Origin of the sequence: Nocardia sp. CA-145437 (genome assembly GCF_050956485.1) — a bacterium.
In the GTDB taxonomy this organism is placed as follows: domain Bacteria; phylum Actinomycetota; class Actinomycetes; order Mycobacteriales; family Mycobacteriaceae; genus Nocardia.
Genome location: NZ_CP191204.1, coordinates 1,719,817 through 2,622,480 on the forward strand (window position 1 = coordinate 1,719,817; position 902,664 = coordinate 2,622,480).

Below are 902,664 nucleotides of genomic sequence, written 5' to 3' on the forward strand. Positions count from 1 at the left end.
GGTGACCGCGCGCTCCGCGGTCCACGCGGCCTGGACGGTGTCGATATAGCGTCGGGCGACCTTGGCGTTCTGGTAGTCGATCAGCTCGGCGGCGCGCCGTTCCACCAGTCGCCGGACCTCGCCGTCGAAGCCGGTGCCCGCCAGCAGCTCGGCGGGCGCGACCCGCGGAGCACGCTGTGCCGCACCGGAATCGGTGGCCGCCGCGAATGCGGCCGGATCGGCGATGGCCACCCGGCCCCAGCGGAAGGCCGCGATATTGGCCGACACCGCGACACCGTTGATGCCGATCGCCTCCTCGATCGCCGCGGCGGGCAGCCGCAGGCCACCGGTCTGGAAGGCCGCGCCGACCATCAGGAAGTTGGCGGCGGCGGTCGTCCCGAACAGGTGTTGCGCGGCGGCCAGGGCGTCGAAGTCGACCTGCGAATCCGACACCGCCGCCAGCCGATCCAGCAGCGGCCCGGTCTCGGGGTAGGCGACCGACTTGTCGTAGACCATGTCGCCGGTCGGGGTCTTGCTGGTCGAGGCGACGACGACGGTTCCGTTCGGGTCGCCGTACTGGAGGTTCTTGGGGTCGGCGGCGGTCAGCAGGTCGATGGCCATGATGCAGTCCGCGCTGCCGGGGGTGAGCCGGTTCGACGGCTCCAATTCCGTGGTGGAGAACCGCAGATGCGACAGCACCGGCCCGGCCTTCTGGCTCAGCCCGATCTGGTCGAGGCTCTCGACCGCGTACCCGGCGCGCAGCGCGGCCGTGGCCAGCACCTGGTTGACCGTCACGATGCCGGTGCCCCCGATGCCCGCGATGAGCACGTTCTGCGTGCCCGGCGGAGCGCCGAGACCGGGATCGGCCACGGCCGGCGGTTCGGCGGGCTTGCGGCGCAGGCCGCGGACGCGCCGGGAACCCTTGCCGCCCTTGGCATCCGGCCGCAGCTCCACCGTCACGAAGGACGGGCAGTCCCCGTCCAGGCAGCTGTAGTCGGTATTGCACGAGGTCTGGTCGATGCGCGTCTTGCGCCCGAACTCGGTCTCCACCGGCTGCACCGACAGGCAGTTGGACTTGGTGCCGCAGTCGCCGCAGCCCTCACACACCGCCTCGTTGATCACCACGCGCGTAGTGCGCGCCGGCAGCGTGCCGCGCTTGCGCTGCCGTCGCGCGTCGGCGGCACAATGCTGGTCGTAGATCAGCACGGTCACGCCCTTGACCTCGCGCAGCAGTTTCTGTGCCTCGTCGAGCCGGTCGCGATGCCACAGCAGCGTGCCCTTGGCGAGCGTCTTCTTGTTGTGCCGCTTGGGATCGTCGGCGCAGATGATGATCTGCGCGACCCCTTCCATGGTCAGCTTGTGGGTGAGCTTGGCGACCGTCAGCCCGCCCTCCACGTCCTGCGCGCCGGTCATGGCGACGACCTCGTTGTAGAGCAGCTTGTAGGTGATGTTCACCCCCGCCGCCACGCACGCCTGCACGGCCAGCTGCCCGGAGTGGAAGAAGGTGCCGTCGCCGATGTTCTGGAACAGGTGCGGCACATCGGTGAACGGGGCCTGCCCGATCCACTGGCTGCCCTCGCCGCCCATCTGGGTGAGGCCGGTGACCGCGCTGTCGTCGCGCCCGGACAGGGTGACCAGGGTGTGGCAGCCGATGCCGCCGCCGCCGATGGACCCCTCGGGCAGCGCGGTGGAGCGGTTGTGCGGGCAGCCGCTGCAGAAGTACGGGGTGCGCTTGGCGGACAGCACCTCCAGCGAAAGCGCCGGCGGCGGAGCCTTCTTCAGCTCGACGTGCTCGCGCAGCACGCGGCGCAGCGGGCCGAGCAGGCGGCCGGCGGTCAGCTCGCCGTCGAACGGCATGAGCGGCAGCCCGTTCCCGTCCAGCTTGCCGAGAATGCGCGGGGCGTCGGCGGCGCCGTACAGGATCTCGCGGATCTGGGTCTCGACGAAGGCGGTCTTGTCCTCCACCACGATGATCTGTTCCAGACCGCGCGCGAACTCCGTGACCCGCTGTGCGCCAACGGGATACGGCATGCCGATGCGCAGCAGGCGGATCCCCGCCCGGTGCATGGCCGCCTCGTCGACGCCGAGATCGTGCAGACCCTGCCGGACCGCGTCGAAGGTGGTGCCGGTGGCCGCGATCCCGATCCGCGCGTGGATCGGGTCGACCTCGATGACATCGAGGTCATTGGCGGACCCGAAGGCGCGCACGGTGGCCCAGCGCGGCCCGTACAGATCGGCCTCCGCGAGCACGCTGTCGGCGGGAGCCGCCATGGGCCGCTGCCGGTAGGCGAAAGTCTTGCCCTCCCACTGCACTTCGGGCACCGCGATGGGCAGGTTCGCGACCGAGCCGTCCACCGTCCAGGCCCCGTCGGCGACATCGGCCACGATCTTCAGCGCCACGATGCACCCCGAGGCCCGCGACAGCGCGATGCCCTGCATCCCCATGGTGATGATCTCGCGGGCATTGCGCGGGAACAGCACCGGCACACCCATGGCGGCCAGGGATCGTTCGCTCACCGCGGGCACGGTCGAGGACTTCGAGGCCGGGTCGTCGCCGACCAGCAGCAGCACGCCGCCGCGCGGATTCACCCCGTACATGTTCGCGTGCCGGATGGCGTCGGTGGCCCGGTCCACGCCGGGGCCCTTGCCGTACCAGACGCCGACCACGCCGTCGTGGGTCGGAGTCCCGGCGGGCAGGTCGGCCTGGCTACCCCACACCGCGGTAGCCGCGAGCTCCTCGTTGAAGCCGGGCACGAAGGCGATGTCGTGTTCGGTCAGCACGGTCGGCATGCCCAGCAGCATCTTGTCGACGCCGCCCAGCGGGCTGCCCTGATACCCGGACACGAAGGTCGCGACCCGGTGACCGGCGCGCATATCCCGCACATGCTGTTCCACCAGCAGGCGGGCGATGGCCTGCACGCCGGTGAGGAGGACCGGACCCGCACCCGACCGGTAGCGGTCGGCGAGGTCGTAGGGCGTAGCCGGTTCGGCCTGTGGTGCAGGCGCGCAGGCAACGTCGGTCATGAACAGTCACCACACTCTCCACAGCTCAGATTGTGAGCTGCAACGAAGGGACCAGGCGATCGGTGCTGCGAAATCTGCCGTGAAGGGTGATCTGTGTCAACAGTCGCGCGAAAAGTTGATCAGACTGCTCAAAAGTGATCTGGAACACTGTGACCTGCGCAGCATTCTGGTCAGTCGGGGGCCGGGTGACTGGTCAGATGCTCGACGAGCGGCAGCGACCGGTATTCGATGGGCGTCGCCAGCGCCAGCATGGTCTCGGTGTGCTTGACGCCGGTGATGGCGTGCACCCGCTGGATGACGCCGAGCAGATCCGGCTGTGACCGGGCCGCCACCCGGACCAGCAGGTCGCCGCGCCCGGTGGTGGCGTGCACCTCGAGCACGTTCGGGAACGCGCGCAACGACTCCACGATGTCGTTCATCTTGTTCTGGTCCAGTTCGATGCCGAGGAATGCGTGCACCGCGAAACCGATGGCCTCGAGATCCACGTCCGGCGGATACCCCCGGACCACCCCGGCCGCCTCCAGCCGTTTCATCCGCGCCTGCACGGTGTTCCGCGCGATCCCGAGCCGTTGCGCCAATTCCAGGATCGGCACCCGCGGATCGGCCGCCAGTTCCCGGAGCAGCGCGGAATCGAGCGCGTCGATCTTGATGCTCATGCCGCATTCTCGCACAGCGGTTCTCGATAACGCCGCTGCTCACGCGGCCGATGATGAGGGCGTGACACGTGCTCGGGGAGGACTCATGAAGAACAGGTCAGCGGCTCTGCTCGCGATGGCGGCCGCCGTGGTGGCGGTGACCACCGCGTGCGATCCGGGGTCGTCGACCGGCCCGGTGACGACCAGTCCCGCCGGTCCGGTGGCGACCCTCCCCGGCGGCCCGGCCACCACCGCGGCGGGGAGTCCCGCGCCGCAGCAGCCGGGCACCGCACCCGCCGGGAGCGGGCACGGGCTGTGCTTCGACATCAACTCCGATCTGGCCCGGGCCGCCATCGCGCGGCTGTCCCCGCCGCCGGTGGGCGGCTGGCAGACCGGTCAGGCGGGGGAGGTGGAGCTGGCCTCGGGCTGTGACGGTGTGCTCTCGTGGATGATGGTGAACTCCAACACCAATCACCCGTATACGCACGTGCTGTTCTTCACCGGCGGCACCTACCTCGGCACCGCCACCTCGGACCCGTACATGTACACGCAGGTCACCGGCAAGACACGGAACTCGCTGTCGCTGACCTACCGCTGGCTCAACGGAAGTGATCCGATGTGCTGCCCGCAGGGCGGTCCCAGCGTCGTCACCTTCACCCTCAACGGCACCAAGGTGACAGCGGACGGCCAGTTCCCGCCGCACGCCTGACGGTTCAGGACGCCGGCTCGGGCTGATTCAGGACGCCAACTCGAGCGCGGTCGCGCGCAGCGTCCACGCCGGGGCGCGGTGGTTCAGGGTGGTGGCGCTCAGCGGCGGAATGTCGAGGCGCCAGAACGACTGCGGGGGAGCGTTCAGGGTGCGCAGGACCGCGGCCCGGACGATCGCGGGGTGCGTCACCGCGACGATCCGGTCGCCGCGCCCGGCCAGGCCGTGCAGCCAGTCGCCGACGCGGTCGATCAACCCGGTGATCGATTCGCCGCCGTGATCGCGGAAGCCCGGATCGGTGAGCCAGCCCATGAGCTGCTCGGGTGCGAGGTCGTCCATCGCCTTCCCGGCCCAGTCGCCGTGGTCCAGATCGCGCAGCGCGGGCTCCGGGGCCCCGGTGAATCCCAGGGCCCGACAGGTCTGTTCGGCCCGCAGCTCCGGTGCGTGGAGCACCGTCGCGGGCCCCGGGCCGGGCAGCCCGCCCGCCTGCTCGACCGACCGCGACCCGAGCGGGTTGAGCGGTTCGTCGGCCGGGAAGCGGGCGGACTGCACGGCATCGGTGATCGCGTGCGTCACCAGGGTCAGACGGGTGACCGCGCTCATGCCGCCACGGCGGGCGCGGCCGGGGAGCGGTCCCCGAGCAGACGCGGCGCCAGCCAGGCGAAGCCGACCCCGATGACCGCCCACACCATGAGCTGGGCGGCGAACGCGTACAGCCGGAAGTGGTACAGGTCGTCGGCGGGGAAGCCCGGGAAGACGATCGTGCCCGACGCGTCCTGCAGCGGCTCCGGCGCTTCGGAGAACGACGGCAACAGTGCCAGCAGAGCGCCCATCACCACCACGAATCCCGCCGCGGCGGCGACCGACGCGGTCCAATTGTCCAGGCGCGCGGTGAGCCTGCGGCCCAGCCAGATCGCGGCCACCAGCGCGACCGCGGTGATCGCGATCAGGCCCACGTACAGGGCCGTGCGCTCCTCGATGGTGTCCGGATTCCCGACCGACGGCGGGTTGGCCGGGTACTTCAGGAACGGCACCGCGTACAGCGCCAGGAACATGCCTCCCGACACCAGCAGCGCCAGATTCCGCGGCGAGATCTTCCCGGCCTTGCGCAGCGCCAGGAAGTAGACGACCGCGAACAGCGCGCCCAGCGCCGCGCCGAACACGATCACGCCGAAGCCCAGACCGACATTCTGCTGCTGTGCCCGGGTGAACAGCTCGGCCCCGTGGTCCATGTCCATGGGCTTGCCGGCGGCCTTGTCGAGCGCCATCTGCGCGTCGTCGCGGCCGCCCTCGTAGGCGATGGCGCGGTCGATGATCGGCTCGGACAGGATCCGGGCGAAGACGAACGCCAGCGCTCCGCCGAGCGCCCCCAGCAGGACTCCTCGGCCGATGATTCGCTTTTCCATTGTGGTTACTCGATTCCCGGTGCTAGTGGCAGGGGAAACCGAGGAAATGGCGGCCGTCGTGCACGAACTCGTGCACGTGCATGTCGCTGCCGAACACCGACACCGCACCCTGATCGATGCCGATGAAGTAGATGGCCAGCAGGGCCAGCAGGGTGGTGCCGACCAGCCACAGGGCGGTGGACGGGATCGCGAGCGCACCGCTGCCGAGACCGGAGCGAGGAGCGAAAGAGGTAGCCACGAAGGACTCCTTTGAGTCAGGGGGATTCCGCGTCCCCGTTGCCGATCGAACCGACGATGTGAGGGTCTGACTCGCATCCGTCTCGCGGGGAGACCGGGCTGCTCACAGTGGCGCGACCGTTCCGGCATTGCACCGGATTCCTCATGACATCGTCGATCAACCATACGAAAGCGCATCGCCGCTGGTCAATCCGCCTGCCCGGGTCGACCACCTGATGGGACGACGCCGCGCGTGCGGGGATCGCGCTGTCGCTGGGCTATATTCGCCAACACAACTGGTTCGCCGGAGGTGGAGTCGAGGAGCCCCTGACCCATTCGACGGCGTCGAAGCCCGCCGCCGCGCTCGCGCGCCGCCGGGTGAGAGGGAACCCGGTGGGAATCCGGGACTGTCCCGCAGCGGTGAATGGGAACGAACGCCGTCATCAGCACTGGGCGCATGCCTGGGAAGCGACGGCCGGTAGGTCCGCCTCGGTCTCGTGCCGGGGCCGGCCCGAGTATCGGGTCGATGCCCATGAGTCCGAAGACCTGCCCGTCGTGCCGGATACGCCGTATCCGGCGGTCGTCGCCTCGTGGACTGGGCGCTACGCCGATCGGATCCGGGCACGGTCGATGCATGGGCTCCGTCAGCGTGCGCTCATATTGGGCGGCGGTCATCACTGCTGACCGTGGAGTTCATCAATGTTGAACCCTGACAACACTTTCACCGCCACGGTGCTGGGGCTGCCCCGCATCGGACCGAACCGGGAACTGAAACGCGCGATCGAGGCGTACTGGGCGGGGCGGATCGACGCCGCCGCGCTCCACGGCCTCGCCGGTGGCCTGCGCGCCACGCAACTCCTGGCGGTGCACGCCGCCGGACTGGACTCGGTTCCGGTGGGCACCTTCTCCTACTACGACCAGATGCTCGACACCGCGGTGCTGCTGGGCGCGCTGCCGGAACGGGTGCACGGCATCGCCGACGAACTGGACCGCTACTTCGCGGCCGCCCGCGGCACCGCCGATATCGCGCCGCTCGAGATGACCAAGTGGTTCGACACCAACTACCACTATCTGGTGCCCGAGCTCTCGGCCTCGACCCGGTTCGACCTGCACCCGGACAAGCCGCTCGCCGAACTGGAAGAGGCCCTGGCACTGGGCATTCCGGCCCGGCCGGTCATCATCGGACCGGTCACCTTCCTGAAGCTGGCCAAGTCGGTGGACGGCAGCGAGCTGCTGGATCGGCTGCCCGACCTGCTGCCGCTGTACGAGCGGCTGCTGGGCCTGCTGGCGGCCGCGGGCGCGCGCTGGGTACAGCTCGACGAGCCGGTGCTGGTCACCGACCTGACGGACACCGAACTGGCGCTGGTGCGTTCGGCGTATCAGCGGCTGGCCTCGGTCTCCGCGCGGCCCGATCTGCTGGTGGCCTCGTACTTCGGCCGGCTGGGCGCGGCGCTGCCGGCGCTGGCGGACTCCGGGATCGAGGGCCTCGCCGTCGATCTGGTGTCGGGTGGAGACGCGGATATCGCCGCGGCGCAGCGGCTTTCCGGGACGTTGCTCGTCGCGGGCGTCGTCGACGGGTACAACGTGTGGCGCACCGATCCCGATCGGGCGCTGACCGGGCTGGCCGCGCTCGCCGCAGGTGGCGCCCCGGTGGCGGTGTCGAGTTCCTGCTCGCTGCTGCATGTTCCGTACAGCCTCGCCGCCGAGCCGGAGCTGGAGCCGCGCCTGCGGTCCTGGCTGGCGTTCGGGACCGAGAAGATCGCCGAGATCCGGCTGCTGGCCACCGTCCTGCATGAGGGGCAGGACGCGGCCGTGGAGCGGCTGGAGATCGCGCGAACGGCGGTGCTGGACCGGCGATCCGACGCGCGACTGCGCGACCCGGCGGTGCGTGACCGGCTGGCCGCACTGGACGCGGCGGCCGTGCGCCGGGCGCCCGCGGCGGAGCGACGGCGGTCGCAGCGGGAGCGGCTGGACCTGCCGCCGCTGCCGACCACGACCATCGGTTCCTACCCGCAGACCGGCCGCATCCGGGTGGCGCGCGCCGCCCTGCGCCGCGGCGAGATCGACCGGGCCGAGTACGACGCTCGCATGCGCGCCGAGATCGCCGAAGTCATTGCGCTGCAAGAGGAGATCGGTCTCGATGTGCTGGTGCACGGCGAGCCCGAACGCAATGACATGGTGCAGTACTTCGCCGAGCAGCTGGACGGTTTCGCGGCCACCGCGAACGGGTGGGTGCAGTCCTACGGCACCCGGTGCGTGCGACCGCCGATCCTGTTCGGCGACGTGGCCCGACCGGCGGCCATGACCGTCGACTGGATCACCTACGCGCAGTCGCTGACCGGCAAACCGGTCAAGGGCATGCTCACCGGGCCGGTCACCATCCTGGCGTGGTCCTACGTCCGTGACGACCAGCCGCTCGCCGCCACCGCGCGCCAGCTCGCGCTGGCGATCCGGGACGAGACGGTGGACCTGGAGGCGGCCGGGACCGCCATCATCCAGGTGGACGAACCGGCCCTGCGGGAGCTGCTGCCGCTGCGCCGCGCCGATCAGCCCGCATACCTGGAATGGGCGGTGGCGGCGTTCCGGCTGGCGACCTCCGGGGTCGCCGACGGCACCCAGATCCACACCCACCTCTGCTATTCGGAATTCGGTGAGATCATCGGCGCGATAGCGGGATTGGACGCCGACGTCACCTCGATCGAGGCGGCGCGCTCACACATGGAGGTGCTCGACGACCTCACCGCGGCGGGCTTCGACCTGGGTGTGGGGCCGGGCGTGTACGACATCCACTCGCCGCGCGTGCCCGGCGTCCGGGAGATCGAGGAGGCGCTGGCCCGGGCACTGAAAGCGGTTCCGGCCGACCGGCTCTGGGTCAACCCCGACTGCGGTCTCAAGACGCGGGGCACCGTCGAGGTGACCGAGTCGCTGCGCAATCTCGTGGCCGCCGCGCACGCGTTGCGGTAGCCGAGAACCGGGGCGCGCCGCGCCGTGGTCCATGCGAACGAACGCGGTGCGCCCCGGCCGTCCGGTCAGATGATCGGCGCGTAAGGAATGGTCCGGGAACTGTTGTCGTCCACCCGGATCGGGCGTCCCAGCTGCGGGAACGCGCGCTGTGCGCAGTCGGTGCGCTCGCAGACCTTGCAGCCCGCGCCGATCGGCACCGCCGTGCGCGGGTCGTCGACGGGCAGGGCGTGCGAATACACCAGCTTGTCCGCGTAGGTCAGGTCGCAGCCCAGCCCGATGGCGAAATCCCGGGTGGGGGACAGGTATCCGGGCGTCTTCTCGTCGGTGGTGCGCGCCAGCCACAGGTAGTTGCGGCCGTCGGGCATGCGGGCGATCTGGGTGCGGATGCTGCCCGGTGTGGAGAACGCGTCGTGCACCACCCACAGCGGGCAGCTGCCGCCCACCCGGGAGAAGTGGAACGCGGTGGCGGACTGGCGTTTCGAGATGTTCCCGGCGCGATCGGTGCGCACGAAGAAGAACGGCACCCCGCGCTTGCCGGGCCGCTGCAGGGTCGACAGGCGGTGGCAGACGGTCTCGAAGCCGACCTCGAAGGTGGCGGCCAGCAGTTCGATGTCGTAGCGCAGGGATTCGGCCGCGTCCCAGAAGCGGGTGTAGGGCAGGATCAGGGCTCCGGCGAAATAGTTGGCGAGCCCGGTGCGCAGCAGGCCGCGCGAATTCTCGGGCATGGTGTCGGTCGCGTCGATCAGATCGGCGATCACCTCGGCCTGGGTGAGAAACGCGAGCTGCGTGGCCAATTGGAAGGCGCGCTGACCGGCGGTGAGCCGCCGCGCCAGGGTCAGCACGCGGCTGTCGGGGTCGAAAACCCGTTTGGGGCCCGGATCGCTGGGATCGTCGGTGCGGATGAGGACCGCGATGCCGTGCTGTTCGCGCAGCAACCGGGTCAGCTGCAGGTCGAGTCCGCCCAGACTCAGGCCATTGCGGTCGAACAGCTGCTCGGCCGCGGTGTCGAGTTCCGGGATGTGGTTGCGCCGGTCGTAGAAGTAGTCGCGGACGTCCTCGTACGGCATGGCGGCGGCGGATTCGCCCGCGTCGCCGTCGATTCCGGCGGAGACGCGTTCCATCTGCTCGGTGGCGCCGCGCAGGCGACGGTGCAGGCCGACCAGCACCCGCGCGGCCGCCGGCACCCGGGCCACCAGGTCGTCGATCTCGGCGGTGGTGATGTCGGCGCCCTCGGGATCCTCGGCGAACACGTCCTGCAGGTCGGCGATCAGCCGGGCGTCGGTGTCGGCGGCGAAGAAGCCCATGTCCAGGTCGAAGCGGGCGTTCAGGCGCAGCAGCACCGGCACGGTCAGCGGGCGCTGGTCGTGCTCGAGCTGATTGATGTAGCTGACCGAGAGTTCGAGCGTCTTGGCCAGCGCGGACTGCGACAGGCCCCGGCGCTCCCGCAAGGCGCGCAGGCGCGCGCCCGCGTACATCTTCTGCATGCGCTCAATCTAGCAATTCCGGCTTTCACAACTTTTACCGAATCCGGACTTCGATTCCGCAAAAATAGGCATTTGCAAGGGATTTCCGGGCTCGAAACCGCTGTGTACGGTGCGAAATATGAAGAATCATCTGGTCCGCACCCACCGCTCCGCGGAGCGCTTTCCCCGCGCGGAACACCTCGCCTGGCGCATCGCCGAGGTCGCCGCCGATCCGGTGGAGGTCGCCCCCGAGGTCGAGCGGATGATCGTCAATCGGCTCATCGACAACGCGGCGGTCGCGGCGGCCTCTCTCACCCGGCGTCCGGTCGCCAATGCCCGCGCCCAGGCCCTGGCGCATCCGTACGCACCGGGCGCGACCGTCTTCGGCGCGCCCGGCTCCTACTCGCCGGAATGGGCGGCCTGGGCCAATGGAGTCGCGGTGCGCGAGCTGGACTTCCACGACACCTTCCTGGCCGCCGAGTACTCGCACCCGGGCGACAACATCCCGCCGATCCTCGCCGTCGCCCAGCACACCGGGCGCAGCGGCCGTGACCTGATCCGCGGTCTGGCAACAGGTTACGAGATCCAGGTCGATCTGGTCCGCGCGATCTGCCTGCACCAGCACAAGATCGACCACGTCGCGCACCTGGGCCCGTCGGCCGCCGCCGGGATCGGCACGCTGCTCGGCCTGGACACCGAGACCGTCTACCAGGCCATCGGCCAGGCCCTGCACACCACGACCGCCACCCGGCAGTCCCGCAAGGGCGAGATCTCCAGCTGGAAGGCCTACGCCCCCGCCTTCGCCGGGAAGATGGCCGTGGAAGCGGTGGATCGGGCCATGCGCGGCGAGGGCGCGCCGGCGCCGATCTGGGAGGGCGAGGACGGCGTGATCGCCTGGCTGCTGGGCGGTCCGGACACGGAGTACTCGGTGCCGCTGCCCGGACCCGGCGAACCCAAGCGCGGCATCCTCGACACCTACACCAAGGAGCACTCGGCCGAGTACCAGAGCCAAGCCCCCATCGACCTCGCGTGCCGGATGCGCGAGCGGATCGGCGACCTGGATCAGATCGCCACGATCGTGCTGCACACCAGCCACCACACCCACTACGTGATCGGCACCGGGTCGGGCGATCCACAGAAGTTCGACCCCGGCGCTTCCCGGGAGACGCTCGACCACTCGATCATGTACATCTTCGCGGTCGCCCTCCAGGACGGCGCCTGGCATCACGAGCGCTCCTACGCGCCCGAGCGCGCGCGACGCCCGGACACCATCGCGCTGTGGAACAAGATCTCCACCGCCGAGGATCCGGAATGGACGCGGCGCTACCACTCCACCGCCCCGAGCGAGAAGGCGTTCGGGGCGCGCGCCGAGATCACCTTGCGGAGCGGCGAAGTCATCGTGGACGAACTGGCGGTCGCCGACGCGCACCCGCTGGGCGCGCGGCCGTTCGACCGCGACCAGTACATCGCGAAGTTCCGCACCCTCGCCGAAGGCGTCGTGGAACCCGCCGAGCAGGACCGCTTCCTGGCGGTGGTCCAGCGCGCGGGCGAGCTGTCCGCCGGTGAGCTGTCGGAGCTCACCTTCACCGTGTCGGCCGACGTGCTCGCCCGCGCGCCCCGCTCGCCGCAGGGGCTGTTCCGATGACCGGCCTGATCGCGGCGGCCACCTCGGCCGCCGACAAGCGCGCCGCGTTCCGGGCGGGCCTGACCTCGGGCACGATCCAGCGGTTCCCAGGGGCGTTCAATCCCTTGGTGGCCAAGCTGATCCAGGAGATCGGCTTCGAAGGGGTCTATGTCTCGGGCGCGGTGCTGTCCGCCGATCTGGGCCTGCCCGATATCGGGCTGACCACCCTGACCGAGGTGTCCGGGCGCGGGCAGCAGATCGCACGGGTCACCGACCTGCCCGTCCTCGTCGACGCCGACACCGGATTCGGTGAGCCGATGAGCGCCGCGCGCACCGTCACCGTCCTGGAGGACGCCGGGATCGCCGGGCTGCACCTCGAGGATCAGGTCAATCCGAAGCGCTGCGGCCACCTCGACGGCAAGGCGGTGGTTCCGGTCGAGGAGATGGTGCGCCGCCTGCGCGCGGCCGTATCCGCCCGGCGCGACCCGAATCTCGTGATCTGCGCGCGCACCGACGCGGCCGGGATCGAGGGCCTCGACGCCGCCGTCGACCGGGCCCGGGCCTACGCCGACGCCGGCGCGGACCTGATCTTCACCGAGGCGCTGCGCACCCCGGCCGACTTCGAGCAGTTCCGGGCCGCCGTCTCGATTCCCCTGCTGGCCAATATGACCGAGTTCGGCAAGTCCGACCTGATTCCGGCGTCCACGCTGGAATCGATCGGCTACAACGCCGTCATCTACCCGGTCACCACGCTGCGGCTGGCCATGTTCGCCGCCGAGACCGGGCTGCGGGAGATCGCGGCCACCGGCACCCAGTCCGGACTGCTGGACCGTATGCAGCACCGCAGCCGCCTCTACGAGCTCCTCGACTACGAGCGCTACAACGAATTCGATTCCGACATCTTCAATTTCACCCTGGGAAGGAACCAGTGATGACGGAGATCCAGACCATCCACCGGGGTCTCGCCGGCGTCGTCGTCGACACCACCGCGATCTCCAAGGTGATACCGGAAACCAACTCGCTGACCTATCGCGGCTACGCGGTCCAGGATCTGGCGGCCCACTGCACGTTCGAACAGGTCGGCTACCTGCTGTGGTACGGCGAACTTCCCACCGACATCCAGCTGGCGGAGTTCCAGCAGCGGGAACGGGCGTCCCGGCGGGCCGACCGGTCGCTGCTGGCACTGGTGGCCAAGCTGCCCGAGAACTGCCATCCGATGGACGTGGTGCGCACCGCGATCAGCTATCTCGGCGCCGAGGACCCGGCCGAGGACGACAGCTCGCCGAAGGCCAACCGCGCCAAGGCCTTACGCATGATGGCGGTGCTACCGACCATCGTCGCCGCCGACCATCGCCGACGTCACGGTCTGGATCCGGTCACACCGCATTCGCATCTGGGTTTCGCGGAGAACTTCCTGAACATGTGCTTCGGCACGGTGCCCGCTCCGGAGCTGGTCAAGGCGTTCGAGATCTCGCTGATCCTGTACGCGGAGCACAGTTTCAACGCCTCCACCTTCGCCGCCCGCGTGGTCACCTCCACCCGCTCCGACATCTACAGCGCGGTCACCGCCGCCATCGGTGCGCTCAAAGGTCCCCTGCACGGCGGTGCGAACGAGGCGGTCATGCACGACATGCTCGAGATCGGCGACCCCGCCCTGGCCGAGGCCTGGCTCCGGAACAAGCTGTCGAGCAAGGAAAAGGTGATGGGCTTCGGCCACCGGGTCTACAAGAACGGCGACTCCCGGGTGCCGACCATGCGGAAGGCCCTGCTCGACATCGCCGCCGCGACCGACGGCGCCACGTGGATACGGATGTACGACGTCCTCGAACGAGCCATGCGCGAGGCCACCGGAATCGCACCCAACCTCGATTTCCCCACCGGTCCCGCCTACTACCTGCTGGGCTTCGACATCGAGGCGTTCACCCCGATCTTCGTGATGAGCCGCGTCACCGGCTGGGCCGCCCACATCATCGAGCAGAGCGAATCCAACGCCCTGATCCGGCCGCTGAGCGAATACGTCGGCGTCCCACCACGACCGGTCGTGGCGGGCTGAACCGTCCGCTACCGGGTCAGCGGCCGAGGTGGCTGTAGACCTCGGCGGCCACGGCGGTGTCGCCGCGCGGTGTCGGGTGGAAGGGGAGACCGACCAGGTTCACCTTCGGGTCGAGGGCGGCCAGGACCCACGGGTCGGGGGCGCACAGGCCGTGTCCGGCGGTGGGGACGCGGGCGTCGACGAAGTCGATCGAGAGGATCTGGGCCGCATCGCGTTCGGCGTCGTCGAGGCGGTTCCAGAAGGCGTTGACGGCGCCGCCCCGGGGCTGGATGTAGCGGAAGGTGCCGAGGACGTCGAGGCACCAGGTGTTCGAATTGACCGGGGCCAGTTCGGGATAGCCGACGAGCTGGATCTTCGCGTTGGGGGCGTAGTACTTCACGTACTCGACGACCTTGCGGATGCGGTCGGCGTAGGCGGCGCCGGTGATGGTGTCGAGCTCGGGCCAGTGCTCCTTGTCGACGGCGTCGGCGTCGCAGCCCTGGCTCATGTTCAGCGCGCAGCGCAGCTGGCTGGGGGCATCGGCGACATTGGTGGAGTCGCGCGGCCAGGAGTCGTTGGCGCCCAGCTGGATCGCGACCACCTGGGTGCGCGGGCCGAACGCGCCGTTCTTGCTCGCCTTGATCGCCAGCTGCGACAGGGTGTAGCCGTCACGGCCGGGGATCTCCTTGCCGGTCGAGGTGACCGGGCCGCTGTCGATGGAGGCGTTGGTGCAGGTCGCGTTCTCGAAATCGGCTGCGGGGACACCCATCAGCGCGCTCAGCTGGACCGGCCACGAGGTGTCGCGGTGCAGGCACTCGTGCGACGCGGCGTCATTGTTGCCGTCGCATTTGACCAGGACCCCGTCGCAGGCCGGGTTCGCGGCGAACGAATCGCCGAGTACGACAAGGGTGCGACCCTGCGCCGGGGCCGGTTCGTCGGCGGCGGCGACGCCCACCGAACCCGCGGCGGCGAGCACCGCGGCGACGGCGGCCAGCCGCAGCGACGCGCCCTTGGTCGTGAAACTCAACATGCAAATCCTCCCCAGCGGAAACGTTGCGCTAGACCGACAGTGTTGCTCATGAGACCGACAGTGTTCTCACCAGGCCGACAGAGTTCTCACGAGGCCGGAGGAACGATCATGTAGGTCAGCTTCGGCCAGGCCACCGACAGCGGGACCAGCGGCTCGCGCAGGATCCAGATGTTCACGTGATGGTTCTGGCCGGCGATGCCGAGCTCGTCGATCATCTGCAGCGCTTGGGTTTTCTGCCCGAAGTTCGCGAGAAACGCCCGCTGTTCCGGACTGTCGTTGTAGCCGACCCACAGGATGGTCGTGGCGGAGTCCGGCGGCGGACCCCACACGGCGAAACCGCGATTCGGGCTGTACGCCGGTGGAATCGACTGGAACTTGCCGTAGTGGTCGAGCGCGCCGGCCTCGTTGTAGGCCTCCGCGACCACCGCGGTCGCGGCCCGCTCCTCGGGCGGCAGACCGGCCGCCACCCTCTCCACGGCGTCGGCCAGGTCCGCCCAGTCGTCGTTGCCGTAGTGCTGCAGGAAGCCCAGCTTGCTGGTGTTGGGGACGTCGATCCAGCTCTTCGGGTAGGGGAGCGTGGCCAGGGCGGCCATCAAAACGGCGGTGAGAACGGTCAATCCGGTGAACACGCGCCGCAGCACGGCCGCCGGACGCGGACCTGCGGTGTCGAACAAACCCGACAGCACCACCGCGCCCGCACCGAAGATCGCGGGAATGATCCCGGCGACGTAATAGGACCGGCCGTGGCTCGCGACCACCAGCACCACCATCAGCAGCGCCGCGACGAGCACGAAGCGGTACGGGCGCAGCTTCGGATCCCGGGCCAGGCCGTACAGGCCCAGCACGCCCAGGCCGCCGCCGAGGAATCCGGTGACCACCAGGATCGCGATCACCGTGCCCCACTGGCCGCCGTCGCTCTGCGCGGTCTCGTGCGCGATGGCGGCATTGGTGGCCAGCTGCGGCCAATCGTGGGAGGCCTGCCACAGCAGGGCCGGGGTCATGGCCGCCGCCATGATCAGCAGGCCCAGCCACAGGGCCGGGCGGCGCAGGATCTCACGCGGACCCGCCACCAGCATGGCGACACCGACACAGGCGCCGAGCATCAGCACCAGCCACTTGTCCTGCACGTCGATCGCCGCCGCCACGCCCGCGGCGACGAGCAGGCGGTCGCGGCGGGTGCGCACCCACCGGACCAGCAGCCAGATGATCAACGCCTGGAACGCCACATCGATGGCGACGCTGTCGAGCACGGTGTAGGCGAAGATGAACGGTGAGGCTGCGTAACCCGCGGCGGCGAGGAGCTGGAACCGTTCCCGCGCACCGCATTCGTAGGCGACCGCGGCGGTCAGCACCGAAACCGCGATCAGCAGCAGCAATCCGGGGATCCGCAGCGCGATCACCGATCCGGGCGCGAGCACGTCGGCCAGCCGCGCGATCAACGGGATCAGCGGGCCGTTGTCGACGTAACTGACCGCGAGGCGGCGACCGCACGCCAGGTAGTACAGCTCGTCGCCCGCCAGCTGGAACCGGAACGCCGAGACCGACCAGACCAGCGTGATCAGGCCGGAGACCAACAGGACACCGCGCCACGCGAACTGTGGTGGCGCGGCCGTCGCCTCGGATTCAGGGGTGATGGTGAGCGTCATTGCTTCTCCGGGTCAGTGCGACGCGATGTGGCCGTGGATGGTGGCGGCCACGGCCGTGTCGCCGCGCGGCGACGGGTGGAAAGGCAAGGCGGACGGGCTCTGCCGGGGATCGAGGAAGTTGCTGAACCACGGGTCGGCGGCGCACAGGCCGTGTCCGGCGGTCGCGGGCTTCAGGTCGATGAAGTCGACGCCCAGGATTCCGGCGGCCTCGCGCTGGGCGGTCTGCAGCCGGTTCCAGTACGCGACCATGGCTCCGGCCCGCGGCTGGACCCAGTGCACGACGCCGAGGATGTCCGCGCACCACTCGGTCGCGCCCTCGGGGGCGATCTCGGGATAGCCGATCAGTTCGATCTTCGCGTTCGGGGCGTAGTACTTCACATAGTCGACGACCTTGCGGACGCGGTCGGCGTAGGCCGTCCCGGTGATGGCCGTGTAGTCCGGCCACCGGCCCTCGGCCACCGCGGCGTCGTCACAGCCGTGTACGAGGTCGATCACACAGGTGAACACCTTGTTCACATCCGCGGAGAGGGTCGCGTCCTTGGGCCAGGAGTCGTTGAACCCGAGCTGGATGGTCACCACCCGGGTCCGCGGCCCGAACGCGCCGTTCTGCGCGGCGTCGAGGGCCAGCTGCGCCAGGGTGTAGCCGCCGCGGCCGGGCACCTGCTCACCGGTGGAGGTGACCGGCCCGGTGTCGATGGACGCGCTCGAGCACGAGTTGTTCACGACGTCGGCGGCCTCGACGCCCATCAAGGCGCCCAGCTGGACGGGCCACGAGGAGGGTCCGTGCAGGCAGGCCCGCAGCCCGGTGCTGTCCGGGTTCTCGCATCTGGTGAGCACCACGTCACAGGAGGGGTTCGCGCTGTAGGAGTCGCCGAGCACCACGAGCGGGCGGCCGGGTGCGGGGGCCGGTTCGGCCTCGGCGGTGCCCGCCGATGCCGCGGCGGCCAGGACGCCCATGGCGACGGCCAGCCGGGGCAGGAGTACGGCCCGGCCGGTTGTCCAGGAACTGGTCAAGTGCAAAATCCTCATCGAGCCACAGCCATGCCGAACGGGGCACGATTATGATGCAGCCCACAGCAACGGACAGATAAAGCAAAGTAACTGCATTTCACTTGGTTGGCAAGCAAGCGATTCGCACCCGGCGAAGGGGCGTCACCTGCCCCGCAACGCAGTTCGGCCCAGGCGAGAGAATATTCTCTGGCCTGGGCCGATAAGGGTGGCTGACGGGACTCGAACCCGCGACACCCAGGATCACAACCTGGTGCTCTACCAGCTGAACTACAGCCACCATTGCCGGTAACTTCCGGCGCGCTAGAGCTTAACGTGTCGCCGCTGTGAGTACCTAATCGGCTGTTCAGGAGGGGTTTACGGGCGGCTGCGCGGGGGTCGTCAATTCGGCGGCGACAGCGGCGATCTCGGCCGTGGAGGGGCCGGGGGCCGCAACGAACGCGGTGCGGCGGTAGTACTGGAGCTCACGGATGGACTCCTGGATGTCGGCCAGCGCGCGGTGCGCGAGCCCCTTCTCGGGCTGGCCGAAGTAGATCCGCGGGTACCAGCGCCGGGCCAGTTCCTTGATCGAGCTGACATCGATCATGCGGTAGTGCAGGTGCGCGTCCAGCGCGGGCATGTCGCGCGCGATGAACCCGCGATCGGTGGCGATCGAATTGCCCGCCAGCGGAACCGTCCGCGGCGTCGGCACGTACTGCTTGATGTAGTCGAGCACCTGCTGCTCGGCCTCCTCGAGGGTGACGACCGACCGCCGCACCTCCTCGGTGAGCCCCGACTTGGCGTGCATCTCGGTCACCACCGGCGGCATGGCGGCCAGCGCGGCGTCGTCGGCGTGGATCACGATGTCCACGCCCTCGCCGAGAATATTGAGGTCACTGTCGGTGACGAGCGCGGCCACCTCGATCAGCTTGTCGCTGTCGAGCCGCAGCCCGGTCATCTCGCAGTCCATCCACACCACGTACTTGTCGGTCACCGCCAAACACTAACTCTTCGCGCGAACCCCACCCGGTTTGCGTCGGACCGTCCGCGCGGCCCGAACCCGATTGGTTAACCGCAGGCAACCCGCGTCGAGGCCGCTCGGACGTGCGATCGAGCAGTATCGTTGCGGGCGAATCTCACGCGCGGCGAGCGGATGGCGTGTGGGTCGGGCAGTTTCTGAGCAGTCGGCACGGCAGACGGAGGAAGCGCGATGACCACCCCGCAGGAGAAGGCAGCGGCGGCTCGGAAGGCCGCCGAGGAAGCGGCGCGGATCGCGGCCGAAGCGGCCGCCGCGGCCGAAGCCGCCGAACAGGAGGCCGCCGCGCAGGAGGCCGCCGAGAAGGCCGCCACCGCGGCTACGGCCGCGCCCGCGGCGGATTCGGACGGCAAGGCCGCGGCCACGGCGAAAGTGGCTGCCGCCGACGCCGATCCGGCGAGCAAGGACGAGGTCGCCGCCCAGGAGATCGCGGCCGGGTACGCCATGGACGGGGTGGCGCTGGAGTTGGGCACCGTGATCGTCGGCGGCACGGTGCATCCCGACGCGCGGGTGCGGATTCCGATGAAGACCATGAACCGGCACGGACTCATCGCGGGGGCCACCGGCACCGGTAAGACCAAGACCGTGCAGGGCATCGCCGAGCAGCTCTCGGCGGCGGGCGTGCCGGTCGTGGTGGCCGACATCAAGGGCGACCTGTCCGGGCTGGCGCAACCGGGACAATCCAACGAGAAGCTGCTGACGCGAGCCCAGGAGACCGGCGACGCGGACTGGAAGCCGCAGGGGTTCCCGTGTGAATTCGTCTCCCTCGGCACCGGCGGGATCGGGGTGCCCATCCGGGCGACGATCACCTCGTTCGGGCCGATCCTGCTCAGTAAGGCGCTGGGGCTCAACGAGACTCAGGAGTCGACCCTCGGCCTGATCTTCCACTGGTCGGACCAGCAGGGCCTGGCGCTGCTGGACCTCAAGGACCTGCGCTCGGTCATCCAATACCTCACCAGCCCGGAGGGCAAGGAGGATCTCAAGGGCATCGGCGGCGTCTCCGCGCAGACCGCGGGCGTGATCCTGCGCGCGCTGGTGAACCTGGAGGCCGACGGCGGCGACACCTTCTTCGGTGAGCCGGAACTGAATCCGTCCGACCTGATGCGCAGCGCGGGCGGTCAGGGCGTGATCACCCTGTTCGAGCTGGGCGCGCAGGCCGCGCGGCCGCAGATGTTCTCGACGTTCCTGATGTGGGTGCTGGCCGACCTGTTCCAGACCCTGCCCGAGGTCGGCGATATGGACAAACCCAAGCTGGTGTTCATCTTCGACGAGGCGCACCTGCTGTTCAACGGCGCGTCCAAGGCGTTCCTGAACCAGGTCGAGCAGACGGTGAAGCTGATCCGCTCCAAGGGCGTCGGCGTCTTCTTCTGCACCCAGCTGCCCACCGACATCCCCAATGCGGTGCTCTCCCAGCTGGGTGCGCGCGTCCAGCACGCGCTGCGCGCCTTCACGCCGGAGGATCAGGCGGCGCTGTCGAAGACGGTGCGCACCTACCCGAAGACCGCCACCTACGACCTGGAGAAGGCGTTCACCTCGCTGGGCATCGGTGAGGCGGTGGTGACGGTGCTGTCGGAGAAGGGCGCGCCGACCCCGGTGGCGTGGGCGCGCATGCAGCCGCCGCGCTCGCTCATGGACACCATCGGCGACGACGCGATCCGTTCCCGCGCACAGCAGTCCACGCTGTACGGCAAGTACGGCCAGACCATCGACGCGGAATCGGCGTACGAGATCCTGACCGCGAAGATCCAGGCCGCGGCCGAGCAGGCCGATCAGGACGCGGCGGCCAAGAGCTCGCGCTCGGCCAAGCCGGCGCCGGAGGAGGATTCGATGGCGGAGAAGATCGTCAACAATCCGGCGTTCAAGAACTTCCTGCGGTCGGCGGCCACCGTGGCCGGGCGCGAGATCAGCCGCAGCATCTTCGGCACCCGGCGGCGGTAGGCCGGTCCCGGGCTCAGTGCCCGATATCGCGGCTGAGCAGATCGTCGATGGTCTCGCGGCGGACCAGCTCCCGGGACTCGCCGTCGCGGACCGCGACGATCGGCGGCCGCCCGATGCCGTTGTAGGACGAGGCCAGGCTGTGGTGGTACGCGCCGGTGCACGGCACCGCCAGCACCTCGCCGGGCCGCAGATCGACGGGTAGCCGGACGTCGCGGGCCAGGATGTCGCCCGCCTCGCAGTGGCGGCCCGCGATGGTGGCGGTCATCTGGGGGCCGGTGGGATGCCGGTTGGCGACCACGGCGTCGTAGCGCGCGCCGTAGAGGGCGACGCGCGGGTTGTCACTCATGCCGCCGTCCACGGTCACATAGGTGTGGCCGTTCTCGACGTGCTTGATCGACAGCACCCGGTACAGCGTGACGCCCGCCCGCGCGACGATGGCGCGACCGGGTTCCAGGGCGATGCGCGGGCGCGGGAACCCATGCCGGGCGCACGCCGCGTCGAGGGCGTCCTCGATGATGTCGGCCAGTTCGGCCAGGTTCAGTTCGGCGTCCCCGCCGCGGTAGGCGACCGCGTGCCCGCCGCCGAGATCCAATTCGGTGAGGGTGACGCCGAATTCGTCGCGGATGCGGGCCATCTCGGCGACCACCTGCCGCACCGCCTCGCCGTAGGGGAAGGTGTTGTGGATCTGCGAACCGATGTGGCAGTGCAGGCCGGTGAGTTCCAGATTGGGTTGCCGCACAATGCGATCCACCACTTCCTTGACCGCCGTGCCGCCGATCGGGAAGCCGAACTTCTGATCGGTGACCCCGGTGCGGACCGCCGGATGCCCGTCGATGTCGATATCGGGGGTGACGCGCACCAGCACCCGTTGCGGTGTCACGGCCAGCGCCGACAGCAGCGTGATCTCGGTGAGCGAGTCGACCACGATGCGCCCGACCCCGCAGCCCACCGCGGTCTCCAGTTCGGCGAACGGTTTCCCGTTGCCGTGCAGCACGATTCGCTCCGGATCGGCCCAGCCGGACAACGCGACCGCCAGTTCCCCGGCCGAGCACACGTCGAGGGACAAGCCCTCCTCGGTGATCCATTCGGCGACCGCGCGGGTGAGCAGTGCCTTGCCCGCGTAGATGATCTCCGCGTCCGGGAATCGGGTCCGGTAGGCGCGGCAGCGGTCCCGCACCTCGGTCTCGTCGAGGACGTAGGTGGGGGTGCCGTATTGGTCGGCGATGTCGGCCAGCGCGACCCCGCCGACGGTGATGCGCCCGTCGGCGTCGTAGTGCGTGTCGCGCGGCCAGACGGCCGGGTCGAGACGGGGGATCAGGCCCCCGTCCCGCAGCGACGGGAAGATCTCGAGCAGCGTCACGGCGTCTCCTGGTGAGAGCTCCCCGCTTTCTCTTCTGCGGGGCCGTCACCAGGACTACGCCTGATCGAGGGGTCCGAACCGGTCCGGCACGGGCTCTTGACGAGCGCCGGCCCGATCTTGACGTTTTGCTGATCAGCCGCCGAGCTTCTTGTAGGCGGCGCCCGCCACCACCGAGGTGATGGACCGCGGGCCGAACTGCCCGGCGATGCTCATGCCCTTGCTGATCAGGCCCGGGACCACCCGCATCTTGTTGCGGGCGAGCGCGTCGATGGTGATCTTGGCGGTGTGGGCGGCGGTGACCCAGATGAACTCGGGGATCTTGCTGCCCATCTCCTCCTGGTCCGGGTTGTCGGTGCGGACCGGGCCGGGGGCCAGCAGGGTGACATTGACGCCGGTGCCCTTGAGCTCGCCGCGCAGCGACTCGGAGAAGGTGTTGGTGAACGCCTTGCTCGCCGAGTAGGTGGTGTTGTGCGGAATCGGCATATTGCCGGCGGCGGAACCGGTGATCAGGATGCCGCCCGCACGCCGCTCCAGCATGCCCGGAAGCACGGCCAGCGTCAGGTCGTGCACGGCCACCGCGTTCAGTTCCATGATGTCGCGCTCGTAGTCCAGGTCCAGCTTGGCGAGCGCGCCGAAGGTGGCGACACCGGCGTTGTTGCACAGGATCGCGATATCGCGGGCGGCCAGCTCCTTGGCCAGCGGGGCCCGCTGGTCCCGGTCGGACAGGTCCACCGCGCGCACCTCGGCGGTGATGCCGTACCGCTCGGTCAGCCGCTGCGCCAGGTCGGCCAGCAGATCGCCGCGCCGGGCGACGAGGATCAGCGAGTAGCCCCGCGAGGCAAGCTCTTCGGCGAGGGCGACCCCGATCCCGGAGGAGGATCCGGTCACGACGGCACGATTGTCGGCGGTGGGTGCAGGCAGGCTCACGGCGGAGAGCCTACCGATGTTCGCCCGAACCGGGTGGCCGGGCCACGACGCGAGAGGCGTGCGGGGCCCGGCGACGGGTCCTCCGACTAGCCGGCGTTGGCGGTGCAGGCCGAGTGGCGGAGCGTCGCGGTGCTCGGCTCGGCGCTGCCCAGGCTCACCAGCAGCGGGTTGGGGTCCGGGCCGGCGGCGGCAAGGGCATTGCGTTCGGCCTCGGCGCGGGTGGCGCCGACCGCCCAGAACAGGTCGTTGTCGCGGCGCGAGTAGGCGGCGCAGCCGTTGACCCAGCGCAGCTTGATGAAGCAGTTGCTGTAGCCGCACTCGGACAGGGCATCGGCGTCCGCCGAGGCCTGGTCCGGGTAGTTCCAGCGGCCCACGATGTGGGTGGAGTCGTCGAGGTTGGCGATGGCGAAGGCGCCGTAGAGGTCGCCCTCGGCGTGGGCGGTGCCCATGGTGCCGGTGAGCAGGGCGCCGGCAGTACAGGCCACGACGCCCAGTGCGGCCTTACGAGTAAGGGACATAGAGAGTTTTCTCCCCCGGATCGAACGAATCACGTGCTACGCGATCATGTCAGAGGGGTGCGACAGCGCTCACCATCCGAATCGGTTGCCGAATAGGTCATTTCGCCTTCGGATGGCAGCGCCGCCGGTATGCGGAGGTCAGGACCGCGGCTTCGGCTCCATGAACGCGACGCCCCAATTCACGTGGCCGCGCCACACTCCCGCGATGCGGCCGCCTTGGACGGCCGGTTTGGGATCGCCGATCGGACCGCCCGCCGCGCGGATGGCGGCGACGGCGGCGTCCAGGTCGGCGGTCATGAAGGCGACGCCGACCAGGGCGGGTGGCAGGCCGGAGGTGACGGCTTCGATGAAGGGTTCGCCGACGCGGTAGAAGGCCATCTCGGGTCCCTCCGGGCCGCGGGGGAAGAAGCGGCGGCGCGGGGGGACCCCGAGGACGGCGGTCAGATCGGTGACGGCGGAGTCCAATTCGGGAACCCAGTAGACGACGTGGTCGACGATCGTGACGCCGTTGGGATGCGCCGCACCGGACTCGGACGCCGCCGAATCCAGGTAGGGCACGCCCAGGGTGTCGGGGTCGGCGTGGGTTTCGTCGAAGCCCCAGGCGGGCTCGCCCAGCACGCATTCGACCTGCCCGACGCGGAAGCGGCCGTCGGTGACGGTGAAACCGAGTGCCGCCCAGGACTGCTCGTCGCCGGGCAGTCCCAGGCGGGTGAGGTTCGGCATTACAGGCTCGCCGCCAGGCGGGTGCCCTGGTTGATGGCGCGCTTGGCATCGAGCTCGGCGGCCAGGTCGGCGCCACCGATGAGGTGCACCTTCACGCCCGCGGTTCGCAGCGGCTCGTGCAGGTCGCGCACGGATTCCTGGCCGGCGCACAGGATCACGTTGTCGCATTCGATGACCTGGGGGCGCTGCCGCTTCTCACCGAAGCTGATGTGCAGGCCGCGATCGTCGATGCGCTCGTAGTTGACGCCGCCGATCTGCTCGACGCCCTTGGCCTTGACCGCGGCCCGGTGCACCCAGCCGGAGGTCTTGCCCAGATCCTTGCCGAACGCGGACGACTTGCGCTGCAGCAGCACCACTTCGCGGGCGGCGGGGGAGGGCTTGGGGGTGGTGACGAAGCCCGGAACGGTCGGGTCGTCGGAGACGCCCCACTCTTCCTTCCACTCGTCGAGCTTGAGGCTGGGATGCCCTTCGACGGTGAGGAATTCGCTGACGTCGAAGCCGATGCCGCCCGCGCCGATCACGGCCACCTTCTTGCCGACCGGTTTGCCGTCGCGCACCAGTTCGGCGTAGGTGAGCACCTTCGGGTGGTCGATGCCGGGGATATTGGGAATGCGCGGCTTCACACCGGTGGCCAGGATGACCTCGTCGTAGCCGCCCGCGATGAGCTGCTCGGCGGTGGCGCGGGTCTCCAGATGCACGCGCACGCCGGTGATTTCGAGCTGCCGGGTGAAGTAGCGGATGGTCTCGTTGAACTCTTCCTTGCCGGGGATGCGGCGGGCGATGTCGAACTGCCCGCCGACCTTGTCGTCGGCCTCGAACAGGTCCACGTGGTGCCCGCGCTCGGCCAGGCTGACCGCGGCCGACAACCCGGCCGGGCCCGCGCCGACGACGGCGAACCTCCGGGTGCGGCGGGTGGGCAGCAGCTTCAGTTCGGTCTCGTGTCCGGCGCGCGGATTCAGCAGGCAGGATACGGTTTTGGCCTGGAAGGCGTGGTCCAGGCAGGCCTGGTTGCAGGCGATGCAGGTGTTGATCTCGTCGGTGCGCGCGTCCTGCGCCTTGCGGGCCCAGTCGGGGTCGGCGAGCAGCGGACGGGCCAGCGAGATCAGGTCGGAGTCGCCGCGGGTGAGGATCTCCTCGGCGGTCTCGGGCATATTGATGCGGTTGGACGCGCACACCGGAATGTCCACGAGGTCTTTGACCTTCGCGGTCCACTCCACGAACGCGGCGCGTGGCACCGAGGTGACGATGGTGGGCACCCGGGCCTCGTGCCAGCCGATGTCGGTGTTGATGATGGTGGCCCCGGCGGCCTCCACATCCTTGGCGACGGCGGCGATCTCGTCCCAGGTCTGGCCCTTCTCCACGAAATCGGCCATGGAGAGCCGGAACACGATGATGAAGTCCGGGCCTACCGCCTGGCGGACCCGGCGCACGATCTCCCCGGCGATGCGGCGGCGGTTCTCCGGCGAGCCGCCCCACTTGTCCTTGCGCTTGTTGGTGCGCTCGGCGAGGAACTGGTTGATGAAATAGCCTTCACCGCCCATGATCTCGACGCCGTCGTACCCCGCGAACTTGGCCAGGGCGGCGGTGCGCGCGTAATCGTCGATGGTGCTCTCGACGCCCTTGCCGGACAGCGCGCGCGGCTTGAACGGATTGATCGGGGCCTTGATGGCCGAGGCGGAGACGCTGGTCGGCATGTAGGAGTAGCGGCCCGCGTGCAGGATCTGCAGCGCGATCTTGCCGCCCTCGGCGTGCACCGCCTTGGTGATGGCGCGGTGCCGGTAGGCCTCGGTCTTGTTGGTCAGCTTCGCGCCGAAGGGCAGCAGCCAGCCGGTGCGGTTGGGGGCGTAGCCGCCGGTGATGATCAGGCCCACACCGCCTTTCGCGCGTTCGGCGAAGTAGGCGGCGAGCCGGTTGGTGTGCCAGGCGCGATCCTCGAGGCCGGTGTGCATGGAGCCCATGACCACCCGGTTGCGCAGGGTGGTGAAGCCGAGGTCCAGGGGTTCGAACAGGTGCGGGTACGCGCTCATCGGCGAGTGCCTTTCGGGTCGGACGCCTGCGACCGGGCTGTGTCGCGTTTCAGGGCGTCGAGTACTTCGTCGCACCAGTCGATGAACCCCTCCTCAACGCGGATGCCGCCGCGCAGGACGAGGTACTGGTGCAGTTTCGGGCCGGTGAGGTCGGCCGGCGCGGGGTAGTCCTTCTTCTCGAAGGCGCGGTACAGGTCGAGGCGGTGGGCGTGCTGGTCGCGGTGGCGCTGCACTTCGGCGACGATCACGTCCGGGTCGCCGAGGGAGGCGGCGCGCAGCTTGACGCCGAGGTCGCTGCGCAGGGGCTCGAGGTCGGCGGGCTCGGCGATCCAGCGGATCAATTCGTCGCGGCCGGCGTCGGAGACGGTGTAGACCTTCTTGTCCGGGCGGCCGTCCTGCGGCACGGTCTCGGCGATCACCCAGCCCTGCTCGTCCATGCGCTTGAGGACGCGATAGATCTGCTGGTGGGTGGCGTGCCAGAAGAAGCCGATGGATTTGTCGAACCGCTGGGCCAGGTCGTAGCCCGAACTGGCGCGTTCGGTCAGCGATACCAGGAGCGCGTGTTCGAGGGCCATGCCGTCAGGGTAACTGCTACGAGACGTACTATGCAATTCAGTGCATAGAGCTCGCGCGTTGCGCGCCGGCGTCGGCGTGTCGGTTAACGCGGCCGGTAGCGGGGCTGATTTCTGAGCGAACCACTCGCCCCTGGGGAGATACTCGGGCGGGGATGAACCTCAGGGGAGCCGATATGCGTTCGACATTCGCCACGGTGGGGGCGGCAGTCCTCATCGCGACATCCGCGGTTCTGATGACCGCGTGCAATGACGAGACGGGCACTCCGGTGCCGGTGACCTCGGTCAGCGCCGCGCCGCAGGGCGCCGGGCAGCCGGGCGCCACCAAGCCCGGTGGCGTCGACACCCGGGCGTTCCTGCGCAGTATCGGTAAGACCGGCTGGTACGAGGGCTTCGAGATCACGATCGACCAGGCCACCGTCACCGCCGACGGCTTCGGCGGCGCGAAGATCCGCGTCGACATCACCTACAAGAACACCACCACCGCCAACAAGACGCTCGCCGTCGTGCCCGCCGTCCAGATCGGCGGCGCGATCGACGGCGGCGCCGGGTGGAACAGCCCCGAGGTTCCCGGAAAGGGTTCCGCCACCGGCGATATCACCGCGTCGGTGAAGTCGTACGACACCCCCGAGCATCTGCTCGACACCATCACCATCCTCTACGGCAGCGCCGCGGAGAACCAGACCAAGTTCCCGCTGAAGACCGACGCCAAGGTCGAGAGCGTCGCCCCCCGCACGCTGAACATCACCGGCAAGCTCACCCAGGATCAGACGACGGTCGAGATCACCGGCGCCACACTGACTCCCAGCTACAGCAAGAACGAGGCCGGGAAGATGGAGCTGGCGCTGCACGTCAAGTTCATCGGCGGCGGGGGCATCGCCGCGGGCGGCACCAACATCTCCTACACAGACTTCAGTGCCAAGACCCCGGCCGGGTCCACCGAGGTGGCCGACTTCCGCGGCGCCGTCATCGAACTGCTGGGCCGCAATCAGACGATCGACAAGGCCGGCAATGTCATCGTCTTCCTGGTTCCGTCGCCGGCCACCGGCCCGTACACCCTCTCCTTCGACGCTGCCAAGGGCGAGAAACCGGCGGGCACCTTGAGCTTCACAGTCAACTGAGCCCGCCCCGCCTCTTTTGCTCCGCGGTAGCCGCGTGCGGGTAGTCGACTACCCGCACGCCACGGTGCGGAGTTCACCACTCAGGTGGCCGTGCGTGCACCGCATCGGCCGTTTTGCCTGGTTCGGGTAGTTCTGTACCCGTGAGACCTCGGATCCGAGCGATGAGAATCGATCGTGTCGATTCGGGAAAGAGGCTCCGATGGCTACCACACAGAACGACCACAGCGGCGTGACGGTTCGAATATCGATGTCCGCCGCGGGGATCGACGACGAGCGCATGGACCGGCAGACCCGGATGCTGCGGGCCGAGTTGGCCGCGATGGACGGCGTCGAATCGGCGGTCCTGGCGCGCGACACCGCCGGGGCCGCACCGGGTTCGAAGGTGGCCGACCCGGTCACCCTCGGCGCGATCGTGCTGGCCTTGAGCGCCTCCGGCGGGGTGGTCACCACCCTGATCGAGACGGTGCACGACTGGCTGAAGCGCGATCCGGGCTCCCGCCGGGTGGCGGTCACCATCGACGGCGAGAGCATCGAAATCGATGCCGCCAGTGACGCCGAGCAGCACGAGCTGGTCGAGGCCTTCCTGCGACGACACGGCGCGGTGGCGGGGTGAGTTGTCATGGCCGGCCGATTCGCCCTGGTAGTGGCGACCTACACCTTCTCCGATCCTGGACTGCGGCAGCTGACCGCACCCGCCCACGACGCCGAAGCGCTCGCCGAGGTGCTGGCCGATCCGGCCATCGGCGGGTTCGAGGTCACCACGTTGATCAACGAGCCGCACCACGTGGTCGGTTCGGCGGTCGGTGACTTCTTCAGCGACCGCAGGCGCGACGATCTGACCCTGCTGTACTTCAGCGGCCACGGGCTCAAGGACGACGCGGGCAAGCTCTATCTCGCGATGACCGACACCCGTACGCTCAACCCGCTTTTCACCTCGGTCGCCGCGGACCAGATCGACTACGCCATGACCGGCTGCCACTCCAACCACCAGATCCTCATCCTGGACTGCTGCTACAGCGGAGCGTTCCCGGTCGGCGCGATCGCCAAGGCCGACGACCAGGTCCACGCCCTGGAGAGCTTCAGCGGCCGCGGCCGCACCGTGCTCACCGCCTCCGACGCCACCCAGTACGCCTTCGAGGGCGACACCCCGCACGGCCAGGCCTCCCAGTCGGTGTTCACCCGCCACCTGGTCGCCGGCCTCCGCGACGGCGGCGCCGATCTCGACCAGGACGGCGATATCACCGTCGACGAGCTCTACAGCTACGTCCACGACCATGTCGTCGCCGAACGCCCCCGCCAGCGCCCCAAGAAGCAGGACAACGTCGAAGGCCGCACCGTCCTGGCCCGCAACCGCAATTGGCAGGTCCCGCAACACATTCGATCCGGCCTCGAAAGCCCGGCCGTCCGCGACCGCCGCAACGCCCTCGAAGACCTGGATCAGCTGCACCGCACCGGCGGCGCCATCGTCCGGACCCGAGTCCGCGACGCCATCACCCAACTCGTGAACGACGACAGCCGCGCCATCGCCGCCGCGGCCGCCGACTGGCTCGACACCCACCCCACCGGCACGGCAACGGCGCCTGTCGTCGGCGGCGATGGACCAGCCCCGAAATCAGACTCCCACCCGGACGGTGAGACCCTCCCGGCAACGGCGCCGGAGCGCACCAATGACGCTGCGCAGCAACAGGAATCTCCGACCGAGGACCAGACGCCACCGCCTCCCGCCTCTGAGCAAGAAGGTGCGACCGAACCGGCCGCACTGTTCGGCGAACCCGAATCACCTCTCCGGCCGGAACGCGGGGGCGTCGAACGCTTCGGTGGCCGGCTCAAAGGCAAGCTCCGCGAACGGAAGTGGGCGATATCTGTGGCGGCCTCCGCCGCGGCGATCGCCTGCGTCATCGCGGCGGGCGGCTGGTATCTCGCGCCGCACAGCGTAGCCGGGCACGCCACCGCCAACAATTCCGCGCTCCGTGGGCCAGACATAGACCTGGTGAATCTGGTTGCGGCGAAAGGCTATAGCCGCAGCAACTGCGTGCACTGGGACCCTGCTCCGGGCGAGATCGCGCATATCGGATGCGATTTCAACAAGGCCGCGGGTGCGGCATTCGCGCATTTCTATCGCTTCGCGAACCTCGACAAACTCACCGGCTTCTATCAGTCCACGGCCCGAAATCTGCACTCCGGCAGCTGCCCTGGCGACCCACCCGGTCTGGACGGCCCCGTCTTCGACAATCTCCGCAAGGCGGTGGGCCGCAAGACTTGCTCCTTGGATCCCACGGGCTACCCGGCTGTACCGGTTCTGATCGTGACCGATGAACCCGACCTCGCACTCGTCCAGTACTTCTTCGACCCGAAGGACTTCTCGTCACCTGTCGCCGAGCAGCTGCGTAATTACGCGGCGGCACAGGGGTACCGGCAGTTTCTGCCGGCTGACGAGGCCAAGGACCCGGATCAGTTCACCTCAGCCGATGACGACCTGCTGAAGCGTCTCGGTAGCGACTTCACCTATGCGAACTGTCGGCACGAACACGCGGGACCACTTCAGACCGCGGTGGTCAGCTGCGGTTCACCGGCGAACTATCCCGCCAGCTCATCGTTCGCGGGTCATCCCACCACTGCCGCCGCGAATGCGGACTACCAATCAGATATCGGCATGTTCGGGGGCCACGCCTGTGATGGTCGGCCGGGACCGGACAGTGTCTGGATCCGGGACAATCAACCGATCGGCCGGTTCAGCTGCGTCCCCACTCCTGGAGACGCGCTGCACCCCGACGACCACAGCCCCTGCCTGATCTCGGTCCATGACGGCTTGCATATTTTGAGCGTCTTCTGCGCCTGGTCCCCAGGAGCTCCCCAGGGCGCGCCCACCACCGAGTCGGACTTGCTCGCCTGGTTCCAGAAGGGATACGGATAACCGGCCCGACTCACCTCGTGCAACCGCGGTGGCCCGTCAGCCCAACCCCGCCGCGAAGGCCCGCGCCGCAGCCAGATCCGCGGCGTCGGGCCGCCCCTTGTGGATTCCCCCGACCAGCTTCAACGGCGCGAAGGTGTCGAACCCCCGCACCGAGAACGTATCCACCACCTCGAACCCCTTCCGCCCGAGCAGCCGCGTCATCGGCCCTATCACCACCGGAAACCCGCTGGTGGCGAACACGAACGCCCGTCCACCCCGCCCCTCCGGCAGCCCGCGCACGAACTCCCGCAGCCGCGGATGAAACGCCATCGAGAAGATCCCCGACCCGAACCCCACCAGGTCGTACTCCCCGATCTCGGCGGCGGTCACCTCCTCGGGTTCCACGACCCGGGCCCCGAGCGCCGCCCCCATCGCCTCGGCCACCCTCCGCGTATTTCCGTGCGACACCGACACGCACACGATCAAAGCCCTCATCACAATGCTCCTCGTTCCCGCTGGATCCGGACATCTCACAGACACCGCCCGAGAACCGGATCGTGACATGTGGCGGGGGTGTCGGCGGCCACACGGATGCTTTCCCGATCAATCTCCTTATCGAATTATTCGAAAGCGGTGCGCAATGGGGTCAACCGAGGAGGGCGAATGACCGACACGTTGGACGAGCGCACGCTGCTACCGGAACACCCGGATCAGATCGCTGAGTTGCGCCGTTTTCTGGACTCGGTGCCGGCCACTGTCGAAGCGGCCATCCTGCGGTCCACGGATGGTGAGGTGGTCGCATTGCCCGCTGAGGTCGTGGAGGCTTTGCGGCTGGTGGCGCGCGCTGTCGGAGGGGAAGGCGGTTACCGTCGCCCCCCTCCATACGACCCTCGCCACTCAGGAGGCCGCGGAGCTGCTCGGGATGAGTAGGCCGACCTTCGTGAAGTTGCTCGATTCGGGGGCGGTCCCTTTCACCCGTCCCGGCCGTCATCGACGCGTCCGCCTCACCGACGTGCTCGCGTACCGCGAGTACCGGCGAGCCGAACGTGCGGCGGGTCTTTCGGAGCTGACCAGGATCTCCGAGGACATGGGTCTCTACGACGACGTTCCACCGAATCCATTGAGACGGAACTGAATCGATGCGGCGGATACTTCTCGATACTTGCGTCCTGTCGGATCGGTCGGCGGCGGTAGCATCAGCGGCTATGTCGGACGGTGCGAGGCCGGTGCGGTGACCACGGCGGGGCGCGGGGACGCGGGATTCACCGGGTCGATTCCCGAGGTGTACGACTCGCTGCTGGTTCCGATGATCTTCGCGGAGCCGGCTCGGCTGCTTGCGCGGACGGTGGGGGCGTCCGGCGGGATCGATGTGCTCGAAACCGCCGCGGGGACCGGCGTGCTGACCAGGGCGCTGGATCGGCCGGGTAGCCACCGCATCGTGGCGACCGATCTGAACGAACCCATGCTGGCGGCCGCCGAGGCTCGATTGCCGTCCGAGCGGGTGCGATGGCAGGTGGCGGATGCCGCGGATCTGCCGTTTCCCGATTGCTCGTTCGATGTCGTGGTCTGCCAGTTCGGCGTCATGTTCCTGCCCGACAAGGTGCGCGGTTACGCCGAGGCCCTGCGGGTACTGCGTCCGGGCGGGATGTTCGCGTTCACTGTCTGGGATCGGATCGAGACGAGTCCGGTCACCCAGGTCGTCACCGACGCCCTGGGTGCCGCCGCACCGGACGAACCGCTCGAGTTCCTCCGCCGAACCCCACACGGCTACTTCGACTTCGACCGCATTCACGGCGAACTCGAGGCGGCCGGGTTCGACCACATCAGCGGTGAGTACCTCGACGGTTCGAGCCGTCAGACGGCGGAGACGGGTGCGGTGGCGTTCTGCCAGGGCACCCCGCTGCGCGGCGAGATCGACCGTCACTCGACCCTGAATGTCGAGTCCGCGACCGCGATCGCCGCCGCCGCATTGCGGGACAGGTTCGGATCCGGCCAGTTCACCGCCCCGACCCGCTGGTTGCAGTGGACGGCCGCCCGCCCCCGGTAATTCAGCGCCGCGGGCCCCTCACCGGGCCGCTTTGACGGCGAGGGTGGCGGCGAGGGCGAGGGTGGCTCCTTCCGCGATGGCGGTGGTGCCTACGGCGTGGGCGGCGGCGATGGGGTTGGTGGCGAGGGTGAGGAAGAGGGTGCCGAAGGTGGCGACGCCGATGACGACGCCGAGTTGGACGCAGGTGACGAGGATGCCGCTGGCGTCGGCCGCCAGGGTGACGGGGATTTTGCTGGTGGCGCGGGCCATGAGGGGGCTGAAGGCGAGGCCGTAGCCGATGCCCATGAGGGCGAGGACGGTCAGGTCGAGGGGATTGACGGAGTGGCCGTCGCGGAGGGACAGGGCCATGGCGATGGTGGTCGCGGCGGCGAGGAGCAGGCCGCCGGGGATCATCGCGCGGTGGAAGCGGGCGGGGATGCGGGTCCAGTTCAGGCTGACCAGGCCGAAGGTGATGCCGTTGGGGACGAACAGGAGTCCGGCGTGGACGGGGGAGTAGCCGAGGGTGGATTGCAGGTGGATGGTGAGGATGAAGACCCAGCCGCCGAAGGTGCACATGATCAGGAAGAGGGTGGCCGCGGCGGCGAGCAGGCCGGGGGCGCGGACCACGCGATCGGCGAAGAGCGGTTCCCCGCCGCGGTGGTGCACCCAGCGCTCCACCAGGGCGAAGGCGGCGAAGCCGAAGGCGGACGCGCCCAACGCGATCCGGGTCCAGGCGGGCCACTGCTGTTCGTGGCCGAGCACGAGCGGCACCGACAGCGCGAGGACCGAGGCGGTGAGGACGGCCAGTCCGGGCAGATCGAGCCGGCGTTCACCGCGCGGGGTGGCGGCGGGCAGCACGCGCGGCGCGACCGCGAGCAGGGCGACCCCGATGGGGACGTTCACGAGAAACACTCCGCGCCAGCCGGTTCCGGCGATATCGCTGCTCACGATGATGCCGCCGAGGATCTGGCCCGCGACCATGCCCCCGGAGATGACGGCCGCGTACACGGAGAGCGCCCGAGCGCGTGTGTTCCCGGTGGCGGTGATCTGGATCAGGCTCATGACCTGCGGCACCATGGCCGCCGCCCCGACGCCTTGGAGGAAGCGGAACGCGATGAGCGAGGCGGGATTCCACGCCAGCCCGCAGGTGAGGGAGGCGAGGGTGAACAGCGCGAGCCCCGCGACGAACATCCCGCGCTGCCCGAACCGATCACCGAGCCGTGCGCCGGTGACCAGCAGCACCGCGTAGGCGATGACGTAGCCGGAGACGATGAGTTGCAGCCCGGAACCCGTGGCGTGCAAGGAGGTTCGGATCGACGGGATGGCGACGTTCACGATGGATGCGTCCAGGACCGCCATGAACTGGCCGAGCAGGATGACGGTGAGGACCGCGATCGGACGTCGAACGCCGCCGAGCGCCGGCGTGGTCGGCGGCGCGGCAGCCGCGGGTGGGGTGTGGGTGAGGCTCTGAGACATGAGATTCAGCGTGCGCCGCGGCCGATCCCGCTGACAGGAGTCCGCTTATACGGGTACCGGCAGCACCTGGATACCCCTAGCGAAACCCGCCACCATGGAGGAATGGTGTCAGCAGCGGGATACAACGTCCTCGTCGAGCGGACCGCCGGAGCGGCCACCCGCGCAGGTGATCCGCGGTCGGTGCGCAAGGTCCGGCGCGGCGAGTTGTCGACGTTCCTGAAGTCGCGGCGGGCGCGGATCCGGCCGGAGGATGTGGGGCTGCCGGTGGGTGCGCGGCGGCGCACGCCCGGTTTGCGTCGTGAGGAGGTGGCGCAGCTGGCCGGGGTGGGGATCACCTGGTACACCTGGCTCGAGCAGGGCCGGGACATCAATTGCAGTGTGCAGGTGCTGGATGCGATCGCCCGGGCGTTGTGCCTGGACGGGGCGGAGCACGCGCACCTGTACCGGTTGGCGAATGTGCCGACGGCGCCGGCCATGGTGGTCGAGGAGCCGGTGCCCGAGGAGGTGCAGACGATTCTCGATCACCTGTATCCGCTGCCGGCCACCCTGTTCAGCTCCAAATACGATGTGCTGGCCCACAATGCGGCGTACGCGGCGATGTTTCCACTGTTCGTGATCGGCAACCGCAATGCGCTGCGCAAGGTCTTCCTGGCCGACGAGTGCTGCACCCCGTACCCGGCGGACTCGGAGCCGGATCACCTGGCCCGCATGGTCGGCTACCTGCGGGCCGCGTACGCCCGCAATCTGGGTGACCCGGAATGGACGGAGTTCATCGACGGCATGGTGGCCGACAGCCCGCAATTCGCGGAACTGTGGGCCCGCAACGATGTCGCGCTCCCGATCGGCCGCACCCGGGTCGTCCGCAATCTGGCGGTCGGCATGCTGGATATGTACATGACCAGCATGTCCCTGCCGTCGATCGCGGGCGCCTGGATGCAGGTCTGGACTCCATCCACGCCGGAGGCCTGGGACCAGCTGCACGCCCTGCTCGCCATGACCGCCGAGGAATACCGCCGCCCGTGGGCCGAGCACGTCGAGCAGGTGCACGGCCGCACCCTGGCCTGACCCGCCACCCGGCGTGGATGTCGCACGCGAGTCGCGTTCGGTCGCTTAGTCTGCGCTGATGACCGAGGCGTCGGGAGAAGTCACCGTCGGGCAGGCGACCGGGCGGGGAACCGTACTGGCGTGGGGATTCTGGGACTGGGCGGGCGCGTCGTTCAACGCTGTCATCCTGACCTTCGTGTTCTCGGTGTACCTGACCGACAAAGTGGGTGCGGATCTGCCGGGCGGGATCTCGGCGAGCGCCTGGCTGGGGTGGGCGCTGGGGGCGGCGGGCCTGGTGGTGGCGCTGACCGCGCCGGTGGCGGGCCAGTGGTTCGATGCCACCGCGAGACGCAAACTGGCCCTGGGCTTTCTGACCTCGGTGACGGTGCTGCTGATGGCGGCCATGTTCTTCGTGAAGGACGACTACCACTACCTGTGGGTGGGTCTGGTGCTGCTGGCGGTCGGCTCGGCGTCGTTCGAACTGTCGCATGTCCCGTATTTCGCCATGCTGCGGCAGGTGTCCACGCCCGCGAATGTCGGCCGGGTGTCCGGATTCGGCTGGTCCATGGGCTATTTCGGCGGCATCATCCTGCTGCTGATCAGCTATGTCGGATTCATCGCGGGCAAGGGCGACAATCGTGGCCTGCTCGGCGTCCCGATCGAGGACGGTCTGAACATCCGCTTGGTCGCGGTGCTGGCGGCGGTGTGGTTCGCCGGTTTCGCGGTGCCGCTGTTCCTGTTCGTCCCGGAGGTGCCGCGCACCGGCGCGGATCCCGGTGCGGCGGTGCGCGGCCGGGCGTTCCTGTCCTCGTACCGGGTGCTGTTCCGGGATGTGCGGGAGTTGTGGCGCACCGATCGCCGCACGGTGGGGTTCCTGCTGGCGAGTGCCGTCTTCCGGGATGGTCTGGCGGGCGTGTTCACCTTCGGCGCGATCCTGGCGATGAAGGTGTACGGCATCGCCGATGCCGACGTGCTGCTGTTCGGCATCGCCGCGAATGTGGTTGCGGCGCTGGGCGCGCTGGTCGGCGGCCGGTTCGACGACCGTACCGGCCCGAAGGCGGTGATCGTCGCCTCGCTGCTGGGCATGATCGTGTGCGGCGCGTTCCTGCTGGTGTTGTCGGGTCCGCTGATGTTCTGGATTTTCGGCCTGCTGCTGACCGTATTCGTCGGTCCCGCACAGGCTTCGGCCCGTTCGTTCCTGGCCCGGGTGTCCCCGCCGGGGCGTGAGGGTCAGATGTTCGGTCTCTACGCGACCACGGGTCGCGCTGTATCTTTCCTGGCCCCAACCCTTTTCGGATTCTTCGTGTGGGCTTTCGACGCCGAGCGCGCGGGAATCGTCGGCCTGCTACTGGTGTTGATCGTCGGCCTGATGCTGTTGCTGCCGGTACGCGGGGATGACCTGCACGACAGGTGAATTCGCGGTAACGGTCCGGTCTCAGGGCCGCCAGGCGCCCATGCCGAGCGCGATGAGCCGCACCTGGAGCACGGCGCGGTCGACGGTGCGTGCGCTCTCGCGGGGTTCGGCCATCAGGTAGTCGGCGATCCGGTCGGCGACGGTGGACACGATGAGGTCGGCCGCCAGCTCCAGATCGTCGGGTGACCAGTCGTCGAGGGCTCGCACGCGGGACAGGTCGACGACCAGTTCCCGTTCGATGAGCTGCATTTCGACCGAGATGGCCCCGCGCAAGGGCGCCGAGCCGCCGTGTCGTTCGCGAATCAGGAAGCCCCACAGATCGCGCTTGCCGTCGACCTGTTCGAAAACGAATCGCACGGTCTGGGAGAGCGTCGGATCGGGTGTGCGCCGCATTTCCCGCAGCGCCAGCCGCAATTGCCGCACGCCTTCCTCGACCAGCGTGGTGCCGAGTTCGTCGAGGGAGGCGAAATGCCGGTAGAAGGCGGTGGGCACGATGCCGGCGGAGCGGGCGATCTCACGCAGGGAGAGCGCGGCGAAACCGCGGTCGGCGGCCAGGGCGAGGGTGCCGTCGAGCAGGGCCGCACGGGTGCGTTCCTTGCGCTCGACTCGGGTAGCTGCCTGCTCGCTCATCTCGATGAGCATACATGCGTTCACATTCGTTCCATTCGAGAGATGTCGTGTGGGTCACACGAACTGCCGGTTGAACTGGAGTGGCTTCACCGGGCACACTATCTCAGTGTACAGATGTGCACCGAAACGGCGTCGAAGTCAGCGTGGACGGCGACGCCGGCTCGGACAGCGCGTCGAACGTGGAGAGGCGTCGCTGAGCCCGGCGACGCGACAGGAGGCTCACATGGTCGGACTACTCGACCTGGTGCAGAAGACAATGACCACCCCGCACCCGCTGGATCGCTACCTCGAGCTGGTGCGCCCGACCCTGACCCGGCGCTCGATGCGCGCGGAGATCACCCATGTGCGGCGCAGCGCGGTCGGATCGGTCACCCTCACCCTCAAGCCCGCCCGGCAGTGGACCGGGCACGTGGCGGGGCAATACGTGCAGATCGGCGTCGTGATCGACGGCGTGCGCCACACCCGCTGCTATTCCCCGGTCAATGCCGACGGACGTCGGGACCGGCACATCGAACTCACGGTCAAGGCCCACCCGCAGGGGTTGGTCTCGAACTACCTGCACGACAACGCGATCCCCGGCATGGTGGTGGATCTGGAGCCCGCCGCGGGCGTGTTCCACCTGCCCGCCACCCGCCCGGAGGCGGTCGTGCTGATCAGCGGCGGCAGCGGCATCACCCCGGTGCTGTCCATGCTGCGCACCCTCGCCAACGAGAGCTACCGCGGCCGGATCCTGTTCCTGCATTACAACCGTTCTCCGGAATTCGTCCCGCACCGCGAGGAGCTGGAGGCGATCGCCATGCAGCACGGCAATGTGCGGGTCGAGTTCCGCTACCCGGAGACCCAGCGTCACGCCAATTTCGGCTATGACGAGCTGGAGGCGGTCGCGCCCTGGTTCCCGACCGCGCAGACCTACCTGTGCGGCCCGCCCGGCCTGATGAACGCCGTGCGCACCGTCTACGAGGCCGAACAGCTCGGCCCGCGCCTGCACAGCGAGGAATTCACCCTCACCACCGCGGTCGTCGACCCGTCCGACGCCGAGGGCAAGGTGACCTTCTCCGGCAGCGGCGTGGTCGCCGAGAACACCGGGGAAACCCTGCTCGAACAGGCCGAAGCCGCGGGCTTGAATCCGGAGTTCGGGTGCCGCATGGGCATCTGCTTCTCCTGCACCGCCGTCAAGCGCAGCGGCTGCACCCGCAATGTGCGCACCGGGGAGCTCGACAGCGACCCGGATCAGCCCATCCAGATCTGCATCAACGCCCCTGTCGGGGACGTCGACCTCGCTCTGTGAACGGAGACATCATGGCGATTCTGACCGAAACCCCCGAGGGCCCGCTGGTCCTCAGCGTCGAACAGGTCGAGGAGATCGGCCGCGAACTCGACGCGCTGCGCGCCCGCGTCACCGCCGACCTGGGCGAGCGCGATCGCGACTATATCTACAAGGTGATCAAGGCCCAGCGCGGCCTCGAGATCGCCGGCCGTGGCCTGCTCTACCTGGGCTTCCTGCCTCCGTTCTGGCTGGCGGGCGTGGCCGCGCTGAGTGTGTCGAAGATCCTCGACAATATGGAGATCGGCCACAACGTCATGCACGGCCAGTGGGACTGGATGCGTGAGCCGACCCTGAATTCCCGTGTCTTCGAATGGGATACGGTGTGCCCGGCCGACCAGTGGCGGCACTCGCACAACTACATGCACCACACCTACACCAATATCCACGACATGGACCGCGACATCGGTTACGGCATCCTGCGGATCGACGAGGGTCAGAAGTGGAACCCCTACTACCTGGGGAACCCGGCCTACGCGTTCGCGCTCATGGTGCTGTTCGAGTGGGGCGTGATGCTGCACGACCTCGAGGTCGAGAACATCCTGACCGGCAAGCGCAGCTGGTCGGACGTGAAGGCCCTGCTCAAGGGGCAGAGCCGCAAGGCGGGGCGGCAGGTCCTCAAGGACTACCTGGTGTTCCCGGCGCTGACCGGCCCGCTGTTCCTGTCCACGCTGGCGGCCAATTTCACCGCCAATATCGTGCGCAACCTGTGGACCTTCTCGATCATCTTCTGCGGGCACTTCCCGACCGGCGTACAGACGTTCACCAAGGAGGAGTGCGCCGAGGAGACCCAGGGTGAGTGGTACGTGCGCCAGATGCTGGGCTCGGCCAATATCAAGGGCTCCAAGCTGTTCCATGTGATGTCGGGCAACCTGTCGCACCAGATCGAGCACCACCTGTTCCCGGACATCCCGGCCAACCGCTACCCGGAAATGGCGCCCGAGGTGCGGGCGCTGTGCGAAAAGCACGGCCTGCCGTACAACACCGGCCGCTTCTCCAAGCAGATCGGTTCGGTGTGGGCGAAACTGTTCAAGCTGGCGTTGCCGCCGTTCCTGGTCAAGAATTCAGGGCAGGCCGGTGTTATCGTGATGCGCCGGGGGCAGGCGAGTGAGGTGGGCGTATAGATGATCTCCAAATTCGAGAGCAACAAGGATCTGATCCAGGAATTGACGTCGTCGGGAGCACGGCACGTCGGCAATATCGCGTCGATCATCACCGGCACGGTCGCCGAGGTGACCCGGGAGATCGGTGACTGGATCACCGACGCCATCGAGATGCGCGAAGCCGCGGCCGCCGCCGAGAAGGACGCCGCCGCGCAGCGCACCGCGGATCTGTCCGACGACCTCGACGACGATCTCGACGAGACCCCGGAACCGCCACGGGCGCAGGAGGATTCGGCGACGAAGCCGGTCCACAGCGAGCGCGTGGCACCGTCGGACGTCATCGACGCAGAGGTCGTCGACCCGCGCTGACCTGGAGAGTCTGACCTACCACGTGGGGAGTCGCCGCCGGTGCTGGGCGACCTCCGTGATCAGATCCCGATACCCGTCGGCGAGCTCGGCCAGCCGGTACCACTGCAGGTGGGCCTCGGTGTCCACCCCGCGGTGGGGCCGGTCCTCGCTCACCCGGTGCGCCTTGGCGCGGCGCCGGGCTCGTCCGTCGGTGGCTTTCGGAACGCCGTTGGCCGGGGCCGGAGGCCCACCGTTGCCCAGGGCCTGTTGTGCGGCAACCCATTTCGCGGCCATGCGGTCGATGACGGCGCCGAGGGTCTCGGTGTGCAGGGAGGCCCCGGCGCGGTGCGGGATGTTCACCGCGACCCAGTCGTCGATGCGGGATACCAGCTCGGCGCGGCGGGTGTCGATCCGGTCGATGCGGTAGGCGTTGGCGGCGACATCGTCGGGGGTGGCGTCGCCGGCGTGGGCGGAGTCGAGGGCCCGTTGCCGCCGTTCGTGGCATCGCACCAGCTCGTGGGCCGATTCCAGGACGTCGCGGTCGCGGCGGGCGGTGTCCACCGGTTCTCGGAAGGCGCGCAGGAGCGTGTCCGGCGAGGGGAGTTCGACGCCGAAACCCGCTCCGGTGTAGTCGATTGCCATATTTCCCACCCTCGGCCGGCGCATGCGTGTGGATACGCCAGGGCCGAGGGGGATTCGGGGAGGGGCTCCCCTCGGCTCCGGCGCAGCCCCGCACCCGGAACGCAACAGCCCACCACCAGCGACACGGTGAAGTAACCGGGAAATCCGCGACGATGCGATGAGAAGACTGTCCGATAATGCGGGACATATTCAGGAAAGCGCGATAGTCGGAGGGGCGCAACCATCCGGCGCGTGATCGGCGAAGCTGCCTGAAAATCGTTATACAGCATTACAAGACGGTCACATGGCCGCTGCGGTTGAAGGCTGATCGACACCTGCGCGGGCGGTGTGTGAGACGGCTTCGAGGGTGCTTCGCGGCCGGGGTGAGGTCCTCCGGGGCCGGTTCGGTTACCGAAGCTTATGAATAGCTATCTCTGCGGCGCGCCGGGGGTGCGACGCGCCGAAGTCGGTTAGCCTCGATATTCATGTCCGCCTATGCCTCTTCGCCGGAGCTGCGGTTCGGTTTCATGTTCGCGCTGGAAGACCCGGAGCGAATTGCCGAAGTCGTCCGGAACCTGATCGTTCGCCGAACGGTGTCGGTGTTCCGGCTCGCGCATCTGTCCGACGACAACGGACCGCCCGATCGGTTTGTCGTGAACTGGTCCGCGCTGCCGCAGGTCGCCATCACGACCGCCGCGCCGGAGCCCGACGAATTGCGTTCCAGCGGAACGATGCTGGTCAACGCGTTTCTCGGCGAAGGCGGCGAGATCAGCCTGTACTCGGCGGGAGCCACACCGCCACAGTAGGAACTGGACGGTCCTCTCTCTGTGATGGGTGACACAGGCCGTCTCAGCTACCTCTCAGCGACAGGCAAGGTTCGCCTAAGTCTCCCTCGGCAGTGTGGGTCCCGTCGCCGGCCGGAAATCCCGGACGGCGGCGACAACAGTAGAGAGGCTGAAAAATGATCCCGGTTATCATCAACACTGGTTCCGCTGCTCTGAACGGCGTTCTGGACACCGGCAGCGCCGCCCTGGGTGGTCTGCTGAACACGCTGTGGACGGGTTCGTTCGGCCGTTAATTCGCATTTCCGCGAAGGGTTTTCGGGCAATCGCCCCGGGTGCGTTCGCACCCGGGGCGATTTTTGTTCCGGTCCCGGGTCCGGATCAACCGGCCAGCGCCGGGGCGCGGCGCGACTGCAGGATCTGCTCCAGCAGCGCCACCAGCACCAGCTTCACCGACTCCCGATCGCGGGCGTCGCAGTCCATGAGGTGAATGGCGGGGGACAGGTCCAGCGCCTCGCGGACCTCGCTCAGCTCGAAGCGCGATCCGGACTCGAATCGGTTGACCGCCACCACGAACGGCGTCCCGCGCTGCTCGAAGAAGTCCAGCACCGGGTAGCAGTCCTCGACCCGGCCGGTGTCGACCAGCACGATGCCGCCGAGCGCGCCGTCGAGCAGATCGTCCCAGAGGAATTCGAAGCGCTCCTGGCCGGGCGTGCCGAACAGGTAGAGCACCAGGCTGGCGTCGAGGGTGATGCGCCCGAAGTCGAGCGCGACCGTGGTGGTGGTCTTGCCGGTGGCCAGGCCCGGATCATCCAGTCCCACCGACACTTCGGTCATGGCGGCCTCGGTGGACAGCGGTTCGATCTCGGAGATCGCCCCGATGAAGGTGGTCTTCCCGACCCCGAATCCGCCGCTGGTCACGACCTTCACCGAGGAGGCCAGCGGCAGCGGATCACCGGATATTTCAGAGGTTCCGAACAAGGTCCCGGATCCTTTCCAGAGCAGCGGTGGAGAGTTCGTCGGTGCGGCCCACCGACACGTGTCCGGCCGACACCAGATCACTGACCAGCACCCGCGCCACCCCGATCGGCACCCGCAGGGCCGCACCGATTTCGGCGATGGAATGCGGGCGCTGGCACAGCCGGGCCACCCGTTCGAGTTCGAAGCGCAGCGGTGCGGACAACGCCGCCGGGGTGGCGTGCACCAGGGCCTCGATGCGCAGTCCGTCGACGACGGGGGTGGTGCGCCCGGAGGTGATCATGAAAGGTCGCACCACCGGTTCGTCGGGGTCCATGTCGCCGGACGGGCGGGCGCCGGGCGCGGCCGCGGGCGCACCGGACCAGCCGCTGGGGCGGGTCGGTGCGATCATGCGCGCGTCCGGCAACCTATGCGAATCATTCATCGGCTCAACGATTCTCGCAGTTCACTGATCAGTGCCGGGGTGAGCAGCGCGCCGGCCCGGTCGGCCAGCACCGCCATCTGGTAGCCGACCAGCCCGACGTCGGCGTGGTGGTCGGCGATGACGCCGATGCAGCTGCCGTTGGCCATGGCCGACACGAGCAGGAACCCGCGCCCCATCTCGATCATGACCAGGCGCAGGCCGTCGAAATCGTAACTGCGCGAAGCGCTTCGGCCCAGGCTGGTGAGGCCGGAGACGATGGCGGCCAGCCGGTCGGCGCCATTGCGGTCCAAGCCCTGGGACATGGCCATGAGTAGCCCGTCGGAGGACACCGCCACGGCGTCGCGGACGCCGTCGGTGGTGCGCACGAAATCCGCCAGCAGCCAGTTGAAGGTGTGCGGATCGGTATCGGTGTAATGGGTGGTCACCCGGTGTCCTCCTATGCTCGCGATCCGGGTCGGGGCGGTTCGCCGCCCTGCCCGCGCTGATGTCCGGATCGGAATCCGGCCAATATGCTGCGTATCTCGTCGGGTGAACGGTCCGCGACCGGCGTCGGGGTTGGCCGCCCGGCTGCCGGTTGAGCGCCACCCGGAGTGGCGCCCGTGTGCTCGCGAGTCTTCCGGTTGCGCTTGACGAGACCGTTTCGCGTACGTTGCACCTCCGGGACGGCTCCCGAAACGTCCGGCCCCGCCGCCGGTGAGCCCGGCGAAACCTGGTCCACGGCAGCGGTCTTGGGCGCGCCGGCCGCGGTGCCGACGCCCGCCGCCGCGGCGGGCCTCCCGGCGGCTGCCGACGGCGTGCCAGGATTCTCGGTCGCGGCCGTCGTGCCCGCGGCGCCGGTTGCCTGCGGAACGCCGGGGGTGACAGCCGATCCGGATGCCGTGATCGACGGTGCCGGAACGGGCGGCGGCGCGGTGGAATCGATGGCCGGGCCGGTCGGCGTGGGCCGCGAGACCGCGGGTGTCGGCGCCGCGGCCTGCTGACCCTTGTCCGGCAGCGGAACGAGCTTGATCGTGCTGGGGCGCACCGGCGAACCGTTGCCGCCGGTGGGTTCGCTCGGGGCCGCGGAGCCCATGTCGCCGATGATCTCGGTGAGGGCCGCGAAAGCCGCGGCCGTGTCGTAGACGGGGTCGGTGGCGGCGGGGGCCTGGGGCTCGGCCGCGTCCGCCGGTGTCTCGGCGGGGGCGGCCGGTGTCACCGCGGGCGTGGAGCTGTGGCGGCCGGGCTTGGACTCCGGCATGGTGTCCACCACGGTCGGAAGCTGCGCTCCCGCCGCGTGTTTCGAGTCCCGCGGCGCCGCGGGCCGGTCGGCGTCGGGGTCACCGAGCAGGTCGGTCGGCAGCAGCATGCGGGCCACCACACCGCTGGTCGGCGACACCGTGAGCTCGACCTCGACGCCGAGCCGCCGCGCCAGCCGGCCCACCACGTAGTGCCCGAGGAACCGGGTGGGCGCGACCAGGAAGTCGGCCTCGCCGCGCAGCCGGGCATTGGCGGTGGCGAGCTGGTCGGGCGGCATGCCGACGCCGTGGTCGACGACCGCGATCATGTACCGCGCGCCCAGGCGGCGGCCGTAGATCTCCACCTCGAGGTCGGGCGGGGAGAACGAGAGCCCGTTCTCGATGAGTTCGGCGAGCATGTGCGCGACCTCGCTGACGTGCGCGCCCACGATCGCGGTGTCGTCCACCCGGCGCAGCACCACGCGCCGGTAGTCGTCGACCTCGGACAGTCCGGCCCGGATGACGTCGGTCAGCGGGATGGGCTTGGACCAGCGGCGCGGGCTGGATTCGCCGACCAGCACCAGCAGGCTCTCGGCATTGCGGCGCATGCGGGTGGCCAGGTGGTCGAGTTCGAAGAGGTTGGACAGGGCGTTGGGGTCGAGTTCCTCGCGCTCGAACTCGCTGATCAGGCCGAGCTGGCGGCGCACCAGGTTCTGATTGCGCCGGGCCAGGTTGGCCATGGATTCGGTGGAGTTGCGGCGCAGCCGGGCCTGGGCGGAGGCGAGTTCGTAGGCGGTGGTCTGCACCCGGTCCAGGGCGGTGGCCACGGACGCGATCTCGGCGCCGGCGCTCTCGTCGGCGCGGACCGGTTCGGGTGGTTCCGGGTCGGCGTCGTCGGAGTTCTGCCACGCCTCGATGAGCTGCGGCAGTCGCCGCCCGGCCACCACGTCGGCTTCTTCGGCGAGGTCGGCGAGCGGTCGCACGATGGCGCGCACGGCGGCCACCACCAGCCACACCTGGGCGGCGATGGCGAGCGCGGCGGCCAGCAGGTACAGCGCGAGCACCAGGGCGGCGTCGCGGCGCAGGTCGCTCGCCCGGCCGGTGATCTCGCCGCCGATGCTGCGCTGCACGGTGCGTTCGCCGTCGATGAGCGAGCTCATCTCGCGCCACCAGTCGGCGGGGTTCACCGGTTCGGTGAGGGGTCCGCGGGTGGAGGCGATGGCGATGGCCTCGGCGGTATTGACCCGGATGGACTCGTCGGTCTGCATGGCGGCGTACAGCTTCGACCGCTGTGCCGGGGTGGAGTCGCGCTCGAATCCGGTGATGGCGGCCTGCTTGGCGGCACGGATGTCGAGGAACTTCACGTACTCGCCGGGCCCGAACTCGCCCGCGGCGAAGACGCCCGCGAGGAAGCCGCGTTCCTGGGCGGTGAACTCCTTGACGTCGCCGAGGTCGTGCAGCGATTGCAGGCCCCGCCACAGTTGTGAGTCGGGCGCGTGGTCGAGGCCGGGCCGCGCCTGGTTCAACGCGGCGATGGCATTGGTGTAGAAGGTGAACGACGCGGCGCGGTCGACGCGCCCGGCGTCGACGTCGGAGCGGTTGGCGGTGACGCCGGAGAACTGGGACAGCCCCGAGCGGACCTGATCGGCGCCCGGCGGCTGATCGCTGAGGGTCTGATTCAGTTGCTGCAGTGCGGTATCGGTGGCCAGGCGCTGGTTGCCGATGGCGGGCCGGGCCCCGGCGTCGCCACCCAGCATGCCGTTGGTGAGGCCGCGTTCGCGCTGGATCTCGTGCACCAGGTCCTGGACGTCCAGGGCGAGGCGCACCGCCCGCGCGGTCTCCCCGGTGTCGCGGAAACTGTTGACCTGGTGGGTGATGATGACGGCCAGCAGGGCCAGTACCAGTGCGACGGAGAAGATCAGGATGCGGCGCAAGCGCGCCGCGATGGTGCGCGGCCGGATCAATTCCCGTGGCGGCGTGAGCTTCACGTTACCCGGCGGCAACATTTTCGCCGAACCCACCTTCACTCCGTCTCCCGATTATCAGCTGGCGTGCCGACCCGGGCCGAGCACATAGAGAATAGTCAGCAACGTCGCACACCCGACCGTTGTCCGCAATTCGAACGATGCCGATGTGGTGTGCGGAACTCGGCGTCGCGCGTGCTATTACGAATCTGGTCACAATGTGTGAGAAGCAGATGTGATCTTCGCGTCGCCGGGGAAACAATGGGGTGAACAACGGCTCACCGCTGTTCGCGCGGTGGTCGCCAGGTGTGCGCCGCCCTCGAGAGGAGTGATGGCCATGCAGCCAAGTCCTGTTTATCCGGTTCGTGTACGGGGGGATCTCGATCCCGCGGTCTCCCGCTGGCTGTGGATAGTCAAGTGGATACTTGCTATTCCACACCTGATCGTCCTGCTCTTTCTGAGCATCGCCTATCTCGCGGTCGGTATCGTCGCCTTCTTCGCCATTCTCATTACCGAGCAGTATCCGAGAGCGCTGTTCGATTTCAATGTCGGCGTGCTGCGCTGGAGCTGGCGGGTGCGTTTCTATGCCCTCTCTCAGCTGGGCACCGATAAATACCCACCGTTCAGTTTGGAATCTGACCCGGCATATCCGGCGGACCTGGAGGTCGACTATCCCGAACGGCTCAGCCGCGGGCTGGTCCTGATCAAATGGTGGCTGCTCGCAATTCCGCAATATCTGATCGTGGCGGCGCTGGTGTACGGCGGCCGGAACTCGTTCGGGCCCCTGGCGATTCTCGCGCTGGTCGCCGTGATCGCGCTGCTGTTCACCGGCGTCTACCCGCAGGGCCTGTACGACTTCCTGATGGGTATCAACCGCTGGTCCCTGCGGGTGCGCGCCTACGCCTCGCTCATGACCGACGTCTATCCGCCGTTCCGGCTCGATCAGGGTGCGAGGGAGCCCGACGCCGCGGCCTCGTAGAGCCGCCGCACCACGTCCTCGATATCGGGTTCCTCGATGGACAGGTCGCGGACCTCGGCGCGCGCCGACACGGCCGCGAGCAATTGCGCGGCGGTGGTGGTCTCGGTATCGAAGGCCAGTCGCTGCCGGATGCCCGCGCCCGCGCTGTCGAGCAGTTTCGCCCCGGGCAGGTCGTCGAGGTCCGCGGTCGGCTCGGCGAGATCGACGGTGAGCACGCGCTGCGCGCCGACGGTCGCGCCGAGCCCGGTCAGGGTGCCGTCGTAGATCAGCCGCCCGTGATCGACCACCAGCACCCGCTCGCACAGTCGCTCGATATCGCCCATGTCGTGGGTGGTGAGCAGCAGGGTGGTGCCGCGCTGGGTGCGCTCGTGCCGCAGGAATTCGCGTAATCGCTGCTTGGACAACACATCCAGGCCGATGGTCGGCTCGTCGAGAATGACCAGTTCCGGCGAATGCAGTAGCGCCGCCGCGACTTCCGCGCGCATGCGCTGACCCAGCGACAACTGCCGCACCGGGGTGTCGAGGGTGCCGCCCATATCCAGCTGTGCGATGAGTTCGGCGGTGCGGGCCCGCGCGGCGGCCGGCTCCAGCCGGTGGATGGCCGCCAGGATCGAGAACGATTCGCGCAGCGGCAGATCCCACCACAACTGTGAGCGCTGCCCGAACACCACCCCGACCCGCGAAGCCAGTTCGCGGCGCTGCCGCACCGGGTCCAGGCCGCAGGTCCGCAGCCGTCCGGCCGAGGGCACCAGGATCCCGGTGATCATCTTGATGGTGGTGGACTTGCCCGCGCCGTTCGCGCCGATATAGCCGACCGCCGCGCCGGGCTCCACGCGAAAGCTCATATCGTCCACCGCGGTCAGCACCTCGCGCCGCCGTCGCCAGCGGCCCTCCTTCTTGCTGACCGTGAACGTCCGTGTCAGGCCCTCGATCTCGATGATGGCTCGCTCGCCGGTCAGGGTCGCGCTCATCCGCCGCCTCCTTGGTAGTGCCGGGTCCCGAGCCGCCACAGGAACAGCGCCACCACCCACACCCACGCCGCCGCCACCGGAGCCGCCCACGCCAGCCAGCCCGGCAGCGGCGCGGGCCCGGGCAGTCCGAGCAGTGCGATGGCGGGCAGATAGGAGGTGAAGGCGACCGGAATCAGAAATCCGAACACGAGTTTCATCGGTGTGGGAAACACCGAGGTCGGTTGCATCGAGGCGTAGGAGCCGCCGTAGGTGAAGGAATTCGTCAGCTCCGAACCGTCGATCAGAAAGAACTGCACCCCGGCCGCGCACACGAAAAGCCCTGCGAAGATGGCGATTCCGGAGGCCACGGTAACCGCGAACAGCACCAGGTGCGCCGCCGACCAGTCGATGTCGTTGCGGGTCAGGCCGAACGCGAGCACGGTGGCTGCTACCGCGATGCGCGCCAGCCGCCGCAATTGCACATCACTGGTCATGAGCTGGAGCAGCAGCGGTTGCGGCCGCAGGTAGTACGCGTCGAGGGTGCCCATCCGGATATAGGTGGGCAGCGTGTCGGCGTGCCCGACCACCATGTCGGCGATGGCGAAACAGGTATTGCTCATGCCGAACAGCAGCAGCATGCCGTTCAGATCGAGCCCGCCCAGTTGCCGCACATTGTGGAAGATCACCCACATCTCGGCGAATTCCATCAGCCCGATCAGGAAGGCGCTCAGCACATCCGTGGCGAAGGACAGCGGGTACGCGCGTTGTGCGCGCAGCCGGGATCCGAGGACCGCGCGATAGGGCGCCAGACGTGAGGGGATCGCCTCACCCACCCTGCACCTCCAGCTTGCGGCGTCCGGCCCGCAACAGCAGCTGTCCGAGCGCCACCAGGACCACCAACCAGAAGCATTGCACGGCAAGGATTTCCACCGCAGCCCACCCGGTGGTGCGGCCGGACAGCAGATCGACCGGCCATTGCAGCATGGACGGGAACGGGGTGGAGTAGGCCACGGTGCGCAGCCAGCCCGGGAACAGGTGGACCGGCGCGAACAGTCCGGCCAGGAAGGTCCCGCAGATCATGTGCAGGGACCGCAGTCCGCGCGTCTCGATGAGCCAGAACCCGGCCAGGCTGACCGCGAACATGGACAGGAACGACAGGACCATGGCCAGCAGCAGGCTGATCGCGCCCAGCGCGTACGGGCCGGGTGCGGCCGGGAAGGCGAGTCCGAAGGTGAGCGCCCCGGCCAGGACGCTGGGCAGCCCGCGCGGCAGCAGTGAGAACCCCGCGCGTCCCAGGTATTCCGCGAGGTGCGCGAACTGGATGTCGACGGGTCGCAGGAAGTCGATGGCGACGTCGCCGGTGCGGATGCGTTCCACGATGTCGGGCAGCATCCAGAAGGCGATGGCCCCCAGCAGTCCCTGGGAGAGCCAGATGTAGGCCCCGATGGTGCCGCGGTCGTAGCCGCCGAAGCCGTCGTTCTCGTGGACGGCCGTCATCAGCACGGCCGCGCGGACGAAGCCGAAGACGAGATTGGTGAGCAGGCCCGCCGCCATCGCCAGCCGATAGTGCGATTGTCTGCGAAACCCTGCTTTGACCAGCTGCCAGTAGACCCCCACGTCGCTGCGCACAAGGGTGTGACCCTACGGGTGCGGCCGGTGTCCCGCAACGAGTTATGCTGTGTGCCGGTCTGTTGCGGTGTGGGTCACGTGGTCATAGGCAGCGGGTATGGCTGCCCGATTCGAAAGAAAATGATTTCGCTTCGGTGCCCATGTGATAGAAACAACAGCGTTTCACTTAGTTGCGACGCTAGGAACCACACGATGACCATTGCAGAGACGACCGTTTTCGAGGCGCTCGAATCCAATGTGCGTGGCTACTGCCGTTCCTGGCCGACCGTATTCGACACCGCCCGCGGCGCGTGGCTGACCGACGAGAACGGCAAGGAGTTCCTGGACTTCTTCGCCGGCGCCGGCACCCTCAACTACGGTCACAACAATCCGGTCTTCAAGAAGGCCCTGGTCGACTACATCATGGCCGACGGCATCACCCATGCCCTGGACATGTCCACCGTCGCCAAGCGCCGTCTGCTCGAGACCATGCGCGATCTGGTGCTCACCCCGCGCGGCCTCGACTACAAGGTCCAGTTCCCAGGCCCGACCGGCGCCAATGCCGTGGAGGCCGCGCTCAAGCTGGCCCGCAAGGTCACCGGTCGCACCACCGTCCTGAACTTCACCAACGCCTTCCACGGCATGACGCTGGGCGCGCTGTCGGTCACCGGCAACGCCGCCAAGCGCGCCGCCGCGGGCGTCCCCCTGGCGCACGCCACGCCGATGCCCTTCGACGGCTATCTGGATGAGCCCGAGGACTTCTCGTGGATGCGCCGCGCGCTCGACGACACCTCGTCGGGACTCGACAAGCCCGCCGCCGTCATCGTCGAGACCGTGCAGGGCGAGGGCGGGGTCAATGTGGCCCGCGCCGAATGGCTGCGCACCCTGTCCGAATTGTGCTCGGCCCGCGGCATTCTGCTCATCGTCGACGACGTGCAGATGGGCTGCGGCCGCACCGGCCCGTTCTTCTCCTTCGAGATCGCCGGCATCACCCCCGACATCGTCTGCCTGTCCAAGTCCATCAGCGGCTACGGCCTGCCGATGGCGCTGGTGCTCATGCGCCGCGAACTGGACCAGTGGGCGCCCGGCGAACACAACGGCACCTTCCGCGGCAACAACGCCGCCTTCGTGACCGCAGAGGTGGCGCTGCGCGAGTACTGGTCCGACGACCTCCTGCATCGGTCCACCCTGGCCAAGGGCGCTCGCATCCACGACCAGCTGGTCACGCTCACCGAATCCTTCGGCGGCATCACCACCCGCGGCCGCGGTCTGGTCCACGGCCTGGTCTTCGAGGACGCCTCGCAGGCCGAGAAGGTCTGCCAGGTCGCCTTCGAACTCGGCCTGCTGGTCGAGACCTCCGGAGCCACCGAGCAGGTCGTGAAGCTGCTCCCGCCCCTGACCGTCAGCGATGACGAGATCACCCACGGCCTCGGCATTCTCGCCCGCGCCGTGGAGATCGTCCGCGACGGCCACTAGACGTCGGCCACCGCCCACACCGGTGCCGACCTGGTGCCGGGTTCCCAGCTGCGGAGGGAACCCGGCACCACCCCTCTCCTGATCCGCAGCATCTGACACACAGCTCTCCCAGGCCCTCGGGATCCCAGAATCACGGGGATTCCAACCGGTGACCGGCCGGGCTCGGAACGGCACAGTCGGACAGGTGGCGCTCGAAGGCCCTCGGCCGCCACGGTCCCCGTCCCGTTCGCCCGAGGGGTGCTTCGTGTCCTCCATTGCCGTGCAGGCCAAGCCCGTCGTGGGCCGGCCCCGCCTGCCGAACGTTTCCGTCCTGGCCCGCTTCGTCGCGCCGCTGCTTGTAGTCGTGGCGTGGCAGTTGGCCGGCGTGACCGGGGTGCTGCCGGAGCGACTGCTCGCCTCCCCGCTGACGGTCGTCGAGACGGCCGTGGACCTGATCCGGGACGGCACGCTGACCAAGGCCGTGTCGGTGTCGCTGAGCCGCGCCGCGCTGGGCTTCGCCATCGGCGCGGTCGCCGGCATCGCGCTGGCGCTGGCGGCCGGGCTGAGCCGCGCGGGGGAGTACCTGGTCGACCCGCTGATGCAGATGCTGCGGACGCTGCCGTTCTACGGCTTGATCCCGCTGTTCATCCTGTGGTTCGGCATCGGGGAGCTGCCCAAGATCGTGCTGGTCGCCTTCGGCGTCGCGATTCCCCTGTACCTCAACACCTTCGCGGGCATCCGCAGCGTGGACGGCAAACTGGCCGAGCTCGCGCAGGTGCAGCGGCTCAGCCGCACGGGACTGATCCGGCACATCGTGCTGCCGGGCGCGCTGCCCCAGACCCTGGTCGGGTTGCGGCAGTCGCTGGGCGTGGCCTGGCTGGCGCTGATCGTGGCCGAACAGGTGAATGCCGATGCGGGCCTGGGCTTCATGATCAACGACGCCCGCGAATTCCTGCGCACCGACGTGATCGTGGTCGGACTGCTCGTCTACAGCGTGCTCGGGCTGCTCACCGACGCACTCGTCCGTTCGATCGAGAGGAGAGCGCTGTCATGGCGACGCGGCTTCCTGGCACACTGACCGATTCGGTCATCGCGGAGACCCTGGCCGGACTGGAGGCGACCGTTCGCGCGGAGACTCCCCCGGCCGCCGAGACCCCGGCGACCGAGGCTTCGGTCGTGCGAATTCGCGGTCTGGTCAAGGACTTCGGCGCACGCCGCGTCCTGCACGGCCTGGATCTCGACATCCGCCCCGGCGAGTTCGTGGCCCTGCTGGGCCGCAGCGGATCCGGCAAATCCACCCTGCTGCGGGCGCTCGCGGGCCTCGATCGGGAGACCGAGGGCGAGCTCACCGTCTCCGGCGAGGTCGCGGTCGCCTTCCAGGAACCGCGGCTGGTCCCGTGGAAACGGGTGCGCGACAACGTGATCCTGGGCCTGCGCCGCGCCGACGCCAAAGCCGCGGCCGCGGCCGCGCTGGCCGAGGTCGGACTGGCCGAGCGTGGCGAGGCCTGGCCGCTGACGCTCTCCGGCGGCGAGGCTCAGCGCGCCTCGCTGGCCCGCGCCCTGGTCCGGGAACCGGACCTGCTGCTGCTCGACGAACCCTTCAGCGCCCTCGACGCCTTGACTCGCATCACGATTCACGGCCTGGTACTGGACCTGTGGGCGCGGCATCGGCCCGGCGTCCTGCTGGTCACCCACGACGTGGACGAGGCGCTGCTGCTGGCCGACCGCGCCCTGGTGCTCGACGGCGGGCGCATCGGGCGCGAGCTGCCCATCGACCTGCCGCGCCCCCGGCGCCGCGACCATCCCGAATTCCAGGCTCTGCGGGCGGCTCTGCTCGCCGAGCTGGGCGTCACCCCGGAAGGAACCACCGAATGAAGACCAAGCGCCTGTTCGCCGCCCTGGCGGTCGCCGCGACCCTCGCGGGCGCGGCGTGCTCCTCGGGCAATGACGACACCAAGGGCGTGAACGCGGACGGCTCGGTGGATCTGTCCCAGGTGACCCTGCACGTCGGTGATCAGAAGGGCCTGGCGCTGCAAGCCCAGCTGGAGGTGTCGGGGGAGATCGACAAGCTGCCCTACAAGATCGAATGGTCCACCTTCACCGCCGGTCCGCCGCTGCTGGAGGGCATCAACTCCGGGGCGGTCGACTTCGGTGGCGTGGGTGACGCGCCGCCGGTGTTCGCGGCGGCGGCCAAATCCCGGATCAAGATCGTGGGCTCCTACGACTCCGGCGTCGCCGGCAATGCCGTGATCGTGCCCAAGGATTCGACCATCAAGGACCCGAAGGACCTGCGCGGCAAGAAGATCGCGGTCACCAAGGGCAGTTCCGCGCACTACCACCTGCTGTCGGTGCTGACCAAGAACGGTCTGAGCTTCGGCGATATCGAGCCGCAGTACCTGCAGCCCGCCGACGCGCTCGCCGCCCTGTCCACCGGCCGCGTCGACGCCTGGACGGTCTGGGATCCCTACGCCGCGCAGGCCGAGGTCGGCGGGGCCCGCGTACTGGTCGACGGCACCGGCTACGTGAAGCCGGACAGCTTCTACGTCACCGGCTCGAAGACGTTGGACAACAAGGCGAATGCCGCAGCCGTGCGGGATCTGCTGGAACGGCTGCGGCGCGCGCACGTGTGGATCACCGGGCACCGTGAGGAGTGGGCCAAGCGGTCCTCGGGGATCACCGGCGTGCCCTACGACGTCACCCTGCTGGCCGTGAATCGCGCCAACTACCAGGACCATCCGCTCGATGAGGCGACGATCGCCGCGGAACAGCAAGTGGCCGACGGCTTCGCCGACGCCAAGCTGATCCCCGGCAAGGTCCGGATCGCCGACTTCATCGACACCCGTTTCAACGACCGATTCACCTCCTAGGAGTCCCCGCATGAGCTTGTCGTTCCATTGGTTCCTGCCCACCTCCGGCGACTCCCGGGGCCTGGTGGTCGGCGGGCACGGCACCCCCATGTCCGGGGACCGGCCCGCCTCGCTGCACTACTTGAACCAGATCGCCGCCGCCGCCGAGAGCAACGGCTTCGAGGCCGTGCTCACCCCCACCGGATCCTGGTGCGAGGACGCGTGGCTGACCACCGCCATGCTGGTCGAGACCACCGAGACGCTGAAGTTCCTGGTCGCGCTGCGGCCCGGCCTGATGAGCCCGACCTTGGCCGCGCAGATGGCGGGCACCTTCCAACGGCATTCGGCCGGACGGCTGTTCATCAATGTGGTGACCGGCGGCGAGCCGCGTGAACAGGCCGCCTACGGCGACTTCGCCGACAAGGAGTCCCGCTACGCGCGGACCGGCGAGTTCCTGGATGTGGTGCGGTCGCTGTGGAATTCGCACGAACCGGTCACCTTCCACGGCGAGCACATTCGCGTCGAGAACGCGCTGCTGAGCAATCGGCCCGACCCGGTGCCGCCGATCTTCTTCGGCGGGTCCTCGGGCCCGGCCGGACCGGTGGCGGCCCGCTACGCCGACACCTACCTGACCTGGGGTGAACCGGTCCTCGCGGTGAGCCGCAAACTGGATTGGATCCGCGGACTGGCCGTCGACGCGGGCCGCAAGCTCGACTACGGGCTGCGCATCCACGTCATCACCCGCGACACCTCCGAGGAGGCGTGGGCGGTCGCCGACAAGCTGCTCGCGGGTATCGACCCCGCCGATATCGAACGCGTCCAGGCCGCCCTGGCGCAGAGCGAGTCCGAGGGGCAGCGCCGCATGTCGGAACTGCACAACGGCAGCACCGACCGGCTCGAGATCGCCCCCAATCTGTGGGCGGGCGTCGGCCTGGTCCGCGGCGGCGCGGGCACCGCCCTGGTCGGCTCACACGAAGAGGTGGCCGAACGGCTCGTCGAGTACTCGAAGGCGGGCATCTCCCACTTCGTGCTCTCGGGCTACCCGCACCTCGAGGAGGCGTACTGGTTCGGTGAGGGCGTGCTGCCCATCCTGGAGCGAAAGGGCCTGTGGCGGCACCCGATCCGGCGACCGGCCGCCCCCGCCGCCACGCCGTTCGCGAGCGCGTCCAGCAGCTAGCCGTGACGGCGGAATTCACCCCGCCGTCGTGCGTGCGTCGACGGCGTCTGACACAGTCGACAACCATGAGCGGTCGGCGTGTTCTCGGTGTGTGCGCGACGGTGCTGAGCCTGGCCCTGGTGGCGGGGTGCGGGGGAGCGGAGCACACCGCGCCCGCGACTCCGAGCGCCGTGCCCCTGGTCTCGACCTCGGATCTGCCGCCGGCGAAGCCCGGTGAGGTGCACCTGTTCGGCCTCAACGACCTGCACGGCAACCTCCAGCCGCCGGACGGGTCCAATGGCAAGGTGGGCGCGTATCAGGCCGGGGGAGCGGTATACCTGGCCGCGCACCTGGCCCGGTTGAAGGCGGCCTATCCGGACAGCGCGGTCCTCGCGTCCGGGGACGACGTGGGCGCGAGCCCGCTCGTCTCGGCGCTGTTCCACGACGAGCCCACCATCGAGTTCCTCAATTCGGTCGGCGTCGCGGCCTCCTCGGTCGGGAACCACGAATTCGACCACGGCGTAGTCGAATTGCGCCGGCTGCAGCAGGGCGGCTGCGCGCCGGACGGGTGCAGCCCGGGCGAGCCGTTCACCGGCGCGACGTTCGCGTACCTGGCCGCCAATGTCACCGACGCCGACGGGCAACCGCCGCAGGGCCTGAAGCCGTGGACCATGCTGGAACTGGGCGGGCACAAGATCGGCGTGGTCGGCGTGGTCACCCCCGACACCGCGAACATCGTCATGCCGGAAGGCATCCGTGGCTACCGCTTCGGCGACGAGGCCGAGGCCATCAACAAATACGTGCCCGCCATGCGGGCCGCGGGCGCGGAAACCGTGGTGGCGCTGCTGCACGACGGCGGGACCCAGCAGACCCAGGGCCGGCCCCTGGACTACAACGGCTGCGACGGCATCTCGGCGGGCGTGAAAACCCTGGCGCACAAGACCGATGCCGCAGTCTCGGTGATGCTCACCGCGCACAGCCACCAGGCCTACAACTGCGTCCTCGACGGCAAGGTGGTCACCCAGGCCGCCTCCTTCGGCCGCCTCGTCACCGATGTGACGCTGCGCTTCCACGACGGCACGGTGCAGGCCTCGGCCGTCAACCGGGTCGTCACCCGCGACATCGCCCCCGACCCCGCCACCGCGAAACTGGTGGATTTCTTCGCCGCGCAATCGAAACCGCGGGCCGAACGCGTCATCGGCTCGGCCGCCGCGCCCCTGCCCGCCGAACCCGCGCCCGCCGGGGACTCACCGCTCGGTGATGTCATCGCCGACTCCATGCTCGACGCCATGGCCTCGGTGCGGGCGGTGGCCGCGTTCATGAATCCGGGCGGCGTCCGCGCGGGCCTGTCCGGCGGGAACATCACCTACGCGCAGGCATATACGGTGCAGCCGTTCGGCAATCAGGTGGTGGCCGTGACGCTGACCGGGCAGCAGATCCTGAATCTGCTGGAACAGCAATGGGACAATGTGAGCAAGCCCGGCGTGCTGTCGGTCGCGGGCATCACCTACTCGTATTCCGACGCCGCGCCCAAGGGGCACAAGGTGATCGAGGGCAGCGTCCGGGTGGCGGGGGAGCCGTTGAATCCGGTGGCGGTCTACCGGGTGTCGACCAACAGCTTCCTCGCCGCCGGCGGCGACGGCTTCTCGGTGTTCACGCAGAACACCGAAACCCTGGTCGGGCCCATCGATCTCGACGCCCTGGAGGCGTACCTGCGGACCCGCGGCGCCGTCGCCCCGCCGGGCGGCCGGATCGAGAAGCGCTGACGCCCCGGAGTTATTGGCCCATCACGTATTTCACGGTCGGCCCGGCCGTCCAGCCGCCGTCCACGGCCAGTTCCGCGCCGGTGATGTAGGAGGCCGCGTCCGAGAGCAGGAAGACGATGGCCGCCGCGATCTCGTCGGCCTCACCGACCCGGCCCATCGGGGTGTTCGGGTAGCCGCCCTCACCCTGCTGGATGCCGACCTGCGCGGTCATCGGCGTGTAGGTCATACCGGGGTGCACCGAGTTCACCCGAATCCGGTCGATGCCGTTCTCGATGGCGGCCACCTTGGACATGCCGCGCACCGCCCACTTGGACGCGCCGTAGCTGCCGGTGAGCGCGAGGCCCATGAGCCCGGCCGCGGAGGAGATATTGACGATCGATCCGCCGCCGGCCTCCTTCAGCGCCGGAATGCAGGTCCGCATGCCGAGGAAGACCCCGACCAGGTTGATGTCGATGACCTTGCGGAAATGCTCGACCGACTCGTTCGCCAGCAGCTCGCCGGTGGAAATCCCGGCATTGTTGACCAGGCCGTTCACGGTCCCGTCGAAGGCGTCGCGGGCGGCGGCCAGCGCGGCCACCCAATCGGGCTCGGAGGTGACGTCGAGATGCTGGTAGACGGCCTGCGCGCCGAGCTCGGCCGCGAGAGCCTTGCCGTCGTCGTCGAGTACGTCCGCGATCACCACGTCCGCCCCGGCCGCGACCGCCTGCCGCGCGGTCTCGGCGCCGATGCCGCGGGCCGCGCCGGTGATCAGGATCGTCTTGCCGGACAGGTCGTGCATGGGAGGCTCCTTCCAGAGGATCCGGCGCACAGGCACGGTGACCCGCTCGCCGGTCACACACAGGTGGTTTGCTGAATATTGTCCAATGCGTTCCGGATTCGCCCGAAGCCGCACCCCGATCCCCGGACAGTCGCGCCGCCTCCCCGTCGAAGTGGGGTGAACGCCCGTGTCGCAGTGTTGGGTGAGCAGCCGGGCCGCCGCGGTGGCGAGCGCGGCCCGCACGTCATAGGGTGCGGGCGTGAACCGCGCGCCCGCCGCCCCGGCTGCCGAGGTCGTCCCCGCCGCCGAGGTCGCCCGATCTGCCACGGTCGCCCCGATCATGTCCGTCGCCGACCTCATGGTCCTGCTCGCCGACTGCCACGACGCCTGGGACATGCCCGATCGCAGCGGCGATCCGGTCGACATCCTCGACCACGACCGGCAGTGCGCCGAGCTGCTGCGCCGCGACTTTCCCGCCGATGAGGAACTCCAGGTCGCCGGGCTGGTCCACGACATCGGGCACAAGCTGGTGGTCGGCGACGACGCGGGTCACGGGGCGCATGGCGCCGCGGCCGTCCGCGGCCTGCTGGGTGATCGCGTCGCCCGGCTGGTCGAGCTGCATGTGGTGGCGAAACGGTATCTGGCAGCGACGGATTCGGTGCACGTCGCGGCCTTGTCGGAGTCCAGTCAGCGCACCTTGGTCGCGCAGGGCGGCCCGATGACCGCGGCCGAGATCGCCGCCTTCGAACGCGACCCCGAGTTCGCGGCGGCCGTCGCGCTGCGCCGCGCGGACGACGCGGGCAAGGTCGTCGGGCTGGCCGTCCAGCCGCTCGGCTCCTGGCGGCCCGTCATCGAGCGTGTGGCCGCCGCCCGCTGACGAGTTCGGCCGACTCGCCCTGAGGGCGTTCGCCGGGCGGTCGGCCCGCGCGGCGCGGTTCGATGGCAGCGAGCGCCTCCCGGCGGCGGGCCGGTAGTCGGTCGCGCGCTCTCGCGGCGACCTCTCTCGGGCCGTCGGGCAACGGTGAGATCTGTGCATAGACTCGATCTATGCCATTGTCCCCCCGCGTCCCGGATCTGTCCGCGCTCGACCTGCTGCTCTCGGTGATCGAGCTGGGGAGTCTCGGGCGGGCGGCCAAAGCGCACGGGATCAGTCAGCCGTCGGCCAGTTCGCGGATCCGCTACCTCGAGCAGCTGGTCGGCGTTCCGGTGTTGGAGCGGACCACGCTGGGTTCGCGGCCCACCGCGGCGGGGGCGCTGATCGCGGAATGGGCCCGGGATGTGGTGGACGCGGCCGCGCGCCTGGACGCCGGGATCGACAGCCTGCGTGCGCAGCGGGATTCGCGGTTGCGGGTCGCGGCCAGTCAGACCGTGGCGGAGTACCTGTTCCCGAAATGGCTGATGGCGCTGCGCACACGGATGCCGGACACCTCCATCGCCCTGGAATCGGGCAATTCGACCGAGGTTGCCAAGGCGGTGCTCGACGGCCGGGCCGGGATCGGATTCGTCGAGAGCCCGCACCTGCCCCGCGAGCTGGAAAGCCATGTGGTGGCGCGGGATCGGCTGGTCGTGGTGGTCGCGCCCGGACACCCGTGGGCGCGGCGACCGGAGATCGACGCCGCCGAGCTGGCCCGCACCCCGCTCATCTACCGCGAGCCCGGCTCGGGCACCCGCACTTCGTTCGAGCGTGCCATGACCGCCGGTGTTCCCCGGTGGCAGCCGGAGATCGCGCTGGAGTTGTCCTCCACCACCGCCATCAAGACCGCGGTCGCCGACGGCCTCGCGCCCGCGGTGCTCAGTTCGCTGGCGGTCGCGACCGAATTGGCCGAGGGCATTCTGGTTTCGCCCCGGGTGACCGGCCTGGATGTGGAGCGGCAGTTGCGAGCGGTGTGGCCCATCGGCCGGAAGCCGACCGGCCCGGCGAATGACTTGTATGTCATTGCGAGCCGACCGATCTGAAGCATTCAGGGGAGTTTCCCTGTCACTTCGGGGAGTTTTGTCCGAAGTGTTGACAGAGTGACGCCGATCACCCTACTGTTCCGGCGCAGGCGAACCGGATTTCCGGATGGCCATGTCTGCCTGCACATTCAAACCTTCTTTACAATGGCTTCGCTGAATTCGCAGCGCGAAGACACAAGTGCGCCAACGGCTCCCGCGTGTGTTACCCGAGGGTTATGGTCACGGAATGGTGCGAACCGCCGCCGCTGCCACAGACCCGGATGAGCCTGTCATCCCGGCTACTGCTTCGCGGCCAAAGCTAGAGGTTGTTCCCGAAACGCCCGACTCCGAAGCGCCACAGCCCCACTCCTTCGGCGCCCACGTCCTGAGCGCGGCCGATATCGAGCGACTCCCGTCCTCGGCCCGCCACCGCATCGCGGCCTTCATCCACCTGCAGGTGGCGACCCTGGAGGAGTGGCCCGAGCCGGTCCTGCCCCCGATCCCGGAGCTCGACGAGCTCTGACGGAAACCGGCCGGTCGCGGAGGGTCCGCGCCGGTCGCTGTACGGGCCGTTCGACGGCCTGTCCGGTTCGGCTATCCATGGCCCGGCCGCGCCGTGTTCACCTATCGGACACCTTTCATGCATTCAGGTGAACAAAGGAAAACCTTGGCGCACAACGAGACATCTCATTTGTGTAACAAGTCACTTATGGCAGATATGCATTGCCGCCATGCTGAGAACCGACTTAGAGTCTGCTTGTCAGTAACTGAACCTGCGATGAGTTCTATATTCCGCGGGCATACTCAATCGAGGGAAATCACATGCGCAAGAGCGGAATCGCGGCGATGACCGCATTGGTGGCCACGATCACGGCAATCACCGCAGGTACGGCAAATGCCCAGACCCAAACGGGTGATGTGGGCGCCATTCACTACACGGCGTCGGCCACCGACCGATCGGGGACCATTTCCACCGATGTCGGGTCGATGGATGTCGAAAACGGCGTCTTCAAGATCAAAGCAGCAAATGGCACGGTGGTAGCCGGAACCGAACTGACTTTCCGCGTGGACGATTTCGTGTTCCCGATCGCGGCCGAAATCCGGGACCGCACAGTCACTCTGACGCCGCAATTCGATCTGGGCCACGCGGCGTATCACCCGGTCGCGCTGCCGTTCGAGGACACCGCGCCGTGGAAGACCCCCTACGACCGCGAGCAGGCGGCGTGGAACCGCATGAAGGACACCATCTCCATGGGCGCCACCATCGGCACCCTGGTCGGCGGCATCGGTGGTGCGGCCGTGGGCTGCGCCCTGGGCGGCATCGCCGTCGGCGGCGGCGCCACGCTGGCCACCGGCATCATCGGCGGCCTGTTCAGCTTCCTCCCGGGCGCGGTCGTGGGCTGCCTCGCGGGCGCCGCGGCCATGGGCGCGCTCGGCGCGGTCGGCGGCCTGATCCTGGTGACCGCCCCGGTGGCCATCGCCGCCGCGATCCAGTACTTCACCACCATCAACCAGCCGTTCACCCCGGCTCCGGCCCCGGCGAAGTAGCCGGGGACCCGAGGTTTCGCCGGGTCGTGGCCGGTCAGCCGGTCACGACCCGGCGCCCTCGCCGATGCCCTCGCCCTTGCGAACCTGCCACGAGCTGAGTTCGCGTCCTCGCCACTCTCCGCGGACCAGGGGATTGTGCCCGTGCCGTCCCTTCTGCTGTTCCCGCCGGAATTCGCGGAAGTATTCGAACCGAATCCAGAGCAGACCCGAAACGATAAGCACCGCAGCGACAATCGCCCCGATTATGGTCCAGCCGTAGAACTTGGACGCGGCCGCCACGATCGTCATCCCGAGCGCCGCGATGCCGAGCAGGCACATAATCAGCGCCGGCCCTTCCCGCGGATCCTCGATAGCGTCGCCGGGATGCGGATGCCAGTGTTCGCCGTTGGCTTCGACCGCCGTCACCCTGACCATGTCCCTACCTCCCTCGAGCAGCGGAAATTCCTGTCTTCTCTCCAGAATGCACCTGCCGCCGGGGCTACGCGAGAGCAATTTCCGGAAAACCCGAACTCCGCGCGGGAGACAATAGTCAGCCCCCTTTTCCCGGAAAATGAAAGTGACGTCCGCACAGGGCATCCTGTGGCGGCTGGTCCGCATCCCGCTGATCCCGGTGGTTCTGTACCTCGTGTTGCGTCCGGTCATGGCGCTGATGGCTACCTCGCCCTCGCCGCGATCCTGAGGGTGATGCGCGTGATCGCGGTGGTCATCGTCCCGGCCTACCTCGTCTACCGCCTGGTGGTCGCCGCGGTCATCCGCCTCCCGGGCGGTGGTCGGTAGGGGTCCGTGGGTGCTCTCCGTGGTCGGTTCCGTGGTCACCACGGATGTCCCCGGCCGGTCCGGAATTTAGCGTTGTAGCCATGACGAACACCGCTTCCGCCGCCGCTTCCACCGCCCTCGACGTGACCCTCGAGGCCGCCGACCCCACCGCTGTCGCCGCCGCCTACGAGGCCGCTTTCGGTCTCGGCGACCAGCTCTCCTTCGCTCCCGTGTCGGCCTCCTCGGAGGGCTTCCGGGGCTTCATCATGTCGCTGGTCGTGGCCCAGCCCGGCAATGCCGACAGCCTCATCGCCAGCGCCCTCCGGCACGGTTTCACCGTGATCAAGCCCGCCAAGAAGAGCTTCTGGGGCTACGGCGGCGTGATCCAGGGCCCCGACGGCACCATCTGGAAGGTCACCACCTCCGAGAAGAAGGACACCGCCCCCGTCACCCGCGCCGTCGACAGCGTCGTCCTGCTCCTCGGCGTCGAGGACGTGAAGGCCAGCAAGCAGTTCTACGTCGACCGCGGCCTCACCGTCGCCAAGAGCTTCGGCGGTAAGTACGCCGAATTCGACCTCCCCGACTCCCCGATCAAGCTCGCCCTCTACCCCCGCAAAGCCGCCGCCAAGGAAGCCGGCGTCCCCGTCACCGGCTCCGGCTCCCACGGCCTCGTCGTCACCGGCCCACTCGGCGCCTTCGCCGACCCGGACGGCTTCGCCTGGGCCGCCGCCTGACGCCCCGCGAATCGCTGTGCGGTGCTGGGGCTTTGCGGGTGTTGATTGAACTCGGGGGCGGCGGCGTCGACACTTGACTCTCGACTGTCGCTGGAGGTGAGGCTGGTGGGTTGGCGGAGAGCGCTCGGGCTGGTGAGCATCCTGACCGTGGGACTCGGAACCGCGGTCGCGGGGGTGGGAACCGCCGAGCAGCGCGGGTCCGGACCGCATAGCGAGGAATTCGCCAACCCAGTGGTCGCCGCAGGAGCCGACCCGAGCATGGCCTACTACCAGGGCCGGTTCTATCTGGTGCAGGGAGACTTCTACAACGACGACAATGTCGTCATCCGAGCGTCGGACAGGCTCGGCGGGCTCGGGAAGAGTGAGCCGACGGTGGTGTGGGAGCACGGGGAGTGCCCGGGGGAGGCGTGCACGAAGATCTGGGCGCCGGAGTTGCAGCACATCGGGGATCGGTGGTGGATCTACTTCGCGGGGCAGGAGGACGACCGCAACGAGACGCATCGGATGTATGCGTTGCGGTCGGCCGCGGATGATCCGGCCGGGCCCTACGAATACCTCGGGAAGATGAATCTGCCTGGCGGATGGGCGATCGACGGAACCTACCTGCAGTATCAGAACGCCGGATACTACCTGTGGTCGTGTCTGCGTGACCCGGAAGACACACGGGTGCAGGACATTTGCGCGGTGCGGATGTCGGATCCGATGACGCCGGTCGGTGAGCGGGTGAGCATCGCGACGCCGACCGCGGAGTGGGAGACCGTGCCGAACGACGCCGATCTGAAGATCAACGAGGCGCCGGAGGCGCTGATCGCCCCCGACGGCCGGCTGTTCGTATCCTTCTCCGCCAACGCCAGTTTCGACGACACCTACCGGATCGGCCTGCTCGAACTGGCGAAGGGCGGCGATCCCATGAACCCGGCGGCCTGGACCAAATCCGGTGGCCCCCTCCTGCCGGGCGGCCCGGGAGCGATCGCGCCGGGCCACAACGGATTCCTCACCATCGATGGCCACCCGTGGATCACCTACCACGCCCGTCTGGAACCCGGCACCGGCTGGGAGGGCCGCAGCGTCCGCGTCCAGCCCATGAATTTCGGCCCCGACGGCCGCCCCCGCTTCGGCATGGCCTTCGGTCCCGACGCCCCGATCGTGATCGAGGGCCGGGACCCCGCCCAGCGCTAGCTGCCCGGAACGAGCGACGTGATCGGCCGGTAAGCCCAGTTCAGCATGCGTGAGGCGTCATCCTTGGCGGCCGCCCCGCTCCACGCCGAGCTGTGCAGCACCACGCCGATCATCGGAATCCCCGCTCGCACCGTCTCGAACAACAGACAAGCCCCGGCCGCATCGGTCGACCCGGTCTTGATCCCGATCGCGCCGGGGTAATCCTTCAGCAGCTGATTCGTGGTCTCCCACACGTGATCCCGATTCCCCGCCGCCGCGGGCACGTGATAGCTCCGCGTCCCCGCGACCTCCCGGAACACCGGGTGCCCCATGGCCCGCAGCCCGAGCGCGATCAGATCGGCCGGCGTCGAGAACGTCGAGCCGTCCTCGGGCACCGGCAACCCGCTCGGGTCGGCGAAATACGTTGCCCCCAACCCCATCTGCCGAGCCGTATCGTTCATCCTGCCGAGAAACACGTCCTGGCCCGGCCCATAAGCGTCGGCGAGCGTGTACGCCGCATCGCAGCCCGACGGCAGCATCAGCGCATACAGCAACTGCCGCGTACTGAGCACCTCTCCCGCGCCCAGCCCCGCCGTACTCCCGTCGTTCCGCGAGCAGTACAAAATCGCTTCGGCGGGAACGGTGACGGCCCGATCCAGACTGTTCGCATTGATCACCACCATCGCCGTCATCACCTTCGCGATACTGGCGATCGGCACCGGCGTATCGGCTTCCCGAGACCACAACAACGTCCCGGTGAACCCATCCGCCAGCGCGGCCCCCTGGGCCTGCACCCCATCCGGCTCACCACTCAGGAAAGGCAACTGAATCTGCGGTGCGGCAGCGGCGGGCATGGCCTGCACGCCCTGACCGGCGCCGACCACCACCGCTCCGACAACCACTGCTTGCAACACTCGGGCAAATGTCTGCATGGGCACACATTGTGCACGGCACCCCTATCGACCAGCGGTATTTCAGGGCCGGAGAGCGTGCCGCCGCAACCGTCAGAACAGCAGCGATTCCAGTTGCGCGGCATAGCTGCGAGCGGACTCGTCGAAACCGGTCATGGCGTCCAGGCGGCTGGTGGATCCCGCCAGGCAGAGCGCGGCCTCGGGGGTGCCGGATTCGCTGTGGATGGGGTAGGCGAAGCAGGTCAGACCCGGTAGTAGTTCGTCGACGGCGCGGGCGTGGCCGGTGGATCGGATGGCGGCGATGTCCGCGGCGAGGGCCGCCTGGGTGACTCGGGTGTTCGGGGTCAGGCGGATCGGGGCGGGAACCAGTGCGGGCCAATCGGTTCGGGCGGACAGCAGCAGTTTCCCCGCCGCGGAGGCGTGCAGGCATCTGGTCAGCTCGCGTTCGGCCGGGACCGGATGGTCCGGGTCCTGGTTGATCACCTGAACGGTGCTCACGCCGAATCCGATCACGTTCACCGCGAAGCGGGTGGACGCGCGGAATTCGGCGAGGCACTGGCGTGCGGCCCGGGTGACGGTCGGCGTGTTCAATGCGGTCGCCAGTCCGCGCAGCCGCGCACCGAGACCGAAGCCGCGCAGATCGGCCGTCCGGATCAGGTATTCGTCGGCGACCAGAGAGTTGAGCAGACGATACGCCGTCGCGGGCGGGAGACCAAGGCGTTGCGCGATTTCCTTGGCGGTTATTCCCACCCCGCATTCCGCCACGATCTCGATAATCGCGATGGTATTGGTGACCGACGTGCCGCGTGTGCTCATGGGCTACCGGAACAATGAGGTCAGCAACAGGTCGTCACGTTGCGGTTCATCGAATATCCCGACACCCCGCAGCCGGTCCGGCGCGAATCGGCGCAGCGCGCCGGCGAAGGCGATGCCCGCCGCCATGACCGCGACGTACACCGCCACCACCGCGACATTGCCCGGCTGCCCCGAGAACGCGGCGGTGACCATCAACAGCCCGATCATCGTCGCGGCGGTGCCGCCGAGTATCGCCAGCGCCCGGCTCGGTTCCCCGATGCGCCGCAGCAGTATCGGACCGGCCAGGCAGGCCGGGAGATAGGACCCCAGGTAACCGAAGGCGCTGAGCGTGAGGAACGAACGAATGGCGTCCTGCGGCGCCACGCCCGCCCACAGCACCGCGATCGCGCACCCGGTCACCACAGCCATGGCCGCGGCGATGGCCGCGGCCGGAGTGTGGAAACGCGGATGCGCGCGCCCGGCCACCCGCGGCGCGATGCCCTCCCGGCCCATCGTGAACAGCACCCGCACCAGGGCGTTGATCGAGGCCACGGTGCAGGCGAAGAACGAGGCGGCGACGCCGAGATCCAGGGCGACCGCGAGCAGCCGCGAATCATGGTGCAGGAGTAGATCGGACAAGGGGGTGCCGCTGCTCGCCGTGGGATCCGCCGACAGCGCCACCGCCTCGGCGCTCACGGCGAGCAGGTAGATGACGCCTGCCGCCAGCGGGGTCCACAGCACGGTTCTCGGCACCGAGCGGAACGGGCGGAAGGACTCGGCGGACAGGGTGGTCGCGCTCTCGAAGCCGACGAACGCGCTGATCGCCACCACCGCGCTCATGGCGAGGTCACCGGTGTCGCCGTGCCAGGACATGGCCCGGACCGGATCGACGCCGTGGCGCTCGGCGACGAGCAGGTAGCCCAGGGCCGTCAGAATCGCCACCACGGAAACACATTCGATGAGCAGGGTGGCGACCGCCGACGGCCGGATGCCGCGGGTCATCAGCACCGTCGCGGCTCCCGCGGCGGCGATCGACAGCAGCATCGTCACCGTGACCGGGACATCGATCCCGGCGAGCATCGCGACGCGACCGAGATAGGTACCGACCGCGACCAATCCCGCGACACTCACCGCGGCGTACCCGACGATCGCGGACCAGCCGACCGGGATCGCGGCGGTCGGTCCCAGACTCTTGGCCGCGTAGGTGTACAGCCCGCCGGTGACCGCGATCCGCTGCGCCATCGGCCGCACCACGAGAGCCACGCACCAGGTCAGCAGTGCCGCGCCGAGGAAGGCGAGCACGCTCGGCCCGCCGCCGACCGCGGCGATCACGAACGGCGGTGTGACCGCGGCCGTCCCGGCGGGCGCGATGGCCGCCACCGACTGCGCGAACACCGGGACGAACGCGAGCCGCCGACGCCGGAGTCCGCTGATCGACGACCGTTCGACCACCAGCGGTGGCGTCGGCGTGGGTACGGTCACACGGAAACAGCCTTTCTCCTGCCGCCGCGGACCGGGCCTCGTCCGCGAAAGAGCCTCAGCGTAGCCAGGTGCTTGTAGCACGGCTGTTACGTTCAGTTACTTCCGTATTTCCGCGCGTGAGAAAATTCTCCGCCGGAATTCTCATCGCCGGTTATCCGGGAACGGCGCTGCCGTAACAGAACCCGATTAGCGTCTGCCGCCATTGGAATTCAACGGCTTCCGAGCCGGGCGTGAGAGGACGTTTCCCGCGATGACTTACCGTCAGCAGATCGGCGGACGGACCTACGTGTTCCGGAGCCTGATCGACGTTCTGGCGAAGGCCGGTCCGGCCCGATCCGGAGACGAATTGGCCGGGTGCGCGGCCGAATCGGATGCCGAGCGCGCCGCCGCGAAATGGGTGCTCGCCGATATTCCGCTGCCGGTGTTCCTGAACGAGCCGGTGGTGCCCTATGAAACCGACGAGGTCACCCGGCTCATCATCGATACGCACGATCGAGCCGCCTTCGCTCCCATCGCACACATGACAGTCGGTGCGTTCCGGGATTGGCTGCTCACCGAAGTGGCTTCGGGGACAGCCGAGTTCACGATCCCCGCCCTCGCGCGCGGCATCACTCCGGAGATGGCGGCGGCGGTATCGAAGCTGATGCGCAACCAGGACCTGATCACGGTCGCCCGGGTGTTGTCGCCACAGGCGGCGTTCCGCACCACCATCGGCGCGCCGGGCCGGTTGGCGACCCGGCTGCAGCCGAACCATCCCACCGACGATCCGCGCGGCATCGCGGCGGGCATCCTCGACGGATTGCTGCTCGGCTGCGGCGACGCGGTGGTCGGCATCAACCCCGCCTCCGACGATCCGGTCGCGATCGCCCGGCTGCTGCATCTGCTCGACGACGTCCGGCTGCGCTTCGACATCCCGATGCAGTCCTGCGTCCTCACCCACGCGACGACGACGCTGGAGCTGATCCAGCAGGGGGTACCGGTCGATCTGGTGTTCCAGTCCATCGCCGGCACGCAGGCGGCCAACACCGGCTTCGGGATCACCCTGGACCTGCTGGCGGAAACCGCCGCGGCGGCAGGCGAATCGGGTCGCGGCACGGTCGGGCACAACGTCATGTATTTCGAGACCGGCCAGGGCGCGGCATTGTCGGCGGACGCGCACCGGGGCGTGGGCGGGCAACCGGTCGATCAGCAGACCCTGGAGGCCCGGGCCTACGGCGTGGCGCGGGCCTTCGATCCACTGCTGGTCAACACCGTCGTCGGATTCATCGGTCCGGAATACCTCTACAACGGCAAGCAGATCACCCGCGCGGGCCTGGAGGACAACTTCTGCGGCAAGCTGCTCGGCCTGCCGATGGGGGTCGACGTCTGCTACACCAACCACGCCGAGGCCGACGGCGACGACATGGACCTGCTCGCGACCGCCCTGGCGGTGGCCGGGACCGCGTTCATGATCACCGTCCCAGGCTCCGACGACACCATGCTCGGCTATCAGAGCCTGTCCTTCCATGACGCGCTGTACCTGCGCCGCGTCTGCGGGCTGCGACCCGCACCCGAATTCGAGGCGTGGCTGCGGCGGATGGACATGGCCGACGACCATGGCCGCGTGCTGCCCGCGGGTCCGGCCGGATCTCCCTTGCGCGCGCTGGCGGCGAACCGATGACCCACCGGCCCATCGACGCGACGCGATCCGCGCAGCCCGGCGACGGTATCGATCCCTGGGATCGGATGCGGGCACACACCTTGGCCCGGATCGGGCTGCGCCGGGCCGGTGACACACTCGCCACCCCGGAAGTGCTGGCGCTCAACGCATCCCACGCGCTCGCCCGGGACGCGGTGCGGACGCCGCTGGATGTGGCTGCCGTGCGCGCCGCCCTGACCGAGCTGGAACTGGGCGCCCCTGTTCACGTGACCAGCGCGGCGGCGGATCGCGACCAATACCTGCGTCGCCCCGATCTGGGGCGGATGCCGTCCGGCCCGCTCGAATTCGGTTCCTCCGGAGCGGATCTGGCGCTGGTGGTGTGTGACGGACTGTCGGCCACCGCGGTCACCGACCATGCCGCGGGGTTGTGTGCCGCGCTGTCCGAGGCGTTCGCGCCGGACTATTCGCTGGCGCCGCCGGTGATCGCCACGCAGGCCCGGGTGGCGCTGGGCGACCATATCGGCCGAACCCTCGGTGTGCGAGCGGTATTGGTGGTGATCGGGGAGCGGCCCGGCCTGTCGGTCACCGACAGCCTGGGCATCTATCTGACCTACGCGCCGCAGCCCGGCCGCGCCGATTCCGAGCGCAACTGCGTCTCCAATATCCGCCCGCCGCACGGCCTGGGCTACACCGACGCCGCCACCGTGGCCCGCGACCTGATCGACCAGATGTTCCACGCCGGTCGCTCCGGCGTCTCGATCAAGCCCCGAGCCTCCTCCGCTCCGCTGCCGAGTCGGCCACCCGGCATTCCATCCGATAGTGAAAGTGCTTAGCAGAGAGAGTATTTCGATGACGCAGCAGATAACCCGCGCAGCCGTGGACGGCGCGCCGACCGGGTCGGAAACCACCGTCCACCGGCTCAAGCCCAACGCCATCGGACTGCTCGGCGTGGTGTTCATGGCCATCGCCACCGCCGCGCCGATCACCGCCATGACCGGCAACGTGCCATTCATGATCTCCGCCGGCACCGGCAAGGGGACGCCCGCGGCCTTCCTGATCGCCATGGTCGTGCTGGCCGTGTTCTCGGTGGGCTTCACCACCATGAGCAAGCACATCACCGCCACCGGGGCGTTCTACGGCTTCATCTCCTATGGCCTGGGCCGCACCATCGGACTGGCCTCGGGCTTGCTGGCGGCGTTCGCCTACATGGTGTTCGAGCCGTCGCTGATCGGAATCTTCGCCAGCTTCGGCACCAATACCGTGCTCGCGCAGTTCGATACGCACATCCCGTGGTGGGTGTTCGCGATCGCGATGCTGGCGATCAACGCGGTTGGCACCTGGTTCGGCGTCGCGGTGGCCGAAAAACTGCTGGTGGTCCTGCTTTTCACCGAGATCACCGTGCTCGCGGTGATGGCGGTCTCGGTAGCGATCCACGGCGGCGGGCCGCACGGATTCTCGCTGGCGCCGCTCAACCCGGTCAACGCGTTCACCGGGCCCTCGGCCGGGCTGGGTCTGTTCTTCGCGTTCTGGTCGTGGGTCGGGTTCGAATCGACCGCCATGTACGGCGAGGAGTCCAAGAACCCCAAGAAGATCATCCCCAAGGCCACCATGATCGCCGTGCTCGGCGTCGGCGTGTTCTACGTGCTGGTGTCGTGGATGGCGATGTCCGGCAACGGCATCGGCGAATCGATGGATCTCGCCGGCTCGGCCAACCCGATGGATGTGTTCTTCGATCCGACCAACACCTATGTCGGCCACTGGGCGGTCACCGCGATGCAATGGCTGATGATGACCGGTTCCCTGGCCTGCGGCATGGCCTTCCACAACTGCGCCGCCCGCTATCTCTACGCCCTGGGCCGTGAAGGCGTCCTGCCGGTGCTGCAGCGCACCCTCGGCCGCACCCACCCCAAGCACGGTTCGCCGCACATCGCCGGTCTGGTCCAGACGATCATCGCCGGACTGCTGATCGCGGGCTTCGGCATCGCCGGCAAGGACCCCTACACCGGCACCTACACCCTGCTCGCGATTCTGGGCACCATGGCGATCCTGGTCGTGCAGTCGCTGTGCTCGTTCGCCGTGCTGGTCTACTTCCGCAACCATCACCCCGAGACCAGGCACTGGTTCAAAACCCTGGTAGCGCCGCTGACCGGTGGCCTGGCGATGCTGGGAGTGGTGATGCTGCTCGTGGTCAATATGGGCACCGCGGCCGGCGCGGAATCCGGATCGCTGGTGCTGAAGGCGACGCCGTGGCTGGTCGGGCTGGTCGGTGCGGCCGGTATCGGCTACGCCCTCTACCTGAAGCTGCGTGATCCCGCCCGCTACGCGCTGCTCGGCAGGACCGTGCTGGAAGAAGCCCACGAACGCTGAAGACGCCCAGCCGATTACGGAGAGCACACGCATGAAGACACGATCACTCGTGGGGCTGATCGCGGCCGCCGGCGCCCTGCTGTCGCTGACGGCCTGCGGCTCCGGCTCCGATGGGGCTGCCGCGACCACGTGCAAGCAGTTGGATGCCGGGCAGGCATGGTACGGCGCCAACAGAGACACCCTGGCGACCTTCATCGCCACCACCGGAACCTGCGGCAAACAGGTCGAATCGAAGCCGCTCGCCTTGTTCGACTGGGACAACACGCTGGTCAAAAATGATGCCGGGGAGGCCACGTTCTATTGGCTGCTGTCCCACGACAAGGTGCGACAGCCAACCGACTGGGCGGCCACCAGCCCGTACCTGACTCCGGCCGCCAGTGCCGCACTGCGCGCCGCCTGCGGCGCCGCGGCGTCGGGAACCCCGCTACCCACCTCCACCAACGCCTCGTGCGCCGACGAGATCCTGGCCATCGGCGACGGCGGCAAGACGAAAGGCGGGGCCCCAGCATTCGACGGCTACGACCACCGCCGACTGGAACCGGCCTACGCCTGGCAGGTCCAGCTGCTGGCCGGGCACACCCCCGCGGAACTGACCGACTACGCCACCCAGGCTCGAGCCCAGAACCTCGCCGCCCCCGAAGGCACCGAACAGACCATCGGCACCACCAAGGTCGACGGCTGGGTCCGCTACTACAGCCCGCAGCGGGATCTGGTTACAACATTGCAGGCCAATGGATTCGACGTCCGTATCATCACGGCCTCGCCCGAGCCGGTGATCAGGGTCTGGTCACCTGAACTGGGTGTGCCCGCCGACAAGGTGATCGGCATCGTCCCCCTGACCGACCACGGCACCTACACCGGCCACATCGCGGGCTGCGGCGGCCTCGGTCCGGACCAGGTCATCACCTATATGGAGGGCAAACGCTGCGCGATCAACGAACGCATCTTCGGCATCACCGGCCCGACCGCGTTCGACCAACAGCCACCCGGCAAACGCCCGGCCCTGGCCGCCGGCGACTCGGACACCGACGTGGTCTTCGTCAGCGACGCCACGGCCCTCCACCTTGTCATCAACCGCAACAAGACCGAACTCATGTGCCAGGCGTACGCCAACACCGACGGCACATGGCTGATCAACCCGATGTTCATCAACCCCAAGAAACGCAAGGACCAGCCCTACCCTTGCGCCACAACGGGTTTCACCACCGCCACCGGCGACCACAAACCGCTCACCCAGCCCAACGGCGCCGTCATCGCGGACCAACAGGACACCGTCTACTGACCAAGGAGCCCGCCGCCCCCGGAGGATCCTCCAAACCGACATGGCGGTACTCGACGTTCTGTTGGACCCCGCCCCGATTGATCGCATAGGCACAGGGGAGGACAGTCGAAGACGCCGTTGCACACCACCCCGGATTGCGATCATGTCACCAGCACCCGAACGTCGCTCCTATCGCACCCGCTACACCTCCGTAGGTAGAGGGCAGGCCGCATGGCGGATCGTCGGCAACAGCATCGAGATCCTGGCGCTGACCGTGACGAGTGCCGTGCGGCCCCCGGACACCGTCGCCTTCGACGACGACGGCTGTCACGATTTGTGCTGGGCGCGTGAACGATTCGGCAAGTTCGCCGACCTGTGGGACGCGATACGGAGCGAATACTGGCAGCTTCTGTTTCGCTCCGACCCGCATTTCACGTAGTGGTCGAGCGTCCACAGTGGCGGTCTCGACGCCGTGCCGTGGACCAGCTACCGTTGAGCTACATCTGAATGGAAGTCAAGGAGTTCCGTACCCGCGCAGTTCGACCGCGCTGTGAAAGGAGCAACGATGACGACCTATTCCCACACTGTCGCCTTGACGGCGGACTTCGCGTTCAACGAGCGAATCCCGGAGGTCCGCCGACAGGAGATCCGGAACTCGATCAGCGGTCTGATCACCCAGCAGATCGATGCGAACACCCGCCGTCGCGAGCTCGCCGCCGAGGACCGCGCCCTGGCCACCGCCTTGCAGGAGCCGTACCTCGACCAGTTGCGAAACAGTCCGCGCGGAGCTGACGCCCTGAGGCTCGCCACCGAACGCAGCCGGACCAGAACCGTCGACGTCCGTGACCTGCCGCGGGAAGCCGCGGAGAATCCGTCGCGGCACGTGCCGGCGGGAGCGCTCGACTACCCGTTCCCCCCGACTCGCGACTTCGAAGGACCGCCGACGCGGATCTTCGGGGTCCCCTACGACTTCCACTGGTTCTGGCATGACCTGAACGGGAGCCCGGCGTTCAACCGGATCGTCGATGACGCCAACGGCCGTGCCGCACTCGACGCTCGGGTGGGCAACGCCTCGGGCGCGACCGGCACGCTCGTCAACGCCCACGCCGGCTACGGCGTGAGCCTGCGTTCGGATCGCCGCGTCAACTGCATGGCACGCTCGTATCGGTCGACACAGGACTTCGGGGCGGCCGCCGCGGGCTTCGACGCCGACGCCACCGTCGAGGCCGGCTGCGAGATGACGGTCATGCAGGCCGGCAACCTGATCGCCATCGCGACCGACAAACGTTTCCGTGGCCGAGTCAGCGGATCGATCGGCCATCCCACCGAGAACTACGGGTACGACAGCGGAGGCTTCGGCCCCGGCGCGGTCATCGAGGTGCTCTGGACCATGGAAGCCAACACCGATTACGAACTCAACGTCGGCGGATGGGTTTACGCCGAGTCCCACAACGGCATCGGCGGAGCCGGCGCCCAATCCCAGATCGACGCGAAGATCATCTTCATGAGCCTGTGGCAACAATGACCCACGATCGGCCGCCGCCCTGATCGACACGCTGCAAACGGCCGATGCCCACGCGGGCACCGGCCGTTCGTGCCGCGACCACAGATTGCTGGGGTGTTTGAGCCCCGCCCAGCTCGGGTATTGGTGGTACTGCCAGCATTATCGCTGGTCAGTCACCCTTGTGCGCCCCCGGCAGGAATCGAACCTGCGACCTAGGGATTAGAAGGCCCTTGCTCTATCCAACTGAGCTACGGAGGCAGTGCGGGCATCGGCGGTGATGCGGGCTCCAAACACCTTGACCCAAATCGATCTCGGTGTCCAGCGGGTTGAGTATAGCGAGCGTCCAGGTTAGTAATGGTTCCTCGCTTAGCAACTGTTCGGCGCGTCGGGGCGGTAGTGCGGACCGGAGGACCGGAAACCCCAGGGGAGTCTGGATGGGCGCTCCGAACTACGCTGGGCGTATGTCGTCAGTGCAGGACCCGCCCGCAGGATCGGATGTTTCGGCGAATCGGTCGGGTTCGGGGGTGACTTTCGCTGCGGTCACGGCACTGGGTGGGGCGGCGGCCGCGTTGGTGGCGGCGCTGGTCGTGGCGTTGTCGGCGGCGCATGCCCTGACGTTGCTGGGGATTCCTGATCCTGGTCCGCTGACCACGTACGGGCTGCCCGCGGTGCGGGCGGTGGCGGATCTGTCGGCGGCGCTGACCATCGGGTCGTTGCTGTTCGCGGCGTTCTTCGTGCCGCCGCAGGAGAGCGGAGTGCTGGACGTCGGGGGGTATCGAGCGCTGCGGCGGGCCGGGAACGCGGCGCTGGTGTGGGCCGGATCGGCGGCGCTGCTGGTGCCGCTGACGCTGTCGGACACCACCGGGCAACCGCTGCTGAAGTCGATGCGGCCCGAGCAGGTGTGGCGGGCGGCCGATCAGGTGGAGGTCGCGGGGTCGTGGCGGTTCACCGTGTTCATGGTGCTGGTGCTGGCCGTCGCGTGCCGGGTGGCGCTGCGCTGGGGCTGGACGCCGGTGCTGCTGTTGCTGTCGGTGCTCTCGCTGCTGCCGGTGGCGCTGACCGGGCATTCGTCCTCGGGCGGCGCGCACGACCTGGCCACCAACAGCCTCATCCTGCACCTGCTTTCGGCCTGCTTCTGGGTGGGCGGATTGTTCGCGGTGCTGGCCTACGCGCTGCGCGACGGCAAGTACACGGCACTGGCCGTGCGCCGGTTCTCGATCGTGGCGACCGTCTCGTTCGTGGTGATCGCGATCAGCGGTGTGATCAACGCCCTGGTCCGGCTGCCCGTGTCGGAACTGCTCGGGACCACCTACGGCAAGCTCGTGCTCGCCAAGACCGCGGCGCTGATCCTGCTCGGCGTCATGGGCTACCTGCAGCGCCGCAACGCGATCCCGGATCTGGAGAAGGACCCGCAGGATCGCGGCGCGCTCATCCGCCTCGCCGGAGTCGAGGCGCTGATCTTCGCGGCCACGGTCGGCCTCGCCGTCGGCCTGGGCCGCACCCCGCCGCCGGACCAGCGGACCGTGCCGACCCCGACCGAGGTCGAGATCGGCTACAACCTGGCGGGGCCGCCGACCGTGGCGCGGCTGCTGTTCGACTGGCGCTTCGACCTGATCTTCGGCACCCTCGCCCTGGTCATGGCCGGGCTGTACCTGCGCGGCGTGCTGCGGCTGCGCAAGCGCGGTGACGACTGGCCGATCGGCCGGACCATCGCCTGGCTCGCGGGCTGCCTGACGCTGCTGCTGGCCACCAGTTCGGGAGTGGGCCGGTACGCGCCGGCCATGTTCAGCGTGCACATGGCGCAGCACATGATGCTGTCGATGCTGGCCCCGATCCTGTTCGCGCTGGGCGGCCCGGTGCTGCTGGCGCTCCGCGCGATCCAGCCCGCCGGTCGGAATCAGCCGCCCGGGGTGCGCGAATGGATCCTGGCGGCCGTGCACAACCCGGTGTCGCGCTTCCTGACCCAGCCGGTCGTCGCCTCGGTGCTGTTCGTCGGCGGCTTCTACGCCCTCTACCTGGGCGGCATCTTCGACAAGTACGTCGGCACGCACGGCGCCCACATTCTGATGAATGTGCACTTCCTGCTCAGCGGATACCTCTTCTACTGGGTGGTCATCGGCATCGATCCCAAGCCGCGCCCGGTGGAGCCGCTCACCAAGCTGGGCATGGTCTTCGGCTCGCTGCCGTTCCACGCCTTCTTCGGCATCGCGCTGATGAGCATGAACACGGTGATGGGCGGCTGGTTCTACCGCGGCCTGGGCCTGTCCTGGAACAAGGACCTGCTCGGCGATCAGCACACCGGCGGCAGCCTCGCCTGGGCCAGCGGTGAGGTGCCGCTGGTCGTGGTGATGCTGGCGCTGCTCATCCAGTGGTCGCGCAGCGACCAACGGCTGGCGAACCGGCTCGACCGCAAGGCAGAGCGTGACGACGACGCGGACCTGACCGCGCACAACGCCATGTTCGCCGAGCTCGCTCGGCGCGACAGAGAGGTGCGCAAGTGAAGGATGTCGCCATGGCGACCCGGAAAGTGAAGCGGCTCTACCGATCCGACGTGCGCCAGGCCCGCCGCCTGCTGCGCGGGCACACCCGCAAGACGCCCGTCTTCCACACCGAGATCCTGGGCCCGCACGGCCCGGTCCCGGTCACGCTCAAACTGGAGCATCTCCAGCACGGCGGCACCTTCAAGGTGCGCGGCTGCCTGAACGCGCTGTTGCAGGCGCGCGGCGACCAGACCCAGGTGGTGCTGGCCTCGGCCGGCAATGCCGGGATCGCGGCGGCCCTGGCCAGCGCGGTGCGTGGAATGTCGTGCACGGTGGTGGTTCCGGAGTCGGCCTCGCACACCAAGGTGGCGGCCATGTGGTCGCACGGGGCCGAAGTGCTGTGGCACGGAACCACTTACGCCGAGGCGCACAAGTACGCCCGCCAGCTCGCCGCCGAACGCGGCGCCATGCCGCTGCACGCCTACGACCTGCCCGAGATCGTGGCCGGGGCGGGCGTGGTCGGGCTGGAGATCGAGGAGCAGGTGCGCGGCAGACCGACGGTGCTGGCCGCGGTCGGCGGCGGTGGCCTGGTGGCCGGGGTGGCGGTGTCGCTCGGGCTGCGCGGCCGGGTGGTGGGGGTCGAGCCGGTGGGTGCGCCGACCCTGCACGCGGCGCTGGCGGCCGGGCACCCGGTGGACGTCGACGTGTCCAGCGTGACCTCGGATTCCTTGGGCGCGAACCGGATCGGTGAGATCGCCATGGAGGTGGCGCAGCGCTACGCGGTGCGATCGGCGCTGGTCAGCGATGACGCGATCGTGATGGCCCGGGAGTACCTGTGGCGCGAGTTCCGGATCGTGGTGGAGCCCGCGGGCGCGACCGCGGTGGCCGCGATCCAGGCCGGGGCGTACGTGCCGGGTCCGGGGGAGCGGCCGGTAATCGTCTTGTGCGGGGCCAACACCGACCTGGCGACCCTGTAGCCCATCGCGACAGTTGTCCCCACCCCGCGAGTTGTCCACACTCGCCGAGGCGGGGTCTGCCCCCGTGCACGCCCCCCGGCGAAGCTGGAAGCCGGACCGAACGCAGGGCTCGCGGCGACGGGCTCGAATCGAGAAGGGGGAGCGCGATGTACGAGGCGAATACCGCGGTGATCGGCCGGGTCGTCACCCAACCGGTGCTGCGCGCGCTGCAGAACGGCGATCAGCTGCTGAGCTTCCGCATGGCCAGTACCGCCCGCCGCTACGATCAGGCCGCCGGGGACTGGGTGGACGGTGGCAAGTTGTACCTCACCGTAAGCTGTTGGCGACGGGGGATCATCGAGGGAGTCGAAGCGTCGCTGCAGCGAGGTGACCCGGTCATCGCGTACGGGCAGCTGCGCTCGAACGAGTACACCACCCGAGACGGCGCGGAGCGCACCGACCTCGAGATGCGGGCCCTGGCAGTGGGTCCCGACCTGGGTCGTTGCACCGCCCCGGTGGTGCGCAAAACCTTCGGTCGACCCGACCGGACCGACCCCGTGGAACGGCCGTCCGCCGATCCGGACACTGCCGGAGAACCCGCTACTACACACAGTTAGGCTTGCCGATATGGCTGAGTTCATTTACCAGATGGTGAAGGTGCGAAAGGCGCATGGCGACAAGGTCGTGCTCGACAATGTGACCTTGAACTTCCTTCCCGGCGCGAAGATCGGTGTCGTCGGCCCGAACGGCGCGGGTAAGTCCAGTGTGCTGAAGATCATGGCGGGACTGGACCAGCCGAACAACGGTGATGCCTGGCTCGCGCCGGGCGCGACGGTCGGCATCCTCATGCAGGAGCCGCCGCTCAACGAAGAGAAGACCGTGCGCGGGAACGTCGAGGAGGGCCTCGGCGAGATCAAGGTGAAGCTGGACCGCTTCAACGAGATCGCCGAGCTCATGGCGACCGACTACTCCGACGAGCTGATGGAAGAGATGGGCAAGCTCCAGGAGGAGCTGGACCACGCCGACGCATGGGATGTCGACTCGCAGCTCGAGCAGGCCATGGACGCGCTGCGCTGCCCGCCGCCGGACGAGCCGGTCACCAACCTCTCCGGTGGTGAGCGCCGTCGCGTCGCGCTGTGCAAGCTGCTGCTGAGCAAGCCCGACCTGCTGCTGCTCGACGAGCCCACCAACCACCTCGACGCCGAGTCGGTGCTGTGGCTTGAGCAGTTCCTCGCCTCCTACCCGGGCGCCGTGCTGGCCGTCACCCACGACCGGTACTTCCTCGACAATGTGGCGGAGTGGATCCTCGAGCTGGACCGCGGCCGCACCTTCCCCTACGAGGGCAACTACTCCACCTACCTGGAGAAGAAGGCCGAGCGCCTCGAGGTGCAGGGCAAGAAGGACCAGAAGCTGCAGAAGCGCCTCAAGGAGGAGCTGGCGTGGGTCCGCTCCGGCGCCAAGGCGCGTCAGGCCAAGAACAAGGCGCGTCTGGGCCGCTACGAGGAAATGGCCGCCGAGGCCGAGAAGATGCGCAAGTTGGACTTCGAGGAGATCCAGATCCCGGCCGGTCCGCGCCTGGGCAATGTGGTCGTCGAGGTCGAGAACCTGGACAAGGGCTTCGGCGACCGCCAGCTCATCAAGGATCTGTCGTTCACCCTGCCGCGCAACGGCATCGTCGGTGTCATCGGCCCGAACGGTGTCGGTAAGTCGACGCTGTTCAAGACCATCGTCGGCCTGGAGAACGCGGACAGCGGCAATGTGCGCGTCGGTGACACGGTCAAGCTGAGCTACGTCGACCAGAACCGCGGCGGCATCGACCCGAAGAAGACGGTCTGGCAGGTCGTCTCCGACGGTCTGGACCACATCCAGGTCGGCCAGGTGGAAATGCCTTCCCGCGCTTACGTTTCGGCCTTCGGGTTCAAGGGCCCGGACCAGCAGAAGCCGGCCGGCGTGCTCTCCGGTGGTGAGCGCAACCGCCTGAACCTGGCGCTGACCCTCAAGCAGGGCGGCAACCTGATCCTGCTCGACGAGCCCACCAACGACCTCGACGTCGAGACCCTGAGCTCGCTCGAGAACGCGCTGGAGAACTTCGCGGGCTGCTCGGTGGTCATCTCCCACGACCGCTGGTTCCTGGACCGCACCTGCACGCACATCCTGGCGTGGGAGGGCACCGAGGACAACTCGGCCGCGTGGTTCTGGTTCGAGGGCAACTTCGAGGCCTATGAGGCCAACAAGATCGAGCGCCTCGGCCCGGAAGCCGCCCGTCCGCACCGGGTGACCCACCGCAAGCTCACCCGCGGATAGCGCACCACCCCAACCGAATTCACCGCTCGCCCCCACCCGGAGATCCGGGTGGGGCAGCCGGACCGTGCCGTCATCGGCCGGCTACCGCGGGCTCGGGTTCCGATCCGGCCCGTGGGCGAGCGGTCGGTTGGTCACTTTTGCCTGGCTCGACGGTGTTTGCTGGACGGTTTGCGGTTCGCTGGATGGCGGGCGGTGGCCGAAAAAGTGAACGGTTATCGAACAGCGAACTCAGCGGTTTCGCATTCGCACTAGTGCGTGAAAACTGTTTTGGTGCAAGGTTTGTCGGAGACGACCTGGCGATATCGGGCGAACATCTCACTCATCGAACCGTCCGGTTTGTCGGTATTGCGAGACGCGGCGTGGCATTGACAGGAATTCGACCCGGTACCTCGTGGGTCCAGCTACTCTCGCATCGGCGTCACTTTGTTACGGAACCGAATCCGAGGAGTTGGCGAAATGACGGTCTCGTCCGAATTGTCCAGCAAGGCCTGGGCTGCGAGTTTGCCCAAGTCACTGGGCGGCAACCTCGTGTCCCTCGAGGAGGCATATTTCCGTCACGTCGACGCCGGCGACGCGGACTGCGCCATTCCCGCGACCTCCACCCACATCTTCCGCTGCCACGTCGATCTGGCCGTGCGGCGCACCCCCGGCACCGCGAATGTCCATGTGTACCAGGCGGATGACGAGGCCGGGCTCGGCGTCGCCATCCAGTTGGTCACCGACGACATGCCGCTGCTCGTCGAGTCCGTCACCGCTTTCCTGAGCCGCATCGGCGTCAGTGTCAGCGAGATCGTGCACCCCATCTTCGAGGTCACCCGAGACGCCACGGGTAGCCTGGAGACCGCGGTGCCGCACGAGGTCGACGGCAACGGCGCGACCGGTCTGCGCGAATCCTGGATGCACGTGCAGCTGCATCCGGCCACCAGCCGCGCCCAGCTCGAGCGCATCGAGTCCGCGCTGCCCGACGTGCTCACCGACGTGCGCCGGGTCATCGAGGACACCGAGGCCATGCGCCAGGCCCACGAACGTGTCGCCGATGAACTCGACAGTGCCGCGGCCGCCGGTAGATCCGGCTTCCCGGCGAGCGATCTCACCGAGTGCGCCGACCTGCTGCGCTGGCTGGCGAACGGCCATTTCACCGTGCTCGGCTACTCCCGGTACGAACGCAGCACCGTGGACGGCCAGGCCAAGTCGATCATCGTCCCGGAGACCAGCCTGGGCGTGCTGCGCCCCAATGTCGGCACCGACTTCCGCGTCCCGGACAACAGCGGTGACCAGCCGCTGCTCATGCTGACCCAGGGCCTGGTCCCGGCCACCGTGCACCGCGCCGTCTACCCGTACTTCGTCGGCGTCGCCGAGATGGACGAATCGGGTGTGGTCACCGGTGAACACCTGTTCATCGGTGTTTTCACCGTCACCGCCCTGCACGAGAACGTGCTCGACATCCCGATCATCCGCCGCCGGGTGAAATCCATCATCGAATCCAGCGGCTTCGACCTGGACTCGTTCTCGGGCCAGGAGATGCTCGAGGTCATCCAGTCCTTCCCGCGCGCCGAGCTGTTCTCCTCGCACGGCGACGCGCTGCGCCGCACCGCGAGCGCCGTGCTGAATGTCGGCATGCGCCGCCAGGTCCGTTTGTTCATGCGCCTGGACGGCTACGGCCGCTTCGTGGCCTGCATGGTGTACCTGCCGCGTGACCGCTACACCACCCGCGTGCGCCTCGAGATTCAGGACATCCTGGTGCGCGAACTGGGCGGCGTTTCCATCGACTATTCGGCGCGAGTCTCCGAAAGCGACCTCGCCAGTGTGTATTTCACCGTCCGCCTGCCCGATGAGGGCACCGTGGTCGACACCACCGAGACCAACCGGCTGCGCATCCAGCACCTGCTGTCCGAGGCCAGCCGCACCTGGGACGACCACCTGCGCGACGAGGTGGCCACCTCCTCGGTACTGGATCCGGCCGTGGCACAGCGCTACGCGGAGTCCCTGCCGGAGAGCTACAAGGAGGACTTCGATCCCACCCGCGCCATGGCCGACATCCTGCGTCTGCAGGGTCTGGCCGAGGGCGGCATCGATCAGCACCTCTACCGCTGGCCCGATTCCGCGGCGGGTTCTTGGCGTTTCACCCTCTATGTCGGCGGTGGCGGCATCTCGCTGAGTCAGGTGCTGCCGCTGCTGCAGAGCCTCGGTGTCGAGGTGATCGACGAGCGCCCGCACCAGGTCGACGGTGACCACGGCCCGGAACAGTGGATCTACGACTTCGGTCTGCTGGCTCGCCCCGAACTGCTGCGCAGCGCCCTGGACCGGAACATGGACGCCGAACTGGTCGAGTCCGTGGGTCGCCTCGATGTGCTCGACGCCCAGGTGCGCGGGCTGCGCGAACGCTTCACCGAGGCGTTCGAGGCGCTCTGGTACGGCCGCGCCGAGGCCGACGGTCTCAATGAGCTGGTGCTGCGCGGCGGCCTGAACTGGCGCGCCGTCTCCATCCTGCGCGCCTACTCGAAGTACCTGCAGCAGGCCGGATTCCCGTACAGCCAGGCCGCCATCACCCGCGTGCTGCTGGCGTACCCGGAGGCGGCGAGCATGTTCGTCGACCTTTTCTCCGCGTTCTTCGATCCCGATTCGGCCAATGCCGAGCATGCCGTGGAGCTGGAGGCCGCGGTCCGCCGCCGGATCGACGACGTGGTGAGCCTGGACGCCGACCGCATCCTGCGCGCCATCCTCGGCCTGATCAAGGCCACCCTGCGCACCAACTACTACGTCGTCGACGCCGAGGGCCGGTCGCGGGACTACCTGTCGTTCAAGGTGGAACCGCGCGAGATCACCGAATTGCCCAAGCCCCGTCCGCAATTCGAGATCTTCGTCTACTCGCCGCGGGTCGAGGGCGTGCACCTGCGTTTCGGCCCGGTCGCGCGCGGCGGTCTGCGCTGGTCGGACCGCCTGGAGGATTTCCGCACCGAGATCCTGGGCCTGGTCAAGGCGCAGGCGGTGAAGAACGCCGTGATCGTGCCGGTCGGCGCGAAGGGCGGATTCGTGGTGAAGCAGCCCCCGGCCGCCACCGCCGATCCGGTCGCCGACCGCCAGGCGCTGCAGGCCGAGGGCATCGCCTGCTACCGCACCTTCATCTCGGGCCTGCTCGACGTCACCGACAATGTCGATCGCGCCACCGGCGCGGTGCTGCCCCCCGCCCGGGTGCTGCGCCGCGACGCCGACGACACCTACCTGGTGGTCGCCGCCGACAAGGGCACGGCCACCTTCTCCGATATCGCCAATGACGTTGCCCAGCAGTACGGTTTCTGGCTCGGCGACGCCTTCGCCTCGGGCGGTTCGGTGGGCTACGACCACAAGGCCATGGGCATCACCGCCAAGGGCGCGTGGGAGAGCGTGAAGCGGCATTTCGCCGAGATGGACATCGACACCCAGTCCGAGGATTTCACGGTGGTCGGCGTCGGCGACATGTCCGGGGACGTGTTCGGCAACGGGATGCTGCTCTCGCGGCACATCCGCCTGCTCGCGGCCTTCGATCACCGGCACATCTTCCTGGACCCGAATCCCGACGCCGCCACCTCGTTCGCCGAGCGTGAGCGCATGTTCGCCCTGCCGCGTTCGTCGTGGGCCGACTACGACAGGTTGCTGATCAGCACCGGCGGCGGCGTCTACGACCGCACGGTCAAGTCGATTCCGGTCAGCGAGCAGGTGCGTGCGGCCTTGGGCCTGGCCGCCGACGTCACCTCGCTGTCCCCGCCGGAGATGATCCGCGCCATCCTGCTGTCCCCGGCCCAACTGCTGTGGAACGGCGGTATCGGCACTTACATCAAGGCCTCCACGGAGACCAATGCCGAGGTGGGCGACAAGTCCAATGACGCGGTCCGCGTGAACGCGAACGCGCTGCGCGCCACTGTGATCGGCGAGGGCGGCAACCTGGGTGTCACCGCGCACGGCCGCATCGAGTTCTGCAAGCACGGCGGCAAGATGAACACCGACGCGCTCGACAACTCCGCCGGTGTGGACTGCTCCGACCACGAGGTCAATATCAAGGTCCTGCTCGACGGCGTGGTGTCGGCGGGCGAGCTGTCCCAGGCCGAACGCAATCCGCTACTGGCGTCGATGACCGACGAGGTGTCGACGCTCGTGCTGCAGGACAACGTGTCGCAGAACTATCTGATGGGCATGTCCCGTGCCGAGGCCCCGCGCATGCTGAATGTGCACCAGCGCCTCATCGAGGATCTCGAGGACCGCCGCGGCCTGGACCGCGAGCTCGAGGCGCTGCCCGCGGACACGGAGCTGAAGCAGCGCATCGAGGAGGGCGCGGGCCTGACCTCACCCGAGTTGTCGAATCTGATGGCGCACGTGAAGCTTTCGCTCAAGGCCGACCTGCTCGCCAGCGATCTGCCCGACACCGCGTACTTCGCGGCACGGGTGTCGCAGTACTTCCCGACCCCGCTGCGCACCCGGTTCGGCACCGCCATCAAGCGGCACCGCCTGCGCCGCGAGATCACCAGCACCATGCTGGTGAACGAGGTGGTCGATCTGGGCGGCATCACCTACGCCTTCCGGCTGGGCGAGGAGATCGGGGCGTCGGCCTCCGACGCAGTGCGCGCGTTCACCGCCGCCACCCAGATCTTCGATCTGCACACGGTGTGGAAGACCATTCGCGCCGCGGAGGTCTCCACGGGCATGAAGGACGCGCTGGAGCTGGAGACCAAGCGCACGCTGGACCGCGCCTCGCGCTGGCTGCTCAACAACCGCCCGCAGCCGGTCGCGGTGGGCGCGGAGATCCACCGCTACTCGCAGGGCGTGCGCACACTCGCGCCGAAGGTGCCGAGCTGGCTGCGCGGCCATCACATCGACACGCTCAACGAGCAGTCGCAGGCCATCGCCGAGCAGGGCGTGCCCGCCGAGCTGGCGACGACGGTGTTCGGGCTGCTGAACCAGTTCCCCCTGTTGGACGTGCTCGATATCGCCGATATCACCGATCGCAGCGGTGAGGAGGTGGGCGCGCTGTACTACGCGCTCAACGATCATCTGAAGATCGATTGGCTGTTGCAGGCGGTCAGTCACCTGGAACGCGGCGACCGCTGGCACGCGCTGGCCCGGCTCGCGCTGCGCGACGACATGTACGGCTCGCTGCGCTCACTCACCCTCGACGTGCTCTCCGCCGGCGACCCGGAAGAGACCGCCGAGGAGAAGATTGCATACTGGGAGTCGAAGAATCAGTCCCGATTGGGCCGCGCACGCTCGGCTCTGTCGGAACTTTTCGAGTCCGGAACCCACGACCTGGCCACGCTGTCGGTTGCGGCGCGGCAGGTGCGCAGCATGGTGAGTGGGGTGGGTGCGCAATCGGAGGTACCGCGTTGACGATCGGTTCGCTGAACGGCCTAGCAGCAGGCCCGGGTGTGACGGACACGGCCACACCCGGCCGCTTCCACACCCCCGTGGAGGTCCGCTGGTCGGATATGGACGCCTTCCAGCACATCAACCATGCCCGCATGGTGACGCTGCTGGAGGAAGCCCGGATCCCGTGGCTGTTCCTGGACGAGCGGCCGACCGTCAAGCTGCGGGCCGGTTGTGTGCTGGCCGACCTGCGGGTGCAGTACAAGGGCCAGTTGCGCCACGAGGATTCGCCGCTGGACGTCTCCATGTGGATCGAGCGGCTGCGCGCCGTGGACTTCACCGTCGGCTACGAGGTGCGCGCGGCGGGCGCGGCCCCGGACTCCCCGCCGGCGGTGGTCGCCTCCACCCAGTTGGCCGCCTTCGACATCGACACCCAGCGCCTGCGCCGCCTCACCACCGAGGAACGCGACTACCTGTCGCTGTGGCTGGCCGACTGACCCGAGAACCGTCTTGTCGGGACAGCTGACCCTGCACGTTCCGGATCCCGCGGAACGCGAGAACCTTGCCACCTTCCTCATCCACGCTCTCCGGCTCGACCCGGCCGCGGTCATCCGCCTGCGCCGGCGCGGGGACCGCTTCGTCTCCGCTTGGGCCGCCACCGGATTCGAGGCGCTGGCCGTCCGCACCGTGGTCGCCGAACTCGGGATGGACGATGTGACCGTCGGCGCGGAAACCGTCCTCGCCGGGCTGCACGGGCCCGGCGCGAGCGCCGCGTTCGGGCTGGGCTTCGCCATGGATTCCGCCTGGCACGGGGCCCTGCCGCCGGAGAACGGTTTCGTCCACGTGGAGGATGTGCCCGCGCGCATGCTCGTGGAATTGGCCGAGCGCGGCGCGGAGGTGGCGCAGGAGCACGGCGGGAAACACGGCCCGCCCGCGGCGCTCTTGGACCAGACCGTGCTCACCGTCTCCAATGCCGGTGAGCGGGTCGAGGTGCCGATGCGGGTGGTGTTCGCGCTGGCCGCCATGGATTTCATTCCGCACGGCGGCGAGAAGACCGACTCCCGGCGCATCTCCGTCGACGAGATCGTGCGGGTCCGCGCGGCCCGCACCTGGCTGCGCCTGGACGCTCGCTACGGGTCGGTGGCCCGCCGCCGCGGACCCGCCCTGCCGCTGCTGACGCACTAAGTCCCACGGCCCTTTTCGAAAGATGATGTGTCCCATCGGCTGTTCGATGGGACACATCGCCGGATCGATCGCCCGTGTCCCCGCTCGCCGCACTACGTTTGGCGTATGACAGCTGTCGCGATCGAGACCGGGTGGGTCGACCTGAAGGTCGGAGACACCGTGATGAGCGCCTATGTGGCTCATCCCGCCGAGCCCGGCGCCTACCCCGGAGTCGTTGTCGGACACGAGATCTACGGCTTGCACGCCACCGCGAAGCAGGCCACCGAGCGCATCGCGGCCCTCGGCGTGATCGCCATCCTGCCGGACCTGTTCCATCGGCAGGCGCCGCGCGCCGACCTGGAGTTCGGGGGAGAGGGCCGTGAGCGCGGCCTGGAACTGCTGCGCACGCTGAGCCGACCCGAGGTGCTCTCGGACATCTCCGCGTGCCTGGACGAACTGCGCGGCCGGGAAGCCACCTCCCTGAACATGGTCGGCTTCAGCGCGGGCGGCCACGTCGCCTACTACGCCGCGACGCAACTCCCGCTGGCCGCGACCGCCGCCTTCTATCCCGGCTGGCTCACCAATACCGATATCCCGCTGTCCACCCCCGAGCCGACCATCGAGGCCACCCCCGGCATCACCGGCAGCATCCTGTTGTTCTTCGGCGGCCTGGACCCGCTGATCGACGCCGAGGCGCGGGACGAGCTCGAAGAAGCCTTGACGGCCAATGACATTCCGCACGAGATCGTGGTCTACGAGGACGCACCGCACGGCTACGTCTACCCGGGCCGCGACTGGTACCGCGCCGAACTCGCCGAGGATTCCTGGACCCGCATCGCGGACCTGCTCGGCCACTGAGGTTCCCGAGTGGAGAGCTGAGGTTCCCGAGCTGAGAGCTGAGGTTCGCGAGTGGAGATCAGTGCACGCCGAGCATCCGTAGCCCGGCGGTGACGGCCGCGGCCGACAGGATCACCACGATCAGCGGCGCCCGCCGCCAGGTCAGCACGGCCGCGACCAGCACTCCGGCGGGCAGCGCCCACCCGAATGGGCTTCCGCTCGTAGGTATCAGCGTGGTGACGGCCAGCGCGGTGAGCAGCACGACCGAGGCGATTTCGAGCAGCCGGACCGTGCGCGGCGAGATCCGGATGCGGCTCCGCAACAGCGGCCCGGCGAACCGGAACGCGAAGGTGCCCAGGGCCAGTGCCATGGTGGCCATCAACAGGGTCTTGGTCATCGGGCCGCGCTCACGGTCGGATCCGCGGTGGCGTCGTCGGTTCCCGCGCGGCGGGCGACCAGCAGGACCGCGCCCAGCGCGAGCAGGACGGGCAGACCCGCACCGAGGAACGGCGTGGTCGCGGCGGCCACGGCCGCACCGGCCAGAGCGGCAGTGCGGGTGAGGGAGTCACGCAGGGCCGGAAGGACGAGGGAGAACAGCACCGCCGGGAAGACGGCGTCCAGTCCGAAGATGTTCGGGTCGGGAACGACCGAGCCGAGAATCGCGCCGACGGCCGCGCCCAGCGGCCAAGCGGCCAGAACTGCCAGTCCGCACAGCCAGTAGGCGGCGCGACGGCGGTCGCGGTCGGGCTGGGACAATGCCATGGCGACGGATTCGTCGTTCATGACGTGGGTCCCGAGCAGTCGCCGCCAGCCGGTGCCGACCACATCGGGCACGGACAGGCCGTAGGGCACGTGCCGCGCATTGACGAGCAGTCCGGCCAGCACGGCCGCGACCAGCCCGCCACCGGCGGTGAGGATGCCGATGAAGACGAATTCCGAGCCCCCGGCCACCACGGCCACGCTCAGGAGGACCGGCAGCCAGCCGGGCAGTCCCGAGGTCACGGCGGTAGCGCCGTAGGACACGCCGATCAGGGCGACTGCCAGGCAGATCGCCGCGATTCCTGTGAGCACACCCCGATCGAGTGTTCGCCATGCCGAACGCATGTTTTCTATAATGAACACACCCGGCAGGGTTCGTCAAAGGGGGAGTGCCGGAGGGAAGGGGGGAGGCCGTCCGGGCCGGTACTGTGAACGCCACCATGACCCAGCAGCCCGACCGCTCCGCACCGGTGTCTCCCGCGGGGGCCTCGGCGTCCTCGCCGGACGCGATGCCCCCGTCTCCGCAGGAGGCGATCGCCGCCGCGCTGCGCCGGGAGCGCGCCCGCTCCGGGCTCTCGCTGACCGAGGTCGCCAAGCGGGCCGGGATCGCGAAATCCACGCTGTCCCAGCTGGAATCGGGCTCCGGCAATCCCAGCATCGAAACCCTGTGGGCGCTGTGCATCGCGCTCGACATCCAGTTCTCGCGGCTGCTGGACCCGCCGACGCCGCAGGTGCAGGTGATTCGCGCGGGCGAGGGCCCGGTGCTCGCCTCGGCCCAATCGGAGTACCGGACCACGCTGCTCGCGGCCTCCCCGCCCGCCGCGCGCCGCGACGTCTATCGCGTCACGGCCGAGCCCGGCCACCCCCGCGACTCGGCGCCGCACTCGCGCGGCGTCGTCGAACACATCGTGCTGTGTGCCGGTCGCGCCAAGGTTGGGCTCGCCGAGGATCCGGTCGAACTCGAACCCGGCGACTACATCTGCTACCCCGGCGATATGCCCCACGTCTTCGAAGCCCTCGAGCCGGGCACCTGGGCGCTGCTGGTCAGCGAATACAGCTGATCATCGAATAGCCCTGTCGCCGCAGGGTTTTCACTGCACCGCCAGCCACCAGGCGGACAGTAGATGCACTGCCGCCAGCCCGGCGCAGGTGGCGGCCATCGGCCAATTGCGCCGTCCCGCACCGATGATCGCGTCCCCGATCTGGGCCAGCCCGGCCACCACCAGGACCGGCGCGAGCCCGTCGCGCGCCCCGGCCGCGAGCAGGATCAGCACCACGATGCTCAGCGGCACCGCCCGAGCCCCGTATCCGTAGGCGAAAAACCTTGTGCCCGCGTTGATCTGGCCGCCCTCCGGCACCGCGAGCGCGGGCCGCGCCATGCCCACCACGCTGGAGATTCCGGAGATCAAGGCGACCGCTCCATTGGCGATGGCGATTCCCGTGTACGCGTCCATATCGTTCACTCCAATAATCATTCACATGCTGAATGGTTCGAGCAGAAGTATCATCGGACGCGTGAACGATGTCAAGAAGTCGACCGGGCTCCCGAAGACCGTCGCGTTCCGCCTCGGCACCGTCGGCGCGGTGGTCGCGGACCGCTTCGCCGCGCGCATCGAGCCGCTCGACCTCAAGCCCAAGCACGCGGGCCTGATGACCGCGCTGAGCCACGGCGAGGCCGCCTCGCAGCAGGAGTTGGCGGGCCGGCTCGGCGTCGCGCCGAGTCTGGTGGTGGCGCTGGCCGATCACCTGGAACGGCTGGGCGCGATCGAACGCGTGCGGGACCCCGCCGATCGCCGGCGGCAGGTGCTCACGCTCACCGAACCGGGGTATGCCCTGCTCGCCGCATGTGAGCAGGCCGCGCGGGAACTCGACGCGGAGCTCACCGCCGGATTGCGGCCCGGCGAGCGCACGGCTCTACAGCGTGCGCTCGGCGTACTGGCCGCCGAAGCCGGGCTGCCGACAGGCGAATGACGGCTAGGCCGCACCCTCGCCCAGGTACTGCAACCACGTCGGGTCCAGTTCGGAGCTGGCCGACAGCAGCCGCCAGTGCGGGCCCTTGGGCGCGACCATCGGATGGTGCAGGGCCCAGCCCAGTTCACTCAGCAGCTTGTCCGCTTTGCGGTGATTGCAGGGCGCGCAGGACGCCACACAGTTCTCCCACGAGTGGGCTCCGCCGCGGCTGCGCGGAATGACGTGATCGATGGTCTCGGCCTTGCCGCCGCAATAGGCGCAGCGGTAGCGGTCGCGATGCATGAGGGCGGCGCGGGTCATGGGTACCCGTGCCCGGTACGGAACGCGCACGTAGTTGCGTAGTCGGATGACCGAGGGGAGCGACACCGAGGTCCCGGCGGAATGCACGACCGGACCCTCCGGATTGTCGTGCACGGTATCGGCCTTGTCGCAGATCAGCAGCACGATGGCGCGGCGCGCGGACAGGGCCGTGAGTGGCTCGTACGTGGCGTTGAGCAGCAGCACGCGGCGTTTGGCCCAGGCGGGAACGGGTGCTGCGGTGGGTGGGTGGTGCGAGTGTTCGCGGTGGTCGCCCGGATGGGCGGGCTCGGGATGAGCGCCCGGATGATGCTCGGCATGAGAATGTTCGGACAGTAAGTGCAGCGGAGTAGCCCCCGACCCACGATTGTGGACATCGGCGGGCTGGAGTTGTCGATGCGTCCGCGCCTCACGGGCGCCGTGCCGCTGCTTCATGGGCCATACCCCGGTTTCGTATTCGTCCGATTGTGTGGTATCTCGGCAGACTGCCACCCAGTTGACCATGGAACGGCGCACAATGCCATCTCTTTCGACACATTGTCAGACACATTCGGATGAACACCGCGTGATAATCGCTGGGACCGGGGTTTCCGGGCGTTGACAGGGCATTTTTCGGTAGCTCACCGGTGTCCTGGGCGGCGCTGATTCCGACCCGGACGGGGTGCGGGCCGGGCCGGACACGGCAGAATGGGGGCGTGACTTCCGGCGAGCAGACTCAGATCTCCTTCTTCGAGGCCGTGGGCGGCCAGGCGACGTTCCATCGGATCGTCGCGGCCTTCTACCGCGAAGTGGCCGCGGATGAGGTGCTGCGGCCGCTGTATCCGGAAGAGGATCTGGGTCCCGCCGAGCGCCGGCTGCGGATGTTCCTGGAGCAGTACTGGGGTGGCCCGCGGACCTACTCCGACGAGCGTGGCCACCCGCGGCTGCGGATGCGGCACCACCCGTTCAAGGTGGGTCCGATCGAGCGGGACGCGTGGCTGCGGGCCATGCACATCGCGGTGGCGGAGATCGAGCCGGAGGTGCTCGACGACGCGCATCGCAAGCAGCTGCTCGACTACTTCGAGATGGCCGCCAATTCGCTCATGAACTCGCCTTTCTGATTCGTACTTCAGAAATCGCAGCGCCCCACGGGGATTCCGGCCGGTCGTGGCTGTCCGCTGATCATTTGCTGAAACTGGACAAGTCCTTCGGACGCGGCCGCGAAGGCCGCTGTGCTTTGGCACCATTACCGCTGTGACGGACAATCTCGCCGAAATCCCCTGGTGGCGGTCGGCCGTGTTCTACCAGGTGTATCCCCGTTCCTTCGCGGACTCCGACGGCGATGGCGTGGGCGATTTAGGCGGATTGCGCGACAAGCTGGGCTATTTGGAGCTGCTCGGCGTGGACGCTCTGTGGATCTGCCCGGTGATGCGCTCGCCCATGGCCGACGGCGGCTACGACGTGTCCGACCCGCGCGACATCGACCCGCTGTTCGGCGGTCAGGCCGCCCTGGACGAGGTCATCGCCGAGGCGCACGACCGGCGCATGCGGGTGACCATGGACCTGGTCCCGAACCACACCAGCGATCAGCACCGGTGGTTCCGGGAGGCGCTGGCGGCCGGGCCGGGCAGCCCGGAGCGGGCGCGCTACTGGTTCCGGGACGGCCGCGGCCCGGATGGCGCACTGCCGCCGAACAATTGGCCGAGCATCTTCGGCGGCCCGGCCTGGACCCGGGTGTACGAACCCGACGGCAGGCCCGGGCAGTGGTATCTGCACATCTTCGCGCCCGAGCAGCCGGACCTGAACTGGGAAAACCAGGAGGTCGCAACCGATTTCGAACAGACCTTGCGGTTTTGGCTGGATCGCGGCGTGGACGGTTTCCGCCTGGATGTCGCGCACGGCATGGCCAAACCCCCGGGCCTGCCGGACATGGAGCGCATCGACACCCGCATGCTGCACCTCGAGGACGACGATCCGCGGTTCAACAACGCGGGGGTGCACGAGATCCACCGGCGCGTGCGCAAGGTGATGGACGAGTATCCGCACGCGGTCGCCATCGGTGAGGTGTGGGTCAACGACAACGCCCGCTTCGGCGAGTACGTGCGCGCCGACGAACTGCACCTGGCCTTCAACTTCCGTCTCGCCCAGACGCCCTTCGATCCGGAACGCATTCGCACGGCCGTGGACAATTCGCTGCACGCGGTGGCGGGCGTCGGCGCGACGCCCACCTGGACGCTGTCCAACCACGACATCGAACGTGAGGTCACCCGCTACGGTGACGGCCCGGTCGGGCAGGCCCGGGCGCGGGCCATGATCATGCTGGAGCTGGCGCTGCCGGGCGCGGTATTCGTCTACAACGGAGCCGAATTGGGCCTGGCCAATGTGGACGATCTGCCGGAGTGGGCGCTGCGCGACCCCACCTGGGAGCGATCCGGTCACACCGTGCGCGGCCGCGACGGCTGCCGGGTGCCGCTGCCCTGGGAGGGTGCGCGGCCGCCGTTCGGGTTCACGACGGGTGAACCGTGGTTGCCGATGCCGCCGGAGTGGGCGGGGGCGAGCGTGGAGCGGCAGCTGGAACGGGTGGATTCCATGCTGTCGCTGTACCGGATGGCGATCGAATTGCGGGCCGTCCGTCCGGAATTCGCCGGGTCGGGTGTCGAATGGTACGGGAGCCCGCCGGGCTGTCTGGCGTTTCGGCGCGCGGGCGGGCTGTTGTGCGTGCTCAATGCGACCGGCTCGCCGATTCTGCTGCCCGCGGGGGAGGTGTTGCTGACCAGCGCTCCGCTGGCCGGTCGCAAACTTCCGGCGAACTCGACTGCCTGGTTGGTCTGATCGGCGAGGTTCCGCCGGTCCGAAAGGTGAATGTCACGACACGGCCGCACTAACCCTTACCGGTCGTAGTAGTCGTGGGGCGATCGACTACCGTTGGGCCGTGAGCATTCTCCAGACAGTGCTGATCTACGTCGGCATCCCGGTCGCGATCTATCTCGCGATCGCCGGATTGTCGTTCCTCGGCAAGCCGCTGCCCGGCGAGAAGCCGGAACACTACGAACTCGGTGCGAAGTGGACCCAGCCTCCGGTGCTGTGGAGCGCGACCGACGAGGTGACCGGGTCCGGCCACCACGACACTGCTGATTCGCATGGACACCATGCGGCTATCGAAACCGCCAACGCGGAGCTGATCGGAGGCCGGGCAAGTGGCAAGTTCTAATTGGCCCGTGGTGAACGAGGCCGACCTGCCCCACGGTTGGGCCCTCACCGCCAGCGGACGCGTCTCCGGCGTGCACGAGGCCGGCGACGTCTTCAAGGAAGCGCCGTTCAGCGACCGTGAGCGGCTGCTCATGGACAATGCCCTCACCGACGCCACCCGCGCCACCAAGGTGCGCTTCAACGTCTACATCGGCGACCTGGGCGCCGACTCCGCCGCCGGCGTGGACGCGCTGTTCCCGGCCACCCCGGAGGCCGCCCGCTCGGTCCTGATCGCGGTGGACCCGAACACCAGCTCCGTCGAGGTCCGCTCCGGCCACGAGATCGCCGAGCGCGCCAACGACCGCGTCTGCCAGCTCGGCGCGACCGCCGCCACCAGCTCCTTCCGCCAGGGTGAGCTGATCGACGGCCTGGTCTCCGCGGTGCGCGTGATGGCCGCCGCCATCGGCCGCGTCTAGCCGGTTCCGATTCGACGAGGGACGCCCGGGGCTCGAGCCCCGGGCGTCCCTCGCGTTCGCTGGGCCTTCGAGTGTTTGCTGGGCCTTCGAGTGTTTTCGGGGCCTTCGAGTGTTGCCGCGGAGTTCGCTCTGAGCAGATCGAGGCGCGACGGTCGGGCCAGGCACTTTACGCTCGGTGTATGTCCGAGCATCCGCGCCTGAAGGCGCTTCCTGGTGGTCTGGATCGAGCAGGCCGGTCGGTTCGGCCCGCGGCATCACCCGCGCCCGTCCGCGAGCGCACGGACCGGGAACCGCTGTGGCGCGAGGCGCTCGGCGAGCGACTGCGCTCGATGCGGCTGGACCTGGGGGAGAAGCTCACCGAAACCGCTGGGCGGGCCGGGATCTCGCCGCAGTACCTCTCCGAGGTCGAGCGCGGCCGCAAGGAACCGTCGAGCGAGATGATCGCCGCGCTGGCCGGAGCCCTCGGCATCAGCGTGGGCGGACTCACCCGCCAGGTCGCCGAGGAGCTGCTGCGGACCCGCCTGGCCCCCGCCGCACCGCCCGCGGTGCCGCACCGCTACGCCGGTCAGGTCATGCTGTCGCTGGCCGCCTGACCCGCGCACCGGCCGCCCGCGCCGCGCCGCCGCGCCGGTCAGCCGTTGCCCGCGCAGCCTCCGGAGATCGTGCACCACAGTTCCGGTGGGCCGCAATTGGTTGTGGATCAAGACAATTCGTGACGGCCGGTTCGGGTCACGGTCTCCTCGCCGAATGGTTCGGAGGCGGGGCTCGCCATCACCACGAGTACGAACCGACGGCTCTCAGCGCGGGCCGAGCAGTTGGTCGGCGAGGCCGTAGGCGATGGCGGTTTCGGCGGTGAAGACACGGTCGCGGTCGGTGTCGCGGCGGAGGGTTTCGGCGGGTTGGCCGGTGTGGGTGGTGAGGATGGCTTCGATCTGGGCGCGCATGCGGACGATTTCGTCGGCTTGGAGGATGAGGTCGGGGATGGTGCCCTGTCCTCGGATCGCGGGCTGGTGCAGGACGATTCGGGAATGCGGGAGCACGTTGCGGCGGCCTTTCGCGCCACCGGCGAGCAGGACCGCGCCGACGGCGATGGCCTGGCCGACGCAGGTGGTCACGACGGGCGACGAGATGTGCTGCATGGTGTCGTAGATGGCGAGCATGGCGGGCAGTTCGCCGCCCTCGCAATTGATATAGAGGTTGATGTCCTGCCCCGGGCTCTCCGCGTCCAGGTGCAGGAGTTGCGCGATGAGGGCGTTGGCGACGCCGGAGTCGATGGGGGTGCCGAGGTAGACGATGCGCTCGCTGAGCAGGTGCGAGTAGACGTCCATGATCCGTTCACCGCGCGGGTCGCGGGTGATGACGTTCGGAATCGTGTAGGTGCTCATGCCGAGATCCCCAGTTTCTGTCGCGCGGGGACCACCTGGTGGAAGGAGTCCACGATGTGGTCGATGAAGCCGTAGTCGCGGGCCTGTTCCGCGGTGAACCAGCGGTCGTGGAGCGAGTCCTCGAAGATCTGGTCGTAGGGCTGGCCGGTGTCCTCGGCGATCAGGCCGAGCACGGTCTGCACCGTGTAGCGCAGGTCGTCGGCCTGGACCTCCACCTCGACGGCGCTGCCGCCGATGCCCGCCGAGCCCTGATGCATGAGGATGCGGGCGTGCGGCAGGGCGTAGCGGTGGCCGGGGGTGCCCGCCGAGAGCAGGAATTGTCCCGCGCTGCACGACAATCCGAGCGCCAGCGTCGACACCGGGCACGGCACCAGGCGCATCACGTCGCGGATGGCGAGCATGGCCGGCACCGAGCCGCCGGGCGAGTGGATCCACAGCGAGATCCCCGCCTCCGGGTCCTCCGCCGCCAGCGTCAGTAGCTGGGTCATCAGCAGCGTGCCGTTGTCGTCGTCGAGCCCGCCGTCCAGCACCAGGACCCGCCGGGCGAAGAGTTGTTCTCTGGTGCTCCAGTTGAACATCGGAGTCTTGTTGTCTGCCATGCCTTCACGGTGCCGCAGTCGGCCCCTGGAAGTCGTGCCCTGCTGCTGTGGGCAGATCCGCTCTGAGCAGCGGGAATTCGCGCCCCCGGGATCGGGGGCACCGGTTCGGAGGTCTTCGGATCGAGGGTTGCAAGGCCCTAATCTGCTGAAGGGTTGGGAAATTCGAGAGAGGACACCGCATGACCTTCGTCGCCACCTCCACCGGCAGTGATGTCGGCAGCCTGGCCGCCGCCCTGTTGAAGCTGCTGGGCATCACGTCGATGTGCACGATCTCGGCGAACTGGGCCGGGTGCAACCCCGGCCAGGTCTGGTAGAGGGCTGATCCTCCACACGAACGACAGCGCCTCCCGAAGGTTCGGGAGGCGCTGTCGTGTGTGGAAGGTTTTGCGGGGCAGTGCTTTCTAGCCGCGATCGAAGGCGCGGGCGCGCAGCGAGCGTTCGATGCCCGCCTTGCCCTCGACCACCAGGCGGCGCAGCGCCGGCGGGTGGTCGCCGCCGAGGAACTTGTCGGCCACGGCGACGGCTTCCTCGGTGACGGCCCAGTGCGGGTAGAGGCCGACCACGACGGTCTGAGCGACCTCGCTGGAACGGCGCTCCCACACCGAGGCGATATCGGCGAAGTAGCGCTCCACGTACGGGCTGAGCAGCTCGGACTGGCCCGCGGGCGCGAAGCCCGCGACGATGGCGCGCGCGGTGATGTTGGGCACCGAGTCGTCACCCATGACGGTGTCCCACGCCGATTCCTTGACCGCCGCCTGCGGGCGGGCGGTGGACGCGGCGGCGGCCTGCCGGCGGCCCGCGGCGGTGTCGTCGCGGGCGAGTTCGGAGTCGATGACCGGGGTTTCGACGCCGTCGGAGTCGATGGCTCCGGCGGCGGCCAGCGCCTGGGTGATCCGCCAGCGCAGGTCGGTGTCGACGGTCAGGCCGGGCAGGTCCACGCCTTCCGGGTCGCCCGCGCGCAGCTGGCGCAGCACCTGGATGTGCTGCTCGGACAGCAGCGCACCGGTGAGCGCGTTGACGAACGCCAGCTGGTGGTCCGAGCCCGCACCGGCGGCGCGGGCCAGTTCCAGCAGCCGGTCGGCGTAGGCGGGCCAGCCCTCGGCGCGCGCCCACTCCGGGTCGGCGTAGGCGCTGAGTGCGGTGCTCGCCTGCATGAGAAGCCGCTGCACGACACCGATCTCGGTTTCCGCGCCGACGCCGCGCTGCACCAGCGCCACGAAGTCGCGGGCCTTCATCTCGGCCTGGCGGGTCATCTCCCAGGCCGCGGACCAGGCCAGGGTGCGGGGCAGCGGTTCGGCGATGTCGGCGATGCGCGCTACCACGGTGTCGAGCGAGTCGGCGTCGAGGCGGACCGAGCAGTAGGTGAGGTCGTCGTCGTTGACCAGCACCAGCGTGCCGCGGCCGACGCCGATCAGCTCGGGCACGTCGGTGCGCTCGGCGGCGTCCACGTCGAGCTCGACGCGCTTGGTGCGCACCAGCTTTCCGTCCTGGTCGTCGTAGATGCCGATGGCGAGCCGGTGCACACGCCGCTCACCGGCACCGGGCTCCGCGCCGTCCTGCACGACCGTGAAGGAGGTGAAGTTGCCGGCGGCGTCCACGGTGAAGTCGGGGCGCAGGATATTGAGGCCCGTGGTCTTGAGCCACTGCGCGCCCCAGTCGGACAGGTCGCGGCCCGACGCCTTCTCCAGCGCGCCCACCAGATCGTCGAAAGTGGCGTTGCCGTAGGCGTGTTCGGTGAAGTAGTCGCGCAGACCGGCCAGGAACGGCTCCTCGCCGACGTAGGCCACCAGCTGCTTGAGCACGGAAGCGCCCTTGGCGTAGGTGATTCCGTCGAAGTTGACCTCGACGGCGGCCAGGTCGGGGATGTCGGCGGCGATCGGGTGGGTGGAGGGCAGCTGGTCCTGCCGGTACGCCCACGACTTCTCGACATTGGCGAACGTGGTCCAGGCGTTGGTGTATTCGGTCGCGCCGACCTGGCACAGCACCGACGCGAAGGTGGCGAACGACTCGTTCAGCCACAGGTCGTCCCACCACTTCATGGTGACCAGATCGCCGAACCACATGTGCGCCATCTCGTGCAGCACGGTCTCGCAGCGGCGCTCGTAGGACGCGCGGGTCACCTTGGAACGGAAGACGTAGTCCTCGAGGAAGGTGACGGCACCGGCGTTCTCCATGGCGCCCGCGTTGAATTCGGGCACGAACAGCTGGTCGTACTTACCGAAGGCATAGGGCACACCGAAATTGGCGTGGTAGAAGCCGAAGCCCTGCTTGGTCTCGGTGACGAGCCGGTCGTGGTCCATGAACGCGGCCAGCGAGGCGCGGCAGTAGATGCCGAGCGGGATCTCACCGTGCGAATCCTGGTAGGAGTCGGTCCATTTCGCGTACGGCCCGGCGATGAGGGCGACCAGGTAGGTGCTCATGCGCGGGGTGGTGGCGAAGGTGTGGCGGACGACGGCGCCGAGCCGGTGGGTGTCGGTGACGGCCCCGTTGGAGATGACCTCCCAGTCCTCGGGCGCGGTCACGACGATGTCGTAGGTGGCCTTGAGGTCGGGCTGGTCGAAGCAGGCGAACATGCGCTTGCAGTCGGCGGTCTCGAACTGCGAGTACAGGTAGACCTTGTTGTCGGTGGGGTCGACGAAACGGTGCAGGCCCTCACCGGTGTTGGAGTACTCGCCGTCGGCCTCGATCACCAGCTCGTTGTTCGCGGCCAGGTCGGGCAGGGTGAGGCCCTGCTCCTCGTCGTAGCCGCTCACGTCCAGGTCGACGCCGTTGAGCACGGCCGAGCGCAGGCCCGCGCCCACGAAGTCGATGAAGGTCTGCGCACCCGGCGTCGCGGTGAAGGTCACCGTCGCCTTCGAGTGGAACGTCTCACTGCGAGGCGCGTCGGCGCTGGTGGGCTGGCCGGTGAGGTCCAGCTCGACCTTGTAGTTCTCCACCTGGACCGTGGCGGCGCGTTCGATGGCCTGCTCGCGGGTGAGATTCGGTGCGGACAAGGAGGCTCCTTAGCTCTCGGAGAACTGTGCGGCAGTAGCCAGCTTGCCATGCCCGGGGTCGCGCGGTTGGGCGTGTCCGATGCGAGGACGGCCACCCACTAGGCTGGGCGGCGGCAGCTACCGCCCAGCACGAGGAGGACCGTTGAAGCACATCCACGCCGGTAAGGTGCGCGACCTGTACGAGGACGGCGATTCGCTGATCCTGGTCGCATCCGACCGGGTGTCGGTGTACGACGTGGTGCTGCCGACCCCGATCCCGGACAAGGGCGCGCTGCTCACCCAGCTGTCGAACTGGTGGTTCGGCTTCTTCTCCGATGTGCCCAATCACATTCTGTCCACCACCGATGTGCCCGCCGAGTTCGCGGGCCGCGGCGTGCGGGTCAAGCCGCTGAAGATGGTGAAGGTGGAGTGCATCGCGCGCGGCTACCTGACCGGCGGCGGCCTGGCCGAGTACAACCGCACCGGCACCGTGTCCGGCATCGCGCTGCCGCCGGGCCTGCGCGACGGCGACAAGCTGCCCGAACCCATCTTCACCCCCACCACCAAGGCCGACGAGGGCCACGACGAGCCGATCAGCTTCGCCGACGTGGTGAACCAGGAGGGCAAGGAGGTCGCCGAGAAGCTGCGCGACCTGACCCTCGAGATGTATTCGCGCGGCGCCGACCACGCCGCCGCCAACGGTGTCATCATCGCCGACACGAAAATCGAACTCGGCTGGGACGGTGACGTTCTCACCGTCGGCGACGAGGTGCTGACCTCGGACTCCTCCCGCTTCTGGCCCGCCGACGACTATGAGCCGGGCCGGCCGCAGAAGTCGTTCGACAAGCAGTTCGTGCGCGACTGGTCCACCTCCACCGGGTGGAACAAGGAGTACCCGGGCCCGGAGATTCCGGCCGACATCATCGACGTGACCCGCCAGAAGTACAAGCAGGCCTACGAACTCATCACCGGCAACGCCTGGACCGGCGTCTAGGCCGGAACCGCCTCGGCGGCAAGGAAGTTCGTGACGAACTCGTCGGCCCGGCGCTCCAGATCGGCGTACTGGGCCACGCGCTCGGCGCCGACGGTGGCCGGGTCGATGAGCAGTTGCCCGTCGGCGTCGAGCCGCTGACGGCGTTCCTCGGCATCGGGCAGCAGGCCGACACTCGAGTGGGAGAAGCCGCAGTAGTAGGCGATTCCCATATTGAGCTGGCCCTCCAGTGACTGCTGGAGGAAGTCCACGAGCGGGTCGCCCGCGGCCATTCCGGCCAGGCCGAGCCACAGCATGCGCTTGCCCGCCAGGCGAGGCTTGCTGCGGCCGTAGGCGAATCCGTAGTTCCACACCCGGTCGATCCAGCCCTTGAGCAGCGCGGGGACGCTCGCCCAGTAGACAGGGAAGACCGCGATCACCACGTCGGCGGCGAGGATGCGGTCCATGTGCTCGTGGACCTCGGGGGAGTAGAGCTTCTCACGATTGCCCCAGTCCGGCTGGTCGGCCTCGATCATGCGGGGATCGAAGCCCTCGGCCCGCAGGTCCAGCAGATCGACGCGGTAGCCGTCGGATTCCAGCCGGGCGGCCGTGCGGGCGGCGAGGTGCGCGGTCAGGGAATCGGATCGGTGATGAGCGACCACGACCAGCGCGGTGCGGGCGGGCTGATCGATACCGTCGTGCGACAAGGGATTCCTCCTGGATCCGGGTGGTTGTTTGCTGTACTCCCAGTACACCCGCCCGGATGTAGACGATCCATGGGTGAAACGCTCGGCCCGATAGGAATTCGTCTACCCTCGATGGGGTGGATCCTCTGAGTAAGTTGCTGAGCGGAATTCGAGCCGAAGGCGCGGTGGTCACCCACGCGGTGATGCCCGCGCCGTGGACGATCCGCTTCGCCGACCGCGCGCCACTGACGATGATCACCGTCATGCGCGGAGGCGGGACGCTGCTGCTGCCGGACGGTGACAGCCGGACACTCGAGCCAGGCGATACCGCACTGGTGCGCGGCCCGGGTGACTTCCGGCTTGTCTCAGGTGATTTCGACAGTAGCGAGCCCCGGGCGGGCGCTCCCGCTCCGGCCGAGTACGAGATCTCCTGCTTCGCTGCCGATTCCGAGTGCGCGGGTGAGGAACTCGGCGGAATCCACTGGGGCAGTGACGCCGACGCCACCGCCCTGATGGTGGGCGCCTACCGCACCTCCTTCCGCCGCCACGAACGTCTCCTGCGCGCGCTCCCAGCGGTATTGGTGGTCAGGGAGGACTACGAATCCTGCGGCTGGTACGAGTCGGCCGCCGCCTCCGCCGTCCTGCAGAGCGCGGGCTCGCAGGCCATGATGGACCGCCTGCTCGACTGGAGCCTGGTCTGCACCCTGCGCACCTGGTTCGACCAAGCCGGACCCGAAGCGCCGACCTGGTTCCGCGGCCTGGCCGATCCGGTCATCGCCCCCGCGCTGCAATCGATCCACACGACCCCCGGCACACCCTGGACCGTGGCCTCGCTGGCCGCCGAAGCCGGTGTCTCCCGGGCGCTTTTCGCCAAACGCTTCACCGCCGTGATGGGGCAACCGCCGCTGGCCTACCTCACCGAATCGCGGATGGACGAAGCCGAGGAACTCCTCACCGATACCGACCTGACCATCGCCCATATCGCCAAATCGGTCGGCTACGCGGATCCGTTCGGCTTCTCCGCCGCCTTCAAACGCCATCGCGGCGTGAGCCCCACCGCCTTCCGCACGTCCGCCGCCTGAGGCGCGCCGCGACAGAGGCGGCGGCTCCGCGGCCACGTGCGCGGCGCCACCGCGCCGGGATGCGGACCCGCGGCATCGGGTTCGCCGGGCGGAAGCTCAACCACGGCGCAGGCGGGCGGCGCGGATGGTGAGGTAGTCGCGTTCGGGGAGGCTGGTGGTGCTGCGCGCGGCCGCCGTGTAGCAGGCGACGGCTTCCTCGTGGTCGCCGGCCATTTCGTGCAGGTGGCCGCGGACGGCGTCGAGGCGGTGGTTGCCCGGCAGCGACTCCGCGAGGGTGTCGGCGAGGTCCAGACCGGCCTGCGGCCCGTGCACCATGGCGGTGGCGACCGCTCGGTTGAGGGTGACCATCGGATTGGGTGACTGGCGTTCGAGGGCGTTGTACAGCAACAGGATTCGAGGCCAGTCGGTGTCCTCGGGCCGCAACGCCTGCGCGTGCAGCGCGGCGATGGCGGCCTGGATCTGATAGGGGCCGATGAGTCCGCGGCTGACCGACGCGGTCGCCAGGCGCACGCCCTCGATGATCATCTCCCGATCCCACAGCCCGCGATCCTGTTCGGCCAGCGGGATCAGTTCGCCGTGCTCGCCGGTGCGGGCGGCGCGCCGGGCATCGGTCAGCAGGAGCAGTGCGAGCAGGCCGGTGACCTCAGGATTGTCCGGCAGTACGCGATACAGCGCCCGGGCCAGCCGAATCGCCTCGCTCGACAGGTCGCCGCGGCGTAATCGCTCACCTCCGCTGGTGTGGCCTTCGGTGAAGATCAGGTACAGCACCCGCAGCACGCTGTCGAGGCGCGTATTCCATTCCCCGCGTTGCCCGTTCGACTCGGCGGGCATGGCGAAGGGGCGGTCCTCCTCCGCGATGCGCTTCTTGGCGCGGGTGATTCGTTGCGCCATGGTGCGTTCCGGGAGCAGGAAGGCCCGGGCGATCTCCTCGGTGGTGAGCCCGCCGACCGCGCGCAGGGTCAGGGCGATCGCGCTCGCGGGCGACAGTGCGAGGTGGCAGCACAGGAAGAACAACGTGAGCGTGTCGTCCCGGTCCTCGGTCCCGGTGTCGCGGGCGACGCGGCCGGTGACCGCGCCGCCCGGATCAGCCGTGCCGCGAATACCGGATGCCCCGGAGGTGTCGGCCGCACGGCTCGCACTGTCCGCACCGGGTGCGGCGGCCAGCTGGTCGAGTCCTGTCTCCGACAGTGCGGCGATGACGGCGTCGGCCGGGTCGGGCGTCGCTGTGCCCAGGCGTTCCGGGTCGCGGATCGCGTCGGCGGTCTCGCGGTTGCGGCGGGCGGAGTCGGCGCGGATGGCGTCGACCATGCGGCGCGCGCCGACCTGGATGAGCCAGCCGCGCGGGTTGCCGGGCAGGCCGTCGGCGGGCCACTGGGTGGCGGCGGCGAGCAGCGCTTCCTGGAGGGCGTCCTCGGCGGCGTCGAAATCGCCGTAGCGGCGGACGAGCGCGCCGAGGACCTGCGGGGCGAGTTCGCGCAGCAGGTCCTCGATCGCGGTGTGCGGCATCAGAGTTCGGCGGCGGGGGCGCTCATGATCTGCCGGACCTCGATGTACTCGCCGATCGGCTTGCCGCCGGGGCCGGGCGCGGCCGAGGCCTGGGCCGCGATCTCGACGGCCCGGTCGGGAGTGTCGACGTCGACGATCCAGTACCCGGCCAGCAGCTCCTTGGTCTCGGGGAACGGGCCGTCGGTGACGACCGGCGCGGACCGGCCGTCGGAACTGACGGTGATCGCCTGCCCCGGGTCGGCGAGGCCCTGGGCCTCGACCAGCTCGCCGGACTTGGCCAGCTGCTCGCCCAGGGTGCGCTGGAAGTCGATGTGCGCCTGGATCTCCTCGGGCGCCCACTGGTGGATCGGGGTGTCGCAGAAAGCGGCCGGGGTGTACGACTTGATCAGCATGTACTTCATGGTCGGCTCCTTCGTCGGCGCGCCGCGGTGGCGCTCTCGCATACAGGTCGGAGCCCCGCACGCCGGATCGACGTATCGCGCAGCTCAAGGTGTGTGACGGTGGTCACAGAGCGTCCGGGTCCACGGCCCGGCCGCTCAGGATCAGCTCCTTGATCTTGTCGGTGACATCCCACACGTTCACGTTCATCCCGGCCAGCACCCGATTGTTCGGATCGAGCCAGTACGCCACGAACTCGCGTCCTGCCAGATCACCGCGCACCACCACGCGCGCCTGCTGCTCAGGGGAGACGTAGCCGGTGTACTCCATCCCCAGGTCGTACTGATCGGTGAAGAAGTAGGGCAGCCGGTCGTACACCGCGGGCCTGCCGAGCATGGTCAGGGCCGCCACGGCGGGCTGGTTGAGCGCGTTCGCCCAGTGCTCCACCCGGATTCGCCGACCCAGCACCGGATGGTGCTGATCGGCGATATCGCCGACCGCGACGATATCGGGGTCCGAAGTGGCCAGGCTCTCGTCGACCAGGACCCCGCCGTCCACCGCCAGTCCGGCATCCGCGGCCAGCTCGATATTGGGTCGCGCACCCACGGCGACCAGCACCGCGTCCGCCTCGATCCGAGTGCCGTCGTCCAGGAGCACACCGGTCGCGCGGCCGTCGGCGGTGGTGATCTCGCTGACCTTCACGTCCGTGCGCAGGTCCACGCCGTGCGCGCGGTGCAGGCCCGCGAACACCTCGCCCATCTCGGTGCCGAGCGCGGCCCGCAACGGAACCGAGTCCGCTTCCAGCACAGTCACTTCCACGCCCGCCGCGCGCGCGGCCGCCGTCACCTCGAGCCCGATCCAGCCCGCGCCGATCACCGCCAGCCGCTGGACCTCGCCGAACATGGCCAGCAGCGCGTCGGAGTCCTCGATGGTGCGCAGCACGTGCACGCCCCGCGCGTCCACCCCGGGCATGCGCAGCATGCGCGGGCGTGAGCCGGTGGCCAGCGCCAGTTTGTCGTAGGGCAGCGTCGTACCATCCGGCAGCGCAACAGTTTTGGTGCCACGGTCCAGTCCGGTCACCGTGGTGCCGGGCATCACCTCGACGTGATGATCGCGGTACCACTGCGACGGGTCCACGGTGAAGTCGGGCAGCGACTTCTTGCCCAGCAGATGCTCCTTGGACAGCGGCGGGCGCTCGTAGGGCAGATGCTCCTCGGCGCTGACGAGGGTTACCGTGCCGTCGAAGTCATTGGCCCGCAAGGCTTCCGCGAGCTTCGCCGCGGCGAGTCCGCCGCCCGCGATGACGAACCTGGAACTGGTCATACCGAAACCTCCCTGCTCACGCGGCCGGGATCGATCCACCGGATGTGGCCGTCCTCCCGGCGAGGCCGATATTTCGACCCTAGACCCGGGCGAGTCGGGCGGAGCGGAAATATCGGCAACAATCCGGGTTGTTGCCTTAGGGGAACGGCCGTGTGTCGGCCGTCGACTGTGAAAGGACTTCCTTGTGAGCGACACCAAAAAGGACCGGGTCGACTTCTGGTTCGATCCGATGTGCCCCTGGTGCTGGATCACCTCCCGCTGGATCCTCGAGGTCGAGCAGGTCCGCGATATCGACGTCAACTTCCATGTCATGAGCCTGGGGGTGCTCAATGACGGCCGTGAGGGCCTGCCGCCGGAATACGTGGAGCTGCTGCGCAGCGCGTGGGGCCCGGTCCGGGTCGCCATCGCCGCCGCCCGCGACCACGGCGACAAGGTGCTGGCGCCGCTGTACACCGCCATGGGCACGCGCTTCCACAACCGTCGCGCCGAGTACGAGCAGGACGGGCCGCGCGCCGACCTGATCGAGGTCATCATCGCCGAGTCGCTGGCCGAGGTCGGGCTGCCCGCCGAGCTGGCCGCCGCGGCCACCTCCGTCGAATACGACGAGGAACTGAAGGCCTCGCACCACGCGGGCATGGACAAGGTCGGCCAGGATGTCGGCACGCCGACCATCCACATCAACGGCGTGGCCTTCTTCGGTCCGGTGCTCTCGCGCATCCCGCGCGGTGAGGTGGCGGGCAAGGTGTGGGACGGCGCCGTCGCGCTGGCCTCCTACCCGCACTTCTTCGAGCTGAAGCGGACCCGCACCGAGGACCCCGCCTTCGACTGAGGGGCAGGGCTTTCGGTGATATAGCCGCAGATCGGGCGGGATCCGTGGACGCGGAGCCCGCCCGATTCGTGCGATCAGCGCGGCCGGTACTCGTGGTACGTGGTGGTCTCGCCGTACTGGGGCGGGGGACCGCCGTACGGCTGCGGAGCGCCGTAGGGTCCGGCCACGGGCGGCCGCTGCGGGACGTCGGGCCGCCAGAACAGCTTGCCGTGGCGGCTGCGGTCGCGCAGCGCCCACATGCGCCAGGTCAGCACCGGATGGCTGGCCATGGCATTCGTCATCCAGACGAAGAAGCCCTTCTCCCGCGGCGCGCGGTCGGCCATCTCGTCGAAACTGACCAGATTGTTGAGGTACTTGCCCGCCGCCAGGGTCTGCATGGCCGTCGGCGCGCCCTGCGGTCGGTTGCAGAAGCCGTGATTATCGGCCGTGTACTCCTGCGAGCGGATCAGCGAACTGCCCAAGATCGGCAGGAACGGGGCGAGGAACATGCCCAGCTGCCGCCAGTACGAGACGTGGCCCGCGGCGATGTGCCCGACCTCGTGGCCGATGATGAAGGCCAGCGCCTCGGGATTGCGTGCCGCGCCGCTGATCTCGAACAAGTCGCTGTAGACGACCACGTAACGGCGGAAGCCGTGCCCGGAGGCGAAGGCGTTGATCTGGCCGTTGCCGGTGACCACGTAGGCGTCCGGAACCTGGGTCATGCCGAAGCGGGCCGCCGCCTCCTGCACCATGCGGAAGCCGTCGGGGAACTGGGTCGGCGACATCTTCACGCCGTTGACGCGCTGCGCCGCGTAGTTCATACCGCGGCCGAGGTAGACCAGCAGCGGCGCGAACACCAGCACCAGCACGATCTGGCCGGAATAGCCCGACACCAGCATGAGCAGCGCCAGCAGGTACGCCAGCGCGGTGGCGACGATCACGATCACCAGCAGCGGGATCTCCCAGCTGTGCCGCGCGGGCATCCCGAACGGGGACAGGCCGCGGCTGCCGGTCTGCACCACCGGCGGCGGTGGCGGCGAATACGGTTGCTGCGGAGCCCATCCCGGCGGGCCCACCCGCGGATCCCAGCCGGACATGCCGGTGACGGGGTTCCACGCGGGCTGGGCGCCCGGGGGCTGCGCGGCGGGATAGGAAGTCGTCGGCTGCGCGTACTCGCCGGTCGGCTGGCCGGGGTGTGCGGCGGGCCGGCCCGCGACGTCGCCGGTCGGATACGGCGGATACGCGCTCGCGGGTTGCGCGGGGTAGCCGCCCGCGGGCAGGCCCGGGTGAACGGTCGTGTGATCGGCGGACGGATCTGCGCTCGGCTGCGGCTGCTCGCCGCTCGGCGGCTGTCCTTGATCTCCGCCGGCGGATTGCCCCCCGTAGGCGTTCGGCGTGGATGAACTGTCGTCGGACGTCATGCCTGGATAGTACGTTCGCGCGCGTCGGCGGGTCGTGCTCGCCGCGAGTGGCCCACACCTCGTATTCCGCCGGTGACAGCCCCCTGCGTGGGCGGTCGTGCGCGGGCTGACAGAATCGCAGCCATGCGCGTATACCTGGGTGCCGACCATGCCGGCTTCGAACTGAAGAACCACGTCAAGGCTCACCTGGAGGGCCAGGGCCACGACGTCGTCGACTGCGGCGCGCTGGAATACGATGCCCTCGACGACTATCCGGCCTTCTGCATCGAGGCGGCCCGCCGCGTCGTCGCCGAGCCCGGCTCGCTGGGCTTCGTCTTCGGCGGCTCCGGCAACGGCGAGCAGATCGCCGCCAACAAGGTGCCCGGCGCGCGTTGCGCCCTCGGCTGGAGCGTGGAGACCGCGCAGCTCGCCCGCCAGCACAACAACGCCCAGCTGCTCGGCATCGGCGGCCGCATGCACTCCACCGAGGAAGCCCTCGCCATCGTCGACGCCTTCATGACCACCGAGTGGTCCGACGAGCCGCGCCACCAGCGCCGCATCGACATCCTCGCCGAGTACGAGAAGACCGGCGTCGCCCCCGCGCTGCCGAACTGACCTGTGCCGGAAGGCCATACGCTGCACCGCCTGGCGAAGCTGCACGACAAGCGCTTCGCCGGCGGTCAGGTCCGAGTCTCGAGCCCCCAGGGCCGCTTCGCCGACGGCGCGGCCCTCATCGACGGCCGCGTCCTCACCCGCGCCGAAGCCTGGGGCAAACACCTGCTCCACCACTACGATTCGGGCGTCACCCTGCACGTCCACCTGGGTCTGTACGGCAAATTCACCGAATCCGCCGTCCCCATGGACGCTCCCGTCGGCGAGGTCCGCATGCGCCTGATCGGCGCGGGCCGGTCCGGCGAAGCCCACGGCACCGACCTGCGCGGACCGGCCGCCTGCGAAATCCTCCACGACCCGGAGGTCGCCGCCCTCACCGCCCGCCTCGGCCCCGACCCGCTGCGCCGCGACGCCGACCCCGACCGGGCCTTCGCGCGAATCCAGCGCTCCCAGCGCCCCATCGGCGCGCTTCTCATGGATCAGAAGGTCCTGGCCGGAGTGGGCAACGTGTATCGCGCGGAAGTGTTGTTCCGCCACAACATCGCACCGCACCGCCCCGGAAAGTCCCTGAGCCGCACCGAATGGGACGCGCTCTGGTCCGACCTGGTCGACCTGATGAAGGTCGGCGTCCGTCGCGGCTTCATGCACGTCGTCCGCCCCGAACACGACCACGGCGCCCCCTCCTACGCCGCCGACCGCCCCCGCACCTACGTCTACCGCCGCCTCGGCGAACCCTGCCGCCTGTGCGGCTCCACCGTCGTCCACACGGTGATGGAAGGCCGAAACCTCTTCTGGTGCCCCACCTGCCAGGCGAGTTGAACCAGCTCCGTTAGTCGAGTAGCTCGTCCAGATACTTGCCGGGGTTCTCGAGGAAAGTGCGCGTCACGCGGTAGTGCTCGGTGTCCTCGTACTCGACGAGTTCGTACCCGTCCGCACCGATCTGATAGATCCAGGCATCGGGATACGACATCAGGATCGGGGAGTGGGTGGCGATCAGGAACTGCGATCGCGCCCGCACGAGTTCGTGCATCCGCGCGATCATCGCCAGCTGGCGGCTCGGCGACAACGCGGCCTCCAGCTCGGGCCAGTGAATTATGTTGGGCGGCATGCTCAGAACGAGGCGGCATCTGCTGGGTCTGGTCGCCGTGACGACCGTTGTGGCCGCGGCGTCGGCCTGCGGGAATCCGCCGGAGGCGGCTGCGCCGCCCGCCAAAGCCCTCCGTCACGACCTCGAGCCCTTGACATCCCGATGGCCGGCCCTCGTGCAACCCGTGTCCGCGACCTGGGCCGCGGGCGTTCAGGGGATGGAGACCACGCCCTCCCGCATCGAGGCTCCCGGGCCGTCCGACTACTGGCTTCAGGCCATCGTGACCCTCGACCCCGCGGTGGCCGAATCTCTTCGCACGCGGATCATCACGGACCCGCCCGCCTCGGCGGCGCCGAATCCGGTTCCCTGGCTCCGCGCGGAACTCGCGCCATCGCTGCCCGCCGGCGAGTATCGGACGAGTCGTGAGCTCGATGCGGAGTTCGTCACTCCCGAGTTCAAAACCCGTGTTTATCTGCAGGTTTCGGGGAGTGTGATGGTGCTCGCCGCCTACACCTCGTGACCGGCGCTCACGCACCGGGGAGGGATTGCGGGAGGCCGAATGTGGGGAGGACGGTGTTCTCGAATCGGGTCAGGGCGCTGATGCGGTCGCCGGTGAGGGTGAGGACGAAGAGGCCGGATCCGTGGGTGCCGAGGGAGGGGCGTCGATAGACGCCGAAGGCGGGTTGACCGTTGGCTCGTGTCGGCACCAGTTCGAATCGGTGCGCCGAGTCGAAAACGAGGGCGAAGAAGCGGGCCACGAGGTCTCGTCCTCGGTATTCCAGCGGGATCGGTGGCATCGACATGAAGACGTCGTCGGTCAAGAGCGCTACCAAGGCGTCGATGTCGGCGGATTCGTAGGCGGTGACGAACTTCGCCACGATCGCGTCCTCGGCAGGTGAGTCGCCGGCGGGCGGGCACGGGGCCGTGGTCGGCGGCAGACGGTTCTGCATTCCGGCACGCGCGCGTTTGAGAGCGCTCTTGACCGATTCGACTGTGGTGTCGAGCATGTCGGCTACTTCGCTCGCGTGAAATCCGAGGACGTCGCGCAGGATGAGGACGGCGAGCTGGCGGGGCGGCAGAATCTGCAGGGCGGTCACGAAGGCCAGGGAGATGGACTCGGATTGCTCGTAGCGCGCCTCCGGGCCGAGCGGCACGCTGATCGCACCGTCCAGCAGAGCGTCGGGATAGGGCTCGAGCCAGTGGATTTCGCCGAGTCCCGTGGGTTCCGGCAGGTCGAATCCCGGGACGTCCCACTGTTTCGCGGGGCGTCGGCGAGCGGAGCGCAGCGCGTCGAGACACCGATTGGTGGCGATGCGATACAGCCAGGTGCGCAGCGAGGCGCGCCCGTCGAACCGTTCGAGACCCCGCCACGCGGCGAGCAGCGTGTCCTGCACAGCGTCCTCGGCATCCTGAAACGATCCGAGCATCCGATAGCAGTGCACCTGCAGCTCGCGACGGTGCGGCTCGGTCAGCGCCCGGAACGCCTCGCCGTCCCCGCCCCGCGCCCTCGACAACAGATCCTTTCGCACCGACTCCACTCCCGCCACCTCATTCCCTGTGCGCAGTCCCATCCCGTATGGACGTCGCCCGCGGCGCGAAAGGGTCGGTCGCGGAGCGCCCCCTTCGACAATGCCCCACCGTCCACACCTGTGACAGCCGACAACATCGTCCAAGGAGCAGGAAATGGGAAAGATCGTCATCAGCTCGAACGTCACTCTCGATGGAGTGGTCCAGGACCCGGACGGCGCGGAAGGCTTCGCGCTGGGTGGCTGGTTCCACCGGTTCGTGGGGAGCAAGGATCTCGAGGACTGGGCCGCCAGGGAGACGGCGGAGCTGCTGGGTGTCGACGCGCTCCTCCTGGGCCGGCGGACCAGTGAGTGGTTCGAGTCCCGGCTGCGACCGGGCGGCGGCGCGGAAGCCCGCGTGAGCCCCGAATGGGCGGACAGGATGAACAGCATCCCCAAGTACGTCGTGTCGTCGACCCCCGAACCTCCCCGGTGGAACAACACCACGGTCCTCAACGGTGATGCGGTCAAGGAGATTTCGGAGCTCAAGCGGACGGTCGCCGGGGAGATCCTGGTCTACGGCAGCTACCAGCTGGTGCGCACCCTGCTGGAACAGAACCTGGCCGATGAACTGCGGCTGGTTGTTTTCCCGGTCGTGCTGGGAACCGGACTGCGCATCTTCGACGAGACCGGTGGCAAGCCGCTGCGCCTGGTCGACACCCGACAGATGGGTGACGGCCTGGCGTTCCACGCCTACGAGTTCATGCGCGGCTGACCGCCGCGGACGACGCCCCGGTCCGGGTTATGCCCGGGCCGGGGTGCGGCGCTTCAGGAGTCGGGCGAGGGCCAGGGTGAGCAGGACGGCGGTGGCGAGGATGTAGATGTCGCCCGGGAGATGCTGCCACCAGTGCCAGTGGAGTTCTTGGTGTTTGCCGTTCGGGACTATGCCGGGACCGATGAGGAAGAACAGGGCGAAGGTGGCGATCAGGGCATAGGTGGCGGGGGCCGGGCGGGTGGTGGTCCAGGCGATGGCCGCTACCAGGGCGGGGGCTGCCCAGACCCAGTGGTGGGTCCAGGAGACGGGGGAGACGAGGAGGAGCACAGCGGCGTTCACCAGGAGGGTGGCGACGGTGAGGACCGTCATGGGGGCGGGAGCGGGGACGCCCGCTTCGGCCGCGTCCTTGCGCTCGAGACCGGTCAAGTGGTGCATGAGGTACGCGCCCGCTGCCGCTGCCAGCAGGCCGAGGCCGAGCCAGACGATGGTGGCGGTGGAGGAGGAGAAGCCGAACAGGCGGAAGGCCATGCCCTTGAGGGACTGGTTGCCGACATAGTCGGGGGAGCCGATGCGGTTGGTGTCGATGACGGCGTGGAACCAGTAGTCGCGGGATTCGTCGGGGAGCACGACGAAGCCGGCGGCCACGACGCCGAGGGCGGTGGCCGTCGCGGTGGCGGCCGCTTTCCAGTCGCGGCGGATGAGGAAGTAGAGGATGAACGCGGCGGGGGTGAGTTTGGTGACGGCGGCGATGCCGACCAGGACGCCGCGGGGCCAGCGGGGCTTCTCGGTGAGGCAGTCCAGGGCCACGGCGGCCATCAGGACCAGGTTGATCTGTCCGAACCACAGGGTGGTTCGGACCGGTTCGACGGCCAGCATGAGGACCACGGCGGACACCGTGAGGGTGAGTTTGAGGCGGGAGTCCAGGTCGGGGCGGACGCGGGACATGACCAGCCAGAGGGTGACGCCGAGACAGGCCAGGGAGCTGGCGGTCACCAGGAGTTCGGCCAGCCAGAGCGGGACGATCGCGAGGGGGATCATCAGGACCGCGGCCGACGGCGGGTAGGTGAACGGCAGGTCGGTGTGGCCGGCGACGGGGAGGGTCGGGCCGTAGAGGGTGCCGTGCTCGAGCCAGCCGCGGGTGTCGATGCGATACACCTGCAGGTCGAGGAAGCCGTGCATGGCGGAGAAGATCGCCGTGATCGCCAGCGTCAGCAGAATCCCGATCACGATCGGAATGCGAGGCAGGCCCGCGCGGCCGTCAGACTTGAGAGTGCGCAGCAAGCTCTGTTGCCCCGCCCGCGTAGTGATCATCAGGGAGAGGGTAACCCTTTCAAGGTTCGGGCAAAGATGTCCGGATTGCGTTGGGGGAGCGGTTAATCGACGGCAAATCCGTCGATGGGTGTTCGGCCTCCCCAGTGCGCCAACCGGCTGCCCGGACGCGCGAACCAGGTCGCGTAGAAGAGGAACGATACGGCCGCCAGTGAGCCCAGCACGAGCGCCCCCGCGAGGACCGGATACGCGGCCATGGTGTTGGCCAGGAACCGATAGGCCAGCAACAATCCGGCGAGTACCGCCGCGCCGAGCGACACCATGCGGACACGCGGATGTTCCCACCCGCGTTCGGGATCGCGCAGCGCCGACTCCACGGTCATGCACAGCACCGCGCCCGCCACCAGATCACTGCCGTAGTGGTAGCCGAACCCGAGCGTCGCCAGCAGCGTGCACACCAGCCAGAACGTGCCCGCCCAGCGCAGCCACCGCGGCCCGCGGCGGGAATGGATGAACAGCGCGGTCGCCCACGCGGTGTGCATGGACGGCATGCAGTTGCGGGCCGTCTCGGAGTCGAACAGCATCGGCTGCGGATCGGTGGTGAACGCGGGCCACACCTGCGGCCAGTCCCCGATCTCCAGCCCGTGCCCGAGCGGCCCGTACGCGAACACCGGCCCGACGACCGGGAACAGCACGTACCCGAGCGGCCCGATCACGCCCAGCAGCAAGAACGTTCGCACCAGGTGGTGCCGCGGCCACGAGCTCGTCGACACGTGACGCAACTGCCACACGGCCACGACCACCGCCGCCACCGGCAATTGGATATAGACGACATGCAGTACATGTGAGGGGATCGGACCGAGCGTGTCCAGCAGCCGCCCGACCACCCACGCCGGTTCCCCCAGCGCCCGGTCCGCGAGCTGCACGTACTGATCGAGCACCCGCGGCCCGGCGACGATGCTCACCATCAGCCAGGTGTCGGCGAGTTTGGACGCCATGACGAGCAACACGCCGAACGCTATGGCCTGCAAGGCGGTCCGGCGACGCTCACCTTCCCATCGGAGCACGACGACCGTCAGCGCGGTGAGCGCGAGAGTCGGCCCGGTCCCGATCGACACATGCCAGCCGCAGGCCACCTGTAGCCCCAGAGTCAGCAGATCCAGCACTCCCGCGGCAACCAGAGCGATCACCCGGGTGCGGGCGGGCACCCCGATGCAGGCGAGCCCGAGTCCCGCCCACGACACCGCCGCCGACTGCGGATTGGCGAAGTAGTCGTCGACCAGGCTGCGCAGCGGTCCCATCACACCGTGGGCGGAGGCCCACGCCTGCGCGATGGCCAGCAAAAGCACAGCGATACCCAGCCCGGCGGCCGGGACGAGTCGAGAACGCGTCTCGCGGCCGGACAGCACCGAGCCGGAAACGTTCATCTTGTCGTCGACCAGCACCGTAAATCGATAACACAGTGCAAACGGAGGCACAACATCCGGTTACTGGAATCCGGCTTCCGGGTGATTCGACACACCCGGGCGCTGAGAGAGATGGGACACAGCCGGGGCGACGGACGGCGCGCCGCACCGCGATCGCCGTGCGAGTGCAGTGAATTGTCCGCTTCTACCAGTGAAATCGGGATGGAGCGGCTCGAAAAATGGTCGGGGTGACAGGATTTGAACCTGCGACCCTCCGCTCCCAAAGCGGATGCGCTACCAAGCTGCGCTACACCCCGTTGCGCGTCGGATCGACGCTCCCGCAGAACGGGAAAGAGCGGGTGACGGGAATCGAACCCGCACCATCAGCTTGGAAGGCTGAGGTTCTACCATTGAACTACACCCGCAGTCACCGCATCCGTGGATGCCGTGTGCGTCAGCACTGTACCGAACCTCACTCCCGGAATGCCAATCAGGTCGTGTCTGCGCACGTCGCGGCCGGTCGGGACCGGCCTCCGGCGCGTCGCGGAAAACATGCCGAATTCGGGTGTAACACCGGAGCTCGGCCAGCGATGAGACATCCGATCGCCATTCGCGAGACAGTGGGAACCTGTTCTGAATCAGGGGTTTTCGATGTCGGGTGGCTTGCTAGGATCCTTTTTGTCCGGACGGGGGTATCTGGAAAGGGGGCGGTGAGCATGCACCACTGGTGTGGCCGACCGCGTAGTAGTGAGTTCGATCCGAAGGGCGTGACCGGCGCGCACGCCGGCCCCGACATCACGTACGCAGGGTGAGCGCGCATGCCCATCCGTCTCGATACCCGAACCTCCGCCATCGTGGCGGCGACCATCCGGGAATGGGTGCGGTCGGTGCACCCCGGCGCGAGCAGCGCCGCACTGGGCCAGGCGCCCAGCGTTCCCTCCGCTGACCTCGAGCGCATCTTCGGCGGCGTCATCGACGAACTGCTGGAATTGGCGGGCTCCGAACCGTTTCCGGTGCGCTCGGCCCGTCGGATCGGGCGCAGCCTCGCCGACGCCCCATTCGAGCGCACCCGCATGCTCGCCCCCGCCAGCCGCGCGCTGCTCGGGCTCGCGCCGGGCGTGCGCGGGTCGCTGATCGCGACCCGCTGGTCGTTCATCGCCAGCCAGGCCATCGACGCCTACGCCGAGGCGCTGCAGCAGCGCGCCCTGGTTCAGCAGGAGCGCAGCCTGTCCGAGGCGGTGTCGGTGCGGGTGCAGGAGATCGCGGCCCTGCAGACCCGGCTGCGGCACGAGGCCACCCACGACGCGCTCACCGATCTGGCCAACCGCTCGCTGCTGCAGGAGCGGGTGCGGGTGATGGCCGCCGATCCGGCGCGCGGCGTCGGGCTGCTGCTCATCGACCTGGACGATTTCAAGGCGATCAACGACAACTATGGCCACACCGTCGGCGACGAGGTGCTGGTCAGCATCGCGCAGCGGCTGCGGGCGGCCTGTCCGCCGGAGACGGTGATCTCCCGCTACGGCGGCGACGAGTTCGTGGTGGCCCTGCCCGCGCGCCGCAATTCGCTCAGTGAGCTGGCCATGCGGGTGCTGGCGGCGCTGTGCGAGCCGGTGCCCACGGCCGCCGGATTCGTGCCCGCGTCGGCGAGTGTCGGCACCGCGTTCTGCCCGCCCGGTCGCGAGTGTGATTTCTCGGACCTGCTGCGCAGTGCGGATCGGGCCATGTACTCGGCGAAAACCGCTGGCAAACGACAGTTCGCGGTGTCGGAGCCGGACGAAGAGGAGGTTGATCCAGCCGGTCATACGACCCGCTTCGCCGCGGTAGCCGGCTAGGGCCGAGGATTCAGCGAACCCACAGCGAGTAGCAACTAGCTGGCGAATTTCGCCGCGTAGGCTGGTCGCGTGTCTACCGTCGTCGTTCTCCTTCTGGTCATCGTCGTCGTGCTGCTGGCCGTGGTCGCGGTCAATCGCGGGCAACGCTCGCGCGCCGGGACCGAGCTGGCTGACGCCAAGGCCGACGCGCGCCGGGTGATCGAACGCCTCGGCGGCCAGGTCTACAACCTCACCGGCAGCGACGACGCCTCCAAGCAGGCGCTCGCCGACGCGGGGGAGCGGTTCAACGCCGCGGGCGCGCAGATCGAGCAGGCCGGGACCGCCGCGCAGGCGCGGCTCGCGAAAGAGACGGCGCTCGAAGGGCTTTACTACGTGCGCGCGGCCCGCACCGCCATGGGGATGGATCCCGGCCCGGCCGTGGCCGAACTGGACGGGCAGCGCGGCGCGGGTCGGGTGACCGAGGACCGGGCCATCGAATTCGAGGGTCGCCGGGTCGAGGCCTCGCCCACGCCGTCGCCGTCCACACCGAACTACTACCCGGGTGGCCGGGTCGCGGGTCGCCCGGTACCTGCCGGTTGGTACTCCGAACCGTGGTGGAAGACCGCCCTAGTCGCCGGAGCCTGGGGTGTCGGGTCCGCCCTGCTGTTCAATGCCCTGTTCAGCGGCATGTCCGGCGTCGGCTATGACGCGGCCGCCTTCGAAAGCGGTTACGGCGACGGCTATCAGGACGGCCTCGACGCCGCCGACGGCGGATATGCCGACGGCGGCTCCGACCAGGGCTCCTATGACCAGGGCGGCTACGACCAGGGCGGCTACGACGCCGGCACCCAGGATTTCGGTGGTCAGGACTTCGGCGGCGGCACCGATTTCGGTGACTTCGGCGGATTCGACGGCGGCGACTTCTGATCGTTCAGGAAGACCCGGATCGCCCGGATCAGCTGTTCGGGCTGATCCTCGGGCGAGAAGGTGCCCGAATCGTGGATCCACTCGATGCGCGCGTCCGGGAAGTCGACGGCCATCCGCTCGGCGTACCGCTCCGGGAAGAAGCGGTCACCCGCCGACCAGGCCAGCAGCACCGGGTTCTTGAAGTCCGCGAAAGTCCGTGCGGCGGACAGGGTGTACCGGCGATCGAGACCGGTGATGGCGCGCCGGACGTCCGCCCGGATGCCCTTCGCACCGACCGGTAGCGCGTAGGAGTCGCTGGCCGCGCGGTCGATCGGGCGGCGGGCCAGCCAGCCGTAGGCGATGGGCAGGCGGCGGACGGGCCGCAGCCGCATGGTCGCCGCCAGCGAGGTGAGCGCGCCAGGGGTGCGGGCCGCCAGGCCCAGGTAGTCGAAGAACGACGGCGGGAAGTTCTCGTACGCGTCGCAGGACGTGAGTACCAGCCGGGCGACGAGGTCGGGGCGGGCGGCGAGCACGAGCTGGCTGACCGCGCCGCCGGAATCGTTGCCCACCAGGGTGACCGGGCCCAGATCGAGCGCCTCGATGGCCGCGATGACCAGCGCGGCCAGGCCGGGCGGGGTCAGGTCGGCGTCGGGCATGGCCGCGGTGTGCGAACCGAACGGGAGATCGATTGCCACGCAGCGGTATTCGCCGGAGAAGGCGGGGATGATCTTGCGCCACAGGTTGGCGTTGACCAGCAGTCCGTGCACGAAGACGATGGGATCGCCACTGCCGCTGTCGAAGACGGGCAGCGTGCCCTGCGGAAGTGCGAGTTCGCGGCGGGCGCCCAGTGCTGGATCGCGCCAGGCCGCGGGGGATTGGGGGGAGATGGTGTTCGTCATCTGTAGGACTCCCTCTGGAGTGGAGATGGTGAAGACCTTCTCAAACTAACAAACAGGCTGCCTGTATTCAATGGTTCGGCGTTACGATCCACCTACCCCGCTCAGAAAGGCGTCGATGATCAGGCAAGCCGAACGATCCGAGTCGACCCGCGCGAACCTGATGGCCGCAGCGCGCGAACTGTTCGCCGAACGCGGGTACGCCGCGGTCAGCACGCCCGAGATCGTGGAGCGGGCGGGCAGCTCCCGCGGCGCGCTGTATCACCAGTTCAAGGACAAGAAGGACCTGTTCCGCGCGGTCTACGAGCAGGAACAGCAGGCGATCCTGCAGCAGGTCGCCGAGACCATGGCCGAGGCGCCGCCCATCGACGCCATGGCCGTGCTCGAGGCGGGCCTGCACAACTTCCTGCTCTCCTGCGTCGACCCCGAACGGGTCCGCATCACCCTCATCGACGCCCCCGCGGTGCTGGGCTGGCAGGAGTGGCGCGAGGTCGACGAGAAGTACGGTCTCGGCCTGATCGTCGCGGGCCTGCAATCCGGCATCCAGTCCGGGCAGCTGCGCGCCGACCTCGACATCCGGCCGCTGTCGCTGATGATCCTGTCCGCCCTCGGCGAGGCCGCCATGTTCATCGCCAACTCCGACGACCCCGAATCCGCCCGCGCCCGAACCGAACCCGCGGTGCTGGCGCTGGTCGACGGCCTGCGGGTCTAGTCAGCGCATCCCGGCGGGGTGGCTTGCGCACTATCGCCGAACGCGGCGGCACCCTCGAACTCGGGTCGGTACCCGACGGGCTAGGAACCGCGCCGGTGTGGCGGGTTCCGAGTCCGCGGGCCCGACGATCAGTTGGCGGGCCCGACGGGCTGCGCCGAGGCGGCCGGAGTCGGTGCGGTCGTCATCTTGTCGGCCCACTTGGTGGTGCCGTCGGCGGCCTGCATGGTGGCGAGCAGGTCGATGCCGTTGGCGATCAGGACGGGGCTGCCTACGGCGATACTGCCGATGATGCCGCCCACGGTGGCGCCGGTGATCAGGCCCGGGAAGCAACCGGCCACCAGGGTGACGACACAGCCGATGGTCGCGCCGATGGCGGTGCCGACGAAGGTGCCGACCATGGTGGCCAGGCCGAACTGGCCGGCGAAGCTGCTCATGGCGCGCTGGTTCTCCAGGTCCGAGGCAACGGGTTTCACGACCAACGGCTGCGACAGTGACAGCCCGTCCGGCTTTCTGGGGGTGAGGGCCAGCACGGTGCCGTCCTGCCGGACCTCCGGCTCGACCGGGATATCGATCAGGCCCAGGCTGAATTTCATCGGCAGGGTCAACAGCACCTTGTTGTCGGCGTCCTTCACCTTCAGGACCGGGGTCGCCCTGGCCGCCGGGTCGGTCTCCGGGGTGACGGCCGGCGCCAGCTCGAAGGTTCCGCCCTTCAGGGTGGTGATGACCGTCTTGTCCACCAGCTTGACCGAGTACTCGACACTCGGCGCGGCGGCGGGCTGGGCATTCGCCGGGATGGTTGCCACGGTGAACGTGGCGGCCTGGGTGACGAGTGCTCCGGTCACCAGGGTGGCGGCCGCAGCAGCAATGCGGAATTCCATGCCTATCCAATCTGCATCGGGTGTGGGCATATCCGAAGCCAGGAGCTTAATGGAAATAAATGTTGCCGAAAAGGTTTCGGGCCCAAGGGGAAAGGTGGGAATTATTCGTCCCATATGGGGAAATAGTCCCCGAAGTCCGAATTGCCGCAATGTTGCTCGCGGTTGTGCCCGATGTGGGCCTGCGCCAGGGTGTTCGGCACACTCGTTTCCATGAGCTTCAAATACAGTGCCGGAGTCCTGCTGTTCCGCCGCACGAACGGCCTCGAAGTGCTGGTCGGGCACATGGGCGGCCCGCTGTGGGCCAAGAAGGACGCCGCCGCCTGGTCCATTCCCAAGGGAGAATACGATCCCGCCGAAGAACAGCCGCGCGATGCCGCCCGCCGCGAATTCGGCGAGGAACTCGGACTGCCGGTTCCCGACGGCGACTGGATTCCCCTCGGTGAGGTCGAATACGGCAGCGGCCGGGGCAAGAAACAACTCACCGTCTGGGCCGTGGAAGCCGACCTCGACCCCGCCGAGGTCGTTCCCGGAACTTTCGAAATGGAATGGCCGCCGCGATCCGGGCGAATTGCCGAATTCCCCGAAATCGACCGGGCCGCATGGTTCGATCTGGCCCTTGCCGAGGAGAAGCTCGGCAAGGGCCAGCGCCCCTACCTCCAGCGTCTGAAGGATCTCGTCGGTTAGAGACGCGGGTCGACCGGCTCGGTTTCGAGGGCGAGGATCGCGAAGACCGCCTCGTGGACCCGCCACAGCGGCTCACGGGCCACGAAACGGTCCAGGGCCTCCAAGCCCAGGGCGTATTCGCGCAGCGCCATCGACCGTTTGCCGCCCAGGCCGCGCTGACGCAGGCGATCCAGCTGACCAGGCCGCAGGTACTCCGGGCCGTAGATGATCCGGAGGTATTCCGGCCCACGGCATTTCACGCCCGGCTGCACCGGCCGCCCGCTGCGGCTGCCGGTGCCCGCCACCAGCGACTCCAGCGGCTTGACCACCATGCCCTCGCCGCCGGCCAGGGTGAGTTCGGTCCACCAGGCCGTCGCGGCGGCCTCGCTCTCGGGAGCGGCGAGGTCGACGACGCGGCGGCCGGTCGCGGTGAAGAACTCCGGGTCGGCGGCGACCAGGCGGTCGATCCGCTCCAGATGCCAGCTGTGGTCGCGCACAGCGTAATTCGCGCCGGACGCCGCCAGCAGCTGGAACGGGGCCAGGCGGACGCCGTCCAAACCGTCGGTGGGCCAGCAGTAGCGGCCGTAGGCGGTGGTGAAGGCGTCGGCGTCGGCCCGTCGATCCGCGGTGCGCTCGGCGAGATCGCCGAGCTCCACCCCGCGTGCCGCCGCGGCCTCCAGTACGTCCGAAGCCTGCGCCAGCGAGGCCCGCGCGGTTGCGCCGACCGCGGCGTACTGGGAACGTAACAGGCCCATCGCCTTGGCCGACCAGGGCAGCAGCTCGGTGTCCAGCAGCAGCCAGTCGCTGCCCAATTCCTCGAACAGCCGGGCGGTTTCGGCCGCCGCCCGCACCCGGGTGAGCACCGCCTCGGTCCGCGCCGGATCGTCGAAGAACGGGCGGCCGGTGCGGGTGTACACCGCGCCCGTGCTGCCGTCCTCGACCCCGAACCGGTCCCGCGCGGCCTGCGCCGACCGCGAAACCGCCACGACCGCACGCGAACCCATGTGCTTCTCCTCGCACACCACGGTGCCCACGCCCTCGGAGCGGTAGTACTCGAAGGCCTGCGCCGGGTGCTCGAGGTGACCGTCCAGGGTGGAGGTGGCGCACAGGGACATGGTCGGCGGCAGGTACACCAGCCAGCGCGGATCCACGGCGAAACGGCTCATCACCTCGAGCGCGGCGCTCGCGGCGTCCTCCCGCACGGTGACCCGGCCCAGGTGGCGGGTCTCCACCACCCGGCGGCCCAGCACGTCGTCCAGGTCCAGGACGCCCGGATCCCGCCGCACCACGGCCTCGCCGGTGGCGAAGGTGGCGGCCTGCAGCGGGCGCACCGGTTCGAACCAGACCTGTTCGGCCGCAACCGATACCGGCTCCCGCTCCGGGTAGCGCAGGGCGGTCAGGCGGCCGCCGAACACCGCGCCGGTGTCCAGGCACAGGGTGTTGTTCACCCACACCAGTTCGGTCATCGGCGTGTGGCCGTAGAGCACCAGCGCTGTGCCGCGGTAGTCGTCGGCCCACGGGTAGCGCACCGGCAGGCCGTATTCGTCGGTCTCGCCGGTGGATTCGCCGTACATGGCGAACTCGCGCACCCGGCCCGAGGTGCGGCCCTGGTACTCCTCCTTCAGACCGGCGTGCGCGACCACCAGGTCGCCGCCGTCGAGCACGTAGTGGCTGACCAGACCGCGCATGAATTCCTGTGCGGCCTTGCGGAATTCGTCGTCCTCGGCCTCCAGCTGCGCCAGCGACTCGGCCAGGCCGTGCCGCACCGTGACACGGCGGCCGTCGAGGGCGCGCACCAGCTTGAACTCGTGGTTGCCGGTGACGCACAGGGCGTTCCCGGACGCCACCATGCCCATCACCAGGCGCAGCACGCCCGGAGTGTCCGGGCCGCGGTCGACCAGGTCGCCGACGAACACCGCCGTGCGGCCGTCGGGGTGGCGGCCGTCCACCGGGCGATCCGCGTCGTCGCGGGTCAGGACGTAACCGAGCTCGCCCAGCAGCGTCTCCAGTTCGCTCCGGCAGCCGTGCACGTCGCCGATGACGTCGAAGGGTCCGGTGAGATCGGTCCTGTCGTTCCACAGCCGTTCGTCGCGGATGGTCGCCGCCTCGACCTCCTCGACGCCGCGCAGCACGTGCACCGTGCGGAAACCCTCACGCTCCAGGAACTTCAGCGAGCGCTTCAGGTCACGCTGGTGGCGGCCGACCACGTGCGGGCCCAGATCGGCGCGATCCACCCGCAACGCGTTGCGCTCCACGCACACGCTCTCCGGGACGTCCAGCACGATCGCCACCGGCAGCACGTCGTGGGCGCGCGCCAGCTCCACCAGCGACTGCCGCGCCTTCGGCTGCACATTGGTGGCGTCGATGACGGTGCGCAGGCCACGGCGCAGGCGCACGCCCGCCACATGGTGCAGCAGCTCGAATGCCGCGGCGGTCGCCGACTGATCGGCTTCGTCGTCGCTGACCAGCCCGCGATAGGCGTCGGAGGACAGCACCGCCGTCGACCGGAAATGCTTGTGCGCGAACGTCGACTTACCCGAACCGCTGCTGCCGATCAGCACGACCAGCGACAGCGCCGGGACGGACAGTTCTGCCATTACGCGGCCCCCTTCGCGGCGTCGTCATCGTTCTTCCTGGTGAACACAGCCATCTGTGTCGAGGCCCCCACTTCCGCGTCCTCGGGCCCGACCGGCTCGAAACGCACGGCATACCCGTGCGTCGCGCCGACCCGGTGGGCCCAGTCCGCGAATTCTGCCCTGGTCCACTCGAACCGGTGATCCGAATGCCGGAAAGCGCCCGCGGCGAGCCCGTCGTAGCGCACATTGAACTCGCTGTTCGGCGTGGTCACGACCACGGCGCCCGGAGCCGCCGCCCCGAACACCGCCTGCTCCAGCGCCTTCAACCGGGTCGCGTCCACATGCTCGATCACCTCCATGAGCACGGCCGCGTCGAAGCCCCGCAACGAGGCGTCGGTGTAGGTCAGCGCGCCCTGCCGGACGGTGATCCGCCGCGCCTGCCACTCCGGCAGCCGCCGCACCCGTCTGGCCGCGATCGTCAACTCGCGCATCGACACATCGATGCCGACGATCTCGGTGAGCGCCCGGTCCGCCGCCAGTTCGAGCAGCAACGCACCCTGCCCGCACCCGAGGTCGAGCACCCGGCTCGCCCCCTCCGCCAGCAGCGCCCGACGCACCGCCGCCCGCCGCAGTATCGCCAGCGACGGCCCGCGTTCGCCGGACTCCACCGGCTGCGGGGCCGTGTCGCCGCCGGGCTCGAGCCCCGGGCCGCTCGCGGTCGAGCCGCTGCCCTCGACAAGAGCATCGCGGGAACCGGTCTCGGCGGCAGGCTGCCCGCCTGTCCCGGTGGTGGGACGGACCGCGGTGTCGCACGCCGCTGTGTGCTCACCGGCCACCGGAGCGCCGGCGAGTTCGGTGGTCGGCGCGGCAATGTCGGCGCCGCGACGCGGGAGGGCCGACTCGGCGCCGGGTCCCTCGTCGTCGTAGTCGGGCTCCATCGCGCCGAGTTCCTCCGGGTCCTGATCGTCCAGCTCCGCCAGGCGGGCCAGGGCGGTGCGGACCAGGGTGTGGCGGCGGGTCAGGTAGCGGCGGGTGATCCACTCGCGCTCCGGGTGGGCGGTGAGCCAGCCCTCGCCGACACGGAGCAGCTTGTCGATCTCGGCGGTGTCGAGCCAGTAGTGCTTGCTGCCGTCGAGGACGGGCAGCAGGACGTAGAGGTGGGTCAGGGCCTCGGCCAGGCGCAGCGTGCCGGTGAGTTCGAGACGTACGTAATGGGAATCGCCCCACTCCGGGAACGCCGGGTCCAGCGGCAGGGGAGTGGCCGCGACGGTCCAGCCCAGCGGCGCGAAGACCCGCTCGGCGTATTCCGGGCCGCCCTTGCACGGCACGGCCGGAAGTTCGATCCGCAGGTCGAGGGCGGTGCCGGCCAGCTCCGGCCGCTGTGCGCACCGGCCGTGCAGCGCGGTCCCGAAGACCGTCGAAATGGCCACCGACAGCAGGGACGACGCCGCGTAGGGGCGGTCGTTCACGTACTGGCCGAGACCGAAGTCCGGTGTGCCCTTGGGCTTTCCGCGCACCAGGCGCACCGGGTCGATCTCCAGCAGCAGCGCCGCGGTACAGCGGTCGTCGCCCGCCTCCGGGTAGAGGACGTGCGCGACGCCGTAGGACTGCTCGAAAGTCTGTCTGCGCGAAGGATTCTTGTGCAGCAGATACCCCAGATCGGTGGCGGGCCACTCGGCTCCCACGGGGCGCGTACAAGAGATCGTCAACAGCATCCTGAGATGCTCCCGTAGGCCGCGACCGGTCGCAAACAATTTTCCGTCTACGGAAGCCGTTGCGGCAGGCCCGAATTGTCACGGACCGGTCGCGATGTCCCGATAATCGGTTGTCGCGGGTAACCGGTGCGCCCACACTCGGAATCGAGCGGCTACGGGGGTGGCGGGATGCGCCGAGACGATCCGATGAACCGGCGGGGCCACGCCGGACGAATCCCACTGGTGTCCATCGCGGTGCTGGTGAGCGCCTGCGCCATCGCGGGCGTACCGCGAGCGGCGACACCGGAACTGCGCGCACTGGATCTGGGCGGCTACAGCGGTCGACCGCTCGACGTGCCCCGGGACACCGGCGAAACCTATGCGCGGCTGCTGGAATCGGTGCGCATGGCCGACGCCGTCGTCTCGCCCCGCGCCGTCGATCCCGCGCTGTCGCAGGTCTCGGCCATCCCGGTGCCGACGCCGACGGACGCGGTCGGCATCCTCGCCGAGGCGACCCGGCCCACTCTCACCGCGCACGGCATGCTGGCCGGATTCAGCATCGGCGGCACCGACGATCCGAGCGGCAGCCCGACGGAGGGCGCGGCCACCGGACTGCGCATCACGGTCCTGCGCATGCGCGACCCGATGGCGGCCATCGACACCGCTCGCGAGATCGACGCCGCCGACGCCGCGGTCAATCGCGACAATGTCACGGTCCCGTTCCCCGAATACTTTGCGACACATGGGCATTGGCGGCCACGTGTCCCGACCATGGCGGTGACGCTCGCCCACGGCCCCTATGTGGTGAGCCTGTACATCGTCGATCCGGCCACCGACCGCGCCGCCATGAAGACGCTGGCGACTCGCGCCTTCGACGCGGAACTCCCACGGCTGGACGCCTTCACGGCCACCGCGCCCGAGGCGCTCCCGGCGCTTTCCCTCGATCCGGACGGCATGCTGTCGCGCCTGCTGCCCGCCGAACCCGGACGGTGGCCGTATCCCACGCTGTTCCAGGACGAATACGGCCTCATCGCGGGCTGGGGCGGCCCACGGCGCGCCACCGGAGTCGTCTACGGCCCGGTCGTCGCCGGCCAGCTGATCAACCGTCCCGGCGAGGCCGGCCTCCCGGTGCAGGCCGCCGCCGTCACGGATTCCACACGGCTGCTGCGTTTTTCCGACGCCGTCGGCGCCCGGCACGCGCTGCAGCGGCTCTCGGAGCCGACCGCCACCCGAACCGTCGTCTCCGCGCCCGGCGGCGTTCCGGAAGCCGTCTGCCTGCGCGATGCCGACGCCGCGTCGCACCACGAATACACCTGCCTGGTACTGGACGGTCGCTATCTGGCCTCGGTGTCCGGCCCCACCGAACCGGCCGTTCACCAGATGGCCGCGGCCCAATACGCCGTCCTCGTCACCGCCCGCTGACCACGCCCGGCGCGCCGCCGAAACCCTTGCGGGCGCGCCCCGACCGGCTCGACCGCCCGAAGCCGTGTAGGTTCGGCGCGGCGTCGCAATCTGTGCGGCAACCGGACTGGACGGACAGGAGCGGGAATGCGCTTGGTGGGCAAGGTCGGTGTGATCGGTGCGGTCGCGGCCGCCACGATGCTGGCGGCCGGTTGCGGCGGCAGCAGCGACAACAAGGCGTCGTCGACCACGACGACGACCGCCGCCGCCACGACCAGCGCGGCCGCCACCACGGCCGCGAGCAAGGGCCGCGAGTGCACCGCCGAGGACATCAAGGTGGACGGCGGCTTCGGAACCGCGCCGGCCATCACGCTGCCCGCCGACTGCGATCCGCCCAAGGAGCTCATCACCAAGGACCTGGTCGTGGGCAGTGGCCCCGAGGCCAAGGCCGGGGACAAGCTGAGCACCAACTACACGCTGATCACCTGGTCCAACCAGAAGAAGCTGGACAGCTCCTTCGACCGCGGCAAGCCGCTGCCCCTCACGCTGGGCGCGGGCCAGGTCATCAAGGGCTGGGACCAGGGCCTGGTCGGCATCCAGGAGGGCAGCCGCCGTCTGCTCATCATCCCGCCCGCCCTCGGCTACGGCGACCGCCCGCCGAGCGGTATGAAGCCGGGCGAGACGCTGGTCTTCGTGACCGACGCCGTCAAGGTCGGTAGCTGAGATAGCTCCCCCGCCACCCCGCGACTTTTACCGGTCGTTGGGTGCCGATCCGCCCCGCACCGGGCCGCCGGTCGGGTGCCGGGCCGGGTTTCGGGCGTACCGGGGGAGTTTCCCCGGTCGGCACCAGATCAGTCGTCAGGTCCGCTACGCATCCGATTGCGTGGTCGGAATTGCGTTCGACTAACCTGGTCGGGATGCGTTCGGGGGGAACCTAGACGTCAACCATGAACAACGAACAAGGAGCATGTCCGTGAAGAGCACCGTCGAGCAGCTGAGCCCGACTCGGGTCCGCATCAATGTCGAGGTGCCCTTCGAGGAGCTCAAGCCGGACTTCGACCGCGCCTACAAGGCTCTCGCGCAGCAGATCCGTATCCCCGGCTTCCGTCCGGGCAAGGCGCCGGCCAAGCTTCTCGAGGCCCGCGTCGGCCGTGGCGCCGTGCTGGAGCAGGTCGTCAACGACGTGCTGCCCAAGCGCTACAGCGAAGCCGTGATCGAGACCGAGGTGAAGGTCATCGGTCAGCCGGAGATCGAGATCACCAAGATCGAGGACGGCCAGGAACTGGCCTTCACCGCCGAGGTCGACATCCGCCCGGAGATCTCGCTGCCGGACTTCTCGAACATCACGGTCGAGGTCGACCCGATCGAGATCACCGACGCCGACATCGACGAGCAGCTGCAGTCGCTGCGTCAGCGCTTCGGCACCCTGACCGCGGTCGAGCGGGCCATCGAGAACGGCGACTTCGTCTCCATCGACCTGTCCGCCACCGTCGACGGCGAAGCCGTCGAGGAGGCCTCCACCACCGGCCTGTCCCACGAGGTCGGCTCCGGCCAGCTCATCGAGGGCCTGGACGAGAGCCTGATCGGCCTCAAGGAGGGCGAGTCCAAGGACTTCACCTCCAAGCTGGTCGCCGGTGAGCACGCGGGCAAGGAAGCCGTCATCACCGTGACCGTGCAGTCGGTCAAGGAGCGCGAGCTGCCCGAGGCCGACGACGAGTTCGCCCAGCTGGCCAGCGAGTTCGACACCATCGACGAGCTGAAGGAAGACCTCAAGACCCGCGTCGAGCGCGTCAAGAAGGTCACCCAGGCCGGCGAGATCCGCGACAAGGTGCTCGAGCAGCTGCTCGAGACCGTCGAGATCCCGCTGCCCGAGGGCGTCGTCAAGGCCGAGATCGACGCCGTCGAGCACGACGCCGTCCACGGCTTCGACCACGACGAGGCCAAGCTGGCCGAGGCGCTCGAGGCGCAGGGCTCCTCGCTCGAGGAGTTCAAGGCCGACACCAAGCAGGCCGCCGAGAAGTCGGTCAAGACCCAGCTGCTGCTGGACGCCGTCGCCGAGGCCGAGAACACCCAGGTCGGCCAGGACGAGCTGTACGAGCGGATCATCTTCCAGGCGCAGCGCTACGGCATGAGCCCGGACCAGTTCATCCAGCAGATCCAGCAGGCCGGTCAGCTCGGTGCCGTCTTCGCCGACGTGCGCCGCGGCAAGGCCCTCGCCGGTGTCGTGGTCCAGGCGGCCGTCACCGACACCGCCGGCAACACCGTGGACACCGCCGAGATGTTCGGCAACCCGGCCGACGAGGCCGAGGAGGTCTCCGCCGAGGAGCTGGCGACCGTCGCCGACGCCACCGAGGCCGCCGAGGCCGAGGCCGAGGCCAAGTAAGAATTTCATCTCACCCCTGTGTACGGGGCTTCTCGGGATGACACCCCCGAGAACCCCCGTACACCGGAACGCGAAGCGTTGACGTAAGTTTGCGCTGTGAGCGAAGCAGGGCGGTACCGGGAGTTCGGTGCCGCCCTGCTTCGTTAGGGTTTGTGTCAGCGAATCAGTAGGGGCTTGTTAACCGAGCCGTTGAGAGAGGGCAGGTATCCGTGACAATTCATCAGGCAGGGGTGCGCATGACATCCGCGACTGCTGGTCTGAACCTCAGTGATTCGGTGTACGAGCGCCTGCTGCGCGAGCGCATCATCTTCCTGGGCACTCAGGTCGACGACGACATCGCCAACAAGCTGTGCGCGCAGATCCTGCTGCTGACGGCCGAGGACCCGACCAAGGACATCTCGCTCTACATCAACTCCCCGGGTGGTTCGGTGACCGCCGGCATGGCCATCTACGACACCATGCAGTTCGCCGAATGCGACATCCGCACCGTCGGTATGGGTCTGGCCGCCTCCATGGGCCAGTTCCTGCTCGCCGCGGGCACCAAGGGCAAGCGCTACGCGCTGCCGCACGCGCGGATCATGATGCACCAGCCGTCGGCCGGTCTCGGTGGTTCGGCCGCCGACATCGCCATCCAGGCCGAGCAGTTCGCCTACACCAAGCGTGAGCTGAACGAGCTGCAGTCCCAGCACACCGGCAAGTCCATCGAGCAGGTCACCGCCGATGCCGACCGCGACCGCTGGTTCACCGCCGCCGAGGCGCTCGACTACGGCTTCATCGACCATGTGGTCACCCACGCCAGCCAGGCGAACGGCAGCAGCAGCAAGTAGTTCCGCAGCCCACCACACAGACTTTGGAGAGACGTTTATGTCCAACATGATCGATCCGCGGGCCGCGGGCATCACCTTCGCCGCCGCCGGTAACCTGCCGCAGTCGCGTTACATCCTGCCGCAGTTCACCGAGCAGACCAGCTTCGGCGTCAAGACCTCCGACCCGTACAACAAGCTGTTCGAGGAGCGAATCATCTTCCTGGGCAACCAGGTCGACGATGTCTCCGCCAACGACATCATGGCGCAGCTGCTGGTGCTCGAGTCTCAGGACCCGGACCGCGACATCACCATGTACATCAACTCGCCCGGCGGCTCGTTCACCGCGCTGATGGCCATCTACGACACCATGCAGTACGTGCGCGCCGACGTCGCCACCGTCTGCCTGGGCCAGGCCGCCTCGGCCGCCGCGGTCATCCTCGCGGCCGGCGCTCCCGGCAAGCGCGCCGCGCTGCCGAACGCCCGCATCCTGATCCACCAGCCGTCCACGTCGGGTGGTATTCAGGGCCAGGTCTCCGACCTCGAGATCCAGGCCGCCGAGATCGAGCGCATGCGTCGCCTCATGGAGACCACGCTGGCGCGCCACACCGGCAAGGACTCGGACGTCATCCGCAAGGACACCGACCGCGACAAGATCCTCACCGCCGAAGAGGCGAAGGGCTACGGGATCGTCGACACGGTGTTCGAGTACCGCAAGCTCAGCGCCCAGAAGTGAGCTGGGTGGGTGGCGGGGTAGCGGCGCGCCGCGAACCTCCCCGCCACCCGGGCAGAGGTGAGTCCACGCACATGTCCGGCGAGAAACGTGCCCAAGTTGTCGACCTCGGTCACGCGAAACGGGTACGGTCACTCTAGGGACCTTTGCTCGTGGTTGTCGGCTCTGCTCTTCGTTCGAAATCAGGTTTGGATAGACAGCCGAATCGCCGGATCCGCAAAATCAGGGGTCGCGGCATACGCTCGAAGAAGGCAGCTCGCCGGCAACCGGGGACAGACGGTTGCACGCGGACAAGGAAGTAGGGACCCAGGAGATGGCGCGCATCGGTGATGGCGGCGATCTGTTGAAGTGCTCGTTCTGCGGAAAGAGCCAGAAGCAGGTCAAGAAGCTCATTGCGGGACCGGGGGTGTACATCTGCGACGAGTGCATCGACCTGTGCAACGAGATCATCGAGGAAGAGCTCGCCGAATCCAGCGAGGTCAAGCTCGACGAACTCCCCAAGCCCGCGGAAATCCGGGACTTCCTGGAGCAGTACGTGATCGGGCAGGATTCCGCGAAGCGGACGCTCGCGGTGGCGGTCTACAACCACTACAAGCGCATTCAGGCGGGCGACAAGGGCCGCGACTCCCGGGGTGAACCGGTCGAGTTGGCCAAGTCCAACATCCTGATGCTCGGCCCCACCGGTTGTGGCAAGACCTACCTGGCGCAGACGCTGGCGAAGATGCTGAACGTGCCGTTCGCCATCGCCGACGCCACCGCGCTGACCGAGGCCGGCTACGTCGGTGAGGATGTCGAGAACATCCTGCTCAAGCTGATCCAGGCCGCCGACTACGACGTCAAGCGCGCCGAGACGGGCATCATCTACATCGACGAGGTCGACAAGATCGCCCGCAAGTCGGAGAACCCGTCCATCACCCGTGACGTCTCCGGTGAGGGCGTGCAGCAGGCGCTGCTGAAGATCCTGGAAGGCACCCAGGCCTCGGTGCCGCCGCAGGGCGGCCGCAAGCACCCGCACCAGGAATTCATCCAGATCGACACCACGAACGTGCTGTTCATCGTGGCGGGCGCCTTCGCCGGCCTGGAGCGCATCGTGCAGGACCGGGTCGGCAAGCGCGGCATCGGTTTCGGCGCGGAGGTCCGGTCCAAGGCCGAGATCGACACCGCCGACCACTTCGCCGAGGTCATGCCCGAGGACCTGATCAAGTTCGGTCTGATCCCCGAGTTCATCGGCCGTCTGCCCGTCGTCGCCTCGGTCACCAACCTGGACAAGGAATCCCTGGTCCGGATTCTGGCCGAGCCGAAGAACGCGCTGGTGAAGCAGTACGTGCGCCTGTTCGAGATGGACGGCGTGGATCTGGAGTTCACCCAGGACGCCCTGGAAGCCGTTGCGGATCAGGCGATCCTGCGCGGCACCGGCGCCCGCGGTCTGCGCGCCATCATGGAGGAAGTGCTCCTCCCGGTCATGTACGACATCCCCAGCCGGGATGACGTGGCCAAGGTGGTCGTCAACGCCGACACGGTGAACGACAATGTGCTGCCGACCATCGTGCCGCGCAAGCGCTCCGCGCCCGAGCGCCGCGAGAAGTCGGCGTAACAGAACAACTCTCGGGCTCTCAGGGGCTTCCCCTGAAACCCCTGCTACGAGCGAAACCGGCTCCGCGAGAATTCCTCTCGCGGAGCCGGTTTTCTCGTTGTCCAAGCCCTCGGCATGGGAGGGTCGAGGTGATGTTGGTGGTCCGGCGGCTGCTCGCGGCGGGCAAGATCGCTCGCGAGCGTGCCGACCGGGCGGTCGAAGCGTTGGAGCGTCTCGCGAATGCCCGGGGAATTCGCTGTCAGGTCCAGGTCGTCGATTCGGTGTAGTTGTCCACGCGCCCTCCCCTGCGCCGATGGAGTCGGTGACGGTCGGTGGGAGCCGATCGCGCCCGCTGCGAGAATCGCCGTTGATCCTCCGTGGTTCGCCGTTGAACCTTTACTCCGCTACTCAGAAAATCGGTGTGTTCGGGTCACCTGTTACGACGGCGCGACCGCGGAGAACTCATCGCTGGGACGTGCTGCCGCGGCCGGGAAATTTGAACGTGAAGGGGGCCGGTTCCGGCACCGGGAAACGCTCGCGCGGGGCGACCAGCAGAACGGCCAGGGCGAGCGCCGGGAGCAGCAGGGCGGCGAAGAGTGACAGGCCGTAGCTGAGGCCGCTGAGCGCGTCCGGCCGGTGGAAGGCGTGGTAGAGGAAATGCGGGAGGCCGAAGACCAGCCAGCCCAGTCCCGAGACCCGGGCGATGACGCTGTCGCGGTAGTAGAGCGCGGCCGCGGAGATGGCGCCCAGCGCGAGGAAGAAGGCCCCGACGTCGGCGGCCAGGTGATGGTTGTAGGGCCCGTCGGCGCGCACCCAGTGCAGCCCGAATCCGGGATAGCTGTCGTAGAACGATTCCGGGGCGATCACCGCCCACAGTCCGGTGACCAGGCCGGTCGCGGTGAGCACCCCCAGCATGATGAGCAGGACGATCCAGCGCCGCCGGTTGATCTCCAGCCGCATGCTGATCCGCACCCCGTCACCGGTGCCACGCAACGAGATCCGCACAGGCCCTCCCACCCTCGCCGAATCACTGTGCTGTCACCGTAATTCGGGCGGGGGTGAGGGGCAAGCCTGTGGCTAGATCTGCTCCATCTTCAGGTCGTCCTGACCCCAGTAGGCGCGCATCTTGATGATCTTGCCTTCGTCGTTCAGCTCCATCACATCGATGGGCGCGAGGGTCATGCGGTGCCCGTTGGTCACGGTGACCAGGGTGAAGTGGGCGGCGACGTGATTGCCGGCCACCTTGACGGTGTGCAGCTCGGTCTCGCGCTCGAGGTTCTCCAGCGCCTTGTACAGCTCGCCGATGGCCTCGTGGCCACGACGCTCGGGGCTGCCGATCGGGTCCTCGATCACGGCGTCCTCGGCGTACAGGTCGAGGATCGCCGAGGTCGGGCCGGTCGCGACCAGCTTCACGTACTGCTCCACGACATCCCGGGGCTGCGCTGCCATAGGGGTTCTCCCATCAGAATTGAAACGTGTTCTATTGCGGAGACTAGCAGCCGGAGCGGCGGAAAGGACCCCGCTGCCTCACCCTGTGGAACACCGCGGGCATCACAGTGCGATGCGGTCCTCGCCGGTGTAGATGTTCATGGTTTCACCGCGCAGGAAACCGACCAGGGTCACGCCGGAATCGGCGGCCAGATCCACCGCCAGCGAGCTGGGGGCCGACACCGCGCCCAGCGCCGGAATGCCCGCCATGACAGCCTTCTGGACCAGCTCGAAGGAGGCGCGGCCGCTCACCATGAGGATGAGATCGTTTGCGGGGAGCCGATTCTCGCGCAAGGCCCAGCCGACCAGCTTGTCCACGGCATTGTGCCGGCCGATGTCCTCGCGCACCGCCACGGCCTCGCCGTCCACGGTGAACAGACCCGCGCCGTGCAGGCCGCCGGTGGCGTCGAAAACCTGCTGGCGGGAACGAAGTTCGTCCGGGAGCTTGGCGAGGGTGTGCACATCGATGCGCGGTGCGCCCGCCGGGATCTCGTGGCGGATGCGGGTCCGGACCTCGTCCAGGGCCGTCTTCCCGCACAGGCCGCACGAGCTGTTGGTCAGGAACGGCCTGGGCTGGATCGGAACCGGATTCCGCAACTGGATGTCGAGGACGTTGTAGGTGTTCTGCCCGTTCTCGTCGGTGCCCGCGCAGTAGCGGGCGCTGACGATGTCCTCGGCCGTGTCGATGACGCCCTCGGCGTAGAGGAAGCCGTGCACCAGATCGATGTCCGCGCCCGGGGTCCGCATGGTGACCGTCAGCGACTGCCCGCCGGTGCGGATCTCCAGCGGCTCCTCCACGGCCAGGGTGTCCGGCCGGGTGATGGTGCCGTTCGGGGAGATGCGCAGCGTGCGGCGACGTGCGGTGACTCGGCTCATGCGGGGCCCCGGTTCATGCGGTGACGTGGGTGTGCGGTTCGAAACGGATGGTGACCGCCTTGGAGACAGGCGTGTTGGAGCGTTTCGCGACGTGGTCCAGGGGGATCAAGGGGTTGGTCTCCGGATAGTAGGCGGCGGCATTGCCGCGCGGGGTCGGGTAGCCGACCAGGCGGAACCCGGCGACGCTGCGCTCGGTGCCGTCCTGGAACTCGGAGACGACGTCCACCAGGTCGCCCTCGGTGAATCCGAGCGCGGTGATGTCGGCGGGGTTGACCAGCACCACCCGGCGGCCGTTCTGGATGCCGCGGTAGCGGTCGTCGAGGCCGTAGATGGTGGTGTTGTACTGGTCGTGGCTGCGCAGGGTCTGCAGGATGAGGCGGTCCGCGGGGACGGGCAGCCAGTGCAGATCGTTGACCGCGAAATTGGCCTTGCCGGTGGCGGTGCGGAACTCGCGGGCGTCGCGTGGCGGGTGCGGGAGCTGGAATCCGTTGCGGCCGCGCACCTTCGCGTTGTAGTCGGCGCAGCCGGGCACGACCTGCGCGATGGCGTCGCGGATCCGGTCGTAGTCGCGGCGGAACACGCCCCACGGGACCTCGTGCTCGGGTCCGAACAACTCCTGGGCGAGCTCGCACACGATGGCGACCTCACTGCGCAGCTGATCGCCGACCGGGGTCAGGCGACCGGTCGACAAGTGCACCATGGACATGGAGTCCTCGACCGAAACCTGTTGGCGCACACCGTCCTGGACGTCCTCGTCGGTGCGGCCCAACGTCGGCAGGATCAGCGCGGTGCGTCCGTGCACGACATGGCTGCGGTTGAGCTTCGTCGAAACCTGCACGGTGAGAGCGCACGTGCGCAGCGCGGCCTCGGTGACCTCGGTGTCGGGGGTGGCGGAGACGAAGTTGCCGCCCATGCCGAAGAACACCTTGCCGCGGCCGTCGCGCATGGCGCGGATGGCGTTCACGGTGTCGAAGCCGTGGGTGCGGGGACTGGTGATACCGAATTCGCGGTCCAGGGCGGCCAGGAACGGCTCGGGCATCTTCTCCCAGATACCCATCGTGCGGTCGCCCTGCACATTGGAGTGGCCGCGCACCGGGCACACGCCCGCACCGGGCTTGCCGATCATGCCGCGCAGCAGCAGCAGATTGGTGGCCTCCTCGATGGTGGCGACGCCGTGCACCTGCTGGGTCAGGCCCATGGCCCAGCAGATGATGGTCGACTTCGACTCGGCCAGCAGTGCCGCGGTGCGGTCGAGGTCTTCGCGCGTGAGCCCGGTGGCTTCGACGACCGTGTCGAGATCGACGGCGCGCATGTGCTTCTCGTAGTCGGCGAAGCCCGCGGTGTGCGCGTCCACGAAGGCGCGGTCCACCACGGTGCCGGGTGCGCGGTCCTCGGCGTCGAACAGCAGCTTGGCCAGGCCCTGGAACAGGGCCATATCGCCGCCCAGGCGGATCTGCAGGAAGTCGTCGGCGATGCTGATGCCGCCGGTGAAGCCCTTGACGGTCTGCGGGTCCTTGAAGCCGATGAGTCCGGTCTCGGGCAGCGGGTTGACCGCGATCACGGTCGCGCCGTGCGCCTTCGCCTCACCCAGCGCCGACAGCATGCGGGGGTGGTTGGTGCCCGGGTTCTGGCCGGCCACGATGATCAGGTCGGCCTGGGTGAAGTCGTCGATGGTGACCGAGCCCTTGCCGATGCCGATCGAGCTGACCAGGGCGGTGCCCGAGGACTCGTGGCACATGTTCGAGCAGTCGGGCAGATTGTTGGTGCCGTAGGCGCGGACCAGCAGCTGGTAGAGGAAGGCGGTCTCGTTGGCGGTGCGGCCGGAGGTGTAGAAGACGGCCTCGTCGGGGGAGTCCAGGCCGCGCAGGGCGTCGGCGATCAGGCGGTAGGCGTCGTCCCAGGCGATGGGGGAGTAGTGGGTGTCGCCCTCGCGCAGCACCATCGGATGGGTGAGGCGGCCCTGCTGGCCGAGCCAGTAGCCGGACTTGGCGGCCAGGTCGTCGGGGGAGTGGGCGGCGAAGAACTCGGGGGTGACCGTGCGCAGGGTCGCCTCCTCGGCGACGGCCTTCGCGCCGTTCTCGCAGAACTCGGCGGGGCGACGCCGACCGGTCGGTTCCGGCCAGGCGCATCCCGGACAGTCGAAGCCGTGGCGCTGATTCACCCGGGCCAGCGTGCGCGCGGTGCGCACCACGCCCATCTCCTCGAACGCGCGCTCCAGGGCGACGGTGACCGCCTTGACGCCCGCGGCCTCGGTCTTCGGAGCGGTGACCTGGAGCGCGGACTCGTCGATATCGCTCACAGGCGCGGCTCGATGCATGGTGACGATTGTCCTCTCGGCGCGATGGAGCGTCCCAGTCGGTCATCGCCATCGTAGGGCGCGGCACCCGAGACCCAGCGGACCGGTCGGTCCCGAGTGTGAACGGGCGTGATCACCACAGCGATAGACAGGGCGGCGGGGGCGCGGTTGGCCTTACCATCGAACAAGCGAGGTCACGCCGAATGAATACTTCACTGAATTCCACTCGGCGTGCTGGTGGGGACCGGCACGCGAAACTGGCCCGCGCGGTGAGATTTTCACCCCGGACCTTACACCTTGTTCTCCTGCTCGCAGCGCTGCTAGCGCTCGGGCTCCCGGCCGGAATCGGTTGGGCCAACCCGGGAATCAGCGCCCCGGCGCCGATCACCACCACCGTCCCGCAGCCCGCACCCCAGGGCGGCCCGCCGGTGAAAGTCGCACCTACCACGACGAATCCACCGAGATGCGCCGTCGCCGAGAACTGCGGCGGCGACAGCAAGAAGCAGCAGTGCGGCCACAGCTGTGACGACACAGGCACCCGCGACGGCTGCGGCACCGACTGCAACAAGCCCGTGTACTGCGATGACGGCACCCTGAAACCCGCGTCCGGCGTGTGCCCGTCGAAGCAACCCACGTACTGCTGGGACGGTTCGGTGCAGCCGCCCAGTGGCGAGTGCCCTAAACACCCGACTTGCCCGGATGGTTCACAGAAACCCGCGACCGGAGAATGCCCGACCCGGTGCCCGGACGGATCCTGGAAGCCCGCCGGTGGGTCGTGTCCGACACCCGAGAAATGTTCGGACGGCACCACCAAGCCCGCCGGCAGCACCTGTCCGCCACCGGTGACCTGCAAGGACGGTTCGACCAAACCCCCGAATCGTGACTGCCCCACCACGAATCCGCCGATCACGTGCTCGGACGGATCGGTCAAACCGGCGAACGGCGACTGCCCGACCACCCAGCCGCCGAGATGTCCCGACGGTTCGGTCAAGCCCCCGAACGGTCAATGCGCCACCGGTGGCGTCAATCCGCCACCCATCACCTCGGTGACGACCGCGGCGCCGCCACCGCCGCCCACGACAACCACCACACCGCCCCCGACGACCGACACCACATCGCCGACCACCGAGACCAAGCCGCCTGTCGCTCCGCAGGTTTCCGGATTGCGGATCGATCCGCCCGCGGTCCCGCCCGGCGCGCCCGTGCTGGCCAGTGGCAGCGGGTGTGATCCCGGTGCGGCGGTGCGGCTTTCGATCGGCGGGGCCGCCGCGGCCGACACCACCGCCGGCGCCGACGGCGGGTTCCAGGCCACCCTCACCACCGGCGGGACCGAGATCGGTCAGCACGAGGTGACCGCGGAGTGCGGCCGGAAACTGGCCGCGCCCCTGGACATCGTGCTGGTCAGTCAGGTCGGCGGCGGCGCGGCGACCATGACGGTGCTGGTGTTCTTCCTGCTCATCGGCGGCTGGTTCTACGGCCACCGGATGATCTCCCATCTCCCGGCACGGAGGCCCCGATGAACGAACGCACCGCACCGCCGCTCACCGCGCGCGGTGCCCGAAGCACGCGGGGACCGGGCCGGGCGGTGTACGCCGGGCTGGCCGCGGTCGTATTCGCGGTCGCCGCACTACTGTTCGCGGCCCCGCCCGCGAGCGCCGCGGGCGGGGTCAGCGCGACCGCCACGCTGGACGGGCGGGCCATCGGCGGCGCGGACGCCGGGAATCCGGTGCGCCTGGATCCCAAGAAGGTGTCGCTGGTCGTCGTCGAGGTGACCAACAAGTCGTCCGGTTCGGTATCGATCCGGCGGGTCGACCTCGCCGGGCACGTGCTGGGGCTGAACTTCTACTCCTATTCCACGACAGTCGAATTGACTGTGGGGGCGGGCAAGACCGAGAAGCTCACCTACCGGCTGGATCCGGCCGGACTGGACGGGCAGGCGACCGGGCTGATCGGCTCCGACCTGACTCTCATCGGCCAGGACGGAAAGCCGTTGGCCGCCGTGCACACCGTCGTCGACGTGCGCGGGTCGCTGGCCTCGGTGTATGGACTGTTCGGGATCATCATCGCCGTCCTGACCGGACTCGCCATCGCCGACGCGGCCTTGACCGTTGCGCGCCACCGGCTCTCGGCCAACCGCTGGCAGCGCGGGCTGCGGCTGCTCGCACCCGGCCTCGGCATCGGACTCATGATCGGGTTCACCGGGTCGGTGGCCCGGTGGTGGGTGCCGGGCGCCGTGCTGTGGCTGTCACTGGCCGGGGCGCTGGCGGCCGTGTTCTTCCTCGCCGGGTACCTCTCGCCCACACCGCGGCAATCCGACGACCTCGGGCTCGATCCCGAAGATCTCGCCGCCGCACAGGAACTCGATGCCCGCGGCTTCCCCGCGGGGTCCGGGTCGCCCCTCGGTATCGGTGCGCCCGTCGGGATCGGCGCGCCGCAGGGCGGAGCGCCGCGCGGGATGGGTGTGCCGTTCGGCGGCGGGCAGCACGGCGTGGGCGCACCCCAGGCGAGTGGAGCGCCGATGCCGTTCCCGGGCCCGCCCGAACCGGAGCACCAGGCCGCGCCGGTGGGCCCGAATCCGCCGTACGGCGGCACGTTCCGCGACCTGCGTCCGGTCGGGCCGGGCGGCACCTATCCCGATCTCGATATCCGGAACCAGCCGTCCGGTGCGGCAACGGAATTCGTGCCCTACGGGCCCGCCGGGTCCGGCCCGGCGGCGCAGCCCGGACCGGGTGCGCCGCACGGGCCGATGCGGGTCTTCCCGGGCGGTCCCGCCCCGGCGCCCACGCCCGATCCCGCCGCGTTCCAGAGCGGTGAGACGACTCGCATCTCGAAGTCCGGATTCGGCGGCGCGTACCCGGGCGGCGGGCCGCTGGCCTCCGCCATGCTGCCCGACACCGGCGAAAACGCCACTACCACGGTGCATTCCCCGCAGTCGGGTGGGCGGCCGGAGGTCGGCGCGGAGACGCTGCTGCCCTCGGGCGGGGCGCCCGCCGTCAGCAAGCCCGGTGGCGGGACCACCCCGGCCGGAACCGGTGAGCAGACCGCCGGGTATCCGGCCGGTGTGCAACGACCCGGCACGTCCGATCCGGACGACGAGCCGACGCTACGCGGTGACCCCGGCGGGACCGGATTCCGGTCGGAGGGTGCGGGGAGATGAGCGCGGGGAATCTCAGCGACGCCGATGTGGCGCGCGTGCGGGCCGCGCTGCCCGGGTACGAGATCGGCGGGCAGATCGGGCGCGGCGGGTGCGGGGTGGTGCTGGCCGGGGTGCATCGGGGACTGCACCGGCGGGTCGCCATCAAACAGATCCCGCCGCATTTCGCCGACGACATGCAGGTGCGGCGGCGCTTCGTCGACGAGGCACGGGTGATGGCGGCGCTCGACCACCCGCACGTGGTGCCGGTCTACGACTACATCGAACACGACGACCTGTGCCTGCTGGTCCTCGAATACCTGCCCGGCGGGACTGTCGAGAACCGTTTCATCACCGCGGGATTCGAGGCCACCGCCGCGGTCGCAGTCGCGCTGTCCTGCGCGGCCGGGCTCGACGCCGCGCACCGCAGCGGCATCCTGCACCGCGACGTCAAACCCTCCAACCTGATGTTCGCCGCCAATGGGGCGCTCAAGCTCACCGACTTCGGCATCGCCAAGATCGTCGGCGGCGAGGACACCCTGGTCACCAAGGCGGGCGAGATCATCGGCACCCCCTCCTACATCGCCCCCGAACAGGTCCGCGGCCAAGGGCTCTCGCCGGCCACCGACGTCTACGCCCTGGCCACCATGCTCTACCAGCTCCTCTCCGGCGTCCTGCCCTTCCCGACCGGATCCGACGCGCTGGCCCTGCTCTTCGCCCACGCCTACTCCGACCCCGTCCCCCTCACCGAGGTCGCCCCCTTCGTCCCCCACCCCATCGCCGAAGCCGTCATGCGCGGCCTCGCCTCCGACCCGGCCGAGCGCTACGACACCGCCGAGACCTTCGGCATCGCCATCGCCGAAACCGCCGCCCACTTCTGGGGCACGAATTGGCTCACCCCCGTGGGCATCCCGGTCATCGGCGCCGACACGATCGTCGCCGCGGCCACGGGCACCCCGCGCTCGGGCCCGGGCCCCTTCACCCCACCCCCGATGCGCGGCCCCCAGGGACCGATCACCCCGCAGCCAGGCCCCCGGATGCCCACCGGCCCGGGGACGCGAACCGGGCCGGGAACCATGCCGCCGGGCGCGCGCACCCGGGATGCCGGATCCGGTCCGATAACCCCTGGGCCGCAACCTGTCCGATCGCAGCGGCCGCCCGACGCCACTCGTGCGGCAACTCCCGCCGATCGACGCTCGGCGCCGACGATGCGGGCGGGGCAGGGCCCAGGACCCGCGCCCAGCGGGGCTCCTCCCTCAGGTCATGGTGGGCCGAGGCCCGGGGGACCGGCTCCCGGGCCGGGAGGTGGCGGAAGGAGAGACGAACGCGGGGCCGCGGGTCTCGGGTTCGGGCCGACCCAGCCGATGGAGCGGGTTCGGCCCCGGGAGCCGATTCAGCACGGCGGGGTGCGGTTGGTGGAGGTGGCGCGGGCGGATCTGGTGCCGGTGCAGCAGGTGGTGACCTTGCCGTCGCCGCGGGTTCCGTTCCTGGTGGCGGGGCTGCTGGCGGTGGTGACCGGCGGGGCCGCGGTGCTCGGGATCGGGGCCGTCGGGCGGGAGGCGCCGCCGGTGGGGATGGTGCGTATCGGCGGGGTCGATCCGGCAGCCGAGACGGTGGTGCTGGATCTGTCCAAGCCGGTGCCGATCACGGTGTCGGGTGGGTCGGCCGATGGCGCGAAGCTGTCGGTGAATGTGCTCGGGCTGCGGGCCGGAGGCGAGGAGACGACGCTGGCCGGAGGCGCGGGGGAGGCGGCCGCGCCGGTGAACCGGTATGTCCTCGCCGGACGGCTGACCGGGGAATTGTCATTGTCCCGCAATGGGTCCGAGACGGCCGCCTATCGGTTCGGGGTGCGGACACAGCAGCCCGCGACCAGCACGGCGACCGGGGTCGGGCTGGCCTTGCTGCTGCTGTTCGCGGCGGCCTATGCCGAATCGAACGCGCGGACGCTGCGGCGCGGGAGCGCCCGGTTCGCGTCGACCGTCGGGTTGGCCATCAGTGTGGGACTGCTGGGGGTGGCGGCCGTCGGCGCGGCGTGGGTGCTGCTCGGGCGGGAACCCACCCTGCTCGGTGTGATCGCCTGTGCCGCAGGCGGTGCGGCGACGGGACTGGCGCTCGCGACCGGGTGCCGGCGGGTCGGGAAACGGTACCGCTACGTGCGGGTGCAGCGACTACGGGAGCGCGCCTGAGGGTCGCGGGCCGACGCGAACGCGGCCGGATGCGGGACGAAGCGCCTCGAGGGTAATGGTGAGCCCGGAGATCGGCGATACAAGCAGGAGCGCGGCGCGATCGGCGGCCGCGCCGGGGAAGGGGTGGGAGCATGGCTGGTCGGCCGGTCATCGAGATCCGCGAATGGGGACGGCCCGCGCGGCGGCGCATGCTGGACGGGCCCATCGTGTTCGGACGCGACGGCAGCCACGAGGTGCTCGCCGACGGCGGGGTGTCCCGGCAGCACCTGCGGCTGGTGCCCACACCGACCGCGCTGTCCGTGGTCGACCTGGGCAGCCGCAACGGCACCACCGTCAACGGGGTGGCATTGACCGGGCGGCGCGAACTGATGACCGGCGACGTGGTGCGGCTGGGACGCTGCGAGATCCTGGTGCTGCACATGCCCACCGCCGAACCCGAAGGCTTCGACGGATCCGAGACCGTGCTCGGGCCCTCCGGTGTGATTCCCCGGCCACCCGGCGCCGAACCCACACCGCCGCCCGGCTGGGTGGCGGTCGCCAACCGGGTCCTCGGCCTCGATCCCACCGGGCAGCGGAACCTGTTCCCCGCCTTCACCGAACTGCCCAGCCGGATCCCGCTGCGGGTCTGGCAGGGCGTGCGCGTGCTGAGCATCACCGCCTACCTGGCGTTGATCGTCACGCTGTTCGTGCGGCCCGCGGGCGGGTTGTTCGTCTTCTTCAAGATCGTGGTGCCGCTGCTGCCCGGGCTGTTCCTGATCGCACCGGGCCTGTGGCGCAACACCTGTCCGCTCGCGGCCACCAATCAGCTGCCCCGGCTGCTGCGCTTCACCCGCGGGGCGACGGCACCGGCCTGGTTGCAGCAGCGCGGGTATCTGATCGCGGTCGCGCTGTTCTTCGGCATCGCCGGATCCCGGCTGGCCGGGCTGGATCGCAGCGGAATCGCCACGGGCATAGTGCTTTCCACCGTGCTGCTGGCCGCGTTCACCGGCGGCATCGCGTTCAAGGGCAAGAGCGGGTGGTGCAGCAGCATCTGCCCGCTGTTCCCCTTGCAGCGCGCCTACGGGCAGACGCCGTTCGTGACGATCGCCAACAACCACTGTCAGCCGTGCCTGGGGTGCGCCAAGAACTGCTTCGACTTCAAACCGCGCGCCGCCTACCAGGCCGACATGGCCGACCCGGATCCCGGCTGGAGCGCGCCGCGCAAACTGTTCGCCGCCGCGCTGCCCGGATTCGTCCTCGGATTCATGGTGCTGGCCGGGTATCCGGGTGTCGCTGTGCCGCAACGATATCTGGCGCTCGGGGCGGCCGTGCTGGTCGCGGTGGGCGTCTACTTCGCGGTCGAGGCGCTGACCGGGGTGAGCGCGGCCGTGCTGTCGGCGGTGTACGCGGCCATCGCGTTGAACGGCTTCTACTGGTTCGCGGGTCCGGTGCTGCTCGGGGCGTTCACCACCGTCACCGGGGTCGGGGGAGTGGCCTGGCTGCGGTGGCCGATCAGCCTGTTCGTGCTGGTGGCGACGCTGCTGTTCCTGGCCCGCACCCGGGTCGGCGAACTCCAGTACGCGCTCACCACCGGCGCGCGCACCGAACCGGTGCTGCTGCCGTTCCCGCGCCCGCGCGAGGCCGAGAAGACCTCGGCCCCGGGCGCTTCGGTGGAGTTCGACGGCCGCGCCGTGGCCGCCGAAATCGGTGTCAGCCTGCTCGACCTGGCCGAGAAAGCGAACCTGCCGCTGGAGTCGGGCTGTCGCATGGGCGTCTGCGGCGCGGACCCGGTCGCCATTCTCGACGGCGGCGAGAAACTGTGCGCACCGACCGGCGACGAGCAAAACACCCTGCGCCGACTGGGATTCGCCGACAACACCCGCATGGCATGCTGCGCGCGCATCAACGAAGGCGGCGTGCGTGTCTCGCTCACCCCGCAACCCGGCCGCGCCCCCGGCGACCGGCCCGCCCACTTCGACCGCTCCCTGGTCAGCCTGGTCGTCATCGGCACCGGCATCGCGGGCGTCACCGCCGCCGACTTCCTGCGCCGCGGCCACCCCGACTGCGAGATCCACCTGGTCGGGCGGGAATCCCACGACTTCTACAACCGCATGGGCATCTCCCGGCTCATTCCCGGCCGCTCCGCCATGCAGGGGCTGTACCTGCAACCCGAGCAGTGGTACGAGGATCACCGGATCACGCCGTGGCTCAATACCCTTGTCACACACCTCGATCCACGTGCCCGGCGAGTTCATCTCGGTACCGGCGATGTGCTGCCCTACGACCGGCTGATCCTCGCCACCGGCGCGTCCGCCGCGCTGCCCGACATCGAGGGCCTGCACCGGCCGGGCAGTTTCGTGCTCCGGGAAGCGGGCGACGCGCTCGATATTCGGGCCTACGCCCAGCAGCGGTCCTGTACCCGTGCCGTGGTCGCGGGCGGCGGCCTGCTCGGACTCGAGGCCGCGTACGCGCTGCATCAGCTGGGTTTACGGGTCACCGTGCTGGAGCGCGGTTCCCGGCTGCTGAGCAAGCAACTCGACGCGCGCGCCTCCGCCATGGTCGCCGACCACCTCACCCGGGCTCGGATCGAAGTCCGGTATCGGGCCGAAACAGCCGCTTTGACAGGCAATTCCGGACCTGGAGGACCCGGCGGGGCGGGCGGATCCGGCGTGCTGGGCGGGCCGGATGGTTCCGACCGGCACCGGGCCGACCCGGTGCGCGGCGTCGTGTTGCAGGACGGCACCGTCCTGCCGTGCGAGGTCTTCCTCACTGCCACCGGCATCAAGCCCAACACCGACCTGGCCGTGCGCGCCGGAATCCCATGTCGCCGAGGAATTCTCGTCGACGACCGCATGCGCACGGCGGCGCCCGACGTGTACGCCGCCGGCGACGTCGCCGAACACCGTGACCGCGTCCTCGGCTTGTGGCCCATCGCGGCCGAACAGGCGCAGGCCGCCGCCGTCAACGCGCTCGGCGGACAACGGGTGCTCACCGCGGAGACACCCGCCACCATCCTCAAAGGCGTCGGCCTGGAACTGTTCAGCATCGGCCGGGTCGAACCCGAACGGCACGACGAGGTGATCGTCGTCGACGGGTCGCCGCGGCCCTCCTACCGTCGCCTGATCCTGTCCCAGGGCCGGGTGGTCGGCGCGATCGTCCTCGGCCACCATCCGGCCGATGTGGCCGCCGCCCAACAGGCCGTCCGCGCCCGCCTCGCGATCCCGCCGAACGCCCGCAACGCCCTCCAGCACGGGGACTGGTCAGCGCTGCACTGAGATTCACGCCGTGCGGTAGGTGAGGATGCGCTCGCCGATCCGCAGGCTCCAGCCCGCCTTCAACTCCATCGGCTGCTGACCGACCCGAACCCAGTCCGGCGCACCGGGCGCCGCCACATAGGTGCCGCCCGGCGTGCCCGCGTCTCGCACGAACACCTGCCCCTTCTCGATGAACACGCGCGCGTGCACCCGGGACACGTGGCGGTCGCGCGCGATCACGATGGGCGAGGCCACCGCCCGCCGCACCGCCTCGTCGATCATCGGATCGCGCCCGATCACGTACGGGCGATCCAGCGGATAGGTCTCACCCTCCGCGCTCGTGAGCGAGGCGCCCGGGCCCGCCAGCGTGGACGTGGACGGCGGACCGCCCGCCGCCCGCGTCTCGGCGACCTCGGGCTCCGGCACGTAGGCGGCCGTCGGCGGCTGATCCTCCGGATCCGGGCGATCATCGCGCCGCTCATCGGGGCTCGAGGCGGCCGCGGGCTGCTTCGACAGGTCGGGACCACCGGCACGCGGAGTCGTCGCCGCATTCCGGGGATACACCGGCGCGGCCTTGGGCATGGAATCCGACGCTGACGGGGAAACCGGCTGCACACGACCGGCTTCCGCACCCGCCGAGGGAGCGGGGGTGACACCGGTGTGCGACTGCGCGGGTGTGGGAGCCCGCCGGGTCACATCGGCATTCGGGCCGGAACCGGGCCCGTGTGCGTGCGGTGCAGCGGGCCCGGAGGCGTGCTGTGCGGGTGGCGTGGACGGGTGTTCCGGGCGCGGCGCGGGCGCGCGCTGAGTGGGCGGCGTGGATGGGCGCTGACCAGGTGGTGTGGCCGCGTGCTGCGTCGGCGGTGGGGAGCCGTGCTGGGCCGGTGTGTGCCCGGTGGCAGGTGCGGGCGCGCCGACGGGCCATGACCCCGGCGTGAGACCGGACGCCGGCGTGGGACCGGACGCCGGTGCGGGACCGGACGCCGGTGCGGGACCGGACGCCGGTGCGGGACCGGACGCCGGTGCGGGACCGGACGCCGGTGCGGGACCGGACGCCGGGATGGGACCGGATGCCGGGATGGGACCGGACGTGAGGACTGGCCCGGACGGATGTTGTGTCGCCCGGCCGGATTCGGTCGGGGGCCGATGCTCGGGGGAACGCGGGTGTGGGGGAGCGAAGTCGGGTCCGGGAGCGTGCGCGGCTTTCGCGGGCGAATCGCCGCGGCGCTGGGACGGGAGTCCGGCAAGGGGCGCGTGCACGACTACGCCGCCGCCGGGCACGACGCCCGCGCGCAGATCGCTGTGCGGGGCTTCGCGGGTCGCGTCGTCGGCGGACAGGGTGAGGCGGCGGACCGGGTCCTGAATGATCTCGTCGGCCCAGGTCATGGCGCGCCGGCCGGAGAGGACGCGGTGGCCTTCGGGTCCGTCGACGGTGGCGGTGACCGAGCCGCGCAGCAGGATCAGGATGCCGCCCGCGGTGGGGGCGACCACGCCGAAGGCGGGGGGCTGGGCCGTGCTGCTGGTGAAGACGGTGGCGGCCAGGCGCTGGGCGATGGCCATGCCGGGGTCGGCCGCGTTCGCGGCGGTCTCGGCCGCGCCGAGGATGCGGTCCGTGGACGGGCTCTCGCCGTGCAGGACGATCACCACGCTTCCGAACCGGGCGACCAGTCCGGCCCCGGGTATCACCCCGACCGTCGTCGGAATCCGACCCATGCGCGCCTCCCTCTCCCCGCACCTCTCCCCGCGCTCGGAATATCGCAGCCAAGCATATGGCCGTTCCACACCCGTGGCATATGGCCGTTCCACACGCGTGCCCATGGCCTGTTCCACAGCCGTGCCCATGGCCCGTTCCACAGCCGTTCGCGGCGACACGTGATCGGGCGGATCGCGGCAATGCGGCCCGAAGTCGCAATCCGGGGGCCAGGATCGAGGCATCGTGCCGGGGCAGTCGGCCCCGGCGGCACCCGATGAGGACCGAACCATGACGGGCTCGATCATCAGGACCACCACCGCCTCGGCGGCCACCCTCGCCGCCGTCGCCGCGCTCGCCGCACTGGCCGCCCCCGCCGGGGCCACCGGCACCCGGGTCGGTATCGACCCGGGCATCAGCTTCGGCCCGGCCACCAACTACGGCACCGGTTGCAGCTACGACATCGACGGGATCGTCGACGACCCGGTCACCCCGGTCGTCTTCTACGACAACAGCATCCCCTTCGCCGTCGCCAACCCCTCCGGCTCCCTGGCCCAGGCCCGCTGGACCCCCACCACGCCCGGACCGCACCGCCTGCAGATCTGGCAGCGCCACCCCGGCTCCCCGGACGTCTTCCCCTACGTCGACATCCAGGTCGGCACCGGACTGCCCACCGGATCGGGCTGCGCCGTCACCGGCTGACCGCCGCCCCGCCCCGGCCGGCCGCCGCGCCGTGCCTGGCTGGTCGCCGCGCCATCCCTGGATGGCAGCCGTGCTGTGTCTGACCGACCGCCGTGTGTGCCGGGCTGGCTGGCGCGGCGTCTCCAGTCGGCGGCCGTATGTGTCTGGCTGGCCGCCGCGCTGCCTGGTGACCGTCGCGGCCACGACCACGAGCATTTCCCGGAGAACGCCCATACGCGGGGCCGGCACAGACGCGCGGACGGCGGGTGGGAACTACAGGAAGGCGGCCAGCGCGGCCGGTTCGGCGGCCTTGCGGTCGGTATCGACCAGGCCGATCCGGGTCCGGCGGTCGAGCAGATCGGATTCGTCCAGCGCGCCCTCATGGCTGACCGCGTAAGCGAATTCGGCCCCGGTGACATCCATGCCGGGGGCGACCTCCGTCGCCAGCGTCGGATGTCGGCGAGCCAGTTCCAGCACCGCGGCCGCCTCGCTGCCGTAGCGCTCGACCAGGCGCGGCGGGGCCTCGATGGCGTCGCGCTCCGCACCGGAGACCGCGCCCACCAGCGGCAGCGCGCGAGTGCGGCACGGCCCGGCGGACAGCCGCGCGTGCCCGACGGCCGCGTCCACGGCGTCCTCGGCCATCTTCCGATAGGTGGTGAGCTTGCCGCCGACCACGGTGATCACGCCGGTCGGGGAGGTCAGCACCGCGTGCTCGCGGGAGATGTCGGCGGTACTGTCGTCCCCGGTGCGCAGCAGCGGGCGCAGGCCCGCGAAGCTGCCGCGGATATCGCTGCGGCGCAACGGCTCCCGCAGCACGGTGTTGACGGTGTCGAGCAGGAAGTCGATCTCGCCGTCGGTGGCGTGCGGGACGTCCGGCACCGGGCCGGGCGCCTCCTCGTCGGTGAGGCCCAGGTACACCCGGTTGTGCGCGGCCGGGAACGCGAAGATGAAACGGCTGGTGCTGCCCGGGATCGGCACGGTCAGCGAGGCGGTCAGGCCGCCGAACGCGGCCGCGTCGAACACCAGGTGGGTGCCGCGCGAGGGCCGCAGCTCGATGCTCGGATCCACCTGATCGGCCCACACGCCGGTGGCGTTCACCACCGAACGCGCTGTCACGGACAGGGTTTCACCGGTCAGCGTGTCCCGCAGCGTGGCCGAGGTGCCGGTGACGTCGACGGCCTCGACCCGGGTCAGCACCGTCGCGCCCTCCCGCGCCGCGGTGCGGGCGATGGCCATCACCAGTCGCGCGTCGTCCACCAATTGCCCGTCCCAGGCCAGCAATCCGCCGCGCAGTCCGGACCGCCGCACGGTCGGGGCCAGCCGCAGCGCCTCCGCGGCCGCGACCCGCCGCGAGCGCGGCAGCACCGACGCCGGGGTCCCAGCCGTCCGGCGCAGCACGTCCCCGGCCAGGAATCCGGTGCGCACCAGCAGCTTCTGTGCCGTGCCGATACTCGGCAGCAGCGGCACCACCTGTGGCAGCGCCCGGGTCAGGTGCGGGGCGGTGCGGGTCAGCAGGATGTCGCGCTCGACCGCGCTCTCGTGCGCGATCCCGACCCCGCCGCTGGCCAGGTACCGCAGCCCGCCGTGCACCAGTTTGGAGCTCCACCGGCTGGTGCCGAACGCGAAGTCGTGCTTCTCCACCAGGACCGTGCGCAGCCCGCGCGCCGCCGCGTCCAGCGCCACGCCGACGCCGGTGATGCCGCCGCCGATCACCAGCAGGTCGATCGCGGACCCGTCGCCCAGCGCGGTCAGCTCCCGCTGCCGTCGCTCGCGATTGAGCGCGGAATTGGATCGATCCGAATTGCTGGTCATGTCAGGGCCTTTCGATGCGATGCGGTGTCGATGGATAGGGGGTGAGTCCGTGGCGTCGCGCCGCCGGAGGGCCGATCCGTCCGCGGATCCGGCGCCCGTTCCGGACCCCGTCGAGTCCGTCCACGTGGACGGAATCGGTGCGCGGGCGCGGGATTCGGTCGCCGGATGCGTTCATCGCGGGCCGCAGTCGCCGGGGGCGGGGGTCAGGTAGCCGTGCAGGGCGTGGGTCAGTTCGGCGTCGAGGTGGTCGCTGTCGAGCACCACGGCGAACGCGGAGGCGGACTGGACCGCGGATTGGGCGATCAGCAGGAGCATGGCGGCGAGGTGCGCGGGGTCGCCGGCGCGAATGGAGTTGTCGGCCTGGCCGTTCCGGATGCCCTCGGCGAACAGGTCGATGAGGGCGCGCTGGTTGCGGCCCAGGCGTTCGAAGACGTAGGTCTGCATGACGTCGGCGTCGGCGCGGAAGATCTTGGCGAACAGCGGGTTCCGCCGGATCATGGAGCCGCCGCCGACGATCGCGCCGACCAGGCGTTCCCGGGCGGTGCCGGTGCTGGGGGCGGTGTCCGCGACGATCTCGCGCAGTTCCCGCACCAGCAGGTCGGCCACCAGGGAACCGGTGTCGGGCCAGCGCCGGTACACGGTGGGCCGGCTGACGCCCGCGCGGCGGGCCACCTCGGTCAGGGTGGTGCGCCGGACGCCGAATTCGGCCACGCAGGCGCGCGCCGCGTCCAGGATCGCCCGGTCGACGGCGGAAGATGGTTCGGTAGAGCTCATGGTTGCCACCATGGGAGAGTAGTTGCCGTTACTGCTTGACATTCTATGTCACACTGTAACGCATGGTCGACACACAAGCAGCGTCCGCATCCACCGCAAACTCGGGCGAGCCGCAGGTCCGCCCGAGTATGGTGTGGGACGCCTGGGGCTCCCCGGCCGGACACAAACCACTGTCCGAGCAGATCCGGGGACTGCTCACGCAGGTTTTCGGGGTGTCCGGCGAGCCGGCGACCCGTCGCGATGAGGGCGACGTGGCGCTGCGCGCGTCCGCACTCACACCGGAACAGCACACCGGGCTCGTCGCGGTGGTCGGAACCGAGCATGTGTCCGTCGACCACCGCGACCGGTTGCTCCGCGCGGGCGGCAAATCCACCCCCGACCTGCTGCGCCGCCGTGCCGACGGGGAACAGGACGCGCCCGACGCCGTCGTCTTCCCCGCCGATCACGACCAGGTTCTCGCGATCCTGAAGTACTGCGCCGCCAACGCCATCGCGGTCGTCCCCTTCGGTGGCGGCACCAGCGTCGTCGGCGGCCTCGATCCGGCACGCGGCGGCTTCGGCGCCGTTCTCGCCCTCGACCTGCGCCGCCTCGACACCCTCACCGACGTCGACCCGATCAGCGGCACCGCCACCCTCGGCGCGGGCCTGTCCGGTCCGCAGGCCGAGGAACTGCTTGCCCGCCACGGCCTTTCACTCGGCCACTTCCCGCAGAGCTTCGAATACGCCACCATCGGCGGCTTCGCGGCCACCCGGTCCTCGGGCCAGGCCTCGGCCGGGTACGGGCGTTTCGACGACATGATCCAGCGCTTCAAGGTCGCCACCCCTGCGGGCGATCTCGACCTGGGCCGCGCTCCCGCCTCCGCCGCCGGACCCGACCTGCGTGAATTGTTCTCCGGCTCCGAGGGCGCGCTCGGCATCATCACCGAGGTCACCCTGCGCGTGCACCCGATTCCGGAGACCACCGGCTATCAGGCCTGGTCCTTCCCTGACTTCACCACCGGCGCCAACGCCCTGCGCGCGGTCATCCAGGCCGGGGCCGCCCCGACCGTCATGCGGTTGTCCGACGAGGCCGAGACCGGCCTGAACCTGGCCCGCGCCGGGGACATCGGCGGCGCCGCCGTCGGCGGCTGCCTCGCCGTCACCACCTTCGAGGGCACCGCCGCGCACGTCACCGCCCGCAGCGCCGAGGCCGCCGCCCTGCTGGCCGCCGCCGGCGGCACCGCGCTGGGTGAGGGCCCGGCCAAGGAATGGGAGCACGGCCGCTTCGCCGCCCCCTACCTGCGGGACGCGCTGCTGGACGTCGGTGTGCTGTGCGAGACGCTGGAAACCGCCACCACCTGGAGCAATCTCGCCAACCTGAAGGAGCGGGTGACCGCGGCGCTGGTCGACGCGCTCGGCCAACCGGCCCTGGTCATGTGCCACATCTCGCACACCTACCCGACCGGCGCCTCGCTGTACTTCACCATCGTCGCCAAGCAGGCCGAGGACCCGATCGCGGGCTGGGCCGTGGCCAAGAAGGCCGCGGGCGACGCCATCGTGGCCGCCGGCGGCACCATCACCCACCACCACGCCATCGGCGCGGATCACCGCCCGTGGATGACCGACGAGGTCGGTGACCTGGGCGTCCAGGTGCTGCGCGCGGTGAAGAACGCCGTCGACCCCACCGGAATCCTCAACCCTGGGAAGCTGATTCCGTGAGAACCATCCGCTCCATCGCCCTGGTGACCAACCCGCTGTCCGGGCACGGCAAGGGCGCCACGGTCGCCGTCGAAGCGGCCAACCGGTTCGCCGAGTTCGGCGTCCAGGTCACCGAGATCCTCGGCGACTCCGCCGCCGAGAGCGAACGCCTGGTCCGCAAGGCCCTCGCCGACCCGGACGCCCGCCCCGACGCCGTCGTCGCCGCGGGCGGCGACGGCCTGGTCGGTGTCGTCCTGCAAGCCCTGGTCGGCACCGGCGTCCCGCTGGGCCTGATCCCCGGCGGCACCGGCAACGACCTGGCCCGCGAACTCGGCGTCCCCGACGACACCGCCGCCGCGGTGGCCACCATCCTCGACGGCCGCACCCGCGCCATCGACCTCGGCACCGTCGAGACCGAGGAGTCGGGCCGCGCCATCTGGTTCGCCACCGTCACCGGCACCGGACTCGACGCCCGGGTCACCCTGCGCGCCAACGCCTTGCGCTGGCCCAACGGACCCATGCGCTACACCGTCGCGGCCCTGCTCGAACTCGCGGGCAAGCTCGCGGTGCCGTACCGCATCGAACTGACCGGTTCCCCCGACCACCCGGACGGCACGGTCCTCGAACTCGACGCGGTCATGGTGGCGGTCGGCAACACCCGCACCTACGGCGGCGGCATGCTCATCACCCCCGACGCCCTGATCGACGACGGCCTGCTCGACCTCACCGTCGTCGGCGCCATGTCCCGCCTGGAAATGCTGCGCCTGCTCCCGACCCTGTCCTCGGGCAAGCGCATCGACCACCCGGCCGCGGTCCAGTACCAGGCCCGCGAGATCCGCCTCACCGCCCCGGGCGCACCCGCCACGGCGGACGGCGACCCGGCCGGTCTGCTCCCGGCGCTGTTCCGCGCCCACCCCGCAGCGCTGGACGTCCTCGTCCCCTGAGTCGCGCACACCGGTGCCCCACGTCGAAAGGCGTGGGGCACCAGTCGTATTCAGGCCGGGCGGGCGATCAGCAGGTAACCCGTCATCGGCCGGTCGGGAACCTCGCGCTGATCGACGGTGAGGCCGGCCCGCTCCAGCGCCGCACGAACCTCGGTGACCGGGCGCAGCGTGAATCCGTAAGGAGTGAAGGGCATTTTCGCCATCGCATCCGGATCGCCGATGCCGATCACCAAGCGGCCCTTCGGCTTCAGGACACGGGCCAGCTCGGCGCAGGCCGTGTCCAGTTCGGGCACGAAATAGATGGTGTTGCAGGTGATTACGGCGTCCAGCGAGTCGTCCGCCAGAGGCAGCCCGGTGAGCGACCCCTCGACCAGGCGCAGCCGGTGGGAGGACACGTCGGCCGAGTACTCGGTGCGCGCCTTGGCGAGCATGTCCGCGGAGAGTTCGACACCGGTCACGGTGCCGGTGGTGCCGACCCGGCCCAGCAGCAGGGTGAGGCCGATGCCGCCGCCGAAGCCGATGTCGGCGGCCGCGTCGGTGGGCGTCACCTCCGCGGCGGTGACCGCGGCCTCGATCAGGGGGCGGTTGCTGCGGTTGAGCACGCGGGCGACCACCTTGCCGAGGCGGCCGCGGGGGTGGCCCAGCTGGCCGGCGACCGTCGACATCAACCGTGTGACAATCGGATTCATGGATTTCAGGCTACCGGCCGGTCGCCTCGAAAGGGTTGTGTGACGACACGGAAACGACTCCGGTCACGACGCGGAAACAATGTGTCCGACGCAACGTGAATGCAACGAAACCTGGTCTACCCTGGCCCATTTGGCGCAGAACCTGAGAATTGGCCAAGGATCCGGGGGAATGCGCCGAAACGGCGGTACGCTGGCCATCGAGGGCGGGGCTTTCGGTGTCCCTCATCCACCGAGAGCCCCGCCCTTCGGCTATCCAATTCGCCCCCGGGATTCGCCCCTGGGAAAAACCCGGTTCTTGGGCGATAATCCCAGCCCTTAGAATCACACGGTGACCAGCGCAGCCTCTGAGAACCCGCGTAATCGTGCCGATGCCCTCCCCAAGAGCTGGAACCCCAGCGACGTCGAGGCCGACCTGTACGAGCGCTGGGTAGGCGCCGGTTACTTCACCGCCGACCCGAGCAGCGCCAAGCCCGCGTACTCCATCGTGCTGCCCCCGCCCAACGTCACCGGCACCCTGCACATGGGCCACGCCCTCGACCACACCCTCATGGACCTGCTGACCCGCCGCAAGCGCATGCAGGGCTTCGAGGTGCTGTGGCTGCCCGGCATGGACCACGCCGGCATCGCCACCCAGACCGTGGTGGAGAAGCAGCTCGCCGTCGACGGCAAAACCAAGGAAGACTTCGGCCGCGAACTGTTCGTCGACAAGGTCTGGGACTGGAAGCGCGAATCCGGCGGCCAGATCCAGGGCCAGATGCGCCGCCTCGGCGACGGCGTCGACTGGAGCCGCGACCGCTTCACCATGGACGAGGGCCTGTCCCGCGCCGTGCAGACCATCTTCAAGCGCCTCTACGACGCGGGCCTGATCTACCGCGCCGAGCGCCTGGTGAACTGGTCGCCCGTCTTGAAGACCGGTATCTCCGACCTCGAGGTGGACCACAAGGAGGTCGAGGGCGAGCTCGTCTCGCTGCGCTACGGCTCGCTGAACGACGACGAGCCGCACGTGATCGTGGCCACCACCCGCGTCGAGACCATGCTCGGCGACACCGCCGTCGCGGTGCACCCCGACGACGAGCGCTACCAGGCCCTCATCGGCACCACCGTGTACCACCCGATCACCGGGCGCCAGATCCCGATCGTGGCCGACGACTACGTGGACCCCGAATTCGGCTCCGGTGCGGTCAAGATCACCCCGGCGCACGACCCCAACGACTTCGAGCTCGGCCTGCGCCACAACCTGCCCATGCCGACCATTATGGACATCACCGGCAAGATCGCCGACAGCGGAACCGAATTCGACGGCATGGACCGCTTCGAGGCCCGGGTCAAGATCCGTGAGCGGCTCGAGTCCGAGGGCCGCGTGGTCGGCCGCAAGTACCCCTACATCCACCAGGTCGGCCACTCCGAGCGCTCCGGCGAACCCATCGAACCCCGCCTGTCCATGCAGTGGTGGGTCAAGGTCGAGGGCATCGCCAAGGCCGCCGGTGACGCGGTTCGCAACGGCGATGTGAAGATCCACCCGGCCGGCCAGGAACCGCGCTGGTTCGAGTGGGTCGACAACATGCACGACTGGAACATCTCCCGCCAGCTGTGGTGGGGCCACCGCATCCCGATCTGGTACGGCCCCGAGGGCGAGATCGTCTGTGTCGGACCTGACGAGCAGGCCCCCGAGGGCTACGTCCAGGACCCGGACGTGCTCGACACCTGGTTCTCCTCGGGCCTGTGGCCCTTCTCCACCATGGGCTGGCCCGACTCGACCGAGGAACTCCAGAAGTTCTATCCCACCAGCGTGCTGGTCACCGGCTACGACATCCTCTTCTTCTGGGTCGCCCGGATGATGATGTTCGGCATGTTCGTCTCCGACGACCCGGTGCTCACCGCGGGCAAGGACGCCAAGCAGGTCCCGTTCCAGGATGTGTTCCTGCACGGCCTGATTCGCGACGAACACGGCAAGAAGATGTCGAAGTCGCGCGGCAACGGCATCGACCCGCTGGACTGGATCAACGAGTACGGCGCCGACGCCACCCGCTTCACCCTGGCCCGCGGCGCCCAGCCCGGCGGCGACCTCTCGGTCGGCACCGCGCACGTCACCGCCTCGCGCAGCTTCATCACCAAGCTGTTCAACGCCACCAAGTTCGCGCTCATGAACGGTGCGCAGCCGGGCGAACTGCCCGACCGCGACACCCTCACCGACAGCGACCTGTGGATCCTGGACCGCCTCGACGAGGTCATCGCCGAGGTCGACGGCGCCCTGGACCGCTACGAGTTCAGCAAGGCCCTCGAAGGGCTCTACCACTTCGCGTGGGACGAATTCTGCAGCTGGTACCTGGAATTGGCGAAGGTCCAGTTCGCCGCCTCCGAGGAGCGCGCCGCCAGTACCCGCGTCGTGCTCGGCACCGTCCTCGACGCCGTGCTGCGCCTGCTGCACCCGGCCGTCCCCTTCGTCACCGAGACCCTGTGGCAGGCCCTCACCGACGGCGCGGAGGGCGAGTCCATCGTCATCTCCTCCTGGCCGGCCGTCTCCGGCGCGACCGCCGACGCCGCGGCCGCCCGCCGCGTCGCCGACACCCAGAAGCTGATCACCGAGATCCGTCGCTTCCGCGCCGACCAGGGCCTGGCCGACAGCCAGAAGGTGGCGGCCACGCTGATCGGCATCGACACCGCCGACCTGCTCGCCCAGGAAGCCGGAATCGCCAACCTGGCCAAGCTCACCGCCGCCGGCGACGACTTCGCCGCCACCGCGTCACTGGAGGTGCGCCTGTCCGCCGCCACCGTGACCGTCGAGATCGACACCTCCGGCACCGTCGACCTCGACGCCGAGCGCCGCCGCCTGGAGAAGGACCTCGCCGCCGCGCAGAAGGAGCTCGCCGGCACCAACGGCAAGCTCGGCAACGAGGCCTTCCTGGCCAAGGCCCCCGACGAGGTGGTCGCGAAGATCAAGGCGCGCAAGGAGATCGCCGAGGGCGACGTCGAGCGCGTCACCGCACGTCTGGCCGAGATCGCCAAGCTGGCCGCAAAGTGAACGACGAACCGGAGCGTCAGTACGCGGAGGGCTCGCTGTCCCACGGCACCTCGCCGGTGGATCTCGCCGAAATGGCGCTGGTCGAGGCCGAACTCGACCAGCGCTGGCCGGAGACCAAGATCGAGCCGTCGCTGTCCCGGATCGCGACGCTGATGGACCTGCTGGGCTCGCCCCAGCAGTCCTATCCGGCCATCCACATCGCGGGCACCAACGGCAAGACCTCGGTCACCCGCATGATCGACTCGCTGCTCACCGCACTGCACCGGCGCACCGGCCGGATCACCAGCCCGCACCTGCAGCTGGCGACCGAGCGCATCGCCATCGACAACGCGCCCATCACGCCGGGGCGCTATGTCGAGGTGTACCGGGAGCTGCTGCCGTACATCGAGATGATCGACGCGCAGTCCAAAGCCGCGGGCGGCCCGGCCATGTCGAAGTTCGAGGTGCTCACCGGAATGGCCTACGCGGCCTTCGCCGAAGCGCCGGTCGACGTGGCCGTGGTGGAGACCGGACTGGGCGGCCGCTGGGACGCCACCAATGTGATCGACGGCCAGGTCGCTGTCATCACCCCCATCGGTCTCGACCACACCGAATACCTCGGCCCCGACCTCACCTCCATCGCGGGGGAGAAGGCCGGGATCATCAAGAAGGCCCCCGAGGACGAACTGTCCCCACGCGACACCGTCGCCGTCATCGCCCAGCAGGAACCCGAGGTCATGGACGTCCTGCTGCGCCGGGCGGTGGAGGTCGACGCCGCGGTCGCGCGCGAAGGCTCGGAGTTCCAAGTACTTTCGCGTCGCGTCGCCATCGGCGGCCAGATGCTCGAACTCCAGGGCCTGGGCGGCGTCTACGACGAGATCTTCCTGCCCATGCACGGCGAACACCAGGCCCGCAACGCCGTGCTGGCGCTGGCCGCGGTCGAGGCGTTCTTCGGTGCGGGCGCGTCCCGCCAGCTCGACATCGACGCGGTGCGAGCCGGATTCGCGGCCGTGCTCAGCCCGGGCCGCATGGAGCGCATGCGCAGCGCGCCCACCATCTTCATCGACGCCGCCCACAACCCGCACGGCGCCAAGGCGCTGGCCGCCACCCTCACCAGCGAATTCGACTTCCGCAAACTGGTCGGCGTGATCGCGGTACTGGGCGACAAGGACGCGGGCGGCATCCTCGACGCCCTGGAACCGGTCTTCGACGAGATCGTGGTCACCGAGAACGGCTCCCCGCGCGCCCTGCCCGTCGACGACCTGGCCAACCTCGCGGTCCAGCGCTTCGGCGACGAACGCGTGGCCGTCGCCCACGACCTGGCCGACGCCATTGAAACCGCCATCGCCCTCGCCGAAGGCGGGGAGGACGGCGAACTGGTCTCGGGCGCGGGCATAGTCATCACCGGCTCGGTCGTCACCGCCGGGTCCGCCCGCAGCCTGTTCGGAAAGGATCCCGCATGAGCGACGCCACCCCCGAGGTTCCGCCCCCGGCCACCGACCCGTGGAAGGGCCTGCGCGGCGTCATGGCCGGGACCCTGGTCCTGGAGGCCATCACCGTGCTGCTCGCGCTGCCGGTGATCAGCGCGGTCGGCGGCGGCCTGCGCTGGTGGTCGGTGCTCTACGTGGTGGGCCTGGCCGTGGTCATGTTCCTGGGCGCGGGCGTGCAGCGCCGTTCCTGGGCCATCCCGTTCAACCTGGCCCTGCAGGTGGCTCTGCTGCTGGGCGGCTTCATCCACATCTCGATCCTGGTGATCGGTGTGGTGTTCGTCGCCGTGTGGGTCTTCGTGCTGTTCCTGCGCTCGGACGTGAAGAAGCGCATGGAGGCGGGAACCCTGCCCAGCCAGCGCATGTCGGGGGCCTGAGTAGCGCCGCCGAATCGGGCAGGCCGGGGCATCCGCCCCGGCCTGCGTTTTTCCTGCCGAGCAAGCGACGGTTAGGCTTCACGCGTGACTGAGCAGACCTTGGTACTCATCAAGCCCGACGGCGTGGCCCGTGGCCTCGTCGGGGAGATCATCACCCGCATCGAGCGCAAGGGCCTGAAGCTCGCGGCCATGAAGCTCGTGAACGTCTCCGAGGAAGTGGCTGTCGTCCACTACGCCGAGCACGCCGAGCGTCCGTTCTTCGGTTCCCTGATCGAGTTCATCACCTCCGGCCCGGTCGTCGCGGCCGTGCTCGAGGGTGAGCGCGCCATCGCCGCCTTCCGTCAGATCGCCGGCGGCACCGACCCGGTCGAGAAGGCCGTCCCGGGCAGCATCCGCGGCGACTACGCCCTCGAGACCCAGTTCAACCTCGTGCACGGCTCGGACTCGCCCGAGTCCGCCAAGCGCGAGATCGACATCTGGTTCCCCGGGTTCGCGCACTGATCTTCCGGGAGCGTTTGCTCCCGCTTCCTCGTCGGCCGGGTCCGGGGCCACGCCCCCGGACCCGCCACCCAGCGGCCGCTCGCGAGACTCGCGAGGCCGCTCCGGGCCGCGTGGGCACGACGCCCCGGCACGGTGTGGGATACTGGCTCTGGAAGTGACCGACGCCGGCCGTTTGCGGCAGGCATCGTTCACCTCCGATTGACACCGCGGAGCGACGGACGATCATCGCTGCCGCCGACGGCTCCAAGACTCGGCCGCCGGGCAGGCACGCTGGATGAACGCTCGTGACACGGAGTTGAGCCAACCAACCAGGCGCCACGTGACCAGTTAGCCCGAACGACGAGATACCGGTGATAACGGGCCACGCGGCGCGAAGACTTACGATCTCGCGCCCCCGGGCGTGAGGCCAACAAGACAGCGCCCCCGCGTCGGCCGCGTCACTCCTCGGAGGAACGCGCCCGGGGGCCCCGAGGAGATTTCGTGGCCGATCAAGAGCCGCAGGACGCATCGCAGGTGAACGGTGAAGGGGGCGCTCAGATCACCCCGGCTGCCGGACAATTGCCGGAACGGATCCGAGTGCACGCACTGGCGAAGCTGCTGGGCACCACCAGCAAACGTATTCTGGCCCACCTGACCGAGATGGGCGCGCAGGCGAGAAGCCCGCAATCCAGCCTGGACCGGACCGTCGCCGAGACCGTGCGCGACGCCTTCGGACCGCGTGATGTCGAGGCCGCCCCCGCCGGGCCCGAACCGATCGCGGAGACCACCGTCGACGCCGCTATCGCCGCGGCCGACGACCGGGCCGCCGACGAACTGGCCGCCGAGGAAGTGGAGGCCGCCGAGGCCGCCGCCCCGTCCGCCACCGCGCAGACCACCCTGTTCGCCAGCCCCTTCCTGAGCGAGGCGCAGGCCGAGGAACAGGTCCAGTACCAGCCGTCCGCCGTCGTCGCGGCGCCGCTGTTCCTGTCGCCGGACGCCACCGCGGTCGAGGAGACCCGCCGCAAGCGGCGCGAGCGCAAGCCGCGCGCCGAAGAGCCGGTGGCCGAGGAGAAGGTCACCGAGGACACCGCGGTCACCGAGGAGACCGCCGCCGAGGACGCCGAGGACGAGGGCGACTGGGACGGCGATCAGGATCGCGAGCAGCGTGAGGGCACCTCGCGCCGCCGTCGCCGGGGCCGTCGCGGCCGCGGCCGGGGCCGGGGCGAGCAGCACGGTGACGCCGAGGGTGAGGACGGCGACGAGTCCGAGGCCGAGGACGAGTCGGCCGAATCCGCCGAGACCGACACCGCCGACGAGGACGACGACGCGGGCGTGCCCGAGGGTTCGAGCAGCCGTCGCCGCCGTCGCCGTCGTCGCCGCAAGGGCGGAGACGACAACGAGCCCGAGGTCTCCGAGGACGATCCGCCGAACACCGTCGTGCACGAGCGCGAGCCGCGCAGCAAGCGCCGCGCCCAGGTCGACGAGGTGCAGGGCATCAGCGGTTCGACCCGCCTGGAGGCCAAGCGCCAGCGCCGTCGCGACGGTCGCGAGGCCGGCCGCCGCCGTCCGCCGATCCTGACCGAGTCGGAGTTCCTGGCCCGCCGTGAGGCGGTGGACCGGGTGATGGTGGTGCGCGAGAAGCACTTCGCCGACCACCCGGCCTCCACCACCCAGGTGGCGGTGCTCGAGGACAACATCCTGGTCGAGCACTTCGTGACCTCCACGGGCTCGGCGTCCATGGTCGGCAATGTGTACCTGGGCAAGGTGCAGAACGTGCTGCCGTCGATGGAGGCCGCCTTCGTCGACATCGGCCGCGGCCGCAACGGCGTGCTGTACGCGGGCGAGGTGAACTGGGAGGCCGCCGGTCTGGGCGGCAAGGAGCGCAAGATCGAGCAGGCGCTCAAGCCCGGTGACACCGTGCTGGTGCAGGTGTCGAAGGATCCGGTGGGCCACAAGGGCGCTCGCCTGACCACGCAGATCAGCCTGGCCGGCCGCTTCCTGGTGTACGTGCCGGGTGGTTCGTCGACCGGTATCTCGCGCAAGCTGCCCGACACCGAGCGCAAGCGGCTCAAGGAGATCCTGCGCGACATCGTGCCGCAGGACGCGGGCGTCATCATCCGCACCGCGTCCGAGGGCGTCTCCGAGCCGGAGCTGGCCCGCGACGTGGAACGGCTGCAGGCGACCTGGCGCACCATCGAGGAGCAGTCCAAGCAGGGCTCCGGCGCGCCGAAGACCCTGTACGAGGAGCCGGACCTGCTGGTCAAGGTGGTCCGCGACCTGTTCAACGAGGACTTCTCGAAGCTGGTCATCGAGGGTGAGCGCGCCTGGACCACGGTCGAGAGCTACGTCCGCACGGTCGCTCCCGACATGCTGGCCCGCGTCGAGCGCTACGACAACAGCGGTGTCGACGTGTTCGGCAGCCTGCGCATCGACGAGCAGCTGGCCAAGGCGCTGGACCGCAAGGTGTGGCTGCCCTCGGGCGGCACCCTGGTGATCGACCGCACCGAGGCCATGACCGTCATCGACGTCAACACCGGCAAGTTCACCGGGTCGGGCGGGTCCAACCTCGAGGAGACGGTGACCCGCAACAACCTGGAGGCGGCCGAGGAGATCGTGCGCCAGATGCGGTTGCGCGATATCGGCGGCATGATCGTGGTCGACTTCATCGACATGGTACTGGAGTCCAACCGGGATCTGGTGCTGCGCCGCCTCACCGAGGCGCTGGGCCGCGACCGCACCCGTCACCAGGTCTCCGAGGTCACCTCGCTGGGCCTGGTCCAGATGACCCGGAAGAAGCTGGGCACCGGCCTGGTCGAGGCGTTCTCCACCACCTGTGAGACCTGCCACGGCCGCGGCATCCTGGTCCACAACTACCCGGTCGAGTCGTCGGCTCCGGCCGGGGACAGCGGTGAGGGCGTGAGCCGCCGCGAGGGTTCGCGTCGTCGTCGCAAGGACCGCAACGCGGCCGCCGCCGAGGCTGCCCCGGCCGTCGAGCCGGTGGCCGAGGAACCGGCCGAGAAGCACGAGGACGAGGTGGAGAAGGCCGAGAAGGCCGCCACCAAGCGGGCCCACCCGGTCGCACTGGCCATGGCCGCCCACGCCGATCACCCCGACGAGGACGGTGTCGCCGGTGGCGCGCCGCTCACCAATGGCGCTGCCGCGGCGGCCGTGACCGAGGCCGCCGCCCTGGACGCGGCGGCCGAGGCAGCCGAGCTGGTCGAGGAGGCGCAGGCCGCGTCCGGTGTGCAGGCCGCCGCGTCCGCGTCCGCGGGGGACGCCGCGGTGGTCGACTCCGAGCCGGAGGGAATCGAATCGCCGATCGCCGAGGCGCACGCGGCCGTGGCGGCGGTCGCCGCCGTGGAAGCCGCCGCGGCCGAGCCGGTCGCCGCGTCTCGTCGTCCCGCCCGTCGCCGGGTGGCGCGAACGGCGGCGGCTCCGGCGACCGAGAGCAAGGGCGCGGTGTTCGTGCTCTCCAGCGGTGATCAGGCCGACAAGCCGGGCTTCAACCTCGACGACCTGGCTCCGGCCGTGGTGCCGCCACGGGCTCGCCCGCGTCGCCGGGCCGCGGGCCGTCCGGCCGGTGCGCCGGAGGGCGAGAACTAGCCGGTCAGCGTGAGATGAGCTGTGGCCCCGCCGGATTCCGGCGGGGCCACAGCTTTTCCCCGGGGTGATGAACGCCATTCACGGATCGCTCACGGTCCGGCCATGTCGGGCGCACAGGCTCCGGGCGTCCGATCACGACTGAAGAAGGAAATACCATGGGTTCCGCAGCCGACTTCCTGAGCGATGTGCTCGTGCAGACCATCACCAAGCTGCTCTCCGCGGGCAGCAGCAGCGTCAGCGCGAAGTAGCGCCCGCCACCGGACGACCGTGGCCCCGCCGGAATCCGGTGGGGCCACGGGCTTTTCCCGGCAGATCAGGCGAGTTCGTAGTCGAACCAGATGCGGTGGGTGCCGTCGGCGTCGATGGAGATATCGCCCGTGCCGGTGATGCCCGCGAGCGCGCCGGTGCCGCTGCCCACGACGATGACGAAGAACCCGTCGCGGCGATCGGCGCCCGTGGTCGAGGCCGAGTGCGCGAAGTTGAACGCGCCCGCGCGCCCGTTCAGCGTGCCTTCGAACGATTCCATCGCCAGGTAGGTCCCGATGCCTTTCTCCTGGTCGAAGGCGGCGGTGAACAGGGTGGCCGCCCGCCCGGAGATCTCGCCCTCGAACTGCTTCTCCATCATCGACAGTCCGACCGGCAGGCCGGTGGCGATGGCGGGGTCGGGGGTGACATCGGTGGGGGTGAAGGACTTGACGCTGAAGGTGCCGGTCGCTCGCATGACTCGATTCTGCCGGGGCGGCCGGGTGCGATCTTGTAAGAACGCGACAGCGTGGGCCGAGAGATGGGCTGCCCCGGTTTGGTCGGGGTTGGCGAGTCCTGTAGTCTTGGTCAGTCGCTGCCCCCTGCGATGGCACTCTGTTGTGACTAGTGCTGTGAGTGGGCCCATCGGTTCGCAGAACCTCTGGCCCGAGGCGGCGGTGAATACCCCCAGACCAGTCTGCGGCGGATGCCGGTGTGAACACCGGTGACCGGCCGTGTGAGCATAGTGCCGAGCACTTGTAAAGAAAGAAGGGCAGCCGACCGATGGCAACGTACGCAATCGTCAAGACCGGCGGAAAGCAGTACAAGGTCGCGGTCGGTGACCTGGTGAAGGTCGAGAAGATCGAGGGTGAGCCGGGCACTGCGGTGTCGCTGGCGCCGGTGCTCGTCGTTGACGGCTCCGAGCTGACCTCCGATGCTGACAAGCTGGCGAAGGTTTCCGTGTCCGCCGAGGTCGTCGAACAGACCAAGGGCCCGAAGATCCGCATCCACAAGTTCAAGAACAAGACCGGCTACCACAAGCGTCAGGGCCACCGTCAGAAGCTGACGGTCCTGAAGGTCACCGGCATCAAGTAATCCGACTTGGGGTTCGTCACCCCTGCACGAGGAGTTAGTCATGGCACATAAAAAGGGTGCATCCAGCTCGCGCAATGGTCGCGATTCGAATGCCCAGCGGCTCGGTGTGAAGCGCTTCGGCGGTCAGACCGTCAAGGCCGGCGAGATCCTGGTCCGCCAGCGCGGCACGCACTTCCACCCCGGCGTCAACGTCGGCCGTGGCGGCGACGACACGCTGTTCGCTCTCGAGGCGGGCGCGGTGCAGTTCGGCACCAAGCGTGGTCGCAAGACCGTCAACATCGTGGTGCCGGAGCCGGTGAACGCCTGACCGGCGCACCGGAGTTCGCTCCACTAGCTTTCCGAAGCGGGTCAGGGTTTGTAGTAGCCCTGGCCCGCTTCTTTTTGTTCAGACACAGTGCTGTTCACAGCCCCGCTTCTGTCATTCCTGGCCGAGGCCCGGGGCGTCACATCCAGTCGACAAGTCCTGAAGGAGGATGATCACCGATATGTCCAAATTCATCGACCGTGTCGAGCTGCACGTGCGCGCGGGCAAGGGTGGGCACGGCTGCGCCTCGGTGCGCAGGGAGAAGTTCATGCCGTTGGGTGGTCCCGATGGCGGCAACGGCGGCAATGGCGGGGACGTGACCCTCGAGGTCGACCCGAACGTGCACACGTTGCTGGACTTCCATTTCCATCCGCATGCCAAGGGCGGCAACGGCAAGCCCGGTGAGGGCAGCAACCGCAATGGCAAGCAGGGCGAGGGGCTGCTGCTGAAGGTGCCGGACGGCACCGTGGTGATGAGCCTCGACGGTGAGGTGCTCGCGGACCTGACCGGTGCGGGCACCCAGTATGTGGCGGCGCGCGGCGGTCGCGGCGGGCTGGGTAACGCGGCGCTGGTGTCCAAGGCGCGCAAGGCGCCCGGCTTCGCGCTGCTCGGCGAGGACGGCCAGGAGCGCGATGTCGTTCTGGAGCTGAAGTCGGTCGCCGATGTCGGCCTGGTGGGCTTCCCGTCGGCCGGTAAGTCGTCGCTGGTGTCGGTGCTCTCGGCGGCCAAGCCGAAGATCGCGGACTACCCGTTCACCACGCTCGTGCCGAACCTCGGTGTGGTGCTCGCGGGTGACACCACCTTCACCGTGGCCGATGTGCCCGGTCTGATTCCGGGTGCGAGCGAGGGCCGCGGACTGGGCCTGGACTTCCTGCGGCATCTGGAGCGTTGCGCGGTGCTGGCCCACGTGGTGGACTGCGCCACTCTGGAACCCGGCCGCGATCCGGTGTCGGATGTGGACGCGCTCGAGGCCGAGCTGGCCGCGTATCAGCCCGCGCTGGCCGGTGACACCGGTCTGGGTGATCTGGCCGATCGCCCGCGCGTGGTGATTCTCAACAAGGCCGACATCCCCGATGCCGACGAGCTGGCCGAGTTCGTGCTGCCGGAATTCGAGAAGCGCGGCTGGCCGGTGTTCAAGATCTCGGCGGTGAGCCGGGAAGGTTTGCGGCCGTTGACCTTCGCACTCGCCGAGCTGGTCGCCGAATACCGCACCGCGCATCCGAAGGCGGAGCCGAAGCGCGCGATCATCCGCCCGGTCATCAAGGGCGACAGTGGTTTCCGCGTGATTCGCGATCCCGAGGTCGAGGGCGGCTTCATCGTGGTGGGCGAGCGCCCCGAGCGGTGGGTGCGCCAGACCCAGTTCGACAACGACGAGGCCGTGGGTTACCTGGCCGACCGCCTGGCTCGCCTCGGCGTCGAGGACGAGCTGGTCAAGCTGGGTGCGGAGCCCGGCGCTTCGGTGACCATCGCGGACTACTGCTTCGATTGGGAGCCTTCGATTTCCGCGGGCGTGGAAACCTTGATGACCCGCCGCGGCGTGGACCCGCGTCTGGATCAGACCGAGCGCATCGGCGCGGCGGAGCGCAAGCACGCCTCGCGCGTGCGCCGTGGTCTGGTCACCGACGACGAGTAATACAGTGCCGCGTGGCCGTTCGCGAGGAGGCGAGCGGCCGGTGCGGACGGACAATGAATTCGGGTGCGACGGTGCGTGGGTATCGCGGGCGAATTGAGGTGTGGTGCAAGTGAGTTCGAGTGGCGCGCAGGCCAATGGAGCGGCGGAGCTCGGCGCTGACGGGCTCAGTGCCGCGCGGCGGGCAATCGCGTCCGCGCGCAGCGTCGTGGTGAAGATCGGGTCGTCGGCGCTGACCAGCCTGGAAGGCGGTCTGGACACCGGCCGCCTGGACCAGCTGGCCGACGCGGTCGAGGGCCGCATGCGGGCGGGTTCGGATCTGGTGGTGGTGTCCTCGGGCGCCATCGGTGCGGGCATGGCCCCGCTCGGATTGTCCAAGCGGCCCAAGGATCTCGCCACCAAGCAGGCCGCCGCGAGTGTCGGTCAGCTGGCGCTGGCGCACGCGTGGGGGACCTCGTTCGCCCGCTACGACCGGGTGGTCGGGCAGGTGTTGTTGAGCGCGGGCGACTTCGGCCGCCGCGAGCCGCATCGCAATGCGCAGCGGACCCTGGACCGGCTGCGGTCGCTGCACGCCATCGCCGTGGTGAACGAGAACGATACTGTCGCAACGGAAGAGATCCGGTTCGGCGACAACGACCGGCTCGCGGCGCTGGTCGCGCATCTGGTGGGCGCGGACGCGCTGATCCTGCTGTCGGACGTGGACGGCCTCTACGACGGTGACCCGCGCAAGGGTTCGGCGAACTTCATCCCCGAGGTGCGCAGCAGTGCGGATCTGGACGGCGTGATCGCCGGTTCGGGTGGTGCGCTGGGTACCGGGGGCATGGCGTCGAAGCTGTCCGCCGCCCGGCTGGCCGCCGACGCCGGCGTGCCCGTGCTGCTGGCCGCCGCGTCGGACGCGGCGGCGGCGTTGTCGGGCGCGACGGTGGGCACGGCCTTCGCGGCGCGCCCGGTTCGGTTGTCGGCCCGCAAGTTCTGGGTCCGGCACGCCGCCGACGCGCGGGGTGCGGTGCATCTGGACGCGGGTGCGGTGGCGGCCGTGGCCGAGCGTCGCCATTCCCTGCTGGCAGCGGGGATCACCGAGGTGACGGGGCATTTCTTCGGTGGTGACGTGATCGATCTGATCGCTCCGGACGGCGGGCTGGTGGCCCGCGGTGTGGCGGCCTATGACAGCGATGAGCTGCAGACGATGAAGGGCCGTTCCACGGCCGTGCTGCCCGACAGCATGCAGCGCCCGGTCGTGCATGCCGACGACCTGGTGAAGGTTTAGTCGAGCGCCGGTTACGGGCGAATTGCGCTGGGGGAGAGGGCAAGTAACCGTACAGACTGGGCGGTCGTTCTCCTACTCGAGGGGCAGTGGGAGGGCGGGGGAAGGGCGGTGGGCGGGACCGGCGATCGGTTCATCCTGGAAGTGCACCCGGTGCCGCATCGAGATGTGCCCTTCGCCGATAGCGGTTGCCCGGATCCGGCGCGGTCCGCCCTTGCCGCGCCGGGCTCGCGGTCCGGCGGCCGCCCGCGGCTCCGGGTGCGCCCGCAGCGCCCGTGGAGGTAGGTATGTACGTACCCCAACCTGATAGCACCCAGTGGTGGCGGGCGAGCGGCCGTGACACCAGAGGCGACGACCCGCTGCTGCCCGACTGGCATGAACTGCTGGCCGCGTTCTGCGGTCACATCGGGGATCAGCCCGAGGACCACCCGGTCACCCGCTGGTCCCGCGCGCTGGCCGAACTGCATCTGCAGCGACGCCGGGTCCGCTCCGGCGACGTGGGCGGAATCGACGAGCTACGCGCTCAGCTGGTGACGTTCATCGACGAGTGGGTGTCGAGCCGAGCGCTGCGGAGGGGTGCAGCGCGGGCCGAATCCCTGGGGGCCGTGGTGGATGCGATGGCGGCCGCGCACGTGCGCGCCGTGCATCTGCTCAGGACGGCCGAGAATGTGTCGGACGAACAAGTGCACGCCGCCTGGTTCCTGCTGGCGCAGATGGCGGACGGCTGGACCGATCGGGCCGCAGGGGTTGTCGGCCCGCGGATCCGCCGTACCGCCTGAAACGCCGGTGACGCCACCGGATCCGGGCGGTAGGAGGTAGCCCGCGGTGGGCGTGTGGATTGCGCCGCACACGCCCCGCGGGCGCCTCGTTCACACCGTCGGACGGGCCTCGATGACACAGTCCGGGGCGGCGGTCGTGGTGACCCCGGTGAGCACGAAACCGCTGCGGGACAGCAGGTTTCCGAATTCGTTCTGGGTCCGTTCCCGGCCGCCGCGGGTCTGGATCAGCATCTCCAGGTCGATGACCTTGCCCGGGTGCGGGCGGTCGTGCTCGGGCATCACCATCTCGATGATCAGCAGCCGCGCTTCGGTTTCCATGGCGGTGCGCACGGTGCGCAGGATGCGCTCGGCGTCGGCGTCGTTCCAGTCGTGGATGATGTGCTTGAGCAGATACGCGTCCGCGCCCTTGGGCACGACGTCGAAGAAGCTGCCGGGTTCGACGGTGAGGCGGCCGGTGAGCCCGGGGCCGAGCAGTTGCTCCTCGAGGCCCTCGGCCACCCGCGGCAGGTCGAACACGGTGCCGCGCATGGACGGATGGCGTTGCAGGATGTCGACGAGCAGGCTGCCGCGGCCGCCGCCGACGTCCACGATCGAACCGAAGCGGCCGAAGTCGAAGGCCGCTTGGAGCGGTTCGGTGGCCAGGCTGCCGACGCTGGTCATGGCCCGGTCGAAGACCTGTCCGACCTCGGGGTGCTGCTCGGCGAACTCGAAGAACTCCATGCCCTCCAGCTCCGGCCACAGCGACCCGCCGGCGCGGACCGAGGCGGCCAGATGCGTCCAGTGCTTGCGATGCAGTTCGGAGCCGAAGAAGACGAACAGATCGCGCAGCGACACGTCGGCATCGGTGCGCAGCCCCTGCGAGACGCCGGTCAATTGGTAGGTCCCGTCGCGGCGCTGCTCGAAGACACCCCAGCTGATCAGCAGGCGCAGCAGCCGGCGCAGTGCGTCCTCGTCCACGCTCAGGGTGCGCGCCAGCTCGGCGGCCGGTTTGGGGCCGTCGGCCAGCGCGTCGGCGATGCCGAGCTCGGCCGCCGCGCAGATGGCCTGGGAGACGTATCCGGCCGTCCCCAGCTCCAAGAGGGCGATGTGGCCGGGGACCAGCCGCCGGTGCAGGACGGCCAGACTGTCGCGCAACCAGGTGGCGGCGCGCAGGAGTGGCAACGGTGGAATCTTGGGTGATGCGGACGCCATGCTGAACTCCCCGGGATCGTTCGGCGACTGCGGGATTCGTCCGATCCTACGCGCCGAGTCCCTGGTGGTCCGCGGTTTCCGCGACTACCCGGCAACCCGCGCGGGATCGCCGGAGGCCGCTCGGCGTGGCGCGGGCGGCTCCCCGCGGTCAGGAAGCCGCGAAGGCGGGCGCGTTCTCGCGGGCCCACTGTTCGAAGGTGCGGGCGGGGATGCCGAGCAGGGTTTCGGTGGTGTCGGCCGGGGCTTCGGGCGTGTCGGTGGTGATGGCCCAGATGTTCAGCAGGGCGCTCACGATGTAGGCCGGCATGGTGCGCGACATCTGCGCCTCGGCCTCGGCCGGGGCGATGGTGGTGATCGGGATGTCGCGGCCGAGGGCCGCGGCGAGGTGACCGATCTGCGCGCGGAAGCTGATCGCCTCCGGTCCGGTGAGAGTGACCGTGCGCCCCCGCAATTCGCTGCCGGTCAGGGCGGCGACCGCGATATCGGCGATATCGAGGGGATGGATCATGGCCAGTGCGGCATCCGGGTACGCGTGCTCGATCGGCGCGCCGGACGAGATCGCCGCGATCCAGCCGAAGGCGTTGCTGTCGAAGCCGCCGGGGCGCAGCACGGTGGTGACGAGATCCGCCGCGGCGAGGGCGTTTTCGACGGCGAGGTGGTTCGCGCCGATGGGGTTGTCGGCGGCGTTCGGATCGTTGACCGCGGAGGAGGACAGCAGCACGACGTGTTCCACCCCGGCGGCCGCGGCGGCCCGCGCGAAGGTGTCCGCCGCGGCGGGGTCGGCGTAGAGGAAGACCTGGCGCACGTCTTTCAGTGCCGCGGTGAGGCTTTCGAGGTCGTCGGGCAGGGCGGCGCTGTCGACCCCCGCGGGGAGGTCGAGGGCCGAGGGGGCCTTGCTGGCCGCGCGGACCGGGAGGCCGCGGGCGTGCAGGGAGTCGAGAACGGCGCGGCCGATCTGGCCGCGAGCGCCGGTGACGAGAATGGTCATGAAATGCATGCTGTCATGCACACAGTTGCTAGTCAACACATATGTACCAATATGCACGCAGATGTCGATATGCATGCAGATACGATGTGGGGATGACGACGGACGACCGCACTCCCGACGAGCTGCTGGATGCCATCGGCCCGGCCTTCGGCAAGCTCCGCCGCGGTGTCCTGCAGCAGGTCGAGAACCCGATCAGCGCCAAGGACTCCACCCGCGCGCTGGTGCTGGGCCTGGTCCTGGGCTGCGGGCAGGACGGGCCGGGGGAGATGACGGTCGGCGGCATCGCCGCGGCCATGTGCGTGGACCCGTCGGTCGCGAGTCGCATGGTCACCGACAACATCAAGGCGGGCTACCTGCTGCGCGTCCCCTCACAGCTGGACGGCCGCCGCGCCGTCCTCGAACTCAGCCCCGAGGGCCTGGAGTTCATGACCCGCTTCCGCGGGCAACAGCGCGCCGCCTTCGAATACATCACGGCCGAGTGGCCGGAACAGGACCGCCTCGACTTCGCGCGCCTCATGCTGCGCTACGTCGACGCCATCGAGAACCTCGAGAACCGGCGGCCCACCCCCGACGCCTGAGCGTGTCAGGGCCCGGAGGTTCCCCCATAGGTGGCGGCCTTGCCGTCCGGGTCATGGCCCGGGCCGAAGTCGACGGCCGAACGCTCCCGGTCGACCTCCTCGATCCACTGTGCCGGCTCGGGCGGCAGCTTGCGCCAGCGCGCCCGCGGATCGCTGGCCTCGTCCCCGCTGTTCCCGGTACTCATGCTCTCTCCCTTCCCCGTTCGACGGTACGCCCGAAGGTCAGGAAGGGGTGGCCAATGCGAAGGGGAGGACGGCGTCGGCTCCGGCGGCGCGGAGTTGGCGGGCGGCCATGGTGAAGGTCCAGCCGGTGTCGGTGAGGGCGTCGACCAGCAGGATGGGGCCGTCGACCGCGGTGAGATCCGGTGTCTCCCAGGCATTGTGGAGGGCGGCGACCCGGTGGGCGGAGTTGGCGGCGGAGACCGGGGGCAGGTCGGGGCGCAACGCGAGGACGCCCAGATCCTGAAGGCGGCCGATCTCGGCGAGGCGGGCGGCCAGCGATCGGGTCAGCAGGGGGCGGGCGCCGGAGTCGAGGGCCAGGACGGCGGTCGGGCGCTGGGCCCAATCCCATTCGCGCAGCACGGTGGTGCAGGCGCGGAAGACCTCGTCGGGGACGGGGGCGTCGGGGCCGTCGAGGAGCGGGCGCAGGCGCTGGCCCCAGCCGAGATTGCTGAGGCGGCCCAGGACACGGCCGGTCTCGGGGCCGTCGGTGATCTTGCCGGACAAGGGGATTCCGAGTTTGGCCAGGCCGGTGGGCCACTGTTTGCGGGGCGCCAGGTCGATGCCGGGTCGGTCCAGACGGGTGCGGATGTCGGCCAGGTCGGAGTCGTCGACCGCCGTGTCCTGGGTGGCGCCGGTGCAGTTGTCGCAGCGCCCGCAGTGGGTGCCGAGCACCAGGCCCGGATCGTCGAGTTGGCTGCGCAGGAACGTCATCCGGCACTGGCCGGTGGACTGGTAGTCGATCATGGCCTGCTGCTCGGCCTCGCGGGCGACGCTGAGACGCTCGTAGCGTTCGGTGTCGTAGACCCACGGTTCGCCGGTGCCGAGCCAGCCGCCGCGCACCCGGCGCACCGCGCCGTCCACGTCCAGCACCTTGAGCACCATCTCCAGGCGTGAGCGATTGAGCTCCACCAGTGGTTCCAGGGCGGCGGTGGACAGCGGCCGCTCGGTGTCGAGGGCGGCCAGCACCGAGCGCACGATGTGCTCGCGCGGGAAGGCCACCGAGGCGAAGTAGCTCCAGATCTGACGGTCCTCGTGGCCCGGCAACAGGATCACCTCGGCCCGTTCGGTGCCACGACCCGCGCGGCCCACCTGCTGGTAGTAGGAGATGGGGGAGGAGGGCGCGCCCAGATGGACCACGAAGCCGAGATCGGGCTTGTCGAAACCCATTCCGAGCGCGGAGGTCGCGATGAGCGCCTTCACCTCGTTGTTCAGCAGGGCGGCCTCGAGCGCCTCGCGTTCGGTGGGGTCGGTCTGCCCGGTGTAGGCGGCGACGTGGTGGCCGTGCGAGTTGAGCACGTCGGCGAGGTCGTGGGCCGCGGCGACGGTGAGCGCGTAGACGATGCCCGAGCCGGGCAGTTCGTGCAGTCGTTTGCTGAGCCAGGCCGTGCGCCGCACCGCGTCCGGAATCGTCACCACCGACAGGTGCAGCGATTCCCGGTCCAGGCTGCCGCGCAGTACCAGGGTGTCGGTGCCGATCTGGGTGGCCACGTCGGTGACCACCCGGTCGTTGGCGGTGGCCGTGGTGGCCAGCACCGGCACCTCCGAGCCGAGATCGGCGATGAGCGTGCGGATCCGGCGGTAGTCCGGCCGGAAATCGTGCCCCCAGTCCGATACGCAGTGCGCCTCGTCGATCACCACCAGTCCGGCGTCGGCGGCCAGTTTGGGCAGCACCGAATCCCGGAAGTCCGGGTTGTTCAACCGCTCCGGGCTGACCAGCAGCACGTCGACGTCACCGGCAGCCACCCGCGCGTGGATCTCGTCCCATTCGGTGACATTGCCCGAATTGATGGTCGCCGCAACGACTCCCGCGCGTTCGGCCGACGACACCTGGTTGCGCATCAGCGCCAGCAGCGGCGACACGATCACCGTCGGCCCCCGCCCTTGGGCGCGCAACAGCTTCGCGGAGATGAAGTAGACGGCGGATTTACCCCACCCGGTGCGTTGCACCACCAGCGCTCGCCGCCGGTGCACCACCAGCGCCTCGATCGCGACCCACTGGTCTTCTCGCAACCGCGCCGCCGGTCCGGCCAGCTCGCGCAGCAGCCGCTCCGCATCCTCGCGCAAGCCACCCGCGCCGGGCTGCGCGGCGGCGTCGGCGAGTTCGAGGTCGGAGACGTTCGGGTCGGCTGAGGTCACGCCGACCATCGTGCCTCACCGCACCGACACCCCACGCCCGCCGTCCGATTCTTCGGCCGACTTCGCACCCCTTGGAGCCTGTCCGGCCGCGTCGACCGACCCCGCCACCTGGCCGCGACGTGGCTGTCGGCCATCGGCGGCAGTGCCGCTTCCCGTCCGCCGCGCATATCCACCGGCGGCGTGTGGCGGGCGTGGTGCGGATCAGCGTGCGGCGGCAGGTGCGCCGCGACGTCGCTGTCGGCCGGGCGCGGGCGTGTCGGTCACCAGGAGGCGGTGCCGCCTCTCGCCCGCCGCGTATATCCACCGGCGCCGTGTGCGGGCGTGGCGGGGATCAGCGTGCGGTGGCCAGGTGCGCCGCGACGAGGGCGTCGACCAACCGGTCGAGGGGCAGCCAGGGGAAGCTGGGCCGGTCCTGGCGCAGTGTGATGAGGCCGTGCATGCCCGCCCACAGGCATTGGGCGGTGGCGGCGGGGTCGGGTGCGCCGGCGGCGGCCGCGGCGCCGACCAGCAGGTCCATGGTGGGCAGGCCGGGGAGTTGTCCCTCGGTGGGTTCCCAGCCGGGGGCGCCGGCGGTGCCGAACAGCACGCGGTAGTGGCCCGGGTGGGTGACGCCGTAGTCGACGAAGGCGTGGCACAGCGCCGAAAGGCGTTCGGCCGCCGCCGTTTCGGGCGGCGGTTCGAGGGCGGTCTCCAGTGCGGTGCGCAGTTCGCCGAACCGGAGCCGGTAGACGGCCGTCAGTAGCTCGCGCTTGTCGGCGAATTGCAGGTAGACGCTCTGTGGCGCGACTCCGGCGGCGCGGGCGACAGCGCGCAGCGACAGTGCTTCCTGGCCGTCGAGGTCTTCGAGCAGCGCGCCGACGGCCACACCGTCTTCTTCGGCGCGGACACCCTGCGCATCGCCGAACTCGACGACATCGCCCGGCGTTTCCCGGATCTGGACCTGGCCCTGCTGCCGGTGAACGGCCTGCGCATCCGCCCGGCACTCAACAGGCAGGTGGTGATGGACGCGATCGAGGCCGCCGATCTGGCCCGGGTGCTGCGCCCGCGCCTGGCGGTCCCGATGCACTATGCCTTCTCCAGCGGGCCGCTCGGCGACCGCCTCATGACCAAGGGTGATCGCGCGGGAGCGGAGCGCTTCCGTGCCGCCGCAGCCGATCTGGCGCCGGAGACAAAGGTGCAAATACTCCCGACCGGACAGGCTTTGCTCGTGTGAGACACCGCCGGAACCCGCCTTGATTGCGGTGCCGTCAAGATCGCGCGGAATCCGCTGCGCGGACGGACAATAGGGTTCCGGGCACGAAGGGCGTCCGGGGGCGCGCAGGGAGACGCACATGCCGGAGAAGTTTCCGTCGCCCGCGGGGTGGACTCCGCCCGGGGCACAGTTCCGTAGCAGCAGCACTGTGTCGCGGACGGTGGCCGGCACGCTGGCGGGGTTGCTGATCACCCCCGTCGGGATCGCGCTGGCCGCCCGCGGCGCGGCCGGGACCAGACAGTGGGCGATCCTGGGGGATTTCGCCGACCGCGTCGGCTCGACCTTCCAGATCCTGCTGGCCGCAGCGTTTTTCCTGGTGGTGGCGGCGCTGGCCGCCTACTCCCCGGCGGGCACCATCGCAGCCGGGCTGGTGTGGGGAGTGTTGCCCGGGATCATCCATTTCATCTTCCCGGACGACACCTTTCGACTGATCGGCGATCTACCCCTGTCGGATGAAATGCATGTCGCGCTATATCAGTGGTTGCAGACCGGATTCCCGCTCATCATGGGCATCCTGCTGGTGGGCGCGGGTGTAGCGGCGACGTTCCGCCGCCGCTGACCCGGCTCACCCCTTCACGCACAGCACCTGCCGCAGCGTGGCGACCACGTCCACCAGATCCGCCTGGGCCGCGATGACCTGGTCGATGTCCTTGTACGCCGCGGGGATCTCGTCGATCACCCCGGCGTCCTTGCGGGACTCGACGCCCTCGGTCTGCTTCACCAGGTCGGCCACGGTGAACTGCTTCTTGGCCGCGTTGCGGCTCATCCGCCGTCCCGCCCCGTGCGAGGCGGACTGGAACGAGGCCGGATTCCCCTTGCCACGAACCACATACGACCGCGTCCCCATGGAGCCGGGAATCAGCGCGAGGTCACCCGCGCCGGCCCGGACCGCGCCCTTGCGGGTGACCAGCATGGGCATCCCGTCGATGATCTCCTCGGCCACGTAGTTGTGGTGGCAGGAGATGGGCTCGTCGAAACGCACTGCCAGCCCGTTGAATTCATCGCGCACGGCCTTGCAGACCAGCGCCAGGATGACGGCCCGGTTGCGGGCCGCGTACTCCTGGGCCCAGGTCAGGTCGCGCCGATAGGCATCCATTTCCGGCGTGCCGGAGAGGAATACGGACAGGTCGCGGTGCGGCAGGTCCTGGTTGTGCGGCAGTTCGCGGGCGACGGCCATGTGCCGCTGCGCGATCTCGTTGCCGATATTGCGGCTTCCGGAGTGCAGCAGGATCCACACGCGATCCTCGGTGTCGACGCACAGTTCCTGGAAGTGGTTGCCGCCGCCGAGGGTTCCCATCTGGTTGTGGGCCTTGGCTTCCCGGGGCCGCACGATCGGATCCAGCGTGTCGAAGCCCTTCCAGAACCGCTCCCACCCCGCGCGCATGGTGGTGCCCGCGGCGCGCTGGCCGAAGACCTCGGCGTTCAGGCGGTTCACGTCGACCGGTTCGCGGTGCGCCGCGAAGCCGACCGGCAGCGCCGCCTCGATGCGGGAGCGCAGCGAGTGCAGGTTGTCGGGCAGGTCGGACGCGGTGAGCGAGGTGAGCACCGCTTCCATACCGCACCCGATGTCCACGCCGACGGCGGCGGGGGCGACCGCGTCCTGCATGGCGATGACCGATCCGACCGTCGCGCCCTTGCCCAGGTGCACGTCCGGCATCACGCGGACGCCGTACACCCATTTCAGTTGCGAGATATCGCGCAGCTGCTGGAGCGCGGCGGCGCCGACCTCGTGCTCGTGGGCCCACATGAGCGTCTGCGCTCGGGTACCGCGCAGCTCGACGGGAAACATCGGACAGTCCTTTCCTTCGACTGCCTTTCACGGTAGGCGCGCCGCCCGTCCCGGCGCACCGCATTATTTCGCGGTCAGGGTTCGACGAAGTCGGCGGTGAGGCCGCACAGCTTCCAGGAGCCGTCGCGCCGGACCATGGCGCCGATGTAGTCGACGTCCTTGAAGTAGTGCCGGTATTTCTCGGGCACATTGGTGAAGGATTCGTGGAATGCGAAGGTGGCGGAGTTCGGGTCGGATTGGGTGATGCCGGTGACAGTATTGGTGTACCCCGCGTTGCGTATTTCCGGGCCCAGGTTCTTGTCGTATTGGGGGGTGTATTGGAAAACGATTTCGTCGATGGCGTCGGCGTTCTCGGGGCAGACCAGGGAGCGGAATCCCTCCCAGTCGCGGGCATTGGAGGTGGCGGCGACGGCTTTGGCGGCCCGCACCAATTCCGGGTCGAGGGTGGTGGGGTCGCCGGGCTCGACAGTGCGGTCTGGGGCGTTGAATACGGCGGGCGCGGGCAGCGGTTTGTAACTGGCGGCGGTGAGGTGCTTCTCCAATGCGCGCCGCCAGCTGCCGTCGTCGATCATCATGCGAATGATCGAGGTGATGCGGCCCTGTAATTCGATGTCGCCCTTGCGTACCCCGACGCCGTAGCGTTCGCGGGTGAACCGGTGTCCGGACAGCCGCAGCGTGCCGGGGTGTTCGTCGGCGTAGCCGGCGAGGATGACGTCATCGGTGGTGACGGCGTCGACGGTCCCGCTGATCAGGTCGGCCACGCACTGAGGGTAGGTGTCCCGGGTGGTCAGCCGGACGAATCGGGCGAAGCTGCGGCGGATCTTGTCGGCCGCGGTGGAGCCCTCGGCGGTGCAGACGGTGCGGCCGTCGAGGTCCTCGGGCTGGTCGATGGCCCGTTCGCTCTGCCGCACCAGCAGGTCCTGCCCGGCCAGCAGGTAGGGACCGGCGAAGGAGACCAGCTGCTGGCGGGCGGCGGTGATGGAGTACGAGGCGACGACGAAATCGACGGTGCCGGAGCTCACCAGGGTTTCGCGCTGGTCGGTGCGGGCCTCGCGCCAGGTGATGTGCTCGGGCGTGACGCCCAGCTTCCCGGCGATATACGTCGCGACGTCGACGTCGAACCCGCGCGGTCTGCCGTCGGTGCCCTTGACCGACAGTCCGGGTTGATCGAATGTGATGCCGATGGTGAGCGTCCGCGGGGGCGGCGGTGGCGGCGCGTCGTCGGGTTTCGGTGTATTGCCGCAGGCTGCCAGGGCTAGAGAGGCGGTGACGGCGACGGCGCGGATCGCACGCTTCATCGAATCTGATCTCCTGGTGTCAGCTCCGGCGGCAATTGGTCAGCACATGGAGCATCCAAGCATCAGAGGCGGGGAAACACGCGGAGTTTGCGGAACCATGGGCGCGATTCGCCCATGGTTCAGTTTATTCCGCAATATTTCAGCGACCATTGCTCAGCGATTGCGAGCAGGTATGTACTCGCAGGTCAGTGGTTCGCGCGCAATCCATCCGCGATCACGGCGAAGGTGCGCTCGCGCAATCCGGGTGCGGCTCCGGCCTCGTGGACGGCGAGGAACACGCCCTTGATGATGGTCAGCAGGTCGTCGACGCTGATCTCGGGCCGCACAGCCCCGGCGTCCTGGGCGCGGGAAAGCAGTATCCCCAGAGCCTCTTTCAGATCATGGGACACCGTGCGCGGATACTCGCCGCCGCCGGAGCGCAGCGCGTCGGCCAGGTCGCGTTTGACGCCGCCCTCGAGCACCATCATCGCGAGGAACTCGAAGAACACCGCGCCGGGATCCTCGGCCGCGGTCAGTGCGCGCGCGTGCGCGGTGATCTTCTCGACCTGATCGAGGATGGCGGCCTCGAAAAGCGCTTCCTTGGTGGGGAAGTGGCGGTACACCGTGCCCGCTCCGACGCCCGCCCGCCGCGCGATCTCGTCGAGCGGCACCGAGATGCCCTCGGCGGCAAAGGCTTCCTGGGCCGCGGCCAGCACCCGCTCGCGATTGCGGCGGGCGTCGGCGCGCAGGGGTCTGTCCGTCACGTCCGACAGCCTACCCAGCCGTTGACAAGCGGGGCGCACGCCCCGATTATTGAGCGGGTCCAACGTTCCGTTTAGGAGACACTCATGACCACTTCCGTGGAAACCTCTCGTGACCTCGTGATTCGACTCTTCGACACCCTGCCCGCGCGCGATGCGGATCGATTCGCGGCCTTGCTCGCCCCGGATGTCGTGTTCGAGATGCCGTTCCTCATTCCGGGCGAGCCGTCCCGGATCGAGGGCCGCGAGCAGATCCGCGCGTACCTCGCGCAGCGCTGGTCGGGCATGTCCGGCATCGAGATTCACGCCATTCGCCCGGTCATCCACGAGACTGCCGATCCGAACATCCTCATCGCCGAGATCGACGTCGACGTCACGCGCCCCGGGACCGGCCGGGCGTGGGCGCGGACGTCGGTCAATGTGATCCGGGTCGAGAACGGCCAGGTCACGCTGTTCCGCGACTACATGGACACCGGCCGGATCGTGGCCATGCTGGCGTCGCGGGAGTGATGTGACGCCAATTACCCACCGGGTCGTCGACGAACAGTTAGTGCATTAACTATTATTGCCCTAACGAAGACGAGCGAGGAGGGCGGAACGGTGGAGGTCGACGACCCGTTGCGGCTGGACCGGCAGGTGTGTTTCGCGCTGGCCGTGGCGAACCGTTCGGTCCTGGCGGTGTATCGCCCGCTACTGGAACCGATGGGCCTGACGCATCCGCAGTATCTGGTGATGCTGGCGCTGTGGGGTGAGGCGCCGATGTCGGTCAAGGACATCGGCGAGGCCATTCAGCTCGACTCGCCCACGCTGTCGCCGCTGCTCAAGCGGCTGGAGGCGGCGGGGCTCATTACCCGGCGGCGCGACAGCCACGACGAACGCAACCTGGTCGTGGATCTGACCGGCGCGGGACGCGAACTGCGCACCGAGGCGGAGAAGATCCCCCCGGCCGTGGTGGCGCGGCTGGGGGTGAGCCTGGCGGATCTCGAGGAACTGCGCGATGTGCTGAACCGGGTGAATGCCGCGGCGCGGCACTCGGTTTCGGCGGACACCGAGCGCGCCGGATCGACGAAGGGACACCGGAAATGAAGCGCCCCAACCCTGTTCAGTGGCTGGCCTACTCCTTCGGCAGTGTGCTGCCGGACGACCTGCGCGAGTGGGTGCGCAACGACCTCACCGGTTCGTGGGCGGTGCCCCGGCACATCGTGCGTCAGCTGGTGCCGCTGCTGCCGGTGTTCGCACTCGCCTTCCTGCTGCCGGGCGAGCTGTGGCTACAGCTTTCGGTGATCCTGCTCGGCCTGCTGCTGGCGCTGTTCTACATCGTGGCCTACATGCCGATGAACCGGGCCCACCGATTGGTGAAGCACGGTTTCCCGGAGGATCTGGAGAGCCCGGCCCGTGCCGCGCGGCGGGCCGCCGAGCGCGCGGCCTACGAGGCCCAGTACCCGCACTGAGCCTCGCCGGGCACGGTGTGCTGCCGCGAAAGCCGTTGTCACTGAACGTTGGCGGTACAGGCGCTGGTGGCGACGCGGGCGGCGCGCGGCTGGGCGCTGCCCAGGTCGGGGAACGGGGGAGCGCTCTGGCCCAGCCCGGCCACCGCGTTCTGCTCGGCCTCGGCGAGGCTGGGGCCGACGGCCCAGCCCCAGGCGCCGTCCGCGCCCTGGGCGACCGCGGCGCAGCCGTCGGTGAAGCGCAGCACGATCTCGCAGTCGTAGCTGGCGCAGTCGCGGATGGCGGCGGCGTCAGCGGTGACCCGGTTGGCGTCGGTGCCCGAGACCGCGGCGTTCCTCAGCCGGGACAGCGCCAGGGTGCCGTAGTACTGGGGCGCGGCGTCGGCGGATCCCGCCAGCGCGGTGGTGAGAGCCATGCCCGAGGTGGCGAGGGTGATGGCCGCGGTGATCGCGGCCGTTCCGGTGACCGACGGGAGGAGGCGTGCAACCGACAACTGAATTCCTGACGTTTCAAACGGGCGAACGCAGCTGATGCTAATCGGTCGCGCCGTGAACGAACGCCGAAATCAGACGACGGGCGTGCGCGCCAGCGCCCGGCGCAGCGCGGTGAACGCGGTCGCGTTGGCGTGCTGGGTTTCTCGCAGATGGAAGGCCATCGACATGAACCCGTGCACGGTGCCGTCCCAGCGGTGGATCTCGGTCTCCACCCCGGCCTCGCGCAGCCGCTGCCCGTAGGCCTCGCCCTCGTCGCGCAGCGGATCGAATTCCGCGGTGGCGATGTGCGCGGGCGGCAGCCCGGTGAGGTCGGCGATGGTGGGATTGGCGTAGGGGTCGGACTTCTCGGCATCGGAGAACAGATACTGCTCCCAGTACCACCGGATGTGCGCCGCGGTGGTGAAGTACCCCTCCGCGTTCTCGGTGTGCGACGGCCGATCGCAGGCCGGATCCAGCATCGGGTACATGAGCAGCTGGAACGCGAGGTCAGGTCCGCCGTTGTCGCGCGCGGCGATGGCGGCGACGGTGGCCAGATTGCCGCCCGCGCTGTCCCCGGCCACCGCGATCCGGCCGGGGTCCCCGCCCAGGGCTTCGGCGTGCTCGGCGACCCAGCGCAGCACCGCGTAGGCGTCGTCGGCCGCGGCCGGGAAGCGGGCGTCGGGGGCACGGCGGTAGTCCACCGACACCACGATCACCCCGGCCTCGTTGGCCATGGTGCGGCAGAAGCGGTCGTGTGAGTCCAAGCCGCACAGCACGAATCCGCCGCCGTGGTAGAAGACCACGATGGCCGGAACGGGTTCGGCGTCCAGGGGCCGGTACACCCGCACCGGCACCTCGGGCGCGCCGGCCGGGCCCGGCACCGCGCGATCCGCCACTCCCGCAACGGGAATGGGTTCGACGGGGGCGGGGCGGCGGGCGGCCAGGAAGGCCCGTGCTTCGGTGGCGTCGAACACCTCGGTGCCCAACGCCGGGAACGCCGCGGTGGCGGCGTCGACGAAGGTCTGCCATTCGGGGGACAGGGTCACTACGGGCCTTCCTGGATCGCGCTGTGTCACTGCGGGGTTCGCCGAACTACATGCCGCGCGGGATGAACTTGCCCGCGGCCAGACCGCCGTCGACGGAGACCTCCGCACCCGTGATGTAGGCCGAGGCGTCGGAGGCGAGGAAGGCGACCAGTTCGGCGACCTCCTCGGGCAGGCCGGTGCGCTCGAGCGGCAGGGTCGGGAAGCTGCCCGGGCCGGTGGTCAGGTAGGGCACCATCGGAGTGGCGATGGGGCCGGGGTACACCGAGTTGACCCGGATCTGGGACAAGCCCAGCTCCAGGGCGGCGACCTTGGACAGGCCGCGCAGACCCCACTTGGAGGAGCCGTAGGCGGAGTGGTTCATCAGGCCCTCGAGCCCGGACTGCGAGGAGATGTTCACGATGGAGCCGCCATTGGCGGTCATGGCCGGCAGTACCGCCTTGATGCCGCGGAAGGCGCCGACCAGGTTGACCGTCAGGATCCGTTCCAGCTCTTCGGGAGTGGTCTCGGCGATCGGCTTCATGGTGTAGATGGCGGCATTGTTCACCAGCACGTCCAGTTTGCCGAAGGTGTCGACGGCCACCGCCACGGCGGCATCCCAGCTCTCGGAGTCGGTGACGTCGTGGCGCACGAAACGGGCGTTCTCGCCGAGGGATTCGGCGAGCTCCTTGCCCTCGGTCTCGAGCACATCGGTGATGACCACCTTCGCGCCGCGCTCGACGAACAGCTTGGCCTCGGCCGCGCCCTGGCCGCGGGCGGCCCCGGTGATCAGGGCGACTTTGCCTGTCAGATCAGCCATTTCGGTTTCCTTCTCTGTCTGAGTTGAGACGGTGCTACTTGTTGCGGAAGTGGGGGATGACCTTCTCCCCCCACTGACGGATGGTTTCCAGGCACGCCTCCTGGGGCACGGTGCCCATCTGGATGAGGCACAGGATCTCGTCGGCTCCGGCGTCGCGCAGCCGTTCGACGTAGGCGATGGCGTCCTCGGCGGTGCCGTAGGCGTGCTCGGTGTTGAAGATGGCCGTGGCCCCGTTCTTCACCGGGATCTTGGCTTCGTGCAGGTAGGCGACGTGCTCGTCGGCGACCTCGCGCATCTTGGCGAGTTCGTCCACGCCCGGGTCCACGGCCTCGTCGGGCACCGGGCCCGCGCCGTAGTAGTACTTGATGGACTGGGCGAAGAACCGCTGCCCGCGCGCGCCGATCTGGCGGGCCCGCTCGCGGTCGTCGAGCACGATGGTCGGGCACAGCGCCGCGAAGTGGTCGTTGACGACGGTGGACACGAGGCGTTCACCGGTGCGGGCCGCGATGGCGGCGTCGTAGATGCGGCGCAGTTCGGCGATCTCCTCGATGCCCGCGAAACCCAGGACCAGCGCGCCGATCCCGTACTCGGCCGCCAGTTTCAGCGTGTCCTTCTTGGTGCAGGCCATGAACAGCGGGGGATGGGGACGCTGCACCGGCCGCGGCAGCAGGTGGTGCGGGCCGATGTCGAGCAGTTCACCGTGGTATTCGAATTCGCCCTCGGGGTCCTGCCAGGCGGCGGCGATCATCCGCAGCGATTCCTCGACCTCCTGGTAGGTGCGGTCGGGATCGACTCCGCACATGGAGGTTTCGACGGCGGTCGCGCCGCGGCCCGCGCCCAGGTTCAGGCGGCCGCCCGACAGCACGTCGAGCATGGCGGCGCGTTCGGCCGCGCGGACGGGGTGATTGAAGTTGAACGGCATGCAGACCACGCCGTGCCCGATCCGGATCCGCCGCGTCTGCGCGGCCACCCAGGTCAGGAAGATCTCCGGCGCGCTCATGTGCGCGTACCACTTGAGCCCGTGGTGTTCGACGGCCCAGACGGTGTCGAAGCCGACCTCGTCGGCCAGCACGGCCTGCTCGACGCAGTCGCGCAGCACCTGGGCTTCGTGGGCGGCGGTGGGATCGGTCATCTGCGCTTCGAAGATCATCGAGAACTTCATCCGGGGCTCCTTGCGCGCGCTGACTCACCCGTCCGGGCGTTTATGCCTAAACGAAATACAACTGCACCCATAGCCTCAGGTCATGAGGTTGTCTCAGTGGCCGGGACCACACCGTGCCGGTGTTCCGCATCCGGACTTAGCGTCGGTTGAACAGCAGCGGAAGGACGGGATCAGGTGGGACAGCTGGACGGCAAGGTAGCGCTGGTGACCGGCGGCGCCCGGGGCATGGGAGCGGAGCATGTGCGCCGTTTCGTGGCCGAGGGCGCGAAGGTCGTGTTCGGCGACGTACTCGACGACGAGGGCAAGGCCCTGGCCGCCGAGCTGGGTGCTGCCGTCCATTACGTGCATCACGATGTCACCAGTGAAAGCGACTGGCAGGCAGCGGTTTCCGCGGCCGTCGCCACGTTCGGCAAGCTGGATGTGCTGGTCAACAATGCCGGGATCCTGCGGTTCAAGCGCATCCTGGAGATGAGCCTGGACGAGTTCAACGTCATCATGAACATCAACGTCACGGGCGCTTTCCTCGGCATCAAGACCGCCGCGCCCGCCCTGATCGAGGCCGGTGGCGGGTCCATCGTGAACGTGTCCTCGGTCGAGGGCTTCGTCGGTGCGGCCGGTCTGTCGGCCTACAGTGCGAGCAAGTTCGCGCTGCGCGGTCTCACCAAGTCCGCCGCCCGGGAACTGGGGCACTCGGGTATCCGGGTGAACTCGATCCATCCCGGCGGCATCGCCACCCCCATGACCGCGTCCGTGGCGGGCGCGTCCGGGGTGGACGGCAACTCCTTCTTCTCCGAATTGCCCATTCCGCGCTGGGGTCAGCCGGTCGAGGTCTCCGAGGTGGCGTTGTTCCTGGCCTCGGACGCCTCGAGCTATTGCACCGGAGGCGAATTCGTCGTCGACGGCGGCATGCTGACCAGCTGCGGCTACTAAGGAACGAGATTCATGGAATTCGAATTCGACGTCGTTGTGGTGGGTTCCGGCGCGGCCGGCATGACCGCCGCGCTGACCGCCGCCTACCGGGGCCTGTCGGTCACCCTGATCGAGAAGAGCAGCCTGTTCGGCGGCTCCACCGCGCGCTCGGGCGGCGGCATCTGGGTGCCGAACAACCCGGTGCTGCAGGCCGCGGGTGTGCCGGACAGCCCGGAGATGGCCCGTACCTACCTGAAAGCCGTTGTCGGCGATCGGGTTCCGGAGGCCAAGCAGCGCGCGTTCCTGGAGCAGGGCCCGGAGATGTTCCGCTACATCGGCGCCCGCTCCAAGCACTGGGCGTTCGCCTACGACCGCGGCTACTCCGACTACCACCCGGAGTTCCCGGGCGGTCTGGCGCAGGGTCGCAGCATCGAGCCCAAGATCATCGACGGCCGTCTGCTCGGCGCGGATCTGGACAAGATCAACCGCCCGACCATGTCCGCCCCCAAGGGCATCGCGATCACGGTCAAGGACTTCCACGACCTGAACATGATCGCCCGCACCTGGGCCGGCAAGAAGACCGCCATGAAGGTCGGCGCGCAGACCGCGCTCAACATGATCAAGGGCGCCAAGCCGCTCAGCCTGGGCAAGGCGCTCGCCGCCCGGCTGTGGCTGTCGCTGCGCGACGCGGGCGTGCCGGTGTGGCTGAACACCCCGCTCACCGACCTGGTCATCGAGGGCGGCACGGTGGTCGGCGTGCGCGCCGAGCACGAGGGCCGCACCGTCACCATCAAGGCCCGCCGCGGTGTGGTGCTGGCCGCGGGTGGCTTCGAGCACAACCTCGAGATGCGTGAGCAGTACATCGACGGTCCGCAGAACACCGGCTGGACCGTGGGCGCGACCGAGAACGTCGGTGAGGGCATCGTCGCGGGCCAGAAGGCCGGCGCGGCGGTCGATCTGATGGACGACGCCTGGTGGGGTCCCTCGGTGCGGAACCCCGACGGCCCGCCGTTCTTCATGCTGGCCGAGCGTTCGCAGCCGGGCGCGATCGTGGTCAACGCCAAGGGCGACCGCTTCGTCAACGAGTCCGCGCCGTACGTGAACGTCGTGCACACCATGTACGAGGAGGAGAAGAAGGTGCCGGGCAGCATCCCCGCGCACTTCATCTTCGACCAGAACTTCCGCGACCGGTACCTGTTCCTGGGCAACTTCCCCAAGCGGCCGCTGCCCCAGAAGTACTTCGACGCGGGCATCATCAAGCAGGCCGACACCCTGGCCGAGCTGGCCGACAAGCTGGGCATCCCGGCGAACAAGCTGGCCGCCACCGTGGAGCGCTTCAACGTCTTCGCCCGCAACGGCCGGGACGAGGACTACCAGCGCGGCGACTCGGCCTACGACCGCTACTACGGCGACCCGACCGTCAAGCCCAACCCGACCCTGGCCCCGCTCGAGCGCGGCCCGTTCTACGCGGTCGAGATGGTGCCGGGCGACCTGGGCACCAAGGGCGGCCTGGTCACCGACGAGCATGCCCGCGTCCTGAACGACCAGGGCGACGTCATCCCGGGCCTGTACGCGGCGGGCAACAACTCCGCCGCCGTCATGGGCAACGACTACGCCGGCGCGGGCGCCACCATCGGCCCCGCCATGGTGTTCGGCTACATCGCGGCCAACCACCTGGCCGACGCGGAAACCGCAGCAGCGCAGGAGAACTGACATGGGACGGGTTGATTCGAAGGTCGTCATCGTCACCGGCGGCGCGCGCGGCATGGGGGCGGCCTTCGCCCGCAAGCTCGCGGCCGAGGGCGCACGGGTGGTGATCACCGACGTGCTCGTCGAGGCCGGGGAGGCCGTCGCCGCCGAGATCGGTGACGCCGCCCGGTTCTTCCCGCTCGACGTCACCGACGAGGCGGCCTGGAACGACGTGGTCGCGCGCACCGAGGCGGCCTTCGGGCCGGTCTCGGGCCTGGTCAACAATGCCGGCATCGTGCACGTCGACCCCATCGAGAAGCTCTCGGAGGCGGACTACCGCAAGGTGATCGACGTCAACCAGGTCGGGGTCTTCCTGGGCATGAAGGCCGTCATCGGCTCCATGCGCCGCGCCGGGGTGGGTTCCATCGTGAACATCTCCTCGACCGGCGGCCTGATCGGCTACTCGAACATCCTCGGCTACGTGGCCTCCAAGTGGGCCGTGCGCGGCATGAGCAAAACGGCCGCACAGGAATTCGCGGCCGACAATGTCCGCGTCAACTCCGTGCACCCGGGCATCGTGGCCACCGAGATGGTGGCCGCCTCCGAGCGGTCGGCGAGCATCGCGGCCAATCAGCCCATCGCCCGTCCGGCCACCCCGGAGGAACTCGCCAATATGGTGCTGTTCCTCATCTCCGACGACTCCTCCTACAGCACCGGCGCCGAGTTCATCGCCGACGGCGGCTTCACCACCCAGTAGGAACCCGACTCCGGGGGCTCTCAGGGGTTCTCCTGAAGCCCCCACCTCACCAAACCCGGTGCGAGACAAGGAAAGACCATGAAGGATTTTCGCGGCAAAGTCGCTGTGATCACTGGCGCGGGCGCCGGCATCGGCCGTGCGCTGGCGCTGGAACTGGCTCGTAACGGGGCGCAGCTGGCGCTGTCCGGCCGTAATTTCGACAATGTCGCCGAGACCGTGGCGCTGTGCGAGAAGGCCGGCGCCAAGGCGCGGGCCTACAAGCTGGACGTGGCCGACCGGGCCGCCGTCTACGCGCACGCCGACGAAGTGGTCGCCGATTTCGGCAAGGTCAACATCGTCATCAACAACGCCGGTGTCTCGCTGACCGCCAATATCGAGGAAGTCTCCTGGGAAGACCTGGAGTGGATCTTCGGCATCAACTACTGGGGCACCCTGCACGGCGTGAAGGCGTTCCTGCCGCACGTGATCGCCTCCGGGGACGGCCATTTCGCCAATGTCTCCAGCATGTTCGGCCTGGTGGCCTGCCCCAGCCAGGGCGGCTACAGCTCGTCGAAGTACGCCATGCACGCGATCAGCGACGCGCTGCGCCAGGAGATGATCATCGCCGGGCACAATGTGGGCGTCTCGAGCGTCCACCCGGGCATGATCAAGACCGAGATCGCTTGGAAGGCACGGGCTGCCGCCAACCGCTCCCGTGACGACCTGGCCGCCAACTTCGACCGGCTGGCCCAGACCAGCCCGGAGGACTGCGCCAAGGTCATCGTCAACGGCATCCGGAAGAACAAGCCGCTCGTCCTGATCGGCAAGGACGCCAAGGCGATGAACGTCATGCGCCGCCTGCTGGGTTCGGGCTACATGAAGCCCCTGACCGCTCAGATGCGCAAGGAAATCTAACCCAGCTCTCCGGGAGCCCCCGTGCCCCGGTGCGTTCCGCACCGGGGCACGGCCCAGGGGAGAGTGCGTGCAGCAGCCCCGCGCCATCCGGTGCGGGGCTACTGGCCGTTGCTGTGTAAACATGCGCTGACCTGCGGATATATTCGATCCCAGTGAACGGGACCTCTCCGGATTGTGACCCCCGCAACAGCCACGATCGACGGGTGGCCCAGGGTGGGCCGGACCCGGAAAGACGGAGGCGTCCGATGCGCATCGGCATGCTCATGCCATATCTCGACGGACTGGTGACCTCGGGCGGATTCCTACGGGAGTTCGCCGCGGCCGCCGAGGAATGCGGACTGGAGTCGATCTGGACCGTGGAACACGTTGTGGTGGCCCAGGATTACGAGCCGCTGTACCCGTACTCGCCCGACGGCCGGATGCCCGGCGGCGGCGGTATCGGGGTGCCGATGACCGATCCGCTCGAGACCCTGGCCTTCGTCGCGGCGGCGTCGAGCACGGTGAAGCTGGGCACCGCCATGGTGGTGGCCCCGCTGCACAGCCCGGCGGTGTTGGCCAAGCGGGCGGCCACGCTGGACCGGATCTCGGACGGGCGGCTGCTGCTGGGACTCGGAATCGGCTGGCAGAAGGAGGAATACGCGGCGATCGGCGTGCCGTTCGAGGAACGCGGCACCCGGCTCGACGACTGCATCGGCGCCATGCGGGAACTGTGGACGCGGGCTCCGGCCACCTATCACGGCAAGCACGTGTCGTTCGACGATCAGTTCTGCCAGCCGCAGCCCGAGCGGTCGATCCCGATCGTGCTGGGCGGCAACAGCGCTCCCGCGGTGCGTCGCGCGGCCAAGGTCGGCGACGGCTGGTTCCCGTACACGATCTCCTCGGAGGATTTCGGGCGCGGCACGGACAAGATCCGCGAACTGTCCGCCGCGGCGGGACGTTCCGAGGATGCCGTCGAGATGACGATCTGGCCGGGCTCGTTCGACTTCGTGCGCGAGTTCGACGCCGACTACGTGCGCCCCTACGTCGCCGCCGGTGCGAGCCGGATCGTGCTGACCCCGCCCATGTTCGGCCCGGAATCCCTGCTCAACGGCGTGGAAAACCTTGCGGCGTACGTGGATCGGTACCGCAACGACGTGGAGTCGAAGCTGTGAACCCCGCGACCCCCGTCCGCGTGTTCGACCGCGTCGTCCTGCCCGCCGATCGGGCCGAGGACTGGCTCACCCGGTGGCGTGGCGACTACCTGCCCGGCGCCACCGCCCGCGGCCTGCGCGCCCCGCAGGTGCTGCGTGAGCACACCGGCGCGGATTCGGTGGCCGTGCAGATCATCTGGGAGCTGCCGGGCATCTACGACTTCTACGGCATGCGCGCGGCGGCAGCGGCCGATCCGGGCGTGGCGGCCTTCTGGTCCGACACCGACGCGGTCGCCCTGACCAGGGAGCGGCATGTCATGGCGGTGCAGGAGGTGCAGGCATGACCCGCTGGGTGATACTCACCGCCCCGCCCGCCGAGGACGCCGACGGCCGGCTGGCCGCCTTCGCCTCGGCGGCGTCCGCGAATCCCGGTGTGGCGCACTGCTCGGCCGGGGTCGATCTGCCGGGCAGCGCGGGCGGCCTGGGCGCGCTGTGGGACCTGACCACCGAGTCGACGCCCAGCGCCGTCCTGCCGGGCCTGCCCGGTGACGCCGATCTGGTGCCGCTGGCCCCGGTGCACGCCCGCGTGGTCCGCCTCGACGCGCCCCGCCGGGTCAAGCGCACCCTGCTGCTCACCGTTCGGGAGGGCACGTCCCCGGACACGGTGTCGCGCTTCGAATCCGACCTGATGGCCATGCCCGCCCACATCCCGGCCATCCGGTCCTGGTCGCTGAGCCGGGTCCCCGGCCACGCCCGCTGGACGCATGTCTGGGAACAGGAGTTCGCCGACCCCGACGGCCTCAATGGCGACTACCTGCTGCACCCGTACCACTGGACGCACGTCGACCGCTGGTTCGATGCCGAGATCCCGGGCTCCATCGTGGACCCGGCGATCGCGCACCTGTACCGCTGGGCCGACGGCCCGGTGCTGGGGAACTGATCAGTCCGGGTCGCGCAGGCGCTGTTTGAGCACCTTGCCGCCGGCATTGCGCGGGAGGTCGTCGGCGAAGACGATCTCCCGCGGCACCTTGTAGCCCGCCAGCCGCGCGCGGGACCATTCGATGAGTGAGGCGGGATCGGTGGCGGCCCCGGCGACGGGGACCACGTAGGCGCGGCCCACCTCGCCGAGCCGCTCGTCGGGGATGCCGATCACGGCGACATCGCGGATATCGGGGTGTCGCAGCAGGACTCGCTCGATCTCGGCCGGGTAGGCGTTGAAGCCGCCGACGATGAACATGTCCTTGAGCCGGTCGGTGATGCGCAGGTAGCCGTCGGCGTCGAGGGCGCCGATGTCACCGGTGTGCAGGAAGCCGTCCGGGTCGATGGCGGCGGCGGTGGCCTGCGGATCGTCCAGGTAGCCGTGCATGACATTGGGGCCGCGGACGGTGACCTCGCCCGGCTCACCGGTTTCGAGGAGTTTGCCTTCCCGGTCCACGATGCGGATCTCACTGCCGGGCAGGGGTTTTCCGACGGTGTCGGCGGCCAGTTCGGCGGGGGAGCCGGGTGGGCAGATGGACACCACGCCGATCGATTCGGTGAGGCCGTAGGCGGTGAAGACGGCCGGAACGCGCAGGTCCTCGCGAATGCGGCGGACCAGTTCGGCGGGGATGGTGGAGCCGCCGGTGCCCGCCAGGCGCAGCGATCCGAGCAGGTAGTCGTCGGGGCCGGCGGCGAACAGATCGGTGAAAAGCGTTGGCGGCCCCGCCAGGACGGTGATGCGTTCGCTCTCGATCAGATGGAGTGCGGTGGCCGCGTCGAAGCGCTCCATCGGCACCATGGTGGCGGTGCGCAGCAGGCACGCCAGGATGCCCGCCTTGTAGCCGAAGGTGTGCGAGAACGGGTTCGCCAGCAAATATCGGTCACGCGGACGCAGGGTGACGACCTCGGACCACCGGGCGAAGACCTCGAGGGTCTGGCGGTGGGTGGCCAGCACGCCGCGGGGGGCGCCGGTGGTGCCGGAGGTGAACAGGATGTCGGAGATGGACTCCGGGTCGACGGCCGCGGTGCGTTCGATCGCGGATTGCGGCTCGACCACCGCGCCCGGGGCCAGGAACCCGGCCCACGAGCTGATGTCCCAGTCCGCCGCGCTCTCGCCGCGGGCGTCGTCGAGCAGGATGAGGTGCTCGAGATCCGGTAGCGCGAGGCCGGATTCGGCGAGCATGGCCGGATAGTCCGCGCCCAGGAACTCCTGCACGGTGCACACGGCTCTGGCGTGGCTGCGGGCCAGCACCTCGGCGGTTTCCGGGCCGCGCAGCCGGGTGCTGATCGGCACCAGGGTGGCGCCGGCGCCGAGCATGCCGAGGGCGGTCACGATCCAGCGGACGCTGTTGGGAGCCCAGAGCCCGACCCGATCTCCCGCCTCCAACCCGGAGGCGATGGCGGCCCGGGTGACCGCCGCGGCCTCCTCGGCCAGCTCGGCGAACGTGAGCCGTCCGGCCGGTCCGGCGATGGCCACCGCCTCGGGATACCGCCGCGCCCGATCGGCCACCAGCGCCGGAATGGTCGCCACACTTCCGACCGCGGAGATGCCGCCCGAGTGCCGCCGATCCATCCGCCCATCCTGCCCCAGCCCCCTCACCCGATTGCCTCATTTCGCCGTGCCATCCCGCTGACCGGGCGTGCCGTGTTGGATGGCCCTCCGCTTCGCTCCGCGCCGGTTCTCGTGATCCTCCGAGCGAGTGGCGGGTGAGGCGCCGGGGCGTACCCATTCCGGTCATCGGGATGGGACTTGGGGGTGCGGGGCGTCACACGGCACCCTCGTTGTAGTGGAACCGTCGGGGGGACGGATATTGCCCGGCAGGCCGCTCGAGCAGCGGCGGAGCGCTGGAGTGCGAATGAATCCAGAATCTCGAAGGAGTGACATGACGGCCGGAACGGAGCTTGCGCAGCGCCAGGACCTCGCGGCGGGCGCGACCACCGTTGTCGAACTCGACGGCGCGTGCGGCTTGTCGCGGGACAAGATCGGCGGCAAGGCGTGGAGCATCGATCACATGCGGGCGCTCGGGCTGCCGGTGCCGCCCGCGTTCGTGATCACCACCGACGGCTGGGCCGACTACACCACCCGCGGCGCCATCGCCGAGGAGATCTGGGCGCAGGTGCTCGAGGGCATCGCCATGATCGAGCGCGGCACCGGCCGCCGCTTCGGATCGGCGGACCGCCCGCTGCTGGTGTCGGTGCGTTCGGGCGCGGCGATCTCCATGCCCGGCATGATGGACACCGTCCTCAACCTGGGTATGACCGACGCGGTGCAGCAGGCGCTGGCCGCCGAGACCCGCAACCCCGGCTACGCGGAGGACACCCGCTCCCGCTTCGTGCACCAGTACCGCGAGACCGTGCTCGGTGACGCGAACGGCGTCGTCCCGGCCGACCCGTGGGATCAGCTGCGCGGCGCCATCGAGGCCGTGTTCCGGTCCTGGGATTCCCCGCGCGCCAAGACCTATCGCGCCCACCGCGGCCTGGCCGACACCATGGGCACCGCGGTCACCGTGCAGGCCATGGTGTTCGGCAACCTCGACGAATCGTCCGGCACCGGTGTGCTTTTCAGCCGCAACCCCAACACCGGCGACACCCCCGTCTACGGCGAGTGGCTGGTCGGCGGGCAGGGCGAGGACGTGGTGTCCGGCCGCCTGACCCCGCGCCCGCTCGACGACCTGGCCGTCACCCAGCCCGCCGTGCACGAGCGGCTCATCGCCGCCGCCCAGCTGCTGGAGCACGACGGCCGCGACCTGCAGGACATCGAGTTCACCGTCGAGTCCGGCGCCTTGTGGCTGCTGCAGTCGCGTCCGGCCAAGCGGTCGGCCCGCGCCGCGGTGCGCACCGCCGTCGCCATGGTCGAGGAGGGCCTGATCAGCGCCGACGAGGCCCTGGACCGGGTGACCCCCGATCAGGTGCGCGAGGTGCTGCGCCCCGCCTCCGGTGACACCGGCGGCCAGGAGCCCCTGGCCCGCGGCGAATCCGCCTGCCCCGGACTGGCTTCCGGCGTGGTCGTGACAGATCCCTACGAGGCCGAGGCCCGCGCCGAGGCGGGCGAGGACGTCATCCTGGTCCGTCCCACCACCAGCCCCGACGACCTGCACGGCATGATCGCCGCGCGCGCCATCGTCACCGAACTGGGCGGCACCACCTCGCATGCCGCGCTGGTGAGCCGCGAACTGGGCCGCCCGTGCGTGGTCGGCTGCGGCCCGGGTGTCGTGGCCGCGCTGACCGGCAAGACGGTCACCGTCGACGGCGGCGCCGGTCTGGTGCTGCCCGGCGAGGTCGTCGCCAAGCCGGTCGAGCAGTCCGTGCTCGACGACGTGCGCCAGCTCGCCCAGTGGGCGGGCGTGGACGGCGAACAGCTGGCCGAGCGCCTGGAAAACCGTTCCGCCGCAGGCGAGAACGCCGAGCAGGAGGAAATGACCGCCGTGAACGCTCCCGTGACCGAACTGGCCGTGCTGCGGCTGGTCGGCATCAAGGGCCGGGTGAACGCCGACAACCTGGCGCTGAGCCTGTTCGCCGACACCGCCGAGATCGCCTCCTGCTGTGAGGATCTGGTGACCGCGGGCTACTGCGCCACCACCCCGGCCGGTTTCCGCATCACCCCGGAGGGCCGCCCGCGCCTGGAGCAGCTGCTCGCGGAGGAGCGCGGCACTGTCGACGCGGCCGCTATGACCGCCGCCTACGACGAGTTCTGCGTCTTCAACGCCGATCTGAAGGTCATCATCACCGACTGGCAGATGAAGGACCCGGCCACGGTCAACGACCACGCCGACGCCGACTACGACGCCTCGGTGCTGGCCCGCCTCAACGGGACCCACCAGACCCTGCGTCCGCTGATCGCCCGCCTGGGCGGCCTGGCCCCGCGTCTGTCCCGCTACCTGGATCGCCTGGACCGCGCCGTCGAGCGCATCGGCGAGGGCGATCACACCTACGTGGCGCGTCCGATCATGGACAGCTACCACACCGTGTGGTTCGAGCTGCACGAAGACCTGATCGGTCTGTGCGGCCTGACCCGTGCCGAAGAGGCGGCGGCCGGCCGTGCCCACTGAGCCCGTAGCGGCCGACGCGCCCGTGACCACCGACGCCGTGACCGGCCGCTGGATCGACTTCGCCCAGATCGACAATGTCCGTGACCTGGGCGGCCTGCCGGTCGCCGGCGGCGGCACCACCCGCTTCGGCATCGTGCTGCGCTCGTCCACCCTGCAGCAGGCCACCTCCGGCGATCTGTCGCAGCTGGTCGACACGCTGGGCCTGCGCACGGTCATCGACCTGCGCCTGCCCGACGAGGTGGAGCGCGAGGGCTACGGCCTGATCGGCGATTCCGCGGTGCACATCGCGAACCTGCCGATCCGCAAGTCGCCCCAGTCCTCCTTGGCCGCACGGGATCTCGTCCCCGACAAGACCCGCGTCGACCTGACCGAGCTGTACGGTCAGCTGCTCGGCGGCAGCGGCGAGCACATCGTCGAGTCGGTGCGCCTCATCATCGACCCGGCCCGCCACTCGGTGCTGTTCCATTGCGCCGCGGGCAAGGACCGCACCGGCGTGCTGGCCGCGGTCCTGCTGGACGCGGTCGGCGTTCCCGCCGAGGCGATCGCCCACGACTACGCTCTCACCAACGAGCGCATCCAGAAGGTCCGCGACCGTCTCGACGCCCTCCCGTCGTATGAGGGCCTGCCGCAGACGAATACCGGCATCCTGGCGGTCTCCCCGGAGGTCATGCTCGGCTTCCTGGCGAACCTGCACGCCGAGCACGGCGGTGCCGGCGCGTGGCTGCTCGCCAACGGCCTCACCGAGTCCGAGCTCGAGCGCCTGCGCGAGGTGCTGGTCGCCTAGTCGGCCCGTTTCTCGAACACCACGTCGCCGCCCTCGCCCGGGGTGATGAACGGCAGCAGCCGTTCCGCCTCGGCGCGCAGGGCGGCTTCGTCGTCCGCGGCCAGGGCGTGCCACGGCGTGATCCGGATGGTCGACCCGGCCACATCCCAACGGCCGTGCACGAATCCGTCGATCAAGTACATCGGCACACCGCCCGACGCGATCTTCGCGATCCGGGTGCGATCCTCATCGCGGATGATCCGCCGCCGATCCCGATGCCCGAGGCAGGAATTGTCGAAGGCGGGCAGAAACCGCACCGGCGCAGTCGAATCCGCCGCCGCGATCGAAGCGTCCGGCACGTCGAAGAGCTCGCGCCCCGCATCATCCCGGAACACCCGGAGCTCGCCGCGCATCCCCTCGACCACCTCCGCGAGCCTGGTCACCCCCGCGAACTCCTGGATATCGCCCACGGTCGCCGGACCATAGGCCGCCAGATAGCGCCGGACCAGGGTCCGCGGTTCCGGTCCCTCCGCCAGCGGCCCGCCCACGACCTGCTCGGCCAGCGACACCGACACCGACCGTCCCCGCCACGCGCCCCACGCTCCCGCGCCGGGGTGATGCACCAGGGGCTGGACGACGCCGAGACCGTGGACCAGGTCGCGGGCCCCGCGTCCGGGGAACCGCTCCGAGAGCAGCTTCCCCAGATCCCGCCGGGACACGGCCCTGCCGTCCAGCAATTCCTTTCCGGCCGCACCGAATTCGGCGATGTCGAGACCGTCCATCGCATCGCGCAGGTAGACCGAGCGCAGCGTCGGCTCGACCGCCGGCCGCACGGTCGGATACAGCCACCGATAGTCCTGGGCGTCGGTCAGATGCACGGTGCGCCTGATCGAGGTGGCGCGCACCACGGTTCGCTCCTCCAGCAGCGCCGACAGCTCCTCGTGCCGGAATTCGCCCAGCCGCGACCACAATCCCACATATGGCCCGTTCGGCTCCTGCCCCTGCACCGCGACGAGGTGCCGGATCAGGTCGGCGACGGGCATCGCGGTTCGTTCGTGCAACCGCTGACGCAGCAGCAGGGTGCGGTTTAGGGTTCGCAGCGAGAGTTCCGGCATGAATCCAGTGTCGAAGGCGACTAGGACGGTTCTTGTCCTATATGGAGGGCGGGTCATGGGCGCGGTGCGGGCGGGGGAGTTCCGGCACATCTATGACCCCAGCGAGGCCGGTCAGCGGTGGTACATCAACGATCATTCGCTGATCAGGGATGGGCGGGGGCGGTGGCATCTGTTCGGGATCACGCATCCGGAACCGGCCGACCCCTTCGACGAGACCGAGTTCGCGCACGCCACCGCGGACGATCCGCTCGGGCCGTGGACCAAGCATCCGTCGGTGCTGGAGGTGGACCGGGAGCGGGGCGAGCGGCATCTGTGGGCGCCGTTCGTCGTCCACGCCGGGGACCGGTACTGGATGTTCTACGACGGCGGCGGAATCGACCGCACCGCAACGGGTATGGGGCTGGCCACCTCCACCGACCTGTTCCACTGGCGGCGGCATCCGGGGAGCCCGGTGTTCCGGGACGGCTACGACGCCCGGGACCCCATGGTGCTGCGGGTCGGCGACGAGTGGGTCATGTACTACTGCGCCACCGGCACCCCCGCCGGCGGGAATCATGTCGTCGCCTATCGGACCAGTCCGGACCTGGTGCGGTGGGGCGAGCGCCGCGTCGCCTACATCGATCCGGCGACCGGGACCGGGGCGGGCAATACCGAGTCACCGTTCGTGGTGCGGCACGGGGACGCCTGGTACCTGTTGATCGGTCCGCGCCCGGACTACGTCGGCACCGAGATCTTCCGCAGCGACAATCCCTTTCACTTCGACACGTCCGACCGCGTGGGGCATATCCGGGCCCACGCCGCCGAGGTGATCACCCATGACGGCGGCCTGTGGGTGACGCATGCCGGGTGGGGGCAGGGTGGAGTCGCGCTGGCTCCCTTGATCTTCCCGGACTGACCCGAAAATCCGATTTCGGGCGTGGCGGGCGGTCTGAACTGGGATTCTGGACGGTGAGTCGAGAGTCCCACCCAGTGCTGACGATCAGAACGTTGCGGGGAGGCAGGCACCATGGCCCGAATCGGCGTGATCAGTCTTTCCGACGGCCGCGATTATGTGCACGGCGGCATCGTCGGATTCATCAAGACGGCGGAAGATCGGCTGGTGGCCGAGCTGACGGCCGCCGGGCACACCGTGATTCGAGGCCGGGAGCCGGTCGCGAGCAATGACCGGGCGGTCGAGGTCGCCCGGCGGGTGGAGGCCGCGGGGGTGGATCTGACCGTGCTGCACTACGCGGTGTGGGCGTTCCCGCACTTCACCATGCTGGCGGCGGGCGCGCTGCGGGGGCCGCTGCTGCTGTTGTCGAACATCGACCCGGTGCAGCCGGGCATGGTGGGGATGCTGGCCGCGGGCGGGGCCCTCGATCAGATCGGGCGCGAGCACGCCCGGCTGTGGGGCGACCCGGCCGATCCGGAGCTGGTCGCGGCGATCGGGGTGCGGGCGCGGGCCGCGGCGGCGGTCGCGGGATTGCGCGGCAGCACCTTCGGGCGGTTCGGCGGGCGGCCCATGGGGATGAACACGGCGGTGGCCAATACCGATCAATGGCAGCGGGTGTTCGGGATCGACGTGGAGGAGATCGACCAGTGGGAGATCGTGCGCCGCGCCGACCAGGCCGACGCCGGCGAGGCGCGGGCGGCGCGAGAATGGCTGGAGCGCAATGCCGCCGGGGTGCACTACGACGGGGTCAAACTGACGCCGGACCTGCTGGAGCGGCAGCTGCGCTCGTACCTGGCGGTGCGGGACCTGATCGCGGAATGGCGGCTGGACTTCTCCGGCATCAAGGGCCAGCCGGAACTGACCCAGTACTTCGCCACCATGGACATCACCGAGGCCTTCCTCAACGACCCCTACGACTGGAACGGGCCCAAACAGCCGCACGTCTGCGCCACCGAGGCCGATATGGACGGCGCGCTCACCATGCAGCTGCTCAAGCAGATCTCCGGCACCCCGGTGCTTTTCGCCGACGTCCGCCACTATCACGCCGACCGCGACATCTGGGATCTGTGCAATTCCGGCCAGCACGCCACCTGGTACGCGGCCCGCAGCGACGACCCGGCCGAGAACCTGGCCCGGGTGCACCTGTACCCGGAGGTGTTCTTCTTCCCGGCGGGCGGCGCGTCGGTGCACCACCTGGCCGCGCCCGGCGAGGTGACCTTCGCCCGCCTCACCCGCCGCGACGGCGACTACCGCATGCAGCTCATGCTCGGCGCGTTCGAGACCTACGACGACGCCACCAACGAATCGTTGATGAAGCAGTCCACCTGGGAGTGGCCGCACGCCTTCGCGCGCCTGGACGCCGACGCCGGGGACTTCCTGTCCCGCTTCGGCGCCAACCACATTCACGCCGTCCCCGGTGACCAGCGCGCCACCGTGCGCGCGGCCTGCGAGCTGCTGGGCGTCACCCTCGACGAGTTCACCCGGGCGGGCTGACATGCTCCTCGGCATCGATATCGGCACCTCCGGATCCAAGGGCGTCCTCACCGACCGGGACGGCGTGGTCGCCATGCGCGCCGAACGACCGCACCGGGTGTCGACGCCCCGGCCCGGCTGGGTGGAGCACGACGCGGAGACGGTGTGGTGGGCCGACTTCGTGGGCATCGCCCGCGACCTGGTGGCGGCCGCGGACGGCGCACCCATCGAGGCGCTCGCGGTGAGCGGCATCGGCCCGTGCCTGCTGCCCGCCGACGCGGGCGGCCGCCCGCTGCGGCCCGCCATCCTGTACGGGGTCGACACCCGCGCGGGCGTCGAAATCGAGGAACTGGACGCGGAATTGGGGCCGCTGACCGTGCTGGAGCGGTGTGGGTCGCCGCTCACCAGTCAGGCCGTCGGCCCGAAGCTGCGCTGGCTCATCCGGCACGAGCCGCGGGTGTGGTCCGCCACCCGAATGCTGTTGATGGCCGGCTCGTTTCTCGTGTACCGCCTGACCGGCCGCTACGTCCTCGACCACCAGTCCGCCAGCCAGTGCGTCCCCATGTACGACCTGATGGCCCGCGACTGGGCCACCGACTGGGCCGAATCCGTCGCCCCCGGCCTGCGTCTGCCCGAATTGGCCTGGCCCACCGAGATAGTCGGCCGCGTCACCCCCGAGGCGGCGGCCGCGACCGGGCTGCCCGTGGGGCTTCCGGTCACCACCGGCACCATCGACGCCTGGGCCGAGGCGGCCGGGGTCGGCGTCCGCGCCCCCGGCGACTGCATGATCATGTACGGCACCACCATGTTCCTCACCCAGGTGCTCGCCGACCCGCGCCCGCAGCCGGGGCTGTGGACCACCTGCGGAACCTGGCCCGGCACCTACACCTCCGCCGCCGGGATGGCGACCTCCGGCGCGGTCACCGACTGGCTGCGGGCCCTCACCGGCAGCGCCTTCGCCGAACTGCTCGACGAGGCGGCCCACGTCCCGCCCGGCTCCCGCGGCCTGCTGGTGCTGCCGTACTTCGCGGGCGAACGCACCCCGCTGTTCGACCCGAACGCCCGCGGCCTGATCGCGGGCCTCACGCTCACCCACCAGCGCGCCGACCTCTACCGCGCCGTCCTGGAGGGCATCGGTTACGGGGTCCGCCACAATCTGGAGGCGATGGCCGCGGCCGGCGCCCCCGCGACCCGCCTGGTCGCGGTCGGCGGCGGCACCAAGGGGGGCCTGTGGACCCGCATCGTCTCCGACATCACCGGTCTGCCGCAACAGCTTCCGGCCGACACCGTCGGCGCGGCCCTCGGCGACGCGCTGCTCGCCGCCGAGGCCCTGGGCCTGGACACCTCGGCCTGGAACCCGATCATCGCCACGATCGAACCGGATCCCGACACCACCGCGCACTACGGCCCCTACTACCGCCACTACCGATCCCTGTACGAGACAACGAAATCCACCGCCCACTTCCTCGCCCGGGAGCAACACCGCGCCGCGCCGTGATCTCGGCTAGGGTCCGACACGGAGGTGGGGCGGATGGCCAGATATCACCGCATCGCGGGACAGGACCTGGGTCGGCTGGGCGCGCTCAGCGACGGAATCTTCGCTGTGGCAATGACTTTGCTCGTGCTGGAGCTGCACGTCCCCGCGAGCGAGACCTGGCGTCAGCGCGCCCTGTGGACCTCCGGCGCGGCCGCCGACGAGGAGCCGGTCTGGCATGCCCTCACCCATGTCGGCCCCCAATTCCTCATCTGTTTCCTGGGTTTCCTCACCCTGGGCATGTTCTGGATCGGCCAGCAGACCCAACTCGGCCTGATGGATCGCGCGGACCGCACGCTGACCTGGATCCATCTGATGTTCCTGTTCGGCGTCTGCATGGTGCCCTTCGCGACCGCCCTGCTGGCCGCGTTCCCGCAATCGCGCCTGGCGCTGCTGGTCTACTGGGCCGACCTGCTGTACCTGGGACTCGCGCAACTCGCCGCCCTGCGCTACGCCCGCCGCGCCGGCCTGCTCACCGCCGACGCCGCCCCCGAGGACCTGACGGCCATCCGCCGCCGCATCGGAATCGTGCAATTCCTGTACGCGGCGGCGGTGGCATTGTGCCCGATCAGCACCTACCTCAGCATCGGCCTGATCATCGCCCTGCAGGTGAATTCCGCTGTGTCCCCGCGGATCCGGCCCCTCGACCGCTTCTGACCGGCTAGGCGGTCGCGGCGAATCCGGCGCGCAGATCGGCGAGGATGTCGTCGATCCCCTCGATTCCGACGGCCAGGCGGATCAGGCCCGGCGTGACACCCGCCGCGAGCTGCTGTTCCGGGGTCAGCTGCGAATGCGTGGTCGAGGCCGGGTGGATGACCAGCGAGCGCACGTCACCGATATTGGCGACATGGCTGTGCAGGGTCAGGGCGTCCACGAAACGCTTGCCGGCGTCCACACCGCCCGCCAGCTCGAACCCGATGATCGCGCCGACGCCCCGGGGAGCCAGCTGCTGCCCGCGCTCGTACCACGGCGAGGAGGGCAGGCCCGCGTAGGAGACGGCCGTGACTTCGGGCCGCCCGGTGAGGAACTCGGCCACCGCCGTCGCATTGGCCACGTGCCGCTCGAGGCGCAGGCTCAGCGTCTCCAGCCCCTGGCTGATGAGGAAGGCGTTGAACGGCGAGATCGCCGATCCCAGATCGCGCAGCAGCTGCACCCGCGCCTTGAGCGCGTAGGCGGGCGCGCCGAGGTCGGCGTAGACGACGCCGTGGTAGCTGGGGTCGGGTTCGGTGAAGCCCGCGAATCGTCCACCGCGCCAGTCGAAGGTGCCGCCGTCCACGATCACGCCCGCGACGGCCGCACCGTGCCCGCCCAGGTACTTGGTCGCCGAGTGCACGACGATGTCCGCGCCGTGCGCGAACGGCTGGATGAGGTACGGGGTGGCGACGGTGTTGTCGACGATGAGCGGAATCCCCGACCCGTGCGCGACCTCCGCGATCCCGGGGATATCGAGAAGGTGGTTCTGCGGATTGGACACCGTCTCCCCGAAGAACGCCTTGGTGTTCGGCCGGATCGCCGCCCGCCACTGCTCGAGATCGTCCGGATCCTCGACGAAACTGACCTCGATGCCCAGCTTCGGCAGCGTGTACCGGAACAGGTTGTAGGTGCCGCCGTACAGCCGCGGGCTCGACACGATGTGATCCCCGGCCCCCGCCAGGTTCAGGATCGCGAAGGTCTCCGCCGCCTGCCCCGACGCCAGCAGCAAGGCGGCCACGCCGCCTTCGAGCGCCGCGATCCGCTGCTCCACCGCGTCCTGGGTGGGGTTCATGATGCGGGTGTAGATATTGCCCGGCTCGGCGAGCCCGAACAGCGCGGCGGCGTGGTCGGTGTCCCGGAACGCGTACGACGTGGTCTGGTAGATCGGCAGCGCGCGGGCTCCGGTCGCGGCATCGGGCTGCTGCCCGGCGTGGATCTGTTTGGTCTCGAAACTCCAGGTGGCGCTGGGGTCTTCGGGCAGGACGGGCTCGGTCATGGGGGCCTCCGGTGGGTGGTGGTGCTGCTACTGGGTGACGAGGGTGGTCTCGACCGGGGTGCGGCCGGTGGTGAGGTCCAGGACGGGGCAGTGCTCGTCGACGGCCCGCTGCAGTTCGGCGTAGCGCGCGGCGGATTCGGGACCGTTGACCCGGACGGTGACGCGGACCGCCTGGAAGCCGGGCCGGACCGTGTCGTCCAAGCCGAAGAAGCCGCGCACGTCGAGGTCGCCCTCGGCTTCGATGGCCAGGTCGTCGATGGTGATGCCGAGGCGCTGCGCCCAGAACCGGTAGGTCACCACCTGGCAGGCGATCAGCGAGGCCAGATACACCTCCACCGGGTTGGGCGCGGAGCCGTCGCCGCCCAGCGCGGGCGGTTCGTCCACGCGAATCGTATAGCGGCCCAGCGCGATTGCGCTGCCGACTGTGCCCTCCGGAGTGCCCGCGGCCCGGAAGACCACGGTGGCCTGGGCGGGGTCCGCGGCCACCGCACGGCCGGTCGCCTCGACGATATCGTTCAAAGGGGTGCTCAGCTCGGTCGTCATACCGCGTGAAGCTACGACTCAGCGACCGGTGCTGACGATGGTTGAACTCGCCGTGAGCGCAATAGCCGGTAGGTATCCCGGGCCTCGGCTACCTGTTCGTCATGTGATGGTTGCCAACTGGACGGTCGTTCGGCAGACACGGTGACACCGGGGTGGTATGAATTCGCGGTGGCATGGACTTTGCGGCTCAGCGAGGACGAAGAAGCTGCGCTGGGTGCGCAGGCGGCGATGGAAGGGCGATCCAAACAGGAGATCGCCCGCGACGCCATCCGGAACTACATCACGCGACACAAGACCTGGGATGACTACCTGTCGGACGGGCCGGTCGTCTACGGGTAGTAGGTGTCTCTGATCTCGGTGTAGCGCTGGCGGATGGCGGCGCCGACTCCCGCTGCCAGGGTGTGGAATTCGGTGCCCGGCGGGGTGGGCCAGCGGGGTGGGCGGGGGCCGCCGCGCAGGGCCCAGGCGGCTTGGCGGGCCGCGCCCAGGGCGACGTACTCGCTCGGGTTGGGAACCGTGACGGTGCGGCCGAAGATGGTGGCCGCCGCGTGGGCGATGAGGCGGGAGCGGGATGCGCCGCCGATCAACAGGATTCGATGCGGGACCGTCGGCAGGCGGTCCAGGGCCTCGGCGATATTGCAGAGCATGCCCTCGATGGCGGCGCGGGCCAGATGGTGCGGCCGCATGGTGTGCGGGCGCAGGCCGTGCAGGCTGCCGGTGGCGTGCGGCAGATTCGGGGTGCGCTCGCCCGCGATATAGGGCAGCAGCGTGAGACCGTCCGCGCCCGCGGGGGATTGCGCGGCCAGCACTTCCAGCCCGGACACGTCGGTGCCGAGCAGGACCGCCGTCGCGTCCAGGACCCGGGCGGCATTGAGCGTGCAGACCAGCGGCAGGAACGCGCCGGTCGCGTCGGCGAACCCGTTGACCGCCCCGGAGGGATCGGCGCTGGGCGACGCGGCCCGGGTGAACACGGTCCCGCTGGTGCCCAACGACACCACCACGTCCCCGTCCGCGATGCCCAGTCCCAGGGCCGCGGCCGCGTTGTCGCCGGTGCCCGCGGCCACCAGCCGCCCGCCCGGCGTGTGCCCGGCGATCTCGGCGGGCGCGAGCACCCGGGGCAGCGCGGGACTGCGGCCGCGGAAGGCCATGGTCAGCAGGTCGGTCCGGTAGGCGCCGGCGGCCGGGGACCAGTACCCGGTGCCGGAGGCGTCGCCGCGATCGGTGGTGGGCTCGGTCGCCGGATCGCCGCCGCGCAGCTGCCAGGTCAGGTAGTCGTGGGGGAGCAGCACCCGGACCGTCCGGTCGGCCAGTTCGGGTTCGTGGTCGGCGAACCAGCGCAGCTTGGCCACGGTGTGCGCGGCCAGCGGCACACTGCCCACCGCGTCCGCCCACGCCTGCGGCCCGCCCAGCTCGCCCACCAGCTGACTGGCCGCCTCCGCTGAGCGAGTGTCGTTCCACAGCAGCGCGTCCCGCACCGGATGCCCGGCGGCGTCGAGCACCACCAGCCCGTGCTGCTGCCCGGCCACCGCGATGGCCTCGACATCGCGCATCATGCGGTCACAGGCCGCGCGCAGCGCCTCCCACCACATGGCCGGTGGCACCTCGGTGCCGTCGTGGTGCGGAATCTGGCGCTGCCGCAACACCGTTCCGGTATCGGCGTCGCACACCACGATCTTGCAGGACTGAGTGGAGGAGTCCACTCCGGCAACGACCGCCATTGGCCACCACCCTCTATCGTGCCGCCCGTCCGGGATGCAGCTGGATCTTGCGTCCGGTGCCCGCGCGGAAGGTCCGCAGGGCATCGCCGAATTCCTCGAGGGCGAAGTCGTGGGTGATCACGGTGTCCGCGTCGATCACGCCCTCGCCGAGCAGGTCCACCGCCCGGCCGAAACTGTGCAGTACCGCCATGGATCCGACGATGGTGATCTCGTCGTTGTAGATCCGGAACGGCGAGACGCTGGCCCGCGCCGCCGCCGGGGCCACCCCGAACTGCAGATAGGTGCCGCCGCGCCGCACCCGCGAGAGCCCGTCCTCGATCGCGGCCACCGTTCCGCTGCAATCGATCACGATCTCCCAGCCCTCGGGCCGGTCCATGTCGTCGGCCGACACGGTGGCCGCGTCCGCGCCCAGGGTGCGGGCGACGGCCAGCCGGTCGGCATTGGTGTCCACCATCGACACCGAGGCCGCGCCCGCCGCCGCGGCCAGTTGCTGCATGAGCAGCCCCATGGTGCCCGCTCCGTAGATCAGATAGTGCGAGCCGAGTCGCCGTGGCAGCCCGTCGAATCCGTGCACCGCGCACGAGAGCGGTTCCACCAGCGCGCCGTGCGCGGGCGACACGTGCCCGGGCAGCCGATAACAGTTGGCGGCGGGCACTTTCACGTACTCGGCCATGGCGCCGTCCACGGTGTCGCCGATGGCGCCCCAGTTCTCGCACAGATTCCCGCGCCCGATCGCGCAATAGTGGCAGCGGCCGCAGAACAACGACGGATCCACCGCCACCCGATCGCCGATCCGCACCCCGGCCGCGTCCGCGCCGAGCGCCACCACTTCCCCGGCGAATTCGTGTCCGGGCACGATCGGATAGGGGGTGGGCGGGAATTCGCCCTCGACGATATGGATATCCGTCCCGCATATCCCGACAGCGTCCACCCGGATCACGACCTCACCGGTGCCGGGTAGCGGATCCGGCACCGATTCGACCGAGAACTGTCCGGGCTTCTCGACGACCAAGGCACGCATAGCAATACCATGCACCCGCGTGCCACGCGCTCGACGCGTTTTACGCAATAGCAATCGCATTCTTTCTGCTGTCCCACAATCGTTACGGGAGATGCGGGGGATCAGGGGAGCGATTGATACCAGAAGGCGGTGGATGCCACGTGGGCTTGGTCCAGCGGTAGGTAGTGGCCGTCCTCGCGCCAGCCCAGCGCTTGCACGGTCGCGCGCAACCCGGACTCGAAACAGATGGGGTCGGGAATGTGCCAGCGGTACATGCCGAATCGCTGGTGCGGCTCGTAGATTCGATGCGGCGGCAGCACCTGCGGCATGCCCAGATAGGCGGTGGAGTAGGGGCGATATGCGCCGTCGAGGTCGAAATTCCAGGCCCCGCCGAAATAGTCCTCGGTCCCGGTGCCGCAGAGGGTGGGGAATTCGGTGTCGTCGTCGAGATAGAACTTGAGCTCGCCCTCGCCCCACCAGCCGGTGGCGCGCGGCTGCACGGCCAGATATGTGCCGGCATACCGGCCGGGGCCGCCGTCGATCTCGACGATCGGATGTTCCGCGGGCGTGCCCAGCGGATCGGAGCAGCGCCACCGGGTGTGCAGATACCCGGCGGTGCCCGGTAAGTCCTCTTCCAGATAGGTGATCTGGTAGTACACCGGCGCGGCCCGGTCGGACCCATTGTGCAGGGTGATCAGCGCGCGGGAGTGGAACGGCATGGGCCAGTAGCTGTTCAGACCGCCCGCGGGCGCGACCACGATCAGGGCGGAGTCGACGAGCGCGAGCTGATCCCAGCCGTTGCAGAAGAAGTCGCCCAGCGGCACCGCGACGGCCGGTTCCGGCGCGTCGTCCCAGTACATCTGGAGCGTGAAATCGCGCAGCAGCGTGCGATCGGTGGTGAGCCACAGGTGCCGGATCACCCCGGGCCCGGAAAGGTCGGCGAGCGTGGCGGTTTCGCCGGGTCGCAGGTCGATGGACGGCGAGACCTTCCAGCCCCGCCCCAGCCCCGCCGCCGCGAACGCGCCGGTCCCGGAGATGGCCCGGCCGCCCCGACCGGGCTCACCGGTCGGGTTCTCCGCGCTCACCGAGCGGGTGCGCCGCCCGTCCAGCTGCCAGATCTCATGCACCATGCGTATTTTCGCATGTAGATCGGCAGTGGGAAGCGGACATGGGGCGGACACGCGAATGCCGACGCCGTCCCACACCCGGCGTCGGCATTCAGGGGTACTGCTAGGCCAGCTTCGACTTCAGGGTCGCGAGGGTCGCGGCGTCGATGCCCAGGCCCTGCGACAGGAAGTTGTCGAAGGAACCGAAGTTGGCCTGGACGGCGTCGAAGGCGGAGTCGAGGAAGGCGCGGTCGACACCGAGGACCGGCTCGAACAGCGACGGGTCCGTGACCAGGCCGGCGTGGACCAGGCCGTCGAGGGTGGCCTTGTTGGCGGCGGCCAGGTTGTCGTTGGAGTCCAGGTAGTCGTTGTAGACCTGGCCCTTGTTGGCGCCCAGGGCGGTCAGCAGGATGGCCGACATCCAGCCGGTGCGGTCCTTACCGGCGGTGCAGTGGAACAGCACCGGGCCGTTGGCGTTGGCGATCTCCTTCAGCGCGGCCGAGAACTGACCACGCGAGGTGGCGTCGGTGACCAGCCACTTGTAGTAGTCGATCATGTACTGGCTGCCCTTGCCGTCGCCGAGCAGCTGCTGCTGGACCTCGGGGCCGCCCTGCACGGCCTTGGCGAAGAACAGGTAGAAGTCGTTGTTCGGGTCGTAGACCGGCAGCGACTTGGCCGGGATGGAGGCCGGCAGCTTGTCCGGGTTCTGCGAGCGCTCGATCGGGCTGCGGAAGTCGATGATCTCGGCGATGCCCGCCGACACCAGCTGCTGCTGCTCACCGGCGCTGAGCTTGTTCAGGGCATCGGAGCGGTAGACCGAGCCCACCTTCGTCTTCGCGCCGCCGCCGAGCGGGATGCCGCTCAGGTCACGGGCGTTCGGCGCGGTGGCCAGGTTCAGCGAGACGCCCTTGGGGGTCTGCAGCACCGGCACCGGCGCGGCCACCGCGGGGGTGACGGCGATCGGGGTGATGGCGATGAGCGCTGCCGCTACGCCGGTCAGGGTGCCGCGTACGGCGCGCGAGATCGTCACTGGGGGTATTCCTTTCGATCACGGACCGGGTCGTGGGGTCAATGCCCCGGTCCGGGCTTTGCTGCGCAAGAAGGAGACTGGTTGGTTTGTGTTGTGGACCGACCGGCCTCGGACGCGAGCGCGGCGCGCCCGAGGCGGTTCGGTTGCGGGCCCGCCTATTCGGCGTCGGCCAGCAACGTGATGGTCCCGGCCGCGCCGTCCACCCGGACGCGCTGGCCGTCCTGCAGGCCGGTGCTGGCGGTCTTGGCATCCACCACACAGGGGACGCCGAACTCGCGGGCCACGATGGCTGCGTGCGAGGCCGCGCCGCCGATATCGGTGACCACCGCGCCCGCGTAGGCGAACATGGCGGTGTGGCCGGTGTCGGTCACCGAGGCGACCAGGATGTCGCCCGGCTCGATGTCGTCGTCGAGGGTCAGCACACGCTTGACGGTGCCCTCCACCACGCCCGGGCTCACGCCGAGACCGGTGATGGTCTCGCCCACCGCGATCGCGCCGGAGATCTCCTCCGGCTCCCACGGGCCGTTGACCACGTCGGGCATGCGGAGAGCCTGGAAGCGGGTGCGCTCGTCCCGGCGGCGCGCCACGCGCTCCTTCAGATCGGCCGGGGCCCACAGGATCTCGTCGAGGTTCAGGAACACCGAGTCCTCGATCTCGGTGAGCTTGCCCGCCTTCACCAGGCGCGCGGCGCGCTCCTGGGTGGCCAGGCGCAGGCAGTTGGTGACCCGGACGACGGCGTCGCGGGCGCGCTCGCGGTAGACGGTCGCGCCGACGGCCATCTTGGCGGTGCGGCTGGTCGGCTCCGGCACCGGCTCGCGGTGCGGCGCGGGCATTTCCGCGGCCCGCCCGGCCGCGGTGACCAGCAGTTCGGGACGGTCGCCGAAGGTGCTGTTGATGAGCTCGCACTCGCCCGGACCGCGGTGGCCGATCGTGGCCAGCTCCTGGTCCAGGGCCTTGGAGAACTCCGGCGACTTCTCGCGGGCCGCGCCCACGTCACCGGTCTTGGCCAGCGCCTGCAGTCCGGCGTCCTTGCGGCACACGGCCGCCAGCCGCTCCACGGCCAGCATGGTCTTGGCCGACTCCAGGCGGTTCAGGTCGATCTTGACCTCGCCCTTGTGGGCGGCGGTGGCCGCGCCGGTCATCATGACGCCGATGGAGGCCGCCTGCCACGCCTGGTTGAGACGGTCGCGCCAGAGCAGGGCGCGGGCGTGCAGCTGCTCGTCGGTGAGCTCGGAGATCTGGTCGCGGTTCAGCGCTTCCGCGTGCGAGGCGGCATTGATCAGCTCGGCGGTCTTGCTGTACTGCAGGGCGGTCGAGGCGACCCGGCCCATGGCCTTGAAGGTGCCCGCGCGGGCGGCCATACCGGTCGGCATGGAGGGACGGCCCTTGGGGTGCAGCTCGAGGTCGCCGATGGTGCCGTAGACGTCGCGGCGCACGCTCTCCTCGTCCCAGCCGGGCATGTTCTCGGCCGAGAAGACGCCGATGGAGGCGTTGATGTACATGTGGTGGCCGAGCACGCTGGTCACGCGGGACACCCAGTGCTCGAGCGCGATCCCCTCGATGGCGATCATGTGGCCCATCGCCTCGTTGCCCAGGCGGATGGCCCCGGCCTGCAGGTCGATGGTGAGCGGGGTGAGCGGGCCGGGCAGCGCCTCGGAGGTGTTGGTGGCGGTGTAGACCGGGATGCGGTCGTCGACCAGGTCGTCGAACTCGCCCTGAAGCCCCTCGGGGGCGGCGGAAGTCAGCTGGTAGCCGTCGGAGGTCGGGGCGTTCTGCGGCACCACGTGGGTCGGCAGCGGGATCGCGCCGCGGCGGCTGCGGAAGCCGGAGCCGCCGCTCTTGCGGCCGTGCAGGCCGCGCGCGGTGTCGGCGATGACCTCGGTGGCGTTCCAGCCGTAGCGGAAGCCCCACTCCTCGCGGGCCGCGCTCGCGTCGACCTTGGTCTGGGTCGCCGACGACTTCGGCAGCCACGCACCGTATTTCACGCCCGCCTCGGACAGGATGCGCTTGACCTCGGCGCTGGACACCTCGCCGGGCGCGGCCAGCTCGACCACGCCGCCGCGCTGCGACAGCGCCGCCAGCACCAGGAAGCGCTCCAGGTCGTCGTAGTGCAGCACCTGCACGCTGCCCTTGCCGCCGGCGGTCAGGCTCTCCAGGGTGCGCCAGCCGCCGTGATCGACGCGGCGGCCCGCCACCAGCGCGGTGCGCACGATGAGCGCGTCGGCGCCGGAGCCGGCCACGATCTTCTCGACGCTCGAATCAGCGCCCGCCGCAACGGGAACCACGAGGCGCGCGCCGGATTCCTGGGCCGCCTTCGTGATCGCCGCGACCGCGGGGCCCGCCAGGTGCACGATCGCGTCGGCCCCGGCCGCGGCCCGCGCGCACACCTGCGCGTCGGACAGGTCGCCGACGGTCACCTCGACCCGCGAGTCCACGTAGCGGTGCCGCTGCCGGTCCAGACCGGATACCTCGTGGCCGGCGGCCAGCAGCATGCGCGCGACGGCGCGGCCGCTCGGTTCGGTGACTCCGGTGACCAGAATCCGCATTGACTCTCCTCCTCGTGCAGGCGTCCCCAACCACAGTGACGCCGTTCACACACCATCCCCATTGCACGAGGGTGTGACGGGTCGCAGTCCCGTTGAACGGGATCGGCGAATCGGTCAGCAAGATGGACCGCTAAGGAATGGCGGTCGGAGCGGGCACCGTCGAGGCATGACAGTGCGGAATTCGGTCACGCCGCGGGCGGCCGGCGAGGTGGGCCCCTACGACATCGAGACCGATGTGCTGATCGTCGGCTACGGCGCGGCCGGGGCCGCGGCGGCCTTCGAGGCCGCGCACGCGGGCGCGCGGGTGCTGATCGTGGACCGGGCGGGCGGCCCGGGCGGCGCGTCGGCCAACTCCGGCGGCGAGATCTACCTCGGTGGCGGCACCCCGATCCAGGTGGCCTGCGGCTTCGACGACACCCCCGAGGCCATGGCCGCGTTCCTGAAGGCCGCGCTCGGCGCGGGCGCGGACGCCGCCAAGATCGACGAGTACTGCGCGGGCAGCGTCGAGCACTTCCACTGGCTGGTCGACCGCGGCGTGCCGTTCAAGCCGACCATGTGGGACGCCCCCACCTGGGTGCCGCCGACCGATGACGGCCTGATGTGGCTGGGTGAGAACAGCTGGCCATTCACCGAACTGGCCCACCCCGCCCCGCGGGGGCACCGGCCCACCGCCAACGACTTCGGCGGCAAGCTGCTCATGGAGTGCCTGGCCGCCGCGGCCGAGGCCGCCGGGGCCACCACTCGATTCGACACCTCTGTCAGCACGCTCATCGTCGATGAGGACGGCGTCGTGGTGGGCGCGGTCGCGCGCCGCTACGGCGAGGAGATCACCATTCGCGCCCGGCGCGGAATCGTGCTCACCACCGGTGGTTTCGTCGACAACGACGCCATGCTCGCCGCCCACGCGCCGCAGCTGCTCGGCCACACCAAGGTCAGCGCGGGCACCGACGACGGCTCCGGCATCCGGATGGCCCAGGCGCTGGGCGCGGCCGTGCGCCACATGTCCGCCGGGCAGGTCGGCATGTCGCTGATCCCGGGGCTGGCCGTGCGCGGCATGGTGGTCAACGCGCTGGGCCGCCGTTTCGTCAACGAGGACACCTATCCGGGCCGGATCGGCCAGCATGCGCTCTACCGCCAGAACATGGGCGGCAGCTGGGCGGGCGACGACACCGCGGTGTGGGTCATCGTCGACGAGGAGGGCTTCGAGGACGTCCCCGAACCCCAGCGCTGGGGCGTGCGGCCCACCCACGTCGCCGAGACGGCCGAGGAGCTCGAGGAACTCACGGGCCTGCCCGCGGGGTCGCTGACCACCGCCATCGGCCGCTACAACGAATTCGCCCGGCAGGGCGCGGATCTCGATCACCACAAGGCCGCGCGCTGGCTGCGGGAACTTACCCCGCCGCTGGCCGCCATCGACGTGAAGGCCGGGGTCCGCCCGCCGTCGGAGGCCGGTGACCGGCGCGGCACCGGCGCCTCGGTGTTCACCCTGGGCGGTCTGCACACCGATCTCGACGGGCACGTGCTCGACCACGACGGCAAGCCGATCGCGGGTCTGTACGCCGCGGGCCGGGCGGCTAATGGCCTGCACGGTTTCGGCTACATCTCCGGAACCTCCCTCGGCGACGGCACCTTCTTCGGTCGTCGCGCCGGCACCGCCGCGGCCCGGCGCGCCTGAGCCATCCGCCGCCCGGCGCCTCCGCCCGACGGAAATGGTCGGTGGTCCAGTTGATTGCCGAGAGCCGGGATCGGGCACGCCGATTGGTTCTAGACTCGCTCGCTATGGATGTGCACTCGCGGCAGTTGCGGTATTTCGTCGCGGTGGCGGAGGACCTGAGTTTCACGCGGGCCGCGCAGCGGCTGCACGTGGCGCAGCAGGGGTTGAGTGCGCAGATCAAGCAGTTGGAGCAGGCCCTGGATTTGGTGCTGTTCATCCGGACCACGCGCAGTGTGGAGCTCACCGCGGCGGGCGAGGCGCTGCTCGAGGGCGTCCGCAGCGCGCTGACCACCTTGGGCCTGGCGGTCGAGCAGGCGCGGGTGGCGCAGCGGCGCGAGTCGGACCGGCTGGTGCTCGGTTTCCTCGAGGGCGCGGCGCTGACGCTCACCGAGCCGATCCTGGCGGCCTTCCGGGAACGGCATCCGGACGTGACCGTCGATATGCGGCAGTTCACCTACGAGGAGCCCGCGGCCGGACTGGCCGACGGCAGCGTGGACGTGGCCTTCGCACGACTTCCGTTCCGCGCGGACGGAATTCGCGTCGAACCGCTGTTCTCCGAGCCGCTGGTGGCGCTGGTGCCCGCCGGGCATCCGCTGACCGAACTGCCCGAGGTGCGGGTGCGGGACCTGCTGGACCAGCCGCTGCTCGGCGCGGACAACGACGATCCGGTGTGGAATGCGTTCTGGGAGTTGCACGATCACCGCGGCGGCAATCCCGCGCCGGTGGTGTCGCGGTCGAAATCGCTGCTGGAGGAACTGCACAAGGTGTCGGCGGGCGTCGGCGTGGTGCTGACCGTCGCCTCGGCGCGCTGGATGCCGTTTCCGCGGGTCCGGTTGCTGCCGATTGTCGATGCCCCGCGCAACGAGGTAACCGTCGCCTGGCCCGCGGAACACGAATCCCCGCTGGTGCGTTCGTTCGTCGAGATCGCGCGGGAGGTCCGGGCCGCGCGTCCGGAACTGGTCGAGCTGCTCGAACGGCCCGATTTCGAGGATCGCACGCTGCCCGCCCACCTCTGATTGACAAGTGCCGCTTGTCAATCACCGAAGAATAGCTGTTTCACTTTGCTGAGGGAACGCCTTACTGTTGCCAGACGTGGGCGGACAACGCGGGGGGCTGCGTCGTCCACCGCGAACCTCCCTGCGGTTCGTGGCCGCTTCATTGTTCCCGATGAGGCGCACCCTCATTACCCGATGAGGGAATCTCGGATACCCGGCGCCGCCGGACACCGGCTTGAGCCCCCGGCGTCCGTCGGCGCCGGTTTCGTCCGTGCGTGTCGCTGCGGCCCGGGCGAGTCCAGGCGACCAGACTCGGAGACATGACGGCCGACAGTCAGGACCTCGACAAGCCCACTGACGACAAGCCCGCCGACGAGAAGCCCGCCGACGACGCGCGGCCGGACACCCGATCGTTCCCGTCCCGCGTGTGGGCGGTCATCGCCCGCGTGGAACGCGCGATCAACCCGAACTATCCCGGCCTGATCGTGGCGTGGATCTTCTTCCTGTGGGCGGTGTCGCCCTCCCTGCTGCCCCGGACCTGGCTGTTCGAGGGTCTGGTCTGCGGGATCAGCGCGGCCATCGGCTACGGCGTGGGCTGTGTGCTGGCATGGGCGTTCGCGAAGTGGGTGCAGCCGCGGCTGCCCGACTCCGCCGAGGGCCTGGCCACATTGTGGAATCCGAGCGAAACCACCCGGGCCGTCGGCAAAGTCGTGATCCTGGTCGGCACCATCGTCGGCGCCGCGCTGGTGCTGGCCCGGTCGGCTCGCTGGCAGCGCGACCTCGAAACGCTGATGGGGATGGAACCGACCACCACGTCGAGCTACCTGCGCGCCGAACTGGTGGCCGCGGCCACCCTCGCCCTGGTGATCGCCGCGTACCGCGTGGTGCGGTGGCTGATCCGGCTGATCGTGCGATTGCTCAATATCGACTGGCACATTCCGCGCGGCCTCGCCTACCCCGGCGCGGTCCTCGTGGTGGGTGTGCTGGCGGTGCTGCTGTTCCAGGGCGTCCTGGCGAAAGCCTTCTTCGCCACAGCCAATTCGGCGTTCAGCCTGCGCAACGGCAAGACCTCGGAGAGCGCGGTGCAGCCGCAGCTGCCCGAAAGGTCCGGCAGCCCACAGTCTCTGGCCGGATGGGACACCCTCGGTTCGGAGGGCCGCTGGTTCGTGGCGACCGCGCCGACCGCCGAGCGGATCGCGCAGGTCACGGGAAAGCCCGCGCGCGAACCGATTCGGGTGTACGCGGGCCTGGACTCGGCGCAGCAGCCCGAGGACATCGCCGCCCTGGTGGTGCGTGAACTCGACCGCACCCACGCCTTCGACCGCAAGGTGCTGGTCGTGGTGACCACCACCGGCACCGGCTGGGTGGACTCCACCACCGCCTCCTCGATCGAGTACATGTACGGCGGCGACAGCGCCATCGCCGCCACCCAGTACTCGTATCTGCCCAGCGTGCTGTCGTTCCTGTCCGACCGCGAGAAGGCCACCGAGTCCGGGCGACTGGTCATCCACGCCGTCCATGAGCGGTGGGCCCAGCTGCCCCCGGAGCACCGGCCGAAACTGCTGGTCTACGGCGAGAGCCTGGGCTCGCAGGGCTCCGAGGGCGCGTTCTCCGGACTCGACGACATCCGCAGCCTGGTGGACGGCGTGCTGTGGGTGGGCCCGCCCAACTCGAATCGCATCTGGAGCCAGATCGAGCAGCGCCGCGACGTGGGGACGCCGGAGATCCTGCCGATCTACGCCGACGGCCTCATCGTCCGCTTCGCCGCCACCGCACCGGATCTCGGCCGCCCCGACCGCCAGTGGATCGACCCGCGCGTGGTCTACCTCCAACACGCCTCCGACCCCATCGTGTGGTGGTCGCCGGATCTGCTGTTCACCCAACCGGATTGGCTGAAGGAACCGCGCGGCAAGGACGTCTCCAAATCCATCCGCTGGTGGCCCATCGTCACCTTCTGGCAGATCAGCGCCGACCTCGCCAACGCCCAGGGCGTGCCCTCGGGCCACGGCCACCGCTACGGCGACCTGGTCCTCGACGGCTGGGTCGCCGTCGCCCAGCCGACCGACTGGAACCCCGGCCTCGACGCCGCCATCCGAAAGGCCCTCGACGAGGACATCACCTGGGAGTACGCCCACAAGTAGATCCGGTGGGGCTCCCGCCCCGGGTGTCCGCCGGGCCCCTGCTCACAGCGGGCCCGGCACTACTCTTGTCTCCGGAACCGATGTTCCGATGATCGGGACTATTTCGGTTCGAAACAGTGTGTTGGTCATAACTTCGATGGCAGGAAACTCTGCACGAGGAGGAACGCCCGCATGACTAACAAGGTGCTCGATCGGGTCCGCGATCTGCTGCCCGCGATCCGGGAACGCGCGGTTCAGGCCGAAGAGCAGCGGCGGGTGCCCGACGCCAGCATCGCCGAGCTCACCGAGGCCGGTGTGTTCCGCATGCTGCAGCCGGCCCGCTTCGGCGGCATGGAGGAGTCCCCGGTCGCCTTCTACGAGGTGATCCGCGCGATCGGCACCGTGTGCCCGTCCACCGCGTGGGTGTCCTCGGTGCTGGGCGCGCACCCGTGGCAGCTGGCCCTGTTCGAGGACCAGGCGCAGCAGGACGTGTGGGCCGAGAACCCCGACACCCTGGTGTCCTCCTCCTACGCGCCGACCGGCAAGCTGACCGTCGTCGACGGCGGCTACGAGCTGTCGGGCCGCTGGCAGTTCTCCTCCGGCTGCGACCACGGCCAGTGGGTGTTCCTGGGCGCGCTGGTGCCGACCGCGACCGGCATGGACTACTACACGGTCCTGGTGCCGCGCACCGACTACCGCATCGAGGACACCTGGAACGTGTCGGGCCTGGCGGGCACCGGCTCCAACGACATCGTCATCGAGAAGGCCTTCGTCCCGGCCTATCGCGCCTACTCGGCCGCGGATCAGGCCAACCTGATCGGCCCCGGCCAGGCGGTGAACACCAACCCGCTGTACAAGATCTCGTTCGGCGCGCTGTTCTCCAACACCATCACCGCCCCGATCATCGGCGCGGCGCAGGGCGCCTACGACGCGCACATCGAGCGTCAGCGCGAGCGCGTGCGGCTGTCCTACGGTGGCCAGAAGGTCTCCGAGGATCCCTTCGCCCACGTCCGGATCGCCCGCGCCGCTTCGGAAATCGACGCCGCGGTGCTCCAGATGGAACGCAACATGTCCGAGCAGCTGCGCTACGCGCAGGCCGGTGAGGAGATCCCGTTCGAGCTGCGGCTGGCCACCCGCCGTGACCAGGTCCGCGGCACCGAGCGCGCGCTCGAGGCGATCGACCTGCTGTTCAAGAACTCCGGCGGCCACGCCATTCGCCAGCCGAACATCATCGAGCGCAACTGGCGCGACGCCCACGCGGGCAGCGTGCACGTGATCAACGACGTGGAGCGCGCGCTGGCCATGTACGGCAAGGGCGCGATGGGCCTCGAGGTCGCGGATCGGATGCTCTGATGACCCTCACCGCGGAGAGCACCACCAGGTGGGTGACCGTCGACGGTCACAAGCTCCGCTATCACGAGGCCGGCGAGGGCCCGGCGCTGGTGCTGTTGCACGGCTCCGGCGCGGGTGTCTCCGGCTGGGCCAACTTCGGTGAGAACCTGCCGGTGCTGGCCCAGCACTTCCGCTGCCTGATCCTGGATCAGCCGGGCTTCGGCGAGAGCGGTCGTCCGGAGGTGTACGAGCGCAACTACCTGCGCATCGCCGCCGACGCGGTGATCGGCCTGCTCGACGAGCTGGGCCTGGAGCAGGCGCACGTGCTCGGCAATTCCATGGGCGGCACGGTCGCGACCCTGCTCGCGCTCGAGCATCCGGGCCGCGTGGACCGCGTGGTGCTGATGGCCCCCGGCGGCGTCGGGGTGAACATCCTCGGACCCGAACCGTCCGAGGGCATCAACCGGCTCATGGAGTTCAACATGAACCCCAGCGACGAGAAGGCCATGGGCTTCCTGCGGGCCATGGTCTCCAACCCGGCCACCCTCACCGAGGAACTCGTCGCCAAGCGCCTGAAGGCCGCCGCCGACCCGAAGGGCCAGGCCGCCCTGCGCGACGCCTACGCCACCTTCTACAACCCGAAGCTGGCCGAGCCGGTTCCGCTGTGGGCGCGGCTCAAGGGAATCAAGCAGGAAGTGCTGATCCTGTGGGGCCGTGACGACCGGGTCACGCCGGTGGAGGGCTCGCTCTTCGCGGCCCGGCAGATCCCCAACGCGGACCTGCGCACCTTCGCCCGCTGCGGCCACTGGGTCATGGTGGAGCGCAAGGACGCGTTCGAGCGTTCGGTGATCGACTTCCTGAACAACGGCTTGTAGCAAGCGATTTCCCGTGATTCGGGGGGTGGGCGGTACCTCATGGGTGCCGCCCGCCCCCCGAATTCGTTTTCCCGGATTCGGGCCCGGCGCTAGAGTCCGACCATGATGTGGACTGCCCCCGAGGTCACCCGTTCGCAGCAGCTGCTGGCCGGCGACGAGCGCGCCATGCTGCATTCCCTGCTCACCCGCGGGCGAGAGATCCTGCTGTGGAAATGCCAGGGCCTCACCGGCGCTCAGCTCGCCACCCGCAGCGTGGAGCCGTCCACCATGTCCCTGCTGGGCCTGATCCGGCACATGACCGAGGTGGAACGCGGCTGGTTCCGCATGCGCGCGGCGGGCGAGGATCTGGCCTATATCTACTCCGACGAGATCAATCGTGACGGCGACTTCGACGACACCGACCCCGAGCGGGCCGAAGCCGACTACGCCCGGTTCGTCGAGGAACTGGCCTTGTGCGACAAGGCCGTCACCGACCTGGCCCTCGACCACACCGCCCCGCACCCCCGCACCGGCAAGGACCTGTCCCTGCGCTGGATCTACCTGCACATGATCGAGGAGTACGGTCGGCACGCCGGGCACGCCGACCTGTTGCGCGAACGCATCGACGGGGCCACCGGCTACCAGTGATCACTCCCCGGCTCGGCGGCGGCCCTCCCGGAAGAACTCGGTGAGCGCGTCCAGGTCGCCGAGTTCGGCGATGGTGCGGGAGGCGCCGAAGGACTGGTTCCAGAAGTCGCCGGTGCGTGGCCGCCACGGGCCCACATAGGCGTAGGGCTCGCCGATCAGGCCGTCGCCGGGCGAGACGCCGTAATTGACTTCGTCGATGTCGATCCCGAGATCGAAATGCTCGGGCCACAGCACCGGCGTGCGGTCGGGGGCCAGGGCGCGCAGGGCGTCATCGCCGAGTCCGTAAGCGCTGGTGAGGATCCGGGACTGCCGGGCGTCGACGAACAGGGGCGCGTCCGGGTCGAACGTCGTGCGGCTCGCGTACACGCCCTCCGGCATCCCGGGTTCGACCCTCGCCGCGGCGGCCAGCTCCGCGATCGTCGCGCCGTCGATCTTCCCGATCGGCAGGTCGTCGAGCAGGAGGACATCGGCGCGCACCGCGAGTCGTGGCTCCCGCACCGTGGCGAATCCGCCGGGCACCGGGATCAGCCGAATCGTCTTGCTGCGCGAGTATTCCGGTCCGGCCAGCAGTTGTTCGGCCACCGCGTGCAGGCTTTCGCGGGTCCGGCGGTAGTCGTCGATGGTCGTCATGCGAGCAAGTCCTCCGGGATGGTGGTCGGGACCTACAGGTCGTGTTCGTGGGCCCAGGCCGCCAGCTGGGTGCGGGAGGTCAGGCCGAGCTTGGTGAGGATGTGTTCGACATGGGTCTCGGCGGTGCGCACCGAGATGACCAGGTCGGCGGCGATCTTCTTGTTGCTGTGCCCGGCCGCCACCAGGCGGGCCACGTCCTTCTGACGGCGGGTCAGCACATTGGTCTCCGACAGCGTCGCCGTCACGGAGCGGGCGGGGCGCTTGAGCGCGGGCGGTGCGGTGACCGGTTCGGGCTCCGGCGCGGCGGTGTGGCCGAGCGCGTAGTCGATGGCCTCGCTCAGCGGCAGGCTCGCGCCGGCGCCGAACGCGGTGCGGAAGGCTTCCTCGCCCAGGGCCTCGCGGACCTTGAGCCGCTCCTTCTCGCCGACCGCGACCGTGATGGTGTGCGCCAGCCGGATGGTGCTGCGCTGCAAGGACTCCGCAGCGCCCAGCAGCCGCGCGGCCCGCTCGTGGTCGCCGCCCGCCGAGACCGTCCAGGCCAGGCCCTCGAAGGCCGACGACAGCCAGATGCAGCGCTCGAACAGAGCCAGCTGCTCGATGGCGCGGCCGTGGAATTCGGCGGCCGCCTCGAGTTCGCCGCGCCGCCAGTGGTCGATGCCGACCGTCCACAGCGCCAGCCCGCCCAGCAGATGCGAACCGGAGTCGGTGGTGAGTTCCAGGAACCGCTCCGCCAGTTCGGTGCGACCGGGCGCCTCCAGGACCATCGCCGCCATGAAAGAGAAGGCATGCGAGTCCATCTCGATCGCGTTCTGCCCGGTCTCGGCCGCCAGTTCGATGGCGCTGCGGCCCAGTTCCAGGGAACGTTCGCGGTCGCTGGCGAAGGCCAGCAGCGACCGGTCCAGCGCCACCTCGGCGAGGATGTCGTCATCGTCGAGGGTGGCGGCCAGTTCCATGCACTCGGTCACCAGCCGCGCCGCCGACTCCTGATCGCCCAGCAGGGCGGCCAGTGAGGCGGCCGAGGACAGCGCCTTGGCGCGTTCCGCGGTGCGCTCGGGGTTGCGGGTGAGCGAGTCGGTGAGCCAGCGGTAGCCCTCGGACAGGAACCGGTTGTGCTCCCAGAACGGCCGCAGCACCGTCACCGTGGCCATGGTGCGCAAGGGGTCGTCCTCGAGGCCCGACCGCAGTGCCGCACGCAGATTCGCGTGCTCGCGACTCAGTTCGCGGAACCACGCCACATCGGCGGAGGTCCAGTACGCGGTCTGCCCCTGCATGGCCAGCCGCCGGTAGTGCTCGCGGTGCCGGGCCCGAACCTCCTGCGCCGTACCGCGTTCGGCGAGCCGGTCGGCGGCGAACTGGCGGATCGGCTCCAGCATCGAGTACCGGGCCACGTCGCCGTCGAAGCGCAGCATCACCACCGACTTGTCGACCAGCCCGGTGAGCGCCTCGATGAGCGCGCCCGGCGCCAGCTCGCACACCGCTTCCGCGGCGTCGATGTCGAAGCCGCCCGCGAACACCGAAAGCTGTTCCCACAGCGTCTGTTCGGCGGTGGTGCACAGGTCGTAGCTCCAGCGGATCGCACCCTCGATGGTCTGCTGCCGTTGCGGCGCGGTGCGCGGCCCGGCGCTGAGCAGCCCGATGGTGTCGTCGAGGCGGTCGCGGATCTGCTCGGGGGTGAACATGCGCAGTCGCAGCGCGGCGAGTTCCAGCGCCAGCGGCATGCCCTCGAGGCGGCGGCAGATCTCGGCGAGCACCGCCCGATTGGCGGGGGTGGCCTCGAAGCCCGGGTTGGCGGCGGTGGCCCGCTCGATGAACAGTTGCAGCGCGTCGCCGTCCTCGCCCAGGGTGTCGGGCACGGTCAGCGGCGGCACCGGCATCACCTGTTCGCCGGGGATGCCGAGCACCTCGCGGCTGGTGGCCAGCACCCGCACATCGGGGGTGGTGGCGATGATCCGGCCGACCAGCGCGGCGCACGCCTCGATCAGATGCTCACAGTTGTCCAGAATCAGCAGCAGCCGCTTGTCGGCCAGGAATTCGGTGAGCCGGGGCAGCGGCGCGGTGGACTCGTCGCGCAGGTTCAGGGCCTCGGTGACACTCAGCGTGACCAGGGCAGGATCCTGCACGTCGGCCAGCTCCACCAGCCACACCCCGTCGGGGAACGCCCGCGCCACCAGGTGCCCGATCTGCCGCGACAGGCGGGTCTTGCCCATGCCGCCGGGGCCCAGCAGGGTCAGCACCCGGGTGGTCGGCAGCAGACGTTTCGCGGTAGCCAGTTCTTCGCGACGGCCGACGAATGAAGTGACCTCTTCAGGGAGGTTTCCATTGACACGCCGCGCCATGGGGTCCAACCTATGTGATTTGCCGCATTCAAGGCCAGCAGGCACGCATAAACCCAGCTCGCGGGCGCCCTCGGTGTGCGCGGCGATACACTCGACCGGGTGCCGAGCAGAAGCCGCCGCGCCCGCCTCGCCGACGTCCACGACCTGGCCGGGGCCATGCCGCACGTCTCCGTCGAGCACGGGCCCGCGGGCAACCCGGTCTATCAGGTGGGCCGCAAGTCCTTCGTCTACTTCCGCACCCCACGCCCCGACGCCGCCGACCCGGACACGGGGGAGCGCTACGACGACGTCATCATCATCTGGGTGCCGTCCGAGGACGACAAACTGGCCCTGACGCAGGATCCCGGCTCACCGTTCTTCACCACGCCGCACTTCCGGGGACACCTGTCGGTTCTGGTGCGCGGCAGCCGAATTCCCGAACTGACCCTGGGCGAACTCGCCGAAGTCGTGCAGGACGCCTGGCTTTCACGCGCCTCGGCCACTCGCGCCCGCAGGTGGCTGGCCGAGAACGGGCCCGCCGCTCAGGGCTGAGCCGACGGCTCACCGCCGTTCGGCCGGGTCAGCGCCGCACGCAGACTCGCGATCAGGACGGCCTGTGCCGCACGGCCTTCCGGGGTCGGCGTCAGCGGATAGACGTGCACCAGATCCGCGGCCTCGTGATAGTCGACCGCCACGCCCGCGGCCCGGGCCTTGCCGACCAGCAGCCGCGCATCCGGCATGAGAATGTCGCGGGTGCCGCAGAACACGGTCAGCGGCCCGAGCCCGGTGAAGTCCGCGAACAGCGGGCTGACCTGCGGGTCGGTGATGGACAGCGGCCCGCTCCAGCGCTCGCCGAGCACCAGGCCGCCGGGGCGGCCCAGCCACGGGTCGCTCGGCTGCACCTCGGCGATCTCCGGATTGCTCATCGACAGGTCCAGGGCGGGGGAGATCAGCACCGTGCGCGGCAGGATCACCTCGTGCTCGTCGCGCAACAGCAGGGCGGTCGACAGCGAGATCTGCCCGCCCGCCGAATCACCCGCCAGGCACACCTCGCCGTAGCGGGCCCGGTTGGCCAGCACCAGCTCCGCGAAGGCCGGGATCACCCGATCGGCGGTGCCGAAGGGGATCAGCGGGTAGATGGGAAGCGTGACAGTGGTTTCCGCGCGGGCCGCGATCTCCGCGGCCAGCCGCCAGTGCTGCGGCGCGATCTCGTTCACCCAGCCCCCGCCGTGGGCGTAGACGACATTGCCGCGGGCGCGACCGGACCGCGGCGTCAGCGTGTAGACGGGCCGGACCGAGTCGTGGAGCACCGAGACCTCGACATCCGAGCGCAGCCGGCGCGGCGGGCCGTAGGGCAGCGGCCGCAGGGTGCGCTCCCGGATGCGTTCCCGCGCGCCCTCCGCGGTGATGAACGGGCGATTGGCGCGCGTGGCCCGCAGATACCAGGGCACTATCCGGCTGAGCAGGCTGGGCATACGCGCCTCCGGGGGTTCTCTGGTGCCCACACCCCGTCGTGTGGCCGCTCCCGCCGACGATACCGAAACCCCGGCCCGGCCTATCCGTTCTCGATGACGGCGCCGGTCAGGAAGGCGGACATGGCCTCGGCCACGGCGTCGGGGCGATCCAGCATCGACAGGACGTAGGCGTCGTCGAGTTCGACCAGGCGGGCCTTGGGGATCAGCTCGGCCAGGCGGCGGCCGTGCTCGCGCGGCATCACCTTGCCCGCCGACGACCACAGGATCAGGGCGTCGCCGGGGAAGTCGCGCAACGCCTCGGTGTTCGCGATGTACTCGGCCTTCGACCGCGGGGAGCGCGCGTAGCCGAGCAGGTCCCGTCGAATCCGTTTGTCCCGCAGGCCCGGTTCGGTCCAGCCGCGGACCAGGTCGTCGTCGATCGGGCGACGCGCCATCCAGCCGAACATCACCGGGGTGGCGCGCAGCCACGACACCCGTAACTGCCTGAGCGCCAGCGTGACTCCGCCGGGCAGCGCGCACGCCACGATGGCGGTCTTGCCGGGCAGTCCGGGCGGGAAGTTGTCGAACGCCTCGCAGGGCAGCACGATCAATCGCCCGACCCGCTCGTCGAGGCCGTACGCGGTCAGGAACAGCCCGCCGCCCCAATCGCTGTGCACCAGGGTGACATCGCGCAGATCCAGCGCGGTGAGGAATTCCGCGAGCAGGTGATTCAGCCCCCGCATGCTCAGGTCGGCGTCCGCGCGCAGCGGCTCGGGATGCGCGCCCAGCGGCAGATCCGGCAGGACGTATCGGAAGCCCGGGGGCAACTTGCCGATCACCTCGTCCCACACCGTGTGATTCATCAGCAGTCCGTGCAGCAGCACGACCGCCGGTCCCTCGCCGCGTTCGGCGTAGTGCACCTGGCCCACGCTCAGTTCGACTGTCGGCATCGCCTTCTCCCCTCTAGAGCACACGCTCTAGTGCGTTTGCTCTAGTCTGGACGGGTGCACGAGAAGCTGTCAACCACCACCCGGGATCGCCTGGTCACCGCCGTCGCGGAGCTCATGCGCGTCCAGGGCTACAGCGCGATCACCGTCAAACAGATCACCGCGGCCTCGGGCGCCCCGATGGGCTCGCTCTACCACCACTTCCCAGCCGGGAAGGCGGGCATCGCGGCGGAGGCGCTGCGCACCTCGGGCGCGGCCTACATCCAGTTGCTGCCGCTGCTCATGGACGCGCACGAGGATCTGCGCGAGGCCGTGCCCGCCGCGTTCACCGCCGCCGCCGAGACCATCGAGCAGAGCGGATGGATGAACATGTGCCCGGTCGGGACCGTGGCCGGGGAGGTGGCCGACAGCGAACCCGGGATCCGTGAGGTGGCCGCGGACGTCATGCGGTCCTGGATCGACGAGGGGACAAGCTATTTCGTGCGGCGCGGCCTCGGCGAAGCCGCTGCCCGGGAGCTGATGGTGGCCGTGTTGTGCGCCCTGGAAGGCGCTTTCGTGCTCAGCCGGACCCTGCGCTCGACCGAGCCGTTGCTGGCGGCGGGACGGGCGATGGGAGCCCGCGTGAGCCAGTTGCTTGACATCAATATTGGTTGAGGTTGGAGGGTGGGGTCATGTCGACCGAAACCACTCTCGCCGTCACGCCCTTCGATGACACGACCGCCGAGACCCTCGCGCGGTCGCTGTCGCCCGCGGTCGTCGTCGGCATCGGCGAGTCCACCCGTTTCGCCCACCAGACCTTCGCCGTGCGCGACGCGATCTTCCGGAACCTGGTCGAGCGCCACGGCTTCCGCACCCTGGCCGTGCAGGACAGCGCCGACGTCGGCGCGACCCTGGACGCGTACGTCCGCACCGGCGCCGGCACCGCCGTCTCCGCCCTCGACCTGTCCTGGCGGCCTTGGCGCACAGCGGAAATGGCGGAGGCCCTGACCTGGATCCGGGAGTTCAATCAGGCCCACCCCGACGATCCGGTCGGCATCATCGGCGTCAAGCCGGTGCAGGCCAAGCCCGAGGACTACGACACCGTCCTGGACGCGGTCCGGGCCCACGCGCCGGACCACGCCGGCGAACTGGCCGCGCACCTGGACCCCATCCGCACCGCGCACACCATCGACGAACACGTCCAGCGCGCCCGCGGCGTCCACCCGGGCCGCCCCTTCCTCGACCACGCCCGCGACGCGTCGGCGCTGGTGGCGTCGATCCCGGAACTCGGCGAGACCGCCCGCGCCCGAATGGCTTTGATCGAGGAGTTCCATCGGCACAGCGTGGCGGGCCGGGGGAGTTTCGCCGGGGACGGCGAGAGGTGGGCGGCCACGATCATCGGCCACCATCAGCGCACCGGATCGCGCACCGTGTACTGGGACGGCATCGCGCACATCTCCGCCGGGGCCGCCGCGATCGGGCTGGCGGCGAGGCAGGAGGCGACGGCCAGTGTCGGCAGCGTGCTGCGCGAGCATTTCGGCCGTGACTACACCGCGGTCGCGATCGGATTCCATCACGGCGATGTCGGCGTGGCCGAGATCCCCGCTCCGGCATCGGATTTCCTCGACGCGCGGCTCGGGGCCGCGGGCCCGGACCGGCTGTGGCTGGATCTGCGCACCGATCCGATCCCGGGGCCGGCCAAGCTGCGGGTGATCAGCGGCGTCTACGACCCGGTCCGGGATGCCGACGAGCACTTGGCGATTCGCGATCTGCCGCGGGCGTTCGACCTCCTCGTACACATCCGTGCGGTAACAGCTGTGCGGTGGCTGCCCTGAGACCACCCCGCCGTCGAATACGCTGCGCCGGTGAGTGCAGACCTTGGGGATGACTTCCGGCAGCCGACGGAAGAGCAACGGCGGCAACGCGATGCGGAGGCGAACGAGTGGTGGGCGCGCAATTACGGTCGCCGAGTGGAGCTGGGCGGCTTCGGTGAAGCGCTCTCGGCGCTGCTGGCCGCCGAGCTCACGGACTGGTCGTGGGCCGAGATCGATGAGGTCTATACGAAATTGGCCTGGGAGTCGACCCGCGACGACGCGGCCGGGCTGGTCTTCGCGGCCGTGGACGGCGCGGAACTCGTCGCCGTCGAGACCCGGCGGGTGGCCACCGCGCCGGGGTTCGGGTACGGGGAGTTCACACAGCTCGTGCTGTCGTATCCCTGCGGGTCGGCCGTCGTCGATCACGTGTTCACCACCGCGCTGGCCGACTGCGTCGGCGTCCTGGGCGAACCGGACCTGGTCGGCGGCCCGGGCGCGCAGGCGATGTGGTGGCGCGGCGGGGAGATCGTGACGTTGGGCCGGTCGATCCGGCCGATCGAGGTGAGCCTGCGGATCGAACCGCGCGGCCCGCGCGAGACCGAGCGGGAGTTCGACTGGGAATACCATGAGGACCACTGGCCGGGGGAGTGCTGGCTGGCGTGGCCGGACGAGTCGCGCGCCTGGGACATCGGGGCGCTGGGCGACAAGGAGCCCGACGCGGCCACCCTCGAGGAGCTCGAGGACCACATCGACCGCCTGTTCCTGTCGCTGACCGTGGACCTGCCGGTCCTGCATCCCCTTGTCCCGCACGTGATCTGGGTGATCACCCTGGCCGATCGCCCGCACTGGATCGCGCAGGGCTTCTTCGCCGCCAACGCCCAGTCCCGGCTCGAGGTGCGCGAGGACGACCACACGCGCGGGCAGATGTACAACCACGGTGTCGGCGCGGCCCGGCAGATGGCGGCCGAGACCAAGGCCGCGATCCGCCGTTCGGGCGTGAAGTACCCGTCGGACTTGCGTTTTCAGGCCTGGGTGTCCCCGGCGAAACCGGCTTTGCAGGCGTTCCGGCTCGGGCTCCGCTGGGACGAGCACCGCCGGGACGACGACTGAACCCGGTCGCTAGCCGACCGCGGGAATGTCGGTCAGCAGGTGGCTCATCCGATCCCGCTTGGTGGTCAGATAGTGCACATTGTGCTCGGTCGGCTGGGTCTGCAGCGGGATCCGGGCGTGCACCGCGATGCCGTGGGCCTGCAGCCCGGACTGCTTGGCCGGGTTGTTGCTCAGCAGCCGAACCGAATTCACCCCCAGATCGCGCAGGATGTGGGCGGCCGCCCGGTAGTCGCGGGCGTCGATGGGCAGGCCGAGCCGGACATTGGCGTCCACGGTGTCGGCCCCGCCGTCCTGTAGTTCGTAGGCGCGCAGCTTGTTGAGCAGCCCGATGCCCCGGCCTTCCTGACCACGCAGGTAGACCACGACCCCGCGGCCCGCGGCGGCCACCGCTTCCAGGGCGGCGTCGAGCTGTTCGCCGCAGTCGCAGCGCAGCGACCCGAAGGCGTCACCGGTCAGGCATTCGGAATGCACTCGGGCCAAGGCGTTCTCGCCCGACGGGTCGCCCAGGACCAGAGCCAGGTGTTCGGCGCCGGTGTGGGCGTCGGCGTAGCCGTAGACCCGGAAATCGCCGAAGCGGGTGGGCAGCCGGGTCTCGACCTCGCGGGAGATGCCGTGCTCCAACCGTTTCCGGTACTCGATCAGGTCGGCGATGGAGACCAGCGGGATGTCCCATTCCTTCGCCAGGATCAGCAGATCGGGGAGCCGGGCCATACCGCCGTCGTCATCGACCACCTCGGCGATGACACCGGCGGGCCGCAGCCCCGCCAGGCGCATGAGGTCCACGGCGGCCTCGGTATGGCCCGGACGGCCCAGCACGCCACGGTCGTTGGCGCGCAACGGGAACACGTGGCCCGGGCGGGAGAGCTGTTCGGCGGTGGTGCGCGGATCGGCCAGCAGGCGCATGGTGTGCGCGCGGTCCGCCGCGGAGATGCCCGTGCTGACACCGGTGACGGCGTCCACGGAGACGGTGTACGCGGTGCCCTTGGGGTCCTCGTTGACCGCGGTCATGGGCGGCAGCCCGAGCCGGTCGCAGTCCTCGCCGGTCATGGGCACGCAGAGGACGCCGCTGGTGTGCCGCACCAGGAACGCGATGTTCGCCGCGGTCGCGTGTTCGGCGGCCAGGATCAGATCGCCCTCGTTCTCGCGGTTCTCGTCGTCCACGACCAGCACCATGCCGCCGCGGGCCACCGCCGCCACCGCGCTCTCGATGGAGTCCAGTGCACCGGTCATCGTCGACCAACCTCTCCGGCCGCACGAACGATGGCTTGCAGAACTTGGGCTTGCGGCCTATTACCAATAGAAATATGACTGGCGGAGAACATCGAGGTCAGGTCTCGGTGAGCGGTCACGGAAAGGGCCCGGAAGCGTATCGCTCCCGGGCCCTTCCCCTTCAATCAGTGCCTCGCGGTCAGTGCCGCAGAATGCCCCGCGGTCAGTGCGCGGCACCACCCGTCGCCGGGGTCCGGCCGTGCTTCATGATGAGCGCTCCGACGAGCGCCACCGCCGCGGAGGCAGCCACGAAGTAGAAGCCCAGCTCGTAACCCTTGTCGGCGTACAGCATCGGGATCTCCTTGGTGACCGGCGGCGCGCCCGTCACCGACACCACGGCCTTGACCGGGTTGGCGGTCAGCAGCGCGGTGGCCACCGCGAGACCGATCGCGGCGCCCATGGCCTGCATGACGCCGAGCATGCCCGCGCTGATGCCCTGCTGTTGCGCCGGAACGCCTTCCACGATCAAGTTCGGCGTGGACGCGTAGTAGAAGGCGAACGCGACACCGTAGACCGCGCTGATCAGCGCCTGGGTCTGCCAGCCGTGCGAGAGCGCCGCGTAGGCCAGACCGCTGCCCACGAAGATGGTCAGCGCCGTCACCAGCGGCCAGCGGGCGCCCGAGCGCCGGATCCACAGACCGCCGAGGAATCCGAAGATCATGGCGATCAAGGACTGTGCGAGCGTCACGTGGGTGGCGAACTTCATCAGCGTGAAGTTGTCGCCGTAGCTGTAGCCCGGTTCCAGATCCACCTTCACCATGTCCGGCGGCAGGTGCTGGTACACCGCCTCCGGCGGCACCTGGGCGTTCACCATCTCCGGGGTCACCTGGGCGTTGACCTTGTCGGTCAACTGCTGCTTCAGTTCGGCCGGCAGCTCCATGCCCGGGGGCATGGCGGCCTTGGCCTGCGCCTCGGCCGCAGCCAGGCCCTGGGCCCGCGCCTGGGTCAGCGCCTGCGCCTGCGCCTGGGCCAGCGCACCCTGCTTCACCTGTTCCCAGGTGGCGTCCTTGACCTGCGAGACCACCTCCGACGACGGCGGCGACTGGGTCATGTAACCGGTTGCGTAGGACTGGTATCCGATCATGAACGAGGCCAGCAGACCGATGAACAGCACCACGCTGACGCGCGGGTTGAACAGCAGCTTCATGTCCATGATGGGGTTCTTGGCCCGCATCTCCACGATCGGGAACAGCGCCAGCAGCGCCAGGCCGCCGATCAGCCAGACCAGCGTGGACGGCTTGCTCCAGCCCCAGTCCTGGCCCTTGTCCAGGTACAGCAGGGTGAGGGTGGCGCCGGCGCCGAGCAGCACCGCGCCGATGATGTCCAGGCGCTGCGGGGTGCGCAGCTTCGACTCCGGGACGAACAGGATCAGCAGCGGCGTCATCACCAGGGTGAAGATGAACAGGAACCAGAACAGTCCACGCCAGCTGGTGTGATCGGTGATGTAGCCGCCGATCAGCGGACCCGCGAGCGCCGAGACGCCCAGACCCGTGGAGGCGATGCCGAGGCCGATGGGCACCATGCGGCGCGGCATCAGGTCGCGGATCAGGCCGTAGGACACCACGGTCGTCGCGATGGCGGTGGCCTGCAGCGCGCGGCCCACGAGGAAGATCGCCCAGGTGCTGGTGAGCGCGCACAGGACCGTGCCGATGAGGAACAGCCCGCCGCAGATCAGGAACATCCGCTTCTTGCCGTAGATGTCGCTGAGCTTGCCGATGAGCGGGGACACCGCGGCACCGAAGATGCCGAACACGATGATGGCCCAGTTGATGTTCGCGCCCTGGTCGGGGAAGGTCGGCGCGATCTGGCGCAGGGCGGAGGCGACCATGACGTACTGCATCGGGGAGATCTCGGTGAACAGCACGATGATCGCGAGGACCGACCAGATCCTCAGGTTTGACGCGCCATCGAGACGACCCGAGTCGTCAGGCGCAGTTCCGGGCGGCACCGCGGTGTCGACGGAGGTGGACATAGTGCGTCCTCCAGGGTGGGTAGTAACACGATCCTGTGAACCGTGTCACGCCCGAGGAGTGCTGCCCATCACAAAGTCCGGTCAGTGGGAATCACCGGAATTCTATTTCTTCGCGGTCTTCCTGCGGCTACGCTGTCTCGCCAGTTTGTCCAAATCTGACAGCAAGTCCTCTGCGAATTCCTTCTCCGCCTCGTAATGCTTGACGCACCACCGCAAGACCGCGCTGGGGTAGGCCCAATCCGGATTCACGTCCGCGCCCTCGGCGTCGGCCTGCGCCCGGCGGCGCATGGTCTCGGTGTATTCGATGTGCTGCTGCAGGATCTCGCGCATCCGGTCCGGCTCGGCCAGATGACCGAGCCAAGCCCGCAGCATCACACTGTGTTTGAGCACCGGGGCCTCGACGGGGGAGTGGTTGACCCACTCCGAGGCGGCCTCGCGCCCGGCCTCGGTGATGGCGTACATGCGCTTGCCGCGCATGCCGTCCTCGGAGACCACGGTCCGCGACACCGCGTACCCGTGTTTCTCCAAACGTTTGAGCTCGGCGTAGATCTGGGAGAACGAGGGGCTCCAGTAGAAGAACTGCAGACTCCAGTCGGCCCACTTCTTGAGGTCGTATCCGGAGAGTTCCTCGGCATGCGAGAGCATTCCGAGCACCGCCCACGCGGTCGTGGGCAGGTCCGGAATCGCCCGCGCCTCCGCGGACGGCACGCCATCGATCATCATCGAACTGTATCGCCCCGGCATGTGCCCGCTCCGATCAACGCCAGTGCGCGCGACGCGGGAACAGGGTGCGGCCGGCCTCGTGGGCGACCTCGAGCACGACGCGGGCCAGCCGGTCGTAGCTCATGCCCTCGGCGCGACCCGACAGCGACAGCGCGGCGGGCGCGGTGCCCCGTCCCCGCAGCGGCGCGGCGACGCAGGCGATGCCGGCGATGGCCTCCTCGCGGTCGATGGCCACGCCCTGGCGCAGGCGGATCTGCTGCAGCTCGCGGGTCAGCGCCTCGGGCTCGCAGATGGTGCGCGGGGTCAGGCGCGGCAGGCGGGTGCGCAGCGCGGCCTCGGCGATGTTGGGCTCCAGACAGGCCAGCATGGCCTTGCCGAGAGCGGTTGCGTGCGCGGGCATCCGGCCGCCCAGGCGGGTGGGCAGGCTCGCGGCGAAGCGGCCGCCGGCCTTGTCCAGGTAGACCACGTCGCGGCCGTCGAGCACGGCCAGGTGGCCGACCATGCCGGTGCGCTGGCTCAGCTCGTGCAGCAGCGGGGAGACGGCGTCGCGGATCTCGTTGTGGTCGGCGGTCAGGCCGCCCAGCTCGAGGGCGCGCATGCCCAGCCGGTAGCCGCCCGAGGTGTGGGCCAGCCAGCGCAGTTTGATCATCTGGTCCAGGATCCGGTGCACGGTGGACCGCGGCAGCCCGGTGCGCTCGACCAGACCGAGCAGCGTGAGGGTCGGGGTGGAGGCGTCGAAGGCGTCCAGGATCAGCGTCATGCGCTCGATCATCGAGACGGGGACCTCGGCACTCGCGCGAGATTCCTTGGCGCGCATGGGGTTGTGGGGGTGTCGAGTATCCGCGGGCGGCAGCATGGCGATGGTCATATGTACCTCCGTTGGTTCATATCCGGGCTGGGTGTATCGGATGGGGCTATTCCGATTAGGCATGTACCTAGCTCGGACCTTGTGCTACCCATCACAGTGCCGCACGCCACAACCTGCGGAATCGGGAGAACTACGTAAAACCTACGGATCCGTGTCCCGATCACCGAACCACCGTGTTGACGCCTCCTGCTCACGACCTGCTGTCATGACTGCTAGCTATATTTCGGATCGAAATAAGGAGGAGCCGGTGCTCGATCAGACCCCGGCCATCGACGCGACGGCCTTCAAGACCGTCCTCGGGCGTTTCTGCTCGGGGGTCACCGTGATCACCGCCCTCGACGAGGACGAGCCGCTCGGCTTCGCCTGCCAGTCGTTCGCATCGCTGTCCATCGACCCGCCGCTGGTGAGCTTCTTCCCGGCGCGCAGCTCGAGCACGTGGCCGCGCATCCGCGAGATCGGGCGGTTCTGTGTCAACATTCTGGCCGACGACCAGGCCGAGCTCTGCCGGCAGCTGGGCCGCCCCGGCCCGGACAAGTTCGCGGGCGTCGAGTGGGCCCCCTCGGAGAACGGTTCGCCGTTGCTCGCGGGCGCCATGGCGTCGATCGACTGCGAGCTCTACGACGAGGCCGACGGCGGCGACCACACCATCGTCATCGGACGCGTGACCTGCTTGAATGAACATTCCGAAGCCAAGCCGCTGCTGTTCTACCGCGCCGCGTTCGGTCGTCTCGAGCATCCGTAATCGGGCCCGTCTCGACTATCAGTAGTCACCGCCCGGCCAGTGAGACTGCACTGTCGTCACCGTCACACCGGCCGCAACCATCGAAGCAAGGCAAGGGAGAGGAATTCACATGACCACCACGGACAGTGAGGTGCGAGTCATCGATGCCGGGAAGCCCCCGACTCGATTCGCGCGCGGCTGGCACTGCCTGGGCCTGGCCGACTCCTTCCGCGACGGAAAGCCGCACACCGTCAAGGCTTTCGGCACCGAGATCGTGGTGTTCGCGACCGAGAGCGGCGAGCTCAACGTGCTCAACGCGTACTGCCCCCACATGGGCGGCAACCTGGCCGACGGCACCGTCAAGGGCGACTCCATCGCGTGCCCGTTCCACGACTGGCGCTGGAACGGCAAGGGCAAGTGCACCGGCATCCCCTACGCGCGCCGCGTGCCCCCGCTGGCCCGCACCAAGGCGTGGCCGACCATGGTCGAGAACAAGCAGCTGTTCGTCTGGCACGACCCGGAGAACAAGCAGCCGCCCGCCGAGCTGGCCATCCCGCGCATCGACGCCGCTTTCGACGACCAGTGGACCGACTGGACCTGGAATTCCATGATCGTCGACGCCAACTGCCGCGAGGTGGTGGACAACGTCGTCGACATGGCGCACTTCTTCTACGTGCACTACGGCTTCCCGACCTTCTTCAAGAACGTCTTCGAGGGCCACACCGCCAGCCAGTACATGACCTCCGTGTCGCGCGAGGACATGATGGGCGAGACCGCCAAGGCGCTGGGCGGCAAGAACGTGCTGCAGTCGGAGGCCTCGTACTACGGGCCGTCCTACATGATCGACTACCTCGAGAGCGAGAGCCCGAACGGGCTCGTGGTCGAGGGCTACCTGATCAACTGCCACTACCCGATCAACGAGAACCAGTTCGTGCTGCAGTACGGCGCGATCGCCAAGAAGCCCGAGGGCGTCCCGGCCGAGCAGGCCGCGGAGATCGCCGCCAAGTTCGTCGGCGGCCTGGGCAAGGGCTTCGAGCAGGACGCGGCCATCTGGAAGCGCAAGTCGCGGATCAACAACCCGCTGCTGTGCGAGGAGGACGGGCCGGTCTACCAGCTGCGTCGCTGGTACGAGCAGTTCTACGTGGACGCCGGCGAGGTCGCGGACGAGATGACCGACCGCTTCGAGTTCGAGGTGGACACCACCCGCGCGGTCACCGCCTGGGAGGCCGAGGTCGCCGACAACCTGGCCAAGCGCGACGCCGCCGTGGCGGGCCACGCATCCAGCACCGGCGCCTGAGAGGCAGTGCCATGGACAAGGTTTCGTGCCGGTCCTGCGGGACCTGCGTGCAGGTCGAGAAGTTCAGTGACCAGCACACCAGCGTGCAGTGGAACAAGGACGCGCAGGCCGCGTGCACGGAACTCGAGAAGACCGGGTTGCGTTCGCACACCTGCCGTGAGCTGCGGGCCAGCATCGACGAGGCGGTCGCCTCGGGTGCGCTGACGGTCAGCACGCGGGATACGGACGTCCGTACCCGCGGGCGAACTCTGGCCTGAGTGAGTGCCGGCCCGCCGCGGGCCGGCCTCCTCCGGGTGGGCCTTCCGACGTCGTCGGCGGTCGGCCCCGGTTTACTGATACCCGCCTGGGCGGGTTCGAAACGAACAGCACAGGAATGGAACTGGTGGAACGGATGACGGTCACAGACTTCGAGGTAGACGAGGCCGTGGCGACCGCTCAGGTGAGCGGGATCACATCGGCGACGATCGTGCGCGTGGTGCGCGAGACCGCCGACGCGGTGTCGCTCGAGCTCGTTCCCGACGCCGCGCACACCGAACGGTTCGCCTACCGTCCGGGCCAGTTCCTCACCCTGCGCATCCCCAGCGACCGCACCGGCTCGGTCAGCCGCTGCTACTCGCTGTCGAGCGCCCCGCACGAGGGCGGCCCGCTGAAGGTCACCGTCAAGCGGACCGTCGACGGCTACGGCTCGAACTGGCTGTGCGACAACGCCGCCGAGGGCCTGGCCCTGGACGTGCTGCCGCCCGCCGGCATCTTCACCCCCGAGTCGCTCGACACCGACCTGCTGCTGTTCGCCGGCGGCAGCGGCATCACCCCGGTGCTGTCCATCCTGAAATCCGTGCTGGCGCAGGGCAGTGGCCACTGCACGCTGATCTACGCCAACCAGCACGAGAACTCGGTGATCTTCGCCGAGGAACTCGCGGAACTGGCTGCCGCGCACCCGGATCGGCTGCTGGTGCTGCACTGGCTGCAGTCCGTGCAGGGCCTGCCCAGTGTGGCCGGCCTGGCCGCGCTGGCCCGGCCGTGGGCGGGCCGGGAGGTCTTCGTCTGTGGTCCCGGCCCGTTCATGGACGCGGTCGCCGCCGCCATGACCGAGCTGGGCGCGGACCGCAAGCGCGTGCACGCCGAGAAGTTCGTGTCGCTGTCCGGCAACCCGTTCGAGGCCGACACCGCCGCGAGCGAGGCCGTGATCGACGACGGCGACGCCGCGACGGTGCGGGTCGAACTCGACGGCGAGAACCACGAAATGCCCTGGCCGCGTCAGCGGACCCTGCTCGACACCATGCTCGCCAAGGGACTGGACGCCCCGTACTCGTGCAAGGAAGGCGCGTGCAGCGCCTGCGTGTGCCGCGTCCTGACCGGCGAGGTCACCATGCGCCGCAACGAGATTCTGGAGGAGGAGGACATCGCCGACGGCTATGTGCTCGCCTGCCAGGCCGTTCCGGTCACCGACGACGTCACCGTCACCTATTCCTGATATCCCGAATCTCCCGAGGAGTATCACCATGGCTGCCTTCGCCTCGCTCGGCTACGTGCGCGCCCACATCGCCGATGTGGACGCCTGGCGCGCGTTCGCCTTCGACACCATCGGTTTCGCCGAGGGCATCGGCCCCAATCCGGACTCCATCTACCTGCGCGTCGACGAGCACACCTACCGCCTGGAACTGGTGCCCGGCGACCGCGACGCGGTCATCGCCGTCGGCTGGCAGGTCGCCGACCGCCGCTCGCTGAACCTGGTGCGGGAGATCCTGGAGCAGGCCAAGATCGAGGTCACCGAGCTCTCGGTCGCCGAGGCCGTGAACCGGCACGTCGAGGAGGCCATTTCCTTCGTCGACCCGTCCGGCTTCACCATCGAGGTCTTCCACGGCCCGCTGCTGGACCACAGCCCGGTGGTCGGCAAGTTCGGCAACCGCTTCGTCACCGGCGACCTGGGTCTGGGCCACGTGGTGCTGCCGGTGCGCGACATCGAGGAAGCCCGCCAGTTCTACACCGAGGTGCTGGGATTCGCCTCGCGCGGCTCGTTCCGCGTCGGCCCGCCCGAGCACCCGATCTGGATCCGCTTCATGGGCGTCAATCCGCGCCACCACAGCCTGGCGCTGATCCCCGGCTCGCGCCCGGACGGCCCCGGCATCGTGCACGTCATGGTCGAGGTCGACTCGCTCGACGACGTGGGCCGCGCCCTGGACCGCGTCAACAAGGCCGGCTACCACCTGTCCTCCACGCTGGGCCGCCACACCAACGACAAGATGATCTCCTTCTACGTGCGCACCCCCGGCAACTGGGATCTCGAATTCGGTTGCGAGGGCATGCTCGTCGGCGACGACTACGTGGCCGAGGAGATGACCGCGGACAGCTACTGGGGTCACGAATGGGCCCGCGGCTAGGACAGTGAATTCTCGACGGTGACCCGAGGCTGGGAAGAGACATGCGCGCGGTAGTCATGCGGAACCGGAAGCTCGTCGTGGACGAGATTCCGGAACCGGTGCCCGGACCGGGGCAGGTGCTGGTCGAGACCATCGCCTGCGGGATCTGCGGGTCCGACAAGCAGGCCCTCGACTACACCGACGAGTTTCTCCAGGCCTCTCGCGACAGCGGGGTGCCGACCTTCCTGTTCGATCCGTGCCGGGACCTGGTGCTGGGCCACGAGCTGTCCGCCCGGGTCATCGGCGCCGGACCGGACACGCCGTTCGTCGAGGGACAGGCCGTGGTGGCGCTGCCCTGGGCGCTGGACCGCGCGGGCGGAATCCACGGCATCGGCTACTCCAACGAGTTCCCCGGCGGGTTCGGCGAGCGAATGGTGTTGCAGGCCATGGCGCTCGAACCGATTCCCGGCCATGTGCCCCCGCACGTCGCCGCGCTCACCGAACCCCTCGCCGTCGGCTTCGGCAATGTCGCCCGCACCGGCATCGGGCCGGACGGCACCGGCATCGTGATCGGTTGCGGCCCCGTCGGTCTGGGTGCGGTGGCCGCGCTGGCCGAACGCGGCGTCGCCCCCATCGTCGTCTCGGACCCCTCGGCACTGCGCCGCGAGGCCGCGCTGCGGATGGGCGCGCACCGGGTGGTGGACCCGGCCGTCGAGGATCCGGTGGAGATCTGGCAGGAGCTGGCCGCACCCGGCCAGAAGCTGCACGTATGGGTCTGCGCCTCGGTGCCCGGCCTGCTCAACGACCTCATGTACAAGGTGCCGCGCGAGACCGCCATCCTCCAGATCGGCGCGGTCATGACCGACGACGTCATCCGCCCCATCGTCGGCCTCTACAAGGACATCTCGCTGCAGATGTGCATGGTCTACCCGCAGGAGGAGTACGCGAAGACCTTGCGCCGCATCGCCGACGGCACCGTGGACGCCGCCTCGCTCATCACCGATCAGGTGGGACTGGACGGGGTCGCCGACGCGATCGAGTCACTGCGCAATCCCGACGACCACATCCAGATCCTGGTCCGCCCTCAGTTGTGAGCGCGCACCAATCGGCAGAAGTCCACGGGCGCCAGGCCATCCGTGCGCTGCCACAACGCGGCGTCGACCGCCTCGCGCTGGGAGATGTGCTCGGCGACCGTGAACCCGTGCTCGTTCAGCAGCGCCGTCACCGACTCGGGGGAGAAGTAGCTGAGCATGGGCTCGCCCTGCTGCGCGGTGGCCAGGCGGGCGAATTGGGCGAATACCCGGCCGGATTCGTCCTGTAATTCGTCCGGGAGTGCGTATTCCATGATCAGTTCGGTGCCGGGCGTGAAACCGGACAGGGTGTCCAGGGTGGCCGCGATGGCAGGTTCGGTCAGGTACATGGCGACGCCCAGCCAGCTCACCAACGAGCGGCGATCCGGGTCGAAGCCGTGGGCCTTCAGCTGCGCGGTCAGATCGTCGCGCTCGAAGTCGACGCCGACGAATTCCACTGCCGCCGTATCGAATCCGGCGTCGGTCAGCAGCTCCCGCTTCCACGCCTGCGTGGCCGGATGGTCCACCTCGTAGACGGAGACCCGCCCGCCGGGCGCGGTGCGCCAGGCGAAGGTGTCCAGGCCCGCGCCCAGGATCACGTACTGCTCGAAACCGCCTGCCGCCAGCCGCGTCTCGGTGTAGTGCGCGCGGGCGCTGACCTGGGATCGGCTGCCGCTGAGGACCGGGTGATCACCGGATTCGCGATGGTAGGCCACGAGTTCGGCGGCTCGCTCACCCAGCAGCGTCGCGGCCACGGTGTCGTGGAACAGATGCGGCGGGTGATCCACGACCAGATGCGCGGCGCGCGCCGCGGCGGCGATCATCGCGGTCCGGCTCGGGCCCTTGTCGTTCGGTGAGCCGTCGTCCATCGAATTTCTCCCATCGTTCGAAAGTCGGCGAATAGCCGTGAGATCCGATGGTAGACAGGAGAATTCGATTTCGCTTCGATCATATCACAAGAAAATAACTTTCCGGTGACGGTGAATCGTCATCGGATCATCGATCCGTGAAGGTGATCCGGACGGTCACCGGATCGCTCTCCAGGGCCGCGAACATGCCGCGCGCCAGCGGAGCCAGCAGCGGGTGCGGGGCGAAAGCGCGGGTGCGTGCCACCACATCGTCGTCGGGGAGCAGGGCGGCGGTGCCGGTCCGCCAGCGATCACCCTGGCGGACCCGGACATTCGGGTTCGCGGAGATGTTCAGCCCCCAGCCCGAGCGCATGCCGTGCTGGCAGATGGCCCAGGCGCCCTCGTCATCGAACAGCAGCGACACCGGGACCCGGCGCGGCTGCCCGGACTTGCGGCCCACGGTCTCGATCTCGCTGGCGAAGGCGGTGCGGATGCCGACCTTGTCGAGGGCGCGCACGGCCGGGTTCATGACCGCGCGGCCGACGGCCCGCTCGATCCGGAACTTGCGAGCGGCCCGCTCGGCGGCGCTCCGGGGCGCGGCGGGGCGCTTGCTGCGGAAGGCGTCGAAACCATTGCGGCGCAGCATGATCACCGCCGTCCGCCAGGGCGATCGGTCCGGATCGGGGGCGTTGCCCGCGCCGAGCAGGTGCAGCTGGTCGGTGTGCCACTGCAGGTCGATCGCGCCGTCCATGGCCTTGAGTCCGCGGTTGGCGGCCAGGCGCGGCGGCAGGCTCAAGGTGATGTGCGGGGACCGCAGGGCGTCGGTGCGCTCGGTGATCAGGTCGCCCGCTGCGGTGGGGATCACCGCGGTCGGGCGGCCCAGGCCGATCACGTCGCAGGCCCCCTCGGACAGCGCCTCGGACATGGCCGAGCGGGACCGGAAGCCGCCGGTCACCGCGATCGGCACCGAGCCCGCGGCCTGCCGGGCGGTGCCCGCGTAGTCCAGGAAATACGCCTCGCGGGCGCGGGTGCTTGCCGACGCGGTGCTGGGACGGTTCAGCATGGCGGGGGATTCGTAACTGCCGCCGCTGATCTCGATCAGATCCAGCTGCTCGGTGGACAACTGTTCGATGACCGCGCGCGACTCCTCCTCGGTGAAGCCGCCGCGCTGGAAGTCCGCGGAGTTGAGCTTGATGCCCACGCCGAACCCGGGGCTCACCGCCGCGCGGATGCTGCGCGCCACCTCGAGCACGAAGCGCCGCCGCCGTTCGGCGTCACCGCCCCAGGCGTCGGTGCGCTGATTGGACAGCGGGGACAGGAATTGGGAGACGAGATAGCCGTGCGCGCCGTGGATCTGCACCCCGTCGAATCCGGCGGCCTCGGCGACCCGGGCGGCGGCGCCGAAGCGGGCGACGATGTCGAGGATCTCGTCCTCGGCCAGCGCGCGCGGGGCCGGGATGCCGGGAATGCCCACCGCGATGGCGGAGGGAGCGACCGCGCGGGTGCGGGTGACGATCGGATTGGCCTGCCGTCCGGGATGATTCAGCTGCACCCAGACCTTCGCGCCGCCCTCCTTGGCGATCGTGGCCCAGCGGGTGAGCGCGGCCAGGTGGCGCTCGTCCTCCATGGCCACATTGCCGGGCTCGCCGCAGTGTCGCCGGTCGACCATGACATTGCCGGTGACGATCAGGCCGTAGCCGCCGCGACTCCACTGCCCGTAGAGGCGTTCCAGGCGCGCGTCGGGGGCATTGTCGCCATTCGCCAGTCCCTCGCTCAGGGCCGACTTCATAATGCGATTGCGTAGCACCTGCCCGCTGGCCAGGGGCAGGGGATCGGACAGGGTCGGCTGTGGGGCTGCCGGGGGCATGGGTGCTCCGATTCCTCGTCGAAGTGCTGATCGGCGGACTACACTCGGTAGACCAATCGGTATATCACTGACGGTAGTACACCGATCGGTATACAACAAGGAGGAATCGACCATGGGCGCCCGCGACCGCCTCATCGACAGCGCCATCGCCCTGATGCGCTGCAATGGCATCGCCGGAACCGGCATCGCCCAACTGCTCGAGCACAGCGGCATCTCCCGGCGATCCATCTACCTGAACTTCCCCGGCGGCAAATCCGAACTGGTCGCGGAGGCCACCCGCACCGCCGGCAAGGCCACCAGCGCGCTCATGCGTACCGTCACCGGTGGCACCGACCTCGCCAGCGCCATCGCGGCCTTCCCGGCCATGTGGCGCGAAGTCCTGGTCGCCAGCGATTTCGCCGCCGGCTGCCCGATCACCGCCGCGGCGCTGGGCCGCACGGAATCGCCGGAGGCCGCCGACGTGGCGGGAGAGACCTTCGAGGAGTGGGAGACCATCCTCGCCACCCGCCTCGAGGCCGAGGGCGTCGAGCCCGACACCGCCCGCTCGCTGGCGACCACCATCATCGCCGCCGTCGAGGGCGCGGTCGTCATGTCGCTGGCGAGCCGGACGACCGCGCCCCTGGAACGCGCGGGCCGGCAGATGGCCGACCTCGTCGCCCTGCACACGGCGACGAAGACGACCGTCTGAGCCTCGGATCAGGCCCGGGTCCGATCAGATCAGGCTGAGACCGCCGTCGATGGTGACCACGGTCCCGGTCGTGTAACCCGACCGGTCGGAGGCGAGAAACGCTGCCATATCGGCGATCTCGCGCGGATGGGCCGGTCGGCCGAACGGGAAGTCCGCGGCCATCTCCGCGAAGCGGGCATTGTGCTCGATCAGCGCGGTGATGCGGGCGGTCGCCACCGGACCCGGATTGATCCCGACCACCCGGATGCCGTCGCGCCAGCTGCGACTGCCCAGGGCGCGGGTGAAGGCCATGAGCGCGGCATTGCCGGTGCTGCCCGCGATGTACTCGGCATCGGGGCGTTCGCCCGCCGCGCCGATGACATTCACGACCACGCCCCTGCCCTGCTCCTTCATGCGGGCGTAGACGAGGCGGCTCAGGTTGATGTAGCCGAACACCTTCAGCTCCCACCCGTGCCGCCAGGCCTGCTCGTCGACCGCGGTGAGGGAACCGCCGGGCATGTCCCCGGCATTGTTGACCAGAATGTCCGGCGCGCCGACGACCGCCGCGAGCCGTTCGATATCGGCGGCCTCGCGCAGGTCGGCCGGGTGGGTGTGGACCTCGACGCCGTGCACGGCGCGCAGCCGCTCGGCGAGGTCGTCGAGCCGTTCCTTGCCGCGGGCGGCCAGGTGCAGGTGGCAGCCCTCGGCGGCCAGCACGCGCGCGATCTCCGCGCCGATGCCGGCGGACGCGCCGGTGATGAGGGCGGTCCGCCCGGTGAGTCCCAGATCCATGTGCTCGATTCCTGATTCAGTGGGCGGGTTCAGTGGACGGGGGCGGGTTCGATGCCGGACAGGCCGAGGGCGCGCTGGAAGACGCTGTCCCGCAGCCGGGCCGGGATACGGGAGAGCCACACGGCGAGCCGCGCATCGGTTCCCGCGACGTAGACGGCTTTCGGTCGCCGGGCCGCGACGGCGCGGACGATGGCGGCGGCCGCGACCTCCGGCGGGGCGTACCGCTGTCCGGCGGCCGCGGTGTCGAAGGCGACGAGCTGGCGTTCGTAGAGTTCCACCCTCCGCGGATCGGCCTGTGCCCGTGCGGATTCGGCGGCGGCGGTGGACTTGGCGAAGATCTCGGTGCGCATGGCCCCGGGCTGCACGATCGACACCGGAATACGCCACGGGGCCAGCTCGACCCGCAGTGATTCCGAATACGACTCCAGCGCGGACTTGCTCGCGCCGATCGGGCCGAGGAACGGGAAGGCGGCCCGGGCGCTGGCCGCGCTGACGTTGACGATGCGGCCTCCGCCGGCGCGGAGCAGTGGCAGGAACGCCTGGATGACGCGTACGGGGCCGTGCACATTGACCTCGAATTGGCGGCGCCATTCCTCGATGGGCACCAGTTCGACGGGGCCCTGCACGAGTACGCCCGCATTGTTGATGACGGCGTGCAGGCCGTGCCCGTCCTCGGTTTTGCCGATGTACTCGGCGGCCGCGGCGACGCTGCCGGGGTCGGTGACGTCGAGGGTGATCTGGGTGATGCCGGTGGCATCGAGCTCGGGCGCCGGTGTGCGGACACCGGCGTAGACGTGAAATCCCTTGGCGGCCAGGGCCTGTGCGCAGGCACGGCCGATGCCGCCGTTCGCGCCGGTCAGCAGTATGGCGCGCACGTTGGTGGGTGCTGTCATGGGAAGCCTCGGATCGAGTCGCGGTTGATTCGCAAATACCCGGGTACATGAACAAGGGTACATGTCCCAAGGGACATGTCAATGGATGCGAGTGCCCCTGCCGATGCGAATTCCGGTGTGGTGCGGTGTTTTACCGATCCTCGGCGATCTCGTCGCGCGCCCACTCCGCCCATTCGGCGAGCGCCTCGTAGAGCCGGATACCCGCCTCGACCGTGATCCGCTTGGACTTGGCGTGCGGGTCGTCGCCGAAATCGCCGCGGTCCTTGGCCAGCGCGAGCTCCCGGTACATGGCCGCGGTGTCGCCGAAGAACGTGGCCTCGCGCTCCAGATGCTCGTCCAGATCGGCGGGGTCCATCAGCCAGGAGAAGAACGACCGCAGCAGCGGTTCCACCCGCAGGGTGTGGTCGACCTCCTCCTCGACCAGCCAGCGACGCACCTCGGTCAGGCCCGACTCGGTGATCCGGTACGCCTTGCGGCCCCGCGCGCCCTCGCTGTCGATCTCGATCATCCCGGCCTGGGCCAGCTTGCCCAGTTCGGCGTAGATCTTGGGATGCCGGGCCGGCCACACCGGGCCCAGCGCCTCCTGGAACCGCTGGGCCAGGTCGTACCCGCTGGCCGGGCCCTCCGCCAGCAACCCCAGCAACCCATGCCGCAGCGACATGCCACACCCTTTCGTCGAGCCTCAGCCCATCATCACATTCGGCTATCGAGCGCCGGCCGCCGCGAGTACCGCCTCGACCTCGGCCGCCGCCGGAACCGATGCGCTGGCGCCCAATGTCGTGGTGGCCAGGGCCCCGGCCGCGCAGGCCCAGGCGAGCGCGGCCGCCGGGCCCTCGTGCCAGTGCGCGGCGAGCGCTCCGGTGAAGGTGTCGCCCGCACCGGTGGTGTCCACCACGCGCACCGGAAAACCGGGGTGGGAGAGCGCGAGTCCACCGGGACCGCGATAGGACGCGCCCGCGCCGCCGAGCGTGGTGACGACGTGCGGGACGTCGCGCAGCGCGGACTCCAGGCGCGCGGCCTCGCCCGCATTGACCACGGCGATATCCACCTCGGCCCAGACGTCGCCCGGAAGGTCCCGCACCGGAGAGGGATTCAACAGCACGACGGTGCCGTTGGCCCGCGCGTGCCGGGCCGCCGCGAGCACCGTCGGCACCGGAATCTCCAACTGGCACAGCAGTACATCCGCGCCCGCCACCGTCTCCAGATCCGCCGCGCTCAGCTCCGTCATCCGCCCGTTGGCTCCCGCCACCACGATGATGGTGTTCTCGCCGCCCGCGTCCACCACGATGGTGGCGATCCCGCACGGCCCGTCCACCTCCCGCAGCCGCGCGACCCCGACCCCGTCCTCCCGCAACACCTTTCGCAACGCGTCCGCGAACACATCCGACCCGACCGCGCCGACGAACTCGACCTCCGCGCCGGCCCGGCGCGCCGCGATCGCCTGATTCGATCCCTTCCCGCCCGGCACCAGGGCGAACCCGTCGCCCGACACCGTCTCCCCGGCCTCCGGCCGCCGGCCCACGGTCGTCACCAGATCCATATTGATGCTGCCCACCACCGCGATTCGCGCCATGGCCGGGACCCTAGTGCAGCCGGATCAGCCGAGGGCCGATTCGACGACGGCCTTCGCCTCCGGGGTCACCGGATCGACGATGTCGTCGAAGTCGTGATGCTTGTCCACGTACGCCTTCACGAACGGGCAGACGGGGACGATGCGGCGGCCCGCCGCGCGGGTGGCGGTGAGGGCCGCCGAGATCAGTTTCGAGGCCAGGCCCTGACCGCTGTAGGCGTCGTCGATCTCGGTGTGGAAGAAAATGCGCTGACGGCCGTGATCGACGTAGGCCGTCAGGCCCGCGCGGGTCTCGCCGACCTTGATGCCGAAGAACTGGGGGACGGTGTCGGTGGACTGGGTGACGGTCGGTTCGGTGGTGGTCATGCGCGCTCGCTTCCGATGGTCGGGGTGTGGTGATCGGGTTCCAGGGGTGGGCTCGCCACGGCGGAGAAGGTGCGGCATTCGGGCTCGCACTCGGGCGGGGCGGTGCGCAGGGCGTCGTCGCGGACGGTGAAGAAGGCCAGGGCGGCGGCCGCGAGCATGAGCACGGCGCAGGTCACGATGGCCAGGTGGAAGCCGTGCGCGAAATCGGGCGGGTTGGTGTAGGCGGCGCCGGTGAGGCCCGCGAGCGGCGGGATGGCGGCGACGCCGAGCAGACCCGCCGCGCGGGCGACCGCGTTGTTGACGCCGCTGGCCACGCCCGCGTGCCGTTCGTCGGCCGTGGCCAGCACGGTCGCCGTCAGGGGCGCGACCGCCAGGGTCAGGCCGAGGCCGAAAACCACTGCGGCGGGCAGGACATCGCGCAGGTACGAGGTGTGCAGGCCGACGCGGGTCATCAGCAGCATGCCCGCCGCCGCCAGCAGGACGCCGATGGTGATGGGCCGGCGCGGGCCGACGCGCTGGGCGAGCGCGCCGGAACGGGCCGAGAACAACAGCATCAGCACGGTCACCGGCAGCATCGCGGTGCCCGCGGCGATCGGATCGAACCCGGACACCACCTGCAAGGTCAGCACCAACAGGAAGAACACCACGCTCATGGCCCCGTACATGACGAAGGTGACCACGTTGATCGCGGTGAACTGCTTGGAGGAGAAGATGGTCACCGGCAGCATGGCGGCGGGGTCCTCGCCCGGGCGCGACCGCCGTCGCTCCACCATCACGAACGCCGCACCGGCCACGATCCCCGCGATCGCGCTGCCCCACACCAATATTCGGCTCGCGTCGCGTTCGGGAGCCATGGTCAGCGCGTAGGTCAGCCCGGCCAGGCACAGCGCGGCCAGGACCGCCCCCAGGACGTCGAACCGCCCGCGCGCGCCGGCATCCCGCGTCTCGGGCACGTGTTTGACGGTCACCGCGATCACCAAGGCGGCCAACGGAATATTGAGCAGGAACACCCAGCGCCATCCGGCCGCCTCGACCAGCCAGCCGCCCAGGAACGGCCCGATGGCCCCGGCCACGCCGCCCAGCCCGGACCAGGCCCCGACCGCCCGCGCCCGTTCCCCGGGTGCGAACGAGGCCTGGATGATGGCCAGCGATCCGGGTGTCAGCAGCGCGCCACCGACGCCCTGCAACGCGCGCGCCGCGATCAGCATCGAAATATCCTGCGCCGCACCACACAACGCCGAGGCGACGGCGAACCACACCACCCCGATCAGGAACACCCGCCGCCGCCCGTACCGGTCGCCCAGCGACCCGCCGAGCAGGATCAGTCCGGCCAGGGTCAGCGTGTACGCGTTGACGGTCCACTGCAGGCCCGCCATCGACGCGCCGAACTCGTCCCCGATCCGCGGCAGGGCCACATTGACGACGGTGGCGTCCAGCATGGCCATCCCCGAACCGAGGACGGTGGCCAGCAGAACCCATCGACCGGTGCCCGAGGACAACCGGATGCTCGCGGTCATGGGTCCAAGGTAACAACCTGCCCGCGACCGGCGTCGGAACGCAGTCAGTAATCTGTCGGTATGACTGCTCCCACGACCACCGACCGGGACGCCGTCCGCGAGGCGGTGCACAACTCGGCGCGCCGGGCTCGGGTGGCGTCGCGGACGCTCGCCCAGCTCACCACCGCGCAGAAGGACGCCGCGCTGCACGCCGCGGCCGACGCGCTGCTCGCGGCCGCGGCCGCCGTCCTCGCGGCCAATGCCGAGGACATCGAGATCGCCAAGGCCGGCGGCACCGCCGAATCTCAGCTGGACCGGCTGCGGCTCACCGAGGCCCGGGTCGACGGGATCGCGGCCGGGCTGCGGCAGGTGGCCGCGCTGCCGGACCCGATCGGCGACGTGGTGCGCGGCAAGACGCTGCCCAACGGCCTCGAGATCCGCCAGGTGCGGGTGCCGCTCGGCGTGGTCGGCATGGTGTACGAGGCGCGGCCGAACGTCACGGTCGACGCCTTCGGGCTGGCGCTCAAGTCGGGCAATGCCGCGCTGCTGCGCGGGTCCTCCTCGGCCGCGAACTCCAACGCCGCCCTGGTGAAGGTGCTGCGGGAAGCCCTTGCGGCGCATGGTCTTCCGGCCGACGCCGTGCAGCTGCTACCGTCCGAGGACCGCTCCAGCGTGACCCACCTGATCCAGGCCCGCGGCCTGGTCGACGTGGTGATCCCGCGCGGCGGCGCGGGCCTGATCAACGCCGTGGTGCGCGACGCGCTCGTGCCGACCATCGAGACCGGCACCGGCAACTGCCACGTCTTCGTCCACAAGGACGCGGATCTGGATATGGCCGAGTCCATCCTGATCAATGCCAAGACCCGGCGGCCCTCGGTCTGCAACACCGCCGAGACGGTCCTCATCGACCGGGCCATCGCCGAGGTCGCGGTGCCGCGCATGATCCGGGCGCTCGAGGACAAGGGCGTCACCATCCACGGTGACCTGCCGGGCCTGGTGCCCGCCACCGACACCGACTGGGCCGACGAATACCTGTCCCTGGACATCGCTTTGAAGGTCGTCGACGATCTCGACGCCGCCGTCGACCACATCAACGAGTGGGGCACCGGCCACACCGAGGCCATCGTGACCGCCGACCTGAAGGCCGCGCGCGAGTTCAGCGCCCGCGTGGACGCCGCCGCCGTCATGGTCAACGCCTCCACCGCGTTCACCGACGGTGAGCAGTTCGGCTTCGGCGCGGAGATCGGCATCTCGACCCAGAAGCTGCACGCCCGCGGACCCATGGGCCTGCCCGAACTGACCTCCACCAAGTGGATCGTGTGGGGCGACGGGCAGATTCGCCCCGTCTAGCGAAACCCGGCTTCGCCGGTTGGAATTGGGGTCCGGGCCTTCCCCCGGACCCCCGAAAGTAGGAGGACCGCCCGTGGCTCCGACCACCGCGCCCACCCAGGAGCCGATCTTCTCGTCGGTCGACGATGTGATCGAGCGGCTTGCCGGCACCGGCTATCTGGCCGACAAAGCCACCGCCACCTCGGTTTTCCTCGCCGACCGGCTCGGCAAGCCGCTGCTCATCGAGGGGCCCGCGGGTGTCGGCAAGACCGAGCTGTCCAAGGCCGTCGCCCAGGTCGCGGGCGCGGAACTGGTGCGGTTGCAGTGCTACGAGGGCGTGGACGAGGCGCGGGCGCTCTACGAGTGGAACCACGCCAAGCAGATCCTGCGCATCCAGGCGTCCTCGGAGAACGACTGGGCCGAGACCAAGGCCGACGTCTTCACCGAGGAATTCCTGCTGGAACGCCCGCTGCTCACCGCCATCCGCCGTGACGAGCCGACGGTGCTGCTCATCGACGAGACCGACAAGGCCGACGTCGAGATCGAGGGCCTGCTGCTCGAGGTGCTCAGCGACTTCACCGTCACCGTGCCGGAACTGGGCACCATCGCCGCGAGCCGCAAGCCGTTCGTGGTGCTCACCTCCAACGCCACCCGCGAGCTGTCCGAGGCGCTCAAGCGGCGCTGCCTGTACCTGCACATCGACTTCCCCGACGAGGAGCTCGAGCGCCGCATCCTGGCCAGCCGGGTGCCGGAACTGAAGCCCGCCGTGGCGGCGCAGCTGGTGCGGATCGTGCACGTGCTGCGCGGCATGCAGCTCAAGAAGCTGCCCTCGGTCGCGGAATCCATCGACTGGGCGCGCACCCTGCTCGCCCTGGGCGCCAAGGACCTCGACGACAAGACCGTGCGCGCGACCCTCGGCGTGGTGCTCAAGCACCAGGCCGACCACGTGCGCGCCCAGGCCGAACTGAAGCTGGCCTGACGTCATGGCGGGCACGGGCCGGGAGAACACGCCGCGCGGGCTGGTGTCGGCGGCCATGCGGGCCTTCACCAGCAATGCCACTCCCGCGAAACCGGTGACCACGGTCCCGGGGCCGACGGCGGAGCACGGCCTGCCGGGGCATCTGGTCGGCTTCGTGGAAGCGTTGCGCGGCCGGGGAATTCCGGTCGGGCCGTCCGAAACCGTGGACGCCGGACAGGTTCTCACCGTCCTGGACCTGATGGACCGTGAGGCCCTGCGCGAGGGTCTGGCGTGCGCGCTGCTGCGCCGCACCACTCAGCGCGCCACCTTCGACGGCATGTTCGACCTGTGGTTCCCGGCCGCGCTCGGGGAGCGGATCGGAGCCGAGGAGATCGCGCTGCCGGTCAAGCCCGACGGCTCGGTCGACATCCTCGAACTGCGGAAGATGCTGGCGGAGTTGCTGGTTCAGGACCCCTCCGGCGAGCAGGCGCAGCAGTTGCAGGCGCTGGCCGCGCAGATGGTCGACCAGATGGGCCAGTACCAGGCCGCCGGCGGGCCGTCCTTCTCCGCCTACCAGACCCTCAAGGACCTCCAGCCCGAACTGCTGGTGAGCAAGATCCTCGCCGGCCTGGCCCAGGGCATGGACAACTCCGACTTCGACACCGAGGTGGCCCGCCGGGCGGCGCGGCAGCGCATCAAGGACTTCCGCGGCACCGTGGAGGCCGAGACCCGCCGCCGCGTCGCCGAACGCATCGGCCGCGAACGCGTCGCCACCTACGGGGTGGCCCGCCAGGCCGAGGACGCCGACTTCCTGCGCATCTCCCAGAACGAACTCGACGAACTGCGCCGCGGCAGCCAGCGCCTGGCCCGAGTCCTGGCCTCCCGCTTGGCGGCTCGCCGCCGCCGCTCCCGGCGCGGCGAGATCGACCTGCGCAAGACCATGCGCAAATCCATGTCCACCGGCGGCGTCCCGGTCAACCTGGTCACCCGCAAGCCGCGCCCCGGCCGCCCGGATCTGGTGCTGCTGTGCGACATCTCGGGCTCGGTGGCCGGATTCTCCAGCTTCACGATGCTGCTGGTGAACGCGCTGCGCGAACAGTTCTCCCGAGTCCGCATCTTCGCCTTCGTGGACCGCGTGGACGAGGTGACCGGCCTGTTCGACGCCGCCACCCCGCTCGATCAGCTGACCCGCCGCATCTTCACCGAGTCCGAGGTCGTCGGCATCGAGGGCCACTCCGACTACGGCTCGGCCCTGGAGGGTTTCGCCGAGCGCTTCCCCGACGCCGTCACCAGCCGCACCTCCCTGCTCATCCTCGGCGACGCCCGCACCAACTACCGCGACCCCGCCCTGGATACCCTGCGCCGGCTCGTCGAGACCGCCAAACACGCCCACTGGCTCAACCCCGAGGCCGAGAAGATGTGGGGCACCGGCGATTCCGCCGCCAACCGCTACGCCGACATCATCGACATGCACGAATGCCGCTCCGCCCGCCAGCTCACCGCCCTGGTCGGCCGCCTGCTGCCTGTCTAGGAACTCAGCCGGCCAGGAAGGACAAACGCACCTGGCGGATCGGATTGTCGATATTGAGGTCGACCATCGCGATGGATTGCCAGGTGCCCAGGGCCAGTTCGCCGCGGAGCACCGGGATGGTCGCGTAGGGGGCGATGAGGGCGGACATCACGTGGGAGCGGCCGTGGCCGGGGGAGCCGTGCGCGTGGCGCCAGCGGTCGTCGGCGGGGAGCAGGTCGCGCAGGGCCGCGAGTAGATCGTCGTCGCTGCCCGCCCCGAGTTCGATCAGCGCGATGCTCGCGGTCGCGTGGGGGACGAAGACGTGCAGCAGACCGTCGCCGCCCGCGGTCACCTCGCGGAGGAAGGCCGTGCACTGCGATGTGAGGTCGTGGACGACGTCGCTGCGGCCGGTTTTCACTTCGATGAGGGTGCTCTGCATGACCACCATCGTCCTCCGGGGGCCGGGGTGAATCCGGGTGCCGCGTCCGGGAGATTCCGAGCGGCCGGTCCGGATCCGGGCCGCCGCTGCGCGGGCGGCGGCTCAGCCCCCGGTAAGCTCGCGTTTCGTGCAGACGAACGGCCGCCGCAAGCTGGGCGTGATGGGTGGCACCTTCGACCCCATCCACCACGGGCACCTGGTCGCGGCCAGTGAGGTCGCCAACCGGTTCGACCTGGACGAAGTGATCTTCGTCCCCACCGGACAGCCCTGGCAGAAGGGGGACCGGCCGGTCAGCCCGGCCGAGGACCGCTATCTGATGACGGTCATCGCCACCGCCTCCAACCCGCGCTTCTCGGTCAGCCGCGTGGACGTGGACCGCGGCAAGGAGACCTACACCGTCGACACCCTGCGCGACCTGGCCGAACAGCACCCCGATGCGGATCTGTACTTCATCACCGGAGCGGACGCGCTGGCCAGCATCCTCACATGGCAGGATTGGTCCGAACTGTTCGAGCTGGCGAAATTCGTCGGCGTGACCCGTCCGGGGTACGAATTGAATATCGACCATCTCGCCGAACACCTCCGCGACTTCCCGGAGGGCACGGTCACGATGATCGAGATCCCGGCCCTGGCCATCTCGTCGAGCGAATGCCGGCGACGGGCGGGGGAGGGCCGGCCGGTGTGGTACCTCGTCCCGGACGGGGTCGTCCAATACATATCGAAACGGCACCTGTACGTGTCGCAAGAGCGTGCATTGTGAAAGTGCGCAGGGAAGAGGTAGCAGGGTGACAGCATCGGCAGAAGCGGTCAAGATGGCGACGGTGGCCGCACTGGCCGCCGACGAGAAGCTGGCCGTCGACGTGGTCGTGCTGGATGTCTCCGAGCAGCTGGTCATCACCGACTGCTTCGTCATCGCGTCCGCGCCCAACGAGCGCCAGGTCAACGCGATCGTCGACAATATCGAGGACAAGCTGCGCGACGCCGGACACAAGCCGGTGCGCCGCGAGGGCACCCGCGAGGGCCGCTGGGCGCTGCTCGACTACGTCGAGATCGTGGTGCACGTGCAGCACGAGGACGAGCGCGATTTCTACGGCCTGGAACGGCTGTGGAAGGACTGCCCGCAGGTGGCGGTCGAGGGGATCGGCGACCCGCGGACCGCGGCAGCGGACCGGGACGCCACGACAGATGAAGACAAGGCTGGGGACGACGAGTGAGCAAGATGGCCGGCGTCCGCCGGTTGATTCTGCTGCGGCACGGACAGACCGAATGGAATGCCACCGACCGCATGCAGGGCCAGACCGATACCGAACTCAGTGACATCGGCCGGCGCCAGGCCAAGGACTGTGCCCCCGACATGGCGACCAGCGACCTGATCGCCATCGTCTCCTCCGATCTCAAGCGCGCCCACGACACCGCGCTGGCCGTCGCCGAATGCGCCGCCATGCCGGTCGTCACCGACCCGCGCCTGCGCGAGACCAACCTCGGCGACTGGGAGGGCATGGACCACCGCCAGGTCGACGCCCAGTTCCCGGGCGCGCGCAAGGCGTGGCGGCTCGACGCCCGCTTCACCCCGCCCGGCGGCGAATCCAAGCTCGAGGTCGGCGCGCGTTCGCTGCCCGTGGTGCAGGAACTCTTCGCCACCCGCGAGGACTGGCCCGGCCGCAGCGTCATGCTGGTCGCGCACGGCGGGCTCATCGCGGCCCTCACCGCGGCTCTGCTGGAACTGCCCGAGTCCAGCTGGCCCGCCCTGGGCGGCCTCGCCAACACCAGCTGGGTGCAGCTGACCAGCCACGGCCCCGGCATCGACCGGCCCGGCTGGCGACTGGACGTGTGGAACGCGGTCGCCAAGGCGGCTCCCGATGGCCTCTGACAACGGCGCCGACCGGCCGAAGAGCGAAGCGGCAGCCGACGATTCGGTGATCGAGACCGCGCCGCAGCGCAAGGTGCTGGTCGTGGTCGCGGACTCGCTGTCCTACTTCGGCCCCAAAGGCGGTCTGCCCGCGGACCATCCGCGCATCTGGCCCAATCTCGTCGCCGCCGAACTCGATTGGGACGTCGAGCTGGTCGCGCGCATCGGGTGGACCTGCCGGGACGCCTATTGGGCGCTGATCGGGGACCCGCGCGTGTGGGCCGCCGTGCCGAACGCCGGAGCGGTCGTATTCGCCACCGGCGGTATGGATTCGCTGCCCTCGCCGCTGCCCACCGCGCTGCGCGAGCTCATCCGCTACACGCGTCCGGCGGCCCTGCGCCGCCGGGTGCGCGAGGCCTACAACTGGCTGCAGCCGCGGCTGTCCCCGCTGGGCCGGCCGGTGGCGCTGCCGCCCAAGGTCAGCGTGGACTACCTGGAGCAGTCGCGGAACTCGCTGGCGCAGTTGCGGCCCGAGCTGCCGTTCGTGGCGGTGCTGCCGTCGGTGCACAAGTGCGAGGCCTACGCGCAGGTGCACACCGGCCGCGAACCCATGGTGCGGGCCGTGACCGCCTGGGCCGCCGAACACCAGGTGCCACTGGTGGACCTCGGAGAAGCCGTGCGCGACAACGTGTTCAACGGCCCGGCCAACCCCGACGGCATCCACTGGGGCTGGGAAGGCCACACCGCGGTCGCGCGGGCCATGGTCAAGGTGCTGACCGAGGTGACGACCGACGAGGTACACACTGCATGACCGTGGTGGTGGTGACCGACTCGTCGGCGAGTCTCCCGGCCGAACTCGCCGCCGACCTGGGGGTGCTGGCGGTGCCGTTGCACGTGCTGGTCGACGACCGCGAGATGCGCGAGGGTGTCGACGAGTGCGATATCGACTACGGGTCCTCGCAGGTCACCACCTCCGCCGCCTCGCCGGGTGAGCTGCGCGCGGTCTACGAGCGCGCGCTGGAGCTCAGCGACGGCGACGGCGTGGTGGCCGTGCACATCTCGCGGCAGCTGTCGGGCACCTGGGAGGCCGGACGGCAGGCGGTGCGCGATATGGATGCCGCCCACCGCATCCGGCTGGTGGATTCGCTCAGCGCCGGGCTCGGCACCGGCCTGCCCGTGCTCGCGGCCGCCCGCCGCGCCCACTCGGGCGAACCGCTCGACGTGGTCTACGACTCGGCGGTCGCCGCCGCCAGTCGTGGACGGGCGTTCATCGTGGTCAACCGGACAGAGCAGTTGCGCCGCGGCGGCCGATTGACCTCCGCCGCGGCCTTCTTCGGCTCCGAACTGGTGACCAAGCCGATCCTGCAGATCGTCGACGGCCGCCTGGAACTGCGTGAGAAGGCCCGGACCCGGTCGAAGGCGTTCACCAAACTCGTCGCCGCCGCGGTCGACGCGGCCGGTGAGGACGGCGCGGCGGTCGCCGTCCAGCACCTCGGCGCGGAGGAAGCCGCCGCCACCATCGCGGGTCAGCTTCGATCCCTCATCCCCGGCATCCGCGAGGTGATCATCACCGAGTTCGGACCGACCCTCGGCGTCCACCTGGGCGTGGGAGCAGTGGGCGCGCTGGTCGTCCCGGGCGGCTGCGGCTGACGGGGTCCCCGCGCACCGCGGGGACTGCCGGTCGGCCAGTGTCACCAGCTGGGGCGGGGTGACGCGGCCGGTGCTGGAAATCTGCTTGTCCACAACGAGTTTCTGTATCCACAGCCCGGCGAAAACCCCAGTTCGCGGTCCCAGCCGGCCCGGCCCCGGCTCCTACCGTGAGCCCCATGCCGCAACTCGACGAACGCACTCCACTCCAGCGCCTGACCGACCGCCCGGACAGCGAACCCCGTCCGAGCCCAACGGAATTCACCCCGGGACGCCCCCATCCCTCCCGCTGGGACGAGGACTCGCTCGACGACCTCGGAGACCCCGGCTCCGCCCCTCCCGCCTGGCTCTCCGAGCCGTGCGGCCCCGTCTCCCTCTGGCACGAACGCCTCGTCCCCGAACGCTTCCGCGGCACCCGCTGGGACCCGGGCCCGCGGGGTGTCCTCGTCCTCGCCGCCCTGGCCCTGTGCGCGGTCCTCTTCGCCGCCTACATCAGCCTGCGTGAAACCCCTGTCTCCCAGCCGGTCCCACCCATCGCCTCCCTCAGTGGAACAGCCCCCGCCGACCAGGACTCGCCGCCCGCCGACCCGGCAGCGCCCGGCGCCGACGCCTCGGCATCCCCGCTTGGAGCCGCCGTGCCCGGAGCTGCCGGGCCGGCGCGTCCCCTGCCCGGTGCAGGCGCGCCGGTACCCGCCGAGGCGCGGCCGTCCACCGGCCCGCAGGCGGATCGAAACCCGGTCGTTCCCACCGCGAATCCGGGTGGCATCGCGGGACCAGCAGAACTGGTGGTCAGCGTCATCGGCCTGGTCGAGCACGGCGGGCTCCGCCGCTTCCCCACGGGAGCCCGCGTCGCCGACGCTCTGCGCGCCGCCACCCCGCGCCCCGAGGCCGACCTGTCCACCCTCAACCTCGCCCAGCCCCTCATCGACGGCGACCAGATCGTCATCGCCCGCGCCGCGCCCCGCCCGACCCCCGACCGAGCCGTCAGCACCATCGTGAATTCCGCGGGGCACCGGTCCGGTTCGCCTTCCGCCCCCGGCCCGCCCCGCTCCACCGCCCCCGCCGCCAAGGTCAACCTCAACACCGCCACCGAACCCGAACTCGACACCCTCCCAGGCGTCGGCCCGGTCACAGCCAAAGCCATCCTCACCTGGCGCGCCCGCCACGGCCGCTTCACCTCCGTCGACCAACTCGCCGAAATAGACGGCATCGGCCACTCCCGCCTCAACCGCCTCCGCGACCGGGTGACGGTATGACAACCGCCGAACCCGCTGCGGCGCCCCGGTGGACGAGCGCGATCATCGCGCCCGGGCTGCCGGCCATCGTGGCCTCGAGCGGTATCCGCCGGCGGGAATCGGAGTGGCGGCGATGACGGGGGAGCCTCGCGCCGGATCGGTGGATCGGGAGCCGGACGCGGCGCCGGAGGTGCTGGATGCCCGGCTGGTGCCCGCGGCGGTGTGCGGTTGGGGCGCAACGGTTGTCGCCGTGGTGGCGGGGTGGCAGGCGGGCATCGGGATCGCCGCCGGATGCGTGGTGGCCGGGCTGGGGGTGTCCGCCCTGGCTGTTCGACGTGCTCGGGCGGGCCGGGTCGGTGGGGTGGCCTGGGTCGTGTTGGGGGCCTTGCTGATCGGGGTGGGATTCGGGCTGGCGGGGGCATGGCGCGCGCATCGGGTGCAGGAGCATCCGCTGGGCGGGGTGCGGGCCGGGCAGCGGGTCGTGGCGGTGGTGGAGCTGGGGGAGGACCCGAAGCGGTTGTCGGGCAGGACGTTCGGTGGTCCGACAGTGATGGTTCGGGGCGAATTGGTCGAGTATCGGGTGGGCGGACGGATCGTGCGGGCGGGTGGTGCCGTTACCGTGCTGGCTCCGGCGGGCGGGTGGCGGACGCTGATGCCGGGGCAGCGGGTGGAATTCGGTGCGCGCGTGGGGCGTCCGTGGCGGGCCGATCTGACGGTGGCGGTGCTGCGGGCCGACGGGGCTCCGGTCGCGGCGAGTACGGCGCCGTGGTGGCAGCGGGCCGCCGGACAGGTGCGCGATGCCTTCGGCGGTTCCGCTCGTCGAGCCCTCTCGGATGACGCGGCGGGGCTGCTGCCGGGTCTGGTGATCGGTGACACCTCGAGTCTGACCGAGCACGTGCAGGAGAACTTCCGCGAGGTGGATCTGGCCCACCTGTTAGCCGTCAGTGGTGCCAATGTGACGATTCTGCTTGCGGCGGTGCTGGTTTCGATGCGTGCGCTCACGGTGGATCCGCGGATGGGGGCGGTGGCGGCGGGCGCGGCGCTGGTCATGTTCGTGATCCTGGCCCGGCCGTCACCGAGCGTGCTGCGGGCCGCGGTCATGGGGGCGATCGCGCTGCTCGCGGTGTGCACCGGGCGCAGGAAGCAGGCGCTACCCGCGCTGTGCGCCGCGGTCATCGGGCTGCTGGCGTGGTCGCCGGGGTTGGCGGTGGATGCCGGGTTCGCGCTGTCGGTGCTGGCCACGGCCGGGCTGATCGTGATCGCGCCGGGCTGGTCGGAATGGCTTCGGGCGCACGGCTGGTGGCGGATTCCGGCGGATTCGTTCGCGGTGGCCGCCGCGGCTTTCGTGGTGACCACCCCGCTGGTGATCGCCCTGACCGGCCACCTCAGTCTGGTGGCCATCGTGGTGAACATGCTGGTGGAGCCGGTGATCGCGCCCATCACCATCCTGGGGGCGCTGGGTGCGGTGCTCGCGGTGGTCTGGTCTCCGTCCGCCGCCGTGGTCATCCACTGCACCGCTCCGCCGCTCTGGTGGCTGCTGACCGTGTCCGACCGCGCCGCGGCGCTGGGCGCGTCGGTCACCGTGCCCACCGGATTGCGGTCGGGTCTGGTCGCGGCGGTGGTGTGCGGGCTGGTGCTCGCGGGGTTGTCGGGGCGGACTCGTAGGATCGTTGCGTGAACCAGCGACCCGCGCCCCTGCATCTCGTGCTCGGTGAAGAGGAACTGCTGATCGAACGGGCGGTGGCGGCGATCACCGCACAGGCTCGGGCCACCACCACGGATCCCTCGGCGCTGCCGGTGGATCGGCGGCGGGCGGGCGACGCCAGCACCCCGGAATTGGCGGAGCTGCTGAGCCCCTCGCTGTTCGCCGAGGACCGGGTGATCGTGCTGGAGTCGGCGGCCGAGGCGGGCAAGGACGCGGTCGCGGTCATCCAGGACGCCGCGTCGTCACCGCCGGAGGGCGTGGTGCTGGTCGTGCTGCACAGCGGCGGCGGGCGGGCCAAGGCGCTCGCACCGGCCCTGCAGAAGATGGGCGCGGTCGTGCACAACTGCGCGAAACTGACCAAGGCGGGGGAGCGGGTCGAGTTCGTGCGCAACGAGTTCCGGGCCGCCAATGTGAAGGTGTCCGCGGACGTGGTGCAGGCCCTGCTCGAGGCGGTCGGCTCGGATCTACGGGAACTGGCCGCCGCCAGTTCACAGTTGGCGGCGGACACCGGCGGCAAGGTGGACATCGCGGCGGTGCGGCAGTACTACTCCGGCAAGGCCGAGGTGACCGGATTCGAGGTCGCGGACCTGGCTGTGTCGGGGGACCGCCCCGCGGCCATGGAGGCGCTGCGCTGGGCCATCGACCGGGGCGTGCCCGCGGTGCTGCTCGCCGACGCCCTCGCGGATTCGGTGCACACCATCGCGCGCGTCGGATCGGCCGGACGCGGGGACCCGTTCAAGATGGCGGGCGACCTGGGCATGCCGCCGTGGAAGGTGAAGAAGGCCCAGGGGCAGGCGCGCGGCTGGACCGGCGCGACCATCGGCGCGGCCTTACAGGTGGTGGCCGGACTCAACGCCGACGTGAAGGGCCAGGCCGCCGACGCGGATTACGCGCTGGAGCACGCGCTCTCGCGGATTCTGGATCTGCGCGAGAGCGCCTCGTAGACACCGGATGGAGCGGCTGGGCACCGGAAGAGCGCCCTCGTCGGCGCGGCGGGAGCGCCGCGCCTCAGGGGATCAGGCCTCGGGCTTCCAGATGATCTTGCCGCCCTGGAAGTCCTGGGCCTTGCCGCCCTCGTAGTCGTACTCGTCGCCACTCGGGAAGCCGTAGCGGCCGTTCTCGGCGCCATTGCGCACCCAGGTGTCGCGGATCGCGCCCCACACGATGTGGGTGCCCGTCTTCTGGGTGGAGTAGATCGCGCCGCCCTCGAACAGCTGGATGTGGGTCGAGGAGCTGTTGGTCTTGTTCTCGTCGGCGATGGGGAAGCCGAGCGGGCTGTTCTCCCAGCCGACGGAGGCGAACTTGTCGCGGATCACGCCGCTGAGTACGTGGGTGCCCGAACCGACCGACCAGTAAATGGACCCGCCCTGGAAGTGCTGGAACCGACCGGGCTTACCGGTCTGACCCTCGTCGGTGACGGGGTACTTCAGCGAGCCCGACTCCGCGCCGGTGCCACGCCACTTGTCGCGAATGGCGCCGCCGATGGCGTGCGCGTCGGTGGCCGGGGTCCAGTAGATGGAGGCGTTGTTGACGAACTCCTGCTTCTTGCCGCCGCCGGCCGCGTCGGTCTCCGGAGTGGTCGGGTCGCCGAAGAACTCCGGCCCGCCCGCCCGGTCGTATTCGGCCTCGATGGCCCCGCCCACCTCGAACGGGCCGATGGGCCGCGCGGTCGCGACACCCATTCCGGTGGTCAGCGCGACCGCGGCCACGCCGGCGGCCAGCGAGCCGCGGGTCCAGAAGGAACGGTTGTCACGCAGCGATGCCAAGAGAACTCTCCAGTACAGGTGTCGATGTCACCCCGACGGTGTCGCAGCCATCCTGCTGCGTGCCGCCGAAGTCAGCAAGTCTCTCCGACACAGTCGACAACACAACGGTTCCCGTTACAGGCATCACAACTGATCTCGCGTGATCTCGCGCCCATGGGGGGTAACTGGCCGGGTACGCCCACAATTGTTTCGGCTGTCAACCGCCGGTCCGCATGCATGGCGGTCAACGGCACTGAGCCGTGCGCTGAAGTCCCGGGGAGGCGGTACAGCAAAAACCGCCGTGGTCTTCGTGGCCACGGCGGCTATTCGAGAGCATGATCCGGTAGCTACTACCGGAGTCGGATCAGCCGAGCTTGTTGAAGGCCAGCGAGATCGCCGACTTCTTGTTGGCGGCCTGGTTGGCGTGGATGACGCCCTTCGAGGCGGCCTTGTCCAGGCTCTTGCTCGCCGACTGCATCAGCTCGAGCGCCTTGTCCTTCTCGCCCGCAGCAGCGGCCTCGCGGAACTTGCGGATCGAGGTGCGCAGCGCGGACTTCACCGACTGGTTACGCTGGCGCGCAAGCTCGTTGGTGCGGATCCGCTTCATCTGGGACTTGATGTTGGCCACGCCGGTTCCCTCGTGTTCCTTCGTTTGGTGTGTATGCGGGATGCAAAGTCTTCGTGCGCACTACGAGATGGGTAGTCGCAGCACCGACCGTCGAGGCTACCAGGCAAGGTGTCGAGGCACGAAATCGGCCCGGTCCGCGACATGGCCGAAACCAGAAATTTATCCCCGTCCAACTGCGCGTTGCCCCTGCGTGATGGACCATTTTTGCATGGCCGCGCTCACTCCCGCCGCACTCGCTCCCGCCGGGGTGTTCGCTGGCTATCAGCCCGGACGCTATCACCGCGCCTACGACGAGATGTTCGATTCCGCGGGCCGGCCGCGCGCCCCCTACCGGGGCATATTCAATGCCCTGGCCGCCATCGACGCCGAGGACCTGGCCGCCCGCGCCGAGGCGCTGGACCGCGCCTTCGTCGATCAGGGCATCACGTTCTCGCTCTCGGGTCAGGAGCGGCCCTTTCCGCTCGACCTGGTGCCCCGGGTGATCGCGGCCACCGAGTGGACCAAACTCGAGCGCGGCATCAAGCAGCGGGTGCGCGCCCTGGAGGCCTTCCTCGCCGACGTCTACGGCGAGCAGACCATCCTCCGCGACGGCGTCATCCCCCAGCGCCTGGTCACCTCCTGCGCCCACTTCCATCGCGAGGCCGCGGGCCTGGTGCCGCCCAATGGCGTCCGCATCCACGTGGCCGGAATCGACCTGGTGCGCGACGAGCACGGCGATTTCCGTGTGCTGGAAGACAATCTGCGCTCCCCGTCGGGCGTCTCCTATGTGATGGAGAACCGCCGCACCATGGCCCGGGTGTTCCCGGACCTGTTCGCCTCGCACCGGGTGCGCGCGGTCGGCGACTACCCGGCCCACCTGCTGCGGGCGCTGCGGGCGGCGGCCGCCCCCAACGAGGCCGACCCGACCGTGGTGGTGCTGACCCCGGGCGTCCACAACTCCGCCTACTTCGAGCATTCGCTGCTGGCCCGGCAGATGGGCGTGGAACTGGTCGAGGGCCGGGACCTGTTCTGCCGCGACAATGTCGTCTACATGCGGACCACCGCGGGGGAGCGGCAGGTGGACGTCATCTACCGCCGCATCGACGACACCTTCCTCGATCCCATGCAGTTCCGGCCCGATTCCATGCTCGGCGTGGCGGGCATCCTCAACGCGGCCCGCGCGGGCACCGTGGTGCTGGCCAACGCGGTCGGCAACGGCGTCGGCGACGACAAGCTGGTCTACACCTACGTGCCCGCCTTCATCGAGTACTACCTGGGCGAGAAGCCGATCCTGCCGAACGTCGACTCCTACCGCTGCTGGGAACCGGCCGAACGCGACGAGGTGCTCGACCGGGTGGCGGAACTGGTGATCAAACCGGTGGAGGGCTCCGGCGGGTACGGCATCGTGATCGGCCCGGCGGCGGGCCCGCGCGAGCTGGAGGCGACCCGGCGCAAGGTGCGGGCGAATCCGCGCGGCTGGATCGCCCAGCCGGTGGTGCAGCTGTCCACCGTGCCCAGCAAGATAGACGGCCGCCTCGCACCCCGGCACGTGGACCTGCGCCCGTTCGCGGTCAACGACGGTGACGACATCTGGGTGCTGCCGGGCGGGCTGACCCGGGTGGCGCTGCCCGCGAACTCGCTGGTGGTGAATTCCAGTCAAGGGGGCGGTAGCAAGGACACCTGGGTGCTGTCCCCGAGAACGTCTGTGGCGCAACGGGAATTGGCGGGCTCACAGCTGGTCGGCGAATTACATCTGGCCCCGGAAAGAGACCAATCCAGAGAGCCCTCGGTGATGCGGGCCAAACAACAACAGCAGTGAACAACAACAGAATTCGTGGAGGCTGAGCTCACAGTTCGCGGCCCGTCTCGTTCTGGACTGAGTGGAGCGGGGGAGCGAAGCGGAGGAGCGGAGGGAGGGAAGAACGAGACCTCCAGGGCCGCGAACCCGCCGGAGCGAAGCGAAGAGGCAGATAGGCAGAGAATCATGTTGGCGCGCAATGCCGAATCCTTGTTTTGGATCGGGCGTTATGTCGAGCGTGCCGAATATACGGCGCGCATTCTGGACGTCGCGGTTCATCAGCTTTTGGAGGAAGCCACCGTCGATCCGGATCGGACTTCTCGAGTCCTGCTGCGGGTATTGGGCATCGGACCGCCCGACGCGGAACAGGAATTGGATGTCTGGTCGGTGACCGAGTTGGTGGCTTTCGGCCGCGACGGCGGCTCGATCGTCGATTCCATCAGCCGGGCGCGCGAGAATGCCCGCGGCGCACGGGAAGTCACCTCCACCGAAATGTGGGAATGCCTCAATGCCACCTTCAACGGCCTGGCCGCGGCTGAACGGGCGGCGCGGGCGCTGGGGCCGCACGAGTTCTGCCACTACATCACCGACCGCGCGGCCATGTTCGTCGGACTCTCCGATTCCACCCTGAGCCGCGACGACGGCTACCGTTTCCTGCTGCTGGGCCGATCCATCGAACGCGTCGATATGACCGTGCGCCTGCTGCATTCGCGCGCCGGGGACCGCACCTCGTCCCCGGCGTGGGTGACGGTGCTGCGTTCGGCCGGGGCCCACGACCCGTACCTGCGCACCCACCGCGGCGTGCTCGACGCCAATCAGATCGCGGAATTCATCCTGCTGGACCGCCTGTTCCCGCGGTCGGTGTTCCATTCGCTACGGGTGGCCGAGGCCTGCCTGCAGGAACTGGATCAACGGCCCAACAGCCGGTTCGCGGCCCGCCACGAGGCGCACCGCCTGCTCGGGCGGGCGCGCAGCGAGCTGGAGTTCCTGCCCTCGACGGTACTGCTGGAGGACCTGCCCAGCCGGCTGCTGTGGTTGCAGCAGACCTGCCGCGAGGTGGGGGAGGCCGTGGCGCTGCAGTACTTCCACGCCGAGTCCTGGGTGGCGTGGACCGGCCTGCACGGACGTGGGGCCGAGCGGATGGAGGAGCCGGCGTGAACGAGGAAACAGCATGAGCTGGCGCATGCGGGTGGTGCACACCACCGGATACGTGTACGACGCGCCGGTCACCCGGTCGTTCAACGAGGCCCGGCTCACGCCGCGCGCCGACAGCCGGCAGAACGTGATCCTCAATCGCGTCGACACCGTGCCGTCCACCCGGTCCTACCGGTACACCGACTACTGGGGGACCGCCGTCACCGCCTTCGACCTGCACGCCCCGCACACCGAACTGGAGGTGACCAGCGCGTCGGTGGTCGAGACCGAGCCGTTCGCGGGCCCGCCCGAGGAGCTGTCCTGGGAGGAGCTGCGCGACGACGCCATCGGCGACCGCTTCGACGAACTGCTGGAACCCACCGAGTTCGTGCCCCGGGCGCGGCGGCTGGCCTCGGTGTCGCGGCAGCTGGCCCGCGGCGTGCCGCCCGCCAAAGCGGTTGTCCGCGCTGCCGAATGGGTGCACCGGGAGATGAACTACCTGGCCGGGACCACCTCGGTGCGCACCTCCGCGGTGCAGGCGTACGCCGAACGGCAAGGCGTGTGCCAGGATTACGCGCACCTCACGCTGCTGCTGTTGCGCGGCATGGGGATTCCCAGCCGGTACGTCTCCGGCTATCTGCACCCCGACCCGGCGGCCGAGGTGGGCCACACCGTGGCGGGCCAGATGCATGCCTGGGTGGAGGCATGGACCGGGCAGTGGTGGGGCTACGACCCGACCAACAACATCGCGGTCACCGAGCAACACGTCTCGGTCGGTGTCGGTCGTGATTACGCGGATGTGCCCCCCTTGAAAGGTATCTTCAGCGGAAGCGGCTCGACCGATCTCGACGTGGTGGTGGAAATAACCCGCCTGGCCTGAGGGTTCCGGCTCGCGCCGCTCGCTCTACACCGGTGCGTTGTCCATGCAAGCGGAAGGTAGCCGATGTCTCCCACAGCTCAGGAAGTCGCCGAGGATCTCACCGACCTACAACCACCCACCCTGGGGCGCAAGCTGTTCGCTGAGGCGCTCGGCACGTTCGTGCTGGTCCTGGGCGGCGTCGGCACCGCGGTGCTGGCCGGGAGCCGGGTCGGCGCGCTCGGTGTGGCACTGGCCTTCGGCCTGACCCTGTTGTTCCTGGTGTACGCGATCGGCCCGATCTCGGGCTGCCACGTGAACCCGGCGGTGACCGTGGGCCAGCTGCTGCTGGGCCGGGTGAACATCGTGGTCGCGGCGGGCTATTGGGTCGCGCAGATCGTCGGCGGTCTGATCGGTGGCGCGGTCATCTACGCCATCGCCAAGAACCTGCCGTCCTACGACCGCGCGAAAGACGGTCTGGGAGCGAACGGCTGGGGCGCGCACAGCCCGTCCAAGCTGACGCTCGGCGAGATCACCGTCAACGGCTACGGCCTGGCGGCCGCCATCACCGTCGAGGTGATCCTGACCGCGCTGCTGGTGTTCGTGGTGCTGGCCTCCACCGACCAGCTGTCGGACGTGCCGCTGGCGGGTCTGTCGATCGGCTTCACCCTGGCTGTCATCCACCTGATCTCGATTCCGGTGGACAACACCTCGGTGAACCCGGCCCGCAGCCTGGCGGTGGCCTTCTACCAGGACGGCGCGCCCGCGCAGCTGTGGGTGTTCATCGTGTTCCCGCTGATCGGCGGCGTGCTGGGCGCGCTGGTGTACAGCCTGATGTTCGGCCGCTCGCGCAACATGATCAGCTGAGCATCGGACTCGATCCGGCCCCCGCTCCGTCCCGGAGCGGGGGCCGGTCGTTTGTTCGGGAAAGCCCTAGTGCCAGTGGTATTCGGCGCACAGCCGGTGCGCGACCTTGTCGAAGGTCTTGCGCGGCACGATCGCGCCCTCGCGGCGAATACCCATCTCGGGCACGTCCAGCACGCGGTCCAACCGCACCCAGCTGTCACGGCCCTCGTGATCCCATGGCCCGTTGCCGATGCCGACCCAGTTGTCGTGGCGCGCATGATCGGCGTTGGAGGACAGCATCAGCCCGAGCAGCGTCCCGCCGTCGCGGCCCACCACCAGCACCGGCCGGTCCTTGCCATTGTCCGGGTCCTCCTCGTAGGGCACCCAGGTCCACACGATCTCACCCGGGTCGGCGCGCCCGTCCAGCTGCGGGCTGTAGACGATCATCCGCGCGCGCTCGTGCGACGGCACCCCCGCCGAGGAGGTCGGCCGCACGTTCACCCCCGGACCCTTGCGCGGCGTCCCCACCGCCTTCAGCGCGCGATCCCACACCGTCGACTGCCGCACCTTGCCGATCAACTTCGGCGCCTGCTGCGTGACGAGCTGGGTCCCCTGCTCCTTAGCCACGATCCCCAACTGCTTCCCCAGAGCGTTCCACCTGCCGGCCATGACACCGCAGCCTAACGGCGGAGACCCCGATTCTCATCCGCAGTGGATTCGCCTGCGGCGACGGGTCGTTCACGCCCGGGGAAGACCGGGGCGAGGACATCGGGCCCAACCCCGTAGACTTGCCGGTTGACATGCCGCTGTTTCGCCATGCCGAGGAGTGACTCCGATTAGCAGCTTCGCCGACAAGACGTTCACCGATCCCAGCCGGATCAGGAACTTCTGCATCATCGCGCACATCGACCACGGGAAATCGACCCTGGCCGACCGGATGCTGCAACTCACCGGTGTGGTCGAGGAACGCGCCATGCGCGCCCAGTACCTGGACCGCATGGATATCGAGCGGGAACGCGGCATCACCATCAAGGCCCAGAACGTGCGGCTGCCGTGGAACGTCGACGGGGAGGACTACGTCCTGCACCTGATCGACACCCCCGGACACGTCGACTTCACCTACGAGGTGTCGCGGGCGCTCGAGGCCTGTGAGGGCGCGGTGCTGCTGGTCGACGCCGCGCAGGGCATCGAGGCGCAGACCCTGGCCAACCTGTACCTGGCCATGGAACGTGATCTCACGATCATCCCGGTGCTCAACAAGATCGACCTCCCGGCCGCGGACCCCGACCGCTACGCCGCCGAGATCGCGCACATCGTGGGCTGTGAGCCCGAGGACGTGCTGCGGGTCTCCGGCAAGACCGGCGTCGGCGTGCCCGAGCTGCTGAACAAGGTGATCGCGGAGATCCCCGCCCCGGTGGGCGACTCGGAGGCGCCGCCGCGCGCGCTCATCTTCGACTCCGTGTACGACACCTATCGCGGCGTCGTCACCTACGTGCGTGTGATCGACGGCAAGCTGACCCCGCGCCAGAAGATCAAGATGATGTCCACCGGCGCGCAGCACGAACTGCTCGAGATCGGCATCGTGTCCCCGGAACCCAAGCCCACCCAGGGCCTGGGCGTCGGCGAGGTGGGTTACCTCATCACCGGTGTGAAGGACGTCCGCCAGTCGAAGGTCGGTGACACCGTCACCACCGCTCGCGACGGCGCGACCCAGGCGCTGGCCGGCTACCAGGAACCGCGGCCGATGGTCTACTCCGGCCTCTACCCGGTCGACGGCTCCGACTACCCGGATCTGCGCGACGCCCTGGACAAGCTGCAGCTCAACGACGCCGCGCTGACCTATGTGCCGGAGACCTCGGTGGCCCTGGGCTTCGGCTTCCGCTGCGGCTTCCTGGGCCTGCTGCACATGGAGATCACCCGCGAGCGCCTGGAACGCGAGTTCGGCCTCGACCTGATCTCCACCGCGCCCAACGTGATCTACCGCGTGGTCATGGAGGACGGCACCGAGCACATCGTCACCAACCCGTCGTTCTGGCCCGAGGGCAAGGTGCGCGAAACCCACGAGCCGATCACCAAGTGCACGGTGATCGCCCCGAGCGAGTTCGTCGGCACCATCATGGAGCTGTGCCAGGCCCGCCGCGGCGAGCTGCTGGGCATGGACTACCTGTCCGAGACCCGCGTGGAGATGCGCTACACGCTGCCCATGGCGGAGATCATCTTCGACTTCTTCGACTCGCTGAAGTCCCGCACCCGCGGCTACGCCTCGCTCGACTACGAGGAGGCCGGTGAACAGCAGGCCGACCTGGTCAAGGTGGACATCCTGCTGCAGGGCGAGGCGGTCGACGCCTTCTCCGCCATCGTGCACCGCGACGCCGCGCAGGCCTACGGGCACAAGATGACCACCAAGCTGCGCGAGCTCATCCCGCGGCAGCAGTTCGAGGTGCCGATCCAGGCGGCCATCGGCTCCAAGATCATTGCGCGCGAGAACATCCGGGCGATCCGCAAGGACGTGCTCGCCAAGTGCTACGGCGGTGACATCAGCCGTAAGCGCAAGCTGCTCGAGAAGCAGAAGGAAGGCAAGAAGCGCATGAAGACCATCGGTCGCGTGGACGTGCCGCAGGAGGCCTTCGTGGCGGCGCTGTCGACCGACTCGGCCTCGGACAAGAAGAAGTAGCCGACTCTCCGGGCTCCCGTGCCCCGCTCCCTGTTGGGAGCGGGGCACAGTACTAGAGGGGGCGCGTTGGAGTTGGATCCCGTGTCCGGTGCCCCTCAGGGAGCGGGGCACAGTACTAGAGGGGGCGCGTTGGAGTTGGATCCCGTGTCCGGCGCCCCTCAGGGAGTGGGGCAGAGTAATTGGGGGCGGCGCGCTGTTCTCGGGTGCCGCGGCCGGGGGGATAGGGTGGGGTAACTTCCGGTCGGCCGGTCAAAGCGCAAGGTTCGGTATGCAGGTCCAAAATGGGGCTTCCGTCCGGATTCGCAGGGTGACAAGCTGTGTGGCACACCGTTGAGCGCACCATCTCCTACCTGGTGGATGTGACAGACCGGTTCTCCGGAAATAGGGTGTGAAACGAGTTTGGTCCGGTGGCCCGCGTACGGTGCCGCCGGAGCCCTGAGAGCGGAGCCAGCATGACACGTGATCTGCCCTTCGACGATGCTTCCGGCGCCGATGAGAACGACGGTGACGCCGCCTACCGCATTGCCAACGGTGTCGCGCGCGTGGCTCGGGGCGGTGCGTATGTGACCGGTGGCGCGCTCATCGCGGCCGGCGGTAGCCGCGGCGGATCGCCCGCGATCAACCACGACAGCAAGAACGTCGGCTGGTCGCAGGCCGAGGACCCGCAGCCGAACGTGCCCAGCCCGACCGTCACCTTCCCGGACCTGACCCCCGACTCGCTGCCGCAGCACCACGGTCCCGTGGTCGCGCCCGTCAATGGCGCCTTCGGGCCGCTCGGCGAATACCACGGCACCGACGCCGGACTGTTCCCCTCGCTCGACGCCATCCCCGCCAACGAGCCCTCGCACGCCGGCTTCCACGGCATGGGTCTGCCCGACACCGACACCGGCGCCTCCCTGTCCGGCTTCCCGACCTACGGGCCGCGCCCGGGCTGGGGTCTGCCCATGGACAGCGACCAGCCGACGGAATCGGAACCGGCGCAGGAGAATTCGCAGCTGCCCTCGCTCGAGCAGCCGCACCTGCCGGGCCTGCCCGGCTTCGCGTCCGGCCTGCCCGGTTTCGGGCTGCCCGGCTCCGACGGCATGCACCTGCCGGGCATGGGCGCGACGGGGCTGGTGCCCGACCACCAGCCCGGCCTGGCCGATCACTCCGGCGCGTTCGACGGTATCGGCGCGGGTGCCGGTCAGGGCGGCACCGGCGTCTTCCTGGGCACCGACTGGGCCTTCGACGCCCACATCGGCCTCGACGGCGTGTGGTTCCACTCCAACCTCGAGGCCGACCTGGGTGTCGGCGCGGTCGGCAACCAGCTCGACGCCTACAACCAGCAACTGGGACAGGGGATTTCGCACATTCCGGCGAACACGACCCTGCCCGGCAACGGCACGCCCGCCACCCCGGGCACGTCCACTCCGCAGTCCGCGCAGCCCGCCGACAAGTCCGGCGCCACCACTGCCGCCGGCGTGAACGGCGTTCCGGGACACGGTGTTTCCGAGCCGTCGTCCGCCGCCCCCGGTGCCGGTGCGCCGGGCTCGGTGTCGCCGGTCGCGCCCTCCGGTGCGCCGCTGGCGTCCCCGGCCGCTCCCGCCGCGACGGCTCCCGCGCCGGGCCTGTCGCCCGCCGCGCCGGTGGCCCCCGCGCCGTCGAACCCGATCGCGCTCACCACGATCGCGCCCACCCCGGCCGCGCAGCCGATGCCGCCCGCGCCCGCCCCGGTGCCGCCGGTCGCCACCTCGCCCGCCGCGCCCGTGTCGGTCGTGCCGGTCGCGCCCGTGTCGGTTCAGCCGGTCGCGGTGACGCCGTTGCAGACCACCATCCAGCCCGACGCCGCCAACCAGCCGATCGCGAATCTGCTGACCACGCACGGCGGTCCGTCGCCGCTGACGGCGCCCGCGTCCGTCGCGCCCGCCCTGTTCGATCACGGCCGCACACCGGTGCTGGCCAATGGCGACGCGTCCGCGCCCGGACACCAGCCGACCACGCTGGCGACCAAGCCGGTCCCCGCGGCCACCCCGGCCCCGACCGTGCCGCACGCCACCCCGCCGACCAAGGTCGATCACGGCCCCACGCTCACCGTGCCGCCGATCCCGACCAAGATCCCGGGCTTGGACGACCTGACCAAGGGCCTGGACACGCCGTCGACCATCAAGCCGGTGACCCCGCCGGTGAACACCGGCGACACCGACCTGCCCACCAAGCCGCACTCGCCGTCCGACGACAACACCGGGACCCGTCCGACCGTGCCCACGGTCACCGTGCCCGACGATCCGACCCCGCATCAGCCGACCGTGACCGTCGCGCCGCGCCCGACCGCGCCGACCGTGCCGACCCAGCCGTCGGTCCCGGATCACGGTGGGCAGCCCAGTGTTTCGGTCGCGCCGGTGCCGACCGTCGCGCCCGCGCCGACGATGCCGTCGCCGATCACCACCGCGCCGCACATCGACCCGCCGACCCAGGTGAAGCCGATCGCGGACCAGTACGCCCCGGTCGTGCACGCGCAGCCGGTCTCCGCCGTTCTCCCGGTGCATGATTCGGTCCTGCCGGTTCAGGACGCGTCGTACGGCGTGCACGATTCGGTGCCGGCCGTGCACGATGCGGGCCTGCTGGTGCACGACGCCGGTCTGTTCTCCGGCCTCGGCGACGCCGGGTACGCGGACCTTTCCGCGCAGGGTCCGGGCGATCACATGCTGCTGCTGTGAGCGCACCGGGTCATCAGGTAGCGGTGAAGAATCCCGATGCGCTGGGTCCGCTGGTCGAGCTGCTCGACCGGCTGCTCGAACTGACCCATGCCTCCGGCCGGCTCGATCTGACCGGCCGGCTGGGCATTGCCCGTGCTCGCCTGACCGATCCGCGGGTGCGGCTGGTCGTAGTGGGTGAATCCCGTTCCGGGATGAGCACATTGGTGAACAGCCTGGTCGGGGCCGCGGTGAGCGCCACCGACGGGCAAGCCAGTGTCCCGGTGATCGCCGAGTACGGCCCGCAGGCCGCGGCCACGCTGGTGAAGGCGGGCGCGGGCGGCACTGCCCAGCGCACCGCCGTCGACCCGCAGTCGGCGCTGGCGGAGCTGGGGTCGGGCGAGGTCATCCGGGCCGAGTTCACCCAGCCCAGTCCGCTGCTGGCGGAGGGCTTCGTGGTGCTGGACGCGCCCGGCTCGCCCGAGGACTCCCCGGCCACCTGGTCGCTGATCGCGGCCGCCGACGCGGTGCTGTACGTCGCGGACGCGCGCGCCCCGTTCACCCCGGCGCAGATCGAGCAGTTGCAGCGCGTCCAGCAGGTGTGCCCGACGGTCGTCTGCGTGCTCAACAAGATCGACCAGTATCCGCAGTGGCCGCAGGTGCAGCAGCACGACCGGCAGCTGCTCGACGACGCCGGGCTGGCCTTCGCGGTCGCCCCCGCCTCGGCGCGGCTGCACGCGCACGCCACCGCCAACGGCGACCAGCGCCTGGATCTGGAATCCGGTGTGCCGCAACTGCTCGATCATCTGCGCGCCCACGTGCTGGGCCGCGCGGACGCCGTCGCGGTGGAGGCCGCGGTCCGCGATATCGGGCTCATCACCGACCACCTGTCGCTGGCGCTGCGCAGCGAGGCCGAGACGCTGCGCGATCCGCGCCGCCTGACCGTGATCACCGAGCAGCTGCGCCGCACCCGCGAGGAGGCCGAGCAGCTCCGCCAGCGCACCGCCAACTGGCAGGTCACCCTGGCCGACGGCGCGGGCGAGCTGATGGCCGACACCGAACACGATCTGCGGCACCGGCTGCGCAGCCTGATCCGCGACGCCGACGCCGACATCATGAAGGGCGATCCGGTCAAGGGCTGGAACGACTTCGGCGCGGATCTCGACGCCAAGATCTGCGAGGCGGTGGAGGAGAACTTCGTCATCGCCCACTACCGCTCGGTGGAGCTGGCAGAGCAGGTGGCCGCCAAGTTCCCCGAGAGCGGCATCCCCACCCCGGATCTCAAGCTGGACAATCCCGGCGATGTCGGCGCGGTGCTGGAACCCGTCGCGGCGCTGGACAAGCTGGACAGCGCCAAACTCGGCATCACCGCCCAGGTGCTGACCGCGCTGCGCGGCTCCTACGGCGGCCTGCTCATGGTCGGTCTGATCACCAGCCTGCTGCACATGTCGCTGGTGAACTGGTACTCCGGCGGCGCGGCCATCCTGCTGGGCCTCAATGCCCTGTGGGACGACCGCAAGGCCCGCCGCGCCCGCCGCCAGGCCGAGGCCAAGGTGGCGGTCGCCCGGCTCATGGACGACGTGATCTTCCAGGTGAGCAAGGAGTCCCGCTACCGGCTGCGCGCGGTGCAGCGCAGCCTGCGCGACCATTTCACCGAGATCGCCACCTCGACGCTGCGGTCGGTGGACGCCTCGCTGCGCGCCGCCGAGGAAGCCGCCACGGTGGGGTCCGGCGCGGGCCGGGAGGCGCGGCTCACCGAGATCGAGCGATCGCTGGTGCGGCTGCGCGATATTCGCGAGACCGCCGACGGGATCGGCGAAAGGTCTTCGTACTGAGAGAAATCGGCCGCGAGAGCGGCCGATTTCCTTGTCGCGGTGGTCTTCTCAGCGTCCCGGGTGCGCCGGATGGAACTGACCGGTGTGCTTGGACTCCTCGGCCCGGATCACGTGCATGACCGCGTTGATCAGGGCCAGGTGGGTGAACGCCTGCGGGAAGTTCCCCAGGTGCCGCCCGGTGCGCGAGTCGATCTCCTCGGCATACAGCTTGAGCGGGCTGGCGTAGCCGAGCAGCCGCTCGCACAGCTGCCGGGCCCGTTGCAGCTCACCGATTTCCACCAGCGCCGACACCAGCCAGAACGAGCAGATGGTGAACGAGCCCTCCTCGCCGGACAGCCCGTCGTCGGTGGTCTCGGTGCGGTAGCGCAGCACCAGTCCGTTCTCGGTGAGGTCGTCGGCGATGGCGAGCACGGTGGCGCGCACCCGGTGGTCGTCGGGCGGCAGGAAGCGGGTCAGCACCACCAGCAGCAGGGAGGCGTCGAGGGTGTCGCTGCCGTAGCTCTGGGTGAACACGCCCTGGGCGTTGACGCCGTTGTCGAGGATGTCGGCGCGGATCTCCTCGGCGATGTCGTGCCACTTCTTGGCGTAGTCCATCTCCCCGTGCAGCTCGGCCAGTTTCGCGCCGCGGTCCAGCGCCACCCAGCACATCACCTTGGAGGAGGTGAAGTGCTGCGGTTCGCCGCGCACCTCCCAGATGCCGCGGTCCGGATCGCGCCAGCTCTCGATCGCGGCCTGCACCTGCCGTTCGAGCATGGGCCACAACGTTTCCGGCACCTGCTGGCGTGACTTCACGTGCAGGTACACGGAATCCAGGATGGTGCCCCAGATGTCGTGCTGTTCCTGGTTGTAGGCGCCGTTGCCGATGCGGACCGGGCGCGCACCGTCGTATCCGGACAGGTGCGGGAGTTCGGATTCGGTGATCCGGCGTTCCCCGCCGATGCCGTAGAGCACCTGCAGCGATACCGGTTTCCCGTTGTCGTCGGTGGCGGCGTCGTGCAGGAAGGCGAAGAAGTCGTCGGCCTCGCGGTCCAGGCCCAGGGTGTAGAGGCCCCACAGTGCGAAGGTGGAGTCGCGCACCCAGGTGTAGCGGTAGTCCCAATTGCGTTCGCCGCCCGGGGTTTCCGGCAGCGAGGTGGTGGCCGCCGCGAGCAGCGCGCCGGTGGGCGCGTAGGTGAGGCCCTTCAAGGTCAGCGCGCTGCGCTGCAGGTAGCCGCGCCACGGGTGATCGGGGAAGCGGCCCAATGTGATCCACTGCCGCCAGCATTCGGTGGTCTGCCACATCTTGTCCGCCGCCTCGGCGAAGTTCTGCGGCGGCGGCAGATCCGACCAGGACAGCGCCACGTAGACCTGGTCGCCCTCCTTCATCCGGGTGCGGGCGCGCGCCTCCCGGCCCTCCAGGCCCAGGCGCAGATCGGTGGTGAGGGTGAGGGCGGGCGCGCCCTCGATCTCGCAGGTGGCCTGCGCCTGCTCGTAGACCGTGCCGCTGTAGGCCCAATTGGCCGGGCCGCGGTGGTACTCGAAGGCGGGTTCGCAGCTCATCTCCAGCTCCACCACGCCGTTCACGCATTTCACGGTGCGCAGCAGCATGTGCTCGGCGTCCCAGTCCATGGGGGTGCGGCGGTGGCTGCGGCTGCGGGACCGATTGTTGTGCCAGGGTCCCAGCACCAGCGCGTCGCGCACGATGAGCCAGCCGGTCTCGGTCTGCCAGGTGGTCTCGACGATCAGGCCGCCGGGCAGATAGCGGCGGGCGGCCGGCACATTGCGGCCGTAGGGGCCGATCCGGAAATGCCCGGCGCTGCGGTCCAGCATGGCCCCGAAGACGCTCGGGGAGTCCGGGCGCGGCACGCACATCCACTCCACCGCGCCGTTGCGGGCGATGAGGCAGTTGGTCTCGCAGTCGGACAGGAAGGCGTAGTCGTCGATGGGCGGGAACACCGAGTGGTGCATCCCGCCCACCGCCGACGGCAGGTAGGCGTCGGACGGAGACGGGTCCGTCGTGGCCAGCGGGTCTCGTGGGGCTTCGAGCGACTCGGGTTCGTCGTACGACTCCATGACATCAATGATCGTTCCGAACAGCCCGAATCGTCCACCACGACGTTCGCGGCCTAGGCTGGGGTCGTGCATGCGATCGCAGGATGGTGGGACGGCGTGGAACTGTGGGTGGCCGGGCTGCCCTTCGTTCCCCAGTTCGCGGTGGTGCTGGCGGCCATGGTGCCGGTCTGCCTGGGCATCGCCTACCTCCTCGACCGGATCCTGCGCCTGGTGCTGCACGTGCTCGGCCGCGATCGGATCGCCGCCCGCGAGGCCACCGTGACCACCGCGCAGCCGCGCCGCATCCGGAAGGAAGCCGCCTGACATGCCGCGCTCTCGTGTCCAGCTCGCCCTGATCGCACTACTTGTTCTCGTAGTCGTCGCCTGGTTGTTCACTCGCTGAGCGAGTTTCGGTACCGCTTCGGCGAACTCTGGGCGTACTGTGCTGACCCATGTCGACTACCGATGAAGGTCTGGAACTCGTGCTGTCCGACGAGGACTTCGAAGACGAGCCCCGTCTGATCGCCACCCACTACGCCGGTCCCGAAGAGGCCCTCGAGATGGTCAGGGCCGCCCAGCTGCTGGGTCTGGGCGTGCGCCTGAGCAACCGCATCCGCCCCGACGAGGAGGATGCCGAATCCGCCACCGAGGAGTGGATCCTCGACATCCTCGAGACCCCGCCGGTGGTCGAGGGCGACGAGTAACCCGAGGGGTTATCGCCGAGCGAGAAGCAGGGGTCCGGGGCCGATGCCCCGGACCCTTTTCTCATTCCTTGTCCTCTCTCATTCCTTGTCCTCGCTGCCCTCGCCGCGCAGCCGCTTGCCCAGCTTCGACAGCGTCTCGCCGACTTCCTGGCCCACCGTGGTGACCGTGGCCCCGACATCGCGGCCCAGATTGCGCACGGTGCGGATCAGCGGGTCCTCCGACTGGTCGAAGCTCTCCTTGTACGACCGCGCCGCGTGCTTGATCTCCTCGCTGATGCGCGCGTCCTTGTCCTGTTCCCGGCGCGGGTACTGCCCGTCCAGGACGCGGTTGTACTCGCCGCTCGCGATCCAGCGCCGCAGCTCGGCGGCCCGCAGCACCGAGAACGGGTGGCTGGCCAGTTCCAGGTTCAGCAGTTTGAGCACGCCGTCGCGCAGGTCGCCCGCGCGGTCGTAGTCGTCGGCCTGGGTGAGGAAGGCCGCGTGGCTCATCTCGTCCACCCGGGAGCCGCCCGCGAGCTTCATGTGCACTCGCACCGACGCCTCCACGTCCTGCCCGACCAGCAGTCCGGCCCGGTCGCCGGACAGCTCGGACTTGCGGCTCCACTCCATCAGCGCGGCCACGATGGCGCGAACCGCCCAGCCGCCCACCGGCATCCAGCCGATGCCGTCGGCGATTCGCATGAGGTGCATGAGCATGGTCCGGTAGACCGCGTGCCCGGACAGCGCGTGCCCGAGCTCGTGGCCGACCACGAACCGCAGCTCCTCGTGGTCGAGCAGATCGAGCAGGCCGGTGGTCAGCACGATGAACGGCCGGTCCATGCCGATGGTGAAGGCATTGACCTCGGGCTGCTGCAGCACGAACATCTCCGGGGTGCGCTGCGCGTCGAGGATCTTGACCGCGTCCGATCGCAGCTGGTGGAGGTTCGTGAACTGCCGCTCGTCGACGCGCACCGCGGTCGCCAGGTACATGAGCCGGTGCTGCCGCTCCTGCAGCAGACCCGAGAGGGTGCGCAGCAGGGTGTCGAAGCCACTCAGCTGTCGCAGGCCGACCAGTGCGGTGCGGTCGGCGGGATGCTCCCAGGCGCGAGTGGAGATGCCCGGGAAGTCCCGGCGGATACGTGCGGGCGCTGTCGTCATGGAATGTCCCCCGTTGGAAAGTCGCAGTCTCGATACAGTCTGCCGTGTGCGACCAGGGTTGTGCTCGAGACGATTTCAAACCGCCGGAGATTAGCGGCCTGACGTGCACCTCTGCTAAAGTCGCCCCGTGCTGTCGAGCGTTGTTCCCCAGGTCCGCCATGAATTGGCGTTGATCGCTGTGGGTTGCCTCGCGGTCGCTGACATTCACTGTCGCTGATCGCCTATCGGGCACTGCTGCACGTCTGAGTAGACTTGGCGCGCGCATTTTTCGCAGTTCGTGTTCGTTCCCCCGGCGGCCTTCGGGCCGGAGCGCCACCGTCGCGTATTTCTTCCCGTGACGGGTCTACGGCACACGTTCATTCCCGCCGGTCGAGGTCCCTTCCGGCGGGTAGCCCGAAAGGTCCACGCCGATGTCCCGCAATATTCGTCTCTCTCGCCGATCTACCTTCGCCGTCGCGCTCACCGCGGTCGCGGCCACCGTGCTCACCGCCTGCAGCGGCGGCGCGGCCGACACCAAGGACGAGGGTGCGGCGGCCGGTGGCGGCGGCAACATCAACCTGTTCGCGTACTCGGTCGCGAAGGCCGCCTACGACAAGGTGATCCCGGTCTACAACAAGACCGACGGCGGCAAGGGCACCCAGTTCCAGGCCTCCTACGGTCCCTCGGGCGATCAGTCCCGCAAGGTGAAGGACGGCGCCGAGGCCGACGTGGTGAGCTTCTCGGTCGAGCCCGACATCACCCGCCTGGTCGATTCCGGTCAGGTGGACGCGGGCTGGAACGCCGACGCCAACAAGGGCGTCCCGTTCGGTTCGGTCGTGGTGATCGCGGTCCGCAAGGGCAACCCCAAGGGCATCAAGAACTGGGACGACCTGCTCAAGCCGGGCATCGAGGTCGTGACCCCCAACCCGTTCAGCTCGGGTGCGGCCAAGTGGAACCTGCTGGCCCCCTACGCCGCCAAGAGCGAGGGCGGCAAGAACGCGCAGGCCGGTCTGGACTACCTGACCCAGCTGCTGGGCCACGTGCACGTGCAGCCCAAGTCGGGCCGCGAGGCCACCGACACCTTCCTGCAGGGCACCGGCGACGTGCTGCTCAGCTACGAGAACGAGGCCATCTTCTCCGAGACCAAGGGTGACCCGATCGAGCACGTCGTGCCCGACACCACCTTCCGGATCGACAACCCGGTCGCGGTGCTCAAGAACGCCAAGAACCTGAAGAACGCCATCGCCTTCCGCGACTTCCTCTACACCAAGGACGCCCAGAAGGCCTTCGCCGAGGCGGGCTTCCGTCCGGTCGACCCGCAGGTGCGCGCCGACAACGCCAAGAGCTTCCCGACCCCGCAGAAGCTGTACACCATCGACGACCTCGGCGGCTGGAAGACCGTGGACAAGGAGCTGTTCACGCCGAACACCGGTTCGGTGGCGCAGATCTACGACAAGGCCACCAAGTAGCCGGGTGACCTGCGACACAAGCGATACTCGACACTGTGAGTGACAGCAGCTCGAACGCCGGGACCGAGAGCGGTCCCGGCGTTTCGGTAGACGACAAACCCCGCCCGACGGCGGGTAGGGGCCGGATCCGGTCCTGGTTCCGGGTGACCGGGTCGGTGGGCCCGCTCGGCATCGGCACCTCGGTGCTGTGGCTCAGCATCATCGTGCTGCTGCCGCTGGCGGCGCTGACCGCCAAGTCCCTGGAGAACGGCTGGTCCGGTTTCTGGGACGCGGTGACCGCGCCCGCGGCCCTGGACGCGCTGAAGGTGACGGTCCTGGTGTCGGTCATCGTCACCTTGATCAACGTGGTGATGGGCACCCTGATCGCGTGGGTGCTGGTGCGCGACGAATTCCCGGGCAAGGGGATCGTGAACGCGCTCATCGACCTGCCGTTCGCGCTGCCCACCATCGTGGCCAGCATCGTGCTGCTGGCCCTGTACGGCCCGCAGTCGCCGTTCGACATCCACCTCAATGCCACCCAGCCCGGTCTGGTGGTGGCACTGGCCTTCGTGACGCTGCCGTTCGTGGTGCGCGCGGTGCAGCCGGTGCTGATCGAGGCGGACAAGGATGTGGAGCAGGCGGCCGCGTCGCTGGGCGCGGACAACTGGACCACGTTCCGCACCATCATCCTGCCGACGCTGGCCCCGGCCATCGTGAGCGGTTCGGGCCTGGCCTTCGCCCGCGCGATCGGCGAGTACGGCTCGGTGGTGCTGATCGGCGGCGGCATTCCGAAGAAGACCCAGATGGCCTCGCAGTACATCCAGCAGCAGATCGAGGTGGACCGGCCGGTGAACGCCGCCGCGGTCTCGGTGGTGCTGCTGGCGATCTCGCTGGCCACGCTGTTCGTGCTGCGGGTCACCTCCGAGCGCCTGGCGCGCCGGGAACAGGAGTCCTAGATGAAACTCGGTTTCTGGACGCGGATCTCACTGCGCACGGTGGCGCTGGCGTACATCTTCGTGCTGCTGCTGGTGCCGCTGGGCATCATCCTGATGCGCACCTTCGAGCGCGGCATCGGCGCGTTCTTCGATTCGATCTCCACGCCCGCCGCGATCTCGGCCTTCAACCTCACCATGCAGATCGTGGCGATCACGGTGCCGGTGAATGTGATCTTCGGTGTGATCGTGGCGCTCGCCCTGGTGCGTGGCCGATTCCCCGGCCGCAATCTGCTGCAGGGTGTGGTGGATCTGCCGATGGCGACGTCGCCGGTGGTGGTGGGTGTCTCGCTGATCCTGCTGTGGGGCGCCCACGGCTGGTTCGGCGGGCTGGACAGCCACGGCCTGAAGATCATCTTCAATCTGCCGGGCATGGTCATCGCCACCATCTTCGTGACGCTCCCGTTCGTGGTGCGCGAGGTGGAGCCGGTGCTGCACGAGATCGGCGACGATCAGGAACAGGCGGCCGCCACCCTGGGCGCGTCGGGCTGGCAGACGTTCTGGCGCATCACGCTTCCGGCGATCCGCTGGGGCCTGACCTACGGCATCGTGCTCACCGTGGCCCGCGCGCTCGGTGAGTTCGGCGCGGTGATCATGGTGTCCACCGGCCTGCCCGGAAAGTCACAGACCCTCACCCTGCTGGTGAACGGGCGCTACGTGAACGATCACAACACCTTCGGCGCGTACTGCGCGGCGACCCTGCTCATGGGCATCGCCCTCGTTGTCCTTCTGCTCATGACCCTTCTAGAACGCAAGCGGGGCACTGCCAAATGATCACCGTGACCAATGCGAACAAGCGATACGGCACGTTCGCCGCTCTCGACGACGTCAGCCTCGACATCCCCTCGGGCGAGCTGACCGCGCTGCTGGGTCCGTCCGGTTCGGGCAAGTCCACGCTGCTGCGCTCCATCGCGGGCCTCGAGACCCTCGACGGCGGCATCGTCACCATCGCGGGCAAGGACGTCACCAATGTGTCGCCGCAGAAGCGCGATATCGGTTTCGTGTTCCAGCATTACGCCGCGTTCAAGCACATGACCGTGCGCGACAATGTGGCCTTCGGCCTCAAGATCCGCAAGCGGCCCAAGGGCGAGATCAAGAAGAAGGTCGACGACCTGCTCGAGATCGTCGGCCTGGACGGCTTCCAGCACCGGTATCCGGCGCAGCTGTCCGGTGGTCAGCGTCAGCGCATGGCCCTGGCCCGCGCGCTCGCGGTGGACCCGCAGGTGCTGCTGCTGGACGAGCCGTTCGGCGCGCTCGACGCGAAAGTCCGTGCGGACCTGCGCACCTGGCTGCGCCGGCTGCACGAGGAGGTGCACGTCACCACCGTCCTGGTCACCCACGACCAGGAGGAGGCCCTCGACGTGGCCGACCGGATCGCGGTCATGAACAAGGGCCGCATCGAGCAGGTCGGCAGCCCGGAGGACGTGTACGACCGGCCCGCCAACGAGTTCGTCATGTCGTTCCTGGGTGCGGTGGCCAAGCTGAACGGGCATATGGTGCGGCCGCACGACATTCGCGTCGGCCGGGACCCGAGCATGGCGCTGGCCGCGCACGAGGGCACCGCGGATTCCTCCGGCGTCACCCGCGCGACGGTCGAGCGCGTGGTCCGGCTGGGCTTCGAGGTGCGCGTGGAGCTGCGCAACGCGGCCACCGGTGACCTGTTCACCGCGCAGGTCACCCGTGGTGACGCGGAGGCGTTGCACCTGGCCGAAGGCGAGACCGTGTACGCCCGCGCCACCCGGATCCCGGAGCTCCCGGTGTCGTAAGTTCGTCCCGTATAAGCGATTTCGGCGAGAAGTCGCGACACGCCCAACTCGTCAAAAACCTGGCGAGTCGCTCTGACGAGGGTCCGCCGCGCCGCACGCTGCCGTAGCGTGTGGCGCGGCTGTGCCTGTTCGTTCCAGAGGGGAATACGCGGACGTGACGAGTGCGGGTGGCGTACGGGTCGGGATCATCGGGGCCGGTATCGCGGGCTTGGTGACGGCGAAGGTATTGCGCGACGACGACTTCGAGGTCGTCGTCTTCGACAAGGAGACCGCCGCGGGCGGGGTGTGGATCGAGTCGCGCACCTATCCGGGGTTACGCACCAACAACTCCCGGGCCACCTACGCGTACTCCGATCATCCCTACCCGGAATCGGCCGATGTATTCCCCACGGCCGGGCAGGTGCGCGACTACCTGGCCTCGTACGTGGAACGCTTCGGCCTGTACCGCTACCTACGCCTGGGCACGGAAGTCATCCGGGTTTCCGAGGCGGGCAAGGGGTTCGAGGTCGAGGTGGTCGGGCCCGACGGGGTCGAGACGCTCGCGTTCGATTTCGTGGTGGTGTGCGCCGGAACCTTCTCCGAACCGAATATTCCAGATATTCAGGACAGCAACCTCTTCCGCGGTGTGATCGCCCACTCCAGTCAAGCCCTGGAACCCGCCGCTTTCGCGGGCCGGCGCGTGGTGGTCGTGGGCGCGGGCAAATCCGCGCTCGACTGCGCCGCCTGGGCCGCCGAACGCGCCCGCGACTGCACCCTGGTGTTCCGCAAGCCCTATCCGATGCTGCCGCGGTTCATCGGCGGACAGCCCTCGGACCAGCTGTACCTCAATCGATTCTCCGAGTCGTTCTTCCGCTACCACCGGCTCAACCGGGTCGAGGGGCTGCTGCACGGCCCGGGCAGACCATTGACCGAGCTGGTCTGGCGGTACCTGAAACTCCTGATGCGACTCTCGTTGCGGATGCCGCGGATCATGGTGCCCGAGCCGCCGCTGCCCGCCGGCGTCGAACACGGCGGCGTCAGCGAGGAGTTCTACCGGGCGGCCCGGCGGGGGCGGATCCGATTGCGGCGCGGCCACATCGCGCGCTGCACCGGCGACGCCGAGCTCACCCTCGACACCGGTGAACGGCTCGCCGCGGATCTGGTGGTGTTCGCCACCGGCTGGCGGCAGTCGCTGCCGTTCCTGGACCGCGAACTACGCACCGACGTCCTCTCCGACGGCCGATTCCTGTTGTACCGGCACATCCTGCCGCCGGAGCATCCGCGCCTCGGGTTCATCGGGTACGGGTCCTCCACCGCCTGCCAGCTCTCCGCGGAGGTCTCCGCGCACTGGCTGTCCCAGCACTTCCTCGGCGAGCTGGAGCTGCCGCCCGCCGCCGAGATGCACCGCGAGATCGACCGGGTCGGCGCCTGGCTGGCCGAGGTCATGCCCGCGCGGCCCGAAGGCTATTACGTCGGGCCCTACGTCTCCCACCACATCGACGATCTGATGGGTGACATGCGATTGCCGGTGCGGCGCACCGACAATTTCGTGTCCGAGTACTTCGACACCTTCCTGCCGGGCCGCTACGCCGACCTCACCGAGGAACGCCTGCGGGCGCGGGAGGCGCGGCGCACCAAGTTCCGGCACCGCCGTCCGCGCTATGTGAGTGCGGGCCAGTCGCTCGGTGGCATCGCGGCGCTCACGGTCGGGTACGCCTGCCTGCGGCGCTTGCGCGGGGGAGCCGCGTAAGCGCCGCTGCTCAGCGCAGCGTCCGCAACCACCGGCGGGTGTCGGCGGGGTCGATGACATCGTCGAGTTCGAGAACCGTTGCGGCGGTGAGGGCCTTGCCCGCGTCATAGGCGGCGTTGACCAGGGCTTCGAAGGCGGCCTGCCGCTGGTCCGGGTCCTCGATGGCGGCCAGTTCCTTGGCGAAGCCCAGCCGGACCGCGCCCTCCAGGCCCATGCCGCCGATCTCGCCGGTGGGCCAGGCGATCACGAAACGCGGCGCCCGGAACGAACCCGCCGCCATGGCCTGCGCGCCCAGCCCGTAACCCTTGCGCAGGATCACGGTGCCGAACGGGACGTCCAAGGCGGCGGCGTCGATGAACAGGCGGCTGAACTTGGTGACGGTGGCATGCTCCTCCGCCTCGGGGCCGACCATGAAACCCGGTGTGTCGCACAGCGAGACGATGGGCAGGCCGTGCGCTCCGCACAGCCGCAGGAACGCCGAGAGCTTGTCGGCGGCCGGGGCGTCGATGGCCCCGCCCAGGTGGTGGCAGTCATTGGCGATGAGCCCGAACGGACGGCCCTCCACCCGGACCAGGGCGGTCACGATGCCCACGCCCCAGTCCCGGCGCAGTTCCAGCACCGAGCCGACATCCACCACCGAGGCGATGGCGGCGCGGATATCGAAGGCGCGCAACCGGTTCTCCGGCACCACGTGCCGGGCCGACCGCGGATCCGGAGCCTCCCACTCCGCCTCCGCGCCTTGGAAATACGAGAGGTACCGGCGGGCGATATCCACCGCCTCGGCCTCGTCGGCGGCGACGACGTGCACCACGCCATTGCGCCGCTGCACCTCCACCGGTCCGATGTCCTCGGGCGCGTACACGCCCAGCCCGCCGCCCTCGATCATGGCCGGGCCGCCCATACCGATATTCGCGTCGGGCGTGGCGATCACGACATCGCACATGCCCAGCAGCGCGGCATTGCCCGCGAAGCAGCGCCCCGACACGATGCCGATCAGCGGCACCCGCCCCGACAGCGCGCCCATGGCGCGGAACGTGGTGACGTCCAGCCCCGAGATGCCGCCGTGATCGGTGTCGCCGGGCCGCCCGCCGCCGCCCTCGGTGAAGAACACCACCGGAAGCCGTTGTTCCCGAGCCAGTTCCAGCATGCGGTCGGTCTTGGCGTGATTGCGCATGCCCTGGGTGCCCGCGAGCACGGTGTAGTCGTAGGACATGACCAGTGCCCTGGACCGGTCGGGACCGAACCGGTCCGCGTTGACAGTGGCGATACCCGCGATCAATCCGTCCGCCGGGGTATGGGCGATCAGGTCTTCCAGGCCGCGGCGGCTGCGCTGGGCGGCCACCGCCAGCGCGCCGTATTCGACGAAGCTGTCCGCATCGACCAGATCGGAGATGTTCTCGCGCGCCGTCCGCCGTCCGATCCGATGCCGCTTCGCCACCGCTGCCTCGCGCCGGGCGTCGAGGGTGGTCTCGTGGCGCTCCAGCACTTCGGCGAGGTCGGCACGCACCGAATCCAGGTCCACCACGGTCGATTCCGCGGCCGGACGGTCGTGATCGGCCGCCTCCCAGGTCACCAGCACGGCATGCTGGTCCACCACCTCGCCGGCCGCGACAGCATGCCGCAGCACCCGCAGCGGCTCGGTCGCCCGCACCACGTGCTGCATCTTCATCGCCTCCAGCACCGCGACCTCGGCCCCGGCGGCGAGGACGGTACCCGGCTCGGCCAGCGACACCACGGTCGCGCCCATCGGCGACCGCAACGCCTGCTCCCCATCGGCCGGCTCGAACCCGGCGGCAGCGCGATCAGCGGAGCCGTGCGACGTGCCGGGCGCCGCGCTGTTCGCGGCAGTATCCACCGATCCAGCGGTGGTCGCATCCTCGAAAGTCTCGGCGCGCGATCGCAAGTCGTCGAGCCGCCGCTCGAACCAATCCGTGGTGACGCCCCCGCCGCCGCCGCTGCTGCTGCTGCTGCCGTTGCCGCTGCTGCCGCTGCTGATGTCGGTGCCGCTGCTGTTGATGGTGCGTGCGCTTGCTGTGCTCGGCTGTGCGGGTCTGGTCGCTTCGGTCTTGCGGTCCGCGTCGATCGGTGCGTTCAGCTCGTGCAGCTCGGCGAGCACGGCGCGCAGCAGGTGCAGGTTGGTGTCGACGCCGCCGATCATGGTCTCCGCGAGCGCGTCCGCGCAGCGGCGCAGGGCGGCCGGGTGGGTCGAGGCGTGGGTGATGACCTTCGCCAGAAGCGAGTCGAAGAGCACGCCTTGGCGCATTCCCACCTGGGCGGCGGTGTCCACGCGGACGCCGACACCGGTCGGGGCGTCGAAGCGGCTGATCACGCCGGTGCTGGGCAGCACGGATCCGTCCGCCGCGAGCAGTTCGGCGTTGACGCGCGCCTGTACGGCGTAGCCGCGCGGCTCGTTCTCGAGCAGATCGAGTTCGGCCAGGGTCCGGCCCTGCGCCAGATCGAGTTGCAGGGCGACCAGATCCACGCCGGTGACGGCCTCGGTCACGGTGTGCTCGACCTGGAGGCGTGGATTCACCTCGAGGAACCACACTTTCGCGCCGTTCTGGCTCGAGCCGGGCTCGACCAGGAACTCGACGGTGATGACGCCGCGGCACCCCACCGCTTCGGCGATGCGGATCGCGTCCCGGTGCAGTCGATCACGCAGTGCCGCGGGCAGATCCGGGGCGGGCGCGATCTCGATCAGCTTCTGGCGTTGCCGCTGGACGCTGCAATCGCGGTCGCCGAGTGTGGCGGCCGCGATCCCGTCCGCGACCACCTGCACCTCGATGTGCCGGGCGCGGGTGACGAGCGCCTCGGCGTACACCCGGTCGTCGCCGAATCCGGCGAGCGCCTCGGCCCGGCAGCGGTCGATGGTCGCGGCCAGGCGGGACGGGTCGGTGACGGGGCGCATGCCGCGTCCGCCGCCGCCCGCCGCGGCCTTCACCATGATGCCGTCGGGGTGGTCGGCCAGCAGGGCGGCGATCTCGGCGGACTCGGCTCCCGCGCGGGTGGCGGGGAGCACGGTCAGTCCGGCGCGTTCGGCGGCCGCGCGGGCAGCGACCTTGTCCCCGAAGATGCGCAGCGCCTCGGGGGAGGGGCCGATGAAGGTGAGGCCGGCCGCGGCGCAGGCGGCCGCGAATTCGGCGCTCTCGCTGAGGAAGCCGTATCCGGGGTGGACCAGCGCGCCGGGCCCGCAGGCCCCGGCGGCCCGCACCACCGAGTCGATGTCCAGGTATCCCGCCGCACCGCTGCCCGGCAGCACGAGCGCCTGATCGGCGAGCCGGACCGCCAGGCTCGCGCCGTCCTCGGCGGTGTGCAGCACCTCCGTCGGGTACCCCAGTTCCCGTGCCGTCCGCACCACCCGGACCGCGACCTCACCACGATTCGCAACCACAACTCGCACGCCGCCAGGCTAGGGCACCGTCGCGCGTCCGCGGCGAAAACGAGCCGCCTCGCTTGTTTCCGTTCCCGGTTACCGAGCTCGGTTACTGAACCCGTGCCGCGATGCCCGGATAGTCCGAGATCAGCCCGTCCGCGTCGTAGGTCAGCCGGCACGCGAAGTCCAGGTCCGGCGCGGTGTAGGCGACGTGCCGCGCGCCGATGCGGCAGTAGGTCTGCTCCAGGCGCGCGACCGACAGGTCCGCGGCCCGGACGTACGCCGCCGGCGCGGAGACGGGGTTGTCGCCGAGCGGTCGTAGCCGGTGCACCGGAAAGGTATTGGTCATGGCCGAGGACTCCAGGTCCAGATCCAGGCAGCCGTTGAGGTGCGGCGCGGGCGTGCCGTCGACGGTCCACCGGCCCCGGCCGTCGGCCTCCAATTCCACCACCCGGACCCCGTGCGCGCCACGCCCGGTGATCCGGGCCGATCGGGTCACCCACGAGGCGGTCAGCAGCACAACGTAATCGATGATCCAGGACGCGCCGTCCTCGGTGGCGGTGGTGGTGCCGCGGATCAGCAGCCCGCGTTCGTCCTCGGCGAAGAACGCGACCTCGAATCCGGTCCGCGCACCGCGATGCCGCCACGAGGCCACTGCCGGGAACTCGTTCACTCGGCCAGTCAATCACGGCGGCGTCCCGCGGTGGGGATATGTTCGGGGCATGCATTGGGATCAGATGACGGCCACGCCGGGCGCGTTGCGGACCGCCGCCGCGCGGTTGCGCCGCGGTGTCGGGCAGTTGGAGATTCTGGCGGCCATCATCGAGGCGGCGGACGGGCCGTGGCTGGGGGCCATGGACTCCGACGGCCGCGGCACCGCCGAACTGCGCATGCACCTCGCGGGCAAGTACCGGTTCACCGCGGTGGTGACCAGCGCCGGCAAGCTGTCCCTGGCGGAGATGAACTCGCCGGGGCGGGGTAAGAAGGCGGAGCTGGTGCTGTCCACCAAGGCGGTTCAGCGCAAGGGGTGGGACGATCCCAAGGACGTGCCCAAGCCGCAGGAGTGGGTGGCGTTCGCGGTCGACTGGGTGCGCGCCGCGAGCGCCGCGGTCGGGCGACGGGATGTGGTGGAGTGGCTGCTCAAGGGCGCCGATCAGCGGCTCGCGGCCATGAACGACAGTGTCGAGACCATGCGGTCGGCGCTGGCCGAACGCGAGTCGATGCGCGACGAGCTGGCCGCCGAAGTGGCCGAGCTGCGCGCCGAACTCGAGGCCGAATCAGCCCTCGCCGACAAGCGACTGGTCACCGGCGACGTAGCGCCAGACCGGGAGCAGGGCGTGGTCGTCGAGGGGATCGGCGGCGGCGTGGACGGCGCCGCGCAGCCGGTCGGTGACGGCGTCGGCGTCGAGACCGGCGCCGATGAGGACCAGATTGCTGGCCCGGGGCTCGTGGCGGGCCCAGGCGGTGGGTTCCAGGGTGATGTGGCGGCCGACCATGTGCAGCACGAACTTTCGCGGATCGTCGGCGACGGCGAACGCGAGCACGCCCTTGGCGCGGAACAGGCCTGACGGCGGATCCTCCAGCAGCGCGATGAGTTCGCGCGGATTGAGGTCGGTGTCGGAGGTGAAGGAAACGCTGTCGTAGCCGTCGTGCAGATGCCGGTGGTCGTGCGAGCAGCCGTCGTGGCAGTGGTCGCCGTGGCCCGGGTCGTCCTCGCCGGGCGCGCCGTCGCCGTGCAGTAGTTCGTCGAAGCTGAGCTGTTCGCCGACGCGCGGGGCGCGGGGCGCGTGGGTGGGCAGGTCGAACAGCAGGCCGGGGTCGATGCGCCCGTGGCTGGTCGGGTACACCGGCACCTGTCCGACCACCTCGCTGATCTCCGCGCGCAGCCGCTCCAGCGCGTCCGCCTCGACCCGGTCGGACTTGTTCAGCACCACCAGATCCGCCATCCGCAGATGCGTGGTGAGTTCGGGATGCTGGTCGCGGCTGGCGGGAAAGTGCTCGGCGTCGACCACCTCGATCAGCCCGCCGTAGCGGATCCGCGGATTGTCGCTGTTCACGACCATGCGGATCAGATTGCGTGGTTCGGCCAGTCCGCTGGCCTCCACCACGATGACGTCGATCTTCTGCTTGGGATGCGCCAGCCGGTCGAACAGCTCGTCCAGTTCGCTGACATCGACCGCGCAGCACACGCACCCGTTGCCCAGCGACACCATGGCGTCGACCTGCCCGGCCACCAGCATGGCGTCGATGTTCACCGCGCCGAAGTCGTTGACCACCACCCCGATCCGCGCGTTGCGGGTTCGCAATAGCCGGTTGAGCAGCGTCGTCTTGCCGGCACCGAGGAACCCGGCCACGATCAGGACTGGTATGCGCCGACTCACGGCGACCACCCTACCGAGGTGTGATTCCTCGGAAACGGGGTGGCAACAACCGGCTTCTACCGTGACGGACAATTCGGACCGACCACGGGAGGTGCGCCGTGCGAGTGCGCGACATCCTCGATGCGCCGCAACTGCGCATGCGGCTGCTACACGGGGACGCGGGGGACCTGGACCGCACGGTCGCGCGAGTCTGCGCCACCGACATGCCCGACCCCCGGCCCTTCGTCACCCCGGGCGCGTTGGTCTGCACCGGCCTGGTGTGGCGGCAGCACGCCGCCGACTCCGACCGCTACGTGCACCTGCTGGCCGGGTCCGGGGTGGCCGGAGTGGTGGCCGGGCAGGCGCTGCACGGGCACATCCCCGACGACGTGGTGGCGGCGTGCCGCCGACACGGGCTGCCACTGCTGTCCGCGCCGCAGAGCGTGCCGTTCAGCCGGATCATCGAATATCTGGCCGAGCAGGCCGCCGACGTGCGCTGGCAGCGCGTGCGATCCCGAGCCGACCGGCAACGCCGCCTGCTGTCCGCCGTCGCCGCCGGGGCCGGGATCGAGACCCTGATCGCGGATTTCGCGGCCGAGCAGCAGGTCTCGGTGTGGCTGCTGACCTCGACCGGGACCGTCGTCGCGGGTACCGCGGACCTGTCCGAACCCGAGATCGACAGGATCCTGGCCACCGCGCTGACCGCGCCGCGCCTACCCGCCGTCACCGCCGGGGCCCTGCGCGTCCTCCAGGTGGGCGCGGGCGATCGAATCACCGCCTGGTACCTGGTGATCCGCCCCTCCGATCCGGACCTCGACCCGTTCGGCGCGGACTTGGCCGCCGTCGCGGAACTCTATCGGCAGCGCCGCGCCGACCGGCAGCACCTGGATTGGGAACTGGCCGACCGCTTCCCGACACCGTTCGCCGAGCGATCCGGATCGTCGGAGGCGGCGATCGTCTGCGAGGTCCATGCCGCCACCGGCGCCGCGGCCACACTCGAGGCCGTGCGCGCCACCCTGCACGATGCCCTGCCGGACCTCGTCACCGCGATCGACGGGGAGGGCAGGCTGGTCGGCGTGACAGCCGGGACGCAGGATGGGACGGCCGGTGTGCTGAACCGCCGATTCGGTCGGATCGCACCGGCGCTCAGCGGCATTCGGCTCGCGGTCGGGGTGAGCGTTCGGCAGCCGGAGGAGCCGCTCGCCGGGACGATCGGCGCGGCGGCGGCCGCGTCCACCGCGGCGCGGGAGGACGTCGGGCCGGTCAGTGTTCGGGTCGCCGACATCGATTCGGCCGTCGGACTGCTCACCGCGGTCCCGGGCGGCCTGCAACGGCGATTCGCGGAACGGGTTCTCGGCGCGGTGCTGGAATACGATCGGAGGCACGGGGCCGGGCTCCTGGCGACGCTCGAGGCGTTCCTCGGCTGTGACGGCTCGTGGCGGTACGCGGCGGAGCGAATGCATGTGCACCCCAACACCGTTCGCTACCGGATCGGACGGATCGAGGTATTGACCGGGCGCGATCTCGGGCGGCTCGACGATCGGCTGGACCTGTACCTGGCGGTGCGGACGCTGTCGGGTCAGACCGCGCCGGTGTAGGGGTCCCAGGCGATTCCGGCGTCCGGGGCGCCCTCGCGCAGGACGCTCGCTTGGATCAGGCCGTACGGGCGGTCGTCGGCGTGGAACACCTCACCGTTGTTGGGAACGCCGAAACGGCCCGTGTCATAGGCGAAGTGATGCTTGTTCGGGGCTGAGAAACGGATCTCGGCCAGGCAGGGATAAGCCTCCAGGGCGGCGCGGCCCATCTCGTACAGGGTCTGCTGCAAGGCTTTCGAGTGCAGGGTGGCGAAGGTTTCGATCAGGGCGGCCCGGATGCCGTGGTAGGCGGCGTCCCAGTCGGCGGGTGGGGTGGCGAAGCGCCAGTGGGCGTCGAGGCTGGTGGCGAGGATGCGGTCGTAGGCGGGTTCCAGGACGGTGAACGAGTCGGTCAGGAAGCCCGCGAACTCCGAGCCCGTGGACTTGAGAATCACCAGGTCCTTGACGCCGCCGATCACCCATTCACGGCGGTCCGTGCCCCGTCCGCTCACCGTGATCGCGGCGGTCCGCACCTCGGGACCCACCCGCGTCCAGGTGTGGTCGTGGCCGCTGCCGCCGACCGGAACCCGTTGCCACGCATACTCTTCGATCTCGATGCGGGCTGAGGTCACCGGCTCGATCTCGGCGGTGAAATGCCGCGCCAGCGCCAGCCCGTAGTCCTCGATGCTGCCGTCGCCGTGGCTCTTGGCATAGGTGTAGATCGTCTGTTTCTGCGAGTCCGTCGGCAGCACCGCGCCCTGATCGCCCACGGTGTGCGCCTCGTCGAACGCGCCGCGCAGGCACGACGACACATTCAGGTCCCGGATCTCGTGCCGGGCGGTGTCGCGGTAGATCCGCACCACCCGGTTCTCGGCCTTCCCGTACTGGTGCGGGCCGAGCACGATCCGGCCGTCGGCTTCGCTCATGGTCGCCTCCCGTGGTCGCTGATCACTGTGCCCCACTGTGACCGACGACGGCGGTCGCACACGCTGGTTCCGCGGACAAATCGCCGCACAGCGTGACCGTGACGTTTGGCCTGTCGGACAAAGGCCCACATCGGGCGATCTGCCTAGCCTGACGAGCAACCCACCCCGACGGAAGGCAGGGCCACCCATGACATCACCGCATCCCGTGGACACGCGGCTGCCCTGGCATCGCCGGCTGGTGTTCGGCTTGCAGCACGTGCTGATCATGTACACCGGATGCGTCACGGTGCCTTTGGTCTTCGGCGCGGCCGCCAAGCTCGACCCATCCACCATCGCCCTGCTGATCAGCGCCGACCTGCTGGTCGCGGGCATCGTCACCGTGGTGCAGAGCCTCGGACTCGGCAAGCTGGCGGGCGCGCGGCTGCCCATCGTCACCGGCGCCACCTTCGTGGCCATGAGCCCGATGATCCTGATCGCCAAGGACTACGGGCTGCAGGCGCTGTACGGGTCCATGCTGCTGGGCGGACTCCTCGGCATCGCCCTGGCCTGGCCGTTCGCGTCCATCGTGCGGTTCTTCCCGCCGCTGGTGAGCGGCACGGTGCTGACCGTGGTCGGCATCTCGCTGATCGGGGTGGCGGGCGGCCTGATCGTCGGCAGCGACCCGAAGGCCGCGACCTTCGCCGCGCCGTCCCGGATCGCCTTGGCGGCAGCGGTTCTGGTGGTCGCGCTGGTGTACACCGTGCTGGGGCGGGGCGTGTGGTCGCAGCTGGGCGTGCTGATCGCCCTGATCGCCGGCATCGTGATCGCGATTCCGATGGGGCTGGTCAAGCTCGAGGGTGTGTCCCGTGCGGCCTGGCTGGGCGCGCCGCAGCCCTTCCACTTCGGGGCGCCGCAGTTCCCGGTCGCCGCGGTGGTGGCCATGACCATCGTGCTGGCGGTCGTGTTCGCCGAGTCCACCGCGAGCATGCTGGCGCTCGGCGAGATCACCGGAAGGCACTTGACCCGAGCCGATGTGGCGCGCGGCCTGGTCGGCGACGGCCTGTCGGCGGTGCTGGCCGGGGTCCTGAACTCGTTCGTGGACACCGTCTTCAACCAGAATGTCGGCGCGGTCGCCACCACCCGCGTGCACAGCCGCTACGTGACGGCGGTGAGCGGCGCGATCCTGATCGTCCTGGGTCTGGTGCCGCGCTTCGGCGCCCTGGTCGCGACCGTCCCGCAGCCGGTGGTCGGCGGTGTCGGCCTGGTGCTGTTCGCCACCATCGCGGTGATCGGCGTGGACACGCTGCGCCGCGCCGACCTTACCGACCGCGTGAATCTGACCATCGTCGCCGTCTCGATCGGCGTCGGCCTGGTGCCGGTGCTGACCAAGGGCATGTTCGAGAAGTTCCCGTCCTCGGCCCAGATCCTGCTCAACAGCGGCATCAGCCTCGCCGCGATCACGGCCTTCACGCTGAACCTGCTGCTCAACCACACGCGCCTGGGTGAAATCGCACGGCGTTCAGGGCAGTTCGTGGCGGTGGGCCGACAGGTGCTCTCGTGAAAGGGTTTCAGGGGAAGCCCCTGAGGGTTACGACAGGTGTCCTACCCGCAGGCGTTGACCCATTCGGAGAGTCCGTCGGCGAACATCTGACGCTTCCAGATCGGGACCTCGTGCTTGATGCGGTCCACGAGTTCGGCGCAGGTGGTGAAGGCTTCGGCGCGGTGCGGGGCCGCGACGGCGACGGCGATGGCCAGATCCCCGATGGTCAGATCCCCGACCCGGTGCACCGCGGCGACCGGCAGCCCGGAGGACGCGGCCACCTCCTCGCACACCTTGCGCAGGAACTGCTCGGCCTGCGGGTGCGCCGAATACTCCAGCGCGGAAACCGATTGCCCGCCATCGTGATCGCGCACCTTGCCGGTGAACACGACGACCGCCCCGTGGTGCGGCCCCTCCACGGCCTTCTCGACCTCGGCCGGATCCAGGTCCTGATCGCTGATCCGGGCCAGCAGCTCACTCATGGTTGCCTCCTCCGGCCACCTGGGCCAGCAGATGTTCGAGCAGCGGTGTCAGCACGGCGATGCCGTCCTTCACCCCGCCCGGCGAACCGGGCAGATTGACGATCACGGTGCGCCCGGCCAGTCCGGCCACGCCCCGGCTCAGCGCCGCGAGCGGGAACTTGGCGGTCCCGGCCTGGCGGATGGCGTCGGCGACGCCCGGCAGTTCCCGATCCAGCAGGGCGAGTGTGGCTTCCGGGGTGGCGTCGGTGGGGGAGGCCCCGGTGCCGCCGGTCGTGACGATCAGGTCCGGCTCCCGGGACAGGGCGTCCTCGAGGCCGTACGTGATGTCGGAGTCCGCGAAGACCAGCGGTCCGCGCACCGAGAAACCCTGCGCGGCAAGCCATTCGGCGAGGACGGGGCCGGTGGTGTCGGTGCGGGTGCCGGCGGCGACGCCGGTCGAGGCGACCACGACGGCGGCGGTGCGGCCCTGACCCGCGAGCGGAGTCGTCGCGGCGGCGGCCTGCTCGCGCGCCGCGTGCTTCTCGTGCTGGTGCCCGCCGTGCTGCTCGGCCTCGGGCCGCACCCAATGTCCGTGCTTGCCACCCTCTTTGGTGACCAGCCGCACCCCGTTGAGCGTGGCCGCCGGGTCCACCGCCTTCACCATGTCGTGCAGCGTGAGCCCCGCGACCGCGACCGCGGTCAGTGCTTCCATCTCGACCCCGGTGGGCCCCTTGGTCTTCGCGGTGGCCTCGATGGTGATGGTGGTGTCGGTGAACCCGAAGCTCACGTTCACCGACGACAGCGCCAGCTGATGGCACAGCGGAATCAGTTCCGAGGTCTTCTTGGCCCCGTTGATCCCGGCGATGCGAGCGGTGCTGAGCACGTCGGCCTTGGGCATGTCGTCCGCCCGGACCAGCCCGATCACTTCGGCGGTGGTGTGCAGTTCGCCCGCGGCGACCGCGATGCGCGCGGTGTCGGCCTTCGCGCTCACGTCGACCATGCGGGCGCGACCTTCACGGTCGACATGCGACAACTCACTCATGGGCACCACCTTGGCACAGCGAATTCAGGGTGTTCACAGCGGCCGGACCTCGACGATCGTGCCCGCGGGCAGCTCGGTGACCTCGGCCGGGACGTCGATCAGCACATCGGCGTGCGCCATCGCCGCGATCAGGTGCGAACCCTGCCCCGACACCAGCGTCACCCCCTCGCCGGTCAGCTTGCCGCGCAGGAACTGCCGTTTGCCGGCGGGGGAACGGACCGCGTCCAGTAGCGGCAGCGCGGTGACCGGCAGCGCGGGCAGGCCCGCGAGTTCACGCAGGATCGGGCGGGCGAACACCTCGAACGACACCATGGTGCTCACCGGATTGCCCGGGAAGCTCAGCACCGGGACACCCTCGACCGTGCTCAGCCCCTGGGGGCCGCCGGGTTGCAGTGCGACCGGGCCGAATTCGCCGCCCTGGGCCGCCAGCACCTCCTTGACGACCTCGAAGTCGCCCATGGAGACGCCGCCGGAGGTGAACACCACATCGGCCTGGGCCACCGCCTCGGCCAGCCGCCGCCGGAACTCGGCGTGCTCGTCGGTGGAGTGCGCGACCGACACCACCTCGACGCCGTTGTCGGACAGGGCCGCGGCCAGCGCGATGCCGTTGGAGTTGAAGATCTGGCCCGGCAGCAGGGTCGCCCCCGCGGGGCGTAGCTCGTCGCCCGTGGTGAGGACGGCCGCCCGTACCCGCCGCGTCACCTCCAGCTCGCCCAGCCCGACCGCGGCCAGCGCCGCGATGTGCCGGGGCCGCAGCAGGGTGCGCGCCGCGGCCAGCAGCTGTCCGGCGCGCACATCGGTGCCGGGCTCGCGCACGAAATCGCCGGGGGCACGGCTGGTTCGGATCGTCACGGTGACGCCATCGGATTCGGTGTGCTCGACCGGCACCACGCAGTCCGCGCCGGGCGGCACGGGCGCGCCGGTCATCACCTTCACCGCTGAGCCCGCGGGCAGGGTGAGCCGTTCGGTGTTGCCGGCCGCCACCACGCCCGCCAGCGGCAGGGTCGCGGGGACGATCGCCACCGATTCGGCGGCGACCGCGTAGCCGTCCATGGCGGAATTGCGGAACACCGGCAGGTCCAGGGGCGCGTGCACGTCGACGGCCAGACGGCGGTCCAGCGCCGCGGCCATCGGGACGGTTTCCGTGCTCCGACCGGCCAGGGGCCGCAGGGCGTCCTCGATGCGCCGGCGATGGTCGTCGACGGGTCGGGCCGGGGCGGTCGCGTGCCGGGAACTCATGCCGCTGAGCCTATACGCGGGTGAATCCTCCATACCGTGACCGGCTGATCACGGGGTCGGGCTCGTAGGAATCTACGAAGACTTGCGGGTCCGGCAATAATGGTCCAATGACCGTGGTCGCGATGGGCATGCCCGCTGTGCGAACCGGGCGGCCCGATATCGACGGCCGTCCGGACACCCCGCTCCTGCTCGACCGTTTCGGGCGGGTGGCGCGGGACCTGCGCGTGTCCATCACCGAGAAGTGCTCGCTGCGCTGCACCTACTGCATGCCGGAAGAGGGCCTGCCCGCGATCCCCGCCGACGAACTGCTCGCCACCGAGGAGATCGTGCGCCTGGTGACCCTCGCGGTCCGCGAACTCGGCGTGCACGAGGTGCGCTTCACCGGCGGCGAACCGCTCATGCGCCGCGACCTCGAGCAGATCATCGCGGGATGCCATGCGGCACTGCCGGATACGCCGCTGGCCATGACCAGCAATGGCGTCGGACTCGAGCATCGCGCGCAGGCGCTGGCCGCCGCGGGCCTGAAGCGCATCAATATCTCCCTCGACACCGTGGACCGTGACGGTTTCCACCGCCTGACCCGCCGTGACCGCCTCGCCTCGGTGCAGGCCGGGATCCGCGCCGCCATCGCCGCCGGGCTCACCCCGCTCAAGGTGAACGCGGTCCTCATGCGCGAAACCCTCGACGGCGCGGCCGATCTGCTGCAGTGGTGTCTGGAGGTGGGTGCGGAGCTGCGCTTCATCGAGGAGATGCCGCTCGACGCCGACCACGAGTGGGCGCGCGCCAATATGATCACCGCCGCCGAACTGCTGGACGTGCTCGGCGAGCGCTTCACCCTGGCCGAGACCGACCGCGAGGACCCTTCCGCCCCCGCCGAACGCTGGCTCGTGGACGGCGGCCCCGCCACCGTCGGCATCATCGCCTCGGTCACCCGCAAGTTCTGCGGCGACTGCGACCGCACCCGTCTCACCGCCGACGGCCGCATCCGCTCCTGCCTGTTCAGCGACCAGGAGTACGACATCCGCGCCGCCCTCCGCTCGGGCGCCACCGACGCCGACATCGCCGCCCTCTGGCGCGGCGCCATGTGGAACAAATCGGCCGGCCACGGCATCGACGCCGCCGGCTTCGTCCCGCCCACCCGAACGATGGGAGCCATCGGTGGTTGAGGTCCGCTATTTCGCCGCGATCGCCGACGCCGTCGGCAAGGACAAGGAAACGCTGGACCTCCCGTCCGGCGCGACCATCGCCGACCTGCGCTCCACCCTCTCGGCCACCTACGGCCCGAAACTCGACCCCATGTTGAAGGTCTGCGCCTACCTCATCGGCGACGAACTCACCCGCGACGCCACCACCCCGCTCTCTCCCCGCGTGGACGTGCTGCCCCCGTTCGCGGGCGGCTAGACCCCGCGCCGAGCCCGGCCGCGCATCGCGGCGAGTCGCCGTGCCGGGCGCTAACATTCGCCGGTCCCCGCACGTCGTCGCCAGGAGACCGACCCGAATGACGCAACCGCCGCAACCGGCACCGCCCCCGATCCAGCCGCATCCGGCGTTCGCGCAGGTCCAGGAGGCGCGCGCCGCCAGCCTGCAACTGCGGGCCGCGGACTGGATCACCAAGTTCGCCGGCTCGATGACCTTCGTCTACATCCACGCCATCGGCTTCGCGGTCTGGATGCTGCTGGTCGAGAAGAGCCCCTGGCCGACCCTCACCCTGGTCGTCTCCCTGGAAGCCATCTTCCTGTCCACCTTCGTGATGATCGGCCAGAACCGTCAGGCCGACTTCCAGCAGGCCAAGGCCGACCACGACTTCCAGGAACAGGAACTCGAACTCAAGACCAACACCGAACTCACCCGCGCCATCCACGCCATGACCTCGGAACTGCACCGCCGCCTGGTCGAGGACCCGGATCAGAAGAAGGGCTGACGCAGCCGCTCGACCACCGTCATACCGAGCCGGCGGGGAGGATCCACCGTGTCGGCTGGCCGGTGACCTTGGCGATCGTGTCGAAATCAGCGTCGTAGTGTAGGACGGTCAGCTCGGCCAGTTCGGCGGTGGCCGCCACCAGGAGGTCCGCGATACCGGCGCTTCGCAGGCAGCCTCGCTTGGCGAGCTCGTACTGCACCTCGCGGACCCGGGTCCACACTCGATCGGGCATCGGTTGCCAGGGATAGATGGCGGAGAGGTCGTCTCGGTCCTGTTCGAAGTCGCTCAATGACCTTGCGGAGTAAAGGAATTCGTTCTCGGTGGCCGCGCAGATGTGGACCAGTCCGGCCTGCAGGGTGCTGGCCCATGCGGACGAGACGTCCGGATGCCCCATCCGGGCCAGGGCGCTCGTGTCGATCAGATACCGAGCTATCGCCACGCCTCGTCCCTTCGGCCCGGGGCGATCACATCGTCGTAGGCACCGGCCCTCGATCGGGCCTGCATCCGTTCCAGCGCGGCGGAACGCCGGTGGCAGGCAATGACCTGACGCAGGGCGGCATTCACCGTGTCCTTCTTGGTGGTGGTGCCTAGGAGGCCGCTGACTTCGGCCAGGGCCTCATCGTCGATGTCGATCATCGTGCGTGACATGGCCGCCTCCTGTATGCCCGAACGGGATGTCCTCAAGCATACGGATGCGGCGGTTCATATGCCTCGGTTCAACGCCACCAGGTGTCAAGCGGGGTGACCGGGACCGCGCGCTTGTGGCGGGTGTTGAGGAAGATCCGTTCGAGCTTCTCCGAGACCTCGGGGCCGACGTCCTTGCCCTCGAGGTAGTCGTCGATCTGGGAGTACTTCAGGCCCAGGGCTTCCTCGTCCGGCAGGGCCGGGCGGTCGTCCTCGAGGTCGGCGGTGGGGACCTTCTGCCAGACGCTGGGCGGGGCGCCGAGTTCCTGGAGCAGGGCCGCGCCCTGGCGCTTGGTGAGACCGGTCAGCGGGGTGAGGTCGACGCCGCCGTCGCCGAACTTGGTGAAGAAGCCGGTGACCGCCTCGGCGGCGTGGTCGGTGCCGACGACCAGCAGCTCGAGCTGGCCGGCGATGGCGTACTGGAGCAGCATGCGCTCGCGGGCTTTGATGTTGCCGCGCACGAAGTCTCGCAGGCGGGGCTCCTCGTGCAGTTCCACGATGCCGGTGGCGGCCTCGCCGGCGGCGGCGTCCGCGCTGGGCTTGACGTTCACCACGACCGAGCGGTCGGGCTGGATGAAGGACAACGCGGTCTGCGCGTCGTGTTCGTCGGCCTGGATGCCGTACGGCAGGCGCGCGGCCACGAAGGTGGCGTCGTGGCCCTCGGCACGCAGTTCCTCGACGGCCAGCTGGCACAGGCGTCCGGCGAGGGTGGAGTCCTGCCCGCCGCTGATGCCCAGCACGAACCCCTTGGCGGGCGTGGACCGCAGATAGTCCTTGAGGAAGTCGATGCGTCGCCGCACTTCGGTTTTCGGTTCGATCGACGGCAGGACGCCCAATTCGGCGATGATCTGTGCGCGCAGGTTCCCCATGGACACACTCTACTGAACGGGTCCGCCGCCGCTACCGATCGGCGGGCGCGGTCACCTGCCGGACCAGCGTCTCCCAGTGGTCGCCCACCTGATCGGGTGTGTGGCGCAGCTGCCGGATCTGGTGCAGCACCAGCCCCGCGTCCAGACTGGCCAGCAGCGTGTCGGCGGTCAGCCCGATGTCGCCGGGCGCTCCGGCCTCCCGGAGCAGCAGGGAGACATGGGTTTTCGCGATGTTGTAGGGCGGTCCGGAGTATTGCCCGCCGATGGCGGCGTTCTTGCGTACATCGCCCTCCACCTCGACGGTGGCCAGCCGGGCCCGCCCGTAGGCGATGAGCCGTTCGGCGGCGGGCGCGCCCGGCCCCAGCGGCGGCGGCCCGAACATGTAGGCCCACTGCAGTTTCTGATCGGACTGGTCGAGCAGCGCCAGCATCAGCCCGGCCCGATTGCCGAACCGGCGGAAGACGGTGCCCTTGCCGACGCCGGCCAGTTTGGCGACCGCGTCCATGGTGACCGCGTCCGCGCCCTGTTCGCGCACCAGCGTCTCGGCGGCGTCGAGCAGTAGTTGCCGGTTGCGGGCGGCGTCGCTGCGTTCGTGGCTGCTGCCGGGCATGAGGAGTGGGACCGAATGCGGCGGGGGCTGCTGGGTGCCGACGGGTTCGATCGGGAGGGCGATGTTCGGCAGTGCCGGAACGACGTCATCCGGTGATGTGTCGCGTGTCACAGGCTGTCTGCTCCTACCCGGGAATGTAAGCGGACTGGGGTCCGGTTACAGTCTATCGAAAGATCCACCGCTGCATCAGTAACCCTTGGAGTGATCATCATGTCGCAGACCCGCATCCTCGTCCTGGTCGGAAGCCTTCGCGCCGCGTCGATCAACCGCCGTCTGGCCGAGGCCGCCGTGCAGACCGCTCCCGAGGGCGTCGAGATCGCCATCTACGAAGGTCTCGGCGATATTCCTTTCTACAACGAGGACCTCGACGTCGAGGGTCGGGTCCCGGCCGCCGCGCAGGCGCTGCGTGACGCCGTCGGCGCCTCGGATGCGCTGCTGCTGGTCACCCCCGAATACAACGGCACCCTGCCGGCCGTGCTGAAGAACGCCATCGACTGGGCGTCGCGGCCCTACGGCGCGGGCGCGCTCAAGAGCCGTCCGGTCGCCGTGGTCTCCGCCTCGATCAGCGCGAACGCCGCCAAGTGGTCGCACGACGACGCGGTGAAGGCGCTGGGCGTCGCGGGCGCGGAGGTCGTGAAGGAGGCGTCGCTGAACTTCGGCACCATCGGTTCGCGCTTCGTCGAGACCCACCCGGCCGACGATGCCGAGGCGCTCACTCAGCTGGCCGCCACCGTGCGTTTGCTGGCGGAAGATGTCAAGGCTCGGGCAAACGCCTGATACACCTCGCGATCACTCGCTGAATTCAGCGCAAGGCCACGGCTTTCGAGTCGTGGCCTGCCGCTCTTCTCGGACATTTCGGGCTAACGTCTGTCCATGAAGTTATCAACGGGCAACTCTGTGTGGGGCCGTTGTTTCATGGCGGTCACCCTGGCCGCGTCCGCCGCCTCGATGGCGGTCGGCAATGCGGCCGACGCGACGGCCGAGTCGTACGCCTCGGATGTCTCCGATCTCTCGAATGCCCACCTCTTCCTCGGCAATTGGGCCGGGTACGTGGTGAAGGGCGACTTCCGGGAGATCAGCGCCACCTGGGTGCAGCCCGAGATCGAATGCCGCAATCCCGGCGTCCTGCAGCGCGTCGTGCCCTGGGTGGGGCTCAACGGCGCCACCGGCCTGGACGGCCAGGTCGCGCTGCCGCTCATGCAGACCGGCGTCGAATCCCTGTGCGCCAGTGACGCCGCCGTGTACGCGGCGCTGCCCGGGTTGCAGATCGAATCGGTCGCCGCGGGCCTGGCCTACGCCGATCCGCATCTGGCGGGGACGGTGATGAACGCCGGCGGCAAGGTCTCCAACGCCTTGGGCGCGGCCGCGGACGGCCTCTGCTCGCTGGGCGTCTTCGGCGGATTCTGCCGCCCGGAGAAGCAGGTCGACGGGTGGTGGGAGAGCTATCCCGCCGCACCGGTGGCCTACGGCGACGTGACGATCAACCCCGGCGACACCATGCGCTCCACGGTCAGCTGGGACGGCGGCCGCTATGTGATGACGCTGGAGAACCGCACCGCGGGCTGGGCGCGCACCACCGTGGCGCCCTCGGCCGTGCCGGCCCGCACGGCCGAGATCGTGGTGGAGGGTCACCTCGACGCCGCGCTGCCCGGGTTCGCGCCGATCACCTTCACCGAGGTCGCCATCGACGGGCGGCCGTTGTCCGATTACGACGCGCAGACCTACGGCATCCCGGCCACCAACCGGTTGCTGGCGCCCGGTCCGATCGAGGGCGGGTCGTTCACCATCCGCTAGGACCGGGGGCGATGCCGCGACACGCCGGGGCGAGCGGGCGATCGGGAATCGGTCGCTCGACCCGGAAGGATCGCGAACCGGGTGGTCGCTCGAGTCTCCTGTGACTCCTGAGATGGGTGTTGATCAGCGGTGATGGTGTGTTTGCTGGAAATGAACTGAATGCCGAAATTGTGATGTGTGACTCAGTCGTGTCGAGTTGCGAATCGACTGTCCAGGTACTTACCCGCCCGGAATTTCACCTTTGTGAGTCGCAACATGTCGTGTTGTATGAGTTTGTCGGCCACTAGGTGTAGTGTCTTGGGAGCTGGAAGGCCACAAGGACGAGACCTCGATCACGGGCCGGTGACCAGGAGCTTCGGCTCCGCTTCCAGGGGTTTGCGCAATTACTACGTGGATCTTGTTTCAGGTGTGCACTGCAGACAGATCAAGGCTGAGGAGAAGGGGATACCAATGACCATCACCGTTTACACCAAGCCCGCTTGTGTCCAGTGCAACGCGACCTATCGCGCCCTCGACAAGGCTGGTGTCGACTACAGCGTCGTCGATATCTCCGAGAGCCCGGAGGCGCGCGACTACGTGATGGCCCTGGGTTACCTGCAGGCCCCCGTCGTGGTCGCCGGGGATGACCACTGGTCCGGCTTCCGCCCGGACCGCATCAAGGCGCTGGCCGACGTCGTCGCCGTCGCCTGACGCTTCCGTCAACGGTCAGGAGATGACCGATATGTCGAGTGAGACACCGAATCTCGTCTACTTCTCGAGCGCTTCGGAGAACACTCACCGCTTCGTCGAACGGCTGGGCCTGCCCGCCGTCCGCATTCCGCTTCACACCGCCGACTCGCTTCGCGTCGACCAACCTTTCGTGCTGATCGTCCCCACCTACGGGGGAGGTCGGCACGTTTTGGGTGGGCAGCGATCCGATAAGGAATTCGTGCCCCGCCAGGTGGCCAAGTTCCTCAACGATCCGCACAATCGCGCCCTGCTGCGCGGCGTGATCGCGAGCGGCAACACCAACTTCGGCGATACGTACTGCTATGCGGGAGAAGTGATCTCACGTAAGGCAGGGGTTCCGTACCTGTATCGCTTCGAACTCATGGGAACTGCTGAGGACGTCGAGCGCGTCCGCGAGGGATTGGGAATCTTTTGGCAACGACAACCGCACCGGTCGGAAAGACTGCCCGCGTAGAGCGCCCCGTCAGCGGCGACTCCGCGACCGAGGGACTGGACTACCACGCCCTCAACGCCATGCTCAACCTGTACGGACCCAACGGCGAGATCCAGTTCGACAAGGACCGGGAAGCCGCGCACCAGTACTTCCTCCAGCACGTCAACCAGAACACGGTGTTCTTCCACAACCTCGACGAGAAGCTCGACTACCTCGTCAAGGAGAACTACTACGAGACCGAGGTGCTCGACCAGTACTCGCGCGCCTTCATCAAGAGCCTGTTCCAGCAGGCGTACGCCAAGAAGTTCCGGTTCCCGACCTTCCTGGGCGCGTTCAAGTACTACACCTCGTACACGCTGAAGACCTTCGACGGCAAGCGCTACCTGGAGCGTTTCGAGGACCGCGTGTGCATGGTCGCCCTGACCCTGGCCGCCGGTGACGAGACCTTGGCGGGCGAGCTGGTCGAGGAGATCATGGACGGCCGCTTCCAGCCGGCCACCCCGACCTTCCTCAACTCGGGCAAGAAGCAGCGCGGCGAGCCGGTGTCCTGCTTCCTGCTGCGCATCGAGGACAACATGGAGTCCATCGGGCGCTCCATCAACTCGGCGCTGCAGCTGTCCAAGCGCGGCGGCGGTGTCGCCCTGCTGCTCAGCAACATTCGTGAGACCGGCGCGCCGATCAAGAAGATCGAGAACCAGTCCTCGGGCGTCATCCCGATCATGAAGCTGCTGGAGGACTCGTTCTCCTACGCCAACCAGCTGGGCGCGCGGCAGGGCGCGGGCGCGGTCTACCTGCAGGCGCACCACCCCGACATCTACCGCTTCCTCGACACCAAGCGTGAGAACGCGGACGAGAAGATCCGCATCAAGACGCTCTCGCTGGGCGTGGTGATCCCGGACATCACCTTCGAGCTGGCGAAGAAGAACGAGGACATGTACCTGTTCTCGCCGTACGACGTGGAGCGCATCTACGGCGTGCCGTTCGCCGACATCAATGTCACCGAGAAGTACTACGAGATGGTCGACGACAAGCGGATCCGCAAGTCCAAGATCAAGGCTCGCGAGTTCTTCCAGACCATCGCCGAGCTGCAGTTCGAGTCGGGCTACCCGTACATCATGTACGAGGACACCGTGAACCGGGCCAACCCGATCGCGGGCAAGATCACCCACTCCAACCTGTGCTCGGAGATCCTGCAGGTCTCCACCCCGTCGGAGTTCAACGACGACCTGTCCTACTCCAAGGTGGGCAAGGACATCTCCTGCAACCTGGGCTCGCTGAACATCGCGAAGACCATGGATTCGCCGGATCTGGCGAAGTCGGTCGAGACCGCGATCCGCGCGCTGACCGCGGTGTCGGATCAGACCCACATCTACTCGGTGCCCTCGATCGAGCAGGGCAACAACGAGTCCCACGCCATCGGCCTGGGCCAGATGAACCTGCACGGCTACCTGGCGCGCGAGCGGGTCCACTACGGCTCCGAAGAGGGTGTGGACTTCACCAACATCTACTTCTACACGATCGCCTTCCACGCCATCCGGGCGTCGAATCTGATCGCGCAGGAGCGGGGATTGTACTTCGGCGGCTTCCCCGAGTCGAAGTATGCCTCGGGTGAGTTCTTCGACAAGTACACCGAGCAGGCGTGGGAGCCGGCCACCGAGCGGGTCCGGCAGATCTTCGCCGACGCCGAGGTCCACATCCCCACCCAGGACGACTGGCGCGAGCTCAAGGCCTCGGTCATGCAGCACGGTATCTACAACCAGAACCTGCAGGCCGTCCCGCCGACCGGGTCGATCTCCTACATCAACCACTCCACCAGCTCCATCCACCCGGTGGCGTCGAAGATCGAGATCCGCAAGGAAGGCAAGATCGGCCGCGTCTACTACCCGGCCCCCTACCTGACCAACGACAACCTCGAGTACTTCGAGGACGCCTATGACATCGGCTACGAGAAGATCGTCGACACCTACGCCGCGGCCACGCAGCACGTCGACCAGGGCTTGTCGCTGACGCTGTTCTTCAAGGACAGCGCCACCACCCGCGACGTCAACAAGGCCCAGATCTACGCCTGGCGCAAGGGCATCAAGACGCTGTACTACATCCGCATCCGGCAGATGGCGCTCGAGGGCACCGAGGTCGAGGGCTGCGTGAGCTGCATGCTCTGACGATCGCCTCCGAAAGGGCGTTTCCGGCTTCCGCCGGGAGCGCCCTTTTTCGTCGCTGTGGCCGATCCCACGTTTGCGTCGGGCCCGATTGTGAACTCTCCAGAAGGTGTCTTTCACGCTGTCGGCCGAGGTCGGCGCCTGGTTAGGCTCGCCGTGGTTCGGGCATCGGGTTCCATCGAATTGCGCGGGTGATGCCGGAATCGGGAAAACGCATCGGTACAAGCGTTGTGGAGGTGAGTCGATCGAAACGAAGACCCATCGGGTGTATCAACCTCGCACCCGCCCGGTGGGTTCTTCGGACATCACGCAATCCCGCGCACCGCATGAGGAGTTGGCTTGTCGCACTGCCTGATTCGAAGACCCCGATCCGGGGCGGAGTCGTGAGGCGGCGGGCGGCCGCCGGGGTCGCGCTGGCGCTGGCGGTGATCGCGAGCTCGTCGTTCGGGGTGAGTGCCCAGGCGGGCCCGCCCGGGCGGATCGCGTCGCGGGCCGCGGTGACGCGGGTGGAGCAGGTGGGGCCGCGCTGGGAGCGGGTCGAGGTGGCCTCGGCCGCCATGGGCCGCACCGTCGCCCTCGATGTGCTGCACGGTTCCGGTTCCGGGCCCCGGCCCACGTTGTATCTGCTCGACGGCGTCGATGCCGAGGGCGTGTCCGACTGGCTGACCAAGGGGCATGCGGCGGACTTCTTCGCCGACAAACCGGTCGATGTGGTCTTCCCCGCCGGCGCGACCGGCAGCATGTACACCGACTGGCAGCATCCTGATGCCGCGCTCGGCTGGAATCGCTGGGAGACCTTCCTGACCGCCGAGCTGCCCGGGGTCATCGAACCGTATCTGCGCTCGGACGGCCGTCGCGCCATCGCGGGGGTGTCCATGGGCGCGCAGGGCGCGATGATGCTCGCGCACCGGCATCCCGGATTCTTCAAGGCCGTCGCGGGATTGAGCGGCTGCTACTCCACGGTCGACGGGCCGGGCAGCGCGGTCACCGCGGCCACGGTCGCCTCACGCGGCGGCAATATCCTGAATCTGTGGGGGTTGCCGGGCACTTTCGATTGGCTGACCCACGACAGCACGGTGGGGGCGGAAGCCTTGCGCGGCACGGTGATCTATCTGTCGGCGGCTTCCGGTGTGCCCGGTGCGCCGGATCTGAACGAGGTGCTGAAGTCGCCGGATCGGCTGGCCTCGCTCGGCGTGGCCGCCGGCGGCGTGGTGCTCGAGGCCGGCGCCCGGGTGTGCACCGAGCATTTCTCGAAACGGTTGAGCGACTTGGGGATTCCCGCCACCGTGCATTACGAGCCGACCGGCATTCACGCCTGGGAGGATTTCTCGGCCCAGCTGGGCCCGGCCTGGGACGCCCTCGCGGCGGCCTTCGCGCCGGCGTCCGGGCGGTAGCGGGACCACCCGGACGCCCTGGGCCGCACGGTATCTCAGTGCCGGAACCCGTAGCGGGGTAGTCGCCGCAGTCCGGGCCGGATCCGGCTGTCCACGGTCACGGCCAGGCCGACGTGGACGGCGGCCACGGTGAAGTCCGAGGCCTCCTGCCAGGTGGCCGCGTATTCCATGGTGAGTTCGGCCCCGTCGGCGGGTCCGCCGAGGTAGACGGTGACCCGGTGGGTGAGCGCGTCCATAGTGCTGCTCCTCGAGATCGTGCGGGGGAGAAGCGCGAGCCGACGCCTTCGTCGGCTCGCGCGTCTCTGGTACCGAACGTAATCGGATTGCCGTGCGCAGGAACGTGTTCCGGTTTCTGCTTGGACATGTCACAAGCGGTGTGCGGGAGTTGTTGTTACGCGGTGGAACAGAAACATATACGGCTCAAAACGTCGTCACGCGTTCACAAACCACGCCCGCCCCGATTGTGACTATTCGGAAGGTTCGCTCACCCCTCTGGCCCCGTGTGACCGCCGTTCCTACGCTGCCCCGCATGAGGATTCGTGTATCGATCGCGGTGATCGGCGCTCTGCTCGTGACCGTCGCCGGCGGATCGGCCGCGGCCCAGCCGCTGCTCGCCACGCCGGACCCGGACCCCTTCTACGCCGCCCCCGCCGATATCGCCGCCCACCAGCCCGGCGACGTGCTGGCCACCCGCGCCATGCCCGCGCTGCCCAGCTTCCCGGACAGCGACATCACCCTGATCAAATTCCGTTCCACCGACTCCACCGGACACCCCATCGCGGCCACCACGACGGTGATCTCCCCGCGCCGACGCGTCGCCGACGCGCCCGTCCTGTCGTTGCAGCAGATCGTCAACGGCCTCGGCGCGCAGTGCGCGGTCTCGCGTGAGCTCTACACCAGTGACCCCAACCTGATGATCCGGGAGGCCCCCGGCTGGAACCTGGTCCTGCAGCGCGGCTGGACCGTCGCCCTGCCCGACCACCTCGGCCCCCGAATCGCCTACGGCGCGGCCAAACTCGGTGGCCAGATCACCCTGGACGGACTGCGCGCGATCCAGCGGCTGCCGCAGTTGCGGGTCGAGCACAGTCCGCTGGTCATGGCCGGCTATTCGGGCGGCGGCATGGCGACCGCGTGGGCGGCGGCGCTGGCCGCGTCCTACGCCCCGGACCTGCGCATCGCGGGCGCGGCCATGGGCGGGGTCCCGATGAACCTGGCGTCGATGATGGAGGGCCTCGGCATGAACCGGCATCCGGCCTTCGGTCTGGCGCTGGCGGCCGGCCTGGGCCTGGAACGCGAGTATCCGGACCGGTTCCCGCTCTCCGACCAGCTCAACGATCGCGGCCTCGCCATGCGCGACCAGCTGGTCAACAGCTGCACCAACGACATCCTGAGCGCGGGCGCGGGTCAAGGCGCGCTCGACGTCGCCAAGACGACGATCATGTCCGACGACCCGCGGGCCCGCGCCGTGGTGGATGAGAACAGCGTCGAGCTCTACCCCGGCGTCCCGAATATGCCCGTCTTCGAATGGCATTCGCCCATCGACGGGCTGATCCCGATCAACGCCGTCGTGAACACCGTGCACCGCTACTGCGCCGCGGGCACGAAGGTGTGGTCCGAGCAGGTGCCGGTGCCCGACCATCTCACCGCCGCCGTGCTCGGCCTCCCGGCCGCCTATGCCTGGATGGACGCCCGCCTGCGCGGCGAGCCCGCGCCGACCAACTGCTGAGGGCCCATCGCGACAGCGGGGTCTCAGCCCGCCTGATAGGTGCGCGCCACCAGCGCCGAACGCAGATACCAGAGACCGGACGGCTGGGTCGGATCGAATCCGGTCAGCTGCCCGATCCGTTTCAGCCGGTAGTCCACGGTATTGGTGTGCACGTGCAGCATGCGGGCGGTGCGCTGCCGGTTCAGGTTGTTGCTGATGTGGGATTGCAGCGTCTCGAGCAGTTCGGCGTGCGCGTCCAGCGGATCCAGCAGCGACCCGAGGTGGTCGCGGCCCGGACCGGGGCGGGTCAGCTGATATTCCAGGGCCAGCTCGTCGAAGCGGAACAGGCCGCGCACCAGGCGCAGGCGGTGCACGATGTCGAGGAGTTCGTGGGCCTGGTCGGCGGCGTCCGGAATCTGTTGCGGCGCGGCCGGAACCAGCGTCGCGGTGATCGGCACCCGCGCGGCCCGCGACAGCTGCTCGACCAGCTCGTCGAGCTGATCGTCGGCGACCGCGGTGGCCGGCACCAGCAGGGTGCCGCCGTCCACGCTGAGCAGCGACAGCACCTTGTCGGTGTAGCGGGTGGCCAGTTCGGCCTGCACCCGCCGCAGCTTGCGGCGCGCCACCACCGCGCCGTCCACGGTGGGGGAGTCCTCCTCCGGATGTTCCGGAATGGCCAGCGCCAGTACGTGATACGTCTCGGCGATCTCGATGCCGCACTCGCGCGCCATGGTGGAGGTGCTGTGCCCGCCCAGCAGCGCGGAGGTGAGGGTGTGCACGGCGGTGTGGTGTTCGCTCACCACCGAACGCAGTTCGCGAACGTAGGCCATGGCCACCGCGGAGGTCATCCGGTCGAGCAGTTCCACCACCAGCTTCGCCCCGCCGACGATGTTGTCCATGTCGGCGGCCGCGATGACCAGGGTGACCTCGCCGTCCTCGTCCTCGCGGCGCACGTGCCGGGACAGGGCGCTGGCCATCACCAGCTCCGAGCCGATCTTGAAGCCCTCGTGGATGGCGTGGTGGATGGTGTCGATCGGGATGCCCTCGCGCGCCCACTGCGCGGCCGCCTCCTCGAGGCGCTTGGTCTTCTCCGGGATGTCGCGCCCGTCGAGCATGCCGACCGCCAGCTCCAGGCAGGTACGGGTGATGACGGTGACGTCGCCGTGAATGGCGTCGCCGGGCAGGGTGCCGCACGGCGCGACAGTCTCCACGAAATGCCCCACCATGTGCTGGGCCACGCCGCGAACATCCTTGAGCGGCGACGAGATCGGCGTGCCCGACACGGTGAGTCCGGGCCGGGCCGGAATTCCCACGGCCATCCGTGACTCCCTTCCACCCCCGGGTTGCGCCCCGTGCGGGACCTGAAACGCTAACGCAGGCCGTGTGTCCGAACGGCCGGATCGATCCCTCCCTGTGATGCACAGTAATGCGCGCCGGGCGGTGCTGTGACTTCTCACATGTGCCAGGCGGATTCGGCATGACCGCCCCGCGTCGGCGGACGGAAGCATCACCGTGGTCGGAGCGGGAAGGTGACGGCTCGAGAGTGACACCGGCCGCCGCGGCGAATCCGGTTCCGGCCGTGACATTCCTGTCTGCCCGCCTGGACACCCGCCAGGCCCGGCCTGGCGGGTGTCCAGGCAGGCCCGGCCTGCCCGCGGGCGGCTCGCCTAGTGGCGCGCGCCGACCGGACCGCCCACCGTGATGTCGGCCGGCGGCAGCCACAGCGTCGCGATCGCCCCGCCGCCGGCCGCGGGCTCGATGGAGGCGTTGCCGCCGTGCGTCTGCGCCACCCACGCCACCAGCGCCAGCCCGATGCCATTGCGACCGGTGCGCCCGGCCGCGCCGCGATCGAAGGGACTGGCCGACATGACCGGATCGACACCCGGACCGTGATCGCGCACGCTGACCCGTCCCTCGGCCACGTGCACCTCGACCGGCGCGGACCGGTTCACCGCGCCGTGGGTGAGCCCGTTCTCCAGCATGTTCCGGATGGCCAGGCTCAATAGCTGCGGATCACCCAGCACCACGGTCGGATGCGCGGTCACCGCGATGCGCTCGTCCCCGGCCTCCTCGGCCACCATCTCGGCCAGCTGATCCAGCCGCAGCAGCGTGCGCTCGGGTGCGGCGATGCCCGCCTGCATGCGTGCGCGGGCCAGCAGCCCGGTCACCAGTCGCGCCATCCGGTCCGCCAGCCGCTGCGCCTCGGCGAGGGTCTGCGGTACCTCCTCGGGCGCCGGCCGCGACCCGGTGAGCAGCTTCAATGTGGTGAGCGGCGTACGCAATTCGTGCGCGGCGTCACTGAGGAACTGCTCGTGCTCGGCCAGCAGGCGCAGCGCCTGGGCCTGGCTGCGGCCCGCCAGCAGATACGTGACGGCGGCCGACAGCAGGACCAGCAGGGCGCCGCTGATCACCAACTCCCACACCAGGGTTCGATGTTCTCCGGCATCGGCCATGGTCTCGGCCCCGGCCAGGATGACGACGGTGGCGTCCCAGCCGTCCCAGAAGACCGGACTGCCCGCCAGGGTCACCGTGCGGCCGGTGATATCGGTGGCGGTGAACCGTTTGCCGGCGTAGATGACGGTCTCGGAGTGATCCTCGACCTGCGTTGCGAGCGTGGCGATCTCGGAGTCGTCGGGCAGCAGCGAGCGCTGGTAGGTGTGCGCCTGTTTCCACGGCTCGCCGGGTGTGCGCATCAGCACGGCGACCGCCGTGGTTCCCGTGGCCAGCTCGTCGTCCATGACCGTCGACAGGTCCAGGGCCGACTTGTCGTCCTGCTGGATGGCGCGCGCCAGCCCGCCCGCCACCCGCTCGACCTGATCATCGGCGCGGGTCTCACGCGCGTGCGCGTCGATCGTGGCGGCTACGAAGCCGAAGATCAGGACCGCCGCCGCGGTGATCACCGCGGCCAAGGCGGTCATGAACCACCGGGCGCGCTGGAGTCGGGCGACGGCGGGGGAGCGGTGTGCGCTCACGCCGCTCCACCGGCGATCAGGAAGCCGGCGCCGCGCACGGTCTCGATCACGCTGGGCTCCCCGAGTTTGCGCCGCAGTTTGGCGACCACCGCGTCCACCACGTTGGAGGCGGGCTCGGCCATCTCGTCCCAGCAGCATTCGATGAGGTCGGTGCGGGTCACCACGCTGCCGCGGCGGGTCGCCATGAGTTCGAGGACCGCGAACTCCTTCGGGCTGAGCATCAGCAGGACGCCGCCGCGGGTCACCCGGCGGCGCATGAGGTCGATGTCGATGTCCGCCACCGCGATTCGCGCGGCGGTGGGCTGGTCGCGGCGGCGGCACAGGGCCCGCACCCGCATCACCAGTTCCGGCAGCGCGAACGGCTTGGTCAGATAGTCGTCGGCCCCGTGCTCGAATCCGGCCAGACGGTCGTCGAGGCCGTCGCGGCCGGTGAGCATGAGCGCGGGCACCGTGTGCCCGGCGGTACGCGCCCCCGCGACCAGGTCCAGGCCGTCGCCGTCGGGCAGGCCGCGGTCCACCACCAGGCAGTCGTAGCGATTGACGGCGATCTTGAAGTCCGCGTCGGCGAGGCTCTGGGCGAGGTCCACCGCGAACCCGGCCGTCCGCAACCCGTCGGTCACCTCACGACACAGCTGATGATCGTCCTCCAGCACCAAAACTCGCACAGGGGCAGAGATTAGGGCATTCCGGACCCCTGCCCCAACGGCCCGGACGACCGGCTCGTCGGAAAATGATCGAAAAACAATTCGGCGTCGGTCCGCGCCCCCCGGAGCGGAGATACCGGACATGGTGAGCCGCGTTAGGCGACCCTCTGTATCCTGTACATGGTTGTTTCTGTCGGCGTTCGCGAAGGGGGTGAGGTCCGTGCGCGGTGAACCTCCCAGTCGAAGGCCGCGTGGCATCGCTCTCGGATTCCGTCGATAGGACAGCTTTCTGGCGACGGGTGGGTGCGGTGCCCGCGGTGTGATCCGGTACCCCCGACCACCCTCAACCGCCACCCGGCCGAGGTTTCGCCATGACGCAGACCGAACTGCCCCCTGCCGTGCCCACGGTCGCCGCCGACATCCCTGTCCCCGAACGGGATTCGCTGCGCGACATCGTCGACTGTCACCACCTGACGCCCGCCGTGGAATGGCTCGACAACCATCCGCCGCACGTCATCGCCGACGAGCTGGCCCGCATGGACGCCGTCACCGCGGTCATGTCCTTCCGGCTGCTCGACAAGGACCGCGCGCTGGCCGTGTTCGAGGAGCTCGAGCCCGTGGACCAGCAGCAGATCCTGGCCGGGCTGCGCGATCAGAGCTTCCGCGACCTGGTCGAGGGCATGGATCCCGACGACCGCGCCCGCATGCTGCGCGAGGTCCCCGCCAAGGTGGCCAGGCGGGTGCTGGCCGGGCTCAGCCCGCACGAACGGCGCATGACCGCCGGGCTGCTGGGCTACCCGGAGGGCTCGGTCGGGTTCTACATGACCCCGGAAGTCGTTGCGCTGCCGCGGAATCTGCCGGTGAGCGAGGCGCTGCACATGGTGCGAGCCAAGGGGGCGACCGCCGAGACGGTGTACACGCTGCCCGTGGTGGACGCGGGCCGTCGCCTGATCGGCGTCGTCGAGCTGCGCGACCTGGTGCTCGGCTCGCCCGACACCATGATCGCCGAACTCATTGCGTCCGAACCGGTCTCGGCGCGCGCCACCGGCTCCGCGGAGAAGGCGGCCCGGCTCATGCAGGGCGCCAACCTGATCAACCTGCCGGTGGTGGACAGCGAGGACCGGCTGGTCGGGCTGCTCACCATCGACGACGCGGTCGAGGTCATCGAGGCGGCCGACTCCGAGGACATGGCGCGGCAGGCCGGAACCTCCCCGTGGTCGGGCCACTACATGGCCGCGGGCGTGTTCCAGCTGGCCCGCTACCGGGCGCTGTGGCTGATGCTGCTGCTGGTCGCGGCGACCCTCACGGTCACCGTCACCAACTTCTTCGAGCCCACCCTCGAACAGGCCGCGCACCTGGCGCTGTTCATCCCCCTGCTCATCGGTTCGGGCGGCAACGCGGGCGCCCAGGCGGCCACCACCTGCGTGCGCGCGCTCGCGGTCGGCGAGGTGCGGGTCTCGGATCTGCTCGCGGTGATCTGGCGCGAATGCCGGGTCGGGCTGCTGCTGGGCTGCATGCTGGCCGCCATCGGAATGGTGATCGGCACGTTGTTCGTGGGCCTGAAGATCGCGGTGGTGGTCGGCATCGCGCTGGTGATCATCTGCGGGTGGGCGGCCACCATCGGCGGCACCATGCCGCTGCTGGCCAAGAAACTGCGCATCGACCCGGCCGTCATCTCCGCGCCCATGGTGACCACGCTGGTCGACGCCACCGGTCTGGTCATCTACTTCACCACCGCGAAGGTGGTGCTCGGCATCTGATCGGCTAACCCGGGGCGGGTCCGGAGGGGCCTACCCCGGTGCGCTGTGACGGATTGCACCGCTGTAATTTTCTGCCGTTGGTGACGTGCTTGCCCATCTCCGTTTCGGATTCTCGCAGGACAACGCGATAGCTACGTGAAGACACAACCTATTGTGCTGCGCGGGGATGTCACCTACCAGTAGTAGTGTTCATGGCAAGGGAATTCGCAGGGTCCGGAAGCTGAGAAGGGTGTGTGAGCGGGGCGTGAAGCTCATCGATCGAGTTAGTGCGATCAACTGGAACCGCGTGCAGGACGAGAAGGACTCGGAGGTCTGGGATCGACTCACCGGCAACTTCTGGTTGCCGGAAAAGGTCCCGGTGTCCAACGACATCCCGTCGTGGAACACGCTGACCGCCAATGAGAAGCAACTCACCATGCGGGTGTTCACCGGCCTGACCCTGCTCGACACCATCCAGGGCACGGTCGGCGCGGTCAGCCTCATCCCCGACGCGATCACCCCGCACGAGGAAGCGGTGATGACCAACATCGCGTTCATGGAGTCGGTGCACGCCAAGAGCTACAGCTCGATCTTCTCCACGCTGTGCTCCACCCGTGAGATCGACGAGGCCTTCCGCTGGTCCGAGGAGAACCGGAACCTGCAGCGCAAGGCCGAGATCGTGCTCGAGTACTACAACGGCGACGACCCGCTCAAGCGCAAGGTGGCCTCCACCCTGCTGGAGTCGTTCCTGTTCTACTCCGGCTTCTACCTGCCGATGCACTGGTCCTCGCGGGCCAAGCTGACCAACACCGCCGACATGATCCGCCTGATCATCCGCGACGAGGCCGTGCACGGCTACTACATCGGCTACAAGTACCAGAAGGGTCTGGAGCTGGTCTCCGAGGCCGAGCGCGAGGAGCTCAAGGCCTACACCTTCGAGCTGCTCTTCGAGCTCTACGAGAACGAGGTCGAGTACACCCAGGACCTCTACGACGAGGTCGGCCTCACCGAGGACGTCAAGAAGTTCCTGCGCTACAACGCCAACAAGGCGCTGATGAACCTCGGCTACGAGGGCCTGTTCCCCAAGGACGAGTGCGAGGTCAACCCCGCCATCCTCTCGGCCCTGTCCCCGAACGCCGACGAGAACCACGACTTCTTCTCCGGCTCGGGCTCCAGCTACGTCATCGGCAAGGCCGTCAACACCGAGGACGAGGACTGGGAATTCTGACGCCCCGCGTCGCCCCACCCGACTGAAAAGCCAACGGCCCCGAGCGAATCCGCTCGGGGCCGTTCGCTGTCGAAGGCCGTGTTCGCGGCCGCTGAAAAAACCGCGTTTGTCGGGTGTGTCCGCGGGGAATACCGGTCATCACGCACTGTTCACGGCCGGGCCGGTGAACTTCGCGGTCGGGGCTCGGCCGGGTGGCGACTTCCCCACGTCATCGGGCCGAGCGCCGGACCGAATCGGCCGGTGCGGTGGCCGTGGATCAGTCGGCGACGTAGCCGTTGAGGTTGTTGCGGACGTCCTCGAGCAGGGCGCGGGCGGCGGTGATGCCGCTGCCGTGCCAGATGGTGTCGTCGACGGCGAACTCGCGGCGGTCGCTGACCGCGCCGAGCTGTTTCCAGTTGTCGCCCTTCATGATCGACTTGCCGTAGTCGAGGCCGTCCTGGCCGTCGAACATGAGGAAGATCAGGTCGCCCTCGAGCTTGTCGCGGTCGGCCTCGGCGCCCAGGCCGGAGACGTCGAACGAGTCGCCGCGCTGCGCTTGGGGGCGCTGCACGCCCGCGTCGCCGAGCACCTGGGCGGCGAAGGTGTTGCCGCCCTGCACCTGAATCGTCTTGGGCTCGAAGCGGATCACCGACGCCTGGGTGAGCGCGGAGTTGGCGGCGACGCCGGTGTCGCGGGCCGCGGTGCGGTAGTCGTCGAGGGCCTTGGCGCCCGCGGTCTTGCGGTTGAGGGCCTCCGCGAAACCGGTGAAGGTGGCCTGCCAGCCGTGATCGTCACCGACCAGGACGGTCGGGGCGATGGCCTTCAGGGCGTCGTAGTGGCCGCGGTCGGCGGCGGGGCCGATGATCAGATCCGGCTTCAGCTCCGCGATCCTCGCCGGATCGGGGCTGTCCACCGTGCCCACCGCCGGGATCGCGGCGATCCCGGAGCCCAGATACGACGGCTGCGGCGTCGGCCCGGCGACGGTGGCCGCGCCGACCACGCGCTCCCACAGGCCCAGCGCGCACGCGGCGTCCAGGGCGGGGGTGGACAGCACCACGATGCGCTTGGCGTCGGCGGGCACCTCCGCGGAACCGGCCGCGTGCGCGACGGCGCGGGCGCCGCCGGTCGAGTCGGGGGCGGTCGGCAGCGCGCACGCCTTGGTGGTGTCGCGCTCGATCCCGACCACGCCCGCACCCGCGATATTGGTGGTGGTGCGCACGATCGACGCCGAGTTGTCATCGGTCTTCGCGCACCCCGCGGCCAGGCCAACCGTCAGCAGGGTTGCCGCCGAGACCAGTCCCACACTGCGCAAATGCCGCATAGGGGAGAAGGTGGAGGCGAACGTGTTTCGGGTGGAAGCGGACTCGCGCACCGGCATGCCGGGCAGCCTACAGCCGCGCCCCGCGACTCCCAATTACGACACCGGCGCCCTCACGGATACGACCCTCGGCAGAGCCGAATACGACACAGAGTAGGACCCGGAGGGAGCGCCGATGGGACACGGTTTACGATCTGTCACAGCGCAAGCCACCGTCGTTCGTCATGTTGCCGAACCGGACGCCGGAAGCAGCGTACGAACGATGGCATACCTGTGGAGGTTTCGTGACTGCCGTAGAACCGCGGCCGGCCAGCCTTGTGGAGGCGGAGCGGCCCTATCCTCAAAGGACGGGTCCGAAGGGATCGTTCATCTTCAAGATGGTCACCACGACGGACCCGAAGGTTCTCGGCGTCATGTACCTGGTGACGGCCATCTCCTTCTTCATGGTCGGCGGCATCATGGCGCTGCTCATGCGCGCCGAGCTCGCCCGTCCGGGCATGCAGTTCCTGTCGCCGGAACAGTTCAACCAGCTGTTCACCATGCACGGCACGATCATGCTGCTCTTCTACGCGACCGCGATCGTGTTCGGCTTCGCCAACATCATCCTGCCGCTGCAGATCGGCGCCCCTGACGTCGCCTTCCCGCGTCTGAACGCGTTCAGCTACTGGCTGTACCTGTTCGGCGGCTCGATGGCGACCGCCGGCTTCATCACCCCCGGCGGCGCGGCGGACTTCGGCTGGACCGCGTACACCCCGCTGTCGGACATCGTCCACTCGCCCGGCGTCGGCGCCGACCTGTGGATCCTGGGTCTGGCCGTCTCCGGTCTGGGCACCATCCTCGGTGGCGTCAACATGCTCACCACCGTGGTCTGCCTGCGCTGCCCGGGTATGACCATGTTCCGGATGCCGATCTTCACCTGGAACATCGCCGTCACCTCGGTGCTGGTGCTGCTGGCCTTCCCGCTGCTCACCGCGGCCCTGTTCGGCCTGGCCTACGACCGCCACCTGGGCGGCCACATCTACGACCCGGCCAATGGCGGCGTGCTGCTCTACCAGCACTTGTTCTGGTACTTCGGCCACCCCGAGGTGTACATCATCGCGCTGCCGTTCTTCGGCATCGTCTCGGAGATCTACCCGGTCTTCAGCCGCAAGCCGATCTTCGGTTACACCACCCTGGTCTACGCGACCCTGGGTATCGCGGCCCTGTCCATCGCGGTGTGGGCGCACCACATGTACGCCACGGGCGCGGTGCTGCTGCCGTACTTCTCGTTCATGACGTTCCTCATCGCGGTCCCGACCGGTGTGAAGTTCTTCAACTGGATCGGCACCATGTGGCGCGGCCAGCTCACCTTCGAGACGCCGATGCTCTGGTCGGTCGGCTTCCTGGTGACCTTCCTCTTCGGTGGTCTGTCGGGCGTCATCCTCGCGAGCCCGCCGCTGGACTTCCACGTGTCGGACACCTACTTCGTGGTCGCGCACTTCCACTACGTGCTCTTCGGCACCATCGTGTTCGCCACCTTCGCGGGCATCTACTTCTGGTTCCCGAAGATGACCGGCCGCATGATGGACGAGCGTCTGGGCAAGTGGCACTTCTGGGCCACCTTCGTCGGCTTCCACACCACGTTCCTGGTGCAGCACTGGCTGGGCAACATGGGTATGCCGCGTCGGTACGCCGACTACCTGCCGAGCGACGGCTTCACCACGCTGAACACCATCTCCACGATCGGTGCCTTCATCCTGGGTTCGTCGATGCTGCCGTTCATCTGGAACGTCTTCAAGTCCTACCGCTACGGCGAGGTCGTGACCGTGGACGACCCGTGGGGCTACGGCAACTCGCTGGAGTGGGCGACCTCCTGCCCGCCGCCGCGCCACAACTTCTACGAGCTGCCGCGCATCCGCTCCGAGCGTCCCGCGTTCGAGCTGCACTACCCGCACATGGTCGAGCGCATGCGCGCCGAGGCCCACGTGGGCTGGGGCTCCAAGTCCCACAACGTGCACGAGCTGGAGAAGGCGTCGCACTAGTCGCCTGACAGCCGGAACATCCAACGCGGCACCCGTCCTCGGACGGGTGCCGCGTCGCGTTGCGGGGTGGGGGACCACCGGCGTATGACAGGGCCGGGCGGACGCCGATGACCGCGGCGCGCTTTCATGGTCGGGTGACGGAGGATGCGGGACTGCGGACCGACTGGTCGGACGCGATGGGGTTGCGGGTGCCGATCGTGAACGCGCCCATGGGCGGAGTCGCCGGCGGCCGGCTCGCGGTCGCGGTCGCGGCCGCCGGGGGACTGGGGATGATCGGGATGGGCAGTGCGGGCTCGGTCGAGGCGCTCGAACGCGAGCTCGCCGCGGCCGCCCTCGAACGCGAACTGCCCGCGCTCGAACGCGAACTGATGGGGAACGCCGCAGCGCCCGCACCCGGCCCGATCGGAATCGGATTGGTCGACTGGGTGGCGGCCGCGCGACCGGGACTCCTCGACCTCGCCCTCGCCGCGAAGCCCGCCCTGCTGTCGGTGAGCTTCGGGACGGATCTGTCGTGGGCCGCCCGCGCCCACGCGGCCGGAATCCGGACGGCGACACAGGTTTACACCGTCGAGGATGCTCGGCGCGCCCGCGACGCCGGGATCGACGTGCTGGTCGCGCGCGGTCTCGAGGGCGGCGGGCACGGTGCGCCCGAACTCGCCACGCTGCCGTTGCTGGAAGCGGTGCTCGACGCCGTGCCCGGTCCGGTGCTGGCCGCCGGTGGCATCGGTTCGGCGCGCGGGGTCGCCGCGATGCTCGCGGCGGGGGCCGCGGGGGTCTGGCTGGGCACCGCCGTGGCGGCCGCCGAGGAATCGCTGCTCGCCCCGGGCGGTCGCCGCGCGCTGCTCGCCGCGCAGGGCACCGACACCATCGTCACGCGGGTTTTCGACGTCGGCATGGAACTGCCCTGGCCGCAACGGTTTCCGGCCCGGGTGCTGCGCAACGATTTCACGGCGCGCTGGCACGACCGGATCGACGAGTTGTCGGCCGCCGCCACCTCCGAACCCGAACCGGCCGCGACCGCTCGAGCCGACCGGGCCGCCGCCGCGCGGGCCCAGCTGGCCGCCGCGAACGCCGCCGACGATCCGCGGATCGCGCCGGTCGACGCGGGGCAGGGGGTCGGGCTGGTCACGGCGGTGCGGCCGGTCGCCGAGATCCTGGGCGAATTGTGTTCCGGCGTGGCGCGAGCGTGATGCCCGCCACCGTGGGCGGACGTCGGCGCGGTCCCGGGCGGGCCGACCTGACAGAATGAGCTGCCGCCGCATGTCGGGCGGGCCACGCAGTGCCAGGGACAAGGAGTCATCGATTGAGCGCAAGCACGGAGAGGCGGAGCGCTGACACGACGGTTCTGGTTACGGTCACCGGACCCGACAAGCCGGGCGTCACGTCGGTGCTACTCGCCGCGCTGGCCAACAACGGTGTCAGCCTGCTGGATGTGGAGCAGGTCGTCATCCGGGGCCGCCTCACCCTGGGCGTGCTGGTGTCGTGTCCCACCGACCCCGAGTCGCTGCAGGATCAGCTCGAGGACGCCATGGCGTCGATCGGCATGGACGTGGCCGTGGAGATCGGGGCCAGCGCCGTGTCGGGCGCCAAACTGTCCACCCACGCGGTCGTGGTGCTGGGTTCGCCGGTCACCGCCCGCGCCTTCAGCGCCATCGCGCGCAAGCTCGCCGCGCAGGGCGTGAACATCGACTCCATCCGCGGCATCGCCGACTACCCGGTCACCGGTCTGGAACTGCTGGTGACCGTGCCCGCCGCCGACGCGGACACCGAGACCGAGCTGCGCACCGCGCTGTCGGCGGTGGCCGCCAAGGAGAGCGTGGACGTCGCGGTCGAGAAGGCCGGTCTGGCGCGAAGGGCCAAGCGGCTCATCGTGTTCGACGTGGACTCCACCCTGATCCAGGGCGAGGTCATCGAGATGCTGGCCGCGCACGCCGGTGTCGAGGACGAGGTCCGCGCGGTCACCGAGGCCGCCATGCGCGGCGAGATCGACTTCTCCGAATCGCTGCGCCAGCGCGTCGCCACCCTGGCCGGGCTGGACGCCTCGGTCATCGACGAGGTCGCCGAGCGCATCGAACTCACCCCGGGGGCCCGCACCACCATTCGCACGCTGCGTCGCCTGGGCTTCCGCTGCGGCGTGGTGTCCGGCGGCTTCCGTCAGGTCATCGAGCCGCTCGCGCACGAACTGGAACTGGACTTCGTCCAGGCCAACACCCTCGAGATCCGCGACGGCAAGCTGACCGGCGCGGTCACCGGCGAGATCGTCGACCGGGCCGCGAAAGCCGTTGCGCTGCGCCGGTTCGCGGCCGAGACGGGCGTGGCCATGGAGCAGACCGTCGCGGTCGGCGACGGCGCCAACGACATCGACATGCTCAATGCCGCGGGCCTGGGTATCGCGTTCAACGCCAAACCCGCGCTGCGCGAGGTCGCCGACGCCGCGCTGTCGCATCCGTTCCTGGACGCGGTGCTGTTCATCCTGGGCGTCACCCGCGACGAGGTCGAGGCCGCCGACGCCCGCGACGGCGGTATCCGCCGGGTGCCGCTGCCGCAGTAAACCGTGCGGTAGCCGCAACGCGTCCAATTCGCTTGCGCCACCCTCGGCTCCGCGCTCGGTACCGTGGTCGGAAACCCGGCGATGACCGAAGGAGTCCGAGTGCGTGTGCGTATGCCGCTGGCGATGGTGATGGCCGGCCTCGCGCTGGCCGCTTGCGGCACCACCGATCCGAACGAGGCGCGACCGGTCTCGGCGACGAGTGTCGCGGGCACCACCGCCGTGCAGGCGACCCCCACGGACCGTGCGGCCGAGCGGATCGGTGCGGACTCCGACGGCAAGGACGTGAGTCTGGCCGTGGGACAGGGCCTGATCGTCACCCTCGAGGCGAATCCGACCACCGGATTCGGCTGGCAGCTGGGTGGGCTGGACCAGAACGTGGTGAAGCAGAACGGTTCACCCGAGTACGAGCAGGACCCCAACCCCGACGGCAAGGTCGGCGTCGGCGGCAAGTCGGTGCTGAATTTCGTGGCGGTGGCCCCCGGCTCCACCACGCTGAGCCTGGCGTACATGCGGGCCTGGGAGCAGGGCGTCGAGCCCGCCAAGCGGTTCACCGTGAACCTGACGGTGCGTTAGAACGTCGTTGTAGGAGTGGTTGTGTCGAGCGTTGGATCCACCGTCGATGCCGGTTTCGAGGCCAGGCACGCGGAACTGGCCCGGGGCTACGGCGGCGGGGGCGATCCCGCCGACCCGGCTCTGGTCCAGGCCATGCAGATGGTGTTGCACATTCCGAAGAACGATCCGCCCGCACGGTCGGCGCTGCTGGCGGCCGCCGCGTCGGCGGCGGTCGCAGTGTGCCTGGACGAGCGGGTCGGGCCGGGCGGGGAGTGGGAGGAGCGCTATCTGACCTGGAAGCGGTCGCGCATCCGGAAGGTGGCGCGGCGGGCCCGCGGGGCGCAGTGGGTGGCGGCGCAGGAAGTCGACGGTGTCACAGTCGATTTCGGCGGCGCGCAGGCGCGGGCGCTGGTGCCGGGTCCGGTGGGGGACGTGGATCCGCGGATCCGTCGGCTCCAGATCAGCGGAACCGAGCTGCCGGAGGAGCCGGACATCGCGATCGATCCGGAATATCCGGTGCTATGGGTGGACTCGGAATTGGGTATGACTGTCGGGAAGGCAGCGGCACAGGTAGGGCATGCCAGCATGTTGCTGGCAGGCGCCTTACCGGTGCGGCAAGCGTATGCGTGGGCCGCCACCGGGTTTCGGTGCACCGTCGCGGAGGCCGATCCCGGCCACTGGGCGGAATTGCGACGGCGGGTGGCCCGGGGCGACGCGGTGGCGGTGCGTGACGCCGGGTTCACGGAGGTGGCCCCGGGGTCGATGACCGTGATCGCGGTGCCGTAGGCCGGATGGCACGGAGGCGACGGCGCGCATGGCGCACTAGCGAAACCGAAGGGTCGGCGTGCTGACCCATATGGGTAGGGCGTATCGACTTCCCCGACCGGGTGGTCCAGGATCGATTCACGAGTTTCCTCGAAAGGAAACCACGAAATGACAACATTGCTGGTTGTTCTCATCGTGTGGACGGTGCTCTCGATCCCGGTGGCACTGATCCTGGCACGGATGTTCCGCTCCACGAGCGCCGATGCCCGGGGCCGCGGAATGCGGGGCCCGGAGTGCGATCTACCGGAATTCGATACGAGCACCCATGAAATCGCTTATCGTCCCCGCACTTCCGGAGGGGACACGCCCCGAATTCAGCCACCACGTTGACGATCGTCCAGGGCGGTGGGCCAAGATGGACCCCGTGCCGCAACCGGATCCCGATCTGCTCATCGATTTCAGCGACGTCACCGTCCGACGTTCCGGACATACCTTGGTGGGTCCGGTCACCTGGCAGGTGGAATTGGACGAACGCTGGGTCGTGCTCGGCCCCAATGGCGCCGGCAAGACCTCACTGCTGCGGATGGCCGCCGCCGAAATGCACCCCACCTCCGGAATCGCCAATCTGCTCGGCGAAACCCTGGGGCGGGTCGATATCAACGAACTACGCCCGCGCATCGGAATTTCCTCCGCCGCCATCGCCAGCCGGGTGCCGATCGACGAGAAGGTCTCCGATCTTGTCGTCTCGGCGGGTTACGCGGTCATGGGCCGCTGGCGGGAGCGCTACGACGACATGGATACCGACCGGGCCATCGACATTCTGGAAAGCCTGGGCGCGGAACACCTTTCCGACCGCACCTACGGCACCCTCTCCGAGGGCGAGCGCAAGCGCGTGCTCATCGCCCGCGCGCTCATGACCGACCCGGAACTGCTGCTGCTCGACGAACCGGCCGCCGGACTCGATCTGGGCGGTCGTGAGGAACTGGTCGAGCGTCTCGGCGACCTGGCCGCGGACCCGGACGCGCCGGCCACCGTGCTGGTCACCCACCACGTGGAGGAGATTCCGCCGGGCTTCACCCACGGGCTGCTGCTCAACGAGGGCGCGGTGGTCGCGCAGGGTCTGCTCTCCGATGTGCTGACCTCGGAGAACCTGAGCGAGGCGTTCCGGCAGTCGATCCAGCTGGACCGTATCGACGGCCGCTACTTCGCGCGCCGCAGCCAACGTTTCGGGCGTCACCGCAGCTAGCCCGCCGCTCCGCGACGAGTTACCCCCATCGCATCGAGATCAGTTGTCACTTCGGGAATCGCGGCGCGCTGCGATTGCGCCGGCTGTGGCTGCCGGGCAAACTGTCCGCAACTGCCGCTGACGGAGGGAGCTGGCTGTGGGCCGGACCATCGGTGCCATCGCAGACCGGGCGACCGGTCCCATCGCGTCCCGGGGCACCGGCGCCCTCGCGGTCCTCGCCGTCGCCCTCGCCGCCACCGGCTGCGTCGCCGATCCTCCGGCGGCCCAGCAGGTTTCGAAGTCGCATGCCGCCGAGACGCTGGGCAAGGCCGCGGTGCCCGAGGATCTGAACGGAAAGACGGCGCAGCTCACCTATGACGTCGGCTCGGGCGGCACCATCACCTTCGCCGCGGACGGCCGCAGCCTCACCTACACCGCCGCCGACACCGGACGCCGGACGAATACCCCGGTCGCGGTCGCGCCCATCGAGGCGGGCATCTTCCTGGTTACCTGGACCGACGATTCCGGGGCCGTGGTCAGCCAGGTGCAGGACTACCGCACCGGCAAGGTCGAGGGCACCTGGACCCGTCATCCGGATCCCGCCGGGCCGCCCGTCATCGAAACCCGCACCGGATCAGTCCATTTGACCGAGTGAATCGGGGCCGATGTTATTTCGCTCGGGTAAGGGTTATGGTGCGGAATGTGAGCGAGACAGTTGCAGAGCCCGGATCCCAGCCCGCCGCGCGTCCGGTCAAGGACGCGTCCACGGTCATGCTGGTGCGCGACGGTGCGCACGGGCCCGAGGTGTTCCTGCAGCGCCGCGTCGGCGGCATGGCCTTCGCGGCCGGGATGACCGTCTTCCCCGGCGGCGGCGTCGATCCCTCCGACGCGTCGGCCGCCCTGGACTGGGCCGGACCCGACGCCGCCTGGTGGGCCGAGCGATTCGGCATCGACGCGGGCCGCGCGCAGGCGCTGATCTGCGCGGCCGTCCGCGAGACCTTCGAGGAATGCGGCGTGTTGCTGGCCGGTCCGACCGCCGACACCGTGGTCACCGACACCGCCGTCTACGCCGAGGCGCGCGGGCAGCTGGAACGCCGCGAGCTGTCCTTCGCCGAATTCCTCACCCGCGAGAACCTGGTGCTGCGCGCCGACCTGCTGCGACCCTGGGACAACTGGATCACCCCGGTGATCGAGCCGCGCCGCTACGACACCCGCTTCTTCGTGGCGGTGCTGCCGCAGGGCCAGCTGGCCGACGGCGCCACCTCCGAGGCCGAGGTCGTGACCTGGTGCACGCCCGCCGAGGCCATCCGCCGCTGGCACGAGGGCCTGGACGTGCTGCTGCCGCCGACCTGGACCCAGCTCGCGGCGCTCGGCGAATTCGCCTCCACCGCCGAGATTCTCGCCGCCGACCGCACCATCGTCCCGATCATGCCGGTCTACGACCCCGAGGCCGAGGGCCTGGCGCTGGCCTTCCCGCACGCGGACCGCTACTTCGCGGAACTGCCGGAGAACGCCCGCATCCGGGGCTCTCAGCGACCCGAGTAGGTCGGTAGCTCAGTGCTGCGGCGTGGCCGCGGCCCACACCAGGCTCCACAGCATGGCGCTCACCGCGAATCCGAGCGCCACGGCCGCGGCCACCACGTGGGCCTGGATTCCGACCCCGACCGCGACCGGCAGCCCGACCTGGATCAGTGCCACCGCGAACACGCGCAGCCAATACGACGGCGGCTGTTCGGGTTCGGGTTCGGGCGGGCGCTCCGCCGAGCAGAAGGGGCATCGGCTCGCTACGACCGGCAGGGTCGAGTCGCAGCTGGGGCACCACATGTCACGCATAAGAACTCCACGATCGAGCACGCCCGCACGGGCGGAGGGACACCATACCCAGCGCCCGAAGTAGGGTGATCGGCTGTGGCCGAATTCGTGACCGTGGACCGGGGCGTGGCAGAGGGTGTCGCGGTGCTCCGCATCGCCCGCCCCCCGATGAATCTGATCGATCTGCAGGTGGCGCTCGAGGTGGCGGCCGCCGCCGACGAGATCGCGGCCGACGGGTCGATCGCGGCCGTGGTGGTCTACGGCGACGCGCGGGTGTTCAGCGCGGGTGACGAGCTGGCCGAGTTGGCCCGCCTCACCCCGGAGCAGGCGCAGGCCGTGGTGGCGGACTTCCAGTCGGCGCTGGGCTGCCTGGCCCGTTTGCCGCAGCCGACGGTCGCGGCGATCAGCGGCTACGCGCTGGGCGCGGGGCTGGAGCTGGCGCTGGCGGCGGATCGCCGCATCATCGGCGACAACGTGAAACTGGGCCTGCCGCAGATCAAGGCCGGGCTGATCCCGCTGGCGGGCATTCGCCGCCTGAGCCTGCTGATCGGGCCGTCGCACGCCAAGGATCTGGTGTACAGCGGACGCTTCGTGGATCCGAAGGAGGCCGCGGCGCTGGGCCTGGTCGACGAGGTGGTGGCGCCCGACGATGTGTTCGCCGCCGCACTGCGCTGGGCGGGGCAGTTCGCGGGTGGTCCGGGTGCGGCGATCGCGGCCGCGAAACGGGTCTTCGAGGCCGGTACACATGGTCATGATCGGGCCCGCCGCGAGTGGGCTGACCTGTTCGGAACCGAAGATCAGCAGGTTGGAACACGTTCTTATTTGGTCGACGGACCGGACGCGATTCCGTTCACCGGTCGTTCAGTGGCCCGATAACACCGCTCACCGGGCTATTCATTAGGCTTGCCTGCATGACAGTTGGTCCTGAAGACCCCGCGCCGAACCCGCACGCCACCGAGGCCGAGGTCCAGGCCGCGTATAGCGACAACAAGCTCGCCCAGGTCCTGTATCACGACTGGGAAGCCGAGACCTACGACGACAAGTGGTCGATCTCCTACGACGAGCGCTGCATCGAGTACGCCAAGGGTCGCTTCGACGCCGTCGCGCCCAGCACCGAGCTGCCCTACGAGCGGGCCCTCGAACTCGGCTGCGGCACCGGCTTCTTCCTGCTGAACCTGATGCAGGCGGGCGTGGCCGAGCGCGGCTCGGTCACGGACCTGTCGCCGGGCATGGTCAAGGTCGCCACCCGCAACGGCCAGAACCTGGGCCTCGACGTCGACGGCCGTGTAGCCGACGCCGAGACCATCCCCTACGAGGACGACACCTTCGACCTGGTCGTCGGCCACGCCGTGCTGCACCACATCCCCGATGTGGAACTCGCGCTCAAGGAGTGCCTGCGCGTGCTGAAGCCGGGCGGTCGCTTCGTCTTCGCCGGTGAGCCGACCACGATCGGCAACATCTACGCGCGTCGCCTGGGCCAGGTCACCTGGAAGGTCACCACCACGGTCACCAAGCTGCCGTTCCTGAGCGGCTGGCGTCGCCCGCAGTCCGAGCTCGACGAGTCCTCGCGCGCCGCGGCCCTCGAGGCCGTCGTCGACCTGCACACCTTCGACCCCTCCGACCTGGAGCGGATGGCCCGCAGCGCGGGCGCCGTCGAGGTGCAGGCCAAGACCGAGGAATTCGCCGCCGCCCTGTGGGGCTGGCCGGTCCGCACCTTCGAGGCCGCCGTGCCCGAGGAGAAGCTGACCATCGGCTACCGCATGGCCCAGTACAAGGCGTGGCTGGCGTTCTCCGCCCTCGACGAGAAGGTGCTGCGCCACGTGGTGCCCCGCCAGTTCTTCTACAACGCCATGATCACCGGCGTGAAGCCCGGCGCGTCCGCCAAGTAGGCCGACTCCGCGAAACCCCGTGGGCTACGCCTTCACTCGCGACGACATCGCCTACCTCTCCAGTGCCGCCGGCGCGGCGGCCCTGGCCGAGGTGGGCGATGTCGCGCTTTCCTCCGCCTCGCTCCTCAAGGATCTGGAGCGGATCCGCCGCGGGCACGGCGACCGGGCCGCGGCCCTGGTCGAAACCGTCCGCCTACGCCGGCGGGCCACCGCCAAACTGGCCGACGCCGGGGACTGGCTGTTCACCGACGATTCCCTCCAGCAGGCGACCCCGTCGGCGGTGGCCGCGCACCGCGCCCAACGGCTCGCCGGGCGCACCGTCCACGACGTCACCTGTTCGATCGGCGCGGAGCTCGCCGCGCTCGCGGCGGTCTGTCCCGCCGTCATCGGCAGCGACCTCGACGACATCCGACTGGCCATGGCGGCCCACAACGCCGGGGCGCGAAATGTGCTGCTGGCCAAGGCTGACGCGCTGGTTCCGTGCAGCACCGCCGACGTGGTGATCGCCGATCCCGCCCGCCGCGCCGACGGCCGCCGCACCCACGATCCGGCCAAACTCCAGCCACCGCTGCCGGACCTGCTCACCGCCTACTCCGGCCGCGACCTGGCCGTGAAGTGCGCTCCCGGACTGGATTTCGACACTCTCGGCTGGTCGGGCGAGGTCGAGGTCGTCTCCCTCGACGGCGCGGTCCGCGAAGCCTGTCTGTGGTCACCGGGTCTCACCGAACCGGGCGTCACCCGCCGCGCGACGGTCCTGTCCGCGAAGGCCGACCCCTGGACCCTCACCGACACCGCCCCCGACGACATCCCCGAACGCGAGCCGGGGGAGTGGATCATCGATCCGGACGGCGCCGTCGTCCGCGCGGGCCTGGTCCGCCACTACGCCGCGAAACACGGTCTGTGGCAACTGGATCCCCGCATCGCCTACCTCACCGGCGACCAGGTCCCCGACGGGGTCCGTGGCTTCCGCGTCCTGGACCGCATGGAATTCCGCGAGAAGTCCCTCCGCGCCGAACTCCACCGCCGCGACTGCGGTCCCCTCGAAATTCTCACCCGCGGCGTCGATATCGACCCCGACGCCCTGCGCGCCCGCATCAAACCCCGCGGCTCGGTGCCGCACACCCTCGTCGTCACCAGAATCGGCCGCGCCGCAACGGTTTTCCTCTGCGCGACCCCGTAGGGCCTCAGCCCTGATAGGTCGCGTGCGTCGGCCGCATCACCAGCACCACGCGATCGGGGTGGTCGCCCACGGGCTTGTCGTAGGGGAGTCCGTAACGCCGCGCGAGGACATCGAAGAACTCGCCCTCCGCATCGGTGTCGATGCGTTCGATGACGCCCCGGATCTCGAGGTAGCGGTACGGGGCCTCGGGATCGTTGATGCTGACCGCCACGTGCGGGTCGCGAGCGGTATTGCGGTGCTTGGCCCGGGTCGTCGTGGTGGTGAAGCGCAGGAACTCCCCGTCCCAGATCTGCCAGATCGGGGTGACCTGCGGCGTGCCGTCGGGATTCAGCGTGGCCAGGTGCGCGAACAGGGGCCGGGTGAGCAGGTCGGTGTACTTCTCGGGAATCACGGTGTGGGACATGCGCACGCCTTTCGGGACGGTAGAGATGACATCGGAATATGAGAGCGAAGATAGATTAGAGCTCTAATGATCGTCAAGGTTCGAACAAGGGGGTGAGCTATCATGCCGGGGTGACGTCGATGCCGGTCGAAGAGCGCCTGGGGACCTATATCAAGCGCGCCGAGCAGGCGCTCATGGGCGCGAAGAACGCCGCCCTCAAGCCCGCGGCCGTGACCATCCCGCAGTACGCGGCCCTCTACGTCCTCAGTGAGAATCCGGGCATCTCCGCCGCCGAACTGGCCCGCCGCTGCGGCGTCACCCCGCCCACCATGAACACGGTGCTCACCAACCTGCGCGAGCGCGGCCTGATCGAGCGCACGCCGCACGAGTGGCATCGCAATGTGCTCGAGACCCGGCTCACCGACGAGGGGCGCAAGGTCATGCGGGCGGCCGACAAACGCGCGGTCCCGGTCGAACGGGCACTCGCGGCGGAGTTCACCGCGGCCGAGCGCGCCGCGCTCATCGACCTGCTCGAGCGGGCCGCCACCGTCCTCGAATCGGTCCGCCCGGACTGATCGCTACCGGGCGTCGTCCGGCCGGTCGGCGGTGGCCGTCTCGAAGTCGGCGACGAATCGGGTGAGCAGCCGGGCGAATTCGGTGCGGTCGCCGTCGGGCCAGTCGGCGGTCGCGGCATCGAGCGCGGCCCGCCGATTCGCGTGGGCGCGGTCCAGGGTGGTGTGCGCGGTGGCGGTGAGGTGCAGGTGGATGCGTCGCGCGTCGGTCTGATCGGCCCGTCGTTCCACGAGACCCTCGGCGACCGCCCGCGCCACCAGCCGGCTGGCCCGCGGCTGGTCCACGCCCAGGGCGGTGGCGATATCGGTCACCACCACCTCGCCCTCCCGGGCCTCGACGGCGTCCAGCACGCCGAACAGGGTCGGATCCACGGCCGGGCCCCCGGCGCGGGCCGCGAGCTTGTTCAGTGCGCGCCGACTCTGGCTGCGGCGAATGGCCACCATGGCGCGCTCGATGGCGACGATCGCTGGGTCGCTGTCCTTCACCCTTGTCATCCTACAATTGCTTGTTAAAATACATGCACATGTACTTTGACAAGAATTAGGAGACGAGCATGTCCGACGCCCCGAAGTTCCTGGGCTACTGGCTCAAGCGCATCGACAAGACCCTCGAGGACAATTTCGCCGCGTTCCTGGCCGCCGAGGGCCTGCTCCGCCGGCACTGGCAGACCCTGCACACGCTCGCCGGCGGCCCGCTCGACACGGCGGGCCTCGACGTCGCGCTGTCCCCGTACCTCGGCGCCCACGACCCCACCGCCGCACCGTATGTCGGTGCGCTGGTAGATCGGGGCTGGGCCGACCAGGGCAGCGCGGGGACCTACGCGTTGACCTCGGAAGGCGTCGCCGCGCACGCGAAACTGTGGGAGCGCATCCGAATGCAGCGCGCGGCCGCCACCGAGGGCCTCAGCGCCGGCGACTACGGCGTGTTGCTGGACCTCCTGCAGCGCGTCGCGGCCAATGTCGACGCCTACACGCTGACATTGCGTGCGGACGGGGCTACTTCTTCTCCGGCTTGAACACGAACAGCTCGCCGATCCGGGTGGCCACCACGACCTCGCCCTTGCTGCCCACGGCGGTCGCCACGGTGGTGCCCTCCGCGCCCGGAAGATCGTTGGACTGCACCGTCGCGCCATTGCGGGTGTCGAAGGTGACCAGCGTCAGCTTGTCACCGATCGGGGCCACCGTGTAGCCGGTGCCGCCCGCGGTCTGGACCGGGCGGCCGCGCAGTTCGAGATCCTTGCGCTCCCAGGCGATCTCGGCCTTGTCGCCCTGATCGCGCAACGCCATCAGGTGGCCCTCGTCGCCTGCGGGCACCAGCAGGCCGTCCGCGACGGAGATGCCGCCGCGCGCCGGGAAGCCCAGGTCCCGAGTCCATTTCGTCTTGCCCGTGGCAGCGTCCACGGCGATCAGGCGGTTGGTGTTGTCGCCGACGTAGACCGTCGAGCCGTCGGCCGAGAGCGCGGGACTGGTGGCGCTGCCCTGGTCGAGCAGCTTCGCGTCCCAGTCGACGCGAACCTCTTTGCCGTTGTAGGTGAGCGCCACCAAGGCGGCCTGAGTGTCACCGGGCTTCCACACGGTCGCGTAGAAACGGCCCGACTTCTGGTCCACCGCGGACACATTCGCGATCGGGCACTGCGGTCCGCCGGTCGCGCAGTCGTCGAGGCCCTGCCCGTCCGGCGGCCGGCTCAGCGACGGGTTGGCCAGGAAGTCGGGTTCGCCGAGCAGCTGGAAGGTCGGGACCTGGCGTTCGCCGGTCTGCCGGATCAGGACGTCCACCTGCCCGGACTGGGTGACCGACAGGACCTTTCCGTCCCCGGTGAACTGCACCGACACCGGCGTCCCGGCGGCGGGGGTGCGCCAGCGCGGCTGACCGAGGTTGTTGAACGAGTTCACCGCGCCGTCGTCGCCGACGTACACATTGCCGCTGCCGTCCACCGCCGCGCCGCCGTCGACGGCGCTGGGGCCCAGCGGATTACAGAAACGCTTACGGCCCGTCGGCATCTGGAACGACAGAATGGTGCAGCCGGTGGCGCGGGTGGTGACGTACAGCTGCCCGTCGCCGCCGATGGTCACCGGCTGCGCGACCGGACCACCCACGGGCCGAGACCAATTCAGCGCCAGATTCCGCGACCCGGTGACCGAGCTGGACCCGCTGTTGCGGGCGTCCCCGAACGCCATCGGCCAGCCCTTGCCGGGACCGACGCCGATATCGTCGACCTCGGTACTGCCGTACGAGCACCCCGTCAGTGCGAACAGCCCGGCGCCCGCCAGGGCCAGCACCGTGGACCCGGTGCTCGAGCGTCGATCACGTCCGGTCCGCCGCCTGCCGTTTCGCACCTGCTGGTGTCCCTTCTGCCAGTACGGAAGTCTGAGGATTGTCGCCGGGTTGCCACAGCCGCAGCCCTGCCGTTGCCACAGCCGGAGCACAGCCTACTTTCGTGCCCGTGGAAGGGGACGGATACCCTCGTTGAAACGACCGGTGAACACAGGGAGTAGTTCGTGACGAGCATGTGGGGCGCACCGCTGCGCTCGCGTTGGCGGGGTTCGCGCCGCCGGGATCCGGAGCAGGCCCGTTTCCTCACGCCCGCGTCTCTGAAGTGGGTCCTCGCCAATCGCGCCTACACGCCCTGGTACCTGGTGCGCTACTACCGGCTGTTCAAGTTCAAGATGGCCAACCCGCACATCGTGCTGCGCGGCATGGTCTTCCTGGGCAAGAACGTGGAAGTCCACGCCACCCCCGAGCTGTCCCGGCTCGAGATCGGCCGCTGGGTGCACATCGGCGACGGCAACGCCATTCGCTGCCACGAGGGTTCGCTGCGCATCGGCGACAAGGTGGTGTTCGGCAAGGACAATGTCGTCAACACCTACCTCGACATCGAGATCGGTGAGTCCACCCTGGTCGCCGACTGGTGCTACATCTGCGACTTCGACCATGTCACCGACGACATCAACCTGCCCATCAAGGATCAGGGCATCGTGAAGTCGCCGGTCCGCATCGGCCCCGACACCTGGATCGCCGCCAAGGTCACCGTGCTGCGCTCCACCCGCGTCGGCCGCGGCTGCGTGCTGGGCGCGCACGCCGTCGTCAAGGGCGACTACCCCGACTACTCCATCTGCGTCGGCGCGCCCGCCCGGGCCGTGAAGAACCGCAAGGAGACCTGGGACGCCGCCGCCGAGGCCCGCGCCGCCCACCTCGAGGCGCTCGCCGACATCGAACGCAAGAAGAGCGGCGTCGCCGCCTCCTCTTGACCGTCACCCCGCGCGGGTAGGTTCACGGCCATGCACCGCTACGCCGCCTTCCTGCGCGGGATCATGCCCACCAACCCCAACATGCGCGGCGAGAAGCTGCGCGGCGTCTTCGAGGGACTGGGGTTCGAGAAGGTCAGCACCTTGCTGGCGAGTGGCAACGTGGTCTTCGGGACCGACGACACCGACGTGGCAGCCCTGGAATCGACGATCCAACAGGCGCTCACCGCCGAACTGGGCATCCCCGGCGGGACGCTGATCCGCACCCAGGCCCAGCTCCGGAAGCTGGTCGACTCCGATCCCTACGCCGGTCTCACCCACGGCCGCGAGACCTATCTGACGGTCACCTTCGTGCGCGAGCACCCGAAGTCCATCCCCGATTTCGAGGGCTCCGCGGTCCGCGTCGTCCGCTACGACAAGCCCGCCGCCGCCCTGCTCACCGTCATCGACAACACCGATCCCAGCACCACCGGCTTCATGTCCACGATCGAGAAGGCCTGGGGCAAGGACATGACCACCCGCACCTTCCTGACGGTCCAGAAGACGTTGAAGAAGATGGACGCCTAGGGTTCTCGCCGACCGGTGGCGCGCGATAGCGTGGCGGGGTGACTCTCGGTTCTCGAGCTGTACTGGCCGCACTGGCATCGTGCGCGTTGGCAGGGTCCTGCGCGGCGACCGCGCACGCGACGCCGTCCGACGGTGTCACGGGGGTGATCCTCTCGCGCACCACGATCGGGGACACCGAGTACATCCTGCGCGAGATCACCATCGTCCCAGGCGGTTCCACCGGCTGGCACTATCACGACGGGACGTTGTACGCGGTCCTGCGCCAGGGCGAGCTGAGCCATTACGGACCCGATTGCGCGATCGATCAGGTCGGCGGGGCGGGGACCGCGTTCGTGGAGCGGGCCGGGACCGGCAATGTCCATCTGGAACGGAATCTGGGGACCGAGTCGCAGATTCTCGATGTGCTCTACGTGCTGCCCGCGGGGAGCCCGCTGTCGGAGGACGCGCCGAATCCGGGCTGCTCGTTCAACTGACCCGGGCCGACCGACCCGAGCCTCGAATTAGAACTCGTTCCAATTCGAGGTGCAGACGTCTCCGAGGGAAAAACCGAGCGGCACCGCTCAGTACGGCTGGTTCGGATCCCGTTCCGGCAGTGGACGTTCCGAGATGACCGGGCGGCCGACCGGGTTACGAACCCGGCGCTTGGCGCCCTGATAGACCAGCGCGGTCTCCTGCGCCACCACATCCCAGGCGAAGTCGGCGGTGAGGCGCTCGCGGGCGGCCCAGGCGCGCTCCTGCGCGGCGGCCGCGTCGTCGAGCACCGAGATGACCGCTTCCGCAACGCCGTTCACGTCGGCCGGTTCGAACGAGGCGCCGGTGACCCCGTCGGTGACCAGGTCGCCGAGCCCGCCCGCGGTGGAGGTGATCAGCGGGGTGCCCGCGGCGGCCGCCTCGAGGGCCACGATGCCGAAGGGCTCGTAGCGGCTGGGCAGCACGATGGCGTCGGCGCTGTGCAGCCAGCCCAGCAGATCGGTGTGGTCGAGCTTGCCGACGAAACTCACCGCGCGCGCGACGCGGTGGGCGCGGGCGCGCTCCCGCAGCCAGTCGAACTGGGTGCCGATACCGGCCACGGTGAGCGTGGTGCCCGGATGCGCCTTGCGGATGCGCGGCAGCGCGGCGATGGCGTCCTGGATGCCCTTCTCGTATTCGAGACGGCCCACGTACAGCAGTCGCGGCGGCCCGGAGCGGGGGGCGCGTTCGCGGAAGGTCCACGCGCCCACATCGATTCCATTGCGGATCACCGTCATCGGCACCTTCTCGGCGCCGTAGAGCCGGTGCACCTCGTCCTTCATGGACTCCGAACAGGTGATGAGCGCGTCGGATTCGTGGGCCAGCCACCACTCCACCGAGTGCACCTGCCGGTTCACCCGGCCCGAGACCCAGCCGCTGTGGCGGCCCGCCTCGGTGGCGTGGATGGTCGAGACCAGCGGCACGTCGTAGTACTCGGCCAGCGTGATCGCCGGGTGCGCGACCAGCCAGTCGTGGGCATGCACCACGTCGGGGGTCCAGCCCTCGCCGATGCCCGGCTTGTTCAGCGCGATCCCGGCCCGCACCATGGCGTGACCCATGGCCAGGGTCCAGGCCAGCATGTCCTCGCCGAAGTCGAACACCGGCGGATCCTCGGCGACCGCCACCACCAGCACGCCCTCCTCGATGAAGGAGTGCGTCGGGTGGGTGGTGGCGTCGGTGCCCATCGGCCGGCGCGCCAGCACGACGACTTCGTGCCCGGCGGCGGCCAGCTCGACGGCCAGGTGATGGACGTGGCGGCCCAGCCCACCGACTACGACGGGTGGGTACTCCCACGACACCATCAAGATCTTCATGCGGGTCCTTCTGAAGCGGGGCCGAGCCTGCGCGCATCGAGCGCGGGGAAGAGTCCGTCGGCCGCGTACCATCCTGCCGCCAACTGACCCGCTTTGGCGAGTTGCCCGGCCGTCACCGCGGCCGCGATCTCGCGCACGGCGTGCGAGTGTTCATGGGCTCGATCACGCGCGTACCCGGCCGCCGAATCCTTCGACACCATGAACGCCCAGTCGCTGGAGACGGCCAGGATCGCCTCCCGCAGCAGCTGGTCGGCAACCGTGTCGCGCAACCCGTATCGGGTGTTCTCGACCGTTCCGGCGTCCACCCGCATCTTGTCGAGGGTGTCCAGCGCGAGCCGCACCACCTCGGCGTTGAGCTGGACCAGATCGGACACCTGGTCCCCGGCCCACACCCGCCAGTCCTTGCCCGAACCCCAGGAGGAATCGGCCAATTCGACGCGTTCGCCCACGTAGCCGCGGGCCCGCGCGTCCGCGAGGGTGCCGACGGTGACCCCGGCCTCGGGCAGCGCGCGCAGCACCTGCTCGAGCCACTGCGGTCCCTCGTGCCACCAGTGGCCGAACAATTCGGTGTCGAAGGCGGCCACCACGAGGGCGGGCCGGCCGATGCGTTCCGACTCCGAGATCAGCCGTTCGCGCACGGTCGCCACGAAGTCCGCGACGTCCTTGCCGATGGCCGCCGAGGCGAGTTCGGGATCGTAAGGAGCCTTGTCAGGGCCCGACACGGTCTTGCCGGTGACACGCGCGGGCTTCAGTCCGGTGGCGTGGTCATAGTGATGGAAATCACGGTAGTAGGGCTGCCCCGGGTACCCGGATTTCGGCGACCAGACGCGATAGCTCACCGCGAGATCGCGGCCGAAGGCCACCACATCCGAATCCCACACCGGCCGGCCGAGCGTGGTGTCGCCGCGCAGGGCGGGACCGTCCACCATGAAGTGCGAGATGCCGACCTTGTCGTAGGTCTGCTCCATGCCGGGCGTGAACCCGCACTCGGGCGCCCAGATGCCCGACGGCGTGTGCCCCCAGCGCGCCCGCGCGTCCGCCAGGCCCTCGACGAGTTCGAACTCGCGCAGCCGCGGATCCAGCAGCGGCTGGAACGGATGCGACAGCGGCCCGCCCAGCAATTCGATGGCCTCGGCGTCGATGAGCTCGCGCCACACCGGGGAGGCGCCGTGCATCCAGCGGGTCTCGAAATCGTCGAGAGCGGCTGCGGCGAGCCGGTGTTCGTGCCGCCCGAGCGCGACATTGCCCGCCATGGAGGCCTCGTCGGCGCGCAGCCGCCAGTTGCCCAGCCAGTGGTGCATGCCCTCGAGGCAGTGCGGGTCGTCCAGCTGCGCGGCCAGCACCGGCGTGATGCCCAGGCTGATCAGATGCGAACGGCCCTCGGCGGCAAGGGTTCTGAGCACCTTAGCGACGGGCAGGTAGGACGCGGCCCAGGACTGGTAGAGCCATTCCTCGCCGACCGGCCAGCGCCCGTGATGGGCCAGCCACGGCAGGTGCGAGTGCAGGACCAGCGTGAACTGGCCCGGCACCGGGGAATTCGCGTCCGTCACGGCTTCACCGCGACGGCCAGCAGGTCGAGGCTGGCGTCGATGTCGCGCTCGGAGTCGGCCAGCAGTGCGAAGTCGTCGATGGTCACCGCGGCCACGTCGGCGGCCAGGTCGGCGGGCCACGGCTCGCCCGCCAGCGCCCGCTCGATCTGCGCGTCGATGATCGACCCGCCCCACTTCTCGTCCAGCGCAGCGAGTTCGGGCCCGTGGAAGATCCCCGCCATCAGGTCGACGGTGAAACCGGCCTCGACGAGCAGTTCGGTCATCTCGGCGGCATTCAGCTCACGCGTGTGGAAGGGGTTGAGCGGCGTGTCGCGCCCGGGGGAGAAGGTGATCCGGTTCGGGGTGGAGATCAGCAGTTGGCCGCCGGGCCGCAGCACCCGCAGACATTCGCGCAGGAACTGCGCCTGGTCCCACAGGTGTTCGATGACCTGGAAATTGACCACGATGTCGACCGAGGCGTCGTCCAGCGGCAGCGCGGCCAGGTTGCCCTGCACCATTTCGACGCGCGGGTACTTGGCGCGCACGTGCGCGACCGCGCTGTCGTCGTAGTCGAGGCCGGTGACACGCGCGGCGACGCCGGCGATCATATTGGCCCCGTAACCTTCGCCACTGCCCGCCTCGAGCACGACCTTGCCCGCGCAGCGGTCGAGCATGCGCACGTAGGCGATCTCGTGGCGCCGGAACCAGTAGTTCTCCTCGGCGATGCCGGGCACCGTCCGCTCGCCGGTCAGCGGCAAGGGATCGGTGTGGTTTTCAACAGGTCTCACGGCCTCGCTCATTGCTCCGACGTTAGCGGTTGCGCATATCACACCCGCGACCGGATCGACCGATGTAGAAAGTCACACGCTAAGTTACCCACGAGTAACTTAACGTAGGGTAATCTCCCGAACGAGCTACTTGTGGACGTACGGCAAAACTCGTGCGACCGCCACACCCAGTGCCACCAGAACAGGAGGTCGACGAAGACCAATGCCGAACATCGTCGTACTGATCAAGCAGGTTCCCGACACCTGGTCCGAGCGCAAGCTGACCAGCGGTGACTACACCCTCGACCGCGAGGCCGCCGACGCCATCCTCGATGAGATCAACGAGCGCGCCGTCGAGGAGGCGCTGTTGATCAAGGAGGCGCAGGGCGGCGAGGTCACCGTGCTGGCCGCCGGCCCCGATCGGGCCACCGAGGCCATCCGCAAGGCCCTCTCGATGGGCGCGGACAAGGCCATCCACATCAACGACCCGGCGATCCACGGCTCCGACGCCGTGCAGACGTCCTACATCCTGGCCGCCGCTCTGGGCCAGATCGAGGGCATCGAGTTGGTCATCGCGGGCAACGAGGCCACCGACGGTCGCGCGGGCGCCGTGCCGGCGATCATCGCCGAGTACCTGGGCCTGCCGCAGCTGACCCACCTTCGCAAGCTGACCGTCGACGGCGAGCGCATCGCCGGCGAGCGCGAGACCGACGAGGGCGTCTTCAAGCTGGAGGCCACCCTCCCGGCCATCGTCTCGGTCACCGAGAAGATCAACGAGCCGCGCTTCCCGTCCTTCAAGGGCATCATGGCCGCCAAGAAGAAGGAAGTTCAGACCTTCACCCTGGCGGATCTGGGCGTCGACCCGGAGACCGTGGGCGTTGCGAACGCCGGCACCCAGGTGACCGGTGTGACCCCGAAGCCGGCGCGCACGGCGGGCGCGAAGATCGTCGACGAGGGCGAGGGCGGCAACCAGATCGCCACCTACCTCGTTGGTCAGAAGATCATCTAAGACCGCCCCCCGAGCGAACGAACTTCAGGAGAAAGAAACAATGGCAGAAGTACTCGTGCTCGTGGAGCACGCTGAAGGTGCGCCCAAGAAGGTCACCACCGAACTCCTCACCGCCGCCCGCAGCCTGGGCACCCCGGCCGCCGTCGTCGTCGGTGCCCCCGGCACCGCCGACAAGCTGGGCGACGCGCTGGCCGCGGCCGGCGCCGAGAAGATCTACGTCGCCGAGGGCGATGACGCCGAGGGCTTCCTCGTCACCCCCAAGGTCGACGTGCTGGCCGGCCTGTCCGAGTCCGCCTCCCCGGCCGCGATCCTGGTCGCCGCCACCGCCGACGGCAAGGAGGTGTCGGGTCGCCTGGCCGCCCGCATCGGCTCCGGTCTGCTGATCGACGTCATCGCCGTGAACGGTGACGGCTCGGCGCAGCACTCCATCTTCGGTGGCGCGTTCACCGTGGACGCCAAGGCCACCGGCGACGTGCCGGTGATCTCGGTCCGTCCGGGCGCCATCGAGGCCGCCCCGCAGGCTGCTGCCGGCGAGAAGGTCGTCGTCGAGCTGCCCGCGCAGGAAGAGGGCGTCACCAAGGTGATCTCGCGTGAGCCGAACGTGGGCGGCGACCGCCCCGAGCTCACCGAGGCCGCGATCGTGGTGTCCGGTGGCCGTGGCGTCGGTTCGGCCGACAACTTCGGCAAGGTCGTCGAGCCGCTGGCCGACGCCCTCGGTGCCGCCGTCGGCGCTTCCCGCGCCGCCGTCGACTCCGGCTACTACCCGGGCCAGTTCCAGGTCGGTCAGACCGGTAAGACGGTCTCCCCGCAGCTGTACGTGGCGCTGGGCATCTCCGGCGCCATCCAGCACCGCGCCGGCATGCAGACCTCGAAGACCATCGTGGCCGTCAACAAGGACGAAGAGGCCCCGATCTTCGAGATCTCGGACTACGGCATCGTCGGCGACCTGTTCAACGTCGCCCCGCAGCTGACCGAGGCGGTCAAGGCTCACAAGGGCTGATCCACCTTCTGGTGAGAGCACTGTGACTGTCCCCCGGCCGGAATCGGCCGGGGGACAATCTTTTTCGTTTCGGGGTAGCCTGGCCCCGGTTTCGGGGGCCACAGGAATTGAGGGCGCGGGGGTGCGCCGGATTCCGGCCAATTCTGAAACGTGTTCACTTATCTTGTGAGCGCGGCTCGGCGATGGCTCGGGCCCATGGCTCCTCGAAAGGTTGTGCACCATGCGCACTCTCATCCTCGCCGGCCTCGCCGCGGGCGCGCTGCTCGCCGGAATCGGCCCGGCGTCGGCCGCCCCGCTGCCGCTGATCGATGTCTCGGGAACCCCGGTGGCGACCGACACCGCGGGCACCGACTCGACGGGGAGCGCGACGCAGAGCGCCGCCGGGCTCGCCGGAATCTGGTGCATCCTGACCAACGGTCACTGCTGGAGCGACGTCGGGCCGGGCATGCCGTCGTAATATGGCACGGTGCTCGGGCGATTCGATCCTCGGCGTCGGCAGGCCGAGCCGGTCGCCCCTGAGAAGACCGATGCGGCAGGCGATGTCGACCTGATCGGCATCGTCACGGCCTTCCACGTCGACCTCGCAGAGTGGCTGGGCTCGGACGCGCCCCCGAAGATCTTCGACCGCATCTCCGCCCAACTCGACGAACAATTCACCTCCGTCGTCACCACCGGCCAGACCGTCGACCGCGACACCCTGCTGGCCGGACTGTGGTCGGCCCGCAACCTCCAGCCGGGATTGCGGATCGAGATCTCCGAGGTGCGGGAACTGGCGCGCAGCGGAAACCTCCTGGTGCTGCGCTTCGTCGCGGAGAACCGCCTGGCCGAGGCGCGAACCGGCCGTACGGTGACAGCAGCGCTGATCACCGACGGCCGCACCTACCAGTGGCGAACCGTGCACGAAACCCCGATGCCCGAAGCCTGAAACCGATGCGGCCGGGATCGGGCAGCGGCGTGACACAGGGCGCGCAGAGCACGGCTGGAGTCTGATGCCTGCTCACCAACCCGTACCCCGATCAAGTTCGACCCGACTCGCAACGGGTAGAGCGAAGTGGCCGCACTGACCGCGTAGGTCGGTTGCCGGGTGGGGGCGGGGCTGCGGCAGGCTGGGGCGATGCAGATCTCACTTCCGCCCGATGTGGCCGAGAACATCGCGGGGGCTTTCGGGGAGCGTGGGCCGCGGTGGCTGGCGGAGCTTCCCGGGGTGGTGGAGCGGTTGTGCGGCGCATGGGGGTTGGAGGTTGTCGGAGAGAGTTTCGGGGGTGGGACGCATTCGTGGGTCGCGCCGGTGCGGCGGGGCGGCGGGTCGGTCGCGGTGCTGAAGGTGCCGGTGGTCGACGAGGAGAACTGTGGGGAGCCGACCGGGCTGTACTGCTATGGCGGTGACGGGGCGGTGCGGTTGTTCGAGTTCGATTCGGGGAGTGGGGCGATGCTGCTGGAGTGGGCGCGGCCGGGGACGGAACTGCTGTATCAGCCGGGGTTTCCGAGTCTGGAGGGGCGGGGCGAGAACATCGGGAAGGTGGAGCAGGCGTGCCGGTTGTATCGGCGGCTGCGTCGGGAGCCCGGTGAGGTGCCGGAAGGGTTTCCGGAGTTGCCGACGGCGGCGGGGATGGTGCGGGAGTGGGAGGGGATGTTCCTGGAGCCGGAAGCCGGTGTCGCCGAAGTGATTCCGGCCTGGCTACTGGATCGGGCCGCAGCGCGATGCCGCGAACTGGCGGTGCCGGACGGGCCGCTCCTGGTGGTCAATCGCGATACTCATCTGGGCAATATCGTTGCGGCGGAGCGGGAGCCGTGGCTGCTCATCGATCCGAAGGCGTATCTCGGCGAGGCGGCCTTCGATGCCGGGTTCCTGGTGATGATTCAGGTGCAGGCCGATCCCGCTACCGAACATGCGCGGGCCGTAGTCGAGCGGACCGCCGCTGCGCTCCAGGTGCGCGCCGATCGCGCGCACGCGTGGGCGTTCATGCGGTCGATGGAGGAGATCGTGTGGGCCATCGAGGACGAGGAGCCCGAGGACCTGCGCCTGCACCTCGCGGTCGCGGCGGCGCTGGCCTGAAACGCTGCGGACCGATCAGGAGCAGTGCAAGGCCGCCAGCAGGGTGGTGACGATGGGGGAGGGGCGGCCTTCGGTGCGGGTGACGGCGGAGACCGGGATGCGCAACGGGTGGCCGGTGAGGCGGAGGGTGGCGATGCCCTCGGTCTGGCTGTCGGCGTAGAGGATGGTCCAGGCGTCGGGGCGGTTGATGAGTTCCATGGTGGCGGTGTGGTCGGGCGGGATGGGCGGGCCGAAGACCGGGCCGGTGGGGAGATCGGCGAAGGCGGCGCGGACCACGTTGTGGAGGAGCACCTGCTCGGACTCGGGCGGGAGCAGCAGGGGGTAGTCGCCCAATTCCGCGAGGGTGACGTCGCCGCCGCGCATGGCGAGGGGGTGGGCGGTGGAGGTGGCGATGACCGGATCCTCGACCCAGAGCTGTTCGACGGTCAGTCCGGGCTGATCGACGCTGCCGCGGATGAGAGCCAGATCACAGTCCCCGTCGGCGACCGCTTGGATGCGCTGCCGGAACGGCTTGATGACGAACTCGATCTCCGCACCCGGGTGTGCCTCACGCGCACCGGCGATGGCAGACAGCGATCTAGTTGCGAAGCTCATATTTGCCGCCAGGCGAATCCGCGGCCCGGAGGCCCTCACAGCTGCGCGAATGGCGGATTCCAGGCTCAACATTTGTTTCGCAAGGGGAAGTAGCCGAGTGGTCGCGTCGGTGGGTACGACCGATCTTGTCGAGCGTTCGAAGAGGTTCACGCCAAGGTCGCGTTCCAGTCGGGCGATCTGGTGGCTGATGGCCGACTGCGAGATGAAGCAGCGGCTCGCGGCCCGGCTGAAGCTCAGCTCCTCGCAGACCGCCACGAAGTAGGCGAGTTGGCGCAGCTCCACCGCATTCTCCAATTCATGATCAACGTAGATAAGAGTCATCTTGATTATGCGCCCTGACCCCTGGAACAACCGCGTTCCGAATCACGGTTAGTCATGAGAGAAGGGAGCAGTCATGTACAACGTGGAGGCGGATATCGAAACCGCCGATGTCGTCATCGTCGGATCGGGCTTCGGTGGTCTCGCCGCCGCCAAACAGCTGAACAAGTCGGGCGTGCGCTACGTCCTCATCTCGGGTACCCCCGAACACCTCTTCCAGCCACTCCTCTATCAGGTTGCGACGGGTGTGCTGGCTTCCGATGAGATCGCGCCGCCCATCGCCAACATTCTGCGCAAGCACAAGCACGGTGAGACCCGCCTGGGCAAGGTCACCGCCATCGACGCCCCGAACGCGATCCTCACCTATGAGACGCCCGAGGGCCCGCGCCGGATCCGCTACGGCAAGCTGATCGCGGCGACCGGCGCCAGCCAGTCCTATTTCGGCCGTGACGATTTCGCCGACAAGACGTTCTCGCTCAAGACCATCGACGACGCCCGCGATCTGCGCGCGCAGATCGAGCGCGTCTTCGAGCAGGCCAAGACCGCGGACCCGGAGACTCGCCGCCGGCTGCTCAGCTTCGTGGTGGTGGGCGCGGGCGCGACCGGTGTCGAGGTTGCCGGCCAGCTGAAGGAACTCGCGAAAAGGTACTTCCACCTGGAGGACACGGTCACTCTCGTGGAGGGTGCGGGCGTGGTGCTGCCGCCCTTCGGCGGCCGGCTGTCGGAATATTCGAAGCGGTCGCTGGAGCAGAGCGGCGTCGAGGTGCTGGTCGACACGTTCGTGACCGATATCGAGGACGGCAAGGTCACCGTCAAGAGCAAGGACGGTGTGGAGCGCGGCATCGCGGCCGAGACCGTGGTGTGGTCGGCGGGCGTGCAGGCGGGAGGCTTCGCCCAGGTGCTGGCGGAGGCGACCGGTTGCGAAACCGACCGCGCCGGACGCCTTCTCATCAACCCGGACTGCACGGTGGGCGGTCACGCCGACATCTTCGCGATCGGTGACATGACCTTCCTCAACGGCTACCCCGGCCAGTCGCCGGTGGCCATGCAGGAGGGCCGCCACGTCGCCGACATCATCCGCGGCAAGAAGGCCGCCGCCACCCCGTTCACGTACTGGGACAAGGGTTCGATGGCGGTGATCAACCGCTTCAACGCCGTCACCAAGCTGAACGACAAGGTGAAGTTCACCGGTTTCGTGGCCTGGGTGACCTGGCTGGCGGTGCACCTGTTCTACCTGGTCGGCTTCCGTAACCGCTTCGCCGCGGTGCTGTCGTGGCTGGTGGCGTTCATCGGCAGCGGCCGTCCCGGCTTCGGTGAGGTCGAAAAGGGTTCGGCGGCACCGGCTCCCGATCGGGAGCGCGTCGCCGCCTGACCGCTGGATCGAGAAACGAGCCGCCCGGTGATCCACCGGGCGGCTCGTTTGTCATGTGGGGAGGGTTAACCTGCGAATATGGCTGTTCCTACAACCCGATTGCTGGTGCTGGCGGTGGTGCGTCTGCTGCAACCCGTGCACGGCTACGACGTCCGCCGCGAATTGCTGTCCTGGCATGCCGACGACTGGGCCAATGTGAAGCCCGGTTCGGTGTACGGCGCGTTGAACACTCTGGAGCGGGATGGGTACATCTCGGTGGAGGACGTGGGGCAGGAGGGTGCGCGGCCGGAGCGGCGGACGTATCGGCTGACCGCGGAGGGGGAGAAGGAATTCGGGGAGTTGATGCGGGAGTCGCTCTTCGTGGCGGAGGGGTTCAAGCATCCGTATTTCGCGACGGTGGCGCTGTTTCCGCACGCGCCGAAGGAGGACGTGATGGCCGCGTTGCGCAGCCGGATCCTCCAGTTCGAGGCGCGGCTGGTGTTCCTGGAGCGGGAGGAGGCGCGGATTCTGGCGGGCAGCGGGGATCCGCGGGAGGCGGAGCCGCATCACGTGGCGGATGCGATGAATCTGGCGGCGGCGCATGTCCGGGCCGATCTGGAGTGGTCGCGGCGGACGTTGCGGCGGATCGAGAGCGGTGAGCTGGATGTCTGGTCGGGATCCATGGGTGGGGCTCCGGTGCCGCCGCCGGTGAAGTAGCCGCCCGCGGCGCTAGTCAAGTTTTAATAGTCAAGCTTGACTATTTGAAAAGTCGTTTCTACGGTTGTGGTGTGGATACGACAGCACCCGTTCGCGGTGAACCCACCGACCCGGTGATCCGGGTCCGTGGGCTGGCCCGGACCTTCGCGACCAAAACCGGTGACGTGCAAGCGGTCTCCGGTATCGACTTCGACGTGCGCTACGGGGAGATCATCGGTCTGCTCGGCCCCAACGGCGCGGGCAAGACCACCACCCTGCGCATGATCTCGACCCTGCTCGCCCCCACCGCGGGCGAGGCCACCGTGGTGGGCGCGGACCTGCGCGCCGAGGCGCGCACCGTGCGCTCCCGGATCGGGTACGTGCCGCAGGGCGGATCGACCGGTGAGACCGAGCTGGTCGAGGACGAATTGATCCTGCAGGCCAGGCTTTTCGGTCTTTCCAAGGCCGAGGCCGAGCGCAATACGGCCGACCTGGCCAAGGCGCTGGAGTTCGACGGCCTGGAGCGGCGCAAGTGCGGGCAGCTCTCCGGCGGTCAGCGCCGCCGGGTCGACATCGCCCTGGGCCTGGTGCATCAGCCCACCCTCATCTACCTCGACGAACCCACCACGGGCCTGGATCCGCAGAGCCGCGCCAACCTGTGGGATCACATCCGGCGGCTGCGCGACGAGGGCACCACGGTCGTGCTGACCACCCACTACCTGGAGGAGGCGGACGCGCTGTGCGACCGCATCCTGGTGATGGATCACGGCACCATCGTCGCCGAGGGCACGCCCGACGAGCTCAAGCGCCGCATCTCCGGTGACGTGATCAGCCTCGAAATCGATTCCGGCAGTGCCGATCTGGCCATGTACATCGCGCAGGAGGTGCTCGACCTGCGCTCCCGGCTGCGTACCGAGGGCCACGAGAACGGCCACGCCGGAAAGAGTCTCGTGCACCTGACCGTGGAACACGGTGACGCCGCGGTGGTTCCGCTGCTGCGCGCCCTCGGCGATCGCGGCATCACGCCGGGTTCGCTCACGGTCAAGCGCCCCAGCCTCGACGACGTATTCCTCACGCTCACCGGGCGTTCGCTCCGGGAAGGAGACCGGTCATGACATTCCTGCGCGACACGGGGCTGATCTTCTGGTCCCAGCTGCGGGCCAACCTGCGCAATCCGGTGTGGGTGATCATCGGCCTGATGCAGCCGATCATCTACCTGGTGCTGTTCGGGCCGCTGGTGAAGGGCATCGCGCCCGCGCTGGGCCCGGGCGCGGACCCGTGGAAGATCCTGACCCCGGCCCTGGTCATCCAGATCGGTTTGTTCGGTGCGTTGTTCGTCGGCTTCGGCATCGTGGGCGAGCTGCGCGCGGGCGTGGTCGAACGCCAGCGGGTCACCCCCGCCTCGCGGGGCGCGCTGCTGCTGGGCCGGGTGCTCAAGGACATGGTGGTGCTGGTGGCGCAGGCCCTGGTGCTGGTCGGCGTGGCCGCCCTGGCTTTCGGACTGCGACCGAACCCGCTCGGTCTGGTGCTGTCGCTGGCGTTGATCGCGGTCATGGGCGCGGGCCTGGCGTCCGCCTCGTACGCGCTGGGCCTGTGGGCGCGTTCGGAGGACACCCTGGCCTCACTGCTGAATTCGGTGTCGGTGCCGGTCATGCTGCTGTCGGGCATCCTGCTGCCGATGACGGTGGGGCCGACCTGGTTGCAGAACCTGGCGAGGGTGAATCCGTTCTCGCACACCGTGGACGCGGCGCGAGCGCTGTTCCGCGGCGATTTCGGGGCGCACGAGGTGTACCTGGGGACCGCGGTCACGGTGGCGGTGTCGCTGCTGCTGATCCTCGTCGCCTCGCGCAGTTTCGCGCGGGAGAACGCCTGACCGACGCGTCGAGGACACCGCCCATCGCTCCGGCCCGCACGGGTCGGAGCGATGCGCCGTGTCCCCGGTTCTTCGCTGCGGGCGAAAAGTCATTGACCTGAACAGCGCTTCAGGTTTCACGATGGCGGTATGCCTGAGAACACGAGAAGGGCCCTGGTCACCGGGGCGTCGGCGGGCTTCGGCCGGGCGGTCGCGCTCGCGCTCGCCGAGCGGAATTGGGAGCTGATCATCGTCGCGCGCGGCGCGGATCGACTCGAGCGGGTGCGGGCCGCGACCGGCGCGCACGCCATCGCGGGGGATGTCGCCGACCCCGAGGTCCGGGACCGCGTCGCGGCAGCCGTCGGATCGCGGCGACTGGACCTGGTCCTCAACAACGCCGGCACGCTGGGCCCCAGCCCGCTGCCGAGGCTGGACCGGTACCCCCTCGACGAGCTGGCGACCGTCCTCGACACGAATGTGATCGCACCCCTGGCGATCCTGCAACTCACCATGCCCGCCCTACGCATCGCGGGCGGCACCGTGGTGGATATCAGCTCCGACGCGGCCGTGGGCGGCTACGAGGGCTGGGGCGGCTACGGCGCGTCCAAGGCGGCGCTGGATCAACTCACCAATGTCCTCGCCGCCGAGAACCCCACCCTGCGCATCTACAGCTTCGACCCCGGCGACATGCGCACCGAGATGCACCAGGCGGCCTTCCCCGGCGAGGACATCTCCGACCGCCCCGAACCGGAAACCGTCGTCCCAGCCCTGCTGCACCTCCTGGAAACCCGTCCCCCGAGCGGCCGCTACCTCGCCACCGACATGCGAGTCGCGCCATGACGATCAGCGCGAACGCGGTGGACGGACCGCAGGCGGCCGCCGAGACGTCGGCGGTTTCGCGGCAGCAGGTCGGCTCGCCGTGGTCCCGCCGGGGCGTCGCCGCGGGGCCGCCCAGCCGCGGGAAGTCCGGTGGCGGTGTGGCCCTCGAATCCGCCGCCGTCGATTTCGTCCTGCCGGACGCATTGTCCGCCGCCGCTCCTCCCGAGGCGCGTGGCCTGGCCCGCGACGAGGTGCGCCTGCTGGTGTCCGACGGCCCGTCGCTCACCCACGCGCGGTTCCGGGAGCTGCCGTCCTTCCTGCGGCCGGGGGATCTGGTGGTGTTCAACAACTCCGCCATGATCACCGCGGCCGTGGACGCCGAGTACGCGGGTGCGTCGGCGGTCCTGCACTTCTCGACGTGGCTGGACGACGGCGGCTGGGTGGTGGAGCTGCGCGACCCGGCGGGCGTCCCGTGGCGCGGGGCGGCTCTGAAATCCGGTGCGCGCATTGCTCTTCAGGGCGGTCAGGTCGCCACGATGCGTGGTCCGTGGCTGCCGGATGGGGATCGACTGTGGATCGCCGAGGTGGCCGCGGTACCCGGCGGCATCGATATCGACGTCCGGACGGTGATCGCCCGGTATGGCCGGCCGATCACCTATTCCTATGTGGCCGAGCGCTGGTCGGCGTCCTACTACCGGACCGTGTTCGGGATGATCCCGGGCAGCGCCGAAATGCCCAGCGCCGGTCGGCCTTTCACGGAGGCCCTGGTGACGGGTCTGATCGCGGGCGGCGTCGGCCTGGCCCCGATCACCCTGCATACGGGCGTGTCGTCGCCGGAGGCCGGGGAGCCGCCCAGTCCGGAGCGGTTCGAGGTGCCGGAGATGACCGCGCGGCTGGTCGACGCCACGCGCACGGCGGGTGGGCGGGTGGTGGCGGTCGGGACCACGGTGACACGGGCGCTCGAATCCGCCGCCACCGTCGACGGCCGGGTCCGGCCGATGGCCGGGTGGACCGACCTGGTGCTGAGCGCCGACCGGCCGGCGCGGGTGGTGGACGGGCTGATCACCGGGTGGCATGCCCCGGGCGCCTCGCATCTGCATCTGCTGGAAGCGGTGGCGGGCGGGGAGGTGATCCGCGAGGCGTACCGCGCCGCGCTCGATTCCGGTTATCTGTGGCACGAATTCGGCGACGCCGCCCTCCTCTTCCGGAACTGACCCGCGGCCGTTCCGGAACTGGACCCCCGGGATGCAAGCTTCACCGACGGTGGCGTAGGCTGGCATCTTCCGCGTTGCCGAGTGCTCGCCGCCCGATTCCGGGCCCGCGGCAACGGGTTTCCTACCCGCCGGTACCCATCAGGGATACGAGCGTTTGTCCTGGTAGGGAACGTTCAGAGGCGCTTCGATGAACTCCCGGTGCGGTCTGCGTCGCGTTCACCGGACTGGCATCGACAGGTAATCCGGCGGACGCTCCGACGCAGTCTGGGACTGGCTTGATCAAGGCTATGACCACCATGGCAGCGTCGAATTCCAGCCTGCTGGCAGCCGCGTCGAAGCCCGCCCCGGAACCGCCCCGCACCACCGGACGGTCCCAGTACTCCCTGGTCGTCTCCTCCGATGCCGAGCATCGTGAGGCCGCGCAGCGCCTGCGCTACCAGGTGTTCGCCAATGAGCCGGGATTCACCATCCCCGACAACGGAACCGGCCTGGACGCCGACCGTTTCGACGACCACTGCGACCACCTGCTGGTGCGCGACGAGCTCACCGATCAGTTCGTCGGCTGCTACCGCATGCTGCCCCCGGACAAGGTGACCGCCGCCGGCGGCTACTACACCGCCACCGAATTCGATTTGGCCGCAATGGATCCCGTCGGTCACCGGATCGTCGAGATGGGCCGCGCCTGCGTGGTTCCCGACCACCGCAACGGCTCGGTGCTGACCCTGATGTGGGCGGGCATCCTGCACTACATCCAGCTCACCGGCTACGACTGGGTGATGGGCTGCGTCTCGGTCCCCATGCGGATGACGCCCGAGGACGAGCCCGGTGTGAATGTGCGCGGCGTGCGCGATCTGCTGCTGCGCAAGCACGCGCTGGACGCGGAACGCCATGTGCGCCCGTACAACCCGGTCGTGGTGGACGGCCGCGGCCTGGACGAGCTGGCGGCCCCGGCCCGTCCGAAGCTGCCGCCGCTGCTGAGCGGTTACCTACGCCTGGGCGCGGAGATCTGCGGCGAGCCCGCCCACGACCCGGAGTTCGCGGTCGCCGACTTCGTCGCGCTGCTCGGCCTCGAGACCATCAACACCCGCTACCTGGAGCGCCTGCAGGGCGCGGCCAACAGCCTGGATGCCCGGTGATATCCCATGATGCCCGCTCTGCTCTCCCCGGAGGCCGGTGCGCTCTCGTGCCCGCCCGCCGAGCCCACCGCCCACTCCTGGATGCCCCACAGCCCGTGTGGCGCTTCGTGTGTCGACTCTCCCGCTGAGGCGGGTGCGCTGCGGGTCGCGGCCCGCGTGCTCGGCATCGCGGGGGTGCTGCTGAGTTTCCCGATCGCGCATGTCGCCACGCCGCGTCGCCGCCGCACAGGTCTGCAGCGCCGCTATGCGCGAGCCCTGCTGGCCTGCTGCGGAATTCGGGTCCGGATCGCCGACGAACGCGCCGCGGGGGACCGTCGTGACGGCGGTGTCCTGGTGGTGGCCCGCCACATCGGCTGGACCGACATCCTCGCGCTGACCGCTGTGGAGCCCATGGGCTTCGTGGCCCGCGCGGATCTGGTGGAGTGGCCCGCGCTCGGTGACGTGGCCAAGAAGGTGCGGGTCATCCCGATCGATCGGGAGCGGCTGCGCCAACTGCCGTCGGTCATCGAGACCACGGCGGCCCGGCTCTCCGCCGGTGACCGCGTCTGCTTCTTCCCCGAGGGCACCACCTGGTGCGGTCGCGCGCACGGCACACTGCGGCCCGCGCTGTTCCAGGCGGCCGTCGATTCCGGGGCGCCGGTGCAGCCGCTGCGGCTGCGGTATGTGAACGCCGCGGGCGAACTGTCCACGGTCCCCGGCTTCGTCGGGGTGGACTCGCTGGCGGACTCGTTCCGGCGGGTGCTGCGGTCCAAGGGCGTGGTCGCCGAGATCACCCTGCGGCCGCAGCTGGTCCCGGACACCGACCGGCACGAGCTGGCGCGGCGCTGTGAGCAGGAGCTGGAGGGCGACACCGTCGCCCGTGCCTTCACCGATGTGATCCACGGCTCGGAGCACCTCGCAGCTATCGGTACCGGCGCGACGCGGCAGGCCGCGGTCGACCGGGTGTGATTCGGATCAATTTCACAGGGTATTAGGGGATTTCACCGGTTTGCGCTGAATGTCCGTTAGGGGGTTGCGCCGTCGTCCGGTCTCCGGACCCCCTAATTGTCGCTAGTTCTCAGCTTCCAGGCCGACCAGTCGGTAACGCCCGGCCCGCGTTATTCGACGGCAAGGCAATCGAATAACGACGTCTGGAAGCGAATACATCAATGTCGGCAAGGACATTCCCGGTTGCCGTGGTCATCGCCGCGGCCGTAGCTCTCTGCGCGCCGTCAGCCACCGCTGACCCCACCACCACCGCGCCCGCCCCGGGCCTCGGCCTCGGCGTCGATGTCAACGTCGGCCCGGGCGGGCTCGGCGTCGACGTGAACACCGGCGCCCACGTAGGCGGAAACGCCGGCGGCGGTGTGCAGGCCGGTGGTAATACGCAGGCCGGTGGCAATGCCAATGGTGGCGTCCAGGCGGGCGGTAATACGCAGGCCGGCGGGAATGCCAATGGTGGCGTGCAGGTCGGTGGCAATACGCAGGCCGGTGGCAATGCCAATGGTGGCGTGCAGGTCGGCGGTAATACGCAGGCCGGTGGCAATGCCAATGGTGGCGTGCAGGTCGGCGGCAATACGCAAGCCGGTGGAAACGCGGGCGGCGGCGTGGATGTCGGCGGTGGCGTCCAGACGGGCGGAAACGCCGGTGGCGGCATCGATATCGGTGGCGGTGTGCAGACCGGTGGTAATGCCAACGGTGGCCTGGATATCGGTGGCGGTGTGCAGACCGGTGGTAATGCCAACGGCGGCCTGGACATCGGCGGGGGCGTGCAGACCGGTGGTAATGCCAATGGTGGCGTGCAGATCGGCGGGGGCGTGCAGACCGGTGGCAATGCCAACGGCGGTGTGCAGATCGGCGGCGGTGTCCAGGCCGGTGGCAATGCCAACGGCGGCGTGCAGGTCGGCGGCAACACCAATATCGGTGGCGAGGCGCAGGGCGGCGGCCTGGGCGGCGTCGACCTGACCGTGTCCGGCGGCGCGGCCGCGGGCGCGGATGTGGTGAACGGCATGACGATTCCGATCGGCGCGAGCACCGGCATCCCCGGCGGCATCGCGGCGACCGACGCGGTCCCGGCCGGCGGCTACAAGATTCCGAAGGGCGCGCCGGAGACCGGTGCGGGCGGCATGGCGGGCGCCCGATGATGACCGGACGCCGAAACATGATGAGCACGACGCCGGTCCGCCGCAGACCGTTGGCCGCCGTGGCCGCGGTGCTGGCGGCCACCGCGGCCCTGGTCTCGGGCTGCGTTTCCTCCGGCGGTTCGGACGCGCCGTCGACCTCGCGGGTGCCGACCACGGTCGCGGTGAAGACGGCCGCGTCGATCACCCGGTCCACCCCGGTGTCGTTCGCGATTCCCTCGATCAATGCGGCCGGATCGCTGATCTCGGTGGGCCTCAATGCCGATGGCTCGGTCCAGGTGCCCGCCGACTATCAGCAGGCCGCCTGGTACCAGCAGGGTCCTGCCCCCGGTGAGCAGGGCTCGTCGGTCATCCTCGGCCATGTCGACTCCTACAAGGGCCCGGGTGTGTTCTTCGCCCTGAAGAAGGTCAAGAAGGACGACATGATCGACGTGACCCGCGCCGACGGCAAGGTCGCGCACTTCAAGGTCACCGATGTGCGGATGTACCTGAAGTCGGAATTCCCCGACCAGACCGTGTTCGGCCCTCGTGGCGGCGCGACCCTGCAGGTCGTCACCTGCGGCGGCGACTTCGACAAGAACGCCAAGAGCTACCTGTCGAACGTGGTCGTCTTCTCCTCGCTGGACTCGGTGACCTAGCCGGGGGTGACGGTGACCTAGCCGAGAGTGACGGAGCCCACCGCGCGGTCGCGGACTGATCAGGAATCGAGAAGCACTGGTCAGGCCCGCGACCGTAGCGTCGTGGACATGACCTCCATCGAATTCATCACTCTCGATGTCGCCGATCCCGAGGCGGCCGCCCACTTCTACGCCACCGCCTTCGGCCTGGACGCCGAGCTGCGGTTCCGCGCCGCCCAGGAGCCCAGCACGGGCTTCCGCGGCTACACCCTGTCCCTGACCGTCGCCCAGCCGGCGGACGCCGACGCCTACCTCGACGCGGCCGTCGCCGCGGGCGCGACGGTGCTGAAGCCCGCGGTCAAATCGATGTGGGGCTACGGCGGCGTGGTCCAGGCCCCCGACGGCGCGATCTGGAAGGTCGCCACCTCCGCCAAGAAGAACTCGGGCCCCGCGACCAAGCGTTTCGAGTCCCTGGTCCTGCTGCTCGGCGTCGCGAATATCGGTGCCGCCAAGCGCTTCTACATCGACCACGGCCTGCCCGTGGCCAAGAGCTTCGGTCCCGTGTACGTCGAATTCGACACCGGCTCGGGCCCGATCAAGCTGGCCCTCTACAAGCGCCGCGCACTCGCGAAAGACGCGGGCGTGCCCGCCGACGGCACCGGCTCGCACCGGCTCACCATCGGCGGCTCCGAAACCTTCACCGACCCCGACGGTTTCGCCTGGACACCCGCCAGCCAGCCCGTCACTCGGTGATCCGCGGCGCGGTCAGGGCACGATGACGGCGCGGCCAAGCCCCGGGGGCCCGGTCTCAGTCCCAGGTGTAGGTGCCGTCGAGCAGGGCTTCCAGCAGCGGGCGGTGCATGACGAAGTCGTCGCGGTCCTCGGGTTCGGTGGTCTCGCCGAAGTGGATCATGCGCCGCCAGATGCGGGCCATGACGATGCCGTGGCGCAGTGCGGCGTACAGGAGATGCCAGTCCATGTCCTGCGGCGCGTGGCCGGTGCGCTCGGTGTAGAGCCGCTCGACGTCGCTGCGGCGCAGGAAGTCCGGCAGCCCGGGCTGGTCGAAGCGGACGGCCATGTCCTGGAAGAACCGGTGCATGAAGATCGGCCACGCCACGTCGAGTTCGCGAGGGCCGATGGCGGCCATCTCCCAGTCCAGCACCGCGGTCGGGTCGCCGCCGTCGAACATGATGTTGCCGGGCCGGGCGTCACCCCAGGTGAGCACGTCCGCGCCGGATTCGGTCGGCCAGTTGCGCTCGAGCCAGTCGAAAGCGCGCTCCAGCACGGGGATTCCGAACCCGTCGCGGGCGAGCGCCCACTCGTACCAGTCGCGCTGGGCCTGGAAGTGGCTGCGCAGCGCGGAGCCGTCCCCGGCCAGCATGGGGAAGCGCCGGGCAGGTTCGTCGATGGCGTGCACCTGCGCGATCACCTCGACGGTGTGGCGGGTGATCGCCGCCCGCTCCTCGGGCGTGGCGTCGAACAGCCAGCCGGTGAAGACGTAGGGCGGATTGTCCTCGCAGACCCGCCCGGCGACGCGGCCCATGACGAAGAACGGTGAGCCGAGCACGCCGGGATCGGTTTCCAGCCAGTGCAGTTCGGGCAGCGGTGCGTCGACCGCGTCGGCCACACCCGACATGACGGCGAACTGTGTTTCCAGATCGTAGGTTTCGAACAGCGGGAACGAATCCGCCTCGGGGGCGAGCCGCGCCACGAACCGCCCGCCGCGGGATTCCCCGGCGACGCTCCACTCGGCGTCGAAAAGCAGTGTGGCGCTCGACATCCCGCCGCCCTTGGGCTTGACCAGGCCGGTGACCCGCGGCGTGGCGTCGGCGTCGACGCGGGTGGCCAGCCAGTGTTCCAGCCGCACGGTCAGCTCGTCGTTGTCGCGGTCGGAAACCGTGAGTTTCCAACTCTGGTCGGGCGCGGGGGCGGACATCTGCGGAGTTCCTCCTGGGGCGAAGAGCGAGTGAGCCGAGCCATGCTCTCCGGGACTGTAACGCGTTCTAATTTGTGGGCGAAACTGTCACGGCGCATGCTCCGATAGGTGGGACTCAAGTTGATATTCAGGGTTTTCGAGCCATTTACCCGAGCCGCTCGGAAATTGTCACTTGATGTAACACGTATCAGATTGCCCAATGCGGCGCTCCGAGCGCGGAGTGTGTTTTGTGGCCAGGTTCGCATTTGCTACGCGGTTTCGGTGCGAGTTGTCTACCGTCATGAATGCGCGCCGGTCATGTGGCGGACGGAAGGGGGCGGGGCGCAGTGACAACAGGATTGGCTTGTCCCAGTTGGTGTATGGCGCATGAGGAGACCGATCGGCCGGGACTCGACAGCGGGGGAACGCATTTCGGCCTGATGCTCGACGTCGATGACGTATCAACGTCGGCATCAGCGGGTTTCGTGCAGCTGCGGGCGACCGGTGAGGAGCTGCGGCACCGGCGGGTGGACCTGGTGTTCGCCCCGCATCTGTGGGTCGAGATGACCGAGGGACAGGCCTCCGATATCGCGCGGGCGCTGTGTGCCGGAGCGGCGCTGTGCGATCGGACCGTCGACTCCCCGGCCCGCTGTCCGGCCTGGTGTCGCTGCCACGACGATCCCGAGGGCTGGGTGCACTACGGCCCGAAGCGGGTGGTGGAGGTGTCGGGCGAGCCGCGCTCGGTGGAGATCCAGCTGTGCGCCTTCAACTGCGGCCACGACCGCAGGCTCATCATCGAATTCACCGTCGGCCACGAGGAGATCGTGGAATTCGCCCCGGCCGCCGCGCGCCGGATCGCCGCCCATTTGATGGAAGCCGCCGACCTGCTGGGTTGACGGCCCGGATTGTCGGCTCTCCGACCGGGTATTCGCCTACGATAGCTGGTGATTTGCGAGCTGTGGTCGCTTGCGTTCGTGCATGGGCCTGATCGTTCCTTCTCACGGCATAGGGGATCGGTGTGCGAAACATAGGTTTGTCCAGTTCGGTCCGGTTGCGCAGGGCGGCGCTGCTCGGCTGCTCCGCGGGCCTCGGCGTGGCCCTGCTGGTGACTCCGGCGCAGGCGCAGGTGCCCGGGGCCGAGGAGATCGCCCAGAAATACGAGCAGTTCGGCGGCACCGGATCCTTGCTCGGCAACCCGTCCGGTGACGTCCGCGAGGTGGCGGGCGGCGCGGTCCGCGATTATGCGGGCGGCGCGATCTACTACTCGCAGCCCACCGGCGCGCATATCCTCTACGGCGACATCCTGGCCGACTATCGGCAGTTCGGCGGGCCCGGCAGTGATCTCGGCTTCCCCACCAACGACGAATCGATGACGCCCGGCGACACCGGACGGTTCAGCGACTTCTCCGCGCCCGACGGCGCGGCCATCTACTGGACGCCCCGGCGGTCGTGGGTGGTCCGCGGTCCGATGCTCGCGGCCTACCGCACGCTGGGCGGACCGGCCGCCGAGCTCGGCTTCCCGGCCGCCGCCGCGACCGTCGACGCCGACGGCACCGTCACCCAGAAGTTCACCGGCGACAATGGCGCTGCGGAGATCTCCTGGAACCCGCAGCGCGGATTCGGCACGGTACCACGTGGTTTGGCTGCGGGTTTGGCCGGTTTGTCGGTTCCTGACGTGGCCGGTCAGCTCCCCGGCGGCACGGTGAACCTGCCGGAGGGCTCGGTGAACCTGCCCGACGGCAAGGTGCGGCTCCCGGACGGATCGATTCGTTTGCCAGACGGTAGCTTTCAGCTGTCGAATGGGAATGTCGTGCTGCCTGACGGCTCCATCAAGCTCCCCGACGGCTCGATCACCTTGCCGGAGGGCGCGGTTCGGCTGCCCGACGGTTCGCTCCGGTACGCGAACGGTCTGATCCGGATGCCGGACGGTGTATTCACGCTGCCCGAAGGTGCGGTGCAGCTGCCCGACGGCACCGTGAAGATGCCCGACGGTTCGATCGTGTTCCCCAGTGGCGGTGTGAAGATGCCCGACGGGTCCCTCAAGCTCCCGGGGATGTCGGCGCCGAGCACCGACCGGGCCGAGGGCTGGTTCACCAAGTTCAAGCACAACCTGGGTTGGTGGTGGCCGATCGCGCTGCTGGCCATCGCGGCAGCGATCATCGGACTGCTCGCCGTGCTGGTGTGGGCGTGGCGGAAGTTCCGCGGCGGCAACGGATCGGGCCGCTCGGATGCGACGGTCGGCGCGACCAGGCCCGTAGGGGATGCCAAGAGTCTGATCGCGGAGGCGCAGAGCGACACGATGCGCATGACGGGTGGCGGATTGGATGGGCGGGGCGGCGGGGTCGATGCGCGGGGCGCCGCATCCCGGGCCGCGGGTGTGGTCGGTGACGCCGCCGCGGGCACCGGCAACCTGGGCAGAAAGGCGGGTCTGGCAGCCGCAGGTGCCGGAGCCGTCGGTGTGGCCTCGCTCGGCAGGCGCAGCAGGATGACCACCGCGCCGCTGACGGCCGACCCCGAGCTGGACACCATGCTCCGCGGTCTGGGTGACGGCGCCGTCCTCGACATCACGTACGGCGAAGCGTTGCAGGGTCTTTCGCCGGTGGTGGTCGGCGCCAAGCTGCTGGTCGACGAGAACCTGAGCCCCCGGCTGGCCGAACGGCTGGAGGCCGCGGGCTACGACGTGGCGCACGCGCGGGATATCGGCCTGTTCGGTGGCGACAACCGGCGGGCGCTGGAGCAGGCGAAGTCGAGCGGCCGCACCCTGGTGACCGCCGAGCGGACCTACGTTCCCGATCTCGTCGCGGGCGCGTCGGTGCCGAGCGTGGTGCTGCTGCACTCGGCGGACGCCACGGTCGACGATCAGGTGACGGTGCTGAAGCAGGCGCTGCCGCGGCTGAATCAGCTGCTGTCCGGTGGCGCCCTGGCGGTGCTGTCGGAGCAGCGGATCCAGGCGTGGCGTCTGCCGTCGTCGCGCGGCTAGGTTCGAATTCACCGGTTCTCCCGTGGCGCCGGCGCCGATGCGTTCGCAGTGGCGCCGGCGCCATTTCTTTTGTGCGACTTGTCCTTTTGTAAAGAATGCGCGGCGCGCCCGCAACGCATGAGGTGACGCAATCCCGTATTCGACTCGTCAAGCCCAGTGACATCGGCCCGGCATTCGTCTGCGTCGCCACTTTCCTTTCGGTTAGGACGGTGTCGTGAACAATGTGAGTTCTGGATCGTCACGGTCGCGAGCACGATGTCTGCGAATTCCGCGGGCCCGGGGTCGGGTTCGAATTGTGTTACGGGAAGCGGGGTTCCGGCCTGGCCGCGACCGCCGGCCTCGTCGTGGATCGGGTCTGCTCGCTGCCCTTGGACTTCTCGATGATCGGGCTGAGCCGCCCGCCCGGCCGCTGACAGTCTCGAGCACTCGGCGGTTTCCGCTGTCAGCGCGCGGTCGGCGGGCTGTCAGCGGCCGCGGCCATCGTTCGTGTGTGTGCCGGAGCGACGGCCACCACCACGAAGGAGGACACCATGAACAACTCGGCGATCGCGCGGCTGGAAACGCTGGCGCATCGGATGGAGCCGGCCGCACGGGTCGACCGCGACGCGCGGGACTGGCTGACCGAGGTGCGGACCGCCATCCTCGAACTGCGGCAGCAGCCCGCGCCCGGGTTCCGATCGGGCGGCGGCCTCCTGGAGTCGGTCGGTGAGGGCCTGGCCCTGGGCGCGGGCTTCGCCGTCGGCGAGGAGATCGTCGAGGACCTGTTCGACTGGTGAACCGGCCCGCGGGTATGGCGGGAATACCGACGCGACGGCGGCGGCTATCCTTGGACGGTCATGAAGTCGGCTTTCCCGGGTCCGGTCGGTGCCCAGACGGTCTACCTCGATCACGCGGCGACTACCCCGATGTTCCCGGTCGCGGTCGAGGCCATGTGTGCTGCGCTGGGGGTGACGGGGAACGCCTCGTCGCTGCACGGGTCGGGACGGGCCGCCCGGCGGCTGCTCGAGGAGGCTCGGGAGTCGATCGCGGCGGGGCTGGGGGCGCGGCCCTCGGAGGTGATCTTCACCTCGGGCGGGACCGAGAGCGACAATCTCGCCGTCAAGGGGATCTACTGGGCGCGCCGTGACGCCGACCCGAAGCGGAACCGGATCCTGGTGAGCGCGGTCGAGCATCACGCGGTGCTGGACACCGTGGAGTGGCTCGAACAGCACGAGGGCGCGCGGATCACGTGGCTGGAATGCGACGCCGAGGGCGTCGTGTCGCCGCGCACGCTGCGGGCCGCGCTGGCCGAGCACGCCGAGGAGACGGCGCTGGTCAGTGTCATGTGGGCCAATAACGAGGTCGGGACGATCCAGCCGATCCCGGAGTTGGCCGCGGTGGCGCAGGAGTTCGACGTGCCGATGCACAGCGACGCGGTGCAGGCGGCCGCCCAGCTGCCCATCGATTTCGCGGCCAGCGGGCTGGCGGCGGCCAGTTTCGCCGGGCACAAGGTCGGCGGGCCGCACGGGGTCGGGGTACTGCTGCTGGGCCGGCAGGTGCCGGCGGTGCCGCTGCTGCACGGCGGCGGGCACGAGCGGGATCTGCGCTCGGGCACCTCGGACGTGCCCGCGGCGGTGAGCCTGGCGGCCGCCCTCCGTGAGACCGTGGCGGGCCTGGAGCTGCGCGCGGTGGAATTGGAGCGGCTGCGGGACCGGCTCATCGACGGTGTGCGCGCCGTCGTGCCGGACGCGGTGCTCAACGGGGGTACCGGTGAGCGGCGGCTGCCGGGCAACGCCCACTTCACGTTCCCGGGCTGCGAGGGCGACTCGCTGCTGATGCTGCTCGACGCCGCCGGGATCGAATGCTCGACCGGATCCGCGTGCAATGCCGGAGTCGCCGGACCCTCCCATGTGCTGCTGGCCATGGGCGTGGAACCGGGCCGCGCGCGTGGATCTCTGCGATTCTCATTGGGACACAATTCGACCGACGCCGATATCGACGCCCTACTGGCCGCGCTGCCGCAGGTGGTCGAGCGGGCGAAGGCGGCCGGACTGGCCGGAGCGAAGGGAGGCTTCTAGATGCGAGTACTTGCCGCGATGAGTGGTGGCGTGGATTCCGCCGTGGCGGCCGCCCGCGCCGTGGACGCCGGACACGAGGTGGTCGGCGTGCACCTGGCGCTGTCGGCGAGCCCGGGCACGCTACGCACCGGGTCGCGCGGCTGCTGCTCGAAGGAGGACGCCGGTGACGCCCGGCGGGCGGCCGACGTGCTCGGAATCCCGTTCTACGTCTGGGATTTCGCGGACCGGTTCAAGGAGGACGTGATCGACGACTTCGTCGCCGCGTACGCCGCCGGCGAGACCCCCAACCCGTGCCTGCGCTGCAACGAGAAGATCAAGTTCTCGGCGCTGGCCGACCGCGCGGCGGCGCTCGGCTTCGACGCCGTCGTCACCGGGCACTACGCCCGCTTGGCGGACGGCGTGCTGCGCCGGGCCGTGGACGCGGACAAGGATCAGTCCTACGTGCTGGCCGTGCTGACCGCGGATCAGCTGTCGCGCGCCATGTTCCCGGTCGGCGACACCCCGAAGCCGCAGATCCGCGCCGAGGCCGCCGAGCGCGGGCTGGCCGTCGCCAACAAGCCCGACAGCCACGACATCTGCTTCATCCCCTCCGGTGACACCCAGGCCTTCCTGGGCGCGAAGATCGGCATCCGCCCGGGCGCGGTGCTCGACGCCGACGGCACCAAGCTCGCCGACCACGAGGGCGTGCACGGGTTCACCATCGGCCAGCGCAAGGGTCTGGGCCTGCCCGGCCCGGCCGCCGACGGCAAGCCGCGCTACGTCACCGGCATCGACCCCGACACCGGCGACGTGCACGTGGGTTCGGCCAAGGACCTGGAGGTGTGGACGGTGCTCGCCGACCGCGCCATCTGGACGTCCGGCGAAACCCCTTCCGGCCCCATCGACTGCGTCGCCCAGGTGCGGGCCCACGGCGGCACCGCCCCCGCGGTCGCCGAGGCCGTCGACGGTGGCCTGGTGGTGCGGCTGCGAGAGCCGCTGACCGGGGTGGCCCGCGGCCAGGCCGTGGTCCTCTACCGCCCCGACACCGACGGTGACGAGGTGCTGGGCAGCGGCACCATCTCCGGCACCGAACGCGAACCGCACTCGTACGCAAGCGAACTGGTCTCGGATAGCGCCCGGTGAGCGACCGTCCCTCGCGCAGCGGCGCGAAGTCATATGTGGCACGACAGATCCGGCCCGTTCTCGGTGGCCGGATCGTGTGGCGCACCGGTCTGGCGCAACCGGCCGGTCTGCGGCCCAAACGCGGCCCCGGCAAGGTCCGGCTCGGCAAGGGCGCCAATCGGGCCTCGGCCGACCCGGTGGGGCAGCCCGCCCGCGCCGATACCGGCGAATTCCAGCCCGGCGAAGCGCAACCCGGCCCCGAGGGCCCGCACGACGCCGGGACCGGACCCTCGTCGGACCGCAACCCCGACCATTCCGGGCGCAAGCGCGCCGTGACCGTCCGGGTCGCCCCCTACGCCGAACGCGGTCGCGTCCCCACCGGCGCACCCGCCGAGGGCACCGCGGGCAAGACCTGGGACTGGTTCGTCAATACGACCTGCTGGGACTGGTACACGAACTCGAGCGGGAAGACCGATCGCGGCGATGCCGGTGAGTGACAACGCCTTCGCGCTGCCCGGCGGTATCGCGACCGGCGTCGGTTCGTGGCCGGGCGCCGACCCGCGCGAGGCGGCGGCGACCGTGGTGGGGGAGCTGGGTCGGCTGCCGCACCTGGTCGAGCTGCCGGCCCGCGGCTTGGGCGCGGACATGATCGGGCGGGTGTCCGGGCTGCTGGTGGACATGCAGTTCGACAGCACCACCCGCGGGTACCGGCTGGGCGCGCGGCCCGGCGCGGTCTCGCGGCGCGCCAACGACCTGTTGCGCACCGATCTGGACGCGCTCGAAGAGGCGTGGGAGACCGGTGGTTTGGCCGGCTCCGGTCATCCGGTGAAGGTGCAGGTGGCGGGCCCGCTGTCGGTGGCCGCGGAGGTCGAACTGCCCGGTGGGCATCGCATCCTCACCGATTCCGGTGCGCTGCGCGACCTTTCGGAATCCCTGGCCGAGGGGGTCGCCAACCATGTCGTCGAGGTCGCCAAGCGGCTCGGCACCCCGGTGATCCTCCAGATCGACGAACCGCACCTGACGGCTGTCCTGAACGGGACGCTGAAGGGCGTGAGCGTCCTGAACACGGTGCGCGCCATGCCCGAACCCGAGGCCCTGCACGTCCTCGACGCCGTCGCCGCGCGGCAGTCGGTCCCGGTCCTGATCCACTCCTGCGCCGACCGCCCCGCCCTCGGCTTCCTCCGCACGTCCGCCGCGAGCGCGATCGGGTTCGACCTGGCCGCCATCGGCACCCGCGACCTGGACCGCATCGGCGAATTGCTGGACGCCGGAAAGCATCTGGTCCTCGGCCTGGTCCCCACCGCCGAACCGGCCAAGCCGGTCACCTGGCGTGACATCGCCGAACCCGGTGTGCGCCTGATCGACCGTCTCGGCTTTCCTCGCCGCCTGCTCGCCGACCAGATCCTGGTCTCCCCGGCCTGTGGCCTGGCCGGCGCCTCCCTGTCCTGGGCCCGCCGCGCGGTGAGCCTGGCCGCGGAGACCGCCCGCGCCTACGCCGACGAGCCCGAGGCCCTCAGCTTCGAGTAGCCGCTACATCCGCTCGACGATGTCGAGTGCGATGGCCACCGCCGCCGCGTTGCTCTCCTCGTCGGACAGCTCCAGGTCCCCCATCATGGACAGGCTCCAGCTGATGGCCAGGAGCGCCTGCCGGGCGTGGAACACGGTCAGCGGCTCCCGGCTCGGCGCGCTCATCAGGTCCGCCAGCACCCGGAACTGGTAGCGCAGGCTCGTCCCGAACCCGAGGTCCCGGAACGCGGGCTGATTCTCGTGCCAGAACCGGATCATGTCCTTGCCGAGACTGTGCAGCAGCGCCCCGTACCGGATCACGATCGCCCGGGCTCGCTCCCGCCCCTCGGGCGCGCCCTCGGACCAGGTCACGATCTCGTCGATGCCGCCCCGCAGATCCTCCGACAGACTGGCGACGATGTCTTCCTTGGTCCGGAAGTGGTAGTACAGCGCGGCTTTCGTGACTCCCAGGCGTTCGGCGATCTCCCGCAACGAGGTCTTCTCGTATCCGCGCTCCGAGAACAGCTCCATGGCGACGGCCCGAATCCGCTCCCGCGTGTCACTACGACGCCCGTCCATCGAATCCCTTCGTTGTGCTTGCCCGCCATTTTGCTTGACGCCCGGCTAGGTGAAAGCCTAGCGTCTTGCTCACCGCCAGATACCTAGCCGGGCGGCAAGTTAATTCACTCGCGGGGAGTAGTGACATGACCGAATCAGCAGCGAAAGTGCCGGTCGACGGCGTGGCCATGACGGCGATCGGGGTGGCCGTCATCCGGGCGCGGGAGTCCGAACGTCCCGACCGCCTCTACGACGACCCGCAGGCCGCGGCCTTCGTGGCCGCCGCCCGCACGGGTTTCGATCCGGACCGTTGGGCCCGCGTGGAGGCCGTGGCCGACCAGTTCTACGAGGGCCGCACCGTCGGCGTGCACCTGGTCGACGAGCGATTCCGTGCGGCGATCACCGCGGGCTGCGCCCAAATCGTCCTATTGGGAGCCGGTTTGGACACGCGCGCCTACCGCATGCCCCTCCCGCCCGGAACCCACGTGTTCGAGATCGATCTCCCGGAACTCTTCGCCTTCAAGGAGCCCGTCCTCGCGACCCTCCCCGCCACTCCCGCCTGCCACCGCCACGTGGTCGTCTCCGACCTCCGCGACGACTGGCGAACCCCCTTGCTGGCAGCCGGTTTCGCCCCGAGCGTCCCCACCTACTGGGTGGACGAGGGCTCGCTCGGCTATCTGAACCAGGACTGGAACCAGCGCGTGGTCCGCACCCTCACCGACCTCTCCGCCCCCGGCAGCCGCTTCGGCGCGGCCCGCTACGTCGTCGACCCCGACGCTCCGCAGTACCGCGACCTCCGCCACCTGGTCGCCGGTGACCACGCCTCTGACCCGGCCCCCATCGCCATATCCCAGGACTTCGACGTCCGGTCCTGGCTCGATTCTCTCGGCTGGTCCACCGAGTTCCGCAGCTGGAACGATATGACGGCCCACCTCGACCGCCCGGTCGGTCCCCTCGACCCCCGCATCGGCAATATCGCGGCTGTCCGCCGCTGACGATCACCGCGTGGCCGGAGGATCAGCCCTGATCCTTCGGCCGCTTCGAGCCGAAGTAGGGGCGGGCGCCCGGGTGGCCGAGCTGCCATTTGTCGGGCTTGCCGGTGGGATAGGCGACGGGGATCCGGTCGCCGATCGACGGCCACTGGTTGACGTCCCAGGCGAAGCGGCCGTAGACCTCGTGGGCCACCACGGTCGGGCCGGAGATGCTGCCGCTGATGGTGACGTACTGCTCGCCGGGTTCGGCCGGGCGGGGGCTCACGCCGGTGACGTGCAGGGTGCCGGATTCGAGTTCGGCGGGGGCGCCGAAGCCGGGCAGGGCGCGGGCGCCGCCGCCGTTGGCGCGGCGGTAGTACATCACGGTCGCGGCCAGAGCGCCGCCGATCAGCAGGACGAACGCGAGCTGGATGAGCATGGAGTCCATGCTAGGCGGCGTCGCGTCCGGCCCCGGGCGCGGCTAGTGGGCGGTGAGTTCGGACACGCCGTGGTGGCGGCGGAGCTGCCAGACCGTGGTGCGCTTGGACTGGGAGCGGCCGTTGCCGCGGTCGATCAGGGTGCGGTTGGCGGTGGTGAACACCAATTGCGCGCCCTGGGTATTGGTTTCGGGGTTCTGGAACAGCTGGATGAGGCTGTCGGCGGTCTCGGGGGTGAGGGCGGCGTCGATATCGTCGACCGCCAGCACGCCGCCGGTGTCGAGGGCGTCCAGCATGGGCGGGAGCAGGCGCAGCATGGCCAGGGTGGCGCTGGACTCGTCGGCGATGTCGAAGGCGGTCTCGATGCCCTCGTGGGTGAGACCCAGGCCGACGCCCCGACGGGCCACCATGCGGGAGTACAGGGCGTCGCGGGCGGCGTAGAGGTTGGCCAGTTCGCGCTGCAGCAGGGTGACGGTGATGCCGTGCTCGAGAAACATCTCCTCGGCGTAGTTGGCCGACACCGTGCAGTTCTCGATTTCCTTTGTGGTGGACGAGATGTCGGTGTCCAGGTCACGCAGGTAGTCGGCGTACATGGGATCGTCCGAGGGCAGCAGCAGATCGGTGATGCCCAGGTCGGCGCCGCGCAGCAGGGTCAGCAGCCGCACCGCGTGATCGGTGGAGCGCGAGATGTGCGAGCCGACGCGGTGCGCGATCTCCTGCGGATCCGGTTGCCCGCACTGCACTTCCAGCAGCGACTGGAACCAGCGGTAGGCGGGCACCAGCGGTTCGGCGTACAGCTGCCCGGACAGGCTGAGCAGCAGCGCGTTCGGCCGCACCAGCGGCACCACCGCACCCAGGCCGTACCGGGCGGCCTCGAACATGGGCCCGATCCGGATGTCGTCTCCGGCGCGTTCGAAGACCACCCGCTTGCGATTGTGCGGATGCGAGTGCAGCCATTCCGCCGCCACATCGGCATTGTCGAGCCGGAATCCGTAGGTGTACGGGCAGCCCTCGCCGACGAAGTTGGCCACGAATTCCGAAGGGCGATCCGAGAATCCGAGATGCGGGGTGCGGTCGGGACCGGAGTACGGGTCCCACCCGGTGACCGAGTTCAGCACGGCGTCGCGCATGCGGTCGAGCGCGTCGATGAGGCCGGTCTTGCCGGTGGCGGCCGCGCCGTACACGGCGGTGACCGGCGTGGCGACCGGTCCGCTACCCCGGGTCAGCCGCAGCTCCTGCGGTTCGGCGAGGGACCGATGGTTCGTCACCTGAAAACTACGCAACACCCTGGACATCCTGCCGGTCGCGGGTCGGAAATGCGACTCACCTTATTCGGACGTGGCGGTCGGATCGCGGGCGGGCCGCGAATGACGCTGCGCGACAGCGCGAACGGTCGCGCGCGAGGGCCGCGACGCGCTCGCGGCGACTCGGCGCTGAGCCGTTCCGGTCCCGCGCGAATGCGGCTCGACGTGCGGGAATGTTTGATCAAACCTGTCGGTGGGGCGGGATAGAGTGCCTTCTGTGAGCGAATCGGGCAGCGAATCGGGCAAGGAGATCACCGCGGCGAGCGGGGACGAGCGGGTCGAGTGGCAGCGGCTGGCGGAGGAGGTTCGCGACCATCAGTTCCGCTACTACGTGCGGGACGCGCCGATCATCACCGACGGTGAGTTCGACGAGCTGTTCAACCGGCTGGTGGCGCTCGAGGAGTCGCATCCGGATCTGCGGACTCCCGACTCGCCGACCCAGCTGGTCGGGGGCGGCTTCACGACGGCGTTCGCGCCGGTCGACCACCTGGAGCGGATGTACTCGCTGGACAATGTGTTCAACGAGGACGAGATGCGGCAGTGGATCGCCAAGGTGGAGGCCGACGCCGGCGCCGACCTGCACTACGTGTGCGAGGTGAAGATCGACGGTGTCGCGCTGAACCTGGTGTACGAGGACGGCAAGCTGGTGCGCGGCGCCACCCGCGGCGACGGCCGCACCGGTGAGGACGTCACCCTCAATGCCCGCACCATCGAGGACATCCCGCACGAGCTGGTGCACAGCGACGAGTTCCCGGTGCCGAAGCTCCTCGAGGTGCGCGGTGAGGCGTTCATGACGCTGGCCGACTTCGAGGCGCTCAACGCCGCCATCGTGGCGGAAGGCAAACCGCCGTACGCGAATCCGCGCAATACCGCGGCCGGCTCGCTGCGCCAGAAGGATCCGGCGGTGACGGCCCGGCGGCGGCTGCGCATGATCTGCCACGGCTTCGGCCGCCTGGAGGGTTTCGCGCCGGAGTCGCAGCACGAGGCGTATAGCGCGCTGGCCGCCTGGGGTCTGCCGGTGTCGGCGCACACGGTGCGGGTGCGGGGCGCGGACGCGGTGGTCGACCGCGTCAACTATTGGGGCGAGCACCGCCACGACATCGAGCACGAGATCGACGGCCAGGTCGTCAAGGTCGACGAGTTCAGCCTGCAGCGCCGCCTGGGCGCGACGTCGCGCGCGCCGCGCTGGGCCATCGCCTACAAGTATCCGCCGGAGGAGGCCACCACCAAGCTGCTCGACATTCAGGTGAATGTCGGTCGCACGGGCCGGGTTACGCCGTTCGCGGTCATGCAGCCGGTGACGGTGGCGGGTTCCACGGTCGCCATGGCGACGCTGCACAATGCCTCGGAGGTGCAGCGCAAGGGCGTGCTCATCGGCGACACCGTCACCATCCGCAAGGCCGGTGACGTGATTCCCGAGGTGCTGGGCCCGGTGGTGGACGCGCGCGACGGCTCCGAGCGCGCCTTCGTGATGCCCACGCACTGCCCCGAATGCGGCACCGAGCTGGCCCCCGCCAAGGAGGGCGACGCCGACATCCGCTGCCCCAATCAGCAGTACTGCCCGGCGCAGCTGCGGGAGCGGGTGTTCCACGTGGCCGGGCGCGGCGCGTTCGATATCGAGGCGCTGGGCTACGAGGCCGCCATCGACCTGCTCAAGTCGGGCGCGATCGCCGACGAGGGCGACCTGTTCGCGCTCGACGAGGAGACGCTGCTCACCACCACCCTGTTCACCAACAAGGCGGGCACGCTGTCGCAGAACGGCAAACGCCTGCTGGAGAATCTGGAGTCCGCCAAGGATCGCCCGCTGTGGCGCGTGCTGGTCGGCCTGTCCATCCGGCACGCGGGTCCCACCGCGGCCCGCGCCCTGGCCACCGCCTTCGGCAGTATGGACCGCATCCGCGAGGCCTCGGCCGAGGAGCTGGCCGCCACCGACGGCGTCGGCCCGACCATCGCCGCCGCGGTCACCGAATGGTTCACCGTGCCATGGCATCTCGACATCGTCGACAAGTGGGCCGCCGCCGGTGTCCGCATGGAGGACGAGCGCGACGAGTCCATCGAACGCAACCTCGAGGGCCTGTCCATCGTGGTGACCGGTTCGCTGCAGACGTTCACCCGCGACGGCGCGAAGGAAGCGATCCTGATTCGCGGCGGCAAGGCCGCCGGATCCGTCTCCAAGAAGACCGCTTTCGTGGTCATCGGCGACTCGCCCGGTTCCAAGGCCGACAAGGCGGAGGAACTCGGCGTCCCGATCCTCGACGAAGCGGGCTTCGTCAAACTCCTCGAGGGCGGCCCCGAGGCGGTTTCGTAGCGACCTCCGGGTGCCGGTGCGGTGCGTGCTCGTGCGCTGCCCGCACCGGCGGGTGTTCGAGGCCGGGCGCGGATGCCGGGCTCAGATGCGGGGCGACGGCGGGATGACGGTGTGAGATCGATCGAGGACGGAGTTGTGGTGATGGGCGCGGACGGTGCCGCCGTGGTGATTCGGGATGCCGGGGTCGAAGATTTCGCCGCGGTCGGTGAGCTGACCGTCGAGGTGTACGTGGGCGAGGGGCATGTGAATCCCCAGAGCCTGTACGTCGCGGAGCTCGCCGACACCGCCACCCGCGCGGCGTCGGCGGAGATCCTGGTGGCCGTGCGCGGCGGGGAGCTGCTCGGCTCCCTGACCATGGCCCGGCCGGGCACGCCGTTCGCCGATATCGCCCGGCCCGGGGAGCTGGAGTTCCGGATGCTCGCGGTGTCCAAGCGCGCCCGCGGCCTCGGCATCGGCCGCGCCCTGCTGGAGCGGGTGATCGAGACCGCCCGCGCCGAGGGCTTCGACGCGGTGGTTCTCACCACCATGCCGACCATGGAGGACGCCCGCCGCATGTACGACCGGTTCGGTTTCGCGCATGTGCCGGAACGCGATTGGCACACCGATTCGGGGCTGCCGCTCACGGTCATGCGGTTCGAGGTCGCGGCGGGGGACTGACTCCGGCTCCGCCGTCAGTTGCGCGAATCGCCCGCTCTATAGGACCGGGCGCGGCGGACCGGCTCGGCCGTTCGGGCCGAGTCGGCCAACCTCGCGGGCCCGCGGGGATGTCTCCCGCGGGTGGGGCTCAGGTCAGCACGCCGTCGATGCAGAGCGACGCGGTGCGCCAGGTGGGTGTGGGCCGCGCGCCGTCGAAGGTCCATCCGGCGATGGGTTCGGCGGCTTTCCACAGCAGCACGTCCCCGGGCAGCCGGACCACCTGGTACACGTCGTCGGTGCCCGGGATCAGCTGATTGCCGACGCAGTAGTCGGTGTAGCTGGTGCCGGGTTGCCGTGCGCCCGGACTGAATTGACCGATCGGACTGCCGGTCGCGCCCGGAGTCCGCACCGTGGCGGGCCGGTCGGTATCGGCACCGGCGAACCAATACGGCGCCCCGGCGTCGGTGCCGCACCGGAAGCTGGTGCCGCCCGCGATGACGGTGCTGTCCTGCGGGTAAGTCGTTCCCGCCCACAGACACCCGGCGCGGGCCCGGCGCTCGCCGGCTTCCGCCTCGGCGGTCGCGGCGAGCGGCAGCCCGGCGACGGCCAGGGCGGCGATGGCGATGGGCGCGGCGGCGGCCCGCCCGAAGCGTCGCGAGCCGCGCCGGGTGGGGATCGAGGTGGAGCGCTCGGCGATCGAGGTAGGGCGCTCGGTGGTCGAGGTGGTCGGTGCGGGTCGGTGGGGCGTCGAAGCAGGCATGGTGGCTCCCTGGTCTCGGTGCGTGGTCAGCAGTGGCTGGCGAGCGCGGGACAGACGGTGTAGCCGGAACCGTCCCGGTTCCAGGTGGGTGTCCAGGTGGCCGGGTCGCCGCCGCCCACCCGGTTCGGGAGTGGGCTCGGCGGGCGGACCGCGCCGGGTTGGCGCGGATGCTGGTTCTGGAGCACGGGATTGGTGTCCCGGTGCTGGAAGCCGAGCGGATCGCGGGCGTGGATGCCGGTGTTGTCGTTGCCGTGAGTGACGATGCCGGGCCGGTTGCCGCGGTCCCCGGACGACCGCGACGGGTCGGAGGATCCGGGTGACGTGCCGCCGTGCGTGGACGGTTCGGCGGATGCCTGTCCCGCGGCGAGCACGGTGGCGCCGGCCAGCGGGGCCAGGATCAGGCCGATGCGGCGGAGGTGGGGTCGTGGTCGATGGGCGTGCTGCATGGCGTCATTGCCTCTCTGCGCGGCGTCTCGGCCGTTCCTTATCTACTAAGTGAGACCGTAGATGATCTACGTAGGTGAATAGTAGATAAAACCTGGGAATCTACTGAGTTCCTACGTAGGAAACGGGAGGCGCGCAGCGGCCCGCCAATGCGAAACGCCCCCACCGGATCTCCGGTAGGGGCGCGAAACGCGAGGTGAAAGGGGGTGTGGCTCAGCCCAGCACGGTCGCGACGATGCCGGCCAGGTAGCCCAGTCGAGCCACCTCCGAGGGCCGGAAGTCCGGTCCGCCCGGGCGGCCCAGCAACAGCACCTTGCCGGTGTTGCCGAGTGGCGCGGCCGCCAGTTTGGTGTCCATGTCCTTCCATAGATCCGGTACCCAGTCGGCGTCGCCATCGAGCACCGACGGCTTCTCCAGGGGCATCCACGGTGCGGAGGCGGCCTGTGTGGACGGCGCGCTCTGGGAGCCCACCACCCGGTAGGCGCCCTGCGGTCCCATGTCGATCACGGTCGACCAGCCGACCCGCAGCACCCGGGGCGCACCGTCGACGAGCACCTGCAACCGGTCGTCGCGTGCGTTGGCGACCTGGTCGATGAGCTCGAGTTCGCGGTGGGTGTCGAGGATCCCCGAGTACGGCCGCAGCGAATCCACTTGCACATCGTGCAGTGATTCGGCGGCGGTGATGAGGGTGTCGGGCAATGCGCCCGTCGGCACCTCGACGACGATGTCGTCGATCGCGAAGCCGTCGCCGCGCTCGACGACATCCAGCGAGAGGATGTCCGCGCCAACGGAACCCAGTGCCAGCGCCAGCGATCCGAGACTCCCTGGGCGATCCGGAAGTTGCACGCGAAGCAGGTATGACACGTGCCTTCCTTTCTTTACTGTGCGACCGAAACTTTCCGACGGGTACCCGAGTCCCGCAATACTTACACCCTCGAGAGCCCGTTATCGAATCGAAGCATCCGCTGTGACGTGGGCCACCTACCGGTGGGTCACACATTGATGGTGCCAGGTCCGGCGCGTACCTGCGACCGGTGGCCGAAGGTGAACCCACTAGGCTGTCGGATGGCCAATCACCTAGCTCGAACCATGCCGAAAGGGGTCCCGCGGTGCCCGCCATCTCCAGGGACGAGGTAGCCCACCTCGCCCGGCTGTCCCGGCTCGCTTTGACGGACGACGAACTCGATCTGTACGCCGGTCAGCTGGATTCCATCCTGACCCACGTCGCACAGATCTCGCAGGTCGCCGCCGCCGATGTGCCCGCCACCGCATCCCCGAATCCGGAGACCAACGTGACGCGCCCGGATGTGCCGCGCCCGTGCCTGACTCCGGACGAGGCGCTCGCCATGGCCCCGGCCGTCGAGGAGCAGCGGTTCATGGTTCCGCAGATTCTGGGAGAGGGCGAATGACGGACCTGACCAAGCTGTCCGCGGCGGAACTCGCGGACAAGATCCACGCCCGCGAGGTGTCCTCGGTCGAGGTCACCGAGGCCCACATCCGCCGCATCGCCGAGGTCGACGGGGAGATCAACGCCTTCCTGCACGTCGCGGGCGAGCAGGCGCTGGTCACCGCCGCCGAGGTGGACCGCCAGGTCGCCGCCGGGACCGTGGCCTCGCCGCTGGCCGGTGTTCCCTTGGCGCTCAAGGACGTTTTCACCACCGTCGACATGCCGACCACCTGTGGGTCGAAGATGCTCGAGGGCTGGGTGTCGCCCTACGACGCGACGCTGACCACCAAGCTGCGCGAGGCGGGCATCCCGATCCTCGGCAAGACGAACATGGACGAGTTCGCCATGGGTTCGTCGACCGAGAACTCGGCGTACGGCCCGACCCGCAATCCCTGGGACACCGAACGGATTCCGGGCGGCTCGGGTGGTGGCTCGGCCGCCGCGCTGGCCTCCTTCCAGGCTCCGCTGGCGATCGGCACCGACACCGGCGGCTCGATCCGCCAGCCCGCCGCGGTCACCGCGACCGTCGGCACCAAGCCGACCTACGGCACCGTGTCCCGCTTCGGCCTGGTCGCCTGCGCGTCCTCGCTGGATCAGGGTGGCCCGTGCGGTCGCACCGTGCTGGACACCGCGCTGCTGCACGAGGTCATCGCCGGGTACGACCCGCGTGACTCCACCTCCCGCAACGTGCCGGTGCCGCCGGTGGTCGCCGCAGCCCGCGAGGGCGCCAAGGGCGACCTGTCGGGCCTGAAAGTCGGTGTGGTGCGCGAGCTTCACTCCGACAGCTACCAGCCCGGCGTCCTCGCCTCCTTCGACGCCGCGGTCGCGCAGCTGAAGGAGCTGGGCGCCGAGGTGATCGAGGTGTCGTGCCCGCACTTCGAGTACGCGCTGCCCGCCTACTACCTGATCCTGCCGTCGGAGGTGTCGTCGAACCTGGCGCGCTTCGACGCCATGCGGTACGGCCTGCGCGTCGGCGACGACGGCACCCACTCGGCCGAGCAGGTCATGTCCATGACCCGTGAGGCCGGACTGGGCCCGGAGGTCAAGCGCCGCATCATGATCGGCACCTACGCGCTGTCCTCGGGCTACTACGAGGCCTACTACGGCCAGGCCAACAAGGTCCGCAACCTGATCGCGCAGGACTTCGACAAGGCGTACGAGACGGTCGACGTGCTGGTGTCGCCGACCAGTCCGTTCACCCCGTGGAAGCTGGGCGAGAAGGTCAACGACCCGCTGGCCATGTACCTCTCGGACCTGTGCACGCTGCCCACCAACCTGGCCGGGCACTGCGCCATGTCGGTGCCGTCCGGGCTCAGCGCGGACGACGGCCTCCCGGTCGGTCTGCAGATCATGGCCCCGGCGCTGGCCGACGACCGCCTGTACCGGGTCGGTGCGGCCTACGAGGCGGCCCGCGGCCCGATCGCCTGATCGGTCCGATCCCGCAAGCGAATTCGGCCCCCGCCGGTGTCGACCGGCGGGGGCCGTTCGCTGTCCGCGGCGGTGGCGGGTCCTTCCGGCCGATCCGGCATTGCCTGCGACGCGTCGGTCCCGACCGGTAGGCTGGCAGCGTTTCGGCGTGTGTGAAGGGTTTGTCAGGGGATGTTGCGACGCGGCGAAGTCTTCGCGGGCTACGTGATCGAGCGCGAAGTGGGCCGTGGCGGAATGGGTTCGGTCTACGCGGCCCGCCACCCTCGGCTCCCGCGGCTGATCGCGCTCAAACTGCTGCACCGGGAGATGTTCGGCGACAACGAGACCCGGCAGCGCTTCGAGCGTGAGGCCGATGTGATCTCCCAGCTCGACCACCCCAACATCATCACCGTCTTCGACCGCGGCGACGAGGGTGAACAGCTGTGGATCGCCATGCAGTACGTGGACGGCGTCGACGGCGCGTCCATCGACCCCTTCGACCTGCCCCCGGACCGGGCGGTCGAGATCATCGTGCAGACCGCGGCCGCACTGGATTACGCGCACGCGCGCGGCGTCCTGCACCGCGACGTGAAGCCCGCCAACCTGCTGCTGTCGCGCTCCGGCGGTATCGGCACCGGCTTCGCCGAACGGGTCCTGCTCAGCGACTTCGGCATCGCCCGGGTGCTCGACGACACCGCGCACCTGACCCGCACCGGCATGCTCAACGCCACCCTCGCCTACGCCTCCCCGGAGCAGCTGACCTCCGCGCCCATGGGGCCGCGCTCGGACCAGTACTCCTTGGCCTGCACACTGTTCCGGCTGCTCACCGGGCGCGGGCCCTTCGACGCGCCGAACATCGCGACCGTCATGCTCGGGCACTTGCAGTCCCCGCCGCCCCCGGCGAGCCAGTTCCGGCGCGACGTGCCCGCCGAACTGGACACGGTGCTGCGGCGCGCGTTGTCCAAGGACCCGCGCGACCGCTACGAGACCTGCTACGAATTCGCCCGGGCCGCATGGGAGACGGTCGCCGAACCGGTGTCCCTGGTCCGGCGGCCCCGCGCGGCGGCCGCCGACCGGCTGCCCCGCGAGGACACCGTGCGCGGCTGCCTGTTCGGCGGCGCCATCGGGGACGCGCTGGGCGCGCCGATCGAAACCATGCTGCTGCGGAACATCCAGCTGCGCTACGGAAGTCAGGGCGTCACCGGTGAGGGCGGCGGCTACAAGGGCCGCATCTCCGACGAGACCCAGCTGACGCTGTTCACCATGGAGGCGCTGATCCGCAGCGCGCGTGTGCGGGCTCGCGGCAATGCCGCGGCCGTCGGCATGATCCAGGAGAACCTGCTGGTGTGGCTGCGCGGGCAGGGCCAGGCCGCGGTGCCCGAACAGCCGGTGCCGTTGCAGAGCGGGCTGACCATGTATCCGGAGCTGATGACCTACCGGGGTCCCACCCAGACCACCATCTCGGCCATGCTGCGCGCGGCCGCCCGGCAGCGGCCGGGCACGCCGCTGGGCACCCGCGACCATCCGATCAACGACTCCAAGGGCTGTGCGGCCGTGGTGCGTTCCGCGCCCTGCGGATTCACCCCGTCGCTCGAGCACGCCTTCGAATTGGCCTGCGACGCGGCGGCCCTCACCCACGGCAACCCGAGCGGCTGGCTGCCGGCGGGCACCTTCGCGGCCACCGTGTACGGGCTGGGCCGGGGACTGGACGTGCGGACCGCGGTGGAACAGGCCCGCGCGCAGCTGGTCCGGAACCGGAACCACGAGGAGACCTCCGAGGCGCTCGACGCGGCCGTGCGGCTGGCCGACACCGTCGCCTTCCGGGGGCGGCCCATGCCCGCGCCCGGGCTGCTGGAACGACTGGGCAGCGGCGTCATCGGCTCCGAGGCGCTCGCGCTGGCCGTGTGCGCGGCGGTGTGCGCCGAGAACGTCGGCGGCACACCGGAAGAGATCTTCCGCAACGGCGTGCTGCTGGCGGTCAACCACTCCGGGGACAGTGATTCCACCGGGTCCATCTGCGGCGCGCTGCTCGGGGCCCGCCTGGGCGCGGACGCCATCCCGGAGGTCTGGCGGGCTCGGCTCGACGCGGCCGCCGCCATCGACCGGCTGGTCGCGGACTTCACCCGCGAAGTCCGCGAACCGACTCAGCAGCCCGGCAGTACCGTGCCCTGGTCGACGCCGTAACGGTGCCCGTGACCGGCCGGAGCGTCCAGCGCGCCCAGCAGGTCGGCGGAGGTCTGCAGGAAGCTCACCACCGGAAACCACGGCGGGACCGGAGCATCCGGTCGGGTGCCGGCGAGATCCGGTGCGCGCCACAGCAGGGACGGCGACCAGCGCACCACCGGATCGGAGGCATTGGCCAGCACCGCCGCCCGCCCGTGCCGCACCTGGCCGCCCGGCGGACCCGCCCAGAGCGCGCCGCAGGTACGGCGGTCCAGGTCGGCGTCATCGGTGAACACCGCGCTGCCGCCCAGCGCGCCCAGGCTCTGCCCGTAGATGTAGAGCTTCGGCGGATCCGGCAGTGTCGAGATCCGTTGTTCGACAGCCCGGAACAGGGCCCGCGCCGACTCCTCGGCGGCATTGCGCCCGAAGACGAAGGTGACCCAGCTGGGCGCGTCCGAGTACTGCAATCCGACCAGCGCCACATCCCCGCCGAACCGCGCGTCCAGTCCCTTGGCGGCATCGCTGTCGATCCACCCGGACCCGGTCGGCACGGTCACCACCAGATTCCGCCGTTCGAACCCACCCGTCCGCTCCAGCTCCCGCACCGCCAGCGCCACCCGCGCCTCCAGCCCCGCCGCCGAGCTCAACCCGACGTACACCCGCACCGCCCGCGCCGGCGTCCCCGCCACGAACCGCCGTCCCTGCGCCCCCAGCGACGGCCAGCTCGCCATCGACACCGGACTCCCCGACCGGGTCGGTGAATCCGGTTGCACCAGCGCCGGATCCACGAACGAATCCGCCGCCGCGTACGCCGCCCGCCGCCACTCCACCACACTCGGCACCACCATCAGCTGCGCCGCCACCCCCAGCGCCACCCCCGCCGCGATGCTCCGCGCCCGCCCCAACCGGCGCACCACCCACCGCACCCCGTGCGCCAGACCCACCACCACCGCCACGATCGGCACCGTCCACGCCAGCCACTGCACCCAGTACCCCGGCCCGATACCCCCGACCCCCATGGCATTCCGCAGCGAGTTCTGCCAATGCTCCGCATACCCCATCGCACCCCCGACCAGCCCCGTCCCCGCGACGGCCACCGGAACCCGCCACCGCACCAGCCGCTCCACCCCGAACCGAGTCCAGCGCAACACCAGCCGAACGATCCCCGCCACCGCCAGTCCGGTCAGCACCAGCAGCGCGGTCACGATCGCCTGCGCCGACGGTGTGCGCGGCAGCAAGCCCGGCGCCAGCGACACCAGCGTCCCGCCCGCCATCGCAGCGCTCGTCCCGACCCGTGGCGCGTGGAACCATGTCCATCCCGATGCCCTACCGGACCGGCGCGCGGCAGCACCATTTCTCCCCGTCGGGGCGTTGCCCGGTGTGGGTCCGGTGCGATCGCCCGACTTCCGTAGCGCGACGGTCGCATCCGTACGCACCCGCTCGGGGCGCACGCGACGAGCGGCGTGCCCGGCGGGGATCACAGCGCCACCGCCGAGGCGGTACCGGCGATCGCGACGCCGCGTTCCCGAGCCGCCGTGCCACGGCGGGAGCGGGTACGGCGCACCAGAACGGTTGCCGCGGACGCCAGTCCGGCGACTCCAGCTCCGGCCGCACCGAGGGCGGCGGGCGTGGGGCCCGCGCCGGTGTGCTCGAAGAACGGCTCGTAGACGGGGCTTCCGTAGTTCTGGCGGATGGAATTCAGGTCCACGGCCGTCGCGGCGATGGTCGCCATGACCTGGCACCGGGTGCGCGATATCGCGTCCTCGCGGGCTGCGCAGGCGGCATGCATGCGCTGTTCCAGCGCGGCGTCCACGGATCGGCGAGCCCAGGGACCCAGCGGCTGGCCGTGGGCGGCGGCGTAGCGCAGCAGGTCGTAGCCGAGGTCGTGGGATTTGCAGGCCAGGTCGAATTCGGCCGGGAGAGGGATGGGGGAGGAGCAGTCACCCTCCGGGTCGAGGAGCATGCCCGCCTCGACGACGGGGCGGTACCCGGCCGCGGCCGCGAAGTCGTCGGGGATCGCGGTGGAATTCGGTCGCGCGGCGATCGACTCCAGCAGGCTCGCTCGGGCCGACGAGCTCTCGGGCCGGCGCGGCAGGTCGGCCGCCGCGCCGGCGGCCGGGGCGAACGCGACGCCGACCGTGCACACGACGGCGGCCGCCGCCGCGAGCGCGCCGTAGCGGCGGAGCCCGGCGGAGTCGTGTGACGGGAGGACGGACGAGGGGGAACGGGGCGAATTCCTGCGGGAAATCGGGAACGCTCTCATGGGGATCGACGCTAGGAATCGGCCTCCGACCGGGGCGTCAGCCTGTGGGGCGGTTGCGTCGTGGGCGGTGCGGGGGACACCCGTGCCGGTGTCGTACCGGGGTAGGGGTGGGAGATCACTCAGGGGTATGACGTGCGGGCCGGGCGGAGTCTCTACCGTCGATGGCATGGGTGGAAAGTTGTCAGGGCAGGCCCGGGTGGCACGGGCGCGGCAGTGGTTCGACGGATTCACGGTGCTGCTCGCGCTCATCTTCATCGCGGTGGCGTGGCCGACACTGCATCTGACCCACAAGGTGCCCGCGGCCGCGGCGCCGTTCATCGCCGGGTTCGCGGCGTTCCCGATTCTGCTGGTGCGGGTGAATCCGCCACTGGGCTGGGCGGTTTCGGCCGGGTCGGCGCTGCTGATCACGCTGGCCGTGCCGCATCAGCCGGGAAACACCATCCCCTTCCAGGTGGTGCACATTCTGGCGCTGTTCGCCCTGGTGTTCGCGGTGGCGGTGCGCGCGCCCATCCGGATCGTGGGCGTGGTGTGGCTGTCGACCTCGCTGCTGTTCGCCACCGCCATGGCTCAGACCGGCGACAGTTTCGCCGAGTCCGGTTTCGGCTGGCCGCTGGCCATCACCGGGCTGGTGGTGTTCGGCCTGCTCATCCGGTGGGTGGTGCTGTCGCGGCGGGCGCTGCTGAAGTCGGAGGAGGAGACCGAGCTGGAGCGGGCCCGGCGCGCGATCCTGGAGGAGAAGGCGCGCATCGCCCGCGACCTGCACGACGTGGTGGCCCACCACATGTCGATGGTGGTGGTGCAGGCGCAGACCGCGCCGTACCGGATCGACGGGCTCTCGGCCGAGGCCCGCGCCGAATTCGAATCCATCGGGACGGGTGCGCGGGCCGCGCTCAACGAGATTCGCGGCATGCTGGGCGTGCTGCGCAGCGACGGGCAGCTGCCCGAGCACGCGCCGCAGCCCTCCGCCGCCGACCTGCCGGGCCTGCTGGAGGGCGCGCAACGGGCCGGGGTGCCGCTCACCTGGACCGTCGACGGCGAGCTCGGCGCGGTGCCGGAGACCACCGGGCTGGCGCTGTACCGGATCGTGCAGGAGTCGCTGGCCAATGCCTCGCGGCACGCGCCGGGCGCGGCGGTGCGGGTGCGCATCGCCTGCACGCACGAGCTCACGCTGACCGTCGGCAATGATCGCCCGATCGCGGTGCGCACCGGCGACCACTCCGCCGCGGCGGGCTCCGGTATCGCGGGCATGCAGACCCGCGCGGCGGCGGTCGGGGGCGTGCTCACCGCCGGACCCCGGTCCGACGGCGGCTTCGACGTCCACGCCCGGCTGCCCTTGAACGCCCTCACGCCCGTCACGCTGTAAACCAGGTCCCTACCCGGCCGGGGTGCGAAGTTGTCTTCGTGACGGCCGTTCCGCCCCCGGCATGGCAAACTCGGTTGCGTGCGTGAGGTGGGACTGTGGCGATAACCGTGTTGATCGCCGACGACCAGGCGATGGTGCGGCAGGGGTTCGGGGCCTTGCTGGCCGCGCAGCCCGACATCAGCGTGATCGGTGACGCTCCGGACGGGAAAACCGCTGTGGCCGAAGCGAAACGGCTGCGGCCGGACGTGGTGCTCATGGACGTGCGCATGCCCGAGATGAACGGGCTCGACGCGGCCAAGGTGATTCTCGACGCCGGATTCGACCCGCCGGTGCGGGTGCTCATGCTGACCACCTTCGACATCGACGACTACGTGTACGAGGCGCTCGGCATCGGCGCGAGCGGCTTCCTGCTCAAGGACGCGCCCGCCGAGGAACTGGTGCGCGCCGTGCGAGTGGTGGCCGCCGGGGACGCGCTGCTCGCGCCCACCGTGACGCGCCGGCTCATCGCCGACGTCACCAGCCGCCGGACCCGGCGCGCGCCCGCCCCGCAGCTGTCGGTGCTCACCCCGCGCGAGCGGGAGGTGCTGGAACTGGTGGCGCGCGGCATGTCCAATGCCGAGATCGCCGAAAGCCTGTTCGTGGCGGAACAAACCGTGAAGACGCACGTGTCGAAGGTGTTCACCAAACTGAACCTGCGCGATCGGGCGCAGGCGGTGGTGCTGGCCTACGAATCCGGACTGGTGACCCCCGGCTGACCTGCCCCGACAGCGTTTCGGCGGGTAGGCTCACGGATTTGTACGTCACCGGAAGGGGGTCGTGGACAGTGCTGAATGGCGGTGACGTGTTCGCCGGGTTCACCATCGAACGACTGCTCGGTCAGGGCGGGATGGGCTCGGTGTATCTGGCCCGGCATCCGCGCCTGGGCAAGCTGACGGCACTGAAGCTGCTGAACCGGGAACTGTACGCGGACACCGAGATCCGCGCCCGCTTCGAGCGCGAGGCGGATCTGGTCGCGCGGCTGGACCACCCCAATATCGTGGAGGTGTACGACCGCGGCACCGAGAACGAGATGCTGTGGATCTCCATGCAGTACGTGGACGGGGTCGACGCGGCGGGCGTGAACGTGGCCACGCTGCCCCCGGAGCGCGCGGTGCAGGTGATCGAGGGCGTCGCCGACGCCCTGGACTACGCGCACGGGATGGGCGTCCTGCACCGGGATGTGAAGCCCGCCAACATCATTCTGGCCCGCGCCGTCGCCGGCCACGGTGAACGCGTCTTCCTCACCGACTTCGGCATTGCCCGCCTGCGGGAGGACTCCACCCACCTCACCCAGGCCGGGATGTTCACCGCCACTCTGGCCTACGCCTCGCCCGAACAGATGACCGGCGCCCACCTCGACCCCACCACCGACCAGTACTCCCTGGCCTGTGCCCTGTACTGGCTCCTGATCGGGGCGGGCCCCTTCGATTCCCCGCACCCCGGCGAACTGATCCGCGGCCACCTCCAGCTCCTCCCGCCCCCGGTCAGCCTCCGCCGCCCCGGCCTCTCCCCGGCCATGGACGCCGTCCTCACCAAAGCCATGGCCAAACGCCCCGCCGACCGTTTCCCCACCTGCACCGACTTCGCCAACGCCGCCCGCCGAGCCCTCTCCGGCCCCCCGGCCCAGCACCCCGCCTACCCCAACCCGCCCGCCCCCCAACCGAACTACGCCCAGCCCTACCCCGCCCCGCCGTACCAGGCCCCGCCCGCCGCCTACCCGCCCCCGGCGGTCCCCCCGAACCCACAGCCCTACCCCGCGCCACCCGCCGCCGCCCAGCCTCCGGTCGCACCGAACTACCCGGCATCCCAGCAACCGGCCGCGGCGCCCAATTACCCCGCGCCGCAAGCGCAGTCCGGCCAGCCCGTCTTGCCTCCGCCGGTAGGGCCCGCCTATCCGGTGCCGCCGCCGTCCCCGGCCGTGCCCTCCGCGTATCCCGCGCCGGTCCAACCGGCCGCCGGGACACCGGTCCCCCCGGCGGCACACGAGGCTGACCGGGTCGGTTCCGGCCCGACCGTTCGCCCGCACCCCCAGGCGCCGGAGCCCGCTGCCGCCGGTCCATCCCTGCCACCGCAATCGGCGCCCGCCGGTACACCGCCTTTCCTCGGGTACACGCCGCAGGTCCCGGGGCAGCCGGAGACGCAGGTTCAGGGCCCATCCCAGCCAGGCGGCGCCGGTTACCCAGCGGCGCAGCAAGTCCCGGGTGCGCCGCAGACTCCTGCGGTGGCCGTGCGGCCCGCCGTGGTGGCCGAACAGGTCGGGTCGGCGCCGAGGTATCGTCCGCAGCCGTCGGGGGATGAGGTGTGGCAGCGGCCGACCGATGTCGTTGCGCAGCCGGTGGTTTCGGCGACGCCTTCCGGCACGGAGGTCGAGAAGGCGGTGCATGGGGCGGAGTCGGCTGGTGGGGGCGTTGCCGCCGATTCGGCGTCGGAATCGTCTGTTTCGACGGATCTCGAGGCGGTGGTGGCCGATTCGCCGACCGGCGCGGTGGACGGTTCCGGATCGACGGGTGGCGACGCGGCGACGCACACTGGTGATTCGGTCGGCGCCGAGGCCGAGGACACGCCCGAGTCGGTAACCGGCGGCGGGGACGAGGCGGGCGGGATGTCGCGGCATCCGGATTCGGGGGCGTTCGTACCCGCTGGTGCGGACCCCTCCGCCGGTGGCGCGGTGCGGCCCGCGCCTGCGACGGAGTTCGTTGTGGCCGAGCCGGTTTCGAGTGGTGCCGGCGAGATGGGGGCGTCCGGGCCGGTGGGGATGCCGGGGCATCAGGGGTACGGGCCGCCACCGTTCGGGGTGGGGCCGGTGCGGCCGGCGGTGATTCCGGCGGCCGGGCAGCGGGTGGGAGCCTCGCAGGCCACCGCGTTGGTGGTGCTGGGGCTCGCCGTGTTGGCGCTGGTGCTGCTGGTGGCCGTGACCGTCGTGGTGGTGTCGGGCTAGGCGGCCGGGCCGGTTCAGGGGCGGGGATATCGGGCGCGGTCGCCGAGGACCATTTGCCCTTTGTCGACGAGGATTTGGCGGGCTCGGCGGCGGACCAGGCAGTTGTCCACGGTGCAGAACTTGTGGATCTGCATGGCTTGATGGGCCTGGGGCAGGCCCAGGTCGCCGGGGTCCATTGTGCAGTCGAACAGATACATCATGGGTGTCCACCGGGGGCAGCGCAGGGGGCTGAACAGTTCGCGGTCCGGCGCTGGCGCTCGGTATGCGGCGCTGGTGCGCCGGGCCCACACAAGCCTACCGAGATTCCTTGCGCGCCACGCCGCAATCGGGTCCTTGTCGCACCCGATCTCGGAGGTCGGCACGGGAGGGGATTGGGTGCGCCCGGCTCGGGGACGAGTGGGTCCAGAGATATCAGGGCTCCGGTTCTCACCGGGCGCGACTCAAGTCCAGCACCGTTTCGGCGAACCGACAATCACTGCCCGCTCGCGGTGGGAAACTTTCCGAAAGCTCCAGGTCGGCATTCATATCGCGTGGGAGCATCATTCGCAGTGACCGAAAACAGCCTTCGTGGGGGAGGATTCGATGTCCGATCATGGTTCGACTTTGCCGCGCCGGCAGCTGGGGAGGTACCTGCGGGAAGGCCGGATGCAGTGCAATATGACGATTGCCGAGGCCGCCGCCCTGATGGAGTGGAGCGAGTCCAGACTGCAACGTCTGGAAACCGGAAATGCCGAGAAGATCCGGGTTCTCGATGTCCGCGAATTGTGTCGGATCTACGACTTCGACGACGAATTCTGTTCGGCCCTGACCGGCCTCGCGCAACAGACCAGCGTCAAGTCGTGGTGGCACGAGTACGACGATCTGATACCCGAGGGTTTCAATATGTATGTGGGCCTGGAGGCTTCGGCCCGCGGCCTCATCTCCTACCAGCCGGAGATCATTCCCGGCCTGTTGCAGACCGCCGAGTACGCACGGGTGCTGATCAATGATTACTGGCCGGATGCTGAGAGTGACCAACTGGACCGCCGGGTGCAGTTGAAGACCCGTCGTCAAAGCCTCTTGACGCGCAAGCGAAGTCCCGCGCATTTCGATGTGGTGGTGCACGAAACCGCACTACGTCGCGTTGTCGGCGATTCGCGCGTCATGGCGGGGCAGCTGCGGCGGCTGGCCGACATGTCGACTCTGCCGACGATCGCTGTTCGTGTACTACCCTTCTCGGCGGGGGTGCCGATCGGCCACACCGTGGGCCCGTTCGTGATCCTGGATTTCGGCCATGACGCGGGCAACCGGCCCGTCGAGCCCACGGTCGTCTACCTGGAGAACTTTCTCGGCGATCTCTACCTGGAGAAACAGGCCGCGGTCGACCGCTACCGCGAGGCCTACCAAGCGATTCGGCGCGCCGCGCTGGACGAGACGACGAGCAGAGACCTCCTGCGGAGGGCGGCGAAGGAGTACGCGACGTGACCGTCGAACCCGGCGTCCGGTGGTTCAAGAGCGCCCGCAGCACCGGGGCCAAGGAATGCGTGGAGATCGCGTTCCTGGCCGGCGGTGTCGGAGTGCGGGACAGCAAGAATCCCGGTGGTCCGGCGCTGGTGTTCCCGCCGGCGGATTGGGATCGTTTCACCACCGCGGTGGCCGCGGGGCGGTTCGACCACTGAGGTCGTGCGCGGGCCGCTGTCGTCCGTGTTCAGGCGGCGCGTGCGGCGGCGCGGGCGGAGTTGAGGGTGATCGCGGCGGCGTTCCAGATGGCGTAACCGCTGACCGCGTAGGGGACCCAGGTGGGGTGGTGGATGGCGAGCAGCACGATGGTGGCCACGGCCAACGCGACCGCGCGGACCACGATGCCGTTGTGCAGCAGGGAGCGCAGCACCCGCGCGTCGATCGGGTTGGAGGACTTGACGCCGTTCATGAGTGTCGACCTTAGGTATCCGCGTGCGGCCCCCGAGGGAGCCGATCACGCCATGAATGGGACAAATTATGCGGCGGGCCAGTCGTTTTCGGTCTCGCCGACCTTGTTGACGTAGTTGGTCAGGGTCTGCAGGGCGACCAGGGCCACGATTTCGAGCACCTGCTCCTGGGTCCAGCCGGCGGTCAGCGCCTGGGCCGGATCGGCCTTGCCGCGGCTCTCGGTCAGCTCGCGCGCGAAGGCCACGGCCGCGGCCTCCTTCGAGTCCGCCGAGGTGCCCTGCTTGGCGGACTCGATCTCCTCGGCGCTGAGCTTGGCGACCCGCTTGCCGGTGAAGGTGTGCGCGGCGACGCAGTAGCCGCAGTCGTTGGCCGCGCCGACGGTGAGCGCGATGCGCTCCGAGGTCGGGGCGGGCAGCGTGCCCTTCTTCAGCGCTCCGGCCAGCCCGAGGTAACCCTCCAGTACCACGGGCGCGTTCGCCATCACCTTGGTCATGTTCGGCACCCGGCCCATGCGCTTGCGGACCTCGTCCAACAGCGGTGCCTGCTCGATCGGAGTGATCATGACGTCCTCGACTTTCTAACGGAAGATCGTTCTTTCACACGTTAGAACATCATGGCTTCGGAAATCAATACCCGTTAGAATCGAGTCATGGTCGATCCCTTGGCACTTCGTTTGGCGAACACCATCCGCGCCACCAGCCGCGGTCTGACGGACGCCTTCGGCACCCGTGAATCCACCCGGGAATGGCTGGTCGCCCATGCCGCCGACGTCGGCGTGTACGTGGACCTCGAGGCCTGGCTGCCGACCGAGGACGACCGCGCCGCCCTGGTGGACCTGCGCCAGCAGGTGCGCGCGCTGTTCGCGGAATACGTTGCGCCGCAGCCGCCCAGCTCCGCCGACGCCACCGTGCTGCCGCCCTTTCCCGAGTCGCTGGCCGCGATCAACCACGCCGCCGCCCCCGCGCTGCGGCTGCTCGAGTGGGACAGCGAGGGGCAGCGTCTCGAATACCGCCTGCTCACGAAGACCGAACTCGACACGGTCAAGGCCGGATTGGCCGATGCCGTCATCGAGTTCTTCGGGGGACCGCAGGCCGAGCAGATCCGGGTCTGCCCCGCCCCGCGCTGCGTGCGGTACTTCGTGAAATCCCATCCGCGGCAGGAGTGGTGCTCGGTGGCCTGCGGCAATCGCGCCCGCGCGGCCCGCCACTACGCCCAGCACCGCGACGACTGAGCCCACTACCGTCCCGGACGCCCTCCGTCCCGGGCTCGACCAGCGTCGCCTACTCGATCTCCGGACCGTGCCTTCCCGAGACGCGAAACGGCCCTCGCACCAACGGGTGCGAGGGCCGTCTCTCACGCTCGATGAGAGCTGTTCCGGCTCAGCCGAAGAAGGCGGCGGCCTCCCGATACCGGTCCTGCGGCACCAGCTTCAGCTGCTTGGTGGCCTCCGAGAGCGGCACCAGCGCGATCTCGGTGCCGTGCAGGGCCACCATCTGCCCGAATTGCCCGGCGTGCACGGCTTCCGCCGCGTGCACGCCGAACCGCGTGGCCAGCACCCGGTCGTACGGCGTCGGCGTGCCGCCGCGCTGCACGTGCCCGAGCACGGTGACCCGGACCTCCTTGCCGATGCGCCGCTCGATCTCCGGCGCCAGCTGCTGGGCGACCCCGGTGAACCGGACGTGCCCGAATTCGTCGATCCCGCCGTCGCGCAGCGTCATGGACTCCGGATCGGGGTGCGCGCCCTCGGCGACCACGCAGATGAAGTGCGAATCCCCGCGCTGGAAGCGCCGTTTCACCATGGCGCAGACCTCGTCCACGTCGAACGGCACCTCGGGCACCAGGGTGAGGTGGGCGCCGGCGGCGATGCCGGAATTGATGGCGATCCAGCCCGCGTGCCGCCCCATCACCTCGACGAGCATGACGCGCTGGTGGGATTCGGCGGTGGTGTGCAGCCGGTCGATGGCCTCGGTGGCGATGGCGACCGCGGTGTCGTGGCCGAAGGTGGTGTCGGTGCAGTCGATGTCGTTGTCGATGGTCTTGGGCACGCCCACCACGGGCACGCCCTCGTCGGCCAGCCAGGAGGCGGCCGTGAGGGTGCCCTCGCCGCCGATGGGGATGAGTGCGTCGATGCCGTTGTCGTCGAGGGTCTGCTTGATGCGGGGGAGTCCGGCGCGCAGCACATCAGGATTGGTGCGCGCGGTGCCGAGCATGGTGCCGCCCTTGGTGAGCAGCCGGTCGGTGCGGTCGTTGTTGAGGATCTGGATCTTGCGATCCTCGAGTAGCCCGCGCCAGCCGTCCTGGAAGCCCACGATGGCATCCCCCCAGCGGCCGTTCGCGGTGCGAACGACAGCACGGATGACGGCATTCAGGCCGGGGCAGTCTCCGCCTCCGGTCAAGACTCCGATGCGCATGGACCCCATCTTGCCCTGAGGTCGATGGTTCGTGGGCTGCACCCCCGTGAACCGCCGGTTACGGTTCGCGGCGGTTCGTCCAGGCCGCTAGCCCGCCGCGCAGACGCCGCCCCGGAGCTCGTCGAGGTGCTTGCCGATCAGGGTGGCGACCTTGGTGAGAATGACGGTGCCGTCGTCGAAGGAGCCCGAATTGGGCTGGGTGGCAATCGCGATGGCGATCTGCCCGCCGGCGGTGGGAATCAGGCCCAGCTGCCTGACCAGGTAGTTCCCGCCGGTGTCGGGACCCCAGCCGCCCTTGAACTCGGCCCCGTCCAGAGTGCCCAGGCCCCAGCGCTGACCGGAGCTGACCTTGCTCATCAACGAGGTGACCGCGTCGGATTCGGGCAGGCAGGGCAGTTTGGCCGCGAATTTGACCTGATTGGCCAGTGACCAGTCGGCTTGTCCGAAGGCCGAGTAGTCGGATCGGGTGCGGGTGGCGGGCACCGTGGTGTCGGTGTCGCCACCCTCGCGTAGCACGTCCTGGACGGTCTGGGCGGCGATGTCGGGGGAGCCCAGCGCCTGCCAGAGGGTGTCGGCCGCGCTGTTGTCGGAGTACTCGATGGCATTGATCGCGGCCGTCTGGTTGGACGAGCTCTTGCGCAGTGCGGCCAGGGTGAGCGGCACCTTCATGGTCGACCAGCCCGGTCCCGAGCTCCAATCGCCCAGCGCCACCGTGCGATCGCTGCCCACCGGGGTGATGGCCAGCCCCACCTTGCCCGACAGCGACGGCTTCAGCTCGTTGACGAAATCCCAGGCCAGCGTGCCCGGCAGCGCGACCACGGTGGCGGGGACGGTGGCCCCGGGCGTCGCGACGGTGCTCGTTTTGTCCGGTACCAGTACGGGTTTACTGCTGCAGGCCGTCACAGCGCCGAGCAGCAACACCAGGGCGCCGCGACCGGCGGTCCGGGCGAGCCGCCGCCGTCCGCGTGAAATCGGTGCGTGCACCCGTGAACCTCCATCTGCCCCGGCGTCCGGCGCGTTCCCTGTTCCTAGCGGACGCACCGGAACCCCGTCAATCTCAGGGATTGTCACGGTCCCGGACGACGGGGGTCAAATGCCGTGGGTATGGGTGGTTTTCGGTCGGTGCGCGGCCGAAAAGGGCCAGTGCGAGCGCAAACGGGTCAGCGCGAGCAGAGTCCGCCGTGCAGGTCGGGCAAGTGGTCGCCGACCAGCAGCGCCAGTTTGTCCATCATGTCGGTGGCGTCATCGAAACTGCCCGAGTCGGGTTCGGCCGCCAGCGCCACCGCCACCGGTCCGTTCAGCGTCGGGACGAGGCCGAACTGGCGGACGGTGTATTTGCCGGTGTCGTCGTCGGGACCCCAGCCGCCCTTGAATTCCGCGCCGATCAGCCGGCCCAGGCCCCAGCTCTGGCTGGGGGTGATCTCACTCATCAGCGAGACAACGGAATTGGCGCGCGGCAGGCAGGGCAGCCGGGAGGCGAAGTGCACCTGGTCGGCCAGCGACCAGTCGGTTGCGCCGAACGCGAGCAGATCGTCGGATTCCAGCGCGGCCAGCTTGGTGTGGCGGGCGGCGACATCGGTGGCGACATCGCCAGCCTCGCGCAGGATGGACTCGACCGCCTCGGCGGCCTCGCTGCCGGTGCCCAGCGAGTTCCACAGCGTCTGCGCCGCATCGTTGTCGGAGAAGGTGATGGCGGCCTCGGCGGTGGAGCGCATGCCGGTGGGATCGTGGCGCAGTGCGGCCAGGGCCAGCGGCACCTTGATGGTGGACCAGGCGATGCCGGTGGTCCAGTCGCCCAGCTGGGTCATGTCGCCGCCGCCGACCGGCATCACCGCGAGGCCGATCCGGCCCTCCAGTCCGGCCTTCAGCTCGGCGAAATCCGCCGCGAACGCAAGGGTTTTCGGCAAACCGAACAGTTCGGGCAATTCGGGCGCGATCAGGGGCGGGGACTGCAGCTTCGAGCTGTCCCCGACCGGCTTGATCTCATCCGCCTGCGCCGAAGGATGGTGCACCGCACCGACATTCACACCACACCCGGACACGGCCAGGACAGCCGCCACCGCCAGCCCGCGCACAAAACCCTTGCAACAGGCCGGGATCGGATCAGTAGACATACACCACCGCGTTCTCGCCACCAGCGCAGGTCACCAATTTGCCTGCGGCCGTGCAATTCATCGTGTAAGACCGGCCCGTCACCGGACTCACTGCCACCACAGTAACCGGCGACCCCGGCCGGCCAGTAGCCGTATCGGCATAAGACCGGCGCACCGCCTCCGCGAAAGGACAGGACGTGACCGTGTTCCCGATCGCGGAATTGGCGAAGCCGCCCAGCGCCGCATACGTCGGTGGACACGGCGTAGCACCCGCCGGCAGCTGGACCGCGTCGGATGTCGTGGTGGGCGCGACCGGGCTCGTCTGCTGCGAGCGCGGAGGCGTGGTTCCCGGAACACCCTGTGCTGCCGTCGTTATGGGTGTTTCGTTGCCGGAACGGTCGAGGACTTGCCAGCCGATCGCACCGGCGATCGCGGCCAGCGCCACCACCAGCACGGCGATCGACACCGGCGCCGCCACCGACCTCTTGCGCCGCCGCCCCGGCTCCCGCGGCTCGGGCTGCACGATGGCGTGCTCGGAGGTCGGATACAGCGAGGGATCCGGCGCCGGCGCGTACGGGAAGTCCCGCTGTTGCGCCTGCGCGTGACCCCACACCGCCTGCTGCTGGGCATCCGGCGGCAGCGGCGTGTAGTGGAAGTCACTGACCCGCACCCGGGTCGGGTCCGAGGGCGTGATGATCGGCAGATCGCTCGACGGCGACGGATCCTCGGCCGCCGGGAAGGAGCCGGTGATGTACGCCGGGATCGACGTGGTGTTCGGGCGGCCGGGATTGGGCTGCCGCACAGTCGGATCGGTATTGCGGGCGGGCGGCGGGGTGCCGCCCGGCAGCATGGTCGTCGCCGGCCCGGCCGGGCCGCCGGTCGGCAGCACGGTGGTCGGGGGCGCGCCCACGGGCGGGCCGGGCGGCACGGTCCGGCCGGGCCGCGGCGGCTGACCCGGCGCGCCCGGACCGCCGGCGCCCGGCAGATTCGGGGGCAGGCCCTGACCGGCCAGCGCCGCGCGGGCGGCCCGCGCGAATTCGCCCGCGGTGTAGAAGCGGTCGTTCGGGTCCTTGGCGAGCGCCTTGCCGATCACCGCGTCCAGGGCGGGCGGAATCCCGCCGCGCAGCATGCTGGTCAGCGGCGGCGCCTCGGACAGGTGCGCGCGGATCAGCACGCTCATATTGTCGGCCGGGAACGGTTTGCCGCCGGTGAGGCATTCGTGCAGCACGCAGCCCAGCGAGTAGATGTCGGCGCGGCCGGAGACCGGGCCCGCGTCGAACCGCTCGGGGGCCATGTAGGCGTAGGAGCCCACGGCCGTGCCGGTCATGGTGATGGTGGAGTCGCCTTCGGCGCGCGCGATACCGAAGTCCGCGAGATAGGCGAAATCCGCATCGGTGACCAGGATGTTGGCGGGTTTCACGTCACGGTGCACCAGCCCCGAGTAGTGCGCGGCGTCCAGCGCGGCCGCCACCTGCTCGATGATCCCGATGACCCGCAGCGGCGGCAGCGCCCCCGAACCGTCCAGCAGCGAGCGCAGATCGCGGCCGCGCACCAGCCGCATGTCGATGTAGAGGACGCCGTCGATCTCGCCCCAATCGTGGATGGGGATGATGTGCGGCTCCGCCAGCCGGGCCGCCGCCTGCGACTCACGCCGGAAACGCTCCTGGTAGGAGGGATCTTTGGCGAGCTCGGCGGGCAGCAGCTTGAGAGCGACGACCCGATCCTTGGACGTGTCGTAGGCCTCGTAGACCTCGCCCATGCCGCCCTTGCCGAGCAGCGAGCGCAACTCGTACGGCCCGAACCTGCTCCCGGCCCGCGATGGCGCATCCACCCCGTCAAACCTCCACACTCTTGGGAGGGAAGCAGACGAGGACCCGCGACCCACCCCTCTAAGAGGTGGATTCTCCCGGTGCGACTACGCCGTGGTCAAACGCAAAGACGATGGCAGCGGAGCGGTCGCGTAACCCAAGCTTCCCGAAGATATGTCCCACGTGGCTCTTCACCGTTACTTCGGAGATGCCGAGCGCGGTCGCGATCTCCGCGTTGACCCGGCCTCTGCCGATGAGTCCGAGCACCTCGAGCTCGCGAACCGTGAGCTCGGACAGGCGATTGCCGGTGGGCGCCGGGGTGGGACGCGCCGAACGGTAGGTGTTCAGGACACGCGGGGTGACGGTCGGGTCCAGCCACGAGCCGCCGCCCGCGACCGTGCGCACCGCGCGGATCAGATCCTCGGCGGGGGAGTCCTTGAGCAGGAACCCGGCCGCGCCCGCGCGCAGCGCGCCGGACAGCAACTGGTCGTCGTCGAAGGTGGTCAGCACCAGTACCGGGGGCGCGTCGGGGGCGGCGCGCAGGGTGCGGGTGGCTTCGATGCCGCCGATCCGCTTCATCCGCAGGTCCATCAGGACCAGGTCGGGGCGGTGGGCGGCGACCGCGGCGGGCACCTCGTCCCCGTCGGAGCATTCGCTCACCAGGAAACCGTCTCGGCGGCGCAGGATCCGGCGCAGTCCGCCCCGAACCAGTTCCTGGTCGTCGACGACGAGGACGCAGATCAGTTCCTCGTCCGAGCGGTCGGTCACATACCCTCCTGGGCGGTCTTGCGGAACAGCGGTTGCAGCAGCGACTGCAGGTGGTCGTCGGCGGCGGTGAAGCCGCAGGGCACGGTCCCGGTCAGCGGGATGTGCGCGAACACCCGCCAGCCGTCGTCGTCGGGTCCCGCGGTGAGCCGCCCGGCCAGCGGTGCGACCCGCTGCCGCATACCGGAGATGCCCATGCCGTTCCCGGCCCGCGAGGTCGCCCCGGCCGCCAGCGTATTGGTCACGGTGACCTCGATGTACTTGGGGTGCAACTGGATTCGCAGCCGCGCCCGCTCGCCGGGCGCGTGCTTGGCGACGTTGGCCAGCGACTCCTGGCAGATCCGGTACATGGCCAGCCCCACCCCGGCGGTCACCGCGGACCGGTCGCCCTCGAGGCGATAGTCGACCGTCACCCCGGCGCGCACGAAGTCCGACACCAGCTCGTCGATGTCGTCGAGATCCGGCTCCGGCGCGAGGGTGGCGGGCCGGTCGCCGAGCAGGCCGACCGTGCGCCGGATATCGGCCATGGCCTGACGGCCCAGCCGTTCGGCGTCGGAGAGCGCGTCGATCGCCTCGTCCACGTCCCGATCGGTCTGCAGAGCGTGCCGGGCGGCCGTCACGTGCAGCAGCGTGATGCTCAGCGAATGCGCGATCACGTCGTGCACCTCGCGGGCGATGCGGCGGCGCTCCTCGTCGGCCGCCGCCTGCGCGCGAATGTCCTGGTAGTCGCGCTCCTGATACAGGTAGCGACGCTGATAGTTGAGCAGCTGGCCGGTGAACCAGGCGAACAGGATGCCCAGAGCGAACCAGGTGAATCCCTCGATGTGCCCGATCGATTCGAAGAACATGAGCTCGGCGAACATGACCAGGGCCACCGGCACGCTCACCGCCGGGCCGGTGATGGCCGCGATCTCCCCGGCGATGATGATCAGGACCAGCGGCGCGACGTCCAGCGGGACCGGCTGGGTCAGGAACAGCGCGGCGGCGGCCACGGTCAGCGTGGCGAGCAGCACGGGCCGCGGCTTGAAGTCCAGGATGATGCAGGGTGGACCGGTCACGCAGATCAGCATCAGCGCGACCACCGCGACGACGCCGGGGAAGTACCCGGCCACCACTCGCTGCACGAAGGCCACGGTGGCGACCGTGCACATCATCGAATCGACCAGGATGGCCATCGACGCGGGGTAGTCGAACCCCGTCGACTCCACCCAGCGCTGATAGTCGGCGAACGGATTGCGTACGAATCGCCGGAACCCCACGCCGGCGCGGCGCAGTCCCTCCAGCAACTCCTGCCCCAGGGCGGCGGGGGTGGCGCTGGTCACGTTCATTCTGCAAGGCTATCCGTCGAATCAGACGGCGTACATCGTCCGGCGGCAGGGGTCCGTCTCCTACCGGGGTAGGAGGTCAAGTCGCGTCCGCGGCACGAAGACAGGAGCCGCGGGCCGCTCGTAGTTTTGGGACAACAGCCGACACGTCCGCCACCAGCGGGCGTTCAACGAGAGGTTGGCGTCATGTCCTGGGCAGATCTTCACGCTCGCACCGACATTCTGCACACCGTCCTGGACCGGGCGGCGCGCCGCGACTTCGCACGGAATGCCGTGGACCCCACGCTCTTCCACGACCTACCGGACCTGGACCGGCTCTTCGGCGGACCCGACGGCGTACTGCTGGCGCTGCGGAACCGGTGGGAGAACCACCTGACCGTGAAGCTCGAGAACGCAATGGAGAAAGGCATTCTGGCGCAGGAGGCGTACGCCGAACTCTGCGCCGAGCAGCCCGCGCTGCGCGCCCTGCTCGATGCCTACGACACCGATCACCTGTACTACCGCCGTCCACGCCTGCGCGCGCTGGCCGGCTGACCGCACCACACCGATGGCACTGATCTTCGAGGGGTAGACCATGCTGGAATTGACCGACGTCACCAAGGAATACCGGGTGGGTGAGCAGGCCGTACGCGCCCTGGACGGCGTCAGCCTGCGGATCGGGGCGGGGGAGTTCACCGCGATCATCGGGCCCTCCGGCTCCGGCAAGAGCACCATGCTGCACCTGCTCGGCGCGCTGGACTCGCCGGACTCCGGGTCGATTCGCTTCCAGGACAAGGAGATCGGCGACCTGGACGACGACGCGCAGTCCGAATTCCGTAGGCACCGGGTCGGTTTCATCTTCCAGTTCTTCAACCTGCTGCCCACCCTCACCGCGTGGGAGAACGTCGCCATCCCGAAACTGCTGGACGGCACCGGCCTGCGCAAGGCCAAGCCGCGCGCCCTCGAACTGCTCGACCTGGTCGGACTCGGCGAACGCGCCGACCACCGGCCCGCGGAGCTGTCCGGCGGGCAGATGCAGCGCGTGGCGGTGGCGCGGGCGCTGATCATGGACCCGCCGCTCATCCTCGCCGACGAGCCCACCGGCAATCTGGACTCCAAGACCGGGGCCTCGATCCTGCAACTGCTGGCCGACATCACCGAGGCGGGGAACTCGGTGGTCATGGTCACCCACGACATGGGGGCGGTGCGGTACTGCGATCGGGTGATCAACCTGCGCGACGGGCGGATCGGGTCCATCGACCGGGTCGAGCGGGGCGATGACGGGGAGGTTCGGACGGTTCCCGAGACCGATGCGCCCGAACCCGCCGTCACCGGTGCCGAGACCGCCGCGCAGGGTGCCGCCGCCACCGGTGCCGGGGCGGTGCGCGCATGATCCGCGCCGCCTGGGACCGCCTGAAGCTGTTCAATATCGGTGAGCTGCTCGCCCACCGGGCCCGGACGATCATGGCCATGGTGGTGATGGGGGTCTCCGCCGGACTGCTGGTCTCGGTCTTCAGTATCTCCGGCTCCATCACCGGCTCGGTGGACAAACTCACCCACAGCCTCGGCGGCAAGGCCGCGCTCGAGGTCAGCGGCATCACCGACGCGGGCTTCGATCAGTCACTGCTGCAACAGATCCGGACCGTGCCGGGCGTCGAGACGGCCGCGCCGATGCTGCGGCAGTCCATCGGGGCCGACGACGACCGGGCGCTGCTGATCGGCGTCGACCAGTCCATCGCCCAGCTGGGCAGCGATCTCGGCGGGACGCTGAAAGACCAGGCGGGCAAGCTGCTCACGGTGCCCAACGGCGTGCTGGTCGGCGCCGCCATGGGGCACGGCGAGGGGGAGCGGTTCCAGCTCGGCACGGTGACCGCCACGGTCGCGGGCGTCATCGACGACGCCACCGCCGCGAAACTCAACGGCGGTCACATCGTGTTCGCGCTGCTGCCGGTGGCGCAGAAGATCACCGGCCGGGCCGGGCACATCGACTCGGTGCAGATCGTGCCCGCCCCGAACACCGATGCGGGACAGTTGCGTTCGGACCTGACCACGGCGGTCGCGGGCCGGGCCGTGGTCGCCGATCCGGACCTGCGCACCGCGCAGGCGGGCGGCGCCATCATGCTGGTGCGCTTCTCCACCCTCGCCTCCTCGGCGGCGGCGCTGATCGTGTCGACCTTCCTCATCTACAACGCCATGAGCATGGCGGTCGCGCAACGCCGTCCGACGCTGTCGCTGCTGCGGGCCATGGGCGGCAAACGCGGGCCCATGGTGCGCGACCTGCTCACCGAGGCCGCGCTGCTCGGCCTGGTGGGCGGCCTGGTCGGCGCGGTCATCGGAATCTTCATGGGCCGCACCGCGATCCATCAGCTGCCCGCGGCGATCGTGAACTCGGTGGAATCGCGCACCGAGTACGAGGTGCCCGGGTACGCGGTGCCGGTGGCGATCGCGGCCTGCGTGCTGGCCAGCGTCGCGGCCGCGGCCCTGGCGGCGCGGCAGGTGTACAAGGTCGCGCCCATCGAGGCGCTGGCCCCGGTCGGCGTCGGCGCGGCCGACCAGGTGAGCCCGATGCTGCGCTGGTCCGCGGCCGCCCTCGGCCTGGTCATGGTGGGCGGCGGCATCGCGGTGGCCGAGCTGGATCTGGGCCGCTACTCGATCGGCGCGATCTCGCTGTCGATCGCCGGATCGGTGGTGCTGTGCTTCGCCGCCACCGGGCCCATCGTGCGCGCTGTCGCCGCGGTCGCCGGGCTCTTCGGCGCGCCGGGAGCCTTGGGCGCCACCACCATCGAACGCGCGCCACGCCGGGTGTGGGCCACCGTCATGACGGTCATGATCGGCATCACCGCCATCGTCGCCATGGGCAATGCCAGCCGCAATATGGTCAGCGCCGCCACCGACAGCTTCGAGGGCCTGGGCCGCACCGACGTGTTCGTCAGCCCGACCGCCATGGAGCAGTTCCCCACCGGGCCGCTGCTGCCCGCCGAGCTGAAGGCCAGGCTGGCCGCCATCCCCGGCGTCGGCGGAGTCGGCTCGGCGCAAATGGCTTTCGCGACCCTGGGCCGCGGCCGCGTCATGCTGCAGGGCTATGAGGACGGCGTCGCACGCACCTCCGCGCTGGACTCGGTGAGCAAGACCGAGCAGGCGCGCATGGCCGCCGGCGAGGGCATCGTCATCTCCCGCGACGTGGCCCGCTCCCTCGGCGTGGAGGAAGGCTCCGAACTCACCCTGCCCACCCCGTCCGGCGAACACCGGGTGCGGGTGCTGCGGGTGGTGCCGTACTTCTCCGCCATCGCCGGGGTGGTCGTGCTCGACCTCGACATCATGCGGCAGTGGTACCAGCGGCCCGGCGAGACCATCATCGGCATCGACTTCGCGCCCGGCGCGGACCCCGCCGCGGTGATGGCCGCCGTCCGCGCCGCCGTGCCCGCCGATATCCACGTCAGCACCGGACGGCAAGCGGTGGACGCGATCTCGTCGAGCGTCCAGCAGGGCACCGCGATCAGCGCCGCCATCCTCTGGATCGTGGTCCTGGTCGCCACCATCGCCCTGCTCAACACCCTCATGCTGTCGGTGCTGGAACGCCGCCGCGAACTGGGCGTGCTGCGGGCCATGGGCACCAGCCGCCGCTTCCTGCTGCGGACCGTGCTCACCGAGGCCGCCGGCATCGGATTGACGGGCGCGGCCCTGGGGCTGGCGATCGGGTCGGGCGTGCACTATCTGGCGACCGTCGCGCTCGGGCACGCCATCGCCATGGACATCGCCTATCGTCCCAGCCCACTGCTGGTGGCGTATGCGATCATCGCGCTCGGACTGGCCCTGCTCGGGGCGATTCCGCCCGCCCTGCGCGCCGCCCGGATGCCCATCGTGGAGGCCATCGCCGTGGACTGATCGGCGGGTAAATAGGATGGAGCGCATGAGCGCAGCGACCGTGGACTTGATGGACTACTCCGATGTCATCGACCGGTACGACCCGGTGCTCGGCATGGAGGTACACGTCGAGCTGGGCACCGCGACCAAGATGTTCTGCGGCTGCCCGACCGAATTCGGCGCCGAGCCCAACACCCAGGTGTGTCCCGTGTGCCTGGGCCTGCCGGGCTCGCTGCCGGTGGTCAACGAGAAGGCCGTCGAGTCCGCGATCCGCATCGGGCTCGCGCTGAACTGCTCCATCACCCCGTGGGGGCGGTTCGCGCGCAAGAACTACTTCTACCCGGACCAGCCGAAGAACTACCAGATCAGCCAGTACGACGAGCCGATCGCGCAGAACGGCTACCTCGACGTGGTCCTCGATGACGGCACGGTCTTCCGGGTCGACATCGAGCGCGCCCATATGGAGGAGGACACCGGCAAGTCGCTGCACGTCGGTGGCGCCACCGGCCGCATCCACGGCGCCTCGCACTCGCTGCTCGACTACAACCGCGCGGGCGTGCCGCTCATCGAGATCGTCACCAAGCCCATCGAGGGCGCGGGCGAGCGGGCGCCCGAGGTGGCGCGCGCGTACGTGACCGCGCTGCGCGAGGTGCTCAAGTCCCTCGAGGTCTCCGACGTGAAGATGGAGCAGGGCTCGATGCGTTGCGACGTCAACGTGTCGCTGATGCCCAAGGGCGCCAAGGAATTCGGCACCCGCACCGAGACCAAGAACGTGAACTCGCTCAAGAGCGTCGAGGTCGCGGTGCGTTTCGAGATGCGTCGCCAGGCCGTGGTGCTGTCCTCGGGCGGCGAGATCCTGATGGAGACCCGCCACTTCCACGAGACCGACGGCACCACCTCGTCCGGCCGCATCAAGGAGACCGCCGAGGACTACCGCTACTTCCCGGAGCCCGACCTCGAGCCCATCGCGCCCGACGCCGCCTGGGTCGAGGAACTGCGCGGCACCATCCCCGAGTACCCGTGGCTGCGACGCGCCCGCATCCAGTCCGACTGGGGCCTGTCCGACGAGGTGTTCCGCGACCTGGTCAACGCCGGCGCGCTCGACCTGATCATCGCGACCGTCGACGCGGGCGCCTCGGTCGATGCCGCCCGCTCCTGGTGGGTCGCCTACCTCACCGAAAAGGCCAAGGAGAGCCAGGTTTCGCTCGAGGACCTGCCCATCACCCCCAAGCAGGTCGCCGAGGTGGCCGGGCTGGTCGAGGCCAAGACCATCAACAACAAGGTCGCCAAGCAGGTCGTCGACTTCGTCCTCGCCGGCGAGGGCGAGCCCGCCCAGATCGTCGAGACCAAGGGCCTGGGCATGGTCTCCGACGACTCCGCCCTGCAGTCCGAGGTCGAGAAGGCCCTGGCCGCCAACCCCGACATCGCCGAGAAGATCCGCTCCGGCAAGGTCCAGGCCGCCGGCAAGGTCGTCGGCGACGTCATGAAGGCCACCCGCGGCCAAGCCGACGCCGCCCGAGTCCGCGAACTCGTCCTCGCCGCTTGCGGAGTCGAGGGCTGACCAGCCCCGACACCGACCCGTCGGCGCGCGGCTGACTCGCGCGCGACGGCGGACCTCACCTACCGGACTCTCGTCATCGGGGCGCGCGGCTGAACTCGTGCGCCACGGGCGGACCTCACCCACTGGACTCTCGTCATCAGGGCGCGTGGCTGAACTCGTGTGCTGCGGGCGGACCTCACCCACTGGACTCTCGTCATCGGGGCGCGCGGCACCAGCCGCGCGCCCCGAGCCTTTTGAGCGATCATGAGCTTGACCCTCACACCGTGTGAGGCTCGAACCTGGAGGAGTCATGTTCAGTATCGGAGACTTCGCCAGGTTCGGATCGGTGTCGGTGCGAATGCTGCGCCACTACGACGAGATCGGACTGCTGCCGCCGTCCGAGGTGGATCCGTGTTCGGGCTATCGGTTCTATGCGGCCGATCAGCTCGCGCGGCTCAACCGCATCGTCGCGTTGAAGGATCTCGGCTTCACCTTGCATCAGGTGGCCGAGATGCTCGACGGGCAGCTGTCCGCGGATCGGTTGCACGGCATGCTGCAACTGCGTCGCGCGCAGCTGGCCAATCAGGTGGCCGCGGATACCGCCCGGCTCGCGAGCGTCGAGGCGAGGCTCCTGCGTATCGAAAGGGAGGGCGTCATGCCCGAGCAGGAAATCGTCGTGAAAGCACTGTCCGCCACGCTGGTCGCCGAAATGAGCGATGTGGCAGCCGAATCCGGTGAGGCCGCGGTCGGCCCGATCATCGAGCGGCTGTATGCCCGTCTCGGCAAGGCGATTCCGGAGTCCGGACTCACCATCACCGGCGCGCCGGTCGTGTATTACGAAGAGCTCGAGGAGGGTCTGCGCGTGCACGTCGCGCACCAGGTCGCGGGTGAGTCCGTCCCCGGCGCCGACTTCGACCTGCGGCGCCTGCCCGAGATCACCCACGCCGCCACCCTCGCCCACCGCGGCAAGCTCACCGACCTGTGCGTGTCCTTCGAGGCGATGGGGCGCTGGGCCGACGAACACGGATACACCCCCAACGCACCCATCCGTGAGGTCTACCTCAACGCCCCCGGCGATCCCGCGTCCGCCGAATGGGTCATCGAACTGCAGATGCCGGTCGCGCGGGCCACGCGTCCGTGACCCCTCACGCCCGCGCGTCGGCCTGATCCGGCAGGGATTCGGCTGAAGGCTCTCGAAACAGTGCGGCGCACAGCAATCGCTGTGCGCCGCACTGGATTCGGCGGCTAGTCCGGTCCGCCGTTCCCACTGCCGGACGGGGGCGGGATGCGCACGACGCGGTCGTCGTACTGGTTGGGATTGCCGTCGGGCTTGTTGACGGTGCCAGCCCAGATATTGCCGTCGCCGCCGATCGCCGCGCCGTCGAGGCGGCCGTACTTGTCCTGCGCCAGCAGCGCCGGCGTGGCGGTCACCGCGTGGGTGTTCTTGTCGGCCGCGGCGATGGCCAGCGCCTTCTGATTGGTCATGGAGATGGCGACCGCGTCGGTGGCGGCCGCGCAGCCCGCGACGCCCGGATGATCGGACCAGGTCCACGCCTTCACCGCGACGCCGTCGGCGCCGATACGTTGCAGCCGGTCCTCGGTGGCGGTGCGGTCGGTGAACCAGATGGAATCCTTGCCGTCCGCGCACACGCCGCCCGCCACGCCGATCCCGGACGCCATCACCTCGGGGGCCGCGCCGGGCGCGGGGGCGGTGATACCGAGCAGCTTCCCGGCCAGCGAACTGGTGTCCCCGGCGAGCACCGGGTTGCCCGCGTCGCCGGTCAGGACCAGCATGCGACCGTGCAGGAAGCTGATGGAACCGCGATTGCCGTTGGCGCCCTTCGGAATTCCGGTCAGGATTGGCTTGGGCGCGCCGCCGTCGGTGGAGACGCGCACCACCCGGTTGTCGCTCGGCGTCGTCACGTACGCGTAGAACAGGCCGTCCTCGTCGAAGGTGGGCGACAGCGCCAGGCCGGTGACCCCGCCGTCCCCGGACGGATCCACGTCCAGCCGCGCCACCTCGACCGGCGCGGGCGGCTCGCCCTCGTCGGTGGCGACCACCTTCAGGATGCGCCCGGTGGTGCGTTCGGTCACCAGCGCGCTGCCGCCGTCGGGCAGCGCGACCAGACCGCCGGTGGTGTCCAGGCACGAGACCACCACGGCCAGATCGGGATCCACGCACGGCAGATCCGGACGCTTGGCATTGCTCGGCGGCGTCTTGGGGGTGGTGGTCTTGGGCTCGGCGTCCTGCCAGGTCGGCTCGGTGGTGAACGGGCTGGAGGCGCGATCGTCGAAGCGCGCGCACCCCGACAGCAGCACCGCGCCGAGCGTCATGCCCAGCACGATCCGCCCGGCGCCCGCGCGGACCATCCGTGCACCCACCCCGACACGGTCAGCGGCAACCAGACTCATGGTGGAGACGTTACGGAAAACCTGCCGTCACCGCTCGGACGGGGTGTCGCAAAAAGGCGTGCCGTGGCGAAACAATCCACCGTGGCGTGAATCGGACAGCGGACACGCCCGCGTTCTGCCGGGTGCCGGACGGTTGCGGCTAATACTCTGGCCCGGGTGACGAACAAGCCGAACGAGCCGTCCGCCGCGGCGGGCGACGCCACGCCCGCAGCTCCGCGCCCGGCCGGTGCACCGGTCCGCAGCCCCTTCGACTCGCCGACCGAGCAGTTCGCCGCCCCGTCCGGCGTGCAGTCCACCGAGACGATCACCCCACCCGCCGACCCCCTCGGTCAGGCCGCCGAGCAGACCGGCCCGGCCACCGAACAACTCGGCCAGGTCGGCGGCCAGGCGACCGAGAAGATCACGCCGCAGAAGGTCGGTCACGGCACCGAGCGGAATCTGCCGCGCACCGACGAGGAACTCGGCCTCGATCTGGACGTCCCGCTCTACTCACAGGTCAAGAACGCCATCCCGGGTGCGGCCGACAGCAGCACCGCCGAGCCGTCCTCGACCTACTCCTTCGCGAGCATCCCCCCGGCCCCGGCCGCGCCCCCGGAGAACAACGGCCGCCGCCGTCGCGACGACCGCCGCGGCACCCTCGACCTCGGACTCCTCTTGCTGCGCTTGGTCATCGGCGGCACGTTCATCTACCACGGCCTGCAGAAGGCCTTCGGCTGGTTCCACGGACCCGGCTTCGACGGCATCAAGACCTCCATGGAAGGGGGCGGCTGGAAGCATGTCGACCTGGCCGCGCCCATGCTCATCGCGGGCGAGCTCGGCGGTGGCGTGCTGGTGGTGATCGGCCTGGCCACGCCGCTGGCCGCGGGCGCGCTGCTCGCGGTGATCCTGGACGCGTGGCTGTGGAAGCAGGGCATGGTGCCCGGTTTCCAGTACTCGGCCAAGACCAACTCGGTCGAGATCGACTCGATCCTGGTCGGCATCACCACCGCGCTCATCCTCACCGGTCCCGGCCGCTACTCGATCGACCGCAATCGCGCCTGGTCCACCCGCCCGTTCCTGGGCTCCCTGGCCGCGTTCGTCGCGGCGGTGGCCGCGGCCATCCTGGTCTACATCTACCTGCACGGCGGCAACCCGCTCACCGGTATCGGCCCGTTCGAGTAGCAGGCCGCGGCCGCGGACGTCGTGGCATGGGCTCGAAAAACCAAGCGGCCGGGCTCGATCCACTGGATCGAGCCCGGCCGATTCGTATCCGGGGTGCGGGGCGGGGGCCCCGCGGATCTCCTCGAGGAGTGTGGGGGCTTGCCCCCAGCCTCACTGGCGTGCGGTCCAGGCTTCCCACTCTTGGAACGTCTCCTGGTGGAGCTGGAGCACCCGGCTCGACTTCGCGTCGATCTCGCTCTGCAGCAGCGCCCGGTGCGCCCCGATCCGAACCTGTTCGTCGGGAGTCGCCATGAACTCGGCATTGTCGAGGTCACGCACCTCGGCCGCCAGGGCCTCGGCGTCGGCGAGCAGTTCGCGAGCCTCGGCATTGCGGGCGTCGGAGCGATGCAGCATCGCCGTGTAGTCGGCCAGCATGGATTCGGCCTTGCCGACGAATTCGGTCTCGGCCTGGCCGATGTATTCGATTGTCATTCCCTTGCTTTCTCGATTACGGCACGCGCCGGACGGCACCCTTGTCGGCGGAGGTGGCGAGCGCGGCGTACGCGCGCAGCGCGGTGGTGACCGGGCGCTCCCGGTTCACCGGCTGCCACGGCCGCTCGGAGGCTTCCATCTTCACGCGGCGCTCCGCGAGAACGTCTTCGGGAACCAGCAATTCGAGCGCGCGGGTGTGCACGTCGATGCGGATGCGGTCACCGTTCTCGATGAGTCCGATGGATCCGCCGCCGGCGGCTTCCGGGGACATGTGGCCGATGGACAGGCCCGAGGTGCCGCCGGAGAAGCGGCCGTCGGTGATCAGTGCGCAGACCTTGCCCAGGCCCACGCCCTTCAGGAACGACGTGGGGTGCAGCATCTCCTGCATGCCCGGACCGCCGCGAGGACCCTCGTAGCGGACCACGACCACATCGCCGGGCTGGATCTCCTTGCCCAGGATCTTGGAGACCGCCTCCTCCTGGGACTCGACCACCACGGCCGGGCCCTCGAAGGTGAACAGGTCCTCGTCGATGCCGGCGGTCTTGAGGATCGCGCCGTCGGGAGCGATATTGCCGCGCAGCACGCACAGGCCGCCCTCGACGGTGTACGCGTGCGGGACGTCGCGGATGCAGCCGCCCTCGGCGTCGGTGTCCAGCGAGGACCAGCGGTTGGCGGTGGAGAACGGCTCGGTGGTGCGGACCCCGCCGGGCGCGGCGTGGAACAGCTGCACGGCCTCGTCGGACGCCTTGCCCGAGCGCACGTCCCAGGTGTCCAGCCACTCGTCGAAGGAGGCGGTGTGCACGGTGGTCACGTCGGTTTCCAGCAGCCCGCCGCGGCGCAGCTCGCCGAGGATGGCCGGGATGCCGCCGGCGCGGTGCACGTCCTCCATGTGGTAGTCGGAGTTGGGGGAGACCTTCGACAGGCAGGGCACGCGACGCGAGATCTCGTCGATGGTCTGCAGATCGAAGTCGATCTCACCCTCCTGCGCGGCGGCCAGGGTGTGCAGCACGGTGTTGGTGGAACCGCCCATGGCCACGTCCAGCGCCATGGCGTTACGGAAGGCCTTGGCATTGGCCACGTTCCGCGGCAGCACCGAGGCGTCGTCGTCGCGGTACCAGCGGGTGGCGATGTCCACGATGACCTTGCCGGCCTTCTGGAACAGCGCGCGGCGGGCCTCGTGGGTGGCCAGGGTGGAGCCGTTGCCCGGCAGCGCCAGGCCCAGCGCCTCGGTGAGGCAGTTCATCGAGTTGGCGGTGAACATGCCCGAGCAGGAGCCGCAGGTCGGGCAGGCGGAGCGCTCGACCTCGCTGAGGCCCTCGTCGCTGACGGCCTGCGAGGCGCTGGCGGAGATGGCGGTGATCAGGTCGGTCGGGGCCTGCGCGACGCCGTCCACGATCACGGCCTTGCCGGCCTCCATCGGGCCGCCGGAGACGAACACGGCCGGGATGTTGAGCCGCATGGCGGCGTTCAGCATGCCGGGGGTGATCTTGTCGCAGTTGGAGATGCAGACCAGCGCGTCGGCGGTGTGGGCGTTGGCCATGTACTCCACCGAGTCGGCGATGATCTCGCGCGAGGGTAGCGAGTACAGCATGCCGCCGTGACCCATGGCGATGCCGTCGTCGACGGCGATGGTGTGGAATTCGCGCGGGACGCCACCGGCCGCCCGCACCGCCTCGGCCACGATCTCGCCGACGTCCTTCAGGTGCACGTGGCCGGGCACGAACTGGGTGTAGGAGTTCGCGATGGCGACGATCGGCTTCCCGAAGTCGGAGTCGGTGAGGCCGGTCGCGCGCCAGAGCGAGCGAGCGCCCGCGGCATTGCGTCCGACGGTGGTGGTGCGTGAGCGAAGCGGTGGCATTGGTCCTCGGTTCGTGTCGCAGGGGGCTGTTGAGCGACTGTCCGGTGGTTCACGACACGAGAATTCGGGTCTCGCGACGTTCCTCCGGCGGCTCTCAACGTTACTCCCGGCCTATGACCCCGATTACCGCCGGTGGAAACTCTGCGCCCCCGAAACGCCTAGGACTTGCCGGATTCGCCCTCGGTCTCGGTGCCTTCGGTGTGAGATTCGTCCGCTTCGACCGGTTCGTCGGTTTCTTCCGGCTCCTGGGCGAACGGGTCCGGAATGCGCCCGCCCGAGGCGTCCACGAGGTCGGCGAGCCGGTTGTAGCCGACTGCGGGCAAGGTCACATCGGTGTCGTCCGCCAGGTGCAGCCGCAGGTACCCGCGCTTGGGGATGACCAGCCCACGCACGTCGGCCCAGTCGATGTGCCGGGAGCCGAACAGGGTGCGGGCGTCGATGCCGTTGTCCGAGACGGTGGTCCGGGTCCGCTCGATCCACACCACCAGCGCGGCCGGGATCGCGAACAGGATCCACAGCACCTTGGGCGCCCCGAAGAACGGGAAGGCCACGGAGAACAGCAGGATGAACACCCCGAGGTGAGCGAGCCGGGGGATGCGGATCACGCGACCCGCGTCCGATTCGGCACCGGGCGTGTGGGACGATCGAGCAGGTGGCACGGACTGATGCTGTGAGGACACACCCACATCCTCGCATCATGGTGAACGGACCCGAACAACCGCACTGTCTCACATAATGAGACCCCATAGGTCAGCTGTTTGACTGAACGAGTAGCGCGCGCATACCGTCGAGCGCGTGAATCGAATCGAGTTGCTCGTAATCGGCCGGCGCGTCCAGCGCTGAGCCGACGACTGTAGGTCCATTACGTCAGCTCGCAGCTGCGACGCGCCACCCTCGAACAGCCCATGGCTGTCGGGGGCTTTTTTGTGTTCAGGCAAGTCCACGACTGGAACGACAAGCAGTAAGGAACCAAGACGGTGAGCGCACCTACCGCACGGCCCGGGCCCTCGGCCCGCAAGCCGGCGCCTTCGGCCACTCAGCCGACCGCGGCTCCGGCCGCGACCCCGAACCGCCGCCAGGTCCCGCCCGAGCGGGTCACCGGCGCGCAGTCGGTCGTCCGTTCGCTCGAGGAACTGGACGTCGACACGGTATTCGGCATTCCGGGCGGTGCGATTCTTCCCGTCTACGACCCGCTCTTCGATTCCACGAAGGTCCGCCACGTGCTGGTCCGCCATGAGCAGGGCGCGGGTCACGCCGCGACCGGCTACGCGCAGGCCACCGGCAAGGTGGGTGTGTGCATGGCCACGTCCGGTCCGGGTGCGACCAACCTGGTCACCCCGATCGCGGACGCGCAGATGGACTCGGTGCCGCTGGTCGCCATCACCGGCCAGGTCGGCCGTTCGCTGATCGGCACCGACGCCTTCCAGGAAGCCGACATCTCCGGCATCACCATGGCGTGCACCAAGCACAACTTCCTGGTCACCGACCCGATCGACATCCCGCGGATGATCGCCGAGGCGTTCCACATCGCCTCCACCGGCCGTCCCGGCGCGGTGCTGGTCGACATCCCGAAGGACGTGCTGCAGGCGCAGACCACGTTCTCGTGGCCGCCGGAGATGAAGCTGCCCGGCTACCGTCCGGTCACCAAGCCGCACGGCAAGCAGGTCCGCGAGGCCGCCCGCATGATCATGGAGTCCAAGGCTCCGGTGCTCTACGTCGGCGGCGGCGTGATCAAGGCCGATGCCTCGGCCGAGCTGCTGGAACTGGCCGAGCTGACCGGCATCCCGGTGGTCACCACCCTGATGGCGCGCGGCGCGTTCCCCGACACCCACACCCTCAACATGGGTATGCCGGGTATGCACGGCACCGTGGGAGCCGTTGCGGCGCTGCAGCGTTCGGATCTGCTGATCACCCTGGGCGCGCGTTTCGACGACCGCGTCACCGGCCAGCTGGACTCGTTCGCGGTCGGCGCCAAGGTGATCCACGCCGACATCGACCCCGCCGAGATCGGCAAGAACCGCCACGCGGACGTGCCGATCGTGGGTGACTGCCGCGAGGTCATCACCGAGCTGATCGAGACCCTGAAGGCCGATCCGGCCACCGGCGGCAAGACCCCGCTGCTGGACCTGACCGAGTGGTGGGGCTACCTGAGCGGTATCCGCGATGCCTACCCGCTGGGCTGGAAGACCCCGTCGGACGGTTCGCTGTCGCCGGAGTTCGTGATCGAGAAGCTGGGTCAGCTGGCCGGTCCCGAGGCGATCTACTGTGCCGGCGTCGGCCAGCACCAGATGTGGGCCGCGCAGTTCATCAAGTACGAGAACCCGCGCACCTGGCTGAACTCGGGCGGTCTGGGCACCATGGGTTACGCGGTGCCCGCGGCCATGGGCGCCAAGATGGGCATGCCGGACTCCGAGGTCTGGGCCATCGACGGTGACGGCTGCTTCCAGATGACCAACCAGGAACTGGCCACCTGTGCCGTCGAGGGCGTGCCGATCAAGGTCGCGCTGATCAACAACGGCAACCTGGGCATGGTCCGCCAGTGGCAGACCCTGTTCTACGAGCAGCGCTACTCCAACACCGACCTGGGCACCCACACCCTGCGCATCCCGGACTTCGTGAAGCTCGCGGAAGCGCTGGGCTGCCACGGTATTCGCGTGGAGAAGGAAGAGGACGTGGAGGCCGCGATCCGTGAGGCGCAGTCGATCAACGACCGTCCCGTGGTGATCGACTTCATCGTCGGCAAGGACGCGCAGGTGTGGCCGATGGTCGCCGCCGGCACGTCGAACGACGAGATCATGGCCGCGCGCGGCATCCGCCCGCTGTTCGACGACGACGAGCAGGCTTCCGAGCCGGCCGTCATCCACGAGGCCATGTCGCACGAGAAGGCTTCGCTGGCCGCCCACGAGCGCGCCTCCCAGAAGGGGACCGAGGAATGACCACCACCCACACCCTCTCCGTGCTGGTGGAGGACAAGCCCGGCGTGCTGGCCCGCGTGGCCTCGCTGTTCTCCCGGCGTGGCTTCAATATCCAGTCGCTCGCGGTCGGCGGCACCGAGATCCCGGAGATCTCGCGCATGACCATCGTGGTGACCGTGGAGGACCTGCCGCTCGAGCAGGTCACCAAGCAGCTCAACAAGCTGGTCAATGTCATCAAGATCGTGGAGCAGGACACCGACTCGTCGGTCGCCCGCGAACTGATCCTGGTGAAGGTGCGCGCCGACGCGAGCGTGCGCACCCAGGTGATCGAGGCCGTGAACCTGTTCCGCGCCAAGGTGATCGACGTGTCGCCCGACGCGCTGACCATCGAGGCCACCGGCACCCGCTCCAAGCTGGACGCGCTGCTGCGCATGATGGAGCCGTACGGCATCCGTGAGATCGTGCAGTCCGGCGTTGTCGCCGTGGGCCGCGGACCCAAGTCCATCACCGCGACCCGATAAAGCCCGCGATAACCGCTGGCCCGATACTTCTCACTAACCAAACAATCTGAAGGGAACCACTGTGGCAGTCGAGATGTTCTACGACGACGATGCCGATCTGTCGATCATCCAGGGCAAGAAGGTCGCCGTGATCGGCTACGGCAGCCAGGGCCACGCCCACTCGCTGAGCCTGCGCGACTCCGGCGTCGACGTGCGCATCGGCCTCAAGGAGGGCTCGAAGTCCCGTGCCAAGGCCGAAGAGGCCGGCCTGACCGTCGGCACCCCCGCCGAGGTCTCCGAGTGGGCCGACGTGATCATGGTCCTCGCGCCCGACACCGCGCAGGCCTCCATCTTCACCAATGACATCGAGCCGCACCTGAAGGACGGCGACGCGCTGTTCTTCGGCCACGGCCTGAACATCCACTTCGGTCTGATCAAGGCTCCGGCCAACGTCACCGTCGGCATGGTCGCCCCCAAGGGCCCCGGCCACCTGGTGCGTCGCCAGTTCGCCGACGGCAAGGGCGTTCCGGCCCTGATCGCCATCGACCAGGACCCGACCGGCACCGGTCAGGCGCTGGCCCTGTCCTACGCCAAGGGCATCGGCGGCACCCGCGCGGGCGTCATCAAGACCACCTTCAAGGAAGAGACCGAGACCGACCTCTTCGGTGAGCAGGCCGTGCTCTGCGGTGGCACCGAGGAACTGGTCAAGACCGGTTTCGAGGTCATGGTCGAGGCCGGTTACGCGCCGGAGATGGCCTACTTCGAGGTCCTGCACGAGCTCAAGCTGATCGTCGACCTGATGTACGAGGGCGGCATCGCCCGCATGAACTACTCGGTCTCCGACACCGCCGAGTTCGGTGGCTACCTGTCGGGCCCGCGCGTCATCGACGCCGGCACCAAGGAGCGCATGAAGGCGATCCTGACCGACATCCAGGACGGCACCTTCGTCAAGCGCCTGGTCGCCAACGTCGAGGGCGGCAACAAGGAGCTCGAGGGTCTGCGCAAGGCCAACGCCGAGCACCCGATCGAGGTCACCGGCGCGCAGCTGCGCAGCCTGATGAGCTGGGTCGACCGCCCGATCACCGAAACCGCGTAAGGTTTCGCGGCCTCGACGACCCGCCGGACTCTGGTGTCCGGCGGGTCGTTTCGTGTCGAGAGTCGACGGCACACGTCGGATTACCATTGGCGATGTCCTGTCCTCGACCTGAACCGACGTGTGAGAGGTGCCGGTGACCGTATCGCCCGCAGACGACAACATCCGGTACCTGACGGCCGAGGAGTTTCTCGCTGCCGAACCGGACGGGTTCAGCGAGACCGCCGGGGACATCGAGATCGTGGATGGCCGACTGATCCGGCTCATGTCACAGAGCGAGGCGCACAGCAGGATCGTGCGGCGTCTGGCCGCAGCGATCGAAGACGCTCGCGACCCTTCGGGCCCGTGTCTGCGGGTGGCTTCCGATGTCGCTGTACGACTTCCGGATACCGAGGACACTCGCACCGACCGCCGTCTCAACATCCGCTACCCCGATATCTTCGTGCGCGATTGTGAGCCCTACGACGTCAACACAGTTCGCGATCACATCCACCTGGTGGCCGAGGTGATCTCGAGGGATACCGTCGACACTGATACCGGCGTCAAACGGGTGTTGTACGCACTTGCTGGAATTCCCGTCTACCTGATCATTCATCTCGATAAGACGTGGGAAGCGATCGATCGCATCGAGGAGTACCGCCTCGACTGGTCGGGTAAGCGCTACGTTCCTCACCATGTCCACCATGCGGGCCTGATCCTCGACCGTCCCGTCACGCTGGCCGTGACATTCGAAGCGCTCCAGACGCCGTAACCCCTGAAGTGGTGGCGAGGAGTGCCGCGAAGGCCCGCCAGGATCGCTCCTGACGGGCCTTCGCCGTTCGCGCGGGAAGGAGGGCCGCGCGAGCGTGGTTACCAGCTGCCGAAGCTGCCCGGCAGCATGTGCCGCCACCAGCAGTCGTTGTCGTGGCGGTGGGGGCGGTTCCAGTCGTCGCGATCGCGATCGCGCCACCAGGCGTCCCGATCCCGATCCCGGTCGTGACCGCGGTCCCGATCCCGATCCCACCAGGGGTTGTTCTGCTGGTGCGGCCAGGCGACGTCGGCGGGCGCGCTGTCGACGGGCACCTCGGCGCTCGCCGGAATCGTCACAGCCGCAAGGGGAATCACAGCAATAGCACCGGCGACGGCCACGCGGGCCGCCGTCCGGCGTAGAAATGTCTGCTTCATGGTCTGCACAATGCCCCAGTAACCTCCGCGCGGGGAATGCTTTTCCTGTGAATTCAGGGCCGAATGGTCCTTCTGTATGACATTCACCCCGAGACACCCTGAAACTCATTGCACGGCAACGGCCCCGCAGGATTTCTCCCGCGGGGCCGTTCGCAATTCGACTGTGGCAGTGGATCAGTAGTGCGTGCCGCCGTCGATCCGGATCTCGGTACCGGTGATGAACGCACCGTCATCCGACGCCAGCATGGCCACCACACCGGCCACCGTGTCCGGCGACGCGAAGCCCTGCCCGATACCCGGCGCCAGCTTCATGAACAGGCTCAGATCGGCGTCCGCGGGCAGACCCGGCCCCCGGCCGCTGGTCATATCGCTCGAAATCGACCCCGGCGCAACAGCGACCACACGCAGCCCCTGCTTGGAGTATTCCGCGGCCAGCGCGTGCGTCATCGACATGATCCCGCCCTTGGATGCCGCATACGCCGACATGTACGGGTGCGCGAAGAACGCGGACGTAGAGGTGAAGTTGACGATCACACCCTTGTCCGAAGCCAGCAACTGCGGCAGCGACTCCTTGATCATCAAGAAGGTGCCCGTCAGATTGATGGCGATAATCTTGTTGAAATCCTCGACCGGCTGCTCATGCGTATGCGCCGACCGCAGAATCCCCGCCGCATTGATCAGCGCATCGATCCCGCCGAGCGCCTCGGTAGCAGCAGCAACGCCGGCCTTCACCGACGCCTCATCCGAGATATCCACGGTCAGGGTCGTAAGCCGATCCCCATTCCCGTTCTCCGCCGCCTGCTTGGCAGTCTCGGCCAGCCCCGCCTCATTGACGTCAGCCCCCACAACCTGCCCACCCTCGGCCAGGATCCGGTGCACGGTAGCCCGCCCAATCCCCGACCCAGCCCCGGTGATCACTACTCGACGCCCGTCAAAACGCTCCATTGCGACTCTCCTTAGCTATGTTCCAGCCTCTAAAAGACACGTTACGCCTATGTGGCACGTCATGCCAGACTGGCATCCCGTCGACTAGGATTGGTTCAACCAACCCGCCCAAAAGGAGGTGAAAATGTCCGCCCACCCCATACTCCGCCCCACCCTCGCCGAACGCCGCAAACAAGAAACCCGCATGGACATAGCCCGAACCGCAGCGCGGTTGTTCGCGGAACACGGCACCTCGGAGGTGACGGCCGAACAAATCGCCTCCGAATCCGGCGTAGCCTTGCGCACCTTCTACCGCTACGCCCGCACCAAGGAAGAAGCGGTAGAACCCCTCCTGGCCACCGGCGCCCAACGCTGGCTCGAGCTGGTAGCCGCCGGCCCCCACCGCCTCCCCACCCTCCCCGAACTCGAAGCAGCCATCCAAACCTCCCTCACCTTCGACGGCGCCCTCGAAGACCTCGAAATCACCCGAGGCCTCATCCACGCCATGGACGACGACCCCGCCCTCCGCACCGTCTGGCATCGCATCAATCTGGAAGGTGAACGCGACCTGCTCCGCGTCCTCACCGATTTGGCCGGTCCCACCGCGGACCCTTTGCAGCTCCGCCTCCTTGCGGCCGCCGCAGCGGGTGCCATCCGAATTGCCGTGGAACAGTGGGCATCCGACAACGCCCCGGCCACGGGCCCGGGCTCTCCGGCAGACTTGGCGGTACGTGCGCTCGGCGCCCTCGCGGGCGGTATCAGCGTCTGAAACGGGCTCTCACGCTGAGGATCAGCGGCTGTCGGCTTCGGAGTCGGTCATGGCGGATTCGATCGTCCATTCGGCCCGAGCCAAAAGCTCGTCGAATGTTACGACTTCGGGTTGGACCAGTTCGCGGCGGTAGAGCTCGAAAGAACGCACCTTGTCCTGATTCTCGCCGCCGCTCTCGCCGTACAGAGTCGCGAGATTGCCGATGACCAGATACGACCGCGGGCGCAATAGATAGGTGAACTTGCCAGGGATGTCACTGCCATCCGCGGCAGTATCGTTCAGTCGCTCGCCGATCTGTGTCACCGCGCGATGAACTGTTCCTTGGATCTGGACCACGCCGCCGGACAATTCGAATGACGGAGCCCAGCACCCGGAGCGGTAGGGCTCCCGGACCGGTTCGAGCAGTTCTTTCCGGTGCGTTTTGATCTCGGCGAAAACCATTGACTGGATACGGCCGGAAGTCCGGAGCAGTGCATCGGTGCGTTTTCCGACCGACGCGATCGAGTGGCCGGCGACCACCTGCTCCAGCTTGTCCGGACTCCACGAGGTCAACAACTGACCCGAGAGCGAGACGCCGAAGATCCAGGGATTCCTTTCGAAGAAATCCTGCCAGACCGCTTCGCATCCCTGATTCGGAAAGTTCGTCTTCCACACTGCATCGAAATAGTAGTCATCCGTCATCAGTCGGCGGAAAGTCTCGACTTGTTTCCTACGGTTGGCCAACGCAACCACGTCGGCGGCCGCGTCGTCGCTGCTGATCAGTGCTCGAAATACCTCGGGGTTCCTTCGATAGAGGTGCGCGAGCGACCGAACATCCGCTGTGGTTCCGCCTGCAGGGAAAGCGACATCCAGTCGCGGCTGCAGGTTCAGCTGCAGAGCATCGTCGCCGAACGTGTCTCGGAGAATGTCCACCAGCTCGGCGGCGATCCCGGCGTCGAACTGCAGGGATTGGCTGCTCTTGCGATGAGACTCCCGATTCTTGGAGCCGAAGGTCGACAGGTGGAGCAGGGTGTCTCCACCGTCATCGGTGACCTTCTTGTGCTCGCAGTCAACGCCTTTGTCTAAGTCATGTGCCTCGATCCGCTGCTGGCCCGGTGTCAGGCGGAGCACTCGTGCCATGTCAGCACGCCTCCTGGAAGCGTTCGAAGCGAACGCTTAGCCGGTCAGTGTCGGGCCGGTCTGCGGTGCGGGTCGGTAAGGCGATTTCTCCGCCGTTCAGCTGTTGAAACCCGTACTCGATGACGGGGCTTTCGTTCGACCCGAGCAGCTGAGGACTGATGTGAATTCGAAAGTTCGGGTCGATCCCGAGCAGTGCTGTGTCGTAGGCACCATGGTGGATCTTGCACAGACTCAGGCCGTTATCGACAGTTGGAGTACCGTCCTCGTCCGGATCGGGAATGATGTGCGCCGCGTCCAGCAAACGCCCATGGTCCAGGCGGCAGACAGCGCATCGCGACTTGTAGGCGAGGAGTACCCGTGCGCGGAATTCCGGCTGGTGTAGTCGACGCTTCGTAATCTGGCTGACGTACTTCCGCTCGAGTGGGGTGGGACTCGATGGTTGTGCGATGTTCAGTAGGTCGGCGTCGAGTGCGATCAGGAACTGCCGCTTTTCCGTATCGTCCTCCACGACGTAGACCGGGCAGATAGGAACATAGACGCCCGGGGATAGCCTGCGAAGCAGGATGATGGGCAGCTCGAGCTCGTATGCCCGGCGTAGCTTCGCATTGTCGCCATCGACGGTGCCCTCTCGATAGGCATAGGCGAACAATGACCCGTCAAGGTCTTGATCGGTATAGGGGCCGTCAGGTGCGGACATGATCGATAGCGTGGCCTGCATATCCCTCGGGTTGCGGATGCCGCGACTTCGATCGATCAGCCGGTGCGTTGTTCCGTCGAGATCGAAGTCCCAAAGTTGTTCGCGCGTCACGGTTCCCGATGCGCTGACGATCCCCTTGAGATGCTCGATGATCTGTCCCCTGAGGATCTTCTCCGCCCCGATACTCATGCTGAGAGCATGCCACCGGTGGTGCAGCTTGTCGATCTTGTTTGCGCGACCGTGTCTGTTGCAGTTTGCCTGTGGTGCAGTTGATCTGAGGGCGCTAGCGTGGGTTATGGCTGCTGATCAGGATCCGCCGGTAATCCCGGGTGTTCGTCGAAGCTATGTGGAAGCGCGGGGTGTTCGATTCCACGTGACGGAGGCTGGGGAGGGGGAGCCGGTGTTGGCGTTGCATGGGTGGCCGCAGCATCACTATGTGTACCGGGATCTGTTGGGGAATCCGCCGGTGGGGATGCGGGTGATTGCGCCGGATCTGCCGGGGTACGGGTGGTCGGGGGCCGCGGGGCATCGGTGGGCCAAGGATGATGTGGCGAGTGATTTGTTTGCGCTGATGGATGGGCTCGGGTTGGAGGGGAAGACGCTGCTGGTCGGGCATGACTGGGGTGGGTTCGTCGGGTTTCGGATGATTCTGCGGGAGCCTGAGCGGTTTCGGGGGTTCCTGGTCTGCAATATGGCGCATCCGTGGGCGCCGGCTGGTGTGGTGGCTCGGCAGTTCTGGCGGCTGTTGGCGTATCAGCCGTTGATGGCGGCGGTAGGGGTGCCGTTGCAGCAGCGGACGCGGTTCTTGGAGGCCCTTTTCGGGGCGGCTGCCAAGGGGGAGGGTCGGTTCGATCCGGAGACGATTGCGATCTTCGCGGATCGGTTCAAGGATCCGGTGGTTGCGCGGGCTGCGCGGGATACGTATCGGACGTTCCTGTTGCGGGAGGTGCCTGCGTCGATACGGAATCCGGAGCGCCGGCGGGCATCGGTGCCGGTGCGGGCGCTGTTCGGGAAAGACGATGCGGCGGTGCACTATTCGTTGGCCGCGGCGGAGACAACCAATGCGGACGACTACACGCTCGAATTGGTGGACAGGTGCGGGCATTTCGTCGTCGACGAGCGGCCCGATCTGGTGCGGGCGCGGTTGATCGCGTTGGCGGCCGAGACCGAGTAGGCAGCTAGCTGATGGTGAACACCCAGGAGCCATTGCAGCCCGACGCAGGGGCCCAGCCGGGCTCGTAGCGCCAGGAGGTTTGTGCGCTGCCGGGGGTGTAGCTGATGTTCCATCCGCCGGTGGCGGTCGCGATGGGGTTGTCGTTGTAGTTCAAGGAGGACAACGTGTAAGGGCTGATGTCCCAGTCGACATCGCCGAGAATGCTGCTGTGGACGGTGATGTAGGCGGTGCCGGCCAACTGGTTGTCCACGTATAGGCATGCGTTCGGATACAGGTCGGCGTGCGCCGGCGCGGCCATGACGGTTGCCGCGGTCGCGGTGGCGGCGGCTGCGAGTGCGATTCTGACTGCGGACGTCGGTCCCATGCTGTTCACCTTTGCGGCTCGATATCAATTGATTTGTGCTGGAACGGAAGTGCTCAGCAGAGGAAGTTGATCGTGGTGACCTTGAGGGTGGCTTAACGATTGCTTGGAGGTGTGGTTGGCCTCCGGCTCCAAAACGGGTGGCTGCCGGCCAGGAAACTGACTGGGGGCGGGGTGTTTTGGAGCGATAGGACAGTCATGGACGCCAGTGGGTTCGGCGGCGGTGGCGAATCGCCGCGGCCGCTTCGTCCGCGCATGCGTCGAGCCGTTGGAAGACGTCGGCCGCGGCGTATCGAAGGATGAACCATCCCCCGAGGACGAGAGCGTTCTGCCGACGGCGATCATGTCGGAACGCTGCCGGGCTCGAATGGAACTCACGTCCGTCGATCTCGACAATGGTGGACGAGCGTTCGTCCACGAAGTCGCACCTGTACTGCCCGACTGGATGGTTCTGGAGTAGGCGGATATTGCGCTCGAGCATGGCGCGGCCGAAAATCCGTTCCGGTTCCGAGGCGAAGCCTGCTGCGGCGGCTCTGAGGTGCGCGCGCAAGGCAGGCGAGCCGTGCAAGCCCGAACAGAGGTCGAGCAGATCCTGTGGTCGCACGGTATGACCGGCGTGATTGTCGATCAAAGCTTCGGCTTCGGACTTCGAGAGGACCCGGAGGCAATCCAGCAGAGTGCGGGCAACGGACGTCACCGGAAGGTCGGCTGTGAGGTCGACCCAGTCCGGCTGGAGGTCACGGCGGTAGAGATGCAGCCACGGCGGCGTCTTTCGGCGGATGGTGGTCGGAGCGGTTGCCTCGATACGTGGTGGTTCTGGGAGCATCCCGGCCAGCCAGGCCGCGGTGCGGTGGCTCAGTACGGCGGACGGGAGCCACGTGATGACCGCATGGCATTTCACGATGGTGGTCGGCTCGACGGCGCAGTAGATCCCGGGAAGCAGTCGGGTCGAAGAGCCCTGGCGGCAGCGATAGTCGATGGTGCTGTCGGGTATTCCTTCGGCTCGGAGTTCGGCGCGGGTGCGGATCACTGTCCGAGCGTGGCAGAGCTGGTGAGGTGACGGCCTACCTCGAACTGGGCGAACACCGCGAGCTGTGGACAACCCTGACGTTGTGAAGATTGCGGGTCGAACTGGCGGTGACCTGGCGGTATCGGCGTGTGTGAGGGGCGAGGTTGGGCTGCGGCGGCTAGTGTGGCGGGCGCGATCCTGGACGGATGGCTAGAAATTGGTCAAGTGACCGACTAGTCTGCGGGAAACCTGGAATGGAACAGGTTCACTCTTTGGCGTGGCGGCTCGTGGTCGCTGTGGCGCGGTGACGGATAGTGAGGGTTCGGATGAGTCTGTCCCGGCGGGCTGTGTTGGCTGGCGCTGCTGTTGGTGGCGTGGGGGCCAGTGTGGCTTTTGGTGCGAATATTGTTGGGGCGCAGCCCATCAAGCATCGGGAAGCTGGGGCCGGCTATCTGGTCGGGGTCGGGATCGCGGACATCACCGGTGCGCCTGCGGGCCAGGGGATGATGGGGTACTCGGAGGCTGATCAGATCACTACGGGGCTGTTGTCGCGGTGTTATGCGCGCGCCTACGTCGTGGTGGATCAGGCGACCGGGGATCGGGTTGCGTTCGTGAACACGGACAATGCCTGCTTGTTCCAGTCGGTGCACCTCGTGGTGATGCAGCAGTTGCAGCAGCGGTTCGGGGGGTTGTACACCGAGCGGAACGTCAACCTCAATGCGACGCACAATCACAACTCTTGTGGTGGGACCGCGCGGGAGTACGCGTATTCGCTGGCGGCCATGGGGTTTCAGCAGAACTCGTATGAGGCCGAGGTGAGCGGGATCGTCAAGGCGATCGTCGACGCGCACGAGAACTTGGCGCCGGGGGCGATCATGCTCGGGCGCGGGGAGTTGCATGACGCGAGCGTGAACCGGTCGCGGGGGGCGTTCGAGGACAATCCGGCCGAGGATAAGGCTGCGTTCCCGGACGCCATCGACCCGCAGCTCACGGTGTTGAAGTTCCGGCAGGGTGGCAAGGATGTCGGGGCGATCACCTGGTTCGCCACGCACGGGACCTCGATGACCGACCGGAACACGTTGATCTCGCAGGACAACAAGGGGTACGCCAGCTATCGCTGGGAGCATGACGAGATGGGGGTGCGGCATCTGGATGGGCCGCCCTCGTTCGTGGCGGCGTTCCCGCAGACCAATGCCGGCGATATGACGCCGAATCTGTGGATCAAGAAGATGCATCCGTCGGGGCCCACCGAGGATAATCGCACCAACTGCGCGATGATCGGTGAGCGCCAGTATCAGGCGGGCCGCAAGGCTTTCGACGCCGCAGCGCCGATGAGCAGCACCGGCGTCGACTCGGTGCTGCATTACGTGGACCTGTCGGACACCGCGATCGACGGCGCTTACACCCCGGACGGGAAGCCCGCTCGCACCGCGCCCGCCATGATGGGCGCCGCGGCGATGGCGACCAGTACCGAGGACAACTGGAACTCGCAGCTGTCGTTCCTGCAAGAAGGTGACGCCAACCCGATGGTGGCGGCGCTCGGCGGATTGAACTCGCCGATCGAGGACTGGATGCGGGATGTGCAGTCGCCCAAGCTGATCCTCGCGCCGCTCGGTGTGCTGCCGCCGCGGCCGTGGGTGCCGCAGGTGGTGCCGCTGCAGTTGATGCGGATCGGCGATCTGGTGCTCGCGTCGGGGCCCGCGGAGTACACCGTCGTGTCGGGGCTGCGGATCCGGCGGCTGGTGGCGCGGGCGCTCAACGTTCCGCTGGAGAACGTGCTGCTGCAGGGCTACGCCAACGGGTACTGCGGGTACGTGACCACGCCGGAGGAGTACGCCAGCCAGCAGTACGAGGGCGGCGAGACGCTGTTCGGACGGTGGACGCTGTCGGCGCACATGCAGGAATTCGACCGGCTGGCAAAGGCTTTGGCGGCGCGCGTCGACCTCGGACGCGGACCCGCGCCGCTGGACTGGGCCTTCGGATTGCAGCCCAACCTGCTCGCCCCGGTCCCCGCCGACACCCCGCACGCCGGTCGCGCCTACGGCGACGTGCTGACCCAGCCGCAGGCGAACTACGCGGCGGGACAGACGGTTTCGGTGGAATTCGTCGGCGCGCACCCGAACAACAACTTCCGGCTCGACGGCACCTACTTCGAGATCCAGCAGGGGACCGGCGACGACTGGCGGCGCGTCTACGACGACAACGACTGGTGCACCGAGCTGCACTGGTCGCGTCCGGCCGGACAGGATGCCGCCTCGACCATCGCCATCCAGTGGACGGTGCCCGACAGCGCCCCCGCGGGCCGCTACCGCATCCAGTACACCGGTGACAGCCGCGACGGCGCCGGTGCCAACCATGAATTCACTGGCACAACAGCGGAATTCGTGATCGGCTGAGCCGATGTTCATCCGACCCGCCGAGCCCGCTGACGAGAAACTCCTCTGGGCGATGCTCTACGAAGCCTCCTACGCCCGCGACCAGGGCATGGACTCACCCGATCAACTTCGAGACGTGTCCGGACTCGGGCACTACGTCGAAGGTTGGGGAGCCGCAAGCGATCTCGGCGTGGTCGGCGGCTTCGACGGAGTGCCGCTCGGCGCCGCCTGGCTGCGGCTGTTCAGCGCCGACGACCCGGCCTTCGGCTACGTCGACGCCGACACTCCGGAACTGGCCATCGGTGTCGCGCCCGAGAGCCGTGGCACCGGACTCGGCACTGCGCTGATGACCGCGCTCATCGACGCCGCGCGGAAAGACTACGACGCCGTCTGTTTGAGTGTGCGGCAGGACAATCCGGCGTTCCGGCTCTACCAGCGCCTCGGATTCGTCGCGGTCGACGGCTCCGACAAGGTCAATCTCGCCGGAACCACCAGCATCACAATGGTTCTCCGCTTCCGCTGACATTCGTGCTGCCCGCCTGTGCCCCCCGCGGAGAGCGTGCCCGATAGTGCGGTAAGACTTGTCTCCGGATTCGGCGTCAGCGACCCGGGCATCGGGTTCGCCCTCGCGGTCAAGTTCGCCCCCAGCGACGACGACGGCTGCTCGCGCGGCGCGGCGGACAGCGCTGCCGGGTGCGGTCGGTCAGCCGACGATCGCCGGACCGCCGTGTCAGCCGGTCAGGGAAGTCCCAGCGCCCCGGTTGTTTCGTGGCGCCGCCACAGCCGCTGGGCGAGGCCACTCGTGGTGGCAGCGGCATCATCCGCGCCGCTGTTGCGACTCAACCCTTCGGCGCGAGGTCGAACGACAATCTCCGGGGCGCGAGGTAGTCGTCGCGGTCCAGCAGCATCCGGATCTCGGGCCGCGAGCCCTCTGGCAGACGCTCCAGCTCCGCGTGCAGCGGCGTCACGAACGCCTCGCCGCGGGCCGTGATCAACGGCAGCCAGTTGTCGTGATGGTTGGGCGCGAACACCTTCGGCCGCAGGGCCTCGATGTAGCTGCGCGGGTCGCGCAGCCCGTTGGTGAACTGGTTGTAGCCCTGCACCGCGCCGATGTGCACGTCGGAGGCGGGCAGACCCCGCAGGACGTCGAGAACCTCCGGCGCTTTGTCCAGCAGCGGGCCGGAGGAATCGTGCCACGTCAGCACGAAATCGCCGAGCCGGAACTGGTAGAGCAGCACCCCGCCCTCCGGCGCGAGCAGGTTCCGGGCCAGGTGTCCGGTCTCGGATCGGCCCGGGGGATAGGCGCGGATATCGCACAGGCACGGCCTGGGCCGGACCGGTGCGGAGGCGTCGGGTCCCTCGTGGCGCGGCGTGCGGGCCGAGTGCAGGTGCCGGACGGCGGTCACCGACAGCCCCGGCGCGAGTTCGAAGTCGTAGCGGTCGCCGGGCGCCGACGCGTCGGAACCCAGTTCCCGGCAGGCCAATTCGGCCCCGCCGACCTGCTTGCGAGCTGTCGCGCAGTGCGAGGCCGTCCCGTGCACCACGGCCCCGCCGGCCGCGGCGATGGCCCCGGCGTCGGCGGCGTGGTCGAAATGCCCGTGCCCGATGAAGATCGCCGCGGGCTCGAGCGCCGCGACCTCCTCCGGCGTGGTCGGCACGTACCCGGCGGTGAGCCCGCGCGGCACCCAGGCGTCCAGCAGGAACACCACCCCGCCCATGGCCACCGCGAAACTGGCGCAGCCGAACCAGGACACGAGCACCCGGTCCGCGCGCACGGCCCCGCTGTCCGGGTCCACGGCGTCCGCGCCGAAGAAGCGCTGTCGTGCCGCGATCATCCGACTGTCGGCCACCATTCCCCCTGTCTCCGTGGGTGGCGGACCGCGCTGTCCGCCGGGGAGCATTCTGCCCCGAACCGACCGGACTGTCACTCAACGGCTTCCATCGGGACACGGAAGCGGTTGCCGAGATCTTGCCGTTGCTCTGGGCTACCGCCAGGTGAATCCTGGAATCACACCGTGACGAAGTGGTGGGTGAATGTTCAGCGCGTTGTTAATCAATCGGCGTTGCATCGTATTCAGAGGTAGCTGAACGGAGGCTGCCCCGAGGGCAATTGGGGGCCCACCATGTACAACGACGTGCATGTGGCCGCGCAGGATCGCGAGGACCGCAAATACACGATGCGCATCAGCCGGTTGGCGATCGACAAGCTCGGCATCCGGCTCTACGACCGGGTCTCGGCGGTGCTGGCCGAACTCATCGCCAACTCCTACGACGCGGACGCCACCGAGGTCGAGGTGGTGCTGCCGTGGGGCGCGATGCTGGCCGGAACCATCAGGGCCGCCGACGAACCCGCCTACGAGATCGTGATCTCCGACAACGGGCACGGCATGACCGCGGCCGAGGTCAACGAGCACTACCTGATGGTGGGCTCGGACCGGCGGGTTCGCACCGGCTCCGACCTGTCGCGCGAGCGGCGGCGTCCGGTCATGGGGCGCAAGGGAATCGGGAAGTTGGCCGCCTTCGGCATCTGCCGCACCATCGAGGTGATCACCGCGGGCAGCCGTGACGACGACCGAACCCCGGTGGGCTGGACCGTCTCCCACATCGTCATGGACCTCGACGACATGCTCTGCGACACCGAGAGCGACTACTTCCCGCGCCCGGGCGCCCTCGACGGCACGGTCACCGCCAACCGCGGCACCACGATCATCCTGCGCAACTTCTTTCGGAAAAGGGTGAATTCGGGAACCGAACTGAATCGGCAACTGGCCGCGCGTTTCGGGATCGAACGCCAGGACTGGCGGGTGGAGGTCCGCAACGCCATCGGCCGGGAGAGCTTCGTGCTCAGCCGCCTGCCGATCGACGTCATGGAGGAGACCCGCATCGATGTCAGCCGCGTCCCGGTCCGCTTCGGCCGGCAATTCCTGCCGGTGACCGGCTGGATCGCCTATTCGAAACAGCCCTACCGGGACGAGGCCATGGCCGGGGTGCGCATTTACGCGCGCGGCAAGATCGTCGCCCAGACCCGGGATTTCGGTATTTCCTCCGGATTCACCGGCGAATTCAAACTGCGCTCCTACCTGGTCGGCGCGATCGACGTGGACTGGCTCGACGATGACGACGACCTGGTCCGCTCCGACCGCCAGGACATCATCTGGAACTCCCCGCGCGGCGAGGCCCTCGCCGAGTGGGGACAGGCCCTGATCAAGGAGATCGGCCGGCTCGGCGAGAAATCCATTCGCCGCCGGGTCTGGGAGGAATTCGTGGAACGCTCCCGTATCCATGAGACCCTCGACGCGATCGCCCCCGGCGACCGCCTGTTCCGTGACTCGGTGCTGGACGCGGCGCGAATCCTGGTCGCGCACAAGGACCGAGCCTCGCTCGACGATCCCGCGCACCTGGAGAACATGCTGCGGCTGGCGCTGTCGCTGGGCCCGCAGCGCAGCCTGCTCGACACCCTCAAGGAGATCGCCGAGGACGCCGACCCCGCGCTGGACGTGGTGGTCGCGCTCTTTGAACGCGCCCGCGTCGCCGAGATCTACTCGCTGGGCCAGATCGCCAGCGAACGGGTCGCCGTGGTGGATCGGTTGCGCTCGCTCATCGACGACCGCCGCTCCCTGGAACGGCCCTTCCAGGAGCTGATCGAATCCGCGCCGTGGCTGCTCGCCCCCGAATGGACCCCGTTGGGCATGAACGAATCCCTCAAACGCGTGCGCGCCAGCTTCGAACGCTGGTACGCACAGAAATTCGGGACGCCGCTGGTGACCACCACGATCGGCAGCGAGAAACGCGAACCCGATTTCGTGCTGCTGCACGACTCCGGCGAACTGTGGATCGTCGAGATCAAGCGCATGGACTACCACCTCACCGACGAGGAGTACAACCGCGCGGTCAACTACCTGTACGAACTCGACCACTTCCTCGACGAGAACCCGCGCATCGGTGCGCAATTCCCGCGCCGGCGGCTCACTTTCATCGTGGACCACATCGATCGCCTCGGCCCGGCATCACTGTCCTCGCTGGTCAGTGACCAGCGGGTGGACCGCCGCACCTGGCGCGAACTGCTCGACGCCACCCTGCGCGCGCACCGCGACTTCCTCGAACGGGTGTACGCCATGCGTGTTTCCGAGCCGCCGGGCGACGCGGCCCCGAATACGAGAGCGGGCTGAGCGGCCACCGCGCCGCACCGCCGCACCGGGCCGGATGGGCGCGACCCGGGTGAGGCGGCGGTGCGAGGTGCGGGAAATGCGGGTGTCCGGGTCGCAGGGAAGGGCCGGCCCGGACACTCGCTCCGGCGTGCCGCGAAACGCGGTGCGCGCGTGCGGGTCCGCGCCCGCCCAGGATTATCGGAGGTACCGCTGATACGCGGCGGCTCCGATTCCCGATAACGGTGCACAGGGAGCGCGGGCGGAGCGCAGTCGCATCGGGGCTGGCCAGAGCGCGTGACCACCCGCGATAGCCGCGGCCGTGACACCATGGACCGCGGCGCGCGGGGGGACGTGATTGTCCGGTCGGTTCGAGAAGGTTCGGTAATGGTGCACGGCACGGTGAAGTGGTTCGACAGTGAGAAGGGGTTCGGGTTCCTGACCCCGGACGTCGACGGCCCGGAGGTGTTCGTGGAATACACCGCGCTATCCGGCGCCGGATTCCGGTCGCTGGCCGAGGGGCAGCGCGTCGAATTCGAGGTGCGCGGCACCAAGCCGGGGCCGGAGGCGGTGGCCGTGCGGGTCATCGCGGGAGCCGACTGCTGACCTCCGCTCGCGCCTCGGGCAGCTGGATGCGGCGTGCAAGGTCCCGCACCAGCCGCCCCGCGATCACCGGATTCCTGTCTGCCTACGCCCACCGAGCCCTGGGCGCGGCGAACGCCGGCTGCCTTGGCTCGGATGGCAGCCCACCATTTCGCCTGGCGCTCACCGCGCGTCGAGCTCCGCCGCCGCAGCGGCGTCGGTGCGATCCGGCTTCAGCCGACCTCGAGCGGCAGCGACTCGTCGGGGACCTGGCGGGCGAAGCCGTGCGTGTCCGCTGTGGCGATTATGAACTGCCGGTCGGGAACGGGCTCGACAGACTGCAGCCGCCCTGTGCGACAGGGGTGTCCGGCGTGCTGCCGGGCAGGGCTGCCTCGACGTCGACGGCGAGCGTCTTCGTGGACTTACCGTCGTCGACCGTGATGACGTGGTGCCCCGCCGTTGTCGGAAGCCAATACACGACTGCGGCGAAGTATATGTCCAGTTCCGAATTGTAGTGTGGTGCCGCCTTTCCGATGCACTGGCCATTGTCATAGAAGGCCATCATCGATGCAGGGTTGGATCCCGCTGAAATGCGGTAGTTGGTTCCGACGTAACGGGTTTGCGCCGGTGTGTCGAAATTTACCCACGTGACGTCGGCGGATGCGGTAGGTGCGGCGCCCGTGACGATGGCGACCGTCGCGGCCAATCCGGTGATGCCACAGCCGATTCGGCGGCCGTGGCGGGTGTCTGTGATCATCGTTCTCCTGTTTCGAACCCGAGGTTCCGGGCCAGGAGAAGCTATCGCTCGACCCAAGTGAAACGTGTGAATTTCAATATCTGGGAGTGCCCCAATCTGGGGCGGTCACCGGGCCGGTGGTGACCGGCGCGAACCCCGCCACCCACACCAACTGGGTCGCGGCGGCCTTCTTCTCGCCCCTGAACGGGGCGGCCGGCGCGGGCGATGCCCGGCGGATTCTTTCAGCCCCGCACGTGGCGCCGGAAGAACTCGGCTGAGCAGGCCTGTGCGTGCTCCCGACGGGCCGGATCCACCTTCACGAACTCCAGCGCGGCCCGTTCGAACTCGGCCGAGATGAAATCGGCGATCGGTTCGGGCACCTCACCGGAACCCATTTCGCGCGTGCGGGATTTCAATTCCGTCAATTCCCGGACGGACTCCACGAAATCGCCGTTCAGCTCGCATTCTTCGAGCAGGGTCGGCAAATGCATGGGGGCCACCGCATTGTCCGGATGTTCGTGCAGCCATCGCAATGCCATGGCGGGACGCAATGAATAGAACACCTTCTTCAATGAACGGTTGGAATCGAAGAGATGCCACTGCCGCCGGCCCAGGTGCAGGTGATGGCGAGCCACTCGATCCCGGTCCGCGACATCGTCCGCCAGCGCCCGCAATTCGTCCCGGAATTCGCGGTCGCCGCGGTACGCGATCGGCGACATCAGCCATTCGATGAGCACCGCATTGCCGTTCACGAGCAGGCGCAGGGCTTTCACCAGATCCCATCCGTTGACGTCCAGCAGACCCGCCAAGGGCGTCTCGATGACATCGCGGCCGGGCCACGGCGTCAGATAGTCGTCCAGCGGCCGCAGGTAGACGAAACGGCAGTCGTAGTCCGAGTCGGGCGAGGGGAATCCCCAGGCGCGGCTGCCGCTCTCGATGGCGAGCAGCACGTCGACGCGGTGTTCGCGCGCGATCCGGTCGAGTTCGTCGTCGATCGTGGCGACCACCGCGAAGTCCATGGAAGCGGGGATCGAACGCAGCATCATGGCAGGCGACGGTAGCGACCGGGGGCACGCTGGTCCATCGGTTTTCCGTGCGCCCGCGCCCCCAGAATTAGGGGCGTGATAGGCGTGTTATATCGCGGGAATTCGACACCATATGAACGAGGACACAGAATTCCGATCCGGTGACGCCGGTCACATCGCGTAAATCCCCCGTAACGGACGATGAAACGCGCCCGATAGGCTCCACGTCAGAAAGTTCGTACGGATTTCAGAAGAGGTATTTCCATGATCCCCGTTATCATTGACACCGGTTCCGCTGCTCTCAGTGGCCTGCTCGACACCGGCTCGGCCGCGCTGCACGGCATCCTGAACACCCTGTGGACCGGTTCTTTCGGTCGTTAAGGACTGCTGACGTCGTTCACTCGACTTTCGAAAGCCCGGCCTTGGACTCCGTAGCTCCGATGCCGGGCTTTCGGCTTTCCGTGTGCTGCAGATCAGTGGAAAGTCGCACTCGAACTTTCGTGCGCGGCAACGCCCGGACCTGGACGGATGCCCATATCGCGGGCGCCGATCCTGATGCCGCCCGCCGGGAGAGCGGCCGGAATCACACCGGCCCGCCGACGCCGTACCGCGCGGCCTGTTCCGGTCGGCGCCGGTCGCGGCCACGCCGAAACCCGCAGTTCACGGCTGTGATGGCGGTTGCCTACCAGGCGGTACAGCGCCGCGAATCCCAGCCCACTAAGCTGACGCCCGTAAATCCCGGATCCCATCCTCAGGAGTACCCCACCGTGAGCCAAGCAGGCCGTCCTGTTGTTCTGATCGCCGACAAGCTCGCCCAGTCGACCGTCGACGCGCTGGGCTCCGATGTCGAGGTGCGCTGGGTCGATGGCCCCAACCGCCCCGAGCTGCTGGCCGCCGTGCCGGAAGCCGATGCGCTGCTGGTCCGTTCGGCCACCACCGTCGACGCCGAGGTGCTCGAGGCGGGCAAGAACCTCAAGATCGTCGCGCGCGCCGGCGTCGGCCTCGACAATGTCGATGTGCCCGCGGCCACCGAGCGCGGCGTCATGGTCGTCAACGCGCCGACCTCCAACATCCACACCGCCGCCGAGCACGCCGTCTCGCTGCTGCTCTCGGCCGCGCGCCAGATCCCGGCCGCCGACGCCACCCTGCGCGAGCACACCTGGCAGCGCAGCAAGTTCAACGGTGTCGAGATCTTCGGCAAGACCGTCGGCGTCATCGGCCTGGGCCGCATCGGCCAGCTGTTCGCGCAGCGTCTCGCCGCCTTCGAGACCAAGATCGTCGCGTACGACCCCTACACCTCCCCGGCCCGCGCCGCCCAGCTGGGCATCGAGCTGCTGACCCTGGACGAGGTGCTCGAGCGCGCCGACTTCATCTCCATTCACCTGCCCAAGACTCCTGAGACCAAGGGCATGCTGAACAAGGAGACCCTGGCCAAGACCAAGAAGGGCGTCATCATCGTCAACGCCGCCCGTGGCGGTCTGATCGACGAGCAGGCCCTGGCCGACGCCATCACCTCCGGCCACGTGCGCGGCGCCGGCATCGACGTGTTCGAGACCGAGCCGTCCACCGACAGCCCGCTGTTCGAGCTGCCGCAGGTCGTCGTCACCCCGCACCTGGGCGCTTCTACCGCCGAGGCCCAGGACCGTGCCGGCACCGATGTCGCCAAGTCCGTGCAGCTGGCCCTCGCGGGCGAGTTCGTGCCCGGCGCGGTGAACGTCACCGGTGGCGCGGTCAACGAGATCGTCGCCCCGTGGCTGGACATCGTCCGCAAGCAGGGCGCGCTGCTGGGCGCCCTCGCCGACGAGCTGCCGGTCTCCATCGAGGTCCAGGTGCGCGGCGAGCTGTCCTCGGAAGACGTTGCGGTGCTGGAGCTTTCGGCGCTGCGCGGCGTGTTCTCGGCTCTGATCGAGGACTCGGTGACCTTCGTCAACGCCCCGTCGCTGGCCAAGGAGCGGGGCCTCGAGGCCACCGTCACCACCCACAGCGAGTCCCCGACCCACCGCAGCCTGGTGGACCTGCGCGCCGTGTTCGGCGACGGCCGCACCCTGAACGTGGCCGGTACCCTGACCGAGCCCGCCCAGGTCGAGAAGATCGTCAACATCAACGGCCGCAACTACGACATGCGCGCCGAGGGCCTGAACTTGGCCGTCCTCGCCTACGAGGACAAGCCGGGTCAGCTCGGCCGCCTGGCCACCAAGCTCGGCGACGCGGGCATCGACATCCTGGCCGCCCAGCTCACCCAGGACCTGAGCGACGAGGGCGCCACCGTCGTCCTTCGCGTCAACAAGGAGGTCCCGGCCGACATCCAGGCCGCCATCGCCGAGGCCGTCGGCGCCGCCAAGGTCGCCCTGGTCAGCCTCGACTAGTAGATCTCGCGCAACGCGATACGGGCCCCCTCCACGGAAAGTGGAGGGGGCCCGGTGCGTTCGGTGGGGCGGGTGGCCGCCGTCAGCGGCGATCGCGGGCTTCGACCGCGTCGCGCGCCTCGACCAGACTGGCCGTCGGATCCTGCTCGCGGTACGCCTTGATGGCGTGGATCTTCTTGCCGCGCAGCAAATGCTCGTCGATCGCGGTGTAGTCGATGGCGCTGTCGGGATCGTCGATGCCGAGATGCTCGAGGATCAGATCGATCTTGCGTTCCAGACGGCGGAGTTTGCGCTCGAGACGGAGATTGTCGAACATCCTCCCGACACTACCGGCGCGATCCGCCGATCGAGGGCCTCGCGCGACCGCGTCGATCCCACTGGTTGGGAGCGATTCGCCCTGGTGAAAGGGGTCATGGCGGCACCCGCTATGGTGGCCGGGACTCTCCTGTCAGCGCGGAGAGGACCACCCGCGCGTTATCGAAACGGAGCATGGATTTCATGAAACTCGCTGTCATTCCGGGCGACGGTATCGGCCCCGAGGTCATTGCCGAGGCCCTCAAGGTGCTCGATGTGGTGGTGCCCGGTGTCGAGAAGACCGCATACGACCTGGGAGCCAAGCGGTTCCATGCCACCGGCGAGATCCTCCCGGCGAACGTGATCCCGGAGCTCAAGCAGCACGACGCCATCCTGCTGGGCGCCATCGGCGACCCGTCGGTGCAGTCCGGCCTGCTCGAGCGCGGCCTGCTGCTGCGCACCCGCTTCGAGCTGGACCACCACGTGAACCTGCGCCCCTCGAAGCTGTACCCGGGCGTCACCAGCCCGCTGGCCTCGAACCCGGACATCGACTTCGTGGTCGTGCGTGAGGGCACCGAGGGTCCGTACACCGGCACCGGCGGCGCGATCCGCGTCAACACCCCGCACGAGGTGGCCACCGAGGTCTCCACCAACACCCGCTTCGGCGTCGAGCGCGTGGTCCGCTACGCCTTCGAGACCGCCCGCAAGCGCCGCAAGCACCTGACCCTGGTGCACAAGAACAACGTGCTGGCCTTCGCCGGTTCGCTGTGGTCGCGCACCGTGGCCGAGGTCGGCGCCGAGTACCCGGACATCGAGACCGCCTACCAGCACATCGATGCCGCCACCATCCACATGGTCACCGACCCGGGCCGCTTCGACGTGATCGTCACCGACAACCTGTTCGGCGACATCATCACCGACCTGGCCGCCGCCGTTTCCGGTGGCATCGGCCTGGCCGCCTCGGGCAATATCGACGCCTCGGGCACCAACCCGTCGATGTTCGAGCCGGTCCACGGTTCGGCCCCCGACATCGCGGGCCAGTCCAAGGCCGACCCGACCGCCGCGATACTGTCGGTGTCGCTGCTGCTGAACCACCTCGGCAAGACCGAGGAGGCCGCCCGCATCGAGGCCGCCGTCGCCAAGGACCTGGCCTCGCGCTCGGGCGCCGCCTCGACCGTCGAGGTCGGCGACCGGATCGCCGCGTCGCTCTAGGGCTTACACGCCACCGATGACGACCGAAGCCCCCGTTCCGCAACCGCGGAACGGGGGCTTCGTCGTCGTGCCGGAGCCTCTCCGGAGTGTCATCCTGGAGGGGATTCGGTGAAATCAACTGGGGCAGTGGGGCGTTTCGTCCGGATAGTGAGGCGTATCGCACAAATGCATTCGGATGCGAAAACGTAACGGGCGCAGGTCTTCCTGATTTGCCGCGAATCAGCCGCTACCGGGAACCCCTGGGTACCAACGGGACTGCCGCCAGTGCGATCAGCGCCGTCAGCAGGTAGGTGATCGGAAAACCGGCCGCCGTGATCAGCGCGCCGAAGGCCGGGGCGATCGCCGCCGCCGCCAGATTCTGGCCCGTGTTCTGGATCCCCAGCCCGCGACCCGACCAATACGGTCCCGCGATCTCGGCCACCGCCGTGAAGGCCAGGCCATTGTCGGCCACCGTGATGACCGAGGCCGCGATCAGGATCGGGATCGCCGCCCACCACTGCTGCGTCCAGGCCGCTACGGCCAAGGCGGACAGGGAGATTACCGCCGCCACCGCCACCGTGCGCAGCGGCCGCAGGCGGCTGCCCACCCGATCCGACCACACACCCGCGCCGATCCGCCCGGCCGCGCCCAGGATCTGGGTCACCGTCACCAGCGCGCCCGCCGCGGGCAGCGACAGGCCCACATCGCGGTGCAGCCACAACAGACCGAACGTCCAGATGGTGGCCTGGGGGATGACCAGCAGCACCGACACCACGTGGATGCGCAGCAGCGTGGAGTCCCCGCGGTACGGATTCGCGGGATGTCCTGAGCCTCCGGCGGATTCGGGTCGCGGCGGATCCACAATCCCGGCCAGGCAGCCGATCGCGGCCGCGCCCGCCATCACCGCGGGCACCAGCACCGCCATCGAGAACCCGTGTGCCGCAGCGATGGCCGGGATCGCCAGCGCCCCGATCGCCACGCCCAGCGGCTGTGCGGTCTGCCGGATGCCCATGGCCAGCCCGCGCTGATCGGTCGGGAACCAGCCCACGATGACCCGCCCGCTGGCGCCGTTGGTGCTGCCCGCGCCGGCCCCGGCCAGGAACAGCAAGGCCCCCAGCGCAACGTAGTTCGAGACGGTGGCGGCGGCCAGGCCGGCCGCGAACATGACCACCGGACCGGCCACCAGCGCCTTGCGCTCGCCGACCTGATCGACCACCCAGCCCCACGCGATCAGCGTGCAGCACAGGCCGACCAGGGGCATGGCCACCAGCAGACCGGCGGTGGCCAGCGGCATTCCGCGCTGGGTCAGCGCGGGCAGCAGGAAGGCGGCGCCGTTCACCATCACGGCGCTGGCGGTCTGGGCGAAGACGCCGAGGCCCAGCATGGTCCACCGTCGTGTCGTGCCCAGCTCCGTCACGGTGGTCATGGCCTCACCTCGTGTCTCACTATATGGAATCGATGTCCTACAGTTTGAACATCCGGTCTTACGGTACACCTGGGGCGCAAGACGATTTCCGGGGCGAGCTGTCTATTTGCTCACATCTGGGCGTTGATCTTGTGAGTCCCGCGGGCCGGTTCGAGATCGCTTGCGTGTAAGGGCATTCCACATTCGGTCCGGGGCGCTGCGGGCCGGTATGCCCACCCGGTCCGGGGCCCTCGCGGGCATCCCCGCCGCCGCCGTGCCCCGGCCCGGTCCCGCCCCGCGGTCGGGCGCGTTCGGGCAGGTCGAAGCCGGTCGATAGGATGCCAACCATGCGCCTAGGTCGAGTTGCCAGCCCAGATGGAGTCGCTTTCGTCAGCATCGAAGGGGACGGCTCCGACGCCGTCGCCCGAGAAATCGCCGAACACCCGTTCGGTACCCCGACCTTCACCGGTCGCAGCTGGCCGCTGGCCGATGTGCGCCTGCTGGCCCCCATCCTGGCCAGCAAGGTGATCTGCATCGGCAAGAACTACGCCGCGCACGCCGAGGAGATGGGCGGCCCGGCCCCGGCCGACCCGGTCATCTTCATGAAGCCCAGCACCTCGATCCAGAGCCCCAACGCCCCGATCATCCTGCCGCCCAGCTCTTCTCAGGTGGACTACGAGGGCGAACTGGCGATCGTGATCGGCCGCCCCTGCAAGGACGTGCCCGCCGCCCGTGCCAACGAGGTCATCCTGGGCTACACCGTCGCCAACGACGTCACCGCCCGTGACCAGCAGCGACACGACGGCCAGTGGACCCGCGCCAAGGGCTACGACACCTTCTGCCCGCTCGGCCCGTGGATCGAGACCGCCCTGGACCCTTCGGATCTGGAGATCGTCACCGAGGTCGACGGCCAGGTGAAACAGCGCAGTCGCACTTCACTTCTGCTGCACGATATTCCGAAGCTCATCGAGTGGGTCACCACCGTAATGACCTTGCTGCCTGGCGATGTCATCCTCACCGGCACCCCCGAGGGCGTCGGGCCGCTGCAGGCCGGTCAGACCGTGTCGGTGACCGTGTCCGGTATCGGCACCCTGTCCAATCCCGTTGCCGCCAAGCGCTGAACGAAAGAGAGCCATGTCTGACGTCCGGGTTCGTTTCTGCCCGTCACCCACCGGCACGCCGCACGTGGGTCTGGTCCGCACCGCCCTGTTCAACTGGGCCTTCGCGCGCCACCACGGCGGCACCTTCGTCTTCCGCATCGAAGACACCGACGCCTCACGCGATTCCGAGGAGTCCTACGCGGCCATCCTCGACGCCCTGCGCTGGCTCGGCCTGACCTGGGACGAGGGGCCCGAGGTCGGCGGCCCCTACGCGCCCTACCGGCAGTCGCAGCGCCGCGAGATCCACCTCGACGTGGTGCAGCGCCTGCTGGCGGCGGGGGAGGCCTACGAGTCCTTCTCCACTCCAGAGGAAGTCGAGGCCCGCCACAAGGCCGCCGGCCGCGACCCCAAGCTGGGCTACGACAACTTCGACCGCGACCTGACCGACGAGCAGATCGCCGCCTACAAGGCCGAGGGCCGCCCCGCGGTGGTGCGCCTGCGCATGCCCGACCGCGATCTCACCTGGAACGACCTGGTGCGCGGCGAGACCACCTTCCGCGCGGGCGTGGTTCCCGACTTCGCGCTCACCCGCGGTAATGGCGATCCGCTTTATACGCTGGTCAACCCGGTCGACGACGCGATGATGAAGATCACCCACGTGCTGCGCGGCGAGGACCTGCTGTCGTCCACTCCGCGTCAGCTCGCGCTCTACGACGCGTTGAAACGAATCGGCGTCGCGGAGTTCACCCCCGAGTTCGGTCATCTGCCCTTCGTGATGGGCCAGGGCAACAAGAAGTTGTCGAAGCGTGATCCGGAGTCGAATCTGTTCCATCACCGCGACCGCGGGTTCATTCCCGAGGGTTTGCTGAATTATCTGGCACTGCTCGGCTGGAGCATCGCCGATGATCATGACGTCTTCTCCATGGCGGAGATGGTGGCGGCGTTCGAAATCTCGAAGGTGAATTCGAATCCGGCCCGATTCGATCAGAAGAAGGCCGACGCACTCAACGCCGAACATATTCGGATGCTCACCCCCGGTGATTTTGCTCACCGGCTGCGGGAGTTCCTCACCGGACACGGACATATCGGCGCCGAGATCGACGAGAAGCTGTTCGAAACCGCGGCCGATCTCGTGCAGACCCGCATCAAGGTGCTCGGGGATGCCTGGGATCTGCTGAAGTTCCTGTTCATCGCGCCGGCCGACTTCGCGATCGACCCGGCCGCGAAGGAAAAGAATCTGGGCGCCGATGCCGCTCCGGTGCTGCAGGCGACGGTGAAAGCCCTCGAAGGCGTCTCGGAATGGGCCACGGCTCCGCTCGAGACCGCGCTGAATACCGCGCTGATCGAGGAGCTCGAGCTCAAGCCGCGCAAGGCGTTCACCCCGGTGCGCGTCGCGGTGACCGGCTCCCACATCAGCCCGCCGCTCTACGAGTCGATGGAACTGCTGGGTCGCGAGGTCACCATGGACCGGTTGCGCGCGGCCCTCGCGGAGATCGGCTGACGCCGGTGTCCGGCGCGGCCTGAGGGTACGCCGAATTGATGCACAAACCGGCCTCTGACCAGCCGGTTTGTGTATCTACCGGGGGATGCTGCTAATCTTCTTCTCGGCCGCAGAGCAGCCAGGAACTTCCTCCGGGGAGATCCTGAAAGCCCAGGTCAATGGGGTATGGTGTAATTGGCAACACAGCTGATTCTGGTTCAGCCATTCTAGGTTCGAGTCCTGGTACCCCAGCTGCGAGAGCTCCGGCTCTCGAATTCGAGAAGGCCGGTGGATTGCGAAATCCGCCGGAATCTCATCCTGGTCCCGTCGTCTAGCGGCCTAGGACGCCGCCCTCTCAAGGCGGTAGCGCGGGTTCAAATCCCGTCGGGACTACAAAGTGCGGGCCCCCAGCCAACCGGCTGGGGGCCTGCACTGTTTCCGGGGTTCTTACGGCTCCTGACCGTGGGTGCTGCCGCCCAGCGGCATGGCGGGCAGGCCGAGTTTGCGGTGATCCCAGCTGCGGGTCCGCTCGGGCACCACGCGCACCGCCACCCGCTTGTGCAGCATCTGCTCCACGAACGGCTTCATCTCTTCGCTGTAGGGCCCGGTATAGCGTTCCCACACGCTGATTCCCACTTTGAACAGCGCCTCGGGATCGTCGACGACCTCGGCGCGGCCCTCGATGGCAATGCCGCGCAACTGGTCGTAGGTGTCGCCGGCCTCGACCATCACGGTGATGCGCGGATCGCGCCGCAGATTCACCGTCTTCTGGGCCTTGGCCTTGGTCTCGAACCAGATCTCGCCGTCGATGAGCGCGTACCACATGGCCACCAGGTGCGGCCTGCCCTCGGCGCTCAGCGTGGCCATGGTGGCGACCCGGCTGCGCTCGAGGAATCCCGCGATCTCCTCGTCGGACATCACGATTTGCGCGCGTTGATTAACTCCCATGGGCCGACTGTAATTTACGGCGTATGAGCGCGGTCACACCGGCCATTTCCTGCCATGCGCGGGGTGTCACCGGCCGGTTGCCGGGCCTCGGAGACGCCGCAGCCCCCGCCGGATCCGGCGGGGGCTGCGATCGGCGCCCGGTTCGCGGGCTGTCAGGAGTGTCGAGCGGCCGCTGAGGCTGTCGTGACGGCTGTGGCCACCCCGAGGGTCACCCCGGGGCCGCAAAGTCCGTCAGAGACGCTTGTGGAGGGCGTCGGCGGCGGCCACCAGGTCCGCGGCCCAGCGTGCGCCCGGGCGGCGGCCCATGCGGTCGATGGGTCCGGAGACCGAGACGGCCGCGATCACGCCGCCCGCCGCGTCGCGCACCGGCGCGGAGACGCTGGCCACCCCGGCCGCGCGCTCGGCCGCGCTCTGCGCCCAGCCGCGGCGGCGGACCTCGGCCAGCGCCCGCTCGCCGAAGACGGCCTCGGGCAGGATGCTTCGCTGCGATTCGGGATCGGCCCAGGCCAGCAGGACTTTCGCGGCCGAGCCCGCGGTGAGCGGTAGTCGGGCCCCGATGGGCACGGTGTCGCGCAGGCCCGCGGCCGGTTCCATGGCGGCCACGCAGACGCGGGCATTGCCGTCGCGGCGGTAGAGCTGCACGCTCTCGCCGGTGATCTCGCGCAGGCGCGGCAGGATGGAGGAAGCGGCGTCCAGGAGCGGGTCGCTGGCGGTTGTCGCCAGCTCCGACAGGGCCGGACCGGGCCGCCACAGGCCCTGGCTGTCGCGGGCCAGCATGCGATGCGTCTCCAGGCCCACGGCCAGGCGATGCGCGGTGGCGCGGGGCAGGCCGGTGCGGGCGCACAGCTCGTTGAGGCCGCAGGGTTGCTCGGCTACGGCGTGCAGGACGGCCATGGCTTTGTCCAGAACCCCGATACCGCTATGCTGTCTCATAGAACGATATTAGCGTCTCGCATGTTGGGAAATGCAAATTGGCTGCGCGGCAAACCGGCCGCTCCCCGGCATCGGACGCGAGCCACCGTGTCACCAGCCCGGGCACGGGAATGTCTATCGAGAGGTGATGGAGCTATGGCCGACCGGCCACGCACTCTGGCGGAGAAGGTCTGGGACGAGCATGTCGTCGTGCGCGGCGAAGGCGAGGGCGAGCACCGCCAGCCCGATCTCATCTACATCGACCTGCACCTGGTGCACGAGGTCACCAGCCCGCAGGCGTTCGACGGCCTGCGCGCCGCGGGCCGCCCGGTCCGCCGCCCGGATCTCACCATCGCCACCGAGGACCACAACGTCCCCACCGTCGACATCGACAAGCCGATCGCGGACCCGGTCTCGCGCCTGCAGGTCGAGACGCTGCGCAAGAACTGCGAGGAATTCGGTGTCCGCCTGCACTCCATGGGCGATGTCGAGCAGGGCATCGTGCACGTGGTGGGCCCGCAGCTGGGCCTGACCCAGCCGGGAACCACGGTGGTGTGCGGTGATTCGCACACCTCCACCCACGGCGCGTTCGGCGCGCTGGCGATGGGTATCGGCACCTCGGAAGTGGAACACGTGCTGGCGACGCAGACGCTGTCGCTGCGCCCGTTCAAGACCATGGCCATCAATATCGACGGTGAACTGCCCCACGGCGTCACCGCCAAGGACGTCATCCTGGCGGTCATCGCCAAGATCGGCACCGGCGGCGGTCAGGGCTATGTGCTGGAGTACCGCGGCGCGGCCGTGCGCTCCATGTCCATGGAGGCCCGGATGACCATGTGCAACATGTCGATCGAGGCCGGCGCCCGGGCGGGCATGGTGGCCCCCGACGAGGTCACCTACGAGTACCTGAAGGGCCGTCCGCACGCCCCGCAGGGCGCGGACTGGGATGCCGCCGTGGCGGCCTGGGACGCCCTGAAGAGCGACGAGGGCGCGGTTTTCGACGCCGAGGTGCATCTGGACGGCTCGGCGCTGACCCCGTTCGTCACCTGGGGCACCAACCCGGGACAGGGTGCGCCGCTGGGCGACTCGGTGCCGGATCCGGAGCAGATCCACGACGAGAACGAGCGCGCGGCGGCCGAGAAGGCGCTGGAATACATGGACCTGACCCCGGGTACTCCGCTGCGGGACGTCACCGTGGACACGGTTTTCGTGGGTTCGTGCACCAACGGCCGGATCGAGGATCTGCGCGCGGTGGCCGACATCCTGAAGGGCCGCAAGGTCGCGGGCGGGGTGCGGATGCTGATCGTGCCGGGCTCGATGCGGGTGCGGTTGCAGGCGGAAAAGGAGGGTCTGGGCGAGATTTTCACCGCCGCGGGCGCGGAATGGCGTCAGCCGGGCTGCTCGATGTGCCTGGGCATGAACCCGGATCAGCTTTCCCCCGGTCAGCGCTGTGCCGCCACCTCGAACCGCAACTTCGAAGGGCGACAGGGCAAGGGCGGGCGTACGCACCTGGTCTCGCCGCTGGTCGCGGCGGCCACCGCGGTGCGCGGAACCCTGTCCTCACCTGCGGATCTGAACTGATCGCCCGCCGGTAGCGGCCCAGATTCCGCTGCCCCCACTGACTCAGGAGAAACAACGATGGAAGCCTTCAAGGTCCACAAGGGGATCGGTGTTCCGTTGCGCCGATCCAATGTCGACACCGACCAGATCATCCCGGCCGTCTATCTGAAGCGCGTAACCCGAACGGGTTTCGAGGACGGCCTGTTCGCGGCATGGCGGACGGATCCGAACTTCATTCTGAACACCGAGCCTTACAACCGGGGTAGTGTCCTGGTCGCCGGTCCGGATTTCGGGACCGGATCCTCACGTGAGCACGCGGTTTGGGCCCTCAAGGACTTCGGGTTCCGGGTGGTGATCTCCTCTCGCTTCGCCGACATCTTCCGTGGGAACGCGGGCAAGGACGGGCTTCTGACGGCCCGGATGGCCCAGAGCGATGTGGAATTGCTCTGGAAGTTGCTCGAGGAACAGCCGGGTTTGGAATTGGCGGTGGACCTCGAGGCGCGCACCGTGTCGGCCGGAACCGTCGTGTTGCCGTTCGATATTGACGACTACACGCGGTGGCGCCTGCTGGAAGGCCTGGACGACATCGGTCTCACTCTCCGGCACAGCGACGAGATCAGCCAGTTCGAAAACGCAAGGCCGACTTGGAAACCCGCAACCATTCCGGCCCGTATTTCGCAGACGTAATCATTGATGGGCGTTAGCTGGACGCCCTCAAACCCGGTAGCTGAGCGTGTGCCATGCGTCATGTATTTCCGCGTGGCACATAGACTCTTGCCCCGAAAGGGTTTACCGTGGTACCTAGTCGGTCCGACGACGGGCCAATTAGTCTGCGGAGGATTCAATGAACAAGGCGGAACTGATCGATGTTCTGACCGAGAAGTTGGGTACTGACAGGCGCACCGCTACTGCAGCTGTCGAGCAGATGGTCGACACGATCGTGCGTGCTGTGAACAAAGGTCAGAGCGTCACCATCACGGGATTCGGCGTCTTCGAGCAGCGGAAGCGCGCGGCGCGTGTCGCTCGCAACCCGCGCACCGGCGAAACCGTCAAGGTGAAGCCGACTTCGGTCCCGGCCTTCCGTCCCGGTGCCCAGTTCAAGGCGATCATCGCGGGCAAGCAGAAGATCGCCTCGAGCGGCCCGGCCGTGAAGCGCGGTGTGGCTGCCCCGGTTTCGGGCAAGGCCGGTGCGAAGAAGACCACCGCCAAGAAGACCGCGAAGAAGGCCGCCACCAAGGCTCCGGCCAAGACCACCGCCAAGAAGGCGGCGTCGAAGGCTCCCGCCAAGAAGGCCGCCGTCAAGAAGGCGGTCGCCAAGAAGGCCGCCGTGAAGAAGACGGTCGCCAAGAAGGCTCCGGCCAAGGCCGCCGCGGTCAAGAAGACCACGGCTGCCAAGAAGGTCACCGCCTCGAAGGCCACCACGGCCAAGAAGGCGGCCAAGAAGGCTCCCGCCAAGAAGACCGCCGCCAAGCGCGCCGCGCGCCGCTAATCCGGCGACAACCCGTCGCTGACGGGGGTTTTCGAGCAGGACGACACGTGAGACGGCCCGGCATCGCCGGGCCGTTTCGCATGTCCGGGGCAGGTTTTCGGGCGTTGGGGGAGCGATGGGGGCCGGTAGGGGGCCGGAATCGGCCGTCCGCCGGGTGGATTCGGCCGGACAGCGGCCGGTACGGCGGCGTTCCAAGGGTTCTGGGTGGCCGCCGGACGACAGATGACCCGGTCAGCCCTGGGGTAGGTCGGCGGGGACGAGAATGCGGTCGAGATGGTCGGCGGCGACCAGGCGACCGCCGTGGAAGGACAGCACCCACACACTGCCCTTGCGATTGCGGGCCGGTGGCAGGCTCACCCCGTCCTCGGCGGCCCACCACTCCAGCAGATCCGGAATCACCTTGCCCTGACTCGAGATCACCCGGACCGAGTCGGCGGAGACCAGGTCGCGGGCGCGTTTGCGGGCGGCATCGGGTGCTGTCGCGTAACCGGATTCGGAGAACAACGGCTCCAATTCGATATCGACGCCCAGTTTCTCGGCCAGCGGGGTCACGGTTTGGACACAGCGCGATGGTGGGGCCGAGATGATTTCGGCCGCGCCGAAGGCGAGCAGGTTGGGCACCAGGGCGCGAGCCTGTGCGCGACCGGCCTTTTCGAGCGGCCGCAGGTCGTCGTCCCCCGCGTAGCGGTCGCTGCGCCCGGCCTTGGCGTGCCGGACCAGCAGCAGGGTGGCGGTGTCGGCGGGCTGGCGCAGGAAATTGCGGATGATGGTGCGATCCATGGGATAGGAGACGGCGTCCATCACCCGGTCGAGGCGGTACCAGTGCAGGACGTCGACTTCCGAGTTGGACTCGAAGGCCCCGTCGACGACCTCGGCGGCCCAGTAGTCCACCCGCTTCAGCTTCCGATGGCCCGGGATCGGATACGTCACGTGGCCGAGATAGCGCCCCAGGCGCGAATTCAGCCCGGTCTCCTCGGTGACCTCGCGCACGGCCGTGATCACCGGCGTCTCACCGGGATCCAGCTTGCCTTTGGGCAGCGACCAGTCGTCGTACTTGGGGCGGTGCACGAGGGCGATCTCGACGGCGTCGGTGCCCGGGGCGTGCCGCCACAACACCGCCCCGGCCGCGAGGATGTTGGCCTTGACCGGTGGATCGGTGAATTCGGCGGCGGGGTCCTTGGTGGTTCTGCTCACTGGCGGTCCGGACGACGCAGCCGCATGAGGTACTCCTGGTGGTCGCGAATCTGGTCGGAGGGCACCTCGGGTCCGGGCTGGGCCTGCCAGCTGCCGTCGGGGCGCAGCACCCAGCAGCGGGTGGCCGGATGAGTGGCGGAGTCGAACACCTGTCCGAGCCGGTCGGCCAGACGCGGATCCTTCACCTGCGCCAGCACTTCCACGCGCCGGTCGAGGTTGCGATGCATCATGTCGGCCGAGCCGATCCAGTACTCGTTCTGCGCCTGGAAGTGCAGCACCCGTGAATGTTCCAGGTACCGCCCGAGAATCGAGCGCACCTGGATGTTGTCGCTCATGCCGGGCACGCCGGGGCGCAGGCCGCAGATGCCGCGCACCACGATCTCGACCGGGACCCCGGCCTGGGAGGCCCGGTAGAGCGCGTCGATGACCTGTTCGTCGACGATGGCGTTGGCCTTCACGCGGATTCGCGCGTCGGCGCCCTCGCGCGCCAGTTCGATCTCGCGTTCGATCCGCTCGATGATCCCGGCGCGGACGCCGACCGGGGCCACCAGCAGGTTGCGGTAGTTGGCCTTTCGCGAATAGCCGGTCAGCGAGTTGAACAGGTCGGTGAGGTCCGCGCCGATCTCCGGTGCGGCGGTGAGCAATCCGACGTCCTCGTACAGGCGCGCGGTCTTGGGGTTGTAATTCCCGGTGCCGATGTGACAGTAGCGACGGATGGTGGCTCCCTCGCGCCGCACCACCAGGCAGGTCTTGCAGTGGGTCTTGAGCCCGACCAGGCCGTAGACCACGTGCACGCCCGCCTGCTCCAGCGCCCGCGCCCATTTGATGTTGGCCTGCTCGTCGAAGCGGGCCTTGATCTCGACCAGCGCCACCACCTGCTTGCCCGCCTCGGCGGCGTCGATGAGGGCGTTGACGATGGGGGAGTCGCCGGAGGTGCGGTACAGGGTCTGCTTGATGGCCAGCACCTGCGGGTCGGCGGCGGCCTGTTCGATGAACCGCTGCACGCTGGTGGAGAAGGAGTCGTAGGGGTGGTGCACCAGCACGTCGCCCTCACGCAGGGCCGCGAAAACGTTTCGGGGCGTTTCGCGTTCGCCGAAGGCGGGCGGGGTGGCGGGGACGTACGGGGCGTCCTTGAGGTTGGGCCGGTCCACGCCGTAGACCTGCCACAGGCAGGACAGGTCGAGCAGGCCGGGCACCTCGATGACGTCGGCGGGGTCGACGTCGAGTTCGCGGAGCAGCAGATCGAGCATGTGCTCGGTCATGTCGTCGGAGACTTCCAGTCGCACCGGAGAGCCGAAGCGGCGGCGGGCGAGTTCGCGTTCGAGGGCCTGCAGCAGGTCCTCGTCGCGGTCCTCCTCGACCTCCAGGTCGGCATTGCGGGTGATGCGGAACGAATGCTGTTCCACCACTTCCATTCCCGGGAACAGCTGATCCAGGTGCGCGGCGATCAGCTCCTCCATGGGGAGGAAGGCGGCCAGGGACGGGCCTTGTGCCGCACCGGATTCACGGCTGCCGGCGCGGCGGACCCGCACGAAGCGGTCCACATTGTCGGGCACCTTGACGCGGGCGAAGTGCTCGCCGCCGGTCACCGAATCCTTCACCGTCACGGCGAGATTCAGACTCAGGCCGCTGATGTAGGGGAAGGGGTGGGCCGGGTCGACCGCCAGCGGGGTCAGCACGGGGAACACCTGATCCTGGAAGTATCCGGAAAGGCGTTCCTTTTCGCTGTCCTCCAGGTCGGTCCAGCGGATGATGTCGATGCCCTCGGCGGTGAGCGCGGGCAGTACCTGGTCCAGGAAGACGCGGGCGTGCCGCGCGGCGATCTCCTGGGTGCGGACGGCGATCATCTCGAGCTGCTCGGTGGGGGACAGGCCGTCGGCGGACCGTACCGACAGCCCGGTCTCGGCGCGGCGCTTGAGGCCCGCGACGCGCACCATGTAGAACTCGTCCAGATTCGACGCGAAAATGGCGAGGAATTTGGCGCGTTCGAGCAGCGGCTGCGACTGGTCCTCGGCCAGCGCGAGTACGCGGGCGTTGAAGTCGAGCCAGCTGAGTTCCCGATTGACGTACCGGTCCGCGGGCAGCGGCGGTATCGCGGTGGGCGGTGGGGTTGCCGCGGGCGGCGCCGCCGGTAGTAGCGGCGATTGCTTGACGGTTTCCGTATCGCTCACTCTCACGATCATTCCTTATGTCGTGGGTGTGGTGCTGTTCTGACACCGTCCAGTGCAGCGCAGATCACGCCGCGTCAGGACAGTGATGATTCGGCCCGGCACCTGTTCCCGGTTTCGTGACACGCTTGCGACACGGTGATTTCTCGGAGTAGCGCGCTGGTCGCCGGCCCGACGCCGAGCGCGGCGGCGCGCTCGAGATCCGCGGCGGTATCGACGTCCTGACGTAGTCCAGGCCAATCGCCCAGCAACTCCACCGCGCCCCCGGCGATATGGCGGCGGGCGGAGTCCGGACCGAAGAGCGGGTTCAATGCGGCGGTCAGGGGATCGTCCCCGCCGCGCACCAGCAGGGCGACGGTGCCACTGCCCTCGTGGTCGGTCACCACCGACCGGCGATGCCCGGCCCTCACGAGCAGCTCGCCCAGTTCGGCGGGACGCAGCGCGGGCAGATCCGCTTGCAGGGCAAGCAGATCGACCGGACCGTGCGCCCGCCGCACCGCGTCCGCGCCCGCGGCCAGCGCCGCGTTCAGACCGGTGGTGTGCGCGGGGACCACCTCGGGTTCGGGATGCACACGCGCGCCGAGTTCACGAACCAGATCCGACACGGCCGGATCCGGCGTCACGACGGTCACCGAGGCGATGCCGGGTGTCGTCGCGGCGGCGGTCACGGTGTCGGCCAGCATGGCCAGCACCAGCCGCGGCCGATATTCCGGACCCAGCCCATCGCCCAGCCGACTCTTGGCGAGTCCCAAGCTCTTGACCGCGATGACCGCGTGCACGGACGGGCGCATGCCCGAATCCTCCCACTCCAAGATGACGGGCGCGTGAGCGGCGTCGAATTTCGGGGAGACGCCACTACGGAGTGGCGCACAGGGTGCGCGCATATATTTGTTGGATGGCAAGGGCAGCGGTGTTGGGAGCGGGGTCATGGGGGACCGCGTTCGCGAAGGTGTTGGCGGAGGCGGGAACCGAGACCACCATGTGGGCTCGGCGGCCGGAGGTGGCCAAGGTGCTGGCCACCGAGCATCGAAATCCCTGGTATCTGCCGAATGTGGTGTTGCCGCCGCTGGCCGCGTCCGATGATCCCGCCGTCGTGCTGGACGGGGCCGACATCGTGGTGCTGGCGGTGCCGTCGCAGTCGCTGCGCGCCAATCTCGCGGCCTGGAAGGACCTGATTCCGGCCGAGGCCACGCTGCTGAGTCTGGCCAAGGGCATCGAGACCGGGACGCTGCTGCGGATGAGCGAGGTGATCGCGGAGGTCTCCGGCGCGGATCCGGGCCGCATCGCGGTGCTGTCGGGCCCGAACCTCTCGCACGAGATCGCGGCCGGGCAGCCCGCCGCGACCGTGATCGCCTGCCCGGACGTGGCGCGCGCGGAGGCGGTGCAGCACGCCTGTGCCACCGGCTATTTCCGGCCGTACACCAATTCCGACGTGATCGGCTGCGAGATCGGCGGGGCGTGCAAGAACGTCATCGCGCTCGCCTGCGGGATCGCCTCGGGCATGGGGTTGGGTGACAACTCGATCGCCACCCTCATCACGCGCGGGCTGGCCGAGATCATCCGGCTGGGGGTGGCGGTCGGCGCCGAGCCGGTGACCTTCGCCGGACTGGCCGGTGTCGGTGATCTGGTGGCCACCTGCACCTCGTCGCTGTCGCGCAATCGGTCCTTCGGGCACGCGCTGGGCGCGGGCGGCACCATGGAGACCGCTCTGGAAGCGACTCATGGCCAGGTCGTGGAGGGTGTGAAGTCCTGCACATCGGTGCGGGCGCTGGCCGCCGCGCACGGGGTGGAGATGCCGCTGACCAACGCGGTGCATCAGGTGTGCCACGAGGGCCTCTCGGCGGCCGAAGCGGTGGGGCAGCTGCAGGGACGCCGTCTCAAATCGGAATGACCTGCGCCCGGGTCGGGACGACCGCGTAACACTGCCGCCACAATCGACCGGGTACGGTTCGGGGCATGACCAACAGGACCAGGGTGGCGGTGGTGTTCGGCGGCCGCAGCAACGAGCACGGGGTGTCGTGTGTGTCCGCGCGCACCGTGTTGGCGAGCCTCGATCCCGAACGCTACGAGGCGGTTCCGATCGGCATCACGCGGGACGGTACCTGGGTGCTCGGCGACGCCGACCCGCGGACGCTGTCCGCGCAGGATCGGGCGCTGCCCATGGTCGACGACAAGGGCACCGCGCTGGCGCTGACGGCGGATCCCTCGCGTGCCGGCGCGCTGGTGCCGCTGGATGGTGCGGAGACCGTGCTCGGCGCCGTCGACATCGTGTTCCCGGTGCTGCACGGCGCGTTCGGTGAGGACGGCACCCTGCAGGGTCTGCTGGAACTGGCCGAACTGCCCTATGTCGGTCCGGGCGTGCTGGCCAGCGCGGCCGGCATGGACAAGGAATTCACCAAGAAACTGCTTGCGGCCGAGGGTCTTCCGATCGGCGTGCAGATCGTGCTGCGCCCCGGCGTCGCGACCGTCTCCGCCGCCGACCGCGATCGCCTGGGATTGCCGGTGTTCGTGAAGCCCGCGCGCGGCGGCTCCTCCATCGGCATCACCAAGGTGGACAGCTGGGACCTGCTCGACGCCGCCATCGAGGAGGCGCGCCGCCACGACCCGAAGGTGATCGTGGAGGCCGGGATCGTCGGCCGTGAGGTCGAGTGCGGCGTGCTGGAATTCCCGGACGGCCGGGTGGAAGCCAGCGTGGTGGCCGAGATCCGGATGCCGGAGGACGACGCGCAGGCCCCCGACTTCTACGACTTCGACACCAAGTACCTCGACGACGTCTGCGAGTTCGACGTTCCCGCGAAGCTGGACGACGCTGTGTCCCAGGAGATCCGGGAGCTCGCGGTGCGCGCCTTCCGCGCCCTGGACTGCCAGGGCCTGGCCCGCGTCGACTTCTTCGTGACCGCCGACGGGCCGGTCATCAACGAGATCAACACCATGCCCGGCTTCACCTCGATCTCCATGTACCCGCGCATGTGGGAGGCCGCGGGGATCGACAACCGGACCCTGGTGAGCACCCTCATCGAGACCGCCCGCGCCCGCGGCACCGGCCTGCGCTGACTTCCTCGTCGACGGCCCGGTTCATCATTTCGGATGATGAACCGGGCCGTTCGCGTGCGACCGCGGGGCGACGCCGCGAGCCGGGTCCGCGCGTAGCCTCGACGGTGTGCTCGTCGCCCTCACGATTCCCGGTCTGGCCCTGCTGATCATCGCGGTGGCCTTCGCCGACGTGGCGTATCGCAAGCTGACCGGGCGCACCGCGCTGCCGTGGATGCGGAACGAGGACGGCCGGGGCGCGGCGGCCATCGGCCTGGAACAGTTCGACGCGGCCTTCAGCTCCGGCAAGCGGCTGGAGATGGAGCAGCGGCAGTCGGTGCTCATGCACCGGGAGAATCCGGGCGACGGCGACGAGGGACCCGAGATCGATCTCACCGCCGGGAAGGCCACGCTCCGCAAGCTCTGAGCGACCCGCCTTCTCCGTATATATCTGTCAGTTGGGGATCGGGTTCGGATCCATCGGCTTCTCGGGCATGGCCTTCTTGATGGCCTCCGAAACTTCCTGCAGCGGAGTCGCTCCGGCATTGTCGGGCATGGTCAGCGCGACATAGGTGCCGCGGTCCACGGCCCACCAGGTGCCGGAGGTGACGCCGCTGGTCTGGTCGCGCAGCTCGAACCAGTTGACCCCGTTCACCACCTGCAACGGCGAGGACTTGGTGAATTCCAGCGGCCGGTCCAGCCCGCAGCGCACCACGATGGCGTCGCCGCCGTCGGGCAGCTGCCAGGCGTGGGTGGCGGGCGGCGCGGGCTGCACCAGTTCGGCGGTGGTGTAGTCGCCGATCGTGTCGGGCAGGGCGGGGAGCAGCGCGGTGCATTCGGGTCCGGCGGCCGCGGGCGCGGGCACCGAACCGAGGGCCAGCGCGTCGCGGCTGTGGTGCCGGTTGGCCAGCACGCCCATCACGATCAGTCCGACGACCAGGGCGACCGGCAGCGCGACAGCGGTGGCGATGAGCGCGGGCGAACGACGCATCTCGTACTCGCCGTCGGAGTCCCCGGCGTGCGCGGACTCCGGCTTCGCGTCGGCGTCGGCCTCGGTGGCGGGCGTCTCGGCCGCCGTGTCCTCGAGGGCGTCGGGCGCCGCCGCGTCGCTGTGGTCCGGTTCGGTGCCGCGGGTGTCGTTGCTCATCCGGTCGTCGATCCCCGATCGTGCCGTGCCGGGTGTGCGCGCCCTCGCGGTGTGCTGCCCGGCTGCTGGTCGTCGATTGCGGGTTCGAGGGTACCGTCGAGCGGTCGGCCGCCCGCATCACACTCGCCCCGAAGGAGACCGCCATCACCACCGCCAGCGATCCGCAGTCCGTTCCGGCCGCCCGTACCGTGGGCGAGCTCGGCGAGTTCGGGCTCATCGCGCTGGTGAACGCGGGGCGCACGCAGACGCCGGGCGTGCTGCTGGGCCCGGGTGACGACGCGGCCGTGATCGCCGCGCCCGAGGGCCGGTTCGTGGTGACCACCGACATGCTGGTGCAGGACCGGCATTTCCGGACCGATTGGTCGAGCCCGCAGGAGATCGGCCGCAAGGCCATCGCCCAGAACGCCGCCGACGTGGTGGCCATGGGCGCGGTGCCGAGCGCGTTCGTGGTGGGGCTGGGCTGTCCCGCGGAGACGCCGGTCGAGTTCGTGCGCGCGCTCGCCGACGGGATGTGGGCCGAGGCCGGGCGGGCGGGCGCGTCCATCGCCGGCGGCGACATGGTGCGCAGCCCGCTGATCATCATCAGCGTCACGGCCTTCGGGGATCCGCGTCGCGCGCCGATCAAGTTGTCGGGTGCGCGGCCGGGTGATGTGGTGGCGGTGGCCGGGCCGCTGGGGCATTCGGGTGCGGGGTTCGCGGTGCTGTCCGCGGGCACGGCCGGGAACGCCGAGTTCGCGGACGTGGAGACGGAGTTCGCGGACGTGGTTGCCGCGCACCGGGTTCCGCGGCCCCCGTACGAGGCGGTGCTGGAGCTGCCCGATACCGCGGAGATCACCGCGCTCACCGATGTGTCGGACGGCTTGCTGGCCGATCTGGGGCATATCGCCGAATCCTCGCGGGTGGCCATCGATCTGGAGTCCGCCGCCCTGGCGGATCCGGAGCTGGAGGCGGTCGGCAAGGCGCTGGGCGTCAGCCCCCTGGACTGGATTCTGGCCGGCGGCGAGGACCACGCCTTCGCCGCGACCTTCGCCGATTCGGGCGATGTGCCGGAGGGCTGGCGGCGCGTCGGCCGGGTTGTCGCGGGCGAGGGCGTGACGGTGGATGGAACCTCCCGAACCGGACCTGCCGGTTGGGATTCCTTCGCATAGCAGGGCTCGGTACCGCGATGAAACTCGACACGATAAGTTTTCCCGACATGGGCACGAAACCACTGTCGGAAGTCATCGATACGGGCTGGGCCGAGGCCCTCGAACCGGTGGCCGACCGTATTGCCGCGATGGGTGAATTCCTGCGAGTCGAAAACGCCGAGGGGCGTGGCTATCTCCCGAAGGGGGAGAATGTGCTGCGGGCCTTCCAGCGGCCGTTCGACAAGGTGCGGGTACTCATCGTGGGTCAGGATCCGTATCCGACGCCGGGGCATCCGGTGGGCCTGAGTTTCTCGGTGGCCCCGGACGTTTCGCCGATTCCGCGCAGCCTGACCAATATCTACTCCGAGCTGACCAAGGACCTCGGCCTGCCGATGCCGTCCAACGGTGACCTGTCGCCGTGGTGCGATCAGGGCGTGCTGATGCTCAACCGCGTGCTGACCGTGCAGCCGGGCCAGCCGGCCTCGCATCGCGGCAAGGGCTGGGAAGCGGTGACCGAACAGGCAATTCGCGCGCTGGTTGCCCGTGACCAGCCGCTGGTGGCGATCCTGTGGGGCCGCGACGCGTCCACGCTGAAGCCGATGCTGGGCGATACTCCGTACCTCGAATCCGCGCATCCGTCACCGCTGTCGGCTTCGCGAGGATTCTTCGGATCTCGGCCTTTCTCCCGAACCAACGAATTGCTGGGTACCCTAGGGGCCGCGCCGGTCGACTGGCGTCTGCCGTAGCGCTGATCCGTTACCTGATTCAGGAGCATGTGTATGCAGAAGAAGACTGCCCGTGGTGTTTTCGTCGCTCTGGCCGCCGGTGCCGCGCTGGCCTCGGCCCCGGCCATCGCCAATGCCGAGCCGTTGACCCTGGACCCCTACGTCCCCGAGTCCACCACCTCGGTCACGCCCGTCGGCAGCCTGCTCGACACCAACAGCGTGAGCGGACTCTCGTCCAACGTCACCTCGCGGACGGCGTGCCTGCTGCAGTCGATCAGCCAGCAGGTGGATTGCCTCAACGGCGCGGCGTGAACCGCGGCGCCGGGCCTCACCCCGTCAGGGCCCGGCGCACCATCCGCACTTGCAGTGCGGGAGAGAAGGCTTCGACTCGGCGTTCACCGTCGGGTTCGAAGCCGTATTTCGTATAGAAGGCCCGCGCGCGGGGGTTCTCCTCGAACACCCACAGCGCGATGTCGCCGGTCTCCGGCAGCACCTCGTCCATCAGCGCCTGGGCCACGCCCGTGCCGTGATAGGTCGCGCGCACGTAGAGGGCGCTGAGCTCGTGTTCGGCGGCGGGTGATTCCTCGCGGTTCTCGCCGCTGCCCGCGAAGCCGATGACGGTGCCGTCGTCGAGCACCGCGACCCGGATCCGCCCCGGGTACTCGAACAGGATCCGGCTCCACGCGGCCGCCCGCCGCTCCACGTCGAAGGCGTCGAGCACATGCTGGGGCACCAGGCCCCGATACGCCTCCCGCCAGCAGGCGATGTGGCATTCGGACATGCTGCGGACGTACTTCGGTTCGAGTGGAACGACCTGCCACTCACCCATGGTTGCCACCCTGTCTCGTCCCTGGAACGACAAAAGCCCCGGTTCACCCATTCTGGGTGCCGGGGCTTCCGACGAAAAGCGCTTATCAGCCGCGAACGACCTTGCCCGCCTTCAGGCAGGAGGTGCAGACGTTCATGCGGCGGGTGTTGCCGGGGGCAACCTGGGCGCGAACGGTCTGGATGTTCGGGTTCCAGCGACGGTTGGTGCGCCGGTGCGAGTGCGAAACCGACTTACCGAAGCCGGGGCCCTTGGCGCAGACGTCACAGACGGCAGCCATAGTCGCGAGCTCCTTCATGTCATAGAGGGACCCGCTGCACGATGTACAGCGTGTCCGAAAGCCTAATGTCTTGGACCGTACCTACCGGCTGAGAGCCGGTGAACGCATGCCGATGCCTGAGCGAGCAGGACCGTGCCTGCGTGAGGCAACCGCCCAAGAGTAGCCAACCCGTCCCGGGCGTGTCCAATCAGGCCCCCGGTACCGGGTCCGTATGCGGTGTACGAACGCCAGGTGACGGCGCGGTGTCGGTTGCCCCGACTAGGCTGGCGAGGGGATTTCACGACGTGAGCGGAAGGACGGTGACGGTGCCCGGGGTAGCGGACGCGCTCGACGGTACGGCCCTGTTGAACTGGGGTCGCCTCACCCTCACCGCCCTGGAACGCCACCGGGACGAGATCAACGCCCTCAATGTCTTCCCCGTCGCCGACTCCGACACCGGCACCAACCTGCTCGCCACCATGCGGGCGGCCGTGTACGGGGCGGAGGAAGCGGTGCGCGCCGCCGAACGCGCCGCTCGTGCGATCGTCCCCGCCCCGGACCGGGCAGCCGAACCGGGCGAGATGGAGGAGAGCGGGCCGGCCGCCGCGGCGGAGCGTGGTCGCGGCGGGAATGGTCGGCTCGACGGTGACCCGGTGGCGCCCGCGGATCGGCTATCGGGTGATCGGGGGCCGGCGGCTCGGACTGTGGCGGCGGCCATGGCGCGCGCGGCGACCTTCGGGGCGCGCGGGAATTCGGGGATCATTCTGTCGCAGGTTCTGCGGGGGATCGCGGACGCGGTGGCCGAGGGGCCGCTGACCGAGCGGGCGTTGCGGGTGGCGCTGCGGCGGGCGGCGCGGCTGGTGCGGGAGGCGCTGAGTTCGCCGGTCGAGGGGACCATGCTCACCGTGCTGGAACGGGCCGCCGAGCGCGCCGCCGATGCCACCGATCGGGATCTGCTCGCGGTGGCGCTGGCCGCGGCGGACGGGGCGGCCAAGGCGCTGGGGGAGACGCCCGCGCAATTGGGAGTGCTGCGGGAAGCCGGGGTCGTCGACGCCGGTGCGCGCGGATTACTGGTGCTGCTGGACGAATTGGTGGCGGCCGCCGGAGGTCGAGCGCCCGCCCGGCCGATCTACCGGCGCGGCGCGCCCGACGAGCGGCCGGCGCACCGGCCGGATGAGAGGCATCGCCGGGCGGGCGGGGATGTCGCCGCCGCGGCGGCGGCTCCGGCCGGCTTCGGCGCCGAGGACGACGCCGATCGTGGGATCGACACTCACTCCGCCGATTCGGCCGAGTCCGGGGTGGTGTCGAGCCCGCGTGCGGGTGCGCCGGCCACGGCCGCCGGTGACACCGGGATTTCCGATGACGAGGCAACGAGTTCTGGTGTGGCCGTGGCGAATTCGCGTGCACTCGGGACCGTCTCGCACGTAGCCGGATCGGGTTCGGGCTTGGCCGAGTCGGGCTCGGGGTCGCACCGCCCGCGGGGCGCGTGGGCCGCGGTGCCGCATTACGAGGTCATGTTCCTGGTGCGGGAGACGGATGAACCGCGCGTCGGTGTGCTGCGGGATCGGCTGGCGGAGCTGGGCGATTCGGTGGTGGTCGTGGGCGACGGCGCCGACACCTGGTCCGCGCACGTGCACTGCGGTGACGCGGGCGCTGCTGTCGAGGCCGGGCTGGTCGCGGGGGCGCTGACCGGGATCCGGATCGAGATCCTCGACGATTCCGGGCATGCGCCGCGGGGAAAGGCGGATCGGGCGATCCTGGCGGTGGCGTCCGGGGCCGGGGCGGTGCGGTTGTTCGAGGACGCCGGGGCGGTCGTGATCGAGGGGGCGGTCACCTCGGAGGAGCTGCTCGAGGCGATTCGGAGAATTCCGCATCGGGAGGTGCTGGTGCTGCCGAACGGGGCCTTGCCCGCGCACGAGCTGGTGGCGGTGAGTGTGGCGGCGCGCGACGGGCAGCGGGAGGTGTTGATGCTGCCGTGCGCGTCGATGGTGCAGGGGCTGGCGGCGCTGTCGATGCACGATGCCGGACGGGTCGCGGCCGATGACGCGTTCGCCATGTCGGAGGCGGCGGCCGGAACCCGGTGGGGTGCGTTGCAGGTTGCGCCGGAGCGCGCGCTGACCATGGTGGGGATGTGCGCGGCGGGCGACGGGCTCGGGCTGGCCGGCCACGATGTGGTGGTCATCGATTCCGATGTGCGGGCCGCCGGTCGTACGCTGCTGGACCGAATGCTGGGCCTGGGAGGGGAATTGGTGACCATGCTCGTGGGCGGCGATGCGCCCGAGGGCCTTTCCGACGACTTGACCGCGCATGTGGCGGCGGGCTTCCCGGGTGTGGAAGTGGTGGTGTACCCGGGCGGTCAGACCGGTGACCTGGTGCAGATCGGGGTGGAATAGATGGCGACGCTGGCTGATCGGCTCGATCACGTGCTCGGGGTGAAGGCGGCGGAATCGCTGCAGGAGCACTTCGACATGCAGACCGTCGAGGATCTGCTGCGGCACTATCCGCTGCGCTACGCCACCCAGGGGCAGCCGCTCACCGAGGAGCAGCCGGAGGAGGGCCAGCACATCACGGTGATGGGCCGGGTCACCAAGACCGATCTGCGCCCGATGAAGAACCGTCGCGGCAGCCTGCTCAAGGTGAACCTGGACACCGGCGGCCCGCGCCCGGTGGAGATCACCTTCTTCAATGGCGACAAGGTCCGCTATCTGGTGAAAGACGGTGTGCGGGCGATGATGTCGGGCACCGTGCACTGGTGGCGGCCGGACCGCTGGAACCTCTCGCACCCCGACTATCTGATCCTGCCCGAGCAGGGCGAGTCGATCGAGAACCTCACCTCGGTGCGCGGCGGCGGCGCGTTGCGCGGCCTGGCGCAGACCGCGAAAGGCGCGGGGGGAGTGGATGTCTCGTTCTTCGAGCGCGAGTTCATCCCGGTGTATCCGTCGACGGCGAAGGTGCAGAGCTGGGATCTGCTGCGCTGTATCCGGCAGGTGCTCGATCAGCTGGACCCGATCGACGACCCGCTCCCGGAATCGCTGCGCACCGAGCATGCGCTGCTGCCGGTGTCGGACGCGCTGCGCCTGATCCACCTACCCGAGCACAAGGCCGATATCGAGGCCGCCCGCGGCCGGCTGCGTTTCGACGAGGCGATGGCCCTGCAGCTGGTGCTGGCCGAGCGCCGCCATCAGACCGAGGGCCGCACCGCGAAGCCGTGCCCGCCGCGCACCGACGGCATCGCCGCCGCCTTCGACAAGCGGCTGCCGTTCGAGCTGACCGAGGGTCAGCGCGCGGTCATCGACGAGATCTCCGCGGACCTGTCGCGTCCGCACCCCATGCATCGGCTGTTGCAGGGTGAGGTGGGTTCGGGCAAGACCATCGTGGCCCTGCACGCCATGCTGCAGGCGGTGGACAACGGTCAGCAGTGCGCCCTGCTCGCCCCCACGGAAGTCCTTGCCGCCCAGCATTATCGGTCGCTGTCGAAGATGCTCGGCGATCTGGGCACGGCGGGGGAGCTGGGCGCGGACGAGAACGCCACCAAGATCGTGCTGGTGACCGGTTCCATGTCGGCGGGGCAGAAGAAGGCCGCTCTGCTGGACGCGGTGACCGGTGACGCCGGTCTGGTGATCGGCACCCACGCCCTGATCCAGGACAATGTGGAGTTCTTCGACCTGGGCATGGTGGTGGTCGACGAACAGCACCGGTTCGGTGTCGAGCAGCGGGATGCCCTGCGCGCCAAGGCGAAAGGCGCGGCGAGCCCGCACCTGCTGGTGATGACCGCGACCCCGATTCCGCGCACCATCGCCATGACCACCCTCGGTGATCTGGAGACCTCGGTGCTGACCCAGCTGCCGCGCGGCCGGTCGCCGATCACCTCGAAAGTCGTTCCCGCCAAGGTGAAACCGGCGTGGGTGGATCGCGCGTGGGAGCGCATCCACGAAGAGGTGTCGCAGGGCCGGCAGGCGTACGTGGTGTGCTCGCGCATCGGCGACGAGGAGGAGAACGGGAAGGGCAAGGGCCGCAAGGCGAAAGCCGAGGAGGAGAAGGAAGGCCCCACCACCCATTCCGCCGTCGACATGTACGAGATGCTCGCGGCGGGCCCGTTCAAGGACCTCCGCGTGGGCCTGTTGCACGGCCGGCTGCCCGCGGACGAGAAGGACCGCGTCATGCGGGATTTCAACGACGCCGAGATCGATGTGCTGGTCTGCACCACGGTGGTCGAGGTCGGTGTCGACGTCCCGAACGCCACCGTCATGGTGATCGTGGACGCGGACCGCTTCGGCGTCAGCCAGTTGCATCAGCTGCGTGGCCGGGTCGGTCGTGGCAAGCACGCGGGCCTGTGCCTGCTGATCACCGAGACCAATCCGATGGGGACCGCCATGGCCCGGTTGGAGGCCGTCGCGGGCACCACCGACGGCTTCGAACTCGCGGTCCTGGATCTCAAACAGCGTCGCGAGGGCGATGTGCTGGGGTCGGCGCAGTCCGGCACCGCCCGTAGCCTGCGCCTGCTGTCGCTGCTGGACGACCTCGAAGTCATCACCGCCGCACAGGAAGTGGCGCGTGAGATCGTGTCCTCGGATCCGGGCCTGAAGAACCATCCGGGTCTGGCGGGCATGATGCGCGCGGCCGTGGACGGCGAACGTCTGGAGTATCTGGCCAAGTCCTGACGGACTATTCGGCGGTGGCGTCGTCGGGGGTCAGCCCGGCGAGTTCGCGCCACCGCGCCATCTCCTCCTCGTGCGAGCCGGACAGCGTGGCCTCGGTGACGTCCACCGCGGCGGCGTCGTCGCTGTCGCCGTCGCGGGTGAGCAGCATCAGCGGCCAGCTCGGTTCGTCGGTGTGGGCCGGGCCGAACGGCTGCCAGTCCCAGGGCCCGCCGAAGCGCCAGGCGCGGCCGGAGGAGTCGGCGACCTCGTCGCCCGGTTCGAGGAAAGCGTAGGGGCGGAACCGCAATTCGACGGTCCGGGGGATGCCGTCGTCGGGATCGAACACCGGTTCCTGATCGGTTGCGCCGGGCTCGTCGGCGAGACCGGCACGCAGGTAGGCGATCTCCCGGCGCGGCCGGGGCAACCGGCCGGTGGCGCGCGGCGGTTCGTGCTCGCGCAGCCCGGTCACGCGTACCAGGGTCGGCGGAATCCCGACTCGGCACGGCGCGTCGGCCGCGAGTTCGCCGTCGGCGGGCCGGATTCGGAACAGCTCGTGTTCCCAGCCGGGTGCGCCGGGGCCGGTCGGCACCGTGACCACGCCGTTCCAGCCGTCGCCGTCGGGATCGTCGGCCCACCAGGGCCATTCGACGCGGACCTGGTCCGCCGCCAGCTCGGTGACCCGTGCCGCGGTGAACGGACAGGACAGCTCGAGGATGTCACCGACCCGGTATTCGAACGCCACAGCCACCGAACCTAGCCCGTCCGTGGCGTGGACGTCCCCTTCGCCGGGCTAAACGGCGGCGGGGAATTCGTCGGCCTTGACGCCCTCGATGAAGGATTCCCACTCGCGCACGGTGAAGAGCAGCACCGCGCCGTTGCTGCCCTCCTTGCTGTGGGCGACCACGATGCCGCGGCCGGGCCAGTAGCCGACCTGCACGCAGCTGCCGTTGGCGCCGCCGACGGTGCTGGTCCGCATCTGCAGTCCGTCCGGCAGATCTGCCTTGGTAGTCATGAGCGGGTTCCCTTCGTCCTTTCACAGTCGGGTTCGGACGCGAGGCGAAGAAGAGCAGCCGGGGTCCTCGATGCGGGACAACGCCGTCTGGCATCGGCTGACGCGGTTCACACTACCGGCTCGGTGCTGGAAGTGTGCCCGGTATCGGCTGTCAAAACGGTGACCCGTCATGGGGATTCAGAGTGGTGTTCGCCCGTACGGGGATTCGGCGAATTCGCCCGTACGGGCACCCGGGTTCGGCGCGGAACAGGTCACACCTCGAGGTCTTCCTCGATGCCCTTGAGGCGGTGGCGGGCCATGGCCAGGTTGGCCCGGGCGCGGTCGAGCGCCAGATACAGGAACAGGCCCTTGGATTTCCGTCCGGTCATCGGCCTGATGATGTGGTACTGGCTGCTCAAGGTGATGAGGACGTCCTCGATCTCCTCCTTGATGGCGAGCTGGTCGATGGTGCGCATCTTGGCCCGCACCACCTCGGTGTTGCCCGCGGCGGCGACCTGGAGGTCGAGCGCCTTCGAGCTGCCGAGCATGCCGAGCGCCATGCCGCTGTTGTAGTCGACCACGGCCGCGCCGATCGCGCCGTCGATCACCATCATGTCCTTCAGTGCGATATCCATGTTGGACATGGGGTTTCCTTTCAATCGGTGTTTCACTTGGGGTTCGAAGTCTGTGTTCCGGGCGGCAGCGCGGCGGCCGGATCGGCGTCGCCGGTGACGGCCGCGAGATGGTCGGCGATGGCCCGGGCGGTGGGCCGCGATTCCAGGTGCACGCGGCCGATATTCGTGCCGGGCCCGGCGAGCACGGTGAGCGAGGCGGTCCAGCCCACGGCGTAGATGACGACGTCGCCGCTCTCGCCGTGCACCACCACCTCGTGGAAGCCGCCGCCGTGCGCGGTCGCGGCGAGCCGGTGCGAGAGCGAGAGCTGTGCGGCGGTGAGCGCCGCCATGCCCGCCGGCTCGATGTGCGCGGGCAGATCGTGTGCGATGAGCAGCCCGTCGGTGGACGCCACCAGCGTGCCGGTCAACTGCGGCACCCGGTCCCGCAGCGCCTTCAGCTCCCTGTGTACCTGCGTGTTCGGTTCTGGGCCGGACATCGCCACTTTGGTCAACCTTCCTATCAATTCGCCGAGCCGCCTTCGCCGCGCGGTCACGCGAGCTCCTCCAAGGCCGCCTCCCTATCCGTTCGCGGTCATGCCAGTTCCTCCAGTGCCGCCCGTAGCCGGATGAGGACGTCCCGGTCGGGCGGTTCCCAGCGGTCGGGGACGGCGACCGCCGCGGCCTGCCGCACCCGGCGGCGCAGCGGCGGGGCGGAATTCGTTGCCGCCGCGGAGTTCTCGTCCGCTGCGGGGGGTGGTTCGGCCGGTGCCCGGTCCGGCTCGGTGACGGCGCCGATGTGGTCGGCCAGGGCCACCATGACCGGCGCCTCGATCAGCCCCGCCGCGGTGAGTTCGCGCACCGCGAGCAGGCAGCCGTAGGTGGTGCGGCCCAGATCCTCGGCGAGCCCGCTGATGCTGCGGCGGGCGTCGACCGCGGCGAGCACCTCGGCCTGGCCGCCGGTGAGCACCACCCGCCGCCGCTGCACCCGTCGCACCGGGACCACGGCGACGCGATCCACCAGCTCCACCGGCCACACGCCCGCAGCCGGGTCGCCGCGGCGGGCGCATTCGTGGATGAGCGCGCCCGGGGTGATGCGGCAGGCGTGGGCCAGCCAGTGCGCCGGCTCTTCCCGGAACTCCACCCGCGCGGGCGCGGCCAGCAGTAGGTAGGCGGCGTCGAAGACCGACAGCAGCGCAAGGGTTTCCAGCCGCGGGCCGGTCGGTAGCTGGTCGGGGGTTCCGGACCGGGCGCGGCGCCAGCCCTCGGCATCGGTGAGCCCGGCGGTTATCGCCAGGCGATCGAGTCCGGTGGTGCGCCGGCAATCGGCGGCCACGATAGCGCCCTCGACGAGATGAAATGCGCCATCGCCCACGGTGAGTACGCCGGTGCCGCGTTGCTGTTCCAGCCGCCGCAGTTCGATGACAAGTTCACTGTCCATGATCATCCTCGGAGAATTCGGCGAGAATTATCCGCAGCTGGTACCTGGCCATAGCGAGATTACCGGTGTCGCCGTCGAAGAGAACGTGCACGAATAGCCGTCCGTCGAAATCACCGTCGATCAAATTCAGCAGGTGATATCCGCCGGTTCCGCACACGATGATCTCGGTGATGTCGTCGCCGGGGCGGCCGGTGGCCATGGCCGGGGAGGTGAGCACCGAGCGCACGACATCGGTTGCGGCAGCAGCGTCTTCGTGTTGATCGACGACATCGTGGCGGCCGGCGGCGGCGATGGCCAGCCCGCTCGCGCCGTCCACGAGGGTGACGCTGCATGCACCGGGAATGTCCATGATGCGTTTGAGGCATCCGTCGATACCGATCACTGCCGCCCACCGCTTGTTCCGAGAAATCTTCGAGCGAATCCAGACGCTACACAGGATGGGCGGGAGATGGGGAGCAAACGCCGGATTAATCCGGGTAACTCATGATTTTCCAGGTGCGCGATCAAGAATACTAGACAGTATTAATACCTTTCGGTATTTGATGCAATCGGGCGAAATGGATATCCAAAATGGATGAGGGCAAGCATGATGCAAGCCCCGCTTCCGGCTCTCCGGCCTCAGCGGGGCAGACGGGGGTACGGCAGATCCGAACTGGTGTGCTCGTCGATCGCCAGCGGCCGCCCGATCTGTGGGAAGGCGCGCTGGGCGCAGGACGGGCGCTCGCACACCTTGCAGCCCGCTCCGATGGGTACGGCCGCGGCGGGATCCTCGATCTCCAGACCGCGGGAATAGACCAGGCGGTCCGCGTATTCGATATCGCAGCCCAGTCCGATGGCGAATTCCCCTCCGGCGCCGCCGAACCCGCTCGGCGTGGGCGCGGTGGTGCGGGCCACCCACAGGTAGCGCCGTCCGTCGGGCATGGACGCCACTTGCGACAGCATCCGGCCGGGCTGGTCGAACGCCTCGTGCACCACCCACAGCGGGCAGCTGCCGCCCACCCGGGAGAAGTGGAACGCGGTGGCGGACTGGCGTTTCGAGATATTGCCCGCCCGGTCGCTGCGGATGAGGAAGAACGGCACCCCGCGCTGCCCCTGGCGTTGCAGCGTGGCCAGGCGGTGGCAGACGGTCTCGAAGCCGACCTCGAAGCGCAGCCCCAGCAGGTCGATGTCGTAGTGCAGTTCCTCGGCCGAGCGCAGGAACTTGCCGTAGGGCAGGACCAGCGCGCCCGCGAAGTAGTTGGCCAGCCCGATCCGGGCCAGCGTGCGGGATTCACCACTGAGGACGGGGTTCTCGTCGAGCACCTCGTCGAGCAGGGCTCCGTGCAGCAGGAAGGCCAGGGTGGCGGCGATCTGGAAGGCGCGCTGTCCGGGCCGCAGCCGGCGGGCCAGGGTGAGCGTGCGGGTCTCGGGTTCGTAGTGGCGCTTGGGGATGTTCGGGTCGGCCCCGTCGCCGCGCACCAGGACGGTGACGCCCGCGCGTTCCTCGGCCACCCGCGCCAGCTGGCGGTCCAGGGACCCGATGGTCAGTCCGCTCTCCTCGAACAGCCGCTCGGCGGCCAGGTCCAGCTGGGCGATGTGATTGTGGTGATCGTAGAAGAAGTCGCGCACGTCCTCGTAGGGCATCGCGACGCCGGGCACGCCGGCGGGGGTGGCCACCTTGGAGGACAACAGATCCAGCTGGTCGGTCGCGGCCCGTAGTCGGCGATGCATGGCCACAACGATTTTCGCGACCTCGGGCATGCGGGTGGCCAGATCCTCGACCTCGGCCACCGGCGCGGCATTGCCGCCCGCGGCCTCCACCAGGATCTCGTGCAGGTCCGAGACCAGCCGCGCGTCGGAGTCCGCGGCGAAGAACTGCACGTCCAGGTCGAAGGTGGAATTCAGTTTGAGCAGCACGGGAATCGTGAGCGGTCGCTGATCACGCTCGAGCTGGTTGAGGTAGCTGGGCGACAGGTCCAGGGATTTGGCCAAGGCCGCCTGGGTCATCCGCCGTTCCTCGCGCAACCGCCGTAGTCGGGCCCCCGCATACATCTTGCGCACGTGGGGGATGGTACCGATTCGGCTTCGCAAACATCGCAATTTGAGGAGACTCGCGGTGATTTCGCCGACGCTGCGTGGTGCTTCACCGTGCCGTCCAGCATGCGTAGCATGCGAATTCGAGACTACCGGCGGTTTTGCGCGCGAGTGCCCATCGTACGACCAACGCCACGCCGACGGGCTGGAACGGCGGTCGGAATGTGCCCCGAAATCGGCGCGCTCACCCCAGAATCAGGTGAACCTGGAGTTCGCCGACCAGGAATCCGAGCACCGCCCCGATCGCGACCAGCTTCCATTCGTCCTGCTTGAAGGCGGGGCGCAGCAGGCCCTCGTACTCGTCGTCGGACAACTGCTTGGTCTTCTCGATGACCAGACTGCGGACATCGAGGGCCTCGATGGCGTGCTGGTCGAAACCGGAGTGGGCGGCGGCCTTGATGTGGTCGAGGACGAAGGTGACCGCGTCGCGTTCGATGGCGGTGTAGCTGTCGCCCGCGACCATCATGACCAGCGGCCGGGCCGGGCCGGTCTGGAGTTCCAGGAACTCGCTGACGTGGTGGCTCAGCAGGGATGCCAACCGGTCGGCTCGTTCGCCGTGGAGAACGGCCTCGAGAATGCGTGCGGGGGTGAGGATCTCGGTGGCGATCAGGTCGCCGTAGTCGGTGCAGACCTGCTCGCGCCGCTTGTGGAACAGGCCCTGCCACTTGAACGGTCCAATACCGACCGGACGGATCGGACGGAAGATCATCTGCAGCGCCAGCCAGTCGGTGAGCAGGCCGGTGAACCCGCCGAACGCGGGCATGAGCAACGGGTTGTGGGTCAGCGACCAGGTGAACATCTGCACGAAACCCAGCACGGTGCCGAAGATCAGCCCGGAGCGCACGATGAAGCGCAGCTCGTTGTTGCCGACCCGGCGCACCATCTCCACCAGCAGCGACTTGTCGTCGACCAGGGCGCTGATGGCCATGCCGCGCAGGTCCATCACCTGGTCGATATTGGTGCGCAGGTCGAAGACGATGTCCTCGATCAGGTGCGGCAGATCCCGTTGCGCGCGTTCGATGATGGCGCGTTGCGCGGCCTCGGGCATGTTCACCCACAGCCGCGGCTCGTGTTTCATCATCATGGTGCGCACCATGTGGTCGACGCCCGCGTCGAGGGGTTCGCGCAGGCGCGTGGTGAGTTCGCCGATGTCGATGCGGGCGATGATGTCCTGCGGATCGATCAGCTTGCCGAACATGAGGTCCACGGCGATGGTGGCCATGCGCGGCGCGGAGCGGGGGATGACGCCCTGCCAGCCCAGCCACGGCGGGATGCCCTTGAACTCGAGCGGCTTCATGAGCATCTGCACGGCGACGATCTTGGTCACCCAGCCGATGAGCGCCGCGACGAGCGGGATGGAACAGTACAGCAGCCAGTGGTCGGCGAAATCCGCGATCACGACCCGCTCGGCCCCTGTGCCCTGGTTGCCATGCCCTGCTCCTCGATGCGACTATTCGTACCCAGCCGTACGGCTATTTGTCGCGGCTCAGGCTAGGAGACCGTGGTGCCCACAGGCAAGACCGAGAGTTCGCCCCCCACCCAGCGGGTGGTGGCGATCGTGGAACTGCTCGCCGCCCAACGCGACTCGCTCACCGCCGCCGAGATCGCCGACACCCTCGGCTTGAACCGCTCCACCGCGGGCTCCATTCTGGCCGCGCTCGCCGACCGGGGCTGGGTCCGCCGCCTCCCCAACCTCAGCTACGAACTGGGCGGCCGCCTCGCCGCCATCGGCGCCCGCGCCGCCGCGGGCCGCCATGATCGTGCCTGGTTGGAGCGCGAATTGGAGGAACTGGCCGACCGTGTGAATTGCGGCGCCGCCCTCACCGCGCTCAGCGGCGGTCACCTCAAATTCGTCGCCGTCACCCGCGACCGCCTCACCATCGGCATGGAATCCGGAGTCCGCATCCCCCTGCTGGCCCCCGCCGGCGCCGCGATCATCGCCCACACCGGCAAGGCCCGCCAACGCGACTGGCTCGATACCCGCGGCACCGAACGACGTGACGAATATCGCGCCGTCCTCGACACCCTCCGCGCCGCCGGCTACTGCGCCTGGCGCCTCGAGCCCGACAGCCTCCCCGGCCTCCGCGTCCTCTCCGACGTCGCCACCCACCTGGCCGAACACCCCGGCGACAAGGACCTCCGAGGCCGAGTCCTGGCCCAGCTGGCCACGTTCGGCGGCAGCGCCTACGACCAGCCCACCTTCGACTCCGAAGCCACCCTCCCCCTCAGCTACATGAGTGCCCCGGTTTTCGACGACAGCGGCCACGCCGTCATGGAACTCCAGATAGGCCCCCTCCGCCCCGACGTCACCCTCCCCGAACGCCGCCACTACCTAGCCGAACTCTCCGCCGCCGCCCGCCGCATCGGCGACGGCCTGGAATCAATCCCCGCCCGAACCCACCGCTTCCCCTCCTGACCCGCCGCCGCGGTCAGCCCTCACCCCACACCACCGCCTGCGCGGCGATAACGGAGACACCGTTGAACGTGACGGCGGGCGAGCCGTGCAGGCGATAACCCTGCTCCAGCAACGCGCTGATCCGCTCGCAGAACGTCGCGTCATCGGGGCCGGTGATCAAGCGGTAGCGCAACAGAGGCCGGTCGGTCATCGCGCCAGCCTAGAACGGCGCCTCGGCGGGCGCCTAGTGGAGTTCGCGGGTGGTGGCGATCAAGAAGGTGATGGTGTCGCGGACTTTGGCGTCGGTCATCTTCAGGGGGACCGAGCTGGTGGCGGCGATCTTGTCGTCGATCGCGATCATGCCTTCCCAGGTGCCGATTCGGGTGAGGAAGGAGTCGTCTGCGGAGCGCCAGACTTCCTCGTCGAAGCCGTCGAGGCGGTGGTAGCGGCCGCCTTCGGGGTCGGTGTGGTCTGGTTTGCGCATATTGCGGAGGGTCAGCCAGGCCACGTAGGGGGCTCGGGGCTTGAGGTTGAGGTAGCAGGAGCCGGTCATGCCGATGGTGGCGTTGATGGTGCCTTGGCTGAGTTCGGCTACCTGGGCCTCGGGGACACCGAGGGTGGTGTGGAAGAAGTCCAGCATGCGGGTGCACACGTCTTTGTTGGTGTGCGCGGAAGGGGTTGAGCCCGGGTCGGATTGGGAGGCGGCGGGCGAACCGCAGGCGGTGAGGAGGAACGCGGCTGCGAGCAGGAGGCATCGGAGGATCCCCCACCGTCTTCCGAACACCACGACCTCCTTTTCGGGGCGGAGCGTAACAAGACCGCGGTGGCACGCCAACCGGGCTGGCACACTTGCGCCACCCCGCCCATGGTCGCTCGAGACGTGGATCACGCTGGCGCGCAGGGAGTTCCGGGGCCCGTGTCCGAGGGGCCGCCTACAGCACCTTCGCGATCGCGGGGACGATCTTCTGGATCGCGACATCCGCGGAGGTCGGGGTCCAGGTCTGGAAAGCCTGCGCGGTGGCCGGGTCGTCGACGATGACCAGACGGGCATGGGTGAGGTTGGACGACAGGAACGAGCTCGGCAGGCCGCGCAGGCCGCCATTGCCCGCCTGCTTGTCGGTGCGCACCACGATGACCAGGTCGACGTCGGGGACCGTCTCGCCGGACGCGGACAACGGGCGCGGGGAGGTCTCGTCGGGTTTGGCGCGGAAGTCGGTGGCGTAGCGGAAGCCGATGTCCTGCAGGAACTTCGCCTGCTCGCTCGAATCCAGGTCGACGGACAGGGAGCTGTCGCCGAGGTTGTAGGCGGCGACGGTCTTGTTGAGGAACGACGGATGCGCGGCACGGACCTGGGCCGGGGAATCGCTGGGGGTGGAGGTGGTCTGGGTGACGGGGTCGCCGCCGGAATCCTGATGCGTGGCCAGGTAGACCGCGGTGCCGGAAACACCCAGCAGCGCAACGGCCGCCGCCCCCGCGAGGGCGCGCCGGCGTGTGGTGCGGGAGCCGCGGGTCGTGGACAGGGTCGCCGAGCCGACCGGCTGTGGCCGGGTGATCCGCTCGGTCGGCCGCTCGGACTCGACGATCGGCGGCGCGGAGGGCATCCGGCCCTGCACGGCGAGCGCGGCGTCATCGGTGAAGTCCCGGCAGGTGGCGTAGCGGTCGTCGGGATTCTTGGCCAGCACCTTCGCGATCACCGCGTCCAGTGCGGGCGGCAGATCGGCGCGCAGCGTGGCCAGCGCGGGCGGCGGATCCTGGAGGTGGCCCAGCGTGGCCTGGGCGATGGAATTCACCGGGAACGGCGTACGCCCGGTGAGCAGCTTCACGAAAGCGCAACCGAGACTGTAGATATCGCCTCGATGATCCAGCGGCCCGGCGACCAGCCGCTCGGGGGCCGCGTAGGCGAGGGTGGCCATCATGGCGTCGGTGGCGGTGAGTTCGCGGCCGTCGGTCACCGACTTGGCGACGCCGAAATCGGTGAGCAGCACCCGTTCCTCGCCCGGATGCGCGTCCTCGTCACGGGAGAGCAGGAAGTTGGCGGGCTTCACATCCCGGTGCAGCAGCCCGCGCCGATGCGCGTAATCCAGGGCCTTGCCCACCTCGGTGACGATGCGCAGCGCCCGCTGCGGCGTCATGCCCTCGGGGTGCTGTTTCAATTCCACGGAGGCGTCGGTGCCGGGGATGTACTGCATGGCGATCCACAGCCGCCCGTCCTCCTCCCCGCGTGCGTAGACCGTCACGATGTTCGGATGATCCAGCTCCGCAGCGAGATTCGCCTCGCGCGCGAACCGCGCCCGATACACCTCGTCGTGCGACAGATCGTTGCTGAGCACTTTCAGCGCGTCCAGCCGCCCCGGGAACATGGGATCCTGCACCAGATAGACGGTCCCCATCCCGCCACTGCCCAGCACCCGGATGATCCGGTGGCCGCCCACAACGGTGCCGGGCCGCAACGGCATGCTTATCCGCCTCTCCGGGCCTTCAGTGGCCCGCTCATTGCCGTTGCCGAATCACGTTCGGCTGTATCCGGCGAGTTACCCCGAACTCGCGAGATCAGTTGTCGCCCTTGTCCAGGCCCTTGGAATGTAGCAACGATCGCCGGACCCGGCCGAGTGTCAGATGTGGCCATAGGCGAGCAGCTGATATTGGGCCGAAAGCCGTTGGCGCAGATCCTGGGACTGATCGGCGTACACCTCGGCGACGTAGCGCTGGTAGGGCAGATAGCACATGAACTTCGCGCCGATGGCGTACTTCACGTCCTTCAACTGCAGGCAGCGTGCCGTCGCCAGGCCGGGCGGCGGGTCGACGGGCTTGTAGCGGTCGAGCAGTTCGTCGGCGAAGGCGGCGATGAAGCGCTGGGCGGCCGCATCGTCCTTCGTCCGATAGATATTGCTGAGCGAACTGGCCATCACGTCGATTCCGGCGTCGGCGTACGCGCGGCGGGAGGCGGCCGGTCGATCGTCGTGGGTGAGGGCGGCGTGCGGGCCGTACAGTCCCTCGCTCGCCCGGACCTGGCCCTTGCCCGCGGGCAGCACGCGGCTGAGCAGATCGTCGGGATCGCTGAGCAGGCCCGCCAGCTGGTCGGGCGGGGTGGGGCGATAGTCCCGCATCGATTCGGTGGCCTTGTCCAGCATTCGCTTCGCCACGTCGATCAGGAATGCGGGACCGTCGGGAACGGTCAGGTCGTCCTCGACGTGCAGCCAGTACAGGTACTCGCCCTGCGGGTACAGGGCCCGCACCCATTCGAGAGAGGTGAGCGCGGCCCGTGCGGCCGGATAGCCGGGGATCTGCACCGGCCCCTTGTCCGGGTACTCCGGACTCGCCTGCGAGGCGAGGAAATCCGCTGCCGTCGCCGCCTGCGCGGGCTTGCCGAACCGCAGCACGGTGAGATGCACGTTCAGCCCGAGCGAGACGTCGTACCGATGCCGTCCACCGGTCTGCCAGCCCGCGACCAGCCCCGGCGCGCGATCGTTGAACCCGTCGATCCCCATCGGCGGATAGTCCGCGGTGATCGCGCTCCCGCCGGACCCGTACCCCAGCCGCTCGTCGATCTCCAGGGGCAGCGGGACGTGCTCGCCCAGCCGGATCGCCTCCTGCACCACGTCCCCGACGCTGATGTCGGGCTTCATGGTGGTGATCTGCCGCGGGACCACCGGATAGTTCCCCGGATCCAGTTGCGACACATCGACGGTCGCGGCGGGTGACGCGGGCGCGGCGGGGTCGGCCGGTCCGGATCCGCAGCCACCGGCCAGCGCGGCCGCCACCGTGAGGGCCAGCAGCCGGGTTCTCGCTCGTGCGATCCTCATCGCTATCCGCTCCTGGCCAGCATCGAATACTGCGCCGACACCCGTTGCTCGAACGAGGCGGGCGCGCCGCCGCCGAACCGGGCCTGCGCCCCGATCACCGCCACGTACCGGCCGTAGACCACGGCGCACAGATACGTGGCGTCGCGGATCGGCTCGGGTTCGTCGAGCCGCACGCAGTGCGCGTCGGTGATACCGCCGGGGTTCGGGACCTCGTCGTCGTCGCGGCCCAGCCGGGTCAGCGCGGTCTGTAAGCCGAAGGCCGCCTTCAGATCCCGGGTGCGGTACACCGTCGCCCCGTTGCGGGCGACCAGATCCACCCCGGCCGCCTCGAACGCGGGCCGCGCCACCGTTGTGTCGCGCTCGAAATGCAGTGCGCCCGCGGGCGTGTAGACCCCACCCTGACCGCGACCCCCGGACTGGTCGGAGTCGGAGCTGTCGTACTGATTGGGCAGCGTGAGATCCAGGATCTTGTCCGGATTGCCGGGCAGGTCCGGAAGATCCTCGAGCGGAGTGGGTTTCAGCTCCGCCATCGCGGTGAGCTGGGCGCGCAGCATCTCCCGCAGCCGGGTGCCGAGCGCCGCCGGATCGTTCTGCGGGATCACGGCATGGCCGATGATCACGTACACGCCGCGCGCCGCGACCACCTCGCCCTTCTCGTCGGTGCGGGAGGACGCCCGCACACTGTCACGGGTGTCGGCGGGCAGATCGGCGGCATCGATCGGAATCGTATGCCGCCCAGGGTCGTTCAACGCCTCCCAGTACCCGTCGACGGCCGCGCGGGCGGCCTGCTCGGTGGGGAAGCGCTGGATCGCGAGGGTGATGTGCTTGCGCGCCCGCACGCTGTCGTTGTTGCGCCAGATGTAGGCGCCCGCGATGAGCCGATTGCGTTCCGCGACCGGCCGCCAGTTCTTCGGGAACGGCCCGTTGTCGTCGTCGAAGTCGGCGCCGGAGTTGCTCAGCAGCCGAGCCCCGCCCAGATACCGGACGTCCGGATCGATGCGGTCGGGCCCGGCCAGATACGTCATCATGCGCCGCGATTCGATCGCGTACGCGTCGGCGACCGTGCCGTAGAACGGCACGAATTCCGCCGGGGCCGACGGATACGGTCCGACCTTCAGTTTCGGCAGATCGGCCGCGGTCATGCCGGGTACCGCGTGTCCGGCCACCGGCCACGACCCGACCGCGTACCCCGCGCCGAGGACCGCCACGGCGGCGGCTGCCGCCAACGCCATTGTCCGCAGTCGTCTCATCCGGTCACCTGCTCGTCAACAGGACGTACTGGGCGGCTGTCTTCTGATATAGCTCGGCCAGGTTGCGCGCGCCGACCTGCACGTTGTATTTGTCCACGTGGAAGGTGCACTGGTGGAACATGACCCGCCCGTTCTCCAGATCCGCGAAGCAGCCGATATCCCCGGGGAAGCGCGGCGGCGGGTCGACGGCGCGATGCTTGTCGGAGGGTTCCGTGGCCGGATTCCACTTGTCCCACAGCGCCCGCGCCGCCGCGCCGGTGCGGCTGTGGAACACCAGCGCGTCCCCGTAACCGACCAGATCGACATCGCCGATGGTGAGGAATTCCAGGTCCGCGCTGTCGAGGCTCTGCAACGAGCCGCGCCCGGTGTACACCCCGTCCGGGTCCGGGCGCAGCGGCAGTTCCGGATTCGTCGGCAGGGTGCGGCCGAGAATGCCGTCCGGGTCGAGCGGAATGTGCTCGAACCGGTCGGTCGCCGTGGGCTGGAACGTGTCGAGCAGCGGCAGCGCCACGTCGAGCATGCGTTCGGTGCGCGCGCTCAGATCCGCCAGATCCGGCGCGGCGGCCAGCTCGTCCACCAGCTTGATGTACACGACGTAGCGGTCACGCACCGTCCACGAGCCCAGCGACGCCACGTTCGGTCGCCAATGCGCTTTGCTCGCAGGGTATTTGACCAGCGTCACCGGCTGATTGCCGGTGTTGTAGGTGAAGTCGTCATGTTCGAGCACCGGCCCCACCGCCGCGGCGCGTCCGGCGTCGGGCAGTTCCAGCACCGCGATGCTGAGCCTGCGGTGCTTCTCCTCGGTGGCCGCGCCGGTGCACCAGGTGGTCACCCAGCCGCCGCGCAGATCGTGGGCGACCTCGTCGAAGGTGTCGTTGATGACGATGTCGCCCAGCCCCTTGTGATTGGTGACCAGGTGCGGGCGGACATTGTTGGAGCACTCGTAGGTGTAGTCGTGGTCGGCCTCGAACGGCAGCGCCACGTAATCCGACAGCCGCTGTGACTCCCGGATCCGGGATTGCTTGCCGGTCTTGGCATTTCCCACCGTGCGCGGCGTGGTCTGGTAGTTGCCGACCTCCAGGCTCGCCGGGTCGGTCGGCTGCCGCACCGGGTGGCCGGGAACGCTGCTCGCGCAGCCGGTTCCGGCCGCGAGCGCCATCGTGAGGCCCAGCAACGCCGCGAACAGTCTCACCGTCCCCTCCTCCCGGGGCGGATTTTACCGTCGCTCAAGACTTCTCGCGCAGCTTCGGACGCGACTGCTCCCGCACCGTCGGACGCGCCGGGTGTGGTCTCGGACACGATCGCGCGGCGATCCGGGCACCGTGACGTCTCGGTCCGCGCGCCCCGCCCGGCCGCTGCCGGGCCGGTCTCCGTTAGCACGGCGGCGAATTCCGTGGTCGGGGGCGCGTGACCCTCACCGGCAGGCATGTATCGCGGTGATTAACACAAATTCGCAAGCGAGGAGTCCGGCCTGTGAAGATTGCACCGAACGGGACTTCGATGCCCGATCCGTATCCCCGGGCAGGTACCTTCTACGCATGTTCTCCAAAGTCCTGGTCGCCAACCGCGGCGAGATCGCCATTCGCGCCTTCCGCGCGGCCTACGAACTCGGCATCGGTACCGTCGCGGTTTTTCCGTACGAGGACCGCAACTCCGTGCACCGGCTCAAGGCCGACGAGGCGTACCAGATCGGTGAGCCCGGCCACCCCGTCCGCGCGTATCTGTCGGTCGAGGGCATCATCGAGGCCGCCAAGAGCGCGGGCGCGGACGCCATCTACCCCGGCTACGGCTTCCTGTCGGAGAACCCGGACCTGGCCGCCGCCTGCGCCCGCGAGGGCATCACCTTCATCGGCCCGGCCGCCTCGGTGCTCGAACTGACCGGCAACAAGGCCCGCGCCATCGCCGCGGCCAAGGCCGCCGGACTGCCGGTGCTGAGGTCGAGCGAGCCGTCCGCCGACGTGGACGCGCTGATGACGGCCTCGGAGTCGATGGAGTTCCCGCTGTTCGTGAAGGCCGTCGCCGGTGGCGGCGGTCGCGGTATGCGCCGCGTCGCGGACCCGGCCCAGCTGCGCGAGTCCATCGAGGCCGCCGCGCGCGAGGCCGAATCAGCCTTCGGCGACGCGACCGTGTTCCTCGAGCAGGCGGTGGTCAACCCCCGCCACATCGAGGTGCAGATCCTCGCCGACCAGCACGGCAATGTCATCCACCTCTACGAGCGCGACTGCTCGCTGCAGCGCCGCCACCAGAAGGTGATCGAGCTCGCGCCCGCCCCGAACCTGGATCCCGCACTGCGCGACCGCATTTGCGCCGACGCCGTGGCCTTCGCCCAGCAGATCGGCTACTCCTGCGCGGGCACCGTGGAATTCCTGCTCGACGAGCGCGGCAACCACGTGTTCATCGAGATGAACCCGCGCATCCAGGTCGAGCACACCGTGACCGAGGAGATCACCGACGTCGACCTGGTGCAGTCGCAGCTGCGCATCGCGGCGGGGGAGAGCCTCGCGGATCTCGGCCTGAGCCAGGACGCCATCCACATTCGCGGCGCCGCCCTGCAGTGCCGCATCACCACCGAGGACCCGGCCAACGGCTTCCGCCCCGACACCGGCCGCATCACCGGCTACCGCTCCCCGGGCGGCGCGGGCGTGCGCCTCGACGGTGGCGCGAACGTCGGCGCGGAGGTCGGCGCCTACTTCGACTCCATGCTGGTCAAGCTGACCTGCCGCGGCCGCGACTTCAGCGCCGCGGTGGCGCGGGCCCGGCGCGCGGTCGCCGAATTCCGCATCCGCGGCGTGACGACCAATATCCCGTTCCTGATGGCGGTGCTCGACGACCCGGACTTCCGGGCGGGCCGGGTCACCACCTCGTTCATCGACGAGCGGCCGCAGCTGCTCACGCTGAAGAGCTCCGCCGACCGCGGCACCAAGATCCTCAACTACCTGGCCGACGTCACCGTGAACAAGCCGCACGGCTCACGGCCGACCAAGGTGTACCCGCACGACAAGCTGCCCGCCCTCGACCTGACCGTGCCGCCGCCGGCGGGCTCGCGGCAGCGGCTGCTCGAGCTCGGCCCCGAAGGCTTCTCGCAGTGGCTGCGCAACCGGGAGGGCGTGGCCGTCACCGACACCACCTTCCGTGACGCGCACCAGTCGCTGCTCGCCACCCGGGTACGCACCAACGGCCTGCTCGACGTGGCCGGGCACGTGGCGCGCATGACGCCCGAACTGCTGTCCATCGAATGCTGGGGCGGCGCGACCTACGACGTGGCGCTGCGCTTCCTCTACGAGGACCCGTGGGAGCGCCTGGCCGCGCTGCGCGAGGCCGTGCCGAACATCAACCTGCAGATGCTGCTGCGCGGCCGCAACACCGTCGGCTACACGCCGTACCCCGAAAAAGTCACGCGCGCTTTCGTTTCCGAGGCCACCGCCACCGGCATCGACATCTTCCGCATCTTCGACGCGCTCAACAATGTCGACCAGATGCGCCCGGCCATCGACGCCGTCCGCGAAACCGGCACGGCCCTGGCCGAAGTCGCGCTGTCCTACACCGGCGACCTGTCCAACCCGAACGAGGACCTCTACACCCTCGACTACTACCTCAAGCTCGCCGAGCAGATCGTCGAGGCCGGGGCGCACGTCATCGGCATCAAGGACATGGCCGGCCTGCTGCGCGCGCCCGCCGCGTCCACCCTGGTCACGGCGCTGCGGCGGGAGTTCGACCTGCCCGTGCACGTGCACACCCACGACACCCCGGGCGGCCAGCTGGCCACCTACCTCGCCGCCTGGCAGGCCGGGGCCGACGCCGTGGACGGCGCGTCCGCGCCCATGGCCGGCACCACCTCGCAGCCCGCGCTCTCGGCCATCGTCGCCGCGGCCGCGAACTCGCCCCACGACACCGGGCTGAACCTGCAGAACGTGTGCGACCTCGAGCCGTACTGGGAAGCGCTGCGAAAGGTGTACGCGCCCTTCGAGTCCGGGCTGCCGGGCCCGACGGGCCGCGTCTACCACCACGAGATCCCCGGCGGGCAGCTGTCGAACCTGCGCCAGCAGGCCATCGCGCTGGGCCTGGGCGACCAGTTCGAGGAGGTCGAGGCGAAATACGCCGCGGCGGACCGGATGCTGGGCCGCCTGGTCAAGGTCACCCCGTCCTCCAAGGTGGTCGGCGACCTGGCGCTGGCGCTGGTCGGTAGCGGCGTCGACGTCGACGACTTCGCCGCCGACCCCGCCCGCTACGACATCCCGGACTCGGTGATCGGCTTCCTGCGCGGCGAACTCGGCACCCCGGCCGGTGGCTGGCCCGAGCCGTTCCGCAGCCGGGCCCTCGAGGGCCGCGGTCCCGCCAAGCCCGAAACCCAGCTCACCGCCGCCGACGAGGCCGGACTGAACGGCACCTCCGCCGAACGCCGCGCCACCCTCAACCGGCTGCTGTTCCCCGGACCCACCGCCGAATTCATCGCCCACCGCGAGAAGTACGGCGACACCACCGGGCTGTCGGCCAACCAGTTCTTCTACGGCCTGCGCCACGACGAGGAACACCACGTCCAGCTGGACAAGGGCGTCACCCTGCTCATCGGCCTGGAAGCCATCTCCGAGCCCGACGAGCGCGGCATGCGCTCGGTCATGTGCATCCTCAACGGGCAGCTGCGCCCCATCCAGGTGCGCGACCGCTCCATCGCCAGCGAGATCCCGGCGGCGGAGAAGGCCGACCGGAACAACGCCGGTCACATCGCCGCCCCGTTCGCCGGTGTGGTGACCCTGGCCGTCTCCGAAGGCGATTCGGTGTCCGCGGGTGACACCATCGGCACCATCGAGGCCATGAAGATGGAAGCCGCCATCACCGCCCCGCGCGGTGGTGTGGTGCGCCGCGTCGCCATCGCCAAGGTCCAGCAGGTGGAGGGCGGCGACCTGCTCGTCGACGTGAACCTGAACGAGACCGCCGCCGAATGACCCGCATCGTGGCAGGTACCGCCGGGGGCCGACGCCTACGCGTCCCCCCGGCGGGCACCCGCCCCACCTCCGACCGCGTGCGCGAGGCCCTGTTCAGCTTCCTGCACGCCCGCATGGATTTCGACGGCCTGCACGTCCTCGACCTCTACGCGGGCTCGGGGGCCCTGGCCCTGGAAGCCCTGTCCCGCGGCGCTTCCCACGCCCTCCTCATCGAGGCGGACCGCAAAGCCGCCGCCATCATCCGCGGCAATATCGGCGACCTCGGCCTCCCCGGGGCGGAACTTCGCCAGAACAGCGTCGGTTCCGTGCTCTCCGGCGCCGCCCCCGAGCGCTACGACCTGGTCTTCTCGGACCCGCCCTACGACCTCGACGTCGCCGACGTGCAGTCCGACCTGCGGTCGCTGGGTGAGAACGGCTGGCTGCACGACGACGCCCTCATCGTCGTCGAACGCTCCACCCGCTCGCCCGACCTGGTCTGGCCCGACGGGTTCGCACCCCTGAAGTCCCGCACCTACGGCGAGACCCGACTCGACTTCGCCGAGTTCGCCGAAGCCAACTGACACAAGGGCTTTCGCTGTTTCGGCGGGTGTGCCGCGGCCGCGGTCGATAGAATCACCTCGGGGTGATCGATCGCGGTGAGGGGGTTCGAGCGATGCACACGGGACGCGTTGCCGTCATCGGCCTGGGGGCCGCGGGCCTGTCCGCGTGCGTCGCGGCCGCGGAACTCGGGTGGTCGGTCATCGGATTCGATCGGAGCACCATCGGCGCGGAGGCCGCGGCCTCCGCGGGACGGTCGAAGATCATCAGGTTCGGTTACACGGACCCGTTCTATGCCGAGCTGATGCGCGACACCCGGCCACGCTGGGAGCGGCTCGAGCACGACACCGGAACGTCGTTGATCGATCTGTGCGGGATGCTGCACTTCGGGATCGGCGGCGAATCGGGGACCGACGCGGTCATCGAATCGCTCGAACGGTCGGGGCAGGACTGCGAAATCCTCACCGGCGGTGCGTCGGCCACGCGGACCGGGTTACACCTGCGGGCCGGGGAGATCGGCATCTACGAACGCAATGCCGGGATGATGACTCCGGCATCGGTGCTGCACGCGCTCGCGGTACGGGCGAATGCGCTCGGCGTGACCCTCCGCGAGCATGCCGCCGTCTCGGCGATCGACGAGACAGGAGGCTCCGTCACGGTGGTGACATCGGACGGGCCGGTGCACGTGGATCGCGTGATCATCGCCGCCGGTGGACAATTCGGGCGATTCGCAGCGGCTGCCGCCGCCCATATCACCGTCACCCGCCAATATCAGATCGTCTGCGAATCGACCGTGCCCATCGCGGGCGGCCGCGGGTGCAGCTGGATGGATGTCACGGCCGACGAATGGTACGGGATGGTCAACGCGGGCAACGGTGTACAGATCATGGGCGTCCACGAGCCCGCGACCATCGTGGATACCGACCAGCCGATCGAGGACGCCGAACTGAAGGCGTCGGTCGACGCGCAACTCGAGTATCTGCGGGAACGGCTGGCCCTGAACTCCCGGCAACTCACCCTCCGCGAAGTCCGGACCTGCCACTACACCAATACGGCGGCCAAGGATTTCGTGATCGACCGCCTGCCGGGCCGCGCGGCGGTGCTGCTGAGCGCCTGCTCCGGGCACGGCTTCAAATTCACCATCACCAGCGGCCACCTGGCCGCGCGGCTCGCCTGCACCGACGCGGCGCCGGTACCCCGATTCCAGCTGTCCGCCCTCGCCACCGAGGCGCGGCCATGACCACCCCGGCCCCGCAGCCGCCACCCGAGCCGCCGGTGAGCAGCAATACCGCGGCCAAAGTCACGCTGATCATCGGAATCCTCGTCACCGTCCTGGGCTCGATGTGGGGCATCATCTCGAGTTCCGGCGGCAAGGTCGTCGCCCCGATCGACACCATCATCGCCGGAGCGCTGACCGCGGTGGGCGGCGGCATCGTCGGCGCGTCGATGCAGGATCTCTTCTCCCGCACCAATGTCGAACGCGGGCTCAGCGCGGTCTCGCGGATGATGTCCGATGTCGTCGCCGAGAACTCGCGGGTCCTGACGGCCGTGACCGACCGGCTGACCGATGTCGCCGACGGGATCGGCGGCTCCGCCCGGGCATCCCACGACAACATCCGGAACACCTTGGCCGGTTCCCTGTCCGCGCGGTTCATCTCCGACGAGCAACAGCTCGCCCCGCTGCGAAAAGTGTGGCATCACTATCACGTCACCCAGGCGGGTCGTGAATTGCGCTGGCTGTATTCGATATTCCCCTTGGACGCGGGGACCAGCCCCTCGACGATCACCACGCCCATCGTCCTGGTCGATCTGGCGCGCGTCGGCCACGTCTACAACGCCGAGGTCGGCATGCGCACGAATCGACTGTTCGTCAACTTCACCCGCGCCGACGGCACCGAGCCGAGCTGCTCGGAGATCTTCCCGCACATGCAGACCTTCCGCGACACCCACGCGGGCTTCGGGATCCGCCAGACCTGGGACGGCTCCCACCTGCTCGGCCGCGCCATCATGAGCGAACGCCCCGTCATCCCCGACGCCGAACCCGGCATGATCGACGCCGAACACAACCCCACCCTCGACGACGTCTGGCTCACCGGCTTCCTCCAGAACCGCGTCCACCTCGACGACCTCCCGGCACGCCAGTCCTGAGGGCCGACCGACCTGTTCGTGAAATTTCGGGCTGACGCCCGACGGATTTCTCGCCGCCCGCTGGTCTGAATACCTGACAGGAACAGACCGGAGTTGGGAGTGAGTGATGACGGATTCGAAGAAGACCGCGGTGGTCACCGGTGCGAGCCGGGGATTCGGACGGGGGATCGCCGCGGCGCTCGTCGCCTCGGGGATGAGGGTCATCGGGATCGCCCGTGACGGGCAGGCGCTGGGGGAGGTAGCGGGCGAGCTCGGTGCGGCGTTCGTGCCCGTCACCGGTGATGCCACCGAGGAAGCGCTGGCGCAGCGGGTGATTCGCGAGTTCCGGCCGGAGGTGTTGGTGCTCAACGCCGGGGCGACGCCGCCGCTGGCACCGATACACGAGCAGAGCTGGGAGAGCTTCAGCCGCAACTGGGAGACCGATACGAAGCACGCGTTCGTGTGGGCCGGGGCCGCACTGCGGGAACCCTTGGCGCCGGGCAGCGTGGTGATCGCCGTGTCGAGCGGGGCCGCGCTGAACGGGTCGCCGTTGAGCGGCGGATACGCCGGGGCCAAGTCGGCGATCCGGTTCATTCGGACCTATGCGGCGGAGGAGTCGGAGCGGGCCGGGCTCGGGATTCGGTTCACGGCCCTGCTGCCGCGGCTGACCCCGGCCACCGGGCTCGGTGCCATGGCGGTCGCGGGGTACGCCGCTAGGCAGGGCATCGACGTCGATACCTATCTCGCGGAGATGGGGCCCGCGCTCACACCCGAACAGGTGGGAAAAGCCGTGCTCGAACTTGCCGGGGATCCGGGGAGCGCGGCGGAATACTTGGTGAGCGGCGCCGGGCTGCGGCAGATCGGCTGAGGTGGCGCGACCATGACCATCAGCGCACCGGCAGGAGTAGCGGACATGCCCGCCGAGACCGAACGACCCGCCGAGACCGAACGCCCGGCCGAGCGTGAATTCGGTTCTCTCACCGAGAGATTCCGGCCCGAACTGCTCGCGCACTGCTACCGGATGCTCGGATCGGTGCAGGACGCCGAGGACCTGGTACAGGAGACCTACCTGCGGGCCTGGCGAGGCTACGGCGGGTTCGAGGGGCGGTCCTCGGTGCGGCACTGGCTGTACAAGATAGCCACCATGGCGTGCCTGACCGCCTTGGAAGGCCGGGCGCGCAGACCGCTGCCGTCCGGGCTGGGCGCGCCCGAGGACGATCACCGGGTGGCGGTCGCCGCCCGCGAGCCCACGGTGCCGTGGCTGCAACCCGCACCCGACGCGGTATTCGGATTCGACGACCCGGCCGCCATCGTGACCGGCCGCGAAGGCATCCGCCTGGCCTTCATCGCGGCCCTGCAACTGCTGCCCGCCCGCCAGCGCGCCGTGCTCACCCTCCGCGACGTCCTCGCCTTCCGATCCACCGAAGTCGCCGCCATCCTCGACACCACCCCGACCGCCGTCGACAGCGCCCTGCGCCGCGCCAGATCTCGCCTGGCCCAGGCCGGCCCGGTCGCCACCGACCTGGCCGAACCCGACGAACGCGTGCGACGCCGCCTGCTCGACGACTATGTCACCGCTTTCACCAGCGCCGACCACGCCGTCCTGGTCGCCCTGCTGCGTGCCGACGTCGAAATGGAAATGCCGCCCACCCCAACCTGGTTCACCGGCCGCGACGCGGTGGCGGCCTTCCTCACCGCCCGCATCCTGACTCCGGGCCTGTGGCGCATGCTCCCGACCCGCGCGAACGGACAGCCCGCCTTCGTCGTCTACAAACGCGCCTCCACGGGCCGCTACGACGCGTACGGCATCCAGGTGCTCACCCTGATCGGCTCACGCGTCGCTCGCATCACCGCCTTCAACGACCCGTCCCTGGTCCCGGCCTTCGGCTTCCCGGTCGCGGTCGAAACCTGAATCGGCACAGGGTATGCGGTTCAGCTCAGCGCGTACGGAGGTGCGAGGTGGAAGCGGCGGCAGTCGGCGCAACGCCGGCTCATGTCCTGCGTACCGGTGTGATGGAGGATGGCGTGGGTCGGGATGACGTCCAAGGTGTGGTCGCGCAGGACCGCGTGGCCGTCGATGATCAGCACGTGGCCATCGGGCTCGACGGGGGGCCAGAGCAGGGTCACCGCGGGGTGGGTCGTGATGTTGCGGCAGGTCGCGGGTCCGGGTGCGGTGATCTGGAAGCGGTTGCCGTTGAGGATCGGACGCTGGGGCGTGGTGTGCGGTCCGAGATCCCCGATGCTGACCAGGAAAGCGAGTTCGTATCGGCCGACGATCGCGGCCAGCTCGGGAGGGAAATCCTGCTCGCTCATTCGTCCAGGGTAGTCGAGATTTCGGGACGATCAGGCGAATTGTTCCGTGAATGAGTGACTTCCCGGCGGTGTTCGCCGTAGATGAGGTTGTTCGTCAGTACACGTCGCGTACGTACCGCTTCTCGGCCGCGAGCTTCTTGACGTAGGCGTCGGCGTCATCGGTGTCCAGGTCGCCGTGGTGGGCGATGATCTCCCGCAAGGCGAGATCGACGTCCTTGGCCATGCGGGAGGCGTCGCCGCAGACGTAGAAGTGGGCGCCGGAATCGATCCAATTCCACAGTCGCGCACCGTGTTCGCGCATGCGGTCCTGGACGTACACCTTGGCGCGCTGGTCGCGGGAGAACGCGAGATCGAGGTGGGTCAGGACGCCTTGCCGCTGGAGCTGTTCGAGCTCGTCGCGATAGTAGAAGTCGGTGGCGTGGTGCTGTTCACCGAAGAAGAGCCAGTTGGGGGCGTGGTCGCCGCGCGCCCGCCGGTGTTCGAGAAAGCCGACGAACGGCGCGACGCCGGTGCCGGGGCCGATCATGATGGCGGCCACGGCCGGATCGTCGGGCGGACGGAAGTGCGGCGAACGCTGGACGTGCAGCGCCAGGGGCTGATCTTGCTCGGCGTCGGCGAGATACGCCGAGCAGAGCCCGCCCCGAGGTCGGCCCGTCGGACCGGAATAGCGGATGACCGAGACGGTGGTGCGCACGATCGCCGGGTCCGCCAGCGGGCTGGACGAGATCGAATACAGGCGCGGTTGAATGCGTTTGAACATGTCGGCCCACCGTTGCGGGTCGGCGGGCACCGGATAGTCGGCGGCGATGTCGACCGGCTGCCGACCCCACAGCCATTTGGCCAACTCGCCCTTGTTGTCCTGGCGCAGCAAGGTGCGCAGATAGGGATCGGCCGTGCATTCGGCCAGGTACTTCAGCAGGTCCGGCGTCACCTTGGTCAGGTCGAGATGTTCCTCCAGCGCGATGGACAGCGGCACCGGGCCGACCTTCGGCACCTCGACCACGGCGGCGGGATCGAGTCCGGTGACCGCCAGGAACTCCCACACCAGCCCCAGATCGTTGAACGGCCGCACGCCGAGGGCATCGCCGACGTCGTAGCTCAGATCGGTGCCGGTCAGGTCGAAGCTGAACTGGCGGACCTCCTTCTGAGCGCCGGGCAGGCTCAGCAGCCGATTGCCCACCAGCCGGCCGGATGGTCCGCCGGATTCCGGGCGCGCGGTGACGGTCGGCGCGGGAGCCGGCGCCGCGGTCGTCTCGCCGCCGGTGGGAACGGTGAGGGCCGGGAGGAGCTGTTCGAGCCAGGCCGCGGCGGAGTCGTCGAAGTCCGGTTCACAGTCGACGCGGGGGACCAGCCGTTCGGCGCCGAGTTCGGCCAACCGGTCGTCGAGACGTCGGCCGTGGCCGCAGAACGCGTCGTAGTTCGAGTCCCCGAAGGCCAGCACCGCGAATCGTGTTCCGGCGAAGGCGGATTCGGACAGTGCGGTGAGGGAGTCCCAGAATCCCGCTCCATTGTCCGGGGCGTCGCCATCGCCGAAGGTGCTGCTCACGACGATGAGGTCGGCCGCGCGAGGCAGATCGGCGGCGGAGATCGCATCCATGGCGTGCACGACCGGGGCCAGCTCGCGCGCGGTCAGCGTGTCGGTGAGAGTCCCGGTGGCGAAATCCTCCGCATTGCCGGTCTGCGAGGCCCACAGGATCAGCAGTGGGCGGGTCGGTGTGGCGGCTTCCGGTGTCGCCGGTTCGGCAGACCGGGCAGTCGCGGGTGCGATCGTCGCGAGCGAACCCGCCGGGCTGATGCGCTCGTGCGGTGTGAACATGCCCGCGAGCAGGCCGTCGACCCAGGCCGTGACGGTGGGGCGCAGCGGATTCGCCGCCGGGATGGCGGGCATCACCTCGGCGTCCCCGGTCTGCCGCACTCCCGCGAGAAACCCTGACAGATAAGAGGATTCGAGGTCCGTCAGGACAGGCGCGCCGAGGTCGGCGATACCGAGCACCGCGGCCGCGGCCAGCGCCCGATCATCGGTTCGCGCCGACACGAGCGCGGCGGGTGCGGCAGGCGCGGTCACCACGGGTTCGGGGGTCGCGGTGGGTTCGGGCCGGATCGGTGCGGCGACCTTGGCCAGGGTGACCGCGCAGACCTTGAACTCCGGTTGAAACGAGATCGGGTCCACGGCGTCGTTGGTGACGGCGTTGACTGTCAGGTACTCGCCGAACAGGTCGTTCCAGTGGAACGGGGCGAAGGTGGTGCCGACCCGCACGCGATCGGTGACCACGGCCGGCAAGACGGCGCGGCCGCGCCGTGAAGCCACTTCGACCCAATCACCCTCGGCGACGGTGAGTTTCGCCGCGTCCTCGGGGTGGATCTCGAGGAACGGCCCGGGATTGAGCTTGTTGAGCTTGGCGACGCGGCCCGTCTTGGTCAGGGTGTGCCACTGGTGCTGCACCCGGCCGGTATTGAGCACGAACGGGTAGTCGTCGTCGGGCAGTTCGGCGGCGGGCAGGTGGGGGCGGGGGAAGAACACCGCGCGGCCGGAGGCGGTCGGAAACCACAGGCGCGGCGTGGCGCCGTCCTCGCGAACCTGTTGCGGTCGGCTGACTCCGTCGTTGCGGTAGCGAATCGGGTTGCGCGCCGGTCCGTCCGGCGCGATCGGCCATTGCAGCGGGCCCTCGCGCAGCCGATCGTAGGTGGCCCCGCGCAGGTCGTATTCGGTCCTCGGGTTCCAGGTGCGCTTGATCTCTTCGAAGATCTCCTCCGCGTCGCTGTAGGTGAAGGCGTCGGAATATCCCAGGGCACAGGCGATGCGGGCGATGAGCTGCCAGTCCGGGAGCGCCTCTCCCTGCGCCGGAATCGATTTCCGGACCAGGGTGAGGTTGCGCTCGGAATTGATCATCACGCCTTCACCTTCGACCCACAGGGTGGCGGGCAGGATGACGTCGGCGTAGGCGTTGGTCTCGGTCTCGGCGAAGACGTCCTGGGTGATGACCAGTTCGGCGGCTTCCAGCCCCGCCAGGACGGTCTTCCGATTGGCCACGGTGGCAACGGGATTGGTGCAGATAATCCAGCAGGCCTTGATCTCACCGGCTGCCATCCTGGTGAACATGTCGATGGTGCCCGTGCCGACATCGGTGCGCAGCGTGCCCGGCGGTCGCCGCCACAGTTGCTCGATGAACTCCCGGTCCTGGTCGACCAGAACCGAGCGCTGCCCGGGCAGCCCCGGTCCCATATAGCCCATCTCCCGCCCGCCCATCGCATTGGGCTGGCCGGTGAGCGAGAACGGGCCGCTGCCGGTACGGCAGATGGCCCCGGTCGCCAGGTGCAGGTTGACCAGGGCGTTGGTGTTCCAGGTGCCGTGGGTGGACTGGTTGAGGCCCATGGTCCAGCAGCTCATCCACTCACCGGCGGTGCCGATCAGTTCGGCGGCGCGGCGGATATCGTCGGCGGGGAGCTCGGTGATCTCGGCGACGGCGGCCGGCGGGTAGTCGCGCGCGAAATCCGTCATCGCCTCCCAGCCCTCGGTGAACTCGGCGATGAAGTCAGGGTCGGTGTGGCCGTTCTCGATCAGCAGGTGCAGCAGCCCGTTCAGGAGAGCCAGATCGGTGCCCGGCTTGATCTGCAGGAACAGATCGGCCTTGTCGGCGGTGGCATTGCGGCGCGGATCGACCACGATCAATTTCGCGCCCGCCTTGACCCGATCCATCATGCGCAGGAACAGGATCGGGTGGCAGTCGGCCATGTTCGCGCCGATGACGAAGAACACGTCCGCGTGGTCGAAATCCTCGTAGGAGCCGGGCGGACCGTCCGCGCCGAGGGAGAGTTTGTAGCCGCTGCCCGCACTGGCCATGCACAGTCGCGAGTTGGATTCGATCTGATTGGTTCCGATGAACCCCTTGGCCAGCTTGTTCGCCAAATATTGTGCTTCCAGGGTCATCTGACCCGACACGTAGAAGGCGACCGCGTCCGGGCCGTGTTTGTCGATCAGGGCGCGCAGGCGAGCGGCGGTCGCGGTGATCGCGGTGTCGAGCGGGGTCGGCTCCGGCGGCATCCCGCGCTCGGCGCGCATGAGCGCGGTGGTCATCCTGCCGTCGGCGGCCATCAGGTCGGCATGACTGCCGCCCTTGGTGCACAGCCGGCCCCCGTTGGCCGGATGTGCCCTGTCCCCCGCGGCTTTTCGGATCCGGTTGCCGTCCGGTCCGGTGTCGAGGTCGAGTGCGATCCCGCAACCCACGCCGCAGTACGAGCACACCGTGCGCACCAGGCCTGCCGCCGCTCCGGAATCGGTTGCCGCCACCGCAGTTCTCCCCTTCGCCTCGCCCTGCTCTCGGTCCGTGTTCTTTCACGCTAGGAACGGGCTGTTACCGGCCCGTCACGCGAGTGGTTACGTTCGCCTCTCCGTGCGGCGCGGTCGTCTGTGCGTTCGCGCGGTCCGCACAGCGGACCGCGAATGAGGGTGAGAAGGCGGCAACAGATAAGCAACTGCGGAGCAAGAAGGGTGAAATCTCCGTAACTGAGGATTACGAAAAAGTCGCCGATATGTGAAGGGCGGATGCGTGAGCACCCTGCGATTCCGATCCACCGAGCCAGTCAGCGGATCCGCTGTGACCGTGGACGGGATCGATGCCCTGTTGCGTTCGGAGCTGACCGCGATTCCGTCGCGATACGCCGTCCTGGCGAATGCCGTGGGTGCGACACTGGCCGAGCCGTTGGCCGCGACGGCGGCATTGCCGGCGGCCGACACCGCGGCCATGGACGGGTTCGCCGTGGGTGGCCGCGGGCCGCGGTGGCGACTGCTGATCGGGACCTGCATCGCCGGGCGGCGATCCCGGATCGCACTCGCCGACGGTGAGGCCGTTCGCATCTCGACCGGCGCGCTGACGCCCGTCGGCGCCACGGCGGTGGTGCGGTCGGAGCACGCGCACATCGAGCGGATCGGGGGACAGGCCACGGTGGTGCTCGCACCGGGCGTGCCGCATCGCAACGACATGCGGTTGCGCGGCGAATCCTGGTCCGACGGTGACGAATTGACGCCGGCGCGGGTCCGGGTGGACGCCGCCGTGATCTCGGTGGCGCAGAGCGCCGAAACCCCGATCGCCATGGTGCGCGGCCCATTGCGCGCCGATGTGCTCATCACGGGAGACGAGATTCGAGGCTCGGGGGAGCTCGCGCCCGGGCAGGTCCGTGACGCGCTCGGTGCGGTGCTGCCGCTCTATCTGCGGCACTGTGACATCGGCATGGGCCGCCTGACCCGGCTGCCCGACGACCGCGCGCTGCTGCGCACCTGGTTCGAGCTCGACACCGACGCCGAACTCGCCGTCACGGTCGGAGCGACCGGCCGTGGCGTCGCCGATCACCTGCGCGAGGTCCTGGCCGATATCGGTGCCCGGGTCATCTTCGACGGGGCGCGCATGCGCCCGGGCGGTTCTCATCTGGTGGCCCAGCTGCCCGATGGCCGCACCCTGCTCGCCCTGCCGGGCAATCCGCTCGCCGCGATCGCGGCCACCCTGGTGACCGGTCCCGCGCTGGTGCGCGCGCTGACCGACCGGCGGGATTCCCCGGCGCTGTGCGGCCGGATCGCCGATGCCGCGGCCCCCGCCGATCTCCTTCGCATCGTCCCCGCACGCCAGGTCGAGGGCGGCGTGTGGCGTGCCAACGGCGTCGCCGGAACCGCGCATCTGGCGAATCTGCTGCACGCCGACGCCCTGGCTCTGCTGCCGCCGGGAGCCGGGCGCGGCGCCCTGGTCGAATTGTTGCCGTTGCCCCGGTGATACCGCTTGCGTCCCGCAGATTCGGCAATATGCTGCCTATCGTGACGAACTTGCGGATCAGTGAAGCCGCCGCGCTGATGAGTGTCAGTGATGACACCGTGCGCCGCTGGATCGACCAGGGACGGCTGCAGTCGGTCCGGCTCGACAACGGCCGGCTGGGCGTGCGCGGACAGGATCTGGCGGAGTTGCTGCGCAGCATGTCCGCGGAAACTCCGGAGCCGGGCGTCACCGTCGCGGTCTCGGCGCGCAACCGGATGCGGGGGATCGTGACCCGCATCGTCAAGGACACGGTGATGGCCCAGGTCGAGATGCAGGCCGGGCCGTTCCGGCTGGTATCGCTGCTGAGCCGGGAATCGGTCGACGAACTCGGACTCGAGGTCGGCAGCGTCGCCGTCGCCTCGGTGAAATCGACCCACGTCGTGGTCGAAATACCAGAAAGTTGATGAGGATGAAGACATTCCGTCGCCTCGGCGCGGTCGCCGCCGTGCTCGCCGTCGCCGCCGGTCTGGCCGGCTGCGGCTCCGACGACAAGAAGGACACCCCGGCCGGATCGGATCAGGTCACCGGCACGGTGACCGTGTTCGCGGCGGCGTCGCTGACCGAGACGTTCACCAAGCTGGGCAAGGACTTCGAGGCCGCGCACCAGGGCGTCAAGGTGGTCTACAGCTTCGGGGCCAGCTCCGCGCTGGCCGAGCAGATCAAGCAGGGGGCGCCCGCCGACGTGTTCGCCTCGGCCGCACCCGCCAACATGCAGCAGGTCGTCGACGCCGGTGACGTCACCGGCACGCCCGCCACCTTCGTCAGCAACCGCTTGGAAATCGCGGTGCCCAAGGGCAATCCGGGCCACATCACCGGGCTCGCCGACTTCGGCAAGTCCGAGCCCAAGCTGGCGCTGTGCGCCGAGCAGGTGCCCTGCGGCGCGGCCGCCAAGAAGGTCTTCGAAGCCGCCGGCGTCACCCCGCAGCCCGACACCCGGGAGCAGGACGTGAAGGCGGTGCTCACCAAGGTCACCCTCGGCGAGGTGGACGGCGCACTCGTGTACCGCACCGATGTGAAGGCCGCGGGCGACAAGGTCGAGGGCATCGACTTCCCGGAGTCGGCCAAGGCCGTCAACGCCTATCCGATCGCGCCGCTGGCCAAGGCCCCCAACGCGGCCGCCGCCGCGGCGTTCGTCGACTACATCAAGTCGGCCCAGGCCAAGCAGGTCTTCGCCGCCGCCGGATTCGAAACCCCGTGAGGCGTCCCCTCACCCGTTCCGGGTCGCGTCGGTGACGCGAGCCGGAACGCGTCGGCGGGCAGCACGAGGGCGACGTCCGCTCGCCCTCGTGCTGCCCGCCGTGTGCGCGCTGGCCTTCCTGATCGCACCGCTGATCGGGCTGCTGGTGCGCGCTCCTTGGCCGACGCTGACCACACGGCTCCTCAGCGCCGAAGTCGCTCGGGCACTACGGCTCTCACTGCTGTGCGCGAGCCTGGCGACGGTGATCTGTCTCGTGCTGGGGATCCCGCTGGCCTGGCTGCTGGCCCGCGGGAACGTGCCGGGACGCGGGCTGATCCGGGCGCTGGTGACCGTTCCGCTGGTGCTGCCGCCGGTGGTCGGCGGTGTCGCGCTGCTGCTGGTCTTCGGCCGCAGAGGGCTGTTCGGGCAATACCTGTACGACTGGTTCGGGGTGTCGCTGCCGTTCACCACGCCGGGGGTCGTCGTCGCGGAGGCGTTCGTGGCCATGCCCTTTCTGGTGATCTCGGTCGAAGGCGCGCTGCGCGCCGCCGACACCCGCTATGAGGAGGCGGCCGCCACGCTCGGTGCGTCCCCCTGGTACACCTTCCGTCGTGTCACCTTGCCCGCGGTGCTGCCGGGGGTGATCGCGGGCGGCGTCCTGTGCTGGGCGCGGGCGCTCGGCGAGTTCGGCGCGACCATCACCTTCGCGGGCAACTTCCCCGGGAAGACGACGACCATGCCGCTGGCGGTCTATCTCGCACTGGAGACAGATCCGGACGCGGCGATCGTGCTCAGCCTGGTGCTACTCGTGGTGTCGGTCGGTGTGCTGGTCGCGCTGCGGGAACGCTGGATTCGAGGCGCGGTGTGACACTGCACGCCGAACTGCGTGTCGAGCGGGACCGATTCCGCCTCGACGTCGACCTGACCGTCGAGCCCGGTGAGGTCGTCGCGCTGCTGGGTCCCAACGGGGCCGGGAAGACCACCGCGCTGCGGGCACTGGCCGGTCTGCTGCCGCTCACCGGCGGCCGGATCGCGGTGGCCGACCGGGTCTGGGATGCCCCGCCCACGATCTTCCTGCCCGCCGAACGGCGCGAAGTGGGCGTCGTCTTCCAGGATTATCTGCTGTTCCAACACCTTTCGGCTCGGGAGAACGTGGCCTTCGGTCTCCGCGCGCGGGGTGTGCGTCGTTCCGAGGCCCGCGCTCGCGCCGAGACATGGCTGGACCGGGTCGGCCTCGCCGACCACGCGCACAGCACGCCCCGTGCGCTTTCGGGCGGTCAGGCCCAACGGGTGGCGTTGGCCCGCGCGTTGGCCACCGACCCCCAATTGCTGCTGCTCGACGAGCCGCTCGCGGCGCTGGACGCCAGTACCCGGCTGCAGGTACGCAGCGATCTCGCCCACCATCTGCGTGACTATCCCGGGCACACGGTGCTGGTCACCCACGATCCGCTCGATGCCATGGTGCTGGCCGACCGGCTCGTGATCCTCGAGCGCGGTGCGGTGGTCCAACAGGGCGCACCGGTCGAGATCGCCCGCCGTCCCCGTTCGGACTATGTCGCGAACCTGGTCGGACTCAATCTGTTTCGCGGCACCGCCGACAACGGTTCGGTGTCTGTCGAGGGCGGGGGCGTGCTCGCCGTCGCCGACCCGGCCTCAGGCCCGGTATTCCTGGCCTTCCCGCCGACCGCGGTCAGCCTGCACCTCGAACAGCCGTCCGGCAGTCCCCGCAATACGTGGCAGGTCACCGTGGCGGGCGTGGAACAACACGCCAACACGACCCGCGTCCGACTCGACGGAACGCCATCGGTGCTCGCCGATGTCACGCCCGCCGCCGTCGCCGAGCTGCGCCTGCAACCTGGTCTGCGGCTGTGGGCCGCGGTGAAAGCCACCGAGATCCACAGCTATCCGGCCTGACCGTCACCGATGCGCCGATCCGCCCACGCGGTCGCGACCATCCCGGCCGGCACCTTCCGTACCTGAACCGGCCAACTCGGGTGATCACGGCCGATTCGGACTTCGCTTCGCGCCGCAGGGGAAGCGAGCGGTTTCGGGTTGCGAGACCATGGCTGACCAGGCCTGTCCGCTCTTCTCGGGTCGGGGCGGAGGTGGATGCCGCCCCGGAATGCGGTAGCGTGCGGCCATGGCTGGAGCACTGTGCCCCGGGTCCTTCGACCCGGTGACCAACGGACATCTCGACGTGATCGCCCGCGCCGCCGAGCAATTCGACGAGGTGGTCGTGACCGTGGTGGTGAACCCCAACAAGCAGGGGATGTTCACCGTCGAGGAACGCATGGAGCTGATCCGCGAGGTGACCGCCCACCTGCCCAACGTGCGCGTGGAATCCTGGCGCGGACTGCTGGTGGACTTCGCCAAGCAGCAGGGCGTCACCGCGATCGTGAAGGGCCTGCGCGACGCCACCGATTACGGCTACGAAGTCCAGATGGCGCAGATGAACCGCAAGCTCACCGGCGTCGACACCTACTTCATCGCCACCAACCCCGCCTACAGCTTCGTCTCCAGCTCCCTGGTCAAGGAAGTGGCGACACTCGGCGGCGACATCGCCGACCTGCTGCCCCCGGCCGTCCACAAGCGCCTCATGGCCCGCATCGCCGAACGCAAGACCAACGCCTGACGAACCCGCATCCCGCTGGGCCGCAACCCCATACGGCCCAGCGTGCGCGAATTCGAGCCTCCCGCCACCCGGCGCGGCTGTCCAGCGACGCTGTCTCGCGCGCGGCTGTGTCGAGGCCCCGGCGCGGTGAAAGCTGTTCGAGGCCCCGTGTCGGTGAAGCCGGTTGAGGCGCATGTCGGTGAAACCGGCTGAGGCCCCGCGTCGTGGCTGATCCAGGACAGGCCATGTCCACGGTGCTGTGCATCCGTGGGTCACAGCGCGCGGATCGAGGCCGGGCGGGCCGGTAGTGCGGGGGCGGGCTCGATTCGTCCGTCGGGTCGCGGGCGGGATCGGGAGAGCGCGGAGCGCAGGCGGCGGGCGGCGCGGTCACGGATGAGGTCGTCCCAGGTCCAGCGGACCACCTCGAAACCCAGGGCGCGCAGGTAGGTTTCGCGGATTCGCTCGCGGTGGATGGTGGCCGCGAAGTCCTGGCCGGGGCGGAGTAGGCGGCCGTACTCGGTGGGGCCGTCGAACTCGCACAGCACGCCCGCGGACTCGTAATAGAAGTCGACGCGCGCCACGAAACGGCCGTCCGGGGTCAAGACATTGCCCTGAGAACTCGGCAGCGGCAACGCGTGCCGTTCGATCATGGTGCGGCTGACCGATTCCCCGATGCTCTGGCTGCGGCCGTCGAGCAGGGCGATCACCTCTTTCGCCTGGCCGATGCCGTAGCGGCCCTTGGCCTTCGCGATCTCCTCGCCGAGTTCGGCCGTGGTCAGTCCGAACCTGCCGGCCAGCGCGTCACCGGCGACGACCGCCGCCTCGAACGGCAGCGTCAGCGCCAGATCCACCACGGTCCGCGCCGGGGTGGTGACCGGGAGCCCGTCGACCTCGACCGCGCGATCCACCGGCGAGCCATGGACTTTCGCGAACGGCCGGGTCCGTCCGCCGCCCTTGCGATTGCGGGTCACGCACACCCGATCCAGCGGCGTCCGCCACAGGGTGGTCCCGTACAGCACGGCCGCCGACTGATGACTCACCACGCTGCCCGCCGCCATCTCCGGCAGCAACGCCCCGATCAATTGCCGATGCTGTTCCCGCCGGTCCAGCGCGGTCGGGACCGGTTCGTGCACCCGCTGTCCGGAGCTGCCCCGCGATCCGGCGACCGATGGCAGTCCCTTACCCCGGTGCGTGCCACACCCCGCGAGCAGCGCCCTGCGCGATTCCCGTGCCCCGCACTGTCGTCCGCCGTCCGCGGCCCTCACCTGCCTCCCGCTGGTCGTCGTGGGCTCGGCCGAGCTGGTTGCCGGGGAGTCGGCCGGTCCGGTCGTAGGGGCGTCGCCTGAACCGGTCGCCGGGGAGTCGGTCGAGTCGGCCGGAGCGGCGTCGACGCCGGTCGCGTTGGTCGCGGTGGTCGCCGTGGCGGTCATTCGCCCTCCTGCCGCGGCGGCCGTGGCCGGCGATGCCGCACGCACGATCCGCACCCCCGTCCCGGGGGTCGCTGGGGCCGTGGTCCGTTCGTATCTCGCCGTCCCCCAAGGCATCCGCGCGCACGGTCCATGTCGGAACCCCTTTCGTCGTCGATACTGGCTTGGACGTCGACGCGCCGAAAGGGGTTCCCACGGTCACGGAGAACATGTGGGGGAGGGGGCTCAGAACACCCAGAGCCGCAGGGTGAGGAAGCGCATGGTGCCGACCACGGCCGTAATGCCCAGGACGGCAACGGCTTCGGCGATATCGCCCATGCCGGGTGCGGTGACCTCGAGAATCGCCAGGCCCGCCGAGGTGATGGCGAGCCCGGCCAGCGCCAGCGCCCCGCCCTCGATCTGCGCGGTGTACCAGCGCACCCGGTCCGCGGCCTGGAAGGTGAGCCGCCGGTGCATCTCGTTGGCGAGCGCGGTGCTCACGATGGATCCGGCCAGATTGGCCACCTGCGCGCCGCCGCCGTAGAGGGCGAGGAACAGCAGGATGTATCCGACGTTGCTGAGGCCGCCGACGAGGGCGAAGCGAATCAATTGAGCGAGGGCGGCATCGCCGCGCAGCCAGGCCCCGATCCGGGCCGACCAGCGGACGCCGGTCGCGCGCAGGGCGTCGGCGCTCCGGTCGAACGCCTCGGAGCCGTAGGCGAAGGCTTCCGAACCGAGGGTATAGGTGTGCACCAGACCGGGCACGGGCATCGTCGCCCGCTCCGGAATCTCGTGGACAGCCATCGTCTACCCCATCCGAACACACCGTTACTTGTCTTGCTCATCAACGGTAAACCAAGTGGAGCTATTTCCTCCACTTGTTTTCGGGTCACGATCTGTGAACTAGGCCATGTTGCGGAAAACCCGCGACACGCCGTGTCGGACCTTGTTGACAGCGCGGAGATTGGCAGACTGGCGGAAGCGGAGAGTCTCGCCGTGAGTCCTGGCAGGAGAGTGGGGTAGCACATGTACCGGGTATTCGAAGCGCTCGACGAACTGGTGGCCATCATCGAAGAGGCCCGCGGCATCCCGCCGACCCGAAACTGCATCGTGCCGCGCGGCGAGGTGCTGGAGCTACTCGATGACGTCCGCGAGGCGCTGCCCGGCGAGCTCGACGACGCTCAGGACGTGCTCGATCACCGCGACAAGATCGTCACCGACGCCCGCACCGGCGCCGAGACCACCGTCAAGACCGCCAACGACCAGGCCCACCACACCGTGTCCTCCGCCCGCGAGGAGGCCGACCGCATCCTGGCCGACGCCAAGGCCCACGCCGACCGCATGGTCGCCGAGGCTCGCGCCCACGCCGACCACCTGGTCGCCTCGGCCGAGGAGGAGGCCGAGCGCACGGTGTCCGACGGTAAGAAGGAGTACGACTCCCTCACCGGCCGCGCCCGCGCCGAGGCCGATCGTCTCGCCGCCGCCGGCCAGGCCTCCTACGACCGCTCGGTCGCCGAGGGCAAGGCCGAACAGGATCGCCTGGTCTCCCAGACCGAAGTCGTCCGGGCCGCCCACACCGAGTCCGCCCGCCTCATCGACACCGCCCAGGCCGACTCCGACCGCCTGCGCTCCGAATGCGACGACTACGTCGACGGCAAGCTCGCCGACTTCGAGGAGACCCTGCACAGCACCCTGCGCATCATCGGCCGCGGCCGCCACCAGGTGCGTTCGGACTCGTCCGTGCCGGACTACGCCTCCGAGTTCCGCACCGAGTCCCCCGGCTTCCGCCGCTGATCGACGACCCGGTTCCCCCGCTTCGCCCCATTTGGGTCGCGAGCGGGGCTTTCGGTATTGTTGGGTGGTTGCCCATTCCCAGCCAGCTCGAAGGTGAGTTCAGAGATGTCCGCCGATTCCGGTAATGCCTCGCGTCATCGTCACAAGATGACCGACGCGGGTTTCGTGCTGGATGTACGCAGTCTCGGACGCGCCCCGGGTTCCATCAAAGAGCTGCGTCGCACCGTGACGACCGCGGAGAAGATCGGCCTCGATCTCGTCGCGATCCCGGCCGGTGCCGATGTCGAGCTGGATCTCACGCTGCAGTCGGTCTCCGAGGGTGTCCTCGTCACCGGCACGGTCACCGCTCCCATCGAGGGCGAATGCTCGCGCTGCCTGGACTCGTTCACCGACGAGCTCGCGTTGCAGCTGACCGAGTTGTTCGCCTACCCGGACAGCGCGACCGAGCAGACCACCGAGGAAGACGAGATCCCGCGTCTGGTGGACGATTTCATCGACCTCGAACCGGTGATCGTCGACGGCGTCGGCATGGAGCTGCCGCTGCAGCCGCTGTGCGAGCCGGACTGCCCGGGTTTGTGCCCGGAATGCGGCGTCAAGATGGCGATTGCGGGTTCCGGCCACGGTCATGAGATACTTGACCCTCGCTGGGCCGGGCTCGCGAATTTCGCCGCTGAGTCCACCGACGCAGACACTGCGTCGGACCCATCAACCGATTCCACCCTTGCGGGACACAACGGTGCCGCAAGTAAGACAGAGGAGAGCTAGTCGTGGCCGTTCCGAAGCGTCGGATGTCCCGTGCCAACACCCACGCGCGTCGCAGCCAGTGGAAGGCCACCGCGCCGACCCTGATCACCTGCCCGAACCGCGCCTGCGGTCAGCAGACCCTGCCGCACATCGCGTGCCCGAGCTGCGGCACCTACAAGGGCCGTCAGGTCACCTCCGCGATCTGATTCGCGTATAGCCCACCGTGACCGCCAGCAAGGACGCGGCGGATTTTCCCGCCGTAGGTGACGCCGCCGACCATGCCAGCCTGCTCGAGGCGCTCGGCGTAGACGTACAGCCGGAGCTGTTGCGCCTCGCGCTCACGCACCGGTCGTACGCCTACGAGAACGGTGGCCTGCCGACCAACGAGCGCCTGGAATTCCTGGGCGATTCGGTGCTCGGCCTGAGCATTACCGAGCGCCTGTATCTGGAGCACCCGGACAAGTCCGAGGGCGAACTGGCGAAGCTGCGTGCGAGCGTTGTCAACATGCACGCGCTCGCCGAGGTCGCTCGCGGGCTCGGGGCCGGCGGTCTCGGCCGCCACCTCCTGCTCGGTAAGGGCGAGGAGCTCACCGGCGGCCGGGACAAGCCCAGCATTCTCGCCGATGGCATGGAGTCGTTGCTGGGTGCGGTGCACCTGCAGCACGGCATCGATGTCGCGCGGGAAGTGGTGCTGCGCCTGTTCGCCGCTCTGCTCGAGCGCGGTCCCCGGATGGGGGCCGGGCTCGACTGGAAGACGAGCCTGCAGGAGCTGACCGCCGAGCGCGGCATCGGCGTGCCCAGTTATGAGATCACCTCCACCGGACCCGACCACGACAAGGAGTTCACCGCCACCGCGGTGATCGGCGGGCAGGGTTACGGCCAGGGGGTGGGCCGCTCCAAGAAGGAAGCGGAGCAGAAGGCCGCGGGCGCGGCCTACCGGTCGTTGAACGCCGATAACGTGCCAGAGGGCGCCGTGGCGGACGGCTCGCAGAGCTAGATGCCCGAACTTCCCGAGGTCGAAGTCGTCCGGCGCGGACTCACCGAGCATGTGGTGGGCCGCGTCCTGGACAGCGTCACCGTCAAGCACCCGCGTTCGGTGCGGCGGCACGCGTTCGGCGGGGACGACCTCGCCGCCCGGTTGACCGGTCTGCGCGTCGACGCCGCGCACCGGCGGGGCAAATTCCTGTGGCTCACCTTCGACGAGCCCGACACCTCCCTGGTCGTGCACCTCGGCATGTCCGGGCAGATGCTGGTCCAGCCCGCGTCCGCGCCGCTCGAGAAGCACGCGCACATCATCGCCACCCTCGACGACGGCAATGAACTCCGTTTCGTCGACCAGCGCACCTTCGGCGGCTGGCAGCTCTCCGATCTGGTCGAGGTGAACGGCACCTGGGTCCCGGAATCCGCGGCCCACATCGCCCGCGACCCGCTGGACGAGCGTTTCGACGCCGACGCCGTGGTGAAGACCTTGCGCGGCAAGCACTCCGAGATCAAGCGCCTCCTGCTCGACCAGACCGTCGTTTCCGGCGTCGGCAACATCTACGCCGATGAGGCGTTGTGGCGAGCGAAGATCCACGGCGAGCGCCCCGCCGGGAAGCTGACCCGCCCCGCGCTGCACACCCTGCTCGCCGAGACCCGCACCGTCATGGACGAGGCCCTGCGCGCGGGCGGCACCTCCTTCGACGCCCTCTACGTCAACGTGAACGGCCAATCCGGCTACTTCGAACGCTCCCTCAACGCCTACGGCCGCGAGGACGAGCCCTGCCGCCGCTGCGGCGCCCTCATGCGCCGCGAGAAGTTCATGAATCGCTCCTCCTTCTCCTGCCCGCGCTGCCAGCCCCGCCCCCGCGGCTGAGGGTCGCACGTCCTCAGTGCCAGCCGGTGACCGATTGCAGGGCCAGACTTCCGGTGGCCAGGGTCACCGAGAGAATGCCGCCGAACACCAGCGGCCGGGTTCCGGCGTTGCGCACCTGATCCCAGGTCAGTTCCGCGCCGATACCGACCAGGGCGGCCACGATGAGCCAGGCGCCGGCCGCGGTGACGGCCGCGAGCCAGTCGTGCGGAATCACGCCGGTCGCGGCCACGGCCGATGCCGCCAGGAACAGCAGTACGAAGGCGGGGACGATGCCGCGCAGGGCGGAGCGGGCCGGTGGGCGCGTGCGTCGCTGCGCCCAGTGCAGTCCGACGCACATCGGCACGATCATCAGGCTGCGCACGAGTTTCACCGTGACCGCGAAATGTGCTGCGGCTGTTCCGAAGACAACCCCGGCCGCCAGCACCGATGAGGTGTCGTTGATGGCGGTTCCGGCCCACAGCCCGAATGCCTGATCGGACATCCCCAGCAGTCGGCCGATCGGCGGAAAGGCGAGTACGGCAACCACATTGAACACGAAGATGGTCGCCAGTGCGTAGCCGACCGTCTCGCGTCGAGGCCGGAGCACGGCGGTGGCCGCGGCGATGGCCGAGGCGCCGCAGATCGTGGTTCCCACCGCGACCAGTGTGGCGGAGTCCCGATCCAATGCCAGCAGCCTGCCCACCGCGAAGGCGGTGACCGCACCGATCACCAGCGTGCCGAGCAGTACGGCGGCCGAGCGCCGGCCGACGCTCAGGACGGTACCCATCGGCAGCCCCAGGCCGAGCAGCACAATCGCGGTCTGCAACAGTCGCTGTCGCGCGAAGGCCAGACCGGGAGCGAAGCGTCCGCCCGCTCGTAATGCGGCGCCGCCGAACGCGGTCGCGATGGCGCCGCCGCCCAAGCCGAGGACCGGCGCACCGACCACCGGCAGCACCCGGCCGACGGCGGTGGCGAGGAAAGCGAGGACTGCGACCAGGGCCAGTCCGGGAATCAATGAACGCATGGGGGTCACTGTCACCGCGGCAAGTCGGCGCCGGTAGCGGTCGAAATCGGAGGAGCTCATAAACGGCGTCTGGGTGTGCGGACAGGCCCCGGGTGGCGCGCCGCCGCCGTTTGCCGATAATCAGGCGGTATGTCTCTGCCGCGTGGGACCCCCGGTCTGGACGAGCTGGATCTGCTGGTGTCGGTGGCCGAGCTGGGCAGTCTCGGCGCGGCGGCGCGCAAGCACGGCATCACCCAGCCGGCCGCGAGTTCCCGGATCAGCGTGCTGGAGCGTCGATTGGGCCTGCACGTGATCGAGCGCGGCCCGAACGGGTCCGTACTCACCGATGCGGGCGGTGTGGTGGTCGCCCATGCCCGGGTGGTGCTGGCCGCTGCCGCCGCGCTGGTGGACGCCGCGGCCGAGCTGCGGTCCGCGCGATCCGAGCGGCTGCGCATCGCGTCGTCGAAAACCATTGCCGATCACCGCATTCCGCATTGGCTCGCGGCGTTGCGCGCGGCGCGGCCGCGGGTGGGGCTGGCGCTGGAGGTCGGAAACTCCTGCCAGGTGGCCGATCTGGTGCGTTCCGGGGCGGCGGATATGGGATTCGTGGAGGGTCCGCGTCTGCCCGACGGTTTGGCCGGGCGGGAACTCGGCGCGGACGACCTGGTGATCGTGGTCGCGCCCGCGCACCCGTGGACCGGCCGCCGGCGGGCGCTGACGCTCGCGGAACTGGCGGAGACTGCCTTGGTGTGGCGGGAGTCCGGCTCGGGCACGCGGGACACGGTCTGGGAGGTGCTCGCCGAGCACGGCACGCCCGCCGCGCCCGCGGTCGAGATGGGGTCGGCCGCCGCCATTCTCGCGGCGGTCCGCGGCGGCGTCGCTCCGGCGGTGCTCAGCCGCCTGGTGGCCGGACCCGATCTGGCCGCGGGCCGGGTGCGGGAGGTTCCGCTGGCCGGTTCGGCCGTGCTCAGCCGCACCTTTCGTGCGGTGTGGCGGCGTGGCGCGCCGCCGGAGGGTTCGGCGCGGCTGCTCGTGGATTTCGCGGTGCGGATCGAGTCGGCCCGGCGGCCGGATGGGCCGGGCGAACGGGACTCGGCTGGCAATACTCCGCGCTGATCCGGCGTTGCCGCAGTTCAGCCGATAGTGCGGCGGTCGGCAAGTGGCGTAACTGACCGGTAATTGCAGGGCACGTTCCCCGTAATGACCGGTTCCGAGTATTTGCCGCATGACAGGCAGACTTCCTTCGCGGCACAGCGCATCGGCGGACGGTGCGGGCGGGCGGCGCAGCGCTCCGGCCCGCCGGGTGCGCGATGTGCTGCGCGCCCGTATTCGCAGCGGTGTGTATGGTGACCGGCCGCTGCCGGCCGAGGCGCAGCTGGCCGCGGACTTCGGGACCAGTCGCAACGTCGTTCGGGACGCCCTGGCGCTGCTACGCGACGAGGGGTTGATCGACCGGGTGCCCGGCGCCGGAACCTTCGCGGTCGCCACCTTGGCGGTGCAGGGCTTGGACCGATTGCGAGGGCTGGCCGAGAGTTTCGATACCGGCAGCGACCGCATCGTGAATCGGGTGCTGCTCGCGGAGATCGTGCCCGCGACCCCGATCGTGGCCGAGCGGCTGGAGCTGGCGCCGGGCACACCGGTCGTGGCGCTGGAACGCGTGCGTTATCTCGACGGCGAGCCGCTGTCCTTGGACGCCAGTTACCTCACCGCCGACATCGGTGCGCCGCTGCTGGACATGGATCTGGCCGGGCGTGATGTGTTCGGCCTGGTGGAAGCCGAATTGGGGCTCCCGCTCGGTTCGGCCGCGGTGGCGATCGAGGCTGTCGCCGCCGATCCCACGGTGGCCGGATTGCTGGCCGTCCGGCCCGGTTCCCCTCTGCTGTTGCTGGAACGGCTCACCTACACCGATTCCGGCCGTCCGGTGGATCTCGAATACCTCCGTTTCCGCGGTGACCGGTTCTCCCTGTCCGGACGACTGAACCGCATCCCCGTCGCGCCGTACCGCGGCGCGACCGCATCGACCGAAAGAGGCTGAAAGACCATGACAATGGACATCCCCCCGGTCGCCGGCGGCCGGCAACTCAGCTGTGATGTGCTCGTCGTCGGCGGCGGTACGGCCGGCACCATGGCCGCGCTGACCGCCGCCCGTCACGGCGCGAGCGTGCTGCTGCTCGAGAAGGCGCACGTGCGGCATTCCGGGGCGCTGGCGATGGGCATGGACGGCGTGAACAACGCCGTCATCCCCGGCAAGGCCTCCCCGGAGGACTACGTCGCCGACATCACCGTCGCCAATGACGGAATCGTCAACCAGCGCACCGTGTTCGAGACCGCGACCCGTGGTTTCGAGATGGTGCAGCGGCTCGAGGGCTACGGCGTCAAGTTCGAGAAGGACGAGCACGGCGAGTACGCGGTGCGCAAGGTGCACCGGTCGGGCAGCTACGTGCTGCCGATGCCGGAGGGCCGCGACGTCAAGAAGGTGCTCTACCGCACGCTGCGCGCTCGCGACGTGCGCTCGAAGGTGACGATCACCAACCGGGTGATGCCGGTGCGGGTGCTGACTGTCGACGGTGTGGCGGTGGGCGCGGTCGGATTCGACACGCGCACCGGCGAATTCGTGACGATCGCGGCCGGTGCGGTGATTCTTGCGGCCGGTGCGTGCGGCCGGCTCGGGCTGCCTGCCTCCGGTTATCTGTACGGCACCTACGAGAATCCCACCAATGCCGGCGACGGCTACGCCATGGCCTATCACGCGGGTGCGGAGCTCTCGGGGATCGAGTGTTTCCAGATCAATCCGCTTATCAAGGATTACAACGGTCCCGCCTGCGCGTATGTGGCCAATCCGTTCGGCGGCTACCAGGTCAATGCCGAGGGCAACCGCTTCGTCGACTGCGACTACTGGTCGGGGCAGATGATGGCGGAGGTCAAACGCGAGCTCGACAGTGCCCGCGGCCCGATCTATCTGAAGCTCAGCCATCTGCCCGATGCCACCATCAGTGAGATCGAGGGCATCCTGCACACCACCGAGCGGCCGACCCGCGGCACCTTCCACGCCGGGCGCGGCACCGACTATCGGACCCGCGACATCGAGATGCACATCTCCGAAATCGGTTTGTGCAGTGGGCATTCCGCATCCGGCGTCTGGGTCGACGAGCACGCGGCGACCACCGTGCCCGGGCTGTACGCGGCGGGGGACATGGCGCTGGTGCCGCACAACTACATGATCGGGGCCTTCGTCTACGGCGATATCGCCGGTGAGCACGCCGCCGGATTCGCCCAGGGCGCGGTCGCGGCCGAGCTGCCCGCGGACCAGATCGAGGCGGCGCACGAGCTGATCTACCGGCCACTCGGCAATCCCGACGGTCCGCCGCAGCAGCAGGTGGAGTACAAGCTGCGCCGGTTCGTCAACGACTATCTGCAGCCGCCGAAGGCCCAGAGCTATCTGACGCTGGGCGTCGAGGCGTTCGAGCGGATGCGCCGGGACATCGACGGCATGGGAGCGCGCACCCCGCACGAGCTGATGCGCTGCGCCGAGGTCACTTTCATCCGCGACTGCGCCGAGATGGCCGCGCGGGCCTCGCTGCGCCGCACGGAGAGCCGCTGGGGTCTCTATCATCAGCGTGCCGACTGGCCCGCGCAGAACGACGCGGAGTGGTTCTGCCACCTCAACCTGTACCGCGACGAGCAGGGCGCGATGGCTTTCCGCACCCGACCGGTAGCGCCGTACATCGTGCCGGTGCCCGGATTCGTCCGTCCCGACGGGGTGGCCGACGAACCGGCCCCGCCGAAGGGCGCGCAGTGGGAGGCCGCCGACGCGAATCCCGTTGCGGCGCAGTCGGGGACCATGGTGTCCACGCCGGTCGGGAGCGTGCGATGAGCACGCGCCTGCTGGAGTTGATGGACCTGGCCGAGGAATGTCCCGAACTCGACGACCTCCGGCCCTTCCTGACCGACGCGGATCCGGAGGTGCGGCGGACGGCGCTGTCGGTGCTCAGCGAGACCACCGAGGAATGGGCCGCGGCCGCGCCGCTCATCGCCGGCGGTCTAGCCGATGCCGACGCCTCGGTCCGCGCCACCGCCATCGGGTTTCTCACCGAATTGGTCGAAGTGCTCGTTCCCGGACCGGAATTCGAGGCGATTCTGCGCGAACGGACCACGGCGGCCGAGCCGGCGGTGCGGGCCGCGGCCGTCGAGGCGCTGTGGCGGCATCGCCGGGCTTCCGCCGTCGAACTCGCGGATCTGCTCGGCGATCCCGACTCGGCGGTGCGCCGGTCGGCGGTGGGCGGGCTGACCTCGGTGGACGCGCTGCCCGAACTCGGTGCCGCGGTCGTCGACCATGACCCGCTGGTGCGCATCGCCATCGCGAAAGGCATTGCCGCACTGGGTGATCCCCGGGGCGCGGTGACCCTGCTGGCGCTGGCCGTGGACTCCGAGCCGCTGGTCCGTGCGGCGGCCTTCACCGCACTGGCGAGCACGGGGTGCGATCCAGCCGCCACCGAGCTGGCCGCAGCCGCACTCACCGACCCGGCATGGCAGGTGCGTCAGGGCGCGGCGATCGCCCTGTCGGTCGCCGCGCCCGATGTCGCCGCCGCCCACCTGATCTCGGCGATCAGCGATGACAACCTCGATGTCCGCAAGGCCGTCGTGCGCGGCCTCGCCGAACACATCGCCGAACGTCGCGAGGTCACCGACGCCCTCCACACCGCGCTCGAGGACCCGGACGCCGATGTCCGCGCCTTCGCTCGCATCGGAATAGCCAAAGCCCGAAAGGAACTGTGATGGCCCAGGCAAACTCTCGCGCCGATGTCCCGGTCACCGTGGACGAAGCCAAATGCATTGTCGGCTGCACGCTGTGCGTGGACATGTGCCCCCTCGATTCGCTCGCGATCCACCCCGACACCGGCAAGGCGTTTATGCACGTCGACGAATGCTGGTACTGCGGGCCGTGCGCGGCCCGCTGCCCGGTCGACGCGGTCACCGTCAACATCCCGTACCTGTTGCGCTGAGTTCGAGGGATGTGAGCGAGATGAGGACTCTGCGCGCATGCGCCGCACTGCTCGGCGCGGCCCTGGCCGCCACGATGGTCTCCGGCTGCGGTTCCGGTGACGCTTCGACGGTCACGGTGAACATCGGCTATCAGTCGCGGACCATCAACACCGTCACCGTCGGCACACTGCTGCGCGACCGCGGCACCTTCGAGGCCGAACTGCGGGACCTCGGCAAGACCAACGGCGTGAAATACAAGGTCGAATGGAAGGATTTCGCTTCCGGGCCGCCGTTGACCGCCGCGATGCTGGCAGGCCAGGTCGATATCGGTTCCATGGGCGACGCGCCGGTCCTGGTGAACGGATCCAAGACGCGCGACCACTCCGACGTGCGGTCCGAGCTGATCGCCATCGCCGGCTACAACCTGCGCGGTTCGCTGAATCAGGTGGTGGTGCCGGTGGATTCGCCCGCGACGAGCCTGGCCGACCTGCGTGGTCAGGTGGTGTCCACCAGTATTGGATCGGCCGCGCACGGCATGCTCGCCACCGGGCTCACCGGCCTGGGCATGTCGCTCGGCGATGTGAAGCTGCTCGGGCAGGACCCGCCGGTGGGTGCGTCGGCTCTCACCGGCGGTCAGGCGGCGGCTCTCGCGCAATTCGTGCCGTGGCCGCAATCGCTGGTGTTCCAGGGCAAAGCGCGACTGCTCTACGACGGCGGCAGCGCCAATATCGCGACCTTGCACGCGGTCGTGGCCAATCAGCGCTTCGATCGAGCGCATCCGGATGTGGTCGCGGCGTTCCTCGCCGCCCAGCGTGAAACCGGTGACTACCTCAACGCACATCCGCTCGACGCCGCGAAGCGGGTAGCCGAGCTGACCGGGATCCCGGCCGAGGTCGTCTACCTCTACAACGGCCCGAACGGGTTGGTGCACTTCGATTCCACGATCAAGGCGCCGCTGGTGGACGCGCTGGGCAAGCTGCTGCCCTTCCTGAAGGGGCTCGGCGCGGTCGGCGATCTGGACCTCGGCCAATTCGTGAACGACCGGTACGTGCGCGCCCTCTACGGCGCCGACTACGACACCCGCCGTGCGGACACTTCCCCGCCCAGCGCCCTGATCGGTACGGACCCGGTATGCGGTGGGGCGGTATCGGATCCGGCGACCGCGTCCGAGGTGTGGTTTACCGGCAAGGAAACCACCTCGGTGGCGCGCACTCCCGCATGCCTGCTGAAGCAGATCGCGCAATCCGCCGACGCGGTGCGGGTCGCCTACGTTCCCGATGCCGGTACCGGGCTGCGGCTGTTCGCGGCGACCGCTACCTGGGTCACGGATCCGGCCGCGCCGGCCGATGGCCGGCTGCTGCCCTTCGCGGTCCTGGCCGACGCCGACCGCTACGTGAGCACGCACCCGGGCAGCAGCGTCCTCGATTACAAGGCGGCGCTGCAAGCCCGCTGACCTCGGGCCGATGCGGGCCCGCTCGCATCGGCCCGGCCACCCGCCAGGAGACCAGGAGGCCTCGACCATGGCCGTATCCATCGAAACACTTGCCCCCGAGTCTATTTCGACACCGTCGGTGCCCGCCAGGGTGCCCGCGCGTCGACCGCTACTGCCGCGGGCGCTGGCCCAGCGCATGCGGTCGGCACTGCTCACCGCCGTGCCCTTGGTGGCTCTGCTGCTGGCGTGGCAGTTCCTGACCGCCAATCACGTGGTGTTGTGGCTCCGCTTCGACAAGATCCCGGCCCCGGGGGAGGTGCTGGATTCCTTTCGGATGCAGCTGGGTTCGGCCGATTATTACCGCAATATCGTCTCCAGCACCCGCCGCATCCTGCTCGGGTTCGGCCTGGCCACGGTGACGGGCGTCCTCGCGGGGATGACGATCGGACGTTCCCGCGTGGCGGCCCAGCTGATTCGGCCGGTGATCGAGGTCGCGCGGCCCATTCCGGCGATCGCCCTGGTGCCCTTGGCGATTCTGCTGTTCCCGACCGGTGAGCAGGGGATCGTCTTCATCACCTTCTTCGCGGCGTTCTTCCCGGTGGCCGTCAGCACCATCCACGCCATGCACGCCCTGCCGCGAGTATGGGAGGAGGCCGCTGCCACGTTGGGCGCGAAACGGCTCGACATCCTCTTCCGCATCGCCCTGCCGGGCGCGCTTCCGGGGATCTTCTCCGGGTTGTCGGTCGCGATGGGCGTCGCCTGGATCTGTGTGATCAGCGCGGAGATGATCTCGGGGCAGTTCGGGATCGGTTACTTCACGTGGCAGGCGTACGGGCTGCTCGACTATCCGTCGGTCGTGGTCGGCATGCTCACCATCGGTGCGCTGGGCTGGGTGACCTCGGCCCTGGTGGAGCGGGCGGGCCGCCGGGTCAACCGCTGGCTGCCGCGAGCGGCGCGATGAGCGCGCCGGCGTCCGGGGCGGCGGTCCGGCTGCGGGACCTCGAGATCGCCTACGGCGGCGAACCGGTGGCCCAGGTGGACCTGAGCATCGAACCCGGTGAGATCGTGGTGTTGCTCGGCCCCTCCGGTTGCGGGAAATCGACGCTGCTGCGGGCACTGTCGGGGCTGTTGCGGCCCTCGGCCGGGTCGGCGGAGGTCGACGGCGTCGCTGTCGGATCCGGGGCCGAACAGTGCGCGATGATGTTCCAGGAGGATGCGCTGCTGCCCTGGCGCACCGCCCGCCGCAATGTCGAGTTCGCGCTGAAACTGCGCGGGGCGCCGCGCGGTGAGCGCCGTGGCGAAGCTCGCGAACTGCTCGCCCAGGTCGGTCTGCAGGACTTCGCCGACCATCTGCCCAGTGCGCTGTCCGGTGGCATGCGCCAGCGGGTCCAGCTCGCCCGCACTCTGGCGACGCGGCCGCGGGTGCTGCTCATGGACGAGCCCTTCGGCGCGCTCGACGCGCAGACCCGCACGGAGATGCAGCGGCTGCTGATCTCGGTGTGGCAGCGGTACCGCACCACGGTCCTGTTCGTCACCCACGACGTGGACGAGGCGCTGCTGCTGGCCGACCGCATCGTGCTGCTGACCGCACGGCCCGCGCGCACGCAGCGCATCGTCACCATCACCGAACCACGCGCGCCCGGAGCGCGTTTCGAACCGGAGTTCGCGCGGCTGCGCTACGAGATCCTCGCGGGCCTCGGCGAATCCGCCGACAGCTCGGCCGATCTCGCCACCATCATCGAGAACTGAGGAGAACCAATGCCTTTCGTCATCGGCGCCGCCTGCGTCGACGTCATGGACAAGGCCTGCGTGGAGGAATGTCCCGTCGACTGCATCTACACCGGCGGGCGCATGGCCTACATCCATCCCACCGAATGCGTCGACTGCGGCGCGTGCGAGCCGGTCTGCCCGGTCGAGGCCATCTACCTCGACGCCGACCTGCCCGGCGATCAGCAGCCCTTCGCCGCGGAGAACGCGCGGTTCTTCACCGAGCCGTTGCCCGGGCGGGCCGGCCCGATCGGAGCGCCCGGGGGCGCTGCGCACACCGGCGAACTGGGCGTGGACACCGAATACGTGCAGGCCTTCCGGCCATGACCGGACTCGACTGTCCCCTGCGGATCGCGATCATCGGCGCCGGTCCGGCCGGCATCTACGCCGCCGACGCGTTGATGAAGTCCGGCGCGCACGTGTCGATCGACATCTATGAGCGCATGCCCGCGCCGTTCGGGCTCATCCGCTACGGTGTCGCGCCGGACCACCCGCGCATCAAGGGCATCATCACCGCGCTGCACAGGGTGCTCGACAAGCCGCAGGTGCGGCTGCTCGGCAATGTCGACTACGGCGTCGACATCGATCTCGTGGAGCTGCGACGCTTCTACGATTCGGTCATCTTCTCCACCGGGGCCGACGCCGACCGCGCCCTGGCGGTGCCAGGTATCGACTTCGACGGCTGCTACGGCGCAGCGGATTTCGTGTCCTGGTACGACGGTCACCCCGATGTTCCCCGGACCTGGCCCCTCGACGCCGAGAAGGTCGCCGTCCTGGGGGTGGGCAATGTCGCCCTGGACGTGGCCCGGGTGCTCGCCAAGACCGGTGCGGAACTGCTGCCCACCGAGATCCCGCCGAACGTGCACGCGGGTCTGGAGCAGAACCGGGCCGTCGAGGTGCACGTGTTCGGCCGCCGCGGCCCAGCCCAGGCCAAGTTCACCCCGCTCGAGCTGCGCGAGCTCGACCACTCGCCGACCATCGAGGTCATCGTGGCCCCCGAGGACATCGACTACGACGAGGGCTCCGAGGCCGCGCGACGCAACTCCAAACAGGTCGACATGATCTGCAACACCTTGGAGCAGTGGGCGATTCGTGACGTCGGCGACCGCCCGCACAAGTTGTTCCTGCACTTCTTCGAGAACCCCGCCGAGATCCTCGGCGAGGACGGCAAGGTCGTGGGCTTGCGCACCGAGCGCACCCGGCTCGACGGCACCGGAAACTGCGAGGGCACGGGCGAATACACCGACTGGGACGTGCGGGCGGTCTATCGCGCCGTCGGCTATCTGTCGCGCGCGGTTCCAGAACTGCCCTTCGACGACGCGACCGGGACCGTGCCGAACGAGGCCGGGCGGGTGCTCGTCGATCCCCGCGCCACCGGTTCGCGGCGCTATCTGCCCGGGGTCTACGTGACGGGCTGGATCAAGCGCGGCCCGGTCGGACTGATCGGCCACACCAAGGGCGATGCCAACGAGACCGTCGCCTGTCTGCTCGACGACGCGGCCGAGCTCGCCTCCGCGACCGACTCCGACCCCGACGCCGTCGTGGAATGGCTTACCGCCAAAGGTATTCCATTCACCACCTGGGCCGGGTGGTATCGCCTCGACGCCCACGAACGCGCCTTGGGTGAGCCGCTGGGCCGCGAGCGCGTCAAGGTCGTCGAGCGCGCCGACATGCTCCTCGCGAGCAGCTGACCCGTATCGGGAGAGGAAAACCATGAGCACTCCAACCACGGTCGAGCTCGATCAGGACCGCATCCACGAGGCGCTCAGCACCGTCGTGGACCCCGAAATCCAGCGCCCCATCACCGAATTGGGCATGGTCGAGGCGATCACGGCCCGCGCGGGCGCGGTGGTCGTCACGGTGCTGCTCACAGTCGGCGGCTGCCCGCTGCGCGACACCATCGCCCGCGATGTCCGGGCAGCCGTCGCGGCGGTGCCCGGCGTCGACACCGTCGAGGTCGAATTCGGCGTGATGAGCGACGAGCAACGCACCGCGCTGCGCGAGCGGCTGCGGGGCGGCGCCGCGACCATCCCGTTCGCCGAACCCGGGTCGCTCACCCGCGTCTACTGTGTCGCCTCGGGCAAGGGCGGCGTCGGAAAGTCCAGCATGACAGTGAATCTGGCGGTCACGCTGGCCGAGCGTGGCCTGCGCGTCGGTGTCATCGACGCCGACATCCACGGGTACTCGCTGCCCGCGATGCTGGGCTGCGCCGCCGCGCCCACACAGGTCGAGCGCATGATCATGCCGGTCACGGCATACGGGGTGAAGCTCATCTCCGTCGCGATGTTCGTCGACGCGAACGAACCCGTGGTCTGGCGCGGGCCGATGCTGCACCGGGTCGTCAACCAATTCCTCACCGACGTGTACTGGGGTGACCTCGACATCTTGCTCATCGATCTTCCGCCGGGCACCGGTGATATCGCGATCTCGCTGGCCCAGCTGCTACCGGCGGCGGAATTGATCATCGTCACCACGCCGCAACGCACCACCGCCACCATCGCCGAACGCGCGGGCGCGGTCGCGGCGAAGACCGGGCAGCGCGTAGCCGGTGTCGTGGAGAACATGGCGTGGCTCGAACAACCCGACGGCACCCGCGCCACCCCGTTCGGCAGTGGCGGCGGGGACGCGGTCGCCCGTCGGTTGAGTGAAATCCTCGGCGCTCCCTGCGACCTGCTGGGCCGTGTTCCCTTCGATGCGCGGATGAACGACGCCGGTGACACCGGCGCACCGATCGCCGTGGCCGACCCGGATTCCGAGATCGGGCGAATCTTCCGCCGCCTGGCCCGGACCCTGGCCATCCGGCCACGCGGCCTGGCGGGTCGCACGCTGGCATTGACGCCCAGCTGAGAACCGGGCAGTGACAGAAAGCGTTCGGGCAGGCTGAGCCGAATCGGCTCCACGGGAACTGGATAGTGTGGCGTTAACCGGGTGATCCAGCTTTCCGTCATGGTGTCGATGTGCATCTGAGGAATGATCCTGTGAATCCGTCCGCTCGTAGCGCTCTGGGTGTCGAAGAGAAACCAGTTCTGGCCGGTGGGACGCCGGCCGCACTGCTCGACCGGTTGACCGGGTATCGCCACGCGGTCCACTTTCCCGAATCCGGTGCGGTCCTGGCGTACCGGAACATTCCCGAACTGGCCTACGGCCTGGCGCAGGATCTGGTGGTCGAAGGCGTCGAGTCAGGCGACATCGTCGGCATTCTGGCCCCCGCGTGCCCGGGGTTCTTCCAGGCGTATTTCGGTGCGATCGCCGCGGGGGCGGGTACGTGCGTGCTGCCGGTGCCGTCGCTGGGGGCGGACCTCGCCGAGCGGCTCGCACCGATGCTCACCGCCACCGGAATTCGGTACGTGGTCGTCGCGGACGCCTTCGGCGGTTTCGCGGAAGCGCTGTCTCGTGGAGCGAACGAATGGGAGAAGTTCATGAAGCGTTCGATTGGCGCCAGCCGCCGCCGTCAAGGCCGCTTTCGCGCCTGAGACCAGCAGGTTTTCTTTTGAGCCGGGCAATCCGACTATCTCAGACCCGGCCTGTCGCTCAGGTTCAGGCGCTACCTTTTCAGTAGCGGCACGCGTGGTGCCGGCTGGAGGAAACACATGCGCAAACTGACTTACTACGTCGCGGCCACCATCGACGGATTCATCGCCACCGATGACGGCTCGGTCGACTTCTTCCCGGTCGGGGGTGATCACGGGCCCGCGATCATGGCGCAGTATCCCGAGACGCTGCCGACCAAGGTTCGTCAGGTGCTCGGCGTCGACAAACCGTGCCAGAACTTCGACACCGTGATCATGGGGCGCAAGACCCACGACTTCGGCGTGCGGACCGGCACGTCCAGCCCGTACTCGCATATGCGGCAGTTCGTGGTGTCCACGACGCTGCCGGAGAGCCCCGCGGCCGGGGTGGACCTGATCTCGGAGGATCCGCTCGCGCGGGTGCGGGAACTCAAGCGGGAGAAGGGGCTCGGCATCTGGCTGTGCGGCGGCGGTGAGCTCGCCCAGACCCTGCTGCCGGAGATCGATCAGGTGTTCCTGAAGCTGTACCCGATCGTGCTGGGGCATGGGCGGCCGCTGTTCGGAGCCGCCGGACGGCTGCCGGAACCGGCCAAGTTCCGGGTCCTCACCAGCCGGATCTTCGAGGACGGCGTGGCCTTCATCAAGTACAGCCGGATTCGCTAGCGGTCAGAGGATCGCGAACGCGACCACCAGGCCGATCGAGAACTGAGCGGCCGCCACCACCAGGGACTCGGTGCTGAATTCCGGCTTCTTCAGCAGTTCGCCGATATCGATGCCGATCACGAATTCCAGCACTCGCACCGAGATCACCTGGGCCACAATGCCGACCAGGCCGAAGACGGTGGCGGCCAGCAGGCCCTCGGAGAGTTTGCCCGCCTGCGCGTAGATGGCCAATACGACGATCAGCGCCATGCTGATCATGGCCGACGCGCTGACGACGACGGCGTTGGGCAGGCCGCGCGCCACCATGGCGCGCAGCGGGCCGGGGGTGGTCACGTCCACGGCCTGGAAGCCGATCAGCATGAGCACCAGGCCGAGCAGGGCGTAGGCCAGGATGGCGCCTACGCCGCGGCCGAGTGAATGCCAATACCCGGCTTCGAGGGCGAGAGCGGTGGTCATCGGTGGTCCTCCGAGGTGTGGTTACTGCGGGATGCGGTGCGGGACGAAGGTGGAGCTGTCATCGGTGATGAGGCCGACGGTCTCCCGGATGCCCAGCCCCGCGGACGTGTCGCCCACGATCCAAGCACCGAGTACCGGTCGCATACCGTCGAATTCGGGCAGCGGGTCCAGCAATTGGTAGACGTAGCCCTCATCGCCGTAGACGCCGCCGGTCGCGGTTTCCAGGCCGGCGCCGACGATGGTCATGTTCGCGCCCTCGCGGCCCAGTTTGGGCTTGCGAATGTACTCGGTGAGCTCGTGCGGGTCGTCGAGATAGGTGGGCAGCAGATTGGGGTGGCCGGGGTACATCTCCCACAGCACCGCCAGGATCGCCTTGTTCGACAGCAGCGTCTTCCACAGCGGTTCGATCCACATGGTTTCGGGCAGCGACTCCACCACGCGGCGGCCGAAGTCGTCGTCCAGCGCCCATTCCCACGGGTACAGCTTGAAGATCGCCTCGATCGGGGCCTCGGCCAGATCCACGAAACGATCCAGCTCCGTGTCGAATCCGACCTCCTCGATGGGCAGGGCGATGGTGTCGAACCCGGCCTCGGCGGCGGTCTCCTGCATGTACGCGGTGGTGACGTTGTCCTCGCCGGAACCGTCCGACCCCGACCAGGTGAAGTGCAGCTGACTGCCCGGCAGGTTCTCGCGCAGTTCACCCCAGCGCTCGACCAGCTTCTCGTGCAGGGAATTCCACTGATCGTCGTCGGGGTGGGTGTCGGTCAGCCAGTGCCACTGCACGATCGCCGCCTCCAGCAGGGAGGTGGGCGTATCGGCGTTGTACTCCAGCAGTTTCGCCGGGCCGCGGCCGTCGTACCGCAGGTCGAAGCGGCCGTAGACGTGCGGGTCGGAGCGGTGCCAGGACTTGGTGATGTGCTCCCAGCTCCATTGCGGCAGACCGAAATCGGCGAATCGCTCCATGAGGACGACCTGTTCGACCGCGTGCAGGCACATCGAGTGCAGTACCTCGACCTGCGCCTCCATGGCGAGAATCTCGTCCATGTCGAACTCGTAGTGCACCGATTCGTCCCAGTAGGGCCGCGGCCGGCCGTCGGGGTACTGCCCGGGTGAGCCGTAGACCAGACCCTGACCCTCGATGATCCGCTGCCAGCCCGGCCGCGGAGTGCTGCGAACCCGCCGCACTAGGAACCTCCACCGATCTTCGCTCCGAGGCCGCCGCGCTGAATCGTGCTGCCGCTCTTGGTCTTCACTGTCGCGCCCTTGGGGGCCACCGTGGTGCCACCGGTGGGCGGGCGCCCGATGGTGGTGTTGCCGCCGTAGTAGTAGCGGTAGGAGTGGCCCAGGTAGATGAACGTACTGGAGTGCGTGCCGGGATGCCCGCCGGATGTGGCGCTCGAACAGTAGTTGTCCGGGACCACGATCTCCTGGTTGTCGCGGTCGGCGGTCACGGTCTGCCCGTTGCCGATCGGCACGATCTCGCCCTTGTCGGCGACCACCGTGCAGGACGCGGTCACGTCGGGTCCGCTCCACGCCGAGGCCACCAGGTAGCCGCCGCCGACCAGCGCCGCGATGCCCGCCACGGCGGCCCCGCCGATCAGGATCCGCTTCTTCTTGCGCTGCTTGGCTTCCGCGGCCTCCGCCTCGGCCTGCTGCTGCTCCTCGGCCCGTTTGCGCGCCTTCTCCCGGGCTCGCACCTCGGCCACCGTCGGCGGGCGCGGCTGCGTGATCCCGGCTTCCTGAGAGATGATGCTCCCGCGCCGCGGCGGCTGCGGAACCGCGGGCACCGGCGGTGCGTCGGGTTCCAGCGACGGCATCGGCAGGGTGAACGGCGGCTCGACGCCGGGCGGCGGGGTGACCGCGCCGAGCGGGGCGGCGCCGGGGCTGCCGAAAGTGCCCGCGCCGCCGGGGGATTCACCGGCGAGCGGAGGGGTCGGGTGCGGTCCGCCCGCATCCGGCGGGGTCGCGGACGCTCCGGATAGTGGCGGCGTCGGATGGCTCCCGCCACCGGGCTCCCCAGCGGGGAACCGGAGCGTCGGCGTGGGACCCGAAGGCTCGGAACCGGACTCACCGGGCGAATCGGACGTGGCTGCGGGACTGGGGGGTTCGGACGGCTGCGCGGGGTCGGGGGTGGGACGGTCCGGGTTGTCCGGACCGCCGGGACGGTCAGTGGCCATTCGTCGACTCCGTGGGCTCGCCGCGCGTTAGCGTTCTTCGAATCCTGTCATTCCGCCCGCGGCGGTACCCCAGTCTTCCACCACCAGGCTTACCCGTCCCGGTGTTGTACCGGAACGTAGCAGGCCGAGTAGCGATTCGCAGGCATCGCGGGGGCCTTCGGCGATGACATGCACGCGGCCGTCGCGATGATTGCGGGCGTAACCGGTCAGGCCGAGCTCCAGGGCGCGGGCACGGGTCCACCAGCGGAAGCCGACGCCCTGGACCATGCCGTGCACCCAGGCGCTGAGCCGGACCGGGTCGTCGCTCATTCGTCGACGCGGAAGGTGAGGTTGACCGTGGTACCCGCCTTGAGCGTGCGGCCGACCGTGCACACCTTGTCGATGGCGCGCTGCGCGGCGACCAGCAGCCGCTGGCGTGACTCCTCGTCGAGTTCGCTGAGGTCGAGCTCGACCTCCTCGTTGAGCTCGGGGTAGAGCTCGTTCTCGCGGTCGGCGTCGCCGGAGACGTGGACGGTGGCGTCGAAGGAGTCGCCCAGGCGGCGCGCGAGGGTGAAGTCGGCGCTCAGGCCGGTGCAGCCGGCGAGCGCGATCTTCAGCAGCTCGCCCGGGGTGAACGCGCCCGGCACGCCCGCGGACGCGATCAGCACTTCGCCGCCGCGGTTGTTGCGGCCGGTGTAGGCGCGGGTGCCGGTGCGTTCGGCCCACAGCTTGACCGGCTCGGCCGCCGGGTCGATGGCGGGGGTCTGCGGTGCGGCGATCTGTTCGGACATGGGTCAAATCCTCCCATTTTGGTCACCCGGGACGACCATCTGGTCGCCGATCGTTCGGAACACCGAGGTGGTCAGCGGAATTCCGCCACCAGCTCCGGTGTGACCTGGGTCAGGCTGTCGGCTACGTAGGCGGACGCGGCGAGCGCGTCGGCGGCGGGCGGGTATTTCGGGTGCGGGACGGCGATCACCGTCATCCCGGCGGCGTGCGCGGCGCGCAGCCCGTTGCTGGAATCCTCGATCGCCACACAGACGCCCGGGTCCAGGCCGAGGCGGGCGGCGGCCTCGAGGTAGCCGTCGGGGGCGGGCTTGCCGCGCTCGACCTCCTCGGTGGACACCGTGGCCGCGAACAGGTCGGTGACGCCCATGTGGTCGAGCACCACGTCGATGAGCCGGCGCGGGGAGGAGCTGGCCAGGCCGAGGGTGTAGCTCGCGGCCAGCCGGCGCACGGTGGCGACGGCGTCGGGCATGAGCGGGAGGTGGTCGGCGTAGCGGGCGGCCATGCGCGCGATGACGTCCTCGGCGACCTCGTCGGGGGTGCGGCGGCCGTCGAGCAGGTCCTCGCTCAGGTATCGCGACCATTCCGCGGTGCTCATCCCCATGAACCGGTCCTGGGTGTCGGGCAGCCAGCGCCCGCGCATCTCGTCGATGTACTCGCGCCGCACCTCCTCCCAGATGGGTTCGGTGTCGATGAGCACACCGTCCATGTCGAACACGATCGCGGCAACAGACATGGCGTCCATGGTGGTTCATGACGGTCCACTGACTGGGACCGCCCTCCGGAACCGCGCCGCCGGATCGCGTCCGGGATTAGCGTCCGAAGCGAAACAGGCATACCCGCAAGTGAATACCGAGGTGGACCGTGGGCACGGTCAGCGACATCTATGACCCCGAGCTGTATGTGGCGGGACCGATCCACGAGATCTTCGCCGAGCTGCGGCGCACCGATCCGGTGCACTGGCAGGAGATGCCGGGCGAGCCCGGGTACTGGGCGATCCTCAAGCACGCGGACGTGGCGCACGTGGCCCGCCATCCGGAGTTGTTCTCCGCCGAGGTCGAGGGCGTGATCCTGGAGAACCAGCCGCCCGAACGGCTCGAGCAGACCCGCAACATGCTGCTCATGATGGACCCGCCGCGGCACACCGAATACCGCAAGCCGCTGGCCGAGCATTTCAAGGCGCGGGTGGTCGGCGATATGGAGGACCGCGTCCGCGAGCTCACCGTCGCCCTGCTCGACAGTGTCGGCGGCGACGTGGAATTCGTGCACGACGTGGCGGGCGTGCTGCCCAGCCAGGTGGTGGGCGGCCTGTTCGGGATTCCGGCGGAGGACTGGCCGAGCCTGCGCCGCTGGGCCGAACAGTCGGTCAGCCAACAGGATCCGGATCTGGTCGGCGATTTCGACGTCACCGCCGAGCTCACCAATATGGCCATCTACGCCATCCAGTTCTCCATGGCGCGGCGCGCCGAGCCGCCGAAGGAGGACCTGACCTCGCTCATCCTGGCCGGTTCCTTCGGCGGGAACGCCATGTCGGACCTGGAGTTCGGCAGCTTCTTCACCCAGCTGGTGACCGCGGGCAACGACACCACCAAGACCATGCTGTCCTCCGGGCTGCAACTGCTGATGCAGCACCCCGAGCAGCTGGCGGCGATGCGCGCGGACCCGTCGCTGATTCCCGGTGCGGTGGAGGAGATCCTGCGTTTCGCCAACCCGCTGCACTACTTCCGCCGCACCGCGACCGCCGACACCGAGATCGGCGGCGTCCCGATCAAGGCGGGCGACAAGGTGGCCATGTGGTACACCTCCGCCAACCGCGACGAGGACGTGTTCGCCGATTCCGGCAGCTTCGACATCCGCCGCAACCCCAACCCGCACTTGTCCTTCGGTCTGGCCCAGCACTTCTGCCTGGGCGTGCACCTGGCGCGGCTGGAGGGCCGGGTGTTCTTCGAGGAACTGCTGGCGCGCTTCCCGAAGCTGGAGCAGACCGGCGACGCCCGCCGCATCCGCTCGAATCTCAACAACGGCCTCAAGTCGTTGCCGGTGCGCATGACCCGGTGAGCGCCACGCCGCCGACGCGCTGAACACGCGGCATCCGTCGCGAATGCCCGGCCACTGTTCGCGCGCCCATCACCGCGCGGACGCCCGGCCGTCACCCGCCCCGGCGAATCTGGCCGCACCCCGGGGATTTCGCCGTCGTGACCGAACCCACGCCGGCCCTGCCGAACCCCGGGGCTGCGAACAGGATCAGGGAGCTCCCGGGGAGCTCCCTGATCTTCTACGGCTGGAAGCGGTAACCCATGCCCGCCTCGGTGAGCAGGTGTTTGGGCTGTGAGGGGTCGTCCTCGAGTTTGCGCCGGAGCTGGGCGAGATAGACACGCAGATAATGGGTTTCGGTGGCGTAGGACGGGCCCCACACCTCGCGCAGCAGTTCCCGGCGGCCGACCAGTTTGCCCTGGTGGCGGACCAGCATCTCCAGCACGCCCCACTCGGTGGGGGTCAGGTGGACGTCGCGGCCGTGGCGGGTGACCTTCTTGGCCGCCAGATCGACGGTGAACGAGGCGGTTTCGATGACCGGTTCCGGGGTGTCGGCGGTGACGGCCGAGCGGCGCACGGCCGCCCGCAGGCGGGCCAGCAGTTCGTCCATGCCGAACGGTTTGGTGACGTAGTCGTCGGCGCCCGCGTCCAGGGCCTCCACCTTGTCGGAGGAATCGGTGCGGGCCGACAGCACGATGACCGGGGTGGTGGTCCAGCCGCGCAGCCCGCCCAGCACCTCGATGCCGTCCATATCGGGCAGGCCGAGGTCGAGAATGATGACCTCGGGGTGCTTCTCGGCGGCGGCGCGCAGGGCGGCGGCGCCGGTGGAGGCGGTGGTCACCTCGTAGCCGCGGACCGACAGATTGATGCGCAGGGCGCGCAGGATCTGTGGTTCGTCGTCGACCACCAGCACTTTGATCGGCGCTGCCGCCGCGTTGGTCACCTGTTCTCCTCGGTCGTGTCCGCGGGTTCGTCGCCCCCGGGTAGATCTATCACCATGGTCAGGCCGCCACCGGGGGTGGGTTCGGCGTGCACCACGCCGCCCATGGCGTCCACGAATCCGCGCACCACCGACAGGCCGAGGCCGACGCCGGTGGAGGTGTCGCGATCGCCGAGCCGCTGGAAGGGCTCGAAGAGCTGATCTTCCAGGCCGGTCGGTACCCCGGGCCCGGTGTCCACCACCGTGATCGCGACCCGCCGGCCGACCTGCTCGGCAGCGACCCGCACCATCGAATCCCTGGGGGAGTAGCGGGCGGCATTGTCGATCAGGTTGGCCAGGACCCGTTCCAGCAGACCGGAATCCGCGTGCACCGCGATGGTGCCGACATCCACCTTGACCCGGTCCATGGTGGTGCGGCGCATGCCGCGGGTACCCATCCCCATGAGCGCGTGATGCACTACCTCGTCGAGGTAGACCTTGCGCATCTGCGGCGTGATCACCCCGACCGCCAGGCGCGAGGAGTCCAGCAGATTGCCGACCAGGGCGGTCAGCTGATCCACCGATTCCTCGATGGTCTCCAGCAATTCGGCGGTGTCCTCGGGGGAGAACTCCACGTCGTCGCTGCGCAGGCTCGACACCGCCGCCTTGGCCGCGGCCAGCGGGGTGCGCAGGTCGTGGCTGACCGCCGACAGCAGTGCGCGGCGCAGCTTGTCGGCCTCCATGACCGCCTGGGCCGCACTGGCCTCGGCGCGCAGCTGTTTCTGCTGCACCAGCCCCGCCGCCTGGTTCGCGACCGCGCCCAGCACCAGGCGGTCCGCGGACGTCACGGCTCGTCCTCGCAAGAGCAGCCAATGCATGTCATCGCCCGCCTCCACCGCGGTCTCGGCGTCGCCGACCTTGGTCGGCGGCTGATCTCCCACCGACGCGATCACCTCGTCGTCGGTGACGAGGCTGACCGCGTCCTGGCCGTAGGTCTCCCGGGCGCGTTCGAGCAGATCCTGCAGGTTCGCGCCGTGCAGCACCGAGCCCGCGAACAGGGTCAGCAGCTCGGCCTGGCGAGAAGCCTTGCGCGCCTCGAAGGTTCGCTTGGCCGCCACATCCACCAGCGCCGCCACCGCGACCGCCACCAGCAGCAACACCACGATGGTGAGGAAGTTGTCGAGCTGGTCGATGGTGAGGCTGTAGCGAGGCTGGGTGAAGAACCAGTTCAGTAGCACGCCGGACAGCAAGGCGGACAGCGCCGCCGGAGCGACGCCGCCCAGCAGCGCAACCGCGATGACGCCGATGAAGAACAGGGCGCTCTCGCCGCTGAGATCCAGCAGTTGGTCGAACCAGAAGTAGATGACCGCGCAGATCAGCGACGGCACGAGGACCGCCGCCGACCAGGAGCCCAGTTTGCGTTCGCCCCGAGTCAGCGCGGACCAGCGGAAGCCGCCTTGGTTGGATTCCTCGTGGGTCACCATGTGGACGTCGATCTTGCCGGACTCCTGCACCACGGTGGCGCCGATGCCCTCGTCGATCATGCGCGCCCAGCGCGATCGCCGGGAGGTGCCCAGCACCAGCTGGGTGGCATTGACCTGCCTCGCGAAATCCAGCAGCGCGGTGGGGACGTCTTCGCCGGTGACGGTGTGCAATTCGGCGTCGAGGCCGGTGGCCAGATCGCGCAGACGGTGGAGACGTTGCGTCGAGACTCCGGCCAGTCCGTCGCCGCGCACGATGTGCAGCACGATCAGCTCGGCGCTGGATTTGGCGGCGATGCGGCTGGCGCGCCGCACGATGGTCTCCGACTCCGGGCCGCCGGTCACCGCCACGACGACGCGTTCGCGCGCCTCCCAGGTGGTGGTGATCTGGTGGTCGGCCCGGTATTTGGCGAGCGCGGCGTCGACCTGGTCGGCGAGCCACAGCAGCGCGAGTTCGCGCAGCGCGGTCAGGTTGCCGGGCCGGAAGTAGTTGCGCAGCGCGGCGTCCACCTTCTCGGCGGCGTACACGTTGCCGTGGGACATTCTGCGCCGCAGCGCTTCCGGGGTGATGTCGATCAACTCGACCTGGTCGGCGGCGCGAACCACCCAGTCCGGCACGGTTTCCCGCTGCACCACGCCGGTGATCTGCTCGACCACGTCGTTGAGGCTCTCGAGGTGCTGCACATTGACCGTGGACACCACGTCGATGCCCGCGTCCAACAGGTCCTGCACGTCCTGCCAGCGCTTCTCGTGCTTGCCGCCGGGAATGTTGGTGTGCGCCAGCTCGTCCACCAGCACGACGGCGGGATGCCGCCGCAGCACCGCCTCGACATCGAGTTCGGGCAGCGTCGCGCCGCGGTACTCGACCAGCTTGGGCGGGACGCGCTCGAGTCCGGCGAGCAGTTCGGCGGTCTTGCTGCGGCCGTGGGTCTCCACGACGGCGGCCACCACGTCGCGGCCGCGTTCCAGCCGTCGATGGGCTTCGGCCAGCATCGAGTAGGTCTTGCCTACGCCGGGCGCGGCCCCGAGGTAGATGCGTAGTTGGCCGCGTTTCACTCGTCCATCATCGCGCGGGGTGCGCGGATGTCCTGCGGTGCCATGCGGACGGGTTCGCGGGCGGCTTCGGCGTTGGCCATGGCGCGCAGTATGAGCGCGCAGCCGATGAACCCGAAGATCACCATCAGGGTGACGGCGACGTGCGGCACGGTGTCTCCTTGGATGTGTACGGCGATCGCCCCGGCCGTGGCCGGGCTCCCCACTTCATACCTCCGATGCTGGTCAAGTCACCGATCCTGACGGTTTCTTTACGGGGTGTGTCGGGTTGTTGACGTCATCCGAGCGAGTGAGTCCGCCGTGGCCGCTCCCTACTTGTGTCGCCCATGCGCTCGTTTCGGAGCGATACCCTTGAACAGGAGGTCTGGTGGAAAGGTGACGATGTGGGGCTACTGCGGTACGAGGTCGCATCGCGCGTAGCCGCCGTGTAATCGCCTGGGGCTGATCTGGAGCTGCCGATGCACGAGCCGATCGATCTGGTCGATTCAGCTGAACGAACCCGCACAGCGCTCGCCACTGTCGTGGCACTGTTCTCAGAGGCTTGGGCATCCGGGTTCCCACCCGACCTGTCGGCATATCTACCCGGTGAACCGGTTGATCGGCGGACGATATTGATCGAACTGATCAAGATCGACCTCGAATACCGCTGGCTTCGTCATCACTTTCCCAAACGGCTGACCGAATATCGTGCGGAATTCGCGGAGCTGCGGAATGGTCCGCTGCCGGCCGAGCTGGTCTACGAGGAATTCCACGCCATGCGCCGCGGTTCCGCCGCCGCCGATGCGACTGCCACGCGTGCCGAGGCCACTGCCATGGCCGGCCCTGAACCGGCATGGCTCTCGAGTGATTACCGCAGCACGATGATTGCTCGTCCTCGTGCCCAAGTAGTTCTCGACGCCATCGATGTCGGCGAGCGTATCGACGATTTCGACCTCCTGATGAGGATCGGATCCGGTGCCTTCGCCCAGGTGTATCTCGCTCGGCAGCAATCGATGCAGCGACTGGTCGCGGTCAAGATTTCCCACAATCACGGCATCGAGCCGCAGACCCTCGCCCAACTGGACCACGACTACATCGTGCGCATCTACGACCAGCGGCTGATCGCCGATGGCGAGCTGAAGCTGCTCTACATGCAGTACCTGCCCGGAGGAACACTGCTCGATGTGCTGCGCTGTCAGCGTGCGAGACCCGCGGAACACCGCAGTGGGCAGCTGCTGCTCGATGCCATCGACGAGGTACTCGCGGCGAAGGGCGAGGTTCGGCCCACCGAATCCGCCGTTCGGACCCGGACCGCGGCACTGACGTGGCCGGAGACCGTCGCCTGGCTGGGCCGCCGACTTGCGGACGCGCTGCAGCATGCGGCCGAACGCGGGGTGTTGCATCGAGACATCAAACCCGCGAACGTGCTGCTGAGTGCTGAGGGAATCCCCAAGTTGGCCGACTTCAATGTCAGCTCCAGCAACCGCATCAAGGGCACGAGCCCGCTGGCGTACTTCGGCGGTTCACTGGCGTACATGTCGCCCGAACAGCTCGAGGCCTGCCATCCGGACTTGCCGGCGACCGCCGCCGACCTCGACACTCGAAGCGACATCTTCGCGCTGGGTGTCATGCTGTGGGAGCTTCTCACGGGCCGCCGCCCATTCGCGGACGAAGCGTCGGCCGGCGAGTCGGAGACATCGCTGGCCCGCATGCTCGAGCTGCGGCGCAAACCCGTCGAGCCGGAGTTCCTGTCGGAGCTTCCGCCGGATTGCCCGATGGCGCTGCGCCGAGTGCTGTTGAAGTGTCTGTCGCCCGACCGCGAAGACCGCTACTCGTGCGGCACGGAATTGGCTCAGCAGCTCGACCTGTGCCTCGAGGACAGGGCCCGTGACCTGGTCTACCCGCCGCCGAACAGTTGGCGGGCCCGACTTTCCCGACAGCCCACCCTCGTCCTGTGGTCATCTTCGCTGGTCGGCGTCAGCCTGGCTCATATCTATGGGGGCGTGCACATGCGGGGATTGCTCGCCGACCACCTGGCCGAAGCCACCATCATGCAGCTCCTCAGGGGCGTCATCGTTTTCGAGCTCTGTGCCCTGCCCTTGTCCGTCCTCGTCTACGTGTACATGTCGCGTGATCTGCTCGCGGTTCCGCGCGGCTTGCGCCATGGCAGACGCTACGACGAGGTAATGCTCGCGCGGGTGCGGTCGCGAACACTGTTCTGGGGCGACCTGTGTGCGATGAACACTCTCCTGTTCGCGGTTCTCGGGACCGCGATGGGGGTGGTGCTGCTTATCCGGTTCACCGACCTCCCGGCGCGGATGGTGGTCCACGCGGTGACGACCGTTCTGGTGATGGGCACCGTCTCGGTTGCCTACACGTTCTTCCTTTCGACGTTCTACGTCGTCCGCTGTGTTTATCCCATCTACTTGCGCCACGGCCGCACCACGGCGGATGACACTGCCGATCTTCGCGCGCTGCGTCGCAGAACCACGGCCTATCTCGCCGTAACGGCATCAGTGCCGCTGGTCGGGGTGCTGGCCGGATTCACCACCGTCGACCCCGAGGAGCTTCCGCTCGTGCGTGATTCGGTTCTGGGGTTGTGCGCGGCCTCCGGGCTCGCATTCGTCGCCGTCTACTGGTTGTTCCGCAAGCTGCACGCAGACCTGCGCGCGCTCGAGCGGGTGGTCTAGCAAATCGGCCGCGGCCTGCCGGAGGTACGGCCGTGTCCCGTGTTGTTGACAGGATCCGCGCGGGATTCGAGACAGGCCATGGCGTTCAGCCGAAATTAGCTACCGATCAGCTATCGTTCGTGACGCACGTGTCCATCACCGGTAGTCAGGGGAGCGTTTCCAAGTCGAATCCAGCGAGAGGGTGGTCGAATGGCTCGTCGGTATGGAGGATCCCGGACCCGCGCGTCGCGACGCGCCCTGGTGCCGATCGTCGGCGCGATACCACTGGCCGTCGCCGTGACCTGCTCCATCGCCACCGCCGAGGCAGCGGCGCAACCCGGCGACCCGGCCCCGGTGCTTTTCGAGCAGCTGCAGAACGGCCTGGCGCAGCCCGGCGTACCGGCGATTCCCGCCGCCGTCCTCGATCAGGCGAAGAACGCCGCGGCCGCCGCTCAGGCCGCCGTCGGCGACGGACTGCACCCGGTCCCCGTCGCCGCCGGCTACTCGGACAACGCCACCAACCTGAATGTGGGCAGTGGCGCCGCCGGTCTGATCATCGGCGCGGTCCTGGGGACGGTATCGGGCGCCGTGGTCGGGGCAGTGCCGGGAGCGCTCATCGGGGCCGCGGCCGGCGCGGCCGTCGGCGGGGTCGCGGGTGGCCTCGCCATGGGTATTCCGACCCTGGGAGTGGGTGCGCCCATCGGGATCGGGGGCGGCGCCCTCGCGGGGGCCGGCGTCGGTGCCGTGATCGGTGCGGTGCTCAGTGCGATCGTGGCCGGTGTCACCATCGGCGCCATCAGCGCGGCTGTCGGTTACGAGCTCGGCGCGGCCACCGGCATCGGCAACGCTTTGCAGGGCGGCTGAGCGAGCGACCGGCCGCGGTGCCGGCGGGATCCGGGCGGGCCGGAAAAGACCAACCGGTACCAGATCTCGCGTAGGCAGTGTGGGAACCCTAAGCTGACGTCCGTGAATTCCGGGCGGGCAATGGTCGACGGGCGTTTCGAGTTGATCGAACCACTCGGCAGCGGTGGCATGGGCACGGTGTGGCGCGCGTACGACGTGGCCCTGCATCGTGAGGTCGCGCTGAAGGAAGTGAAGGCCGAGGGCGAGGCCACCGCCGCCGAGGTCCAGCGCGAACGCGTGCTGCGCGAAGCCCGCGCCCTGGCCCGCATCACCCACCCCAATGTGGTGGCCATCCACCACATCGTGGACACGCCCGCCGAGCAGCATCCGTGGATCGTCATGGAGCTGGTCGCGGGTGGCTCGCTCGCGGACCGGCTCGGCGACGGGCCCATGACGCCCGCGCACGCCGCCCTGGTCGGCCGCGGCATCCTCGCGGGCCTGCGCGCCGCCCACGCCGTCGGCGTCCTGCACCGCGACGTGAAACCGCCGAACGTGCTGCTGCGCACCGACGGTTCGCCCGTCCTCACCGATTTCGGCATCGCCGCCGTCAACGACCTGACGGGGCTCACCTCCACCGGCAGCGTCGTCGGCTCCCTGCCCTACGTCGCCCCCGAACGCCTCCAGGGCCACGAGGGCAACCCCGCCTCCGATCTCTGGTCCCTCGGACTGGTCCTGTTCGCCGCCGTCGAGGGCTACCAGCCCATGCGCCGCGACACCGACGTCGCGACCCTCGCCGCCGTCCTCATGGGCTCGGTCCCGGCCCCGCGCCAGGCCGGACCGCTGACCCCGGTCCTGCAGGCCCTCCTGGTCCCCAACCCGGGCCACCGCCCGCTCGCCGACCAGATCGACCGCATGCTCTCCCAGGTGATCGCCACCGGCGACACCGCCCCGGAACAGCTTGCGCACCACCAGCTCTCGGGCTCGCACGGTGCGGTCACCTCGCCCCAGGATCTGACCCCGCAACCTCAGGCGTTCCAGACATTTCCGGCGACTCCGCAGCCCCAGGCCTACGCGACGGTGGCCCAGCCGCAGCCGTTCGCCACGGCGGCCCAGCCGCAGCCGTTCCCGACGACCCCGCCGGGATTCGCGACGACCATCCCGCACCCGGGCGGCTTCACCGCTCCGCAGGCATTCGTGCCGATGCCGCCGAACCCCACACCCGTTGCGCCGCAACGCAATACGCGCCCGTGGATCTTCGCCGGCGTCGCCGTGGGCCTGGTGGTCGCCGTGGCCGCCGCCATCGCCCTGTGGCCCTCGTCCGACAGTCAGGGCGGGTCGAGCCTGCCGACCGGCCAGGCCGACCCCACGGAGATCATCCTGAGCAGCGGGGCCGCGCTGCCCACGATCATCGCGCCCACCACCGCCAAGGGCGCGCCCGCCGTCGATCTGCTGACTCCGGACGGAGTCCGCAAGGCCATCGCGGCGTTGGAGAAGGTCAGCGGCGGAAAACAATTCACCGAAACCACCATCTATCCCGAACACGTGTCCTCCGGCGCCCCCGTCGTGAACCAGCCCAATCACTACGACAACTTCAGCTACCGCGACGGCGCCGCCAAGCGTGACGGGGTGGGGGGCCAACTCACCGAACAGACGATCGACCTGAGCTCCATCAACTGGGACATCCTCCCCGGCCTCCTGACCGAAGCCGGCCAGCGGCTGAAGGTCCCCAACCCGACGACTCGCTACATCATCGTCGACGCCGACGGGACTTTCAGTGACGGTCGGCAGGTCCTGCGCGTCTACCTTTCCACCGAGTACGGCGATGGCGGCTACGTCTCCGCGAGCCTGGACGGAACCATCCTGAAGGTGTTCGGGCGCTAGGTCATCGGGGCTGCCCCGCGGCCCGAGAGAGCAGGTCCTGACAGTTCTTTGATGGACCTGGCCGGTATGTGGACGACATCCGTACGGCCCCCGGAGCGACGCTGTAAGTGGAGCGTCAAGGCGACCGGGCGGTCCGCTAAGAAGGCGTAAAGGCCCTCGGAATCGGGGCTGACGGGCGCTTGACTCACTCCGGCGCGTCTTGGGACGCGCCGTTCAGAGAGAGGTCAACAGAGATGTCCGTCGTGGTGTTCACGGTGCTGACGGTGGCGTTGTTCGCGCTGTTCGGCTTGATCCAACGCGGGGTGGAGCGGCTGTGATCCAGAACGTTGTGGGTCTGATTCTGGCCGTGGGGATCGCCGTCTATCTGGTGGTGGCGCTGCTGTATCCGGAGAGGTTCTAGTGAGCACTACGATCGCCGGGATCCTGTTCGCGGTATCCCTGATCATCGCGCTGGTCGCGGTGCATGTGCCGCTGGGCGATTACATGTACCGGGTCTACAGCAGCGAGAAGCACAGCAAGGCCGAGAAGGGGATCTATCGACTGATCGGCGTGCAGCCGGGGGTCGAGATGACCTGGGCCGTCTACGCGCGCAGCGCGCTGGCGTTCTCGGCCATCAGCGTGCTGTTCCTGTTCTTCCTGCAGCTTCTTCAGGGCAAACTGCCGTGGCACCTGAATGATCCGGGCACGAAGATGACCCCGGATCTGGCGTGGAACACCGCCATCAGCTTCGTGACGAATACGAACTGGCAGAACTATGCCGGTGAGTCGACGATGGGTCATGTCGTTCAGGCCGTGGGTCTGAGCGTGCAGAACTTCGTGTCGGCGGCGGTCGGGATGGCCGTGGCGGTCGCGCTGGTGCGCGGTTTCGCCCGGCACCGGACCGGCGAGCTCGGGAACTTCTGGGTGGATCTGGTGAGGGGAACCACCCGAATTCTGTTGCCGCTGGCCGTGTTCTTCGCCATCGTGCTGGTCGCGGGCGGGGTGATCCAGAACCTGCACGTGTACGACCAGATCGCTCGGACGGTGGGCAACACCGGTTCACAAACCCTGCCGGGTGGACCCGTTGCCGGCCAGGAGGCGATCAAGCTGCTCGGCACGAACGGCGGCGGATTCTTCAACGCGAACTCCGCGCACCCGTTCGAGAACCCGACCGCGTGGACCAACTGGGTCGAGATCTTCATGCTGCTGGTGATCAGCTTCTCGCTGCCGCGCACCTTCGGGCGCATGGTCGGATCGCCGAAGCAGGGTGTGGCCATCGCCGCCGTCATGGCGACCCTGGCCGTGCTCAGCCTGACGGCGATGAACATCTTCCAGTTGCGGCATCACGGCACGGTGCCGTCCGCGGTCGGCGCGGCCATGGAGGGCGTGGAAACCCGCTTCGGCGTCTCGAATTCGGCGACCTTCGCCACGGCGACCACGCTCACCTCCACAGGTGCGGTGGATTCGGCGCACGACTCGTACACCAGCCTCGGCGGCATGATGACCATGTTCAACATGCAGCTCGGGGAAGTCGCGCCCGGCGGTACCGGGTCGGGGCTGTACGGGATGCTGATCCTCGCGGTCATCACCGTGTTCGTGGCGGGCCTGATGGTCGGTCGCACCCCGGAGTACCTGGGCAAGAAGATCACTCCGAAGGAGATCAAGCTCGCGGCCGCCTACTTCCTGGTGACGCCGCTGATCGTGCTGACCGGAACCGCTGTCGCGATGGCCCTGCCGGGGGAACGCGCGAGCATGGCGAACTCGGGTCCGCACGGGCTGTGGGAAGTGCTGTACGCCTTCACTTCCGCGGCCAACAACAATGGTTCGGCCTTCGCCGGTCTGTCCGGCAATACCGTGTGGTGGAACACCGCACTGGGCCTGGCCATGGTGTTCGGCCGCTTCCTCCCCATGATCTTCGTGCTGGCGCTGGCGGGCTCGCTGGCGGCGCAGGGCCACACCCCGGCCTCCGAGGGCACGCTGCCGACGCATCGGCCGCAGTTCGTCGGCATGGTCGCGGGCGTCACCGTCATCCTGGTCGCGCTCACCTTCCTGCCGATGCTGGCGCTCGGCCCGCTCGCTGAAGGAATCCACTCATGAGCACTCCCGCCATCGATTCCGTGCCCGTGCGGACGGCGCACAGCGACCCGAAACGCAGTGTGTCAGCGGGATTGTTCGACCCGAAGATGCTGATCAAGTCGCTGCCGGACGCGTTGAAGAAGCTGGATCCGCGCATCATGTGGCGCAATCCGGTGATGTTGATCGTCGAGATCGGCGCGGTCTGGACCACCATCCTGGCCATCGCGAATCCGACGTTCTTCGCCTGGGCGATCGTCGTCTGGCTGTGGCTGACAGTGATTTTCGCCAACCTGGCCGAGGCCGTGGCCGAGGGCCGCGGCAAGGCGCAGGCCGACACGCTGCGAAAAGCCAAGACCGACACCGTCGCTCGTCGTCTGGTGAACTGGTCGCCGGGCGCGCGCGTCGTCGAGGAGCCGGTGGCGGCTCCGGAGCTGCGGCGCGGCGACTACGTGGTCGTCGAGGCGGGCCAGGTCATCCCCGGTGACGGTGACGTCGTGGAAGGCATCGCCTCGGTGGACGAGTCGGCCATCACCGGTGAATCGGCTCCCGTCATCCGCGAATCCGGCGGTGACCGGTCGGCCGTGACCGGCGGCACCACGGTGCTGTCGGACCGTATCGTCGTCCAGATCACCCAGGAGCCGGGCGGCTCGTTCATCGACAAGATGATCGCGCTCGTCGAGGGCGCGTCGCGGCAGAAGACGCCGAACGAGATCGCGCTCAACATCCTGCTGGCCGCGTTGACGATCATCTTCGTGTTCGCGGTGGCGACGCTGCAGCCGGCGGCGATCTTCTCGAAGGCCAACAACCCTGGCGTGCTGGACAATCCGGCCCTGGACGGCCATGGCGTCACCGGCATCGTGCTGGTCTCGCTGCTCGTCTGCCTGATCCCGACGACCATCGGCGCGCTGCTGTCGGCCATCGGCATCGCGGGTATGGACCGCCTGGTGCAGCGCAATGTGCTGGCCATGTCCGGTCGTGCCGTGGAGGCCGCGGGCGACGTGAACACCCTGCTGCTCGACAAGACCGGCACCATCACCCTGGGCAACCGCCAGGCCTCGGACTTCGTGCCGATGCCGGGCGTGACCGCCGACGAATTGGCCGACGCCGCACAGCTTTCCAGCCTCGCGGACGAGACCCCCGAGGGCCGCTCGATCGTCGTGTACGCCAAGGTGGCGTACGACAAGCGCGAGCGCACCGCCGGTGAGCTCACCGGCGCGACCTGGGTGGAGTTCACCGCTCAGACCCGCATGTCGGGTGTGGACCTGTCCGACGGACACCAATTGCGCAAGGGCGCGGCCAGCGCGGTCACCGAATGGGTGCGCGTCCACGGCGGCGAGATCCCGAGCCAGGTCGGCGAGACCGTCGACGGCATCTCGGCCTCGGGCGGCACCCCGCTGGTGGTCGCGGAGATCAAGCAGGACACCGCCAAGCTGCTCGGCGTCATCCACCTCAAGGATGTGGTGAAGCAGGGTATGCGGGAGCGCTTCGACGAGATGCGCCGCATGGGCATCCGCACCGTCATGATCACCGGCGACAATCCGCTGACCGCCAAGGCCATCGCCGACGAGGCGGGCGTGGACGACTTCCTCGCGGAGGCCACTCCGGAGGACAAGCTCGCGCTCATCAAGAAGGAGCAGGCCGGCGGCCGCATGGTCGCCATGACCGGTGACGGCACCAATGACGCGCCCGCGCTCGCGCAGGCCGACGTGGGTGTCGCCATGAACACCGGAACGTCCGCCGCGAAAGAGGCGGGCAATATGGTGGACCTGGATTCCGACCCGACCAAGCTGATCGAGATCGTCGAGATCGGCAAGCAGTTGCTGATCACGCGCGGTGCCTTGACCACGTTCTCGATCGCCAACGACATCGCCAAGTACTTCGCGATCATTCCCGCGTTGTTCGTGTCGATCTTCCCGGGTCTGGATCTGCTGAACGTGATGCGGCTGCATTCGCCGCAGTCGGCGATCCTGTCGGCGGTGATCTTCAACGCCCTGGTCATCGTGGCTTTGATCCCGCTGTCACTGCGCGGCGTGAACTATCGACCGTCCAGCGCGTCGAAACTGTTGAGCCGCAACCTGTCCCTGTACGGCCTCGGCGGCATCGTCGCGCCGTTCATCGGGATCAAGCTCATCGATCTTGTCATTCGATTCTTCCCGGGGATGTCCTGATGCGTATGTCGGCCTGGATCAGGCAACACGTCGCGGCGCTGCGCGCGCTGCTGGTGCTCACCGTGATCACCGGAATCATCTATCCCGCCGTCGTTCTCGGTGTCTCGCAGCTGCCGGGCCTGAAGGACAAGGCGAACGGCTCGTTGCTCGATCGGGACGGCAAGGTCGTCGGGTCCAGCCTGATCGGCCAGGCCTTCACCGACGCCAAGGGCAACGCCCTGGTGCAGTACTTCCAGACGCGGCCGTCCAATGCGGCGTGGTCCGAGGAGAGCACCGACGGCTACCACGCGCTGAACTCCGCCTTCGGCAATATGGGCCCGGAGTCCATCGTGGACACCCTGGACGCGCAGGATCCGGGCAAGGACAAGCTCAGCCTGCTGAGCACGGTCTGCGCGCGCAGCGCGGCGGTCGGCACACTCGAGGGCGTGGACGGCAGCCGTCCGTACTGCACCTCCGGCGGCCTCGGCGCGGTGCTGGCGGTCATGGGCGAGCGTGACGCGCACGGCCTGGTCACCCGCCCGACCCGGGTGATCAGCGTCAACGAGGCGTGCTCGGCCGATCCGAAGCACGAGACCACCCCGTTCCAGGAGGCGTACGAGGGCGTGAAGGTGGAGTGCGCCCAGCGCGGCGATGACTACTCCGCCGGGCAGATCGTCCCGATCCGCGGCGACGCGTCCTCCGACACCCCGGTGCCGACCGACGCGGTGACCGCCTCGGCCTCCGGCCTGGATCCCCAGATCTCCCCGGAGTACGCGGCCATCCAGGTCGCGAGGGTCGCCAAGGCGCGCAACGTGTCCGCCGACCAGATCGAGGCCGTCGTGGATGCCCACAAGAGCGGCCGGACCCTGGGCTTCCTGGGCGAGCCCACAGTCAATGTCGTCGAGCTGAACTACGACTTGGACAGCAAGTACCCGTTCCAAGGCTGATCAGCCGATACCTGGAGTCCCGGTCGCCTCGCTCACGAAGGCGACCGGGCCCCTTGGTCTTTCACCGCTACGGCGAACAGGTGGTCGGGTTCGGCAGTTCGCCGCACGGGGTATTGCCCCGCGACCGCAGCACGTCCTTGCCGGTCCCACCGGTGAGGAAACGCAGGAACGCCGCGGCCGGTGAGTCGGCGGGGAGTTCACCGTTGCTGTAGGCGTATTCGACGCTCCAGAACGGATAGGCGTGGGCGAGTACCTGTTCCCGGGTGGGCGTGTGACCATCGATGGTCACCGGCTTGACGCCGGTGGCCTTCGCGGCGTCGGAGAACTCGCTGTAGCCGATGGAGCCCGGCAGGTCGGCTACCGTTCGCAGCATGTCATTGGTCACCGGGACCTCGCAGAACGCGGGACCGGGAGGCTTGGTGGCGGCGATGGTGCGGCAGCTGGTGGCGGCCGGCGCGGGCGGCTGGTCGTCGCCGAGCACATGCTGGCGGAACGTCTCCCGGGAGCCGGATCCAAGCATCCGATTCACCACGCGCACCGGCAGATCCGGGCCGCCGACCAGCTGCCAGTTGTCGATCCTGCCCGCGTAGATGTCTCGGATCTGCTGGGTGGTCAGGTCGTGAACTCCCACCGCGGGATTGACGATCATCGTGAACAGCGACAGCGCGAGCGGGCGGGGGGGCAGCGTCGGGTAGCCGACGCCCTTCGGGCCGTCGGTGATCGCGAGCAGTCCCGGCTCGTTCTTGCCCTGCTCGTCCACCCGGCTCAAACCCCGGTCACTGCTGTCGAATTCGAAGTCGAACGCCAGCGCGGAACAGTTCTTCGCGTACGCCGCCGCGGCTTCGCGAATGGTGGGCTCGAAGGCCGTGGACCCGACCAGCGTGAGCTTGCCGGACCCGCAATCCGCCGCGTCCTGCCTGCCCGAATCATCCAGTCCGACAACGAATTGCACGGCGATGACCGCCACCAGGAACCCGATGAGCGCCAGCAGTTTCGGTGAGGCGCCGATGCGGCTGCGGGTCTCCGACACCCGCCCGCCCTTGAGTTTGGCCCGCACCACCGGCGGCGGATATTCCCCGGCCCCGGCCGTCCGTTGCAGGATGGCCAGGATCTTGTAGTGATCGCCCCGATCCATCGGCACCTTGGGCAGGTCGATGATCCCGACCCGATGCTGCGCGTCCTCGCGGCTCCCGATCCCGGTGTCCGGTTTCAGGCTGTCACCCATCGCGTCGTCGGATAGTTCGGTCACCGCCATACCGATCACCCGCCGATGCGGGAAATGGATGTGCATCCCGACCCGATCGCTCTCGGGCGACGCGTAATCGGTGCTGTCGACGTCGGTGAGGCCGTTGTTCTCGATCCGCACCAGCACCACCGAGAGATCCTGTAGATCGGGTGCGGCTCCGTCGCCCTCGGGCCGCAATTGCGGTAGCACGCCGGGGAAGACCGATTCGATCTCCCCGGTCACCGGGGTGTCCATCTGCACCCGATATCCGAGCCGTTTCCGCCCCACCAGCACGAATTCCCAGACGAAGGCCATGATCGGCACCGCGATACCGATCAGGGCCAGCACGATCTCCACGGGAAAGCCGTTCACAGAAACCCCGAATTCTGTTGTCCTACCGCTTCGCCGGTAGAGCGTACGGGATCACCACCAGCCGAGGATCGGCCGCAGTTCCCGTCCGAGTTCGGGGGCCAGGGAGCGCGAATAGCTTGCGGTCAAATGGTGTTCGTCGTGGTAGACGAGGATATTGCCCTCGACGACCGCGCAGACGGTGGGCTCGCAGACCGCGTCGTTGGGGTCGATCAGGTGCATGTTCGGGAAGGCGGAGGCGGGGCCTTCGGCAGGGTTCTGAGCCGAGAGGGCCTCGGAGCGCTTCAGGCCGCAGGTGACGCGGTCGCCGCCGCTGGCCAGGCAGTCGATGGCGCGGTAGCGAATACCGTTGCGGCGCAGCCACGGGGTGTCGCGGATGCCGATGACCTCCAGGCCGCGATCGGACAGGGCCGACCAGACGTCGACGTAGTCCTGCGGGGTTTCGTCGCCGCCGTTGTCGCTGGGGCGGGTCGTGGTGGTGAACACGTAGTCGGGGTGCTCGATGCCCAGGCGGTCGATCACCTCGGCGGACCAGTCCTTGCAGTCGGGGTTCTGCTGGCCCTTGTACATGGGGTCCTCGGCGACCGTCAGCGGGCAACCCATCTTCAAGTAGACGACGACGCGGAAGCGGTACTGCTCGCCGAGCAGCTGCAGCGCCGGAATCCAGTGCTCGGCATGGGAATTGCCGACCACGGCGATGGTGCGCTGGGCATTGAGGTCACCGTAGGTGCAGGTGATCACCGCGCGGGTGTCGAAGTCGGAGATGCAGCCGTCCCGGGTGGGGTAGGCGATATCGGCGGGGGCTTCCTCCGTGGTGGGGCGCATGGGTGCGCGCGGCACCAGGGCGTGATCGGTGAGAGCCGCCGCGCCCGGGTACTTCGCGGGATCCAGCTGGCCGACCGCGTGCGCCTTCGCGCCGTTGTTCCACTGCCACGCCACCGTCGAACCCAGCAGCAGCACACCGACAATCGTGACCGCGATACCGGTGAGCAGACTGCCCCGCCCGGCGAGCAGGCGGACCGGGAACGCGAGCGCGCGACCGGCGAATCGGCCGTCGAGCAGCCGGGCCGGTCCGGTGACTACGCGACCGCGCTCCGGGGCGGCCACGGGCTTGGAACGCTCCCGCAGCGGCTCCTCCACCAGATGGTGGGTGCCGTAGGCGAGCAGCAGCGAGACCACGATGATGACCAGACCGTCCAGCGCTCCGGCCCGGCGCAGATGCTGTTCGCCCAGATAGAAGATCAGAATCGGCCAGTGCCACAGGTACAGCGCGTACGCGAAACCACCCAGTTGCACGATCGGGCCGGTGGCCAGCAGCCGGTTCACCACCGGCTGATCGGCGGTGTCGCGGCCCGCGCCCGCGAGAATCAGCGCGGAGGTGGCCAGCACGGGGATCAGGGCGGCGGGACCGGGGAACACCAGGACGCCGTTGACGACCCAGCCGCAGCAGGCGATCACCGCGATTCCCATCCAGGCCAGTGCTTCCCGCGCGGGGGTGGGCAGCCGGACCAGGGGCGCGCCGAGCGCGAGCAACGCGCCCGCCAGCGGTTCCCAGGCGCGCGCGAAGGTGTCGTAGTAGTTCCAGCCCTGCTGGGTCGAAACGCCCTCGGCGGCATAGCCGAACGAGATCACCACGGCGATCGTGAACACCACCGCGAGCGTCACCCGCAGCATTCCGTCCCGGCCCAGTCGCCGCACGATCGGATGCGCGGCAATGAGTTTCCAGGTGAGCGTGAGCCGCAGTCCGGTCGCCACCAGCGCCACCACCAGCAGCAGCGCCAGATACATCTGCCCCTGCACCGACATCGACCACAGATGCTGCAACGGACTCACCGACGGGTCCGCGGCCAGGTAATCCGACCAGGACAGCGCCAGATACCAGTTCTGGTAGTAGAACAGCGAAGCCAGCGTCTGCCCCGCGATATCCGACCAGCGCGTGTGTGGCAGCAGCACGACCGCGGCCACGACCACCGCGGCCAGCACCACCACCATGGCGGGCAGCAGTCTGCGCAGTGTGCGCCGTGCGGTCCGCAGCACGCCCACCGAGCCGGTGCCGGCGCGCCGCACCAGCATGCCGGTGAAGAAGAAGCCCGACAGCACCAGGAACACGTCCACGCCGCCCGACACCCGGCCCGCCCAGATGTGGAAGGCGACCACGAGGGCGATAGCTACGCCGCGCAGGCCGTCCAGATCGTGTCGGTAGGAGCCGGGCCTGACAGGGGCGCCCGGGGCCGGCTGGCGGTCGCGATCGGGCGCGGTCGGATGATCGGTGCTGGATATGGACATGGCGGCTGCCATTGTCGGTCAGGGGTCGTGGAAATCCCCAATCGCCACACAGGAGGTGTCCGGAATATCCCCCTTTGTGCTGGTCGGACGAATGCGAAATAGCGCAGCCAGAGATAGGGAGCGGCCACCGCAATAGTGACAGCGGTCACCGGAACGCCCGTGCGGGCGAATTCCCGGAACGGGATCGGATGGTCCGAACAACGCGCGATCCCGAGCGGCACCACGGTCGCGCTGCCCCCGACTGCTGTGAGATTGCCACCGAAATCCGCGCCCAGGGCCAGCGCCCACCACGGCGCGTCCGCCCCCGGGTCGGCGACGTGCTCGACCGGCTCCGCGGCCAGTGGGCTCGTGGTCGCCACGGGTGGGATAGCGTCGATGACACGCGACAGCACCGTCCAGACCGCCGGTATCGGCATGGTTGCCACGAGCCTGTTTCCGCCGGCGAGTTCGGTCGTGATTTTCGACGCCCGCGTGATCACACCGGTTTTCGCCGACGGCGGGTCTCTCATTTCCGTCGACCCGGGGTAATCGCGTTGCGGCAGACCGGAAATCGATACGAGCGCATTCGCCCCGGGTAATGCCACCCGGGACGGGCCGGGGCGGAAAGCGGGTTGCCGGACAATTCCGCGAAACCGCCGACGACGCGATTCCGCACGTGATCAGCAGCGTCGGATCGCAAATAGGACCCGCTAGTCGGGGGCGGTCCGAGCGGTCAGCTCGTAGATCCGGTAGGCGGTCCGAATTACCGGGTGCGAGACGTTGCGGACCTCCACCCCGCCCGCGGTGCGGCCGAACTCGGTGCCGCCGTGGGCGTGTCCGTGGATCGCGAGGTGCGCGCCGCCCGCGTCCACCGCGTCGGCCAGCTCCGCGCAGCCGAGGCCCGGATAGATCTTCGGCGGTTCGCCGACGAGGGTGTCGACGACGGGGGAGAAGTGCATGAGCGCGATGCGCAGGTCGCTGTCGAGGGATTCGAGGGCCGCGCGCAGGCGGGCGGCGTCGGCGGGACCGCGGCGGTACCGGGCCCGGTGCTCGGCGCTGCCCTCGTCGGGATTGCCGGGGTGGCCCGGGAATCCGCCACTGCCGCCCATCACCCCGGCGACGCCGAGCCGAATACCGTTGACGGGCACTGTGATCGCGGTGCCGTCGAGCACCTGAACGTCGATCTCGCCGAGCCGCACCGCGATCCGGAAGCCGAGCCGCCGGTCGTGATCGTGGTTGCCGAGGACCGCGACCACCGGCACCGGCAGGTCGGCGATCTCGGCGCACAGCACCTCGGTGTCCCGCACGGTGCCGCCGTTGGTCAGATCTCCGGCCAGCAGCAGCACGTCGGCGCGTTCACCCAGGTCCAGCAGGGCCGAGCGGAAACGGCCGCGCAGGGTTTCGCGCATATGCAGATCACCCACCGCCGCCACCCTGACACGGCCGGGTCCGAGGTCGCCGCGGCCGGTTCCCCCGGCGGATTCCTGCCCCTCGGTACGGCCCATACGGTCAGCCAGCCACACGAACGACCGACGTGTCAACGCTATTCGGCCGGCGGCCGGCGAGACCACCTCACCTAGTCGCCGATCGGCTCCAGCCGCAGCGGGACGCCGATGCGGTTCCACAGGTTGATCTGCGCGGTCACCGCGACCAGACCGGCCCGCTGGCCGTCGTCGAAGTGCTTCTCGACGCCCGCCCAGATCTCGTCGCTCACCCCGTGCGGGCCGAGCTGTGTTGCGGCCTCGGCGTATTCGAGCGCGGCCCGCTCGGCCGGGGTGAACAGCGCCGACTCGCGCCAGGCGGCGAGGTGCCAGAGCCGGCGCTCGGTCTCGCCTTCCTTGCGGGCCTCGGTGGAGTGCATGTCGACGCAGAAGAGGCAACCGTTGAGCTGGGAGACCCGGATCTTCACCAGCTCGCGCACGGTGGCGTCGAGCGGGCCGCGCCGGATCGCGGTCTCGGCGGCGAGCCAGGCCTGGTAGACCTCGGGAGCGGCCTCGTGCATGGTCAATCGCGACATCGTGTCGTCCTTCCTGGGATGGTGTGTACCCCTTGGACGAGACAGGTCCCGCGGACGTGACGGGCGGGCTGCTATGGCCTCGATCACACTCGAGGTACGGCGGTCACGTCGCCGTTGCCTTGGATTAGCCGAAATTGGCCGAAACACCCCGAGGCGGACAATAATCCGCACGTGGGAACCGCTCTACTGATCGCCCTGAGTCTGTTGTGCTTCGTCACCGGACCGGCGTTGGCGCTGGTCATCGTGTCCGCGGTGCGCCGGTCCGCCCGGCATGTCGCCGCCGAACTCCGGCGTGGCGCGGATGAATCGGGTTCCGGTGGATCGGTCACGCGATCCACCGGAACCCGATCCGGCACCGGTCACCCCTGAGCCGGTGCGCGGGCGGGCCCGCTACGGCCGCGTCAGTGAGGCGTAGCGAGCAATGTGCTGGTCGGTGGTGCCGAACTCGTACTGGACAGCGGTCAGACGCTTGAAGAAGTGACCGATGGCGAGTTCCTCGGTCATGCCCATGGCGCCGTGCAGCTGCACCGACTCCTGGCCGATCCTGCGGGCGGCGCGGCCCACGGTGGCCTTGGCGGCCGAGGCCGCGCGGGCCCGCTCGGCGGCGGGGGCGTCCAGCTTCAGGGTCACCAGATACGTTGCGGCTACGGCCTGTTCCAGCTCCAGCAGCATGTCCACCATGCGGTGCTGCAGGGCCTGGAAGCTGCCGATCGGGACGCCGAACTGGCGGCGCTGCTTGGCGTAGGCGACGGTGTCGTCGACCACCTTGCGCATGGCCCCGACCGTTTCCGCGCACACCGCCGCGATGGCCTCGTCCACGGTCGCGGCGATGGCCTCGCCGGCGGACGCGAGCAGCAGGGCGTCGGCGGGGACGCGCACAGCGTCGAAGGTCAGATCGGCGGCCTGACGCTCGTCGATGGTCCGGTAGGCGCGTGCGGTCAGGCCCGCGGGCAGCGCGGCCGGGTCGACATCGACGGCGAACAGGGCGATCTCGCCGTCCGCGACCGCGGTCACCAGCAGGTGGGTGGCCAGCGGGGCCGCGGTCACCACCGTCTTCTCGCCGGTGATCACCCAGTCGTCGCCGTCGCGCACCGCCGTGGCCGCCACCGCGGTGTAGTCGTAGCCGGATCGCGGCTCCAGCGCGGCGAATCCGGTCACCACCTCACCGGCGGCGATGCCCGCCAGCAGGTCCTCGGCGCGCTTGCCGGTGGCGCGGCGCAGCAGGCCGCCGCCCACCACGACGGTGTCCACGTACGGCTCCAGCACCAGGGCCCCGCCCAGCGCCTCGGCGATGATCATGGTCTCGACCGGTCCGCCCCCGATGCCGCCCGCCGACTCCGGCAGGCTCGCCCCGAGAATCCCGACCTCCTCGGCCAGGCCGCGCCAGATCTCCGGCTGCCACCCGGCCCCCGTGCGCGCCGCGGCCCGGCTCGCCTCCAGGGGGTAGCGGGCCGTCAGGAACTCGGTGACGGTGTCGCGCAGCAGTTCTTGTTCCGCGGTGAAAGAGAAGTCCATGTCACAGTCCCAGGGTGGCTTTGGCGATGATGTTGCGCTGAATCTCGTTGCTGCCGGCGTAGATCGAGCCGGCCCGGTCGTTGAAGTACCGCAGCGCGGCGACCGCCTGCCATTCCTCGCCCGCGACGAAACCGTCGGCGGGCGGGGTGAAGTCGGCGATCGGGCCGCCCGGCATGGTGGCGTGCGGCTGATAGGCGCGGCCCCGCGGACCGGCGGCCTCCAGTGCCAGCTCGGTCAGCGCCTGGCTCAGCTCGGTGCCCAGGATCTTGAGCGTGGACGCGGCCGGACCCGGGTCCTTGCCGCTGGAAACCAGTGCGAGCGTGCGGTATTCGAGGATCTCCAGCACATCGGCGCGCAGCCGGGCATCGGCCAGCTTGGCGGCGAAGGCGGGGTCGTCGATGAGCGCGCCGCCGCCCGGGGCGACCTGCTCGGTCGCGGCCTGCGCCAGCTCCTCGGCCATCACCTGCAGGGCCGGGGCGACCGCGCCGCCGCCGCGCTCGAAGTTGAGCAGGAACTTGGCCACGGTCCAGCCGTCGTCGATCTGGCCCAGCACGTTCGCCTTCGGCACCCGGACCTGATCGAAGAACACCTGGTTCTGCACCTGCTCGCCGGAGGTCATGACCAGCGGCCGGATCTCGATGCCCGGGGTGCGCATATCGATCAGCAGGAAGGTGATGCCTTGCTGCTTCTTGGCCTGCTTGGAGGTGCGGACCAGCGCGAAGATCCAGTTCGCCTCGGTGGCGTGGGTGGTCCAGATCTTGGAGCCGGTGACCACCAGGTCCTCGCCGTCGGCGACCGCGGCCATGGACAGCGAGGCCAGGTCCGACCCGGCCTCGGGCTCGGAGTAGCCCTGGCAGAAGAAGACCTCGCCGGTGAGGATGCCGGGCAGGAAGAAGTCCTTCTGCTCTTGCGTGCCGAACGCCATGATCGCGTGCGAGACCATGCGAATTCCCATGGGGGACAGGTTCGGCGCCCCGGCCAGGGTGCATTCGCGGCCGAAGATGTAGTGCTGGGTGAGGCTCCAGTCGCAGCCGCCGTACGTCACCGGCCAGGCCGGGGCTGCCCAGCCGCGCTCGTGCAGGATGTGCTGCCACTCCATGCTGGCCTCGTGGTCCGGGTAGACGCTGGTCGCCAACCGTCCCGCTCGGCGTAGATCGTCCGTTAACTTTTCGTCGAGAAAGCTGCGCACTTCATCACGAAACGCCAGATCAGCAGGCGACCAGTCAAGGTCCACGATGACTCCTTGTCCGAGAACTGGTATCAACCATCTCATCGCATCCCCCCTGCTGGCAAATGTGCTGGCACCCGCCATCACTTGAATCCCTTGAACATTCCAATGTGGAGGTTTATCCTGGATTCACGTTCCACAATGGAATATCCGGCAATGCCCGACCGTTAAGGATCGACATGGACATCACCACCGGCACCCGCGCCTCCGACGCCGAGCGCGCCCAGATCGCCGATCTCCTGGGCCGCCACCTGTCCGAAGGCCGCCTGGACCTCGCCGAATACAACGACCGCCTCACCAGCGTCTACGCCACCGCCACCCGCGAAGACCTCCAGCTGGTCCTGCGGGACCTGCCGAAACTCTCGAAGACCGTTGCGCCGCAGACCACTTCGCGCACCCGCCTGCCGCTCTGGCAGCAGATCGAGGGCAGTGCCTGGCTCGGCGTGAGCCTGCTGTGCCTGTTCATCTGGGCCGCGATCTCGGTGGCCGCAGGCGAATTCACCTATCCCTGGCCCATCTGGGTCATCGGCCCCTGGGGTGCGGTGCTGATCTTCCGCGTCGTCATGGGCTGGGAATCCGCCGCCTGGAACCGCTACCGCGCCCGCTGACCCGCGACCCGGATCGCGCCGTGGCGCAGAAGGGACGCGGGGTCGGCATACTCGGGGCAATCTTCGGTGAGCGGGTAGTCTGAGCCGCTGTGCACCTGAAGAGTCTGACGTTGAAGGGGTTCAAGTCCTTCGCGTCCGCGACGACGTTGCGATTCGAGCCGGGGATCACCTGTGTGGTGGGGCCCAACGGGTCGGGCAAGTCGAACGTCGTCGACGCGCTCACCTGGGTGATGGGTGAGCAGGGCGCGAAAGCGCTGCGGGGCGGGAAGATGCAGGACGTCATCTTCGCCGGTACCGCGGGCCGCGCCCCGCTCGGTCGTGCCGAAGTCACGCTGACCATCGACAACTCCGACGGGGTGCTGCCCATCGAGTACTCGGAAGTGTCGATCACCCGCCGCATGTTCCGTGACGGCGCCGGCGAGTACGAGATCAACGGCAACTCCTGCCGGTTGATGGACGTGCAGGAATTGCTGTCGGACTCCGGCATCGGCCGCGAGATGCACGTCATCGTCGGTCAGGGTCAGCTCTCGGCGATCCTGGAATCGCGGCCGGAGGATCGGCGGGCCTTCATCGAGGAGGCCGCGGGCGTGCTCAAGCACCGGCGGCGCAAGGAGAAGGCGGTCCGCAAGCTGGACGCCATGCAGGCCAATCTGGCCCGACTCACCGACCTCACCACCGAACTGCGCAGGCAGCTCAAGCCGCTGGGCCGTCAGGCCGAGGTGGCGCGTCGCGCCGCGACCGTCCAGTCCGAACTGCGGGACGCCCGACTGCGGCTCGCCGCCGACGATCTGGTCAGCCGCCGCCGCGAACTCGAGAGCCAGCAGAGCAAGGAGGCCTACGCGCGTGAGCAGCACGTCACCGTGCAGGCCGAACTCGATGCCGCCAATGCCGCACTGGCACAGCAGGAATTCGAGCTGTCCAAGCTGACCCCCAGCGCCGAGGCCGCCGCGCAGACCTGGTTCCAGCTGTCCGCGCTGACCGAACGCGTCAACGCCACTATCCGGATCGCACGTGATCGCGCGCGCAACCTGACCATCGAGCAACCGACCGGCACCGGTCGAGATCCGGAACAGCTGGAGCGCGAAGCGGATCGGGTCGAGGCCGAAGAAGCCGAACTGCGCGAAGCCGTCGAAATCGCCACCGAGACGCTGGAAGCGGCCCGCGAGCAACTCTACGAACGCGAGCAGGCCGCCAAGGCCGCCGAGCAGGCGCACCTGGCCGCCGTCCGCGCCGTCGCCGACCGTCGCGAGGGCTTGGCCCGGCTCTCCGGCCAGGTCGACACCCTGCGCATCCGCGCCCAGTCCGTGGACGGCGAGGTGGCCCGCATGTCCACCGCGATCGCCGAGGCCCGCCGCCGTGGCGAGGACGCCCATGCCGAATTCGAGGCCGTGCAGGGCGAACTCGACGAACTCGACGCCGGCGAGGAAGGCCTCGACCACGCCTACGAGCACGCCGCGCAGGCCCTCGCGCTGGCCGACCAGCGCGTCACCGAACTACGTGAACAGGACCGCGAGGCCGGCAAACGCGTCGCCTCCCTCACCGCCCGCATCGAAGCCCTCGCCATGGGCCTGCGCCGCAAGGACGGCGCGGCCTGGCTGCTCGAGCACCGCGCCGACGGACTGCTCGGCCCGCTGTCCGGCCTGATCCGCGTGCACGGCGGCTTCGAGTCCGCGGTCGCCGCGGCCCTCGGTCCGCTGGCCGACGCCGTGGCCGCCGACACCGGACCCGCCGCGCACGCCGCGGTGCGCGCGCTCAAGGAGACCGACGGCGGCCGCGCCGCCCTGGTCTACGCCGACGCCGCGCACCTCGCTGCGGCGCAGGCGAATTCCCCCCTGCCCTGCCCCGCCCGCTGGCTCGCCGATGTGGTCGACTGCCCCGCCAACCTGCGCGGCGCGATCACCGCCCTCACCGCGGGCATCGCCGTCGCCGACGACCTCGCCACCGCCGCGCAGGTCATCGCGGCGCGCCCGGAACTGCGGGTCGTCACCCGCGACGGCGACATCACCGGCAGCGGCTGGCTGCTCGGCGGCTCCGACCGCGCCCCCAGCCAGCTCGAGGTGCAGGCCGACATCGATTCCGCCACCGCCGAATTGGCGTCCTGGCAGCGGCAGGCCGAGGAACTGGAAGCCGCGCTGGCCGGGGCGCTCGCGGAGCAGACCGACCGCAAGGAAGCCGTCGACCACGCCCTGCTCGCCCTGCACGAATCCGACCAGGCCCTGGTCGCCATCTACGACCGGCTCGGCCGCCTCGGCCACGCCGCCCGCGGCGCCCAGCGCGAATGCGACCGGCTGCTGGCCCAGCGCGCCGACGCCGAGACCGGCCGCGAGGAAACCCTCGCCAAGCTCGCCGAACTCGAGGACCGGCTGCGCCACGCCGAGGACGAACAGGCCGACCTGGACCCGGAATCCGCGGGCACCGAGACCGCCGGGTACGCCCGCGAGGAGGCCGCCGCCGCCCTCGCCGAGGTCCGCTCCATGGAGGTCGAGGCCCGCCTGGCCGTGCGCACCGCCGAGGAACGCGCGGAATCGGTGCGCGGCAAGGCCGATTCGCTGCGCCGCGCCGCCCGCGCCGAACGCGAGAACCGGGCCCGCGCCGAACGCGCCCAGTCGGCCCGCCGCCAGGCCGCCGCCCTCGCCGCCGTGGTCGCCGCGTCCGCGGAGAAGATCGCCGCCGAACTCGAGCAGGTGGTGGCCCAGGCCGCCGCCCGCCGCGACGAATTGGTGCGCCGCCGTGGCGAATACGCCGCCCAGGCCGATCAGACCAAGGAGCGTTCACGCGCCCTGAACACCCAGCTCGCCCAGCTCACCGACGCCGTGCACCGTGACGAGGTGGCCCGCGCCCAGGCCGCGCTGCGCATCGAACAGGTCGAGACCACCATCGCCGAACAGTTCGGCGTCAGCCTCGACGACCTCATCGCCGAATACGGCCCCGACGTCCCCATGCCGCCCACCGCGCTGGAGATGATGGAGTACGAGCAGGCGCGCGAGCGAGGCGACGCGGTCAGTGAGCCGCAGCCCATGCCCTACGACCGCGCCACCCAGGAACGCCGCGCCAAGCGGCTCGAGAAGGACCTGGTCACCCTCGGCAAGGTGAATCCCCTGGCGTTGGAGGAGTTCGCGGCCCTCGAGGAGCGCTACACCTTCCTCAACACCCAGCTCGAGGACGTCAAGAAGGCCCGCCAGGACCTGCTCGACGTGGTCGCCGAGGTCGACGAGCGCATCCTGCAGGTCTTCACCGAGGCCTACGAGGACGTGGAACGCGAGTTCACCGGCGTCTTCGGCCGCCTGTTCCCCGGCGGTGAGGGGCGGCTGCTGCTCACCAACCCCGCGGACATGCTCACCACCGGCGTCGAGGTCGAGGCCCGCCCGCCCGGCAAGAAGGTCAAGCGGCTGTCGCTGCTCTCCGGTGGCGAGAAGTCCTTGGCCGCGGTCGCTTTCCTGGTGTCGATCTTCCGCGCCCGGCCTTCTCCCTTCTATGTGATGGACGAGGTCGAGGCCGCGCTGGACGACACCAACCTGCGCCGGCTCATCGGACTGTTCGAGCAGCTGCGGGAGAAGAGCCAGCTGATCGTGATCACCCACCAGAAGCCGACCATGGAGATCGCCGACGCCCTCTACGGCGTCAGCATGCGCGGTGACGGCATCACGCAGGTGATCTCGCAGCGGATGCGCGGGGAGAACCTGGTCGGCGCGACGCCGTAGATTCGCCGCGGTGTCCCGCTGAGCGGGAATTCATCCCGATGTCAGAGTGAAACACCTGCGCGTCCCATTGTGTTGCCGCTAGCGTCCGGCCCCATGAAGCGCTCCATCGCCGTCCTGGCCGCCGGACTCACCGTCGGCCTCGCCGCTCCGCTCCCGCTCGCCCTCGCCGACACCGGATCCGCCGGGTCCGGCTCGGGCACGGGATCCCTGTCGGGTTCCGGCGGCAGCAACGCCAACCTCCCGCCCTACAGCCAGTGGATCAGCGACGTCACCACCGTCGCCAATGCCGCCCAGGCCTACCTGACCACCGCGCTGCCGGGCGTCACCAAGCCGGCCATCGTCCTCGACATCGACAACACCTCGCTGGAGACCAGCTACCACGCGGCACCCATCACCCCGGCCATCCCGCCCATGCTGACGCTGGCCAAGTGGGCGAAAAGCCAAGGCGCGTCGATCATCTTCGTGACCGGCCGCCCCTCGGTGATGAACATCTACAGCCAGATCAACCTGACCACGGTCGGCTACCCGGTCGACGGCCTCTACGGCGGCGGCCTCACCACCGGGTCCTCCGGCGCGGGCGCGCTCGCCGACTACAAGACCGCCACCCGCGCCTCGATCGAGGCCCAGGGCTACACCATCGTCGCCAATATCGGTAACAGCGCTTCCGACCTGTCCGGCGGCCACGCCCAGCAGACCTTCAAGCTGCCCGACTACAACGGCGCGCTGAACTGATCCACCCGGACCCCGATCGAGCCCGAGCTCGTCAATCCAGCAGCGACTTCAACCGCGCCGCACCGGATTCGGCGAGCCACGCCTCGAAAGTCCGCAGGCCGGGATGGATCTCGCGGACCGCCGGGATATCGGCGTGCCAGCCCCGGCCCTCCCGGGACAGCCGCCAGACCACAGCGACCTCGGGGCCCATGGCCTCGGCATCGGCCGGCGAGGCCTCCACATAGCGGACCTGATGCCCGGTCGCGGCGGTGATGGCCGCCGCGGCCTCGGTCATGGTGAGAGCGTCACCGGCCAACTCCAGGACCTCGCCGTGGAAGCGGGCCGGATCGTCGAAGGCCAGCTGCGCGATCACCGCGATGTCCTCGATCGCGATGGACTGGATCGGCTTGTCCGCCGGGAACAGATGCCGGTGCACGCCGTCGTTGATGCCGTCCACCGGGAAGCCCCGCATGAGGTAGTTCTCCATGAACCGGACCGGACGCAGGATCGTCCAGTGCAGGCCGCTCGCGCGCAGCGCCGCCTCCACCCGGCGTTTGCCCTGCGCACCCCACTGGCCGTCCTCGGTCAGCGAGGCGACGGTCGTGAAAACGATGTACTCGACGCCGGCCGCGCCGGCCGCGTCGATGAAGGCTGCGCCGCGCGCGACCTCCAGGTCGACATCCCAGCCGTCGGGGCCGAAAGCGGCGGGCGGCACCAGGAACGCCGCTCCCACACCCGCCAGGGCCGGCGCCAGGGTCTCGGGCCGGTCGAAGTCGCCGACGGCGAGCTCCGCGCCCGCCGCGGCGAGGGCCTGCGCCGCAGCCGATTCCGGATCGCGCACCAGGACGCGCACCGACCGGCCGGTGTCGAGCAGCCGGCGCGCGGTGACCCCACCCTGCTTGCCGGTCGCGCCGGTCACCAAGATCAGGTCATGACGAGAGGACGCCAGATCCTTCTGAGTAGACATTCTCACCCGTTCGTTCGGTAGTATTCGGGTCAGTCGACCCGGATATGCACGCTAGGACCACCGCGTTTCCGTTGGCCAGCACCGGAAAGGACGCGCGTAACGAAATGCCCGCACCCACCAGCGGCCTCGCCCCCAAGTCCCGCGCCGACGCGCGCCGCAATCGCGCCCTGGTCCTGGCCGCCGCCCACCGCGCCCTCGCGGAGGGCGGGCTCGCGGTCTCCCTGGCCGAGGTGGCCCGCCGCGCCGGGGTCGGCGCGGGCACCGTGTACCGCCATTTCCCCACCAAGACCGCGCTGCTGGAAGCCGTTATGCAGCAACGCATCGACCGGCTCACCGGCCTGGGCCACCGGCTGCGCGACGCCCCTGACGCCGGGACCGCCTTCTTCGCTTTCTGCGCCGAGGTGATCACCTCCAGCCATCGCAACCAGGCCGTGTGCGACATGGTCAACAATGACGGCTGGCCGCGTGAACTGGTGCGCGACGCCGGAGCCCGTTTCCACGCCGCCCTCGGCGACCTGCTCACCGCCGCCCAGCGGCAGGGCTCGGTCCGCGCCGACCTCACCGTTCCCGACGTTCTCGCCCTGTTCACAGGATGTGTTGCGATCCAACGCCTGTCCCCGGACCGCGAGCTGTCCCGCCCCGCCGCCCTCGTCCTGGACGCCATGCGCACCCGCCCCCCGGCGCGGCCCGTAACGAAACGTGGGAACGCGATGGCCGCGCGTGACGAAACGGCCATCCGTGACGAAACCCCGGCCCCGCATTGCCCGATCTGCGCCACCCCGATCCACCCGACCGGCACCGGCCGCCCCGCGCGCTATTGTTCGGCAGCCTGCCGTCAGAAGGCCCACCGCCGCCGCCACGCGGTACCCGCCTGACCCCTCCGCCGGGCCCCGATGAAAGCCGTTGGGGCCCTTCGTGACCTGCGTGTGCCCAAACGGATGCGAAGGTGTGACGAGGGGGCTGAATCGGCGAAAAATACTGGTAGAAGGCCATATACGGCGTTGCGGTATGCCCCCGCGAACCGCCGGTGGGCAGTACGCTCCCTGCGTGGTTTGGGTGTCGGCCGCGGCGTTCGGTGCCGCATGGTGGCTCGGTTTGTATCTACTGGCGCGGGATCCGCGAAAGCTGTTGTTACGCAGAGCGGCAATCGGATTGCTGGCGTTCGCCGCCGCGGTGGTGGCGGATCGGATGGCAGGGGGGAGTCCCTGGTTCGACGGTGTGCGCATCGTGCTGGTGTGCGCCCCGGTGCTGGCCTTCAGCGGTGTCTTCGTGCGGCTGCTGCCCGCCGGGGTGGAACGCGTCGACCGCTGGTGGCGGGTCGGGCTGGTGCCGCTGTGCGCGGTGCTGGCGATGCCGGCCGCGGGCGGTTTCCTGCCTGCGGGCTACGTGCTCGGCGCGGTCACCCTGCTGGCCCTGCTCGGCACCATGCTGGCCATGCTCGGCCAGCAGGCCGAATGGTCCGAGGACTCACGCCGTTCCGCGGCCGGGCTGCTCACCGTGGGCGCGCTGCTGCTCGGGATGAGCGCGGCGCTCATCCTGCTCGGGTTCAACGTGCTGCCCAGCACGGCCATGCTGTCGGTGACCGCCGCCGACCTGGTGGTGCTGGGCCTGGGCATCGCGGTGCTCGACGCCTACGACGAGGGTGAGGCGCTGCGCGCGGACATGACCCACTCGCTGGTCATCTCGGCGGCCACCGCGGCCGTGTTCGGTGGCCAGGCGGCGCTCACCCTGGCCCTGGCGGGGGAGCGGCCCGCGCTGGTGGCGCTGTTCTTCGGGGCCATCGCCGGTTCCATCACCCTGCAGGTGCTCAACGGCCCGCTGCACGCGGGCGCGGACCGGGTGGCGTTCGCCTCCGATCCGCGACTGTTCGCGGCCCGGGTCGAATTGCGCAGCGCCACCGAGGCTTTGCTGCGCAAGGGCGTTGACGACTAGAGCGGGCGTTGACGACTGGAGCGGGCGCTGACGACTAGAGCAGGTCGCTGACGTCGTCGGGGACGTCGACGGCGTATTTGCGCAGCGTCTCCATGGGCACCACCTCGAGGGCGTTCTCATGGGTGGCGGCCAGCACCACGGGTGCGGCCACCCCGTCCTCGTGGGCGTGCAGCCAGCGCACCGCCACCACGCACCAGCGGTCACCCGGTTGCAGGCCGGGGAAGTTGTTCTCCGGCCGCGGGGTGACGAGGTCGTTGCCGATCGACTTCTGGTGCTCCAGGAATTCCGCGGTCACCACCGTGCAGACGGTGTGGCTACCCAAATCCTCGGGACCGGTGCTGCAGCATCCGTCCCGGTAGAAGCCGGTGAGAGGATCGGTGCCACACTCCTCCAGCGGTCCCCCAAGCACATTTCGATCGGTCACGTCGCCGATCCTATTGTCTCGGTGTCGCATTCGCCGCTCCTTCCGCACTGTGGCACGTAGTCGAGCAGACCGGTTGGTAGATGGTCGGATTTTCGGCCCACACCCCGGCGTGTCGTACATCCCACGGCCCCGCCGTGTGATATCGGCCACGGCCCCCGACGCGACGGTAGGTGCGTGAATCCGACATGGCAACCGCCTCTGAAAGGATGGGGACGTGACGACTGCAGAAGTTTGGATTCTCATCGCCGCCATCGCCGCGGTGCTGCTCGTGGCGCTGGTTGCCGGATATGCCCTGAACAAGCGCCGCCGGATCTCGCTGACCCCGGAGGTCACCGAGACCAAGGAGCTGACCGACAGGTCCGGCGGATACCAGGCCGCGAGCGGATTCAGCTTCAGCCAGGGCACCTCCGCGCCCGAACGCGAGCAGGTCCCGGCCACCAAGGACAAACCGGTGCCGCTCCCGCCCGAGCGCACCGACGACGAGGGGCAGCCGCACATCGGCGACGACGCGGCCATTCCGCGCGACTCCGGCAAGCGCAGCATCCACGAGGTGCGTCTCCCGGAACCTGTCCAGGGGCCCGAACCCGCCGCGGCCGCGGAGACCGTCACGCCCGCCGAGGACGCGACCGCGAGCGTGGCCGACACCACCGCGAGCGCCGCCGAGGAGACCGCTCCCGCCACCGATGCGGCAGTCACGCCCGCCACCGACGCCCCCGCCGAGTCGGATGACGCCGCGGCCCGCGCCGCGGCCGTCGAGGCCGCCGAAGCGGCCGGGGAGATCGCCGCGGGCAAGGCCGCCGGTGATGTCGCCGAGCAGCCGCTCTCGCAGGAGGCCGCGGCCGAGGAAGCCGCCGAGGCCGCCGTCGCCGCCGCCGAGATCGCGGCGGGCGCCGAGGCCGCTGTCGCCGCCCACGCCGGTGCGCACGCCCCCGAGACCACCGCTCCGGCCGAGGCCGCCGCCCCGGCGATCGCCGAGATCGAACCCACCGCGGGACGTCTCACCAAGCTGCGCGGCCGCCTGTCCCGTTCTCAGAACGCCGTCGGCAAGTCCCTGCTGGGGCTGCTCGGCGGTGGCGATCTGGACGAGGACTCCTGGGAGGAGATCGAGGACACCCTCGTCATGGCCGACCTGGGCACCGCCAGCACCGCCGCCATCGTGGAACGTCTGCGCGAGGAGATGGCCGGACGCAGCATCCGCACCGCCGCCGACGCCCGCGCGCTGCTGCGCGAGGTGCTCGTCGAAGCGCTACGTCCGGAGCTGGATCGCTCCATCCGCGCGCTACCGCACCACGATCACCCCTCGATCCTGCTGGTCGTGGGCGTGAACGGCACCGGAAAGACCACCACCACCGGCAAATTGGCGCGTGTGCTGGTCGCCGACGGCCGCCGCGTGCTGCTGGGCGCGGCCGACACCTTCCGGGCCGCGGCCGCCGATCAGCTGCAGACCTGGGGTGAGCGCGTGGGCGCCGACACCGTGCGCGGCAAGGAGGGCGCGGACCCCGCCGCCGTGGCGTTCGACGCGGTGTCGGCCGGTATCGATCGCGGCGTGGACGTGGTGCTCATCGACACCGCGGGCCGCCTGCACACCAAGACCGGCCTGATGGACGAGCTGGGCAAGGTCAAGCGCGTGGTCGAGAAGAAGGCCGCCGTCGACGAGGTCATCCTGGTGCTGGACTCCACGGTCGGTCAGAACGGTCTGATGCAGGCGCGGGTCTTCGCCGACGTCGTGGACATCACCGGTGTGGCGCTGACCAAGCTGGACGGAACCGCCAAGGGCGGCATCGTCTTCCAGGTGCAGCATGAGCTGGGCGTACCGGTCAAACTGGTCGGTTTGGGTGAGGGTGCGGATGATCTTGCTCCCTTCGAACCCGGCGCCTTCGTCGACGCCCTGCTGGGTTAATCCCTACTGAACTGCGCCGATATCGAAACCAACATCATCCTCACAATGCTGTCGTAACAGTGGTGCGGGACCGGAAACGTGACCGCAACACTGCAATCTCATCCGTTCACCTACGCGAAACGCCGCAGGATCACGGAGGAAACACCGACTGACGAATCTCATTGCAGGCTTATGCGCAGGTTGCTGCGGGGCCAGAGATGAGGAGGACATAAGGTGGCGTTTCCCGTAATCGGTGCAGCCGACACCGGCGACACCGCATGGATGCTGGCCAGTTCAGCACTCGTGCTTCTGATGACACCCGGATTGGCGTTCTTCTACGGCGGTATGGTCCGCTCGAAGAACGTCCTGAACATGATCATGATGAGCATCGCCTCGATGGGCGTGATCACTGTTCTATGGGCGCTGTACGGCTTCTCCGTCGCCTTCGGCGACGACAAGGGCAGCCTGATCGGCAGCCCGACCCAGTACTTCGGGCTGAAGTCGCTGTTCGGTGGCACCTACCTGGCCAGCAGCACCGACCAGACGATCAAGTCGGCCATCCCCCTGGCGGGAACGGTGCCGGCGACGGTCTTCGTGGCCTTCCAGCTCATGTTCGCGATCATCACCGTCGCCCTGATCTCCGGTGCGGTAGCCGACCGCCTGAAGTTCGGGTCCTGGGTGCTGTTCTCGGCCGTGTGGGCCACCGTGGTCTACTTCCCGGTCGCGCACTGGGTCTTCGCCTTCGACGGCGTCACCGGTGAGCACGGCGGCTGGATCGCCAACAAGCTCAAGGCGATCGACTTCGCCGGTGGTACCGCGGTCCACATCAACGCCGGTGTCGCGGGCCTCGTCCTGGCGATCGTCCTCGGCAAGCGCAAGGGCTGGCCGAAGACCCCGATGCGTCCGCACAACCTGCCGTTCGTGATGCTCGGCGCCGGTCTGCTGTGGTTCGGCTGGTACGGCTTCAACGCCGGTTCGGCCGTCGGCTCCAACGGCATCGCGGGCGCCACCTTCGTCACCACCACCGTCGCCACCGGTGCCGCCATGCTGGCCTGGCTGCTCGTGGAGAAGATCCGCGACGGTCACGCCACCTCGCTGGGCGCCGCCTCGGGCATCGTGGCCGGTCTGGTCGCCATCACCCCCTCCTGCTCCTCGGTCAACGTCATCGGCGCGCTCGCCATCGGTGTGGTCGCCGGTGTCCTCTGTGCTCTCGCGGTGGGCCTGAAGTTCAAGTTCGGCTTCGACGACTCGCTCGACGTGGTGGGCGTCCACCTGGTCGGCGGTATCGCGGGCACCCTGATGGTCGGCCTGGTCGCCGCCCCCGAGGCCCCGGCCGCGGTCAAGGGTCTGTTCTACGGCGGCGGCTTCGATCAGCTGATCAAGCAGGCCGTGGGAGCCGGTGCGGTGCTTGCCTTCTCGGGCATCGCGACCCTGATCATCGCGCTCGCCATCAAGTACACCATCGGTCTCCGGGTGAACGAGGAAGCCGAGTTCCAGGGCTTGGATGAGTCCGAGCACGCAGAATCGGCATACGATTTCGCTGCTGTGAGTGGTGCGGCGCGCACCGCCGCCGTCAAGGAGGCATGACGAACATGAAACTGATCACTGCGATCGTGAAGCCGTTCACCCTGGAGGACGTGAAGACCGGCCTGGAGCAGGCGGGCGTGCTCGGCATGACCGTCAGCGAGGTGCAGGGCTACGGCCGTCAGAAGGGCCACACCGAGGTCTACCGCGGCGCCGAGTACTCGGTTGATTTCGTCCCGAAGGTCCGGGTCGAGGTTGTGGTGGACGATGCCTCCGTCGACAAGGTCGTCGAGGTCATCGTCGAAGCCGCCCGCACCGGCAAGATCGGCGACGGCAAGGTCTGGGTCACCCCGGTCGACGCCATCGTCCGGGTGCGCACCGGCGAACGCGGTTCCGACGCTCTGTAATTCGAGCGGGATCCCCGTGGCGGCCCCGGCCCGTCGGTGTCGAAACCGGCGGTGACGGGGCCGTCCCCGTTCCGGGGCGGCGAACTGAATTGAATCGAGAGGGGCGGTTGTGGGTTTCCAGCAGGAACGCGAAGACAAGGCCGAGGGCACCAAAGTCCCCGGAGGCGCCTCGGACCTGGTCCGGGCCCGCAACCAGCTGCTGGGCGAGCACGGCTCGAACGGCCGCGCCACCCGTCTCGACGCCGAGGCCCTGCGTGAGGCCCTGGTGGATCTCTACGACCTGTGGCTGACCACCAAGGGCCATGAGGTCGGCATCACCGCCGACAGCGGGCTCGCCCTGGTCGCGGTGGGCGGACTGGGCCGCCGGGAGATGCTGCCCTATTCCGACCTGGATCTGGTGCTGCTCTACGACGACGTCGACCCCGCCCGGGTCGCCGAGGTCGCCGATCAGCTCTGGTATCCGCTGTGGGACGCCCACATCAAGCTCGATCACAGCGTGCGCACCGTCCCGCAGGCGTTGCGCGTGGCCGCCGACGATCTCACCGCCGGCCTCGGCATGCTCGAGGCGCGGCACATCGTCGGCGACGACGGATTGAGCAATCTGCTCATCGGCGGCGTGCGCCGGGACTGGCGGGCCGGGATCCGGTCCCGTTTCGACGCCCTGATCGAGCAGGCCCAGACCCGCTGGCGCCGGAGCGGAGACGTCGCCCACCGCGCCGAACCCGATCTCAAGAACGGGCGCGGCGGACTGCGGGACATCCAGTTGCTGGACGCCCTCGCCATCGCACAACTGACCGACGCCATGCCGGGGCTCGGTCCGGAAGTGCCGGGCGGCGGGCTGAAGCAGGCGCACCGCCGCCTGCTCGATGTACGCACCGAGCTGCATCGGGTGGCGGGCCGCGCCCGCGACCAGCTGCGGGCCCAGGACGCCGACGAGATCGGGGCGGCCCTGCGGATCGGTGACCGCTTCGATCTGGCCCGCACGCTCAGCGACGCGGCCCGCACCATCGGCTACTCCACCGATGTCGGGCTGCGGACCGCCGGGAACGCGCTGCCCCGCCGCGGGCTCGCGCGCTTGCGCCGTGTTCCGGTGCGCCGACCACTCGATGAGGGGGTGGTCGAGCATTCCGGAGAAGTGGTGCTCGCCCGCGATGCCCGCCCGCAGCGCGATCCCGGCCTGATCCTGCGGGTGGCCGCGGCGTCGGCGCAGACCGGGCTGCCGATGTCGGCCAACACCCTCAACCGCCTCGGCGAGGACGCGCCCGAGCTGCGCGAGCCGTGGCCCAAGGAGGCGCTCAACGACCTGCTGGTGCTGCTGGGCGCGGGCCGCGGCAGCGTCGACGCCGTCGAGGCCCTGGACCGGACGGGCTTGTGGGGCAGGCTGTTTCCGGAATGGGGCGTGGTGCGTGACCTGCCGCCGCGCGACGCCATGCACACCTGGACCGTGGACCGCCACCTGATGGAGACCGTCGCCCAGGCCGGGGCGCTGTCCACCCGCGTCTCGCGCCCGGACCTGCTGCTGCTGGGCGCGCTGTTGCACGACATCGGCAAGGGCCGCACCGAGGATCACAGCGTGGTCGGCGCGGAACTGGCCGTATCGATCGGAAATCGCCTGGGGCTGTGGCCCTCCGACGTGCAGACGCTGGCGGCCATGGTGCGCCACCACCTGCTGCTGCCCGATACCGCCACGCGCCGCGACACTTCCGACTCCGACACCGTGAAGATGGTGATCGACGCCCTCGGCGGCGACCCGCACCTGCTGGAACTGCTGGCCGCGCTGGCCGAGGCCGACGCGCTGGCCACCGGGCCCGGGGTGTGGAACGACTGGAAGGCCTCGCTGATCGGCGACCTGGTCCGCAACTGCCGCCACGCCATGGCGGGTGATCCGCTGCCGGAGCCGACCCCGATCCCCGAGGAATTGCGCGCTCGCGCGGCATCCGGTGGCGTGCACGTGGATCTGAAGCCGGGGGACGGGCGCTACCACCACGTGGTCACCGTGGTCGCCCCGGACAGTCCGGGCCTGCTGTCGGAGGCCGCGGGCGTGCTGGCCGTGCATTCGCTGCGGGTGCTGTCGGCCGAGCTGGCCAGTGTGGGCGAGTCGGCCATCGACACCTTCGTGGTGGCCCCGCGTTTCGGTGATCCGCCGGACGCCGGTCTGCTGCGGCAGGAGCTGATCCGCGCCATCAACGGCGACCTGGATCTGGCGTCGGTGCTGGCCCGCAAGGAGCGCGACGCGGTCGGCACCCAGCCGAGTCCGTTCGCGCAGGCGCGGCCGCGGGTGTTCTGGCACGAGACCGCCGAGCCGGGGCGGGTGTTGCTGGAATTGCGGGCCGAGGACCGCATCGGGTTGCTGAACCGGTTGGCCGCGGCGCTGGCCGAATCGGGGGTGAACGTGTCGTGGGCGAAGGTGGTGACCATGGGTTCCGCGGTCGTCGACACCTTCTGCCTGGATCTGGGCGATACCGACACGCCCGGGCGGCGAGCCGAGATCTCGGCGGCGGTGCTCGCCGTGGTGCCGCCCCAACAACCGAAGAAATCGCCCGAATCAGACAGCTGAATCGGATCTTCCAGCGGTTTTCCGGTTGGAGAGCAGGAGACGGAAGTAACCGGCAAACCACGCGTTTGCCCGTTGATCAGAATGTTGCAGGAGATTTGCTGCAATGCGGTCGAGTGACCGGCGTCACACCCTAGTATTCCGCGTGCACGTGTCCGTCATGAGTCGCGAACACGAGGGGAGTGAGTCGGTGGCAATCGAAGTCGTTTCCGCGTCGATGATGACGAGCGATCTGACCGCGCACATCGCCCGCTGTGTCGGTGGCGACCGCTGGGTGGTCTCCTGGCTGCCCGGCCGGACCCTCACCGGGCAGCAGGCCGTGACCGCCATGACCATCGCCTCCGCCGTCACCGGCGAGAGCCCGTCGGACGCCGGCTGGGCGATCCTCGACGGGCTCGCCCTGGAGCTGGGCCTCACCGCCCGCGAGGCGGTCGGCATGGTTGCCATCGAGAAGCACGACCTGCGCCGCCCCGGCCCCCGCCCGCGGTCGCTCGAATAACCACTACCCTGGTATCTCGAGTGAACGTCCCTCGAGATCAGGAGCATCGGTGTTCGAATCCCTTTCCGACCGGTTGGCCGGTGCCCTCAAGGATCTGCGTGGCAAGGGACGCCTGTCGCCGGCGGACATCGACGCGACCGCTCGGGAGATCCGCCTGGCCCTGCTCGAGGCCGACGTCGCGCTGCCCGTGGTGCGCGGCTTCATCGCGAAGATCAAGGAGCGCGCCAAGGGCGCCGAGGTCTCCGCGGCGCTGAACCCGGCCCAGCAGGTCGTCAAGATCGTCAACGAGGAACTCATCAATATCCTCGGCGGCGAGACCCGGCGGCTGCGCCTGGCCAAGAACCCGCCCACCGTCATCATGCTGGCCGGTCTGCAGGGTGCCGGTAAGACCACCCTCGCGGGCAAGCTCGCCAAATGGCTGAAGGGCCAGGGCCATACGCCGCTGCTGGTCGCGTGTGACCTCCAGCGTCCGGGCGCGGTCACCCAGCTGCAGGTGGTCGGCGAGCGGGCCGGCGTGCCGGTCTTCGCGCCGCACCCGGGCACCTCCATCGGCGGCGGCGAGAACCCGCTGGGCGTCTCCGCGTCCGATCCGGTCGACGTCGCGAGCGCCGGCATCGAGGAGGCCAAGGCCAAGCAGTACGACGTGGTCATCGTCGACACCGCCGGTCGCCTCGGCATCGACGAGGAGCTCATGCGGCAGGCCGCGGGCATCCGCGACGCCGTCAACCCCGACGAGACCCTGTTCGTCCTCGACGCCATGATCGGTCAGGACGCGGTCTCCACCGCCGAGGCCTTCCGCGACGGTGTCGGCTTCACCGGTGTCGTGCTCACCAAGCTCGACGGTGACGCCCGCGGTGGCGCGGCGCTGTCGGTGCGTGAGATCACCGGCCAGCCCATCCTTTTCGCCTCCACCGGCGAGAAGCTCGAGGACTTCGACGTCTTCCACCCCGACCGTATGGCCTCGCGCATCCTCGGTATGGGTGACCTGCTCACCCTGATCGAGCAGGCCGAGCAGGTCTACGACGCCAAGCAGGCCGAGGAGGCCGCCCGCAAGATCGGCTCCGGCGAGCTGACCCTCGAGGACTTCCTCGAGCAGATGCTGGCCATCCGCAAGATGGGCCCGATCGGCAACCTGCTGGGCATGCTGCCGGGCGCGGGCCAGATGAAAGACGTTCTCGCGCAGGTCGACGACAAGCAGCTCGACCGCGTGCAGGCCATCATCCGCGGCATGACCCCCGCCGAGCGCGCCAACCCGAAGATCATCAACGCCTCGCGCCGCCTGCGCATCGCCAACGGCTCGGGCGTGGCGGTCTCCGATGTCAACCAGCTCGTGGACCGCTTCTTCGAAGCCAAGAAGATGATGGGCGCGATGAGCCGCCAGTTCGGCTTCCCCGGCGGCAACCGGGGCGGCAAGAACACCAAGAAGGGCGGCAAGAAGGGCAAGAAGGGCGGACGCGGCCCGACCCCGCCCAAGGTGCGCGGCGGTTTCCCGGGCATGCCCGGCCTCCCGGGCGGTATGCCCGGCGGCATGCCGGACCTCTCCAACCTCCCGGCCGGCCTCAACGAACTCCCCCCGGGCCTCGAGGGCTTCGATCTCAGCAAGCTGAACTTCCCCAAGAACTGACGGATAGCAGCGGGTTTCGTGTCGCCGTGTGCGGCGGTCGGATCGTCGGTACGGTTCGGGCGTGAAAATCGATCAGGTTTCCGATTCCGTGTACGTCGTGGCGGGGACGAACGTCAACTGGGCGTTGGTCAGTGATGATCGTGGTGTGACCGTGGTGGACGCGGGGTATCCCGCCGATACCGCCGCGGTGCTGAGTTCGGTGTCCCAGATCGGGCATCAGCTCGGCGATATCGCGGCGGTCCTCGTGACTCACGCGCATCTGGATCACATCGGGGCGATCCCGGCCTTGGTGGAGCGGGCCGGGGTGCCGGTGTACACCGGGGCCGAGGAGGTTCGGCACGCCAAGCGGGAGTATCTGCAGCAGATCACGCCGCTGCAGATGGTGGGACAGTTGGGGAGTCGGCGCGGGGCGGTGTGGGTGGCGCAGACGCTGCGGGCCTGCGTGGGGCATATCGGGATGAGCGTGCCGACCGCGGTGGCGGCGGACGCGGAGACCCTGGCGGCGCTGCCGGGCGGGTTCGTCGCGGTGCCGACGCCCGGTCACACGAACGGTCACACCGCGTACTTCATGCCGTCGGAAGGCGTGCTGTTCTCCGGGGACGCCCTGGTCACCGGTCACCCCATCGCGCGGGAGACCGGTTTGCAGTTGCTGCCGGGCGTGTTCAACCACGACGAGCCCGGCGCGCTGGCGAGCGCGCGGAGCCTCGCCGACCTGGGGGCCGAGGTGATGGTGCCCGGGCACGGACTCCCGATCCGCGAGGACCTGCCCGCCCTGCTGGGCGCTTTCGCGAAGTCCTGAGTCTCAGCTAGCCGGCTGTTTCACGAGCGCGGCGATCCCGCGCCTCGATCTCGGGGGTCAACTCGACGATGGCGAAGCTGGTCGCCCACAGGCCGCCGTCGTCGAGATTGGCCGCGCCCTCGAATCCGAGGGTGGTGTAGCGGTTCTTGAACTTGGCCGCGGGCTGGAAGAAGCAGACGTTCTTGCCGTCGCGGAAGCGGCGGCGGCCGGAGGCTTCTTCGAAACCGATCGATTCGGTGGCCGTGCGATAGTGATCCCATGCGGCTGCATTTCCGTGGCTTTGTCCTGCCCGACGGTGAACTTCGCGATCTGTGGGTGCGCGACGGGGTGATCTCCGCCGAGCCGGTGCCGGGCGCGGATACCGTGCACGCCTCCGGCTGGATCCTGCCCGGCCTGGTCGACGCGCACTGCCATGTCGGCATCAAATACGGTGGCGGGCACGAGGATTCGGATGGGTTGATCGCCCAGGCCGAGGTCGAGCGGGACGCCGGGGCGCTGTTGCTGCGCGACGCGGGCTCACCGGTCGACACCCGTTTCCTCGACGAGCGCGCCGACCTGCCGCGCATCATCCGCGCGGGCCGCCACATCGCCCGCCCCAAACGCTATATCCGCGAACTCGGCATCGAACTCGACGACGAGCGCGACCTGCCCGACATCGTGGCCGAGCAGGCCCGCCGCGGTGATGGCTGGGTCAAGATCATCGGCGACTGGATCGACCGCGCGGTCGGCGACCTCGCGCCGCTGTGGTCGGATCCGGTCCTGAAGGCCGCCATCGACGCCGCCCACCGCGAGGGCGCCCGCGTCACCGCCCACGTCTTCGGCGAGGACGCCCTGCCGGGCCTACTGGGTGCGGGCATCGACTGCATCGAACACGGCACCGGCCTCACCGATGACACCATCGCCGCCATGGCCGCTCAGGGCACCGCTCTGGTCCCCACCCTCGTCAATATCGACACCTTCCCCGGAATCGCCGACGGCGCAACCAAATTCCCCACCTACGCCGCCCACATGCGCGACCTGCACCGCCGCTCCCGCGACACCGTCGCCAAGGCCCACGACGCCGGGGTCCCCGTCTACACCGGCACCGACGCGGGCGGCTCCATCCGCCACGGCCGCATCGCCGACGAGATCATCGCCCTGACCGAAGCCGGTTTCAGCCCCCACGACGCGCTGGGCGCGTCCGCCTGGAACGCCCGCGACTGGCTCGCCCACCCCGGCATCACCGCGGGCGCCCCCGCCGATTTCGTCGTCTACCAGGAAGACCCCCGCGTCAACCTCCGCATCCTCACCACCCCGTCCTGGGTCGTCCTGCGCGGCCGCGTCTACGACCGCCGCGACCCGGTGACCGCATACCGCTGAGCCTGCCGGTGCGTGGATCAGCGGTGCATGTCCCGCGTTCGGGCCACGACTGTTCAGCGCATGAAACAATGTCGATCAGATTGAACCGACACCCGGACAGATCGGACGGGAAATGACGATGACCGCTGAGGTTTCGACGTTCCACCCACTCGGCCCGTCAACCATGGAAGACTGGCTGGCCGCTGAGCAGCCGTCCGATGGATCTCGTCTCGAGCTCGTCCTGGGGTACCTCTACATGACACCTCCGCCCACGGGGTCGCACCAGTACGCGACCGGTGAGTTGTTCGTGGCGCTTCGTGCGGCGGTCCGGGCTGCGAACCGATCGGATCTGCGGGTGCTCCCCGGTGTCGGCGTGAAGATCAGCACAGCGTTCCGCACCGGCGTCATCCCCGATGTCGCGGTCGTCGCGGCCGACGCGCACCGGAAGAGCTTCGAGGCGCACGAACTGGTGCTGGCCGTCGAAGTCTGGTCGTCGGGAAACACGCGTGAGGAACGCGATACGAAGATCGCCGGGTATGCCGCCGCTCGAGTTCCCTATCTGTGGATCGTGGAACTCCCCGAAGGCAAACCCGCCAAATTCTGCGGCTATCGACTGGGCGAATCCGGGTATCGCCAAGAGATTTATGCGGTCGAGGGTGAAGTGGTCTCGCCGCCCGCCCCGGTCTCGGTCGAGATCGCAACAGCGGAGCTTCGCTGATCGGTCCGCGCTGACCTGACCACGGCGTATAGGTATCCGAATCCGTCACCCGGCAGCCGAAATGCCGGACCTTAGGATCGCCCCCTGCATTGTCGCGGAGAGTTTCCGCAGCATTCCGTGGGAGGGAACCATGCTCGAACCATCCGATCCCAGCGTCCGCGTGGCGGGGCCGTCGGACCAGTCGCCCGGGCAGTCCGGGGAGGTGAATCTCGGTGGGGGGCCGACGGTTTCGGCTGACGGTCCGGGCGAGTGGCCGCGGGAGGCGGGCGGATATCCGCCGCCGGGCGATCGTGGTGTGCGCCAATGACACCGACGCCACGTCCATAGGCACCGCGAAACTCGGTGACTGCGGTGACCGCAACACCATGAAGAAGGTGGCCTGCACCGATCCGGGCGCCTCGCAGCGGGTTTTGTCGGTGCGCACCGTCTACGGCAAGCCCGCGCGCCCGGAGTGCCCGGACGATCTGGGGGCGAACTCGGTGTTCACCCGCGGCAACGACAAGACGGATCTGGTGCTGGTGGTCTGTATGGGCCCGGCGGATCTGAGTGATTCGCGGTACGCGGTGGTCGGTGACTGCATCACCGACGACAATGTCCGCGCGACCTCGGCGTCGGCGACACACCGGATCGATTGCGGGGGCCCCGGGGCCCGGTACGAGGTGACCGATCGTCACGACTCGAACGACAACGCGTGTCCCGCCGGCACCGCGGTCAGTCTGACCTACGGCTCGGGCACCACCGCGGGCCTGACCATCTGCATGCGTCGCCGGTAGGACTGTTCTGTCGATTCGCCTGCGCGGGGATAGTGAATCGTGCATGCTTCACACGTTTCATTTCTCGACCCCTGATGAGGAGAACGACCGTGGGTTCCATCGAAGCCCTGGCCATCAGCGTGCTGGCCGGACTGATCGTGAAGCTGCTGACCTCGGGCAGCTCGACCCCGAACTAGCGGCGGGTACGGTCACAGCCCATCGGGACCCTCCGGTGGGCTGTCGCCGTTTCCGGGGGTTGCGGGGCGATTTCTCCGGTCGGATGGGGGTCTGGCAGAATGAACGACCGTCCTCATCGAGGACAGTGTCAGCCCGTCTCCGGTTCCGTACCGCGCGGCGGTCACAGCACTTGACGCAAAACCGGGCCCACCGCGAGTGGGTCGCTGAATTGCGACGTGACCAACCTTTGAAAGGAAGCAGCTCATGGCTGTTCGTATCAAGCTGACCCGTCTGGGCAAGATCCGCAACCCCCAGTACCGCATCGTCGTCGCCGACGCCCGCACCCGTCGTGACGGCCGCGCCATCGAGTCGATCGGCATCTACCAGCCGAAGCAGGAGCCCTCGCTCATCCAGATCGACTCCGAGCGCGCCCAGTACTGGCTGGGTGTCGGCGCGCAGCCGACCGAGCCGGTGAAGCGTCTGCTGGAGATCACCGGCGACTGGCAGAAGTTCAAGGGCCTGCCGGGCGCCGAGGGCACCCTGAAGGTCGCGGCCCCGAAGCCGTCCAAGCTGGACCTGTTCAACGCCGCGCTCGCCGCCGCCGAGAACGAGCCGGTCGCCGAGGCCGTCACCCCCAAGAAGAAGGCCGCCAAGAAGGACGAGGCCGCCGAGGCCGAGGCCGCTGAGGCCACCACCGAAGCCGCCGAGTAACCGTGAACGAGCGCAGCGAGCGAACCAATGGCACAGCCGCCTCGGCGGTTATGCCGGAGGCGAGCGCCAGCGAGGTGCAGGCATGAGCGCCGTCGTGGCTGATGCTGTCGAACATCTCGTTCGCGGCATCGTCGCCAATCCGGACGACGTCCACGTCGAGCTGATCACCAGCCGTCGTGGCCGCACCGTCGAGGTGCACGTGCACCCCGACGATCTGGGCAAGGTGATCGGTCGCGGCGGTCGTACCGCGACCGCCCTGCGCACCCTGGTCGCCGGCATCGGCGGCAAGGGTATTCGCGTCGACGTGGTCGACACGGATCAGTAGATGACGGAGCTCGTGGTCGGACGGGTCGCCAAATCGCACGGTGTGCGTGGCGAACTCGTCGTAGACGTCCGCACCGACGAGCCGGAACTGCGGTTCGCGCCCGGCAGCGTCCTCACGGGGAAGCTGCCGCGGGCGAAGCAGACGCAGGAATTCGTAGTGGAGTCGGCCCGGGAGCACTCGGGCCGGCTTCTGCTGCGTCTGGACGGGCTCGTCGATCGCACCGCCGCGGATGCGTTGCGCGGCATGCTGTTCGTGGTCGACACCGCCGATCTGCCGCCGTCGCAGGATCCGGACGAGTACTACGACCACGAGCTCGAAGGGCTCCGCGTCGAACTCGCCGACGGCACCGTCGTCGGCACCGTCAACGAAGTGCTGCATTCCGCTGCGGGAGAACTGCTCTCGATCAAGGCCGGGGACGCCTTCCCGCCCGCGGGCCGGGAGATCCTGGTGCCGTTCGTGCTGGCCATGGTGCCGACCGTGTCCGTCGCCGACGGGCTGATCGTCATCGACCCGCCCGAGGGCCTGCTGGACCCGGAGTAGCGGCATGCGTATCGACGTCGTCACGATCTTCCCCGAATACCTCGAGCCGATGCGAGCGGCCTTGCTGGGCAAGGCCATCGACAAGGGACTGCTCGAGGTCGAGGTGCACGACCTGCGCCGCTGGACCCACGACGTGCACAAATCCGTGGACGACACCCCCTACGGCGGCGGGCCCGGCATGGTCATGAAACCGACCGTGTGGGGCGACGCCCTCGACGAGGTGTGCCCGGACGACGCCCTGCTCGTGGTGCCCACCCCCGCGGGCGTGCCGTTCACGCAGGAGACCGCGCAACGCTGGTCCGGCGAACAGCACATCGTGTTCGCGTGCGGCCGCTACGAGGGCATCGACCAGCGGGTCTTCGATGATGCCGCGCGGCGCGTGCGGGTCGAGGAGGTCAGCATCGGCGATTACGTGCTGATCGGCGGCGAGGCCGCGGTGCTGGTCATGACCGAGGCGTTCGTCCGGTTGATCCCGGGCGTGCTCGGCAATCAGCAGTCCCACGAACAGGATTCGTTCTCCGACGGCCTGCTCGAGGGCCCGTCCTATACCCGGCCGGTGAGCTGGCGTGGACTGGATGTGCCGGAGATCCTCTTGTCCGGCAATCACGCCAAGGTCGCACAGTGGCGGCGCGAGCAGTCGCTGGAACGCACGGCCGCGCGCAGGCCCGATCTGCTGCCGGAGGCCGCGGCGACCGAACTCGGCTGAGACCGGTCAGCGTTTCGGGATCGCTGCGAATGCGTTGTCCGAGCCCGTGACGAGGATTCCCCACGGCGCGGGATAGAGCCGTGTGTGTGAGATGTCCAGATTCATGGTGAGTGTGGGCTTTTCGCCCGCCGCGGTCGGACCCGGGCCGAGTACGACGGTCCGTTTGCCGTTCCCGGTGTCGTAGGCCACCAGCCATGCCTTGGCCCCGCCGCTCTCCCGCATGAGCAGGAAGACCTCGTTGCGGCTGCTCACCATCAGCGGCAGCATCTCTTCCTTGCTCGCGTCCAGCGGCGCGGTCCAGCGGACGCTGCCGTCGGGGGCTTGCAGTCGCATGTCCTTGTTGTCGGCGATGACATAGCTGTCCATCGTGAGCGACGACCCGTCGGCGAGCAGGGCGCGGAATTCCTTGTCGGAGGCCGCTTTCCGGCTGCCGAGCGAGGATCCGTCGGCCATGTCGACGGTGTCGACGGTGCCCTCGGTCACGACGATCGCCATCCGGCCGGGGCCGCGCAGGAAGCTGCCCTTCTCGGGGATGTCGCGATGCCAGACCGTGGATCCGGCGGTGCGGTCGAGTCCGCCGACGATGGTCCGGCCGCCTGCCGCGGCGCAGCGGAACACCACCACGCCGGGACCTTCGGCCAGGCTGGGCGCATCCGAATCGAACAGGGCCGGAAGGTCTTTCGGTAACGGCGTGGCGCACCCGAGCGTGCCCGGATCGATCGACCAGCGCTGCTCGCCGGTGCGCGGATCGAAGTGGACGAATTGCCCGGTGGCGGAGTCCGACTCGAACCACTGCTCGGCGGGAGTGTCCCACAGCCGCTTGCCGGAGGTGGTGTCGTAGGCGGTCAGTCCAGGGGTGCCCTGCCATCCGGCCAGCATCACATGTCCGCGGTCGAGCACCTGGATCTTGCCCTGCTCGGGCGGAGCGCCGGTGGACGCGATCTTCCAAAGCTGTAGTCCGGTACGGATATCCACGCGGGTGATCCCGTCGTCGGCCAGGGTGTATACCCCCGTGGACATGACCCCGAAGGATTCGTTCGGGCCCAGCGACAGCGTCTTGACAGCGCTCAGGTCCAGGTCGGGCACCGTGGATCCGTCGGCGATGGTGGCGGAACCGCTCGAACCGCAGCCCGCCGCGGCAGCCGCCAGCCCCGCCGCCAGGGCGACGCGGGCGTAGGCCCGGAACACTCGACGTGGAACACGTACGCGCAGAGTCGGGATCGGCACGGGGGCGATCCTGCCACCGGCCTCGCGGCGCGCCGATCCGAGACTCGCGGGACAGAACGGACCGAATCGCGCGTGGGCGTTGCACCGGGTGTCGGGCGACGGCGGTAGTGTCTGCGGGCGTGACGACAGCCTCCGAAACCGTCAGCGCAGCATCCGCAGGTGCCACCGGCACCGTCCGCCTCGCCAGCGTCGGCCGGCGTATCGCCGACGAGCTGGGCGTGCGCGAGGAGCAGGTGCGCTCCGCCGTCGAACTCCTGGACGCCGGCTCGACCGTGCCGTTCATCGCCCGCTACCGCAAGGAAGTCACCGGCGGGCTCGACGACGCGCAGCTACGCACCCTCGACGAGCGCCTCCACTACCTGCGTGAACTCGACGAGCGCCGGGGCTCGATCATCGAATCCATCCGTGGCCAGGGCAAATTGGACGACGCGCTGCACGCGCAGATCATGCTCGCCGACACCAAGGCCCGCCTCGAGGACATCTACCTGCCGTTCAAGCCGAAGCGGCGCACCAAGGCGCAGATCGCGCGCGAGGCCGGGCACGAGCCGGTGGCCGACGCGCTGCTGGGCGACCCCGCCACCGATCCCGCGCAGTACACCGCCGAACAGCTCGACGGCGCCCGCGCCATCCTGGTGGAACGCTTCGCCGAGGACGCCGACCTGGTCGGTGAACTGCGCGAACTCATGTGGGAGCGCGGCCAGGTGTCCTCGACCGTGCGCGCGGGCAAGGAGGAGGCGGGCGCGAAGTTCGCCGACTACTTCGAATTCTCCGAGCCGTTCCACAAGCTGCCCTCGCATCGCATCCTCGCGCTGCTGCGCGGTGAGAAGGAGGAGGTGCTCAACCTGCACCTCGAACCCGACACCGCGGAGCTCGAGGACGGGCAGCGCTCCATCTACGAGGGCCGCATCGCCGTCAAGTTCGACATCGCCGATCGCGGCCGGGCCGCCGACGGCTGGCTGCTGGACACCGTGCGCTGGGCGTGGCGGACCAAGCTGCAGGTCAGCCTGGGCATCGACACCCGGATGCGGTTGCGCCAGTCCGCCGAACGCGACGCCGTCGACGTGTTCGCCGCCAACCTGCGCGACCTGCTGCTGGCCGCACCTGCCGGCACCCGCACCACCATGGGCCTGGACCCGGGCTACCGGACCGGTGTGAAGGTGGCCGTGGTCGACTCCACCGGCAAGGTCGTCGCCACCGAGGTCATCTACCCGCACAAGCCGCAGGGCCAGACCGAGAAGTCCCTCGCGGTGCTGGGTGCACTGGTCGCCCGGTTCAACGTCGAGCTCATCGCCATCGGCAACGGCACCGCCTCCCGCGAGACCGACGCCCTTGCCGCCGAACTGATCTCGCGCATCCCCGAGCACAAGCCCACCAAGATCGTGGTGTCCGAGGCGGGCGCGTCGGTGTACTCGGCCTCGGCGTACGCCTCGGCGGAGCTGCCGGACATGGACGTGTCGCTGCGCGGCGCGGTCTCCATCGCCCGCCGCCTGCAGGACCCGCTGGCCGAGCTGGTGAAGATCGACCCGAAGTCCATCGGCGTCGGCCAGTACCAGCACGATGTGTCCGAAACCCTGCTGGCCCGCTCGCTGGGCGCGGTGGTCGAGGACGCGGTGAACGCGGTCGGCGTCGACGTGAACATCGCCTCGGTCCCGCTGCTGTCGCGGGTGTCGGGCATCTCCAACTCGATCGCCGAATCCATTGTGGCCCACCGCGATGCCAACGGCCCGTTCCGCAACCGCGCCGGGCTCAAGGACGTCCCGCGCCTGGGCCCCAAGGCCTTCGAGCAGTGCGCCGGCTTCCTCCGCATCCGCGAGGGCGACGACCCGCTCGATACCTCCGGCGTGCACCCCGAGGCCTACCCGGTGGTCCGCCGCATCCTCGACGCCAGCGGCAAGGGCATCAAGGAGATCATCGGCAACACCTCCGCGCTGCGCGCCCTGCGTCCCGCGGACTTCACCGACGAGCAGTTCGGTGTCCCCACCGTCAGTGACATCATCTCCGAGCTCGAGAAGCCCGGCCGCGACCCGCGCCCGGAGTTCAAGACCGCCGAATTCGCCGCGGGCATCGAGAAGGTCGCGGACCTGAAGCCCGGCATGGTCCTGGAAGGCGTCGTCACCAATGTGGCCGCCTTCGGCGCGTTCGTCGACGTCGGCGTCCACCAGGATGGCCTGGTCCACGTCTCGGCCCTGTCCCACAACTTCGTCAAGGACCCGCGCGAGGTCGTGAAGTCCGGCGACGTGGTCAAGGTCAAGGTCCTCGAGGTCGACGTCCAGCGTCAGCGCATCGGCCTGTCCCTGCGCCTGGACGACGAGCCCGGCAAGCCCAAGCAGGACCGCGGCGACCGCGGCCCCCGCGGGAGCCAGGGTGGCGGCCAGCGCGGCGGGCGCGACAACGGCGCCCGCCAGGGCGGCAACCGTCAGGGCGGCCAGGGCGGCGGCAACCGCAACCAGGACCGCCGCAACCAGCCCGCTGCCAGCGGCTCCATGGCCGACGCACTGCGCCGCGCCGGCTTCGGCAAGTAACGCCACACGACGTGCGGGCCCCGGAATCCCCGGGGCCCGCACGGCTTTTCGGGCCTGCCCGATCAGTTCGGGGCGAGCCGCCACAGCGAGATGATCTCGCCGCCCCGCAGCTCGCCGGGCGCGCGCAAGGTCAGACCTTCGGCGGGGTCGGAGATGACCAGCCGGCCTTCGCCGCGCAGCCCCGGCGCCGCGCCTGCGCAAAGCCGTCGATCGCGAGACGCTCTCGGACCGGGAGGGATCGGCGGGCTAGCGGTGGAGCGGAGAGCCGACTCGGTGCAGGGTGCCGTCGGGGTCGACGTAGGCGAATTCCCGTAGACCGTAATCGGTGTCGGCCGGAGCGGTGAGACAGCCGGGGAGGTCCGCGGCGGACCATTCCGCGTGCAGGGCGTCCGCGTCGGACACATAGAGGTAGACGGCCGAGGCGGTGCGCTTCGGATCGTGCTCGCTCCATTCGGTGAGGTGCAGCGCTATGCCGCCGCGATCGGCGAAGCCGTAGCGGGCCTCGCCCTCGTAGGCGCGGGCGGTGAAGCCGAGGCGGCGGTAGCGGTCCAGGGCCGCGTCGAGGTCGAGGACGGGGATGACCGGGGCGACGCTCTCGAAGGCGATCTCGTTCGGCATGCGGATTCCGTTCGTCGACGGCGGTATGCCCGGGACGGTACCGGTGCGGACCGACAGCCCGGCCGTCCTGACGGGTCGAGCGGGTGGTGAAAAGTGGAGCGGCCGAGGGGGATCGGGTCCGGCTCGGCCGTTCCGGGGCGGCTATTCGACGCCGAGCGAGACTTCGGTCGATTTGATCAGGACCTTGACGGGCGTGCCATCGGCCAGGCCGAGGTCGTCGGCGGCGTCGCGGGTAATGGAGGAGGTGATCTCGTCGCCACCGGTGAGGCGGATGCGGACGACGGCCATGGCCTCGCCGCGGGTGACCTGGGTGACCGTTCCATCGAGTTGATTTCGTGTACTCAGTCGCATGGTCGCCAGCGTAGTTGGCTGGTTGGTTGCTGTATCTCGTCGTCGGGTGATTGTGATCTCCGCGTGCCGATCTTGGACACGGGTAGCGTGGCGGGGGTTGCGGTTCGCGCGAGAATTCCGGAGGCGACACGGGCATGCATGTGCGGCAGTGGTGGGAAGATGTCGTGGTGGCGCACGGCCGATTGCCGCTGGCATGCCTGCTGCTCGGGTTCATCATCGGGTTCCTGTTGATCCGGATCAGCGTGCGGCTCATCCGCAAACAGGTGCGGTGGTGGCCCGGCAATGTGCGGGCCGGGGACGTGCACATCCATCACATGGTGTTCGGCGTGATCCTGGTGCTCGGTTCCGGCATGGGGCTGGTGGCGCTGTATCAGAGCTCGGACGGCGTGATCAGTGCGCTGGCAGCGGTTTTCGGGCTCGGCGCGGCCCTGGTGCTCGACGAGTTCGCGCTCATCTACTACCTGCGCGACGTGTACTGGGAGGAGCAGGGCCGGACCTCGGTGGACGCGGTGTTCGTGGCCCTCGCGGTGACCGGACTGCTGCTGCTCGGGTTCCATCCGCTGTGGCTGCTCGATATCGGCGATGTGCGGGACCTGCGGTCCGAACCGAATGTGCCCGAGCGTTTGCTGACCATCGCCTTCGCGCTGATGAACCTGCTGCTCGCCGCCATCGTCATCGCCAAGGGCAAGATCTGGACCGGTCTGTTCGGCATGTTCTTTCCGCCGCTGCTGTTCATCGGCGCGCTGCGCCTGAGCCGTCCCGGCGCGCCCTGGGCCCGCTGGCGCTACGGCTCGCGGTCGGGCCTGATGCGCCGCGCCATGCGCCGCGAACGCCGTTACCGCCGCCCGATGATCCGCGCCAAGATCTTCGTCCAAGACCTCCTCGCCGGAAAACCCGACGCCGCGCACGTCCTGCGCGCCACCGAGGAGGAGCTGACCCGTACCATCGTCCCGGCCCCGCCCGCTCCGCCGCCGACGCACATCCATCTGCTCCCGGTCCGCAAGCACGAGGAGCGGCCCCCGGAGCCCGTCGACAGCCAATAGCCGGGGCCCGATTCCCGTCCGGGCCGCGTCGTCTGGCACAATGCTCAGGTTGCCTTGGGCGCACTTCGCCCGGGCACCGCCCAATTATCCGGAGCACGAACCGGTAGAGCACCCTCCCCGGGTAGCCGCCAGGTTCCTCTGTTCGCGCGAAAACCAATAAGGACGGACATGAACACCCTCGACTTCGTCGACGCAAGCTCGCTGCGCAACGACATCCCGGACTTCCGCCCGGGTGACACTGTCAACGTGCACGTGAAGGTTATTGAAGGCAACAAGGAGCGAGTCCAGGTCTTCAAGGGCGTCGTCATCCGCCGCCAGAACGGCGGCATCCGCGAGACCTTCACCGTGCGCAAGGTGTCGTTCGGTGTCGGCGTGGAGCGCACCTTCCCGGTGCACAGCCCCAACCTCGACAAGATCGAGGTCGTGACCCGCGGTGACGTGCGTCGCGCCAAGCTGTACTACCTGCGCGATCTGCGCGGCAAGGCCGCCAAGATCAAGGAGAAGCGCTGAGGTAGCGACCGTCCCCGACTCGTCGGGGATCGGTTCTCACAGAGCATCACCGTCGGCTCGCCACAATGCCTGATTGTCGGCTCGCCACAATGCCTGATTGTCGGCTCGCCGACGCCGAGTAGCCCGGCACCGCATGGTTCTTCGCGGTGCCGGGCTACTCTGTTCCGGTGGCAGACGAGAGCGAGTCGGTGACGAAGTCCGGGTCGGGCGATGGCAATGGGTCCCCGACGCCTGAACCCCTTCAGCCGAAAGCGAAGAAGAAGCAGCGCCCGTTCTGGCAAGAGCTGCCCATCCTGATCGGTTTCGCGGCGTTGATCGTCGCGTTGCTGGTGACCTTCATCGGGCGGCCGTACGTGATCCCGTCGCAGTCCATGGAACCCACGCTGCACGGGTGCGCGGGCTGCACCGGTGACCGCATCTACGTGCAGAAGCTGAGCTACTACTTCGGCGACCCGGAGCCGGGCGACGTGGTGGTCTTCGTCGGCCCGACCGACGACTGGAACCGGCACTACAAGTCGATCCGCTCGTCGAACACCGCGGTCCGCGGCGTCCAGAACTTCCTGTCCTTCTTCGGTCTGGTACCGCCGGACGAGAACGACCTGGTCAAGCGCGTCATCGCGACGGGCGGCCAGTCGGTCAAATGCTGTGACGCGCAAGGCCGGATCCTGGTCAAGGACAGCGCCCCCGGTTCGGAGTGGAAGCCGCTCGACGAGCCGTACGTGCTGCACAACAACCCGTTCAACGCACAGAACCCCGACATCCAGTTCAATGCCGGCGGTCGCGCGTTCCCCGAGGTCAAGGTGCCCGAGGGCAATCTGTGGGTGATGGGCGACAACCGCGCCGAATCCGCCGACTCCCGCTATCACATGCGCGACGAGCTGAACGGCACCGTCCCGGTCGACGATGTGCGTGGCAAGGCCGTGTTCAAGATCTGGCCGCCCAGCCGCATCGGTCCGGTCCGGGCCGAGAACCCGCAGACGAACTGAGAATCGCGAGATAATCGACCGGTGGGGAAGATGGCAGGCGAAGCCGCCGGCGCGCGCCGGAAGGAGCGCGGCGGCAAGAAGATTCAGCGGATCGACCGCGGCGACTGGCCGCCGCGCGTGGTGATGCGGCAGGCGGGCGGGCTACGCACGCTCGAGGCCGCGCTGATCCGCAGCGGACTGGGCCCGGTCGCGGGCGTGGACGAGGCCGGGCGCGGTTGCTCGGCCGGACCGCTGGTCGTCGCCTCCTGCCTGCTACCACCCAAGTCCTACACCTCGCTGGCCGGTCTCGACGATTCCAAGAAGCTCACCGAGAACACCCGTGAGCAGCTGTTCCCGATCATCAAGCGGATCGCGCTGGCCTGGTCGGTGGTGGTGATCCCGGCCTGGGAGATCGACGCCATCGGCATCCATGTGGCCAATATCGAGGGCATGCGGCGCGCGGTGGCCGGACTCGATCCGGTGCCCGGCTACGTGCTCACCGACGGTTTCCGGGTGCCGGGCATTCCGGTGCCGTCGCTGCCGGTGATCGGCGGCGACGCGTCCGCGGCCTGTATCGCCGCCGCCAGCGTGCTGGCCAAGGTGACCCGCGACCGCATGATGGTCGAGATGGACCGCGAGTATCCCGGCTACGGATTCGCGGCCCACAAGGGCTACAACACCCCCGAGCACAATGAGGCGCTGACCCGTCTCGGCATCACGCCCGAGCACCGTCGATCGTGGCGAAACGTCCGGGAGACCGGCCGAGTGGCTACCGACACGGCGTATGCGGGATGATGTCTCTACACCCAGTTGGGCGACAAGGAGGACGTTCCACCCGATGAGCGCCGAGGACCTCGAGAAGTACGAAACCGAGATGGAGCTATCCCTGTACCGCGAGTACAAGGACATCGTCGGGCAATTCTCGTACGTGGTGGAGACCGAGCGTCGCTTCTACCTCGCCAATTCTGTCGAACTGCGGCCGCAGAACGCCGATGGCGAGGTGTACTTCGAGGTTCGGATGTCGGATGCATGGGTGTGGGACATGTACCGGCCCGCCCGCTTCGTGAAGCACGTTCGCGTGATCACCTTCAAAGACGTGAATATCGAAGAGCTGGAGAAGACCGACCTGCGGCTTCCCGACTGATCCACAGGCTGGAGGTTATCCCCAGCCCCGCTGTTTTCCCAGTTCGGCATGGCCGCGTCCGGTACGGGCGCGGCCATGCTGGCTGAATGGCACAGCATCTGGCGCTGGGAGCGCAGGGGGAAGACCTGGCCGCGGACTATATCCGCACGTCGGGCATGTCGATCGTCGCCCGCAATTGGCGATGCCGCTACGGCGAACTCGACCTCATCGCCCGCGAGGGCGACATCACCGCCTTCATCGAGGTCAAAACCCGCCGCAATCTGACCTGCGGCCGCCCCGAGGAGGCCGTCACCCTCCTCAAACAGCAACGCATCCGCACTGTGGCCCGCCATTGGCTGCACGCCAACCCCGGCCGCTTCCCGCGCATCCGCTTCGACGTCGTCTCCGTCATCTTGCGCCCTGGCCGCCCACCGGAGATCCTGCACCTGAAGGCGGCGTTCTGACATGCCCCTCGGCAGGGCCTACTCCGTCGCCGTCAACGGCGTCGAAGGCCAACTCGTGGAAATCGAAGCCGACATAGGCCAGGGCCTCCCCTCGGTCCACCTCGTCGGCCGCCCCGACACCACCCTCCAGGAATCCCGAGACCGAGTCCGAGCCGCCGTCTCCAACACCGGCGAGAAGTGGCCCGACGGCCGCGTCATCCTGGCCCTGTCGCCCGCCACCCTGCCGAAGGTGGGCAGCGTCTATGACCTCGCCCTCGCCGGCGCGGTCCTCGACGCGGCGGGCGCGATCCCGTCGAACCGCCTCGCGGAGTCCGTTCTACTCGGCGAACTGGCCCTCGACGGCCGCGTCCGCCGAGTACGCGGCATCCTCCCCGCGGTCCTCGCCGCCCGAAACGCCGGCCGCCGAACCGTCATCGTCCCCGCCGCCGCCCTTGCCGAAGCGGGCCTGGTCGACGGCATCCGAGTCCTCGGCGCAGCCACCCTCCTCGAACTGCTCGACTGGCTGCGCGGCGGGGGAGAACTGACCGTCCCGGATCCGGTCCTGCCGGTAGCCGATCCACCGATCGGAGACCTCAGCGAGGTGGTGGGCCAGGACGAGGCGCGCTGGGCGCTGGAGGTGGCCGCGGCCGGTGCGCACCATCTGCTGCTGACAGGTCCGCCCGGCATCGGGAAAACCATGCTGGCGCAACGCCTTCCAGGCCTGCTGCCACCACTGCGTGAGCGGGATTCCCTCGAGGTGACCGCGATCCATTCGGTCGCGGGCACGCTCTCCGGCGACGCACCGCTGATCACCGCGCCGCCCTTCGTGGCGCCCCACCACTCGTCGTCTGTCACGGCGATGATCGGCGGCGGTTCCGGTTCCGCGCGCCCGGGCGCGGTGAGCTGCGCCCATCGCGGTGTCCTGTTCCTCGACGAATGCGCGGAGCTGGGCGCCAAGGTCCTCGAAGCCTTGCGAACTCCCTTGGAGGAGGGTGAGGTTCGCATCGCGCGCAGGGACGGAGTCTCCCGCTTCCCGGCGAGATTTCAGCTCGTGTTGGCGGCCAATCCGTGTCCGTGTGCTCCCGCCCGGGATATCGACTGCATCTGTGCGCCCCTGGCTCGCCGCCGCTACCTCGGCAAACTCTCGGGCCCACTGATGGATCGCATCGATATCGCCGTGCAGATGCATGCCCAGGCCGCGGGCGCGTTCACCGGCGACGAGGTCGAGACCAGCGAGGTCGTCCGCGCCCGCGTGACCGCGGCCCGCGCGGCAGCCGCGAAGAGGTGGATCGAACTCGGCATGTCCACCAACGCCGAAGTCCCCGGCCACGTTCTCCGCCAACGCTTCCGCCTCCCCCGCGAGGCCCTCGCCCCGGTCGAGAACGCGCTCCAGCACGGCCGCATGTCCGCCCGCGGTGCGGACAGAGCCATCAGAGTCGCCTGGACTGTCTGCGATCTTCGCGGCGGCGACATACCGAATGCTCAGGACGTCCTGCAAGCCTTGAGCTTCCGGCAGCGAGGTACCGCATGAGCGAGAACGAACATGGGTCCGCTGGAGTCGGTGAGGGCGAGACCCGGGAGGCCGGCAACGAACATGGCCGCGGTTCCGGTTGGACCGGCGTGTTGTCCGGGAAAGCAATTCACGACGGCGGTTCGGTCGCGAGCGGTGATGCGGAGGAGCGGCGGTTGGCGTGGGTGTACTTGTCGCGGGTGGTGGAGGGGCCTTGTGCGGCGTTGTCGGCGTTGATCGAGTCGGTGGGGGTGGCGGAGGCGGCTCGGGCGGTGCGGGAGAGGGAGTTGCCGGAGGTGTTGCGGGGGCCTACCGAGCTGCGGCGCTGGATCGAGCAGGCGGACGCGGATCTGGCGCACATCGAGCGGCTGGGCGGGCGGGTTGTGACACCGGAGGATGCGGAGTGGCCCGCGTGGCGAATGCTCGGGTTGCGCCAATTGGATCCGGCGCATGATGCCGATGGGGCCGTGCCGCTGGTGTTGTGGGTGCGCGGGAGCAGGTCGCTGCTGGAGACGACCGAGCGGGCGATCGCGGTGGTCGGGGCTCGGTGCAGTACCGGGTATGGCAATCACGCGACCGGGGAGATCGCCGGGGAGCTGGCCGCGCGGGGATGGACCGTCGTGTCCGGGGCCGCGTTCGGGATCGACGGAATGGCTCACAGGGCCGCGCTGGGAGTCGGCGGCATGACGATCGCTGTACTCGCGTGCGGTCCTGATCGCCCGTATCCGGTGCAGCACGATCATCTGCTCGCCGAGATCGCCGATCGTGGTCTGGTCGTCACCGAGTACCCGCCCGGAACATCCGCGCGCAAGCACCAGTTCCTCGCTCGCAATCGGTTGATAGCCGCCCTCGCCGACGGTGTTGTCGTGGTGGAGGCCGGGATTCGTAGTGGATCACGGAATACGGTGAAGTGGTGCCGGAGGTTGGGGCGGCCGGCGATGGCGGTGCCGGGGCCGATCACCTCGGCGGCCTCGGTCGGGTGTCACCGGATGATCCGGGAGGGGGAGGCGTTCATCGTGACGCGGGCCGAGGACATTCTCGATGAGGCCGGCCCGTTGCGGTTGTCGTTGCCGGGAGCGGTCGCGACCGCTCCGGAGGACAACCTGTCGGGGGATGAGGCATTGGTCCTGGCCGCGTTGCCCGCGACCGGGTCGCGGCTGCCGCGGGCGGTGGTCACCGATACCGGCCTGGCGTTGCCGACGGTGCGAGCCACCTTGTCCGCGTTGGAGATCGCCGGTCTGGTCGGCTGCGACGGCAACGGCTGGTACCGGATGCGGTCGCCGGGGACCGGCGCGGGCGGCGCCATTGTCGCGAGCCATGAGGACCATCGGTGATCCCGTCCGCCGGAATGGGTGTGGCGCGATCGCGCGGCGGGGGTGCTTGAAAAGGCGGCGGAATGCGGTCAGCGTGGGGGGATGAGTGGGTTGCCCGAGGATTTGGAGGCATTGCTGGCCGAGTACGGCCGGCATTTGCGGTTGGGCCGGAATCGGTCGGCGCATACGGTGCGGGCCTATGTCGGGGATGCTCGCGGATTGCTGGAACATTTGCTGGAGCGCGCGGTGGATTCCGGTGTGGGGGAGGTGGATCTGGCCTTGCTGCGGTCCTGGCTGGCGGCGCAGGCATCGGGGGGAGCGGCCCGGACCACGATGGCGCGACGGGCCTCGTCGGCGCGGACATTCACCGCGTGGCTGACGCATACGGGTCGGCTGGCGGTGGATCCGGGGCCGCGCCTCGGGTCGGCGCGAGCACATCGGGTGCTGCCGTCGGTGCTGGGGAAGGAGCAGGCCCGAGCGGCCATGGAGGCGGCGGAATCGGGTGCGGCGCAGCAGGATCCGATGGCGCTGCGGGACCGGCTGATCGTGGAGATGCTGTACGCCACCGGGATTCGCGTGAGCGAGCTGTGCGGGCTCGACATCGAGGACGTGGATCGGGAACGGCGCCTGGTGCGGGTGCTGGGCAAGGGCAACAAGGAGCGTTCGGTGCCGTTCGGCGGGCCCGCCGAACAGGCCCTCGAAGCCTGGCTGCGGTTCGGCCGGTCGGCCCTCGCGACGCCGGACTCGGGTCGCGCGCTGCTCCTGGGCCGCCGCGGCCGCCGCATCGACCCCCGGCAGGCGAGAACCGTGGTGCACGAGGTGGTTTCCGCGATTCCCGGCGCACCCGACATGGGCCCGCACGGGTTCCGCCATACCGCCGCCACCCATCTGCTGGAGGGCGGCGCCGACCTGCGCGTGGTGCAGGAGATTCTCGGCCACGCCAGCATGGCCACCACCCAGCTCTACACCCACGTCTCGATCGACCGGCTCAAGAAGGTGCACGACCAGGCGCACCCACGCGCCTGACCGGCCCGTTCGTCGGGGCCGGGAAGCGGTGGGTGATCTACGGCCTATCGGAAAGCTATCGACGACCTATCGACACCCGTGCTAGCGTCAGTTAGGTAACCCTAATTATGCACTGACCATGGAGGTGTCCTTTGGCGCGCACACGCATCACGCTGGTGGTCCAGAACACGGTTCACCTGACCGATCACCTGATCCGGGTCCGATTGGGCGGCCCCGGCTTCACGTCCTTCCAGCCCAACGACAGCACCGACGCCTACGTCAAACTGATCTTCCCGGGCCCGGACGGCGACGTCATGCGCACCTACACCGTGCGCGAAGTCGACCGCGCCGCCCAGGAGATCGCCATCGACTTCGTTCACCACGGCGATGAGGGCGTCGCCGGCCCCTGGGCGGCCGCCGCCCAGCCCGGCGACACCATCGACCTGTTCGGCCCCGGCGGCGGCTACGCCCCGCGCCCCGACGCCGACTGGCACCTGCTCGCCGGCGACGAATCCGCCTTCCCCGCCATCGCCGCCGCCTGCGCGGTCCTCCCCGCCGATGCCGTCGGCCAGGTATTCGTCGAGGTCAGCGGCCCGTCGGACGAATTCGCCTTCCCGCACCCGGAGGGTGTGGAGCTCACCTGGATCCATCGCGGCGACGCCGAACCCGGCGAGCGGCTGGCCGCCACCGTCCGCTCCGCACCCTGGCGAGACGGCCAGGTCCAGGTCTTCATCCACGGCGAGGCCCGTGCGGTCATGCACGACCTGCGCCCTTACATCCGCAAGGAACGCGCCGTCCCCGCCGAATGGGCGTCCTCCATCTCCGGCTACTGGCGACGCGGCCGCACCGAAGAGGGTTTCCGTGCCTGGAAGTCCGAACTGGCCGAACGCGAAAAGGCCGCGCCCGCAGCCGTTTAGCCGATCGCGCTGTACGCCACGCGGACGCGTGACGTCCGTGCCGGCCGGAGGGCGGCGGCTGTCCGCGCCGCGAAGGAGTCGGGTAAGCGCCGCCAAGCACTCGATCACCGGGTGTGCCAGCCGAATTCCCCGCCGGCGACACCCGGTCGCTGAGATCCGGTTTGGGGCATATCGGCGGGTAGCGTCGATTGTCATGACGACGCCGCCCGCCGAGACCCCCGCCCTACGCGAACGCCTCCGCGCAGCACTCCCCGCCGCCATGAAAGTCCGTGATCGTCACGCCACCGCCGCTCTGCGCTCGGCGTTGGCCGCGATCGACAATGCCGAGGCCGTCGACGGTTCCGATGTTCGCGCCGGAGCGATCGAGGGCAGCGCCGTCGGCGTGGGCGCGGCCGAGCGTCCCCGCCGCGCCCTGACCGAAGCCGAGGTCGTCGCCATCGTCCGCGCCGAGATCGATGAACGTCTCACCGCCGCAAGGGAATACGCCGAGTTCGAGAGTGGAGCGGATCGCGCGGCCGGTCTCCGTGCCGAGGCCGCCACCCTCGCCGCTCACCTCGAGGGTTGACCTCGCTTCGGTGATGGCGAACCGCGCGCCGACCGATCATGATCCGGTCGAGTGCGCGGTGGTCCGCGCCGCTCAGTGGGGCTCGAGCGCGGCGATGTAGCGACCGGAGAACCAGCGTTGGACGAGGCGGACGACAGGTGCGCCGAGGCGGGCGTACCAGGGGTCGGGGTGGGAGAACGAGGCGATGATCCCGTACACGGAGTCGTCGGCGGGGTCGTATTCGATGGCGAAGAGCTCCTCACCGCGCAACGGGTGGCCGGGGAGCGTGCCGTAGGCGAATCCGCGGCGGTTCGGTTCGTCGACGACATAGACGACGCGGCAGGGCGCGGTGAAGCCGATCGGGCCCACGCCGATGCGGACGGTGATGTCGGTGCTGGGCCGGGCCTCGGGTGTGGTCGCATGCTGGAAGACGCCGCTGCCGCGTTGCATGCGGTAGGTGAGGATCTGTTCGGCGGCCTGGTCGAAAAACGCACGGCCGGAACCGATTCGGCGCCGCAGCCGGAAGTGGTGGTACCCCGGCGGGAATTCGCCCGCGGTCGCGCCGACGTCGGGATAGGTGAAGGTCTGCTGCGGCATCGATCCATCATGGCCCGCCTCGTGACCCGGTGGATGGATCTGTGAGGGGTTTCAACCGGATCGGCGCGCGATGGATCAGGCCGAGTGGATCGACGTAGTCGCCGTCGCGCCGGGCGCCCCAGTGCAGGCAGGGGGAGCAGGGCGGATGTCCGGTGTCGAGCACGCCGATCACGGCGCCGCGAGTCAGCCTGCGGCCCACCGTGATCGACGCGGTGACCGGCTCGTAGGTGGTGCGCAGTCCGCCCGGGTGATCGATGGATACCACCGGTTTCCCGGCCACGAGTCCGGCGAACACCACGATCCCGTCACCCGCCGCCAGCACCGCCTGGCCCCGGCTCCCCGCCAGGTCCACGCCACGATGTCCGGGCAGCCAGTCGTGCTCGGGTTTGTCGAAGACTCGAACCACGGCGGGCCGCGGTGCGAGCGGCCACCCGAACTCCTCGCCGGGCGCCGCGGACCCGGGCGCGGCCAGGGCGACCGTCATCATCACCATCGCCGCGGACGGAAATGCGCGGCGAAATTCCGGATCGAAGTAGTTCGCGGACATGCGAATCAGGGTGCGCCCCGCGACTGTCGTCCAGCCCCTTCCGCCCCGCGAGTGTGGATGAAATTCAGTATTGTGAATAGAACAAGCGCAGCGTTCTGACCTGCGTCGACGGGTCCGGATCCGCCCCCGCTCCGGGCCCGATTTCGATCTGACGGAACCGCTGCGTAAACTGATTCAGCGGTTTGCGTCAACGCGGACCGACTTCGCGCGCCCACAGTGAGTGTCGCCGGCTGGTCCCCCTGATTCGTTCTCGGAGGGTTCCGGTGGCCGTGGGCGTCAGGGCAGGGATCGCCGATTCCTGTGTCAACCAGCAACGAGAGGAAGTTACGGAGCCATGGCTGTCGTAACAATGAAGCAGCTGCTCGACAGCGGCGCGCACTTCGGTCATCAGACCCGCCGGTGGAACCCGAAGATGAAGCGTTTCATCTTCACCGACCGCAACGGCATCTACATCATCGATCTGCAGCAGACGCTGACCTACATCGACAAGGCCTACGAGTTCGTCAAGGAGACCGTTGCCCACGGCGGCACCGTCCTCTTCGTCGGCACCAAGAAGCAGGCCCAGGAGTCGATCGCCTCTGAGGCGACCCGCGTCGGCATGCCCTACGTGAACCAGCGCTGGCTGGGCGGCATGCTCACCAACTTCCAGACCGTGCACAAGCGGCTGCAGCGCCTGAAGGAGCTGGAGTCGATGGAGCAGACCGGCGGTTTCGAGGGTCGCACCAAGAAGGAAATCCTCATGCTGACGCGTGAGAAGAACAAGCTGGAGCGCACCCTGGGCGGCATCCGGGACATGGCCAAGGTTCCCTCGGCCATCTGGGTTGTCGACACCAACAAGGAGCACATCGCCGTCGGCGAGGCTCGCAAGCTGAACATCCCGGTCATCGCGATCCTGGACACCAACTGCGACCCCGACCTGGTCGACTACCCGATCCCGGGTAACGACGACGCGATCCGTTCGGCCGCGCTGCTGACCAAGGTCGTCGCTTCCGCCGTCGCCGAGGGTGTGCAGGCTCGTGCCTCGCGCGCCGGTGGCGACTCGAAGCCGGAGGCCGGCGCGGGCGAGCCCCTCGCCGAGTGGGAGCAGGAGCTGCTGTCGCAGGCTGCCCCGGCCGAGGCTGTCGCCGAGGCCCCCGTGGAGACCGCTGCCGAGGCGGAGCTGAAGGAAGACCCGGCCACCAAGACCCCGGCCGACTTCTGATCCACCGCCGCCAGGCATCTGTTCACCTTGCCGACCGCTGTCGTTCGATGACGGTCGGCAAGGTGTGACCACCACAGACTTTCACTCACACAGGGAGGCTCGCCCGAGATGGCGAACTACACCGCCGCCGATGTGAAGCGGCTCCGCGAGCTCACCGGCTCCGGCATGATGGACTGCAAGAAGGCGCTCGAGGAGAACGCGGGCGACTTCGACAAGGCCGTCGAGTTCCTGCGTATCAAGGGCGCCAAGGATGTCGGCAAGCGCGCTGAGCGCGCCACCGCCGAGGGCCTGGTCGTCTCGCAGGACGGCGTCCTGATCGAGATCAACTCCGAGACCGACTTCGTGGCCAAGAACCAGGAGTTCCAGGACGTCGCGAACGCCATCGTGGCCGCCGCCGCGAAGGCCCGCCCGGCCGACCTGGACGCCCTGAAGGCGGTCGAGGTCGACGGCCAGACCGCCGACCAGGTGCTGCAGGCGCTCGCCGCCAAGATCGGCGAGAAGCTCGAGCTGCGCCGCGTCGCCGCGTTCGACGGTCAGACCACCGTCTACCTGCACAAGCGTGCCACCGACCTGCCGCCGTCCGTCGGCGTGCTGATCGAGTACACCGGCGCCGACGCCGACGCCGCCCGCGCCGCCGGCATGCAGGTCGCGGCCCTCAAGGCCAAGTACCTCACCCGCGAGGACGTCCCGGCCGAGCTCGTCGCCAAGGAGCGCGAGATCGCCGAGGCGACCGCCAAGGAAGAGGGCAAGCCGGAGGCCGCGCTGCCGAAGATCGTCGAAGGCCGCGTCAACGGCTACTACAAGGACGTCGTCCTCCTGGAGCAGGCTTCGGTCACCGACTCCAAGAAGACCGTCAAGGCCCTGCTGGACGACGCCGGTGTCACCATCACCCGCTTCGCCCGCTTCGAGGTCGGCCAGGCGTAATCGCCTGAAAGCTCGAAAAGGCCCCTCGCCCATCGGTTTCCGATGAGTGAGGGGCCTTTGTCGTTCCGGTTCAGTTGCAGTAGCCGCAGCCCGTGATCGGCGGCGTGAAGAGCTGCTGGATGATGTTCGCGCTGCCGGAGGTGAGGGCACTGCTCCCGGAGTCGGCGGTGGCGATGTCGGTGGCGGGGCTCAGCGGCACTTCGGCCCCGGCGGGTCCGGTGGCGCCGACGAGGGCGGCGGCGAGAGCCAGAGTGGCCAGTCCGGTTCGGACTGCACGGTTCTTCATGTTCACGGGCAGAAAATATTCGAAATGCCCTTGTTTTAAACGCGATTCGGACCCCGAATTTCTGGGGCGGTACTTTCCGGGGGTCTCCCGTCACGACTATGTGGTCTTGGTCCCGGATCCCGTGGCGGGAACGAGAGCCTTGCCGGACCCGGAGTTCGTCAGCAAGCCGATCACGGGGTAGAGCAGCAGCCCGAGCGGGGTGGGTGTGGATTGATCCAGGCCGGGGTCGACTTCGTCGTAGACCGGTGTTGCCGGAACCGCTGCTGATGCGGGGCCGGTAGTGGCTGCGAGGCCTGCCGCGAGGGCGAACGCCGCAATGGTTGCTCTGGCGGTGCGGGTGTGCATGTTCATGAGTCTCGGATCAGTCGGGGCGCAGTGCGCCTATCGGGGGGTGTTGGTGCACCCGCTGCAGGTGCTGCCGGTCGCGTCGGTCACGGTGCGCATGATCTCCGCGCTTCCGGGCGAGATGAAGGGGATGACATTGCTGTTGGCCGATCCGGTGGCGGGCTGCCAGGAGCCGGTTCCGGTCGTGTCGGCTACGGCGGTCGGCTCATTGACGGGGGTGAGGGGGATGTCGGCGACGGCGGGGCCTGCTGCGACGGCCAGTGCGGCGGCGAGCGAGAGGCCGGCCAGTCCGATTCTGACCGTGTGGGTCTTCGTGTTCACGCGCCGAACGTAAGGGAATGGGGAGTGCTCGAAATCCGAATCGGGTGCCCCAGATTCCTTGGTGACACGTCCTTGTCAGGCGGGTCGGGTGTAGCTCGGTGATTGCCGAGACGGTTGCCATGGAGCCTCCCGCGCGCCCGGAATGTTACGAACCGGTAGGCCGATACGAGGGTCGCCTCACGCTCGTGACCGGTCGTGAGGCAGGATGGATGGAGCTTTGTTGCCGTCCCGTGCAATTCGTCGGCCGGGATGGTCTTTTCATGTGCCTGCGCACGCTCGAACGTCTGGACAAGGAGACCGATGACGGACCCGGATACCGCCCCCGATCGCAAGGGCTATCGCCGAGTGCTCCTCAAGCTGGGTGGCGAGATGTTCGGCGGTGGCCGTGTCGGGCTCGACCCGGATGTGGTGCAGGCGGTCGCGGAGCAGATCGCGGAGGTCGTCGAGGACGGCGTCCAGGTGGCCGTGGTGATCGGCGGCGGCAACTTCTTCCGTGGCGCCGAGCTCGAGGAGCGCGGCATGGAGCGGGCCCGCTCGGACTACATGGGCATGCTCGGCACCGTCATGAATTCCCTTGCGCTGCAGGACTTCCTGCAGAAGCAGGGCATCGACACCCGGGTGCAGACCGCCATCACCATGGGTCAGGTCGCCGAACCGTATCTGCCGCTGCGCGCCAAGCGGCACCTGGAGAAGGGCCGCGTCGTGATCTTCGGCGCCGGTATGGGCATGCCCTACTTCTCCACCGACACCACCGCCGCGCAGCGCGCCCTGGAGATCGGCGCCGAAGTGGTGCTGATGGCCAAGGCCGTGGACGGCGTCTTCACCGCGGACCCGCGGGAGGACCCCGACGCCACCATGTTCACCCAGATCACCCACAAGGAAGCGCTGGAGCGGGGCCTCAAGGTCGCCGATGCCACCGCATTCAGCCTGTGTATGGACAACCAGATGCCGATGCTGGTGTTCAATTTGTTGACCAAGGGAAATATCGCCCGCGCTGTCGCCGGTGAGAAGATCGGCACCCTGGTCCGGTCGTGACCGACGACAAGAACCATGACGCAGTGGAGGAAACGCCGTGATTGAAGAAGCGCTCTTCGACGCCGAGGAAAAGTTCGAGAAGGCCGTCTCGGTGGTGAAGGACGACCTGGCCTCGATCCGGACCGGTCGCGCGAATCCTGGTATGTTCGCGCGGATCGTGGTCGAGTACTACGGCTCGATGACGCCGATCACCCAGATCTCCTCGATCACCGTGCCCGAGCCGCGCATGGTGGTGATCAAGCCGTACGAGCAGGCGCAGATGCAGCCGATCGAGACCGCGATCCGCAATTCGGATCTCGGCGTGAACCCCACCAACAACGGTGACATCATCCGGGTCTCGATCCCGCAGCTCACCGAGGAGCGGCGCCGGGAAATGGTCAAGCTGGCCAAGTCCAAGGGCGAGGACGCGAAGATCTCGATCCGCAACGTCCGCCGGAAGGCCATGGAGGAGCTGGGCCGCATCCAGAAGGACGGCGAGGCGGGCGAGGACGAGGTCGGTCGCGCCGAGAAGGAACTCGACAAGACCACGCAGAAGTACGTCGCGCAGATCGACGAGCTGGTGAAGCACAAAGAAGGCGAACTGCTCGAGGTCTAGGACGGCCGATCTTCGGCCGGGGGTAGGGAACGGACGACAAGTGAGCGACGGGACAATCGTGGCCGAAGAGACTGCCGCCACCGGCGAGCTGCCGGAGGAAGCCACCGCATCGCCGGCCGAGCCGCCGGCCGCGAATTCGGCCACACCGGACAATGCGGGCGAGGGCGCCTCGGATGGGAAGCCGACCGCGCCCGCGTCGAAGGCGGGCCGCAACCTGCCCGCGGCGCTGGGTGTCGGATTCGGGCTGGGGTTGTCCCTGATCGCGATCCTGCTGTGGGCCCCGAAGGTGCTCGTCGGCGTGATCGCGGTCGCGGTGGCGGTGGCCACCTGGGAGGTGACCAAGCGGCTGCGTGAGGCCGACGTGCTGGTGCCCCGGATTCCGCTGTTGATCGGCGGGCAGGCGGTGGTGTGGCTGGCCTGGCCGGTCGGACCGGAGGGCGTGCTGGGCGCGTTCGGCGCGACGGCGCTCACCCTCATGGTGTGGCGGCTGTTCGACCACGGCCTGACGGCCACCCCACGAAACTACTTGCGCGACACCGCGATCTCGGTGTTCACGCTCACCTGGATTCCGCTGCTGGCCTCGTTCGCGGTGCTGATGCTGTCCGAGGACAAGGGCAACCTGCGGGTGCTGACCTTCATGATCCTGGTGGTCTGCTCCGACGTGGGCGGTTATGTGGCGGGCGTGCTGTTCGGCAAGCACCCGATGGTGCCGCACATCAGCCCGAAGAAGTCCTGGGAGGGCTTCGGCGGTTCGCTGGTGTTCTGCGTGATCGGCGGTCTGCTGACGGTGACGCTGCTGCTGCAGGCGAATTCGATGATCGGCGTGCTGCTGGGCGTCGGGCTGGTGCTGGTGGCGACCAGCGGCGACCTGATCGAATCGCAGGTGAAGCGGGAGCTGGGCATCAAGGACATGGGCACGCTGCTGCCCGGGCACGGCGGGATCATGGACCGGCTCGACTCGATGCTGCCGTCGGCTTTCGTGGCGTGGCTGGTGCTGACCGCCCTGCTCTGATCGATCGCGCGGCTTCGGTCACCTGGTCCAGGTGGTGTGACGAGCGCATCGCACCCCGCGGCGCCGAACGCGTGTTTCGGATGGAACACTGGAAGGGTTATGACTACCCCGTTGCCCCTCGTCTTCGACGCCCCTCGCCGCGGTATGCCGCCGCGGCATCTCGCCGACCTCGATTCGCGGGAGCGCAAGGCGGTGGTCGAGGAGCTCGGCCTCCCCAAATTCCGTGCCGACCAGATCGCGCGCCAGTACTACGGCCGCCTGGTCGCCGACCCGGATCAGATGACCGATCTGCCCGAGGCGATGCGTTCCAAGGTCGCGGAGGCGCTGTTCCCGCAGCTGCTGACCGAGATCCGGCACATCGAATGCGATGACGGCACCACCCGCAAGTCGCTGTGGCGCGCCAATGACGGCACCCTGCTCGAGTCGGTGCTCATGCGCTACCCCGACCGCAACACCCTGTGCATCTCGTCGCAGGCCGGTTGCGGCATGGCGTGCCCGTTCTGTGCCACCGGTCAAGGCGGTCTGAACCGCAACCTGTCCACAGCCGAGATCGTCGACCAGGTTCGGGCCGCCGCGGCCGCCCTGCGCGACGGCGAGGTCGCGGGTGGACCCGGCCGCCTGTCCAACATCGTGTTCATGGGCATGGGCGAGCCGCTGGCCAACTACAAGCGCGTGGTGAACGCGGTCCGCCGCATCACGTCTCCGTCGCCGGAGGGCTTCGGCATCTCGCAGCGCTCGGTGACGGTCTCCACGGTCGGCTTGGCGCCCGCCATCCGCAAGCTCGCCGACGAGGACATGTCGGTGCGGCTGGCCGTCTCGCTGCACACCCCCGACGACGAGCTGCGGGACACGTTGGTGCCGGTCAACAATCGCTGGCCGGTCGCCGAAGTCCTCGATGCCGCACGCTATTACGCCGACAAGTCCGGCCGCCGCGTCTCCATCGAGTACGCGTTGATCCGCGACATCAACGATCAGGGCTGGCGCGCCGACATGCTCGGCAAGAAGCTGCACAAGGCGCTGGGCCCGCTGGTCCACGTCAACCTGATCCCGCTCAACCCGACGCCGGGCAGCAAATGGGACGCTTCCCCGAAGCCGGTGCAGGACGAGTTCGTTCGCCGGGTCCAGGCGCAGGGCGTCACCTGCACGGTCCGTGACACCCGCGGGCAGGAGATCGCCGCCGCCTGCGGCCAGCTCGCCGCGGAAGGCTGACCCGGACGCCGGTCTCGGCCAGGCTTTGGTCAAGTCGGCTATCCGGCATGACTTTCCGTGCCAGCAAACAGTGGGTAACCACTCTGGCGGGCCATCACCGATGTGGCGGCCTACACCCACCTGACATCCGACGATGTTCGTGAGTTCGGAGACCGGCTCGACGAGATCCGGCGGTCGGTGGAGCATGACCTCGGTGAGCGCGACGCCCGCTACATCAGGAACTGGGCAACGCCGTGTACGTCGTACCGGTCTCGGTGCTTTACGAGTTCGGGATGTGCGTCTATCACCTGGAGATCCCGAAAGTCGTGGCGGGGCGCAAGGATCCGCAGGAGCTGCGGGGGGCCCGCGAGGAGATACTCCGCAAGGCGAGCAAACAGCTCTTCAAGGACTACGTCGCCTTCCCCGCCTTGTCGACACGGAACTGGAAATCGACCGTCCGTGCCAACCTGACCGCCAACGTCGCGAAGAACATGTGGGAGCAGATCGTCACCTTCTGCGGCCATTTCCCCGACGGCGCCGAGAAATTCACGCGACGGGACCTGGCCACCGAGACCCGGGGGGAGTGGTATCTCCGGTAGTTCCTCGGCAGCGCGAACTTCCCGTCCGGTCCGGTCGGGAGAATCTTGACCGGGTCATTGGGGTACCAGATCGAACACCATTTGTTCCCGGACCTACCGAGCAACCGGCTGCCGGCTGTTTCCCGGCAAGTCCGGGGCCTCGCCGCACAGTACGGGCTGCCCTACAACTGCCGATATGGAACGCCACCGGCTCGATATTCCGGATTCCCTTCGCCGGGAGGGCGCTTGACCTAGCGTTTGCTTCATGTTGCAGCAACCGCTCGTAGGGCACGTGAACGAAGCCGATATCCCCTGGGTGTGGGCGGGTGATGTCGGCTTGCAGTTGCTGCGCGTCTCGCCGTCGGGGTTCGTGCTGCGCAATCGGTTCAAGGCCGGGTTCAGCCTGCCCACGCACAAGCACACCGGCGCGGTGAACGCGTACACCTTCTCCGGCGACTGGTTCTACGCCGAGCAGGGCATCCACTACACCGCCGGGACCTTCATCCACGAGCCCGCCGGGTCTGTTCACACCCTCACGGTCGCCGAGGACGCCGATGTCCTGTTCATCGTCGAGGGCGCGTTCATCGACCTCGACGCCGACGGCGCTGTGACGGGTGTCGTCGATTCGAAGACCATTCAGGACGCCTACTTCGCGCTCTGCGATGTCGCCGGTATCGCCCGCCCGACCGGAATTCTCGAATAGCGTTCCCACCGGCGGATTGTTGCCCAAACGTAGCCAAGCCGCCGATTTCCTGTCGCCGGGCGTCCCGTGCTTCCTACACTGGGGTGAACGCGGACGCTTGCCGGGCGTCCGATCGGCCGAGGAGCGCATGATGGCAATGCCGCAGCTCACGACCATCTCTTCCTTCGTCATCGTCATCGACGGCCTCCAGATCGCGTCCTTCGCGGACCTGGGCGGCATCGTGTCCGAGATCGAACCGGTGTCCTACCTCGAGGGCGGTGGCGGCGGTCCGATCCAACTGCCCGGAAAGGTCAAGCCGCCCCAGGTCACGCTGTGCCGCGGCCGCACCGGCACCGCCGACCTGTGGGCCTGGCACCAGTCGGCGCGCAACGGCCAGATGGCCGTGGCGCGCCGCGACTGCACCCTCACGATGTACGACCACGAGGGCACCCCGGTTCCGTGCTACCTGCTCGAGCACGCGTGGCCGTCCAAGATCGAGGTCTCCGCCCTGCGGGACGGCCCCGGCGAAATGCTGTACAACAGCGTCACATTGGTCTGCGAGAACCTCCACCACATGGCGGCCTGACCGGTCGCGGTCGGGAGGCGGCGACCGACGGTCGCCGCCTGACCCGAGGACGTCGGCCGGCGCGCTCCGTATCGCCCGGGGTGGGAGCCGCGAGATATCGGCTGAAAACCAGTAGCCTGACGGCAGGCCCGGCGATTGCCGAGCCGCTCGAGGCCTCTCTGCGGTCCTGTTCTCGAATCGCGATGCCGCCCGAAATTTCTCGGAGAGGCACATGTGGCAACGACCGCAGGCGAAACGAATGACCGGGATTTCGCAGACGGCGGGACGGAGAGCGCCGACACCGACGCCGGGATCTGGGACGAGGACGAGTCCCCGGCCGTGCGCCGGGCGCGCAAGGAAGCCGGGCTCACCGCGAGTGGGGATTCGACGCGGGCGTATCTGAAGCAGATCGGCCGGGTTCCCCTGCTCTCCGCGGAGGAGGAGGTCGATCTGGCGGTCCGGATCGAGGTGGGGCTGTACGCGGCGGAGAAGCTGCGGATCGAATCCGAGGGGCCGTCCGGTCTCACCGCCGCGCGTTGCCGCGATCTGACCTGGATCGTGCGTGATGGCGTCCGGGCCAAGGATCATCTGCTCGAGGCGAATCTGCGTCTGGTGGTGTCGATCGCCAAGCGGTACACCGGGCGGGGCATGGCCTTTCTGGATCTGATCCAGGAGGGCAATCTGGGTCTCGTGCGCGCGGTCGAAAAGTTCGACTACAGCAAGGGATTCAAGTTCTCGACCTATGCCACGTGGTGGATTCGCCAGGCGATCAGCCGTGCCATGGCCGACCAGTCGCGCACCATTCGCATTCCCGTGCACATGGTGGAGATCATCAACAAGCTCGGGCGCAGGCAGCGTGAGCTGCTGCAGGAGCTGGGTCGCGAGGCCACGCCCGAGGAGCTCGCGCAGGAGTTGAACATCACGGCCGCGCGGGTGCTGGAGATTCAGCAGATGGCCCGGGAACCGATCTCGCTGGACCAGACGATCGGTGACGAGGGCAGCGGCCAGTTCGGCGACTTCATCGAGGACACCGAGGCCGTCGTCGCGGTCGAGGCGGTGGCGTTCACCCTGCTGCAGGAGCAGCTGCAGGCGGTGCTGGGCACGCTCAGCGAGCGCGAAGCCGGAATCGTGCGCCTGCGTTACGGACTGGGCGACGGGCAGCCCCGGACCCTCGACGATATCGGGAAGATCTACGGCGTCACGCGCGAGCGGATCCGGCAGATCGAGTCGAAGACGATGTCGAAGCTGCGGCATCCGTCGCGCTCGCAGTTGCTGCAGGATTACCTGGAGTAGCGCGGGCGGGTGGCCGGGCGGATCGGCCGCCCGGCTTCGGACGTCAGAGGGTCGCGATCATCCGCTGCGCGGTGGCGGCGTGACCGTACTGGTTGGGATGGAATTGCGCGCCTTCGCCGTTGTCGACCGAGGTGCCGTTGACTCACCGGTCCGGGATGGCCTCGCAGACGTCGTGGCCGTCGTAGAGCTCGTAGGTGCTGAAGTAGGTGGTACCGGGCTGGGAACGCAGCATGGTGTTGAGGCCGCCGATCACGCTGTCGCGGATCCAGTCGGCGTCCGCGGCCAGGACCGGCTGGCGGCCCGCGCACAGGGATGCGTTGTCGGGCAGGATCTTCGGGTAGCCGACCAGGACGATGCGGGCCTGCGGGGCCTGGGTGCGGATGGCGGCGAGCAGCTGGGCGAGCTTGGCGGCGGTCATCGAGAGGCGCCCGGGCATCTCCGGGCCGTACTTGTTCTTGCAGCCCGCCACCAATTCGGCGACCGCACCCGCGCTGCCGCTGGCGCTGCCCGTCGCGAGACTGCCTGTGCCGCTGCCTGTTCCGAGGGTGCCTGCGAGCACACAGTCCTTGACCAGCTGCCCGAAGCCGATATCGTTGCCGCCGACGCCCAGGGTGACCAGCGTGGTGTCGGCGGTGACCGCGGAGAGCTGAGTGCTGGTCACCGAGTCGATGGTCGCGCCCCCGCAGGTGACATCGGTGAGCGCATACCCGCGCTGAGCCGCGAACAGATGTGCGTAGTTGCGGTCCGACCGGGAACAGCTCTTGTCGAGAATGGTCGAGATGCCCACCCCCGCCGCATACGAATCGCCGAGCGCCACATACTTTCCGCTGTCGGCGGTGGCCGGGGTGATGCTGGTCAGGGATGCGGCGGCGATCATCGCAATTGCGGACAAGCAGTGTTTCAGTTTCAAGGCAGAGTCCTGGTGGCAGAGCGGGGAGGGGATCGCCGCCGACCCTAGAAGATGACCTACCACCCGGTAGGTTGGTTGGCGGAATCGTTATCGATTCGGCCCGCCGCCGCTGAGCGGCCGCTCTCGCGGGTTGGATGACCGGAGCCGTCGCTGGAGTATTCTGTGGCGCGTGACCGAGGCTGACGACTGGTCGTGGCTGCGTACGACAATCCCGATCGTCGACATGGCGATGTATCTGGCCATGCCCGAAGACATCGCCCGCACGGTGGAAATTCGCGACGGCATGATCGTGCACTGTGAGTCTCCGTCGCCCAATCATGTTGCGATCAGCGACAACATCAAAGGGGCGCTGCGCGAGGCGGTGTCCAAACGATCCGGTGATCTGCCATGCCTGCGTGCGAGCGGTGAACTCGACATGCTGATCTCGGAGGTCCCGTTCCATTACAAGCGGCCCGACGCCATCGTCTATCGCTGTATCGACGAGCCGCGGGGGAGATGGAAGACGAAGCCGATGGCTTCGGACACCTTACTGGTCGTCGAGGTCGTATCTCCCAACACCGTGACCGCGGACCTGGTCGAAAAGCGGGCCGAGTACGCGAGACTCGGTATCCCCTCCTATTGGATCGTCCGCATGGTCCAGGACGACGGCCCCGCCGCGTCCATTGAGATGCTCAGGCTGACCGCGGACGGCACCTACATCAGCGAGAACATGTCGCTGCGGGCGCGCGGCGACGCGTTGGCTGTCGACGTCGCCGATCCGCTCGACGTCACGATCAGCTGGAATCGACTGGATATCGGTCTGGACTGATACTTCTCAGCGCGCACCGCGGGCGCGTCTGAGCACCTCCTCCTCGGTGAGAGCGCTCGATGGGTGATGGCTGAGGCACATCGGCACATTGATCTTGGTAAAGCCGACTCCCTCGGTGGCGCCGTAGAAGCGCCCGGCGGGCAAGCGGGAAATATCGTCCAGCCGACCGCCTTTGGCGCGGGCCAGCTCCTGGGCGGCCTGAATGTGCACCGGCGCGTTCAGCAGACCGATGATCTGGGTGGCGGCATTGCCGGTGACCATGGGGTGCAGGGCTTTCGGCGCCTGGGTCGCGTACACGAGTCCCAGCCCGTACTTGCGTGCCTGTGTCGCGAGAGTGAGCGTGCTGGCGCTGGACGGTGTCGTGTGGCGCGACGGCGCGAAGGTCTGTGCCTCGTCCAGAACCAACAGTCCGCCGAGCGGGCGGTCGGCCGCCGGGTTGCGCTTGATCCAGGCGAACAGTGCCATCTCCAGCTGACCGACGAAGGTCTGCCGTTGCTCGGGTGTCGCGAGCCCGATGCAGCTGATCACCGACACTCGCGCTCTGCTGTCGCCTGCCGGGGTCAGCAGGACTCCTGGATCGAGGCGCTGGCCCGCGCCGCCGAAGACGGGATCGTTGATCATGGCCGCGTGCAACTGGTCGGCCATTTCCTGGGCAAGCTGAGCGGCCTTCCGGACCGTGCTGACATCGTCCGGAAGGTTGGCGAGCAGTTCCACGAAGTCACCCAGTTCCTTGCCACCGCGCCTGGCGAAGTAGGTCAGTGACTCGGTCAGGACCGCGGTCCCGGTAGGGAGTTTGCGTCCGGCCAGGCCGGTCCGCGGTAGGAGACCGGCGACCGATGCGTCGATGGCGGTCCGGAACTCATCGGGATCGTCGACCACTCCCTCGAAGTCGGGCAGCGGGTTCAGCGCTATCGGACGTCCGGCCTCACGACGTGGCGTCCAGACGACCACGTCGACCTCGGCGAAGTAGCGCGCGGCCCGTTCGGGGTCGTTCGGGGACCAGGTGCCCGGCGGCGACGGCCACGGGTCGCCGAGACGGGCGAGGTCATTGTTGGTGTCGACCAGAATCGACGAAACACCGTGTAATGCGGCTTCTTCCACCAGTCGCCGCAGCAGGACGGTCTTTCCCGACCCGCTGCCGGCGAAAATGACAGCGTGCTTGCGCAACTGGATCAGCGGGACGTGGAATGCCCTGCCGGTCTTGGCATCCCGGCCCAGCGTGATCGACGGCTCGGCCGGTGGGTCGTCAGTGACTGCGGCGGCCGGTGTGTCGATCTCCAACGGTTCGATGCCCGGTTCCGTTATGCCGTTCCGTTGCGGCACGGGCGCATCGCCGGTCGTCGGCGTCAGGAACTGATCGAACAGATGGGTTCGGGTAGCCGGACGTCGGGCCTCGAGCCAATCCCCGAACCCCGGTGTCATCCGGAAGTCGGTGAGCAGGGATTCCAGCGCGGTGAAGGTTCGTAGATCGTCCTCCGAGATCGGGATCGCGATACCGTGCGCGGCCTCCATCTCGGCAACCGCCTTCGCCGTCGCCTTTCCCGAGGAGAACGGGGTGTTGCGCAGGACGACCAGATGCCGCTTCGGGCTGCCCGGTTCGATCTCCGCCTCGAGGCAGGCCGACCGCAGACGGGACAGCACCGCCGAATGATGGCCATGTGCGATGGCTCGGAAGCTCCAGTGCTCTTCGTCCTCTGTGGCTTCGTCGAGGGTGCGGCGCAGCCGGCCGTGGAGGGCGGGCTGGACCTTGGTCCGAGGATCGATCGTCAGCTCTGCACCGCTGGCATTCTGTTCGCGGATGTAGCAGCGCAGTGCGGCGTCCATCAACGCGGGCATCCGCTCGTCCTCGCGTTCTGGATCCAGCGGGTTCAGGATGTCCGCCATATCCCGCAAGGCAGCGAATCGGTCGTCCCACAGACTCAAGTCGCCGGCCGTCGGTGGCGTCGCGATCCGTGCGGTGTCCATGGATGGCTTGCCGAACTGCTCGAGCTCACTGACCGTGTTCGCGTCCAGGCATCGCCGCACATGCTCTTCGACCAGCTGAAGGAGCCTGCGCGGCGTGAGGCTGGGGACCGAGACGTCATCGAACGCCACGGGCCGTACCGGCCAGGTGGGGTAGGGCGGTTCGAAACCTGATTCACCGTAGAGGGTTCCGAGGTGGCGTTCGACGATCGCCCGGGCGACGGCGGCGGACGGCATCGCGGTCGACAGGTCGACTCGGGTGAAGCGGTCGACCGCGGAATTCACGGCGCGGGTGGCGATAAGCTCCCACGACCTCGGAATACACGCGGCCACGATCAGAGTCCGCGTGGTTTCCTCCCGCATGCGCATGAGTCCATCCGCGAGCTGATTGGCGAGTTCGTCTCTGCCGGACTGCCCGGATCTGGCTATCACGCTGTCGATTTGATCGACGGCCAGCACGATCGGGCCGGTGAGGGCGAACAGCCGGGACAGGTCATTGAAGATCAGCTGCGGAATCCGCGCGCCATCGCGAAAGCCCCAGGCAACGCGTTCGCCATTGTCGATGCCCTCCTCATTGATCAGGAAGCTACGGCCGATCTCCTTCTGCTCCTTGCCGTTCGCCTGGAACAGGACGAGGGCCCGCAGCGTGTCCTGGCATTCGAGTACGACATGGGGATCCAGCTCGGCTACCCGTTCCACGAAGGTATCCAGGTCTCCTCGGCTCAAGGGTATGTTGCCGCGCAGGCGCATCCGGAGCTCGGAACCACAGTGGGTGCGCTCGGCGAGGAGGTCGAGCATCCGGCCGAGTTGTCCGCCATCGGAATCCGATAGGCGGGTCACGACCCCGTGCACCGCGCCGGTCCAGAACGAGCGGCCGTCGAGCAGTTTGGGCATGAAGAACGAACCGCCCTGTTGCTGCACATGATGTCTGAGCCAGCCGAGCATATGTGTCTTACCGACACCGGCGTCACCGGTGAGGGCAATGCCGGTCGGTGTGATGCCCGGCCGGTTCGTGGCGGCGGTGACAGCGCGGGTGATGACGTCGCTCGCTCGTGGATGCAGGCCGTCGACATGATAGGTCATCGGGCTCCACACGGCATCGGGCCCCAGCGCGCTGCTGAACTGAACCGAGGCGAGCGCGTGGTATTGCTCCTCGTTCACCGTGACACCTCGATCGCGAGCAGATGCCTTGCGGTGCCCCCCAATACGAGCGCGTCCGTGTGATCCCGATCGGTGAGCGTCCGCTGGTCCGATTCGGCCCGAATATGGACATCTTCGCGGCGCGACAGCAATTCGAGCGCCCTGTCGATCTCACCCCTGGGCAGTTCGTTCAGCCGTTCGCGCAAGTGCGTCAACCGGATCGCGATGCCGCGCCCGGATGTCAGTTCCAGGTACGCCGCTTCGACCTGCCCGGCCACATCCGGCCGGAAGACATCGGCCAGGGACTGCCCGGTGTCGTCGAGGTGGCGACGCAGCCCGGCCAGCACGGAGTACAGGGCTCCGCCCGCGCTCCCGGACTTGTCCGGCCGTTCGCGTGACAGCTCCTCGGCGCACCACACCGCACCCCGGTCGGTGAGTTCGTGTAGGAAGGCGCGGTTCACCATCGTGCTGGCGACCAGGTCGAGGTCATTGAGATGTCTGCGGTTCCTGCCGTCGAGCTTGATGCCCGCCGCCTCGTGAAGCTCGGCGTTGGTGAGTTCTCGCGCTTCCGCCATCAATACGAACAGGACACAGCGCTCATTCAGCGTCAGACGGTCGATGGACATCTGGTTTCCGGTACCTTTCTATGGTTTTCAGGAGAGTGGGTCGTCGATGACGGTGAATCCATTCGCCGCGACGGTGATCTCCGTTCCGCGGCGATGACGGGTGGCCGGCCCCTCCGCACGAACCGTGCGGCCGTCGCGATGCGCGGACAGCGCTGTCGCGTAGATCCTGTCGTCGGGCGCCGTGACCGTGACGGTGCGAATTCCATTGGCGGCTGCGCCGTCCAGCTCGAGCGTTCCCCGGATCTTCACGCGTCGTCGTGCGCCGCCCGGATCGTCGGACAGCGCGATGATCGACCCCTGCACCACCCCGGACACCGGCTCCGCGCTCTGGCGGGCACGACCGTTGCTCAGGCGGCGGATCCTTTCGCCCGCTTCCGCGGGGACCGAAACGCTTTCGTCCGAGCGAGGTGCGAGCCATGACCAGTGGAAGACGAGTTCGAATGCCTGGGGGTCGTCCGGTCCGGTCAGTTCGGCGAACGCACGGCACTCCGCCGGAGATATTCCGTGGCGCGCGAGATAGTCGAGTGAATGGGGTTCTGGACCATCCGCGGCCCGCAGGACTGCGGTCGACAGTGCCGAGATGCGTACAGCTGTACGGCGGCTGAGGTGGTTCGGATCGCCCTCTCCGATCGGGAACCCGACTCTCAGCGTCAGGGGCTCCCCGGTCATCGACAGCCAGGAATCGTTCAAGAGCTCGCGAACCTGGTCACGGGTGGTGACGCCCAGAATCGATGGACGGGCTTCGCCGAGCACCTCGGCGGCGCAGACCGTGATCAGTTCACTGAGCGCCAGGACGGTGCGGGATGCTGCGGAGAACGCGATCGAGCCGGCGTTGTGGACCGTGCGGTACGACAAGACGTCGATGGCCGGAGATGTCAGGTCCTGCCACACGGCCTCCGGCGACCGCTCTTCCGCGTCGGCGACACAGAGCGTCAACTCGCGCAACCTGCTACCGGCGTCGGCCATCGAGTCCGTCGGCGGCACCAGGACCTCGAAATCCCGCAGACTCCAGATACTTCCGTTGCGCCATCGGCCGGAGACCGTCCAGCCGTGAGCGCTCAGATAGCGGACGACATTGTCGATCGGCGGACTTTCGTGCATGTCGCAGTCTCTATCGGGCGGGGCCCGCGGAACTGCTGGCGACGAGCGCGCGCAGGCTGGCGGCCGTGAGGATGTTGCCGACCGGTATTTTCACCCGTACTTTCCGGCGTCGATCGGAGGTAGTCAACGGCTCGTGGTCATCGAGCGACAGCCAGTATCCGATGTGCCGGAGTAGAAGTCCTGACGTGTACAGATCCGCGTACTCGGAGGACTGGACCGGAACGTGGACCAGGAAAAGGTATCGCGGCACCGTGAAATCCTGACCGGCGAGTTTGTTGTACTGAGACTGGTCGAGATTGTCGAAATCGATCGATCCGTGCCGGACCTGGAGCTTGGCGACTGTCTTCACCTGGACCTCTATCCGAGGTGAGAAACCCCGCGGGGTGCGCCCGGGAGCCTTGAGGCACAGATCGACGCCGTCGAGATCGACATCGTCCTGCGACCAGATGAGCCCTGCGGCCGACGCGAGAACACGAATGTAGTCGGCCCCGAATTTCCCCTGATGATTTCGTGCGTCGAGCACGATCTTCCCCCTGAAAACGCCTGCACCACCAGCTGATCGGATAACTGTAGGCATTGATCGGTTCCCGGGCAACCGCTCGAGGAATTGCTCATCAAAAACTGTTGTCCGGTTTTCTATTTCATCGATCCTCGTTCATAACGACAACCTGAAATCAGGCCTCGAAGTATTCTTCTGTGAAACCGAGAATTTGCGACGCCAATGTGTTAAGTGGTCTGGCTGCGGGCGTCAGTCCGCGAGCAGGGTGGCGATGCGGTGGCGGTCGGCGGGGGTGGCGGGGAGTTGGACGACCAGGAGGAGGTCGGGGTTGTCGACCGGGCGGAGTTGGTGGACGTCGAGGTCGAGGGGGCCTGCGGTGGGGTGAGTCAGGGTGATGGTGGCGGGGCGGAAGTCTTGGACGGGGTATTCCTGCCACCAGGTGCGGAATTCGGGGCTGGCCGCGGTGAGGTCGGTGATGAGGGCGGTGAGGTGGGGGTTGTCGGGGGTGCGGCCGGCTACGGCGCGGAATTGGCCGAGGATGGCTCGGGCGGCGCGTTCCCAGCGGGGCATCATGGCGCGGGTGCGGTCGTCGGTGAACATCCACCACAGCAGATTTCGGCGTTCGGCGGGGAGTTCGGCGGGGTCGATGCGGACGCGGGCGAAGGCGGCGTTCCAGACGACGAAGTCGAAGCGGGCGTCGTGGACGACGGCGAGGTCGGGCATCAGGGCATCGACCAGGCGTTGTAGTCGGTTGTCGTCGATGTCCTTGTGCTCCAAGGGATCCGCGAGGCCCGCCAGGGTGCGCAGGTGGCGGTGCTCGGCGGGGGACAGGAGCAGCGCGCGGGCCAGGGCGTCGACCACCTGGGGGCTGGCCGCGATCTTGCGGGCCTGTTCGAGCCAGGTGTACCAGGTCAGGCTGACGCCGGCGAGCTCGGCGACCTCCTCGCGCCGCAGCCCGGGGGTGCGGCGGCGGCCGGGCTCCAGATCGTCGAGCAGGCCGACGTCCTTGGGGGTGAGCCGGGCCCGGTGCGCTTTGAGGAACGCGGCCAGTTCGGAACGGTGATTGTCGGGCATCGCATCCCCTTGTGGCTAGCAGTATCGGTACCAGGACCAGGTGTCGGCGCGTCCCTAACGTCAGAGGCATCGGGTGATCGACACGGATCACCGCTCACGGGGAGAACGACATGACGAACGACAAGGGACCGGTTCTGGTCATCGGCGCGACCGGCCGGCAGGGCCGGGCTACCACCCGGCAGCTGCTCGAACGCGGCTGGGAAGTACACGCTTTCGTGCGAGACCTGGAGTCGCCCGCCGCGACCGCGCTGCGCGCCGAGGGCGCGAACCTGATCCAGGGCGACCTCGACGACACCGACTCGATCCGGGCCGCCATGGAAGGCGCGTACGGCGTGTTCATGATGCTGACCATGATGGAAGGCGTCCACATCACCACGGAAGGCATTGCTGCCGAACAGCGCCGGGGCCGAACGGTCGCGGAGCTGGCGAGGGAGCTGGGCATCGAGCACTTCGTCTACAGCTCGCTGCGGGGCGCGGGCCAGGACACCGCCGTGGAGTACTACGCGGCGAAGACGGCCATCGAGGCGTACATTCGCGAACTCGAACTGCCCGCCACGATCCTGCGGCCCACCTTCTTCATGGACAACCTCAACGCCTTCAACCGGCCGGTGCTCGACGAGAACGGCGTGCTGCGGCTCGATCTCGCGGTGCGCGGCGACATTCCGGTGTCGCTGATCTCGACGCGCGACATCGGCGCCTTCGCCGCGATCGCCTTCGACCGGCCCCAGGAGTTCCTCGGCCGCACGGTGCCGCTGGCCGGGGACTACCTGACGCCGCCGCAGATCGCGGAGATCATCGGAGCGCACGCCGGACTGCCCGCGCGCAGCACTGTGGTGCCGCTGGAACAGGTCCGGGCGTTCGACCCGCACGTCGGGCAGATGTTCACGCACTTCAACGAGAGCCCGGACGGGCCGCTGGACCTGGCGGAATTGCGGGCCCAGCACCCGGGGCTGCTGGATCTGGCGGCGTGGCTGCGGTCGGTCGACTGGAAGCCGTGACGGGACATGGTCGCCGAGGGCGGCGCGGAGCTTGTGCTTCGCGCCGGCCTTTCCGCGTGCGCTCACGCCGGACCTCCCGTATCGGCGAGTCGGTCGACCGACTCTAACCGGATCCGGTTGCGGCGCACGGCGACTCGGAGTCGATTCGGCGACGGCTGTTGCCGTCCGGGCGGACGGATCGGGTGGCGGGGTGCGAAGTTCTCCTATTGCCGCGGTGTCGCCGGACCGGGGCGCAGCCTGGATGGCATGAACGCACACCGAAGTCGAATGGACTCGGCGACAACGCCGTTGAAGCGGGCCGCTGCGGCGGCCCGGCTGGATATCGCCGTCACCGATCTGCCGGAGCTGGGTGGTGGCTGGACCGTGGGGGAGGTGTGGCGGCTGCGGCGGGAACGGCCCGATTGGCTCGACGACGCACGGCGGCGGTTCACCGGGCGCGGGCCGCGCGGGCGGGCCCGGGCACGCGGGGATCGCATTGGTCCCTCCGGCGGGCTGTGATCGGCGTGTGCTCGGGGTGACCGGCTCGTTCGGGTATCGAGGTCGCCGTGGCGTGATCGCCGGACGGCAGCGGGCTTTCAGGTGTGACCGGTGTGATCGGGGGTGTGATCAATGTGGGGGATAGGTCGGACAAAACGGTCATGTGGTGTGACTAGAGTGAACGCGCTGGAAATGGTGCTAGGCAGGGATGACGGGTGTGACTGAACCTCTACGTGAGGCGCATGAGCGGGCCAGTTGGGCGGAGTTGTTCTTCGACCTGGTGCTGGTGTTCGCGGTGACGCAGGCCGCGCATGTGGCGGTGGCCGGGGAGAGCTGGGGAGCCGTCGGGCAGACGGTATTGCTGCTGGCGATCATGTGGTGGTCGTGGGTGGGGACGACGCTGTCGGTGCACGGGGTCGAGGACTCGAATCGGCAGCGGATCTTCCTGTTCGCGTGCGGGCTGTGCATGTTCGTGATCGCCATCGCCGCGCCGCACGCGTTCATCGGGCGCGCGTTGCCGCTGATCCTGGCGGTGGCGCATCTGGTGCTGCGGCTGCTGCTGTGGGTCGAGATGCGGCGCAAGCGGGCGCTCTTGCAGGCGGGCGTGTCCGGCAGCTGGGTCAATCCGTTCACGATCACCCTCGTCGCGGCGGTGCTGCTGGTGATCGCGGCGCTGGTTCCCGAAGGCGGGGCGCGCAACGCACTCTGGATCGTCGCGGTGCTGCTGGCCTTCGGCGGCCCGGCGCTGCTGGCGCGGCGGATGGAGTCGGTGCAGTTCGGCGCGACGCATCTGCCGGAGCGGTTCGCCACCTTCGTCATCATCGCGCTCGGGGAGACGGTCGCGTCGGTGGGTTCGGAAGCGGCGGAAGCGCATCTGGGCGTGATGTCGTGGATCGCGGTGGTGCTGATCTTCGTGCTCGGCTGCGGCCTGTGGTGGCTGTACTTCGCCTACGGGTTCTCCGCGGTCGAGCATTCGTTGCGCACCAACCAGGTTCGCGGCACCGTGGTGCGGGATGTGCTCAGCTACGGCCACATTCTGCTGGTGATCGGCCTGGTCGGGGTGGCGGTGGGCGCGCGCAGCATGGTCGAGCATCCGACCGCGACCGCGCACGGCGTCAACGCGTTCCTGCTGCCGATCGGCGCGACCCTGTACGTGTCGACCTTCCTGTTCACCCGTTGGCGCATGTTCGGCGCGGCCACCCTCGGCCGGTTCATCGCCGCGCTGGTGCTGGCGGCGCTGACCCTCGCCTCGACCCTGCTGCCGGAGATCGTGACGCTGGCCGCGGTGACCGCGGTCCTGGTCGGTCTGAATGCCTGGGAGTACTGGGTGGTTTCGACCGGACGCCCCCTGCTGCTGATGACCCGCACGCGGGCGAACTGACCCTCAGCCCTCGACCTCGGCCAACCGGCGGCGCAGATAGTCGCGTTCGGCGTCATTGGCGGTGAGGTCGAGGGCTGCCCGGTATTCGATGGCCGCGCGATCATCGCGGCCCAGCCGCTGCGCCTCCGCCGCCAGATCCGGCCGTTGCAGATCCGGGCCCGCCCCGGCCAGATACCCCTCGTTGAACAGCAGATAGATCACCCCGAGTACGGCAGTGGTGCGCTCGGGCAGCAGATGCGGGGGCGGCACCCGATACGGGATGCCCGCGTCGCGGATCTTCTGCTTGGCCCGCACCAGCCGCTTGGCCATGGTCGGCTCGGGAACGCCGAACGCGCGGTCATCGCCGATATCGGCGGCAGCGCAGCGGTTTTCGGCTTCTCCTCAGGCGGCATCCTGGCCCTGCGCGCCGCCGCGGCGGGATCGCGCATCACCCGCCTGGCCCTCTACGAACCGCCGTTCGCGCTGGGCGGCCTCGCCGATCACACGCCGCCGCGGTTGCCCGAACGACTGGCCGACCTGATCGCTCGCGGCGAGTGCGGAGCCGCCGTGGAATTGATGCAGCTCGAGGGCATCGGCCTGCCCCCGGCCGTGGTCGAGCGGGTCAAGCGGTCACCGATCCGGCCGCAACTCGAGGCGATCGCCCAGACGGTGGTCTACGACGCCGCCATCTGCCGTCCGCCGAACGTGCCCACCGAGGAGATGGCCCGCCTCGATATCGAGACCGTGGTGATCAGCAGCCCCGAATCGTGGCCGGGCGTCCGTTCCGCCGCCGAGGCCCTGCCCGCCCGCCTCGCCCGCGCCCACTACGCGGAGGTGCCCGGCGGCGCCGACCACGGCACCCCGGCCGCGGCCACCGCGACGCTGCTCGACGCGTTCCTCGGTGCGGACGTGACCCGCTGAGCTGGACCGGAATCGACGCGGAGCCACCCGAAAACCGTTGCGCTCGCCCGGATCGTGCGACCGGCGCCGCGGGTGACCGGCCCCGTCGGTACCGTGGCGGACATGAATTCGCTGATGCACCGGATCCTGGATATCGCGCCGGTCTGGGTGTACCTCGTCGTCGCGCTGCTGGTGTTCGCCGAGGACGCGATCTTCGTCGGCTTCGTCATTCCCGGCGAGACGGCCGCGGTGCTCGGCGGCGTCGCCGCCAGCCAGGGCCACGTGCAGTTGTGGCTGATGATCGTGCTCGTGATCGCCGCCGCGATCATCGGCGACAGCGTCGGCTACGAGGTCGGCAAGCGGGTGGGCCCGAAACTGTTGCAGGCCCGGATGCTGGACCGCCACCGCGGCCGCCTCGACAGCGCCCAGGACTACCTGGCCCGCCGCGGCGGCTGGGCGGTGTTCCTGGGCCGGTTCACGGCCTTCTTCCGGGCCATGATGCCGGCGCTGGCGGGCACCTCTCGTATGCCGTACCGCCGCTTCCTGATCTTCAACGCGATCGGCGGAATCGTGTGGGGCGCAATCTTCGTGGTGCTCGGCTTCGTCGCGGGACAGTCCTACGAGGCGGTCGCCAAGACGGTCGGCCGGGATCTGGCCCTGGGCGCGGCCGCGATCGTGGTGGTCGCCCTGATCGTGTGGAAGCTGCGGGAACGCCGCCGCGAGCGCTCCTTCGAGGCCGACTACGAGGTGTCCCATGCCGGCCCGATGACCCCCGAGACCGACTGATTCCCAGCGATCTCCCAGGGAACGCCGCGGCCGTACCGCGCATACTGGGGCCGTGGTTCGGATCGACGCACCGCTGCAACTGAGCGGACTGGTGAGCGCCTGGCGGTGGGACGCCTCGACGGCGCTGGTCGTCGCGCTGCTGGGCTTCGCCTACGCAGCATGCTTCGTGCTGGGCCGCCGACGCGGGGAACAGCTTCCGGTGATCCGGGCGGTGTACTTCGGCGTCGCCGGGCTGGGCGTGTGGCTGTACACCGGCCTCGGGATGCCCGGGGTGTATTCGGACACCTTGTTCTGGGTGCGCGCGCTGCAGGTGCTGTTGCTGCTGTACGTGGTGCCGTTCGCGCTCGCGGCCGGAGCGCCGTTCACCGTGTTGCGCGCGGCGCTCGGCGAGGCGGGGCGGAAACGCCTGGACGCCATGCTGTCCGGCGACGTGGCCCGGCTGCTCACCCATCCGGCCACCGCGTCGATGCTGATCCTGCTGCTGCCGTGGGCGCTGTTCCTCTCGCCCTGGTACGAGGCGGTGCTGCGGCACGGCGCGGTCGACGCGGTCACGCGAATTCTGGTGGTGGCCATCGGGTTTCTGTACTTCTACTCCCGCTTACAGATCGATCCGGTGCCGCGGCATTTCACGCAGGGGCTGTCGCTGCTCATCACGATCGGCGAATCGCTCGCCGACGGCATCCTGGGCATCGTGTTGTGGCTCGGCCCGCTCGTCGCCGCCGGGTACTACGGTTCGCTCGGCCGCGCCTGGGGACCGGATGTCCGCCTGGATCAGACGATCGGCGCGGGCATTCTGTGGCTGCTCGGGGATCTGCTCGGATTGATCTATTCCCTGGTCGTGATGCGGCGTTTCGCCGACGACGAGCAGCGGGAGGCGGGTGCGCTGGACGCCGAGCTCGATGCCGTCGAGGCCGAGGAGCCGGTCTCCACGGGCCTGTGGTGGGAGCACGATCCGCAGTTGCGGGAACGCTTCCGCCGCTGATCGCGCGGGCCTAATTGTGGCCCGTGTCACCAGTTCTGACACTGAGTGATGTTCGCTATCAAAGGAACATTTCTGGCTATTCCTCAGTACTTTCTTATTGGACGCTCGATCAGGGAAGCTCGAACTGCGTCCCTTCCGATCTTCCGGGCCAACCCGGTGGAAGCCCGCCCGTAAGAAAGCCAGAAGTCATGCAGTTCAGCAAATTCACCGCCACCTCAGCGCTGGTTATCTCGGCCCTCGGCATCACCGCCGGTGTCGCCTACGCCGCCCCCGCCCCGGCTCCGGCGCCCGTTCCGGTTCTGCCCTCGCTGATCGACGGCGTGAACCAGGGCATCGACCAGGTGGCACCCGCCATCCATTGGAATGCCCGCATCGAGGGCAACGCCATCGTCGTCGATACCGACAAGGGCTCGATGACCACCGACAACGGCCAGCTCCAGGTGCGCGACGACAACGGCATCGTCGTCGCCGCGGTACCGCTGTCGTACACCGTCGACGATCTCGACTACCCGATCCAGGCCGGTGTCGAGGGCCTGCGCGCCACCCTGACCCCGAATACCGATCGGGCCGCCGCGCGCCCGGCCAACCTGCCGCTGCACGAGGTCACCAGCGACCACCAGGCCAGCTTCGATGACGCCGTCTCGGCCGCGGCCACTCAGTTCGGCCTGGCCACCGCCATCGGCACCCTGGTCGGCACCGTCATCGGCGGCACCCTCGGCTTCCTGATCGGTGGCCTCGCGGGTGGCGGCGTGCTGTCCATCCCCGGCGCCCTCGCCGGCGCCGCGACGGGTATCACCCTGGGTGGGGCGGCCGGTCTGGTGCTGGTCGGCGTGCCCGCGGCGATCATCGTCGGCATCATCTTCTTCAACCGCGTCAACAACCCGGCTGAGCAGTAACCGGTAGTTCGCGCATCGCGGCCCGCGACCATGCCTCTCCACGGGGGTGTGACGCGGGTCGCTTCGTGTTCTGGGAAGTTGCTCAGATCACCGAACAGATGAGCGGCAAACACCGTCTTTACGCAAAACATACGTTCAGGACCGTTTTCGCCACGATTTGGCAACAAATAGGCAACATTTGCTGACTTATCTTGTCTCGGGTGCTCGATGAGGACCTCGCTCCCGTGAGGGAAGCGCCCAGTCAAGAAAGCGACGAAAAGTAATGCGTTTCAAGAAGTTTGCTGCCACCTCGGCACTCGCCATCGCGGCCGTCGGCATCTCCGCCGGTACCGCCAATGCCGCCCCGGCCGCCGCCCCCGAGGGCATCCACTGGGATACCAAGATCGAGGGTGCTTCTGTCGTTCTGAAGACTGACGCGGGCTCGCTGACCACCGAGAACGGTCAGTTCCAGGTGCGCGCCGCCGACGGCGCGGTCGTCACCCAGTTCCCGCTGAGCTACGTGACCGGCGATGTGGCCCACCCGGTCGCCGCCCAGATCGACGGCAACACCGCGACCCTCACCCCGAACCTGGACCCGGCCGCCGCCTTCCCCGCGCCGGCGCTGCCCGCTCCCGCCCTGCACAGCGTCGCCAGCCAGGCTGATCAGGACGCCGCCATGTCGGCCGCGGTCAACCAGTTCGGTCTGTCCACCTCCATGGGCACCCTGCTCGGCACCGTCATCGGTGGTGTCGCGGGTTGCGCCATCGGCGCCGCGGGCGGTGCGATCGCCGGTGTCGTGATCATGTCCGTGCCGACCGGTATCGCGGGCTGTGTCGCCGGCGCCGCCATCGGCATCCCGCTGGGCGCCGCGTCGGGTCTGGTGCTGACCGGTGTGCCCGCGGCCATCGCGGTCGGCATCGGCCTCTACAACCGCATGACCGCTCCGGACTCCGCCCCGGCGAACTGAGGCGGTAGCTCCGCCGGTCGCGACCACAGGCCGGCGGGCGAACACAATTCGGTCCGGATCGCGTGCAGGGCGATCCGGACCGAATGTCGTTGTGGGGCTACGCGACTAGCGCGGGCGACGCGACAGGATGGAGTCGCGGATCAGGATGACCGCCAGGCCCGCCGCGAACAGCACGAGCGAGATGTAGCCGATATTGCCGGTACCCGACGAGCTGCCCTGCTGGTTCTCGAACAGCATGGTCAGCAGGATCACGACGACGACCCAGCCGGCGATGCGGAAGGTCCGGCGGGACTCGCCGCTCCAGCCCCACGCTGCGGACGGAACCTCGGCGGTGTCGACCTTGGTGACGACCTCAGAGGGGTGCGCGGGTTCCAGTTCCGTGGCGGCCACTGTGGCTCCTTTACGGCTCGAATCGATTGCTGGCCAATATCGTGACATACGACCCAGCGTCGTAGCGACCAGGGGGCGGGGGACAATAAGTGCGTGTCCGACGTTGTGAGAGTTCTGCTGCTGGGCAGCACCGGTTCGATTGGTACGCAGGCCCTGGAGGTGATCGCCGCCAATCCCGACCGCTTCGAAGTGGTGGGACTCGCGGCCCGCGGGGGTAACACCGAACTACTGGCGAGCCAGATCGCGGCCACCGGCACCACCAATGTGGCGGTCGCCGACGAGGCCGCGGCCGCGGAACTCGGTGTCGCGCTGGCCGGTCCGGACGCCGCGACCGAGCTGGTCCGCCGCACCGACGCGGACGTGGTGCTCAACGCGCTGGTCGGCTCGCTCGGGCTGGAACCCACCCTGGCCACCCTGGAGTCGGGGCGGCGGCTCGCCCTGGCCAACAAGGAGTCCCTGGTGGCGGGCGGCTCGCTGGTGACGCGGGCGGCCACGCCGGGGCAGATCGTGCCGGTGGACTCCGAGCATTCGGCGCTGGCCCAATGCCTGCGCGGCGGGCGCGCCGACGAGGTGTCGAAGCTGGTGCTCACCGCCTCGGGCGGGCCGTTCCGGGGCTGGACCACCGAGATGCTGGAGTCGGTGAATCCGTCCGAGGCCAAGACCCATCCGACCTGGTCCATGGGTCCGATGAACACGCTCAATTCGGCGTCACTGGTGAACAAGGGCCTCGAGCTGATCGAGACGCACCTGCTGTTCGGCATCGGGTACGACGACATCGACGTCACCGTGCACCCGCAGTCGATCGTCCACTCCATGGTCACCTTCAAGGACGGCTCGACCCTGGCCCAGGCCAGCCCGCCCGATATGAAGCTGCCCATCGCGCTGGCCCTCGGCTGGCCGGACCGGGTGCCGGGCGCGGCCGCCGCCTGCGACTTCTCCACCGCCTCGACCTGGACTTTCGAGCCCGTCGACAACGAGGTGTTCCCGGCCGTCGAGCTGGCCCGCAGCGCCGGTAAGGCCGGTGGCTGCGTCACCGCGGTCTACAACGCCGCCAACGAGATCGCGGTGCAGGCGTTCCTCGACGGTCTCATCCGATTCCCCGACATCGTGCGAACCGTTGCGCGCGTCGTGGAGTCCGCCGACCGCTGGGCCGCCGAACCCGGTAGCTTGGACGAGGTGCTCGCGGCCGATACGTGGGCGCGTGACACCGCTCGCACGATCGTGCGCGGCTGACTGCAGGAGAGGGCTCGTAACCGGATGGTCTACGCGATCGGCTTCGCACTGTTCGCCCTCGGGATCACGGCCTCGGTCGCCCTGCACGAATGCGGTCACATGTGGACCGCGCAGGCCACCGGCATGAAGGTGCGGCGCTACTTCATCGGTTTCGGGCCCAAGATCTTCTCGTGGCGGCGCGGCGAGACCGAGTACGGTCTCAAGGCGCTGCCGCTGGGCGGCTTCTGCGATATCGCGGGCATGACCGCCCTCGACGAGCTCGAGCCCGAGGATCTGGACCGGGCCATGTACCGGCAGGCCACCTGGAAGCGCCTGCTGGTCATGTCCGGCGGCATCCTGATGAACTTCCTCATCGGCTACATCCTCATCGTGATCCTGGCCGTCGGCTGGGGCCTGCCCCGCTTCGACCAGCCCGCGGAAACCCAGCTCGGCAAGCTCGGCTGCGTCTCGGACATGACCGCCGATCAGAAGCTGATCGACTGCACCGGCACCGGCCCCGCCCAGTCGGCCGGACTCCAGCAGGGCGACAAGGTCACCAAGGTCAATGACGTCCCGATCACGACGTGGAAGGAATTCCGCGCCGAGACCGAGAAGCAGACCGGCCCCTTCACCTACACCTTCGAACGCGACGGCAAGACCATGACCGCCCCGGTCACCCCGAAGATGGCGGTCGTCTACCCGGAGAAGAACGGCGCCCCCAAGACGGTCGCCAAGGTCGGCGTCGGCCAGGACTTCTACGGCCCGGTCCAGTACAACGTCCTCTCCGCCATCCCCGCCGCCGGCGCCTTCACCGGCCAGATCGCGGTCCGCACCGTCGAGTCCCTCGCCCAGATGCCGTCCAAGGTCGTCGACCTCTGGCACGCCGTCACCGGCGGCACCCGCGACCCGGAAACCCCCGTCTCGGTCTACGGCGCCTCCAAGATCGGCGGCGAAACCGCCGAACACGGCCTCTGGTCCATGTTCATCCTCACCCTGGCCAGCCTGAACTTCTTCCTCGGCGCCTTCAACCTGCTCCCGTTGCTGCCCTTGGACGGCGGCCACATGGCCGTGGTCATCTACGAGAAGTTCCGCAACCTCTTCCGCAACCGCAAGGGCCTCCCCGACGGCGCCCCCGTCGACTACCTGAAGCTGCTCCCGGCCACCTACGTCGTGGTCGTCCTGGGCGGCGCGTACATGATCCTCACCTTGGTCGCCGACATCGTGAATCCGGTGAAGCTCTTCCCGTAGTTCGCCCGAAAAGGCCGAACGAATTCGGCTGTTACCTATCCGCGTGGCGGTCTCGGCCCGCACCATTGGATGAGAGTGGAGCGCGCTCGAGGATAGTCAGTGCACCGTGCTGTGGTCAGGTTCCATCGCCGACACAGATAAGGACAGCCGATGATTCCGATCGACGGCGGCGTAATGCGTGCTATCGCACCACATTTCACCGGACAGGCGGGGGCCCGGCAAGCCCAGATCATCGCCGAGGTCGCTCCGGTCCTGCAATCGACGCTGGAGAGCTTCGACATCACGACCTCGCTGCGGATCGCACATTTCCTCGCGCAGACCTGCCACGAGTCGGCCGGCTACCGCACCACCGAGGAGTTCGCCAGCGGCGACCAATACGAGGGGCGCGTCGACCTGGGCAACATTCACCCCGGCGACGGCCGCCGCTACAAAGGCCGGGGCCTGCTGCAGCTCACCGGCCGGGCCAACTACCGCACCTACGGGGAAGCGCTCGGCGTCGACCTGGAAGGCAATCCGCTGCGGGCCGCCGAACCGGCACTCTCGCTGCGGATCGCGTGTGAGTACTGGAAACGGCACAAGATCAATCCGGATTGCGACCGCGACGACATCATCACCGTGACCAGGAAGATCAACGGCGGCCTCAACGGGCTGGCTGATCGCCGAACACTGCTCGCGAGGGCGAAGAGCGAGCTGGCCCGCATCGAGGCGCATCGGATTGACGGCCGACATCCCGACCCCCGTCCGGTATTGCACCGGGGTTCGGTGGGCGAGGCGGTCGGCGCACTGCAGACCTTGCTCCGGACGTTCGGCTTCGAATTGGCGATCGACCAGGATTTCGGACCCGCCACCGAGCTCGCCGTGAAGGAGTTCCAGCGCGCCCACGGTCTGACGGTCGACGGGATTGTCGGCCCGAAGACATGGGATGCGCTCGACCCCGGGCGGGACCCCGTCGAGGACCCGAATTTTCCGCGAATTCGCGCCTACCGATCATCGGACGATCCCGAATGGCCGGCCAACTGGTCGATTGAACCCACCGAAAGGGACTTCGCCGCGATCGCCGCACAGGAGGCCCGATAATGCCCATAGACCTCACCGACTATGCCCACAACGCCGCCGACCGCGGCTGGGGCAGCGGCTGGCCCAACTGTGTCGCCGGCTCGGACCTGGCCACCGTGGTGTCCGCACGGTCCGGTACCAGCCTCGCGGTCCGCAAAGCACTGGCGGTGCTGGTGGACACGCTGGTCGACTGGACCGAGCGCCCCGAGGGCGGCAACTACCGGCTGAAGCCCGAGCAGTGCGGCGGATTCAACTGCCGTCCCATCGACAACACCAGTGTCGCCTCCAACCACTCCTGGGCCATCGCGGTGGACCTGAACTGGAAGGACAACCCGTTCAGCTTCGACCCCCAGCACACCGTGACCGACCTGGTGGCCACGGTATGGAAGTGGTACGGATTCGCGTGGGGCGGCAACTACCACGGCAAGAAGGACTGGATGCACTTCGAGTTCATGGGAACCCCGGCCGACGCGGCCGAACGCACCCAGGCCGCCCTGGTGGACCTGGCTGTCGGCGCGGTACCGGAGCTACCGCTGAACCTGGACAGCGCCGGCCCGGCGGTGGCCATGCTCCAGGCGCGCCTCGACCGCGACTTCCCCGATTTCGCCCACCTGGTCGTCGACGGTGACTACGGCCCCAAGACGAAAACAGCCGTCCGGGAGTTCCAGCACCGTGCCGGCTTGGCCGAAACCGGTGACGCCGACCGAATCACCCTCGAGAAGCTGGGTCTGGTGTCCCCATAGAAACCCCGCAACCGTTGCGCCCGAGGGCATATCGGGTGCGGCGTCGGCGAGGGCATGCTCGAATCGGAGCCGCGGTTCTGCGGCGTTCGGTTTGTCGGAACTGGCTCTCAGGGGCGCACCTGGGAGATTTCGCGCAGCAGGTCGCGGCAGAGGCGGTCGGCTCGGCGGGTGGTCTCGGGCTGGCGGAATTCGGGGGTCAGGGCGAGGACCTGGGCGCATGCGGTGTCCAGGTCGATGAGATGGCCTACCGAGACGAAGACGGGTTTGACGCCGGTGCGGGTGCGCAGGGCGCGGCCGACCGGGTCGTCGTCGATGGTGATGATGCTGGAGGAGCCGCGTTCGGGGGCCGGTTCGGCGTAGTCGCCCCAGGCGTTCTTGGCGACGCCCACGGTGGGGATTCCGGTCAGCAGGCCGAGGTGGCAGGCGAAGCCGAAGCGGCGGGGGTGGGCCAGGCCCTGGGAGTCGCAGATGATCAGATCCGGTGTGATGGTGAGGGTTTCGAGGGCGGCGACGGTGGTGGGGAGTTCTCGGAAGGCGAGCAGGCCGGGGACGTACGGAAATGCCGTGGTGCCGCGGGCGGTGGCGGTTTCGAGGGTGTCCAGGGTGGTTGCGTCGAGAACGACGATGGCGGCGGCCACATTTCCCTGGTCGTCGTAGGCGGAATCGAGGCCGGCAACCGTCCGGAACTGCGGTGGCCGGGGATTCGCGGCGATGACCGCGCTGCGTAGCCGATCTTGAAGTGCCACTGCCTGTTCCGGTGTGGACGGCCAGTCGCCGGGATTCGCTACCTTCACTTCTCGGAGCGTAAACCTTCGCGTCGATTGCAACGAATATGGACTGTAGGTCCCGGCCGCTTCCGAGTCCCGCTTCCGGCGCGGGTACCGTTGTCGCCGCCGTCACAGGGCGACCGGTATTCGAGCCTCGGTAAGCTCGGAGCCGGTAAGGGTGAGGAATCAGTGGAAAGTAGGCAGCCGATCGTGAGCAGTGCCATCGCATTGGGGATGCCGGCCGCACCGGCGGCCGTCCTCGCACCACGGCGTAAAACGCGCCAGCTGATGGTGGGCAATGTCGGAGTGGGGAGCGAGTTCCCCGTCTCGGTTCAGTCGATGACCACCACCAAGACCCATGACATCAACGCCACCCTCCAGCAGATCGCGGAGCTGACCGCGTCCGGCTGCGACATCGTGCGTGTCGCCTGCCCGCGTCAGGAGGACGCGGACGCGCTGGCGACCATCGCCAAGAAGTCGCAGATCCCCGTGATCGCCGACATCCACTTCCAGCCGCGCTACATCTTCGCCGCCATCGACGCCGGGTGCGCCGCGGTGCGCGTCAACCCCGGCAACATCAAGGAGTTCGACGGCCGCGTCAAGGAGGTCGCCAAGGCGGCCGGTGACGCCGGTATCCCGCTGCGCATCGGCGTCAACGCCGGTTCGCTGGACAAGCGGCTGCTCGAGAAGTACGGCAAGGCCACCCCCGAGGCGCTGGTCGAGTCCGCGCTGTGGGAGGCGGGCCTGTTCGAGGAGCACGGGTTCGGCGACATCAAGATCTCGGTCAAGCACAACGACCCGGTGATCATGGTCGAGGCCTACCGCCAGCTCGCCGCCCAGTGCGACTACCCGCTGCACCTGGGCGTGACCGAGGCCGGTCCGGCGTTCCAGGGCACCATCAAGTCCGCCGTCGCCTTCGGTGCGCTGCTCAGCGAGGGCATCGGCGACACCATCCGCGTCTCGCTCTCGGCCCCGCCCGCCGAGGAGATCAAGGTCGGCTCGCAGATCCTGCAGTCGCTGAACCTGCGCCCCCGCAAGCTGGAGATCGTCTCCTGCCCGTCCTGCGGTCGCGCCCAGGTCGACGTCTACACCCTCGCCAACGCGGTCTCCGCGGGCCTCGAGGGCATGGAGGTCCCGCTGCGCGTGGCCGTCATGGGCTGCGTCGTGAACGGCCCCGGTGAGGCCCGCGAGGCCGACCTGGGTGTCGCCTCCGGCAACGGCAAGGGCCAGATCTTCGTCAAGGGTGAGGTCATCAAGACCGTGCCCGAGCACCTCATCGTCGAGACCCTCATCGAGGAGGCCCTGCGCATCGCCGAGGAGATGGGCGACGAGGCAGGTTCCGGCGCCCCGGTGGTCACCGCGGGCTGACCCACCCCGATCGACACGGCCCGGCCCGCGCGAGATTCGCGCAGGACCGGGCCGTCGCCGTCTCCGATCCCCCTGGGCGCGTGATATTTTCGCTGGTCGCCGGGCGGCTGGTGGCAATCTTGCGGCGCGCGGCGGGAAGTTCTGGCAGGCTGTGAGCGTGCGGAGTGTGCTGGAGCCGACTCGCCGGGGCCGGATGTCCGGGGCCCGTCAGCTCGCGAACCGCGACCTGACGCAGGTTCTGCGTGTGCTCGACACCGATCCCGTGGCGACCTGCATGGTGGCCGCGCGCCTGCAGGAGTTCGGACTGGATCAGCGCGGCGTCTACGGCGAACTGTGGAGCCGCGGCGGCCCGGAGGATTCGCTGTGCTTCTCGGGGGCGAATCTGGTGCCGCTGCGCGGCGGCCGCGAGGATTTGCGCGCGTTCGCGGAGAAGGCGATCAAGAACCCGCGGATCTGCTCGTCGGTGGTGGGGCGACGCGAGCTGACGCTGCCGCTGTGGGAGTTGCTGGCCGGGCACTGGGGGCCGCCGCGGGAGCTGCGCGCGGATCAGCCGCTGCTCGCGCTGGATCGGCCCGCGGGCATCGCCCCGGATTTGCGGGTGCGCCGGGTGCGGCCCGAGGAGATCGACCGGTACCTGGTGGCGGCGATCGCCATGTTCACCGAGGAGATCGGCGTCGACCCGCGGAGCGGGGACGGCGGGCGCAGTTATCGCCGCCGGGTGGCGGGACTCATCGAATCCGGCCGGGCCTGGGCGCGTTTCGAGGACGGCGAGGTCGTCTTCAAGGCGGAGGTCGGCGCGTTGTCGCGACGCACCGGGCAGATTCAGGGCGTATGGGTCCATCCGGACAAACGCGGCGAAGGGTACGGGACCTCCGGGACCGCCGCCGTGGCCAATGTGGTGGTGTCCTCGGGGCGCACGGCCAGCCTGTATGTCAACTGCTACAACGAGGTTGCGCGCCGCGCGTACGCGAAGGTCGGTTTCCGGCAGATCGGCACATTCGCGACAGTGCTGCTGGATTGACCGAAATTTCGAGCGCGGGGTGGCGGAGCGGGATATCGGCGTGAAATCCGTTCCGGTGCAGTGTGTCGCACCGGTTTGCCAGTAGTTGGCTCCTAGCATCGGATCCGATGTCAACTCGGGTCTTCTCCACGCTGATCGCCGCCGCGGTCGCGGTCGCCGCGGCCGGCTGCTCCTCGGGTCCCCAGGGTCCCGCCCAGGCCGCCGAGGCCTTCGTCTCCGATTTCGCCGACCACGATGTGGACGCGGCCGCCGACCGTACCAGCCAACCCGAAAAGGCCCGTGCCGCACTCGGTTCGGCATGGGACCAGTTGCAGGCGGAGAAGCTGGTGGCGACCACCGGCGCGGCGCGGATCACCGGCGACACCGCCATCGTCGACTACACCTACGAATGGCATCTGCCCAAGGACCGCGTCTGGACCTACCAGGGTCAGTTGCAGATGGGCCGCGCCGGCGGCCAGTGGCAGGTGCGCTGGTCGGCCGCCGACATCCATCCGCAGCTGGGCAATACCCAGACGCTGCAACTGCGTTCGAATCCGGCGCCGCGGGCCCGGGTGAACGAACGTTCCGGCGGGGACGTGCTGGTGCCGGGCGCGCTGTATCGGGTGCAGTTCAAACCGTCCGCTTCGTCTGATCCGAACGGCGTCAGCATCGCGCTCGCGAATGCGTTGCGCCGCTTCGACGAGAAGATCGACGCCGCCGCGCTGCTGCGGACCGCGCGCCGCGCCGACGGCCCCTACACGGTCGCCCAGCTCTCGGAATGGGAGTTCGGCGAGGTCAATTCGGTCCTCATGGGCTTGTCCGGGGTCACCTTCAACAAGGAGTTCGACCTGGTCCCCACCGACCGCCACTTCGCCCCCGATCTCATGACCCAGATCCGCAAGACCGTCATCGACGAGGTGGACGGCAAGGCGGGCTGGAGCGTGGTGACCGTCAACGCCAACGGCGTCGACACCGACGTGCTGGAGGAGGTGGATCCGCAGACCTCCCCGTCGTTCTCGCTGAGTGTCGACCGCTACGTCCAGAACGCCGCGCAGCACGCGGTGGACGTCCGCAAGGAGCAGGCCATGATGGTCGTGGTGCAGCCCTCGACGGGCGCGATCCTGGCGGTCGCCCAGAACGAGGCGGCCGACAAGGACGGTCCGGTGGCCGCGACCGGTCTGTACCCGCCGGGTTCGACGTTCAAGACGGTGACCGCCGCCGCGGCCATGACCGCCGGCCACGCCACCCCCGACACGGTGGTCCCGTGTCCGAGTCAGATCGTGGTGGGGGAGCGCACGATTCCGAACTACGACCTGTTCAGTGTCGGCAGCGTGGCCATGGCGACCGCCTACGAGCGGTCCTGCAACACGTCCTTCGCCAAGCTGGCCTCCGAACTCGAGGGCGACGATCTACGCACGGCCGCGGCCGCGCTCGGCCTCGGTCTGGACTACACGATCGCGGGCCTGCCGACGGCCTCGGGTTCGGTGCCCGCCGACCACGATCTGGTGCAGCGCGCCGAGGACGGCATCGGCCAGGGCAAAGTGCTGGCCAGTCCGTTCGGGATGGCGTTGGTGGCGGCGACGGTCGCGCACGGTTCGGCGCCGACGCCGTATCTGATCGCGGGTCATCAGACCCAGGTGTCGGGGGACCGGCCGCAGTTGAAGCCGGAGGTGATCGACGGTCTGCGGTTGATGATGCGCAAGGTGGTGCTCGGCGGGACGGCAGAGCGCATCGTCGATCAGGGTGAGGTGTACGGGAAGACCGGTGAGGCCGAGGTGGAGGGCGGTTCGCATTCGTGGTTCATCGGGTACCGCGGTGATCTGGCCTGGGCCACCCTGGTGGTGCGAGGAGGCAGTTCCGACAACGCCGTGGCGGTGACCCGCGATATGGTCGCGGCCCTGCCTACCGGGTATTGAGGCTGCCTGTCGGTGTTCTCGAGGCGAGTTCTGGGTCGGCGAGTACTCGGGAGTGAAGTCAGCGCCCGGTGTAGCGGCCGTCGACCTTCACGCATGCGGCGGACTGGATCTCACCGACGTTGTCGGTCACGAATCGCTGGTCGGCGAGGGTCCTGACGGGTGGTCCCTCGACGGATCCGTCACCGAGCATCTCGGTGACACCGGCGCCCGCGAGAATCATGCCCGCGGTGGTGACTAGCAAAAGGGCCGAGCGCTTCATATCCCGCTCCCTTGTTTTTGGGATGAGTAAGGAGACCCGAACGGTGTGGATTCGGTGATCCGGTCCTCGATGAGAGGTTGGCTGATTGTTTGCCGATGAAGAAAACGGTAATCGGTGACGTATGTCGAGGCAAGGCGCAAATGTGCTGCCGCACTCCGCTTGTGGCGAAGAACAGCAGGTCGCGGCGACTATCCGACCGTAAAGTTCACTTTCAGTTCGTGCGCTGCAGGGTTGCGGCCAGATGGTGCGTGAGAGGTTGCTCGACGGCAGCCATGCGCAAGGAGTAGTCGAGAGTGTCGCCTGTGACGGAGATGGTCCGGCCCAGCGCGGTCACCGACTTCGCGGTGCTGCTCATCCCGATCGAGGTGGAGTCGAGTTCCAGGCGCAGCTCGCCGTCCTCGCTGACCAGCCGGCCCTCGCAGATCTCGGTGATGCCGGTGGGGTGGGCCAGGATCAGTTCGATCCGATCGTCGGGCAGCGCGCGCAGATAGCCGGTCTCACTGTGCATGGGACGGCTGCCGTCGGCGGCGCGGGTGCGCTGCCGGTAGGTCAGGAAGGGGCGGCCGACATGGCCGAAGTGCACTTCCTCCAGGTACTCGAACGAGTCGATGGTCGGGTATTCGCCGCGGCCGCGGCCGCGCCACGTGCCCAGCAGCGGGGCCAGGTGGGCGATATCGGGGTGGGGCGCGACGGTGGTTTCGGGTTCGAGCACGGCGGACAGCTTAATCCGCCGCCCGCGTCGCCGGGGGAGGTCGGGGCACCCGCGCGCCGACTTTCCGGATAGGGGTATTGATCTTTCAGCTGCGGCTTGCCCGCCGATAGCCGCAGCCGGCGGGGACGGCGAACACGATGATCAACCCGAGCGACCACATGACCGTCTTGAGCAGCGGCCCGGCGACCGGCCCGCCCGCGGCCAGCGCCCGCATCGTGTCGACCGCCACCGACATGGGCTGATGCTCGACCACCGGTTGGATCCACTGGGGGTAGGCCGCGAGCGGCACGAAGCCGGTGCTGAAGAACATGAGCAGCGAGGACAGCAATGCGACCGCCTCGACCAGGGCGGCCTTGGCGGTGAAGACCGCGATGGCGGTGACCATGGTGGCGAAGGCCAGCCCGAACAGCACCGGAATACCCAGGAACGCGAGCGCCTGCCAGGGACCCCGCTGGAAGCGGAAGCCGAGCGCCATGCCGAAGCAGATGATGACCACGGTTCCCGCGAAGATCCGGATCCCTTCGGCGAGGATCCGCGCGGCCAGTCCGGAGGCGCGGTGCACGGGCAGCACCCAGAAGCGGGCCAGGATCCCCGCCTCGCGTTCCCGGCCGAGCATGACGCCACTGGCCACCGTCCCCGACAGCGCGCCGACCAGGGTCACCATGGGCGTGGATCCGTAGAGGGCGCTGTGCCCGGAGAACTTCTCGATCTGCGAGCCCACCACGATGTCGAGCATGAGCAGCAGCAGGCACGGCACGACGAGGGTTTCGAGCAGGGTGACCGGGTCGCGCACCCAGCGGGTCAACAGCCGCTGGGTCTGAATCCAGGTGTGCCGCAACAAGGCCGGGGCGGAGCCTTCGCCGAACAGGAGGGTGTCGGTGGCTTCGGGGTGTGCGAGGGTGGCCATCACGACCTCTTCAGGTTCTGCCGGGCGATGAAGTAGCAGGACACGGCGACGGTGCCGACGAGCCACAGCACCGTCGGCATCATCAGTGACCAGGTGACCGGGTGCGCTTTGCCGCCCGGGTCGCCGCCGAGCGCGCGCAGCGCCTCGGCGAATTGCGAGACCGGCTGGTTGCGGACGAAACCCTGTACCCAGTGTGGGAATTGGTGGGCGGGGGCCAGGCCGGTGGAGAGCATGCCGAGGATCAGCGGTGGCAGCACCAGCATCTGGGTGGTGGCCTCGGGGCTGCGGGTGGCGGTGCCGATGGCGTCGGCGCCCAGGCAGAAGTTGATGCCGATGAGCAGGCCGAGCACCAGGAATCCCAGGGTGTGGGCGAAGCCGGCGGAGAACCGGAAGCCGATCACATAGGTGCTGATCACGCCCGCCACGAGACCGATGAGCAGCCGGAACACATTGGAGGCCATGCGCGCCGCGGCGGGCACGATGGGGTTCATGGGCATGGCGTCGAAGCGCCGGTCGAGTCCGGAGACGGCGTCGGTGGCGGCGCGGAAGGCGGCGGAGACGCCGGTGAACGCGCAGGCCTGCAGGATGACGATAGGCGCCATGAACTGCGCGTAGCTGCTGAATCCCAGTCCGGCGAAGGTCATCACGCGGTTGAGCGGGATGTAGAAGCTGGCGGTGAAGGTGACGGGTGCGGCGATGGCGGTGATGATCTCGCCGGTCTTGACCGAGGGCACGATCAGCCGCACGGTGAGCACCCACCATTGGGCGAGGGTGGCGGGTGTGGCGCGGACGTCGGTGAGCCACCCGGTGCGTGCGGCGGTGGCGGTGGCGGTCATGCCCGGGTCCGATCCTCGGCGGCGCGGTGGCGGCCGCCGCCGTCGGCGCGGAGCCGGATCGAGGGTGAATCCTCTTCGGGTTCCTCGGCTTTGGGGATGTGCCCGGTGAGTTCGAGGAAGACGTCGTCGAGGGAGGGCCGGCGCAGCGCGATGTCGACCAGTTCCAGTCCGGCCGCGTCGAGTCGTCGCAGCGCCTCGGCGAGGGTTTTCGCGCCTTCGGGCGCGGGGATGGCGAGCCGGTCCGAATCCTCGGTCAGCGCTTCGCGAACGGTGCCCGGGAGCAGGTCGCCGAGGGCGGTCATGAGGGCGGGCAGGTCTTCCAGGCGGAGCGGGACGATTTCGCAGTAGCTGCCGCCGGTGCGCGCCTTGAGTTCGTCGGCGGTGCCGGCGGCGATCACGAGGCCGTGGTCGATGACGATGATGCGGTCACACAGCGCGTCGGCTTCTTCGAGGTATTGGGTGGTGAGCAGGGTGGTGATGCCGTGTTTGCGGAATCCGCCGACCAGGTCCCAGACGCCTTGCCGGCTGCGGGGGTCGAGTCCGGTGGTGGGTTCGTCGAGGAACACCACTTCGGGTCGTACGACCAGTCCGCAAGCGATGTCGATGCGTCGCCGCATGCCGCCGGAGTAGGTGCCGACGCGGCGTCCGGCGGCCTGGACGAGGTCGAATTCCTCGACGAGTTCGTCGGCGCGGGCGCGGGCGGCGCGTTTGCGCAGACCCATCAGGCGGCCGAACATGACGAGGTTCTCGTAGCCGGACAGGGCGTCGTCGAGGGCCGCGAACTGTCCGGTCAGCATGATCGAGCGGCGGACGGCCGCGGCGTCGGCGACGACGTCGTGCCCGGCGACCACCGCGCGCCCGGCGTCGGGTGCGATGAGGGTGGACAGGATATTGACCATGGTGGTCTTGCCCGCGCCGTTGGGTCCCAGAATGCCCAGGACCTCGCCGGGCGCGGCCTTGAAGGTGACTCCGCGCAGCGCTTGGACCGCGCCGAAGGACTTCTCGACGCCTTCGACGACCACGCCGTCGACCGAGGTGTCCGCCGAGCTGGTGAGGGTGGCCGGTTCGGCGGTGCCGGGGGTGGCCGGCTCGGCGGTGCCGAGTGTGCCTGCTGTGGTGTTCACATCGGTGGTATCGGGTTTGCCATTGTCGGTGTTCACGGCGTCCCTCCCAGGTGCGCGTCGAGAATTCGGGCGATGGCCGCGAGCGCGTGCGGTGCGGTCAGTTCTTCGTGGCTGACGTCGATGTCGTGGTTGGTGATGGTGCCGGTGATCCAGGGTCGCCAGCCTTCGGGGCCGAAGATGTCGGAGGTGTGCACGGTGGCGCTGAAGTACAGTGCGTCGCCGTGGAAGACGGGCCGCTGGTAGCCGGTGCGGGTGGCGGCGGAGGCGTTGTAGGAGGCGGCCATCCGTTCCAGGGTGGTGGCGTCGACCAGATCGACCCCGCCCATGCGGTCGCGGATCATGGCGGCGGCCTGCGCGGCGGTGGTGTCGGCGGGGATGTCGGTGATGCCGAAGACGGACCCGAAGGTCGCGACGAAGGAACCGGCGGTGAGCTTGTCGATGCTGTCACCGTCGATATCGGTGCTGTCCGCGTCGAGTAGGGCCAGGGTGGCGACCTCGTCTCCGGTTGCCTCGAGCTGGGCGGCGACGGCGTGCGCGATCAGGCCGCCGAATGACCATCCGAGCAGATGATAAGGCCCGTTCGGTTGGAGTCTGCGAATTTCGGCCACGTAGCGTTCGGCGAAGTCGCCGATGCTGCGGGCGTGCGGTTCGCCGGAAAGGTCCGGTGCCTGCAGGCCGTAGATCGGCCGTCCGGGAGCCAGGGCCTCGGCGAATCCGAGGTAGGTCCAGGCGATGCCGGACGATGGATGGACGCAGAAGAGCGGTGGCTCGTCGCCGCCGGGCCGGATGGGCAGCACCACATCCAGGCCGAGTCCGGGACCGGCTTCGGCGCGCGAGGCGGCCAGCGCGGCGGCCGCCTGCTGCTCGCGCAGTTCGGCCATGTGCTTGCGTTCGGCCTCGGCCGCGAATTCGGCGGCGGGCGAGGTGGCGAAGTACGCCGCGGCGGCGAGCGCGTCGGTCCACAGGTGGGCGAGCATGGTGATCTCGTGCCGGGGCAGCAGGGTCTGCGGGAAGGTGAAGGCGGCCTGCAACCGGTCTCCGGCCACCACCGCGTTGATCTCGATCTCGGCGGTGACGGGCACGTCGGCGTGTTCGGTGGTGCGCAGGTCGCCGAATTCGTCGGTGGGCAGCCAGCCGAGGTCCTCGAGCCCGGCCGGGATGTCGGCGGTGGCGTAGCGGCCGAGGTAGTTGAAGCCGATGCGCCCGGGCACCCGGTGCGGCAGGGCCGCGGCGGTCTCGGGGTTGAGGTAGCGCAGCAGGCCGTAGCCGATGCCCTTGTCCGGCACGGCCATCAGCTGGTGTTTGACGGCCCGGATGGCCGCGCCCATGGCGGGTCCGCCCGCGAAGGCGTCCCGGATCGGGATGTGGGACAGGTCGAGTCGCACCGGGTAGACGGTGGTGAACCAGCCGAGGGTGCGGGACAGGTCCGCGCCCGGGACGATCTCCTGCTGCCGTCCGTGTCCTTCGAGCCGGACCAGTACCGCCTCGGACGGGTCCATGCGCCAGCGCATGACGGCCAAGGCGAGCGCGGCCAGCAGGGTGTCCTCGACGGTGCCGTCGAAGAGTCCGGGCAGGGTGGTGAGCAGGGTGTCGGTGGCCTCGGCGTCGAGTTCGATCTCCACGGCGCGCACCGTGGGGACCCGGTCGACGGCCGGGTCCAGTTCGCGCGGCCCGATCAGCGGGTCGGGGGTGGCGGTCACCTCGCGCCAGTAATCCAGTTCGGCCGTGCGGGTTTCGCGCTGTGCGGCCTCCTCGAGGGCGTGCGCCCAGCGGCGCAGCGAGGTGCCGGTCTCGGGGAGGATCGGGGTGGCGTCGCCGCTGATCTGTGCCCAGGCCGCGATCAGGTCGGGGACGAGGATGCGCCAGGAGACGCCGTCGGTGACGAGGTGGTGGGCGACCAGGATGAGCCGGCCGCGGCGGTCGGCGGGGCTGCCGGGCGCGGGGTCGAGCCACACCAGTTGCAGTACGGTGCCGGTGGCGGGATCGAGGCGGCCGAGTGCGGAATCGGTTTCGGTGATGGCGTATTCGCGCAGGTCGACCGCGTCGGCGGTATCGAATTCGATGCGGTACAGCAGTGCGTCGACGTCGACCGAGCCCGGTTCCCCGATGCTCATCCGCCATTCGCCGTCTTCCAGGGCGAGCCGGGCGCGCAGCGCGTCGTGGTGGTCGACGACGGCGGTGACGGTGGCGACGAGTTGTTCGCGGCTGATTCCCTGCGGCAGTTCCAGGACCGCGGTCTGCGCGAATCGCCGGTGGTCGCCGCCGCGTTCGAGCATCCATCGCACGATCGGGGTGAGCGGCAGGTCGCCGACGCCGCCGCCGGGCAGTTCCTCGAGGACGACGGTGTCGCCTCCGGCCGCGGCGAGCGCGGCCAGCGCGGCGACGGTGCGGTGTTCGAAGATCTGCAGCGGCGTCAGTTCGATGCCGCGCAGTTTGGCCCGCGACACCAGCTGGATGGCCAGGATGCTGTCGCCGCCGAGGGCGAAGAACGAGTCGTGCACGCCGACCTTGTCGCGGCCCAGCAGTTCGGCGATGATCTCGGCGAGCGCGGTCTCCAGATCGCCGCTGGGCGCGCGGTATTCGGTCTCGGCCTCGAACACCGGGGCCGGCAGTGCGCGCCGGTCGAGTTTGCCGACGGCGTTGAGCGGGATGGCGTCGAGCACCACGAAGGCCGAGGGCACCATGTAGCCGGGCAGCCGGTCGGCGGCGTGGGCGCGCAGGTCGGCGAGGTCGATCTCGCGGCCGGGTTCGGGCAGCAGGTAGGCGGCCAGGGCGGTGGCCCCGCCGGGGCCGGGAACGCCGAGGGTGACGGCGAATTCGACGCCGTCGGCGGCGGACAGCGCGGCGTCGATCTCGCCGAGTTCGATGCGCTGTCCGCGCACCTTCACCTGGAAGTCGGTGCGTCCCAGGTATTCCAGGCGCGGTTCGTCGAGGTAGCCGGTCCAGCGCACGAGATCGCCGGTGCGGTAGAGCCGTTCGCCGGGCCGCCCGTACGGGTCGGCGACGAAGCGGGCGGCGGTGAGGCCGGGTCGATTGTGGTAGCCGCGGGCCAGCGCGTGCCCGGCGAGGTACAGCTCGCCGGCGACGCCCATGGGGACCGGTCGCAGCCGGTCGTCGAGGACGAGGGTGGCCGCGCCCCGGATCGGCGCGCCGATGGTCACGGGCTGCCCCACCACCAGCGGGTCGGAAGCTGTTGCCCAGATGGTGAATTCGGTGGGACCGTACAGGTTGATCAGGGTGCGCCCGGTGGCCCAGCGCGCCACCAGATCCGGCCCGATGGCCTCGCCCGCCACGGCCAGCACGCGCACGCTGGACACGGCGTCCGGGTCCAGGGTGGCCAGCGCCGACGGCGTGATGACCAGGTGTGTGACCCCTTGGGTGGCGATGAGTTCGGTGAGCGGTTCGCCGCCGAACACGTCGGGCGGGGCCACGATGGCGGTGCCGCCGGATCCGAAGGCCATGAGCGCTTCGAAGGCGGAGGCGTCGAAACTCGGTGAGGCGACCTGGAGTACGCGGCAGTGCTCGCCCAGCGCCAGCTGTTCCCGTTGGGCCCGCACCAGATCGGCGATGCCGCGGTGCGATACGGACACGCCCTTGGGTGTGCCGGTCGACCCGGAGGTGTAGATCAGCCACGCGGGCTGGTCCGGGTGGCTGCGCATGGCGCGAACTCGCCCGCCCCCGAGCGGGATTCGCACGCTGGAGGCGGCCGGGTCGTCGAGCACCAGCCAGCCGATCCGGTCGGGCAGCGCCTCGAGGTGCGCACCGGTGGTGAGCCCGAGCACCGCGTCCGAGTCGGCGAGCATGTGGTCGATGCGGTCGAGGGGGTGGCGCGGGTCGATAGGCAGGAACGCGGCCCCGGCCTTGGCGCACGCCCAGATCGCGGTGATGAGTTCCGCGCCGCGCGAGAGGGCCAGCGCCACCACGGTTTCCGATCCGGCTCCGGCGGCGGAGAGTTGCATGGCCAGCCGCTGCGAGGCGGTGTCGAGTTCGCGGTAGGACACCGCGCGCCCGTCGGCGATGATGGCCGGGCACAGCCGGTGCGCGGTGGCGGCGGCCCGGAACACCTCGGCCAGGGTGGTGATTCCGCTGGTCCGGGGTCCGCGCACCGGGACCAGGGCGGCGCGTTCGGCGAGGTCGAGCAGTTCGATGTCGGAGAGCCGGATGCCCGGGTCGGCGGTGACGGCGGTGAGGACGCGCCGCCAGCGGGTGACCAGTCGCGAGGCGGTGGTCTCGTCGAACAGGTCGGTGGCGAAGGTGAGGGTGCCGTCGAGTCCGGCCTCGTCGAAGCCGGGCAGCGGGGCGCGCAGGTCGAAGGTCAGGTCGAACTGGGAGGCGTCGCGTTCGATGGGTTCGACCTCGACCCGCAGGCCCGGGAATTCCACGGTGGGCGGTTCGAAGTTCTGCAGCGACAGCGAGACCTGGAACAGCGGGTGCTGGGCCGTGGATCGCGGCGGGTCCAGGACCTGCACGAGTCGTTCGAACGGCACGTCGCCGTGCGCGAACGCGTCCAGGTCGGCGGTCCGGACCTGCGCCAGGAAGTCCCGGAATCCCAGGGCCGGGTCGACCGGGGTGCGCAGCGCGAGGGTGTTGACGAACATGCCGACCAGGTCGTCGAGGGCGGCCTCGCCGCGCCCGGCCACCGCGGTGCCGATCAGGACGTCCGGGGTGCCGGCCAGTCGGGACAGCAGCACCGCCAGCGAGGCGTGCAACACCATGAACAGGCTGGTGTCGGTGGCCGCCGCCAGGGCGGTGAGCGCTTCGTGGGTGCCGGCGTCGATGCGGAATTCGAGGTCGCGGCTGTGCAGGCTCTGCACCGCGGGCCGCGGCCGGTCGGTGGGCAGCTCCAGCACGTCCGGTGTCGAGGCGAGGCGCTCCTTCCAGAACCGGACCTGTTGTGCGGCACGGGATTCGGGATCGTTCTCGTCGCCGAGCAGTTCGCGCTGCCAGATCGAGTAGTCGGCGTACTGCACCGGCAGCGGCGGCCGTTCGGGCTCGGCGCCGTGGGTGCGGGCGAGGTAGGCGGTGACGAGGTCGGTGGCGAGCGGCGCCATGGAGGCCCCGTCCGCGCTGATGTGGTGCACCACCAGCACCACCACGTGTTCGGCGGGTTCGCCGGGGCGCGGGGTGAGGCGCAGGACGTGCACGCGCAGCGGGGCTTCGCGGGTGAGATCGAAACCGGTCCCGGTGTTCTCGGCGATGGCGGCGTGCAGGTCGGGGCCGTCGTCGGTGTCGGCGAAGCTGATCTCGGGGGCCGCGGCGTCGGCGCTGAGCACCACTTGGCGGGGGCCGTCGGCGTCGGCGGGATAGATGGTGCGCAGCGATTCGTGCCGCGTCACCACGTCGGCGACCGCCCGGCGGAGGGCGTCGACATCGAGTTCGCCGGTGAGGCGCAGGGCGGCGGTGATGTTGTAGGCGGCCGAGTTCGGGTCGAGCCGGTTGAGCACCCACATGCGTTGCTGGGCGGGGGACAACGGGATCCGGTCCGGCCGGATGCGCGGGGCCAGGGTCGGGAGGCCGGGGAGTTCCGCGCCGGGCACGATGCGCGAGGACAGTTGCGCGACGGTGGGCGCGTCGAACAGGTCGCGCAGTGCGATGGTCGCGCCGAGGGCCGCGTTGACTCGGGCCACCACGCGGGTGGCGGTGAGGGAGTTGCCGCCCAGTTCGAAGAAGGACCGGTCGATGCCGACCTGGTCGGTCTCGAGGACGTCGGCGAACACCTGGGCGACGGCGGTCTCGACGGCGGTGCGCGGGGCGAGGTACCGCTGGTCGAGGGTCGCGAAATCCGGTGCGGGCAGGGCGTTCCGGTCCAGTTTGCCGACGGGCGTGAGCGGTACGTCGTCGAGTTCGATGAGGTAGCTGGGCACCATGTAGCCGGGCAGGGCCGCGGCGATGCGGGTGCGCAGCAGTTCGGTGTCGAGGCGCTGTCCGGCGGCGGCGACCACGTAGGAGACCAGCACGGTCTGCCCGCCGGGGCCCGGGCAGCCGAGGGTGGCGGCGTAGTCGACCTGCTCGTCGGCGGCCAGCACGGCGTCGATCTCGCCCAGTTCGATGCGCAGGCCGCGGATCTTGACCTGGAAGTCGCTGCGCCCCAGGTATTCCAGTTCCAGCTGGGTGCCGTCCGCGGTCTTGACCTCCACCCAGCGCACCATGTCGCCGGTGCGGTACATGCGCGCGCCGGGCGCGGTGAAGGGATTGGCGACGAAGCGGGCCGCGGTGAGCCCGAACCGGTTGAAGTAGCCGCGGGCCAGCGCCGGCCCGGCCAGATACAGTTCGCCGGTCACCCCGAGCGGCACCGGCCGCAGCCAGCTGTCGAGCACCAGGGTGGCGGCGCCGCGCACGGGGGCGCCGATGGTGATCTGCTCGCCGGGCCGCAGCTCGCCGGGGCCGGTGGCCCACACACTGAATTCGGTGGGCCCGTACAGGTTCACCATGCGCCGTCCGGCCGACCAGGCCGCCACCAGTTCGGGTCCGGCGGCCTCACCGGCGACCGACAGGCAGGTCAGGTCGTCGAGTCCGGCGGGGTTCATGGTGGCCAGCACCGACGGCGTGATGACCGCGTGCGTGACCCCTCCGGTGCGCAGCAGCTCTTCGAGGGCGTCGCCGCCGTAGACGTCGGGCGGCGAGATGACCAGCCGCCCGCCCGCGCCGTGCGCCATGAGCAGCTCGTGCACCGAGGCGTCGAAGCTGGGTGAGGCCACCTGCAGGGTGCTGGAGGTCTGGTCCAGATCGAGCAGGCTCTGCTGGGAGGCCACGAGATTGGCGAGTCCGCGGTGGCTGAGCAGCACGGCTTTCGGTTTGCCGGTGGATCCGGAGGTGTAGATGAGGTATGCGGTCTGGGCGAGGTTGATGGGCCCGCCGCGTTCGTCGTCGGTGATGTGCGCGTCGGAGACGGTCATGACGCGCCGGATGGTGTTGAGGTCGTCGAGCAGCAGCCAGTCGATGGTGCCGGGCAGGGTCTCGCCGACCGAGCACACGGTGACGCCGATGGGCGCGCGCGAGTCGGTGAGGATGTGCTCGATGCGTTCGACCGGATAGTTGGGGTCCAGCGGCAGGAACGCCGCGCCGGTCTTGGCCAGCGCCCACACCGCGACCACCGATTCCACCGACCTGGTCAGGGCCAGTACCACGAAGGTCTCGCGACCGACCCCGCGCCGCAACAGGACTCGCGCGAATCGGTTGGACCAGGCGTCGAGGTCGCGGTAGGTCATGGACACGGCGCCGGAGCTGATCGCGACGCCATCGGGGTTGGCGCGCGCGCCCGCGGCGAGGATGTCGGGCAGGGTGCGCAGCGGGGTGGGCGCGCCGCCGCGGACCGGCACCAGCTGCGCCCGCTCCAGGGGGTCGCAGTGCTGCAGCTGCGCGGTGCGGCGTTCGGGGTGTTCGGCGATCTGGTCGAGCAGCAGCAGGAACCGGTCGAGCAGTCGCCGCGCGGCCGCCTCGGGCAGTTCGTCGGCCATGAATTTGACGGTGATGCGCAGGCTTTCGCTGCCGTCGGCGGCGCGCTGCGGGATCACCATCAGGTTCAGCGGGTAGGGGGTGGCGTCGGTGCCGGACACGTCCAGGATCCGCATGCCCGCGATATCCAGTGCCCGCGAGAGGGTTTCGCGGTCGATGGGGTAGGACTCGAACACGGTGAGGGTGTCGAACAGTTCCGGCAGCCCGACCGCCCGGTGGATGGCGGCCAGCCCGACGTGCTGATGGTCCAGCAGCCGCGTCTGCTCGGTCTGCACCCGCGCCAGCAGATCGCCCACGCGCTCACCGGGATCCAGTCGCACCCGCACCGGCAGGGTGTTGATGAACAGCCCCACCATCTCCTCGACGCCGCCCAGCTGCGGCGGCCGTCCCGAGACGGTGCCGCCGAAGACCACGTCGGTGCGTCCGGTGAGCATGGCGAGCAGCAGCGCCCACCCGGCCTGCACCGCGGTGTTCACCGTGGCCCCGGCGGCGCGCACGGTCTCGGTGAGCTGCTCCAGTTTCGCCGTGCCGAAATCGGCGGAGACCATGCCGGATTCGGTGGAGGTGATGCCCGCCAGCGTGGGGATCGCCCGGGTGGGGGAGTCGACCCCGGCCAGGGCCTCGGTCCAGGCGGCCAGCGAGGCGGCGTCGTCCTGTTCGCCGAGCCAGGTCAGAAACTCGCGATAGGAGTGCGCCGGGGTCTGCGGGATCTCGTGCCCGGTGACCGCGGCCAGATAGCCCGCGAGGAGTTCGCGCACCACCAGCGGCGTGGACCAGCCGTCCAGCGCCAGATGGTGATTGGTCATCAGCAGCGTGTACGCCTCGGCGTCGGTGCGGATGAGGCTGAAGCGCAGCAGCGGCGGCCGGGTGAGATCGAAACGGGTGCCCGCGTCCACCGCGATCAGGCGCGCCAGTTCCCGCTGCCGTTCGGCCGGTTCCGCGATGCCGGTGAGATCGATGTCCTGCCAGGGGATCTCGGCCTGGCCGAGCACCAGCTGCCGGGGCCCGTCGGGGGTCTCGACGTAGGCGACGCGCAGCACCTCGTGCCGCTCCAGCAGGGCCGCCGCCGCGGTGCGCAGCCGCCCGGAGTCGACGCGCCCGGCCAGGTTCAGCTGGGTCTGCACGGTGTAGCCGTCGGCGGTGTCGGTGTCGTAGCGGGCGTGGAAGAGCAGGCCGTACTGCAACGGTGACAGCGGCCAGACCTCGGTGAGGTCGGGGTATTCGCGTTCCCAGGCGTCGATCTGCGCCTGCTCGACGGCCACCAGCGGGAAGTCCGAGGGCGTGTGCCCGCCCGCACCGGCGCGCCGGGCGTGGGTGACCAGCGCGGTCACCGCCAGCCCCCACAGCCGCGCCAGCTCCTCCACCTGCGCGGCGGACAGCACCCGCGACGCGTAGGCCCAGGTCACCTCGAGTCCGGCGGCGGTGTGGAAGGCATTGATGTCGATGACGGCGGCCAGCGGCGCGGCGTCGTCCTGGGTGGCGGCGAATCGGACCGGTACCCACGGGGTTTCCGCACCGCCGGGATGCTCCACGCCCGCGCCCGTGCGGCCGAGATAGTTGAAGCTGATCTGCGGTGTGGGCGCGCCCTCGAGTTCGGCCGCCGTCGCGGCGTCGAGCCGGCGCAGCATGCCGAAGCCGACGCCCTTGTCGGGGATGGCCCGCAGCTGCTCCTTGACCGCCTTGAGCGCCGCGCCCGCCGCGGGCCCGCCGTGGAAGGCGTCGTCGAGATCGAGCTCGCCCAGGTCGAGGGCGACGGGGAACACGCTGGTGAACCAGCCGATGGTGCGGGAGATGTCCGCGCCCGGCAGCACCGCTTCCTCGCGGCCGTGGCCCTCGACGGTGAGCAGGGTCCGCGGCGTCTGCCGCAGCTGACTCGAGGCGAGGGCGAGCGCGGTCAACAGCGCGTCCTCGAGTCCGCAGTGGAACCGCGCCGGAATGAGTTCCTGTGCGGCCGTAGCGGTATCGGGGTCGATGAGGGTGCGCAGCTGACCCATGGTGGCCACGGTGTCGAGCTCGGGGTCCAGGGCGCGGGTGCCCAGCCGCGGGTCGGGCGCGGTGAGGACCTCGCGCCAGAAGGGGAGTTCGGTGGCGCGGGCCGGGGCCTGTTCCGACTGCCCGTGCGCCCAGCGCCGGAAGGAGGTGCCGACGGGCGCGAGGGTGCCGCCCGCCCACGCGGTGGCCAGGTCCGGCAGCAGGATGCGCCACGAGACGCCGTCGGTGACCAGGTGGTGCAGCACCACCCACAGCAGGGGCAGGGCCTCGCCGCGGTCGATGAACACGAACCGGGCCACCACCCCGGCCGAGGGGTCGAGCAGGTCGGCGGCGCGCTGCAATTCGTCCTCGCCGTCGCTGTCGGGTTCGGCGGTGACGGTGTCGATGAGGGCTCCGGCCTCCACCGCGCCGGGCTCGCCGACCCGCCACACCCAGGGGTGCTCGCCGGTGCCGGGCTCGTGGGTGAGGGTGCTGCGCAGCAGGTCGTGGCGGTCGAGCAGGGCCTGGACGCCCGCGGCGAGCGCGGACCGGGCGGCTTCGCCGGAGGCGAATATGTCTTCAGTGTGCGGCAGCGGAATCAGCACGGCCTGAGCGAATCTCGGCCAGGTGTCGCCCTGCTCGAGCATGTCGTGCACGATCGGGGTGAGGGTCACCGGGCCCACCGCCCCGCCGGGCAGCTCCTCGATCACCGGCGCGGTGACCGCGGTGGCGACGGCGGCCAGCCCGGCGACGGTCTTGTGCTCGAACACATCCCGGGCGCGCAGCCCGAGTCCGGCGGTCTTGGCCCGCGCCACCAGCTGGATGGCCACGATGCTGTCGCCGCCGAGGGCGAAGAAATTGTCGTCGGCCGACACCGATTCCACGCCCAGCACGGATTCGAACACCGTGGCCAACGCCCGTTCGGCGTCGGTCGAGGGTGCGCGTCCCGCCCGCGGCCCGGATCCGAAGTCGGGTGCGGGCAGCGCGCGCCGGTCCACCTTGCCCGCGGGGGTCAGCGGCAGCGTGTGCAGCACCATCACCACCGACGGCACCATGTGCGCCGGAAGCTGCTGGGCGACGGTGGTTTTCACGTCCTCGGGCGCGACCACCGAATCGGCCGCCAGCACGTACGACACCAGCGCGGTCGCCCCGCCGGGTGTGGTCGCGCCGATCGTGACCGCCATCTCGACGCCCGGGTGCCGGGCCACGGCCGCGTCCACCTCGCCGAGTTCGATGCGGAAGCCGCGCACCTTCACCTGGGTGTCGCCGCGGCCCAGATACTCCAGCTCCCAGCGGCCGGACCGCCGCCGCCAGCGCACCAGGTCGCCGGTGCGATAGATCCGGGCGCCGGGATCGACGGGGCTGGCCACGAACCGTCCGGCGCTGAGCCCGATGCGCTGGTGGTAGCCGCGCGCCAGACCCGCACCGCTCAAATACAGTTCGCCGACCACCCCGGGCGGCACCGGCCGCAGCCACGGGTCGAGGACCAGCGCCCCCACCCCGCGCGACGGCGCGCCGATCGTGATCGCCTCGCCCGGCGTCAGCGGCGCGCTGAGGGTCGCGGTGATGGTCGCCTCGGTCGGCCCGTACCCGTTGATGACACACCGCCCGGCCCACCGCACCGGCAGCTCCGGCGGGCAGGAGTCGCCGCCCACCACCACGGTCCGCAGCCGCGGCAAGGTCTGCGGTTCCAGCGAATTCGCCACCGCCGGAGTCACATTCAGGTGCGTGACCTCGAGCGTGCGCAGCACCCGCGCCAGATCCTCGCCCGCGTAGGCGGCCGGGGGCACCACGCCCACCGTCGCGCCGACCGCGAACGCGACCAGCAGCTCCTCCACCGAGATGTCGAAGCTGGGGGAGACCGCGTGCGCCACCACGGCGTCGGAGCCGACCCCGAACGCCGCCCCGGACCCGGTCACCAGATTCGTCAAACCGCGATGGGTGACCGCGACGCCCTTGGGCAGACCCGTCGAGCCGGAGGTGTAGATGAGGTACGCGACCTGGTCCAGGCGCACGGGCGCGGACCGGTCGGCGTCGGTGATCGGCGCGGAATCCGTTGCGGCGATGGTGTTCTCGGTCTCCGGATCGTCGAGGACCAGCCACCGCACCCGGTCCGGCAGCGCGGCCCGCGAGCCCGCCACCGTGACGCCGGCGACCACGCCGCTGTCGGTGAGCATGTGCTCGATCCGGTCGATCGGATAGCCGGGATCGACGGGCACGAACGCCGCGCCGGTCGCCGCGACCGCCCACATGGCCAGCACCGACTCGGCGGAGCGGGGAATCGAGATCGCCACGGCGCGTTCGGGTCCCGCGCCCGCGGCGATCAGCACCCGCGCCAGCCGGTGGGCGTACTCGGTGAGCTCGCGATAGGTGAAGGCGGTGCCGTCCACCCGCAGCGCGATGGCCGACGGGGACTTCGCCGCGCCCGCCGCCAGGATCTCCGGCAGGGTGCGGGGCCGGCTGCCGTCGCGGCCGCGCGCGGGGGCCAGCGCGGCGCGTTCGGCCTCCGACAGCGCGGTCACCGCGGTCAGCGCCTGTCCGACGCCGCCCGCCAGGAAGCGGTGCAGGAAGTCCAGGAACCGGGCGTGCAGTGCCGCGAGTTCGGGTTCGTCGTAGCGGTTGGGATTGGCCTGGAAGTCGATGTGGGTGGGTTCGCCGCCGGTGCCCGGATAGACGTTGACGAACAGGTCGTCGATCATGCCCGAGGTCAGCACGTGCAGCTGCCCGGTGACCCCGCCGAGACGGATGCGGGTGTCGGCCAGCATGAGGTTGACGGTCGGCCCGAATCCGGCGACCTCGTCCATGGCCCAGCCCAGGTCGCGGAAGATGTCCTCCTGCCGGTACCGCTGGCGGCGCAGCGCCGCGGTCAGCTCACCCTGGGTGGCGCGCAGCAGATCGCCGACGGTGGCGGTGGGGGACAGCGGCAGGCGCAACGGCACCACATTGGCGACCATGCCGCCGGATCGGCGCAGCGTGGCGGTGGTGCGGCCGGACACCGGCAGGCTCAGCACGATCTCGCCCGCCCCGGTCATGGCTCCGACGTAGGCGGCGAAGGCGGCCACCACGACCGGCGCCGGACTGGTGGACTGCGCGGCGGTCAGCGAATCCAGCAGGGCCGCCGTGTCTTCGGGCAGCGCGCCGCTCAGCAGTCGCGGGTGGGCGTCGACCGCGCCGGTGCGCCGCCCCAGCAGCGCGGGCTCCGGCATCCCCGCCAGATGCTCACGCCAGTAGTCGCGGTCGGCCTGCAGCTTGTCCGAATTCCGGTAGGCCGCATCGGCTTCCACGATGCGTTGCAACGGTTCGGCCTTGCCGGCCGGGACCTCCTGCCCGGTGGCGGTGGCGTTGTAGATCTCCGAGGTGCGCTGCAGCATGGTGAGCGCGCCGACGCCGTCGAGCAGGATGTGGTGGAACCGCGAGTACCAGTACCAGCTGTCCTCGCCCAGCCGCAGCATCACCATGGTGCACAGGCGGTCGCGGGTCAGGTCCAGCGGCGCGGTGTATTCGGCGCGCATCCACTCCTGGGCGGCGGCGCGCGGGTCGGGCGCGCCGGTGCAGTCCACGGTCTGGACGGCGTCGTCGAGGGTGGTGTCGACCAGCTGCCAGGGCAGTTCGTCGATCTCGATGAGCCGCAGGTAGCCGGTGCCGAACTCGCGTCCGGCCCGGCGTGCGGCGTCGGCCAGCAGTTCGGCGTCGATCGGCCCGGTCAGCTCCACGTACTGGGCGATGGAGACGGGGGTGTCCCCGGCCAGCTGCTGGGCGAACCAGATGCCGCGTTGTGCGGCGGAGAGGGCGAATGCCGCCGAGGTGTCAGGGGTGGAGGGCAGGGGACTGCTGAACGCCATACTGCGGGAACCTTCTGCGGGCTGCGGCGGCTTCGGCGCGGTCAGGAGGCCTTCCGCGCCAGGTTCAGTTCGGCCTCGCTGAGCGGGGCGTCCGAGCCGGTGAGGTACTGCACCAGCGTGCTGCGGTCATCGAGCACCAGCCAGCGGCTCGGGTCGGTGACCAGGTCCAGTCCGGCTTTGGTGGTGACGCCGAAGTCGGCGCGGGCCACGCTGGACTCGGTGGTCACCGGGACGGGAGTGGCGCCGGTCTTCTCGATGGCCAGGCGGGAGACCACGGCCTCGACTCGCGGCGTCTCCGCGATCACGATCTTGGCCCCGGGGCGGACCCCGAGAGCCAGCAGCATGCGCGCCACCCGGTTGCTCCAGCGATCCAGTTCGGCGTAGCTCAGGTCGCAGTCGGCGGTGGTCACCGCGATGGCCGTGGGAGCCGCGGGCGATTCGACCGTCTTGCACATGAACATCATCCTCTCGGAGGGGCCGCTTGCGGTGGCGTTCGGTATGTATCCACTGTCGCCGCCGCGAGCCGCCGCCGGTAGCGACCACAGTGCTGCCGGAATCCGCTCCGAGGGTGCGCGTTGTCCCACCCTGGGGTGGGTGGAAGATCAGCCGTTCAGGGCGTCCATGGCCGCCGAGATCATGGTGATCGAGTCGCGCGGGCTCAGCGCCATGGCCCGGAGCTGGTCGAACATCACCCCGTAGCGGCGCACCTCCGGGTGGCCCTCGATCAGCTCGTCGCTGGCGATGCCCTCCACGTACACCAGCTCCGGGTCGGCGGGGTCGGGGAAGTCGAGCAGGGTGAAGGAGCCCAGCATGCCCGGGTGCGCGCCGGCGTCGAAGGGCAGGATCTGCAGGATCACGTTCCGCTTGTTGGTGTGGTCGAGCAGCTGACTGAACTGTTGGTTCATCACCTCGGGGCCGCCGACCATGCGGCGGATGACGGCCTCGTCGAGCACCACCCACAGCTCCAGTGGGTTGTCCTTGGTGAGCACCTTCGATCGCTCCTGCCGAGCCCGAATCCGTTGCTCGATAACCTGATCCGACACCTTGGGCATGGTGGTCTGGTAGACCGCGCTGGCGTACGCCTCGGTCTGCAGCAGTCCGGGGACGTAGGTGGATTGGAAGAACCGCGCCGAGAGCGACTCGGCCTCGAAGTTGATGTATGCGCCGTAGACCTCCGACACCGCATCCTCGAAAGACCTTGCCATGCCGGGGCGTAACGCGTCGACCAGCAACTGCAAGGCATCTGAACGCGCGGGTTCACCGATGCCGTAGAGGTCCAGCATGGCCGTCAGGGTGCGGCGCTGCGGCCTGGCCTGGGCGGTCTCGATCCGGTACAGCGTGGTGACGTTGATGCCGGTCTTGGCGCTGACCACTTCTTTGCTGAGCCCCGCGCTCTCGCGCATCTCGTGGAGCATCGCGGCGAGCCTCCGCAAACGGACAGTGAGCACGGTGCGCTTGCCTGCCATGACGACCCTTTCGCTTGGCGCACTTGCTAGAACGCAGTATTGCGTTCTTGCATTTGTAAGAGCATGATCCAGCTAGCCTATTCGTGAACAACCGATCCGATGACCGGTATAGCTGAATCCGGAGACCAATCATGTTGGTGCGATTAGTGATGCTGTCGGGTGCGTATAGGGAGTCTCGATGACCATGTCGATAGCCGGCGTTCTGCCGACCGCTCCGCAATTGCTCTGTGCGTTCCAAGGGAGGCGATTTCAAGATCGAGTGTTGCTGCGGTCCGCGCACGCACTCGCCGAACTGCACGAACGTCGCGCCCAGGTACGGGATCCCATGATGGTCAGCGAGATCGATTGCCGCCGCGGCGAACTCGTTGACGATATCAACGATTGGGTGGAGCAGGAACTGCCGCAGCACCGCAACGGCGCCACCATGCACACCGAGAGCTTGGGCGCCGTGGTGGACCGCATGGCCCGGAGCTGGGTCGAAGCCAACCAGGTGATCGATCACGAGGGCGCTTCCAGTGACAACACCCATAAACACTGGTACCACCTGGCCGAACTGGTTGACGGCTACACTGATCTCGTATTCGACGTGGCCGGTGGCCGTCGCCGTTTGCCGGAACAGTGACTCCGAATGCATTGACACAATTGATGTATTGCCACCGAATCGTTGATTCGTCCCGCCCGTAGACGGCGGGCGCAACGGGGCGCCCCGCCCGGCGTGCCGCGTGGTCGACTGGCGCGGCACGCCCGCCCTGAATTAGTGGGAAGCGTTTAGAACCAACCGTCCGGTGTTTTATTCGCGAAGTATTTCATTCACACGGACTCGAATTCATGACCGTGCGGGTGAAATACGGCGTTCCGCACTATGAGGGGGGAGTTCGACATGAACCAGGGCGAGGGCGCCGCCACCGACCTGTATCAACGGGCCCGCGCCGGCGACTTCCGGCTGGACGTCGCCACCGCGCGCCGCTGCGCCGCAACCTTCCTGCGGTTCGCGGCCATGCTGGATCCGCACATCGACCGCAGCCACCGTGTCCACACCCTCGGTGGCTTCGGCGATTTCGGGTCCGCCCGGCAATTGCGGCGCGGCTTCGAACGCAAGGGCCGCGACCTCACCGGCGCGCTCACCGCGCTGCGGAGTTCCGCCGAGGACATGGCCGCGGCCTATCTGCTCGCCGCGGGCCTCATCCGCGCCACCGACGACACCCATTCCCGCGCCCTCCTGACCGCCGCCGCGGGTCTCTGACCCGCGCCCCGCTCGAGCGAAAGTGGTTGGTTCAGCGAGGTTTCCAGTAGTTGTCGGGCCCGACCAGCTGCAGGACGGTGCGTGACGGCGCGTCCAGGCTCGGCTGGAGCGAGGCGTCGACCGCGAGATCGATCGACAGCGAGTACGCCTCGTACAGGTACCGGTACTGCCAGCGACCCCAGCTGGAATAGGTTGCGGCCCACAGGGTATCGAGGTCGGACTGGCAGACGCTGGCGCCGATGCCCTGGGTGGGGCACCACACGTCCCAGGTCTGCTTCTGGCCCTTGAGGCTGGTGTAGATGGCCTCGGCCTCGGTGCTGGAGGGGAAGGCGAACACCTCCAGCGACGTCATGAGCTTGTCGGACTTGTCGATGTAGGTGCCCGTCACCATCTGGACGCACTTGTTGGCCTGCAGCGCGGTCTTCACGTTCTGCGACATATTGCTCGCGACGCAGTCCTTCACGCCGGAGGAGCGGCGGGTGAACACCACACCCTTGCTGTCGGTGAAGCTCGACGGGAGCAGGGCGTCGGCGGTGAACGGGGTCTTGTCGGTGCCCTGCTGGTTGAGGGTGGCCTTGTCGACCCCGGAGGTGCCGGGGGTGCCGGGGGTGGACGGGGCGGTGGTGCTGGTGGTGGTCGTCGGTGCGGTGGTGATGATGCTCGAGCCCTTGGCGCCGTCGGTGGTCTTGTCGTCGCCGGAGAGCACGACCACGCCCACGCCGATGGAGATGACGAGGACCACCAGCAGGACGCCGAGGATCACCTTGAGGGCGGTATTGGCCGAATTCGATGGGGGCGCACCGTGATATGTCACCAGCGGCTGCGGTGCGGACCAGCCGGTCGGTGAGGTATGGGTCGGCGGCAGCGGCGCCGTCGACGAGCCGAAACCCGCCGGCGTCAGGTACACCGTCCGCAGCGTGTCGCCCCACTCCTGCGCGGACGGCCGCGCGTCGGGCCCGAATCCGCCATTGCCGAAGGCCCGGTCGAACAGCGCCCGCACCCGCGGATCGAGATCGGCGGGCACGCCGCCCGGCTGCCACGGCGCGCCGGGCGGGCCCGCGCTGTCGGGCAGCAGGGTCCGGTAGAGCAGCGCCGCCAGGTCGTACCGATCCTTGTACCGATCGTGCGCCCGGTCGGCGGGCATCAGCCCGGCGGTGTCGATGAGATAGGCCAGCGGCGCGGCGGGCTGCCACAACACGTTCGCGGCCGACAGGTCCCCGTGGATCAGCTGCCGTTCCTCGAGCACCCGCACGATCTCGCACAGCCGAACCGTCAGTCCCGCACGGAGATACGGTGTGGTCTGCCCGGGTGCGGCCCACAGGTGATCCAGGGTGCGCGGCCTGCCGTCGGGTTGCAGATAGTCCATGGGGATCAGCGGCAGGACCGCGCCGATCAGCGCCGTGTCGTGCTGGACGAGGTCGATCGGCCAGTTCACCGCCTCGGCCGCCCCGGACGATCCGCCTGTGGCGGCGAGCACGGTCTGCCGCCCGAAAAGCATGGCCTGCCGGGCCCATTCGATCGCATCCGGCGCGGTGACCGGGTTCCGGTAGAGCTTGTAGAGCCGCTGGTGCCCGCGTGGATCCCGGCAGAGGTACTGCACCGAGCGCGCGCCCGCGGCATAGAAGGGTTCGCCGTCGACGTCGTAGGACTCGCCGGACAGACCTGTGACAACCACCATCGAACAGCCCCCGCCCGATACCTGAGTTCCAGGCGAGTTTACCGGCCCGGGCGTCGCCACGCCCGGGCCTCGACGCAAGACACCGCTGACCGTCCCCTCATGACCCGGTCAGCGGTGCGGGTGCGGCCGCGCCGTTCAGCGCAGCGCCGCACGTCCTTTCAGGCGGCCCAGCAGTACCAGGGCGACGAGGGTGACGAGGACCAGCAGGGTGGTGCTGGCGGCGGCGTCGAAGACCGCGCCGCGGTCGGTGGCCGCGAAGATGCTCACCGGCAACGTCTTCCAGGTGGCCGGGTACACCATGATGGTGGCGCCGAGTTCGCCCATGGACAGGGCGATGGCCAGGCCGGCCGCGGCCCCGAGGGCGGGCAGCAGCAGCGGCAGGGTGATGCGCAGCAGGACGCGCACCGGGCCCGCGCCGAGTGATTCGGCGGCCTGCCGGTAGCCCGGATCGAGCCGGTCCAGGGCGGCGGAGACGCCGCTGAACGCGTACGCCAGCACCAGCACGGTGTGGGCCAGGATGACGATCCACTTGGTGCCGCCCAGCAGCAGCGGGCGCTCGTTGAAGGCGATGAGCACGCCCAGCCCGATCGCCACCGACGGCACCGCGACCGGCACGTGGAACACCGCGTCGGTGAGCCGCCGCAGCCAGGCCGGGGCCTCCATCGCGGCCAGGGCCGCCCAGGTGCCGAGGATCAGCGAGAACAGGCTCGCCAGCAGCGCCGTCTGCAAGCTGACGGACAGGCTGGCGGACTCCTCGCCGGAGAGCGCCCGATCGAAGTTGGCGAAGCCGAGATCCGAGGGCAGTGGCCCGGTCCAGTGCCCGGCCAGCGCCGCGGCCACCACGGTCGCGATGGGCGCGACGAACACCACCGTGACGACGATCCCGAAGACCGCGAGCACCACGGCCCGTCCGCGACGCGTCCACACCAGCATGGGTCAGCTCTCCTCGCGCGCGCCGGTGAGGCGCGCGAACAGCAGTCGGTATCCGAGGTACAGGCTCAGCGACAGCAGCACCTGCACCGAGGCCAGCACGGCCGCGCCGGGCAGGTCGAAGGTGACGATGCCGCGGGTGTAGATCAGCGCGGGCAGCGTGATCACGCCCTTGGCGCCGGTGAACAGCACGATGCCGAATTCGTTGAGCGTGAGCAGCAGCACCAGGCTGCCGCCCGCCGCCAGCGCGGGCCACGCCTCGGGCAGCACCACCTGCCGCAGCACCCGCCACGGCGAGGCCCCGAGACTGGACGCCACATCCAGCTGTTCCCTGGGCAATTGGGCGAACGCCGCCAGCAGCGGCCGCACCACGAACGGGGTGAAGAAGGTGACCTCGGCCAGGATCACGCCCCAGGGTGTGCTCAGGAAGTCCAGCGCCGGCTGCGTGCCCCCGGTGATCCGATCGATCAACGCGTTCACCGCGCCCGCCGTCCCGTACAGGAAGGTGAACGCCAGCGTCACCAGGAACGACGGCAGCGTCAGCACCGAATCGATGAGCCGCCCCACCACCTGCGATCCAGGAAACGGCACGAACGCCAGCACGATCGCCAGGAACGTCCCCAGCGCCACGCACCCCGCCGTCGAGCTGACCGCGATGGTGACGGTGCGCCACAACGCGTTCCGGAACGACTCCTCGGCCAGCACCTTCGACCAGGTCCCGACCCCTCGACCGGACTTGGTCTCGGTCGACTCGAGCAGCACCCGGACGATCGGATACACCGCGATCAGCAGCACCACCAGCACCGGCGGCAAGGTCCACAGCACGGGTCGCCACGACCGTCCGGCCTTCCGGGCCTCGGGATCGGAAGGTGCGGAGGGGGATTCGAGCAGTGCGGTCATGCGCGCACCTCGGGTTCCGCTGCGGCGGAGGGGGTCCCGATGCCCGGTGGGATCAGAACACCCGCCGGGTCGGCGAAGCGGACGCCCACGTGGTCGCCGGGGGCGATGTCGGTGTGGCCGAGGACGTCGGCGGCGAGCGCGGTGGGCAGGCCCGCGATATCGAGGTGCAGGCGGGTCGAGGCGCCCTTCCAGACGCTGGTGATCACGGTGGCGCGCAACGCGTCTCGTTCGGTGAGCGGGACGACGCGGACGGTGTGGGGACGGACGCAGAGCTGGGCTTCGGCGTTCGGGACCCAGTCGGGGCGGCCGACGCCGGGCGGCGGAGCGTCGGCGCGCAGCGTGTGCTCACCGGCGGTGACCAGGGCCGCGGTGCCGGAGACGTGCTTGACCTCGCAGTCGATCAGGTTCGCGCCGCCGAGGAACGACGCGGTGAACCCGGTCGCGGGCCGCTGCCACAGGTTGCGGGCGGTGTCGATGTCGACCAGCCGGGCGTCGCGCATCACCGCGATGCGGTCGGCCAGCGCCAGCGCCTCGGACTGGTCGTGGGTGACGTACAGCATCGCCGTGTCGGGTAGCGCTCGGCGCAGCTGCTGGAGTTCGCCCAGCATGCTCTGCCGCAGCTGCGCGTCCAGGGCGGCGAGCGGTTCGTCGAGCAGCAGCACCTTGGGCCGGATGGCCAGCGCGCGCGCGATGGCGACGCGCTGCTGCTGCCCGCCGGACAGTTCGCGCGGCAGCCGGTCGGCGTAGCCGCCCATGCCGGCCATCTCGAGGGCTTCGGTGACGCGCCCCCCGATCTCGTTGCGCGCCACCCGATGTGCCTTCAGCCCGAAGGCCACGTTGTCGCGCACCCGCATGTGCGGGAACAGCGCGTAGGACTGCACCACCACCCCGATCCCGCGCTTGGCGGGGGACAGGTCGGTGACGTCGCGGCCGGCCAGTCGCACCGCGCCCGAGGTGGGCCGGACGAATCCGGCCAGGGCCTTGAGCGCGGTGGACTTGCCGGAGCCGCTGGGCCCGAGCAGCGCCACCGTTTCCCCCGCGGCGACGCGCAGGTTGAAATCGGCCAGTGCGACAGTCGATGTGCGACCGCGGCCGTAGGTGACCCCGACCCGGTCGAACACGATGGCCGGTTCGGCGGTGGTGTCGGTGACCACCGTGGATGTCGTCAACGCGGAGGACATGGCTGCTGCTCCTGTGGGTGGGTTAGCTACCGGTGGCCTTGGTGTAGGCCGCCAGGTCGGCGTCGAGCTCGTCGAGGACCTTGGTCCAATCCGGGTGCAGGACCTCGACGTTCTTGATCACCTGCGCGGGCGACTGCGCGCCGGCGGCGGACGGCGCGGCGTCCTTCAGCTCCTGGCGGGCGGGCACCGCGTAGGCGTCCGGCAGCGCCTTCTGCGCGTCGGCCGACAGCAGGAAGGTCATCAGCTTCTTGCCCGCGTCCGAGTGCGGCGCGCCCTTGGCCAGACCCATCAGGTAGGGCACCGCCACGGTGGACTGCTTGCCGCCCGCCGCGGCCGGGAAGAAGACGTTGAACTTCGAGCCCTTCTCCTTCACGGTGGCCAGGTTCATCTGCACGTCGCCGTTGGCCAGCAGGATCTCGCCCTTGTCGACCTTGGCCTGGAGCTTGCCGGTGGAGGACGACGGGCCGACATTGTTGGCCTGCAGCTTGCCCAGGTAGTCCAGCGCGCCCTGCTTGCCCATCAACTGCTGCAGCAGGATCAGCACCGCGGTGCCGTCACCGGCCTGGCCGGGGGTGGAGTACTGCAGCTTGCCCTTGTACTCCGGCTTCAGCAGGTCGTCCCAGGTCAGCTTGGACGCGTCGACCGAGGGGTTGGCGATGAAGCACAGGTAGTTGCCCGCCAGCGTCACCCACTTGCCGTTCGCGTCCTTGTCGGTGGCCGCGACGGCGGCGGTGTCCACACCGCTGGTCTGCAGCAGACCCGACTTGTCGGCCTTCTGCATGAACGGCGGCAGCGTGACGACCACGTCGGCCTGCGGGTTGGACTGCTCCTTGTCGACGCGGCTCACGACCTCGGCGGACCCGGCCTCGACCAGGTTGACCGCGATGCCGGTCTGGTCCTTGAACTTCGCGAACTGGGTCTTGTACCAGTCGCCGACGCCGTCGGCGGAGTAGACGGTGACCGTCTTGTCCCCGGAGTCGCCGGCGCCGGTGCCGCCGCAGGCGGTCAGGCTGAAGGCGACCGCGGTGGCGGAGGTCAGGATCAGGGCGGTCCGGGCGATGGTGCGTGCGAGGCGGTTGTTCGGATTACGCACGGTGACTGCAACTTTCAGTTCAGGGGAGGTGACGGATCGTAGGAACTGGGGGGGATCCGCGGCCCCGGCGAGGCGCGCCGGGGCCGCGGAATTCTCTAGCCGCGCTCGGCGAGCAGCAGCTGCGCGAACTCGGTGACCGAGGGCAGCACGTGGGTCGCGCCCGCGGCCCGCAGCTGCTCCTCGGTGTGCGCGCCGGTGAGCGTGCCCGCGACGATGCGCGCGCCCGCGGCCAGACCGGTGGCGATGTCGCTGGACGTATCGCCCAGCACCGCCACGCGATCCACGGCGTCGATCTCCAGGCGCAGCACCGCGGTGAGCACCATGTCCGGGTAGGGGCGGCCGCGACCGGCGTCGGAGGGCGCCAGGGTCAGATCCGCGATGTCGTTCCAGCCCAGCGCGTTCAGCAGCTTGTCCTGCGTCTCGCGGCTGAAGCCGGTGGTCAGCGCCACCTTGATCCCGGCGGCCCGCAGCGCGGCGATGGCTTCGGCGGCGCCGGGAATCGGGGTCACCCCGGCCGCCTCGGCGAGCTCGGTGTAGGCGGCCTCGAAGGCGAGGTTGGCGGTTTGCGCGCGGTCCTCGTCGCCGAGCAGCGTGCGGAAGCACCAGATCTTGGACTGACCCATGGTGTCTCGCACGAACGTCCGGGCGGCCTCGCGCTCCGGGCCCTCGGTGGGCACGCCCGCGGCGGTGACGGCCACCTCGAACGCCTGCTCCACCAGCCCGTCGTCGGCCACGGTGGTGCCCGCCATGTCGAAGACGGCGAGTTCGATCTGCTTGTCGGACACGATGATTCCTTAGGTGAGGTTCGGTCAGAGCTCGAGGAGGTCGGCGGTCTGTTCGCCGAGCGCGGGGCCCAGCGTCATACCGCGTCCGCCCGGACCGGTGATGACCCACACGCCGTCCGCGGCCTGCGCGCGGGTGACGATGGCGCCCGGGTCGATGGACTGGCTGTACACGCCCGCCCAGCGCCGCACGATCGGCGGCAGCTTGCGGCCCAGCAGCTCCTCCATCACGCCGGTGAGGTGCTCGTAGGGGGCCTCGTCCACGTCGAAGGTGAACGGCTCGTCGTATTCGTGGGTGTCGCCGATGGTGAGCCCGCCGTGCAGACGCTGCACGGCCAGGAGCTGCATCTTGTGCTGGGCGGCCGTGAACGGCTGCGCCTCTTCGCGATTGAGCCGGTCCAGTTCCGGTCCGGCGAAGGCCGGGTAGTAGCGGAAGCTGTCGCCGTCGGCGATCGCGGTGGTGAGCGGTTCGCCCAGGGGAGCGGTCTGCATCATCTGCAGGCGCACCCGGCGCACCGGGAGGTCGCCGGCCAGTTCGCGGGTCAGGCCGGTGTGCGCCGCACCCGGGCAGACCAGGACCAGGTCGCCCTCGTGGCGGCGGCCGCGATCGTCGATCACGGTGGTGCCGGTGACGGTGCGCGCCTCGGTGCCGGCGAAGAAGCTGTAGCGCCCGCTCGCCTCCAGGTAGCGGCGCAGCGCGGGCAGCGCCTGCCGCGACTCGACGGCGGCATCGGTCGAACAGTGCAGGCCCGCGAGGAATTTGCCGCGCAGCGCGGGGTTGAGCGCGCGCACCCGCTCCGGGTCGAGCAGTTCGAAGCCGCGTTCGGCGGCCGAGGGGTGCGCCACGGCGGCCTCGGCGACCGCGAGCTCGTTCTCGCCGCGGACCAGGGTGATGGAGCCCGCGGGCCGGAAGCCCACGCCCGGCACCTTGCCGCCGATCTCCTCCCACAGCTGCCGGGAGCGCAGCGTGAGATCCAGTTCGTTCGCGCTGCGCCCGGATACCCAGACGAGTCCGAAGTTGCGGACGGTCGCGCCGCGCGCCTCCACCTCGCGTTCGAGGTGGACGACGTCGTGGCCGCGCCCGATGGCGGCGAGAGCGTGGGCGGTACCGAGGATCCCTCCGCCGATGATGACCAATCGCATGGATGTCATCGTGGGCAATGGTCTAGACCTACGGGTGTTTCGTGTGGAAACGGTAGGTTAATAATTGGTATAGACCAATCCTGTGTACGCTGGGGGCATGGATACGAGGGAGGCCGCCGGGGTGGAAGACCAGGCGGGGCCGGGCCGTCCGGCGGCCGGAACAGCCGGCGCGGGAACCGATTCCGCGGCCGCCGGGCGCATGCCCAAGTCGTACCGGGTGCGTGCCGAACTGGAGGCGCTGCTCGGTGAGCTCTCCGAGGGCGACCCGGTGCCGTCCGAGCGCGAACTCGCGCTGCGCTGCGGCGTCGCCCGCGAGACCGTGCGTCAGGCGGTGCGAGAACTGCTGGTGGAAGGGCGGATTCGCCGGCAGGGCCGCGGCACCGTGGTCTCGCGCCCGAAGATGGTGCAGCCCTTGTCCTTACGCTCCTACACCGAGGGTGCGATCAAATTCGGCCGCAAACCGGGCCGTCTGCTCGTCGACTGGTCCGACGTCCCCGCCGATCCGGACACCGCCCACGATCTCGCCGTGAAGCCGGGCACCCCGGTCATGCACCTGGAACGCATCCTGCTCGCCGACGGGGAACGCATCGGCCTGGAGAGCACCTGGATGCCGTTGCACCGCTTCGCCGTCCTGCGCGAGTTCTACGACCCGCAGACCTCGCTCTACGTCGCCACCCGCGGCATGGGCGTGGTGTACGCGGTCGCCACCGAACGCATCGAGACCGTCCTGGCCTCCCCGCGCGAGGCCGCCCTGCTGGAATGCACGACCGCCCTGCCCATGCTGCTGCTGCACCGCCGCAGCGTGGACGGGGAAGGCGTGCCGATCGAACGCGTGCGCTCGCTGTACCGCGGCGACCGGATCGCCTTCCAGGCCAGGCTCACCGACTACTGAGTTCGCGGTCAGCCCAGCTGCGGAGCCACTTTCGCGCCCAGCAGCTCGATGCTGTGCAGCACCTTCTCGTGCGGCAGCGTGCCGACGCTGGTGTGCAGCATGAACCGGTCCAGTCCGAGGGTGTCGCGCACCTCGGCGATCTTCTCGCCGACGTAGTCGGGCGTGCCCACGAACAGCGACCCGCTCTGCGAGCGCAGCGCGTCGAACTGGTCGCGGGTCATCGGACCCCAGCCGCGCTCACGCCCGATGCCGGTCATGGCCCGCGCGTAGGAGCCGTAGAAGTCCGCCACCGCCTGCTCGTCGGTGTCGGCGATGTACCCGTGCGCGTGCACCGCCACCGGCTGCGGCTCGTGCCCGCCCTCGGCCAGTGCCCGGTGGTACAGGTCCACCAGCGGCTTGAACCGCGCAGGCTGCCCGCCGATGATGGCGATGGCCAGCGGCAGGCCCAGGAGTCCCGCGCGCACAACGGATTCGGGGCTGCCGCCGACGGCGATCCACACCGGCAGCGGCCGGTTCTCGGTGCGCGGGTAGACGATGGCGTTGTCCAGCGGCGCGCGGAACTTGCCGGACCAGGTGACGGGTTCGTCCTCGCGGATCTTCAGCAGCAGCGCGAGCTTCTCCTCGAAGAGCTCGTCGTAGTCGGTGAGGTCGTAGCCGAACAGCGGGAACGATTCGATGAACGAGCCACGCCCGGCCATCAATTCGGCGCGGCCGTTCGACAGGCCGTCCAGGGTCGCGAAGTCCTGGTAGGCGCGGACCGGGTCGGCGGAGCTGAGCACGGTGACCGCGCTGGTGAGCTGGATGCGCTCGGTCCGCGAGGCGATGGCGGCCAGCACGACCGCGGGGGAGGAGGCGGCGAAGTCCTTGCGGTGGTGCTCGCCGACGCCGTACACGTGCAGCCCGGCCTGTTCGGTGGCCACGGCCTCCTCGACCACCTGCCGCAGGCGTTCGCCGGCGGTCGGCACCGGCCCGTCGCCGCCGACGGGATGCGTTTCGGCGAATGTCGTCAGTCCCAGTTCCACGGCCGTTGCCCTTCTCGAGTCTTGTTGCCAAGTCAACCGACAGGATAAACGGACCGTGGTCCGGAAGAATTCCCGCGTGCCCCGGACCTGGGAATCCCACCATTCGGACCGGCAGATAGTCTGGTACCCATGTCTGTGCGCACCCGCAAGCCCCTCGCACCCGGCACGCAGTCGCCCATTCGCGAGGTCCCCAAGAACATCGAACGGCCGGAGTACGTCTGGAAGAAGACGGTCAACGAAGGCCGCGAGCCCTGGGTGCAGACCGCGGAGACCATCGACAAGATGCGGATCGCGGGCAAGATCGCCGCGCAGGCCCTGGAAGAGGCGGGCAAGGCCGTCGCGCCGGGCGTCACCACCGACGAGCTCGACCGGATCGCCCACGAGTACATGCTCGACCACGGCGCGTACCCGTCGACCCTGGGCTACAAGGGATTTCCCAAATCCTGCTGCACCTCGCTGAACGAGGTCATCTGCCACGGCATCCCCGACTCGACCGTGATCGAGGACGGCGACATCGTCAATATCGACGTCACCGCCTACATCCACGGCGTGCACGGCGACACCAACAAGACCTTCCTCGCCGGTGACGTGGACGAGGAGGTGCGCCTGCTGGTCGAGCGCACCGAGGAGGCCACCAAGCGCGCCATCAAGGCGGTCAAGCCGGGTCGCGCGCTCAATGTGATCGGCCGCGTCATCGAGGCGTACGCCAACCGCTTCGGCTACGGCGTGGTCCGCGACTTCACCGGCCACGGCGTCGGACCCACCTTCCACTCCGGCCTGGTCATCCTGCACTACGACCAGCCCGCCGTGGAGTCGGTCATCGAACCGGGCATGACCTTCACCATCGAGCCCATGATCAATCTGGGCGGTATCGACTACGAGATCTGGGACGACGGCTGGACCGTGGTCACCAAGGACCGCAAGTGGACCGCCCAGTTCGAGCACACTCTCGTCGTCACCGACGAGGGCGCAGAGATCCTGACGCTGCCGTGAAAATCGCCATGCCCCAGCGGGGCGTCACCACGCGCGGCATCGGCTCCCGCGGCCCCCGTCGCAAGCCCTCCCGTGTCCTCCCCCCGAACCCCCGGGACGAGGGCCTGGGCGCCCTGCGCGCCACCATGCGCCGCCACGTCGAACTCTCCGCCGGTCGGCCGGTCGACGACGCCGAGAAGCAGGACGTCGTCGCCGACACCCGCGGCGATTACGACAACCGGGACGCCTACACCAGCAGCGGCCGCGACCACTACGTCTACCGCCCGCGGGCGGAGTACAGCACCCGGTGAGTCGGCGCGCGTGAAGGGTGCGCTGCTGGTCGCCGGAACCACCTCCGACGCGGGCAAAAGCGTTGTGGTGGCGGGGCTTTGCCGGATGCTGGCGCGGCGCGGGGTGCGGGTCGCGCCGTTCAAGGCGCAGAACATGTCCAACAACTCCGTCGTCACCCTCGACGGCGGGGAGATCGGGCGGGCGCAGGCCTTGCAGGCGCGGGCCTGCGGGCTCGAACCCAGCGTGCGGTTCAATCCGATCCTGCTGAAGCCCGGCAGTGATCGGCGGTCGCAGCTCGTGGTGCGGGGCAAGGCCGTCGACACCGTCGGAGCCAAGGACTATTTCCGGCATCGGCGGGAACTGCGAAACGTGGTCGCCGAGGAATTGGCCGCACTGCGCGACGAATTCGATGTGGTGATCTGTGAGGGCGCCGGTTCACCCGCCGAGATCAATTTGCGGGCAACCGATCTCGCGAATATGGGATTGGCGCGCGCCGCCGGACTTCCGGTCGTGGTGGTCGGCGACATCGATCGCGGCGGCGTGCTGGCCCACCTGTTCGGCACCGTCGCGATTCTGGAACCCGAAGACCAGCAACTGATCTCGGGCTTCATCATCAACAAATTCCGTGGCGACGTGGACCTGCTGCGGCCCGGCCTGGATCAGCTCACCGCACTCACCGGCCGCCCCACGCTCGGCGTCATCCCCTTCGCCGAGGACCTGTGGATCGACGCCGAGGACTCCCTCGGCACCGTCGCCGACGCCCCCGTGGGCCGCTCCCGGCCGCCACTGGGCCGCGACTGGCTGACCGTGGCCGCCATCCGCTTGCCGCGCATCTCCAACTCCACCGATATCGAGGCCCTGGCCTGCGAGCCCGGCGTCTCGGTGCGCTGGGTCGATGACCCGTCCCGCCTGGCCGGGGCCGACCTGGTGGTGATCCCCGGCAGCAAATCCACCGTCAGCGACCTGGAGTGGTTGCGCCGCACCGGAATCGCCGACGCCCTCACCGCCCGCGCGGCCGCGGGCGGCCCCATTCTCGGCATCTGTGGCGGCTACCAGATGCTGGCCCGCACCATCGTCGACCGCGTCGAGTCCGACGCGGGGACCGTCGCGGGCCTGGGTCTGCTGGACCTGGACATCGAATTCGCGGATCCGAAGGTGCAGCGCCGCTCCGGCGGCCGGGTCCTGGATCGCGCCGGTGACACCGATCTCCCCGTGCACGGCTATGAGATCCACCACGGCCGCGTCACCCGCACCGCCGACCGGCCCTGGTTCGAGCTCGACGGCACTCCGGAAGGCAGTGTGCGCGAGTCGGTGTGGGGCACGCACCTGCATGGGGCCTTGGCGGCGGACGAGTTTCGCCGGGCCTGGCTGCATCAGGTCGCCCAGCGCGCGGGTCGCACCGGTTTCGTTGTCGCCGAGGACGTCTCGGTCGACGAGGTGCGCGCGTCCCAGCTCGACCTGCTCGCGGATCTGATGGAGAAGCACCTCGATCCGGAGGCGCTCGAGCGTCTGATCGACGCCGGCGCGCCCCTCGATCTCCCGACCCTGACCGTGGGAAAGTGACCCCGGTCACAGTAATCCGACCGACTGGCGGTCGGCCTCCACACCCCTCCTGTAGCGTGATCGACCATGGAATCTCGGCGGATCACGGTCGGTGACCGCGAGTGGGCGGTGCGAGTCGGCGGGCCCGACACCCGGCACCACGTCCTGCTGCTCCCCGATGCGGGTGATCCGGCCGATGTTTACGACCAGGTCTGCGAACGGCTGCAGACCTCGGACCTGCACACCATCGCCTTCGAGTCGATCGACGGCCTCGACGCCGCGACGGTGGTCGACATCCTGGGCCGGCTGAAGGTCCCCTACGTCAACCTGGTCGGTATCGGCGCGGGCGCGGAACTGGCCTGGGAACTGGCCGCCCGCCACTTCAGCCATTTCATGAGCCTCATCGTGGCCGGTGGCGGCCACCCGGCGGTGCCCGGTGTGGACGGCACCGTCCGCGACGCCTCCTGCCCGCCGGTGGAGATCCCCACCACCCTGCTGGCCACCAAGCCCTTCCCGCGCGAGGTGGCCGAGGGCTCGGCCCGGTTCGTCTACGGCGAATTCCGGCTGGTCCCCATGGATGTCACCGCCGTGGCCGCCGAAGCGGGCCACGAACTGGCCACCGAGGTCGTGCTACGCACCAGCTTCTGGTGAGCCGGCGGCCGCGACGGGCCTGGAGGCGGTAGCCTCCGCCGCTGCTTCGGCCTGCCACCTCAGCCAGGAGTCCAGTTCCCGCAACGCCTCGGTGCGCGGCTTCTCCGACGACAGGAACACGTCGTGCCGCGCACCCTCGATCGGCACGATATTGGTGCGCGTACCCAGACAGCCCGACCAGCGCTGGATCTGCCGCACATCGAGCACCACGTCCGACACATCGGCGGCGGGTCCGTAGTTGCGCATGAACTTGGTGACCTTGGAGCGCAGGATCAGCGCGGGCACCCCGATGTCGAGCCCCTTGTGCAGCCGCAGGTGCCCGCGCCGGATGGCGCGTAGCCAGCCCGCGTGAACGGGGAAGCCGCTCAACGGTTTCCAGTCCAGGTTGTAGTCCCACTCACCGGCCTGGGTGTGGTGCAGGCTGTCGCCGTAGCTGGTGGACACGCCCAGCGGGAGCCGGGCGAAAGCCCGCAACCGGCCCAGGCCCTCGACCAGCGGCGTACCCACCGAGCGGTAGTAGCCGGGCCCCTGCAGGTCGAACCAGGGGCTGTTGAGCACCAGTCCGGTGATGCCCTGCGCGCGCACGCCGCCCGCGGCTTCGAGCCGGTTGAGCCACAGCGAGGTCACCAGACCGCCGGTGGAGTGGGCCATGATCAGTACCGGCAGCTCGGTCTCGGCGCGGATGACCTCGAGCGAGCGGTTGAGCTCTTCGTCGTAGAGGGCCAGGTCGCTGACATAGTGCGGGGTCTGCCCGGCCCGCGTGGAACGCCCGCATTTGCGGAGGTCCAGCGCGTAGAAGGTGTAGCCCTGGGCGGCCAGGTGCTGGGCCAGGTGTTCCTGGAAGAAGTAGTCGGTGAAGCCGTGCACGTACAGCACGGCTCCGGTCGCGGCGGGGGCGTCGGCGGGGGTGTAGCGGACCAGGGTGGCGACGGCGTCGCCCTGACCGTCGGGGTCGGGGCCCATCGACAGCGTCAGCTGCTGGTAGTCGGCGCCCAGGACGTCGGGCTGCCAGGCGGTGGTCGAAGACGTGGTGGAGGACGTTTCGCGGGTCACCCGCTCAACATAGACCGCGGTGCGTAGATGTCTATTTGGGAGGGATCTCTCACATTCGGGGATTTCGAAGCGGGATTCGGGAATGGTCAGGGGCAGAATTGAGTCCAAGTGAACGACGGGTAACCTAACCCCCACCTGGTGACCCAAAAAAGACAAGGAAGTCGATCCCCGCCGTGTCGAACGCTGCCACGATTGAAAAGACCGATGTAGTACTCATCGGTGCCGGCATCATGAGTGCCACCCTCGGTGCCCTTCTTCGTCAGGTGCAGCCGGATTGGTCGATCACCGTCTTCGAGCGCCTCGAGGCCGCGGCCGCCGAGAGCAGCGACCCGTGGAACAACGCGGGCACCGGCCACTCGGCCCTGTGCGAGCTGAACTACACGCCGCGGAACGCCGACGGCTCGGTCGAGATCGCCAAGGCCATCGACATCAACGAGCGCTTCCAGGTCTCGCGCCAGTTCTGGTCCTACTCGGTCGAGAACGGCGTGCTGGCCAACCCGTCGAACTTCATCAACCCCATCCCGCACGTGAGCTTCACCCACGGCGCGGACGGCGTCGAATACCTGCGCAAGCGCCACGAGGCGCTGTCGCGGCATCCGCTGTTCGAAGGCATGGAGTTCATCGACGACGCCGACGAGTTCGCGCGGCGACTACCGCTGATGTCCAAGGGTCGTGACTTCTCCGACCCGGTCGGCCTGAACTGGACCGACTACGGCACCGACATCGACTTCGGTGAGCTCACCAAGGAACTGCTGGCCTACCTGGGCGCGTCGGGCGCGGACATCGCGTTCGGCCACGAGGTGGTCAACCTGACCAAGCAGTCCGACGGCTCCTGGCTGGTGAAGGTGCGCAACCTGCGCAGCCACAAGGTTCGCGTCATCAACGCCAAGTTCGTGTTCGTGGGCGCGGGCGGCGGCGCGCTGCCGCTGCTGCAGAAGTCCGGCATCAAGGAGATCCGCGGTTTCGGCGGCTTCCCGGTGTCCGGCCTGTTCCTGCGCTGCACCAACCCGGCTCTGGTGGCACAGCACGAGGCCAAGGTGTACGGCCAGGCCTCGGTCGGCGCGCCGCCGATGTCGGTGCCGCACTTGGACACTCGCGTCATCAACGGTGAGAAGGGCCTGCTGTTCGGCCCGTACGCCGGCTGGACGCCGAAGTTCCTCAAGGACGGCAAGCTGACCGACCTGATCAAGTCGGTGAAGCCGAACAACCTGTTCTCCATGCTGGGCGTCGGCGTCACCGAGATGGGCCTGGTCAACTACCTGGTCGGTGAGCTGCTCAACTCGCAGAACGACCGGATCGGCTCGATGGAGGAGTTCATCCCGCGCGCCGACGGCGACGACTGGGAGCTGATCATCGCCGGTCAGCGCGTGCAGGTCATCCGCCGCAAGGGCGCGGGCGGCGTGCTGGAGCTGGGCACCGCGGTCGTCGCGGCCGAGGACGGCACCATCGCCGGTCTGCTCGGCGCCTCGCCGGGCGCGTCCACCTGTGTGAGCGCCATGCTCGACGTGATGAAGAAGTGCTTCCCGCGCGAATTCTCCACGTGGGAGCCGAAACTGAAGGAAATGGTGCCGTCGCTGGGCGTCAAGCTCTCCGAGAACCAGGCCCTGTTCCGCGAGGTGTGGGACTGGTCCACCAAGGCCCTGCAGCTGGACGCCGACAACACGCCGAAGCCCGCGGGTATCGCTTCTCACGCGGAGATGTGATAGCAAGACGCGATGATGTCAACGGTTGCTCTCAAACGGTCGTGGTCCCAAGACCTGGACACCGCGACGCTGTACAAGCTGTTGAAACTTCGCGTGGAGGTTTTCGTCGTCGAGCAGAAGTGCGCCTACCCGGAACTGGACGGGTTCGATCTATTGCCGGAGACCCGTCACTTCTGGCTCGACGACGAGGGTGAGACCATCTGCACCCTCCGTCTCATGGAGGAGCATGAGGACGGCGTCAAATCCTTCCGGATCGGCCGCCTCTGCACCACCCCGGAGGCTCGCGGCCACGGCTACACCACCCGCCTGCTGCAGGCCGCCCTGGCCGAAGCGGGTTCGGCGACGGTCCGCCTGAACGCCCAGACCTACCTGCTCGACATGTACACCAAGCACGGCTTCAAGGTCGACGGCCCGGAGTACATCGAAGACGGCATCCCGCACATCCCCATGCGCCGCGGCTGACCCCGCCCCGCACCCTTCCGCGCCCGCTGTGAAACCCACAGCGGGCGCGGCTGTTTCATCGGCGCTGCTCCGGAACGGCGGGCGGGCGGGCGCATCGGGGATGGGGTCGTGGGGGTTCGGCTGGTGGGCGCGCATAGAGTTGGGGCGTGTCTGTTCCTGTGGCTTACTCCGAGAGTGTTCGCGCGGCCGGTGACGAGGCCGGGTTTCCGTTCTCCGCGGTGGTGGGGCAGGAGCGGCTGCAGCTGGCGTTGATCCTGTGCGCGGTGCATCCCGGCATCGGCGGGGTGCTGGTGCGCGGGGAGAAGGGCACCGCCAAGTCGACCGTGGTGCGCGCGCTCGCGCAGCTGCTGCCCCCGGTCGTGGACGAGTCCGGCGCGCGGCCCGCGCGGCTGGTGGAACTGCCGGTCGGCGCGACCGAGGACCGCGTGGTCGGATCCCTGGACCTGGAGCGGGTGCTGCGGGACGGGGAGCAGGCGTTCAAGCCGGGCCTGCTGGCCGCCGCCCATCACGGCGTGCTCTACGTCGACGAAGTGAACCTGCTGCACGACCACCTGGTCGACGTCCTGCTCGACGCGGCCGCCATGGGCCGGGTGCACATCGAGCGCGACGGCGTCTCGCACACCCACCCGGCGCGATTCGTGTTGGTGGGCACCATGAATCCCGAGGAGGGGGAGCTGCGGCCGCAGCTGCTGGACCGCTTCGGCCTCACCGTGGACGTCGTCGCCTCCCGCGACGTGGACACGCGCATGGCCGTGGTCCGCCGCCGCCTCGACTACGAGGCCGACCCCGCCGCCTTCGCCGACCGCTACGCGGGCGCGGATCGCGCGGTGGCCGATCGCATTCTGACCGCCCGCGACCACCTCGCCGAGGTCAGCCTCGACAATGTCGAGCTGCGCCGCATCGCCGCCCTGTGCGCCGCCTTCGACGTCGACGGCATGCGCGCCGACCTGGTGGTGGCCCGCACCGCCACCGCCCACGCCGCCTGGCGTGGCGCCACCGAGGTCACCGAGTCCGACGTCCGCGTCGCGGCCGAACTCGCGCTGCCGCACCGCCGCCGCCGCGACCCCTTCGACGAACCCGGCATCAGCGAGGAACAACTCGACGACGCCATGCGCCGAGCCGCCGACGAAGCCGCGCGCGCCGAGCAGGATGCAGCTGACGGCCTGGGAAAAGGTGAGGCGGTCCCGCCGAACGGCGCGGGACCGCGGAATCCGGGGCAGGGCGAGGAGGGCGACGCCGATTCGCCTGCCGCGGAACAGAACTCACCCGAGCGTCGGAATCCCGCCGACTCGGCCTCGGCGGACCGACCCGACGGACCGGACTTGCCTGATGCCGGCCCGGACTCGCCGGACGGCGGCCCGGACTTCCCCGGCGGCGGCCCGAATCCTCCTGGGGGAGACCGGAATCCCTCCGACGGCCGCGCCGACCGCGAGCCGTCTGCCGATCGCCCCGCCCGCGAGGGCAGCGTCGCCGCCTCCACCGCCACCGCCCCCAAGCCTCCGCGCTGGGAGGTCCCGGGTGTCGGTGAAGGCGCCCCCGGCCGTCGCTCCCGCGCTCGCACCCGCCAGGGCCGCATCGTCCGTGCCACCGACGACACCTCCACGGGCCTGCACCTCCTGGGCACCATCTTCGCCGCGGCCCCGCGCCAGTTCGAGCGTGGCCGCCTGACCGGCCCCCTCGCCTTCGCCCCCGACGACCTGCGCGGCGCGTATCGCGAAGGCCGCGAGGGCAACCTGGTCGTCTTCGTCGTGGACACCTCCGGCTCGATGGCCGCCCGCGACCGCCTCTCGGCCGTCACCAACGCGGTCGTGGCCCTGCTCCGCGACGCCTACCAGCGTCGCGACAAGGTCGCCGTCATCACCATGCGCGGCCAGGAAGCCGACCTGGTCCTGCCCCCGACCTCCTCGGTCGACATCGCCGTCCGCCGCCTGGCCGACCTGCGCACCGGCGGCAAAACCCCACTCGCCCAAGGCTTGTTGCAGGCCCGAGACCTGATCCGCCGTGAACGCACCCGCGACCCCCACCGCCGCCCCCTGCTGGTCCTGCTCACCGACGGCCGCGCGACCGGCGGCACCGACCCGGTCCCGCGCGCCCGCGCCGCCGCCCGCATGCTGGCCAACGATTCCGTCACCGCCATGGTCGTCGACTGCGAACGCGGAATGATCCGCCTCGGCCTGGCCCGCGACATCGCCACCGAATTGCGCGGCGGCTACCTGCGACTGAGCGAACTCACCGGCGACTCGGTCGCGCACGTGGTGCGCGCGACCCGGGCGGCGTAAAGCGTCACGATCGCCGTATGGCACGGTGAACGTCGAGAGCGGTGTGCCTGGCCGCAGTGAAAGGAGCCTCCACCGATGCCGAAGGGTGTTCCCCTCCCGGAATCCATTCCCGATGACGGTCTGACCACCCGACAGCGGCGCAACCAGCCGGTGCTGGCGGTGCACACCGGACCCGGCAAGGGGAAGTCGACGGCCGCGTTCGGGATGGCGTTGCGGGCGTGGAACCAGGGCTTCGACATCGCGATGTTCCAGTTCGTGAAGAGCGCGAAGTGGAAGGTGGGCGAGGAGGCGGCGTTCCGCACCCTCGGGCAGCTGCACGACGAGACCGGCGCGGGCGGCGCGGTGGAGTGGCACAAGATGGGCGAGGGCTGGTCCTGGACCCGCAAGCAGGGCTCCGACGACGACCACGCGGCCGCGGCCGCGGCGGGCTGGCAGGAGATCCGGCGACGCCTGGAGACCGAACAGCATCGCTTCTATGTGCTCGACGAATTCACCTACCCGCTCAAGTGGGGCTGGGTCGATGTCGACGAGGTCGTCGAGACGCTCCGCGACCGGCCGGGCAATCAGCACGTGGTGATCACCGGCCGCGACGCCCCGCAGGCCCTGATCGACGCCGCCGACCTGGTCACCGAGATGACCAAGGTGAAGCATCCGATGGACGCCGGCCGCAAGGGCCAACGCGGCATCGAGTGGTGAGCGGGCCCGCCATGGTGAGCCCGGCGAGCACCCCCGCCGTCGTCATCGCCGCGCCCGCCTCGGGCAGCGGGAAGACCACGGTGGCCACCGGATTGATCGGCGCGCTGCGCCGCGCCGGGCACCGGGTCGCGCCGTTCAAGGTCGGCCCGGACTACATCGACCCCGGCTATCACGGCCTGGCCGCCGGCCGCCCGGGCCGCAACCTGGACCCGGTCCTGGTCGGCGCGGACCACATCGCACCGCTGTACCTGCACGGCAGCCGCGACAGCGATCTCGCGGTGGTGGAGGGCGTCATGGGCCTGTTCGACGGCCGCATCGACGAACACCACACCGAACCCATCGCCGAGGGCTCGACCGCCCAGATCGCGGCCATGCTCGGCGCACCCGTGATCCTGGTGGTGGACGCGCGCGGCCACAGCCAGAGCCTGGCCGCCCTGCTGCACGGTTTCGCCACCTACGACAGCGGAATCCGGCTCGGCGGAGTGATTCTCAACCGCGTGGGCAGTGAACGCCACGAACAGGTCCTGCGCGCCGCCTGCGCCCGCGTGGGCCTGCCGGTGCTGGGCGCCCTGCCCCGGCTCGCCGAACTGGCCGTGCCCTCACGGCATCTCGGCCTGATCCCGGCGGTCGAACACGGCAATGCCGCGCAGGCGGCCGTGGACGCCATGACGGATCTCGTCGCGGCGCACATCGATCTGGCCGCGGTGGCCGCCCTGGCCGCATCCGATGTGCGGGGCCGGGCGTGGGATCCGGCGGCGGAAGTGACGGTCCAGGAATCGGGACCGGTGGTGGCCATCGCCGGGGGACCGGCCTTCACCTTCGGCTACGCCGAGCACCGCGAGCTGCTCACGGCGGCGGGGGCCCAGGTCCGCGTCTTCGACCCGCTGCGCGACGAACTGCCGTCCGGCACAGCCGGATTGGTCATCCCCGGCGGCTTCCCCGAGGAACACGCCGCCGACCTCGCGGCCAACACCGGACTGCTGGCGGCCATCGCCGGCCAGGCCCGCCGCGGCCTCCCGATCCACGCCGAATGCGCCGGTCTGCTGTACCTGACCCGCACCCTCGACGGCCACCGCATGGCCGGTGTCCTCGACGTCGACGCCGAGTTCGGCCCGCGTCTCACCCTCGGCTACCGAGACGCGGTGGCGCTCACCGACTCTCCGCTCTGGAGCGCGGGCGACCGCGTCCGCGGCCACGAATTCCACCGCACCCGGCTCGTCGACGCCGGTTCGTCGGACACCGCGTGGGCCTGGCGTTCACCCGCCGGGGAGACGGTCCGCGAAGGTGCGGTGCTCCACCGTGTGCACGCGTCCTACCTGCACACGCACCCGGCCGGGAATCCGGCGGCGGTCGGACGGTTCGTCGCCGCGGCGGCCGACTTCGCCCGGACCGATGTCTCGGTCTGACCTGGCGGTCGGCGTCGGGCTGCGTCCCGGGACGCCCGCCGAGGTGATCGTGGCGGCGGTGCGGGAAGCCTTGGGGGACAGGGCGGTCGGTCGATTGGCGACCCTCGACCGGCGCGCCGACGAGCCCGGTTTCGTGGAGGCGGCAGCTCGGCTGGGCGCGGAGGCGGTCCGCTTCTCGGCGTCGGAACTGGAAGCGGTCTCCGTTCCCCATCCCTCGGATCGGGTCGCGGACGCGGTCGGCGCGGCGAGTGTCGCGGAGGCGGCGGCCGTGCTGGCCAGTGGGGGCGGGGATCTGGTCGTCGCCAAGTCGATCGTGTCCGGCGTCGTCATCGCTGCCGCCGAACCGGACCAGCGCGGGTATATCTTCTGTGCTGTGGCCGACCCCACCCCGACCCTGACCCCGGACCGCTGGCGCACCTTCCTGACCTGGTGGCGCTTCTGGGGCATCCTGGGCTTCTGCGGCTCGGCCTTCCTGACGTTCCTGATCATCAGCGATCTGGACGGCGTCCCCGCCTACTGCGGCTGGCGGCATCCCTGCCCGCCGTGGATCACCCTGACCGTCGGGGCGTTCCCGATGTACGTGTGGGCGGCGGGCGGAGCTGTCACCTGGCAGTTGGGGCGAATGGCCCGCAGACGCGGCTGGCGGCCGTCCCTGAGCATCCCGATCGGGGCGCTGATCTTCTTCCCCGGCCTGCTCCTGAGCCTCTACGTCGTCTACCACTACTGGTGGCCGAACGGCTGACACGCCGCGGCCCCCGCCGACTGGTTGGGTACCGGCGAGGGCTGCGACTTCCCGCGATCAGGGCGCGACAGAACCCCAATCGGCGAATCCGGTCGGATCGTGCCGGCCCATGGTGCCGTGCTCGAACAAACCCCAGCCCTCGTCGTCGCCACAGCGCGCCTTGCCGACGTGGTCGATGACGCCGAACGGAATCCGCCCGGCCACAGCGGGATCGGTCAGGTCGTAGAGCTTGCTCTCGGACCAGTCGCGGCCCTTCCACTGCCCGTGCAGCCAATCCGGGTCGCCGCCGTAGCCGCAGCCGGCATTGAGCGCGATGAAGGTCCCGGCCTCGACCTCGACTTCCAGGGGCTTGCCGTCGGGCGTGGAGAGCTCCAGGCGCAGCGCGGTCGGGATGCGGGTGCCGGACTTGTAGGTGAGATGCACACGCGGCCAGCCCAGCTGCTCGACGCGCCCGTCGTGCCAGACGCGGGTGGCGTCGTTGAGCGTGCGGAAGCCGTTGGGCTCCTCCTGCACGATGACGATGATCGAGTAGTCGTCGAACTTCAGCGGCACGTACAGCCACCAGAAGCCCTCGGACGGCTCGTCGGCCACCCGACCGGCCGGATCGGCGTCACCGACGGGCCGGATGCCCCAGGATCGGTCGCGGGTGCCGCACCACACGGCGGGATCGATGGCGAAGTCGTCACCGTCGACATTCAGTGTGCCCGACCAGGTTCCGACCTGGGCGAAGCGCTGGGCGTCGATGATGGGCCGGTGCAGCTTGGTGATGATGGTGTGCGGCTGCTCGGCGACCGCGGGGTGCGCGCCCTCCCAGGTGAGGTCGAACGACAGGTCGTCGTGCTCGCAGATCACCCGCAGCTTCTGCAGCGGCTCGATCACCTCGATGCGGTAGCCGCCGACCGCGAGGTCCAGGCCGCGCTGTTCGAGCGCGTCGGAGAACCGCACCGCACGCTGGGTGTCGCCGCGGCGCACGGTCGCGAAGGCGTCGGTCACGCCCAGGTTCGGGTAGACGCCGAACCCGGTGATGAGCATGGTGTCGCCGCCGGTCTGGATGGCGTTGTAGTAGCTGCGGTCGTAGAAGTTGCGATCGCTGCTCACCACCCGCGCCATGGGCAGCGGGGTCTGGTGGATGGGGTATTCGTCCAGCGGACCGATCATGTCCTCGTCTCTCAATCCCAGTTGTACGTGCCGTCGAGCAGTGCTTCGATCAGATCCGCGTGCATGACGAATTCGTCGCGGTTCTCGGGTTCGGTGGTCTCGCCGAAGTGGATCATCCGCCGCCAGATGCGGGCCATCACGACGCCGTGGCGCAGGGCGGCGTAGGTGAGGTACCAGTCCAGGTCCCGCAGGGTGTGGCCGGTGGCCTCGGTGTAGAGCTTCTCGACGTCGGAGCGCCGCATGTAGTCGGGCACGCCGGGCTGGCCGTACTTGGTGGCCATGTCCTGGAAGAAGCGGTGGATGAGCAGGGTCCAGGCGACGTCGAGTTCGCGCGGGCCGATGGCGGCCATCTCCCAGTCGAGCACGGCGTTGGGGGTGAGGCCCTCGAACATGATGTTGCCGGGGCGGGCGTCGCCCCAGCTGAGCACGTCGGCGCTCGGGTCCTCGGGGAAGTTGTCCTCGAGCCACTGGAAGGCGCGGTCCAGGATGGGGATGTTGTAGCCGTCGTCGGTGAGAGCCCAGGCGTACCAGCGCTTCTGGGCGTCGAGGTGGCGGCGCAGCGCGGGGCCGTCGCCGTCGAGGTGCGGGAACCGCTCGGCGGGCTTGTCGATGGCGTGGACGCGCGCGATCACGTCCACGGTGTTGCGGGTGATCTCCATGCGCTGTTCGGGGGTGGCGTCGAAGAGCCAGCCGGTGAACACGTAGGGCGGGTTGTCGGCCGGCGCCTGGCCGCCGACGCGGCGCATCACCAGGAACGGCGAGCCGAGGATACTCTCGTCGGCCTCGTACCAGCACAGCGGCGGGATCGGCAGGTCGGTGGCCTCGGTGACGCCCGCCATGGTGGCGAACTGGCCGCCGAGATCGTATTTCTCGAAGACCGGGAAGGAGTCGGCTTCGGGGGCGAGCCGGGCGACGAAGGAGCCGCCCGCGGGCTGACCGTTCTCGGTCCATTCGGCGTCGAACAGCAGTGTGGCGCTGGACATGCCGCCGGCCTGGGGGTGGGTCAGCGAGGTGACCCGCGGCGGGGTGTCCGATTCGACCTTGGTGGACAGCCATTGGGTCAATCTGGTCGCGAGCTCGTCGTCATCGCGGTCGGAGACCGTCAATTCCCATTTCTCATTGAGGTCGTCGGCGGACATTGCCGTCCCTTCTAGCGCACCAGCATCGGCGGCAGCCGTGTGGTCTGAGTAACACGTGCCCAAAATGTAACCGGTTCTAGTGGGGGGTGGGAAGTGCTCTCGGCGATTGGTGTAAGCAGTACCGCTGACCGGGATGACCGCTGGTCGGAGGTGTGGACTCGTGCTGTCCCGTAATCCCTTGGGAGGACTTCCGATTAGGCATATTCCGGGTCGGCTCAGGGTCTTCACGGAGGCGCCGCGTGGGGTCCGGAACCTAGCGTCGAAGGTCCGGATCGACGACGAGGGGATGTGGGATGAGCCTGCTGACGGCCGAGGACGGAACCGATCTGGCGGCGCGGCCGCCGGGGCAGCGCGCCGGCTGGAAACCGGCCGCCCGGATTCTCTTCCGATTCGGCTTTCTCTATTTCGGACTGTTCTGCGTTTTCTATCCGCAGCCGATCTTCGCCTTTCTCGGCGTCATCGCGGAATGGCTGCCGGAGAATATCCAGATCACCATGGTGAACTGGTATCACGGGCCGATCGAATGGGTCGGGCGGACCGTATTCGGCGCCGATGTCGCCCTGAATCCACAATCGGGCAGCGGCGATCAAGGCTATTTGTGGGTGCTGGTCTTCTGTGTGCTGGCGGTCGCCGTCGCGGGCACCGTGGTCTGGAGTGTGCTGGACCGCCACCGCACCGAATACCGCCGTCTCGCGAGCTGGTTCCTGCTGTTCATCCGGCTCTGCCTGGCCGGGCAGATGCTGGGTTACGGCTTCGCCAAACTGGTTCCGACGCAGATGCCGGTGCCGCCGCTGGACGCGTTGGTCCAGCCGCTGGGCAACATCAGCCACTCGTCCATGCTGTGGCTGCAGGTCGGCACCTCGCCGGTCTACGAAATGCTGCTGGGCGGGGCCGAGGTGCTGGGCGGCGTCCTGTTGCTGCTGCCGCGCACCACGCTGGCGGGCGTACTGCTGAGTCTGGTGAGCATGGCGCAGGTGTGGGTGCTGAACATGACCTTCGACATCCCGGTCAAGCTGCTGTCGTTCCATCTCATGCTGCTGTGCCTGGTGCTGCTGGTCCCGGAGGCGCGGCGCCTGACCGCGGTGCTCACCGGCCGGGCGGCGGGACCCGCGGACACCCCGGAGCCGGTGTCGAGTGCCAAGGGCCGCCGGATCCTCGCGATCGGGCAGGTGGCGCTGCTCGTCTGGTTCCTCGTCGCGCAGGTGGTGCAGCAGACGCGGGCCTACCACGAGTGGGGCCCGGGGCGGCCGAAGTCGGAGCTGTACGGCATCTGGACGGTCACCGAGTTCACCCGCGACGGCCGGACCGTGCCGCCGTTGCTGACCGACGAAACGCGGTGGCGGCGACTGGTGTTCGACAACCCCGAGGCGGCGTCCTATCAGACGATGGACGACACGCTGACCACGGTCGGCGCGAAGATCGACGCGTCCGCGCACACGCTGACGCTGCTCGCGCCCGGTGGCGAGGGCTCGGACGGGCCGCGGCCACTGGCCACCTTCACTGTCGAGCGCCCGCGATCCGAGCGGCTGGTGCTGACCGGCGAGGTGTCCGGACATCCGGTGACCATCACCCTCCAACTCGTCGACGAGAGCGGTATCCGATTGCGGCAGGGCGGGATTCACCTGGTCCAGGACGTCCCGCGGTTCAACTGACGCCGACGGTGCTGCACTGGTTGTCCCACAACGGTGCTGCACTGGTTGTCCCACAGTGGATTCGGCGCGAGGAATTCGCCGCTGCCAAGCACGAAGGCCTGCTGGGCGTCGATCCGGCCCAGCAGGTGGGCCGCCAGCCAGGCCGTCGGATACCCGAGGTATCCGTGCACCCCGGTCGCGCACGGCCAGGCCGCGCCGGCGCAATCCGGTTGGCCTTGCACGTCATTGTGATCCGGGGTGACCAGGGTGCCCCACGCCTTCGGGACGCCGGCGGGCACCGCGTCGTAGTAGGCGCGCACGGACTCCAGCCCGATGACCTGCGACGGCAGCATCTGGTCCGACGGCGAGATGATGGTGTCGGCCGCGCCGTTGACGAAGAACACCGAGCCCGCCGTCAGCGCCCGGATATCGGGGCACGACACGCCGAAGACGCACAGTAGTTGGATCGGCAGTTCGATCGGCACCGCGGTCGTGATCCGGCCGCCGGAATGCGCCATGGCATTGAGGGCTCCGGTCGCGCCCTGCGAATGTCCCACGGCCCCGACCGCATCCGGGTCGAGGTTGCCGTGGAAGACGCTGCCCGGGTCGGCGGCCAGGCTCAGCAGCTTGTCCACCGCGCCCGCGATGTCCACGCCGGAGCCGGTGGCGGCGTTCTCGGTGGCGATCACCACGAACCCCCACGAGGCGAAATGCCGCAGCAGGTAGGCGTATTGGCCCGGGTGCGCGTCGGTGCCGTCGCCCCAGGTGATGATCGGATGCCGGAATCCCTTGGCCCCCACTTCGGTCGGATACCAGATGTCGTAGGCCGCGCCGGTGGAATCACAGCAGGTGAAGGCCGTGCGCTCGGTCACCTGCCAGGGGCCCGGTTGCGAATACGCGCTCTCCACAGGCGGATCCGCGTGGCCGGTGCCCGGGGTGAGGCCGAGCGCCAGGAGCGCGGCGAGCAGGAGACTGCGAACGACCACGACGACCCTGCGTGTCATGGCTATTCAGCATAAGAACTGCCGGGCCGGTTCCGTCGCAAGTTACGCGGACCGCCGCGCGCTGCCCGCGCGGATTGTGAACTTCCTATCGATTGCTGCACGGACGCCAGGCGATTGTCGTGCGCGGCCGTGCACGCCGTACCCTGAATCCTTGTGCAGAACCCCGCAGCCACCCCCGATGACCAGCCGGTTCCCGCGTCCCGGGCCGAGACCGGTGACCCGAACTACCTGGTCGGCCTCGATCTGAACGGCCGTCGCGTGGTCGTGGTCGGCGGCGGCACGGTCGCGCAGCGGCGGCTCGGACTGCTCATCGCCTCCGGCGCGGACGTGCACGTGATCAGCCGCGAGGTCACCCCGGCGGTCGAGGGCATGGGCACCATGGGGCAGCTGACCATCGAGCTGCGCGCCTACGCCGACGGCGACCTGGACGGCGCCTGGTACGCCATGGCCTGCACCGACGAACCGGACACCAATGCCGCCGTGGTCGCCGAGGCGACCCGCCGCCGCATCTTCTGCGTGCGCGCCGACACCGCCCGCCTGGGCACCGCGGTCACCCCGGCGACCGCCCGCTACGACGGCATGACCCTGGGCGTGCTGGCGGGCGGGCAGCACCGCCGTTCCGCCGCGGTCCGCAACGCGCTGCTCGAGGCCCTGCAATCCGGTGTGGTGACCGATGATTCGGCCCCCGTCACGCCGGGCGTGGCCCTGGTCGGCGGCGGCCCCGGCGACCCGGACCTGATCACCGTGCGCGGCCGCCGCCTGCTGGCCCGCGCGAATCTCGTTGTCGCCGACCGCCTCGCGCCGCCGGAGCTGCTGGCCGAGCTGGGCCCCGACGTCGAGGTCATCGACGCCGCCAAGATCCCCTACGGCCGGGCCATGGCGCAGGAGCACATCAACGCCGCGCTCATCGAGGGCGCGAAGGCGGGCAAGTTCGTGGTCCGGCTCAAGGGCGGCGACAACTATGTCTTCGGCCGCGGCTACGAGGAACTCGAGGCGTGCGTCGACGCGGGCATCCCGGTGACCGTGGTTCCCGGCGTCACCTCCGCCATCTCGGTTCCGGCGCTGGCCGGTATCCCGGTCACCCACCGCGGCGTCACCCACGAGTTCGTGGTGGTCAGCGGCCACGTCGCCCCCGACCATCCGGACTCCCTGGTCGACTGGCCGGCCCTGGCCCGTCTGCGCGGCACCATCGTGCTGCTCATGGCGGTCGAGCGGATCGAGAAGTTCGCCGATGCCCTGATCGCCGGCGGCCGCGCGACCGAAACCCCGGTCACCGTCATCCAGGAGGGCAGCCTGCGCACCCAGCGCGTCCTGCGCGCCGACCTGGCCACGGTCGCCGAACGGGTCCGGGCCGAGGGCATCCGCCCGCCGGCCATCATCGTCATCGGCCCCACCGCGGGGTTCACCGCCGGAGCTCCGGACCCGGCCAACTCCTGACGAGCGTGATGAGGACGGTTGCCCCGGTCACTGCATCCTCTAGAGTGGGCCCGTGCTCGATAACCCCGCTGCGACGATGCAGTATCCGGTGACCAAGCGGGCGTTCGGGCTCGCGATTCTCGTCCTCAGCGGGCTACAGCTGATGGTCGTGCTCGACGGCACGGTCATGATCCTGGCGCTGCCCCGACTACAGGAGCAGCTGGGCCTGTCCAACGCGGGCAGCGCGTGGACGGTGACCGCGTACGGTCTGCCCTTCGCCGGGCTCATGCTGCTGGGCGGGCGGCTCGGTGACTCGTTCGGGCGCAAGCGCATGCTCATCACGGGTGTCGCGCTGTTCACGGTGGCCTCGGCGCTGTGCGGCACCGCGCAGAACGAGGCGTGGCTGATCGCGGCTCGCGCGCTGCAGGGCACGGGTGCGGCCATCGCCGCGCCGACGGCGTTCGCGTTGGTGGCGAGCACCTACGCGCCCGGTCCGGCCCGCAATCAGGCGGTGGCCATCTTCGGTTCCATGGTCGGTGTCGGGTCGGTCGGCGGTCTGGTGATCGGCGGCGCGCTGACCCAGGTGGACTGGCGTTGGATCTTCTGGATCAATGTGCCGATCGGCCTGCTCATCGTGTGGGGCGCGGTCACCCAGCTGCGCGACACCGTGCACCAGCGCATGTCCATGGATGTGCGCGGTGCGGTGCTGGGCACGCTGGCGTGTGTGGCGATCGTGTTCGGCGCGACCGAGGGGCCCGAGCTGGGCTGGACGAGTCCGGTGATCCTGGGTTCGGTGATCGGCGGTCTGGTGCTGCTGGTGGTGTTCGTGCTGGCCGAACGTGATGTCGAGAACCCGCTGCTGCCGTGGTCGCTGTTCGACAGCCGCGACCGCGTGATCACGTTCATCGCCATCTTCCTGACCTCCGGCGTGCTCGGCGCGACCACCTTCTTCGTGGCGCAGTTCCTGCAGAACGTGCTGCGCTACAGCCCGTTGCAGGCCGGTCTGGCCAGCATCCCGTTCACCCTGGGTGCGGGTGTCGGCACCGCGGTGGCGTCGAAGGCGTGCATGTACGTGAAGGCGCGCTGGCTGCTGCTGGCGGCGGCCGCGGTGCTCTCGGGCGCGCTGTACTTCGGTTCCACCCTGGACAGTTCGGCCGACTACCTCCCGACGCTGCTGGTCATGATGTCGATCGTCGGCTTCTGTATCGGCATCGGCATCGTGATCCTGCCGCTGTGTGTGCTGGTCGGCGTGGACATGGCCCATATCGGTCCGCTCTCGGCGGTGGGGCAGATGTTCATGAACATGGGCACGCCGTTCGCGGTCGGCATCCTGAGCCCGGTGGCGCTGTCGCGCACGCTGTCGCTGGACAAGGGCGCGACCGGCAAGGTGAGCACCATGACCCAGCATCAGATCGACGCGCTGGGCAGCGGCTACACCCTGGTGCTGCTGGTGTGCGCCATCGGCACCGCGGTCATGGGCCTGCTGGCGTTGACGCTGCGCTACACGCCCGCGCAGCTGGCGCAGGCGCAGCACGCGCAGGACGAGGCGCAGAAGAACTGAGCCAGGCGCCCGGGGACGCTTGGGTGTCAACACGTGTTGGCCTACACTTGTGGGCATGACTGTGGAGACGGGTCCCCGCCGCTCGGACGCCACCCGCGCGGCGATTCTCGAGGCGGCGCGCAAACGGTTCGCCGAGGACGGCTTCCGCAAGGCGACCATCCGGGCCATCGCCGCCGACGCGGGCATCGATCCGTCGATGGTGATGCGGTACTACGGCAACAAGGACGGATTGTTCGACGCCGCACTCGATGTCGACCTGGCCCTGCCGGATCTCGGTGCGGCCGCGCCGGATTCGGTGGGCGGCCTGCTGGCGGCGCGCTTCCTGGAACTGTGGGAGCAGCCGCCGACCAGCGAGATCCTGCTGACCCTGCTGCGGTCCGCGCTCACCGATGATGCGGTGGCCGAACGCACCCGGCGCATCTTCGCCCAGCAGTTGATGCCCGCGGTGCTGGGCTTCGGCGACCCGGCCGACGCGCCGCACCGCGCGGGCCTGATCGCCGCGCAGATGCTGGGACTCGCGTTGTGCCGCTACATCTTGCGGCTGCCGCCGGTGGTGGCGCTCACCCAGGAGCAGATCGTGGCCGAGATCGGCCCCACCATTCAGCGCTACCTGTCCTCGACCTGACCCGCCGAGTGGTGAAAGCCACCGTTCTCGAGGGGTTTTCTCCGGCCCCGGTTTTCGGCACACTGCCCGGATGGGGATGAGCCTGGACGCGGAACTGCTGGACCGCTGGACGACACTGGCCGGGCCGCAGGCGCGGGCGGTGGGGGAGGACCTGGTCCGCCGCTATCGCGAGCCGCACCGCCGCTATCACACCGTCGAACACCTGGCCGCCATGCTCGCGGTCATCGACGATCTGGCCGCGGATGCCGACGACCTGGACGCCGTCCGCTACGCCGCGTTCTTCCACGACGCGGTGTACGCCATGGACGGCACCGACAACGAGGAGGCCAGCGCCCGCCTGGCCGAAACCACCCTGCCCGCACTGGGAGTCGCGCCCGGCCAGGTCGCCGAGGTCGCCCGCCTGGTCCGCCTCACCGGCGGCCACCACCCGGCCCCGGCGGACCGCAACGGCGCGGTCCTCTGCGACGCCGACCTGGCCATCCTCGCCGCCGACCCGGCCGGATACGCCGCCTACACCGCGGCCGTCCGCGCCGAATACGCCCACGTCCCCGATGATCTGTTCCGCAAGGGCCGCGCCGCGGTCCTGGCCGCCCTGGCGGAAGGCCCCGCCCTGTTCCGCACCCCGACCGCGCTGCGGCGCTACGAGGCCGCGGCCCGCGCCAACCTCGCCGCCGAAATGGCCGCGCTCACAGTCGAATAGCGGCGCTCGTGGTCGGCCGCCCCAGCCGATGGGTTGACGGGCCGCGTGCGCGAGGCGGGGCGGTGGCTCAGCGCGTGCCCCACTTGTAGGTCTGCTTGCGGAGTTTCAGGTAGACCATGATCTCCGCGTGGCGCACGCCCGCCAGGGCGCGGATGCGGTGGGAGACCAGGTCGAGCAGTGCTTCGTCGTCGGAGCAGACGGCCTCGCAGAGGATGTCGTAGCGTCCGGCGCAGATCACCACGTAGTTGATCTCGTCGATCAGGGCGAGCGCGTCGGCGACCGGCTGCACCGACCCGTCGACGGTGATGGCGAGCATGGCCTGCCGGAACAGTCCGACCTGCAGCGGGTCGGTGACGGCCACGATCTGGATGACGCCGGCGTCGGCGAGCTTGGTCACCCGCTGCCGCACCGCCGCCTCGGACAGCCCGACCACCTTGCCGATGGTGGCGTAGGCCCGCCGCCCGTCCTCCTGCAGTTCGGTGATGATGCGTTTGGAGATGTCGTCGAGGTGCGGTGTGCCGCGTCCGGAGGTCTGGTCGGTCACGTGTGATCATCCTTCCCGAGAAACCCGGTACGTTGGAGAGCACGCCTTCTCCGGCGGCATTCGGTCCGACAAGGATGATCTCCCGTGAAGTACGTTCCCCGCGCGGTTCTGTTCCTCTGCGTACCCGCGCTGTTGTTCCTGCTCCCGTGGTGGCTGCTGGTCTACACCACCCTCTCCGGTGCGGCGTTCTGGCTCGGCACCGCGGTCTTCCTGCTCGGATATCTGGCGCTGCCCGCGGGCATGCTGCTCGGGCACGGGCCCCGGCAGTCGGATGCGGCGGCCCTGGTGGGCGACACCCTGCTGGGTGTGATGTGGGTGGTGTTCAGCTGGTCGGCGATCGGCGCGGTGGTGCGCGGCGGCCTGGCGGTGGCCGGAGTGGACGATCCGGCCCGCTCCCGGATCGTGGCCGCCGGCGTACTCGTGGTCGCGGTGGTGCTGACCGCGTGCGCGATCTACAGCGCCCGCAAGGTGCCGAAGGTGCGGACCGTCGAGGTCGAGATTCCGCGCCTGGGAGCCGGATTGGACGGTTTCCGGCTGGCCGTGGTCACCGACACCCATTTCGCCGCGACGGACCGGCTGCGCTGGTCGGAGCAGGTGGTGGCCGAGGTCAACGCCCTGCGCCCCGACATCGCCTGCCACGCGGGCGATCTCGCGGACGGTTCGGTGGCCAAGCGTGGCGCGCAGGTGGATCCGCTGGGCAAGGTCGAGGCCGAGTACGGCCGCTTCTACATCACCGGCAATCACGAGTACTTCGGTGACGCTCCGGGCTGGATCGAGCACATGGCGGGCCTGGGCTGGCGGCCGATGCGCAATGAGCACGAGGTCGTCACCCGCGATGGCGACAGCCTGGTGATCGCGGGCATCGACGACCCGACCGGCGCCAGCCTGAGCGGCCACGGCCCCGATCTGCCCGCCGCCCTCGCCGGCGCGGACCCGAACCTGCCGGTGATCCTGCTGGCGCATCAGCCCCGTCAGGTCGCCGACGCGGTGGCTTCGGATGTGGCCCTCCAGATCTCGGGCCACACCCACGGCGGTCAGATCTGGCCGTTCCACTACCTGGTCCGCTTGGAGCAGCCGGTGGTGGCGGGCCTGAGCCGCCACGGTGAACGCACCCAGCTCTACACCAGCCGCGGCACCGGCTTCTGGGGTCCGCAGCTGCGCCTGTTCGCCCCGAGCGAGATCACCCTGCTGATCCTGCGCGCTCCGCGCTGAGCTACCGATCCGCCAGTCGCCGAATGGTGTCGGCGTAGGCGGCCGGGTGGGTCAGGTTGCCGTTGTGGCCGCCGGGGAATTCGGTGGCCTCGACGCCCATCAGTTCGGCCAGTTCGAACGCGCACAGGCGGTCGAAGACCTGCGCCGGGGTGCGGCGTCCGATGGCGGGCAGGATGCGGGTGCTGGTCCGCGCCAGCCGGTCGACATCGAGCTGGTCCTCGCGAATGGCCGTGAAGTCCTGCTCGATGAAATAGGTGAAGTTCGCGGCCCTTTCGGGCGTGATGGGCGGCAGTTGCACGCCCTCCTCGATCTCCTGATCGGCGGGGTTGATGCCGAGCGTGCGGGCCATCGGGGCCAGCGCGGCCCGCCACCCCTCGGCGCGGCACACCTCCTGGCATTCCTGGAGTTCGCGCTGGTGGTGTGCGCGCTGGGTGGCCGCGAGCAGCCACGGCGAGACCGGTTCGTGCGCGATGAGGGTGTGCACCTGCTCGGGATGCGTTGCGGCCAGGTGCAATCCGAGGGACGCGCCCATGCTGCACCCGAGCATCAGTACGGGCTGGTCGGTAATAGCGGTCAGCAGCCGGTGCACGTCGTCGGCGTGGGCGGCGACGCTCGGCCGTGGGCTCGGCTCGTGAATCCGGCTGCGCGACAGCCCCCGTCGGTCGTAGGTGACGACGGTGAATTCGTTCTCCAAGTTTCGCACCAGGCCCTCGCTGCGCCGCGCGTCGCCTTCGCCGCTCTGGGAGATGAGCAGCATCGGTCCGGTGCCGCGGATTTCGTAGTACAGCTCGGCGCCGTCGACGGGGAGGGTGGCGGTCTCGATCGTGGTCATGCCATCACCATAATCCATCTTTTCTGATGCATCAAGAGTGATGTATCTGAACTGATGTATCGTCGCCGTATGAACGGAGTCGAGCTGTTCCTGCTGGGTCGCGCCCTCATGAAGATGGGGGAGCAGGCCCTGCCCGGCGCGGGCGAGCGGACGGGAAACCGCGCGGTACTGGTCGTCATCGGTGACGTGCTCGAACACCCGGGCACCACCATCAGCGAGGTGACCGCCCGCACCGGGCTCCCGCAGAGCGCGGTCTCGGGTGCGGTAGCCCGGCTGCGGGAGACGGGTTCCCTGGTGGCCCGGACCGATCCGCACGACCGCCGCCGCACGCTGCTCGAACCCGCCCGGGAGTTGTCCGAGCGGGTGTCGCAGGTCCGGGCGACCAGCATCGACGACACCCTCTCCGCGGCCCTGGGCGACGCCGACCCCGCCGCCCTCACCGAAGTACTCGCGGCCCTGGAGCTGCTGTCGACTCGCCTGGGCGTCCGCCCGGGCGCGACCGCCGACTAACTGTCGAACCCCAGCCCCGTGTAGTCGAGGGTCTTCAGCCACAGATTGCGCCGCCCCTGCCGCGCGTCCGCGCGGGCCAGGGACCAGCGGGTGAGGTGAATTCCCGCGGAGCGCAACGGTTCCGGCGGCAGCGGCAACGGCCGCGAACGCACCATCCGCAGCCGGGTGCGTTCGGTGTCGAGGCCCCACAACTGATCGAGCATGACCTCCGCGCCGAAGCGGGTCGCGCCGACGCCGAGCCCGGTGTACCCGGCCGCGTACACCAACCGGCCCTTGTAGGCCGAACCGAAGAAGGCGCAGAACCGGCCGCAGGTGTCGATGACCCCGCCCCAGCGATGGGTGAACCGCACCCGCTCGAGCTGCGGAAAGGTCTGGAAGAAGTGCCGGGCCAGCGTCTCGAAGGTGGCCTCGTTGTATTCCAGTCCGGGCGCGATGCGGTTGCCGAAGTGGTAGATCGCGTCGTAGCCGCCGAACAGGATGCGGTTGTCGCTGGTCAGCCGGTAGTAGTGGAAGCGGTAGGAGGCGTCGCCGACGCCGGTGCGGGTGCCCCAGCCGATGCTGTCGAGCTGGTCGGCGGTGAGCGGCTCGGTCATCAGCGCGTAGTCGTAGACCGGCACCACGTGCCGGGTCACCTTGGGCAGCGGTCCCGCGAATGCGCTGGTGCACAGGGCGACCCGGGGGGCGCGCACCTCGCCGTGCGGCGTGTGCAGGGTCAGTCCGCCGCAGGATTTCGACATGCGTTGCACGGGAGTGCCTTCGAAGATCCGCACCCCCGATTCCAGGCAGGCGCGCCGTAATCCCCACGCCAGCCGCGCCGGATCGAGCATGGCGACGCCGTCGCGGTCCCACCATCCGCCGAGATACGTGGGGGAGTGCACCATGCCCCGGACCTGTCCGGCGTCGAGCAGCTGGGTGCGGTGGCCGAGCGCCTCGGCGGCGTCGTGGCTCTCGCGCAGCCACGCGAGTTCGTGTGGCGCGGTGGCGACTTCGAGTTCCCCGGTGCGTTCGAAGTCGCAGTCGATGCCGTACTGGACGAGGGCCTTCTCGATGTCGTCGAGGTTGGCGCGTCCCAGTCGTTCCAGCTGCCCGATCTCGTCGGGGAAGCGTTCGAGCCCGTTGGCCAGGCCGTGGGTGAGGCTGGCGGAGCAGAAGCCGCCGTTGCGCCCCGAGGCGGCGTGTCCGCACAGCCCCGATTCCACCAGCACCACATCGGTTTCCGGATCGCGTTCCTTGGCCAGCAACGCCGTCCACAACCCGCTGTACCCGCCGCCGATGACGGCCAGCCCCGCGTCGACGGCGGTGGTGAGGGGATCGGTGGGGGCCGGCCGTTCGGGCCGGTCGGTCCAGTACGGCGTCGGCGCCGCGTCCGCCAGCGCCGACGCCCACGGTTTGCTCTCTTTGGCCGACATGGCCGATCAACTCCTTCTCTCCTACCGCGCGGCACGCATCGGGGTACGTGAAAAGCCGCCGATGGTCCATGACGGGACCAGTCGGCGGCGTGCGGGAGAGTCAGCTGGTGGCGGCGCGATCCTCGGAGCGGCGGGGCATGCGCAGGGTGGACCGCAACACCTGTGTCGGCATCATCGGCAGGTCCATTTCCGCCTCCTCTTGATGCCTCGAGGATAGCTCAGGAATGCGGAGAAAGTCCTGATCGAAGCCTTTCCGCGACCTCGTGGAGAGTTATTCGGCCTGGAAGATCACGTCGTGCCAGGGTTTGCGGGCGGCCCCGGTGATATCGGACATGACGTGCTTGATATTCGTGTACTCCTCGAATGCGTAGGCGGACATGTCCTTTCCGAATCCGGACGATTTGTACCCGCCGTGCGGCATTTCGCTGACGATCGGAATATGGTCGTTGATCCACACGCAGCCGGCCCGGATGTCGCGGCTCGCCCGCTGGGTGCGGAACACGTCGCGTGACCAGGCCGAGGCCGCCAGGCCGTAGTCGGTGTCATTGGCCAGCGCGATGGCCTCGTCGTCGGTGTCGAACGGCAGCACCACCAGGACCGGGCCGAAGATCTCCCGTTGCACGATCTCGGAATCCTGGGCCGCGCCGGTGATCAGGGTGGGCTCGTAATACGCGCCCGCTGCCGGCGTCCGCGCTGGGATTCGGCCGCCCCGAACGACTTTCGCGCCGGATTCGCGGGCCCGCTCGACCATGCCGTGCACTTTCTCGCGGTGTGCGCGGGAAATGAGCGGTCCCATATCGGTGTCGGGGTCCTCGACGGGACCGAGGGTGACCCGGTCCATGAGCTCGGCGACCCGGCCCACGAATTCCTCGAACAAGGGCCGCTGCACGTAGGCGCGGGTGGCCGCGGTGCAGTCCTGTCCGGCATTGATGAGCGCGCCCGCCACCGCGCCGCGTGCGGCGGCCTCGGGGTCGGCGTCGTCGAACACGACGAAGGGCGCCTTGCCGCCGAGTTCGAGATGCACCCGTTTGACCGCGCCCGCGGCGGCGGCCGCCACTCGCCTGCCGACGGCGGTGGAGCCGGTGAACGACACCATCGCCACCGCGGGATGCTCCACCAGCGGCTGCCCGGCCGCGGCGCCGGTGCCGGTGAGGACATTGACCACCCCGGGCGGCAGGCCCGCCGCCGTGCCCGCCTCCGCGAACAGCAGAGTCGACAGCGGGGTCAGCTCGGACGGCTTGAGCACCACCGTGTTCCCGGCGGCGACGGCGGGCAGGATCTTCCAGGCCGCCATCTGCAGCGGATAGTTCCACGGCGCGATGGACCCGATGACACCCAGCGGTTCGCGCCGGATCGAGGAGGTGTGATCGCCGGAGTACTCCGCGGCCGCCTTGCCCTCCAGTTGCCGGGCGGCCCCGGCGAAGAACGCGGTGTTGTCGATGGTGCCGGGCACGTCGAACTCGCCGGCCAGGCGAATCGGCTTGCCCGCGTTGACGCTTTCGACGGCGGCCAGTTCCCCGGAGCGTTCCCGCAGCACCCGCGCCCACTCGTGCATGAGATCCGATCGCGCGCCAGGCGTGCGACCGGCCCAGTCCCCGAAGGCGTCCCGGGCCGCCGCCACCGCCGCCGCGGCGTCCTCGGCGTTCGCGCCCGCGCCCGTCGCGATCACCGCGCCGGTCGCCGGCGCGGTGATCGACAGCGGCGCTCCGGACCCGGATCGTCGTGCGCCGCCGATGAATTGCAGGTCCTGCTGATTCACTGCGCTCCTGAAGAATCGAATCCGCGGATGGGTCACACAGTATGGCCGTCGGCGACGGTCAGTGCCTGGTCGAGAATCGCGAGTCCCTCCTTGGCCTCGGCCTCGCCGACGATGCAGGGCGGGACCACGTGCAGCCGGTTGAAGTTCACGAACAGCAGCAGTCCGGCGGCCCGGGCGGCGGCGACGGTCTCGGTCATGGCCGGGCTGGTGCCGCCGTAGGGTGCGAGGGGTTCGCGGGTGGCGCGATCGCGGACGAGTTCGACGGCCCAGAACACGCCCAGGCCGCGGACCTCGCCGACGCTCGGGTGCCGTTCGGCCAGTTCGCGCAGTCCCGGCCCGAGGATTCGCTCACCCATGTCGGCGGCGTTCTCCACGATGCGCTCCTCCGTCATCGCGGTGATGGTCGCGACGGCCGCGGCGGTGGCCAGCGGATGCCCGGAGTAGGTGAGCCCGCCCGGATACGGGCGGTCGTCGAAGGTGGCGGCGATGTGCGGCGCGATGGCGACTCCGCCCAGCGGCACGTACCCGGAGTTGACGCCCTTGGCGAAGGTGATCAGGTCGGGCGCCACGTCGAAATGGTCGATGGCGAACCAGCGTCCGGTGCGGCCGAAGCCCGCCATCACCTCGTCGGCGATGAACACGATGCCGTAGCGGTCGCACAGTTCCCGCACGCCCGCCAGGTAACCCGCCGGCGGAACCATGATTCCGGCGGTGCCGGGCACCGATTCGAGGATGACGGCCGCGATGGTGCCCGGTCCCTCGAGTTCGATGGTCTGCTCGAGATGCCGCAGCGCGCGTTCGCACTCCTCGGCCTCGGTGGCGGCGTGGAACTGTGAGCGGTACAGGAACGGCCCGAAGAAGTGCACGACGCCGGCGTTGCCGTGATCGTTGGGCCAGCGGCGCGGGTCCCCGGTGAGGTTGATCGCGGTCTCGGTGCCGCCGTGATAGGAGCGGTAGCGCGCGAGCACCTTGTACCGCCCGGTGTGCAGGCGCGCCATGCGCACCGCGTGTTCGACGGCGTCCGCGCCGCCGTTGGTGAAGAAGATCCGGTTCAGCTCCCCGGGGGTGCGTTCGGCGATGAGCCGCGCCGCCTCCGAGCGCGCGTCGTTGACGTAGGCGGGGCCGATGGTGCACAGCGTGGCCGCCTGTTCCTGGATGGCGGCCACCACCTTCGGATGCTGGTGGCCGATATTGGTGTTCACCATCTGCGAGGAGAAGTCGAGCAGCCGGTTGCCGTCGCCGTCCCACACGTAGCAGCCCTGGGCCGCGGTGATCACCATGGGGTTCAGCGACTTCTGCGCCGACCAGGAGTGGAAGACGTGCTTGCGATCCAGGTCGTAGGCGCGGGCGGCCCGTTCGCGCGCCGCCTCGGGGGTCAGGCCATGGGGCAGGGTCATCGCAGGTCCTTCGATCGTGTCAGCCGTCAGTGGTTCTGGGGGAAGCCGAGATTCAGGCCGCCGTGGCTGGGATCGAGCCAGCGGGTGGTGACGGCCTTGGTGCGGGTGAAGAAGTGCACGCCGTCGGCGCCGTGCGCGTGCGAGTCGCCGAACAGGGAGTTCTTCCAGCCGCCGAAACTGTAGTAGGCCATGGGGACCGGGATGGGGACATTGATGCCCACCATGCCGACCTCGACCTCGTTGTGGAACCGCCGCGCCGCGCCGCCGTCATTGGTGAACAGGGCGGTGCCGTTGCCGTAGGGGTTGGCGTTGATCAGGGCCAGCGCCTCGTCGTAGCTGTCCACCCGGACCACCGACAGGACCGGTCCGAAGATCTCGTCGGTGTAGACGCTCATCTCGGGGGTGACATGGTCGAGAATGGTGGGGCCCAGCCAGAATCCGTCGGCGCCGCCCTCCGGGGACACCGTGCGGCCGTCGAGAACCACTGTCGCGCCGGAGGATTCGCCCGCTGCGACGTAGGACGTCACCTTGTCGCGGTGCGCGGCGGTGACCAGCGGGCCCATATCGGTGCCGAGGGTGCCGTCGCCGGTGCGAATGGTCTTGGCGCGCTTGGTGATGCGCGCCACCAGGTCGTCGGCGATATCGCCGACCGCGACCAGTGCGCTGATGGCCATGCACCGTTCGCCGGCCGATCCGAAGCCCGCGTTGACCGCCGCGTCGGCCGCCAGGTCCAGGTCGGCGTCGGGCAGCACCACCATGTGGTTCTTGGCGCCGCCGAGCGCCTGCACCCGTTTGCCCGCGGCGGTGCCGTGCTCGTAGACGTAGCGGGCGATGGGGGTGGAGCCGACGAACGACACCGCCTTGATCGCGGGGTTGGCCAGCAGTTCGTCGACGGCGACCTTGTCGCCCTGGACCACGTTGAACACCCCGTCGGGCAGCCCGGCCTCCTGCCACAGTTCGGCCATCCACAGCGAGGCCGAGGGATCCTTCTCGCTCGGCTTGAGCACCACGGTGTTCCCGGCCCCGATGGCGACCGGGAAGAACCACATGGGCACCATGGCCGGGAAATTGAACGGCGAGATGATCGCCACCGGGCCCAGCGGCTGGCGCACCGAGAAGATGTCGACCTTGGTGGAGGCGTTCTCGGTGTAGCCGCCCTTGAGCAGATGCGGTATGCCGCAAGCGAATTCGACGATCTCCAGGCCGCGCGACACCTCGCCGAGGGCGTCGGCGAGCACCTTGCCGTGTTCGGCGGTGATGATCGCGGCGAGCTCCTCCTTGCGCTCGTTGAGCAGTTCGCGGAACCGGAACAGCACCTGGGTGCGTTTGGCCAGGGAGGCGTCGCGCCAGGCGGGGAAGGCGGCGACGGCGGCGTCGATCACCGTGCGCACGTCGGCCGCGGAGGCCAGGGCGACCTGTGCGGTCACCGCGCCGGTGGCGGGATTGGTGACGGGTGCGGTCGTCTCGGCGGAACCGGTGAAGGGCTTGCCGTCGAGCCAGTGTGCGATGGTCTGCATATCTCCTCGATTCCGTGATTCCGCCGGTCGGGCCGGGGTTCGTCCGTCCCTACTCTGCGTCATTACCGGCCGGTTGATTCCCGACATTGTGTATCCATTTTCCGTCTTCGTATTACGATTCGTCGGTGCTCCTCTCCGTTGCTGACGTGCTGGCCATGCCGGTCGTGCGCGCCGGGCTGCCGGAGGTCGCGGGCGGCGGCCCGCTGGATCGGCCGGTGCGGTGGGTGCACGTCAGCGAACTGGCCGACGTCGCGAAGCTGCTGGTCGGCCGGGAACTCATTCTCACCACCGGGCAGGCGCTGACCGGTAGCGACGCCGAGACCGTGGCCTATCTGGAATCCCTGGCCGCGGCGGGGGTGTCGGGGCTGGTGGTGGAATTGGGCACCTCGGTGCGGGAGTTCACGCCCGTGGTGGCGCGGACCGCGGACCGGCTGGGTCTGCCGGTGGTGGCGCTGCACCGGGTGGTGCGGTTCGTGGAGATCACCGAGGCGGTGCACCGGGTGATCGTGGCCGACCAGTACGAGGAGCTGGAGTTCGCGCGCACCGTGCACGAGACCTTCACCGCGCTCAGCGTGCGGCGGGCGTCGCTGGCCGAGATCGTGAAGACCGCCGCCGGGATGCTGGACGCCTCGGTGGTGCTCGAGGATCTGGCGCACCGGGTGCTGGCGCTGACCGCGCGCCACACCGGCACCTCGGCTCTGCTCGACCGCTGGGAGGCGACCTCCCGGCTGCTGTCGGACATCGATCCGAATGTGGTTCCGGTGGGCCCGCATACGCAGCGCTGGGGCCGGCTCATCCTGCGTTCGAACCGCGTGACCAGCGCCCGTGCCCGCATGGTGCTCGAACGCGCGGCCCAGACCCTCACCCTGCACCGCATGATCGAGCGCGACCGGTTCGGACTGCATCGGCAGGCGCAGACCGGGCTCATCGACGACATGGTCAACGGCCGCCTCACCGACGAACGCGACGCGGTCGCGCTGGCCGCCGCGCTGGGCCTGGCCCGCCGGGTCCGCTATGTGTCGCTGGCGTTGGAGGTCGCCGCCGCCACCGAATCGGATCCGGTCGCGCAGCAACGGCGTACGGCCGCCGTGCTGGACGCGGCGCTGCACGGGGTGGCGCTGGCCAAGGCGACCGCGCTGGCCGCGCCCGATCGCGGCAACCGGGTCACCTTCGTGCTGGGCGTGCCGCGCGGCGGTGACTTCGATTCCGCGCTCACCGCGATCTGCGTGGCCATGCTCGCCGAGGTTCGCCGGGTGCCCGGCGTGGGGCGCGCGGTGATCGGCGTCGGCGGTGAATCGGATTCGCTGCTCGACACCGCGCGCGAACTGGCTCAGGCCGCGCACGTCGCGGAAGTCGCGCTCTCCCTGGACGCTTCGACTCCGCGCCCGTTCTATCGCAGCGGTGACGTCCGGCTGCGCGGCCTGCTCTCGCTCATCCGGGACGAGCCCGGGGTCCAGCGGTTCGCCGAGACCGAACTGAGCGCCCTGCTGCGCCACGACATTCGCAACGCCAGCGACCTGACCCGCACCCTGCGCCAGTTCCTGGACCTGGCGGGCAACAAGACCGAACTCGCGAAGCGGCTCAATATCAGCCGGCCCACCCTCTACGACCGGCTGTCGCGGATCGAGCGCATCCTCGACGTCGATCTGGACAATGGCGAGACCCGGACCTCCCTGCACGCCGCGCTGCTGATCCGCGACCTGGCCACGGCCGGCGACGCCCGGTGAGCCCGGCTCAGGCCGGGTCGGCGCCCATCGGATTCGGGTAGGGGATCTCGCCGCTGCGGGCCACGGCGCGGGCGGCGGGCGTCAGCACCGCGAGGGTCTCGACGATGCCGGGGACCTCGCGGTAGGCGGTCATCGCCAGGGCGTCGGTGCGGGCCTCGAGGTGCGCGCGCAGCGCGCGCCCCGCCTCGGTGAGGCCGCCCTCGGCGTCGAGCAGGCCGCGGCCGGCGAGCCGTTCGCGCGCCGTCTGCCAATCGGTGTCGCTCCAGCCGCGATTGTCGCGCCAGATCTGGGCGGGGACGCCGGTGGAGGCGGAGAACAGCACATGCGCCTCGCAGCCGTCGATGCCCTCGGTGAGCAGACAGGCCACATGCCCGTCTCCGCGGTGTTCGCGCAGCGTGGTGGCGGCCTGCCAGAGCGCGTGCACGGCGTCGCCGGGGGTGGGCAGATCGCGGTTGGCGGCGAACAGCGCGCGGCCCCCGGCCGGGGCGTCGGCGATGGCCCGCTGCAGGTCGGGCACGGCGCGGGCGGCGATGCCCGCGATGTCGGGGACGACGGCGCGCAGCACCGCGGCGGCGGCGATGGTGCGGGTGGCGATGACCGCGTCGGGGGTGGCGAACCCCCAGGCGTCGGGCAGCGCCCGCCGGACCATCGCGGGATGGAAGTTGTAGAAGGTGGCCTCCACGACCGAGGGGCCGGCGGCGCCGAACGGGGCCGAGCGGGTGGCGAAGTAGCCCATCCAGAACCCGCGCAGGCCAACGGCTTTGTTGGCGGCGATGCAGTCCGTGGCGAAGTAGGTGACGGCGTGCAGCGGTTCCAGCACACGCCACAGATCGCGGGCGAAGGCGTTGTCCATGGGCCCACTGTATCGGCTGAATACAGCTAACTGAAGTCAGGTGGGTCCGCGGCGTCCGCCCGACGATTTGTAAAGGGCTGGACGGTCTTTCAATCCGACTGTAAGAGTAGTGACCTGAGTCACACCATTGGTCGGTTGTGGTAACTCCGTTTCATATCCGTGCAACATTCCCGTCCGCACAATTCCTCGCAGGTCATCGACCAGAGATTGAGGAGTTGCACCATGGAACCGAGTACACCGGTAGCGATTTCGGGAGAATCCGGCGAACCCGAACCCGGAGTGTCGCGGCTCAAACCCAATGTGGTGGGTCTGCTCGGCGTGGTGTTCATGGCCGTCGCGACCGCCGCGCCCATCACCGCCATGACCGGCAACGTGCCGTTCATGATGTCGTCGGGCAGCGGAATCGGCACGCCCGCGGCGTTTCTGATCGCCATGGCGGTGCTCGCGGTGTTCACCGTGGGATTCACCACCATGGCCAAGCACATCACCGCCACCGGCGCCTTCTACGGATTCATCTCCTTCGGGCTGGGCCGCGGCGCGGGGCTGGCGGCCGGACTGCTGGCGGCCTTCGCCTACATGGTGTTCGAGCCGTCGCTGATCGGCATCTTCTCCAGCTTCGCCCACAACACGGTGCTCGATCAGCTCGGAAAAGACGTGCCCTGGTGGGTTTTCGCGATCCTCATGCTGGCGATCAACGCGGTGGGCACCTGGTTCGGCGTGGCGTTGGCCGAACGCCTGCTGGTGGTCCTGCTGGCCACCGAGGTCACGGTGCTGTTCATCATGGCCGTGTCGGTGCTGCTGCACGGCGGCGGCCCCGACGGCCTGTCACTGGCGCCCATCAACCCCGCCAACGCGTTCCACGGGCCGTCGGCGGGCCTGGGACTGTTCTTCGCGTTCTGGTCGTGGGTCGGATTCGAGTCGACCGCCATGTACGGCGAGGAATCCAAGGATCCGAAGCGAATCATCCCGCGCGCCACCATGATCGCGGTGCTCGGCGTCGGCGTCTTCTACCTGTTCGTGTCCTGGATGGCCATCTCGGGCAGCGGCGGTGACAAGGCGATGGAACTGGCCGCGTCCGGCAACCCGATGAATGTGTTCTTCGGTCCCACCGAACGCTATGTCGGGCACTGGGCGGTCGAGGTCATGCAGTGGCTGATGGTCACCGGTTCGCTGGCCTGCGGCATGGCCTTCCACAACTGCGCCGCCCGCTACCTGTTCGCGCTCGGCCGCGAAGGCGTGGTGCCGGTGCTCCAGCGCACCATCGGCACGGCCCATCCCGGACACGGTTCGCCGCATATCGCGGGCCTGGCGCAGACCGCCGTGGCGGCGCTGCTGGTGCTGGCGTTCGGGCTCGCGGGCAAGGATCCGTACGCGGGCCTGTACACCCTGCTCGCGGTGCTGGGCACCATGGCGATCCTGATCGTCCAGGCCACCTGCTCGTTCGCGGTGATCGCCTACTTCCGCGCCAACCATCCCGAGAGCCGCCACTGGTTCCGCACGCTGGTGGCCCCGCTGATCGGCGGCGTGGCCATGCTCGGCGTGGTGCTGCTGCTGGTCCTCAATATGGACACCGCCGCCGGAACCGAGGCCGGGTCGGTGATTCTGAAGGCGACGCCGTACCTGGTCGCCGCCGTCGCCCTCGCGGGTCTCGGCTACGCCGCCCATCTGCGCCGCACCGACCCGGCACGGTACGCGCTGCTGGGCCGGACGGTGCTCGAGGAATCGCACGAGCGCTGAGCGCGGATACCCGGCTTCGAGGCGTGGGCGGTGGCAGCATGGTCGGCATGATCACTGCGCGGGATCTGCTGGCCACCGCCTACGAAGAGGCGCAACTCGGCCTGCGGGAGGGCGGAATCCCGATCGGGGCCGCCCTTTTCGACAGCAGCGGCACGCTGCTCGGCCGCGGCCGCAACCGCCGCGTCCAGCACGACGATCCGAGCGTGCACGCCGAGACCGACGCCTTCCGTCATGCCGGTCGCCGCCGCGACTACCGCGACACCGTCATGGTCACCACGCTGTCCCCGTGCTGGTACTGCAGCGGCCTGGTCCGCCAGTTCGGCATCGGCGCGGTCATCGTGGGGGAGTCGCGGACCTTCACAGGCGGCCACGACTGGCTCGCCGAGCACGGGGTGGAGGTCACCGTGCTCGACGACCCGGCCTGCGTCGACATGATGACCCGGTTCATCGCCGAACGCCCCGAACTCTGGTACGAGGACATCGGGGTGCCGCGATGACCCCCATCGCGACCGTCGATCTGGACGGCTGGCGCGCCGGTGGCGAGTCCGCGGCGCGGGTGCTGCGCGAGGTGGACGCGGGCCTGCGCCGCGCCGGATTCCTGCTGGTGCGCGGACACGGTGTGCCGCACGGACTTCCGGGCGATGTGCGTGCCGCCGCCCGCCGCTTCTTCGCACTGCCGCCGGCGGTGAAGCAGCGTTACGCGGTGTCGGTCGGCGGCCGCGGGTGGATCGGTCCGGGCCTCGAGGCCAATGGGTACTCCGAGGGCACCGCGACACCGCCGGATCTGAAGGAGACCTTCGCTGTCGGCGCGGACACCCCGACCGGCGACCCGCGCGTGGACCGGGTCTGGTTCCTCGACAATGTGTGGCCCGGAGAAGTGGGTGAACTGCGGGAGCTGCTGCTCGCCTACACCGCCGCCGTGCGCGCGCTCTCCGACGAGCTGCTGGCGCTGTTCGCGGCGGCACTCGGCCTGTCGCACAACCCCTTCGAGAGCCTGGCCGCTCGGCCCACCTGGACCTGCAACATCAATCACTACCCGCCGCTGACCGAGATCGGCCCGCCCGAACCCGGACAGTTCCGCATCGGGCCGCACACCGACTTCGGCACCGTCACCGTCCTGGACCGCGAACCCGGCGCGGGCGGCCTGCAGGTGTACACCGACGACGGCGGCTGGGCCGACGCGCCCTACGACCCCGAGGCCCTCACCGTGAACATCGGTGACCTGCTGGCGTATTGGAGCGGCCACCGCTGGCCCGCCGGCCGTCACCGCGTGCTGCCGCCCCAGGCCGCCGCTCCCGAGGAGGACCTGGTCTCACTGATCTACTTCTACGAGCTCGACCACGACGCCCGGGTGACGCCCTTGGACCCGCCCATCGGCCGCGTCGCGGGCCTGGCGCCGGTGGTGTCGGCCGAGTTCCTGCGCACCCGATTGGATGCGATCACGCTGGGCTGACGCATGCCGCCGTCGGCGGAAACCGCCGGTGTGACAGCGGAACTCCGCGTCGGCCGGTGGTGTCAGCGCGACTCTTCGGCCGGAGCCCAGCGGTTGGCGGTGAGCGCGTAGCCCGGCAGCTCGGCGGTCGACATCTTGGACTCGTAGATGCGCTGGTAGCCGGTGGTGGCGATGCGCCACACGCCGTCCTCGCGGCGGTAGGTGTCGTGGTAGTAGGCCGCGCCGCGGATCAGCAGGCCGTAGTCGGCGGCGATGACCGTGTCCTCCAGGCACCAGCTGCCCGAGGCGGTGTCGCCGTCCACGGTGATCTCCGGGTGGTTGGCGACGTGCACGGTGATGATGTTGCCGCTCAGGGCGCCCCGCATGTAGTCGACGATCTGGTCGCGGCTGGTGAACTGCGCGGGCAGGCCACCCGAGGGTGACCCGTAGGAGCCGACGATGTCGGCGCACAGCGTGTCCGCGAACTCGTCCCACTGCTTGAGGTCGAGGGTGCGGAGGTAGCGGTACTTGAGTGCGCGAATCGATTCGAGTGCTGCGATATCCATACCGCAATGTAGCCGAATCGGACACCAACCTACCAAGCGTTTGCTACGTTTCGGACATGATTTCCACCCTGGTCTGGGGCACGGGCAATGTCGGCCGTGCGGCCATCCGGGCCGTCGCGGCGCATCCCGAACTGGAGCTGACCGGCGTTCTGGTCCACAATCCGGACAAGGTCGGCCGTGACGCCGGCGCGCTCGCCGGACTGGACGTCGAACTGGGGGTCGCGGCCGTCGACGACATCGACGCCGCGCTGGCCGCGGGCCCGCGGGCCGTGGTGTACGCCGCCTCCGGTGACATCCGCCCCGACGACGCCGTCGCCGATATCGAACGGGCCCTGCGCGCCGGGGCCGTCGTGGTCACCCCCGCCCTGTACGCGCTCTACGACCACCGCAGCGCCCCCGCCGAACTGCGCGACCGGGTCGACGCGGCCGCCGCGGAAGGCGGTGGCACGCTGTTCGTCTCGGGCATCGACCCGGGCTGGGGCAACGACATCCTGCCGCTGCTGATGAGCGGCCTGGGCAGCACCGTGGACGTGCTGCGCTGCCAGGAGATCTTCGACTACACCACCTACGACCAGCCCGATTCGGTGCGCTACCTGGTCGGCATGGGTCAGCCCATGGACTATCAGCCGCCCATGCTGGCCCCGACCATCCCGACCATGGTGTGGGGCGGGCAGATTCGGCTCATCGCGCGCGGACTCGGCGTGGCGCTCACCGACATTCGCGAAGTCGTGGAGCGTCGTCCGCTCCAGGAGACCGTGGAGACCGAGTTGATGGGCAAGTTCGACGCCGGCACCCAGGGCGCGGTGCGCTTCGAGGTGCAGGGCATCGTCGACGGCAGCCCGCGCATCGTCATCGAACACGTCACCCGCATCCACGCCAGTTGCGCCCCCGACTGGCCGCAGCCGCCGAGCGGCGCGGGCGCGCACCGCGTCATCGTCGAGGGCCGTCCCCGCATCGAGATCACGGTGCAGGCCACCGATGAGGACGGCAATCACTCCGCGGGCGGAAACGCCACCGCGGTGGGCAGATTGGTGAACGCGCTCCCGTGGCTGGCCACCGCGGAACCCGGTTTGTACGACGCACTCGACGTGCCCCTGCCGTTCGGCACTCTCGGAAGACAGCAACCTTCAAAGGAGCCCGCATGATCATCGACATTCCCGAGGGCAAGGATCCCATCGGCTACGTCTGGGGCGAGATGGTCCCCGGTATCGGTGTGGCGGCCTCCAACTTCTCCCTCGCCGTGTACTCGCACAGCACCCTGGGCCTGCGCGAGTTCGAGGCCGCGCGGCTGCGCATCGCGCAGATCAACGGCTGCCTGTTCTGCCTGGACTGGCGCACCGACCGCAATGGGGAGAAGGTCGAGGAGTCCTTCGCCGACGACGTCACCAACTGGCGCACCACCGAGAACTTCGACGACCGCGTCCGCATGGCCGCCGAATACGCCGAGGTCTACACCCTCGACCACCACTCGCTCGACGACGAGTTCTTCGAGCGCATGAAGAAGCACTACACCGACGCCGAGATCGTGGAACTGTCCATGTGCCTGGGCTCCTGGCTGGCCTTCGGCCGCCTCAACCACGTGCTCGGCCTGGACGCGGTCTGCGTGCTGCCCGGTCACTCCGCGCAGTAGGTCACAGGCTCCACCCCGCCGTCGCGGCCAGTTTGCGCAGGATGTTCCACTGCTCGAAGTCGGCCGCGACGGGGCCGCAGGTGCCGGGCGTCACGGGCGGGACATTCCATTGCGGGGCATCCGGATTCGGTGCCCCGGTGAAGTCGAGCACCTCGGCGATATTGCGGGCGGCGGCGTCGCGGGGAGTCAGCGGCTGGAGGCCCCAACGCCATTCGATGGCCTTGAGGACCGAGGTGTGGTCGTACACCTGGTGCGCGACGTGCCCGCGCCGCGCTCGCGGCGAGATGACCAGGCACGGCACCCGGAATCCGCGTAATCCCCAGTCCGGGTTGGCATCCGGCGCGACCTGCGGCGGTACGTGGTCGAAGAACCCGCCCCATTCGTCGTAGTTGATGATCAGCAGCGTTCGCGGCCACACCGGGCTTTTGGTGACGGCCTGATACACCTGGTTCAGAAACGCCTGCCCGGCACGGATATCGGCGTGCGGGTGGTCGTCGGCGGAGGTTCCGGTGGCTTCGTCGAGGAATTTGGGGTCCACGAAGGACACCGCGGGCAGCGTCCCGGCCGCGCAGTCGGACAGGAAGGTCGGGAACCGGCGCGCGATGGAGAGGTACTTCGTGCCCCACAGCGCCAGGAACGGCGCGTCGTAGAAGTAGTAGCGGGCTTGAACATCGGCGTCCTTCAACCGATCCCAGATGGTCGGCAGCTTCGAGACGTCGGTCGAACTGTGAATCCGATCGGTCTGTGCCGCATGCTGATACAACCGGTTCGGCAGCGTCTCGGCCATGATCGCCGCGAAGTAGTTGTCGCACACCGTCCACGCCGGCGCCGCGTTCCCGTAGAACCCGAGATCCTCCTTCCGGTAGTACCCGATCGAGAACTCGTCATTGGTCCCGGCCCGCAGCCACCCGTCGCACTTCCCGTCGTTGAACTCGACCCGCCCGCCCTCGAACGAGTGATCCGGATCGTGATACTCACACCCCTGCGTGGTGGCGAGATGGAATGTCTTGCGCGCCGTCCCGTTCCGATCGGCGAACGTGAGATCCTGTTTCCCGTTCGCCCCCGGCAGCCACCCCAGGTAGTGATCGAACGACCGATTCTCCATCATCACCACGATGATGTGGTCGATCCCGCTCCGCGGGCGCGGGCATCGACGCGGTCTCCGGCAGACACGCCGCCGTCGACCCCACCGCCGCCCCCAACGCGAGGGCCCCGGCCCCCGCCAATACGGTCCGCCGCGTGGCGGTCCCCCGAACGATTCCCATCACGAATTATGAATCGCCCGGACCACCCCCAATGCATAACCGCCGAACCGTCATTGGACTCGATTCGGATCCGGCCTCGCAGGTCCACGATTGTTTCGGTGATGCCGGCGGCGTTCTGATCACCGAAGGCCTTGCTCACCTCGTAGAAGCACGCGATGAGCAGGGCCAGGAAGACGAGCAGGCCGATCAGCATGCCGAGTGCTATCGCCATGGCGTCGCCGATCCTCGAGGGTGTATCGGCCTCGTTGTCGTGCTCGGGCGGTTCGGCGGATTGTTCGAAGTCAGTGCTGCCGCTTCGTATCACCGGATCGACATTATCGGCGGTGGGTGCCGGGATCATGCCGTCGGAATCGTGGGGGTGGAGTGCCGACCCGGCGGGGCCGGATCGTCGGGCTCAGGCTCCGGCCGCTGCTTCGCGCCGGGCGACTTCTTCGTAGGCGGCGGTCAATTCCGCCAGGACGCCATCCGGCGGGGCCGGGGCGCCGTGCAGATGGATGTCGCGGAGTTCGGCCATGAATCGATCCCAGAGGGTGGGGCCGCCCGCGGCCAGCAGCTCGGCTCGGATGGTGAGTTCGGGGGTCGTGTCGAGCCAGCGGGCGCCCCACGCGCCGAGGTTGGCCAGTATCGGGACGAGCTGGATCGCGGCCTCGGTCAGGTGGTATTCGACTTTCTGGCGATGGCTCGGATCGTCGTCGCGGGTCTCGAGCGACGGCTATGGGGCCGGTCACGGCCAGAGCCTCGAGCGTCCCTTCGGCGATGCCGACGCGACCGCATTGTTCTCCTGGTCGGGGGCCACCGCCCACGCCCCCACCCGCACCGAGCCGGGCGGCACCTACGGCCTCGACGACTACTGCACCCGCGAGTGGCACCGGAATATCGGCGCGGAGATCATGGGGCGTAACAAGTTCGGCCCCCAGCGTGGTCCCTGGGAGAACTACGAGTGGGAGGGCTGGTGGGGTGCGGAACCGCCCTTCGGCACCCCGGTGTTCGTCCTCACCCACCACGTGCGGCCGTCGATCATCCGGGGCGCCACCACCTTCCATTTCCTGGACGCCACCCCGAAGGAGGCCCTGGCTCAGGCTCTCGAGGCCGCCGACGGCAAGGACGTTCGCATCGGCGGCGGCGTGGCCACGGTCCGGGAATTCCTCGAAGCCGACCTCATCGACCAGCTGCATGTGGCCGTCGCCCCGGTCGAATTCGGCCACGGCGAACGCCTCTGGATCACACCGGACGAACTCACCGACCGCTTCGAGTTGGAGCGCATCCCGAGTCCGAGCGGTGTGACCCACCATTTCTTCTGGCGGAAGTGACTACTGGCCGAACAGCTTCAGATACTTGGTCTGGCCGAACATTTCGGCGGCGTCGCGGGCCGACGGGCTGCCCGCTTCCGGGTCGGCTCCGGCGGCGAGGAGGGCGTTCACGATCTCGTCGGAGCCCTTGAAAACGGCTCCGGAGAGCGGGGTTTGGCCCTTGTCGTTGCCGAAGTTGGGGTCGGCCTTGCGGTCGAGGAGGGCGGTGACCGCGTCGGGGTGGGAGTAGTAGGCGGCGAGCATGAGCAGCGTGTCGCCATTGTCGTTGGTGAGGTTCACCGGGACGCCGGCGTCGAGGTAGGCGGCCAGGGTGGCGGCGTCGCCGGTGCGGGCGAGGTCGAAGATCTTGCTCGCGAGTTCGAGGACCTCGGGGGAGAGCTCGTTGGGTTCCACCCGGCCACTCTATCGAGCCCCGGATCAGTTGGTGATGATGAGCAGCTCGGTCGGGGACGCGATCTCGGTGCGCAGCCCGGCCTTCTCGGCGACCTTGGCCAGGGCGTCGATGGTGGACGGTTCGGTGCGGGTCAGCACCAGGGCGCGGGCCAGCAGGCCCTTGTGGTGTTTGTTGAAGTGGCTCACGACGGTTCGGGAGCCGTCGGGGCGTTCGGTGAGGACGGTGGCGGTGACCGCGCCGGGGATGCGGCCCAGGTTCTGGTAGGTGCCCGAACGCAGGTCCACGACCAGCTGTCCGGCCGCCTCGGCGCGCAACGCCTCCGGCAGCACCGGCTTCCACAGCGACTGCAGCGTCGGCAGTCCCGGCAGTTTGGAGCCGCCCGAGAGCCGGTAGGCGGGGATCGGGTCGCCGGCCCGCACCACGCCGAACAGCGCCGACCCGATGCCGAGCCGGGCTTCGGCCTTGGCGCGCTGCGCCTTCGTGAAGCCCGCGGCGTCCAGCGCGTCGTAGAGGACGCCGGTGTACCGGTCCAGGGCTGGGCGGGTGGCGGAGGTGCGCAGGGCGGCGTTGCGGGCGATCTCCGCGTCAGCCCCCTTGCCCAGCCCGAGCGCGGCCCGGGAGGCGTCGGCGTCGGCGGCCAATCCGATGACTTCGGTGACCAGTTTGTCGCGCACCGCCGTGAGCTGCGGCATCGCGAGGGAATCCAGGTCCAGGGGACCGCCCGAACCACCGTCGGACTTGGTTTCTGAGGGAGGTAGCAGCACCAGCACGAGCCAACACGGTAATGCCTTGGGAACTGTTCGCTAGCAGCGGCTACTGTGTTCATCCGTGATCACCCGCCTCTCCCACCTGTTCCTGCGCACCCTGCGCGACGATCCCGCCGACGCCGAGGTGCCCAGCCACAAGCTGCTGGTGCGTGCCGGATACGTGCGTCGCATCGCGCCCGGCGTCTACTCGTGGCTGCCGCTCGGCCTGCGCACGCTGCGCAAGGTCGAGGACGTGGTCCGGGCGGAGATGAACGCCATCGGCGCGCAGGAGATCTCGCTGCCGGCCCTGCTGCCGCGCGAGCCGTACGAGACCACCAACCGCTGGACCGAGTACGGCGACGGCCTGTTCCGACTCAAGGACCGCAAGGGCCAGGACTACCTGCTCGGCCCCACCCACGAGGAGCTGTTCGCGCTCACCGTGAAGGGTGAGTACAACTCGTACAAGGATCTGCCGGTCACGCTGTACCAGATCCAGACCAAGTACCGGGACGAAGGCCGTCCGCGCGCGGGCATCCTGCGCGGCCGCGAGTTCGTCATGAAGGACTCGTACTCCTTCGACCTCGACGAGGACGGGCTGAAGAACAGCTACAACGCTCACCGCGAGGCCTACCAGAAGATCTTCGACCGCCTCGGCGTGAAGTACGTGATCGTGGCCGCCACCTCCGGCGCGATGGGTGGTTCGGCGTCGGAGGAGTTCCTGGCCGACAGCCCGGTCGGTGAGGACACCTACGTCATCTGCCGCGAGTCCGGGTACGCCGCGAACGTGGAGGCCGTGGTCACCGCCGCGCCGCCCGCGATCGCCATCGAGGGCCAGGCCGAGGCCGCCGTCCACGACACGCCCGACACCCCGACGATCGCCACCCTGGTGGACTGGGCCAACGGCGCGGGCATCGACAAGGTGCTGGGCCGTGAGGTCACCGCCGCTGACACCCTCAAGAACGTCATGGTCAAGCTGGTCTACCCCGACGGCAAGACCGAGCTGCTCGGCATCGGCGTCCCCGGCGACCGTGAGGTCGACGAGAAGCGCCTGGAGGCGTCGGTCGAGCCCGCCGCCGTCGAACTGCTCGACGAGTCCGACTTCAAGGCCAACCCGTTCCTGGTGAAGGGCTACATCGGCCCGAAGGCCCTGCTCGACAACGGCATCCGCTACCTGGTCGACCCCCGCGTGGTGTCCGGCACCAGCTGGATCACCGGCGCCGACGAGCCCGGCAAGCACTATGTCGGCCTGGTCGCCGGTCGTGACTTCACCGCCGACGGCACCATCGAGGCCGCCGAGGTTCGTGACGGCGACCCGTCGCCCGACGGCTGCGGCGTGCTCGAGGCCGCCCGCGGCATCGAGATCGGCCACATCTTCCAGCTGGGCCAGAAGTACACCGACGCCTTCCAGGTGGATGTCCTGGGCGAGAACGGCAAGCCGGTCCGCCTCACCATGGGCTCCTACGGTGTCGGCGTCTCCCGCATGGTCGCGGTGCTCGCCGAGCAGAAGCACGACGACAAGGGCCTGCGCTGGCCCCGCGAGGTCGCCCCGTTCGACGTCCACGTCGTCATCGCCAACAAGGACGACGCCGCCCGGGCGGGCGCCGAACAGGTTGCCGCCGAACTGGATTCCCTCGGCTTCGAGGTCCTCCTCGACGACCGCACCGCGTCGCCCGGCGTGAAGTTCAAGGACGCCGAACTCCTCGGCATGCCCTACATCGTGGTGGTCGGCCGAGGCTGGGCCGAAGGCAAGATCGAACTCCGCGACCGCTTCGCCGGCACAGCGGAGGAACTCCCCGCCGACTCCGCCGTGGCCACCGTCGCAGCCAAGATCCGCGGCTGACCCACCCCACTCGAGTGGCGCATCACCTCCCGGTGATGCGCCACTTTTGTGTCACCCCTGCCCGCTTTTGTGTCACCTCTGCCCGCGCGTCGTGTCCCCCCGCAGTGCCGACACCGAGATGACCACCAGCATGGCAGGGAGCAGGAACAGTGGGAGAATCACCAGGTAGGTCCCGGAGTGGTAGAAGAATGCGAGATAAACTCCATATCCGGCGCACAGGCTGCCGCAGGCCGCGTTGGCCAGCCGCCACCACCAGTCCAGCCGCGGCGGGATCACCAGGATCCAGAGGACGATCCCGCTGACCAGTAGTAGTACGACGTACCACGAAAACAGCGGGTGCACACCGAAATCCAGATTCACGAGCTTCCTCCCCCGTCGACAGTGGGCCTCATTGTCAACGCAAACCCCAAGGCGGGCAACGGAATAAGATCGCCACCAACGCCCGCCCGCTCCACACCCTCCCGATAGCGTCAGGTTCGATCCCGAATCCCTGAAGGGGGCCCGATGCGGCGCAAACTCGGAGACGCGGCCTGGATCCTGCTGGGCGCGATTCTCGGCTTCCTCATCGCCCTGATCGCCGCCATCCTGGTCCTACACGTCATGGCCGAGGGCTCAGCCGACATGAACGGCATGGCCCCGCCGCATCAGAATTCGATGTCGTCCCAAGCGATGTGGATGGGGAATGGGTGGTCGAAGGCGATCGCAGCCGACGCGCCGGAATTCCACTCGCCCGCGACGATGTAGTTGGCGGGCCGCAGCGAATAGACCCCTTCCGGCAGGCTCGCGTGCCCGGTCTCGAGGCCGTAGACGCGAATGGTGGAGATCCGCCGCGGGTCTCGGCCGAGGATGACTTCCCAGTACCAGGGGATGCCCGCTCCCGCGTATCGCGCTTTCTTCGCCTCAATGTCGCGTTCTGTGTTCGACGGTGACAGCACCTCACCGGCAATGAGCACGGCGGTCGCGCGGATGTCCTGGTAGTCCTGCTCGGGGCACCGATAGACGAGGAAATCCGGCGTGACGAAATCGGACTTCCCGGTCGCGCCGAAGAAGATGTTCGTCTCGGTCGAGGCCCGCCAGCAGTGCTGAGGCTGTGCCGCCATGGTTTCCCGGGCGCATTGTCGCAGCGCGTTGCGCAGTTCCACCGAATAGTCCTGATGCTCGGCCGGGCCCCTGCGGACCCACACCACGCGGCCCTCCCACAACTCGATCTGCCCGGCGATCTCATCGGGCAGCTTCTCGAGTTCCTCCCACGTCATGAACTGTGGAAGGTCGGGTCGCTCGACGGGCGGGGTCGGCATATCGGCCATGCTACCGAGGTCCGGCCCCGATCCAACGCGTCGCTCGCCGCTCGTTATGAACCCCCCTGATGGCCACTGTCATACGAGGATTCGGTGCCGTGCGGGTCGCCGGATGGCCGCGTTGACGCGGGTCAGTGCACCGAATCCGCCAGGGCGGCGCGGGTGGTGAGCCAGGTGCGGTAGCGGCGGAGGGCTCGGCGTTGGAGGGCGGTTTCCTGGAGGAGGGCGAGGGTGGGGTTGAGGGTGGGGCGGGTGGGGCGGCCTGCGCCGAGGCGGCGGAGTTGCCGGCGGACACGGGCCATGGAGGCGGCGGAGGCCATGGCTTTGTTCTTCATGCGGACGGGGGCGAGTTCGACGGCGGCGTCGGGTTCGTGGCGCCAGGTGGTGGGGAGGTCGGGGTCGACGGCGAGGGCGGTGCCCATGCCGACCAGGTCGACGCCGCCCGCCAGGACTTCTTCGGCCACGCGTCGCCGGACGATGCCGCCGGTGAGCATGAGGGGGAGTGGGCTGGTGGTGGCGAGTTCGGCGGCGAGGGTGAGGAAGTAGGCCTCGCGGGCGCGGGTGCGGTCGTCGCCGGCCTGGCCGGTCATGGCGGGCGCCTCGTAGCTGCCGCCGGACAGTTCGACGATGTCGACGCCGAGGGGAGCGAGCATGGCGATCACGGCGGCCGCGTCGTCGGCGTCGAAGCCGCCGCGCTGGAAGTCGGCGGAGTTGAGTTTCACGGCGACCGGGAATTCGGGAGCGACCGTGGCCCGGACCGCGCGCACGATGTCGAGGAGCAGTCGGGCCCGGTTCTCCAGGCTGCCGCCCCACTGATCGGTGCGCCGGTTGGCCAGCGGCGAGAGGAACTGCGACAGCAGGTAGCCGTGCGCGGCATGGATTTCGACGCCGTCGAATCCGGCTTCGGCTGCGCGGCGGGCGGTTTCGGCGAACCGCCGCACCGTTTCCGCGATCTGCGCCGCGCTCATCGCGACCGGCTCGGCGAACATCTTGCTGGTCTTGCCGATATCGACCCGGACGGCGGAGGGGGCCCACGCGACGCCGGGCATATCCGCCCGCACCTGCCGCCCGGGGTGATTGATCTGCATCCACACCCGCGCCCCGCCGCTCGTGGCCGCGGTGGCCCACTGCCGGAACGGTTCCAGCGGCGAATCCTGGTCGAGGACGACGCCGCCCGGCCCGGTCAGGGCGTCCGCGTGCACCATGACGTTGCCGGTGATGATCAGCCCGACGCCGCCGCGGCTCCAGCGCCGGTACAGCTCGAACAGGGCGTGGTCGGGGAGTTGGCCGGCGGCGGCCATGTTCTCTTCCATCGCGGCCTTGACCAGCCGGTTCGGCAGTGTGACGCCGTTGGGTAGCGTGAACGGTTCGAAGACCGGTGTCATCAGCTTTCTCCTGAACGCGGTATGTTTACATTGCTAACATGAGGCTAGGAGGGAGTGTAAGCAGTGTCAACATCAGTGAAGAGTGGCTACCATCACGGCGACCTGCGCGTCTCGCTGCTGGCGGCGGCGATGCGCGGCCTCGAGGCCGGTGAACCGTTCTCGCTGCGGGCCCTGGCCCGCGAGGTGGGCGTCTCACCGACCGCCCCCTACCGGCACTTCGCCGACCGCGAGGCCCTGGAATCCGCGCTGGCCGCGCAAGGCCTGCGCGACCTGAAGGCCGACCTGACCCAGGGCCGCCGGCTCCCGGAATCACCCGCCGACCTCGCCGAACTGGCGGTCGTCTACGTCGAGTTCGCCCTGCGCCGCCCCGCCCTGTTCCGCCTGATGTTCGGCACCGCCTGCGACGCGGGCGGCGAGGAGCGGGTCGCGGCGGCGGAGGAGATCCACGATCTCCTGCGTCTCGCGATGGCCTGCGTCTTCCCGGGCGGCGGCTCGGACGCGCTGTCCTCGGCGGGCTGGGCGCTCGCCCACGGGCTGGCGTTCCTGCACCTGGACGGCAAGCTCCCGGCGGAGTCGAGTCGAGAGGTGGCCGATCACGTGCGGGCCGCGTTCGCCGCCGTCCTCTCCCTGCCCGCCGCCGCGAGCCCCTCCGACTTATCCGAATAATCCACGACCAGAAGGAGTTTCGAGCATGTCCAAGCGCATCTTGAATGTCGTGACCAATGTCGGCCACTACGACGATCCGTCCCATCCGACCGGCCTGTGGCTGTCCGAACTCACTCACGCCTGGCACGTCTTCGAGCAGCACGGCTTCGATCAGACCCTGGTCAGCCCCGCGGGCGGGCCGTCCCCGCTGGAACCGCGGTCGCTGAAGTTCCCCAACTACGACCGCACCGCGAAGGCGTGGCGCGCCGACCCGGCCCGGATGAACCTGCTGGAGAAGACCGCCGCCCCCGGCGAGATCGATTCGGCCGACTACGACGCCATCTACTTCACCGGCGGCCACGCGGTCATGTACGACTTCCCCGACAGCGAAGGCCTGCAACGCATCACCCGCGAGATCTTCGAACGCGGCGGCATCGTCGCCTCGGTCTGCCACGGCTACTGCGGCCTGCTCAACACCCGCCTCTCCGACGGCTCCTACCTGGTGGCGGGTCGCAAACTCACCGGATTCGCCTGGCAGGAAGAGGTTCTCGCGCGCGTCGACAAGCTGGTGCCCTACAACGCGGAGGAGGAGATGAAGAAGCGGGGCGCGCGGTACGAGAAGGCCATGCTGCCGTTCGTCTCCTACGCCGTGGTCGACGGCAATCTGGTGACCGGCCAGAATCCCGGGTCGGCGAAGGAGACGGCGAAGCAGGTCGCCGCCCTGCTCTGACCGCCTCGGAGTCTTCGGGAAAACCCTTTGACGACCCGGGTGACCATTGCTACTTTTCCGGGGACCGTGCCAGAGGACGAGGAGGTGATACCCGTGAACGCAGTATCGACATGGGTGCTCCCCTCCGGAGTCATGGTCGGGCGATAGGTCGTCCGGGAGCGCCGTTCTGTGCACTCCGAAAGGCACGACCATGCAATTCATTTCCGAAAAGCGTCTCGACGACTCCGTTCTCGAGCGTGAATTCACTCTCGGCGATATCCCCGGCATCCTGTGGACACCCACGGCCGTATCCGCGCCGATGCCCCTGATCCTGCTCGGTCATTCCGCCGCCGGGCTGGGGACGATGTATCCGCGATTGCTGGGTAGGGCCCGGTACTCCGTGGCGGAGGGCTACGCGGCGGCCGCCCTCGAGCTCCCCGGTAGCGGTGTGCGGCCCCGTCTCGCCGGCGTCGATCAGGCTCGCGCGGATCTGCAGCGGGCGCTGCGGGCCGGCGAGCCGGTCACCGACGATATCGTCGACCGCCTCATACTCCCGCTGCTGGGCCAGGCGGTTTCGGAATGGCGGGCCGCCCTGGACGCCCTCCTGGATCTGCCCGAGATCGGCGGCCCGGTCGGGTATTCGGGCGGGGTGATCTCCATCGGCGCCCGCCTGGCGGTGGTCGAGCCGCGCATCGCGGCCGCGGTCCTGTTCGCGGGGAGTTTCGTGCCCCGGGCCATCATGGAGGAGGCTCGCCAGGTCACCATTCCGCTGCACGTCCTGCTGCAGTGGGACGACGAGGGCAACGACCGGCAGATGGCCCTGGACCTGTTCGACGCGTTCGGTTCGAAGGAGAAGACGTTGAACGCGAATATGGGCGGTCACACCGGCGTCCCGCAGCATGCGGGGGAAGCGGCGAACCGCTTCTTCGACCGGCATCTGAAGTAGAGGATGGTCGCCGGGCCGACACCAGCTGTCCGGCCCGGCGACGTCTCAGGCGAGCCCGGATGTCCAGGGCCGCAGCTTCTCCGGATTCCGGATCACCCAGATGCGGGTGATCCGCCCGTCGGCGATGTCGAAGGCGTAGACCGAGACGACGGCGCCGTCGAGCTCGGCGACCAGACCGGGCTGTCCGTTGACGGTCCGCTCGATCAGCGTCATCGGGAGCCCGCGTGCGGCGATCTCCATCCAGGCCCGTGCGATCTGCTCGCGCCCGATGATCGGCTCGAGGAACGCGAGCGCGAGGCCGCCGCCGTCCGCCGTGGCGGTCGCGCGCGGGTCGAGCAGCCCGATGAGCGCCTCGATATCCTGTGTCTCCCAAGCCCGTTTGAAGTCCCGGACCACGTCGGCGCGTTCGCTGCTGGACGGCGCGCGGGAGGTGTCGATGCGGCGTCGGGCGCTGGAGGCGAGCTGGCGGCAGGCGGCGGGGGAGCGGCCGACGATTTCGGCGACCTCGGCGAACGAGTACCGGAACACGTCGTGCAGCACGAAGGCGACCCGTTCGGCGGGCGTCATGGAGTCCAGGACGACGAGGAACGCCATGCTGATCGACTCGTCGAGTGTGACCCGGTCGGCGGGATCGGCGGGCGCGAGCCCGTCCAACCAGTCGGTCCGGCCGGGTACCGGCTCCGGAATCCATTCGCCGACATACCGTTCCCGCCGGGCGCGCGCCGAACCGAGCAGGTCGAGGCAGATCCGGCTGGCGACGGTGGTCATCCACGCCCCGGGCGTCTGGATCTCCTGCCGCTGGGGTTCGGTCAGCGCGTACCAGCGCGCGTAGGTCTCCTGCACCACGTCCTCCGCCTCGGCCAGCGACCCGAGCAGCCGGTAGGCGAGGTTGATCAGCTGACGGCGTTCGTTCATCACCGCGGGCAGCTGCGGGTCGGTCATGGTCGGCTCCTTCGGTCTGCGTGCCATTACCGATATCGACGATGCGGCGACCAAGAATGTGAGCGACGCGAGGCGTCTCGGTCGGGGGTGACGGGCGGCGGCCTGACATTCCGGACGGCTGCTTCGTCGGTTGGGCAAGCAACGTTCAGTAGAGCAGGAGTTCGGTCATGACCAGAATCGGCATCATCCTCGGCAGTACCCGGCCCAACCGCAAAGGCTCGCAGATCGCCCGCTGGGTCCGGGACCAGGCTTCGACGCGCGGCGACGCCGAGTACGACCTGATCGACCTGCGCGACCACCCCCTCCCGCACTTCGACGAGCCCGTCCCGCCGATGTTCGGCCCTTCCGCGAACGAGCCCACCCGCGCGTGGGCCGAACGCATCGCCGCCTGCGACGGGTTCGTCATCGTGACCCCCGAGTACAACGGCGGATACCCGGGGGTCGTGAAGAACGCCCTCGACCACCTGTTCGCCGAGTGGAACAACAAGGCGGTCGGATTCGTCTCGTACGGCGTCAACGGCGGCGCTCGCGCCGTGGTGCAGCTGCGCGCGGTGTGCAGCACCCTCGGCATGGCGGATGTCGGCTACCAGGTGGGGATTTCGGTCCTCACCGACTTCGAGAACCACACCACGTTCGTCCCGAGCGCCGCACACGCCGCCACCCTCGGCAAGACCCTCGACCAGCTGATCGCCTGGACCGGCGCGCTCGCGCCGCTGCGGTCCGCCGAATCCACCCTCGTGAACTCCTAGGAGCGAATCATGAACGCATCCAGCAACGTTCGATCCGATCGCACCGCCTCGGAGGAGGCCGCGATCCGCGGGCAGATCGACAGCGTGATGAAGGCCCTGCACGCCGGGGACCTCGAAGCCATCCGCCACGCCTACACCCCCGACGTCATCTCCTTCGACGTCGAACCCCCACTCCAGCACGTCGGCATCGAAGCCAAACTCGCGAACTGGGCAAAGGTCTTCCAATTCTTCGAATCCGTGACCTACGAGATCCGCGACCTGACCCTGACCATCGGCGACGACGTCGCCTACGGCCACGCCTTCGCCCGCCTTTCCGGCACAACGAATTCCGGCGACCGAATCCCCGGCATGTGGGTTCGCGTAACCTACGGCCTCCGCAAACTCGACAACACCTGGCTCATCGCCCACGACCAGGTCTCCGTCCCCTACGACGTCACCACCGGCACCAGCGCCATCGACCTCCAACCCGAGTGATTCCAACGCGCTGTATGTCCCGGCCACGGCCTCCGGGTGCGATGATGGCCGGGATCCGCAGCGCACCGATGAGTTTCGAGCGTCGAGGAGGTCTACTCAGCTATGAGGAAACTGAGCTATGGCATCAGCGTGTCCCTGGACGGGTACATCAACGATCGCGACGGCAATATCGACTGGACCGATCCGGATGAGGAACTTCACCAGTTCCACAACGATCGGTACCGCGAGATCGACATTTCCCTGCACGGTCGTCGCCTCTATGAATTGATGGCGGACTTCTGGCCCCACGTCCCCGCGGACGAAGGGCCGATCATGCGCGAGTTCGGGGAGCTCTGGACCGCCAAGCCCAAGTACGTGTTCTCCCGCACCCTCACCGAGGTCGAGTGGAACAGCACTTTGGTCAGTGAGAACGCGGTCGACGTGGTCCGCAGGCTCAAGTCCGAGGGTGACGGCGTCATGGAGGTCGGCGGCGCGAACCTGGCCGCCTCCCTCATCCCCCATGACCTCATCGACGAGTACCAACTCTTCGTAGCGCCCATCATCCTCGGCGGCGGCACCCCCATGTTCCCCATGCTGGACAAACGCATCCCACTCCGCCTGGTCGAGACACGCCCCTTCAACACCGTCCTGATGCAGCGCTACGTCGTCGACCGATAGGGAGTGCGATGCCGATCGATATCCGGGAGTTCATGCGTCGAAACCCGTACCCGGGGAGGGTGATCGGCTTCCGATCCGACGGCCGGGGGTGTCTGGAGGGGCTCGTCGTGCTGACCGGCCGCAGCCGGGCGTCCAAGGCTCGGGTGCTCGATCCCACCCGGGACGGCGATGTCGCGCTGCGGGCACGCTCCACCGAGGACGGCCCGCACGACGAGTTGCGGCACTACCCGGCGGTGATCGCCGACCATCACGGGATCGTCATCGCGAACGGCGACCATTCGGTCCCGCTGCACGGCGCACTGTCAGCCCACGAGCTCGATTCCCGAATCGCCGCAACCCGATACGAGCCCGACCCGCCGATCAACACACCCCGGATATCGGTCGCCCTCGAACTCCACACCCAGCGGATCGTCGCGTCGATCAACGCGGCGGCCACCACCGACCGTGACGCGCCGCCGGTGAACGTTCGCCTCGATGCTCAGGCGGGGGACGTGAACAACTGGATCATGTTCTCCACCTACCAGTCCGACGGCGTCACCATCGAGCCGAACCATCAGTTCACCCCGGTCGCGTTCACCACGGCCGATCCGCTCGTCGAGGCATGGGACGCCGTCGACCCGCGCTATCGGGTCACCGCGGCGGGGATCACCTTCGACAGTGGCGTCGCGGTGGCGAGGGAGGTCAGCGGCCGCGTCGGCTGAGGACGCCGGAGAGCCAGCCGACGCCGAAGGTCACCAGGAGTACCAGCCACATGGGGGAGCGAATGGTGAGCAGCAGGAATTCGATGTCGACGCGGTGGCGGTTCTCGGCGATGAACACCAGGGCCAGGATGGCCAGAGCGATGGCGAACCACTGCTTCATGGAAATACGGGAAAGCAGTGATGGCTTGGTGTTTTCGGCCATGACCGGCCTCCTGATGGGGTTGTCGCGCGTCCGGGCTCGCCCTCGCGTGAGTGGCCAATAGGTGACTTCGGTGCAACGCGGTGTGCAGCGGCGATCCTGCCGGAGCAGGGTCCAGGCAACTCTCAGCTATCTATTTGTCGGTTCAGCGTAGCCGCTCACGGCCGTTCTACGCATGTATTTCCCGGATCGATCCGGCGACCGACCGCCCGCACCCGCGGATGGCGGGGCCGCCGGGTCCGGCTGTGACATCTATCCCGTTGTGCCGAAAGGCACTTCATGGCTCGGCCCCATGTATTCGCCCCGGCCGACGCCGTGACCTGGGATAGGGCAGAACGAATCCGACAATTCGCGCCGAAGGACACCCCGTTCGGCATTTCTCGTTTGCGAGAACCGGCATTTTATGGCTGTTGTGGCAGGCCAATAGCGTCGTATTCATGCAATGGAATCTTCGATCGGCAGAAGAACTCGCGGCCGCGTTGCGGGCCGGCGCGGTGACCTCGGTGGAACTGACCGACGAGGCGATCGCCGCCATCGAGCGCGACGACAAGGCGATCAACGCGATCTGCGTACCCGACTTCGATCGTGCGCGGGCCGCCGCACGCCACGCCGACGAGGCGCGCGCCCGCGGCGAGGATCGGCCGCTGCTCGGCATCCCGGTGACGGTCAAGGAGTCCTACGACATGGCGGGACTGCCCACGACCTGGGGCATCCCGCAGCACGCGAACCATGTTCCGGCCGAGGACGCGGTCCAGGTGTCGCGGTTGAAGGCCGCCGGCGCGGTGCTGCTCGGTAAGACGAATGTGCCGCTGATGCTGCGAGACATCCAGACTTTCAACGACATCTACGGCACCACCAACAATCCGTGGGATCACAGCCGCACGTCGGGTGGGTCGTCCGGTGGTTCGGCGGCGGCGCTGGCGTCCGGGTTCGGCGCGCTGTCCATCGGCTCCGACCTCGCCGGTTCGCTGCGCACCCCCGCGCATTTCTGCGGCATCTACGCGCACAAGCCGTCGTTGGGACTGGCGCCGACCCGCGGCATGGTCGCGCCGCCCGCGCCGGCCCTGCCGATCGACCTCGACCTCGCTGTCGTCGGTCCGATGGCTCGCACTGCCCGCGACCTCACGCTCCTGCTCGACGTGATGGCCGGACCGGACCCGCTGACCCACGGCATCGCCTACGACCTCGCTCTGCCGCCCGCGCGTCACGAGCGGCCGGCCGACTTCCGGGTCCTGATCCTCGAGGACCATCCGCTGATTCCGTCCGGATCGGCGGTGCGGGCGGGCGTGAACCGGGTCGCGGACGCGCTCGCCGACGCGGGCGCCCGTGTCGAACGGCACAGCCCGCTGCTGCCCGACCCGACCGAAGCGGCGACGGTCTACATGCAGCTCATGCTGTCGAACGCCGCCGCGAACCTTCCCGTCGACGTGTACGAACAGCTGCGGATCCGTGCCGCCGCCCTGGGCGCGGACGACCGGAGTCTCGATGCCGCGCGGGTGCGCGGCATGGTGCTCAGCCACCGCGAGTGGGTCGAGACGAACAACCGGCGCGAACTCCACCGCCACGCCTGGCGGCGGTTCTTCACCGAGTTCGACGCTGTGGTGTGCCCGATCACGCCCACTCCCGCCTTCCCGCACGACCACAACGGCAGTCTGGAGAATCGGCACATCGACATCGACGGCGTCGAGTACCCGTACTTCGACCAGCTCGTCTGGGCCGGCATGGCCACCATGCCCGGCCTGCCCGCCACCGCTGTCCCGACGGGCCTGTCCCCCGAGGGCCTGCCGGTGGGGGTGCAGCTCATCGGCCCGATGTTCGAGGACCGCACCCCGCTGCGGCTGGCCGAGCTGCTCGAAGAGCAGATCGGCGGCTTCCGGGCGCCTCGGTGAGCGCACCGAACCAGACCCTGGCCGGAACACCGGCTGACATCGAACTCATCGCTGCCGAACACGATGTGGAGGAGTCCCTTTGACCCAGGTATCCATCGAAGAGCACGCTGTGGCCGACAGTGCGGCCGGACCCTACGCTCTCACGGCGGGGCCGGACGGCGCACTGTGGTTCACCCTCGTCCACAGCGGCCGGATCGGCCGACTGGTCCCGGGCGAGGAGCCGACGAGCCACCCGCTGGACCCCGGCTGCGGGCCGACCATCATCACACCGGGACCCGATGGCGCGCTGTGGTTCACCGAGTACCAGGCGGACCGGATCGGGCGAATCACCACCGACGGCGTCATCGACGAATTCGGTCTGCCCGCAACGGGTTCCGGTCCGTTCGGCATCGCGGCGGGACCCGACGGCGCGTTGTGGTTCACCGAGACCGCCGCCGACCGTATCGGCCGGATCACCGTCGACGGCCGCGTCACCGAGTTCCCGCTCCCCGTCACGGGCGCATTCCCCTCGGCGATCACCGCGGGCGACGACGGCGGGATGTGGTTCACGCTCAACCAGGCCAACGCCATCGGCCGGATCGGCATGGACGGGGTGATCACCCTGCACCAGCTGCCGACCGAGGCGGCCGCGCCGGTGGGAATCGCCGCGGGCCGCGACGGTGCGCTGTGGTTCGTCGAGATCGCCGCCGGTCAGATCGGACGGCTCACCCCCGACGGAAAGATCACCGAGTTCTCGCTGCCCGACCGCACCGCCCGGCCGCACGCGATCACCGTCGACGGAGATGGCAGCGTCTGGTTCACCGAATGGGGTGGCAATCGCGTCGGCACGATCACCCCCGACGGGTCCGTCACCGTCCACGACTTGCCCACCCCTCACTCCGAGCCGCACGGCATCTCCGTCGGTCCTGACGGCGCCGTATGGACCGCATTGGAGATCGGCGCCCTGGCCCGAATCGCCCCGGCGCGCAATGCTTTCTGAACAGGTCGTTTGCGTCTTACAACCGCGAGGAGGCCCGCGAACTCCACATGCGCATGCCGGTGGATGGGCGCGCCGCGCTGACCCTGGCTGGTGCTGACACCGGCCAGGGTCGAAAGGTCTCGCAGCCGTCCCGTCGCCCGGTGCTAACGTGGCCGCAGAGGGGCGCGTGCTTCACCTGCAGTCATCGTGTGAAACAAGACAGGCGAGGAGTGCTGTTGTGACTGGCTCGAACGATCCCATGGCGACAGTGCGCCGCTACGTCGACGCGTTCAACAGCGGCGATGAGAAGGCGATGGTCGCGGCGTGTGCCGACCCGATGCAGATTCTGGACGGGATGTCGCCGCACGTGTGGCAGGGCACCACAGCCGCGGCGGACTGGTGGCGGGATGCGCTCGCGGAGGGCGAGCACCTCGGCGTTTCCGACTACCGCATCGAACTCGGTGAACCCGATCATGTCGAGGTCACCGACACCACCGGATATGTCGTTGTCCCGGTGACATTCAGCTACAACGTTCGTGGCGAGCCGGTCACACAAACCGGCGCGGTCTTCACTCTGGCATTGCGCAAGGTCGGCACCGACTGGCTCCTGACGGCCTGGGCGTGGGCGAAAGGCCAAGTGCAACAACCACACTGAATCGCTGCTCGCGTCAAGGGCTGCAAGATCTCAGATCGGCGGGTTCCCGATTGTCGGTGCCCGTCCCTATCGTTGGGCGTATGACCGACATCGGGCCCCTGGCCGCCTCCACCCGGGCCACCTTCGGCGCGCCGGGTGTGCACGCGGTCGTCCGGCGGGGGCGCACCGTGCACGCCGTCAGTCTCGGCCAATGGGTCGCCGGCGAGGAAGTCCCGGAACTGTTGTGCCACACCGGTATCGCCGGATGGGACCCGACCGCGCTGGAACCGACCCGCGCGGACGTCACCTGCGCGAGGTGTCTGCGCCGACTCGGCGGCGCCGCGCCCTCGCGGCAGATCCCGCTGTTCGGCGAGGGTTGAGTTCTCTTCCGGTCGCCGGTGCACCCGCCGACCACGCGGGCATCCCGGATATCACCGCGGCGTACTGGTATGCATGCATTGCCGTAGAGCTCACTCGATACAGAAAAGGACCCGGGATATGTCCGACGAACACGCTCACGTCGAGCCCCATGCCCACTCGCACAGTCACGGCGCCCTGACCCATACCCACGCCCACAGCACGCACGACCATGACCACAGCGAACACGAACACACCCATACCCATGAGGATGGGACCGTGCATTCGCATCCCCATGTGCACCAGAGCGATCTCCTCGACGACCACTCGCACACCCACGACTGAGTCGAAGCGCAAGAAGCCGGAATTCATAGCGTCACCACTTCGGGTGCGAAGCCTCTCGCCCGCAGCTGAATCCTGGGCGATGAATTTCGGTGGGATGCGACGTCGAATCCTGTGGGCATACCTACTGACAGGAGTTCGAGATGACGAGGCCGTTTCGATTCGGGGTTGTGGCGCCGCTCAGGAGTGATGTGGCGCGGTGGCGGGAGCAGGCGCGGCGGGTAGCGGGACATGGCTACTCGACGTTGCTGATGCCGGACTTTCCGCAGCTGCAGCCGGCGCCCGCGCCGATGCTGGCCACGGTCGCCGCGGAGACCGACTTGCGGGTCGGGACTTGGGTTTACGCGTCGCCGCTGCGGCCCGCGTGGTTGACGGCGTGGGAGGCGCATTCGCTGTCGATGGTCACCGAGGGGCGCTTCGAGATGGGGATCGGCGTGGGCAGGCCGGGCATCGTGGAGGAGTTGGCGGGGAAGGGCGTCGATGGGGTGCCGCCACCGGGACAGCGGCTGGGGGAGATGCGCGAGGCCGTGCGAATGCTGCGGGAGTGGGATGGGCCCGGGCGGCATACGCCCGTGGCGATGGCTGTGTTCGGTCCGAAGGCTCGGGCATTGGCGGCGGAGATGGCGGATACCGTCACCTTCGCGCTGGGCGATCAGCCTCGGGCCGAGGTCGAGAAACTGGCGCAGGAGTTTCGCACCACCGACGGACCCGAGCTCGCGCTGGCCGTGCCGGTGGTCGGCGATACGGTCGCGCCGCATATGGCCCCGCCCGCCACCGATATCGCCGCGCTGCGCGCGGCCGACGCGATGACCGTGCTGCCGGACGACCCGGCGGCCGCGATCGACGAGATCCAGCGGCGCCGGGAGGAGATCGGGTTCTCCTACTTCGTCTTCGGCGCCCACGTGGCGGACCGGTTCGCTCCCGTGGTGGCCGCGCTCGCCGGGCGTTAGGCGGGGCGCGGTCGATCCCCGGCAGGCCAGATGTTCCAGCCGCGGCCGCGGCCGCGCACCATCCGCTGGACGGCGGACTCGTAGTGCCGCTTGGCATGACAGTCGTCGGCACACGCCCGGTGACGGTCCCACCCGGCCTTCGCCTCGACGAGAGTCGCCGGAGGGCGGTGGGGTGCGCGGTGGCGGTCACCGGTTACGCGGGACACGGTTCGACTCCGTTCGGGCGGCGGGGAACGGAATGACTTTGGCGGACTTCCGCCGCTCGGGCGCGACCCGGATGACCTGACTCGCCGCCATCTTCCGCTCACACAGCGCGGTGAGGCAATCGCGATGCAGAACAAGCGATTCCATGGCCTCCGTGGAGTTCATCGTCGGCTCGTCGTCGCCGACGTCGCAGTCCTCCAATCGGTCGTAGGAGTCCATGGGGAATTCACCTCCCGCCGCGCGCGCATTGCTTTCCGCCCCCGGCGGTGACGGCCGCGGGGCCTATTTCCATACCGACCGGAATTTCTCAGATCCTCGACCAGGCAGACGACGAGGATTATCGCCCCAGCTACGGACAAGAACGTCAAAGCCCAAGCATCCCAAGGCATTACGGCTCCCAGTTGCTTCCGGTGAATGTTCGGTACGTCAAGGATGCACCCAAAAGTATTGCGGCGATACGTGCATGGCCAACGTCGCGCCGAATAAGATAGAAGTGCGTTCCGCACGTGTGCGTAAGGAACATTCCCCAGATAGCGAGGCTAACAAATGGCCGGTTTGACGGTCTCTCGCATGGATTTCGGCAATTTCATGAAGTCGGTGCGATCGAAGGCTCCTCGGACAGCTCTGTCGGCTGCGGCGGCGCATCTCGAGGTCACCAGGTTCGTTCTGATGCGGATGGAGGAGGGCTCCCCGACCAAACTCACGAAGCCACAGGTCAAGGATCTGCTCGAGTACTACCACGCGGCGCCGGCGGACCGCGTCGAGGCGCTCAGACTCCTGGACGAGGTCCGCGCCCAGGACAGCGCCGCCAGAGCACAAGGGAATTCGAAGGGCTTCTGGAAGGCCTACACGGATCAGGTGGCGCCGAACTTCGAGAAGTTCCTACGGCTCGAGGGCGTGGCGGATGCGGTCATCGTGCACCAGCCGGTGATCGTCCCCGGCATCCTCCAGTCACCCAACTATCGACGGGCGATCATCCATGTCACCGAGCCCAGCCTGTCCGCGGTGGATACCGAACGGCGGATCGAACTGACCGCCAAACGGCAAGCCCGCTTGAACGAATCCGGATTCCGGTTGGAAGCGTTCATATCCGAAGCGGTTCTGCGGAACCGGCCGGGCTCTCCGAAGGTCATGGTGGAACAAATGCACTGGCTCGCGGAGGTCGGTACCCGTGACAACGTCGAGCTTCGCTTGATTCCGTTCGCGGTCGGCCCGCACCCGGGGTTGATCATGCAGGCCTTCATGCTGCTCGAAATCCCCAAGGGCACAAGCGGTATGGCATTGCCGCCGGTGGTATTCGCGGAAGGAGCCATCGGCAGCGTCTTCCATGAACACGACGATGAGGTCAACGAATATCGAAGGGCGATCAACGGTCTGCGAGCGGTAGCGTTGTCACCGGATGACACCAGGGATCTGGTGGTCCGAACTGCAAAGGAGTACGCGGCATGAGCAAGCCGGTCATGGGCGAATGGTACAAATCGAGCTTCTCCGATTCCGGCAAGCAGTGCGTCGAAGTTCGGCACGACGCAGCGGCCACGCTGGTGCGCGACACGAAGGACGGCGGGCTCGGGCCGATCCTGGAGTTTCCCGCGACGGTGTGGTCCGACTTCATCGACAGCGGCATCTGGAATCGCTGACAACCCCCGCGAATGGCGAAGCCCCCGTACGGATTTCCCGACGGGGGCTGCGTCGCGTCGACCCGATCTCACGCCAGGCGGCCGCCGCCGTCCACGTGGAGGGTCGTGCCCGTCAGGAACGGGTTGGTGAGGGCGAGGAGGGCGGCGGACGAGATGTCGGCGGGGGTGCCGACGCGGCGGGTGGGGTTGCGGTCGGCGATGGCTCGGAAGAAGGCGTCCTTGCCGGGGCCGTCCCAGGCGCCCGAGTCGATGATGCCGGGGGAGATCGCGTTGACGCGGAGGGGAGCCAGCTCCACGGCGAGGGCTTCGGCCAGGGTGGCGGCGGCCGCGTTCGTGCTGGCCATGACCGTGCGGCCGGGCGCCGGTCGCCAGGCGGCGACGCCGGAGAAGAGCAGGATCGCGCCGCCTTCGCGGAAGCGGGGCGCGAAGTGTTTGGCCAGCAGGATCGGGCCGATCACCTTGGCGTCGAAGGCGCGGTGCACGGCGTCCCGGTCCAGGTCGGTGACCGGGCCGTTGGCGTGGTCGGCGGCCAGGGACACCAGGTAGTCCAGGTCGCCGACGCGCTCGGCCAGGGCGGCGATGGTGTCCTCGTCGGTAAGGTCCACCTCCGGCCGTCCCACCGAAATCACCTGGGCGCCTTGGTTCGTCGCGTCCTCGGCGATCCGGCGGGCGATGCCCGATCCGGCGCCGACGATGACCATCTTCTTGTCGTTCAGTGTTGTCATGCCCGGTTCAGCAGCGCATCGGATCCGGATCATCCCTTCGCGATCTGAATCTTTTCGATCCCTGCCATAAGATTCTCGAATGCCGACGCTGCGTGCCCTGGAATGTCTGATCGCGGTCCTGGAGGCCGGGTCGATCACCGATGCCGCGGCGGCCCTGCACATGTCCCAGCCCGCGCTGTCGCATCAACTCGCGGCCCTCGAGCGGGAGATCGGCGCACCGGTCGTCGAGCGACTGCCGCGCGGCGTGCGCGCCACCGCCATCGGCCGCGCCATCGAATCCGATGCCCGCGCGGCCCTGACCGCCGCGGCCCGGGTCGTCGACAGCGGTCGATCGGTGGCCCGGGGAGAGGCGGGCCGAGTGCGTCTGGCCTGCGCCGAAAGCCTCACCGCGAGCCTGCTCGCCCCGGTCCTGCGCACCTGGATCCGCCACCACCCCGAAGTCCGCATCCACCTCACCGAGGCCACCAGCGCCGACGACCTGGTCCAGCACATCGAATCCGGCACGGCCGACCTGGCTTTCGGCCCCCGCCCCACCCGCTGGACCGGCGCGGAGGAACTCATCGGCGCCGAGGAGGTCATCGCGGTCCTCCCCACCGACCACCCGCTGTCCGAGCGTGACCGCCTCGAGTTCGCCGACCTACGCGATCAACCCCTGATCCACTACCACCCCGACAACGGCCTATCCGCGTGGCTGGACACCGAAGCCGCCCGCCACGGCACCCCGCTCACCCCCGTCGTCCGCGTCCGCCACGCCTCCACCGCCGCCCACCTGGCCGCCTCCGGCCTCGGCATCGCCCTGGTTCCCACGACCGCGCTCACCCCCGACCTGCCCGGCACCCTCAGAACGCTGGACCCGGTCCTGTCTCGCGACCTCATCGCTCTCATCGCCACCCCCGCCGACCCGCTGGTCCGCCGTTTCACCGCCGACATCGTCGAACGCGGAATCCCCGCACTGTCGCTACCGGGTCGCGGCGATCGGTCGCGGTAGCGTCCGGACCTCTTCGCCTGGCCGGGATTCGCGATCGCCATCGACCAGGCGCGCCGCGGCTAGTTCGATCGCCAGCGGCAGGCCGTCCAAGCCGTGCGCAGACCTGGGCGGCTCGAGCGCCGCCCAGCCCCCGTTCGGCGATTAGCCGGCCCGCGAGCGGGTAGAAGACCGATGTCGGCAACGAACCCCCGTGGACAAGGAGCTGATGATGGGAACGAGTGGACACACCGGCGAGATCGGATTTCCCTTCGTAATTGATCCCAGCCCCGAACAGGTGACCCTCGCGCCGGGCGGTGCGCCGGTGCGTGTGGGTGTGCGGGTGAGGCCGGTGGGAAAGGCCGGGGCCGGGCAGGTCCGCGTGGTCGTCGGGGTCGACCCCGAATCGGGACTGACGTTCCCCCACAACAGCCTGACGGTCGACACCACCGACTACCCCGCGGGCGCGGACGCTCGCGACGATGTGCTGTCCTTCGAGGCCGTCACCATCGACTCCGAGGGGACGCCGGAACTGTCCGTCGAGGTGACGGCCGGCGAACAGACACCACCGGAGCCCACCGCGGTCTCGTTCGCGGTGGGCTCGGCCTCCTGCTCGGTGCCCGTCACCATCGCGGGCGACGAGTAGTTCTCAGCTCAGTTGTAGGACTTGGCGACCCCGTCGAGGAGGTGTTCGAGGGTGTCGTAGTCGGGCGGGCTGACCTGGTTCACCAGGTTCGGGTCGACCGGGACCTGGTGGGCGGCAGTGGCTTTCGTGAACAGATTCACGTCGGTCGGGCGGAAGCCGTGGTCGGCGGCCAAGCGCTGCAGGTCGGGGTCGGTGGTGAGGAGTTTGCCGAGGCGGTCGCCCTTGTCGTCGAACGGGACGACGGTGTGCTGGGACATCACCGTGGGCTTGGGGTACATCAGCACCATGTCGGGCTTGAGCTGGTCGTGCACCGCGGCGTCGACGTACTGGGCCTCGTAGATCCAGGCCATCGGGACGGTGCCCATGCCATTGGCCAGGTAGTCCTTGAAGGGTCCGTCGCTGGAGGACTCGGTGTATCCCTGGCGGGTGAACAGGCGCGAAACCCGTGATACCGCATAGTCTTCGGCCTTCGCGCCGCGCACGATGGTGTTGTCATTGGCCACGTAGGCGGTCACGGCCAGGTACATGGCGGCCGAGTTGGAGGTGCGGGGGTCGGTGGTGGAGACCAGCACGTTCTTGGGCACCGAATAGGTGGTGTTGCCGTCCAGCTGCGCCCACTGCACCCCCTTCTCGGCCAGCGACAGGTACTTCTCGACGTCGAAAGTCGTTGTCGCGCCGGGCTGCACGATCCCGGACTGGGTCAGCAGGTCCGCGATCGGCTTGAAGGTGGCGATGGCCATGGGGGAGGAGAACGGCACGTACTTGCCGCTCACTCCGCGCTGCCGCTGGATCCGCTCCGCAGCGGCCGAACTGGACGGAAACGCGAAGTCGTATTTGCCGAGATCCACCGAGGTCGCGATCTGCCGCGACCCCGCGGGCTCGACGTCCACCGCGAGCCCGTGCCTGCGCAACACGTCGACCACCTTCGGATCGTCGAAGAACGCCGACTTCTCCGACCCGACGACCCCGCGCACCGTGGTCAGGGCGGGCGCGGCGGTGCCGCCGTCCGACGGCGAATCCGATTGCTGCACAGCCAGAATCACGCCCAGCGCGGTGACCGCCGCCACGCCCGCCGCCGCGACCCCCAGCACCCGCTTGTTCTCGACCAGCCGCGCCGGAACGAACCGGCCGGCGACGGCCGCGAACACGCTCGTGGTGTCCGCCGCATGGTCGTGGGGCGACGCGCTCTCGCCATTCTCCGCGACCGGCTCGGACTTGCTCAGCTCGACCTGGCCCGCGCTGTTCTTGGAACGTTTGGGATCCAGCTCCCGACGCGCAATCCGTTCGACGAGAATCGGAACGAAATCCCGCACCGCATGCCCCTCGAACCGCTTGCGCACCGCACCCACCACGGCCTCGACCCGCTCCGGCGGATGCGCCTCGCCATAGTCGTCGACCAGGCGATTCGTCATCTCGCGTAGCGACTTCTCCTCCCGCGCAGCTTTCTCTTCCCGCGCAGCACCGACCGCCACGGTATCTCCCTCCGACCTCGCACCGAATTTCGTTGCACGGCAGGAAAAATGCGAAAAGAGCCGCGCCGCACAGACCCTATCGATCCAGGGTTGTGCCCAATGATCGAGAACGGAAACGGAAAGTGCGGACGCGGCGAATTCCCGGTAACCCTGCGGACCGGTTTCCCGGTATCCGATCAGGCCTTACCGGGGAACGGCACGGTCACCGGGCTCGCACCCAGGATCGACTGCCAAGTGGCAAGGCGCACAGCGCATTCGGTGAGCGCTTCGATCCCGGTGCGGCGTACGCCGGGATCGGTGGCGCGTTCCACCACCGCCCGCCAGGAGGCCGCGGCGTCGGATTCCACGGTCACCGCCAGCTTCGCCGCCGGGATCGGATCGTTCACCGGGAACGGCGCGGTGTAGGCGGCCGCTGGTTCGGGAACCGTTGCGCCGTCGGCGTTCAGCGCGTCGATGGTGGCGTCGCGCCGGGCCCGGTGCGCCGCGGTGAATTCCGCCACCAGCTTGTCCCGGTCGTGGTTGGCGTAGGCGGCGATCACGCCGTAGGCGTAGACCGCCGCGTACTCGGCGCTCAGGGCATCGATGAGCGCCTGCTGATCGAGGGTGGTCATGCGAGAAGGACTCCTGCGTGGGTGCCGCAGCAGGCGCTGATCGAGGCCAGCAGCCCGGCGCGGTATCCGGAGAGGGAGGTGGACAGGTCGGCGGCCGAACGTTGCGAGGCGCTCAGCTGGGTGCGCAGCGCCGCCACCGAGGACGGGGTGTTGACGGCGATCGCGGTGGGCGGCGGGGTGCGGCGGCTGGGGGTGGTGCCGTCGCCGTAAACGCCGATGGCGCGGTCGATTTCGGTGCGCAACGCCTGCGCGTGCGCGGTGCGCTGATCGGCGATGGTCTGGAGCGCGCCCGCGCGATCGGGGGTGGTCGCGATGGCCGCCTTGGCGGCGGCGGCATCGGTGAGCGCCGCGGTCTCCTGCGCCAGCAGCGGATCCGGCGCGGCGGGCTGCTCGTTCTTCGTACACGCGGCCGACGCGCCCGCGGCGGCCGCCACCAGCAGGCCGCCCCCGGCCAGCCGCAGCGCGGAGCGCCGATTCACCGCGGCATCGGACCGGGGCGACGACGTCGGGGTGGGGGCGGAGCCGGTTCGGTCCGGCGGGACCGTGAGACCGACGACATCGGCCACGAGGCCGCTCTGACTGCTGGGCACGGATACATGGTGCCAGCCGTCGCGGACAGCTTGCTGCGCGAGGGCGGTCGGATAGGCTGTGATCAGCGACGACGGGCAACCGTCTTGGGCGCGTCGCTCTCGACGCGCCATCGGTACCGCACGGCCGACCATGCCGAACTCGGGCGGGTCGGCTGGTCCTTTACACTCTTTCCGCGCGTTACGCTAGACCTTCGGCCCGGTATTTCGCCGAACAGACAACTCAACCCGTGACAACTGAACCAGGAGCCGCCCCATATGCCGATGCCGACCGAGGAAAGGGTGAGCCAGCTAGTTGCTGAGCTCGTCGAACGCCGAGGATTCGACCTCGAAGGCGTCGCGATCTCGGCTGCCGGTCCAGCGAGCAAGGTCAAGGTGACCGTCGACAGCGACGGATCTCCGGACCTGGACGCGGTCGCGGAACTGAGCTCGGAGATCTCGCAGACCCTCGACGACGCCGGTGACTTCGGCGAGACCCCGTATCTGCTGGAGATCACCACCCCCGGCATCGACCGGCCCCTCACCACCCCGCGGCACTGGCAGCGCGCGCAGGGGCGCAAGGTCAAGATCACCCTGGCTCCCGGCGCCGAATCACCGGAGGAGAAGGGCAAATCCACGTTCGAGGCCAGGGTCGGCGTCCTCACCGGCGCCGACATCGCCCTGGTCCTCGGCGGCAAGCGGAAGCCACACCGGGTGACGGTGCCGCTCGCCGACATCCGATCGGCCGTCGTGCAGGTGGAGTTCAATCCGCCCGGCGTGGCCGAGTTGGAGCTCGCGGGGGGAGTATCGCCGGGCCGTCCTCAACCGGGCGCCCGGGACGACAACGAAACCGAAACAACAGAATCCGATTCACTGACCGAAGGGATCGTGGAATGAACATCGAAATCGAAGCCCTGCGCGCGATTGTCGCCGACAAGGGGATCTCGATGGAGACGGTGATCTCCGCGATCGAGTCCGCGCTGCTCACCGCCTACCGGCATACCGAGGGTCACCAGCCCAACGCCCGCATCGACATCAACCAGAAGACCGGTGTCGTGCGCGTGATGGCCCGCGAGATCGACGCCGACGGCAATGTCATCTCCGAATGGGACGACACCCCCGAGGGCTTCGGCCGCATCGCCGCCACCACCGCCCGCCAGGTGGTGCTGCAGCGGCTGCGCGACGCCGAGAACGAGAAATCCTTCGGTGAGTTCTCCACCCACGAGGGCGACATCGTCGGCGGCGTGGTGCAGCGCGACGCGCGTATGAACGCCCGCGGCACCGTCGTGGTCCGCATCGGCTCGGAAGCCCACGGCGCCGAGGGCGTCATCCCGCCCGCGGAGCAGGTGCCGGGCGAGACCTACGAGCACGGCGACCGCATCAAGTGCTACGTGGTCGGTGTCTCCCGCGGTCCGCGCGGCCCGCAGATCACCCTCTCGCGCACCCACCCGAACCTGGTGCGCCGCCTGTTCGCGCTCGAGGTCCCCGAGATCGCCGACGGCTCGGTCGAGATCGTGGCGGTGGCCCGCGAGGCCGGGCACCGCTCCAAGATCGCGGTCCGATCGACCGTCCCGGGCGTCAACGCCAAGGGCGCGTGCATCGGCCCGATGGGTCAGCGTGTGCGCAATGTCATGAGCGAGCTGGCGGGCGAGAAGATCGACATCATCGACTACGCAGAGGACCCGGCCGCCTTCGTCGGGAATGCGCTGTCCCCGTCCAAGGTTGTGTCGGTGACGATCGTGGACCCCGACGCCCGCGCCGCGCGCGTGGTGGTCCCGGACTTCCAGCTCTCCCTCGCCATCGGCAAGGAGGGCCAGAACGCCCGCCTGGCGGCCCGGCTCACCGGCTGGCGGATCGACATCCGCTCGGACGCGGCGGCCGACCCGCAGGGCGGCGCGCGTCCCGCGGCGGCGACCGGCGGCTCCGACACGCACCGGAACTGAGGGTCGTGCGGCCGGGATCGGGGCGCCACGGTAGCTCGGTCGCGGCCGCCCGGCACCGCGCTGATCTTGCTCGATGAGTCCGGCCCGGTCGGAAATGGATTTGTGAAACAGACCCCTGGGATGACAGCTTGGTAACTTCCAAGGGGTACGGATGCGGAGATCGGGACGTGAGAGCGGTAGAGTGGACGCAGGCTCAGCGCGAGTCTTCGACTCCTCCGCGCGCCGAGCGGGTGCCGGCACGATCAGCACCCGTCCGGACCTGCATCGGATGTCGCAGACGCGAGCTGGCTGCCGATCTGATGCGGGTCGTGGCGCAAGGGTCTGCCGAGAGTGGGCAAACCCTCGTGGTCGTTCCGGATCCGCGGCGCAGACTTCCCGGAAGGGGTGCTTGGTTGCACCCCTCTTCGGTTTGTCTGAGTCAAGCAGTTCGGCGCCGAGCAATCGGCAGAGCACTACGAGTGTCCGGACATCTGGATATCTCAGCCCTGGAGCATTACGTAGAGAACAGGCACGAGCACTCATGAGCACACCGTGAAGTCCCAGAAATGATCGGCCTTCGAAATTAGTCGAGGTCGTGCGGACGCCCCGTTGTAAGCGGGCTGTCACGCTCGGCCTCTGAGTGAGGAGAGCAGTGGCAGGCAAGGCCCGCGTGCACGAGTTGGCAAAAGAACTCGGTGTCACGAGCAAAGAACTACTCGCACGGCTCAAGGAGCAGGGCGAGTTCGTGAAGTCGGCGAGCTCGACGGTGGAAGCACCTGTCGCGCGCCGACTGCGGGAGTCGCTCGCACCCAAGAGCGCCCCCTCCGGTGCCGCCAAGCCGGCGGCCCCCAAGCCCAGTGGTGACAGCACCCCGCGTCCGGCCGCCAAGCCGGCCACCCCGGGTGCCGGTCCCCGTCCCGGCCCGCGTCCGACCCCGGCGGCTCCGGCCCCGGCGGCTCCGGCTCCGGCCCCCGCCGCACCGGTGGCTCCGGCCGCCCGTGCCGAATCGCCCGCGACCCCGGCCGCTCCCGCAGCGCGTCCGGCTCCGGGTAAGCCCGGAGAGGGTGCGGGCGTGAAGCCCGCGGCTCGCGAAAACGCTGCTCCGGCAGCCGCTTCCGCGTCTCCGGCGCCGTCCGCTCCGGCTCCGCAGGCCCCGCGTACCGACGCTCCGCGTCCGGGCGCTCCGGCCCCGCGTCCGGCGCAGCAGGGCGGTGCCCCCGCCCCGCAGTCCGGTCCGCGTCCGGGTGGCCCGAAGCCGGGTCCGAAGCCGCCGCGTGTCGGTAACAACCCCTTCTCTTCCGCGCCCGAGCGTCCCGCGCCGCGCCCGGCCCCTCGTCCGGGTCAGGGCCAGGGTGGTCCGCGTCCGGGTCAGGGCCAGGGTGGCCCGCGTCCGGGTCAGCCGCAGGGCGGCCCGCGTCCGGGTCCGGGTCAGGGCGGTCCCCGTCCGGGTCCCGGCCAGGGCGGTCCGCGCCCCGGTCCCGGCCAGGGTGGTCCCCGTCCGGCTGCCGCCGGTCAGGGCGGTCCCCGTCCCGGCGGTCCGCGTCCCAGCCCCGGTTCGATGCCCCCGCGGCCGAACCCGGGTGCCATGCCCGCTCGCGCTCAGCGTCCGGCCGGTCCGGGTGGCGCAGGCCGTCCGGCGCGTCCGGGTGGTCCGGGTGCCGGCGGCGGCCGTCCCGGTGGCGGTGGCGGCGGTTACCGCGGTGGCGGCGCTCCCGGTGCGGGTGGCGCTGGTGCCGGTGCCGGTGCCGGTGGTGGCACGGGTGCTCCCGGTGGTTTCCGGGGTCGTCCCGGTGGTGGCGGCGGTGGCCGTCCGGGTTCCGGTGGCGGTCGCGGCGGTGCCGCGGGTGCGTTCGGACGTCCGGGTGGAGCTCCGCGTCGTGGCCGTAAGTCGAAGCGGGCGAAGCGCGCCGAGTACGAGAACCAGCAGGCGCCCATCGCCGGTGGCGTGCGGCTGCCGCGCGGCAACGGTGAGATCGTGCGTCTCGCCCGTGGCGCGTCGCTGTCGGACTTCGCCGAGAAGATCGGCGCCAACCCGGCCTCGCTGGTCCAGGCGCTGTTCAACCTCGGTGAGATGGTGACCGCGACCCAGTCGGTGAACGAGGAGACCCTCGAGCTGCTGGGTTCGGAGATGAACTACGTCGTGCACGTGGTCTCCCCGGAGGACGAGGACCGCGAGCTGCTCGCCAACTTCGACCTCACCTACGGCGAGGACGACGGCGACGAGGATGACCTGCAGGTCCGTCCGCCGGTCGTGACCGTCATGGGTCACGTCGACCACGGTAAGACCCGACTGCTGGACACCATCCGTAAGGCCAACGTCCGTGAGGGCGAGGCCGGCGGTATCACCCAGCACATCGGCGCCTACCAGGTCGAGGCCGAGGTCAACGGCGAAGAGCGCACCATCACCTTCATCGACACCCCCGGTCACGAGGCGTTCACCGCCATGCGTGCCCGTGGTGCGAAGGCCACCGACATCGCGATCCTCGTGGTCGCGGCCGACGACGGCGTCATGCCGCAGACGGTGGAGGCCATCAACCACGCGCAGGCCGCGGACGTGCCGATCGTGGTGGCGGTCAACAAGATCGACAAGGAAGGCGCGAACCCCCAGAAGATTCGCCAGCAGCTGACCGAATACGGTCTGGTCGCCGAGGAATACGGTGGCGAGACCATGTTCGTGGACATCTCGGCGAAGCAGGGCACCAACATCGAGTCGCTGCTCGAGGCCGTGGTCCTGACCGCGGACGCCGCCCTGGATCTGCGCGCCAACCCGAACATGGACGCGCAGGGTGTGGCCATCGAAGCCCACCTCGACCGCGGCCGTGGCCCGGTGGCGACCGTGCTCATCCAGCGCGGCACCCTGCGGGTCGGCGACTCGATCGTGGCGGGCGACGCCTACGGTCGCGTGCGCCGCATGGTCGACGAGCACGGCGACGACGTCGAGGCGGCCCTGCCGTCGCGGCCCGTCCAGGTCATCGGTTTCACGTCGGTGCCCGGCGCCGGTGACAACCTGCTCGTGGTCGAGGAAGACCGCATCGCGCGTCAGATCGCCGACCGCCGCAACGCTCGCAAGCGCAACGCCCTGGCCGCGCGCAGCCGCAAGCGGATCTCCCTGGAAGATCTGGATGCCGCTCTGAAGGAGACCTCGGAGCTGAACCTGATCCTCAAGGGCGACAACTCCGGTACCGTCGAGGCCCTCGAAGAGGCGCTGCTCGGTATCGATGTCGGCGACGAGGTGCGTCTGCGCGTCATCGACCGCGGTGTCGGTGGCGTCACCGAGACCAACGTCAACCTGGCGTCGGCGTCGAACGCGATCATCATCGGGTTCAACGTCCGCGCCGAGGGCAAGGCGACCGAGCTGGCGAACCGCGAAGGCGTGGACATCCGCTACTACTCGGTCATCTACCAGGCGATCGACGAGATCGAGAAGGCCCTCAAGGGTCTGCTCAAGCCGATCTACGAGGAGCACGAGCTGGGCCGGGCGGAGATCCGCCAGATCTTCCGCTCCTCCAAGTTCGGCAACATCGCGGGTTGCTGGGTGCTCTCGGGTTCGGTCAAGCGCAACGCCAAGGCGCGCCTGATCCGCGACAACGTCGTGGTCGCCGAGACCACCATCCAGTCGCTGCGTCGTGAGAAGGATGACGTGACCGAGGTCCGCGAAGGCTACGAATGTGGTCTGACCGTCGGGTACAACGACATCAAGGAAGGCGACATCGTCGAGGCCTACGAGCTGCGGGAGAAGCCGCGCGACTAGGCGAAGCAGTACACGCGATCCCGCCGGACCTCAGGGTCCGGCGGGGTTGTGCCCCTTACCTTTCCGGGTAACTGTGCGCGCATTCCCCGGGGCGCGTTCATATGACTGAAAAGATGTTCTTCGGAGCGCTCGAGTTCGATATCTTGCTCGGTGATGTGCATTCACTGAAAGAGAAGCGCTCTGTCATCCGCCCCATCCTCGCGGACCTGAAACGGTTCGATGTGAGTGTCACCGAGGGCGGAGATCATGACCGTTATCGACGGTCATTGCTCGGTGTGGCAATGGTCAGCTACGGCATGAATCACCTGATCGAGGTGCTGGACAAGTGTGAACGGCACGTCGCCAATCGTCCGGAGTTAGAGTTGCTGTCGGTACGCCGCCGCATCTTCGGACCCGAAGACTGAAGAAGTGAGGAGCGCTCTCATGGCTGACCAAGCCCGAGCACGCCGACTCGCGAAGCGCATCTCGTCCATCGTCGCCACGGCGATCGAGTACGAGATCAAGGATCCGCGACTGCGGTTCGTCACCGTCACCGATTCGAAGGTGACGGGGGATCTACGCGAGGCGACCATTTTCTACACCGTCATGGGTGAAACCATCGACGCCGAACCCGATTACGCGGAAGCCGCCGCCGGTCTGAAGGCCGCCGCCGGCATTCTCCGGTCCAAGGTGGGTGCGGGCACCGGTGTGAAGTTCACCCCCACGCTCGCGTTCAAGCTCGACACCGTGCCCGACGCGGCGCGCGAGATGGAAGAGCTGCTGGCCAAGGCCCGCGCCAGCGACGCGCGGGTCGCGCAGGTCGCCGTCGGCGCGACCTACGCCGGTGACGAGGACCCGTACAAGAGCGAAGAGGACGAAGAAGACGACGAAGCCTGACCCCCGGTGACCCCCGTCGACGTCACCCCGGCGGTCGAGATTCTCGACGCCGCGAAGTCGGTGACCATCCTGTGCCATATCCAGCCCGATGCCGATACCGTCGGCAGCGGGCTGGCGTTGGCGCAGGTCCTGCGTCGGCGCGGGGTCCCGGTCGTCGTCTGCTTCGCCGAACCGGACCTGTTGCCGGTGTCCATGCGGTCGCTGCCCGGCACCGACCTGCTGGTCGGGCCCGATCAGGTCCCCGCCGAGACGGATGTACTGGTCGCGGTGGACTGCGGCAGCGTGGATCGTCTCGGTGTGCTGCGGGACCGATTGGCCGGTGCCGCAACCACTCTGGTGATCGATCATCACCGCTCCAACACCCGCTTCGGCGCCGTGAACATCGTCGACGAGGCCGCCGAGTCGACCGCGGGTGTCATCGCCCGCATCCTGGACGCCTGGTCCGAGCCGCTGGACGCGAATATCGCGCACTGCCTCTACGCCGGACTGGTCACCGACACCGGCTCCTTCAAATGGGTGCGGCCGGGCTCGCACGCCCTGGCCGAACGGCTGCTGGCCACCGGCATCGACGGCGCGGCCATCACCCGCACCCTCATGGACACCCATCCTTTCGCGTGGCTGCCGATGCTGTCGCGGGTGCTGGGGTCGGCGCAGTTGTTGCCGGACGTGGCCGGGGGAGCGGGCCTGGTCTACGCGGTGGTCCGCCGCGAGGACACCGAGGCGGTCCGGTCCGAGGAGGTGGAGAGCGTCATCGACCTCATCCGCACCGCGGCCGAGGCGCAGGTCGCGGCCGTGTTCAAGGAATCGCGGACCGAGCCGGACCGGTGGACGGTGTCGCTGCGCTCGCACGCCAATGCCGATGGCACTCCCGGCGTCGATGTGGCGCGGGTGGCGGTGTCGCTGGGCGGCGGCGGGCATCGCTATGCCGCCGGGTACAGCGCCACCGGATCGCACGACGACCTGGTCGAGACGCTGAAAATCCGTTTGAGTGACTGAGACCGGTCTCAGCTGATTTCCGGCTCGCCACACGCGATTAAGCCTTTGTGATTACAGTGGATGCGACAACCATCCTCCGCCGACGGCTTGCCGGGGGAACAGTCCGGGGGCTTCCGCGCGAATACGCTTGATGACAAGGACGTTTCAGCATTCTCGAAGTGGGCGAAGGCATGCGCGACCGCGTTCGCGGAACTCCCGATACCGGTGAGGAATTCCCATGGCGTCCACAATTCTGCCCCGCGTCGCCCGCCGTCTCGGCACCCAGCGCTGGGTCATGCACGCATCCGGCACGATTCTCGCGTCCGACCGCGCGGTCCGGCGAATCACCCGGGGCCGCAACGGCGTCCTCGACATCGCGGGCCTGCCCTCCCTCGAACTGACCGTGATCGGCCGCAAGACCGGTGTCCCGCGCACCACCTCACTGCTCTACGTCCCCAATGGCGACAGCATCCTGCTCATCGGATCCAATTGGGGCAGCCCCGAACACCCGTCCTGGTCGGCGAACCTGCGTGCCGCGAACGTCGCCACCGTCCACGTCGGCGGCCGGCGTTTCCCGGTCACCGTCACCCAGATCACCGGCGTGGAGCGAAAACGCGCCTGGGACACCGCCGTCGAATTCTGGCCCGGCTACGAAATGGAACACGACCTCTCCGGCGGCCGCACCTTCCGCGTCTTCGAACTCCACCCCGTCACCCCGACCCCGCAACGCCTGGCCGCCATCCGCGCCGCCACATCGCCCCGCCCTCGATCCCCGTACACCCGCCCGGCGCTCGCGGCCGCCGCTCTCACTGTCGCGGCATTGTGGTGGGCCTCCCGCCGCGAATGAAACCGCCTGCCTGCGGCCCTGTCCCGGGGGAGCGGCCGCGGTCAGCGCGAGGCGAATCCCGCATCCGGACAGTGGGTCGAGGTTGACGCCGGGCAGCCCGCAGATCCCGATCGTGCGCGATACCTCCACGGTGTCAGCTGATTCGGGTAGTTGCAGACCTGGACCTGATCAGGTGGGCGGACCAAGATACGTGGATGCCGGCGGCGGGCATCCACATCGGTGGCAACGTCGGTCGTCCGACCGCGAACATCCATGTTCCGAGCTCGCCGCGCGGCACCGGGATGGCGGGCATCGATGGTCTGCGCTCAGCCCGCATGCGCAAATGCGGACATGCGCATTTAACTTTGGTTGCCGGGCGCGCCGGACGATGGACGTGCGAGCTCGATCTAAGAGCCGGCCCTAGGCTGAACCCGAGCTGTCGGTCTGCTCGCCAGAGCCGCTGGCAACCCGCGCCGACGCCGGGTCGGTCACCTCGGGGTACTCGCAGCTGATCGAGGCCGCGGCTTCCGGTGGGAGCCATAACAACCTCGTCGGCGTGCGCCGTGCAGCGCCGACAGCTCGGGAGTGGATCGGCAGTCGACGGGTGCCCGGACTCGCACCATATATTTGCCCGCTCAGGGCCCTCGGCGGGCGGTTCGGCTCGTGCACGTATGGGATGGTGGGCGGATGAGCGGTGCGGAGATCGTGGCGGACGGCGGGGAGGACCCGGGATCCCCGGCCGTGGCCGGAAATGGCCGAGCCGCGGCGAGCATGGCCGGAGGGGAATCAGCGGCCGGCGGTGGCCCGGAGCTCCCGGGCGGAGGCGAGCAGGCGGCCAGGCGCGAGCGGGTGGCGGCGCGGGGTGCGGAGGCTGCGGCTGCGGGGCCGCGGCGGATTCTCGGGATCGCGGTGCCGACCCTCGGTGTGCTGGTCGCCGAGCCGATCTATCTGCTGTTCGACATGGCCGTGGTGGGGCGGCTCGGGGCTTTGGCGCTGGCGGGGCTGGCGGTCGGGGGTTTGATTCTGGCGCAGGTCAGTTCGCAGCTGACGTTCCTGAGTTATGGGACGACGGCGCGCGCGGCGCGGCGGCACGGGGCCGGTGATGAGCCCGGGGCGGTCGTCGAGGGCGTGCAGGCCAGTTGGATCGCCGTGGCGGCGGGGTTGGCGATCGTGCTGGTAGTGCAGGTGTTCGCGGGACCGATCACGCGGGACATCGCCGGTGGGTCCGATATCGCCGATGCGGCGGAGTCGTGGGTGCGGATCGCCTTGTTCGGGGTGCCGTTGATCCTGTTGTCGATGGCGGGGAACGGGTGGATGCGCGGGGTGCAGCAGACTCGGCGGCCGCTGATGTATGTGGTTGCGGGGCTGGTGGTTTCGGGGGTGTTGTGCCCGACGCTGGTGCACGGCCTGCTGGGTGCGCCGCGGCTGGAGCTGGAGGGGTCGGCGGTCGCGAATCTGGCCGGGCAGGCGGTGTCGGGCGCATTGTTCGTGCGCGCGTTGTGGCAGGCGCATGTGCCGATCACGCCGCATCTGGAGATCATGAAGGCGCAGCTGGTGCTGGGCCGCGACCTGATCGTGCGCAGTCTCGCCTTCCAGGCGTCGTTCGTGTCGGCGGCGGCGGTGGCTTCACGGTTCGGCGCCGCGTCGGTGGCGGCGCATCAGCTGGTGTTGCAGCTGTGGAACTTCATCGCATTGACGCTGGATTCGCTGGCCATCGCGGCGCAGACACTGGTCGGTGCGGCGCTCGGGGCTGGAAACGCGCGCGGGGCACAGGGTTTGGCCCGGCGGGTCACGGCCTGGTCGACCGTGTTCGCGACGGTGCTGGCGGTGTTCTTCGCCGCGGGCCACTCGCTGATCCCGCGACTGTTCACCGATGATCCCGCGGTGCTGGACCGCACCAATGTGGTCTGGTGGTTCTTCGTCGCGATCATCCCGATCGGCGGTGTGGTGTTCGCCCTCGACGGCGTCCTGCTCGGCGCGGGGGACGCCGCCTTCCTGCGCAACGCCACCCTCGGCTCGGCGCTGCTCGGATTCCTTCCGATGATCTGGCTGTCGCTCGAATTCGACTGGGGCATCGGCGGAATCTGGACCGGTCTGGTCGCCTTCCTGGTCCTGCGCCTGATCACGGTGTCGTGGCGGGCGTTGTCGGGCCGCTGGGCCCGCGTCGGTGCCGAGGTGCCGGGACGGATGTCGTGATCCGTCCCGGCGGAGTCGCTAGTCGGCGGCGCCGTTCGCCTGGGCGGCCGCTTGCTTCTCGAGGTTCTGCGCCACCTCGGCCTGCCAGTTCTCGTTGGCGTGGGTGGTGTCGACCTCGTATTCGAACCGGGCCGTCATTTCCGGCGTGATATCGGCGACGTCGACGTAGAACTGCTCGTACCAGCGGCGATGCTGGTAGACGGGTCCGTCTTCCTGGGTGAGCAGCGGATTGTCGATGCGGGTCTTGTGTTTCCAGATCTCGACGTCCTGGAGGAAGCCGACGCCGAAGCTCTTGCCGAAGGACTTGGCGAGTTTCTCGGATTTCTCCGGCGGCAGGCCCTCGATGCGCTGCACGCTCACGCCCCACTGCAACATGAAGGAGTTGTGGGTCACGGGGTAGTGGCAGTTGATGAGCGCCACCTCGACGGTGTTGTCGCCGAAGTCGTTGTGCAGGTAGTTGATCATGTACGACGGCCCGAAATAGGAGGCCTCCGAACGCAGCAACGACATTTCCTGCGAGTAGTTGGATTTGGCGTGAATGTCCTGACGGCCCTTGGAGTGCAGGAACTGGGTCGCCACATGCCCTTCGAACACGTTCTTGAAGTACACGGGGTAGGCGAAGTGAATGTAGAAGAAGTGCGCCATGTCGACGTTGTTGTCGATGATCTCGCGGCAGTGCGAGCCCTCGATGAGCACTGAGTTCCAGTCCCAGTCGCTCCACTGGTCGGTGTCGATGCCCTCGATGTGCGGAATGGCGACCTCGGGCGGCGGGGGATTGCCCTCGGGGTCGTTCCAGACGAAGAACTGCCCGTTCTCCTCGCAGGTGATCCAGGACCTGGTGCGCGCCAACGGCGGAACGCGCCGCGCATAGGGAATGGCGGCGCATTTGCCGTCGCCGCGCCACCGCCAATCGTGGAAGGGGCAGGCGATGTTGTCGTCCTTGACGCTGCCGTAGGCGAGGTCCGCGCCCATGTGCCGGCAGTAGCCGTCGAGGGCGTGCAATTCGCCTGTGCTGTCGGACCAGATCACCAGTTTGGTGCCGAAGGCATTGACAGAGTGTGGTTGTCCGTCCCGGAAGGTCTCGGCGAGCCCGAGGCAATGCCACCCCCGGGCGAACCTCGTCATCGGTTCGCCGATATCGATGCTGCGATACTGCTGCTTCATTTGCGTCCTCCGCGATTGATTATCGGCGCCATCACGTCGGGCAGCAGTCGATTGAGCCCGATGATGATCCGGTTGTAGGCCGGAAAGCTGATGTACTGCTTGTTCTTCGCCACGCCGTGCAGGATCGCGTCGGCGGCGTCGAGGGGTGTCACCTTGGCGAAGGGCAGCTTGTCGATGCTGGCGCGGTAGTTGTAGCCGGGCAGGTTCACGGCATTGTCGAAGATGCCGGTGTCGACCACGCCGGGCAAGACAACGCTGACCTTGATTCCGTGTTCGGCGGCTTCCGCGCGCAGCGAGGTGCTCAGGCCGACCACCGCGTGTTTGGTGGCGGCGTAGGCGGTCGAGCGGGCTACCGGCATGACGCCGGCGCTGCTGGCGGTATTGATGATGTGCCCACCGCCCTGTTCGAGCATGCGCGCGTAGGCGAGGCGGGTGCCGTGCACGACGCCCCAGAAGTTGATGTCGACGATCGTGCGCCAGGCCGCGTCGGTCATGTCCGCGAAATCGCCGCCGACCACGATGCCCGCGTTGTTGAACATGAAGTCGAGTCGCCCGTGGTCGGCGATGACGCGCTCCACCACCTCGGCGAGGGCCTCGGGGGTGGTGACGTCGACGACCAGGGTGGTGAGCTCGCCGGAACTGCTCGCGGCCAGCGAATCCAGCCCGGCCGCATCGCGATCGACGGCGTAGACGCGCGTCCCGTGGCCCAGCAGCCGGATCACGAGCGCGCGCCCGATCCCCGAGGCGGCGCCCGTGACTATCGCGGTGGCCGTGAAATAGGTCATGGACCCGAGATTAAGCGACTTCGCTTAATGCAACAAGTGTCAGTTTTTGGGTGGGTCCAGACCTGGACTACGGCCTGCGATACCGCCGCACAACGACTTTCGCGGGCCGGATGGAGCGATCCCCTATGGTCAGGCCCGGCTGGATGACCGACTCCACGGTCTTGTCGGCGTCCGGGTCGTCGGTGCCCGCGACCTCGGCGGCCTCCATGGTCTCCGGATCGAACGCCGTGCCCCGGAACGGTGTCACCAGCTCGCCGCCCCGCTCGGCCAGCATGCGCTCGACCCGGCGGTTGATGGCCTCGAAGCCCTGCCGGTCCGGTTCAGAGTTCGAGGTGGAGACGAACGTCTGCGCCAGCCCGTGCAGGGCGAACAGATCACGCAGCAGCGGCGCGTCGGCCTCGGCGCGCTCGTCGCGGATCTTCAGTTTGGCGGCGTCGGCTAGTCGCTCGATGGTGGCGGCCTGCCGGGCGATGACCCGGGCGAGGTCGTCGATGCGTTCGGTGATGCGGTCGAGAGTCGGGGCGGACTCCTCCGCGGTCGCTGGGGGCGCCTGGGGAATCGTGGCCGCCGGGGCTGGATCGCTCATGCACGAACGATAAACCCAGCTGTCGCCGGTGACTGCTACCATCGCCGTCCATGGGGGTCTATGGAATCGATCTGGGCACAACGAATTCGGCAATTGCGGCAATCGACGCAGATGGCCGGCCGCAGGTGCTGGTCGGATTGAAGGGGGAACCGACCGTTCCCTCCGTTGTGCTGTTCGCCTCCGCGACCGACCATGTGGTCGGTGAGGGCGCGCGCCGACAGGCCCGGCTCGACCCCGACAATGTGTGCACCCTGGTGAAACGCCGTATGGGCGACGCCGAATGGCGGTTCGGCGCGCACGGGCAGCTGTGGTCCGCGCCCGCGGTGTCGGCGCTCATCCTGAAAAGCCTTGCCGCCGATGCCGAGTTCTCCGGTGGCGAACCGGTGCGGCGCGCGGTCATCACGGTGCCCGCCTACTTCGGTGACGAGGAGCGCCGCGCCACCATCCAGGCGGGAACCTACGCCGGATTCGATGTGGCGGGCGTGCTCTCGGAGCCGATCGCGGCCGCGCTGTCCTACGGTTTCGGGCGCCTCGACGGCGGCATCGAACTCGGCAAGGAACCCGCGCGCGAGACGGTGCTGGTCTACGACCTCGGCGGCGGCACCTTCGACGCCACCGTCATCGAACTGGCCGACCGCCGCATCTCGGTGCTCGCCGTGGAGGGCGACCATCAGCTCGGCGGCGCGGACTGGGACGAGCGGCTGGCGCTGTATCTCTCGCAGCAGTTCTGCACGGCCAACCCCGATGCCGAAGACCCCCTGGACGATTCGGTCGGCTCCCAGCTGCTGGTGCTGGCCGCCGAACAGGCCAAACAGGAGCTCACCGCCGCCGAGGACACCGAGGTGGTGATCGCGCACGACGGCGCGCGGGCGGTGATCCCGCTGACCCGTTCCGATCTGGAATCGCTGACCGCCTCGCTCATGCGGCGCACCCTCGACCTGACCAAGGCGGTGCTGGCCGCCGCCGAGAAGCGCGGAGTGCGGCAGGTGGACCGGCTGCTGCTGGTCGGCGGCTCCTCGCGCATGCCGATGGTGGCCGAGCAGCTGCGGAAGGAATTCGGGCTCACCGGCGAACTCCGCGACCCCGACCTGTCGGTGGCGCGCGGCGCCGCGCTGTACGGCGAGAAGCTGGAGATGGAGCGGCTGGTGGCCGCGGACCTGGTGACCCGCGGGCGGCTGCGTGACGGCGCCGCGCTCGGTGACGCCGACCCCGGCGACCTGGAGGGCTCGCTGGCGCGGGTGGCCGCATCCTTCGGCCAGCCGGTGAGCCTGGTGCGCCGCATGATCGAGATCCAGGTGGACACCGTGGTGTCGCGCGGATTCGGGGTGCTGGCGCTGGATCCGTTCAACGGGCTGGCGGCGAGCTGGCTGGTGCATCGCAATCAGACGTTGCCGATCAAGGTGCGGCGCTCCTACGGCACGGTGCGCGCGAACCAGGAGCAGATCGAGCTGACCATCGTCGAGCAGCAGGGGCAGGCGGCCTCGACCCGGCCCGAGGACACGAAGGTGCTGGTGGAGGGGAGGATTCGCGATATTCCGCCGGGGTATCCGGAGGGTAGTGAAGTCCGGGTGACCTTCGAGATGGGATTCGACGGTGTGCTGCACGTGACGGCCTACCATGTGGACGCCGATCTGCCGCTGACCTTGTCGGTGCAGACCGGGGCCACCCTGTCGCAGGCGGATGTGGAGCGCGAGCTGGATCAGCTGCAGCGCACCCGCCGCCGCAATTCCTGACCGGTATACGCTCTCCGACGAAAAGCCATGCACGCCTTCGATCCCAATGACTATCGCAAACGCGTCCTCGCCGCCGTCGAACGCCGCGGCGGCCTCGCGGAGTCGGATGCCTTCGAGCTGTACGACATTCCGCTCGCCGACGCGCCCCGGCTGAGTGACGCCGACGTCGCCGCACGGGTCGAGCAGGTGTGGGCGCTGTGGCAGAAGCTGCGCGACCACCCCAAGTTCCGGGTGCTGGCCGGGCTACTGGTCGAGGCGCATCAGGACCTGTCCGAGCCGCTGCTGCACACCGGTTCCCGGCTGATCGAGGCCGATCGGGTCAAGCAGCTGCGCGACCGTCGCGACGCCGAACGCTACGAGATGCTCGATGCCGCCATCGAGCGACTGATCCAGCGGCACAACGGCATTCCCGCGGGGAAGATCGCGGGCCTCGAGGACATCGGCCGCCTGGGCGGCCTGACGGTCGCCGAGGTCGCCGCCCGGGTGCGCCGCCACCGCATCATCGACGAGGCCCCGGCCGCGCCGCCGCCCCCGGCCGCGCCCGCGCTGAGTACCGAGCGCCGCCGCCAGATCCGGTCGCTGCTGGCCGAATACGAGCGGCTCATCGCCGGCGACCCGGTGCCCACCCTGCTGTCACTGCTCGACATGGACTTCGCGGCGGCCCACCGCAGCAACGAGATCCGCCTGCGCGCCGAGGCCCTGCGCGCCCGCACCCGCGAACTCCCGCCCGGCCGCCTGCGCGTGGTCCTCGACGAGCTCCTCATCCACATCGGCGATCTGCTCGAGCCCGGCGGCCCGCTGGTCGACGCCTATCTGCTGACCATCACCGAAACCGTCACCGACCAGCTGCGCCCCCAGGTCCGCGCGGCCGTACTCGTCGAAGACCTCCTGGTGGCACCGGATTTCGACTACCTGCTCGGCGTGGCCATCGCCGGCGGACTCGACCGCGCCAACGCCGAGCGCGTCCTGATCGCCCTCGCCGATGAACTCGGCACGACTGTCGAGGGCCACGAACACCGGGCCGCCCGGCCCCGGCCGACCGACTCGACCCACACGGACTCCGCCACACCATCGTCGAACTACCCGACCGGCGCGGCACGAACCCCGGCGGACGGTGCTGGTGCCGCGGGAACCGGTGGTCGCGCCGCCGGAACTCCGGTCGACGCCGGAACCGCCGGCGGTGCGGCCGGAACCGGTGGTGGACAGTGGTCTTCGGAAGGCGCGGTGCCACCGCAGGGCGCGGCGGATGCCCCCGGCGCGCCCGAGCCGGAGCGCTGGCAGCGGACGCCCTACGACGGCACGACCCAGTCGGGGCGGCCCTGGGAGGTCGCGTTGCGGGCGGCGCGGGCATCACTGCGGGCCGGAAAGCCCAAGGAGGCGGCGGCTTTCATCGCCGACGCCCGGCGGCTGGTCGGCGATGACGCGGCGGCGGCGCGCTCGGTGCGCGCGGTGGGGGAGGACGTCGAGCGAGTGCTCGCCGAGGCGGTCGTGCACTGGCGCGCCGCCGTGTCCTGTTGTGCGGGGCGGCGATTCGTGGAGGCGCTGGCCGAGCACCTGGACTTCCTGGACCGACGAGCCGCCGATGTCGCGAATCCCGATCCGCGCGGGGCGAGCCGGGAACTGCTGATCGGGCGTGCGCGGGCCGCCGTGATCGAGGCGGGCCGCTTGTTCGAGGCCCTCCCCGCCGATCCCGGCCTGCGCATGCAGGCGGTGCGCGCAGTCCTCGAGGTCTGCGCCGACCACGCCGAGGCCCGAGCGGCTCTGGCCGAACTCCGGGTCGCCGCGCCCGAGCACGTCACCGTCAGCCGCAAACCGGACGGCACGGTCGTGATCACCTGGACCCCCTCCACCACCGACCAGGCCGAGTACCGAATCACCCGATTGCTCGCCGACGGTTCCTGGCGCGTGGTCGGCCGCACCCGCGGCGTGGCGATGGAGGACGGCGGCGCACCCGCCGGACCGGTGCCGGTGTACGGCGTGGTCGCCTCGATCTCGGGCCGCGCCTCGGACATGACCCGCTCGGACCGGACTTCTGCCGGTGCGGGAGCCGCGGCGTCAGGCGGACATCGCAGCGGCGATGCGTCCGCCACCGGGAGCCGGACGGTGGCGGGTTCCGCAGGGAGCTCGACGGCGGGTGGATCCGTGGGGAGTTCGACTGCCACCGGTTCCGCCGGGGATCGCGCGTCCGCCTCACCGGACGCCGAGCCCAGCGGCCTGCCGACCGTGCGCGGCCTGGCCGAGCGCGATGGCCTGCTGGTCTTCCAATGGCCGACCGGCATCACCGAGGTCATGGTCGTGGCCCGTGCCGACGCTCCGCCGATCGACCCCGATGACCCTCGGGCGCGGCGCTGGAAGGTCACCAATATGCGCTACGAGATCGAGGGCGGCGTCCGTATCCCCGCCGAGATCCCGCGCCCCTGCCATGTGGCGGTGGCGTCGTGTCGCCGGGAGCCGTCCGGAACTCTCACCGTCGCGGCCGGATTCGGCGCCGCGGCTCGCCTTCGCTGGGTGCGGTGACGCCGGTTTCTCCCGCGCGTGGGAATCTGGTGGAGGCCGGGATGGTTGCTGCCAGGACGGTCGTGAACAGGAAGGCGGAACCGGGTGATTCCGAAGTTGATGGCGGTGAGCGACATCCATGTCGGTCATCAGGGCAACAAGCCGGTGGTGGAGGCGATCCACGCGGATTCCCCCGAGGACTGGCTGATCCTGGCCGGTGACGTCGGCGAGAAGACCGATGACATCCGCTGGGCCCTGCAGACACTGCGCGGCCGCTTCGCCAAGGTCATCTGGGTGCCCGGCAATCACGAATTGTGGACCACCGCAAAGGATCCCGTGCAGATGCACGGCGCGGCCCGCTACGACTACCTGGTGTCGCTGTGCCGCGATCTGGACGTCGTCACGCCGGAGGACCCGTTCCCGGTGTGGGAGGGCGCGGGCGCGGAGGAGTTCGGCGGCGCGGTCACCCTGGCCCCGCTGTTCATGCTCTACGACTACTCGTGGCTGCCGGAGGGCGCGAAGACCAAGGCCGAGGGCCTGGCCATCGCCCGGGACCGCAATGTGGTGGCGACCGACGAGTTCCTGCTGTCGGCCGAGCCGTACCTGACTCGCGACGCCTGGTGTCACGCCCGAGTCCAGTACACCCAGCGCCGCCTCGACGCGCTGCCCGCCGACACTCCGCTGGTCCTGATCAACCACTTCCCGTTGCTGCGCAAGCCGGTCGACATGATGTGGTACCCGGAGTTCTCCCTGTGGTGCGGCACCGACCTGACCGCGGACTGGCACACCAGCTACAACGTGGTCTGCGCCGTCTACGGCCACCTCCACATTCCACGCACCACCTGGTATGACGGCGTCCGCTTCGAGGAGGTGTCGCTCGGCTATCCGCGGGAGTGGCAGCGCCGCGGCCTGCCGGACCGGCTGCTGCGCCAGATCCTGCCGGTCCCCGACTACGGCGACACCCTCAATGAGTGGGGCGGCCACTTCAAGATCACCCCGGAGATGCAGGCGGCCGCGGTGAAGATGAAGGAGCAGGCCGAACGCCGTCGCGGCCTGGTCTGATCCGTCGCGGCAAGGCCGGGCCGGGCCGCGCGGGTCCGCGCGAAGCGGTTCGTGACCGGCCTGCCCGGTAGGCTCGATTCGGCAGTTGGTGGAAGCGAGCAGGAGGCGGGTCATCGAGGAGCGGGCAGTCGCGGCGACGGAGTCGGCGCGCATACTCGGCAGAATTCTCCCGAGCGGGGTCGCGGCGGCCGAGCTGACGGCCTACCCGGAAGATCTGAAACCGCATCCCGGCGAGGAGCATCTGATCGCCCGCGCGGTCGAGAAGCGCCGCCGTGATTTCATCGGCGCCCGCTACTGCGCCCGGCAGGCCCTGACCCAGCTGGGTGAGCCCGCGGTCGCCATCGGCAAGGGCGGCACCGGCGAACCGGTGTTCCCGCGCGGCATCGTCGGCAGCCTCACCCATTGCGACGGCTATCGCGCCGCGGCCCTGGGCCACAAACTCCGCTTCCGCTCGATCGGCATCGACGCCGAACCGCACGGTCAACTCCCGGACGGCGTCCTGGATTCGGTCAGCCTCGAGCCCGAACGCGAGTGGCTCTCCGCCGTGCTCCCCGGCACCGGCCTGCACCTGGACCGGCTCCTGTTCTGCGCCAAGGAGGCCACCTACAAAGCGTGGTTCCCCCTCACCGGCCTGTGGCTCGGGTTCGAGGACGCCCACATCACCTTCACCGTGGACGAGGAGTCCGCGGACGGCGGCGCGGGCACCTTCCACAGCGACCTCCTGATCCCCGGCCCCGTCACCGACGGCGGCACTCCGCTGACGTCCTTCGACGGCCGCTGGGTCGTCAGCGACGGCCTCATCCTCACCGCGATCGTGACGGCCTGATGGGCGAGGAACCGATCGCGGTGGACGCCGCGGCGCCGACGGAATCCGGTTCGGCGGACACCGGGCGCAGCGGCGCGAAGCGTCGCGGCCCGGCCGGTCCCAAGCGGGAGAAGCTGCCGCCCCTGGTGGACGCCCTCGGCGGCCTGCTGATCGTCGACAAGGAGGGCGGCTGGACCAGCCACGACGTGGTCGCTAAGAGCCGAAGGCTGTTGCGCACCAAGAAGGTCGGCCACGCGGGCACCCTCGACCCGATGGCCACCGGCGTGCTGGTGCTGGGCGTGGAACGCGCCACCAAGCTGCTCGGCCAGCTCATCCTGACCACGAAGTCGTACACGGCCACCATCCGCCTGGGGCAGTCCACCATCACCGACGACGCCGAGGGCGAGGTCACCGCCACCGCGTCGGCAGCACACCTCACCGACGCCGAGATCGCCGCGCGCGTAGCCGAATTGACCGGCGACATCCAGCAGGTCCCCGCCACCGTCAGCGCCATCAAGGTCAACGGCGAGCGCGCCTACGCCCGCGCCCGCGCCGGTGAGGACGTGGAACTGGCGGCCCGCCCGGTCACCGTCAGCCGCTTCGACATCCTGACCCGCCGCGACGTCGACACCGGCGACACCCATTTCGTCGACCTCGATGTCGCGGTGGACTGCTCCTCGGGCACCTATATTCGCGCCCTGGCCCGCGACCTCGGCGAAAAGCTCGGCGTCGGAGGCCATCTCACGGCCCTGCGCCGTACCGCGGTCGGCCCCTTCACCCTCGACCACGCCCGCAGCCTGGCCCAGGTCGAGGCCGCCGCCGAGGCGGGTGAAGCGGTCCTGAACCTGGACATCGACACCGCGGTCCGCACCGCCTTCCCGGTCCGCGATATCACCGACGCCCAGGCGAACGACCTCCGCAACGGCCGCTGGCTCGAACCGGTCGGTATCCCAGGCGTTTACGCGGCCCTGGACCCCGCCGGCCACGCCATCGCCCTCCTCCAGGAGTCCGGCAAACGCGCCTCGTCCGTGATGGTCGTCCGACCGGCCAACCTCTGACACTGCCCAACCTCTGACCTGTTGCCGCCCAATCGCTTACCCGCGTGAGCGATCGGGCGGCACCATGGAATGGTCGTCCGGCCGTGCAGAGGAGGCGAACATGCCCACCGACCTCTCCCTCGATTCCATGAAGCAGTTCGTGGCGGACCATTTCGAGGAATTCGTCAACCGGCGCAATGCCGCCGTCATCCACCGCAACATGACCCCCGACTTCCTCGATCACGACGGCCCCGGTGGGAAACCGACCGACCTGATCGGCGACGAGAAGATGATGCTCGGCATGTACGAGGCGCTGCCGGGTCTGCATGTCACCGTGGTGGAGATGCTGGCCGAGGGAGACAAGGTCATGTGCCGCAATATCTGGCGCTGGACCGACCGGAACACCGGTCAGCCCATGACCTTTCAGGGCTTCGTGCTCTGGCGCTTCCAAGGTCGTCGCATCGCCGAGCGGTGGGCCACCGTCACCCAGCCCGCCCCGCACCCGGGCTGGGCGTAGTCGGCGGAGTCGCTCGTGAGGGTGTGAGCGCTGGTGGAGTCGCTTGCGGGGTGTGAGCGCAGGTGGCGTTACTGGCGGGAGTGTGGGCACGGGCCGAGTCGCTCGCCGGGGGTGAGAGTCGCGGTATGCGCACGGCGGCGCGTCGTCCAGTCCGACCCCACGCCGGTCGCGATATCGCGAACCCATGCCCCGTCGCGGTCCCGTGGGCGGCGTGGACGCCTACAGTTCAATGGTGGAATTGCGGCAGTTGCGGTACTTCGTGGCGGTGGCTGAGGAGCTGCATTTTCGGCGGGCGGCCGAACGCTTGTTCATCTCGACGCCGACATTGAGCCAGCAGATCCGGGCCATCGAGCGGGAGGTGGGCGGCCCGCTGCTGATCCGTGGCAATCACGGGGTGGAGTTGACCGCGGCGGGGGAGGTGTTGCTGAAGTCGGCGCGAAATGTGCTGGAAGCGGCCGAGATCGCGGTGCGGGAGACGCGGGCGGTGGCGCAGCCGGGCAACGCGGTGTTCCGGCTCGGCATCGTGAACGGCGCGCCGCCCTGGCTGCCCGGCCGGATCGAGGCGCTGGTGAAAGCTCGCCAGCCAGGCGTCCGGGTCGCCTTGACCACCGGCACCAGCGGCGATCAGGCGCGGCTGCTCGATCGAAACGAGGTGGATCTCGCGGTTCTGCGGCTGCCGGTCCGCCTGGCCGACCACCTCACCTGCACCCCCGTCGCCGACGAGGAGCTCGGCATCGTCATGTCTCGCGAAAACCCGCTCGCCGCGGCGGTTTCGGTGGAACCGGCGTGCATCGGGCAGCAGGAGCTCATCATGTTCGCCCGCGACGCGGCCCCGGAAGTCCACGATTCGGTGCTGGCCCAGCTGCGTGAGCGGGGCGCGTCGGTGGTGTTGAGCGACAGCGCCATGAGCCACGCCCAGATGCTGCAACTGCTGCCCCTGCGGCCGCAGTCGATCGGAGTCGGCTCGTCCCGCACGGCCTCGGTCCCCGGCCTGGTGTGGCGTCCCCTTCACCCGCGCCCCCTGGTCATCACCTACGCCGCCGCCTGGCGCACCGCCACCCGGAACCCGCTGCTGCACACCATGGCGGACGCCCTCTCCGGAGGCCTCCGCCTCGTCTCGGAGCGCTCGGAGGGCTGCGCGTCGGACTGAGTCCGGCCGATGTCGACACCGCGCCGGCCGCCTCTCATGTCGTCCGGCTATTGACTTCTGGCGTGACCCGGCTCACACTCCTAACTGTGTTAGGCGAAACTACGCGCGATAGGAAAGCCGAACGTCGTGAGGCGACTCGGCGGGAGATTCTCGATGTCGCGTGGTCGGTGGCCCGCGAGCACGGCCTGGCGCAGCTCACGCTGCGGGCCGTGGCCGATCGGGTCGGGATGCGCGCGCCGTCGCTGTACACGCATTTCGCCTCCAAGAACGCCATCTATGACGCCATGTTCGGTTCGGCCTGGCTGGAGTACGAGCAGGTGTCCGGGCGGGAGCTGCGGGACCTTCCGGACTCCCCGCGGGGCCGGGTCCGGGTCATGGCGCGATCGTTCTTCGAGTACTCGGTGGCGGACCTGGCCCGCTACCAGTTGATGAATCAGCGCACGATCCCCGGCTTCGTTCCGTCCGAGGAGGCGTTCGCGCCCTCGGTGCGGACCGTCCAGCAGGCGATCGACCTGCTGGGCTCGGCCGGGGTCGCGGACCGCGACGACGTGGAGATCCTCTTCGCCATCATCGGTGGCCTGGTGGATCAGCAGCTGGCCAATGATCCCGGCGGCGACACCCGTCGCCGCCTGCTGGATCGGGCCGTGGAGATGTGGGCCGACGGCGTGGGCCTGCCGCCGGACTCCGAAACATCGGGGCCCGAACCGCATTAGGGGAAGCCATGCGTGACAACCAGACCACAGTGCGCGGCGCCATCGAGACGCCGCTCCAGCCCGGAATCGCCCGCCCCGACGCCATGCGCCTCGCGGCCGACGAATACACCCGCGTCGCCGACGCGGTCGCCGCCCTCGCCCCGGGCGACTGGGAACGACCCACCGAATGCACGGAATGGACGGTGCACCAACTCGTCTCGCACGTGGTGGGCATGGCCACGATGGCCTCCTCACCCTTCGAGAGCCGCCGCCAGATGCGCATCGCGGAGAAACGGCTCGGAGGGGAGGCCGAGATGGTCGACGCGCTCACCGCCCTCCAGGTCCGCGAATTCGGCAGGCACACACCGGCCGAACTGGTGGCCGACCTCTACCGGATCGGCCCGAAGGCCGCCAAGGGCCGCCGCCGCACCCCCGGATTCCTACGCCGCCGCCCGATGGCGGGCTCGGAATTGGTCAACGGCGAGCGTGAACAATGGACCCTCGGCTACCTCATCGACGTCGTCCTCACCCGCGACCCGTGGATGCACCGCATCGACCTCAGCCGCGCCACCGGCCGCCCCCTCGCCCTGACCGCCGACCACGACGGCCGCATCATCGACGACGTGGTCCGCGAATGGGCGGCCCGCCACGACAAGCCCTACCGCCTCACCCTCACCGGCCCCGCCGGCGGCACCTGGACCTCCCCGGACCCCGACGGCGAAGCCTTCGAACTCGACGCCATCGAATTCTGCCGAGCCCTCTCCGGCCGAGGAACCACCCCCGCCCCGCTCAGCACCCAGGTCCCGTTCTGACCCTCCGGCAGTGCATGCAGCCCGGCCCGACCGCCGCCGCCCTGCACACCGGCAATTGACAACGGCCATTGATGAATTGCGCCCGAATAGCTGTTTCCCTTCCGCCCGCCCGATCTCTACCGTTTCCCATGCGAGTGACCCCCAACTCCCGCTCGCACCGCCTCACCCCGAATGAGGCACCCGGGCGCCGCCGACCACCGGGCCCGACCCCCACGGTCGGCGGCACCCACCCGAAGACCCCACTGTCGCAAGCTGATTGAGCTCGGCGCGCGGACAGCGGCAGTGAGGTAACCGGATCGGCCAGTATTCACCCCGGGCACTGGCCGATCCCCACCTCCGCCGGATTCGACCCGCGCTGACTAGTACGCGCTCGCCGAGCAACGCGACAGCCACGCGGCGGGTGTCAAAGCCATCGGCTGCCTACGCGCCGAACGAAACCTCTAGCCCCCAAGCAGTCCACCCCGCACCACCAGCCGCCGAGCGGCACATCCTGGAGGGGTTTGTCCAGTTTCACCTCCATCCTGTGCCACTCGGTGTTCGGGGTGAGTGTGGGTTCGGCGTGTTGGGCTACCGCGCTGCGCGGGGTGTCGACTCGTCCGTCGTCGTTTGCCACTCCTGCGCCCACTGGGTCAGTGGTGCGAGCCGCTCGACGAGTTCGCGCCCGGCGCTGGTCAGCCGGTAGCCCTCCTCGTGTTCGACGAGCCGCGCTTCGACGAGCTCGGCCAGCCGGCGGGTCAGCACGCTCGAGGAGAGGTCGCCGCATGCGGTGCGCAGGTCGCGGAAGGTGAGGGGGTGTGGGGCTTGATCGAGTTCCCAGATCACCCGCAGTGTCCAGCGTCGCCCGATCAGGTCGAACAGGGCCATGATCGGGCGTCCGGTGGTCGATCCGCGGACCGGGCTTCCCGGGCGCGGCGTTCCGGCCGCCACGTTCACATCTCCTGCGGCGCGGGTGAATCCTCCAGTCGCCGCGCCATTTCCGCGATGGCCGCGCGCAGTGCCCGATACGGGCGCAGGAACAGCGTCACGTGGGTGAGGTGGCCGTCCTCGGAGAGTTCTTCCCTCAGCACTCCCTGGAGTTCCTGGTCGGCGAATCGTGCGGTGAAGGCGAACATCCCCTCCCGGCCGTCGGTCCACTGCCGGGTCTGGTGCACCGAGTCGAGCACCGTCGCGATCGTGGCGAGCAGGTGCGCCGCGCGAGCCCGGCCGTGGTAGTCGGCGACCGGACTCGAGAACGTCGCCTCCTCGGCGAGCAGGTCCGGCAGCCGCGTGGGGTTTTTCGATTGCCACACCGGCAGTATGAGACTTTCGGTCATGCCTCTATTTTAGAGGCACGGCCGGACGGATCGGGGAGATCAGGCGCGGATGCGGTGGCGGCTCGCCCGCAGTAGGCGGACCGGGCGCAGTGCCTGGGGTGGTTCGCCCTCGAATTCCGCGGATCCATCGAGGTATCCGGCGATGAGGTCCGTGGCGGAGTGGTCTTCGACGTCGGTGAAGCCCATCGCGCGCAACTGTGCGGCGAGGCCGTCGGGAGTGAAATAGCTGAGCCAGGGTTCGCCGACCGCTGCCGCTCGATGTTCGCGCGCCCGCAGCTTCGCGCGCTCCTCCTCGGTGTCCGCGGCCAGCAGGTAGTCGAAGATCACCTCGACCGGCTCCGATTGGCCGGCGATGTAGTCGAGGGTGGTGCGGGCGGCGTCGGGAGTCAGATAGAAGACGACACCGAGCCACACGAACACGGCCGGATCGGTCCGGACGAATCCGGCGGCTTCCAATCGTGCTGCCAGTGAGTCGGTTTCGAAGTCGACCGGCGCGAACGTCAACCGCTCGCGCAGGTCGATGCCGGATGCTGCGAGGCGTTGGCGTTTCCAGGCTTGGGTGGCGGGATGGTCGACCTCGAATACATGCAGACCGGGGTGGGGGTTGCGGTAGGCGAAGGTATCCAGGCCCGCGCCGAGGATCACGACCTGCCGCACGCCGGTAGCGACGGCCTCGGCCACACGATCCTCGGCGAAACGGGAACGAGCAGCGAAGAACAAGCGGCGCGGCCGATCACTGACCCCCAGCCGCAGAATTCCGGAGTCCGTATCAGTCCCGGGACGATCCTCCGCGGGCTGCCCGAATTCGGTCAGTTCGTCCACACTGACACCCAGCAGCCGTGCCGCCAGCGGATCGGTGAGAATCCTTGGCCGGTCAGCGATTTGATGGTAGGCGCGGGCGTAGGCAGTCACGAGCGCGGTCCGGCTGGGTCCCTCGTTGTCCATACCCGAGAAACTACTCACGAACACCGCGTGAGCACCCGCGAACTCACCCACATCAGCGACACCGGGGCCGATGGGGTCCTGTCATCGCGGTGCTGATGCACCGTCGGTGGGTGGCGTCGCGGACCGCGCCGCCGACTCCGGGGCAAAGCTCTCCGGGCCGGCGATGCCGACCTCAACTCGCCGCCGTCAACGCCCTCCACGCCTTTCTGGAACGTGAGCGGACCTGCGGTGCGGCGTATTCGATCCGCCGCCGCGCCTCGGAGGCACTGATCCGCAGCAGATCACTCAAAAGCTCCGCCGTGTCGCGGTAGCCGGTATCGGCGGCGAGGCCACGCCGCTCTGCTTCGGCGACGGCCGCGACCATGGCCGCACCCAATCGACGCCGGTGGCGTTCGGTCTCGACGAGGGTGCGCAGCAAGTCGACATCAGCCAGTTCCGACCATCCTCGTGCTGGAGCGCCCTGGGCCAGTGCAGTCGAAGGTGTCTTCACGGGAAGCAGGGTATCCCACCTTCGAACATATGTTCTAGTTTTTGTTGGGTTCGGGCACGTCGTGTTCAGGCGGCGCTACGACGGAGTGTTGGTGAGGCCCGTGGGCTCGGTCGATCCCGGGTTGGCCAAATCCCGGTGTCCGAGCAGGTCCAGTTGCGGAACATCCCTGGTTGGCGGGTTAATTGATGGTGAAGCATTCCGGTCCCGCCGGGTCGACCTGTCCAGTGGTCCGAGCGCAATCGAGTGCGCTGGGCGAGGTCGGCCGGTACTACGACAGCGAGGTTGTCATGACCGAGAAATCGAGTGCGCTGGCAACAGCCCTGGCGATTGCGTGCATCATCACCGCCGGTGCGGGCGCGGCCACAGCCGACCCGGCGCCTGCCCCCGGAACGGAGCAACGGACCGAAGCCATGGCCGGCTTCTCCGCCCTGCCCTGCCTACCGTGGATCCTCCCGCCCGCCGTCAACGTCAGAGAGTTCTTGATCTGCCTCGCGTAGATCGGCCTCGCTCCGACGATAAGCCGGCCATCACACGACCTCAGAGCGAGTCGGGCACCTCGAAGACCTGTTCTCGGGGCGGTCCGGTCAACAACTCGGCCCCCGCCGCGAAGGCTTGCCGCAGGTGCGGGCTGTTCAGATGTGCCTCGAAAGCCGCACGGCTGTCCCAGGTTTCGATCACGACCCAGCTCCCGGGTCGGGTCGGGTGCTGATAGGGCTGGTAACTCGAGCACCCGGGTTCGGCCAGCGACGGCTCGATCAGCGACAGCGCCTGCGCCCGCACCAGATCTTCCTTACCGGGTCGAGCTTGCAGGGTGGATATCGCGGTGACGGTCATGGGCGTGGTCAACCCCGCACGACGGGAATCTCTTCCCGCGGCCCGGGTGGTACTCGGCGGCATCTCGGGTGACCCCCAACCGGCAAACCGCGGCAACTCACGGGCGAAGTGTGCGATATTCAGCGGCGGGAAAGGAAGTCAGAAAGGGGCCGAGGCTGGATATCAGGCGAGATTGAATCGAGCACGAAGGCGACAACTTCATGACGATCTCCACCGCAGTATCTGGATCACGGCGGAGCAGCACACCCGCGCCCGGTCGGCAGCACGAGGAGGCGGCGGTCGGGCACGCTGACACACCACCCGCTACCGGCGTGGATGGTGAGCGGCTGCGTGAGTGTGCGGAGTTCTTCGCTCACCCTGAACTGGCGCACCTGCCCTCCGACCGGGTGAAGACCGCATTGCGCGAGTTCCGGAGTACCGGCACCTACCGGCACTCTGTGGACGAACTCGGCGTCGGCGCCCGGCTGGCCTGGCGCAACCACGATCGTTGCGTCGGTCGAAAGCATTGGCGCGCACTGGAAGTCCTCGATGCGCGGAGCGCACGCACCGCGGCCGACATCGCGCAGGCCTGCTGGCAGCATCTGCGCCGAGCCACCAATGGCGGCGCGGTCCGCTGCTTCATCACCATCGGGCCTCCCGCCGATCCCGAAGGACGGGCATTCCGAATTCTCAACGCCCAGCTCATCCGGTATGCGGGCTATCGAGTTCCCGGCGGCCTGCTCGGTGATCCCGCGAATGTCGAACTCACCGATCTCGCTATGGCCAGAGGATGGCGGCCTCGCAGCAAGGGTCGCTTCGATGTGCTCCCGCTGCTCATCCAGTCGCCCGATGGGCAAGTGCACTTGTTCCCGGTGCCCGCGGATCTCATCCTCGAGGTTCCGCTGACTCATCCCGACCACGCCTGGTTCGGCGACCTCCGCTTGAAATGGCATGCGGTGCCCGCGGTGTCGAACATGGACCTGGAGATCGGCGGCATCAGCTATCCGTGTTCGCCGTTCAACGGCTGGTACGTTTCCTCGGAGATCGGCCGCAACCTCGGCGATTCCGACCGCTACGACATGCTCCCGAGGATCGCCGAGCACGCGGGTATGGACTGCTCGAACGAGCGGACATTGTGGCGCGACCGCGCGCTGGTCGAGCTCAGTCGTGCGATCCTGCACAGCTACAAGCAGTCTCGCGTCCATCTGGTCGACCACCATACGGTCGCCAAGCAGTTCATCGACCACGTCGAGCGCGAAGCGGATGCGGGCCGAGTCTGCCCGGCCGATTGGAGCTGGATCAACCCGCCGCTGTCGGCGAGTCTGACCCCGACCTTCCACCGGTACTACGATCCGCCGGACCCCCGGCTGCGGCCGGCCTTCGTACGGCGGGCGCCGCTGGACGCGGATGCCCCGGCAGCGGGGTCCCGGTGTCCCTTCACATCGGTCGAATCCGCAGCGACGGATGAGCAGTCGGATGAGGATCCGAAGCGTTCGTGGGTGCGGAAGCTGGTGTCATTACGGCACTGACGTCGGAGACGTACCTCCCGCCTCGGTGATCACCCGCAACGGTGACCCTCGGGCGGGAGAGTGGTTGGCCGTCTCGACGGGTGTCCGACCCGCGCTGGCCGGTTCGGTCAGCGCGACCGGACCGCATGCACCATCCAGTTCTTCGGATTCATCCGCCCACCGTCAGGAGAGGAGCTCCGCTTTCAGGTCCGGCCGGTCCCGCTCCTCGGTGAACTCCAGTGCGCGCCCGTACAACAGGTCCACGAAGTACGCGTACGGCGCATCGTCGGCTTCGACGGCCATCATGAACAGCGGCACCAGAAGATCGTTCGCGGATTCTTGCGACCACCTGTAGCCGATCGCCGGGCCGAACCCGTCGAGGATCGGCACCCCGTTCCCCGGCGAGTTGAACCAAACCCCCTCGATCCGCCGCACCATCCACTCGCCGACATAGGTGATGAATTGCTCCGCGAGATCACTGTTTTCGGCCGCGTAATGCCCATCCTCGTCCTGCACGGCGACGTCGATCAGTGAAACGACCCAGTCGAACGCAGCGACGCTGAACCGGTCGTCCAGGGACGGACGCCCATCGCTGCCCCGTACCGCTTCCAGTCTCGGCAACGTCTCGCCGAACAACGACTCGAGCCGATCATCGATCGCGGCCTGGTCGCTCCACGCGAGCCAATCCGCGGACTGCTGGGCGTCGCTGTCGAAGAATCCGGGGTCCAGGTCGTGGTCGGCCGGAGTAGCGCGTTTCGAGTCGGTCTTCACATTCCCTCGCATGTGCAAGCCGGAGGTGGCGTGTCGGATATTAGACGATCCACTTGGGCTCTGGTTATCCGTACCGGCAAGCGCAAGAGGTGGTTTCGCTGCCGCTGTGAAGCTCGCCCCGGAGCTCATCGATGATGCGATGGGCCGGGTCGGCGAGCAGAGCTCACCACGACTCGCCGGGCGGTCCGCCCGGTGATCTTCCGAGGTCGCACACTGACCAGGCTCGTCAGCGGCGACAGCGGTGAGGTCTCGGCAAGGTCAGCCGAGGACTGGGAAGTTGGCGCGAATGACGTTGTGCGGATCCCGGTTTCGTTTGATTTCCCGCAACCGTGCCAGGGTGTTCGTATCGAAGGCCGCGGCGGCGGACTCCCCGGGAGCGAGGAACGTGTAGGGCTTGGCGCCGGTGACGCTCGGACCGAGCGCGCCGATGATCTCCTCGAAGCGGTCACCGATGGCGCCGAGTAGGGGTGGCAATCCGAGGCCGAGCAGGTACAGCGCATACGGTTCGGTCACCGCGCCTCGGGCGCCGCCATCGGACCGGTGTTGGGCGAGTGCGCCGCCCAGTCCGCGGATCTGCACGTTGAGCAGCGGTGCGACGGGTGCGTCGATGAGGGTCTTCACCACCGCGTCGCCGAGTTCGGTGAGCAGTTCGCCTCGCGAGAGCGACGGGCTCGGATCGGTGGGTTCGGCGGTGATCTTGCCGATCTCGGCCGGGCCGAGTTCGCCGCGGGTGTCGGCGATGATGCCGTCAATCGTGTCGAGCCGACGGGTCAGGCGCTGTCCCTCGACAGGATCGCCGAGGTAGGCGAAGTCGACGGCGACGGTCGGTGCCGCGCCGGGAATCTGGTAGCGCTGCAGCCACACCGACAGCTCGGCGGGTGCGCCGGCGGTGAGATCGGTGAACAGGTCGAAGGCCTCGCGGGTGCGGTCGGCCGACCACATCACCCGCCCGCCGTAGAGCCGGGGGAGCGCGAACAATTCGAATTCGAGGCCGGTGACGATCGCGAAATCGCCACCGCCGCCACGCAACGCCCAGAACAGCTCCGGATCGGAGTCGGCCGTGACTCGCTGCGGTCGCCCGCCGGCATCGACGATCTCGACGGCGCGCACCGCGTTCGCCGCCCACCCGTATTTCCTTGCGAACCAGCCGAATCCGCCGCCGAGGGTGTATCCGGTCACACCCACTCGAGGTCGAGGGCGGGGCGGACGTGAGTGAGCAGGAGGTCGAGGAAGCGGTCGGGCCGGCGGAAGGCCGCGAAGTGGCTCGCGTTCTCGATGAGGGCGAATTCCTTGATCGGGGCGCTGACGTCGTCGAAGAACCGCTTGGCCGATTGCGCCGGGGTGATGACGTCGTGTTCGCCTTGGAAGAGGAAGAACGGGATCGAGAAGTCGGTGCCCTCGGCCCATTCGTCGATCGTGACCGACTGCGGGGCAAGGCATTCGGAGAAGCCCATGGCCTTCATGTAGGTGCGGACCTCGCCGAGGGAGTGCAGCGGTGAGGTCAGCAGCGAACCCATGACGACCTTCTTGACGGTGTCGAAGGTGAGGGGGTCCGAGCCGACGGTGTGTTTGTTGTAGTGCGACCACTGCTCGGTCGTCCACGCCGAACGGTCTGCGCCCATGGCGGTGACGGCGGCGAAGTCCTTGTTCTTGCCGGATTCGTCCAGGCGTCGCAGCAGTCCTCGGTAGGCGGTGTGGTCGCGGCCGCCGTCACTGATGTTCTGATCGGTGCCGACATAGGCGGAGAACAACTCCGGGTTTTCGCGGGCGACGCGTAGCGCGATGAACGAACCGAACGAACAGCCCATCAGAACAACCCGGTCGACACCGAGCCGAGAGCGCATGTGCGCGGTGACCTCGAGGGTGTCCAGTTCCAGTCGCCGCAGACTCATCTCGCCCTGCCCGGTGGGCCCGGTCCGGCCGAAAGTCTTTCCCGCGCCGCGCATGTCCCAGCGCACCACAGTGAAGTGGCGCTCCCACTCGCGGGTGCGCCCGGTGTAGATGAGATTGGAAGCACCCGGGCCGCCGTGGATTTCGAGCAGCACCGGATTGCCGCGGTCCTCGCCGCGGATCGAGATCCACTGCTCGATCCCGCCGATACGCACGAACCCGGCTTCGTCGATGCCGTTCTCGGTGGTGATGCGCAGTCGCTGAGCGTACTTCGAGCCCGGGATACGCATGATGACTCCTTAAACTGTGTATGACCTAAACATTTGTGTTTAAGGTATAAACAGTTCTGAGAGATGTCAACACAAGACGTCCGGAGGAACCCTCGACACGGCTCGCGGCGGCGACGGCAAGTCCCGTGACCTGCATGCCCTGCTCTGAGGTGAACAACCGCAGCCCGCTCGCGGACCCGAGCCGGGGCTGACCGTCGCGGGCATCGCCGCCGCGGTCGCTCGCGCCGATGCCGAAGGGCTCGAGGCCGTTTCGATGAACGAGGTGGCCGCAGGGGCGCTGTTCGGCTGGCCGGGCACAGTGCACAGTTCGGCCGGGGGAGGGCTGGAAGATTCACCGTTGATCGTGATCGGTGGGCTGCTTACAGTACGAGAGGCTGTCCCAGACAGCTTTGTCGTGTGGTTGCTCAGGAGGTCTGGATGCGTAGGACTGGAATTCGTCGAACGATGTTCTCGGCGTTGTCGGTGTGCCTCGTGATGACTGCGGGGGCGGCGCGGGCCGAGCCGGAGTTTCCGCCGTCGTTCCCGCCGGATCAGAACCAGCTGCCGCGGTTGCCGGCGGAGCCGGATCTGTATGGGCGGCTGCCGATTCCGGTACCGGACCGGGATCCGTGGTACGACGAGCCTTCGGACCTCGCCGACTACGCGCCCGGGCAGATCGTGCGGAGTCGGGAGGTGCAGACTCGGCTGCTCGGAATCCCGTTCCCGGTGTACACGAAGCAATTGCTGTTCCGGACCAACGATGACCATGACAATCCGATCGTCACCGCCACAACGGTGCTCGTGCCGGGTATCCCGTGGATCGGTAGCCCGCGGCCGGTGGTGTCGTTCCAGGAGGCGATCGATTCCACCGATTCCTCGTGCAACCCGTCGCACACCCTGCAGGTCGGGACGATGAAAGAGTCTCTGCTGCTGCAGTACTGGCTCGAACAGGGGATGGCGATCAACATCCCGGACTATGACGGCAAGGCTGTCACCTGGATCACCGATGCCGAGGGCAAGATGGTCTTGGACAGCCTGCGTGCGATGAAGAACGACACCGGACTCGGTCTCGCCGATTCCGGGATCGCGCTCTACGGCTACTCCGGCGGCGGGTCGGCCACGATCCACGCCGCGGAACTCCGGCAGAGTTATGCCCCCGATGTGCGACTGCTCGGTTCAGCGTTCGGTGCCGCGCCGACGAACCTGACGTCCCTGCTGAGCTACGCGACCAACCCCGAGCCCGGCCTCACCGGGACGGTGAGCTTCGGCGCGTGGATCGGCCTCGCCATGTGGTCACGCGCCTACCCCGAGCTTGCGCCGCGCATCGATGAACTGCTGACCCCCGAGGGCCGTCAGATCCTCGCCGATGTCCAGCATCGCTGCTACGCCACGCTCGCGCTCACCGGCGCCTATCGCCCGGTCACCGAGTATCTGAAAGACCCCGCCACCAAGCTCGAGGACGTGCCCGAATTCGCGGAAGTGCTGGCGGAGAACAGCATCGGCCGCCACGTTCCCGATACGCCGTTGCTGTGGTGGCACGGCATGTGGGACGAGCTCATCCCACCCAGCATCATCCTGCCCACGGTCGACTCCTACTGGAATCGCGGCGCGGATCTGCGTTTCTACACCGTCCCGGCGCCCGAGCACATCGTCAACGCGGTCACCGGCTGGATCCCCGCCACCGCCTGGACCAGCGCCATCCTGCGCGGCCTGCCACCCGGGCCGGCTTTCAAGGCCGACTACCAGCCGCTCCCACCCGGATTCCCGGGAGCCTGAGAGCGCTCCGCATTGCTCACCAGCTGCCGTCGAAGAAGGCGGACAGCGCAGTCGCGGAGTTCATCGCCGCCGAAGTGTTCGCTGCCAGCAGGACGAGCGAGGCCGGCGACAGCAAGGCGGTGACGATCCCGGACGCGCACAAAAGACGCCTGCTCCGGGTGTCCGCGGACCGCACGAACCTGCTCCACGACACCGCGCTGAGGCCGAGGGCCGTGATCGCGAGAATCGCGGCGATGACGGCCATGGTGACGTGGTAACGCGCGAAATCGCGGACCATGTCGTCCACGGTTGGTGTGGCGCCGGTGGATTCGGTCAGCTGCTGCCGGATCTGGTCGCAGGCGGTGGTCAGCTGGGGGTCGTTCGCGCCGGACGGCAGCATCGGCAGCAAGGAGGAGAACGGCGCCACCGCCCCTTGGATGTTCGCGATCGCCACCAGAAGCGCCCCGAAAGCGAACATGCTGACCACCGCACCCGCCGTCGCCAGCGCGGATTGCTGCCCTGCGCCGAGCCCGCCGGCACGCAGATACGCCTTCCACAGCAACGCCGCCAGAGCGACGAGCGTGACGAGCAAGAGCACCGCGATCACGCCCTTGACCACATGAAAGCGGAACCAGTAGTCGATGACGCTGGTCAACGCCGGCGGCCGAGTCGAACCACCGGAATTCCAGTACGCCACAAAGCCATCACGCAAAGCCTGCCGCAGCGTGTCCTGATCAGCGAAGCCGCGGTTCCCCGTGTCGGCCAGTGGAGGAGGAGTCAGAACGAGCGCCGCGGCAAGGACCAGCACGAGAGCGGTCAGCGCCCCCAACACGCGACCGGGAACGATCGTGTCGAAGCGCACCGGAGCCGCCGAGCCGACCACGGATATTCCTTCCACTCGGATCCGACCACCCCTCCCATTCTGTGTGCGATTCACCGGCCCCGCCACGACCGGTGGCAGACTTGTCCGGTGACGGCCCCCAGAATAGAGCGGCACCAACGACTCTCGGATCAGCTGGGTAACCACAGCGACAACGAGCTCACCAAGCTCCTGGACAACGCCCGGTCCGTCAGCGTGGGGGTGGGCGGTAGCGCCGCGGTCCTCGACGTCGACGGCGTACCGGTGTTCGTCAAACGCATCCCGCTGTCCGAGCGGGAGCTGGCCCACCCGGCCTCCACCGCGAACCTCTTCGACCTCCCGCTGCACTGCCACTACGGAATCGGCGGGCCGAGCGTCAACACGTGGCGTGAGCTCGCCGCGAACAAGGTCGTCACCAACGCGATCCTGGCCGGCGAGACCGAGTCGTTCCCCATGCTCTACCACTGGAGGGTGCTGCCGGGCCGCCCGCCGATCGCGGCCGAGCACGCCGATATCGACAAGGCCGTCGCCGCCCAGGGCGGGTCGCGAGCGGTTCGGACCCGCCTGGAAGCGCTGGCCGCCGCCCCGTCCTCGCTGCTCCTGTTCTCCGAATACATCCCTCACGCGGCGGCGAACATGTTGCGCGACAACCCGGTCGACAAGGCCGCGACGATCGAGCACCGGCTCGCCGAGATCGTGACCTTCCTGCGAGATCACCAGCTGCTGCACATGGACGCCCACTGGGGCAACATTCGCACCGACGGCGAGCGGCTCTATCTCACCGACTTCGGCCTGGCCACCTCACCGCACTTCGACCTGTCGCCCGACGAGCGCGACTTCGTCGAACCACACCACCCACGACGCCGCCTACGTCGCCATGCGCCTGGTCAACTGGCTGGTGACCGAAGTCTGCGGGATCCCCATGCCCACCACGGGCGGCCCGGTAGCCCGCAACGAATACGTAATCCACTGCGCCGCAGGTCATATCCCGTCCGACGTCCCGCCCGTGGTGGCCGACATCCTGTCCCGCCACGCCCCTGCCGCCGCAACCATGAACGCTTTCCTCTGGAAGCTGTTCGACGGTGAACTCCACACGGACTACATCCCCGGCCGAATCGACCCGGCGTTCTCTCGCCGCGGTATCCGGCCGGATGAGTGCGTGTGCGGGGGAGTGCTCAGGCGTGGACGGGCCCGTCCGGGTGGGCGAGGCGGTGGGTGAAGGTGCCGTGGAATCCCCACGGGATGTGGTGGTTGAGCCAGGCGGTGGCCAGGGGGCCTTGTTCGGGGTCGCGGGCGTCGAGAACGAGGAGTTGGGAGCGGTTTTCGGTGAGGTCGTGGTTGAGCGCGAGGAGCCATCCGTCGTCTTCCGCGGCATCGGGGGTGCGGGGGACGAACAGGGGTTCGCCGACCGAGCTGTCACCGAGCTCGCACATCGTGGTGGCGCCGGTGTGGTGGTCGATTTTGGTGATGGCGTTGAACAATCCCGCGGGGCCACCCGCACCGGCGAGGTAGGTGTAGCGGTGTGCGCGGGTGGAGCGGCGCCAGTCGTACTGCGGGAATTCACCCGCGCGGTTCGAGAGTTCGCGTTCGATGATGGCGCCGGACTTGGTGATCCGATACTGCATGAGCCGTGAGTCCGGGAATTGCGGGGCGTCGGGGGTGTCGAGATTGACCATGCCCGTCATGGCGCGGAAGCGCTCCCACTCGGTATCCAGACGCACCAGTTCGATGACGACGTCGTCCCCGTCGTCGTAGGCGTTGGTCAGGTGCACGTGCAGCAGGGCGTCGTGCTCGACGATGCGTGGACGGCCCCCGTGTTTGGGCACGAGCAGGAATCGAGTGGCCTTGGCGGGCTTGAATTCCAGGGAATCGATGAACGAATCGGTGGCCAGTGCGATCTTGGGGATGTTCGGGAGCACGGGGTCGAGCACGAACACCATGGAGGAGCCGGTGAGCGCGAAGTCGTGATTCCAGGGCAGATCCCACAGGGGGACCGTCGCCAGCCGGTGGCACCGTCCCGCGCGGTCGATGCGGTAGGTGCGCAAGCGGGGCGTGGGTAGCAGGTCGAGTCCGAAGTTGTACATGTCGCCGGTGACCGGATCCCACTTCGGGTGCGCGGAGAACGCGCCGAGGAATCCGAGTCGACCGCCGAAGTCGGTGGGGCCCAGTGTTTCCAGGGAGTCTGGGTCGATGCGGTGCGGGTTGCCCATCTCCCACAGGGCCAGTAGCCCACCGGCGTAGTGGACGATATTGGTGTTGGCCACGTTCGCGGGGAGTCGTCCGATATTGGCGAGCGGGCCGCCGGGGATCTGGTCACCGACACCGCGGTAGCGCACCCGGTCGCTGGTCTGCCCGTGCTCGAAGTGTCGGGTGCGTACGTAGCGGTTGCGGAAACGCACCGACGAACCGTCGAGCACGAACTGCGAGATCATGCCGTCGCCGTCGAACACGTTGTGCAGCAGGGATTTACCGACCTGGAACTTGCCCGGTCCGATGCGGTACAGGGTGCCGGTCAGCTCGCGGGGCAGCCGGCCGTCGATCTGCTCGATCGTGTAGTCGTGCTCGTCGAGCAGGGGTGCGGTGGTGGCGCGATACGCGGTGAGGCTGGCGGTCATCGCGGATTCTCCTTTGAATCGCTAATCTGATGACAACTGTCATCTGATGACGTATGTCTGCCAATGTAGGGAGGGGTTAGAGTGCTGTCAATGGCCAGATCAGCAACCGCTCGCAGCTACGGCGGCATCAGCGCCGAGGACCGTCGCACCGAACGCCGTACCCGGCTGCTCGCCGCGGCGCGAGAAGTCTGGGGCGAGTCCGGACTGTCCGCGGTGACCGTGCGCGGGGTGTGCAAGCAGGCCGGGCTGATCGACCGCTACTTCTACGAGCACTTCGCCAACCGTGACGAACTCCTCGCCGCCGTCGCCGACCAGCTGCGCGAGGAATTGCTGTCCGTTCTGGTGCGATCCGGTCTGACCGCCGACGGGACCGCGGAGGACAAGCTCCGCGCGGCGTTGGGCGCGTTCCTGCAAGCCATCGCCGACGACCGACGCATCCACCGCATTATCGCCAGTGATTTCCATGCCGTGCCGGTCCTGGCTCAACGCCGCCGCGAAGTCCTGGCCACCATCACCGACCTCGTCGTTCAGAATGTCCCCGACGCCCTGCCCGGCGACTACGACCCCGAAGCGCTACGCCGCGCAGCCCTGTTCATCACCGGCGGCGTCAACCAGCTCATCGAGACCTGGCTCGACCACCCCACGGACCTGACCGCCGACCAACTCGCCGCTTCCTGCGCCCGCATGTGCGTCAGTGTCGTCGAACAGGCGCGACGCTGACCGCATCACTACCGGTCGGTTCCTCTTTTTCTCGACAGTTGTTCTGCCCCAAGCGAGGTGAATGTCGAAGCGGCCGAGGGCATCAAGGGCCCGCAAATCGGGATCACCCGCACATGGGCGTGAAAGCCACTGCCGCCGATAGGAAATACCTCGTGGAACCGATGGTCGCGGAGTTTCCGTTACTCCGCGATCTCGGTTCGCCGGCACCACAGGTATACGGGCAGCCGGCCTTCGGGAGTCTCGATATGTCCGGGTGAGTTCTCGAAATGCTCGTAACCACCGCGGTGCTGGATCTTCACCTCTTCACCCGGTGACGGGAGCGGAACGATTCGAGTGGGAAGGTCGGCCGGTCCGCCTTCGAGGAATGCCATCGGGTCCATCACACGCTCCTTCGGTGCTCGACCAGGTCGGCGTCATTCCTTCGGTTCAGTCTCCGGTGCCGACGTGCCGGACGGTGGTGTCGGGTCCGGGACTCATGATCGTCTCGTGCCCGTCGTCGTATCGGACGCGGTACAACGGAGAGGCTTCCTCTCCCATTACCTCGATAACCTCGGCCGTATGGTCGGGTTGTCCGACAGTCCGGCCGTGAACCAGAAACTGGTCACCTACGCTGGCTTTCATAACGAACCCCTTCTCGGCGAGTGCTGATCCGGTGATTGCTTTCCCGATCCGGCCGCAAAGATCCTGGCGAAAACGGCTATACCTGGAGACTACCGCCGACCGGTCCTCGAAGACTCGTCAAGGTCCTCCCGAATCAGTGCTTCTTCGTGACGGGCAGCGCCTGAACGACCAGCACCACGATGGTGCCGACGACGAATCCGATGACCGCCGACGCGGCCGTGTTCGTCAGCCACGCCATCAGTCCGCCGACGCCGGGGATGGCATCGCGGACAGCCTCCTCGGCGTGGTGCACCCACGCGTACGGTGTGTGCCAGCCGAGCGTGTCGGTGCCGCTGAGCAGAATGTGCCCGCCGACCCAGAGCATCGCGACCGTGCCGATGATCGACAGCGCCGCCAGCAGTTTTGGCATTCCCGTCACCAGTCCGCGGCCGACGACCTGCACGGACGTCGAGGAGCGCTGGGCCAGTGCCAGCCCGACATCGTCCATCTTCACGATGACGCCGACGACGCCGTACACCGCGGCGGTGATGACCACCGCGACGATGGCCAGAATGATCAGCCGCGGGAAGAACGACTGGTGGGCAACCTCGTTGAGGGCGATCACCATGATCTCGGCGGACAGGATGAAGTCGGTGCGGATGGCGCCCGCGGTCATCGCCTTCTCATCGGCGACGCCCTCGGATTCGGGGCCGTGGCTGTCGTGGTGCAGGAACCGGCCCAGCACCTTCTCGGCGCCTTCGAAGCACAGGTAGGCGGCGCCGACCATCAGGATCGGCGTGAGCAGCCACGGCGCGAACTGGCTGAGGATGAGAGCCGCCGGAAGAATGAAGACCAGCTTGTTGCGCAGCGATCCGATGGCGATCCGCTTGATCATCGGAAGTTCGCGGTCGGCCGTGATGCCCTGCACGTACTGCGGTGTCACGGCGGTGTCGTCGATGACCACACCGGCGGCCTTGGCGGTCGCCCGCCCGGTGGCCGCGCCGATGTCGTCGAGGGAAGCAGCCGCGAGCCGGGCCAGCACGGCCACGTCATCGAGGAGTCCGAACAGGCCTGCACTCATGCCTGGCAGGTTACCGGCCCGGCCGCTGGGATCGGCTATCCGGACATCCCCGCCGACTCCGCCACCCCTCGCCCGCCGGATCATCGTGCCCGGTCGCGCGTCAGGGCTTCGGTGGCGACCAGCCCGCGTCGAGCAACTGCTTTGCCAGGTCGTCCGCCTGACGGATGCCTGCCTGGAACGCCGCCGGCCAGCTGGTGACGACGTCCGGAGTGGTGTCGAACCCGTCGATGATGTCGAGTGTGGCCGCGTCGGGGCTGAAACGGACCACGGTGCCTGCCACGGTGGCCGCGAGTTCGGCCTGAACCAGTTGCGGTGGAAAACGGTGTGCCAACGGTTCTATCAGGAGAAGGACGTCCGAGTCCGCGGCGAGGTCGGCGTTGGTGGGCGACCACACCCCGCCGTCGATGTAGTAGCGGTCTGCGACGACGACGGGCGGGAAGGTACCGGGAAAGGAACGGCTCGCCGCGACAGCGGTGGCCAGCGGTACACCGCTGCCGCTGTCCCAGACCCGGCGCTCACCGGTGGCCGCGTCCAGGACCGCGATCCGGAGCCGGTGATCGGGCCAGTCGTTGCCGCCGACCAGCCACTCCATCGGTGCGATATGCGCCGGCCCGGCGGGCTCCACGGTCATCGCCAACCGCCCCACCTCCCGCCGCACCGTCTCGCGATCCACCGTCCGGTCCGCGATCACCGAGAAGACCTTGGCGAGCAGCTCCGGTATCACCGCCCTCGGCGACTCCGCGCTGCCGGGACGGCGTGGATCGTCGGCGAACGAATCCAGATCCCGCCCCACGATCAGCGCGGCCCCGACGATCGCACCCGCGGACGTGCCGACGATCGAGTCGGCCGACCCCACATCGATTCCCCGGCGGCGCAATTCAGCGGCCAAACCCGCCATCCACGCCGAACCGAGGACGCCGCCGCCACCCAGAACAACCGAACGCCTCACGGCCCCAACGGACATGTGATCGACACTGTGACTCCCCATGCCGCGATCCTAACGACGTTCGCCATCGTCGCCGGGCGTTGCGCGAAGTCGGCCGCGGGGCTGCGCCGGCATGGACAGTCGGATCACGCTCGGCCGGTGTCGATGTGGCTGACGGTGCCGTCGGGGCCGACCGTGCGTTGCCGGCGGGTGCGCATCTGGCCCAGGTGTCGTTCCGGTGGTCGGCGACCGAGGTCAGGGCGTTGTCGGATGCCGAGATGACGCGTGCGGGGATACCCGCTGCCACCACCGGAAGTCGAGCCGCTCACGCTTCAGCGGCGTGGCCCGCTCGCTCGCGGTCGCCGGCGTGTCTGCTGAGAAATTCCACTTCGACGCGCAGCACGTCGGTGTGGTCGAGACCGCCCGCGTACACGTCGTAGTGCCCGCCGCGGCTGCGGTAGAGCTCGCCCCGGGGAGCTCGGGAGGCGGCCCGGGCGGCCGGTCCGGTCGGAGCCATCGAGTCGGTTTCGGCGACGACCATCAGCAGGGGGCAACGGATTCGACCGGCCGCCAGGACCGGACGGTGCACGGCGATGTCGAGCAACGAACGCGCGGTGATCCGATTGGGCCACGGCTCGCCGTCCGCCGGGGTGAGCCGATCCAGCCCATCGAGCGCGTCATTGGTGGCGATCACGCCGTGGCTGCCGGGTCCGACGCTGACCGGCAAATACCTCGGCGGCTTGCCCGCGATGCCCGCGAACAGGTCGGCCACCGCGGTGGCGGTGAGCCGCAGCGCGCGAGCCGGGGGGACCTTCGCCATCCCGGCCGGGCCGTCGACGAGGGGGCATTGCGCGATGGCGCCCGCCAATCCGGGATCGTTGGCGGCGACATCGAGGATGTGCATGCCGGCGAAAGACGTTCCCCAGATGAACAATCGGTCGTTGTCGATCGACTCGTGGTGGCGCGCCCAGGACAGCGCGGTGCGGTAGTCCTCCCGCTGTCGGCGGATCGACAGGAGTTCGCGCGGTGTGCCGCCGGACCGGCCCCAATGCCGGTAGTCGAACACGAGGACGGCGAAGCCGTTGTCGGCGAAGACTTCCGCGAACGGCGCGAGCCCGGCGGCTTTGACTCCGCCGATGCCGTGGGCCATCACCACCGCCGGGTGCGGTCCCGGTGTCGACGGTAGGTAGAGCCAGCAGTCCAGTTCGGTGTCCGCGCCGGCCGGGATACGCACATGCTCTCGGGTGAAGCTGGTCATCACAGGTCCTTGGCTGTCGAGTCGAAAGTGATGGTGCCGCCCGCGGATCGGGCGAGATCGGCGCCGAACAAGGCGCCGGGAGTGAACGCGCCGGGGCGGCCGTCGCCGTCGGCCAGCCGGGCCGCCACCCGGGCCGCCACGCGGCTGGTGAACGCGTAACCCTCACCCGTCCGCAACCACGCCTGGCGGCTTTCTCCGCCTTCCCATTGCGCGTACGCGTATGCCCACGACGTATCGCCCTGCGCGCTCGGCGGGGTCAGTTTCCAGCGGTCGATGAGCCGGATCACGCTGCGCCGCACCGCATCGACCCGCAGGATCGCGCCCACGACCGGCAGCACGGCTCGGGTCGCGCGGCCGGTGGGCACCTCGCTGGAGGTCGCGATCACGTCCCCGGCGCCGGAGGCGCGGAGCGCGGCTTCCAACTCGCCGGTCGGTACCGCCACCGTGGGACGCGTCGTCCCGTCGGGCAACGGGACGTGTTGCAGGTGCGCCCCGAGCCGCGTCCGCTCGAGGCGGCCGCCGCGGTAGATCAGCCCGCCGGTCGCCGCGGCGTCCACGACGCTGGCCAGGACCGCCGGTCCCAGGCCGTCGACGACAGGCATCGCCGCGACCCGGACCCGGGTCGGGGCCGGGCGTCCCGCGCACAGCTCGTATACCAGCGACTCATTGGCCAGGACGCCGAATCCCGCACCGGTCACCAGCGTCGACCCCGCGGCTCGGGCCGCCGAATCCAGCTCCAGCAACGAACGCACGGGCTCGAATTCGTTGGCCAGATCCACGTAATGACTGCCCGCCTCCACACAGGCTCGCGCGGTCGGGACGGTCGTCGCACCGAATGGCCCGACCGTGTTGACGACGACATCCGGCTTGTCCGCGGTGATGCGGCCCGCCGGATCGTCGGTGACCAGTGTCCGCGGCGGCGGCCCGCCCGGCGTTTCGACCGCGGCGGCGGCCGCGGCCAGCCGTTCCGCATTGCGGCCGACCAGCACGATCTGGTGGCCGCCGGTAGTCGACTCGGCACTGATGCTGCGTCCGGCGCGGCCGGTCGCGCCGATGATCCAGATTTCGCCCATGGGACATACGCTACAACTTGTAGCGTATGTACGGCAAGGGTCATTCGCTACACTTCGTAGCGTATGTCTGAGAAGAAGAAGTCCGCCGCCATGGGCCGCCCTCGAAACGCGGCCCTGGATGCCGCCATCACCGCCGCCGTCGAACAGTTGCTGCTGTCCGACGGCTACAACGCGGTGACCGTCGACCGGGTCGCCACCCTCGCCGGTACCACCCGCACCGCGCTGTACCGCCGCTTCCCGGGCCGCGTCGCACTGCTTACCAGCGCCATCGCCGCGCACTTCGGCACCGACCCCGCGCCCGACACCGGCAACCTGCGCGACGACCTGATCGAGCTGCAACGCCGACAGGTCGAGTTCTTCCACACCCCGGTCGTCGCGGCGGGCATCGCCGGACTGCTCGGCGATCTCGGCAGCGACCCCCGGTGGAGCGCACTGTTCCACGAGGGCTTCATGGCGCCGCGCCGCCGCTCGACCGAGGCGATGTTCCAACGCGCCGTCGACCGCGGCGAAATCCCACCCTGCACCCACCCCGCCCTCGTCTCCGACATCCTGACCGGGCCGCTGCTGCTGCACGCCATGCTCCCGGCCACCGGACCGCTCGACGACGCCCTCATCACGGCCACTGTCGACGCCGCCCTGCACCTGCTGAACAAGGGCCTGAGCGACACGTAATCCACTGTGCCGCAGCGGTGCCGGACGATCGGATTTCGGCGGTGAGCCAGTCGCCAGGCATGTTCGCGGTCGCCGACCGCGTGCAGCGCCACCGCCGAGAACAGTGGTGCCGCAACGAAGTCGGCGACCGCGAAGCCGAATTCACGCCCGTGCCGGAGTTCCGCCGCTAGCGCGCGCGGGCCCCGGATCGAGTGGGGGTCAGACGGACGACACCGCTGTAGGGCTGGTCGCCGGGCGCCCGCGGGTCCGGCTGCTGGGCTTCGAATTCCTCGGGGGAGCCCGGGAGCGCGAGCCGATCGAAGCGAGCGGCGGCGACGACAATCGATTCGAGGTAGGTGGCGTCCCAGCCGAGGTGTTCGAAGTAGGCGACACCCTCGGCGGGCAGGAAGGTCCACCGTGCGCGCCGCAGCAGGCCCTCGTTGCGGTCGGTCATCAGGTGCGCGACACCGGCCGAACTGACATCGAGACACCATCCGGCGATTTCGGGCCGGGTCAGCGCCGCGGACAACGCGGTCACGTCGGCCTCGCGCAGGTACATCACCAATCCTTCGGAGATCACCAGCGCCTGGCGTACATCGGTGAGCGCCGAGTCGAGATACGTTGTGACAGCGACGGAATCGGTGACATCCAGGGCGGTCCTGGTCAGCCGGCACCGCGGTGTCTCCGCGGCGAGCACCGTGTTCTTCTCGGCGATCAGGCCGGGCAGATCGGCTTCGATCCACCGCAGCTCGGCCGGTAGATCCATTCGATACGGCCGGGCGTCCAGTCCCGCGCCGAGATTCAGCACGAGATCGCAACCGGCCGCGACCGCCTCGGCGATCTGGTCGTCGATCAGCCGGGTGCGGGTGACCAGGAACCAGTCGTCCGCCATCGACTGCCCGGCGGCCGCGGCGATCTCGCGGCCGCGCGGACCGGCCAGGCGGTCGGCCAGCGGGTCGCGGAACAACGCGTCCGGCCGGGCGGATTCGATCGCGCGGTGCGCGGCCACCCACCGCGCGGTATCGGACACATGAGTGACCAGTGGCTGCAACGACATTCGGCTCAACTCCTTCGCCCGCCCGATCGGTATCGGGTGCCCTCTACATTTATAGAGGATCGAGGCGGGGGATCGGGTGTGGGTTGTGCCACGCCGAGGAGACCTTGTGCCGTGACCGCGCTGGTCACCGTGCGCAATCTCGAACTCCCCGCCGCTGGGAACATGTCGAGCCGAGAGTCAGCGAGCGGTGCGGCCGAAAGCCGTTGCCGCCCGCGTCGCGAGGGCCGCGCCGCGCATCATCCATTTGAAGGAGCCGGTCCGCGGGCCCGGCAGCAATCCGGCCGTCTGTACGGCGTCGACCAGGTCGTAGAGGGTTTCGCCCTCGTACATGAGGCGGTCGGTGTTGAAGTGGTAGCGGTCCACGGCGGTGCACTGGACGAAGGCGCCGTTGCCCGGGATGGAGACGGCGTCGTCGCCGTACGGGTGCAGTTTCAAGGGGCCGCGGAGGTGACCGCTGCCGTAGTAGCGCACCACTATTCGCACCTCGCCGCCGGGCGTGATGTCGACGAAGGACTGGCCCGGGATGGGGTCGTAGCGCCAGTCGGGGATGGCGTCGAAGAAGGCGAAGTTGTAGGCGACGAACTCGTCGAGGCCGACGATGGTGGCGCCCAGGGTGGTGACGTCCTTGTAGCGGAGGTCGGGGGTGTAGAGCTCGTGGTTGTAGCTCATGTCCCGGGCTTGCCAGCTCCACCAGTACTTCTTGGCCCAGTCCAGGGTCCAGGCGATGTCCAGGCCGTGGTCGGCGTAGAACGCGATCTTCTGCTCGTATTCGTCGAACCATGCGGTGGTCATGGCGGTCAGGGCCTGCTCGTCGAGGACTTCGACCGGGGCGGCTCGGTTGCTCAGGATCTTCGGGATCGGTGGGGCCAGGCGGGATTGTGCGAGGGCCTGCTGGAACTGGTGGTCGGTGAACATCGCGACTCCATCGGGAAGCAACTGCTTTCTGAAGCAGATGCTTCCTGATATCGTCTCGGTGTGTCAAGGAGCTATGGCGGGCGCAGCACCGACGACCGGGTGGCGGACCGGCGCGTCCGGCTCATCGAGGCCGGGACCGCGATCGTCGGAACGGAAGGCGTTGCCGCACTGGGCATGCGGGCCGTGTGCCGTGAGGCGGGATTGAGCCAGAAGTACTTCTACGAGAGCTTCGCCGACATCGACGACCTGCTGCACGCGGTGTACCTGGCGGCGCTCGGGCAACTCGAGGAGGCCATCCGGCCCGCCATGGGGGCCCGCGATCTGGCCGGGCTGTTCGACGCGGCCGCCCGGCTGCTGGAGTCCGACCCGCGCATCTGCCGAATCCTGCTGATGGAACCCGTCGCCGACGCCCGCCTGCGCCGGTACGTCCGCGACACCATTCCGGCCATCACCACCGCCGCGCTCGGCGACCTCGTCGCCGGATCGCCCGACGACCCGGCGATCCGGATGCGGTTCTCCGGGCTGTTCGGGGCGATCATCTCCCTGTACGTGGAGTGGACCGAAGGCAGTCTCGGCACCGACCGGGCCGCCTTCGTCCAGCATGTCTCCACTGTCGCAACACAACTCGTGCCACAGCTCGGCGCGGTCACCCGGTCCTGATCGCAGGCTCAGGACCGGAGCGCCTGCCGTACCCGGGCGGCCTCCCGGGTGAGGTGGTCACGCTCGGGCACGGTGGTGGCCACGCGGGATGCCTCCGCATAGAGGTCCGCGGCCTGCTCGAGGTCCCCGGCCCGTTCGTGGAGGTAGGCGCGGGCCGCGGTGTGGCGCGGCAGATTCGGGTCCAGGTCGGCCAACTCCGTCAGCCCGGCTCGCGGCCCGTCCGCCTCACCGACCGCCACCGCGCGATTCAGCCGCACCACGGGGGTGTCGGTGAGCTGGAGCAGTTCGTCGTACCACTCGACGATCTGCACCCAATCCGTCTCGGCGGTGCTCGGGGCATCCGCGTGCAGCGCGGCGATGGCGGCCTGGGCCTGGTACTCGCCCAGCCGGTCGTGGGCGAGCGCGGCTTGCAGTATCGCCACGCCCTCGGTGATCAGGACTGTGTCCCAATGGGATCGGTCCTGCTGCGCCAGCGGCACCAGCCGGCCGTCCGCCCCGGTGCGGGACGCGCGGCGCGCGTGATGCAGCAGCATCAACGCGAGCAGCCCCGACACCTCGGGCTCCTCGGTCGCGGCGACCAGCTGGCGCGTGAGCCGGATGGCCTCGGCCGCCAGGTCGACCTCCCCGCTGTAACCCTCGTTGAACACCAGATACAGCACCCGCAACACCGTCCCCAGATCGCCGGGCCGATCCAGCGGTTGCCCCGTGATCCGCCGCTTCGCCCGGCTGATCCGTTGCGCCATGGTCGCTTCCGGCACCAGATAGGCCGCCGCGATCTGCCGAGTCGTCAACCCGCCGACCGCCCGCAGCGTCAACGCCACGGCCGATCCTGGCGACAGTGAGGGATGCGCGCACAGGAAGTACAACCACAGCGAGTCATCGGTCGCGGACACCGGCCCCGTCGCGGGCTCCTCCTCCACGGCGAGTTCCCGTCCCCGCCGCGAGGTCTCGGCCCGCGCGGCATCCACGAACTTCCGCCACGCGACCGCGACCAGCCACCCTGTCGGATCCCGCGGCGGATCGGCCTCCCACGTCTCCAACGCCCGGATCAGCGCCTCCTGCACCGCGTCCTCGGCGGCCGCGAACTCGGCCCCGCGGCGCACGAGCACGCCGATCACCGCGGGGACCAGCTCACGCAGCAGCGCCTCGTTCACTCGGTCGCCGCCGCCGACTCGCTCAGGAACGGCCGCAGCTCGAGCCACTCGTGAATCGGCTTCCCGCCCGCCCCCGGCGCCGCCGACAGCTCCCCGGCCAACTCGATCGCCCGCTCGTAGGAGTCGACGTCGATCACCATCCATCCGGCGATCAGATCCTTCGTCTCCGCGAACGGCCCGTCCGTCACCGGCGGCCGCCCCTCCCCGTCGTACCGCACCCAGGTCCCGGTCTGCGCCAGCGCCTGCCCGTCCACGAACTCCCCGCTCCGCTCCAGCCGATCCGCGAAGTCCCGCATGTATTGCACATGCGCGGTCACCTCCTCCGGCGTCCACTGGTCCATCGGCACGTCATTGACCGCCGCCGGTGCGCCCCGATAGTGCTTGAGCAGCAGATACTTGGCCATGATGTCTCCCTAGGTTCGCTCCGACCATCTCGGTCGAATGTGTCTGTCACCCCTGGGACGGAGCCACCCGCCCATTCTCGACACCCACCGCCGACAAATTTCGGAACCGACCGACATGCGTGTCAGCGACCGCGTCAGCCCGCCATCAGTGCGCTGTCAGCGACGCCGGACAAGGTACTCCCATCGAGCAAGAACGGCCCCGAACCAGACCGGATCGGGAGCCACCACAACAGCTTTCGAAGGAGCCCACCATGTCCGCCACCCTCACCCTCACCGCCCAGGACCAGGCCACCATCCGCTCGGCCGCCTACGGCGCCGTCTCCCTGCTGGCCGCCGCCTCCGCCAAGCCCAGCAAGGCCGCCAGCGCCGGCTCCCTCGCCCTGCTGTCCGCCACCGGCCCCGTCGGCCACCTGCTGAACGCCAAGTCCAAGGACATCCACCTCCCCGGCAAGACCGTCGCCCAGCTCGCCGACCAGGTCCTCCCCGCCCTCACCACCGCCACCACCCTCCTCACCCACCAGGACCCCGCCGAAGCCGACAACTTCGGCACCACCGTCCTGACCGCCCTCGAAGCCGCCGCCGCAACCACCCCCACCCCCCACCCCGCCGTCACCGAAATGACCCGCAAGATCACCGAGGCCCTTCACGTCGCATGACCGACCCCTCTGCCCGCGCCGACTTCCGAGTCGGCGCGGGCCTTTCGGCTTTCCGCCCCGTCTTCTCGGACGCGCGGCTGTTCGCCCAGGTCCGAAGCGGCTTGTAGCGCCCCGACTTTCGGGGGCGTGCCCCGGTGGGAGTGGTCTGGCCCAATAGGCTTCTGAGCGGTGAAAGGGGGGATCGAACGTGGTGGTCGGGGTGGAGATCGAGTTCGATGGGGTGACTCTCGAACAGTACGAATGTGTGATGGGGGTGGTGGGGGCGCCTGCCGGTGGGCCGATGCCGGATGGGGGGTTGTTCGGGTGGGTCGTGGCCACGGAGAGCGGGATTCGGGTTGCCGAGGTGTGGGAGTCGGAGGCGGCGTTTCGGCGGTTCGCTGCCGAGCGACTCATTCCGGTAGCCCGGCGGATCGGGATTGCCGGGGCGCCTCGGGTCACCTTTCGTGATGTGCTCGGATCTGCGAGACCTGGTGGCCTCGGGTGTTAGCGCGGGGCTAACGCGGGTTCGGTGCTGCGTCGTGGACCGGGGTCATTCGGGGCGGTTGGCTGAATGGCATGACGGATAACGGGATTGGGCAGCGAGCCGGGCGTGCGGTTGTGGTGGGGGGTGGGTCGGGAATGGGGTTCGCCATTGCCGATTCACTGCTTTCGGAGGGGTACGAGGTGGTGATCGTCGGGCGGTCGGAAGAACGGCTGGCCGACGCCGTGCGGGAGTTGGGGGACGGGAAGGTCAGTGCCGTCGCGGCGGATGTCTCTGATGAGCGGCAGGTTTCGCGGGTGTTCGAGACGGTGGGGACCGTCGACCATGTGATCAGTACCGCGGCGGATGTGGCGGGGACGTATGGGCCGATCGCCACTTTCGATTTCGAGAAAGGGCGCGGGTTCATCGAGACGAAACTGATCGGGTCGATGCTCTTGGCCAAGCACGCGCGGCTCAGCGACAACGGGTCGCTCACCGTCGTTTCCGGGATCGCGGCGTATCGGCCGGCGGCGGGTGGGGCGATGGTGGCGGCGGTGAACGCGGCATTGGAGGGGTTGGTGCGGGCGCTCGCGGTGGAGTTGGCGCCGGTGCGGGTGAACGCGGTGTCGCCGGGGTGGGTGATGACCGGGATCTGGGAGGCGATGCCGTGGCCGGACAAGGAGGAGCGGTGGCGGGCGATGGCGGAGAAGTTGCCCGCGCGGCGGCTGGGCCAGCCGGAAGATATTGCGGTGGCGGTGGTTTCGCTGCTGAAGAGCGCGTTCGTCACCGGGACCGTGGCGCACGTGGACGGCGGGCACCGGCTGGTGTGAGCCGGTGCCGGGCGCTGGTCAGAGGGTGATGTGGGTGCAGTCCACCGACAGCCCGCACGCCACCGCGGAGGGGGAGAGCAGGGCGTAGCTGAGCAGGTTGCTCGCCAGTTCGGGGATGCCGCCGTGCTGGTAGGCGTACTCCAGGACGCCGACGCTGCCTCCGCCTCCGCTGCCGCTGTCCGCGACCGGGGCGGGAGCGGCGGGCTCGAGGGTGAGGGGAGCGGCGGCGGCCGAGGCCACGGTGCCGAGGGTGAGGGCGGCGGCGGCCGCGCCGGTGACGAATGCGCGCTTCATGCGGGTCCTTCGGATATGGCTGTGCTGCACCGGCATCTGGGTGATGCCGCGGCAAAGAGTACTTATCGGACGTCCCGGGCGCGGGTTAACCGGGACAGCCGTCCGAAGAAGTTAGGATTGCGCAGAATTCGAGAGCAGGGTCCGGCACGAAACGACCGACACGTTCAGGAGATTCGGCATGTCCTATGCGGTGGATTTCACCACGGTCTCGACCGTCGGCCTGGAGTCGTCCCCGGTCGCACCCGCCCTGGCGGGCCTGCGGGCCAACGAAGCCCGCTACTTCAAGAACAAATACGACCACGTCTTCACGGTCGAGCCCGCGAGCAAGGCGAAGAAGACCATTGCCTGGGTGAGCAAGATCCTCGCCGACGAACGCCGGATCGTCATCGAGTCGAAGCCGCTCGAGGCAACGGAATTCGAAGTCGAGGGCATTCGCATGGCCTATGTCTTCTACGAGAGCGGCCTGTCGATCAACGTGATGTACACGCTCGAGGACTCCGGCAAGCGCGCCGTCGGATTCAAACTCTCCGACGGCATGGAAGTCCCCGAGGAGCTGGACTCGTTCAAATTCGCCCGGCAGAAGTCGAAGCTGGCGGGCACTATTCGAGGGTCCTTCTTCGTCATCAAGGGCGAGTACTGACCCTCGATCCGAAGCGTCAGTGGGCTTCGCTCAGCCAGATGGCTTCGGCGGCGATGCTGCCCAGATCGATGGTCCGCTCCTGCACCCGCACCGCGATGGTCCCCGCGAAGTCGCGCCGCTCCACCACCGCGATCGGCGTATCCAACGCGATGCCCAGCGAATCGAAGTACCGCAGCATCGCCGGATCGGAATCGGAAATCCGTGCCACCCGCCCGGATTCACCCGCCCCGAAATCGCTGAGCTGCCGCGCCGGGGGAGTCGGCACCGCCCCGTCCACCGACGGGATCGGGTCGCCGTGCGGATCCCGGTCGGGATGCCCGAGTTTGGCGTCGATCCGCTCCATCAAGGTCTCCGACACCGCGTGCTCGAGCACCTCGGCCTCGTCGTGCACCTCGTCCCATCCGTAGCCGAGCTCGTTGACCAGGAACGTCTCGATCAGCCGGTGCCGCCGCACCATGGCGATGGCGGCCCGCCGCCCGTCCTCGGTCAAGGTGATGGCCCCGTACCGGGCGTGCTCGACCAGACCCTGATCGGCCAGCTTGCGGACCGCCTCGGACACCGTCGACGCCGACACGCCGATCTTCTCGGCCAGCAGCTTCGTCGACACCTTCTCCTGCGACCACTCCTGCGCGGTCCAGATCACTTTCAGATAGTCCTGGGCCACCGACGACAGCACCGGTGCGACGCTGGACGCCCCGCTCGCGGCGGTGAGGGTGGTCCCGTGGGGTGCGGAAGGTGCGGACGGATCGGCCAGCTCGCGGCGGGTGGCGATGTCTCGTTTTCCGGGCACGTAACCGAGCTTAGGCACATGCCGCGCGGTTTCACACATCGGCGCGCTCGCTGGTAGAGGCACCCGCCGCCGAGCGCCCCGGACCGGTGAACACACGGTGACGGGCATGCTTCCGGCCGTGGACTTCCGCACGGCGGAATATTGTCCGAGACGCGCTTTGCGTAGGCTTCCGGTGTGCAGAGATGGCGAAGCCTCGAGGAGATGCCCGCGGACTGGGGCCGGTGTGTCCTCACCATCGGGGTGTTCGACGGCGTGCACCGCGGGCATACCCAGCTGATCAGCCGCGCGGTGAAATCCGCTGCGGTGCGCGGCGTTCCGTCGGTGCTGATGACCTTCGACCCGCATCCGGTGGACGTGGTGCGCCCGGGAACGCATCCGCCGCAGCTGTCCACCCTGGACCGGCGCGCGGAACTGGTCGAGGAACTCGGCATCGACGTGTTCGTGGTGATGCCGTTCACCCGCGACTTCATGAAGCTCACCCCCGAGGAGTACGTCGAGGAACTGCTGGTGAACCGCCTGCACGTGTCCGAGGTCGTGGTGGGCGACAACTTCACCTTCGGCAAGCAGGCCGCCGGCACCCTCGACACCATGCGGGAGCTGGGCAACCGCTACGGCTTCGAGGTCGACGGCGTGCAGCTGCTGGGCGAGCACGCGGTCACCTTCTCCTCCACCTACATCCGCGGCTGCCTGTCCGAGGGCAATGTGGGCGCCGCCGCCGAGGCGCTGGGCCGCCCGCACCGCGTCGAGGGCGTGGTCGTGCACGGCGACGGTCGCGGCAAGGGCCTGGGCTTCCCGACCGCCAACGTGGCCCCCACCATGCATGCCGCCATCCCCGCCGACGGCGTGTACGCGGGCTGGTTCACCGTCCTCGAGCCCGGCGACCCGCTGGCGGGCACCCGCCACATGACCGCCATCTCGGTCGGCACCAACCCGACCTTCGACGGCCGCAACCGTACCGTCGAGCCCCATATCCTCGACTTCGACGCCGACCTCTACGGCAAGCACGTGGCCGTCGACTTCGTCGAGCAGCTGCGCGGCATGCGCAAGTTCGAGTCGATCGAGGAACTGGTCGAGGCCATCCGCCGCGACTGCGATCAGGCCCGCAAGGTGCTCGGCGGCGAGGCCGACGACTAGGCCGCGCCAGGGCCGATTTCCGCGACAGTATCGCCTCCGGTAGGCTGTCACGTCGGGTTTGCTGCGGTCCGCGGCGGCTGCCCGGGCCGGGTTGTCCCGGCCTCCTCCGAGCGCGGTCTGAAACAAGGAGTATCTGTGGCTCTCACCACCGAGCAGAAGTCGGCCATCCTCGCCGAGTACGGCGTCCACGAGAAGGACACCGGTTCCCCGGAGGCGCAGATCGCGCTGCTGTCGAAGCGGATCGCCGACATCACCGAGCACCTCAAGAAGCACAAGCACGACCACCACACCCGCCACGGTCTGATGGCGCTGATCGGTCGTCGCAAGCGGCTGTCGAAGTACCTGCAGGACAAGGACATCAACCGCTACCGTTCGCTGATCGAGCGTCTCGGCCTGCGTCGCTGATTCCAGCCGCGGACCCCTCGGCCCACGAGGTGACACACCTGGTGAGCGGAGGTAGTTGACGAACCGGCCAACGAGGAGGCATAGAATCCTTCTCGTTGGCCTTTCGTATATGTGGCCGGAGGTTCCCCACGAGGGGGGACACGGCCGGATATACGCCGACACGAGCCGTATGCACCCGTCGCGTGGCGTCGGTCTTCGGTAGTGGCTTTTCGGGGCGCGAAGTATGAGATGAACCATGCGCGCCCGGAGGGCTTCGATCGATGACCGCCTCCGCGTCGCCGTATCCAAGGGGATACCGGCCGGGTGTGCGTTGCGGCAGCCACGAGGGCTGCCGCGCGCCCATGCCGGGTACGGCTTGCCTGCCGGTGGGCACGTGAACGAACACGTGCCGGATCCGGCGAAGACGAGAGGTTGAGATAACAAAGATGTCCGACACCCAGACCAGTTCCGCCGCCGAGGTCGAGCCCGGCGTTTTCGAGTCCGTCGCCCTGATCGACAACGGTGCTTTCGGTACTCGCACCATCCGTTTCGAGACCGGCCGCCTGGCCAAGCAGGCCGCGGGTTCCGTGGTCGCCTACCTCGACGACGAGACCATGCTGCTCTCGGCCACCACGGCCTCCAAGCAGCCCAAGGACCAGTTCGACTTCTTCCCGCTGACGGTGGACGTCGAGGAGCGCATGTACGCCGCGGGCCGCATCCCCGGCTCGTTCTTCCGTCGTGAGGGCCGCCCCTCCACCGACGCGATCCTGACCTGCCGCCTGATCGACCGGCCGCTGCGCCCGTCGTTCGTCGACGGCCTGCGCAACGAGATCCAGGTCGTCGTGACCGTCATGTCGCTGGATCCGAAGGATCTGTACGACGTGGTCGCGATCAACGCCGCCTCGGCGTCCACCCAGATCGCGGGCCTGCCCTTCTCCGGCCCGGTCGGCGGCGTGCGCGTCGCCCTGATCGAGGGCCAGTGGGTCGCGTTCCCGACCGTCGAGCAGCTCGAGAACGCCGTGTTCGACATGGTCGTCGCCGGTCGCGTGGTCGACGGTGACGTCGCCATCATGATGGTCGAGGCCGAGGCCACCGACAACGTGCTGGCCCTGATCGCCGACGGCGCCTCCGCCCCGACGGAAATCGTTGTGGCCGAAGGCCTCGAGGCCGCCAAGCCGTTCATCGCCCGCCTGTGCAAGGCGCAGGCCGACCTGGCCGCCCTGGCGGCCAAGCCGACCGAAGAGTTCCCGATCTTCCTGCCGTACCAGCCCGACGCCTACGAGGCCGTCGAGGGCACCGCCAAGCGTGAGCTGAACGAGGCGCTGTCCATCGCGGGCAAGCAGGAGCGCGACGAGCGCACCGACGAGATCAAGCTGGCCGTGCTCTCCGAGCTGGCCGAGTCCTTCGCCGGTCGCGAGAAGGAGCTGGGCGCGGCCTTCCGCTCGGTCACCAAGAAGCTGGTCCGCCAGCGCATCCTGACCGACAGCTTCCGCATCGACGGTCGTGGCCTCGCGGACATCCGCGCGCTCTCGGCCGAGGTCGCCGTGGTGCCGCGCGCTCACGGTTCGGCGCTGTTCGAGCGTGGCGAGACCCAGATCCTGGGCGTCACCACCCTCGACATGGTGAAGATGGCGCAGCAGGTCGACTCGCTCGGCCCGGAGACCTCCAAGCGCTACATGCACCACTACAACTTCCCGCCGTTCTCCACCGGTGAGACCGGTCGCGTGGGCTCGCCCAAGCGTCGCGAGATCGGCCACGGCGCTCTCGCCGAGCGCGCCCTGATGCCGGTGCTGCCCTCGCAGGAGGAGTTCCCCTACGCCATCCGTCAGGTGTCGGAGGCGCTGGGCTCCAACGGTTCCACCTCGATGGGCTCGGTCTGCGCCTCGACCCTGTCGCTGCTGAACGCCGGTGTGCCGCTGAAGGCCCCCGTCGCCGGTATCGCCATGGGCCTGGTGTCGGACACCGTGAAGAACGACAAGGGTGAGGACGAGGTCCGCTACGTGGCCCTCACCGACATCCTCGGCGCCGAGGATGCCTTCGGCGACATGGACTTCAAGGTCGCCGGTACCCGCGAGTTCGTCACCGCCCTGCAGCTGGACACCAAGCTCGACGGCATCCCGTCGCAGGTGCTGGCCGGCGCGCTGAACCAGGCCAAGGACGCCCGCGACACCATCCTGGACGTGATGGCCGAGGCCATCGCCACCCCGGACGAGATGAGCCCCTACGCTCCGCGCGTCACCGCCATCAAGATCCCGGTCGACAAGATCGGCGAGGTGATCGGACCCAAGGGCAAGGTGATCAACCAGATCACCGAGGACACCGGCGCCAACATCTCCATCGAGGATGACGGCACCGTGTTCGTCGGTGCGACCGACGGCCCGTCGGCGCAGGCCGCGATCGACGCGATCAACGCCATCGCCAACCCGCAGCTGCCGAAGGTCGGCGAGCGCTTCCTGGGCACGGTCGTCAAGACCACCGCCTTCGGCGCGTTCGTGTCGCTGCTCCCGGGCCGCGACGGTCTGGTCCACATCTCGAAGCTGGGCAACGGCAAGCGCGTCGCCAAGGTCGAGGACGTGGTCAACGTGGGTGACAAGATCCGCGTCGAGATCGCCGACATCGACAACCGCGGCAAGATCTCGCTGGTTCCGATCGACGAGGATTCGGACAACTCCGCGACCTCGGCTGCGGTCGACGCGAACGCAGAGTAATCATTTCTCTGTGACGAAGAAGCAGTCCGCGGTGCGCGCGGGTTCCGCGCGCACCGCGAAGGACTCCGCGCAGAACAACGCCCCCTTGCTCCGCAACCTGGAGCAGGGGGGTTCTGCGCTGGCGATCGACCGGAACGAGTCTCCCGCAATGGATATCGGAGTGCGCCGGACCGTCCTGCCCGGCGGTCTGCGGGTCGTGACCGAGCATGTGCCGGGTGTGCGCTCGGCCTCGATCGGCGTATGGGTGGGTGTCGGTTCGCGCGACGAGGGCCCGACCGTGGCCGGCGCCGCGCATTTCCTCGAGCATCTGCTCTTCAAGGCCACGCCCTCGCGCTCGGCCCTGGACATCGCCGAGGCCATGGACGCGGTCGGCGGCGAGCTCAACGCGTTCACCGCGAAGGAACAGACCTGCTACTACGCCCACGTGCTCGACGAGGACCTGCCGCTGGCGGTGGACCTGGTCAGCGACGTGGTGCTCAACGGGCTGTGCCGCGCCGAGGACGTGAACGTGGAGCGGCAGGTGGTGCTGGAGGAGATCTCCATGCGCGACGACGATCCCGAGGACATGGTCGGCGACGCGTTCCTGACCGCGCTGTTCGGCGACCACCCGATCGGGCGTCCGGTGATCGGCAGTGTCGAGACCATCGAGGCCATGGGCGCGCACCAGCTGCGCTCGTTCCACCTGCGCCGCTACCGGCCCGACCGGATGGTGGTGGCGGTCGCGGGCAATATCGAGCACGAGCACGTCGTCGAATTGGTGTTCCGCGCCTTCGAGAATCGGCTCGAGACCGGACTGGAACCGGCGCCGCGCCGCGAGGGCAGGTTCCGCCCGCGCGGCAATCCGGAACTGATCCGCATCAACCGGGACAGCGAGCAGGCGCACCTGGTGTTCGGCACCCGCGCCTTCGGGCGGCACGAGGGTGAGAAGCGCTGGCCGCTGTCGATCCTCAACACCGTGCTCGGCGGCGGCCTGAGTTCGCGGCTGTTCCAGCGCATTCGGGAGGAGCGCGGGCTGGCGTACTCGGTGTACTCCAGTGTCGACACCTTCGCCGACACCGGCGCGTTCTCGGTGTACCTGGGCTGCCAGCCCGAAAACCTCGGTCGCGTAGCCGCTCTGGCGCACGGCGTGCTCGAGGAGGTGGCGGCCGACGGCATCACCGACGCCGAATGCGCTCGCGCCAAGGGTTCGCTGCGCGGGGGCCTGGTGCTGGGGCTCGAGGACTCCGGATCGCGGATGAACCGGATCGGGCGCTCGGAGCTCAGCTACGGCAATCACCGCAGTGTGTCCGAAACCCTCGCTCGCATCGACGAAGTCACCACCGAGGAGGTGTCCTCGATCGCGACGAGCTTGTTGGCGCGACCGTTCGGGGCGGCGGTGGCCGGACCGTATCGGCGCACCCGCGACCTGCCCTCGGCCGTCCGGAATCTGGTCGGCTGAAATACTTACTCGGCGGTAATCTCCAGCCGACGGTGAGGTATGCCCGTTTGTGGCTATGATCACCTCGCCGGAATGGGAGGGGTCGTGGTCGAACCAGGTGAGAACTTCGCCGGGTATGTCATCGAACGTGAGCTCGGACGCGGCGGGATGGGTGCGGTGTACCTGGCGCGCCATCCGCGCCTGCCGCGTTGGATCGCACTGAAGCTGTTGAACGCGGAGTACCACGGCGACAGCGAGACTCACGCTCGATTCGAACGCGAGGCCGACCTCGCGGCCCGGCTGAATCACCCCGGTGTGGTCACCGTCTACGACCGCGGCGTCGAGGACGGGCGACTGTGGATCGCCATGCAGTACGTCGACGGCATCGAAGCCGAATCGGTCACCGACATGACCGCCGAGCGCGCCGTCGAGATCGTCGCCGCCACCGCCGACGCCCTCGACTACGCGCATCGCGTCGGCGTGCTCCACCGAGATGTCAAGCCCGCCAACATCATGCTGGCGCGCGAGACCCGCGAACAGCAGGCGGGGGTGTTGCTCACCGACTTCGGCATCGCCCGGCTACAGGAGGACACCGGCCGCCTCACCGGCTCCGGCTCGGTCATGGCGACCTTGGCCTACGCCTCCCCGGAGCAGCTGCAGAACCAGCCGGTCGACCACCGCGCCGACCAATACTCCTTGGCCTGCACCCTGTTCCGATTGCTGACCGGGGTTCCGCTCTTCCGTGCGAACGACCTCGGCGCGATCGTCAAAGCCCACCTGTACGACAACCCGCCCCCGATCGCCGGCCTGCGACCCGACCTGCCCGCGACCCTGGATCCGGTCCTGGCCCGCGCCCTGGCCAAGAACCCCGACGACCGGTACCCGACCTGTTCGGAATTCGCGGCGGCCGCGCAACGAGCGCTCGCCGAGGGCGTCGCGGTCGAGAGTCCCCACGCACCGCCGCGCCGCCGAGGCGCGGATGCCTCCGTCCGACGGCCCGCCGCGCCGTCCACCGGCCGCCGGGGGACCAGGAACGCGCCGGGTTCGCGAGCGGAGCAAGCGGATTCACCGGCGGGTCGATGGCAGCAATCGGACCCCACCGCGGTGCGGCGGGGGCACCAGTCCGATACGCCGCCACCCTGGCCCGGACAGCAGCCCGACTCCTCGGGGGCACGGCGGAGCCAGTCGAACACACCGGCGGCCCGGCCCGGGAAGCCGTCCGACACGTCGGCGATGCGTCGGGCGCAGCAGCCGGACGCACCCGCGGTCTGGCCGGGACAGCAGGCCGAGGCGTCGGGGGCGCGACGCGGATCGCAGCCGGATTCCGCTGCGCGCCGAAGACATCCGTCGGAGACCACCGGGGCGCGGCGGGTGCACCCGTCGGAGACCACGGGCGCGCGACGTGTGCATCCCTCGGAGACCACGGGCGCGCGGCGAGTTCATCCCTCGGAGGTCACCGGAGCCCGGCGAGCACACCAGCCGGACGCCGCCGGGGCGCGTCGGACCTCGCCAGCGGAAACGACCGGGGCACGGCGGATTCCGCCATCGACGGCGGCGCGTTCGGGCCGGCTGACCGACATTCCCGCCCTGTTCGGGCCGCGCACGGACCGGCATCAGTCGCCGCCACCTCGTATGACCGCTCCGGGTACGGGCCGGTGGCTGGGCGGCCTGCGCATGCTGGTGATGATGAGCGTGGGTCTGGCGGTCGCGCTCGGCGTGGTGGTGTTCGTCATGAGCCCGTCCGGCCGCGGCGCCAAGCCGAAGCCGGCGGCGGCTGAGATCGCCCAGATCAGTGCGGCCTTCCCCGGGCTGGTGCCGCGTTCTCCGGAGCTGGGCTCGGGATTCAACTCGGCCAGCTGCCGCGTGGTCGATCACGACACCAAGGACTTCCTGCCGCCCTTCGCCTTCGAGGGCTGGGCCGCGGCCTGGGACTGCCAGTACTCCGCCGACCACGAAGTCCGCGAGTACATCGTCTTCGCCTACGATTCCGCCGCGGTGGCGCGCTCGGCGGCCCGCCGGATCCGCCCCGCCGGTAGCGCTTTGGAGGATCTGACCTTCAAGGAGTTCTGCGGCTCGAAGCAGTACGTCAACCACCGCTTCGACGCCACCGCCGACGTCCCGTCCACGGTCTTCGCCACCTCCTTCTTCGACGACCCCAAGCGCGAGAAGTTCCTCATGTACACCCGCGGCATCCCCACCACCCCGAGCGGTGTCGTCGACTGGTGGAAGTCCTTGCCGCTCACCCAGTCCTGACCGGTCGCGGGCATCAGGCCCGAGCGCGACCCGCGCCGCCGCTGTGGCGCGTCGTCGAAACCTCGACGGGCGCGGCCGGTTCCCTGTCGCTTCCACGTGTCCGGGACGTTGGCTGCTGTCCTTCGCCGAGCAGGGTCGGGCGACATCGGTGCCCTCGTGGTTGTAGGCGTTCATCAGGTCGGTGAGTTCATCGACCAGCGCCCGCAAGGCCGGGGAGTCGACACCGTCGGCAAGGCCGGGGAGTCGACACCGTCGGCGTCGGTGGCCCACCCGCGGGGAATGGCGCCGACCGTGATCAGAATGCCCGCGTCGGCGGGGGCGCGCGGTTGATCGCCTCGCGCGGTGGCCGGCTACTCCGGTGCGTGTTCGCGGTTCGCGGCGGCGAGGACGGCGGGGAGCAGGCCGGGGAGGGCGACGTCGAGGTCGTCCGCGCGCAGGCGTAGGTGGGTGTTGCCGTCGATGGTGACGCGTTCGGTGACGCCCGCTTCGCGCAGGATCTTGAAGTGGTGGGCGGCGGTGGATTTGCTGACGCCGTCGTAGGTGAGGCTGCAGCGGATGGGGACGCCGGCTTCGGCCAGGCGGCGGACGATTTCCAGGCGGACCGGGTCCTGGAGCGCGCCGAGCACCGCGGGGAGCGGGGCCACGGCGGGCAGCGCGTCGGTGTCGGTCATGACCTACCTCACGGGAAAACTAGTTTGATAACTGTCGAACCTTGGCTACGGTGAGTTCGATAAGATTCAAACTTACCTGATGGAGGCCGGGATGGCGTCGGCAACAGCGGTGGAGACCAGTGCGGAACGGGGCACTCAGAGCTGGGCGTACGCGCTCGTCCTCGCCGCCAGTGGTGTGGCGCTCGGCGTCTCGGGCGCGCCCGCGCCGCTCTACGGGCTCTATCAACGCAGCTGGCATTTCTCTCCGCTCACCACCACATTCGTGTTCGCCGTCTACGCGGTGGCCGCGCTCGGCGCGGTCCTCGTGTCGGGCCGGATCTCGGATGTGGTGGGCCGCAAGCCGGTCCTGCTCGGCGCGTTCGCGACCATGATCGTCGGCCTGGTGGTGTTCCTGTTCGCCGACAATGTGGCCATGCTGCTGCTGGCGCGGGCGCTGCACGGGGCCGCGGTCGGCGCGATCGTGGTGGCGGGCGCGGCGGCGCTGCTGGACCTGCGCCCGCAGGCGGGCGCGCGGTCGGGTCAGCTGTCCGGGGTCGCCTTCAATGTCGGTATGGCCGTGGCGATCCTGGGGTCGGCGGTGCTGGCCCAGTACGCGCCGCATCCGCTGCGGACGCCGTATGTGGTGATCACGCTGGTGTGCCTGCTGATCGCCGCGGGCGTGCTGGCGCTGCGGGAACCGCACGCGGCGCGGCAGAAGCAGCGGATTACCATCGCCAAACCAGCTGTGCCGCAGGAGATCCGCGCTGACTTCTGGTTCTCCGCGCTCGGCGTGATGGCGGCCTGGTCGGTGCTGGGCGTGCTGCTGTCGCTGTACCCCTCGCTGGCCTCGGCCGAGACCGGCATCCACAATCTGGTGTTCGGCGGCGCGGTGGTGGCTTCCACGGCGACCGCGGGCGCACTCGCCCAGGCCGTCGCGGGCGGCATCCCGGCGCGCCGCGCGGCCATCGCGGGCGACATCGGCATGGCGATCGCGCTGCTGCTCACCATTCCGGCGCTCGACACCCACAACTGGGTGCTGGTGCTGCTGGCCGGGCTCGCGCTGGGCGGCACCTTCGGCCTGGGCTTCGGCGGATCGCTGCGGCACCTGTCCAACGTTGTGCCGCAACACAAGCGGGGCGAGACCATGTCGGCCTACTACCTGCTGGCCTACTCGGCCATGGCGGTGCCGACGGTGCTGGCGGGCTGGGCGGCCACCACGTGGGGGCTGAGCACGGTCTTCCCGTGGTTCGTCGCGGTGGTCGCGCTGGCCTGCCTGGGCGCGGCCGGGATCGGCTTGCGTCGCAACGTCGAGGCCGCGGCAGCCGTGGTGGCCACCGCGGCTGTCGACTGACTATCGCGCTGCGGTCCACGTTCTCGGAACAACCCGTCCGCACAACCCGTCCGCCCCGGTAACCCCACATGTCCGGGGCGGACGCGGCATTCCGGGCGAAACGGATTGCGATGCCCGATTTTTCGGGTGCGCGAAGTCGGGTGGAATTGCCGCATCCGATGCGTGACGCGTCCCGGATCGCTATTCTTCGGCTATGCGGCGGTGGAGGTTCGGTGGGGTGGTGAGCCGGACGGTACACCGGTCGGGTCTGTTGGTGTCGGTGCTGGCCGCGGTGACAGGCGGGCTCGCCATCGCGGGCCTCACCTGGTGGGGGCTGTGGCATTTCCTCGGCGCCAAGGCCGAGACGCCGAATCAGCTGGATCTGAGCCGGATTTCGCTCGCGGTGGCGGCGGGCATCGGCGGCGCGGTCGCGCTGGTGGTGGCCTACCGCAAGCAGCGCGACGCCGAGCGCGGCCGCTTCGCCGAGGTCTTCGGGGCCGCCGCCGGTCAGCTCGGCGACCCGGATGTGGCGGTGCGCATCGCCGGGGTCTACGCCATGGCCGGGGTCGCCGACGAGTTCTCCGCGCGCTGGCGGCGCCAGCAGTGCGTGGACGTGCTGTGCGGCTACCTGCGGCTGCCGTACCAGCCGGAGGAGGGCGCCAGCCACCTGGTCTCCAAATCCCAGCGCATCGAGGACCACGGCACCGCCGTCGAACGGGTGTACACCTACCGCCAGAACGACCGGCAGGTCCGCGACACCATCGTCCGGGTGATCGCCGAACACCTGCGCCCCTCGGCCGAGACTCACTGGAGCTCCTGCGATTTCGACTTCACCGACGCCGTCTTCGAGAACGCCGACTTCCGCTACGCCGTCTTCGCGGGCCGCAATACCCGCTTCACCAATGCCATGTTCCTGAGCGGCCGCACGGTCACCTTCGAGCAGGCGCGGTTCCTCGGCAAGCGGGTCACCTTCCGTGGGGCCATCTTCCGCAGCGCCGCCGTCTTCGACCGCGCCGTCTTCGCCCACACCGCCGTGGACCGCGCCGACCGTGACGACACCGCCGCCACCTTCGCCGAGGCCACCTTCGGCAGCGGCGGCAGCTTCGAGGCCGCCGAATTCCGTGGCACGCGAACCGCGTTCGACCGCACCACGTTCGCGGGGGAGCGGACCAGCTTCGCCAACGCCGTCTTCGCCGCCGACCAGACCACCTTCGAGCGCGCGGTGTTCGACGGCGAGCGCGTCACCTTCACGGGTGCGGAATTCACCGGCGCGCGAGTCACCTTCGCCGATTCCCGCTTCTACACCGAGTCCAGCTCCTTCGACTGCGCCCACCTGGGCACGCAGATCCGCTGGCGCACCGGCCGTACCCAGGAAGTGTCGTTCGCGCGCACCGAGTACCACGGCACGGTCTCCTTCGCCGACACCGTCTTCGGGGGCCGCAAGGTGGTCTTCGCCGGGGGTGACTTCTTCGGCGACATCTCCTTCCGCCGCGCCGCCTTCGATGCGCGCGAGGTCAGTTTCGACCGCCCCAAGGCGTGGGTCGGTGTCCACTTCGACTGGGACGAGAGCCCCGCGACCAAGCCGTCCCATGTCTCCCCGACCCCGTGGCCGCCGGTGCTGGCCGAATCCGCCTCCGAACTCGCCTCCTGAACCAGCCGGGCTCGTCGCCCGTTTTGCCCGGAACTCGGCCGTGGGATAGCTTGCAGACGAGCGGAGTTGAAGGGGTTGGGTGGTGGGGAGCCACGGCGTCGGCTGGGTTGTCGCGGTAGCGGTTCTGCTGCTCTGCCTGGCCGCGGCTCTCGCGAGCCGGGCCGGAGCGGCATCGAAGCGGCGGCGGGCGAGCGCCCTGGCCTGCGCGGCGACCGGCTGGATCCTCGCGTTCGCGGCGGTGACGGCCACCCTCTCACCCATGACCCGGGAAACCGTCGCGGGCAACCCCATCGGCGCGCCACCCGAACTCGTACAGGCCGGCGGGCCGACCACTTCGGCCAAACCCGCCGCCCCCGATCCCATGGCGTCCCTGAAGCCGGGGGACTGCGTCGAGGTCCCCATCGAGCGAGCCAGGGATGCCGCGGGCGCCCCGACCTGGAAGGCGGGCACACCCGAACCGTCGGACTGCGATTCGGTGGACGCGAACTACCGGGTGCTGCAGAACGGCCCCGACCCGTGCACCGACCCGCTCTACACGCTCGATTCCGCCCCCAAGGACAAGACCGGCAAGCCGCGCTACCACCTGTGCCTGACCTTCGACTGGCGCACCGGCGTCTGCTACGACACCACCGCCATGGAGACCCCGTCGAAGGTCGACTGCGCGACGTCCGGCGAGCACATCGTCCAGGCCACCGCCGTGCTGGCCAACGCCACCTCGGGCGCGTCCTGTCCCAGGGACGGCCGCGGCGCGGTCTGGGTGATCTGGCGCAAGCTCGAACTCACCGTGTGTTTCCGCGGCGGCGACAACCCGGGGACGTGACGGTCAGCGCCGCGTGCCGACGGTGATGACGTCCGGGATCAGCCACGACGGCAGCGGCCGCGCGACCTTGCGCTGATCGACGACCTCGAAACCGGCGTCGGTCAGCAGTGTGCGGGTCTCGCGCGGCGACGGCGCGTGCGCGGGGAAGCGCGGGCTGCGGGTCAGCTGCTGGATCGGGCGCGACGCCGCACCGGAGGGATGCATGGTCGCGATGGCCACCAGGCCGCCGGGTGTCAGCACCCGATGGAATTCGCGCAGCGCCGCCGGATGGTCGAAGAAGTGGAACGCGCTGGTGGTGACGACCGCGTCCAGTGCGCCGTCGTCGAAGGGGAGATGCTCGGCGGCGGAATGCCGCCACCGGACCTCGGCCGAGCGGGCGCGGGCCTGCTCCAGCATGCCCGCCGAGGCGTCCACGCCGTAGACGGCGTCGGGCCGCAGTTCGCGTTGGATGCGGGTGGTGAGAATGCCGGTGCCGCAGCCGATGTCGGCGATCCGCCGGGAGCCGGCGGCGCGCAGCTCGGCGACCATCTGATCCTGCGGCGGGCGGTAGACGAGGTGTTGCAGGGCGGCGGTGTCGTAGGCGCGGGCGACATTGCCCCAGAACCGCGTCACCACCTGGTTGAAGGCGCGGTTGCCGGTGGTCAGCGAAGTGGTCATGTGTGCTCCTGTCCGGCTCCATGGAATCAGATTCCGGACTGTCTGGGAAGGTGCGATGGAGTAGCGTCGGGCGCATGAGGATTCGTGGTGCCGTCCTGGAACAGATCGGGGCGTCGACGCCCTTCGCCGATTCGAAGCCGATCACCATCAGCGAGCTGGACCTGGGCGAACCCGGCCCGGGTGAGCTGCTGGTCCGGATCGAGGCCGCGGGGCTGTGCCATTCCGATCTGTCCGTGGTGGACGGCAACCGCGTCCGCCCGGTCCCCATGCTGCTGGGCCACGAGGCCGCGGGTCGCATCGAGGCGCTCGGCCCCGGCGACTCCGACTTGCGTGTCGGCCAGCGCGTCATCATGACCTTCCTGCCCCGTTGCGGCTCCTGCGCGGGCTGCGCCACCGACGGCCGCACCCCGTGCGAGCCCGGCAGTCTCGCCAACAACGCGGGCGAACTCCTCGCGGGCGGACGGCGTTTGCTCCGTGACGGTGTGGAGGTCCACCACCATCTGGGCGTCTCCGGCTTCGCCACCCATGCCGTCGTCGACCGTCATTCGGTGGTCCCCGTCGACGACGACGTGCCTCCGGAGGTGGCCGCCGTCCTCGGCTGCGCCGTCCTCACCGGTGGTGGCGCACTGCTGAATTCGGCCCAGCCCGGCCCGCGGGACCGCATCATGGTGGTCGGTCTCGGCGGCGTCGGCATGGCCGCGGTGCTGGTGGCCGCCTCCCTGCGCGCGACCACCGGGCAGGAGGTCATCGCGGTGGACACCGTCCCCGAGAAGCTCAAGACCGCACTGGAACTCGGCGCGACCGCCGCCTACACCCCGCAGCAGATCGCCGCCGACAACATCCAGGCCGAAGTCGTCGTCGAGGCCGCCGGAAACATCCGCGCCTTCGAAACCGCCGTGGCCGCAACGGCTCCCGGCGGCACCACGGTCACCGTGGGCCTGCCCGCCCCCGACGCCCGCGCCAGCATCTCCCCGCTGGCCCTGGTGGCGCAGGGCCGCACCATCGTCGGCAGCTACCTCGGCTCCGCCGTCCCCGCCCGCGACATCCCCGAATTCGTCCGCATGTGGCGCGAGGGCACCCTCCCGGTCGAGCGCCTCGTCTCCTCCCGCATCCGCCTCGACGACATCAACCACGCCATGGACGAATTGGCCGCCGGCCACGCCCTGCGCCAGGTCATCATCTTCGACTGACTTCGACTGGCTACCACTGCTCGATACCCCAGACCGTTGTCGAGACGATCTCGGTAACCGAGCTGACACCCCCGACGTCCAGCGGCACATCCCGGATGTGGACGAACGTTTGGAACGTTCCCTTGTTTCCGGGATGCCGCGTGGCGTTGTGGAACCGCTTGAGTGACTTGTCCAGGCGAACGTTGATCGATTCTCTGCCGGTCTTGCTGGACTTCAGCGACGGGATGGGCAGGGACCCGGTCACCGAGCATTCGACCTCGATGTTCGCGTGCTGTTGGCCGTCGGTGTCGACTAGACGGACCACGATCTCGACCTGACCAGAGAGGCTGTTCATCCGGCATTCGTGGTCGGAAGCTGTGTAGCCGTTGATACCGCGATACGAGAAGCCCACACGTTGGCAGAAGATCTCCTCGGAGACGAAATCGGTTCCGCTCGCGGCTTGGATAATGGCTTCCGCGCTGTGGAGTTCCTTCATGAACTCCAGTACGGTCTGGGGACGTTCCGAGGGCCGCGAGGTAGCCCGCTCGTACAAGGCTATGAGAATGGTCGCGGCCCGGTCGTCGACCCAGCTCCCCAGCGTCTTGGTGAGTACCTCGACGTTCTTCCTCAACTTCTCGCCACTGGGATCTCGTCCGGTGATCACGAAGAACATCAGCTGCGCGAGACTGTAGATGTCGACGGTCTCCGAGCGGGCGGTTTTTGTATTCGGTTCGAACAGCTGCTCGGGCGCGGCGTAGTTGATGACGCCGCCGACGCCGATGTTGGTCGTGACGGTCCGATTCGTCTCGTGGTAGGCGAGATCGAAGTCAGTCAGGTAGGGAATCAGTTCGCCGTCGTTGCCGCGCTCGGCGATGATGTTCTCGGGCTTGATGTCTCGATGTTTGACCGATTTGGTATGGGCGTACTGAACGGTCTGGCAGATATCGAGCAGGAGTCGGAGCACGATCTCGGGATCGTCGCGGTCGATATACGCCCGACGGAGATTGTCGCCGGCGATGGCGTCCATCATGAATCCGTAGGGTGCCTTTGCCATCTCGTGGACTCGCACGATGCGCGGGTGGCTCAGACTACGCATGTTTTCGTACCCGTGCCGGAAACGGCTGACCTTGACTTCATCGTCGAGTTCGTTGCCGTGAAAGACCTTCATTGCACGATTAACTCCGTCCGGCCCTTGGACCTCCCACACGTGGCCGTAGCCGCCGTGCCCGAGGTGTCGAACGACTCTGCCGAATCGGGTTTCCTCGCCGATGGTGATGTCCGCCAGATTCTTTCGGAACTCTCTGAGTCGGACAACCAGACTCTTCCAGTCCGGTTGCCGTCGAAGATCCGGTAGGTCGTGCTCGGTGTTCTCGAACCACTGCACGATCGGTTCGAGGGCTTCCGCGCAGTTCTTCGCTCCCCGCTGCAGTCGCACCCCGCGTTCCGATAGTTCGGACAGTTGGCGGTAGTGGTACTTGTCGATGAACTGGTGAGCTTTGGCAAGAGTCTCGCCGAGCTGACTGCTCTCGATCGGTTTTCCGGCCCGCGGTTCGAAGCCTCTGCCCAGGACTACAGTGCCGGCGATATCCCCTTTGAACACCGGAGTCTGCGTCTCGACCGGGATTGCCTTGGAGACGAAGTCGTATACGCCGAGCAGCGTCACCTGTCCTTCCCAGTCGACCGCCATGCCGAGAAGGGCGCTGGTCAGCGCATCGGTGAAGATCCCTTGGCCGTTTTGTTCCGCGGCGGTCTGCTCGGGTCGGCATGCGGCGAGGATGCACCGGCTCTCGTTCACCGACGGTATTTCGCGCTCGATGTCTGCTGCTCGCAGGGGTCGGCTGTCGGTCCATCCGAATGCGGAACCCGAATGGCAGCAGTCCAGGATCGAGATCACGTGATGGAAGTTCGTGCTGGCCGACTCCATGATCTGGGCGAGATGGCTCAATGATATTCCGGGGTCGTACGGCTGCGCGTCGTAGGTGACCAGATGGCCGGCGTTTCCGATGACCTGGCCGTGGCCTGCAAAGTAGAAGAGCAGGGTATCGCCGCTCTCCTCGTATGCGATCTCGGATACCGTGCGAAGAATCGATGCGCGAGTGGCCTGCCCGTCGAGCAGCTTGGTGCAGTCGAAGTCGTACCCCTTATCCGACAAGCAATCCGCGACATCGTTCGCATCATTGACGCATCCATGGAGTGGCGCGCCGCTATACCGATCGATTCCGACGACGACTGCCCTGTTCATCAGAACCTCCTCTGGTGCCTGCGATCGGGTACAGGCTACGCCTCCGCGAGATCGCCTGGAGGGAAAGTGAATTGCGACTATTACCTACTGGGCAGTCGAATTATTATGGGCGCAAAGCAGTTTCACTTCCGGGGGTGTCGTATTCGTGCGCGCATGGTGATGACTGCCGCGGGTGGATCCCGCGGCAGTCAACCGGCTATCAGGTCATCCGAAGGTCGGGGTGACCGTGATCTTGCTGCCGCTCTGTGAGGTGCCGCCGTACCAGCAGACCGAGGGTTGCCCGGACTTGTCGACCGCGTTGCCGTAGTAGACGTTCTTGCCGGCCTTGGGCGCGTCGGTCTTCCACCAGCAGGCGGTGACCTGGGGGATCACCTTGTCGGTGATGGCGGTGTTGTAGTTGAAGACGTAGCCCAGGGTCCAGGGGACGCCATCGCCGTCGGTGGCGGTGGTCAGTTGCATGATGTAGTTGCCGGGCTGGGCGTAGGCGGTGATGGTGCCCTTGGCCGGGCCGGTGAGGGTGAAGGGCTTGGTCACCGCGGCCTCCCAGTCCAGGGTGGCCTTGGAGGTGGACCAGACCAGGGCGAAATCGGCGGTGGTGAGGATCTGGGCGTCGAAGGAGACGTCGTTGACCGAGACCTTCACCTTGCCGGGCGTGGACTGCTGGCCGTAGGCGGGCTGGTTGCTGCTCTTCACATTCGTGATGTTCAGGAACAGGTCGGTGCCGGAGGCCCAGGTGGTGTTCTTCGACAGGGTCAGCGTCAGGCTGCCGTCCACGTCGGTGAACGTCCACCCCGCGAAGTCGATCTTCATGGCGGCGACGTCGCTGTCGGTGAAGTACGACGGCATCGTGATCGTCATGGTCGCGCCCGAACTCAGCGTGACGTCATTGTTGGAGGTATTGGTGAGGGTGACCTCGAGGGTCGCGGTTTCCTGAACGGCGATGGTGCCCAGGCCCGTTGCCTTGTTCACCACCGTCAAGGTCGCCCGCCGCGGCCGGTCGTACGCGGTCTGGCTCGCGCCGAAGAGCGCGATCACGCCGTTGGTGCCCTTGTCGTGGCGGATCGGCAGCCCGATGCCCAGCGGGAATTGCAGTGAGACACCGCCGAAGTCGAGTTCCTTCATGCCCTCGGGCCGCTGCTTGATGTACATGAAGCGGATGAAGAGCAGGATCGTGTACTTGGTCGGAAGGTAGAGGTCGAGCAGCCAGCCCGCGATGGCGCCGGTCACCGGCTTCTGCACCCAGAAGCTCAATTCCAGGCCGGCGCTGATCGACAGCCCGCCCTTGAGCGACGCGCCCTTCCAGACCCGGCCGTGGACGGTGGCCTCGTCCTTGAAATCGAAGACCACGTCCGCGCCCGCGAGCAGCCCGACCACCGCGCTCACCCCGGCCGAGACGCCGATGCCGAGCCCCCGCAAGCCCTGCGGATGTGAACTCGCGAGCCCGAATTCGCCGTTCCGCAGAATTTCCTGGGCGATTTCGACACTCAGCGCGTTGTTGGGCACCGGATTCTCCAGCGACCCTTCGAGCGCCTTCACATACGCGGCGCCGTCGGGAGTGTCGAGGAACTCGATGACGTCCTGCACGGCCCGATCCATCGCGGCCTGATTCTTCTTGTACTCCTTCACGCAGACTTGCACCAGTTCGGCATTGGTCGGGGTGCGGCCGGGAAACAGTTCCTTGGTATCGCCGGGCGGAATCCCGAGTTTGTCGAGTTTGGCGGCGCGGGCCAACGCGTCCTTGAAAGCGTCCTCGAGCAGATGAGCGGGAGCGGACATGGTCTTTCCTCCTGAGAGACACTCACGACGCGGCAAGAATCCAGCGCACAATGCGTGCACAGTCGGCTGCGTCCGGGACGGGGCGGCTCTCCCGTCAGGCGGGGCGTCCTCAGCAGTGGCGCTCCGGCCCCCCAGCCTCACCCGGTGATCCCGCATCGAATTCTACTACTGCAGGACCGGCGCACTATGCGGTTCAGGTTCAATTCTTCAGTGCCGCTGGATATCTCAGAACGAGGCCGCGAAATGCTATTCTCGCGCCCCGAATACTCCAATGGATTCGACCGGTTGGATTTGTTTCCGAGGGGCGCGGCCAACCGTTGTTTTCTGTGCGGGAAATGTAGTTCTCGTCACTGAGCGCATTCATTGATGCCGGTCGGAGAACTGTTGTCTAGGACACGTACATGCAGGTCAGTCGGTTTTCTGTCAGTATCGAAACGTCGGATGAACCTGGATTCTCGCCAGGGCGCACACGGGCGAATATCTGGAGGAGCTCGGCGTGACAATCGATACATCGATAGACAATGACAGGGGCGCGGACGATGGCGAAGGCAATGGCGCACCGGCTGTTCCGGCGCTCGGTCCGGTATTGCGTTCCGTACGCGACTCCCGCAAGGTGTCGCGCGAACGTCTCGCATTCAATGCGGGCGTGAGCTCCAGCTACATCACGCATTTGGAGAAGGGGGCGCGCGACCGTCCCACCCGGGAGGTTCTCGACGCGATCATCCGGTATCTCGATCGCGTCGCCCCCCTCTCGATCGAGGACCGCCGGCAGTTGCGGGATCTGGCCGGGCTCACCGTCTCCGGCTGCCCTCCGCTGGACGAGCTGCGGGCCGCCGTCACCCCCGAACTCCGCGAGCTACTGGATCGGCCCCTGCCCGCCGCGATCACCGCGGTCGGCGGTTGCGTGCTGGCCTGCAACCCCGGCTGGGAGCGCGCGTTCCCCGGAATGGGGCAGGGCGTCAATCAATTCCACTGGTTGTTCGGCTGCGAGCTCGCCCGCCGGGCGATGGTCGACTGGGAGGACGACACGACCGTGTCGGTGCGGGCCTTCCGGTTGGCGGTGGGCGGCTTCGGCGGCGCGGAGACCTTCGCGGAACTGCTCGACGGACTGAGCCGCTACCCCGACTTCCGCCGCATATGGGGCGACGGTGAGGTGGCGAGTTTCCCGCCCATGTGGCGGATCCGGCTGCGTGATCTCGGGAACGGCACGGTGCGAACGGTTCTCGTGCAGACCGGTGTGGTGCACACCGGCGCGCATCCGGGTTGGCTGGTCTCGCAATTCCTCATACCGGTTCCGACCTGAACTAGAACGTGTTCTAATTTGGCCATGAGCGGATTCGTGGACGGCCAGGTCGACCCGGCATTCCGAGCGGTGCGGGATGTGTTCGAAGCGAGCTTCGCGGATGGGCGGAACGCGGGCGCGGCCGTGGCGGTGTTCGTCGACGGCCGTCCGGTGGTCGACCTGTGGGGCGGCCTGGCCGACACCCGGGCGAACCGGCCCTGGCTGCGCGACACCCCGGTGGTCACCTACTCGTGCACGAAGGGTGTCACCGCCACCGCCGCACTACTGGTAGCGCATGAGCGCGGCATCGGCCTGGACGATCCGGTCACCGACTGGTGGCCGGAATACGGTGTCGGAGGCAAGGATTCGACGACCCTGGCCGATCTGCTCACCCATCGAGCGGGTCTGCCGGTCTTCGAGCGTGCCGTTTCCGTCGCCGACGCCGCGGACCAGCGGGCGATGGCGGCCCGGCTGGCCGAACAACACCCGGTGTGGCAACCCGGCACCCGACACGGCTACCACGCCCTGACCTTCGGCTGGCTGCTCGGCGAATTCGTCCGCCGCCACACGGGATTCACGGTCGGCGAGTACGTGCGCCGGAACTTCGGCGAGCAGCTGTGGATCGGCGCGCCGCCCGAGATCGCGGAACAAGCCGCCCGCGTGGGTGCTCCGCCCGCCGCCGACCAGGCGTGGACCGACCCCGCCCCGATCAGTGCCGCGACGGCGGCCGAGATGGCGCGCGCCTTTCAGGACCCCCGATCGCTGGCCCTGCGCGCCTCCACCAACCCCCTGGGCTCCTACAACAGCCCGGAGGTGCTCGCCGGCGGGTGGCCCTCGACCGGACTGGTCACCACCGCCCGCGCCCTGGCCCGCTTCTACGCCGACCTGGCGGCCGGCGACCTCCTGCCCCCGGACGTCCTCGCCGACGCCGTTCACGAGCGCGTGCGCGGCCGCGACGCCGTGCTGACCCTGGAGAGCGCCTTCGGCCTGGGCTACATGCTGCCCTCGGAGAACATGATCCTGCCCGAGGCCGCCCGCCCCACGGCCTTCGGCCATCCCGGCGCGGGCGGCGCGATCGGCCTGGGCGACACCGCGAATCGGCTCGCGATCGCCTTCACCCCGAACCTGCGCCGCGACTGGGTCTCCGGCGACCGCCGGGCCTACGACCTGATCGACGCGGCCTACGGCGCGCTCTGAGCGCCGTGGACCGCGTCGAATCCCGGTGAACCGGTGAAGTTCCGCTGACCTACTCGACGGTCAGCGTCACCTTCTTGGTCTCGGTCTTGGCGGGCAGCTTGGTGGTGTCCACCGCCAGGATCTCGCCGGTGTCCTGAACGCCGTTGGGCAGGATCTTGGCCTTGAGCCCGAACGGCGGCTGGTCGCCGGAGACGGCCTCGATGCCGAAGTCGCTGTCGTTGGAGATGTAGAGGGTCTTGCCGTGGTCGTTGGTGGCCACGCCCTCGATCTTGTCGTGGCCGAAGAACTTGCCGTCGGCATTGAGGCCGTCCAGCAGCCCGCCCAGGTCGAGGTTGCCGGTCTTGGCGACCGGCGTGATGCCCGCCTTCTTCAGCGCGGCGATGCCGTCGGCGGTGCTGACGGTGCCGACGTAGACCTCGACCGGCTTGCCGTCGATCAGCAGGCCCTTCTCTGGGTCGTACTGCGCGCCGGGGACTTTGGCGTCCGGGCCGATGTCGGTGGCGCCGGCGATGTCGACGGTCCACAGCTTCTTGTTGGCCTTGGGCGCCTTGTTGCCGTCGCGCTCGTCCACCAGGAAGGTGGTGTTGGACAGCGCGGTGATCTCGGAGACCGCCAGCTTCTCCTTGGGCGACTCGAGCGGCAGCGCGAACTCCTTGACCGCCTTGGTCTTCAGGTCCACGGTGACGATGCGGGTCATCGGGGTCTCACGAGCATTGGTGACACCCGGCTCGTTGAGCGCGCTCTGGACGACGCCGACCAGGGTGCTGCCGTCGGGGGTGACGGTCAGGCCCTCCATGCCCTGGTTCGGGGTGCGGAACGCGAGTTCCTTGGGCAGTCCGCGGCCCGGCGCGAGCCGCTCCAGCTCCGCGCCCTTGGCGTCGAAATGCACCAGGAACGGGCCGTATTCGTCGGAGATCCAGAAGGTGCCGTCGGCGAGCGCGACCAGGCCCTCGCTGTCGATGCCGTGATCGGTGGGCGGCAGCGCCTTGCCGGTCAGGTCCTTGATGGTCTCGCCGGTGGTGGCGGAGGTGTCGACCAGGCCATTGAAGGGCTGCCCGGCCGGATTCTTCAGCAGGATGGTGGATTCCACCACGGCCTTGGTGCCGACCAGCTTGAACTTGGCGATCTGCGGCGTGAAGTCCGGGACCGGCGCGATCTTCTCGTTCTTGCCCTTGCCGTCCACGTTCGGGCCGCGATCGGTGAGCCCGTAGAACTCGTCGGTCGAGCCCGGGACCGGGGTGAACGCGGAGCCGTAGGCGCTGGCCTGCACCGGAACTCCGCCGAATTCCCCGATCGGCGGGATGTCGGTGGTGAACAGGCGCACCGCGTCGGTGGTGGTGACGGTGATGGAGTCCGAACCGGTGTACCCGGCCGCGGGGGTGTACACCAGCGCACCGTCCAGCCGCCGGCTCAGGGTGCCGTGCTGCGGGTCGGCGACCGCGACGGCGGCGTGGCCCCCGGTCTTGTCCAGCAGCTGGTCCAGCGAGATCACCAGCGGCTGCCCGGCCGTGGCGGTGAAGTCGGCGGAGTCGGATCCGGAGGAGCAGGCGGCGGTGACGGCGGCTGCGCCGACGACGACGGCGACGGCAACCCGGCGGGTAACGGGACGAATTCTCACCAGAGATGCCTATACGTCCGATCCGTCGCCGGGTTGGCCGTTGCCTGAACACCTTCCGCCGAGCTCGTGAACCGGTCGCGCGTCAGGGTCGGGTCTGCTCGGGCTCCCAGCCCGGCGGGGCGAAGATGTAGCCGAGCTTGTCGCGCCAGTTCGCGGTGCTCCGCACGTCGCGCACGATCTTGGCGTATTCGCCGTACTGCAGCGTCAGCAGGTTGTAGGTGCCCACCGGCTTGGTGAGACCGTAGGTGGGACGCTGGATCTCGGGTTCGAAGGTGCCGAACACGCGGTCCCAGATGATGAGCATCCCGGCGTAGTTCTTGTCCAGGTACTGCGCGTCGCTGCCGTGGTGCACGCGGTGGTGCGACGGGGTGTTGAAGAGCAATTCCACCGGGCCCCAGAGCTTTCCGACGGACTCGGTGTGGGTGAAGAACTGGTAGATCAGGTTGATCGTGAAGGCGATGTAGATCGTCCAGGGCGTGAAGCCCAGCAGCGGCAGCGGCGCCCAGAAGATGGCCTCGGTCCACGGATTCCACTTCTGCCGCAGGGCGGTTCCGAAGTTGAAGTACTCGCTGGAGTGGTGCGCCTGATGCGCCGCCCAGCCGATCCGCACCCGGTGGACGAAGCGGTGGTTCCAGTAGAACGCGAAGTCGAGGACGAGCAGCAGCAGCGCCCAGCTCCACCAGACATCGGTGGGGATGTGCCAGGGCGCGACGTAGGTCCACAGGAAGACGAACAACACCAGCGACCCCGCCTTGAAGATCGCGCTCGACACCAGCGACCCCACGCCCATGCTCAGGCTCGTCCGGGTGTCGCGGGCCAGGTACCCGGTGGCGTCGTGATCGTCGCGCAGGGCCAGCGCCTCGGCGCCGATGGACAGTAGAAAGACGGGGACCGCGTACAGCAGCGGTGTATTGATCTCATGCCAGACCTGCGAAAACATCGGACCTCCTCGAATTGCCCAATTCGTAAGTTACCAATTGGTCAATTCGAGGACAAGAGGCCGATTCGGACAGTCGAGGGTGCCCGGGTCAGGTGAGGGCGGCGAACAGCCGGCTGCTGCGGGCGACCATGGCCTCGGCCGTCTGCTCCGGATGGCTCAGCCACCAGTCCACGAGCGCGGCGACCACGCCCGTCCAGACCGCGCGCAGTGCCGACAGATCGTGCGGATCGGTCAGTCCGTGCAGCGACACGAACGCCGACACGCCCCGATCGGCCTGCGCCGAGATGCGGGCGCGCGCGGCCAGCGCCGCCTCGGCCGCGGGCCCCTCGTCCGGATGCGACTGGTCCTGCACGACCTTCCAGTCGTGCGGGCGCGGTTCCAGGACCGTGAAGATCGCGGCGAGCGTGCGTTCGGCCATGTCGAGCGAGGCGGGGCCGGCGAAGGCCGCGTCGATGGCGTCCCCGAGCACCGCCGAGGCCCGCTGCACGCAGGCCACGTACAGCCCGTCCTTGGAGCCGAAGTAGCCGTACACCAAGGGTTTCGACACCCCGGCCGCCGCCGCCACCGTCGCCGGGGACAGGCCCGCGTAGCCGACCCGGGCGATCTCCGCGGCGGCCACATCGAGAATCTGCGCCTCGCGTACGGCACGCGGGACGCCCTTGGTTCCGGCTGTGGATCGCACCCTCGAAAGTTACCACTCGGTCAATTCGGCCGGCCCGTGGTCACCGGCCTGTGGTCCCGGTGTTTCGCCGACCCGATAGGCTCGACGGGTTCCAGATCGGTCATAGCGAAGGAGACCAGGTGGCCACGAACCGGATCCGGGTGGGTGTGCTCGGGGCGCGCGGCAAGGTCGGGCAGTCCATCTGCGCGGGCGTCGAGGCGGCCGCGGATCTGGAGCTGGTGGCGCAGGTCGACAAGGGCGACTCGCTGGAGGCGTTCACCGCCGCCGGGACCGAGGTCGTGGTCGACTTCACCCACCCCGACGTGGTGATGCCGAATCTGAAGTGGCTGGTGGAGAACGGCATTCACGCCGTCGTCGGCACCACCGGCTTCGACGCCGACCGGCTCGAGCAGGTCAAGGGCTGGCTTGCCGCCAAGCCCGAGGTCGGCGTGCTGATCGCCCCCAACTTCGCCATCGGCGCGGTGCTGACCATGCGGTTCGCCGAGCAGGCCGCCCGCTTCTTCGACTCGGTCGAGGTCATCGAGCTGCACCACCCGAACAAGGCCGACGCGCCCTCGGGCACCGCCTTCCGGACCGCCGCGCTCATCGCCGCCGCCCGCGAGAAGGCCGGTGTCGGCCGCAGCCCCGACGCCACCAGCCAGGAGCTCGAGGGCGCGCGCGGCGCGGACGTGGACGGCGTGCGGGTGCACTCGGTGCGGCTGGCCGGGCTGGTCGCCCACCAGGAGGTGCTGTTCGGCACCCAGGGCGAGACGCTCACCATCCGCCACGACTCGCTCGACCGCACCTCCTTCGTGCCGGGCGTGCTGCTGGGCGTGCGCAAGACCCCGCTGCGCCCCGGCCTGACCGTGGGCATCGACCCGCTGCTCGACCTGTGAGCGCGCCGGAGGCGAACAACGGCCGCGAGGTCTTCAAACGGGTCGGCTTCATCGCGGCCCTGGTGCTGGTCCTCGGGTTCTATTTCGTGTTGCTGGGCCGGATCGCGTTCAGCCTCATCGGTTCCGGCAAGCCCGCCGCCATCGGCCTCGGCCTGGGCGTGCTCATCCTGCCGCTGCTGGGGGTGTGGATCGTGGGCACCAGCGTCCGCGCCGCGTTCGCCCACCAGCATCTGGCCCGGCGCATGCACGAGGAGGGCGGTGAGCTCGACGTCTCCGAGCTGCCGCGCCGCCCCTCCGGCCGGATCGAGAAGGCCGCCGCCGATGAGCTTTTCGAGCAGGTGAAGGCCGAATTCGAAGCGGACCCGCAGAACTGGCGCACCAGCTACCGCGCGGCCCGCGCCTACGACTATGCCGGGGACCGCACCCGGGCGCGCGAAATGATGAAGCGCGCAGTCGATTTGGAGCGCGCCGAGCGTACCGGCTCCCGGTAGCCAGTGTTTCGCAGGAAACCTGCCGGTAGGTTGCGACCGGAGTAAAGTCCGCCGGGTGAGGTTCACGGTGGGTTATGCGCTGGCCATCGCCTGCGCGACGATGGGGTCGCCTGCGACGGTATCGGCGGTGGCGCGCGCGGACACCGCGCCGTCCTGTATCGAGTCGGAGAACGACTACAAACTCGAATGGCAGCTCAGCTGGTCGATCTATGAGGCCGAGCAGCGGAATCCGGCCGACGCGCGGGCGGTGCGCGAGGTGGATCTGCCGATCACCATCGACGCCCCGCTGGACAAGGTGTGGTCGGTGTACACCGACTTCCGCAACGGCCTGGGCCGCCACTCCTTCCTCAAGGACATCATCGTCCACCGCACCTGCGATGAGGACGGCGTGCGCGTCACCGATTTCACGGCACTGGAAGACATTCCGATGGGGCCGATCACCTTCCCCGGCCACACCCAGGCCGAGCAGCGCCTGTACCCGGACCAGAACTACTACACCTCCGACACCTGGGACATCCCCAATGTCACCACCCACCAGGTGGTCACCTTCACCGACAACGGCGACGGCACCACCACGGTCAACGAGCACCTGACCTTCGTCGCCGATCAGCCGCTCATCGATTTCACCGCGGACAACGGCGTGGCCGCGCACCTCGCCTCCCAGGAAGCGGTGAAGGCCGATATCGAGAACGGCACGCTCTGAGCGGTTTTCGCGTGACGACCCGAATGCGGCCCGGAACCTGGTGGTTCCGGGCCGCATTCGGGTCTCGCGTTCAGGAGGCGGGGTGCACCCGCTGCCAGTGCTCGGCGATGTCGATGCGCCGGGCGAGCCACACCTTGTCGTGCGATCGCACGTAATCCACGAAGCGCTCCAACGCCTTCGCCCGCGCGGGCTTGCCCGCGATGCGGCAGTGCAGGCCGATCGAGAGCATCTTCGGCGCGCCCGCCTCGCCTTCGGCGTAGAGCACGTCGAAGGCGTCCTTCAGGTAGGTGAAGAACTCCTCGCCGTTGGCGAATCCGGCGGGGGAGGAGAACCGCATGTCGTTGGTTTCGAGGGTGTACGGCAGCACCAGGTGGTCCCGGTCGCCGACCTTCACCCAGTAGGGCAGGTCGTCGGCGTAGGAGTCGGAGTCGTAGACGAATCCGCCGTGCTCCACCACCAGTTCGCGGGTCCGCGGCGAGTCGCGGCCGGTGTACCAGCCCTTGGGCGCCTCACCGAAGAGCTTGGCGATGATCCGCACCGCCTCTTCCAGATGCGCGCGCTCGGTCTCGACGTCCACGCTCTGGTAGGAGAGCCAGCGCAGGCCGTGCGAGCAGATGTCGTAGCCGAGCCGCTTGAACGCCGCGACCGCCTCCGGGTTGCGTTCCAGCGCCCGAGCCACCCCGAAGATCGTCAGCGGCACGCCCCGGCTCTCGAACAGCCGCAGCACCCGCCACAGTCCGGCCCGCGAGCCGTACTCGTAGATGGTCTCCATCGACATGTGCCGGTCCGGGAACGACGCCGCCGGAACGATATCCGACAAAAACGTCTCCGAGCCCTCGTCGCCGTCGAGCACATTGTTCTCGCCGCCCTCCTCGTAGTTGAGGACGAAGTTGACGGCGATGTTCGCATCGCCCGGCCACTGCGGATGCGGCGGGTGCGGGCCGTAGCCGACCATGTCCCGCGGGTAGTTCAGGTCGAAATCGCTCATGCGCGTTCATTGTCCAGCTCGGCACGCAATCGTGCGCGGGCTTCGTCGGTGAGCGTGCCGTAGAGCCGCAGCCGGGCCAGGCCGCCGTCGGGGTAGGCGTCCAGGCGGACCGACACCACCGGGTCGGCGGCGTCGATCAGGAAGCGGTGGCGGGTGTCGGGCTGCAGGCGGGTGCGCGCCAGCAGTTCGACCTCGCTGCCGTCGGCGCGGATGCCGGTGAGCGAGCCCGCGCCCGGGCTGTTGAACAGGAAGTACGAGGTGTCGATCTCGGCGGCGGTGATCACGCCTTCCTCGGCGAGCCGCACCAGCACCCAGTCGTTGGTGTTCTTGTCGCGGCGGCGCGCGGTCTCCCAGCCGTCGCCCATGCTGCGGGCGCGACCGGGCATGAGCACGTTCTGCGGGTGCGAGTAGAAGCGGTTCGAGCAGTCGGCGACCAGACCGCCGTTCTCGATCGCGGCCAGATCGAACGGGCCCGCCTCGAGCCAGGCCGGATCCGGCTTGGCGACGCCGTGCACGCGCAGGCGGGCGATGCCGCCGTCGGGGAACATGCGCAGGCGCACGTGGGTGAAGCGCTGGGCGGAGTCCACCGCGAACGGGTTCTCCGAATCACCGTCGACCTTGGCGCGGTCCACCAGGGTGGTCCAGCCCTGCGCGGCGACCAGCTCGTCGACCGACGGATGGCCCGCCACCGCGATGGCCTCCACCGACACCTCGGGCGGGTAGTTGCCCTTGAACCACGCGGTGTCCACCACGACGCCCTTGATCACGCCGGGCACGCCCAGACGGATGATCGCGGTGTGGCAGGCGTCGATGGACGGGTGGCCGCCGTCCTCGCCGCGCTGGCGCAGCGTCTCCCAGCCGTCGTAGACCTGGCCCTTGTGGCCGAAGGTGGCGGGGGAGTAGGTGGCCGCCTCGGGCCGGATCAGGTTCTCCCGCTCGGCGAAGGACTCATCGTCGGCCCACAGCACGGCACCGCCCAGGGTGCGCACGGCCAGATCGGGAAGCAGCGTGAAATCAGCGTCGCTCATAGCGCCGGGATCTTCCTTTCTCGCAATTGATGCAATACCTCGACAGAGGCTTTGGGGGCGATCGCGATCACGTCGGCGGGATCGAAAGCGCCGCACTCCAGTCCGCGCAGCACCACTGTCGCCAGGGCCTGCGCGGTGGCCGGTTCGTCCATCACCGCGCCGCCCTGGCGGTCCAGGTAGCGGCCGATGCGCGGGGCGGCGATGCCCAGGCCCTCGCGGAAGAACGCGAAGGTGGCCAGCCAGCGGGTGACCAGGTGGCCCGCGCCCATGTCCCAGCCCTGGTAGTAGCCGCGCTCGAGTGAGCGGCTGACCAGGCGGAAGTGCCGCGACACCGCCGCGCGCACCTCGGAGTCGGTGCCGATGGGCAGCACCTGGGTGGAGCCGTCGCACACCCACACGCCGGTGGTGGCCGCGGCGGCCTGCATGACCGCCTTGGCGTGGTCGGCGACCGGGTGCTCCAGCGACTGGAACTTGGGTGCGATCCCGCAGGCGGCGCTGTAATCGTAAGTGCCGTAGTGCAATCCGGTGCAGCGTCCGGCCGAGCGCTGGATCAGCTGGGCGACCGGCGAGGTGCCGTCGGCGGCGATGATGGCCTGCGGGCTCTCGATCTGCAGCTCGAACTTCAGCGATCCGGCGGCCAGGCCGTGCGCGGCTTCGACGGCCTCGCACAGGTCCACGGTGATGTCGGCCTGCTCGACGTGGCGGATCTTGGGGACGGTGAACACGAAGCCCTCGGGCACCCCGCCCGCGCCCTCGAGGACCTTCTCCAGGGTGCGCACGGCGCGCGCCCATTCCAGGGAGGTCAGGCCCTTCATGCGGATGCCGCGCGAGACGACCTCGGGGGCAAGGGCTTTCAGCACCGCGCCGGCGTGCAGGGCGTCGCGGTCCTCGACCTCGTCGCCGCGGGTGCCGTAGCCGTCCTCGAAATCGAAACGCAGGTCCTGGATGGGCCGCTCGCGAAGAACCGTGAAGACCCGCTCGGTGACGTCGGCGCCGGCCAGCTCGACCAGCAGGTCGCGCTGGGCCTCGGCGAGTTCGATCGCGGCCGCGCCCCACTGGCCGGGCAGATCGATCGAGGCGTCGGCGCCGGAGGCGTACGCGGTGTGCACCGGCTGTCCCGGGCGATCACCCGGATAGCGCCGCAGCAGCTCCGAATCCACGTCCCGCACACGGGATTCGATCCCGTTCAATGTCTCCGGTGGCACCCTCACGCACGGGCCTCCTTCTCCTCGATGCCGAAATCGGCGAGCAATCCCACATACCGCTTCGGCAGTGGGGCCGCGAATTCCCCGCGGCCGGACTTACGCAGCTTCATGGTGACCAGCGACTGCACGGTCAGGGTGGCGGCGGCGACGCCGTCGATGACGGGCACGCCGACCTCGTCGGTCAGGTACTCGCACAGATCCGCCATGCCCGCGCAGCCGAGCACGATCGCGTCGGAGCCGTCGGCGGCCACGGCGTCACGGCAGGCGTCGGCGATGACCTTGCGCGCCTTGGGGTCCTCGAGTTCGAGCACCGGGATCTCACAGGCGTGCACGTTCGCGCAGAACCGTTCCATCCCATAGCGTTCGGCCAGATCCCAGGCCCGGCCCGCGGTGCGGCCCAGCGTGGTGACCACGCTGAACTTGCGCCCGAGATGACTGGCGTACTGCATGGCGGCCTCGGCGATGCCGATCACCGGGCCGCGCGCGAGCTCGCGGGCGGCGTCCAGGCCCGGATCGCCGAAGCAGGCGATGATGTAGCCGTCCACACCCTCGGCCTCGCCGCGCGCGATCTCGGCCAGCAGGCCCGGCACGGCCAGCGCCTCGTCGTAGTGGCTCTCGATGGAGGCCGGGCCCATGGCCGGGTTCACGCCCTCGACGATGGTGCCGGGCGCGGCCACCAGCTTGGCGCTGGCCTCGATCAGGCTGGTCATGGCCGCGGTGGTGTTGGGATTGATGACTCGAATGCGCATGGAAATCACCGGTTCTCGAAGGACGGGACGTGGCGGGAGGCGTCGATCTTCAGCGGACCGCGCAACGCCAGCACGCGGTAGGCGACCAGGGCCAGGGCACAGCCGATGAACCAGCTGTACTGGGCGGCGGTGTACATGCCGGGCACATCGCCGGCGGTCAGCACCGGGATCACCGCGGCGATCGCGCCGAGCGCGGTGGCCACGATGGCGGCCGGGTTGTAGCCCTTGCGGTACCAATAGGTGCCCTGCTCGGACATGGTGAACAGCTCGTCGACGAACACCCGCTGGCGGCGCACCAGGTAGTAGTCGGCGATGAGCACGCCGAACAGCGGTCCGATGAACGCGCCCAGCACCTCGAGGGTGTAGTGGATGACGTCGGGGTTGTTGTACAGGTTCCAGGGGGTGATCAGCACCGACCCGACCGCGGCGATCATGCCGCCCGTGCGCCAGCTGATCTTCTGCGGGTTCACGTTCGAGAAGTCGAAGGCGGGGGAGATGAAGTTCGCGACGATATTGATGCCGATGGTCGCGACGGTGAAGGTGAGCGCGCCCAGCACGATCGCGAAGGTGTTGTCGATGCGCGCCACCGTGGCGACCGGATCGGTGATGAGCTCGCCGTACACCGGAATCGTCAGCGAGGCGGTCACCACGACCAGCAGCGAGAACACCAGGAAGTTGACCGGCAGGCCCAGGAAGTTGCCCTTCTTCACCGCCGCGAAACTGCGCCCGTAGCGGGAGAAGTCGCCGAAGTTGAGCATCGGGCCCGAGAAGTACGACACCACCAGCGCGATCGCGCCCAGCATGACCGGCACCGCCGACCAGCCGGTGTGGGTGGCCGCCTTGCCCATGTTCAGGTCGATGCCGTGCCAGCCCGCCTTGTGGATCAGGTAGCCGCACAACACGAACATGACCACGTAGACCGCGGGACCGCAGAAGTCGATGAACTTGCGGATGGACTCCATGCCGCGCCAGAACACCGCGGCCTGCAGCACCCACAGGATCAGGTAGGAGGCCCAGCCCAGCGCGGACAGGCCCAGGAAGCCGTGGTCGGCCTCGACCGCGTAGGGGGCCAGGCCCGGAAAGAGCTTGATCAGCACCACATCCAGGGCCGCGGAGGCCAGGAAGGTCTGAATGCCGTACCAGGCCACCGCGATCAGGCCGCGGATGATGGCCGGGACGTTCGCGCCGAGCACGCCGAAGGCGCTGCGGCAGATCACCGGATACGGGACGCCGGTGGCCTGGCTGGGCTTGGCGACGAGGTTGCAGAGGCCGTACACGATGGTGATGCCGACGACCAGGGCGACGAGCACCTGCCAGCTGTGCAGCCCGAGCGCGAACAGCGAGCCCGCGGTGACGTATCCGCCGACGCTGTGCACGTCCGACATCCAGAACGCGAAGATGTTGTACGTGCCCCAGGTCTGCTTCCGCAGCGGCGCCAGGTCCTCGTTGACCAGGCGGGGGTCGTACTCGGGGGCGGGCGAGGCCGGGACCTCCGGCGCGGGCGGGACCGGGGCGAGCGAACTCCCGGCCGCCGGCGCAACGGTATCGGGCATTTCGCACATCCCATCGTGTCGTGGTGTCCCGTTGATTGAGACGAGTGTGCGAAGGCTATCCAACAGGCATTGCCCGATTATTGCCTGAACGATATATGTTCCGTAACCCCTGGTTCAGGGCCTATATATCTTCTTCACCTGCTGGTTCGGCGAAAAGTCCGGTGTCCTTCGGGAGATGCGCGAGCACACCGTTCAATCGTGCATGATGGCCCTCGGTGGCCGCCAGCAACGCTTCAGCATCTCTTGCCAAGAAGGCTTGCAGCTGCTTCGAGTGATCGGCGTGCAGCACCACGCGGTCCATGGTCGTCACATGCACCATGGGCTGCACGGGCTCGGTGATGTTCCAGGCGTATTCCAGCATGTGGACCACCCGCGGCATCCCCGACGGGCGCACCAGCGCCAGGTGGAAATTGCGGGTCTCGCGGTGATAGGCCACCGCGTTCTCGGTGAGTACCGCCTGCTCGAGGCGCGCGTGGATCTCACGGGCCAGCTGGTGGTCGGCCTCGGTCGCGTTGTGCACCGCCGCGGCCAGCGCCGCCGACTCCAGCCGCTCGCGCACCACGTACAGCTCGCGCAGCTCGTCGGCGGTCAGCAGGGTCACCTGGTACCCGAAGTTGGGCCGATGCTCGACCAGGCCTTCGCCGATCAGCGTCTGCAGCGACTCGCGCACCGGGATCGCGCTCACCTCGAAGGAACGGGCCAGCTCGCCCAGGGGCAGGCCGGTGCCCGGGGGCAGGTTGCCCTCCAGGACCAGACGGCGCAGCTCGCCGAGGATCTCCTGCTGGGAGTAGCCGCGACGGACGTCCAGCGGCGGGTTGAGCTGGGGCAAACGGGGTAGGCGGGGGCGAGAAGGCACGCCCCAACCCTAGACCGTCACCGCAAGCCCCCCGGTGTGGGTCAGATCTCGTCGGCGTCGTAGCCCAGCGCCTTGAGCGAAAGCCGGTGCAGCGTTTCCCGTTCCGCCGGGGACAGGCGGGCGAGCAGCACATCGGTCGCCGCGGCGATCCGCGCGTCGGTCTCGGCGCGCACCCGATTCCCGGCCGCGGTGATAGCCAAACGGTATTTCCGGCGGTCCTCGGGATCGCGATTGCGGGTGACCAGTCCGGCCTTCTCCAGGCTGTCGATCAGCCGCACCACCTCGCTGCGGTCGATCTCGAGCACATTGGCCATCTCCTGCTGGGACGGTTCGGCGCGCTCGGCGAGGTAGGTGAGCACCCAGTGCTCGCGCAGCGGCGTCCCGAGTTCGGCGTGCATCGCCTTGTGCAGCTTGCCGAGGGCGTAGGTCGGGTGCCGCAGCAGCCCGGCGGGGTGGGCGCCCGCGGCGGCGGAGGGTTCGTCGGTCACCCGCCGATTCTATCTATTGTTGAGTAGCTCAATCATTGTTACCCTCTGCAATTGAGTTGCTCATCAACAATGAAGGAGGGGTCCGATGACGCAAACGCGTTCGGGCACCGGGACATCCATCGCCGCCGACTCCGGCGCCACCCCTGCCGACTCCGACCAGATCCCCGCGCATGTCTGGCGCACCGCCGGCGTGGTGGTGTTCGGCGCGGTCATGGGGATGCTCGACACCTCGCTGGTCAATATCGGGCTGCACACCATCGGCGCGGACCTCGGTGCGTCGCTGGCCACGATCCAGTGGGTCGCCAGCGGATACCTGCTGGCCCTGGGGGTTTCACTCACCGTCTGCGGCTGGCTCGCGCGGCGCGTCGGCGTCACCCGGCTCTGGCTCTGGGCGTTGATCGCGTTCACCCTCACCTCGACCGCGTGCGCCCTCGCACCCGACGCGGGCTGGCTGATCGGATTGCGCATCCTGCAAGGGCTCGCCGCCGGGCTGATGATTCCCGCCGGGCAGACCATCCTGGGTCAGGCTGCCGGGCCGCAGCGCATGGGCCGGGTCATGGGTGTGGTCGGCATCGCCGTGGTGGGCGCGCCCGCCATCGGGCCGACCATCGGCGGGCTCCTGCTGGCGCACTGGAGCTGGGAGTGGTTGTTCCTCATCAACATTCCGTTCGGCCTGATCGGACTGGCACTGGGCCTGCGCTACCTGCCGCGGAGCAGCGGGACGGCCACGCAGCCGCTGGACGTGCTCGGGCTGGTATTCGCGGGCGGCGGCGTGTCGGCGGTCGTCTACGGACTGTCCGAGGTCGGCGTGACGGGGTCGGTGACCTCGCTGTCGGTGTGGCTGCCGGTGCTGCTCGGCCTGGCCGGGCTGGCCGGATTCCTGGTGCGCGCGCTGCGGAGCACGCTGCCGCTGCTCGACATCCGGCTGTTCGGCAACCCCGGCTTCGGCGCGGCCACCAGCGCCGGGTTCTTCGCCGGGGGAGCCATGTTCGGCGTGATGGTGTTGCTGCCGTTGTACTTCCAGGAATTGCACGGCACCGGGCTGGTCCGCACCGGCGTGAGCCTGCTCGGCTTCGGGCTGGGTGGGGTCGTCATGCTGCCCCTGGGCGGCAGGCTGACCGACCGCTTCGGTGGCGGCAGCGTCGCGGTGCTCGGCAATCTCGCCGTGGCCGCCACCGTGCTGCCGCTGGCCTTCCTGCCGGTCGACGCCAACGGGTTCCTCGTCCAATCACTGCTGTTCGCGGCGGGATTGGCGACCGCGGTGGGCGCCATGCCGCTGGTGTCGGCGGCCTACGCGGCGGTCCGGCGCGAGCAGCTGCCCGACGCCACGGCGCTGGTGAACATCATGCAGCGGGTCGGCGGCGCGGTCGGGGTCGCGCTGGTGGCCGTGATCCTGTCCCGCGCAACGGCTTCCGGATGGGACCCGGTGTCCGGCTACCACCTCGCCTTCGCCGGGCTCGCCGCCCTCTCGGTGGTCGCGGCGGTGGCCTCGACGGTCCTGCGCCGTCGGCAGCGGGCCACCGCTTAGACGCGACGCTCGCCCGCGGCCGGGGTGCTCGCGGGCGCGGTATCGCGTGACGGGGTGGCCGTCATCGCCGCACCGGCGGCGGCGGGATCCCGACCGTCGAGTGAACGCGGTCAGGGCGACGCCCAGGCCAGGAGCTTGTCCACCGGCCAGGTGTTGATGATCCGGTCGGTGGGCACGCCGTTGTCGAGGGCGCGTTGGGCGCCGTAGCCGAGGAAGTCGAGCTGGCCGGGCGCGTGGGCGTCGGTGTCGATGGAGAAGTGGCAGCCCAGCTCGAGGGCTTGTTTCAGCAGGCGGGTCGGCGGGTCGCGGCGTTCGGGGCGGGAGTTGATCTCGACCGCGACCCCGTGGTCGCGGCAGGCCGAGAAGACCTGCGCGGCATCGAAACTCGACTCGGGGCGGGTGCCGCGATTGCCCTCGACCAGGCGGCCGGTGCAGTGGCCGAGCACGGTGGCGCGGCCGCCCGAGACCGCGCGCACCATGCGCCGGGTCATGGCGGCGGCGTCCATCTTCAGCTTGGAATGGACGCTGGCGACCACGATGTCGAGGCGGTCGAGGAGTTCGGGCTCCTGATCGAGGCTGCCGTCGTCGAGGATGTCGACCTCGATGCCGGTCAGGATGACCATGGGGGAGAAGCGGTCCCGCAGTTCGTCGATCACGTCGAGCTGCTGTCGCAACCGGTCCGGCGAGAGGCCGTTGGCCACCGTCAGCCGCGGGGAATGATCGGTCAGCGCGCAGTATTCGTGGCCCAGGGCCTGCGCGGTGGCCATCATCTCCACGATCGACGCCGAACCGTCGGACCAGTTCGAGTGCACGTGCAGGTCGCCCTCGAGCGCGGCCCGCAGCTCACCGCCGCCGAGATCCTTGGCCGCGGTGCGCAATTGGACCAGGGTGTCGGGCTCGCGGCCGGCCCACGCCTGCGCGATCACCGCCGCCGTCTTGGGCCCGACCCCGGTCAGGGACTGCCAATCTCCGGTGCGGCCCAGTCGCTCACGCTGCTCGTCGTCGAGGGCCTCGACGATGTCGGCGGCATTGCGGTAGGCCATCACCCGCCGCGAATCCTCGCGGGCCCGGTCCTTGAAGAACGCGATCATGCGGAGCGCGACGACAGGATCCATGGCTACCAGTGTGCCCGCCGCGCGTTCGCTCGGTGTGTTCTCGGCGAGCCCGCGCTCACTCCGCCCGCAGCGTCCGGCGCAGCAGTACCGCCGACCCGGCCGCCACGATCACGCCGCCGACGACCAGGAATCCCGTGGTCGAATCGCGCAGGGAGCGTTGCTCGTCGTAGCTCCGCACCACCGGGCGGCCCTTGCTGGTCTCATGGCAGACCTGACCGATGTTCATGGAGTGACCGTCACATTCCACGGGCAGCGACAGCCGGAACAATCCGATCAGCATCAGGGCCAGGCCCACGACAACGCCGATCGTGTGGGCGATCTTCATCAGCACTCCGCAAGCGTCGAGGACGTCGTGGCCAGGCGCATCCACGTGCCGTAGAGCCACCGTTGGTAACCGTCCGGGTCCAGGCCGAGGGTGCTGACCATGAGGTTATAGGTGTCGGCCTGGGCGAGCGGGCCGACCGTTCCGATGATCCAGTCGAGATCCGCCTCGGGGTGCAGCAGTCCGTCGGCGCGCATGCGCCGCCACAGCTCCGCGACATGTTGCTGGGTGGCGGCGCGTCCGGCCCGGGCGGCCTCGGCGATGACCGGTTCGCTGGCCTCGGCGGCGACGGCGGCCGCGATGAGCGGCGCCGCGCGTTCCATGAGCTGCCGCGCGCCCTGGGCGTAGGCGGTGACGCGTTCGTGCAGGGTGGGCGCGGTCCCGGCCCGGATGTGCCAGTCGCGGTGGGCCAGGTCGACGTCCTCGGTGTCGCCGACGATCGCCACGTCGATAGTGCGTTTGAGCAGTTCGGCCTTGGAGCCGAAGCGCAGGTAGACCGTGCGCGAACCCACCTCGGCGGCGTCGGCGACCGCGGCCAGCGAGGTCGCCGCGTAGCCGTCGGCGATGAACAGCCGCCGCGCCGCGTCGAGGATCTTGCGCTCGGTCTCGGCCTTGCGGGCGTCCCACAGCGGGGACGACTTCTTGACACCCGGACTCAACTGCTGCATCCTAACTGCATCACTACAGTGATACTGCATAAATACATCGATACTGCAAAGGATAGCAGCGATGATCCCCACACTCGCCGGGGTGCATCACCTCAAAGTTCCCGTGTCGGATCTGGCACGGTCCATCGATTGGTACCGCAGCCGCCTCGGCTACACCGTCGGCCTCGAATTCCAGGAGCAGGGCGTCCTGAGGGGTGTCGTCCTGCACCACGCCGCCGGCGGACCGATGCTCGGCCTGCGCCTACATCCCGAAATGGCCGCCGCCTCCGCGGGATTCGACTTCTTCTCGATCGGCGTCCCGGATCGAGCCGCCCTGGAAACGCTGGCCCGGCATCTGAGCGGCCTCGGCGAATCCCATGCCGGGGTGCACCGCGCCAGCCTCGGCTGGATCCTGCCCGAGCTGCGCGACCCCGACGGTCACGAAGTCCGCTTCTACTCCATGCAATCCCACACCGAACTCGGCGACGAACCCGTCACCATCGACAATCCACGCCAGACCGCGGAAGCCAAGGAACGCGAGATCGCCTTGCGAGGCAACGAGATTCAGTGATTCGAGCGGTGCGCGTCAAGGGCGGACCGCGTCGTGGAGGTACGAACGCAGGGGTGCCCCGGGTGGCCAGGATTCGGCGGACGCGGGCCCGGAACTCGGGCGCGCTGAGCCCGAGCGTGGTGAGGATCTCACCGGCGGGCGGGCCGCCGAAAGGCTGCCAGACCAGGGCGAGGTCGATGAGCGCCTGCTCGTCAGGGCTCATCGATCACACCGGGGTCAGGCCGATGTCGGCGCAGCCGTCGCGCAATTCGTCGAACCCGAACGCCTCGATCGGGCCGACGACACCCGCGGTGCGCCCCGCACCGGACGCGAGTTGCTGTGCGGCCCAGGCGATCAGCTCTCCAGTGAGGTTGTAGATGCTCGGACCTTCGAGATGGACCTCGGCGAGCGGGCCGGTCGAGCCGGTGGCGACCGCGACCACATGGGAGCGGGTGCGCTCACGTTCGGCGGCATCGGGTCCGCCGGGTGGGCCGATCACCGGCCGGGTGCACGCGTCGATCAGCTTGCGGCCCAGGGGGATTCGGGTGGCGACGGCGGTGAACCCGGACAGCGGGCCGGCCGCGCGGCTCAGCACCGGGAACCAGCCGTTGTAGACACTGACGTCCTCGACGGTCGGGAAGGTGGCGGGCAGGTGCAGCACCTCGGTGCCCGAGACCAGAAAGGCGTTCCTGCGACGACCGCGCACCGGGAAGGCGCGCACCCGGGATGCCGTGCGTTCCTCCACCAGAACTCCCCGCCGCCGTCGCGCCGAGGGCAGCGTCACGCCGTCGCGCATGGTGGTGCGGGTGCCCTGGCTCAGGCCCCGCCACAGCGGGCCGGTCGCGAAGTAGCCGATATCGATCGAGCGCACGGCGGGCCCGCCCTCGAGCGCGGCCAGCGTCCCGGCGAGCACGCCCGGCACGTAGTCGTAGCCGAAGGCGGGCAGCATGATCGAGCCGTTGGCCCGCGCGATGCCGTGCAATCGGCCCTGCAACTCGCGGACGAAACCGACCTCGCCGGTGGAATCGATGTAGTGGGCTCCGGCCAGCGCGGCGGCCTCCGCGACCGGGTAGCCGAACCGTTCGAAGGGTCCGACGGTCGTGATGAGCACATCGCCTGGGCTCACCAGCGCGGTGATGCTCGCGGTGTCGGAGGCGTCGGCGACCGCGAATTCCAGGCCGCCCGCCTGTTCGGCGAGCGCCCGCACGGCCGCGCGATTGCGCCCGGCCGGAACGGGTTCGATGCCGCGTCGCAGCAGCGCGTGCAACACCAGGTCGCCGGTGTAGCCCGTCGCGCCCAGCAGCACGATGCGTCCGGTCATGGGGTGTCTCCTTCCGGTGTGATCGGGACATGGCGGCGGAGGAAGGCGAGCTGATCGGTGACCACCCGCTCGAAGGCCGCACCGCGATAGATGTCGAAATGCCCGTCCGCGTAGGTGCGGACCTCGCCGCGCGGTGCCCGCGCGGCGTAGCGCAGGGTGGGTTTCGCCGGTGCGACGGAATCGGTTTCGCACACCGAGAACAGGATCGGCACCTGGATGCGGGCGGTGCGGCGGCCGGGCCGATCGGTGAGGATGTCGAACACCACCCGGGCCGCGGCCTCGTTGCGGAAGTCGGCGCCGGGCGGAACCAGTGCCAGATAACCGGATTCGGCGTCGGGCGCGGTCATCAGCGCGGTGCCGTTCGCGGGCCCGGCGGTGGTGATCATGTGCGGTTCCCGCCCGAGCAGCATGGCCGCGACATCGCGCACGCCCGCGGCGGTGGCCTTGATCGAGTTGATCGGCGAGACCGCGAGGGTGGAGGCGACGCCGTCGGTGAAGGGACACTGCGCGATCGCCGCGACCAGTCCGGCCGGGCGTTTCGCGGCGGTGTGAATGACATGCCCGCCGCCGAAGGACGTGCCCCAGGCGATGATCCGGGCATTGTCGACCTGGGGGAGGTGCCGGGCGAACGACAGTGCGGCGGTCCAGTCCGCGCGCTGCTCACGGGTCGAGAGCAGATAGCGGGGCGCGCCGTCGCTGTCGCCGAAGTGGCGGTAGTCGAACACAAGGCACGCGTATCCGGCGGCGGTGAACCGCTCGGCATAGGCGGCCAGGCCCATGGCGCGGATCGCGCCGAGCCCGTGCGCCATCACCACCACCGGCGGTCGGACCCCCGGGCGCGGCTCGGGCAGAGAGAGGGTGGCGGCGCAGTGGTCGCCGTTGCCGGAGGGGAAGCGCACGTCGTGTGTGGCCGCGCCCGCGGGGTTTCCGCTCATCACGCGATCACCTCGGCGGCGCGGCGGGCGGGTCGGTCGGCGGCCGACAGCCCGGCGGGTCGGCGGGCGCCGCGTTCACGCTCCAGGCGCAGATCGCGCATGTAGTCGTCGAAGTCGACCTGGATGGTGTGCCGTTTGGAGGCGACGTAGCGGCGCTGGATGCCGCGCCGGTGCGCGGCGATCTCGCTGTCCATGTCGGCGGAGCTCGGCAGGTGGTACCGGCCCTGGAGATGGTCGGCGATCAGCTGGGCCTGGCGTTCGGCGATCGGCATGATCGCGCCCAGCGGCTGCACCAGGCCGACGAAGTACAGGCCCGGCACCGCGGGATGGAACACGCGCCGGTACAGGCGGATTCGATTGTCACCCGACGGGTCGAGGAAGTCGTGGTCGAAGAACGGGAAGCTGATCTTGTAGCCGGTGCAGAACACCACCAGGTCGGCGGCCACCCGGCGGCCGTCGGTGAACACCACCTCGTCGCCGTCGAAGTGATCGATGTTCGGGACCGGCCTGATCGCGCCGTGCGCCAGCCGGTCGAGGATACGGCTGGACATGGTCGGATGCGCCTGGGCGAACTTGTGATCGGGCTCGGGCAGCCCGTAGCGGGACATCGGCCCGGTGGCCGCGGCCATCAGCCTGCGCGCGAACGGCCAGCGCAGGAACGACGGGAACCACTCGGCGGCCCCGAGGCGGTCGTAGGGGCGGCCCCAGACGTACTTCGGGATCACGTGCACGCCGCTGCGGGCCGAAAGATAGGTCTGCTCGGCGTGATACGAGGCGTCCACCGCGATGTCCATGGCGGAGTTGCCCATCCCGAGCACCACCACCCGCTTCCCGGTCAGCTGCGCTTCCTCGGTGTAGGCGTGCGAGTGCATCAGCTGCCCGCGGAACTCGTCCGCGCCGGGGAACATCGGCTCGGGCAGGCGGGGATCCCAGTGGTGGCCGTTGGCGACCAGCACCGCGTCGTAGCGCAGGGTTTCGCCGGTCGAGATGGTCACGTCGAAGCCGTGGTCGGCGCGCGGCGCGACGTGCAGGACGCCGGTGCGGAACCGGATGCGGTCGGCGAAGTCGAAATGCCGCACGTACGAGTCGAAGTAGTCGGCGATCTGATCGTGGCGCGCGAAGTCGGGCAGATGCGCGGGCATGGGGAAGTCGCTGAACTCCATGCGCTGACGCGAGGTGTTGATGTGCAGCGACTTGTACGCCGCCGACACCCCGTTGGTATTGCCGAACACCCAATTGCCGCCGACCCGGTCGGACAGCTCGTAACAGTGCACGTCGAGGCCGCGTTCGGCGAGCACCTTCACCGCCGCGATACCGGCCGACCCCGCGCCGATGACGCAGACCTTCGGACTCGAATTGATGGACATCGCTGAGACTCCTTTATGACCAGTGGTCATATGACCACTGGTCACTGTAGGATCGAAACGGTCACGACGTCAATAGGCCGCAGGTAGTCAGAGGAGATCGGTGATGCCGACAGGGACATGGGATCGGTTGCCCGCGCCGCGTCGCGCCGCCGTGGTGGCCGCGGCCGAGGCCGAGTTCGCCGCGCGCGGATTCAGCGGCGGCAGCCTCAACACCATCTGCAAGGAGGCCGGCGTCTCCAAGGGCAGCCTGTTCCAGTACTTCACCGACAAGGCCGACATGTACGTCTACCTGGCCGAACTGTCGAGTGAGCGGATCCGCGCCGGCATGGAGGCGGTGGCGCGCGAATTGCGCTGGGACACCGACTTCTTCGGTTCCTTCGAAGCCCTGCTCGAGGCGTGGGTCCGCTACTTCTACGACCACCCGCTCGAACGCGCCATGACCGCCGCGGCCAACCTCGAGCCGGACCCCGTCGCCCGGACCGCCGTCCGCGAATCGGTCAACGTCCACTACCTCGCGGTCCTGCGTCCCCTCTTCGACGCCGGGGTCGCCACCGGCGCACTGCGCCCCGGCACCGACACCGAGGCGCTGCTGGCCCTGCTCCTCCTGCTGTTGCCGCAAATCGCCCTGGCTCCCCACGTCCAGGGCCTCGACCCGCTGCTCGGCCTCGCCGAGGGCGACGCCGACCACGCCGTCGCCACCGCCCTGCGCCTGGTCCACGTCGTGGTCGACCCCTATCGCGGCCAGGGATCGTAGGCTCGCACCGTGCCCACGCTGCTGATCGTCCACCACACCCCGTCGCCGTTCATGCAGGAGATGTTCGAGGCGGTGCTGGCGGGCGCGACCGATCCGGAGATCGAGGGCGTCGAGGTGATCCGCCGCCCGGCCCTCGGCGTCACCGCGAGCGATGTCCTCGCCGCCGACGGCTATCTCCTCGGCACCCCGGCCAACCTCGGCTACATGAGCGGGGCGCTCAAACACGCCTTCGACACCTTCTACTACCCGTGCCTGGATTCGACCAAGGGTCGCCCGTACGGGCTCTACATCCACGGCAATCAGGGCACCGAGGGCGCGGAACGCAGCGTCGAGAGCGCGACCACCGGGCTGGGGTGGGAGAAAGCGGCCGCGCCGGTGATCATTTCGGGCAAGCCCGAGAAGTCCGATATCGAGCGGTGCTGGGAGCTGGGCGCGACCGTCGCGGCGCGATTGATGGAGTGAGACTCGGATGCCCCCGAATTCTGGTGTCTGACACATTCGCGGGTGGTCCGGTCATACTCGAGGGGGCGTTCTCCCGGAACGCTCTTTATGAGTGTGGGAAGAGGTGACGGCCGCCGTGGAGGCGCAAGAGTCGGGGACACGCCGTATCGGGCTGGTCGAGGATCATGAATCGGTGGTGCTGGGGTTGTCGGCCATGCTGGCCCCGGAAGCCGATCTGGAGTTGGTGATCACCGCGGGAACCGTCGCGGAACTGCTGGCGGCCGGGCCTGAGCTGGATCTGGTGGTGCTGGATCTGCGGCTCGCCGACGGCTCCTCGCCCGATGACAATGTGCGCGCACTGCGCGAGCGGGGGATCGAGGTGCTGGTGTTCACCGGGGCGGACAATCCGTTCCTGGTGCGATCGGCCGCGCGGGCGGGCGTGCTGGGTGTGGTGCGCAAGTCCGAGGACGCGGCGACCGTGGTCGCCGCGGTGCGTCGGGCCGCGCATGGTGAACAGGTGGTCACCACCGACTGGGCCGCCGCCATCGACGGCGACCCGCAATTGCAGGACGTCGGGTTGAGCCCGCGTCAGCAGCAGGTGCTGCAGCTGTACGCCTCGGGGGAGAAGGCGTCGCGGGTGGCCCGCATGACCGGGCTGTCCGAGCAGACCGTCAACGACTATCTGGGCCGCATCCGGCAGAAGTACGCCGACGCCGGACGCCCGGCCCCGACCAAGACCGACCTCTACAAGCGGGCCGTCGAGGACGGGTGGCTGCCCGTTCCGGAGCGGAGTCCGCGGGCATGACCGCCACGAGCGCCCTCGACTCGACGGCCGCTCCCCGGTCCATGCCCTCGCTCACGGCGCTCACCCGGCGGGTGCGTGCCCGCGTGAAGGCGACCGAGGATCCGGCCACCGCCGCCTACGACCGCATCATGCGTCGGCTCGGCATCTCCATCGGCATCGCGGGCGCCATCATCGGCGGCGGCGAACTGCCGGAGGTCGCCGAACAGGGCCGCTACGCGTCGGTGTGGTGGTCGGTGGCGGCGATGGCGCTCGTGTTCGGCTGGTATCCGATCATCGGCGTGGTGTCGGCGGTAGCGGGGACCAAGGCCATCAGGTTCGTGTGTGGTTGCGCCGCGGTCAGTTTCCTCGGCGCGCTCGCCACCATCCCGCTCGGTTTCGCCCCGCACACTGTCGACGCCACCAATATCTGGCCGTACCGGGTGACCGCGCTCGCGGTGAGCGCGGGCGTGCTGGCCTGGTCGGGCCGGACGACGCTGATCTATCTGCTGGCCGCGTCCGCGTCGGCCGCGCTGGCCACCGTGTACACGGTCGGCGAGGTGACGCCGCAGCACATCATCGAGAACTTCCTGCGCTCGGCGGGATTGGCGGCCCTGTTCCTGTGGTGCGGTACCGCCGCCGTCGGCGCCGCGGCCCGGGTCGACCGCGAATCCGCCATCGCGAGCCGCCGTGCCGCCGCCCAGGCCGCCGCGCAGGCGCGTGACCGGGAACGCTCGCGCTTCGCCGCGCTCATCCACGACGCCGTGCTCTCCACGCTTTTGGAGGCCTCGCGCGCCGGCGCCGAATCCGATGTGGTGCGGCGGCAGGCCGAACGCACCCTCGAACAACTCGACGAATACCGTGGCGCGGAACGTGATCCGGACCTGCTCGATGCCCGTTCGGCGCTGCTGTTCCTGCGCGCCGCGGTGCAGGAGATCAATCCGAGCATCCGCTTCGCCACCCGCACCTGGCCCGGCTTCGACGACCTGCGCATGCCGGTGCACTCGGCCAGCACCATCGCCGCCGCGCTCACCGAGGCCGTCAAGAACAGCCTTCGCCACGCCGCAGTCCCGGGCCGCGAGGTGCGGCGCACCGTGACCGCCACCGTCAGCGCGGGCAGCATCCGGATCGTGTTCAGCGACAACGGGGCCGGATTCGACCTGGCCGCCGTGTCCGCCGATCGGCTCGGCATCTCCATGAGCATCCTGGGCCGCATGCGCCAGTTGGCGGGCGGCTCGGCGTTCGTGGAATCCCAGCCCGGCGAGGGCACCACCGTGACCTTGGTGTGGGGTGGCGATGGCTCGCGCTGACGGCATGGATCTGGACCCCCGGTTCGGGCTGCGCGATCTGCTCGGGCTGCGGGGCAGTACCGCGTGGTGGTTCCTGCTCATCCTGGAAGCCGTCATCGCGCTGTACATGGCCCGCAATTTCGGGCAGGCCCCGCTGTGGGCGGCGCTGGCCGCACTGGTGCTGATGCTCAGCGCGGGCGCGCTGGTCACCGCGATCCCGGTCGACCCGCTGCCGATTCCCGTCGCCTTGTACGGCGCCGCCGCGCCGCCGATCGCGACCGCGCTGACCGTCATGACCCCGGTGCGCGACCTGCCGCACGAGTCGGTGTGGTCGGCGTTCGCCTCGTCCTACGTGCTCGGAGTCCTGGTGCTGCGCGGGCGGGTTCGCACCGCGTGGGCCGGAGTCATCGCCGTGGCCGCGGTCCTGGTCACCCTCGGCCTGGGCGGTTCGCACCTGGATCCGGGCACTCTGATCGGTTCGATGGTCCCGGTCGGCACCATCACCGCGATCTCGGTGTTCACCGCCATCATGCGCCCCATGCAGCGCTCGCTGCGCATCCTGCGCGAGGACGCTCTCATGCGCGCCACCGCCGAGGCCACCATGGCCGCCGGCGACAGCGAACGCACCCGCCAACTGGCCCGCCTGGACCGCGTGGCCCGCCCGATCCTCGAGCGCATCGCCGACGGCGCGCAACTCACCGCCGCCGAGCGCGAGGAATGCCGCCTGCTCGAGGCCGAACTCCGCGACGGTCTGCGCGCGCCCCAATTGGTCACCGACGAACTCAGCGGCGCCGCCCGCGGCGCCCGTGGCCGCGGCGTCGAAGTGATCCTCCTCGACGACGGCGGCTTCGCCGGAGTCCCCGAATGGGTCCGCCGCCGCGTGATCGATGCCGCCACCAAGGAATTGGACGCGACCAACGCGGGCCGGGTCACCATCCGAGTCCTGCCCCTGGGCCGCCCCGTCCTGGCGACCGTCCTCGCCACCGCCCCCACTCAGGACCGCCGCACCGAGATCGACCAGGACGGCCGAGTCACCACCATGACCGACTAGGCACAAGCACCGTTGTCAGTCACTGCCCTTCCCTTCGATGAGGCGCACGACGAGGGTGAGTCGACCGGCCGGCGTCCACGCACCGACGGCGACCTGCCCCGAACCCAGATGCGTGAGGCTCTCGATCTCCCCCTCGTCGCCGAAGTCGATCGGCAGTGCGATGCGTTCGGACGAGTCGAAGCCCCTCACCGCTGTCTGCTGTCCACATTCCCTGTCAGGGTCGCCAACAGCGCGGGCAGTTCCGCCACGGTTCGCTCCGGCAGTCCGGTCACGGTCTCCTCGGCCAGGTCCCGCCACAGCCGCTTCACCTTCTCGGTGAGCTCCCGCCCGCTCTCGGTGAGCTCGACGACACTGGCCCGCTTGTCGTTCGGCGCGGGCGCCCGCCGAATGTGCCCGGACGCTTCGAGTTTCTTCGTCATCAACGTGACACTGGGCGGCTCGCACCCGAGCGCGCCACTCAGCTGCGCCTGAATCATCGGCCCGCTCCGGGCGAGCTCCAGCAACAGCGCCTCCTGCCCGGTATGCAGCCCGAGCGGCGCCAACAGTGCTGCGGCCCTTGCTCGGTGGCGCAGGGTCAACAGGCGTATGGCCTGGTTGATGGCATCGGCTTGCTCGAAGTCCACGGGTCTCCTTGACAGGATAGTTATCCGCATAACATTATGCGGATAACTAATCCTAGCAATCGTGGAGTCGCCATGCTCGTGAAGGTCGCCGTCATCTACTACAGCGCGACAGGAACCGTGCACGCCCTCGCGCAGGCCGTCGCGGCGGGAGCCGAAGCGAGCGGAGCCGAGGTGCGCGTGCGCCGCGTCGCCGAACTCGCACCCGCCGCGGCGATCGATCAGAACCCGCTGTGGCGCAAGCACGCCGATGCGACGCGATCGGTCCCCGAGGCCTCGCTCGAGGACCTGGCCTGGGCGGACGCGCTCGCATTCGGGACGCCGACGCGTTTCGGCGCACCGGCCGCACAGCTCAAACAGTTCATCGACCAGACCGGCGGCCTGTGGCGCGAGGGCGCTCTGGCCGACAAACCGGTCACGGCCTTCACCTCGGCCTTCCACCGGCACGGCGGCAGCGAGGCGACGATTCTGTCCCTGGCCAACGTGTTCTACCACTGGGGTGCGCTGATCGTGCCGCCCGGATTCACCGATCCGGCCGTCTCCGCGGCGGGTGGAAATCCCTACGGCACTTCGTATGTCACCGGACCGGACGGTCACGGGCCGGACGAGGCCGCGCTGGAGGCCGCCGCCTACCAGGGGGCGCGATTGGCCCGGATCGCCGCGCGGCTGCGCACCGGCGTCCTGGTGGGTCGGGAATGAACGCCATCGCCGACCCGAGTGTCGAGACATCAAGGGATGGAACGCATTCCGGGCGGGTACGGTTGATCCTGGCGCTGGTCTGCGCCTGTCAGTTCATGGTCATCCTGGACTCGTCCATCGTGAATGTCGCGCTGCCCTCCGTGCAACGGGATCTCGGATTCAGTGCCGCGGGCGTGGCCTGGGTGGTCGACGGCTATCTACTCGCCTTCGCCGGGTTCATGCTGCTCGGCGGTCGCGCCGCGGACCTGTTCGGTCAGCGGCGGATGCTGATCATCGGGTTGACGGTGTTCTCGGCGGCGAGTCTGATCGGCGGCATCTCCACCACCGCGGAGTTGCTGGTAGCGGCTCGGTTCGCGCAGGGGATCGGGGCCGCGCTGCTGGCGCCCGCGACGCTGGCGGTGATCAACACCGAATTCACCGAGACCCGCACGCGCGCACGGGCATTCGGGGCGTGGTCGGCGGCGGGCGGGATCGGCGGAATGGCCGGTGCGCTGGCGGGCGGGGCCATCACCACCGGGCTGTCGTGGCGGTGGGTCTTCCTCATCAACGTGCCGATCGGTGTGGCCTTGACCGGACTTGCCCTGCTGTCGTTGACCGCTGGACGCCGCGTGCACCGCGAATCACTGGACCTCCTCGGCGCGGTCACCGGGACCGCCGGGCTCGCCGCCGTCATCTTCGGTCTCATGAGCGGCGCCGATCATGGCTGGCTGTCGGGTGTGGTCGCAGGTCCGGTCGCCCTGGGCGTGCTGTTGCTGATTGTCTTCCTCGTGGTGGAGGCCCGTGTCGCCGCCCGGCCGCTGGTGCCGCCGCGGCTGTTCCGGATTCGGCCGGTCGCCGTCGGCAACACCCTGCTGCTGTTGTTCGGCGCGATCGGCATCGCCATGTGGTACTTCACCTCGCTGTTGCTTCAGAACGTGTTGGGCTACAGCGCATTGCGCACCGGGCTCGGACAGGCTCCGGCCGCGGTGACGTTCCTGGTGTTCGCGCGAGTGTCCGCCACCCTCCTCCCGCGAACCGGCGCCCGCCCGCAGATCCTCGCCGGAAGCGCCTGCCTTCTCGCCGGATTCGCCTGGCTGACCCGCGTCGGCGCCGACAGCGGCTATCTCCTCGGTGTTCTCGGCCCGACGCTGCTCATCGCCGTCGGCATCGGTCTGACGTTCCCGACTCTCATGGCCGTGGCCACCTCGGACGCGCCGGACAGTGATGCGGGGATCGTCGGCGGCTTGGCGGGCACCGCCAATCAGGTCGGCGGGGCGATCGGCTTGGCGGTCTTCGCGACGATCGCGGGCTCGGCGGCGGCCTACGGCCGGGTCTTCGTCGTAGCGGCCGGAATCGCGGTGGCGATCGCGGTGATCGCCAGCGCACTCATGAAAGCAACCGAATCGGAAAGGGTTTCCTGAATGTCCGCCAGAACCTCTGTCATCGCAGTCCTGGTCTCATCCGTCGGCTCGGCCCTGCTGCTCGTGGGCTGCGATGACGCGACGGTGGTCGACCGGCCATCGCCGGGCGTCACCGTCACCACGGCGAGCGCGACCGTCAGCGCGGCGACTCCGGACGTCACGGCCCCGGCCGCCCCCGACGTCGATACCGTCTCGAAGGCTCCGACCCCGATTCCGGAGTCGACCCCACCCGCGCTCTGGAACCCGTGCGGCCTGTCGGATTCCGCGGTCTCGTCGGCGGGCCTGAACGCCGCGTCCAAGACGAGGCTCGACAACCCCGGCGTGCCCGGCTCACGGAGCTGCCGGTGGCAGGACACCGCGAGAACGGTGGAACTGACCATCGTGTCGAGCCCCGACACGCTGGCGGATCTCCAGGCCGGTGGCAAATACGTGCAGTTCACCCCGGTGGCGCTGGGTGGCAGGCAGGCGGTCGAGTACCGCGCGGCCCAGGACACCCATCACCTGGGCTGCTATGTCACGACCTTCACCGGCGACGGCAGCGTCGCCTTCGTCGCCAAGACCTTGCGGGTGCAGCAGGACGGCTTCGACTCCTGCGCCGACGCGCGCACGTTCGGCGCGGCGCTGGCGGGCCAGTTGCCCTGACAGGATCAGGACTCGTCCCAGCGGCCGCCCTTCCTCATCTGATCGCGGAGGGCGGACTGGACGGTGGAAGACAGCCAGGAGTTGAGGGATACGCCGCTCTGGGCGGCGGCTTCCTCGGCGCGGGATTTGAGCTGTTCGACCAGGCGGAGGGTGACGCGGCTGATGTCGCCGGTGACCTCCTCGAAGGTGGGGTGCTCGTCGGTGGCTGCGGTCTTGCGCACATCGACGTGGGCGTCGGTACCGTCGACGGAGACGTGGGCGGTCCGGTCGGGGAGGGTGGCGCTCACCTCGGCGGCCAGCTCGGAGAGGGCGGAGAGCAGGATCAGGCGGGCGGAGTTCTCGGTGGCGGCGGCCAGGGCGGCGGCGGTGGCCTGGGTTTTCTCGTCGCCGAGGGCCGCGGCGGCGATGAGGTTCTCACGGAGTTGGGCGGTGTACTTGTTCAGATCCATGACACCAGTGTGACGTCATGGGTGGTGTCATTCAAGGAAACTTCTGACGCCAGAATCGGGCGCTCGAGTCGAATCGCCAACCTGCGGGGCACGGTTCGGGTATAACGATGCAAAACCCGTTCCAGCGACGCTGTAGCCTTCTGACTATGACGAACGGTGAATCGACGCGAACCGAGCTGCGCGCGTCCGGCACAGTAGGTGTCGCGATGGTGACCCCCTTTACCGCCGAAGGCAAGCTCGACGTCGATGCCGGTGTCGCGCTGGCCGCCCGTCTGATCGACGGCGGCGTCGATCTGCTCGCGATCTCCGGAACCACCGGCGAGTCGCCCACCACCACCGAGTCCGAGAAGTTCGACCTGCTGCGCGCCGTCGTCGACGCCGTCGGCGACCGCGCCACCGTCATCGCGGGCACCGGCACCTACGACACCGCTCACAGCATCGAACTGTCCCGCAATGCGCAGCGCGCGGGCGCCCACGGTTTGCTGGTCGTGACTCCGTACTACTCGCGTCCCAACCAGGACGGCCTGTTCGCCCACTTCACCGCCATCGCGGACGCGACCGATCTGCCGGTCACCCTCTACGACATTCCGCCGCGCTCGGTGGTCCCCATCGCGACCGACACCATTCGCCGTCTCGCCGAGCACCCGAACATCGTCGCCGTCAAGGACGCCAAGGGCGATCTGGGCGCGGGCGCGGAGCTGATCGCCGAGACCGGGCTGGCCTTCTACTCCGGCGACGACGTGCTCAACCTGCCGTGGCTCTCGATCGGCGCGACCGGATTCATCAGTGTCATCGGCCATCTCGTGCCGGACCGCCTGCGCGCCCTGATCGATGCCTACCAGGCCGGGGACATCGCCCGGGCCCGTGAGATCAATGTCAGCATGGCCCCGCTGAACCGCGCCATGTCGCGTCTGGGCGGCGTGGCCATGACCAAGGGCGCGCTGCGCCTGCTCGGAGTCGAGACCGGAGAACCACGCTTGCCACAACTCATGCCGAACGGCGACCAGCTCGACGAGCTCGCCGTGGACCTGCGTGCCGCGGGGGTGATTGCGTGACCAGCCCCGCTCGCCGCCCCCGTCGCAGTGCCAGCCGCGCCGCCGGCGCCCCGGCTCCCGCTCCCGCGCAGCCCACTCCCGCCGCGCAGCCCGCTGCCGCGCCCGAAACCGTGAGTTCGGCTGCCGCGCAGCCGGAACCGGCGTCGGCCGCCCCGGTCCGCGCGGAAGCCGAGCCCGCCCGCGAGCGCGCGGCCCGCGGTCGCTCCTCGGACCGCGGCAAGGCCGCCCAGTCCAGACCGGCCGACGAGGCCCCCCGGTCCCGTCCGGACGAATCCCGTTCGCGCCAGGACGATTCCCGCAACCGCGGCGACCGCAACCGCCGCGGCGGCGGTGGCCGTTCCCGCCAGGGTGGCCGCGACCAGGCTCCGGCCCCGCGCGATCCGCACGCCATGGGCACCCCGCCGAAGGCCCCCAAGGGCGGCCTGCGGGTGTTCGCGCTCGGCGGTATCGGTGAGATCGGCCGCAACATGACCGTTTTCGAATACGACGGCAAGCTGCTGATCGTCGACTGCGGTGTGTTGTTCCCCGAGGACCAGCAGCCCGGCGTCGACCTGATCCTGCCCGACTTCGGTCCCATCGAGGACCGGATGGACGACATCGCCGCGGTGATCCTGACCCACGGTCACGAGGACCACATCGGCGCGGTGCCGTTCCTGCTGCGCCTGCGCCGCGACATCCCGGTGATCGGCGCCAAGTTCACCCTCGCGCTGGTGGCGGCCAAGTGCCGCGAGCATCGCTTGCAGCCCAACCTGATCGAGGTCAGCGAGGGCGAGCGCACCCAGCACGGCGCGTTCGAGTGCGAGTACTTCGCGGTCAATCACTCCATCCCCGACGCCATCGCGGTGGCGATCCGCACGCCCGCGGGCATCGCGCTGCACACCGGCGACATCAAGCTGGATCAGCTGCCGCTCGACGGCCGCCTCACCGACCTGGCCGGTTTCTCCCGCCTGGGCGACGAGGGTGTGGACCTGTTCCTGGTCGACTCCACCAATGCCGAGGTGCCGGGCTTCGTGACGCCCGAGCGTGAGATCGGCCCGGTGCTCGACAATGTGATCGGTAAGGCCAAGGGCCGGGTCATCGTGGCCTCCTTCGCCTCTCATGTGCACCGCATCCAGCAGGTGGTGGACGTGGCGCAGCGCTACGACCGCCGGGTCTGCTTCGTGGGCCGGTCCATGGTCCGCAATATGCAGATCGCCCAGGATCTCGGTTACCTGGAGATCCCGGACAACCTGGTGGTGGATCTGGATCAGGCCGCCAACCTGCCGGTGCACAAGCTGGTGCTGATCTCGACCGGTTCGCAGGGTGAGCCGCTGTCGGCGCTGTCGCGCATGGCGCGCGGCGACCACCGTCAGATCAATATCCGCGCCGACGATCTGGTGGTGCTGGCCTCCTCGCTGATCCCGGGCAACGAGAACGCGGTGTTCGCGGTGGTGAACGGCCTGGCTCGCCTGGGCGCGACGGTCGTCACCCAGCAGAACGCGAAGGTCCATGTGTCCGGCCACGCCTCGGCGGGCGAGCTGCTGTACCTGTACAACGCGGTCCGTCCGACCAATGCCATGCCCGTGCACGGCGAGTGGCGGCACCTGCGCGCCAACGGCGCCCTCGCGGTGGCGACCGGCGTCCCCGAGGAGCGGGTCATCCTGGCCGAGAACGGCGTCGTGGTCGACCTGGTCGACGGCATCGCCACGATCTCCGGCCGCGTCCCCGTCGGCCAGGTCTACGTCGACGGCCTCTCGGTCGGCGATGTCGGCGAGTCCACCCTCTCGGACCGCCTGGTCCTGGGTGAGGGCGGCTTCATCTCCATCAATGTCGCCGTCGACTCCGCGACCGGCAAGGCCGTCAGCACCCCCGAGGTCAGCGGCCGCGGCTTCTCCGACGACCCCGAGGCCCTCTCCGGCGCCCAGGAACTCGTCGAGAGCGAACTGCACCGCCTGGCCGTCGAGGGCGTCACCGACACCCACCGCATCGCCCAGTCCGTCCGCCGCGTCGTCGGCCGCTGGGTCGCCGAGAAGTACCGCCGCCGCCCCATGATCGTCCCCACGGTCATCGGCGTCTGACCCCAAAGGTCGAGCAGCGCAACAGAAATCGCCCCGACAGCAAGAAGCTGTCGGGGCGATTGCATTCTGCCGGCGAATGATCAGCCCTGGGCGACCAGCCGCAGCGCTGACGTGAGGCCCGCCGCTGGCGAAAGCCCGCCGCTTGCCGTCAGCTGAGGCCCGCCGCAGGCGAACTTGCCTGCCGCAGGCGGCAATCCCGCCGCAGGCGATTACCCCTGCCGGAGGCAGCACCCCGCCCGGGGCGGGAACCACAAGAGTTTTACTTGTCCTGGCAGGCGGCCGAGTCGAGCTTGGCGGCCTTGACGATGCTGCAGGCGTAGTTGTGGTCGATCTTCCAGTCGGTGCCGTCGGCGACGAAGGAGACGGTCGCGTTCTGGACCGGCTTGCCGTCGATGGTGACGTCGGCGTCGGCCTTGAGCTTGCCCTCGGCGGGGTCGCCCACGTTGGTGATCTTGATCTTGACGTTGTTGGCCTTGGCGGCGTCGACCAGCTTCTGGGCGAGCTGCGGGTCCAGCCCGGCGTTCTCGATCCAGTCGGTCTTGGTCTTGGAGTCGATCGACGGGTCGAACGCCTTGGTGACCTTGTCGTTCAGGTCCGCGACCGAGGGCTTGGGCAGGTCGGCCGCCGTGGTGGGGGCCGGGGCCGCGCCGGTGAGCTTGGCGTCGCCGCCGTCGGTGCTGCCGTCGAACTTGCCGGCGGGGGCGGCCGAGGTGGTGGCGGCGGCCTTGCTGGTGTCATCGGACTTGCTGCAGGCCACCAGGCCGAAGGCCGAGGTGGCCAGCATCAGCGCGGCGGTCGCGCGGAAAACGGTGTGCTTCAACGAAATTCTCCCCGTGATTTCAGAGCTGGTAACCGGTGGTGCAGTTCCAGTGAATGATGGTGGCGCCGCTCGAGTTCCGGTTGAGCGCCTGGTTCTTGGCGGCGATCCGCGAGGACGCGGCGCCGAAGGTGTAGTAGCCGTCGCGCGAGGAGTAGGCGACCGCGCCGCAGCCGTTCGAGAAGCGCGCGACGATCTTGCAGTCGTTGTAGGTGCACGAGCTCATGGCGGCGTTCTGCGCCGCGGGGCTGTCGGAATAGTCGTAGGAGTAGCCGATACGACCGGTCGACACCGACAGCGCGATGGCGCCGTAGTTGTAGTCCTGGTAGGCGTTGGCCGGAGCGGCGGTCCCAGCGAGCAGGGAACCGACGGCCGCGACCATCACGGCTGCGCCGCTGACGATCTTCTTCAAGGTGTTGCCCTTCTTGTGCTTTCGGGTCCACGACCCTATGGACCGAGGGATCAAGTTACCGATACGGAAGTGTTGACGCCAACCGGCATCTGTGGTTTGTGCGGCGGCAGCGCGTTGCGGGCCGCCTCCGGCTGTGTTGTCACATCCGGTGCCAGATCATGATCAGCGGCGGCGCTTATGGGAGACCGTGTGGTTTCCTTAACGCCCCGGTGCGAACCCGGACAACCCGGACTAAGGTCCCCCTTATGAATATGGCCCAACGTGAGCGCCAGGCCCTGGTTCAGGCGATGGCCGAAGCCGGCCCCGACGCGCCGACCCTGTGCGGGGAGTGGACGGCCCGGGATCTGGCCGCGCACTTGGTCGTTCGTGAGCGTCGCCCGGACGCCGCCCCCGGCATCCTGCTCAAGCCGTTCGCCCCGTATCTGGACAGCGTGCAGCGCAAGGTCACGGAGCGCCCGTTCGCGCAGCTGCTCGACGAGGTGCGCTCCGGACCGCCGTTCTACCTGCGCCCGGTCGACGCCCTGATGAACACCACCGAGATGTTCGTCCACCACGAGGACGTCCGCCGTGGCGCGCCCGGCTGGGAGCCCCGCACCCTGTCCGCGGCCGACGAGGACCGGCTGTGGAAGGTGCTGACGGGCTTGGCCCGCATGGCCTATCGCAAGTCGCCGATCACCGTCGCGCTGGCCACGCCGGACGGCCGCCGCACGGTGGCGCGGCAGGCCGGGGATCGTACGGTCGTGCTGGCCGGTCCGCCCTCGGAGCTGCTGCTGCACGCTTTCGGGCGCAACGCGGTCCGCCTGGAGGCGACCGGCGCGCCGGAGGATGTCGAGTTGGTGCACGCGCTCGATCGCAGCGTCTAATCTGCCCCGAGGGGTGTGTGGCACCCCACTGACCCGGTGGTTTCCCGCCTGATCGCGGCGTCGACGGTGGTTTTTCGTTGTGATCGCCACAGTTTCTGATTCGGGTGGGCCGGGTGTTGCGGATGGTCCGGGTGGTGCTGTTGCGGCTAGCCTGGGACGCATGGCAGGTAAGGCCCGCACCGGAACGTCACGTACGCGAGCGGGGGCCACGCGGGGGCAGACTCCCGCGCAGTCCCGCGCGCGCACCCAACGCACCCCGGCCAAGGGCCGCGGCACAACGGCACGCAAGGCTCCGGCTCGGCGTCCCGCACCCCGGCGAGCGCAGTCCAATACGGCCCCGCTGGCGGTGGTCCGGCGTGGTGTGACCAGCGGCTGGACCATGATGGCGCGGGGCCTGGGCGCGACGACGCGGGCGGTCAGCCGGGCGGGGGAGATCGAGCACGGCCACCGGCGTGACGGGATCGCGCTGGGCCTGGTGGCTTTCGCCTTCCTGATCGTGGCGGCGGTGTGGCTGTCGGCGGGTGGCCCGGTCGGGCACTGGGTCGATACCGCGGTGCGGGCGGTGTCCGGATCGGCTTCGGCGGCACTGCCGTTCGTGCTGGTGGCGATCGCGGTGATTCTGATGCGCACCGAGCCGCAGCCGGAGATCCGGCCGCGCTTGGTGCTGGGCGGGCTGATGGCGGGTCTGCCGATCCTGGGCTTGTGGCATCTGGCCGCGGGTTCCCCGTCGGACGCGCACGGTCGCGCACACGCCGCCGGTTTCGTCGGTTACGTGGTCGGCGGACCGCTCTCGGAGGGGATGTCCGCGTTCCTGGCGGTGCCGCTGCTCATGCTGGCCATCGGTTTCGGCCTGCTGCTGTTGACCGGCACTCAGGTCCGGGATGTGCCCGAACGCCTGCGGGAGATCTTCGGCACCGGCGCGGGCGGCGACGAATACGACCGCTACTCCGATGACCCCTACGATCCGTCCAACTACGACGCGGACGGTTTCCCGCTGCACGCTCCCGAGGTGCGCAAGCGTCGCGGCCGCACCCCGTCGGAGAACTATCCGGCCGACGAGTTCGGCGGTTCGGACGCCGTCACCGAGATTCTCGGCGAGCCCCCGTTGCAGGACGCGAAGGAGATCGTCCAGCCGGAGGAGAAGCCGCGGCCCGCCCCGGTGAAGGCCAAGCCCCCCAAGCCCGTTCCCGCGGTGGTCGACCAGACTCCGCCGCCGCCGGAGCAGCTGGAGTTCGTCACCGACCGCGAGGTGGACGGCGATTACACACTGCCGTCGCTGTCCCTGTTGACCGACGGCGATCCGCCGAAGAAGCGCAGCGCGGCAAACGAATCCATGATCGAGGCCATCACCGAGGTGCTGGTCCAGTTCAAGATCGACGCCGCGGTCACCGGTTTCGTGCGCGGCCCGACGGTCACCCGCTACGAGGTGGAGCTGGGCCCGGGCGTGAAGGTCGAGAAGATCACCGCGCTGGCCCGCAACCTGGCCTACGCGGTGGCCACCGAGAACGTGCGTCTGCTGGCTCCGATCCCGGGCAAGTCGGCCGTCGGTATCGAGGTCCCCAATGCCGACCGCGAATTGGTGCGCCTGGCCGACGTATTGAAGGCTTCCAGCACCCGCAACGACCACCATCCGCTGGTGATCGGCTTGGGCAAGAACATCGAAGGCGAGTTCGTCACCGCGAATCTGGCCAAGATGCCGCACTTGCTGGTGGCCGGGTCCACCGGTTCCGGTAAGTCCAGTTTCGTCAACTCGATGCTGGTCTCGCTGCTGTGCCGCGCCACCCCTGAGGAGGTGCGCATGATCCTCATCGACCCCAAGATGGTGGAACTGACGCCCTACGAGGGCATTCCGCACCTGATCACCCCCATCATCACCCAGCCCAAGAAGGCGGCCGCCGCGCTGGCCTGGCTGGTGGAGGAGATGGAGCAGCGCTATCAGGACATGCAGGCCAGCAAGGTCCGCCACGTCGACGACTTCAACCGCAAGGTGAAGTCGGGTCAGATCACCACGCCGCTGGGCAGCGAAAGGGTGTATCGCCCTTACCCGTACATCCTGGCCATCGTCGACGAGCTCGCCGACCTCATGATGACCGCTCCCCGTGACGTCGAGGACGCCATCGTCCGCATCACCCAGAAGGCCCGTGCCGCGGGCATTCACCTGGTGCTGGCGACCCAGCGCCCGTCGGTGGACGTGGTGACGGGTCTGATCAAGACGAACGTCCCCTCCCGCCTGGCCTTCGCCACGTCCTCGCTGACCGACTCCCGAGTCATCCTCGATCAGCCCGGCGCGGAGAAGCTGATCGGTATGGGTGACGGCCTGTTCCTCCCCATGGGCGCGAGCAAACCGACTCGTCTCCAGGGCGCTTTCATCTCCGACGAGGAGATCGCCGGCGTCGTCGATTTCGCCAAGACCCAGGCCGAGCCCGACTACCAGGAGGGTGTCACCGCCGCCAAGGCCGGCGAGAAGAAGGACGTCGACCCCGACATCGGCGACGACCTCGACCTCCTGCTGCAAGCCATCGAACTCGTGGTCACCTCCCAGTTCGGCTCGACGTCCATGCTCCAGCGCAAGCTCCGCGTCGGCTTCGCCAAGGCGGGCCGCCTCATGGACCTGATGGAAACCAGGGGAGTGGTCGGCCCGTCGGAAGGCTCCAAGGCCCGCGATGTTCTCATCAAGCCCGACGAACTCGACGGACTGCTCTGGTCCATCCGGGGCGGCGGCGAACCTGCCGCGGATGGCGCTGAGCCCGAGTAGTTTTGAGCGGTCCGCTCCGTATTGAAGCTCCTCCGTGGTGCCCCTAATCTGAATCGTGTGGCACGCGGGGGAGTTTCATGGGGCCGGAGCTGGAAGCGGCGGTGGCGCAGGCCGGAACCGCGCTGGATCGCCGGATTGGGCGTCGGTGTCGCGACTGTCCTGCTGCTGGCGGTGCTGTCCCGCGGAATGCCGGACTATTGGCGCAATTTCGAGTTGAACACCGCGGCCGACCTGATCGGCGCGGTGTTCACGATCTTCCTGCTGACCCCGATCATCCAGCGGGTCGGCGAATCCCGGGTGCGTGAGCATCGCGAACTCGACTATCGGCGCTTCCTGGACCGCGCGCACCGCAGTATGAACGCCATCCGCATCGTCGACACCTTCTCGAATATGCTGGTCGAGCCGCATTCGGATCGTTTCGGGCAGATCACCCGGGATGCGTTGGCGCGCGGCGTGTCCGTGCGGGTGCTGCTGATCAACCCGTCCACGCTCGCGGCCGAGCAGCGTGACCGGGAACTCGGTGCGGCCGAGGACCTGCAGCGGCAGCTGGCGCTCAATCTGATCTCCCTGCGCGCCCTGCAACGGGATATCGGCGAGCTGGAGCGCGCGCACCCGGGCCACGGTCCCGGCGCGGACTTCCAGGTGCGGCTCTATTCGTCGGGTCCCGATGTGACGATGTATCGCGCCGACGACCGGTGCCTGATCTCGTTCTATACGATCGACGGCCTCTCCGGTGACTCTCGCCAGCTGGAGGTGTCGGTGCATTCCCCGCTCGGCAAGTTCGTCAACGACCGATTCCACGCCGTGTGGGGCCGGTCGGTTCCGCTGGAACACCTGATCGACGTGACACTGTCCGACGGAACCGGTGACCGGCGCAGGTCCTTGGTGAAATCGATTGTGGTGGACGATATTCGCTATCTGCAGGGTGCTCGCACCGATCGCTTCCTGGGCCGGGTCGGGACCGATCCGATCCGGGCGCGGCTCGACGACGGCAGCGACTACGAGCTGTTCCGGGTCGTCGACACCGGGCTGATCGATCGGCTCACGGTGGTGGCGGGCAGGATCTTCCGTGACTCTTCCGATGGCGACTTCCTCTGTCTGCGCCCGGTGGCATCGCCCGGGCAACCTCGCGGGGCCGAGGCCGCCGCGGATCATTAGGATCGGTGCTCGGTCGCTCGACATCCGTCGGGCCGTGCTGGAGGCATCGGATGTCGCTGGGCACCAGGGGGTATGGGTTTCGCGCGATCGGCGCTCGGGAGTTGTCGAGTATCGCCGCCCGCGCCGGGCTCGACGCCGCGCAGGCGCGGGATCTGGCGGCGGTGGCCGCGGTGCTGCCGTTCCGGACGAATCGCTATGTCCTGGACGAACTCATCGACTGGACGCGAGCGCCCGACGACCCGATCTTCCGGCTGACCATGCCGCATCCGCGGATGCTCGCCGACGACGACCGGGCCGAGATCGCGACCCTGCTCGCGCACGACGCCTCCGCCGCCGACATCCGCCACACCGCCACCCGCATCCGCAAGGCGATGAACCCGCATCCGGAGGGCCAGCGCACCCTCAATCGCCCCGCGGCCGAGGGGGAGTCGTTCGACGGCTTGCAGCACAAATACCGCAACACGGTGCTGTACTTCCCGCGCAACGGTCAAACCTGTCACGCCTACTGCGCGTACTGCTTCCGTTGGGCGCAGTTCGTCGGCGAGCCGGACCTGCGCATGGCCGCCGCGGGTCCCGAAGTGCTGATCCGCTACCTGGACCGCCATCCCGAGGTCAGCGATGTCCTGGTCACCGGCGGCGATCCGATGATCATGAGCGCGGACGTCCTGGCCCGGCACCTGGAGCCGCTGCTGGACCCGCGCCTGGAACGGATCACCTCGATCCGGATCGGCACCAAGGCGCTGGCCTTCTGGCCGCACCGCTTCGTCACCGACCCCGACGCCGATCAACTGCTGAAGCTGCTGACCCGGATCACCGAGTCCGGACGCCACCTGGCGATCATGGCCCACGTCTCGCACTCCCGGGAATTGGAGACCGACGTGGTCCGCCACGCGATCCGCCGATTACAGGCCACCGGTGCCGTGATCCGCTGCCAATCCCCGATCGTCCGCACCGTCAACGACAGCGCCGACGACTGGATCAGCCTGTGGCGCAACGAGGTCCGACTCGGCATGATCCCGTACTACATGTTCGTCGAACGCGACACCGGCCCCCGTGACCACTTCGCGGTACGCCTGGCCGCCGCGACCGCCATCTTCACCGACGCCTACCGCGCGGTCCCCGGCCTGGCCCGCACGGTCCGCGGCCCGGTCATGTCGGCCACCCCCGGCAAGGTCGTCGTCGACGGCGTGGCCACGATCGCCGACCGTCGAGTCTTCGCCCTGCGCCTCCTCCAAGCCCGCGACGAATCCCTCGTAGGCACACCGTTCTTCGCGAACTACAGCGACACAGCCCGCTGGCTGGACGACCTCACCCCAGCCTTCGCCCCCCGATTCCCTTACGAGCAACCGTGAATATCGAACCTCCCGGCCGCCACGGCCCCGATAAACGCATCCCACTGCCCAGCGGTGAAAACATGCGCCGCCCCACCGGGATCCTTGGAATCGCGAACCCCGATCCCACCCCCGGCCAAGAACGCGGCTTCGACGCACTCCTTGCTACCGCCGCTTCTGCTGCTCTTGAACCACCGTGCGCCGTCTAGTTCGTCGTTCACGCGCTGTACTCCCTTGCTATCTCGCGCACCAGATCTCTGCTGCTCGACTCGTCCAGCGCAGCCCGCTGGAGAACTCTGTACGCCTCGACGTAGCGATCGACGACATCGCGCTTCTCCGAGTACATGTCGCTCGAGTAGCCCTCGCTGTAGATCGTGGTCGGAGCTACAGGCTGGCCGCGCCCGTCCGTCGTGAAATCGATGATCACGAATGGTCCGGTCTGATCGCCGGTCGGCATCCCGGCCGAGAACGGAAGGATGCGGAGGGTGACGTTGGGTAAAGTGCTCGCCTCGGCGAGGCGTTTGAGTTGGTCTGACATTATCTTCGGACCGCCGACCACCCTGCGCAACACAGTTTCTCCGAGCACCATGTTCAGCTGAGGCTTCTTGAGGTTGTGCGTGAGGATGCGCTGCCTGCGGGCCTTCAACTCCAAACGACCCGCGAGAGCATCCTCTCCGTCCTCCGGGTTGGCGGTGTAGGCCAGCACGCGTGCGTAGGGGCGTGTCTGGAGCAGGCCGGGGACGAGGTCCGGCTGGTAGGTCGTCAGCACCGCGGCGGCCGACTCCATGTCCACATAGATCCGGAAGTCGTCCGGCAGAACGCGACTGAACTCGTGCCACCAGGATTTCCCGGCAGCGGTCTCGGCCAGCCCACGTAGGTGCGCGGCCTGGCGATCATCTATCTGGTAGAGCCGAATCAGCAGGTCCAGATCGGGCCGACGGATCTTCGCGACCTCGCCGGCCTCGTGCCGCTGGAGCTTGCTCTTGCTCCAGTCCATTTGTCTGCCCGCCTGTTCCAGGGTGAACCCGGCTTCTTCGCGGGCGGACTTCAGGTACCTGCCGAGCTGGCGGCGGGTGAGGGTGCCTTCGCTTTCGGACATGGAATTTCCCGCTCTCGGGTCATCATGCTTCCCGCTCCGCGACGATGGCGATTCCCGGAGCGGGAATATCATCTCACCGTTCGGGGGTCGAAACCTGGTGAAACAGAGGAAAAATCCGGGATCCCGCTTTTCACTTCCCACATCCTCGCCACCTCGCTCCACTTGAAGCATGAAGATCCAGCGAGACCGGCGGTCTGCCCCCAAGGCGACCTGGGTCAATGACGACTGCGGCAACGGTTCGATCTTCCCCATCTCCCGGCAACGTGCCCAAGGCATCCGAAAGATCCACGCCACCTGCGACCCGCCGTGCCCGCGCGTGGAAAGCGCCCGCAGCTATCTCGAAGGAGGGCACGCCCCATGCCCGCGCACGTGACAGGCGAGACCCCACTCGACCGCCAGCTGTGGCTGTACCGCGAACTCTACGGCCTGCCCTGCCGGATAACCGGCTCCCGAATCACCCTGTCCACCACCGGCATCACCGCGATCCGCACCCCGTCCGCCCTCGCCGCCGCGATCGACGACGAGTTGTTCTGGACCAAGCGAACCACCCCCATCCTCGACGAACGCCCCGGCGCCGGCACCCTGATCCTCCTGGCCGCCCCCACCCACCTCGACATCACCCTCCCCGCCAACGATTTCCGCGCCCGCGCCCACTGCGAATTCCTCCCGCCTGGAAGGGATCTCACCCTCCCCACCCCTCGCCGTCCCGGCGGAACCGAGCCCCTCTGGTTCCGATACCCCCAGTGGGAAACCCTCCAGCCTCTCAGCACAGTCCTCCGAGCCCTCCGAATCGCCCTCCGCGAATCGCCCCGCACCTACCCGTCCTAGCCCGGGAGTCTCCCATGTTCACCGAAATCGCAACCACTGCACTAACGTTCACCGTTCTGTCCCTCTGCTTCTCCGGCCCCGTCCGGCGCCATTTCCTCCACCGCCCTCCTCCGAACCCCTACTCGGTCGCCGCGATCCGGGCCCGCCTCGAAGGCGAGAAGCGCGTAGCCGCAGCTTCGAGACGCGAGGCGGCCCGGCTCTCCGCCGCATCCGCTTGACCCCGGTTCGTCATAGCCCTCGGAATTCGAGCGGGATGGTTCAGGGGCGCGTCAGCCTACATTTGTGTGCAGTGGCTTCGTCTGCGGCGTAACGCGGAGAGGGGGCGAGTTTCAGTTGGGGTCGTACATCATTCGGATCGACCATATTCTCGGATCAAGAAGGCCTCTAGATGCGTTGGTCTTCCTCACGAGTCGTAGCCAACGCTATGGCTCGGTCGAATGTTTCGCTGAGTACCGCGCGCCGTTGCGTCTTGAAGTCATCGTCGGGGCCGAGGTCGTCGATATTCTCGTCCCACGCCCGCAGATACCGTTCGCGCCACTCGCCGAGCACCGCCACCGAGGGGAAGCTCGCACCGACTCGCGCGGGCTCGACAATCCCGATGAGGATCTCCAGCCAGGCGGGAACCATGTCCCCGCCCCACTCATCGGGCTCCAATGCCGTGTCGTCAGAGGGATCCTGGAATTGCTCGGCGATATTGCCGATGATGTGGTCGGTCAGCTCCCCGAGCCCGTCCGCGGCGGTATCGCTGTCGAAATTCCCCGGACCCCAGACACCCATGACAACCTCTCCGCCCGAATACTTTTGGCGAGCCCAGCCTAGCAACATCCCCATGCCCCGAAGCACGTCGATTCTGGCGTGTAGAAGGATTCTCGTCCCGCGCCGGCGGCTCGCCCGCCGATGCTGGTCGCGCTGACCTGACCGGCTGGCGTGACGCAGCCGCCAGATCAGCCGGTCGTGCTGGTTCGATGTCGGTACAACATCGAATCGAAGGAGTCGAATGCGTATCGGGGTATCGGGACCGCATGGAACCGGCAAGACGACACTGGTTCATGAACTGTGTTCCCGCTTCGACGAACTCACGCCGATCGACGAACCGTATGTCCTCCTCGAGGAAGAGGGCTACGACTTCGAATACCCGCCTTCGCGCGCCGACTATCGAGCCCAGCTGACCCGTTCGATCCAACTGCTGACCAGCGAGCCGGCCGGATCCGTCTTCGACCGAACCCCTGTGGACTTCCTGGCCTATCTGTCGGCGACCGGCCTCGACATCGAGTCCGCCGTTAGTGCCTCTGCGGTCCACAATGCCTTGGCCACACTGGATCTCCTGGTCCTGGTGCCCATCACCCCCGAAACCGAACGACTCCTGCCCCCGCCGGAGATGCTCGGTCTGCGCCGCACGGTCAACGACACGCTCCTGGAGTTGGCCTACACCGACCCGCTGCACCTCCTCGCCGACATTCCGGTGATCGAGTTGAGCGTCCCCCTGGCGGATCGAGTCGAAACAATCGGCGCCATGATCCGGTAACCCAGGTCGCGCGAGTCGATGGTGGCGCGGCAACTCCGTTGGCCCACAGCGAAACACGAAAGTCTGCCTGTGGTCTCAATGGGTTAGCGCAACAATGGGTTAGGCCCAGTGTTGCGATGACCGCTCGAGACCGCACCAAGTTTGGCGTGTCCTACTCCGTGTGGGCGTGTCAGGGTTTGCTGGTCCGGGCATGGGTCGTCAGACCGGGCAGGACGAGGGTGAGCCATCGAGCGCGGGTGGTATGCGGTTGGCCGGTCGGGGCGGCGGAGAACAGTAGATAGATGTCGCCGACCGTCACGTCGGGGTGGATGTCGCCCGCTGCCTGGCCTGCTTCGATGAGAGTTGCCAGCGCGGTGGTGGCGCGGTCTTCCTCAGCCTTGGCGGCGGGGTCCGCGCCCAGGGCTTGTGCGGCGGCTTTGGCGGCTTGGTTGGTGGCGGTCAACTCGACGACTCCAGCCAGGAATCCGGTGATCTCATCCAGTGCGCGCGCTCCGGATTCCACACGCGCACAAGCGGCCTCTGCGTCATCGGCGACATGGGTGACGTACTCGATGACCACGGCCGCGACCAGATCGGTCTTCGTCGGGAAGTGCCGGTACACAGTGCCGACGGCGACCCCTGCCGCCGCGGCGATCTGGTCCATGCCCGCTTCGGTGCCGTGAGCGGTGATCTGTTCGCGGGCGGCGGCCAGGATCTTGGTCCGGTTGCGGACCGCGTCGGAGCGTGGGGTTCTCGGCTGGGTCATGAAATGTCTCTCACCGTGGTCGATCGGTACTTGCCAATAACGTGAACCGAGGTTCATCATAGAACATGAACCGCAGTTCATCTTACTGTTGGGAGGCAGCATGACCACCAAGACCGCTCTCGTCACCGGAGCCTCTTCCGGCATCGGCGAAGCTACCGCCCGCACACTGGCCGACCTCGGCTTCACCGTCCACGGTGCGGCACGGCGCGTCGACCGCCTGCGGAAACTCGCCGACCACGCCATCCGCCCGCTGGCCATGGACGTCACCGACGACGCGTCGATGACCGCGGGTATCGCACGGATCATCGGCGAGACCGGGCGTATCGACGTGTTGGTCAACAACGCCGGGTACGGCTCCTACGGCGCCATCGAGGACGTGCCTCTCGATGAGGCCCGCTATCAGTTCGAGGTCAATGTCTTCGGCGCGGCGCGGCTGGCACAGCTGGTGTTGCCGCACATGCGCGAACAGCGTTCCGGCACGATCGTGAACATCACCTCCATGGGAGGCAAGATCTACACCCCGCTCGGTGGCTGGTACCACGGCACCAAGTTCGCCCTCGAAGGACTCAGTGACTGCCTGCGCCTGGAAGCGCGGCCATTCGGGGTGAACGTCGTGGTGATCGAGCCCGGCGGCATCGCCACCGAATGGGGCGGCATCGCCGCCAATAACCTGCGCAAGGTCTCCGGCGACACCGCGTACGCCTCCCAGGCCCAGGCCGTAGCCACCTTATTGAGTTCGGAAGCCAACGCCAGGCGCAACTCTCCGCCCCAGGTGATCGCCGACGCGATCGGCAAGGCCGTCACTGCCCGCCGCCCCAAGACCCGCTACACCGTCGGCTTCGGCGCCCGCCCGCTGATCTTCGCGAAATGGCTTCTGCCCGACCGCGCCTTCGACGCGATCATCAAACGCGCCACCGGAATCCGCAACTGACCGTTCCGTGACGGGCAGCAAATACACGTACTGGATGTGCCATCTGATGAGGATTGTTGCGAGCGCGCGGGCTCGTCACAGCAGGTTGAACCGGCGTCAATGACAACGCCGCATGCCCGACTTCGCTTCGGCCAGGCCATGAGTTCGCCAGTAGATTGCTCCGGTGCCTGGCGGTATCGTGAATTCGAGCCTCCGCCGTTGGATGGGAGAGCACCGTGAGCGACGATCCGGCCCGCAAGAAATTCTCCGAGCTCAAGGAGCGCGCCGGACAGCGTCTGGTGACCGGACCACGGCGTTTCCTCATCCCCGACGCCGACCTCGACGAGTTCTGGGCCACGCTGGAGCCCGCGACCGTCGACTTCATGATCGGTGAATGGGAGGGTGGCGAGTTCGACACCGGCCATCGCGAAAACGGAACGCTGGCCCAGATCAACTGGTTCGGCAAGACCTTCAATTCGGCCACCGACGTGCAGCCTCTGATCTGTGTCGACGCCGACGGCAACAAGTATTCGAACACCGAGAACGGCGAAGGCAGCCTCTGGATGGAGGAGTTCCGTGGCGAGGTCACCGCGACGATGGTGTTCGACGCGCAGCCCGTTCACGACCATTTCAAGAAGATCGACGACGACGCCGTGATGGGCATCATGGACGGCAAGAACGCCCTCGACAACGGCCGGTACGCATATTTCTATCTCGAGCGGCTCTAGGTACTTATCTCATAAGTTTGGTGCCACCGGCCTGGCCGGCACCGTACGGTCCATGCCACACTTCAGCAACGCACCATAATGCCGCATATCGCGCCGACCGAACCGGCCAGCGCAGGGCGCTGACGGCCGGATCCGGTGCGGTGCAGAACGTCAGCGCGAATCATCCGAAGATCAACTGGGACATGCCGATCCAAGGCCGACGGAACATCCACCACTGCCGGATTCCGAGTGGCACATGGTGGAGGTGAAAACCGACAGAACCCCTCCAGGATGTGCCACTCGGCGACGACGTTCGAATGCCCTGTCACGCCGCATACCCGCTGACCGAACCGGCCGGCGCCGGCATCGGAAAATCAACTGGCCGTGTGGATCCGAGGCGGGTGGAACATCCGCGACTAACCGATGAGCGGGCCGGTCCAACGACCCGGGGTACTCGGAGATCGACGTGTCGGCGGGCGGTCTACCGATAAGGGTTGCTAGCCATCATGGTCAGACACGAACACCCGCTACAACGGGCGCAACACCTCACATTCCGGCAACGTCGGTACTCACGCCAAACAGGATCCGACCAGGGCAAACCCGGAACGATGAACCTTGTGGTCGCTCCGCAAACGGGGACGCGCCCGGGCGGTTCCGCAGCATGCGCGAGCGGCTCGCCCTCCCTGACGAATCGCACACCGGCATAGGGGTTGTCCGGGTCATCGCTGCCGTCGTCAACCGCCCGATAGGTAACCGAGTAGACCGCCTCGAACTCCACACACCGATCCTATTCGCGAACCCGCCTGCTCACCCGAAGCCCGGTTCTGCCACATTGGGCAATCGTTGGCCGGCCCGGATCCGAACGCGGAGCGCTGCAACAACTTTCTCTTGTCGAGTTACCGCAGATTGCAGTCAATATTAGCTATACATTTGCTATCGCCGTGTGTAATGTCGCGAACGCCAACTACATCAGGTAGGCAACCGGCGTTGCGGGGGTGAACTTCTCTCCCTTGCTTCCCTCGCAACGCACAGCTGTAGCCACCTCCCCCTCTGGGCTTCCAACACATAAGGCCGAAGCTCTGGGGAGGTGGGAGTTTCGGATTAACGGTGGATCCGACCTCGGTGTGGGTTAGTGCCCGGTCGGGTGGATCCGGCCTTCGAAGGTGATGGCGAACGCGTTGAGGGCCGGTTTCCACCGCATCGCCCATCGTGCCCGGCCCTGCCCGGTCGGGTCCAGGGAACGAGTCACCAGATACAGGCATTTCAACGCCGACTGCTCGGACGGGAAGTGCCCGCGGGCGCGGATCGCGCGCCGGTAGCGGGCGTTCAACGATTCAATCGCGTTGGTGGAACAGATGATTCGTCTGATCTCCACGTCGTAGTCCAGGAACGGGACGAACTCGGTCCAGGCGTTGTTCCAGAGCTTCACGATCGCCGGGTAGCGACCACCCCATTTCGTGGCGAAATCGCCGAACCGTTCGCGGGCCGCGGCCTCGGTCGCCGCGGTGTAGACGGGTTTGAGGTCGCGGCTCATCTCGGCCCAGTGTTGACGACCTGCGTAGCGGAAACTGTTGCGCAGCAGGTGGATCACACACGTCTGCACGATCGTTTGCGCCCAGACGGTGTTGATCGCCTCCGGCAGCCCTTTGAGCCCGTCGCAGACGGCGATACAGACATCGGCGACGCCGCGGTTCTTGAGTTCGGTCAGCACCTGCAGCCAGAATTTGGCGCCTTCACCGCCGTCACCGGCCCAGAGCCCGAGGATGTCGCGTTCGCCGGCGGTGGTGACGCCGATGACCACATAGATCGGGCGGTTGGCCACCTGACCGTCCCGGATCTTCACGTGGATGGCATCGATGAACAGCACCGGATAGACGCGGCCGATTGCACCAATCCACCATCTCCGCGACCACCTTATCGGTGATCGTCGAGATCGTGTCCTTCGACACCGAGGTGCCGTAGATCTCGGCGAAATGCGCCGAAATCTCGCCTGTGGTCAGGCCTTTCGCGGTCAACGACAACACGATCTCGTCCACCCCCGACAGCCGCCGCTGCCGTTTCTTCACGATCTTGGGTTCGAACGAGGAACTCGTGTCCCGCGGCACGCCGATCTCGACCGGGCCGATCTCGGTGATCACCGTCTTTCCGCGAGTCCCATTGCGGGAGTTGCCCGTTCCGCGACCAGCCGGGTCATGTTTCTCGTAGCCGACATGCTCGGTCATCTCCGCTTCCAGAGCAGCTTCCAGAACGGTCTTGGTCAGCTGGTTCAACAACCCGCCCGGCCCGACCAGGTCGATGCCCTGCTCCTTGGCCTGGGACAGAAGCTGTTCGGCCAGTTTCTTGGTGTCCACCGCGTCGTTGGTCACGGCGGCCAGTGTCTCCGACATTCGTCGGTCCTTCCTGCCGAACCATCAGGTTCGGCCAATCGGACCGAGATCAGGATCCTCCGTTATCCCGACACTCCCGGGGAGGTGGCTACACGCATGTAGGGATCCCGATGTAATCGCCTAATACTGCAACGGCACTCGCGTGGTTCGTTGCTGGTAGACCTGTCGAGTGGTGTTGGATCGTGCGGTGGCGGAACTGGATTCGTTCTTGGCGAGGATCGGGTGGACGCTGGCCGAACGCGCTGGTGAGAGCGTTCCGGACGGGATAAGGGCGAGCCGGGCTTGACCACTACCAGGTCCGCAAATGGCGCGCCTGGTATGCCCACATCACCTTGTCGATGCTCGCCCTGGCCTGGCTCGCTGCCACGAAAAACCATGCCGCAAAAGGGGAACCGGCGACCTCGATGACGACATGATCGCACTCACGTTACCGGAGATCCGCCGCCTGCTCATCTCGTTCATACTCACCCCGGTACATGCTGCCGAACACATCTGGGCCTGGTGACGCTGGCGGCGTCGCCGACAACTCCGCCCGCGTCAGCCACTACCGACAGCGAGGACACCCGCTCAGGTGAGCACGATCGCCGCACCAATAGTCAGGCGAGGTCTAGCGGGTGCATATTTCCACCGCGAACCATCCAGCTCATGAACGTTCCGATCTTGCCGCATGCCACACACCGCTCCGCGGTCGCCAGAGAACGAATGCCCCCAACGCTTTCCGAATACAGCGAGAATCCGACCGCGATGTTGAAGTCCTCCTCCTCACATACGCACACCTGGATCTGGGTGTTGATATCGGACCAGTACTCTCCGGAACCGGCGACGAAGTGCTCGGCACCACAGCCCCGGCACTCACGACGCATCGTGCCCTCCTCCGGGTCACCAGTCACGCCGAACACCCCGCCTCCGCATTCACAACACACCGAGCGTCGGACCTCGTCGACGGGATAACCATCCGCACCGATCTCACGGAGAAACCCATCCAAGTCAGCAGCGTCGTCACCCACGTGCCAATCCCCATCCATGCGCAACACCATGCACAGATCAAAGCAAACTCCCCCGGATGCCTCCCCAGCTCTGGCACTGCACGCGAGTGCCGTTGCAGTACTAAAAGCCATCGAAGTCCACAGAGCCGTCGTGCTGTCCTACGTGCTGAACCGGGAGTGGGCGTTCACGGCCCTCTGCTGTTGCGTCGATTCGTTAGTCGACAGGCCCTCGGGCCGTCAGGACGATCCTGAGCACGTGCTCGACCGCGGACTCGAACAATGCTCCCCGTAGCTCATTTCGTGCAGCGAGGTTGCGGGTGGCGAGGTCGAGCATCTGATCGGGGGTTAGGCGGCGTACTACCAGGGCGGCAACGTCTTCCAGATCGAGTTCGTTGTTCGCGTTATCCAGTCTGGTCAGGGCGAACGAGACGACGATCTCCTCGTCGGTCATACTTCGCCTCCGCCGTTCGCTTGTTCGGCCACGCCGTGGTAACTGGGACCAATACTACGGCGGCGCACCGTTCAGGCAGATACTCCATGAATGCAGTGCTGACCCATCCCGCCACATTCTTGTGGCTGGGAGCGAAGCCTCGCGCAGCAGCGGACGGCCGCCGGTGTTAGTTTTCTGGTCGTGAGCGTCGAGCTGGCCGGTGGCGTCGAGCAGCGCCTGTCCGATTCTCCCTATGTCGAGCGGGTCTATCTGGCCGGGTCGGCTGCTGGGACGGTAGCGGGGCGAATGCGGTCGGTGGCGAATTCGAACTGGGAGCTCGTCGTCTGGCGTGACCGTGGGGAGACGCACGTTTCAGTCCGCGGCCCGGAGACCGGTCCTACGGTGCTGGAGCTGGGGCCTAGTACGGGCGAAACGCTCGGGATCATCTTTCGGCATGGTGCGTTCCTGGCGCCGATGCCGGTGTCGGCGCTGGTCGACACCGCGGTGTCGAGTGCGCACACCACGTCGCGCTCGTTCGTGTTGCAGGGCGAGGAGTGGGAGATCCCTGCCTACGACAACGCGGAAGTCTTTGCGGACCGCCTGGTTCGCGCTGGGCTGCTGGTGCGCGATCCGCTGGTCACCGATGTACTTCGCGGTGAGACCACAACTTTGGTCACTCCTCGGTCGGTGCAGCGGCGAGTGGCTGCGGCGACCGGGCTGACGCAGGGCGCGATCCGGCAGATCGAACGGGCCAGACAGGCCGTACTGCTGCTGCAGCAGGGGATCCCGGCGATCGAGGTGGTGCAGCGGACGGGCTACCACGACCAGCCGCACCTCGCGCGCTCGATGACCCGGTTCATCGGCCGCACGGCATCCCAGTTGCAGCACGCCGATGGTGAGGAGATGCTGTCGCTTCTGTACAAGACCGAGGTCGAGGTACGCCCCTAGGTTTTGTGGTGTCGCCGGGAACGCCCGGCACACCGAAAATCCTTGGAGAGGCACGTCATGGCACTCACGCAGATCTACGTCAACCTGCCGGTCACCGACCTGGACGCGAGCACGAAGGTGTACACGGCGATGGGAGGCACGATCAATCCGGACTTCACCGGGGACACCTCCGCCCAGGTGGTCTTCGCCGACGCGGTCGTGGTGCAGCTGATGACGCGCGAGACGTTCGCGACCTTCACCAAGCGCGACACGGCCGATGGTCCGATCGAAGTGATCAACGCGCTGGCTGCCGGATCGCGTGAGGAAGTGGACCGCCTGGCCGATGCGGCGCTGGCCGCGGGTGCCACCGAACCACGAGAGGCCCAGGACCTGGGCTGGCTGTACAACCGGGCGATCGACGACCCGGACGGCCACTGCTGGGAGCTGCTGGCCTACAACGCGGGCGAGGACGGCGACGCGCGCTGACTACACCGGCCGGAGGGCGTCGTCGGGCGCGAAGCCCTCGGCCGTAGAAGGTCCCCGGGCGCGGATCGCGGCGTGGGTGCCGCTGAGTGACTGTGCGCTCATCCCCTCTTCCTCGCTACCATCCATACCGTTTGTGTTCGTATCGGATTTGCCGGGTCGTAGGGCCCGGTAGCGGATCGGTGGGGGCGGATGAGACAGATCCTGTTTGCGGTGGCGATTGCCTTGGCGGTGTCGATCACCTTGACGCCGTTGCTGGTTCGCTGGTTCACCCGAGCGAAGATGGGCCAGGAGATTCGGCAGGAAGGCCCTTCGAGCCACCAGTCGAAGCGCGGCACGCCGACCATGGGCGGCATCGCCATCGTCGCCGGCATGTGGGCCGGTTATCTGGGATCGCATCTGATCGGGCTGCGCTACGACGCGCCGGGCGTGACGGCCTCAGGGTTGCTGGTGCTCGGATTGGCCACGGCGATGGGGCTGGTCGGGTTCCTCGACGACTTCATCAAGCTCTACAAGCGGCGCAACCTCGGGCTCACCGCGAAGGGCAAATACGTCGGCCAATTCGGTGCCGCAATCGTTTTCGGCATCCTCGCCCTGCGATTCCCCGACAGCACCGGGCTGACTCCGGCCAGCCGGCACATCTCGATCATGCGTGATGTGGGCTGGCTGTCGCTCGTGCCTGCGCTGTTCGTACTGTGGGCCTGCTTCCTGGTCGTCGCCTGGTCGAACGCGGTGAACATCACCGACGGGCTCGACGGGCTGGCCGCAGGATCCATGGCCCTGACCTTGGGCGCCTACGTGTTGATTACGTTCTGGCAGTACCTCAATGCCTGCACCACTCGCCCCGGCGCAGGCTGCTACGCAGTGCGCGACCCGCTGGACCTGGCGCTCATCTGCGCCGCGACGGCAGCGGCGTGCGTGGGCTTCCTGTGGTGGAACGCGGCGCCGGCGAAGATCTTTATGGGCGACACCGGATCTCTCGCTTTGGGAGGACTGCTCGCGGGGCTGTCGATCACGACCCGTACCGAACTGCTGATGGTGGTCATCGGCGCTTTGTTCTGCGCCGAGATCCTCTCGGTCCTGTTGCAGATCGTGGTGTTCCGAAGAACCGGTCGACGACTGTTTCGCATCGCGCCGATGCATCACCACTTCGAGCTCAGCAGCTGGCCCGAAACCACCGTCTCCATCCGCTTCTGGCTTCTCGCCGGACTGTCCGCGGCCGCCGGTTTGATGCTGTTCTACGGCGAGCACCTCTCCGTCACGGGCTGACCGCGCACTCGTCTGCCGCTGGTCGCGCTGACCGAACCGGCCAGCGGACCGCCGGAACCCGGTGCGGTGCGGAACGTCCGCCTGAGCCCACACCGAGTTGCGTATGAGCGTCAGGACCGTGCGGCCACCACCTCGGTCGCCACCTCGAGGAAGTTCAGGTCGGTGACGGCCGGGACCAGGATGAACTCGTCGCACCCGGCCTGCTCCGCGCCGTCGAGAATGTCGGCGAGCACCTCCGGACTCGATGCACGCGCCGAGGTGGCGATCACCTCGGCCAGCTTGGGTCCGAGGAAGCCGAGGTAGCGAGCGGTGAAGGAGCGCAACGCTTCTGATGCGTCGGTGACGCCCAGGGCCGTGAAGCAGCCACTCACCTTGCGCGGGGTCGTCGCACGACCGGCCTCGGCCCAGCAACGGTCGGCGAGCTCGCCCGCCGCGGCGATCTCGTCGGCGTTGCCCGGGATGCTGAAACCGGAGATGCCATCGGCCCACCGCGCCGCCCGGCGCATCGCCTTCGGACCCATCGCACCGGCGAGGATGATCGGTCCACCCGGCTGCACGCACGCCGGCCCGACCGGGTCGGCACCCTCGAACGGTGGCTTGCCGTCGAGCAGTGCTTTCAGCTCGGCGACCTTGTCATCGAGCTGCTGGTGCCGTCTCGTGAAATCAGCGCCGAGAGCGCGGTAGTCGTGTTCGCGACCGCCGACGCCGACCGCTACCTCGAGGCGGCCGTTCGCGAGTTGGTCGAGCGTGCCGATCTGCTGGGCGACCATCGCCACCGGATGCTGTGGAAGCACCCAGAGGTTCGCCAAGACCTGCACCCGCTCTGTCACCGCCGCGCAGGCGCCCAGCGTCGCGACCATCTCCGGATTCGAAAACGTCACCCGCTCGCCCACCGAGACGCTCGAGAACGGGCCCGCGTCGATTCGCCGCGCCCAGTCGACCGTCGTACCCGGTCCGTACCCGGGAGCCATCTGCGGAAGTGCAACACCGATCTTCATGTGCTGACCCTCTCAGAGTCACCCGGCTCCCGTCACGCGATCCCAATTCAGACGGGGGATACCCACCAACCGGCTGAGCGCCACTCGGGCCCCCGACAGCGCGCGCTCATGCCGAGTTGAGGGTGTGGATGACTCCGGCTTCGAAGATCGATCGACGCTGTGCCGATCCCCGAAATGCCGTCGCCGTCATCAGTCGCAACGGCTTCCGCCCTTGATCGGCCGCCACGGGCCCCTTCCTGCGTTCCGCATTGCCCCACAACATGATTAGGGCGATTGACCGATAGCGTCTGATTTCCTTGATCGCTACCATCGAGTTGGTCGTTGGGCAGACACTCCCAGCATCTCGAACCGAGGATGGCCCACTATGCGCTGGATGCGATCGAGAGTCTTCGCCGATCCGCCGGTGGAACTCACAGACGCGGAACGCAAACGGGGCGAGCGGGCAGCTCGTCAAGCCGCCCGCGACGCGCGGAAGTCCCTGGTAAGGACAAAGCGGTACCAGTATCGGCGCTACCGGGAAAAGGCCGGTGACAAGTATCTGGATTGGCAACAGTGGCGCATCACGTATCTCGAGGAATACAGAAGCGGACCCCTCCCCGAGTCCACGAGGGGCGGCATCTCCGCAGGGGACAGCTTCAGTGCGAGCTGACGCCGTGGGGCGGGCTGAGCGGGTCAGCCTCTGAAGAAATGCCGTGCGTACACGGTTGCACTCCATTCGATCTGGTCGCTGACGCAGGCAATTCAGGCGCTACGGAACCATCCGCTCATGCCGCTTACGGGTCGATCCGGAGCGGCTGAGATGTCGACGCGAATTGGTCGGGGGAGGATCAGCTGCCATCACCTCCTCGCTGATGAGCTGGCGGTCATCGCCGAGGACGACGAACCTCCCGGTACCTGCGGAGGAGAGGGAATCAGCGTTCTTGCCGATGGTGACTTCCATCTCGGTGCACTGCTCGGCCACCGCCCAGGTCGTAGTGGACGCATCGGCCGTCGGGCTCGCGGCGGCGAGTTCGGCACCTGCCCCTGATCGCCTACGCCGGGGTGGTCTGCAGCGGCGAGTCGGTGTGGCCGTGTCGGATTCGACGCGCTGTCATCAGGCAGGCGGTGAGCCAGAGGCCGCCGACGAGCCAGCCCGCGAGGATGTCGGTGGGCCAGTGCACGCCCAGGTACAGCCGCGACCATCCGATCGCGGCGATCAAGCCTGCCGTGAGGGCGACCAGGACCATTCGCAGCGCCCGGACCCGCAGATGGGTGACCGCGATGGCGACGACCGCGCCGAGCACGACGAGCGAGCTCAGGCTGTGGCCCGACGGGAAGGATTGGTTGGTCTCGGTGACCAGGTGATCGACCACCGGTGGACGCGATCGGCCCACCACATGCTTGCCGATGAGGACCAGTGCGCCGGCGCCCGCTGTCGCGACGATCACCGTGGCGACTTCGTTCCACCGCCGCCGCCACGCCAGCACCGCACTGGCGGTGAGCGCGACCGCGAGCATGGACATCGTGTCGCCGGCGTCGCTGAGCAGCCGCGCGATCGCGGTGAGGTCCGGTGCCCGGTGGGCAATAACCCAGCCCAGCCAGCCCGGGTCGATACGGGTCAACCCGTCGCGATCGACGACATTGTCGGTCAGCTCCCCGATCGCGGCGACCCACGCCGCCAGCACGATCATCACAGTGATCGATACCAATCCCGGTCGTGGCCACCAACCCGCACGCGTCGTCATGGTCGTGACCATGCCACACGAGGATCCGGCCAACCCTGAGAGTTCGCCGTTCGGAAAACGATGGCCAGCGGCGTGTGGTGAACCCGGTCCCGACCGCGCCGAGGAGCACCAGCTGCCCGTCTTGGTCGTGGGCGGCGATGAGCAGGGATCCGAACACCTCGCCGCCGGCGTGGCTGGGCAGCCAGCCGACGACGACCGCTTCGGTCGCGCGCCGCAGCGGGAGTTCCGCCAGGCCTGAGACCTTCCGGCCCGGTATGTGGAGACGCGTACACCGCCTACTGCCGCGCCAAGCTGGCGATGATCATGGCAACCATCGACTATGCCGAGGAACTCGACGGAACCGGTGTCACCGTGAATGCCCTGCAACCCGCAACCCTCATGCCGACGACCATGGTGCGCGAAGCCGGTGTCACACCGATCAGCACCGTCGCCGGCGGCGCAAACGCCACTCTCCGCCTGATCTGCGATCCAAGCCTGGCCCAGACAACAGGCAGGTATTTCAACGGCACCCGACAGAGCCATCCGCACACACAGGCAGACGATCCGGCGACACGCCGACGGCTACGCGAAATCAGCGACACAGCAATCGGTTTGGTCGTGACATGAGCACCTGGTGGGCCGGGAGGTCACGCACCCCTCCCGGCCCACCATTATGCTGAAGGGTGCGTCGGATACCTCAGAGCCGGGCATCGCACCCCCGAATCAGGAGCCGGACTGGCCCGCGGTGCCGTTGATCAGACTGAGGATGTTGATGATGGCGTGGCTGCCGTTGTCGAGTGCCGAGCTGCCGGAGTCGAGCATGGCAGAACCGGAGGACGAGCCTGCCGAACCCGAGGACGAGCCGGCGTCAGCCGAACCAGAGGACGAGCCTGCCGCACCCGCGCCGGTGGCGGGAGAACCGGCAGCGGAGGCCGCCGCGACCGGGCCGAGGAACAGGGCGGCGGCCGAGAGGGTCGCGGCGGCAACAATCTTGCGAGAGAACATGGAGGGAGCTTCCTTTCACAGTCCAGATAACGACGCCATCACGACGCACACCAAAATGTTATGAAGAAGAAACCCAAAAAACCACCCCTGGTTCTGTGCGAATAATCATCGTTAACAATTGGCAAACAGCGGACTTTGCCGAGGTAAAGCTATTTGATCTTCATTCCGCCCCCCAAATTCGATGATCGAATTCGATTGCTTTTTCTACGGCTCCGCGTATCGGACTGCGGCGGAGGAGATTTCGTATCGGACCTCCGATCCCGGCCCGGCGCGACCTCGAGCTGAACGACCCGCTCGGGGACCCGTTGATATGGCGGCGATCCGCCGTTCCCGAGTGAACGCGAGGGCGCGACATACTCATCGGACGATGTCGTCCTCGACATCTCTCCCATCCTGTGCTACTCGGGGCCAGCGGCTCGGCGCAGCGCGTACCGCGCGCCGCCGCACCCCTGGCTCGGTGCGGTGAGGCCGACCCCGCCGGCGACGTCGAGGGCAGGCCCGCGGTCGGCGTCACCTGATCGGCACCAGCACATCCGCACCAGTCGTGACCTTGGCCCCGGAACGAGCGAACCGAACGACACCGACGCTGAGGCCACCGCCGGGACCGGGTGAGCAGTCGCGCCACCGCGTTCGGAAAACGATGGCCAGGTGCACGCTGTGGGAGATCAGTTGCGCTCGGGGATCGAGACTTCCGCTGGTGAGAGGTCGAAGCGCAGGCCGCGCCACGATGGGTGGCGCAGGCCGGTGGCGGTGCGTTCGCGGTAGGCGACATCGCCGACGAGGTGTGGGGCGACCCAGTGCGCGGTGGCCGTGATCGAGCGCGGGATCTCCCCGGCGACCGGCGGCGCGGCAACCGTCAAGGCGTGCAGCTCGCGCTGCAGGGAGTGGCGGGTGAGGTCGCTGAATCCGGTGCCGACCGCGCCGAGCAGCGTCAGGTCTCCGTTCTCGTCGTGCGCGGCGATGAGCAGGGATCCGAATACCTCGGTGCTGGTGTGGCCGGCCAGCCGGCCGACGACCACGACCTGGGCGGAGCGGCGCAGCGGGAGTTTGCGCCATGCCTGGGACCGCCCGACCTGGTAGGTGCTGTCGACGGGCTTGCCGATCACGCCCTCGATGTCGTGTTCGGCGGCGACCTCCAGCATCCGCGAGACGGGATATCGCGATAGGACGGCGACAGCAGGACCGGGCCATGGGTGAGCCCAGCTGTTCGAGGTGCTCGCGGCGCTGCAGGTAGGGCAGTGTGCGCAGGTCGCGGTTGCCGAACCTCAGCAGGTCGAACACGTACAGGCACGCCGGTACGGTGGCGCCGGAAGGCGCACCATGACCCGCAGCGTACCCACTAAACAAACCGACAGGTTGCCGTCCGAGGGGCCCACCGCCAGACGCCCGGACCACTCGAATCCGGGGCGGCGCGCCGGCGGTGCTACACGTTGCCGCCGCCCGTGTTGGCGGTGCAACCGGTAGGCGTGAATATGCACGCCAGGAGGGCGAGGGGGAAGTTGAGGAGACCGACCGATCCGCTGGAGGAACCGGTCTCCGCGACCGGGGCTGGCGCGTCGGCGAAGGCCGGTGGCGCGGCCACCGCCTGCCCGGCTCCGACGGTCAGCGCGGTGGCAATGCCGACTGCCGCAAGGAAAGTGCGCATGCAGGTGAACCCTTCGATCGAGCGCGGGCCCGAACCGCTCGGCCCCGTCGGTGAAGAGTTAATCATTTCCATTTCAAAACATCCGGCGGATTCAGTGCGCCGAGAGCCCCGAATTCCATGGGGTTGGGCGGCGATTTGTGGAGGTACCCGCGGCCCTTCCGATGGCGGTCGGGCTGTTCGCCACCCCGCCTCTCGCCGGACGCCCCCGAATACTCGGGCGCGTCCGGCGAGCTGGACAGGACTGTGTTGGTCCTCTGAGTGGTTGGGGCTCTGCGACTTTGGGTCTCTACCGGACCCACACGATCTCTCCACACTTGGTCGACGGATCGGACACAACTCGTCGATACAGTGACCGCGTGTTGGTTCGTGATAAACCGTGGAATCGCTGGAGCAGTTTCGCGTACCTATTGCAGGTCGTTGCCGTCGGCGCGCTGGCTCTCGCGTGGGCGGCGATCGGGCTCGGACTGTTCTCGGGCCGGGGAGTGGATCCACGGTTCGCGCTCGAAGCGGGCGACCGCTTCGAGGCCAACCTCGCGGTCTATTGGCCGTTCCTGCTGGTGATCAGCCCGCTGCTGGCCGTCACTGGCATGTTCGGGCTGTTGCCATACCGGTTCGCGCCTGGCGGCACCATGGTGGGTGGGGTAGTTGCCAGTTTGTTCGCTCAGTGGGTGGGAACCGAGCTGTACTTGTCCGACTACAAGCGGGAGCTACCCGGACGCCTCGAAACGAGCTTCGGCGCTGCGTGTTTCGCAGTTGCCGTAGCGTTCGCCGCAGCTTTCTTGCACTTGTATGGCAACCGGTCCGGTCGGACGCGTGTCGCTTCGATTCGAGGCGGAGCAGTGCTGGCGGTCGCCATTCTCGTCAGTGCCTGGGTCACGATTCCGCCGCTGATCGCGGGCAGTGGCACTCCGTCCGGTGTCCTGGCTGGGTTCGTCACCGACCCCCATTGCGGCAGGAAAGTGTCGGACTGGACCGACGAGGGACGGGCGACCGTCTACAAGGGCGACGCGAGAACTCAGTCGTATCCGCCGAAGGATATGCCCGACACTCGGTTCGGGGTCGTGGTCACACTGCGTAACGGCATGGGCAGCGTCGAAACCACCCCGCCGACCGCGATCTCGTTCCGAGACGAGCTGCCATTTCGGTCGGGTCCGCCAGTAGCCGAAGTGCTGCTGTCTCGGGATGGCACAGGCAACGGGTTCGCGTTTACTCGTCTGCGCGATCCGAAGTGTGAGTCCGGCAGTAACCGGGTGGTTTCGGCGACCTACATCTATGACGACTACGACAGAACGAACACGCCTCAGATTCGGGGCGCGGTATCTCGTAGCGAGTAACGCGCTGGCAGGGGTGTTTGATCGGCGTCGCTGATCTGGATGTCCGCACATGCCGCTGACAAGGCTGTTCGGACCGGCCACTGGCGGACTCTGACACTGCGGCCCGGAATGCGTCGTCCTATGTACCTTCAGAGTCCGCCGCCACCGGAGCAGTGGGGTAGACCAGGTCGTAAACGAACGAGCGATCTCCCTTGAAGCTCACCCAGACTCCTTCGGGCGGAAAGGCACCCCGCCCGGCATCGTCGAACGGACGACTCGACACTGCGCCATCCGACGTGCACACCGCCCATCCGAAATCGGGAAGGCGCAGGCAGCGTATGTCGAGGTCGACTCGCTTGTATGACGGGTAACCGTATGCGTCCCCGTCGCGGACGAACTCGTAGGTCAATCCGTCCACCCGCCGCACGAAGCGTATGCCCTGCATCAAGCCATCTTCGGCGGCGAGCTCCGCCAAGATCAACCGGAGATTGGTATCTCAGCAAGGCAGACCTGCTCGACCCCACGCGAAAAGCGGTCCCAGTAACCGAGAGATCGCGTAGCCGTCTGATGCTCGCTCATATGCTGGCGGCGTGAGCGATATGGCGTATTTTCTTGCGGCGGCTGAGCAGAGGTTCCTACTCGATGTGGACGATGTGGTGGATTCCTTGATCCAGGAGGGGGTTCTCTTGCCGGTCGACTGGTCCGGCGAGGAACGGACCGGACAGATAGCGCAGTTCGTGGCGGGCCGGGTGGCGGCCTTTGGGAAGGATCGCGCGGTTGTCGCTGCCGTCGAGTCCGCAGCTGGGGAAGCGGCCGGGGCTGACCTCGAGCGTGGTGAACACGTGCCCGCGATCCTGCGCGCAGTGGATGCTGCCCTGGCGAGTGCGGGGTTGGCGCTTGGCGAACTGCGCTCCGGCGACGACACGTATCGTGTCGGCGTCATGCGTCGCACGACGGCGTCGAGTCTGGCGTGGGGTCTGGATCGGCCTTCTCCCGAGTTGCTCTACATCATCGATTGTCCGTGCGGTGGCATGAACGTGTGGCAGCTACCCAAGATGGAAGCGAAGCCTGGTGAGGGCGAGTGCAACTCGTGTGGTCGGGACTTGTTCGATCCTGCCGGAACCCCGATCGTGCCCATGGTCGTGGAGCCCGTCTGCTGAGGTGGTTCATCAGTCTGCCGCGCGAGCGCTCAGCTCTCGTCCTCGAGAGTCAGCACGACCAGGGGGATCGGTCGGTCGATCTTGGACTGGAAATCCGCGAGCAGCGGGTTGTTGGCCAGCACCCAGGCCGCGAACTCGTCGTAGTCCTCGGCTTCGAGCACCTCGCCGGTGGCCTGGTAGGTCTTGTCTCGGAGCTCGATGGTGACCCGCGGATTCGCCTTGATGTTGTGCCACCAGGCCGGGTACTTGTCCTCGATGAACGAGCTCACGTACATGGTGTCGTCCCGGTAGAGGGGTCCCAGCGGAGTCGTGTGCCGCTTGCCGCTCTTAGCTCCGGTGGTGGTGAGCAGGATGAGGTTGCCGCCCGCGTATGCGCCGCCCACCTTGCCCGAGTTCTCCCGGAACTCCTTGATCACATCATCGTTCCAGTTGGCGATGCCGCCTTCCTGGTCCCATGCCTGGTTCCATGGCGCGTTCGGATCGTCGTAGTCGGTGATGTCGGCCTGATCCGGATGTCCCGCAGTCGATTCGATGTCGCTCATGATTCGAGTCTGTCGGGGATATAGGACACACAAGGTCCTAGTTCACCGAGAAATCGAGTCTCATGCCGCATGTCGGCTTCCCCAACGACGGTGGGCGACCCCCGAAGTGGTTCGATCGGGGGTATGAGCGACAGCGGGAAACCCAGAACAGTCGTGTCCGCCGAGCGTGAGGTAGCCGCCGGGGCCGCACGGATCTTCGCATTGATCGCGGATCCCGCGCAGCAGCCCCGCTGGGACGGGAACGACAATCTCGCCGACGCCGCGCCCGGGCAACGGGTGCGGGCGGTCGGAGACGTCTTCGAGATGACCCTCACCCACGGAGTCGTCCGGCGGAACCTGATCGTCGAATTCGAGGAGTCGCGCCGAATCGCTTGGCTGCCTTCGGAACCCGGCGCGCAGCCGCCCGGGCACCTGTGGCGTTGGGAGTTGGAGCCGTTGGGCGACAACCGGACCCGCGTGCGGCACACCTACGACTGGACCAATCTGGCCGATGAGAAGCGTCTGGTCAGGGCGCGAGCCACCACCCCGCAGATGCTGCAGGGATCGGTGGATCGGCTCGCGGCGCTGGCCGAGGAGGAATGAGCGGGCCGTAATCGTTCTGGTCGAACCACTTGCGGGTCAGTGAATGCCGGTGGTCGCGGTGCCGGTGAGGAACTCGCCCGCGACCGGGGCGAGGAGCCCGATGTTCGGGTTGTGGCTCAACTTCGGCACCTCCCGGTGAATCGCGTTGGGCAGCACCGCCGCGACCGCCGCCGCGCCGGTACGCAGCAGGGCGCCGCTCTTCGACCCGGAGATGACCAGGGTCGGTGCGGTGACCCCACTCCAGTCCGCGGCGTCGAGCGCCGTGCCGCGCATGTACGGCCCCATCACGGCCCAGTCGTGGGCGGTCGACGGTGCGGTGGCGAGCATGCTCTTCCACATCGGCGTGAACCGCATGATCGCGGTGAACAAGCGCGGCATACCCATGGCCTCGGTCATGTAGAACGTGACGGTCTCCGCGCGCCGGTCGGCGGCGATCAGCTCGTGCAGCCGGTCCTGCAGATCGGGTGAGGGCACGAAGTTCTCGTCGTCGACGACGAAAGGCGGCTCGAACGCGACCACCCGATCGATCCCCGGCACCCGCGCCGCGGCCCGCAACGCGAGACCGGCTCCGGAGGACCAGCCGAACAATGCCGCCGAGCCGCCGGCCGCCTCGACCAGCGCGGCGATGTCGTCGATCTCGTTGTCGACGTTGTACTCGCCCGGCGTATCGGTGCTGTCGCCGCGGCCGCGCCGGTCGTAGTTGATGACGGTCAGGCGATACGTTTCGGCAAGCTGCTCAGCCAATTTCACCATCTTGGAGAACTTCCGCTCACCGAAGGCGCCACCGATCAGGATCACCGTCCCGGCGTCCCCACCGATGTAGCGGTCGAAAGCCAGCTCGATTCCGGCAGGGGTGGTGATGGTCTCCATGGCTGAGGCCCTTTCGTTTCGTCGATGCGCGATCGTGGTTCGCGTGTTCGGTGGTGTGGACGGCGCGAGGCGTCGAAACTCATCGCCGCACGCAGATCTCGCTGGTGGGGGCGACGATTCACCAGTCCCGGCGCCAGCCGCTCGGAAGACCTAAGCTGGCCGCGGGCAAACGTACCCAAGGACACCAGGAGTCAGACAAATGGCTACACCTCGCGACGCGCTGCTGGATCTGCGGCGGGCCGCCTCGGCGGGACTGCTCGATCTCGACGGGTCCGATCCCGCGTCGAGCGATGCGGTCCAGGCCCGAGAAACCTTGCTGGAGCCGCACTTCGGTGCCGTCGAGTGGTCGGTTCCGCCGAGCTACCGGGCGCTGCTGGCGGAGCACAATCGGCTGCGCTGCGTTCGGGAGGAGGAGGACCTCGAGTGCGAGTTCGTTCTCGTGGACGAGGGGGAGCTGGTCGAGTTGAACGCCGATCTGGTGCACCTGCCCGAGGGGGTCAGTCGCGAGCCGGGACGGTACCTGTCGACCAATCACCTGGTCGGTTTCGCTGAAGCCGGGTATGAAGCGGTGTGGTGTTTCGATGTCGCGCAGCCCGGCGCGGACGGCGAGTACCCGGTCTACTACCACCATCAGGACGAGCCGCGAGCGCGCTACCTCGCGGACGGTGCGTGGGAAGAAGAGGCCGACGCCGTGCCCGACTTCCCGTCATTCGCGGCCTGGTTCGAGGCGATGACCGCGGCCTTCACCGCCGCACAGCCCCCGGCTTGGCTCGACGAGATGGGCACCCCGGCCCTGGTCTGGCTCGCCCGTGACGGAATCTTCCAGGCCCGGAACTGACCGGGTGTGGCCGGCGGAATCCGCGTCACTCGACTTACCCGCGCACGGTTGGATCGATGTCGCCGATCGCGCGCGTGAGACGTGACGCGGCTTCGCTGTCGTCGTGAACCGACAAGGCCTGGTTGACGATCAGCCAATCCGAGATGTCATCGCCGCCGACGTACTTGCGAAAGCAGTTGTACATCGCGTAATACGCGAACTCGACCGGGTCGGGGAAAGTGAGGTCGTCGTCTTGCAGCGCGGCGATGGGCTCGAGGTACCGGCTCCCGACATCCGCGAGATCCTCACCGGCGCGGGCGGAAAGCAGCGCGTCGGCCGGAAGCTCGACATCCACCTGATGCCGCATTCCGACAACCGAGTCACGGTAGCGAAGCTGGGCGCGCTTGCCCCGGGTGTAGTCGATCCAAGCCGGCAGCGCGTCCTCGCACAGCGACAGGTGAACCTGCCGTCGGCGATCAGCTCCCAGCTGGAAGAACAGTTCCCTCGGCGTCATGTCCGAAGGGTACGGCCTTCCCGACCGCGAACCGATGTAGGCACCGGTCCGGTCGGTATGGTGGCGAAATGCGTTTCAAACCAGGGGGATTAGAAGGAAGGACCATCCCGGCAGTCGTCCTGACACCCCGCAGGCTCCGAACGGTCATGAACCTCGCCCCGTCTCTCCTGTTCCTCGGGGTGCGCGTCGACCGATTCGCCGATGACTGGACCTCCACCGAGGTGAGCCTGAAGGTGCGCCGCTGGAACTCCAACCACAACGGTGCCGCACCGGGCTGGTCCCTGTTCGCGATGACCGACCCGTTCTTCGGAATGATGGCCAACGGCCAACTCGGCCAGGGCTATCGGATCTGGAACACCACCGCCGACATCGAGTTCGTCGCCCCCGGCCGCGGCACCGTCCGCTCCACGATGCTGATGCCCCGCGACTTGATGGACGACATCCGCCGCACCACCGCCGACGGCTCGAAATCCATCACCGAACACGAAACCCGGATCGTCGATTCGAACGGCGCCCTGGTCGCTCGCGCACACCAGACGCTCTACGTCCGGAAGATCGCGCAGTAGTAGCTGCCAGGACCAGTCGCGCCGCGGCACGATGTCGGAGTGTTCCGCTAGGGTCCGGGCCGTGACTGATCGTGAGACCTTCGCCCCGCTGGTGTTCTTCGAGTACGACCACAAGCCCGGGCACTACTGCCTGATGCTGTCCGACAACCACATGCTCGCCGCCGAGGCCGTGTTCGCTGAGTTCGGTTACGACGGTGGCGGTTACGGCTGGTCCGGTGTCGCGCGGTCCGCGGTGGCGATGCGGGCGCCCGAGCTGGCGGATCGGCTGAACTACGACCCCGAGGCTGGGATGTTCGTCGCCTACGGGGACGACGCGGAGGCGCTTCAGCGCCTCGGGGCGCTGTTGCAGGAGGCGCATCGTGACTCGACGGTCCTGTCCGGGTTCATCGCGGGCGGCGACCCCGAGTGGTTCGACTGACCGGTGACGGCGCGCCGTCCGTACGATCGCTGGTGTGACCGACGACAGAGCAGTCAGCACCGTGGACCTCGGCCTCGCGATTCAGAACCTGCACGACGATCTCGCGGCCTGGTTGGGTAGCGAGGCGGAACTCGAGGTGTTCGAACGCTTCGCCGGCGCGCAGGATGCGGGGTTCACCATGGTGAGTACCGACGGGTCGGTGGTTGCGCGCGAGGCGCTCCTCGCGGGCCTGCGCACGGCGCGGAATGCGGTGCCTGGTCTGCGGATAGAGATCGACGAGGTTGTCGAGCTGAACCGAGCGGGCGGGATGGTCGTCGTTCGCTTCCTCGAAGTCCACCACAGCCGGACCGGCAGCGCCGCCCGCCGGGTGACCGCGGTACTGACCGCCGAACCGGACGGCTTCCTGTGGCACTCCGTCCACGAGACCGCGATCGACTGACGCGCTGTTCGACCCCTCCGACGCTGATTGGTCGAGTCATGAACACGAACGCTTTGTTCTTCGGCCTGGCGGTCACGGATTTCGCGGCAGCCGACCACTGGTACACCCGCCTGTTCGGTCGAGCAGCCGATGTCGTGGTGACGCCCGGAATCGAAGCGATGTGGCAGCTGGGCGACACCGTGTTCGTCTACATCGTGATCGACCCTGAGCGCGCCGGCCGGGCGCTGGTGAACATCGCCGTGCCCGACCTGGAGACCGCCGTGACCGAAATCGGCTCACGCGGTGTCGAACCGGGCCCGTTCATTCTCGTCGGGCCGGACGGTGCAGCCGGTCGCAAAGCTCCGTACGTCGATCCGGACGGCAACTCGATCTTCGTCATCGAGATCGCGGCAGCATGAGTGGCGTGACCGCGCGCGGATCTTCGGCGCGATCCGGAGTGGACCCTACAAGGACGAGTAGTTCCAAAGTGCGTCCACGACGAGCGCGGCGCCGAAAAGTACGAAGAGGACTCGAATCGACAAGGGGCCGAATCGGGTCAGGGCGCGGACGAAACCGCGGTAGAACCGCTGTACACGGGCTGAGCGGCGGGTCGCGGCGAACAGTACCAGGAGGGGTGGCACCAGGGCGATGAGGCAGTAGGCGGCCACGATCAGGGGCCACAGGGCCGGTCGTGGTTCTCGGATCGTGAGCATCGCCAGTGCGGCCAGGTAGGGGACTGCGGTTGGCGCCTGGGCGAGGCCGATCGCGGCTCCGATCAAGCCCAGGAGTAGCGGTCGGCGTCTGGCCTCGATGGCCCAGGGCGGGATTTCGTTGGTCGTGTGGCTCGGTAGTCGAAGTGCGCCGAGGATCAGCAGGAGCGCACCGATGACGAGTTCGGCCCAATAGCGAATGGTCGGCGTGATGTCGAAGTGGATGAGGTCTGTCAGGAAGCCGAGCCCCAATACGGTGCAGATCCCGAATGCTGTTGTGACAGCGAAGAGTCCTGCGATGAAGCTCAAAGCCCCGGGAACCGGTGAGCGACGGCCCAGCCGGCTGTCGACGACCACCGCGGCGGTGATCCCTATGTTCAACACGTGCAGGGAATCGAGGAAGGCGAACCCCGCGAGCGCCAGTAGGAAGATCAGCATGACCCAACCGACCATACAGACCAGCCGCCTCACCCGGATCGCCCCGACGAGCTCACGTGCGGCGTTCAATCGAAGTAGAACGTGTTCTATATTCGGGGGTAACCGTTCCGCGAGCCCTCGGGAGTTCACTACATGTACCAGTGGTCCGACGAAGACCTGATGTTCCGCGACGCGCTGCGTGGGTTCATCGACAAGGAGATCAAGCCCAACGTCGAGCAGCTGGAGAGCGGGGCGCTGCCGCCTTTCGACATCATTCGCAAGCTGTATGCCACCTTCGGGCTGGACGAGCTGGCGAAGGAAGGGCTGGAGAAGGCGTTCGCGAAGGAAGAGGGCGGGAACACCGGTAAGCCTGGCAAGTCGGGTGGCGGGTTCAGCGGGTCGGGCAGCATGGGGGTGATCCTCAATAGCGAGCTGGCGGGGATCAGCCTGGGTCTGGTGGCCTCGATGGGCGTGAGTCTGGGGCTGACGGTGGGCACCATCCGCAGCCGCGGCACGCTGGCGCAGAAGAAGCGGTGGCTGCCGGAGCTGGTCACGTTCGAGAAGGTCGGCGCGTGGGCGATCACCGAGCCCGACTCCGGGTCGGACGCGTTCGGCGGCATGAAGTCGTACGTGCGGCGTGACGGCGAGGACTACATCCTCAACGGTCAGAAGACCTTCATCACCAACGGCCCGTACGCCGACGTCACCGTCGTCTACGCCAAGCTGGACGAGGGCGACGGCGTCGACAAGCGGGACCGCAAGGTGCTGACCTTCGTGCTCGACAAGGGCATGGAGGGCTTCACGCAGAGCAAGCCGTTCAAGAAGATGGGCATGAACTCCTCGCCGACCGGTGAGATGTTCTTCAACAATGTCCGCATCACCCCGGACCGCCTGCTCGGCGAGACCGAGACCCCGGCCAAGGGCGACGGCAAGGACAGCGCCAAGGAGTCGTTCGCGGCCGAGCGGATCGGCATCGCGTCGCTGGCGCTGGGCATCATCAACGAATGCCACCGGCTCAGCATCGACTACGCGAAGTCGCGCAAGCTGTGGGGCAAGGAGATCGCGCAGTTCCAGCTCATCCAGCTCAAGCTGGCCGAGATGGAGATCGCGCGGATCAATGTGCAGAACATGGTGTTCAACGCCATCGAGCGCACCGCGGCGGGGGAGAAGGTGTCCCTGGCCGAGGCGTCGGCGATGAAGCTGTACTCCTCGCGCGCGGCCACCGAGGTCGCCATGGAGGCGGTACAGCTGTTCGGCGGCAACGGCTACATGGCCGAGTACAAGGTCGAGCAGCTCGCCCGTGACGCCAAGTCGCTGATGATCTACGCGGGCAGCAACGAGATCCAGGTGACCCACATCGCCAAGGGTCTGCTCGCCGGCTAGGCCGTCGCCGGTCGGCACGCTCGCGGGCTCACCCCATCAGTGTCTCGATGAGGTTGGCGCTGCCCGCGGGCGTGCACAGCGACACCGCACCGGTGTGCGGGTCCACCAGCGCCGACCCGAGATCCAGTCGCGCGCTGATCAATTCGAAGAACCCGGCCAGCGACTGCGCGATCACCGCACGCACGGCCGGGTCGGGTCCGTAGGTGATGACCTGGCCCGCGGTGCCGAACGGCCCGGGGCTGGTGTCCACCGCGAAACCGCAGTCGCCGTCGTCCGCGGTGAACGGCACCCACCCGGGCTTCCAGAACTTCCGCGACACCGCGCCCGGTTCGGGGCAGTGCACCCAGCGGTCGCAGTCGACGCCCGCGCGGTGGAAGGACTCGGCCGTGCGCTCCTGCACCGTCTGGATCGCGATGATCTCCTCGACCCCCAGCAGCCGGTGCAGGAAGAAGTCGCCGTCGTCGTCGGTGCCGTCCGCGACCGACAGCATGGCGACCAGCGAATCCGGCAGCGGCAGCCCGAAAGCCGCGCGATAATTCGCCAGCGCCGCCCGGGACGCGGGCGGGCGGAAGTGCTCCCGAATGCCCAGGGAACCGGCCTCCATCCAGCCCAGGATTCTGGAGAACGCGGACCCCGTATCGAGTGACGGCACGCGGTACTCCTACGAGATCGCCTGGTAGCGGGGCACTCTGGTGTGGAAGTCGAAATCGGCGCGCCTTGTGTCGAGAGTGCCTGTTTCCGTGGTCATTTCGGGCCGCCTTCGATCGGAAGGGTCCACACGTGGCGGACGCCGCTGTGGTGGAGCCGCTCGCGAATACCGGTCGCCGTGTCCGGGTGATCGGTGAGGGCGAGCAGGCATCCACCGAGCCCGCCGCCGGTCAGCTTCGCGCCCAGTGCGCCCGCCTCCAGCGCGGCCGTGACGCCCCGTCACATCGGTGCGGTGCTCGAACGCGCAGTCGCGCTGCTGTCCGCGGCACAGCTCGATGACGGTGTCGGACAGCTCGGCCACCATGGCCGTCGGCGGTGGATCGGCGGCACGGTGGCCGGAATCGGTCGTGCGGCGAGCCAAAGTGTCCATCTACGAACTCCTGCCGGGGCCGGGTGAGCGCGAGCGGGGTGGAGCGAGAGGGACTTCAAGGTAGGGGCGTAGCAAACCAACCGCTACGCACGGTTACGCATGAGAAGAATGCTCCGCGCGCATAATTCGCCTCGGCGGGTCGGCCGACGATCCCGGGGATGCGCGGAAATAGCCTCGTCAGCGGCAGTGAAGCACTATCGTTTCTCATCGCTCACGCAGTTGTGGGCGACAAGTGAGGAGCACACTTTCATGAAGAATTCCCACCGTGCCGGCATCGGCGCGACGGCCATCGGCGCAGCGGCCGCCGTCGCCGCGCTGACCGCCCCCAACGCCAGCGCGTTGGTCAACTCGATCACCGTCAGCGACGCCAAGGTCTGCCTCAACAAGGCCACCACCGTGACCGTCGCCGTCACCCCGACCTCATTCCTGTTCGATGTCTCCCTCAGCGACAACGACGCCTCGGTCGGCAATGCCAAGGTCTCCAACAGTCAGGCCGTCTTCTCCTGGACCCCGACCACCGTCGGCTCGCACACCCTCAAGGCGATCCAGGAAGTCATCAGCACCAAGACCATCACGGTGGACGTCGTGGACTGCACCCCGATCCCCGGCCCCGGCACCGGCTCATCCGCGAGCAACCCGCTCGCCGGCCTGCTCAGCAGCCTCTCGGCCAAGTAGCGCGCCGCGAACCCGGGGGTGCGGCGCACGGCCGTGCCTCCGGGCCCGGATCGGCTGAGCCTCCGGGCCTGTATCGGCCGCGCACAGTCAATTAATTGATCAGTTAGCCTGACCTGATGGCGCTACGAAACGCGGTGCTGGCCGCCCTGCTGGACGGTGAGGCCTCCGGCTACGACCTGGCCAAGGGTTTCGACGCCCCCGTGGCGAACTTCTGGGTCGCCACCCCGCAGCAGCTGTACAAGGAACTCGAGCGGATGGCCGCCGACGGGCTCATCGAGACCCGCGTCGTCGAACAGGAACGCCGCCCCACCAAACGCTTGCACGCCATCACCCCCGCCGGACGGGCCGCGTTGCGCGAATTCATCTCCGAGCCGGCCAAACCCACCGCCATCCGCGACGAGATGATGGTGAAGGTCCAGGCCATGGAACCCGAGGACGCCCCGGCGGTGCGAGCCGCCGTCGCCGCCAAACAGGAATGGTCGCGGGCGCGGCTGGCCCGCTACGAACGGCTGCGCACCCGGATGCTGGACGGGCGCAGCGAACAGGCCTACCTGGCCGAAGTCGACCGGGTCGGGCCGTATCTGACGCTATTGCGCGGAATCTCCCTGGAACAGGAGAACATTCGGTGGGCTGAGTTCGCGCTGTCTGTCATCGAACGGCGAATCGGGGCCCGCGCGTAGGGTTTCCGCGCGGGCCCTGGTGCGCTTCACTTCGACCGGAGTTCCTCGACGGCCTTCCGCAGGCGGTCGTCGGCCCCGTCGTCGGCGGGAGCCGCCATCACGACGCCGTCCGCGAGCCCGCCGTAGCGCTCCCACAGGAGTCCTGGCAGCGCGGCGTACTCGCCGCAGACGAGCAAGGTGTCCAGCACATCATCGGTCATCACGGCCGACAGCCGGTCCCACCGCTGCGCCCGCGTCAGTTCCCGTAGCCGGTCGAATAGTTCGGGCAGGCCGAGCCGGACGAGCGTGGGTTTGTAGGACGGCGTGGAGTAGAGGAACGCGAGCAGGCGGCGCATCCGCTCGCGTTCGCGACTCACCAGCTCGGCACTCGCACCGGTGGCGACCGGCGCGGAGGCGTAGATCGGGGGCGTGGCCCGCGCGCCCTCGACCGCGCCCGCCATCAGGGCGGGTCGCACCACGTCGCGCAGATAGCCCGGATCGGCGTTGGTGGAGTGGGTGATCACGCCGTCGGCGAGTCGTCCGGCCAGCGTGCACATTCCGGTGTTGACCGCGCCCAGCAGCACCGGAGGCGCGGCCATCTCGCTGGGCCCGGGATTGAAGTAGGGCTGCATGCGCGTGAGCCGGTAGTGGTCGCCCTCGTAGCGGACCGATTCACCGGATGCGAAGGCCGCGAACAGTTCCCGCACGGCCTCGACGTACTCGCCCATCCGGCCGACCGGTTCGGTCCAGGGCATGGCGTACCGGTCTTCGATGTTCTGTTTGATCTGGGTGCCCAGCCCCAGTTCGAACCGCCCGCCCGAGAAGCTCGCGAGGTCCCACGCGCTGTAGGCGACCAGGGTGGGGGAGCGGACGAAGGCCAACGTGATCGCCGTGCGTACCGTGATGCGGCTGGTGTGTTCGGCGGCCAGCAGCGCCACCGCGAAGGAGTCGTGGATCGTCTCCGGAATATGGATGCCGTCGAAGCCGAGGGCCTCCATCCGGCGCGCCACCGCGGGCACCTGCGACAGGGGCAGGCGCGGATCCAGGGCTGCGAAAACTCTCATCGGCCGTCTTCCTCGGGTGTCGCGTGTTGTCGACGCCGACGGTAGCGAACCGGTGGGTCCGGGTTACATTTGCGCGGTCCGCATTCCTCTGCGAAAGGGTCACCCATGTCGATCGCCGCTGACAAGGTCGTCTCCATCGAATACACCTTGACGGCCGACGACGGCGAGGTGCTGGACACCTCCGTCGGCGACGAGCCGCTCATCTACCTGCACGGCGCGGACAACATCGTGCCGGGCCTGGAGCAGGCGCTCGAGGGCAAGAGCACCGGGGACGAGCTGACCGTCGTGGTCGAGCCCGAGGACGGCTACGGCGACTACCTGGCCGAACTGGTCAGCAGCGTGCCGCGGGACATGTTCGAGGGCGTCGACGAGCTCGAGCCGGGCATGGAGTTCCACGCCGAGGCCCCGGACGGCGAATCCCAGATCGTGGTCGTCCAGCAGGTCGACGGCGACGAGGTCATCATCGACGCCAACCACCCGCTGGCCGGTCAGCGGCTCAACTTCGCGGTCAAGGTGGTCGACGTGCGCGACGCCACCGCCGACGAGCTCGCCCACGGCCACCCGCACGGCGACGACGACCACCACCACTGATCCTCCACCGGGTCGGTTCGCCACGAACCGGCCCGGTGAATCCTCCGAAATCCGGTGCGGCCGACAGGGTTCGTTTTTCGGCCAATCGGCCGATGTCGCCCCCGGATCACGCGGTCTGTGACTACGTTCTGCGAAAGCAACGAGTGGTCCTGTGCGCGCGGCCGGAGGAACCTTGGAGACCACGTATCGCCTGTCCCTGCACAGGTTCGCCATCACCGAGCTGACGGCGAACGGGTTGGATACCGACTGGTTGCTCCGAGAGGCCGGTATCCCGCACTGGTCCATGGACGACGGGGATATCCAGGTCCCCAGCTCGGCCTACGCGCGCTTGTGGGACGTGGCCGCCCGCGCCCTCGACGATCCGCTGGTCCCCGCCCGGGTGGGCTGCCGGTTCACCCTCGGCGCGGGCGGGCTGTGCGACTACCTGTTCTCCACCTCGGCCACCATCGGGGAGGGCCTGGCCACCGTCGGGCCGTTCATCAGCGATATCACCACCAACCACCGGCTGTCCCGCACCGCGGAGGACAACGGTGATGTCACCTTCGGCTTCGAGATCATCGAGGGCGACGACACCGCCCGCGACCTGACCCACCTGTGGGCGGTCGTCTCCCTGCGCGGGCGGGCCCGCCGAGTCGCGGCGGGGCCGTTCGACCCGGTCCGGGTCCGACTGCGGCAGCGGGCCCCGCGCAACCACACCGATCTGCACGACCTGGTCGGCACCCGGGCCATCGAGTTCGGGGCGTCGGAGGACTCCATCACCTTCCGCGCCGCCGATATGGACGTACCGCTCACCACCGCGGACCCGGTACTGCACGCCATCCTCGAGAAGGTCGCCGCCACCGTCCCGCCGCCGCCCCCGCTGGCCAGCGCCTGGGTGGATCAGGTATCCGAGGCGCTCGCCGAAGCCCTCGCCGCCGGCGACGCCTCGCTCGCCACCGTCGCACGACGACTCATGGTGAGCCGCCGCACCTTACAGCGCCGGCTGACCGAGGCGGACACCACCTGGCGGCAGGAACTCGACCGCGCACGACTGGAACGACTACGCCGCGCCGACACCGCCGGGCAGCAACTGGGCCGCGCCAGACAGGCCGAGATCCTGGGATATTCGGGCCCACAGGCGATTCGGCGGGCCGCCCGCCGATGGGAGTCCATCGCCGAACGCCGCGTCTCGGACGGCCCCGTACTGGCGGGACACTCTTGACGCGAACAGCGTGGCGGGCGCGGCGTTCAGCGTGACGGACACCGTGATCAGTGCCGCCCGGGGCCGTCGTCGAAGCGCATGCGGGTCGGATGGCGGGGGGCTCGGCCGTCGTCGCGGACCGCGTACAGGCCCGCGAAGCGCGGATTTGCTTGCGGCATGGGCATATCCAGCAGGAGCGGGTCGAGCACCAATGCCGTACGGGGCGCCTCGAACATGAGGTCGCGGACGCCGAGCACCACCGCGATGCCCTCGTAGACCGGATCGGCGGCCACCGTGGTCTCGGCCCGCTTGATGGGCCGGCGCATCTGCACCGCGTCGCGCTGCATGCTGACCAGCGCCCCGATGTCGTGTTCCAGGGCGAAACGCCGGATTTCGACGGGCAGCATGGAATCGTCACGCACCAGCTCGATCTCGTCGCCGCGCGTTTCGATGGTGTGGCGGGCGAGCGAGCAGGACCGCTCGGCGAACCGGATCGCCACCTCGAACGCCTGCCGGGCCGTGGGCTGACTCATCACCACGCGCTCGATCGCGCCGATCTGCGGGGGATGGCAGGTGAGTCCCGCCATCAGGCCGAAACCCGCCTCGTCGCCGATGCCGTGCACGATATTGCGGATCACCGCCACGTGCTGGGTGAAGGTGATCTCGGTGCCGGGGTGGGCGAGCTGCACGTCGCGGATGCCGGTGTGCCGCAGGATCGATGCGATCGACAGGCCGCGACCCAGCGCGAAATCCACCAGCAGTGCGGTACTGAAGATCGGGCGCATGCGATACCGACGCTGGGCCGGCCTGTGATTGATCACCGGTGTTGCCTCTGGTCCTCGGGAGTGCCACCGCCGCCCGGCTGACGCACCTGGCGCGGCGGAACGGTGGGAGGTCTCCGGGTACACCCGCGGCGCGGCCGGTGCGCCCGGATCCCGCTTCCAGCTTCGTGAATCGCGGGCAACACGGCCAGCCCCGATTGCGCCAAGGCTTCGCTGATCGCGCCATCCTGTGTCGGCGGGCCTGGCACGCACGGATGTCCGAAGTGGTCCACCCGTGGGCCGGAAATCGATCTCATCGGGACCGGTGCCGGGAGGAACGCGGGTGCGCGGTGGGGGAGCGGCGCGATGCACCGGGGTGTCGCCGGGACACGCGGAGTTGTCCCAATACCAGCGTCTCGTGACCGAAAGCGCACTGGCGAAAAGATTCTGGCAATCTTACAGTTACTTCATCGCACGGTGATCGATGAACCCCCGCCGGACAGCCCCGCCGACCGCAGGTAGGTATCGAAACCTGTTGCGGCATACCCACGTTCACCTTCGCAGCGGTCGAGTCGTGTCTATCGCCGCGTCACAGCCGATTCGAATCGAGGCCGTCATGTCCGCGCCCGAAATCCCGGTCAGTGTGCCCGAACTGGATACCCTGCCGCCCCCGGGGTATCCGATTCTCGCTCTGCCGGTGCGTGTTTCGCGCTACGGGAACCGCTTGGAGAGCCCGATCCTGGACTGGGCGGACAGCTATCGTCTGGTCGAGACCACCCGGCAGCGGCAGCGGCTGGCGGGCACCCAGCTCGGCGAACTCATCGCTCGCACTTTCCCTTTCGTCGGCGAGGACCGCCTGGAGCCACTGGCGGGCTGGTTCACCTGGGCTTTCGTGATTGACGACTGGTACGACGGTCCGATTGGCCGCTTACGGAGCCCTGCAACCGGAGGGCCTGCACCTGCGGACGGTCGCGCGCTGATCGGCGGGACCGGGCTCACTTGGGCGCGATGGCCTGTGCGGGGAAGTCGCGGTCGGGAGTGACGCTGTGCCCGTCGGATCCGAGGGTGAGCGTCACCACGGACGGGCCGCCCGATGGGCAGCAGTTCGCGTCGTTCCCGGCCAGCCAGCGGTACTGCACCTGCACCGTGCGATCGGAGGATCCGACCACGCTCGTGTAGGAGGTGGACCGTTGGGTCGCCGTGCCCAGGTAGCCGTCGTGGTTGAACAGCATCACGTGCCAGGGCGAACTGGCGGTGCCGTGCGGAGTCCCGGCCCGGACCCACAGCAGCGCGGGGCAGGAGCCGACGGCCGCGTCGGTGCCGCTCTCGGCATAGAACCCGTCCCCGCCCACGCCGCCGCCGAGTGTCGCGAGCGCCTGCGTGACCACCGGCGACGTCAGGCTGACGCACCGGCCGTTGGCCGCGGTGGCGGGCGCGGTGTCCGCCGGCGGTCGTGAGTTCCCTTGGGACTGTGTCGGATTACCCTGGGGCTGCGGCGGATTCTCCGGCGAGTGCGCGGGGACGGTGGCCGGCGCGGATCCCGCCGCGCTGACGGTGGTGGCGGGTTGCTGCGATCCACCGCTGGGCGTCGTCACTTCGTCTTGGCAGCCCGCCACCGCCAGGCTCACGGCGGCGGCCGCCGCGGCGATTCCGATGATTCGTTTCACGGGTGGTCCTTTCAGATGAGAACCCCGGGCCGCGGGGCCCGGGGTTCCTCGATCGGTCGCCTGTTCCGCGACCGCGATATCGCTCAGAAGCAGTACGGGAACTTGCACTTGCCTGGTTCGTTCGGCCCGAAGATCGCCGCGATCAAACCGTTGATCACCACGTCTGCGCCTGCGGACCCGGTGCTGATCGCCACGTCCTGTACGCCCGCGACCGAGTCGGGCTGTGCGGCCTGGGCCGTCGCGGTCGCGGGCGCGCCGATCAGCACGCCGGCCGCGAGAACCACCAGAGACTTTCGAATCATGTTCCTACCCTTTCGCCAACCTATCGTCGACAGTAGGAACCGGGGTCCGTGGCGTCCATCGGACGAATGCCCTATTTCTTACCGATAGGGCGCCCCGTGCCGGTCACAAGGACGTGTGCCGGGCCAGCTCGACGCGATTGCTGACGCCGAGCTTGGGAAAAGCCCGGTACAGGTGATGGCTGACGGTTTTCGGGCTGATGAACAGCTTGGCCGCGATCTCCTTGTTCGTCGCACCGCCCGCGGCGAGCCGGACCACCTGCAGCTCCTGCGGCGTCAACGCGGCGGTCTCCACGGCCAGGGGCGTCTCCGGGCGGCGCGCCATATCGCCCGCGGCGCGTAATTCGTTGCGGGCATGCGCCGCCCACGGAATCGCACCGAGCCGATCGAAGGTCTCGGCTGCGGCGCGGAGCTGCGTCCGGGCCTCGCCGATGCTGCGTTCGCGGCGCAGCCACTCGCCGTAGAGCAGCGCCGTTCGGGCGTGGTCGTACCAGAGTCCCTCGGCGGCCTGCAGTTTCAGCGCCCGCGCGTAGGCGTCGCCGTCGGAGTGCAGCATGGCCTGACAGCGAACCGAGATCGACTCGGCGTAAGGCGAACCCAGTGCTGCCGACCACCGCTCGATCTCCTCCACCGCGTGCGTCGCCCGTTCGGGTTGGCGCGCCCGCACCGCGGCCTCCACCAGATCGCGCAGCAGGTGCAGCCAGTGGCCGCGGATCCGGTTCGGAATACGGTGCAGGGTGTCGAGGCGATCCAACGCCGGTTCGTAGCGCCCGTGTCCGAGATCGACCAGGGCCCTCGCCCATTCGTGGTTGACGTAGTTGATGAAATTGTCCTGCCCGTGCGATCGGCGCGGGTGATCGAGCAGTTCCAGGCAGCGCGGCTCGTCCCCGCGAATCCCGGCGATGAGCGCGAGATAGCCTTCGCCGAAGCCGATCTCGCTCAGCTGACCGATGTCCCGGGACACCCGCACGGCGTGCGCCACCTTCTCCTCGGCCTCCCACAGCCGGCCCAGCATCAGATCCGCCGCACCGGCGTAGACGGCCCCCGTCGAGAACCGTCCGACCCGGCCCTGGCACTGCGCGGTGTCCGAGAACCGCTGTGCCAGCGCGTGGGCGTCCTCGAGATCGCCGATCAGCATGGCCTGCCCGGTCGCGGCCAGCATCAGGGCCGGATCGTCGGAACGATGGCTCTCGGCGATGGTGGCCCGGATCCGCGTGACGCCCTCGGCGAGCTCGCCGGAATGCACATTCAGGGCTCCGTCGAGCGCGCGCAGGAACGCCGACCGCTGTTCGGGCGGCAGGCGCAGCTCTGCCAGCCGGGCGCGCGCGCGTGGTAGGCGGGCGCGGGATCACCCAGCACCCAGGACGAGCGGGCCGCCTCCATGAACAGTGGTCCGGCGCGCTCGGGGTCGATCGCGGCCACCTCCTCGGCCGCCGCGAACAGCGAATCCTGCGACCCGCGCAGGTCGCCCTGCTCGTACGCGATCAGCGCCTTCACCCAGCCCAGCCGCGCTCGCTCGTCCGGAGCCAGCGGCAGCTGCCCGGCCGACCGGCCCAGTTCGGCGGCACGGTGATAGGTGCCCGCGGCGGCGGCCCATTCGATCGCCAGAAGTATTCGGCGGTTACGGCTTTCGAGATCGGTAGTCAGGGCGGCGGCCCGCTCCGCGGCCGCCGCGGCCGCCGAGTAACCGGCTCGGTCCACAGCGCGAAACGCCGCCGATTCCAGCAAGGCCGCGATCTCCTCGTCCGGGCCGACGGTCCCTGCCGCCAGATGCCAGGCGCGGTGATCGGGGTCATCGTCGGACGCGGCGGCCAGTGCGGCGTGCACCGGCTGGCGCTCGGCGAAGGACGCACCGTGATAGACCGCCGCCCGGACCAGCGGGTGGCGGAACCGAATCGCCTGCGCGGTAACGTCGATCAGGCTCGCGGCCTCCGCCTCGGCGATGCCCGCCGGATCGACGCCGAGGGCGTCGAGCACGCGCAGCACCAGTCGCAGATCACCGGCCGTCTCCGCCGCGGCCGCCAGCAACGCGGTGCGCGACGCGGGCGAGAGCTCCGCGATCTGCTGCCGATAGCCGCTGGACAACAGATGCGGCAGTGGCAGCGGCCCGACCGGCAGCGCGTCCAGATCCATTCGCGGAAACTCCAGCAGCGCCAGCGGATTCCCCGCTGCCTCCCGCAGAACCCGCTCCCGCATATCGCGGCGCAGCCCCGGCCAGTTGTCGGCGAGCAGCCGCGCCGAGGCCGCGGTGTCCAGCGGCGGCAGATGAAGGCCGGGCACGCCCGGCAGGACCGCCTCGGCGCGGCTCGCGAACAGGATCACGATGCCCTCGGCGCCGAGTCGGCGGGCCGCGAACCGAAGTGCTTGCGCCGAAGCGGAATCCAGCCACTGAACATCGTCGACCGTGCACAGCACCGGGCCGCCCTCGGCCAGTTCGGCCAGCAGCGACAGGGTCGCCAGGCCGACCAGGAAGCGGTCGATCGGCTCGGTCGCGACCCGCAGCCCGATCACCGCCCGCAGGGCATCGGCCTGCGGGCCGGGCAGGGCGTCCAGCGGCAGGGCGTCGACATGACCGCCGGCCGCCATCAGCAACTCCTGCAGTCCCGAGAACGGCAGCTCCGAATCGCCCTCCACGCCCGCGCAGCGCATTACCCGCCAGTCGCCGCCGGTGAGCTCCGCCGCGCGGTCCAGCAGCGCTGTCTTCCCGCCACCCGCGTCGGCCACGATCTCCACCGCGCCGCTCTGGCCGTCCACAGCCCGGTTCAGCAGCGTGCTGATCCGCTGTTCCTCGTGTGCGCGGCCATACAGCATGTCCCCCAACCTATATGGCCACGCTGTCTACTCGGTGTCGGCGGCGCTCGAGGGCATGGTGTTCGCCGCTGGTCCTGGGCTATTGCCGAGCCAGCGCGGCGGCGAGCCGGCCGCGTGGTGGGAGATAGCCGCCGCGCGGCGCGTTCGCCGAGCCGAAACGAACCCCGCGGGGCCGGGTGGCCCAACCGTCGAGCTGGTCGCGATCGGATGGGGTCACGTAGGCGGCCGACTCCGGCGCCAGCGGGCCGAGTAGGGGATTGGCCGCTATCAAGCGCGATTCGACCGCGGTCGCGAAAGCCAGTTGCAGCAGCGCCCTTTCGGCTCCCGCGGCCAGATCGGCCGCATCGGTGGCCGGGTCGAGCCGATAGGCGGCCCGCACCCGGTCCGGGGTCAGCTCGGCCGCCGCCACCCCACCGAACCGCCGAACCAACGCGTCCACCTGGGTTCGCATGTCCCGCAGCCGCGCCGCGCCGAGTATCGCGACGGTATCGCCGCGGGTCAGCCAGAACATCAACACCGACTCGACCGTCACCACCGGATCGGGGATCTGATCGAGCGCTGCCATCGGTTACTCCTGATCATCGCGGTGGTCCGGACGCCGTCGTCCGGACCGTGCTACGACCGGGCAAACCGATCGTCCCGGGATTCTCGCAACCGGAACCGCGTTCCATGACCGAATTCAGACAATTGACCAGTTCTGTCCGTGGCGGGTGCCTAACGCACCTGACGGCCGACGGCGTTCAAGTGGCCCAGGGCCTGAGCGTAGGAGGTGAGGAGCGTGGTTTCGGCATAGGGAATAGCGCGCTCGGCGCAGAAGGCTCGGACCATCGGCTGGGCCGAGCGCAGGGCGGCACGCGGCATGGAGGGAAACAAATGGTGCTCGATCTGGTAGTTGAGGCCGCCCAGCGCGAGGTCGACCAGGGCGCCGCTCACATTGCGTGCGGTGAGGACCTGGCGGCGCAGGAAATCGGTGGTGTCGCCCTCGGGGAGGACCGGCATCCCCTTGTGATTCGGGGCGAACGTGAAGCCCATGTAGAAGCCGAACAGGCCCTGCTGCACGGCGATGAAGACCAGCGCCTTGACCGGCGACAGCACCAGGAACACCGCCGACAGGTAGAGAACGGCGTGCGCGGCCAGGAACGCGCCCTCGCGGACCCGGTTCCGGATGGGCCAGGTCAGGACCGCGCGCACACTCGAAAAGTGCAGGCTGCCCGCCTCCAGCAGCAGCATCGGGAAGAACAGCCACGCCTGGTAGCGGAAGATGAAGCGCCGCCAGCCCTTTCCGGTGACCGCGCGCTCCGCCGAGTGAGCCAGGATGCCGCCGACATCCGGATCCTCACCCTCGGTATTGGGGTGCGCGTGATGGCGATTGTGGTTGCTCGTCCACCAGCCGATGCTCACCCCGGTCGCCAGATTGCCGACGAACAGGCCGAACCAATGGTTGGCCCGCCGCGTCCGGAAGACCTGCCGGTGCCCGGCGTCGTGCCCGAGGAACGCGACCTGCGCGAACGCGACCGCCAGGAACACCGCCGTCCCCAGCTGCCACCAGGAGTCGCCGATCACCGCGAACGCCGCCCAGCCCAGCGCGAAAACGCCAACGGTGAGACCGGTTTTCCACCCGTAGTACCGCAGGCGCCGTTCCAGCAGGCCCGCCTGCCGTACGCGCCGCATCAGAGCCGCGTAGTCGCTGCCGCGCGAGGGGTAGTCGCCGTCGCGGGCGGGCGTGGGTGCGGGCGTCACCGGGGCGAGGGTCTGTTCCCGCTCCGCCGGGCGGCGTCGTTCCGTGAGGATTACCAAGAGTTCTGCACATCCTGCTGTCGTGGTGCGTGGCGGGCCCGCGTACCCGGCACCAGGGTGCCGCGCCGCGGCCACCATCAGATGAACGAACGTGCGAGGCGGCGACACAACTGCATGACGGTTTCGCGACCGCCAGGTGGTCTTCGGCGCCGGAGCCGATCCGGATGTGACAGTACTGTCGCCGTGATCCGCGCTCCGAAACGGGTTCCTGTGCGGTCGCTTTCGAGTATTTTCGCAACACATTCTAGTTTCGCGGCCCCGACGGGACGAGACTTGTGTGGCGGAAGGGCTGATCATGGCTGCTACGGACTACATCGTCATCGGCTCCGGCAGCGCCGGAGCCATCATCGCGCGCCGGCTCGCCGACACCGGAGCCACGGTCACCCTGTTCGAGGCGGGCCGCTCCGACCGCTCCCGGCTCATGCGCAAACCCGGCATGATCGGCCCGATGCACAGCGTGCCCCAGCTCAAGAAGCTCATCGACTGGGGGCACTACACCGTCGAACAGAAGCACGCCCTGGGCCGCAAGATCCCGCAGACCCACGGCAAGGTGGTCGGCGGGTCCAGCTCCGTCAACGGCATGGTGTTCGTGCGCGGCAACCGCCGCAACTTCGACGACTGGGCCGCCGAGGGCAACACCGGCTGGTCCTACGAGGACGTGCTGCCCAGCTTCCGCAAGTTCGAGTCCTTCGAGGACGGCGCCAACCAGTTCCGCGGCGGCTCCGGCCCGATCAAGGTGATCCGCGCCCGCGACCTGACCCCCGCCTCCGAATCGTTCATGCGGGCCTTCACCGAGACCACCGACCTGCCGCTCAACCCCGACTACAACGGGGCCGAACAGGAAGGCGTCTCGATCCTGCAGCAGAGCAACAGCAACGGCCTGCGCTCCAGCACCTCGGTCGGCTACCTCGACGACCGGCCGAAAACCCTGACCGTGCTGGCGAATACGCAAGTCCTGCGCATCGTGATCGACAACGGCCGGGCCGTCGGCGTCGAGTACCGCACCGGCGACGGCACCGAGATCCTGCACGCCGACCGCGAGATCATCGTCAGCGCAGGCGCTTTCGGCTCACCCCACCTGCTCATGCTCTCCGGCGTCGGCCCCGCCGACCACCTGCGCGCCTTCGGCATCGACGTCGCCGCGGACCTTCCCGTCGGCGACAACCTGCACGACCACCTGTTCGTCCCCATGTCCTTCGCCATGCCCACCGCCGTGCGCCGCTCCTCCCCGGCCTACTTCGCCCGCGCCTTCGTCCGGGAATCGTTGCGCAACAACACCACCTGGCTGGCCCGCAGCGTCTTCGAAGCCGTCGCCTTCCTGCGCACCCCCTACACCACCGGCATCCCCGACCTGCAACTCCACGTCCTCCCCTGGAGCTACCCCGGCCCCAACCAGGACGCCCCCACCCGCCACATCCCCGACCCCCGCCGATCCCTCACGATCATGGTCACCATGATCTACCCGCGCAGCCGCGGCACCCTCCGCCTGACCTCGGCAGACCCCACCGCCGCCCCCGCCATCGACCCCAACTACCTCGCCGACCAGAACGACCTCGACACCCTCGCCTACGGCATGGACCTCACCCGGGAAGTCATGTCCGCCGCATCCATCACCCCCGCCGTGGACACCGAAATCTCCCCCGGCCCCACCTACCCCACCCGCGCCGACCTCGCCGCCGAGATCCCCAACCGCGCCACCACCGTCTACCACCCCGTCGGCACCTGCCGCATGGGCACCGACGCCCGATCCGTAGTCGACCCGACCCTCCGCGTCCGCGGCATCGAGGGCCTCCGCGTCGCCGACGCCTCGATCATGCCCAGCATCGTCGGCGGCAACACCAACGCCGCCACCATGATGATCGGCGAACACGCCGCGTCGATCATCCTGGCTTGAGCCGCTATCGACCGCGCCGCCGCATCCGGTCGATCAACGACCGCCCCGACAGCTCCTTGTCGACAGCCAGCAGATAGGAGACGGGCGACTCGCGGTGTGCTGCGCGCCGCGCCTTTCTCCGGTCCGCCACGTAGGACCCGACCGCGAGCGCGGTCCCGCCGGCCATCGCCGCCGGAGACCCGGTGGCGGCGAGACCGGCCCCGAGCAGCGTGCCGGCGGTGGACTTACTGATATCGACCTTGATTCCGAGCAGCCCGATACCGGATTCGACGCCCAGGGCCCGCAGCGCGTGGCGGAGTTCGTCCAGCTGGGGCCTGGTCTTGGCGTTGTAGACGCTCTGCAAGTGCTTCTCGGCGACGACCGGATCCTCGATCGCGGCAATCGTTCCCAGATCGGCGGACAGGGACGCGACGTGCGCCCGGAAGGCCGCCAGCTCACCGCCGTAGCGGTCCCGGAAGGAGATCAGGGTGTCCAGCGGGACCGTCTCGAGATGATCGGGCCGGATGGATGCCTCGACCGCGAGATGGATGTACGCGCCCTCGACGTCACCGATCGCGGGAACGGCCACGTCCTCGTCGAGCAGGAGTTCGTACAGGCGGTCCAGAGTGCCGACGGCGCTGTGGGCGTCCACATCGTCGGTGGCCGGGGCCAGCGCGCGGTGCTGGGACACCACGTCGGCCAGGGCGGTGAGATAGATCCGGGCGAGCGCGGGATGCAACCCGACATAGACGGCGTCGTCCTCGTCGACGACAACGGCGAGATCCGCCGCCTCGAACGAACTGAGCAGCGGCGGAGTCATTTTCGGACCGCTTTGCCCGGCGTACACCCACCTCAGACCCGGGTAGTCGGCCCGCGGCCCCGATACCGCCCGCTCGCCGGAGGTCTCCTCGACGGCTTGCTGCCAGGAGAATCGCTTACGCAGGTCGTCACCGCCCAACTCCACGATCTCCCGGAACACATCCGCGACAGCCACGATCTCCCGCCGCGAAGGCTCGACCCCGAACAGGAAGTCCGTCTCCGCCCGCAACTGCGTCACCAGCTCCGAGTCCACGTCCATGGTGAGGCGCGGCTGAATCCGTCCGACCGAGTCCCAGGTCAAAATGGCCAGCTTGAGCCAATTCTCGTTCCGGAAGCGCATCCACGGGTAGTACAGGGCGATAGTCGACACGTGTTCCAGCATGCCACCAAGAGATCTGCTGGAGCCGCAATGTTGTTGCGGCATAGTCGGTTCGGCGGGTTGCTCCCGAATCGCCTGCTGCGCAGAGGGCCGGATTCTCGATTGGTTCCAGAGCGTGTCGTCGACTGGTTCGACGACCTGTAGCCGCTACCCGAGCCCCAAATCCCGAGACTATCGGTATTCGAATACCGGTGGTATCTTCGGCGCATGGCACGGATGAGTCGACCCGAGAGCAAGGCGCGGACGCGCGATGATCTGGTGCGCACGGCCCGGGATCTGTTCATCGCCGACGGGCTGGACCAGACGTCGCTGGCTCAGGTGGCCGAGGCGGCGGGGTATTCGAAGGGGGCTGTGTACTCGAACTTCCGGAGCAAGTACGAGTTGTGCCTCGAGGTCGTCGAGCTGATTCATGCCGAGAATCTCACGCGCATCAGGGAATTGAGTGCGGGGGCGGGGACGGCTGCGCAGCGGATCGCCGCGGTGCGGGAGTGGGCCGGGGTGCGGGTCGAGGATGTGCGATCCACCCGGTTGGAGCTCGAGCTCGGCCTGGCCGGCCGGGGGGACGCGCGGCTGCGGGCGCAGCTGGCCGCCAATCTGGCGGCGCTGCGGTCCGCGATCTCGGACCTGCTGGCCTCATTGCTGGGCGGGCCGGGCTCGGAGCGGACCGCACGAGCCGGTGAGCTGCTGTTCAGCGCGGCGTACGGGGTGAGCGTGCAGCGGGTGATGGATGAGACCGTCTCGGTCGACCTGATCGCGAGTCTCATTCCCGCGCTGCTGGAGGCGACGGGCACGGCGACTGATTTGAAAGATGTTCAAGGTGGCCGGGGCGGGGTCGCGGTTGAAAGGTCAACTGAACGAGTTTCAAAGTCGAGGCCCACGAATGCGCGCAGCGATGAATCGCGCGCCGCGCTGCTGGACACCGCCCGCGCCGTCTTCGGCGCCAAACGCTTCGACGAGGTGTCGACCACCGAGATCGCACAACGAGCCGGGACCGCCATCGGCCTGATCAACTACCACTTCGGCGGTAAGCGCGGGCTCTACCTGGCGGCCGCCGAGGCGGTGTACACCGAGTTCTGGGATTCCCTGCAGGCGCTGCGGGGCCCCGCCGTCCCCCGCCTGATCCAGGGCCTGGACCTCTACATCGACCACGCCGAGGCGAATCAGGGTTCGCCGCTGGCGCTTTCGACCAGCGTCGCCGACCCGGAACTGCGCACCCTGCACGAACAGCACGTCGACCGCCTCATCACCGCGATGCTGCAGGAGACCACCGGCGGCCCCGGCACCGCACTGGCCCGCACCGCGGTATCGGGCTGGGTCGCCTACGTGGAGGGCGCGGTCGCCGACTGGCTGCGGCACCGCGCCCTCACCCGCGTCCAACTGCGGGAACTGCTGATGGCGGGCCTGTTCTCGGCGGCCCAGTCCGTGCTGTCGATGGACCCCGCCACACCCCTGTCCTCGCGTGCGATCAACGCACTGCTCGAACAGGTTCAACCACTGGCCGATCGGAAATCGGAGCCTCACGCATGACGACGTCACTGGACGCCGGACCCAACAACCGGCTCGCCGCCGGACCGCTCGGCCGCGCCGCCGCCTGGCTCGTCGGCCCGCGCGGACTGAAGAACCAGAACCGGCTGCGCCGCGAGGTGCAGGGCAAGATCGCCGTGGTCACCGGCGCGTCCTTCGGCCTCGGCGAGGCCACCTCCCGCATGCTGGCCGCCGCGGGCGCGACCGTGGTGCTGGGCGCGCGATCGCTCGACCAATTGCAGACCATCGTCGCCGAGATCGAGGCCGACGGCGGCCACGCCGTCGCGATCCCCTTGGACCTGGCATCCGAGGAGTCCATCGAAGCCTTTGCCGCGCAGATCCTCTCGCGCTTCGGCCACGTCGACTACCTGGTCCACAATGCGGGCAAATCGCTGCGCCGATCGATCCACCTGTCCTACGACCGGCCCAAGGATCTCAACAGCACCACCGCCGCCAACTACATCGGCCCGATGCGGTTGACCCTGGCCCTGCTGCCCGGCATGCGTGAACGCGGATCCGGGCACATCGTGAATGTCTCGACGGTCGCGGTCATGTTCCCGGTGGCCCCGAAATGGGGCTTCTACCTCTCGTCCAAGGCCGCGTTCGACATCTGGATGCGGGCGGTCGGCATGGAGGCCCGCCCCGACGGCGTCACCCTGACCACGCTCTACGCCGGATCCATGTTCACCCGGATGAGCGCCCCCAGCGGGTGGATCTCCGCGTTGCCCGGGCAGTCCGCGCGAGAGGCGGGCTACGTGGTGGCCAAGGCGATCGTGCGCAAGCCGCGCGTCCTCGCCCCCGTCTACGGCAGGCCCTCGGCGGTGCTGGTGTCGCTGCTGCGGACCACGATCGAGATCCTCACCACCCGCCTGTACCGCCACCTCGGTGACACCGAGGCCTCGCTGGCGCGCCTCGAGAAGGGGGATCGTCATGTCGCCTAGCTCGTCGGCAGCGCTCGGCACGGCGGGATTCCGGTGGCGCGACGCACTGGTCCCGCTGGCGGCGTCGGGCGCGCTGCGCCCGGTCGGGATCGGTGGCGCGGCGCGAATCATCAAGTCGCTGCACCAGTTCGGGCCATCGCTGGCCATGGTGGTGGCGTTGTCGGCGGCCCGCTACCCGCACCGGGTCGCGCTCGTCGACGAGCGCGGCGCGGTGAGTTACCGCGAGCTGCAAGCCCGCTCCGAGGCCATCGCCGCCACGCTGCACGCGCTGCGCCCGCGAGCGCGGACCCTGGCCGTGCTGTGCCGCAATCACCGCGGTTTCGTGGAGGCGGCCCTGGCCGGGGCGCAACTCGGTTGCGAGCTGGTGTTCCTCAATACCGACCTGCCCGCGGCGCAGTTGGCGCGGGTCCTGGAACGACATCGCCCCGACATTCTGGTGCACGACCAGGAATACGAGACCATGGTCACGGAGACACCCGGTCTGCGGGTGCTCGCATGGCAGGACGACGAAGCCGGGCTGTCGCTGGATTCCCTTGCCCGGCAGACACATCTGACACCGCCCCCGGTCCGCGGTCCGGTGAAGATCACGCTGCTGACCTCGGGTACCACCGGTCTGGCCAAGGGCGTCTCACGTCCCCTGCCGGCACGGGCGATCGCGGAGATGACCGCCACCGCCATGTCGGTGACGCGGCTGAGCTCCCGCGACGTGGTGGTGGCCGCACCGCCCTTCTTCCACGGCTTCGGCCTGGCGATCCTGGTCGGCGGGTTGGCCCTGGGCGGGACCGTCGTGACCCGCAGGCGATTCGACCCGCTGCACGCCCTGGCCGATATCGAACATCACCGCGCCACCGTCTTCGTCGGCGTCCCGGTGATGCTGCAACGCCTGATGGCGGTCCCCGCCTCGCGTCGCCGCGAATTCGACACCGGCTCACTGCGTTTGGCGGTCACCGGTGCGGCACCCATCGCCCCGGCGACGATCAGCGCGTTCATCGAGGCCTTCGGCCCCATCCTCGTCAACGGCTACGGCTCGACCGAGGCGGGAGTGGTGACGCTGGCGACGCCCGCGGATCTGGCCGAATCCCCGAAGACCGCGGGCCGGCCCGCGATCGGGGTGGCGGTGCGGGTGCTGCGGCCGGATCGCACGGCCGCCGCGGTCGGCGAGACCGGTAGCGTGTTCGCCCGCGGCGGCGTCGCCTACGACGGCTATGTCGCCGACGCGAACTCGCCCACCCCCACCAAGGAAGTCGTCGACGGCTACGTGAACACCGGCGACATGGGTCATTTCGACGCTGACGGCCGGCTCTACATCGACGGCCGCGACGACGACATGATCGTCTCAGGCGGTGAGAACGTCTACCCGAAGGAAGTCGAGGACGTGCTCGCCGATCACCCCGCCATCGCCGACGTGGTCGTGATCGGCGTGCCCGACCCGGAATACGGGCAGGTGCTGCGCGCCTACCTCGTCCCCGCCGCCGGGAACGAGGTACCGCCCGCGGACGAGCTGAAGGCACACATCCGCCGCCACCTCGAGCGCTACAAGGTGCCGAAGGAATTCCTGGCGCTCGCCGAGATTCCCCGCAACCCGAGCGGCAAGGTCCTGCGCCGTGAACTCGACGGCAACGCCCACCACACCGCGAGCTGACCGACGGATCGGACATCACATGGCCGATCCGAACCGCGCGAATCTGCTGTCCTGCCCACGACTGGTCGAGGCGATCCACGGATTCACGATGTCGGTCGGAATGCGGGTTGTCGCCGTATTCGGCAACGCGACGGCGAGAACCGCCGCGCCGGCGATGGCCAGCGCAACCTTGCCGCCCATCGAGTCGCCGGCGGTCGAATTCGCAATCGAACCTCGACGCTATCGTCGCGCGGTTACAGTGGCTTCGAATTGGAAGCAATCGGTTTTCACAAGGGCATCGAGGTACGCGGGTAGTGAAGAGTTCGGCTCGGTTGCGGTGGGTTGCGGCGGCTACGGTGTGCGGCACCGCGGCGGTGCTCGGCGCGGTGGCGCCGTCAGCCACGGCGGAGGCGCCCAGCGGCAAAACCCTCGTGACGATCGGCGATTCCTTCTCCGCCAATGGGGAGATCCTCGACCTGCTGAACAAGGACGGGGATCCCGGCTGCAAGCATGTAGCCACCTCGTGGCCGACGCAGCTGACCCAGCGGATGGGCTTGGCGGCGGACGACGTCGAGGACACCTCGTGTCAGGGCGGCACCATCGACACCTCGGGCTGGGCGCTGGTGCATCAGGTGAAGCGGGCGGCGTCCGACGGCGCGTTCGGGCCGCGGACCCGGGCCGTGACCATCCAGCTCGGTATGAACGACGCCTGGGGGACCGACCATCCGGTCGTCCTGTCGATGGCGTGCCTGGCCGACCTCGCCGCCGGTTGCGGTCCGGATGCTGCGGCGCAAGGCCGCACCCCCGACCCCGCGACAGTCACCGGCCAGGGGTACGCCGACCGGGTCCGCAAAGCGGTCGAGTACATCCGCTACTACGCCCCGAACGCACGCGTCATCTTCGTGGGATACCCGGAGATCCACACCCCCGGCCAGGACTCCGCCTGCGCGAGCATCCTCGGCGTCGACGTGGTGCAGCCCCGGGCCGGCGCGGTCACCGGGTTCCTGGACCGGATCGACACCGCCCAGCGTGAGGCCGCCCGCCTGCTGAACGTGGACTTCCTCGACGCCCGGGCGGCCACCGCCGGGCACGGCGCCTGCGCCGCGGACTCCTGGGTGGCCGGAGCCTTCGACCCGCGCACCGACTTGCTCGGATTCCCCTGGCACCCCACGGCGCGCGGCGACTCGACGCTCGCGGCCGCCGTGCAGCAGCGGATCGAACGCGGCTGAGGCACAGCGTTGTCGCGGGTGCGGGCCGTTATCGCGGTCCCTGCGTCACCCGTTTCTGTCGGTGGGTCGCCGTAGAATTGCGGTCATGAGCATTTCGATGAGTCGGCGTGCAAGATGGCATGAATTCAGTTGCGCTGCCGGTGGTTCGGATAGCACTGTGCTTGTCGTCAGCGATTCAACAGCAGGGGCATGGGGAGTGTCCCTCCGGGGGAAGGAATGAAGGCCATGAACCGCAAGACGATTCGCGGCGAGCGTCGCGGGCCCAGGTTCGCCAAGAGCAGTTTCAGCTACGGCGGCGGCGACTGTGTCGAGGTCGCCTACCACGAGGGACAGATCGCCCTGCGCGATTCCAAGGATCGCCACAGCCCGGTGCTGTGGTTCACGAAATCGGAATGGCGGGCGTTCATGTCGGGCGTGCGGGCCGGCGAATTCGATTTCGCCGACTGACGTGAAGGTGGTGTCGCAGCGAATTCGCTGCGACACCACCACCCCCACGTGCGGCCGACCCCTCGACGGCCGCTGGAAAATGGTCAATGGGTTGCTGTGCGCTGGATTTCGCTCCGTAGTTCGGAGAGAAATGCACGAGCATCGGTGTCGTGTAAAGCCATTTCGGCCAGAGCCGCCCAGCGGCGGCGATGGGCGTCGACGAGTTCGGGACCGCGCGTGACCATGCTTCCCGCGATCGGTTCCGACGAGGCGAGGGCGTGGTCCTCGTTCTCGTAGATGACGAAACCGTGCGGGATCGTGGTGCTCGCCTCGATGTCCTGCGGAATCACCGCGATGGTGACCGTATCGAGGGTCTCGATCGAGATGATCCGGTCCAGCTGCGCGAGCAGCAGGCGATGGGGTCCGGGCCGAAAGCGCAGGGCCGCCTCGGTCATCAGGAATTCGAAACGCTTGGCGGGGTCGTACAGCACGCGCTGCCGATCCAGGCGCGCGGCGAGCGCGGCCGCCAGCGCGTCGGGCGCATAGGGCGGATCGAAGGTGGCGAATACCCGGCGGGCGTAGTCGGCGGTCTGGAGCAGACCCGGCACCAGCGCGGGCTGGAAGTTCCGCACCACCTGCGCATCCTGCTCGAGGGCTTGCACATCGTCCTGCAGATGCGGACGGTGTGCCAGCGCGCCGGCCCAGTCCTGCACCTCGGGTGAGTGCGCGGCCTCGGTGAGCGCGCGCAGCGACTGCCGGGAATCCGACTCCGCCCCAACCGCTTCGGCCCAGCCGAGCACCTGCGGTAGCGGGGGAACCACGGTCCCCGCCTCGATACGGGACAAGGTCGACTGGCTGATTCCGACGCGCTTGGCCAACTCTCGCCCGGAGATTCCGGCCAGGTCTCGCAGCCGGCGCAACTCCGCGGCCAGCTGCTGGCGCGGGTTCGACTGGTGCACAACGGAACTCGCGGCGCTGACTGCCGCCTCCGTCGCGCCCACTGCCGGCTGATTCGATGAAACCATGATGATTCAGATCGAATCAGTTCGATTCAGCCGAGTCAAGCCGGGCCGGTCGAATCGTGAATCAGCGTGCTCGACGAGAGCGACCGCCGGGCATCGTTCAGTTCGTGGGCGTGGCGTACCTGCGGACGGTCTCCTCCACCGAACGCCGCACGTCAGAACCGTCGAATGGTTCTGTGCCGTCGAGGATTTCGTCCAGAATCGAGGCTCGATCCAGCGTCGCCGGAATGTGATGCGCGTCTCGTGCGCTCACCACGACCGCGAGCAGCACCGCGGCGTAAACGCGCGACCGCGGCACGATCAACCGCCACCCGCGCCGCTCCAGTTCCCGGATCCTGGCCTCCACGGTGTCCAGCACATCCTGAATCACCTGCAGCTCGATCTGTTCGGACTCATCGCACGGCATGGCGGCCACCCGATCCTGCCGTGCGGCTGTCGAGGAAGGTCAGCGCGAGCAGCGCCACGCCGAATCGCCATGCGCCGCACGAGCGCCTGCGGTGCGGCGTGGGCCGTCGCCGCCGACGACCGACGCCCCCGCCCTTCCGCCGCTCGGATTCGATGCGGTCGATGATGGACTGGACCGACCACGGGCTCACGGTGGACATCACGATCTCCTCCCTGCCGATGCTGTGCCACCAGTAGACCGCCGAAACTGCCTGGTCACAGTGAAATCGGACGTTCCGAACAGGATTGGCCCGAATCGCCAGGGTGGGGTCCGCGCCCGGCGTACAGTCTGTTCCGCGATGGCGTGCGCTTCCGTTCCGAAAATGCCGAGGATGCAGACATGGCCGACGATGATGAACCCTCCACCCTGCCGCGGCGACAGCTCGGGCGATTCCTGCGGGAAGCTCGCGAGGGTCGCGGGTTCTCGATGGACCGTGCGGCGAACCTGGTGGAGTTGAGCAAGACCGCGCTACATCGGATCGAGACGGGCGGCGTGAAGAAGATGCGCGTCCGGGATATTCGAGCCTTGTGCGAGTTGTACGAGGTCAGTGAGGCGGACACGGCGCGCGCGGTCCAGTTGGCGGAGCAGGCGCGAATCCCGTCCTGGTACACGGCGTTCAGCGGGCTCTATAGCGATGCGACATTCAACATGTATGTGGGGCTGGCGGCGTCGGCGCGGCGGCTGGTCGCCTTTCACGAGATGGTCTTGGGGTTGGTGCAGACCGCTGATTACGCCAGAACGCTGATCAGTGCTTTCTATCGGGACGGCAGTGCCGAGGACATCGACCGCCGCGTCGAGTTGCGCCTGAAGCGGCAGACGATCGTCACCCGCAAGGTGGAGCCGGTGCAGCTCGAACTGCTGCTGCACGAATCGGCCCTTCACCGCGTGGTCGGCAGTCCGCGAATCATGGCCGCGCAAATGAGGCATCTGGCCGAGATCAGCACGCTGTCCAACGTGTCCGTTCGCATTCAGCCCTTCGCCAGCGGCTACGCCTGGGGAATCCTGCACGGCCCCTTCGTGATCCTGGATTTCGGCGATGACCTGCGAGGCCACCGTGTCGAGCCGCCGCTCGTGTACTGCGAAGGCAATGGCAAACCGGACCTTTACCTCGAGCACGTCGACGATGTGCAGCGCTACATTGACATTGCCTCCGCGGTCCGCCGCACCGCACTGGACGAGACCCGTTCGCGAGACCTGCTCAGGCAGGTGGCAAGGAGCTATCAGACATGAGTGCAGATCTATCGGGAGCGGTGTGGTTCAAGAGCAGTCACAGTGGCGGACAGACCGATTGCGTCGAGGTGGCCTGGCTCGGCGACGGTGGCATCGGGATGCGTGATTCGAAGAACCCGGCCGGTGGCGCTTTGGTTCTGTCTCCAGCCCAATGGGATTCGTTCATCGGCATGGTCGCATCGGGTTCGTTCGACCGACGCTGAACTCGGCGTGCCCGGAAGGATTCGAACCTTCGGCCTCCTGCTTCGTAGGCAGGCGCTCTCTCCGCTGAGCTACGGGCACTCGGCCCCGCGCGGATGTCTGCCGTTGACATCTACTCGCCGTTGAGGTGCGCGGGGCGTGAGAAGTGGGTTCCCTCGGTGAGATTCGAACTCACACTGGACGGCATCTGAGACCGTTGCCTCTCCCGTTGGGCTACGAGGGAATGGGCGTGGATGGCGAAAGGGCCGCTCCCCGCTGCGATGATGCGGAGGCGGCCCTGGCGGCTCGTGGGTCGAGGCCGTTAGGAGTCGCTCCGGACGCCGAGGCGGACGCGCAGGCGGCGGGCGAGGTCGAAGGTGGTGCGGGGCTGGTTCAGCTCGGTCACGGGGGCCGCCTTTCCTGTCGTCGTGGTGTGTTGGAACCACGGTAGCAACGGGTTGCCCAGCGGTAAAACGAATTTCGGGACGGGGGAGGGCGGCGGGTCAGAGTGTGATCGGGCCGAGGTCGGCGGCGGTGCGGGCCAGGGCGTGCAGGGCCGGGTTGTCGGTGGTGGAGCGCCAGACGAGGGCGAAATGCAGGGGTGGGGCGTCCGGCATGGGGAGGAAGACGATGCCGGGGGGATTGTTGTAGCGGGCGGCGATTTCGCCGAGCGGGTGGACGCAGCGGCCGGAGGCCACCTGGGTGAGGATCTCGTGGAAGGTTCGGGCCACGGGGCCACGGGGAATGCGTCGGCCCGACGGGGTGTGGGCCGGGGTCATGGCCGCGGCCCAGTAGTCGGGGGCGTCGGGGCCGTAGTCGAGCACCTGGTTGTCGGCGAGGTCTTCGAGGGAGGCGGCGCCACGTTCGACGAGGGGGTGGTTGTCCGGGGCGGCCAGGACTCGGCCGCTGGTGAGGACAGTCGGTCCGACGCTGAAGTCGGGCTCGGAGACCGGTAGCCACAGGACGGCCGCATCGTGCTCGCCCGCTCGCAGCGCCGGGAACGCGTCACTGGCGTTGATCTCGCCGAACTGGATGTCGCAGCCGGGATACCGGGTCCGGAAAGCGTCTACGAGGCCGCGCAATTCGTGACCGGCATGTCCGAAGACACCCAGCCGCACGGTCTTTCCCGCACCGAGCCCGGCGGCCTCGGCGCGGGCGAGCGCCTGCTGGAGCAGGTCGTGCACCTGCTGGAGATCATCGCGCAACCGCCGCCCGACCGGGGTCAACCGGACTCGGCGACTGGTGCGGTCGAACAGCGCGGTGCCGATGCGGCGCTCCTGCTTGGCGATGGCCTGGCTGACCCGCGCCTGGGAGACGTGGAGTCGTTCCGCGGTGCGCCCGAAGTGCAATTCCTCGGCGAGCGTCAGGAAGATCTCGATGTCCCGCAACTCCATTGATAACCCCACACTTATCGATCGGTCCACGAACCTTACCTTGTTGCCCCGCTGACCTGCCGCGATGCTGAGTTCATCACGGAAACCGGTTACCGACCCGGAGCCGAAACCGCCTGGAGTGAAGGACATCTCATGAACATCGCACTGTGGATCACGGCCGGACTGCTCGCGGCGGTCGCGCTGGTCGCCGGACTCAACAAGGCCTTCCTGCCGATGGCGAAACTGGCGGCCGCCCCGGGCGGCGGCTGGGTCACCGACCTGGGCGCGGGATTCGTCCGCACGCTCGGCGGCCTGGAGATCCTCGCCGCGGCCGGGCTCATCCTGCCCGCTGTGCTGGGCCTCGCGCCGGTGCTGGTCCCGGTCACCGCCGTCGCCTGGATCGCGCTGATGGTCGGGGCGATGTACACCCACGGCCGACGCGGCGATTACACGCTCGTGGCGGTGAACCTGGTGTACGTCGCCATTGCCGTGTTCATCGCCGTGGGCCGCTTCGGCCACTGGTCGTTCGCCTGACCACCTGTCCTGCCGACGCGACGCCCGGACCCGCCCTACCTCACCACGCGATCCGCCCGGTTATCGTTGATTGGTCAGGAATGGGAGAATTGCGGACGTGAGCGTCGCCATCATGAAGTACAGAATTCAGCACGGGGTGCCTGCCGGTGTCGTGGCACCCGTCGGAGGATAGTTCGATGTCGGACCAGGAAGTGCCGGGGCGGGGATCTCTGCCGGGGCCCGGCGCGAACCGGTTCGATGCCGTGGAACGGCTGCGCGCGAAGCTGGAAGCCATGCGGGCAGGCGAGGCTTCCACGCCCGAAAAAGACGATTCGAATCTCACCCGGCTGCCGCGTCGCCCGCGGCGCACCACCGATCCGGCCCCCGGCCCGCCGTCCATGCCCTGGAATCCGGCGGGCGGCTCCGCCTACGATCCCGCGCCGACCCGGCCGGTGACCCGCGCGGAACTGCAAGGGGAGACCGGCTGGCTGCCGATCGACCCGGGCCGCGCACAGTACCCCGCGCCCGCTCCCGAGGCGGGCCGCGGCGACGGCAGCGTGATCGACTTCAATGCGGCGCGCCGGCGCCGAACCGGTGACGACTCCCCGGCCACCGGCATCCGGCCCATCGCCAAACCGCGCCGCATCGGATCCGGCGACGGGCCCGAAACCAAGGGCGATCGCGGCTAGATCCGCTTGAAGACCCAGCGTGCCCGCGGCTCGTCGCTGACGTGACCGAGCAGCGCGATCGGCACCGCCGACGCGGTATCGCCGTAGAGGGTCAGACTGGGGTCCGACGCCAGGCTGACACGATGATTGCCCGCGGTCTCGCTCACGTACCACAGGCCCGTGTCGGCGACCCCGCAGACGGCCTGCCCCACGGAGTAGGTGACCGGATCGAGCTTGACCGGTTGCAGGCACAACCGGGTCGAAGAATTGAGCAGCTGGTAGAGCGGACCCGCGGGCTTGTAGGTGATCAACACCGTCTCCCAGCGATTCACGTCCGCGCCGTCGTCGACGATCGCCTTCGCGCCGGTGGGGGCCGTCACGGCCGGGCGCAGCGTGTAGGCCGGTTGGGCCTCCAGGAAGATGCGATACCGGCCCGGGCGTAGTGGCTCGGCGGCGGCGGGGGTGATCGTGACTGCGGCGAGAATCAGGTGAATCACGATCACGAGAACGACGCGGGCGGACATGACGCTGCTCATCCTTTCCAGGAGGTGCGCAGACGGATTCACGCTGCGCGGGAGTGAATTCGAAACGCTCGGCGGCCCGGACGCGAACACGGTCCGCCACGCTTCCTATTCGAGGCCGATACCCGTCCGGCGTGCCCGATTTGCCCCGTCACGGCTGAAATTTCCGGAAGGCCGGGTGTTGTAGGTTCGACTGCGTGACTCGCGGCGAAGGAGTATCGAACCCATGACGACTGCTCGCAACGAGCGGGTCCGCGCCGACCAGACCGGCGAGACCATGCAGTTCGTCGCCGACCTGCGCGATATCGCCACGGCCGATCCGGGGTTGCGGCAGGTCACCGACCCCGAGGTGGCGGCCGCACTGATCGGGCAGGAGGTGCGAGATCGGCTGCGGGCCGTCCTCGACGCCGCGACCGCCGACCCGGTGGTGCTGCTGTCGGGCGGAGTCGACTCGATCCTGGTCGCCGCGGCCGCCGTCGCGGCCGGTGTGCGCCCGCACGCGATAACCATTGTCTCCGAGGGCGGTACGGACCGGGAGAACGCGGAAGCCGCGGCGCGGGCCCTCGGCCTCACCCACGACATCGTCGAGATCGACGAGCGAGCCATCGTCGACCTGGCCGCGCACGCGATCGAACGCCTCGGCGTGCCGGAGCTGTGGGAGGTCACCTACGCCGTCCCGCTGCTCGCCGCGCTGCCCGCCCTGGACCGCCTCGGCGCGGTCGGCCCGATCCTCACCGGCAGCGGCGCCGACGCGATCGTCGCGGGCGGCAAACAACTGCGGAACCCGATCGGCTCGCCCGAGGCCGTCGAGGAACTCGACCGCACCATCCGCAAGGAATCGGCGAACAACTTCGTCCACGCCCGCCTGGTGCCGGACTTCTATCCGCGGATCATGGGCGAGTACGCCGACCGGTTCGTGCACGTCTTCCAAACCGTCCGCATGTGGGAGGTTGCCGAGACCTTCTCCCCGACAGCGCTTTTCGGCGAACACGACGGAGAACCTGCCGACAAGTTGTGCCTGCGCCTGGCCTGCGAGGCCCTGCTGCCCGAATCGGCGCGGGGACTCGCCTGGGCGAAGAAGGCGGCGATCCAGCGTTCGGCGGGCATCATGGGCGCACTGGCCACCGCCGCGCGGAGGCGGGCTACTGCCATGCCCGGCGCGACCGCCTACGGCGACCCGATGACCGAGCCGTACGAATCGGTCGCCACCCGGCTGTTCCTGGCTCTGCTCAGTACGGATCGAGCAGGGCTCAGTACGGATCGAGAAGGAAAGGGCGTCCGATGACAACCAGCGGAACCTCGGGGGCGGGGATCCCCGACATCGTCGGCGCCGCCGGCCTCACCGACGACGACCTCGCCGATCTCTACGCCTACCCCGACACCACCGAGCCCCGCGTCCGCGCGAACTTCGTGGCCTCCGTGGACGGCGCGATCAGCACGAACGGCTCCTCCAGCGGCCTGACCAGCCCGTTGGATCAGCGTGTCCTGAAACTGCTGCGCAGCCTCGCGGATGTCGTCCTGGTCGGGGCCGCCACCATCCGGGTCGAGGACTACCGGGGCATCCGGGTCCCCGAATCCGGTCAGCGGCGCCGCAAAACCCAGGGCCTGGAACCGATTCCGCCGCTCGCGGTGGTCAGCGGCCGCGCCGACATCGATCCGGGATCCCGGCTGTTCACCGACACGATCGTCCCGCCGATCATCCTGACCACCGCCGCCGCACCGGCCGCCGCCAAACGCGACCTGGCCGCCGCGGGCGCACAGGTCGTCGAGCTGGGCCCGGATCGCGTCGAGACCGCCGCCATCATGGACACCCTCGTCGGCCTGGGCATGCGCCGCATCCTGTGCGAGGGCGGCCCGAGCCTCGCGGGCCAGCTGGCGGCCGATGACGTGCTCGACGAACTCTGCGTCACCACCGCACCCACCGTGGTCTGCGGCGATGCCCGCCGCATCACCCACACCGAGCGTCCGGCGCGGCTGCGGATGGACTGCAAGCACATCATCTTCGATACCGATGGCTTCCAGCTCGCCCGCTGGGCGCGGAAGTCATAGCGCGGGCGCCTCGAATCCGGCGTGGCTTCGGTTCGGCTCCGGCGCACGATGATTCGCGTGATCGGGCGCTGATTGTCTTTGTCGTGCCACGAAATACGCAGTGGCCCATTATATTCGGGCTGAGGCTCCGGCGCCTCGCGGGAAGTTGATCGAATCGGCGACACCCACAACCGTGTGGGGCCACTGGCCAGGGCGTGTGGTACGGCTCACACGTCCGTTTCGGGGCGTGTCGCTGCCGGTACTGTCCTATTTCGTCAAACATGCTGAGCGATCACCATGGGCGATTACCCCCGAGCGGGCCCCGAACCGACGCAGACCGGTCCGGGGCTCGATCGGTCGTGCCTGTCGAATGTGATGTGAAATCTGGTGTGGCGCAGCATGATTGGGCCCGCTGTCCGGATTGTGTGGTTATCGTGGACTGATGGTTGCGGGGGCTAAAGAGTTTGTCGTCAGGGCGCGGAACCCGCGCGCCGAGCCCGAGGTGACCGACCGGATGCTGATCATCGGCCTGCTGCTCGCGGCGGCCGCGGTGGTGTGGCACATCTACGCGCTGCCGATCGGCGATCCCTACTACGGACTGTTCAACAATGGCGTCGATCTGGACGTCTACCGGGCGGGCGGTGCGGTCATCCGCGCGCGGTCGGGCCTGTACGACCGTCCGGTGGTGTTCGGCATGGAATTCACCTACACCCCGTTCGCGGCCCTGGCCTTCGTGCCGCTCACGCTGTTCTCCCTCGTCACGGTCAAAGCCCTGTGGTGGACGGCCACCCTCGCGGCGCTCGTCGCCCTCGCCGGGCGCTGCCTGATCGCCCTCGGATACCGGAACACGTTGCGCACGTGGATGTTCGCGCTCCCGCTCGCGGTGGTGTGCACCGTGCTGGAACCGGTGCGCACGACCATCTGGCTGGGCCAGATCAACATCTTCCTGGCACTGCTGGTCGTCTGGGACCTCACGAGACCGCGCGCGGCATCGCTGCGCGGCGCGGGCGTCGGGCTCGCGGCCGGAATCAAACTGACGCCGATCTTCTTCCTGCTGTACCTCGCCTGCACCCGCCAATGGCGGGCCCTGGGCGTCGCGTCGGGAGCGTTCGCCGCGACCGTCGCGATCGGCTTCCTGCTACGCCCGCACGAGGCCTGGTCCTACTGGAGCCGTCAGATCGCCGCCCCTGAACGCGTCGGCGCGGTCGATTCCCCGGCCAACCAGTCCGTGAACGGTTTCCTCGCGCAGCTGCTGCGCTTCTTCGACATCGAGCGCTACACGTCGAACCCGCTCGGCATGACGGTGTTCGAGCCGCCGGCCTGGCTCTGGGTGCTCGTGGTTCTGCCGGTCGCGGTCCTCGGCCTGCTCGCCGCCGTCCTGGCCCATCGGGCGAACCGCGAGCTACTGGCCGTCACCGTGACGGGTATGACCGCCGCCTGCGTCTCCCCGTTCTCCTGGGGACACCACTGGGTGTGGTTCATGCCCTTGGCGATTCTCGCCTGGCAGTACGCGCGCACCGCCACCGTCCGCTGGGCGATGCTGGCCCCCGCGAGCGTCGTCCTCATCGGATTCTGCTGGTGGTGGACGTTCTCCGACCGTCCGCCCATGGAGGGCTCTCCGCATCCGATCGGCATCGGCCTGTTCATGCTGCCCCGCGCAGACCGATCGGTGTGGTGGGCTTACCTCACCGTGCCGACCTACGCGGGCTGCTATCCGCTGCTGATGATCGCGACCAGCGCCGTGATCATCTGGCGCAGTGCGTGGTTCAGGGAGCGAACGCGCCCATGGTCGGCAACCATTCGGTGATCCGCTTGTCCTCGAGCAGGCCCTCACGATTGAACGGGTCGTCCTCGAACAGCTTGGTGACCGCGGCCAGATCCTCGGCCGAGACCAGGATGAGCGCCCCGGACCCGTCCGCGTAGGGCCCGCTGGTGAGCACGGTGCCCTCGTCGACGAGCGCGTTCAGCCAGGCCCGGTGCTCGGGACGGTGGATGTCGCGGGCCGGGACGGTGGCCTCGGAGTAGACGTAGTGGATGGCGAAGACGGCCATGGGCGCGCTCCTGATCGAAATCGGTGACGGATACGGAAGAGTCAGAGCGTCAACAGCATTCGGGTATTCCCGAGCGTGTTCGGCTTGACGTAGGACAGGTCCAGGAATTCGGCGACACCGGTGTCGTAGGACCGGCACATCTCGGCGTACACCTCCGCCGTCACCGGCGTGCCCTCGATCTCCGCGAACCCGTGCCGGGCGAAGAACTCCACCTCGAAGGTGAGCACGAACAGCCGCCGCAACTCCAGCTCGCGCGCGACCGCGATGAGCTGCTCCACGATCAGCCGCCCCGCGCCGGTGCCCTTGATATCGGGGTGCACCGCGACCGTGCGCACCTCGCCGAGATCGGCCCACAACACGTGCAGCGCCCCGCAGCCGAGGATCACCCCGTCGCGTTCGGCGACCCAGAACTCCTGCACCGCCTCGTAGAGAGTGACCAGGTTCTTCTCGAGCAGGATGCGGCCGGCGTAGATGTCGATGAGGTGTTTGATCTCGGGCACGTCAGAGGTTCGCGCTCGGCGGACGACCGGCGCTCCCGCCGCCTGCCCGCCGATCGAACCGCTGTCTGGTGCCCGTGTTGTCATGGGGTGCACAGTAGTCGGCCCGCGTACCGATAGGCTTGTCGGTGTGTCGCACATCCAGCTCCCCCGCATCCCGGCCTGGTCCGGAAACCGTGGCCGGTCCCGCGGCCGGTGGGGGCGCTGGTGACGGTGCAGCGTGACGAGATCGAGGGGCGCTGGGCCGACCCCCGTCCCGCGGTGAGTCCGGGCTTCGCGCCCGCCGCCCGCCCGCAGGCCGACCGCTCGGACGCCATGGCCGCGCACCGGGCGGAGACGCTGGTCGAGCCGAAGCCGGTGCCGTTGCTCAACATCGCCAACGTGCTCACGATCCTGCGCATTCTCATCGTGCCGCTGTTCCTGATGGCGTTGTTCGCCCGCGGCGGACACGACCCCCAGTGGCGCTGGGCCGCGGCGGCCGCGTTCGGCGTCGCCGCCATCACCGATCGCATCGACGGGCAACTGGCCCGCAAATACGGTCTGGTCACCGACTTCGGCAAGCTGGCCGACCCGATCGCGGACAAGGCGCTGATCGGCGCCGCGCTGATCGGGCTGTCCATGCTGCACGACCTGCCCTGGTGGATCACGCTGGTGATCGTGGCCCGTGAGCTGGGCGTCACGCTGCTGCGGCTGGCCGTGGTCCGGCGCGGGGTGATTCCCGCGGGCCGGGGCGGCAAGCTCAAGACCCTGGTCCAGTCGGTCGCGATCGGCGTGCTGCTGCTGCCGCTCTCGGGCGCCTTCGCCACCGCCGGAATGGACTTGATGTACGTGGCCGTGCTGCTGACGGTGGTCACCGGTCTCGATTACGTCGTGCAAGCGGCCAGGCTGTGGTTCGGGTCGCCGGGCGGCAGTCGTGCCGCGTGAGGTCCGGCCGGACATCGACGGCCTGCTGTCGCGCGTAGCGACCGCCGGTCCCATCCCGCCCGATCCCCTGGTCACCTCCGCGCCCGCCGCCGACCTGGTGGCCGCGCTGCTCGCCGCCGATCAGACGGTGGCCACCGCGGAATCGCTGACCGCCGGACTGCTCAGCGCCACCATCGCGGGAATTCCGGGCGCGAGCGCGGTGTTGCGGGGTGGGCTGATCGTCTACGCCACCGACCTCAAAGCGTCGCTCGCCGGTGTGAGTGCCGACACCCTGACCTCCGATGGTCCGGTGGCCGCGAGCACCGCCGAGCAACTCGCCGTCGGCGCACGTGAGCGGTGCGGAGCGGACTGGGGAATCGGACTCACCGGAGTCGCCGGACCCGAACCACAGGACGGCCGACCGGTTGGCACGGTATTTGTTGGTATAGCGGGTCCGGAGTCCACCGAGGTGCTTCGGTTGAAGTTGCCGGGAGACCGGTGGACGATCAGGGTGGGCGCGGTACGCGCCGCGGTCACCGAACTCGTCCGCTTGGTTCGGGGCGAGTGACGACACCGGGAACGCGCGGCCGACGCCGGACGTTGTCCAGTCAAACGCTGGGTCCGGCGAGACGAGTGTGAGGAGAACGAGATGACGCTGCTGCGAGAAGCCATCGGGGAAAGCCTGCGGCGCGCTCGGGTCGCCCAGAGCCGGACGCTGCGTGAGGTCTCCACCTCCGCGCGAGTGAGCCTGGGGTACCTGTCCGAGGTCGAACGGGGTCGCAAGGAGGCGTCGAGCGAGCTGCTCGCCGCCATCTGCCAGGCCCTGGACGTCCCGCTGGCGCAGGTGCTGTTCGATGTGAGCTCCACCATGGCCGACGCCGACAAGGCCGCCGCGAAGGTGCCCGTCCGGGGTGGCGACGGTGACGTGGCGATGGCCGCGGATGGAACTTTCGGCCCCCGCATCGTGATTCCGGCCCCCAAGTCGGATCGTCTGGTGCTGGTGGCCGCCAAGTGATCGCTGTACTGAGGGGCCGAAAGGGATAAATTCTCTGTAGGCTTCGTCCCGGAGAGGTCGTGCTGTTGCCGAAATCTCCGGAACGACCGTTGCACAGTGGAGATATGGGACAACAGGGGTGCGCGACGGTCGCGCACTACTGTCGCGCTACGGGGCGCGGCACGTCATATGGAGGCGGGATCAATCGATGGCTAATCCGTTCGTGAAGGCCTGGAAGTACCTGATGGCCCTCTTCGACTCGAAGATCGAAGAGCATGCGGATCCGAAGGTTCAGATCCAGCAGGCCATCGAGGAAGCCCAGCGCCAGCATCAGGCCCTGTCGCAGCAGGCCGCGTCGGTGATCGGCAACCAGCGCCAGCTGGAGATGAAGCTCAATCGTCAGCTGGACGAGGTCGAGAAGCTCAATGCCAATGCGCGCCAGGCGGTTATGCTCGCCGACCAGGCCACCGGCGCGGGCGACACCGAGAAGGCGATCCAGTACACCAATGCCGCAGAGGCTTTCGCCGCGCAGCTGGTGACGGCCGAGCAGTCGGTCGAGGACCTGAAGGTGCTGCACGACCAGTCGCTGCAGGCCGCCGCCCAGGCCAAGAAGGCCGTCGAGCAGAACGCCATGCTGCTGCAGCAGAAGGTCGCCGAGCGCACCAAGCTGCTGTCCCAGCTGGAGCAGGCCAAGATGCAGGAGCAGGTCTCGGCCTCGCTGCAGCAGATGGACTCCACCCTGTCGGCCCCCGGCACCACCCCGAGCCTGGACGCGGTGCGCGAGAAGATCGAGCGTCGCTACGCCAACGCCCTGGGTTCGGCCGAGCTGGCCCAGAACTCGGTGCAGGGCCGCATGATGGAGGTCCAGCAGGCCTCGATCCAGATGGCCGGCCACAGCCGCCTCGAGCAGATCCGCGCCTCCATGCGTGGCGACGCCCTGCCGTCGGGCGGCGCCCAGCAGCAGATTCCGCAGGGCCAGCCCGCCCAGCCGGCCGCGCAGCCGTTCAACAAGGGCCAGGCCGCCCAGCAGTAACTGCTGCGCGGAAAGTAGTACACGATGGGGAGATCGCGGGCCGACCAGAGTCCCGCGACCTCCCCTGCCCGTTTTCTCCGCCGAACCCGGACGAAAACCCCCGATCCCATCCCGGGCTTCCCGTCACCGTTCGGTGCGCCCGCGAACTCCCAGCCGCCCGCGCAGCCCGAAACCTCCGGGCCCGGAACGGCTTCTGCGCCCTCTCCGGCCGGTTTCCCAGCGCCGGAACCCGATCCGGCCGGTCAGGCCGCTGCCGCTGCAGCGGGCGCGCCCTTCGATGACTGCTCCACGGCCCGAGCCGCCACCGCGCCCGCGCAATCCGATCCCTCGCCGTCGACGACGACGCCCCCGCCGCGCGCGCCCCGGTCCGCGCCTCACGCCGTGCCGCAGACGCCGCCGACGGCCGCACCGACAGGGTGGCGCAGCCGCAAGCGTCTGATCGGACGCGACGTGCGGCCTGCCTCCTCGAACTCCGAATCGCAGCCATCGGGTGCGGTACCGCCCGGAGCCACCGGGCAATTCAGCGCGCACATCGATGCGGCGGCGCCGCGCACCCCGTCGACGGAACCCGGTGTCGGGCGTCCCGCGTTCGCAGCGGCTCCGAACCCCGTGGACGGAGCATTCAGCCAGGCGCCAGGATTCGCGGATCGGCCGGTCAACGGGCGTGGAGCGGGCTCCGGTTCTGTGACGCCGGGTCCCGAGGTTCGAGCGTCCGGTCGGCGTGCGAAGAAGCGTGCTCGGCGGGAGCGGGCCACCGAGGCGGTGCGTGAGGTGTTGGCGCCCACCGGGTTCGAGCCCGAGGAGTTGGCGCAGCGGCTGCCGGACACGTTGCGGGGTGTGGGGGAGCAGGCGTTGGTGGCCGTGCGGAAGTGGGCCGATCCGCGGGAGCGGGAGCTGCGGAAGCGGCGGCGGGCCCGGCGGCGGAGTTTCCGGCTCGGGACGGCCACGGGGCTGACGACGGCCGGAACCGTTGGGCTGGTGTTGATCTCGGCTCCGGCGTGGGCGGTGGTCGTGGTCGGTGGCGGCGCGGTGGCGCTGGTCACCGGAACCGCGGTGACGGCGCGACGGTATCTGGATATGCGGCGGGAACCGTTGCCGCAGGCGGCCTTCGTGCCGCGCAAGCTGCCGCCGATTCGGTCGGCGGCGCGGGCTTCGATCGCGCGGTTGGTGCGGGCGGAGCGGGCATTGCACGGGTTGCACGCGCAGATCGCGCGATCGGGGCGGCTGCCCGCCGAGGATCTGGACGACACGCTGGAGACGGCGGCGTCGGGTGCCGCCGCACTGCACGCCCTCGCGCAGGATGTGGTCGCGATGGAGCAGGCCGCCGGTGCGCTGGGATCGAATTCGCCGCTGGGCGAGCATGTTCGGGCCGTGTCCGTGCGACTCGACGGCGGCGTGGTCGAATTCGAGGGCATGGTCGAGGCCGCCGCCAGGGTGCTGGCGGTGCCCGAAAGCGCCGCGGTGGCCGATGATCTCGGCTGGGCCATGGTCGGATTGCGCGATGCCGCCGATCGGCTCGACGGCTGGGCGCAGGCGCTCACCGAGCTGGCCGATCAGCGCTTCCGCGCCAATCCCTGACCTCACCCGAAAACCCCGGCGGCTTCGGAAGCACACTCGGTGCCTCGGGAAGCCCCAGATCACGCGGCCTGCGACAGTTCCGCCTCCCACGAGCGTGGCGGGTACTCGTCGGGCATTACGGATCTTCGGGCGGTGGTAGCTCTGGCCGGTTACTCGGTGCACGTCATCGCACGGAATCATGACGCGGTCCTGCCGCAGGTAGACGGCCGATAGCCCGGATCCAGGCGTGTTCCGTGCACGCCGGAGCTCTCGGGGTGAACCCTGATTTCCTCCCCGATATCGCTGTTGACCTGGTGATTTTCTCGGTTGCCCGACGCAGTATGGATGGTGTCGGATCGCGCGGACGGCGGTTCGGAAACTAGGAGGCAAGGAATGTTCTGGAAGATTCTCGGCGTCGTCGTCCTCGTCTGGATCGCTTTCATGATTCTCGGCGCGCTGATCAAGAGCCTGTTCCCCATCCTGATGGTGAGCGCGGTCATCTTCGGCCTGTACCTGCTGTACAAGGCGGTGTCGGGGTCGAAGGACAAGTCGCCGTTGAGCAAGTTCTGACCGTACGGCCCGCGACGGACCGTCTACCCGGGGAGACCCGGGCGGGCGGTCCGTTCTCCGTATGATCGCCGTATGGCTACTGCTGTCGTTGCCACCGCCTACGGTGGACCGGAAGTCTTGTCGCTCATCGACGTCGACGTGCCCGAACCGGGGCCGGGCGACGTCACCATCGCGGTGCGTGCCGCCGGGGTGAATCCCTTCGACTACAAGCTCTACAGCGGTGCGTTCGGCACCGATCCGAGCAAGCTGCCGATCCGGCTGGGGCTCGAGGTGGCCGGGGTGGTCACCGCCGTCGGCCCCGACGCGGTGGGTCCGGCCGGGCCGATCGCGGTCGGTGACGAGGTCATCGCGACGGTGGGCGGCGGATACGCCACCACCGTCACCGCGAACGCCTCCCGGGTCGTGCCCAAGCCCGCCGACGTGGACTGGAAGCAGGCCGCGGGCGTGCTCAGTGTCGGCGGCACCGCGGTGCATCTGCTCGCGGCCACCGCGGTCGGACCCGGCGACACCGTGCTCGTGCACGGCGCGGCGGGCAGTGTCGGCGCCCTGGCCGCCCAGTTGGCGGTCGCGCGGGGCGCGCGGGTGATCGGCACCGCCTCGCCGAGTCGTCATGAGCGGCTGCGGGCCTACGGCGTCGAACCCGTCGCCTACGGTCCCGGCCTCGCCGATCGGGTGAAGGCGTTGGCCCCCAATGGAATCGACGCCGCCATCGACACGGCCGGCACCGACGAGGCCGTGGACGTCTCCCTCGAACTGGTCGCCGACCGTGGCCGGATCGCGAGCATCGTGGCCTTCGGCCGTGCCGCCGCGGACGGTTTCAAGGTGCTCGGTCAGGGGCCCGGCGCCGACCCGGGCACCGAGATCCGTGCCAACGCCTGGCGGGAACTGCTGCCGCTGCTGTCGGCGGGCAAGCTGGATCTGGCCATCGCGAAGACGTTCCCGCTGGCGGAAGTGGCTGCGGCGCATACGTTCGTGATGGAGGGCCACGCCGGTGGAAAGGTCATTCTACTGCCCTGACCGGCCCCGCCTGTTTTGGCGAATCGTCCCCTGTACGCACCACACACGGCATATGTTGTTGCCCACAACATATGCCGTGTGTGCGGTCGCAACCCAGTGACCGCCGCGTGCAGCGTCATGGAAAAGAAGGTCACCCTGATGAGGACGAAAAGCGCGCTCCCGCCGAAGAAGTCCGGACGTCGACGGGGTCTCGCCGCCGCCGCGCTGGCCCTGTCCGGCCTGCTCACCCTCACCGCCTGCGGATCCAATTCCAGTACCGACACCTCCATGTCGAACGCTCCCGCCGGTGGCGGGGGAAACGGGACGGTCGGTGTAATCCTCCCCGAGACGGCCACCTCGGCCCGCTGGGAATCCTTCGACAAGCCCCTGCTGCGAAGCGCCTTGAACCAGGCCGGATTCGACGCCGACGTGCAGAACGCGCAGGGCGACGTCCAGAAGTTCACCACCCTCGCCGACGGCATGATCGCCAAGGGCGTGAAGGTCCTGGTGATCGCCGCCATCAACAGCGAGGTCGGCAGCGCCGTCGCGGCCAAGGCCAAGAAGGCCGGCATCCCGACCATCGACTACGACCGCCTCAACCTCGGCGGATCCTCCGACTACTACGTGTCCTTCGACAATGTGAAGGTCGGTGAGCTGCAGGGCCAGGGAATGGCGACCGCGCTGAAGGACAAGCCGGGCGCGCAGGTCGTCGAAATCGAGGGCGCGCCGACCGACAACAACGCCACCCTCTTCCATCAGGGCCAGCAGAAAGCCCTGCAGCCCCTCTACGATTCGGGCGCGCTGAAGCTGGTGCGCAGCCAGCCCATCGACGACTGGAACAACCAGAAGGGCGGCACCACCTTCGAACAGATCCTCACCGGCAACGGCGGCAAGGTCGACGGCGTGGTCGCCGCCAACGACGGCCTGGCGGGCGCGGTGATCACCGTGCTGAAGAAGAACGGCCTCAATGGCAAGGTGCCGGTGACCGGTCAGGACGCCACCGTCGACGGGCTCAAGGCGGTGCTGCGCGGGGACCAGTACATGACCGTGTTCAAGCCCATCAAGGAGGAGGCGGAGAACGCGGCGAAACTCGCCGTCGCGCTCGCCAAGGGCGACAAGGCGGCCGCGGACGCGCTGGCGCAGGCCGTGAGCCAGGACCCCAAGGGCAAGCGGGACGTGAAATCCGTGCTGCTGCAACCGCAACCGATCACCAAGACCGAGGTCAAGCAGGTGGTGGACTCCGGCTTCGTGAAGGCCGGCGACGTCTGCTCCGGCGACGTGAAGTCCGCCTGCTCCGCGCTCGGTATCGCCTGAGGATTGCCGCGCATGAGCGGTCAAGCGCGCAGGAGGCAGCGCAGCGTAACCACGCAGCGCTCCGGTCATGCGCGAAAGGACACAGCATGAATGAGCCGCTGCTCCGGATCACCGGCCTGAACAAGAGTTTCGGACCGGTGCACGTGCTGCACGACGTGGACCTCACCGTGCCGGCGGGCGAGGTCACCGCACTCGTCGGTGACAATGGCGCGGGCAAATCCACGCTGGTGAAATGTGTCGCCGGAATCCACGCCGCCGATTCGGGCGAGGTGCGATTCCGGGGCGAACCCGTTCACCTGCGTGGCGCCAAGGACGCGGCGGCGCTCGGCATCGAGGTCGTCTACCAGGACCTGGCCCTGGCCGACAACCTCGACATCGTGGCCAATATGTTCCTCGGCCGGGAGCGCGGCAAGCCGTGGCTGCTGGACGAGGCGAGCATGGAGGAGGCGGCGCGGCGCACCCTGGCCTCGTTGGGGGTGCGCACCGTGAAATCGGTGCGCACCCCGGTCGCGGCACTGTCCGGCGGGCAACGCCAGACCGTGGCGATCGCCAAAGCCGTGCTGTGGAACAGCAATCTGGTGCTGCTCGACGAACCCACCGCGGCGCTCGGCGTCGCGCAGACGCGACAGGTGCTGGATCTGGTGCGGCGGCTGGCCGAACAGGGGCTCGGCGTGGTGTTGATCAGCCACAACCTGGCCGACGTGTTCGAGGTCGCGGATCGGATCGCGGTGCTGTACCTGGGGCGGATGGCCGCGCAGGTGCGGACCGCCGATGTCACCACCGGGCAGGTGGTGGAGTTGATCACCGCCGGGCGCTCGGGGGATCTGGGGTTGGCGCGGCCGGAAGCGGTGGCGATGTGAGCGAGGAATCCGCCGGTATGACCAATGTTTCGGAAGCGACGGCCGAATCGGGTACCGCTGTGACCGACTTCGGCATCGACACCACGACACTGTCCGTGCGAGAAGCCATCGGCGACTACGTGGCTCGGCTGCGTGGCGGCGAGATCGGTTCGCTGCCTGCGATTCTCGGCCTGGTGGCCCTGATCGTGTTCTTCTCGGCGCTGTCGGACGTGTTCTTCTCTCTCAACAACATCGCCAACCTGCTGGCGCAGGGCGCGGGGCAGACCATCATCGCCATCGGGATCGTGTTCGTGCTGCTGATCGGCGAGATCGATCTGTCGGCGGGCACGGCCTCCGGGGTGGCGGGCGCGGTGCTGGCCATGCACTACGTGGAGAACGGGAACCTGTTGACCGGCATGGGGTCGACGGTGTTCTTCGTGTTCAACGCCATGCTCGCGCTGGCGGCGATCCTGGCGGGGCTGCTGCGGATCTGGCCGGGCGTGGCGTTCTCGCTGCTCGGCATTCTGCTGACGGTGCTGGGCCTGTCCGCGAATCCGTGGGTGGAGATGCTGCTCGCGGTGTGCGTGGGCGCGGCCATCGGGTCCATCACCGGGTTCCTGATCGCCAAGATCGGGATGCCGTCGTTCGTGGTGACCCTGGCGCTGTTCCTGGCGTGGCAGGGCGTGATTCTCCAGCTCATCGGCGAAGGCGGGGTGCTGGGGATCAGTTCCTCGCATGTGCTCGACGCGGTGGCGAACGGGAATCTGTCGACGGCGGGCAGCTGGGTGCTGTGCGCGGCGGCGGCGGGCGGGTACGCCGTGGTCACGCTCGGCGGGCACGTGCTGCGCCGGCGGCGCGGGCTGGTGACGCGGCCGACGGCGCTGGTGGTGGTGAAGGTCGCGGCGCTCGTGATCTTCGCGGTGGTCGTGACGGCGCTGCTCACCATCAACCGGTCGCCGAGCTCGCTCATCGTCATTTCCGGTGTGCCGTACGTGGTTCCGATCGTGCTGGTGCTGCTGGTCGCCGGAACCTACGTGCTGACGCGGACCACCTACGGCCGTCATATCTACGCGGTCGGCGGCAATGTCGAGGCGGCGCGGCGCGCGGGCATCAATGTGACCCAGTTGCGGGCCAGCGTTTTCGTCATCAGTTCCGCGTGCGCGGCGGTCGGGGCGATCGTCTACTCCTCGAAGGTCGGTTCGGTCGATCCGCAGGCCGGCGGGCTCAATACGCTGCTGTTCGCCGTCGGTGCGGCCGTGATCGGCGGGACTTCGCTGTTCGGTGGGCGCGGGCGGGTCGCCGACGCCGTGATCGGCGGCGCGGTGCTCGCGGTGGTGTCGAACGGGCTGGGCCTGCTGCGGCAACCGGCGGCGGTGGTGTCCATCGTGACCGGGCTGGTGCTGTTGCTGGCCGCCACCGTGGACGCGCTGTCGAGACGCCGCGTGGCGATGTCCGGCCGGTGAGCCGCGCGATGGTATATCCGAGTTCATGACCGTCGCCCGTCCGGACGAGGTGCGCCGGTTCAACCGGTCGACCCTCCTGCGGCTGCTACACACCGGAGGCCCCGCCACCCGCGCGACCCTCGCGGCCGAACTCGGGCTCAACCGATCCACCATCAAGATGCTCGTGGACGGGCTCGCCGAGGACGGCGTGGTGGAGGAGAAGGTGCCGAGGCTGGCGCGCGGGGCCGGCCGGCCGTCGCTGCTGGTGCTGCCGCAGCCCGAGGCGGCGGTGGTGCTGGCGGTGGACGTGCAGGTCGAGCACGTGGGGATCGCGCTGGTCGGGTTCGGCGGGCAGATCATGGGCCGCAACAGCTGGAATCTGCGGGGGCGGCAACGGGAACCGGACGAGGTGATCACCCACGTCGCGGAATCCTCGGCGATCCTGGCCGAGGATCTGGGGCTGCGGCCGGTCGCGGCCGGGGTCTGCGTGCCGGGGGTGGTGCGGCGCGCCGACGGACTGGTGCACAACGCGGCGAATCTGCGCTGGGGCGAAGTGGCCCTCGGGCAGCGGCTGCGTGCGGTGCTGGAGCTGCCGGTCACGGTCGGCAACGACGCCGAATTCGGAGCTCTCGCAGAGCATCTCAGGGGCGCGGGGCGCACCGCCGCCGATGCCGTGTTCGTGTCCGCCGATGTCGGGGTGGGCGGCGGGCTCATCGCACAGGGTGAGCTGCTGCGCGGGCAGGCGGGGTACATGGGCGAGATCGGGCACATGACGGTGCGGCCCGGCGGGCGAAAGTGCTACTGCGGCAACGAGGGCTGCTGGGAGACCGAGGTGGGGGAGGCGGCATTGTGCCGGGCCCTCGGCATGCCCGAGCACGGGCCGCGCGGCGCGATCGTGGCCGAACTGCGTGCGCTGAGCGGGGATTGGGAATCGCCGCTCGGCGAGTACCTGGACTGGATGACGCTCGGGCTGGTCAATGTCGTGAACATTCTCGGACCCGAACTGGTGGTGCTGGGCGACCTGTTCACCGCGCTGCCCGGCCCGGCGATCGCGCGGGTGCGCGAGGAGGTGCACCGGCGCAGTATGGTGAGCCGCGCGTTCGGCGGGGTGCGGATCGAGAAGTCCTGTCTGGGACCGGATCTCAAACTGCTGGGGGCGGCCGAGGCGGCGTTCGAGGGCGTGCTCAGCATGCTGTGAGACGGCCCCGTTCACCGCGCGTGACGGCTCGGTCCGCTGCGCGGGCAGGGCGCGGTGCGATGCGTGTCCGGGTGCGAAGTTCGTGCCCTGGTGGCGCGGGCCCGCGCGGCCGGAGTTGAATACAGGCATGGAGCAGCTTCCCGAGGACTGGCAGCGGGGGATCGTCATCGTGGCGCATCCCGACGACATCGAGTACGGGGCCGCCGCCGCGGTCGCGCGATGGACCGGGCAGGGCAAGGACATTCGCTACGTACTGGTCAGCAGCGGTGAGGCCGGCATCGCGGGGCTGTCGCCCGCCGAGGCCGGGCCGCTGCGCGAGGACGAGGAGCGCGCCTCGGCCAAGATCGTCGGCGTCAGCTCGGTCGAATTCCTCGGCTATCCCGACGGCCGCATCGAGGAATCCCTCGCGCTGCGCCGCGACCTGGCCGCCGCCATTCGCCGCCACCGCCCCGAGATGGTGATCCTGTTCAACTTCGGCGACACCTGGGCCCGCGGCTACGTCAACTCCGCCGACCACCGCGCCGTGGGCCGCGCCGCCCTCGACGCCGTCTCCGACGCGGGCAACGAGTGGATCCACCCTGACATCGCCGACCTCCCGGCGTGGTCCCCGCGCTGGGCCGCCGTCTACGGCGTCGGCGACGGCAGCCACGGCCTCGACGTCACCGACACCGTCGAGGCCGCCGTCGAATCCCTCACCGCCCACCGCCGCTACCTCGAGGTCCTCAGCCCCGAACCCGTCGAGGCCCAGGCCCGGGCCGTCATCGAGATGACCACCGGCCCCAAGGAGGGCTTCCCCGCCGCCCGAGCTCTCAGCTTCGAGCTCTACCGCTTCGCGGGCTGAGCTGGGACTTCGCCGCCCGCCCGGCGACGCGGAACCGGAAGGTGGGTGAGGTTCCGGATGTGTCGGGCGGGTGTGGGACGCTGGCTGCGTGCGAGTAGCGGTGGTGGCCGGGCCTGATCCGGGGCATGCGTTTCCGGCGATTGCGTTGTGTGAACGATTGCTGGCGGCCGGGGACGAGCCGGTGCTGTTCACCAGCCCGCGCTGGTTCGACGCCGCGCGGGAGACCGGGATCGGGGTGCGGCGGCTCAAGGGCCTCGCGCCTCGGGCCGAGGACGACGACAGTGACGCCGGGGCGCGGATTCATCAACGGGCCGCGCATATTTCGACGGAGATCCTGCCGGATCTGAGCGCCATGCTGCCCGAACTCGTGGTGTCGGATGTGCTCACCGCGGGCGGCGGGATGGCGGCAGAGCGGTTGCGGCTGCCGTGGGTCGAATTGTCGCCGCATCCGCTGTACCTGCAGTCGAAGGGGTTGCCGCCCATCGGGAGTGGCCTCGCGGCGGGGGAGGGGCTGCGCGGACGGGCGCGGGACTCGGTGCTGCGCGGGCTGAGCTCGCGCGCCGTGCGCCGCGGGGAAGTGCAGCGTGAGCAGGCGCGGGCCAGTATCGGCCTGCCCTCGCAGGATCCGGGGCCCGATGCCCGGCTGATCGCCACGCTGCCCGCCCTGGAGGTGCCGCGGCCGGACTGGCCGGAGAACGCCCACCTGGTCGGGCCCCTGCTGTGGGAGCCCACCGATCACATCCTCGACCTGCCGCCCGGCGACGAACCGCTGGTCATGGTCGCCCCCTCCACCGCCCAGACCGGCCAGGTCGGTCTCGCCGAGGCCGCGCTGGCGGCGTTCGAGGGCGCGGGCGTCCGGCTCGCCATCTCCACCCTCGACACCCCGCCCACCGACCTCCCGACCTGGGCCACAGCCGGTTTGGGTCGTCAGGACGAACTGCTGCGCCACGCCTCGGTCGTGATCGGCGGCGGCGGACACGGTCTGCTCGCCAAGACTCTGCTGGCAGGGGTCCCGATCGTCACCGTCCCCGGCGGCGGCGACCAGTGGGAACTCGCCAATCGCGCGGCCCGCCAAGGCAGTTCCCTGTTCGTGCGGCCGCTCACCCCCGAGGCCCTGCGTGACGCGGTGAAACGCATCCTCGACGACCCCGCCTACAAGACCGCCGCCGAGTCGGCCGCCGCCGGCATCGCCGACACCGTCGACCCGGTCGAGATCTGTCACGCCGCGGTGCGCTGACGCCGCCTGCTCGGCGAGAGCCGGACCAGCGGTGCGACCTCCGAACCAACGGTCGCGCACGAGCCGGGCGATCCGGTCGAACCGGTACGCCACCGGCCGGATCCGGTCGGTGGCGTAGGCTCGCGGCCGTGCGGCTGACGGAGTTTCAGGAGTTGATGCATACCGAGTTCGGCACGGCGCGCGCCGACGCGCTGCTGGCCGATCACGTGCTGCCGTCCATGGGGCGGACCGGCGCGCAGGCCATCGAGGCGGGGGTCGATCCCCGCGACGTGTGGCGGGCGCTGTGCGCGGAATTCGATGTGCCGAGGTCGCGCTGGTGAATTCGGGTTACCCGGCGGACTGCTCCGACTGGGTCTTCTTCGCGTAGTGCCGCGTCGCCTTGGCGCGATTCCCGCACGCCGCCATGGAATGCCAGCGGCGGGTGCCGTTCTTCGAGGTGTCCAGGAACCACAGGACACAGTGCGGGTGCGCACACTGCTTGATGCGTTCGGGGGAGTTCGCCAGCAGGTGTAGCAGGTTGTCGGCGGCGAGCCAGGCGGGTAGCCAGGCCGGGTCGGCGACCTCGGGGACCCCGGCGGGGCCGTCGGGAGTCAGAGCGCGGCGGATGCGGCCGTGTGCGAGCACCGCATTGAGGTCGTCGGCGATGTGCGGATCATCCGCGGAGCCGGCCTTGACCACGCGCAGGATCGCCTCCCGGGCGGCCAGCAGCGCGTTCAGCGTGTCCTCGTCGGCGGGGACGTCGAGGTTGTTGTCGGCCAGCCACTGCCCGGCGCCGGCCACGTCGGTGAGCAGATCCTGCGGGCCCGTCTGCGCTATCCAGCGCGTGTTGAGCAGGTCCAACGCGGGCGGTTCACCGAGGTGGGGGCGTGGTTCGGGCACGTCTGAGGGTAACCGGCTCCTTGTCGTCATCGGATCATCCGCTCCCTTCTAACCAGACAAATCAACTATAGGGGTTGACGCTGGGCGACCCCTGCGATTAACTTCTAACCTGTCAAACAAACAACATGGGTTAGATCATTCCGAAGGGATTCATCATGACCGCACCCGTCCTCGCCGCCGGGCACATCGGCCTCAATGTCACCGACCTCGACCGCTCGGTGTCCTTCTATCGACGCGCGCTCGGCTTCGAGCAGCTCGGCGCGGGCGGGGAAGGAGCGCAGCGCTTCGCCTTCCTCGGGCGCGCCGGGCAATTGCAGGTCACGCTGTGGCAGCAGAGCGACGGCGAGTTCTCGGCGAAAACTCCCGGCCTGCATCACCTCTCGTTCCAGGTCGACACCATCGATCAGGTCCGTGCGGTGGAGACCGCGCTGAAAGACCTGGACGTCGCGTTCGCCCACGACGGCGTCGTCGCGCACGGCGAGGGCGCGGCCTCGGGCGGCATCTTCTTCGTCGACCCGGACGGCATCCGCCTCGAGGTGTACGCGCCGTCGGGTGCCGAGCATGCTCCCGCTCCCTCGGGCAGCGCCCCGACCTGCGGGTTCTTCTGAGCAGGAATATCGGACTCGCACCGCGGGATTCGCATGGGTGCCACCGCGGCGCCTCCACACCGAACCGAGCCCCCGAAGGGAGACGGACATGAACGACAGACGGGTCCGGGACCTGCCCGGCGGGGTCGCCTATCACCCCGGGGAACTGGCGGTGCAGCGGCGGCTCGGCCAGGCCGACATCGCGCAGCGGGTCGGCCGGATGATCCGGCCCGACATTCCGGCCGCCGCCGCGCAATTCCTGGCCGAACAGCCGATGATCGTGCTGGCCGCCGCCGATGACGCGGGTCGCATGTGGGCGGGCCAGCTGGCCGGGTCGCCCGGATTCGTCCACGCCGCCGGTGAGCGCGCCATCGAGGTCGAGGCGACACCGGTGACGGGCGACCCGCTGGCCGAATCACTGCGCGGCACAAGGCATGTCGGGATGATCGCGGTGCAACCGCAAACGCGCCGCCGCATGCGGGTCAACGGGGTGATCGCACCCACAGCGACCGGACTCCGCATCGACACCGAACAGGTGTATTCGAACTGCCCGAAGTACATTTCCCGCCGAGGGGTCGAGGAATGGGTCGCGGGCGGGGCGCCGGAGGTGCGTCGCGGCACGGAGTTGGCTGCCGCGCAGCAGGAGCTCATCGCACGCGCCGACACCTTCTTCGTCGCCTCCGCCGACGCCGACGGGCACGCCGACGCCTCCCATCGCGGCGGCAATCCCGGGTTCCTGCAGGTGCTTTCCCCGACCCGCCTGCGCTGGCCCGACTATCGCGGCAACTCCATGTTCATGACCCTCGGCAATATCGCCTCCGACCCGCGCTGCGGCCTGCTCGTGCCCGACTGGCGTACCGGGACCACCCTGCAAATCACCGGAACCGCCGAGATCACCTGGGACGAGACGGTTTTCACGCCCGGCGCGCAATGCGCCATCGATTTCACCGTCACCGAGGTCGTCGAGATCTCGGGTGCTACGCCACTGCGCTGGACCGACCCCGAGCTGTCGCCGGTCAACCCCTGACCCGCGATCCCCCGTCAACCCGAAAGGCTCACCGCCATGCGTCCCCCACTGCCGCCCTTCGACCTGGAATCCGCGAAGCAGAAGGTTCGCGCCGCCGAAAACGCCTGGAACACTCGCGATCCCGAGAAGGTGGCGCAGGCGTACACCGAGGATTCCGTCTGGCGCAACCGCGACGAATTCCTCACCGGCCACGCCGAGATCGTCGACTTCCTGAAGCGCAAATGGTCCACCGAGAACGGCTACGCCCTGCGCAAGGACCTGTGGACCTTCACCGAGAACCGCATCGCCGTCCGCTTCCAGTACGAATGGCACGACGACGCGGGCCAGTGGCATCGCAGCTACGGCAACGAACTCTGGGAGTTCGCGCCCGACGGCCGCATGTCCCGCCGCGAGGCCAGCATCAATGATGTACCGATCGCCGAGTCCGAGCGCCGCATCTTCGGCCCGCGTACCCCCGAAGAGGACAACGCGCCCCTTCCCCTGCGGTAGCAACACGGTCAGGGAGCTCGCACCGAGGGAATTCGGACGATTCCTCGGTGCGAGCTCCCTGATCGTGGTTGCCCGTGATGCGGACCCGCGCCGGGACGGGCGCGGTGGACCGCCTCGGGTGGAGCGCCGGGTCAGGCGAGCCGTGCGGGTTCCGGCGGGGCGACGGCCGGGGCGGGAGCCGGGCGGGCAGCTCGCATGTACAGGGCGAAGACCAGTGCACCCGACAGGATTCCGGTCACCCCGGCCGTCATCGTCGCGGTGTTCAAGCCGTCCACGAAAGCGTGCCCGGGCGTCTTTCCGGTACCCGCGTTCCGGAAGACGGTGCCCAGCACGGCGACTCCCAAGGCCAGGCCCAGCTGCCGCGCGGTATTGATCGCCCCGGCCGCGGTGCCGCTCTGGTGCGGCGGGACCGCCGCCAGACCGACCGCCACCAGTGGCGGGGCCATGATGCCGACACCCGCGCCGATCAGGAGATAGCCGGGAATCGTCGCGGTCCAGGACGATCCGGTGTCGATGAGGGTCAACAGCGCGCTGCCCGCGCCGATGACCGCCAGCCCGCCGCCGATCGTCCACTTCGGTGCGACATCGTGCAGCAGCCTGCCGAAGACGCCCGAGACCAGGAAGGCGCACACCGACAGCGGCAGCATGGACAGCCCCGCCCGCAGCGGGCTCAGATGCAGGTCCTGCTGCAGCCACAGGGACAGCAGCGGGCTCGTGGAGAACGCGGCGAAGCTCAGGCCGGCGGCGGCGATCAACGTGGCGGTGAAGCCCGCGCCGCGCAGCAGCGGCAGTGGCAACATCGGTGCGGCGCTGCCGGATTCGACGGCGACGAACACCACGAGCGCGACCGCGCCGGTGATCAGGGCCGCCGCGGCCCCGCGATCGCCCCAGCCGTGCTCGCCCGCGCGAATGATGCCGTAGGTCGCGGCCGTCGCCGCCACCGTGAAGCTCAGCATGCCGGCCAGGTCCACCCGGCGGTCGGCACGGCGTGGCGACGGTCCGAAAGCGATGGCGGACAAGGCGATCGCCAGCGCGGCGATCGGCAGGTTGACGAAGAAGATCCACCGCCAGGACAGCAGATCGGTCAACGCGCCGCCCAGCACCACCCCGACACCGGCGGCCGCGCCCGACACCGCGCCCCAGGCGCTGAACGCGATCCCGCGATCGCGGCCGGTGTAGGTGGCGTGCAACAGCGACAGCGTGGTGGCCAGCATGGCCGCGCCGCCGATGCCCTGTGCCGCGCGCGCGGCCACCAGGACACTCGCCGATCCGGCCGCCCCGCAGCCGAGACTCGCGGCCGCGAACAAGGCGAGACCGATCAGATAGGTGGGTTTCGCGCCGAACCGGTCGGCCAGAGCGCCGAGCATGAGCAGCAGGGCGGCCAGGGCGAGAGCGTAGCCGTCGATGACCCATTGCAGTCCGGACAATCCGGTGCCCAGGTCGGCGGCGATATCGGGCAGCGCGACATTCACGATGGTGACGTCGATGAGAAGCATGAACGAACCGAGGCACGCGGCCAGCAGCGGCAGCCATTTCCGCATGGGAACCTCCAGAAGGAATGAACGATTTCGTCACCTAGACTGGGGGAGAGCGCGTACATCCCCTAGTCACGCCGCTGAATGCGAAGGATTCCTCCCATGGATGGCGAAGATCTGGGCGAATCCGCCGTTCTGGATGTGCTCGACAAGCAGATCATCCACTGCCTGGTCACCGACGCGCGCATCCCGTTCGCGCGGCTCGGCGCGATCCTCGGCGTCTCCGAGCAGACCGTCGCCCGGCGCTACCGGTCGCTGCGGGAGCGCGGCATGCTCCATGTCGCCGGGCAGGTGAATACGGTGCCGCTCGGGCGCACCCGGTGGATCCTGCGCATGCGGACCGCGCCGAATCGGGCGGTCGCGCTGGCCGAAGCGCTCGCCCGGCAGCCGGACGTGAGCTGGGTTTCCCTGCTGGCCACCGGATTCGAGGTCACCTGCGTGTGCCGGCCGCGATCGGTGGAGCGGCAGGACGAGATGCTGTTGCGGATGATCCCGCGCGCCACCCAGGTGCTCGAGCTGACCGTGCACGAGGTGATGCGGCAGTTCCCGTTCGCCGAGGAGTGGCCGCGCTACAGCAGGCTGCTCACGGCCGGGCAGCTGCGTGAACTGGGGCCACGGCCGCCCATGTGGGAGCCGCGGGGGCCGGAGAAATCGGTGCAGCTGTCGCGCGAGGACGAGGCGATGCTGGCCATCCTGGGGCGCGACGGGCGGGCCTCCTACGCGCAGATCGCCACCGCCACCGGGTGGAGTTCGAGCCGGGTGGCGCGGCGCATGAGCGAGCTCATCGCATCCGGGGTGCTGTACTTCGACCTCGACTTCGCTTTGGAGCGAATGGGTTACGTGTCGCGAGCCCTGCTGTGGATGCGGGTGCGGCCCGGGGATCTGGAGGCGGTGGGCCGGGCCGTCGCCACGCATCCGGAGGTGGCGTTCGTCGCGGCGACCACGGGGACCGTGAATCTGGTGGCCGCGGTGGTGTGCCACGACACCGCGCATCTGTACCGGTATGTCACCGAGTCGCTGGGGGCGCTGCCGGGGATCAACGATGTTCAGGTGCTGTCGGCGTTGCGGATGTTCAAACAGTCGTCGACGCTGTTGGATGACCAAAAGGTGGGGGTCGTGCCCTGAGCCCGGTCAGCTTGCCGATCGGTTGCTACCAGGTGTTTCGCGTGTCGCCCAGCGCGTCGCTTGCATCGAACACCTGTTCGTCTAAGCTCGTCGTCGGAAGTTGTCGGTGCCTCCCTCTAACGTGGGCGCCAACCACAGTATGAGACTCACCCGTTGAGAAGGGGACAGACGATGGCACCTCCGGCTTTCGATCGTGACAAGGCCCTCGAACTGGCGTTGGCGCAGATCGAGAAGGGCTTCGGCAAGGGCGCGGTCATGCGCCTGGGAGAAGAGGCGCGCCAGCCGATCGCGGTGATTCCCACCGGATCCATCGCGCTGGACGTCGCTCTCGGCATCGGCGGCCTGCCGCGCGGCCGCATCGTGGAGATCTACGGCCCGGAATCCTCGGGTAAGACCACCGTCGCGCTGCACGCGGTCGCCAACGCGCAGGCCAACGGCGGCGTCGCGGCGTTCATCGACGCCGAGCACGCGCTGGACCCGGACTACGCCCGCAAGCTCGGTGTCGACACCGACGCGCTGCTGGTCTCGCAGCCCGACACCGGTGAGCAGGCGCTCGAAATCGCCGACATGCTGGTGCGTTCCGGCGCCATCGACATCATCGTCATCGACTCCGTCGCCGCCCTGGTGCCGCGCGCCGAGATCGAGGGCGAGATGGGTGACAGCCACGTCGGTCTGCAGGCCCGCCTGATGAGCCAGGCGCTGCGCAAGATGACCTCGGCGCTGAACAACTCCGGCACCACCGCCATCTTCATCAACCAGCTGCGCGAGAAGATCGGCGTCATGTTCGGCTCGCCGGAGACCACCACCGGTGGTAAGGCGCTGAAGTTCTACGCCTCGGTCCGCCTGGACGTGCGCCGCATCGAGACGCTGAAGGACGGTTCCGACGCGGTCGGTAACCGCACCCGCGTGAAGGTCGTCAAGAACAAGGTCTCGCCGCCGTTCAAGCAGGCCGAGTTCGACATCCTCTACGGCTTCGGCATCTCCAAGGAGGGCTCGATCATCGACATGGGTGTCGATCAGGGCTTCATCCGCAAGTCCGGCTCCTGGTACACCTACGAGGGCGACCAGCTCGGCCAGGGCAAGGAGAACGCCCGCAAGTTCCTGCTCGAGAACACCGACGTCCGCGACGAGATCGAGAAGAAGATCAAGGAGAAGCTCGGCATCGGCGCAGACGTCACCGCCGAGGAAACCGCCGCCGACTTCTGACATGACCTCGCGGGATTCCGAAGGGCCCCGGCGCACCCCGCCGGGGCCCACCCCCCAGCTGGACGCGGTGGAACGCCTCCGCCGCCAACTGGAATCCCGCGACGCCAAATCCGCCCGCCGCGGATCCCGACCAGCTGCGCCCCGCTCCACCGAGCCGAGCCACGACCTCTTCGGCCGCGACTCCGCCGACCCCTACGCCTCCGGCGGCGGCTGGAACTACGGCCCCTCCGGCGGCCGCGCCTCCTACTACGCCGCCCCCGAACACGATTCGCCGAGCGACGACCGCTCCACCTGGCGAACCGCCGATGACGCACCGAACCGGTCCGACTCGGCTCGCTCGAACTTCGAGGCCACGGACCACGATCCGGAAGCCCCTGGCGACGATCACGTCTCGTCGGGCGCGACACCCGCACGGTCGCCCCGCGACTCCGAACCTCCACGCCGTGCCGGCGAATCCGCACGTCGTCCACCAGCCGCCGCTGATCCGGGACTCGACGTCCCGCCCCCGAATCCATCCCGCCCCCACCGCCGTTCGTCCTCCGGGCGAGGCCGTCCGCCGGGGCAGTGGCGAGAGGAAGCGTCCACTGCCCCCGGCGACGACGGGAGCCGTCCAGGGCGCGACGCCGATCGAGAGCCGTTGCCACAGGGAGTAACTCGGCCGGTGAGGCCCAAACCTATCCTGGACCAGGGCACTCTCGCCGCTGACCCAGGCCAGGGCGCCACTGGTGCGGCTGTACAGAACGCGCCACAGCCGCTGCACGGATTTGCGGCGACCGGTCGTCCGGCAGCCTCGAAACCGGAACCGATCAGCGCTGGGGGAGGCTCCGGGCAGCGAGCCCGCAGTGACAGCGAATCCTCGACCGCGCAAGCGGCTGTCAGCGGGCGCCACCCTGGTTCGCTGTCTGCGGCGCCGGCTGACAAGTTGGCCGCTGCACGCGCCGCCTTGGCCGAAGCCACCGCTGTCGCCGCGGCCAATGCGGCGGCGACAGCGGTGGGCGCGGAGCCGCGGGGGCGCCGGGGGAGTCGGGCGAAGGCGGCCTCGGCGGAGCAGTCGAGCAATGCCGGGTATCAGGATGCCGATGAAGGGAACACCCACCGCAGGGGACGTCGGGATGACAGGAACTCGGTTGCGGGGGAGTCGTATTCACGCGATGACGAGTATCCGGCTTCGATGGAGTCGTACGGCCGTGACGATGAGGATTCGCGTTCGGGGTCGGAAGGCGGCAGGCCCGATGCGGATCGGGCCGGTGGACGCGGGCGTCGTGGTGGTCGTCGGCGCGGCGAGTACGGGCAAAGGGCTGGGGGCGACGGTGCCGACTCCGAGGATGACGACAGTCGGCGTGGGCGGGGCGGCCGTCGGGGCGGGGCGTATGCGGACCGCGCTGAGGGTCCAGACTTCTTCGAAGATGACGAGGGTCGTCGCGGGCGGGGTCGTCGCCGGGGGCGGAATGGGTCCGGTGAGGAATCGGCCGGATCGGGCGCGCCCGCGGGTGGCGGCACCGAAGCGCAGGCGAAGGATATCTGCCTGCGTCTGCTGACTGATCGGGCTCGGAGTCGGTTCGAGTTGGCTGATCGGCTGGCCGACAAGGGTTTCAACGCTGACGTGGCGAAGCGGGTGCTCGATCGGCTGACCGAGGTCGGGTTGATCGACGACGCGGCCTTCGCGCAGCAGTGGGTGCATTCGCGGCACACGTATGGAGGCAAGGGCAAGAAGGTCCTCGCCGAGGAATTGCGGCGCAAGGGAATCGCACCCGAACACGCCGAACCGGCCCTGGAGTCGATCACCGCCGCGGACGAATTGACCCGCGCGTCGGATCTGGTCCGCCGCAAAGCCGCAACCCTGTCCCCGGATCTCGACCGCGACAAGGCCGTCCGCCGCCTGGTCGCCATGCTGGCCCGCAAGGGCTACAACCCGGGCACGGCCTTCGAAGTGGTGACGACCGAAGTCCCGCCCGCACCCACAACCCGTCGCGATCCCCCTCCCTCCAGCCCCCGGTCGACCAGCGGCTCGAACTCCAGCCAGGTTCGTCGCGAATCCCCCTCCGACGACACCGAATCCGCGACCGAACTGATTCGCGCCAAGCTCCGCACCCTGTCCCCGAACCTCGACCGCGAGACAGCCACCCGTCGACTGGTCGGCCTGCTGGCTCGCCGCGGCTACACCTCCGCCACCGCCTACAAGGTCGTGACCACGGAGCTGAACGCCGCCAACTTCGGCAGCGGTGCCCCCGATCGAACCGACCGGACATCCACTGGAACAGCGGCCTCCCCGCGCCGCTCGAAGCTCTCGTCCCCGCCCCCTACCGACTCGGCCGAAGATGACGAGCAAGCTCGTGCCGCCGAATTGGTGCGCGCGAAAATCCGCACCCTCCCCCGAAACCTGGACCACGCCAAGGCCACCCAACGCCTCGTCGGTCTCCTGGCCCGCCGTGGCTTCAGCGCCGCCACGGCCTACTCGGTGGTGAAAGCCGAACTGGCCGAGGCCAACCTGTCGGGTGACTGATCAACGGCATCTATGCCCGCTCCGCTCACTCCGCCAGTGCGCGTAGGTATCCGCGGCGGTGGTGGCTGACCATATCAGCGCATCGGGGAGTTCGGCCGAATGTCTGCCCCGGCCGGAGGTCAGTGCAGGACGCCGCCCGGGCGGCGGGTGGACAGGGCGCGGCGGGCGTGCCGGTGTCCGGTATGGCGCAGTGGGCGCTGGGCGGTCAGGTGTGGTGAGGCGGGGTCGGCGGGTTTCTCCCGGCGGGCGGCGCGCAGCCGGTGTGCGGCCTCGCGGGTGAGGTGGGCGCCGAGGATGGCGGCGAAGCTGGTGAGCCCCGCGAGGAGCGGGGCGAGCACCGTGGCCAGGAAGAGCCCGACGACGAATTCTCTTCGAGCGCTGACGTCTTCGGTCATGAAATTCAGTATGCGAGCTGGGGGAGCGGCTTGTCCGGCGGTCGGGTAAGCCGCACCGGTCAGTTCGGCGGTTTCTGCAGGGAAACGTCGGACACCATGGCGTCCATGCCGGGCGGGGCGGTGATGGTGCCTGCCGCGACCACGGCGCGGGAGCCGCGTTTGCGGGTGCGCAGCCACTTCTCGACGCGGGTGGCGAGCACGGTCAGCGTGTAGTTGATGATGATCATGATGATGGCGATCACGATCAGCGACGGGATCGGGTTCTGCTGCGCGGCACCGAGTTGGGTGCCCGAGCGCACGATCTCGAGGTAGGTGATCTGGTAGCCCAGCGCGGAGTCCTTGAGCGCCACCACCATCTGCGAGATCAGCGCCGGCATCATGGCGGTGACCGCCTGCGGGAGCAGGATCGAGACCATCACCTGGGTCTTGCGCATGCCCAGCGCCACGGCCGCCTCGGTCTGCCCCTTGGGCAGCGCGCGGATGCCCGAGCGGACGATCTCGGCGATGACGGATCCGTTGTAGACGGTCAGCGCCGTCACCACGGCGGCCAGCGCCAGCTGATCGGAGGGGAAGGCGTTCTGCTTGGCGAACAGGTAGTAGAGGAAGATCATCAGGACCAGCACGGGAATCGCCCGCGAGACCTCCACCACCACGGCCGCGAACCAGCGGATCGCCCGATGATCCGACATGCGCAGGATGCCGAACAGCATGCCCAGCACCAGCGCCAGCACGATGGACAGCGCCGCCGCCTCGAGCGTGCCGCGCAGACCCGGCAGCAGGTAGGTGCTCCAGACCTGGCTCTCGGTGAACGGCTTCCATTTGGCTTCGGTGAACTGACCCTTGTCGGCGAGCCCGCGGTAGAGGAACCACAACACCGCGGCGACAGCGGCGATCGCGATGACCGAATAGATCCGGTAGCGCACCCGGGCGCGGGGGCCCGGCGCGTCGTAGAGCACGGACGCCGCGGTCATCGCGCCACCTCGTATCGTTTGGCCAGCCAGCCGAAGAACAGGCCGGTCGGCAGGGTCAGGATCACGAACCCGAGCGCGAAGATGGCGCCGATATTGAGCACCGCCGCCTCGTTCTCGTTCATCTCCGCCATGAGCAGCGCCGCCTCACCGACACCGATGGCCGAGGCGATGGTCGAGTTCTTGGTCAGGGCGATGAGCACGCTGCCCAGCGGCGCGATGACCGCCCGGAAGGCCTGCGGCAGCACCACCATGCGCAGGTTCTGCCCGAAGGTGAACCCCAGCGAACGGCCCGCCTCCGACTGCCCGAACGGCACCGTGTTGATGCCCGCTCGCAGCGACTCGCAGACGAAAGCCGCGGTGTAGACGCTCAACCCGACGATCGCGAACCGGAAGTTGTTCTCGGAGATGCTGTTCGGCCCCTCCGCCGCGAGCCGCAGCCCGAGCGTGGAGTACAGGCCGATGGAGCAGAACACGATGATCAGCGTGAGCGGCGTGTTCCGAATGATGTTGACGTACAACGTGCCGATCCAGCGCGCGATCGGAATCGGCGACACCCGCATGCCCGCGACGAGGGTGCCGAGAATCAGCGCCCAGAACCCCGAATACAGCGTCAGTTTGATGGTCACCCAGAACGCGTCGAGCAACTTGGTGTGATAGTTGGAGATCAAGTCGAACACGACTGCCCCATTCCTCCGATCGGAAAACGAAGCGTGCCAGGTGATTCCGTGAACTCTGTCAGCAGGAAATCACCCGGCACGAGTCCGTGAATCAGTACCGGTCGACCTTGGGCGGCTCGGGAACCTGGAAGCCGGTGGCGCCGAACTCCTTCTCCAGCGCGGCCTTCCACGCCCCGGAGGCGATCATGGCGTCGATGGCGTCATTGATCTTGCCGCGCGATTCGGTGTCGCCCTTCTTCACGCCGATGCCGTACTTCTCGACGGTGAAGGTGTTGCCGACCACCTTGAGCGCGCCCGGCGACTGCGCCGCGTAACCGCGCAAGATGATGTCGTCGGTGGTGACCGCGTCGACCGCGCCGGACTTGAGCGCCTCCACGCACAGCGAGTAGGTGTCGTACGTGATCAGCTGCACCTCATGGGCGGCGACGTACTTGTCCTTGATGTTCTGCGCCGGGGTGGAGCCCTTCACCGAGCACAGTTTCTTGTTGCCGTTCAGCGAATCCGGCCCGGTGATGTCGGTGTTGTCCGACCGCACCAGCAGCGACTGCCCGGTCTGGAAGTACGGGCCCGCGAAATCGACCTTCTCCTTGCGCTTGTCGGTGATCGAGTAGGTGGCGACGATGAAATCGACCTGCCCGTTCTCGATCAGCGTCTCGCGCTGCGCGGACGGCGACTCCTTGAAGGTGATGTTCTCCGCCTTCACACCCAGCTTGTCGGCCACGTAGGTGGCGACGTCGACGTCGAAGCCGCTGAAGCTGCCGTCCTTGTTGTGCAGGCCCAGGCCCGGCTGGTCGTACTTGATGCCGATGGTGAGTTTGCCGTCGGCCGCGTGCTGGCTGGCCGTCTTGTTGCTGCTGCCGCCACACGCGGTGACAGCGAGGGCCAGGGCAGCCACTCCGGCGGCGATCCTGAGCGCGGGGTTGATCCTCATCGAACGTCCTGTTCTCTTGTGGAGTCAGTGGGAGAGGATCTTGCCGAGGAAGTCCCTGGCGCGATCCGATTTCGGTGCGGTGAAGAAGGATTCGGGTTCGGTGTCCTCGACGATCTGCCCGTCGGCCATGAACAGCACCCGATTGCCGGCGCGGCGCGCGAAGCCCATCTCGTGGGTGACGACCAGCATGGTCATGCCGTCCTTGGCCAGCTGCACCATGACGTCGAGCACCTCGGACACCATCTCCGGGTCCAGTGCGGAGGTGGGCTCGTCGAACAGCATGACCTTCGGATCCATGGCCAGCGCGCGGGCGATGGCCACGCGCTGCTGCTGTCCGCCGGAGAGCTGCGCCGGATACTTGTCGGCCTGATTGCCGATGCCGACCCGGTCGAGCAGTTCGAGCGCCCGGGCCCGCGCCTTGGTCTTGTCGAGGCGCCGCACCTTCACCGGCGCGAGCATGACATTGTCGAGAATCGTCTTGTGCGCGAACAAGTTGAACTGCTGGAACACCATGCCCACGTCGGCGCGCAGCTTGGCGAGGGCCTTGCCTTCCTCGGGCAGTTTCACCCCGTCGACGGCGATCTCACCGGAATCGATGGTCTCGAGCCGGTTGATGGTTCGGCACAACGTCGACTTGCCGGAGCCCGAGGGTCCCACCACGATCACGACCTGCCCTTTGGGCACTTCGAGATTGATGTCACGCAAGACGTGCAGCGAGCCGAAGTGCTTGTCCACATTCCGCATCGAGATCATCGGCGCGGGAGTGCTGATGGAATCGGCCACGTCGGTCATGACCAGTGACCCTAACCACCTTGCGCCCGAAATGCTCGTCTTTGCCGGTCCGGCCCGGGTTGTGCCGAGACTCGACACCCGCGCGTAACCAGCGATTGACGCTGCCGAGACCAGCTCGGCCGGTCGGGCGTTGATTCGGCGACAATTCGGCGACCATCCACGGCGCGGCCACGGGGTCCGGGTGCGCGCGGCCCGGACGGGTTTCGCCCGAGGCCCGGACGGGTTTAGGGCCTCCGCCGGGCAGCTATTACCCTGGTTGGGTGAATTCCCCGGCCCGGACCTACGAGGTCCGCACCTACGGCTGCCAGATGAACGTGCACGACTCCGAGCGGCTCTCGGGTCTGCTTGAGGACGCCGGCTACGTCAAGGCCGTGGCCGGCGATACCGCTGACCTGGTCGTCTTCAATACCTGCGCGGTGCGCGAGAACGCCGACAACAAGCTGTACGGCACCCTCGGCCACCTGGCGCCGATCAAGGCCGAACGCGAGGGCATGCAGATCGCGGTCGGCGGCTGCCTGGCGCAGAAGGACCGCGACACCGTGGTCAAGAAGGCGCCCTGGGTGGATGTGGTGTTCGGCACCCACAACATCGGTTCGCTGCCGGTGCTGCTGGAGCGGGCCCGCCACAACGAGCAGGCCCAGGTCGAGATCATCGAGTCGCTCGAGGCGTTCCCGTCCACGCTGCCCGCCAAGCGCGAGTCCGCGTACGCGGGCTGGGTGTCGATCTCGGTGGGCTGCAACAACACCTGCACGTTCTGCATCGTTCCGGCGCTGCGCGGCAAGGAGGTCGATCGGCGGCCCGGCGACGTGCTCGCCGAGGTGCAGGCGCTCGTCGAGCAGGGCGTGCTCGAGGTGACGCTGCTGGGCCAGAACGTGAACTCCTACGGCGTCTCGTTCGCCGACCCCGAAGAGCCGCGCGACCGTGGCGCTTTCGCGAAGCTGCTGCGCGCCACCGGCACGATCGAGGGCCTCGAGCGGGTCCGCTTCACCTCCCCGCACCCGGCCGAGTTCACCGACGACGTGATCGAGGCGATGGCCGAGACCCCGAATGTCTGCCCGCAGCTGCACATGCCGCTGCAGTCCGGCTCGGACCGCGTGCTCAAGGCCATGCGCCGCTCCTACCGCAGCGCCAAGTTCCTCGGCATCATCGAGAAGGTGCGTGCCGCCATGCCGCACGCCGCCATCACCACCGACATCATCGTCGGCTTCCCCGGTGAGACCGAGGAGGACTTCCAGGCCACCCTGGACGTGGTGCGGCAGGCGCGGTTCACCAGCGCGTTCACCTTCCAGTACTCGATCCGCCCGGGCACCCCGGCCGCGACCATGCCCGACCAGCTGCCCAAGGAGGTCGTGCAGGAACGCTACGACCGGCTGATCGAGCTGCAGGAGCAGATCTCGCTCGAGGGCAATCAGGCGCTGATCGGTTCGACCGTCGAGCTGCTGGTCGCCGAGGGCGCGGGCAAGAAGAACGACAAGACCGCCCGCATGTCCGGCCGCGCCCGCGACGGCCGCCTGGTCCACTTCCGCCCGACCGTGAACCCGGCGCCGGGCAGCGAGATCCGGCCGGGCGACATCATCACCATCGACGTCACCGGTGCGGCCCCGCACTACCTGATCGCCGACGGCGAGGTGCTGAGCCACCGCCGCACCCGCGCGGGCGACGCCCACGAGCAGGGCATCACCCCCAAGACCGCGCCCATCGGCGTCGGCTTGGGCCTGCCCAGCATCGGCGCGCCGGTGGTGGTCGAGACGGCGGCGGCGGGCTGCGGGTCCGCCTGCGGCGAGTAATCGCGCGCCGCGGCGAATCGCGTGCGATCGGCGGCCGGGCCGGAACCGGTCCCGGGATCGTGGGGGTCGCTGGTCAACTACGCTGTGTCATAGGGCAGGATCGCGGGGGACGTGCGCCGTCGGCTCTTCGCCCGCGCACGCCGCACCCAGTCACGGCGCGGGAGCGCTACGGCGTCAGCGAGGATCAGCATGACCGAGCAGCAGCCCACCGGCTCCGACGAGCCTCGTGACCGGCCGGAGCAGCCGGAAGACGAAGCAGCACAATCGGATACGGCGTCGCAGCAGGCGCCCGACGCGAACGAGGAGAGCATGAAGGCGGCCGACCACAGTCAGGACTTCGAGCAGTTCCGCGCGGACCTCGAGGCCGTCGAACGCAAGATCGCCGGCGAGATCGACCCGGGCATGCGCGCCATGGTGGTCGCCGGTTCGGTGTTCGTGCTGCTGGCCTCGCTGGTGCTGCCGCACGCGGGCAAGACCCGCGGCTTCGACGTGCTGCTCTACGACGCCGTCGCCCAGGCCGACCACATCGGCCTGCCGTCGCGGGTGTTCGTCTGGTTCGTGGTGATCTTCGGCATCGGTTTCTCGGTGCTCGCGCTCATCACCCGCCGCTGGATGCTGGCGTGGATCGCCGTCGCCGGTTCCGCCGTCGGCAGCGTCTTCGGCGTCCTGTCCATCTGGCACCGCCAGACCCCCGGCCTCGGTAACTACCACGGCGCCGGCCCCGGCGCCGGCCTCATCCTGGCCACCCTCGCCATCATCGTGCTGACCTTCCACTGGGTCCGCGTGGTCTGGGCCCGCACCTCGGTCCAGCTGGCCGCCGAGGAACAGCGTCGCCTGGCCGCCGCCAAGGCCGAGGACCAGCAGCGCCGCCGCCTCTTCGGCGAAGACTGAACTACGGCACCACGAAGATCTGGAAGGCCCGGTGACAACCGAATCGGTTGTCACCGGGCCTTTTTCACGTGATGGGGGCGTTCGCGCGGCCACCCTCGGACAACGCGGCTCGTCCGGGCCACGGTCGGAGTGCGGTGCGGTGTGGCCGAGGATCGCGGTGGCGGGGTCGAAGGCAGCTGCTCCGCTCGACGAAAGAGGCCCGGCGGCAACCGAATCAGGTTGCCGCCGGGCTCTTTTCACAGCTCAGCGCTGGCTGACCGCGCCTTCGGCGGCCTCGGCCCATTCGCGCCACTGCTTGGCCTGCTCCAAGGCCTTCTCCGCGTCGCGGGTCTTGCCCGCGGCCTGGGCCTTGGCGGCCTGCTCCTCGAACTGGGCGACGCGCTCGCGGAACTGGGCGGCGCGGGCCATGGCCTCGGGGTCGGTGCGGCGCCACTGGGCGTCGGCGGCCTCGCGGACCTTCTTCTCGATGACGCGCAGACGCGATTCCAGGTCGTGCATGCGCTCGCGGGGCACCTTGCCGATGGCGTCCCACTTCTCCTGGAGTTCGCGCAGGGCGTTGCGAGCGGCATCGAGCCCGGTCTCGGGGTTGATGTGCGCGTAGGCCTCGAGCAGTTCCTCCTTGAGGGAGGCGTTGTGCTCGAACTCGTGGTCGCGTTCGCTGGCCGCGGAGTTGCGGGCGGCGAAAAACACGTCCTGTGCGGCCTTGAAGCGACGCCACAGCTGCTCGTCGGCCTCGCGGGGAGCGCGACCGGCGGCCTTCCACTCCGTCAGCAGCTCACGGAAGATGGCGGCGGTGCCGGACCAGTCGGTCGAGCCGGACAGTTCCTCGGCGCGGACGCAGAGCTCTTCCTTGCGGCCCTTGGCGGCGGCGCGTTCGCGATCCAGATCGGCGAAGTGCGCCCCGCGGCGGCGGTTGAACGCCTCGCGAGCCTTGGAGAAGCGGCGCCACAGCGCGTCGTCGACCTTGCGGTCCACGCCGCGAATGGTCTTCCACTCGTCGAGGATCTCCCGCAGCCGGTCGCCGGCGACCTTCCACTGGGTGGAGTCGTTGGCGATCTGCTCGGCCTCGGCTGCCAAGGCCTCTTTGCGCTCGGTTTGCTCGTGCCGGGTGCGGTCCTTCTCCTCCTTGGCGTGCGCGGCCGCCTCGTCGGAGTGTTCGATGATGGCCTGCAGCCGGGCGGACAGACCGTCCAGATCACCGATCACCGAGGCCGTCGGCAACGTTTCGGCAAGCGCGGTGGCGGCGGTCTTGGTCTTGCGGGCGTCGGTGCCGGCGGCCAGGCGGGCCTCCAGCAACGCCACCTCGGTGGCCAGATCGTCGTAGCGGCGGCCGAAGTGGGCCAGGCCCTCGGCGGCGTCACCGGCCTGCCAGGAGCCGATCACCCGCTCGCCGTCGGCGGTCTTGACCCAGGCGGTGCCGTCGTCGTCGACCCGTCCCCACTGGCTGGGGTCGCTGACATTCGGTACGACGACCGGGTGCGGATGCGCGGCGGCCGGGCCGGGCATGGCGTGCGGTTTGGGAGTTTCGGGTTTGCGGCGCGGGCCCCCCGGGCGGGGTGCGGCGGCGGCCGCCGGTGATGGCTTGGCGCTCTCGCTCGGGGCAGGCACGGCGGCGCCGGGCTGGGGCGTCGGGGTCGACTCCGGGTGGGTAGCCTTCTCGTTTCCGTTGTTGTCGGTCATAGCTCCTCGTCCCTGCCGCGCGTCACGGCTGCCTGGTTACGCCCTAGCTCATCGGTCTAGCTCATCCCATTCAACCAGGCTGAGATGCGAAATGCTGTCTTTGAGGCCGCTTCGGCGGCGCGGCGATCGGCGGGGGTGGGGCTGGTGAGGTGCGGTAGCGCTACGGTTGACGGCGTGTTCTGTGTTGCGTCACTGGTCCCCTCGCCGCCCGTGCTGGTTCCCGAACTGGAGGGCGCGGCCGGGTCTGCCGTCGAGGGGGCTGTCGCAGAGCTGCGAGCTGCGGTGTCGGCTGCGGGCCGGGAGTTGGCCGCCCGCGTGTCGCGATGGGTCGTCGTCGGCGTGGCGGAGCCGGGGGAGGGCTCGGGCGCGGGCGATTCGGGCCGGGTGATCGGTGCTGACGCGGTGGGCACATTCCGGGGATACGGCGTGGACGTGCGGGTCGGTTTGTCAGGCCCGGTTGCCGAGCGTGTCGCGGATGTCCTGTTACCGCTGCCCGCGTTGATCGCGGGGTGGCTACGCGAGCAGGTCGCGCCCGAGACCGTCGCGGAATGCCGTCTGATCTCGGCCGATGCCACCGCGGAAGAGAGTCTGGCCTTCGGGCGGGCGCTGCGAGCGGAACTCGACGCAGAATCCGAACCGGTCGGTGTCCTGGTGGTTGCCGACGGCGCGGCCACCCTCTCGCTGAAGGCCCCCCGATACCTCGACGAGCGCGCGGAGGGCGTGCAAGCCGACATCGACCAAGCCCTGAGCGCGGGCGACCGCGCGACCCTCGCGGCCCTCGACACCGCCCTGTGCGCCGAGATCGAGGTGGAGGGCCGGCCCGCCTACCAGGCGCTGGCCGGACTGTTCACCGCCGACCCCGCCGATCCGCAGGTCGAAACCCGCTACGCCGCAGCCCCGTTCGGCGTCGCCTACCACGTCAGCGTGTGGCGCCCGACGCTCTCCGCCGATGGCGGGGTCACCGCGTGACCCGCCCCGTCGCGGTCGTCGGCCCCACCGCCACCGGAAAGTCCGATCTGGCCCTGGATCTGGCGGAACGCCTGGACGGCGAGATCGTCAATATCGACGCCATGCAGCTGTACCGCGGTATGGACATCGGCACCGCGAAACTCCCGGTCGCCGAACGCCGTGGCATCCCGCACCACCAGCTCGACGTCCTCGACATCACCGAAACCGCCACCGTCGCCTCGTATCAGGCGGCGGCCCGCGCCGACGTGGAGGCGATCATGGCGCGCGGCCGCACCCCGGTCATCGTGGGCGGCTCCATGATGTACGTGCAAGCGCTGCTGGACGATTGGGATTTCCCGGCCACCGATCCGGAGATCCGCGCCAAGTGGGAGACGGTGCTGGCCGACCGCGGCACCGTCGCCGTGCACGAGGCGCTGAAGCAGGCCGATCCCGTGGCCGCGCAGACGATCCTGCCCACCGACGGCCGCCGCATGGTGCGCGCCCTCGAAGTGGTGGAGCTGACCGGGCAGCCGTTCGCCGCCTCGGCGCCCCAGATCGGTGAACCCCGGTGGGGGACAGCCATTATCGGTGTCGATCGGGAGACCGCCGAACTGGATGCCCGCATCGAACTGCGCACCGCGAAGATGTTCGAATCCGGTCTGCTCGACGAGGTCGAGGGCTTGCTCGCACACGGTCTGCGCCACGGCCAAACCGCCCGCCGCGCCATCGGTTACGCCCAAGTCCTCGATTTCCTGGACAACGAATACGACCTGAACGAAGCTCAGGAGCGCACCTTCATCGGCACCCGGCGCTATGTCCGGCGACAGCGGTCGTGGTTCCGCCGAGATCAGCGGGTGCGATGGGTGGACGGCGCGGATCCCGCCTTGGCGGAGACCACGCTGGCCCTCCTCGAGCCTCACCGATGAGGGACGAACAGGAACAACCACAGTGACGCGTCGCGCGAACACACGCACCGCCGCGGTCGGGGTGTGGCAGGCCTACCTGACCACCCGCGCCGCACGTACCCGGGATTCCCGATTCCTGGTGCAGGGCACGCGGCCCATCAGCCGCGCCCTCGAATGCCGTTGGCCGCTGGAGACTTTGGTCTACCGGCTGGGTGATCCGGAACCGTCGCCGTGGGCGCGGCAGGTGCTGGACTCCAGCGGCGTGCCCAGTATCGGCTTGGTGCCGGAGGTGATGGCCGAACTGGCCGAACCGAGCGAGCCGGTGCCGGAACTGGTCGCGGTCGCGGTGACGAAACGGCCCGAGCTCGAGGACTTCGCGCCGGGCGCCGCGGACGATCCGGCGACCGTGGTGGTCGTGGATCGGCCCGCGTCGGCGATCCGGTTGGGCGCGTTGATCCGATCCGCGGCGGCGTTCGGGGCGGGCGGGGTGATCGTGACCGGTTCCGGTGTCGACCAGTACGACCCGCAGAGCGTGCGCGCTTCCGACGGCGCCCTGTTCGAGGTGCCCGTGCTGCGCACCTCCGGTCCGGCGCAGGTGGCGGCGTTCCGGGACCGGCAGCGGGCGCGTGGTGTCCCGACCCGGATCGTCGGCAGCGACGATCGCGGCGGCCTGGCCCTCGACGACGCGAAATTCGACGGCGGCACCGTGCTGGTACTCGGCGACGAGACCGCGGCCCTGGCCCCGGGCTGGCGGCAGGTGTGCGACGAACTGGTCTGCATCCCCACCGACGGCACGCTCGGTATGCCGTCCGCGGCCGCGGTGGCCCTCTACGAAATCTCCCGTCAGCGCCGGGCGCTACCGTAATGACCATGACGAGCGAGAGCAGCGCCGCTGATATCGAATTCAGCAAGGGCCACGGCACCCAGAACGATTTCGTGGTGCTGCCGGACCCGGACGCCTGGCTGCAGCTCACCGAATCCCGGATCGCCGCCCTGTGCGACCGGCAGCGGGGGCTCGGCGCGGACGGGGTGCTGCGGGTGGCCCGCGCGGGCGCGCTGATCGAGACCGGCGTGCTGGCCGCACTGCCCGAGGGCGTCGACGTCGACGACTGGTTCATGGACTACCGCAACGCGGACGGGTCCATCGCCGAGATGTGCGGCAACGGGGTGCGGGTGTTCGCGCACTATCTGGTCGCGACCGGGCTGGAGCAGCGTTCCGAGTTCGTGGTCGGCTCCCGCGCGGGCGCGCGGCCGGTGGTCGTGCACCACGCCGATCCTGTGCACGGTGAAGTGACCGTCGCCATGGGCATTGTGAAGAACCTCGGCCCCTCGACGGCGACGCTGAGCGGACGTGAATTCACCGGGATCGGCATCGACGTCGGCAACCCGCACCTGGCCTGCGTGGACCCCGACCTGACCCCGGCGCTGCTCGCCGACCTCGACCTCGAGCACGCCCCCGGCTTCGATCACACCCTGTTCCCGCACGGTGTGAACGTCGAGATCCTCACCCCGTTGAATGTCGGCTCCGACGGCGAGCGGGGTGTGGACATGCGCGTCTACGAGCGCGGCGTGGGCGAGACCCGATCCTGTGGCACGGGAACCGTTGCGGCGGCCGCCGCGGCCCTCGCCCGCGACGGTTTCGACCTCGCCTCGGACACCGGACACGTGAAGGTCCGCATTCCCGGCGGCGTGGTGACCGTCGGCATCGAGAACGGTTCGGCGTGGCTGCGCGGCCCGTCCGAGCTGGTGGCGGCGGGCCGCATCGCGGCCAAGTGGTGGCAGGACGCCTGAGCGGATCTTCACGCCGCGCTGACGGCGGAGAGCTGCTTCGTGGCGAGGCTGTCCAGCGCGGAATCGCCGGGCGCGGAGTTGTCGGCGAGCGCCGGGTAGTCGGTGTAGCCGGTCGCGCCGCCGACGTACATCAGGTGCGCGTCGCGGACGGTGTTGAGCGGCGCGCCGATCCGCAGGCGTTCCACCAGGTCCGGATTGGCCAGGAACGAGCGGCCCAGCGAGACCAGGTCCGCGCCCGCGCCGAGGAGCGCGCCGGCTGCGGCCGCACCGCCGTCGGCGGGCAGCGGGACGCCCCAGCCGAGGTTCGGGTTCGCGATCAGGGTGGTCGGCCACAGGCTCCGGATGCGGTGGAAGAGGCTGCTTTCCGGGTCGGCGAAGACCACGTGCAGGTAGGCGGGTCGCCGCTGCGCGAGAGCGGACACGAGCGCCGGGTACAGCTCGTCGGTGTCGGTTTCCGCGATGCCGTTGACGTTCACCCCGGGGGCGATCCGTACCCCGACCCGCTCGGCTCCGACGGCCGCGATCACCGCGTCCACCACCTCGACGGTGAACCGGATCCGGTTGGCGATCGACCCGCCGTAGGCGTCGGTGCGCTGGTTGGTGTTGTCGGACAGGAACTGGTGCAGCAGATAGCCGTTGGCGCTGTGGATTTCGACGCCCTCGAATCCGGCTGCGATCGCATTGCGGGCGGCGGTGACGAAATCGGCGACGGTGTCCTGGATTTCGGCGACGGTGAGTTCGCGCGGGGTGACGGCGTCCTGATGCCCGGTCGGGGTGTGCACGGTGTCGGGCAGTGCGATGGCCGACGGTGCGACGGGAGTCAGTCCACTGTTGTCGGGGTGCCCGACGCGTCCGCCGTGCTGGAGTTGCAGCACCATGCGTCCGCCCGCGGCCCGCACCGAGTCGGTGACCCGCCGCCAGCCCGCGATGTGCGAATCGGTGTAGATGGCCGGGATGTTCGGGTAGGTCAGTCCGACCTGGTTGGGGGTGGCGGCCTCGGCGATGATCAGGCCGGCGCTCGCGCGCTGGGTGTAGTAGGTGGCCATGAGCTCGGTCGGGGTCCCGTCGGCGGCCGCGCGATTGCGGGTCATCGGGGCCATCACGAGGCGGTTGGGGAGTTCGAGGGCGCCGACGCGGCCGGTGGTGAAGAGGTCTGTGTTCGTCATGCCGGTAAGGTAAAACCTGACATCAATGTGAGGTGCAAGCCTCGGATTCCGGAGTGCCGCATGCGAATCGGTGAGCTGGCAAAACGTACCGGCGTGAGCGATCGGTCGCTGCGCTACTACGAGGAGCAGGGCCTGCTGGTGGCCACGCGTACCCCGGGCGGCCAGCGCGACTATCCGGAGCTCGCCGTGGACCGGGTCATCCACATTCAGGAGCTGTTCGCGGCCGGCCTCAACAGCAAGAAGATCTTCGAGATCCTCCCGTGCATGCGTGACACCGACGGCGGCGCGAACGAGCGCGCCACACCCGAGCTGGTCGACGAATTGCGCGCCGAACGCGACAAGATCGACCGCACCATCGCGGACCTGCTGCGGTCCCGCGAGGTGCTCGACGATGTGATCGTGCGCGCAGGGGAGCGGTTCGTGGCCAGGTCGTGAGTGGTGGCCCGCGGGCGGGCCGCGGTCGCCCCGAAATAACCGAGTGCGGTCGTTCGTTGGGACGTGGGACTATGGAGGTGTATGAGTAAGCCAGAAACGTATGAGTTCACTCCCGCCGAGGACCTCGACGAGGAGATCAACGACGCGCCCGAGACCGGCCGCAATGGCTGGTCGGCCGCGCCGACCGTCGGCGAGCAGCAGCTCGAGGAGCGCGCCGCGCTGCGTCGCGTCGCGGGTCTGTCCACCGAGCTCGAGGACGTCACCGAGGTCGAGTACCGGCAGCTGCGACTGGAGCGGGTCGTTCTGGTCGGTGTCTGGACCGAGGGCACGGCCGCCCAGGCCGACGCGAGCATGGCCGAGCTGGCCGCGCTCGCGGAGACCGCGGGTTCGGAAGTGCTCGACGCGCTGATCCAGCGCCGCGACAAGCCGGACAAGTCCACCTACATCGGCTCGGGTAAGGCCGACGAGCTACGCGGCATGGTGCTCGAGCACGGCGCCGACACCGTCGTCTGTGACGGTGAGCTCTCGCCCGCGCAGCTGACCGCGCTGGAGAAGATCGTCAAGGTGAAGGTCATCGACCGCACCGCGCTGATTCTGGACATCTTCGCCCAGCACGCCACCTCGCGCGAGGGCAAGGCGCAGGTCTCGCTGGCCCAGATGGAGTACATGCTGCCGCGTCTGCGCGGTTGGGGTGAGTCCATGTCCCGGCAGGCCGGTGGCCGTGCGGGCAGCAACGGCGGTGTGGGTCTGCGCGGTCCCGGTGAGACCAAGATCGAGACCGACCGTCGCCGGATTCGCGAGCGAATGGCCAAGCTGCGCCGCGAGATCCGCGAGATGAAGACCGCCCGCGACACCAAGCGCGCCAAGCGCTCGTCCAGCGGCATCCCGCAGGTCGCGATCGTCGGCTACACCAACGCGGGCAAGTCCTCGCTGATGAACGCGTTGACCGATGCCGGAATCCTGGTGCAGGACGCGCTGTTCGCCACCCTCGATCCGACCACCCGCCGCGCGGCGCTGGAGGACGGCCGAGAGGTCGTGTTCACCGACACCGTCGGTTTCGTCCGCCACCTGCCCACGCAGCTGGTCGAGGCGTTCCGGTCCACCCTGGAAGAGGTGACCGGCGCGGACCTGCTCCTGCATGTGGTCGACGGTTCCGACGCGCTGCCGGATCAGCAGATCAAGGCGGTTCGCGAGGTCATCACCGATGTGCTGAAGGAAACCAAGACGCCTGCTCCGCCGGAGTTCCTGGTGGTCAACAAGATTGACGCCCTGGATCCGCTGGAGGTGACGCAGCTGCGGGGATGGCTGCCCGATGCGGCCTTCGTCTCCGCTCGCACGGGCGAGGGGGTGGATCAGCTTCGGGACCGACTCGGTCAGATTCTCGGCGGGTTGGATGTCGAGGTCAGTGTGTTGCTGCCTTACACCCGCGGGGACCTGCTGGCTCGGATCCACGCGGACGGCAAGATCCTCAGCTCCGAGCATGAGGAAACCGGTACCCGGGTTCACGCTCGCGTGCCGAACAGCCTTGCTGGTCAGCTTGCCGAATTCGCGCACGCGGGCGGCACGGCCGCCTAGGGCCGGAACAACCAAGGACCAAAGACGCCTGGAGAAGGAAGAGAGGGCGGCCGAGCTTGCGAGGCCCCCTCACCTACCAGCCCCGCACGGCTCGGCCGCGCATCGTCCCGGGGCAAGGGCAAAGGGATCTTCGGGTTGTCTGTAGAAGGCGATGCGTGCAGGCCGTGGGCTGGGGGTGGCGGGTGATGGTTCCCAACCTGGCGTCAGCCCAAGTCCGGTAGGGCAGGCGAGGCGACCACACTCCGCGTAGCTCTGCGCACGCCCTTGTGACACGAGCAGCCGTGACGCACGCAGCCCGAAGGGCCCCACCTTTGGCGGGGCGCGGGCTTTGCATGATCGGGGGAGGCCACCTGTCAGGCGAGTGACCACCATTTGACCGGTGGGCGTGTGCCATCGCGCAGCCTGGCCAGGGAGGCGGCCATCAGCTCACCCGCATGGTGGCGATCGTTGACCCGGGGTGTTCCGGTGCGGTCGATGTGACGTGGCGCGATCCACCCTGTCCGGCCCGCATGGCCGGAATCCTTTGGCATGACAACGGTTTTCCAGCCGCCTGGCCCGTCATGGATCAGCGCGTGGCAAGCATCGCAAGCCAAGGTCAAGTTTTCGATGTCGGTCCGACCGCCCTTGGCCCACTCGGTGACGTGGTGCACCTGGGTCAGCGTGGCGGGTGCGTTGCATCCCGGGCGGGTGCAGCCGCGTTCGGTGGCGATCAACGCCATCCGCTGTGCGGAGTTCGCGAGCCGCTTGGTCCGCCCGAGGTGCAGGGCCTGCCCGGCGTGGTCGAAGATCGCCAGGAACGGCTTCGACTTCTCGGCCAGCCGCAATGCTTCTCCCAGCGGCACGGTCCCACCCGACGCGGTCGTGGACACCCCGGCAGCCGCTTCGACCTCCGCGAGCGACATGGTGATGATCGTCGAGACCGGCAGCCCACGGTGCTGACCGGGAGTGGCCGGACCCATCTCGGGCCGCAGGAACGCCAGCAGCGCGTCATGGTTGCGCTGCGCGGCGGTGCGGTTGTCACGGCGTGCGGCCCGCTCCAGCCCGGCGAGGGCTGCGTCGTCGAGTCCCTCGGTGGTCCAAGGGCTTTCAGCATCATCGGGGTTGCACATGCCGGGCCGGGCCAGGCTGGCGAAGATCGGGTCCAGCACCGCCCGCAGCGCGGGGGTCACCTGCGCGGCGATCGCCGACATGCCATCGACGCCCTGCTTGCCGAAGCTGATCCCGCGCCGCCGCTGCCGGTCGCAATCATCGGTGAGACGCCCGTCGGGGTCGAGGTAGCCCAGGATCCGGTCCCCGATCTTGGGCAGATCATCGGGCGTGGATTCGGTGGCGAAGTGCGCGAGCTGGAATTCGGCGCGGTCGCGGGTATCGGCGTCGACCTTCCCCGGAATCTTGTCCATGATCTTCGCGATGTGGCGCGCGGAATCGGCTGACACCAAACCCATTTCCTGGAACGCCGCCGTCCACGACAGCCACGGCTTGACCATCCGCCCGGCTTCCCGCCGCATCCCCAGCAACTCCGCGGCCCGCACTCGCGCGCAGGCTTCGGCGTGCCCGAGACGCAAGGTCTGCTCGAGGTATTTCGACGTCCGCTTCACCCCGGCCTGCTCCGGCAGCCCCCGATTCTCGACTTCCCGAATCATCTTGTGCTCGAACGCGGCCGTGCTGCGCCGCATGCTCTCCCAATCCCGCAGCACATCCACCAGGTCGTCATCCTCGATCGGGTCGAGGGATTCGACGATCAGGACTTCGGTCGCGACACGCATCATATCGATGGCATCCGCCACCGTGATGTCGTCCGTGAGAACCTGACCTGCCGAATTCATACCTCTATTCTAACGCGGACTCGAATGCCACAAGCACCGAATTATATTGTTACACAACTAATTTCACATTCGGAGCCAGGCTCAGGCGGGTTGGATATCAGGCAGCTTCCAGCTCTTGTCGAGGAGCGCTGGCTGGGGTCCATAGAAACGGAAGAGAACCTCGAACGCCTGCCCGGATTTGGTGGGTACCCAGTTGGACTTCTTGTCCTCCTGTGCGCTCGGACCGAAGTGCACGTCAACCGAACCGTCGGCATTGGGCTGCAGGCCAGGCGTATTGGAGGCGCGGCTGGGCCACTCGACATCGCGGATCAAAGTGTGAGTTTCGCGGTTGTACGCCGTGGCCGACCAGTACAGGCTGACCGGTGCATTGGCCGGCACGGTGATGCGGTAGTTCTTGCCACCGTCGAAGTCGTGCCCGTTCTCGTCGTTGATAGCCATCAGGTAGAACTGGCCCGAGCCGAGCCTTTTCGCGGAGAAGAACCCGAAACTGTATGTGATGCCGCGGGTGTCGACCGGGTAGTTCGAGGTATCTGCGTACCCGTTCTGCATCGCGGTGATCAAAGTCTGGTCGACCGGCACCGCCCAGTGCGTCCCGTCGAAGTAGGCGGGCGTGAAGAGTTTGACGTACTGCTGTTCGATCCAGGTGTGAGCGTCGGCTGCGGCGGAGTCCAGGCGCGCGGTTTCCGCCGGATCAGGCTGGTACTGACCGCCTTTCGTAATACCGAGGGTAGCGAGCTGGTCGATCATGGCCATGTCGCGGGCCAGGAACGGTTCGACCTGCACCCGCCGGTTCAAGGCGGTGAAGAAGTCGTGATCGTAAGGAATCGTGGCATCGTATTCTTTGCCGAAAGCATCGACATACGGTGTCGGCGGCGGGTTTCCGGCGGCACTCGCGGGGTAGAGGCCGCAGCGCTTGCCGTACGTCACCGCAGCCGCGACATCGGCGTCGCTGCCGCTCTTCACGTTCGAGCGCAGCAGGGCGAAGCCGGTGGTGGTTTCCGAACGCAGCGGGATGAATCCGTCCGGTATCCGGCCGTCGTGGCCGGGCGGCAGGATCAGGTAGCGGCCGCCCGCGCCCTTGTCGGTCCCGGCGGGGCCGACATCGGCGAGTGGGGTCTGCCAGGCCGAGTCGATGGACCCGGTGATGGTGGAATCGCCTTCGGCGGGCGGGATGTCGAGCACCACGGGTCCGGCCGAGGTGTCGTAGAACGGCATCAGGTAGATGGCGTTCGGATTCGGGGTCAGGGTCTGGTTCTTCGAGTCCACGAGCTTCGACCAGTACACGACCTGGTTCGGACCACCGCCGATGCCGATGGCGGCCTGCAGCATCCGGTCGTAGTTGACCAAGGGCATACCCCAGATGACCGCTTCGAACGCCCGGGCCGAGACCAGGTCTTGATCGATATCGGTGGCGGTGGCGCCGAGAATTGCTGCGCGCCGGGACACGGTGGGCCCGGATCGACCCGCTTTGGCTACTGCATCGCTATCTGATGGCATGGTGTGAAACTAGCGCTGGCCAATCGGGTATCGCGGATTGCCACGCACCCAATATTGAGGCTCTTGCAACGTCTCCAGTGAAGGAGTGGGTACATGAAGGCGATGCGATCCGGTGCCATGGTTATCGGTGCGCTACTGGTGTGCGCCACCGCGGCCGCCTGCGGCAACGATTCCTCGAGCTCGAGCTCGACCACCACCGGTGCCAGCGCAGCGTCCGGAACCAAGGCCAAGGCCGCGGACTATCCGCCGAACCAACCGGCGATCGTCACCGTCGAGAACTTCGCCAGAGCCGAAACCGACCGTGAGTTCGCGATGTCGGTGCAGGATGGCGGAATCGGCAATTTCCACCACATCCGCGAGCCCATGCCGATCGATCGCCAGACGGTTGTCCGCGCCAACCGCGACACCCTGTACTCCTCGGCGGTGATCGACCTCGATGCCGGTCCGGTCTCGATCACGCTTCCCGACGCCGGCGACCGCTTCCTGTCCCTGCAGATCATCGACGAGGACGAATACACCCCCGACGTCGTCTACGAGGCCGGTACCTACACTTACGACCGCGACAAGATCGGCACCCGGTACATGATCGCCGCGGTCCGCACCTTCGTCGACCCGAACAATCCCGCCGATGTCGACGCCGTCCACAAGCTGCAGGACGCGATCACCATCAAGCAGGACAGCAAGGGAGTCTTCGAGATTCCCCAATGGGACAAGCCCAGCCAGGACAAGGTGCGTGACGCGTTGCTGGCCCTCGCCACCACGCTGCCCGACACCAGGAACTCCTTCGGTCCTCGTGGGCAGGTCGACGAGGTTCGCCACCTGATCACCTCCGCCTCCGCCTGGGGCGGCAACCCCGAGAAGGACGCCCTCTACCTCAATGTCACGCCGCCCGACAACTCCGGTCGGGTCAACTACCAGCTGCACGTGAAAGACGTTCCCGTGGACGGTTTCTGGTCGATCAGCGTCTATAACGCCCAGGGCTACTACGAGGCCAACCCGCTCAACGCCTATTCGGTCAACAACACCACGGCCAAGAAGAACGCGGACGGCTCCTACGACATCCAGTTCGGCGGCTGCGACGGTCAGATCCCCAACTGCCTGCCCATCGAGCCCGGCTGGAACTACATGGTCCGTCTCTACCGCCCGCACCAGAACATCCTGGACGGCACCTGGACCTTCCCCCAGGTCCAGCCGATCCAGTAGTCGGAGCGCCGCGACATGCCCCGGGTTGGACGCTGTGAACTGCGGCTATGTTGCGCGGCATGGCTTCCCGCGGTAGAGGCGAGGTGACCGGCCAGACGGATTGCCAGGATCCGGAGGGCGACTCGAGCTCCGACGAGTTCGGCGCCGCCTGGACGACGGGGCTGTCGTTGACCGGGGCCGCGGTGTTGTTCGTGGTACTGCGGTTGTTCGCGGTGTCCGATTACGACCGGGAGATCATGATCATCGGGATCGATCACGTTCGTTCCCGCGAGGTGATCAAGACGATGTCGTGACGCCCGGCTCCTGGCCACGGTGGGAGCGGTGGGCGGTGTCGGGTCCCAGGGCGCGCAGAACTTCGAGGGCCTCGACGGCGGGGGAGCCGGGCGGCGGGGTGAACACGCGCAGACGCTGGTCCTCGGCCTGGGTGTGCAGGAGTTCGTAGTCGAATTCGATCGTGCCGATGTCCGGATGGCGAACGCGCACATGGCTTTCGCGGCGGACGGCGACCTCGTGGCGTCGCCAGAGGTCGGTGAACTCGGGGCTCGCGGTCTCGAGGCGTTCGATCAGAGCGGTCGAGGCCCGGTCGTAGCCGCGGCGGGTCGCGGCGGCGCGCAGGTCCGCGACGCGCAGCCGGCCCAGCCGGTCGTGTTCCTCGGCGGGATAGGCCTCACGGACCGACGGTTCGGTGAACCAGCGCCACGCGATATTGCGGTCCGATTCCGCGATGGTGCACACGCATCCGAACAGCGCCTCGGCCAAGGCGTTCTGGGCGAGCAGGTCGCCGAGGTCGGTGATGAGCTGGACCGGGGTGTCGCTCAACCGGTCGAGCAGGTAGCGCAGCGCGGGCCGCACGGCGTTCCCGGCGCGTACCCCCTCGGGCGGGCGATGACCGGCCAGCAGATACAGGTGGTCCCGCTCGTCCAGGCTCAACCGCAGGCTGTGCGCGAGCGCGGCCAGCACCTGGACCGACGGCTGGGAACTACGCGCCTGCTCGAGCCGCATCACATAGTCCGCGGACACCCCGGACAGGTGCGCCAGCTCCTCGCGCCGCAGGCCCGGCGTGCGCCGACGCGGTCCACCGGCCAAACCCACCTCCCCCGGCTGTAGTCGCTCCCGGGACCGGCGCAGGAAGTCCGCCAGCTTGTCGCGGTCCATCGTCATGCCCTCCATCCTGCGCGACCCGAAGTCGATCCTCGACCGCCCCGGAGCGCGCGCGGTCACCGGACTGCTGTCCGGCGGCGTGCGCCGGACGGGAAGCTGTAGCTGAGCATGCGCCGCAGCACCACCCGCTGCCAGTCCTGCCGCTTCAGCTCCTCCACATCGCGGGCAAGGGTGTGGTCGCGGTCATCTCGCCGTGGAACTATCCGCGCCGAATCCGGCGTGCGCCCGTTCCTCGGCCGGCCCGTCGTCGAGCGGCTGCTCGGCCGGCAATCTGCTGGATCGCGAACATGCGCGTCATCGGCGCGTTTGATCCTCGACCCTGGCCCGTCGGAACGCATTCCCGCCGCCGGCGGAGCCGGATTCTTGCGAGTCGTGTGGCAGCGCTTCGGCATTGCCGCGGCGCTGACCAGCCGCCGGCGTCGCGGGTCGGGCCGATGGCGTGCGACTGCGCGAGCGTCTCGCGCACCGGGGGCGCCCGCCGACGAGTCCGCGTCGGCCGCGCTGAGTGCGGCGCCCACGACGCTC

The 902,664-nt window shown here is 69.0% G+C and carries 875 protein-coding genes, 8 tRNA genes, 8 pseudogenes and 2 riboswitches (1 of these 893 only partly in view); of the genes and pseudogenes, 520 read left to right on the forward strand and 371 right to left on the reverse strand.

Features of this window, described 5'->3' with window-relative positions; translation table 11 throughout:
• Positions 1-3,003 carry the 5' portion of an indolepyruvate ferredoxin oxidoreductase family protein gene (locus ACQPYY_RS07455; protein WP_433593204.1) on the reverse strand. 492 nt of this gene lie to the left of the window's left edge, so only the first 3,003 of its 3,495 coding nucleotides appear in the window; its start codon is at positions 3,001-3,003; the stop codon falls past the left edge of the window.
• A gap of 170 nt (positions 3,004-3,173) precedes the next feature.
• Complete coding sequence (locus tag ACQPYY_RS07460; protein ID WP_379100949.1) at positions 3,174-3,659, reverse strand: Lrp/AsnC family transcriptional regulator; 486 nt, start codon at positions 3,657-3,659, stop codon at positions 3,174-3,176.
• Positions 3,660-3,744: 85 nt separating this feature from the next.
• On the opposite strand from ACQPYY_RS07460, the gene ACQPYY_RS07465 reads away from it, so the two are divergent.
• On the forward strand, positions 3,745-4,347 hold the full coding sequence (locus tag ACQPYY_RS07465; RefSeq protein ID WP_433593205.1) for an LppP/LprE family lipoprotein: 603 nt from the start codon (positions 3,745-3,747) through the stop codon (positions 4,345-4,347).
• Between the two features lie 27 nt (positions 4,348-4,374).
• On the opposite strand, the gene ACQPYY_RS07470 is transcribed toward ACQPYY_RS07465, so the two are convergent.
• Genes ACQPYY_RS07470 through ACQPYY_RS07480 form a run of 3 tightly spaced genes read right to left on the reverse strand, consistent with a single transcriptional unit; the run spans position 4,375 to position 5,988 of the window.
• The gene (locus ACQPYY_RS07470) at positions 4,375-4,947 is read right to left on the reverse strand and encodes a histidine phosphatase family protein (RefSeq protein WP_433593206.1); all 573 of its coding nucleotides are present in this window, start codon (positions 4,945-4,947) and stop codon (positions 4,375-4,377) included.
• The gene (locus ACQPYY_RS07475) at positions 4,944-5,750 is read right to left on the reverse strand and encodes a CbtA family protein (RefSeq protein ID WP_433593207.1); all 807 of its coding nucleotides are present in this window, start codon (positions 5,748-5,750) and stop codon (positions 4,944-4,946) included. Before ACQPYY_RS07475 ends, ACQPYY_RS07470 begins: the two co-directional genes overlap by 4 nt.
• Before the next feature lie 22 nt (positions 5,751-5,772).
• Positions 5,773-5,988 carry a CbtB domain-containing protein gene (locus ACQPYY_RS07480; protein WP_379100961.1) on the reverse strand — a complete coding sequence of 72 codons (216 nt, stop codon included), beginning with the start codon at positions 5,986-5,988 and terminating at the stop codon, positions 5,773-5,775.
• A 40-nt stretch (positions 5,989-6,028) separates the two neighbouring features.
• Positions 6,029-6,155, reverse strand: a riboswitch (cobalamin riboswitch).
• A 170-nt stretch (positions 6,156-6,325) separates the two neighbouring features.
• Positions 6,326-6,534, forward strand: a riboswitch (cobalamin riboswitch).
• A gap of 131 nt (positions 6,535-6,665) precedes the next feature.
• Here ACQPYY_RS07480 and metE point away from each other — a divergent pair.
• The gene (gene metE, locus ACQPYY_RS07485) at positions 6,666-8,930 is read left to right on the forward strand and encodes a 5-methyltetrahydropteroyltriglutamate--homocysteine S-methyltransferase (RefSeq protein WP_433593208.1); all 2,265 of its coding nucleotides are present in this window, start codon (positions 6,666-6,668) and stop codon (positions 8,928-8,930) included.
• Positions 8,931-8,995: 65 nt separating this feature from the next.
• Here metE and ACQPYY_RS07490 read toward each other — a convergent pair whose 3' ends face one another.
• Positions 8,996-10,414, reverse strand: coding sequence for a short-chain fatty acyl-CoA regulator family protein (locus ACQPYY_RS07490; RefSeq protein WP_433593209.1), 1,419 nt, complete (start codon positions 10,412-10,414; stop codon positions 8,996-8,998).
• Positions 10,415-10,532: 118 nt separating this feature from the next.
• Between ACQPYY_RS07490 and prpD the strand changes: the two genes are divergently transcribed.
• Genes prpD through ACQPYY_RS07505 form a run of 3 tightly spaced genes read left to right on the forward strand, consistent with a single transcriptional unit; the run spans position 10,533 to position 14,070 of the window.
• On the forward strand, positions 10,533-12,038 hold the full coding sequence (prpD, locus tag ACQPYY_RS07495) for a 2-methylcitrate dehydratase PrpD (RefSeq protein ID WP_433593210.1): 1,506 nt from the start codon (positions 10,533-10,535) through the stop codon (positions 12,036-12,038).
• Positions 12,035-12,949 (forward strand): methylisocitrate lyase, encoded by a 915-nt coding sequence (gene prpB / locus ACQPYY_RS07500; RefSeq protein ID WP_433593211.1) that lies wholly within the window; start codon positions 12,035-12,037, stop codon positions 12,947-12,949. Before prpD ends, prpB begins: the two co-directional genes overlap by 4 nt.
• Positions 12,949-14,070 (forward strand): bifunctional 2-methylcitrate synthase/citrate synthase, encoded by a 1,122-nt coding sequence (locus ACQPYY_RS07505; protein ID WP_433593212.1) that lies wholly within the window; start codon positions 12,949-12,951, stop codon positions 14,068-14,070. The genes prpB and ACQPYY_RS07505 overlap by 1 nt, the downstream gene beginning before the upstream one ends.
• A gap of 16 nt (positions 14,071-14,086) precedes the next feature.
• Here ACQPYY_RS07505 and ACQPYY_RS07510 read toward each other — a convergent pair whose 3' ends face one another.
• The 5 genes from ACQPYY_RS07510 to orn form a co-directional block, all read right to left on the reverse strand.
• Positions 14,087-15,079 (reverse strand): SGNH/GDSL hydrolase family protein, encoded by a 993-nt coding sequence (locus ACQPYY_RS07510; RefSeq protein ID WP_433593213.1) that lies wholly within the window; start codon positions 15,077-15,079, stop codon positions 14,087-14,089.
• 86 nt (positions 15,080-15,165) lie between these two features.
• Entirely contained in the window at positions 15,166-16,725 is a 1,560-nt protein-coding gene (locus tag ACQPYY_RS07515; protein WP_433593214.1) for an ArnT family glycosyltransferase, read from the reverse strand.
• 12 nt (positions 16,726-16,737) lie between these two features.
• Positions 16,738-17,739 carry an SGNH/GDSL hydrolase family protein gene (locus tag ACQPYY_RS07520; RefSeq protein ID WP_433593215.1) on the reverse strand — a complete coding sequence of 334 codons (1,002 nt, stop codon included), beginning with the start codon at positions 17,737-17,739 and terminating at the stop codon, positions 16,738-16,740.
• Positions 17,740-17,940: 201 nt separating this feature from the next.
• Positions 17,941-18,013: transfer RNA gene (locus tag ACQPYY_RS07525), tRNA-His, on the reverse strand.
• 66 nt (positions 18,014-18,079) lie between these two features.
• Complete coding sequence (gene orn / locus ACQPYY_RS07530) at positions 18,080-18,706, reverse strand: oligoribonuclease (protein ID WP_357090438.1); 627 nt, start codon at positions 18,704-18,706, stop codon at positions 18,080-18,082.
• Between the two features lie 216 nt (positions 18,707-18,922).
• Between orn and ACQPYY_RS07535 the strand changes: the two genes are divergently transcribed.
• On the forward strand, positions 18,923-20,686 hold the full coding sequence (locus ACQPYY_RS07535) for a helicase HerA-like domain-containing protein (RefSeq protein WP_433593216.1): 1,764 nt from the start codon (positions 18,923-18,925) through the stop codon (positions 20,684-20,686).
• Positions 20,687-20,699: 13 nt separating this feature from the next.
• Here ACQPYY_RS07535 and lysA read toward each other — a convergent pair whose 3' ends face one another.
• The 6 genes from lysA to ACQPYY_RS07565 all read right to left on the reverse strand — a co-directional run bounded on the left by lysA (position 20,700) and on the right by ACQPYY_RS07565 (position 26,816).
• Positions 20,700-22,046 (reverse strand): diaminopimelate decarboxylase, encoded by a 1,347-nt coding sequence (gene lysA / locus ACQPYY_RS07540; protein WP_433593217.1) that lies wholly within the window; start codon positions 22,044-22,046, stop codon positions 20,700-20,702.
• 132 nt (positions 22,047-22,178) lie between these two features.
• The gene (gene cmrA, locus ACQPYY_RS07545; RefSeq protein WP_379100993.1) at positions 22,179-22,973 is read right to left on the reverse strand and encodes a mycolate reductase; all 795 of its coding nucleotides are present in this window, start codon (positions 22,971-22,973) and stop codon (positions 22,179-22,181) included.
• Positions 22,974-23,059: 86 nt separating this feature from the next.
• The gene (locus tag ACQPYY_RS07550; RefSeq protein WP_379100996.1) at positions 23,060-23,491 is read right to left on the reverse strand and encodes a DUF4189 domain-containing protein; all 432 of its coding nucleotides are present in this window, start codon (positions 23,489-23,491) and stop codon (positions 23,060-23,062) included.
• 138 nt (positions 23,492-23,629) lie between these two features.
• Positions 23,630-24,214, reverse strand: a complete 585-nt coding sequence (locus tag ACQPYY_RS07555) for a VOC family protein (RefSeq protein WP_433593218.1) — start codon at positions 24,212-24,214, stop codon at positions 23,630-23,632.
• On the reverse strand, positions 24,214-26,241 hold the full coding sequence (locus tag ACQPYY_RS07560) for an FAD-dependent oxidoreductase (protein ID WP_433593219.1): 2,028 nt from the start codon (positions 26,239-26,241) through the stop codon (positions 24,214-24,216). Before ACQPYY_RS07560 ends, ACQPYY_RS07555 begins: the two co-directional genes overlap by 1 nt.
• A complete protein-coding gene (locus tag ACQPYY_RS07565; RefSeq protein ID WP_379101003.1) occupies positions 26,238-26,816 on the reverse strand; it encodes a PadR family transcriptional regulator in 579 nt (192 codons plus the stop codon). Before ACQPYY_RS07565 ends, ACQPYY_RS07560 begins: the two co-directional genes overlap by 4 nt.
• A 173-nt stretch (positions 26,817-26,989) precedes the next feature.
• Between ACQPYY_RS07565 and ACQPYY_RS07570 the strand changes: the two genes are divergently transcribed.
• The 3 genes from ACQPYY_RS07570 (at position 26,990) to ACQPYY_RS07580 (ending at position 30,848) form a co-directional block, all read left to right on the forward strand.
• Entirely contained in the window at positions 26,990-27,934 is a 945-nt protein-coding gene (locus tag ACQPYY_RS07570) for a hypothetical protein (protein WP_433593220.1), read from the forward strand.
• 199 nt (positions 27,935-28,133) lie between these two features.
• The gene (locus tag ACQPYY_RS07575; protein WP_433593221.1) at positions 28,134-28,547 is read left to right on the forward strand and encodes an effector-associated constant component EACC1; all 414 of its coding nucleotides are present in this window, start codon (positions 28,134-28,136) and stop codon (positions 28,545-28,547) included.
• A 6-nt stretch (positions 28,548-28,553) separates the two neighbouring features.
• On the forward strand, positions 28,554-30,848 hold the full coding sequence (locus ACQPYY_RS07580; protein ID WP_433593222.1) for a caspase, EACC1-associated type: 2,295 nt from the start codon (positions 28,554-28,556) through the stop codon (positions 30,846-30,848).
• A 36-nt stretch (positions 30,849-30,884) separates the two neighbouring features.
• On the opposite strand, the gene ACQPYY_RS07585 is transcribed toward ACQPYY_RS07580, so the two are convergent.
• The gene (locus tag ACQPYY_RS07585) at positions 30,885-31,322 is read right to left on the reverse strand and encodes a flavodoxin family protein (protein WP_433593223.1); all 438 of its coding nucleotides are present in this window, start codon (positions 31,320-31,322) and stop codon (positions 30,885-30,887) included.
• Between the two features lie 289 nt (positions 31,323-31,611).
• Between ACQPYY_RS07585 and ACQPYY_RS07590 the strand changes: the two genes are divergently transcribed.
• Together ACQPYY_RS07590 and ACQPYY_RS07595 are read left to right on the forward strand one after the other, a co-directional pair.
• A complete protein-coding gene (locus tag ACQPYY_RS07590) occupies positions 31,612-31,962 on the forward strand; it encodes a helix-turn-helix domain-containing protein (protein WP_433593224.1) in 351 nt (116 codons plus the stop codon).
• Between the two features lie 96 nt (positions 31,963-32,058).
• On the forward strand, positions 32,059-32,874 hold the full coding sequence (locus ACQPYY_RS07595; protein WP_433593225.1) for a class I SAM-dependent methyltransferase: 816 nt from the start codon (positions 32,059-32,061) through the stop codon (positions 32,872-32,874).
• Between the two features lie 18 nt (positions 32,875-32,892).
• On the opposite strand, the gene ACQPYY_RS07600 is transcribed toward ACQPYY_RS07595, so the two are convergent.
• On the reverse strand, positions 32,893-34,329 hold the full coding sequence (locus tag ACQPYY_RS07600) for an MFS transporter (protein ID WP_433593226.1): 1,437 nt from the start codon (positions 34,327-34,329) through the stop codon (positions 32,893-32,895).
• 102 nt (positions 34,330-34,431) lie between these two features.
• Here ACQPYY_RS07600 and ACQPYY_RS07605 point away from each other — a divergent pair, with 102 nt between their 5' ends.
• A complete protein-coding gene (locus tag ACQPYY_RS07605; protein WP_433593227.1) occupies positions 34,432-35,394 on the forward strand; it encodes a helix-turn-helix transcriptional regulator in 963 nt (320 codons plus the stop codon).
• 58 nt (positions 35,395-35,452) lie between these two features.
• A complete protein-coding gene (locus ACQPYY_RS07610; RefSeq protein WP_433593228.1) occupies positions 35,453-36,787 on the forward strand; it encodes an MFS transporter in 1,335 nt (444 codons plus the stop codon).
• Between the two features lie 21 nt (positions 36,788-36,808).
• On the opposite strand, the gene ACQPYY_RS07615 is transcribed toward ACQPYY_RS07610, so the two are convergent.
• A complete protein-coding gene (locus ACQPYY_RS07615) occupies positions 36,809-37,417 on the reverse strand; it encodes a TetR family transcriptional regulator (RefSeq protein ID WP_433593229.1) in 609 nt (202 codons plus the stop codon).
• Positions 37,418-37,640: 223 nt separating this feature from the next.
• Here ACQPYY_RS07615 and ACQPYY_RS07620 point away from each other — a divergent pair, with 223 nt between their 5' ends.
• The 3 genes and pseudogenes from ACQPYY_RS07620 to ACQPYY_RS07630 all read left to right on the forward strand — a co-directional run.
• Positions 37,641-38,705 (forward strand): ferredoxin reductase, encoded by a 1,065-nt coding sequence (locus ACQPYY_RS07620; protein ID WP_433593230.1) that lies wholly within the window; start codon positions 37,641-37,643, stop codon positions 38,703-38,705.
• Positions 38,706-38,716: 11 nt separating this feature from the next.
• Complete coding sequence (locus ACQPYY_RS07625; RefSeq protein WP_433593231.1) at positions 38,717-39,865, forward strand: fatty acid desaturase family protein; 1,149 nt, start codon at positions 38,717-38,719, stop codon at positions 39,863-39,865.
• Positions 39,866-40,117 (forward strand): annotated as a pseudogene (locus tag ACQPYY_RS07630) (hypothetical protein); the annotation flags it as partial. It lies immediately after the preceding gene.
• 111 nt (positions 40,118-40,228) lie between these two features.
• Here the strand turns inward: ACQPYY_RS07630 and ACQPYY_RS07635 are convergent.
• On the reverse strand, positions 40,229-40,834 hold the full coding sequence (locus tag ACQPYY_RS07635) for a DUF4254 domain-containing protein (RefSeq protein ID WP_433593232.1): 606 nt from the start codon (positions 40,832-40,834) through the stop codon (positions 40,229-40,231).
• Between the two features lie 506 nt (positions 40,835-41,340).
• Between ACQPYY_RS07635 and ACQPYY_RS07640 the strand changes: the two genes are divergently transcribed.
• The gene (locus ACQPYY_RS07640; protein ID WP_433593233.1) at positions 41,341-41,619 is read left to right on the forward strand and encodes a hypothetical protein; all 279 of its coding nucleotides are present in this window, start codon (positions 41,341-41,343) and stop codon (positions 41,617-41,619) included.
• A gap of 357 nt (positions 41,620-41,976) precedes the next feature.
• Here ACQPYY_RS07640 and ACQPYY_RS07645 read toward each other — a convergent pair whose 3' ends face one another.
• The 4 genes from ACQPYY_RS07645 to ACQPYY_RS07660 are packed head-to-tail and all read right to left on the reverse strand — an operon-like array spanning position 41,977 to position 46,217.
• The gene (locus ACQPYY_RS07645) at positions 41,977-42,537 is read right to left on the reverse strand and encodes a GTP-binding protein (RefSeq protein WP_379102144.1); all 561 of its coding nucleotides are present in this window, start codon (positions 42,535-42,537) and stop codon (positions 41,977-41,979) included.
• A 22-nt stretch (positions 42,538-42,559) separates the two neighbouring features.
• Complete coding sequence (locus ACQPYY_RS07650) at positions 42,560-42,997, reverse strand: DUF742 domain-containing protein (protein ID WP_433593234.1); 438 nt, start codon at positions 42,995-42,997, stop codon at positions 42,560-42,562.
• Complete coding sequence (locus tag ACQPYY_RS07655; RefSeq protein ID WP_379101044.1) at positions 42,994-43,422, reverse strand: roadblock/LC7 domain-containing protein; 429 nt, start codon at positions 43,420-43,422, stop codon at positions 42,994-42,996. The genes ACQPYY_RS07650 and ACQPYY_RS07655 overlap by 4 nt, the downstream gene beginning before the upstream one ends.
• An 11-nt stretch (positions 43,423-43,433) precedes the next feature.
• On the reverse strand, positions 43,434-46,217 hold the full coding sequence (locus ACQPYY_RS07660) for a nitrate- and nitrite sensing domain-containing protein (protein ID WP_433593235.1): 2,784 nt from the start codon (positions 46,215-46,217) through the stop codon (positions 43,434-43,436).
• Positions 46,218-46,512: 295 nt separating this feature from the next.
• On the opposite strand from ACQPYY_RS07660, the gene ACQPYY_RS07665 reads away from it, so the two are divergent.
• Positions 46,513-47,154, forward strand: a complete 642-nt coding sequence (locus tag ACQPYY_RS07665) for a DUF4389 domain-containing protein (protein WP_433594594.1) — start codon at positions 46,513-46,515, stop codon at positions 47,152-47,154.
• On the opposite strand, the gene ACQPYY_RS07670 is transcribed toward ACQPYY_RS07665, so the two are convergent.
• From ACQPYY_RS07670 to ACQPYY_RS07680, 3 genes are read right to left on the reverse strand one after another with little or no spacing between them, the layout of a single operon-like run.
• Complete coding sequence (locus ACQPYY_RS07670; protein WP_433593236.1) at positions 47,118-48,125, reverse strand: ABC transporter ATP-binding protein; 1,008 nt, start codon at positions 48,123-48,125, stop codon at positions 47,118-47,120. The genes ACQPYY_RS07665 and ACQPYY_RS07670 overlap by 37 nt on opposite strands.
• On the reverse strand, positions 48,122-48,937 hold the full coding sequence (locus ACQPYY_RS07675; RefSeq protein WP_433593237.1) for an ABC transporter permease: 816 nt from the start codon (positions 48,935-48,937) through the stop codon (positions 48,122-48,124). The genes ACQPYY_RS07670 and ACQPYY_RS07675 overlap by 4 nt, the downstream gene beginning before the upstream one ends.
• Positions 48,930-49,733, reverse strand: coding sequence for an ABC transporter permease (locus ACQPYY_RS07680; RefSeq protein ID WP_433593238.1), 804 nt, complete (start codon positions 49,731-49,733; stop codon positions 48,930-48,932). The genes ACQPYY_RS07675 and ACQPYY_RS07680 overlap by 8 nt, the downstream gene beginning before the upstream one ends.
• Positions 49,734-49,925: 192 nt before the next feature.
• On the opposite strand from ACQPYY_RS07680, the gene ectB reads away from it, so the two are divergent.
• The 6 genes from ectB to ACQPYY_RS07710 all read left to right on the forward strand — a co-directional run bounded on the left by ectB (position 49,926) and on the right by ACQPYY_RS07710 (position 56,935).
• Positions 49,926-51,188, forward strand: coding sequence for a diaminobutyrate--2-oxoglutarate transaminase (gene ectB, locus ACQPYY_RS07685; protein WP_379101058.1), 1,263 nt, complete (start codon positions 49,926-49,928; stop codon positions 51,186-51,188).
• Between the two features lie 244 nt (positions 51,189-51,432).
• Positions 51,433-52,245 (forward strand): ABC transporter permease, encoded by an 813-nt coding sequence (locus ACQPYY_RS07690; protein WP_379101060.1) that lies wholly within the window; start codon positions 51,433-51,435, stop codon positions 52,243-52,245.
• Positions 52,218-53,042, forward strand: a complete 825-nt coding sequence (locus ACQPYY_RS07695; protein WP_433593239.1) for an ABC transporter ATP-binding protein — start codon at positions 52,218-52,220, stop codon at positions 53,040-53,042. The genes ACQPYY_RS07690 and ACQPYY_RS07695 overlap by 28 nt, the downstream gene beginning before the upstream one ends.
• Positions 53,039-54,034: an ABC transporter substrate-binding protein gene (locus ACQPYY_RS07700; RefSeq protein WP_433593240.1), complete on the forward strand. Its 996-nt coding sequence runs from the start codon at positions 53,039-53,041 to the stop codon at positions 54,032-54,034. The genes ACQPYY_RS07695 and ACQPYY_RS07700 overlap by 4 nt, the downstream gene beginning before the upstream one ends.
• A 10-nt stretch (positions 54,035-54,044) precedes the next feature.
• Positions 54,045-55,190 (forward strand): LLM class flavin-dependent oxidoreductase, encoded by a 1,146-nt coding sequence (locus ACQPYY_RS07705; protein WP_379101069.1) that lies wholly within the window; start codon positions 54,045-54,047, stop codon positions 55,188-55,190.
• A 65-nt stretch (positions 55,191-55,255) separates the two neighbouring features.
• A complete protein-coding gene (locus ACQPYY_RS07710) occupies positions 55,256-56,935 on the forward strand; it encodes a bifunctional metallophosphatase/5'-nucleotidase (protein WP_433593241.1) in 1,680 nt (559 codons plus the stop codon).
• A gap of 10 nt (positions 56,936-56,945) precedes the next feature.
• Here the strand turns inward: ACQPYY_RS07710 and ACQPYY_RS07715 are convergent, their stop codons facing one another.
• Positions 56,946-57,713, reverse strand: coding sequence for a glucose 1-dehydrogenase (locus ACQPYY_RS07715; RefSeq protein WP_433593242.1), 768 nt, complete (start codon positions 57,711-57,713; stop codon positions 56,946-56,948).
• Between the two features lie 238 nt (positions 57,714-57,951).
• On the opposite strand from ACQPYY_RS07715, the gene ACQPYY_RS07720 reads away from it, so the two are divergent.
• The 4 genes from ACQPYY_RS07720 to ACQPYY_RS07735 all read left to right on the forward strand — a co-directional run bounded on the left by ACQPYY_RS07720 (position 57,952) and on the right by ACQPYY_RS07735 (position 61,175).
• Entirely contained in the window at positions 57,952-58,569 is a 618-nt protein-coding gene (locus tag ACQPYY_RS07720) for an HD domain-containing protein (RefSeq protein WP_433593243.1), read from the forward strand.
• Between the two features lie 170 nt (positions 58,570-58,739).
• Entirely contained in the window at positions 58,740-59,648 is a 909-nt protein-coding gene (locus ACQPYY_RS07725) for a LysR family transcriptional regulator (protein WP_433593244.1), read from the forward strand.
• Between the two features lie 226 nt (positions 59,649-59,874).
• The gene (locus ACQPYY_RS07730) at positions 59,875-60,150 is read left to right on the forward strand and encodes a hypothetical protein (protein WP_433593245.1); all 276 of its coding nucleotides are present in this window, start codon (positions 59,875-59,877) and stop codon (positions 60,148-60,150) included.
• 299 nt (positions 60,151-60,449) lie between these two features.
• Positions 60,450-61,175, forward strand: a complete 726-nt coding sequence (locus tag ACQPYY_RS07735) for a hypothetical protein (protein WP_379101083.1) — start codon at positions 60,450-60,452, stop codon at positions 61,173-61,175.
• A 42-nt stretch (positions 61,176-61,217) separates the two neighbouring features.
• Here the strand turns inward: ACQPYY_RS07735 and ACQPYY_RS07740 are convergent, their stop codons facing one another.
• Positions 61,218-61,589 (reverse strand): hypothetical protein, encoded by a 372-nt coding sequence (locus ACQPYY_RS07740; protein WP_379101085.1) that lies wholly within the window; start codon positions 61,587-61,589, stop codon positions 61,218-61,220.
• Between the two features lie 142 nt (positions 61,590-61,731).
• Here ACQPYY_RS07740 and ACQPYY_RS07745 point away from each other — a divergent pair, with 142 nt between their 5' ends.
• The 3 genes from ACQPYY_RS07745 (at position 61,732) to ACQPYY_RS07755 (ending at position 63,844) form a co-directional block, all read left to right on the forward strand.
• Positions 61,732-61,854 (forward strand): hypothetical protein, encoded by a 123-nt coding sequence (locus ACQPYY_RS07745; protein WP_433593246.1) that lies wholly within the window; start codon positions 61,732-61,734, stop codon positions 61,852-61,854.
• A 178-nt stretch (positions 61,855-62,032) separates the two neighbouring features.
• Positions 62,033-62,665 carry a glyoxalase gene (locus ACQPYY_RS07750; protein WP_433593247.1) on the forward strand — a complete coding sequence of 211 codons (633 nt, stop codon included), beginning with the start codon at positions 62,033-62,035 and terminating at the stop codon, positions 62,663-62,665.
• A 105-nt stretch (positions 62,666-62,770) separates the two neighbouring features.
• On the forward strand, positions 62,771-63,844 hold the full coding sequence (locus ACQPYY_RS07755) for a glycoside hydrolase family 43 protein (RefSeq protein ID WP_433593248.1): 1,074 nt from the start codon (positions 62,771-62,773) through the stop codon (positions 63,842-63,844).
• On the opposite strand, the gene ACQPYY_RS07760 is transcribed toward ACQPYY_RS07755, so the two are convergent.
• The 3 genes from ACQPYY_RS07760 to ACQPYY_RS07770 form a co-directional block, all read right to left on the reverse strand.
• The gene (locus ACQPYY_RS07760) at positions 63,841-64,755 is read right to left on the reverse strand and encodes a D-alanyl-D-alanine carboxypeptidase family protein (protein ID WP_433593249.1); all 915 of its coding nucleotides are present in this window, start codon (positions 64,753-64,755) and stop codon (positions 63,841-63,843) included. The genes ACQPYY_RS07755 and ACQPYY_RS07760 overlap by 4 nt on opposite strands.
• Positions 64,756-64,827: 72 nt before the next feature.
• Positions 64,828-65,550 (reverse strand): IclR family transcriptional regulator, encoded by a 723-nt coding sequence (locus ACQPYY_RS07765; protein WP_379101095.1) that lies wholly within the window; start codon positions 65,548-65,550, stop codon positions 64,828-64,830.
• 3 nt (positions 65,551-65,553) lie between these two features.
• Positions 65,554-67,011, reverse strand: a complete 1,458-nt coding sequence (locus ACQPYY_RS07770; protein ID WP_433593250.1) for an APC family permease — start codon at positions 67,009-67,011, stop codon at positions 65,554-65,556.
• A 250-nt stretch (positions 67,012-67,261) separates the two neighbouring features.
• Here ACQPYY_RS07770 and ACQPYY_RS07775 point away from each other — a divergent pair, with 250 nt between their 5' ends.
• From ACQPYY_RS07775 to ACQPYY_RS07800, 6 genes are all read left to right on the forward strand, one after another.
• The gene (locus tag ACQPYY_RS07775) at positions 67,262-68,671 is read left to right on the forward strand and encodes an ethanolamine ammonia-lyase subunit EutB (RefSeq protein ID WP_433593251.1); all 1,410 of its coding nucleotides are present in this window, start codon (positions 67,262-67,264) and stop codon (positions 68,669-68,671) included.
• Positions 68,668-69,483 (forward strand): ethanolamine ammonia-lyase subunit EutC, encoded by an 816-nt coding sequence (eutC, locus tag ACQPYY_RS07780; RefSeq protein WP_433593252.1) that lies wholly within the window; start codon positions 68,668-68,670, stop codon positions 69,481-69,483. Before ACQPYY_RS07775 ends, eutC begins: the two co-directional genes overlap by 4 nt.
• 16 nt (positions 69,484-69,499) lie before the next feature.
• Positions 69,500-71,017 (forward strand): APC family permease, encoded by a 1,518-nt coding sequence (locus ACQPYY_RS07785; RefSeq protein ID WP_433593253.1) that lies wholly within the window; start codon positions 69,500-69,502, stop codon positions 71,015-71,017.
• A 31-nt stretch (positions 71,018-71,048) separates the two neighbouring features.
• Positions 71,049-72,299: a haloacid dehalogenase-like hydrolase gene (locus ACQPYY_RS07790; protein ID WP_433593254.1), complete on the forward strand. Its 1,251-nt coding sequence runs from the start codon at positions 71,049-71,051 to the stop codon at positions 72,297-72,299.
• Between the two features lie 142 nt (positions 72,300-72,441).
• Positions 72,442-72,717, forward strand: a complete 276-nt coding sequence (locus tag ACQPYY_RS07795; RefSeq protein WP_433593255.1) for a hypothetical protein — start codon at positions 72,442-72,444, stop codon at positions 72,715-72,717.
• A gap of 126 nt (positions 72,718-72,843) precedes the next feature.
• Positions 72,844-73,803: a hypothetical protein gene (locus tag ACQPYY_RS07800; protein WP_433593256.1), complete on the forward strand. Its 960-nt coding sequence runs from the start codon at positions 72,844-72,846 to the stop codon at positions 73,801-73,803.
• A 163-nt stretch (positions 73,804-73,966) separates the two neighbouring features.
• Here ACQPYY_RS07800 and ACQPYY_RS07805 read toward each other — a convergent pair.
• Positions 73,967-74,040 (reverse strand) — tRNA-Arg (locus ACQPYY_RS07805).
• 203 nt (positions 74,041-74,243) lie between these two features.
• Here ACQPYY_RS07805 and ACQPYY_RS07810 point away from each other — a divergent pair.
• From ACQPYY_RS07810 to ACQPYY_RS07845, 8 genes are all read left to right on the forward strand, one after another.
• Entirely contained in the window at positions 74,244-76,283 is a 2,040-nt protein-coding gene (locus ACQPYY_RS07810) for a cytochrome c oxidase assembly protein (RefSeq protein WP_433593257.1), read from the forward strand.
• A gap of 11 nt (positions 76,284-76,294) precedes the next feature.
• Complete coding sequence (locus ACQPYY_RS07815; RefSeq protein WP_379101118.1) at positions 76,295-77,239, forward strand: threonine/serine dehydratase; 945 nt, start codon at positions 76,295-76,297, stop codon at positions 77,237-77,239.
• 146 nt (positions 77,240-77,385) lie between these two features.
• Positions 77,386-77,835: a single-stranded DNA-binding protein gene (locus ACQPYY_RS07820; RefSeq protein WP_433593258.1), complete on the forward strand. Its 450-nt coding sequence runs from the start codon at positions 77,386-77,388 to the stop codon at positions 77,833-77,835.
• Positions 77,836-77,845: 10 nt separating this feature from the next.
• Positions 77,846-79,522 (forward strand): energy-dependent translational throttle protein EttA, encoded by a 1,677-nt coding sequence (gene ettA, locus ACQPYY_RS07825; protein ID WP_433593259.1) that lies wholly within the window; start codon positions 77,846-77,848, stop codon positions 79,520-79,522.
• Positions 79,523-79,978: 456 nt separating this feature from the next.
• Positions 79,979-84,880: an NAD-glutamate dehydrogenase gene (locus ACQPYY_RS07830; RefSeq protein WP_433593260.1), complete on the forward strand. Its 4,902-nt coding sequence runs from the start codon at positions 79,979-79,981 to the stop codon at positions 84,878-84,880.
• Positions 84,881-84,918: 38 nt separating this feature from the next.
• Entirely contained in the window at positions 84,919-85,353 is a 435-nt protein-coding gene (locus ACQPYY_RS07835; protein ID WP_357090324.1) for an acyl-CoA thioesterase, read from the forward strand.
• Positions 85,354-85,366: 13 nt separating this feature from the next.
• Positions 85,367-86,041 (forward strand): hypothetical protein, encoded by a 675-nt coding sequence (locus ACQPYY_RS07840; RefSeq protein ID WP_433593261.1) that lies wholly within the window; start codon positions 85,367-85,369, stop codon positions 86,039-86,041.
• A 105-nt stretch (positions 86,042-86,146) separates the two neighbouring features.
• Positions 86,147-86,878, forward strand: coding sequence for a dienelactone hydrolase family protein (locus tag ACQPYY_RS07845; RefSeq protein ID WP_433593262.1), 732 nt, complete (start codon positions 86,147-86,149; stop codon positions 86,876-86,878).
• A 58-nt stretch (positions 86,879-86,936) separates the two neighbouring features.
• On the opposite strand, the gene ACQPYY_RS07850 is transcribed toward ACQPYY_RS07845, so the two are convergent.
• Together ACQPYY_RS07850 and ACQPYY_RS07855 are read right to left on the reverse strand one after the other, a co-directional pair.
• Complete coding sequence (locus ACQPYY_RS07850) at positions 86,937-87,254, reverse strand: AzlD domain-containing protein (RefSeq protein ID WP_433593263.1); 318 nt, start codon at positions 87,252-87,254, stop codon at positions 86,937-86,939.
• Complete coding sequence (locus tag ACQPYY_RS07855; RefSeq protein WP_379101132.1) at positions 87,251-87,961, reverse strand: AzlC family ABC transporter permease; 711 nt, start codon at positions 87,959-87,961, stop codon at positions 87,251-87,253. Before ACQPYY_RS07855 ends, ACQPYY_RS07850 begins: the two co-directional genes overlap by 4 nt.
• A 164-nt stretch (positions 87,962-88,125) precedes the next feature.
• On the opposite strand from ACQPYY_RS07855, the gene ACQPYY_RS07860 reads away from it, so the two are divergent.
• Positions 88,126-88,677: a helix-turn-helix domain-containing protein gene (locus ACQPYY_RS07860; RefSeq protein WP_433594595.1), complete on the forward strand. Its 552-nt coding sequence runs from the start codon at positions 88,126-88,128 to the stop codon at positions 88,675-88,677.
• 30 nt (positions 88,678-88,707) lie between these two features.
• Here the strand turns inward: ACQPYY_RS07860 and ACQPYY_RS07865 are convergent, their stop codons facing one another.
• Positions 88,708-89,079, reverse strand: a complete 372-nt coding sequence (locus ACQPYY_RS07865) for a hypothetical protein (protein ID WP_433593264.1) — start codon at positions 89,077-89,079, stop codon at positions 88,708-88,710.
• A gap of 52 nt (positions 89,080-89,131) precedes the next feature.
• Here ACQPYY_RS07865 and ACQPYY_RS07870 point away from each other — a divergent pair, with 52 nt between their 5' ends.
• Positions 89,132-89,587, forward strand: a complete 456-nt coding sequence (locus ACQPYY_RS07870) for a MarR family winged helix-turn-helix transcriptional regulator (RefSeq protein ID WP_433593265.1) — start codon at positions 89,132-89,134, stop codon at positions 89,585-89,587.
• Positions 89,588-89,590: 3 nt separating this feature from the next.
• Here the strand turns inward: ACQPYY_RS07870 and ACQPYY_RS07875 are convergent, their stop codons facing one another.
• The gene (locus ACQPYY_RS07875) at positions 89,591-90,319 is read right to left on the reverse strand and encodes an HNH endonuclease (RefSeq protein WP_357279914.1); all 729 of its coding nucleotides are present in this window, start codon (positions 90,317-90,319) and stop codon (positions 89,591-89,593) included.
• Positions 90,320-90,579: 260 nt separating this feature from the next.
• Here ACQPYY_RS07875 and ACQPYY_RS07880 point away from each other — a divergent pair, with 260 nt between their 5' ends.
• The 5 genes from ACQPYY_RS07880 to ACQPYY_RS07900 all read left to right on the forward strand — a co-directional run bounded on the left by ACQPYY_RS07880 (position 90,580) and on the right by ACQPYY_RS07900 (position 94,121).
• Complete coding sequence (locus tag ACQPYY_RS07880) at positions 90,580-90,984, forward strand: globin (protein WP_357279911.1); 405 nt, start codon at positions 90,580-90,582, stop codon at positions 90,982-90,984.
• Between the two features lie 133 nt (positions 90,985-91,117).
• A complete protein-coding gene (locus ACQPYY_RS07885) occupies positions 91,118-92,695 on the forward strand; it encodes a glycoside hydrolase family 13 protein (protein WP_433593266.1) in 1,578 nt (525 codons plus the stop codon).
• Positions 92,696-92,795: 100 nt separating this feature from the next.
• Positions 92,796-93,074, forward strand: a complete 279-nt coding sequence (ctaJ, locus tag ACQPYY_RS07890) for an aa3-type cytochrome oxidase subunit CtaJ (protein ID WP_357090307.1) — start codon at positions 92,796-92,798, stop codon at positions 93,072-93,074.
• 10 nt (positions 93,075-93,084) lie between these two features.
• Complete coding sequence (locus ACQPYY_RS07895; protein ID WP_379102151.1) at positions 93,085-93,528, forward strand: DUF5130 domain-containing protein; 444 nt, start codon at positions 93,085-93,087, stop codon at positions 93,526-93,528.
• A gap of 179 nt (positions 93,529-93,707) precedes the next feature.
• Positions 93,708-94,121, forward strand: a complete 414-nt coding sequence (locus ACQPYY_RS07900; protein WP_379101141.1) for a helix-turn-helix domain-containing protein — start codon at positions 93,708-93,710, stop codon at positions 94,119-94,121.
• A gap of 204 nt (positions 94,122-94,325) precedes the next feature.
• Here the strand turns inward: ACQPYY_RS07900 and ACQPYY_RS07905 are convergent, their stop codons facing one another.
• Positions 94,326-94,913, reverse strand: coding sequence for a ClpP family protease (locus ACQPYY_RS07905; protein WP_357279904.1), 588 nt, complete (start codon positions 94,911-94,913; stop codon positions 94,326-94,328).
• Complete coding sequence (locus ACQPYY_RS07910) at positions 94,910-95,512, reverse strand: ClpP family protease (RefSeq protein ID WP_379101145.1); 603 nt, start codon at positions 95,510-95,512, stop codon at positions 94,910-94,912. The genes ACQPYY_RS07905 and ACQPYY_RS07910 overlap by 4 nt, the downstream gene beginning before the upstream one ends.
• Positions 95,513-95,691: 179 nt before the next feature.
• Here ACQPYY_RS07910 and ACQPYY_RS07915 point away from each other — a divergent pair, with 179 nt between their 5' ends.
• Entirely contained in the window at positions 95,692-95,826 is a 135-nt protein-coding gene (locus ACQPYY_RS07915; protein WP_357279899.1) for a hypothetical protein, read from the forward strand.
• Positions 95,827-95,913: 87 nt separating this feature from the next.
• On the opposite strand, the gene pepN is transcribed toward ACQPYY_RS07915, so the two are convergent.
• Complete coding sequence (gene pepN / locus ACQPYY_RS07920; RefSeq protein WP_433593267.1) at positions 95,914-98,505, reverse strand: aminopeptidase N; 2,592 nt, start codon at positions 98,503-98,505, stop codon at positions 95,914-95,916.
• Positions 98,506-98,647: 142 nt separating this feature from the next.
• Between pepN and ACQPYY_RS07925 the strand changes: the two genes are divergently transcribed.
• Positions 98,648-99,478 carry a phosphoribosylaminoimidazolesuccinocarboxamide synthase gene (locus ACQPYY_RS07925; protein ID WP_433593268.1) on the forward strand — a complete coding sequence of 277 codons (831 nt, stop codon included), beginning with the start codon at positions 98,648-98,650 and terminating at the stop codon, positions 99,476-99,478.
• Here the strand turns inward: ACQPYY_RS07925 and ACQPYY_RS07930 are convergent.
• A complete protein-coding gene (locus tag ACQPYY_RS07930; protein WP_433593269.1) occupies positions 99,475-100,161 on the reverse strand; it encodes an NAD(P)H oxidoreductase in 687 nt (228 codons plus the stop codon). The genes ACQPYY_RS07925 and ACQPYY_RS07930 overlap by 4 nt on opposite strands.
• Positions 100,162-100,277: 116 nt before the next feature.
• Between ACQPYY_RS07930 and ACQPYY_RS07935 the strand changes: the two genes are divergently transcribed.
• Complete coding sequence (locus tag ACQPYY_RS07935; RefSeq protein WP_433593270.1) at positions 100,278-101,222, forward strand: AraC family transcriptional regulator; 945 nt, start codon at positions 100,278-100,280, stop codon at positions 101,220-101,222.
• 96 nt (positions 101,223-101,318) lie between these two features.
• Here the strand turns inward: ACQPYY_RS07935 and ACQPYY_RS07940 are convergent, their stop codons facing one another.
• The 3 genes from ACQPYY_RS07940 to ACQPYY_RS07950 all read right to left on the reverse strand — a co-directional run bounded on the left by ACQPYY_RS07940 (position 101,319) and on the right by ACQPYY_RS07950 (position 104,429).
• Entirely contained in the window at positions 101,319-102,728 is a 1,410-nt protein-coding gene (locus ACQPYY_RS07940; protein ID WP_433593271.1) for an RNA polymerase sigma factor, read from the reverse strand.
• Complete coding sequence (locus tag ACQPYY_RS07945; protein WP_379101157.1) at positions 102,728-103,129, reverse strand: YciI family protein; 402 nt, start codon at positions 103,127-103,129, stop codon at positions 102,728-102,730. Before ACQPYY_RS07945 ends, ACQPYY_RS07940 begins: the two co-directional genes overlap by 1 nt.
• 103 nt (positions 103,130-103,232) lie before the next feature.
• Positions 103,233-104,429: an NAD(P)/FAD-dependent oxidoreductase gene (locus ACQPYY_RS07950; RefSeq protein ID WP_433593272.1), complete on the reverse strand. Its 1,197-nt coding sequence runs from the start codon at positions 104,427-104,429 to the stop codon at positions 103,233-103,235.
• 184 nt (positions 104,430-104,613) lie between these two features.
• On the opposite strand from ACQPYY_RS07950, the gene ACQPYY_RS07955 reads away from it, so the two are divergent.
• Positions 104,614-105,258, forward strand: coding sequence for a mycothiol-dependent nitroreductase Rv2466c family protein (locus ACQPYY_RS07955; RefSeq protein ID WP_379101161.1), 645 nt, complete (start codon positions 104,614-104,616; stop codon positions 105,256-105,258).
• A gap of 74 nt (positions 105,259-105,332) precedes the next feature.
• Here the strand turns inward: ACQPYY_RS07955 and ACQPYY_RS07960 are convergent, their stop codons facing one another.
• Entirely contained in the window at positions 105,333-106,334 is a 1,002-nt protein-coding gene (locus ACQPYY_RS07960; RefSeq protein WP_379102153.1) for a M48 family metallopeptidase, read from the reverse strand.
• Between the two features lie 447 nt (positions 106,335-106,781).
• Here ACQPYY_RS07960 and ACQPYY_RS07965 point away from each other — a divergent pair, with 447 nt between their 5' ends.
• Both ACQPYY_RS07965 and ACQPYY_RS07970 read left to right on the forward strand, forming a co-directional pair.
• Positions 106,782-107,252, forward strand: coding sequence for a ribose-5-phosphate isomerase (locus ACQPYY_RS07965; RefSeq protein WP_357090280.1), 471 nt, complete (start codon positions 106,782-106,784; stop codon positions 107,250-107,252).
• Between the two features lie 3 nt (positions 107,253-107,255).
• Complete coding sequence (locus tag ACQPYY_RS07970) at positions 107,256-108,068, forward strand: Fpg/Nei family DNA glycosylase (protein WP_433593273.1); 813 nt, start codon at positions 107,256-107,258, stop codon at positions 108,066-108,068.
• A gap of 10 nt (positions 108,069-108,078) precedes the next feature.
• Here ACQPYY_RS07970 and ACQPYY_RS07975 read toward each other — a convergent pair whose 3' ends face one another.
• Positions 108,079-108,357: a hypothetical protein gene (locus ACQPYY_RS07975; RefSeq protein ID WP_433593274.1), complete on the reverse strand. Its 279-nt coding sequence runs from the start codon at positions 108,355-108,357 to the stop codon at positions 108,079-108,081.
• Between ACQPYY_RS07975 and ACQPYY_RS07980 the strand changes: the two genes are divergently transcribed.
• A complete protein-coding gene (locus tag ACQPYY_RS07980; RefSeq protein WP_433593275.1) occupies positions 108,356-108,856 on the forward strand; it encodes a hypothetical protein in 501 nt (166 codons plus the stop codon). The two genes, ACQPYY_RS07975 and ACQPYY_RS07980, sit on opposite strands and share 2 nt — an antisense overlap.
• A 7-nt stretch (positions 108,857-108,863) precedes the next feature.
• Here ACQPYY_RS07980 and ACQPYY_RS07985 read toward each other — a convergent pair whose 3' ends face one another.
• Complete coding sequence (locus ACQPYY_RS07985; RefSeq protein ID WP_433593276.1) at positions 108,864-109,874, reverse strand: sigma-70 family RNA polymerase sigma factor; 1,011 nt, start codon at positions 109,872-109,874, stop codon at positions 108,864-108,866.
• A 145-nt stretch (positions 109,875-110,019) separates the two neighbouring features.
• Between ACQPYY_RS07985 and ACQPYY_RS07990 the strand changes: the two genes are divergently transcribed.
• The gene (locus tag ACQPYY_RS07990; protein ID WP_433593277.1) at positions 110,020-110,616 is read left to right on the forward strand and encodes a dihydrofolate reductase family protein; all 597 of its coding nucleotides are present in this window, start codon (positions 110,020-110,022) and stop codon (positions 110,614-110,616) included.
• A gap of 27 nt (positions 110,617-110,643) precedes the next feature.
• Here ACQPYY_RS07990 and ACQPYY_RS07995 read toward each other — a convergent pair whose 3' ends face one another.
• The 4 genes from ACQPYY_RS07995 to ACQPYY_RS08010 all read right to left on the reverse strand — a co-directional run bounded on the left by ACQPYY_RS07995 (position 110,644) and on the right by ACQPYY_RS08010 (position 113,716).
• Positions 110,644-111,927 carry a glycosyltransferase family 87 protein gene (locus tag ACQPYY_RS07995; protein ID WP_433593278.1) on the reverse strand — a complete coding sequence of 428 codons (1,284 nt, stop codon included), beginning with the start codon at positions 111,925-111,927 and terminating at the stop codon, positions 110,644-110,646.
• Between the two features lie 62 nt (positions 111,928-111,989).
• On the reverse strand, positions 111,990-113,312 hold the full coding sequence (locus ACQPYY_RS08000; protein WP_433594596.1) for a phosphatase PAP2 family protein: 1,323 nt from the start codon (positions 113,310-113,312) through the stop codon (positions 111,990-111,992).
• A 219-nt stretch (positions 113,313-113,531) separates the two neighbouring features.
• A tRNA-Pro gene (locus ACQPYY_RS08005) sits at positions 113,532-113,608 on the reverse strand.
• Positions 113,609-113,645: 37 nt separating this feature from the next.
• Positions 113,646-113,716: transfer RNA gene (locus ACQPYY_RS08010), tRNA-Gly, on the reverse strand.
• A 393-nt stretch (positions 113,717-114,109) separates the two neighbouring features.
• Here ACQPYY_RS08010 and ACQPYY_RS08015 point away from each other — a divergent pair.
• Together ACQPYY_RS08015 and ACQPYY_RS08020 are read left to right on the forward strand one after the other, a co-directional pair.
• Positions 114,110-115,123: a GGDEF domain-containing protein gene (locus tag ACQPYY_RS08015; RefSeq protein ID WP_357090265.1), complete on the forward strand. Its 1,014-nt coding sequence runs from the start codon at positions 114,110-114,112 to the stop codon at positions 115,121-115,123.
• 69 nt (positions 115,124-115,192) lie between these two features.
• The gene (locus ACQPYY_RS08020) at positions 115,193-116,029 is read left to right on the forward strand and encodes a DUF1542 domain-containing protein (protein ID WP_433593279.1); all 837 of its coding nucleotides are present in this window, start codon (positions 115,193-115,195) and stop codon (positions 116,027-116,029) included.
• Here ACQPYY_RS08020 and ACQPYY_RS08025 read toward each other — a convergent pair.
• Positions 115,966-116,907 carry an alpha/beta fold hydrolase gene (locus ACQPYY_RS08025; RefSeq protein WP_433593280.1) on the reverse strand — a complete coding sequence of 314 codons (942 nt, stop codon included), beginning with the start codon at positions 116,905-116,907 and terminating at the stop codon, positions 115,966-115,968. The genes ACQPYY_RS08020 and ACQPYY_RS08025 overlap by 64 nt on opposite strands.
• A gap of 115 nt (positions 116,908-117,022) precedes the next feature.
• Here ACQPYY_RS08025 and ACQPYY_RS08030 point away from each other — a divergent pair, with 115 nt between their 5' ends.
• Complete coding sequence (locus ACQPYY_RS08030) at positions 117,023-117,616, forward strand: TetR/AcrR family transcriptional regulator (RefSeq protein ID WP_433593281.1); 594 nt, start codon at positions 117,023-117,025, stop codon at positions 117,614-117,616.
• 128 nt (positions 117,617-117,744) lie between these two features.
• On the opposite strand, the gene ACQPYY_RS08035 is transcribed toward ACQPYY_RS08030, so the two are convergent.
• The gene (locus tag ACQPYY_RS08035) at positions 117,745-118,494 is read right to left on the reverse strand and encodes a hypothetical protein (RefSeq protein WP_433593282.1); all 750 of its coding nucleotides are present in this window, start codon (positions 118,492-118,494) and stop codon (positions 117,745-117,747) included.
• A gap of 210 nt (positions 118,495-118,704) precedes the next feature.
• Between ACQPYY_RS08035 and ACQPYY_RS08040 the strand changes: the two genes are divergently transcribed.
• Entirely contained in the window at positions 118,705-119,178 is a 474-nt protein-coding gene (locus tag ACQPYY_RS08040; RefSeq protein ID WP_357279852.1) for an NUDIX domain-containing protein, read from the forward strand.
• Here the strand turns inward: ACQPYY_RS08040 and ACQPYY_RS08045 are convergent.
• Together ACQPYY_RS08045 and ACQPYY_RS08050 are read right to left on the reverse strand one after the other, a co-directional pair.
• Complete coding sequence (locus ACQPYY_RS08045; protein ID WP_433593283.1) at positions 119,175-121,754, reverse strand: polynucleotide kinase-phosphatase; 2,580 nt, start codon at positions 121,752-121,754, stop codon at positions 119,175-119,177. The two genes, ACQPYY_RS08040 and ACQPYY_RS08045, sit on opposite strands and share 4 nt — an antisense overlap.
• Entirely contained in the window at positions 121,754-123,418 is a 1,665-nt protein-coding gene (locus ACQPYY_RS08050) for a 3' terminal RNA ribose 2'-O-methyltransferase Hen1 (RefSeq protein WP_433593284.1), read from the reverse strand. The genes ACQPYY_RS08045 and ACQPYY_RS08050 overlap by 1 nt, the downstream gene beginning before the upstream one ends.
• A gap of 198 nt (positions 123,419-123,616) precedes the next feature.
• On the opposite strand from ACQPYY_RS08050, the gene ACQPYY_RS08055 reads away from it, so the two are divergent.
• The 7 genes from ACQPYY_RS08055 (at position 123,617) to ACQPYY_RS08085 (ending at position 130,607) form a co-directional block, all read left to right on the forward strand.
• Entirely contained in the window at positions 123,617-124,849 is a 1,233-nt protein-coding gene (locus ACQPYY_RS08055) for a DUF7373 family lipoprotein (RefSeq protein ID WP_433593285.1), read from the forward strand.
• Positions 124,850-124,975: 126 nt separating this feature from the next.
• Complete coding sequence (locus tag ACQPYY_RS08060; protein ID WP_433593286.1) at positions 124,976-125,551, forward strand: FKBP-type peptidyl-prolyl cis-trans isomerase; 576 nt, start codon at positions 124,976-124,978, stop codon at positions 125,549-125,551.
• 250 nt (positions 125,552-125,801) lie between these two features.
• Positions 125,802-127,211: a trigger factor gene (gene tig / locus ACQPYY_RS08065; protein ID WP_433593287.1), complete on the forward strand. Its 1,410-nt coding sequence runs from the start codon at positions 125,802-125,804 to the stop codon at positions 127,209-127,211.
• 236 nt (positions 127,212-127,447) lie between these two features.
• On the forward strand, positions 127,448-128,038 hold the full coding sequence (locus ACQPYY_RS08070) for an ATP-dependent Clp protease proteolytic subunit (protein WP_357090243.1): 591 nt from the start codon (positions 127,448-127,450) through the stop codon (positions 128,036-128,038).
• Positions 128,039-128,075: 37 nt separating this feature from the next.
• Positions 128,076-128,750: an ATP-dependent Clp protease proteolytic subunit gene (locus ACQPYY_RS08075; protein ID WP_357090241.1), complete on the forward strand. Its 675-nt coding sequence runs from the start codon at positions 128,076-128,078 to the stop codon at positions 128,748-128,750.
• Between the two features lie 310 nt (positions 128,751-129,060).
• A complete protein-coding gene (gene clpX, locus ACQPYY_RS08080) occupies positions 129,061-130,341 on the forward strand; it encodes an ATP-dependent Clp protease ATP-binding subunit ClpX (protein WP_357090239.1) in 1,281 nt (426 codons plus the stop codon).
• Positions 130,342-130,469: 128 nt separating this feature from the next.
• Complete coding sequence (locus tag ACQPYY_RS08085) at positions 130,470-130,607, forward strand: hypothetical protein (protein WP_379101194.1); 138 nt, start codon at positions 130,470-130,472, stop codon at positions 130,605-130,607.
• A gap of 175 nt (positions 130,608-130,782) precedes the next feature.
• On the opposite strand, the gene ACQPYY_RS08090 is transcribed toward ACQPYY_RS08085, so the two are convergent.
• The 5 genes from ACQPYY_RS08090 to ACQPYY_RS08110 form a co-directional block, all read right to left on the reverse strand.
• Entirely contained in the window at positions 130,783-131,325 is a 543-nt protein-coding gene (locus ACQPYY_RS08090; protein WP_433593288.1) for a hypothetical protein, read from the reverse strand.
• A 72-nt stretch (positions 131,326-131,397) separates the two neighbouring features.
• Complete coding sequence (locus ACQPYY_RS08095; RefSeq protein ID WP_379101198.1) at positions 131,398-131,769, reverse strand: nuclear transport factor 2 family protein; 372 nt, start codon at positions 131,767-131,769, stop codon at positions 131,398-131,400.
• Positions 131,770-131,871: 102 nt separating this feature from the next.
• Positions 131,872-132,684, reverse strand: a complete 813-nt coding sequence (gene fdhD / locus ACQPYY_RS08100) for a formate dehydrogenase accessory sulfurtransferase FdhD (RefSeq protein ID WP_433593289.1) — start codon at positions 132,682-132,684, stop codon at positions 131,872-131,874.
• 13 nt (positions 132,685-132,697) lie between these two features.
• Positions 132,698-135,001: an FdhF/YdeP family oxidoreductase gene (locus ACQPYY_RS08105; protein WP_433593290.1), complete on the reverse strand. Its 2,304-nt coding sequence runs from the start codon at positions 134,999-135,001 to the stop codon at positions 132,698-132,700.
• A gap of 982 nt (positions 135,002-135,983) precedes the next feature.
• Positions 135,984-136,115, reverse strand: coding sequence for a hypothetical protein (locus ACQPYY_RS08110; protein WP_433593291.1), 132 nt, complete (start codon positions 136,113-136,115; stop codon positions 135,984-135,986).
• Positions 136,116-136,143: 28 nt separating this feature from the next.
• On the opposite strand from ACQPYY_RS08110, the gene ACQPYY_RS08115 reads away from it, so the two are divergent.
• The 4 genes from ACQPYY_RS08115 (at position 136,144) to ACQPYY_RS08130 (ending at position 143,553) form a co-directional block, all read left to right on the forward strand.
• Positions 136,144-136,500, forward strand: coding sequence for a hypothetical protein (locus tag ACQPYY_RS08115; protein ID WP_379101206.1), 357 nt, complete (start codon positions 136,144-136,146; stop codon positions 136,498-136,500).
• The gene (locus ACQPYY_RS08120; protein ID WP_433593292.1) at positions 136,497-138,137 is read left to right on the forward strand and encodes a hypothetical protein; all 1,641 of its coding nucleotides are present in this window, start codon (positions 136,497-136,499) and stop codon (positions 138,135-138,137) included. Before ACQPYY_RS08115 ends, ACQPYY_RS08120 begins: the two co-directional genes overlap by 4 nt.
• On the forward strand, positions 138,134-140,299 hold the full coding sequence (locus ACQPYY_RS08125; protein WP_433593293.1) for a protein kinase domain-containing protein: 2,166 nt from the start codon (positions 138,134-138,136) through the stop codon (positions 140,297-140,299). Before ACQPYY_RS08120 ends, ACQPYY_RS08125 begins: the two co-directional genes overlap by 4 nt.
• A 131-nt stretch (positions 140,300-140,430) precedes the next feature.
• The gene (locus tag ACQPYY_RS08130) at positions 140,431-143,553 is read left to right on the forward strand and encodes an FAD-dependent oxidoreductase (RefSeq protein ID WP_433593294.1); all 3,123 of its coding nucleotides are present in this window, start codon (positions 140,431-140,433) and stop codon (positions 143,551-143,553) included.
• Between the two features lie 3 nt (positions 143,554-143,556).
• Here ACQPYY_RS08130 and ACQPYY_RS08135 read toward each other — a convergent pair whose 3' ends face one another.
• Positions 143,557-145,245: an FHA domain-containing protein gene (locus tag ACQPYY_RS08135; protein ID WP_433593295.1), complete on the reverse strand. Its 1,689-nt coding sequence runs from the start codon at positions 145,243-145,245 to the stop codon at positions 143,557-143,559.
• 268 nt (positions 145,246-145,513) lie between these two features.
• Here ACQPYY_RS08135 and ACQPYY_RS08140 point away from each other — a divergent pair, with 268 nt between their 5' ends.
• Positions 145,514-145,924 (forward strand): hypothetical protein, encoded by a 411-nt coding sequence (locus tag ACQPYY_RS08140; RefSeq protein ID WP_433593296.1) that lies wholly within the window; start codon positions 145,514-145,516, stop codon positions 145,922-145,924.
• 252 nt (positions 145,925-146,176) lie between these two features.
• Here the strand turns inward: ACQPYY_RS08140 and ACQPYY_RS08145 are convergent, their stop codons facing one another.
• The gene (locus ACQPYY_RS08145; protein WP_433593297.1) at positions 146,177-147,715 is read right to left on the reverse strand and encodes a glycerol-3-phosphate dehydrogenase/oxidase; all 1,539 of its coding nucleotides are present in this window, start codon (positions 147,713-147,715) and stop codon (positions 146,177-146,179) included.
• A gap of 171 nt (positions 147,716-147,886) precedes the next feature.
• On the reverse strand, positions 147,887-148,489 hold the full coding sequence (locus tag ACQPYY_RS08150) for a TetR/AcrR family transcriptional regulator (RefSeq protein WP_433593298.1): 603 nt from the start codon (positions 148,487-148,489) through the stop codon (positions 147,887-147,889).
• A gap of 62 nt (positions 148,490-148,551) precedes the next feature.
• Between ACQPYY_RS08150 and ACQPYY_RS08155 the strand changes: the two genes are divergently transcribed.
• Together ACQPYY_RS08155 and ACQPYY_RS08160 are read left to right on the forward strand one after the other, a co-directional pair.
• A complete protein-coding gene (locus ACQPYY_RS08155) occupies positions 148,552-150,186 on the forward strand; it encodes an FAD-binding oxidoreductase (RefSeq protein ID WP_433593299.1) in 1,635 nt (544 codons plus the stop codon).
• Positions 150,183-151,109 (forward strand): diacylglycerol/lipid kinase family protein, encoded by a 927-nt coding sequence (locus ACQPYY_RS08160; RefSeq protein WP_379101224.1) that lies wholly within the window; start codon positions 150,183-150,185, stop codon positions 151,107-151,109. Before ACQPYY_RS08155 ends, ACQPYY_RS08160 begins: the two co-directional genes overlap by 4 nt.
• A gap of 50 nt (positions 151,110-151,159) precedes the next feature.
• Here ACQPYY_RS08160 and ACQPYY_RS08165 read toward each other — a convergent pair whose 3' ends face one another.
• Entirely contained in the window at positions 151,160-151,798 is a 639-nt protein-coding gene (locus tag ACQPYY_RS08165; RefSeq protein ID WP_433593300.1) for a class I SAM-dependent methyltransferase, read from the reverse strand.
• Between the two features lie 328 nt (positions 151,799-152,126).
• Between ACQPYY_RS08165 and ACQPYY_RS08170 the strand changes: the two genes are divergently transcribed.
• From ACQPYY_RS08170 to ACQPYY_RS08190, 5 genes are all read left to right on the forward strand, one after another.
• Positions 152,127-154,820 (forward strand): valine--tRNA ligase, encoded by a 2,694-nt coding sequence (locus tag ACQPYY_RS08170; protein WP_433593301.1) that lies wholly within the window; start codon positions 152,127-152,129, stop codon positions 154,818-154,820.
• A complete protein-coding gene (folC, locus tag ACQPYY_RS08175; protein WP_433593302.1) occupies positions 154,817-156,262 on the forward strand; it encodes a bifunctional tetrahydrofolate synthase/dihydrofolate synthase in 1,446 nt (481 codons plus the stop codon). The genes ACQPYY_RS08170 and folC overlap by 4 nt, the downstream gene beginning before the upstream one ends.
• Positions 156,259-156,663: a DUF4233 domain-containing protein gene (locus tag ACQPYY_RS08180; protein ID WP_379101236.1), complete on the forward strand. Its 405-nt coding sequence runs from the start codon at positions 156,259-156,261 to the stop codon at positions 156,661-156,663. Before folC ends, ACQPYY_RS08180 begins: the two co-directional genes overlap by 4 nt.
• 84 nt (positions 156,664-156,747) lie before the next feature.
• Positions 156,748-157,164, forward strand: coding sequence for a nucleoside-diphosphate kinase (ndk, locus tag ACQPYY_RS08185; RefSeq protein ID WP_357090206.1), 417 nt, complete (start codon positions 156,748-156,750; stop codon positions 157,162-157,164).
• A gap of 480 nt (positions 157,165-157,644) precedes the next feature.
• A complete protein-coding gene (locus tag ACQPYY_RS08190; protein WP_433593303.1) occupies positions 157,645-160,746 on the forward strand; it encodes a translation initiation factor IF-2 N-terminal domain-containing protein in 3,102 nt (1,033 codons plus the stop codon).
• 313 nt (positions 160,747-161,059) lie between these two features.
• Here the strand turns inward: ACQPYY_RS08190 and ACQPYY_RS08195 are convergent, their stop codons facing one another.
• Positions 161,060-161,467, reverse strand: a complete 408-nt coding sequence (locus ACQPYY_RS08195; protein WP_379101241.1) for a DUF3224 domain-containing protein — start codon at positions 161,465-161,467, stop codon at positions 161,060-161,062.
• Between the two features lie 305 nt (positions 161,468-161,772).
• Between ACQPYY_RS08195 and rplU the strand changes: the two genes are divergently transcribed.
• The 5 genes from rplU (at position 161,773) to ACQPYY_RS08220 (ending at position 166,061) form a co-directional block, all read left to right on the forward strand.
• Positions 161,773-162,084: a 50S ribosomal protein L21 gene (gene rplU, locus ACQPYY_RS08200; protein ID WP_357090204.1), complete on the forward strand. Its 312-nt coding sequence runs from the start codon at positions 161,773-161,775 to the stop codon at positions 162,082-162,084.
• Between the two features lie 40 nt (positions 162,085-162,124).
• On the forward strand, positions 162,125-162,391 hold the full coding sequence (gene rpmA, locus ACQPYY_RS08205; RefSeq protein ID WP_040806195.1) for a 50S ribosomal protein L27: 267 nt from the start codon (positions 162,125-162,127) through the stop codon (positions 162,389-162,391).
• Positions 162,392-162,569: 178 nt separating this feature from the next.
• Complete coding sequence (gene obgE / locus ACQPYY_RS08210) at positions 162,570-164,021, forward strand: GTPase ObgE (RefSeq protein WP_379101246.1); 1,452 nt, start codon at positions 162,570-162,572, stop codon at positions 164,019-164,021.
• 184 nt (positions 164,022-164,205) lie between these two features.
• Positions 164,206-165,285 (forward strand): glutamate 5-kinase, encoded by a 1,080-nt coding sequence (proB, locus tag ACQPYY_RS08215; protein WP_357090723.1) that lies wholly within the window; start codon positions 164,206-164,208, stop codon positions 165,283-165,285.
• 284 nt (positions 165,286-165,569) lie between these two features.
• Positions 165,570-166,061 (forward strand): DUF4254 domain-containing protein, encoded by a 492-nt coding sequence (locus tag ACQPYY_RS08220; protein ID WP_433593304.1) that lies wholly within the window; start codon positions 165,570-165,572, stop codon positions 166,059-166,061.
• Between the two features lie 90 nt (positions 166,062-166,151).
• On the opposite strand, the gene ACQPYY_RS08225 is transcribed toward ACQPYY_RS08220, so the two are convergent.
• Together ACQPYY_RS08225 and ACQPYY_RS08230 are read right to left on the reverse strand one after the other, a co-directional pair.
• Positions 166,152-167,252 carry a methyltransferase gene (locus ACQPYY_RS08225; protein ID WP_433593305.1) on the reverse strand — a complete coding sequence of 367 codons (1,101 nt, stop codon included), beginning with the start codon at positions 167,250-167,252 and terminating at the stop codon, positions 166,152-166,154.
• 148 nt (positions 167,253-167,400) lie between these two features.
• Complete coding sequence (locus ACQPYY_RS08230; RefSeq protein WP_433593306.1) at positions 167,401-168,240, reverse strand: SDR family oxidoreductase; 840 nt, start codon at positions 168,238-168,240, stop codon at positions 167,401-167,403.
• Positions 168,241-168,332: 92 nt separating this feature from the next.
• Here ACQPYY_RS08230 and ACQPYY_RS08235 point away from each other — a divergent pair, with 92 nt between their 5' ends.
• Positions 168,333-168,818 carry a MarR family winged helix-turn-helix transcriptional regulator gene (locus tag ACQPYY_RS08235; protein ID WP_379101254.1) on the forward strand — a complete coding sequence of 162 codons (486 nt, stop codon included), beginning with the start codon at positions 168,333-168,335 and terminating at the stop codon, positions 168,816-168,818.
• Between the two features lie 5 nt (positions 168,819-168,823).
• Here the strand turns inward: ACQPYY_RS08235 and ACQPYY_RS08240 are convergent, their stop codons facing one another.
• From ACQPYY_RS08240 to ACQPYY_RS08250, 3 genes are all read right to left on the reverse strand, one after another.
• The gene (locus tag ACQPYY_RS08240; RefSeq protein ID WP_433593307.1) at positions 168,824-169,003 is read right to left on the reverse strand and encodes a hypothetical protein; all 180 of its coding nucleotides are present in this window, start codon (positions 169,001-169,003) and stop codon (positions 168,824-168,826) included.
• A 37-nt stretch (positions 169,004-169,040) separates the two neighbouring features.
• Positions 169,041-171,185 (reverse strand): RecQ family ATP-dependent DNA helicase, encoded by a 2,145-nt coding sequence (locus ACQPYY_RS08245; RefSeq protein WP_433593308.1) that lies wholly within the window; start codon positions 171,183-171,185, stop codon positions 169,041-169,043.
• A 322-nt stretch (positions 171,186-171,507) separates the two neighbouring features.
• Positions 171,508-172,041, reverse strand: a complete 534-nt coding sequence (locus ACQPYY_RS08250) for a TetR/AcrR family transcriptional regulator (RefSeq protein ID WP_433593309.1) — start codon at positions 172,039-172,041, stop codon at positions 171,508-171,510.
• Here ACQPYY_RS08250 and ACQPYY_RS08255 point away from each other — a divergent pair.
• Positions 171,937-172,389: an MBL fold metallo-hydrolase gene (locus ACQPYY_RS08255; RefSeq protein WP_433593310.1), complete on the forward strand. Its 453-nt coding sequence runs from the start codon at positions 171,937-171,939 to the stop codon at positions 172,387-172,389. The two genes, ACQPYY_RS08250 and ACQPYY_RS08255, sit on opposite strands and share 105 nt — an antisense overlap.
• Before the next feature lie 118 nt (positions 172,390-172,507).
• On the forward strand, positions 172,508-172,987 hold the full coding sequence (locus ACQPYY_RS08260) for a hypothetical protein (RefSeq protein ID WP_433593311.1): 480 nt from the start codon (positions 172,508-172,510) through the stop codon (positions 172,985-172,987).
• Positions 172,988-172,993: 6 nt separating this feature from the next.
• Here ACQPYY_RS08260 and ACQPYY_RS08265 read toward each other — a convergent pair whose 3' ends face one another.
• The 3 genes from ACQPYY_RS08265 to ACQPYY_RS08275 all read right to left on the reverse strand — a co-directional run bounded on the left by ACQPYY_RS08265 (position 172,994) and on the right by ACQPYY_RS08275 (position 176,258).
• Positions 172,994-174,217, reverse strand: coding sequence for an RtcB family protein (locus ACQPYY_RS08265; RefSeq protein WP_433593312.1), 1,224 nt, complete (start codon positions 174,215-174,217; stop codon positions 172,994-172,996).
• Between the two features lie 74 nt (positions 174,218-174,291).
• Positions 174,292-175,515: a glutamate ABC transporter substrate-binding protein gene (locus ACQPYY_RS08270; protein WP_433593313.1), complete on the reverse strand. Its 1,224-nt coding sequence runs from the start codon at positions 175,513-175,515 to the stop codon at positions 174,292-174,294.
• A 185-nt stretch (positions 175,516-175,700) separates the two neighbouring features.
• Complete coding sequence (locus ACQPYY_RS08275) at positions 175,701-176,258, reverse strand: TetR/AcrR family transcriptional regulator (RefSeq protein WP_357279745.1); 558 nt, start codon at positions 176,256-176,258, stop codon at positions 175,701-175,703.
• A gap of 84 nt (positions 176,259-176,342) precedes the next feature.
• On the opposite strand from ACQPYY_RS08275, the gene ACQPYY_RS08280 reads away from it, so the two are divergent.
• The 3 genes from ACQPYY_RS08280 to ACQPYY_RS08290 all read left to right on the forward strand — a co-directional run bounded on the left by ACQPYY_RS08280 (position 176,343) and on the right by ACQPYY_RS08290 (position 177,706).
• Complete coding sequence (locus tag ACQPYY_RS08280; protein ID WP_433593314.1) at positions 176,343-176,765, forward strand: nuclear transport factor 2 family protein; 423 nt, start codon at positions 176,343-176,345, stop codon at positions 176,763-176,765.
• Between the two features lie 90 nt (positions 176,766-176,855).
• Positions 176,856-177,341, forward strand: coding sequence for a MarR family winged helix-turn-helix transcriptional regulator (locus ACQPYY_RS08285; RefSeq protein ID WP_379101266.1), 486 nt, complete (start codon positions 176,856-176,858; stop codon positions 177,339-177,341).
• Complete coding sequence (locus tag ACQPYY_RS08290; RefSeq protein ID WP_379101268.1) at positions 177,338-177,706, forward strand: DUF5313 family protein; 369 nt, start codon at positions 177,338-177,340, stop codon at positions 177,704-177,706. Before ACQPYY_RS08285 ends, ACQPYY_RS08290 begins: the two co-directional genes overlap by 4 nt.
• Positions 177,707-177,744: 38 nt before the next feature.
• On the opposite strand, the gene ACQPYY_RS08295 is transcribed toward ACQPYY_RS08290, so the two are convergent.
• The 4 genes from ACQPYY_RS08295 to ACQPYY_RS08310 all read right to left on the reverse strand — a co-directional run bounded on the left by ACQPYY_RS08295 (position 177,745) and on the right by ACQPYY_RS08310 (position 181,181).
• Positions 177,745-178,197, reverse strand: coding sequence for a DUF4189 domain-containing protein (locus ACQPYY_RS08295; protein ID WP_433593315.1), 453 nt, complete (start codon positions 178,195-178,197; stop codon positions 177,745-177,747).
• Positions 178,198-178,269: 72 nt separating this feature from the next.
• Complete coding sequence (locus ACQPYY_RS08300; RefSeq protein ID WP_433593316.1) at positions 178,270-179,223, reverse strand: alpha/beta hydrolase; 954 nt, start codon at positions 179,221-179,223, stop codon at positions 178,270-178,272.
• A 46-nt stretch (positions 179,224-179,269) separates the two neighbouring features.
• On the reverse strand, positions 179,270-180,019 hold the full coding sequence (locus ACQPYY_RS08305; RefSeq protein WP_433593317.1) for an SDR family NAD(P)-dependent oxidoreductase: 750 nt from the start codon (positions 180,017-180,019) through the stop codon (positions 179,270-179,272).
• Between the two features lie 34 nt (positions 180,020-180,053).
• On the reverse strand, positions 180,054-181,181 hold the full coding sequence (locus ACQPYY_RS08310) for an LLM class flavin-dependent oxidoreductase (protein WP_433593318.1): 1,128 nt from the start codon (positions 181,179-181,181) through the stop codon (positions 180,054-180,056).
• A 174-nt stretch (positions 181,182-181,355) separates the two neighbouring features.
• Between ACQPYY_RS08310 and ACQPYY_RS08315 the strand changes: the two genes are divergently transcribed.
• The 7 genes from ACQPYY_RS08315 (at position 181,356) to ACQPYY_RS08345 (ending at position 187,500) form a co-directional block, all read left to right on the forward strand.
• On the forward strand, positions 181,356-182,111 hold the full coding sequence (locus tag ACQPYY_RS08315) for a glucose 1-dehydrogenase (RefSeq protein ID WP_357279726.1): 756 nt from the start codon (positions 181,356-181,358) through the stop codon (positions 182,109-182,111).
• A 12-nt stretch (positions 182,112-182,123) separates the two neighbouring features.
• The gene (gene kstD / locus ACQPYY_RS08320; protein WP_379101276.1) at positions 182,124-183,803 is read left to right on the forward strand and encodes a 3-oxosteroid 1-dehydrogenase; all 1,680 of its coding nucleotides are present in this window, start codon (positions 182,124-182,126) and stop codon (positions 183,801-183,803) included.
• 1 nt (position 183,804) lies between these two features.
• A complete protein-coding gene (locus ACQPYY_RS08325) occupies positions 183,805-184,536 on the forward strand; it encodes a glucose 1-dehydrogenase (RefSeq protein WP_379101278.1) in 732 nt (243 codons plus the stop codon).
• Positions 184,537-184,614: 78 nt separating this feature from the next.
• Positions 184,615-185,430, forward strand: a complete 816-nt coding sequence (locus tag ACQPYY_RS08330; protein ID WP_379101280.1) for an SDR family NAD(P)-dependent oxidoreductase — start codon at positions 184,615-184,617, stop codon at positions 185,428-185,430.
• 245 nt (positions 185,431-185,675) lie between these two features.
• A complete protein-coding gene (locus ACQPYY_RS08335; RefSeq protein WP_433593319.1) occupies positions 185,676-186,581 on the forward strand; it encodes an LLM class F420-dependent oxidoreductase in 906 nt (301 codons plus the stop codon).
• The gene (locus ACQPYY_RS08340) at positions 186,578-186,904 is read left to right on the forward strand and encodes a hypothetical protein (protein ID WP_433593320.1); all 327 of its coding nucleotides are present in this window, start codon (positions 186,578-186,580) and stop codon (positions 186,902-186,904) included. Before ACQPYY_RS08335 ends, ACQPYY_RS08340 begins: the two co-directional genes overlap by 4 nt.
• Entirely contained in the window at positions 186,901-187,500 is a 600-nt protein-coding gene (locus ACQPYY_RS08345; RefSeq protein WP_357279710.1) for a Dabb family protein, read from the forward strand. The genes ACQPYY_RS08340 and ACQPYY_RS08345 overlap by 4 nt, the downstream gene beginning before the upstream one ends.
• Here the strand turns inward: ACQPYY_RS08345 and ACQPYY_RS08350 are convergent, their stop codons facing one another.
• Positions 187,501-189,111 carry a FadD3 family acyl-CoA ligase gene (locus ACQPYY_RS08350; protein WP_433593321.1) on the reverse strand — a complete coding sequence of 537 codons (1,611 nt, stop codon included), beginning with the start codon at positions 189,109-189,111 and terminating at the stop codon, positions 187,501-187,503. It lies immediately after the preceding gene.
• Positions 189,112-189,421: 310 nt separating this feature from the next.
• Between ACQPYY_RS08350 and ACQPYY_RS08355 the strand changes: the two genes are divergently transcribed.
• Both ACQPYY_RS08355 and ACQPYY_RS08360 read left to right on the forward strand, forming a co-directional pair.
• The gene (locus tag ACQPYY_RS08355; protein WP_433593322.1) at positions 189,422-191,587 is read left to right on the forward strand and encodes a pyruvate, phosphate dikinase; all 2,166 of its coding nucleotides are present in this window, start codon (positions 189,422-189,424) and stop codon (positions 191,585-191,587) included.
• Positions 191,577-192,371, forward strand: coding sequence for a tyrosine-protein phosphatase (locus ACQPYY_RS08360; RefSeq protein ID WP_433593323.1), 795 nt, complete (start codon positions 191,577-191,579; stop codon positions 192,369-192,371). Before ACQPYY_RS08355 ends, ACQPYY_RS08360 begins: the two co-directional genes overlap by 11 nt.
• Here ACQPYY_RS08360 and ACQPYY_RS08365 read toward each other — a convergent pair.
• Positions 192,368-193,465 (reverse strand): winged helix DNA-binding domain-containing protein, encoded by a 1,098-nt coding sequence (locus tag ACQPYY_RS08365; protein ID WP_433593324.1) that lies wholly within the window; start codon positions 193,463-193,465, stop codon positions 192,368-192,370. The genes ACQPYY_RS08360 and ACQPYY_RS08365 overlap by 4 nt on opposite strands.
• Before the next feature lie 55 nt (positions 193,466-193,520).
• On the opposite strand from ACQPYY_RS08365, the gene ACQPYY_RS08370 reads away from it, so the two are divergent.
• From ACQPYY_RS08370 to ACQPYY_RS08385, 4 genes are all read left to right on the forward strand, one after another.
• Positions 193,521-194,360, forward strand: a complete 840-nt coding sequence (locus ACQPYY_RS08370) for a glycosyl hydrolase family 32 (protein ID WP_433593325.1) — start codon at positions 193,521-193,523, stop codon at positions 194,358-194,360.
• Between the two features lie 111 nt (positions 194,361-194,471).
• Positions 194,472-195,890: an L-fucose/L-arabinose isomerase family protein gene (locus ACQPYY_RS08375; protein ID WP_433593326.1), complete on the forward strand. Its 1,419-nt coding sequence runs from the start codon at positions 194,472-194,474 to the stop codon at positions 195,888-195,890.
• A 1-nt stretch (position 195,891) separates the two neighbouring features.
• Entirely contained in the window at positions 195,892-197,367 is a 1,476-nt protein-coding gene (locus tag ACQPYY_RS08380) for an FGGY-family carbohydrate kinase (protein ID WP_433593327.1), read from the forward strand.
• Positions 197,368-197,400: 33 nt separating this feature from the next.
• Positions 197,401-198,060 (forward strand): TMEM175 family protein, encoded by a 660-nt coding sequence (locus tag ACQPYY_RS08385; protein WP_433593328.1) that lies wholly within the window; start codon positions 197,401-197,403, stop codon positions 198,058-198,060.
• A 4-nt stretch (positions 198,061-198,064) separates the two neighbouring features.
• On the opposite strand, the gene ACQPYY_RS08390 is transcribed toward ACQPYY_RS08385, so the two are convergent.
• Together ACQPYY_RS08390 and ACQPYY_RS08395 are read right to left on the reverse strand one after the other, a co-directional pair.
• Positions 198,065-199,372 (reverse strand): bifunctional o-acetylhomoserine/o-acetylserine sulfhydrylase, encoded by a 1,308-nt coding sequence (locus ACQPYY_RS08390; protein WP_433593329.1) that lies wholly within the window; start codon positions 199,370-199,372, stop codon positions 198,065-198,067.
• A gap of 27 nt (positions 199,373-199,399) precedes the next feature.
• Positions 199,400-199,915 carry an OsmC family protein gene (locus ACQPYY_RS08395; RefSeq protein ID WP_433593330.1) on the reverse strand — a complete coding sequence of 172 codons (516 nt, stop codon included), beginning with the start codon at positions 199,913-199,915 and terminating at the stop codon, positions 199,400-199,402.
• Between the two features lie 168 nt (positions 199,916-200,083).
• Here ACQPYY_RS08395 and ACQPYY_RS08400 point away from each other — a divergent pair, with 168 nt between their 5' ends.
• The gene (locus tag ACQPYY_RS08400) at positions 200,084-200,254 is read left to right on the forward strand and encodes a CopG family transcriptional regulator (protein ID WP_357279684.1); all 171 of its coding nucleotides are present in this window, start codon (positions 200,084-200,086) and stop codon (positions 200,252-200,254) included.
• Here the strand turns inward: ACQPYY_RS08400 and xylB are convergent.
• From xylB to ACQPYY_RS08425, 5 genes are all read right to left on the reverse strand, one after another.
• On the reverse strand, positions 200,245-201,633 hold the full coding sequence (xylB, locus tag ACQPYY_RS08405; RefSeq protein WP_379101314.1) for a xylulokinase: 1,389 nt from the start codon (positions 201,631-201,633) through the stop codon (positions 200,245-200,247). The genes ACQPYY_RS08400 and xylB overlap by 10 nt on opposite strands.
• Positions 201,634-201,646: 13 nt before the next feature.
• Positions 201,647-202,654, reverse strand: a complete 1,008-nt coding sequence (locus ACQPYY_RS08410) for a zinc-dependent alcohol dehydrogenase family protein (protein ID WP_379101316.1) — start codon at positions 202,652-202,654, stop codon at positions 201,647-201,649.
• Between the two features lie 101 nt (positions 202,655-202,755).
• Positions 202,756-203,760: a glycoside hydrolase family 172 protein gene (locus ACQPYY_RS08415; protein WP_433593331.1), complete on the reverse strand. Its 1,005-nt coding sequence runs from the start codon at positions 203,758-203,760 to the stop codon at positions 202,756-202,758.
• A 103-nt stretch (positions 203,761-203,863) separates the two neighbouring features.
• A complete protein-coding gene (locus ACQPYY_RS08420; protein ID WP_433593332.1) occupies positions 203,864-204,769 on the reverse strand; it encodes a tyrosine-protein phosphatase in 906 nt (301 codons plus the stop codon).
• 155 nt (positions 204,770-204,924) lie between these two features.
• The gene (locus ACQPYY_RS08425; RefSeq protein ID WP_433593333.1) at positions 204,925-207,315 is read right to left on the reverse strand and encodes a PEP-utilizing enzyme; all 2,391 of its coding nucleotides are present in this window, start codon (positions 207,313-207,315) and stop codon (positions 204,925-204,927) included.
• Between the two features lie 166 nt (positions 207,316-207,481).
• Here ACQPYY_RS08425 and ACQPYY_RS08430 point away from each other — a divergent pair, with 166 nt between their 5' ends.
• The 6 genes from ACQPYY_RS08430 (at position 207,482) to ACQPYY_RS08455 (ending at position 214,978) form a co-directional block, all read left to right on the forward strand.
• A complete protein-coding gene (locus ACQPYY_RS08430; RefSeq protein ID WP_379101324.1) occupies positions 207,482-208,990 on the forward strand; it encodes an FAD-dependent oxidoreductase in 1,509 nt (502 codons plus the stop codon).
• 104 nt (positions 208,991-209,094) lie between these two features.
• Positions 209,095-210,045, forward strand: coding sequence for a LysR family transcriptional regulator (locus tag ACQPYY_RS08435; RefSeq protein ID WP_379101326.1), 951 nt, complete (start codon positions 209,095-209,097; stop codon positions 210,043-210,045).
• Positions 210,046-210,344: 299 nt separating this feature from the next.
• Entirely contained in the window at positions 210,345-212,165 is a 1,821-nt protein-coding gene (locus ACQPYY_RS08440; protein WP_433593334.1) for an alpha/beta hydrolase, read from the forward strand.
• 171 nt (positions 212,166-212,336) lie between these two features.
• Entirely contained in the window at positions 212,337-213,497 is a 1,161-nt protein-coding gene (gene hsaA, locus ACQPYY_RS08445) for a 3-hydroxy-9,10-secoandrosta-1,3,5(10)-triene-9,17-dione monooxygenase oxygenase subunit (protein WP_357090110.1), read from the forward strand.
• On the forward strand, positions 213,497-214,351 hold the full coding sequence (locus ACQPYY_RS08450; protein ID WP_379101331.1) for an alpha/beta fold hydrolase: 855 nt from the start codon (positions 213,497-213,499) through the stop codon (positions 214,349-214,351). Before hsaA ends, ACQPYY_RS08450 begins: the two co-directional genes overlap by 1 nt.
• Positions 214,352-214,453: 102 nt before the next feature.
• A complete protein-coding gene (locus ACQPYY_RS08455) occupies positions 214,454-214,978 on the forward strand; it encodes a DinB family protein (RefSeq protein ID WP_433593335.1) in 525 nt (174 codons plus the stop codon).
• Here ACQPYY_RS08455 and ACQPYY_RS08460 read toward each other — a convergent pair whose 3' ends face one another.
• Together ACQPYY_RS08460 and ACQPYY_RS08465 are read right to left on the reverse strand one after the other, a co-directional pair.
• Positions 214,979-215,608 (reverse strand): hypothetical protein, encoded by a 630-nt coding sequence (locus tag ACQPYY_RS08460; RefSeq protein WP_433593336.1) that lies wholly within the window; start codon positions 215,606-215,608, stop codon positions 214,979-214,981.
• Positions 215,609-215,640: 32 nt separating this feature from the next.
• Positions 215,641-217,944, reverse strand: coding sequence for an ATP-binding protein (locus ACQPYY_RS08465; protein ID WP_379101337.1), 2,304 nt, complete (start codon positions 217,942-217,944; stop codon positions 215,641-215,643).
• A gap of 99 nt (positions 217,945-218,043) precedes the next feature.
• On the opposite strand from ACQPYY_RS08465, the gene ACQPYY_RS08470 reads away from it, so the two are divergent.
• Complete coding sequence (locus ACQPYY_RS08470) at positions 218,044-218,475, forward strand: MmcQ/YjbR family DNA-binding protein (RefSeq protein WP_379101339.1); 432 nt, start codon at positions 218,044-218,046, stop codon at positions 218,473-218,475.
• Here ACQPYY_RS08470 and ACQPYY_RS08475 read toward each other — a convergent pair.
• Positions 218,466-219,398 carry an alpha/beta hydrolase fold domain-containing protein gene (locus ACQPYY_RS08475; protein WP_433593337.1) on the reverse strand — a complete coding sequence of 311 codons (933 nt, stop codon included), beginning with the start codon at positions 219,396-219,398 and terminating at the stop codon, positions 218,466-218,468. The genes ACQPYY_RS08470 and ACQPYY_RS08475 overlap by 10 nt on opposite strands.
• 80 nt (positions 219,399-219,478) lie before the next feature.
• The gene (locus tag ACQPYY_RS08480; protein ID WP_379101343.1) at positions 219,479-220,327 is read right to left on the reverse strand and encodes an alpha/beta fold hydrolase; all 849 of its coding nucleotides are present in this window, start codon (positions 220,325-220,327) and stop codon (positions 219,479-219,481) included.
• A 54-nt stretch (positions 220,328-220,381) separates the two neighbouring features.
• Here ACQPYY_RS08480 and ACQPYY_RS08485 point away from each other — a divergent pair, with 54 nt between their 5' ends.
• Genes ACQPYY_RS08485 through ACQPYY_RS08495 form a run of 3 tightly spaced genes read left to right on the forward strand, consistent with a single transcriptional unit; the run spans position 220,382 to position 223,227 of the window.
• A complete protein-coding gene (locus ACQPYY_RS08485) occupies positions 220,382-220,978 on the forward strand; it encodes a TetR/AcrR family transcriptional regulator (protein WP_433593338.1) in 597 nt (198 codons plus the stop codon).
• A 17-nt stretch (positions 220,979-220,995) separates the two neighbouring features.
• On the forward strand, positions 220,996-222,138 hold the full coding sequence (locus ACQPYY_RS08490) for an erythromycin esterase family protein (protein WP_433593339.1): 1,143 nt from the start codon (positions 220,996-220,998) through the stop codon (positions 222,136-222,138).
• 30 nt (positions 222,139-222,168) lie between these two features.
• The gene (locus ACQPYY_RS08495) at positions 222,169-223,227 is read left to right on the forward strand and encodes a hypothetical protein (protein WP_433593340.1); all 1,059 of its coding nucleotides are present in this window, start codon (positions 222,169-222,171) and stop codon (positions 223,225-223,227) included.
• A 9-nt stretch (positions 223,228-223,236) separates the two neighbouring features.
• On the opposite strand, the gene ACQPYY_RS08500 is transcribed toward ACQPYY_RS08495, so the two are convergent.
• From ACQPYY_RS08500 to ACQPYY_RS08515, 4 genes are all read right to left on the reverse strand, one after another.
• Complete coding sequence (locus ACQPYY_RS08500; protein ID WP_379101351.1) at positions 223,237-224,457, reverse strand: bifunctional 3,4-dihydroxy-2-butanone-4-phosphate synthase/GTP cyclohydrolase II; 1,221 nt, start codon at positions 224,455-224,457, stop codon at positions 223,237-223,239.
• Positions 224,458-224,659: 202 nt separating this feature from the next.
• Entirely contained in the window at positions 224,660-226,468 is a 1,809-nt protein-coding gene (locus ACQPYY_RS08505) for an MFS transporter (RefSeq protein ID WP_379101353.1), read from the reverse strand.
• A 102-nt stretch (positions 226,469-226,570) separates the two neighbouring features.
• Positions 226,571-227,188, reverse strand: a complete 618-nt coding sequence (locus tag ACQPYY_RS08510; protein WP_357279630.1) for a PadR family transcriptional regulator — start codon at positions 227,186-227,188, stop codon at positions 226,571-226,573.
• A 37-nt stretch (positions 227,189-227,225) separates the two neighbouring features.
• A complete protein-coding gene (locus ACQPYY_RS08515; RefSeq protein ID WP_357090075.1) occupies positions 227,226-228,059 on the reverse strand; it encodes an IclR family transcriptional regulator in 834 nt (277 codons plus the stop codon).
• Between the two features lie 247 nt (positions 228,060-228,306).
• Between ACQPYY_RS08515 and ACQPYY_RS08520 the strand changes: the two genes are divergently transcribed.
• The 6 genes from ACQPYY_RS08520 (at position 228,307) to ACQPYY_RS08545 (ending at position 233,531) form a co-directional block, all read left to right on the forward strand.
• Positions 228,307-228,801 carry a flavin reductase family protein gene (locus tag ACQPYY_RS08520; RefSeq protein WP_357279627.1) on the forward strand — a complete coding sequence of 165 codons (495 nt, stop codon included), beginning with the start codon at positions 228,307-228,309 and terminating at the stop codon, positions 228,799-228,801.
• 109 nt (positions 228,802-228,910) lie between these two features.
• Positions 228,911-230,077, forward strand: coding sequence for a Rieske 2Fe-2S domain-containing protein (locus ACQPYY_RS08525; protein WP_433593341.1), 1,167 nt, complete (start codon positions 228,911-228,913; stop codon positions 230,075-230,077).
• Positions 230,078-230,088: 11 nt separating this feature from the next.
• Positions 230,089-230,334 carry a hypothetical protein gene (locus ACQPYY_RS08530; RefSeq protein WP_379101360.1) on the forward strand — a complete coding sequence of 82 codons (246 nt, stop codon included), beginning with the start codon at positions 230,089-230,091 and terminating at the stop codon, positions 230,332-230,334.
• Positions 230,335-230,468: 134 nt separating this feature from the next.
• A complete protein-coding gene (locus ACQPYY_RS08535) occupies positions 230,469-231,551 on the forward strand; it encodes a 2Fe-2S iron-sulfur cluster-binding protein (protein ID WP_433593342.1) in 1,083 nt (360 codons plus the stop codon).
• Between the two features lie 28 nt (positions 231,552-231,579).
• Positions 231,580-232,458, forward strand: a complete 879-nt coding sequence (locus ACQPYY_RS08540; RefSeq protein ID WP_433593343.1) for a VOC family protein — start codon at positions 231,580-231,582, stop codon at positions 232,456-232,458.
• 41 nt (positions 232,459-232,499) lie between these two features.
• A complete protein-coding gene (locus tag ACQPYY_RS08545) occupies positions 232,500-233,531 on the forward strand; it encodes a zinc-binding dehydrogenase (protein ID WP_433593344.1) in 1,032 nt (343 codons plus the stop codon).
• On the opposite strand, the gene ACQPYY_RS08550 is transcribed toward ACQPYY_RS08545, so the two are convergent.
• Positions 233,522-234,376, reverse strand: a complete 855-nt coding sequence (locus tag ACQPYY_RS08550; protein ID WP_433593345.1) for a class I SAM-dependent methyltransferase — start codon at positions 234,374-234,376, stop codon at positions 233,522-233,524. The two genes, ACQPYY_RS08545 and ACQPYY_RS08550, sit on opposite strands and share 10 nt — an antisense overlap.
• A 127-nt stretch (positions 234,377-234,503) precedes the next feature.
• Entirely contained in the window at positions 234,504-236,222 is a 1,719-nt protein-coding gene (locus ACQPYY_RS08555) for a nitroreductase family deazaflavin-dependent oxidoreductase (RefSeq protein WP_433593346.1), read from the reverse strand.
• A gap of 112 nt (positions 236,223-236,334) precedes the next feature.
• On the opposite strand from ACQPYY_RS08555, the gene ACQPYY_RS08560 reads away from it, so the two are divergent.
• Positions 236,335-236,910, forward strand: coding sequence for a TetR/AcrR family transcriptional regulator (locus tag ACQPYY_RS08560; protein WP_433593347.1), 576 nt, complete (start codon positions 236,335-236,337; stop codon positions 236,908-236,910).
• Positions 236,911-236,934: 24 nt separating this feature from the next.
• Here the strand turns inward: ACQPYY_RS08560 and ACQPYY_RS08565 are convergent, their stop codons facing one another.
• From ACQPYY_RS08565 to ACQPYY_RS08590, 6 genes are all read right to left on the reverse strand, one after another.
• Positions 236,935-237,681 carry a short-chain dehydrogenase/reductase gene (locus ACQPYY_RS08565; protein WP_379101375.1) on the reverse strand — a complete coding sequence of 249 codons (747 nt, stop codon included), beginning with the start codon at positions 237,679-237,681 and terminating at the stop codon, positions 236,935-236,937.
• Between the two features lie 29 nt (positions 237,682-237,710).
• Positions 237,711-238,574, reverse strand: coding sequence for an SDR family NAD(P)-dependent oxidoreductase (locus ACQPYY_RS08570; RefSeq protein WP_433593348.1), 864 nt, complete (start codon positions 238,572-238,574; stop codon positions 237,711-237,713).
• A gap of 130 nt (positions 238,575-238,704) precedes the next feature.
• A complete protein-coding gene (locus ACQPYY_RS08575; protein WP_379101379.1) occupies positions 238,705-239,235 on the reverse strand; it encodes a PadR family transcriptional regulator in 531 nt (176 codons plus the stop codon).
• 42 nt (positions 239,236-239,277) lie between these two features.
• The gene (locus ACQPYY_RS08580; protein WP_379101381.1) at positions 239,278-240,147 is read right to left on the reverse strand and encodes a ribokinase; all 870 of its coding nucleotides are present in this window, start codon (positions 240,145-240,147) and stop codon (positions 239,278-239,280) included.
• Between the two features lie 24 nt (positions 240,148-240,171).
• A complete protein-coding gene (locus ACQPYY_RS08585) occupies positions 240,172-240,510 on the reverse strand; it encodes a GNAT family N-acetyltransferase (protein ID WP_433593349.1) in 339 nt (112 codons plus the stop codon).
• Positions 240,507-242,027: an MFS transporter gene (locus ACQPYY_RS08590; protein ID WP_433593350.1), complete on the reverse strand. Its 1,521-nt coding sequence runs from the start codon at positions 242,025-242,027 to the stop codon at positions 240,507-240,509. The genes ACQPYY_RS08585 and ACQPYY_RS08590 overlap by 4 nt, the downstream gene beginning before the upstream one ends.
• Before the next feature lie 60 nt (positions 242,028-242,087).
• Between ACQPYY_RS08590 and ACQPYY_RS08595 the strand changes: the two genes are divergently transcribed.
• From ACQPYY_RS08595 to ACQPYY_RS08605, 3 genes are all read left to right on the forward strand, one after another.
• A complete protein-coding gene (locus tag ACQPYY_RS08595; RefSeq protein WP_433593351.1) occupies positions 242,088-243,356 on the forward strand; it encodes a glutamate-5-semialdehyde dehydrogenase in 1,269 nt (422 codons plus the stop codon).
• 73 nt (positions 243,357-243,429) lie between these two features.
• Positions 243,430-244,314, forward strand: a complete 885-nt coding sequence (locus tag ACQPYY_RS08600; RefSeq protein WP_379101387.1) for an AAA family ATPase — start codon at positions 243,430-243,432, stop codon at positions 244,312-244,314.
• A gap of 55 nt (positions 244,315-244,369) precedes the next feature.
• On the forward strand, positions 244,370-245,824 hold the full coding sequence (locus tag ACQPYY_RS08605) for a vWA domain-containing protein (RefSeq protein WP_433594597.1): 1,455 nt from the start codon (positions 244,370-244,372) through the stop codon (positions 245,822-245,824).
• A 4-nt stretch (positions 245,825-245,828) separates the two neighbouring features.
• On the opposite strand, the gene ACQPYY_RS08610 is transcribed toward ACQPYY_RS08605, so the two are convergent.
• The gene (locus ACQPYY_RS08610; RefSeq protein WP_433593352.1) at positions 245,829-246,242 is read right to left on the reverse strand and encodes a secondary thiamine-phosphate synthase enzyme YjbQ; all 414 of its coding nucleotides are present in this window, start codon (positions 246,240-246,242) and stop codon (positions 245,829-245,831) included.
• A gap of 127 nt (positions 246,243-246,369) precedes the next feature.
• Between ACQPYY_RS08610 and nadD the strand changes: the two genes are divergently transcribed.
• The 8 genes from nadD to holA all read left to right on the forward strand — a co-directional run bounded on the left by nadD (position 246,370) and on the right by holA (position 253,622).
• On the forward strand, positions 246,370-247,002 hold the full coding sequence (gene nadD / locus ACQPYY_RS08615; protein ID WP_379101391.1) for a nicotinate-nucleotide adenylyltransferase: 633 nt from the start codon (positions 246,370-246,372) through the stop codon (positions 247,000-247,002).
• A gap of 25 nt (positions 247,003-247,027) precedes the next feature.
• Positions 247,028-247,456 carry a ribosome silencing factor gene (gene rsfS / locus ACQPYY_RS08620; protein ID WP_357279582.1) on the forward strand — a complete coding sequence of 143 codons (429 nt, stop codon included), beginning with the start codon at positions 247,028-247,030 and terminating at the stop codon, positions 247,454-247,456.
• 5 nt (positions 247,457-247,461) lie between these two features.
• A complete protein-coding gene (locus ACQPYY_RS08625) occupies positions 247,462-248,112 on the forward strand; it encodes a histidine phosphatase family protein (protein ID WP_379102169.1) in 651 nt (216 codons plus the stop codon).
• Entirely contained in the window at positions 248,102-248,902 is an 801-nt protein-coding gene (gene octT, locus ACQPYY_RS08630) for a diglucosylglycerate octanoyltransferase (protein ID WP_433593353.1), read from the forward strand. Before ACQPYY_RS08625 ends, octT begins: the two co-directional genes overlap by 11 nt.
• Positions 248,899-249,741 (forward strand): DegV family protein, encoded by an 843-nt coding sequence (locus tag ACQPYY_RS08635; RefSeq protein ID WP_433593354.1) that lies wholly within the window; start codon positions 248,899-248,901, stop codon positions 249,739-249,741. Before octT ends, ACQPYY_RS08635 begins: the two co-directional genes overlap by 4 nt.
• A 176-nt stretch (positions 249,742-249,917) precedes the next feature.
• The gene (locus ACQPYY_RS08640) at positions 249,918-250,994 is read left to right on the forward strand and encodes a helix-hairpin-helix domain-containing protein (RefSeq protein ID WP_433593355.1); all 1,077 of its coding nucleotides are present in this window, start codon (positions 249,918-249,920) and stop codon (positions 250,992-250,994) included.
• Positions 250,995-251,106: 112 nt separating this feature from the next.
• The gene (locus ACQPYY_RS08645) at positions 251,107-252,651 is read left to right on the forward strand and encodes a ComEC/Rec2 family competence protein (protein ID WP_433593356.1); all 1,545 of its coding nucleotides are present in this window, start codon (positions 251,107-251,109) and stop codon (positions 252,649-252,651) included.
• Positions 252,648-253,622: a DNA polymerase III subunit delta gene (gene holA, locus ACQPYY_RS08650; RefSeq protein WP_433593357.1), complete on the forward strand. Its 975-nt coding sequence runs from the start codon at positions 252,648-252,650 to the stop codon at positions 253,620-253,622. Before ACQPYY_RS08645 ends, holA begins: the two co-directional genes overlap by 4 nt.
• Before the next feature lie 72 nt (positions 253,623-253,694).
• On the opposite strand, the gene ACQPYY_RS08655 is transcribed toward holA, so the two are convergent.
• Together ACQPYY_RS08655 and rpsT are read right to left on the reverse strand one after the other, a co-directional pair.
• Positions 253,695-254,444 (reverse strand): LGFP repeat-containing protein, encoded by a 750-nt coding sequence (locus ACQPYY_RS08655; protein ID WP_379101403.1) that lies wholly within the window; start codon positions 254,442-254,444, stop codon positions 253,695-253,697.
• 343 nt (positions 254,445-254,787) lie between these two features.
• On the reverse strand, positions 254,788-255,051 hold the full coding sequence (rpsT, locus tag ACQPYY_RS08660; protein WP_357090009.1) for a 30S ribosomal protein S20: 264 nt from the start codon (positions 255,049-255,051) through the stop codon (positions 254,788-254,790).
• 208 nt (positions 255,052-255,259) lie between these two features.
• On the opposite strand from rpsT, the gene ACQPYY_RS08665 reads away from it, so the two are divergent.
• The 4 genes from ACQPYY_RS08665 to ACQPYY_RS08680 all read left to right on the forward strand — a co-directional run bounded on the left by ACQPYY_RS08665 (position 255,260) and on the right by ACQPYY_RS08680 (position 259,685).
• Positions 255,260-256,849 (forward strand): circularly permuted type 2 ATP-grasp protein, encoded by a 1,590-nt coding sequence (locus tag ACQPYY_RS08665; protein WP_433593358.1) that lies wholly within the window; start codon positions 255,260-255,262, stop codon positions 256,847-256,849.
• 165 nt (positions 256,850-257,014) lie between these two features.
• Positions 257,015-257,986 carry an alpha-E domain-containing protein gene (locus ACQPYY_RS08670; RefSeq protein ID WP_433593359.1) on the forward strand — a complete coding sequence of 324 codons (972 nt, stop codon included), beginning with the start codon at positions 257,015-257,017 and terminating at the stop codon, positions 257,984-257,986.
• A 13-nt stretch (positions 257,987-257,999) separates the two neighbouring features.
• Positions 258,000-258,842, forward strand: coding sequence for a transglutaminase family protein (locus ACQPYY_RS08675; RefSeq protein WP_433593360.1), 843 nt, complete (start codon positions 258,000-258,002; stop codon positions 258,840-258,842).
• A gap of 63 nt (positions 258,843-258,905) precedes the next feature.
• The gene (locus ACQPYY_RS08680) at positions 258,906-259,685 is read left to right on the forward strand and encodes an aquaporin (protein ID WP_357279557.1); all 780 of its coding nucleotides are present in this window, start codon (positions 258,906-258,908) and stop codon (positions 259,683-259,685) included.
• 66 nt (positions 259,686-259,751) lie between these two features.
• Here the strand turns inward: ACQPYY_RS08680 and ACQPYY_RS08685 are convergent, their stop codons facing one another.
• Entirely contained in the window at positions 259,752-260,333 is a 582-nt protein-coding gene (locus ACQPYY_RS08685; RefSeq protein ID WP_379101413.1) for a type II toxin-antitoxin system PemK/MazF family toxin, read from the reverse strand.
• A 157-nt stretch (positions 260,334-260,490) separates the two neighbouring features.
• On the opposite strand from ACQPYY_RS08685, the gene lepA reads away from it, so the two are divergent.
• From lepA to ACQPYY_RS08700, 3 genes are all read left to right on the forward strand, one after another.
• Positions 260,491-262,338, forward strand: coding sequence for a translation elongation factor 4 (gene lepA / locus ACQPYY_RS08690; RefSeq protein WP_379101415.1), 1,848 nt, complete (start codon positions 260,491-260,493; stop codon positions 262,336-262,338).
• Positions 262,339-262,790: 452 nt separating this feature from the next.
• The gene (locus ACQPYY_RS08695) at positions 262,791-265,034 is read left to right on the forward strand and encodes a hypothetical protein (protein WP_433593361.1); all 2,244 of its coding nucleotides are present in this window, start codon (positions 262,791-262,793) and stop codon (positions 265,032-265,034) included.
• On the forward strand, positions 265,031-266,845 hold the full coding sequence (locus tag ACQPYY_RS08700) for a hypothetical protein (RefSeq protein WP_379101419.1): 1,815 nt from the start codon (positions 265,031-265,033) through the stop codon (positions 266,843-266,845). The genes ACQPYY_RS08695 and ACQPYY_RS08700 overlap by 4 nt, the downstream gene beginning before the upstream one ends.
• Before the next feature lie 48 nt (positions 266,846-266,893).
• Here ACQPYY_RS08700 and ACQPYY_RS08705 read toward each other — a convergent pair whose 3' ends face one another.
• Complete coding sequence (locus ACQPYY_RS08705; RefSeq protein ID WP_379101421.1) at positions 266,894-268,897, reverse strand: glycoside hydrolase family 15 protein; 2,004 nt, start codon at positions 268,895-268,897, stop codon at positions 266,894-266,896.
• 66 nt (positions 268,898-268,963) lie between these two features.
• Between ACQPYY_RS08705 and ACQPYY_RS08710 the strand changes: the two genes are divergently transcribed.
• The gene (locus tag ACQPYY_RS08710; RefSeq protein WP_357089983.1) at positions 268,964-269,200 is read left to right on the forward strand and encodes a hypothetical protein; all 237 of its coding nucleotides are present in this window, start codon (positions 268,964-268,966) and stop codon (positions 269,198-269,200) included.
• A 128-nt stretch (positions 269,201-269,328) separates the two neighbouring features.
• The gene (locus ACQPYY_RS08715) at positions 269,329-269,580 is read left to right on the forward strand and encodes a hypothetical protein (RefSeq protein ID WP_379101424.1); all 252 of its coding nucleotides are present in this window, start codon (positions 269,329-269,331) and stop codon (positions 269,578-269,580) included.
• Between the two features lie 78 nt (positions 269,581-269,658).
• Here the strand turns inward: ACQPYY_RS08715 and ACQPYY_RS08720 are convergent, their stop codons facing one another.
• Positions 269,659-270,717, reverse strand: a complete 1,059-nt coding sequence (locus tag ACQPYY_RS08720; protein WP_433593362.1) for a M48 family metallopeptidase — start codon at positions 270,715-270,717, stop codon at positions 269,659-269,661.
• 127 nt (positions 270,718-270,844) lie between these two features.
• Here ACQPYY_RS08720 and ACQPYY_RS08725 point away from each other — a divergent pair, with 127 nt between their 5' ends.
• The 6 genes from ACQPYY_RS08725 to ACQPYY_RS08750 all read left to right on the forward strand — a co-directional run bounded on the left by ACQPYY_RS08725 (position 270,845) and on the right by ACQPYY_RS08750 (position 276,631).
• Positions 270,845-270,934 (forward strand): Ms4533A family Cys-rich leader peptide, encoded by a 90-nt coding sequence (locus ACQPYY_RS08725; protein WP_357096386.1) that lies wholly within the window; start codon positions 270,845-270,847, stop codon positions 270,932-270,934.
• 193 nt (positions 270,935-271,127) lie between these two features.
• A complete protein-coding gene (locus ACQPYY_RS08730) occupies positions 271,128-272,165 on the forward strand; it encodes a sulfate ABC transporter substrate-binding protein (protein WP_433593363.1) in 1,038 nt (345 codons plus the stop codon).
• A gap of 35 nt (positions 272,166-272,200) precedes the next feature.
• Positions 272,201-273,100, forward strand: a complete 900-nt coding sequence (gene cysT, locus ACQPYY_RS08735; RefSeq protein WP_379101429.1) for a sulfate ABC transporter permease subunit CysT — start codon at positions 272,201-272,203, stop codon at positions 273,098-273,100.
• On the forward strand, positions 273,101-273,910 hold the full coding sequence (cysW, locus tag ACQPYY_RS08740; protein WP_433593364.1) for a sulfate ABC transporter permease subunit CysW: 810 nt from the start codon (positions 273,101-273,103) through the stop codon (positions 273,908-273,910).
• Positions 273,907-274,902, forward strand: a complete 996-nt coding sequence (locus tag ACQPYY_RS08745; RefSeq protein WP_379101432.1) for a sulfate/molybdate ABC transporter ATP-binding protein — start codon at positions 273,907-273,909, stop codon at positions 274,900-274,902. Before cysW ends, ACQPYY_RS08745 begins: the two co-directional genes overlap by 4 nt.
• 154 nt (positions 274,903-275,056) lie before the next feature.
• Complete coding sequence (locus ACQPYY_RS08750; protein ID WP_433593365.1) at positions 275,057-276,631, forward strand: flavin-containing monooxygenase; 1,575 nt, start codon at positions 275,057-275,059, stop codon at positions 276,629-276,631.
• A gap of 10 nt (positions 276,632-276,641) precedes the next feature.
• Here ACQPYY_RS08750 and ACQPYY_RS08755 read toward each other — a convergent pair whose 3' ends face one another.
• The 3 genes from ACQPYY_RS08755 to ACQPYY_RS08765 form a co-directional block, all read right to left on the reverse strand.
• Positions 276,642-280,031, reverse strand: a complete 3,390-nt coding sequence (locus tag ACQPYY_RS08755; RefSeq protein WP_433593366.1) for a carboxyl transferase domain-containing protein — start codon at positions 280,029-280,031, stop codon at positions 276,642-276,644.
• Positions 280,032-280,113: 82 nt separating this feature from the next.
• The gene (locus ACQPYY_RS08760) at positions 280,114-280,677 is read right to left on the reverse strand and encodes a putative glycolipid-binding domain-containing protein (protein WP_433593367.1); all 564 of its coding nucleotides are present in this window, start codon (positions 280,675-280,677) and stop codon (positions 280,114-280,116) included.
• A gap of 604 nt (positions 280,678-281,281) precedes the next feature.
• On the reverse strand, positions 281,282-282,385 hold the full coding sequence (locus ACQPYY_RS08765; RefSeq protein WP_433593368.1) for a CobW family GTP-binding protein: 1,104 nt from the start codon (positions 282,383-282,385) through the stop codon (positions 281,282-281,284).
• Between the two features lie 98 nt (positions 282,386-282,483).
• Between ACQPYY_RS08765 and ACQPYY_RS08770 the strand changes: the two genes are divergently transcribed.
• On the forward strand, positions 282,484-283,962 hold the full coding sequence (locus ACQPYY_RS08770) for a PucR family transcriptional regulator (RefSeq protein ID WP_433593369.1): 1,479 nt from the start codon (positions 282,484-282,486) through the stop codon (positions 283,960-283,962).
• On the opposite strand, the gene pucL is transcribed toward ACQPYY_RS08770, so the two are convergent.
• Entirely contained in the window at positions 283,944-284,864 is a 921-nt protein-coding gene (gene pucL, locus ACQPYY_RS08775; RefSeq protein WP_433593370.1) for a factor-independent urate hydroxylase, read from the reverse strand. The two genes, ACQPYY_RS08770 and pucL, sit on opposite strands and share 19 nt — an antisense overlap.
• A gap of 187 nt (positions 284,865-285,051) precedes the next feature.
• On the opposite strand from pucL, the gene ACQPYY_RS08780 reads away from it, so the two are divergent.
• Positions 285,052-286,404, forward strand: a complete 1,353-nt coding sequence (locus ACQPYY_RS08780) for a nucleobase:cation symporter-2 family protein (protein ID WP_433593371.1) — start codon at positions 285,052-285,054, stop codon at positions 286,402-286,404.
• A 41-nt stretch (positions 286,405-286,445) separates the two neighbouring features.
• Here the strand turns inward: ACQPYY_RS08780 and ACQPYY_RS08785 are convergent, their stop codons facing one another.
• From ACQPYY_RS08785 to ACQPYY_RS08795, 3 genes are read right to left on the reverse strand one after another with little or no spacing between them, the layout of a single operon-like run.
• Positions 286,446-286,865 carry a molybdenum cofactor biosynthesis protein MoaE gene (locus ACQPYY_RS08785; protein WP_433593372.1) on the reverse strand — a complete coding sequence of 140 codons (420 nt, stop codon included), beginning with the start codon at positions 286,863-286,865 and terminating at the stop codon, positions 286,446-286,448.
• Positions 286,858-287,886, reverse strand: a complete 1,029-nt coding sequence (moaCB, locus tag ACQPYY_RS08790) for a bifunctional molybdenum cofactor biosynthesis protein MoaC/MoaB (RefSeq protein ID WP_433593373.1) — start codon at positions 287,884-287,886, stop codon at positions 286,858-286,860. Before moaCB ends, ACQPYY_RS08785 begins: the two co-directional genes overlap by 8 nt.
• Positions 287,887-287,919: 33 nt before the next feature.
• On the reverse strand, positions 287,920-289,125 hold the full coding sequence (locus tag ACQPYY_RS08795) for a molybdopterin molybdotransferase MoeA (protein WP_433593374.1): 1,206 nt from the start codon (positions 289,123-289,125) through the stop codon (positions 287,920-287,922).
• A gap of 107 nt (positions 289,126-289,232) precedes the next feature.
• Between ACQPYY_RS08795 and moaA the strand changes: the two genes are divergently transcribed.
• The 3 genes from moaA to ACQPYY_RS08810 all read left to right on the forward strand — a co-directional run bounded on the left by moaA (position 289,233) and on the right by ACQPYY_RS08810 (position 291,046).
• Positions 289,233-290,291, forward strand: a complete 1,059-nt coding sequence (gene moaA, locus ACQPYY_RS08800) for a GTP 3',8-cyclase MoaA (RefSeq protein WP_433593375.1) — start codon at positions 289,233-289,235, stop codon at positions 290,289-290,291.
• On the forward strand, positions 290,284-290,526 hold the full coding sequence (locus ACQPYY_RS08805) for a MoaD/ThiS family protein (protein WP_379101463.1): 243 nt from the start codon (positions 290,284-290,286) through the stop codon (positions 290,524-290,526). Before moaA ends, ACQPYY_RS08805 begins: the two co-directional genes overlap by 8 nt.
• Positions 290,527-290,623: 97 nt before the next feature.
• On the forward strand, positions 290,624-291,046 hold the full coding sequence (locus ACQPYY_RS08810) for a DUF1003 domain-containing protein (protein ID WP_379101465.1): 423 nt from the start codon (positions 290,624-290,626) through the stop codon (positions 291,044-291,046).
• Between the two features lie 19 nt (positions 291,047-291,065).
• On the opposite strand, the gene ACQPYY_RS08815 is transcribed toward ACQPYY_RS08810, so the two are convergent.
• The 4 genes from ACQPYY_RS08815 to ACQPYY_RS08830 all read right to left on the reverse strand — a co-directional run bounded on the left by ACQPYY_RS08815 (position 291,066) and on the right by ACQPYY_RS08830 (position 293,209).
• The gene (locus tag ACQPYY_RS08815) at positions 291,066-291,485 is read right to left on the reverse strand and encodes a PIN domain nuclease (RefSeq protein WP_433593376.1); all 420 of its coding nucleotides are present in this window, start codon (positions 291,483-291,485) and stop codon (positions 291,066-291,068) included.
• Entirely contained in the window at positions 291,476-291,694 is a 219-nt protein-coding gene (locus tag ACQPYY_RS08820) for a type II toxin-antitoxin system VapB family antitoxin (RefSeq protein WP_433593377.1), read from the reverse strand. Before ACQPYY_RS08820 ends, ACQPYY_RS08815 begins: the two co-directional genes overlap by 10 nt.
• 68 nt (positions 291,695-291,762) lie before the next feature.
• Positions 291,763-292,599 carry an ammonia-dependent NAD(+) synthetase gene (nadE, locus tag ACQPYY_RS08825; RefSeq protein ID WP_433593378.1) on the reverse strand — a complete coding sequence of 279 codons (837 nt, stop codon included), beginning with the start codon at positions 292,597-292,599 and terminating at the stop codon, positions 291,763-291,765.
• Positions 292,600-292,630: 31 nt separating this feature from the next.
• A complete protein-coding gene (locus tag ACQPYY_RS08830) occupies positions 292,631-293,209 on the reverse strand; it encodes a TetR/AcrR family transcriptional regulator (protein WP_433594598.1) in 579 nt (192 codons plus the stop codon).
• 210 nt (positions 293,210-293,419) lie between these two features.
• Between ACQPYY_RS08830 and ACQPYY_RS08835 the strand changes: the two genes are divergently transcribed.
• The 6 genes from ACQPYY_RS08835 (at position 293,420) to ACQPYY_RS08860 (ending at position 299,718) form a co-directional block, all read left to right on the forward strand.
• Positions 293,420-293,986 (forward strand): NAD(P)H-dependent oxidoreductase, encoded by a 567-nt coding sequence (locus tag ACQPYY_RS08835; RefSeq protein ID WP_387301337.1) that lies wholly within the window; start codon positions 293,420-293,422, stop codon positions 293,984-293,986.
• A 96-nt stretch (positions 293,987-294,082) separates the two neighbouring features.
• Positions 294,083-295,003, forward strand: a complete 921-nt coding sequence (locus ACQPYY_RS08840) for a G1 family glutamic endopeptidase (protein ID WP_433593379.1) — start codon at positions 294,083-294,085, stop codon at positions 295,001-295,003.
• Positions 295,004-295,453: 450 nt separating this feature from the next.
• On the forward strand, positions 295,454-295,693 hold the full coding sequence (locus tag ACQPYY_RS08845; RefSeq protein WP_357096330.1) for a redoxin NrdH: 240 nt from the start codon (positions 295,454-295,456) through the stop codon (positions 295,691-295,693).
• A gap of 22 nt (positions 295,694-295,715) precedes the next feature.
• Positions 295,716-296,186, forward strand: coding sequence for a class Ib ribonucleoside-diphosphate reductase assembly flavoprotein NrdI (nrdI, locus tag ACQPYY_RS08850; protein WP_379101477.1), 471 nt, complete (start codon positions 295,716-295,718; stop codon positions 296,184-296,186).
• Between the two features lie 59 nt (positions 296,187-296,245).
• On the forward strand, positions 296,246-298,327 hold the full coding sequence (nrdE, locus tag ACQPYY_RS08855; protein WP_433594599.1) for a class 1b ribonucleoside-diphosphate reductase subunit alpha: 2,082 nt from the start codon (positions 296,246-296,248) through the stop codon (positions 298,325-298,327).
• 380 nt (positions 298,328-298,707) lie between these two features.
• Positions 298,708-299,718, forward strand: coding sequence for an alpha/beta hydrolase (locus tag ACQPYY_RS08860; protein WP_379101479.1), 1,011 nt, complete (start codon positions 298,708-298,710; stop codon positions 299,716-299,718).
• A 35-nt stretch (positions 299,719-299,753) separates the two neighbouring features.
• On the opposite strand, the gene ACQPYY_RS08865 is transcribed toward ACQPYY_RS08860, so the two are convergent.
• Positions 299,754-299,954 (reverse strand): hypothetical protein, encoded by a 201-nt coding sequence (locus ACQPYY_RS08865; protein ID WP_357096321.1) that lies wholly within the window; start codon positions 299,952-299,954, stop codon positions 299,754-299,756.
• Between the two features lie 293 nt (positions 299,955-300,247).
• Here ACQPYY_RS08865 and ACQPYY_RS08870 point away from each other — a divergent pair, with 293 nt between their 5' ends.
• Positions 300,248-301,444 (forward strand): lipase family protein, encoded by a 1,197-nt coding sequence (locus ACQPYY_RS08870; RefSeq protein WP_433593380.1) that lies wholly within the window; start codon positions 300,248-300,250, stop codon positions 301,442-301,444.
• A gap of 23 nt (positions 301,445-301,467) precedes the next feature.
• Here the strand turns inward: ACQPYY_RS08870 and ACQPYY_RS08875 are convergent, their stop codons facing one another.
• The 3 genes from ACQPYY_RS08875 to ACQPYY_RS08885 all read right to left on the reverse strand — a co-directional run bounded on the left by ACQPYY_RS08875 (position 301,468) and on the right by ACQPYY_RS08885 (position 305,060).
• Complete coding sequence (locus ACQPYY_RS08875) at positions 301,468-302,742, reverse strand: PucR family transcriptional regulator (RefSeq protein WP_433593381.1); 1,275 nt, start codon at positions 302,740-302,742, stop codon at positions 301,468-301,470.
• Positions 302,743-303,090: 348 nt separating this feature from the next.
• On the reverse strand, positions 303,091-304,395 hold the full coding sequence (locus ACQPYY_RS08880) for a sensor histidine kinase (protein WP_433593382.1): 1,305 nt from the start codon (positions 304,393-304,395) through the stop codon (positions 303,091-303,093).
• Positions 304,392-305,060, reverse strand: coding sequence for a response regulator transcription factor (locus ACQPYY_RS08885; protein ID WP_379101488.1), 669 nt, complete (start codon positions 305,058-305,060; stop codon positions 304,392-304,394). Before ACQPYY_RS08885 ends, ACQPYY_RS08880 begins: the two co-directional genes overlap by 4 nt.
• A gap of 350 nt (positions 305,061-305,410) precedes the next feature.
• On the opposite strand from ACQPYY_RS08885, the gene mgtE reads away from it, so the two are divergent.
• Both mgtE and nrdF read left to right on the forward strand, forming a co-directional pair.
• Positions 305,411-306,799, forward strand: coding sequence for a magnesium transporter (gene mgtE, locus ACQPYY_RS08890; protein ID WP_433593383.1), 1,389 nt, complete (start codon positions 305,411-305,413; stop codon positions 306,797-306,799).
• Positions 306,800-307,043: 244 nt separating this feature from the next.
• The gene (gene nrdF, locus ACQPYY_RS08895) at positions 307,044-308,006 is read left to right on the forward strand and encodes a class 1b ribonucleoside-diphosphate reductase subunit beta (protein WP_433593384.1); all 963 of its coding nucleotides are present in this window, start codon (positions 307,044-307,046) and stop codon (positions 308,004-308,006) included.
• Positions 308,007-308,262: 256 nt separating this feature from the next.
• Here the strand turns inward: nrdF and ACQPYY_RS08900 are convergent, their stop codons facing one another.
• On the reverse strand, positions 308,263-309,306 hold the full coding sequence (locus ACQPYY_RS08900; RefSeq protein ID WP_433594600.1) for an ABC transporter substrate-binding protein: 1,044 nt from the start codon (positions 309,304-309,306) through the stop codon (positions 308,263-308,265).
• 281 nt (positions 309,307-309,587) lie between these two features.
• Between ACQPYY_RS08900 and ctaD the strand changes: the two genes are divergently transcribed.
• From ctaD to ACQPYY_RS08940, 8 genes are all read left to right on the forward strand, one after another.
• On the forward strand, positions 309,588-311,324 hold the full coding sequence (gene ctaD, locus ACQPYY_RS08905; protein WP_357096299.1) for an aa3-type cytochrome oxidase subunit I: 1,737 nt from the start codon (positions 309,588-309,590) through the stop codon (positions 311,322-311,324).
• A gap of 134 nt (positions 311,325-311,458) precedes the next feature.
• On the forward strand, positions 311,459-312,514 hold the full coding sequence (locus ACQPYY_RS08910; RefSeq protein ID WP_433593385.1) for an NAD(P)H-dependent flavin oxidoreductase: 1,056 nt from the start codon (positions 311,459-311,461) through the stop codon (positions 312,512-312,514).
• A 113-nt stretch (positions 312,515-312,627) separates the two neighbouring features.
• Entirely contained in the window at positions 312,628-313,875 is a 1,248-nt protein-coding gene (serB, locus tag ACQPYY_RS08915; RefSeq protein ID WP_379101497.1) for a phosphoserine phosphatase SerB, read from the forward strand.
• A 99-nt stretch (positions 313,876-313,974) separates the two neighbouring features.
• Positions 313,975-314,448, forward strand: a complete 474-nt coding sequence (locus ACQPYY_RS08920; RefSeq protein ID WP_433593386.1) for a protease inhibitor I42 family protein — start codon at positions 313,975-313,977, stop codon at positions 314,446-314,448.
• Between the two features lie 21 nt (positions 314,449-314,469).
• A complete protein-coding gene (locus ACQPYY_RS08925; RefSeq protein ID WP_433593387.1) occupies positions 314,470-315,213 on the forward strand; it encodes a peptidyl-tRNA hydrolase in 744 nt (247 codons plus the stop codon).
• A gap of 394 nt (positions 315,214-315,607) precedes the next feature.
• Positions 315,608-316,438, forward strand: coding sequence for an ABC transporter ATP-binding protein (locus ACQPYY_RS08930; RefSeq protein ID WP_379101505.1), 831 nt, complete (start codon positions 315,608-315,610; stop codon positions 316,436-316,438).
• Positions 316,439-316,574: 136 nt separating this feature from the next.
• Positions 316,575-317,072, forward strand: a complete 498-nt coding sequence (locus ACQPYY_RS08935) for a MoaF-related domain-containing protein (RefSeq protein ID WP_433593388.1) — start codon at positions 316,575-316,577, stop codon at positions 317,070-317,072.
• A 116-nt stretch (positions 317,073-317,188) separates the two neighbouring features.
• Positions 317,189-317,962: an NUDIX hydrolase gene (locus ACQPYY_RS08940; RefSeq protein WP_433594601.1), complete on the forward strand. Its 774-nt coding sequence runs from the start codon at positions 317,189-317,191 to the stop codon at positions 317,960-317,962.
• A 9-nt stretch (positions 317,963-317,971) separates the two neighbouring features.
• Here ACQPYY_RS08940 and ACQPYY_RS08945 read toward each other — a convergent pair whose 3' ends face one another.
• Positions 317,972-318,250 (reverse strand): hypothetical protein, encoded by a 279-nt coding sequence (locus ACQPYY_RS08945; protein ID WP_433593389.1) that lies wholly within the window; start codon positions 318,248-318,250, stop codon positions 317,972-317,974.
• 75 nt (positions 318,251-318,325) lie between these two features.
• On the opposite strand from ACQPYY_RS08945, the gene ACQPYY_RS08950 reads away from it, so the two are divergent.
• From ACQPYY_RS08950 to ACQPYY_RS08960, 3 genes are read left to right on the forward strand one after another with little or no spacing between them, the layout of a single operon-like run.
• The gene (locus ACQPYY_RS08950; protein WP_433593390.1) at positions 318,326-319,105 is read left to right on the forward strand and encodes an enoyl-CoA hydratase-related protein; all 780 of its coding nucleotides are present in this window, start codon (positions 318,326-318,328) and stop codon (positions 319,103-319,105) included.
• Between the two features lie 35 nt (positions 319,106-319,140).
• A complete protein-coding gene (locus ACQPYY_RS08955; RefSeq protein WP_379101513.1) occupies positions 319,141-320,118 on the forward strand; it encodes a class I SAM-dependent methyltransferase in 978 nt (325 codons plus the stop codon).
• 19 nt (positions 320,119-320,137) lie between these two features.
• Positions 320,138-321,298: a THUMP-like domain-containing protein gene (locus ACQPYY_RS08960; protein WP_433593391.1), complete on the forward strand. Its 1,161-nt coding sequence runs from the start codon at positions 320,138-320,140 to the stop codon at positions 321,296-321,298.
• Between the two features lie 4 nt (positions 321,299-321,302).
• Here the strand turns inward: ACQPYY_RS08960 and ACQPYY_RS08965 are convergent, their stop codons facing one another.
• Positions 321,303-321,701 (reverse strand): PPOX class F420-dependent oxidoreductase, encoded by a 399-nt coding sequence (locus ACQPYY_RS08965; protein ID WP_379101517.1) that lies wholly within the window; start codon positions 321,699-321,701, stop codon positions 321,303-321,305.
• 119 nt (positions 321,702-321,820) lie between these two features.
• On the opposite strand from ACQPYY_RS08965, the gene ACQPYY_RS08970 reads away from it, so the two are divergent.
• On the forward strand, positions 321,821-322,255 hold the full coding sequence (locus tag ACQPYY_RS08970; RefSeq protein ID WP_357279973.1) for a MarR family winged helix-turn-helix transcriptional regulator: 435 nt from the start codon (positions 321,821-321,823) through the stop codon (positions 322,253-322,255).
• A gap of 3 nt (positions 322,256-322,258) precedes the next feature.
• Here ACQPYY_RS08970 and ACQPYY_RS08975 read toward each other — a convergent pair whose 3' ends face one another.
• Positions 322,259-322,738, reverse strand: coding sequence for a MarR family winged helix-turn-helix transcriptional regulator (locus ACQPYY_RS08975; RefSeq protein WP_433593392.1), 480 nt, complete (start codon positions 322,736-322,738; stop codon positions 322,259-322,261).
• Between the two features lie 68 nt (positions 322,739-322,806).
• Here ACQPYY_RS08975 and ACQPYY_RS08980 point away from each other — a divergent pair, with 68 nt between their 5' ends.
• On the forward strand, positions 322,807-323,268 hold the full coding sequence (locus ACQPYY_RS08980; protein ID WP_433593393.1) for a MarR family winged helix-turn-helix transcriptional regulator: 462 nt from the start codon (positions 322,807-322,809) through the stop codon (positions 323,266-323,268).
• Here ACQPYY_RS08980 and ACQPYY_RS08985 read toward each other — a convergent pair.
• Positions 323,249-324,589 carry a PQQ-binding-like beta-propeller repeat protein gene (locus ACQPYY_RS08985; protein WP_433593394.1) on the reverse strand — a complete coding sequence of 447 codons (1,341 nt, stop codon included), beginning with the start codon at positions 324,587-324,589 and terminating at the stop codon, positions 323,249-323,251. The two genes, ACQPYY_RS08980 and ACQPYY_RS08985, sit on opposite strands and share 20 nt — an antisense overlap.
• 162 nt (positions 324,590-324,751) lie before the next feature.
• Between ACQPYY_RS08985 and ACQPYY_RS08990 the strand changes: the two genes are divergently transcribed.
• The 3 genes from ACQPYY_RS08990 to ACQPYY_RS09000 are packed head-to-tail and all read left to right on the forward strand — an operon-like array spanning position 324,752 to position 326,538.
• Complete coding sequence (locus ACQPYY_RS08990) at positions 324,752-325,501, forward strand: acyltransferase (protein ID WP_379101525.1); 750 nt, start codon at positions 324,752-324,754, stop codon at positions 325,499-325,501.
• Positions 325,502-325,531: 30 nt separating this feature from the next.
• Positions 325,532-326,065 (forward strand): DUF1697 domain-containing protein, encoded by a 534-nt coding sequence (locus tag ACQPYY_RS08995; protein WP_433593395.1) that lies wholly within the window; start codon positions 325,532-325,534, stop codon positions 326,063-326,065.
• A 38-nt stretch (positions 326,066-326,103) separates the two neighbouring features.
• On the forward strand, positions 326,104-326,538 hold the full coding sequence (locus ACQPYY_RS09000; RefSeq protein ID WP_433593396.1) for a cupin: 435 nt from the start codon (positions 326,104-326,106) through the stop codon (positions 326,536-326,538).
• An 87-nt stretch (positions 326,539-326,625) separates the two neighbouring features.
• On the opposite strand, the gene ACQPYY_RS09005 is transcribed toward ACQPYY_RS09000, so the two are convergent.
• From ACQPYY_RS09005 to ACQPYY_RS09015, 3 genes are read right to left on the reverse strand one after another with little or no spacing between them, the layout of a single operon-like run.
• Positions 326,626-327,888 carry a glycosyltransferase family 4 protein gene (locus ACQPYY_RS09005; protein ID WP_357096249.1) on the reverse strand — a complete coding sequence of 421 codons (1,263 nt, stop codon included), beginning with the start codon at positions 327,886-327,888 and terminating at the stop codon, positions 326,626-326,628.
• Positions 327,885-329,438, reverse strand: a complete 1,554-nt coding sequence (locus tag ACQPYY_RS09010; protein WP_357279412.1) for a glycoside hydrolase family 57 protein — start codon at positions 329,436-329,438, stop codon at positions 327,885-327,887. Before ACQPYY_RS09010 ends, ACQPYY_RS09005 begins: the two co-directional genes overlap by 4 nt.
• Positions 329,435-330,217 (reverse strand): class I SAM-dependent methyltransferase, encoded by a 783-nt coding sequence (locus tag ACQPYY_RS09015; RefSeq protein WP_433593397.1) that lies wholly within the window; start codon positions 330,215-330,217, stop codon positions 329,435-329,437. The genes ACQPYY_RS09010 and ACQPYY_RS09015 overlap by 4 nt, the downstream gene beginning before the upstream one ends.
• A 190-nt stretch (positions 330,218-330,407) precedes the next feature.
• Here ACQPYY_RS09015 and ACQPYY_RS09020 point away from each other — a divergent pair, with 190 nt between their 5' ends.
• The 5 genes from ACQPYY_RS09020 to ACQPYY_RS09040 all read left to right on the forward strand — a co-directional run bounded on the left by ACQPYY_RS09020 (position 330,408) and on the right by ACQPYY_RS09040 (position 334,249).
• Positions 330,408-331,193, forward strand: a complete 786-nt coding sequence (locus ACQPYY_RS09020) for an electron transfer flavoprotein subunit beta/FixA family protein (protein WP_357096241.1) — start codon at positions 330,408-330,410, stop codon at positions 331,191-331,193.
• Positions 331,194-331,233: 40 nt separating this feature from the next.
• Positions 331,234-332,193, forward strand: a complete 960-nt coding sequence (locus ACQPYY_RS09025) for an electron transfer flavoprotein subunit alpha/FixB family protein (RefSeq protein ID WP_433593398.1) — start codon at positions 331,234-331,236, stop codon at positions 332,191-332,193.
• A gap of 220 nt (positions 332,194-332,413) precedes the next feature.
• Positions 332,414-332,650, forward strand: coding sequence for a hypothetical protein (locus tag ACQPYY_RS09030; RefSeq protein ID WP_433593399.1), 237 nt, complete (start codon positions 332,414-332,416; stop codon positions 332,648-332,650).
• 9 nt (positions 332,651-332,659) lie between these two features.
• Positions 332,660-333,118, forward strand: a complete 459-nt coding sequence (locus tag ACQPYY_RS09035) for a hypothetical protein (RefSeq protein WP_433593400.1) — start codon at positions 332,660-332,662, stop codon at positions 333,116-333,118.
• 189 nt (positions 333,119-333,307) lie between these two features.
• Positions 333,308-334,249, forward strand: a complete 942-nt coding sequence (locus ACQPYY_RS09040; protein WP_433593401.1) for an aminoglycoside phosphotransferase family protein — start codon at positions 333,308-333,310, stop codon at positions 334,247-334,249.
• 15 nt (positions 334,250-334,264) lie between these two features.
• On the opposite strand, the gene ACQPYY_RS09045 is transcribed toward ACQPYY_RS09040, so the two are convergent.
• Positions 334,265-335,125 carry a LysR family transcriptional regulator gene (locus ACQPYY_RS09045; RefSeq protein WP_357096221.1) on the reverse strand — a complete coding sequence of 287 codons (861 nt, stop codon included), beginning with the start codon at positions 335,123-335,125 and terminating at the stop codon, positions 334,265-334,267.
• Positions 335,126-335,237: 112 nt separating this feature from the next.
• Here ACQPYY_RS09045 and ACQPYY_RS09050 point away from each other — a divergent pair, with 112 nt between their 5' ends.
• The 11 genes from ACQPYY_RS09050 to ACQPYY_RS09100 all read left to right on the forward strand — a co-directional run bounded on the left by ACQPYY_RS09050 (position 335,238) and on the right by ACQPYY_RS09100 (position 345,719).
• Positions 335,238-336,533, forward strand: a complete 1,296-nt coding sequence (locus tag ACQPYY_RS09050; protein ID WP_433593402.1) for an NAD(P)/FAD-dependent oxidoreductase — start codon at positions 335,238-335,240, stop codon at positions 336,531-336,533.
• Between the two features lie 78 nt (positions 336,534-336,611).
• Entirely contained in the window at positions 336,612-337,229 is a 618-nt protein-coding gene (locus ACQPYY_RS09055; protein ID WP_379101547.1) for a PadR family transcriptional regulator, read from the forward strand.
• Between the two features lie 71 nt (positions 337,230-337,300).
• Positions 337,301-338,323, forward strand: coding sequence for an ATP-binding cassette domain-containing protein (locus ACQPYY_RS09060; RefSeq protein WP_433593403.1), 1,023 nt, complete (start codon positions 337,301-337,303; stop codon positions 338,321-338,323).
• The gene (locus ACQPYY_RS09065) at positions 338,320-339,081 is read left to right on the forward strand and encodes an ABC transporter permease (RefSeq protein ID WP_433593404.1); all 762 of its coding nucleotides are present in this window, start codon (positions 338,320-338,322) and stop codon (positions 339,079-339,081) included. Before ACQPYY_RS09060 ends, ACQPYY_RS09065 begins: the two co-directional genes overlap by 4 nt.
• A gap of 129 nt (positions 339,082-339,210) precedes the next feature.
• Positions 339,211-339,900 (forward strand): SDR family NAD(P)-dependent oxidoreductase, encoded by a 690-nt coding sequence (locus tag ACQPYY_RS09070; RefSeq protein ID WP_433593405.1) that lies wholly within the window; start codon positions 339,211-339,213, stop codon positions 339,898-339,900.
• Positions 339,897-341,093 (forward strand): S-adenosylmethionine:tRNA ribosyltransferase-isomerase, encoded by a 1,197-nt coding sequence (locus ACQPYY_RS09075; RefSeq protein WP_433593406.1) that lies wholly within the window; start codon positions 339,897-339,899, stop codon positions 341,091-341,093. The genes ACQPYY_RS09070 and ACQPYY_RS09075 overlap by 4 nt, the downstream gene beginning before the upstream one ends.
• Before the next feature lie 287 nt (positions 341,094-341,380).
• Positions 341,381-342,229 (forward strand): GNAT family N-acetyltransferase, encoded by an 849-nt coding sequence (locus ACQPYY_RS09080; RefSeq protein ID WP_433593407.1) that lies wholly within the window; start codon positions 341,381-341,383, stop codon positions 342,227-342,229.
• A 6-nt stretch (positions 342,230-342,235) separates the two neighbouring features.
• A complete protein-coding gene (locus tag ACQPYY_RS09085) occupies positions 342,236-343,177 on the forward strand; it encodes a lysophospholipid acyltransferase family protein (protein WP_433593408.1) in 942 nt (313 codons plus the stop codon).
• A gap of 200 nt (positions 343,178-343,377) precedes the next feature.
• Entirely contained in the window at positions 343,378-344,352 is a 975-nt protein-coding gene (locus ACQPYY_RS09090; protein WP_433593409.1) for a hypothetical protein, read from the forward strand.
• Positions 344,352-344,987 carry a class F sortase gene (locus ACQPYY_RS09095; protein ID WP_433593410.1) on the forward strand — a complete coding sequence of 212 codons (636 nt, stop codon included), beginning with the start codon at positions 344,352-344,354 and terminating at the stop codon, positions 344,985-344,987. Before ACQPYY_RS09090 ends, ACQPYY_RS09095 begins: the two co-directional genes overlap by 1 nt.
• Before the next feature lie 108 nt (positions 344,988-345,095).
• Positions 345,096-345,719: a VOC family protein gene (locus ACQPYY_RS09100; RefSeq protein WP_433593411.1), complete on the forward strand. Its 624-nt coding sequence runs from the start codon at positions 345,096-345,098 to the stop codon at positions 345,717-345,719.
• Positions 345,720-345,774: 55 nt separating this feature from the next.
• On the opposite strand, the gene ACQPYY_RS09105 is transcribed toward ACQPYY_RS09100, so the two are convergent.
• Positions 345,775-346,902, reverse strand: a complete 1,128-nt coding sequence (locus tag ACQPYY_RS09105) for a phosphotransferase family protein (RefSeq protein WP_433593412.1) — start codon at positions 346,900-346,902, stop codon at positions 345,775-345,777.
• A 359-nt stretch (positions 346,903-347,261) separates the two neighbouring features.
• Between ACQPYY_RS09105 and ACQPYY_RS09110 the strand changes: the two genes are divergently transcribed.
• The 7 genes from ACQPYY_RS09110 (at position 347,262) to ACQPYY_RS09140 (ending at position 354,546) form a co-directional block, all read left to right on the forward strand.
• Complete coding sequence (locus ACQPYY_RS09110; RefSeq protein ID WP_379101566.1) at positions 347,262-347,777, forward strand: DUF6907 domain-containing protein; 516 nt, start codon at positions 347,262-347,264, stop codon at positions 347,775-347,777.
• 122 nt (positions 347,778-347,899) lie between these two features.
• A complete protein-coding gene (locus tag ACQPYY_RS09115) occupies positions 347,900-349,861 on the forward strand; it encodes a DUF5615 family PIN-like protein (RefSeq protein WP_433593413.1) in 1,962 nt (653 codons plus the stop codon).
• Positions 349,862-350,391: 530 nt separating this feature from the next.
• On the forward strand, positions 350,392-350,637 hold the full coding sequence (locus tag ACQPYY_RS09120) for a hypothetical protein (protein ID WP_433593414.1): 246 nt from the start codon (positions 350,392-350,394) through the stop codon (positions 350,635-350,637).
• Between the two features lie 60 nt (positions 350,638-350,697).
• A complete protein-coding gene (locus ACQPYY_RS09125; RefSeq protein ID WP_433593415.1) occupies positions 350,698-351,918 on the forward strand; it encodes a cysteine desulfurase family protein in 1,221 nt (406 codons plus the stop codon).
• On the forward strand, positions 351,919-353,040 hold the full coding sequence (gene mnmA, locus ACQPYY_RS09130; RefSeq protein WP_379101574.1) for a tRNA 2-thiouridine(34) synthase MnmA: 1,122 nt from the start codon (positions 351,919-351,921) through the stop codon (positions 353,038-353,040).
• Positions 353,041-353,075: 35 nt separating this feature from the next.
• Entirely contained in the window at positions 353,076-353,516 is a 441-nt protein-coding gene (locus ACQPYY_RS09135) for a hypothetical protein (protein ID WP_433593416.1), read from the forward strand.
• On the forward strand, positions 353,503-354,546 hold the full coding sequence (locus tag ACQPYY_RS09140; RefSeq protein ID WP_433593417.1) for a methionine synthase: 1,044 nt from the start codon (positions 353,503-353,505) through the stop codon (positions 354,544-354,546). The genes ACQPYY_RS09135 and ACQPYY_RS09140 overlap by 14 nt, the downstream gene beginning before the upstream one ends.
• 3 nt (positions 354,547-354,549) lie before the next feature.
• Here the strand turns inward: ACQPYY_RS09140 and ACQPYY_RS09145 are convergent, their stop codons facing one another.
• Complete coding sequence (locus ACQPYY_RS09145) at positions 354,550-355,104, reverse strand: TetR/AcrR family transcriptional regulator (RefSeq protein ID WP_433593418.1); 555 nt, start codon at positions 355,102-355,104, stop codon at positions 354,550-354,552.
• 125 nt (positions 355,105-355,229) lie between these two features.
• Between ACQPYY_RS09145 and ACQPYY_RS09150 the strand changes: the two genes are divergently transcribed.
• Entirely contained in the window at positions 355,230-356,078 is an 849-nt protein-coding gene (locus ACQPYY_RS09150) for an SAM-dependent methyltransferase (RefSeq protein ID WP_433593419.1), read from the forward strand.
• A 22-nt stretch (positions 356,079-356,100) separates the two neighbouring features.
• Here ACQPYY_RS09150 and ACQPYY_RS09155 read toward each other — a convergent pair whose 3' ends face one another.
• On the reverse strand, positions 356,101-356,436 hold the full coding sequence (locus ACQPYY_RS09155) for a hypothetical protein (protein WP_379102180.1): 336 nt from the start codon (positions 356,434-356,436) through the stop codon (positions 356,101-356,103).
• 99 nt (positions 356,437-356,535) lie between these two features.
• Complete coding sequence (locus tag ACQPYY_RS09160; RefSeq protein ID WP_433593420.1) at positions 356,536-357,777, reverse strand: AAA family ATPase; 1,242 nt, start codon at positions 357,775-357,777, stop codon at positions 356,536-356,538.
• 268 nt (positions 357,778-358,045) lie between these two features.
• Here ACQPYY_RS09160 and ligA point away from each other — a divergent pair, with 268 nt between their 5' ends.
• Positions 358,046-360,103, forward strand: a complete 2,058-nt coding sequence (ligA, locus tag ACQPYY_RS09165) for an NAD-dependent DNA ligase LigA (RefSeq protein WP_433594602.1) — start codon at positions 358,046-358,048, stop codon at positions 360,101-360,103.
• 141 nt (positions 360,104-360,244) lie between these two features.
• Positions 360,245-360,760 (forward strand): GNAT family N-acetyltransferase, encoded by a 516-nt coding sequence (locus tag ACQPYY_RS09170; protein WP_433594603.1) that lies wholly within the window; start codon positions 360,245-360,247, stop codon positions 360,758-360,760.
• A gap of 127 nt (positions 360,761-360,887) precedes the next feature.
• Here ACQPYY_RS09170 and ACQPYY_RS09175 read toward each other — a convergent pair whose 3' ends face one another.
• The 3 genes from ACQPYY_RS09175 to ACQPYY_RS09185 form a co-directional block, all read right to left on the reverse strand.
• Complete coding sequence (locus ACQPYY_RS09175; protein ID WP_433593421.1) at positions 360,888-361,499, reverse strand: hypothetical protein; 612 nt, start codon at positions 361,497-361,499, stop codon at positions 360,888-360,890.
• Between the two features lie 26 nt (positions 361,500-361,525).
• A complete protein-coding gene (locus ACQPYY_RS09180) occupies positions 361,526-361,945 on the reverse strand; it encodes a hypothetical protein (protein ID WP_433593422.1) in 420 nt (139 codons plus the stop codon).
• Between the two features lie 211 nt (positions 361,946-362,156).
• Complete coding sequence (locus ACQPYY_RS09185) at positions 362,157-362,807, reverse strand: amino acid-binding protein (RefSeq protein WP_357096145.1); 651 nt, start codon at positions 362,805-362,807, stop codon at positions 362,157-362,159.
• Positions 362,808-363,052: 245 nt separating this feature from the next.
• Here ACQPYY_RS09185 and gatC point away from each other — a divergent pair, with 245 nt between their 5' ends.
• From gatC to ACQPYY_RS09200, 3 genes are all read left to right on the forward strand, one after another.
• Positions 363,053-363,352, forward strand: coding sequence for an Asp-tRNA(Asn)/Glu-tRNA(Gln) amidotransferase subunit GatC (gene gatC, locus ACQPYY_RS09190; RefSeq protein WP_357096144.1), 300 nt, complete (start codon positions 363,053-363,055; stop codon positions 363,350-363,352).
• Complete coding sequence (gene gatA, locus ACQPYY_RS09195; protein ID WP_433593423.1) at positions 363,349-364,818, forward strand: Asp-tRNA(Asn)/Glu-tRNA(Gln) amidotransferase subunit GatA; 1,470 nt, start codon at positions 363,349-363,351, stop codon at positions 364,816-364,818. The genes gatC and gatA overlap by 4 nt, the downstream gene beginning before the upstream one ends.
• A 171-nt stretch (positions 364,819-364,989) precedes the next feature.
• Positions 364,990-366,981: an ADP-ribosylglycohydrolase family protein gene (locus ACQPYY_RS09200; protein ID WP_433593424.1), complete on the forward strand. Its 1,992-nt coding sequence runs from the start codon at positions 364,990-364,992 to the stop codon at positions 366,979-366,981.
• Here ACQPYY_RS09200 and ACQPYY_RS09205 read toward each other — a convergent pair.
• Both ACQPYY_RS09205 and ACQPYY_RS09210 read right to left on the reverse strand, forming a co-directional pair.
• Entirely contained in the window at positions 366,942-368,234 is a 1,293-nt protein-coding gene (locus ACQPYY_RS09205) for an alpha/beta-hydrolase family protein (RefSeq protein ID WP_433593425.1), read from the reverse strand. The genes ACQPYY_RS09200 and ACQPYY_RS09205 overlap by 40 nt on opposite strands.
• A 203-nt stretch (positions 368,235-368,437) precedes the next feature.
• Positions 368,438-369,223 carry a hypothetical protein gene (locus ACQPYY_RS09210; protein ID WP_433593426.1) on the reverse strand — a complete coding sequence of 262 codons (786 nt, stop codon included), beginning with the start codon at positions 369,221-369,223 and terminating at the stop codon, positions 368,438-368,440.
• Positions 369,224-369,389: 166 nt separating this feature from the next.
• On the opposite strand from ACQPYY_RS09210, the gene ACQPYY_RS09215 reads away from it, so the two are divergent.
• The 3 genes from ACQPYY_RS09215 to ACQPYY_RS09225 all read left to right on the forward strand — a co-directional run bounded on the left by ACQPYY_RS09215 (position 369,390) and on the right by ACQPYY_RS09225 (position 373,563).
• On the forward strand, positions 369,390-370,586 hold the full coding sequence (locus ACQPYY_RS09215) for a sensor histidine kinase (RefSeq protein WP_379101602.1): 1,197 nt from the start codon (positions 369,390-369,392) through the stop codon (positions 370,584-370,586).
• A 95-nt stretch (positions 370,587-370,681) separates the two neighbouring features.
• Positions 370,682-371,341, forward strand: a complete 660-nt coding sequence (locus tag ACQPYY_RS09220) for a response regulator (protein ID WP_433593427.1) — start codon at positions 370,682-370,684, stop codon at positions 371,339-371,341.
• Positions 371,342-371,409: 68 nt separating this feature from the next.
• A complete protein-coding gene (locus tag ACQPYY_RS09225) occupies positions 371,410-373,563 on the forward strand; it encodes a protein kinase domain-containing protein (protein WP_433593428.1) in 2,154 nt (717 codons plus the stop codon).
• A gap of 14 nt (positions 373,564-373,577) precedes the next feature.
• Here ACQPYY_RS09225 and ACQPYY_RS09230 read toward each other — a convergent pair whose 3' ends face one another.
• On the reverse strand, positions 373,578-373,763 hold the full coding sequence (locus tag ACQPYY_RS09230) for a hypothetical protein (RefSeq protein WP_379101608.1): 186 nt from the start codon (positions 373,761-373,763) through the stop codon (positions 373,578-373,580).
• A gap of 382 nt (positions 373,764-374,145) precedes the next feature.
• Between ACQPYY_RS09230 and ACQPYY_RS09235 the strand changes: the two genes are divergently transcribed.
• Together ACQPYY_RS09235 and ACQPYY_RS09240 are read left to right on the forward strand one after the other, a co-directional pair.
• Entirely contained in the window at positions 374,146-375,027 is an 882-nt protein-coding gene (locus tag ACQPYY_RS09235; protein ID WP_379101610.1) for a helix-turn-helix domain-containing protein, read from the forward strand.
• A complete protein-coding gene (locus ACQPYY_RS09240; RefSeq protein WP_357096120.1) occupies positions 375,024-375,221 on the forward strand; it encodes a DUF397 domain-containing protein in 198 nt (65 codons plus the stop codon). The genes ACQPYY_RS09235 and ACQPYY_RS09240 overlap by 4 nt, the downstream gene beginning before the upstream one ends.
• A gap of 29 nt (positions 375,222-375,250) precedes the next feature.
• Here the strand turns inward: ACQPYY_RS09240 and ACQPYY_RS09245 are convergent, their stop codons facing one another.
• Together ACQPYY_RS09245 and ACQPYY_RS09250 are read right to left on the reverse strand one after the other, a co-directional pair.
• Positions 375,251-375,472 (reverse strand): hypothetical protein, encoded by a 222-nt coding sequence (locus tag ACQPYY_RS09245; protein ID WP_379101612.1) that lies wholly within the window; start codon positions 375,470-375,472, stop codon positions 375,251-375,253.
• A gap of 66 nt (positions 375,473-375,538) precedes the next feature.
• Positions 375,539-376,033, reverse strand: coding sequence for a carboxymuconolactone decarboxylase family protein (locus ACQPYY_RS09250; RefSeq protein ID WP_433593429.1), 495 nt, complete (start codon positions 376,031-376,033; stop codon positions 375,539-375,541).
• An 87-nt stretch (positions 376,034-376,120) separates the two neighbouring features.
• Here ACQPYY_RS09250 and ACQPYY_RS09255 point away from each other — a divergent pair, with 87 nt between their 5' ends.
• Positions 376,121-376,702 carry a CGNR zinc finger domain-containing protein gene (locus tag ACQPYY_RS09255; protein WP_433593430.1) on the forward strand — a complete coding sequence of 194 codons (582 nt, stop codon included), beginning with the start codon at positions 376,121-376,123 and terminating at the stop codon, positions 376,700-376,702.
• Between the two features lie 148 nt (positions 376,703-376,850).
• Here ACQPYY_RS09255 and ACQPYY_RS09260 read toward each other — a convergent pair whose 3' ends face one another.
• From ACQPYY_RS09260 to ACQPYY_RS09285, 6 genes are all read right to left on the reverse strand, one after another.
• The gene (locus ACQPYY_RS09260) at positions 376,851-377,882 is read right to left on the reverse strand and encodes an ATP-dependent 6-phosphofructokinase (RefSeq protein WP_357279305.1); all 1,032 of its coding nucleotides are present in this window, start codon (positions 377,880-377,882) and stop codon (positions 376,851-376,853) included.
• A gap of 87 nt (positions 377,883-377,969) precedes the next feature.
• Positions 377,970-378,866, reverse strand: a complete 897-nt coding sequence (locus ACQPYY_RS09265) for a hypothetical protein (RefSeq protein WP_379101619.1) — start codon at positions 378,864-378,866, stop codon at positions 377,970-377,972.
• Positions 378,867-379,042: 176 nt separating this feature from the next.
• Positions 379,043-379,996, reverse strand: a complete 954-nt coding sequence (locus ACQPYY_RS09270) for a hypothetical protein (protein WP_379101621.1) — start codon at positions 379,994-379,996, stop codon at positions 379,043-379,045.
• Positions 379,986-381,806, reverse strand: coding sequence for a protein kinase domain-containing protein (locus ACQPYY_RS09275; RefSeq protein ID WP_433593431.1), 1,821 nt, complete (start codon positions 381,804-381,806; stop codon positions 379,986-379,988). Before ACQPYY_RS09275 ends, ACQPYY_RS09270 begins: the two co-directional genes overlap by 11 nt.
• A 58-nt stretch (positions 381,807-381,864) precedes the next feature.
• Positions 381,865-382,551 carry a response regulator gene (locus tag ACQPYY_RS09280; RefSeq protein ID WP_433593432.1) on the reverse strand — a complete coding sequence of 229 codons (687 nt, stop codon included), beginning with the start codon at positions 382,549-382,551 and terminating at the stop codon, positions 381,865-381,867.
• A complete protein-coding gene (locus ACQPYY_RS09285) occupies positions 382,548-383,876 on the reverse strand; it encodes a sensor histidine kinase (RefSeq protein WP_433593433.1) in 1,329 nt (442 codons plus the stop codon). Before ACQPYY_RS09285 ends, ACQPYY_RS09280 begins: the two co-directional genes overlap by 4 nt.
• 183 nt (positions 383,877-384,059) lie before the next feature.
• Here ACQPYY_RS09285 and ACQPYY_RS09290 point away from each other — a divergent pair, with 183 nt between their 5' ends.
• The 5 genes from ACQPYY_RS09290 (at position 384,060) to ACQPYY_RS09310 (ending at position 390,397) form a co-directional block, all read left to right on the forward strand.
• Entirely contained in the window at positions 384,060-384,407 is a 348-nt protein-coding gene (locus tag ACQPYY_RS09290) for a hypothetical protein (protein ID WP_433593434.1), read from the forward strand.
• 40 nt (positions 384,408-384,447) lie between these two features.
• Positions 384,448-385,245: an ABC transporter ATP-binding protein gene (locus tag ACQPYY_RS09295; RefSeq protein WP_433593435.1), complete on the forward strand. Its 798-nt coding sequence runs from the start codon at positions 384,448-384,450 to the stop codon at positions 385,243-385,245.
• On the forward strand, positions 385,242-387,737 hold the full coding sequence (locus ACQPYY_RS09300) for an FtsX-like permease family protein (protein WP_433593436.1): 2,496 nt from the start codon (positions 385,242-385,244) through the stop codon (positions 387,735-387,737). The genes ACQPYY_RS09295 and ACQPYY_RS09300 overlap by 4 nt, the downstream gene beginning before the upstream one ends.
• A gap of 25 nt (positions 387,738-387,762) precedes the next feature.
• Positions 387,763-389,277, forward strand: a complete 1,515-nt coding sequence (gene gatB, locus ACQPYY_RS09305) for an Asp-tRNA(Asn)/Glu-tRNA(Gln) amidotransferase subunit GatB (RefSeq protein WP_433593437.1) — start codon at positions 387,763-387,765, stop codon at positions 389,275-389,277.
• A gap of 289 nt (positions 389,278-389,566) precedes the next feature.
• Complete coding sequence (locus ACQPYY_RS09310) at positions 389,567-390,397, forward strand: MerR family transcriptional regulator (RefSeq protein WP_433593438.1); 831 nt, start codon at positions 389,567-389,569, stop codon at positions 390,395-390,397.
• A 104-nt stretch (positions 390,398-390,501) separates the two neighbouring features.
• Here ACQPYY_RS09310 and ACQPYY_RS09315 read toward each other — a convergent pair whose 3' ends face one another.
• Entirely contained in the window at positions 390,502-391,626 is a 1,125-nt protein-coding gene (locus ACQPYY_RS09315; protein WP_379102186.1) for a PQQ-dependent sugar dehydrogenase, read from the reverse strand.
• 198 nt (positions 391,627-391,824) lie between these two features.
• On the opposite strand from ACQPYY_RS09315, the gene ACQPYY_RS09320 reads away from it, so the two are divergent.
• Positions 391,825-392,829, forward strand: a complete 1,005-nt coding sequence (locus tag ACQPYY_RS09320; RefSeq protein WP_433593439.1) for a DoxX family protein — start codon at positions 391,825-391,827, stop codon at positions 392,827-392,829.
• 150 nt (positions 392,830-392,979) lie between these two features.
• Here the strand turns inward: ACQPYY_RS09320 and ACQPYY_RS09325 are convergent, their stop codons facing one another.
• The 3 genes from ACQPYY_RS09325 to ACQPYY_RS09335 form a co-directional block, all read right to left on the reverse strand.
• Positions 392,980-393,300, reverse strand: a complete 321-nt coding sequence (locus ACQPYY_RS09325) for a hypothetical protein (RefSeq protein ID WP_433593440.1) — start codon at positions 393,298-393,300, stop codon at positions 392,980-392,982.
• A 16-nt stretch (positions 393,301-393,316) separates the two neighbouring features.
• Positions 393,317-395,158 (reverse strand): dihydroxy-acid dehydratase, encoded by a 1,842-nt coding sequence (gene ilvD / locus ACQPYY_RS09330; protein WP_379101644.1) that lies wholly within the window; start codon positions 395,156-395,158, stop codon positions 393,317-393,319.
• 158 nt (positions 395,159-395,316) lie between these two features.
• Positions 395,317-395,817: a PH domain-containing protein gene (locus tag ACQPYY_RS09335; protein WP_379101646.1), complete on the reverse strand. Its 501-nt coding sequence runs from the start codon at positions 395,815-395,817 to the stop codon at positions 395,317-395,319.
• 318 nt (positions 395,818-396,135) lie between these two features.
• Here ACQPYY_RS09335 and ACQPYY_RS09340 point away from each other — a divergent pair, with 318 nt between their 5' ends.
• The 4 genes from ACQPYY_RS09340 (at position 396,136) to ACQPYY_RS09355 (ending at position 400,417) form a co-directional block, all read left to right on the forward strand.
• The gene (locus ACQPYY_RS09340; RefSeq protein WP_357279268.1) at positions 396,136-398,094 is read left to right on the forward strand and encodes an acetolactate synthase large subunit; all 1,959 of its coding nucleotides are present in this window, start codon (positions 396,136-396,138) and stop codon (positions 398,092-398,094) included.
• On the forward strand, positions 398,091-398,594 hold the full coding sequence (gene ilvN, locus ACQPYY_RS09345; RefSeq protein ID WP_040860049.1) for an acetolactate synthase small subunit: 504 nt from the start codon (positions 398,091-398,093) through the stop codon (positions 398,592-398,594). The genes ACQPYY_RS09340 and ilvN overlap by 4 nt, the downstream gene beginning before the upstream one ends.
• 73 nt (positions 398,595-398,667) lie before the next feature.
• Positions 398,668-399,669, forward strand: a complete 1,002-nt coding sequence (ilvC, locus tag ACQPYY_RS09350; RefSeq protein WP_213561376.1) for a ketol-acid reductoisomerase — start codon at positions 398,668-398,670, stop codon at positions 399,667-399,669.
• A 133-nt stretch (positions 399,670-399,802) separates the two neighbouring features.
• Complete coding sequence (locus ACQPYY_RS09355) at positions 399,803-400,417, forward strand: Uma2 family endonuclease (RefSeq protein ID WP_433593441.1); 615 nt, start codon at positions 399,803-399,805, stop codon at positions 400,415-400,417.
• A gap of 98 nt (positions 400,418-400,515) precedes the next feature.
• On the opposite strand, the gene ACQPYY_RS09360 is transcribed toward ACQPYY_RS09355, so the two are convergent.
• Both ACQPYY_RS09360 and ACQPYY_RS09365 read right to left on the reverse strand, forming a co-directional pair.
• Positions 400,516-400,830, reverse strand: coding sequence for a hypothetical protein (locus ACQPYY_RS09360; protein WP_433593442.1), 315 nt, complete (start codon positions 400,828-400,830; stop codon positions 400,516-400,518).
• 174 nt (positions 400,831-401,004) lie between these two features.
• Positions 401,005-401,775 carry an SDR family NAD(P)-dependent oxidoreductase gene (locus tag ACQPYY_RS09365; RefSeq protein WP_379101658.1) on the reverse strand — a complete coding sequence of 257 codons (771 nt, stop codon included), beginning with the start codon at positions 401,773-401,775 and terminating at the stop codon, positions 401,005-401,007.
• 124 nt (positions 401,776-401,899) lie between these two features.
• Between ACQPYY_RS09365 and ACQPYY_RS09370 the strand changes: the two genes are divergently transcribed.
• Positions 401,900-402,523 (forward strand): TetR/AcrR family transcriptional regulator, encoded by a 624-nt coding sequence (locus ACQPYY_RS09370; protein WP_433593443.1) that lies wholly within the window; start codon positions 401,900-401,902, stop codon positions 402,521-402,523.
• Positions 402,524-402,544: 21 nt separating this feature from the next.
• Here ACQPYY_RS09370 and ACQPYY_RS09375 read toward each other — a convergent pair whose 3' ends face one another.
• Both ACQPYY_RS09375 and ACQPYY_RS09380 read right to left on the reverse strand, forming a co-directional pair.
• Positions 402,545-403,642, reverse strand: a complete 1,098-nt coding sequence (locus ACQPYY_RS09375; RefSeq protein ID WP_433593444.1) for a Shedu immune nuclease family protein — start codon at positions 403,640-403,642, stop codon at positions 402,545-402,547.
• Position 403,643: 1 nt separating this feature from the next.
• Complete coding sequence (locus ACQPYY_RS09380; RefSeq protein WP_433593445.1) at positions 403,644-404,528, reverse strand: HNH endonuclease; 885 nt, start codon at positions 404,526-404,528, stop codon at positions 403,644-403,646.
• A 106-nt stretch (positions 404,529-404,634) separates the two neighbouring features.
• Here ACQPYY_RS09380 and ACQPYY_RS09385 point away from each other — a divergent pair, with 106 nt between their 5' ends.
• Positions 404,635-405,513, forward strand: a complete 879-nt coding sequence (locus ACQPYY_RS09385; RefSeq protein ID WP_433593446.1) for an alpha/beta fold hydrolase — start codon at positions 404,635-404,637, stop codon at positions 405,511-405,513.
• A 4-nt stretch (positions 405,514-405,517) separates the two neighbouring features.
• Here the strand turns inward: ACQPYY_RS09385 and ACQPYY_RS09390 are convergent, their stop codons facing one another.
• Complete coding sequence (locus tag ACQPYY_RS09390) at positions 405,518-405,877, reverse strand: hypothetical protein (protein ID WP_433593447.1); 360 nt, start codon at positions 405,875-405,877, stop codon at positions 405,518-405,520.
• A gap of 193 nt (positions 405,878-406,070) precedes the next feature.
• On the reverse strand, positions 406,071-406,904 hold the full coding sequence (locus ACQPYY_RS09395; RefSeq protein ID WP_433593448.1) for a DUF559 domain-containing protein: 834 nt from the start codon (positions 406,902-406,904) through the stop codon (positions 406,071-406,073).
• A gap of 305 nt (positions 406,905-407,209) precedes the next feature.
• On the opposite strand from ACQPYY_RS09395, the gene ACQPYY_RS09400 reads away from it, so the two are divergent.
• Positions 407,210-409,279: a neutral/alkaline ceramidase gene (locus ACQPYY_RS09400; RefSeq protein WP_433593449.1), complete on the forward strand. Its 2,070-nt coding sequence runs from the start codon at positions 407,210-407,212 to the stop codon at positions 409,277-409,279.
• A 4-nt stretch (positions 409,280-409,283) separates the two neighbouring features.
• A complete protein-coding gene (locus tag ACQPYY_RS09405; RefSeq protein WP_433593450.1) occupies positions 409,284-409,781 on the forward strand; it encodes an N-acetyltransferase family protein in 498 nt (165 codons plus the stop codon).
• Between the two features lie 316 nt (positions 409,782-410,097).
• Here ACQPYY_RS09405 and ACQPYY_RS09410 read toward each other — a convergent pair whose 3' ends face one another.
• Positions 410,098-411,111 carry an MBL fold metallo-hydrolase gene (locus tag ACQPYY_RS09410; RefSeq protein WP_433593451.1) on the reverse strand — a complete coding sequence of 338 codons (1,014 nt, stop codon included), beginning with the start codon at positions 411,109-411,111 and terminating at the stop codon, positions 410,098-410,100.
• 270 nt (positions 411,112-411,381) lie between these two features.
• On the opposite strand from ACQPYY_RS09410, the gene ACQPYY_RS09415 reads away from it, so the two are divergent.
• Positions 411,382-413,427: an ATP-binding protein gene (locus tag ACQPYY_RS09415; protein ID WP_433593452.1), complete on the forward strand. Its 2,046-nt coding sequence runs from the start codon at positions 411,382-411,384 to the stop codon at positions 413,425-413,427.
• A gap of 363 nt (positions 413,428-413,790) precedes the next feature.
• On the forward strand, positions 413,791-414,009 hold the full coding sequence (locus ACQPYY_RS09420) for a cold-shock protein (protein WP_433593453.1): 219 nt from the start codon (positions 413,791-413,793) through the stop codon (positions 414,007-414,009).
• Positions 414,010-414,289: 280 nt separating this feature from the next.
• Here the strand turns inward: ACQPYY_RS09420 and ACQPYY_RS09425 are convergent, their stop codons facing one another.
• Entirely contained in the window at positions 414,290-414,742 is a 453-nt protein-coding gene (locus ACQPYY_RS09425) for a hypothetical protein (RefSeq protein WP_433593454.1), read from the reverse strand.
• 86 nt (positions 414,743-414,828) lie between these two features.
• Here ACQPYY_RS09425 and ACQPYY_RS09430 point away from each other — a divergent pair, with 86 nt between their 5' ends.
• Positions 414,829-414,999, forward strand: coding sequence for a hypothetical protein (locus ACQPYY_RS09430; protein ID WP_433593455.1), 171 nt, complete (start codon positions 414,829-414,831; stop codon positions 414,997-414,999).
• On the opposite strand, the gene ACQPYY_RS09435 is transcribed toward ACQPYY_RS09430, so the two are convergent.
• A complete protein-coding gene (locus tag ACQPYY_RS09435) occupies positions 414,964-415,767 on the reverse strand; it encodes a nucleotidyltransferase domain-containing protein (RefSeq protein ID WP_433593456.1) in 804 nt (267 codons plus the stop codon). The two genes, ACQPYY_RS09430 and ACQPYY_RS09435, sit on opposite strands and share 36 nt — an antisense overlap.
• A 746-nt stretch (positions 415,768-416,513) precedes the next feature.
• Between ACQPYY_RS09435 and serA the strand changes: the two genes are divergently transcribed.
• Entirely contained in the window at positions 416,514-418,112 is a 1,599-nt protein-coding gene (gene serA, locus ACQPYY_RS09440; protein ID WP_379101690.1) for a phosphoglycerate dehydrogenase, read from the forward strand.
• Between the two features lie 82 nt (positions 418,113-418,194).
• On the opposite strand, the gene ACQPYY_RS09445 is transcribed toward serA, so the two are convergent.
• Positions 418,195-418,428 carry a hypothetical protein gene (locus ACQPYY_RS09445; RefSeq protein ID WP_357279213.1) on the reverse strand — a complete coding sequence of 78 codons (234 nt, stop codon included), beginning with the start codon at positions 418,426-418,428 and terminating at the stop codon, positions 418,195-418,197.
• 182 nt (positions 418,429-418,610) lie between these two features.
• Here ACQPYY_RS09445 and ACQPYY_RS09450 point away from each other — a divergent pair, with 182 nt between their 5' ends.
• Positions 418,611-419,618, forward strand: a complete 1,008-nt coding sequence (locus ACQPYY_RS09450) for a 3-isopropylmalate dehydrogenase (RefSeq protein ID WP_433593457.1) — start codon at positions 418,611-418,613, stop codon at positions 419,616-419,618.
• A gap of 226 nt (positions 419,619-419,844) precedes the next feature.
• On the opposite strand, the gene ACQPYY_RS09455 is transcribed toward ACQPYY_RS09450, so the two are convergent.
• On the reverse strand, positions 419,845-421,023 hold the full coding sequence (locus ACQPYY_RS09455; RefSeq protein ID WP_433593458.1) for an MFS transporter: 1,179 nt from the start codon (positions 421,021-421,023) through the stop codon (positions 419,845-419,847).
• Between the two features lie 326 nt (positions 421,024-421,349).
• On the opposite strand from ACQPYY_RS09455, the gene ACQPYY_RS09460 reads away from it, so the two are divergent.
• The 4 genes from ACQPYY_RS09460 to ACQPYY_RS09475 all read left to right on the forward strand — a co-directional run bounded on the left by ACQPYY_RS09460 (position 421,350) and on the right by ACQPYY_RS09475 (position 423,975).
• Entirely contained in the window at positions 421,350-422,123 is a 774-nt protein-coding gene (locus ACQPYY_RS09460; protein ID WP_357097586.1) for a fumarylacetoacetate hydrolase family protein, read from the forward strand.
• Between the two features lie 13 nt (positions 422,124-422,136).
• Positions 422,137-423,603 carry a glutamate--tRNA ligase gene (gene gltX, locus ACQPYY_RS09465; RefSeq protein WP_433593459.1) on the forward strand — a complete coding sequence of 489 codons (1,467 nt, stop codon included), beginning with the start codon at positions 422,137-422,139 and terminating at the stop codon, positions 423,601-423,603.
• A gap of 159 nt (positions 423,604-423,762) precedes the next feature.
• Positions 423,763-423,834, forward strand: a tRNA-Gln gene (locus ACQPYY_RS09470).
• Positions 423,835-423,902: 68 nt separating this feature from the next.
• Positions 423,903-423,975: transfer RNA gene (locus tag ACQPYY_RS09475), tRNA-Glu, on the forward strand.
• Positions 423,976-424,029: 54 nt separating this feature from the next.
• Here ACQPYY_RS09475 and ACQPYY_RS09480 read toward each other — a convergent pair.
• Together ACQPYY_RS09480 and ACQPYY_RS09485 are read right to left on the reverse strand one after the other, a co-directional pair.
• Complete coding sequence (locus ACQPYY_RS09480) at positions 424,030-424,530, reverse strand: pyridoxamine 5'-phosphate oxidase family protein (protein ID WP_433593460.1); 501 nt, start codon at positions 424,528-424,530, stop codon at positions 424,030-424,032.
• Between the two features lie 231 nt (positions 424,531-424,761).
• Positions 424,762-425,463 carry an IclR family transcriptional regulator gene (locus ACQPYY_RS09485; RefSeq protein WP_357097580.1) on the reverse strand — a complete coding sequence of 234 codons (702 nt, stop codon included), beginning with the start codon at positions 425,461-425,463 and terminating at the stop codon, positions 424,762-424,764.
• 135 nt (positions 425,464-425,598) lie between these two features.
• Between ACQPYY_RS09485 and leuC the strand changes: the two genes are divergently transcribed.
• The 3 genes from leuC (at position 425,599) to ACQPYY_RS09500 (ending at position 428,491) form a co-directional block, all read left to right on the forward strand.
• A complete protein-coding gene (gene leuC, locus ACQPYY_RS09490; RefSeq protein WP_379101701.1) occupies positions 425,599-427,023 on the forward strand; it encodes a 3-isopropylmalate dehydratase large subunit in 1,425 nt (474 codons plus the stop codon).
• Between the two features lie 57 nt (positions 427,024-427,080).
• Positions 427,081-427,689 (forward strand): 3-isopropylmalate dehydratase small subunit, encoded by a 609-nt coding sequence (gene leuD, locus ACQPYY_RS09495; protein WP_379101703.1) that lies wholly within the window; start codon positions 427,081-427,083, stop codon positions 427,687-427,689.
• Positions 427,690-427,846: 157 nt separating this feature from the next.
• Entirely contained in the window at positions 427,847-428,491 is a 645-nt protein-coding gene (locus tag ACQPYY_RS09500; RefSeq protein ID WP_433593461.1) for an HU family DNA-binding protein, read from the forward strand.
• Between the two features lie 231 nt (positions 428,492-428,722).
• On the opposite strand, the gene ACQPYY_RS09505 is transcribed toward ACQPYY_RS09500, so the two are convergent.
• The 3 genes from ACQPYY_RS09505 to cofC all read right to left on the reverse strand — a co-directional run bounded on the left by ACQPYY_RS09505 (position 428,723) and on the right by cofC (position 432,644).
• The gene (locus ACQPYY_RS09505; protein WP_379101707.1) at positions 428,723-429,685 is read right to left on the reverse strand and encodes an NUDIX hydrolase; all 963 of its coding nucleotides are present in this window, start codon (positions 429,683-429,685) and stop codon (positions 428,723-428,725) included.
• Entirely contained in the window at positions 429,682-431,868 is a 2,187-nt protein-coding gene (locus ACQPYY_RS09510) for an RNA degradosome polyphosphate kinase (RefSeq protein WP_433593462.1), read from the reverse strand. Before ACQPYY_RS09510 ends, ACQPYY_RS09505 begins: the two co-directional genes overlap by 4 nt.
• Positions 431,869-431,930: 62 nt before the next feature.
• A complete protein-coding gene (cofC, locus tag ACQPYY_RS09515) occupies positions 431,931-432,644 on the reverse strand; it encodes a 2-phospho-L-lactate guanylyltransferase (protein ID WP_433593463.1) in 714 nt (237 codons plus the stop codon).
• Between the two features lie 104 nt (positions 432,645-432,748).
• On the opposite strand from cofC, the gene ACQPYY_RS09520 reads away from it, so the two are divergent.
• From ACQPYY_RS09520 to ACQPYY_RS09530, 3 genes are all read left to right on the forward strand, one after another.
• On the forward strand, positions 432,749-433,744 hold the full coding sequence (locus ACQPYY_RS09520; RefSeq protein WP_433593464.1) for an NAD(P)H-dependent glycerol-3-phosphate dehydrogenase: 996 nt from the start codon (positions 432,749-432,751) through the stop codon (positions 433,742-433,744).
• 65 nt (positions 433,745-433,809) lie between these two features.
• On the forward strand, positions 433,810-434,907 hold the full coding sequence (locus ACQPYY_RS09525) for a D-alanine--D-alanine ligase family protein (protein ID WP_379101715.1): 1,098 nt from the start codon (positions 433,810-433,812) through the stop codon (positions 434,905-434,907).
• A gap of 106 nt (positions 434,908-435,013) precedes the next feature.
• The gene (locus tag ACQPYY_RS09530) at positions 435,014-435,310 is read left to right on the forward strand and encodes a DUF6191 domain-containing protein (protein WP_357097563.1); all 297 of its coding nucleotides are present in this window, start codon (positions 435,014-435,016) and stop codon (positions 435,308-435,310) included.
• Between the two features lie 27 nt (positions 435,311-435,337).
• Here the strand turns inward: ACQPYY_RS09530 and ACQPYY_RS09535 are convergent, their stop codons facing one another.
• Positions 435,338-436,030, reverse strand: a complete 693-nt coding sequence (locus tag ACQPYY_RS09535; RefSeq protein ID WP_433593465.1) for a DUF3515 domain-containing protein — start codon at positions 436,028-436,030, stop codon at positions 435,338-435,340.
• Positions 436,031-436,218: 188 nt separating this feature from the next.
• Between ACQPYY_RS09535 and ACQPYY_RS09540 the strand changes: the two genes are divergently transcribed.
• From ACQPYY_RS09540 to ACQPYY_RS09550, 3 genes are read left to right on the forward strand one after another with little or no spacing between them, the layout of a single operon-like run.
• Positions 436,219-437,178, forward strand: coding sequence for a thiamine-phosphate kinase (locus ACQPYY_RS09540; RefSeq protein WP_433594604.1), 960 nt, complete (start codon positions 436,219-436,221; stop codon positions 437,176-437,178).
• Positions 437,179-437,225: 47 nt separating this feature from the next.
• A complete protein-coding gene (locus ACQPYY_RS09545; protein WP_433594605.1) occupies positions 437,226-437,903 on the forward strand; it encodes a uracil-DNA glycosylase in 678 nt (225 codons plus the stop codon).
• 33 nt (positions 437,904-437,936) lie between these two features.
• Entirely contained in the window at positions 437,937-438,194 is a 258-nt protein-coding gene (locus ACQPYY_RS09550; RefSeq protein ID WP_379101722.1) for a hypothetical protein, read from the forward strand.
• A gap of 16 nt (positions 438,195-438,210) precedes the next feature.
• Here ACQPYY_RS09550 and ACQPYY_RS09555 read toward each other — a convergent pair whose 3' ends face one another.
• Both ACQPYY_RS09555 and rpmB read right to left on the reverse strand, forming a co-directional pair.
• Positions 438,211-438,711, reverse strand: a complete 501-nt coding sequence (locus tag ACQPYY_RS09555) for an N-acetyltransferase family protein (RefSeq protein WP_433593466.1) — start codon at positions 438,709-438,711, stop codon at positions 438,211-438,213.
• Positions 438,712-438,796: 85 nt separating this feature from the next.
• Positions 438,797-438,988 (reverse strand): 50S ribosomal protein L28, encoded by a 192-nt coding sequence (gene rpmB / locus ACQPYY_RS09560; RefSeq protein ID WP_011210730.1) that lies wholly within the window; start codon positions 438,986-438,988, stop codon positions 438,797-438,799.
• Between the two features lie 284 nt (positions 438,989-439,272).
• Here rpmB and ACQPYY_RS09565 point away from each other — a divergent pair, with 284 nt between their 5' ends.
• Together ACQPYY_RS09565 and recG are read left to right on the forward strand one after the other, a co-directional pair.
• The gene (locus tag ACQPYY_RS09565) at positions 439,273-441,360 is read left to right on the forward strand and encodes a DAK2 domain-containing protein (RefSeq protein ID WP_433593467.1); all 2,088 of its coding nucleotides are present in this window, start codon (positions 439,273-439,275) and stop codon (positions 441,358-441,360) included.
• Positions 441,361-443,628 (forward strand): ATP-dependent DNA helicase RecG, encoded by a 2,268-nt coding sequence (gene recG, locus ACQPYY_RS09570; protein WP_433593468.1) that lies wholly within the window; start codon positions 441,361-441,363, stop codon positions 443,626-443,628.
• Positions 443,629-443,632: 4 nt separating this feature from the next.
• On the opposite strand, the gene ACQPYY_RS09575 is transcribed toward recG, so the two are convergent.
• The 8 genes from ACQPYY_RS09575 to ACQPYY_RS09610 all read right to left on the reverse strand — a co-directional run bounded on the left by ACQPYY_RS09575 (position 443,633) and on the right by ACQPYY_RS09610 (position 450,122).
• Positions 443,633-444,349 (reverse strand): hypothetical protein, encoded by a 717-nt coding sequence (locus tag ACQPYY_RS09575; protein WP_433593469.1) that lies wholly within the window; start codon positions 444,347-444,349, stop codon positions 443,633-443,635.
• Positions 444,350-444,397: 48 nt separating this feature from the next.
• The gene (locus ACQPYY_RS09580; protein WP_357097547.1) at positions 444,398-444,619 is read right to left on the reverse strand and encodes a DUF397 domain-containing protein; all 222 of its coding nucleotides are present in this window, start codon (positions 444,617-444,619) and stop codon (positions 444,398-444,400) included.
• A gap of 251 nt (positions 444,620-444,870) precedes the next feature.
• On the reverse strand, positions 444,871-445,242 hold the full coding sequence (locus tag ACQPYY_RS09585; protein WP_357097545.1) for a hypothetical protein: 372 nt from the start codon (positions 445,240-445,242) through the stop codon (positions 444,871-444,873).
• A gap of 23 nt (positions 445,243-445,265) precedes the next feature.
• Entirely contained in the window at positions 445,266-445,709 is a 444-nt protein-coding gene (locus tag ACQPYY_RS09590) for a roadblock/LC7 domain-containing protein (RefSeq protein ID WP_357097543.1), read from the reverse strand.
• A 95-nt stretch (positions 445,710-445,804) separates the two neighbouring features.
• The gene (locus tag ACQPYY_RS09595) at positions 445,805-446,650 is read right to left on the reverse strand and encodes a hypothetical protein (protein WP_433593470.1); all 846 of its coding nucleotides are present in this window, start codon (positions 446,648-446,650) and stop codon (positions 445,805-445,807) included.
• Complete coding sequence (locus ACQPYY_RS09600) at positions 446,640-447,032, reverse strand: hypothetical protein (protein WP_357097539.1); 393 nt, start codon at positions 447,030-447,032, stop codon at positions 446,640-446,642. The genes ACQPYY_RS09595 and ACQPYY_RS09600 overlap by 11 nt, the downstream gene beginning before the upstream one ends.
• 236 nt (positions 447,033-447,268) lie before the next feature.
• Positions 447,269-448,690, reverse strand: coding sequence for a short-chain fatty acyl-CoA regulator family protein (locus ACQPYY_RS09605; protein WP_433593471.1), 1,422 nt, complete (start codon positions 448,688-448,690; stop codon positions 447,269-447,271).
• A 217-nt stretch (positions 448,691-448,907) separates the two neighbouring features.
• Complete coding sequence (locus tag ACQPYY_RS09610) at positions 448,908-450,122, reverse strand: DUF445 domain-containing protein (RefSeq protein WP_433593472.1); 1,215 nt, start codon at positions 450,120-450,122, stop codon at positions 448,908-448,910.
• A 105-nt stretch (positions 450,123-450,227) separates the two neighbouring features.
• On the opposite strand from ACQPYY_RS09610, the gene ACQPYY_RS09615 reads away from it, so the two are divergent.
• Positions 450,228-451,139 carry a helix-turn-helix domain-containing protein gene (locus ACQPYY_RS09615; RefSeq protein ID WP_379101742.1) on the forward strand — a complete coding sequence of 304 codons (912 nt, stop codon included), beginning with the start codon at positions 450,228-450,230 and terminating at the stop codon, positions 451,137-451,139.
• A 13-nt stretch (positions 451,140-451,152) separates the two neighbouring features.
• Here ACQPYY_RS09615 and ACQPYY_RS09620 read toward each other — a convergent pair whose 3' ends face one another.
• The 6 genes from ACQPYY_RS09620 to ACQPYY_RS09645 all read right to left on the reverse strand — a co-directional run bounded on the left by ACQPYY_RS09620 (position 451,153) and on the right by ACQPYY_RS09645 (position 457,363).
• Positions 451,153-451,329: a DUF1737 domain-containing protein gene (locus ACQPYY_RS09620; protein WP_433593473.1), complete on the reverse strand. Its 177-nt coding sequence runs from the start codon at positions 451,327-451,329 to the stop codon at positions 451,153-451,155.
• Between the two features lie 33 nt (positions 451,330-451,362).
• Positions 451,363-451,902, reverse strand: a complete 540-nt coding sequence (locus ACQPYY_RS09625) for a hypothetical protein (protein ID WP_433593474.1) — start codon at positions 451,900-451,902, stop codon at positions 451,363-451,365.
• Positions 451,903-452,050: 148 nt separating this feature from the next.
• Positions 452,051-453,574: a serine/threonine-protein kinase gene (locus ACQPYY_RS09630; protein ID WP_433593475.1), complete on the reverse strand. Its 1,524-nt coding sequence runs from the start codon at positions 453,572-453,574 to the stop codon at positions 452,051-452,053.
• A 156-nt stretch (positions 453,575-453,730) separates the two neighbouring features.
• A complete protein-coding gene (locus ACQPYY_RS09635) occupies positions 453,731-454,921 on the reverse strand; it encodes a DUF7373 family lipoprotein (RefSeq protein WP_433593476.1) in 1,191 nt (396 codons plus the stop codon).
• A 2-nt stretch (positions 454,922-454,923) separates the two neighbouring features.
• Positions 454,924-456,171 (reverse strand): DUF7373 family lipoprotein, encoded by a 1,248-nt coding sequence (locus ACQPYY_RS09640; protein WP_433593477.1) that lies wholly within the window; start codon positions 456,169-456,171, stop codon positions 454,924-454,926.
• A gap of 4 nt (positions 456,172-456,175) precedes the next feature.
• The gene (locus tag ACQPYY_RS09645; RefSeq protein ID WP_433593478.1) at positions 456,176-457,363 is read right to left on the reverse strand and encodes a DUF7373 family lipoprotein; all 1,188 of its coding nucleotides are present in this window, start codon (positions 457,361-457,363) and stop codon (positions 456,176-456,178) included.
• Positions 457,364-457,709: 346 nt separating this feature from the next.
• Between ACQPYY_RS09645 and ACQPYY_RS09650 the strand changes: the two genes are divergently transcribed.
• The 6 genes from ACQPYY_RS09650 to ACQPYY_RS09675 all read left to right on the forward strand — a co-directional run bounded on the left by ACQPYY_RS09650 (position 457,710) and on the right by ACQPYY_RS09675 (position 465,690).
• Positions 457,710-461,114, forward strand: a complete 3,405-nt coding sequence (locus ACQPYY_RS09650) for a pyruvate carboxylase (protein ID WP_379101755.1) — start codon at positions 457,710-457,712, stop codon at positions 461,112-461,114.
• Positions 461,111-461,674, forward strand: coding sequence for a 16S rRNA (guanine(966)-N(2))-methyltransferase RsmD (rsmD, locus tag ACQPYY_RS09655; RefSeq protein ID WP_433593479.1), 564 nt, complete (start codon positions 461,111-461,113; stop codon positions 461,672-461,674). The genes ACQPYY_RS09650 and rsmD overlap by 4 nt, the downstream gene beginning before the upstream one ends.
• A 92-nt stretch (positions 461,675-461,766) precedes the next feature.
• A complete protein-coding gene (locus tag ACQPYY_RS09660; RefSeq protein ID WP_433593480.1) occupies positions 461,767-462,891 on the forward strand; it encodes an FAD-dependent oxidoreductase in 1,125 nt (374 codons plus the stop codon).
• Positions 462,888-463,799, forward strand: a complete 912-nt coding sequence (locus ACQPYY_RS09665) for a hypothetical protein (RefSeq protein WP_433593481.1) — start codon at positions 462,888-462,890, stop codon at positions 463,797-463,799. The genes ACQPYY_RS09660 and ACQPYY_RS09665 overlap by 4 nt, the downstream gene beginning before the upstream one ends.
• A 106-nt stretch (positions 463,800-463,905) precedes the next feature.
• Entirely contained in the window at positions 463,906-464,646 is a 741-nt protein-coding gene (locus ACQPYY_RS09670) for an SDR family oxidoreductase (RefSeq protein WP_433593482.1), read from the forward strand.
• A gap of 45 nt (positions 464,647-464,691) precedes the next feature.
• Positions 464,692-465,690, forward strand: coding sequence for a sigma-70 family RNA polymerase sigma factor (locus ACQPYY_RS09675; RefSeq protein ID WP_433594606.1), 999 nt, complete (start codon positions 464,692-464,694; stop codon positions 465,688-465,690).
• 20 nt (positions 465,691-465,710) lie between these two features.
• On the opposite strand, the gene ACQPYY_RS09680 is transcribed toward ACQPYY_RS09675, so the two are convergent.
• Positions 465,711-466,091 (reverse strand): pyridoxamine 5'-phosphate oxidase family protein, encoded by a 381-nt coding sequence (locus ACQPYY_RS09680; protein WP_433593483.1) that lies wholly within the window; start codon positions 466,089-466,091, stop codon positions 465,711-465,713.
• 94 nt (positions 466,092-466,185) lie between these two features.
• Positions 466,186-470,379 (reverse strand): molybdopterin-dependent oxidoreductase, encoded by a 4,194-nt coding sequence (locus tag ACQPYY_RS09685; protein WP_433593484.1) that lies wholly within the window; start codon positions 470,377-470,379, stop codon positions 466,186-466,188.
• Positions 470,380-470,686: 307 nt separating this feature from the next.
• On the opposite strand from ACQPYY_RS09685, the gene ACQPYY_RS09690 reads away from it, so the two are divergent.
• The 6 genes from ACQPYY_RS09690 (at position 470,687) to coaD (ending at position 475,701) form a co-directional block, all read left to right on the forward strand.
• Positions 470,687-471,853 (forward strand): molybdopterin-binding protein, encoded by a 1,167-nt coding sequence (locus ACQPYY_RS09690; RefSeq protein WP_433593485.1) that lies wholly within the window; start codon positions 470,687-470,689, stop codon positions 471,851-471,853.
• A gap of 41 nt (positions 471,854-471,894) precedes the next feature.
• A complete protein-coding gene (locus ACQPYY_RS09695) occupies positions 471,895-472,296 on the forward strand; it encodes a TOBE domain-containing protein (protein ID WP_357097507.1) in 402 nt (133 codons plus the stop codon).
• A 5-nt stretch (positions 472,297-472,301) separates the two neighbouring features.
• The gene (gene modA, locus ACQPYY_RS09700; protein ID WP_433593486.1) at positions 472,302-473,090 is read left to right on the forward strand and encodes a molybdate ABC transporter substrate-binding protein; all 789 of its coding nucleotides are present in this window, start codon (positions 472,302-472,304) and stop codon (positions 473,088-473,090) included.
• An 88-nt stretch (positions 473,091-473,178) separates the two neighbouring features.
• Positions 473,179-473,937 carry a molybdate ABC transporter permease subunit gene (gene modB, locus ACQPYY_RS09705; protein WP_433593487.1) on the forward strand — a complete coding sequence of 253 codons (759 nt, stop codon included), beginning with the start codon at positions 473,179-473,181 and terminating at the stop codon, positions 473,935-473,937.
• The gene (locus tag ACQPYY_RS09710) at positions 473,934-474,983 is read left to right on the forward strand and encodes an ABC transporter ATP-binding protein (RefSeq protein ID WP_433593488.1); all 1,050 of its coding nucleotides are present in this window, start codon (positions 473,934-473,936) and stop codon (positions 474,981-474,983) included. The genes modB and ACQPYY_RS09710 overlap by 4 nt, the downstream gene beginning before the upstream one ends.
• A 226-nt stretch (positions 474,984-475,209) precedes the next feature.
• Entirely contained in the window at positions 475,210-475,701 is a 492-nt protein-coding gene (gene coaD / locus ACQPYY_RS09715; RefSeq protein ID WP_433593489.1) for a pantetheine-phosphate adenylyltransferase, read from the forward strand.
• A gap of 251 nt (positions 475,702-475,952) precedes the next feature.
• On the opposite strand, the gene ACQPYY_RS09720 is transcribed toward coaD, so the two are convergent.
• Positions 475,953-477,110 (reverse strand): hypothetical protein, encoded by a 1,158-nt coding sequence (locus ACQPYY_RS09720; protein ID WP_433593490.1) that lies wholly within the window; start codon positions 477,108-477,110, stop codon positions 475,953-475,955.
• A 222-nt stretch (positions 477,111-477,332) separates the two neighbouring features.
• A complete protein-coding gene (locus ACQPYY_RS09725; RefSeq protein WP_379101774.1) occupies positions 477,333-477,890 on the reverse strand; it encodes a GtrA family protein in 558 nt (185 codons plus the stop codon).
• A 222-nt stretch (positions 477,891-478,112) separates the two neighbouring features.
• On the opposite strand from ACQPYY_RS09725, the gene ACQPYY_RS09730 reads away from it, so the two are divergent.
• From ACQPYY_RS09730 to mutM, 5 genes are all read left to right on the forward strand, one after another.
• On the forward strand, positions 478,113-478,880 hold the full coding sequence (locus ACQPYY_RS09730) for a DivIVA domain-containing protein (protein WP_433593491.1): 768 nt from the start codon (positions 478,113-478,115) through the stop codon (positions 478,878-478,880).
• Positions 478,881-478,985: 105 nt separating this feature from the next.
• Entirely contained in the window at positions 478,986-479,645 is a 660-nt protein-coding gene (locus tag ACQPYY_RS09735) for a YceD family protein (protein ID WP_433593492.1), read from the forward strand.
• A 2-nt stretch (positions 479,646-479,647) separates the two neighbouring features.
• Positions 479,648-479,830, forward strand: coding sequence for a 50S ribosomal protein L32 (gene rpmF, locus ACQPYY_RS09740; RefSeq protein WP_033088742.1), 183 nt, complete (start codon positions 479,648-479,650; stop codon positions 479,828-479,830).
• 17 nt (positions 479,831-479,847) lie between these two features.
• Positions 479,848-480,621 (forward strand): ribonuclease III, encoded by a 774-nt coding sequence (gene rnc, locus ACQPYY_RS09745; RefSeq protein ID WP_433593493.1) that lies wholly within the window; start codon positions 479,848-479,850, stop codon positions 480,619-480,621.
• The gene (mutM, locus tag ACQPYY_RS09750) at positions 480,622-481,479 is read left to right on the forward strand and encodes a bifunctional DNA-formamidopyrimidine glycosylase/DNA-(apurinic or apyrimidinic site) lyase (protein ID WP_433593494.1); all 858 of its coding nucleotides are present in this window, start codon (positions 480,622-480,624) and stop codon (positions 481,477-481,479) included.
• A 13-nt stretch (positions 481,480-481,492) separates the two neighbouring features.
• Here mutM and ACQPYY_RS09755 read toward each other — a convergent pair whose 3' ends face one another.
• On the reverse strand, positions 481,493-482,482 hold the full coding sequence (locus tag ACQPYY_RS09755; protein WP_433593495.1) for a YeiH family protein: 990 nt from the start codon (positions 482,480-482,482) through the stop codon (positions 481,493-481,495).
• 129 nt (positions 482,483-482,611) lie between these two features.
• Between ACQPYY_RS09755 and ACQPYY_RS09760 the strand changes: the two genes are divergently transcribed.
• From ACQPYY_RS09760 to ACQPYY_RS09815, 12 genes and pseudogenes are all read left to right on the forward strand, one after another.
• Entirely contained in the window at positions 482,612-483,577 is a 966-nt protein-coding gene (locus ACQPYY_RS09760) for a LysR family transcriptional regulator (RefSeq protein WP_433593496.1), read from the forward strand.
• Between the two features lie 109 nt (positions 483,578-483,686).
• Positions 483,687-484,496 (forward strand): GntR family transcriptional regulator, encoded by an 810-nt coding sequence (locus ACQPYY_RS09765; RefSeq protein WP_433593497.1) that lies wholly within the window; start codon positions 483,687-483,689, stop codon positions 484,494-484,496.
• A gap of 12 nt (positions 484,497-484,508) precedes the next feature.
• A pseudogene (locus ACQPYY_RS09770) lies at positions 484,509-487,237 on the forward strand (fumarate reductase/succinate dehydrogenase flavoprotein subunit).
• Complete coding sequence (locus ACQPYY_RS09775; protein WP_433593498.1) at positions 487,237-487,464, forward strand: 4Fe-4S dicluster domain-containing protein; 228 nt, start codon at positions 487,237-487,239, stop codon at positions 487,462-487,464. Before ACQPYY_RS09770 ends, ACQPYY_RS09775 begins: the two are co-directional and overlap by 1 nt.
• Before the next feature lie 20 nt (positions 487,465-487,484).
• Positions 487,485-488,897 carry an ABC transporter substrate-binding protein gene (locus ACQPYY_RS09780; protein WP_433593499.1) on the forward strand — a complete coding sequence of 471 codons (1,413 nt, stop codon included), beginning with the start codon at positions 487,485-487,487 and terminating at the stop codon, positions 488,895-488,897.
• A 67-nt stretch (positions 488,898-488,964) separates the two neighbouring features.
• A complete protein-coding gene (locus ACQPYY_RS09785) occupies positions 488,965-489,837 on the forward strand; it encodes an ABC transporter permease (protein WP_433593500.1) in 873 nt (290 codons plus the stop codon).
• Complete coding sequence (locus ACQPYY_RS09790) at positions 489,834-490,625, forward strand: ABC transporter ATP-binding protein (protein ID WP_433593501.1); 792 nt, start codon at positions 489,834-489,836, stop codon at positions 490,623-490,625. The genes ACQPYY_RS09785 and ACQPYY_RS09790 overlap by 4 nt, the downstream gene beginning before the upstream one ends.
• 9 nt (positions 490,626-490,634) lie before the next feature.
• Positions 490,635-490,970 (forward strand): ferredoxin, encoded by a 336-nt coding sequence (fdxA, locus tag ACQPYY_RS09795; protein WP_433593502.1) that lies wholly within the window; start codon positions 490,635-490,637, stop codon positions 490,968-490,970.
• Positions 490,967-492,334 (forward strand): FAD-dependent oxidoreductase, encoded by a 1,368-nt coding sequence (locus tag ACQPYY_RS09800; RefSeq protein ID WP_433593503.1) that lies wholly within the window; start codon positions 490,967-490,969, stop codon positions 492,332-492,334. The genes fdxA and ACQPYY_RS09800 overlap by 4 nt, the downstream gene beginning before the upstream one ends.
• Before the next feature lie 22 nt (positions 492,335-492,356).
• Positions 492,357-493,490 carry a P-loop NTPase gene (locus tag ACQPYY_RS09805; RefSeq protein ID WP_433593504.1) on the forward strand — a complete coding sequence of 378 codons (1,134 nt, stop codon included), beginning with the start codon at positions 492,357-492,359 and terminating at the stop codon, positions 493,488-493,490.
• A gap of 131 nt (positions 493,491-493,621) precedes the next feature.
• A complete protein-coding gene (locus ACQPYY_RS09810) occupies positions 493,622-494,116 on the forward strand; it encodes an AMP-binding protein (RefSeq protein ID WP_433593505.1) in 495 nt (164 codons plus the stop codon).
• A 117-nt stretch (positions 494,117-494,233) separates the two neighbouring features.
• Positions 494,234-494,815, forward strand: a complete 582-nt coding sequence (locus ACQPYY_RS09815) for a dihydrofolate reductase family protein (protein WP_433593506.1) — start codon at positions 494,234-494,236, stop codon at positions 494,813-494,815.
• A 3-nt stretch (positions 494,816-494,818) separates the two neighbouring features.
• On the opposite strand, the gene ACQPYY_RS09820 is transcribed toward ACQPYY_RS09815, so the two are convergent.
• The 6 genes from ACQPYY_RS09820 to ACQPYY_RS09845 form a co-directional block, all read right to left on the reverse strand.
• Positions 494,819-495,271: a DUF350 domain-containing protein gene (locus ACQPYY_RS09820; protein ID WP_433593507.1), complete on the reverse strand. Its 453-nt coding sequence runs from the start codon at positions 495,269-495,271 to the stop codon at positions 494,819-494,821.
• A 21-nt stretch (positions 495,272-495,292) separates the two neighbouring features.
• Positions 495,293-496,456, reverse strand: coding sequence for a glutathionylspermidine synthase family protein (locus ACQPYY_RS09825; RefSeq protein ID WP_433593508.1), 1,164 nt, complete (start codon positions 496,454-496,456; stop codon positions 495,293-495,295).
• Positions 496,456-497,448 (reverse strand): hypothetical protein, encoded by a 993-nt coding sequence (locus tag ACQPYY_RS09830; protein ID WP_433593509.1) that lies wholly within the window; start codon positions 497,446-497,448, stop codon positions 496,456-496,458. Before ACQPYY_RS09830 ends, ACQPYY_RS09825 begins: the two co-directional genes overlap by 1 nt.
• Positions 497,449-497,475: 27 nt before the next feature.
• A complete protein-coding gene (locus tag ACQPYY_RS09835) occupies positions 497,476-497,757 on the reverse strand; it encodes an acylphosphatase (RefSeq protein ID WP_357279096.1) in 282 nt (93 codons plus the stop codon).
• The gene (locus tag ACQPYY_RS09840; protein WP_379101793.1) at positions 497,754-498,218 is read right to left on the reverse strand and encodes an OsmC family protein; all 465 of its coding nucleotides are present in this window, start codon (positions 498,216-498,218) and stop codon (positions 497,754-497,756) included. The genes ACQPYY_RS09835 and ACQPYY_RS09840 overlap by 4 nt, the downstream gene beginning before the upstream one ends.
• Positions 498,219-498,289: 71 nt before the next feature.
• Complete coding sequence (locus ACQPYY_RS09845) at positions 498,290-498,949, reverse strand: HAD family hydrolase (RefSeq protein ID WP_379101795.1); 660 nt, start codon at positions 498,947-498,949, stop codon at positions 498,290-498,292.
• A gap of 128 nt (positions 498,950-499,077) precedes the next feature.
• On the opposite strand from ACQPYY_RS09845, the gene ACQPYY_RS09850 reads away from it, so the two are divergent.
• Positions 499,078-500,271 (forward strand): cytochrome P450, encoded by a 1,194-nt coding sequence (locus ACQPYY_RS09850; RefSeq protein ID WP_433593510.1) that lies wholly within the window; start codon positions 499,078-499,080, stop codon positions 500,269-500,271.
• Between the two features lie 217 nt (positions 500,272-500,488).
• Here the strand turns inward: ACQPYY_RS09850 and ACQPYY_RS09855 are convergent, their stop codons facing one another.
• The 3 genes from ACQPYY_RS09855 to ACQPYY_RS09865 are packed head-to-tail and all read right to left on the reverse strand — an operon-like array spanning position 500,489 to position 503,852.
• Positions 500,489-501,190 carry a response regulator gene (locus ACQPYY_RS09855; protein ID WP_357092468.1) on the reverse strand — a complete coding sequence of 234 codons (702 nt, stop codon included), beginning with the start codon at positions 501,188-501,190 and terminating at the stop codon, positions 500,489-500,491.
• Complete coding sequence (locus tag ACQPYY_RS09860; RefSeq protein ID WP_433593511.1) at positions 501,187-503,703, reverse strand: ATP-binding protein; 2,517 nt, start codon at positions 503,701-503,703, stop codon at positions 501,187-501,189. The genes ACQPYY_RS09855 and ACQPYY_RS09860 overlap by 4 nt, the downstream gene beginning before the upstream one ends.
• Positions 503,700-503,852: a hypothetical protein gene (locus tag ACQPYY_RS09865; RefSeq protein WP_379101804.1), complete on the reverse strand. Its 153-nt coding sequence runs from the start codon at positions 503,850-503,852 to the stop codon at positions 503,700-503,702. The genes ACQPYY_RS09860 and ACQPYY_RS09865 overlap by 4 nt, the downstream gene beginning before the upstream one ends.
• A gap of 306 nt (positions 503,853-504,158) precedes the next feature.
• On the opposite strand from ACQPYY_RS09865, the gene ACQPYY_RS09870 reads away from it, so the two are divergent.
• The 7 genes from ACQPYY_RS09870 to ACQPYY_RS09900 all read left to right on the forward strand — a co-directional run bounded on the left by ACQPYY_RS09870 (position 504,159) and on the right by ACQPYY_RS09900 (position 514,221).
• Positions 504,159-506,369, forward strand: a complete 2,211-nt coding sequence (locus tag ACQPYY_RS09870) for a protein kinase domain-containing protein (protein WP_433593512.1) — start codon at positions 504,159-504,161, stop codon at positions 506,367-506,369.
• Positions 506,370-506,558: 189 nt separating this feature from the next.
• On the forward strand, positions 506,559-507,212 hold the full coding sequence (locus ACQPYY_RS09875; RefSeq protein WP_379101808.1) for a hypothetical protein: 654 nt from the start codon (positions 506,559-506,561) through the stop codon (positions 507,210-507,212).
• A gap of 102 nt (positions 507,213-507,314) precedes the next feature.
• Positions 507,315-509,072 carry a protein kinase domain-containing protein gene (locus ACQPYY_RS09880; protein ID WP_433593513.1) on the forward strand — a complete coding sequence of 586 codons (1,758 nt, stop codon included), beginning with the start codon at positions 507,315-507,317 and terminating at the stop codon, positions 509,070-509,072.
• A 328-nt stretch (positions 509,073-509,400) separates the two neighbouring features.
• A complete protein-coding gene (gene kdpF, locus ACQPYY_RS09885; RefSeq protein ID WP_379102194.1) occupies positions 509,401-509,472 on the forward strand; it encodes a K(+)-transporting ATPase subunit F in 72 nt (23 codons plus the stop codon).
• Positions 509,472-511,148, forward strand: a complete 1,677-nt coding sequence (kdpA, locus tag ACQPYY_RS09890) for a potassium-transporting ATPase subunit KdpA (RefSeq protein ID WP_433593514.1) — start codon at positions 509,472-509,474, stop codon at positions 511,146-511,148. Before kdpF ends, kdpA begins: the two co-directional genes overlap by 1 nt.
• Positions 511,145-513,295: a potassium-transporting ATPase subunit KdpB gene (gene kdpB, locus ACQPYY_RS09895; protein ID WP_433593515.1), complete on the forward strand. Its 2,151-nt coding sequence runs from the start codon at positions 511,145-511,147 to the stop codon at positions 513,293-513,295. The genes kdpA and kdpB overlap by 4 nt, the downstream gene beginning before the upstream one ends.
• Entirely contained in the window at positions 513,295-514,221 is a 927-nt protein-coding gene (locus ACQPYY_RS09900) for a potassium-transporting ATPase subunit C (RefSeq protein WP_433593516.1), read from the forward strand. Before kdpB ends, ACQPYY_RS09900 begins: the two co-directional genes overlap by 1 nt.
• A 67-nt stretch (positions 514,222-514,288) precedes the next feature.
• Here ACQPYY_RS09900 and ACQPYY_RS09905 read toward each other — a convergent pair whose 3' ends face one another.
• Positions 514,289-515,818: a substrate-binding domain-containing protein gene (locus tag ACQPYY_RS09905; RefSeq protein WP_433593517.1), complete on the reverse strand. Its 1,530-nt coding sequence runs from the start codon at positions 515,816-515,818 to the stop codon at positions 514,289-514,291.
• A gap of 51 nt (positions 515,819-515,869) precedes the next feature.
• Complete coding sequence (locus ACQPYY_RS09910; protein WP_433593518.1) at positions 515,870-518,101, reverse strand: acyltransferase family protein; 2,232 nt, start codon at positions 518,099-518,101, stop codon at positions 515,870-515,872.
• Positions 518,102-518,476: 375 nt separating this feature from the next.
• Between ACQPYY_RS09910 and ACQPYY_RS09915 the strand changes: the two genes are divergently transcribed.
• Positions 518,477-518,629, forward strand: a complete 153-nt coding sequence (locus ACQPYY_RS09915) for a hypothetical protein (RefSeq protein WP_433593519.1) — start codon at positions 518,477-518,479, stop codon at positions 518,627-518,629.
• 161 nt (positions 518,630-518,790) lie between these two features.
• Here ACQPYY_RS09915 and ACQPYY_RS09920 read toward each other — a convergent pair whose 3' ends face one another.
• Together ACQPYY_RS09920 and ACQPYY_RS09925 are read right to left on the reverse strand one after the other, a co-directional pair.
• A complete protein-coding gene (locus ACQPYY_RS09920) occupies positions 518,791-519,504 on the reverse strand; it encodes a metallophosphoesterase family protein (RefSeq protein WP_433593520.1) in 714 nt (237 codons plus the stop codon).
• A 152-nt stretch (positions 519,505-519,656) separates the two neighbouring features.
• Complete coding sequence (locus tag ACQPYY_RS09925) at positions 519,657-520,097, reverse strand: carboxymuconolactone decarboxylase family protein (protein ID WP_433593521.1); 441 nt, start codon at positions 520,095-520,097, stop codon at positions 519,657-519,659.
• A gap of 171 nt (positions 520,098-520,268) precedes the next feature.
• On the opposite strand from ACQPYY_RS09925, the gene ACQPYY_RS09930 reads away from it, so the two are divergent.
• Positions 520,269-520,466, forward strand: a complete 198-nt coding sequence (locus ACQPYY_RS09930) for a hypothetical protein (protein ID WP_433593522.1) — start codon at positions 520,269-520,271, stop codon at positions 520,464-520,466.
• 21 nt (positions 520,467-520,487) lie between these two features.
• On the opposite strand, the gene ACQPYY_RS09935 is transcribed toward ACQPYY_RS09930, so the two are convergent.
• Both ACQPYY_RS09935 and ACQPYY_RS09940 read right to left on the reverse strand, forming a co-directional pair.
• Positions 520,488-521,612 (reverse strand): acyl-CoA dehydrogenase family protein, encoded by a 1,125-nt coding sequence (locus ACQPYY_RS09935; RefSeq protein WP_433593523.1) that lies wholly within the window; start codon positions 521,610-521,612, stop codon positions 520,488-520,490.
• Between the two features lies 1 nt (position 521,613).
• Positions 521,614-522,846, reverse strand: a complete 1,233-nt coding sequence (locus ACQPYY_RS09940) for an acyl-CoA dehydrogenase family protein (RefSeq protein WP_433593524.1) — start codon at positions 522,844-522,846, stop codon at positions 521,614-521,616.
• 173 nt (positions 522,847-523,019) lie between these two features.
• Between ACQPYY_RS09940 and ACQPYY_RS09945 the strand changes: the two genes are divergently transcribed.
• The 3 genes from ACQPYY_RS09945 to ACQPYY_RS09955 all read left to right on the forward strand — a co-directional run bounded on the left by ACQPYY_RS09945 (position 523,020) and on the right by ACQPYY_RS09955 (position 527,881).
• Positions 523,020-523,448 carry a DUF1707 SHOCT-like domain-containing protein gene (locus ACQPYY_RS09945; RefSeq protein ID WP_379101834.1) on the forward strand — a complete coding sequence of 143 codons (429 nt, stop codon included), beginning with the start codon at positions 523,020-523,022 and terminating at the stop codon, positions 523,446-523,448.
• Positions 523,449-523,537: 89 nt separating this feature from the next.
• Positions 523,538-527,149 carry a chromosome segregation protein SMC gene (smc, locus tag ACQPYY_RS09950; RefSeq protein WP_433593525.1) on the forward strand — a complete coding sequence of 1,204 codons (3,612 nt, stop codon included), beginning with the start codon at positions 523,538-523,540 and terminating at the stop codon, positions 527,147-527,149.
• A 93-nt stretch (positions 527,150-527,242) separates the two neighbouring features.
• The gene (locus ACQPYY_RS09955) at positions 527,243-527,881 is read left to right on the forward strand and encodes an HAD family acid phosphatase (RefSeq protein ID WP_379101838.1); all 639 of its coding nucleotides are present in this window, start codon (positions 527,243-527,245) and stop codon (positions 527,879-527,881) included.
• Positions 527,882-527,912: 31 nt separating this feature from the next.
• On the opposite strand, the gene ACQPYY_RS09960 is transcribed toward ACQPYY_RS09955, so the two are convergent.
• The gene (locus ACQPYY_RS09960) at positions 527,913-528,827 is read right to left on the reverse strand and encodes an NmrA family NAD(P)-binding protein (protein ID WP_433593526.1); all 915 of its coding nucleotides are present in this window, start codon (positions 528,825-528,827) and stop codon (positions 527,913-527,915) included.
• Between the two features lie 104 nt (positions 528,828-528,931).
• Between ACQPYY_RS09960 and ACQPYY_RS09965 the strand changes: the two genes are divergently transcribed.
• Positions 528,932-529,702 (forward strand): TetR/AcrR family transcriptional regulator, encoded by a 771-nt coding sequence (locus ACQPYY_RS09965; RefSeq protein WP_433593527.1) that lies wholly within the window; start codon positions 528,932-528,934, stop codon positions 529,700-529,702.
• Between the two features lie 172 nt (positions 529,703-529,874).
• Positions 529,875-530,759, forward strand: coding sequence for a hypothetical protein (locus tag ACQPYY_RS09970; protein ID WP_379101844.1), 885 nt, complete (start codon positions 529,875-529,877; stop codon positions 530,757-530,759).
• Between the two features lie 34 nt (positions 530,760-530,793).
• On the opposite strand, the gene ACQPYY_RS09975 is transcribed toward ACQPYY_RS09970, so the two are convergent.
• Complete coding sequence (locus ACQPYY_RS09975) at positions 530,794-531,183, reverse strand: DUF2237 family protein (RefSeq protein ID WP_326357779.1); 390 nt, start codon at positions 531,181-531,183, stop codon at positions 530,794-530,796.
• Between the two features lie 214 nt (positions 531,184-531,397).
• Here ACQPYY_RS09975 and ftsY point away from each other — a divergent pair, with 214 nt between their 5' ends.
• The 14 genes from ftsY to trmD all read left to right on the forward strand — a co-directional run bounded on the left by ftsY (position 531,398) and on the right by trmD (position 545,736).
• Positions 531,398-533,083, forward strand: a complete 1,686-nt coding sequence (gene ftsY, locus ACQPYY_RS09980) for a signal recognition particle-docking protein FtsY (RefSeq protein WP_433593528.1) — start codon at positions 531,398-531,400, stop codon at positions 533,081-533,083.
• Positions 533,084-533,344: 261 nt separating this feature from the next.
• Positions 533,345-534,649, forward strand: a complete 1,305-nt coding sequence (locus ACQPYY_RS09985) for an ammonium transporter (RefSeq protein WP_357281594.1) — start codon at positions 533,345-533,347, stop codon at positions 534,647-534,649.
• Positions 534,650-534,654: 5 nt separating this feature from the next.
• Complete coding sequence (locus ACQPYY_RS09990; protein WP_040859831.1) at positions 534,655-534,993, forward strand: P-II family nitrogen regulator; 339 nt, start codon at positions 534,655-534,657, stop codon at positions 534,991-534,993.
• Positions 534,994-535,102: 109 nt separating this feature from the next.
• Positions 535,103-537,550, forward strand: a complete 2,448-nt coding sequence (locus ACQPYY_RS09995; RefSeq protein WP_433593529.1) for a [protein-PII] uridylyltransferase — start codon at positions 535,103-535,105, stop codon at positions 537,548-537,550.
• Between the two features lie 187 nt (positions 537,551-537,737).
• Entirely contained in the window at positions 537,738-538,046 is a 309-nt protein-coding gene (locus ACQPYY_RS10000) for a hypothetical protein (RefSeq protein WP_379101854.1), read from the forward strand.
• Positions 538,047-538,095: 49 nt separating this feature from the next.
• Positions 538,096-539,670, forward strand: coding sequence for a signal recognition particle protein (gene ffh, locus ACQPYY_RS10005; RefSeq protein WP_357281591.1), 1,575 nt, complete (start codon positions 538,096-538,098; stop codon positions 539,668-539,670).
• Between the two features lie 61 nt (positions 539,671-539,731).
• Positions 539,732-540,469 (forward strand): MBL fold metallo-hydrolase, encoded by a 738-nt coding sequence (locus ACQPYY_RS10010; RefSeq protein WP_433593530.1) that lies wholly within the window; start codon positions 539,732-539,734, stop codon positions 540,467-540,469.
• A 258-nt stretch (positions 540,470-540,727) separates the two neighbouring features.
• Complete coding sequence (locus ACQPYY_RS10015; protein ID WP_433593531.1) at positions 540,728-541,828, forward strand: amidohydrolase family protein; 1,101 nt, start codon at positions 540,728-540,730, stop codon at positions 541,826-541,828.
• 163 nt (positions 541,829-541,991) lie between these two features.
• Positions 541,992-542,525 carry a Uma2 family endonuclease gene (locus ACQPYY_RS10020; protein WP_433594607.1) on the forward strand — a complete coding sequence of 178 codons (534 nt, stop codon included), beginning with the start codon at positions 541,992-541,994 and terminating at the stop codon, positions 542,523-542,525.
• A 212-nt stretch (positions 542,526-542,737) separates the two neighbouring features.
• Complete coding sequence (locus ACQPYY_RS10025) at positions 542,738-543,298, forward strand: LppU/SCO3897 family protein (RefSeq protein WP_433593532.1); 561 nt, start codon at positions 542,738-542,740, stop codon at positions 543,296-543,298.
• 420 nt (positions 543,299-543,718) lie between these two features.
• Positions 543,719-544,165, forward strand: coding sequence for a 30S ribosomal protein S16 (gene rpsP, locus ACQPYY_RS10030; protein WP_357092641.1), 447 nt, complete (start codon positions 543,719-543,721; stop codon positions 544,163-544,165).
• 82 nt (positions 544,166-544,247) lie between these two features.
• A complete protein-coding gene (locus ACQPYY_RS10035) occupies positions 544,248-544,490 on the forward strand; it encodes an RNA-binding protein (RefSeq protein ID WP_029930032.1) in 243 nt (80 codons plus the stop codon).
• Positions 544,491-545,030, forward strand: a complete 540-nt coding sequence (gene rimM / locus ACQPYY_RS10040; protein WP_379101863.1) for a ribosome maturation factor RimM — start codon at positions 544,491-544,493, stop codon at positions 545,028-545,030.
• Positions 545,031-545,034: 4 nt separating this feature from the next.
• Complete coding sequence (trmD, locus tag ACQPYY_RS10045) at positions 545,035-545,736, forward strand: tRNA (guanosine(37)-N1)-methyltransferase TrmD (RefSeq protein WP_433593533.1); 702 nt, start codon at positions 545,035-545,037, stop codon at positions 545,734-545,736.
• A gap of 6 nt (positions 545,737-545,742) precedes the next feature.
• Here trmD and ACQPYY_RS10050 read toward each other — a convergent pair whose 3' ends face one another.
• The gene (locus ACQPYY_RS10050; protein WP_433593534.1) at positions 545,743-546,963 is read right to left on the reverse strand and encodes a PQQ-binding-like beta-propeller repeat protein; all 1,221 of its coding nucleotides are present in this window, start codon (positions 546,961-546,963) and stop codon (positions 545,743-545,745) included.
• A gap of 119 nt (positions 546,964-547,082) precedes the next feature.
• Here ACQPYY_RS10050 and ACQPYY_RS10055 point away from each other — a divergent pair, with 119 nt between their 5' ends.
• Positions 547,083-549,485, forward strand: coding sequence for a Tex family protein (locus ACQPYY_RS10055; RefSeq protein ID WP_433593535.1), 2,403 nt, complete (start codon positions 547,083-547,085; stop codon positions 549,483-549,485).
• Between the two features lie 246 nt (positions 549,486-549,731).
• Here the strand turns inward: ACQPYY_RS10055 and ACQPYY_RS10060 are convergent, their stop codons facing one another.
• Both ACQPYY_RS10060 and ACQPYY_RS10065 read right to left on the reverse strand, forming a co-directional pair.
• The gene (locus ACQPYY_RS10060) at positions 549,732-550,091 is read right to left on the reverse strand and encodes a bleomycin resistance protein (RefSeq protein ID WP_379102197.1); all 360 of its coding nucleotides are present in this window, start codon (positions 550,089-550,091) and stop codon (positions 549,732-549,734) included.
• A gap of 153 nt (positions 550,092-550,244) precedes the next feature.
• Positions 550,245-550,454: a TOBE domain-containing protein gene (locus ACQPYY_RS10065; RefSeq protein WP_357281576.1), complete on the reverse strand. Its 210-nt coding sequence runs from the start codon at positions 550,452-550,454 to the stop codon at positions 550,245-550,247.
• Positions 550,455-550,594: 140 nt separating this feature from the next.
• On the opposite strand from ACQPYY_RS10065, the gene ACQPYY_RS10070 reads away from it, so the two are divergent.
• From ACQPYY_RS10070 to ACQPYY_RS10120, 11 genes are all read left to right on the forward strand, one after another.
• Positions 550,595-551,497: a hypothetical protein gene (locus tag ACQPYY_RS10070; protein WP_379102199.1), complete on the forward strand. Its 903-nt coding sequence runs from the start codon at positions 550,595-550,597 to the stop codon at positions 551,495-551,497.
• A 168-nt stretch (positions 551,498-551,665) separates the two neighbouring features.
• Positions 551,666-552,007, forward strand: coding sequence for a 50S ribosomal protein L19 (gene rplS / locus ACQPYY_RS10075; protein ID WP_120737548.1), 342 nt, complete (start codon positions 551,666-551,668; stop codon positions 552,005-552,007).
• A 167-nt stretch (positions 552,008-552,174) separates the two neighbouring features.
• Complete coding sequence (gene lepB / locus ACQPYY_RS10080) at positions 552,175-552,993, forward strand: signal peptidase I (protein WP_433593536.1); 819 nt, start codon at positions 552,175-552,177, stop codon at positions 552,991-552,993.
• A gap of 30 nt (positions 552,994-553,023) precedes the next feature.
• Positions 553,024-553,767 carry a ribonuclease HII gene (locus ACQPYY_RS10085; protein WP_379102201.1) on the forward strand — a complete coding sequence of 248 codons (744 nt, stop codon included), beginning with the start codon at positions 553,024-553,026 and terminating at the stop codon, positions 553,765-553,767.
• A 43-nt stretch (positions 553,768-553,810) separates the two neighbouring features.
• Positions 553,811-554,116 (forward strand): DUF2469 domain-containing protein, encoded by a 306-nt coding sequence (locus ACQPYY_RS10090; protein WP_040859817.1) that lies wholly within the window; start codon positions 553,811-553,813, stop codon positions 554,114-554,116.
• Between the two features lie 86 nt (positions 554,117-554,202).
• Positions 554,203-554,559, forward strand: coding sequence for a YraN family protein (locus ACQPYY_RS10095; protein ID WP_433593537.1), 357 nt, complete (start codon positions 554,203-554,205; stop codon positions 554,557-554,559).
• Between the two features lies 1 nt (position 554,560).
• Entirely contained in the window at positions 554,561-556,069 is a 1,509-nt protein-coding gene (locus ACQPYY_RS10100) for a YifB family Mg chelatase-like AAA ATPase (RefSeq protein WP_433593538.1), read from the forward strand.
• A 155-nt stretch (positions 556,070-556,224) separates the two neighbouring features.
• Positions 556,225-557,382, forward strand: coding sequence for a DNA-processing protein DprA (gene dprA / locus ACQPYY_RS10105; RefSeq protein ID WP_433594608.1), 1,158 nt, complete (start codon positions 556,225-556,227; stop codon positions 557,380-557,382).
• A gap of 81 nt (positions 557,383-557,463) precedes the next feature.
• A complete protein-coding gene (locus ACQPYY_RS10110) occupies positions 557,464-558,387 on the forward strand; it encodes a tyrosine recombinase XerC (RefSeq protein WP_357281566.1) in 924 nt (307 codons plus the stop codon).
• Positions 558,388-558,518: 131 nt separating this feature from the next.
• The gene (locus tag ACQPYY_RS10115) at positions 558,519-559,283 is read left to right on the forward strand and encodes a siderophore-interacting protein (protein ID WP_433593539.1); all 765 of its coding nucleotides are present in this window, start codon (positions 558,519-558,521) and stop codon (positions 559,281-559,283) included.
• A gap of 193 nt (positions 559,284-559,476) precedes the next feature.
• Positions 559,477-559,848, forward strand: a complete 372-nt coding sequence (locus ACQPYY_RS10120; RefSeq protein WP_433593540.1) for a hypothetical protein — start codon at positions 559,477-559,479, stop codon at positions 559,846-559,848.
• A 72-nt stretch (positions 559,849-559,920) separates the two neighbouring features.
• Here ACQPYY_RS10120 and ACQPYY_RS10125 read toward each other — a convergent pair whose 3' ends face one another.
• Both ACQPYY_RS10125 and ACQPYY_RS10130 read right to left on the reverse strand, forming a co-directional pair.
• Complete coding sequence (locus ACQPYY_RS10125) at positions 559,921-560,424, reverse strand: DUF1990 family protein (protein ID WP_433593541.1); 504 nt, start codon at positions 560,422-560,424, stop codon at positions 559,921-559,923.
• A gap of 7 nt (positions 560,425-560,431) precedes the next feature.
• Positions 560,432-560,917, reverse strand: coding sequence for a M23 family metallopeptidase (locus ACQPYY_RS10130; protein WP_433594609.1), 486 nt, complete (start codon positions 560,915-560,917; stop codon positions 560,432-560,434).
• 388 nt (positions 560,918-561,305) lie between these two features.
• Between ACQPYY_RS10130 and rpsB the strand changes: the two genes are divergently transcribed.
• On the forward strand, positions 561,306-562,172 hold the full coding sequence (rpsB, locus tag ACQPYY_RS10135; RefSeq protein ID WP_433593542.1) for a 30S ribosomal protein S2: 867 nt from the start codon (positions 561,306-561,308) through the stop codon (positions 562,170-562,172).
• Positions 562,173-562,280: 108 nt separating this feature from the next.
• On the forward strand, positions 562,281-563,096 hold the full coding sequence (gene tsf, locus ACQPYY_RS10140; protein WP_433593543.1) for a translation elongation factor Ts: 816 nt from the start codon (positions 562,281-562,283) through the stop codon (positions 563,094-563,096).
• A gap of 70 nt (positions 563,097-563,166) precedes the next feature.
• On the opposite strand, the gene ACQPYY_RS10145 is transcribed toward tsf, so the two are convergent.
• The 3 genes from ACQPYY_RS10145 to ACQPYY_RS10155 form a co-directional block, all read right to left on the reverse strand.
• Entirely contained in the window at positions 563,167-563,388 is a 222-nt protein-coding gene (locus ACQPYY_RS10145) for a hypothetical protein (RefSeq protein WP_433593544.1), read from the reverse strand.
• Between the two features lie 90 nt (positions 563,389-563,478).
• On the reverse strand, positions 563,479-563,727 hold the full coding sequence (locus ACQPYY_RS10150) for a hypothetical protein (protein WP_433593545.1): 249 nt from the start codon (positions 563,725-563,727) through the stop codon (positions 563,479-563,481).
• A gap of 36 nt (positions 563,728-563,763) precedes the next feature.
• Complete coding sequence (locus ACQPYY_RS10155; protein ID WP_433593546.1) at positions 563,764-564,048, reverse strand: hypothetical protein; 285 nt, start codon at positions 564,046-564,048, stop codon at positions 563,764-563,766.
• Positions 564,049-564,348: 300 nt separating this feature from the next.
• On the opposite strand from ACQPYY_RS10155, the gene pyrH reads away from it, so the two are divergent.
• The 9 genes and pseudogenes from pyrH to ACQPYY_RS10200 all read left to right on the forward strand — a co-directional run.
• Positions 564,349-565,083, forward strand: coding sequence for a UMP kinase (pyrH, locus tag ACQPYY_RS10160; RefSeq protein WP_357092686.1), 735 nt, complete (start codon positions 564,349-564,351; stop codon positions 565,081-565,083).
• Between the two features lie 37 nt (positions 565,084-565,120).
• Positions 565,121-565,678, forward strand: coding sequence for a ribosome recycling factor (frr, locus tag ACQPYY_RS10165; RefSeq protein WP_213556998.1), 558 nt, complete (start codon positions 565,121-565,123; stop codon positions 565,676-565,678).
• 58 nt (positions 565,679-565,736) lie between these two features.
• Positions 565,737-566,690, forward strand: coding sequence for a phosphatidate cytidylyltransferase (locus tag ACQPYY_RS10170; RefSeq protein ID WP_433593547.1), 954 nt, complete (start codon positions 565,737-565,739; stop codon positions 566,688-566,690).
• Positions 566,691-566,789: 99 nt separating this feature from the next.
• Positions 566,790-567,899, forward strand: coding sequence for a 23S rRNA (adenine(2503)-C(2))-methyltransferase RlmN (gene rlmN, locus ACQPYY_RS10175; RefSeq protein ID WP_357281548.1), 1,110 nt, complete (start codon positions 566,790-566,792; stop codon positions 567,897-567,899).
• Between the two features lie 233 nt (positions 567,900-568,132).
• Positions 568,133-568,477: a hypothetical protein gene (locus ACQPYY_RS10180; protein WP_433593548.1), complete on the forward strand. Its 345-nt coding sequence runs from the start codon at positions 568,133-568,135 to the stop codon at positions 568,475-568,477.
• Positions 568,478-568,498: 21 nt separating this feature from the next.
• Positions 568,499-568,711, forward strand: a pseudogene (locus ACQPYY_RS10185) (fatty acid desaturase); the annotation flags it as partial.
• A 10-nt stretch (positions 568,712-568,721) separates the two neighbouring features.
• Positions 568,722-569,159, forward strand: a complete 438-nt coding sequence (locus ACQPYY_RS10190) for a 2,4'-dihydroxyacetophenone dioxygenase family protein (protein WP_357281544.1) — start codon at positions 568,722-568,724, stop codon at positions 569,157-569,159.
• Positions 569,160-569,289: 130 nt separating this feature from the next.
• A complete protein-coding gene (locus ACQPYY_RS10195; protein WP_433593549.1) occupies positions 569,290-569,724 on the forward strand; it encodes a phage tail protein in 435 nt (144 codons plus the stop codon).
• A 204-nt stretch (positions 569,725-569,928) separates the two neighbouring features.
• Positions 569,929-570,996: pseudogene (locus tag ACQPYY_RS10200) on the forward strand (RNA polymerase sigma factor); the annotation flags it as partial.
• Between the two features lie 142 nt (positions 570,997-571,138).
• On the opposite strand, the gene ACQPYY_RS10205 reads toward ACQPYY_RS10200, so the two are convergent.
• Entirely contained in the window at positions 571,139-571,888 is a 750-nt protein-coding gene (locus ACQPYY_RS10205) for an SGNH/GDSL hydrolase family protein (protein WP_433593550.1), read from the reverse strand.
• Between the two features lie 187 nt (positions 571,889-572,075).
• Between ACQPYY_RS10205 and ACQPYY_RS10210 the strand changes: the two genes are divergently transcribed.
• Positions 572,076-572,714 (forward strand): Uma2 family endonuclease, encoded by a 639-nt coding sequence (locus ACQPYY_RS10210; protein WP_433593551.1) that lies wholly within the window; start codon positions 572,076-572,078, stop codon positions 572,712-572,714.
• Positions 572,715-572,720: 6 nt separating this feature from the next.
• On the opposite strand, the gene ACQPYY_RS10215 is transcribed toward ACQPYY_RS10210, so the two are convergent.
• From ACQPYY_RS10215 to ACQPYY_RS10235, 5 genes are all read right to left on the reverse strand, one after another.
• The gene (locus tag ACQPYY_RS10215) at positions 572,721-575,837 is read right to left on the reverse strand and encodes an ATP-binding protein (protein ID WP_433593552.1); all 3,117 of its coding nucleotides are present in this window, start codon (positions 575,835-575,837) and stop codon (positions 572,721-572,723) included.
• Entirely contained in the window at positions 575,834-576,442 is a 609-nt protein-coding gene (locus ACQPYY_RS10220) for a hypothetical protein (RefSeq protein ID WP_433593553.1), read from the reverse strand. The genes ACQPYY_RS10215 and ACQPYY_RS10220 overlap by 4 nt, the downstream gene beginning before the upstream one ends.
• A gap of 27 nt (positions 576,443-576,469) precedes the next feature.
• Complete coding sequence (locus tag ACQPYY_RS10225; protein ID WP_433593554.1) at positions 576,470-577,408, reverse strand: hypothetical protein; 939 nt, start codon at positions 577,406-577,408, stop codon at positions 576,470-576,472.
• 145 nt (positions 577,409-577,553) lie between these two features.
• Positions 577,554-578,066, reverse strand: a complete 513-nt coding sequence (locus ACQPYY_RS10230; protein ID WP_433593555.1) for a DUF4365 domain-containing protein — start codon at positions 578,064-578,066, stop codon at positions 577,554-577,556.
• 225 nt (positions 578,067-578,291) lie between these two features.
• The gene (locus ACQPYY_RS10235) at positions 578,292-579,116 is read right to left on the reverse strand and encodes a helix-turn-helix transcriptional regulator (RefSeq protein ID WP_433593556.1); all 825 of its coding nucleotides are present in this window, start codon (positions 579,114-579,116) and stop codon (positions 578,292-578,294) included.
• Positions 579,117-579,226: 110 nt separating this feature from the next.
• On the opposite strand from ACQPYY_RS10235, the gene ACQPYY_RS10240 reads away from it, so the two are divergent.
• The 3 genes from ACQPYY_RS10240 to ACQPYY_RS10250 all read left to right on the forward strand — a co-directional run bounded on the left by ACQPYY_RS10240 (position 579,227) and on the right by ACQPYY_RS10250 (position 581,972).
• Positions 579,227-580,114 (forward strand): NmrA/HSCARG family protein, encoded by an 888-nt coding sequence (locus ACQPYY_RS10240; RefSeq protein WP_433593557.1) that lies wholly within the window; start codon positions 579,227-579,229, stop codon positions 580,112-580,114.
• Positions 580,115-580,381: 267 nt separating this feature from the next.
• Positions 580,382-580,612 carry a hypothetical protein gene (locus ACQPYY_RS10245; protein ID WP_433593558.1) on the forward strand — a complete coding sequence of 77 codons (231 nt, stop codon included), beginning with the start codon at positions 580,382-580,384 and terminating at the stop codon, positions 580,610-580,612.
• A 196-nt stretch (positions 580,613-580,808) separates the two neighbouring features.
• Positions 580,809-581,972, forward strand: a complete 1,164-nt coding sequence (locus tag ACQPYY_RS10250; RefSeq protein ID WP_433593559.1) for a low temperature requirement protein A — start codon at positions 580,809-580,811, stop codon at positions 581,970-581,972.
• Positions 581,973-582,077: 105 nt separating this feature from the next.
• Here ACQPYY_RS10250 and ACQPYY_RS10255 read toward each other — a convergent pair.
• Positions 582,078-582,308 (reverse strand): annotated as a pseudogene (locus ACQPYY_RS10255) (DUF6596 domain-containing protein); the annotation flags it as partial.
• Positions 582,309-582,518: 210 nt separating this feature from the next.
• On the opposite strand from ACQPYY_RS10255, the gene ACQPYY_RS10260 reads away from it, so the two are divergent.
• From ACQPYY_RS10260 to ACQPYY_RS10280, 5 genes are all read left to right on the forward strand, one after another.
• Positions 582,519-582,872: a hypothetical protein gene (locus ACQPYY_RS10260; RefSeq protein WP_433593560.1), complete on the forward strand. Its 354-nt coding sequence runs from the start codon at positions 582,519-582,521 to the stop codon at positions 582,870-582,872.
• A gap of 102 nt (positions 582,873-582,974) precedes the next feature.
• Positions 582,975-583,637 (forward strand): DedA family protein, encoded by a 663-nt coding sequence (locus ACQPYY_RS10265; protein WP_379101929.1) that lies wholly within the window; start codon positions 582,975-582,977, stop codon positions 583,635-583,637.
• A gap of 52 nt (positions 583,638-583,689) precedes the next feature.
• On the forward strand, positions 583,690-584,619 hold the full coding sequence (locus tag ACQPYY_RS10270; RefSeq protein WP_433593561.1) for a cytochrome c oxidase assembly protein: 930 nt from the start codon (positions 583,690-583,692) through the stop codon (positions 584,617-584,619).
• A gap of 188 nt (positions 584,620-584,807) precedes the next feature.
• A complete protein-coding gene (locus ACQPYY_RS10275) occupies positions 584,808-585,515 on the forward strand; it encodes a hypothetical protein (protein ID WP_433593562.1) in 708 nt (235 codons plus the stop codon).
• A 262-nt stretch (positions 585,516-585,777) separates the two neighbouring features.
• Positions 585,778-586,461: a hypothetical protein gene (locus ACQPYY_RS10280; RefSeq protein ID WP_357281516.1), complete on the forward strand. Its 684-nt coding sequence runs from the start codon at positions 585,778-585,780 to the stop codon at positions 586,459-586,461.
• A gap of 105 nt (positions 586,462-586,566) precedes the next feature.
• On the opposite strand, the gene ACQPYY_RS10285 is transcribed toward ACQPYY_RS10280, so the two are convergent.
• The gene (locus ACQPYY_RS10285; protein ID WP_357281514.1) at positions 586,567-586,851 is read right to left on the reverse strand and encodes a DUF2631 domain-containing protein; all 285 of its coding nucleotides are present in this window, start codon (positions 586,849-586,851) and stop codon (positions 586,567-586,569) included.
• Between the two features lie 93 nt (positions 586,852-586,944).
• Between ACQPYY_RS10285 and dxr the strand changes: the two genes are divergently transcribed.
• The 4 genes from dxr to ACQPYY_RS10305 all read left to right on the forward strand — a co-directional run bounded on the left by dxr (position 586,945) and on the right by ACQPYY_RS10305 (position 591,110).
• On the forward strand, positions 586,945-588,084 hold the full coding sequence (gene dxr / locus ACQPYY_RS10290) for a 1-deoxy-D-xylulose-5-phosphate reductoisomerase (RefSeq protein WP_379101940.1): 1,140 nt from the start codon (positions 586,945-586,947) through the stop codon (positions 588,082-588,084).
• Positions 588,085-588,108: 24 nt separating this feature from the next.
• Complete coding sequence (locus ACQPYY_RS10295) at positions 588,109-589,311, forward strand: M50 family metallopeptidase (protein WP_433593563.1); 1,203 nt, start codon at positions 588,109-588,111, stop codon at positions 589,309-589,311.
• Positions 589,312-589,461: 150 nt separating this feature from the next.
• Positions 589,462-590,388: a peptidoglycan-binding protein gene (locus ACQPYY_RS10300; RefSeq protein WP_433593564.1), complete on the forward strand. Its 927-nt coding sequence runs from the start codon at positions 589,462-589,464 to the stop codon at positions 590,386-590,388.
• Positions 590,388-591,110, forward strand: coding sequence for a peptidoglycan-binding protein (locus ACQPYY_RS10305; protein WP_433593565.1), 723 nt, complete (start codon positions 590,388-590,390; stop codon positions 591,108-591,110). The genes ACQPYY_RS10300 and ACQPYY_RS10305 overlap by 1 nt, the downstream gene beginning before the upstream one ends.
• 107 nt (positions 591,111-591,217) lie before the next feature.
• Here ACQPYY_RS10305 and ACQPYY_RS10310 read toward each other — a convergent pair whose 3' ends face one another.
• Positions 591,218-591,856, reverse strand: a complete 639-nt coding sequence (locus tag ACQPYY_RS10310; RefSeq protein ID WP_433593566.1) for an endonuclease V — start codon at positions 591,854-591,856, stop codon at positions 591,218-591,220.
• 255 nt (positions 591,857-592,111) lie between these two features.
• Here ACQPYY_RS10310 and ispG point away from each other — a divergent pair, with 255 nt between their 5' ends.
• The 3 genes from ispG to ACQPYY_RS10325 all read left to right on the forward strand — a co-directional run bounded on the left by ispG (position 592,112) and on the right by ACQPYY_RS10325 (position 596,161).
• Positions 592,112-593,245, forward strand: coding sequence for a flavodoxin-dependent (E)-4-hydroxy-3-methylbut-2-enyl-diphosphate synthase (gene ispG, locus ACQPYY_RS10315; RefSeq protein WP_379102210.1), 1,134 nt, complete (start codon positions 592,112-592,114; stop codon positions 593,243-593,245).
• Between the two features lie 193 nt (positions 593,246-593,438).
• Complete coding sequence (locus tag ACQPYY_RS10320) at positions 593,439-594,266, forward strand: GNAT family N-acetyltransferase (RefSeq protein ID WP_379102212.1); 828 nt, start codon at positions 593,439-593,441, stop codon at positions 594,264-594,266.
• A 107-nt stretch (positions 594,267-594,373) separates the two neighbouring features.
• The gene (locus ACQPYY_RS10325) at positions 594,374-596,161 is read left to right on the forward strand and encodes a penicillin-binding transpeptidase domain-containing protein (RefSeq protein ID WP_433593567.1); all 1,788 of its coding nucleotides are present in this window, start codon (positions 594,374-594,376) and stop codon (positions 596,159-596,161) included.
• Positions 596,162-596,219: 58 nt separating this feature from the next.
• On the opposite strand, the gene ACQPYY_RS10330 is transcribed toward ACQPYY_RS10325, so the two are convergent.
• From ACQPYY_RS10330 to ACQPYY_RS10365, 8 genes are all read right to left on the reverse strand, one after another.
• Entirely contained in the window at positions 596,220-596,420 is a 201-nt protein-coding gene (locus ACQPYY_RS10330; protein WP_357092784.1) for a hypothetical protein, read from the reverse strand.
• Between the two features lie 211 nt (positions 596,421-596,631).
• The gene (locus ACQPYY_RS10335) at positions 596,632-597,141 is read right to left on the reverse strand and encodes a peroxynitrite isomerase (protein ID WP_379102214.1); all 510 of its coding nucleotides are present in this window, start codon (positions 597,139-597,141) and stop codon (positions 596,632-596,634) included.
• A 76-nt stretch (positions 597,142-597,217) separates the two neighbouring features.
• Positions 597,218-598,039 carry an ABC transporter permease gene (locus ACQPYY_RS10340; RefSeq protein ID WP_433593568.1) on the reverse strand — a complete coding sequence of 274 codons (822 nt, stop codon included), beginning with the start codon at positions 598,037-598,039 and terminating at the stop codon, positions 597,218-597,220.
• Positions 598,039-598,875 carry an antibiotic transporter gene (locus tag ACQPYY_RS10345; RefSeq protein ID WP_433593569.1) on the reverse strand — a complete coding sequence of 279 codons (837 nt, stop codon included), beginning with the start codon at positions 598,873-598,875 and terminating at the stop codon, positions 598,039-598,041. Before ACQPYY_RS10345 ends, ACQPYY_RS10340 begins: the two co-directional genes overlap by 1 nt.
• The gene (locus tag ACQPYY_RS10350; protein WP_433594610.1) at positions 598,872-599,897 is read right to left on the reverse strand and encodes an ATP-binding cassette domain-containing protein; all 1,026 of its coding nucleotides are present in this window, start codon (positions 599,895-599,897) and stop codon (positions 598,872-598,874) included. The genes ACQPYY_RS10345 and ACQPYY_RS10350 overlap by 4 nt, the downstream gene beginning before the upstream one ends.
• 134 nt (positions 599,898-600,031) lie before the next feature.
• Positions 600,032-613,267 (reverse strand): amino acid adenylation domain-containing protein, encoded by a 13,236-nt coding sequence (locus tag ACQPYY_RS10355; RefSeq protein ID WP_433593570.1) that lies wholly within the window; start codon positions 613,265-613,267, stop codon positions 600,032-600,034.
• Positions 613,268-613,308: 41 nt separating this feature from the next.
• Entirely contained in the window at positions 613,309-613,722 is a 414-nt protein-coding gene (locus ACQPYY_RS10360; RefSeq protein WP_433593571.1) for an AMP-binding protein, read from the reverse strand.
• A 147-nt stretch (positions 613,723-613,869) separates the two neighbouring features.
• Positions 613,870-614,733, reverse strand: coding sequence for a helix-turn-helix domain-containing protein (locus ACQPYY_RS10365; RefSeq protein ID WP_357281481.1), 864 nt, complete (start codon positions 614,731-614,733; stop codon positions 613,870-613,872).
• A gap of 262 nt (positions 614,734-614,995) precedes the next feature.
• Between ACQPYY_RS10365 and ACQPYY_RS10370 the strand changes: the two genes are divergently transcribed.
• Both ACQPYY_RS10370 and ACQPYY_RS10375 read left to right on the forward strand, forming a co-directional pair.
• Positions 614,996-615,355, forward strand: a complete 360-nt coding sequence (locus tag ACQPYY_RS10370) for a DUF4254 domain-containing protein (protein WP_379102218.1) — start codon at positions 614,996-614,998, stop codon at positions 615,353-615,355.
• Positions 615,356-615,613: 258 nt separating this feature from the next.
• Positions 615,614-615,976, forward strand: a complete 363-nt coding sequence (locus tag ACQPYY_RS10375; protein WP_433593572.1) for a hypothetical protein — start codon at positions 615,614-615,616, stop codon at positions 615,974-615,976.
• A 31-nt stretch (positions 615,977-616,007) separates the two neighbouring features.
• Here the strand turns inward: ACQPYY_RS10375 and ACQPYY_RS10380 are convergent, their stop codons facing one another.
• The 7 genes from ACQPYY_RS10380 to ACQPYY_RS10410 all read right to left on the reverse strand — a co-directional run bounded on the left by ACQPYY_RS10380 (position 616,008) and on the right by ACQPYY_RS10410 (position 623,683).
• Complete coding sequence (locus ACQPYY_RS10380; protein WP_433593573.1) at positions 616,008-617,654, reverse strand: hypothetical protein; 1,647 nt, start codon at positions 617,652-617,654, stop codon at positions 616,008-616,010.
• A 135-nt stretch (positions 617,655-617,789) separates the two neighbouring features.
• The gene (locus ACQPYY_RS10385) at positions 617,790-618,587 is read right to left on the reverse strand and encodes an ABC transporter permease (RefSeq protein WP_433593574.1); all 798 of its coding nucleotides are present in this window, start codon (positions 618,585-618,587) and stop codon (positions 617,790-617,792) included.
• A 3-nt stretch (positions 618,588-618,590) separates the two neighbouring features.
• Positions 618,591-619,484, reverse strand: a complete 894-nt coding sequence (locus tag ACQPYY_RS10390; protein WP_433593575.1) for a 2-aminoethylphosphonate ABC transporter permease subunit — start codon at positions 619,482-619,484, stop codon at positions 618,591-618,593.
• Entirely contained in the window at positions 619,481-620,665 is a 1,185-nt protein-coding gene (locus ACQPYY_RS10395; RefSeq protein WP_433593576.1) for an ABC transporter ATP-binding protein, read from the reverse strand. Before ACQPYY_RS10395 ends, ACQPYY_RS10390 begins: the two co-directional genes overlap by 4 nt.
• 22 nt (positions 620,666-620,687) lie before the next feature.
• Positions 620,688-621,758: a 2-aminoethylphosphonate ABC transporter substrate-binding protein gene (locus ACQPYY_RS10400; RefSeq protein ID WP_379101973.1), complete on the reverse strand. Its 1,071-nt coding sequence runs from the start codon at positions 621,756-621,758 to the stop codon at positions 620,688-620,690.
• 95 nt (positions 621,759-621,853) lie between these two features.
• Positions 621,854-622,543, reverse strand: coding sequence for a phosphonatase-like hydrolase (locus ACQPYY_RS10405; RefSeq protein ID WP_433593577.1), 690 nt, complete (start codon positions 622,541-622,543; stop codon positions 621,854-621,856).
• Positions 622,544-622,567: 24 nt separating this feature from the next.
• Positions 622,568-623,683 carry a TIGR03364 family FAD-dependent oxidoreductase gene (locus ACQPYY_RS10410; protein WP_433593578.1) on the reverse strand — a complete coding sequence of 372 codons (1,116 nt, stop codon included), beginning with the start codon at positions 623,681-623,683 and terminating at the stop codon, positions 622,568-622,570.
• 199 nt (positions 623,684-623,882) lie between these two features.
• On the opposite strand from ACQPYY_RS10410, the gene ACQPYY_RS10415 reads away from it, so the two are divergent.
• Entirely contained in the window at positions 623,883-624,575 is a 693-nt protein-coding gene (locus ACQPYY_RS10415; protein WP_379102220.1) for a GntR family transcriptional regulator, read from the forward strand.
• A gap of 8 nt (positions 624,576-624,583) precedes the next feature.
• On the opposite strand, the gene ACQPYY_RS10420 is transcribed toward ACQPYY_RS10415, so the two are convergent.
• On the reverse strand, positions 624,584-625,597 hold the full coding sequence (locus tag ACQPYY_RS10420) for an LLM class flavin-dependent oxidoreductase (protein ID WP_433593579.1): 1,014 nt from the start codon (positions 625,595-625,597) through the stop codon (positions 624,584-624,586).
• Between the two features lie 129 nt (positions 625,598-625,726).
• Here ACQPYY_RS10420 and map point away from each other — a divergent pair, with 129 nt between their 5' ends.
• The 4 genes from map to ACQPYY_RS10440 all read left to right on the forward strand — a co-directional run bounded on the left by map (position 625,727) and on the right by ACQPYY_RS10440 (position 629,053).
• Positions 625,727-626,590, forward strand: coding sequence for a type I methionyl aminopeptidase (gene map / locus ACQPYY_RS10425; protein ID WP_379101984.1), 864 nt, complete (start codon positions 625,727-625,729; stop codon positions 626,588-626,590).
• Positions 626,587-626,880, forward strand: a complete 294-nt coding sequence (locus ACQPYY_RS10430) for a hypothetical protein (protein WP_379101986.1) — start codon at positions 626,587-626,589, stop codon at positions 626,878-626,880. Before map ends, ACQPYY_RS10430 begins: the two co-directional genes overlap by 4 nt.
• A gap of 10 nt (positions 626,881-626,890) precedes the next feature.
• Positions 626,891-628,423, forward strand: coding sequence for a cobyric acid synthase (locus ACQPYY_RS10435; RefSeq protein WP_433593580.1), 1,533 nt, complete (start codon positions 626,891-626,893; stop codon positions 628,421-628,423).
• A gap of 66 nt (positions 628,424-628,489) precedes the next feature.
• Positions 628,490-629,053, forward strand: a complete 564-nt coding sequence (locus tag ACQPYY_RS10440; protein ID WP_379101990.1) for an alpha/beta fold hydrolase — start codon at positions 628,490-628,492, stop codon at positions 629,051-629,053.
• On the opposite strand, the gene ACQPYY_RS10445 is transcribed toward ACQPYY_RS10440, so the two are convergent.
• The gene (locus ACQPYY_RS10445; protein ID WP_433594611.1) at positions 629,033-630,016 is read right to left on the reverse strand and encodes an alpha/beta hydrolase; all 984 of its coding nucleotides are present in this window, start codon (positions 630,014-630,016) and stop codon (positions 629,033-629,035) included. The two genes, ACQPYY_RS10440 and ACQPYY_RS10445, sit on opposite strands and share 21 nt — an antisense overlap.
• Before the next feature lie 263 nt (positions 630,017-630,279).
• Here ACQPYY_RS10445 and mqo point away from each other — a divergent pair, with 263 nt between their 5' ends.
• From mqo to ACQPYY_RS10475, 6 genes are all read left to right on the forward strand, one after another.
• Positions 630,280-631,809, forward strand: coding sequence for a malate dehydrogenase (quinone) (gene mqo / locus ACQPYY_RS10450; protein ID WP_433593581.1), 1,530 nt, complete (start codon positions 630,280-630,282; stop codon positions 631,807-631,809).
• A 12-nt stretch (positions 631,810-631,821) separates the two neighbouring features.
• Positions 631,822-632,271 (forward strand): GNAT family N-acetyltransferase, encoded by a 450-nt coding sequence (locus tag ACQPYY_RS10455; protein ID WP_357281453.1) that lies wholly within the window; start codon positions 631,822-631,824, stop codon positions 632,269-632,271.
• A 146-nt stretch (positions 632,272-632,417) separates the two neighbouring features.
• A complete protein-coding gene (locus ACQPYY_RS10460) occupies positions 632,418-634,550 on the forward strand; it encodes a magnesium chelatase subunit D family protein (RefSeq protein WP_433593582.1) in 2,133 nt (710 codons plus the stop codon).
• Positions 634,551-634,625: 75 nt separating this feature from the next.
• Positions 634,626-635,246 carry a cob(I)yrinic acid a,c-diamide adenosyltransferase gene (gene cobO / locus ACQPYY_RS10465; protein WP_433593583.1) on the forward strand — a complete coding sequence of 207 codons (621 nt, stop codon included), beginning with the start codon at positions 634,626-634,628 and terminating at the stop codon, positions 635,244-635,246.
• An 11-nt stretch (positions 635,247-635,257) separates the two neighbouring features.
• Positions 635,258-636,652 carry a cobyrinate a,c-diamide synthase gene (locus ACQPYY_RS10470; protein ID WP_433594612.1) on the forward strand — a complete coding sequence of 465 codons (1,395 nt, stop codon included), beginning with the start codon at positions 635,258-635,260 and terminating at the stop codon, positions 636,650-636,652.
• Positions 636,639-637,394 carry a cobalamin biosynthesis protein gene (locus ACQPYY_RS10475; protein WP_433593584.1) on the forward strand — a complete coding sequence of 252 codons (756 nt, stop codon included), beginning with the start codon at positions 636,639-636,641 and terminating at the stop codon, positions 637,392-637,394. Before ACQPYY_RS10470 ends, ACQPYY_RS10475 begins: the two co-directional genes overlap by 14 nt.
• A gap of 57 nt (positions 637,395-637,451) precedes the next feature.
• Here ACQPYY_RS10475 and ACQPYY_RS10480 read toward each other — a convergent pair whose 3' ends face one another.
• Entirely contained in the window at positions 637,452-638,552 is a 1,101-nt protein-coding gene (locus tag ACQPYY_RS10480; protein WP_357281439.1) for a hypothetical protein, read from the reverse strand.
• 11 nt (positions 638,553-638,563) lie between these two features.
• Positions 638,564-639,691 carry a phosphotransferase family protein gene (locus ACQPYY_RS10485; protein ID WP_379102002.1) on the reverse strand — a complete coding sequence of 376 codons (1,128 nt, stop codon included), beginning with the start codon at positions 639,689-639,691 and terminating at the stop codon, positions 638,564-638,566.
• A gap of 293 nt (positions 639,692-639,984) precedes the next feature.
• Between ACQPYY_RS10485 and ACQPYY_RS10490 the strand changes: the two genes are divergently transcribed.
• The gene (locus ACQPYY_RS10490) at positions 639,985-641,343 is read left to right on the forward strand and encodes a DoxX family protein (RefSeq protein ID WP_433593585.1); all 1,359 of its coding nucleotides are present in this window, start codon (positions 639,985-639,987) and stop codon (positions 641,341-641,343) included.
• Here ACQPYY_RS10490 and ACQPYY_RS10495 read toward each other — a convergent pair.
• A complete protein-coding gene (locus tag ACQPYY_RS10495) occupies positions 641,310-642,326 on the reverse strand; it encodes a hypothetical protein (RefSeq protein ID WP_433593586.1) in 1,017 nt (338 codons plus the stop codon). The genes ACQPYY_RS10490 and ACQPYY_RS10495 overlap by 34 nt on opposite strands.
• A gap of 228 nt (positions 642,327-642,554) precedes the next feature.
• Between ACQPYY_RS10495 and cobA the strand changes: the two genes are divergently transcribed.
• From cobA to ACQPYY_RS10515, 4 genes are all read left to right on the forward strand, one after another.
• Positions 642,555-643,763: a uroporphyrinogen-III C-methyltransferase gene (gene cobA / locus ACQPYY_RS10500; protein WP_433594613.1), complete on the forward strand. Its 1,209-nt coding sequence runs from the start codon at positions 642,555-642,557 to the stop codon at positions 643,761-643,763.
• Between the two features lie 76 nt (positions 643,764-643,839).
• Positions 643,840-645,303 (forward strand): MFS transporter, encoded by a 1,464-nt coding sequence (locus ACQPYY_RS10505; protein WP_433594614.1) that lies wholly within the window; start codon positions 643,840-643,842, stop codon positions 645,301-645,303.
• Positions 645,304-645,358: 55 nt separating this feature from the next.
• On the forward strand, positions 645,359-645,928 hold the full coding sequence (locus ACQPYY_RS10510; RefSeq protein ID WP_433593587.1) for a TetR family transcriptional regulator: 570 nt from the start codon (positions 645,359-645,361) through the stop codon (positions 645,926-645,928).
• A gap of 70 nt (positions 645,929-645,998) precedes the next feature.
• On the forward strand, positions 645,999-646,628 hold the full coding sequence (locus tag ACQPYY_RS10515) for an HD domain-containing protein (protein ID WP_379102010.1): 630 nt from the start codon (positions 645,999-646,001) through the stop codon (positions 646,626-646,628).
• Positions 646,629-646,695: 67 nt separating this feature from the next.
• Here ACQPYY_RS10515 and ACQPYY_RS10520 read toward each other — a convergent pair whose 3' ends face one another.
• On the reverse strand, positions 646,696-647,172 hold the full coding sequence (locus tag ACQPYY_RS10520; RefSeq protein ID WP_379102012.1) for an Lrp/AsnC family transcriptional regulator: 477 nt from the start codon (positions 647,170-647,172) through the stop codon (positions 646,696-646,698).
• An 84-nt stretch (positions 647,173-647,256) separates the two neighbouring features.
• On the opposite strand from ACQPYY_RS10520, the gene ACQPYY_RS10525 reads away from it, so the two are divergent.
• The gene (locus tag ACQPYY_RS10525) at positions 647,257-648,384 is read left to right on the forward strand and encodes a metallophosphoesterase (protein WP_433593588.1); all 1,128 of its coding nucleotides are present in this window, start codon (positions 647,257-647,259) and stop codon (positions 648,382-648,384) included.
• A 1-nt stretch (position 648,385) separates the two neighbouring features.
• Here ACQPYY_RS10525 and ACQPYY_RS10530 read toward each other — a convergent pair whose 3' ends face one another.
• Positions 648,386-649,216, reverse strand: coding sequence for an alpha/beta fold hydrolase (locus ACQPYY_RS10530; protein ID WP_379102016.1), 831 nt, complete (start codon positions 649,214-649,216; stop codon positions 648,386-648,388).
• Positions 649,217-649,285: 69 nt separating this feature from the next.
• On the opposite strand from ACQPYY_RS10530, the gene ACQPYY_RS10535 reads away from it, so the two are divergent.
• Positions 649,286-649,726, forward strand: a complete 441-nt coding sequence (locus ACQPYY_RS10535) for a MarR family winged helix-turn-helix transcriptional regulator (protein ID WP_433593589.1) — start codon at positions 649,286-649,288, stop codon at positions 649,724-649,726.
• Here the strand turns inward: ACQPYY_RS10535 and ACQPYY_RS10540 are convergent.
• The 4 genes from ACQPYY_RS10540 to ACQPYY_RS10555 all read right to left on the reverse strand — a co-directional run bounded on the left by ACQPYY_RS10540 (position 649,723) and on the right by ACQPYY_RS10555 (position 655,808).
• Positions 649,723-651,135 (reverse strand): NAD(P)/FAD-dependent oxidoreductase, encoded by a 1,413-nt coding sequence (locus ACQPYY_RS10540; RefSeq protein ID WP_433593590.1) that lies wholly within the window; start codon positions 651,133-651,135, stop codon positions 649,723-649,725. The two genes, ACQPYY_RS10535 and ACQPYY_RS10540, sit on opposite strands and share 4 nt — an antisense overlap.
• 271 nt (positions 651,136-651,406) lie before the next feature.
• A complete protein-coding gene (locus ACQPYY_RS10545) occupies positions 651,407-652,894 on the reverse strand; it encodes a gamma-aminobutyraldehyde dehydrogenase (RefSeq protein ID WP_433593591.1) in 1,488 nt (495 codons plus the stop codon).
• Between the two features lie 32 nt (positions 652,895-652,926).
• Positions 652,927-654,291: an aspartate aminotransferase family protein gene (locus tag ACQPYY_RS10550; protein WP_433593592.1), complete on the reverse strand. Its 1,365-nt coding sequence runs from the start codon at positions 654,289-654,291 to the stop codon at positions 652,927-652,929.
• 26 nt (positions 654,292-654,317) lie between these two features.
• On the reverse strand, positions 654,318-655,808 hold the full coding sequence (locus tag ACQPYY_RS10555; protein ID WP_379102026.1) for a CoA-acylating methylmalonate-semialdehyde dehydrogenase: 1,491 nt from the start codon (positions 655,806-655,808) through the stop codon (positions 654,318-654,320).
• Positions 655,809-655,933: 125 nt separating this feature from the next.
• On the opposite strand from ACQPYY_RS10555, the gene ACQPYY_RS10560 reads away from it, so the two are divergent.
• Complete coding sequence (locus ACQPYY_RS10560) at positions 655,934-657,535, forward strand: PucR family transcriptional regulator (protein WP_433593593.1); 1,602 nt, start codon at positions 655,934-655,936, stop codon at positions 657,533-657,535.
• Positions 657,536-657,542: 7 nt separating this feature from the next.
• Here ACQPYY_RS10560 and ACQPYY_RS10565 read toward each other — a convergent pair whose 3' ends face one another.
• Positions 657,543-658,388 (reverse strand): SCO6745 family protein, encoded by an 846-nt coding sequence (locus ACQPYY_RS10565; protein ID WP_433593594.1) that lies wholly within the window; start codon positions 658,386-658,388, stop codon positions 657,543-657,545.
• Positions 658,389-658,610: 222 nt separating this feature from the next.
• On the opposite strand from ACQPYY_RS10565, the gene ACQPYY_RS10570 reads away from it, so the two are divergent.
• The 3 genes from ACQPYY_RS10570 to ACQPYY_RS10580 are packed head-to-tail and all read left to right on the forward strand — an operon-like array spanning position 658,611 to position 661,578.
• Positions 658,611-660,125: an APC family permease gene (locus ACQPYY_RS10570; protein WP_379102032.1), complete on the forward strand. Its 1,515-nt coding sequence runs from the start codon at positions 658,611-658,613 to the stop codon at positions 660,123-660,125.
• 47 nt (positions 660,126-660,172) lie between these two features.
• Positions 660,173-660,622: a nucleoside deaminase gene (locus ACQPYY_RS10575; RefSeq protein ID WP_379102034.1), complete on the forward strand. Its 450-nt coding sequence runs from the start codon at positions 660,173-660,175 to the stop codon at positions 660,620-660,622.
• Positions 660,619-661,578 (forward strand): isopenicillin N synthase family dioxygenase, encoded by a 960-nt coding sequence (locus tag ACQPYY_RS10580; protein ID WP_433593595.1) that lies wholly within the window; start codon positions 660,619-660,621, stop codon positions 661,576-661,578. Before ACQPYY_RS10575 ends, ACQPYY_RS10580 begins: the two co-directional genes overlap by 4 nt.
• Before the next feature lie 62 nt (positions 661,579-661,640).
• Here ACQPYY_RS10580 and ACQPYY_RS10585 read toward each other — a convergent pair whose 3' ends face one another.
• Positions 661,641-662,123, reverse strand: a complete 483-nt coding sequence (locus ACQPYY_RS10585; RefSeq protein ID WP_379102038.1) for a nuclear transport factor 2 family protein — start codon at positions 662,121-662,123, stop codon at positions 661,641-661,643.
• Positions 662,124-662,179: 56 nt separating this feature from the next.
• Here ACQPYY_RS10585 and ACQPYY_RS10590 point away from each other — a divergent pair, with 56 nt between their 5' ends.
• Together ACQPYY_RS10590 and ACQPYY_RS10595 are read left to right on the forward strand one after the other, a co-directional pair.
• Positions 662,180-663,268: an NAD(P)H-dependent amine dehydrogenase family protein gene (locus tag ACQPYY_RS10590; protein WP_433593596.1), complete on the forward strand. Its 1,089-nt coding sequence runs from the start codon at positions 662,180-662,182 to the stop codon at positions 663,266-663,268.
• Positions 663,265-663,753, forward strand: a complete 489-nt coding sequence (locus ACQPYY_RS10595; RefSeq protein WP_379102042.1) for a carboxymuconolactone decarboxylase family protein — start codon at positions 663,265-663,267, stop codon at positions 663,751-663,753. Before ACQPYY_RS10590 ends, ACQPYY_RS10595 begins: the two co-directional genes overlap by 4 nt.
• A gap of 1 nt (position 663,754) precedes the next feature.
• Here ACQPYY_RS10595 and ACQPYY_RS10600 read toward each other — a convergent pair whose 3' ends face one another.
• From ACQPYY_RS10600 to ACQPYY_RS10610, 3 genes are read right to left on the reverse strand one after another with little or no spacing between them, the layout of a single operon-like run.
• Entirely contained in the window at positions 663,755-664,861 is a 1,107-nt protein-coding gene (locus ACQPYY_RS10600; RefSeq protein WP_433593597.1) for an alkaline phosphatase family protein, read from the reverse strand.
• Positions 664,861-665,358, reverse strand: a complete 498-nt coding sequence (locus ACQPYY_RS10605; RefSeq protein WP_433593598.1) for a hypothetical protein — start codon at positions 665,356-665,358, stop codon at positions 664,861-664,863. The genes ACQPYY_RS10600 and ACQPYY_RS10605 overlap by 1 nt, the downstream gene beginning before the upstream one ends.
• Before the next feature lie 54 nt (positions 665,359-665,412).
• Positions 665,413-665,673, reverse strand: a complete 261-nt coding sequence (locus ACQPYY_RS10610; RefSeq protein WP_433594615.1) for a hypothetical protein — start codon at positions 665,671-665,673, stop codon at positions 665,413-665,415.
• On the opposite strand from ACQPYY_RS10610, the gene ACQPYY_RS10615 reads away from it, so the two are divergent.
• Positions 665,657-666,328: a dihydrofolate reductase family protein gene (locus ACQPYY_RS10615; protein ID WP_433594616.1), complete on the forward strand. Its 672-nt coding sequence runs from the start codon at positions 665,657-665,659 to the stop codon at positions 666,326-666,328. The two genes, ACQPYY_RS10610 and ACQPYY_RS10615, sit on opposite strands and share 17 nt — an antisense overlap.
• Here ACQPYY_RS10615 and ACQPYY_RS10620 read toward each other — a convergent pair whose 3' ends face one another.
• Positions 666,329-666,721 carry an ankyrin repeat domain-containing protein gene (locus tag ACQPYY_RS10620; RefSeq protein WP_433593599.1) on the reverse strand — a complete coding sequence of 131 codons (393 nt, stop codon included), beginning with the start codon at positions 666,719-666,721 and terminating at the stop codon, positions 666,329-666,331.
• Positions 666,722-666,745: 24 nt separating this feature from the next.
• The gene (yaaA, locus tag ACQPYY_RS10625; protein ID WP_379102053.1) at positions 666,746-667,492 is read right to left on the reverse strand and encodes a peroxide stress protein YaaA; all 747 of its coding nucleotides are present in this window, start codon (positions 667,490-667,492) and stop codon (positions 666,746-666,748) included.
• A gap of 58 nt (positions 667,493-667,550) precedes the next feature.
• On the opposite strand from yaaA, the gene ACQPYY_RS10630 reads away from it, so the two are divergent.
• The gene (locus ACQPYY_RS10630) at positions 667,551-669,308 is read left to right on the forward strand and encodes a proline--tRNA ligase (RefSeq protein ID WP_433593600.1); all 1,758 of its coding nucleotides are present in this window, start codon (positions 667,551-667,553) and stop codon (positions 669,306-669,308) included.
• A gap of 72 nt (positions 669,309-669,380) precedes the next feature.
• On the opposite strand, the gene ACQPYY_RS10635 is transcribed toward ACQPYY_RS10630, so the two are convergent.
• The 3 genes from ACQPYY_RS10635 to ACQPYY_RS10645 all read right to left on the reverse strand — a co-directional run bounded on the left by ACQPYY_RS10635 (position 669,381) and on the right by ACQPYY_RS10645 (position 671,991).
• Positions 669,381-669,668 (reverse strand): hypothetical protein, encoded by a 288-nt coding sequence (locus ACQPYY_RS10635; RefSeq protein WP_433593601.1) that lies wholly within the window; start codon positions 669,666-669,668, stop codon positions 669,381-669,383.
• 284 nt (positions 669,669-669,952) lie between these two features.
• Positions 669,953-670,606, reverse strand: a complete 654-nt coding sequence (locus ACQPYY_RS10640; protein WP_433593602.1) for a Uma2 family endonuclease — start codon at positions 670,604-670,606, stop codon at positions 669,953-669,955.
• Positions 670,607-670,737: 131 nt separating this feature from the next.
• Positions 670,738-671,991: an NADH:flavin oxidoreductase/NADH oxidase family protein gene (locus tag ACQPYY_RS10645; RefSeq protein WP_433593603.1), complete on the reverse strand. Its 1,254-nt coding sequence runs from the start codon at positions 671,989-671,991 to the stop codon at positions 670,738-670,740.
• 63 nt (positions 671,992-672,054) lie between these two features.
• On the opposite strand from ACQPYY_RS10645, the gene ACQPYY_RS10650 reads away from it, so the two are divergent.
• The 3 genes from ACQPYY_RS10650 to ACQPYY_RS10660 all read left to right on the forward strand — a co-directional run bounded on the left by ACQPYY_RS10650 (position 672,055) and on the right by ACQPYY_RS10660 (position 674,291).
• Complete coding sequence (locus ACQPYY_RS10650) at positions 672,055-672,657, forward strand: TetR/AcrR family transcriptional regulator (RefSeq protein WP_433593604.1); 603 nt, start codon at positions 672,055-672,057, stop codon at positions 672,655-672,657.
• A 25-nt stretch (positions 672,658-672,682) separates the two neighbouring features.
• The gene (locus ACQPYY_RS10655) at positions 672,683-673,366 is read left to right on the forward strand and encodes a type 1 glutamine amidotransferase domain-containing protein (protein WP_379102066.1); all 684 of its coding nucleotides are present in this window, start codon (positions 672,683-672,685) and stop codon (positions 673,364-673,366) included.
• A gap of 190 nt (positions 673,367-673,556) precedes the next feature.
• A complete protein-coding gene (locus tag ACQPYY_RS10660) occupies positions 673,557-674,291 on the forward strand; it encodes a dienelactone hydrolase family protein (protein WP_433593605.1) in 735 nt (244 codons plus the stop codon).
• 45 nt (positions 674,292-674,336) lie between these two features.
• Here the strand turns inward: ACQPYY_RS10660 and sigJ are convergent, their stop codons facing one another.
• Positions 674,337-675,233 (reverse strand): RNA polymerase sigma factor SigJ, encoded by an 897-nt coding sequence (sigJ, locus tag ACQPYY_RS10665; RefSeq protein ID WP_433593606.1) that lies wholly within the window; start codon positions 675,231-675,233, stop codon positions 674,337-674,339.
• Positions 675,234-675,400: 167 nt separating this feature from the next.
• Between sigJ and ACQPYY_RS10670 the strand changes: the two genes are divergently transcribed.
• The 4 genes from ACQPYY_RS10670 (at position 675,401) to ACQPYY_RS10685 (ending at position 677,814) form a co-directional block, all read left to right on the forward strand.
• Positions 675,401-675,982, forward strand: coding sequence for an NADPH-dependent FMN reductase (locus ACQPYY_RS10670; RefSeq protein WP_433593607.1), 582 nt, complete (start codon positions 675,401-675,403; stop codon positions 675,980-675,982).
• 9 nt (positions 675,983-675,991) lie between these two features.
• Positions 675,992-676,456, forward strand: a complete 465-nt coding sequence (locus tag ACQPYY_RS10675) for a YybH family protein (protein WP_433593608.1) — start codon at positions 675,992-675,994, stop codon at positions 676,454-676,456.
• Positions 676,457-676,558: 102 nt separating this feature from the next.
• The gene (locus ACQPYY_RS10680) at positions 676,559-677,113 is read left to right on the forward strand and encodes a dihydrofolate reductase family protein (RefSeq protein ID WP_433593609.1); all 555 of its coding nucleotides are present in this window, start codon (positions 676,559-676,561) and stop codon (positions 677,111-677,113) included.
• An 8-nt stretch (positions 677,114-677,121) separates the two neighbouring features.
• Positions 677,122-677,814, forward strand: a complete 693-nt coding sequence (locus tag ACQPYY_RS10685; protein WP_433593610.1) for an IMP cyclohydrolase — start codon at positions 677,122-677,124, stop codon at positions 677,812-677,814.
• On the opposite strand, the gene ACQPYY_RS10690 is transcribed toward ACQPYY_RS10685, so the two are convergent.
• The gene (locus ACQPYY_RS10690; RefSeq protein ID WP_379102083.1) at positions 677,795-678,016 is read right to left on the reverse strand and encodes a hypothetical protein; all 222 of its coding nucleotides are present in this window, start codon (positions 678,014-678,016) and stop codon (positions 677,795-677,797) included. The genes ACQPYY_RS10685 and ACQPYY_RS10690 overlap by 20 nt on opposite strands.
• Before the next feature lie 434 nt (positions 678,017-678,450).
• Between ACQPYY_RS10690 and ACQPYY_RS10695 the strand changes: the two genes are divergently transcribed.
• From ACQPYY_RS10695 to ACQPYY_RS10720, 6 genes are all read left to right on the forward strand, one after another.
• Positions 678,451-679,902, forward strand: coding sequence for an amidase (locus tag ACQPYY_RS10695; protein ID WP_433593611.1), 1,452 nt, complete (start codon positions 678,451-678,453; stop codon positions 679,900-679,902).
• A gap of 79 nt (positions 679,903-679,981) precedes the next feature.
• A complete protein-coding gene (locus ACQPYY_RS10700) occupies positions 679,982-680,881 on the forward strand; it encodes a Vgb family protein (protein ID WP_433593612.1) in 900 nt (299 codons plus the stop codon).
• Between the two features lie 238 nt (positions 680,882-681,119).
• Positions 681,120-681,515, forward strand: a complete 396-nt coding sequence (locus ACQPYY_RS10705) for a nuclear transport factor 2 family protein (RefSeq protein ID WP_433594617.1) — start codon at positions 681,120-681,122, stop codon at positions 681,513-681,515.
• 80 nt (positions 681,516-681,595) lie between these two features.
• The gene (locus ACQPYY_RS10710) at positions 681,596-681,874 is read left to right on the forward strand and encodes a hypothetical protein (RefSeq protein ID WP_357281341.1); all 279 of its coding nucleotides are present in this window, start codon (positions 681,596-681,598) and stop codon (positions 681,872-681,874) included.
• A gap of 118 nt (positions 681,875-681,992) precedes the next feature.
• Positions 681,993-682,196, forward strand: coding sequence for a zinc transporter Slc39a7 (locus ACQPYY_RS10715; protein WP_433593613.1), 204 nt, complete (start codon positions 681,993-681,995; stop codon positions 682,194-682,196).
• A gap of 140 nt (positions 682,197-682,336) precedes the next feature.
• Positions 682,337-683,143, forward strand: a complete 807-nt coding sequence (locus tag ACQPYY_RS10720) for an LLM class flavin-dependent oxidoreductase (protein ID WP_433593614.1) — start codon at positions 682,337-682,339, stop codon at positions 683,141-683,143.
• Between the two features lie 186 nt (positions 683,144-683,329).
• Here ACQPYY_RS10720 and ACQPYY_RS10725 read toward each other — a convergent pair whose 3' ends face one another.
• On the reverse strand, positions 683,330-683,566 hold the full coding sequence (locus ACQPYY_RS10725; RefSeq protein ID WP_433593615.1) for a hypothetical protein: 237 nt from the start codon (positions 683,564-683,566) through the stop codon (positions 683,330-683,332).
• Between the two features lie 351 nt (positions 683,567-683,917).
• On the opposite strand from ACQPYY_RS10725, the gene ACQPYY_RS10730 reads away from it, so the two are divergent.
• Entirely contained in the window at positions 683,918-684,796 is an 879-nt protein-coding gene (locus tag ACQPYY_RS10730; protein ID WP_433593616.1) for a DUF5753 domain-containing protein, read from the forward strand.
• Positions 684,793-684,984 carry a DUF397 domain-containing protein gene (locus ACQPYY_RS10735; RefSeq protein WP_379102100.1) on the forward strand — a complete coding sequence of 64 codons (192 nt, stop codon included), beginning with the start codon at positions 684,793-684,795 and terminating at the stop codon, positions 684,982-684,984. Before ACQPYY_RS10730 ends, ACQPYY_RS10735 begins: the two co-directional genes overlap by 4 nt.
• Before the next feature lie 68 nt (positions 684,985-685,052).
• On the opposite strand, the gene ACQPYY_RS10740 is transcribed toward ACQPYY_RS10735, so the two are convergent.
• Positions 685,053-685,709, reverse strand: coding sequence for an SDR family oxidoreductase (locus ACQPYY_RS10740; RefSeq protein ID WP_433593617.1), 657 nt, complete (start codon positions 685,707-685,709; stop codon positions 685,053-685,055).
• 79 nt (positions 685,710-685,788) lie between these two features.
• Here ACQPYY_RS10740 and ACQPYY_RS10745 point away from each other — a divergent pair, with 79 nt between their 5' ends.
• Both ACQPYY_RS10745 and ACQPYY_RS10750 read left to right on the forward strand, forming a co-directional pair.
• On the forward strand, positions 685,789-686,697 hold the full coding sequence (locus ACQPYY_RS10745; protein ID WP_433593618.1) for a LysR family transcriptional regulator: 909 nt from the start codon (positions 685,789-685,791) through the stop codon (positions 686,695-686,697).
• 208 nt (positions 686,698-686,905) lie between these two features.
• The gene (locus tag ACQPYY_RS10750; protein WP_433593619.1) at positions 686,906-687,319 is read left to right on the forward strand and encodes a hypothetical protein; all 414 of its coding nucleotides are present in this window, start codon (positions 686,906-686,908) and stop codon (positions 687,317-687,319) included.
• A gap of 8 nt (positions 687,320-687,327) precedes the next feature.
• Here ACQPYY_RS10750 and ACQPYY_RS10755 read toward each other — a convergent pair whose 3' ends face one another.
• The 3 genes from ACQPYY_RS10755 to ACQPYY_RS10765 form a co-directional block, all read right to left on the reverse strand.
• Positions 687,328-688,791: a three-helix bundle dimerization domain-containing protein gene (locus ACQPYY_RS10755; protein ID WP_433593620.1), complete on the reverse strand. Its 1,464-nt coding sequence runs from the start codon at positions 688,789-688,791 to the stop codon at positions 687,328-687,330.
• Between the two features lie 176 nt (positions 688,792-688,967).
• Entirely contained in the window at positions 688,968-689,402 is a 435-nt protein-coding gene (locus ACQPYY_RS10760; protein WP_379095961.1) for a ferritin-like domain-containing protein, read from the reverse strand.
• Positions 689,399-689,992 (reverse strand): hypothetical protein, encoded by a 594-nt coding sequence (locus tag ACQPYY_RS10765; RefSeq protein ID WP_379095964.1) that lies wholly within the window; start codon positions 689,990-689,992, stop codon positions 689,399-689,401. The genes ACQPYY_RS10760 and ACQPYY_RS10765 overlap by 4 nt, the downstream gene beginning before the upstream one ends.
• Before the next feature lie 255 nt (positions 689,993-690,247).
• Between ACQPYY_RS10765 and rimP the strand changes: the two genes are divergently transcribed.
• The 9 genes from rimP (at position 690,248) to ACQPYY_RS10810 (ending at position 700,514) form a co-directional block, all read left to right on the forward strand.
• Positions 690,248-690,865, forward strand: coding sequence for a ribosome maturation factor RimP (rimP, locus tag ACQPYY_RS10770; protein ID WP_379095967.1), 618 nt, complete (start codon positions 690,248-690,250; stop codon positions 690,863-690,865).
• Positions 690,862-691,911 carry a transcription termination factor NusA gene (gene nusA, locus ACQPYY_RS10775; protein ID WP_357281304.1) on the forward strand — a complete coding sequence of 350 codons (1,050 nt, stop codon included), beginning with the start codon at positions 690,862-690,864 and terminating at the stop codon, positions 691,909-691,911. Before rimP ends, nusA begins: the two co-directional genes overlap by 4 nt.
• A 230-nt stretch (positions 691,912-692,141) precedes the next feature.
• Positions 692,142-692,435 carry a YlxR family protein gene (locus ACQPYY_RS10780; protein ID WP_357281637.1) on the forward strand — a complete coding sequence of 98 codons (294 nt, stop codon included), beginning with the start codon at positions 692,142-692,144 and terminating at the stop codon, positions 692,433-692,435.
• Between the two features lie 107 nt (positions 692,436-692,542).
• Positions 692,543-695,641: a translation initiation factor IF-2 gene (infB, locus tag ACQPYY_RS10785; RefSeq protein WP_379095972.1), complete on the forward strand. Its 3,099-nt coding sequence runs from the start codon at positions 692,543-692,545 to the stop codon at positions 695,639-695,641.
• Between the two features lie 113 nt (positions 695,642-695,754).
• Positions 695,755-696,045 (forward strand): DUF503 domain-containing protein, encoded by a 291-nt coding sequence (locus ACQPYY_RS10790; RefSeq protein WP_357281636.1) that lies wholly within the window; start codon positions 695,755-695,757, stop codon positions 696,043-696,045.
• A 19-nt stretch (positions 696,046-696,064) separates the two neighbouring features.
• Positions 696,065-696,517: a 30S ribosome-binding factor RbfA gene (gene rbfA / locus ACQPYY_RS10795; RefSeq protein ID WP_357281298.1), complete on the forward strand. Its 453-nt coding sequence runs from the start codon at positions 696,065-696,067 to the stop codon at positions 696,515-696,517.
• Between the two features lie 6 nt (positions 696,518-696,523).
• Entirely contained in the window at positions 696,524-697,513 is a 990-nt protein-coding gene (locus ACQPYY_RS10800; protein ID WP_433593621.1) for a DHH family phosphoesterase, read from the forward strand.
• A gap of 217 nt (positions 697,514-697,730) precedes the next feature.
• Complete coding sequence (locus tag ACQPYY_RS10805; RefSeq protein ID WP_433593622.1) at positions 697,731-698,339, forward strand: nitroreductase family deazaflavin-dependent oxidoreductase; 609 nt, start codon at positions 697,731-697,733, stop codon at positions 698,337-698,339.
• Between the two features lie 750 nt (positions 698,340-699,089).
• Entirely contained in the window at positions 699,090-700,514 is a 1,425-nt protein-coding gene (locus tag ACQPYY_RS10810; RefSeq protein ID WP_433594618.1) for an MATE family efflux transporter, read from the forward strand.
• An 18-nt stretch (positions 700,515-700,532) separates the two neighbouring features.
• Here ACQPYY_RS10810 and ACQPYY_RS10815 read toward each other — a convergent pair whose 3' ends face one another.
• From ACQPYY_RS10815 to ACQPYY_RS10825, 3 genes are all read right to left on the reverse strand, one after another.
• A complete protein-coding gene (locus tag ACQPYY_RS10815; RefSeq protein ID WP_433593623.1) occupies positions 700,533-701,678 on the reverse strand; it encodes a Rieske 2Fe-2S domain-containing protein in 1,146 nt (381 codons plus the stop codon).
• The gene (locus ACQPYY_RS10820; RefSeq protein WP_379095984.1) at positions 701,675-702,463 is read right to left on the reverse strand and encodes an SDR family NAD(P)-dependent oxidoreductase; all 789 of its coding nucleotides are present in this window, start codon (positions 702,461-702,463) and stop codon (positions 701,675-701,677) included. The genes ACQPYY_RS10815 and ACQPYY_RS10820 overlap by 4 nt, the downstream gene beginning before the upstream one ends.
• A gap of 67 nt (positions 702,464-702,530) precedes the next feature.
• Positions 702,531-703,049: a nucleotide exchange factor GrpE gene (locus ACQPYY_RS10825; RefSeq protein WP_379095987.1), complete on the reverse strand. Its 519-nt coding sequence runs from the start codon at positions 703,047-703,049 to the stop codon at positions 702,531-702,533.
• Positions 703,050-703,099: 50 nt separating this feature from the next.
• On the opposite strand from ACQPYY_RS10825, the gene ACQPYY_RS10830 reads away from it, so the two are divergent.
• The 9 genes from ACQPYY_RS10830 to ACQPYY_RS10870 all read left to right on the forward strand — a co-directional run bounded on the left by ACQPYY_RS10830 (position 703,100) and on the right by ACQPYY_RS10870 (position 713,353).
• Positions 703,100-704,782, forward strand: a complete 1,683-nt coding sequence (locus ACQPYY_RS10830; RefSeq protein ID WP_433593624.1) for an Hsp70 family protein — start codon at positions 703,100-703,102, stop codon at positions 704,780-704,782.
• A 27-nt stretch (positions 704,783-704,809) separates the two neighbouring features.
• The gene (locus tag ACQPYY_RS10835; protein ID WP_433593625.1) at positions 704,810-707,299 is read left to right on the forward strand and encodes a hypothetical protein; all 2,490 of its coding nucleotides are present in this window, start codon (positions 704,810-704,812) and stop codon (positions 707,297-707,299) included.
• Between the two features lie 99 nt (positions 707,300-707,398).
• Positions 707,399-708,340, forward strand: coding sequence for a metallophosphoesterase family protein (locus ACQPYY_RS10840; RefSeq protein ID WP_433594619.1), 942 nt, complete (start codon positions 707,399-707,401; stop codon positions 708,338-708,340).
• A gap of 151 nt (positions 708,341-708,491) precedes the next feature.
• Complete coding sequence (gene npt / locus ACQPYY_RS10845; protein WP_379100154.1) at positions 708,492-709,166, forward strand: 4'-phosphopantetheinyl transferase Npt; 675 nt, start codon at positions 708,492-708,494, stop codon at positions 709,164-709,166.
• Positions 709,166-710,203: a tRNA pseudouridine(55) synthase TruB gene (truB, locus tag ACQPYY_RS10850; RefSeq protein WP_433593626.1), complete on the forward strand. Its 1,038-nt coding sequence runs from the start codon at positions 709,166-709,168 to the stop codon at positions 710,201-710,203. Before npt ends, truB begins: the two co-directional genes overlap by 1 nt.
• A gap of 100 nt (positions 710,204-710,303) precedes the next feature.
• Entirely contained in the window at positions 710,304-710,699 is a 396-nt protein-coding gene (locus ACQPYY_RS10855) for an ester cyclase (protein ID WP_379095999.1), read from the forward strand.
• A 232-nt stretch (positions 710,700-710,931) separates the two neighbouring features.
• Positions 710,932-711,849, forward strand: coding sequence for a LysR family transcriptional regulator (locus ACQPYY_RS10860; RefSeq protein WP_433593627.1), 918 nt, complete (start codon positions 710,932-710,934; stop codon positions 711,847-711,849).
• 86 nt (positions 711,850-711,935) lie between these two features.
• Complete coding sequence (locus ACQPYY_RS10865) at positions 711,936-712,562, forward strand: TetR/AcrR family transcriptional regulator (protein WP_433593628.1); 627 nt, start codon at positions 711,936-711,938, stop codon at positions 712,560-712,562.
• 8 nt (positions 712,563-712,570) lie between these two features.
• Positions 712,571-713,353 carry a maleylpyruvate isomerase family mycothiol-dependent enzyme gene (locus ACQPYY_RS10870; RefSeq protein WP_379096008.1) on the forward strand — a complete coding sequence of 261 codons (783 nt, stop codon included), beginning with the start codon at positions 712,571-712,573 and terminating at the stop codon, positions 713,351-713,353.
• 567 nt (positions 713,354-713,920) lie between these two features.
• Here the strand turns inward: ACQPYY_RS10870 and ACQPYY_RS10875 are convergent.
• From ACQPYY_RS10875 to ACQPYY_RS10890, 4 genes are all read right to left on the reverse strand, one after another.
• The gene (locus ACQPYY_RS10875) at positions 713,921-714,286 is read right to left on the reverse strand and encodes a winged helix-turn-helix transcriptional regulator (protein ID WP_433593629.1); all 366 of its coding nucleotides are present in this window, start codon (positions 714,284-714,286) and stop codon (positions 713,921-713,923) included.
• Entirely contained in the window at positions 714,283-714,666 is a 384-nt protein-coding gene (locus ACQPYY_RS10880) for a hypothetical protein (protein ID WP_433593630.1), read from the reverse strand. Before ACQPYY_RS10880 ends, ACQPYY_RS10875 begins: the two co-directional genes overlap by 4 nt.
• A gap of 39 nt (positions 714,667-714,705) precedes the next feature.
• Positions 714,706-715,611: a class I SAM-dependent methyltransferase gene (locus ACQPYY_RS10885; RefSeq protein WP_433593631.1), complete on the reverse strand. Its 906-nt coding sequence runs from the start codon at positions 715,609-715,611 to the stop codon at positions 714,706-714,708.
• 172 nt (positions 715,612-715,783) lie between these two features.
• Positions 715,784-716,101, reverse strand: coding sequence for a DUF222 domain-containing protein (locus ACQPYY_RS10890; protein ID WP_379096020.1), 318 nt, complete (start codon positions 716,099-716,101; stop codon positions 715,784-715,786).
• 287 nt (positions 716,102-716,388) lie between these two features.
• Here ACQPYY_RS10890 and ACQPYY_RS10895 point away from each other — a divergent pair, with 287 nt between their 5' ends.
• Positions 716,389-716,598 carry a hypothetical protein gene (locus tag ACQPYY_RS10895; RefSeq protein ID WP_433593632.1) on the forward strand — a complete coding sequence of 70 codons (210 nt, stop codon included), beginning with the start codon at positions 716,389-716,391 and terminating at the stop codon, positions 716,596-716,598.
• A gap of 40 nt (positions 716,599-716,638) precedes the next feature.
• Here ACQPYY_RS10895 and ACQPYY_RS10900 read toward each other — a convergent pair whose 3' ends face one another.
• On the reverse strand, positions 716,639-716,935 hold the full coding sequence (locus tag ACQPYY_RS10900) for a putative quinol monooxygenase (protein WP_433593633.1): 297 nt from the start codon (positions 716,933-716,935) through the stop codon (positions 716,639-716,641).
• Between the two features lie 311 nt (positions 716,936-717,246).
• On the opposite strand from ACQPYY_RS10900, the gene ACQPYY_RS10905 reads away from it, so the two are divergent.
• Positions 717,247-718,443 carry a nitric oxide synthase oxygenase gene (locus ACQPYY_RS10905; RefSeq protein ID WP_433593634.1) on the forward strand — a complete coding sequence of 399 codons (1,197 nt, stop codon included), beginning with the start codon at positions 717,247-717,249 and terminating at the stop codon, positions 718,441-718,443.
• A gap of 162 nt (positions 718,444-718,605) precedes the next feature.
• Here the strand turns inward: ACQPYY_RS10905 and ACQPYY_RS10910 are convergent, their stop codons facing one another.
• The 3 genes from ACQPYY_RS10910 to ACQPYY_RS10920 form a co-directional block, all read right to left on the reverse strand.
• Positions 718,606-719,322, reverse strand: a complete 717-nt coding sequence (locus ACQPYY_RS10910; protein ID WP_433593635.1) for a hypothetical protein — start codon at positions 719,320-719,322, stop codon at positions 718,606-718,608.
• Between the two features lie 129 nt (positions 719,323-719,451).
• Positions 719,452-720,372: an FAD-binding oxidoreductase gene (locus tag ACQPYY_RS10915; RefSeq protein ID WP_433593636.1), complete on the reverse strand. Its 921-nt coding sequence runs from the start codon at positions 720,370-720,372 to the stop codon at positions 719,452-719,454.
• Entirely contained in the window at positions 720,369-721,373 is a 1,005-nt protein-coding gene (locus ACQPYY_RS10920) for an alpha/beta fold hydrolase (RefSeq protein ID WP_433593637.1), read from the reverse strand. Before ACQPYY_RS10920 ends, ACQPYY_RS10915 begins: the two co-directional genes overlap by 4 nt.
• 474 nt (positions 721,374-721,847) lie before the next feature.
• On the opposite strand from ACQPYY_RS10920, the gene ACQPYY_RS10925 reads away from it, so the two are divergent.
• On the forward strand, positions 721,848-723,128 hold the full coding sequence (locus tag ACQPYY_RS10925) for a lipase family protein (RefSeq protein ID WP_433594620.1): 1,281 nt from the start codon (positions 721,848-721,850) through the stop codon (positions 723,126-723,128).
• A 16-nt stretch (positions 723,129-723,144) separates the two neighbouring features.
• Here ACQPYY_RS10925 and ACQPYY_RS10930 read toward each other — a convergent pair whose 3' ends face one another.
• Entirely contained in the window at positions 723,145-723,990 is an 846-nt protein-coding gene (locus ACQPYY_RS10930; RefSeq protein ID WP_433593638.1) for a hypothetical protein, read from the reverse strand.
• An 87-nt stretch (positions 723,991-724,077) separates the two neighbouring features.
• On the opposite strand from ACQPYY_RS10930, the gene ACQPYY_RS10935 reads away from it, so the two are divergent.
• Entirely contained in the window at positions 724,078-725,052 is a 975-nt protein-coding gene (locus tag ACQPYY_RS10935) for a serine/threonine protein phosphatase (RefSeq protein WP_433593639.1), read from the forward strand.
• An 89-nt stretch (positions 725,053-725,141) separates the two neighbouring features.
• On the opposite strand, the gene ACQPYY_RS10940 is transcribed toward ACQPYY_RS10935, so the two are convergent.
• On the reverse strand, positions 725,142-726,581 hold the full coding sequence (locus ACQPYY_RS10940; protein WP_433593640.1) for a carotenoid oxygenase family protein: 1,440 nt from the start codon (positions 726,579-726,581) through the stop codon (positions 725,142-725,144).
• A gap of 90 nt (positions 726,582-726,671) precedes the next feature.
• Here ACQPYY_RS10940 and ACQPYY_RS10945 point away from each other — a divergent pair, with 90 nt between their 5' ends.
• A complete protein-coding gene (locus ACQPYY_RS10945; protein WP_379096053.1) occupies positions 726,672-727,301 on the forward strand; it encodes a TetR/AcrR family transcriptional regulator in 630 nt (209 codons plus the stop codon).
• Between the two features lie 179 nt (positions 727,302-727,480).
• Here the strand turns inward: ACQPYY_RS10945 and ACQPYY_RS10950 are convergent, their stop codons facing one another.
• From ACQPYY_RS10950 to ACQPYY_RS10975, 6 genes are all read right to left on the reverse strand, one after another.
• The gene (locus ACQPYY_RS10950) at positions 727,481-727,681 is read right to left on the reverse strand and encodes a DUF5988 family protein (protein WP_357093310.1); all 201 of its coding nucleotides are present in this window, start codon (positions 727,679-727,681) and stop codon (positions 727,481-727,483) included.
• Between the two features lie 46 nt (positions 727,682-727,727).
• Positions 727,728-727,922, reverse strand: a complete 195-nt coding sequence (locus ACQPYY_RS10955) for a DUF1918 domain-containing protein (protein ID WP_379096056.1) — start codon at positions 727,920-727,922, stop codon at positions 727,728-727,730.
• 133 nt (positions 727,923-728,055) lie between these two features.
• Entirely contained in the window at positions 728,056-728,982 is a 927-nt protein-coding gene (locus ACQPYY_RS10960) for a DUF808 domain-containing protein (RefSeq protein ID WP_379096059.1), read from the reverse strand.
• A 100-nt stretch (positions 728,983-729,082) separates the two neighbouring features.
• Positions 729,083-729,931, reverse strand: coding sequence for a patatin-like phospholipase family protein (locus ACQPYY_RS10965; RefSeq protein ID WP_433593641.1), 849 nt, complete (start codon positions 729,929-729,931; stop codon positions 729,083-729,085).
• A 301-nt stretch (positions 729,932-730,232) separates the two neighbouring features.
• Positions 730,233-731,165, reverse strand: coding sequence for an alpha/beta hydrolase (locus tag ACQPYY_RS10970; RefSeq protein ID WP_433593642.1), 933 nt, complete (start codon positions 731,163-731,165; stop codon positions 730,233-730,235).
• Positions 731,165-732,238, reverse strand: coding sequence for a saccharopine dehydrogenase NADP-binding domain-containing protein (locus tag ACQPYY_RS10975; RefSeq protein ID WP_433593643.1), 1,074 nt, complete (start codon positions 732,236-732,238; stop codon positions 731,165-731,167). The genes ACQPYY_RS10970 and ACQPYY_RS10975 overlap by 1 nt, the downstream gene beginning before the upstream one ends.
• A 63-nt stretch (positions 732,239-732,301) precedes the next feature.
• Between ACQPYY_RS10975 and ACQPYY_RS10980 the strand changes: the two genes are divergently transcribed.
• Together ACQPYY_RS10980 and ACQPYY_RS10985 are read left to right on the forward strand one after the other, a co-directional pair.
• Complete coding sequence (locus tag ACQPYY_RS10980; protein ID WP_433593644.1) at positions 732,302-732,910, forward strand: TetR/AcrR family transcriptional regulator; 609 nt, start codon at positions 732,302-732,304, stop codon at positions 732,908-732,910.
• A 41-nt stretch (positions 732,911-732,951) separates the two neighbouring features.
• Positions 732,952-733,080 carry a hypothetical protein gene (locus tag ACQPYY_RS10985; RefSeq protein ID WP_433593645.1) on the forward strand — a complete coding sequence of 43 codons (129 nt, stop codon included), beginning with the start codon at positions 732,952-732,954 and terminating at the stop codon, positions 733,078-733,080.
• On the opposite strand, the gene ACQPYY_RS10990 is transcribed toward ACQPYY_RS10985, so the two are convergent.
• Positions 733,077-733,946: a class I SAM-dependent methyltransferase gene (locus ACQPYY_RS10990; RefSeq protein WP_433593646.1), complete on the reverse strand. Its 870-nt coding sequence runs from the start codon at positions 733,944-733,946 to the stop codon at positions 733,077-733,079. The two genes, ACQPYY_RS10985 and ACQPYY_RS10990, sit on opposite strands and share 4 nt — an antisense overlap.
• Positions 733,947-734,123: 177 nt before the next feature.
• Positions 734,124-734,861 carry a nuclear transport factor 2 family protein gene (locus ACQPYY_RS10995; protein WP_433593647.1) on the reverse strand — a complete coding sequence of 246 codons (738 nt, stop codon included), beginning with the start codon at positions 734,859-734,861 and terminating at the stop codon, positions 734,124-734,126.
• A 60-nt stretch (positions 734,862-734,921) separates the two neighbouring features.
• Between ACQPYY_RS10995 and ACQPYY_RS11000 the strand changes: the two genes are divergently transcribed.
• Entirely contained in the window at positions 734,922-735,521 is a 600-nt protein-coding gene (locus ACQPYY_RS11000; RefSeq protein WP_433593648.1) for a TetR/AcrR family transcriptional regulator, read from the forward strand.
• An 8-nt stretch (positions 735,522-735,529) separates the two neighbouring features.
• Here ACQPYY_RS11000 and ACQPYY_RS11005 read toward each other — a convergent pair whose 3' ends face one another.
• Together ACQPYY_RS11005 and ACQPYY_RS11010 are read right to left on the reverse strand one after the other, a co-directional pair.
• Positions 735,530-736,675, reverse strand: a complete 1,146-nt coding sequence (locus tag ACQPYY_RS11005) for an RNA polymerase sigma factor (RefSeq protein ID WP_433593649.1) — start codon at positions 736,673-736,675, stop codon at positions 735,530-735,532.
• Positions 736,672-737,079, reverse strand: a complete 408-nt coding sequence (locus ACQPYY_RS11010) for a YciI family protein (protein ID WP_379096086.1) — start codon at positions 737,077-737,079, stop codon at positions 736,672-736,674. Before ACQPYY_RS11010 ends, ACQPYY_RS11005 begins: the two co-directional genes overlap by 4 nt.
• A gap of 251 nt (positions 737,080-737,330) precedes the next feature.
• On the opposite strand from ACQPYY_RS11010, the gene ACQPYY_RS11015 reads away from it, so the two are divergent.
• Both ACQPYY_RS11015 and ACQPYY_RS11020 read left to right on the forward strand, forming a co-directional pair.
• Positions 737,331-737,735 carry a hypothetical protein gene (locus ACQPYY_RS11015; RefSeq protein ID WP_433593650.1) on the forward strand — a complete coding sequence of 135 codons (405 nt, stop codon included), beginning with the start codon at positions 737,331-737,333 and terminating at the stop codon, positions 737,733-737,735.
• A 555-nt stretch (positions 737,736-738,290) separates the two neighbouring features.
• Positions 738,291-739,025 carry an SDR family oxidoreductase gene (locus ACQPYY_RS11020; protein ID WP_433593651.1) on the forward strand — a complete coding sequence of 245 codons (735 nt, stop codon included), beginning with the start codon at positions 738,291-738,293 and terminating at the stop codon, positions 739,023-739,025.
• Positions 739,026-739,043: 18 nt separating this feature from the next.
• On the opposite strand, the gene ACQPYY_RS11025 is transcribed toward ACQPYY_RS11020, so the two are convergent.
• Positions 739,044-739,319, reverse strand: a complete 276-nt coding sequence (locus ACQPYY_RS11025; protein WP_379096093.1) for a hypothetical protein — start codon at positions 739,317-739,319, stop codon at positions 739,044-739,046.
• A 178-nt stretch (positions 739,320-739,497) separates the two neighbouring features.
• On the opposite strand from ACQPYY_RS11025, the gene ACQPYY_RS11030 reads away from it, so the two are divergent.
• Positions 739,498-739,959 carry a phage tail protein gene (locus tag ACQPYY_RS11030; protein WP_433593652.1) on the forward strand — a complete coding sequence of 154 codons (462 nt, stop codon included), beginning with the start codon at positions 739,498-739,500 and terminating at the stop codon, positions 739,957-739,959.
• A gap of 16 nt (positions 739,960-739,975) precedes the next feature.
• Here ACQPYY_RS11030 and ACQPYY_RS11035 read toward each other — a convergent pair whose 3' ends face one another.
• Positions 739,976-740,749, reverse strand: coding sequence for a metal-dependent transcriptional regulator (locus ACQPYY_RS11035; RefSeq protein WP_379096099.1), 774 nt, complete (start codon positions 740,747-740,749; stop codon positions 739,976-739,978).
• A 174-nt stretch (positions 740,750-740,923) separates the two neighbouring features.
• Here ACQPYY_RS11035 and ACQPYY_RS11040 point away from each other — a divergent pair, with 174 nt between their 5' ends.
• The 5 genes from ACQPYY_RS11040 (at position 740,924) to ACQPYY_RS11060 (ending at position 748,645) form a co-directional block, all read left to right on the forward strand.
• A complete protein-coding gene (locus tag ACQPYY_RS11040; RefSeq protein WP_379096101.1) occupies positions 740,924-741,883 on the forward strand; it encodes a bifunctional riboflavin kinase/FAD synthetase in 960 nt (319 codons plus the stop codon).
• Positions 741,884-742,018: 135 nt separating this feature from the next.
• Positions 742,019-742,288: a 30S ribosomal protein S15 gene (gene rpsO / locus ACQPYY_RS11045; RefSeq protein ID WP_213556830.1), complete on the forward strand. Its 270-nt coding sequence runs from the start codon at positions 742,019-742,021 to the stop codon at positions 742,286-742,288.
• 425 nt (positions 742,289-742,713) lie between these two features.
• Positions 742,714-744,975, forward strand: coding sequence for a polyribonucleotide nucleotidyltransferase (locus tag ACQPYY_RS11050; protein WP_357093352.1), 2,262 nt, complete (start codon positions 742,714-742,716; stop codon positions 744,973-744,975).
• A gap of 148 nt (positions 744,976-745,123) precedes the next feature.
• The gene (locus ACQPYY_RS11055; protein ID WP_379100156.1) at positions 745,124-746,413 is read left to right on the forward strand and encodes a M16 family metallopeptidase; all 1,290 of its coding nucleotides are present in this window, start codon (positions 745,124-745,126) and stop codon (positions 746,411-746,413) included.
• Positions 746,414-746,497: 84 nt separating this feature from the next.
• The gene (locus ACQPYY_RS11060; RefSeq protein WP_433593653.1) at positions 746,498-748,645 is read left to right on the forward strand and encodes a protein kinase domain-containing protein; all 2,148 of its coding nucleotides are present in this window, start codon (positions 746,498-746,500) and stop codon (positions 748,643-748,645) included.
• Between the two features lie 350 nt (positions 748,646-748,995).
• Here ACQPYY_RS11060 and ACQPYY_RS11065 read toward each other — a convergent pair whose 3' ends face one another.
• Positions 748,996-749,316 (reverse strand): ArsR/SmtB family transcription factor, encoded by a 321-nt coding sequence (locus tag ACQPYY_RS11065; RefSeq protein ID WP_379096110.1) that lies wholly within the window; start codon positions 749,314-749,316, stop codon positions 748,996-748,998.
• 91 nt (positions 749,317-749,407) lie between these two features.
• Between ACQPYY_RS11065 and ACQPYY_RS11070 the strand changes: the two genes are divergently transcribed.
• The 3 genes from ACQPYY_RS11070 to ACQPYY_RS11080 all read left to right on the forward strand — a co-directional run bounded on the left by ACQPYY_RS11070 (position 749,408) and on the right by ACQPYY_RS11080 (position 753,096).
• Positions 749,408-750,646 (forward strand): MFS transporter, encoded by a 1,239-nt coding sequence (locus ACQPYY_RS11070; RefSeq protein WP_433593654.1) that lies wholly within the window; start codon positions 749,408-749,410, stop codon positions 750,644-750,646.
• Between the two features lie 220 nt (positions 750,647-750,866).
• Positions 750,867-752,276 carry a pentapeptide repeat-containing protein gene (locus ACQPYY_RS11075; protein WP_433593655.1) on the forward strand — a complete coding sequence of 470 codons (1,410 nt, stop codon included), beginning with the start codon at positions 750,867-750,869 and terminating at the stop codon, positions 752,274-752,276.
• Between the two features lie 82 nt (positions 752,277-752,358).
• Positions 752,359-753,096: an LppU/SCO3897 family protein gene (locus ACQPYY_RS11080; RefSeq protein ID WP_433593656.1), complete on the forward strand. Its 738-nt coding sequence runs from the start codon at positions 752,359-752,361 to the stop codon at positions 753,094-753,096.
• A gap of 3 nt (positions 753,097-753,099) precedes the next feature.
• Here ACQPYY_RS11080 and ACQPYY_RS11085 read toward each other — a convergent pair whose 3' ends face one another.
• Positions 753,100-753,753: a class I SAM-dependent methyltransferase gene (locus ACQPYY_RS11085; protein ID WP_433593657.1), complete on the reverse strand. Its 654-nt coding sequence runs from the start codon at positions 753,751-753,753 to the stop codon at positions 753,100-753,102.
• Between the two features lie 74 nt (positions 753,754-753,827).
• Between ACQPYY_RS11085 and ACQPYY_RS11090 the strand changes: the two genes are divergently transcribed.
• A complete protein-coding gene (locus ACQPYY_RS11090) occupies positions 753,828-754,943 on the forward strand; it encodes an alcohol dehydrogenase catalytic domain-containing protein (RefSeq protein WP_433593658.1) in 1,116 nt (371 codons plus the stop codon).
• A gap of 10 nt (positions 754,944-754,953) precedes the next feature.
• Here ACQPYY_RS11090 and ACQPYY_RS11095 read toward each other — a convergent pair whose 3' ends face one another.
• Both ACQPYY_RS11095 and ACQPYY_RS11100 read right to left on the reverse strand, forming a co-directional pair.
• Entirely contained in the window at positions 754,954-757,164 is a 2,211-nt protein-coding gene (locus ACQPYY_RS11095; RefSeq protein ID WP_433593659.1) for a protein kinase domain-containing protein, read from the reverse strand.
• Positions 757,165-757,368: 204 nt separating this feature from the next.
• The gene (locus ACQPYY_RS11100; RefSeq protein WP_433593660.1) at positions 757,369-758,940 is read right to left on the reverse strand and encodes a hypothetical protein; all 1,572 of its coding nucleotides are present in this window, start codon (positions 758,938-758,940) and stop codon (positions 757,369-757,371) included.
• A gap of 496 nt (positions 758,941-759,436) precedes the next feature.
• Between ACQPYY_RS11100 and ACQPYY_RS11105 the strand changes: the two genes are divergently transcribed.
• Together ACQPYY_RS11105 and ACQPYY_RS11110 are read left to right on the forward strand one after the other, a co-directional pair.
• A complete protein-coding gene (locus ACQPYY_RS11105; protein ID WP_433593661.1) occupies positions 759,437-760,243 on the forward strand; it encodes a helix-turn-helix domain-containing protein in 807 nt (268 codons plus the stop codon).
• Positions 760,244-760,267: 24 nt separating this feature from the next.
• Complete coding sequence (locus ACQPYY_RS11110; RefSeq protein ID WP_433593662.1) at positions 760,268-761,419, forward strand: serine hydrolase domain-containing protein; 1,152 nt, start codon at positions 760,268-760,270, stop codon at positions 761,417-761,419.
• A gap of 49 nt (positions 761,420-761,468) precedes the next feature.
• On the opposite strand, the gene ACQPYY_RS11115 is transcribed toward ACQPYY_RS11110, so the two are convergent.
• The 3 genes from ACQPYY_RS11115 to ACQPYY_RS11125 all read right to left on the reverse strand — a co-directional run bounded on the left by ACQPYY_RS11115 (position 761,469) and on the right by ACQPYY_RS11125 (position 764,659).
• Positions 761,469-763,037, reverse strand: coding sequence for an esterase-like activity of phytase family protein (locus ACQPYY_RS11115; RefSeq protein WP_433593663.1), 1,569 nt, complete (start codon positions 763,035-763,037; stop codon positions 761,469-761,471).
• Between the two features lie 82 nt (positions 763,038-763,119).
• A complete protein-coding gene (locus ACQPYY_RS11120) occupies positions 763,120-763,977 on the reverse strand; it encodes a sterol desaturase family protein (RefSeq protein WP_379096137.1) in 858 nt (285 codons plus the stop codon).
• 88 nt (positions 763,978-764,065) lie between these two features.
• Positions 764,066-764,659 carry a TetR/AcrR family transcriptional regulator gene (locus tag ACQPYY_RS11125; protein WP_433593664.1) on the reverse strand — a complete coding sequence of 198 codons (594 nt, stop codon included), beginning with the start codon at positions 764,657-764,659 and terminating at the stop codon, positions 764,066-764,068.
• 119 nt (positions 764,660-764,778) lie between these two features.
• Here ACQPYY_RS11125 and dapB point away from each other — a divergent pair, with 119 nt between their 5' ends.
• From dapB to ACQPYY_RS11140, 3 genes are read left to right on the forward strand one after another with little or no spacing between them, the layout of a single operon-like run.
• The gene (dapB, locus tag ACQPYY_RS11130) at positions 764,779-765,534 is read left to right on the forward strand and encodes a 4-hydroxy-tetrahydrodipicolinate reductase (RefSeq protein ID WP_433593665.1); all 756 of its coding nucleotides are present in this window, start codon (positions 764,779-764,781) and stop codon (positions 765,532-765,534) included.
• Positions 765,531-766,025, forward strand: a complete 495-nt coding sequence (locus tag ACQPYY_RS11135) for a hypothetical protein (RefSeq protein WP_357097308.1) — start codon at positions 765,531-765,533, stop codon at positions 766,023-766,025. The genes dapB and ACQPYY_RS11135 overlap by 4 nt, the downstream gene beginning before the upstream one ends.
• 55 nt (positions 766,026-766,080) lie before the next feature.
• Positions 766,081-766,728, forward strand: a complete 648-nt coding sequence (locus ACQPYY_RS11140) for a hypothetical protein (protein WP_433593666.1) — start codon at positions 766,081-766,083, stop codon at positions 766,726-766,728.
• 70 nt (positions 766,729-766,798) lie between these two features.
• Here the strand turns inward: ACQPYY_RS11140 and puuE are convergent, their stop codons facing one another.
• From puuE to ACQPYY_RS11175, 7 genes are all read right to left on the reverse strand, one after another.
• Positions 766,799-767,716, reverse strand: a complete 918-nt coding sequence (gene puuE / locus ACQPYY_RS11145; protein ID WP_433593667.1) for an allantoinase PuuE — start codon at positions 767,714-767,716, stop codon at positions 766,799-766,801.
• Positions 767,713-768,744, reverse strand: coding sequence for an allantoicase (alc, locus tag ACQPYY_RS11150; RefSeq protein ID WP_433593668.1), 1,032 nt, complete (start codon positions 768,742-768,744; stop codon positions 767,713-767,715). The genes puuE and alc overlap by 4 nt, the downstream gene beginning before the upstream one ends.
• Positions 768,741-769,955: a DUF6986 family protein gene (locus tag ACQPYY_RS11155; protein WP_379096152.1), complete on the reverse strand. Its 1,215-nt coding sequence runs from the start codon at positions 769,953-769,955 to the stop codon at positions 768,741-768,743. The genes alc and ACQPYY_RS11155 overlap by 4 nt, the downstream gene beginning before the upstream one ends.
• Entirely contained in the window at positions 769,952-770,698 is a 747-nt protein-coding gene (locus tag ACQPYY_RS11160) for an aspartate/glutamate racemase family protein (protein ID WP_379096155.1), read from the reverse strand. The genes ACQPYY_RS11155 and ACQPYY_RS11160 overlap by 4 nt, the downstream gene beginning before the upstream one ends.
• A gap of 5 nt (positions 770,699-770,703) precedes the next feature.
• Complete coding sequence (locus tag ACQPYY_RS11165; protein ID WP_379096158.1) at positions 770,704-772,251, reverse strand: NCS1 family nucleobase:cation symporter-1; 1,548 nt, start codon at positions 772,249-772,251, stop codon at positions 770,704-770,706.
• A gap of 121 nt (positions 772,252-772,372) precedes the next feature.
• Entirely contained in the window at positions 772,373-773,107 is a 735-nt protein-coding gene (locus ACQPYY_RS11170) for a GntR family transcriptional regulator (protein WP_379096161.1), read from the reverse strand.
• A 41-nt stretch (positions 773,108-773,148) separates the two neighbouring features.
• The gene (locus tag ACQPYY_RS11175) at positions 773,149-773,595 is read right to left on the reverse strand and encodes a MarR family winged helix-turn-helix transcriptional regulator (protein WP_379096164.1); all 447 of its coding nucleotides are present in this window, start codon (positions 773,593-773,595) and stop codon (positions 773,149-773,151) included.
• A gap of 85 nt (positions 773,596-773,680) precedes the next feature.
• Here ACQPYY_RS11175 and ACQPYY_RS11180 point away from each other — a divergent pair, with 85 nt between their 5' ends.
• Entirely contained in the window at positions 773,681-775,123 is a 1,443-nt protein-coding gene (locus tag ACQPYY_RS11180; protein ID WP_433593669.1) for a DHA2 family efflux MFS transporter permease subunit, read from the forward strand.
• Positions 775,124-775,233: 110 nt separating this feature from the next.
• On the opposite strand, the gene ACQPYY_RS11185 is transcribed toward ACQPYY_RS11180, so the two are convergent.
• The 3 genes from ACQPYY_RS11185 to ACQPYY_RS11195 are packed head-to-tail and all read right to left on the reverse strand — an operon-like array spanning position 775,234 to position 777,219.
• A complete protein-coding gene (locus ACQPYY_RS11185; RefSeq protein ID WP_433593670.1) occupies positions 775,234-776,238 on the reverse strand; it encodes a PHP domain-containing protein in 1,005 nt (334 codons plus the stop codon).
• 55 nt (positions 776,239-776,293) lie between these two features.
• Positions 776,294-776,563, reverse strand: a complete 270-nt coding sequence (locus tag ACQPYY_RS11190) for a hypothetical protein (protein ID WP_433593671.1) — start codon at positions 776,561-776,563, stop codon at positions 776,294-776,296.
• Positions 776,563-777,219, reverse strand: a complete 657-nt coding sequence (locus ACQPYY_RS11195; protein ID WP_433593672.1) for a TetR/AcrR family transcriptional regulator — start codon at positions 777,217-777,219, stop codon at positions 776,563-776,565. The genes ACQPYY_RS11190 and ACQPYY_RS11195 overlap by 1 nt, the downstream gene beginning before the upstream one ends.
• A 70-nt stretch (positions 777,220-777,289) precedes the next feature.
• On the opposite strand from ACQPYY_RS11195, the gene ACQPYY_RS11200 reads away from it, so the two are divergent.
• Positions 777,290-777,778, forward strand: a complete 489-nt coding sequence (locus ACQPYY_RS11200; RefSeq protein WP_433593673.1) for a VOC family protein — start codon at positions 777,290-777,292, stop codon at positions 777,776-777,778.
• A gap of 205 nt (positions 777,779-777,983) precedes the next feature.
• Here the strand turns inward: ACQPYY_RS11200 and ACQPYY_RS11205 are convergent, their stop codons facing one another.
• Genes ACQPYY_RS11205 through ACQPYY_RS11215 form a run of 3 tightly spaced genes read right to left on the reverse strand, consistent with a single transcriptional unit; the run spans position 777,984 to position 781,380 of the window.
• Complete coding sequence (locus tag ACQPYY_RS11205; protein WP_433593674.1) at positions 777,984-779,078, reverse strand: saccharopine dehydrogenase family protein; 1,095 nt, start codon at positions 779,076-779,078, stop codon at positions 777,984-777,986.
• Positions 779,075-780,013, reverse strand: a complete 939-nt coding sequence (locus ACQPYY_RS11210) for an alpha/beta hydrolase (protein ID WP_433593675.1) — start codon at positions 780,011-780,013, stop codon at positions 779,075-779,077. Before ACQPYY_RS11210 ends, ACQPYY_RS11205 begins: the two co-directional genes overlap by 4 nt.
• Positions 780,013-781,380: a flavin-containing monooxygenase gene (locus tag ACQPYY_RS11215; RefSeq protein ID WP_433593676.1), complete on the reverse strand. Its 1,368-nt coding sequence runs from the start codon at positions 781,378-781,380 to the stop codon at positions 780,013-780,015. Before ACQPYY_RS11215 ends, ACQPYY_RS11210 begins: the two co-directional genes overlap by 1 nt.
• A 103-nt stretch (positions 781,381-781,483) precedes the next feature.
• Here ACQPYY_RS11215 and ACQPYY_RS11220 point away from each other — a divergent pair, with 103 nt between their 5' ends.
• The 5 genes from ACQPYY_RS11220 to ACQPYY_RS11240 all read left to right on the forward strand — a co-directional run bounded on the left by ACQPYY_RS11220 (position 781,484) and on the right by ACQPYY_RS11240 (position 785,696).
• Positions 781,484-782,134 carry a TetR/AcrR family transcriptional regulator gene (locus tag ACQPYY_RS11220; protein WP_433593677.1) on the forward strand — a complete coding sequence of 217 codons (651 nt, stop codon included), beginning with the start codon at positions 781,484-781,486 and terminating at the stop codon, positions 782,132-782,134.
• Positions 782,135-782,143: 9 nt separating this feature from the next.
• Positions 782,144-782,596 carry a flavodoxin family protein gene (locus tag ACQPYY_RS11225; RefSeq protein WP_357281016.1) on the forward strand — a complete coding sequence of 151 codons (453 nt, stop codon included), beginning with the start codon at positions 782,144-782,146 and terminating at the stop codon, positions 782,594-782,596.
• 115 nt (positions 782,597-782,711) lie between these two features.
• Positions 782,712-783,380, forward strand: a complete 669-nt coding sequence (locus ACQPYY_RS11230; RefSeq protein WP_357097276.1) for a response regulator transcription factor — start codon at positions 782,712-782,714, stop codon at positions 783,378-783,380.
• Entirely contained in the window at positions 783,377-784,666 is a 1,290-nt protein-coding gene (locus tag ACQPYY_RS11235; RefSeq protein ID WP_433593678.1) for a sensor histidine kinase, read from the forward strand. The genes ACQPYY_RS11230 and ACQPYY_RS11235 overlap by 4 nt, the downstream gene beginning before the upstream one ends.
• Entirely contained in the window at positions 784,653-785,696 is a 1,044-nt protein-coding gene (locus tag ACQPYY_RS11240; protein WP_433593679.1) for a hypothetical protein, read from the forward strand. Before ACQPYY_RS11235 ends, ACQPYY_RS11240 begins: the two co-directional genes overlap by 14 nt.
• A 15-nt stretch (positions 785,697-785,711) precedes the next feature.
• On the opposite strand, the gene ACQPYY_RS11245 is transcribed toward ACQPYY_RS11240, so the two are convergent.
• Together ACQPYY_RS11245 and ACQPYY_RS11250 are read right to left on the reverse strand one after the other, a co-directional pair.
• Entirely contained in the window at positions 785,712-785,885 is a 174-nt protein-coding gene (locus tag ACQPYY_RS11245; RefSeq protein WP_433593680.1) for a hypothetical protein, read from the reverse strand.
• Positions 785,882-786,319: a MarR family winged helix-turn-helix transcriptional regulator gene (locus ACQPYY_RS11250; RefSeq protein WP_433593681.1), complete on the reverse strand. Its 438-nt coding sequence runs from the start codon at positions 786,317-786,319 to the stop codon at positions 785,882-785,884. Before ACQPYY_RS11250 ends, ACQPYY_RS11245 begins: the two co-directional genes overlap by 4 nt.
• A 72-nt stretch (positions 786,320-786,391) precedes the next feature.
• On the opposite strand from ACQPYY_RS11250, the gene wrbA reads away from it, so the two are divergent.
• From wrbA to ACQPYY_RS11265, 3 genes are read left to right on the forward strand one after another with little or no spacing between them, the layout of a single operon-like run.
• Positions 786,392-787,015, forward strand: coding sequence for an NAD(P)H:quinone oxidoreductase (gene wrbA / locus ACQPYY_RS11255; RefSeq protein WP_433593682.1), 624 nt, complete (start codon positions 786,392-786,394; stop codon positions 787,013-787,015).
• Complete coding sequence (locus ACQPYY_RS11260) at positions 787,012-788,415, forward strand: MFS transporter (RefSeq protein WP_433593683.1); 1,404 nt, start codon at positions 787,012-787,014, stop codon at positions 788,413-788,415. The genes wrbA and ACQPYY_RS11260 overlap by 4 nt, the downstream gene beginning before the upstream one ends.
• A complete protein-coding gene (locus ACQPYY_RS11265; protein ID WP_433593684.1) occupies positions 788,416-789,057 on the forward strand; it encodes a DUF3558 family protein in 642 nt (213 codons plus the stop codon).
• A gap of 5 nt (positions 789,058-789,062) precedes the next feature.
• Here ACQPYY_RS11265 and ACQPYY_RS11270 read toward each other — a convergent pair whose 3' ends face one another.
• Positions 789,063-789,506 (reverse strand): toxin-antitoxin system HicB family antitoxin, encoded by a 444-nt coding sequence (locus ACQPYY_RS11270; RefSeq protein WP_433593685.1) that lies wholly within the window; start codon positions 789,504-789,506, stop codon positions 789,063-789,065.
• Positions 789,507-789,652: 146 nt separating this feature from the next.
• Between ACQPYY_RS11270 and dapA the strand changes: the two genes are divergently transcribed.
• Both dapA and ACQPYY_RS11280 read left to right on the forward strand, forming a co-directional pair.
• Positions 789,653-790,561, forward strand: coding sequence for a 4-hydroxy-tetrahydrodipicolinate synthase (gene dapA / locus ACQPYY_RS11275; protein WP_379096222.1), 909 nt, complete (start codon positions 789,653-789,655; stop codon positions 790,559-790,561).
• Positions 790,558-792,618, forward strand: a complete 2,061-nt coding sequence (locus ACQPYY_RS11280) for a ribonuclease J (RefSeq protein WP_433593686.1) — start codon at positions 790,558-790,560, stop codon at positions 792,616-792,618. The genes dapA and ACQPYY_RS11280 overlap by 4 nt, the downstream gene beginning before the upstream one ends.
• Positions 792,619-792,877: 259 nt before the next feature.
• Here ACQPYY_RS11280 and ACQPYY_RS11285 read toward each other — a convergent pair whose 3' ends face one another.
• Positions 792,878-793,438, reverse strand: coding sequence for a hypothetical protein (locus ACQPYY_RS11285; RefSeq protein ID WP_379096227.1), 561 nt, complete (start codon positions 793,436-793,438; stop codon positions 792,878-792,880).
• A gap of 19 nt (positions 793,439-793,457) precedes the next feature.
• Entirely contained in the window at positions 793,458-793,847 is a 390-nt protein-coding gene (locus tag ACQPYY_RS11290) for a DUF4189 domain-containing protein (RefSeq protein WP_379096230.1), read from the reverse strand.
• Positions 793,848-794,092: 245 nt separating this feature from the next.
• Between ACQPYY_RS11290 and ACQPYY_RS11295 the strand changes: the two genes are divergently transcribed.
• From ACQPYY_RS11295 to ACQPYY_RS11310, 4 genes are all read left to right on the forward strand, one after another.
• Positions 794,093-794,710 carry a TIGR03085 family metal-binding protein gene (locus ACQPYY_RS11295; RefSeq protein ID WP_433593687.1) on the forward strand — a complete coding sequence of 206 codons (618 nt, stop codon included), beginning with the start codon at positions 794,093-794,095 and terminating at the stop codon, positions 794,708-794,710.
• Positions 794,711-794,870: 160 nt separating this feature from the next.
• Positions 794,871-797,465, forward strand: coding sequence for a DNA translocase FtsK 4TM domain-containing protein (locus ACQPYY_RS11300; protein WP_433593688.1), 2,595 nt, complete (start codon positions 794,871-794,873; stop codon positions 797,463-797,465).
• A 135-nt stretch (positions 797,466-797,600) separates the two neighbouring features.
• On the forward strand, positions 797,601-798,623 hold the full coding sequence (locus tag ACQPYY_RS11305) for a DUF5919 domain-containing protein (protein WP_433593689.1): 1,023 nt from the start codon (positions 797,601-797,603) through the stop codon (positions 798,621-798,623).
• Positions 798,624-798,673: 50 nt separating this feature from the next.
• Positions 798,674-799,975, forward strand: a complete 1,302-nt coding sequence (locus tag ACQPYY_RS11310) for a KamA family radical SAM protein (RefSeq protein WP_433593690.1) — start codon at positions 798,674-798,676, stop codon at positions 799,973-799,975.
• Here ACQPYY_RS11310 and ACQPYY_RS11315 read toward each other — a convergent pair.
• Together ACQPYY_RS11315 and ACQPYY_RS11320 are read right to left on the reverse strand one after the other, a co-directional pair.
• Positions 799,960-800,175, reverse strand: coding sequence for a DUF397 domain-containing protein (locus ACQPYY_RS11315; protein WP_433593691.1), 216 nt, complete (start codon positions 800,173-800,175; stop codon positions 799,960-799,962). The genes ACQPYY_RS11310 and ACQPYY_RS11315 overlap by 16 nt on opposite strands.
• A complete protein-coding gene (locus ACQPYY_RS11320; protein WP_433593692.1) occupies positions 800,172-801,053 on the reverse strand; it encodes a helix-turn-helix domain-containing protein in 882 nt (293 codons plus the stop codon). The genes ACQPYY_RS11315 and ACQPYY_RS11320 overlap by 4 nt, the downstream gene beginning before the upstream one ends.
• 357 nt (positions 801,054-801,410) lie before the next feature.
• Here ACQPYY_RS11320 and ACQPYY_RS11325 point away from each other — a divergent pair, with 357 nt between their 5' ends.
• A complete protein-coding gene (locus ACQPYY_RS11325; RefSeq protein ID WP_433593693.1) occupies positions 801,411-801,881 on the forward strand; it encodes a hypothetical protein in 471 nt (156 codons plus the stop codon).
• Positions 801,882-802,265: 384 nt separating this feature from the next.
• On the opposite strand, the gene ACQPYY_RS11330 is transcribed toward ACQPYY_RS11325, so the two are convergent.
• Complete coding sequence (locus ACQPYY_RS11330; RefSeq protein ID WP_379096259.1) at positions 802,266-802,658, reverse strand: DUF4259 domain-containing protein; 393 nt, start codon at positions 802,656-802,658, stop codon at positions 802,266-802,268.
• A 220-nt stretch (positions 802,659-802,878) separates the two neighbouring features.
• Here ACQPYY_RS11330 and ACQPYY_RS11335 point away from each other — a divergent pair, with 220 nt between their 5' ends.
• Positions 802,879-803,406, forward strand: a complete 528-nt coding sequence (locus tag ACQPYY_RS11335; RefSeq protein WP_433593694.1) for an AAA family ATPase — start codon at positions 802,879-802,881, stop codon at positions 803,404-803,406.
• Between the two features lie 169 nt (positions 803,407-803,575).
• Here ACQPYY_RS11335 and ACQPYY_RS11340 read toward each other — a convergent pair whose 3' ends face one another.
• Positions 803,576-804,151: a TetR/AcrR family transcriptional regulator gene (locus ACQPYY_RS11340; RefSeq protein WP_433593695.1), complete on the reverse strand. Its 576-nt coding sequence runs from the start codon at positions 804,149-804,151 to the stop codon at positions 803,576-803,578.
• Positions 804,152-804,251: 100 nt separating this feature from the next.
• On the opposite strand from ACQPYY_RS11340, the gene ACQPYY_RS11345 reads away from it, so the two are divergent.
• Together ACQPYY_RS11345 and ACQPYY_RS11350 are read left to right on the forward strand one after the other, a co-directional pair.
• Positions 804,252-805,082: an oxidoreductase gene (locus tag ACQPYY_RS11345; protein ID WP_433593696.1), complete on the forward strand. Its 831-nt coding sequence runs from the start codon at positions 804,252-804,254 to the stop codon at positions 805,080-805,082.
• Between the two features lie 215 nt (positions 805,083-805,297).
• Positions 805,298-805,789, forward strand: a complete 492-nt coding sequence (locus tag ACQPYY_RS11350; RefSeq protein ID WP_379096270.1) for a DUF4334 domain-containing protein — start codon at positions 805,298-805,300, stop codon at positions 805,787-805,789.
• Positions 805,790-806,897: 1,108 nt separating this feature from the next.
• Here the strand turns inward: ACQPYY_RS11350 and ACQPYY_RS11355 are convergent.
• Positions 806,898-808,155: pseudogene (locus ACQPYY_RS11355) on the reverse strand (IS256 family transposase).
• Positions 808,156-808,430: 275 nt separating this feature from the next.
• Between ACQPYY_RS11355 and ACQPYY_RS11360 the strand changes: the two are divergent.
• Positions 808,431-808,571 (forward strand): annotated as a pseudogene (locus ACQPYY_RS11360) (IS701 family transposase); the annotation flags it as partial.
• A gap of 180 nt (positions 808,572-808,751) precedes the next feature.
• Here the strand turns inward: ACQPYY_RS11360 and ACQPYY_RS11365 are convergent.
• Complete coding sequence (locus tag ACQPYY_RS11365; protein ID WP_433593697.1) at positions 808,752-809,192, reverse strand: hypothetical protein; 441 nt, start codon at positions 809,190-809,192, stop codon at positions 808,752-808,754.
• A gap of 163 nt (positions 809,193-809,355) precedes the next feature.
• Positions 809,356-809,592 carry a hypothetical protein gene (locus ACQPYY_RS11370; RefSeq protein WP_379096272.1) on the reverse strand — a complete coding sequence of 79 codons (237 nt, stop codon included), beginning with the start codon at positions 809,590-809,592 and terminating at the stop codon, positions 809,356-809,358.
• A 180-nt stretch (positions 809,593-809,772) separates the two neighbouring features.
• Between ACQPYY_RS11370 and ACQPYY_RS11375 the strand changes: the two genes are divergently transcribed.
• The 3 genes from ACQPYY_RS11375 (at position 809,773) to mraY (ending at position 812,250) form a co-directional block, all read left to right on the forward strand.
• The gene (locus tag ACQPYY_RS11375; RefSeq protein ID WP_433593698.1) at positions 809,773-810,519 is read left to right on the forward strand and encodes a helix-turn-helix domain-containing protein; all 747 of its coding nucleotides are present in this window, start codon (positions 809,773-809,775) and stop codon (positions 810,517-810,519) included.
• A gap of 57 nt (positions 810,520-810,576) precedes the next feature.
• A complete protein-coding gene (locus tag ACQPYY_RS11380) occupies positions 810,577-810,984 on the forward strand; it encodes a VOC family protein (protein ID WP_433593699.1) in 408 nt (135 codons plus the stop codon).
• Positions 810,985-811,173: 189 nt separating this feature from the next.
• Entirely contained in the window at positions 811,174-812,250 is a 1,077-nt protein-coding gene (mraY, locus tag ACQPYY_RS11385; RefSeq protein ID WP_433593700.1) for a phospho-N-acetylmuramoyl-pentapeptide-transferase, read from the forward strand.
• A gap of 110 nt (positions 812,251-812,360) precedes the next feature.
• Here mraY and ACQPYY_RS11390 read toward each other — a convergent pair whose 3' ends face one another.
• From ACQPYY_RS11390 to ACQPYY_RS11400, 3 genes are all read right to left on the reverse strand, one after another.
• Positions 812,361-813,248 carry an LLM class flavin-dependent oxidoreductase gene (locus ACQPYY_RS11390; RefSeq protein WP_433593701.1) on the reverse strand — a complete coding sequence of 296 codons (888 nt, stop codon included), beginning with the start codon at positions 813,246-813,248 and terminating at the stop codon, positions 812,361-812,363.
• Between the two features lie 748 nt (positions 813,249-813,996).
• The gene (locus ACQPYY_RS11395; RefSeq protein WP_433593702.1) at positions 813,997-814,209 is read right to left on the reverse strand and encodes a hypothetical protein; all 213 of its coding nucleotides are present in this window, start codon (positions 814,207-814,209) and stop codon (positions 813,997-813,999) included.
• Positions 814,210-814,279: 70 nt separating this feature from the next.
• A complete protein-coding gene (locus ACQPYY_RS11400; RefSeq protein WP_433593703.1) occupies positions 814,280-814,918 on the reverse strand; it encodes a phosphatase PAP2 family protein in 639 nt (212 codons plus the stop codon).
• A gap of 4 nt (positions 814,919-814,922) precedes the next feature.
• Between ACQPYY_RS11400 and ACQPYY_RS11405 the strand changes: the two genes are divergently transcribed.
• Positions 814,923-815,210, forward strand: coding sequence for a hypothetical protein (locus tag ACQPYY_RS11405; RefSeq protein WP_433593704.1), 288 nt, complete (start codon positions 814,923-814,925; stop codon positions 815,208-815,210).
• 65 nt (positions 815,211-815,275) lie between these two features.
• The gene (locus ACQPYY_RS11410) at positions 815,276-815,578 is read left to right on the forward strand and encodes a hypothetical protein (protein WP_433593705.1); all 303 of its coding nucleotides are present in this window, start codon (positions 815,276-815,278) and stop codon (positions 815,576-815,578) included.
• A gap of 96 nt (positions 815,579-815,674) precedes the next feature.
• Here ACQPYY_RS11410 and ACQPYY_RS11415 read toward each other — a convergent pair whose 3' ends face one another.
• From ACQPYY_RS11415 to ACQPYY_RS11425, 3 genes are all read right to left on the reverse strand, one after another.
• A complete protein-coding gene (locus tag ACQPYY_RS11415) occupies positions 815,675-815,956 on the reverse strand; it encodes a hypothetical protein (RefSeq protein ID WP_379096295.1) in 282 nt (93 codons plus the stop codon).
• A 665-nt stretch (positions 815,957-816,621) separates the two neighbouring features.
• Positions 816,622-817,098, reverse strand: coding sequence for a hypothetical protein (locus tag ACQPYY_RS11420; protein ID WP_433593706.1), 477 nt, complete (start codon positions 817,096-817,098; stop codon positions 816,622-816,624).
• A gap of 281 nt (positions 817,099-817,379) precedes the next feature.
• Positions 817,380-817,601, reverse strand: a complete 222-nt coding sequence (locus tag ACQPYY_RS11425; protein ID WP_379096298.1) for a hypothetical protein — start codon at positions 817,599-817,601, stop codon at positions 817,380-817,382.
• A gap of 356 nt (positions 817,602-817,957) precedes the next feature.
• On the opposite strand from ACQPYY_RS11425, the gene ACQPYY_RS11430 reads away from it, so the two are divergent.
• Positions 817,958-818,935, forward strand: coding sequence for a hypothetical protein (locus ACQPYY_RS11430; protein WP_433593707.1), 978 nt, complete (start codon positions 817,958-817,960; stop codon positions 818,933-818,935).
• Between the two features lie 118 nt (positions 818,936-819,053).
• Here ACQPYY_RS11430 and ACQPYY_RS11435 read toward each other — a convergent pair whose 3' ends face one another.
• A complete protein-coding gene (locus ACQPYY_RS11435; protein ID WP_433593708.1) occupies positions 819,054-819,395 on the reverse strand; it encodes a hypothetical protein in 342 nt (113 codons plus the stop codon).
• A 118-nt stretch (positions 819,396-819,513) separates the two neighbouring features.
• Here ACQPYY_RS11435 and ACQPYY_RS11440 point away from each other — a divergent pair, with 118 nt between their 5' ends.
• Positions 819,514-820,074 carry a DUF6630 family protein gene (locus tag ACQPYY_RS11440; protein WP_433594621.1) on the forward strand — a complete coding sequence of 187 codons (561 nt, stop codon included), beginning with the start codon at positions 819,514-819,516 and terminating at the stop codon, positions 820,072-820,074.
• A gap of 29 nt (positions 820,075-820,103) precedes the next feature.
• Here the strand turns inward: ACQPYY_RS11440 and ACQPYY_RS11445 are convergent, their stop codons facing one another.
• Positions 820,104-820,616, reverse strand: coding sequence for a nitroreductase/quinone reductase family protein (locus tag ACQPYY_RS11445; protein WP_433593709.1), 513 nt, complete (start codon positions 820,614-820,616; stop codon positions 820,104-820,106).
• Between the two features lie 123 nt (positions 820,617-820,739).
• Here ACQPYY_RS11445 and ACQPYY_RS11450 point away from each other — a divergent pair, with 123 nt between their 5' ends.
• Positions 820,740-821,198, forward strand: a complete 459-nt coding sequence (locus tag ACQPYY_RS11450; protein WP_433593710.1) for an SRPBCC family protein — start codon at positions 820,740-820,742, stop codon at positions 821,196-821,198.
• Between the two features lie 36 nt (positions 821,199-821,234).
• Here the strand turns inward: ACQPYY_RS11450 and ACQPYY_RS11455 are convergent, their stop codons facing one another.
• Positions 821,235-822,068 (reverse strand): alpha/beta fold hydrolase, encoded by an 834-nt coding sequence (locus tag ACQPYY_RS11455; protein ID WP_433593711.1) that lies wholly within the window; start codon positions 822,066-822,068, stop codon positions 821,235-821,237.
• Between the two features lie 199 nt (positions 822,069-822,267).
• Between ACQPYY_RS11455 and ACQPYY_RS11460 the strand changes: the two genes are divergently transcribed.
• Positions 822,268-822,906: an SMI1/KNR4 family protein gene (locus tag ACQPYY_RS11460; RefSeq protein ID WP_433593712.1), complete on the forward strand. Its 639-nt coding sequence runs from the start codon at positions 822,268-822,270 to the stop codon at positions 822,904-822,906.
• Between the two features lie 34 nt (positions 822,907-822,940).
• Here ACQPYY_RS11460 and ACQPYY_RS11465 read toward each other — a convergent pair whose 3' ends face one another.
• On the reverse strand, positions 822,941-823,399 hold the full coding sequence (locus tag ACQPYY_RS11465; RefSeq protein ID WP_433593713.1) for a hypothetical protein: 459 nt from the start codon (positions 823,397-823,399) through the stop codon (positions 822,941-822,943).
• A 146-nt stretch (positions 823,400-823,545) separates the two neighbouring features.
• On the opposite strand from ACQPYY_RS11465, the gene ACQPYY_RS11470 reads away from it, so the two are divergent.
• The 4 genes from ACQPYY_RS11470 to ACQPYY_RS11485 all read left to right on the forward strand — a co-directional run bounded on the left by ACQPYY_RS11470 (position 823,546) and on the right by ACQPYY_RS11485 (position 825,220).
• Positions 823,546-823,965 carry a DUF4442 domain-containing protein gene (locus tag ACQPYY_RS11470; RefSeq protein WP_433593714.1) on the forward strand — a complete coding sequence of 140 codons (420 nt, stop codon included), beginning with the start codon at positions 823,546-823,548 and terminating at the stop codon, positions 823,963-823,965.
• A gap of 61 nt (positions 823,966-824,026) precedes the next feature.
• Positions 824,027-824,383, forward strand: a complete 357-nt coding sequence (locus ACQPYY_RS11475) for an immunity 51 family protein (protein WP_433593715.1) — start codon at positions 824,027-824,029, stop codon at positions 824,381-824,383.
• Between the two features lie 61 nt (positions 824,384-824,444).
• Entirely contained in the window at positions 824,445-824,822 is a 378-nt protein-coding gene (locus ACQPYY_RS11480) for a hypothetical protein (RefSeq protein ID WP_433593716.1), read from the forward strand.
• Between the two features lie 38 nt (positions 824,823-824,860).
• Positions 824,861-825,220 carry a VOC family protein gene (locus tag ACQPYY_RS11485; protein ID WP_433593717.1) on the forward strand — a complete coding sequence of 120 codons (360 nt, stop codon included), beginning with the start codon at positions 824,861-824,863 and terminating at the stop codon, positions 825,218-825,220.
• 45 nt (positions 825,221-825,265) lie between these two features.
• On the opposite strand, the gene ACQPYY_RS11490 is transcribed toward ACQPYY_RS11485, so the two are convergent.
• Positions 825,266-825,949, reverse strand: a complete 684-nt coding sequence (locus ACQPYY_RS11490) for a GAP family protein (RefSeq protein ID WP_433593718.1) — start codon at positions 825,947-825,949, stop codon at positions 825,266-825,268.
• Positions 825,950-826,081: 132 nt separating this feature from the next.
• On the opposite strand from ACQPYY_RS11490, the gene ACQPYY_RS11495 reads away from it, so the two are divergent.
• Positions 826,082-827,311: an acyl-CoA dehydrogenase family protein gene (locus ACQPYY_RS11495; protein WP_379096346.1), complete on the forward strand. Its 1,230-nt coding sequence runs from the start codon at positions 826,082-826,084 to the stop codon at positions 827,309-827,311.
• A gap of 28 nt (positions 827,312-827,339) precedes the next feature.
• On the opposite strand, the gene ACQPYY_RS11500 is transcribed toward ACQPYY_RS11495, so the two are convergent.
• On the reverse strand, positions 827,340-827,963 hold the full coding sequence (locus ACQPYY_RS11500) for an SMI1/KNR4 family protein (RefSeq protein WP_433593719.1): 624 nt from the start codon (positions 827,961-827,963) through the stop codon (positions 827,340-827,342).
• Between the two features lie 92 nt (positions 827,964-828,055).
• The gene (locus ACQPYY_RS11505; protein ID WP_433594622.1) at positions 828,056-828,220 is read right to left on the reverse strand and encodes a hypothetical protein; all 165 of its coding nucleotides are present in this window, start codon (positions 828,218-828,220) and stop codon (positions 828,056-828,058) included.
• Between the two features lie 418 nt (positions 828,221-828,638).
• On the opposite strand from ACQPYY_RS11505, the gene ACQPYY_RS11510 reads away from it, so the two are divergent.
• Positions 828,639-829,064, forward strand: coding sequence for a hypothetical protein (locus ACQPYY_RS11510; RefSeq protein WP_357289575.1), 426 nt, complete (start codon positions 828,639-828,641; stop codon positions 829,062-829,064).
• A 116-nt stretch (positions 829,065-829,180) separates the two neighbouring features.
• The gene (locus tag ACQPYY_RS11515) at positions 829,181-829,744 is read left to right on the forward strand and encodes a PadR family transcriptional regulator (protein ID WP_433593720.1); all 564 of its coding nucleotides are present in this window, start codon (positions 829,181-829,183) and stop codon (positions 829,742-829,744) included.
• A gap of 26 nt (positions 829,745-829,770) precedes the next feature.
• Here the strand turns inward: ACQPYY_RS11515 and ACQPYY_RS11520 are convergent, their stop codons facing one another.
• On the reverse strand, positions 829,771-830,787 hold the full coding sequence (locus ACQPYY_RS11520) for a TIGR03617 family F420-dependent LLM class oxidoreductase (RefSeq protein ID WP_433593721.1): 1,017 nt from the start codon (positions 830,785-830,787) through the stop codon (positions 829,771-829,773).
• Between the two features lie 105 nt (positions 830,788-830,892).
• On the opposite strand from ACQPYY_RS11520, the gene ACQPYY_RS11525 reads away from it, so the two are divergent.
• Together ACQPYY_RS11525 and ACQPYY_RS11530 are read left to right on the forward strand one after the other, a co-directional pair.
• Positions 830,893-831,378 carry an FKBP-type peptidyl-prolyl cis-trans isomerase gene (locus tag ACQPYY_RS11525; protein WP_357097191.1) on the forward strand — a complete coding sequence of 162 codons (486 nt, stop codon included), beginning with the start codon at positions 830,893-830,895 and terminating at the stop codon, positions 831,376-831,378.
• A gap of 172 nt (positions 831,379-831,550) precedes the next feature.
• Entirely contained in the window at positions 831,551-832,579 is a 1,029-nt protein-coding gene (locus ACQPYY_RS11530; protein WP_433593722.1) for an AraC family transcriptional regulator ligand-binding domain-containing protein, read from the forward strand.
• A gap of 47 nt (positions 832,580-832,626) precedes the next feature.
• On the opposite strand, the gene ACQPYY_RS11535 is transcribed toward ACQPYY_RS11530, so the two are convergent.
• Complete coding sequence (locus tag ACQPYY_RS11535; RefSeq protein ID WP_433593723.1) at positions 832,627-833,343, reverse strand: AraC family transcriptional regulator ligand-binding domain-containing protein; 717 nt, start codon at positions 833,341-833,343, stop codon at positions 832,627-832,629.
• Positions 833,344-833,935: 592 nt separating this feature from the next.
• On the opposite strand from ACQPYY_RS11535, the gene ACQPYY_RS11540 reads away from it, so the two are divergent.
• Complete coding sequence (locus tag ACQPYY_RS11540; protein ID WP_433593724.1) at positions 833,936-834,361, forward strand: hypothetical protein; 426 nt, start codon at positions 833,936-833,938, stop codon at positions 834,359-834,361.
• Here ACQPYY_RS11540 and ACQPYY_RS11545 read toward each other — a convergent pair.
• From ACQPYY_RS11545 to ACQPYY_RS11570, 6 genes are all read right to left on the reverse strand, one after another.
• On the reverse strand, positions 834,315-834,986 hold the full coding sequence (locus ACQPYY_RS11545) for an LppP/LprE family lipoprotein (RefSeq protein WP_433593725.1): 672 nt from the start codon (positions 834,984-834,986) through the stop codon (positions 834,315-834,317). The two genes, ACQPYY_RS11540 and ACQPYY_RS11545, sit on opposite strands and share 47 nt — an antisense overlap.
• A gap of 83 nt (positions 834,987-835,069) precedes the next feature.
• The gene (locus tag ACQPYY_RS11550; RefSeq protein ID WP_433593726.1) at positions 835,070-835,288 is read right to left on the reverse strand and encodes a hypothetical protein; all 219 of its coding nucleotides are present in this window, start codon (positions 835,286-835,288) and stop codon (positions 835,070-835,072) included.
• Between the two features lie 103 nt (positions 835,289-835,391).
• A complete protein-coding gene (locus ACQPYY_RS11555) occupies positions 835,392-836,531 on the reverse strand; it encodes a helix-turn-helix transcriptional regulator (protein WP_433593727.1) in 1,140 nt (379 codons plus the stop codon).
• A gap of 2 nt (positions 836,532-836,533) precedes the next feature.
• Positions 836,534-838,096, reverse strand: coding sequence for an AAA family ATPase (locus ACQPYY_RS11560; RefSeq protein WP_433593728.1), 1,563 nt, complete (start codon positions 838,094-838,096; stop codon positions 836,534-836,536).
• Between the two features lie 79 nt (positions 838,097-838,175).
• The gene (locus tag ACQPYY_RS11565) at positions 838,176-838,661 is read right to left on the reverse strand and encodes a hypothetical protein (RefSeq protein ID WP_433593729.1); all 486 of its coding nucleotides are present in this window, start codon (positions 838,659-838,661) and stop codon (positions 838,176-838,178) included.
• Between the two features lie 149 nt (positions 838,662-838,810).
• Entirely contained in the window at positions 838,811-839,836 is a 1,026-nt protein-coding gene (locus ACQPYY_RS11570) for a fatty acid desaturase family protein (RefSeq protein WP_433593730.1), read from the reverse strand.
• 352 nt (positions 839,837-840,188) lie between these two features.
• Between ACQPYY_RS11570 and ACQPYY_RS11575 the strand changes: the two genes are divergently transcribed.
• The gene (locus tag ACQPYY_RS11575) at positions 840,189-841,787 is read left to right on the forward strand and encodes a GMC family oxidoreductase (protein ID WP_433593731.1); all 1,599 of its coding nucleotides are present in this window, start codon (positions 840,189-840,191) and stop codon (positions 841,785-841,787) included.
• A gap of 4 nt (positions 841,788-841,791) precedes the next feature.
• On the opposite strand, the gene ACQPYY_RS11580 is transcribed toward ACQPYY_RS11575, so the two are convergent.
• The gene (locus ACQPYY_RS11580) at positions 841,792-842,955 is read right to left on the reverse strand and encodes a DUF6236 family protein (RefSeq protein ID WP_433593732.1); all 1,164 of its coding nucleotides are present in this window, start codon (positions 842,953-842,955) and stop codon (positions 841,792-841,794) included.
• 216 nt (positions 842,956-843,171) lie between these two features.
• On the opposite strand from ACQPYY_RS11580, the gene ACQPYY_RS11585 reads away from it, so the two are divergent.
• Genes ACQPYY_RS11585 through ACQPYY_RS11595 form a run of 3 tightly spaced genes read left to right on the forward strand, consistent with a single transcriptional unit; the run spans position 843,172 to position 847,071 of the window.
• Positions 843,172-844,491, forward strand: coding sequence for a TetR/AcrR family transcriptional regulator (locus ACQPYY_RS11585; protein ID WP_433593733.1), 1,320 nt, complete (start codon positions 843,172-843,174; stop codon positions 844,489-844,491).
• Positions 844,488-845,429 (forward strand): SDR family NAD(P)-dependent oxidoreductase, encoded by a 942-nt coding sequence (locus ACQPYY_RS11590; RefSeq protein ID WP_433593734.1) that lies wholly within the window; start codon positions 844,488-844,490, stop codon positions 845,427-845,429. Before ACQPYY_RS11585 ends, ACQPYY_RS11590 begins: the two co-directional genes overlap by 4 nt.
• On the forward strand, positions 845,419-847,071 hold the full coding sequence (locus tag ACQPYY_RS11595) for an AMP-binding protein (RefSeq protein WP_433593735.1): 1,653 nt from the start codon (positions 845,419-845,421) through the stop codon (positions 847,069-847,071). The genes ACQPYY_RS11590 and ACQPYY_RS11595 overlap by 11 nt, the downstream gene beginning before the upstream one ends.
• A 15-nt stretch (positions 847,072-847,086) precedes the next feature.
• Here ACQPYY_RS11595 and ACQPYY_RS11600 read toward each other — a convergent pair whose 3' ends face one another.
• Positions 847,087-847,251: a hypothetical protein gene (locus ACQPYY_RS11600; RefSeq protein WP_433593736.1), complete on the reverse strand. Its 165-nt coding sequence runs from the start codon at positions 847,249-847,251 to the stop codon at positions 847,087-847,089.
• Positions 847,252-847,364: 113 nt separating this feature from the next.
• Between ACQPYY_RS11600 and ACQPYY_RS11605 the strand changes: the two genes are divergently transcribed.
• Both ACQPYY_RS11605 and ACQPYY_RS11610 read left to right on the forward strand, forming a co-directional pair.
• Positions 847,365-848,279, forward strand: a complete 915-nt coding sequence (locus tag ACQPYY_RS11605; RefSeq protein WP_433593737.1) for an SGNH/GDSL hydrolase family protein — start codon at positions 847,365-847,367, stop codon at positions 848,277-848,279.
• A gap of 225 nt (positions 848,280-848,504) precedes the next feature.
• Entirely contained in the window at positions 848,505-848,726 is a 222-nt protein-coding gene (locus ACQPYY_RS11610; protein WP_357289539.1) for a DUF397 domain-containing protein, read from the forward strand.
• Positions 848,727-848,809: 83 nt separating this feature from the next.
• Here the strand turns inward: ACQPYY_RS11610 and ACQPYY_RS11615 are convergent, their stop codons facing one another.
• The 3 genes from ACQPYY_RS11615 to ACQPYY_RS11625 all read right to left on the reverse strand — a co-directional run bounded on the left by ACQPYY_RS11615 (position 848,810) and on the right by ACQPYY_RS11625 (position 850,332).
• On the reverse strand, positions 848,810-849,730 hold the full coding sequence (locus tag ACQPYY_RS11615) for a helix-turn-helix domain-containing protein (RefSeq protein ID WP_433593738.1): 921 nt from the start codon (positions 849,728-849,730) through the stop codon (positions 848,810-848,812).
• Positions 849,731-849,827: 97 nt separating this feature from the next.
• Positions 849,828-850,133: a hypothetical protein gene (locus tag ACQPYY_RS11620; protein WP_433593739.1), complete on the reverse strand. Its 306-nt coding sequence runs from the start codon at positions 850,131-850,133 to the stop codon at positions 849,828-849,830.
• Entirely contained in the window at positions 850,120-850,332 is a 213-nt protein-coding gene (locus ACQPYY_RS11625; RefSeq protein WP_433593740.1) for a hypothetical protein, read from the reverse strand. Before ACQPYY_RS11625 ends, ACQPYY_RS11620 begins: the two co-directional genes overlap by 14 nt.
• A 179-nt stretch (positions 850,333-850,511) precedes the next feature.
• Here ACQPYY_RS11625 and ACQPYY_RS11630 point away from each other — a divergent pair, with 179 nt between their 5' ends.
• Complete coding sequence (locus ACQPYY_RS11630) at positions 850,512-851,402, forward strand: helix-turn-helix domain-containing protein (RefSeq protein ID WP_433593741.1); 891 nt, start codon at positions 850,512-850,514, stop codon at positions 851,400-851,402.
• Positions 851,399-851,605, forward strand: a complete 207-nt coding sequence (locus tag ACQPYY_RS11635; protein WP_433593742.1) for a DUF397 domain-containing protein — start codon at positions 851,399-851,401, stop codon at positions 851,603-851,605. Before ACQPYY_RS11630 ends, ACQPYY_RS11635 begins: the two co-directional genes overlap by 4 nt.
• A gap of 6 nt (positions 851,606-851,611) precedes the next feature.
• Here the strand turns inward: ACQPYY_RS11635 and ACQPYY_RS11640 are convergent.
• The 3 genes from ACQPYY_RS11640 to ACQPYY_RS11650 form a co-directional block, all read right to left on the reverse strand.
• Positions 851,612-851,684 (reverse strand) — tRNA-Arg (locus ACQPYY_RS11640).
• Between the two features lie 69 nt (positions 851,685-851,753).
• A tRNA-Leu gene (locus ACQPYY_RS11645) sits at positions 851,754-851,826 on the reverse strand.
• A gap of 259 nt (positions 851,827-852,085) precedes the next feature.
• Entirely contained in the window at positions 852,086-852,976 is an 891-nt protein-coding gene (locus ACQPYY_RS11650; protein ID WP_433593743.1) for a LysR family transcriptional regulator, read from the reverse strand.
• Between the two features lie 132 nt (positions 852,977-853,108).
• Between ACQPYY_RS11650 and ACQPYY_RS11655 the strand changes: the two genes are divergently transcribed.
• Together ACQPYY_RS11655 and ACQPYY_RS11660 are read left to right on the forward strand one after the other, a co-directional pair.
• On the forward strand, positions 853,109-853,489 hold the full coding sequence (locus ACQPYY_RS11655; RefSeq protein WP_433593744.1) for a DoxX family protein: 381 nt from the start codon (positions 853,109-853,111) through the stop codon (positions 853,487-853,489).
• 176 nt (positions 853,490-853,665) lie between these two features.
• A complete protein-coding gene (locus ACQPYY_RS11660; protein WP_433593745.1) occupies positions 853,666-854,157 on the forward strand; it encodes a hypothetical protein in 492 nt (163 codons plus the stop codon).
• Here the strand turns inward: ACQPYY_RS11660 and ACQPYY_RS11665 are convergent.
• The gene (locus tag ACQPYY_RS11665; protein ID WP_433593746.1) at positions 854,154-854,660 is read right to left on the reverse strand and encodes a hypothetical protein; all 507 of its coding nucleotides are present in this window, start codon (positions 854,658-854,660) and stop codon (positions 854,154-854,156) included. The two genes, ACQPYY_RS11660 and ACQPYY_RS11665, sit on opposite strands and share 4 nt — an antisense overlap.
• A gap of 223 nt (positions 854,661-854,883) precedes the next feature.
• On the opposite strand from ACQPYY_RS11665, the gene ACQPYY_RS11670 reads away from it, so the two are divergent.
• From ACQPYY_RS11670 to ACQPYY_RS11680, 3 genes are all read left to right on the forward strand, one after another.
• Positions 854,884-855,942: an asparagine synthase-related protein gene (locus ACQPYY_RS11670; protein ID WP_433593747.1), complete on the forward strand. Its 1,059-nt coding sequence runs from the start codon at positions 854,884-854,886 to the stop codon at positions 855,940-855,942.
• Positions 855,939-856,706: a pyrimidine reductase family protein gene (locus ACQPYY_RS11675; protein WP_433593748.1), complete on the forward strand. Its 768-nt coding sequence runs from the start codon at positions 855,939-855,941 to the stop codon at positions 856,704-856,706. Before ACQPYY_RS11670 ends, ACQPYY_RS11675 begins: the two co-directional genes overlap by 4 nt.
• A gap of 421 nt (positions 856,707-857,127) precedes the next feature.
• Positions 857,128-858,492, forward strand: coding sequence for a glycosyltransferase 87 family protein (locus tag ACQPYY_RS11680; protein WP_433593749.1), 1,365 nt, complete (start codon positions 857,128-857,130; stop codon positions 858,490-858,492).
• Here the strand turns inward: ACQPYY_RS11680 and ACQPYY_RS11685 are convergent.
• Complete coding sequence (locus ACQPYY_RS11685; protein ID WP_433593750.1) at positions 858,452-858,736, reverse strand: YciI family protein; 285 nt, start codon at positions 858,734-858,736, stop codon at positions 858,452-858,454. The genes ACQPYY_RS11680 and ACQPYY_RS11685 overlap by 41 nt on opposite strands.
• 41 nt (positions 858,737-858,777) lie before the next feature.
• Positions 858,778-859,320 (reverse strand): amino-acid N-acetyltransferase, encoded by a 543-nt coding sequence (locus ACQPYY_RS11690; protein ID WP_357096706.1) that lies wholly within the window; start codon positions 859,318-859,320, stop codon positions 858,778-858,780.
• 228 nt (positions 859,321-859,548) lie between these two features.
• Here ACQPYY_RS11690 and pgsA point away from each other — a divergent pair, with 228 nt between their 5' ends.
• The 14 genes from pgsA to ACQPYY_RS11760 all read left to right on the forward strand — a co-directional run bounded on the left by pgsA (position 859,549) and on the right by ACQPYY_RS11760 (position 872,477).
• Positions 859,549-860,157: a CDP-diacylglycerol--glycerol-3-phosphate 3-phosphatidyltransferase gene (pgsA, locus tag ACQPYY_RS11695; protein WP_433594623.1), complete on the forward strand. Its 609-nt coding sequence runs from the start codon at positions 859,549-859,551 to the stop codon at positions 860,155-860,157.
• Positions 860,158-860,209: 52 nt separating this feature from the next.
• Positions 860,210-860,704, forward strand: a complete 495-nt coding sequence (locus ACQPYY_RS11700) for a CinA family protein (RefSeq protein WP_433594624.1) — start codon at positions 860,210-860,212, stop codon at positions 860,702-860,704.
• 81 nt (positions 860,705-860,785) lie between these two features.
• Complete coding sequence (locus ACQPYY_RS11705; RefSeq protein ID WP_213556733.1) at positions 860,786-861,151, forward strand: helix-turn-helix domain-containing protein; 366 nt, start codon at positions 860,786-860,788, stop codon at positions 861,149-861,151.
• Between the two features lie 187 nt (positions 861,152-861,338).
• Positions 861,339-862,163, forward strand: coding sequence for a phage shock protein PspA (gene pspA / locus ACQPYY_RS11710; protein ID WP_357096702.1), 825 nt, complete (start codon positions 861,339-861,341; stop codon positions 862,161-862,163).
• A 771-nt stretch (positions 862,164-862,934) separates the two neighbouring features.
• Complete coding sequence (gene pspM, locus ACQPYY_RS11715) at positions 862,935-863,741, forward strand: phage shock envelope stress response protein PspM (RefSeq protein WP_379096468.1); 807 nt, start codon at positions 862,935-862,937, stop codon at positions 863,739-863,741.
• A gap of 372 nt (positions 863,742-864,113) precedes the next feature.
• Positions 864,114-864,290, forward strand: a complete 177-nt coding sequence (locus ACQPYY_RS11720; RefSeq protein WP_357096697.1) for a hypothetical protein — start codon at positions 864,114-864,116, stop codon at positions 864,288-864,290.
• A gap of 72 nt (positions 864,291-864,362) precedes the next feature.
• On the forward strand, positions 864,363-865,307 hold the full coding sequence (locus ACQPYY_RS11725; protein ID WP_433593751.1) for an NADP-dependent oxidoreductase: 945 nt from the start codon (positions 864,363-864,365) through the stop codon (positions 865,305-865,307).
• A gap of 138 nt (positions 865,308-865,445) precedes the next feature.
• Positions 865,446-866,600 (forward strand): sugar ABC transporter substrate-binding protein, encoded by a 1,155-nt coding sequence (locus ACQPYY_RS11730; protein WP_433593752.1) that lies wholly within the window; start codon positions 865,446-865,448, stop codon positions 866,598-866,600.
• A gap of 86 nt (positions 866,601-866,686) precedes the next feature.
• A complete protein-coding gene (locus tag ACQPYY_RS11735; RefSeq protein WP_379096476.1) occupies positions 866,687-867,460 on the forward strand; it encodes an ATP-binding cassette domain-containing protein in 774 nt (257 codons plus the stop codon).
• Positions 867,461-867,477: 17 nt separating this feature from the next.
• Positions 867,478-868,902: a sugar ABC transporter permease gene (locus ACQPYY_RS11740; protein WP_433593753.1), complete on the forward strand. Its 1,425-nt coding sequence runs from the start codon at positions 867,478-867,480 to the stop codon at positions 868,900-868,902.
• A gap of 25 nt (positions 868,903-868,927) precedes the next feature.
• Positions 868,928-870,079 (forward strand): ROK family protein, encoded by a 1,152-nt coding sequence (locus tag ACQPYY_RS11745; RefSeq protein ID WP_379096481.1) that lies wholly within the window; start codon positions 868,928-868,930, stop codon positions 870,077-870,079.
• Between the two features lie 127 nt (positions 870,080-870,206).
• Positions 870,207-870,920, forward strand: coding sequence for a PIG-L deacetylase family protein (locus tag ACQPYY_RS11750; RefSeq protein ID WP_357282868.1), 714 nt, complete (start codon positions 870,207-870,209; stop codon positions 870,918-870,920).
• A gap of 88 nt (positions 870,921-871,008) precedes the next feature.
• Entirely contained in the window at positions 871,009-872,157 is a 1,149-nt protein-coding gene (locus tag ACQPYY_RS11755) for a glycosyltransferase (RefSeq protein ID WP_433593754.1), read from the forward strand.
• A gap of 128 nt (positions 872,158-872,285) precedes the next feature.
• Complete coding sequence (locus ACQPYY_RS11760) at positions 872,286-872,477, forward strand: DUF3046 domain-containing protein (protein WP_433593755.1); 192 nt, start codon at positions 872,286-872,288, stop codon at positions 872,475-872,477.
• Between the two features lie 7 nt (positions 872,478-872,484).
• Here the strand turns inward: ACQPYY_RS11760 and ACQPYY_RS11765 are convergent, their stop codons facing one another.
• Positions 872,485-873,036, reverse strand: a complete 552-nt coding sequence (locus ACQPYY_RS11765) for a CGNR zinc finger domain-containing protein (RefSeq protein WP_433593756.1) — start codon at positions 873,034-873,036, stop codon at positions 872,485-872,487.
• 155 nt (positions 873,037-873,191) lie between these two features.
• On the opposite strand from ACQPYY_RS11765, the gene ACQPYY_RS11770 reads away from it, so the two are divergent.
• The 3 genes from ACQPYY_RS11770 (at position 873,192) to ACQPYY_RS11780 (ending at position 875,139) form a co-directional block, all read left to right on the forward strand.
• The gene (locus tag ACQPYY_RS11770; RefSeq protein WP_433593757.1) at positions 873,192-873,644 is read left to right on the forward strand and encodes a VOC family protein; all 453 of its coding nucleotides are present in this window, start codon (positions 873,192-873,194) and stop codon (positions 873,642-873,644) included.
• A gap of 88 nt (positions 873,645-873,732) precedes the next feature.
• Positions 873,733-874,650, forward strand: a complete 918-nt coding sequence (locus ACQPYY_RS11775) for a pyridoxamine 5'-phosphate oxidase family protein (RefSeq protein WP_433593758.1) — start codon at positions 873,733-873,735, stop codon at positions 874,648-874,650.
• Between the two features lie 36 nt (positions 874,651-874,686).
• A complete protein-coding gene (locus ACQPYY_RS11780) occupies positions 874,687-875,139 on the forward strand; it encodes a nuclear transport factor 2 family protein (RefSeq protein WP_379096496.1) in 453 nt (150 codons plus the stop codon).
• Between the two features lie 131 nt (positions 875,140-875,270).
• Here ACQPYY_RS11780 and ACQPYY_RS11785 read toward each other — a convergent pair whose 3' ends face one another.
• A complete protein-coding gene (locus ACQPYY_RS11785) occupies positions 875,271-876,680 on the reverse strand; it encodes an MFS transporter (RefSeq protein ID WP_433593759.1) in 1,410 nt (469 codons plus the stop codon).
• Between the two features lie 96 nt (positions 876,681-876,776).
• Between ACQPYY_RS11785 and ACQPYY_RS11790 the strand changes: the two genes are divergently transcribed.
• The 4 genes and pseudogenes from ACQPYY_RS11790 (at position 876,777) to ACQPYY_RS11805 (ending at position 881,508) form a co-directional block, all read left to right on the forward strand.
• Positions 876,777-877,799, forward strand: coding sequence for an Lrp/AsnC family transcriptional regulator (locus ACQPYY_RS11790; protein ID WP_433593760.1), 1,023 nt, complete (start codon positions 876,777-876,779; stop codon positions 877,797-877,799).
• 171 nt (positions 877,800-877,970) lie between these two features.
• A complete protein-coding gene (gene recA, locus ACQPYY_RS11795; protein ID WP_357282885.1) occupies positions 877,971-879,005 on the forward strand; it encodes a recombinase RecA in 1,035 nt (344 codons plus the stop codon).
• A gap of 1,453 nt (positions 879,006-880,458) precedes the next feature.
• Positions 880,459-880,962 (forward strand): annotated as a pseudogene (gene recX, locus ACQPYY_RS11800) (recombination regulator RecX); the annotation flags it as partial.
• A 228-nt stretch (positions 880,963-881,190) separates the two neighbouring features.
• Complete coding sequence (locus ACQPYY_RS11805) at positions 881,191-881,508, forward strand: hypothetical protein (protein ID WP_379100164.1); 318 nt, start codon at positions 881,191-881,193, stop codon at positions 881,506-881,508.
• A 119-nt stretch (positions 881,509-881,627) separates the two neighbouring features.
• Here ACQPYY_RS11805 and ACQPYY_RS11810 read toward each other — a convergent pair whose 3' ends face one another.
• From ACQPYY_RS11810 to ACQPYY_RS11830, 5 genes are all read right to left on the reverse strand, one after another.
• Complete coding sequence (locus ACQPYY_RS11810; protein WP_379096506.1) at positions 881,628-881,903, reverse strand: hypothetical protein; 276 nt, start codon at positions 881,901-881,903, stop codon at positions 881,628-881,630.
• Between the two features lie 59 nt (positions 881,904-881,962).
• Positions 881,963-882,874: an amino acid ABC transporter permease gene (locus tag ACQPYY_RS11815; RefSeq protein ID WP_379096509.1), complete on the reverse strand. Its 912-nt coding sequence runs from the start codon at positions 882,872-882,874 to the stop codon at positions 881,963-881,965.
• Positions 882,871-883,551 carry an amino acid ABC transporter permease gene (locus ACQPYY_RS11820; RefSeq protein ID WP_357096646.1) on the reverse strand — a complete coding sequence of 227 codons (681 nt, stop codon included), beginning with the start codon at positions 883,549-883,551 and terminating at the stop codon, positions 882,871-882,873. Before ACQPYY_RS11820 ends, ACQPYY_RS11815 begins: the two co-directional genes overlap by 4 nt.
• Before the next feature lie 91 nt (positions 883,552-883,642).
• A complete protein-coding gene (locus ACQPYY_RS11825; protein ID WP_357282891.1) occupies positions 883,643-884,482 on the reverse strand; it encodes a glutamate ABC transporter substrate-binding protein in 840 nt (279 codons plus the stop codon).
• Between the two features lie 24 nt (positions 884,483-884,506).
• Complete coding sequence (locus ACQPYY_RS11830) at positions 884,507-885,235, reverse strand: amino acid ABC transporter ATP-binding protein (RefSeq protein ID WP_379100166.1); 729 nt, start codon at positions 885,233-885,235, stop codon at positions 884,507-884,509.
• A 299-nt stretch (positions 885,236-885,534) separates the two neighbouring features.
• On the opposite strand from ACQPYY_RS11830, the gene miaB reads away from it, so the two are divergent.
• On the forward strand, positions 885,535-887,061 hold the full coding sequence (gene miaB, locus ACQPYY_RS11835) for a tRNA (N6-isopentenyl adenosine(37)-C2)-methylthiotransferase MiaB (RefSeq protein WP_433593761.1): 1,527 nt from the start codon (positions 885,535-885,537) through the stop codon (positions 887,059-887,061).
• A gap of 309 nt (positions 887,062-887,370) precedes the next feature.
• Complete coding sequence (locus ACQPYY_RS11840) at positions 887,371-887,952, forward strand: Rv2732c family membrane protein (RefSeq protein WP_433594625.1); 582 nt, start codon at positions 887,371-887,373, stop codon at positions 887,950-887,952.
• A gap of 243 nt (positions 887,953-888,195) precedes the next feature.
• On the opposite strand, the gene ACQPYY_RS11845 is transcribed toward ACQPYY_RS11840, so the two are convergent.
• The gene (locus ACQPYY_RS11845) at positions 888,196-889,632 is read right to left on the reverse strand and encodes a DUF349 domain-containing protein (RefSeq protein WP_433593762.1); all 1,437 of its coding nucleotides are present in this window, start codon (positions 889,630-889,632) and stop codon (positions 888,196-888,198) included.
• 174 nt (positions 889,633-889,806) lie between these two features.
• On the opposite strand from ACQPYY_RS11845, the gene ACQPYY_RS11850 reads away from it, so the two are divergent.
• Genes ACQPYY_RS11850 through dapF form a run of 4 tightly spaced genes read left to right on the forward strand, consistent with a single transcriptional unit; the run spans position 889,807 to position 893,276 of the window.
• A complete protein-coding gene (locus tag ACQPYY_RS11850; RefSeq protein ID WP_433593763.1) occupies positions 889,807-890,601 on the forward strand; it encodes a hypothetical protein in 795 nt (264 codons plus the stop codon).
• The gene (gene miaA / locus ACQPYY_RS11855) at positions 890,598-891,506 is read left to right on the forward strand and encodes a tRNA (adenosine(37)-N6)-dimethylallyltransferase MiaA (protein WP_379096523.1); all 909 of its coding nucleotides are present in this window, start codon (positions 890,598-890,600) and stop codon (positions 891,504-891,506) included. The genes ACQPYY_RS11850 and miaA overlap by 4 nt, the downstream gene beginning before the upstream one ends.
• A gap of 22 nt (positions 891,507-891,528) precedes the next feature.
• On the forward strand, positions 891,529-892,350 hold the full coding sequence (locus ACQPYY_RS11860; RefSeq protein ID WP_433593764.1) for a TrmH family RNA methyltransferase: 822 nt from the start codon (positions 891,529-891,531) through the stop codon (positions 892,348-892,350).
• 5 nt (positions 892,351-892,355) lie between these two features.
• On the forward strand, positions 892,356-893,276 hold the full coding sequence (gene dapF / locus ACQPYY_RS11865; RefSeq protein ID WP_433593765.1) for a diaminopimelate epimerase: 921 nt from the start codon (positions 892,356-892,358) through the stop codon (positions 893,274-893,276).
• A gap of 8 nt (positions 893,277-893,284) precedes the next feature.
• Here the strand turns inward: dapF and ACQPYY_RS11870 are convergent, their stop codons facing one another.
• Entirely contained in the window at positions 893,285-894,442 is a 1,158-nt protein-coding gene (locus ACQPYY_RS11870; protein ID WP_433593766.1) for an alkene reductase, read from the reverse strand.
• 60 nt (positions 894,443-894,502) lie between these two features.
• On the opposite strand from ACQPYY_RS11870, the gene ACQPYY_RS11875 reads away from it, so the two are divergent.
• Both ACQPYY_RS11875 and hflX read left to right on the forward strand, forming a co-directional pair.
• A complete protein-coding gene (locus tag ACQPYY_RS11875; protein ID WP_379096535.1) occupies positions 894,503-894,877 on the forward strand; it encodes a MerR family transcriptional regulator in 375 nt (124 codons plus the stop codon).
• 81 nt (positions 894,878-894,958) lie between these two features.
• A complete protein-coding gene (gene hflX, locus ACQPYY_RS11880; protein WP_433593767.1) occupies positions 894,959-896,452 on the forward strand; it encodes a GTPase HflX in 1,494 nt (497 codons plus the stop codon).
• Between the two features lie 353 nt (positions 896,453-896,805).
• Here the strand turns inward: hflX and ACQPYY_RS11885 are convergent, their stop codons facing one another.
• Both ACQPYY_RS11885 and ACQPYY_RS11890 read right to left on the reverse strand, forming a co-directional pair.
• Positions 896,806-898,278, reverse strand: a complete 1,473-nt coding sequence (locus ACQPYY_RS11885; protein WP_433593768.1) for a DUF222 domain-containing protein — start codon at positions 898,276-898,278, stop codon at positions 896,806-896,808.
• A gap of 81 nt (positions 898,279-898,359) precedes the next feature.
• Positions 898,360-899,724, reverse strand: coding sequence for a DUF1214 domain-containing protein (locus tag ACQPYY_RS11890; protein ID WP_433593769.1), 1,365 nt, complete (start codon positions 899,722-899,724; stop codon positions 898,360-898,362).
• Positions 899,725-900,087: 363 nt separating this feature from the next.
• Here ACQPYY_RS11890 and ACQPYY_RS11895 point away from each other — a divergent pair, with 363 nt between their 5' ends.
• Both ACQPYY_RS11895 and ACQPYY_RS11900 read left to right on the forward strand, forming a co-directional pair.
• Positions 900,088-900,978 carry a DUF1254 domain-containing protein gene (locus ACQPYY_RS11895; protein ID WP_433594626.1) on the forward strand — a complete coding sequence of 297 codons (891 nt, stop codon included), beginning with the start codon at positions 900,088-900,090 and terminating at the stop codon, positions 900,976-900,978.
• 59 nt (positions 900,979-901,037) lie between these two features.
• Entirely contained in the window at positions 901,038-901,271 is a 234-nt protein-coding gene (locus ACQPYY_RS11900) for a hypothetical protein (protein WP_433593770.1), read from the forward strand.
• Here the strand turns inward: ACQPYY_RS11900 and ACQPYY_RS11905 are convergent.
• Positions 901,255-902,139 (reverse strand): helix-turn-helix domain-containing protein, encoded by an 885-nt coding sequence (locus tag ACQPYY_RS11905; RefSeq protein ID WP_433593771.1) that lies wholly within the window; start codon positions 902,137-902,139, stop codon positions 901,255-901,257. The genes ACQPYY_RS11900 and ACQPYY_RS11905 overlap by 17 nt on opposite strands.
• Positions 902,140-902,664: the final 525 nt, after the last annotated feature.

Coding starts and splice junctions, on each gene's coding strand:
- ACQPYY_RS07460 (WP_379100949.1), bottom strand. CDS start 3,659: ATGAGCATCAAGATCGACGCGCTCGATTCCGCGCTGCTCCGGGAACTG.
- ACQPYY_RS07465 (WP_433593205.1), top strand. CDS start 3,745: ATGAAGAACAGGTCAGCGGCTCTGCTCGCGATGGCGGCCGCCGTGGTG.
- ACQPYY_RS07470 (WP_433593206.1), bottom strand. CDS start 4,947: ATGAGCGCGGTCACCCGTCTGACCCTGGTGACGCACGCGATCACCGAT.
- ACQPYY_RS07475 (WP_433593207.1), bottom strand. CDS start 5,750: ATGGAAAAGCGAATCATCGGCCGAGGAGTCCTGCTGGGGGCGCTCGGC.
- metE (WP_433593208.1), top strand. CDS start 6,666: ATGTTGAACCCTGACAACACTTTCACCGCCACGGTGCTGGGGCTGCCC.
- ACQPYY_RS07490 (WP_433593209.1), bottom strand. CDS start 10,414: ATGCAGAAGATGTACGCGGGCGCGCGCCTGCGCGCCTTGCGGGAGCGC.
- prpD (WP_433593210.1), top strand. CDS start 10,533: ATGAAGAATCATCTGGTCCGCACCCACCGCTCCGCGGAGCGCTTTCCC.
- prpB (WP_433593211.1), top strand. CDS start 12,035: ATGACCGGCCTGATCGCGGCGGCCACCTCGGCCGCCGACAAGCGCGCC.
- ACQPYY_RS07505 (WP_433593212.1), top strand. CDS start 12,949: ATGACGGAGATCCAGACCATCCACCGGGGTCTCGCCGGCGTCGTCGTC.
- ACQPYY_RS07510 (WP_433593213.1), bottom strand. CDS start 15,079: ATGTTGAGTTTCACGACCAAGGGCGCGTCGCTGCGGCTGGCCGCCGTC.
- ACQPYY_RS07515 (WP_433593214.1), bottom strand. CDS start 16,725: ATGACGCTCACCATCACCCCTGAATCCGAGGCGACGGCCGCGCCACCA.
- ACQPYY_RS07535 (WP_433593216.1), top strand. CDS start 18,923: ATGACCACCCCGCAGGAGAAGGCAGCGGCGGCTCGGAAGGCCGCCGAG.
- ACQPYY_RS07550 (WP_379100996.1), bottom strand. CDS start 23,491: ATGTCCCTTACTCGTAAGGCCGCACTGGGCGTCGTGGCCTGTACTGCC.
- ACQPYY_RS07555 (WP_433593218.1), bottom strand. CDS start 24,214: ATGCCGAACCTCACCCGCCTGGGACTGCCCGGCGACGAGCAGTCCTGG.
- ACQPYY_RS07560 (WP_433593219.1), bottom strand. CDS start 26,241: ATGAGCGCGTACCCGCACCTGTTCGAACCCCTGGACCTCGGCTTCACC.
- ACQPYY_RS07565 (WP_379101003.1), bottom strand. CDS start 26,816: ATGGCCCTCGAACACGCGCTCCTGGTATCGCTGACCGAACGCGCCAGT.
- ACQPYY_RS07570 (WP_433593220.1), top strand. CDS start 26,990: ATGCGTTCGACATTCGCCACGGTGGGGGCGGCAGTCCTCATCGCGACA.
- ACQPYY_RS07575 (WP_433593221.1), top strand. CDS start 28,134: ATGGCTACCACACAGAACGACCACAGCGGCGTGACGGTTCGAATATCG.
- ACQPYY_RS07580 (WP_433593222.1), top strand. CDS start 28,554: ATGGCCGGCCGATTCGCCCTGGTAGTGGCGACCTACACCTTCTCCGAT.
- ACQPYY_RS07585 (WP_433593223.1), bottom strand. CDS start 31,322: ATGAGGGCTTTGATCGTGTGCGTGTCGGTGTCGCACGGAAATACGCGG.
- ACQPYY_RS07590 (WP_433593224.1), top strand. CDS start 31,612: ATGGTGAGGTGGTCGCATTGCCCGCTGAGGTCGTGGAGGCTTTGCGGC.
- ACQPYY_RS07600 (WP_433593226.1), bottom strand. CDS start 34,329: ATGTCTCAGAGCCTCACCCACACCCCACCCGCGGCTGCCGCGCCGCCG.
- ACQPYY_RS07605 (WP_433593227.1), top strand. CDS start 34,432: ATGGTGTCAGCAGCGGGATACAACGTCCTCGTCGAGCGGACCGCCGGA.
- ACQPYY_RS07610 (WP_433593228.1), top strand. CDS start 35,453: ATGACCGAGGCGTCGGGAGAAGTCACCGTCGGGCAGGCGACCGGGCGG.
- ACQPYY_RS07615 (WP_433593229.1), bottom strand. CDS start 37,417: ATGAGCGAGCAGGCAGCTACCCGAGTCGAGCGCAAGGAACGCACCCGT.
- ACQPYY_RS07620 (WP_433593230.1), top strand. CDS start 37,641: ATGGTCGGACTACTCGACCTGGTGCAGAAGACAATGACCACCCCGCAC.
- ACQPYY_RS07625 (WP_433593231.1), top strand. CDS start 38,717: ATGGCGATTCTGACCGAAACCCCCGAGGGCCCGCTGGTCCTCAGCGTC.
- ACQPYY_RS07635 (WP_433593232.1), bottom strand. CDS start 40,834: ATGGCAATCGACTACACCGGAGCGGGTTTCGGCGTCGAACTCCCCTCG.
- ACQPYY_RS07640 (WP_433593233.1), top strand. CDS start 41,341: ATGTTCGCGCTGGAAGACCCGGAGCGAATTGCCGAAGTCGTCCGGAAC.
- ACQPYY_RS07650 (WP_433593234.1), bottom strand. CDS start 42,997: ATGAATGATTCGCATAGGTTGCCGGACGCGCGCATGATCGCACCGACC.
- ACQPYY_RS07660 (WP_433593235.1), bottom strand. CDS start 46,217: ATGTTGCCGCCGGGTAACGTGAAGCTCACGCCGCCACGGGAATTGATC.
- ACQPYY_RS07665 (WP_433594594.1), top strand. CDS start 46,513: ATGCAGCCAAGTCCTGTTTATCCGGTTCGTGTACGGGGGGATCTCGAT.
- ACQPYY_RS07670 (WP_433593236.1), bottom strand. CDS start 48,125: ATGAGCGCGACCCTGACCGGCGAGCGAGCCATCATCGAGATCGAGGGC.
- ectB (WP_379101058.1), top strand. CDS start 49,926: ATGACCATTGCAGAGACGACCGTTTTCGAGGCGCTCGAATCCAATGTG.
- ACQPYY_RS07695 (WP_433593239.1), top strand. CDS start 52,218: ATGGCGACGCGGCTTCCTGGCACACTGACCGATTCGGTCATCGCGGAG.
- ACQPYY_RS07700 (WP_433593240.1), top strand. CDS start 53,039: ATGAAGACCAAGCGCCTGTTCGCCGCCCTGGCGGTCGCCGCGACCCTC.
- ACQPYY_RS07705 (WP_379101069.1), top strand. CDS start 54,045: ATGAGCTTGTCGTTCCATTGGTTCCTGCCCACCTCCGGCGACTCCCGG.
- ACQPYY_RS07710 (WP_433593241.1), top strand. CDS start 55,256: ATGAGCGGTCGGCGTGTTCTCGGTGTGTGCGCGACGGTGCTGAGCCTG.
- ACQPYY_RS07715 (WP_433593242.1), bottom strand. CDS start 57,713: ATGCACGACCTGTCCGGCAAGACGATCCTGATCACCGGCGCGGCCCGC.
- ACQPYY_RS07725 (WP_433593244.1), top strand. CDS start 58,740: ATGCCATTGTCCCCCCGCGTCCCGGATCTGTCCGCGCTCGACCTGCTG.
- ACQPYY_RS07730 (WP_433593245.1), top strand. CDS start 59,875: ATGGTGCGAACCGCCGCCGCTGCCACAGACCCGGATGAGCCTGTCATC.
- ACQPYY_RS07735 (WP_379101083.1), top strand. CDS start 60,450: ATGCGCAAGAGCGGAATCGCGGCGATGACCGCATTGGTGGCCACGATC.
- ACQPYY_RS07740 (WP_379101085.1), bottom strand. CDS start 61,589: ATGGTCAGGGTGACGGCGGTCGAAGCCAACGGCGAACACTGGCATCCG.
- ACQPYY_RS07750 (WP_433593247.1), top strand. CDS start 62,033: ATGACGAACACCGCTTCCGCCGCCGCTTCCACCGCCCTCGACGTGACC.
- ACQPYY_RS07760 (WP_433593249.1), bottom strand. CDS start 64,755: ATGCAGACATTTGCCCGAGTGTTGCAAGCAGTGGTTGTCGGAGCGGTG.
- ACQPYY_RS07765 (WP_379101095.1), bottom strand. CDS start 65,550: ATGAGCACACGCGGCACGTCGGTCACCAATACCATCGCGATTATCGAG.
- ACQPYY_RS07775 (WP_433593251.1), top strand. CDS start 67,262: ATGACTTACCGTCAGCAGATCGGCGGACGGACCTACGTGTTCCGGAGC.
- eutC (WP_433593252.1), top strand. CDS start 68,668: ATGACCCACCGGCCCATCGACGCGACGCGATCCGCGCAGCCCGGCGAC.
- ACQPYY_RS07785 (WP_433593253.1), top strand. CDS start 69,500: ATGACGCAGCAGATAACCCGCGCAGCCGTGGACGGCGCGCCGACCGGG.
- ACQPYY_RS07790 (WP_433593254.1), top strand. CDS start 71,049: ATGAAGACACGATCACTCGTGGGGCTGATCGCGGCCGCCGGCGCCCTG.
- ACQPYY_RS07795 (WP_433593255.1), top strand. CDS start 72,442: ATGTCACCAGCACCCGAACGTCGCTCCTATCGCACCCGCTACACCTCC.
- ACQPYY_RS07800 (WP_433593256.1), top strand. CDS start 72,844: ATGACGACCTATTCCCACACTGTCGCCTTGACGGCGGACTTCGCGTTC.
- ACQPYY_RS07810 (WP_433593257.1), top strand. CDS start 74,244: ATGTCGTCAGTGCAGGACCCGCCCGCAGGATCGGATGTTTCGGCGAAT.
- ACQPYY_RS07815 (WP_379101118.1), top strand. CDS start 76,295: ATGGCGACCCGGAAAGTGAAGCGGCTCTACCGATCCGACGTGCGCCAG.
- ACQPYY_RS07820 (WP_433593258.1), top strand. CDS start 77,386: ATGTACGAGGCGAATACCGCGGTGATCGGCCGGGTCGTCACCCAACCG.
- ettA (WP_433593259.1), top strand. CDS start 77,846: ATGGCTGAGTTCATTTACCAGATGGTGAAGGTGCGAAAGGCGCATGGC.
- ACQPYY_RS07830 (WP_433593260.1), top strand. CDS start 79,979: ATGACGGTCTCGTCCGAATTGTCCAGCAAGGCCTGGGCTGCGAGTTTG.
- ACQPYY_RS07845 (WP_433593262.1), top strand. CDS start 86,147: ATGACAGCTGTCGCGATCGAGACCGGGTGGGTCGACCTGAAGGTCGGA.
- ACQPYY_RS07850 (WP_433593263.1), bottom strand. CDS start 87,254: ATGACCAAGACCCTGTTGATGGCCACCATGGCACTGGCCCTGGGCACC.
- ACQPYY_RS07855 (WP_379101132.1), bottom strand. CDS start 87,961: ATGCGTTCGGCATGGCGAACACTCGATCGGGGTGTGCTCACAGGAATC.
- ACQPYY_RS07860 (WP_433594595.1), top strand. CDS start 88,126: ATGCCCCCGTCTCCGCAGGAGGCGATCGCCGCCGCGCTGCGCCGGGAG.
- ACQPYY_RS07875 (WP_357279914.1), bottom strand. CDS start 90,319: ATGAAGCAGCGGCACGGCGCCCGTGAGGCGCGGACGCATCGACAACTC.
- ACQPYY_RS07900 (WP_379101141.1), top strand. CDS start 93,708: ATGTCCGAGCATCCGCGCCTGAAGGCGCTTCCTGGTGGTCTGGATCGA.
- ACQPYY_RS07905 (WP_357279904.1), bottom strand. CDS start 94,913: ATGAGCACCTACACGATTCCGAACGTCATCACCCGCGACCCGCGCGGT.
- ACQPYY_RS07910 (WP_379101145.1), bottom strand. CDS start 95,512: ATGGCAGACAACAAGACTCCGATGTTCAACTGGAGCACCAGAGAACAA.
- ACQPYY_RS07915 (WP_357279899.1), top strand. CDS start 95,692: ATGACCTTCGTCGCCACCTCCACCGGCAGTGATGTCGGCAGCCTGGCC.
- ACQPYY_RS07940 (WP_433593271.1), bottom strand. CDS start 102,728: ATGCCGCACACCGCGATCGAGGACCTGCTGCGCGAACTCGCCCCGCAG.
- ACQPYY_RS07945 (WP_379101157.1), bottom strand. CDS start 103,129: ATGAAGTACATGCTGATCAAGTCGTACACCCCGGCCGCTTTCTGCGAC.
- ACQPYY_RS07950 (WP_433593272.1), bottom strand. CDS start 104,429: ATGACCAGTTCCAGGTTCGTCATCGCGGGCGGCGGACTCGCCGCGGCG.
- ACQPYY_RS07960 (WP_379102153.1), bottom strand. CDS start 106,334: ATGTCCGGCTGGGATCCGCGGGTGGGCCCGCCGGGATGGGCTCCGCAG.
- ACQPYY_RS07965 (WP_357090280.1), top strand. CDS start 106,782: ATGCGCGTATACCTGGGTGCCGACCATGCCGGCTTCGAACTGAAGAAC.
- ACQPYY_RS07980 (WP_433593275.1), top strand. CDS start 108,356: ATGCTCAGAACGAGGCGGCATCTGCTGGGTCTGGTCGCCGTGACGACC.
- ACQPYY_RS07975 (WP_433593274.1), bottom strand. CDS start 108,357: ATGCCGCCCAACATAATTCACTGGCCCGAGCTGGAGGCCGCGTTGTCG.
- ACQPYY_RS07990 (WP_433593277.1), top strand. CDS start 110,020: ATGGGAAAGATCGTCATCAGCTCGAACGTCACTCTCGATGGAGTGGTC.
- ACQPYY_RS07995 (WP_433593278.1), bottom strand. CDS start 111,927: ATGATCACTACGCGGGCGGGGCAACAGAGCTTGCTGCGCACTCTCAAG.
- ACQPYY_RS08000 (WP_433594596.1), bottom strand. CDS start 113,312: ATGAACGTTTCCGGCTCGGTGCTGTCCGGCCGCGAGACGCGTTCTCGA.
- ACQPYY_RS08015 (WP_357090265.1), top strand. CDS start 114,110: ATGCCCATCCGTCTCGATACCCGAACCTCCGCCATCGTGGCGGCGACC.
- ACQPYY_RS08025 (WP_433593280.1), bottom strand. CDS start 116,907: ATGACGAACACCATCTCCCCCCAATCCCCCGCGGCCTGGCGCGATCCA.
- ACQPYY_RS08030 (WP_433593281.1), top strand. CDS start 117,023: ATGATCAGGCAAGCCGAACGATCCGAGTCGACCCGCGCGAACCTGATG.
- ACQPYY_RS08035 (WP_433593282.1), bottom strand. CDS start 118,494: ATGGAATTCCGCATTGCTGCTGCGGCCGCCACCCTGGTGACCGGAGCA.
- ACQPYY_RS08040 (WP_357279852.1), top strand. CDS start 118,705: ATGAGCTTCAAATACAGTGCCGGAGTCCTGCTGTTCCGCCGCACGAAC.
- ACQPYY_RS08045 (WP_433593283.1), bottom strand. CDS start 121,754: ATGGCAGAACTGTCCGTCCCGGCGCTGTCGCTGGTCGTGCTGATCGGC.
- ACQPYY_RS08055 (WP_433593285.1), top strand. CDS start 123,617: ATGCGCCGAGACGATCCGATGAACCGGCGGGGCCACGCCGGACGAATC.
- ACQPYY_RS08060 (WP_433593286.1), top strand. CDS start 124,976: ATGCGCTTGGTGGGCAAGGTCGGTGTGATCGGTGCGGTCGCGGCCGCC.
- ACQPYY_RS08070 (WP_357090243.1), top strand. CDS start 127,448: ATGACATCCGCGACTGCTGGTCTGAACCTCAGTGATTCGGTGTACGAG.
- ACQPYY_RS08075 (WP_357090241.1), top strand. CDS start 128,076: ATGTCCAACATGATCGATCCGCGGGCCGCGGGCATCACCTTCGCCGCC.
- clpX (WP_357090239.1), top strand. CDS start 129,061: ATGGCGCGCATCGGTGATGGCGGCGATCTGTTGAAGTGCTCGTTCTGC.
- ACQPYY_RS08095 (WP_379101198.1), bottom strand. CDS start 131,769: ATGGCAGCGCAGCCCCGGGATGTCGTGGAGCAGTACGTGAAGCTGGTC.
- fdhD (WP_433593289.1), bottom strand. CDS start 132,684: ATGAGCCGAGTCACCGCACGTCGCCGCACGCTGCGCATCTCCCCGAAC.
- ACQPYY_RS08105 (WP_433593290.1), bottom strand. CDS start 135,001: ATGCATCGAGCCGCGCCTGTGAGCGATATCGACGAGTCCGCGCTCCAG.
- ACQPYY_RS08120 (WP_433593292.1), top strand. CDS start 136,497: ATGAACGAACGCACCGCACCGCCGCTCACCGCGCGCGGTGCCCGAAGC.
- ACQPYY_RS08125 (WP_433593293.1), top strand. CDS start 138,134: ATGAGCGCGGGGAATCTCAGCGACGCCGATGTGGCGCGCGTGCGGGCC.
- ACQPYY_RS08130 (WP_433593294.1), top strand. CDS start 140,431: ATGGCTGGTCGGCCGGTCATCGAGATCCGCGAATGGGGACGGCCCGCG.
- ACQPYY_RS08135 (WP_433593295.1), bottom strand. CDS start 145,245: ATGGGTCGGATTCCGACGACGGTCGGGGTGATACCCGGGGCCGGACTG.
- ACQPYY_RS08140 (WP_433593296.1), top strand. CDS start 145,514: ATGACGGGCTCGATCATCAGGACCACCACCGCCTCGGCGGCCACCCTC.
- ACQPYY_RS08145 (WP_433593297.1), bottom strand. CDS start 147,715: ATGACCAGCAATTCGGATCGATCCAATTCCGCGCTCAATCGCGAGCGA.
- ACQPYY_RS08150 (WP_433593298.1), bottom strand. CDS start 148,489: ATGAGCTCTACCGAACCATCTTCCGCCGTCGACCGGGCGATCCTGGAC.
- ACQPYY_RS08155 (WP_433593299.1), top strand. CDS start 148,552: ATGGTCGACACACAAGCAGCGTCCGCATCCACCGCAAACTCGGGCGAG.
- ACQPYY_RS08165 (WP_433593300.1), bottom strand. CDS start 151,798: ATGAATCCGATTGTCACACGGTTGATGTCGACGGTCGCCGGCCAGCTG.
- ACQPYY_RS08180 (WP_379101236.1), top strand. CDS start 156,259: ATGAGCGACGCCACCCCCGAGGTTCCGCCCCCGGCCACCGACCCGTGG.
- ACQPYY_RS08195 (WP_379101241.1), bottom strand. CDS start 161,467: ATGCGAGCGACCGGCACCTTCAGCGTCAAGTCCTTCACCCCCACCGAT.
- rplU (WP_357090204.1), top strand. CDS start 161,773: ATGGCAACGTACGCAATCGTCAAGACCGGCGGAAAGCAGTACAAGGTC.
- rpmA (WP_040806195.1), top strand. CDS start 162,125: ATGGCACATAAAAAGGGTGCATCCAGCTCGCGCAATGGTCGCGATTCG.
- obgE (WP_379101246.1), top strand. CDS start 162,570: ATGTCCAAATTCATCGACCGTGTCGAGCTGCACGTGCGCGCGGGCAAG.
- ACQPYY_RS08220 (WP_433593304.1), top strand. CDS start 165,570: ATGTACGTACCCCAACCTGATAGCACCCAGTGGTGGCGGGCGAGCGGC.
- ACQPYY_RS08225 (WP_433593305.1), bottom strand. CDS start 167,252: ATGGCGTCCGCATCACCCAAGATTCCACCGTTGCCACTCCTGCGCGCC.
- ACQPYY_RS08230 (WP_433593306.1), bottom strand. CDS start 168,240: ATGACCATTCTCGTCACCGGCGCTCGCGGCCAGATCGGCCGCGCCGTT.
- ACQPYY_RS08235 (WP_379101254.1), top strand. CDS start 168,333: ATGACGACGGACGACCGCACTCCCGACGAGCTGCTGGATGCCATCGGC.
- ACQPYY_RS08240 (WP_433593307.1), bottom strand. CDS start 169,003: ATGAGTACCGGGAACAGCGGGGACGAGGCCAGCGATCCGCGGGCGCGC.
- ACQPYY_RS08245 (WP_433593308.1), bottom strand. CDS start 171,185: ATGGTCGGCGTGACCTCAGCCGACCCGAACGTCTCCGACCTCGAACTC.
- ACQPYY_RS08260 (WP_433593311.1), top strand. CDS start 172,508: ATGCCGGAGAAGTTTCCGTCGCCCGCGGGGTGGACTCCGCCCGGGGCA.
- ACQPYY_RS08265 (WP_433593312.1), bottom strand. CDS start 174,217: ATGTTTCCCGTCGAGCTGCGCGGTACCCGAGCGCAGACGCTCATGTGG.
- ACQPYY_RS08270 (WP_433593313.1), bottom strand. CDS start 175,515: ATGAAGCGTGCGATCCGCGCCGTCGCCGTCACCGCCTCTCTAGCCCTG.
- ACQPYY_RS08280 (WP_433593314.1), top strand. CDS start 176,343: ATGACCACTTCCGTGGAAACCTCTCGTGACCTCGTGATTCGACTCTTC.
- ACQPYY_RS08290 (WP_379101268.1), top strand. CDS start 177,338: ATGAAGCGCCCCAACCCTGTTCAGTGGCTGGCCTACTCCTTCGGCAGT.
- ACQPYY_RS08305 (WP_433593317.1), bottom strand. CDS start 180,019: ATGGCTGATCTGACAGGCAAAGTCGCCCTGATCACCGGGGCCGCCCGC.
- ACQPYY_RS08310 (WP_433593318.1), bottom strand. CDS start 181,181: ATGAAGTTCTCGATGATCTTCGAAGCGCAGATGACCGATCCCACCGCC.
- kstD (WP_379101276.1), top strand. CDS start 182,124: ATGGAATTCGAATTCGACGTCGTTGTGGTGGGTTCCGGCGCGGCCGGC.
- ACQPYY_RS08325 (WP_379101278.1), top strand. CDS start 183,805: ATGGGACGGGTTGATTCGAAGGTCGTCATCGTCACCGGCGGCGCGCGC.
- ACQPYY_RS08330 (WP_379101280.1), top strand. CDS start 184,615: ATGAAGGATTTTCGCGGCAAAGTCGCTGTGATCACTGGCGCGGGCGCC.
- ACQPYY_RS08335 (WP_433593319.1), top strand. CDS start 185,676: ATGCGCATCGGCATGCTCATGCCATATCTCGACGGACTGGTGACCTCG.
- ACQPYY_RS08345 (WP_357279710.1), top strand. CDS start 186,901: ATGACCCGCTGGGTGATACTCACCGCCCCGCCCGCCGAGGACGCCGAC.
- ACQPYY_RS08350 (WP_433593321.1), bottom strand. CDS start 189,111: ATGGATCGGCGGCACTCGGGCGGCATCTCCGCGGTCGGAAGTGTGGCG.
- ACQPYY_RS08355 (WP_433593322.1), top strand. CDS start 189,422: ATGACGGCCGGAACGGAGCTTGCGCAGCGCCAGGACCTCGCGGCGGGC.
- ACQPYY_RS08365 (WP_433593324.1), bottom strand. CDS start 193,465: ATGCCGGAACTCTCGCTGCGAACCCTAAACCGCACCCTGCTGCTGCGT.
- ACQPYY_RS08370 (WP_433593325.1), top strand. CDS start 193,521: ATGGGCGCGGTGCGGGCGGGGGAGTTCCGGCACATCTATGACCCCAGC.
- ACQPYY_RS08375 (WP_433593326.1), top strand. CDS start 194,472: ATGGCCCGAATCGGCGTGATCAGTCTTTCCGACGGCCGCGATTATGTG.
- ACQPYY_RS08380 (WP_433593327.1), top strand. CDS start 195,892: ATGCTCCTCGGCATCGATATCGGCACCTCCGGATCCAAGGGCGTCCTC.
- ACQPYY_RS08385 (WP_433593328.1), top strand. CDS start 197,401: ATGGCCAGATATCACCGCATCGCGGGACAGGACCTGGGTCGGCTGGGC.
- ACQPYY_RS08390 (WP_433593329.1), bottom strand. CDS start 199,372: ATGACCGAGCCCGTCCTGCCCGAAGACCCCAGCGCCACCTGGAGTTTC.
- ACQPYY_RS08395 (WP_433593330.1), bottom strand. CDS start 199,915: ATGACGACCGAGCTGAGCACCCCTTTGAACGATATCGTCGAGGCGACC.
- xylB (WP_379101314.1), bottom strand. CDS start 201,633: ATGGCGGTCGTTGCCGGAGTGGACTCCTCCACTCAGTCCTGCAAGATC.
- ACQPYY_RS08410 (WP_379101316.1), bottom strand. CDS start 202,654: ATGCGTGCCTTGGTCGTCGAGAAGCCCGGACAGTTCTCGGTCGAATCG.
- ACQPYY_RS08425 (WP_433593333.1), bottom strand. CDS start 207,315: ATGCGGATTCTGGTCACCGGAGTCACCGAACCGAGCGGCCGCGCCGTC.
- ACQPYY_RS08430 (WP_379101324.1), top strand. CDS start 207,482: ATGACAGTGCGGAATTCGGTCACGCCGCGGGCGGCCGGCGAGGTGGGC.
- ACQPYY_RS08435 (WP_379101326.1), top strand. CDS start 209,095: ATGGATGTGCACTCGCGGCAGTTGCGGTATTTCGTCGCGGTGGCGGAG.
- ACQPYY_RS08440 (WP_433593334.1), top strand. CDS start 210,345: ATGACGGCCGACAGTCAGGACCTCGACAAGCCCACTGACGACAAGCCC.
- hsaA (WP_357090110.1), top strand. CDS start 212,337: ATGACTAACAAGGTGCTCGATCGGGTCCGCGATCTGCTGCCCGCGATC.
- ACQPYY_RS08450 (WP_379101331.1), top strand. CDS start 213,497: ATGACCCTCACCGCGGAGAGCACCACCAGGTGGGTGACCGTCGACGGT.
- ACQPYY_RS08455 (WP_433593335.1), top strand. CDS start 214,454: ATGATGTGGACTGCCCCCGAGGTCACCCGTTCGCAGCAGCTGCTGGCC.
- ACQPYY_RS08460 (WP_433593336.1), bottom strand. CDS start 215,608: ATGACGACCATCGACGACTACCGCCGGACCCGCGAAAGCCTGCACGCG.
- ACQPYY_RS08465 (WP_379101337.1), bottom strand. CDS start 217,944: ATGGCGCGGCGTGTCAATGGAAACCTCCCTGAAGAGGTCACTTCATTC.
- ACQPYY_RS08475 (WP_433593337.1), bottom strand. CDS start 219,398: ATGCCCAGCCTGCTCAGCCGGATAGTGCCCTGGTATCTGCGGGCCACG.
- ACQPYY_RS08480 (WP_379101343.1), bottom strand. CDS start 220,327: ATGCCGACAGTCGAACTGAGCGTGGGCCAGGTGCACTACGCCGAACGC.
- ACQPYY_RS08490 (WP_433593339.1), top strand. CDS start 220,996: ATGTCGACCGAAACCACTCTCGCCGTCACGCCCTTCGATGACACGACC.
- ACQPYY_RS08500 (WP_379101351.1), bottom strand. CDS start 224,457: ATGACCGGTGCACTGGACTCCATCGAGAGCGCGGTGGCGGCGGTGGCC.
- ACQPYY_RS08505 (WP_379101353.1), bottom strand. CDS start 226,468: ATGTCCACCTCCGTCGACACCGCGGTGCCGCCCGGAACTGCGCCTGAC.
- ACQPYY_RS08510 (WP_357279630.1), bottom strand. CDS start 227,188: ATGATCGATGGCGTGCCGTCCGCGGAGGCGCGGGCGATTCCGGACCTG.
- ACQPYY_RS08515 (WP_357090075.1), bottom strand. CDS start 228,059: ATGACCATCGCCATGCTGCCGCCCGCGGATACTCGACACCCCCACAAC.
- ACQPYY_RS08525 (WP_433593341.1), top strand. CDS start 228,911: ATGACCACCACGGACAGTGAGGTGCGAGTCATCGATGCCGGGAAGCCC.
- ACQPYY_RS08530 (WP_379101360.1), top strand. CDS start 230,089: ATGGACAAGGTTTCGTGCCGGTCCTGCGGGACCTGCGTGCAGGTCGAG.
- ACQPYY_RS08535 (WP_433593342.1), top strand. CDS start 230,469: ATGACGGTCACAGACTTCGAGGTAGACGAGGCCGTGGCGACCGCTCAG.
- ACQPYY_RS08540 (WP_433593343.1), top strand. CDS start 231,580: ATGGCTGCCTTCGCCTCGCTCGGCTACGTGCGCGCCCACATCGCCGAT.
- ACQPYY_RS08545 (WP_433593344.1), top strand. CDS start 232,500: ATGCGCGCGGTAGTCATGCGGAACCGGAAGCTCGTCGTGGACGAGATT.
- ACQPYY_RS08550 (WP_433593345.1), bottom strand. CDS start 234,376: ATGGACGACGGCTCACCGAACGACAAGGGCCCGAGCCGGACCGCGATG.
- ACQPYY_RS08555 (WP_433593346.1), bottom strand. CDS start 236,222: ATGCCCCCGGCAGCCCCACAGCCGACCCTGTCCGATCCCCTGCCCCTG.
- ACQPYY_RS08560 (WP_433593347.1), top strand. CDS start 236,335: ATGGGCGCCCGCGACCGCCTCATCGACAGCGCCATCGCCCTGATGCGC.
- ACQPYY_RS08565 (WP_379101375.1), bottom strand. CDS start 237,681: ATGGATCTGGGACTCACCGGGCGGACCGCCCTCATCACCGGCGCGTCC.
- ACQPYY_RS08570 (WP_433593348.1), bottom strand. CDS start 238,574: ATGACAGCACCCACCAACGTGCGCGCCATACTGCTGACCGGCGCGAAC.
- ACQPYY_RS08575 (WP_379101379.1), bottom strand. CDS start 239,235: ATGTCGCTGCGGCATGGGTTGCTGGGGTTGCTGGCGGAGGGCCCGGCC.
- ACQPYY_RS08580 (WP_379101381.1), bottom strand. CDS start 240,147: ATGGCGCGAATCGCGGTGGTGGGCAGCATCAATATGGATCTGGTGACG.
- ACQPYY_RS08585 (WP_433593349.1), bottom strand. CDS start 240,510: ATGACCACCACCGAACCGACCGTCACCCAGTCCACCGACACCGTCCCC.
- ACQPYY_RS08590 (WP_433593350.1), bottom strand. CDS start 242,027: ATGACCGCGAGCATCCGGTTGTCCTCGGGCACCGGTCGATGGGTTCTG.
- ACQPYY_RS08595 (WP_433593351.1), top strand. CDS start 242,088: ATGACTGCTCCCACGACCACCGACCGGGACGCCGTCCGCGAGGCGGTG.
- ACQPYY_RS08605 (WP_433594597.1), top strand. CDS start 244,370: ATGCGGGCCTTCACCAGCAATGCCACTCCCGCGAAACCGGTGACCACG.
- ACQPYY_RS08610 (WP_433593352.1), bottom strand. CDS start 246,242: ATGCAGAGCACCCTCATCGAAGTGAAAACCGGCCGCAGCGACGTCGTC.
- ACQPYY_RS08625 (WP_379102169.1), top strand. CDS start 247,462: ATGGCCGGCGTCCGCCGGTTGATTCTGCTGCGGCACGGACAGACCGAA.
- octT (WP_433593353.1), top strand. CDS start 248,102: ATGGCCTCTGACAACGGCGCCGACCGGCCGAAGAGCGAAGCGGCAGCC.
- ACQPYY_RS08635 (WP_433593354.1), top strand. CDS start 248,899: ATGACCGTGGTGGTGGTGACCGACTCGTCGGCGAGTCTCCCGGCCGAA.
- ACQPYY_RS08640 (WP_433593355.1), top strand. CDS start 249,918: ATGCCGCAACTCGACGAACGCACTCCACTCCAGCGCCTGACCGACCGC.
- ACQPYY_RS08645 (WP_433593356.1), top strand. CDS start 251,107: ATGACGGGGGAGCCTCGCGCCGGATCGGTGGATCGGGAGCCGGACGCG.
- ACQPYY_RS08665 (WP_433593358.1), top strand. CDS start 255,260: ATGGCCGCGCTCACTCCCGCCGCACTCGCTCCCGCCGGGGTGTTCGCT.
- ACQPYY_RS08670 (WP_433593359.1), top strand. CDS start 257,015: ATGTTGGCGCGCAATGCCGAATCCTTGTTTTGGATCGGGCGTTATGTC.
- ACQPYY_RS08675 (WP_433593360.1), top strand. CDS start 258,000: ATGAGCTGGCGCATGCGGGTGGTGCACACCACCGGATACGTGTACGAC.
- ACQPYY_RS08680 (WP_357279557.1), top strand. CDS start 258,906: ATGTCTCCCACAGCTCAGGAAGTCGCCGAGGATCTCACCGACCTACAA.
- ACQPYY_RS08685 (WP_379101413.1), bottom strand. CDS start 260,333: ATGGCCGGCAGGTGGAACGCTCTGGGGAAGCAGTTGGGGATCGTGGCT.
- ACQPYY_RS08695 (WP_433593361.1), top strand. CDS start 262,791: ATGACACGTGATCTGCCCTTCGACGATGCTTCCGGCGCCGATGAGAAC.
- ACQPYY_RS08705 (WP_379101421.1), bottom strand. CDS start 268,897: ATGGAGTCGTACGACGAACCCGAGTCGCTCGAAGCCCCACGAGACCCG.
- ACQPYY_RS08715 (WP_379101424.1), top strand. CDS start 269,329: ATGTCGACTACCGATGAAGGTCTGGAACTCGTGCTGTCCGACGAGGAC.
- ACQPYY_RS08720 (WP_433593362.1), bottom strand. CDS start 270,717: ATGACGACAGCGCCCGCACGTATCCGCCGGGACTTCCCGGGCATCTCC.
- ACQPYY_RS08730 (WP_433593363.1), top strand. CDS start 271,128: ATGTCCCGCAATATTCGTCTCTCTCGCCGATCTACCTTCGCCGTCGCG.
- cysW (WP_433593364.1), top strand. CDS start 273,101: ATGAAACTCGGTTTCTGGACGCGGATCTCACTGCGCACGGTGGCGCTG.
- ACQPYY_RS08745 (WP_379101432.1), top strand. CDS start 273,907: ATGATCACCGTGACCAATGCGAACAAGCGATACGGCACGTTCGCCGCT.
- pucL (WP_433593370.1), bottom strand. CDS start 284,864: ATGAGCGAAGCCGACGGCCGGATCGTGCTCGGCCCGCACCAGTACGGG.
- ACQPYY_RS08780 (WP_433593371.1), top strand. CDS start 285,052: ATGACATCACCGCATCCCGTGGACACGCGGCTGCCCTGGCATCGCCGG.
- ACQPYY_RS08785 (WP_433593372.1), bottom strand. CDS start 286,865: ATGAGTGAGCTGCTGGCCCGGATCAGCGATCAGGACCTGGATCCGGCC.
- moaCB (WP_433593373.1), bottom strand. CDS start 287,886: ATGAGTGAGTTGTCGCATGTCGACCGTGAAGGTCGCGCCCGCATGGTC.
- ACQPYY_RS08795 (WP_433593374.1), bottom strand. CDS start 289,125: ATGAGTTCCCGGCACGCGACCGCCCCGGCCCGACCCGTCGACGACCAT.
- moaA (WP_433593375.1), top strand. CDS start 289,233: ATGACCGTGGTCGCGATGGGCATGCCCGCTGTGCGAACCGGGCGGCCC.
- ACQPYY_RS08810 (WP_379101465.1), top strand. CDS start 290,624: ATGACGCAACCGCCGCAACCGGCACCGCCCCCGATCCAGCCGCATCCG.
- ACQPYY_RS08820 (WP_433593377.1), bottom strand. CDS start 291,694: ATGTCACGCACGATGATCGACATCGACGATGAGGCCCTGGCCGAAGTC.
- nadE (WP_433593378.1), bottom strand. CDS start 292,599: ATGGGGAACCTGCGCGCACAGATCATCGCCGAATTGGGCGTCCTGCCG.
- ACQPYY_RS08830 (WP_433594598.1), bottom strand. CDS start 293,209: ATGCCCGGCAGCAGCCACGAACGCAGCGACGCCGCCCGCAACCGGCAA.
- ACQPYY_RS08835 (WP_387301337.1), top strand. CDS start 293,420: ATGTCGCAGACCCGCATCCTCGTCCTGGTCGGAAGCCTTCGCGCCGCG.
- ACQPYY_RS08840 (WP_433593379.1), top strand. CDS start 294,083: ATGAAGTTATCAACGGGCAACTCTGTGTGGGGCCGTTGTTTCATGGCG.
- ACQPYY_RS08845 (WP_357096330.1), top strand. CDS start 295,454: ATGACCATCACCGTTTACACCAAGCCCGCTTGTGTCCAGTGCAACGCG.
- nrdI (WP_379101477.1), top strand. CDS start 295,716: ATGACCGATATGTCGAGTGAGACACCGAATCTCGTCTACTTCTCGAGC.
- nrdE (WP_433594599.1), top strand. CDS start 296,246: ATGCTCAACCTGTACGGACCCAACGGCGAGATCCAGTTCGACAAGGAC.
- ACQPYY_RS08865 (WP_357096321.1), bottom strand. CDS start 299,954: ATGGACGCGCTCACCCACCGGGTCACCGTCTACCTCGGCGGACCCGCC.
- ACQPYY_RS08870 (WP_433593380.1), top strand. CDS start 300,248: ATGAGGATTCGTGTATCGATCGCGGTGATCGGCGCTCTGCTCGTGACC.
- ACQPYY_RS08875 (WP_433593381.1), bottom strand. CDS start 302,742: ATGGCCGTGGGAATTCCGGCCCGGCCCGGACTCACCGTGTCGGGCACG.
- mgtE (WP_433593383.1), top strand. CDS start 305,411: ATGACGCAGACCGAACTGCCCCCTGCCGTGCCCACGGTCGCCGCCGAC.
- ACQPYY_RS08900 (WP_433594600.1), bottom strand. CDS start 309,306: ATGCGGCATTTGCGCAGTGTGGGACTGGTCTCGGCGGCAACCCTGCTG.
- ACQPYY_RS08930 (WP_379101505.1), top strand. CDS start 315,608: ATGGACCCCGTGCCGCAACCGGATCCCGATCTGCTCATCGATTTCAGC.
- ACQPYY_RS08940 (WP_433594601.1), top strand. CDS start 317,189: ATGCTGGTGCGCGACGGTGCGCACGGGCCCGAGGTGTTCCTGCAGCGC.
- ACQPYY_RS08945 (WP_433593389.1), bottom strand. CDS start 318,250: ATGCGTGACATGTGGTGCCCCAGCTGCGACTCGACCCTGCCGGTCGTA.
- ACQPYY_RS08955 (WP_379101513.1), top strand. CDS start 319,141: ATGACAGTTGGTCCTGAAGACCCCGCGCCGAACCCGCACGCCACCGAG.
- ACQPYY_RS08965 (WP_379101517.1), bottom strand. CDS start 321,701: ATGTCCCACACCGTGATTCCCGAGAAGTACACCGACCTGCTCACCCGG.
- ACQPYY_RS08970 (WP_357279973.1), top strand. CDS start 321,821: ATGCCGGTCGAAGAGCGCCTGGGGACCTATATCAAGCGCGCCGAGCAG.
- ACQPYY_RS08980 (WP_433593393.1), top strand. CDS start 322,807: ATGTCCGACGCCCCGAAGTTCCTGGGCTACTGGCTCAAGCGCATCGAC.
- ACQPYY_RS08995 (WP_433593395.1), top strand. CDS start 325,532: ATGCACCGCTACGCCGCCTTCCTGCGCGGGATCATGCCCACCAACCCC.
- ACQPYY_RS09005 (WP_357096249.1), bottom strand. CDS start 327,888: ATGAAGATCTTGATGGTGTCGTGGGAGTACCCACCCGTCGTAGTCGGT.
- ACQPYY_RS09015 (WP_433593397.1), bottom strand. CDS start 330,217: ATGAGCGAGGCCGTGAGACCTGTTGAAAACCACACCGATCCCTTGCCG.
- ACQPYY_RS09020 (WP_357096241.1), top strand. CDS start 330,408: ATGCCGAACATCGTCGTACTGATCAAGCAGGTTCCCGACACCTGGTCC.
- ACQPYY_RS09025 (WP_433593398.1), top strand. CDS start 331,234: ATGGCAGAAGTACTCGTGCTCGTGGAGCACGCTGAAGGTGCGCCCAAG.
- ACQPYY_RS09030 (WP_433593399.1), top strand. CDS start 332,414: ATGCGCACTCTCATCCTCGCCGGCCTCGCCGCGGGCGCGCTGCTCGCC.
- ACQPYY_RS09040 (WP_433593401.1), top strand. CDS start 333,308: ATGCAGATCTCACTTCCGCCCGATGTGGCCGAGAACATCGCGGGGGCT.
- ACQPYY_RS09050 (WP_433593402.1), top strand. CDS start 335,238: ATGTACAACGTGGAGGCGGATATCGAAACCGCCGATGTCGTCATCGTC.
- ACQPYY_RS09055 (WP_379101547.1), top strand. CDS start 336,612: ATGGCTGTTCCTACAACCCGATTGCTGGTGCTGGCGGTGGTGCGTCTG.
- ACQPYY_RS09065 (WP_433593404.1), top strand. CDS start 338,320: ATGACATTCCTGCGCGACACGGGGCTGATCTTCTGGTCCCAGCTGCGG.
- ACQPYY_RS09070 (WP_433593405.1), top strand. CDS start 339,211: ATGCCTGAGAACACGAGAAGGGCCCTGGTCACCGGGGCGTCGGCGGGC.
- ACQPYY_RS09075 (WP_433593406.1), top strand. CDS start 339,897: ATGACGATCAGCGCGAACGCGGTGGACGGACCGCAGGCGGCCGCCGAG.
- ACQPYY_RS09080 (WP_433593407.1), top strand. CDS start 341,381: ATGACCACCATGGCAGCGTCGAATTCCAGCCTGCTGGCAGCCGCGTCG.
- ACQPYY_RS09085 (WP_433593408.1), top strand. CDS start 342,236: ATGATGCCCGCTCTGCTCTCCCCGGAGGCCGGTGCGCTCTCGTGCCCG.
- ACQPYY_RS09090 (WP_433593409.1), top strand. CDS start 343,378: ATGTCGGCAAGGACATTCCCGGTTGCCGTGGTCATCGCCGCGGCCGTA.
- ACQPYY_RS09095 (WP_433593410.1), top strand. CDS start 344,352: ATGACCGGACGCCGAAACATGATGAGCACGACGCCGGTCCGCCGCAGA.
- ACQPYY_RS09100 (WP_433593411.1), top strand. CDS start 345,096: ATGACCTCCATCGAATTCATCACTCTCGATGTCGCCGATCCCGAGGCG.
- ACQPYY_RS09105 (WP_433593412.1), bottom strand. CDS start 346,902: ATGTCCGCCCCCGCGCCCGACCAGAGTTGGAAACTCACGGTTTCCGAC.
- ACQPYY_RS09110 (WP_379101566.1), top strand. CDS start 347,262: ATGGCGCATGAGGAGACCGATCGGCCGGGACTCGACAGCGGGGGAACG.
- ACQPYY_RS09120 (WP_433593414.1), top strand. CDS start 350,392: ATGAACAACTCGGCGATCGCGCGGCTGGAAACGCTGGCGCATCGGATG.
- ACQPYY_RS09125 (WP_433593415.1), top strand. CDS start 350,698: ATGAAGTCGGCTTTCCCGGGTCCGGTCGGTGCCCAGACGGTCTACCTC.
- mnmA (WP_379101574.1), top strand. CDS start 351,919: ATGCGAGTACTTGCCGCGATGAGTGGTGGCGTGGATTCCGCCGTGGCG.
- ACQPYY_RS09140 (WP_433593417.1), top strand. CDS start 353,503: ATGCCGGTGAGTGACAACGCCTTCGCGCTGCCCGGCGGTATCGCGACC.
- ACQPYY_RS09145 (WP_433593418.1), bottom strand. CDS start 355,104: ATGGACGGGCGTCGTAGTGACACGCGGGAGCGGATTCGGGCCGTCGCC.
- ACQPYY_RS09150 (WP_433593419.1), top strand. CDS start 355,230: ATGACCGAATCAGCAGCGAAAGTGCCGGTCGACGGCGTGGCCATGACG.
- ACQPYY_RS09155 (WP_379102180.1), bottom strand. CDS start 356,436: ATGTACTACCGCCGCGCCAACGGCGGCGGCGCCCGCGCCCTGCCCGGC.
- ACQPYY_RS09170 (WP_433594603.1), top strand. CDS start 360,245: ATGGGCGCGGACGGTGCCGCCGTGGTGATTCGGGATGCCGGGGTCGAA.
- ACQPYY_RS09175 (WP_433593421.1), bottom strand. CDS start 361,499: ATGCCTGCTTCGACGCCCCACCGACCCGCACCGACCACCTCGACCACC.
- ACQPYY_RS09180 (WP_433593422.1), bottom strand. CDS start 361,945: ATGCAGCACGCCCATCGACCACGACCCCACCTCCGCCGCATCGGCCTG.
- gatA (WP_433593423.1), top strand. CDS start 363,349: ATGACGGACCTGACCAAGCTGTCCGCGGCGGAACTCGCGGACAAGATC.
- ACQPYY_RS09200 (WP_433593424.1), top strand. CDS start 364,990: ATGTTGCGACGCGGCGAAGTCTTCGCGGGCTACGTGATCGAGCGCGAA.
- ACQPYY_RS09205 (WP_433593425.1), bottom strand. CDS start 368,234: ATGGCGGGCGGGACGCTGGTGTCGCTGGCGCCGGGCTTGCTGCCGCGC.
- ACQPYY_RS09210 (WP_433593426.1), bottom strand. CDS start 369,223: ATGAGAGCGTTCCCGATTTCCCGCAGGAATTCGCCCCGTTCCCCCTCG.
- ACQPYY_RS09215 (WP_379101602.1), top strand. CDS start 369,390: ATGGGTGGAAAGTTGTCAGGGCAGGCCCGGGTGGCACGGGCGCGGCAG.
- ACQPYY_RS09230 (WP_379101608.1), bottom strand. CDS start 373,763: ATGATGTATCTGTTCGACTGCACAATGGACCCCGGCGACCTGGGCCTG.
- ACQPYY_RS09235 (WP_379101610.1), top strand. CDS start 374,146: ATGTCCGATCATGGTTCGACTTTGCCGCGCCGGCAGCTGGGGAGGTAC.
- ACQPYY_RS09245 (WP_379101612.1), bottom strand. CDS start 375,472: ATGAACGGCGTCAAGTCCTCCAACCCGATCGACGCGCGGGTGCTGCGC.
- ACQPYY_RS09250 (WP_433593429.1), bottom strand. CDS start 376,033: ATGATCACTCCGATCGAGCAGGCACCGCTGTTGGACGAGGTCCGCAAG.
- ACQPYY_RS09255 (WP_433593430.1), top strand. CDS start 376,121: ATGGTCGATCCCTTGGCACTTCGTTTGGCGAACACCATCCGCGCCACC.
- ACQPYY_RS09260 (WP_357279305.1), bottom strand. CDS start 377,882: ATGCGCATCGGAGTCTTGACCGGAGGCGGAGACTGCCCCGGCCTGAAT.
- ACQPYY_RS09270 (WP_379101621.1), bottom strand. CDS start 379,996: ATGTCTACTGATCCGATCCCGGCCTGTTGCAAGGGTTTTGTGCGCGGG.
- ACQPYY_RS09285 (WP_433593433.1), bottom strand. CDS start 383,876: ATGAACGTGACCAGCGCCACCCCCGCCGCCCTGGGGCAGGAGTTGCTG.
- ACQPYY_RS09290 (WP_433593434.1), top strand. CDS start 384,060: ATGTCCTGGGCAGATCTTCACGCTCGCACCGACATTCTGCACACCGTC.
- ACQPYY_RS09295 (WP_433593435.1), top strand. CDS start 384,448: ATGCTGGAATTGACCGACGTCACCAAGGAATACCGGGTGGGTGAGCAG.
- ACQPYY_RS09300 (WP_433593436.1), top strand. CDS start 385,242: ATGATCCGCGCCGCCTGGGACCGCCTGAAGCTGTTCAATATCGGTGAG.
- gatB (WP_433593437.1), top strand. CDS start 387,763: ATGAGCGCAGCGACCGTGGACTTGATGGACTACTCCGATGTCATCGAC.
- ACQPYY_RS09310 (WP_433593438.1), top strand. CDS start 389,567: ATGTTCAGTATCGGAGACTTCGCCAGGTTCGGATCGGTGTCGGTGCGA.
- ACQPYY_RS09315 (WP_379102186.1), bottom strand. CDS start 391,626: ATGGTCCGCGCGGGCGCCGGGCGGATCGTGCTGGGCATGACGCTCGGC.
- ACQPYY_RS09325 (WP_433593440.1), bottom strand. CDS start 393,300: ATGACAATCGAATACATCGGCCAGGCCGAGACCGAATTCGTCGGCAAG.
- ilvD (WP_379101644.1), bottom strand. CDS start 395,158: ATGCCACCGCTTCGCTCACGCACCACCACCGTCGGACGCAATGCCGCG.
- ilvN (WP_040860049.1), top strand. CDS start 398,091: ATGACCACCACCCACACCCTCTCCGTGCTGGTGGAGGACAAGCCCGGC.
- ilvC (WP_213561376.1), top strand. CDS start 398,668: ATGTTCTACGACGACGATGCCGATCTGTCGATCATCCAGGGCAAGAAG.
- ACQPYY_RS09360 (WP_433593442.1), bottom strand. CDS start 400,830: ATGAAGCAGACATTTCTACGCCGGACGGCGGCCCGCGTGGCCGTCGCC.
- ACQPYY_RS09365 (WP_379101658.1), bottom strand. CDS start 401,775: ATGGAGCGTTTTGACGGGCGTCGAGTAGTGATCACCGGGGCTGGGTCG.
- ACQPYY_RS09370 (WP_433593443.1), top strand. CDS start 401,900: ATGTCCGCCCACCCCATACTCCGCCCCACCCTCGCCGAACGCCGCAAA.
- ACQPYY_RS09375 (WP_433593444.1), bottom strand. CDS start 403,642: ATGGCACGAGTGCTCCGCCTGACACCGGGCCAGCAGCGGATCGAGGCA.
- ACQPYY_RS09380 (WP_433593445.1), bottom strand. CDS start 404,528: ATGAGTATCGGGGCGGAGAAGATCCTCAGGGGACAGATCATCGAGCAT.
- ACQPYY_RS09385 (WP_433593446.1), top strand. CDS start 404,635: ATGGCTGCTGATCAGGATCCGCCGGTAATCCCGGGTGTTCGTCGAAGC.
- ACQPYY_RS09390 (WP_433593447.1), bottom strand. CDS start 405,877: ATGGGACCGACGTCCGCAGTCAGAATCGCACTCGCAGCCGCCGCCACC.
- ACQPYY_RS09400 (WP_433593449.1), top strand. CDS start 407,210: ATGAGTCTGTCCCGGCGGGCTGTGTTGGCTGGCGCTGCTGTTGGTGGC.
- ACQPYY_RS09405 (WP_433593450.1), top strand. CDS start 409,284: ATGTTCATCCGACCCGCCGAGCCCGCTGACGAGAAACTCCTCTGGGCG.
- ACQPYY_RS09410 (WP_433593451.1), bottom strand. CDS start 411,111: ATGGTGGCCGACAGTCGGATGATCGCGGCACGACAGCGCTTCTTCGGC.
- ACQPYY_RS09415 (WP_433593452.1), top strand. CDS start 411,382: ATGTACAACGACGTGCATGTGGCCGCGCAGGATCGCGAGGACCGCAAA.
- ACQPYY_RS09420 (WP_433593453.1), top strand. CDS start 413,791: ATGGTGCACGGCACGGTGAAGTGGTTCGACAGTGAGAAGGGGTTCGGG.
- ACQPYY_RS09425 (WP_433593454.1), bottom strand. CDS start 414,742: ATGATCACAGACACCCGCCACGGCCGCCGAATCGGCTGTGGCATCACC.
- ACQPYY_RS09435 (WP_433593456.1), bottom strand. CDS start 415,767: ATGATGCTGCGTTCGATCCCCGCTTCCATGGACTTCGCGGTGGTCGCC.
- ACQPYY_RS09445 (WP_357279213.1), bottom strand. CDS start 418,428: ATGTTCGACAATCTCCGTCTCGAGCGCAAACTCCGCCGTCTGGAACGC.
- ACQPYY_RS09450 (WP_433593457.1), top strand. CDS start 418,611: ATGAAACTCGCTGTCATTCCGGGCGACGGTATCGGCCCCGAGGTCATT.
- ACQPYY_RS09455 (WP_433593458.1), bottom strand. CDS start 421,023: ATGACCACCGTGACGGAGCTGGGCACGACACGACGGTGGACCATGCTG.
- ACQPYY_RS09460 (WP_357097586.1), top strand. CDS start 421,350: ATGCGCCTAGGTCGAGTTGCCAGCCCAGATGGAGTCGCTTTCGTCAGC.
- gltX (WP_433593459.1), top strand. CDS start 422,137: ATGTCTGACGTCCGGGTTCGTTTCTGCCCGTCACCCACCGGCACGCCG.
- ACQPYY_RS09480 (WP_433593460.1), bottom strand. CDS start 424,530: ATGGGAGTTAATCAACGCGCGCAAATCGTGATGTCCGACGAGGAGATC.
- ACQPYY_RS09485 (WP_357097580.1), bottom strand. CDS start 425,463: ATGAGACAGCATAGCGGTATCGGGGTTCTGGACAAAGCCATGGCCGTC.
- leuC (WP_379101701.1), top strand. CDS start 425,599: ATGGCCGACCGGCCACGCACTCTGGCGGAGAAGGTCTGGGACGAGCAT.
- leuD (WP_379101703.1), top strand. CDS start 427,081: ATGGAAGCCTTCAAGGTCCACAAGGGGATCGGTGTTCCGTTGCGCCGA.
- ACQPYY_RS09500 (WP_433593461.1), top strand. CDS start 427,847: ATGAACAAGGCGGAACTGATCGATGTTCTGACCGAGAAGTTGGGTACT.
- ACQPYY_RS09510 (WP_433593462.1), bottom strand. CDS start 431,868: ATGATCGTGAGAGTGAGCGATACGGAAACCGTCAAGCAATCGCCGCTA.
- cofC (WP_433593463.1), bottom strand. CDS start 432,644: ATGCGCCCGTCCGTGCACGCGGTCATCGCGGTCAAGAGCTTGGGACTC.
- ACQPYY_RS09520 (WP_433593464.1), top strand. CDS start 432,749: ATGGCAAGGGCAGCGGTGTTGGGAGCGGGGTCATGGGGGACCGCGTTC.
- ACQPYY_RS09525 (WP_379101715.1), top strand. CDS start 433,810: ATGACCAACAGGACCAGGGTGGCGGTGGTGTTCGGCGGCCGCAGCAAC.
- ACQPYY_RS09535 (WP_433593465.1), bottom strand. CDS start 436,030: ATGAGCAACGACACCCGCGGCACCGAACCGGACCACAGCGACGCGGCG.
- ACQPYY_RS09545 (WP_433594605.1), top strand. CDS start 437,226: ATGGGCACGAAACCACTGTCGGAAGTCATCGATACGGGCTGGGCCGAG.
- ACQPYY_RS09550 (WP_379101722.1), top strand. CDS start 437,937: ATGCAGAAGAAGACTGCCCGTGGTGTTTTCGTCGCTCTGGCCGCCGGT.
- ACQPYY_RS09555 (WP_433593466.1), bottom strand. CDS start 438,711: ATGGGTGAGTGGCAGGTCGTTCCACTCGAACCGAAGTACGTCCGCAGC.
- rpmB (WP_011210730.1), bottom strand. CDS start 438,988: ATGGCTGCCGTCTGTGACGTCTGCGCCAAGGGCCCCGGCTTCGGTAAG.
- recG (WP_433593468.1), top strand. CDS start 441,361: ATGGCGACGCTGGCTGATCGGCTCGATCACGTGCTCGGGGTGAAGGCG.
- ACQPYY_RS09580 (WP_357097547.1), bottom strand. CDS start 444,619: ATGACTACCAAGGCAGATCTGCCGGACGGACTGCAGATGCGGACCAGC.
- ACQPYY_RS09585 (WP_357097545.1), bottom strand. CDS start 445,242: ATGTCCAACATGGATATCGCACTGAAGGACATGATGGTGATCGACGGC.
- ACQPYY_RS09590 (WP_357097543.1), bottom strand. CDS start 445,709: ATGTCCGGCCCAGAACCGAACACGCAGGTACACAGGGAGCTGAAGGCG.
- ACQPYY_RS09595 (WP_433593470.1), bottom strand. CDS start 446,650: ATGGACAGTGAACTTGTCATCGAACTGCGGCGGCTGGAACAGCAACGC.
- ACQPYY_RS09620 (WP_433593473.1), bottom strand. CDS start 451,329: ATGACCGACCGGCCTCTGTTGCGCTACCGCTTGATCACCGGCCCCGAT.
- ACQPYY_RS09630 (WP_433593475.1), bottom strand. CDS start 453,574: ATGCCGTTGCGGCCCGGCACCGTTGTGGGCGGCCACCGGATCATCCGG.
- ACQPYY_RS09635 (WP_433593476.1), bottom strand. CDS start 454,921: ATGAGGATCGCACGAGCGAGAACCCGGCTGCTGGCCCTCACGGTGGCG.
- ACQPYY_RS09640 (WP_433593477.1), bottom strand. CDS start 456,171: ATGAGACGACTGCGGACAATGGCGTTGGCGGCAGCCGCCGCCGTGGCG.
- ACQPYY_RS09650 (WP_379101755.1), top strand. CDS start 457,710: ATGTTCTCCAAAGTCCTGGTCGCCAACCGCGGCGAGATCGCCATTCGC.
- rsmD (WP_433593479.1), top strand. CDS start 461,111: ATGACCCGCATCGTGGCAGGTACCGCCGGGGGCCGACGCCTACGCGTC.
- ACQPYY_RS09660 (WP_433593480.1), top strand. CDS start 461,767: ATGCACACGGGACGCGTTGCCGTCATCGGCCTGGGGGCCGCGGGCCTG.
- ACQPYY_RS09665 (WP_433593481.1), top strand. CDS start 462,888: ATGACCACCCCGGCCCCGCAGCCGCCACCCGAGCCGCCGGTGAGCAGC.
- ACQPYY_RS09670 (WP_433593482.1), top strand. CDS start 463,906: ATGACGGATTCGAAGAAGACCGCGGTGGTCACCGGTGCGAGCCGGGGA.
- ACQPYY_RS09675 (WP_433594606.1), top strand. CDS start 464,692: ATGCCCGCCGAGACCGAACGACCCGCCGAGACCGAACGCCCGGCCGAG.
- ACQPYY_RS09680 (WP_433593483.1), bottom strand. CDS start 466,091: ATGAGCGAGCAGGATTTCCCTCCCGAGCTGGCCGCGATCGTCGGCCGA.
- modA (WP_433593486.1), top strand. CDS start 472,302: ATGAAGACATTCCGTCGCCTCGGCGCGGTCGCCGCCGTGCTCGCCGTC.
- coaD (WP_433593489.1), top strand. CDS start 475,210: ATGGCTGGAGCACTGTGCCCCGGGTCCTTCGACCCGGTGACCAACGGA.
- ACQPYY_RS09720 (WP_433593490.1), bottom strand. CDS start 477,110: ATGACCGCCACGGCGACCACCGCGACCAACGCGACCGGCGTCGACGCC.
- ACQPYY_RS09725 (WP_379101774.1), bottom strand. CDS start 477,890: ATGGCTGTCCACGAGATTCCGGAGCGGGCGACGATGCCCGTGCCCGGT.
- ACQPYY_RS09730 (WP_433593491.1), top strand. CDS start 478,113: ATGTACCGGGTATTCGAAGCGCTCGACGAACTGGTGGCCATCATCGAA.
- ACQPYY_RS09735 (WP_433593492.1), top strand. CDS start 478,986: ATGTCCGCCGATTCCGGTAATGCCTCGCGTCATCGTCACAAGATGACC.
- mutM (WP_433593494.1), top strand. CDS start 480,622: ATGCCCGAACTTCCCGAGGTCGAAGTCGTCCGGCGCGGACTCACCGAG.
- ACQPYY_RS09755 (WP_433593495.1), bottom strand. CDS start 482,482: ATGCGTTCATTGATTCCCGGACTGGCCCTGGTCGCAGTCCTCGCTTTC.
- ACQPYY_RS09760 (WP_433593496.1), top strand. CDS start 482,612: ATGTCTCTGCCGCGTGGGACCCCCGGTCTGGACGAGCTGGATCTGCTG.
- ACQPYY_RS09765 (WP_433593497.1), top strand. CDS start 483,687: ATGACAGGCAGACTTCCTTCGCGGCACAGCGCATCGGCGGACGGTGCG.
- ACQPYY_RS09775 (WP_433593498.1), top strand. CDS start 487,237: ATGGCCCAGGCAAACTCTCGCGCCGATGTCCCGGTCACCGTGGACGAA.
- ACQPYY_RS09780 (WP_433593499.1), top strand. CDS start 487,485: ATGAGGACTCTGCGCGCATGCGCCGCACTGCTCGGCGCGGCCCTGGCC.
- ACQPYY_RS09785 (WP_433593500.1), top strand. CDS start 488,965: ATGGCCGTATCCATCGAAACACTTGCCCCCGAGTCTATTTCGACACCG.
- ACQPYY_RS09790 (WP_433593501.1), top strand. CDS start 489,834: ATGAGCGCGCCGGCGTCCGGGGCGGCGGTCCGGCTGCGGGACCTCGAG.
- fdxA (WP_433593502.1), top strand. CDS start 490,635: ATGCCTTTCGTCATCGGCGCCGCCTGCGTCGACGTCATGGACAAGGCC.
- ACQPYY_RS09800 (WP_433593503.1), top strand. CDS start 490,967: ATGACCGGACTCGACTGTCCCCTGCGGATCGCGATCATCGGCGCCGGT.
- ACQPYY_RS09805 (WP_433593504.1), top strand. CDS start 492,357: ATGAGCACTCCAACCACGGTCGAGCTCGATCAGGACCGCATCCACGAG.
- ACQPYY_RS09815 (WP_433593506.1), top strand. CDS start 494,234: ATGCGCAAACTGACTTACTACGTCGCGGCCACCATCGACGGATTCATC.
- ACQPYY_RS09820 (WP_433593507.1), bottom strand. CDS start 495,271: ATGACCACCGCTCTCGCCCTCGAAGCCGGGTATTGGCATTCACTCGGC.
- ACQPYY_RS09830 (WP_433593509.1), bottom strand. CDS start 497,448: ATGGCCACTGACCGTCCCGGCGGTCCGGACAACCCGGACCGTCCCACC.
- ACQPYY_RS09835 (WP_357279096.1), bottom strand. CDS start 497,757: ATGAGCGACGACCCGGTCCGGCTCAGCGCCTGGGTGCACGGCATGGTC.
- ACQPYY_RS09840 (WP_379101793.1), bottom strand. CDS start 498,218: ATGTCCGAACAGATCGCCGCACCGCAGACCCCCGCCATCGACCCGGCG.
- ACQPYY_RS09845 (WP_379101795.1), bottom strand. CDS start 498,949: ATGTCTGTTGCCGCGATCGTGTTCGACATGGACGGTGTGCTCATCGAC.
- ACQPYY_RS09870 (WP_433593512.1), top strand. CDS start 504,159: ATGCACGAGCCGATCGATCTGGTCGATTCAGCTGAACGAACCCGCACA.
- ACQPYY_RS09875 (WP_379101808.1), top strand. CDS start 506,559: ATGGCTCGTCGGTATGGAGGATCCCGGACCCGCGCGTCGCGACGCGCC.
- kdpB (WP_433593515.1), top strand. CDS start 511,145: ATGAGCACTCCCGCCATCGATTCCGTGCCCGTGCGGACGGCGCACAGC.
- ACQPYY_RS09900 (WP_433593516.1), top strand. CDS start 513,295: ATGCGTATGTCGGCCTGGATCAGGCAACACGTCGCGGCGCTGCGCGCG.
- ACQPYY_RS09910 (WP_433593518.1), bottom strand. CDS start 518,101: ATGTCCATATCCAGCACCGATCATCCGACCGCGCCCGATCGCGACCGC.
- ACQPYY_RS09915 (WP_433593519.1), top strand. CDS start 518,477: ATGACACGCGACAGCACCGTCCAGACCGCCGGTATCGGCATGGTTGCC.
- ACQPYY_RS09925 (WP_433593521.1), bottom strand. CDS start 520,097: ATGTCGCGATTGACCATGCACGAGGCCGCTCCCGAGGTCTACCAGGCC.
- ACQPYY_RS09935 (WP_433593523.1), bottom strand. CDS start 521,612: ATGGACTTCTCTTTCACCGCGGAACAAGAACTGCTGCGCGACACCGTC.
- ACQPYY_RS09945 (WP_379101834.1), top strand. CDS start 523,020: ATGGACATCACCACCGGCACCCGCGCCTCCGACGCCGAGCGCGCCCAG.
- ACQPYY_RS09955 (WP_379101838.1), top strand. CDS start 527,243: ATGAAGCGCTCCATCGCCGTCCTGGCCGCCGGACTCACCGTCGGCCTC.
- ACQPYY_RS09960 (WP_433593526.1), bottom strand. CDS start 528,827: ATGTCTACTCAGAAGGATCTGGCGTCCTCTCGTCATGACCTGATCTTG.
- ACQPYY_RS09965 (WP_433593527.1), top strand. CDS start 528,932: ATGCCCGCACCCACCAGCGGCCTCGCCCCCAAGTCCCGCGCCGACGCG.
- ACQPYY_RS09985 (WP_357281594.1), top strand. CDS start 533,345: ATGCTGGCCAGTTCAGCACTCGTGCTTCTGATGACACCCGGATTGGCG.
- ACQPYY_RS09990 (WP_040859831.1), top strand. CDS start 534,655: ATGAAACTGATCACTGCGATCGTGAAGCCGTTCACCCTGGAGGACGTG.
- ACQPYY_RS10015 (WP_433593531.1), top strand. CDS start 540,728: ATGCGGCTGCATTTCCGTGGCTTTGTCCTGCCCGACGGTGAACTTCGC.
- ACQPYY_RS10020 (WP_433594607.1), top strand. CDS start 541,992: ATGGAAGACTGGCTGGCCGCTGAGCAGCCGTCCGATGGATCTCGTCTC.
- rpsP (WP_357092641.1), top strand. CDS start 543,719: ATGGCTGTTCGTATCAAGCTGACCCGTCTGGGCAAGATCCGCAACCCC.
- ACQPYY_RS10035 (WP_029930032.1), top strand. CDS start 544,248: ATGAGCGCCGTCGTGGCTGATGCTGTCGAACATCTCGTTCGCGGCATC.
- rimM (WP_379101863.1), top strand. CDS start 544,491: ATGACGGAGCTCGTGGTCGGACGGGTCGCCAAATCGCACGGTGTGCGT.
- trmD (WP_433593533.1), top strand. CDS start 545,035: ATGCGTATCGACGTCGTCACGATCTTCCCCGAATACCTCGAGCCGATG.
- ACQPYY_RS10065 (WP_357281576.1), bottom strand. CDS start 550,454: ATGCGACTGAGTACACGAAATCAACTCGATGGAACGGTCACCCAGGTC.
- rplS (WP_120737548.1), top strand. CDS start 551,666: ATGAACACCCTCGACTTCGTCGACGCAAGCTCGCTGCGCAACGACATC.
- ACQPYY_RS10085 (WP_379102201.1), top strand. CDS start 553,024: ATGGCAGGCGAAGCCGCCGGCGCGCGCCGGAAGGAGCGCGGCGGCAAG.
- ACQPYY_RS10090 (WP_040859817.1), top strand. CDS start 553,811: ATGAGCGCCGAGGACCTCGAGAAGTACGAAACCGAGATGGAGCTATCC.
- ACQPYY_RS10095 (WP_433593537.1), top strand. CDS start 554,203: ATGGCACAGCATCTGGCGCTGGGAGCGCAGGGGGAAGACCTGGCCGCG.
- ACQPYY_RS10100 (WP_433593538.1), top strand. CDS start 554,561: ATGCCCCTCGGCAGGGCCTACTCCGTCGCCGTCAACGGCGTCGAAGGC.
- ACQPYY_RS10110 (WP_357281566.1), top strand. CDS start 557,464: ATGAGTGGGTTGCCCGAGGATTTGGAGGCATTGCTGGCCGAGTACGGC.
- ACQPYY_RS10120 (WP_433593540.1), top strand. CDS start 559,477: ATGACGACGCCGCCCGCCGAGACCCCCGCCCTACGCGAACGCCTCCGC.
- ACQPYY_RS10125 (WP_433593541.1), bottom strand. CDS start 560,424: ATGCCGCAGCAGACCTTCACCTATCCCGACGTCGGCGCGACCGCGGGC.
- ACQPYY_RS10130 (WP_433594609.1), bottom strand. CDS start 560,917: ATGGTGATGATGACGGTCGCCCTGGCCGCGCCCGGGTCCGCGGCGCCC.
- rpsB (WP_433593542.1), top strand. CDS start 561,306: ATGGCTGTCGTAACAATGAAGCAGCTGCTCGACAGCGGCGCGCACTTC.
- tsf (WP_433593543.1), top strand. CDS start 562,281: ATGGCGAACTACACCGCCGCCGATGTGAAGCGGCTCCGCGAGCTCACC.
- ACQPYY_RS10150 (WP_433593545.1), bottom strand. CDS start 563,727: ATGCACACCCGCACCGCCAGAGCAACCATTGCGGCGTTCGCCCTCGCG.
- pyrH (WP_357092686.1), top strand. CDS start 564,349: ATGACGGACCCGGATACCGCCCCCGATCGCAAGGGCTATCGCCGAGTG.
- rlmN (WP_357281548.1), top strand. CDS start 566,790: ATGACTACCCCGTTGCCCCTCGTCTTCGACGCCCCTCGCCGCGGTATG.
- ACQPYY_RS10190 (WP_357281544.1), top strand. CDS start 568,722: ATGTTGCAGCAACCGCTCGTAGGGCACGTGAACGAAGCCGATATCCCC.
- ACQPYY_RS10195 (WP_433593549.1), top strand. CDS start 569,290: ATGGCAATGCCGCAGCTCACGACCATCTCTTCCTTCGTCATCGTCATC.
- ACQPYY_RS10220 (WP_433593553.1), bottom strand. CDS start 576,442: ATGTCCATCGACCGTCTGACGCTGAATGAGCGCTGTGTCCTGTTCGTA.
- ACQPYY_RS10225 (WP_433593554.1), bottom strand. CDS start 577,408: ATGGCCGACGCCGGTAGCAGGTTGCGCGAGTTGACGCTCTGTGTCGCC.
- ACQPYY_RS10235 (WP_433593556.1), bottom strand. CDS start 579,116: ATGCCCGACAATCACCGTTCCGAACTGGCCGCGTTCCTCAAAGCGCAC.
- ACQPYY_RS10240 (WP_433593557.1), top strand. CDS start 579,227: ATGACGAACGACAAGGGACCGGTTCTGGTCATCGGCGCGACCGGCCGG.
- ACQPYY_RS10245 (WP_433593558.1), top strand. CDS start 580,382: ATGGACTCGGCGACAACGCCGTTGAAGCGGGCCGCTGCGGCGGCCCGG.
- ACQPYY_RS10265 (WP_379101929.1), top strand. CDS start 582,975: ATGAATTCGCTGATGCACCGGATCCTGGATATCGCGCCGGTCTGGGTG.
- ACQPYY_RS10275 (WP_433593562.1), top strand. CDS start 584,808: ATGCAGTTCAGCAAATTCACCGCCACCTCAGCGCTGGTTATCTCGGCC.
- ACQPYY_RS10280 (WP_357281516.1), top strand. CDS start 585,778: ATGCGTTTCAAGAAGTTTGCTGCCACCTCGGCACTCGCCATCGCGGCC.
- ACQPYY_RS10295 (WP_433593563.1), top strand. CDS start 588,109: ATGGTCTACGCGATCGGCTTCGCACTGTTCGCCCTCGGGATCACGGCC.
- ACQPYY_RS10300 (WP_433593564.1), top strand. CDS start 589,462: ATGATTCCGATCGACGGCGGCGTAATGCGTGCTATCGCACCACATTTC.
- ACQPYY_RS10305 (WP_433593565.1), top strand. CDS start 590,388: ATGCCCATAGACCTCACCGACTATGCCCACAACGCCGCCGACCGCGGC.
- ispG (WP_379102210.1), top strand. CDS start 592,112: ATGCCGGCCGCACCGGCGGCCGTCCTCGCACCACGGCGTAAAACGCGC.
- ACQPYY_RS10320 (WP_379102212.1), top strand. CDS start 593,439: ATGTCCGGGGCCCGTCAGCTCGCGAACCGCGACCTGACGCAGGTTCTG.
- ACQPYY_RS10325 (WP_433593567.1), top strand. CDS start 594,374: ATGTCAACTCGGGTCTTCTCCACGCTGATCGCCGCCGCGGTCGCGGTC.
- ACQPYY_RS10330 (WP_357092784.1), bottom strand. CDS start 596,420: ATGAAGCGCTCGGCCCTTTTGCTAGTCACCACCGCGGGCATGATTCTC.
- ACQPYY_RS10340 (WP_433593568.1), bottom strand. CDS start 598,039: ATGGCCACCCTCGCACACCCCGAAGCCACCGACACCCTCCTGTTCGGC.
- ACQPYY_RS10345 (WP_433593569.1), bottom strand. CDS start 598,875: ATGACCGCCACCGCCACCGCCGCACGCACCGGGTGGCTCACCGACGTC.
- ACQPYY_RS10355 (WP_433593570.1), bottom strand. CDS start 613,267: ATGGCGTTCAGCAGTCCCCTGCCCTCCACCCCTGACACCTCGGCGGCA.
- ACQPYY_RS10360 (WP_433593571.1), bottom strand. CDS start 613,722: ATGTGCAAGACGGTCGAATCGCCCGCGGCTCCCACGGCCATCGCGGTG.
- ACQPYY_RS10365 (WP_357281481.1), bottom strand. CDS start 614,733: ATGGCAGGCAAGCGCACCGTGCTCACTGTCCGTTTGCGGAGGCTCGCC.
- ACQPYY_RS10375 (WP_433593572.1), top strand. CDS start 615,614: ATGAACCAGGGCGAGGGCGCCGCCACCGACCTGTATCAACGGGCCCGC.
- ACQPYY_RS10380 (WP_433593573.1), bottom strand. CDS start 617,654: ATGGTGGTTGTCACAGGTCTGTCCGGCGAGTCCTACGACGTCGACGGC.
- ACQPYY_RS10385 (WP_433593574.1), bottom strand. CDS start 618,587: ATGCTGGTGTGGACGCGTCGCGGACGGGCCGTGGTGCTCGCGGTCTTC.
- ACQPYY_RS10390 (WP_433593575.1), bottom strand. CDS start 619,484: ATGACCGCACTGCTCGAATCCCCCTCCGCACCTTCCGATCCCGAGGCC.
- ACQPYY_RS10395 (WP_433593576.1), bottom strand. CDS start 620,665: ATGTCCTCCGCGTTGACGACATCCACGGTGGTCACCGACACCACCGCC.
- ACQPYY_RS10410 (WP_433593578.1), bottom strand. CDS start 623,683: ATGCGATTGGTCATCATCGGCGGAGGGATCCTCGGTACCGCCCACGCT.
- ACQPYY_RS10415 (WP_379102220.1), top strand. CDS start 623,883: ATGCCCAAGTCGTACCGGGTGCGTGCCGAACTGGAGGCGCTGCTCGGT.
- map (WP_379101984.1), top strand. CDS start 625,727: ATGTCTGTGCGCACCCGCAAGCCCCTCGCACCCGGCACGCAGTCGCCC.
- ACQPYY_RS10440 (WP_379101990.1), top strand. CDS start 628,490: ATGGAATCTCGGCGGATCACGGTCGGTGACCGCGAGTGGGCGGTGCGA.
- ACQPYY_RS10445 (WP_433594611.1), bottom strand. CDS start 630,016: ATGGGCCCCGACCCCGACGGTCAGGGCGACGCCGTCGCCACCCTGGTC.
- ACQPYY_RS10455 (WP_357281453.1), top strand. CDS start 631,822: ATGATGTCAACGGTTGCTCTCAAACGGTCGTGGTCCCAAGACCTGGAC.
- cobO (WP_433593583.1), top strand. CDS start 634,626: ATGCCGAAGGGTGTTCCCCTCCCGGAATCCATTCCCGATGACGGTCTG.
- ACQPYY_RS10470 (WP_433594612.1), top strand. CDS start 635,258: ATGGTGAGCCCGGCGAGCACCCCCGCCGTCGTCATCGCCGCGCCCGCC.
- ACQPYY_RS10475 (WP_433593584.1), top strand. CDS start 636,639: ATGTCTCGGTCTGACCTGGCGGTCGGCGTCGGGCTGCGTCCCGGGACG.
- ACQPYY_RS10480 (WP_357281439.1), bottom strand. CDS start 638,552: ATGATCGGTCCGCTGGACGAATACCCCATCCACCAGACCCCGCTGCCC.
- ACQPYY_RS10485 (WP_379102002.1), bottom strand. CDS start 639,691: ATGTCCGCCGACGACCTCAATGAGAAATGGGAATTGACGGTCTCCGAC.
- ACQPYY_RS10490 (WP_433593585.1), top strand. CDS start 639,985: ATGAGCCTGCTGACGGCCGAGGACGGAACCGATCTGGCGGCGCGGCCG.
- ACQPYY_RS10495 (WP_433593586.1), bottom strand. CDS start 642,326: ATGACACGCAGGGTCGTCGTGGTCGTTCGCAGTCTCCTGCTCGCCGCG.
- ACQPYY_RS10505 (WP_433594614.1), top strand. CDS start 643,840: ATGCAGTATCCGGTGACCAAGCGGGCGTTCGGGCTCGCGATTCTCGTC.
- ACQPYY_RS10510 (WP_433593587.1), top strand. CDS start 645,359: ATGACTGTGGAGACGGGTCCCCGCCGCTCGGACGCCACCCGCGCGGCG.
- ACQPYY_RS10515 (WP_379102010.1), top strand. CDS start 645,999: ATGGGGATGAGCCTGGACGCGGAACTGCTGGACCGCTGGACGACACTG.
- ACQPYY_RS10530 (WP_379102016.1), bottom strand. CDS start 649,216: ATGACCACGATCGAGACCGCCACCCTCCCCGTCGACGGCGCCGAGCTG.
- ACQPYY_RS10535 (WP_433593589.1), top strand. CDS start 649,286: ATGAACGGAGTCGAGCTGTTCCTGCTGGGTCGCGCCCTCATGAAGATG.
- ACQPYY_RS10540 (WP_433593590.1), bottom strand. CDS start 651,135: ATGTCGGCCAAAGAGAGCAAACCGTGGGCGTCGGCGCTGGCGGACGCG.
- ACQPYY_RS10550 (WP_433593592.1), bottom strand. CDS start 654,291: ATGACCCTGCCCCATGGCCTGACCCCCGAGGCGGCGCGCGAACGGGCC.
- ACQPYY_RS10555 (WP_379102026.1), bottom strand. CDS start 655,808: ATGCAGACCATCGCACACTGGCTCGACGGCAAGCCCTTCACCGGTTCC.
- ACQPYY_RS10565 (WP_433593594.1), bottom strand. CDS start 658,388: ATGGACAACGCCTTCGCCCGCGATCTGTGGCGTGTGCTGGAACCGCTG.
- ACQPYY_RS10570 (WP_379102032.1), top strand. CDS start 658,611: ATGGAACCGAGTACACCGGTAGCGATTTCGGGAGAATCCGGCGAACCC.
- ACQPYY_RS10575 (WP_379102034.1), top strand. CDS start 660,173: ATGATCACTGCGCGGGATCTGCTGGCCACCGCCTACGAAGAGGCGCAA.
- ACQPYY_RS10580 (WP_433593595.1), top strand. CDS start 660,619: ATGACCCCCATCGCGACCGTCGATCTGGACGGCTGGCGCGCCGGTGGC.
- ACQPYY_RS10585 (WP_379102038.1), bottom strand. CDS start 662,123: ATGGATATCGCAGCACTCGAATCGATTCGCGCACTCAAGTACCGCTAC.
- ACQPYY_RS10590 (WP_433593596.1), top strand. CDS start 662,180: ATGATTTCCACCCTGGTCTGGGGCACGGGCAATGTCGGCCGTGCGGCC.
- ACQPYY_RS10595 (WP_379102042.1), top strand. CDS start 663,265: ATGATCATCGACATTCCCGAGGGCAAGGATCCCATCGGCTACGTCTGG.
- ACQPYY_RS10600 (WP_433593597.1), bottom strand. CDS start 664,861: ATGATGGAGAATCGGTCGTTCGATCACTACCTGGGGTGGCTGCCGGGG.
- ACQPYY_RS10605 (WP_433593598.1), bottom strand. CDS start 665,358: ATGATCCCGGCACCCACCGCCGATAATGTCGATCCGGTGATACGAAGC.
- ACQPYY_RS10640 (WP_433593602.1), bottom strand. CDS start 670,606: ATGCCGACCCCGCCCGTCGAGCGACCCGACCTTCCACAGTTCATGACG.
- ACQPYY_RS10645 (WP_433593603.1), bottom strand. CDS start 671,991: ATGACACCGGTCTTCGAACCGTTCACGCTACCCAACGGCGTCACACTG.
- ACQPYY_RS10655 (WP_379102066.1), top strand. CDS start 672,683: ATGTCCAAGCGCATCTTGAATGTCGTGACCAATGTCGGCCACTACGAC.
- ACQPYY_RS10660 (WP_433593605.1), top strand. CDS start 673,557: ATGCAATTCATTTCCGAAAAGCGTCTCGACGACTCCGTTCTCGAGCGT.
- sigJ (WP_433593606.1), bottom strand. CDS start 675,233: ATGACCGACCCGCAGCTGCCCGCGGTGATGAACGAACGCCGTCAGCTG.
- ACQPYY_RS10670 (WP_433593607.1), top strand. CDS start 675,401: ATGACCAGAATCGGCATCATCCTCGGCAGTACCCGGCCCAACCGCAAA.
- ACQPYY_RS10675 (WP_433593608.1), top strand. CDS start 675,992: ATGAACGCATCCAGCAACGTTCGATCCGATCGCACCGCCTCGGAGGAG.
- ACQPYY_RS10680 (WP_433593609.1), top strand. CDS start 676,559: ATGAGGAAACTGAGCTATGGCATCAGCGTGTCCCTGGACGGGTACATC.
- ACQPYY_RS10685 (WP_433593610.1), top strand. CDS start 677,122: ATGCCGATCGATATCCGGGAGTTCATGCGTCGAAACCCGTACCCGGGG.
- ACQPYY_RS10690 (WP_379102083.1), bottom strand. CDS start 678,016: ATGGCCGAAAACACCAAGCCATCACTGCTTTCCCGTATTTCCATGAAG.
- ACQPYY_RS10695 (WP_433593611.1), top strand. CDS start 678,451: ATGCAATGGAATCTTCGATCGGCAGAAGAACTCGCGGCCGCGTTGCGG.
- ACQPYY_RS10705 (WP_433594617.1), top strand. CDS start 681,120: ATGGCGACAGTGCGCCGCTACGTCGACGCGTTCAACAGCGGCGATGAG.
- ACQPYY_RS10710 (WP_357281341.1), top strand. CDS start 681,596: ATGACCGACATCGGGCCCCTGGCCGCCTCCACCCGGGCCACCTTCGGC.
- ACQPYY_RS10715 (WP_433593613.1), top strand. CDS start 681,993: ATGTCCGACGAACACGCTCACGTCGAGCCCCATGCCCACTCGCACAGT.
- ACQPYY_RS10720 (WP_433593614.1), top strand. CDS start 682,337: ATGACGAGGCCGTTTCGATTCGGGGTTGTGGCGCCGCTCAGGAGTGAT.
- ACQPYY_RS10725 (WP_433593615.1), bottom strand. CDS start 683,566: ATGGACTCCTACGACCGATTGGAGGACTGCGACGTCGGCGACGACGAG.
- ACQPYY_RS10730 (WP_433593616.1), top strand. CDS start 683,918: ATGGATTTCGGCAATTTCATGAAGTCGGTGCGATCGAAGGCTCCTCGG.
- ACQPYY_RS10735 (WP_379102100.1), top strand. CDS start 684,793: ATGAGCAAGCCGGTCATGGGCGAATGGTACAAATCGAGCTTCTCCGAT.
- ACQPYY_RS10740 (WP_433593617.1), bottom strand. CDS start 685,709: ATGACAACACTGAACGACAAGAAGATGGTCATCGTCGGCGCCGGATCG.
- ACQPYY_RS10745 (WP_433593618.1), top strand. CDS start 685,789: ATGCCGACGCTGCGTGCCCTGGAATGTCTGATCGCGGTCCTGGAGGCC.
- ACQPYY_RS10750 (WP_433593619.1), top strand. CDS start 686,906: ATGGGAACGAGTGGACACACCGGCGAGATCGGATTTCCCTTCGTAATT.
- ACQPYY_RS10760 (WP_379095961.1), bottom strand. CDS start 689,402: ATGACCACCCTCGATCAGCAGGCGCTCATCGATGCCCTGAGCGCCGAG.
- rimP (WP_379095967.1), top strand. CDS start 690,248: ATGCCGATGCCGACCGAGGAAAGGGTGAGCCAGCTAGTTGCTGAGCTC.
- nusA (WP_357281304.1), top strand. CDS start 690,862: ATGAACATCGAAATCGAAGCCCTGCGCGCGATTGTCGCCGACAAGGGG.
- ACQPYY_RS10790 (WP_357281636.1), top strand. CDS start 695,755: ATGTTCTTCGGAGCGCTCGAGTTCGATATCTTGCTCGGTGATGTGCAT.
- rbfA (WP_357281298.1), top strand. CDS start 696,065: ATGGCTGACCAAGCCCGAGCACGCCGACTCGCGAAGCGCATCTCGTCC.
- ACQPYY_RS10805 (WP_433593622.1), top strand. CDS start 697,731: ATGGCGTCCACAATTCTGCCCCGCGTCGCCCGCCGTCTCGGCACCCAG.
- ACQPYY_RS10810 (WP_433594618.1), top strand. CDS start 699,090: ATGGCCGGAGGGGAATCAGCGGCCGGCGGTGGCCCGGAGCTCCCGGGC.
- ACQPYY_RS10815 (WP_433593623.1), bottom strand. CDS start 701,678: ATGAAGCAGCAGTATCGCAGCATCGATATCGGCGAACCGATGACGAGG.
- ACQPYY_RS10820 (WP_379095984.1), bottom strand. CDS start 702,463: ATGACCTATTTCACGGCCACCGCGATAGTCACGGGCGCCGCCTCGGGG.
- ACQPYY_RS10825 (WP_379095987.1), bottom strand. CDS start 703,049: ATGAGCGATCCAGCCCCGGCGGCCACGATTCCCCAGGCGCCCCCAGCG.
- ACQPYY_RS10830 (WP_433593624.1), top strand. CDS start 703,100: ATGGGGGTCTATGGAATCGATCTGGGCACAACGAATTCGGCAATTGCG.
- ACQPYY_RS10835 (WP_433593625.1), top strand. CDS start 704,810: ATGCACGCCTTCGATCCCAATGACTATCGCAAACGCGTCCTCGCCGCC.
- ACQPYY_RS10840 (WP_433594619.1), top strand. CDS start 707,399: ATGGCGGTGAGCGACATCCATGTCGGTCATCAGGGCAACAAGCCGGTG.
- truB (WP_433593626.1), top strand. CDS start 709,166: ATGGGCGAGGAACCGATCGCGGTGGACGCCGCGGCGCCGACGGAATCC.
- ACQPYY_RS10855 (WP_379095999.1), top strand. CDS start 710,304: ATGCCCACCGACCTCTCCCTCGATTCCATGAAGCAGTTCGTGGCGGAC.
- ACQPYY_RS10870 (WP_379096008.1), top strand. CDS start 712,571: ATGCGTGACAACCAGACCACAGTGCGCGGCGCCATCGAGACGCCGCTC.
- ACQPYY_RS10880 (WP_433593630.1), bottom strand. CDS start 714,666: ATGACCGAAAGTCTCATACTGCCGGTGTGGCAATCGAAAAACCCCACG.
- ACQPYY_RS10885 (WP_433593631.1), bottom strand. CDS start 715,611: ATGGACAACGAGGGACCCAGCCGGACCGCGCTCGTGACTGCCTACGCC.
- ACQPYY_RS10895 (WP_433593632.1), top strand. CDS start 716,389: ATGACCGAGAAATCGAGTGCGCTGGCAACAGCCCTGGCGATTGCGTGC.
- ACQPYY_RS10900 (WP_433593633.1), bottom strand. CDS start 716,935: ATGACCGTCACCGCGATATCCACCCTGCAAGCTCGACCCGGTAAGGAA.
- ACQPYY_RS10910 (WP_433593635.1), bottom strand. CDS start 719,322: ATGAGCTCCGGGGCGAGCTTCACAGCGGCAGCGAAACCACCTCTTGCG.
- ACQPYY_RS10920 (WP_433593637.1), bottom strand. CDS start 721,373: ATGCGTATCCCGGGCTCGAAGTACGCTCAGCGACTGCGCATCACCACC.
- ACQPYY_RS10925 (WP_433594620.1), top strand. CDS start 721,848: ATGACTGCGGGGGCGGCGCGGGCCGAGCCGGAGTTTCCGCCGTCGTTC.
- ACQPYY_RS10940 (WP_433593640.1), bottom strand. CDS start 726,581: ATGACCGCCAGCCTCACCGCGTATCGCGCCACCACCGCACCCCTGCTC.
- ACQPYY_RS10945 (WP_379096053.1), top strand. CDS start 726,672: ATGGCCAGATCAGCAACCGCTCGCAGCTACGGCGGCATCAGCGCCGAG.
- ACQPYY_RS10950 (WP_357093310.1), bottom strand. CDS start 727,681: ATGGACCCGATGGCATTCCTCGAAGGCGGACCGGCCGACCTTCCCACT.
- ACQPYY_RS10955 (WP_379096056.1), bottom strand. CDS start 727,922: ATGAAAGCCAGCGTAGGTGACCAGTTTCTGGTTCACGGCCGGACTGTC.
- ACQPYY_RS10960 (WP_379096059.1), bottom strand. CDS start 728,982: ATGAGTGCAGGCCTGTTCGGACTCCTCGATGACGTGGCCGTGCTGGCC.
- ACQPYY_RS10970 (WP_433593642.1), bottom strand. CDS start 731,165: ATGACCAGCTTCACCCGAGAGCATGTGCGTATCCCGGCCGGCGCGGAC.
- ACQPYY_RS10975 (WP_433593643.1), bottom strand. CDS start 732,238: ATGGGCGAAATCTGGATCATCGGCGCGACCGGCCGCGCCGGACGCAGC.
- ACQPYY_RS10980 (WP_433593644.1), top strand. CDS start 732,302: ATGTCTGAGAAGAAGAAGTCCGCCGCCATGGGCCGCCCTCGAAACGCG.
- ACQPYY_RS10990 (WP_433593646.1), bottom strand. CDS start 733,946: ATGTCGTTGCAGCCACTGGTCACTCATGTGTCCGATACCGCGCGGTGG.
- ACQPYY_RS10995 (WP_433593647.1), bottom strand. CDS start 734,861: ATGTTCACCGACCACCAGTTCCAGCAGGCCCTCGCACAATCCCGCCTG.
- ACQPYY_RS11010 (WP_379096086.1), bottom strand. CDS start 737,079: ATGGCCAAGTATCTGCTGCTCAAGCACTATCGGGGCGCACCGGCGGCG.
- ACQPYY_RS11015 (WP_433593650.1), top strand. CDS start 737,331: ATGTCCGCCACCCTCACCCTCACCGCCCAGGACCAGGCCACCATCCGC.
- ACQPYY_RS11020 (WP_433593651.1), top strand. CDS start 738,291: ATGACGGATAACGGGATTGGGCAGCGAGCCGGGCGTGCGGTTGTGGTG.
- ACQPYY_RS11025 (WP_379096093.1), bottom strand. CDS start 739,319: ATGAAGCGCGCATTCGTCACCGGCGCGGCCGCCGCCGCCCTCACCCTC.
- ACQPYY_RS11030 (WP_433593652.1), top strand. CDS start 739,498: ATGTCCTATGCGGTGGATTTCACCACGGTCTCGACCGTCGGCCTGGAG.
- ACQPYY_RS11050 (WP_357093352.1), top strand. CDS start 742,714: ATGTCCGACACCCAGACCAGTTCCGCCGCCGAGGTCGAGCCCGGCGTT.
- ACQPYY_RS11055 (WP_379100156.1), top strand. CDS start 745,124: ATGGATATCGGAGTGCGCCGGACCGTCCTGCCCGGCGGTCTGCGGGTC.
- ACQPYY_RS11065 (WP_379096110.1), bottom strand. CDS start 749,316: ATGACCGACACCGACGCGCTGCCCGCCGTGGCCCCGCTCCCCGCGGTG.
- ACQPYY_RS11070 (WP_433593654.1), top strand. CDS start 749,408: ATGGCGTCGGCAACAGCGGTGGAGACCAGTGCGGAACGGGGCACTCAG.
- ACQPYY_RS11085 (WP_433593657.1), bottom strand. CDS start 753,753: ATGACCACTTCGCTGACCACCGGCAACCGCGCCTTCAACCAGGTGGTG.
- ACQPYY_RS11090 (WP_433593658.1), top strand. CDS start 753,828: ATGAGGATTCGTGGTGCCGTCCTGGAACAGATCGGGGCGTCGACGCCC.
- ACQPYY_RS11095 (WP_433593659.1), bottom strand. CDS start 757,164: ATGAACAGGGCAGTCGTCGTCGGAATCGATCGGTATAGCGGCGCGCCA.
- ACQPYY_RS11100 (WP_433593660.1), bottom strand. CDS start 758,940: ATGTCCGCTCCCGCTCATCTGCTCGAGGACGCTTTCAAGGACGCGTTG.
- ACQPYY_RS11110 (WP_433593662.1), top strand. CDS start 760,268: ATGAGCGGATTCGTGGACGGCCAGGTCGACCCGGCATTCCGAGCGGTG.
- ACQPYY_RS11120 (WP_379096137.1), bottom strand. CDS start 763,977: ATGTTTTCGCAGGTCTGGCATGAGATCAATACACCGCTGCTGTACGCG.
- puuE (WP_433593667.1), bottom strand. CDS start 767,716: ATGAGCGATTTCGACCTGAACTACCCGCGGGACATGGTCGGCTACGGC.
- alc (WP_433593668.1), bottom strand. CDS start 768,744: ATGAGCGACGCTGATTTCACGCTGCTTCCCGATCTGGCCGTGCGCACC.
- ACQPYY_RS11160 (WP_379096155.1), bottom strand. CDS start 770,698: ATGCGCATTCGAGTCATCAATCCCAACACCACCGCGGCCATGACCAGC.
- ACQPYY_RS11165 (WP_379096158.1), bottom strand. CDS start 772,251: ATGCCCGATACCGTTGCGCCGGCGGCCGGGAGTTCGCTCGCCCCGGTC.
- ACQPYY_RS11180 (WP_433593669.1), top strand. CDS start 773,681: ATGACGCAAACGCGTTCGGGCACCGGGACATCCATCGCCGCCGACTCC.
- ACQPYY_RS11185 (WP_433593670.1), bottom strand. CDS start 776,238: ATGGATCCTGTCGTCGCGCTCCGCATGATCGCGTTCTTCAAGGACCGG.
- ACQPYY_RS11190 (WP_433593671.1), bottom strand. CDS start 776,563: ATGAAGATCGCCCACACGATCGGCGTTGTCGTGGGCCTGGCCCTGATG.
- ACQPYY_RS11200 (WP_433593673.1), top strand. CDS start 777,290: ATGATCCCCACACTCGCCGGGGTGCATCACCTCAAAGTTCCCGTGTCG.
- ACQPYY_RS11205 (WP_433593674.1), bottom strand. CDS start 779,078: ATGACCGGACGCATCGTGCTGCTGGGCGCGACGGGCTACACCGGCGAC.
- ACQPYY_RS11210 (WP_433593675.1), bottom strand. CDS start 780,013: ATGAGCGGAAACCCCGCGGGCGCGGCCACACACGACGTGCGCTTCCCC.
- ACQPYY_RS11215 (WP_433593676.1), bottom strand. CDS start 781,380: ATGTCCATCAATTCGAGTCCGAAGGTCTGCGTCATCGGCGCGGGGTCG.
- ACQPYY_RS11220 (WP_433593677.1), top strand. CDS start 781,484: ATGCCGACAGGGACATGGGATCGGTTGCCCGCGCCGCGTCGCGCCGCC.
- ACQPYY_RS11235 (WP_433593678.1), top strand. CDS start 783,377: ATGACCGCCACGAGCGCCCTCGACTCGACGGCCGCTCCCCGGTCCATG.
- ACQPYY_RS11240 (WP_433593679.1), top strand. CDS start 784,653: ATGGCTCGCGCTGACGGCATGGATCTGGACCCCCGGTTCGGGCTGCGC.
- wrbA (WP_433593682.1), top strand. CDS start 786,392: ATGCTCGTGAAGGTCGCCGTCATCTACTACAGCGCGACAGGAACCGTG.
- ACQPYY_RS11260 (WP_433593683.1), top strand. CDS start 787,012: ATGAACGCCATCGCCGACCCGAGTGTCGAGACATCAAGGGATGGAACG.
- ACQPYY_RS11265 (WP_433593684.1), top strand. CDS start 788,416: ATGTCCGCCAGAACCTCTGTCATCGCAGTCCTGGTCTCATCCGTCGGC.
- ACQPYY_RS11270 (WP_433593685.1), bottom strand. CDS start 789,506: ATGGATCTGAACAAGTACACCGCCCAACTCCGTGAGAACCTCATCGCC.
- dapA (WP_379096222.1), top strand. CDS start 789,653: ATGACGAACGGTGAATCGACGCGAACCGAGCTGCGCGCGTCCGGCACA.
- ACQPYY_RS11295 (WP_433593687.1), top strand. CDS start 794,093: ATGAATATGGCCCAACGTGAGCGCCAGGCCCTGGTTCAGGCGATGGCC.
- ACQPYY_RS11300 (WP_433593688.1), top strand. CDS start 794,871: ATGGCAGGTAAGGCCCGCACCGGAACGTCACGTACGCGAGCGGGGGCC.
- ACQPYY_RS11310 (WP_433593690.1), top strand. CDS start 798,674: ATGTCGCTGGGCACCAGGGGGTATGGGTTTCGCGCGATCGGCGCTCGG.
- ACQPYY_RS11320 (WP_433593692.1), bottom strand. CDS start 801,053: ATGTCCGAAAGCGAAGGCACCCTCACCCGCCGCCAGCTCGGCAGGTAC.
- ACQPYY_RS11325 (WP_433593693.1), top strand. CDS start 801,411: ATGCCCGCGCACGTGACAGGCGAGACCCCACTCGACCGCCAGCTGTGG.
- ACQPYY_RS11330 (WP_379096259.1), bottom strand. CDS start 802,658: ATGGGTGTCTGGGGTCCGGGGAATTTCGACAGCGATACCGCCGCGGAC.
- ACQPYY_RS11335 (WP_433593694.1), top strand. CDS start 802,879: ATGCGTATCGGGGTATCGGGACCGCATGGAACCGGCAAGACGACACTG.
- ACQPYY_RS11340 (WP_433593695.1), bottom strand. CDS start 804,151: ATGACCCAGCCGAGAACCCCACGCTCCGACGCGGTCCGCAACCGGACC.
- ACQPYY_RS11345 (WP_433593696.1), top strand. CDS start 804,252: ATGACCACCAAGACCGCTCTCGTCACCGGAGCCTCTTCCGGCATCGGC.
- ACQPYY_RS11365 (WP_433593697.1), bottom strand. CDS start 809,192: ATGGTGTTGCGCATGGATGGGGATTGGCACGTGGGTGACGACGCTGCT.
- ACQPYY_RS11370 (WP_379096272.1), bottom strand. CDS start 809,592: ATGACCGACGAGGAGATCGTCGTCTCGTTCGCCCTGACCAGACTGGAT.
- ACQPYY_RS11380 (WP_433593699.1), top strand. CDS start 810,577: ATGGCACTCACGCAGATCTACGTCAACCTGCCGGTCACCGACCTGGAC.
- mraY (WP_433593700.1), top strand. CDS start 811,174: ATGAGACAGATCCTGTTTGCGGTGGCGATTGCCTTGGCGGTGTCGATC.
- ACQPYY_RS11390 (WP_433593701.1), bottom strand. CDS start 813,248: ATGAAGATCGGTGTTGCACTTCCGCAGATGGCTCCCGGGTACGGACCG.
- ACQPYY_RS11400 (WP_433593703.1), bottom strand. CDS start 814,918: ATGATCGTGCTGGCGGCGTGGGTCGCCGCGATCGGGGAGCTGACCGAC.
- ACQPYY_RS11410 (WP_433593705.1), top strand. CDS start 815,276: ATGGCAACCATCGACTATGCCGAGGAACTCGACGGAACCGGTGTCACC.
- ACQPYY_RS11415 (WP_379096295.1), bottom strand. CDS start 815,956: ATGTTCTCTCGCAAGATTGTTGCCGCCGCGACCCTCTCGGCCGCCGCC.
- ACQPYY_RS11420 (WP_433593706.1), bottom strand. CDS start 817,098: ATGCTGGAGGTCGCCGCCGAACACGACATCGAGGGCGTGATCGGCAAG.
- ACQPYY_RS11425 (WP_379096298.1), bottom strand. CDS start 817,601: ATGCGCACTTTCCTTGCGGCAGTCGGCATTGCCACCGCGCTGACCGTC.
- ACQPYY_RS11440 (WP_433594621.1), top strand. CDS start 819,514: ATGGCGTATTTTCTTGCGGCGGCTGAGCAGAGGTTCCTACTCGATGTG.
- ACQPYY_RS11445 (WP_433593709.1), bottom strand. CDS start 820,616: ATGAGCGACATCGAATCGACTGCGGGACATCCGGATCAGGCCGACATC.
- ACQPYY_RS11450 (WP_433593710.1), top strand. CDS start 820,740: ATGAGCGACAGCGGGAAACCCAGAACAGTCGTGTCCGCCGAGCGTGAG.
- ACQPYY_RS11455 (WP_433593711.1), bottom strand. CDS start 822,068: ATGGAGACCATCACCACCCCTGCCGGAATCGAGCTGGCTTTCGACCGC.
- ACQPYY_RS11460 (WP_433593712.1), top strand. CDS start 822,268: ATGGCTACACCTCGCGACGCGCTGCTGGATCTGCGGCGGGCCGCCTCG.
- ACQPYY_RS11465 (WP_433593713.1), bottom strand. CDS start 823,399: ATGACGCCGAGGGAACTGTTCTTCCAGCTGGGAGCTGATCGCCGACGG.
- ACQPYY_RS11470 (WP_433593714.1), top strand. CDS start 823,546: ATGAACCTCGCCCCGTCTCTCCTGTTCCTCGGGGTGCGCGTCGACCGA.
- ACQPYY_RS11485 (WP_433593717.1), top strand. CDS start 824,861: ATGAACACGAACGCTTTGTTCTTCGGCCTGGCGGTCACGGATTTCGCG.
- ACQPYY_RS11490 (WP_433593718.1), bottom strand. CDS start 825,949: ATGCTGATCTTCCTACTGGCGCTCGCGGGGTTCGCCTTCCTCGATTCC.
- ACQPYY_RS11495 (WP_379096346.1), top strand. CDS start 826,082: ATGTACCAGTGGTCCGACGAAGACCTGATGTTCCGCGACGCGCTGCGT.
- ACQPYY_RS11510 (WP_357289575.1), top strand. CDS start 828,639: ATGAAGAATTCCCACCGTGCCGGCATCGGCGCGACGGCCATCGGCGCA.
- ACQPYY_RS11515 (WP_433593720.1), top strand. CDS start 829,181: ATGGCGCTACGAAACGCGGTGCTGGCCGCCCTGCTGGACGGTGAGGCC.
- ACQPYY_RS11520 (WP_433593721.1), bottom strand. CDS start 830,787: ATGAGAGTTTTCGCAGCCCTGGATCCGCGCCTGCCCCTGTCGCAGGTG.
- ACQPYY_RS11525 (WP_357097191.1), top strand. CDS start 830,893: ATGTCGATCGCCGCTGACAAGGTCGTCTCCATCGAATACACCTTGACG.
- ACQPYY_RS11535 (WP_433593723.1), bottom strand. CDS start 833,343: ATGCGCCCGATCTTCAGTACCGCACTGCTGGTGGATTTCGCGCTGGGT.
- ACQPYY_RS11540 (WP_433593724.1), top strand. CDS start 833,936: ATGTCCGCGCCCGAAATCCCGGTCAGTGTGCCCGAACTGGATACCCTG.
- ACQPYY_RS11550 (WP_433593726.1), bottom strand. CDS start 835,288: ATGATTCGAAAGTCTCTGGTGGTTCTCGCGGCCGGCGTGCTGATCGGC.
- ACQPYY_RS11560 (WP_433593728.1), bottom strand. CDS start 838,096: ATGCTGTATGGCCGCGCACACGAGGAACAGCGGATCAGCACGCTGCTG.
- ACQPYY_RS11565 (WP_433593729.1), bottom strand. CDS start 838,661: ATGGCAGCGCTCGATCAGATCCCCGATCCGGTGGTGACGGTCGAGTCG.
- ACQPYY_RS11575 (WP_433593731.1), top strand. CDS start 840,189: ATGGCTGCTACGGACTACATCGTCATCGGCTCCGGCAGCGCCGGAGCC.
- ACQPYY_RS11585 (WP_433593733.1), top strand. CDS start 843,172: ATGGCACGGATGAGTCGACCCGAGAGCAAGGCGCGGACGCGCGATGAT.
- ACQPYY_RS11590 (WP_433593734.1), top strand. CDS start 844,488: ATGACGACGTCACTGGACGCCGGACCCAACAACCGGCTCGCCGCCGGA.
- ACQPYY_RS11595 (WP_433593735.1), top strand. CDS start 845,419: ATGTCGCCTAGCTCGTCGGCAGCGCTCGGCACGGCGGGATTCCGGTGG.
- ACQPYY_RS11600 (WP_433593736.1), bottom strand. CDS start 847,251: ATGGGCGGCAAGGTTGCGCTGGCCATCGCCGGCGCGGCGGTTCTCGCC.
- ACQPYY_RS11610 (WP_357289539.1), top strand. CDS start 848,505: ATGAACCGCAAGACGATTCGCGGCGAGCGTCGCGGGCCCAGGTTCGCC.
- ACQPYY_RS11615 (WP_433593738.1), bottom strand. CDS start 849,730: ATGGTTTCATCGAATCAGCCGGCAGTGGGCGCGACGGAGGCGGCAGTC.
- ACQPYY_RS11620 (WP_433593739.1), bottom strand. CDS start 850,133: ATGCCGTGCGATGAGTCCGAACAGATCGAGCTGCAGGTGATTCAGGAT.
- ACQPYY_RS11625 (WP_433593740.1), bottom strand. CDS start 850,332: ATGTCCACCGTGAGCCCGTGGTCGGTCCAGTCCATCATCGACCGCATC.
- ACQPYY_RS11630 (WP_433593741.1), top strand. CDS start 850,512: ATGGCCGACGATGATGAACCCTCCACCCTGCCGCGGCGACAGCTCGGG.
- ACQPYY_RS11635 (WP_433593742.1), top strand. CDS start 851,399: ATGAGTGCAGATCTATCGGGAGCGGTGTGGTTCAAGAGCAGTCACAGT.
- ACQPYY_RS11650 (WP_433593743.1), bottom strand. CDS start 852,976: ATGGAGTTGCGGGACATCGAGATCTTCCTGACGCTCGCCGAGGAATTG.
- ACQPYY_RS11655 (WP_433593744.1), top strand. CDS start 853,109: ATGAACATCGCACTGTGGATCACGGCCGGACTGCTCGCGGCGGTCGCG.
- ACQPYY_RS11660 (WP_433593745.1), top strand. CDS start 853,666: ATGTCGGACCAGGAAGTGCCGGGGCGGGGATCTCTGCCGGGGCCCGGC.
- ACQPYY_RS11665 (WP_433593746.1), bottom strand. CDS start 854,660: ATGTCCGCCCGCGTCGTTCTCGTGATCGTGATTCACCTGATTCTCGCC.
- ACQPYY_RS11670 (WP_433593747.1), top strand. CDS start 854,884: ATGACGACTGCTCGCAACGAGCGGGTCCGCGCCGACCAGACCGGCGAG.
- ACQPYY_RS11675 (WP_433593748.1), top strand. CDS start 855,939: ATGACAACCAGCGGAACCTCGGGGGCGGGGATCCCCGACATCGTCGGC.
- ACQPYY_RS11680 (WP_433593749.1), top strand. CDS start 857,128: ATGGTTGCGGGGGCTAAAGAGTTTGTCGTCAGGGCGCGGAACCCGCGC.
- ACQPYY_RS11685 (WP_433593750.1), bottom strand. CDS start 858,736: ATGGCCGTCTTCGCCATCCACTACGTCTACTCCGAGGCCACCGTCCCG.
- ACQPYY_RS11690 (WP_357096706.1), bottom strand. CDS start 859,320: ATGACAACACGGGCACCAGACAGCGGTTCGATCGGCGGGCAGGCGGCG.
- pgsA (WP_433594623.1), top strand. CDS start 859,549: ATGGCCGCGCACCGGGCGGAGACGCTGGTCGAGCCGAAGCCGGTGCCG.
- ACQPYY_RS11705 (WP_213556733.1), top strand. CDS start 860,786: ATGACGCTGCTGCGAGAAGCCATCGGGGAAAGCCTGCGGCGCGCTCGG.
- pspA (WP_357096702.1), top strand. CDS start 861,339: ATGGCTAATCCGTTCGTGAAGGCCTGGAAGTACCTGATGGCCCTCTTC.
- ACQPYY_RS11720 (WP_357096697.1), top strand. CDS start 864,114: ATGTTCTGGAAGATTCTCGGCGTCGTCGTCCTCGTCTGGATCGCTTTC.
- ACQPYY_RS11725 (WP_433593751.1), top strand. CDS start 864,363: ATGGCTACTGCTGTCGTTGCCACCGCCTACGGTGGACCGGAAGTCTTG.
- ACQPYY_RS11730 (WP_433593752.1), top strand. CDS start 865,446: ATGAGGACGAAAAGCGCGCTCCCGCCGAAGAAGTCCGGACGTCGACGG.
- ACQPYY_RS11735 (WP_379096476.1), top strand. CDS start 866,687: ATGAATGAGCCGCTGCTCCGGATCACCGGCCTGAACAAGAGTTTCGGA.
- ACQPYY_RS11740 (WP_433593753.1), top strand. CDS start 867,478: ATGACCAATGTTTCGGAAGCGACGGCCGAATCGGGTACCGCTGTGACC.
- ACQPYY_RS11745 (WP_379096481.1), top strand. CDS start 868,928: ATGACCGTCGCCCGTCCGGACGAGGTGCGCCGGTTCAACCGGTCGACC.
- ACQPYY_RS11750 (WP_357282868.1), top strand. CDS start 870,207: ATGGAGCAGCTTCCCGAGGACTGGCAGCGGGGGATCGTCATCGTGGCG.
- ACQPYY_RS11770 (WP_433593757.1), top strand. CDS start 873,192: ATGACCGCACCCGTCCTCGCCGCCGGGCACATCGGCCTCAATGTCACC.
- ACQPYY_RS11775 (WP_433593758.1), top strand. CDS start 873,733: ATGAACGACAGACGGGTCCGGGACCTGCCCGGCGGGGTCGCCTATCAC.
- ACQPYY_RS11780 (WP_379096496.1), top strand. CDS start 874,687: ATGCGTCCCCCACTGCCGCCCTTCGACCTGGAATCCGCGAAGCAGAAG.
- ACQPYY_RS11785 (WP_433593759.1), bottom strand. CDS start 876,680: ATGCGGAAATGGCTGCCGCTGCTGGCCGCGTGCCTCGGTTCGTTCATG.
- ACQPYY_RS11790 (WP_433593760.1), top strand. CDS start 876,777: ATGGATGGCGAAGATCTGGGCGAATCCGCCGTTCTGGATGTGCTCGAC.
- recA (WP_357282885.1), top strand. CDS start 877,971: ATGGCACCTCCGGCTTTCGATCGTGACAAGGCCCTCGAACTGGCGTTG.
- ACQPYY_RS11810 (WP_379096506.1), bottom strand. CDS start 881,903: ATGACCGAAGACGTCAGCGCTCGAAGAGAATTCGTCGTCGGGCTCTTC.
- ACQPYY_RS11815 (WP_379096509.1), bottom strand. CDS start 882,874: ATGACCGCGGCGTCCGTGCTCTACGACGCGCCGGGCCCCCGCGCCCGG.
- ACQPYY_RS11825 (WP_357282891.1), bottom strand. CDS start 884,482: ATGAGGATCAACCCCGCGCTCAGGATCGCCGCCGGAGTGGCTGCCCTG.
- ACQPYY_RS11830 (WP_379100166.1), bottom strand. CDS start 885,235: ATGATCTCGATGCGGAATGTGGACAAGCACTTCGGCTCGCTGCACGTC.
- ACQPYY_RS11840 (WP_433594625.1), top strand. CDS start 887,371: ATGAAGGCGGCCGACCACAGTCAGGACTTCGAGCAGTTCCGCGCGGAC.
- ACQPYY_RS11845 (WP_433593762.1), bottom strand. CDS start 889,632: ATGACCGACAACAACGGAAACGAGAAGGCTACCCACCCGGAGTCGACC.
- dapF (WP_433593765.1), top strand. CDS start 892,356: ATGACGAGCGAGAGCAGCGCCGCTGATATCGAATTCAGCAAGGGCCAC.
- ACQPYY_RS11870 (WP_433593766.1), bottom strand. CDS start 894,442: ATGACGAACACAGACCTCTTCACCACCGGCCGCGTCGGCGCCCTCGAA.
- ACQPYY_RS11875 (WP_379096535.1), top strand. CDS start 894,503: ATGCGAATCGGTGAGCTGGCAAAACGTACCGGCGTGAGCGATCGGTCG.
- hflX (WP_433593767.1), top strand. CDS start 894,959: ATGAGTAAGCCAGAAACGTATGAGTTCACTCCCGCCGAGGACCTCGAC.
- ACQPYY_RS11885 (WP_433593768.1), bottom strand. CDS start 898,278: ATGAATTCGGCAGGTCAGGTTCTCACGGACGACATCACGGTGGCGGAT.
- ACQPYY_RS11895 (WP_433594626.1), top strand. CDS start 900,088: ATGTCGGTGCAGGATGGCGGAATCGGCAATTTCCACCACATCCGCGAG.
- ACQPYY_RS11900 (WP_433593770.1), top strand. CDS start 901,038: ATGGCTTCCCGCGGTAGAGGCGAGGTGACCGGCCAGACGGATTGCCAG.
- ACQPYY_RS11905 (WP_433593771.1), bottom strand. CDS start 902,139: ATGACGATGGACCGCGACAAGCTGGCGGACTTCCTGCGCCGGTCCCGG.